General features: G+C 41.7%; 908 protein-coding genes, 2 tRNA genes, 2 other RNA genes, 5 pseudogenes, 12 riboswitches and 9 other annotated features (2 of these 938 only partly in view). Of the genes and pseudogenes, 165 read left to right on the plus strand and 752 right to left on the minus strand.

Annotated features, from left to right (window positions below; genetic code table 11):
- The 6 genes from QNH43_RS16675 to QNH43_RS16700 form a co-directional block, all read right to left on the minus strand.
- Positions 1-866, minus strand: the 5' portion of a protein-coding gene (locus tag QNH43_RS16675) for an amino acid permease (RefSeq protein WP_076365872.1). It extends 550 nt beyond the left edge of the window; only the first 866 of its 1,416 coding nucleotides appear in the window; its start codon is at positions 864-866; its stop codon lies beyond the left edge, outside the window.
- Positions 867-917: 51 nt separating this feature from the next.
- Positions 918-1,679 carry a dimethylarginine dimethylaminohydrolase family protein gene (locus tag QNH43_RS16680; RefSeq protein ID WP_283914987.1) on the minus strand — a complete coding sequence of 254 codons (762 nt, stop codon included), beginning with the start codon at positions 1,677-1,679 and terminating at the stop codon, positions 918-920.
- A 216-nt stretch (positions 1,680-1,895) separates the two neighbouring features.
- Positions 1,896-3,083, minus strand: a complete 1,188-nt coding sequence (locus QNH43_RS16685) for an amidohydrolase (protein ID WP_283914988.1) — start codon at positions 3,081-3,083, stop codon at positions 1,896-1,898.
- A 51-nt stretch (positions 3,084-3,134) separates the two neighbouring features.
- Entirely contained in the window at positions 3,135-4,478 is a 1,344-nt protein-coding gene (locus QNH43_RS16690; protein WP_397221704.1) for a YfcC family protein, read from the minus strand.
- A 165-nt stretch (positions 4,479-4,643) separates the two neighbouring features.
- Complete coding sequence (locus QNH43_RS16695; RefSeq protein ID WP_283914990.1) at positions 4,644-6,260, minus strand: M20/M25/M40 family metallo-hydrolase; 1,617 nt, start codon at positions 6,258-6,260, stop codon at positions 4,644-4,646.
- Positions 6,257-7,135, minus strand: a complete 879-nt coding sequence (locus QNH43_RS16700; protein ID WP_283918386.1) for a dimethylarginine dimethylaminohydrolase family protein — start codon at positions 7,133-7,135, stop codon at positions 6,257-6,259. The genes QNH43_RS16695 and QNH43_RS16700 overlap by 4 nt, the downstream gene beginning before the upstream one ends.
- A gap of 175 nt (positions 7,136-7,310) precedes the next feature.
- On the opposite strand from QNH43_RS16700, the gene QNH43_RS16705 reads away from it, so the two are divergent.
- Positions 7,311-8,051 carry an IclR family transcriptional regulator gene (locus tag QNH43_RS16705; RefSeq protein WP_283914991.1) on the plus strand — a complete coding sequence of 247 codons (741 nt, stop codon included), beginning with the start codon at positions 7,311-7,313 and terminating at the stop codon, positions 8,049-8,051.
- Between the two features lie 76 nt (positions 8,052-8,127).
- Here the strand turns inward: QNH43_RS16705 and QNH43_RS16710 are convergent, their stop codons facing one another.
- The 4 genes from QNH43_RS16710 to QNH43_RS16725 all read right to left on the minus strand — a co-directional run bounded on the left by QNH43_RS16710 (position 8,128) and on the right by QNH43_RS16725 (position 11,931).
- The gene (locus QNH43_RS16710; protein ID WP_283914992.1) at positions 8,128-8,376 is read right to left on the minus strand and encodes a biotin/lipoyl attachment domain-containing protein; all 249 of its coding nucleotides are present in this window, start codon (positions 8,374-8,376) and stop codon (positions 8,128-8,130) included.
- A gap of 17 nt (positions 8,377-8,393) precedes the next feature.
- Positions 8,394-8,684, minus strand: coding sequence for an SAV0927 family protein (locus QNH43_RS16715; RefSeq protein WP_076365856.1), 291 nt, complete (start codon positions 8,682-8,684; stop codon positions 8,394-8,396).
- A gap of 34 nt (positions 8,685-8,718) precedes the next feature.
- A complete protein-coding gene (locus tag QNH43_RS16720; RefSeq protein ID WP_283914993.1) occupies positions 8,719-9,996 on the minus strand; it encodes a Glu/Leu/Phe/Val family dehydrogenase in 1,278 nt (425 codons plus the stop codon).
- Between the two features lie 588 nt (positions 9,997-10,584).
- Positions 10,585-11,931, minus strand: a complete 1,347-nt coding sequence (locus QNH43_RS16725; RefSeq protein ID WP_283914994.1) for an APC family permease — start codon at positions 11,929-11,931, stop codon at positions 10,585-10,587.
- A 418-nt stretch (positions 11,932-12,349) separates the two neighbouring features.
- Between QNH43_RS16725 and speB the strand changes: the two genes are divergently transcribed.
- Positions 12,350-13,318: an agmatinase gene (gene speB, locus QNH43_RS16730; RefSeq protein ID WP_283914995.1), complete on the plus strand. Its 969-nt coding sequence runs from the start codon at positions 12,350-12,352 to the stop codon at positions 13,316-13,318.
- 202 nt (positions 13,319-13,520) lie between these two features.
- Here the strand turns inward: speB and QNH43_RS16735 are convergent, their stop codons facing one another.
- The 7 genes from QNH43_RS16735 to QNH43_RS16765 all read right to left on the minus strand — a co-directional run bounded on the left by QNH43_RS16735 (position 13,521) and on the right by QNH43_RS16765 (position 21,949).
- Entirely contained in the window at positions 13,521-14,585 is a 1,065-nt protein-coding gene (locus tag QNH43_RS16735) for a M14 family zinc carboxypeptidase (RefSeq protein WP_283914996.1), read from the minus strand.
- A gap of 255 nt (positions 14,586-14,840) precedes the next feature.
- Entirely contained in the window at positions 14,841-16,034 is a 1,194-nt protein-coding gene (locus QNH43_RS16740; protein WP_283914997.1) for a M14 family zinc carboxypeptidase, read from the minus strand.
- 543 nt (positions 16,035-16,577) lie between these two features.
- Positions 16,578-17,663, minus strand: coding sequence for a GerAB/ArcD/ProY family transporter (locus QNH43_RS16745; protein WP_283914998.1), 1,086 nt, complete (start codon positions 17,661-17,663; stop codon positions 16,578-16,580).
- Positions 17,664-17,676: 13 nt separating this feature from the next.
- Complete coding sequence (locus QNH43_RS16750) at positions 17,677-17,910, minus strand: hypothetical protein (protein ID WP_053535516.1); 234 nt, start codon at positions 17,908-17,910, stop codon at positions 17,677-17,679.
- 6 nt (positions 17,911-17,916) lie between these two features.
- Complete coding sequence (locus QNH43_RS16755; protein ID WP_283914999.1) at positions 17,917-19,104, minus strand: Ger(x)C family spore germination protein; 1,188 nt, start codon at positions 19,102-19,104, stop codon at positions 17,917-17,919.
- Positions 19,105-19,140: 36 nt separating this feature from the next.
- The gene (locus tag QNH43_RS16760; RefSeq protein WP_434060125.1) at positions 19,141-20,829 is read right to left on the minus strand and encodes a spore germination protein; all 1,689 of its coding nucleotides are present in this window, start codon (positions 20,827-20,829) and stop codon (positions 19,141-19,143) included.
- A gap of 766 nt (positions 20,830-21,595) precedes the next feature.
- Entirely contained in the window at positions 21,596-21,949 is a 354-nt protein-coding gene (locus QNH43_RS16765; protein ID WP_283915000.1) for a GNAT family N-acetyltransferase, read from the minus strand.
- 650 nt (positions 21,950-22,599) lie between these two features.
- On the opposite strand from QNH43_RS16765, the gene QNH43_RS27850 reads away from it, so the two are divergent.
- The 4 genes from QNH43_RS27850 to QNH43_RS16780 all read left to right on the plus strand — a co-directional run bounded on the left by QNH43_RS27850 (position 22,600) and on the right by QNH43_RS16780 (position 24,970).
- On the plus strand, positions 22,600-22,929 hold the full coding sequence (locus QNH43_RS27850) for a GerAB/ArcD/ProY family transporter (protein ID WP_434060204.1): 330 nt from the start codon (positions 22,600-22,602) through the stop codon (positions 22,927-22,929).
- Positions 22,875-23,678, plus strand: coding sequence for a GerAB/ArcD/ProY family transporter (locus QNH43_RS16770; protein ID WP_434060126.1), 804 nt, complete (start codon positions 22,875-22,877; stop codon positions 23,676-23,678). The genes QNH43_RS27850 and QNH43_RS16770 overlap by 55 nt, the downstream gene beginning before the upstream one ends.
- Before the next feature lie 120 nt (positions 23,679-23,798).
- Entirely contained in the window at positions 23,799-24,374 is a 576-nt protein-coding gene (locus QNH43_RS16775) for a DUF2238 domain-containing protein (RefSeq protein ID WP_283915001.1), read from the plus strand.
- A gap of 20 nt (positions 24,375-24,394) precedes the next feature.
- A complete protein-coding gene (locus QNH43_RS16780) occupies positions 24,395-24,970 on the plus strand; it encodes a DUF2238 domain-containing protein (protein WP_283915002.1) in 576 nt (191 codons plus the stop codon).
- 242 nt (positions 24,971-25,212) lie between these two features.
- Here QNH43_RS16780 and QNH43_RS16785 read toward each other — a convergent pair whose 3' ends face one another.
- On the minus strand, positions 25,213-25,683 hold the full coding sequence (locus tag QNH43_RS16785; RefSeq protein WP_283915003.1) for a hypothetical protein: 471 nt from the start codon (positions 25,681-25,683) through the stop codon (positions 25,213-25,215).
- A complete protein-coding gene (locus QNH43_RS16790) occupies positions 25,673-26,053 on the minus strand; it encodes a hypothetical protein (RefSeq protein ID WP_260320738.1) in 381 nt (126 codons plus the stop codon). Before QNH43_RS16790 ends, QNH43_RS16785 begins: the two co-directional genes overlap by 11 nt.
- Positions 26,054-26,560: 507 nt before the next feature.
- On the opposite strand from QNH43_RS16790, the gene QNH43_RS16795 reads away from it, so the two are divergent.
- Positions 26,561-27,007 (plus strand): DUF5392 family protein, encoded by a 447-nt coding sequence (locus tag QNH43_RS16795; protein ID WP_283915004.1) that lies wholly within the window; start codon positions 26,561-26,563, stop codon positions 27,005-27,007.
- Between the two features lie 181 nt (positions 27,008-27,188).
- Here the strand turns inward: QNH43_RS16795 and QNH43_RS16800 are convergent, their stop codons facing one another.
- From QNH43_RS16800 to hmpA, 13 genes are all read right to left on the minus strand, one after another.
- On the minus strand, positions 27,189-28,220 hold the full coding sequence (locus QNH43_RS16800; RefSeq protein ID WP_283915005.1) for an aromatic ring-hydroxylating oxygenase subunit alpha: 1,032 nt from the start codon (positions 28,218-28,220) through the stop codon (positions 27,189-27,191).
- Positions 28,221-28,513: 293 nt separating this feature from the next.
- Complete coding sequence (locus QNH43_RS16805) at positions 28,514-29,956, minus strand: aldehyde dehydrogenase family protein (protein WP_283915006.1); 1,443 nt, start codon at positions 29,954-29,956, stop codon at positions 28,514-28,516.
- Between the two features lie 132 nt (positions 29,957-30,088).
- On the minus strand, positions 30,089-31,519 hold the full coding sequence (locus tag QNH43_RS16810) for an amino acid permease (protein WP_076365810.1): 1,431 nt from the start codon (positions 31,517-31,519) through the stop codon (positions 30,089-30,091).
- A 58-nt stretch (positions 31,520-31,577) separates the two neighbouring features.
- On the minus strand, positions 31,578-32,759 hold the full coding sequence (locus QNH43_RS16815) for a Glu/Leu/Phe/Val family dehydrogenase (RefSeq protein ID WP_076365808.1): 1,182 nt from the start codon (positions 32,757-32,759) through the stop codon (positions 31,578-31,580).
- An 85-nt stretch (positions 32,760-32,844) separates the two neighbouring features.
- On the minus strand, positions 32,845-34,509 hold the full coding sequence (locus tag QNH43_RS16820; RefSeq protein ID WP_283915007.1) for a thiamine pyrophosphate-dependent enzyme: 1,665 nt from the start codon (positions 34,507-34,509) through the stop codon (positions 32,845-32,847).
- A gap of 83 nt (positions 34,510-34,592) precedes the next feature.
- Positions 34,593-36,086 (minus strand): sodium:solute symporter family protein, encoded by a 1,494-nt coding sequence (locus QNH43_RS16825; RefSeq protein WP_283915008.1) that lies wholly within the window; start codon positions 36,084-36,086, stop codon positions 34,593-34,595.
- Positions 36,083-36,268: a DUF3311 domain-containing protein gene (locus tag QNH43_RS16830; protein ID WP_434060205.1), complete on the minus strand. Its 186-nt coding sequence runs from the start codon at positions 36,266-36,268 to the stop codon at positions 36,083-36,085. Before QNH43_RS16830 ends, QNH43_RS16825 begins: the two co-directional genes overlap by 4 nt.
- 96 nt (positions 36,269-36,364) lie before the next feature.
- Complete coding sequence (locus QNH43_RS16835) at positions 36,365-37,339, minus strand: hydroxyacid dehydrogenase (protein ID WP_076365802.1); 975 nt, start codon at positions 37,337-37,339, stop codon at positions 36,365-36,367.
- A gap of 187 nt (positions 37,340-37,526) precedes the next feature.
- Positions 37,527-39,461, minus strand: coding sequence for a sigma 54-interacting transcriptional regulator (locus tag QNH43_RS16840; protein WP_283915010.1), 1,935 nt, complete (start codon positions 39,459-39,461; stop codon positions 37,527-37,529).
- A gap of 642 nt (positions 39,462-40,103) precedes the next feature.
- Positions 40,104-40,538, minus strand: coding sequence for a general stress protein (locus tag QNH43_RS16845; protein WP_283915011.1), 435 nt, complete (start codon positions 40,536-40,538; stop codon positions 40,104-40,106).
- An 80-nt stretch (positions 40,539-40,618) separates the two neighbouring features.
- Positions 40,619-41,866, minus strand: a complete 1,248-nt coding sequence (locus QNH43_RS16850) for a glutamate-5-semialdehyde dehydrogenase (protein WP_283915012.1) — start codon at positions 41,864-41,866, stop codon at positions 40,619-40,621.
- Between the two features lie 38 nt (positions 41,867-41,904).
- Complete coding sequence (gene proB, locus QNH43_RS16855) at positions 41,905-42,993, minus strand: glutamate 5-kinase (RefSeq protein ID WP_283915013.1); 1,089 nt, start codon at positions 42,991-42,993, stop codon at positions 41,905-41,907.
- Positions 42,994-43,327: 334 nt separating this feature from the next.
- Positions 43,328-44,536: an NO-inducible flavohemoprotein gene (hmpA, locus tag QNH43_RS16860; protein WP_283915014.1), complete on the minus strand. Its 1,209-nt coding sequence runs from the start codon at positions 44,534-44,536 to the stop codon at positions 43,328-43,330.
- Between the two features lie 170 nt (positions 44,537-44,706).
- Between hmpA and QNH43_RS16865 the strand changes: the two genes are divergently transcribed.
- A complete protein-coding gene (locus QNH43_RS16865) occupies positions 44,707-45,171 on the plus strand; it encodes an RrF2 family transcriptional regulator (protein ID WP_076365790.1) in 465 nt (154 codons plus the stop codon).
- Between the two features lie 15 nt (positions 45,172-45,186).
- Here the strand turns inward: QNH43_RS16865 and QNH43_RS16870 are convergent, their stop codons facing one another.
- Genes QNH43_RS16870 through QNH43_RS16880 form a run of 3 tightly spaced genes read right to left on the minus strand, consistent with a single transcriptional unit; the run spans position 45,187 to position 46,228 of the window.
- Positions 45,187-45,324: a hypothetical protein gene (locus QNH43_RS16870; RefSeq protein ID WP_283915015.1), complete on the minus strand. Its 138-nt coding sequence runs from the start codon at positions 45,322-45,324 to the stop codon at positions 45,187-45,189.
- 41 nt (positions 45,325-45,365) lie between these two features.
- Positions 45,366-45,551 (minus strand): zinc-finger domain-containing protein, encoded by a 186-nt coding sequence (locus QNH43_RS16875; RefSeq protein WP_076365788.1) that lies wholly within the window; start codon positions 45,549-45,551, stop codon positions 45,366-45,368.
- A gap of 5 nt (positions 45,552-45,556) precedes the next feature.
- Complete coding sequence (locus tag QNH43_RS16880; protein ID WP_283915016.1) at positions 45,557-46,228, minus strand: reverse transcriptase-like protein; 672 nt, start codon at positions 46,226-46,228, stop codon at positions 45,557-45,559.
- Positions 46,229-46,442: 214 nt separating this feature from the next.
- Between QNH43_RS16880 and QNH43_RS16885 the strand changes: the two genes are divergently transcribed.
- Both QNH43_RS16885 and QNH43_RS16890 read left to right on the plus strand, forming a co-directional pair.
- Complete coding sequence (locus tag QNH43_RS16885) at positions 46,443-46,856, plus strand: reverse transcriptase-like protein (protein ID WP_076365786.1); 414 nt, start codon at positions 46,443-46,445, stop codon at positions 46,854-46,856.
- A complete protein-coding gene (locus QNH43_RS16890) occupies positions 46,840-47,748 on the plus strand; it encodes a DMT family transporter (RefSeq protein ID WP_283915017.1) in 909 nt (302 codons plus the stop codon). Before QNH43_RS16885 ends, QNH43_RS16890 begins: the two co-directional genes overlap by 17 nt.
- Before the next feature lie 44 nt (positions 47,749-47,792).
- Here the strand turns inward: QNH43_RS16890 and QNH43_RS16895 are convergent, their stop codons facing one another.
- From QNH43_RS16895 to QNH43_RS16995, 21 genes are all read right to left on the minus strand, one after another.
- Positions 47,793-48,074, minus strand: coding sequence for a DUF6123 family protein (locus QNH43_RS16895; RefSeq protein ID WP_228467451.1), 282 nt, complete (start codon positions 48,072-48,074; stop codon positions 47,793-47,795).
- Positions 48,075-48,195: 121 nt separating this feature from the next.
- A complete protein-coding gene (locus QNH43_RS16900) occupies positions 48,196-49,071 on the minus strand; it encodes a 5'-3' exonuclease (protein WP_283918389.1) in 876 nt (291 codons plus the stop codon).
- Positions 49,072-49,156: 85 nt separating this feature from the next.
- The gene (locus QNH43_RS16905) at positions 49,157-49,984 is read right to left on the minus strand and encodes a sulfurtransferase (RefSeq protein WP_283915018.1); all 828 of its coding nucleotides are present in this window, start codon (positions 49,982-49,984) and stop codon (positions 49,157-49,159) included.
- A 12-nt stretch (positions 49,985-49,996) separates the two neighbouring features.
- Complete coding sequence (locus QNH43_RS16910) at positions 49,997-50,758, minus strand: nucleotidyltransferase domain-containing protein (RefSeq protein WP_283915019.1); 762 nt, start codon at positions 50,756-50,758, stop codon at positions 49,997-49,999.
- Between the two features lie 16 nt (positions 50,759-50,774).
- Positions 50,775-54,488: a dynamin family protein gene (locus tag QNH43_RS16915; RefSeq protein ID WP_283915020.1), complete on the minus strand. Its 3,714-nt coding sequence runs from the start codon at positions 54,486-54,488 to the stop codon at positions 50,775-50,777.
- A 181-nt stretch (positions 54,489-54,669) separates the two neighbouring features.
- Positions 54,670-54,834, minus strand: a complete 165-nt coding sequence (locus QNH43_RS16920; RefSeq protein WP_283915021.1) for a hypothetical protein — start codon at positions 54,832-54,834, stop codon at positions 54,670-54,672.
- Positions 54,835-54,971: 137 nt separating this feature from the next.
- The gene (locus QNH43_RS16925) at positions 54,972-55,502 is read right to left on the minus strand and encodes an isoprenylcysteine carboxyl methyltransferase family protein (RefSeq protein ID WP_283915022.1); all 531 of its coding nucleotides are present in this window, start codon (positions 55,500-55,502) and stop codon (positions 54,972-54,974) included.
- Positions 55,502-56,590, minus strand: a complete 1,089-nt coding sequence (locus QNH43_RS16930) for a type III polyketide synthase (protein WP_283915023.1) — start codon at positions 56,588-56,590, stop codon at positions 55,502-55,504. Before QNH43_RS16930 ends, QNH43_RS16925 begins: the two co-directional genes overlap by 1 nt.
- Before the next feature lie 811 nt (positions 56,591-57,401).
- Positions 57,402-58,715, minus strand: coding sequence for a nucleobase:cation symporter-2 family protein (locus tag QNH43_RS16935; protein ID WP_283915024.1), 1,314 nt, complete (start codon positions 58,713-58,715; stop codon positions 57,402-57,404).
- The gene (locus QNH43_RS16940; protein WP_283915025.1) at positions 58,708-59,307 is read right to left on the minus strand and encodes a xanthine phosphoribosyltransferase; all 600 of its coding nucleotides are present in this window, start codon (positions 59,305-59,307) and stop codon (positions 58,708-58,710) included. The genes QNH43_RS16935 and QNH43_RS16940 overlap by 8 nt, the downstream gene beginning before the upstream one ends.
- 160 nt (positions 59,308-59,467) lie before the next feature.
- Positions 59,468-59,569: riboswitch (purine riboswitch) on the minus strand.
- Positions 59,570-59,832: 263 nt separating this feature from the next.
- A complete protein-coding gene (locus tag QNH43_RS16945; RefSeq protein WP_283915026.1) occupies positions 59,833-61,350 on the minus strand; it encodes a carboxypeptidase M32 in 1,518 nt (505 codons plus the stop codon).
- Positions 61,351-61,483: 133 nt separating this feature from the next.
- Positions 61,484-63,400, minus strand: a complete 1,917-nt coding sequence (locus QNH43_RS16950) for an ATP-dependent DNA helicase (protein ID WP_076365763.1) — start codon at positions 63,398-63,400, stop codon at positions 61,484-61,486.
- Positions 63,401-63,625: 225 nt separating this feature from the next.
- Entirely contained in the window at positions 63,626-63,826 is a 201-nt protein-coding gene (locus QNH43_RS16955) for a cold-shock protein (RefSeq protein WP_034307871.1), read from the minus strand.
- A gap of 193 nt (positions 63,827-64,019) precedes the next feature.
- A complete protein-coding gene (locus QNH43_RS16960) occupies positions 64,020-65,168 on the minus strand; it encodes a THUMP domain-containing class I SAM-dependent RNA methyltransferase (protein WP_144549637.1) in 1,149 nt (382 codons plus the stop codon).
- A 610-nt stretch (positions 65,169-65,778) separates the two neighbouring features.
- Positions 65,779-66,168, minus strand: an RNA gene (rnpB, locus tag QNH43_RS16965) — RNase P RNA component class B.
- 80 nt (positions 66,169-66,248) lie between these two features.
- Positions 66,249-66,560: a cell division regulator GpsB gene (gene gpsB, locus QNH43_RS16970; RefSeq protein ID WP_076365757.1), complete on the minus strand. Its 312-nt coding sequence runs from the start codon at positions 66,558-66,560 to the stop codon at positions 66,249-66,251.
- Positions 66,561-66,762: 202 nt separating this feature from the next.
- Entirely contained in the window at positions 66,763-67,314 is a 552-nt protein-coding gene (locus tag QNH43_RS16975; protein WP_283915027.1) for an SLOG family protein, read from the minus strand.
- 64 nt (positions 67,315-67,378) lie between these two features.
- Positions 67,379-67,867: a CotD family spore coat protein gene (locus tag QNH43_RS16980; RefSeq protein ID WP_283915028.1), complete on the minus strand. Its 489-nt coding sequence runs from the start codon at positions 67,865-67,867 to the stop codon at positions 67,379-67,381.
- Positions 67,868-68,319: 452 nt separating this feature from the next.
- Positions 68,320-69,576 carry a ribonuclease H-like domain-containing protein gene (locus tag QNH43_RS16985; RefSeq protein WP_283915029.1) on the minus strand — a complete coding sequence of 419 codons (1,257 nt, stop codon included), beginning with the start codon at positions 69,574-69,576 and terminating at the stop codon, positions 68,320-68,322.
- Positions 69,577-69,605: 29 nt separating this feature from the next.
- Positions 69,606-71,882, minus strand: coding sequence for a DEAD/DEAH box helicase (locus QNH43_RS16990; RefSeq protein ID WP_283915030.1), 2,277 nt, complete (start codon positions 71,880-71,882; stop codon positions 69,606-69,608).
- Between the two features lie 120 nt (positions 71,883-72,002).
- The gene (locus tag QNH43_RS16995; RefSeq protein WP_283915031.1) at positions 72,003-72,764 is read right to left on the minus strand and encodes an alpha/beta fold hydrolase; all 762 of its coding nucleotides are present in this window, start codon (positions 72,762-72,764) and stop codon (positions 72,003-72,005) included.
- Between the two features lie 140 nt (positions 72,765-72,904).
- Between QNH43_RS16995 and QNH43_RS17000 the strand changes: the two genes are divergently transcribed.
- Positions 72,905-73,357: an Hsp20/alpha crystallin family protein gene (locus QNH43_RS17000; RefSeq protein WP_283915032.1), complete on the plus strand. Its 453-nt coding sequence runs from the start codon at positions 72,905-72,907 to the stop codon at positions 73,355-73,357.
- A 67-nt stretch (positions 73,358-73,424) separates the two neighbouring features.
- Here the strand turns inward: QNH43_RS17000 and QNH43_RS17005 are convergent, their stop codons facing one another.
- The 4 genes from QNH43_RS17005 to QNH43_RS17020 all read right to left on the minus strand — a co-directional run bounded on the left by QNH43_RS17005 (position 73,425) and on the right by QNH43_RS17020 (position 76,105).
- Entirely contained in the window at positions 73,425-74,009 is a 585-nt protein-coding gene (locus QNH43_RS17005) for a YppG family protein (protein ID WP_283915033.1), read from the minus strand.
- Positions 74,010-74,086: 77 nt separating this feature from the next.
- On the minus strand, positions 74,087-74,455 hold the full coding sequence (locus QNH43_RS17010; protein ID WP_283915034.1) for a YppE family protein: 369 nt from the start codon (positions 74,453-74,455) through the stop codon (positions 74,087-74,089).
- Between the two features lie 69 nt (positions 74,456-74,524).
- Positions 74,525-74,800, minus strand: a complete 276-nt coding sequence (locus QNH43_RS17015; RefSeq protein WP_076365741.1) for a hypothetical protein — start codon at positions 74,798-74,800, stop codon at positions 74,525-74,527.
- 357 nt (positions 74,801-75,157) lie between these two features.
- Positions 75,158-76,105 carry a DUF2515 family protein gene (locus tag QNH43_RS17020; protein WP_283915035.1) on the minus strand — a complete coding sequence of 316 codons (948 nt, stop codon included), beginning with the start codon at positions 76,103-76,105 and terminating at the stop codon, positions 75,158-75,160.
- A 144-nt stretch (positions 76,106-76,249) separates the two neighbouring features.
- On the opposite strand from QNH43_RS17020, the gene recU reads away from it, so the two are divergent.
- Together recU and QNH43_RS17030 are read left to right on the plus strand one after the other, a co-directional pair.
- On the plus strand, positions 76,250-76,861 hold the full coding sequence (gene recU, locus QNH43_RS17025; RefSeq protein WP_283915036.1) for a Holliday junction resolvase RecU: 612 nt from the start codon (positions 76,250-76,252) through the stop codon (positions 76,859-76,861).
- Between the two features lie 27 nt (positions 76,862-76,888).
- The gene (locus QNH43_RS17030) at positions 76,889-79,621 is read left to right on the plus strand and encodes a PBP1A family penicillin-binding protein (RefSeq protein ID WP_283915037.1); all 2,733 of its coding nucleotides are present in this window, start codon (positions 76,889-76,891) and stop codon (positions 79,619-79,621) included.
- A gap of 41 nt (positions 79,622-79,662) precedes the next feature.
- Here QNH43_RS17030 and QNH43_RS17035 read toward each other — a convergent pair whose 3' ends face one another.
- The 6 genes from QNH43_RS17035 to QNH43_RS17060 all read right to left on the minus strand — a co-directional run bounded on the left by QNH43_RS17035 (position 79,663) and on the right by QNH43_RS17060 (position 86,782).
- Entirely contained in the window at positions 79,663-80,202 is a 540-nt protein-coding gene (locus tag QNH43_RS17035; protein WP_283915038.1) for a YpoC family protein, read from the minus strand.
- Entirely contained in the window at positions 80,199-80,855 is a 657-nt protein-coding gene (gene nth, locus QNH43_RS17040) for an endonuclease III (RefSeq protein ID WP_076365732.1), read from the minus strand. The genes QNH43_RS17035 and nth overlap by 4 nt, the downstream gene beginning before the upstream one ends.
- Positions 80,856-80,877: 22 nt before the next feature.
- Positions 80,878-81,573: a DnaD domain-containing protein gene (locus QNH43_RS17045; RefSeq protein WP_076365730.1), complete on the minus strand. Its 696-nt coding sequence runs from the start codon at positions 81,571-81,573 to the stop codon at positions 80,878-80,880.
- Between the two features lie 116 nt (positions 81,574-81,689).
- Positions 81,690-82,982: an asparagine--tRNA ligase gene (gene asnS / locus QNH43_RS17050; RefSeq protein ID WP_283915039.1), complete on the minus strand. Its 1,293-nt coding sequence runs from the start codon at positions 82,980-82,982 to the stop codon at positions 81,690-81,692.
- 259 nt (positions 82,983-83,241) lie between these two features.
- Positions 83,242-85,098: a XylR N-terminal domain-containing protein gene (locus tag QNH43_RS17055; RefSeq protein WP_283915040.1), complete on the minus strand. Its 1,857-nt coding sequence runs from the start codon at positions 85,096-85,098 to the stop codon at positions 83,242-83,244.
- 169 nt (positions 85,099-85,267) lie between these two features.
- Positions 85,268-86,782 (minus strand): 4-hydroxyphenylacetate 3-hydroxylase family protein, encoded by a 1,515-nt coding sequence (locus QNH43_RS17060; RefSeq protein ID WP_283915041.1) that lies wholly within the window; start codon positions 86,780-86,782, stop codon positions 85,268-85,270.
- 205 nt (positions 86,783-86,987) lie between these two features.
- On the opposite strand from QNH43_RS17060, the gene QNH43_RS17065 reads away from it, so the two are divergent.
- Genes QNH43_RS17065 through QNH43_RS17075 form a run of 3 tightly spaced genes read left to right on the plus strand, consistent with a single transcriptional unit; the run spans position 86,988 to position 88,965 of the window.
- Positions 86,988-87,776 (plus strand): fumarylacetoacetate hydrolase family protein, encoded by a 789-nt coding sequence (locus QNH43_RS17065; RefSeq protein ID WP_283915042.1) that lies wholly within the window; start codon positions 86,988-86,990, stop codon positions 87,774-87,776.
- Complete coding sequence (locus tag QNH43_RS17070) at positions 87,773-88,561, plus strand: fumarylacetoacetate hydrolase family protein (protein WP_283915043.1); 789 nt, start codon at positions 87,773-87,775, stop codon at positions 88,559-88,561. The genes QNH43_RS17065 and QNH43_RS17070 overlap by 4 nt, the downstream gene beginning before the upstream one ends.
- A gap of 17 nt (positions 88,562-88,578) precedes the next feature.
- Positions 88,579-88,965 carry a 5-carboxymethyl-2-hydroxymuconate Delta-isomerase gene (locus QNH43_RS17075; protein WP_283915044.1) on the plus strand — a complete coding sequence of 129 codons (387 nt, stop codon included), beginning with the start codon at positions 88,579-88,581 and terminating at the stop codon, positions 88,963-88,965.
- 78 nt (positions 88,966-89,043) lie between these two features.
- On the opposite strand, the gene hpaB is transcribed toward QNH43_RS17075, so the two are convergent.
- Entirely contained in the window at positions 89,044-90,516 is a 1,473-nt protein-coding gene (hpaB, locus tag QNH43_RS17080) for a 4-hydroxyphenylacetate 3-monooxygenase, oxygenase component (protein WP_283915045.1), read from the minus strand.
- Between the two features lie 165 nt (positions 90,517-90,681).
- Here hpaB and QNH43_RS17085 point away from each other — a divergent pair, with 165 nt between their 5' ends.
- The gene (locus QNH43_RS17085) at positions 90,682-91,548 is read left to right on the plus strand and encodes a LysR family transcriptional regulator (RefSeq protein ID WP_283915046.1); all 867 of its coding nucleotides are present in this window, start codon (positions 90,682-90,684) and stop codon (positions 91,546-91,548) included.
- Positions 91,549-91,726: 178 nt separating this feature from the next.
- Here the strand turns inward: QNH43_RS17085 and QNH43_RS17090 are convergent, their stop codons facing one another.
- From QNH43_RS17090 to QNH43_RS17195, 22 genes and pseudogenes are all read right to left on the minus strand, one after another.
- The gene (locus QNH43_RS17090) at positions 91,727-93,292 is read right to left on the minus strand and encodes a solute symporter family protein (RefSeq protein WP_283915047.1); all 1,566 of its coding nucleotides are present in this window, start codon (positions 93,290-93,292) and stop codon (positions 91,727-91,729) included.
- Positions 93,293-93,295: 3 nt separating this feature from the next.
- Positions 93,296-93,634, minus strand: a complete 339-nt coding sequence (locus QNH43_RS17095) for a DUF485 domain-containing protein (RefSeq protein WP_283915048.1) — start codon at positions 93,632-93,634, stop codon at positions 93,296-93,298.
- Between the two features lie 246 nt (positions 93,635-93,880).
- Positions 93,881-94,240 (minus strand): hypothetical protein, encoded by a 360-nt coding sequence (locus tag QNH43_RS17100; RefSeq protein WP_283915049.1) that lies wholly within the window; start codon positions 94,238-94,240, stop codon positions 93,881-93,883.
- Between the two features lie 69 nt (positions 94,241-94,309).
- Positions 94,310-94,725, minus strand: a pseudogene (locus QNH43_RS17105) (FAD synthetase family protein).
- Positions 94,726-94,947: 222 nt separating this feature from the next.
- Positions 94,948-95,931: a 3,4-dihydroxyphenylacetate 2,3-dioxygenase gene (hpaD, locus tag QNH43_RS17110; RefSeq protein ID WP_076365708.1), complete on the minus strand. Its 984-nt coding sequence runs from the start codon at positions 95,929-95,931 to the stop codon at positions 94,948-94,950.
- A 31-nt stretch (positions 95,932-95,962) separates the two neighbouring features.
- Complete coding sequence (gene hpaE / locus QNH43_RS17115; RefSeq protein WP_283915050.1) at positions 95,963-97,477, minus strand: 5-carboxymethyl-2-hydroxymuconate semialdehyde dehydrogenase; 1,515 nt, start codon at positions 97,475-97,477, stop codon at positions 95,963-95,965.
- A gap of 78 nt (positions 97,478-97,555) precedes the next feature.
- On the minus strand, positions 97,556-98,473 hold the full coding sequence (gene hpaI, locus QNH43_RS17120; RefSeq protein ID WP_076365704.1) for a 2,4-dihydroxyhept-2-ene-1,7-dioic acid aldolase: 918 nt from the start codon (positions 98,471-98,473) through the stop codon (positions 97,556-97,558).
- Positions 98,474-98,581: 108 nt separating this feature from the next.
- Positions 98,582-99,259, minus strand: coding sequence for a GntR family transcriptional regulator (locus QNH43_RS17125; RefSeq protein WP_283915051.1), 678 nt, complete (start codon positions 99,257-99,259; stop codon positions 98,582-98,584).
- A gap of 235 nt (positions 99,260-99,494) precedes the next feature.
- Positions 99,495-100,679: a pyridoxal phosphate-dependent aminotransferase gene (locus tag QNH43_RS17130; RefSeq protein WP_283915052.1), complete on the minus strand. Its 1,185-nt coding sequence runs from the start codon at positions 100,677-100,679 to the stop codon at positions 99,495-99,497.
- A gap of 19 nt (positions 100,680-100,698) precedes the next feature.
- Positions 100,699-101,175, minus strand: coding sequence for a cell wall elongation regulator TseB-like domain-containing protein (locus QNH43_RS17135; protein ID WP_063233239.1), 477 nt, complete (start codon positions 101,173-101,175; stop codon positions 100,699-100,701).
- An 18-nt stretch (positions 101,176-101,193) separates the two neighbouring features.
- Positions 101,194-101,364, minus strand: coding sequence for a YpmA family protein (locus tag QNH43_RS17140; RefSeq protein ID WP_065310840.1), 171 nt, complete (start codon positions 101,362-101,364; stop codon positions 101,194-101,196).
- Positions 101,365-101,519: 155 nt separating this feature from the next.
- The gene (gene dinG, locus QNH43_RS17145) at positions 101,520-104,300 is read right to left on the minus strand and encodes an ATP-dependent DNA helicase DinG (protein ID WP_283915053.1); all 2,781 of its coding nucleotides are present in this window, start codon (positions 104,298-104,300) and stop codon (positions 101,520-101,522) included.
- Positions 104,301-104,460: 160 nt separating this feature from the next.
- A complete protein-coding gene (gene panD / locus QNH43_RS17150) occupies positions 104,461-104,844 on the minus strand; it encodes an aspartate 1-decarboxylase (protein ID WP_076365694.1) in 384 nt (127 codons plus the stop codon).
- Between the two features lie 25 nt (positions 104,845-104,869).
- A complete protein-coding gene (gene panC, locus QNH43_RS17155; protein WP_283915054.1) occupies positions 104,870-105,718 on the minus strand; it encodes a pantoate--beta-alanine ligase in 849 nt (282 codons plus the stop codon).
- Positions 105,715-106,551, minus strand: a complete 837-nt coding sequence (panB, locus tag QNH43_RS17160; protein WP_283915055.1) for a 3-methyl-2-oxobutanoate hydroxymethyltransferase — start codon at positions 106,549-106,551, stop codon at positions 105,715-105,717. The genes panC and panB overlap by 4 nt, the downstream gene beginning before the upstream one ends.
- 330 nt (positions 106,552-106,881) lie before the next feature.
- A complete protein-coding gene (locus tag QNH43_RS17165; RefSeq protein WP_283915056.1) occupies positions 106,882-107,862 on the minus strand; it encodes a biotin--[acetyl-CoA-carboxylase] ligase in 981 nt (326 codons plus the stop codon).
- Entirely contained in the window at positions 107,847-109,028 is a 1,182-nt protein-coding gene (locus tag QNH43_RS17170; RefSeq protein WP_283915057.1) for a CCA tRNA nucleotidyltransferase, read from the minus strand. Before QNH43_RS17170 ends, QNH43_RS17165 begins: the two co-directional genes overlap by 16 nt.
- Before the next feature lie 13 nt (positions 109,029-109,041).
- Positions 109,042-110,181: an N-acetyl-alpha-D-glucosaminyl L-malate synthase BshA gene (gene bshA, locus QNH43_RS17175; protein ID WP_076365684.1), complete on the minus strand. Its 1,140-nt coding sequence runs from the start codon at positions 110,179-110,181 to the stop codon at positions 109,042-109,044.
- A gap of 4 nt (positions 110,182-110,185) precedes the next feature.
- Positions 110,186-110,899, minus strand: a complete 714-nt coding sequence (gene bshB1, locus QNH43_RS17180) for a bacillithiol biosynthesis deacetylase BshB1 (protein WP_283915058.1) — start codon at positions 110,897-110,899, stop codon at positions 110,186-110,188.
- Positions 110,883-111,308, minus strand: coding sequence for a methylglyoxal synthase (locus QNH43_RS17185; RefSeq protein ID WP_230302962.1), 426 nt, complete (start codon positions 111,306-111,308; stop codon positions 110,883-110,885). Before QNH43_RS17185 ends, bshB1 begins: the two co-directional genes overlap by 17 nt.
- Positions 111,309-111,326: 18 nt before the next feature.
- Positions 111,327-112,127 carry a 4-hydroxy-tetrahydrodipicolinate reductase gene (dapB, locus tag QNH43_RS17190; protein WP_283915059.1) on the minus strand — a complete coding sequence of 267 codons (801 nt, stop codon included), beginning with the start codon at positions 112,125-112,127 and terminating at the stop codon, positions 111,327-111,329.
- Positions 112,120-112,479: a nucleotide pyrophosphohydrolase gene (locus QNH43_RS17195; RefSeq protein ID WP_076366321.1), complete on the minus strand. Its 360-nt coding sequence runs from the start codon at positions 112,477-112,479 to the stop codon at positions 112,120-112,122. The genes dapB and QNH43_RS17195 overlap by 8 nt, the downstream gene beginning before the upstream one ends.
- Positions 112,480-112,646: 167 nt before the next feature.
- On the opposite strand from QNH43_RS17195, the gene QNH43_RS17200 reads away from it, so the two are divergent.
- The gene (locus QNH43_RS17200) at positions 112,647-113,519 is read left to right on the plus strand and encodes a YitT family protein (RefSeq protein ID WP_283915060.1); all 873 of its coding nucleotides are present in this window, start codon (positions 112,647-112,649) and stop codon (positions 113,517-113,519) included.
- 135 nt (positions 113,520-113,654) lie between these two features.
- Here QNH43_RS17200 and QNH43_RS17205 read toward each other — a convergent pair whose 3' ends face one another.
- The 31 genes from QNH43_RS17205 to QNH43_RS17355 form a co-directional block, all read right to left on the minus strand.
- Positions 113,655-114,329, minus strand: a complete 675-nt coding sequence (locus tag QNH43_RS17205; RefSeq protein WP_283915061.1) for a zinc metallopeptidase — start codon at positions 114,327-114,329, stop codon at positions 113,655-113,657.
- An 85-nt stretch (positions 114,330-114,414) separates the two neighbouring features.
- Positions 114,415-115,200, minus strand: a complete 786-nt coding sequence (gene ypjB, locus QNH43_RS17210) for a sporulation protein YpjB (protein WP_283915062.1) — start codon at positions 115,198-115,200, stop codon at positions 114,415-114,417.
- 119 nt (positions 115,201-115,319) lie between these two features.
- Positions 115,320-115,916: a lipoprotein heptaprenylglyceryl N-acetyltransferase LhaT gene (locus QNH43_RS17215; protein WP_283915063.1), complete on the minus strand. Its 597-nt coding sequence runs from the start codon at positions 115,914-115,916 to the stop codon at positions 115,320-115,322.
- Between the two features lie 175 nt (positions 115,917-116,091).
- Positions 116,092-116,859 carry a menaquinol-cytochrome c reductase cytochrome b/c subunit gene (locus QNH43_RS17220; protein ID WP_034307972.1) on the minus strand — a complete coding sequence of 256 codons (768 nt, stop codon included), beginning with the start codon at positions 116,857-116,859 and terminating at the stop codon, positions 116,092-116,094.
- Between the two features lie 56 nt (positions 116,860-116,915).
- On the minus strand, positions 116,916-117,590 hold the full coding sequence (qcrB, locus tag QNH43_RS17225; RefSeq protein ID WP_034307974.1) for a menaquinol-cytochrome c reductase cytochrome b subunit: 675 nt from the start codon (positions 117,588-117,590) through the stop codon (positions 116,916-116,918).
- 3 nt (positions 117,591-117,593) lie between these two features.
- Entirely contained in the window at positions 117,594-118,100 is a 507-nt protein-coding gene (locus QNH43_RS17230; RefSeq protein WP_034307977.1) for a Rieske (2Fe-2S) protein, read from the minus strand.
- 160 nt (positions 118,101-118,260) lie between these two features.
- Positions 118,261-118,722: a YpiF family protein gene (locus QNH43_RS17235; RefSeq protein ID WP_283915064.1), complete on the minus strand. Its 462-nt coding sequence runs from the start codon at positions 118,720-118,722 to the stop codon at positions 118,261-118,263.
- A gap of 161 nt (positions 118,723-118,883) precedes the next feature.
- On the minus strand, positions 118,884-119,435 hold the full coding sequence (locus tag QNH43_RS17240) for a ReoY family proteolytic degradation factor (RefSeq protein ID WP_063233222.1): 552 nt from the start codon (positions 119,433-119,435) through the stop codon (positions 118,884-118,886).
- 41 nt (positions 119,436-119,476) lie between these two features.
- Positions 119,477-120,748: a tetratricopeptide repeat protein gene (locus tag QNH43_RS17245; protein WP_283915065.1), complete on the minus strand. Its 1,272-nt coding sequence runs from the start codon at positions 120,746-120,748 to the stop codon at positions 119,477-119,479.
- A 367-nt stretch (positions 120,749-121,115) separates the two neighbouring features.
- Positions 121,116-122,402 (minus strand): 3-phosphoshikimate 1-carboxyvinyltransferase, encoded by a 1,287-nt coding sequence (aroA, locus tag QNH43_RS17250; protein WP_283915066.1) that lies wholly within the window; start codon positions 122,400-122,402, stop codon positions 121,116-121,118.
- 22 nt (positions 122,403-122,424) lie between these two features.
- Positions 122,425-123,528 (minus strand): prephenate dehydrogenase, encoded by a 1,104-nt coding sequence (locus QNH43_RS17255; protein WP_283915067.1) that lies wholly within the window; start codon positions 123,526-123,528, stop codon positions 122,425-122,427.
- A 47-nt stretch (positions 123,529-123,575) separates the two neighbouring features.
- Positions 123,576-124,688 carry a histidinol-phosphate transaminase gene (gene hisC, locus QNH43_RS17260; protein WP_283915068.1) on the minus strand — a complete coding sequence of 371 codons (1,113 nt, stop codon included), beginning with the start codon at positions 124,686-124,688 and terminating at the stop codon, positions 123,576-123,578.
- 82 nt (positions 124,689-124,770) lie between these two features.
- Positions 124,771-125,139, minus strand: coding sequence for a chorismate mutase (aroH, locus tag QNH43_RS17265; RefSeq protein ID WP_230303348.1), 369 nt, complete (start codon positions 125,137-125,139; stop codon positions 124,771-124,773).
- Between the two features lie 24 nt (positions 125,140-125,163).
- On the minus strand, positions 125,164-126,243 hold the full coding sequence (gene aroB / locus QNH43_RS17270) for a 3-dehydroquinate synthase (RefSeq protein WP_283915069.1): 1,080 nt from the start codon (positions 126,241-126,243) through the stop codon (positions 125,164-125,166).
- Positions 126,244-126,246: 3 nt separating this feature from the next.
- The gene (gene aroC, locus QNH43_RS17275) at positions 126,247-127,419 is read right to left on the minus strand and encodes a chorismate synthase (RefSeq protein WP_076365655.1); all 1,173 of its coding nucleotides are present in this window, start codon (positions 127,417-127,419) and stop codon (positions 126,247-126,249) included.
- 448 nt (positions 127,420-127,867) lie between these two features.
- Complete coding sequence (gene ndk, locus QNH43_RS17280) at positions 127,868-128,314, minus strand: nucleoside-diphosphate kinase (protein WP_076365651.1); 447 nt, start codon at positions 128,312-128,314, stop codon at positions 127,868-127,870.
- A gap of 96 nt (positions 128,315-128,410) precedes the next feature.
- Positions 128,411-129,373 carry a heptaprenyl diphosphate synthase component II gene (hepT, locus tag QNH43_RS17285; protein ID WP_076365649.1) on the minus strand — a complete coding sequence of 321 codons (963 nt, stop codon included), beginning with the start codon at positions 129,371-129,373 and terminating at the stop codon, positions 128,411-128,413.
- 34 nt (positions 129,374-129,407) lie between these two features.
- The gene (locus QNH43_RS17290) at positions 129,408-130,118 is read right to left on the minus strand and encodes a demethylmenaquinone methyltransferase (protein ID WP_283915070.1); all 711 of its coding nucleotides are present in this window, start codon (positions 130,116-130,118) and stop codon (positions 129,408-129,410) included.
- A gap of 3 nt (positions 130,119-130,121) precedes the next feature.
- Positions 130,122-130,952 carry a heptaprenyl diphosphate synthase component 1 gene (locus QNH43_RS17295; RefSeq protein WP_076365645.1) on the minus strand — a complete coding sequence of 277 codons (831 nt, stop codon included), beginning with the start codon at positions 130,950-130,952 and terminating at the stop codon, positions 130,122-130,124.
- Between the two features lie 248 nt (positions 130,953-131,200).
- A complete protein-coding gene (gene mtrB / locus QNH43_RS17300) occupies positions 131,201-131,449 on the minus strand; it encodes a trp RNA-binding attenuation protein MtrB (protein ID WP_076365643.1) in 249 nt (82 codons plus the stop codon).
- 20 nt (positions 131,450-131,469) lie between these two features.
- Positions 131,470-132,036 (minus strand): GTP cyclohydrolase I FolE, encoded by a 567-nt coding sequence (folE, locus tag QNH43_RS17305; RefSeq protein ID WP_076365641.1) that lies wholly within the window; start codon positions 132,034-132,036, stop codon positions 131,470-131,472.
- Positions 132,037-132,340: 304 nt separating this feature from the next.
- Entirely contained in the window at positions 132,341-132,613 is a 273-nt protein-coding gene (locus tag QNH43_RS17310; protein ID WP_034308023.1) for an HU family DNA-binding protein, read from the minus strand.
- Between the two features lie 505 nt (positions 132,614-133,118).
- Positions 133,119-134,597 (minus strand): stage IV sporulation protein A, encoded by a 1,479-nt coding sequence (gene spoIVA / locus QNH43_RS17315; protein ID WP_076365639.1) that lies wholly within the window; start codon positions 134,595-134,597, stop codon positions 133,119-133,121.
- A gap of 232 nt (positions 134,598-134,829) precedes the next feature.
- A complete protein-coding gene (locus tag QNH43_RS17320; RefSeq protein WP_434060127.1) occupies positions 134,830-135,555 on the minus strand; it encodes a YphF family lipoprotein in 726 nt (241 codons plus the stop codon).
- A gap of 13 nt (positions 135,556-135,568) precedes the next feature.
- Positions 135,569-135,766, minus strand: coding sequence for a DUF2768 domain-containing protein (locus QNH43_RS17325; protein WP_048681698.1), 198 nt, complete (start codon positions 135,764-135,766; stop codon positions 135,569-135,571).
- 220 nt (positions 135,767-135,986) lie between these two features.
- On the minus strand, positions 135,987-137,360 hold the full coding sequence (locus QNH43_RS17330; RefSeq protein ID WP_283915071.1) for a putrescine aminotransferase: 1,374 nt from the start codon (positions 137,358-137,360) through the stop codon (positions 135,987-135,989).
- Between the two features lie 309 nt (positions 137,361-137,669).
- The gene (locus tag QNH43_RS17335) at positions 137,670-139,775 is read right to left on the minus strand and encodes a sigma 54-interacting transcriptional regulator (RefSeq protein ID WP_283915072.1); all 2,106 of its coding nucleotides are present in this window, start codon (positions 139,773-139,775) and stop codon (positions 137,670-137,672) included.
- 729 nt (positions 139,776-140,504) lie between these two features.
- Positions 140,505-141,842: an APC family permease gene (locus tag QNH43_RS17340; RefSeq protein ID WP_283915073.1), complete on the minus strand. Its 1,338-nt coding sequence runs from the start codon at positions 141,840-141,842 to the stop codon at positions 140,505-140,507.
- Positions 141,843-142,227: 385 nt separating this feature from the next.
- Positions 142,228-143,280 carry an NAD(P)H-dependent glycerol-3-phosphate dehydrogenase gene (locus tag QNH43_RS17345; protein WP_283915074.1) on the minus strand — a complete coding sequence of 351 codons (1,053 nt, stop codon included), beginning with the start codon at positions 143,278-143,280 and terminating at the stop codon, positions 142,228-142,230.
- Positions 143,281-143,296: 16 nt separating this feature from the next.
- Entirely contained in the window at positions 143,297-144,607 is a 1,311-nt protein-coding gene (der, locus tag QNH43_RS17350; protein ID WP_063233202.1) for a ribosome biogenesis GTPase Der, read from the minus strand.
- Positions 144,608-145,088: 481 nt separating this feature from the next.
- On the minus strand, positions 145,089-145,709 hold the full coding sequence (locus tag QNH43_RS17355; protein ID WP_283915075.1) for a YphA family membrane protein: 621 nt from the start codon (positions 145,707-145,709) through the stop codon (positions 145,089-145,091).
- Positions 145,710-145,820: 111 nt separating this feature from the next.
- Between QNH43_RS17355 and QNH43_RS17360 the strand changes: the two genes are divergently transcribed.
- A complete protein-coding gene (locus QNH43_RS17360; protein ID WP_076365623.1) occupies positions 145,821-145,952 on the plus strand; it encodes a YpzI family protein in 132 nt (43 codons plus the stop codon).
- 27 nt (positions 145,953-145,979) lie between these two features.
- Here the strand turns inward: QNH43_RS17360 and fni are convergent, their stop codons facing one another.
- The 21 genes from fni to QNH43_RS17465 all read right to left on the minus strand — a co-directional run bounded on the left by fni (position 145,980) and on the right by QNH43_RS17465 (position 164,861).
- Positions 145,980-147,065: a type 2 isopentenyl-diphosphate Delta-isomerase gene (fni, locus tag QNH43_RS17365; protein ID WP_283915076.1), complete on the minus strand. Its 1,086-nt coding sequence runs from the start codon at positions 147,063-147,065 to the stop codon at positions 145,980-145,982.
- 19 nt (positions 147,066-147,084) lie between these two features.
- The gene (gene rpsA, locus QNH43_RS17370) at positions 147,085-148,224 is read right to left on the minus strand and encodes a 30S ribosomal protein S1 (protein WP_076365621.1); all 1,140 of its coding nucleotides are present in this window, start codon (positions 148,222-148,224) and stop codon (positions 147,085-147,087) included.
- A gap of 214 nt (positions 148,225-148,438) precedes the next feature.
- Positions 148,439-149,020 carry a lysophospholipid acyltransferase family protein gene (locus tag QNH43_RS17375; RefSeq protein ID WP_076366317.1) on the minus strand — a complete coding sequence of 194 codons (582 nt, stop codon included), beginning with the start codon at positions 149,018-149,020 and terminating at the stop codon, positions 148,439-148,441.
- A gap of 2 nt (positions 149,021-149,022) precedes the next feature.
- Complete coding sequence (gene cmk, locus QNH43_RS17380; RefSeq protein ID WP_283915077.1) at positions 149,023-149,697, minus strand: (d)CMP kinase; 675 nt, start codon at positions 149,695-149,697, stop codon at positions 149,023-149,025.
- Between the two features lie 193 nt (positions 149,698-149,890).
- Positions 149,891-150,076 carry a YpfB family protein gene (locus tag QNH43_RS17385; RefSeq protein ID WP_048681726.1) on the minus strand — a complete coding sequence of 62 codons (186 nt, stop codon included), beginning with the start codon at positions 150,074-150,076 and terminating at the stop codon, positions 149,891-149,893.
- Between the two features lie 303 nt (positions 150,077-150,379).
- On the minus strand, positions 150,380-150,703 hold the full coding sequence (locus tag QNH43_RS17390; protein ID WP_283915078.1) for a PilZ domain-containing protein: 324 nt from the start codon (positions 150,701-150,703) through the stop codon (positions 150,380-150,382).
- 258 nt (positions 150,704-150,961) lie between these two features.
- Positions 150,962-152,317, minus strand: a complete 1,356-nt coding sequence (gene ypeB / locus QNH43_RS17395; protein WP_283915079.1) for a germination protein YpeB — start codon at positions 152,315-152,317, stop codon at positions 150,962-150,964.
- 14 nt (positions 152,318-152,331) lie between these two features.
- On the minus strand, positions 152,332-153,162 hold the full coding sequence (gene sleB, locus QNH43_RS17400) for a spore cortex-lytic enzyme (RefSeq protein WP_434060206.1): 831 nt from the start codon (positions 153,160-153,162) through the stop codon (positions 152,332-152,334).
- A gap of 134 nt (positions 153,163-153,296) precedes the next feature.
- On the minus strand, positions 153,297-153,983 hold the full coding sequence (gene prsW / locus QNH43_RS17405) for a glutamic-type intramembrane protease PrsW (RefSeq protein WP_283915081.1): 687 nt from the start codon (positions 153,981-153,983) through the stop codon (positions 153,297-153,299).
- Between the two features lie 97 nt (positions 153,984-154,080).
- A complete protein-coding gene (locus QNH43_RS17410; protein ID WP_283915082.1) occupies positions 154,081-155,046 on the minus strand; it encodes an asparaginase in 966 nt (321 codons plus the stop codon).
- A gap of 26 nt (positions 155,047-155,072) precedes the next feature.
- Complete coding sequence (locus QNH43_RS17415; protein WP_283915083.1) at positions 155,073-156,041, minus strand: YpdA family putative bacillithiol disulfide reductase; 969 nt, start codon at positions 156,039-156,041, stop codon at positions 155,073-155,075.
- A 151-nt stretch (positions 156,042-156,192) separates the two neighbouring features.
- On the minus strand, positions 156,193-157,470 hold the full coding sequence (locus tag QNH43_RS17420; RefSeq protein WP_048681753.1) for a Glu/Leu/Phe/Val family dehydrogenase: 1,278 nt from the start codon (positions 157,468-157,470) through the stop codon (positions 156,193-156,195).
- A 268-nt stretch (positions 157,471-157,738) separates the two neighbouring features.
- Positions 157,739-158,314, minus strand: a complete 576-nt coding sequence (locus QNH43_RS17425) for a genetic competence negative regulator (RefSeq protein ID WP_098370799.1) — start codon at positions 158,312-158,314, stop codon at positions 157,739-157,741.
- 91 nt (positions 158,315-158,405) lie between these two features.
- Positions 158,406-159,299, minus strand: coding sequence for a MerR family transcriptional regulator (locus QNH43_RS17430; protein ID WP_283915084.1), 894 nt, complete (start codon positions 159,297-159,299; stop codon positions 158,406-158,408).
- A 98-nt stretch (positions 159,300-159,397) separates the two neighbouring features.
- Entirely contained in the window at positions 159,398-160,213 is an 816-nt protein-coding gene (locus QNH43_RS17435) for a metallophosphoesterase (protein ID WP_283915085.1), read from the minus strand.
- 95 nt (positions 160,214-160,308) lie between these two features.
- Complete coding sequence (locus QNH43_RS17440) at positions 160,309-160,767, minus strand: YpbF family protein (RefSeq protein WP_283915086.1); 459 nt, start codon at positions 160,765-160,767, stop codon at positions 160,309-160,311.
- A gap of 143 nt (positions 160,768-160,910) precedes the next feature.
- On the minus strand, positions 160,911-161,690 hold the full coding sequence (locus QNH43_RS17445) for a LysM peptidoglycan-binding domain-containing protein (protein WP_283915087.1): 780 nt from the start codon (positions 161,688-161,690) through the stop codon (positions 160,911-160,913).
- Positions 161,668-162,294: a CPBP family intramembrane glutamic endopeptidase gene (locus QNH43_RS17450; protein WP_283915088.1), complete on the minus strand. Its 627-nt coding sequence runs from the start codon at positions 162,292-162,294 to the stop codon at positions 161,668-161,670. The genes QNH43_RS17445 and QNH43_RS17450 overlap by 23 nt, the downstream gene beginning before the upstream one ends.
- Positions 162,284-163,420, minus strand: coding sequence for a RecQ family ATP-dependent DNA helicase (locus tag QNH43_RS17455; RefSeq protein ID WP_283915089.1), 1,137 nt, complete (start codon positions 163,418-163,420; stop codon positions 162,284-162,286). Before QNH43_RS17455 ends, QNH43_RS17450 begins: the two co-directional genes overlap by 11 nt.
- A 23-nt stretch (positions 163,421-163,443) precedes the next feature.
- Positions 163,444-163,797 carry a DEAD/DEAH box helicase gene (locus QNH43_RS17460; protein WP_283915090.1) on the minus strand — a complete coding sequence of 118 codons (354 nt, stop codon included), beginning with the start codon at positions 163,795-163,797 and terminating at the stop codon, positions 163,444-163,446.
- 2 nt (positions 163,798-163,799) lie between these two features.
- Positions 163,800-164,861, minus strand: coding sequence for a YpbB family protein (locus QNH43_RS17465; RefSeq protein WP_283915091.1), 1,062 nt, complete (start codon positions 164,859-164,861; stop codon positions 163,800-163,802).
- Positions 164,862-165,151: 290 nt separating this feature from the next.
- On the opposite strand from QNH43_RS17465, the gene QNH43_RS17470 reads away from it, so the two are divergent.
- Positions 165,152-165,400 carry a ferredoxin gene (locus QNH43_RS17470; RefSeq protein ID WP_034308087.1) on the plus strand — a complete coding sequence of 83 codons (249 nt, stop codon included), beginning with the start codon at positions 165,152-165,154 and terminating at the stop codon, positions 165,398-165,400.
- A gap of 141 nt (positions 165,401-165,541) precedes the next feature.
- Here QNH43_RS17470 and QNH43_RS17475 read toward each other — a convergent pair whose 3' ends face one another.
- Entirely contained in the window at positions 165,542-166,123 is a 582-nt protein-coding gene (locus QNH43_RS17475) for an ECF transporter S component (RefSeq protein WP_283915092.1), read from the minus strand.
- 164 nt (positions 166,124-166,287) lie between these two features.
- A riboswitch (FMN riboswitch) is annotated at positions 166,288-166,424 on the minus strand.
- Between the two features lie 308 nt (positions 166,425-166,732).
- Between QNH43_RS17475 and serA the strand changes: the two genes are divergently transcribed.
- Positions 166,733-168,307, plus strand: coding sequence for a phosphoglycerate dehydrogenase (gene serA, locus QNH43_RS17480; RefSeq protein WP_283915093.1), 1,575 nt, complete (start codon positions 166,733-166,735; stop codon positions 168,305-168,307).
- An 86-nt stretch (positions 168,308-168,393) separates the two neighbouring features.
- Here the strand turns inward: serA and QNH43_RS17485 are convergent, their stop codons facing one another.
- From QNH43_RS17485 to QNH43_RS17570, 18 genes are all read right to left on the minus strand, one after another.
- Positions 168,394-169,617 carry a hypothetical protein gene (locus QNH43_RS17485; protein WP_283915094.1) on the minus strand — a complete coding sequence of 408 codons (1,224 nt, stop codon included), beginning with the start codon at positions 169,615-169,617 and terminating at the stop codon, positions 168,394-168,396.
- Positions 169,583-170,143, minus strand: coding sequence for an RNA polymerase sigma factor SigX (gene sigX / locus QNH43_RS17490; RefSeq protein WP_076366315.1), 561 nt, complete (start codon positions 170,141-170,143; stop codon positions 169,583-169,585). Before sigX ends, QNH43_RS17485 begins: the two co-directional genes overlap by 35 nt.
- Positions 170,144-170,355: 212 nt before the next feature.
- Positions 170,356-172,149: an ATP-binding protein gene (locus tag QNH43_RS17495; RefSeq protein WP_283918391.1), complete on the minus strand. Its 1,794-nt coding sequence runs from the start codon at positions 172,147-172,149 to the stop codon at positions 170,356-170,358.
- The gene (locus QNH43_RS17500; RefSeq protein WP_076365580.1) at positions 172,146-172,862 is read right to left on the minus strand and encodes a response regulator; all 717 of its coding nucleotides are present in this window, start codon (positions 172,860-172,862) and stop codon (positions 172,146-172,148) included. The genes QNH43_RS17495 and QNH43_RS17500 overlap by 4 nt, the downstream gene beginning before the upstream one ends.
- Before the next feature lie 296 nt (positions 172,863-173,158).
- Positions 173,159-174,337, minus strand: a complete 1,179-nt coding sequence (gene ccsB, locus QNH43_RS17505; protein ID WP_076365578.1) for a c-type cytochrome biogenesis protein CcsB — start codon at positions 174,335-174,337, stop codon at positions 173,159-173,161.
- The gene (gene resB, locus QNH43_RS17510; protein WP_283915095.1) at positions 174,330-175,979 is read right to left on the minus strand and encodes a cytochrome c biogenesis protein ResB; all 1,650 of its coding nucleotides are present in this window, start codon (positions 175,977-175,979) and stop codon (positions 174,330-174,332) included. The genes ccsB and resB overlap by 8 nt, the downstream gene beginning before the upstream one ends.
- A gap of 18 nt (positions 175,980-175,997) precedes the next feature.
- Positions 175,998-176,528, minus strand: coding sequence for a thiol-disulfide oxidoreductase ResA (gene resA / locus QNH43_RS17515; protein ID WP_283915096.1), 531 nt, complete (start codon positions 176,526-176,528; stop codon positions 175,998-176,000).
- Between the two features lie 208 nt (positions 176,529-176,736).
- Positions 176,737-177,477 (minus strand): 23S rRNA pseudouridine(2605) synthase RluB, encoded by a 741-nt coding sequence (gene rluB / locus QNH43_RS17520; protein ID WP_034308106.1) that lies wholly within the window; start codon positions 177,475-177,477, stop codon positions 176,737-176,739.
- 316 nt (positions 177,478-177,793) lie between these two features.
- The gene (locus tag QNH43_RS17525; protein WP_397221699.1) at positions 177,794-178,321 is read right to left on the minus strand and encodes a spore maturation protein; all 528 of its coding nucleotides are present in this window, start codon (positions 178,319-178,321) and stop codon (positions 177,794-177,796) included.
- 13 nt (positions 178,322-178,334) lie between these two features.
- A complete protein-coding gene (locus tag QNH43_RS17530) occupies positions 178,335-178,928 on the minus strand; it encodes a nucleoside recognition domain-containing protein (RefSeq protein WP_076365572.1) in 594 nt (197 codons plus the stop codon).
- On the minus strand, positions 178,921-180,081 hold the full coding sequence (locus tag QNH43_RS17535; RefSeq protein WP_283915097.1) for a D-alanyl-D-alanine carboxypeptidase family protein: 1,161 nt from the start codon (positions 180,079-180,081) through the stop codon (positions 178,921-178,923). Before QNH43_RS17535 ends, QNH43_RS17530 begins: the two co-directional genes overlap by 8 nt.
- 147 nt (positions 180,082-180,228) lie before the next feature.
- On the minus strand, positions 180,229-181,875 hold the full coding sequence (locus QNH43_RS17540; RefSeq protein ID WP_283915098.1) for an FAD-dependent oxidoreductase: 1,647 nt from the start codon (positions 181,873-181,875) through the stop codon (positions 180,229-180,231).
- A 177-nt stretch (positions 181,876-182,052) separates the two neighbouring features.
- Positions 182,053-182,616, minus strand: a complete 564-nt coding sequence (ahpC, locus tag QNH43_RS17545; protein ID WP_063233159.1) for an alkyl hydroperoxide reductase subunit C — start codon at positions 182,614-182,616, stop codon at positions 182,053-182,055.
- A 443-nt stretch (positions 182,617-183,059) separates the two neighbouring features.
- Positions 183,060-183,935, minus strand: coding sequence for a superoxide dismutase (locus tag QNH43_RS17550; RefSeq protein ID WP_283915099.1), 876 nt, complete (start codon positions 183,933-183,935; stop codon positions 183,060-183,062).
- Between the two features lie 112 nt (positions 183,936-184,047).
- On the minus strand, positions 184,048-184,536 hold the full coding sequence (locus QNH43_RS17555; RefSeq protein WP_076365564.1) for a YpuI family protein: 489 nt from the start codon (positions 184,534-184,536) through the stop codon (positions 184,048-184,050).
- Positions 184,537-184,558: 22 nt separating this feature from the next.
- Entirely contained in the window at positions 184,559-184,975 is a 417-nt protein-coding gene (locus QNH43_RS17560) for a hypothetical protein (protein ID WP_076365562.1), read from the minus strand.
- A gap of 55 nt (positions 184,976-185,030) precedes the next feature.
- A complete protein-coding gene (gene scpB, locus QNH43_RS17565) occupies positions 185,031-185,612 on the minus strand; it encodes an SMC-Scp complex subunit ScpB (protein WP_076365560.1) in 582 nt (193 codons plus the stop codon).
- A complete protein-coding gene (locus tag QNH43_RS17570) occupies positions 185,599-186,366 on the minus strand; it encodes a segregation/condensation protein A (protein WP_283915100.1) in 768 nt (255 codons plus the stop codon). Before QNH43_RS17570 ends, scpB begins: the two co-directional genes overlap by 14 nt.
- Positions 186,367-186,581: 215 nt before the next feature.
- On the opposite strand from QNH43_RS17570, the gene QNH43_RS17575 reads away from it, so the two are divergent.
- Positions 186,582-186,674, plus strand: coding sequence for a YjcZ family sporulation protein (locus tag QNH43_RS17575; RefSeq protein ID WP_283915101.1), 93 nt, complete (start codon positions 186,582-186,584; stop codon positions 186,672-186,674).
- A gap of 165 nt (positions 186,675-186,839) precedes the next feature.
- Positions 186,840-187,376 carry a DUF309 domain-containing protein gene (locus QNH43_RS17580; protein WP_283915102.1) on the plus strand — a complete coding sequence of 179 codons (537 nt, stop codon included), beginning with the start codon at positions 186,840-186,842 and terminating at the stop codon, positions 187,374-187,376.
- 28 nt (positions 187,377-187,404) lie between these two features.
- On the opposite strand, the gene QNH43_RS17585 is transcribed toward QNH43_RS17580, so the two are convergent.
- Complete coding sequence (locus QNH43_RS17585) at positions 187,405-187,749, minus strand: GNAT family N-acetyltransferase (RefSeq protein WP_076365552.1); 345 nt, start codon at positions 187,747-187,749, stop codon at positions 187,405-187,407.
- A gap of 581 nt (positions 187,750-188,330) precedes the next feature.
- On the opposite strand from QNH43_RS17585, the gene QNH43_RS17590 reads away from it, so the two are divergent.
- Positions 188,331-189,200 carry a DUF1002 domain-containing protein gene (locus QNH43_RS17590; protein WP_283915103.1) on the plus strand — a complete coding sequence of 290 codons (870 nt, stop codon included), beginning with the start codon at positions 188,331-188,333 and terminating at the stop codon, positions 189,198-189,200.
- A gap of 38 nt (positions 189,201-189,238) precedes the next feature.
- On the opposite strand, the gene lysA is transcribed toward QNH43_RS17590, so the two are convergent.
- The 17 genes from lysA to spoIIM all read right to left on the minus strand — a co-directional run bounded on the left by lysA (position 189,239) and on the right by spoIIM (position 204,972).
- A complete protein-coding gene (gene lysA / locus QNH43_RS17595) occupies positions 189,239-190,567 on the minus strand; it encodes a diaminopimelate decarboxylase (RefSeq protein ID WP_283915104.1) in 1,329 nt (442 codons plus the stop codon).
- A 274-nt stretch (positions 190,568-190,841) separates the two neighbouring features.
- A complete protein-coding gene (locus QNH43_RS17600) occupies positions 190,842-192,308 on the minus strand; it encodes a spore germination protein (protein WP_397221697.1) in 1,467 nt (488 codons plus the stop codon).
- A 4-nt stretch (positions 192,309-192,312) separates the two neighbouring features.
- Entirely contained in the window at positions 192,313-192,894 is a 582-nt protein-coding gene (locus QNH43_RS17605; protein ID WP_076365546.1) for a stage V sporulation protein SpoVABEA, read from the minus strand.
- A gap of 43 nt (positions 192,895-192,937) precedes the next feature.
- Positions 192,938-193,360: a stage V sporulation protein AB gene (locus QNH43_RS17610; RefSeq protein WP_076365544.1), complete on the minus strand. Its 423-nt coding sequence runs from the start codon at positions 193,358-193,360 to the stop codon at positions 192,938-192,940.
- Positions 193,350-193,970 (minus strand): stage V sporulation protein AA, encoded by a 621-nt coding sequence (locus QNH43_RS17615; protein ID WP_283918392.1) that lies wholly within the window; start codon positions 193,968-193,970, stop codon positions 193,350-193,352. The genes QNH43_RS17610 and QNH43_RS17615 overlap by 11 nt, the downstream gene beginning before the upstream one ends.
- 154 nt (positions 193,971-194,124) lie before the next feature.
- Positions 194,125-195,420 (minus strand): NCS2 family permease, encoded by a 1,296-nt coding sequence (locus QNH43_RS17620; RefSeq protein ID WP_283915105.1) that lies wholly within the window; start codon positions 195,418-195,420, stop codon positions 194,125-194,127.
- A 283-nt stretch (positions 195,421-195,703) separates the two neighbouring features.
- A complete protein-coding gene (gene sigF, locus QNH43_RS17625) occupies positions 195,704-196,471 on the minus strand; it encodes an RNA polymerase sporulation sigma factor SigF (protein ID WP_034308137.1) in 768 nt (255 codons plus the stop codon).
- Positions 196,472-196,484: 13 nt separating this feature from the next.
- The gene (gene spoIIAB, locus QNH43_RS17630) at positions 196,485-196,925 is read right to left on the minus strand and encodes an anti-sigma F factor (RefSeq protein WP_034308139.1); all 441 of its coding nucleotides are present in this window, start codon (positions 196,923-196,925) and stop codon (positions 196,485-196,487) included.
- Between the two features lies 1 nt (position 196,926).
- On the minus strand, positions 196,927-197,277 hold the full coding sequence (gene spoIIAA, locus QNH43_RS17635) for an anti-sigma F factor antagonist (protein ID WP_076365535.1): 351 nt from the start codon (positions 197,275-197,277) through the stop codon (positions 196,927-196,929).
- 131 nt (positions 197,278-197,408) lie between these two features.
- Complete coding sequence (locus tag QNH43_RS17640; RefSeq protein ID WP_076365533.1) at positions 197,409-198,575, minus strand: D-alanyl-D-alanine carboxypeptidase family protein; 1,167 nt, start codon at positions 198,573-198,575, stop codon at positions 197,409-197,411.
- A 197-nt stretch (positions 198,576-198,772) separates the two neighbouring features.
- The gene (locus tag QNH43_RS17645) at positions 198,773-200,077 is read right to left on the minus strand and encodes a pyrimidine-nucleoside phosphorylase (protein WP_283915106.1); all 1,305 of its coding nucleotides are present in this window, start codon (positions 200,075-200,077) and stop codon (positions 198,773-198,775) included.
- A gap of 66 nt (positions 200,078-200,143) precedes the next feature.
- Positions 200,144-200,956, minus strand: coding sequence for a purine-nucleoside phosphorylase (locus QNH43_RS17650; protein WP_283915107.1), 813 nt, complete (start codon positions 200,954-200,956; stop codon positions 200,144-200,146).
- Complete coding sequence (gene deoB / locus QNH43_RS17655) at positions 200,957-202,159, minus strand: phosphopentomutase (protein ID WP_283915108.1); 1,203 nt, start codon at positions 202,157-202,159, stop codon at positions 200,957-200,959.
- 301 nt (positions 202,160-202,460) lie between these two features.
- Positions 202,461-203,354 (minus strand): site-specific tyrosine recombinase XerD, encoded by an 894-nt coding sequence (gene xerD / locus QNH43_RS17660; protein WP_076365525.1) that lies wholly within the window; start codon positions 203,352-203,354, stop codon positions 202,461-202,463.
- Positions 203,355-203,359: 5 nt separating this feature from the next.
- Complete coding sequence (locus QNH43_RS17665; protein ID WP_370662551.1) at positions 203,360-203,590, minus strand: YqzK family protein; 231 nt, start codon at positions 203,588-203,590, stop codon at positions 203,360-203,362.
- A gap of 165 nt (positions 203,591-203,755) precedes the next feature.
- Complete coding sequence (locus QNH43_RS17670) at positions 203,756-204,205, minus strand: ferric iron uptake transcriptional regulator (protein ID WP_034311309.1); 450 nt, start codon at positions 204,203-204,205, stop codon at positions 203,756-203,758.
- A gap of 119 nt (positions 204,206-204,324) precedes the next feature.
- Positions 204,325-204,972, minus strand: coding sequence for a stage II sporulation protein M (spoIIM, locus tag QNH43_RS17675; protein WP_034308157.1), 648 nt, complete (start codon positions 204,970-204,972; stop codon positions 204,325-204,327).
- A 139-nt stretch (positions 204,973-205,111) separates the two neighbouring features.
- On the opposite strand from spoIIM, the gene QNH43_RS27650 reads away from it, so the two are divergent.
- Both QNH43_RS27650 and QNH43_RS27655 read left to right on the plus strand, forming a co-directional pair.
- A complete protein-coding gene (locus QNH43_RS27650; RefSeq protein WP_349654775.1) occupies positions 205,112-205,321 on the plus strand; it encodes a GNAT family N-acetyltransferase in 210 nt (69 codons plus the stop codon).
- Positions 205,322-205,342: 21 nt separating this feature from the next.
- Complete coding sequence (locus tag QNH43_RS27655; RefSeq protein ID WP_349654819.1) at positions 205,343-205,675, plus strand: GNAT family N-acetyltransferase; 333 nt, start codon at positions 205,343-205,345, stop codon at positions 205,673-205,675.
- A gap of 36 nt (positions 205,676-205,711) precedes the next feature.
- Here QNH43_RS27655 and QNH43_RS17685 read toward each other — a convergent pair whose 3' ends face one another.
- Positions 205,712-206,893 carry an endonuclease Q family protein gene (locus QNH43_RS17685; protein ID WP_283915109.1) on the minus strand — a complete coding sequence of 394 codons (1,182 nt, stop codon included), beginning with the start codon at positions 206,891-206,893 and terminating at the stop codon, positions 205,712-205,714.
- On the minus strand, positions 206,894-207,445 hold the full coding sequence (locus QNH43_RS17690) for an NUDIX hydrolase (protein ID WP_076365519.1): 552 nt from the start codon (positions 207,443-207,445) through the stop codon (positions 206,894-206,896).
- 75 nt (positions 207,446-207,520) lie between these two features.
- Here QNH43_RS17690 and mciZ point away from each other — a divergent pair, with 75 nt between their 5' ends.
- From mciZ to QNH43_RS17705, 3 genes are all read left to right on the plus strand, one after another.
- Positions 207,521-207,682, plus strand: coding sequence for a Z-ring formation inhibitor MciZ (mciZ, locus tag QNH43_RS17695; RefSeq protein ID WP_076365517.1), 162 nt, complete (start codon positions 207,521-207,523; stop codon positions 207,680-207,682).
- A 56-nt stretch (positions 207,683-207,738) separates the two neighbouring features.
- On the plus strand, positions 207,739-208,647 hold the full coding sequence (locus QNH43_RS17700) for an aldo/keto reductase (protein ID WP_283915110.1): 909 nt from the start codon (positions 207,739-207,741) through the stop codon (positions 208,645-208,647).
- Between the two features lie 272 nt (positions 208,648-208,919).
- Positions 208,920-209,345: an Ohr family peroxiredoxin gene (locus QNH43_RS17705; RefSeq protein WP_053535641.1), complete on the plus strand. Its 426-nt coding sequence runs from the start codon at positions 208,920-208,922 to the stop codon at positions 209,343-209,345.
- A gap of 44 nt (positions 209,346-209,389) precedes the next feature.
- Here QNH43_RS17705 and QNH43_RS17710 read toward each other — a convergent pair whose 3' ends face one another.
- Both QNH43_RS17710 and QNH43_RS17715 read right to left on the minus strand, forming a co-directional pair.
- On the minus strand, positions 209,390-209,827 hold the full coding sequence (locus tag QNH43_RS17710) for a MarR family winged helix-turn-helix transcriptional regulator (RefSeq protein ID WP_076365513.1): 438 nt from the start codon (positions 209,825-209,827) through the stop codon (positions 209,390-209,392).
- 160 nt (positions 209,828-209,987) lie between these two features.
- Positions 209,988-210,248 carry a YqkE family protein gene (locus tag QNH43_RS17715; RefSeq protein WP_098369883.1) on the minus strand — a complete coding sequence of 87 codons (261 nt, stop codon included), beginning with the start codon at positions 210,246-210,248 and terminating at the stop codon, positions 209,988-209,990.
- 130 nt (positions 210,249-210,378) lie between these two features.
- Between QNH43_RS17715 and QNH43_RS17720 the strand changes: the two genes are divergently transcribed.
- Positions 210,379-211,278: an alpha/beta hydrolase gene (locus QNH43_RS17720; RefSeq protein ID WP_283915111.1), complete on the plus strand. Its 900-nt coding sequence runs from the start codon at positions 210,379-210,381 to the stop codon at positions 211,276-211,278.
- Between the two features lie 36 nt (positions 211,279-211,314).
- On the opposite strand, the gene QNH43_RS17725 is transcribed toward QNH43_RS17720, so the two are convergent.
- The 3 genes from QNH43_RS17725 to QNH43_RS17735 form a co-directional block, all read right to left on the minus strand.
- Positions 211,315-211,641 carry an iron-sulfur cluster biosynthesis family protein gene (locus QNH43_RS17725; RefSeq protein ID WP_076365507.1) on the minus strand — a complete coding sequence of 109 codons (327 nt, stop codon included), beginning with the start codon at positions 211,639-211,641 and terminating at the stop codon, positions 211,315-211,317.
- Positions 211,642-211,848: 207 nt separating this feature from the next.
- A complete protein-coding gene (locus QNH43_RS17730) occupies positions 211,849-212,181 on the minus strand; it encodes a YolD-like family protein (protein ID WP_076365503.1) in 333 nt (110 codons plus the stop codon).
- 26 nt (positions 212,182-212,207) lie between these two features.
- Positions 212,208-213,467, minus strand: a complete 1,260-nt coding sequence (locus QNH43_RS17735; protein ID WP_076365501.1) for a Y-family DNA polymerase — start codon at positions 213,465-213,467, stop codon at positions 212,208-212,210.
- Between the two features lie 415 nt (positions 213,468-213,882).
- On the opposite strand from QNH43_RS17735, the gene QNH43_RS17740 reads away from it, so the two are divergent.
- Entirely contained in the window at positions 213,883-214,536 is a 654-nt protein-coding gene (locus tag QNH43_RS17740; RefSeq protein WP_214772136.1) for a C40 family peptidase, read from the plus strand.
- A gap of 82 nt (positions 214,537-214,618) precedes the next feature.
- Here the strand turns inward: QNH43_RS17740 and QNH43_RS17745 are convergent, their stop codons facing one another.
- The 3 genes from QNH43_RS17745 to QNH43_RS17755 all read right to left on the minus strand — a co-directional run bounded on the left by QNH43_RS17745 (position 214,619) and on the right by QNH43_RS17755 (position 217,077).
- Complete coding sequence (locus QNH43_RS17745) at positions 214,619-215,134, minus strand: hypothetical protein (RefSeq protein WP_283915112.1); 516 nt, start codon at positions 215,132-215,134, stop codon at positions 214,619-214,621.
- Between the two features lie 159 nt (positions 215,135-215,293).
- Entirely contained in the window at positions 215,294-216,085 is a 792-nt protein-coding gene (locus QNH43_RS17750) for an SDR family NAD(P)-dependent oxidoreductase (RefSeq protein WP_283915113.1), read from the minus strand.
- Positions 216,086-216,108: 23 nt separating this feature from the next.
- Complete coding sequence (locus tag QNH43_RS17755; RefSeq protein WP_283915114.1) at positions 216,109-217,077, minus strand: MBL fold metallo-hydrolase; 969 nt, start codon at positions 217,075-217,077, stop codon at positions 216,109-216,111.
- Between the two features lie 500 nt (positions 217,078-217,577).
- Here QNH43_RS17755 and proC point away from each other — a divergent pair.
- A pseudogene (gene proC, locus QNH43_RS17760) lies at positions 217,578-218,435 on the plus strand (pyrroline-5-carboxylate reductase); the annotation flags it as partial.
- 107 nt (positions 218,436-218,542) lie between these two features.
- Here the strand turns inward: proC and QNH43_RS17765 are convergent.
- The gene (locus tag QNH43_RS17765; RefSeq protein WP_283915115.1) at positions 218,543-218,974 is read right to left on the minus strand and encodes a VOC family protein; all 432 of its coding nucleotides are present in this window, start codon (positions 218,972-218,974) and stop codon (positions 218,543-218,545) included.
- Positions 218,975-219,253: 279 nt separating this feature from the next.
- Between QNH43_RS17765 and QNH43_RS17770 the strand changes: the two genes are divergently transcribed.
- On the plus strand, positions 219,254-219,805 hold the full coding sequence (locus QNH43_RS17770; protein ID WP_076365490.1) for a MerR family transcriptional regulator: 552 nt from the start codon (positions 219,254-219,256) through the stop codon (positions 219,803-219,805).
- Between the two features lie 156 nt (positions 219,806-219,961).
- Here QNH43_RS17770 and QNH43_RS17775 read toward each other — a convergent pair whose 3' ends face one another.
- The 5 genes from QNH43_RS17775 to rnz form a co-directional block, all read right to left on the minus strand.
- Positions 219,962-220,756, minus strand: a complete 795-nt coding sequence (locus QNH43_RS17775; protein ID WP_076365488.1) for an ABC transporter ATP-binding protein — start codon at positions 220,754-220,756, stop codon at positions 219,962-219,964.
- The gene (locus QNH43_RS17780) at positions 220,731-221,762 is read right to left on the minus strand and encodes an ABC transporter permease (RefSeq protein ID WP_283915116.1); all 1,032 of its coding nucleotides are present in this window, start codon (positions 221,760-221,762) and stop codon (positions 220,731-220,733) included. Before QNH43_RS17780 ends, QNH43_RS17775 begins: the two co-directional genes overlap by 26 nt.
- 32 nt (positions 221,763-221,794) lie before the next feature.
- Positions 221,795-222,790, minus strand: coding sequence for an ABC transporter substrate-binding protein (locus QNH43_RS17785; RefSeq protein ID WP_283915117.1), 996 nt, complete (start codon positions 222,788-222,790; stop codon positions 221,795-221,797).
- Positions 222,791-222,997: 207 nt separating this feature from the next.
- The gene (locus QNH43_RS17790; protein WP_076365484.1) at positions 222,998-223,816 is read right to left on the minus strand and encodes a squalene/phytoene synthase family protein; all 819 of its coding nucleotides are present in this window, start codon (positions 223,814-223,816) and stop codon (positions 222,998-223,000) included.
- Between the two features lie 63 nt (positions 223,817-223,879).
- Positions 223,880-224,821, minus strand: coding sequence for a ribonuclease Z (gene rnz / locus QNH43_RS17795; RefSeq protein ID WP_283915118.1), 942 nt, complete (start codon positions 224,819-224,821; stop codon positions 223,880-223,882).
- Between the two features lie 229 nt (positions 224,822-225,050).
- On the opposite strand from rnz, the gene zwf reads away from it, so the two are divergent.
- Together zwf and QNH43_RS17805 are read left to right on the plus strand one after the other, a co-directional pair.
- Positions 225,051-226,550: a glucose-6-phosphate dehydrogenase gene (zwf, locus tag QNH43_RS17800; RefSeq protein ID WP_283915119.1), complete on the plus strand. Its 1,500-nt coding sequence runs from the start codon at positions 225,051-225,053 to the stop codon at positions 226,548-226,550.
- Between the two features lie 499 nt (positions 226,551-227,049).
- A complete protein-coding gene (locus QNH43_RS17805) occupies positions 227,050-227,223 on the plus strand; it encodes an asparagine synthase (RefSeq protein WP_283915120.1) in 174 nt (57 codons plus the stop codon).
- Positions 227,224-227,348: 125 nt separating this feature from the next.
- Here the strand turns inward: QNH43_RS17805 and gndA are convergent, their stop codons facing one another.
- The 5 genes from gndA to mce all read right to left on the minus strand — a co-directional run bounded on the left by gndA (position 227,349) and on the right by mce (position 233,845).
- On the minus strand, positions 227,349-228,761 hold the full coding sequence (gene gndA, locus QNH43_RS17810) for an NADP-dependent phosphogluconate dehydrogenase (RefSeq protein WP_283915121.1): 1,413 nt from the start codon (positions 228,759-228,761) through the stop codon (positions 227,349-227,351).
- A 42-nt stretch (positions 228,762-228,803) separates the two neighbouring features.
- Positions 228,804-230,078, minus strand: a complete 1,275-nt coding sequence (locus tag QNH43_RS17815; protein ID WP_283915122.1) for a DNA polymerase IV — start codon at positions 230,076-230,078, stop codon at positions 228,804-228,806.
- 438 nt (positions 230,079-230,516) lie between these two features.
- Positions 230,517-231,638: a tripeptidase T gene (locus tag QNH43_RS17820; RefSeq protein ID WP_283915123.1), complete on the minus strand. Its 1,122-nt coding sequence runs from the start codon at positions 231,636-231,638 to the stop codon at positions 230,517-230,519.
- Positions 231,639-231,872: 234 nt separating this feature from the next.
- Positions 231,873-233,423 (minus strand): acyl-CoA carboxylase subunit beta, encoded by a 1,551-nt coding sequence (locus QNH43_RS17825; protein ID WP_283915124.1) that lies wholly within the window; start codon positions 233,421-233,423, stop codon positions 231,873-231,875.
- Complete coding sequence (gene mce, locus QNH43_RS17830; RefSeq protein WP_098369864.1) at positions 233,420-233,845, minus strand: methylmalonyl-CoA epimerase; 426 nt, start codon at positions 233,843-233,845, stop codon at positions 233,420-233,422. The genes QNH43_RS17825 and mce overlap by 4 nt, the downstream gene beginning before the upstream one ends.
- A gap of 167 nt (positions 233,846-234,012) precedes the next feature.
- On the opposite strand from mce, the gene prli42 reads away from it, so the two are divergent.
- Entirely contained in the window at positions 234,013-234,108 is a 96-nt protein-coding gene (gene prli42, locus QNH43_RS17835) for a stressosome-associated protein Prli42 (RefSeq protein ID WP_155726463.1), read from the plus strand.
- Positions 234,109-234,148: 40 nt separating this feature from the next.
- On the opposite strand, the gene QNH43_RS17840 is transcribed toward prli42, so the two are convergent.
- The 15 genes from QNH43_RS17840 to QNH43_RS17910 all read right to left on the minus strand — a co-directional run bounded on the left by QNH43_RS17840 (position 234,149) and on the right by QNH43_RS17910 (position 253,719).
- Positions 234,149-234,664, minus strand: a complete 516-nt coding sequence (locus tag QNH43_RS17840; protein WP_283915125.1) for a L,D-transpeptidase — start codon at positions 234,662-234,664, stop codon at positions 234,149-234,151.
- Positions 234,665-234,695: 31 nt separating this feature from the next.
- Positions 234,696-235,685, minus strand: coding sequence for an aromatic acid exporter family protein (locus QNH43_RS17845; protein WP_283915126.1), 990 nt, complete (start codon positions 235,683-235,685; stop codon positions 234,696-234,698).
- A 193-nt stretch (positions 235,686-235,878) separates the two neighbouring features.
- Positions 235,879-236,601: an amino acid ABC transporter ATP-binding protein gene (locus tag QNH43_RS17850; protein WP_076365463.1), complete on the minus strand. Its 723-nt coding sequence runs from the start codon at positions 236,599-236,601 to the stop codon at positions 235,879-235,881.
- Positions 236,594-237,253, minus strand: a complete 660-nt coding sequence (locus tag QNH43_RS17855) for an amino acid ABC transporter permease (RefSeq protein ID WP_283915127.1) — start codon at positions 237,251-237,253, stop codon at positions 236,594-236,596. Before QNH43_RS17855 ends, QNH43_RS17850 begins: the two co-directional genes overlap by 8 nt.
- A gap of 131 nt (positions 237,254-237,384) precedes the next feature.
- A complete protein-coding gene (locus QNH43_RS17860; protein WP_179086019.1) occupies positions 237,385-238,188 on the minus strand; it encodes a transporter substrate-binding domain-containing protein in 804 nt (267 codons plus the stop codon).
- A 643-nt stretch (positions 238,189-238,831) separates the two neighbouring features.
- Positions 238,832-239,269: a BrxA/BrxB family bacilliredoxin gene (locus QNH43_RS17865; protein ID WP_034308239.1), complete on the minus strand. Its 438-nt coding sequence runs from the start codon at positions 239,267-239,269 to the stop codon at positions 238,832-238,834.
- A gap of 209 nt (positions 239,270-239,478) precedes the next feature.
- Positions 239,479-240,606, minus strand: coding sequence for a methylmalonyl Co-A mutase-associated GTPase MeaB (meaB, locus tag QNH43_RS17870; protein ID WP_283915128.1), 1,128 nt, complete (start codon positions 240,604-240,606; stop codon positions 239,479-239,481).
- Complete coding sequence (gene scpA, locus QNH43_RS17875) at positions 240,606-242,798, minus strand: methylmalonyl-CoA mutase (protein ID WP_283915129.1); 2,193 nt, start codon at positions 242,796-242,798, stop codon at positions 240,606-240,608. Before scpA ends, meaB begins: the two co-directional genes overlap by 1 nt.
- A 1-nt stretch (position 242,799) precedes the next feature.
- On the minus strand, positions 242,800-244,677 hold the full coding sequence (locus QNH43_RS17880) for a methylmalonyl-CoA mutase family protein (RefSeq protein ID WP_283915130.1): 1,878 nt from the start codon (positions 244,675-244,677) through the stop codon (positions 242,800-242,802).
- A gap of 636 nt (positions 244,678-245,313) precedes the next feature.
- Positions 245,314-246,600: a dihydrolipoamide acetyltransferase family protein gene (locus tag QNH43_RS17885; RefSeq protein ID WP_283915131.1), complete on the minus strand. Its 1,287-nt coding sequence runs from the start codon at positions 246,598-246,600 to the stop codon at positions 245,314-245,316.
- 26 nt (positions 246,601-246,626) lie between these two features.
- Positions 246,627-247,610: an alpha-ketoacid dehydrogenase subunit beta gene (locus tag QNH43_RS17890; RefSeq protein ID WP_098369855.1), complete on the minus strand. Its 984-nt coding sequence runs from the start codon at positions 247,608-247,610 to the stop codon at positions 246,627-246,629.
- 12 nt (positions 247,611-247,622) lie between these two features.
- Positions 247,623-248,618, minus strand: a complete 996-nt coding sequence (locus tag QNH43_RS17895; protein WP_048679300.1) for a thiamine pyrophosphate-dependent dehydrogenase E1 component subunit alpha — start codon at positions 248,616-248,618, stop codon at positions 247,623-247,625.
- A gap of 24 nt (positions 248,619-248,642) precedes the next feature.
- Positions 248,643-250,064 carry a dihydrolipoyl dehydrogenase gene (gene lpdA / locus QNH43_RS17900; protein WP_283915132.1) on the minus strand — a complete coding sequence of 474 codons (1,422 nt, stop codon included), beginning with the start codon at positions 250,062-250,064 and terminating at the stop codon, positions 248,643-248,645.
- Positions 250,065-250,195: 131 nt separating this feature from the next.
- Positions 250,196-251,293 (minus strand): branched-chain amino acid dehydrogenase, encoded by a 1,098-nt coding sequence (gene bcd / locus QNH43_RS17905; RefSeq protein ID WP_076365445.1) that lies wholly within the window; start codon positions 251,291-251,293, stop codon positions 250,196-250,198.
- A gap of 368 nt (positions 251,294-251,661) precedes the next feature.
- The gene (locus QNH43_RS17910) at positions 251,662-253,719 is read right to left on the minus strand and encodes a sigma-54 interaction domain-containing protein (protein WP_283915133.1); all 2,058 of its coding nucleotides are present in this window, start codon (positions 253,717-253,719) and stop codon (positions 251,662-251,664) included.
- A 204-nt stretch (positions 253,720-253,923) separates the two neighbouring features.
- Between QNH43_RS17910 and QNH43_RS17915 the strand changes: the two genes are divergently transcribed.
- Positions 253,924-254,160, plus strand: a complete 237-nt coding sequence (locus tag QNH43_RS17915) for a DUF2627 domain-containing protein (RefSeq protein WP_076365441.1) — start codon at positions 253,924-253,926, stop codon at positions 254,158-254,160.
- Positions 254,161-254,203: 43 nt separating this feature from the next.
- Here the strand turns inward: QNH43_RS17915 and QNH43_RS17920 are convergent, their stop codons facing one another.
- The 27 genes from QNH43_RS17920 to QNH43_RS18050 form a co-directional block, all read right to left on the minus strand.
- On the minus strand, positions 254,204-254,938 hold the full coding sequence (locus QNH43_RS17920) for a glycerophosphodiester phosphodiesterase (protein WP_283915134.1): 735 nt from the start codon (positions 254,936-254,938) through the stop codon (positions 254,204-254,206).
- 432 nt (positions 254,939-255,370) lie between these two features.
- Positions 255,371-256,162, minus strand: a complete 792-nt coding sequence (spo0A, locus tag QNH43_RS17925) for a sporulation transcription factor Spo0A (RefSeq protein WP_283915135.1) — start codon at positions 256,160-256,162, stop codon at positions 255,371-255,373.
- Between the two features lie 329 nt (positions 256,163-256,491).
- Positions 256,492-257,784 (minus strand): SpoIVB peptidase, encoded by a 1,293-nt coding sequence (gene spoIVB / locus QNH43_RS17930; protein ID WP_283915136.1) that lies wholly within the window; start codon positions 257,782-257,784, stop codon positions 256,492-256,494.
- A 161-nt stretch (positions 257,785-257,945) separates the two neighbouring features.
- Complete coding sequence (gene recN, locus QNH43_RS17935; protein ID WP_283915137.1) at positions 257,946-259,661, minus strand: DNA repair protein RecN; 1,716 nt, start codon at positions 259,659-259,661, stop codon at positions 257,946-257,948.
- A gap of 22 nt (positions 259,662-259,683) precedes the next feature.
- The gene (gene ahrC / locus QNH43_RS17940) at positions 259,684-260,133 is read right to left on the minus strand and encodes a transcriptional regulator AhrC/ArgR (protein ID WP_034308279.1); all 450 of its coding nucleotides are present in this window, start codon (positions 260,131-260,133) and stop codon (positions 259,684-259,686) included.
- Between the two features lie 326 nt (positions 260,134-260,459).
- Positions 260,460-261,287, minus strand: coding sequence for a TlyA family RNA methyltransferase (locus QNH43_RS17945; RefSeq protein ID WP_283915138.1), 828 nt, complete (start codon positions 261,285-261,287; stop codon positions 260,460-260,462).
- Positions 261,288-261,291: 4 nt separating this feature from the next.
- Positions 261,292-263,184: a 1-deoxy-D-xylulose-5-phosphate synthase gene (gene dxs / locus QNH43_RS17950; RefSeq protein ID WP_076365431.1), complete on the minus strand. Its 1,893-nt coding sequence runs from the start codon at positions 263,182-263,184 to the stop codon at positions 261,292-261,294.
- A 249-nt stretch (positions 263,185-263,433) separates the two neighbouring features.
- Positions 263,434-264,327 carry a polyprenyl synthetase family protein gene (locus QNH43_RS17955; RefSeq protein ID WP_283915139.1) on the minus strand — a complete coding sequence of 298 codons (894 nt, stop codon included), beginning with the start codon at positions 264,325-264,327 and terminating at the stop codon, positions 263,434-263,436.
- 1 nt (position 264,328) lies between these two features.
- Positions 264,329-264,562: an exodeoxyribonuclease VII small subunit gene (locus QNH43_RS17960; protein WP_034308286.1), complete on the minus strand. Its 234-nt coding sequence runs from the start codon at positions 264,560-264,562 to the stop codon at positions 264,329-264,331.
- Positions 264,559-265,911 carry an exodeoxyribonuclease VII large subunit gene (gene xseA / locus QNH43_RS17965; RefSeq protein WP_283915140.1) on the minus strand — a complete coding sequence of 451 codons (1,353 nt, stop codon included), beginning with the start codon at positions 265,909-265,911 and terminating at the stop codon, positions 264,559-264,561. Before xseA ends, QNH43_RS17960 begins: the two co-directional genes overlap by 4 nt.
- Before the next feature lie 147 nt (positions 265,912-266,058).
- Positions 266,059-266,934 carry a bifunctional methylenetetrahydrofolate dehydrogenase/methenyltetrahydrofolate cyclohydrolase FolD gene (gene folD / locus QNH43_RS17970; protein WP_283915141.1) on the minus strand — a complete coding sequence of 292 codons (876 nt, stop codon included), beginning with the start codon at positions 266,932-266,934 and terminating at the stop codon, positions 266,059-266,061.
- A 69-nt stretch (positions 266,935-267,003) separates the two neighbouring features.
- Positions 267,004-267,396, minus strand: coding sequence for a transcription antitermination factor NusB (gene nusB, locus QNH43_RS17975; RefSeq protein WP_283915142.1), 393 nt, complete (start codon positions 267,394-267,396; stop codon positions 267,004-267,006).
- A 442-nt stretch (positions 267,397-267,838) separates the two neighbouring features.
- Positions 267,839-268,243 carry an Asp23/Gls24 family envelope stress response protein gene (locus QNH43_RS17980; RefSeq protein WP_222620245.1) on the minus strand — a complete coding sequence of 135 codons (405 nt, stop codon included), beginning with the start codon at positions 268,241-268,243 and terminating at the stop codon, positions 267,839-267,841.
- Between the two features lie 37 nt (positions 268,244-268,280).
- Positions 268,281-269,633 carry an acetyl-CoA carboxylase biotin carboxylase subunit gene (gene accC / locus QNH43_RS17985; RefSeq protein ID WP_283915143.1) on the minus strand — a complete coding sequence of 451 codons (1,353 nt, stop codon included), beginning with the start codon at positions 269,631-269,633 and terminating at the stop codon, positions 268,281-268,283.
- A gap of 14 nt (positions 269,634-269,647) precedes the next feature.
- Positions 269,648-270,142, minus strand: a complete 495-nt coding sequence (gene accB, locus QNH43_RS17990; protein WP_283915144.1) for an acetyl-CoA carboxylase biotin carboxyl carrier protein — start codon at positions 270,140-270,142, stop codon at positions 269,648-269,650.
- Between the two features lie 622 nt (positions 270,143-270,764).
- Positions 270,765-271,352, minus strand: a complete 588-nt coding sequence (locus QNH43_RS17995) for a SpoIIIAH-like family protein (protein WP_076365417.1) — start codon at positions 271,350-271,352, stop codon at positions 270,765-270,767.
- A 14-nt stretch (positions 271,353-271,366) separates the two neighbouring features.
- A complete protein-coding gene (gene spoIIIAG, locus QNH43_RS18000) occupies positions 271,367-272,038 on the minus strand; it encodes a stage III sporulation protein AG (protein ID WP_283915145.1) in 672 nt (223 codons plus the stop codon).
- A gap of 7 nt (positions 272,039-272,045) precedes the next feature.
- Positions 272,046-272,654, minus strand: a complete 609-nt coding sequence (spoIIIAF, locus tag QNH43_RS18005) for a stage III sporulation protein AF (RefSeq protein ID WP_283915146.1) — start codon at positions 272,652-272,654, stop codon at positions 272,046-272,048.
- Between the two features lie 17 nt (positions 272,655-272,671).
- Positions 272,672-273,880 carry a stage III sporulation protein AE gene (gene spoIIIAE / locus QNH43_RS18010; RefSeq protein ID WP_283915147.1) on the minus strand — a complete coding sequence of 403 codons (1,209 nt, stop codon included), beginning with the start codon at positions 273,878-273,880 and terminating at the stop codon, positions 272,672-272,674.
- 33 nt (positions 273,881-273,913) lie between these two features.
- Positions 273,914-274,294: a stage III sporulation protein AD gene (gene spoIIIAD / locus QNH43_RS18015; protein ID WP_142244526.1), complete on the minus strand. Its 381-nt coding sequence runs from the start codon at positions 274,292-274,294 to the stop codon at positions 273,914-273,916.
- Positions 274,295-274,317: 23 nt separating this feature from the next.
- Positions 274,318-274,521 (minus strand): stage III sporulation protein AC, encoded by a 204-nt coding sequence (gene spoIIIAC / locus QNH43_RS18020; protein ID WP_034308319.1) that lies wholly within the window; start codon positions 274,519-274,521, stop codon positions 274,318-274,320.
- A 21-nt stretch (positions 274,522-274,542) separates the two neighbouring features.
- On the minus strand, positions 274,543-275,058 hold the full coding sequence (gene spoIIIAB / locus QNH43_RS18025) for a stage III sporulation protein SpoIIIAB (protein WP_283915148.1): 516 nt from the start codon (positions 275,056-275,058) through the stop codon (positions 274,543-274,545).
- Complete coding sequence (gene spoIIIAA, locus QNH43_RS18030; RefSeq protein ID WP_283915149.1) at positions 275,051-275,983, minus strand: stage III sporulation protein AA; 933 nt, start codon at positions 275,981-275,983, stop codon at positions 275,051-275,053. Before spoIIIAA ends, spoIIIAB begins: the two co-directional genes overlap by 8 nt.
- A gap of 908 nt (positions 275,984-276,891) precedes the next feature.
- Positions 276,892-277,449, minus strand: a complete 558-nt coding sequence (efp, locus tag QNH43_RS18035) for an elongation factor P (protein WP_034308328.1) — start codon at positions 277,447-277,449, stop codon at positions 276,892-276,894.
- 26 nt (positions 277,450-277,475) lie between these two features.
- Complete coding sequence (locus tag QNH43_RS18040) at positions 277,476-278,537, minus strand: M24 family metallopeptidase (RefSeq protein WP_283915150.1); 1,062 nt, start codon at positions 278,535-278,537, stop codon at positions 277,476-277,478.
- Complete coding sequence (gene aroQ, locus QNH43_RS18045) at positions 278,538-278,984, minus strand: type II 3-dehydroquinate dehydratase (protein WP_283915151.1); 447 nt, start codon at positions 278,982-278,984, stop codon at positions 278,538-278,540. It lies immediately after the preceding gene.
- A gap of 94 nt (positions 278,985-279,078) precedes the next feature.
- A complete protein-coding gene (locus tag QNH43_RS18050) occupies positions 279,079-279,591 on the minus strand; it encodes a YqhR family membrane protein (protein WP_283915152.1) in 513 nt (170 codons plus the stop codon).
- 334 nt (positions 279,592-279,925) lie between these two features.
- Between QNH43_RS18050 and QNH43_RS18055 the strand changes: the two genes are divergently transcribed.
- Complete coding sequence (locus QNH43_RS18055; RefSeq protein ID WP_283915153.1) at positions 279,926-280,882, plus strand: DUF1385 domain-containing protein; 957 nt, start codon at positions 279,926-279,928, stop codon at positions 280,880-280,882.
- A gap of 137 nt (positions 280,883-281,019) precedes the next feature.
- The gene (locus QNH43_RS18060) at positions 281,020-281,394 is read left to right on the plus strand and encodes an SA1362 family protein (protein ID WP_081395494.1); all 375 of its coding nucleotides are present in this window, start codon (positions 281,020-281,022) and stop codon (positions 281,392-281,394) included.
- Between the two features lie 25 nt (positions 281,395-281,419).
- Here QNH43_RS18060 and QNH43_RS18065 read toward each other — a convergent pair whose 3' ends face one another.
- Both QNH43_RS18065 and splB read right to left on the minus strand, forming a co-directional pair.
- The gene (locus QNH43_RS18065) at positions 281,420-282,301 is read right to left on the minus strand and encodes a patatin-like phospholipase family protein (protein ID WP_076365393.1); all 882 of its coding nucleotides are present in this window, start codon (positions 282,299-282,301) and stop codon (positions 281,420-281,422) included.
- Between the two features lie 85 nt (positions 282,302-282,386).
- Complete coding sequence (splB, locus tag QNH43_RS18070; protein WP_076365391.1) at positions 282,387-283,412, minus strand: spore photoproduct lyase; 1,026 nt, start codon at positions 283,410-283,412, stop codon at positions 282,387-282,389.
- A gap of 137 nt (positions 283,413-283,549) precedes the next feature.
- On the opposite strand from splB, the gene QNH43_RS18075 reads away from it, so the two are divergent.
- Positions 283,550-283,735, plus strand: coding sequence for a hypothetical protein (locus tag QNH43_RS18075; protein WP_076365389.1), 186 nt, complete (start codon positions 283,550-283,552; stop codon positions 283,733-283,735).
- Positions 283,736-283,877: 142 nt separating this feature from the next.
- On the opposite strand, the gene QNH43_RS18080 is transcribed toward QNH43_RS18075, so the two are convergent.
- Positions 283,878-286,448: a vitamin B12-dependent ribonucleotide reductase gene (locus QNH43_RS18080; RefSeq protein ID WP_283915154.1), complete on the minus strand. Its 2,571-nt coding sequence runs from the start codon at positions 286,446-286,448 to the stop codon at positions 283,878-283,880.
- 391 nt (positions 286,449-286,839) lie between these two features.
- Complete coding sequence (locus tag QNH43_RS18085) at positions 286,840-287,676, minus strand: lipoate--protein ligase family protein (protein WP_283915155.1); 837 nt, start codon at positions 287,674-287,676, stop codon at positions 286,840-286,842.
- 204 nt (positions 287,677-287,880) lie between these two features.
- Here QNH43_RS18085 and QNH43_RS18090 point away from each other — a divergent pair, with 204 nt between their 5' ends.
- A complete protein-coding gene (locus QNH43_RS18090) occupies positions 287,881-288,264 on the plus strand; it encodes a rhodanese-like domain-containing protein (protein ID WP_076365383.1) in 384 nt (127 codons plus the stop codon).
- Positions 288,265-288,424: 160 nt separating this feature from the next.
- On the opposite strand, the gene gcvPB is transcribed toward QNH43_RS18090, so the two are convergent.
- The 3 genes from gcvPB to gcvT are packed head-to-tail and all read right to left on the minus strand — an operon-like array spanning position 288,425 to position 292,345.
- The gene (gene gcvPB, locus QNH43_RS18095) at positions 288,425-289,882 is read right to left on the minus strand and encodes an aminomethyl-transferring glycine dehydrogenase subunit GcvPB (RefSeq protein WP_283915156.1); all 1,458 of its coding nucleotides are present in this window, start codon (positions 289,880-289,882) and stop codon (positions 288,425-288,427) included.
- Complete coding sequence (gene gcvPA / locus QNH43_RS18100; protein ID WP_076365379.1) at positions 289,875-291,221, minus strand: aminomethyl-transferring glycine dehydrogenase subunit GcvPA; 1,347 nt, start codon at positions 291,219-291,221, stop codon at positions 289,875-289,877. Before gcvPA ends, gcvPB begins: the two co-directional genes overlap by 8 nt.
- A 17-nt stretch (positions 291,222-291,238) precedes the next feature.
- Entirely contained in the window at positions 291,239-292,345 is a 1,107-nt protein-coding gene (gene gcvT / locus QNH43_RS18105) for a glycine cleavage system aminomethyltransferase GcvT (protein ID WP_283915157.1), read from the minus strand.
- 139 nt (positions 292,346-292,484) lie between these two features.
- A riboswitch (glycine riboswitch) is annotated at positions 292,485-292,567 on the minus strand.
- Between the two features lie 3 nt (positions 292,568-292,570).
- A riboswitch (glycine riboswitch) is annotated at positions 292,571-292,658 on the minus strand.
- Between the two features lie 375 nt (positions 292,659-293,033).
- On the opposite strand from gcvT, the gene QNH43_RS18110 reads away from it, so the two are divergent.
- Positions 293,034-294,722, plus strand: a complete 1,689-nt coding sequence (locus tag QNH43_RS18110) for a DEAD/DEAH box helicase (protein WP_283915158.1) — start codon at positions 293,034-293,036, stop codon at positions 294,720-294,722.
- Positions 294,700-295,500, plus strand: a complete 801-nt coding sequence (locus QNH43_RS18115) for a YqhG family protein (RefSeq protein WP_283915159.1) — start codon at positions 294,700-294,702, stop codon at positions 295,498-295,500. The genes QNH43_RS18110 and QNH43_RS18115 overlap by 23 nt, the downstream gene beginning before the upstream one ends.
- 46 nt (positions 295,501-295,546) lie before the next feature.
- Here the strand turns inward: QNH43_RS18115 and QNH43_RS18120 are convergent, their stop codons facing one another.
- The 10 genes from QNH43_RS18120 to QNH43_RS18160 form a co-directional block, all read right to left on the minus strand.
- On the minus strand, positions 295,547-295,732 hold the full coding sequence (locus QNH43_RS18120) for a YqzE family protein (RefSeq protein WP_063233067.1): 186 nt from the start codon (positions 295,730-295,732) through the stop codon (positions 295,547-295,549).
- A gap of 117 nt (positions 295,733-295,849) precedes the next feature.
- Entirely contained in the window at positions 295,850-296,236 is a 387-nt protein-coding gene (gene comGG, locus QNH43_RS18125) for a competence type IV pilus minor pilin ComGG (RefSeq protein ID WP_283915160.1), read from the minus strand.
- Positions 296,229-296,561 carry a ComGF family competence protein gene (locus QNH43_RS18130; RefSeq protein WP_283915161.1) on the minus strand — a complete coding sequence of 111 codons (333 nt, stop codon included), beginning with the start codon at positions 296,559-296,561 and terminating at the stop codon, positions 296,229-296,231. The genes comGG and QNH43_RS18130 overlap by 8 nt, the downstream gene beginning before the upstream one ends.
- Before the next feature lie 24 nt (positions 296,562-296,585).
- Complete coding sequence (locus tag QNH43_RS27855) at positions 296,586-296,708, minus strand: prepilin-type N-terminal cleavage/methylation domain-containing protein (RefSeq protein ID WP_434060128.1); 123 nt, start codon at positions 296,706-296,708, stop codon at positions 296,586-296,588.
- Complete coding sequence (locus QNH43_RS18135; RefSeq protein ID WP_283915162.1) at positions 296,656-296,994, minus strand: hypothetical protein; 339 nt, start codon at positions 296,992-296,994, stop codon at positions 296,656-296,658. Before QNH43_RS18135 ends, QNH43_RS27855 begins: the two co-directional genes overlap by 53 nt.
- Complete coding sequence (comGD, locus tag QNH43_RS18140) at positions 296,981-297,424, minus strand: competence type IV pilus minor pilin ComGD (RefSeq protein ID WP_283915163.1); 444 nt, start codon at positions 297,422-297,424, stop codon at positions 296,981-296,983. Before comGD ends, QNH43_RS18135 begins: the two co-directional genes overlap by 14 nt.
- A 7-nt stretch (positions 297,425-297,431) precedes the next feature.
- Positions 297,432-297,731, minus strand: coding sequence for a competence type IV pilus major pilin ComGC (gene comGC / locus QNH43_RS18145; protein WP_283918393.1), 300 nt, complete (start codon positions 297,729-297,731; stop codon positions 297,432-297,434).
- Positions 297,732-297,820: 89 nt separating this feature from the next.
- A complete protein-coding gene (comGB, locus tag QNH43_RS18150) occupies positions 297,821-298,855 on the minus strand; it encodes a competence type IV pilus assembly protein ComGB (RefSeq protein ID WP_283915164.1) in 1,035 nt (344 codons plus the stop codon).
- Entirely contained in the window at positions 298,839-299,924 is a 1,086-nt protein-coding gene (gene comGA, locus QNH43_RS18155) for a competence type IV pilus ATPase ComGA (RefSeq protein ID WP_434060129.1), read from the minus strand. Before comGA ends, comGB begins: the two co-directional genes overlap by 17 nt.
- Before the next feature lie 92 nt (positions 299,925-300,016).
- Complete coding sequence (locus QNH43_RS18160; protein WP_283915165.1) at positions 300,017-300,397, minus strand: Spx/MgsR family RNA polymerase-binding regulatory protein; 381 nt, start codon at positions 300,395-300,397, stop codon at positions 300,017-300,019.
- 212 nt (positions 300,398-300,609) lie between these two features.
- Between QNH43_RS18160 and QNH43_RS18165 the strand changes: the two genes are divergently transcribed.
- Positions 300,610-301,311 (plus strand): helix-turn-helix transcriptional regulator, encoded by a 702-nt coding sequence (locus QNH43_RS18165; RefSeq protein ID WP_283915166.1) that lies wholly within the window; start codon positions 300,610-300,612, stop codon positions 301,309-301,311.
- Positions 301,312-301,396: 85 nt separating this feature from the next.
- Complete coding sequence (locus QNH43_RS18170; RefSeq protein WP_076365317.1) at positions 301,397-301,639, plus strand: DUF2626 domain-containing protein; 243 nt, start codon at positions 301,397-301,399, stop codon at positions 301,637-301,639.
- A 52-nt stretch (positions 301,640-301,691) separates the two neighbouring features.
- Here the strand turns inward: QNH43_RS18170 and QNH43_RS18175 are convergent, their stop codons facing one another.
- Together QNH43_RS18175 and QNH43_RS18180 are read right to left on the minus strand one after the other, a co-directional pair.
- Complete coding sequence (locus QNH43_RS18175; protein WP_283915167.1) at positions 301,692-302,792, minus strand: class I SAM-dependent methyltransferase; 1,101 nt, start codon at positions 302,790-302,792, stop codon at positions 301,692-301,694.
- A 365-nt stretch (positions 302,793-303,157) separates the two neighbouring features.
- The gene (locus QNH43_RS18180) at positions 303,158-303,784 is read right to left on the minus strand and encodes an MBL fold metallo-hydrolase (protein ID WP_076365315.1); all 627 of its coding nucleotides are present in this window, start codon (positions 303,782-303,784) and stop codon (positions 303,158-303,160) included.
- A gap of 234 nt (positions 303,785-304,018) precedes the next feature.
- Here QNH43_RS18180 and QNH43_RS18185 point away from each other — a divergent pair, with 234 nt between their 5' ends.
- Complete coding sequence (locus QNH43_RS18185) at positions 304,019-304,192, plus strand: DUF2759 domain-containing protein (protein WP_064505148.1); 174 nt, start codon at positions 304,019-304,021, stop codon at positions 304,190-304,192.
- A gap of 41 nt (positions 304,193-304,233) precedes the next feature.
- On the opposite strand, the gene QNH43_RS18190 is transcribed toward QNH43_RS18185, so the two are convergent.
- From QNH43_RS18190 to QNH43_RS18210, 5 genes are all read right to left on the minus strand, one after another.
- On the minus strand, positions 304,234-305,406 hold the full coding sequence (locus QNH43_RS18190) for a YqgU-like beta propeller domain-containing protein (RefSeq protein WP_283915168.1): 1,173 nt from the start codon (positions 305,404-305,406) through the stop codon (positions 304,234-304,236).
- 170 nt (positions 305,407-305,576) lie between these two features.
- Positions 305,577-306,743, minus strand: coding sequence for a M14 family metallopeptidase (locus tag QNH43_RS18195; protein WP_283915169.1), 1,167 nt, complete (start codon positions 306,741-306,743; stop codon positions 305,577-305,579).
- A 143-nt stretch (positions 306,744-306,886) separates the two neighbouring features.
- Positions 306,887-308,737 carry an LTA synthase family protein gene (locus tag QNH43_RS18200; protein WP_283918395.1) on the minus strand — a complete coding sequence of 617 codons (1,851 nt, stop codon included), beginning with the start codon at positions 308,735-308,737 and terminating at the stop codon, positions 306,887-306,889.
- 179 nt (positions 308,738-308,916) lie between these two features.
- Positions 308,917-309,888 carry an ROK family glucokinase gene (locus QNH43_RS18205; RefSeq protein ID WP_283915170.1) on the minus strand — a complete coding sequence of 324 codons (972 nt, stop codon included), beginning with the start codon at positions 309,886-309,888 and terminating at the stop codon, positions 308,917-308,919.
- 14 nt (positions 309,889-309,902) lie between these two features.
- Entirely contained in the window at positions 309,903-310,112 is a 210-nt protein-coding gene (locus QNH43_RS18210; RefSeq protein ID WP_076365307.1) for a YqgQ family protein, read from the minus strand.
- A gap of 213 nt (positions 310,113-310,325) precedes the next feature.
- On the opposite strand from QNH43_RS18210, the gene QNH43_RS18215 reads away from it, so the two are divergent.
- Positions 310,326-311,183 carry a hypothetical protein gene (locus QNH43_RS18215; RefSeq protein WP_283915171.1) on the plus strand — a complete coding sequence of 286 codons (858 nt, stop codon included), beginning with the start codon at positions 310,326-310,328 and terminating at the stop codon, positions 311,181-311,183.
- Here QNH43_RS18215 and QNH43_RS18220 read toward each other — a convergent pair.
- From QNH43_RS18220 to QNH43_RS18240, 5 genes are all read right to left on the minus strand, one after another.
- Positions 311,178-312,716, minus strand: a complete 1,539-nt coding sequence (locus QNH43_RS18220; protein WP_283915172.1) for a rhomboid family intramembrane serine protease — start codon at positions 312,714-312,716, stop codon at positions 311,178-311,180. The two genes, QNH43_RS18215 and QNH43_RS18220, sit on opposite strands and share 6 nt — an antisense overlap.
- A 402-nt stretch (positions 312,717-313,118) precedes the next feature.
- A complete protein-coding gene (locus tag QNH43_RS18225; RefSeq protein WP_076365303.1) occupies positions 313,119-313,307 on the minus strand; it encodes a hypothetical protein in 189 nt (62 codons plus the stop codon).
- A 76-nt stretch (positions 313,308-313,383) separates the two neighbouring features.
- The gene (locus QNH43_RS18230; protein ID WP_283915173.1) at positions 313,384-313,956 is read right to left on the minus strand and encodes a 5-formyltetrahydrofolate cyclo-ligase; all 573 of its coding nucleotides are present in this window, start codon (positions 313,954-313,956) and stop codon (positions 313,384-313,386) included.
- A gap of 168 nt (positions 313,957-314,124) precedes the next feature.
- Positions 314,125-314,274 (minus strand): 50S ribosomal protein L33, encoded by a 150-nt coding sequence (gene rpmG / locus QNH43_RS18235; protein ID WP_028391797.1) that lies wholly within the window; start codon positions 314,272-314,274, stop codon positions 314,125-314,127.
- Positions 314,275-314,391: 117 nt separating this feature from the next.
- Positions 314,392-315,000 (minus strand): hypothetical protein, encoded by a 609-nt coding sequence (locus tag QNH43_RS18240; RefSeq protein ID WP_283915174.1) that lies wholly within the window; start codon positions 314,998-315,000, stop codon positions 314,392-314,394.
- Positions 315,001-315,336: 336 nt separating this feature from the next.
- Here QNH43_RS18240 and QNH43_RS18245 point away from each other — a divergent pair, with 336 nt between their 5' ends.
- Both QNH43_RS18245 and QNH43_RS18250 read left to right on the plus strand, forming a co-directional pair.
- Entirely contained in the window at positions 315,337-315,741 is a 405-nt protein-coding gene (locus QNH43_RS18245; RefSeq protein ID WP_283915175.1) for a hypothetical protein, read from the plus strand.
- A 2-nt stretch (positions 315,742-315,743) separates the two neighbouring features.
- Positions 315,744-316,142 (plus strand): hypothetical protein, encoded by a 399-nt coding sequence (locus QNH43_RS18250; protein ID WP_283915176.1) that lies wholly within the window; start codon positions 315,744-315,746, stop codon positions 316,140-316,142.
- 69 nt (positions 316,143-316,211) lie between these two features.
- Here the strand turns inward: QNH43_RS18250 and phoU are convergent, their stop codons facing one another.
- The 9 genes from phoU to QNH43_RS18295 all read right to left on the minus strand — a co-directional run bounded on the left by phoU (position 316,212) and on the right by QNH43_RS18295 (position 326,856).
- On the minus strand, positions 316,212-316,865 hold the full coding sequence (gene phoU / locus QNH43_RS18255; protein WP_192205541.1) for a phosphate signaling complex protein PhoU: 654 nt from the start codon (positions 316,863-316,865) through the stop codon (positions 316,212-316,214).
- Between the two features lie 20 nt (positions 316,866-316,885).
- Positions 316,886-317,707, minus strand: coding sequence for a phosphate ABC transporter ATP-binding protein PstB (gene pstB / locus QNH43_RS18260; RefSeq protein WP_283918396.1), 822 nt, complete (start codon positions 317,705-317,707; stop codon positions 316,886-316,888).
- A gap of 21 nt (positions 317,708-317,728) precedes the next feature.
- The gene (gene pstA / locus QNH43_RS18265) at positions 317,729-318,607 is read right to left on the minus strand and encodes a phosphate ABC transporter permease PstA (RefSeq protein ID WP_076365291.1); all 879 of its coding nucleotides are present in this window, start codon (positions 318,605-318,607) and stop codon (positions 317,729-317,731) included.
- 3 nt (positions 318,608-318,610) lie between these two features.
- On the minus strand, positions 318,611-319,510 hold the full coding sequence (gene pstC / locus QNH43_RS18270) for a phosphate ABC transporter permease subunit PstC (protein WP_076366295.1): 900 nt from the start codon (positions 319,508-319,510) through the stop codon (positions 318,611-318,613).
- Between the two features lie 138 nt (positions 319,511-319,648).
- Positions 319,649-320,614 carry a PstS family phosphate ABC transporter substrate-binding protein gene (locus tag QNH43_RS18275; RefSeq protein ID WP_283915177.1) on the minus strand — a complete coding sequence of 322 codons (966 nt, stop codon included), beginning with the start codon at positions 320,612-320,614 and terminating at the stop codon, positions 319,649-319,651.
- Positions 320,615-320,820: 206 nt separating this feature from the next.
- Entirely contained in the window at positions 320,821-322,995 is a 2,175-nt protein-coding gene (locus QNH43_RS18280; RefSeq protein ID WP_283915178.1) for a peptidoglycan D,D-transpeptidase FtsI family protein, read from the minus strand.
- A 193-nt stretch (positions 322,996-323,188) separates the two neighbouring features.
- Positions 323,189-324,409, minus strand: coding sequence for an MFS transporter (locus tag QNH43_RS18285; RefSeq protein ID WP_076365285.1), 1,221 nt, complete (start codon positions 324,407-324,409; stop codon positions 323,189-323,191).
- A 1,217-nt stretch (positions 324,410-325,626) separates the two neighbouring features.
- Positions 325,627-326,235: a superoxide dismutase SodA gene (gene sodA / locus QNH43_RS18290; RefSeq protein WP_076365283.1), complete on the minus strand. Its 609-nt coding sequence runs from the start codon at positions 326,233-326,235 to the stop codon at positions 325,627-325,629.
- 135 nt (positions 326,236-326,370) lie between these two features.
- Positions 326,371-326,856: a DUF456 domain-containing protein gene (locus QNH43_RS18295; protein ID WP_076365281.1), complete on the minus strand. Its 486-nt coding sequence runs from the start codon at positions 326,854-326,856 to the stop codon at positions 326,371-326,373.
- 163 nt (positions 326,857-327,019) lie between these two features.
- On the opposite strand from QNH43_RS18295, the gene QNH43_RS18300 reads away from it, so the two are divergent.
- From QNH43_RS18300 to ispG, 5 genes are all read left to right on the plus strand, one after another.
- The gene (locus tag QNH43_RS18300) at positions 327,020-327,787 is read left to right on the plus strand and encodes a DUF1189 domain-containing protein (RefSeq protein WP_283915179.1); all 768 of its coding nucleotides are present in this window, start codon (positions 327,020-327,022) and stop codon (positions 327,785-327,787) included.
- A gap of 152 nt (positions 327,788-327,939) precedes the next feature.
- On the plus strand, positions 327,940-328,107 hold the full coding sequence (locus tag QNH43_RS18305; RefSeq protein ID WP_283915180.1) for a hypothetical protein: 168 nt from the start codon (positions 327,940-327,942) through the stop codon (positions 328,105-328,107).
- A 255-nt stretch (positions 328,108-328,362) separates the two neighbouring features.
- Entirely contained in the window at positions 328,363-328,497 is a 135-nt protein-coding gene (locus QNH43_RS18310; protein WP_142244522.1) for an anti-repressor SinI family protein, read from the plus strand.
- Positions 328,498-328,609: 112 nt separating this feature from the next.
- Positions 328,610-328,942: a LysM peptidoglycan-binding domain-containing protein gene (locus QNH43_RS18315; protein WP_283915181.1), complete on the plus strand. Its 333-nt coding sequence runs from the start codon at positions 328,610-328,612 to the stop codon at positions 328,940-328,942.
- 203 nt (positions 328,943-329,145) lie between these two features.
- Positions 329,146-330,258: a flavodoxin-dependent (E)-4-hydroxy-3-methylbut-2-enyl-diphosphate synthase gene (gene ispG / locus QNH43_RS18320; protein WP_185150796.1), complete on the plus strand. Its 1,113-nt coding sequence runs from the start codon at positions 329,146-329,148 to the stop codon at positions 330,256-330,258.
- Positions 330,259-330,319: 61 nt separating this feature from the next.
- Here the strand turns inward: ispG and QNH43_RS18325 are convergent, their stop codons facing one another.
- Complete coding sequence (locus QNH43_RS18325; protein ID WP_283915182.1) at positions 330,320-330,790, minus strand: DUF308 domain-containing protein; 471 nt, start codon at positions 330,788-330,790, stop codon at positions 330,320-330,322.
- A gap of 167 nt (positions 330,791-330,957) precedes the next feature.
- On the opposite strand from QNH43_RS18325, the gene QNH43_RS18330 reads away from it, so the two are divergent.
- The gene (locus tag QNH43_RS18330) at positions 330,958-331,542 is read left to right on the plus strand and encodes a 5' nucleotidase, NT5C type (protein ID WP_076365274.1); all 585 of its coding nucleotides are present in this window, start codon (positions 330,958-330,960) and stop codon (positions 331,540-331,542) included.
- Positions 331,543-331,578: 36 nt separating this feature from the next.
- On the opposite strand, the gene QNH43_RS18335 is transcribed toward QNH43_RS18330, so the two are convergent.
- Genes QNH43_RS18335 through QNH43_RS18345 form a run of 3 tightly spaced genes read right to left on the minus strand, consistent with a single transcriptional unit; the run spans position 331,579 to position 333,639 of the window.
- On the minus strand, positions 331,579-332,004 hold the full coding sequence (locus QNH43_RS18335) for a Fur family transcriptional regulator (RefSeq protein ID WP_034308449.1): 426 nt from the start codon (positions 332,002-332,004) through the stop codon (positions 331,579-331,581).
- 15 nt (positions 332,005-332,019) lie between these two features.
- Positions 332,020-332,853, minus strand: coding sequence for a metal ABC transporter permease (locus tag QNH43_RS18340; RefSeq protein ID WP_034308452.1), 834 nt, complete (start codon positions 332,851-332,853; stop codon positions 332,020-332,022).
- 21 nt (positions 332,854-332,874) lie between these two features.
- Entirely contained in the window at positions 332,875-333,639 is a 765-nt protein-coding gene (locus tag QNH43_RS18345) for a metal ABC transporter ATP-binding protein (RefSeq protein ID WP_283915183.1), read from the minus strand.
- A 215-nt stretch (positions 333,640-333,854) separates the two neighbouring features.
- On the opposite strand from QNH43_RS18345, the gene QNH43_RS18350 reads away from it, so the two are divergent.
- Entirely contained in the window at positions 333,855-334,115 is a 261-nt protein-coding gene (locus tag QNH43_RS18350) for a DUF2624 family protein (protein WP_076365270.1), read from the plus strand.
- A 104-nt stretch (positions 334,116-334,219) separates the two neighbouring features.
- Here QNH43_RS18350 and QNH43_RS18355 read toward each other — a convergent pair whose 3' ends face one another.
- Both QNH43_RS18355 and QNH43_RS18360 read right to left on the minus strand, forming a co-directional pair.
- Complete coding sequence (locus QNH43_RS18355) at positions 334,220-335,116, minus strand: deoxyribonuclease IV (protein ID WP_283915184.1); 897 nt, start codon at positions 335,114-335,116, stop codon at positions 334,220-334,222.
- A gap of 12 nt (positions 335,117-335,128) precedes the next feature.
- Positions 335,129-336,442 carry a DEAD/DEAH box helicase gene (locus tag QNH43_RS18360; RefSeq protein ID WP_283915185.1) on the minus strand — a complete coding sequence of 438 codons (1,314 nt, stop codon included), beginning with the start codon at positions 336,440-336,442 and terminating at the stop codon, positions 335,129-335,131.
- A 762-nt stretch (positions 336,443-337,204) separates the two neighbouring features.
- Between QNH43_RS18360 and vrrA the strand changes: the two genes are divergently transcribed.
- Both vrrA and QNH43_RS18370 read left to right on the plus strand, forming a co-directional pair.
- A complete protein-coding gene (gene vrrA / locus QNH43_RS18365; protein WP_283915186.1) occupies positions 337,205-337,891 on the plus strand; it encodes a VrrA/YqfQ family protein in 687 nt (228 codons plus the stop codon).
- A gap of 126 nt (positions 337,892-338,017) precedes the next feature.
- Entirely contained in the window at positions 338,018-338,962 is a 945-nt protein-coding gene (locus tag QNH43_RS18370; RefSeq protein ID WP_283915187.1) for a 4-hydroxy-3-methylbut-2-enyl diphosphate reductase, read from the plus strand.
- Positions 338,963-339,010: 48 nt separating this feature from the next.
- Here the strand turns inward: QNH43_RS18370 and QNH43_RS18375 are convergent, their stop codons facing one another.
- The 26 genes from QNH43_RS18375 to rpsU all read right to left on the minus strand — a co-directional run bounded on the left by QNH43_RS18375 (position 339,011) and on the right by rpsU (position 363,243).
- Positions 339,011-340,129 (minus strand): Nif3-like dinuclear metal center hexameric protein, encoded by a 1,119-nt coding sequence (locus QNH43_RS18375; protein ID WP_283915188.1) that lies wholly within the window; start codon positions 340,127-340,129, stop codon positions 339,011-339,013.
- Complete coding sequence (locus tag QNH43_RS18380) at positions 340,126-340,833, minus strand: tRNA (adenine(22)-N(1))-methyltransferase (protein ID WP_283915189.1); 708 nt, start codon at positions 340,831-340,833, stop codon at positions 340,126-340,128. Before QNH43_RS18380 ends, QNH43_RS18375 begins: the two co-directional genes overlap by 4 nt.
- Positions 340,834-341,048: 215 nt before the next feature.
- A complete protein-coding gene (gene cccA / locus QNH43_RS18385) occupies positions 341,049-341,417 on the minus strand; it encodes a cytochrome c550 (protein ID WP_260284719.1) in 369 nt (122 codons plus the stop codon).
- A 205-nt stretch (positions 341,418-341,622) separates the two neighbouring features.
- The gene (locus QNH43_RS18390) at positions 341,623-342,168 is read right to left on the minus strand and encodes a hypothetical protein (RefSeq protein WP_283915190.1); all 546 of its coding nucleotides are present in this window, start codon (positions 342,166-342,168) and stop codon (positions 341,623-341,625) included.
- A 192-nt stretch (positions 342,169-342,360) separates the two neighbouring features.
- Positions 342,361-343,494: an RNA polymerase sigma factor RpoD gene (gene rpoD / locus QNH43_RS18395; RefSeq protein WP_034308477.1), complete on the minus strand. Its 1,134-nt coding sequence runs from the start codon at positions 343,492-343,494 to the stop codon at positions 342,361-342,363.
- A gap of 35 nt (positions 343,495-343,529) precedes the next feature.
- A complete protein-coding gene (gene dnaG, locus QNH43_RS18400) occupies positions 343,530-345,335 on the minus strand; it encodes a DNA primase (protein ID WP_283918397.1) in 1,806 nt (601 codons plus the stop codon).
- A 51-nt stretch (positions 345,336-345,386) separates the two neighbouring features.
- On the minus strand, positions 345,387-345,842 hold the full coding sequence (locus QNH43_RS18405; RefSeq protein ID WP_076366289.1) for a YaiI/YqxD family protein: 456 nt from the start codon (positions 345,840-345,842) through the stop codon (positions 345,387-345,389).
- Between the two features lie 513 nt (positions 345,843-346,355).
- Positions 346,356-347,177: a pyruvate, water dikinase regulatory protein gene (locus QNH43_RS18410; protein ID WP_370662553.1), complete on the minus strand. Its 822-nt coding sequence runs from the start codon at positions 347,175-347,177 to the stop codon at positions 346,356-346,358.
- 16 nt (positions 347,178-347,193) lie between these two features.
- Positions 347,194-347,832, minus strand: coding sequence for a transcriptional regulator CcpN (locus QNH43_RS18415; RefSeq protein ID WP_034308483.1), 639 nt, complete (start codon positions 347,830-347,832; stop codon positions 347,194-347,196).
- 162 nt (positions 347,833-347,994) lie between these two features.
- Positions 347,995-350,064 (minus strand): glycine--tRNA ligase subunit beta, encoded by a 2,070-nt coding sequence (gene glyS, locus QNH43_RS18420; RefSeq protein WP_283915191.1) that lies wholly within the window; start codon positions 350,062-350,064, stop codon positions 347,995-347,997.
- Entirely contained in the window at positions 350,051-350,947 is an 897-nt protein-coding gene (gene glyQ / locus QNH43_RS18425; RefSeq protein ID WP_076365250.1) for a glycine--tRNA ligase subunit alpha, read from the minus strand. The genes glyS and glyQ overlap by 14 nt, the downstream gene beginning before the upstream one ends.
- 98 nt (positions 350,948-351,045) lie before the next feature.
- Positions 351,046-351,222 (minus strand) — a binding site (T-box leader).
- A 57-nt stretch (positions 351,223-351,279) separates the two neighbouring features.
- Entirely contained in the window at positions 351,280-352,032 is a 753-nt protein-coding gene (recO, locus tag QNH43_RS18430; protein WP_076365248.1) for a DNA repair protein RecO, read from the minus strand.
- Between the two features lie 33 nt (positions 352,033-352,065).
- Entirely contained in the window at positions 352,066-352,209 is a 144-nt protein-coding gene (locus QNH43_RS18435; protein ID WP_065310843.1) for a YqzL family protein, read from the minus strand.
- Positions 352,210-352,308: 99 nt separating this feature from the next.
- Positions 352,309-353,238, minus strand: coding sequence for a GTPase Era (gene era, locus QNH43_RS18440; protein ID WP_076365244.1), 930 nt, complete (start codon positions 353,236-353,238; stop codon positions 352,309-352,311).
- Positions 353,231-353,629, minus strand: coding sequence for a cytidine deaminase (locus QNH43_RS18445; protein ID WP_076365241.1), 399 nt, complete (start codon positions 353,627-353,629; stop codon positions 353,231-353,233). Before QNH43_RS18445 ends, era begins: the two co-directional genes overlap by 8 nt.
- A 39-nt stretch (positions 353,630-353,668) precedes the next feature.
- The gene (locus QNH43_RS18450) at positions 353,669-354,046 is read right to left on the minus strand and encodes a diacylglycerol kinase family protein (protein ID WP_063233011.1); all 378 of its coding nucleotides are present in this window, start codon (positions 354,044-354,046) and stop codon (positions 353,669-353,671) included.
- Positions 354,024-354,500 (minus strand): rRNA maturation RNase YbeY, encoded by a 477-nt coding sequence (gene ybeY, locus QNH43_RS18455; protein WP_283915192.1) that lies wholly within the window; start codon positions 354,498-354,500, stop codon positions 354,024-354,026. The genes QNH43_RS18450 and ybeY overlap by 23 nt, the downstream gene beginning before the upstream one ends.
- Positions 354,497-356,656: an HD family phosphohydrolase gene (locus tag QNH43_RS18460; protein WP_283915193.1), complete on the minus strand. Its 2,160-nt coding sequence runs from the start codon at positions 356,654-356,656 to the stop codon at positions 354,497-354,499. Before QNH43_RS18460 ends, ybeY begins: the two co-directional genes overlap by 4 nt.
- A gap of 178 nt (positions 356,657-356,834) precedes the next feature.
- Positions 356,835-357,797: a PhoH family protein gene (locus QNH43_RS18465; protein ID WP_283915194.1), complete on the minus strand. Its 963-nt coding sequence runs from the start codon at positions 357,795-357,797 to the stop codon at positions 356,835-356,837.
- 3 nt (positions 357,798-357,800) lie between these two features.
- A complete protein-coding gene (yqfD, locus tag QNH43_RS18470; RefSeq protein ID WP_076365231.1) occupies positions 357,801-358,988 on the minus strand; it encodes a sporulation protein YqfD in 1,188 nt (395 codons plus the stop codon).
- Between the two features lie 15 nt (positions 358,989-359,003).
- Entirely contained in the window at positions 359,004-359,288 is a 285-nt protein-coding gene (gene yqfC / locus QNH43_RS18475) for a sporulation protein YqfC (RefSeq protein WP_034308511.1), read from the minus strand.
- Positions 359,289-359,415: 127 nt separating this feature from the next.
- Complete coding sequence (locus tag QNH43_RS18480; protein ID WP_283915195.1) at positions 359,416-359,922, minus strand: YqfB family membrane protein; 507 nt, start codon at positions 359,920-359,922, stop codon at positions 359,416-359,418.
- Between the two features lie 22 nt (positions 359,923-359,944).
- Positions 359,945-360,937, minus strand: coding sequence for a flotillin-like protein FloA (gene floA / locus QNH43_RS18485; RefSeq protein WP_434060207.1), 993 nt, complete (start codon positions 360,935-360,937; stop codon positions 359,945-359,947).
- A 50-nt stretch (positions 360,938-360,987) separates the two neighbouring features.
- On the minus strand, positions 360,988-362,307 hold the full coding sequence (locus QNH43_RS18490) for an NfeD family protein (protein WP_434060208.1): 1,320 nt from the start codon (positions 362,305-362,307) through the stop codon (positions 360,988-360,990).
- A gap of 304 nt (positions 362,308-362,611) precedes the next feature.
- On the minus strand, positions 362,612-363,055 hold the full coding sequence (locus QNH43_RS18495; RefSeq protein ID WP_283915197.1) for a GatB/YqeY domain-containing protein: 444 nt from the start codon (positions 363,053-363,055) through the stop codon (positions 362,612-362,614).
- 14 nt (positions 363,056-363,069) lie between these two features.
- Positions 363,070-363,243: a 30S ribosomal protein S21 gene (gene rpsU / locus QNH43_RS18500; protein ID WP_028391853.1), complete on the minus strand. Its 174-nt coding sequence runs from the start codon at positions 363,241-363,243 to the stop codon at positions 363,070-363,072.
- 236 nt (positions 363,244-363,479) lie between these two features.
- On the opposite strand from rpsU, the gene QNH43_RS18505 reads away from it, so the two are divergent.
- On the plus strand, positions 363,480-364,412 hold the full coding sequence (locus QNH43_RS18505) for a Na/Pi symporter (RefSeq protein ID WP_283915198.1): 933 nt from the start codon (positions 363,480-363,482) through the stop codon (positions 364,410-364,412).
- A 738-nt stretch (positions 364,413-365,150) separates the two neighbouring features.
- Here the strand turns inward: QNH43_RS18505 and deoC are convergent.
- From deoC to gpr, 13 genes are all read right to left on the minus strand, one after another.
- The gene (gene deoC / locus QNH43_RS18510; protein ID WP_283915199.1) at positions 365,151-365,822 is read right to left on the minus strand and encodes a deoxyribose-phosphate aldolase; all 672 of its coding nucleotides are present in this window, start codon (positions 365,820-365,822) and stop codon (positions 365,151-365,153) included.
- 157 nt (positions 365,823-365,979) lie between these two features.
- A complete protein-coding gene (mtaB, locus tag QNH43_RS18515; RefSeq protein WP_283915200.1) occupies positions 365,980-367,317 on the minus strand; it encodes a tRNA (N(6)-L-threonylcarbamoyladenosine(37)-C(2))-methylthiotransferase MtaB in 1,338 nt (445 codons plus the stop codon).
- A 6-nt stretch (positions 367,318-367,323) separates the two neighbouring features.
- Positions 367,324-368,076, minus strand: coding sequence for a 16S rRNA (uracil(1498)-N(3))-methyltransferase (locus QNH43_RS18520; RefSeq protein WP_283915201.1), 753 nt, complete (start codon positions 368,074-368,076; stop codon positions 367,324-367,326).
- Between the two features lie 139 nt (positions 368,077-368,215).
- On the minus strand, positions 368,216-369,157 hold the full coding sequence (prmA, locus tag QNH43_RS18525) for a 50S ribosomal protein L11 methyltransferase (protein ID WP_283915202.1): 942 nt from the start codon (positions 369,155-369,157) through the stop codon (positions 368,216-368,218).
- Between the two features lie 36 nt (positions 369,158-369,193).
- The gene (gene dnaJ / locus QNH43_RS18530; protein ID WP_283915203.1) at positions 369,194-370,309 is read right to left on the minus strand and encodes a molecular chaperone DnaJ; all 1,116 of its coding nucleotides are present in this window, start codon (positions 370,307-370,309) and stop codon (positions 369,194-369,196) included.
- Positions 370,310-370,607: 298 nt separating this feature from the next.
- Positions 370,608-372,440, minus strand: coding sequence for a molecular chaperone DnaK (gene dnaK, locus QNH43_RS18535; protein WP_283897468.1), 1,833 nt, complete (start codon positions 372,438-372,440; stop codon positions 370,608-370,610).
- Positions 372,441-372,476: 36 nt separating this feature from the next.
- Positions 372,477-373,073 (minus strand): nucleotide exchange factor GrpE, encoded by a 597-nt coding sequence (grpE, locus tag QNH43_RS18540; protein WP_076365206.1) that lies wholly within the window; start codon positions 373,071-373,073, stop codon positions 372,477-372,479.
- Positions 373,074-373,172: 99 nt separating this feature from the next.
- On the minus strand, positions 373,173-374,201 hold the full coding sequence (hrcA, locus tag QNH43_RS18545) for a heat-inducible transcriptional repressor HrcA (protein WP_076365204.1): 1,029 nt from the start codon (positions 374,199-374,201) through the stop codon (positions 373,173-373,175).
- Positions 374,202-374,325: 124 nt separating this feature from the next.
- On the minus strand, positions 374,326-375,477 hold the full coding sequence (gene hemW / locus QNH43_RS18550) for a radical SAM family heme chaperone HemW (protein ID WP_283915204.1): 1,152 nt from the start codon (positions 375,475-375,477) through the stop codon (positions 374,326-374,328).
- 89 nt (positions 375,478-375,566) lie between these two features.
- Complete coding sequence (gene lepA, locus QNH43_RS18555) at positions 375,567-377,402, minus strand: translation elongation factor 4 (RefSeq protein WP_283915205.1); 1,836 nt, start codon at positions 377,400-377,402, stop codon at positions 375,567-375,569.
- A 176-nt stretch (positions 377,403-377,578) separates the two neighbouring features.
- Positions 377,579-377,902: a YqxA family protein gene (locus QNH43_RS18560; RefSeq protein WP_283915206.1), complete on the minus strand. Its 324-nt coding sequence runs from the start codon at positions 377,900-377,902 to the stop codon at positions 377,579-377,581.
- A gap of 22 nt (positions 377,903-377,924) precedes the next feature.
- Complete coding sequence (spoIIP, locus tag QNH43_RS18565) at positions 377,925-379,124, minus strand: stage II sporulation protein P (RefSeq protein ID WP_283915207.1); 1,200 nt, start codon at positions 379,122-379,124, stop codon at positions 377,925-377,927.
- A gap of 86 nt (positions 379,125-379,210) precedes the next feature.
- A complete protein-coding gene (gene gpr, locus QNH43_RS18570; protein ID WP_076365194.1) occupies positions 379,211-380,329 on the minus strand; it encodes a GPR endopeptidase in 1,119 nt (372 codons plus the stop codon).
- Positions 380,330-380,603: 274 nt separating this feature from the next.
- Here gpr and rpsT point away from each other — a divergent pair, with 274 nt between their 5' ends.
- Positions 380,604-380,870 (plus strand): 30S ribosomal protein S20, encoded by a 267-nt coding sequence (rpsT, locus tag QNH43_RS18575; RefSeq protein WP_034308554.1) that lies wholly within the window; start codon positions 380,604-380,606, stop codon positions 380,868-380,870.
- A gap of 88 nt (positions 380,871-380,958) precedes the next feature.
- Here the strand turns inward: rpsT and holA are convergent, their stop codons facing one another.
- Entirely contained in the window at positions 380,959-381,972 is a 1,014-nt protein-coding gene (holA, locus tag QNH43_RS18580) for a DNA polymerase III subunit delta (protein ID WP_283915208.1), read from the minus strand.
- 342 nt (positions 381,973-382,314) lie between these two features.
- On the opposite strand from holA, the gene QNH43_RS18585 reads away from it, so the two are divergent.
- Entirely contained in the window at positions 382,315-382,449 is a 135-nt protein-coding gene (locus QNH43_RS18585) for a YqzM family protein (RefSeq protein WP_034308559.1), read from the plus strand.
- Positions 382,450-382,525: 76 nt separating this feature from the next.
- Here the strand turns inward: QNH43_RS18585 and QNH43_RS18590 are convergent, their stop codons facing one another.
- From QNH43_RS18590 to QNH43_RS18600, 3 genes are all read right to left on the minus strand, one after another.
- On the minus strand, positions 382,526-384,832 hold the full coding sequence (locus QNH43_RS18590; RefSeq protein WP_283915209.1) for a DNA internalization-related competence protein ComEC/Rec2: 2,307 nt from the start codon (positions 384,830-384,832) through the stop codon (positions 382,526-382,528).
- Positions 384,833-384,850: 18 nt separating this feature from the next.
- Positions 384,851-385,411 (minus strand): ComE operon protein 2, encoded by a 561-nt coding sequence (locus QNH43_RS18595; RefSeq protein WP_283915210.1) that lies wholly within the window; start codon positions 385,409-385,411, stop codon positions 384,851-384,853.
- 78 nt (positions 385,412-385,489) lie between these two features.
- On the minus strand, positions 385,490-386,125 hold the full coding sequence (locus QNH43_RS18600; protein ID WP_283915211.1) for a helix-hairpin-helix domain-containing protein: 636 nt from the start codon (positions 386,123-386,125) through the stop codon (positions 385,490-385,492).
- A gap of 111 nt (positions 386,126-386,236) precedes the next feature.
- On the opposite strand from QNH43_RS18600, the gene comER reads away from it, so the two are divergent.
- On the plus strand, positions 386,237-387,067 hold the full coding sequence (gene comER, locus QNH43_RS18605; protein WP_283915212.1) for a late competence protein ComER: 831 nt from the start codon (positions 386,237-386,239) through the stop codon (positions 387,065-387,067).
- Between the two features lie 105 nt (positions 387,068-387,172).
- On the opposite strand, the gene QNH43_RS18610 is transcribed toward comER, so the two are convergent.
- From QNH43_RS18610 to QNH43_RS18645, 8 genes are read right to left on the minus strand one after another with little or no spacing between them, the layout of a single operon-like run.
- Complete coding sequence (locus QNH43_RS18610; protein WP_076365180.1) at positions 387,173-387,916, minus strand: class I SAM-dependent DNA methyltransferase; 744 nt, start codon at positions 387,914-387,916, stop codon at positions 387,173-387,175.
- A complete protein-coding gene (rsfS, locus tag QNH43_RS18615) occupies positions 387,913-388,269 on the minus strand; it encodes a ribosome silencing factor (protein ID WP_283915213.1) in 357 nt (118 codons plus the stop codon). The genes QNH43_RS18610 and rsfS overlap by 4 nt, the downstream gene beginning before the upstream one ends.
- Positions 388,269-388,841: a bis(5'-nucleosyl)-tetraphosphatase (symmetrical) YqeK gene (gene yqeK, locus QNH43_RS18620; RefSeq protein ID WP_283915214.1), complete on the minus strand. Its 573-nt coding sequence runs from the start codon at positions 388,839-388,841 to the stop codon at positions 388,269-388,271. The genes rsfS and yqeK overlap by 1 nt, the downstream gene beginning before the upstream one ends.
- Positions 388,831-389,400, minus strand: coding sequence for a nicotinate-nucleotide adenylyltransferase (locus tag QNH43_RS18625; RefSeq protein ID WP_283915215.1), 570 nt, complete (start codon positions 389,398-389,400; stop codon positions 388,831-388,833). Before QNH43_RS18625 ends, yqeK begins: the two co-directional genes overlap by 11 nt.
- An 11-nt stretch (positions 389,401-389,411) precedes the next feature.
- The gene (gene yhbY / locus QNH43_RS18630; protein ID WP_076365174.1) at positions 389,412-389,702 is read right to left on the minus strand and encodes a ribosome assembly RNA-binding protein YhbY; all 291 of its coding nucleotides are present in this window, start codon (positions 389,700-389,702) and stop codon (positions 389,412-389,414) included.
- On the minus strand, positions 389,696-390,538 hold the full coding sequence (gene aroE, locus QNH43_RS18635; protein ID WP_063590586.1) for a shikimate dehydrogenase: 843 nt from the start codon (positions 390,536-390,538) through the stop codon (positions 389,696-389,698). The genes yhbY and aroE overlap by 7 nt, the downstream gene beginning before the upstream one ends.
- A gap of 20 nt (positions 390,539-390,558) precedes the next feature.
- A complete protein-coding gene (gene yqeH, locus QNH43_RS18640; RefSeq protein ID WP_434060130.1) occupies positions 390,559-391,668 on the minus strand; it encodes a ribosome biogenesis GTPase YqeH in 1,110 nt (369 codons plus the stop codon).
- Complete coding sequence (locus QNH43_RS18645; RefSeq protein ID WP_076365171.1) at positions 391,665-392,186, minus strand: YqeG family HAD IIIA-type phosphatase; 522 nt, start codon at positions 392,184-392,186, stop codon at positions 391,665-391,667. The genes yqeH and QNH43_RS18645 overlap by 4 nt, the downstream gene beginning before the upstream one ends.
- A 465-nt stretch (positions 392,187-392,651) precedes the next feature.
- Between QNH43_RS18645 and QNH43_RS18650 the strand changes: the two genes are divergently transcribed.
- Positions 392,652-392,792, plus strand: coding sequence for a sporulation histidine kinase inhibitor Sda (locus tag QNH43_RS18650; RefSeq protein WP_034311351.1), 141 nt, complete (start codon positions 392,652-392,654; stop codon positions 392,790-392,792).
- Positions 392,793-392,844: 52 nt separating this feature from the next.
- Here the strand turns inward: QNH43_RS18650 and QNH43_RS18655 are convergent, their stop codons facing one another.
- A complete protein-coding gene (locus QNH43_RS18655; protein WP_283915217.1) occupies positions 392,845-393,630 on the minus strand; it encodes a phosphatidylserine decarboxylase in 786 nt (261 codons plus the stop codon).
- A gap of 136 nt (positions 393,631-393,766) precedes the next feature.
- Between QNH43_RS18655 and pssA the strand changes: the two genes are divergently transcribed.
- Positions 393,767-394,306: a CDP-diacylglycerol--serine O-phosphatidyltransferase gene (gene pssA, locus QNH43_RS18660; protein WP_076365167.1), complete on the plus strand. Its 540-nt coding sequence runs from the start codon at positions 393,767-393,769 to the stop codon at positions 394,304-394,306.
- A 67-nt stretch (positions 394,307-394,373) separates the two neighbouring features.
- On the opposite strand, the gene QNH43_RS18665 is transcribed toward pssA, so the two are convergent.
- The 8 genes from QNH43_RS18665 to QNH43_RS18705 all read right to left on the minus strand — a co-directional run bounded on the left by QNH43_RS18665 (position 394,374) and on the right by QNH43_RS18705 (position 402,747).
- On the minus strand, positions 394,374-396,164 hold the full coding sequence (locus QNH43_RS18665; protein ID WP_283915218.1) for a M3 family oligoendopeptidase: 1,791 nt from the start codon (positions 396,162-396,164) through the stop codon (positions 394,374-394,376).
- A gap of 656 nt (positions 396,165-396,820) precedes the next feature.
- Positions 396,821-397,543: an RNA polymerase sporulation sigma factor SigK gene (gene sigK / locus QNH43_RS18670; RefSeq protein ID WP_076365161.1), complete on the minus strand. Its 723-nt coding sequence runs from the start codon at positions 397,541-397,543 to the stop codon at positions 396,821-396,823.
- A 693-nt stretch (positions 397,544-398,236) separates the two neighbouring features.
- Positions 398,237-398,377, minus strand: a complete 141-nt coding sequence (locus QNH43_RS18680; protein WP_076365157.1) for a YrzI family small protein — start codon at positions 398,375-398,377, stop codon at positions 398,237-398,239.
- A gap of 486 nt (positions 398,378-398,863) precedes the next feature.
- Positions 398,864-399,127 (minus strand): YrhC family protein, encoded by a 264-nt coding sequence (locus QNH43_RS18685; protein ID WP_283915220.1) that lies wholly within the window; start codon positions 399,125-399,127, stop codon positions 398,864-398,866.
- A gap of 113 nt (positions 399,128-399,240) precedes the next feature.
- Positions 399,241-400,377, minus strand: a complete 1,137-nt coding sequence (locus QNH43_RS18690) for a bifunctional cystathionine gamma-lyase/homocysteine desulfhydrase (protein ID WP_214789868.1) — start codon at positions 400,375-400,377, stop codon at positions 399,241-399,243.
- 1 nt (position 400,378) lies between these two features.
- Positions 400,379-401,302 (minus strand): PLP-dependent cysteine synthase family protein, encoded by a 924-nt coding sequence (locus tag QNH43_RS18695; protein WP_283915221.1) that lies wholly within the window; start codon positions 401,300-401,302, stop codon positions 400,379-400,381.
- A 94-nt stretch (positions 401,303-401,396) separates the two neighbouring features.
- Positions 401,397-402,092 carry a 5'-methylthioadenosine/S-adenosylhomocysteine nucleosidase gene (mtnN, locus tag QNH43_RS18700; protein ID WP_076365149.1) on the minus strand — a complete coding sequence of 232 codons (696 nt, stop codon included), beginning with the start codon at positions 402,090-402,092 and terminating at the stop codon, positions 401,397-401,399.
- Positions 402,093-402,108: 16 nt separating this feature from the next.
- A complete protein-coding gene (locus tag QNH43_RS18705) occupies positions 402,109-402,747 on the minus strand; it encodes a class I SAM-dependent DNA methyltransferase (RefSeq protein WP_283915222.1) in 639 nt (212 codons plus the stop codon).
- Positions 402,748-402,904: 157 nt separating this feature from the next.
- Here QNH43_RS18705 and QNH43_RS18710 point away from each other — a divergent pair, with 157 nt between their 5' ends.
- A complete protein-coding gene (locus tag QNH43_RS18710) occupies positions 402,905-403,117 on the plus strand; it encodes a DUF2536 family protein (RefSeq protein ID WP_076365145.1) in 213 nt (70 codons plus the stop codon).
- Positions 403,118-403,185: 68 nt separating this feature from the next.
- Here the strand turns inward: QNH43_RS18710 and QNH43_RS18715 are convergent, their stop codons facing one another.
- The 22 genes from QNH43_RS18715 to cymR all read right to left on the minus strand — a co-directional run bounded on the left by QNH43_RS18715 (position 403,186) and on the right by cymR (position 426,254).
- On the minus strand, positions 403,186-403,893 hold the full coding sequence (locus QNH43_RS18715; RefSeq protein WP_283915223.1) for a YrrS family protein: 708 nt from the start codon (positions 403,891-403,893) through the stop codon (positions 403,186-403,188).
- A gap of 89 nt (positions 403,894-403,982) precedes the next feature.
- The gene (locus QNH43_RS18720; RefSeq protein ID WP_283915224.1) at positions 403,983-405,734 is read right to left on the minus strand and encodes a peptidoglycan D,D-transpeptidase FtsI family protein; all 1,752 of its coding nucleotides are present in this window, start codon (positions 405,732-405,734) and stop codon (positions 403,983-403,985) included.
- Between the two features lie 124 nt (positions 405,735-405,858).
- Complete coding sequence (gene greA, locus QNH43_RS18725) at positions 405,859-406,335, minus strand: transcription elongation factor GreA (protein WP_283915225.1); 477 nt, start codon at positions 406,333-406,335, stop codon at positions 405,859-405,861.
- Positions 406,336-406,637: 302 nt separating this feature from the next.
- Positions 406,638-407,276, minus strand: a complete 639-nt coding sequence (gene udk / locus QNH43_RS18730) for a uridine kinase (protein ID WP_034308619.1) — start codon at positions 407,274-407,276, stop codon at positions 406,638-406,640.
- Position 407,277: 1 nt separating this feature from the next.
- Positions 407,278-408,549 (minus strand): peptidase U32 family protein, encoded by a 1,272-nt coding sequence (locus tag QNH43_RS18735; protein ID WP_283915226.1) that lies wholly within the window; start codon positions 408,547-408,549, stop codon positions 407,278-407,280.
- Positions 408,550-408,581: 32 nt separating this feature from the next.
- On the minus strand, positions 408,582-409,511 hold the full coding sequence (locus QNH43_RS18740; RefSeq protein WP_283915227.1) for a peptidase U32 family protein: 930 nt from the start codon (positions 409,509-409,511) through the stop codon (positions 408,582-408,584).
- Positions 409,498-410,163 carry an O-methyltransferase gene (locus QNH43_RS18745; RefSeq protein WP_081395487.1) on the minus strand — a complete coding sequence of 222 codons (666 nt, stop codon included), beginning with the start codon at positions 410,161-410,163 and terminating at the stop codon, positions 409,498-409,500. The genes QNH43_RS18740 and QNH43_RS18745 overlap by 14 nt, the downstream gene beginning before the upstream one ends.
- Positions 410,164-410,644: 481 nt before the next feature.
- Positions 410,645-411,781: an endolytic transglycosylase MltG gene (gene mltG / locus QNH43_RS18750; RefSeq protein WP_283915228.1), complete on the minus strand. Its 1,137-nt coding sequence runs from the start codon at positions 411,779-411,781 to the stop codon at positions 410,645-410,647.
- Between the two features lie 707 nt (positions 411,782-412,488).
- Positions 412,489-412,779 (minus strand): DUF1292 domain-containing protein, encoded by a 291-nt coding sequence (locus QNH43_RS18755; RefSeq protein WP_063232962.1) that lies wholly within the window; start codon positions 412,777-412,779, stop codon positions 412,489-412,491.
- 11 nt (positions 412,780-412,790) lie between these two features.
- Positions 412,791-413,216 (minus strand): Holliday junction resolvase RuvX, encoded by a 426-nt coding sequence (ruvX, locus tag QNH43_RS18760; RefSeq protein ID WP_034308633.1) that lies wholly within the window; start codon positions 413,214-413,216, stop codon positions 412,791-412,793.
- Positions 413,216-413,485 (minus strand): IreB family regulatory phosphoprotein, encoded by a 270-nt coding sequence (locus tag QNH43_RS18765; protein ID WP_034311358.1) that lies wholly within the window; start codon positions 413,483-413,485, stop codon positions 413,216-413,218. Before QNH43_RS18765 ends, ruvX begins: the two co-directional genes overlap by 1 nt.
- Positions 413,486-413,551: 66 nt before the next feature.
- On the minus strand, positions 413,552-416,188 hold the full coding sequence (alaS, locus tag QNH43_RS18770) for an alanine--tRNA ligase (RefSeq protein WP_283915229.1): 2,637 nt from the start codon (positions 416,186-416,188) through the stop codon (positions 413,552-413,554).
- Between the two features lie 309 nt (positions 416,189-416,497).
- Positions 416,498-417,574 carry an AI-2E family transporter gene (locus tag QNH43_RS18775; RefSeq protein ID WP_283915230.1) on the minus strand — a complete coding sequence of 359 codons (1,077 nt, stop codon included), beginning with the start codon at positions 417,572-417,574 and terminating at the stop codon, positions 416,498-416,500.
- A gap of 228 nt (positions 417,575-417,802) precedes the next feature.
- Positions 417,803-418,018, minus strand: coding sequence for a hypothetical protein (locus QNH43_RS18780; RefSeq protein WP_063233024.1), 216 nt, complete (start codon positions 418,016-418,018; stop codon positions 417,803-417,805).
- Positions 418,008-418,550: a PRC-barrel domain-containing protein gene (locus QNH43_RS18785; protein WP_283915231.1), complete on the minus strand. Its 543-nt coding sequence runs from the start codon at positions 418,548-418,550 to the stop codon at positions 418,008-418,010. The genes QNH43_RS18780 and QNH43_RS18785 overlap by 11 nt, the downstream gene beginning before the upstream one ends.
- Positions 418,551-418,827: 277 nt before the next feature.
- Positions 418,828-419,598, minus strand: a complete 771-nt coding sequence (locus QNH43_RS18790; RefSeq protein ID WP_283915232.1) for a TPM domain-containing protein — start codon at positions 419,596-419,598, stop codon at positions 418,828-418,830.
- Positions 419,598-420,167, minus strand: coding sequence for a LemA family protein (locus QNH43_RS18795; RefSeq protein ID WP_372464783.1), 570 nt, complete (start codon positions 420,165-420,167; stop codon positions 419,598-419,600). Before QNH43_RS18795 ends, QNH43_RS18790 begins: the two co-directional genes overlap by 1 nt.
- A gap of 87 nt (positions 420,168-420,254) precedes the next feature.
- Positions 420,255-422,660 carry an SF1B family DNA helicase RecD2 gene (recD2, locus tag QNH43_RS18800; RefSeq protein WP_283915233.1) on the minus strand — a complete coding sequence of 802 codons (2,406 nt, stop codon included), beginning with the start codon at positions 422,658-422,660 and terminating at the stop codon, positions 420,255-420,257.
- A gap of 36 nt (positions 422,661-422,696) precedes the next feature.
- Positions 422,697-423,362, minus strand: coding sequence for a tetratricopeptide repeat protein (locus QNH43_RS18805; protein ID WP_283915234.1), 666 nt, complete (start codon positions 423,360-423,362; stop codon positions 422,697-422,699).
- A 121-nt stretch (positions 423,363-423,483) separates the two neighbouring features.
- A complete protein-coding gene (gene mnmA / locus QNH43_RS18810) occupies positions 423,484-424,599 on the minus strand; it encodes a tRNA 2-thiouridine(34) synthase MnmA (RefSeq protein ID WP_283915235.1) in 1,116 nt (371 codons plus the stop codon).
- 29 nt (positions 424,600-424,628) lie between these two features.
- Positions 424,629-425,774 (minus strand): cysteine desulfurase family protein, encoded by a 1,146-nt coding sequence (locus QNH43_RS18815; RefSeq protein WP_283915236.1) that lies wholly within the window; start codon positions 425,772-425,774, stop codon positions 424,629-424,631.
- A gap of 60 nt (positions 425,775-425,834) precedes the next feature.
- Positions 425,835-426,254, minus strand: coding sequence for a cysteine metabolism transcriptional regulator CymR (gene cymR / locus QNH43_RS18820; RefSeq protein WP_034308657.1), 420 nt, complete (start codon positions 426,252-426,254; stop codon positions 425,835-425,837).
- Between the two features lie 481 nt (positions 426,255-426,735).
- Here cymR and QNH43_RS18825 point away from each other — a divergent pair, with 481 nt between their 5' ends.
- Entirely contained in the window at positions 426,736-428,007 is a 1,272-nt protein-coding gene (locus tag QNH43_RS18825) for a replication-associated recombination protein A (RefSeq protein ID WP_283915237.1), read from the plus strand.
- A gap of 609 nt (positions 428,008-428,616) precedes the next feature.
- On the opposite strand, the gene QNH43_RS18830 is transcribed toward QNH43_RS18825, so the two are convergent.
- Positions 428,617-428,988 carry a hypothetical protein gene (locus QNH43_RS18830; RefSeq protein ID WP_283915238.1) on the minus strand — a complete coding sequence of 124 codons (372 nt, stop codon included), beginning with the start codon at positions 428,986-428,988 and terminating at the stop codon, positions 428,617-428,619.
- 120 nt (positions 428,989-429,108) lie between these two features.
- A complete protein-coding gene (locus QNH43_RS18835; RefSeq protein WP_283915239.1) occupies positions 429,109-429,327 on the minus strand; it encodes a hypothetical protein in 219 nt (72 codons plus the stop codon).
- Positions 429,328-430,108: 781 nt separating this feature from the next.
- Between QNH43_RS18835 and QNH43_RS18840 the strand changes: the two genes are divergently transcribed.
- Positions 430,109-431,038, plus strand: coding sequence for a polyisoprenyl-teichoic acid--peptidoglycan teichoic acid transferase TagU (locus QNH43_RS18840; protein ID WP_283915240.1), 930 nt, complete (start codon positions 430,109-430,111; stop codon positions 431,036-431,038).
- Positions 431,039-431,500: 462 nt separating this feature from the next.
- On the opposite strand, the gene QNH43_RS18845 is transcribed toward QNH43_RS18840, so the two are convergent.
- The 4 genes from QNH43_RS18845 to QNH43_RS18860 all read right to left on the minus strand — a co-directional run bounded on the left by QNH43_RS18845 (position 431,501) and on the right by QNH43_RS18860 (position 433,319).
- Positions 431,501-431,959, minus strand: coding sequence for a hypothetical protein (locus tag QNH43_RS18845; RefSeq protein WP_283915241.1), 459 nt, complete (start codon positions 431,957-431,959; stop codon positions 431,501-431,503).
- Between the two features lie 205 nt (positions 431,960-432,164).
- Positions 432,165-432,296, minus strand: coding sequence for a YwzD family small protein (locus QNH43_RS18850; protein WP_258249672.1), 132 nt, complete (start codon positions 432,294-432,296; stop codon positions 432,165-432,167).
- A gap of 272 nt (positions 432,297-432,568) precedes the next feature.
- Entirely contained in the window at positions 432,569-432,706 is a 138-nt protein-coding gene (locus QNH43_RS18855; protein WP_283915242.1) for a hypothetical protein, read from the minus strand.
- Between the two features lie 508 nt (positions 432,707-433,214).
- Entirely contained in the window at positions 433,215-433,319 is a 105-nt protein-coding gene (locus QNH43_RS18860) for an anti-repressor SinI family protein (RefSeq protein ID WP_283915243.1), read from the minus strand.
- 18 nt (positions 433,320-433,337) lie between these two features.
- Positions 433,338-433,419: riboswitch (cyclic di-GMP riboswitch) on the minus strand.
- Between the two features lie 1,224 nt (positions 433,420-434,643).
- Between QNH43_RS18860 and purF the strand changes: the two genes are divergently transcribed.
- The gene (gene purF, locus QNH43_RS18865; RefSeq protein WP_283915244.1) at positions 434,644-436,014 is read left to right on the plus strand and encodes an amidophosphoribosyltransferase; all 1,371 of its coding nucleotides are present in this window, start codon (positions 434,644-434,646) and stop codon (positions 436,012-436,014) included.
- A gap of 791 nt (positions 436,015-436,805) precedes the next feature.
- Here purF and QNH43_RS18870 read toward each other — a convergent pair.
- The 25 genes from QNH43_RS18870 to QNH43_RS18990 all read right to left on the minus strand — a co-directional run bounded on the left by QNH43_RS18870 (position 436,806) and on the right by QNH43_RS18990 (position 467,882).
- Entirely contained in the window at positions 436,806-438,605 is a 1,800-nt protein-coding gene (locus tag QNH43_RS18870) for an ABC transporter ATP-binding protein (protein WP_283915245.1), read from the minus strand.
- 269 nt (positions 438,606-438,874) lie between these two features.
- Positions 438,875-439,357: a lasso peptide biosynthesis B2 protein gene (locus QNH43_RS18875; RefSeq protein ID WP_283915246.1), complete on the minus strand. Its 483-nt coding sequence runs from the start codon at positions 439,355-439,357 to the stop codon at positions 438,875-438,877.
- Positions 439,358-439,388: 31 nt separating this feature from the next.
- Positions 439,389-439,694, minus strand: a complete 306-nt coding sequence (locus tag QNH43_RS18880; RefSeq protein WP_283918399.1) for a lasso peptide biosynthesis PqqD family chaperone — start codon at positions 439,692-439,694, stop codon at positions 439,389-439,391.
- Positions 439,688-440,626, minus strand: coding sequence for a phosphoenolpyruvate carboxykinase (ATP) (locus QNH43_RS18885; RefSeq protein ID WP_283915247.1), 939 nt, complete (start codon positions 440,624-440,626; stop codon positions 439,688-439,690). Before QNH43_RS18885 ends, QNH43_RS18880 begins: the two co-directional genes overlap by 7 nt.
- A gap of 99 nt (positions 440,627-440,725) precedes the next feature.
- A complete protein-coding gene (locus QNH43_RS18890; RefSeq protein ID WP_141521422.1) occupies positions 440,726-440,851 on the minus strand; it encodes a paeninodin family lasso peptide in 126 nt (41 codons plus the stop codon).
- 78 nt (positions 440,852-440,929) lie between these two features.
- On the minus strand, positions 440,930-442,867 hold the full coding sequence (locus tag QNH43_RS18895; protein WP_283915248.1) for an asparagine synthase-related protein: 1,938 nt from the start codon (positions 442,865-442,867) through the stop codon (positions 440,930-440,932).
- A gap of 900 nt (positions 442,868-443,767) precedes the next feature.
- Positions 443,768-445,582, minus strand: a complete 1,815-nt coding sequence (locus QNH43_RS18900) for a glycosyl hydrolase family 28-related protein (RefSeq protein ID WP_283915249.1) — start codon at positions 445,580-445,582, stop codon at positions 443,768-443,770.
- 872 nt (positions 445,583-446,454) lie between these two features.
- Positions 446,455-447,675: a nucleotidyltransferase domain-containing protein gene (locus QNH43_RS18905; RefSeq protein WP_283915250.1), complete on the minus strand. Its 1,221-nt coding sequence runs from the start codon at positions 447,673-447,675 to the stop codon at positions 446,455-446,457.
- A 188-nt stretch (positions 447,676-447,863) separates the two neighbouring features.
- Positions 447,864-449,795 (minus strand): glycosyl hydrolase family 28-related protein, encoded by a 1,932-nt coding sequence (locus QNH43_RS18910; protein WP_283915251.1) that lies wholly within the window; start codon positions 449,793-449,795, stop codon positions 447,864-447,866.
- Between the two features lie 364 nt (positions 449,796-450,159).
- Entirely contained in the window at positions 450,160-451,203 is a 1,044-nt protein-coding gene (gene galE, locus QNH43_RS18915; RefSeq protein WP_283915252.1) for a UDP-glucose 4-epimerase GalE, read from the minus strand.
- Between the two features lie 141 nt (positions 451,204-451,344).
- Positions 451,345-452,898, minus strand: a complete 1,554-nt coding sequence (murJ, locus tag QNH43_RS18920) for a murein biosynthesis integral membrane protein MurJ (protein ID WP_283915253.1) — start codon at positions 452,896-452,898, stop codon at positions 451,345-451,347.
- A gap of 180 nt (positions 452,899-453,078) precedes the next feature.
- A complete protein-coding gene (locus QNH43_RS18925; protein ID WP_283915254.1) occupies positions 453,079-454,014 on the minus strand; it encodes a glycosyltransferase in 936 nt (311 codons plus the stop codon).
- Between the two features lie 169 nt (positions 454,015-454,183).
- Positions 454,184-455,557, minus strand: a complete 1,374-nt coding sequence (locus QNH43_RS18930) for an O-antigen ligase family protein (RefSeq protein ID WP_283915255.1) — start codon at positions 455,555-455,557, stop codon at positions 454,184-454,186.
- Positions 455,547-456,584, minus strand: a complete 1,038-nt coding sequence (locus tag QNH43_RS18935; RefSeq protein WP_283915256.1) for a glycosyltransferase — start codon at positions 456,582-456,584, stop codon at positions 455,547-455,549. The genes QNH43_RS18930 and QNH43_RS18935 overlap by 11 nt, the downstream gene beginning before the upstream one ends.
- Positions 456,585-456,649: 65 nt before the next feature.
- Positions 456,650-457,825, minus strand: coding sequence for a glycosyltransferase family 4 protein (locus tag QNH43_RS18940; protein WP_283915257.1), 1,176 nt, complete (start codon positions 457,823-457,825; stop codon positions 456,650-456,652).
- Between the two features lie 27 nt (positions 457,826-457,852).
- On the minus strand, positions 457,853-458,452 hold the full coding sequence (locus QNH43_RS18945; RefSeq protein ID WP_283918400.1) for a sugar transferase: 600 nt from the start codon (positions 458,450-458,452) through the stop codon (positions 457,853-457,855).
- 1 nt (position 458,453) lies between these two features.
- A complete protein-coding gene (locus QNH43_RS18950) occupies positions 458,454-459,338 on the minus strand; it encodes an NAD-dependent epimerase/dehydratase family protein (RefSeq protein ID WP_283915258.1) in 885 nt (294 codons plus the stop codon).
- Positions 459,339-459,343: 5 nt separating this feature from the next.
- Positions 459,344-460,459 (minus strand): ATP-grasp domain-containing protein, encoded by a 1,116-nt coding sequence (locus QNH43_RS18955; RefSeq protein WP_283915259.1) that lies wholly within the window; start codon positions 460,457-460,459, stop codon positions 459,344-459,346.
- 16 nt (positions 460,460-460,475) lie between these two features.
- On the minus strand, positions 460,476-461,225 hold the full coding sequence (locus tag QNH43_RS18960; RefSeq protein WP_283915260.1) for a CatB-related O-acetyltransferase: 750 nt from the start codon (positions 461,223-461,225) through the stop codon (positions 460,476-460,478).
- 90 nt (positions 461,226-461,315) lie between these two features.
- On the minus strand, positions 461,316-462,527 hold the full coding sequence (locus QNH43_RS18965; protein WP_283915261.1) for a DegT/DnrJ/EryC1/StrS family aminotransferase: 1,212 nt from the start codon (positions 462,525-462,527) through the stop codon (positions 461,316-461,318).
- 26 nt (positions 462,528-462,553) lie between these two features.
- Entirely contained in the window at positions 462,554-463,435 is an 882-nt protein-coding gene (gene galU, locus QNH43_RS18970) for a UTP--glucose-1-phosphate uridylyltransferase GalU (RefSeq protein ID WP_283915262.1), read from the minus strand.
- 18 nt (positions 463,436-463,453) lie between these two features.
- Entirely contained in the window at positions 463,454-465,274 is a 1,821-nt protein-coding gene (locus tag QNH43_RS18975) for a polysaccharide biosynthesis protein (RefSeq protein WP_283915263.1), read from the minus strand.
- Positions 465,275-465,575: 301 nt separating this feature from the next.
- Positions 465,576-466,340: a tyrosine-protein phosphatase gene (locus QNH43_RS18980; protein ID WP_283915264.1), complete on the minus strand. Its 765-nt coding sequence runs from the start codon at positions 466,338-466,340 to the stop codon at positions 465,576-465,578.
- Between the two features lie 137 nt (positions 466,341-466,477).
- Positions 466,478-467,155, minus strand: a complete 678-nt coding sequence (locus QNH43_RS18985; RefSeq protein ID WP_283915265.1) for a CpsD/CapB family tyrosine-protein kinase — start codon at positions 467,153-467,155, stop codon at positions 466,478-466,480.
- Positions 467,156-467,198: 43 nt separating this feature from the next.
- Positions 467,199-467,882, minus strand: coding sequence for a YveK family protein (locus QNH43_RS18990; RefSeq protein WP_283915266.1), 684 nt, complete (start codon positions 467,880-467,882; stop codon positions 467,199-467,201).
- A gap of 475 nt (positions 467,883-468,357) precedes the next feature.
- On the opposite strand from QNH43_RS18990, the gene QNH43_RS18995 reads away from it, so the two are divergent.
- The 4 genes from QNH43_RS18995 to QNH43_RS19010 all read left to right on the plus strand — a co-directional run bounded on the left by QNH43_RS18995 (position 468,358) and on the right by QNH43_RS19010 (position 470,873).
- On the plus strand, positions 468,358-468,666 hold the full coding sequence (locus tag QNH43_RS18995) for a helix-turn-helix domain-containing protein (RefSeq protein WP_283915267.1): 309 nt from the start codon (positions 468,358-468,360) through the stop codon (positions 468,664-468,666).
- Between the two features lie 170 nt (positions 468,667-468,836).
- Positions 468,837-470,015 carry an MFS transporter gene (locus tag QNH43_RS19000; RefSeq protein WP_283915268.1) on the plus strand — a complete coding sequence of 393 codons (1,179 nt, stop codon included), beginning with the start codon at positions 468,837-468,839 and terminating at the stop codon, positions 470,013-470,015.
- Between the two features lie 417 nt (positions 470,016-470,432).
- Positions 470,433-470,624, plus strand: coding sequence for a hypothetical protein (locus QNH43_RS19005; RefSeq protein WP_048681418.1), 192 nt, complete (start codon positions 470,433-470,435; stop codon positions 470,622-470,624).
- Between the two features lie 123 nt (positions 470,625-470,747).
- Positions 470,748-470,873 (plus strand): VOC family protein, encoded by a 126-nt coding sequence (locus QNH43_RS19010; RefSeq protein WP_283915269.1) that lies wholly within the window; start codon positions 470,748-470,750, stop codon positions 470,871-470,873.
- A gap of 396 nt (positions 470,874-471,269) precedes the next feature.
- On the opposite strand, the pseudogene QNH43_RS27860 reads toward QNH43_RS19010, so the two are convergent.
- A pseudogene (locus QNH43_RS27860) lies at positions 471,270-471,422 on the minus strand (hypothetical protein); the annotation flags it as partial.
- A gap of 283 nt (positions 471,423-471,705) precedes the next feature.
- On the opposite strand from QNH43_RS27860, the gene QNH43_RS19015 reads away from it, so the two are divergent.
- Both QNH43_RS19015 and QNH43_RS19020 read left to right on the plus strand, forming a co-directional pair.
- On the plus strand, positions 471,706-472,086 hold the full coding sequence (locus tag QNH43_RS19015; RefSeq protein WP_230162966.1) for a helix-turn-helix domain-containing protein: 381 nt from the start codon (positions 471,706-471,708) through the stop codon (positions 472,084-472,086).
- Between the two features lie 315 nt (positions 472,087-472,401).
- Positions 472,402-472,875: a VOC family protein gene (locus QNH43_RS19020; RefSeq protein WP_283915270.1), complete on the plus strand. Its 474-nt coding sequence runs from the start codon at positions 472,402-472,404 to the stop codon at positions 472,873-472,875.
- 41 nt (positions 472,876-472,916) lie between these two features.
- Here the strand turns inward: QNH43_RS19020 and QNH43_RS19025 are convergent, their stop codons facing one another.
- Positions 472,917-474,800, minus strand: coding sequence for a S8 family serine peptidase (locus QNH43_RS19025; protein WP_283915271.1), 1,884 nt, complete (start codon positions 474,798-474,800; stop codon positions 472,917-472,919).
- A 316-nt stretch (positions 474,801-475,116) separates the two neighbouring features.
- On the opposite strand from QNH43_RS19025, the gene QNH43_RS19030 reads away from it, so the two are divergent.
- Positions 475,117-475,743: a hypothetical protein gene (locus QNH43_RS19030; RefSeq protein WP_283915272.1), complete on the plus strand. Its 627-nt coding sequence runs from the start codon at positions 475,117-475,119 to the stop codon at positions 475,741-475,743.
- Here QNH43_RS19030 and QNH43_RS19035 read toward each other — a convergent pair.
- From QNH43_RS19035 to QNH43_RS19115, 17 genes are all read right to left on the minus strand, one after another.
- The gene (locus QNH43_RS19035; RefSeq protein ID WP_076365046.1) at positions 475,740-476,447 is read right to left on the minus strand and encodes an ABC transporter ATP-binding protein; all 708 of its coding nucleotides are present in this window, start codon (positions 476,445-476,447) and stop codon (positions 475,740-475,742) included. The two genes, QNH43_RS19030 and QNH43_RS19035, sit on opposite strands and share 4 nt — an antisense overlap.
- Positions 476,447-477,229, minus strand: coding sequence for an ABC transporter ATP-binding protein (locus tag QNH43_RS19040; protein ID WP_214773414.1), 783 nt, complete (start codon positions 477,227-477,229; stop codon positions 476,447-476,449). Before QNH43_RS19040 ends, QNH43_RS19035 begins: the two co-directional genes overlap by 1 nt.
- Positions 477,201-478,166, minus strand: a complete 966-nt coding sequence (locus QNH43_RS19045) for a branched-chain amino acid ABC transporter permease (RefSeq protein WP_076365044.1) — start codon at positions 478,164-478,166, stop codon at positions 477,201-477,203. The genes QNH43_RS19040 and QNH43_RS19045 overlap by 29 nt, the downstream gene beginning before the upstream one ends.
- 13 nt (positions 478,167-478,179) lie before the next feature.
- On the minus strand, positions 478,180-479,058 hold the full coding sequence (locus tag QNH43_RS19050) for a branched-chain amino acid ABC transporter permease (RefSeq protein ID WP_283897609.1): 879 nt from the start codon (positions 479,056-479,058) through the stop codon (positions 478,180-478,182).
- Positions 479,059-479,220: 162 nt separating this feature from the next.
- Positions 479,221-480,399, minus strand: a complete 1,179-nt coding sequence (locus tag QNH43_RS19055; protein WP_076365040.1) for an ABC transporter substrate-binding protein — start codon at positions 480,397-480,399, stop codon at positions 479,221-479,223.
- A 550-nt stretch (positions 480,400-480,949) separates the two neighbouring features.
- The gene (locus QNH43_RS19060) at positions 480,950-481,657 is read right to left on the minus strand and encodes an ABC transporter ATP-binding protein (protein WP_283915273.1); all 708 of its coding nucleotides are present in this window, start codon (positions 481,655-481,657) and stop codon (positions 480,950-480,952) included.
- Complete coding sequence (locus tag QNH43_RS19065; protein ID WP_076365036.1) at positions 481,657-482,436, minus strand: ABC transporter ATP-binding protein; 780 nt, start codon at positions 482,434-482,436, stop codon at positions 481,657-481,659. The genes QNH43_RS19060 and QNH43_RS19065 overlap by 1 nt, the downstream gene beginning before the upstream one ends.
- The gene (locus QNH43_RS19070) at positions 482,411-483,382 is read right to left on the minus strand and encodes a branched-chain amino acid ABC transporter permease (RefSeq protein ID WP_283915274.1); all 972 of its coding nucleotides are present in this window, start codon (positions 483,380-483,382) and stop codon (positions 482,411-482,413) included. The genes QNH43_RS19065 and QNH43_RS19070 overlap by 26 nt, the downstream gene beginning before the upstream one ends.
- A 13-nt stretch (positions 483,383-483,395) precedes the next feature.
- Entirely contained in the window at positions 483,396-484,274 is an 879-nt protein-coding gene (locus QNH43_RS19075) for a branched-chain amino acid ABC transporter permease (RefSeq protein ID WP_076365032.1), read from the minus strand.
- A 76-nt stretch (positions 484,275-484,350) separates the two neighbouring features.
- Positions 484,351-485,538 carry an ABC transporter substrate-binding protein gene (locus tag QNH43_RS19080; RefSeq protein ID WP_283915275.1) on the minus strand — a complete coding sequence of 396 codons (1,188 nt, stop codon included), beginning with the start codon at positions 485,536-485,538 and terminating at the stop codon, positions 484,351-484,353.
- 187 nt (positions 485,539-485,725) lie between these two features.
- Positions 485,726-486,487: a tRNA threonylcarbamoyladenosine dehydratase gene (locus QNH43_RS19085; protein WP_230155021.1), complete on the minus strand. Its 762-nt coding sequence runs from the start codon at positions 486,485-486,487 to the stop codon at positions 485,726-485,728.
- Between the two features lie 111 nt (positions 486,488-486,598).
- Positions 486,599-487,705, minus strand: a complete 1,107-nt coding sequence (locus tag QNH43_RS19090) for a M20 family metallopeptidase (protein WP_283915276.1) — start codon at positions 487,703-487,705, stop codon at positions 486,599-486,601.
- Positions 487,706-487,965: 260 nt separating this feature from the next.
- Positions 487,966-488,937, minus strand: coding sequence for an NERD domain-containing protein (locus QNH43_RS19095; RefSeq protein WP_283915277.1), 972 nt, complete (start codon positions 488,935-488,937; stop codon positions 487,966-487,968).
- Between the two features lie 713 nt (positions 488,938-489,650).
- Positions 489,651-489,836: non-coding RNA, 6S RNA (ssrS, locus tag QNH43_RS19100), on the minus strand.
- A gap of 86 nt (positions 489,837-489,922) precedes the next feature.
- Entirely contained in the window at positions 489,923-491,692 is a 1,770-nt protein-coding gene (gene aspS, locus QNH43_RS19105) for an aspartate--tRNA ligase (RefSeq protein ID WP_283897626.1), read from the minus strand.
- 12 nt (positions 491,693-491,704) lie between these two features.
- A complete protein-coding gene (hisS, locus tag QNH43_RS19110) occupies positions 491,705-492,976 on the minus strand; it encodes a histidine--tRNA ligase (RefSeq protein ID WP_283915278.1) in 1,272 nt (423 codons plus the stop codon).
- Positions 492,977-493,073: 97 nt separating this feature from the next.
- Positions 493,074-493,310 (minus strand) — a binding site (T-box leader).
- 78 nt (positions 493,311-493,388) lie between these two features.
- Positions 493,389-493,562, minus strand: coding sequence for a hypothetical protein (locus QNH43_RS19115; protein WP_034308777.1), 174 nt, complete (start codon positions 493,560-493,562; stop codon positions 493,389-493,391).
- Between the two features lie 127 nt (positions 493,563-493,689).
- Here QNH43_RS19115 and QNH43_RS19120 point away from each other — a divergent pair, with 127 nt between their 5' ends.
- Positions 493,690-495,459 carry an N-acetylmuramoyl-L-alanine amidase family protein gene (locus QNH43_RS19120; protein ID WP_283915279.1) on the plus strand — a complete coding sequence of 590 codons (1,770 nt, stop codon included), beginning with the start codon at positions 493,690-493,692 and terminating at the stop codon, positions 495,457-495,459.
- A gap of 75 nt (positions 495,460-495,534) precedes the next feature.
- Here QNH43_RS19120 and dtd read toward each other — a convergent pair whose 3' ends face one another.
- From dtd to QNH43_RS19150, 6 genes are all read right to left on the minus strand, one after another.
- Positions 495,535-495,978: a D-aminoacyl-tRNA deacylase gene (dtd, locus tag QNH43_RS19125; RefSeq protein ID WP_076365018.1), complete on the minus strand. Its 444-nt coding sequence runs from the start codon at positions 495,976-495,978 to the stop codon at positions 495,535-495,537.
- A 15-nt stretch (positions 495,979-495,993) separates the two neighbouring features.
- Positions 495,994-498,192 (minus strand): RelA/SpoT family protein, encoded by a 2,199-nt coding sequence (locus QNH43_RS19130; RefSeq protein WP_283915280.1) that lies wholly within the window; start codon positions 498,190-498,192, stop codon positions 495,994-495,996.
- A gap of 319 nt (positions 498,193-498,511) precedes the next feature.
- Positions 498,512-499,024: an adenine phosphoribosyltransferase gene (locus QNH43_RS19135; RefSeq protein ID WP_061464220.1), complete on the minus strand. Its 513-nt coding sequence runs from the start codon at positions 499,022-499,024 to the stop codon at positions 498,512-498,514.
- On the minus strand, positions 499,015-501,390 hold the full coding sequence (recJ, locus tag QNH43_RS19140; RefSeq protein WP_283915281.1) for a single-stranded-DNA-specific exonuclease RecJ: 2,376 nt from the start codon (positions 501,388-501,390) through the stop codon (positions 499,015-499,017). Before recJ ends, QNH43_RS19135 begins: the two co-directional genes overlap by 10 nt.
- Positions 501,391-501,528: 138 nt before the next feature.
- The gene (gene secDF, locus QNH43_RS19145) at positions 501,529-503,790 is read right to left on the minus strand and encodes a protein translocase subunit SecDF (protein WP_283915282.1); all 2,262 of its coding nucleotides are present in this window, start codon (positions 503,788-503,790) and stop codon (positions 501,529-501,531) included.
- A gap of 196 nt (positions 503,791-503,986) precedes the next feature.
- Entirely contained in the window at positions 503,987-504,292 is a 306-nt protein-coding gene (locus QNH43_RS19150; protein ID WP_283915283.1) for a post-transcriptional regulator, read from the minus strand.
- Positions 504,293-504,462: 170 nt separating this feature from the next.
- Between QNH43_RS19150 and spoVB the strand changes: the two genes are divergently transcribed.
- The gene (gene spoVB / locus QNH43_RS19155; protein ID WP_283915284.1) at positions 504,463-506,025 is read left to right on the plus strand and encodes a stage V sporulation protein B; all 1,563 of its coding nucleotides are present in this window, start codon (positions 504,463-504,465) and stop codon (positions 506,023-506,025) included.
- Positions 506,026-506,053: 28 nt separating this feature from the next.
- Here the strand turns inward: spoVB and QNH43_RS19160 are convergent, their stop codons facing one another.
- Positions 506,054-506,734: a DUF421 domain-containing protein gene (locus QNH43_RS19160; protein ID WP_283915285.1), complete on the minus strand. Its 681-nt coding sequence runs from the start codon at positions 506,732-506,734 to the stop codon at positions 506,054-506,056.
- A gap of 169 nt (positions 506,735-506,903) precedes the next feature.
- Between QNH43_RS19160 and QNH43_RS19165 the strand changes: the two genes are divergently transcribed.
- Positions 506,904-507,275 carry a TIGR04086 family membrane protein gene (locus QNH43_RS19165; protein WP_283915286.1) on the plus strand — a complete coding sequence of 124 codons (372 nt, stop codon included), beginning with the start codon at positions 506,904-506,906 and terminating at the stop codon, positions 507,273-507,275.
- A gap of 45 nt (positions 507,276-507,320) precedes the next feature.
- Here the strand turns inward: QNH43_RS19165 and yajC are convergent, their stop codons facing one another.
- The 10 genes from yajC to safA all read right to left on the minus strand — a co-directional run bounded on the left by yajC (position 507,321) and on the right by safA (position 516,755).
- On the minus strand, positions 507,321-507,605 hold the full coding sequence (yajC, locus tag QNH43_RS19170) for a preprotein translocase subunit YajC (protein WP_076365002.1): 285 nt from the start codon (positions 507,603-507,605) through the stop codon (positions 507,321-507,323).
- Positions 507,606-507,647: 42 nt separating this feature from the next.
- The gene (gene tgt, locus QNH43_RS19175; RefSeq protein WP_076365000.1) at positions 507,648-508,787 is read right to left on the minus strand and encodes a tRNA guanosine(34) transglycosylase Tgt; all 1,140 of its coding nucleotides are present in this window, start codon (positions 508,785-508,787) and stop codon (positions 507,648-507,650) included.
- Between the two features lie 36 nt (positions 508,788-508,823).
- Positions 508,824-509,852 carry a tRNA preQ1(34) S-adenosylmethionine ribosyltransferase-isomerase QueA gene (gene queA, locus QNH43_RS19180; RefSeq protein WP_076364998.1) on the minus strand — a complete coding sequence of 343 codons (1,029 nt, stop codon included), beginning with the start codon at positions 509,850-509,852 and terminating at the stop codon, positions 508,824-508,826.
- 38 nt (positions 509,853-509,890) lie between these two features.
- The gene (locus QNH43_RS19185) at positions 509,891-510,097 is read right to left on the minus strand and encodes a DUF2905 domain-containing protein (RefSeq protein WP_076364996.1); all 207 of its coding nucleotides are present in this window, start codon (positions 510,095-510,097) and stop codon (positions 509,891-509,893) included.
- Positions 510,094-511,092 carry a Holliday junction branch migration DNA helicase RuvB gene (gene ruvB, locus QNH43_RS19190; protein WP_034308811.1) on the minus strand — a complete coding sequence of 333 codons (999 nt, stop codon included), beginning with the start codon at positions 511,090-511,092 and terminating at the stop codon, positions 510,094-510,096. The genes QNH43_RS19185 and ruvB overlap by 4 nt, the downstream gene beginning before the upstream one ends.
- Before the next feature lie 11 nt (positions 511,093-511,103).
- On the minus strand, positions 511,104-511,718 hold the full coding sequence (gene ruvA / locus QNH43_RS19195) for a Holliday junction branch migration protein RuvA (protein WP_283915287.1): 615 nt from the start codon (positions 511,716-511,718) through the stop codon (positions 511,104-511,106).
- Between the two features lie 330 nt (positions 511,719-512,048).
- Complete coding sequence (locus QNH43_RS19200) at positions 512,049-512,549, minus strand: intercompartmental signaling factor BofC (protein WP_076364992.1); 501 nt, start codon at positions 512,547-512,549, stop codon at positions 512,049-512,051.
- Positions 512,550-512,659: 110 nt separating this feature from the next.
- A complete protein-coding gene (locus QNH43_RS19205; RefSeq protein ID WP_283915288.1) occupies positions 512,660-513,259 on the minus strand; it encodes a YhcN/YlaJ family sporulation lipoprotein in 600 nt (199 codons plus the stop codon).
- A 102-nt stretch (positions 513,260-513,361) separates the two neighbouring features.
- Complete coding sequence (locus QNH43_RS19210; RefSeq protein ID WP_283915289.1) at positions 513,362-514,309, minus strand: phosphotransferase; 948 nt, start codon at positions 514,307-514,309, stop codon at positions 513,362-513,364.
- On the minus strand, positions 514,299-516,755 hold the full coding sequence (gene safA / locus QNH43_RS19215) for a SafA/ExsA family spore coat assembly protein (RefSeq protein ID WP_283915290.1): 2,457 nt from the start codon (positions 516,753-516,755) through the stop codon (positions 514,299-514,301). Before safA ends, QNH43_RS19210 begins: the two co-directional genes overlap by 11 nt.
- Before the next feature lie 319 nt (positions 516,756-517,074).
- Here safA and ypfJ point away from each other — a divergent pair, with 319 nt between their 5' ends.
- A complete protein-coding gene (ypfJ, locus tag QNH43_RS19220; protein WP_283915291.1) occupies positions 517,075-517,920 on the plus strand; it encodes a KPN_02809 family neutral zinc metallopeptidase in 846 nt (281 codons plus the stop codon).
- Between the two features lie 87 nt (positions 517,921-518,007).
- Here ypfJ and nadA read toward each other — a convergent pair whose 3' ends face one another.
- From nadA to nadB, 3 genes are read right to left on the minus strand one after another with little or no spacing between them, the layout of a single operon-like run.
- A complete protein-coding gene (nadA, locus tag QNH43_RS19225) occupies positions 518,008-519,114 on the minus strand; it encodes a quinolinate synthase NadA (RefSeq protein ID WP_076364982.1) in 1,107 nt (368 codons plus the stop codon).
- Positions 519,111-519,962: a carboxylating nicotinate-nucleotide diphosphorylase gene (gene nadC / locus QNH43_RS19230; RefSeq protein ID WP_076364980.1), complete on the minus strand. Its 852-nt coding sequence runs from the start codon at positions 519,960-519,962 to the stop codon at positions 519,111-519,113. The genes nadA and nadC overlap by 4 nt, the downstream gene beginning before the upstream one ends.
- The gene (gene nadB, locus QNH43_RS19235) at positions 519,943-521,526 is read right to left on the minus strand and encodes an L-aspartate oxidase (protein ID WP_283915292.1); all 1,584 of its coding nucleotides are present in this window, start codon (positions 521,524-521,526) and stop codon (positions 519,943-519,945) included. The genes nadC and nadB overlap by 20 nt, the downstream gene beginning before the upstream one ends.
- A gap of 103 nt (positions 521,527-521,629) precedes the next feature.
- Between nadB and QNH43_RS19240 the strand changes: the two genes are divergently transcribed.
- A complete protein-coding gene (locus QNH43_RS19240; RefSeq protein WP_283915293.1) occupies positions 521,630-522,757 on the plus strand; it encodes an IscS subfamily cysteine desulfurase in 1,128 nt (375 codons plus the stop codon).
- Positions 522,758-522,806: 49 nt separating this feature from the next.
- The gene (locus QNH43_RS19245) at positions 522,807-523,337 is read left to right on the plus strand and encodes a transcription repressor NadR (protein WP_434060131.1); all 531 of its coding nucleotides are present in this window, start codon (positions 522,807-522,809) and stop codon (positions 523,335-523,337) included.
- A 57-nt stretch (positions 523,338-523,394) separates the two neighbouring features.
- Here the strand turns inward: QNH43_RS19245 and QNH43_RS19250 are convergent, their stop codons facing one another.
- The 11 genes from QNH43_RS19250 to QNH43_RS19300 all read right to left on the minus strand — a co-directional run bounded on the left by QNH43_RS19250 (position 523,395) and on the right by QNH43_RS19300 (position 533,009).
- On the minus strand, positions 523,395-524,099 hold the full coding sequence (locus QNH43_RS19250) for a DUF6944 family repetitive protein (protein WP_283915295.1): 705 nt from the start codon (positions 524,097-524,099) through the stop codon (positions 523,395-523,397).
- 398 nt (positions 524,100-524,497) lie between these two features.
- Positions 524,498-525,373 carry a prephenate dehydratase gene (gene pheA, locus QNH43_RS19255; protein WP_063232842.1) on the minus strand — a complete coding sequence of 292 codons (876 nt, stop codon included), beginning with the start codon at positions 525,371-525,373 and terminating at the stop codon, positions 524,498-524,500.
- A gap of 477 nt (positions 525,374-525,850) precedes the next feature.
- A complete protein-coding gene (locus tag QNH43_RS19260) occupies positions 525,851-526,300 on the minus strand; it encodes an ACT domain-containing protein (RefSeq protein ID WP_076364968.1) in 450 nt (149 codons plus the stop codon).
- Between the two features lie 40 nt (positions 526,301-526,340).
- Positions 526,341-527,630: a GTPase ObgE gene (obgE, locus tag QNH43_RS19265; RefSeq protein ID WP_283915296.1), complete on the minus strand. Its 1,290-nt coding sequence runs from the start codon at positions 527,628-527,630 to the stop codon at positions 526,341-526,343.
- A 48-nt stretch (positions 527,631-527,678) separates the two neighbouring features.
- Entirely contained in the window at positions 527,679-528,218 is a 540-nt protein-coding gene (locus tag QNH43_RS19270; RefSeq protein WP_283915297.1) for a Spo0B domain-containing protein, read from the minus strand.
- A 538-nt stretch (positions 528,219-528,756) separates the two neighbouring features.
- Positions 528,757-529,047, minus strand: coding sequence for a 50S ribosomal protein L27 (rpmA, locus tag QNH43_RS19275; protein ID WP_034308845.1), 291 nt, complete (start codon positions 529,045-529,047; stop codon positions 528,757-528,759).
- 12 nt (positions 529,048-529,059) lie between these two features.
- The gene (locus tag QNH43_RS19280) at positions 529,060-529,392 is read right to left on the minus strand and encodes a ribosomal-processing cysteine protease Prp (RefSeq protein ID WP_192205951.1); all 333 of its coding nucleotides are present in this window, start codon (positions 529,390-529,392) and stop codon (positions 529,060-529,062) included.
- 13 nt (positions 529,393-529,405) lie between these two features.
- On the minus strand, positions 529,406-529,714 hold the full coding sequence (gene rplU, locus QNH43_RS19285) for a 50S ribosomal protein L21 (RefSeq protein ID WP_034308849.1): 309 nt from the start codon (positions 529,712-529,714) through the stop codon (positions 529,406-529,408).
- A 13-nt stretch (positions 529,715-529,727) separates the two neighbouring features.
- Positions 529,728-529,811 (minus strand) — a sequence feature (ribosomal protein L21 leader region).
- A gap of 75 nt (positions 529,812-529,886) precedes the next feature.
- A complete protein-coding gene (locus QNH43_RS19290; RefSeq protein ID WP_283918401.1) occupies positions 529,887-531,359 on the minus strand; it encodes an Rne/Rng family ribonuclease in 1,473 nt (490 codons plus the stop codon).
- A gap of 41 nt (positions 531,360-531,400) precedes the next feature.
- The gene (locus tag QNH43_RS19295) at positions 531,401-532,267 is read right to left on the minus strand and encodes a M50 family metallopeptidase (protein ID WP_283915298.1); all 867 of its coding nucleotides are present in this window, start codon (positions 532,265-532,267) and stop codon (positions 531,401-531,403) included.
- Entirely contained in the window at positions 532,260-533,009 is a 750-nt protein-coding gene (locus tag QNH43_RS19300) for a M23 family metallopeptidase (protein WP_283915299.1), read from the minus strand. The genes QNH43_RS19295 and QNH43_RS19300 overlap by 8 nt, the downstream gene beginning before the upstream one ends.
- A 259-nt stretch (positions 533,010-533,268) precedes the next feature.
- On the opposite strand from QNH43_RS19300, the gene QNH43_RS19305 reads away from it, so the two are divergent.
- Positions 533,269-533,712: a S1 domain-containing RNA-binding protein gene (locus QNH43_RS19305; protein WP_192205955.1), complete on the plus strand. Its 444-nt coding sequence runs from the start codon at positions 533,269-533,271 to the stop codon at positions 533,710-533,712.
- Positions 533,713-533,840: 128 nt separating this feature from the next.
- Here the strand turns inward: QNH43_RS19305 and minD are convergent, their stop codons facing one another.
- The 10 genes from minD to QNH43_RS19355 all read right to left on the minus strand — a co-directional run bounded on the left by minD (position 533,841) and on the right by QNH43_RS19355 (position 543,519).
- Positions 533,841-534,644: a septum site-determining protein MinD gene (gene minD, locus QNH43_RS19310; RefSeq protein ID WP_034308862.1), complete on the minus strand. Its 804-nt coding sequence runs from the start codon at positions 534,642-534,644 to the stop codon at positions 533,841-533,843.
- 2 nt (positions 534,645-534,646) lie between these two features.
- Positions 534,647-535,330 (minus strand): septum site-determining protein MinC, encoded by a 684-nt coding sequence (gene minC / locus QNH43_RS19315; RefSeq protein WP_283915300.1) that lies wholly within the window; start codon positions 535,328-535,330, stop codon positions 534,647-534,649.
- 116 nt (positions 535,331-535,446) lie between these two features.
- A complete protein-coding gene (mreD, locus tag QNH43_RS19320; protein WP_283915301.1) occupies positions 535,447-535,965 on the minus strand; it encodes a rod shape-determining protein MreD in 519 nt (172 codons plus the stop codon).
- Positions 535,962-536,834: a rod shape-determining protein MreC gene (gene mreC / locus QNH43_RS19325; protein WP_283915302.1), complete on the minus strand. Its 873-nt coding sequence runs from the start codon at positions 536,832-536,834 to the stop codon at positions 535,962-535,964. The genes mreD and mreC overlap by 4 nt, the downstream gene beginning before the upstream one ends.
- A 136-nt stretch (positions 536,835-536,970) precedes the next feature.
- Positions 536,971-537,990, minus strand: a complete 1,020-nt coding sequence (locus QNH43_RS19330) for a rod shape-determining protein (protein ID WP_034308871.1) — start codon at positions 537,988-537,990, stop codon at positions 536,971-536,973.
- Between the two features lie 149 nt (positions 537,991-538,139).
- Positions 538,140-538,814, minus strand: coding sequence for a RadC family protein (radC, locus tag QNH43_RS19335; protein WP_053537324.1), 675 nt, complete (start codon positions 538,812-538,814; stop codon positions 538,140-538,142).
- Positions 538,815-538,878: 64 nt separating this feature from the next.
- The gene (locus tag QNH43_RS19340; RefSeq protein ID WP_283915303.1) at positions 538,879-539,448 is read right to left on the minus strand and encodes a Maf family protein; all 570 of its coding nucleotides are present in this window, start codon (positions 539,446-539,448) and stop codon (positions 538,879-538,881) included.
- Positions 539,449-539,643: 195 nt separating this feature from the next.
- Positions 539,644-540,612, minus strand: a complete 969-nt coding sequence (locus QNH43_RS19345; protein WP_283915304.1) for a hypothetical protein — start codon at positions 540,610-540,612, stop codon at positions 539,644-539,646.
- A 309-nt stretch (positions 540,613-540,921) separates the two neighbouring features.
- Positions 540,922-541,674 carry a prepilin peptidase gene (locus QNH43_RS19350; protein ID WP_283915305.1) on the minus strand — a complete coding sequence of 251 codons (753 nt, stop codon included), beginning with the start codon at positions 541,672-541,674 and terminating at the stop codon, positions 540,922-540,924.
- 555 nt (positions 541,675-542,229) lie between these two features.
- Positions 542,230-543,519 carry a bifunctional folylpolyglutamate synthase/dihydrofolate synthase gene (locus tag QNH43_RS19355; protein WP_283915306.1) on the minus strand — a complete coding sequence of 430 codons (1,290 nt, stop codon included), beginning with the start codon at positions 543,517-543,519 and terminating at the stop codon, positions 542,230-542,232.
- A gap of 98 nt (positions 543,520-543,617) precedes the next feature.
- Between QNH43_RS19355 and QNH43_RS19360 the strand changes: the two genes are divergently transcribed.
- Both QNH43_RS19360 and QNH43_RS19365 read left to right on the plus strand, forming a co-directional pair.
- The gene (locus QNH43_RS19360; protein ID WP_283915307.1) at positions 543,618-544,559 is read left to right on the plus strand and encodes an ATP-grasp domain-containing protein; all 942 of its coding nucleotides are present in this window, start codon (positions 543,618-543,620) and stop codon (positions 544,557-544,559) included.
- A complete protein-coding gene (locus QNH43_RS19365) occupies positions 544,528-545,370 on the plus strand; it encodes an ATP-grasp domain-containing protein (RefSeq protein ID WP_283915308.1) in 843 nt (280 codons plus the stop codon). The genes QNH43_RS19360 and QNH43_RS19365 overlap by 32 nt, the downstream gene beginning before the upstream one ends.
- 73 nt (positions 545,371-545,443) lie before the next feature.
- Here QNH43_RS19365 and QNH43_RS19370 read toward each other — a convergent pair whose 3' ends face one another.
- Positions 545,444-548,095, minus strand: a complete 2,652-nt coding sequence (locus tag QNH43_RS19370; RefSeq protein ID WP_076364941.1) for a valine--tRNA ligase — start codon at positions 548,093-548,095, stop codon at positions 545,444-545,446.
- A 43-nt stretch (positions 548,096-548,138) separates the two neighbouring features.
- Positions 548,139-548,367: a binding site (T-box leader), on the minus strand.
- 226 nt (positions 548,368-548,593) lie between these two features.
- On the opposite strand from QNH43_RS19370, the gene QNH43_RS19375 reads away from it, so the two are divergent.
- On the plus strand, positions 548,594-548,785 hold the full coding sequence (locus QNH43_RS19375; RefSeq protein WP_283915309.1) for a hypothetical protein: 192 nt from the start codon (positions 548,594-548,596) through the stop codon (positions 548,783-548,785).
- A 56-nt stretch (positions 548,786-548,841) separates the two neighbouring features.
- On the opposite strand, the gene ysxE is transcribed toward QNH43_RS19375, so the two are convergent.
- The 8 genes from ysxE to hemA all read right to left on the minus strand — a co-directional run bounded on the left by ysxE (position 548,842) and on the right by hemA (position 558,053).
- Positions 548,842-549,912 carry a spore coat protein YsxE gene (ysxE, locus tag QNH43_RS19380; protein WP_283915310.1) on the minus strand — a complete coding sequence of 357 codons (1,071 nt, stop codon included), beginning with the start codon at positions 549,910-549,912 and terminating at the stop codon, positions 548,842-548,844.
- Positions 549,913-550,007: 95 nt separating this feature from the next.
- Positions 550,008-551,417, minus strand: a complete 1,410-nt coding sequence (gene spoVID, locus QNH43_RS19385; protein ID WP_283915311.1) for a stage VI sporulation protein D — start codon at positions 551,415-551,417, stop codon at positions 550,008-550,010.
- A 389-nt stretch (positions 551,418-551,806) separates the two neighbouring features.
- On the minus strand, positions 551,807-553,096 hold the full coding sequence (gene hemL / locus QNH43_RS19390; protein WP_283915312.1) for a glutamate-1-semialdehyde 2,1-aminomutase: 1,290 nt from the start codon (positions 553,094-553,096) through the stop codon (positions 551,807-551,809).
- Positions 553,097-553,137: 41 nt separating this feature from the next.
- Positions 553,138-554,130: a porphobilinogen synthase gene (gene hemB / locus QNH43_RS19395; RefSeq protein ID WP_076364930.1), complete on the minus strand. Its 993-nt coding sequence runs from the start codon at positions 554,128-554,130 to the stop codon at positions 553,138-553,140.
- Complete coding sequence (locus tag QNH43_RS19400; RefSeq protein ID WP_283915313.1) at positions 554,127-554,924, minus strand: uroporphyrinogen-III synthase; 798 nt, start codon at positions 554,922-554,924, stop codon at positions 554,127-554,129. Before QNH43_RS19400 ends, hemB begins: the two co-directional genes overlap by 4 nt.
- Positions 554,924-555,856 carry a hydroxymethylbilane synthase gene (hemC, locus tag QNH43_RS19405; protein ID WP_283915314.1) on the minus strand — a complete coding sequence of 311 codons (933 nt, stop codon included), beginning with the start codon at positions 555,854-555,856 and terminating at the stop codon, positions 554,924-554,926. Before hemC ends, QNH43_RS19400 begins: the two co-directional genes overlap by 1 nt.
- Positions 555,857-555,865: 9 nt before the next feature.
- A complete protein-coding gene (locus QNH43_RS19410; protein WP_076364924.1) occupies positions 555,866-556,696 on the minus strand; it encodes a cytochrome C assembly family protein in 831 nt (276 codons plus the stop codon).
- Positions 556,697-556,706: 10 nt separating this feature from the next.
- Entirely contained in the window at positions 556,707-558,053 is a 1,347-nt protein-coding gene (hemA, locus tag QNH43_RS19415) for a glutamyl-tRNA reductase (RefSeq protein ID WP_283915315.1), read from the minus strand.
- A 253-nt stretch (positions 558,054-558,306) separates the two neighbouring features.
- Between hemA and QNH43_RS19420 the strand changes: the two genes are divergently transcribed.
- The gene (locus QNH43_RS19420) at positions 558,307-558,789 is read left to right on the plus strand and encodes a LiaI-LiaF-like domain-containing protein (RefSeq protein ID WP_283915316.1); all 483 of its coding nucleotides are present in this window, start codon (positions 558,307-558,309) and stop codon (positions 558,787-558,789) included.
- Positions 558,790-558,861: 72 nt separating this feature from the next.
- Here QNH43_RS19420 and yihA read toward each other — a convergent pair whose 3' ends face one another.
- The 35 genes from yihA to QNH43_RS19595 form a co-directional block, all read right to left on the minus strand.
- Positions 558,862-559,443 (minus strand): ribosome biogenesis GTP-binding protein YihA/YsxC, encoded by a 582-nt coding sequence (yihA, locus tag QNH43_RS19425; RefSeq protein ID WP_034308918.1) that lies wholly within the window; start codon positions 559,441-559,443, stop codon positions 558,862-558,864.
- Positions 559,440-561,761: an endopeptidase La gene (lon, locus tag QNH43_RS19430; protein ID WP_283915317.1), complete on the minus strand. Its 2,322-nt coding sequence runs from the start codon at positions 561,759-561,761 to the stop codon at positions 559,440-559,442. Before lon ends, yihA begins: the two co-directional genes overlap by 4 nt.
- Before the next feature lie 256 nt (positions 561,762-562,017).
- Positions 562,018-563,688 carry an ATP-dependent protease LonB gene (gene lonB, locus QNH43_RS19435; RefSeq protein ID WP_283915318.1) on the minus strand — a complete coding sequence of 557 codons (1,671 nt, stop codon included), beginning with the start codon at positions 563,686-563,688 and terminating at the stop codon, positions 562,018-562,020.
- A 182-nt stretch (positions 563,689-563,870) separates the two neighbouring features.
- Complete coding sequence (gene clpX / locus QNH43_RS19440) at positions 563,871-565,139, minus strand: ATP-dependent protease ATP-binding subunit ClpX (protein WP_076364914.1); 1,269 nt, start codon at positions 565,137-565,139, stop codon at positions 563,871-563,873.
- Positions 565,140-565,570: 431 nt separating this feature from the next.
- The gene (gene tig / locus QNH43_RS19445) at positions 565,571-566,863 is read right to left on the minus strand and encodes a trigger factor (protein ID WP_283915319.1); all 1,293 of its coding nucleotides are present in this window, start codon (positions 566,861-566,863) and stop codon (positions 565,571-565,573) included.
- 184 nt (positions 566,864-567,047) lie between these two features.
- On the minus strand, positions 567,048-568,082 hold the full coding sequence (locus tag QNH43_RS19450) for a tetratricopeptide repeat protein (RefSeq protein ID WP_076364910.1): 1,035 nt from the start codon (positions 568,080-568,082) through the stop codon (positions 567,048-567,050).
- 165 nt (positions 568,083-568,247) lie between these two features.
- Positions 568,248-568,847: a 3-isopropylmalate dehydratase small subunit gene (leuD, locus tag QNH43_RS19455; RefSeq protein WP_283915320.1), complete on the minus strand. Its 600-nt coding sequence runs from the start codon at positions 568,845-568,847 to the stop codon at positions 568,248-568,250.
- A 28-nt stretch (positions 568,848-568,875) separates the two neighbouring features.
- On the minus strand, positions 568,876-570,285 hold the full coding sequence (leuC, locus tag QNH43_RS19460; protein WP_283915321.1) for a 3-isopropylmalate dehydratase large subunit: 1,410 nt from the start codon (positions 570,283-570,285) through the stop codon (positions 568,876-568,878).
- Positions 570,286-570,355: 70 nt separating this feature from the next.
- On the minus strand, positions 570,356-571,468 hold the full coding sequence (leuB, locus tag QNH43_RS19465; RefSeq protein WP_076364904.1) for a 3-isopropylmalate dehydrogenase: 1,113 nt from the start codon (positions 571,466-571,468) through the stop codon (positions 570,356-570,358).
- Between the two features lie 15 nt (positions 571,469-571,483).
- On the minus strand, positions 571,484-573,019 hold the full coding sequence (locus QNH43_RS19470; RefSeq protein ID WP_283915322.1) for a 2-isopropylmalate synthase: 1,536 nt from the start codon (positions 573,017-573,019) through the stop codon (positions 571,484-571,486).
- Positions 573,006-574,034, minus strand: a complete 1,029-nt coding sequence (gene ilvC, locus QNH43_RS19475) for a ketol-acid reductoisomerase (RefSeq protein ID WP_076364900.1) — start codon at positions 574,032-574,034, stop codon at positions 573,006-573,008. Before ilvC ends, QNH43_RS19470 begins: the two co-directional genes overlap by 14 nt.
- A 54-nt stretch (positions 574,035-574,088) precedes the next feature.
- Positions 574,089-574,601, minus strand: a complete 513-nt coding sequence (gene ilvN, locus QNH43_RS19480) for an acetolactate synthase small subunit (protein ID WP_076364898.1) — start codon at positions 574,599-574,601, stop codon at positions 574,089-574,091.
- 3 nt (positions 574,602-574,604) lie between these two features.
- On the minus strand, positions 574,605-576,320 hold the full coding sequence (ilvB, locus tag QNH43_RS19485; RefSeq protein WP_283915323.1) for an acetolactate synthase large subunit: 1,716 nt from the start codon (positions 576,318-576,320) through the stop codon (positions 574,605-574,607).
- A gap of 115 nt (positions 576,321-576,435) precedes the next feature.
- Positions 576,436-576,694: a binding site (T-box leader), on the minus strand.
- Positions 576,695-577,063: 369 nt separating this feature from the next.
- Positions 577,064-577,339, minus strand: coding sequence for a GNAT family N-acetyltransferase (locus QNH43_RS19490; RefSeq protein ID WP_081395481.1), 276 nt, complete (start codon positions 577,337-577,339; stop codon positions 577,064-577,066).
- Between the two features lie 450 nt (positions 577,340-577,789).
- On the minus strand, positions 577,790-578,149 hold the full coding sequence (locus tag QNH43_RS19495; RefSeq protein ID WP_076364888.1) for a YidH family protein: 360 nt from the start codon (positions 578,147-578,149) through the stop codon (positions 577,790-577,792).
- A gap of 41 nt (positions 578,150-578,190) precedes the next feature.
- The gene (locus tag QNH43_RS19500; RefSeq protein WP_283915324.1) at positions 578,191-578,364 is read right to left on the minus strand and encodes a hypothetical protein; all 174 of its coding nucleotides are present in this window, start codon (positions 578,362-578,364) and stop codon (positions 578,191-578,193) included.
- A gap of 362 nt (positions 578,365-578,726) precedes the next feature.
- Complete coding sequence (locus QNH43_RS19505) at positions 578,727-579,083, minus strand: GIY-YIG nuclease family protein (protein WP_076364886.1); 357 nt, start codon at positions 579,081-579,083, stop codon at positions 578,727-578,729.
- Between the two features lie 18 nt (positions 579,084-579,101).
- Positions 579,102-579,857 (minus strand): DUF2087 domain-containing protein, encoded by a 756-nt coding sequence (locus QNH43_RS19510; RefSeq protein WP_076364884.1) that lies wholly within the window; start codon positions 579,855-579,857, stop codon positions 579,102-579,104.
- Between the two features lie 205 nt (positions 579,858-580,062).
- The gene (locus QNH43_RS19515) at positions 580,063-580,263 is read right to left on the minus strand and encodes a hypothetical protein (protein WP_283915325.1); all 201 of its coding nucleotides are present in this window, start codon (positions 580,261-580,263) and stop codon (positions 580,063-580,065) included.
- Positions 580,264-580,409: 146 nt separating this feature from the next.
- Positions 580,410-580,483, minus strand: a tRNA-Arg gene (locus QNH43_RS19520).
- A 325-nt stretch (positions 580,484-580,808) separates the two neighbouring features.
- A tRNA-Arg gene (locus QNH43_RS19525) sits at positions 580,809-580,882 on the minus strand.
- Positions 580,883-581,053: 171 nt separating this feature from the next.
- Positions 581,054-581,566 (minus strand): metallophosphoesterase family protein, encoded by a 513-nt coding sequence (locus tag QNH43_RS19530; protein WP_283915326.1) that lies wholly within the window; start codon positions 581,564-581,566, stop codon positions 581,054-581,056.
- 2 nt (positions 581,567-581,568) lie between these two features.
- A complete protein-coding gene (locus QNH43_RS19535; RefSeq protein WP_144551192.1) occupies positions 581,569-582,180 on the minus strand; it encodes an XTP/dITP diphosphatase in 612 nt (203 codons plus the stop codon).
- Between the two features lie 41 nt (positions 582,181-582,221).
- On the minus strand, positions 582,222-582,356 hold the full coding sequence (locus tag QNH43_RS19540; RefSeq protein ID WP_283915327.1) for a hypothetical protein: 135 nt from the start codon (positions 582,354-582,356) through the stop codon (positions 582,222-582,224).
- A gap of 35 nt (positions 582,357-582,391) precedes the next feature.
- Positions 582,392-583,513: a Ger(x)C family spore germination protein gene (locus tag QNH43_RS19545; protein ID WP_283915328.1), complete on the minus strand. Its 1,122-nt coding sequence runs from the start codon at positions 583,511-583,513 to the stop codon at positions 582,392-582,394.
- Entirely contained in the window at positions 583,510-584,985 is a 1,476-nt protein-coding gene (locus QNH43_RS19550; RefSeq protein WP_283915329.1) for a spore germination protein, read from the minus strand. Before QNH43_RS19550 ends, QNH43_RS19545 begins: the two co-directional genes overlap by 4 nt.
- Positions 584,982-586,064, minus strand: coding sequence for a GerAB/ArcD/ProY family transporter (locus QNH43_RS19555; RefSeq protein WP_283915330.1), 1,083 nt, complete (start codon positions 586,062-586,064; stop codon positions 584,982-584,984). Before QNH43_RS19555 ends, QNH43_RS19550 begins: the two co-directional genes overlap by 4 nt.
- A gap of 219 nt (positions 586,065-586,283) precedes the next feature.
- Complete coding sequence (locus QNH43_RS19560) at positions 586,284-587,363, minus strand: GerMN domain-containing protein (protein WP_076364870.1); 1,080 nt, start codon at positions 587,361-587,363, stop codon at positions 586,284-586,286.
- A gap of 286 nt (positions 587,364-587,649) precedes the next feature.
- On the minus strand, positions 587,650-588,453 hold the full coding sequence (gene racE / locus QNH43_RS19565) for a glutamate racemase (RefSeq protein ID WP_283915331.1): 804 nt from the start codon (positions 588,451-588,453) through the stop codon (positions 587,650-587,652).
- Positions 588,454-588,463: 10 nt separating this feature from the next.
- On the minus strand, positions 588,464-588,907 hold the full coding sequence (locus tag QNH43_RS19570; RefSeq protein WP_283915332.1) for a MarR family winged helix-turn-helix transcriptional regulator: 444 nt from the start codon (positions 588,905-588,907) through the stop codon (positions 588,464-588,466).
- A 222-nt stretch (positions 588,908-589,129) separates the two neighbouring features.
- On the minus strand, positions 589,130-589,354 hold the full coding sequence (locus QNH43_RS19575; RefSeq protein ID WP_028392149.1) for a helix-turn-helix domain-containing protein: 225 nt from the start codon (positions 589,352-589,354) through the stop codon (positions 589,130-589,132).
- A 106-nt stretch (positions 589,355-589,460) separates the two neighbouring features.
- A complete protein-coding gene (locus QNH43_RS19580; RefSeq protein ID WP_283915333.1) occupies positions 589,461-589,940 on the minus strand; it encodes an acyl-CoA thioesterase in 480 nt (159 codons plus the stop codon).
- A 271-nt stretch (positions 589,941-590,211) separates the two neighbouring features.
- Positions 590,212-590,985, minus strand: a complete 774-nt coding sequence (gene sdhB / locus QNH43_RS19585) for a succinate dehydrogenase iron-sulfur subunit (RefSeq protein ID WP_034308984.1) — start codon at positions 590,983-590,985, stop codon at positions 590,212-590,214.
- Positions 590,986-591,002: 17 nt separating this feature from the next.
- Positions 591,003-592,754, minus strand: coding sequence for a succinate dehydrogenase flavoprotein subunit (gene sdhA / locus QNH43_RS19590; protein WP_076366267.1), 1,752 nt, complete (start codon positions 592,752-592,754; stop codon positions 591,003-591,005).
- 70 nt (positions 592,755-592,824) lie between these two features.
- Positions 592,825-593,433 (minus strand): succinate dehydrogenase cytochrome b558 subunit, encoded by a 609-nt coding sequence (locus QNH43_RS19595; protein ID WP_076364864.1) that lies wholly within the window; start codon positions 593,431-593,433, stop codon positions 592,825-592,827.
- Between the two features lie 383 nt (positions 593,434-593,816).
- Between QNH43_RS19595 and QNH43_RS19600 the strand changes: the two genes are divergently transcribed.
- Positions 593,817-594,287, plus strand: a complete 471-nt coding sequence (locus tag QNH43_RS19600) for a YslB family protein (protein ID WP_283915334.1) — start codon at positions 593,817-593,819, stop codon at positions 594,285-594,287.
- Between the two features lie 63 nt (positions 594,288-594,350).
- Here QNH43_RS19600 and QNH43_RS19605 read toward each other — a convergent pair whose 3' ends face one another.
- From QNH43_RS19605 to zapA, 13 genes are all read right to left on the minus strand, one after another.
- Positions 594,351-595,583, minus strand: a complete 1,233-nt coding sequence (locus tag QNH43_RS19605) for an aspartate kinase (protein WP_283915335.1) — start codon at positions 595,581-595,583, stop codon at positions 594,351-594,353.
- An 88-nt stretch (positions 595,584-595,671) separates the two neighbouring features.
- Positions 595,672-595,848: riboswitch (Lysine riboswitch) on the minus strand.
- Positions 595,849-595,910: 62 nt separating this feature from the next.
- Positions 595,911-597,683 (minus strand): excinuclease ABC subunit UvrC, encoded by a 1,773-nt coding sequence (uvrC, locus tag QNH43_RS19610; RefSeq protein WP_283915336.1) that lies wholly within the window; start codon positions 597,681-597,683, stop codon positions 595,911-595,913.
- A 103-nt stretch (positions 597,684-597,786) separates the two neighbouring features.
- Positions 597,787-598,101 (minus strand): thioredoxin, encoded by a 315-nt coding sequence (trxA, locus tag QNH43_RS19615; protein ID WP_283915337.1) that lies wholly within the window; start codon positions 598,099-598,101, stop codon positions 597,787-597,789.
- A gap of 208 nt (positions 598,102-598,309) precedes the next feature.
- Entirely contained in the window at positions 598,310-599,287 is a 978-nt protein-coding gene (locus QNH43_RS19620) for an electron transfer flavoprotein subunit alpha/FixB family protein (protein ID WP_283915338.1), read from the minus strand.
- A gap of 70 nt (positions 599,288-599,357) precedes the next feature.
- A complete protein-coding gene (locus tag QNH43_RS19625; RefSeq protein WP_076364852.1) occupies positions 599,358-600,131 on the minus strand; it encodes an electron transfer flavoprotein subunit beta/FixA family protein in 774 nt (257 codons plus the stop codon).
- A 114-nt stretch (positions 600,132-600,245) separates the two neighbouring features.
- Positions 600,246-601,019 (minus strand): enoyl-CoA hydratase, encoded by a 774-nt coding sequence (locus tag QNH43_RS19630; RefSeq protein ID WP_283915339.1) that lies wholly within the window; start codon positions 601,017-601,019, stop codon positions 600,246-600,248.
- A gap of 126 nt (positions 601,020-601,145) precedes the next feature.
- Positions 601,146-601,733: a fatty acid metabolism transcriptional regulator FadR gene (locus tag QNH43_RS19635; RefSeq protein WP_076364848.1), complete on the minus strand. Its 588-nt coding sequence runs from the start codon at positions 601,731-601,733 to the stop codon at positions 601,146-601,148.
- A 198-nt stretch (positions 601,734-601,931) separates the two neighbouring features.
- Positions 601,932-603,629 (minus strand): long-chain-fatty-acid--CoA ligase, encoded by a 1,698-nt coding sequence (locus QNH43_RS19640; protein ID WP_283915340.1) that lies wholly within the window; start codon positions 603,627-603,629, stop codon positions 601,932-601,934.
- 467 nt (positions 603,630-604,096) lie between these two features.
- The gene (locus tag QNH43_RS19645; RefSeq protein ID WP_076364844.1) at positions 604,097-604,504 is read right to left on the minus strand and encodes a DUF350 domain-containing protein; all 408 of its coding nucleotides are present in this window, start codon (positions 604,502-604,504) and stop codon (positions 604,097-604,099) included.
- Between the two features lie 65 nt (positions 604,505-604,569).
- The gene (locus QNH43_RS19650) at positions 604,570-606,924 is read right to left on the minus strand and encodes an endonuclease MutS2 (RefSeq protein ID WP_283915341.1); all 2,355 of its coding nucleotides are present in this window, start codon (positions 606,922-606,924) and stop codon (positions 604,570-604,572) included.
- A 35-nt stretch (positions 606,925-606,959) separates the two neighbouring features.
- Positions 606,960-608,678 (minus strand): DNA polymerase/3'-5' exonuclease PolX, encoded by a 1,719-nt coding sequence (polX, locus tag QNH43_RS19655; RefSeq protein WP_283915342.1) that lies wholly within the window; start codon positions 608,676-608,678, stop codon positions 606,960-606,962.
- 210 nt (positions 608,679-608,888) lie between these two features.
- A complete protein-coding gene (locus QNH43_RS19660) occupies positions 608,889-609,434 on the minus strand; it encodes a CvpA family protein (protein ID WP_283915343.1) in 546 nt (181 codons plus the stop codon).
- 4 nt (positions 609,435-609,438) lie between these two features.
- Positions 609,439-609,699, minus strand: coding sequence for a cell division protein ZapA (gene zapA / locus QNH43_RS19665; RefSeq protein WP_048678967.1), 261 nt, complete (start codon positions 609,697-609,699; stop codon positions 609,439-609,441).
- A gap of 170 nt (positions 609,700-609,869) precedes the next feature.
- Here zapA and rnhC point away from each other — a divergent pair, with 170 nt between their 5' ends.
- Complete coding sequence (rnhC, locus tag QNH43_RS19670) at positions 609,870-610,829, plus strand: ribonuclease HIII (protein ID WP_283915344.1); 960 nt, start codon at positions 609,870-609,872, stop codon at positions 610,827-610,829.
- Between the two features lie 582 nt (positions 610,830-611,411).
- On the opposite strand, the gene pheT is transcribed toward rnhC, so the two are convergent.
- From pheT to QNH43_RS19685, 3 genes are all read right to left on the minus strand, one after another.
- Positions 611,412-613,826 (minus strand): phenylalanine--tRNA ligase subunit beta, encoded by a 2,415-nt coding sequence (gene pheT / locus QNH43_RS19675; protein ID WP_283915345.1) that lies wholly within the window; start codon positions 613,824-613,826, stop codon positions 611,412-611,414.
- Positions 613,827-613,854: 28 nt separating this feature from the next.
- The gene (pheS, locus tag QNH43_RS19680; RefSeq protein WP_076364832.1) at positions 613,855-614,895 is read right to left on the minus strand and encodes a phenylalanine--tRNA ligase subunit alpha; all 1,041 of its coding nucleotides are present in this window, start codon (positions 614,893-614,895) and stop codon (positions 613,855-613,857) included.
- A gap of 58 nt (positions 614,896-614,953) precedes the next feature.
- Positions 614,954-615,193 (minus strand) — a binding site (T-box leader).
- Positions 615,194-615,237: 44 nt separating this feature from the next.
- Positions 615,238-615,996 (minus strand): TrmH family RNA methyltransferase, encoded by a 759-nt coding sequence (locus tag QNH43_RS19685; protein ID WP_283915346.1) that lies wholly within the window; start codon positions 615,994-615,996, stop codon positions 615,238-615,240.
- 122 nt (positions 615,997-616,118) lie between these two features.
- Here QNH43_RS19685 and sspI point away from each other — a divergent pair, with 122 nt between their 5' ends.
- Positions 616,119-616,328, plus strand: coding sequence for a small acid-soluble spore protein SspI (sspI, locus tag QNH43_RS19690; protein ID WP_076364828.1), 210 nt, complete (start codon positions 616,119-616,121; stop codon positions 616,326-616,328).
- 16 nt (positions 616,329-616,344) lie between these two features.
- Here the strand turns inward: sspI and QNH43_RS19695 are convergent, their stop codons facing one another.
- The 8 genes from QNH43_RS19695 to QNH43_RS19730 all read right to left on the minus strand — a co-directional run bounded on the left by QNH43_RS19695 (position 616,345) and on the right by QNH43_RS19730 (position 625,096).
- Positions 616,345-616,728 (minus strand): general stress protein, encoded by a 384-nt coding sequence (locus tag QNH43_RS19695; protein ID WP_076364826.1) that lies wholly within the window; start codon positions 616,726-616,728, stop codon positions 616,345-616,347.
- Positions 616,729-616,755: 27 nt separating this feature from the next.
- Positions 616,756-617,115 (minus strand): hypothetical protein, encoded by a 360-nt coding sequence (locus tag QNH43_RS19700; protein WP_283915347.1) that lies wholly within the window; start codon positions 617,113-617,115, stop codon positions 616,756-616,758.
- 122 nt (positions 617,116-617,237) lie between these two features.
- Entirely contained in the window at positions 617,238-618,050 is an 813-nt protein-coding gene (locus QNH43_RS19705; protein WP_283915348.1) for a YflT domain-containing protein, read from the minus strand.
- Between the two features lie 153 nt (positions 618,051-618,203).
- On the minus strand, positions 618,204-619,133 hold the full coding sequence (locus QNH43_RS19710) for a YsnF/AvaK domain-containing protein (protein ID WP_283915349.1): 930 nt from the start codon (positions 619,131-619,133) through the stop codon (positions 618,204-618,206).
- A gap of 235 nt (positions 619,134-619,368) precedes the next feature.
- Positions 619,369-620,694 carry a (Fe-S)-binding protein gene (locus QNH43_RS19715; RefSeq protein ID WP_283915350.1) on the minus strand — a complete coding sequence of 442 codons (1,326 nt, stop codon included), beginning with the start codon at positions 620,692-620,694 and terminating at the stop codon, positions 619,369-619,371.
- On the minus strand, positions 620,691-622,103 hold the full coding sequence (gene glcD, locus QNH43_RS19720) for a glycolate oxidase subunit GlcD (protein ID WP_283915351.1): 1,413 nt from the start codon (positions 622,101-622,103) through the stop codon (positions 620,691-620,693). Before glcD ends, QNH43_RS19715 begins: the two co-directional genes overlap by 4 nt.
- Before the next feature lie 117 nt (positions 622,104-622,220).
- A complete protein-coding gene (locus QNH43_RS19725) occupies positions 622,221-623,333 on the minus strand; it encodes a PucR family transcriptional regulator (RefSeq protein ID WP_283915352.1) in 1,113 nt (370 codons plus the stop codon).
- Positions 623,334-623,407: 74 nt separating this feature from the next.
- Positions 623,408-625,096 carry an L-lactate permease gene (locus tag QNH43_RS19730; RefSeq protein WP_283915353.1) on the minus strand — a complete coding sequence of 563 codons (1,689 nt, stop codon included), beginning with the start codon at positions 625,094-625,096 and terminating at the stop codon, positions 623,408-623,410.
- A gap of 255 nt (positions 625,097-625,351) precedes the next feature.
- Between QNH43_RS19730 and QNH43_RS19735 the strand changes: the two genes are divergently transcribed.
- The 4 genes from QNH43_RS19735 to QNH43_RS19750 all read left to right on the plus strand — a co-directional run bounded on the left by QNH43_RS19735 (position 625,352) and on the right by QNH43_RS19750 (position 629,130).
- Complete coding sequence (locus QNH43_RS19735) at positions 625,352-626,083, plus strand: FadR/GntR family transcriptional regulator (RefSeq protein WP_076364810.1); 732 nt, start codon at positions 625,352-625,354, stop codon at positions 626,081-626,083.
- Between the two features lie 178 nt (positions 626,084-626,261).
- Complete coding sequence (locus tag QNH43_RS19740) at positions 626,262-626,978, plus strand: (Fe-S)-binding protein (protein WP_214790891.1); 717 nt, start codon at positions 626,262-626,264, stop codon at positions 626,976-626,978.
- A 23-nt stretch (positions 626,979-627,001) separates the two neighbouring features.
- Complete coding sequence (locus QNH43_RS19745; RefSeq protein WP_283915354.1) at positions 627,002-628,432, plus strand: LutB/LldF family L-lactate oxidation iron-sulfur protein; 1,431 nt, start codon at positions 627,002-627,004, stop codon at positions 628,430-628,432.
- Positions 628,426-629,130, plus strand: coding sequence for a LutC/YkgG family protein (locus tag QNH43_RS19750; RefSeq protein ID WP_283918402.1), 705 nt, complete (start codon positions 628,426-628,428; stop codon positions 629,128-629,130). Before QNH43_RS19745 ends, QNH43_RS19750 begins: the two co-directional genes overlap by 7 nt.
- Before the next feature lie 61 nt (positions 629,131-629,191).
- Here QNH43_RS19750 and QNH43_RS19755 read toward each other — a convergent pair whose 3' ends face one another.
- Both QNH43_RS19755 and QNH43_RS19760 read right to left on the minus strand, forming a co-directional pair.
- A complete protein-coding gene (locus QNH43_RS19755) occupies positions 629,192-630,277 on the minus strand; it encodes a M42 family metallopeptidase (RefSeq protein WP_076364802.1) in 1,086 nt (361 codons plus the stop codon).
- Positions 630,278-630,341: 64 nt separating this feature from the next.
- Entirely contained in the window at positions 630,342-630,830 is a 489-nt protein-coding gene (locus QNH43_RS19760) for a dUTP diphosphatase (protein WP_283915355.1), read from the minus strand.
- 109 nt (positions 630,831-630,939) lie between these two features.
- Here QNH43_RS19760 and QNH43_RS19765 point away from each other — a divergent pair, with 109 nt between their 5' ends.
- Positions 630,940-631,320 carry a sigma-w pathway protein ysdB gene (locus QNH43_RS19765; protein ID WP_076364798.1) on the plus strand — a complete coding sequence of 127 codons (381 nt, stop codon included), beginning with the start codon at positions 630,940-630,942 and terminating at the stop codon, positions 631,318-631,320.
- Between the two features lie 53 nt (positions 631,321-631,373).
- Here the strand turns inward: QNH43_RS19765 and QNH43_RS19770 are convergent, their stop codons facing one another.
- The 26 genes from QNH43_RS19770 to QNH43_RS19895 all read right to left on the minus strand — a co-directional run bounded on the left by QNH43_RS19770 (position 631,374) and on the right by QNH43_RS19895 (position 657,508).
- Entirely contained in the window at positions 631,374-631,943 is a 570-nt protein-coding gene (locus tag QNH43_RS19770; protein WP_283915356.1) for a TVP38/TMEM64 family protein, read from the minus strand.
- A gap of 60 nt (positions 631,944-632,003) precedes the next feature.
- Positions 632,004-632,279 (minus strand): DUF1294 domain-containing protein, encoded by a 276-nt coding sequence (locus QNH43_RS19775; RefSeq protein ID WP_283915357.1) that lies wholly within the window; start codon positions 632,277-632,279, stop codon positions 632,004-632,006.
- Between the two features lie 68 nt (positions 632,280-632,347).
- Positions 632,348-632,707 carry a 50S ribosomal protein L20 gene (gene rplT, locus QNH43_RS19780; RefSeq protein WP_034309067.1) on the minus strand — a complete coding sequence of 120 codons (360 nt, stop codon included), beginning with the start codon at positions 632,705-632,707 and terminating at the stop codon, positions 632,348-632,350.
- Between the two features lie 35 nt (positions 632,708-632,742).
- On the minus strand, positions 632,743-632,943 hold the full coding sequence (gene rpmI / locus QNH43_RS19785) for a 50S ribosomal protein L35 (protein WP_034309070.1): 201 nt from the start codon (positions 632,941-632,943) through the stop codon (positions 632,743-632,745).
- A gap of 34 nt (positions 632,944-632,977) precedes the next feature.
- A complete protein-coding gene (gene infC, locus QNH43_RS19790; protein ID WP_034309072.1) occupies positions 632,978-633,478 on the minus strand; it encodes a translation initiation factor IF-3 in 501 nt (166 codons plus the stop codon).
- Between the two features lie 98 nt (positions 633,479-633,576).
- Positions 633,577-633,713 (minus strand) — a sequence feature (ribosomal protein L20 leader region).
- A gap of 125 nt (positions 633,714-633,838) precedes the next feature.
- Positions 633,839-634,333 (minus strand): GNAT family N-acetyltransferase, encoded by a 495-nt coding sequence (locus tag QNH43_RS19795; protein WP_283915358.1) that lies wholly within the window; start codon positions 634,331-634,333, stop codon positions 633,839-633,841.
- Between the two features lie 53 nt (positions 634,334-634,386).
- Complete coding sequence (locus tag QNH43_RS19800; protein WP_179085987.1) at positions 634,387-634,557, minus strand: hypothetical protein; 171 nt, start codon at positions 634,555-634,557, stop codon at positions 634,387-634,389.
- Positions 634,558-634,663: 106 nt separating this feature from the next.
- Positions 634,664-636,595, minus strand: a complete 1,932-nt coding sequence (thrS, locus tag QNH43_RS19805) for a threonine--tRNA ligase (protein WP_098369999.1) — start codon at positions 636,593-636,595, stop codon at positions 634,664-634,666.
- A gap of 389 nt (positions 636,596-636,984) precedes the next feature.
- Complete coding sequence (gene ytxC, locus QNH43_RS19810) at positions 636,985-637,845, minus strand: sporulation protein YtxC (RefSeq protein ID WP_283915359.1); 861 nt, start codon at positions 637,843-637,845, stop codon at positions 636,985-636,987.
- A gap of 120 nt (positions 637,846-637,965) precedes the next feature.
- Entirely contained in the window at positions 637,966-638,904 is a 939-nt protein-coding gene (gene dnaI, locus QNH43_RS19815; protein WP_230303450.1) for a primosomal protein DnaI, read from the minus strand.
- The gene (locus QNH43_RS19820) at positions 638,891-640,303 is read right to left on the minus strand and encodes a replication initiation and membrane attachment family protein (RefSeq protein ID WP_260320610.1); all 1,413 of its coding nucleotides are present in this window, start codon (positions 640,301-640,303) and stop codon (positions 638,891-638,893) included. Before QNH43_RS19820 ends, dnaI begins: the two co-directional genes overlap by 14 nt.
- 64 nt (positions 640,304-640,367) lie before the next feature.
- Positions 640,368-640,829, minus strand: a complete 462-nt coding sequence (nrdR, locus tag QNH43_RS19825) for a transcriptional regulator NrdR (protein ID WP_057911467.1) — start codon at positions 640,827-640,829, stop codon at positions 640,368-640,370.
- A 270-nt stretch (positions 640,830-641,099) separates the two neighbouring features.
- Complete coding sequence (speD, locus tag QNH43_RS19830) at positions 641,100-641,480, minus strand: adenosylmethionine decarboxylase (protein ID WP_034311443.1); 381 nt, start codon at positions 641,478-641,480, stop codon at positions 641,100-641,102.
- Positions 641,481-641,835: 355 nt separating this feature from the next.
- The gene (locus tag QNH43_RS19835; RefSeq protein ID WP_283915360.1) at positions 641,836-642,873 is read right to left on the minus strand and encodes a glyceraldehyde-3-phosphate dehydrogenase; all 1,038 of its coding nucleotides are present in this window, start codon (positions 642,871-642,873) and stop codon (positions 641,836-641,838) included.
- A gap of 159 nt (positions 642,874-643,032) precedes the next feature.
- Positions 643,033-643,632, minus strand: coding sequence for a dephospho-CoA kinase (coaE, locus tag QNH43_RS19840; RefSeq protein WP_283915361.1), 600 nt, complete (start codon positions 643,630-643,632; stop codon positions 643,033-643,035).
- Between the two features lie 24 nt (positions 643,633-643,656).
- Positions 643,657-644,289, minus strand: coding sequence for a sporulation membrane protein YtaF (gene ytaF / locus QNH43_RS19845; protein ID WP_076364778.1), 633 nt, complete (start codon positions 644,287-644,289; stop codon positions 643,657-643,659).
- Positions 644,290-644,368: 79 nt separating this feature from the next.
- Complete coding sequence (mutM, locus tag QNH43_RS19850; protein ID WP_076364776.1) at positions 644,369-645,199, minus strand: DNA-formamidopyrimidine glycosylase; 831 nt, start codon at positions 645,197-645,199, stop codon at positions 644,369-644,371.
- A gap of 19 nt (positions 645,200-645,218) precedes the next feature.
- Positions 645,219-647,843: a DNA polymerase I gene (polA, locus tag QNH43_RS19855; RefSeq protein WP_283915362.1), complete on the minus strand. Its 2,625-nt coding sequence runs from the start codon at positions 647,841-647,843 to the stop codon at positions 645,219-645,221.
- 127 nt (positions 647,844-647,970) lie between these two features.
- Positions 647,971-648,903, minus strand: a complete 933-nt coding sequence (gene hflC, locus QNH43_RS19860) for a protease modulator HflC (RefSeq protein WP_076364772.1) — start codon at positions 648,901-648,903, stop codon at positions 647,971-647,973.
- Positions 648,900-649,934: an FtsH protease activity modulator HflK gene (hflK, locus tag QNH43_RS19865; protein ID WP_283918403.1), complete on the minus strand. Its 1,035-nt coding sequence runs from the start codon at positions 649,932-649,934 to the stop codon at positions 648,900-648,902. Before hflK ends, hflC begins: the two co-directional genes overlap by 4 nt.
- 252 nt (positions 649,935-650,186) lie before the next feature.
- Positions 650,187-651,965 carry a two-component system histidine kinase PnpS gene (gene pnpS, locus QNH43_RS19870; protein ID WP_076364770.1) on the minus strand — a complete coding sequence of 593 codons (1,779 nt, stop codon included), beginning with the start codon at positions 651,963-651,965 and terminating at the stop codon, positions 650,187-650,189.
- Complete coding sequence (locus QNH43_RS19875) at positions 651,962-652,681, minus strand: response regulator transcription factor (protein ID WP_283915363.1); 720 nt, start codon at positions 652,679-652,681, stop codon at positions 651,962-651,964. Before QNH43_RS19875 ends, pnpS begins: the two co-directional genes overlap by 4 nt.
- A 239-nt stretch (positions 652,682-652,920) precedes the next feature.
- Positions 652,921-653,856, minus strand: coding sequence for a malate dehydrogenase (gene mdh / locus QNH43_RS19880; protein ID WP_076364766.1), 936 nt, complete (start codon positions 653,854-653,856; stop codon positions 652,921-652,923).
- Between the two features lie 121 nt (positions 653,857-653,977).
- A complete protein-coding gene (gene icd / locus QNH43_RS19885; RefSeq protein WP_260320605.1) occupies positions 653,978-655,294 on the minus strand; it encodes an NADP-dependent isocitrate dehydrogenase in 1,317 nt (438 codons plus the stop codon).
- A gap of 95 nt (positions 655,295-655,389) precedes the next feature.
- Positions 655,390-656,505: a citrate synthase gene (citZ, locus tag QNH43_RS19890; protein WP_076364762.1), complete on the minus strand. Its 1,116-nt coding sequence runs from the start codon at positions 656,503-656,505 to the stop codon at positions 655,390-655,392.
- A gap of 541 nt (positions 656,506-657,046) precedes the next feature.
- On the minus strand, positions 657,047-657,508 hold the full coding sequence (locus tag QNH43_RS19895) for a DUF441 domain-containing protein (protein ID WP_076364760.1): 462 nt from the start codon (positions 657,506-657,508) through the stop codon (positions 657,047-657,049).
- A gap of 192 nt (positions 657,509-657,700) precedes the next feature.
- Between QNH43_RS19895 and ytvI the strand changes: the two genes are divergently transcribed.
- A complete protein-coding gene (gene ytvI, locus QNH43_RS19900; protein ID WP_283915364.1) occupies positions 657,701-658,825 on the plus strand; it encodes a sporulation integral membrane protein YtvI in 1,125 nt (374 codons plus the stop codon).
- Positions 658,826-658,911: 86 nt separating this feature from the next.
- On the opposite strand, the gene aceA is transcribed toward ytvI, so the two are convergent.
- From aceA to dnaE, 10 genes are all read right to left on the minus strand, one after another.
- Positions 658,912-660,204, minus strand: a complete 1,293-nt coding sequence (aceA, locus tag QNH43_RS19905; RefSeq protein WP_283918404.1) for an isocitrate lyase — start codon at positions 660,202-660,204, stop codon at positions 658,912-658,914.
- A gap of 32 nt (positions 660,205-660,236) precedes the next feature.
- The gene (aceB, locus tag QNH43_RS19910; protein ID WP_283918405.1) at positions 660,237-661,829 is read right to left on the minus strand and encodes a malate synthase A; all 1,593 of its coding nucleotides are present in this window, start codon (positions 661,827-661,829) and stop codon (positions 660,237-660,239) included.
- A gap of 380 nt (positions 661,830-662,209) precedes the next feature.
- Positions 662,210-662,602 (minus strand): FxsA family protein, encoded by a 393-nt coding sequence (locus QNH43_RS19915; RefSeq protein ID WP_283915365.1) that lies wholly within the window; start codon positions 662,600-662,602, stop codon positions 662,210-662,212.
- An 81-nt stretch (positions 662,603-662,683) separates the two neighbouring features.
- The gene (gene pyk / locus QNH43_RS19920; RefSeq protein WP_283915366.1) at positions 662,684-664,444 is read right to left on the minus strand and encodes a pyruvate kinase; all 1,761 of its coding nucleotides are present in this window, start codon (positions 664,442-664,444) and stop codon (positions 662,684-662,686) included.
- A gap of 101 nt (positions 664,445-664,545) precedes the next feature.
- Entirely contained in the window at positions 664,546-665,505 is a 960-nt protein-coding gene (pfkA, locus tag QNH43_RS19925; protein WP_076364752.1) for a 6-phosphofructokinase, read from the minus strand.
- Positions 665,506-665,784: 279 nt separating this feature from the next.
- Complete coding sequence (gene accA / locus QNH43_RS19930) at positions 665,785-666,783, minus strand: acetyl-CoA carboxylase carboxyl transferase subunit alpha (RefSeq protein WP_283915367.1); 999 nt, start codon at positions 666,781-666,783, stop codon at positions 665,785-665,787.
- Complete coding sequence (gene accD, locus QNH43_RS19935) at positions 666,780-667,643, minus strand: acetyl-CoA carboxylase, carboxyltransferase subunit beta (protein WP_283915368.1); 864 nt, start codon at positions 667,641-667,643, stop codon at positions 666,780-666,782. Before accD ends, accA begins: the two co-directional genes overlap by 4 nt.
- Positions 667,644-667,733: 90 nt before the next feature.
- The gene (locus tag QNH43_RS19940; protein WP_098369976.1) at positions 667,734-668,363 is read right to left on the minus strand and encodes a FadR/GntR family transcriptional regulator; all 630 of its coding nucleotides are present in this window, start codon (positions 668,361-668,363) and stop codon (positions 667,734-667,736) included.
- Positions 668,364-668,368: 5 nt separating this feature from the next.
- Positions 668,369-669,610, minus strand: coding sequence for an NADP-dependent malic enzyme (locus QNH43_RS19945; protein ID WP_214790937.1), 1,242 nt, complete (start codon positions 669,608-669,610; stop codon positions 668,369-668,371).
- A gap of 112 nt (positions 669,611-669,722) precedes the next feature.
- Positions 669,723-673,082 carry a DNA polymerase III subunit alpha gene (gene dnaE / locus QNH43_RS19950; protein ID WP_283915369.1) on the minus strand — a complete coding sequence of 1,120 codons (3,360 nt, stop codon included), beginning with the start codon at positions 673,080-673,082 and terminating at the stop codon, positions 669,723-669,725.
- A gap of 183 nt (positions 673,083-673,265) precedes the next feature.
- Between dnaE and QNH43_RS19955 the strand changes: the two genes are divergently transcribed.
- On the plus strand, positions 673,266-673,601 hold the full coding sequence (locus tag QNH43_RS19955; RefSeq protein ID WP_076364742.1) for a sporulation membrane protein YtrH: 336 nt from the start codon (positions 673,266-673,268) through the stop codon (positions 673,599-673,601).
- A complete protein-coding gene (ytrI, locus tag QNH43_RS19960; RefSeq protein ID WP_283915370.1) occupies positions 673,598-674,101 on the plus strand; it encodes a sporulation membrane protein YtrI in 504 nt (167 codons plus the stop codon). Before QNH43_RS19955 ends, ytrI begins: the two co-directional genes overlap by 4 nt.
- Positions 674,102-674,156: 55 nt before the next feature.
- Here the strand turns inward: ytrI and QNH43_RS19965 are convergent, their stop codons facing one another.
- Positions 674,157-675,095, minus strand: a complete 939-nt coding sequence (locus QNH43_RS19965) for a DHH family phosphoesterase (RefSeq protein WP_283915371.1) — start codon at positions 675,093-675,095, stop codon at positions 674,157-674,159.
- Positions 675,096-675,263: 168 nt separating this feature from the next.
- On the opposite strand from QNH43_RS19965, the gene QNH43_RS19970 reads away from it, so the two are divergent.
- Positions 675,264-675,566 carry a YtpI family protein gene (locus QNH43_RS19970; RefSeq protein WP_034309143.1) on the plus strand — a complete coding sequence of 101 codons (303 nt, stop codon included), beginning with the start codon at positions 675,264-675,266 and terminating at the stop codon, positions 675,564-675,566.
- A gap of 27 nt (positions 675,567-675,593) precedes the next feature.
- Here QNH43_RS19970 and QNH43_RS19975 read toward each other — a convergent pair whose 3' ends face one another.
- From QNH43_RS19975 to QNH43_RS19985, 3 genes are all read right to left on the minus strand, one after another.
- The gene (locus tag QNH43_RS19975) at positions 675,594-676,913 is read right to left on the minus strand and encodes a DRTGG domain-containing protein (protein WP_076366255.1); all 1,320 of its coding nucleotides are present in this window, start codon (positions 676,911-676,913) and stop codon (positions 675,594-675,596) included.
- Positions 676,914-676,984: 71 nt separating this feature from the next.
- Positions 676,985-677,209 (minus strand): hypothetical protein, encoded by a 225-nt coding sequence (locus QNH43_RS19980; RefSeq protein ID WP_076364733.1) that lies wholly within the window; start codon positions 677,207-677,209, stop codon positions 676,985-676,987.
- Between the two features lie 903 nt (positions 677,210-678,112).
- Positions 678,113-678,793 carry a metal-dependent hydrolase gene (locus QNH43_RS19985; RefSeq protein ID WP_283915372.1) on the minus strand — a complete coding sequence of 227 codons (681 nt, stop codon included), beginning with the start codon at positions 678,791-678,793 and terminating at the stop codon, positions 678,113-678,115.
- A 120-nt stretch (positions 678,794-678,913) separates the two neighbouring features.
- Between QNH43_RS19985 and QNH43_RS19990 the strand changes: the two genes are divergently transcribed.
- Both QNH43_RS19990 and QNH43_RS19995 read left to right on the plus strand, forming a co-directional pair.
- Positions 678,914-680,011, plus strand: a complete 1,098-nt coding sequence (locus tag QNH43_RS19990; protein ID WP_283915373.1) for a M24 family metallopeptidase — start codon at positions 678,914-678,916, stop codon at positions 680,009-680,011.
- A gap of 439 nt (positions 680,012-680,450) precedes the next feature.
- Positions 680,451-680,885, plus strand: coding sequence for a universal stress protein (locus QNH43_RS19995; RefSeq protein WP_076366253.1), 435 nt, complete (start codon positions 680,451-680,453; stop codon positions 680,883-680,885).
- 56 nt (positions 680,886-680,941) lie between these two features.
- On the opposite strand, the gene argH is transcribed toward QNH43_RS19995, so the two are convergent.
- Both argH and QNH43_RS20005 read right to left on the minus strand, forming a co-directional pair.
- Positions 680,942-682,321 carry an argininosuccinate lyase gene (argH, locus tag QNH43_RS20000; protein ID WP_283915374.1) on the minus strand — a complete coding sequence of 460 codons (1,380 nt, stop codon included), beginning with the start codon at positions 682,319-682,321 and terminating at the stop codon, positions 680,942-680,944.
- A complete protein-coding gene (locus QNH43_RS20005) occupies positions 682,318-683,523 on the minus strand; it encodes an argininosuccinate synthase (RefSeq protein ID WP_283915375.1) in 1,206 nt (401 codons plus the stop codon). Before QNH43_RS20005 ends, argH begins: the two co-directional genes overlap by 4 nt.
- 213 nt (positions 683,524-683,736) lie before the next feature.
- On the opposite strand from QNH43_RS20005, the gene QNH43_RS20010 reads away from it, so the two are divergent.
- Complete coding sequence (locus tag QNH43_RS20010) at positions 683,737-684,051, plus strand: hypothetical protein (protein WP_283915376.1); 315 nt, start codon at positions 683,737-683,739, stop codon at positions 684,049-684,051.
- A gap of 59 nt (positions 684,052-684,110) precedes the next feature.
- Here QNH43_RS20010 and QNH43_RS20015 read toward each other — a convergent pair whose 3' ends face one another.
- From QNH43_RS20015 to QNH43_RS20030, 4 genes are all read right to left on the minus strand, one after another.
- Positions 684,111-684,623, minus strand: a complete 513-nt coding sequence (locus QNH43_RS20015; RefSeq protein WP_283915377.1) for a MogA/MoaB family molybdenum cofactor biosynthesis protein — start codon at positions 684,621-684,623, stop codon at positions 684,111-684,113.
- The gene (locus QNH43_RS20020) at positions 684,620-685,462 is read right to left on the minus strand and encodes an EcsC family protein (RefSeq protein ID WP_283915378.1); all 843 of its coding nucleotides are present in this window, start codon (positions 685,460-685,462) and stop codon (positions 684,620-684,622) included. The genes QNH43_RS20015 and QNH43_RS20020 overlap by 4 nt, the downstream gene beginning before the upstream one ends.
- Positions 685,463-685,670: 208 nt before the next feature.
- Complete coding sequence (locus QNH43_RS20025) at positions 685,671-686,876, minus strand: acetate kinase (RefSeq protein ID WP_283915379.1); 1,206 nt, start codon at positions 686,874-686,876, stop codon at positions 685,671-685,673.
- Positions 686,877-687,052: 176 nt separating this feature from the next.
- Entirely contained in the window at positions 687,053-688,039 is a 987-nt protein-coding gene (locus tag QNH43_RS20030) for a class I SAM-dependent methyltransferase (protein WP_076364715.1), read from the minus strand.
- A 266-nt stretch (positions 688,040-688,305) separates the two neighbouring features.
- Here QNH43_RS20030 and QNH43_RS20035 point away from each other — a divergent pair, with 266 nt between their 5' ends.
- Complete coding sequence (locus QNH43_RS20035) at positions 688,306-688,623, plus strand: hypothetical protein (protein ID WP_076364713.1); 318 nt, start codon at positions 688,306-688,308, stop codon at positions 688,621-688,623.
- A gap of 169 nt (positions 688,624-688,792) precedes the next feature.
- Here QNH43_RS20035 and tpx read toward each other — a convergent pair whose 3' ends face one another.
- From tpx to sppA, 5 genes are all read right to left on the minus strand, one after another.
- The gene (gene tpx / locus QNH43_RS20040; RefSeq protein WP_034309176.1) at positions 688,793-689,293 is read right to left on the minus strand and encodes a thiol peroxidase; all 501 of its coding nucleotides are present in this window, start codon (positions 689,291-689,293) and stop codon (positions 688,793-688,795) included.
- A gap of 179 nt (positions 689,294-689,472) precedes the next feature.
- The gene (ytfJ, locus tag QNH43_RS20045) at positions 689,473-689,949 is read right to left on the minus strand and encodes a GerW family sporulation protein (RefSeq protein WP_076364709.1); all 477 of its coding nucleotides are present in this window, start codon (positions 689,947-689,949) and stop codon (positions 689,473-689,475) included.
- Between the two features lie 15 nt (positions 689,950-689,964).
- A complete protein-coding gene (locus QNH43_RS20050) occupies positions 689,965-690,654 on the minus strand; it encodes a DUF2953 domain-containing protein (RefSeq protein WP_283915380.1) in 690 nt (229 codons plus the stop codon).
- 98 nt (positions 690,655-690,752) lie between these two features.
- Positions 690,753-691,292 (minus strand): RDD family protein, encoded by a 540-nt coding sequence (locus QNH43_RS20055; protein ID WP_076364705.1) that lies wholly within the window; start codon positions 691,290-691,292, stop codon positions 690,753-690,755.
- 12 nt (positions 691,293-691,304) lie between these two features.
- The gene (gene sppA, locus QNH43_RS20060; protein WP_283915381.1) at positions 691,305-692,306 is read right to left on the minus strand and encodes a signal peptide peptidase SppA; all 1,002 of its coding nucleotides are present in this window, start codon (positions 692,304-692,306) and stop codon (positions 691,305-691,307) included.
- 207 nt (positions 692,307-692,513) lie between these two features.
- On the opposite strand from sppA, the gene QNH43_RS20065 reads away from it, so the two are divergent.
- Complete coding sequence (locus QNH43_RS20065) at positions 692,514-693,314, plus strand: NAD kinase (RefSeq protein WP_076364701.1); 801 nt, start codon at positions 692,514-692,516, stop codon at positions 693,312-693,314.
- Between the two features lie 35 nt (positions 693,315-693,349).
- Here the strand turns inward: QNH43_RS20065 and QNH43_RS20070 are convergent, their stop codons facing one another.
- From QNH43_RS20070 to QNH43_RS20090, 5 genes are read right to left on the minus strand one after another with little or no spacing between them, the layout of a single operon-like run.
- Complete coding sequence (locus QNH43_RS20070) at positions 693,350-694,120, minus strand: TatD family hydrolase (protein ID WP_349654776.1); 771 nt, start codon at positions 694,118-694,120, stop codon at positions 693,350-693,352.
- A gap of 15 nt (positions 694,121-694,135) precedes the next feature.
- The gene (locus QNH43_RS20075; protein WP_283915383.1) at positions 694,136-694,879 is read right to left on the minus strand and encodes an ABC transporter ATP-binding protein; all 744 of its coding nucleotides are present in this window, start codon (positions 694,877-694,879) and stop codon (positions 694,136-694,138) included.
- The gene (locus tag QNH43_RS20080) at positions 694,863-695,645 is read right to left on the minus strand and encodes an ABC transporter permease (protein WP_283915384.1); all 783 of its coding nucleotides are present in this window, start codon (positions 695,643-695,645) and stop codon (positions 694,863-694,865) included. Before QNH43_RS20080 ends, QNH43_RS20075 begins: the two co-directional genes overlap by 17 nt.
- Positions 695,642-695,926 (minus strand): thiamine-binding protein, encoded by a 285-nt coding sequence (locus QNH43_RS20085; protein ID WP_283915385.1) that lies wholly within the window; start codon positions 695,924-695,926, stop codon positions 695,642-695,644. Before QNH43_RS20085 ends, QNH43_RS20080 begins: the two co-directional genes overlap by 4 nt.
- Before the next feature lie 11 nt (positions 695,927-695,937).
- Positions 695,938-696,942: an ABC transporter substrate-binding protein gene (locus QNH43_RS20090; protein WP_283915386.1), complete on the minus strand. Its 1,005-nt coding sequence runs from the start codon at positions 696,940-696,942 to the stop codon at positions 695,938-695,940.
- Between the two features lie 134 nt (positions 696,943-697,076).
- Positions 697,077-697,186: riboswitch (TPP riboswitch) on the minus strand.
- A gap of 304 nt (positions 697,187-697,490) precedes the next feature.
- On the opposite strand from QNH43_RS20090, the gene QNH43_RS20095 reads away from it, so the two are divergent.
- Positions 697,491-698,318 carry a protein-glutamine gamma-glutamyltransferase gene (locus QNH43_RS20095; protein ID WP_283915387.1) on the plus strand — a complete coding sequence of 276 codons (828 nt, stop codon included), beginning with the start codon at positions 697,491-697,493 and terminating at the stop codon, positions 698,316-698,318.
- 92 nt (positions 698,319-698,410) lie between these two features.
- Here QNH43_RS20095 and rarD read toward each other — a convergent pair whose 3' ends face one another.
- The 7 genes from rarD to ezrA form a co-directional block, all read right to left on the minus strand.
- Positions 698,411-699,340, minus strand: coding sequence for an EamA family transporter RarD (gene rarD / locus QNH43_RS20100; protein ID WP_283915388.1), 930 nt, complete (start codon positions 699,338-699,340; stop codon positions 698,411-698,413).
- A gap of 80 nt (positions 699,341-699,420) precedes the next feature.
- Entirely contained in the window at positions 699,421-701,022 is a 1,602-nt protein-coding gene (locus tag QNH43_RS20105) for an amidohydrolase (protein ID WP_283915389.1), read from the minus strand.
- 152 nt (positions 701,023-701,174) lie between these two features.
- Entirely contained in the window at positions 701,175-702,758 is a 1,584-nt protein-coding gene (mbcS, locus tag QNH43_RS20110; protein WP_283915390.1) for an acyl-CoA synthetase MbcS, read from the minus strand.
- A gap of 642 nt (positions 702,759-703,400) precedes the next feature.
- Positions 703,401-703,607: an alpha/beta-type small acid-soluble spore protein gene (locus QNH43_RS20115; protein WP_034309203.1), complete on the minus strand. Its 207-nt coding sequence runs from the start codon at positions 703,605-703,607 to the stop codon at positions 703,401-703,403.
- An 82-nt stretch (positions 703,608-703,689) separates the two neighbouring features.
- Positions 703,690-704,901 carry a tRNA uracil 4-sulfurtransferase ThiI gene (gene thiI / locus QNH43_RS20120; protein WP_076364682.1) on the minus strand — a complete coding sequence of 404 codons (1,212 nt, stop codon included), beginning with the start codon at positions 704,899-704,901 and terminating at the stop codon, positions 703,690-703,692.
- Positions 704,898-706,046, minus strand: a complete 1,149-nt coding sequence (locus QNH43_RS20125; protein ID WP_283915391.1) for a cysteine desulfurase family protein — start codon at positions 706,044-706,046, stop codon at positions 704,898-704,900. The genes thiI and QNH43_RS20125 overlap by 4 nt, the downstream gene beginning before the upstream one ends.
- A 218-nt stretch (positions 706,047-706,264) precedes the next feature.
- Positions 706,265-707,959, minus strand: a complete 1,695-nt coding sequence (ezrA, locus tag QNH43_RS20130) for a septation ring formation regulator EzrA (protein WP_283915392.1) — start codon at positions 707,957-707,959, stop codon at positions 706,265-706,267.
- Between the two features lie 168 nt (positions 707,960-708,127).
- Between ezrA and hisJ the strand changes: the two genes are divergently transcribed.
- Positions 708,128-708,931: a histidinol-phosphatase HisJ gene (gene hisJ, locus QNH43_RS20135; protein ID WP_283915393.1), complete on the plus strand. Its 804-nt coding sequence runs from the start codon at positions 708,128-708,130 to the stop codon at positions 708,929-708,931.
- Positions 708,932-708,944: 13 nt separating this feature from the next.
- Here hisJ and refZ read toward each other — a convergent pair whose 3' ends face one another.
- Complete coding sequence (gene refZ, locus QNH43_RS20140; RefSeq protein ID WP_076364674.1) at positions 708,945-709,589, minus strand: forespore capture DNA-binding protein RefZ; 645 nt, start codon at positions 709,587-709,589, stop codon at positions 708,945-708,947.
- Positions 709,590-709,743: 154 nt separating this feature from the next.
- On the opposite strand from refZ, the gene QNH43_RS20145 reads away from it, so the two are divergent.
- The gene (locus QNH43_RS20145) at positions 709,744-710,223 is read left to right on the plus strand and encodes a GAF domain-containing protein (RefSeq protein ID WP_076364671.1); all 480 of its coding nucleotides are present in this window, start codon (positions 709,744-709,746) and stop codon (positions 710,221-710,223) included.
- On the opposite strand, the gene QNH43_RS20150 is transcribed toward QNH43_RS20145, so the two are convergent.
- The gene (locus QNH43_RS20150) at positions 710,214-710,348 is read right to left on the minus strand and encodes a hypothetical protein (protein WP_283915394.1); all 135 of its coding nucleotides are present in this window, start codon (positions 710,346-710,348) and stop codon (positions 710,214-710,216) included. The genes QNH43_RS20145 and QNH43_RS20150 overlap by 10 nt on opposite strands.
- Before the next feature lie 543 nt (positions 710,349-710,891).
- Here QNH43_RS20150 and rpsD point away from each other — a divergent pair.
- Positions 710,892-711,494: a 30S ribosomal protein S4 gene (rpsD, locus tag QNH43_RS20155; RefSeq protein ID WP_034309220.1), complete on the plus strand. Its 603-nt coding sequence runs from the start codon at positions 710,892-710,894 to the stop codon at positions 711,492-711,494.
- Positions 711,495-711,593: 99 nt separating this feature from the next.
- On the opposite strand, the gene tyrS is transcribed toward rpsD, so the two are convergent.
- Positions 711,594-712,850: a tyrosine--tRNA ligase gene (tyrS, locus tag QNH43_RS20160; protein WP_076364669.1), complete on the minus strand. Its 1,257-nt coding sequence runs from the start codon at positions 712,848-712,850 to the stop codon at positions 711,594-711,596.
- Between the two features lie 65 nt (positions 712,851-712,915).
- Positions 712,916-713,132, minus strand: a binding site (T-box leader).
- Positions 713,133-713,281: 149 nt separating this feature from the next.
- On the opposite strand from tyrS, the gene QNH43_RS20165 reads away from it, so the two are divergent.
- Positions 713,282-716,266: a transglycosylase domain-containing protein gene (locus QNH43_RS20165; RefSeq protein WP_283915395.1), complete on the plus strand. Its 2,985-nt coding sequence runs from the start codon at positions 713,282-713,284 to the stop codon at positions 716,264-716,266.
- A 133-nt stretch (positions 716,267-716,399) separates the two neighbouring features.
- Here QNH43_RS20165 and acsA read toward each other — a convergent pair whose 3' ends face one another.
- Positions 716,400-718,118, minus strand: a complete 1,719-nt coding sequence (acsA, locus tag QNH43_RS20170) for an acetate--CoA ligase (protein ID WP_283915396.1) — start codon at positions 718,116-718,118, stop codon at positions 716,400-716,402.
- A gap of 344 nt (positions 718,119-718,462) precedes the next feature.
- On the opposite strand from acsA, the gene QNH43_RS20175 reads away from it, so the two are divergent.
- From QNH43_RS20175 to QNH43_RS20185, 3 genes are read left to right on the plus strand one after another with little or no spacing between them, the layout of a single operon-like run.
- Positions 718,463-719,095, plus strand: coding sequence for a GNAT family N-acetyltransferase (locus tag QNH43_RS20175; RefSeq protein ID WP_283915397.1), 633 nt, complete (start codon positions 718,463-718,465; stop codon positions 719,093-719,095).
- Positions 719,096-719,121: 26 nt separating this feature from the next.
- Positions 719,122-719,772, plus strand: coding sequence for an acetoin utilization AcuB family protein (locus tag QNH43_RS20180; RefSeq protein ID WP_076364661.1), 651 nt, complete (start codon positions 719,122-719,124; stop codon positions 719,770-719,772).
- Positions 719,765-720,946: an acetoin utilization protein AcuC gene (locus tag QNH43_RS20185; protein WP_283915398.1), complete on the plus strand. Its 1,182-nt coding sequence runs from the start codon at positions 719,765-719,767 to the stop codon at positions 720,944-720,946. The genes QNH43_RS20180 and QNH43_RS20185 overlap by 8 nt, the downstream gene beginning before the upstream one ends.
- Positions 720,947-720,985: 39 nt before the next feature.
- Here QNH43_RS20185 and ccpA read toward each other — a convergent pair whose 3' ends face one another.
- From ccpA to QNH43_RS20210, 5 genes are all read right to left on the minus strand, one after another.
- Complete coding sequence (gene ccpA, locus QNH43_RS20190) at positions 720,986-721,990, minus strand: catabolite control protein A (RefSeq protein ID WP_283915399.1); 1,005 nt, start codon at positions 721,988-721,990, stop codon at positions 720,986-720,988.
- 380 nt (positions 721,991-722,370) lie between these two features.
- Positions 722,371-723,447: a bifunctional 3-deoxy-7-phosphoheptulonate synthase/chorismate mutase gene (locus tag QNH43_RS20195; protein ID WP_076364654.1), complete on the minus strand. Its 1,077-nt coding sequence runs from the start codon at positions 723,445-723,447 to the stop codon at positions 722,371-722,373.
- A gap of 508 nt (positions 723,448-723,955) precedes the next feature.
- Entirely contained in the window at positions 723,956-724,282 is a 327-nt protein-coding gene (ytxJ, locus tag QNH43_RS20200; RefSeq protein WP_283915400.1) for a bacillithiol system redox-active protein YtxJ, read from the minus strand.
- 129 nt (positions 724,283-724,411) lie between these two features.
- Positions 724,412-724,984, minus strand: a complete 573-nt coding sequence (locus QNH43_RS20205; RefSeq protein ID WP_283915401.1) for a YtxH domain-containing protein — start codon at positions 724,982-724,984, stop codon at positions 724,412-724,414.
- A 48-nt stretch (positions 724,985-725,032) separates the two neighbouring features.
- On the minus strand, positions 725,033-725,542 hold the full coding sequence (locus tag QNH43_RS20210; protein WP_076364648.1) for a DUF948 domain-containing protein: 510 nt from the start codon (positions 725,540-725,542) through the stop codon (positions 725,033-725,035).
- A gap of 229 nt (positions 725,543-725,771) precedes the next feature.
- On the opposite strand from QNH43_RS20210, the gene QNH43_RS20215 reads away from it, so the two are divergent.
- Positions 725,772-726,884, plus strand: a complete 1,113-nt coding sequence (locus QNH43_RS20215) for an aminopeptidase (RefSeq protein ID WP_283915402.1) — start codon at positions 725,772-725,774, stop codon at positions 726,882-726,884.
- A gap of 54 nt (positions 726,885-726,938) precedes the next feature.
- Here QNH43_RS20215 and murC read toward each other — a convergent pair whose 3' ends face one another.
- The 6 genes from murC to QNH43_RS20245 all read right to left on the minus strand — a co-directional run bounded on the left by murC (position 726,939) and on the right by QNH43_RS20245 (position 735,367).
- On the minus strand, positions 726,939-728,243 hold the full coding sequence (gene murC, locus QNH43_RS20220; protein WP_076364644.1) for a UDP-N-acetylmuramate--L-alanine ligase: 1,305 nt from the start codon (positions 728,241-728,243) through the stop codon (positions 726,939-726,941).
- A gap of 286 nt (positions 728,244-728,529) precedes the next feature.
- Complete coding sequence (locus tag QNH43_RS20225) at positions 728,530-731,481, minus strand: DNA translocase FtsK (protein WP_283915403.1); 2,952 nt, start codon at positions 731,479-731,481, stop codon at positions 728,530-728,532.
- Positions 731,482-731,909: 428 nt separating this feature from the next.
- Positions 731,910-733,097 carry an amidohydrolase gene (locus QNH43_RS20230; RefSeq protein ID WP_283918406.1) on the minus strand — a complete coding sequence of 396 codons (1,188 nt, stop codon included), beginning with the start codon at positions 733,095-733,097 and terminating at the stop codon, positions 731,910-731,912.
- Between the two features lie 225 nt (positions 733,098-733,322).
- Positions 733,323-733,426, minus strand: a riboswitch (glycine riboswitch).
- 156 nt (positions 733,427-733,582) lie between these two features.
- Positions 733,583-734,389, minus strand: coding sequence for a DUF1444 domain-containing protein (locus QNH43_RS20235; protein ID WP_076364642.1), 807 nt, complete (start codon positions 734,387-734,389; stop codon positions 733,583-733,585).
- A 50-nt stretch (positions 734,390-734,439) separates the two neighbouring features.
- Positions 734,440-734,751, minus strand: coding sequence for a thioredoxin family protein (locus tag QNH43_RS20240; protein ID WP_283915404.1), 312 nt, complete (start codon positions 734,749-734,751; stop codon positions 734,440-734,442).
- Positions 734,752-734,860: 109 nt separating this feature from the next.
- Complete coding sequence (locus QNH43_RS20245) at positions 734,861-735,367, minus strand: hypothetical protein (RefSeq protein WP_283915405.1); 507 nt, start codon at positions 735,365-735,367, stop codon at positions 734,861-734,863.
- Positions 735,368-735,490: 123 nt separating this feature from the next.
- On the opposite strand from QNH43_RS20245, the gene QNH43_RS20250 reads away from it, so the two are divergent.
- Positions 735,491-735,940, plus strand: coding sequence for a YtoQ family protein (locus tag QNH43_RS20250; RefSeq protein ID WP_192206091.1), 450 nt, complete (start codon positions 735,491-735,493; stop codon positions 735,938-735,940).
- A gap of 94 nt (positions 735,941-736,034) precedes the next feature.
- Here QNH43_RS20250 and QNH43_RS20255 read toward each other — a convergent pair whose 3' ends face one another.
- The 3 genes from QNH43_RS20255 to QNH43_RS20265 form a co-directional block, all read right to left on the minus strand.
- A complete protein-coding gene (locus QNH43_RS20255; RefSeq protein ID WP_283915406.1) occupies positions 736,035-736,904 on the minus strand; it encodes an AraC family transcriptional regulator in 870 nt (289 codons plus the stop codon).
- 118 nt (positions 736,905-737,022) lie between these two features.
- Positions 737,023-737,544: a DUF84 family protein gene (locus tag QNH43_RS20260; RefSeq protein WP_076364632.1), complete on the minus strand. Its 522-nt coding sequence runs from the start codon at positions 737,542-737,544 to the stop codon at positions 737,023-737,025.
- Positions 737,545-737,619: 75 nt separating this feature from the next.
- Complete coding sequence (locus QNH43_RS20265; protein ID WP_283915407.1) at positions 737,620-738,699, minus strand: M42 family metallopeptidase; 1,080 nt, start codon at positions 738,697-738,699, stop codon at positions 737,620-737,622.
- A 177-nt stretch (positions 738,700-738,876) separates the two neighbouring features.
- Here QNH43_RS20265 and QNH43_RS20270 point away from each other — a divergent pair, with 177 nt between their 5' ends.
- Positions 738,877-739,194, plus strand: a complete 318-nt coding sequence (locus QNH43_RS20270) for a PepSY domain-containing protein (protein WP_283915408.1) — start codon at positions 738,877-738,879, stop codon at positions 739,192-739,194.
- 49 nt (positions 739,195-739,243) lie between these two features.
- Here the strand turns inward: QNH43_RS20270 and QNH43_RS20275 are convergent, their stop codons facing one another.
- Entirely contained in the window at positions 739,244-740,089 is an 846-nt protein-coding gene (locus tag QNH43_RS20275; RefSeq protein WP_283915409.1) for a YtnP family quorum-quenching lactonase, read from the minus strand.
- Between the two features lie 140 nt (positions 740,090-740,229).
- Positions 740,230-740,868 carry a tRNA (guanosine(46)-N7)-methyltransferase TrmB gene (trmB, locus tag QNH43_RS20280; RefSeq protein ID WP_283915410.1) on the minus strand — a complete coding sequence of 213 codons (639 nt, stop codon included), beginning with the start codon at positions 740,866-740,868 and terminating at the stop codon, positions 740,230-740,232.
- 241 nt (positions 740,869-741,109) lie between these two features.
- Here trmB and QNH43_RS20285 point away from each other — a divergent pair, with 241 nt between their 5' ends.
- Positions 741,110-741,385: a YtzH-like family protein gene (locus QNH43_RS20285; protein WP_283915411.1), complete on the plus strand. Its 276-nt coding sequence runs from the start codon at positions 741,110-741,112 to the stop codon at positions 741,383-741,385.
- On the opposite strand, the gene QNH43_RS20290 is transcribed toward QNH43_RS20285, so the two are convergent.
- The 9 genes from QNH43_RS20290 to QNH43_RS20325 all read right to left on the minus strand — a co-directional run bounded on the left by QNH43_RS20290 (position 741,386) and on the right by QNH43_RS20325 (position 750,569).
- Positions 741,386-742,168, minus strand: coding sequence for a phosphotransferase family protein (locus QNH43_RS20290; RefSeq protein WP_076366247.1), 783 nt, complete (start codon positions 742,166-742,168; stop codon positions 741,386-741,388). It abuts the gene before it with no gap.
- Positions 742,169-742,460: 292 nt separating this feature from the next.
- Positions 742,461-743,417, minus strand: coding sequence for a diacylglycerol/lipid kinase family protein (locus QNH43_RS20295; RefSeq protein WP_283918407.1), 957 nt, complete (start codon positions 743,415-743,417; stop codon positions 742,461-742,463).
- The gene (locus QNH43_RS27660; RefSeq protein WP_349654777.1) at positions 743,404-743,706 is read right to left on the minus strand and encodes a hypothetical protein; all 303 of its coding nucleotides are present in this window, start codon (positions 743,704-743,706) and stop codon (positions 743,404-743,406) included. The genes QNH43_RS20295 and QNH43_RS27660 overlap by 14 nt, the downstream gene beginning before the upstream one ends.
- Positions 743,703-744,410, minus strand: a complete 708-nt coding sequence (locus QNH43_RS20300; protein ID WP_349654778.1) for a hypothetical protein — start codon at positions 744,408-744,410, stop codon at positions 743,703-743,705. Before QNH43_RS20300 ends, QNH43_RS27660 begins: the two co-directional genes overlap by 4 nt.
- 21 nt (positions 744,411-744,431) lie before the next feature.
- The gene (gene thpR / locus QNH43_RS20305) at positions 744,432-744,995 is read right to left on the minus strand and encodes an RNA 2',3'-cyclic phosphodiesterase (protein WP_283915412.1); all 564 of its coding nucleotides are present in this window, start codon (positions 744,993-744,995) and stop codon (positions 744,432-744,434) included.
- A gap of 204 nt (positions 744,996-745,199) precedes the next feature.
- Positions 745,200-746,438: an Nramp family divalent metal transporter gene (locus QNH43_RS20310; RefSeq protein ID WP_283915413.1), complete on the minus strand. Its 1,239-nt coding sequence runs from the start codon at positions 746,436-746,438 to the stop codon at positions 745,200-745,202.
- Positions 746,439-746,650: 212 nt separating this feature from the next.
- Positions 746,651-747,505: a D-amino-acid transaminase gene (dat, locus tag QNH43_RS20315; protein WP_283915414.1), complete on the minus strand. Its 855-nt coding sequence runs from the start codon at positions 747,503-747,505 to the stop codon at positions 746,651-746,653.
- A gap of 21 nt (positions 747,506-747,526) precedes the next feature.
- Positions 747,527-748,939, minus strand: coding sequence for a dipeptidase PepV (gene pepV / locus QNH43_RS20320; protein WP_283915415.1), 1,413 nt, complete (start codon positions 748,937-748,939; stop codon positions 747,527-747,529).
- A gap of 292 nt (positions 748,940-749,231) precedes the next feature.
- On the minus strand, positions 749,232-750,569 hold the full coding sequence (locus QNH43_RS20325) for an MATE family efflux transporter (RefSeq protein WP_283915416.1): 1,338 nt from the start codon (positions 750,567-750,569) through the stop codon (positions 749,232-749,234).
- Between the two features lie 466 nt (positions 750,570-751,035).
- Between QNH43_RS20325 and QNH43_RS20330 the strand changes: the two genes are divergently transcribed.
- On the plus strand, positions 751,036-751,770 hold the full coding sequence (locus QNH43_RS20330) for an SDR family NAD(P)-dependent oxidoreductase (RefSeq protein WP_283915417.1): 735 nt from the start codon (positions 751,036-751,038) through the stop codon (positions 751,768-751,770).
- 92 nt (positions 751,771-751,862) lie between these two features.
- Here the strand turns inward: QNH43_RS20330 and QNH43_RS20335 are convergent, their stop codons facing one another.
- The 16 genes from QNH43_RS20335 to QNH43_RS20410 all read right to left on the minus strand — a co-directional run bounded on the left by QNH43_RS20335 (position 751,863) and on the right by QNH43_RS20410 (position 765,172).
- Entirely contained in the window at positions 751,863-752,348 is a 486-nt protein-coding gene (locus QNH43_RS20335) for a DedA family protein (RefSeq protein ID WP_076364606.1), read from the minus strand.
- Between the two features lie 260 nt (positions 752,349-752,608).
- Positions 752,609-753,157, minus strand: a complete 549-nt coding sequence (gene lepB / locus QNH43_RS20340) for a signal peptidase I (protein WP_076364604.1) — start codon at positions 753,155-753,157, stop codon at positions 752,609-752,611.
- A gap of 94 nt (positions 753,158-753,251) precedes the next feature.
- A complete protein-coding gene (locus tag QNH43_RS20345; RefSeq protein WP_283915418.1) occupies positions 753,252-753,635 on the minus strand; it encodes a DnaJ family domain-containing protein in 384 nt (127 codons plus the stop codon).
- 573 nt (positions 753,636-754,208) lie between these two features.
- Complete coding sequence (locus tag QNH43_RS20350) at positions 754,209-754,427, minus strand: helix-turn-helix domain-containing protein (RefSeq protein ID WP_283915419.1); 219 nt, start codon at positions 754,425-754,427, stop codon at positions 754,209-754,211.
- Between the two features lie 10 nt (positions 754,428-754,437).
- A complete protein-coding gene (locus QNH43_RS20355) occupies positions 754,438-754,920 on the minus strand; it encodes a DUF2975 domain-containing protein (RefSeq protein WP_283915420.1) in 483 nt (160 codons plus the stop codon).
- Positions 754,921-755,341: 421 nt separating this feature from the next.
- The gene (locus QNH43_RS20360; RefSeq protein ID WP_283915421.1) at positions 755,342-757,231 is read right to left on the minus strand and encodes an immunoglobulin-like domain-containing protein; all 1,890 of its coding nucleotides are present in this window, start codon (positions 757,229-757,231) and stop codon (positions 755,342-755,344) included.
- A gap of 176 nt (positions 757,232-757,407) precedes the next feature.
- A complete protein-coding gene (locus QNH43_RS20365; RefSeq protein ID WP_283915422.1) occupies positions 757,408-757,818 on the minus strand; it encodes a DUF4064 domain-containing protein in 411 nt (136 codons plus the stop codon).
- A gap of 127 nt (positions 757,819-757,945) precedes the next feature.
- Complete coding sequence (locus tag QNH43_RS20370; protein WP_283915423.1) at positions 757,946-758,068, minus strand: hypothetical protein; 123 nt, start codon at positions 758,066-758,068, stop codon at positions 757,946-757,948.
- Positions 758,069-758,246: 178 nt separating this feature from the next.
- Complete coding sequence (gene cobA / locus QNH43_RS20375; RefSeq protein ID WP_283915424.1) at positions 758,247-759,692, minus strand: uroporphyrinogen-III C-methyltransferase; 1,446 nt, start codon at positions 759,690-759,692, stop codon at positions 758,247-758,249.
- A gap of 13 nt (positions 759,693-759,705) precedes the next feature.
- The gene (locus tag QNH43_RS20380) at positions 759,706-760,521 is read right to left on the minus strand and encodes a uroporphyrinogen-III synthase (protein ID WP_283915425.1); all 816 of its coding nucleotides are present in this window, start codon (positions 760,519-760,521) and stop codon (positions 759,706-759,708) included.
- 310 nt (positions 760,522-760,831) lie between these two features.
- A complete protein-coding gene (locus QNH43_RS20385; protein WP_283915426.1) occupies positions 760,832-761,113 on the minus strand; it encodes a hypothetical protein in 282 nt (93 codons plus the stop codon).
- A 124-nt stretch (positions 761,114-761,237) separates the two neighbouring features.
- Entirely contained in the window at positions 761,238-761,948 is a 711-nt protein-coding gene (locus QNH43_RS20390) for a DsbA family oxidoreductase (protein WP_283915427.1), read from the minus strand.
- A 75-nt stretch (positions 761,949-762,023) separates the two neighbouring features.
- A complete protein-coding gene (locus tag QNH43_RS20395) occupies positions 762,024-762,479 on the minus strand; it encodes an RrF2 family transcriptional regulator (RefSeq protein WP_283915428.1) in 456 nt (151 codons plus the stop codon).
- 132 nt (positions 762,480-762,611) lie between these two features.
- The gene (locus QNH43_RS20400) at positions 762,612-763,376 is read right to left on the minus strand and encodes a TIGR03943 family putative permease subunit (protein WP_283915429.1); all 765 of its coding nucleotides are present in this window, start codon (positions 763,374-763,376) and stop codon (positions 762,612-762,614) included.
- A complete protein-coding gene (locus tag QNH43_RS20405; protein WP_283915430.1) occupies positions 763,376-764,386 on the minus strand; it encodes a permease in 1,011 nt (336 codons plus the stop codon). Before QNH43_RS20405 ends, QNH43_RS20400 begins: the two co-directional genes overlap by 1 nt.
- 117 nt (positions 764,387-764,503) lie before the next feature.
- A complete protein-coding gene (locus QNH43_RS20410) occupies positions 764,504-765,172 on the minus strand; it encodes a YdeI/OmpD-associated family protein (protein WP_283915431.1) in 669 nt (222 codons plus the stop codon).
- 729 nt (positions 765,173-765,901) lie between these two features.
- Here QNH43_RS20410 and QNH43_RS20415 point away from each other — a divergent pair.
- The gene (locus QNH43_RS20415) at positions 765,902-766,405 is read left to right on the plus strand and encodes a DinB family protein (RefSeq protein WP_283915432.1); all 504 of its coding nucleotides are present in this window, start codon (positions 765,902-765,904) and stop codon (positions 766,403-766,405) included.
- Between the two features lie 153 nt (positions 766,406-766,558).
- On the opposite strand, the gene QNH43_RS20420 is transcribed toward QNH43_RS20415, so the two are convergent.
- The 13 genes from QNH43_RS20420 to QNH43_RS20480 all read right to left on the minus strand — a co-directional run bounded on the left by QNH43_RS20420 (position 766,559) and on the right by QNH43_RS20480 (position 778,104).
- A complete protein-coding gene (locus QNH43_RS20420; protein WP_283918408.1) occupies positions 766,559-767,371 on the minus strand; it encodes a PhnE/PtxC family ABC transporter permease in 813 nt (270 codons plus the stop codon).
- A gap of 59 nt (positions 767,372-767,430) precedes the next feature.
- Positions 767,431-768,216 (minus strand): PhnE/PtxC family ABC transporter permease, encoded by a 786-nt coding sequence (locus QNH43_RS20425; protein WP_283915433.1) that lies wholly within the window; start codon positions 768,214-768,216, stop codon positions 767,431-767,433.
- The gene (phnC, locus tag QNH43_RS20430) at positions 768,206-768,994 is read right to left on the minus strand and encodes a phosphonate ABC transporter ATP-binding protein (protein WP_076364570.1); all 789 of its coding nucleotides are present in this window, start codon (positions 768,992-768,994) and stop codon (positions 768,206-768,208) included. Before phnC ends, QNH43_RS20425 begins: the two co-directional genes overlap by 11 nt.
- Positions 768,995-769,021: 27 nt before the next feature.
- Positions 769,022-770,056 carry a phosphate/phosphite/phosphonate ABC transporter substrate-binding protein gene (phnD, locus tag QNH43_RS20435; protein WP_283915434.1) on the minus strand — a complete coding sequence of 345 codons (1,035 nt, stop codon included), beginning with the start codon at positions 770,054-770,056 and terminating at the stop codon, positions 769,022-769,024.
- 128 nt (positions 770,057-770,184) lie between these two features.
- Positions 770,185-770,898: a phosphonate C-P lyase system protein PhnL gene (locus tag QNH43_RS20440; protein ID WP_283915435.1), complete on the minus strand. Its 714-nt coding sequence runs from the start codon at positions 770,896-770,898 to the stop codon at positions 770,185-770,187.
- A gap of 22 nt (positions 770,899-770,920) precedes the next feature.
- The gene (phnM, locus tag QNH43_RS20445) at positions 770,921-772,099 is read right to left on the minus strand and encodes a phosphonate metabolism protein PhnM (RefSeq protein ID WP_283915436.1); all 1,179 of its coding nucleotides are present in this window, start codon (positions 772,097-772,099) and stop codon (positions 770,921-770,923) included.
- A 31-nt stretch (positions 772,100-772,130) separates the two neighbouring features.
- Positions 772,131-772,976, minus strand: a complete 846-nt coding sequence (locus QNH43_RS20450) for an ATP-binding cassette domain-containing protein (RefSeq protein WP_283915437.1) — start codon at positions 772,974-772,976, stop codon at positions 772,131-772,133.
- A complete protein-coding gene (locus QNH43_RS20455) occupies positions 772,977-773,831 on the minus strand; it encodes an alpha-D-ribose 1-methylphosphonate 5-phosphate C-P-lyase PhnJ (RefSeq protein ID WP_283915438.1) in 855 nt (284 codons plus the stop codon).
- Positions 773,824-774,960 (minus strand): carbon-phosphorus lyase complex subunit PhnI, encoded by a 1,137-nt coding sequence (locus QNH43_RS20460; protein ID WP_283915439.1) that lies wholly within the window; start codon positions 774,958-774,960, stop codon positions 773,824-773,826. The genes QNH43_RS20455 and QNH43_RS20460 overlap by 8 nt, the downstream gene beginning before the upstream one ends.
- A complete protein-coding gene (gene phnH, locus QNH43_RS20465) occupies positions 774,942-775,559 on the minus strand; it encodes a phosphonate C-P lyase system protein PhnH (RefSeq protein ID WP_283915440.1) in 618 nt (205 codons plus the stop codon). The genes QNH43_RS20460 and phnH overlap by 19 nt, the downstream gene beginning before the upstream one ends.
- A 12-nt stretch (positions 775,560-775,571) precedes the next feature.
- On the minus strand, positions 775,572-775,997 hold the full coding sequence (gene phnG / locus QNH43_RS20470; RefSeq protein ID WP_283915441.1) for a phosphonate C-P lyase system protein PhnG: 426 nt from the start codon (positions 775,995-775,997) through the stop codon (positions 775,572-775,574).
- Positions 775,998-776,276: 279 nt separating this feature from the next.
- Positions 776,277-776,978, minus strand: coding sequence for a GntR family transcriptional regulator (locus QNH43_RS20475; RefSeq protein WP_283915442.1), 702 nt, complete (start codon positions 776,976-776,978; stop codon positions 776,277-776,279).
- Positions 776,979-777,219: 241 nt separating this feature from the next.
- Complete coding sequence (locus QNH43_RS20480; protein ID WP_283915443.1) at positions 777,220-778,104, minus strand: PHP domain-containing protein; 885 nt, start codon at positions 778,102-778,104, stop codon at positions 777,220-777,222.
- Between the two features lie 288 nt (positions 778,105-778,392).
- Between QNH43_RS20480 and QNH43_RS20485 the strand changes: the two genes are divergently transcribed.
- Positions 778,393-778,620 (plus strand): hypothetical protein, encoded by a 228-nt coding sequence (locus tag QNH43_RS20485; RefSeq protein WP_283915444.1) that lies wholly within the window; start codon positions 778,393-778,395, stop codon positions 778,618-778,620.
- A gap of 1,232 nt (positions 778,621-779,852) precedes the next feature.
- Positions 779,853-780,836, plus strand: coding sequence for a GMP reductase (gene guaC, locus QNH43_RS20490; protein ID WP_192206137.1), 984 nt, complete (start codon positions 779,853-779,855; stop codon positions 780,834-780,836).
- Between the two features lie 58 nt (positions 780,837-780,894).
- Here the strand turns inward: guaC and QNH43_RS20495 are convergent, their stop codons facing one another.
- Positions 780,895-781,236: a zinc ribbon domain-containing protein YjdM gene (locus QNH43_RS20495; protein WP_283915445.1), complete on the minus strand. Its 342-nt coding sequence runs from the start codon at positions 781,234-781,236 to the stop codon at positions 780,895-780,897.
- A 157-nt stretch (positions 781,237-781,393) separates the two neighbouring features.
- Here QNH43_RS20495 and QNH43_RS20500 point away from each other — a divergent pair, with 157 nt between their 5' ends.
- The 4 genes from QNH43_RS20500 to QNH43_RS20515 all read left to right on the plus strand — a co-directional run bounded on the left by QNH43_RS20500 (position 781,394) and on the right by QNH43_RS20515 (position 785,882).
- A complete protein-coding gene (locus tag QNH43_RS20500; protein WP_283915446.1) occupies positions 781,394-782,083 on the plus strand; it encodes a response regulator transcription factor in 690 nt (229 codons plus the stop codon).
- On the plus strand, positions 782,080-783,084 hold the full coding sequence (locus QNH43_RS20505; protein WP_283915447.1) for a sensor histidine kinase: 1,005 nt from the start codon (positions 782,080-782,082) through the stop codon (positions 783,082-783,084). Before QNH43_RS20500 ends, QNH43_RS20505 begins: the two co-directional genes overlap by 4 nt.
- Positions 783,085-783,184: 100 nt before the next feature.
- Entirely contained in the window at positions 783,185-783,946 is a 762-nt protein-coding gene (locus tag QNH43_RS20510) for an ABC transporter ATP-binding protein (protein WP_283915448.1), read from the plus strand.
- Complete coding sequence (locus tag QNH43_RS20515) at positions 783,936-785,882, plus strand: ABC transporter permease (RefSeq protein WP_283915449.1); 1,947 nt, start codon at positions 783,936-783,938, stop codon at positions 785,880-785,882. Before QNH43_RS20510 ends, QNH43_RS20515 begins: the two co-directional genes overlap by 11 nt.
- Positions 785,883-785,932: 50 nt before the next feature.
- On the opposite strand, the gene QNH43_RS20520 is transcribed toward QNH43_RS20515, so the two are convergent.
- Entirely contained in the window at positions 785,933-786,997 is a 1,065-nt protein-coding gene (locus QNH43_RS20520) for an NAD(P)/FAD-dependent oxidoreductase (protein ID WP_283915450.1), read from the minus strand.
- 856 nt (positions 786,998-787,853) lie between these two features.
- A complete protein-coding gene (locus QNH43_RS20525) occupies positions 787,854-788,204 on the minus strand; it encodes a hypothetical protein (RefSeq protein ID WP_098372038.1) in 351 nt (116 codons plus the stop codon).
- A gap of 539 nt (positions 788,205-788,743) precedes the next feature.
- Between QNH43_RS20525 and QNH43_RS20530 the strand changes: the two genes are divergently transcribed.
- On the plus strand, positions 788,744-788,965 hold the full coding sequence (locus QNH43_RS20530) for a DeoR family transcriptional regulator (RefSeq protein WP_034309346.1): 222 nt from the start codon (positions 788,744-788,746) through the stop codon (positions 788,963-788,965).
- Positions 788,966-789,050: 85 nt separating this feature from the next.
- Here QNH43_RS20530 and QNH43_RS20535 read toward each other — a convergent pair whose 3' ends face one another.
- A complete protein-coding gene (locus QNH43_RS20535; RefSeq protein ID WP_076364518.1) occupies positions 789,051-789,773 on the minus strand; it encodes a pseudouridine synthase in 723 nt (240 codons plus the stop codon).
- Between the two features lie 123 nt (positions 789,774-789,896).
- On the minus strand, positions 789,897-791,498 hold the full coding sequence (locus QNH43_RS20540) for a putative polysaccharide biosynthesis protein (protein ID WP_283915451.1): 1,602 nt from the start codon (positions 791,496-791,498) through the stop codon (positions 789,897-789,899).
- Positions 791,499-791,703: 205 nt separating this feature from the next.
- On the opposite strand from QNH43_RS20540, the gene QNH43_RS20545 reads away from it, so the two are divergent.
- On the plus strand, positions 791,704-792,969 hold the full coding sequence (locus QNH43_RS20545; RefSeq protein ID WP_283915452.1) for a BaiN/RdsA family NAD(P)/FAD-dependent oxidoreductase: 1,266 nt from the start codon (positions 791,704-791,706) through the stop codon (positions 792,967-792,969).
- 173 nt (positions 792,970-793,142) lie between these two features.
- Here the strand turns inward: QNH43_RS20545 and QNH43_RS20550 are convergent, their stop codons facing one another.
- From QNH43_RS20550 to QNH43_RS20560, 3 genes are all read right to left on the minus strand, one after another.
- The gene (locus QNH43_RS20550) at positions 793,143-793,397 is read right to left on the minus strand and encodes an MGMT family protein (RefSeq protein ID WP_434060209.1); all 255 of its coding nucleotides are present in this window, start codon (positions 793,395-793,397) and stop codon (positions 793,143-793,145) included.
- Between the two features lie 79 nt (positions 793,398-793,476).
- The gene (locus QNH43_RS20555; RefSeq protein WP_283915454.1) at positions 793,477-794,037 is read right to left on the minus strand and encodes an MEDS domain-containing protein; all 561 of its coding nucleotides are present in this window, start codon (positions 794,035-794,037) and stop codon (positions 793,477-793,479) included.
- Between the two features lie 240 nt (positions 794,038-794,277).
- The gene (locus QNH43_RS20560; protein ID WP_283915455.1) at positions 794,278-794,448 is read right to left on the minus strand and encodes a hypothetical protein; all 171 of its coding nucleotides are present in this window, start codon (positions 794,446-794,448) and stop codon (positions 794,278-794,280) included.
- 140 nt (positions 794,449-794,588) lie between these two features.
- On the opposite strand from QNH43_RS20560, the gene QNH43_RS20565 reads away from it, so the two are divergent.
- Positions 794,589-795,518, plus strand: a complete 930-nt coding sequence (locus QNH43_RS20565; protein WP_283915456.1) for an SDR family oxidoreductase — start codon at positions 794,589-794,591, stop codon at positions 795,516-795,518.
- A gap of 112 nt (positions 795,519-795,630) precedes the next feature.
- Here the strand turns inward: QNH43_RS20565 and QNH43_RS20570 are convergent, their stop codons facing one another.
- From QNH43_RS20570 to QNH43_RS20595, 6 genes are all read right to left on the minus strand, one after another.
- Complete coding sequence (locus QNH43_RS20570; protein WP_048682016.1) at positions 795,631-795,816, minus strand: sporulation protein Cse60; 186 nt, start codon at positions 795,814-795,816, stop codon at positions 795,631-795,633.
- A gap of 64 nt (positions 795,817-795,880) precedes the next feature.
- The gene (locus QNH43_RS20575) at positions 795,881-796,963 is read right to left on the minus strand and encodes a tartrate dehydrogenase (protein WP_283915457.1); all 1,083 of its coding nucleotides are present in this window, start codon (positions 796,961-796,963) and stop codon (positions 795,881-795,883) included.
- A gap of 205 nt (positions 796,964-797,168) precedes the next feature.
- Positions 797,169-797,480, minus strand: a complete 312-nt coding sequence (locus tag QNH43_RS20580) for a rhodanese-like domain-containing protein (RefSeq protein WP_034309364.1) — start codon at positions 797,478-797,480, stop codon at positions 797,169-797,171.
- Positions 797,481-797,732: 252 nt separating this feature from the next.
- A complete protein-coding gene (locus tag QNH43_RS20585) occupies positions 797,733-798,761 on the minus strand; it encodes an NADH:flavin oxidoreductase/NADH oxidase (RefSeq protein WP_283918409.1) in 1,029 nt (342 codons plus the stop codon).
- 426 nt (positions 798,762-799,187) lie between these two features.
- Complete coding sequence (locus QNH43_RS20590) at positions 799,188-800,030, minus strand: aldo/keto reductase (RefSeq protein WP_283915458.1); 843 nt, start codon at positions 800,028-800,030, stop codon at positions 799,188-799,190.
- A 180-nt stretch (positions 800,031-800,210) separates the two neighbouring features.
- Entirely contained in the window at positions 800,211-801,416 is a 1,206-nt protein-coding gene (locus QNH43_RS20595; RefSeq protein ID WP_283915459.1) for an MFS transporter, read from the minus strand.
- Between the two features lie 188 nt (positions 801,417-801,604).
- Here QNH43_RS20595 and QNH43_RS20600 point away from each other — a divergent pair, with 188 nt between their 5' ends.
- From QNH43_RS20600 to QNH43_RS20610, 3 genes are all read left to right on the plus strand, one after another.
- Positions 801,605-801,976, plus strand: coding sequence for a winged helix-turn-helix transcriptional regulator (locus tag QNH43_RS20600; RefSeq protein WP_076364502.1), 372 nt, complete (start codon positions 801,605-801,607; stop codon positions 801,974-801,976).
- A 421-nt stretch (positions 801,977-802,397) separates the two neighbouring features.
- Complete coding sequence (locus QNH43_RS20605) at positions 802,398-802,703, plus strand: hypothetical protein (RefSeq protein WP_283915460.1); 306 nt, start codon at positions 802,398-802,400, stop codon at positions 802,701-802,703.
- A 30-nt stretch (positions 802,704-802,733) separates the two neighbouring features.
- Positions 802,734-803,885 (plus strand): CAP domain-containing protein, encoded by a 1,152-nt coding sequence (locus QNH43_RS20610; protein WP_349654779.1) that lies wholly within the window; start codon positions 802,734-802,736, stop codon positions 803,883-803,885.
- A 92-nt stretch (positions 803,886-803,977) separates the two neighbouring features.
- On the opposite strand, the gene QNH43_RS20615 is transcribed toward QNH43_RS20610, so the two are convergent.
- Complete coding sequence (locus tag QNH43_RS20615) at positions 803,978-805,171, minus strand: NupC/NupG family nucleoside CNT transporter (protein WP_076364496.1); 1,194 nt, start codon at positions 805,169-805,171, stop codon at positions 803,978-803,980.
- Positions 805,172-805,343: 172 nt separating this feature from the next.
- Positions 805,344-805,444: riboswitch (purine riboswitch) on the minus strand.
- A 217-nt stretch (positions 805,445-805,661) separates the two neighbouring features.
- On the opposite strand from QNH43_RS20615, the gene QNH43_RS20620 reads away from it, so the two are divergent.
- Positions 805,662-806,366: a DUF421 domain-containing protein gene (locus tag QNH43_RS20620; RefSeq protein WP_283915462.1), complete on the plus strand. Its 705-nt coding sequence runs from the start codon at positions 805,662-805,664 to the stop codon at positions 806,364-806,366.
- Between the two features lie 107 nt (positions 806,367-806,473).
- Here QNH43_RS20620 and QNH43_RS20625 read toward each other — a convergent pair whose 3' ends face one another.
- Positions 806,474-807,220 carry an alpha/beta hydrolase gene (locus QNH43_RS20625; RefSeq protein ID WP_283915463.1) on the minus strand — a complete coding sequence of 249 codons (747 nt, stop codon included), beginning with the start codon at positions 807,218-807,220 and terminating at the stop codon, positions 806,474-806,476.
- 310 nt (positions 807,221-807,530) lie between these two features.
- On the opposite strand from QNH43_RS20625, the gene QNH43_RS20630 reads away from it, so the two are divergent.
- The gene (locus tag QNH43_RS20630) at positions 807,531-807,851 is read left to right on the plus strand and encodes a PadR family transcriptional regulator (RefSeq protein ID WP_076364490.1); all 321 of its coding nucleotides are present in this window, start codon (positions 807,531-807,533) and stop codon (positions 807,849-807,851) included.
- Between the two features lie 358 nt (positions 807,852-808,209).
- On the opposite strand, the gene QNH43_RS20635 is transcribed toward QNH43_RS20630, so the two are convergent.
- Together QNH43_RS20635 and QNH43_RS20640 are read right to left on the minus strand one after the other, a co-directional pair.
- Positions 808,210-808,359, minus strand: coding sequence for a hypothetical protein (locus QNH43_RS20635; protein ID WP_155726451.1), 150 nt, complete (start codon positions 808,357-808,359; stop codon positions 808,210-808,212).
- A 20-nt stretch (positions 808,360-808,379) separates the two neighbouring features.
- The gene (locus QNH43_RS20640) at positions 808,380-808,922 is read right to left on the minus strand and encodes a VUT family protein (protein ID WP_048687567.1); all 543 of its coding nucleotides are present in this window, start codon (positions 808,920-808,922) and stop codon (positions 808,380-808,382) included.
- A gap of 50 nt (positions 808,923-808,972) precedes the next feature.
- A riboswitch (PreQ1 riboswitch) is annotated at positions 808,973-809,015 on the minus strand.
- Between the two features lie 218 nt (positions 809,016-809,233).
- On the opposite strand from QNH43_RS20640, the gene QNH43_RS20645 reads away from it, so the two are divergent.
- The 4 genes from QNH43_RS20645 (at position 809,234) to QNH43_RS20660 (ending at position 811,375) form a co-directional block, all read left to right on the plus strand.
- Positions 809,234-809,707 (plus strand): SRPBCC family protein, encoded by a 474-nt coding sequence (locus tag QNH43_RS20645; RefSeq protein WP_283915464.1) that lies wholly within the window; start codon positions 809,234-809,236, stop codon positions 809,705-809,707.
- Positions 809,708-809,752: 45 nt separating this feature from the next.
- Positions 809,753-810,193, plus strand: coding sequence for an SRPBCC family protein (locus QNH43_RS20650; RefSeq protein WP_283915465.1), 441 nt, complete (start codon positions 809,753-809,755; stop codon positions 810,191-810,193).
- Between the two features lie 214 nt (positions 810,194-810,407).
- Positions 810,408-810,977 carry a TetR/AcrR family transcriptional regulator gene (locus QNH43_RS20655; protein WP_283915466.1) on the plus strand — a complete coding sequence of 190 codons (570 nt, stop codon included), beginning with the start codon at positions 810,408-810,410 and terminating at the stop codon, positions 810,975-810,977.
- A 50-nt stretch (positions 810,978-811,027) separates the two neighbouring features.
- A complete protein-coding gene (locus tag QNH43_RS20660; protein WP_283915467.1) occupies positions 811,028-811,375 on the plus strand; it encodes a DUF4260 domain-containing protein in 348 nt (115 codons plus the stop codon).
- A gap of 50 nt (positions 811,376-811,425) precedes the next feature.
- Here QNH43_RS20660 and queE read toward each other — a convergent pair whose 3' ends face one another.
- The 3 genes from queE to queC are packed head-to-tail and all read right to left on the minus strand — an operon-like array spanning position 811,426 to position 813,282.
- Positions 811,426-812,154, minus strand: a complete 729-nt coding sequence (queE, locus tag QNH43_RS20665) for a 7-carboxy-7-deazaguanine synthase QueE (RefSeq protein ID WP_283915468.1) — start codon at positions 812,152-812,154, stop codon at positions 811,426-811,428.
- Positions 812,147-812,617: a 6-carboxytetrahydropterin synthase QueD gene (queD, locus tag QNH43_RS20670; RefSeq protein ID WP_283915469.1), complete on the minus strand. Its 471-nt coding sequence runs from the start codon at positions 812,615-812,617 to the stop codon at positions 812,147-812,149. Before queD ends, queE begins: the two co-directional genes overlap by 8 nt.
- Positions 812,617-813,282, minus strand: a complete 666-nt coding sequence (gene queC, locus QNH43_RS20675; protein ID WP_283915470.1) for a 7-cyano-7-deazaguanine synthase QueC — start codon at positions 813,280-813,282, stop codon at positions 812,617-812,619. Before queC ends, queD begins: the two co-directional genes overlap by 1 nt.
- Before the next feature lie 55 nt (positions 813,283-813,337).
- Positions 813,338-813,380: riboswitch (PreQ1 riboswitch) on the minus strand.
- A 153-nt stretch (positions 813,381-813,533) separates the two neighbouring features.
- On the opposite strand from queC, the gene QNH43_RS20680 reads away from it, so the two are divergent.
- The 8 genes from QNH43_RS20680 to QNH43_RS20715 all read left to right on the plus strand — a co-directional run bounded on the left by QNH43_RS20680 (position 813,534) and on the right by QNH43_RS20715 (position 821,134).
- On the plus strand, positions 813,534-814,151 hold the full coding sequence (locus QNH43_RS20680) for a methyl-accepting chemotaxis protein (RefSeq protein WP_349654780.1): 618 nt from the start codon (positions 813,534-813,536) through the stop codon (positions 814,149-814,151).
- A 449-nt stretch (positions 814,152-814,600) separates the two neighbouring features.
- Entirely contained in the window at positions 814,601-814,816 is a 216-nt protein-coding gene (locus QNH43_RS20685) for a hypothetical protein (RefSeq protein ID WP_283915471.1), read from the plus strand.
- Positions 814,817-815,607: 791 nt separating this feature from the next.
- On the plus strand, positions 815,608-816,789 hold the full coding sequence (gene pgsB / locus QNH43_RS20690) for a poly-gamma-glutamate synthase PgsB (RefSeq protein WP_283915472.1): 1,182 nt from the start codon (positions 815,608-815,610) through the stop codon (positions 816,787-816,789).
- Between the two features lie 15 nt (positions 816,790-816,804).
- Entirely contained in the window at positions 816,805-817,254 is a 450-nt protein-coding gene (gene pgsC, locus QNH43_RS20695) for a poly-gamma-glutamate biosynthesis protein PgsC (protein WP_063232582.1), read from the plus strand.
- Positions 817,255-817,264: 10 nt separating this feature from the next.
- Complete coding sequence (locus QNH43_RS20700) at positions 817,265-818,548, plus strand: CapA family protein (protein ID WP_283915473.1); 1,284 nt, start codon at positions 817,265-817,267, stop codon at positions 818,546-818,548.
- A gap of 69 nt (positions 818,549-818,617) precedes the next feature.
- Positions 818,618-820,201, plus strand: a complete 1,584-nt coding sequence (locus QNH43_RS20705) for a gamma-glutamyltransferase family protein (protein ID WP_283915474.1) — start codon at positions 818,618-818,620, stop codon at positions 820,199-820,201.
- Between the two features lie 69 nt (positions 820,202-820,270).
- Complete coding sequence (locus tag QNH43_RS20710; RefSeq protein WP_179085976.1) at positions 820,271-820,420, plus strand: CapE family protein; 150 nt, start codon at positions 820,271-820,273, stop codon at positions 820,418-820,420.
- Positions 820,421-820,504: 84 nt separating this feature from the next.
- Positions 820,505-821,134: a poly-gamma-glutamate hydrolase family protein gene (locus QNH43_RS20715; protein WP_283915475.1), complete on the plus strand. Its 630-nt coding sequence runs from the start codon at positions 820,505-820,507 to the stop codon at positions 821,132-821,134.
- Between the two features lie 5 nt (positions 821,135-821,139).
- On the opposite strand, the gene QNH43_RS20720 is transcribed toward QNH43_RS20715, so the two are convergent.
- The gene (locus QNH43_RS20720; protein ID WP_283915476.1) at positions 821,140-822,342 is read right to left on the minus strand and encodes a C40 family peptidase; all 1,203 of its coding nucleotides are present in this window, start codon (positions 822,340-822,342) and stop codon (positions 821,140-821,142) included.
- A 391-nt stretch (positions 822,343-822,733) separates the two neighbouring features.
- On the opposite strand from QNH43_RS20720, the gene QNH43_RS20725 reads away from it, so the two are divergent.
- Entirely contained in the window at positions 822,734-823,015 is a 282-nt protein-coding gene (locus tag QNH43_RS20725) for a hypothetical protein (RefSeq protein WP_283918410.1), read from the plus strand.
- A gap of 53 nt (positions 823,016-823,068) precedes the next feature.
- Here QNH43_RS20725 and QNH43_RS20730 read toward each other — a convergent pair whose 3' ends face one another.
- From QNH43_RS20730 to QNH43_RS20760, 7 genes are all read right to left on the minus strand, one after another.
- Positions 823,069-823,734: a DUF2642 domain-containing protein gene (locus QNH43_RS20730; protein ID WP_283915477.1), complete on the minus strand. Its 666-nt coding sequence runs from the start codon at positions 823,732-823,734 to the stop codon at positions 823,069-823,071.
- A gap of 24 nt (positions 823,735-823,758) precedes the next feature.
- Positions 823,759-825,114, minus strand: a complete 1,356-nt coding sequence (locus QNH43_RS20735) for an arsenic transporter (RefSeq protein ID WP_283915478.1) — start codon at positions 825,112-825,114, stop codon at positions 823,759-823,761.
- A 249-nt stretch (positions 825,115-825,363) separates the two neighbouring features.
- Positions 825,364-825,540 carry a hypothetical protein gene (locus QNH43_RS20740; protein WP_283915479.1) on the minus strand — a complete coding sequence of 59 codons (177 nt, stop codon included), beginning with the start codon at positions 825,538-825,540 and terminating at the stop codon, positions 825,364-825,366.
- 186 nt (positions 825,541-825,726) lie between these two features.
- Positions 825,727-826,977 carry an MFS transporter gene (locus QNH43_RS20745; protein WP_283915480.1) on the minus strand — a complete coding sequence of 417 codons (1,251 nt, stop codon included), beginning with the start codon at positions 826,975-826,977 and terminating at the stop codon, positions 825,727-825,729.
- A 589-nt stretch (positions 826,978-827,566) separates the two neighbouring features.
- Entirely contained in the window at positions 827,567-828,052 is a 486-nt protein-coding gene (locus QNH43_RS20750; RefSeq protein WP_283915481.1) for an SRPBCC family protein, read from the minus strand.
- Positions 828,053-828,066: 14 nt separating this feature from the next.
- Positions 828,067-828,576, minus strand: coding sequence for a GNAT family N-acetyltransferase (locus tag QNH43_RS20755; protein ID WP_283915482.1), 510 nt, complete (start codon positions 828,574-828,576; stop codon positions 828,067-828,069).
- Positions 828,577-828,601: 25 nt separating this feature from the next.
- Positions 828,602-829,120 (minus strand): YfiT family bacillithiol transferase, encoded by a 519-nt coding sequence (locus QNH43_RS20760; RefSeq protein WP_081395471.1) that lies wholly within the window; start codon positions 829,118-829,120, stop codon positions 828,602-828,604.
- Positions 829,121-829,312: 192 nt separating this feature from the next.
- On the opposite strand from QNH43_RS20760, the gene QNH43_RS20765 reads away from it, so the two are divergent.
- The 3 genes from QNH43_RS20765 to QNH43_RS20775 are packed head-to-tail and all read left to right on the plus strand — an operon-like array spanning position 829,313 to position 833,076.
- Complete coding sequence (locus QNH43_RS20765; protein ID WP_283915483.1) at positions 829,313-830,467, plus strand: GerAB/ArcD/ProY family transporter; 1,155 nt, start codon at positions 829,313-829,315, stop codon at positions 830,465-830,467.
- Complete coding sequence (locus QNH43_RS20770) at positions 830,442-831,926, plus strand: spore germination protein (protein WP_283915484.1); 1,485 nt, start codon at positions 830,442-830,444, stop codon at positions 831,924-831,926. The genes QNH43_RS20765 and QNH43_RS20770 overlap by 26 nt, the downstream gene beginning before the upstream one ends.
- Before the next feature lie 4 nt (positions 831,927-831,930).
- Positions 831,931-833,076 carry a Ger(x)C family spore germination protein gene (locus QNH43_RS20775; protein ID WP_283915485.1) on the plus strand — a complete coding sequence of 382 codons (1,146 nt, stop codon included), beginning with the start codon at positions 831,931-831,933 and terminating at the stop codon, positions 833,074-833,076.
- 394 nt (positions 833,077-833,470) lie between these two features.
- Here the strand turns inward: QNH43_RS20775 and QNH43_RS20780 are convergent, their stop codons facing one another.
- The gene (locus QNH43_RS20780) at positions 833,471-833,641 is read right to left on the minus strand and encodes a hypothetical protein (protein WP_283915486.1); all 171 of its coding nucleotides are present in this window, start codon (positions 833,639-833,641) and stop codon (positions 833,471-833,473) included.
- Between the two features lie 210 nt (positions 833,642-833,851).
- Here QNH43_RS20780 and QNH43_RS20785 point away from each other — a divergent pair, with 210 nt between their 5' ends.
- The gene (locus tag QNH43_RS20785) at positions 833,852-834,289 is read left to right on the plus strand and encodes a GNAT family N-acetyltransferase (RefSeq protein ID WP_283915487.1); all 438 of its coding nucleotides are present in this window, start codon (positions 833,852-833,854) and stop codon (positions 834,287-834,289) included.
- A 56-nt stretch (positions 834,290-834,345) separates the two neighbouring features.
- Here the strand turns inward: QNH43_RS20785 and QNH43_RS20790 are convergent, their stop codons facing one another.
- Positions 834,346-834,630, minus strand: a complete 285-nt coding sequence (locus QNH43_RS20790) for a transition state genes transcriptional regulator AbrB (RefSeq protein ID WP_076364442.1) — start codon at positions 834,628-834,630, stop codon at positions 834,346-834,348.
- 501 nt (positions 834,631-835,131) lie between these two features.
- Between QNH43_RS20790 and QNH43_RS20795 the strand changes: the two genes are divergently transcribed.
- The 3 genes from QNH43_RS20795 to QNH43_RS20805 all read left to right on the plus strand — a co-directional run bounded on the left by QNH43_RS20795 (position 835,132) and on the right by QNH43_RS20805 (position 837,134).
- Entirely contained in the window at positions 835,132-836,103 is a 972-nt protein-coding gene (locus QNH43_RS20795) for a DMT family transporter (protein ID WP_076364440.1), read from the plus strand.
- Between the two features lie 204 nt (positions 836,104-836,307).
- Positions 836,308-836,407: riboswitch (guanidine-I (ykkC/yxkD leader) on the plus strand.
- A gap of 71 nt (positions 836,408-836,478) precedes the next feature.
- Positions 836,479-836,820, plus strand: coding sequence for a DMT family transporter (locus QNH43_RS20800; protein ID WP_283915488.1), 342 nt, complete (start codon positions 836,479-836,481; stop codon positions 836,818-836,820).
- Positions 836,820-837,134 carry a DMT family transporter gene (locus tag QNH43_RS20805; RefSeq protein ID WP_076364432.1) on the plus strand — a complete coding sequence of 105 codons (315 nt, stop codon included), beginning with the start codon at positions 836,820-836,822 and terminating at the stop codon, positions 837,132-837,134. The genes QNH43_RS20800 and QNH43_RS20805 overlap by 1 nt, the downstream gene beginning before the upstream one ends.
- Before the next feature lie 172 nt (positions 837,135-837,306).
- Here QNH43_RS20805 and QNH43_RS20810 read toward each other — a convergent pair whose 3' ends face one another.
- The 18 genes from QNH43_RS20810 to QNH43_RS20895 form a co-directional block, all read right to left on the minus strand.
- On the minus strand, positions 837,307-838,098 hold the full coding sequence (locus QNH43_RS20810; RefSeq protein ID WP_283918411.1) for a DUF817 domain-containing protein: 792 nt from the start codon (positions 838,096-838,098) through the stop codon (positions 837,307-837,309).
- Positions 838,099-838,177: 79 nt separating this feature from the next.
- Positions 838,178-838,399: a helix-turn-helix domain-containing protein gene (locus tag QNH43_RS20815; protein WP_063232556.1), complete on the minus strand. Its 222-nt coding sequence runs from the start codon at positions 838,397-838,399 to the stop codon at positions 838,178-838,180.
- Positions 838,400-838,409: 10 nt separating this feature from the next.
- Positions 838,410-838,892, minus strand: coding sequence for a DUF2975 domain-containing protein (locus QNH43_RS20820; protein ID WP_283915489.1), 483 nt, complete (start codon positions 838,890-838,892; stop codon positions 838,410-838,412).
- A 419-nt stretch (positions 838,893-839,311) separates the two neighbouring features.
- A complete protein-coding gene (locus tag QNH43_RS20825) occupies positions 839,312-842,515 on the minus strand; it encodes a DEAD/DEAH box helicase (protein WP_283915490.1) in 3,204 nt (1,067 codons plus the stop codon).
- 170 nt (positions 842,516-842,685) lie between these two features.
- A complete protein-coding gene (locus QNH43_RS20830; protein ID WP_283915491.1) occupies positions 842,686-842,916 on the minus strand; it encodes a YczF family membrane protein in 231 nt (76 codons plus the stop codon).
- A gap of 27 nt (positions 842,917-842,943) precedes the next feature.
- A complete protein-coding gene (locus QNH43_RS20835) occupies positions 842,944-844,053 on the minus strand; it encodes a GerAB/ArcD/ProY family transporter (RefSeq protein ID WP_283915492.1) in 1,110 nt (369 codons plus the stop codon).
- Between the two features lie 21 nt (positions 844,054-844,074).
- Positions 844,075-845,298 (minus strand): Ger(x)C family spore germination protein, encoded by a 1,224-nt coding sequence (locus QNH43_RS20840; protein ID WP_283915493.1) that lies wholly within the window; start codon positions 845,296-845,298, stop codon positions 844,075-844,077.
- Positions 845,288-846,928 (minus strand): spore germination protein, encoded by a 1,641-nt coding sequence (locus QNH43_RS20845; RefSeq protein ID WP_283915494.1) that lies wholly within the window; start codon positions 846,926-846,928, stop codon positions 845,288-845,290. Before QNH43_RS20845 ends, QNH43_RS20840 begins: the two co-directional genes overlap by 11 nt.
- 178 nt (positions 846,929-847,106) lie before the next feature.
- Positions 847,107-847,718: a DedA family protein gene (locus tag QNH43_RS20850; RefSeq protein ID WP_098373612.1), complete on the minus strand. Its 612-nt coding sequence runs from the start codon at positions 847,716-847,718 to the stop codon at positions 847,107-847,109.
- An 83-nt stretch (positions 847,719-847,801) separates the two neighbouring features.
- A complete protein-coding gene (locus QNH43_RS20855; protein ID WP_283915495.1) occupies positions 847,802-848,452 on the minus strand; it encodes a phosphatase PAP2 family protein in 651 nt (216 codons plus the stop codon).
- 484 nt (positions 848,453-848,936) lie between these two features.
- Positions 848,937-850,175 (minus strand): cytochrome P450, encoded by a 1,239-nt coding sequence (locus QNH43_RS20860; protein ID WP_283918412.1) that lies wholly within the window; start codon positions 850,173-850,175, stop codon positions 848,937-848,939.
- Positions 850,176-850,817: 642 nt separating this feature from the next.
- Positions 850,818-851,000, minus strand: coding sequence for a DUF4083 family protein (locus QNH43_RS20865; protein WP_076364410.1), 183 nt, complete (start codon positions 850,998-851,000; stop codon positions 850,818-850,820).
- Positions 851,001-851,288: 288 nt separating this feature from the next.
- A complete protein-coding gene (locus QNH43_RS20870; RefSeq protein WP_283915496.1) occupies positions 851,289-852,728 on the minus strand; it encodes an amino acid permease in 1,440 nt (479 codons plus the stop codon).
- Positions 852,729-852,789: 61 nt separating this feature from the next.
- On the minus strand, positions 852,790-854,064 hold the full coding sequence (locus tag QNH43_RS20875) for a peptidase (RefSeq protein ID WP_283915497.1): 1,275 nt from the start codon (positions 854,062-854,064) through the stop codon (positions 852,790-852,792).
- Between the two features lie 25 nt (positions 854,065-854,089).
- Complete coding sequence (locus QNH43_RS20880; RefSeq protein ID WP_283915498.1) at positions 854,090-855,271, minus strand: thiolase family protein; 1,182 nt, start codon at positions 855,269-855,271, stop codon at positions 854,090-854,092.
- A gap of 11 nt (positions 855,272-855,282) precedes the next feature.
- A complete protein-coding gene (locus tag QNH43_RS20885) occupies positions 855,283-855,942 on the minus strand; it encodes a 3-oxoacid CoA-transferase subunit B (protein WP_283915499.1) in 660 nt (219 codons plus the stop codon).
- Positions 855,927-856,625, minus strand: coding sequence for a CoA transferase subunit A (locus QNH43_RS20890; protein ID WP_283915500.1), 699 nt, complete (start codon positions 856,623-856,625; stop codon positions 855,927-855,929). The genes QNH43_RS20885 and QNH43_RS20890 overlap by 16 nt, the downstream gene beginning before the upstream one ends.
- Positions 856,606-857,973, minus strand: a complete 1,368-nt coding sequence (locus QNH43_RS20895) for an aspartate aminotransferase family protein (RefSeq protein ID WP_283915501.1) — start codon at positions 857,971-857,973, stop codon at positions 856,606-856,608. The genes QNH43_RS20890 and QNH43_RS20895 overlap by 20 nt, the downstream gene beginning before the upstream one ends.
- Positions 857,974-858,132: 159 nt before the next feature.
- Here QNH43_RS20895 and QNH43_RS20900 point away from each other — a divergent pair, with 159 nt between their 5' ends.
- Positions 858,133-859,692, plus strand: a complete 1,560-nt coding sequence (locus QNH43_RS20900) for a PucR family transcriptional regulator (protein WP_283915502.1) — start codon at positions 858,133-858,135, stop codon at positions 859,690-859,692.
- Positions 859,693-860,025: 333 nt separating this feature from the next.
- Here the strand turns inward: QNH43_RS20900 and QNH43_RS20905 are convergent, their stop codons facing one another.
- From QNH43_RS20905 to pruA, 6 genes and pseudogenes are all read right to left on the minus strand, one after another.
- Positions 860,026-860,706 (minus strand): DUF975 family protein, encoded by a 681-nt coding sequence (locus QNH43_RS20905; protein WP_283915503.1) that lies wholly within the window; start codon positions 860,704-860,706, stop codon positions 860,026-860,028.
- A gap of 422 nt (positions 860,707-861,128) precedes the next feature.
- Positions 861,129-861,308, minus strand: a pseudogene (locus QNH43_RS20910) (amidohydrolase); the annotation flags it as partial.
- 121 nt (positions 861,309-861,429) lie between these two features.
- Positions 861,430-861,684, minus strand: a complete 255-nt coding sequence (locus tag QNH43_RS20915; protein WP_076364404.1) for a biotin/lipoyl attachment domain-containing protein — start codon at positions 861,682-861,684, stop codon at positions 861,430-861,432.
- Between the two features lie 37 nt (positions 861,685-861,721).
- Positions 861,722-862,987: a Glu/Leu/Phe/Val family dehydrogenase gene (locus QNH43_RS20920; protein WP_283915504.1), complete on the minus strand. Its 1,266-nt coding sequence runs from the start codon at positions 862,985-862,987 to the stop codon at positions 861,722-861,724.
- Positions 862,988-863,009: 22 nt separating this feature from the next.
- Positions 863,010-864,203 carry an ornithine--oxo-acid transaminase gene (locus QNH43_RS20925; RefSeq protein WP_283915505.1) on the minus strand — a complete coding sequence of 398 codons (1,194 nt, stop codon included), beginning with the start codon at positions 864,201-864,203 and terminating at the stop codon, positions 863,010-863,012.
- A gap of 18 nt (positions 864,204-864,221) precedes the next feature.
- The gene (gene pruA / locus QNH43_RS20930; RefSeq protein WP_283915506.1) at positions 864,222-865,769 is read right to left on the minus strand and encodes an L-glutamate gamma-semialdehyde dehydrogenase; all 1,548 of its coding nucleotides are present in this window, start codon (positions 865,767-865,769) and stop codon (positions 864,222-864,224) included.
- Positions 865,770-866,151: 382 nt separating this feature from the next.
- Between pruA and QNH43_RS20935 the strand changes: the two genes are divergently transcribed.
- Positions 866,152-867,564: a sigma-54 interaction domain-containing protein gene (locus QNH43_RS20935; protein ID WP_283915507.1), complete on the plus strand. Its 1,413-nt coding sequence runs from the start codon at positions 866,152-866,154 to the stop codon at positions 867,562-867,564.
- 77 nt (positions 867,565-867,641) lie between these two features.
- Here the strand turns inward: QNH43_RS20935 and QNH43_RS20940 are convergent, their stop codons facing one another.
- From QNH43_RS20940 to QNH43_RS21045, 21 genes are all read right to left on the minus strand, one after another.
- Positions 867,642-868,328, minus strand: a complete 687-nt coding sequence (locus QNH43_RS20940) for an FMN-dependent NADH-azoreductase (RefSeq protein WP_283915508.1) — start codon at positions 868,326-868,328, stop codon at positions 867,642-867,644.
- Between the two features lie 29 nt (positions 868,329-868,357).
- A complete protein-coding gene (locus tag QNH43_RS20945) occupies positions 868,358-869,206 on the minus strand; it encodes a VOC family protein (RefSeq protein WP_283915509.1) in 849 nt (282 codons plus the stop codon).
- A gap of 4 nt (positions 869,207-869,210) precedes the next feature.
- Complete coding sequence (locus QNH43_RS20950) at positions 869,211-869,615, minus strand: DoxX family protein (protein ID WP_076364390.1); 405 nt, start codon at positions 869,613-869,615, stop codon at positions 869,211-869,213.
- 139 nt (positions 869,616-869,754) lie between these two features.
- Positions 869,755-870,435 carry a nicotianamine synthase family protein gene (locus QNH43_RS20955; RefSeq protein WP_283915510.1) on the minus strand — a complete coding sequence of 227 codons (681 nt, stop codon included), beginning with the start codon at positions 870,433-870,435 and terminating at the stop codon, positions 869,755-869,757.
- Positions 870,436-870,551: 116 nt separating this feature from the next.
- The gene (locus tag QNH43_RS20960; protein ID WP_434060218.1) at positions 870,552-870,782 is read right to left on the minus strand and encodes a hypothetical protein; all 231 of its coding nucleotides are present in this window, start codon (positions 870,780-870,782) and stop codon (positions 870,552-870,554) included.
- A 77-nt stretch (positions 870,783-870,859) separates the two neighbouring features.
- The gene (locus QNH43_RS20965; protein WP_283915511.1) at positions 870,860-871,624 is read right to left on the minus strand and encodes an ABC transporter ATP-binding protein; all 765 of its coding nucleotides are present in this window, start codon (positions 871,622-871,624) and stop codon (positions 870,860-870,862) included.
- On the minus strand, positions 871,621-872,418 hold the full coding sequence (locus QNH43_RS20970) for an ABC transporter ATP-binding protein (RefSeq protein WP_283915512.1): 798 nt from the start codon (positions 872,416-872,418) through the stop codon (positions 871,621-871,623). The genes QNH43_RS20965 and QNH43_RS20970 overlap by 4 nt, the downstream gene beginning before the upstream one ends.
- Positions 872,415-873,254, minus strand: a complete 840-nt coding sequence (gene nikC, locus QNH43_RS20975) for a nickel transporter permease (protein ID WP_434060132.1) — start codon at positions 873,252-873,254, stop codon at positions 872,415-872,417. Before nikC ends, QNH43_RS20970 begins: the two co-directional genes overlap by 4 nt.
- Positions 873,245-874,198: a nickel ABC transporter permease gene (nikB, locus tag QNH43_RS20980; protein ID WP_283915513.1), complete on the minus strand. Its 954-nt coding sequence runs from the start codon at positions 874,196-874,198 to the stop codon at positions 873,245-873,247. The genes nikC and nikB overlap by 10 nt, the downstream gene beginning before the upstream one ends.
- Positions 874,199-875,728 (minus strand): nickel ABC transporter substrate-binding protein, encoded by a 1,530-nt coding sequence (gene nikA / locus QNH43_RS20985; protein WP_283915514.1) that lies wholly within the window; start codon positions 875,726-875,728, stop codon positions 874,199-874,201.
- 408 nt (positions 875,729-876,136) lie between these two features.
- Positions 876,137-876,325: a hypothetical protein gene (locus tag QNH43_RS20990; protein WP_283915515.1), complete on the minus strand. Its 189-nt coding sequence runs from the start codon at positions 876,323-876,325 to the stop codon at positions 876,137-876,139.
- Between the two features lie 286 nt (positions 876,326-876,611).
- Positions 876,612-877,754, minus strand: a complete 1,143-nt coding sequence (locus tag QNH43_RS20995) for a mannitol-1-phosphate 5-dehydrogenase (RefSeq protein ID WP_283915516.1) — start codon at positions 877,752-877,754, stop codon at positions 876,612-876,614.
- Positions 877,755-877,759: 5 nt separating this feature from the next.
- Positions 877,760-879,850: a BglG family transcription antiterminator gene (locus tag QNH43_RS21000; protein ID WP_283915517.1), complete on the minus strand. Its 2,091-nt coding sequence runs from the start codon at positions 879,848-879,850 to the stop codon at positions 877,760-877,762.
- An 86-nt stretch (positions 879,851-879,936) separates the two neighbouring features.
- Entirely contained in the window at positions 879,937-881,880 is a 1,944-nt protein-coding gene (locus tag QNH43_RS21005) for a PTS mannitol transporter subunit IICBA (RefSeq protein ID WP_283915518.1), read from the minus strand.
- Positions 881,881-882,081: 201 nt separating this feature from the next.
- Positions 882,082-883,374: a CitMHS family transporter gene (locus QNH43_RS21010; protein ID WP_283915519.1), complete on the minus strand. Its 1,293-nt coding sequence runs from the start codon at positions 883,372-883,374 to the stop codon at positions 882,082-882,084.
- Between the two features lie 249 nt (positions 883,375-883,623).
- Positions 883,624-884,505, minus strand: coding sequence for a helix-turn-helix transcriptional regulator (locus tag QNH43_RS21015; protein WP_283915520.1), 882 nt, complete (start codon positions 884,503-884,505; stop codon positions 883,624-883,626).
- Between the two features lie 136 nt (positions 884,506-884,641).
- Positions 884,642-885,331: a response regulator gene (locus QNH43_RS21020; RefSeq protein WP_283915521.1), complete on the minus strand. Its 690-nt coding sequence runs from the start codon at positions 885,329-885,331 to the stop codon at positions 884,642-884,644.
- An 11-nt stretch (positions 885,332-885,342) separates the two neighbouring features.
- Positions 885,343-886,920 (minus strand): ATP-binding protein, encoded by a 1,578-nt coding sequence (locus QNH43_RS21025; protein ID WP_283915522.1) that lies wholly within the window; start codon positions 886,918-886,920, stop codon positions 885,343-885,345.
- A gap of 244 nt (positions 886,921-887,164) precedes the next feature.
- Entirely contained in the window at positions 887,165-887,368 is a 204-nt protein-coding gene (locus QNH43_RS21030) for a hypothetical protein (protein ID WP_283918465.1), read from the minus strand.
- Positions 887,304-887,723, minus strand: coding sequence for a collagen-like protein (locus tag QNH43_RS21035; protein ID WP_434060133.1), 420 nt, complete (start codon positions 887,721-887,723; stop codon positions 887,304-887,306). The genes QNH43_RS21030 and QNH43_RS21035 overlap by 65 nt, the downstream gene beginning before the upstream one ends.
- A 145-nt stretch (positions 887,724-887,868) precedes the next feature.
- On the minus strand, positions 887,869-888,777 hold the full coding sequence (locus QNH43_RS21045) for a DNA-3-methyladenine glycosylase family protein (protein ID WP_283915523.1): 909 nt from the start codon (positions 888,775-888,777) through the stop codon (positions 887,869-887,871).
- Positions 888,778-888,987: 210 nt separating this feature from the next.
- Here QNH43_RS21045 and QNH43_RS21050 point away from each other — a divergent pair, with 210 nt between their 5' ends.
- Together QNH43_RS21050 and QNH43_RS21055 are read left to right on the plus strand one after the other, a co-directional pair.
- Positions 888,988-889,584 carry a bifunctional transcriptional activator/DNA repair enzyme AdaA gene (locus QNH43_RS21050; protein ID WP_434060210.1) on the plus strand — a complete coding sequence of 199 codons (597 nt, stop codon included), beginning with the start codon at positions 888,988-888,990 and terminating at the stop codon, positions 889,582-889,584.
- Entirely contained in the window at positions 889,574-890,098 is a 525-nt protein-coding gene (locus QNH43_RS21055; RefSeq protein ID WP_283915525.1) for a methylated-DNA--[protein]-cysteine S-methyltransferase, read from the plus strand. Before QNH43_RS21050 ends, QNH43_RS21055 begins: the two co-directional genes overlap by 11 nt.
- Before the next feature lie 58 nt (positions 890,099-890,156).
- Here the strand turns inward: QNH43_RS21055 and QNH43_RS21060 are convergent, their stop codons facing one another.
- The 4 genes from QNH43_RS21060 to QNH43_RS21075 all read right to left on the minus strand — a co-directional run bounded on the left by QNH43_RS21060 (position 890,157) and on the right by QNH43_RS21075 (position 892,415).
- Positions 890,157-890,600, minus strand: coding sequence for a DUF2690 domain-containing protein (locus tag QNH43_RS21060; protein ID WP_283918415.1), 444 nt, complete (start codon positions 890,598-890,600; stop codon positions 890,157-890,159).
- Between the two features lie 83 nt (positions 890,601-890,683).
- Entirely contained in the window at positions 890,684-891,145 is a 462-nt protein-coding gene (locus QNH43_RS21065) for a DUF2690 domain-containing protein (RefSeq protein ID WP_434060134.1), read from the minus strand.
- 372 nt (positions 891,146-891,517) lie between these two features.
- The gene (locus tag QNH43_RS21070) at positions 891,518-892,141 is read right to left on the minus strand and encodes an NUDIX hydrolase (RefSeq protein ID WP_283915527.1); all 624 of its coding nucleotides are present in this window, start codon (positions 892,139-892,141) and stop codon (positions 891,518-891,520) included.
- 7 nt (positions 892,142-892,148) lie between these two features.
- On the minus strand, positions 892,149-892,415 hold the full coding sequence (locus QNH43_RS21075) for a transporter suffix domain-containing protein (RefSeq protein ID WP_349654781.1): 267 nt from the start codon (positions 892,413-892,415) through the stop codon (positions 892,149-892,151).
- Positions 892,416-892,592: 177 nt separating this feature from the next.
- On the opposite strand from QNH43_RS21075, the gene QNH43_RS21080 reads away from it, so the two are divergent.
- Positions 892,593-893,372 (plus strand): copper homeostasis protein CutC, encoded by a 780-nt coding sequence (locus tag QNH43_RS21080; protein WP_283915528.1) that lies wholly within the window; start codon positions 892,593-892,595, stop codon positions 893,370-893,372.
- A gap of 248 nt (positions 893,373-893,620) precedes the next feature.
- On the opposite strand, the gene QNH43_RS27865 is transcribed toward QNH43_RS21080, so the two are convergent.
- The 4 genes and pseudogenes from QNH43_RS27865 to QNH43_RS21095 all read right to left on the minus strand — a co-directional run.
- A complete protein-coding gene (locus QNH43_RS27865; protein WP_434060135.1) occupies positions 893,621-894,052 on the minus strand; it encodes a UPF0715 family protein in 432 nt (143 codons plus the stop codon).
- 124 nt (positions 894,053-894,176) lie between these two features.
- Complete coding sequence (locus QNH43_RS21085) at positions 894,177-895,031, minus strand: putative protein N(5)-glutamine methyltransferase (protein WP_283915529.1); 855 nt, start codon at positions 895,029-895,031, stop codon at positions 894,177-894,179.
- Between the two features lie 107 nt (positions 895,032-895,138).
- Positions 895,139-895,876, minus strand: coding sequence for a MerR family transcriptional regulator (locus QNH43_RS21090; protein WP_283915530.1), 738 nt, complete (start codon positions 895,874-895,876; stop codon positions 895,139-895,141).
- A gap of 335 nt (positions 895,877-896,211) precedes the next feature.
- Positions 896,212-896,354: pseudogene (locus tag QNH43_RS21095) on the minus strand (recombinase family protein); the annotation flags it as partial.
- Between the two features lie 141 nt (positions 896,355-896,495).
- Here QNH43_RS21095 and QNH43_RS21100 point away from each other — a divergent pair.
- Entirely contained in the window at positions 896,496-897,614 is a 1,119-nt protein-coding gene (locus QNH43_RS21100) for a GerAB/ArcD/ProY family transporter (protein ID WP_283915531.1), read from the plus strand.
- A gap of 311 nt (positions 897,615-897,925) precedes the next feature.
- Here the strand turns inward: QNH43_RS21100 and QNH43_RS21105 are convergent, their stop codons facing one another.
- Complete coding sequence (locus QNH43_RS21105) at positions 897,926-898,774, minus strand: pentapeptide repeat-containing protein (protein WP_283915532.1); 849 nt, start codon at positions 898,772-898,774, stop codon at positions 897,926-897,928.
- Between the two features lie 228 nt (positions 898,775-899,002).
- Here QNH43_RS21105 and yyaC point away from each other — a divergent pair, with 228 nt between their 5' ends.
- Positions 899,003-899,575 carry a spore protease YyaC gene (yyaC, locus tag QNH43_RS21110; RefSeq protein WP_283915533.1) on the plus strand — a complete coding sequence of 191 codons (573 nt, stop codon included), beginning with the start codon at positions 899,003-899,005 and terminating at the stop codon, positions 899,573-899,575.
- 181 nt (positions 899,576-899,756) lie between these two features.
- Here the strand turns inward: yyaC and QNH43_RS21115 are convergent, their stop codons facing one another.
- From QNH43_RS21115 to QNH43_RS21140, 6 genes are all read right to left on the minus strand, one after another.
- Complete coding sequence (locus QNH43_RS21115) at positions 899,757-899,903, minus strand: hypothetical protein (protein ID WP_179085983.1); 147 nt, start codon at positions 899,901-899,903, stop codon at positions 899,757-899,759.
- Positions 899,904-899,958: 55 nt separating this feature from the next.
- Positions 899,959-901,269, minus strand: coding sequence for a CitMHS family transporter (locus QNH43_RS21120; RefSeq protein WP_283915534.1), 1,311 nt, complete (start codon positions 901,267-901,269; stop codon positions 899,959-899,961).
- Positions 901,270-901,442: 173 nt separating this feature from the next.
- Positions 901,443-902,147, minus strand: coding sequence for a response regulator (locus QNH43_RS21125; protein ID WP_283915535.1), 705 nt, complete (start codon positions 902,145-902,147; stop codon positions 901,443-901,445).
- 2 nt (positions 902,148-902,149) lie between these two features.
- Entirely contained in the window at positions 902,150-903,739 is a 1,590-nt protein-coding gene (locus tag QNH43_RS21130; RefSeq protein ID WP_283915536.1) for an ATP-binding protein, read from the minus strand.
- A gap of 212 nt (positions 903,740-903,951) precedes the next feature.
- The gene (locus QNH43_RS21135; protein WP_283915537.1) at positions 903,952-904,410 is read right to left on the minus strand and encodes a VOC family protein; all 459 of its coding nucleotides are present in this window, start codon (positions 904,408-904,410) and stop codon (positions 903,952-903,954) included.
- Positions 904,411-904,532: 122 nt separating this feature from the next.
- Complete coding sequence (locus QNH43_RS21140; protein WP_283915538.1) at positions 904,533-905,042, minus strand: GNAT family N-acetyltransferase; 510 nt, start codon at positions 905,040-905,042, stop codon at positions 904,533-904,535.
- 364 nt (positions 905,043-905,406) lie between these two features.
- Here QNH43_RS21140 and QNH43_RS21145 point away from each other — a divergent pair, with 364 nt between their 5' ends.
- From QNH43_RS21145 to QNH43_RS21155, 3 genes are all read left to right on the plus strand, one after another.
- On the plus strand, positions 905,407-905,973 hold the full coding sequence (locus tag QNH43_RS21145; protein ID WP_283915539.1) for a sigma-70 family RNA polymerase sigma factor: 567 nt from the start codon (positions 905,407-905,409) through the stop codon (positions 905,971-905,973).
- Complete coding sequence (locus tag QNH43_RS21150) at positions 905,970-907,103, plus strand: DUF4179 domain-containing protein (RefSeq protein ID WP_283915540.1); 1,134 nt, start codon at positions 905,970-905,972, stop codon at positions 907,101-907,103. The genes QNH43_RS21145 and QNH43_RS21150 overlap by 4 nt, the downstream gene beginning before the upstream one ends.
- Positions 907,104-907,331: 228 nt before the next feature.
- Positions 907,332-908,720, plus strand: a complete 1,389-nt coding sequence (locus tag QNH43_RS21155) for an L-cystine transporter (protein WP_283915541.1) — start codon at positions 907,332-907,334, stop codon at positions 908,718-908,720.
- Between the two features lie 109 nt (positions 908,721-908,829).
- Here the strand turns inward: QNH43_RS21155 and QNH43_RS21160 are convergent, their stop codons facing one another.
- The 3 genes from QNH43_RS21160 to QNH43_RS21170 all read right to left on the minus strand — a co-directional run bounded on the left by QNH43_RS21160 (position 908,830) and on the right by QNH43_RS21170 (position 912,416).
- The gene (locus QNH43_RS21160; RefSeq protein WP_283915542.1) at positions 908,830-910,035 is read right to left on the minus strand and encodes a hypothetical protein; all 1,206 of its coding nucleotides are present in this window, start codon (positions 910,033-910,035) and stop codon (positions 908,830-908,832) included.
- 146 nt (positions 910,036-910,181) lie between these two features.
- The gene (locus QNH43_RS21165; protein ID WP_283915543.1) at positions 910,182-910,838 is read right to left on the minus strand and encodes a phosphatase PAP2 family protein; all 657 of its coding nucleotides are present in this window, start codon (positions 910,836-910,838) and stop codon (positions 910,182-910,184) included.
- Between the two features lie 228 nt (positions 910,839-911,066).
- Positions 911,067-912,416 carry an amino acid permease gene (locus QNH43_RS21170; protein WP_076364325.1) on the minus strand — a complete coding sequence of 450 codons (1,350 nt, stop codon included), beginning with the start codon at positions 912,414-912,416 and terminating at the stop codon, positions 911,067-911,069.
- Positions 912,417-912,475: 59 nt separating this feature from the next.
- Positions 912,476-912,713: a binding site (T-box leader), on the minus strand.
- A 257-nt stretch (positions 912,714-912,970) separates the two neighbouring features.
- Here QNH43_RS21170 and QNH43_RS21175 point away from each other — a divergent pair.
- Positions 912,971-913,381 carry an HTH domain-containing protein gene (locus tag QNH43_RS21175; RefSeq protein WP_283915544.1) on the plus strand — a complete coding sequence of 137 codons (411 nt, stop codon included), beginning with the start codon at positions 912,971-912,973 and terminating at the stop codon, positions 913,379-913,381.
- A 499-nt stretch (positions 913,382-913,880) separates the two neighbouring features.
- On the opposite strand, the gene QNH43_RS21180 is transcribed toward QNH43_RS21175, so the two are convergent.
- A complete protein-coding gene (locus tag QNH43_RS21180; protein ID WP_283915545.1) occupies positions 913,881-914,114 on the minus strand; it encodes a hypothetical protein in 234 nt (77 codons plus the stop codon).
- A gap of 203 nt (positions 914,115-914,317) precedes the next feature.
- Here QNH43_RS21180 and QNH43_RS21185 point away from each other — a divergent pair, with 203 nt between their 5' ends.
- Positions 914,318-915,481 carry an MFS transporter gene (locus QNH43_RS21185; protein ID WP_283915546.1) on the plus strand — a complete coding sequence of 388 codons (1,164 nt, stop codon included), beginning with the start codon at positions 914,318-914,320 and terminating at the stop codon, positions 915,479-915,481.
- A 61-nt stretch (positions 915,482-915,542) separates the two neighbouring features.
- Here the strand turns inward: QNH43_RS21185 and QNH43_RS21190 are convergent, their stop codons facing one another.
- From QNH43_RS21190 to QNH43_RS21225, 8 genes are all read right to left on the minus strand, one after another.
- Positions 915,543-915,812 carry a hypothetical protein gene (locus QNH43_RS21190; protein WP_283915547.1) on the minus strand — a complete coding sequence of 90 codons (270 nt, stop codon included), beginning with the start codon at positions 915,810-915,812 and terminating at the stop codon, positions 915,543-915,545.
- Between the two features lie 129 nt (positions 915,813-915,941).
- On the minus strand, positions 915,942-916,583 hold the full coding sequence (locus tag QNH43_RS21195; RefSeq protein ID WP_272492786.1) for a response regulator transcription factor: 642 nt from the start codon (positions 916,581-916,583) through the stop codon (positions 915,942-915,944).
- On the minus strand, positions 916,576-917,622 hold the full coding sequence (locus tag QNH43_RS21200) for a sensor histidine kinase (RefSeq protein ID WP_283915548.1): 1,047 nt from the start codon (positions 917,620-917,622) through the stop codon (positions 916,576-916,578). Before QNH43_RS21200 ends, QNH43_RS21195 begins: the two co-directional genes overlap by 8 nt.
- Positions 917,619-918,365, minus strand: coding sequence for a cell wall-active antibiotics response protein LiaF (gene liaF, locus QNH43_RS21205; protein ID WP_283915549.1), 747 nt, complete (start codon positions 918,363-918,365; stop codon positions 917,619-917,621). The genes QNH43_RS21200 and liaF overlap by 4 nt, the downstream gene beginning before the upstream one ends.
- A gap of 156 nt (positions 918,366-918,521) precedes the next feature.
- Positions 918,522-919,157: a PspA/IM30 family protein gene (locus QNH43_RS21210; protein ID WP_283915550.1), complete on the minus strand. Its 636-nt coding sequence runs from the start codon at positions 919,155-919,157 to the stop codon at positions 918,522-918,524.
- Between the two features lie 19 nt (positions 919,158-919,176).
- On the minus strand, positions 919,177-919,524 hold the full coding sequence (locus tag QNH43_RS21215) for a lmo0954 family membrane protein (protein ID WP_063232490.1): 348 nt from the start codon (positions 919,522-919,524) through the stop codon (positions 919,177-919,179).
- Between the two features lie 75 nt (positions 919,525-919,599).
- Positions 919,600-919,941, minus strand: a complete 342-nt coding sequence (locus tag QNH43_RS21220) for a hypothetical protein (RefSeq protein ID WP_283915551.1) — start codon at positions 919,939-919,941, stop codon at positions 919,600-919,602.
- A 67-nt stretch (positions 919,942-920,008) separates the two neighbouring features.
- Positions 920,009-920,623 (minus strand): TetR/AcrR family transcriptional regulator, encoded by a 615-nt coding sequence (locus tag QNH43_RS21225; RefSeq protein ID WP_230302015.1) that lies wholly within the window; start codon positions 920,621-920,623, stop codon positions 920,009-920,011.
- 173 nt (positions 920,624-920,796) lie between these two features.
- On the opposite strand from QNH43_RS21225, the gene kynU reads away from it, so the two are divergent.
- Positions 920,797-922,074: a kynureninase gene (kynU, locus tag QNH43_RS21230; RefSeq protein WP_283915552.1), complete on the plus strand. Its 1,278-nt coding sequence runs from the start codon at positions 920,797-920,799 to the stop codon at positions 922,072-922,074.
- Between the two features lie 87 nt (positions 922,075-922,161).
- Positions 922,162-922,746 carry the beginning of an amino acid permease gene (locus QNH43_RS21235; protein ID WP_283915553.1) on the plus strand. Its footprint extends 837 nt past the window's final position, so only the first 585 of its 1,422 coding nucleotides appear in the window; the start codon lies at positions 922,162-922,164; its stop codon lies beyond the right edge, outside the window.

The raw sequence follows: 922,746 nt of genomic DNA on the forward strand, positions 1-922,746 counted from the left end.
GCTGCATAAGGAATCCCGGCTATCTTCATCAAAGTGACAAAAGGACTTTCCAATAAGCCTAATTCCGAAGAAGGGAATATGGCGGAAAGGATGATAATGGACGAAATGTAGAAAACAATGATCCTAAATAGTACGTTTCGAATGGCTTTAGGGATATTCTCTTCAGGTTTTTCACTTTCCCCTGCCGCTATTCCTATTAGTTCTGAGCCTTGATAAGAAAATATTACATTCATCATTGTCACAAAGATAATTGTAATCCCCCCAGCTGGAAATAGACCAGAAGGAGCCAAATTCTCAAAGAATGGGGTTGGACGATCAGATAAAGAGACAAAACCAAAGATGCCAGCGATTCCAATCAAGATAAACAAAATCACTGCAACGATTTTTATTCCAGCGAACCAATATTCCGCTTCTGCAAAACCTCTTGTCGTTAATGCATTCAAAGTAAATAAAAGCACTATGAACACAGCACACCAAATCCAGGTAGGACTATGGGGGAACCATTGTTTCATCAATATTCCTGCAGCCGTGAACTCAACTCCTGCAGTTGCGGCTGAACCTACAAAATACATCCATCCTAGAGAGAAACCAGCGGATGGCCCTATATATTCTGATGCATATTTCTGGAATGAACCTGTAACCGGCATATGAACGGCTAGCTCGCCAAGGCAGACCATTACCATATACAAAATAAGACCGCCAGCTAGATAACCGACCAGGGCCCCTCCTGCCCCCGCTTGGTTAATTGTATAGCCTGCATTTAAAAAAAGTCCTGTACCGATTACTCCGCCAAGTGAAAGCATAAATAAATGGCGTCTTTTCATCGAGCGTTGCAGCTGATCATTATTCTCCAGTCCATACCCCATATAATCACTTCCTTATCTTATCTATTAACCTATGCCTTCTCCTAAACTATCTTAGAACCTCAATGAGAGACAACTAAGTCCGCCATCTTGTTTTTGAAATTCAGTCATCTCCACTTCAATCACTGTGTATCCCAAATCTTCTATTTTTTTCTTAGTGCCCTCAAACCCTTTAGGGACAATAACACAGTCGTTCATTCTGACGCAGTTACCCGAATATTCTTCTTCCTGTTTTACGATTATCTGATTGAAGCCAGAAAAAGCCTCGTGATTAATGAATTCCCCCGCCACTAATAAATTATTGTCTCCCAGGTAATTGACACCCGTTTTTAAATGAAAGAACTTCTTAAGGGGAATGATGGTCGTATCAAAACCATACTTAGCCATAATATCTTTGAACTGAAGAGCACCTGCTTCATTTGTTCTAGTTGAAAGTCCAACATAGAAATGATTTTCAACTTGCATTACATCTCCGCCATCTAACATACCTGGAGATTGAATATACTCGATTGTGTCATAAAAGTCCTTTAAAACTTCTTTCATTTCATTAATCTCACCATTCCGGCTTTCTGCACCAGGATTGGTTACAAGGGCACATTTTGGCGTCAACACGGCTGTATCTTCCACAAACGTAGAATCAGGGTATCTCTCATCCGATTCGAGAACGGTCACTTTCACACCGCAGCGTTTTAATGCTTCTACATAAGCCTCGTGTTGTACAAGTGCTTTTTCATAATCCGGGTTTCCTAAATCCGATGTTGTTAAGCCATTTACAAAACTTTTTCCAATCTTTCTTACAATCGCGTTTTTAAACATATATATTCCTCCTATATAGGTAGCTTATTTTTTTAAAATGTAGGATATTAACCTTATTGAACCAGCCGTTCTTTAAATGAAATATCTTTTGATCACTTTGCTGCGCTTGACCATTCCAGAGAGCATAATCCATGGAAAAACAGTCATGATAGGGAGAAGAGACAACCGAAGGTTTCTCTTAATCTATTACGTTGCCTCTTCGAGCCTAATGCTTTCTCAATTATTTTGATGTCCGCATAATTTATCCGCTATTCCTACAAAATATCTTACTCCATACCCTAAAGCCTTCTCATCGATTTTAAATTTAGGATGGTGCAAAGGGTAAGCTTTTCCAAATTCATCATTATGAACGCCTAGAAATTGCATGGAAGAGGGTACGATTTCGGAAAAAGCCGAAAAATCTTCTGTCCCGAACATAGGATCATCAACCAGGATGATATTATTTTCTTCAAAAATCCCTTCCATGACCATTTTTGAAATATCGACAGCTGCTTTATCATTTACCACGGCTGGATACCCTAAATACCAAGTAATTTCACATTTTGCCCCATGCGTTTCTGAAATCCCCTTAACGATTTGCTCTAGATACTCCCTTGCTTTCACTCGGCTATCGGAATCTAAAGAACGAATGGTACCGCCGATTTCCGCATATTCAGGTATGACATTGAGCGCACTACCGGAATGGAACTGAGTGACTGAAATGACGGGTGTCCTAAGAGCTGAAATTTTTCTGGAAACGATATGTTGTAGATTCGTCGTAATTTCTGCACCAATTAGTAGCGGATCTACCGTTAATTCCGGAGTCGACGCATGACCGCCCTGACCAATGATTTTAATTTCAAAATCATCGGCTGCTGCACAGAATACCCCTTCCCTTAAACATATCGTTCCTGTTCGTTCATAAGGAGTAACATGCAGTGCAAATGCATAATCCACTCCTTCCATGACCCCTTTTTTCACCAATTCCTGAGCTCCCCCTGGCAGTACCTCTTCGGCGTGTTGGAAAATAAACCTGATTTCTCCATCAATCGCATCTTTTTTCCCAGACAGGACTTTAGCAGCACCTAATAACATCGCAGCATGTGCATCATGTCCACATGCATGCATAACTCCAGGATTTCTAGATTGATAATCAATTTCTGCTTCTTCTTGAATCGGCAGTGCATCGATATCGGCACGAAAGGTGATGGTATTCGATTTTCGGGCCGATTTTTTAGATCCTTTGAGAACCGCTAAAACGCTCGTTTCGGTAGGTCTCGTCACTTCTAATCCTGTAAAGGTTCTTAATTTCCTGTAGATGAATTCAGAAGTCTGGTATTCCTGATAAGAGAGCTCCGGATTTTCGTGAAAATGACGTCGCCATGAAATCACTTCATCGACAACTGTCTCCTGTATTGTTTTCATCATAAATGCCTCCTCAATCACTTAGTGCCAATATTCAGACTTTTCAGGTCTTTAAAAAGGTCCATACTGTATGCTTTGGGCAATGATCAAAAAGATAATCGCTACCGCAACCTGAATCAAAAGATACGGAAACACCCATTTTACCCATTTCGTAAATGATATGCCTGCCACTGCCAGTCCAGCCAATAGCACTCCTGAAGTCGGAAATATCATATTCGAGATCCCATCCCCTAATTGGAAAGCTAACACCGCAGTTTGTCTTGTCACGCCCATTAAATCAGCCAATGGAGCCATAATCGGCATCGTCAATGCTGCTTGTCCACTTCCGGATGGAACAATGAAGTTAAGAAATAATTGGACAATGAACATTCCGATTGCATTTATGGCGGGAGGAAGCTGCTCAACCAATCCTGCAGCATAATATAAAATGGTATCCAGCAATCCGCCACTTGTAATGATGACCAAGATTGTCTGCGCAACGCCTATTATCAATGCCCCGGAAACCATATCGCCGGCTCCTGAAATGAAGCCATTGGCCATCTTGGATGGGGTCAAGCCACCAATCAGGCCCATTATGATCCCGCTTAATAAAAACAAGCCGCCAATTTCACTAATATACCATCCTAATTTAATAACTCCATATACTAATAGGATGAAATTCACCAATAAAATAATTAAAGCAGCGCTATGTCTTTTACTCATCTTAAAGTTTTTATCAAGATGTGCATGTTCTTCACGCCTGAATTTCCCATACTCCCCCTGTTCAGGGTCTCTTTTAACCTTCATTGCATGAAAATAGATGTACAATACTGTAACGACATAAAACACTGCAAGAAGAGCGATCCGCAATCCCATTCCCGAATACATGGGCAGTTCTGCAATGCTTTGGGCAACCCCTACATTAAAAGGGTTCGTAATGCCCGAAATGAATCCAGTCGCCAATGTTCCAAGGATGACGATCGCAAAACCTGTAAGTGCATCAAAGCCCAATGCAATCGTCATCGGAACAATAATTGCGATATAAACTAATGCATCTTCAGCAGAGCCGATCAGGGTCCCTAATGATGCGAAGATTAATACCATCAATGGAATAAGCAATTTCTCTTTTGTTCCGAATCGGACAGCCACAAACTTAATGAAAGAATCCAGTGCTCCTGTTGCCTGCATGATTCCCAGTGCTCCGCCAAACAAAAAGACGAACAAGATAATGGACGCTCCTTCAATCATCCCTGCGTGAATACTGCTGAACATTTCCAATAATCCCACTGGTGTTGATTCAACGAATTCAAAAGAAGTGGGATCGACTACACTTCGGCCATCCTTTTCAATTTTTTCATATTGGCCCGCGGGTAAGATATGGGTTAAAACCGTCACTATTACAATCACGATAAACATTAATACAAAAGGATTAATCCCTTTTTCCGGTAGCTCCGTTAGTTGGTTAAGTGGTTTATTATTCTGATTAAGCGGCTCGGAAGTGATTTGACCATTAGGAAGGTCATTCATAAAAATACCCCCAGTTAAAGTTTTATGCTTTTAATCAGTTCTCCTGTCGGACCATCACTTCTCAACCAAACACTTAAACATATTCTTAATTAACTTCTCCAACATGACGGGCGTATGGACGAAGGCGCTATCGATGTGAAGGCGCTCTGTACGCTGGTGTGCATCCTTGCCGAAAGGACCCACATTAAGTACGGGTGCCTGAAGTTTTTGCATATCCGCGAAAGGAATGCTGTAAGTATCGCCCCAGACTGGTGTATTTTTTTCAAAAGCGGTCCAGCCATCAGACTCATCATTATATTGAACATAGCTTAAATCGCAAAGGCCATTAAAATAATGAATTTGGCTGACTTCTTCACCAAGCATGCTGGCAGTTTCCTTCATTAATTTCACAGATTCCATGATAAGCGGATCATCGGACGTATTGACGGCTGGATAATATGGCGGTGCGAACAGCAAGACAATGGCGGGTGAAAGCTCCTGACATTGTATCATCAATTTTTCAGCTATCCGCACTGATTTTTCCCGCTCATCCAAATCCAAATCCGCATTTACTTCACTCTTTATTTGCTCGACAAAACTCCCGCCAAATTTGCCCTCGGCATATGAAAGTAACTTTTCGTAGCGCAATACTTGTACTGCACCTACACCTTCAATTTGTTCACGCAGACAAAGCTCTTTATAAGATTCATTGCATTTCATCGCTGCTTCGTTTGCAACCTGCTCGAATAGGTCCATTATTTCTGCAGCTGACCTTTTCATTATGAACACATTATAAAGCGCGGCTGCCCGATAAGGTGTCTGAGTTGAATATTGTAGTTTTAGATCTTTTTGCTGAAGCGATACCGGTAATGGTGTCTCCTCACCAAGATCACTTTCCAGAAAAAGAGTGTTCCACTCCATGAGCTGCGTGAGGAACGAGGCTATATAGTTAGCCGTCATACCCTTTAATGGCTCACCTACATGAGTTTCTTTCCCATAAAAAAGGGCAGCGGGCATGATTTTCCCCAAAGTTCCGGAATAAATATAATGTCTATTATCGCCCGGTTTCTGTGAAAAGGACGGTTCACTATTAAAAAACATTTTATAGGAAAGGCCATATTTATCACGTAAAGTCACAAGTTCTTTAACTGCAGCCCTCATTCCCGCAGAATTAACTTCTTCATCAGGAACCGTTAACAGCAGGAGATTGATCGGCCATTGTTCGATGCTTGCCTTTTCGATGATAGCCATATGAAGGGCAAGACCCATTTTCATATCCATCGTTCCTCTGCCAAACAAGTACTTTCCAGATTCAAGATCAATGCGCGCTTCTTCCGGTAGTTCATCTTTCCTGTCATGAAGTTTTTTCGTGAGCTCCTCTGGTTGAAATGCAAGTGTCTCAAGATCACCGTATTCTTCAGTATGAACCGTATCAAAATGGCTAATTAATACAACGGTCTCCTTGCTATCGGGATGTTTATAAAAGGCATTGACAAAGTTCCTCCCTAAATCAGCCTCGTGAAGCGATAAGTGCGCCGGATTCCTTTTAAAATAATCTAGCTCCCTCAATTTCTCTTGCACTTTATACGGAAACAATTGTTCTCCTTGTGTAAGAGTACGGCTATCCCAGCTAACAAGTTCACATAACAAAGCACGGAGCGTTTCTGGAGTACCCCATAGTAATTGACTCATTCCAATCCCCCTTCATTAATATTAGTACGCACCACCGGGCAGGTTAAACAAGTTGGACCGCCAGTGCCTTTGAAACTGATCTCAGTTCCTTTGTATTCATAAACCGTTGCTCCCGCATCAACAAGCTTTCGCTTTGTGTAAGCGTTCCCAGAAGATATCACGCAAACCCGCGGAGCAATGGCAAGAACATTACAGCCCAAGGTCAAGTACTCATCAACTGGCACTTCGATAAGCTGTATGCCTCGTTCAATTAGCAGTTTTCTGAAAAAGACAGGCATAAGTCGGGAGTGAACAACTGCTAAATCCCAGTCGACCATGCTGATGAATGACATAAGATGGAGACACTCTCCCTCTCCTTGATCATGCGGAAGCTGAACAACGATGAATTCATCCACAAGATGAGCGGTCATTTCTTTTAATTGCCGAATGGCTTCAGCGTTTGTACGATAACCATGTCCGACAACCAGTGTCTTATCATCAAGCCAAACGATATCACCGCCATCCGCGACCGCATCACCCGTTAAATACCCAATAATCGGGATGTTCTTTTCCTTACAAAATTCTTTGTATACATTAGCTTCAGGCTGTCTCAATTCTTTCCCGGACTTTAAAATAATGGCTCCTTGGCTAGTGAATTTGACCGGGTCATGAGCATATAAGGAGTCAATGCCGACTACCGAAGATGCTGGCAAATAATCGATGTTTGGAACATATTTCTCCAAAATGGAAATAAAGTCACCATACTCTTTTAGTGCTTCGTTGAAATCGGGCTCTTCCGCAAAGTTGAAGTTTCTCCATGCTTGACTTAAATGCTCTTGACTAATAAAAGCTTCTTTCGGATGTTTTACAATGACACGTTCCAATGGATTGTACATGGACGAACAATATGTCACTGCCTCCCCCTCCTTTTTCCGCATAACGGAAAACGTTTCCGCTAATAGGAATTTTTCTTTTATTATAAAATTAACTTTGGTATAATGTCAATATGTTTTAAATATTCAAATAAATCGAAGTTTAATCAACTTGTAATGAAAGATAGGTGGTTTGTTTATGCAATCGATCGACCGTGCCATGAACGTTATAAAGGTGCTGGTTTCCAATTCATCGGAAAACTGGCTGTCAATTACGGAACTTTCCCAAGAATGTGATCTTCCTGTCAGCTCCATGCATCGTTTGTTAAAAGCGATGTCCTTGCATGGACTAATCCAACAGGACGGGCAATCCAAACAATATGGTTTGGGGAATATTTGGCTCGAATATGGATTACGTATGTATGACAAAATGGATTACATCAGCCAAATAAGGCCTGAACTGGAAAGGCTGATGAACAAAGTGGAGGAAAGCGTATACCTTAGCCAGCCAATAGGAATGGAATCACTCGTTATCGAACGAATCGACAGTGAAAAAAGCCAAATCCGGGTTTATGACCAGCTTGGCTCACGAGTTCCAATGCATATTGGAGCTGCCAATAAAGCGATGCTCGCCTATATGCCATATAATCAAGCGAAAAAAATCGTTGACGCTCTTGTGCCAATTCAAGAAAGAGCAGCATTTTGGGATATATTGCAGGAGACTAAATCGAAGGGACATGGAATCAGCCACAGTGAAAGAACAGAGGGAACATGTTCTGTTGCCGCGCCGATACTGAACCATTTTGGGGAAGTTCACGGTGCGGTGAGCATAGGTTTTGTCAGCTTTAACCTGACAGATGAAAGACTTGATTTCCTCATTAAGAATGTTATGGAATCAGGCAATCGGGTTTCTGCAAAATTGGGGTATAGGGGAACATGAATAGGAGAGCAGTGGAGGATTATCGGATAAGCCGAAAAAGAAGATGAATCATTTCATCTTCTTTTTCGTATTTATATTAATCGCTGCCGGTCACAAATAAATCTTCTTTAAAATAGGCGAGTACCTCGCCGGCCACCACTGGTTCACCCTCCAATACCTCCAATGATTCTATTTTCCCGCTGACACCAATATCAATGATTTCCACACGTCCATCTGCCTTCCTAATCTGAAATAATTGTTCCCATTCGTAAAATCGCGAATTTTTGGATATTGAAATTTTTTCAATCCTGCCTTCACATGGGCTAAGAATCACATCAACGTACATTTACATCATTCCTTCCTTCAGTATTCTTCTAAATGAAATGGGGTTTGTAAGACCAACTTGAGAAAGTTTTGAAACTCATGTATATCTTCTTGTTCAATCCCAAGGGTCGGAGCCCAGTACTGATCTAAATTAATATCATTGGCACAAAGCAGGATCATTCTTCCACTTTGCATGGAAGTCACCATTGCTTTACCGAAAAACTGGGCCGAATATACAATGGTCACATCATATCTATAATCTTGGGACAATAAGCAATAATGATGAATAGCTTGGTTTTCTTTATTTTCGGAAAGAATATCAAAATTCAACGGATTGCCTCCTTTCTTGTAAGCCCTAATTCGCTCAGAACCTGACCCAACCTCGAAGCTGGGATGCTTCTGCTATTTTGCGAATCCCTTCAATATAAGCAGCCACTTTCATGTTCACGGAATATTTTTGTGAAGTATGGTATACATTCAAAAAACTGGCCGTTATCTTTTCCTTCAATCGTTCATCCACAAGCTCTTCCGTCCAGTAATAACCTTGGTTGTTCTGGCACCATTCAAAATACGAAACTATCACCCCTCCTGAATTCGCCAAAATATCCGGGACCAGCACTATACCTTTATCATCGAGAATCTTGATCGCTTCCTTTGTTGTCGGCCCATTTGCTGCTTCGATCAGGATTTCACATTTTAATCGTTTTGCATTATCTTTATTCACCACTCCGCTAATAGCTGCGGGAATCAGCACATCACACTCTTTTTCCAACAATTCTTGATTGGATAATGAATCTTTGTATAAGTTCGAAACGACCCCAAAAGAGTCCCTGTTCTCCAAAAGGTAAGGAATATCCAAGCCATCCGGATCATATAAGCCTCCAAGCTCATCCGCAATTCCGACAACCTTAGCCCCCATTTCATGTAAATACAACGCTAAATGACTGCCAACATTCCCGAATCCCTGAATGATTACCCGCATGCCTTCAATAGGAATCCCCTTTAAATCACATATCATTTGAAGTGTATATAATACTCCCTTGGAAGTGGCCTTTTCCCTGCCCTTCGATCCTCCTAATCTCAGAGGCTTTCCTGTAATGAATCCGGGTGAATCGAATTCCCTGATGTGATCGTATTCATCCAGCATCCAGGCCATGATTTGTGAATTCGTATACATATCAGGTGCCGGAATATCTTTTGTAGGGCCCACTATTTGACTTACTGCCCTGACATACCCTCTGCTTAATCGTTCTAGCTCAGATGAACTCATTTGTCTGGGATCACACACAATGCCACCTTTTGCCCCTCCATATGGAAGATCGGTTATTCCGCATTTCAAGCTCATCCATCCGGCCAATGCCTTAACTTCTTCAGGAGTGACATCCGGGTGAAATCGAATACCTCCTTTCGTTGGACCGGCTGCATCATTATGTTGAGCCCGATACCCTTGAAACATCCTTGTCTCCCCATTATCCATTTGAATAGGAATACTGACTTCCAGAAAACGCATTGGCGCTTTCAAAAAATCATAAACCTGATCTGGATAGCCCAAAACATGAATCGCTTCTTTTAAGATATCCTGGAACTCTTGCAGTGGATTATCCAACTGACGTTTTTCAATTACTTTAATTTCCCCTGTCATTTTAGCACCTCACTTTTATTCTTATAACTTACTTAAGCAACTTTCATGCCAGCTTTGAAGATATCGTGTTGATAGCCATAATCCGCCATTTGCAATCATCACTATCACACATACCATCATCGGGACATATGTATTAATTCATAAGCAATTCAGGTTTGCATATGTAAACACTGAGAATACAATAAATAAAAAAACACATCCTTATAAGGATGTGTCAGTCGATGACAAACTAGATGAAAATCGAGTTTGTCTACAGTCTTTTAAGGGGCTGTACAATTTGAACGATTTCCAGGCACGTGCTTTTCTAAGCAGGAGTCTCGTACACTCGCTCCAATCAACTTTGCTTTAAAATTTAGATAGAACTCCTTTTGTTTACACACTAGATAGCGAGGGGACTTATTATAGATTGCTGCGATGAATGTAAAGAAGAAGGCCAACTGGACCTGGCAAGGGGACTATGGTCAACTATTCTCTATACATGCTTCATTCAAATAAAAAACCAAAAAGGTTTTGGAATGCAACTATTCCAAATCCTTTTTGGCTACAAACTGACTCATCCTTATCGGATCAGTTTTCACTTTCAAAGTCTCATAGCTGAATTTCTTCAACTTGGTATTGGGGCGGAGCCTTCCGGAATGCCTTTGTGATGTATAATAGATAACAAAAACCAATAATGAACCAACTTGTTCCCATTATTAGGGAACTTTCCTCAAGGTTGATCCAAAGAATGCCAATTGCTATAGCTCCAATTAAAGGCATTATTAAGTATTGAATACACCCCTTTATCGTTCGGTGTTTCTTTTCCCGAATGATAAAATGGCTGATCACTGACAGATTTACAAAGGTAAATGCCATTAATGCACCAAAGTTGATCAGTGACGTTGCTGTCACTAAATCAAAGAATAAAGCCGACAATGAAATGACTCCAACTATGAGTACATTAATGGCTGGCGTCTTCCACTTAGGGTGAATAAACCCAATCCATTTTTCCGGAAACACTTTATCACGTCCCATAACATACAGAAGACGGGAAACGCTGGCATGCGATGCTAGTCCCGAGGCTAGCGTATTGACGAAAGTCGTACAAAGAAAAATGGATTGAAATAGCTTCCCACCTACATAAAGGGCGATTTCCGGTAATGCAGCATCCGGTTCCTTAAAACGGGATATATCCGGAAAAAAGAGCTGAATAAAGAAAGAAGCGGTAATGAAGATGATTCCACCCCAAAGCGCAGTTAAAAATATCGCTTTTGGAATCGTTTTTTTCGGATCCGGCGTTTCCTCAGATAGTGTCGTTACCGCATCGAATCCCAAAAAGGAAAAACAAAGGATCGTGGCCCCGGTTATTATTCCCGAAAAGTCCATTCCTTCATTAACGAAAGGCTTTATCGTAAACACTTCTCCTGTACCTTCTCCATCATTTAAACCTTTGACGACAAGAATGATGAACACTGCCATGATGGCAATCTGAATTAAAACAAAAAGCGCATTAAAGTTTGCAAGTACATTGACACTCCGGAGATTGAGAATGGTGACGATTGCTACGAACAATACTACCCAAATCCATGTAGGAACCCCTGGAAATAATGCTGTGAGATAAATTTTGGTCAACAATGCATTGACCATAGGTAAAAACAAATAGTCTAACAACGAAGACCATCCCACCAGGAATCCTAAATGCGGGTTTATGGCCTTTTGCGTATAAGTGTAGGCAGAACCTGCAGCAGGAAAAACCTTTACAAGTTTTCCATAGCTGGCAGCTGTAAAAAGCATCCCCACCAATGCAACGATATAGGCAGTCGGCACATGGCCGCCCGTAATTCCAGATACAATTCCAAATGTATCAAATACGACCATGGGGGTCATATATGCTAACCCCATCATAACGATTTGCCATAATTTCAGTGATCTTTTCAATGTAACCTCATTTTCCATCTATCATTCCTCCTTGAAACCGCTTTCAAACCGGTGGGTTCATTTTCTTATCTAGATAAATCCCCATGCCTCCCTCTTTTTTAAAAGTTTTACCTGCATACCTTATTGCAATTTCTGTGCCACATGATTTTGGTTTACTTCGATAAACGAAAACGCCAAAAACGCCACTTCATTCCTGTATTCTTAACGGCCCATGATTGATTCATAGAAATGAAGTCTTGCAGCATCTTTTCATTGGCGATTCAATTTCCCATAAATTATTCGCCTTTGCATACCCAAAGCAAATGATATCTGTTAAAACCCTCATTAAATCACTTCTGTGACCTGGCATGATAATTGCATGATTAATCATCCATAGGAATTCATTAATATGAGTTTCAAAAATATTATCGTTATAAGAAAATGGAGGAATAGAAAAATGAAATATCCTTTATCCCCTGATGTTAAACCAGAGTTTTGTACCACCGGATCATTTATGCGCTTACCTTCTTCAAGGGAAAATGCCAAATTGGCAGTGGTAGGTATGCCTTTTGATACAGCTGCTTCATTCAGGGTAGGAGCCCGGTTTGCTCCACAGGCTGTCCGCCAAGCATCCATGACGTTGTTTCCTTACCATCCCATTCACAAAGTATTTCCGTTTGACGAATGTAATGCAATTGATATTGGGGACGTTTCCGTGATTCCCCATAATATACATCGAAGCTATGAGTTAATTGAAAAGGCTATGGCTGACTTGATGAAAAACGGTATCATTCCAATAGGCATCGGAGGAGATCATTCAGTAACACTGGCTAATCTAAGAGCTGCCGCAAAAATACACGGTCCTGTTGCACTTCTTCATTTTGATTCACATACAGATACCTGGGACACTTATTATGATGAAAAATACTGGCATGGCTCCCCGTTTATCCGTGCATATGAGGAAGGTTTGCTCCAAACGGATAAAGTTTTCCAGATTGGCATCAGAGGTACGCTCAATCATCCAGGAGATATAGATTCAAGTACAGAGCTAGGATACAATGTGATAACTACGCCTGAGCTGAAGAAAAGAGGCATCGAAGATGTCGTGAAGGAAGTCAAGAAAACCATTGGGGATACACCATGTTTCTTGACCTTTGATATTGATTTTGTAGATCCATCATGTGCTCCTGGAACTGGCACCTTGGAGGTCGGCGGTCTAAATAGCTTTGAAACCCTAGAGATGATACGCTCTCTCCAAGGATTCAACTTTATTGGGTTTGACCTGGTGGAAGTCCTCCCGCCGTATGATCCAACACAAATTACATCACTATTGGCAGCCACCATCATTCATGACTTTGCCAGTTTAGTAGCCTTACAGCTAAAAGAAGAACAAAAAAAGGAGAATCCAGCCGAAAAAAGTTTATAGAAGCAAGCGGTAATTATTAAAGAAGGATATTACAGATCGATACGTTATCGTTCAAAAGGCATCTGCTTTTAATGAAAGCAGATGCCTTTTTTCTATATCATTATTCTTGTCCCGCTTCCCTATAAGCATTTCAAATAAACCGATGAAAAAGTTCGAGCTATAAAAAATACATCCCATCTGAAAGAATGGGATGTGTATCATTTTATTCGTCTGATTCTGCCCCAGGACGATTGTATTGTGTTGGCAAGGTGTTCCAAAAGCTAGCATCAACAGTTTCAATTGAATCATCGGCAATAGCTCTGACAGCTGCATCCAAAGTGGTTACTGTTTGCTTTATTAGATAGCCATTGCTTTTTTGCCCAAGCGCCACTGACTCGATATTGTGGTCCGACATACCTCGCATCTCAAAGAGCAATGTGGCAATATCATAACGAACGGCTGCACCATTACGGCCTATATTTTCTCCAGAACCGCCATCATACTTACCAATATGCCCCCAACCAGTTGGTTCAATGGAGTTATATACAACGGCACCCAGTTTCTTTGACGCTTCTAATACTTCAGGCTTTACGTTAGCGTTTGTAGGATAAAGAATTGAACCTGAAACAAGTTCACCATCCGTTTCGCTTAGCGTCCCTTGATGATGTAAATCTATCATGTAATCTATATCGTATTTCGCGAATACATTTTCGTGTAAAGCCTTTACCTCCACTTGCATGGAATCAGTTTTTTTATCATGCTCACGGTTTAAGTCGACCCCATTTGCATTTGCCCGTGTTAGATGTCGATCACCTTTAGCTAAATAGTCATCAAGAGGGAAATTAACATCTCCCATTGCCCCATCTGCATTTAACATGGGAATGATCAGTATATTAACATTTTCCAATAAACCTTTCGTCTTATTCGTGCCTAGATGTTTGATGAATTCAAGTGCACCTTCAGTAGTCAATTGTTCATTTCCGTGCTGTTGAGTTAAAAATAGTATAGTAGGATTCTTAGGATTTGAAATGTATTTCGCTAGATAAATATCCCTCCCTTTTACCGTTTCGCCGATTACTTCCAGTGCCAGGCTTCCTTGTTTAGCATCCTGCGTTTTAAGAAAGCTTACCAGGCTTTCATATGTATGAAGATTTGAAGTTGTCACTTGACCATTTCCAGCACTGGGACCATTTCCAACCGCTCCGACTGGCATCGCAACGGCTGTTACTGCGCTTAACGCCATTAAACTAGATAATGAAACTGATAGGACCTTCTTTTTAAAATTCAATAAAAACCCTCCTTATCAAATTTAATAATCATGAAAAATGATTATTACTAATATTCTGACATTTTTAGCACTTTGTGTTAATAGTGAAAAATAACTATGTTTCAAATAGTTTTCTTCCGCACCATATAACTTGAAAGGAATGACTTCTCCAAAGGCGATATTCAAAAAACTTTTTCTGTTTGCCGTAACCGACCATGAAGAAAAACCAGGCGGGTACCCGTCTGGTTACTAAGTTGATAAAACTAGCAATTTTTATTATTGCCTGCCCTCCGTCAAGGGAATTGACTCGTATTGTTCCGGATTGATTTTATATACTGAACCATCAGTAACTCCATCAATTATTCCATATAGCCCTCTTTCCACTGCCTTAATAAGCATGCCTTTTTTCTTTTGGCCAAAGGATTGTGTTTGTCCTCTAACTTCAAAGAGTACTGTCCCACTTCCGTTTAAAGCAAAGGCTCCTAAAGCCGTTCCAGGAAGGTTTTGGTTTTGCGGATATAAGGATATATTTCCATATGGAGAATTACCTTGTTCCTTCATCGCATTATATACCGCCACATTCAATTGTCTGGAAAAATCATAGTTATAGTTTTTTGCATATTTGGCATACTCTTGTCCTGAAGGCGAGTTTGGATCAGGTACAAATTGAGCGGAAAGCGAGTATGTGACTAAATCATCCGTTCCATCGATTTCATAATAGGGAGCTTGGTGGTGCAAGTCTACAAAAATCTCCACCTTCCCGTATTGCTTCTGCAGAGACTTGTAAACATCACGTGATGCTTGTGATTCAGGTGTAATGAACCAACCAGGGGTGGATGATTTTCCAGGGAAGTCTTTAGCTTGAGGAATATAGTTTAAATCAGGATTAAAATCACGATTGACATCGAAGCCAGGTTTGGACTCATAATCGAATGATTCATTTTTGTATGTATAATAGTTCCAGGATGGTTTCGCTCCTGCTAACTGCGGAAACTGTTCCACGACCTCCGCCCAGGTCATATCATTTCCCCGACGGTTCAATTCAGCAGCATCCGGATTAATTTTAGGCAAAGCCACTAGGGTAATTTCTTTACGGATTCTCTCCGCTTCAGGAGAATTGGTCCCCAAAAACTTCAAAATATTCAAGATGGCATCCGTACCAGTCTTCTCATTTCCATGAATCTCACTTTGAATTAAAACGACTTTGTCGCCTGTTCCCACGGTTGCTTTATAGATTTCTCTATTCCTATTGGAATATCCAGCTACATCCACTTTTACTTTACCTTGGCTATCACTCGCAATTTGTTCCAGCTTTTTCCCTAGTTCAGCATGGTCTGTAAAACCTGAAACCGAATAAGTTTGTTGAATGGGGGTTCCTGGGGATGTTTCATTAGCTGCAAATGTTGGTGCCGCAATACCTGCCGATAAGACGGCAACTCCTAGAGTTGAAACAAGTTTCCTGTTTTTCATATTACAACAATCACTCCCTTAATATATTATTCTATCTCATTATACAAAATGGCATAGTAGAAATATGTTGGAATATGATGTCGTATTATGGCTTTTTATGATTCGGGCATATATTTTAAACATTGTAGTAATGACCACTTTCGTACAAGAGTTTTTGGACGGACTTAAATCATACATTTTGTTCTGTTTTCCTATCAAGACGAACTGACTAAATCGTACCACTACTGCCTTTCTCTATATCCCTCCGCCTCTTCATCTGTACAGGTTATATCTATGAAGCAGCAAGACTTTCCGAATTGCCAAGTAACTATAAGATTTCCGCTACGTCATTATTCAGATCATGATTATCTGCTATTTGAAAAAAGTGCTGATTTTCCCATGCAAAAAGATACACGAAATGTGTATCACGGATAGTTCCCAGAAGTCCTTAATCACATAAAAAGTCGCCAAGTTGCAGCGAATACTGCCCATTTTTGATTAATTCTGTCAGTCTCATCCAGATTAACATCCACTTAAAAATATCTAATGTGATGCAAGCTGCCCTTACTTTTTTCTAATTTTCCCAACCATTAATAATAACAATGGCAGAATAAAACAAATCGTTAAGGATAATGGTGTCCAAGCTGTGGCCATAAAGTTTTGATAATGTACTAAATCGGGATGCGAAAAAATGGTCAATGTGAGAATTAGAAAAGCTAATGGGAATAGAAGAATTTTGTAATTTTTTAATCCTAGCAATTGAGCTAATCCTAAGGCGAGGCCATAAAAGCAAATGGTCAATTTAAAATACTCTGTAAAAACCCAAATGAAAGCCACAATGACCTCGACCCTTTCAAAAAAATCACCAATGCTTATCTTCATGCCCAGTTTATAAGAAGGATAGTTTAATCTTGCTGTATTAGCGGCACCCAATACAAGGATACTGTAAATGATCACTAACAATAAAACGCCGCCACCTAATAAAGTCCCTAAATAAAAGCTTTTCTTCATTTCAGCCTTTTCTTTTACATATGGCGTGAGCATTAAAAAGAAAACAAGCTGAACATAAGGCAGTGCTAAAGAGTGATATGCTCCATTCATTATTGGTTTCATGCCTTCTTCAAACATAGGTTGCATATTTTCGATCTTGATATCCGGGATAAGAAATACGAATAATATGAAAAGCAGCAGTACAAGCCAAGGAAAAAAGATTAATGCAGTTCGGCAAATGACTTCCAGTCCTAGCCTTGCACCAAATAAGCTTGTTAATATAAATAAGATCATTATCATTTCCATAGGTGTCTCACCCAGAACCTGTGTCGAAAAGAAGTTCCCAATTTCACTTAGTAACGCAGAAGAAAGATAATAAATATAAAGCAGGAATAGCAATGCCGAGATTTTCCCGATCAATTTGCCAAATATTTTTTCATTAACTTCTATATAGGTCATGGATGGGTAAAGCGAGGCGAGCCGGGTATATAAGAAAACGAAACATAAACCGATGAGAGTAGCTATGATATAGGCAATCCAGCCATCCTGTTTTGCTAATGAGACAAGTACGGAAGGTAAAGTAAGTATCGCTCCTCCTATGGTGAATATAATGACCAATATAAGAAATTCACCAGAGCTGATTTTTCCTTTTTCGAGCATGATCGATACCTCCCTAGGATAAAATACGATCCATGAAATGAGCGAGTGGACTATATATTTTCGTTATCCAGTCTATAGGAGTGGGAATGGTAATATCCTTGATTATCAAAATACTCAACGTCATGCCAACTAAAAGCAATAAAATGAAAATGACAATTTCCTTCCAGCATTTCTTTTTAATAAGAGGAGGTATTTCGAAAAATGAAATAATAGCTCCAGTACACACTGTTCCAATAATTGCCCACATTGTTCTTTACTCCTCGATTTCTTTTTGAAAGGATTCTGATATTGTTCCTAAATTACGAATCTTTGCTTTAACGGTTACATTCACGTCCAAATTTGCGAATTCCTGTTCCCAATTTCCTTCTAAACGTTTCCATGCTTTAGGATCAGTTCTATGGATTTCATCACCAAAACCGAAGATGTCACTTTGATACTTCTCTTGAAGCGTTTTTATCGACCCTTCTATCTTATCTTTAATATCTTTTGCGTATTTTTTATTCAATTCTTCGATTTTTTCTGGTTTAGTTAAATCGATTGTGCATTCTACTTCACCTATACTCCCTTCTGACGTGACATTTATATCAATTTTGGGATTTCCTTTTTCCATTTTCCCCTTGATTTTCGTTTTTGAACTAGTCGTGTTGACCGTAATTTGGTCACCTTCACATGGAATATTTACCGCAGTGGACTTAACATGATCTGTTATGTAACTAACACCTTTACTGTCGTTCCTGTTTAACCAGCCGACAAGTTTATCCTTCTTGAATACTCCAAGATAATCCAATCGCAATCCGGATTTCGGGGAGATATTTTGTGCATTCGTAACATTGCTTCCTGATTCGGGATCACCATAAACGTAAATCCCCGTTAGCATGGCCTGTCTGCCTTTACTGACGATACTGCTGACCAGCTCATCCAAAGTGACCGTCCTTGTCGGTGCCCACCTTCTCTCTGAATTTTCCAAGGAGTCAAAAACCTTATTTGCCGGTATTTTCTCAAGTGCCGTTTGCACATTAAGCGTATCATAAGCAGTTGAACCTTTAGCAACAGTCATATAGAAATCGGAACGCAACTCCTTTAGCCTGGAAAGGAAATCCAGAGGCTTCGCTATTCCTTCCCTAGCCATTTCCTCACCAAAGACAACTTCACGAAGATGTGCTACGTATAACCTCCTTGGTACATCAGTTGATAGGCTTCTAAGTGCTTCAAAAATGGTTTTTCCACTCTTCCTGAATGTTACAACTTCCGTGCGACCAGACCTGGCATCACCTGCCAGCTCACTCGGATTTAGAACTTGGACGGTTACCAGATACCCAGCTTCTGTCTTATCAATTCCCATGGCAGTAACGATGGCAAGTTCATTCAATTCAATGCTGCTCCAACAACCGGATAAACAAATTATAGGTAACATTAGAAATACGATTAACATTTTTTTCATCGTGAACCCTCATCATCTCATCATTTTATCTTGGTGTTATTCAGGTGGTTTCGGAGCACTGACATCTCCTCTGTCTGTATCATTTTTATTGATCAAGCGAGGCCGCTTTAATAACGACCAATGCGGCAATCGAATGATATTGTCTTTTTGATCTTGTAAAATGAATGGTGCATTTGGAGCTAGATATGGCAAACCAAAAGATCGTAAGCTATTTAAATGCAGGACCATCACGATCAGCCCCAAAATGATCCCGTATAATCCAAATGTAGCGGCAAGGATCATAAACAAGAACCGAAGCATCCGAAAAGCCATGGCCATGCTATTGGATGGGAACACAAAGCTGCAGATGGCTGTTAAGGACACGATGATGACCATTGTTGCTGAAACGAACCCTGCTTCGACAGCAGCCTGCCCAATAACTAATGCACCTACGATGGAAATGGATGAACCGATAGCCCTAGGCATCCTCACACCTGCCTCACGCAAGATTTCAAACACTATCTCCATCATCATCGCCTCTACAAAAGCTGGAAAAGGAACACCCTCACGTTGTGAGGCTAGACTTATGAGTAAAGGAGTAGGAAGCATTTCTTGATGAAAGGTTGAGACAGCTACATAAAGTGACGGTGTAAGCAAAGCAAGGAAAAAAGATAAATACCGTAATATTCGTATTAATGTGGCAATGTCTGCCCGTTGATAATAATCTTCACTGGACTGGAAAAAATGCACCATCAATGCTGGAACGATAAGGACAAACGGCGTACCGTCAACAAATATCGCAATCCTTCCTTCTAATAGGGCAGCGGCTACAGCATCAGGACGTTCCGTATTATAAACGGTTGGAAATGGAGTATATACTTCATCCTGTATAAGTTCTTCAATGTAACCACTCTCAAGAATCGCATCTATTTTGATTCGATTTAACCGGCTTTGCAATTCTGAAACCGTTTTATCATTGGCAACACCTTTTAGATACATAATTGAAACGTCTGTTTGCGTTTTTTCACCAATCTGTTTTGTTTCAAGCCAAAGGTTAGGATCTTTGATTCTCCGTCTTATTAAAGCAGTATTTGTTCTCAGCGTTTCAGTGAACCCATCCTTCGGTCCTCTTACTACTGTTTGTGAAGAAGGTTCCTGAACTCCGCGATCGACCCATTCTCTTGAGCCGAGTGCTATTCCTTTTGGGGAGCCGTCCATCAATAACAACGTGTCTCCCGATAAAACATGGTTAAAAAGTTTTGGGAAATCAGTTATTTCCCCTATTCCCCCTATTGGAAGAGTATGTGATTTTATCATTTCAAAACAGTCAGCGGGATTAAAGACCGCTACGTCCAAATCAGAGTTCCGAATTTCAATCATCAAAGTGTCGAGGATGAAATCTTGAACGGATACCGAATCCGTTAATCCATCAGTGTAAACGATGCCTAATTTAATTTCCCCATTTTTACCTGCTTGAAAATCCCTTATAACTATGTCTGAACTATTTCCTAACGTTTTCTTAATATGGTCTAAATTATATTGAAGATCAGAGGATATAAGCTTTGTTTCATGATTCTTTGACTCTTTACTTCGATTTTCGGCTTGAACTGGATTTTGGTTTTGATTTTTAGTTTTACTGGAGTTTGGATTTTTGCTTTGATTTAGGTCTTCTTGTTGTTTTTTATTTTTAACTGATTGTTTTTTTTCAATTAACTTCCTCAATGGGATAGGAACTCGAGATTTCAATGCTTACCCCCTCATAACCAATAGCCTGTTAAAATTATGTTTTCACCCTGGCTGCCATTATATCCATCTAAGTAAAATTAATTGAAATTAATAAAGAGTTAAACCATTGTAGACATGATAATCTTTATTAAAATTCTACTTTTTTGTTCAATAATAAACTCATGAAGATCGATCTTTTATAATTGAAGGTTGCTGAAAGTACCTCTGATTAACCTTTCTGAACCTAGTTTTGTTGAAGATGATTAATACAGGAATGGTCGCTGCCACAATGAGAAAAACAGAAAAATGAAAAAGTCATTTAGTGGAATTCTATGAGAAAATGCATAAACCGCCAATATTCGCATAATTATTTTGTTCCATTATCATTTTCGAGAGCAAAAAACTTCGATTTTTCTGTTGAACTAAGTGGCAGAAAGTTGAATGGTTTTGGGGCATAATAACATGAAGAAGAACTCTGTAGACCTCCACAGAGTTTCAATAAGCTTATAACTAACTAATTTTTTTGGTGACAGGGCAACTTGCTTTTGAATAGGTGCAAAGAATTTCCCCTTAAACTTATTCAGATGATTGTTTGATCCCAAGTCCAACATACCCTGTTTTTTCAACCTTGTTTCATAAGTTTTGTCCAAATCCTCCCCATCCTAGAAGTGTTTAAAATTTCATTGCTGGTCCCTATATACGAAAAAAGGCTACACCCAAAAGGTGCTAGCCCATCCTAAAAAAATTGTACTTGAAATGAACAATTTATGGTGTCAAGGCGCCGAATTCAAGATTCCAATGTAATATACTCAGCTCCATGTTCTTTTGCCCAATTATGTATATAACTGAGCAGACTATATCCAAGGCCACTAGGACGATGATTTTCATCAGTAACCAAATCTTGTACAAAAACATAGCGTTCATTATATGAATCTTCACGCCAGCTAATACCTGCTAAAGCTACGATGCTTGTATCATGGTATAAAGCAAATAACTGTTTACCCTCATTACGCATATCATTTAATAATTCTAGATATTCCTCTAAAGTCAAATCAGTTCGTAACTGACTCAATATAGGATACGCCTGTAAGAATTGATGTTCTACAGTTAACTCTACTATATTTTCCACTGGTATTTTCATGCGAATATTCTCCTAACCTTTTTAAATTTAATTGCTTCGCCTTCCCTTTAATTTTCTGACATATAACCAGGGGCAAATTAAACGTCAACTAAATATTTTTCGATAATTGTGTGTTTAACAGATTCCCATTCTTTTCCTTTCTCCATAAATATTAAATATACTCACAAGAGACATTCACAAAAATAATATGCAAGAATCGTACCAGTTCACAAATCGCGAAGGAGCGCTCCAGTGGAAAGTTTAAGAAAAAGCGTGTTCTACATTCATATTGTTTTGTCCCGCTAATGCCATCACTGATTATCACTCATTTATTGTGCAGGAGTGCTACACTTTTTAAAATACAGGTTGTTTATTTTCGTTTGAATCTAGCAGTTCTAAATAATTTGGCAATGCATTGTATTTCTTTTAAAGCGATTTCGCGATATTACCAATGGAATTGGTTCTAATGAAAAATCGGAATTTTGAGGTGAATCCCAGGAAAACCGGGCCCGGATAATGAAACGGGGATGGATTGTTGAAGAAAGGCAATTAATTTCTGTGTGAATAACTTTAAAATGAATAGCCAAAAATAAGAGAGTATTAAGAAGCAAGGAATAAACAAAAGATGAATAATAATGCCTGGTAGTTTCAAAATTTCATCACATCAATTGATGATTTTAATCCTTTTGTATTCGGTAGGAAAGGTTATTTTACATACTCCTTCTCCTTTAGCTGGTTTTGCCAAGCAGGATGCGTGGCTTGCTGCATTACTTGGGACAGGAATCGCATTAATTTTTGTATGGTTTTACATCAGGGTTGGAAATTTATATCCTGATCTCACTTTAGATCAAATAAATGAAAAGGTTTTCGGTAAGTTAGTCGGAAAGATGATCAATCTCACATTTTTTTCTGGTCTTTTTCCACTGCAGCCGAGACTACTTATTATGTGGGGAATTTCATTGAAACCTTTTGGATGCCGGATACCCCCCTTATCGCATTAAATATATTGTTAGCTGCAGTAGTGATCTTTACAGTACGCCTTGGTATCGAAACTTTTACACGCACGTTGGAAATATTCTTCATACCCGTATTAATATTACTGATTATTTTTTTGGTTTCCATCATTCCTCAAGCAAATATCCAACATATTCAGCCAGTATTTGAAAATGGCGCCAAACCTGTTATACGAGGGACACTTTTTTTCCTCAGTGTATTTACACTGTCTCCTGTTATGTTTTTGATGATTTTCCCTTCAAAAGTCAATGAAAGAAAAAAAGGGGGAAAAGCTTTTTATATCGGCACATTGATCGGAGGAATCATTTTAATTCTGGTTATCATGCTGGATATCTTGGTTCTTGGCCCCGATACCACAGCACGAAATATCGCTCCAAGTTACACGATGGCAAAAAAAATAAATGTAGGGAATTTCCTGATGCGGATTGAAGCCATTATTGCTACGATTTGGATCTTTACAACCTATACCAGGACGGTGATGTATTTTTATGTATCGGTTGTTGTATTTTCAAACATATTCAATATAAAGGATTATCGTCCATTTACTACAGCTTTAGGGATGATAATGGTTTTTTATTCACTGATTGTTTTTCCGACGGTCCCATCAGCCGGGGAATTCAATAAAAATATATGGTTATTCCATGCATCGATTTTTGGTCTGGTCATGCCTTTATTATTGTTTATCACGGTTACATTTGAAAACATCATTAAAAAGCACCATGGTTGCCAACAATGATAACACTGATGTGAGTTGGAGGATTTAAAAAAGGACATCATAAAAATACCCCCAAAATTCAATTTGCCGGGTTGCATCTGGCTGAATTGGATATGATCGTAATGAATATTTACGAATGAGGTGAGTATATTGAAACATAAAATAATCATTATTTTTAGTCTGGTTTTTATAGCATTCATGACTGGTTTATTCATCTTTTACCTCATAAAAGATGATTCATCGCGATGGATGGTAGCTCTAGGGGGAATATTGGTAAGTGCCTTGCCTCTATCATTACTATTTGTAAAAAATAACCCCTTTAACATTCCAATCATAATCGGTTATTATGTTTTTATTTTCTGTACGACATTTTTAGGATCTATCGCAAATTTTTATGTTGATTTTAAATGGTGGGACTCTGGCATTCACTTTTACAAAGGTATCTTCGTAGGTTTTGTTGGGATTGCTCTTTATAAACTATACATCCCTCAAAAAGCGAGAAAAGATGTTTCAAGGTGGGTCATCTTTCTTTTTGTTCTCTCACTTTCAGTCACTGCCACTGTTCTTTGGGAAATATATGAGTTCGCAGGTGATCTCACTTTTACTCATACCATGCAGCGAGGCGGTAATAAAGACACCATGTACGATATAATTTTCGGTCTTACCGGCGGATTGCTTATTTCCATTTATTCTAGTGTACAAAAATTAAAATTATGATGATTTGTTGAGGTAATCTTATGAATCGTAAACTAGTTATTTCATTAAGTTTAGTGTATGTACTTTTCATGGCAGCCTTATCCATTTTTTTCTATTCTGCCGATGAAACTTTCAAATCCCTGGTTGCGATAGGCGGTGTAGTATGCGGGGCCATTCCCCTTTTACTGGCCCTATTTACCAAACTTCAATTCAACCTGCCCATTATCATTTCCTATTTAATCTTCTTATTCGGTTCACAATTTTTAGGTTCTATTTTAGGTTGGTATGGACTCGGGTGGTGGGACACATTATTACATTTACTAAGCGGTTCCCTTCTTGCTTTTACGGGAATTGCTTTATATGAACGATTGGTATACAGAAATGCAGGCAAAGAGATATCCCCTTGGTTTGTCTTTTTGTTTACCCTCTCTTTCGCAGCACTTGGGGGTGTCATATGGGAGATCTACGAATTCAGTTCTGATCAATTATTCGGAATGACACTACAAGGAGGGGGAAATAAAGATACAATGATAGATTTAATCGCGGATACTATTGGAGGACTTATCATTGCAGTGTGGGCTGGAGTGCGGACAAAGAATAAGTTAAAGAAAACATGAAAAATCGTTCCAGTTGATTTCAGAAATCCGCTCCATTTCCGCTGACTGTCTGCCAAGACTCCTCGCCGTAAGCATCTAGCGGGATCACGGCTAGCCGGTTATTTGGCAGGAGTGCCGCAAATTTTTTCAATCTAATGAAGTTTCATCCCATATAAAACGAAAAGGGTTCGGGATAAGACCATTCCTAACACCCTTTTGTCGACAAACAGAAACGACCATCTTATCGATGGTCGTTTTCATGTTCATTTAAAAATGATGGAAATTATTTTTTCCGTCGTCATCGCACTATCTACCACATACGTTCCAGGTCGTAATCCGTTGGCCTTGCCTTTCTTCTCAACTGCGTCAGAGAAATCATTGGCATTTTTAATGACTTTTGCCTTTTGTAGGGTTTTACCCACATCGATGCTCGTCGAGCCTTTAGACACTCTAAGAACTGTACGGTATATGATTTTTTCTGTTGGTTCTTTTACCGTTTCTTTTTCCGCTTCCGCTTTTTCTTTAACCGACTGTGCTTCAGCAATCTGATCTTCCCATTCTTGTTCGGTATGTATGACATACCCGTCTGAAGCCAGAGACTCTTTCATTTCATCTTCTGAAAGTTTCTCCGATGTGCCGGTCGCTTCACCTGGACCAAAGAAGTACACTGCACCGCATAAGCCTGCTGCAACAACAATGCCCCCGGCAAAGCTGCGCATTGATTTAGATGTCATTGGCCACATTTCTCCTTTCATTCTTCGTTTGTATGTAAGGAGTAAGCATGCGTTCTATTTCATCTTCCGGCTGTTTTGTCTTCAGTGCAATGCTTTCAAATGAATAGCCTCGCTTATGTAGGTCAAGCACTTCACGCAACAAAATCCGTTTTTCGGAAGACATTGCTAGAATGCCTGCCTCTTGCACCGTAATTTCAGCATCTATCTCGATGTTCCTAATTTTTTCCTGTAACACATTCATTTCATCTCCAAAAGTGATAGCAACCTGTTCCAATTGACTGTCCACTTTTACAGAATCCTTTTTAATAAACGATAAAATGAACAGTAATACTGCTGCAGCAAACAAAATGATCAGAGCCCATTCCATCATTCTATGTCCCTCCTTAATCTTTGAATCTAATATCTCGCTTTCTAATTATATATTGATTTGTTCCAAAACTCGATTTAAAAGAACAAAATACCACAATAGTCACGTATTTATGACAAAAAAAGGCGCAGGGTGGCCATCCATAACTATCAATGATGAAAAAACGAAAAAAATCACTTCCATTTGAGGACCATTTTACCATAATCCATTCATCATTTATACCATTGTGTGTATATTAAGGCAAATGATCTTTATTCACCTCCCTCATACTGAAAGAACGCTGTCCATCTGGATTAGTTCAACACAAATAAATTGCCCATTCCATTCATCACCTACATCACTTCGTTTACTTTTCCTTAAAAAAGTCAATGGGATATATTAAATGACAAACACGATTCCAAACGATAAGATATATATTATCAGGTTCCTTTTCCTGTTTCATTGAATAGGTACAATTTTTTTTGGTGCCATATACTTATTGGGTTCATGCAAGATAATAAGGAGGAAACAATGAATATCAAAATAAATAATATACCTGGCTTCATTCAAGCCGAAATCGAACAACTTCAATCAAAACTGTCCCCCTTGTTGAAGAAAAATATGAAATACGGTTTTTTTTCGACGGTGTTGATAGGCTTTTCCATCATTAATCTATTTTTTCTTTTATTTAAGAACGAATCCATACCCATCTCGAAAATCGCACTTGGAATCTATGCATTGGTGGGAGCTGTAGGATTTGCCCTATTAAAAGAAAACAAACACAACAAAAGAGAAATAGTGATAATGAGTCAAAAATTCATGTTGGAAAGAATCAAAAATAGCAGCTATTTAACAGATGCCAGAAAAAGTAACTACTTTAGAAGAGTTAATGAGCATCCGCTTACTGCCATGAATGTTTTTTTTGAGTTTCTTGCTGAAGAACAACAATGGAAGAACAAATCCTCTCACCCGGAATAAATAAAAGGCAGTTCAATTTTATCGGTCGTTCAAATAGGCAAAAAAGTCATCACAAATAAAACAACATAACCAGTATGCTCCGGTAAACTACCGAATCATACTGGTTGTTTGCTTAAGTGCTATTAAATTTACATATTATCTATAACGTTTCTTTTTTAAGTGCATTCCAATTGGCAGCTAGTTAGTTCTGGAGGTTATTATCAATAAGTTCATGGAAATAAACTGCAGCATGTTCAGTTGGAGAGAAGATACCATTTGTAAATGCCTCGGAACTTAATCCTTTTTGCAATTTTTCCACCAGTTCAAAATCTTCCTGCCGTACTTGATCAACAAATTTAAAATATTCTTCTTTTTCTATGGTTGTTTTTTCATCGAGGGAGTAATCACGATAAATACCTAACGACGTCTCAGCATCAACAGGAATTACTTGAATGGTATTCACATTCCCGTCTCCTGGATAAACGTTAATCATCATATTTGGCCAAACCCAATAAAAACGTGCTTGGTCACCCTCACCATTCTTGCTTACGGTCATATATTGATAGGTGAATTTGTCGTGTGTCGTTGTGCAAAAGTTTGATAAATCAAAAGATTTTGCAAAGCCAGGATGAGCAATGGAACAATGATCACATTCAAGGTAATTGTCAACAACAGCTTTCCAGTTAGCTTTAACTACACGGCGGGTTTCCCTAACTAGTTTCAGTGAATCAAAGAAGGGATACTCTTTCATTTCCTCTAAAAATTCCTGATATGCTTTTGCCATGGAAGGTGCATTTTTGTCTAGATTGACAAAAATCATGGCATTCTGAACTTCTAAGCGTATGGATTTCATACAGCTGTGTATGCCCAATTCATTCGTTTTAAAATTAGGAGCTCTATTTACACTTCCATCTAATTTGAACGTCCATCCATGGTATCCGCATTGTAAAATTTTTCTATTTCCTTTATCGGAGTTTTCTACTTTCATTCCGCGATGAGGGCAAATATTGTAAAATGCTCGCAGTTCACCATCAGGACCGTGCGAAACGATAATGGGCTCTCCAGCGATATCCAATGTCATGAAATCCCCCACTTTTTCAACTTGGCTTGCATGCCCTGCCAATATCCAACTCTTTCTAAAGATTTTTTTTCTTTCTTCATTGAATACCTCTGGATCGACATACCGTGAATATGGGAGTGTAGGGCTGAACTGTACATTTTCTTTAGTGGACATATTGAAGATCCCTCCTGAATTATGATCTAATTTAAAGGCTGTTTTCGCATACTTTGTTGCTATTTACCAAGTAAAGCGGTGTGGTTGATTTCCCCTCCAGATGCTCGCTTTCCGCGGGGCGGGCGGTGAGCCTCCTCGGCGTAAACGCCTGTGGGGTCTCACCTGTCCCGCTGCTCCCGCAGGAGTCTCGCACTTGTGCTCCAATCAACCTGAAATCGTTTCGTTTTAAAAACAACAATCTTTACGCAAAGAGCCAATTTAAAAGTTTAAAAAACGCTTGGTACAATTTGTTCTTATACCCGATCCATATAGACTGTCTTGACTTCTGTATAAAATTCAACGGCACTCTTCCCTTGTTCACGGCTGCCTGCACTTGAATTTTTACATCCGCCAAATGGCATTTGCGGCTCAGTTCCTGCTGTTTCCGAATTGACATGGACAAGACCCACTTCGACATCTTCAATAAACCTTTGAGCCGCCGTTAAATTATTCGTGCAAATTGCTGCGCTCAATCCATATTCGGTATCATTCGCCATCTTAACTGCTTCCTCATAATTTCCTGCCTTAAACAGTGCGATGACTGGTCCAAAGATTTCTTCACGTGCAATGCGGGCATGCTGGGCAACATTTTCAAAGATAGCCGGTCGTACATAATAACCGTTCGCCAATTCCTCATCGGTCGGAACCTCTCCTCCACACAATAACGTTGCTTCTGCTTTCCCAGCATCAATCATTTCAAGCACGCCATCGCGTTGTGATCTAGATACAGCGGGACCGATAAATGTTTCTTCGTTGAGCGGGTTACCCACTTTTAATTCTTTCGTACGGGCGACAAGACGGTCCCGGAATGCTTCATATATTCCTTCTTCGACAATCACCCTGCTGGTGGCTGTGCATTTTTGCCCAGTGGACTTAAAGGCTCCGCCTACAGCAATTTCCACTGCTTTTTCTAGATCGGCATCAGCTAATACGACGAGCGGGTTTTTCCCTCCCATTTCCACTTGCACTTTCTTCCCATGTTCAATGGCTTGTTTTTGGATTTGCTGACCTACTTGATTCGAACCAGTAAAAGATATAGCCTTCACATCAGGATGCTCCACTAATGCAGCACCAATGACGGACCCCCTTCCGAATACACAATTAATGACTCCGGCCGGAATTCCCGCTTCATCAAAGGCTTTTATCACATGATAGACCGACTTAGGTGTAAGATCAGCCGGTTTAATCACGACCGTATTCCCGTAAATCAGGGCAGGCGCCAATTTCCACACAGGGATGGCAATTGGAAAGTTCCATGGTGTAATCAACCCCACCGGTCCGAGAGGGGTACGGGTAGTGTATAAAAATGTATTGGCATTCGCTGAAGGAATTACTTCCCCGAGTGGCTGCCGGGCTTCAGCAGCATAATATTCAAGAATGCTGGCAGCTCGATTGGCTTCCCCCATCCCTTCCAGAAATGTTTTTCCTTCTTCCTTTATCAAATCCCGACCCACTTCCTGCATATTCTTTTTCAAAATTTCAGCTGCTTTCTGCAAGTATGAAGCCCTTTGCTGAAACGATAGTTTTTTCCAAGCAGGAAATGAATTTTTTGCGGCAGCCACTGCATCATGTAAATCAGCCGCCGAGCTAGATGGAAATTCTCCTAAATTCTCTCCATTATGGGGACTAAGGTTTTCCTTGTACTCCCCTGTAGTTGGTTCTTGCCATTTTCCGTTAATATAATTTAAGTAACGCATAATATTTCCTCCGTATTCTATTTTTCTACTTTTCAATCATAGTTTTTCTTATAACCGGAACTTCTAAATGGATCCTTCAACGATCCCTGCATCTCGAACGATTTCTTTTGTCGGACATATTAAGAATAATCCCTATTGGACAAAGTCATTGGGCGGTTCATTCGATAATGCCGGCACCTCTATTTTCCTTCTCGTATATCTAAAATAGTAAAATATATAGCTAGCAACGACGAAACCTAAACCCCAATACAACGAAGTTCGCTGTGTCGGATCATATGCGGTGAACACAAAAATGCCTAGACACATAAGTATGCAGAGAATCGGGACAAATGGGAAAAATGGTACTCTAAACTTCAGATCTTCAACCTTTCCGCCTGCTCTGATATACTGTTTACGGAATCTATACTGTGCGAACGCAATCGCTATCCAAGTAAGCACCCCTCCTACCCCGCTTATGGAAAGTAGCACAACAAATAACGTTTCTTCCGCTACTACACTAGTAAGTAGCGACAGCAAGGCAAAGACCATGGTGACGAGTAAGGCATTAAAAGGTACACCGCGCCGATTGAGCTTTCCAAATGCAGAATGCGCCATACCATTTTGGGAAAGGGAGAAAAGGATTCTGGTACAGGCAAACAGTCCCGTGTTCCCAACAGAGAGTACCGCAGTCAATATTACAAAATTCATAATGTCAGCTGCATAAGGAATGCCTACCATTTCAAACACGGTAACAAATGGGCTTTCCAGTACTCCGACTTCTTGCCAAGGAACGATAGCCGATAGAACAAAGATTGCCAGTACATAGAAAAGCAGCACACGTATTACGATGTTTCTAATCGCTCTCGGAATGCTATGTTGCGGGTTTTCCGTCTCTCCTGCTGCAACACCCATGATTTCCGATCCCTGGAATGCATATACGACTGTCATCATCGAAATAAACACACCCGTGAAACCTGTAGGGAATAGTCCATCACCTATAAAATTGGAAAAGAACGGGGCAGGTTGTGCATCCTCCATTTGAATCCATCCAAACATCGCTGCCGCACCGATAATTATGAATAGAATAACGGCAAGTACTTTAATTCCGGAGAACCAATATTCTGTCTCTGCGAAACTTCTCGTTGTTAATGCATTTATAGAGAATAAAAGTACCGTAAATATCACACACCATATCCATACTGGTATATCGGGAAACCATCTAGTCATGAGCAAACCGGCCGCTACGAATTCCAAGCCTACATACAGAGCCCAGCTCAGCCAGTAAATCCAGCCAATGACAAAACCAGTGGCAGGTCCAATGAATTTCGTTGCATGGACCTGAAAGGAACCGGACACAGGCATCACTACCGATAATTCACCAAGACAAATCATCGCCAAGTACATTAACAAACCACCGACTAAATAGGCAACAATCGCTCCTAAGGGTCCAGCTTCACCGATTGCATATCCTGATCCCAGGAAAAGACCTGTTCCAATTATCCCACCTAAGGAGAGCATGAATAAATGTCTACTCTTCATTGAGCGCTGTAATTCTTTTGGTTGATTTTCATGTTCTGCTTGCATGAATTCCCCCCCGTTTCTAATCGATAAACTGCCTAAACACTTTTTTGATTAACAAAAGTTAACGAGAGTTCCCCGATAACGCTTCTGAAGGCTCTGCAAATTCCGGCAAGTCGCTGATTGTCGGTTTAAATATTTCATAAGCTACTTCTCTTTGATATTTATTTTGGTTTTTAGCTTGTGTAAACAAGTGATACGTATTTTTCCTGCATAGTTTTTCAATATCATCAACGACAGCTTGTGGATTTGGTTTAACTAGTCCGAAAATAACCGCATCATAAAATCTTATCGCCCCCAGGTTGGCAACGAAATCATTGACAACATCAATTCCTCTTTGTTTTATGATTTCGTCTCCCTCAGAAGAAAGGGGAATGTTTGCCGCCTCCACAATCAAGCTCGCTTTTACGCTTTTAGCATTAGATATGTGGATGACATCCTCCAGTGCGGACGGAATTAAAATGTCGCACTCTATGTCGAGCCATTCCGTGTTCGGTCTTACGTCATAATGCGGTTCAAAAAAGGCTTTATCCATTTCTCCGTACATATTCTTATGATCAATGAGCTTTTGGACATCTAATCCTGCTTCACACGTTACCAAAAGAGCTGCATCGGAAATTCCCACGACTTTATAACCTAACTGGGACATTTTCAATGCACAGCTTGCCCCTACACAGCCGAATCCTTGAATGACAACTCTCGCTCCACCTTTTCCGCTTTTAAATTTCCACGCCTCATCTGCGGAAAATGCCACACCATAGCCTGTTACGACATCGTTTATAAACAGCCCATCGATTTTTGTCGTCAACAATTCATCGAAGTCTTTTATCCCTTGCAGAACATTCGGATTCTGCTTCATTGATTTCGTTAGTGGGATATCAATACCAAATTCATTAAATATTTTGAGCACATCTTCATATTTGGTACCTAAATCACTGCCTAAAGATACCCCTATATCTATATATGGCATCATCGCAATCAGAAATCTTCTTAACACCGCATATGCGTCTGGCGCCTTATAATCATAGGCAATGCCCGCTTTACAACCGCCAGTCGTCTCAGACTCACAGGCAACATACTTATAAGCCATGGCCTCGGCCAGCCTTTCGACCTCTTCTCTTGTAACCGTTGGGTGCATTCTTGTACCGCCGCCTGTGTAGCCTTTTACAAAGTTATGGACGACCAGCCAGCCTTTAGCATCCGTTTCCGTATCATTCCATTCCACAACTAAATATGGTTTTAACAACTATGAAACCTCCCTTGAATATCCTACTTTTATTGGTTCCTGCTATCATCCAATGCAAACAATACCAAAGCAGTCATGCCGGGAATTAATTGTTTGACACTAGCTTTTCGTGTACTTCCTTCTTGTCTTGGCCTACAGATAAGATCTTTGGATTGACTGCAACCTCGATTACAGCCGGCAGCCCAGAAGCAATCGCCCTTTGCAGCGCTGGCGCAAAATCACTATTTTTTTCAACCTTTTCACCATGTGCTCCAAATAAGCGGGCCAATTCGGCAAAATCAGGATTAGACAAGTCAGTTCCAACGACCCGATTTGGAAAATGCCTTTCTTGATGTACACGAATTGTCCCGTAAATATTGTTGTTGACAACAATTGATATGGTCGGAATTTTATACCGTACAGCGGTTTCAATCTCTTGGAGAGTCATCATAAAGCCGCCATCTCCAGAAATTGATACAACATGTTTGTGAGGCTGCGCCAGCTTTGCCCCAATAGCAGCGGGCAGTCCGTATCCCATCGCACCCGACGTCGGCCCTACGTATGTGTTTTCTTGTTCGAAACGGTAATATCTAGATAGCCATCCGAAAAAGTTGCCAGCATCATTTGTAATGATGGTATCCTTCGGCAGACAGACGGCAAGATCATGCATCAATCCGTCCATATCCACGAAGTCTTCTGTGTAGTCGGCTTTTGTTTCAGAAAATTCCATATATTTTTCATGCAATTCTTTCAAATGATCTTCGCTTGAAATAATAGATCCTGGTTCTGGCGCTTGCAGTGCTTGTTCCAGGAAGCTCTTGGCATCCGCTTCAATGGCAAGAGAAGGTGCATATACTTTACCAAAAATATCGGGACAAATATCCACATGGATCAGCTTTGAATTTTTAGAAAGCAAGGTGTAATCTTGTGTTCCCACTTGAGAGAATCGTGTCCCCAATGCCAAAACTACATCTGCATCGCGGATTGCATCAAGTAAATATTGTGGTGTCCCAAACCCAAGCCATCCCGCATAGCAAGGATGTGAGTTCGGAAACGCGTCAAATCGCCGGAAAGCTGTAATGACAGGAAGTTTCATTGCCTCCACAAACTGTACAAGCAACCTGTTGGCCTTAGCATGAATCACACCTCCACCAGCAATCAATACGGGACGCTCCGCGTTTCGTATCATATCCATCGCCTGCTTCACAACTTCCATATGCGGGTGAGGAGGAAGCGAGCGATAAGAAGGATTTATGTTCAACTCTGCCTCATCTTCTAACATGTCATGCGGCAAAGCCACCAATACAGGGCCCGGACGCCCCGATCGCGCAATATGGAATGCCCGTTGCAATAATTCCGGGATCCTTTCCACACGATCGATCTCTACCGTCCATTTACATAAATGACTGAAAAAACCCGTCAAATTCACTTCCTGGAATGCTTCCTTTTCTTTAAAAGGGCGTTCGACTTGGCCAATAAGCGCAACCAAAGGGGTTGAGTCTTGGGCGGCAGTATGAATGCCGATAGCTAAGTTTGTAGCACCCACTCCACGCGTTGCCATACAAACCCCCACCTCTCCCGAAGCCTTGGCATACCCTTCCGCCATAAAAGAGGCTCCCCCTTCATGCCTGGCGGAAATAAGTTCTATTTCAGGATGTTGATATAGTGCATCCATTACACTTAGATAACTTTCACCTGGTACACAAAAAGTTTTTTTTACCCCTTCTTTAGCCATTACTTCTACGACTGCTCTTCCTCCACTGACTTTCATAATCAAGCCTCCCGCTTTCAAGTACGTGTTATTGTCCTAGTAATTTATGATTATATGAAAATTGGACTCATTCCCACTATCATTTAACTAGTTTTGTCCATTCCTGAAGCTTGTTTAATATCTTCTTCCATCCCAATTGATGTTTTTCTTGTAACGGCACTCACTCCCAAAGTTACTGCAATGTTGATGAGTAATACAGCTAACCCTACATCAAGATCTTGTATTACATGCGGTAGAGATGGAAATAAAGTAGCAAGTGTCGTACCTGAAGTAGTCGAGTATATGACAATTAGAATTGCAACGATCATTCCGGCAAAAGCTCCTTGAACGGTAACAGGATTCTTTTTCCACAAACTAAAAAATAATGCGGGGAACAACTGTGCCATGAAGCTATATGCCATAAGATACAACGTAAAAATCGACTCCCCGCCATTAAACGTAAAATATAGAGTCACTATGGAAATGACAGGCACTAACATCCTGCTCAATCTTTGAAGCTGTTCATCTGATGTATTCGGCCTCCACACCTTATAAACATTCTTGGAAAGTATCGTGGCAGTGGCCGTCAACACGAGTGAACTTGGTATAAGGGCGGCCATCGCCCCTGATGCTCCAATAACCCCAACAAACCAGGGATCAAATGACATCTTCGCCAGTTTAAATAAAGCTAAGTCTGCTTCTGCCCCCTCTAAATTCGGAACTTGGAGAATCGCAGAAAAACCAATAAATAACGAAAAGATGATGATTACTTGATAAATTGGCATAACCCCAGCATTCCAACGAAGTGATTTTTGACTTTTTGCAGAGAATACTCCCGCCAACATATGAGGAAACATATAGAATGCCAGTGCCGTCATGATCGTAGCTGAAATAAACCAAGAGATGCTCAAACCTTGTTCCGGGAAAATCAAAAAACCTTGTTTTGCCGTATCGATTGCTTCAAACATCGGCTGTAAACCACCGTAATAATGAAGTGGAAAATAAATCCCCATGAAGACGACAACAGTCAGAATCATGATATCTTTAATGACCGCGGTCCACGCTACCCCATGCATCCCTGAAGCAGTTACGTAAATTGTGATCGCAATGACACTTACGACTATAGCCACATTTGGCGAAATGGAACCATAGGAGGCTTCCGATACGATAATTCCTAACCCTTTCAACTGCATGATCAGATATGGAATAATTGAAATGACGCTAATTACCGCCACAAGAACTCCTAAAGCCGGACTATTGTACTTTTTATCATAAAAATCAGATTGAGAGATGACATTATTTTTTTTTGCATATCTCCAAATAGGCGGCAACAGCCAATAGGCGATTACAAAATAGAAGCAATTGAAAGCGTATAAGGCAGGAGGCATACCAGATCTATAAGCTCCGCCGCTTGCCCCCAAAAACGTATAGGTCGTAAACATTTCACCTGCTATCAAGAAGAAGAGCAAAAAGCTGCCGAAACCCCTTCCGCCTATAGCCCATTGTTCCAAACTCATATTTTTGCCTTTTCGAGCTTGGAGCCCTAACCAAATACACAGAACCAGAAAGAAAAGGATGACAAGCAGGGCTTCATTCATCCGTCTTCTTCCCCCTCGGTTGCAGGATCAAGTTTATTGGCAATTATTAAAAACACTGATGTTAGACAAACCCATAATATGGCCCAAAAAAGAACAAATGGCATCCCTAAAACATAAGGTTCAATCCGATTGATAACCACAAGCGAGCCAAGTGCCGGTATTGCACTTATCACATAGATCATTTTCTTCATTTGTTCACCATCCTTATCAACAAATGCCCAACTTGAACCATCCAATCCTTCATTTTCTGAAAAAACAGATAATTTTTTTCTGTATTATTACATTGACAGCCCTTTAGTTAAAGGCTCATTTACAGCCCAATTCGGTTGCAGGCCTGTAAGAACTTGTTCCACCTGCATCGCTGCATGTACAGCCATGCGTATCGAGCCTTCCTTCGTCAATGCCGCATTATGTGGACTGACAATCACATTATCCAATTTAAAAAGGGGATTCCATTTATCAGGAGGCTCAACTTCAAATACGTCTATTCCAGCGCCGGCAATCTGGCCCGCTTGCAAAGCATTTACTAAATCACTTTCCTTCACCACACCTCCCCTGGAAGCGTTTACAAAATAGGAAGAAGGTTTCATCCAGGAAAACTCACGGCTTCCTATTATCCCTTTTGTTGTTTTCGTTAACGGCAGATGCAGGCTAATAACATCTGAGTTTCTGAATACCCATTCTAAATCTGTTGCTATCTCCAACTCCGAACTCGTTCTGGCTGTAACATAGGGATCGTAGCCAATCACTTTCATATCGAAGCCTTGGAAAGCCTTTTTTGCCAGTATTCTACCGATTCTCCCCAGTCCGATAATCCCCAAGGTCTTGCCTTCCAAGTCCATGCCAAAAAGTTGATTGCGAATAGCAAAATTCCCGCTGCGCAGCTCTTTATCAGCCAAGCTTAAATTTTTGGACAATGATAAAATTAATGCCATTACATGTTCAGCCACAGAATTCGCATTTGCCTCTGGTGTATTTGTTACATAAATGCCACGCTCTGTAGCAGCTTCAATATCAATATTGTCTAAACCCACACCATACTTGGCAATCACTTTTAGGTTTTCAGCTGCTTGAATAACTTCTTTATTTATTACAGCCGTTGATCTCGTTAGTACTGCATCACACCCCTTGATTTCTTCCATAAGAATTTCTTGCGACAGATCAGACCCAACTTTAATCTTATAGCCCTTTTCTAGTAAATAACTTTTCCCCTCTTTCTCAATATCTTGAGGAATATACACTAAATGACTCAACTTCACACCAACCTTTCATATTAACCTTGAAGGAAAAATCTTTCCTACTGCATTGTTATATATACAATTATTGTGCCAATATTAAAAACATCCGTTTTTTCAAGAAAGAAGCCAATTAGCTCTTATATTAAGACAAAAATAAAGTTAACAAATTGTTTCAAAATGAATTAATTAGTATCATTACGTTTCAATTTGTTTCAATATTCAAGTGTTTCATCTTTCTCCATAAAGTCGTGCGACTCATCCCTAACTCAAAAGCAGCTTTTCCTTTATTAAAATTAACCTTAATTAACATTTGAACAATTCTTTCACGCTCGGATAAATGCATCCCAGGTGACATATCCATTTCTTCGTCTTGTGTCGACAACTGTATTTTCTTTTTACTTCTATTGGGAAAATACATTTCAATATCGTACACATCAATTAACTTATCTTTATAAAGGGCGCATAATCGCTCACAAAAATTTTGCAATTGGCGAATATTCCCTTCCCAATTTTCTTCGCTCAGCTTTTTCATGGCAGCATCCGTAATCTTAATTTGCTTTTGATCCGAATGACCTTTCTGAATAAATGCATTCACCAATAACGGAATATCTTCTCTGCGTTCCCGAAGTGGAGGCAATACAAGGTCCAGTACACTCAAGCGATAATACAGATCCTCCCGAAAGTCATTACATTTCACCATTTGCATGAGGTCTTTGTTCGTTGCGGATACAATTCTCACATCAACCGGAATTACTTTATCATCACCGATGCGCATGATTTCCCGCTCTTGGAGGACACGTAGCAGCCGGCTTTGCATTTTTGGGGAGATTTCCCCTATTTCATCTAAAAAAATCGTACCTCTATGAGCCAGTTCAAAAAATCCTTGCTTTCCGCCTTTCATTGCTCCCGTGAAAGCTCCTTCTGCATATCCGAAAAGCTCACTTTCCAATAAATTTTCGGGAAGTGCAGCGCAATTAATGGCTACAAACGGGTTATTTTTCCGATTGCTATGATTATGTATGCTTTGGGCGAATATTTCCTTGCCCGTTCCGGTTTCTCCAATTATAAGAATGTTTGAATCTACTTCACTATAACGTTGAGCTGTTTCAATCGTCCTCTTAATTTCGGAACTTCGATACAATATATCATCAAATGTGTACTTAGCCACATGTCCGCGTAAATGAAGCTTTCTAAAGAACTTCCCTTCCATCTCTTGAATGCGCGTAACATCTTGAAAGGCGACCATATCGCCCACTTTTTTACCCTTTAAAAATATCCCAACTTTTTTTACCGATAATTGAATCGATTGGTAAGCAACGGTATCTTTTTCGTATTCATCGTCGCTTAAAAGCATATTACGAAATTTCCCGGGCTTTATTATCTCGTATATGGAATTTCCAATTAAGCTCCCCCTGGAAATGGATAATATCTCCTGAGCCGCCGTATTAAATACAGATATTTGTCCTTTTAAATCTATAGCAATAACCCCTTCATAGGCATAATTAAGAATCGTTTGGTAACGCTTGGTCTTCTCCTGTTCCCTTCTGCTGACAAGAGCTACTCTTTTCGCCTCAATCAACGCCTGCCGAAATGATTCCTTTCCAGTGTCAACCAGAATGGCTCCCAACCCTATCTCTTCAGCATATTTACAAGTACTTAAACCACTTAACACAACCTCACAGCCATCGCTGGCAGCCAAATCCACTAAACTGACTGAGGACTCGATATCATTTAATATATAGGACTGAATCGGCAAATCAACAATATCCGAAAGGTTTTCCACGCCATAAATCATGTTTAACGCTCCTATAACGGCCACTTTTTTACTGCCAAAACGTGCCTTGCAATCATACAGGGAACGAATGAGGTCAATACCTTGTACAGGTATATCTACGATAGGAATCAATTCATTGCTTTCTTTTAATAGTTTCGTGATTAATCCCCTTGAAATGATTACATCAGCATCCAGCTTCAACTTCCCAATCTTATCGGCATCCTCAACCACCTCCTCTAAAACAAACTTCACTGCACCGTTATCATTGTTGTCCGATTCTTCCAACTTGTTGAATTCCTCAAACCTTTCAAAAGCATCCGTAATATACCCTTTTCGAGGAACAACGAGTTTTATTTTTATCAAAACACCCACCTCCAACGTCAAGTCATTTTGGTTTATTGGATATAAGCTCAAGCAATCTGTTATTCTAGCCCTTGTCATACAAGGACTTGATATAATCGGGTAAGTTAAGAATGCCGCAAAGGTGATCATTCAAAACCGCAATAAGAAAAGCAATGTGAGACTTCTAAAATAGTAATTCTGCATTTTATTTAGATATTAGATATTTCACATTAATGACTTTGAAAAATAAAAAACCCTGTTATCGTGGGTTTTTTCATCATCATTCAGGTCATCACATTAAAGCTTGCTTTTCTTCTCTAGATTACGCTTTTTAACATTATCATCAGTATAATGATTCTTAAGGTGAAAATCATCATGAAAAGTCCTCTTTAATTTCTTAAAGTGGAATCGTCATCTACTTTATTTTCCGAAATTACCCTTCCTTTCTCGGTAATAGGACTTTATTCCTTTTATTCTTCATACAAATGTGGAATTCCTTTTGATTTTATAGGTACGGACAATAAAATTAGTCTAAAACATATTAACCCCGTTCAAGAAATCCTGAACGGGGTTTTTTTAATGAATTTTTATTTTGAGTTTTTGTCGGAATTGAGCAGTAATCCTTCGTAAATCTGTTCATTCAAGGTGGTTTTACTTACGGACTTAAAAAGGATCGGCGATGACAAGGATTTTCCCTGCTTTAATATCCTCCACATATTGATCGACTTCGGCTTCCTCCAGTCCAATATCCAATAATGGCTTTCTCAATCCGCCTGCTCCCGATGCTGCCCCGGCTGCAGCTCCGCCAAAAGTGGCGAAAATAGGTCCTGCTGCCAATATCGGACCAATTCCTGGTACGGCCAATGCACTCATTCCAATAAGCAGGCCTGTTAATCCGACAGCTCCGCCGGCTGCTGCCCCAGCTACTAATCCATCAGTCTTTGCCGGGGCGACTTCCTCGGCTTCACTGGGTAATTGATCAATGTTTTTTGCCACTACTGATATTTGATCGGATGTATATCCTTGTGTCTTTAAGTTTTCGACTGCTGAAGTCGCTTCATTTGCAGTTTCATATATTGCTATAAACCTCTTGTCCATGGTATCTGCTCCTTTAAAAGTAATGTATTATACAATACCCTTAATTGAGTCTTAATAACCTTCCATGAAGGAAATGAACTTCATTCCCGGATTTGCCCCTGGCCGTAAATGAAGTACTTGCTTGATGTCAAGGCAGGTAAACCCATTGGTCCACGTGCATGCAGCTTTTGTGTCGAAATGCCGATTTCTGCGCCATAACCAAATTCAAAGCCATCGGTAAAACGGGTGGAAGCATTGTGATAAACTGCTGCGGCATCTACTTTATTCAAAAATGCGGAAGCGTTTTGTTCATCCCCCGTCAGGATTGCTTCAGAATGCTTGGTACCGTATCGGTTAATGTGTTCAATCGCATCGAATACACCTTTTACAGTTTTCACACTTATTTTTAAAGCCAGGTACTCCGTTGACCAATCTTCCTCCGTAGCCGTTTTCGCTCTTGGAAATGCGCTGCAGACCGATTCATCTCCATATACTTCAATACCCTTTTCGTCCAGGAGTTCCAAAATACGCACTCCGTTTTCTTCAAACCATTTTTCATGAATCAGAAGCCCCTCGATAGCATTGCAAACGGATGGACGCTGGGTTTTACCGTTTAAGACAATTCTCTCGGCCATCGTGATATCTGCGGTCTGATCGATGAAGATATGGCAATTGCCTGCTCCTGTTTCAAGAACGGGAACAGTGGACTCCTTAATGACCGTTTCAATTAAATTCTTTCCGCCGCGTGGAATCAAAACATCTAAATACTCGTTAAGATGAAAAAGTTCCTTAGCGGTTTCACGGCTCGTATCCTCGATCAACTGAACTGCTTCTACAGGAATTTCCGTATTCTCTAATGCCTTATGGATGGATGAGACTAGTGCCATATTGGAGCTTTTGGCTGACGAGCTGCCTCTTAATAGGACGGCATTTCCCGTTTTCAAGGACAAAGTAGCTGCATCGATGGTCACGTTAGGCCTGGCTTCATAAATCATCCCGATTACGCCGATCGGCACCCGTAACTTTTTAATCAATAAACCGTTCTCTTTTTCGATCGTCTCCAATTGTTCCCCAACAGGATCATTTAAATCGATTAAAAGCATAATGGCCGCAGCCATGTCGTCAATACGGTTATCATTTAACATAATTCGATCCAATGTGGACTCACTGAAGCCTTTTTTCCTGCCATCTTCCAGATCTTTTTGGTTTTCTTTTATCAAAAATTCTTTATCGATAATTAGTTGCTTAGCAATGTTTCCAAGTGCCTCGTTCTTTTGTTCCGTACTCAATCCTATTAACTGATAACTGGCCTTTTTGGCTGCCTTTCCTTTCGCCGTCACTTCACTCATTTCCAAATGCCCCCTTTTCCTTCACTAAAATTGATTTTTTATGCTTTCACCCATTTATCGCGATGGATCACTTCTATGGAAGTGACCACAAGCTCGGATGTCTTCTTTCCCATCGCCTGTTTTAATTCTTCGTCGGAGTAAAGGACCTCACCCCGCCCCAATAATCCATTTGCACCATAGACTTCAACAACATCCCCCTTATTGAAGACTCCTTTGATTTCATAAATTCCAGCTGGCAGCAGACTGCTGCCATTTGAAACTAAGGCTCTTTCGGCACCTTCATCAACGAAAATTTTTCCGGATACTTGTGAATGAAGGGAAATCCATTGTTTGTTTTTCGTTACCGTCGTCAAGACATCATTCCCTATATACGTGCCATCACCTTTGCCTTCAAGGATCGTTAAAAGTTTATCACTCCCATAACCAGAGCCAATGAATACTTTCACCCCAAGAGACAATGCAGTTTGCGCTGCAATCAGCTTAGATTTCATACCCCCGGTTCCGACATTGGATCCTGCACCTTCTGCCATTTGCAATAAATCCGGCGTTACTTCGGATAGCTTGTCAAATCGTTTCGCCCCTGGATTTGTCTGTGGATTGGAATCATATAGCCCATTAATGTCAGTTAATATGATCAAGTTGGTGGCGTGGACCAGTCCGCTTACTAAGGCGGATAGCATATCATTATCACCAAAAGTCAACTCCTCCACAGATACTGTATCATTTTCATTAATAATCGGAAGGATGCCGCGTTCAAGTAATTCCATCAATGTCGCATATGCATTTTTATATCTATCTTTTTTCGAGAAATCTTTCCTTGTTAACAAAATCTGCGCCGGAACGATTCCAAAATGCCCCAATTGTTCCATATATGATTGAATCAATAAGCTTTGCCCGACCGCTGCAGCAGCTTGTTTTCCTTTGAGAGTGACAGGTCTCGTAGGATAGCCGAGCTTGCGAAAACCTGTTGCTACAGCACCTGATGAAACAAGGACAACTTCATGTCCCGCTTTCCTTAAAGCTGCCACTGCCTGGATATGATCGGAAAATTTATTTTGGTCGATATCACCTTTTGTGTTGGTCAAAGAACTACTTCCTATCTTTACAACGATGCGTTTCTTTTCCATCGATTACTTCCTCCAATAAATATCTAAGACATGAAAAAAAGCCCTTTTCATCCTCGAAATAAGGACGAAAAGGGCTGCTCTCCGTGGTACCACCTTCATTGAATGCAAGTTCATGCATTCCACTTTGCCTGATAACGCCAGGATTTGCGCCTATGTTTTGCATAGGACTCAAGAAGCAGGTTCTGCGTTTTCCTGTCGCGGGTCTTCCAGCAATTGACGCCGCTCTCTGTCACAGTGATTCTCGCATACTAATCTTCTCTCAACGTTCATTGTTTTAATATAGTATGCAAAATTATCTTCTTGATGTCAATAACATTCCTACAATGTATGAACCTTATAACGCGATTGCCGGGCCGAAGAACTCATAGTGGATTTTGTCCGCATCTATTCCCAACTCTTTCAGGTAAGTAATGATCGCCTTCATGAAAGGAACAGGGCCACACACATAATAGTCAGCTTCAGGTTTCACAAAACCGCTCAATAATTCCTTATCGATATACCCTTCCTTTTCAAAATTCGGCAGGTTCTTATCATCCTCACCCGGATTTTTAAAGACAAAGGATAATTGATAGCTGGTAAGCTTGTGGGCTAGTTCTGTCAGTTCCATTCTGAACGGCTGTAACTGACCATTATCGGAAGCATGAATGAATTGTACATCACGCTCAGGTGTTTGTTCAGCTATCGCATGAATCATGCTCATGAAAGGTGTTATGCCAACGCCTCCGCTCAAGAATACTGCCGGTGTCCGTTTTTCCAAATCGATGGTGAAATCACCTGCAGGAGCCGTTACGTCAATACTGTCACCCATTTGAATGGATTCATGCAAGTAGTTAGAGACCCTTCCATCAGGAGTGGTTCCCGGCTTTTCTTTTTTAACGGAAATCCGGAAATAATCTTTTCCCGGAACATCAGACAAACTATACTGACGGTTGAATAAATAGCGTTCACCCGGTATCTCGATCCGAACGGTAATATATTGTCCAGGACGAAATGATGGAACCTTATCTCCATCTGATGGCTTTAAATAAAAGGATGTGATTACATCACTTTCCCGTACTTTTTCCACCACTGTGAATCGTTTGAAATCAGTCCATCCGCCGTCCTGATTGGAAGCTTCTTCGTACATTTCCTTTTCGATGCTAATGAAAACATCGGCAATGACTCCATAGGCCTCTCCCCAAGCTTGGAGGATCTCTTCTGTAGCTGAATCTTGTAACACTTCCTTGATTGCACCTAATAAAAACTCTCCAACAATGGGATAATGTTCGGCTTTAACGGCAAGACTTCTGTGTTTTTGTGCTATTTGCTTCACGGCAGGTAATATCGTTTCTAGTTGATCTATATATTTAGCTGCTGCCAAAACCGTATTGGCTAGTGCATTTTGCTGGCGCCCCTTTTTTTGATTGGCGTGATTAAAAACATTTAATAATTCAGGATGTGCTTCGAAAAGATTTTTATAGAATACAGTTGTGATTGTTGTACCATGCACTTCTAATACAGGTACGGTTGATTTGATGACGTCAATAGTTTTTTGGGATAGCATAGGTAAACCCCTCTTCATAAACAAGTATTTTGAATGCATGTTTATATTAGAACTTAAATGCATTAAAAGCAATATTTTTAATACATCTTTTTAAAAAATAAGTTTTCATGTTTATAAAATGTTCACATTTATGATATAGTCAAATGGGGATAGAATGTGAGGCGATAAACATGAGGTTGACGAGTTATTCCGATTACTCACTTAGAGTGTTGATTTACCTGGCTTCCCACGACCAAAGCAAATTATCAAATATTAAAGAGATTTCTGAAGTTTATCAACTGTCTAAAAATCATTTGATGAAGATTGTTCATAACCTTGGAAAATTAGGCTATATTGAGACGATTCGTGGAAGAAATGGCGGATTTCGGCTTGCAAAATCACCCGCTGAAATAAATGTAGGGGAACTTGTACGGCGAACCGAGGAGGATTTTTATTTAGTGGAATGTTTTAAAGATCACGATAACTGTGTGATTTCTCCCGTTTGTTCATTGAAATTTGTTCTTAATAATGCCTTGGATGCTTTTCTAAAGGTCCTTGATCAATATACGATTGCAGACTTCAGCGAAAATAAAGTGATGCTCAAAACTTATTTCGATTCGGTAAAGAAGAATGACGAAGAGCCCGATTTTTTATAATCGGGCTCTTTTTCATTAACCGATGATTCGTTCGATCTTCCATTCCTTTTCCATTCGCAAATCCATGATCCCTGTACTGGTTTTCAATAAAACTTTAAGGGGATCGTATGGATTGATCATTACGATTGTCCCGATTCGTTCATTGGTAAGCATGACTTCTTTTCCGACCAATAATGAAAGCGATTTTTGGGCACTTAAGATCGGTTACTAAGTTCATTGCCCAGCTGTTTTAATTTTTCACCAACCGTACATTCCGAAATACAGAACTGATGGGCATAAGTACGCCCCTTCTCTTTTCGAAAATGCTTTCTTAAAAAACAATCTTGACAAAATGAAGCGAGAACATCTTCCACTTCTTCATATATTTTTTTCCTGTTCATTGTTGTTATGGCTCCTTTGACTCAGCAATTTCCATTTTGCTGAAAATGGCTTTTCCCTGCAGTGCAAGTGTTGCCAGGCGATCGGCTTCCTGGTTTTCCTTTCGAGAAATTGGCTTGCAGACCGGAATGATCTTTAATTTATCCAGTTTGGCTTCAATGCGGTCAAGCCATTTATTTAAGTTTTCTTCCATACAGGGCCATTCACCGGAAAGTTGATTTAAGACAACGAGAGAATCCCCTTTAAAGACACAGCTTTGATGGTGGATTCCAAGTTCGTCCATCTGCCTGACCGCTTCATGAAAGGCCGCATATTCCGCTTCATTATTGGATTCGAATTGCTCCAATCTCAAATTGGTGCGTAACCGCCAGAACTTCTTACCTTGACGAAAATAAATGGCAACACCGATTCCTGCAACCTTTTCATCTTTTTGAAAACCGCCATCAAAAAAAACAGTCACATCCTGCGGTTCTTCCTCAACTTCCGTCAGGAGTTTCTTTAGCTCCTTCTTGGTCCAGGTTGTATCGAATTCATCCCTGAACTCCACTTCTTTCAGCCTTCCTGCCTTTTCAAGATCTTCCGTAATGACCAGCGCAGTCCCTGCATCAAGCCAATCCGAAACGAAGTCGGCAGATGGTTTTTTTGAAGCATGATATGTCCATTGCATGATTACCTTCAAAGATTTCCAGCTCCTTATCCATTCACCATTCTTGCAGAACAGCTTACAATTTTCATACCTTTTTTTCGTCTTACCCTTTATAATATATTGTAAGCATTTGTATCGCTTTTTTAATTATAGTTCCCATATCAGCCTGAAATTCTCATGTTTCAATCTTATTTTATATGAAACGTTTTTTTATCATAGCATAGTTAAACTCGAGGAGGAGCACATCTTGATCGAAGTGTATATTGATGGTGCCAGTGCAGGCAATCCAGGGCCGAGCGGCGCAGGTGTTTTCATAAATAATAATGGGGTAGTCGAACGGCATGCCTTTCCGCTTGGAAATATGGAAAACCATGAAGCGGAGTACCATGCTTTAATCAAAGCATTGGAAATTTGTGTAGCCAATAAGTATCAAACCGTTTCTTTTCGTACTGACTCACAAGCCATCAACCAGGCCATTGAAAAAAGATTTGCAAAGAATAAGTATGCCATTTTGTTGGAACGGGCGCTAAAGCTTTCCGATGAGCTTGAATTATTTTTCATGAAATGGATTCCAAATCTCGAAAACAAGTCCGCGGATGAGTTGGCGAGACGGGCCATTCGAATGAATAAGTCTGAGGAAATTCATGAACAAGACAGCTGATTTTTCATTACTATTCGTTGTATTCATTTGGGGCGTCACTTTTGTCATGGTCCAAAATGCGCTATCTTTTCTGGACCCCTTCACGTTTAATGCGGTCCGTTTCTTCATGGCGTTCGTTTTCTTGCTGATCCCTTATATATCGACTTTACACAAAAAGGGGAAAACTTGGAACAAGGGTCTTTTTATAGCTGGATTTCATATTGGGGTTTGGCTTTTTCTGGGGTATGGGCTTCAAACGATCGGATTGAATTATACAACCCCCGCGAAGACAGGCTTTATAACAGGATTAAGTGTCGTCATGGTACCCGTGTTTTCCCTGCTGCTTTTAAAACATAGGCTTTCCCGCAATACAATAATAGGTGTCGCAACCGCAACCATCGGGCTTTATTTAATGACTTTCGCTGACCGCTCCAATTTGAATATCGGTGATTTACTGGTATTTTTATGCGCAATCAGTTTTGCCATGCAGATCATTACAACCGCTAGATATGCCAAGACCTTACCCGCTTTACCGTTGACGCTGATTCAGGTTTCCACCGTTTCTTTATTATCATTTGTTTCAGCCTTCATTTTCAAAGAGAATCATTCCGTCATCTTCAGCTCAGAGGTCATGTTACAGAAGGACGTATGGACTGCTTTATTGGTTACGGCAGCCCTTGCCACTGCGTTCGCCTTTTTTGCACAAACCTTCTTCCAAGCCTATACGACACCTACAAGAGTGGCGCTGATCTTTTCAATGGAACCGGTTTTTGCCGCGTTATCCTCATACATATTGATAGGGGAAAAATTGACTACCGCCTCCATTATCGGCTGCGCATTCATATTCTTGGGGATGATTTTCGCTGAACTGCCTGTTAAGAAAAAGAAACCCGTGACACAGGGGTTTTCTTGAAAAGGCCAATAAAATAAATCGGACTTCCATTTACGAAGTCCGATTTATTTAAGCAGCCCCTGTTCTTTTGCAAAAGATACCGCTGCACTACGCGTTTCAATGCCATTTTGTTTCAAGTTTTCCAAAAAGGAGATATAAAAGCTGCCATCAAAGTTCTTTTGTACCTTCAATGTCAATTCTATTGCTGCATTGACTAAAATATCACTCGCATCCGTGTAGCGCTTACCAAAATAAATAAAACCAATAGCGTCATTACCAAAAGTGAATCCCTTACCCTCTAAAAAACTAACATACTCTTCAGTTGATTTCGCCACTTCTGCATCCACTCCATACTTCATGCCTTAATTTCATCTTACCGTATATCAAAGATTTTGACTATCCATTTTTCGACAAAAAAATCACCGTACAAATAAAAGAGCTCCCTCTTTGGAAGCTCCGCTTATTGTATTAGATCATTCGCAGTAAAGCCCTGAATTCATGATCCCTAGCCAGATTTTTGACCTTCTCGCGATCAAACTGATAGACCGCATCGTCCAATGAACATGAAATTGGTACATCACATTTTATTTCTGCTAGCTTTCTGGATAAATGAAGCATATCGACTGCGGATTCAATTTTTGCCCGCTGCCCGTTCGTCAATGATGCAACATTTTCAAGAATCCCTTCGATACTTTGATACTGGATCAATAATTTCAACGCTGTCTTCTCCCCAATTCCTTTAACTCCGGGATAGTTATCAGCTGTATCACCCATTAAAGCTTTTAAATCGATCATTTGCCTTGGTGTGATCCCTTTCCATTCAAAAAAGCTAACGGGATTATGAACTTCATAGTTACCATATCCTTTTTTTAACAATAGCACAGAAATGTTTTCATCTATTAGCTGAAGCATATCTTGATCGCCAGTCAATATACCCACCCGGCTATGTTGGGCTGATGCCTTGGCAATTGTCCCGATACAGTCATCCGCCTCATAGCCAGAGAGCCCTATGTTAGGGATATCAAATGCTTCAACCGCTTGTTTCGCTAGGTCGAATTGAGGAATCATTTCGACTGGAGCTTCTGATCGATTAGCCTTATATCCATCAAATAATTCATTTCTGAAAGTCTTGCTGCCCATATCCCAACACACCGCTACATGACTAGGTGAAAAGTGATTCACCGCCGTCAGCATATGCTTCAAAAAACCTTGAACGGCATTAGTCGGGATGCCTTTTGAGTTAATCATGAATTGACCTGTAACTGCCGTTGCATAAAAAGCTCTAAATAAAAGCGCCATCCCATCGACAAGCAAAAAGGAAGGATGCTGCTCGTTTTCTTTCATTAACACATTATCACCTCTATCATGATGTACTTCCATTTTAACATAACTGTCCCCTTTTTTAAGGATCGTTTAATTGGAAAAAATACTATTCAATTGGATTATCATCATACGAGATCCAGTCACTGAAACTGCCAATATAAATCTTCACATCTTTAAAGCCCGCTTCTTTCAGGGCGATATAATTGGGTGATGCGGTTACACCTGAACCGCAGTACACAATGATTTTCTTATCTTTACCGATGCCTGTAAAATTCGACTGAAGATCTTCCTTCTTTTTAAAATAGCCATTTTCCAGAACGTTCGTCCACACCTTATTTACTGCACCAGGTATATGTCCGGCTTTTTTATCAATCGGCTCCTCGATTCCCTCGTAGCGCTTAGATTCCCTTGAATCCATTAATACGATATCGTCAGGCCTATTCATAGTGTAATCCTTCACTGTTTTAAAAGATGCAAAAACTGTCTCATTTAAATCGATATGATATTCTGCTGGCACATATTTCGTTGGATTCGAGTCAATTGGATAGCCCTCATCCCTCCAGGCGCGAAAGCCCCCGTTAAGAACAAATACTTTCTGATGCCCAAGGTAGCTGAGCAGCCAGACAAACCTGGAAGCAAAGGAACCTTCCCCGCCATCATAAGCAATAAGTACCGTATCATTGGTGATACCATTTGATTCCAGTTTATCTTTAAAGGTTTCCAGGTCAGGAAGAGGATGTCTTCCGCCATGTTCTTGAACCTGCCCCGATAAGTCCTTTTCAAGATCGAAATAAACAGCGCCGGAAATATGGTCTTTTTTGTATTCATTATACCCCGCATCAGGAGACCCTAGCTGAAAGCGGCAGTCACAAATTCTGATATCTTGGGAATTCAACATCGGCAACAGCTCTTCTTTTTCAATTATAAAACTCATTCGAAAAACCCCCTACTTCAAAATGGTCCAAATTAATTCATTAAGCTCCGTTTCCATCTTCTTTCCTTGATGTAGCCTAGTTATCTCATTCTTTAAGGAAAGTGATTTCCCTTCCATTATCGAAAAATTCTTTTCACTTTCATTGTTGCTTATATATTCCTCCATTTGTTTTGCTTTAAATGTCCGGGTAATCGTGGTTTTCAATTCTTGATCAATAGAAACCAAATCAAGTAATTCCCATACCGATAAAGGGGGCAGCGAACTCCGTTGGATTATATATTCTAGGATTAAATACGAACGGTATACTTGTACCCATGTTTTTAATTCTTTTCTTTCAGACGCCCTTGTTTTTGTCAATTGTTGAAGATTGTCACGCATCATCCGATAGTAATGGTGGCCCAGTGCCTTTTTGGAATAGCATTCTGCTATCAAACCCTTCACCTTCCTATAATAATCCGGATGCGTAATCAACTTGATTCGCGACTGAAATAATTCAAATAGTGCAGGATTACTCTTTAAGATAAGACGTGAAGATTTAAATAAATCCCAGCCTTCCATGTCAAATAGATCTTCTTTCATTTGAATGACTTCAACTGGCTGACTCAAGCTAAGGTATGACCGCTTATCATTATGGACATATATAAACCGAACATCGTAATCTGATTGGCCTGATGATAAACCAAAAGAATGGCTGCCAGTAACAGCAGCCATCAAAATGGTCATATCCTCTTTCTTTTCCAGGTATCTCAATTGTGAAATAAGGTTTTCTTTCATGAACGAGACCTCGTTCCTATTTCGAATGCATTTTAGCCAATTCCGCTACGGCATTTTCATAATACGGTAAATCGACCGTTTCCTCTAATGCTGCACGTAAACCTGCAAAGATATCCGATATTTCCGTCTTAAACTCTTTTTGAATGGCAAGTAACTCTTGATCGAGGACTTCATTATACATTTCGAAAATCCTTCCACCCTGTTCTTTTACATATACAAGGGCAGGATCATCCAAACGCTTCTGAAGCCCTTCGCTCATTTTCGCTTTTTCATTTTTTTCAAAGAAAGATTTTGGATTCTTAAATAATGCCAATTCCTTTTTGAATTCCCCCGTATCTAATTGGGCAAAAGCTCCTGTAAATTCAAGAGACTCCCGCTCATTAGGTTCATAAGGCTGTAAAGAAAGGTTCCTTCTTATTTTTTGCATTTGCAAAAGCAAACTGCTTTGTTTCTCATTCAGTAATTTATTTACGAACATTTCCGTCCTTAAAGCCGTTGCCCGCATTTCCTGGGCAAGGTCAAAGCCTAGAGCATCCAATAAGTTCTTCATGGATTGCTTGAGGACAATCTTCAGATCGCCTCCATCATCTTTTAAAACAGCAGGATTGAACGATTCTTTGAAGAAATCATTAAACCGGAAGAAGACCCGTTGTTTACTATAAAAAGTCAATTCGTCTATCTCTTTTTTCAAACGCTGCTTTTCGGCATCCCCTTTAATGACTGAGAGGAGTTCCGAAATGGACTGTGCCTCATGAGAAAGGGTCTCAAGGGCATTTCGTTTCGCTTTCTCATCCTGCCTGGAAGCTGTAATTACATCTCGTAGCAGTTCTTCCGTTCTTTTTACAGCCGCTTGAGCCGATTCAATTGCAAGTCCCGTTAGATCGTTTTCTATGAACGAATCGAATTGACCTTGGAATTCCGAGATTCCGCTATTAGGAAGGAACGAATGCTTAAACGAACCAGGCGTTTGTTTTTCCATCAATGCTCCCTTACTCGTAAGCGGGAACAGTTTTGGAAAACGGATTCCGAATCCATTTAATTGATCTGTGACATAATCCATCACTTCGTCCAATTCGTCAGTGGTTTGTGCCAGATCGACGGCATTGACGATGAAAAACATCTTATCCATGGCGAAAGAATCTTTCACACGTCCAAGTTGTATCAAGAACTCCCTGTCTGCCCGTGAAAATGGGTGATTATAATAGGTCACGAATAGGATGGCGTCCGAATTCTTAATATATTCGAAAGCCGCTCCTGTATGTCGTGCATTTATTGAATCGGCCCCAGGTGTGTCAACAAGGACCATCCCCTGCCTTGTCATTTCACAGTCATAACGCAATTCAATCAGATCAACAAGACACGACTTGGACTCTTCTGCAGCAAACCGTTTAAATCCTTCAAGATCTACCGTAACTACATTTCCTAAATCATTTTGGTACTCGGGCAGCCCTTGATGGAAAGCCCTAAGGAAGGATAAATGTGTTTTCCCCTTATCAACTTCCCCCGCCTTCGCAATGATTTGTCCTGCCAGTTGAAGTGCCTCATCTAGAGTCTTTGCCGATTTATCAAAAGCCGCCAAGGCCAGGCTTACATCTTCCAACAGCATCGCTTCCGTCTTTAATTTGACGGTTGCCGTTCCATGTGGATGCTCAGCGTCTGAAGACATGATTTTGTTGATTGCGGCAGTTGTTGGATTTGGTGAAACAGGAAGGACGCTTTCTCCCATCAACGCATTGGCAAAGGAAGATTTCCCCGCACTGAATGCACCGAAAAGCGCAACCGTGAACGTCTGCTGTTCCAAGCGATTCGCCTTCTCTTTCAATTCTTTATAAAGTGATTGAAAGCCTCTCAAAGGTTGAATTAGCTTGGCAGCCTGTTGTAAACTCGATGCAGTCTCCATCAGCTTTTCTTTTCCGCGTAAATCAGTAGCACCAGATGAAGAAACAGTCACGGACGGTACAGCTTCCTTGTTTTCTTTATCATGATCCGTTTCAAGTTGTTCGTTGACGGACCTTGAATTACTTCCTTTATCGGTATTCATGATTTTGACTGTAATATTTTTTTCCTCTTCATTCCATTGAGTTAAAAGCATATCGATATCGCGCTCATCGACTAATGATTCTGTTTGATGGGCAATGGCCTCTAATCGTTCCGTTTGGTACTCGATTTCCGCGTTCATCGCAGCAGTAACTTTTAGGGCTTCCGCAAATTCGGAAAAACCTTCAAGTTCCTTATCGATGGATATGGACTGCTGTTCCACTATCCCTTCCATAACGGTAACCATTGTATTCAAAAACCCTTCTGATACATCACGTGCTTTCTTTTTGATGGCTGATGCCAAATCATTCGTATAGTTTAAAACGTATTCACCCGTAATATCGACTTGAGGCTTCAAAGAGTTTTTTATGTAAGATTCCGTTACCTCGATCTGAAGTGCCTGAGCCTTACTTTCAAGTGTTGAATCATGGATCTCCGCTTGATTAAGCGTTTTAACGGCCAGTTCTTTAAGATGCCATTCAAGCTGGGTCTTCACCTTTTCTTGTAAATCGGTCAAGAACGCATTGATACGTGCCTCACGTTCGGCATCCGTTTTTTTCTTGGCAAATAATAGACCCACTTTAAAGTCCGGCTGAGCCGATTCCAAGAAAGATTTACCTAGGTCCCGTGTTGCCGCGGGCATGATGTATGCACCTTTCAAAATGGTTTCCAATGCATCAGCATATTGGACCTTTATTTCCTCTATACGTCCAGTTAAAGATTTTTTTTCTTTCAATAGGCTGTCCACCTGATTCGTCAGGTGTATTCGCTCTTCATATGGAAGTTCTGATAATACTTCAAAATCATCGGCATGTTCCTCTTCATACTGCTCTTTCAGCCAATTAAGATGCCTCTCTACCAGGGCATTAGCCGATTGCATGATGGCATCTTTCCCATCATTTAGACCTCTGCCCGCAATTTCAGATATGAATTGCTTGACCACTTCTATTTCATTTTCGGGATTGTTCAAGTCTCTTACGGAAGTATAAAAAATTCCATCAGGATATACATTCCAGTTCGCAAATGCCTCAGAAACGGAAAGCTTGAAGTCTTGAAAGCTAAGCTCGTTCTCATCATGCTTATCGATCATATTGATAATTAAGTATGTCGGTTTTTCAGCCTCTAACAATTCTTTCGTGAATAGGAAGTTCACTTCCGATTGGACGTGATTGTAGTCCATGACATAGAAGACGACATCAGCTAGATGCAAGGCAGATTCCGTAGAAACCCTATGTGCATCGTCTGTCGAATCAATTCCCGGCGTATCCATGATCGCGCATGAATCCGGCAGTGAAAAATCATTGGAACTTATCGTTATTGCCGATACTGAATCTCCATCCTTGGCAAATTTCTTGACCTCTTTAAAATCATAAGGTGCAGGAAATAAGACTGGTGGCTGATGATGGTAAAAGACTTTGGCATAGTCTTCCCCTTTTTGGACTTTTACCGTATTTGCACTTGTTGGAATCGGGCTTGAAGGCAATACTTGATCACCAAGGAAAAAGTTGATCATACTAGATTTCCCTGCTGAAAAATGCCCGCAAAAAGCAATGATGAACTCTTCATTATTCACTTTCATGATTAACTGTTTTAGTTTATCGGCATTTCCTGTATCACCTGCCGATTGAAATTTCTCATACATGGCAGTCAAAATCCCCAATTTGGACTGTTGCTTTAATGTTTCTTGAATCATGAATCCATACCCCTTAATCTATCGTCTTTTTTGATATTCTTATTGTAAACGATTTCGATTGTTATTCATACCATCAGCTTTATTTTTACTATATGATTCATCGCTGGCCATGTTCAAAAAAAAAACCACCGATTGGTGGATTCATGCCGATTGATTTTGAATGCAAAAAAAACCAGGATATTTACCTGGTTGTAGGGGCGGGGTTAAAAGCAGTCCGGTTTTCCATTGGTGACTCGGTATAAGGCTTTACTGCCTTTGCCGGTTTTTGAATATTATTCAATACATGTTTCATCACAAAACCATATGTAACGATTGTCAATAAAATGAATAGCCAAACCATTACCAACACCATCCTCTTATATATTGATTAGCTTTTAGTTGTTAAAATATATTTATCGAAATCCGAATGAGAATAATTTTCATCTTCATTTAGAATCTTATCACGAACGATAATCGTTTTCAATAAGAAATTAACTTTTTTTATTATTTTCCCTTAAAAACCGTAGAATATTCCGTATGTTCCTTTAAGGCTTTCTCTTCCAATGGGATTCTTACCGTCATCATCCAAACATTCAATAAACTAAAGATGATAGCAGTATAATATGCATTGAATAATAAAGAAATAACCATGATCTCAGTTGCCACTATGATATAGTTCGGATGTTTGAAATATTTATAAGGACCTTTAATGACCACATCGGCATCAGGAACCACTATGATTTTTGTATTCCAATGTTTGCCCAATGAGCGGATTACCCAAATCCTGCCTGACTGTGCAATTAGAAAAAGGGTCAGCCAAATTGGCCATAGTCCAGCCACATCCCTTTCAAGCACGACCACTTCAATAATGAGAACAATAAAAAAACTAAGGTGCATTAGAACCATCCAACTGTAATGGGACTCACCATATTCCACTGCTCCGGCAGACTTAAGCTGTTTTTCATTTTGTTTGGCGATATATAATTCAAACATGCGCTGTATAGCGATCAAGATAATGAAAATGGCAAAGATCATCACTTCCACCTCATTAACACAAGTTCAGACGAAAACCCAGGCCCCAATGCAGCAGCCAAGCCCACCTCATCTTTATTCCCGCCACGCTGCATGAACCTCTCCAGGACGTACAAAATAGTTGCTGAGGACATATTGCCAAATTCCCTCAATACGCTCATTGACTCTGCCGTCATGCCTTCATCGAACCCGAGGGCTTCGTGATACGCATCAATTACTTTTTTGCCTCCAGGATGAGCAATGAAATCTTTTATATCCCTGAGATCCAATCCATTCTCCATTAAGAACTCTTGAACATTCGGTTTAAGCCAATCTTTGATGATTGTAGGGATATCTTTTGAAAAGATCACATATAACCCTTGATCTTTAACATCCCACCCCATTACGTCCAATGAATTCGGCATTAGCGTGGATTGCGAATTCAAAAATTGCAGATGTCTTACTTTTTTTGAAAACTGTTCATCAGGTACTTCATCACCGCAAACCAAAACACAGCTTACTCCATCAGAAAATAAAGAAGTTCCAATTAAATTGCTTTTGGAGATATCATTCCTTTGAAACGTCAGGCTGCATAACTCCACACATAAAACAATGACCTTCGCCGTCGGGTATGCCTGGCAATATTCAAATGCACGCGATAGGCCACTTGCTCCCCCTGCACAGCCAAGTCCCCAAATCGGAATCCTTTTAGCATGCGGGCTAAATGGAAGTTCATTCATTATCCTGGCATCAATGGTCGGGGTAGCAATACCCGTGCTTGAGATAAAGAAGAAAGCATCTAACTCGTTTGCCTGCAGTTCTTCTTTTAAAAATTCTTTGTTGGCTAAGCATTTTTCTATAGCTTCTTTCCCAAACTTGACTGCCTGTTGAATATATAAATCATTCCGATCGGCAAAAGAATGATCCTCTTTAAACCAATCAAGATCATTAGAAAAATATCGATTTTCCACTTGTCCATTCTTAAAGGCTTTAAGTAACCGTTCTATATTCTTAAATGAGGCTCCAAATATTTCTCTCGAAAATTCCATGATTTTCTCCTGAGAAAGTAAATGTGGCAGCTTTATATGTGATGCAGATAATAAATACGGCATGATTGCACCCCTTATCATTCATGATATGGTTAATATACCCAGCAGGATATCAATTATGCCTTATCGCCGTGGCCGTTAAGTACGTTATTCCTTTCTCTTTTGACATTTAAAAGCCGTGTACCTCTTAAAACAGCCTTTCGAACAGGAATCAAAAGCGTCCTTATTGGCATGACAGGGGATATCCGTGGGAGAATAAATGAGCAAATTAGGTGAAAGCACGTTTTGCATGCCGTTAGAAAGTGAGATGCTTGAACCTTTTGCAGCAGAACTCGGCAATATGCTTACCGGGAGCCACTTCTTTAGCAGTCGGGGATGCATTTAATGATATTACCCCACCCACCGTTTTTGTGGGCAATCATGAAGCAATCCATATACCCATGTCATTAAAAGGCGTTGGTACTCTTCATATCATCTTTATTATCGATATGTAATCATGAACTATTAAACCCCCTTACCAAAAATCGGTAAGGGGGCGCTGTCATTCTTCTTTCTTTACAGAAGATTGATTTTGCACTTGAATAATGATATTTTGAAACTCCTCTTTTCCACAAACGCTGCACCTATACTCCTGGCTTAAAATGGTTCGACAATGAATACAATATTTTTTCTCCATCCCTATCACTACTTTCCTGAACATATACTATCAATATATTCAAAAAGTGAAGAGAGTTTCCTTTTATCTGACAAAACTTCAATTTCATTATCAATGATATGCTTCGGCATAAATGAAAAAATGCCTAAAATCCTCATTACCTGAGGATTTTAGGCATTAAATGGTTGAATCTATCAAGTTTACCGAATCTATTATTAATCAGGCTACTTTTTGCCCTTCAATACGAGCTTCCTTCACTTTCCCTTTTGTAGGGACGATGTTAAAGACGATATTCAAGAAAATGGCTGTCAAACTTCCGGCTACAATACCGTTTTCCGTTAAGATTTGGAAGCTTTCCGGAATTTGCGCAAATAGTTCAGGAACGACCGTCACACCAAGTCCCATACCTACTGAACAAGCGATGATCAATAAATTTTCTTGAGAAGCAAAATCCACTTTACTCAACATCTTAATTCCAGCTGCAATCACCATCCCGAACATTGCAACCATTGCACCGCCAAGCACGGAAGAAGGGATAATTGTCGTGAATGCGCCAATTTTCGGAACAAATCCTATGAAAATTAGGATGCCCGCTGTTGTGTATATGACATTCCTTGTTTTAATGCCTGACAATTGAATCAATCCGACATTTTGTGAAAAAGCCGTATACGGAAACGAATTGAACAAACCGCCAATCATGATGGCCAGTCCTTCAGCACGATATCCCCGAGCCAGATCGTCTTCTGATATCTCTTTGTCCGTGATTTCACCAAGGGCATAATAAACACCAGTGGATTCCACCAAGCTGACGATCGCCACCAATGTCATCGTAATGATCGCCGTGACATTAAATGTCGGAGTTCCAAAGTAGAAAAAATGAGGCATATGCAGCCAAGTGGCACTGACCACTGAGCTAAAATCCACTTTTCCAAGGAAGAAAGCTGCAAATGTTCCGACTAACAGCCCCAATAAAATAGAGATGGAGCGCAGGAATCCCGATGAGAACTTATACATGAATATAATGAATAATAAAGTTCCAAACCCAAGAGCTACATTATTCAAGTCTCCGAAATCAGCAGCACCTTGACCTCCACCAAGATTGTTGATGGCAACAGGAATGAGCGTTATGCCAATAATCAAAACGACCGATCCAGTGACAATTGGCGGGAAAAACCTTGCCAGTTTTCCGAAAAATTTACTAATGATAACGACGATCAATCCCGACACCAATATAGATCCATAAATGGAGTTGATTCCATATTGCGTACCAATTGCAATCATCGGGCTAACTGCTGTGAATGTACAGCCTAGGACGACCGGAAGTCCAATTCCAAAGAACTTATTTTTCCACACTTGCAATAAAGTTGCTATCCCGCACATCAAAATGTCTATCGAAACTAAATAAGTCAACTGCGCTGCAGTCAATTCCAGCGCCCCACCGACAATCAATGGAATGACGACTGCACCGGCATACATGGCAAGGACATGTTGTAATCCTAAAGAAGCCACTTTTAAAGGTGATTGATTAGACATTGACGGTTGCTCCTTCCATTTCGTCGGCGAATGTAATCTCACCGAATTTCAACTCAGCAACCCTCGCAAGTGATTCAACTTGAAAACCTTGTTCCCTAAGATCCTTACCACCGCTTTGGAATGCTTTTTCAATCACGATGCCAATTCCGGCCACTTCTGCTCCAACCTGCTGACAGATTTCCACCAAGCCCCTGGCTGCCTGTCCGACCGCAAGGAAGTCATCGATGATCAAAACCTTATCCCCAGCTTCAATATATTTATTGGAAACCGTTATAGTATTGGTTTCTTTTTTTGTAAAGGAATGAACGGACGCGGTCACTAAATCATCTGTTAAAGTAAGTGATTTACGTTTACGGGCAAAAATTAGCGGAACTTCCAATTCCAACGCAGCCATCAAACCTGGTCCAATGCCTGAAGATTCAATCGTCAGCACTTTCGTTATTTCCTTTTGTTCGAATCGTTTTACGAATTCTTTACCAATTTCTTTCATTAGCACAGGATCCATTTGATGATTTAAGAATGAATCTACTTTTAAAATATCTTCTGATAAAGCTTGACCCTCGGACAAGATTTTTTCCTTTAAAAGTTGCATGAAGGTTCCTCCCAATCTTGGATGAATATTGACCCATAAACCATGCAATCATTTCCCGGCATATAAAAAGCCCAAGAAACATTGCGGCACTTTTTTGGAGTGAAGCAATACTTCTTGGGCATGAATGAAAAGTGAATGAGCAAAAGCATTCATTGTGCAACAAGATCTATTACTCACCCATAGTCGAATTATTTACGGTAATCCGGTAGAAACTTGCAGGCCATATCCCTGCTATTATACGAGTGATACTTTATATTTTTATTAATATATGAATTATAACAACGCTGGCTCTATTTGAAAAGGGATTTTCGATAAAAACCGAACTTTCATTTAAAAAATTAAATCATCATTCGTATTATTAGAAAATTGCGAAATCACAAGCCTAAATAAAAGGGATTTTCCCCGCAAAAGAAAAAATCACCCATCTTTACGTTCCATTTACTGGTATCATACACGTCACTTTTCCAACTACCCGTAAAAAAGAAGAAGGTCTTGACATTTACTCCAAGTCCTTCTTCTTTTGATTCATTTGATTTTATAAACTTCTTTATATTTATTTTCAAGATACTTTATTAAATACTGAACATTCAGTCCCTCTCCTGTCGTTTCTTTCAAAATCTCAAGAGGCTTTTTTGTTTTTCCGTATTTATGTATCTTTTCATTAAGCCATTTCCTGATTGGAGCAATATCACCCGCTTCCAACAGTCCATCAAAATCAGGCAAATCTTTAAGCATCGATTGCTTGAGTTGGGCTGCATACATATATCCCAATGCATAAGAAGGGAAATAACCAAAGCTGCCATCTGCCCAGTGTACATCTTGCAACACGCCCATGGCATCATTTTCAGGCACAATCCCTAAATAATCCCTATATTTTTCATTCCAGACTTCCGGTAAATCCTTCACTTCAAGTTCTCCATTAAAGAGAGCCTTTTCCAGTTCATACCGAATCATAATATGTAGAGGATACGTCAGTTCATCTGCTTCAATACGGATGAGCGATGGTTTTGATTCGTTAATGCCCCGGTAAAATTCATCCAGTGTCACATCATTGAATTGTTCGGGAGCATATTCCTTTAATAAGGAGAATTTATTTTTCCAGAAGTTATGGTCCCGTCCAATGAAGTTTTCGAAAAACAATGATTGTGATTCATGGATCCCCATTGATGTCCCGCCATCGAGAAGTGTTCCAGTTAATTCTTCGGCGATATTCTGCTCATAAATGGCATGTCCGCATTCATGGATGGTCCCAAAAATTGCTCCCCTAAAATCCTTTTCATCGTATCGGGTCGTCACCCGGACATCGCCCCTGTTTATTCTAATTTCAAAAGGGTGAACTGTTTCATCGAGCCTGCCAGCCTTGAAATCGTATCCTAGCTGTTTTAAAATTTCCAAGTTAAGTTGATGCTGTTTGTCTTTTGGAAATTCTTTATAAAGGAACGCTGTTTCAGGTTTATGTTCGCTTTCGGCAATCTGTTTTACCAATGGAACAATCCTCGCCCGTAGCTCACTGAATACGCTGTCAAGTATATCTACGGTCATCCCAGGTTCATACATATCTAAAAGGGTATTATATTTCGTCCCTTCATATCCCCAGTACTCTACGAACCTACGGGTATAAGCTACAATTTGTTCCAAATAAGGTTGAAATAAAGAAAAATCAGCTTTTTCCCTTGCCTCTTCCCATGCACTTTCAGAACGCGATTGTAAAATGACGAATTCCTTATATTCGTTGGCAGGAATTTTCTTATTCCTTTCAAACTCTTTTTTGCACTCTTGTACCATTTTATTCGTCGTTTCACTAAGAGTGGCTTTCTCCAGCGAAAGTTCGGCAATGAAGGATTCCATTTCTTTACTTGTGCTCATATTAAACACCTCGGAGGAAAGCACGCCGATAACTTCGGAACGCTGCTCAACACCCTGTTTCGGTGCACCTGTACGCAAATCCCAAAAAATTAACGCGAGAGCTTCATTATAGGCCGAGATTTTCTTTACATATTCTCTAAACTCTTTTTCTATCAGATCGATACCCTTTTTTTTCATATTCACTGCTCCTTCCAACTACACTTTACCATATTATACAAAAGTCTTTCATATAAGAACCACTTCGATTAATAAATTAAAATAAAATAAGAGCCAAGGGGCACCTTGGCTCTTATTTTGGACTGGACTTTAGTTAAAGCGTTACAGGAAGAATGGATACAATCTTCTCTTTCACCTGTTCCGAAAGATCCTTTTCGGTCAGAATCTGGACTGTTCCCGAATCATTGCTCGTCCTGATCAATCGCCCTATTCCCTGGCGCAATCGAAGGAGCATGTATGGAAGATCCACTTCTTCGAATGCGTCGGTAACCGAGTTACGTTTGGCCTCGAAGACCGGATCTCGCGGCGGGAATGGAAGGGAGTGTATCACTACATTTTGTAATGAAGGTCCTGGTACATCAAGCCCTTCCCATAAATGATAGGAGAAAAGGACAGATTGCTCATCCTCTTGGAACTTCTTAACAAGCTCGCTGATTTCCGCTTCGCCTTCAAAATAAAAGGGATAAGAAGATATTGGGCAGTTTTCCTTGAACCAATGCAATTCTTCTTTTGAATGAAATAACACTAGTGTTCGACCTTCATTTTCCTCGATCGTCTTCATCGTATATTGAAGTTTTGCCAATTGATCTCCATTTTCGAAGACCGGCATGTTCAATTTCATGACTTCATCGTAATCAAATGGTGATTCAACGGAGAAGCTGTCATACTTTTCTATTCCTAAACTATCTGCAATATATTGGAAGGATTTATTATCCGATAATGTTGCAGATGAAAAAATGTAAGGGATTTTTTTAGAGAAAACCTGTTCAGACAAAATATCCTGTACAAGCCTTGGCATGATGACCAATGTTTTGGTCATTTCATTTTCTTCAAACCAGGAAACGGCCTGCTCATCCTTCACAAATAGAGAAAGTGAGTAACCCAGCTGCTCTAAATATTCTTCCGTCACTTTTAAATCATAATCATTGATCGTGTACATTTCCGCTTCAAAAACAAGGTTCTCCTCTAACTCTTCAACCTTTTTGTGAAGCTTTTGGGCAAAGTTTGTTATTTCTTTGGACATCGGAATTTCATAACGATTAGATCCGCTGACATGTATCGCTTTTTCATCCAACAAATCAAAAAACTCTTCATTGATATCAATTAAATCCTCAATGATGTATAAGGTTTCTTCACGAACCTGATTGGCTGTAAGCAATTCTAAAACTGAAGCAAGGGTCTGTTCCCCAACTTTATAAGTTAAAGCCTTTTGAGCAGCAAATTCCAATAGGTGACCTTCATCAAAAACAACGCAGCTATGATCAGGCAGCAATGGTAACTGTCCTTCACGCTTACGCTTTTCCTTTGTCCATACATGCTCCATGAAGAAGTCATGTGAACAAATGATCAAATCACTTGATTTTCGGTAGTGGTCACGTGATAGGGTTTGCCCACACCGATGGCGTTTATCACAGGTAAAACAGTTTTGGAGTTGATCCCAGCCAACTTTAGACCAGTCTTCATCATTTAAATATGGATACTGTTTACGGTCCCCATATGCTGTATAGGCGTTCATGGATGAGTTATCATGGACAAACTTGGGAAGTTCATCATATAACTGATCTATTCCCTCGGAATCTTCATGATTCACTGCGTAATCCAATTTTTTAAGACATACATATTGATCATGATACTTGGCAAGCCGAACATCCACTTCAATACCTAAAGCATTCTTGATTTTTTGGATGTCGCCTTCCTCTTTGACAAGCTGTTCAATCAACGTTTCATCTGCACACGAAATAATTGCAGGTTTATTCGTATATCTCGCATAACAAATCGCATATAGTAAATAGACCAAAGTCTTACCGGTCCCTACCCCAGCTTCAGCAAAACTTACATTCTTTTCTTTAAAGGCTTTTTCTAACTGAAAAGCCATGAAGATTTGTTCGTCACGCAGCTCAAATCCTTTTTCGGGAAGAATATCGTAAAAAACATCACCGATCCATTCTGAAAGCTTATCGTAAAAAGAATCTTCCTTTGTTACCGAAAAAGGCAGTGTTTTAAGCATCATGGTCTCCCCTTTTATCTATCATCAGTATATAGTATCCGAATCATTACAATCTTAGGCAAAAGTATATTATCCTTTATTTCACATTAATAGTCAAGATATTTACCAACCATCAGAAATGAAGCGTATTATGTATGTTTTTTTTATGTATGCTGCCAGGTTACCCGATTCGTAAAATAAAAGACAGGCTCCAAAAGAGAGCCTGTCTGTAAATAATATAGGGTTGAATTAAGCTTTGTTTACGTTTGATGCTTGTGGTCCACGTTGACCTTGTTCTACATCAAATGTAACGTCTTGGCCTTCTTCAAGTGTTTTGAAACCTTCGCCTTGGATAGCTGAGAAATGTACGAATACATCGTCTCCACCTTCACGTTCGATGAATCCAAAACCTTTTTCTGCGTTAAACCATTTTACTTTACCTTGTTCCATTTTTGTTGCCTCCTAGTGTGTTCTCCACACATTATATTACTATCCTTGCTCAAGAGAATATTAAGGTATTCCTTAAATCTGAACAAAAATAATTCATTATTAGAATAACAGAAAAGGAAATGATAAGCAAGACTGGAACCTATTATGAATAAATCGTCCTGACCATCAAAATCCTCCATTATATTCTACCTACTTATTCACCTTGAGGCTGTCTTGGCGGCCTTTTCCCCCAATATTGATAAAGGTCAGCACGGATGAAACCATTGAACAATTTCCTTTTTTTCGTTGCAGGCTTACCGTAATGCTGTTCGAAGTCAGGATTGGAGGTAATCATGTATACTGACCATGTATCAAGCTTCTTGAAGGCTTGGCCCATTTCCCTATACATCTGCTCAACCGCTTTTTTCTCACCAAGACGTTCTCCATAAGGCGGGTTTCCGACAATTACACCATACTCTTTCCTTGTCGAGATATCCCTCACCTGCATTTGTTTGAATTCAATCAGATCACCAAGACCCGCTTCAAAACTATTCGCTTTAGCTATATCGACCATTCGATGGTCAATATCACAACCGGTTATGTCCAAGTACTGATCATAATCGGCTAAATCTTCAGCCTCGATCCGCGCTTCATCCCATACCTTGCTGTCCATCCATGCCCAGGTTTCAGATACGAATTCCCTGTTAAACCCAGGTGCTATGTTCTGCCCTATTAAGGCTGCCTCGATGGGAATCGTTCCAGAGCCACAAAATGGATCTATGAAAGGTTTATCCGGTTTCCAATTGGTCAGCATGATTAAGGCAGCCGCCAATGTTTCTTTAAGGGGTGCCTCCCCCTGTCCTGTCCGATATCCCCGTTTATGCAATCCTGCACCTGAAGTATCTATAGTAAGTGTCACTACATCTTTTAAAATAGATACTTCAATTTTAAATAAAGGACCAGTCTCTGCAAACCAGGACACTTGCTTATATTTACTTTTCAATCTATCAACAATCGCCTTTTTAACTATAGCCTGACAATCAGGGACACTGTAAAGCTTTGACTTAACGGATTTTCCACTCACGGGGAACTCTACATCGGCTGATAAGTAATCTTCCCAATTCAATGCCTTTGTTTTTTCAAACAACTCATCAAATGAATATGCTTTAAATTCTGCGACTTTAATTTTCACCCTATCGGCACTGCGCAGCCATAAATTAGAGCGCGCAATGGCGGATTGGTCCCCTTTATATGTGATTTTACCATTTTCAACTTGACAATCGTAACCAAGATCCCTTACCTCCTTGGCAACAATTGATTCCAATCCCATTGCTGATGTTGCGATAATATCGAATTGTTTCATTAATCTTGCACCTTCTTTCCATTAATCCAAATCAATGGCCCCTTTTCCTGATGTTCTTCATTTATGTATTTAAGAATCAGGCATTGACTTTTATCTTTCAGTTAGAATTCTTCATTGTTTGCCCCAGCTTATTTCATGATCATGTAGCGAGAAAATTCATTAATTGCCGTGAAATAAAACTTTACTCAATTATCCATGTACCTTAAGATACACGCTGCTATCATATGATTGAAATCATCAATACCCATTATGTATGCTGCCCATCCATTATCATGAAATTTGAAGTTTTCCGTCTTGATACCTTCATTTTGAGCTAACAGAAGGGTTCGGGAAAATTTATAAATAGGATACCCAGAATCAAGGAAATACTTTACATTCCGACACTATTTTTAATAACGTTTCCGACAGACTTCTTCAAACCCATTTTCTTTCCACTTGACACTTTTCGAAATGGAATGAAAAACTTGCCAAGTTCTAAGTTTAACACAGTGGTGTTTCAGAAAACGAAAAACAAATGGAAATGCCCAATCTTTTTATAATCTGGCAATCTCCATAAACAAAAACTCCCCTTTTAAAAGGAGAGTTGTGCTTTTGGTGTAATATGATAACGTTCTGTAAGCCATGTTTTGTTCCTCAGTACTGCAAGCGACTCGCGTCTCGTACTTCGGCGGTAATCATCTATCTACAGAAGCATATGCTTCTGTCCTTCTCCTCGTTCAATTCCAAGGAAGAAAGCGCCCCTACCATTAATTTGGGTTTCTCGCTCGTGGGGTTTACCTCGTTCCACCCTTTACATTTCTATAAAGGCTACGTCACTGTGGCACTTTTATAGGTATTCATGCCATATCCAAAAGGACTTAGGCATTTTCCCAGCCGTCAGCAATCCAAGATTGCTGCCCAAGCTTATTTTTTCGCCAGGCACGAACACTACGGACATCGCAGTCCGTGCGAGCATGGACTTTCCTCTACTGCATAAATGCAGCAGCAATTACCCAAACGTTAACATAACATAATTGATTATACTCCATTATTCATGAAAAAACAATACCAAAATAATTTTCACTTTTAAAATGCAAAACCTCAGTCAAAAAGCTTATTACCAAAAACATGCTTTTCCAAGTTGGATAACCGTTTAAGGATGTCAAAGTTAGTGGTTCCCGGAGTGGCACTTGGAGCAGGTTGATTTGGACGTTTTGTACTCTCTTCGGCTAGTTTTTTCAATTTAAGATTTTCTTGTTTAAGATCTTCGATTTCCTGATGGAACACTTCATAATCTTTAATGATCAGATCCAGGAATTGATCCACATCTTCAGGTTTATAACCGCGCATGGCTGTTTTAAAATCTTTTTCAAGAATATCTTTAGCCGTTAATTTTATCTTATCGGATAGCATAAGACTTCACCTCAATACTTTCGCCAATACAATCGACTTTTTATTATTTTTTCAAATCTGCTTGGGTTTGTCAACGAAACACCTTTTTGTATGCATACTGTTTAGTGAACGATATGTATTCCCATTAAATATGTATCTAAATTTCATAATAATATGATTATGCTTTAGAAACAACTTTTAATCCATAATTATTTTCACTCCATCATTCTTCGGACCAGTTCGCTTCTTCCGCAGCCAGTTGCAGATCATCAAAGTTTATCTGAAAGATGGGGTATGGCTGTGTTTCGGCTTTTTTCATCGCCTCGAAATAAGGATATCGGGATGACCCTTCTTTTTCAGCTTCAAAAATGATGAGCATGGCATCGCTCTTATGGACCATATACCTATTTTTGATTTTCAGTTGTTGTGGCCCTTCATATGGTTTATTGAAAATTGACTCAACAAAATCGGCACGGGCCAAAATGGATCGGTAATAATCTTGATTCGTCTCGTTCCATGACTCTTCCTGTTTCAGGAAAGGAGTAAGCACCCCTAATTTAAGCTGAGGATATTCATCCTGTAATTCGAACACCACTTCTGCACCCCATAGTTCCGTACCCAACTGACCTGAGATGATCACCCATTCCAGCCCATCTTCCGCCAATGGAAGGAGACGCTGCTTCATCGCTTTCTTTATATATTTTACGGCATCATGGTCATTTTTGAATATCCCGAATTCAAAAGCCTTATAGCCCGTCATATACAAAACCTTCATCGCTTGGCAAATCTCCTTTTAACATGATTATGTAAGAAAACAAGGGCTTAATAAGCCCTTATTTTTAATATCCGAAATTCCCAGGCGGACAGCATGGGTTTTGCGGCGGCCTTCCACAAATCAAGTGTTGATTATAGCACTCGTTCACCACGGATTGAGTATGCGGGAAATAATGTTTAAACGTGTTCACATGCTTATTGACATTTGTAGTATGTGATGGATGAACGACAGGAATCACTGTGTTCGATACATTCGTATTGACAAATTGCTGTGTTGGAGAGACTTGCGCTGGGGCAACTTGAGATGGAGATGTTTGTGTTGGACCATATTGCGCTGGAGACACAGCAGATGGACCATATTGCGCTGGAGATACAGCCGATGGACTATAGGCTCCCATTACGTTAGAGTTTTTACCGGTTGACGCTCCCATTACATTAGAGTTTTTACCGGTTGATGCGCCCATTACTCCAGGTGCGTTCCCGTATGCGCCCATTACATTGTTGGATGCGCCCATTACATTGGGTTTATTTCCTCCACAATTACGAAAATACATTTATAATTCGTCCCCTTTCATCATGATAAGTTTAGTCTTACCATTACAGACTATGAAAAAAAGGGGATACGTGTACTGATGAAATGACCTAATTATACAGAATAAGTATAAAACGATGTATGGCTGTCGATAAGTACACTATTAATTAATGCTTTCCCTTCAAATGTACTGAGGGTAATTTTCTACAAGAAGGAATAGAGACTATCTTTTAATGAAGTAAATAAAACAATCGTTAAACAAAGGACAACAAAAAATAGAAATAAAGTCGTTTTATACATTTCTTCGCTCCGCTTTCACCTTGAATTTATGATGTAAAGGAATGAAATGAACGCTTCGGAATTTCACCCTCAACTCTTTCCATTTTACACATAATAGTTGAAGGCTACAATAATTGAATACATATTTTTTATTTTCAGCCTTTTGCACTAAAAGACCAATTCAATTCCCATATTTCATATAGTAATTCCCTTAGATTGCTCTTTCTTTTCGAGCCGATGGATCCTCTTTTCCAATTCCAACTTTTTTTTCCCTGGCAGGGTCCCTTCGCTCACCATCTCCTGAAGTGCGATTATTGAACATTTTAGGGCAAGACCGACGTCCTTAAATTGATGTTCATATAATTTTGCACATTCTATCTGTGCCTGTATCCTTATTTGCACATTTCCTTTTAAGGCGGCTTCCTTCCATATTTCCAAGGCTTCATTGAATAGTTTTTGCTTCTTCTTCTGGAAGGCTAAGGCATGGCCAGCTATTATACGATCTTCCTCATTTCCTGCTTCCAATATTTTTTGATATGTCTCAACTGACTCCTCTTTTTTTCCCAAATAAGCGAGCCATCGTGCAATTTCCATGGACTCTTCCGTATATCCATCGATTTGGAGGATTTTTCGGGACAAATGAATATACAATGTGATCAGTGACAAGATATCCAATTCATTATGCTTCATGATCCCAAACAGAATTTCCGGATTCTTCCGCTCAACAAAATCAAAATAAATCATCGGCGCCAAATATCCAGGAATATCATCCTCCCTATATACACCTAGAATATCTGTTTCGACTGATGATAATTTCACTCGTTCCAATTTGTTTCTCCAAAGGCGTCTTGAAGCATGATATAAATCGAAATGTCCGAATTCCGGCAATTTTGGTACATGCTCTTTTATCAAGGTATGTCTGGTTTTTAGCTGGGGCCAATCAAAGGATTTACCATTATATGTGACAAGCGTTTCGTAATTGATGTTTTCCAGAAAGCTTTGATACAGCGGGATTTCACTTCCAGGCTGCGGAAGGATATGTTGCTTCACGACTACTTCTTCACCTTCTAAATAAGCATAGCCAAGTAAAAAAATGGTATTGCCGGCTCCGCCTCCTAGCCCAGTTGTTTCCGTATCGAAGAAAAACAGCTCTTCACTTTTAACGCCCTTAGCGGATAGTGGATGCTCCAATGAAGTTTGATTCCACTCTTTTACAACCTTTTTCAGCTCGGAAAATGCATATAATCCGTGTTTGTGATTTATAGGATAGCGGACTTCCCTAATGAAACAATAGTCACCATCGAAATGAAAGGAAACGGTATCGTTCTCCAGCCACTTTTCATAGTAAGGAATTTCTTCATTCACTGTCCGTTCCTCTTCTTCTACGGGAGAAGGATGTTTCCCTAGGTTCATATGCGTTTTCATACGGTTCAATTTATTTTTTAAAGACATGAAATTACACCTCTCTTCACTGCGCTCTATTAATGTTTTTGCTTACAAAATTGACCCAATAATTGTTTGGCATCACTCTTGGCTGTTTTCGTTGCGGATTCCGTCCCGATACAGGAAGGACAGCCGCCTTCACAAGCGCAATTTTCGATCATTGATATTGTTTCAAGCAGAATGACTTCAGAGTTTTCATATACTTTATCACTTAACCCTATGCCTCCCGGATAACTATCATAGATAAAAATGGTCGGTTTTTCATTATGTGCTGCCTTAACCTGCGGATAAACATGAATATCATGCGGATCGCACATAACATGTAGCGGAATCATGTAATTAAGAGCATGGGAGGCACCAATCATACCTTGTTCTATCCGATTTTCGTCCCACTTAAATAATCCGGGATCCATGGAAAGCATGGCTGAACTCGTGTGCAGTTCCATCTCCGGGAGACTGATTGGTCCTGAACCAATATTCTCATGAGTTTCGAATTTGATTTTTTTGAAGATTGTAGGCATCGCCCGGATTGCGACATCACCAAAAGCAGCTGCTGTGGAAGCGAAAGTTCGCTGTTTATCGACTTCCAATACAGACAACTGAACAGCAAGGTTAGCATCCGTATAATAATCCACATTGACTTCACGTACATAAGCTTTCTTTTCATCCCAATCAAGTTCTTCCACCTGAAATTGAATTCCCTGGTGCAAATAAATGGCTTCATCGTGGAGGAGGGTCATTGCACTGAACGTATCCATTTCCCCTATGACCCGATTAACCGGTGCATTCGTTTGGTCGATGATCACGACATTTTCCTGTGCCGCTGAACGCAGGCTGATATTGCTTGCAGGGAAAGCATCATTCATCCAATGCCATTTGTCCCCATTCAAGTGTAAGACCCTCTCTTCCGTAAGGAATTCAAGAACGTCCATAATCTCTGTTTCCCCGAAGGTATCGCCTTTTTTAAATGGCAGCTCATATGCTGCACATTTTACATGGTCAACCAAGATCAATAGATTATCCGGATTGATTCTTGCCGTTTCTGGATTTCTGGTAAAGAAATATTCGGGATGCTGTACGATATATTGATCAAGGGCACTAGAACTGCCAACCATGACGATCAATGCTTCACCATGCCTTCTACCTGCTCGTCCCGCCTGTTGCCAGGCACTCGAAATGGATCCCGGGTAACCAGTCATTATGCAAACCTGAAGCTGGCCGATATCGACACCCAACTCAAGTGCATTTGTGGAAACCACTCCATAAATGGAACCATCCCTGAGTCCTTGTTCAATTTCTCTGCGCTGTGTTGGCAGATATCCACCGCGATAGCCCCTGATCGATTTTGGCCCCAATTGCTTTGACACAAGTTCCTGTAAATATGTCAATAGAATCTCCACACGAACCCTGCTTCGCGCAAAAACGATCGTTTGAATTTTATTTTTCAAAAATGCATTTGCAAGTTTCCTGACTTCCAAAACCGCACTCCTTCGTATGTTCAGCGGTTTATTTACTATTGGCGGATTGTAAAACACAAAATGCTTTTTCCCACTTGGGGCTCCGTTATTATCGATTAGGACCATTTGTTTTTCCGTGAGCTCTTCAGCCAACTCTTTTGGGTTATTGATCGTAGCGGAAGTACAGATGAATACAGGGTCGCTTCCATAAAACTTGCAGATCCTTTTTAACCTTCTTATGACGTTGGCCGTATGACTTCCGAAAACGCCGCGGTAAATATGAAGTTCATCGATTACCACATACTTCAAGTTTTCAAACAAAGAGACCCATTTCGTATGATGGGGCAGGATTCCCGAATGGAGCATATCAGGATTGGTGATCACGATATGCCCTGCCTGGCGGATTTTTTGCCTGATATTTGAAGGTGTGTCCCCATCGTATGTATAACTATTTATCTCAGCATCCATTTCTTGAATCATTTCATTCAATTCGCTCTTTTGGTCATAACTCAGTGCTTTTGTCGGAAAAATATAAAGCGCCCTAGTTTTTTCATCTTCCAATATTTTTTGAAGGACCGGCAAATTATAGCATAATGTTTTTCCAGAAGCTGTAGGTGTGACTGCTACAAGGCTATTGCCACTGACAGCAGTATCAAATGCTGTTGCCTGATGGGTATACAATCCATTGATCCCCCGTAATTCAAGAGCATGCTTGATTTTATCCTTCATTGCATCGGGAAAAGGTACATGTTTTGCCTCTTTTGCTTCAATTACTTGCCAATGTACTATATTATCTTTAAAATCCTCATTTGTTTTTAAATCATTGATGACTTCTTGTAAATTTTTTCGCAGTTTCATATGACCACCTCGTACTCCTATTCTACCGAATGAACGTTCTATGCAAAAGGGAAACTATTTCCTTTTCAAAAAAAAAGCTGGAAACGTCACCATCTCGTTTCCAGCCCGGACTTTTTTAATTTAATTCTTCTCGACAAAGCGAATGATTTCTTCGATTAGTTTGCTTGGGGCTTCCAACATTCCCATATGTCCGCTGCCCTTAAGTATAACTTCATTGATATGGCCCCCTTTCACAGAAAAGGTTTTATCAACGGGAATCACCTTATCCTGTTCACCAGCAACCAATAGGACAGGCAACTTCGTATCTTTTAGTACATGATTTCTGTCTATTCTGTTCCTCATGGCATGTAAAGACCCTATTGCACCAATTTCACTTGTTTTATATCCGATTTCCTTTATATGGTCAATATTGGGATCATCGGAATTAGCGAAAAGCTTTGGTATAAGTCCGTCAATGAAAGCGTGGATTCCCTCACTTTCAATTTTCTCGACAGATTTTAAGCGCCCCGCCTTTCCAGTCTCATCGTCCGGGAAGGCGGTCGAATGTACCAATGAAAAACCAGACAATTTCCCAGGAAACCTTTCTGCGAACGCCAAGGTGATATATCCCCCAAGCGAATGACCAAACATATAGACCTGTCCGATTTCCAGTTCTTCCAGAAGCGACACAATATCAGCAGCCATATCTTCGATCGAGAAAGATCCCCCTTTTTCCTCACTTGCACCATGCCCCCGTAAATCAACGGCAATAATCCGGTATTCACCCTTTATTTGAGCAATGATGTCACTCCAATATTCATGGCTTCCGCAAAATCCATGGATAAACAACAATGTTTCATTACCTTTCCCGGTATCTATGTAGGAAAGCTTGCCATCTGTCATATTAATCCCTCATTTCCTTTACTAATCATTCAGTACCGTTATTCCCTATAGACCTGTATCTGAAACCCACAGTGCATTCACATTTCTTCATTCCCCACATAGCCTATAGGCAAAGGAATTTTTTAGAAAGGAGCACCGTGATGACCTCTTCTGAAAAAAATAATAATCGGAATCGAATAGAACCCTTTACCCATTTCATAAACAAAATGGATCGGCTGTTTTCCGAGAGGCCCCCTAAAGGCATGCTGCAATCTCTTGACGATTTCTTCGGTTCGGCGAAAGAACGCAGCTTTCCGGTTGATGTTCACGAAACGCATTCAGAATATACCCTTACTGCCACTTTGCCCGGAATTGCACGAAGCCAAATATCAATTGATGTACTGTCCCATTCCGTAACCATATCTGCAAAGCATGTAGATAGAAAGCATAAAAATCAAGGATTGTTCCAAAAGGAAGTTTCAGCCGGTACTTTATCAAGAACCATTTCCTTTCCAAAGCCGATTGATGAAGCAAAAGTTACCGCGCGACATCGCGATGGCATCCTCACGCTTCAACTACCCAAAATCAGAGGGAATCGGATTGAAATCCATTAGGCATGAAAAAAAGCAGACTTAAAAAGTGGCTGGTCACTTATAAGTCTGCTTTTCCTTTATTTACCATCTAAGCCTTGAAGAAGCCCCCTACTCCTTTGACCATTGAGGATACTTGAGAAACAGTATTCATCATTTGTCCGGCTGTATTCATCATCTTCGTTATATCCATGGAGCCATCTTGTGTTTTGAATTGATTCATGACCGATTTGAAACCCGATGGCTGGGGTTTTTGCATGAACTGCTGCTTAGGATATGGATTATGGGCCTGCTGCTGACTTAGCGGAGGTCTTTTAGCTGGCTGTAACGGATTGGCGAACGGACTAAAGGCTTGCGGCTGCTGATTGGGCTGGATTGGGTGCATTTGTGCCATTGGCTGCATGACACTGTTGCCCGGATAAGCACCCACAGGCATCGCCTGCTGCTGGACTTGTTGGAATGGATGATAGGCCGCCTGCTGATAAGGATCATGATACGGCGTCATATAGCCCCCTGTATCCTGGAGATGATATGGATACATAAATGATTGTTCAAGATTATGATTATTTGGCGGAGGATACGGCATTGGCTGTTGGTACCCTCCCCAATATTCCGGCATAGGTTGAGGAAACTGTCCTTGATTTGGGGAGATTTGGTTAAAACCGGATCTCATCATGTCAATGAGCCCTCCTCTTTTTTCATTACATGGTTCTGATAATATATGAAAAAAGAGGTAATAAAGTGTAGGTGTTTTTATGATAAAATCCGATCGATTTCCGTTTTTACATTATTAAGGATGAATTCGACCGATTGGACATGGCTTTTAAATCGCTTATAACTTGTTTTAGGAAAAAATGCCTGAACGGCGACATCAGAAAGGTTATGGGCGGTTTGTTCGATTTGCTCGGGGAAAAGATGCCTGAAGTCGGTTTCTCTCATCCACTCCTTCATTCCGGTTTCCCATTCGATGCATGCGGTCCTGACCAGGTCTGCGAACGGCTTGACCTCAGAAAAGAAATCCTTTTCCTTCCCTTCTTTGCGTACACCCTCATAAATTTCATCCGCTTTGTCCGTATATTGAATTAATTGTTCTGTTAATAGCCGCATTTTTTCTTTATGCACATTAAATTCCTCCGTACAATTGTTTCCCTTAGTATAATCCAGTTCTTAATAAAATGATATTCCTCCGGCTTATACGGGCAATTCCGTAAAAACCTTTTGCTTTATCATTCTTTTTTCCGGGACGATGGAAAAGGAGTGGTTTGGAACTTCAGCATTTACCCAATAATCTTCGGCTTTCTCAATGGCTTCCTGGGCTTCATTAACTAATGTATATTGCTCCGCCCATAGTTTGCACCGCACTGTATTTACAGTTTCCCCATATGAAATTTCCAAACGATCCAGGCTGGTACTGATCTCAGCTATCATCCTTAATATCTCTTCTGTTGCGACACTTTTATTGACCATGCTGATCCCTCCCATTCTTTACCTGTACTATTCTTTTTTTTATCTGAAAGCCCTTCATGCCTGACAAAACTAGAAGGGAATCGGCAAAGAAAGTGCAATTCACTTAATTTATTATGCCCTTCGACAACAATGGAAAGAATGAAGAATGAAGTTTTAAACAAGAATACAGACAGGAGGTGATTTCATGCAGTCGAATGAAAGCAGACAGCAAAAAAACGAAAAACGACAAAAGCCGCCCACTAAAAAGGCAGGAACGGGAAACCCGAAACTAAGTGGAGAAAACCGTCCCTCTACGTAAGACATGAATACTGAACGATAAACAGGGAAGGCTTAATCGACGCCTTCCCTGTTTCCTTTTTATAAAATCAAATTTTTGACTATTGCAGCCGTGTGCAGCTGCTTTTGTTTATCGTCATACCAATCGGTCAAATGCGGGTCTTCTTCCCATTTAGGTTCAATGAACCATTTTTTTTTAACCCTTTTTTTCATATCCCATTGCTCTGTCTCCCCTGCTCGATGATGAATCACTGGATATACTCTCCTCAGCATCGGGGTTTCATGGTACCTAGGCTTTTTTCGATATTGTTCATAATCATATCTGGCACCCGTTGGTTCAGTCCTGCAGGAAAATTCAAAAAAGCGCGGAAACAAATCTTCGGAAAATAAAAGGCCAGCCAACCTTTTCCCCAATTCAATCCTTTTATCTATATTTCTAAAATGCGAAACCGACGAGCCATACAGTTCTCCATTGCAAGTAGGAAATAAAACGGTGCTAAAATGCATCCAGTCCTGCAGGAAAAATAATAGAGAGTGAAAAACGAAAGATTGCTTTTTAATAACCGGTTCTTCAATGATGTTTTGTTCATTTATGATAAGCGCAGTGACTAATTTTTCACGATCTCCATGTTTCCAAAAGGAATACCATTCGTTCTTCATGAATTTGGTAATAAAAAAATAATGACATAAGTGAAACAAAGGACGTCCATACTTCGTCGAATAATGATAGAGAAGTAATTGCGGATACGCATCTTGGAATATTCTCCAGTTGGCTTCTTCATACGTTAGGAATAAGTGATGCCTATATTTAAGGCCCAGCAATTGGGAAAACCAAATTCCTTCAAGATCACACATATTCCAGCCTGCATTCCTAGAAACCATCCCAGCTAAAAAAGACCATTGTATTTCTGGATGCATTCTGAAAAATTGTTCATATGCTTGTGTTCTTGATATATTATCCCTATTCCCTTTAGCGGTTTGGGCTTTTATGGATTGGAGCAATTGCTTTTCCGTCGTGAACATTCGCATCTATGAGTCCAGCCTTTCCATAGCGATGAATTGTGACATATAGTTGTACATAAATCCTATCGTTCTAAGAAACAATTCTTTTTATTCACATTTTGGATTCTTTTTTTGCTAATATAGAAAAGTGAAAAAAAAGGAGGGGTAAAAGTGGCATTTCATTATCCCAATGGACGAAAGTTTGTACCGCAGGCTATGGAAGAAAAGAAAAGCCCACTAAAAAAAATCAGTTACAGCAACCGGGGAAAAACATTGGAAGACGATTTGAACGAAACCAATCAGTATTATTTAGCACACGGCATTGCCGTCATCCATAAAAAACCGACACCCATTCAAATTGTCGATGTCCACTATCCGAAAAGAAGTGCTGCAGTCATTAAAGAAGCTTATTTCAAACAAGCATCGACCACAGATTACAATGGTGTTTATAAAGGAAAGTACATTGATTTTGAGGCAAAGGAAACGAAAAACAGCAGTTCGTTCCCTCTGAAGAATTTTCATGACCATCAAATTGATCATATGAAACATATCGTTCAGCATGACGGAATTGCGTTTGTCATCATCCGGTTTTCCGCTATGGAAGATATATATCTAATGAGTTCCGAACAACTGAGTTTTTATTGGAAGAGAATGAAAGAAGGCGGACGCAAATCTATAACTCTTCAAGAGGTTGAAAGCAGTTCACGAAAGATTACTCTTGGCTTTCAACCGAGAATTGACTATATTAAAGTAGTAGATTCGCTCATCGCAGAAAATTTTTAGTTTTTTTAGAAAGGCAGGTTAGCTGTAATGGCTGAAAAATATAATACTAGAGAAGAACGCCGAAAGCAGGGGCAGACTCAAAAAAAGGGACAGAATAAAGGTCCTAAAAAGCCAACCAATATGCTTAAGCGAATTTTCCTTATACTTGTTACAATCGGAATAATAGGCCTTGTTGCCGGAGGAGCTGCAATGGCTTACTTTATAAGCGACGCTCCAAAACTTGACGAAAAGCTTTTGAAAGATCCGGTCACATCCAAGATTCTCGATGAAAATGGTAAATTGCTAGCTGAAATCGGAAAGGAAAACCGGGATTATGTAAATTATGAAGATATTCCCGATCTTGTCGAAGAAGCTTTCCTGGCAACGGAAGATTCCCGCTTTTATGAACACCACGGGGTCGATTTCTTACGTCTGGGCAGTGCCGTCATAGCAAACTTCAAAAACGGATTCGGCTCAGAGGGTGCAAGTACATTGACCCAGCAGGTTATCAAGCGTTCTTATTTAACACCTGATAAGACCATTAAAAGGAAAGTCCAGGAAATGTGGCTATCCATTCAGCTTGAAAGAAAATATACAAAAGAAGAAATTTTCGAAATGTATGTGAATAAGATTTTCTTTGCAAACCGCGCCAACGGGATCTTAACTGCATCGCAAACTTATTATGGAAAAGATCTTAGCGAATTGAAATTGAACGAAGCGGCCATGCTTGTAGGATTACCGCAAAGCCCAAGCAGGTATGACCCGTATAAATACCCTGAACGTGCGAAAGAACGCCGTGATATTGTTCTGCACTTAATGAATAAACATGGATATATCACCGAAACGGAAATGAAAGATGCACAAAGCATCGATATAACAGAAGGACTTCAAGAAATCGATAAGAGCCAAATCGATACGACCGCATACGATGCATTCATCGATTTGGTAATTGAGGAAGTCGGGGATATGGGTGACTATAACGTCTTTACAGATGGTTTGGAAATCCAAACGACCATTGATAAAGATGCCCAAGAATATGTTTATAACATGTTGAACAGTGATGAAATCATCAATTATCCAAGTAAAGACCTCCAAGCAGGAGTCACATTACTCGATACGGAAACTGGAGAAATTAAAGCAGTGGGCGGCGGCAGGAACACGACGGTTAAACGCGGCTGGAATTATGCAACGGATGCCAAGCGGTCACCTGGTTCGACCATTAAGCCGATTCTGGATTATGGTCCTGCCGTAGAATATTTAAATTGGTCCACCTACCATCAAATCAAGGATGAGGAATATACTTACAGTAATGGAACACCGCTTAAAAATGCTTCCGGACGACATTATGGTACTGTAACCACTCGTGAAGCACTGGCACGGTCATTAAATATTCCTGCTTTAAAAACGCTTCAAGCAGTAGGATTGGACCGGGCACGTGATTTTGCCACTGATCTTGGCATTCCTTTCGACAAGGAAATTACCGAATCGGCAGCATTGGGCGGCGGTAAGGATGTTTCTACACTTGAACTTGCCGGTGCATACAGTTCATTCGGAAACAACGGTATCTATAATGAACCGCATAGTGTAAAAAAGATTGTTTTACGTGATAAAACAACCATCAAAAACAAGACGGAATCAAAGCCGGTCATGAAAGATTCCACTGCTTTCATCGTGACGGACATGTTGAAAAGCGTCATGAAAGAACCTTATGGAACAGGAAGGTTAGCCAATATACCTAGTCTTCCGGTAGCCGGTAAAACAGGTTCAACCAATTTCACGCCTGAACAGCGTGCAGCGAACAACATCCCATCTTCCGGTGTAAAAGATAGCTGGATGGCGGGTTATACAACCAATTATACAGTTGCAGTTTGGGCTGGTTATGATAATGCATCAGGTGAGCAAATGGAATATCTGGGCGAATCATCTCAAAGGATCCCTAAATTCATCTTTAAGAATTTAATGGAACATATGGCTCAATCAAAGGAAACGAAAGACTTTGAACAACCTGACAGTGTTGTGAAGGTTGGAGTCATCAAAGGTTCGAATCCAGCCGTTAAAGCCAATGAATATACACCAAGCAGTAAAATCACTTATGAATATTATGTTAAAGGTCACGAGCCAACACAAGTGACGACAGAATATGCAAAAATCGACTCACCTGGCATTAACGCTTCTTACAACCAGGAAAGCAATGAAATCAATCTATCATGGTCATATCCTAAAGGTAATGGGAATACCCAATTCGAGGTTAAGATGTCCGTGGACGGCGGTGGACAGAGCGTATTAAAAAAATCGAAGGATACTAGCTTAACGATCCCTAATCCAACCCCTGGAAGTAAATATACTTTCTCAGTGGTAGCTCTAGTTGATAACCAACAAAGTGATCCTGCGAGTACATCTGTCACAATACCTGCTGAAGTGAAAGTCCCTGAGGGTACTGAGGACGAGGAGATTGAAGATCCGGCCGAAGGTGAAAATCCGGAACAGGAAACTCCTGCAGAAGGCGAAGAGGATAAACAAGGCGAAGAAAAAGACAAAGACAAAGATAAAGACAAAAATAACAATGGCGAAAACGGCAATAACGGCAATATTGGTAATGGCAACAATGATAATAATGGTAATGGCAACAACACTGATGACGGAAATGGCAATAAGGGTGATGAGGACGTCGAAGGCGGGGATGATGTCACTGACCCCGGAACGGTAGAAGAGGAAAAACCAGTCGAAACCCCTGAACCTGACCCTAACCCGGACCCAGATCCAGAGAATGATACGGAATAAATATATAAAGATTGACTAAAAAAAACGTCTAAGCTAAAAGCTTAGACGTTTTTTTGGCTGTTCTTATTTTTAATCATGAACTTCACAAATTGTTTTTCAAATTCTCGAAACAACTCACTAAGCTGTCTATAAGAATGAAAAAAAGCGGGTCTAGCAAGGATGAATGAAAGCCTTTCATCCATATTTACCGGAATATTGTTAAAGGATTCTATTTGGACCCGGAAATCATTCAATACCACTGGCTTCCCATGCATCCAGTAGACTGCGGTTAAAAACAAACCGATCCCCTTCTTCATGAGCCCCAAAGTCTGTCCCGCTTTTCGCTCAGAAAACAGCAAACTGCATTCCGAATCAATTCCCTTCCATATTTCCAGCAGTTCCTTTACATGCATTGCCCCGTTATTCCAAGGAGCATACGCCTCTACATTATTATAATAAAGTAACTCATACGGGAAAGCCTCGAACGGGATCGTTTCACTCCAACCTGCATATCGCTCTTTTTCCAAGATGGTTACCTTTTCAGGAAAAAACAAAGAATGGTCCAATTCTATTGGGACTTTAAATGATATGGAATGAGTCAATTGGCTTCTTTCCTTTTCATTCTTTTTTTTCCTTCACGGCATAATTCGAGAAGCGGGCAGGTTTCACATCTTGGTGACTGGGCCTTACAATGATAGCGTCCAAAAAATATCAGGCGGTGATGCGTAACCGACCATTCATCCTTTGGTATCTTAGCCATCAACGTTTTCTCAACATCGAGGACACTATCCTTCCAACGGCATAATCCAAGACGCTTGGAAACACGCTCTACATGGGTATCCACAGCGATCGCTGGCACATCAAAAGCAACGGAAACGACTACATTCGCCGTCTTTCTGCCCACGCCAGGCAATTTAACTAGCTCATCACGATCTCTGGGGACTTCCTTACCGTATTCTTCGATCAGCATGTGCGACAACTTTTGTATGTTCTTCGCCTTGTTACGAAACAAACCGATTGAGCGAATGTCATTTTCCAACTCTTCTATCGGAACGCTTATGTAATCCTCAGGCGTTTTATATTTCTGAAATAAATCCTTCGTGACTTTATTGACTAATACATCCGTACACTGAGCTGACAGGGCAACAGCAACCACCAATTCAAATGGATTGGAGTGATTCAGCTCACAATGGGCATCCGGAAACATTTCACCCATCGTATCCAGACAATATCGAATTTGAGCTTTATTCAACATATTGGTTCTCCTTCAATTTACATTACTGCTCGAGCCAGTTATAGAAAGGCACATCTTTCAACGGTTGTGCAGTTTCGGTCTTTCGGTCCCTCTTTTGGTGAACTCTAAATTTTTGTCCTTGCTCCCTTGCCTGTTCCAAGGTTTTAATTCCTTTCTTTTTCCACTCGAATAAAATTCGATCAATGTATCGGAAATTCAATTTTCCGGAAATGACAGACTCCCTCAGAGCTGACTTAATGATCTCAGGTTGATGGTCGTCTTCCATCCACATTGCCAATGTCTCACATTCAAATGGAGATAAAGGGCGGCCGAACTCCTGTTCAAATATCGTATAAAGGCTCTCCCCCGCTTTTTGGATTTCAGCTGACTCTGACTGTTTCAAAGTTTTCAAGAAACAGTCCATCATTTTTTCATAAAGTGGGGACAACGAATATTTTTCCTGTCCGATTTCTTGACTCTCCTCAACCACCATTTCAACAAATCCCCTTTGGACCAAACGCTGGATCAAGAATAGACATTCCGTTTCCTGCAATGTCATTCGGTCAGAAAGTTGGGATGGCGCTGGGAAATGATTACCTTTATCGATGAAGCTTTGCAATTGTAATAATAGGACCATTTCTTGTTCATTCAGTCCCATTGTACTATAGTTAGTCAACAAAAAGGATGGAATCGTTATCGTTCCTTCCTTAAACCACGCATATAAATGTTCTTTATTCATGTATTTGGACACCTCTGGTTAAGTATAACATGAATAAGGCCCTCCGAATAAGTTTATAATTTTAACAAAAAACGGTTATCTGCCAAATATGGCAAGATAACCGCTTCATCACGGAATCAAGGATATAATCGATTTAATAGACGTGGGAACGGGATGGTTTCACGGACATGCTCGACTCCACTGATCCATGCAACGGTGCGTTCTAATCCCAAACCGAAGCCTGAATGCGGTACAGAGCCGTATTTTCTTAATTCCATATACCATTTGTAAGCATCTTCGCTCAAGCCATGCTCATTGATTCTCTGTCCAAGCAATTCCTGATCATGAATCCGCTCTGAACCGCCAATTATTTCTCCATAACCTTCCGGAGCGATCAAATCGGCACAAAGAACCACTTCTTCCCTGTCAGGATCTGGCTGCATATAAAAAGGCTTGATTTTGGTTGGGTAATGAGTTATGAAAACAGGCTTATCATAACTTTCCGCTATCGCAGTTTCATGCGGAGCTCCAAAATCATCACCCCATTGGATATCATCAAATCCTTGTTCATGAAGGAACTTAATAGCTTCATCATATGTAATCCGCGGGAAAGGAGCTTGAATTTGTTCAAGCTTCGCTGTATCACGGCCCAGTGTATTTAACTCAAGCTGACAATTTTTCAATACGGATTGGATGATGGAAGAAACGAATCGCTCCTGGACCTCCAGGTTTTCTTTAAATTCGATAAAAGCCATTTCCGGTTCAATCATCCAGAACTCGATTAAATGTCGTCTTGTTTTGGATTTTTCTGCCCTGAAGGTTGGACCAAAGGAAAATACCTTCCCAAGTGCCATGGCAGCCGCTTCCATATAGAGCTGACCACTCTGTGAAAGGTATGCATCCTCATCAAAGTATTTAGTCGCGAACAACTCACTCGTTCCTTCTGGTGCGCTTCCAGTTAAAATTGGGGGATCCACTTTAACGAAACCTTCTTCATTAAAGAATTCATATGTAGCACGGATTATTTCATTCCGGATTTTCATGACTGCATGCTGCCGTTTTGAACGCAGCCACAAATGGCGGTTATCCATTAAGAATTCGGGACCATGCGCTTTAGGTGTAATGGGATAATCCAATGATTCATGAATGATTTCAATATCTTTCACCTGTAACTCAAAACCGAACGGCGATCGTTCATCCTTTTGAATGACACCTGTTACATACAAGGATGACTCTTGCGAAATCGATTTCGCACGAGCGAAAACTTCTTCAGCCACTTCAGCTTTCACGACCACACCTTGAATGAAACCAGAGCCATCACGGATTTGAAGAAAAGCAATTTTCCCACTGGAACGTTTGCTGGCAAGCCAACCTCCAATGGTAACTTCTTGATCGACGAATTTGCTTGCATCTTTTATTGTAATTTTCACGGAATTTACCTCCAAAAATAGCTTAACTTACTAATGAATTTACTCTACTTATTATACCCATAGCCCTGCTTACAAGCAAATAAATCAATTGAAGCGAAAGTTCCATGCCTTTTATATCACTCTTATTATGTTTTTGCAGCGTATTCGCCAATTTGCATGGTAGATTACTTTTCACTAACGACCGTACCCTTATTACAGTAAATTCTCTCGGTATATGTATCGATCGACATTTCTTTTTTAAACAAAGGCTTGAATCCATTCAACCAATGGTAATCATTTTCGCCTTTAACAAGGTTTCAAATGATGCATATAATTGAAAAGCAATTTTAGGGTTTCTTATTTGGCAGGAAAGCAGCTCTTCAAGTCTTTTGATCCGATAGCGTAAACCACTCATCGAAATGTTCAATTTTTTCATGCTGCATTCAAGATTTCCACCGCATTGCAAAAATACATAAAGCGTTTTCAATAATTCATTCATTTTTGGATCTTCTTTCAACAATAAAGGACCCAGCATTTTCTCTGCCTTTTGCAGGACCGCTGGAGTACTCCCAGTATGCATTAAAATGGATAACAGATCGACTTCTTCAAATTTGGTAATATCCCGAGTTCCTTCATTCATATTCAAAGCGGTTAAAGCTTCTTGAAAAACATCGTGAGCCCGTTCCAATTCATCACATATTGTGCTAAGTCCCATTTTAAAATTATATCCGCTGAAAACAGTATGTAAGTGATTGATGCATTCCTTGGTTAGAAATTGAAATTCATTTCCAGGACTCAGTGGTGTAAGCAATACGATATTACCATCCCTTAATGCTGTTAAGACGACTTGATTCCGCTTCTTAAAGAAACCATATATCTCCTCGATGATTTTCTGCTGAATGAAATAGTCATTCTCTGTCCCCCGATCGGAGGAAAAACGATAGCCCAGCACCGCAATGGTGTATGGATGATCCAATGAAGCGTCTAAATACATGCTTTTTTTGATTATTTCTTCTCTAGTAGCAAACTCTCCATTTAATATTTGTTCAAGAAATAGCCCTTTTACCCTTTCAAGGGCTTCAAAACTGCTTTTCTCATTTAAGAAGAATAAGGAAACAGTCATGGACACCCTCTCAAGAATCATTCGCTCGATTTCCAGGTTCGTTTTTCCTTCGACTCGATCAGATTGCACAAAGGCACAATACCCATAAGTTTTATTTTGTAACGTTATGGGAGTATAAAGCAGCTCCATCCCATCTTTTACGATTCTTCCGGTCTCCAAAGAAGGACCATTTTCCCTCTCTAATTTAAGCTGATTCCTGACTTCCCTCACCTTCCCTTTGTGAAAGCCAGCATGATAAACCTGATTGCCATTGAAATTCTCCATCAACAAAGGTATTTTCGTTTTCTGATAAACCATCCTCACTATGGATTGAAGGCTTCTTCCGTTAATTAACTCTTCTGTCAGCAAATTATGAATATCCATCACTTTTGACAAACTATTGCGTTCCTCCAGCAGCTTTTCATATGTTACGGCTAGCTCCTGAACAATCGGATCGGTTTTATAATATTTCAACTCATCCTGAATCTCCATGCCCCATAAATGTTTCGATTTACCTTCGTATCTACACTCTGATTGCCCTGCTCCCTTACAGGCACTTTCCTTGAAAATCACTTCATGACCGCAGACCGTCGAATAATATCCACTTGCATAACCCGTCAATGTATAACAGACTGGCTTTTCCGCGATGCCTGTCTGGGTTATATGTTCCTCTGCTTCATAGGAATTCACCCAAACCCCTTCCACTTTTACAGAGTGTACTTCCGCTTTACTATCCATCGATAATTTCAGATTCATAGTATTAACTTTTGTATAACCTTGCAGCATATGTAAAATGGGGCCTTGCCTCAGTATCTCCTTAACCGTTGACATATTCCCTTTTAGTGCCTTTTTAGCATCATTGACTCCGATATTCCAGCCGTAACGTATTAAGAAAGACTTCATTCTTTCAAATCCAATATTCTCGATCAAGTCCTTTCTTAAGGTACCGAAAATTGAAGAGGAAGTCAGGATCATCCTCTCATCATTTAAATGAATTTCACCATCATCATTCTTAAGATTCAAAAGGTTCGTCATTATTCCCCCCAGCTTTCCTTTTACATAATATTATACTTTTTCCACACCTTACCTATCAAGATAAATGTAAACGCATTCATATCATGCAGTGGAGGAAAAACTGGCGGGAGTCCGATACAAACCATTCATTTTCACGTTTTCTTAATCAGATTGATTCATTGGAGCTGGATCAAACTTCAGCATTAATGCCTTCATATGCATTTATCCACTTATCATTTGTCCAGCCATGGAGGTCATAATCGTCCATGGCCAAGTCCACGAAAGCTTTGAATTTATCCGATTGTCCATTTGCATCTGCCATTTTCATGGTTTCAAGCCTAATATTTTCATGGTTACCCGCATAATTGATTTCATATAATTCATTCCTGCCACCAAATTCCGTTCCGATGGAATCCCATATAAGTTTCATCAGTTTTACCCTTTCCACTGCCGAAACCCCACCTGAACCCTTATAATATTTATCGAGATACGGACGGACCTCAGGGTTTAAAAAATCCTTGGAGCTTGATGGGAGTTGAATGAGATTACCTGCTACAACCTGTTCAAATATCTGTTTCACCTTTGGCCAAACCATTGGTGCGAACACCCTATATGCAGTTGCATATGTGCTATTTGGTAGAACAGTTCCATTCGGCCCTTCCATCGGATCCGTAGCCATCGCTGTCGAGATTGCCCAAAACATATTCCTGTAAGCAAGCACTTCCCCTATATTGGCTTGAACTCCCCTAAATTGATTCGTTCCTGCCATTTCCGTAGCTTTCATCAGAAGCCCAGCCATAAAGTCCAATTTCACCGCATAGCGTGTGCAGCCATGAAATGTATATCGATTCATCCACCCAGTCTTGGATCTAAACCCATTTGCAATTTCCACATCATTATAGGCGAATACATTCTCCCATGGGACGAATACATGATCAAGGACGATGACTGCGTCATTTTCGTCGAACCGACTGGAAAGCGGGTAATCGAAAGGAGTGCCTGACTTGGCAGCCGTTTCTTCAAAAGACTGTCTGCTGATCATTTTTAATCCCGGCGCATTCATCGGCACAAAGAAAATCAATGCATGGCTTCTATCTCCTTCCCCAAGATCGACAGGAGAATAATTCGCGACAAAATTATAATTCGTAAGTGCTGCAGAAGTTCCAACCATTTTTGCTCCGCTTACGATTATCCCATCATCCCGCTCTTCCACCGTACGTACAAATACCTCTTTATTTTCATGTAGCGGTTTATTCCTGTCCATTGCCGGATTTATGATTGTATGGTTACAGAAGGGAACTTCCCTGGTGGTTTTTTCATACCATCTTTTCGCATTATCTTCAAATCCCTTATAAAAATCGCTATACGGTCCCAATGATCCTGTAAAAGCAGCTTTGTAATCAGGGGTACGACCCATGAAACCATAGCTCAATTTTGACCATTGTGCTATCGCATCCCTTGCTTCAAGCAGCTCTGTTGCGTTCTTTGAGGCCTTGAAAAACTTATGGGTAGTATGACCTTCATCTGTCTTAGCCGTTAAAATCCGTGCAGTAACCGGATCATGGAGAGCATCATATAGTTGGGCAATTGACCTGGCAGAATTGCGATATGCTGGGTGCGTCGTCACATCATCTACTTTATCTCCGTTCAAGAATACCGTTCTTCCATCTTGTAAACTTTCTAAATACTCTTTACCATTCATCATCGGAACATCCCCCATTCACAATCTTTCAATTTGAATTCCTAGCTTCATACTAACTAAATGTTCAAGGCATTTATCTGTTGAAACCCATCTTTTTTCTAACATTTTTTGTCTAATTATACTGAATAATCTAAATATGTTGAACTTAAACAAAAAATCATATACGATATCATATATGATTAATAATAAAAACAAGGGGTGAATGTCCATGGCAAAAGCAAGAGTGAAACTTCAAAAGTCAGATTATTCAGAAGAAATAGAGATACAGTCGAGCCGCTATATTTTAATGAACGGTGATAAGTTGGAGGCATCACAAATCAACTTGGATAACCCTATTTCAGGAACGGTATATGGGACATTATTAAACTATAAAGGGTCATTGGCAGCATTGAAGGAAAAGGTCGACCATCCTCCTTATAATGAACCTCCTAAAGGGCCGATCCTTTATATTAAACCTAGAAACACATTTTCTTCTTTTTCAAATCCAGTTCCCCTTCCAAGCGGCATACCTGAATTGGAAATCGGGGCCGCACTTGGAATAGTAATCAGTAAAACGGCCACAAGAGTCAAGAAAGAACATGCATTGGATTATATAGAAGGTTTTACGATCGCCAATGATATTAGCATTCCGCATGAGAGCTTTTTCCGGCCTGCTATCCGCCATAAAGCCCGTGATGGATTTTGCCCGATCGGTCCATGGGTCGTATCCAAGGAATCCATCTCCAACCCTGATTCTTTAGGAATTCGTGTATATATAAATGGAGAGTTAAGACAGGAAAATTCAACTTCAAATCTAATTCGCTCCATATCCCGCCTTATTGAGGATGTAACTGACTTCATGACTTTGAGTACGGGTGACGCCCTCCTAGTTGGCGTTCCAGAGAATGCACCGCTGGCAAAAGCCAATGATCATATCAGAATAGAAATAGACGAAATCGGATATTTGGAAAATACTATCATTCCCGAGGAAAAACTATCACTGGAGGGGATTTTATGAAGAGAGCACGTGTAGCCTATGCAGGTGCCGTACATCCAGCAAGCGAATATTATGGCCGGCTCAAATTGGCGGATGGCAGGATTGTCAATGAGCAGGATGTTGTCTGGCTTCCCCCGGTGGAACCACGAACTGTCTTCGCACTTGGCTTGAATTATGCAGACCATGCGAAGGAGCTTGCTTTTAATGCCCCGGAAGAACCCCTTGCGTTCTTAAAAGGTCCCAATACCTTTATCGGCCACCGAGGACAGACAAGACGGCCTGCTGATGCAGCCTATATGCATTATGAATGTGAACTTGCAGTGGTCATAGGTAAAAAGGCGAAGAACATAAAAAAGGAAGAAGCCTTTAAGTATGTAAGTGGATATACGATTGCAAATGATTATGCAATACGGGATTATCTGGAGAATTACTACCGACCAAACTTAAAGGTCAAAAATCGCGATACCTGCACCCCCATTGGGCCTTGGCTTGTCGATGCCGAGGATATTCCAGATCCTTCGAATCTTGCCATCAAAACTTACGTCAACGGAAAATTGACTCAGCAAGGCAACACGAAAGACATGATTTTCGGCATTGCTGATTTAATAGAATATTTTAGCGGCTTCATGACATTGAGCCCAGGCGATATCATATTGACAGGCACACCTGAAGGATTGGCGGATACTGCTGTAGGCGATGAAATCATCACTGAAATTGAAGGTATCGGGAAACTCGTTAACACAATAGTCGGTGACGATATATTTACTGAAGGCGGGGATCGGCCGCACCTAAAAATCCATAATTAACGGAAGGGACTGATCACATGCCTCATTTCATTATTGAATATACGGATAATATCAAAGATGAAATCCAGATTGACGGCTTATTAAGGAAGGTGAATGATGTATTGATTTCCTATCCTTCCATCTTTCCAATTGGCGGCATTCGATCCCGGGCCATTGAATTGAAGCATTATCGTGTTGCCGATGGTACAGAGGATGATGCCTTTGTTCATGCCATACTAAAAATTGGAGCTGGACGTAAAGACAGTGATAAAACCAAAGTATGTGACCAACTTTTCGAAACGATGGAATCCCATTTGGCTTCCCTCTTTTCAAAAAGATATCTTGCCCTCTCCATGGAACTTACGGAATTCAGTGATTTTGGAACATATAAGAAGAATAATATCCATGATCGATATAATAAATGAACAAGATTTCATATTTAAAGGCCTTCCTCATCATCGGGAAGGCCTTTAAAATAAAATGTTTTGCCAATGCTACCGGGATCAGTTGATTTCTGCAAGGTTTTCAGTACGGTTCAAGAACTCCTTGACACGGTCCACATATTCCTGTTTATCATAGCCGTTATATAAAGCGCTCGCCATACGGACCGGATCTCCAAAAAAGAATCTTTCGTACAGCGTTTGCCTGGATCCGAATGAACTCATGCATACATCCCATGCGAGACGATACAATTTAACCCTGTCATAGGCTCCACCATTCGCGGCCTGAAGATATTTATCCAAATCCGGTCGAAGCTCCGAATTGAAATCGGCTTCATTTGGTATCGCCATTAAGCCACTAGCTCCAAGAAGCTGCATTATTTCACTGAATCTAGGGTAAATCTTCGGATAATAATTTCGGGCTATGTTTAACGGTGTGAAATCGGGTGTCATCATTCCCCACTTATCCACTTTCGCATTTGCCTCCGAAGCTGTAATGAAAGCCTTTACCGTTTCAAGCGCTATGATGACTTCCGAAATTTTCTCCTGAACATGCTGGTATTGCCCGATATTGATGGTTTCCACCATTAGTTGCAAAATCCCCAGAATGAACTCGGTTTTGGCGATATTCTTCGCTACCACCTGATGGGTCATATGAACAACTGCATTGCTTTCATTATAAGCCTGGTTGCAAATGCCGACATCCCCATATGCAAATACCCGATTCCAAGGGACGACTACATCATCAAAAACGATAATCGTATCCATTTCCTCAAATCGTGAACCAAGTGGATGGTCAAAATGTGATTTGCCATAGTCGAATGATTCACGACAAATGAATTTCAACCCTGGTGTATTATTTGGTATGGAGAATGCGAATGCATAAGGATTTTCTTCTTCCGATTGTTTAAGCAATGTTGAAGGGAAAACCATGATTTCATCCGTTATTCCTCCTTGTGTAGCTAATAATCTGGCTCCCTTTATAATCAGCCCTTCTGAATTCTTGCCAGCAATCCGTGCAGCGATGTATGGGTCCGGAAGCTTTGCGGCACTAACTCCCCTATTAACCTGGGGTTGAATCAGGGTATGTGTCAACGACAAATCCTTTTCCCTGCAGAGCTCATAATAATCTTTCATATTTTTAGCAAATGCCGAATCCTGAGTGCCGAACATATCAGCTGCAGTGCCGTACGCCATCATCCCACTGTTGATATAATCAGGGGAACGTCCCATCATACCATTATTATGTCTTGCCCATTCTTGAATCATATTCCTCCTTTTTTCAAGGTCTTCCTTAGTCCGCGGCTGCATGAATGAGGTCCCTACTCTTTCGTTTGAAGTTGGTGAAATATAAGTCATGATGTCAGCTTTCGCGGAATCATGCTGCAAATCATATAATTCGGCCTGTGATTTCATGACCCCTTTAAAAGCTGGGTGTTGACTGATCTTATCTTTTACTTGCTCTCCATTGATCCATACATTCGCCTTTGCTTTGTCAACCCTATCGATATATTCTTTACCTGTTTTAGCTGGCATTCTTACATCCCCCTTTAGTTTCAGTGTATATGAAGCGCTTACAAATAAATGAATTTCGAAAATTTAATTAATTCTTATAACAAAATATACCATGTGTTATGATATATATATAATACTTAAAAAATTCAATATGTATATGTAAATCATATGTATGAGGTGTATATAATGGACATCCGGCAGTTAAAGTATTTTGTTACTATCGTTCAGGAAGAACAAGTAACCAAAGCCGCAAAAAAATTACATATGGCTCAACCGCCCCTTAGCCAGCAACTTAAATTAATGGAAATGGAAATCGGTGAAAAACTTTTCGATCGGAATGGTAAGAAACTTGAACTCACTGAAACTGGCAAGGTCCTATATAATAAAGCCGAAGCTCTATTAAACCAGTTTGAAGAATCACTACTGGAAGTGAAGGAAGTCAGTAAAGGGGTAAAGGGCACTCTTTCCATAGGGTCAGTAAAAACTTGCTTTTCTTACATTCCGCAAAGGATGAGGGCCTTTAGAGTAAAATACCCTGACATACGCTTCAAGTTAATGGAAGGTGATACTTTCCGTTTGACAGAAGGCTTGATAAACAGGGAAATCGAGTTGGCCATTGTACGGCTTCCTATTAACGGTAAGCAATTCTCATCGATTAACCTTCCGCCGGAAGATTTTGTGCTTGTCACCCCAAAAGATTGGGATATCCCAGACTCCATCGAATTTAAACAGATTAAGGAATACCCCCTCTTATTGCTGCATAGGGTAAGCGGACAGGGTACTTATGAACTTATAGTGGATGAATGCTTCAGACATGGATTTGAACCTACGATTGTATGTGAATGTCCTGATGCTGCAATGATTTTATCTTTGGTGAAGGAAGGAATAGGCGCTACCATCATGCCACGAACCACATCCAAATCGTTTTCGACCCAGGGTATTAAAATAGTCGAATTGATAGATTGTGAAGTACGATCGGAAGCCGCCCTTATTTGGCTCGAAGAACGCTATCTTTCCAAAGGCGCCGTCAAATTTCTCGAAACATTTTCTTAATGAATGGCCAGTTATCCTTGATATTAGTGCATCTGTACCTCATTAATCTTTAGTGTTTGTTTGAATTTCTTTATCCATTGAAAAGAAAAAAGCAACCTATCATTAGATGGCTGCTTTATCAGATCCATTCATAAGTGCGATGACCTGCGTTTTGTTTATAGGTATGCTTTTACATCATTCAATGTCGCAAAACACCCTTAACATCATGACCGGTGTTGGACTTAACGAGGATTTCATTATAATCGTCTTTTGTAACCGCCTTCAATCCTGTCCTGCGGTTACCGAACAGGGCACCTAAGTAGCATGCGAGGAATCCAAGCGGAATGGAAACGATTCCTGGTGAATTCAAAGGGAAAATCGGGTCACCTGTCATAATGGTGGCTCCGGGGACCGGGTTCCAGACATTTGGACTTAAAGCCACGAGCAAAAGCGTACCAATAAGACCTGTCATCATACCGACTATCGCTCCGGTTTTATTGAATTTTTTCCAATAGATCGTAAGAAGGATTACCGGCAAATTCGAACTAGCCGCCAATGTAAAGGCAATCGATGCCAGAAACGCTACATTGAATTCCTGAAGACCTAATGATAAAACGATCGCAAGTGCAGTCACACCGACGGAAGCCCATCTAGCCATCGTCATTTGCTGTTTTTCCGTTGCCTTTCCATCTTTTAATATTTCATTATAAAAATCATGTGAAAATGCCGTAGCACCTGTTAAAACGATTCCCGCAACAACTGCGAGTATCGTTGCAAAGGAAACAGCCGCAATAAATGCGAATAAGATGTCCCCGCCCACAAGTTGGGCCAATAAAGGTGCAGCCATGTTACCCGCTGGATTAGCGGCCATGATATTCGATGTTCCAACCAACTTTGCAGCACCGAATCCGAGAAAAATGACCATGATATGAAAGGCACCCATAATCCACATCACCCAAACAACCGACTTTCTAGCCACTCGTGCATTCGGGACAGTCAAAAAACGGATTAAAATGTGAGGTAGACCTGCCGTTCCCAGAATAAGGCCCAGTGATAAGGATGCTGCATCCCATCCACTGGCATATTTAATACCTGCTTTCAGGTAATCTGCACCCATGGGTGTCGCCGTTTTCATTTCAGTGAAAATTCCTATGAAGCTAAAATTCAATTTCCACATGACGATCATGAATAATATAAACACTCCGCCTATCAGCAGGATGGCTTTAATGATCTGAACCCAGCTCGTCGCCGTCATCCCCCCAAATAGAACAAATACCAACATGACAATACCTACGATGATGACAGAAATATTATACGGGATGTCTAAAAGCAATTTAAATAAAGCACCTGCCGCAACAAGTTGCCCGAGCATGTACATGACTGATATCACCAGGGTATTAAATGCGGTCACTCCCCGGACCTGTTTATATTTAAACCTTGTAGTCACCATATCAGCCAATGTGTATTTCCCCAAGTTCCTTAAAGGTTCAGCCACTAAGAATAACACGACAAGAAATGAAACAAGTGCCCCATACATCAGGAAAAATCCATCATACCCCGTTAAGGAAAATGCTCCAATCAACCCTAAAAACGTGGAAGCCGACATAAAATCCCCGGCCAATGCAAGTCCATTTTGCCTAGCGGTCAACCCTCCCCCGGCCGTATAAAAAGAGCCTGCCGTTTTAGTTTTTTTTGAAGCGAAATACGTGATGAAAAGGGTACCTATCGACATTAGCGAAAAGAGAATAATAACTGTCCAATTCATGATTCAAAGCCCTTCTTTCTCGATGATTTCTTTTATTTGTTCATCGATTCTTTCGGATTTCCTTACATATATGCTGCAAACCCATACAGACATAACCGTAATGGAGACACCGTACACCCACGCCCAGGTTATGTCTCCAATGAAAGGGTAATCCAGGATATCTGTGTAAAAAACTAAGAAGGGTAAAAGCAGGGAATATCCCATAAAGAAAATCGTAAAAGGGATGACGAATTTCTTTTTATCGGAAAGCATATTCTGAAACTCTTTGGAGGCAACAATTTTTTCATAATCCACTAGATTAGTTTGTTCCGATTCTTCAAGGTTTTTTTCCAGTCGAACCATCTCTTAACACCTCTTCTGGTATTTATTTTTGCAAGGACGGTATTAGTAGTATTGAGCCTCTCCAACGTCGGCCGCTTTCTTCAATGGCACATATCCCCCGTCCATCCGAAATCCAAACAAACTCATCTGCACAAAGAGGGTCTAAAGCCATTCCCTAAGTTTCCGTACTCCTCTTTTCTAACCGTGACGCTTACAGGTAGGGCAGCAGTAAGTTCCCACTGCTGCCCTATCCCAGACCATATCTTTTTAAAAGGCTTGCACTATCGTAATAGACTTGGCTCGCATATCCGTCATCTGTTTCGACTTCATTATACTTTCACTTTTCCATTTGTTATGAATCTTCTTTCCTTCCAAGTGAAGAGAATCATTGAAATGTAAGTGCCAACTCTCATGAAATGATCCGTCCATTGTTTGATAGGCAATTCCCTCATAAACATTTCCTTCGTTCTGTATCTCGATTAAATAAACGCCTGGCGGGGGTTTAAGGAATGCTTCCGATAATGTGACAGTGACGTGTTGATTTTCCTTGGAATTGATTGTCCCTTGACTTTCAAAGTATGTGCCAAGGAATGACGGGATATCTGCGAACCGACCTTCTGCAATCAAGCCCCTAAGCTTAGTGGAACTTACTTTTTCATGCTAAATTTCTTCATTTCCGTCACTTCAAAAAATCGCTTACCTTCGATTTTCAGCGATTTCCATATTCCCTTCCCCTTTATGCCCATAACGGAAATCGAATCCAGCCACGGCATGTTTGCATTTAAATCCACATAGATAATCCTCGATAAAAGCAGTAGGTGAAAGATGGGCAAATGCGGAATCGAAGTTCACGACTATCAAGGTTTCTACACCTAAATCCTGCATGATTTTTGCTTTTGAGCGTTTCCTATGATTTGCTTTGGATGCGGAAAAAATGTCATGACTGCCAACTTTAAATCTTGCTTTATGGCAATCCTCTTGGCTAGATTTACCAATTCTTGATGGCCAAGATGAACTCCGTCGAAAAATCCAAGAGCCAGCACACCCGGTTCTGCTACTGCTGTATATATACTGGAAAGTGGGTGCTGAACATGAATGATATCCAAATCCATCTTCCTTCCTATGCTTCTTGAAAGGTTACATTATAAACTCAGTAAACGGACCTTCCTTAATCCTGCAGTTTCCATCAACCATTCACCTGTTCCGTTCCCTTAAATGGTGAAAATTGGTATTGGAACGGGTTTATATGCACTAGCGACCTACCCAAATGACCATGCGAGTCAATGTATGTTTTGCCGAAACTTTCGATCCTTCACCCTAAATCCCGCTTCTTTTTAGATGATGAATTCAGGCTTGCTTTTTGCCAGAATCGGTTCTTTTAGAAGAACTTCTTCACCTGATATTATATCAAGTACAGCAGATGCCTCATCAAACCATGAATCCGGAGCTTTGGCTCCCCAGAATGTCTGGCGTCTTGGATCATTCAAATCCCAATGAATCGGGTCGGTATCCGGGTCAGCTGTCAAGTAATCCCCATTGTATAATTCAATCCTGTGACCGTCCGGGTCTCTTAAATATAAGAAGAATGCATTGGATAGGCCGTGCCTTCCTGGTCCGCGTTCGATGGACTCGGCATATCCCAATGATGCCAGTACATCACAGGCATGGATAAGTGCAAGAGGGTCAGGCAGAAAGAAGCCTACATGATGGAGTCTTGGACCGATTCCGTTCATGAATGCCTGGTCATGGACCGTTTGCTTTCTATGTAGCCACGTTGCCCATAATTTGCCGGATTCATCCACTGTGTCTTCCGAGCAGGCAAAACCTAATTCTTTCACATAAAAATCATGGGCTTTTTGCACATTTGGTACACAACAATTCACATGATCGATTCTTTGGACCCTTGACCCCCTATGCATATCGAATCGTTGAAGCAATCTCTCGGCTTTATCCATTTTGCTGAAAAACTCCAGTGGCAATCCCGAAATATCCTGAACTCGTAGCGACTTGCCCAGTGCATGCTGTGTTCCTTCCTGCATCCACTTCATTTTCATTCCCTTGGACAGGAAGAAAGTTTCCAATTCTTCAAGGTCTTCCTCTTTTTCAACCTTGTATCCTATTGCTTCAACGCTTGGCTTTTCTGCCTTTTGCAAGATAAGCGAGTGATGGTGCGCTTCCTCTAAACCACGTAAATATATGTGATCATTCGTTCTTTCCGTTTCAATGAAACCTAAAGCATCCACATAAAAGGCTCTTGATTTATCTAAATCTGTTACATTAAGTATCGTTCTCGCAACACGGATAATAGAAAAATTCATAGTATTCTCCCCTTCTTTAATGAAACACGGATTATTTTTCAGCAGAAGAAACGGCATTTCGTTTTACGTCACCAAATTTTGGAATGTGATGTTCACCAATTGCAACGTGGATAACTTGTGTTTCCGTATAGAATTCAAAGCTATAATGGCCACCTTCACGTCCTACCCCACTATATTTCGATCCTCCAAATGGTATCCGCAAATCCCTGACGTTTTGGGAATTCACCCAGACCATCCCGCTATCGACAGCTTGTGCAAACCTATGTCCACGTTTCATATCATTGGTCCATACATAAGCAGCGAGCCCATACTTTACATCGTTAGCCATTCTCAGTACTTCCTCTTCAGTCTTGAAAGGAATGACTGCCATGACTGGTCCAAAAATCTCTTCCTGTGCTACCGTCATCTCATTTGTACAGTTCAAGAGAAGCGTCGGTGCAATATAATTCCCTTCCTTGAACGCACTCGGTATGGCGCCGCTTACAATTTCCGCACCCTCATCTTTTGCTATATCCAGATAACGGGAAACATTATTATAATGGTTACGATGGATCAGCGGTCCGATTTCCGTTTCTGGGTCCATTGGGTTTCCAATTTTGATATTATGAACACGTTCCTTCAATTCTGCAACGAACTGGTCTATTATCGATTCATGGACAAATAATCTGGAATTGGCTGTGCAGCGCTCCCCATTGAATGAGTAGATTCCCCATACCACTGAATCCAGGGCTTTTTCTAGATCCGCATCTTCAAAAATGACCGCTGGCGATTTACCTCCGAGTTCCATCGAAAAACGTTTCATTGTATCCGCACCATTTTTTATGATTTCAGCGCCAGTCGTCGTTTCTCCGGTAAAGGATATCAATTGGACTTCAGGATGGGCAACCAAGGACGCCCCTGCTGTTTCCCCAAAACCGTGAACGATATTGAATACGCCTTTCGGCAAGCCTGATTGGTCAATGATTTGTGCCAACTTATTGGCAGTCAGCGGGGACCACTCCGCCGGTTTAAGGACACATGTATTACCTGTAGCCAGAGCCGGGGCGATCTTCCAGGTTTCTAACATGAATGGTGCATTCCAAGGAGTGATTAATCCTGCCACTCCTATCGGTTTATGAATCGTATAATTGATGAAAGTGTCATCCACTTGATACGACTCTCCTATTAGCCTGCTTTTCACCATCTCAGAATAAAAACGGAAGTTCTCCGCTCCCCTTGCCGCCTGTTTTTTTGTCTGGCTAATCGGCAAACCTGTATCAAGGGATTCCAAAAAGGAAATTTCTTCTGCATTTTCTTCAATTAAATCAGCAATTCTATTAATGTACTTCAATCTTTCTTCCACTTTCATCGTTCTCCATGGGCCATTATCGAATGCAGCTCTTGCGGCAGCTACCGCTTGATCAATATCCTCTTTAAACCCTTCTGCCACATTATTGATTGCTTGATTATTAAAAGGGCTTAGATTTTCAAATGTTTTTCCTGAGATACCATCGACAAATTGACCATTGATGTAATGCTTGACATCTTGTACGGGAAAAGTTTGCATGATAGATCCTCCTTTATAAATTAATTCGGGAAGATGGCAATAATCGATTGGATTTGTGCAATCTTCCCAATCTGGCAATTATGACTGGATTATTTGGTCAATCAACCCATATGATTGAAGGGTTTCACGCAGTTCTTTTTCCAATGGTTCCGAAGGCGGTCCCATAGGCGGCCTTAATGCAGGATTGATTTTCCCCATCATCCCCATCGCAGCTTTTAATGGTCCTGGATTGGTTTCTTTAAACAAAACATCATTCAATGGCATTAATTTGTAATGGAGGTCAAGTGCCTTATCCACATCACCCTCCACCCAAAGGTTATAAATTTCCGCGACTTCTTTTGGAGTGATATTTGCAGTAGCACTTATATGTCCTGCCCCTCCAATAGCCAACATTGGATAGCATAATAATTCGATGCCCGAATATAAGAGAAAATCCCTTCCGCAATTCAATAAGACACGGTTTACATGTTCGAAATCTTTATTAGATTCCTTTACACCAATAATATTTTCACAATCTTCAGCTAGACGTGCCAATGTCTTCACTTCTAAATTCGTCGCCGTTCTTCCAGGAATGTTATAAACGATAAGCGGGATATCAACAGAATCGGCTACCGTTTTAAAATGATTGTAAAGTGCCTGTTGATTCGGTCTATTGTAATAAGGAACGATGACTAAAGCAGCATCCGCGCCCATTTCCTGTGCCCTTTTTGTCAAATGCAACGTTTCTTTCTGATTGGCAGATCCAGTACCTGGTGCAACTGGAACTCGGGCTTTTGCTGCTTTAATTGCCGTTTCCATCACTAATTCCCGTTCCTCAATCGTTAGTGAACTCGGCTCTCCGGTAGTCCCGCATACCGAGATTCCATGGGAACCGCTTTCAATGTGCCAGTTTACTAGATTTTCAATTGCCTTTACATCAACTTCCATCTTGTCATCAAACGGAGTGATGACGGGAGCGATGGATCCTCTTAAACGACTTTTGATTTCCTCGTACATTTTTTTACCACCTTTTCATTATTTGAATATTCGGAATAATTAAAGTGAAAAAATCGGCTTTGCTTTTATGAATAATCGATCGACTATTATAAAACAAAGCCTGGGTCATCAAAGTGCCTGTTCGTGATTAGTTTCCGCCCTCTGCTTGAATGTGCTGATTGCATTCAGTTTATGCTTTCTCACCAATGATTCAATTTCTTCAAAAGATGCTTTTTCCTTTAGAAGCTTTATGATGCTTTCGTGTTCGCGTATCGATTGGACTGCGCGTTGCGGCACCATGGTGAACATGGACTTTCTGACTCTATTCATTCTTTGTTGCGCCTGTTTAATTTCCTCTTTTAAAAAGGAGTTTCCGCACTTTTCATAAATTTCTGCATGGAAACATTCGTTTAACTTACCAAACAGCTCTAATTCAAAGTTATGGAGGGCCTTTTCCATTTCTTTGTTTAAATTAATTAGATTTTCAAAATCATGATCAGTCATCGTTAAAGAACTGAGGGCAGCTGCATATCCTTCAAGCAAAGATAAAACAGAAAGAGTTTCAATGTATTCGCTCTCATTAATGCTTGTAACCACCGCTCCACTATAAGGCTTATATTGAATAAGACCGTCGGATTCCAGTTGTCTGATCGCTTCCCTGACAGGAATCGGACTTAAATTAAGTTCTTTTGCCGTTTGATCGATAATGATCCGCTGTCCAGAACCATATGTTCCATCCAAAATTAATTCACGAAGGTGCTCATAAGCTATTTGCTTTTTGCTGGGGTTTTTGTTTTTCTCTTCCATATTTTCATCATATATGAAATCATATATGATTGCAATCGATTTTTATTAAAAATCATATATGATTTTCACTTTCTTTCCAAGCTTGTATTACCATAAATGATGACCTTTTCCTTTGCCATAGTGAAGTGTGCTAAAACGCTTTTCATGTCTTCTTCCCGAAAGTAGCATATCAAAATACAATCGAAAAAACCTGCAGACCCTGATGTAGCAAGGTAGTCTGCAGGTTATTAAAAAATTATGCCATTTTTGATTTTACGAATGAATGTATTCTTTCAACTGCTGCTTCCAGCAGTTCCAATGAAGTTGCATAAGAGAGCCTGATGTTATCAGGTGCACCAAACCCTGAACCTGGAATAACAGCCACTTGAGCTTCTTCCAGCAACGCAGTCGTAAATTCCTCGACATTGCTGTACCCTGTTAATTCAGCTGCACGTTTAACGTTCGGGAATAAATAAAATGCCCCTTGTGGTTTAATGCAGCTGATTCCTGGAATTTCAACCAATTTATCATATATCTTATTCAAACGGCCTTCAAATGACTGACGCATTTCTTCAACAGGCTCCTGTGTACCTTCATAAGCGGCAATCGCACCATATTGAGCAGTTGTGGTAGGATTGGAAGTGCTATGGCTTGCAAGGTTCGTCATTGCTTTAATGATGGACTCATCACCGACTGCATAACCAATTCTCCAGCCAGTCATCGAATGCGATTTAGAAACACCATTGATAATGATCGTTTGCTTTTTCAATTCAGGTGAAATCTCTGCAATGGATGTATGTTTAGCATTTCCATAAACCAATTTTTCGTAAATTTCGTCGGAAACGATCAAGATGTCATGAGCCAGGCAAACTTCCCCGATAGCCGCCAATTCTTCCCTGGAATAAAGCATTCCCGTTGGATTGCTTGGAGAGTTGATGATAACCGCTTTCGTTTTTTCGGTAATTGCTTGTTCTAATTGTTCTTTAGTGATTTTATATTGATTTTCTTCCGTACCGACTACATAAACCGGCTTACCGTCAGCAAGCTTGATTTGCTCAGGATAGCTCACCCAATATGGTATCGGAACGATGACTTCATCTTCTTCATCCAGGATAGCTTGAAACAATGTGTAAAGCGCGTGCTTTGCACCAGAGCCAACTACAATTTCAGACGGTTTGTATTCCAAGCCTTGATCACGCTTCAATTTAGCCGCAATTGCTTCTTTTAGCTTCGGCAGTCCAGCGGATGGCGTGTATTTAGTTTGACCTTCATTCATGGAAAGAAGTGCTGCATCTATGATATGTTTGGGCGTATTATAGTCTGGTTCACCAGCACCCAAACCAATTATATCTAGACCTTGTGCCTTAAGTTCCTTTGCTTTTGCCGTGATGGCCAATGTTGTTGATGGCGTCAATGACTGAACGCGGTTCGCTAATTTCATTTTAAATTAATCCTCCATTCTAAATGCTTCGATAATACTTCAGCCATTCCCCAGTTTTAAAATCATAATAGTCATAGTTAAAACGCTCGGATTCATCAAGATACGTTACTTCCCAAAGCGGAACGTTCTTTTCCATGCCTAGCTTAACCGAAATGATTTTTTGGGGATTAAGCTTTTCTTTGACAATGTTTAAGATCTCTTTTTTTGACTTACCATCTTTATAGTTTTCCACTACGATTTCTTTCTTCTTGTCCTCAGGAAGCCAGACTATTTTTTTAGTCCCTTTTTCTCCCTTACCAATGATTACGGAGTATGAATCCTGCCCATTATAAAGGTAAAATTCTTCCATTGTCACAAGGCCGCCCTCTTCCTTTGCCTTTTTAAAAGCCTCATTACCAGCCTCTTTTTTAGGCTGCAACGCTTTAATATATGCCCCGCTGACAAATCCGATAAAACATAGGACCAGGATAGAAGCAATAATCAACCATTTTTTCAAAACTGCTTTTCCTTCTTTCTATGTACGATAAATTGTAAATATCGCTTTTTCTTGATCTTGGGAATCCAGTGCCAGGCCGAACATTAAGTCATCTTTTTTCAATGTTCGGTTCAAAGAATCCACAATTTTATACAGATCAGGAGAATGTTGCAACCTGACTGTTGAAATTACTTCGATTTTACTTTCCATGAAAACGCCCCTCCATTTTAATAATTTGTCAACAACCACTGGTATGAATAGGATTTGAAGGCTTTACCACCTATCACATTATAACAGCTCAAAGATTATTTTTCTTTATAATTTCTTAAAAATTCATTTTAGATTAAGAATGATTTAAAGATTCTTTAAATCCACTCTTCTATCATTTCAGCCATTTCTGTTATTGAGGCTTGGTGCCAGTCCACTTCCGGAATGGCTTTTTGAAATTCAGGTCCATATTTGGCAGTGATGATGCGGCGATCAAGAATCACCAAAATCCCCTTATCTTCTGGAGTGCGTATAAGCCTGCCGAAACCTTGCCGGAACCTTAGCAGGGCTTCAGGTAAAGAATACGCAGAGAAAGGATTGCGCCCTTGCTTCTCGAGAAGTTGGCATTTTGCAGCTGTCACTGGTTCATCCGGTGGCGAAAAGGGCAGCCTGACAATGATTAAACAAGATAAATCCTCGCCGGGGATATCGACGCCTTCCCATAGGCTGGTTGTCCCAAACAGGACGGCTTTATCGAAGTTTTGGAAATTCCTGAGCAGCCTCATCCTGCTTCCCCCAGAAATCCCTTGGGCAAACAGCGTGAACTCATCCAGTACGCCACTGTCTTTGATGGAATGATAGGTTGCCCTCAGCATTTCATGCGAGGTGAATAATACCATCATTCTCCCTTTCGCTGCCTGAGCGGCAGCAATAATATGATTTGCCGCCGTTTCGGAGAATTCCTCCACCGATAAGCAATTGATATCTGGCAGATCATTTGGAACCAGTACCTTTACGAGTTCCTTATAAGGAAAGGGTGAAGGTAAACTTGCTGTCTGCATTGGCTCATTCTCTAAACCGAGTTGTTCTTTAAAATACTTAAAAGAATCCTTCACCACGAGGGTTGCCGATGTCATGACCACACTCTTTTGGCGCCCGAAATAGGAATCCCAAAGCCGTTTACTTCCTGCAATCGGCTGAACCGTCAAAGTCACCCCATGCTGGGGTGCTGCATTCGTATAATCGAGCCAATAAATATTTTCTTCATGCGGCTTGATGAAAAATTCATGCAAGGAGTCCCTGGTATCCTGTAAATGTCCAAGCAGCACCTCGATATCATTCAAGTGAAATAATGATTTTTTTCCTAAGGGGGACTCATTATTCAATAAAAGAGACAATCTTTTCTCTAGCTCCGTGATGATGAACCCTAATAAATCCACCAATCGCTCAGCGACCAGAATCGCTTTACCCCATCTTCCATCATCTATTTTGAATGAAAGCCGTTTCGGACTCATGGAACGTGAAAGTTTTTCCGCCTGATTGGAGATATAATAAAAAAGCTGTTCGAATTCATACGAAAAATCACTAAGCTTTTGATCTAATTCATGCATGGACTTCCCATCAGTCAGTCCATTATTTAAGAGCATCCTGTCCAATTTATATAATAATTGCTTTTGATCTGATGTCCCTAGTCTGTTCAAAACCGTCTTCACCGAAATGTAATTAAGCCTGCTCCCAAGCTGTTTAGATGCAGCCTGTTCCAAGTGGTGTGCTTCATCGAGAACCAAATACCCTTTTTTTGGAATCAAGGCATCTTCTGTAAGCAGATCCGTCATTAAAAACGAATGGTTAGTAATGATGATATCCGCCTTGGCAGCTGTTCTTTTTGCCCGTTCAAAAAAATCCAATTCAAGCCAGGGCTGTTTTAAACCGGCGTATGTAAGACCATCACTTTGAAGCCTATTCCAGAATAGCTGTCCGCCGCTTGTGAGATTCAATTCATCTTTATCGCCTGTTACGGTTTCAGTGAGCCAAACCAATATCTGCATTTTCGTTAATGCCGTTTCATAATTATCTTCCTTTTCACGCAATGCCCTTTCGAACTTTGCCAAGCTCAAATAATTACTTCTCCCCTTTAGTAAAACAGCTTGAAAGGTAAACGGAAGGATTTTCTTAAGCTTAGGAACCTCGTTTTGAAGAAGTTGATCCTGTAGCTGAAGCGTATACGTCGAAACGACGACAGGTTTATGATGTTTTTTTGCAAAATAAACAGCCGGAAGCAGATAGCCTATGGATTTTCCAATACCTGTCCCAGCTTCAATGATTGCATCCTGGCTGGATTCGAAGGAATGGTGAATCATGTTCATCATCTCAAGTTGTCCGCTTCTTGCTTCAAAGGCAGGGAATGCACTTTGTAGCAGGGCTATTTTTTCCCCATCATCGAGCGGGAATTTCGACTCCGTGTCTTTATGATCACCTTCGTCTTCGGCCTTTTTAAATGCAAGGCCCCTATACGTAATAAGATCAGGCGAATGGACTTCTGCTTTAGCAAGTTTGCTTGCAATGCAAGCATCTATTAATTCGGAAACCTCACTTTGTAAGGAATATGATAATCGATATAACTGTTTAAGTGTCATGACTGGAAGGTTCAACAGCTTTTTTTTCAATTCCAACAATAATAAAGCGGTGGCATATGCATCACTATCCGCTTGATGGGGCCTGGAATGATCCAGGTTTTCTTCTTTAGCCAGCTGGTGCAGCTTATATCCATCGGATGTTGGTTTTAATATTTTCGCTAACTCTACTGTATCAAGGGTGGAACCATAAAACGGCTCAAACCCGCATCGTACTAGTTCTTCCTGTAAAAAAGATAAATCAAATAAAACATTATGGGCAACAAAACAAGCCCCTTCTATAAGCCGGGCAATATTTTCTGCAACATCTTCAAAGTCAGGTGCATTTTTTACCGTCTCGTTGCTTATTCCGGTCAATTCTTCAATAAACAAGGAAATTTCCTGTCCGGGGTGGATGAATGTCGAGTATTCATCCACAATTTGATCATTTTCGATGACCACGCCAGCAAATTGTATAATCCTATCTCCTTTTTTCGGAGAATTCCCTGTTGTTTCCAAATCAACCACTACATATCGTTGCATCATGAATTGTACACCTCAAACTTCGCTTTCTCCACTTCCTGATGGAATTCTCTTATCTTTTTTATACCATAATAATCGTAATAAAGGAAACAAGCCGTTCATCGAAATACTAAAAGGGCCGGCACCTGTATGCATGATTCATGCACATGTGCCGGCCCCCCGCTTACATGATTGTAGCTGCAGGTTCGTTTGAAATCAAATCAATGATTTTGTTGTTTTCATCCATGATCGCAACTTTTGGTTTGTGCTCTCCCAGTTTATCCTCTGAAACCATTACATAAGAAATGATTATCACGATATCATCCGGCTGCACCAGTCTAGCTGCCGCTCCATTCAAACACACTACACCGCTACCCCGTTCACCCGCAATCACATACGTTTCAAGTCGTGCACCATTATTATTATTCACGATGGCGACTTTTTCGTTAGGCAGAATACCCACCGCATCGATTATATCTTCATCAATCGTTATGCTGCCTACATAATTCAAATTAGCTTCAGTTACCCGTGCACGGTGAATTTTCCCATTCATCATCGTTCGAAACATCTAAATTCCCCCTGATTTTCATGAATTATTCCACATATAAGGTGATATTATCAATTAGTCTTGCATGCTTGAACTTTACAGCCATTGCAATGATGACGTTTCCTGCCAGCGATTCGAGTGGTTTAAGTTCCGGATATTGATAGACTTCAATATAGTCGATCACTCCACTTGTGTGGCCAGCAATATGTTCCCTTACTAAGTCCGTGACGGTTCCTGTATTTCTTTCACCTGATTCAACCGCCTCTTTGGCCTTTAATAAACTTTGGTACAGCTCTTTGGCCTCCATGCGTTCTTGATCTGATAAGTTAACATTTCGCGAGCTCTTCGCTAACCCATCTTCTTCGCGAACGGTATCTACAGCAACAAGCTGGATAGGGAAATTAAAGTCTTTGATCAAACCATCTATCACGGCGACTTGCTGGGCATCCTTCTTACCAAAGTAAGCTCTATCAGGAAGGATGATATTAAAGAATTTCGTTAAGACCGTCGCTACACCATCAAAGTGTCCAGGTCTTTGTCTCCCGCATAAAACATCCGTCCTGCTTTGGACAACAACCTTCACAGATGGTTCTTCACCGTACATTTCGTGGACTGTAGGATAGAAGAGATAATCCACTCCGCCATTTGCTGCGACATTTTCATCCCGTTCCAAATCCCGCGGATATGTTTCAAAATCCTCATTAGGTCCAAATTGCATCGGATTCACAAAAATACTCAATACCACAATATCATTTTCTTTGCGGGCCTTTTCCAAAAGCGTTGCATGCCCCTCATGTAAAAACCCCATTGTCGCTACATAGCCAATGCTTTTATGATTGTTTTTTTCCTCTCTAAGTGCCAGTTGCAAATCAGCAGCCGATGTAAAAGTTTTCATCTTTTCCCTCCATAAAGTTCAGAAAGCTGCTCTTCTTTCATCGTAAAAGTATGTTCTTCCGAAGGAAAATCTTTAGATTTCACTTCATTCACAAAGCTTGAAATCGATTGACCAATCAGTTCATTTGCATCTCCATAAACTTTTACGAATTTCGCTAGCCGGTCTACCCCATACTTGATGACATCATGGTAAACGAGGACTTGACCATCCGTTTCTGCGCCTGCCCCAATTCCGATGGTTGGAATTTCGAGGTTCCGTGTGACGAGTTCCCCCACTTGATGTGGAACACATTCAAATACTACTGCCATCGCCCCTGCCGCTTCACACTTTCTCGCATCTTCCAAGAGCTGTGCGGCACTTTCGGCATCTTTACCTTGCACTTTATATCCGCCCAGAACGCCGACTGATTGGGGTGTCAGGCCAAGATGGGCTACGACCGGGATGCCCGCCTTGGTTAAAGCTGATATTTTTTCAACAACATCATCCGCTCCCTCAAGCTTCACGGCATCCGCTTGACCTTCCTGCATGATTCGGGCTGCATTCTTGAGCGTTTCATCCATAGATAGGTGATAGCTCATAAAGGGCATGTCCGTCACGACAAATGTATCTGGCGCACCGCGTTTTACCGCCTTTGTATGATGGATCATGTCATTCACCGTAACTGGAATCGTTGATTCATATCCCAATACGACCATTCCTAAAGAATCGCCGACTAAGATCATGTCTACACCTGATTGTTCGGCTAACTTTGCAGACGGGTAATCATAAGCCGTCAGCATGACAATTTTCTCTTGATTTTGTTTCATTTTCAAAAAATCTCCGGACAATTTCATTACGTTTCCTCCTTTTGATGGAGGAGATGAAAACATCAGCGAAAACTGGTGTCTATACATTCATGCGCAAAAAAAAGACTGACTAAAAAGGATCTGTTTCGCTACGAAAAAAGGCTTAAAAAGCCAAATATCGACACAGACTTATCTTTTAGTCAATCTTTGTTTCATCAGAAGTTTCATCCCTCCGTCCCCGTCCAGTTCTCTGGATCAAGGCAGATTTTCAAATAATTTGGTATTCATGGGGGTGCAGTTCACATTAGATACTGCCCACTTGCATTATATCAAGCCTAATTAAAAATTTCTATTTAATTTTCACGAATTTGACAAAATCTACTGAATTTCAATATCTGCAGAATATATCGAGTGTACGGTTCCTTTTCCGTCTTCAAGAAGTAAAACGCCTGAATCCGTTATGCCCAATGCTTTTCCGACAATCGTGTCATTAACGGTACTGGCTTTGATAACCTGGCCAAGACTGATCGCATAACTCTCCCATAAATCCTTTATTGGCATGAAGCCTTCATCTAAATAGAGTTCGTACAAGTTTTCGAGACGGAACAATGCTCGTTGAATGACCTTGGACCTTGAAACCGCCCCTCCACTTTCTATGAGGAGGGAAGACGCCTTTTCCTGCAGTTCTTCAGGAAAATCCTCCAATTGCTGATTGATATTCATTCCAATTCCGACAATGACAGAATGGATTCTATCTGACTCCGCCTGCATCTCCGTCAGGATGCCCACCACTTTCTTGCGATTCACCAAAATATCATTCGGCCACTTTATTTGTGGCTTCAAATCAGTGGTATCCTCTATAGCCTGGGCAACGGCGACCGCGGCCAATAATGTAAGTTGCGGAGCCTCATGAATCGGGATTTTCGGCCTTAGGATCAGACTCATCCATATGCCGCTGAATTTCGGGGAATGCCAAGATCTCATTAGCCTTCCTTTTCCGGATAACTGCTCCTCGGCAACGACGAGGGTTCCCTCCTGTACGCCTTCATTCGCTAGTTGATGAGCAATTTTTTGAGTGGATTCTACAGTTTCCTGATAGTGTATCATCTTGCCTATAGTTTTTGTTTCCAAGCCAAGTTGTATTTCGCTCTCTGACACTTTTTCCGGCGCTGATATGATCCGGTAGCCTTTTTTCCTGACGGCTTCTACATTATACCCTTCACTGCGCAGGTCTTCTATATGCTTCCAGACGGCTGTGCGCGAACAGCCAATGTATTCAGCAATTTCCTGACCGGATATGAACGCACCATCCGCTTTTGAGAGGGCTTCCATCAGTTTTGTTCTTAACTCAGATTGCATTTCACCAGCCACCTCTTAATTTCTTCTTTATCATTTCGTAATTCTTCATCCAAGACAGCTTTCAATATTTTTTCCAAGTATTCTTTGACCCATGGACCTGGCCTTTCTTGATGCCAATTCAATAAATCCTTACCCGTAACGGCAAGGTCCGACATTTGTTTTATAATAAGTTCATTGTAACGCTGATGTGCATTCTCCTCCGCATCCGATACATTACCGCCACTCAGTGCCGCCTTGACTTTAGCAGCTTGTACAGTTACACCATGACCTGCCTGAAATACATCGATGGCTGACGGTTCTTTCTTCACTAGCTGTATCGTACGTTGAACGCTTCTTATCGTTTTCAATGGCAGCTTCCATTCCCTCAAAGCCTTTTCCAGGTCCTGATCCTTTGTGTTAACCATGATTATAGACCATATTTCTGCCGCTTTTAGCTGCTGAAGCGGCAGGTTCAGTAAGTCCATCAAATGATCTTTTTTACTGGAGAATTGAGGCAGGTATTGATATAATCCGCTTTCCAGCAAGAGTGAGAAAGCCCTTATCTTATTGGAGCCGGCCACTAGCTTCTCAAATTCAACCAGGATTCTTTCGACAGCGATTTCACTGATGATCTGGGCGTTCTCTTTAAGTGAATCAAAGGTTTCTTGATCCAGATCAAAATCAAGTTGGCTGACGAACCTTAAAGCACGCATCATTCTCAATGCATCCTCATGAAACCTTTCATTTGGGTTGCCAACCGTGATAATCCTTTTTTCTGCCAAATCACACTTACCATTAAATGGATCGAAGATCTTTCCGGTCTTATCCATTGCCATTGCATTCATCGTAAAATCTCTTCTTTGCAAATCCTCTGTCAAAGAACGGACAAATTGTACAGAATCGGGTCTGCGAAAGTCTGAATACCCGCTTTCCGTTCTAAACGTCGTAATTTCGTATGTACCCGTATCCGTAATGACAAGCACTGTTCCGTGGTCGATTCCGATATCAGCCGTATTAGGAAAAATCCTTTTGATTTCCTGGGGTGTCGCGGAAGTGGCGATGTCCACATCGTTTATGGGCCGGCCAAGGATAAAATCCCTTACAGAGCCGCCAACGAAATAAGCCTCGTATCCTGCTTCTTCAATCACTTCCAGAATGGGTACTGATTTTAAGAATAACCGATCCATCAGCATACCCTCCCTATTCCATGGATTTACCTTCAAGTGCTTGAATGTAGATGGCTTCATACTCTGACATAATCGTATCGGAATGAAAATCTGTATTGGCCCTTTTCAGCGCAGCTTCAGAAAAGCGTTTATGTAAAAGCGGGTCGCTTAAAAGTCCAACCGCTTTTTCAGCAACCATATTGACATCTCCCAATTCACAAATATAACCAGTCTTCCCATCAACGATGACTTCAGGAATTCCCCCGATATTCGTCCCGATACAAGGAACTCCACATGCCATCGCCTCGAGCAGCACAAGTCCGAAACTCTCTTTTTCCGATAACAGGAATATCAAATCACTGATTGAATATAATTCGGCAAGGTTATCCTGCTTACCAAGAAACAAGACCGAATCATCGATTCCAAGATCTTTAGCCAATTTCAATACGGTTGTCACTTCCGGCCCGTCTCCTACAAGTAAAAGCTTTGCAGGCATTTTCTTTTGAGTTAAATAAAACGCCTGGATGACGTCTTTCACTCGCTTGACCGAACGGAAATTGGAAACATGTATGATCACTTTTTCATCTTCACTGATTCCGTATTCATCCTTAAGGTAATCGGAATTGGATTTATGGTAATCCCTTTCATCAATAAAATTATAGACGGTTTTGATTTCTTTTTCCGGCGCAATTAATTCGTGCGTTTGCTGGACAAGGGAATTAGATACTCCTGTAACGACATCTGATTGCTCTATCCCGAATTTTATCAAATTGGTCAATGAGGGATCATGGCCTAACACGGTTATGTCCGTACCATGCAGTGTGGTTACGATCTTTACTTCATTACCTGACATTTGCTTTGCAAGGATCGCACAAACAGCATGTGGAATTGCATAATGAACGTGAAGGATATCTAATTTCTCCCGTTTTACGACATCCGCTATCTTGCTAGCAAGAGCCAGGTCATATGGTGGATATTGAAAGACTGAATACGAGTTCACTTCAACCTGGTGATAAAAAATATTACAGTACATCTTATTCAAGCGAAAAGGGAGGCTTGAAGAAATGAAATGTATTTCATGTCCTTTTTCTGCAAGCATCTTACCTAATTCAGTTGCTACGACACCAGAACCCCCAACTGTGGGGTAACAGGTAATTCCAATTTTTAATTTCATAAGCTTATTTTTCTCCTAACAAGTCGGCATCGATCAGTAACGGTTTTTTTGTCATGAATCCCTCCGCATAGGCGACACCCACTTCTTTACCGAACATCCGCTCCCGTGCCTCTACAGTCTCGATATAACCATTAACAAGCGGTGTTTCCACAGATATTTGACTCTTTTCGAATTGGCTGCCATATGCCCTAAGGCTATCCAGCTTTTTCGACATTGTAGAAGTGATGTCCACGACGAAGTCCGGTTTGTGAAACCCATTGATCATATAATAGTACATATTTTGGACGCGATGAGAATCCAGGCCTTCCTCTTCCATATACTTTCTTACTCCTGCCGAAAAAACTGCTTCCTCCACTAATTTGGCACAGTTACCATGATCGGGATGGCGATCTTCCAAAAATGGTGCAAATACAAGGGCAGGTTTATAATGGCGAATGACCGCAATGATTTGATTTATGTATTCCGCTTTCATGTATAGTCCCCGGTCGGGTAGATCAAGGGAAATCCTCGTCACCCCAAGGATTTCAGCAGCCTTATGCGCTTCCTCCAGCCGCAATGGAACGGTACCATTGGATGACATTTCAGCCTTTGTCAAATCACAAATGACAACTTTCCTGCCTTTTTGCACATATTTAGCGATTGTGCCGCCCATACCGATTTCAACATCATCCGCATGTGCGCCAAAAGCCAGGATATCTATATTACTTTTGTTTTTCATTTATCTCACCTTGTTTTTGCCTTAGTTTTAGCCAGTCCATATAGCCATGTTTCAATCCTTGTATCAGCACTTCTGCCGTGCCCATATTTGTCGCCAAGGGAATTTCATATACATCTGATAGTCGTATAAGCGCCGATACATCAGGTTCATGTGGCTGTGATGTCAAAGGATCGCGGAAAAATAGGACCATGTCCATTTCTCCGCGTGCAATCATTGCACCTATTTCCTGATCCCCGCCAAGAGGTCCTGAATGAAAACGATGGACAGGCAGCGATACTTCTTCCATGATTCGTTTCCCGGTCGTACCTGTTGCAAATAATTCATGCTGCTCAAATACAGCTTTATAGGCTGTTACAAATCGAATGATATCTTCTTTTTTCTTATCATGGGCAATTAAGGCAATTTTCATCGTAAATCCTCCTGATCCCTATTCGATAATATTTTCCAGGCCGTATACAAGAACATCCAATTTCATGACGGTATCGACAGCAAGTTTGACTCCTGACATGAAGGACGCTCGATTAAAGGAATCATGCCGAACCGTCAATAGCTCTCCATCACTTCCGAAAAGCACCTGTTGATGGGCAACAAGTCCCGGTAGCCGTACACTGTGGATATGCATGCCATCTATATTTGCACCTCTTGCACCCTGGATGGTTTCTTTTTCATTAGGGTGCCCCTGTTGTTTTGTTTCACGTACCGCTGCAATCATGTCTGCCGTTTTGGAGGCCGTGCCAGAAGGTGCATCCAGTTTTTGATCATGGTGCATCTCTATGATTTCTACATCAGGGAAATATTTTGCAGCCATTTGGGAAAACTTCATCATCAAAATGGCTCCAATCGCAAAGTTTGGCGCGATGATGCAACCAATGCCCTTTTCTTTTGTTAATGAATCCAACTTCGCTAAATCTTCCTTAGTAAAACCGGTCGTTCCCACTACAGGGCGGATGCCATGATTAAGTGCCGTTTCGGTATGGAACATCCCCACTTCCGGTGTGGTCAAATCGATCAATACGTCCGCCTTTATAGAAGAAAAGCATTCATTTATATCCGAAAAAACCGGTGCTTCAATACCGTGAAAACCTTCTATCGCGGAGATGCTTTCCCCGTTATGCTTGCGATCTATGACAGCTGCCAATTCAAACCCTTCTGTCCTATGTACAAGCTTCACCGCTTCATTTCCCATTCTGCCACGTGGACCAGCTACAATCACTTTCACTTTACTCATCTTTACCTTCCTCCTCCATTTTCTCTTCTTTTCTTGTCCATCTATCTTTATCGCGGGTGGTAAACTTTTCCATAACCAAATCATGCGAGTTTTGAAGGTCAATCCCTAAAGAATTGGCAAAACAAATCAACACAAAAAGCATGTCCCCTAATTCCGCTTCAATCGTATTCTCTTCCTCTGTTGCCTTCTTTGGTTTTTCACCATGGTAATGATTGACTTCCCTGGCCAATTCCCCAAGTTCTTCAGACATGCGGGCGAGCATGGCGAGAGGGCTGAAATATCCTTCTTTAAATTGTCCTATGTATTGGTCGACTTCCGCTTGCATTTGTTGGATCGTCTTATGCTTTTCCATATTGTCACCCATTCTTGATTTTCGTTTTCAAATATCATACCTTCTCCATGTTAGCTAAAAGTGAAACAGAAGACAACAGATACGTTCGCAAATCAAAATTGCCCATAGTTGGTTAATTAGTTATAATAAGTAAATTAATGATATGCAAACCTTTGGAGGTATGGGACATGCTTTTGGGCTTAAAATTGAAAAATATTATATTCATACTTTTTGGGGCTGGAATATTCGCCTTTGGCCTCGTGCATTTTAATATGCAGAACAACTTGGCCGAAGGCGGGTTCACCGGTCTCACCTTGATTATATATCAACTTATCGGGATAAATCCTTCTTATTCTAATTTGATTTTGAATATTCCTTTATTTTTAATAGGGTGGAAATATTTAGGACGCACTTCTTTCTTTTATACGATTATCGGAACGGTCGGCCTCTCCGTTTGGCTATGGGTTTTCGAAAGATACCAAATCGAAATCAATCTCGGAAACGACTTGATGCTGGTGGCATTGTTTGCCGGGGTCTCTGTTGGTGTCGGGCTGGGCATTATCTTTCGTTACGGCGGGACAACAGGTGGAGTGGATATCATCGCCCGTTTTGCCCACCGTTACTTGGGGATGGGCATGGGACGGACCATGTTCATCTTTGATGCCGTCGTCATTGGCCTTTCCATCCTTACCTACCTTGATTACCGGCAAGCGATGTATACCCTCGTTGCCGTATTTATAGGTGCCAGAGTAATCGACTTTATGCAAGAAGGAGCCTATGCTGCTAGAGGTGCAATGATCATTAGTGATAAAAATAAGCAAATTGCTGAAAAAATCATGAATGATATGGAGCGGGGCGTAACCGTATTAAGGGGATATGGGTCCTTTACACGCAATGACCGGGAAGTACTTTACTGTGTTGTTGGCAAAAATGAACTAGTACGCTTAAAGAATGCCATAACATCGGTGGACCCTCATGCATTTGTATCTGTAAGTGAAGTGCATGATGTATTGGGTGAGGGCTTTACCCTTGATGAAAACAAGAATCCCATTGAAAGGTAATCCTTTTATTCGCGGCATACAGGTGGAATGCAATCCTTATGAATGTTCCCTGTCTAACTGAATTTTATTAGCAATGTGCAGCAAATATTTTAAAAATAAAAAGGACCCCATCCCAAGATGGAGTCCTTTTTCAAATTAATCCTCTTCCCTCATTCCTGTATACATAAGCAGAAGACGAACTAATTCCAGTACGGCTACAAGAGCGGCAGCAACATAAGTCATCGCAGCGGCACTTAATACTTTTTTCGTTTCCCGTTCTTCATCATTCCGGATGACCCCAGCGGAAACGAGTTGATCCATCGCCCGAGAGGAAGCATTGAATTCAACAGGCAGGGTTATCACTTGGAACAATACAGCGGCTGCCATAAATGCGATACCCGCCAATAGCAACCCAGGAATTGAAGCTAACATCCCTATTAAAATCAAAATCCAAGATATGTTAGAGCCAAAATTAGCGACCGGTACTAATGCATGGCGGAAACGCAAGAATGCATATGCTTCTTTATCTTGAATCGCATGTCCAACTTCATGGGCTGCAACCGCTACACCGGCAACTGAATGGCCGTGATAGTTAGCCGATGATAATCGCACCGTTTTATCCCTTGGATCGTAATGATCCGAAAGCATTCCAGGTGTCTCTTCGACCCTGACATTGAACAGTCCATTTTGGTCCAAGATGGCCCGCGCGGTTTCAGCGCCATTCATACCAGAAGAGGCCGATACCTTTGAATATTTTTTATACGTGCTTTTCACTTTCATTTGTGCATAAATCGGGATTAAAATGATAATCGCCAAATATATGAAATACATGGTATCCTCCTATAACTATTATTACTCTTAATTCTATGGATTGAAGGCAACCGTGTCAAATATAGTGTTCTCTTCCCGTGTCTTTTTAATCATTATGTTCTTTCCTTGGTTTTTCCCTATCACCTTTATATTTTCTCCAGCCTACATAGGAAAGCGTCATGATAATGATTGAGCCTGTCGATATGATGACCCACCAAAGGGAAGGATCTGTGTCATCTTCCCCCATTTCATCAAAAATGGTGCTTAGTTCGTTTTGCAGCGCATCCAGTTCCTTTTGACTTTCTCCATCACTGATTACCTCCGGCCGGTATTCGTTGATGTATTGGATCCTCGTGTCCAGTTGCTGCATCGTTTCTTTAGAAAGGTCGACTTTCAAGCTTGGATATATCATTTCATATTGTGATAGGAATAAGTTCAATTGGCTATTGAATGTAATTGTGTCTTGATTGATCGCGGCGTTCTTTGTTTGCTGGAAAGAATTCATCATTTGATCCTCCATCTCTGTCCAAAGAGGCTGATGGGTAGACTTGACCGCATCAACAACAAGCCGGAACTTTGTAACAGAATTAACCTTTTCGGAATCTCCCTTGTTCATGTCCTTTATTGTCATCAACGCCTCATTATGAGCTACAGTGATAATTCGAAGTTCGTCCATGTCAAGGATCTGCTCTTTCGCTGTCTCTTTTAAAAACCGGTCAGAAAAAAACGTCAGCATCTTTTCCGAATCTCCATATCGCTTCAACTTGGTCATCTCCAAGGCTCTATCGGAAATGTCATCTAATTGCTCCAAACTTGAAGAGGATTCTGCATAGACAGGGAAATGTAAGACGACAAATAAAACAGCAATGGTTAATATGAATTTTTTCAACATGCTACTCGTCCCTCCTCATATCTCTACTAAAACGATATGAAAGAAAAAACATGAGTAGACCTCGTTCAACATAAAAAAGTTAACCCTGCTTTTACAAAGTTGTATTTAGAGTTAACTTTTTAAGGGATGAAGGATAGGGTGATCCGCTTTTTTCTATATCCAAAGTACCAGCCGACGAAAATGGAAAGTATGCTGAGCCAAAAAGTGAAATAACCTATCGAATTCATATATACCAATAAATCACGGTATATGGGCATCATTTCAAAAACATAATCGATTATGTCATTATGTATGGTCCAAATCCCTGCCACTATCATATGCCAAGGTTTTATTCGATAAAATGGTGCATATAATACACCTTGAATCGCCATCCCCAAATGGGAAGCCATTAACATATAACCTTCCCATGGCAATGAACCTGTTGTCACGAAGGTCATCAAATTCATTGCAACTGCCCATATGCCATATTTGAATAGTGTTATTATCGCCAATGCTTCCATAAGTCCGAAATTCCTTCTTAATAGGAACCCCACTAAAACAAATACAAAAAACAAGCTGGCAGTCGGGCTATCCGGTACAAATGCCAAAAAAATTGCCGGAGTGTTTTCCAATTGACTACCGTACCAATAATATCCATAGGCAGTTCCGAATATATTTATCAATAATAGCAAAGCGAGCATTTGCCGATTTGCAAGCCAACTGTAGATAACATTCATTCTTTTACCCTCACTTACATTCTCATGTATACCCATTTTACAGGCCATCAGCCAGAAAACCAAGCATTCATTTCAATATCCTCTCATTAACGCTTCAATTTACCAATAAAAAAGCCGACAACCGTGGTCGTCAGCTTCTTTGGCAGCATAAGAAGAAAATCTGTTGATGGCTATATTATTTTGTCGATAAACCTGATACAAATTCAGCTAATGTTTTCAATTCTTCATCTGTACCTTTGAACATGCCAGCCGGCATGGCGCCCTGGCCTTTGACTGCGATCTTAGAGATTTCTTCTGGCTTTAAACCAGTGTCAATTAAGCTTGGCGCTCCTGCTCCACCAGTTAACTCTGCTCCATGACAGCTGATACAGCCATTGGAATCCATCAATTTATACCCATCGCTCTCTTTATCAATGTCTGCACCTTCCACGATCGCTCCTTGCTTCTTGGAAGCTTCCCAATCGTGATGGGCTGCGGACTCCCATGTTAAATAGAAAACGCCGGCCATTGCCAATAACATGAAGCCTACAGCAAAAGGACGTTTCGCCGGGCTCCGCTCTGGACCACGGTCTAGAAAAGGTGCCAAGAGCAATGCCCCGAATGCCAAACCAGGTATTACCATGGACCCGATTGCATTATAAGGACCTGAAGCATAAGTATACTTAAGTAATTGGTAAAGGAATAGGAAATACCAGTCCGGCAGCGGAATATACCCTGTATCTGTAGGATCTGCTATCCTCTCCAATGGTGACGGATGTGCGATTGTCAAGCAAAGATAACCTACAAGAAATACAGCTCCTACCATCCATTCTTTTAAAAGGAAATTAGGCCAAAATGCTTCAGTTTTCCCAGGATATTCTGAATAATCTTTCGGAATATTCGGTTTACGGTCCGCGGAGATACGCGAGTCACCTACGAATTTCATACCTTTCCCACGATGCATTGAACAATTCCCCTCCTTCATGAAAAGGTTTTTTTGGTTTTTGGTTCACCATTCTTTTATAGCGGGCCTGAAATACCTTGTTTTCGGATCATCAGGAAATGAGCCGCTAGTAAAGCAAATAATGCCGCTGGCAGGAAGAATACATGAATTGCAAAGAATCGTGTCAATGTCTGTGCCCCAACGATGGTTGGATCTCCTGCTATCAATGTCTTGAGTGCCGGTCCCATCAATGGTACCGATTCGACAATAGTCAAAGTAACTTTCGTTGCGAATAGCGCTTTCATATCCCATGGCAATAAATAACCAGTCAAGCCTAATGCCAGCATGATGAAGAAAATCAATACGCCGACCATCCAGTTCAATTCACGCGGTTTTTTGTAAGCTCCCTGGAAGAAGACACGAAGAGTATGTAAAAACATCATAACGATAACTAGACTTGCTCCCCAGTGATGCATACCACGGACGATTTGACCGAAGGCAACTTCATTTTGCAAATAATAAACAGATTCCCAAGCGTTTTTAATGTCCGGGACATAGTACATCGTCAAGAACATGCCTGACAATATTTGGATGACCGTAATAAAGAAAGTTAACCCACCAAAACAATATACGAATGCAGAAAAATGATGTGCGGGGTTAACATGTTCAGGAACCTCATGGTCAGCAATATCCCGCCATAATGGCGTAATATCTAAACGCTCGTCCACCCAGTCATATAACTTTGTTAGCAATGTTTACGCCTCCCCATGCGGTTTTAGTTGACCCAAATAAAGTATTCCATCTTTTTCTTTCGTGTCAAAGACATCCAATGGTGAAACCGGCGGTGTCCCTTTCACATTCATCCCATCTTTCGTATACCTGCCATAATGGCAAGGACAGAAAAATTGATTCGGATTAGTCTTATCCGTATTCCAACCTACCGTACAGCCTAAATGTTTACAGATTGGAGATAAGGCAACGATCTTACCATCATCCGTTTTGTAAACCCATGCTGTATTTGTTTCTTCAGACTCATACCACCCATCGACCTGTTTAAAACTAAAGTCGACACGGGTTGGTTCGGTAGTCAGTTCACCCACCTTCTGTTTAGTTGCAACGTAATCCCCGCCTTTATCAGCTGATAATACAGGATCAATTGCAAACCTAACCATAGGCATCAACATACCGGCCGCCATAAATCCACCAACGCCAGTAAGTGTGTAATTAAGGAATTGACGTCGTGAAACATTATGCTTGCTCATGCGTTTTCCCCCCCTCTATTACTATACTGAGAGCCCAAAGGACCAATAAATAGCGACACTATAAAACTAGGACATTTCCATGATATCTCAATAATTTACCAAGGTCAATATTTGTAAAACCCAAAAGGTGGCAACAATGTGTCAAATAATGCGAAAAATCCTACTTTTTTTCATTTTTCCAATTATAAGAGAAAATATCAAGGATTTGGATAACTTGCTGGTTAATCATTTCCCTTGCTTGTTCAATTTCAAGCCCCTCCAGGGGGATGGCAGGAATCCATACTAAATTATTTTCTAATTCCCGCTCTTCCTTTTTCCACTCAAAATCAGATGTAAGAAAAAAAACATGCTCGAAATCATTTTTTTTCACTTCATTGGCCCAACGCTTTAACCGCTCAACCTTATCCATTTCATCACTTAAATAATGAAATGTTGGCAATAAAAGAATTCTTCCTTTCATCTGCTTTTCAATTTCCAAGCTTAAGATGGTAAGAAATTCATTCATTGAACCCGATTGCTTCATTTGCCCTTTAAAAGATAAGGGAACCAAAGGAATCAAAACGGTATCCACATACTCTTTTGACTGCATATACATGTCAAGATCTTTTGCTGTCCACTTCATGTTTTTCTTCACTCCCGATTTTTTGAATCAACTCCTTTTCATTTTACCATTATTTTTATAACATCTTTACCATATACCCATAGTCTTTACAAAAATGTGGATTTTATCAAGGTTTTATAAAAAATAAAAACCTTTCCTGATTACGGAAAGGTTAATTTATTTTATCCAAGTACTTTTAATTGGTTCAATTGTTCTGTTAAGTTCTTAAATGCTTGTTCATCATGCTTATCAAGTGCTTCATCGATTTCCTTAAGCAGACGGTCCCTTTGAAAATACAACATGCTTCTTTCTAAAAATTGTTCAGCCAGCAGCTGATCTTTTTCATTCGATGCAGTTGATTTCGGCATGAAGGGATTGTGCTCGAGTACCGCTGCATATTGATAGGAAGAGTAAGACGATTTAAAATTGAGCTGAATATAAATGTCTTCATCCCGATTTAAACGGATATCATGAAAAGATTTCTCTGCATCGGTAGTCATGATATTGGACTTATAGAACCTGAAAGGGACCTCATCCACACAATGTGTCGACATGATCAGTCCACGTGGGCAATATTGTGCATTTTCCACAAAATGAACCTTTTTCATTAGTTGATCATGACTCATTAAGTAATTCAATATCCATACGCATTCTCTTCGTTTCAATTGGTAATGATTTAAAAACCACCGAATAAAATCCTTCTTCTCATTCACAGAAACAGGGGCAGCCACCATGAATTCCCTCCTCTGTCTTGATTTAGTTTTGTTTCACTTATCTACATTTCATCCGAGCTTTCACCTAGCCGCTCCAAAACCATTGCATACTCATCATTCGCCGGGTTCATCTCAAGCAGCTTATTAAATACTTCTCTAGATGTGGCTCTGTCTCCTTCTTCAATTAAAAAGAAACCATAATCTTCAAGGAAATCTTGATTGTTCTTGAATGAATTATATGCTTTATGATAGCTGGTTAATGACTCTTTAAATTGTTCGGTTTGCTGATAAGATACAGCAGCTATCCATTCAAACTGCGGATCATCCTCTCCATATCGCCTTACTTCACCAATACACTCCAATACATCTTCATACCTTTCGTGGTGCATATACAATTTCAATAGGGTGAGTGCAGCTTCCAGGTATCCCGGATCAATGGCAAGTGCTTCTTTAAATAGATTTTCCGCCTCTTCATCAAGGCCGCTTTTCAAGGCTATTTTTCCACCGAAGAAGTAAAGTTCCTTATTGAATTCATCAGCCTTGATTCCTTCTTTGACCGTTTTCAAGGCATTTTCCAGATCTTCAAGATGTTCATAACTTTTTGCCAGGTACAAATATAGAGAATGGTATTCATGATCTAATTCTTTCAGTTCAATAAACTTTCGTACGGCTGTCTCATAAAGACCTGCCTGAAAAGCTGTAAATGCATATTCAAATAGGGTATTGATTTCAAGTCCATCCTGTAAGGCCTTTTCAAAGTGCGGTAGGGCCTCCTCGAACTTCCCTGAACTGCTTAATGCTTCGGCAAGCCTCTGATTGACATTAACACCAGCGATTTCTTGTTCCTGTTCCAAAACCTTTATGTAATTTGCAATGGCTTCCTGATCCCTTCCTTGATGAAAGAACAGTTCAGCTAGTGCAAAATCAATGATGATCTCATCTGGAAGCATTTCCTTGGCTTGCTGTAATTTCCGTTCGCTGACCTCATCCATCCCTTGTAATTGATAAAGGTCCGCTTCCAAAAGCAAAGCACTTGGATATACTTCATCATCTGCACTTACTTTTTCAAGCATCAGCATCGCTTCATCTTCCTGGTCCATGTCAATAAGGATTTCCGCCAACGAAACAATCAATTCTCCTTCATTGGGATAGAGTTGCAGAAGATGTTCAAAAAGATCCTTTGCCTCCTCCGCAAAACCAAGCTGGAGCATTTCTTCGGCCAGCAACAATATGTCCTCTGCTGACTCTGATGTTTTAATTCGATTTATATGTTTAAGAGCTTCTGTTAATTCCCCTTTTTTTAAATGCTGTATAACTTGTTCCACTGTGTTCATTGTTGAATCCTTCCTTTTGCATGATAGACTTGGTCCCTAGTCATACACACTCACGCCATAATGTAACATATTCTTCCATTAAGAACAAAATACCATGTAATCGCGAGATGCATAGTAAACAGTATTCATTAGTTTACCATACTGTAGCCCTGTATTCCATTGATGAAGTCCCCTCCCATTCTCATTAAAAAAAGGTTACTAGTTAATTCTCCACGCTACGGTAAATCTCCTTTTTGATCATGGACCCCTTTTTCATTATTTTCTTGACCATACAGTTACAAAAAGCCCGAATGTTAGCGCTTTCAACACTTTTGAGCATTTAAAAAAAGTTTACAGACCAAATAAGGTATGTAAACTTTTTTTATATTTACTTTATCAATTGACTCAAATGACCAAAAAATTGTGGATATGATACATCTATGGCATCAGGGTCAGCAAGTTCCACTTCCCCATCCGTTATCAAAGCAGCTACAGCAAGCATCATCCCGATACGATGATCTCCATGGCTTGTAACCATGCCGCCATTAAGGGCTTTACGTCCTTTGATGATCAATCCGTCTGCTGTCGGGGTTATATCTGCCCCAAGGATGGAGAGCTCATTTGCAACAGTATCAATTCGATTCGTCTCTTTCACTTTAAGTTCCGCTGCATCCTTGATTGTCGTTATCCCTTCAGCCTGTGTTGCCAGAAGTGCAATTACCGGTATTTCATCGATGAGCCGGGGAATTAGATCACCGCTGATGGTCGTCCCTTTTAGTCTGGAGCTTCTGACAGTGATGTCTCCTGCAGGTTCACCCTCGCTCGTCTTCTTCTCTATCGTAATATCAGCCCCCATCGATTTCATGACTTCGATGATTCCAGTCCTTGTCGGATTAAGGCCCACATTCTTTAACACCACTTCACTATTTTCCGTAATCGCTGCAGCCACCATGAAGAAAGCCGCCGAAGAAATATCACCTGGCACATGGATGGCGGTCCCTTTGAAGACTTGGTTTCCGCTTACTTTAATCATTTGACCGTCCTTTTCGATTTTCCCGCCAAACTCTTGGATCATTCGTTCTGTATGATCACGGGTCTCTTCCGGTTCGATAATGATCGTTTCACCCTCTGCCTGCAAACCGGCCAAGATTATCGCTGATTTTACCTGCGCGCTTGCTACAGGCAATTCATAGCGAAACCCTTTTAATTTGCCACCTCTTATGAAGAGCGGAGTGTATTCGGCTCCTTTTCGGCCATCAATGACTGCGCCCATCAGACGAAGAGGGTTGACTACCCGGGTCATTGGACGTTTGGCTATCGATTCATCACCTGCCAAAACGGCCGAAAATTGCTGCCCTGCCAAAATGCCCATCATTAACCTGATCGTCGTACCAGAATTTCCGACATCCAGCACAGCCTCAGGTTCCTTTAATCCATTAAAACCTTTGCCTTCAATTTTGACGTGCTGGCCATCTTGTTCAATATGGACTCCAAGCTGCTTAAAACAGGAAATCGTACTTAAACAGTCGGCTCCTGGAAGAAAATTAGTGACTGTCGTTTCCCCTTCGGCAAGTGCTCCGAACATTATCGAACGGTGTGAGATCGACTTATCTCCAGGTATGGCAATCGAACCACGTAATGTTTGGATGTTCGTTTGTAATTTTTTTGTATTCATAAAACCATCCTTCCTATCAATATTATGCCAGGATCGTTTCATAATCTGTATGTCTAGAAATACACTCCGCAGCTTTTATGCGATCAACATCCGTTTGGAAGCTGATGACCAGCACACCGTATATCTCTTCCCTGGTTTCAATGATCCTAATGTTTGTAATGCTGATACCTTCTTGAGCCAAATATCCGGTAATCTCAGAAATTATTCCGGCATAATCCGGTATATCGATATATAAATCATAAAACGCTGGTATGGCGCCTTTTGCATGCGTTGGCAAATCATCCCTGAAAATCTTGGCATCGGTAAAGAACCGAAGAATTTCTTCACTATCTTCATTCGCAACCAGACCTTTTATATGCTCCATTTCATTCAGCCAATCATTCATTAATTCAAGTAGCACATCCCGATTATGTAACAAAATGTCACGCCACATTTCCGGACTGCTTGAAGCAATTCTTGTAATATCTCGGAATCCGCCTGCTGCAAGCCTTGAAATCAACTTGTTTTCCTTACTGTAATTTTCTGCCTGCTTAACGAGCCCCGATGCGACAATATGCGGAAAATGACTAATGACCCCAGTCAGCTTATCATGCATGGCCGGACTCACAACCAGAAAGTTAGCTCTTGTCCCTTGCAGCCACCCTTTCAGCTGCTCAACTTTTTCTTCCTGGATCGAATCTCCGGGAGTAAGCAAATAAAATGCATGTTCGAATAAATGCAATTTGGCTGCCGCAGCACCGCTTTTATGGGAACCGGCCATAGGGTGCCCCCCGATGAAGGCCACCCCTTTATCTATCAATGGTTTTGCTGCCTTAACGACTGTATCCTTCGTACTTCCTGCATCCGAAATGAGGACATCACTTTTTAAATCCATATCGGCCAATTGAGCTAAAATCTTCACGGTTTCATTGACAGGCACAGCAAGCAGAATCAAATCAGCATCACGTGCTCCCGCTTCCAAAGATGATACAGAATCATCAATGATCCCCAATAGCATCGATAGTTGAATATTCTTTTCACTTAGGTCCGTACCAACAATCACGGCTTCAGGATGTGCATGGCGTACAGCCATGGCCAGTGATCCGCCAATTAGACCTAGACCTATTACAAAAACCTTACCCTTCACTCTTCTCTCCCCCGCATCTTTTATGCTCCTCTAGGTTTGATGAAACGTTAAAGCAGCGAATCAGAAGGTGCCTCAACTTCATTCAAAAAAGTTTTAATAGCATTAATCATTCCTTCATTTTCTTCAGTGGAACCAATCGTTACCCTCAGGCTGTTAGGAAAACCGAAAGATTTCCCCGACCTTGCGATGTACCCGCGCTCAAGCAAATATTGGAACACCACATCGGCATCCTGTTTAAAATGGATAAAGATGAAATTACCTTGTGACGGGTAATACGCTAAATTTTCCTTATTGCAAAATTCATAGTACCGCTTGAGCCCTTTTTGATTTTCTTCCTTGCATTTTTCAATGAAGGCTTGATCTTCCAAGGCGACGATAGCTATATTCTGTGCGAATGTGTTCACATTGAATGGTTCCCGGGATGGATCTAGTTTCTGAATAATATCTTCATCCGCCAAACCGTACCCTACCCTAAAACTGGCAAGTCCATAAATTTTTGAGAATGTCCGGAGTATGATCAAATTTTTATATTTATTAATCCATTGATTCGTTCTCGGGTAATCCTCAGCTGTTGCATATTCACAATAAGCTTCATCCAAAACGATAAGAACATCTTCAGGCACTTTTTCGATGAACGATACTAAGTCCTGTTCCGAAATGTATTTACCAGTCGGATTATTTGGTGTACAAAGCCAGACGACCGCTGTTTTTTCATCTATTGCTTTAATCATTCCTTCTAGATCATGAGCACCGTCAACATGAGGAACTTCCCTGATTTCCGCACCTTCTAACGTGGCATTATGGCGATACTGCGAAAAAGTGCCTGTTGCCATGACCGTATTCTTTCCAGCCCCCAATAGACTCCTCGAGATGATTTGAATGTTCTCATCAGATCCATTTCCAAAAATAAGCTGAGTTTCTTTCACACCTGTATGTTTTGCAACAGCTTCCCTAAGCATCGTTGCATATCCATCCGGATAAATGGCAAACGAATGGGTTGAATTCCTAACGGATTCCTTGACCTTTTCCGAACAGCCAAAAGGATTTTCATTTGAAGCTAATTTCGTGATTTTTTCCAGCCCGTATAATTTTTTCACTTCATCAGTGGATTTTCCCGGTTGATAAGACTTCAAGGAAAGGACCGCTTCATTCCATTTCATGTCAATCACCTCTATATTTTTTATCACTTTAAAGTAAGAAAGTGTGAGAATAGTATATCATATTCATAGATTTAAAATCATCTTATATCTGCTTTGTCAAATCTGGCCGTAATACCGTAGCACCTGCCTGGTATACATGATGTATCTCTTTTTGAGATTTCGTCGTATTTACGTGGATCATGACCCGGATGCAAAATGGCAAGGAATTGCTCACCGGTATTTCTTTCATGCATGTAACCGGTACATAAGTCCAGCCTTCGAATTTCCTCAAGGCTTTGGCAGGGAAGACAGAACGAATCTCTTCCGTAGCAGAAAAAAATACAGAAGCTACCATATCGGGATCAATCTCGTTGACCTGAATGATCTCTGCCATCAACTTTTCGACAGCTGAAATCACTTCCATTTCTGTGTCTCTCTCTACTGTAGTGGCACCCCTTATTCCTCTTATCACACATAGTCCCCCTTCTTCAGAACTCTATATCATATCCGCCATTTCCTCTATCAGCTCAGAGTCGGCTATATCCATTAATAGCGGTGACCCCACTTCGTTTAGGAGAACAAAGGTAGCTGCATCATTGACCGATTTTTTGTCTGTTTTCATTAAATCAAGTAGCAACGCATGTTCAAGTCGGGTTGGAATGGTTATTTGATAACCTAAAGAAGAAATCCAGTCAATAAACTCATCTAGTTTAAAATCGAGATCCACTTTCTTTCTGCTTAATTTAAGCGCATAGACCATCCCGATTAAAATTGATTCCCCATGCGTAAAGTTTCCGTATCCCATTGAACTTTCCACTGCATGTCCAAGCGTATGACCAAAATTCAAGAAGGCACGGATGCCATTTTCCTTCTCATCCTCTTCGACAATTTTAGCTTTAATGCCAATTCCTTTTGTAATCATTGTCAGGAATTGCTCATCCGTTATATCATTCAAATCAACAATATTCGACTTTAACCATAGATAAAACTCATTATCTGCTATCAAGGAATGTTTAATGACTTCCGCAAAACCTGACCTTAATTCTCTAAGAGGCAGAGTTTTAAGAAATTCAAGATCATAAATGACAGCTTCAGGCTGATGAAAGGCCCCAATCATATTTTTCCCCAGCGGGTGATTGATGGCAACCTTGCCGCCCACTGCACTATCGTGGGCGAGCAAAGTCGTCGGAACCTGTATAAATGGAATCCCTCTCATAAAAGTGGCCGCAACGAATCCAGCCAAGTCACCGACTGCACCACCGCCAAGGGCGATGATCAATGACTTTCGATTAATCTGATGGGATAAGCAGAAGCTTTGGCATTCATAAAACACATCGAAAGTTTTAGCATGCTCCCCTTCCGGCACTACATGATGCAGGACCGGTTTTCCGGTCTGGATGAGGGCGTTTTTCACAGTCTCCAAATGAAGTGCCGCCACTTTCTCATCAGTTATGATCAGAATCTTGTTTAGATGATTTAACTCATGTGTTATTAATTCTGGCAATTCATTTATTGCCTTCTTGCCAATTAAAACCGGATATTGCTTGGAAGCCGTTTTTATTTGGATGGATTCCATGATTTAAAACCCCTTTACTTCTTCCCGATATGATCTCATGTATTCCGCTAATTGCTCATACCGATCTGAAGGGAATTGATCAACGATGGCAGCCGCCAGCTCCCATGCCACTACCGCTTCAGCAACTACTGCTGCTGCAGGAACCGCACAGCTATCGGAACGTTCAACACTTGCTTCAAACACTTCCTTAGTATCAATATCAACACTTTTCAATGGTTTATATAAAGTCGGGATCGGCTTCATCACACCGCGTACAACTATCGGCATTCCAGTTGTCATACCGCCTTCAAAACCGCCAAGGCGATTGGTTTTCCGGTAATAACCCTGATCTTCGTCCCAGGCGATTTCGTCATGGACATCACTGCCGAATAGATGGGCCGCTTCAAAGCCAAGACCTATTTCGACACCTTTAAATGCATTGATGCTCATTATCGCTGCGGCTAGTTTTGCATCAAGCTTACGGTCATAATGCACATAACTTCCCACACCCACCGGCATTCCTTCTACAATGACTTCAACGATTCCGCCGATGGAATCTCCTTTTTGTTTCGCTTCATCAATTGCATCCTTCATCTGCTGTTCCACATTTTTGTCAAAACATCTAACAGAAGATTCTTCCGTTACTTGTTGCAATTGCTGAATCGTTTCGTATTTTGGCGGTTCTGCCTTCACTCCGCCAATTTCCAAAACATGCGATGCCACTTCTATCCCCAATAATGACAATAGCTTTTTAGCGACAGAACCTGCTGCCACCCTTACTGTCGTTTCACGGGCTGAAGAGCGTTCCAGAACATTTCTCAAATCGCGGTGCCCATATTTAATCCCGCCGTTCAAGTCGGCATGACCAGGACGAGGCCGGGTGATTTTACGTTTAATTTCTTCAGCTTCCTCTTCTGAAAGCCCTTCACTTCCCATAATCTTTGTCCAATGCTTCCAGTCATCGTTCTCAACCACCAAAGCAACCGGTGAACCGAGTGTGTAGCCATGTCGGATTCCCGAAGAAATAAATGCCTGATCTTTCTCGATCTGCATCCTTCTTCCACGTCCATGCCCTTTTTGCCGGCGCCCTAATTCTTGATTAATATCCTCATTCGAAATCGGCATTCCTGCCGGTAATCCTTCAATGATAGTAGTCAGTTGCGGACCATGTGATTCTCCCGCTGTTAAATATCTCATCTTCCAGCCCCCTTTTAGCACTTTAAAGTGTATATGTATCAATATACCACAATTTTATGAAATGTGGGTATATGTAAAACGTAAAAACCATATTGTTTGAATTTAATCACTTTTCATTCTATTTTACAAGTACTTAAACATTTTCGATATAGTTTAATCTTTCAAATTTGAGTTTTACTTGATTGCCTTTACACGACAAACGAAAAGGGACTGAATTCTCATGTACAGAATCAGTCCCTTTTTATCCAAAGTATTTACTTTTTCTTATAAAAAAATGTGTCGACCGTTTCAAATTGATATTTTCCTGGGGTGAATCGGAGAGTGCCATATTTTCTTTAAAGTAAAATAATCCCTTACCTTGCCGAAAAACTAAAAAAGCAATACAAAAAAAGCGGGTTCCATCGCATTATGACGATGGAACCCGCTTTTTATAGAGTGATCGTATTAATTAATAAACCCACTCGCTTACAAGTTTAGAATACTCAACAATTTCTTCCTCTTTGAAGAATAAACCGATTTCACGTACAGCGCTTTCAGCTGAATCAGATCCGTGAATGATGTTTTTGCCGACAGTTACGGCAAAATCGCCACGAATTGTTGCTGCTGCTGCATCTTTAGGGTTAGTCGCACCCATCATTTGACGTGCAGTAGCGATTACGTTTTCACCTTCCCAAACCATTGCGAAGACAGGACCTGAAGTAATGAAGTCCACTAATTCGCCAAAGAATGGACGTTCTTTGTGCTCGCCATAATGTTGCTCGGCCAATTCTTGAGAAATTACCATCAATTTTGCTCCTGCAAGAAGGAAGCCTTTCTTTTCAAAACGGGAAACGATTTCACCGATTAGATTGCGTTGAACGCCGTCAGGCTTAACCATTAAAAATGTTCTTTCCATGAATGTCACTCCTAATATGTATCATTGTTATTTGCCTATATAAGGCAATACTTTTAGAATATTACCATTGTTTGATGAGTTTCGCAACTCCCATTATCAAAACTTTCTTTTTCCGATATTTTTCGCGATATCCGATAAAGTTTTTCTAGCTTTAATGGCAGGAAGGCCTTTCAATTCAGTAAAAGCCTTTTCTAAATACATATCACTGATTCTCGCTGCCTGTTCAATGGCACCGGAAGTTTTTATCGCATTGATTATATGGGACATTTCGTCTTTTGGCGTATCTTCCCGAACCGTTTCGATAAGCTTTTTTAACTTCGGATCTTCCATAGCAATCAAAACGGGCAAAGTGATATTACCCTGAATCAAATCACTGCCGGCTGGTTTCCCTAGCTCTTCTTCCGAAGCCGTAAAATCCAATATATCATCGGTGATTTGATAGGACATACCGACATAATATCCGAATTTAAATAGCTTTTGATGAACCTTTTCTTCAACACCTGCTGAAATGGCTCCCAACTGGCAGCTGGATGCAATGAGCAATGCCGTTTTCCGCTTGATCCTTCTAAAGTATATCCGCCAATTCTGTTCGAAATTGTACTTATCTTTTATTTGTTCAATTTCCCCAAGACATAGTTCAACCATAGTATCTGCGAGAATTTGATGCGCAAGCGGAGACTCGATAACCGCCATCATTTCCAGTGCACGAGCAAAAATGAAGTCGCCTGTATACATGGCGACACGATTATCCCATTTTGACTTAATGGTAGCCGATCCCCTGCGTAAATCCGCATCATCCACAACATCATCATGTACAAGGGAGGCCGTATGGATGAGTTCCAAAGTCGCTGCGACATGCTTTACGACATGAATATCATAGTTGCCAAACTTCGCACCCAATAGGACGAATACCGGACGGATCCGTTTTCCACCGGATTGCAGTAAATGCAGGGAAGCTTCCCTTAAAACCGTGGAATCCGCTTCAATTGCGGCTTCCAGTTCTTTTTCTATTAATTGCAAATCTGCATTCAAAAATGAATACATCATTTTAAATTTCATACATTCCACCCAGCTTTGTCCATTGCTATTCTGCTTATTTTGAAGGCTTGTACCCGAAATGTGTTGCTGCTACCCCACCGAAATGGGCCTTATAACTGACATTTACCATTCCTGCCTGCTTAAACATGTTTTCAAGCTTTTTCATGCCTGGGAAATCCCGGGCTGATTCCTGCAGCCATGAGTATTCACTATAGCTTTTTGCGAATAATTTGCCGAACATGGGCATAATGAAACGGAAATAAAAATAATAGCCCTGTTTAAAGCCTAGCATCGTTGGCTGTGATGTATCCAGGCAAACGACCATTCCACCCGGCTTGGCTACACGGTTTAACTCTTTAAGCACTTTCATGTAATCAGGTACATTCCGCAACCCGAAACCGATCGTGACATAGTCAAAGCTATTATCCTCAAAAGGAAGTTCCATTGCATTCCCATGCATTAAGGACACTTGATCTAGATTGAGTTCATTCACCTTTTGTTCGCCGATTTTCAGCATGTTCTTACTAAAATCCAGACCAACAACCTTTCCTTCCGGTCCTACTTCATTAGCAAGGGCAATGGTCCAGTCCGCTGTTCCACAGCATACATCCAGTGCATGGGCGCCTTTTGGGACATTCATGATGGCCATTGTAGCCTTCCGCCATTTAAGATGCTGTTTAAAGCTGATGAGGGAATTCATCTTGTCATAATTTCCGTAGATCTTTTCAAAGACATGATGAACTTTTTGCTCTTTAGACTGCTCCATGATTCACCCTTCTTTCACATATGAATTTGCTATACTTTCTGTTTGTTCCAAGATGGCCTTCACTCTTTCCAGTAGCTCATCATCCAACTTTGCAAGCTTCCGCATCGAGCGCTCTACGGATTGCCTGGCATCCCACAGGCACTTGTCGAATTGGGTTCGTACCTGTTCTTCTTTTTCCGAAATGGGAACTTCCCCACCAATCGAATCATCAAAAGACATTTCCCTCAGGACATCAAAAACTATCGATTGTCCCGACTTCATATAACTGCACTTCTCGGCATGCAACCGTTTTAGAAGCAGCAGATCTTCCGATATTTCCATCCAGGCAGGCTCACTGTAGTAATCCCCCAGTTTATGAATCAGCGAAGCCTCGATCGCTTTAATCGTCATTAAAAGCGTTGGTACATCATCAATGGACCCTTGTTGGTAAAGGATGATTTTATTATCATTTATTTTTTTTATCGCGCTTGAAAGTATACGGATCATATCAACGTTACCTACACTGGCAAGCCCTTGATAATATAAGCCGCTATAGTAATCACCGGCAAGCACTTGCAATTGACGATTTTTCAATACTTCGGGCGACTCGATCCCTTCACCCGAATTCGAGACGATTTCATGGGTATCCAGAGCAATTTGCACTAACATGGTTGAAATGATATATTGATTCCGTTTTTCGCTTGTAACGTCCAAATCGTTAAACAATCCCCAAAGCAATAACAGTTTATCTTCGTCCAAGCTTGGCTTTTGTATATACTTCAATAAATATGGATGTTGAGCTTTCGTTTCTATTAATCGTTTTAATTGCCTTATGTCGTCCGTTATGTTTAACAATTGAGATCACCCTTGCATCCCCGAAAGATAATTTTTTTCATACATATTGGTTTCTGTCTGTGTAAAATACACATTATTATACCATAAAAACAATCAGATGAAATGGTCAACGTTTATAAAATGAAACTTCCAAAAGTAAGGAAACCATCGTCTTTTGCTCTTCAAAAAAATGGATGCGGGAAATTTACAGCTTGTTAAACCCGATATCAGATGATTGATTTACCAATTAACCAAGCATTGAGAAGCTATCATTTGTCAGGAGAATTCTTTTTGGAATCACTTTCTATCTCTCCGAATGGAGTATAGACCTTTGCATGGCCCCTGATTTTAATTGCCGAGGTATGTTCCGTGAATTGTGCGATCATCACTTCTCCTGAGTCAAGTTTTTCGGAGTGATGAAACTTGGTGTCCGTTCCCCTTGTCAACCCGATGACATTCACACTATCCTCAATGGCTTTGATTACGACAAAATCATTCAGAATCTTTTTTTCATTCATTTTTTCCTGCCCCCATGTCCTTAGTCTTTAATGAATGCCAGCACTTCAGCTCTAGTACGGTGATCTTTCGCAAACGTTCCCCTTACAGCTGAAGTCACCGTTTTAGATCCTGGTTTTTTTACACCACGCATGGTCATGCACATATGTTCAGCCTCTACTACAACCATTACACCATGAGGCTCAAGCTTTTCCATTATCGAGTCAGCAACTGTAGAAGTGATGCGCTCTTGAAGTTGCGGACGCTTCGATACAGCCTCAACCGCCCGTGCCAATTTACTTAAGCCAGTCACTTTTCCGTTTTTCGGAATATATGCTACATGGGCTTTCCCGTAAAAAGGGACTAAATGATGTTCACATACTGAGTAAAACGGAATATCCTTTACAAGTACGAGTTCTTCATGGTCCTCTCCAAAAACAGTATCGAAATATTCCTTTGGATCTTGATTAAGTCCAGAAAAAATTTCCTCATACATTCTGGCTACACGGCTAGGAGTATCCAGCAGTCCTTCCCTCGTTGGGTCTTCCCCTACAGCCTCAAGAAGCATTTTAACCGCTTCCTCTAATTTTGCATGATCAACATTAGCCATTTTTGTACCTCCTAAAAAATCAATAATATTATGTATTCAGATAAAAAATCCAAGGCTTTGCACCCGGATATCCATAATTGCAATTTTAAAGCGACCCATTCCCCCATACATTGACGTCCTTTAAAGGCAATTTCGTCGGAAGTGGTATTAGGTTGGTCATTTCCTTGTGACGCATTTACCATCTGCAGCGTTTCGAAAATATTCACTGTCTTTTATATTATCACAGATAGAAATTAAGAAGCAAAAAAAGGACCGCGTTTTCACGCGGCCCATTTCGGTTAAGCACCCGTATGTAATGGTAGGATTACTTCACTGCATCTTTCAGCGCTTTACCGGGTTTGAAAGCTGGCACTTTGCTAGCTGCAATTTCGATTTCGTCACCAGTTTGTGGGTTACGGCCTTTACGAGCCGCACGTTCACGAACTTCAAAGTTACCAAAACCAATCAATTGGACTTTATCACCGTTTTTTAGAGCTTCTAAGATTGTATCAAAAACAGCATCAACAGCTTTTGTAGCGTCTTTCTTAGAAATTTCAGTTGCTGTAACAACTTCATTAATTAATTCTGTTTTGTTCATGCCATTCACCTCCTCCCAAAAGGGATCTTTATAAAAAATCATTATTACAACACTATAATAGTGATTTGATATTAGTTTCGGTCAAAAAATTTTCATTCCCTGGCAATCACGGATTACCAAGCCCGATTAATTTCCAAATAATTCATCCGAAAATTTATAAATAGGTTGAAATCGCTGTTATAACGCGTTTTCTGTATGTAGATTATCACAAATCCTATTAGCTTAGCAAGGGAATTCAAAAAATAATGGGAATCTTTTCATTAATAATTGTATATATTATAAATTTTGTCTTTCGCTATTCATCATTTCCCTTTTTTATAGAAATTAAACTTATAATATTGCTGAAAATCGCTTAACCACAAGGTTTTTTCAAGATTATACTAAAAAACGGCGGATCATTTCAAATATTAGTGTTCATAAATGATATTTTTCCTGAAATCCCGCCGTTCTTCCCATGCAAAAAGACCAATCCATAAATGGAGTTGGTCCAGCTTTTAAACGTTTTCTATAAGATGATGGCAATTAATCCCCCACTGCCCTCATTAATGATCCTCTCCAGTGTTTCTTTCAATTTATAGCGCGCATTGTCTGGCATCATCGCTAATTTCACTTGTATGCCTTCCCTGACGTAGGAACTTAGGCTTCTGCCAAAAATATCGGAGTTCCAAATGGAAAGTGGATTGTCCTCGAAATCCTGCATCAGATACCGGACTAACTCCTCACTTTGCTTTTCCGTACCGATGATTGGCGAGAATTCGGATTCGACATCGACCTTGATCATATGGATGGAAGGAGCTACGGCCTTTAGCCTGACACCGAACCTGGCTCCCTGACGGATGATTTCCGGTTCATCAAGACTCATATCGTTAAGGGATGGGGCTGCAACACCATATCCAGTTTGTTTGACCATTCTTAATGCATCGGCCACCTGATCATATTCTGCTTTAGCATACGCAAAGTCCTGCATCAATGATAATAGATGATCCTTGCCCCGGATCTCTACACCGACAATTTCCTTCAGGATTTCATCATAGAGTTCATCAGGGGCGTATAGGTCTATTTCTGCAACCCCCTGCCCCATCTCAATGCCTGCAAGCGCGGCACGGTCAATGAACTCGAATTCATTGAAATGACCGACTACACGATCTACATCCCTCAGGCGTTTAATGTCCTTGACGGTCTCTTTAACCGCGTCCTGGTAACTTTCCCTCAACCAATGATCCTCGCGCAGAACCATTACCCAGCTCGGGAGATTAACATTGACCTCAAGAACAGGAAATTCGTACAAGGCCTCGCGCAGTACGCTATAAACATCAGATTCCCGCATTCCTTCGACACTCATGGCCAATACAGGGATATCATACTTTTCCTGCAGGGATTCCCTCAGTGCTACCGTATTCGGGTGGTGGGGCTGAACGGAATTGACAATCATGATAAATGGCTTGCCAACCTCCTTCAATTCTTCGACAACCCTTTCCTCGGCCTCTAAATAATCACTTCGCGGAATTTCTCCAATCGATCCATCCGTCGTAACGACTACACCTAATGTGGAATGATCCTGAATTACTTTGCGAGTACCGATCTCAGCCGCTTCATTGAACGGAATCGGTTCTTCATACCAAGGTGTGTGAATCATGCGGGGACCATTTTCATCTTCATACCCTTTAGCCCCGGGTATTGTATAACCGACACAATCGACTAAACGGATATTCACGTCGAGACCTTCAGCTACTTGAATCGATGCTGCCTGGTTCGGTACGAATTTAGGTTCCGTCGTCATGATCGTCTTTCCGGCTGCACTTTGAGGCAATTCATCCTGTGCCCTGGCACGGTCCGCCTCTGACGGAATATTCGGAATGACGACTAGCTCCATGAATTTTTTAATAAATGTGGATTTCCCAGTCCTGACGGCACCGACCACCCCCAAGTATATATCGCCACCGGTCCGTTCAGCTATATCTTTAAAAATATCTACCTTTTCCAAGGTATCCCCTCCCGAATTAGAGTTTTGGGATTTCGTTTATCCATTTGCGTTTATTTAGGACAATATATATCTATGATGTTGTCCTAAAAATTTATTCCAATTATTTCCCTGGTTCAATCCCTTCCTCCACCAGAAATTTTATATAAGGGTTGTTATTTTAAAAGTAAGATGAAATAAAGATAAAAGAAATAACCCTTCCCCTACAATATATTTTGCAGAAGAAGGGTTATGCCTATTTTGTAAGAAATATTGGAGCGTTTGTTTTTCCATCAATTGTATATGGCAATGAATAGGCAGGGACGAACTCCGAACTCTGAACCAACAGTTCCCGGATATCTTCACCTGGCTTTGCTTCCCCCTCATGCTTCTTTAATGCCTCAAGTAAATCCGGGGTATAATCAACAAAAATACTTCCTTGACCATCGACTACAAGATATAAGTCTTTTTGTGAAAATGGGCTCGTGACCGTCGGAGCTTCCTTCAGGCCCATTTTCTCATAATCAAGAGTGAAGACATTATCGGATAACCTTTCCTTAAATGGCGGGTATCCGTTGCTTTGCTGATAAGCAGTCAATCTCAAGGAAACATCCTGAATCTTCTGCGCCATCCTGACATCCAACAGCTTTACAGTCGGATTCTTTTCAACATTTACGAGGATGTATTGAAAGACGCCCCCCGATTCAAAGGCATTGTCCGGCGGTTCAGCCATATACCTCGGTGAAATCTTAGAAAATTTTATGACATATTTTTGATAAATCGGTGTTTCAGCATCTTTTGTAACGATGGGCAGTATGCCGCCTTCATCTTTCTGAAATTGATCCACTGCACTTTGGACTGATTGTATTTGCTCTTTATAAGGCAGTTGGTTTTGCATTTTTTGCTTCTCCGGATATAAGCAGCCAGATAATGATACAGAGATGCATAATAAACATAATATTTTGAAAAAATTTCTCATCATTTCTCCTCACCTATCAAGTGGTTGGCCCGCTAAGAACAACGATAAGGATGATCAAGCCGGCTAGAATCATAAGTATGTATGCGATAATTGCTGTCAGGACTCTCCAAAAACCTTTTAATTTATAGCGGCTTAAGTAAATTAGAAATATAGAGATAACCATAAAGCCCATAGCTATAAAGGATATCCACATTTTTTGCAGAGCAGGTGTCATATCTTCATCACTCCTTTTTCCAGAAATTATTATAACATACCAAATTACGTTAAAGGAATTAAATCCTTGTCCAATCTGTGTAATTCCCGCTTTTATTCCCCATTTTTCGAAAAAATATTTCTAGGAGCAATTATAAAACAAAAATATGTAAGTAATCCCCACATTCACTCCCTCCAATCAAAAAAAACAGCCCAAAGGCTGTTTTTTCTGCTTACTTAAATTAAGATTGAAGCGTCGGCAAGACCTCTTTAAACGCTTTAATGACTGTATCGACTTCATCCAACTGAATAGTCAATGACGGCTCAATCCTTATTGTTTTGGAATTTATAAGCGTACCTGCTACCAAGATTCCTTTATCAAATAGGGCTTTTGAGAATTCATAACCCACTTCATCTTTATGGAACTCAATACCAATCATCAAACCTTGGCCGCGGATTTCCAATACCTTATCTTTGTGCTCATCAGCCGCTTCCCTTAACCCATTTAAGAAGTATTCACCAACTTCTGCAGCACGCTGCGGTAAGTTTTCTTCCAAAAGTACGTCGATCGTAGCAATGGCCGCAGCACAAGCTAGTGGATTTCCTCCAAACGTCGTAGTGTGCATGAATGGATTGTCGAACCAGCTTTTAAACACTTTCTCATTGGCTACAACAGCCCCTGCAGGCATAACTCCGCCGCCAAATGCTTTCGCTAAACAAATTATGTCCGGAACGACATCATATAGCTCGGAAGCGAACATTTTACCTGTACGGCCCATTCCAGTTTGCACTTCATCCAATATTAATAACGCATCATATTCGTCACATAATGCCCGAACCTGCTTTAAATAACCTTGCGGAGGAAGGATGACCCCACCTTCACCCTGGATTGGCTCCAATAGTACGGCAGCAACATCTTCACCGACCAATGCACAACTTTCAAAGGTTTTTCTCATCATATCCACATCACCAAAAGGTACATGACGCACACCTGGGATCAATGGAATGAACGGTTTTCTGAACATGCCCTTTGCCGTTGCCGATAGTGAACCAAGGCTTTTCCCATGAAATGATTTTGTCGTGGAAATGATCGTGTGTCGGTCACTGTACATTTTGGCCAGCTTAAGTGCAGCCTCCACGCTCTCGGTACCGCTATTCGTAAAGAAAGAGTATTTTAGATCTCCCGGCGTGATTTCGGCAAGGATCTTGGCAAGCATTGCACGTAATGGATCAAGTAAATCCTGGCTATGAAGGGCTTGTCTTTGCAATTGATCGGTTACAGCCTTTACTACTTTAGGGTTACGGTGGCCTACATTATAAATACCAAATCCACCTAAACAATCAATATATTTTTTTCCATTTACATCAGTAAAACAGGAACCTTGATCAGACCACTCCACAGAAGCGAATTGTGCGTCTTTAGTGACCGTCTTACGGTATTCCAAAAACCCTGGGTTTACATGGTTACGGAAATTCTCGACCGTTTCTTTTGTTACCCACTGTGCATCTTCTTTTGAAATTTCTTTTTGTTCGATTAATTGAAGCACTTTTTTAATATAATCTTGGGTTGCTGATTGGTTAGCTTGAGTGTTTTTACTTTCTACGTTAATTGACATTTTTTTAATCTCCCTTTTTTTTATAACTTTAGTGGATGGTAAATTATTAATTAAGATTGCTTCTTTATGAAACTTTGATGCTTACCTCCCTTTTTTCTTATACCTATTAATCAAGCAAGAACCATGCCAAGTTAATTAACCAATAAAATCGCTTTTTTTTTTGATAAATCACGCCGATACTATGCAAATATGCATATTGTTATTTCTCTTTGCATAATCATCTCGGAAAATCATTAAAAGCTTCCCTAATGCCGATAATAAATAAAAGCCGCTGACAAGTGAATTTCATCACTCGGCAACGGCTTTTATTCAAAATGCATTGTTTTCGATCTTCTTACTCTGTTCAGCTAACACTTTTTGATATTTCCTGCTCACTGACGATTGACTTATCCCGAGCGCTTTAGCCGCTTTGGTCGTGGTTTTATACTGTTTCATGGCAAGCATGATCAATTGTTCTTCGACATGATCCTGTGCTTCCTGAAGTGGAAGAATTCTCGTAATGATGGGTTTCGTTTGTTTAAAGTCACTGCCCACAGGTATGAACCTTTGAATGAAGTCAGCATCGATCATCTCTTCATCTGCCGAAACAACCAACCTTTCAATCATGTTCTGCAACTCACGAATGTTCCCCGGCCAGGTATAGACTTCCAGAATATTTAATGCATCGGGGGAAAAGTGGTAATTCCGCTGATACCTTTCATTCAGTTTTTGCAGGAAATGAAAGGCTAGCGGTGGTATATCCTCCGGCCTTTCCCTTAAAGGGGGCACATGTATGGGTATGACATTCAATCGATAAAATAAATCTTCTCTGAATGTGCCCATCTCGACCATTTTTTCCAGACTCTTATTCGTGGCTGCAACAATTTGAACATCAATGGAAATGGGCGTAGTGCTGCCAATCGGAATCACTTCCTGTTCCTGGAGGACCCGCAGCAGTTTGACTTGCAGATGTATTGGCATGTCACCCACTTCATCAAGGAATAAAACACCTTTATTGGCCTGTTGAAAGTATCCTACCTTCCCATTTTTATCCGCTCCTGTAAAGGAACCCTTCGTATAACCAAACAATTCACTTTCGAGGAGGTTTTCCGGAATCGCCCCGCAATTTATCTTCAGGAAAGGTTGTTTAGATCGCCTGCCCATTTTATGAATGGCTTCGGCTATCACTTCTTTACCTACTCCCGACTCCCCATTGATTAATACAGTAGATGAAAAATGAGCGATTTTCTTGACTTGGCTGATTATCTGCTCCATTTTAGGACTTGCAAAAACCAACTCTTTATAAAATTGATCTTGTTTTTTGAAAGAGTCCAGTTCTTTCCTCATTTCATTTAATTCCGATTTCAATTGTGTCGTTTCCGTTATATCCCTTGATGCAATGACTATTCGATCTATATCCCCTTTTTCATTGAACACAGGGGTGCCCACGGATAGGACTTTCTTATTCATTCTCGTATCCTGGACAATCGATACTTTCTTTTTTTGTTCAAGGACTAACCGGGTGACCGAAGGATTAAAAATCCCTTCATCTTCTAATTGCAAGAGATTCTTCCCTATATAATCTTTTAGGTCCTTCCCCCAGAATCCTGAGATGATGCTGTCACTATAGCGCAGCAGCTCTCCTTTTTGATTGACAACAAGTATTTCATCATAGATATTCGCCAAAATGGCATTCAAGTCTTTATTCGAGCTTTTTATCAATTCTATTTCCATGGCCATTTCCTCAACCATCGGTAAATCCTGAACGATGATGATCAGGCCTTCGACTTCTTTTTCGTGGTTCAGAATCGGGCTATAGTCGACAAGCACACTCATGACATCAGTAATCTCCAGCTGATTCAGAATACTGCTCCCGCTGGTAAACACGCTATGTATATGTTGCTTATTGAAGATATTCGCAGCAGGTTCATTAAGGACTTGTTCAGAAGGCTTTTTTATCATCTTCAAGCCTGATTCATTAAAGTTCACGATATTTTTTTCTTTATCAGCCACAAAAATCCCCATAGGAATGGAGGTTAAAATCACATTTAGCAGGTCTAAATTTTGTTTGCTGTCCTGCTTGAATAATTCAGCTAATACGTCTTCCCTTTTTACATAACCGGTTAGCCGGCCATCATCCGTTTTTATCAGTACGATAGGCTCACCTATAATTTGAAACAGAAGCGGCAAGGAAATGTTAGGGTGCAATTTACAGACATTATCAATCGAAAAAGCATATTGTAAAAGCTGATCGACTGTCGTTATTTTTTCATTTAACGGGAGGTCATCCATGCGGATATACGCAAACACTTGATTTTCCTTCATAAGAAAGAAGAAAGGTTCCTGTATCTCATGAATTTTTTGGTCTGAAAATGTAGGCTGATCAACTGTTATAGTTATGAATGGTCTAATTTTATCATCCGGAATAGATAACACATTTTCACTCTCCTTTTGTAACCTAACCTATATTTTATCACAATTCCGAATTGCAAGATAAAAAATAAGATGCACCATTACTCAATATCCATCATTTACCTTTATTCGTTCCACAACAAAAGGGTCCTTCAACGGACCCTTTTGACCTAAAAACCTGGTATGCACCTTAGACTTATTGTATAAAGGACCGCTCACCTTTGCCTTTTGCATACCCCTGTTTGTTATGATTCGAGGATGGCCATCCTCGCCTTAGGCTTTTTATAAAGACAATACCGTCATTACGGTTCCGTACCTGTTTGCAAAGTTTTAAAAACACTAAAAGAGCTCAATGGTATTTGCTTTCAAAGCGTCTGCCACCGTCACTCTTCCTTGTTCATTCCCCTTAGGTAATATCACAGATGGATTAAACGCTGAATATGACCATGAAAAGGAAGGCGACTAACGTTAGTATAGCAATTGCTTTCGTAGCCATATTCATCCACATGACATCGGTAAACGTCACAATAATCAGTAAATTTAACCCGTGCATAAGCCGATACAGAAGTAATGCTGTAAAAGCGGTCCATCAGGCTCCGGAACCATACCAGTGACATATTTTTGCTCATAAATGCCGAACACAAGTCGCTGACTCCATGAACGAAAATAGAACAACAGGCATGGGCATGAACGTCCTCTTCATTTTCTCATCAGCCTTTTAACAACCTCCCTTGTTTCATGAATACAATAGATTCACTGTGCTTTTTCAAAACGGAATAGCGGAGGGGATTCCGTAAACCATTTTGTCCGATACAGTAGATAGCCAATCCCAATTACAGCCCAGACAACTCCTAAAATCAATGAACTCATCTCGAGATTAAGCCAAAGGATGAAGACAGATGCCGCGCCTAAAACCGGGGAAAGAATAGTTGAAAGAAATCCTTTAATCGTTCTGAAGCTTTTGTTTCTTATTGCGTGGACGATTACGCAAATATTCACGAAGGTAAAAGCGATTAAAGCCCCAAAGTTTATGAGGGAAGCGGCCGTAACCAAATCAAGGAATAAGGCAACCAATGATATGGACCCGACAAATATGACATTAAAAAATGGCGTGTTGTATTTGGGGTGGATAAACCCAAATAGTTTTTTCGGGATCATTTGGTCACGCCCCATGACATATAACAGCCTAGAAACACTAGCATGGGATGCAAGACCGGAGGCAAGGGTACCGCATAAGGTTCCTGCAAGAAAGAAAGCCTGAAATAACTTCCCGCCAACGAAAAGGGCAATTTCCGGTGAAGCTCCTTCAGGGTCGCTAAAACGGGAAACATCCGGGAAAAATAACTGTGTAAAGAATGATGCCGTCACAAATAACCCCCCTCCGATAAGGGCAGTCAAAAAGATGGCCCGGGGAACCGTTATGGATGGATTCGATGTTTCTTCCGATAAAGTAGTGACTGCGTCAAACCCCAAGAATGAAAAACAAAGGATTGTAGCACCAGATATGAGCGTCGACATTTCCAAATGTGGCCCGATGAATGGCTGAACCGACAAGACCTCTCCAGTACCTTCTCCATCCATGACTCCTTTAACCACAAGTGCCACAAAAATAATGATGACCAACATTTGAAAAAAAACAAGGAAGCTATTAAAGTTGGCTGCAAAATTAACATTGAATAAGTTAATGACTGTCATTAAAAGGACAAATGCCACCACCCATATCCACGGGTATACTTCCGGAAAAAGAGCAGTTAAGTATATTTTTGTTAAAATGCCGTTCACCATCGGTAAAAATAAATAATCAAGTAACGAAGACCACCCGACAAGGAAGCCTAAATGTGGATTAATCGTTTTTTGTGTGTAAGTATAGGATGAACCTGCCTGTGGATAGATTTTCACCATTTTTCCATAACTGGCTGCAGTAAACAACATCGCTGAAAGAGCAATGACATATGCCGTTGGCACATGCCCCCCTGTTTTTTCGGAAACTATCCCGAATGTATCAAATACAACCATCGGCGTCATATATCCAACACCAAGCAATACGATATGCCATAAGTTTAAGGACCTTTTCAGTTTACCTGTTTGCATGTATCATTCCCCTTCCTTTTTTAGCGAGAAAAGTTAACCAACCTTTCTGGCCTCCCTTATAATTTTTTGGTCATATTACACTACGCAATTTTCATACCAAAAAAAATAGTCGATTTTTAACAAAAAACAAGGAAATATGTAGAATGCTTTATGCAATATTGAATAAACTATTCAGTTATTCATAAATCAAAAGAAAACAGATGATTTTTTGACCATAAAAAAAGCAGAAGATATTTAAATATCTTCTGCTCATTTGACTAAATCCCCCGTGCCGAGGTCAAATTACTAGTTTACTTTCGTTGCATTGTATGCTGATACACGGCAAGGCGCATCATCAAATGCCTAATTTAATGAAATTCTTTTATGAAAATCAACAAATTGAAGGTTAATCCTGCTGCCTGCTATCCAATATGTTATAAAGTTCTTCCATCTCATTCGTTTTAGAACGATTCATCAAAAGGTCAACAGCCTTTTTCACTTCTTCCCCATTGAATAAAACATCGTACAAGGCCTCTGTGATCGGCATATTCACTTCGTACTTTTGGGCTAGTTGATAGGCAGCTTTAGTGGTTCTGACACCTTCAACGACCATACCCATGTTTTCCAACACTTCTTCAAGCTTTTGCCCTTTACCAAGCATATTCCCAGCTCTCCAATTACGGGAATGAACGCTTGTACAAGTGACGATCAAGTCGCCAATCCCAGCTAAACCTGAAAACGTTAGTGGGTTTGCCCCCATGGCCACCCCTAGACGGGATATTTCAGCCAATCCTCGTGTCATTAATGCAGCCTTGGCATTATCCCCATAGCCTAAACCATCCGTTATGCCGGCAGCCAAAGCAATGATGTTCTTCAATGCCCCTCCGATTTCAACACCAACCATGTCCGGATTTGTATATACACGGAAATTATTATTGATAAAGATGTCCTGAACCCTTTCGGCAGCCTTCATATTCTTTGAAGAAACGGCAACTGTTGTCGGGTGACGCAGACTTACTTCTTCTGCATGGCTCGGTCCTGAAAGAACAACTATATCTTTAAGCCAATCAGCCGATGAGACTTCTTCAATCATTTCCGATATACGAAGCAGTGAATCAGGTTCAATTCCCTTACTCACATGAACGATCGTCAAAGGTTTATCATGAGCCTCTTCAATCTGACCAAGCACTTCCCTGTAGGCTTTGGTAGGCACAGCCAAAATGATTACTTCAATCCCGGCCAACGCTTCATTAAGGGAAGAATAACCTTTAATCCCCAAAGGCAATTCAATCCCAGGCAAGTATTTTTCATTCGTATGATTTTGATTTATTTCATTGATTTGTTTCTGATTATGTCCCCATAATCTCACTTCATGCTGGTTATCGGCGATTACGAGCGCTAAAGCAGTTCCCCAGCTCCCAGCTCCAATCACTGCGATACTTTCTTTATCTTTCACCATGATATAACCACCTTTACTATTTTCTCTGGCGTCCAAAAATTCGTATTGGTGTTCCTTCAAAACCAAAGGCATCCCTAATTCGATTTTCTAAAAATCTCTCATATGAGAAATGCAATAACTCCGGATCGTTAACGAATACAACGAAAGTTGGCGGCTTGATCGCTACCTGAGTCGTATAATAAATTTTCAAACGGTTACCATTATGAGTCGGTGTCGGATTCATTGCAACGGCATCCATGACCACTTCATTCAAGACATTTGTCTGAACCCGGATAGCATGATTCTCACTAGCCTGATCAATGACCGGTATTAAGGTATGTGTCCGTTTTTTCGTTAAGGCTGATAGATAAATGATTGGCGCATAATCCAAGAATAGGAAATGGGCACGGATCTTTTCTTCAAAATCCTTCATCGTTTTTTCATCTTTCTCGATGGCATCCCACTTATTGACGACGATAATGACCGCCCTACCCGCTTCATGGGCATATCCGGCAATTTTTTTATCCTGCTCACGAATACCTTCTTCAGCGTTCAGGACGACAAGAACAACGTCGGAACGCTCAATTGCCCTTAATGCACGAAGTACGCTATATTTTTCCGTGCTTTCATACACTTTACCTTTTTTCCGCATCCCTGCTGTATCAATAATGACATATTCTTTGCCATTATATTTATAAGGAGAGTCAATCGCGTCGCGAGTCGTACCTTCAATGTCACTTACAATGACACGTTCTTCACCTAATAATGCATTGACCAGAGATGATTTACCTACATTCGGTCTTCCAATCAAACTGAATTTAATGACATCATCAGCATAATCCTGGCCGCTGAATTTAGGGAAATGTTTGGCCGCTTCATCCAGAAGGTCACCAAGTCCAAGTCCATGAGACCCGGAAATCGGGAATGGATCCCCAAAACCTAACGCATAGAAATCATAAATTTGATCTTTCATTTCTGGGTTATCGACTTTATTTACTGCAAGGACAACTGGCTTTCTCGATTTATAGAGTATCTTGGCTACTTCTTCATCAGCAGCCGTTACCCCTTCACGACCATTTGTCATAAAAATTATCACATCAGCTTCGTCGATGGCAATTTCAGCCTGCTGGCGAATTTGTTCCAGGAACGGCTCGTCACCGATATCAATTCCACCTGTATCAATTATGTTGAAATCATGTGTCAACCATTCACCAGAACTATAAATCCTGTCCCGAGTTACTCCAGGAACGTCTTCGACAATCGAAACCCGTTCTCCAACTATTCTATTAAAGATTGTCGATTTTCCCACGTTCGGACGACCGACTATCGCAATTACCGGTTTTGGCATTGCTATTCACCCTTTCTGCTACTATATCTCTGTCAAAGTCACGAAATTCATGAATGCATTTATTGCGGTTGCTTTGCATTATTGATTTTCATCATTTCCTTTTAAAGGAAAAGGCTGTATCCATCATCATTTAAAGGAATCTTTCATCAGTAAGAAACAACTGATGTTCAGTTAAACTCATCAAGTATTCACGGTCAGTTTGTCCACTTTCCGCCCCAGTTCCTAAAGTAACGTGAAGCCGAACCCCCTGCATGCTCAAACTTAATTATAAACAGCCCAAAAAAATGAAGAAAGCTTCGACATACGGCTTCCTTTTTAATTATTTAGAGCATTTTACGATTTATCTACAGACCTCTAACTATCCTATAGTAACAAATTTCTCGCCAATCAACAATGATTGTATGAATAAAAGCCTTCCAATTCCATTTGGTTCCATTTATATAATCTGCCTTTTGATAAAGCGGCTAATGCCCCATACTCTTCATTGATTAAAATTCTCTTTTCCTTGTTTTGATAAAAATTTCGATTGGGATATTAAATAAATAGAATGGCCAACCATTTCCAACATTCTCCACAGTATGTTTGCGCCCAATACCAGAACTGCATTATCATGCCATGCGTAAGCAAGGGCCACATAAGGTAAAGTGTGGTAAGCAAGTAATCCGGAATATATGATATCTCCCATCATCATCCCAATTAAAAGGACGAACAATCGATGTTTCCAGTTTTTAAAAAGTAATAGGATAAGATAATTCAGGAAAATACACAAAAGATAAGCGGGCTTCATGATGAGCCATATCGGATCAAGCAAAGAAAAAAGTTGAAAACTCGCATAAGCGAGAGTGATAATAAGACTTCCGCTGATCAGTTCCATCATCTTGATGATTGTTTTCTTCCTAAAATATACACACAGTATAAAGAAAAGATACGGACCGCTCAAATGAACGGAAACCAATGGGGCTTCCAGTTTATAGCCCGCCAATACCATAACGGCTAATAGATGAAAAAGAAAATCAAAACGAAAGGGAACCGTTTTCGGAATAAAAAACATGACAATGACCCAAACTATCCATGAAATCCAATAAAATATAATTCCATCCATGCAGCGTCCCCCTTTTAGGAACATTATGGCTTGTTTATTCAAAGTATAAACATAGAGCACGGCATTTAATGAGGAAAACCTTCCCCCTATCAATTAAAAGGAGGTGTGAACATGGGAAAAGATCGGCAAGAAAAAAAATTGAAAGAAAGTAAACGGGTGGAGTCCGACAGGGACCAATCACTGGATCATAAAGGGGCAACAAGAATGGAAGGTCCTGAAGAGGCACGAAAAAGGAATAGTTAAGTCTATCCCTTAACAAAAAGAAGCATCTCAATTCGTTTCAATTGAGATGCTTCCTTTTGTGGTCATTCTTTTAGCGTACACCGAACAATCAATGCCTCTTTGAGATAACCAATGATAGGTATTTCCATTGATGACTAATTTCGATTTCCTCAGCTCTGAGATATTACCACACCCGAGTGCAGTCATGATGACCTTCAAATCTTCATGTATGTAATGTATTTCTTTAATTAACTGTTTCAAGCCCAACTCTTTATAGATTTTGAGGAAATGTCCGGCCAATCCGACTCCTTTAGCTCCTAATGCCAGGCTTTTTGTAATTTCCAAAGGGCTTTGAATGCCACCCGACCCAATGACTGAAAGTTGTGGTGAAACATTAACAGCTTCGACAATCGAAGCGGCTGTCGGTATGCCCCATTCATTAAAATATCCGAGTATCTTTGCTCGTCTTTCATTCTCGATTTTAGCAAAATTCGTTCCGCCAAACCCACCTACATCAATGATCGAAACACCCACGGAATGTAATTGCTGCACCGTTTCCATACTCATCCCAAATCCAACCTCTTTTACGATGACAGGAATTCCGATCGTACTGTTGATTTTTTCTATTCTCGAAAGGGTACCCGCAAAATCCCTGTCCCCTTCAGGCATCGTCAATTCCTGGATGACGTTAATATGAATCTGAAGGGCATTGGCCCCGATCATTTCGCTTGCCCGCTTAGCCTGTTCGACTGTTGCTTCACCACCGAGATTACCAATCAGCACACCATCAGGATTTTCCTTCCTTACAACTTTAAAAGAAGCTTGCTGGCTAGAATCCTTGATGGCTGCCATTTGCGATCCTACCGCCATGGCGATTCCTGTTTCCCGTGCAGCAATGGCTAGGTCACCATTCAATTTTTCGGTTTCAGGGCCTCCGCCTCCGGTCATGGCATTTATAAAAATTGGCGAACTTAATTCAAGTTCGCCAACTTCTGCTGTGAGGTTCACATTATTCAAGGAAATACCTGGTAAGCTTTGGTGAATAAACGAAATATCTTCTAGCCCGGTTTTATGCTGCTGACCTGTCTTTAGCGCAAATTCTATATGATCTAATTTTCGTTGTTTTCTCTCCAAGGCCATCACCATTATTATCTTATTTTAGTTTTTTCAATTGATCACCGATCATTTCACCTAGCTGAAACCCCTTCGATTCTTCTGGGAGCTCATAATCCGATGTGTTGTAATTGGATTGAGGTTCTTCAAGTTCCTTAATGCTCAATGATAGACGTTGATCCGTTTCATTGACTTCCAGAACTTTCACTTTGACAGACTGCCCTTCTTTAAGTACTTCTTGCGGTGTGGCAATATGCTTGTGCGAAATCTGTGAAATATGGACAAGTCCTTCTACCCCTGGAAAAATCTCCACGAATGCACCGAAAGAAACAAGTCGTTTGACGATACCTTCCAATGTAGAGCCTTTGGCCGCTTTTTCTGCAATGCCTGCCCAAGGTCCCGGAAGGGTATCCTTAATGGAAAGTGAAATCCTTTCATTATCACGATCGATGGATAGTACTTTCACCTGCACCTTATCCCCTTCGGAAACGACATCGGATGCCTTGTCGACATGCTGATGGGAAAGCTGGGAAATGTGGACAAGGCCGTCTACGCCTCCAATATCCACGAATGCACCAAAATCGGTAATCCTTTGGACCACGCCCTCAAGCACTTGCCCGCCTTCAATCTTATCCAAAACGTTTGCTTTTTGCTTTTCCTTTTGGTCTTGGACCACTGCCCGATGTGAGAGGATTAATCGATTCTTGTCTTTCTCAAGCTCAACGATCTTGAATGTTAAGGTTTTGTTTTTGTAATCAGAAAAGTCTTCAACGAAATAGTCTTCTACTAGAGAAGCTGGAACAAAACCACGTACGCCTAGATCTACAACAAGCCCGCCTTTGACGACATCTTTAACTTCTGCCTCAAATACGTCTCCATTTTCAAATTTCAATTCCAGGTCATCCCATGCTTTAAGAGCGTCAATCTTTCGTTTTGATAGAATGAGAGCTTCTTCTTCGACTTTAATGACTTCCAGCTCCAATGCATCACCTTCCGAAACGGCATCTGACGCCTTTTCGACATGCAGGCTTGAAAGCTCACTGATGGGTATGATACCATCAGTCTTGCTGTTTTCCACATCGACAATAACCTGTTTTTCTTCTACCTTTGAAACGGTTGCTTTAACTTGATCCCCAACTTTGTAATTGTTCACTTCTACCTGGTTCATATCTTCTGTCATTACTAACTCCTCCTTAACCCATGACTGATCAGCAAATTTCCTCTTCATCGGCCACATATTTTATTTAAAGTGGTTCAATAAAAACACTTTCCTAATAAAGATAAAAACAGTTTTTTTAGAGTAAGAAAGTTATATTCCTTTTTATCTGCAATAAGGAACGATACCCTTATTTTATAAATTCTAACAAAATCAGAAAATTGTCAAGTATGAAGGACTATTTATGCTCGGAAATCAATTTCCGAATATGGTCCATGATGATTTTTGTAGCTTCATCGGCTGATATTTTCTGTTCGCGATATTCGGTAAAATTTATTGGAGGACCGTAAACGACCTTCAACGGACGCAAAAATTTATACGGGCCGATGATTGCACACGGTATGATAACAGCATCAGACCGCAATGCGAAAAATCCTGCCCCCGCCAAACCTTCCCCCAATTCACCAGTTTTGCTTCTGGTTCCCTCGGGAAACAGACCAATCGCCTTGCCCTCCTTCAAAAGCTTTAAACCTTTTCTAAGGGATTCCCGATCGCTATTGCCCCGCTTCACGGGAAATGCATTTACTCTGGGTAATATACCCTTTAAAACAGGTGCTTGAAACAACTCTTCTTTCGCCATGAAATGAATATCTCTTGGAGATGTCATGCCAACTATGGGCGGATCCAAATTATCGATGTGATTGGCACAGATCAATACTCCGCCTTCTTTAGGGAAATGTTCTCTTCCAATCGCTTTAACCCTAAATGAAGGCGTTAAAATGCCTTTTACGACGTTTTTGGCAAATGTGTAAAAGTCCAATGTCATCTTTTCCTCTCTTCTATTAAAGACATGATACTTTCTGCAACTTCCTGAATCGATAATGAAGTCGTATCGATTTCGATAGCATCAGCAGCCTTTTTCAGTGGCGATACCTCGCGTTCGGAGTCCAGCTTGTCCCTTGTTGCGATTTCTTCCCTTAATTTTTCGATATCTGATGGAAAACCTTTCAATATGTTTTCCTGATGCCTCCGCTGTGCCCTTTCATCCACAGAGGCGATTAGAAATACCTTTACTTCGGCGTTTGGCAATACATGCGTACCGATGTCCCTGCCATCCATGACGACACCGCCATTTTCACCAAAGATTTGCTGCCTGCGAACCAATTCTTCCCGGATGCTCCGGTGCTTTGCCACTTCCGAAACGGAACCAGTCACTTCATTGTTCCTGATTTGGGCTGTCACGTCCTCATTATCCAAGAACACCAACTGACCGTTTTCACTTGGTCTTAATTCGATTTCCGTATTGATGAGAACTTTTGATAATGCTTGTTCATCATCAAGAAGAATCTTTTGATTAAGGGCCTTATAGGTAAGGGCCCTGTACATTGCACCTGTATCCACATATATGTAATTGAACTTTTCTGCAACAATTTTAGCAACCGTGCTTTTTCCAGCAGCAGCTGGTCCATCGATTGCGACTGATAATTTTTTTTCCATAAATCCTCCCAAGAATCCTACAATCATGCTGATTATTTAATACCCTTTCATTTTATCACAACTAGCGGGAAAATCATTAATAAAAGGGATGTGTACTTTCAAAATTACCTTTGTTCTTTTTTTGATCGCTACAGCCAGCAAAAGTAATCCTTCACCTGAAAACCTTCATACAAAAAAAAGCGGATCACCGCTTTTACTTATGGGTCCCATTGAATGTTTCAATGATTTTCGTATAATTATTGCTGGTGACACCTTCATACCTCGAGAGCTTGGTCAAATCAAAGATTTGATCCTCCCTGCTCAAAAGGAACTGGAAAAAAAATAAGCAGGCCAATTGGATGATGATCACTTTAATTAATAGTCTTTCGAATGTTTTCATAAGCCGCACCCTCCATCCGTTTATATTAGCAGTATGGATGGAATCGCCGTTTTTCATTCAATCACGTTAAACATACAAGCTTTTTTCTTTAAATCCACCTGCTTTTCAAATATAAATCTCATTAATGTCTGTACATCATTTTTGCAGGATCAAGAAATTGGACGTGCAGCAGCATATTTCCATGCTTTTTCTCCGTTACGCGAATGACTTTGCTTTTTAACCTTAAATAATGAATCTCACCTGATTTTAACGTAAGCGCCAGCCACAGGTATACTTGCGAAGCCGATTGAATGTTAGTGCCTTTTAAAGCCTTATCGAAGCTCCGCCTGCACTGATATCCTCCGTTAATGCGCGAAAAGGGATAAACTCGGAATGTTCTGGATGAATGGCTGTATCCAAGGTTATATCCTGGCGCACGTATTGCCTCCGTTGGATTTTCACAAACGTTTCTGCTTCGGGCAGCAATAGTTGCATCATGGGTATTCTACCCTTCACTTTTCCAAGCACTTCTGCATCGAATACATAAACAGCCTGCTCATCATTGGAAAATGTGACGTTGAACTGTGTCCATCCATGAGAAATGCAATTTTTCCAGTCCCAAATTGATGGGTAAGTCGGTATAGACACAACCCGTTCCCATTTTCGACAACCATACAGTTGAACTTCTCCTTCTGTTGCGGGTATTTCGGTTCGAGCATTAATATATCACCAATTTTAATCATCGTCGTCCACGTCCTTTTTAACCGAAAGGAAACTGCGCAATATTACCTACAAATTTCCCATATAATCCAATAATCATTTAAGTTATTATGTCATGAAATAAGAAAAAGGGAAAGTGACTAAGCACATTTCCCTACAACTAGTGGATCATGATTATAGTTTTAATTAAATTATATTTTCGTATACCGGTTCGGAATTCTTTAATTTTTCCACCTTTTCTTCTTGACCGGAATCTGCATTAATGAAAATACGGTAGGTATCATCTTTAATCGTACCGAGAAATTCATAACAAAGAACTTCTTCACCGATATCATTGATGATTAACGCCTTTCCTTCTTCCATTATTTTTACATTAGTGTTAATTTTATCCTTAGCTTCTTTCTCGGAAATATTCGGATTCCCTATTTCCCTGGTTTTATGTGATTTTAAATACTCGTCGGCTGAAAACCCTATAACGGAACCATCATCCAATGCGATTTTGACCTTGACTGAATCTGGATAAATCTTGACGCCATTTTCTGATGTTACGAAATTCAATAATGCGATATTATCGTATTGAGCACTTTCAAATAATTCAAGTGAACTGAAATTATGTTCCTTTAAAAAATCTTCGGCTTTTGTATAGGCTTGATTCAAATCAATATTCGTTTTGTTCACGTCCCTATTATTGATATACCAAATAGGGTAACCGCCTTTTTTTGTCAAATCCATATTCAATTCGGTATCGGAATCTTTGTCGAGGATGCTCACACTATAAAATCCAAAATCGGAACCTTTTCCGTTTTCCTCCACATTCACCTTTAAATTCTTGCTTTTTGAATGTGCATATTTTTTTGCCGTCGCAATTGCTTCTTCTTTTGTAATGGTTTCACCCTGCAAATTTTTGAAATTTTCATCCCTCTGTTGTGCAGAAGTAAAAGTCGGATTCATCTCATTCGTTTCGCCGTAACCAGATACTTTTTTCTCTACAGTCTTTAATCCGTCGATGATCGTGTTATCCGAATTTTCTTTCCCTGATGCAAGAGCCATTTCGACATCCATCCATCTTAAATTGTTTTTAAGGACTAGATACTGCACTTTTCTTAACTCGCCCTGGATGTCCCCTGCCTGTGTGTACAAGGATTGGAGAGTCGCATATTCCTTATCATTCAATGGTTCTTTTTCAAGGTCACGTACCGCTGTTTTATAACTGAAATCCGCAATTTTAGATAAGAATTCCTCTGTCTTGTTAAAAGGAAGCAAGGTCAATGGCAACTGCCCGACATCACTTTGGGCTTCGGAAGTAATACGCCAAACATCTGTTAAAGCCGGACTTAATGAATAACGTGAATTCATTGCCAAAGTACTGCCGACCTTATCGTGCAATATATCCACTTGATAGCTTAAATCATGAAAGGCTCGCTGATACGTATTTTCCGCGTTGATCAATACAGCATTCTTTTCCTTATGTTCTTGATAGCCCCAGAATGCAGTTCCCGCAACAACTACAACTAGCAGGGCAATCACTATATTCCTGATCATTTTCCTTCACCTCTTTACTTACAAAAGATATGTTTTCCGATTCTTTTAATTTGTTCCCTTGACCAGATCCATTTGCTTGTTGCTGTAGCAGGATTAAAGTAATATTCCGCGTTACCGCTTGGATCCCACCCATTGATAGCATCCACCACGGCTTCTTTCGCCCTTTCGTTCGGTGTCAGCCAAATCTGTCCATCCGCAACAGCCGTAAAGGCCCCAGGTTCAAATATCACTCCAGAAATGGTATTAGGAAAGGCAGCACTTTCCACCCTATTCAGAATTACTGCTGCAACTGCAACCTGACCAGTATATGGCTCCCCTCGGGCCTCTCCATAAACGGCATTGGCCATCAGCTGAATATCGTTTTGAGAATATCCTCCTGGAAGATTGGCTGATGTCGTTGTTTTGGAAGGGGCATTTCCGGAAGCGGCCCCTCCGGAAGTAGATCCATTTCCTTTCGCTTTTACCTGTTTTTCAATGGGGACTCCCCCATAATAGGTGAACTCGTTCCCTTTATTGATCTGTTCGTGAACAAATTGTTTATTGAAATTAGACGCATTGGTCAACTTCTGTTTTGTTGTTGTCCCTGCCAAACCATCGATTGGAAGCCCGAAATCTTGTTGAAAGTTTCGAAGTGCCCAATAAGTGCCCCATCCATAGGCTCCATCAATCTTTCCTTTATAGTAACCGATGTTTTGCAGACGTGCCTGCAGTTCAATTACATCATCTCCAACCGCACCTTTTTGAATGACTTGGCCCGAAAAGGCATTTGTTCTTGTTTCCGGGTAAATTACGAAACAAATAGCTATACACGAAAACAGCAAAAGCCATTTCCATTTTGACGAAATTCCTTTCATCAAAAACACTCCTCTTTTTCTTGAATTAATGTAATTCTATTTTCTTCTTTACGGGTTTTTTTATTCCAAACATAAAAAAAACGGAGCGGGCAAAATATGCCAGCACTCCGTTTTGATAGTATTCGTCATTTGCTAAGGAAATGATTTTGTGAAAGTTTTTTTGCGTGAAAGTCAGACAACAAACGTGCTTTCTTTACTTTTTTCATACCTAACCACCATAGATAAATCATGAATGGCATAATAAAGTACACCCAAAATTTTTGGGAGACTAAAATATAATCGTAAACCCCATGTAACGAAATCGGTATGATCAATGCCAATAATAAGTAGACCCTATTATTCGAAGCCGAAAATTTAGCCTTGCCCAAATAATATCCCATGATCACACCGAACAAAGCATGACTGGATACAGGGAGAACCGCCCTGAGAAAAGCGTGTTCCACCCCGTTGGCCAGCAGGTACAAAATATTCTCCATCGTGGCAAACCCAAGGGAGACTGCCGCTCCGTAAACAATTCCATCATATGGTTCATCGAATGCCACATGCTGATAAATAACATAAATGAGTATGAACCACTTGAAGAATTCCTCAAGCAATGCAGCCCATAAAAAAGCATTTGCTAAATCAGTATTCAGGATATGTTCGGTTTCGAGCACATACTGTATGAACATAATCGGCAATACAAGAAATACACCGAATAAAAATGTTTTGACCACAACCGATATCGGTTCGGTTTCATATTGATCTTTCAAATAGAAATAGCTCAGTAGCGCCAACCCTGGCGCAATAGCCGCTGACAACATGACCAGCATTAGCTGACCCTCTTTTCATCTTCTTTTCCTTAATCGTACCATGGAATGAAGAAAAACTGAATCCAAGAATCAAGACTTCCAAATTTTATTTTATCCCTCAGTACTTAAAGAAGCTCTCATCTATCTGGTTTCCGCTTGCCAGCATGACAGCTAACTTAATTCGAGCCTTCTTGCTATCATAATCAGCGCCTAATATCACACCTCGTTGTTTTAAATCAAATGCGCTGCCTTCATAATCATAAGCGGGGTAAACTTTTCCTTCTTCTGCACTTGTAGTCATGATGATCGTAATCCCTTTATCGATTGCAGCTTGTATGGAAGTTACCATTAAAGGGGTAACTTGTCCCCGTCCTACACCCTCAAGCACAATTCCTTTCGCACCGTCTGCAACCGCAGCATCAATAAAGAGGCCATCAGCGCCTGTATGGCATTTGATGATATCCACCCTGGGGATGCGATTCTCAATATCATAACACTCCCTATGTATAGGTTTTTGATAGATGCTGACTACATCATTATCAATTATCCCCAAATATCCATAGCCAAATGATTCGAACCCCTGCAAATTGGAAGCATGAACTTTTTTGACATACTTTGCAGAATAGATCCGCTCATTAAAAACGACCACTACCCCAACATCCCTAATAAGATCACTCGCGGCGCATAATATCGAATTCCTTAGATTGGAATATACATCGGTGCCCACCTCTTGAGGAGAACGTTGGGAGCCGGTTAATACGATAGGACGTTGATCCTTACTCGTGACATCAAGGAAATAAGCCGTTTCCTCAAGTGTATCCGTACCGTGGGTCACGACGATTCCCGTAACTTCGGGATCCTCCAATTCCTTTTGAACGGCTGACTTAAGCTGTTGCATTTTCTCAAAGGACATGGACATGCTTGAAATCCGGAAAAGATCAATCACTTTAACCTCGATATCGTTGGGCAATTCGCAAAGTGATGCCAACTCATGGCCAGTCAATGCACCAGAGGCCAACATACCATTCACAGTTTCTTTACTGGCAATAGTCCCACCAGTCGTTATTAATGATATTTTTTCCATACAGTCACTGCTCCTCATTTAAATAATCACTTTTCTTTAACAGCCAAATGATAGGCAATCAATCCCCCATGAAACCTGCCGTTCTCGATGAAGATTTCGTTCGCATTATTTCCGGCTGCCAGAACTCCTGCAATATAAAGACCTTTAACGTTCGTCTCCATCGTTTCCTCGTTATATGCGGGCCTACCAGTCTCCTTATCAATAGTAATGCCCATTGAAGCTAAAAAGGAATGGTCAGGATGGTAACCAGTCATTGCAAATACAAAATCATTTTTAATGACTTTTTCCTCAGTACCCACATGATAGATGACGCTGTCTTCCGTTATCCTGTCAACATTTGCATTAAATTCCATCTTAATGGTTCCATTGCGGACTAATGATTCAAATTCAGGAAGAATCCAAGGTTTGATACTTGGGGAGTAATCCGATCCTCTATAAAGTACTGAAACCCTTGCTCCTGATTTGACCAATTCCAGAGCGGCATCCACACTTGAGTTTTTGCCACCGATGACTGCAACATCACAATTGAAGTAGGGATGTCCCTCCTTGAAGTAATGAAACACTTTAGGGAGTTGTTCACCCGGTATGCACATATAGTTAGGATGATCATAGTAACCGGTCGATATGATCACATGCAAAGCTGTATACTCACCTTTCGATGTCTTGACTAAAAACTTCCCATCTTCTCGTTTTTCCACCTTTTCCACTTTTTCGAATTTATTGACCCGCAATTCTTTCCTTCTGGCTACCTCCCTATAATAGGCTAGCGCCTGATTGCGGACCGGTTTACGGTTTTCGATTATAAAAGCGATATCACCAATCTCGAGTTTTTCACTCGAACTGAAAAACGTTTGATGTGTCGGATAACGGTAAATGGAATCAACCACATTGCCTTTTTCAATGATCAAGGACTGTATGCCCACTTCTTTAAGAGCGATTGCAGCAGCCAATCCACAAGGGCCCCCACCTATGATAATGACTTCTTCAACATTCATCTTTATTCCACTGCCTTTCCATGCACTATGTAATACGTTCGTCTAAAAATAAAAACTCCTATCAATACATGATAGGAGTTTTTACAAATCATTTCAATGATAATGCAATGAACATGATTTTAACTATAAATCAATACAGGATTTGAATCTTTTAGATCCAACCACGGAAGCGAGAAGCTTCAGCCATTTTTCTTACGCCAATCATATAAGCCGCTAGGCGCATATCAACACGTCTTGATTGTGCAAGTTCATAAATGTTATTAAAGGATTTCACAAGGATTTTTTCCAGCTTTTCGTCAACTTCTTCTTCAGACCAGTAATACCCTTGATTATTTTGTACCCATTCGAAGTAAGAAACCGTTACACCGCCAGCAGAAGCAAGGACATCAGGAACAAGAAGGATTCCGCGATCCGTAAGGATTTGTGTCGCTTCAATCGTTGTAGGTCCGTTAGCTGCCTCGACAACGATCGATGCTTTGATATCAGCAGCATTTTCTTCAGTGATTTGGTTTTCAATTGCAGCCGGAACTAAAATATCACATTCCAATTCAAGCAGTTCTTTATTTGAAATTGTGCTTTTAAACAATTTCGTTACGGTTCCGAAACTATCTCTCCGATCGAGAAGATAATCGATATCCAATCCTTCAGGATCATGAAGAGCACCATATGCATCCGAAATCCCAATAACTTTGGCACCTGCGTCATGCATGAATTTAGCCAAGAAACTACCTGCGTTACCAAAACCTTGAATGACTACCCGTGCACCTTTAATATCAATGCCGCGTTTCTTGGCAGCTTCATTGATACAGATTGTCACACCCTTGGCAGTGGCTGATTCACGGCCATGAGAACCGCCAAGCACTAGCGGTTTACCCGTAATGAATCCTGGCGAGTTGAATTCATCCATACGGCTGTATTCATCCATCATCCAAGCCATGATTTGGGAGTTTGTAAATACATCAGGTGCCGGGATATCTTTAGTCGGCCCCACGATTTGGCTAATTGCGCGAACATAGCCCCGGCTCAGCCTTTCAAGTTCACGGAAAGACATATTACGAGGATCACAAACGATACCGCCTTTACCGCCGCCGTATGGCAAATCAACGATACCGCATTTCAAGCTCATCCAAATGGATAATGCCTTCACTTCACGTTCCGTTACATTAGGGTGAAAACGGATACCACCTTTTGTAGGCCCAACAGCATCGTTATGCTGTGCACGGTAACCAGTGAAAATTTTAACCGAGCCATCATCCATGCGGACCGGTATCTTCACCGTTAATAAACGCAATGGTTCCTTTAACAGCTCAAAAACTTCTTCCGGGTAACCCAGCTTATCCAAAGCTTTATGTATTACAGTTTGGGTAGACCTCAGTACGTCGTGTTTTTCTTCTTCATTTACATGGCTATTGCCTTTTGCCGATTCCATTGAAAGTACCTCCTAGAAAATCTCCATATATAAAATTATAATGTACAAAATAGTCCTCTTCATGTGCTAGTATACACCTTCGTTACATTAATGCAAGAGTAAAAATGGGAATTTAAAAGTTGGAAATATTCTAAAAATGAAAACGTTATCATATCAACTGTTTTCTTACTCTATTAACGTATATCCACTTCGGCAGAAAGTTGAGACAAAAAAGGCAAACCGCATTGTTTTTACCATAATGTGGCTGCCTTGTCTCATTTGTTTTACATCAGCTAAAATGTGTGAGCAAAACATGTATCGCTTCATTTTCGATTATACATGTTCCATATTCATTGATGCGGCTGAGTGTCAATGTAGATGCATGGCCATACTCAGCCGCTAAAGATATGACCGTGTCATAGGTCGTGTCTTTAACATTTTCGATAAGTAAATAGTATCTTCCCTCAAAATGATAAAGAGTACTATTAAGCAAACCTTGAAAAGATAATCTACGACATAATTGGACGATATCTTCAAAGTCATTGAAAACATACAGAATATGGGGGAAATCATCTATTTTCACTTGTAAATCCAAGAATTCCTCTTCGTCAGTCAATAATTCCTCTTCGTCCTTTGTCACAATGATTATCAATCCTTGTGCAGGCAAAGAGAAAATTTCAATTGCAATGGAACCACTCATTTTAAAGCTGAGTTCTTCGCACGCTTCTTCGACCATATCCTGAAATAGCTTGTGGACCTTTAAGGAATTCCCTAAAATATCTTCTTTTGTTATGCCTCTATCAATTAAATCATCAAGGGTCAAAAAAATCTTGATTTTATTATTAGTTAATCGCTCCAGCTTCATAAAAAAATGCCCCCTGGTTACCATCTTCATACATCATATGAAGCCTTGGTCGCAGGGTGCATATCCATTATTTCTCTTAAGCCGGCCGCCGCTAACCTTTCAGCCATTCCTCCCATTTCGATTGCGTGTCCCCCATTAAAACTCCGCTGAAGGCCGTACGGTTTTCCTCGGAAATAAGGCTTAGCGCCGCACCGCCAAGACCCACCTTCAAATCCGGGAAATCCTTTATTAATGCTTCAACCAGCCTAAATGTTCCATCAAGATTCTCTTTCAGTGAACATGACATGAATAGGTACGAGGGCTTTATGATGTTTAAGACGGTGTAAAGGTCATTATCAGCAATGGATTCACCTAAATAAATGGTTTCATACCCTTTCCTCTTTAAAAAAACGGTAAAGACCAAAAGTCCAAATTCATGTTTTTCACCGGGAGCACAAACGGTAAGGGCTTTCGGAAGAAAACCATTAGTCGGAATGGTATGCATAACTGAACTGATCCTGGATTTCAGGATGTTCGACGCAAAGTGTTCATGAGCGGAAGTAATTTCTCCACTTTCCCACTTATCCCCAATCTGAACCAATATGGAGCCAAGTACATCAACTATGGTTTGTTCGATCGTATACATACTGAATGCTTGGCTTATCAGCATATGAGCTTTATTTTCATTGAAATTCAATAGAGCATCGATTAATTCATCCGCTAACTTAATCGCTTGTTCATCCTTACGGTTCGTTTCAGGAACTCCAGGAACTAGAGTGCCAGTACTTTCGAGGAGTGAAACGGCTTGGCTTATTGTAAAACCTTGCTTTGTTTTATTGATTAGCCACTTAAGGATTTGCAGATGTTTTTCAGTATACAGCCGGTGACCCGATTCATTCCTGACAGGCTCGATAAATTTATAGCGCCTTTCCCATGCCCTAAGGGTTCCCGACTGAATGTCCAGCAGTTTTGAAACTGCCTTTATATTATATTTACCTTCTTGCATGGTTTTACAAGGCCTCCAATAACTGTACGATCATTTGTTGAAATTATAGTGGATTTTTCACGGTCTGTAAAATTCCGATATGCTCGTTTATTAGCAGCCTAATAGGTTTTTTCCACAGCTTCGCCTATTTCAGTGTCTGTCCCCCTTTTCAGGGTGAAGAGGTGCGTTTCCGGCTTAGCCTCAAGCCTTAAAGGCACTGCGCTTGTCCCATAGCCATTACTCGTCATATATAAACAGTCCCCTTCTTTGTCAATGCTGCCGATCTGATAGGGCCCGAATCCGAATATACGAATCTGCCCGCCGTGGGTGTGACCTGACAGGACAAGACTAATATGGTGTTCCGGAGTCAACTGTTTCTTGACCAATGGATTATGGCTCACCAAAATCCGGAAATCTTCATTCCCGCAATCAGACAGGGCAAGGTCAAGCCTATCACGTTCTTCCGATATATCATCAATGCCCAGAAGAGCGATTTTGCTGCCATTTTGAGATTCAAAAGAAACAGCTGTATTATCAAGGATTTTCACACCATGTTTCAAAAGAGTCGCATCCAGTTCATGGAAGTCTCCTTCATAATCATTATTACCCCAAACAAAATAAAGGGGACCAAGTTCTTTTAGTTTCAATATATTTTTTTCCACACGTTCTAAGGGAACCCCGCTTTCCCTAATGTCACCGCCAATTATCACCAAATCTGCCTTGTCACGAGCTTCCTCAATTAATTTATCCGCAACGATCCGCCGATGAAGATCGGATATAAAAAAAATCCGAACATCTCCAAAGCCTTCAGGAAAGTCTTTGAAATATAAATCTTGAAAAATCACCCTATCTTGCATAGCCGTACGCCACATGTAAATGAGCATGGCAAATGACAGCAGAATGATGACTAAAAATAATCCAGATAACCATAACATCTTAGTTAAACCTTCTTTCCATCCTTATCCCAAACGTACTTTCATATAACCATAAAACCATATTACCCGCAATTAAATATGATTTAACGCGATCATTATTTATTTTCATGATATAAGTTAATATCATAATTCTTCTTCATCATTTCAAAAACCTTATGGCGGTTTTTCCATTCTTCCTCTTTTTCCCACAATTGCTTACTTTTATTAATGATTTCACAGCGTAGCAGTTGAAACTCCTTCTCAGCTTTATCAAGCTTTTTTTTAATTAATACCATATAGCCATATAGCCCAATTGCTGCCGCCAAAAAAAGGAAATGGCTAAAATGGTCGACGAAAACACTAAACATACTGAAAAAGGAATAGGAATAAGGTACAACGATATAAAAATATAGATAAATCATAAAAAGGCAAGCAACAATCATGGTTGCCCATAAGCTTTGTAGGTGCTTCTTTTTAAGTGCCTCGAATTTTTTCTTTCGATCCACGACATTCTGCAGCATTTGCTTTGTTGCTTGATCCGTTTTTTCATCCAATAAAATGATTGTCGATTCCATCGCATTTCCTCCTCTGCTCTTTCAAATCATGATATGAAAGAATAGAGGAAAAAATGATAAAGTACCTGTCACGTTTACCTTCATACTGAACTAAGACAAAACAATTTTAAAAACACCCTGCCTATAAAGACAGAGTGCCATCGTTATTTCTTGATAGGAATTTTCAATACCTGACCTTTGGAAATTTCATTGCCATTCAGCCCGTTCCACTCCCTGATCAGAGCAATCCCTTCCTGTGATTTGTAGTAATTCATGGAAATGCGAAATAATGTTTCTTCACCTTGAACAGTATGTAAGACTACTTTATATCCCTCTTTATCCGGTTTCGCAGCTTGATCGGCAGCCTTTTTCTTTTCTGATTCTGCCTTCTTTGCTTTTTCGTCAGCTATTTGCTGTGCTTTGGCTTTTTCCGCAGCTTCTTGCTGCGCTTTCGCCTTTTCTTCAGCTTCTTGCTGCGCTTTCGCCTTTTCCTCAGCTTCTCGCTGTGCTTTGGCCTTTTCTTCAGCTTCTTGCTGCGCTTTGGCTTTTTCCTCAGCTTCTTGCTGCGCTTTAACTTTAGCTTCTTCTTTTTCTTTCTCCGCTTCAGCCTTTGACGATTCTTTTTCCTTTAAATCATCTGCAGTAGCTGTAGTTGGAATCGATTCAGCAGGTTCCTCACTAAAGACGACTTGGTCACTTTTCGTAACAGGTACAGGCCTATCCTGCAAATATGTATAAAGGGTATAAAATCCAATTGGAAGTAAAATAAAAAATAATGCTAACAATTGAATCATTGGGAATTTCTTCACTTTACTTTTTTTCTTTTTATTCTGGTGGACTTTGCTCCGCTTGGGCAATGAGGACTTAGCCTTCTGACGTTCAATTCGCGAACGGAGTTCACCAGCCTGATCGTTTTCTTTTTCACTCTTTTGCACTCGGCTCATTCAAGTCACCCCCTTTCTTGCTAAACCCTCTTTGCTTTTTGTTCCTGATTAAAATACCAAGGATAAAGTCAATCAAAAAGTGAGCGGTTATCGTCACGATGAGATTATTAGTCATGTCAAATAGAAAACCGATAAAGAAGCTCAAAACCAAAACATTTAAAAATAAAAACCAATTAAAAAGATAACGATAATGAACGGCGGCAAATATGAGGCTCGTAATCAGCAAACCAAAATGTGTTTGCAGCACTCCACGGAATAATACTTCCTCACTTATCGCAACAACTAAAGTTACGACAAAAATCATCGGGTATGACAAATTACTGAAAATGCGTTCGTTAATACCACCATCATCCTGATAGGAAGATGGTGTCACTTTCATAAACAATATGTCAATTAACACGACAATGACTCCAGCAGGAACTCCAATAAGCAAAATGTTCAGGTCATCAAAGCTAAATAAGTCGAAAAAAGCTGAACGGTCTTTAAATAAAATAATACCTAAAAAGATGGCTAACGTTAAGAGAATAATTTGTGTAAGAAACAAATTAAATAACAACTGTTTATCTGTAAGTTGTTTTATCATTTCAGCTTGCTTATTTTTCATTGCCATTTTCCTTCTTTAATAAGATATAAGCCAATTCTTTTTTCCAAGTTGAAAAGGAATTGACCGGTTCCACCTTGACTTCCGGCCATACATCAGCCATTTTTTCGACATCCATCCCACAGATATCACAGCAGATGGGGTTCACTTCCCGATGCTTTTCTCCAAAGTGGTCCAGTATCCCTAAACGGCGACATTCCTGTGCATATATCCAGTGAAGGAATTTATGCAGCTTTTCCTGATTCCTTGATTTTCTCTTTTGACAATACTCTTTCATCTCTGCCATTTGATCCAGGTTATTGCCCGTGATAAACTGCATAAAAAAACGGAGCTGGACTTCGTTCAACGAAAAGGATTGAGACAGCTGATCTTTTTCCGAGAGGGTCAAATTCGCCATATTTTTGTGTGTTGCATTAAGGAAAGTACACACACCATCGATTTGCGAATCCGTAGGCAACTGTTGCTCCATCAAATGCAGGGGAAGCCCTTCATCCCCTTCGCTATATAATAAGACAGCCACACTTTGTTTCCGATCTCGGCCAGCCCTGCCTATCTCCTGAAGATATGCCTCCATCGTGGACGGGATATGAAAATGAATAACATATCTGACATCCGATTTATTCACACCCATTCCAAAAGCACTTGTTGCACATATAATTTTCAACTGGCCGGAAATGAATTGCTGCTGAATGAGCATCCTTTGTTCCTGCTCCATTCCACCGTGATAATAATTGACACTATCAATCCCATTATCCTGTAAAAACCCAGTGACTGATTCCGCCACTTTTTTAGAGGAAAAATAAATAATCCCGCTTCCGGTAAATTTCCTGACAAGTTCCAGCACACGGGCTAGCTTCTCATCGTAGCTGAACATTCGCTCGACAATAATTGCAATATTTTCCCGATCAACAGATGAGACCATTTCCTCGGCCTGCCCAATGTTGAGTTTACCGACGATGTCCCTCCGGACCTCATCGGTTGCAGTTGCCGTCAGGGCAAGAGTCAACGGATTATCCAATTCACGCCTCACTTCTCCTAAATTCAAATAATCCGGACGGAAATCATACCCCCATTGTGAGATGCAGTGTGCTTCGTCTATGACGAATAAACCTATGTCTATGGATTTCAAGGATTTTATCACACCATCCAGGCTTAGCATTTCAGGGGATAAAAAGATAAAAAGATAAAACGATAACTATGTAACCGGTCGAAAGCTTTCCTTTTTTGATTTAGCGTCAAAAAAGAGTTGAGGGTCAATACACTTTTTTCGCCACTCAGCTTCAGCTGATCTGCTTGATCCTGCATTAAAGATAATAACGGGGAGACAATTAGGACAGTCTTATTTAAAAGATAAGCAGGCAGCTGGTAACATAATGATTTACCTGATCCGGTTGGGAGCATCGCTAAGGTATGACGTCCGGACATCAATGATTCAACCACTTCCTTTTGTCCAGGGCGGAATTCATCAAATCCGAATTTTTCTTTGAGGACTCGTTCTATGTTCATCATCACTCACCTATTTTCGCAAGTACAAGTCTTATTTGGAAAAAGCTTATTTGTTTATTATCGACCATCTGCTTGATTGCTTTAAGCTTTTTCGTACCAAGTTCCTTAATAGCTTCAGCAATTTTCCTCTCATCCTCGATAGTTACATAATCGGAAATCGGAAAATCTTTTTCCGATAAGACAATTTCCACGAGGTGATCTTCGATGGTGTTGACCTTCAATCTGCGGATTTCAGCTATTTCACCCAGATTTTTCCCTTCCTGGATGTATCGTAAAGTTGTCTTTGTAGATTGTGTCAATTGAGGATTCCCACTTCTTTTCCAATCATTGGTTAATGAGGACAAGAGAGGGTAATCCTTTCCCGTTTCCATTTCTGCAAGCATTTGATGCAATGAGTCAAGGAATGTAAAGCGAACATACTCTTCTTCTACATCTTTCCTTTTTGCAATCTGTTCAAACGTAAGTCCAATCCTGTTTATTCCGGTTAATTTTAAAATGAAAATGTCTCGTTTCATATCACTTTGACTTTCTAAAAGGGATATCAATTCATCATAAAGATGTTGGGCAATCACCGCTCGGTCCTGACGATTGACATGTAAAAATTCCTTTACGAAGAATTGGATTTTGGGATTTCGTTGTATCGGATAAAAACGTCTTTCATTGTGGACAATATGGGATATGGTTTGAATGAGTAAGTTTAATCTTCCCCAGAAAACCGGGGTGATATTGTGATACTTCCAACCATTTATATGCGTCGGAAAAGGATTATTTTTAAAGTAATCGCCTAACATTCCCTCACCTTGCCAACTAATTTCATACGCATCTGATTTATCCGTTAAATGAATCATGTCATGCTTAAGTAAATGTTCAATGTTTTGATTTAATTGCTGACGGGTAAATCGAGGTATTGTCCCAAAAATATCCGTTAACCCGAATAAATGGGCATCCTGGATTGTTTGTGACGATTTCTTACCTTGCAGCATATGGTATATAGCATAAATGGAACGTTCGCCTTGAAATTTTTTTATCGCATATAGAATGATGGCCTGTAGATAATTATTCATGGGACTCACATCCTTGTTTCATTTAACCAATAACCCCATTGTAACAAAAAACTGCAAAAACCGCCGTTATTATTGATGAATACAAGGGAAATTATGTGACTAAATGACGAACCCTGGAAAGAACCAAATTAATTATTTCAATGTTTTTCGTTGACATTAAGCTACATGATAGTTATTATCAATACAATTTCTATTGAAAAGTTTGGCATTCGGTCTTACAATAAGAAAGAGATAATAATCTGAAATAAAAAGATTATCAGTTGTTAATCAACTTAGGAGGGGTTATATTCATGGCTAAATTTACTATTGTGGATAAAGAAACATGCATAGCTTGTGGAGCTTGCGGAGCAGCGGCACCAGATATATATGATTATGATGACGAAGGGATTGCATTTGTTACCCTTGACGATAACGAAGGAATCGTTGAAATTCCAGATGTACTTATAGACGACATGATGGATGCATTCGAAGGATGTCCAACGGATTCCATTAAGGTTGCTGACGAGGCATTTGACGGAGACGCATTAAAATTCGAATAACCGTACAAGCCATTTTCAATCGAGAATGGCTTTTTTTTTTGGCCAATGTCGGATTACATCTTGCCATACAAAAGAAGCAAACATAAAAAAACAACCGAATATGGATATCCGGTTGTTTTTTCATTTCTATCGTCAATGCCGTTAAGCATTTTTATATAATGTTTGCTTATTGATCCATGTCTGTAATTTAATGAACAGCAACATGAATACTGATGTAATGAGCACGCCTTTAATCACGTTGAAAGGCAAGATTGCCGTCGTAACGAACTTTCTTGACTCGGGCGCCGACATTGCATCCCATCCCATAAAGAAGGTATATGCCGGTAAAAAGACAAAATAGTTTAAAACACTCATGAATACTGCCATGGAAACTGTCCCCGCAAGTAAGGCGAACGTCATCCCTTTTTTTGAATTGATTTTCTTAAATACATAATAAGTTGGCAAGACAAACAGTATTCCGGCTATAAAATTAGCGATATGCCCCACAGGTACAGCAGTCAAGGTCCCTGTCATGACTAAATCCAATAGGTTTTTAATGAACTCGACTAGAATTCCAGCCATAGGACCGAAAATCAATGCCGCCATCAGTGCTGGTATGTCGCTAAAATCGACATTGAGAAAAGTCGGGAATCCTGGAAACGGGAAATTTAAAAGCATCAACAAATAAGAAATGCTTCCCATCATCGCAAGTGTAACCGTTTTTTTCACTTTGTTCTTATTCATAGTTCTCTCTCCTTCTTTTCCGATCTACCTGAAAAAGAGGTTTGGGTCCCAAAATATGTTGATGCTCAATAAAAAACCTTTAATTCCAATAGAATTAAAGGGATAAATTAAAGGTTACATCAAACAAACGTTCAGCAAATAACTGTTGAAACGCACTCAGGAACCTCCATCTTCTCCCATCCAGACTATACTGTCGGCTTTGGAATCACACCAAATCCTGCCTTGTAAGGCTCGCGGGCTTAGAAGAAGGAATTTCTTCATTACCGCCGGTGGGGAATTGCGCCCCGCCCCGAAGATAGACCTATAAAATTTTTATACTTCCCATTATATCTGAACTTCCTTTTTTTTGATAGCATTTTTTCTCAGTTGATGCATTTAGGATGAATATCGATCGTCGCAGTGAATGGTTTAAAACAAATAGCGAAAATTTTTTTATATTATGCAAACGAAGACAAAGCCATTTATATCACGATATCAATCAAATGATCAGAGGAAAATCATATTATTAAGCGCTTACATCCAGATAAGCCAAATTGACATATTCAACGTTTCAATTGTAAAATTAACTGAAATTTAAGATAATTTTTTTCCCTAGGAAGGTGTTTAGACGTGTATCGGATTTTAGTAGCAGACGCCATTAAACCAGAAGGACTCGGACCGCTATCAGAGGCAACCAATATTCATCTCATTCAGAAAACCGTAGAGGAAGCCGCAAACGAACTTGATCGTATCGATGCAATTCTTGTGAGAAGTGCAACGAAGGTTTCGGAAGATTTAATGAACCGTATGCCGCAGTTAAAAATTATAGCACGCGCTGGTGTCGGTGTTGATAACATAGACATCCCCGCGGCGACAAAACGCGGGATTGTCGTGGTTAATGCACCTGACGGCAATACCATTTCAACAGCTGAACATACATTTGCCATGATGGCTTCATTAGTGCGCCACATTCCGCAAGCTTATGCTTCACTGAAGAATGGGGAGTGGAAACGTTCTTCATATACGGGAACTGAACTCCGTGGTAAAACATTAGGTATAGTTGGCTTTGGACGTATCGGAGGGGAAATTGCAAAACGTGCTAAAGTGTTTGGCATGGATGTCATCGTCTATGATCCGTTCCTGACTGTCGATCGTGCAAAGAAAATGTCCGTAACGGCCCTGCCGTTAGATGAATTGCTTCCTAAAGCAGACATCATTACTGTTCATACACCACTAACGAATGATACTAGAGGATTAATCAATAAAGAAAGGCTGCTTACCTGTAAAAAGGGGGTATATGTACTAAACTGCGCCCGTGGTGGAATTCTGGACGAAGATGATTTATATGAAATGTTGGTCGAAGGACATGTTGCAGGGGCGGCACTGGACGTTTTCGTCGAAGAACCCCCGCTTGGCCATAAACTGCTTGAACTGGATAGCGTCATTGCTACACCGCATCTTGGTGCTTCCACGAAAGAAGCCCAATTAAATGTTGCGGTACAGGTTGCCCAAGAAGTATTGACCTATTTTGAAGGAAATCCAGTCTCAAGTTCAATCAACCTTCCAGCCATATCTAAAGAAGTGTTTGAAAAGGTACAGCCTTTCTATCAACTTGTTCAGCAAATGGGATCCATTGCTTCCCAGTGCATGAATGAAGGAATTCAGGAAATCTCCGTTACGTATGCAGGAGAATCATTGGATTTCGATACAGCGATTCTTACAAAAAGTCTAATCTCTGGCTTTTTCAGATCAAGAGTTGATGCATCTGTCAATGAAGTGAATGCCTTGTTGATCGCAAAAGAGCGTGGCATAACCGTTGGTGAAAAAATCTCTACTGACTCTTTAGGTTACTCGAATTTGATCAGCCTTAAAGTAAAAGGTGACAACCGTGAATTAACAATCAGTGGAACCTATATCGAAAATTACGGTTCTCGAATTGTAAGTTTGAATGGTTTCAAAATCGACTTTCATCCAGAAGCGAATTTACTTTATATCCAGCATACCGATAAACCTGGTGTAATCGGTAACGTAGGTAAGGTCCTAGGTGATCACGGAGTGAATATCGCCACCATGCAGGTTGGCCGAAAAGAAGCTGGCGGGGAAGCCATCATGGTTTTGAGCTTTGATTTACCATTAGAAGACAACATGAAACAATTTCTAATGGAAACAGACGAAATTACATTCATGGCCCATATTTCATTATAAGAAGAAAAAAGTGCCCGTCCAGCGCGGGCACTTTTTCCGTGAATGCAAGGGGCTTTTGCCAACCATAGGGTGTTTTTATCGCACCATCAGTTCACTTGGTTCGGTGCTTTGGGCACCGATATATCTTCAGTCAAATTCAGCTGGCCTACCTCTTCGATAGGGGCATTTTCAAACTTCACTTTTTCAAAACCAAAATCCTTGGCAATGAAGAGTATGGCTTCTAAAGCTTGAAGGGATTCCTTACTATTTTCAATGGCAGCTTGATCTGATAATTGAATGATCACAAGATTTCCATTAGAGCTTACCCTTTCCCATTTCAGGTCATGCGGGATTGCAGGTGAAATACCCTCGATGTCCGCCTCCCCTTTTCCAGCTTGCAGCGCCTCCTCAAAGTCCTGATAACCCATATTGCTTGGAACAAGGAACCTTGGGGAGGACTCATCCCTTTGGTAAAGAAAGTATGTGCGATTTTTTTGATGAGGTATATCCACCTCCTTTAAATATCCCGCGTGCGCAAACATGGCACCTTGCTTACCATCTGTAGAAAATGTCATTTTCTCTATATTGTTATAGGAAAGCGTTTCCTCCATCGAATGGAGAAAAAGTGTATCTTCATCCAATAGTCGGCTTTTTCCTTGAAAATCAATATGAGCAGCGGTCATATCGTTTCCTTGGCTGATCTTTATATCTAGTGGAAAATAGTCAGATAGCCCATACTGCTCCTCATCCATATCGGACATTTGATTAACTAACTGATTCAGTTTATCACTTTCGTCATAATGTTTGAGTTTAATTGAAATGGGAACGATGAAATTCATTTGATCATCTGGGACACCCATCGTTATGATCGATGCATTTTTAAGGTCATCTTGATAGATCGCTCGTGCAAATGTTTTTTCCTTTGCCCCTTTTCGGGGTTCCATTTCCGAAACCTTGTTTTTAGATTCGATTTCCGCTTGCTTACTGGAAAACTTTTGATTATCCTGTTTATCTGCTGAATGATTTTCTTTGTTACTTGCATCCTGCCGTTCAAGATCCGCCATTTCCTTATTTTCAGATATGGATAATTTCCCACTACTGCCGCTATCCTCTTGACTTGTCGTTCCTTTTTTATCAATAATTAAAGATGATGCCAAAACAGCCATTAAGAATAAGGAGGCAACACCCACAAATAGAGGTATCCAGTGTTTCTTTTTCTTCTTATCATGTATTCTCGCAAACACCTCTGCCTTGGTTCGGTCATCTTTTAATTTCGGAAGCTCGCGCAGCATGTCTTCAATTTCGCTTTCTTTCCAACGGGATCTTCTCAATGCGGTGGCCCTCCTTTCCTGATAAGTCTTCCATCAACTTTTTAATAGCCTTCAAAGCACGGTGCTGGGTCGTTTTTACCTTACTTTCACTCCAATTCAATACTTCAGCGGTTTCCGTAATGGACAATCCCTGAATATATCGTAAAATGATGACGGATCTTTGATTCGTTGTACACCGGTTTAAGCATTGATAAATATCTTGGATTTCATCGTTCATGATAGCCACTTCTTCCGGAAGGGGCTCTTTATCTTTTATCGATTGCCTATCCCACTCAAAGTTAGGAAAGATTTTATCTTTCCACCCTTTTTGTTTCCGAAAGTAATCAATCGTCACATTTCTTGCAATCGAGTACATCCACGTTTTTTCACTGCTTTTTCCTTCGAAGCGTTCATAGGCCTTCATCACCCGGATATAGACTTCCTGAACAAGGTCCTCAGCCGTTTCTCGATTTTTAGTCATATAAAAAATGAATTGATATATTTCCTGATGATATTTTTCATAAAGATCGTGGAAAACGGAATCCATCATTTCCCCACATCCGTTCATAAATATAGTCGTCAATCCTATACAAAAGTTACATACTTCGGAATTAATCTTATTATAAAATTCCGTTAATTTCCACATATCAGAGACTTCTATTTTGTTTCCTAAAAAAAACAAAGACAAGTTGGAAGGAAATCCAATTGCCTTTGTCTTCTCAGTTCCTGATGAAACAAGATTTTTTGGCAAGCCACCCGTCATTCAGCATTTTCCATAATTCGAGGCAGGATAAAACTGAACGTCGTCCCTTTATTAGGTAAACTGTTTACCGAAATGAAGCCATCATGGGCATTGATTATATTTTTTACGATTGCCAAACCCAACCCGGTGCCCGAACGGCCGCGGGTCCTTGCTTTATCCGCTTTATAAAACCTCTCGAATACAAAAGGCAAATCTTCTTCGGGGATTCCAGATCCAGAGTCCCTCACATCAATGATCAGCCCCCTTCGATCACTTGTCCTCTGAATGACATCAATGTTACCGCCCGGAGGAGTATGACGAATCGCATTATCAATTAAATTGGTCAAAACCTGTTCAATGCGGTCCGGGTCGAAATGCCATTGAATTTGATCGTCTTGCATGCTGGCTGATATTGTGATCCCTTTTTCTTTAGCCAGTCCGGAAAACTTACTAGTAATCCTCTTTAAATAAGGAGAAATAGGTACACATTCATAGCTAAGGTTCATTTTACCCGATTCCAATTTAGCTAGATCGAGGAGATCATTCACTAAACGGCCCATTCTCAATGACTCATCATAGATGATGCGGGCCATTTCCACCTTTTCCTCTTCACTGCTCGCAATGTCATCTACAATCGCTTCACTATATCCTTGCAACATTGAAATCGGCGTTCTTAACTCATGGGAGACATTCGCTATGAAATCAGTCCTAAGTTTGTCCATGCGTCTTTCATCACTCATATCCCGTATGATGGCCACCGCTCCACGAATATTGTCGGCATTTGTATAAAGCGGACTGACAATGAATCCCCAATCACGGCCCTGCAAAGTAATTTCTCCGACTTGCTCCTTATCGAAGGACTCTGATTCATCAAAAAGATTCATCAAAACCAATGGGACATTTCCATTATCCTCCCGGTTATAGCCCTTTTCAAAGTACCAGGATTGCAGAAACCTTTCTGCTGGCGGATTCGTTTCGAGAATTGTGCCATCTTTATTGAAGGTAATGACCCCATCTGCCATACTGCTAAGAATGCTTGAAAGATGTTCCTTTTCCTGACTAAGTGCATTCATATTGAATTTCAGCTGTTTTCTCATCTGGTTAAACGCTATGGCAAGCTCACCGATCTCATCTTGGGTCAAGATTGGAACCTTTGTATCAAATTTCCCCCGGGCAATCGCTAGTGCGGCTTCCCTCATCTTCACCAACGGGGCATTGATTCTGGTAGATAAAAAGAAAGCAAAAATCGTTGTCAAAATAATGGCGATGCCTGCTGCCAATAAAATGAACTGTGTAGTTGATTTTGTGGTTTCTTCCATGGACTCCAACGATTGAAATAGGAATACTTCATCCTGTTCCCCATTCAATTCAAGTGGGATCCCTACTACGATTGCGGACAATTCCTCATTGCCTGCATCATCTGATAGCGCCATTTCCTTTTTTACAGTCTTTCTTTCCGTAAAAACCTTGATCAATTCGGAATCGTTTTTAATGAGTTCCGGCGTGATTTCGAACTCATTATCTCCTCCGATTGATGAGAATATCATTTTGTCATCATTAAGAATGATCATTTTCGATTCATTGCCTATTAATTCCGAAGCTATTTGTAAAACCTCATTGCTGGACCCCTGATGTTCATTGGTTACCTTAATGATTTGTTCAGCAGTTTTGGTTAAATCATTTTCAATATTTTCAATCTGGAAATTCTCAAAGAATTCGACCAGCAGAACGGTTAAAACAATTAATACAAACGACACGAGCAATAGGATCGTTGCCCATAGCTTCCCTACAACACTGCCCCATAGCATCAGTCATTAATGACTTCGAACTTGTAACCTACACCCCAAACAGTGACAATCATCTTGGCTGCGTTTTCGGATATGCGGTTTAATTTTTCACGTAGGCGTTTAACATGCGTGTCAACAGTTCGAAGATCCCCAAAGAATTCATAGTGCCACACTTCTTTTAACAATTGCTCCCGGTCGAAAACCTTATCTGGGGATTTCGCCAAGAAATATAATAATTCATATTCTTTTGGTGTTAATGAAACCTCTTTGTTATCAGCAAGTACACGGTGGGCATCATTATCAATGGTTAGATGTGAGAAGACGATCACATCTTTTGCCGTCGTTTCCGTCTGCATAAAACTAGTGCTTGAAGATCGACGTAATAAAGCTTTAACCCTTAATACGACTTCACGGGGACTGAACGGTTTTACGATATAATCATCGGTCCCCACTTCGAATCCTTGAACGCGGTTCACTTCTTCCCCTTTAGCAGTCAGCATGATAATCGGTGTCGTCTTCTTTTCCCTTAATTCACGGCAAACTTCGATTCCATCTTTACCAGGCATCATAATATCCAATAAAATTAAATCATAATCATTTTCAAGGGCTTTTGTTAAAGCCATATCTCCATTTTCTGCTTCATCGATTATGTATTCTTCTCTTTCCAAATACATCTTTAGCAGCCGGCGGATTCTTTCCTCATCATCCACCACGAGAATTTTTATAGCATTATACATTATGTAATCAGCCTCCTATCATATATTCTACAAAATGAAAACTTCCATGACTAATACTTTTTCCTTACAAAGTACGATAAAGAGCCAATTTTCCATGGCTTTCATGAACCTTTCACCATTTTGTCACAAAAAAAAGACTTCGACCGCTCACTAAAAGTTCATAAATGCTATTTCGCAGAAAAATCCTTACTAATGGAATTGACTGAAAAAGGGATCATTCTCTAGAAAAATCGATAAGCCAACTCCTCGACGTTTCTATCAAAAGACCCCCTTCATCTAAATATTACAATACAGAATCAAGCATATGAATGCAAACCAGCGATAACAAGATTGACGAATATCAAGTTAAACATAATGATGGCAAAACCGATGACGGCAAGCCAAGCTGATTTTTCCCCTTGCCATCCCTTTGACATTCGCAGATGCAAGAAAGCTGCATAAAACAACCAAGTAACCAGTGCCCAGACCTCTTTCGGATCCCAGCCCCAGAATCGTGTCCAGGCCACTTGAGCCCAGATCATTGCAAAAATGAGGGCACCGAGTGTAAAAATCGGAAAACCGATAAGGACCGAACGATAACTAATCTCGTCCAATAAATTCAAATTCACATTTTTAACGATCGGTTTAATCAATGCTGCCACTCTTTTGCGAGCAATCAACCTTATTAAACCATACAAGACGAGCCCCATACCGAATGACCAAAGTACAGTATTCAGTTTCTTGGCATTGATCAATGGAGGCATGTCCACCAGTGGTTCAAATCGATCAGTCTCGATCAGTCTCCCTTCATTGGGACCAACCAATGCCGGTAGGTTGAATTCCTGTTTGACCTCGGCTCCGTTTTTGTCGACCCAATCAAAATTCGCCTTATAATCCATCGCAGCAAAAGAAGAAGTGATGATGACGAATCCAATGGTGCAGACTAATGTGAACATGATGCCTTCAAGCCAGAACGTTCTTTTGCTTGATTGTGTCTGATCGACGAATTTGATTAAATAAATGATGGCAGTAACGAAACTTATGGCTAGGATCGACTGTCCTGCCGCTGCAGTCGTTACATGAATATGAAGCCAATCGCTCTGCAAAGCAGGAATGAGTGGCGAAATTTCTGTAGGGAACATACTTGCATAAGCGATTATCAATAACGCAATCGGTAAAGCGAATAGCCCAAGGGCAGGTGTTTTATAAAGAAAATAAATTAATATGAAAGCACCGACCAGCATCATTCCGAAAAAGGTCGTAAATTCAAACAGGTTACTTACCGGGGCATGGCCGGCAGCAATCCATCTTGTGATGAAATACCCAATTTGCGCCGCGAAACCGAGAATGGTGATGAAAATGCCCAGTTTAGCCCATTTGTTTTGTTTCTTTTCCTCCGCTCCGCGTTTATCCTTGATCGATCCCCCAAATAAAAAGGTAGCGACAAGATATAATAAGAAAGCTGCATATAAAAAGTTACTGCTTAATTCAGCCATTTAAAACTTCCCCCTTACTAGAAGATTTCTCATCTTCAAGTTGATCCATCGGTTCGGAAAGTGATGTTGATTCTATCGCTTGTTTTATATCTCTTTTAATCCCGTGCCAGTTTTTGTTTGTATGGCCGGCCATTAATATCTCATCATCTTTCCTCTTAATCCATATACGCCGGTGATTCCAATAAGACCCTTGGACAACTCCGATCATGAAAATGATTCCACCCGTGAATAGGATCCAAAGCGTTAAATCCTTCCTGACGGTCAAAGCCGTGACATCTTGGGTTTCCACACCATTAAAAGCCATTTTATAGGTGTTTTCCCCTAAAGGCTCCACAGTCTCCTTGATTGCTACAAAACTGACCTCACCCTCTGGCTTATCCGGAGTATGCATTTTAAAGATAAATGCCGGATTATTCGGAATCTTCGACATCGTTCTAGGTTCACCTTTTTCATCGAACTCGAAATCGGGGAAGTAACTGATCAAGTCAACGGAATATCCTTCTTTCAACTCGTATTTCTTTTGTGGATTGTTCAAATCAACCTTTAAGCTTCCATATTTCTCTTCGGTTTTTTTATTTATCAAATTAAAAGCCATCGTACTGAGCTCATCCAGTTTATAGTCTACTTGGTAGAGGGCATAATTATCATGTTTCAGAGGTTCATTGACTTTGATTTTATAATCTTTAATCTTATCAAGGTCCACTTTTTCCCCTGGTAAGGTATCTCCCTTGCGCTCATACAATGTAACATCGGATTGATAGGTTTTTGCGATCGTACCGGTTTTATCAATTGCAGCACTGTACTGCTCATCTTCTTCATTCTCTTTGTCATACACCTCTAAGGTAAATTCATTATTCTGGAGGTAATATTCACCATTTGTACCCGGGATTTCTTTTCTCTCGCCTTCACGCAGCCAAAGCACTTTGTCGATATACATCCCAGGGACGGAACGCAATAATGCTCCAATTAAGAAAATGATAAGTCCGATATGATTTACATATGGTCCCCAACGTGAAAAACGACCCTTTTCAGCAAGTATATGACCGTTTTCCTCCCGTATATGATAACGCTGCCTTTTTAGTCTATCCTTTACTTCTTCAAGGTTTATATCTTGGTCTTCAAGCTTTGTCACCCCATAAATCCGCTGACGTTTCATGAAACCGTCATGACGTGTGACCCCTTGTTTTTTTAACGATCGATATAATGGAAAGAACCGATCGATACTGGCAATCAATAGTGATATGCCCAGCATGCCTATGATAATCAAATACCACCATGAACTATACAAGTTATGAAATCCAAGTTCATAATACACTCTTCCGAACCAGCCGTATTCCAGTTCATAATGCTCTGCAGGCGTAGCTGTCGAAGGGATGTACATTTCCTGAGGTAAAATCGTCCCGATAGCTGAAGCGATCAAGGCAATGACAATGAGCGTCACCCCTACCTTAACGGAAGAAAAGAAGTTCCATATTTTATCGATGATCGTTTTTTTATATGTTTGTGAACGCCTGGCACTTCCTTCATATCTCATATCAATAAGCTTGTTTTCTCTTTCGTTACCGAGCACCATCCCGCATTTCCCACAAATCTTTGTGCCAAACGGATTTATATGACCACAATCGCATTTTACTTCTTTCATGTCAAAAACTCCCCAATATTATGGTTTAATTCTCTCCATATGCTTTTGGATGCTCTCTTCTGTCAAAGCTCCGGTGATGATATCTATCACTTTCCCCTCTTTATCGACCAAAAAGGTGACAGGCAATATATCCACGCGATAAGCATTTTCCACTTCCCTACCTTTATCGATCATGACAGGAAAGGTCAGATCATGCTTTGTAATGAAATTATTGACAGCATAGTCAGATTCCCCGACATTAACCGCCAATATTTCAACGCCCTGCTCTTTAAAGTTTTTATATTGATTGTCCATATAAGGCATTTCGTATTCACACGGCTTGCAATATGTACCCCAAAAGTTCAGGAAGACGCCTTTTCCCTTGTAATCGGAAAGTTTATGCTCTTTGCCTTCCATATCAGTCAAGACGAAATTGGGTGCATCGGATCCTTTTCTCAGGCTTTCATTCTTATCTTTAGTGAAGTTCGTATAAAGGGCAAACACTAAAGCTGCACCTAAAAGCAGGAGAATGATGGTTCTGCTAATTAGGCGTCGCTTCTTTTTATCCATAGAGATCCTCCTAAGGCCACACTAAATTTAACCATACCATTATACCATTTAACGCCATGTCCTTTTTATTTACATTTCTGAAGGTTTTGTGACATTATTTCCTGATTCATGAAGGAAAAGGTATTTATAGGTTGTTTTCCACCACCCATTCTTCCAGGGCAAGAATGGGGCAGTGGTTTCAACCTATTAATACAGGAAAAATTCTTTCTTACATTCTCCGCTGTTTAGGTTCGGTCGTTGCTAAAGTCCGCATTAATTTAACTTCATGTGGAGTCAGCTCCCGGGAATCTCCTGCTGTTAAACCGTCCAAGGTCAAGAAACCATATTGTTCCCTCTTCAATTTAATGACGGGATGGCCAATCGCTTCGAACATCCGGCGGACTTGCCTGTTCCTGCCTTCATGTATTGTGATTTCAACTATCGCCGTTTCCTTCTTCTTGTCGGTAGACAATACCCTTGTCTTGGCTGGTGCAGTCTTGCCATCCTCCAACTTGATACCTTTATCCAACTTTTTCAAGCTTTCACGCAAAGGCATCCCTTTCACTTTTGCCACATACACTTTATCCACTTCATGCTTCGGATGCATTAACGTGTTTGCAAATTCCCCGTCATTGGTTAAAATCAATAAGCCCGAAGTATCGTAATCCAAGCGGCCAACTGGATAAATCCGTTCATTGATGTAAGGGAAAAAGTCAGTTACTACTTTTCTATTCTTATCATCAGAAACTGCCGAAATTACACCGCGCGGTTTATAGAATAGGAAATAAACCGGGGCTTCTTTTTCTAGCGGGACTTCATTAACCTCAACTTTGTCATTAGGCCCAACTTTCACACCTAATTCCTTCACTACTTTGCCGTTCACTTTTACCTTACCTTCTAAAATCAACTCTTCTGCTTTACGGCGGGAAGCCAGTCCAGCATGTGCTATCACCTTTTGTAATCGTTCCATCTATCTTCACCCCATAGTATAATCATTCGTTTGTTATTGTCTATACATACACAATCATACAATTATTACATATTGAGAGGCAAAAACAAAAGGTTTTTCGCGAATAAGAGCTTTTCTTTTATTATTACACCAATAATGGGACGGTTAAATGGGTTGGTTTCCATAATGAGTGTAACATAGCTTATTTTTCCATACAAAAAAATGTTTCTTTTGGATGAAAGTTCGATTCCGTATAAAAATGGAGAGCTTAGCATAGCCGAGTGTTTAAGAAAAAAGACAAAAAAAAAGAAATGGAAGCGCCCATTTCCCCTAGCCTTTAATTCATACCGAAAACCAATGTGACGACGATGACGGCAGCTATGATACCGATCAAGTCTGCCAAAAGACCGACCTTTAGGGCATCACCCATTTTTTTGATTCCGACAGCTCCAAAATAAACGGTCAATACATAGAATGTGGTATCTGTACTTCCCTGAATCGTGGCAGCCAAGCGCCCAATAAAGGAATCCGGTCCATAAACAGATATCAGGTCGCTGGTTATTCCTAAAGCGGCTGTTCCGGATATTGGTCTAATAATCGCAAGTGGTAAAACCTCAGACGGAAAATGAAGAAGGGAAAGCAAGGGGTGCAGTGATTGTACAATGAAATCTAAGGCCCCTGATGCCCTAAATACTGAAATCGCCACTAGCATCCCTACCAGGAAAGGGATGAGGGAAAAAGACATGCTGATTCCTTCTTTCCCCCCCTCAACGAAGGTCTCATAAGTGGGAACTCTTTTCAATGTGCCGTACAGTAATATACAGAGGATCAAAATTGGTATCATCCAAATTGAAATGGTGGTCATCCAGTGCAACATCCTATTCCCTCCCGCTCCTCTTTCTCTTGTAATAAAAATACCGATCTATCGCGATTCCTCCAACTGCAGAAATGGCCGTTGCTATTATGGTCGGAAAAACGATGTCCGTAGGGGAGTGGGCATCGTAATTCATGCGGATAGCAATGACAGTAGTTGGAATCAACGTTACGCTTGAGGTATTGATGGCTAAAAAGGTGACCATCGAGCGGCTGACCGTTGCTTTTCCCCCATTTAGTTTCTTTAGCTGTTCCATGGCTTTTATACCAAGAGGCGTAGCTGCATTCCCCAATCCGAATGTGTTTGCCATCATATTGGAAAGTATATATCCCATAGCGGGATGATTAGGAGGCACTTCAGGGAATAGCCACCTCATGAACGGCTTGAACAAATTGGATAGTTTATCTAACAGTCCCGATTCCTCCGCTATTTTCATCAAACCCAGCCAAAAGACAAGTATGCTCATCAATCCCAGGCAAAGGGTGACCGCTTCCTTTGCGCTGACAAATAGAGCTTCATTCACCTGATCCATCGTCCCATTAATCATGCCAAAGACAATACCGATCACAAACATCCCGACCCAAATGTAATTAACCATTGCGTCCGATTCCCAATACCGCTTCAAATACCTCAGCCCATGAAGATTGGAATGATTGTTGCTTGAAGCTTTCTTTTGATTCCCCATAAAAAATCGAACGACTTCCTATTTTCTTTCCATCGAGATAGATGGATGCCCTGCCGACCACTGCCGGGATTTTCCTTTTATCCTTCCAAGCCCTTTGTGGCTTCAACAACTTCATTTTCACATTGACCAACTTTCTCTCTTCTTTTGTCAGCGGGTACGAAAAATCATTTTTAATGTAGACATGCCCTTTATATGTTTTATTTTCCATATTCTTTACCATGCCTTCAGGTAAAATTTCTGTTGGCGTATAATCCTTAAATGCGGATTCGTACATTTGAATATGATCATTCCAATCATCCGGACCATTCAATGTCACAGCGATCAGGTCATGCCCGTTTTTTGTTGCGGTCGTGACCAAGGTACGTTTTGCTAGTTTGGTATACCCAGTTTTCCCCCCTGTGCAATATTCGTACAATTGTGTAAGTAGGCGGTTTTTGTTCTTCCATACATAATCCCATTGTTCTGTGGAATTAGGTGCCCTGTGTTCCTTTGTGCCGGCAATCTTAACATATGTTTCATTTTGCATGGCATAACGAGTGAGTATGGCCATATCGTATGCGGTTGAATAATGGTTCTTCGTATTATCCAAACCATGTGGATTCGAAAAATGGGTATTTTTCATCCCGATTTCTTCAGCCTTTTGATTCATCATCCACACGAACCCATCCAGGCTTCCACCAACCTTTTCGCTGATTGCGACTGCTGCATCATTACCTGAACGAAGCATCAAGCCGTAAACCAAATCTTCGAGCTTAATTCTTTCTCCTTCTTTTAAATATAGTGACGAGCCCTCCGTCCCGAAGGCATTGCTGCTCACCTTCACCGTTTCATCCATTAGTCCCGATTCAATAGCCAAGATAGCCGTCATTATTTTCGTAATGCTTGCTATGCGGTTCTTTTCATGAGCATTCACTTCATATATGACCCTACCGCTATCCTCATCCATCAAAATCGCACTATGGGCACTTACGGATACATTTGCATTGGCGCTTTGTACGGGTGCCATAAAAGACAACAGGAGAATGACGATACACAAACTTGATAACCCTTTATATGGAAAACGCATGAGTGCCCCCTCGTCTCTTTAGTTGTTTTTGTACAAGTTTATGCAAATGGACAAGGGTTATGAATAAAAGAATGTAAACCTTCATGATATCTATTGATTTTCAACATAAAAAAATCGATAGGGGCCCCCTATCGATTTAGTGTTCTATCATACTAATAATGCAGCGATTTCATCAATTTTCTTAGCTCCGAATACCACTTCTTCGTCATTGATGATCATGGCCGGAACGCTCATGACTTTATATTTCTTCTTGATTTCCTGGAAATTGCTTATATCGACCATTTCAGCTTCAACGTTAGGGTTTTCAATCGCAATGCGCTGTGCACCCACTACAACGTCTGGACAGTAGTGACATGCCAATGAAACCATAACCTTAATGTTCGCTTTTTTACTGATTCCCTTAATTGAATTCAATACGGCCGAATCCAATGCTTGACCAGGTCCGGCCAGGTTATAGATAGCCAAAATGAAGGAATTCAACTCATGGCCGCCTGGTACACCGTGGTACTTGACGCCACTGTATTCACCATTCGAATTTAAGAGGGAAACGACAGGGAATTTATCTGCATTGATTTTTTCTTCAATTTCCGGACTTTCCCCCTTGTTGTATAATTCAAGATGCAGCTTGTCTCCTAATTCCGCAACATCCAACAAGAAGTCTCGCAATTCGACTGATTTTGGCAAACTTTCATCGACGATGGACACCAATGTTACTTCGCTCTCCATCTTGCCGAAGATTCCCTTTAATTGACCGCGTAACGCATCACTTAATAAAGCGCTCTTGCCTGCCGGGACAGCGGCCTGTTCTTTTTTCGCCGGTTTTTCAACTTCAGGTTCATCCTTGATTCCTAGGCGATCTTTTTCTTCTTCAATATATTTACCGGCATCCGTTGCTGCAATCGCTCCATCAGATACAGCTGTGATGATCTGACGCAAGGATTTTGGCCTTAGGTCGCCCGCTGCGTAGATACCTTTGACATTTGTCTTCATATCATCATCGGTTAAAATGTAACCAGCATGATCCATTTCGATATGGCCCTTGAAAATTTCCGTTTTCGGCTCATATCCTATGAAAACGAAAACTCCAAACGTACTGTCTTCTTCCTTCGCCTTATATTCAAATTCTTCTTTAGTCGCATTATTGATGAAACGGGCACTTTGAATCATCCCGTCTCCATATACCCCAAGGATCTCCGTATTGAATTTCACTTCAATCTTATCATTTGCCATCACTTTATCCACAATGGACGGAGCACACGAGAAGCTTGATTCCCGTGCGATGATTGTAACTTTTGTAGCAAAGCGTGTCAGGAATATAGCTTCTTCAGCGGCTGCATATCCTGCCCCGATAACGAAAACTTCCAACCCTTCAAAGAATTCACCATCACATGTTGAACAATATGCTACACCGCGGCCAGTAAATTCCTCTTCACCTGGAAATCCTAGTGTTCTTGGAGAAGCACCCGTTGCAATGATGACGGCGCGGGCATGGTAGTCCCCGCCAAGGGTTTTAACGACTTTCACCTCACCGGAGAAATCCACGCCAGTTACATCAGCTTTGGCGAATTCAACGCCAAAATCTTCGTTTTGTAGCTTCATTTCTTCAACTAACCTAGGGCCCGATATATGACGGATACCAGGATAATTGGCTATTTCCGATGTAGTTGCAGCTTGTCCGCCGCCAGTTCCTTTTTCAAGAATTATTGTTTTTAACTTAGCTCTTCCTGCATAAACGCCCGCTGAGAGGCCTGCCGGTCCGCCACCAATAATTAATAAATCATATATTTTTTTCATCTTTTGTGCTCCTTGCTGAATGATAATACGTGCTAAACTGATTATTTTGAAAAACAAAAGGCACTTATTTTAGGTAAGTGCCTTTTGTCGTAAGATCTTGTAGGACGAGTTGTCCCAGTAATCGTAATCAATGCTGGGTATGTCCATTACTTGCAGTAATGGACCATCCCATTAAAATTAAAGTTTACCTACAAGGTCTAGGCTTGGTTCAAGAGTGGCTTCACCTGGAGTCCATTTTGCAGGGCAAACTTTATCTCCATGTTCCGCTACGAATTGTGCAGCTTGAACTTTTCTTACAAGTTCTTCAGCATTACGGCCAATTCCTAGATCATTAATTTCGTATGCTTTAATTTGTCCTTCCGGATTTACGATGAAAGTTCCACGTAGAGCCAATCCATCTTCTTCAATCAATACACCGAATTGACGGGATAAAACGTTTGCTGGGTCAGCTAACATTGGATATTGGATTTTACCGATTGTATCAGTTGCATCAGCCCATCCTTTGTGGCTGAAATGAGTATCTGTTGAAACTGAGTAAACTTCACAACCAATTTCCTTGAATGTTTCATAGTTATCTTGAAGATCAGCTAATTCAGTTGGACATACGAAAGAGAAGTCAGCTGGGTAGAAAAAGAATACTGCCCATTTTCCTTTAACATCTTCAAGTGTAACTTCTTTGAATTCTCCTGCATGGTAAGCTTGTACTTTAAAATCTTCAACTTGTTTATTGATCAATGACATAATAAATTCCTCCAATAGCTATTTTTTTATCTGCTCCTGTTTATAATAATTATTAAATAGAAACTAGTCAATAAATATACCTTAATAATTTTTAAGTTCACAAATTGGTCACAGATTTTATATTGATATAAATTAATTTTTTTAAAAAACCCATAGTTCTTCAAAGTAGCATATTTAACACATTTCCAATGTTATTTCAAGGATTTAAATAAGACATATGCTCATTATTCCGTGAGATGATATCCTCTCCTTTTCAATCTAATTATAATATCCAAATGAGAATCATAAGTCGCTTCCAAATAAAATTTGCAGCTCCCCCCTCATATACTTCCCATATTTTCCATAAAAAATTCTTGGTACAAAATTTCAGGCAAAAAAAAACGAACCTTCACGGCCCGTATATTTGTAATTGGTTCTCTAAAGACTATCCTATATTTTATCAGTTATTGCTTTTTCCAAATAAGCTTTTTCGCTTCGGTGAACCTTACGGCTGTTTTCGGCCAGTTTACAACGTCCCACCATTTGTCCACATAGGCTGCCCGATTATTTTTATATTGCAGGTAATAAGCATGCTCCCATACATCCAGAACAAGGATTGGGATCGTATCCCACTGGGTCAAAACCATATGCAATTCCGATTGAAGTATTTCTAGGCGCCGTGCACGCGGAACCCAGACTAAAATCGCCCAGCCAACACCTTCTACTTGTTTGGCAGCTTCACTAAAATGGCTTTTAAAAGCTGCAAAGCTTCCAAAATCCGTCTCAATCTGTTTGAGTAAATCCCCCCTTGGCTGTCCGCCCCCTCCCGGAATCATCTCTTCCCAGAACAGCGTATGGAGATAATGGCCTGACCCATGAAAGGCAGCTTCCTTTTCCCAATGTTTCAACAGGGAAAAATCTTTCGTTTCCCTCGCTTTTTTCATCATTAATTCCGCTTTATTCAGACCATCGACATATGCTTGATGATGCTTATCATGATGCAGATACATGATTTCCCTTGAAATCGTCGGTTCCAACGCATCATAGGCATAAGGTAACGGCGGTAGCGTATGATTCCCAATTGGCACTGATTGCCTATCCTGTATACTGAATTCTCTAGCGAGTTCTTCAATTTCCTCGTAGACCCGAGCCATCTCTTCTTCAATCAGGACCATATCCTCATAATCCATTTCTTCCTCGGCCATATCTTTTGTCAACTGGGAAAGCCGTTCAATATTTGACAGCAATGGCGAATCGGTGATATCGATCTTCTCAAGATATTCCATCACCCCATCAACCCAATCACTTACCTCTTTAGCATAATCTCTTTCATCAGACATCTTGCAACCTCCTCTTATGCACATAAATCATCAAAGTATTTTATGTTTTGATTAAGCGGAGATTCCATTTATAGCAAAAAAACAGCTAGGCCTCTTAAGCCTAGCTGTTTCATTATCTTGACTGTAACATTTTCGTCCGGTAATCCGTTTCATAAAACTCCAATTCTTCACGCATGGTCTGGAATCCACTTTCCACGGCCTTCAGAATGGATATTATGCTGTCAGGTACACTTTGGTGAAATTTAATCGAGTTTTTTCCTGTATAGGCAGATCTGCTGTCCTCAAACCACCGATCAGATTTTGGGGAAAAGTATTCTTCGATACATTGATGATAAACTCTATAAAGCGTCTTTTCAGCTGCAGCTTTATTGAAAACATCATTTTTCAGAACGATTTGGCAAGCCTCCAAGCCCTCTTCACAACTTACAAGCATTCTTCTTAAACTAGAAAGGATTCCTTTATAATAGGTTTCATCCCCGCTTTTTTCCTCTTGCAGCTTAGAATAGGTCGTCTCATTTAGAAATTCCTCTAGTTGAGCCACTGTCGTTTCTAAAAACCCTTTTACATCCTCAAGCTGAGATTTTACCAATGTATTCCCCAACCGTGAACCCTCCTCAAAATGATTAAGATTGAATATAATAGTCAACATGTGACTCTATATCATATGGTTTAGCTTGGTCAATAGATATAAACACTTTCTCCAATTTTTCAAAATCTATATTTTCGAAATAACCAGCCATCTCTTTTTCTGCATTTATATAAATACGTTTTCGGTTAACCAGGCCCGGGTCTTTGAGTAGACAGACCATCGCAATGATATCGGCCATATAAATATCTCTGTTAGGGCTTTTGAATATAGGATTGGCAGGATATGGGGTCCAACGGGTGACCATCTCATCAAAATAACGAAGATACAGTACATTCAGCGTCTTTTCTTCTCCATCCTTTATGTATTGTATAACGGATCGATTAAAGAAGTCCTCAGGTGAATTTGACTTTTCCTTTTCAAGCCCAAATCCATTGCATGCTACAATTCGCACCTGCCATCCCCCCGTATTCATTTTTTTCTATATTATCACAATTTATTGAAAAATGTTATTCGATTGTTTGCTGAAATTTTTCAAAAAACAGATCGGCTTCACCATTTTCAAAGCTATCATCCGAATTATCTGCGAGAGGCGGTAATTCATCAATTGAATTCAGGCCGAAGTAATCCAAAAACTCTTTTGTTGTCCCATATAAATAAGCCCGGCCCGAGCCTTCAGCACGTCCGACCTCTTTTATTAAGACTTTTGTGACAAGTGTATGAATGGGGCGTTCCGTTTTCACTCCGCGTATTTCATCAATTTCAGCTCTAGTAATCGGCTGCTTATAGGCAATGATTGCGAGTGTTTCCAAAGCCGCCTGGGACAATCCTTGAGTGCTTGATGTTTCCACCAGCCTTTTCAAGTAATCCGAGTGCTCTTTCTTAGTCGTCATTTGATAAACACCCGCTATTTCGATCACCTGAATCCCGCGTACATCCGATATATATTCTTCCTTTAAACTTTCAACGATGTCGGTTGCTTGATATTCCGTAATTTCCAGGACAGAGGCAATTTGTTTGACGGATAGCCCTTCATCTCCGGCAGCAAACAATAATGCCTCAAGAATCCCTTTCCAATTAATAACTTCCAACTGGTTCTACACCTTCCTTAGCAGCAATCATGATATCCGAAAAATTATCTTCCTGTTCAACGATGATTTCATTTAATTTCATCAGTTCCAGCACCGCCATAAACGTGATGACGATATGCTCTTTAACCGGGATCGAGAACAGTTCAAAAAAACTTTTCTTTCCTTTAATCGATTGTAGCTCAATCATGATTTCATCCATTCTTTTCTCTATCGATATCTCTTGTTTCGTTACCTTCGTGTAAAGCGGCTTTTGAATTTTTTGCCTTCGCAGCAGTTTTTGAAGAGCCCCCAACATATCGTATAGACTTATATTCAACTCTTGCTTATCATTTTCCGCTTCTTTTACATAAACTGATAAATCACTTGGGGGTTTGGTGAAAATCAAGCTTCTTTCTTCTTCCATCCCTTTAAATTCTTGGGCTGCATTTTTATACTTTTTATATTCTAATAGTTTTTCCACAAGCTCATCCCGTGGATCTTCCTCAAATATTTCGCCATCTTCATCCATCATTAGTTCATCTTCATGCTTTGGAAGCAACGTTTTACTCTTGATGGCAAGCAGCGTTGCAGCCATCACCAGATATTCGCTGGCGACATCCAATTCAAGATGCTGCATCGTATGGATGTAACTTAGGTATTGATCTGTAATATCAGCCATCGGAATATCGTAGATGTCTATTTCCAGGCGATTAATCAAGTGCAGAAGTAAATCCATCGGTCCTTCGAAAGCGTCAATTTTTATATTATAACCCATTAAATTACCTCATTTAAATCTAATTGGCCGATATAGACCTATTTCTTTTACTAATCAAGTATAGTGGATTGCCGCCCTTTATCCAAATAATAATTTACTGACCTCAGAAAACTTTTTATTTGGGATTACCGTCAAATGGGTTGTTGCCCAATCACATTCCGAAATCCAACATAACCTAGAAATGTAAGAATAGCAGAACAAAGGAGGTACTCATTATGGGTTCAGGTGGTTTTGGAAACGGCGGCGGATTCGCGTTTATTGTAGTATTGTTCATTTTATTAGTTATCGTCGGTGCTTCTTGGTGTTAAATGAAGACCGTTGAATCAAGCTGATTGCCTTGCAATCGGCTTTCTTTATTTTCCAAGAAAAAATTCTATGCTAAACTTAGTGAGTATGCATAGCGGTGTTAAGCTATAAGAAATGGCTTTTTGCCTTACTTTAGATGATTCCATCAAACAAAAGGGGTGCTCCTATTGAATTACGCGGAAGACTACCTTTCTTTCCTTGTCCATTTCCATGGTCCAAGGGATTACTTCGAATGTCATGAAATACTTGAAGAATATTGGAAGGAAACCGCACCAAAAGACCGTGACTCTCATTGGGTCGGGCTCATTCAAATTGCGGTTGCCCTGTATCATGATCGCAGGGGAAATAAAAAGGGGGCTGCAAGGACCCTGTCTAAAGCCCTGGCAAATCTCCGCCTTAAAGAGGCCGAGCTCCTAAAGTTGGGACTCGATACAGAACGACTGTTCAAATTGCTCGGGGACACCCATGTGCGAATGTTATCACAAAAGCCATATAAAAGCATTAATCTGCCGATAGCCGATCAAAGCTTGATCGAAAAATGCCAGTCCATCTGTTTGCAAGAAGGGTACATATGGGGTACAGCTAGCGACTTGGCTAATTCATCAATAGTTGATAAGCATCTAATGCGTGACCGTTCGGATGTCATTTCAGAAAGGGCTCGGCAGCTATCTCTACGAAAAACAAGAATGGAGGACCGCCCTTAAAGGCGGTCCTCCATTCAAGCTTTCATATTCAAAAATCTTCACACCTGTCAAGAAAGCTTTCCGTAAACTCATTTGCTTTTAATTCTTTGTCAGGATATTGCTCCTTGATGGCCCTGACCATCGTTTTGCCGATACCTTGCTTCCGGAAGGATGGATTTACGGATATATGCTGTATCTCAATGTGGTTTGGAGAGACTTCTATCCCGATCAGGCCCGTAATCTCTTCATCTTTCCATAAGAACAGCTGTAGATTTTCATCCGTTTCATAATTCTTCATCGTATTCCGAAGCGTTTTTATCTCTTTTTCATTTGGCATGAAAGATAATAATCCCATGGCAAACTTCTCATAACTTTTCTTATACTTAATCAACATAATATCCCTCGTTACTAAATAACGTTTTTATTATCTTCCCGTTTCCAATTAATTTGCTTTGAATAATAATCCTCACATATAACATTTACATCATACATAAAAACTTCGTTCGTTTCAACATCACTTTCAGCACTTTATTTATCGATGTGCTATGTGCTAAGCGATAAACAGCCAATATATGATTCCCCACATCAAAGCGATAATAAGCATCATAAGTAAAAGAGTCTTATTACTTTTCCTCATCCCATACTCCCTTTATGAATGGTCCAAATATTTAAATAACGAATTCATTCTACTATAACTTAACACAATCTGACAAATATCCTTGCAATCTTGCTTCGATTTTACTACATTGGTAAAGTGATCTAGGTTCATAGAGTGCCCTCTTAGGTATAAAAGACAGAGATACACCCAATTTCTACGTTAAAAGAACGTAGCTGCCTTGGGCAATATAAATTTTTTTCAGGAAAATATGTATCTTTTTTATCCTTTGTTTCGTCAAATACTATGAATCTGATTTAAAGTGCCGCCCTTTTATTGAAAGATTCCCAAATCAGCAGGAAAAGTTAAGGAGGATTATCATGAAAAAAATGAATAAATGGGTCATTGTGACCATTTTATTATGTCTATTATTGCCATATAAAGCTTTTGCAGATGCAGCTGTTGGTGAAATGATCGTCACACTTGGTGAGAATTTGACAAATGAACAAAAAAATATGATTTTATCTGAAATGAAAGCACCAAACGATGTTGAGGTTCTAACGGTTACAAATGCGGAGGAACATGAATACTTAGGAGACTATATCGCTAGCCGTCTGATCGGTACAAAAGCGATTTCATCTTCTGCCATCACTTTGGAGGAAAAAGGTACAGGACTTAAACTGGAGTCAAAAAACATCAACTGGGTTACCGATGAAATGTATATCAATGCACTGGCAACTGCTGGAGTAAAAGATGCTACCGTTTATGTCACAGCACCTATACCCGTTTCCGGTACAGCGGCTTTGACAGGAGTCATTAAGGCCTATGAAATCTCTGCCGACAAGAAGATTCCTGAGGATGTGAAACAGGCAGCGAATGAAGAAATGGTGAAAACAGCAAAATTGGGTGATGAAATCGGTACAGAAGAAGCTTCAGCACTGGTTACGAAAATCAAAGAGGAAATGGCTGCAAATCCACCAGCCAATACTGAAGAGGTCCGCGAGGTTGTCGAATCTTCAGCAAAAGACCTTGGCATCACCTTAAATGATGCCCAAGTTCAAAGTTTAATTGATTTATTCAATAAGCTAAAAGAATTGGATATTGATTGGAACGCTGTCGGTGATCAGCTTACAGCAGCTAAAGATAAACTTTCCCATTTTCTTGAATCCGAAGAGGGTCAATCATTTTTGGATAAATTGAAAGAAGTCTTCAGTAGTTTAATAGACGCAATCAAGTCACTTTTCAGCTGAATCAAATAAAAAAAGGATGGCCAATGCCATCCTTTTTTCTATTCTTTAGTGACGACTGCCGCTTGATGAAGGGCCAAATCCAAATGGATAAGATCTTCGTACGTCTCACGTTTGATGACCAAACGGGCTTCTCCATTTTCGGCAAAGACGACAGCCGGTCTTGGAATCCGATTGTAATTATTCGACATGGAATATCCATATGCCCCAGTACAAAATACCGCCAAGACATCACCGCGGCCGGCTTTTGGCAATGGTAAATCCCAAATCAACATATCTCCGCTTTCACAGCATTTCCCGGCAATGGACACTGTCTCTTCTACAGGGTCAAGCGGCCGGTTTGCTAGAATGGCATCATATTTCGCTTCGTAAAGTGCGGGACGTATATTATCACTCATGCCCCCATCAACGGCAATATATTTACGGACATTAGGAACTTCCTTTTCAGAACCGACCTTGTACAGTGTCACACCGGCGTCTCCGACTAATGAACGGCCAGGTTCGATCCAGATTTCAGGCATCACTAAATCAGAATCAGCAATCAGGTTCTGCACTTCCCTAACGATTTCCTCAACATATTGAGACGCCGGTAGCGGATCGTCCTCTTGTGTATACCGAATCCCGAACCCACCTCCGAGATTCAATACCTTTGGTTGAAACCCTACCGATCCGTGCCAATCATTCAGCTTGCCGATAATTTTTTGGGCTGCAAGAAGGAAACCGGTCGTTTGAAAGATCTGGGAACCGATATGACAGTGAAGCCCCAGCACTTCGAGGAATTCACTTTGCAGCGCTTGCCGAAGGGCAGCTTCGGCCTGGCCGTTGATAAGGTCAAAACCAAATTTCGAATCTTCTTGCCCTGTCAAAATATAATCATGCGTATGGGCTTCGATACCAGGTGTTACACGAAGAAGGATTTTCACCTTTTGTTCACGGTTTGTACAAATTTCTTCCAACAGTGTCAACTCTGAAAAATTATCGACTACTATACAGCCAATGTCATGATCCAAAGCCATATGTAGCTCTTCTTCACTTTTGTTATTTCCATGGAAGTGAATCCGTTCCGTTGGGAAATTTGCCTTAATTGCCGTATATAATTCCCCTGCTGAGACAACATCGAGAGAAAGTCCTTCTTGCTCTGCCAACTGGATCATGGCAATCGAAGAAAAGGCCTTACTTGCGTAAGCAACTTGAGCTGAAATCCCCAATTCCTCAAAAGTTCTCTTGAACCCTCTTGCCCGTTCGCGAATTAGCTCTACATCATAAACATATAATGGCGTTCCAAATTGCTCGATCAATTCGATCGTGTCCACTCCGCCAATCTCCAGATGTCCACGTTCATTTACACCACCGGTTCCGTACAAATGCATGATAGCCTCACCTTCCTGACTTAAAACTAAAGATTAATAAGAAATGAGGCAGCCACAAATAAAGAAACCCTGCTGTAAAAGGCCCTCTATATGAACAAGCCTCATCCGAATCGATATCCCATGTAAATATTGTTCTCTATGACTGCTTGGTAGTTCGAAGGGAAAGACAGATTGGTTTAAACTCCAAAGAGTCATAGTAGCTCTATCTCTTTGTGAAGCCTAACAATACCTCTTTATCCGAATAAAATTAAATTACCACAACTTTTCGACAACATCAACCTTTAGATTTTCTCGGCTGCCTATATAGATCCTGGGGATGTACAATACTCGGACGTTCTATAGTGCCAGGATAAGGTCTTCTTAATATTATATGTGACAGGGCCTTTGGCTGAAACGGGAGAAGCGGCCATAAATAAGGCGTATTTAACGTTTTTATACTAGTAAGCATAATAATGTAGAGTGTGATGCCTATGACTAGGCCAGGCACTTTAAATAAAGCGACCAATACTAGCAGGACTAAACGGGAAATTTTATTTGCAACTCCTAATTCTAAACTTGGAGTGACAAATGTACCGATTGTCGCTACGGAAGCGTAGAGAACCACCTCAGGAACAAATAGACCAACATCTATCGCTATCTGTCCTATCAAAACTGCCGCAACCAAGCCCATTGCCGTAGAAAGCGGGGTCGGGGTATGAACGGCTGCCATCCTTAGAAATTCTATCCCAATATCGGAAATGAAGATTTGGATCACAATGGGTATATGCGTTTTATCATTCGGCCCGATATACTCGAACTTCTCCGGCAGGAGGGAAGGCTCTAAACAAAACAATAACCAAATCGGCAGCAAGAATAACGAAACGAAAATCCCGAGAAACCGGACCCAGCGCACCAAGGTCCCAACGGCAGGTGCCTGCCGATACTCCTCAGCGTGCTGCATGTGATGAAAAAGGGTGGACGGGGTAATGATGACACTCGGTGACGTATCCACATAAATAAGGACATGCCCCTCAAGTAAATGCGTTGCCGCCACATCAGCCCGTTCCGTATATCTGACAAGCGGGTATGGGTTATATTTTTGCTTGACGATGAACTCTTCGATCGTTTTATCGGACATCGTTATGCCATCAACTTCAATACTATTCAATTCCTTACGAACGATTTCTATTAAATCCGGATCGGCAATATCTTTAATGTAGCCGATGGATATATCCGATTTCGATCGTTCCCCTACATGCAACATTTCGAAACGTAATCTTTCATCCCGGATTCTTCGTCTGGTTATCGCTGTATTAATGATGATATTCTCGACAAAACCGTCCCTTGATCCACGGACGACTTTTTCCGTATCGGGTTCTACTGGCTGTCTCCCGGGATAACTCCTGACATCCACAACCAATCCTATTGGTTTACCATCAACAACAACGACTATTAAACCGGATAATACCTGATCAACAAGCTCATCCATCGTCTTTATTTCCTCAACGGATTGGTGTACAAGCAGCTCTTTGACTGCATCAAAAACTTTAGTAGTCAAGATTTCCGCATTTTTGTTATGGATAAGAGAATCAAGGATATCAATGATGTACTCTGTATCCGTCAGCCCGTTTATATAGTATAGATGCACATCTTTTCTTAGGACCTTTATCCTTCTTACACCTAAGTCGAAGCTGACGCCCAGACCTACATTCTTTTCCATGTATGCGTCAACTTCCGCTACCCTATCCGGAATCGGTTTCATGTTTTCAGGTTTTTCTGAAGTCATCATGACCACTCCTTTCCAATATGATTTCCACCGCTAGCTTCGTTATCGGTGCTCCTCTTTTAAAATCGTCCTGATGGGACATTTTTCCGATATCCCCTATCCCCACTACTATGGGAACATGTAATTGATCGATGCAATACACCGTATCTCCAGTTATCTTGCCGAGTTCAAATTCTTCGGCGCCGTATTTATCAACCCCGTTCGGTGTCAGGTTACCATCACGGTCAATACAGATATCCACCTTGGTCCATTCTTCCCTTCTAGTCTTTGAAGCGACCGCTATCACACCAAGGACATGAATATCAGGGTGACTGGCAACTACCTTCATTGCCTGTTCGCCTGATCCTTCACCGATAAAGCCGCTATCATCAAACATGACCAATACAGGATCATACTTCGCCTTTTTTATTAATTCAACTAGCTCCAAGCCCGTATATCGTGATGGATTACCTTGGGACATCGAGATACACCTTCCCCCTATTTCCTTGGCTACATGCTCGACAGCCCGTTTCGCATACTCATCTCCATCCGTAATCAATATCACTTTTCGTTTGGTCACCATCTTGGGCCTACCTTTCATCATCAGGAATAGTTACCTCATAAACCTATAAATCCACTAAATACATCCATTGGAATAATGATCCGGCTATTTTTCCCAATACAAGTGCCATTAACAGATAAATGATTTTCTCTTGAATTCCGATTCGCTTTGACAGAACCGGAAACACATTCAGGACTTCAGTTAGGGCAGCAGCAAGCATTCCATTAAATATCCCGTCAGCCAAACCGATCGGAATTAATAAAAAATATGGGAGGGAAAGTTCCGTTTCCTGTAATCCTAACCATGTTCCTGCGACAACGCCGGCAATGATGGCTCCTTCGTAGTAATGAATCATCTTCATTGTTTTTGTTAGCTGAGTCAGTCTCGGAATCACCCCAAGTACAGTTAAAAACGCTACAAAACCGGCACCTGTCGCAAAACCCCCGGCTAAACCGACAAAGATTCCAAAGATAATTTTACCGGTCATCAAGGTGTCGCACATTCTCCTTATTTTCATTCATGATTACATAACTGTCCAAATCCTGCTGATAGTTGAACATTTCAACCTCGAGCGGACTAGGTTCCTCATTGAAGCGTTTTTTAAAAAAGTGATTAAAAAATAGAATCATGCCCATACCAAGGCCGAAGCTATATGGGATTTGGATCAATAACGGCTTTTCATCCACTTTTCCCGTGATTATAGTGAAGATTTTTTGATGCACTTCCCCCATGCTGACATCCACATGAAAATTCATGATCGTCATCCCGCCGCCGACAAATAACAAAAACCAAACTAAGGCGAATGTCAGGTATGACATTTTCTTTTTCGAGAGGATGATTTCGATGATCGTTTGGGAGGGCCCGAATGTCTCCAGTTCAATAGTCGGATCCATCTTGCGGATGGCCACGATAACTTGAGCCAAATCAACGACAATAATATTCTTATCTTCCTTCTTGACCGTTAATAATATAATTTCTTCAATAATGTTAATCACTTCTTCAGGTCCGATTATCCTTGCAATATCTTTTATCCTCACCGTTTGATTTCCCTTTACTTGTACACGGTTCCTCATCCTGATATATACAACTGCCACTATCATCACATCCCGACCTTTTATTTCCTTATGCTAGTAGTATGGTTTGGAAGCAGTTTGAAAATGCAGGAAGTGAACCATGTCCAAATATTACTAATTTGAAAATAAAAAAAGACACGCTGCAATGACAGCATGTCTTTTTGATTACAGATATACATTAATGAGTGGGGAAGAAAATCAGCTGAATCAAAAATATTAATCCAAAAATATAAATGAGGGGATGTACCGATTTTCCCTTTCCACTGAATACCTTCATAAGGGGAAATGTAATGAACCCGATTGCAATCCCTGTAGATATACTTGAAGTAAGCGGCATCGTTAAAATGATCGCAAATGCCGGAAATGCCTCATCGAAAATTTTCCAATTTACTTTAGCCAGCCCTTCCATCATGAAACATCCTACAATGATCAAAACGGGAGCTGTGATTGCTTGAACGGAAGAAATTGCCGATATCAATGGAGAAAAGAAAATCGATGCAGCAAACAAGATTGCCACGACAGTAGCGGTTAATCCCGTACGTCCGCCTGCGGCCACTCCCGTGCTCGATTCAACATAGGCCGTCGAAGGACTTGTACCAAACATCGAGCCGACTGTCGTCGCGATCGCATCACCTAAAAAGGCTTTCTTGGCACGAGGGATTTTCCCATCCTTCGTCAATCCAGCCTGTTCCGTCACGCCAATCAAGGTTCCTGTCGTATCAAAGATCGTCACAAGTAAAAAGGCGAAAACAATTGAATATAATGAATTCGTGAAGACCCCAGCAATATCGATATCGAAAAATACCGGTGTTGGAGGCACAGATAAGACCCCATCAAAGTTGAGCAAATCGATAAAGTAGCCAATGATTGCCGTAATGATCATACCAATGAAAATTGCCCCTTTAATATTACGGGCCATAAAAATCAAGGTAATGAATAACCCTGCTAACGCTAAAACGGTTCCAGGCTGGTGCAAATCACCAAGCGTAACCATCGTTGATTCATTAGGCACTACGATTCCGGCATTTTTCAATCCGATAAACGCAATGAATAAACCAATTCCGGATGTGATGCCATATTTTAATGAGTTAGGAATCGCATCAATTATCATTTTACGCAAGCTTGTCACGCTAATTAATAGAAATAGCAAACCGGCAATGAAAACCGTACCGAATACGGTCTGGTATGAAAGGCCCTGTGCCCCCACTACGCTGGCAAAATAAGCATTCAAGCCCATTCCTGGTGCTATCGCAATCGGGTATTTTGCAACAAGCCCCATGATAAGGGTACCAATCACCGCTGATATGACCGTTGCCATGAAAACTTGTTCAAATGGAATTCCGATTGAAGACAATAAAGCCGGATTCACAATAAGGATATAAACCATAGTTAAAAATGTCGTAACACCCGCCATGACTTCTGTACGGACATCCGTCCCATTTTCTTTCAGGGAGAAAAACTTTTTCAAAAACATATTTTAGACCTCCAGATCTAAAGGAAACACCGACAACCGTTTGCACGAAAAGACAAGGTGTCCTAAAATTGTACTGCATCGACGTTTTTCCTGATCGTTAATCATTGAAAGAAAGATAAAAAACGAATGAGAAACGCGACCTTTACTATAATATTCGTTTTTATTCTTAAATTCAACTAAAAATTCGACCCCATTCATATTTTCGCCCTACCTGATAAGGAATCACTTTTACTTTTTCCTAAAATCAAGATTTATTTTCAGCTCAATAAAAAAACCACATGAATCACTGATTCATGTGGTTTTTCATTTGCTGAAGAATCTTCTTTTCCAGCCTTGACACCTGGACTTGGGAAATACCAAGCCTTGCCGCCACTTCCGATTGCGTCTGATCTTTATAATACCTCAGGAAAACAATCAGCCTTTCACGTTCATTCAATTCATGTATGGCTTCTTTCAAAGCGATTTGATCGAACCAGGATGTTTCATTATGGTCGGCAATCTGGTCAAGAAGAGTAATCGGATCTCCATCATTTTCGTAAACCGTTTCATGGATGGATGAAGGGCTCCTGCTAGCTTCTTGGGCCATGATGATTTCCTCTGGCGACAGCTCTAGATGTTCCGCCAATTCATTGACAGTCGGAACACGGCCATACGTTTTTGAAAGTTCCTCTTTGGCCCTGCGAATTTTATTCGCCATTTCCTTTAATGACCGGCTTACTTTAACCGTCCCGTCATCACGGATAAAACGTTGGATTTCACCAATGATCATAGGCACCGCATACGTTGAGAATTTCACTTCAAACGATAAATCAAATTTATCCACGGACTTCAACAGGCCAATACAGCCTATTTGATAAAGGTCATCCGGTTCGTAACCTCGATTGAGGAATCTTTGCACCACTGACCATACAAGCCTCAGATTGCTGTTGACAATCAGGTTCCTCGCATCTTGGTCACCGCTCTGGCTGCGTTGGATTAAATTCCGCAATTCCTCATCTTTTAAATGGGGCTGGCCTTTCTTGCTCTTCTCGTTTTTAACCTCCACATCCATATGCAAGTCTCCCTTAATTGCACAAAGCTCTGCTTGTAGTTAAGTGCTTTTTTAATCGAATGATCGTGCCTTCGCCCTTGTGGGAAATTATATTGATTTCATCCATGAAGTTTTCCATGATGGTGAATCCCATACCGGAACGTTCAAGTTCGGGTTTTGTCGTAAATAACGGCTGTTTAGCCTCCTCGACGTCTTCAATGCCCAGTCCTTCATCCCGGATGGTCAATTCCACAGTATCGCCTTCGATGACCACTGAAATGTAGACCCAACCTTCCGGGTCACTTTCATAACCATGGATAATCGAATTCGTAACGGCTTCTGACACGACAGTCTTGATCTCTGTCAATTCATCCATCGTCGGGTCCAATTGGGCAATGAAAGCCGCAACAGTTACCCTGGCAAAAGATTCATTTTGGCTAAGTGCAGAAAATTTCGTTTCCATTTTATTTTTCATCTTAGGCAACCCCCAGTCTTTGCAAAGCGTTTTTTTCGGATAGTTCCATTTTAACAATTTTAAACAACCCTGACATCTCAAATAACCGCTTTACTGCTGGAGAAATTGCACAGACCACCATTTCACCTTGTTTTTTGTTTACCTGCTTATAGCGCCCTAAAATAACTCCGAGCCCCGAACTGTCCATAAAATCCAATTCTTCCATGTTAAGGATGATATGTTTGATATTATGCTTTTGAATGGCTGCCTCTGCCTGGTTTTTCAGCTTTTCTGCTGTATGATGATCCAAATCACCTTTGAGACGAATGCACAATACGCTGTTTTTCGCCTCCATATTAATCGTAAGACTCATTATATACAGCCTCCTTCACTGTCTTATAAAGAGTCAAATTCTCTTTTTCACCTGCCGATTCCTCCTTACTAGCAAAACTAGTGGAGTTTCGCCTAAATTAGTACGATTAACAGGCAATGCGACAATTTATTCTATTTTGCCTGGGTAAACATGCCGAAAGCCCTTTTATACAATTGCCACCAGCTGGCATTTTCAACAGTTTCCTTCGCAACGATCGGAGATTCGACATACACCTTACCGTTTTTCTTCAATTCAAGCGTACCAATTTCATCGCCTTTTTTAATCGGGGCATCCAAATCTTTATCAAGCGTAATTTTTTTTGTAAAGTCCTTTGCCGTTCCGTTTTTGGCTGTCAAAACTGAAATAGGTTCACTTGTGACCCCCACCACGGATTTTTTGTGTCCTTTACTTACCTTGGCTTCACCTAACACCTCGCCGCGCTTATAAATCGGGTATGTGATGTATTGTGAAAATGCATAATCTAACATCTTGGTGACCTGAGCGTTTCGTTCTTTTGGAGAAACGGCTCCGAAAACCACAGCAATGACACGCATATTCCCTTTTTTAGCAGTAGCTGTCAAACAATACTTCGCTTCATTTGTGAATCCTGTCTTCAATCCATCGACCCCAGGGTAAAATTTCACTAATCTGTTCGTGTTGACAAGCCAGAATTTCTTTTCGGTATTTTCACGGAGATAATCTTCATATGTACCCGTGAACCTTGTAATCGTATCGTATTTCAATAATTCCTTTGCCATGATCGACATATCATGTGCCGAACTGTAATGATCTTTAACAGGAAGGCCTGTTGCGTTTTGGAACTTTGTATTTTTCAACCCGAGATCTTTCGCCTTTTTGTTCATTTTCCTAACAAACTCTTCTTCCGATCCAGCTAGACGTTCAGCCATCGCCACCGATGCATCATTCGCCGAACCAATCGAGATGCCCTTGAGCATTTGTTCTGTGGTCATTTCTTCACCTGGCTCGAGAAAGATCTGGGAACCGCCCATCGATGCTGCATACTCACTAGTCCTGATTTTCTCCTTCATGCTAAGTTCGCCTTTATCGATCGCTTCCATGATCAGCAGCATCGTCATGATTTTCGTCATGCTTGCCGGTGAAAGACGAACATCTGCATTTTTATCATAGAGAACAGTACCTGTATCCCGTTCAATCAAAATAGCGGATTTAGCATTTGCCGCCAATTCGACCCCTTTTTCTTCAGCTGCTTTTGTATGCGGGATGCTAAAACCCAATGCTACCAAAACGGTTAAAAATAGAGAAAGAATCCGCTTCATCTCCATACCCTCCAATCTTTATAGATTTTATTTTTTCCATTAAACCCATTTTTATACAAATAAAGATGAATTTTGAAACATATACTGGATATAGGGTAACAAAGTGAACCAAATTAAAAGAGGATGCGCATGGGCATCCTCTTTTAACATTCAATGAGATAAACGTAAAAAGCCGCTCAATAGCGGCCTTTTTACGTTCATTCCATAATCTCTTTATAGATCAATGTAGGTTTTTCTATTTTCTCTTTTGAAATCGCAATGCTTTCATACAATTTTTCTTTTACCTTTGAAACATCTTCAAAATTGCTGTAAATCGTCACTAGGGATTCACCTTTTGCCACGGTTTCCCCGATTTTTTTACGAAGTACCAGTCCGACTGCCAAATCAATCTCTGATTCTTTTGTTGCACGCCCGGCGCCTAAAAGCATGGCTGCCGTTCCTACTTCATCAGCGATGATTTCCGATACATATCCGTCCTCTTTCGCTTCCAGCTCGAAAGTATGAGCAGCCTGCGGTAGTTTTTCCGGCTGATCCACAACCGAACCATCGCCTCCCTGCGCTTCTAGGAAAACCTTGAATGAGTTAAGTGCAGAACCATCCTTAATCGCATTTTCCAGCAAGGTTCTTGCTTCTTCCAGCGAGCTTGCCTTTTTGGCAAGGTATACCATATGGCTTCCTAGTGTTAAAGAAAGTTCCGTTAAATCTTCCGGTCCCTCTCCTTTAAGCGTATCGATGGCTTCCTTCACTTCTAAAGCATTTCCGATTGCGTAACCCAACGGTTGGCTCATATCGGAAATGACTGCCATCGTGTTTCGTCCCACATTGTTTCCAATGCTAACCATTGCATGGGCCAACTCTTCGGAATCTTCGAGAGTTTTCATGAAAGCGCCCGCTCCCGTTTTAACATCAAGTACGATTGCATCAGCACCAGCGGCGATTTTCTTACTCATGATCGAGCCAGCAATCAAACCGATACTGTTTACGGTAGCCGTAACATCGCGCAATGCATATAACTTTTTGTCGGCTGGAGTCAGGTTACCACTTTGTCCAATGACAGCTATCTTATTTTTATTAACAAGTCGAATGAACTCGTCATTTTCTATTTCGACATGAAATCCTTTTACAGACTCCAACTTATCGATCGTTCCGCCTGTATGACCAAGACCGCGTCCTGACATCTTTGCCACTGGAACACCTACAGCAGCAACCAATGGTCCAAGCACTAGAGTCGTGGTATCACCAACACCGCCTGTTGAATGTTTATCGACCTTAATTCCTTCAATCATCGATAAATCAATTTGATCTCCTGATTCGACCATTGCCATGGTCAGATCAGCACGTTCCTTCTCATTCATGCCTTTGAAATAAACTGCCATTGACCAAGCGCTCATTTGGTAATCCGGAATCGATCCATCGGTAAACCCTTTGATGATGAACTGTATTTCTTCCGTAGTAAGCGCCTTTCCATCACGCTTTTTCTCAATTAAATCTACCATTCTCATATTGGAATCCCCACTTTTTCAAAGACACCGCATCTCTTTAGGTGTACTTGTATTTTTTTGTTCGTTTTATATGTCTTTAACGATATGCTTAACAAATTCAAGAAAACTGCTTTTCACTTTTTCAGTCGTTTCAATAACCTCTTCATGAGACAATGGCTGATCAAGAATACCTGCGGCCATATTTGTAAGGCATGAAATTCCGAGCACCTTCATACCACTATGCCTAGCTACGATAACTTCCGGAACTGTCGACATACCAACTGCATCCCCGCCAAGGATCCTTGCCATTTTCACTTCTGCCGGTGTCTCATAGGTCGGTCCTGTATTTCCGATATAGACACCTTCTTTAATATCCAATCCTAGTGAAGCTGCTATTTTTTTTGCCTGCGTCCGAAGGTCTTTATTATAAGCCTCCGACATATCAGGGAATCTAGGGCCGAAACGCTCTTCATTAGGACCAATCAATGGATTTGCCCCCATCAAATTAATATGATCCGTAATGAGCATCAAATCACCTGGTTCATAGCTTTCATTAACGCTTCCCGCAGCATTCGTTACAATTAATTGCTCAACGCCAAGTAGTTTCATTACACGTACAGGAAAAGTGACCTTCTCCATGGAATACCCCTCATAAAAGTGGAAACGTCCTTGCATGGCTACAACTTTTTTGCCACTTAATTGTCCAATGACAAGCTGTCCAGCGTGTCCCTCAACAGTCGATACCGGGAATTCCGGGATTTCGTGGTATGGAATAGTCATCGGATTTTCAATTTCATCCGCCAATACACCAAGCCCGGAACCAAGAATCAGTCCTATCTCCGGAGTGCCTTCAATTTTACTTTTTATAAATGACGCAGCAGTCTCTATTTTATTAAACATCTATTTAATCTCCCCTAAATTTAAATCGCCCAATATATTTTTTCCAAAGGCAGGCATTTTCACATCAAAATTAGCAGCGACCGTCGCCCCAATATCAGCAAATGTATCTCTTATCGGGAGTTCGGCACCTTCCGTAAATCGTTTTGAATAAACTAATAATGGAACATATTCACGTGTGTGATCGGTTCCTTCATGGACCGGATCATTCCCGTGATCGGCAGTGATGATCAATAAATCATCCTCATTCAGTTTATCAAGGACTTCCGGCATCCGAGCATCGAATTCTTCCAATGCCTTTCCGTATCCCTCTGGATCGCGGCGGTGACCGTATAAAGCATCGAAGTCGACTAGGTTAAGGAAACTTAACCCTTTGAAATCCTGTTCTACCGTTTGGATTAATTTATCCATTCCATCCATATTGGATACTGTCCTCAATGATTCAGTGACGCCCTCCCCATCAAAGATATCAGAGATTTTCCCGATTGCGAGCACATCATATCCAGAATCTTTCAATTCATCCATTACCGTCCGGTTAAAAGGCTTCAACGCATAATCATGACGATTAGACGTTCTTTTAAAGTTGCCTGGTTCACCTGTGAACGGTCTGGCAATCACGCGTCCAACCTTGAACTCATCAGCCATTGTCACTTCACGGGCAATTTCACAAATCTTGTATAATTCGTCTATCGGGACGATATCTTCATGTGCAGCAATCTGCAATACGGAATCAGCTGATGTATAAACGATCAGCGCACCCGTTTTCATATGTTCCTCGCCAAGCCTTTCGATGATTTCCGTGCCGCTTGCCGGGACGTTCCCAATAATTCCCCGACCCATCTTCGCCTCGAGCTCATTGACTAATAATTCCGGGAAACCATCCGGAAATACACGGAATGGAGTCGATATATTCAATCCCATGATTTCCCAATGTCCAGTCATCGTATCTTTACCTGTAGAGGCTTCCTTCATTTTCGTATAGTATGCGAGAGGTTGCTGAGCTTTATCAATCCCCTTGATTTCACGGATATTGCCTAAACCCAATTTAGCGAGTGTCGGCATGTTCAATCCATTCATTCTTTCTGCTATATGGCCAAGTGTATCCGCCCCTTTATCGCCGAATAAATCTGCATCAGGTGCTTCGCCAATCCCAACTGAATCCATAACTATTACAAATATTCGTTTAAATGCTGAATTCCCTTTCATGAGTCATTCCTCCTAAAATAGTAAATCACTTTTTATACTCTCTATAATACCCTTATTCTGCTCAGTTACTCTTCATTTAAATGAAATCGCGAGAACGTCAGAAGTCTGACCTCTCTACATTGTAAACGATTACCATGATGGAGACAAATAATATATTTCGGAATGAAACAAAGTGCCCCAAGATGCACGTTGGAATCATTTGCAGCCCTTATAGCAGTCAAGTGAAAACGAAGAAAAAAGGCTGCTCCTCCAACTGCCTCGCAGTTAAACTCACAACCTTTTCTATCATTCTACTATTCTTTTAAGCTCGCGGATGGAATTTTGAATATACATCCTTGATCCGTACGTTCGTTATATGTGTATAAATTTGAGTTGTCGAAATATCAGCATGACCAAGCATTTCTTGGACGGCACGTAAATCAGCCCCATTCATCAATAGATGTGTTGCGAAAGAATGTCTTAGTGTATGCGGTGTAATTTCTTTTTCAATTTGTGCCGATTTTACAAGTTTTTTTAGAATCTTCCAAAATCCCTGCCTTGTCAGCCTGTTTCCATGATGATTCAAAAAAAGTGAATCTGTCCTGTGCTTGGGACTGGCCATTTTCCCCCGGGAACTTTCCATATAATGTTCAATCGCACCCAATGCAGTTTGTCCAATCGGAATGATTCTCTCTTTATTTCCTTTCCCTACGCATCGGACAAAACCCATCGATGCATGGACATCACTCACATCCATGGATATCAACTCACTGACACGCATACCCGTCGCATACATCAGTTCTAGCATCGCCTTATCGCGTAAACCGAATTCATCCATTTTCTTCGGGGCTTCCAATAGTGCTTCAACCTCTTCCATGCTTAATACCTTTGGAAGGTTTCGTTCCGGTTTTGGCGTTTCTATATGTATGGACGGATCCTGCTCGGTTACTTTTTCCCTTAGAAGAAATTGATGAAAAGACCGAATGGAAGCTATATGACGTGCCACCGTCTTCGATGATTTCCCTTGATCCTTCAAATGCACGAGAAAATGCAGGATGTTCACCCGCCTTGAATCATTCCAAGTTTCAATGGCTTCAACATCTTTCAGATAGCTCCAATATGATCTTAAGTCACGCTCATACGAGACGAGCGTATTCTTGGCAAGTCCTTTTTCAATGGTTAAAAAATGAATGAAATCCCTAATTTGATTCTCCATATTCATTACTCCCCGTTTAAATAAAACAACATTAAGCGTTCAAGCCATGCATCATCACCCGTATCAACAGCCTTTGATACTTTTACGGCCATGCCTTTCGGTTCATCATAACGATGATAACTTTGATATTCCTGATTTAACCATACCATTCCTATATAAAAAAGAACAGTGAAGCTAACAAAGAGAACCATCACTTTAGCCGTGTGCAAAACAAGCGATAATGATGTTTTCATCATCTTTCCCCTCCCATTCGATCCTTTGTATCAATCTATGCCCAACAGGACAAGTTTTATACGTGTTTCGGAAAGGAGAAAACAAAAACAGCTCTTCCTTGAGAAAATGGGTTTTTAAAATGCAGAAAACCTTCTCCATTAAATGGAAAAGGTCCGACTTCATTCACCTTAATTTTCTTCTTTGTCATGACACCGATGACAAATGCCATGAAAGGTTAATCTATGGTCTTTAATCTTGAAGTTCCAGTCGCGTTCCACAATGTCTTCTACGTCTTCAAGTAGGTCTTCCTGGATCTCATCTACCGCACCACATTCCACACAAACAAGATGATGATGGAAATGCGCAGCTCCCTCTTGTCTTAAATCATAACGGGAAACCCCGTCTCCAAAGTTAATTTTATCTACTATCTTCAATTCAGTCAGCAACTCTAGCGTACGGTAAACTGTTGCCAATCCAATTTCCGGCGACTTTTCTTTGACAAGGAGGTAAACGTCTTCTGCGCTTAAATGATCCTCTTCATGCTCAAGTAAAACGCGGACGGTCGCTTCTCGCTGAGGCGTTAATTTGTAGCTGGACGAGTGTAACTGCTTTTTTATCCTATCAATTCTGTTTTCTATTTCCATACCTAATATTCCCTCCCGCGCCGCTATCCTATCCATTATATCAAAAGAGGGAAAACTGTCAAAATAGATTTCTTGTTAATGATAAAAAAATTTGCGGGAACGGTATATTTCCATCAATGACCCAATAAACTTACGACATTTTTCATTAAAGAAGGGGATAGATACGCTTCAAACGCAGCAGCCGTAATCAAAAATAACCCCGACAAAACCAATGAGAAAATATATCGTGAAATTATCGGCTTCAGCGGTTCGCGAACCTGCTTTAGGAAAATCCGGCTGATCATTTTCATTGATAGTGAGACCGCAAGGACGGTTATGACGATGAATATCGGGACGATGAATATATTTTGGGGCAGAATGGCGACAAACGATAATAAGAACCCGCTCCATCCCATTTGATTGACTAAAAAGCCGACTGTAAATCCAACAACCATTCCTTTTATAAATAACAAAACCAGGATGACAGGCAAACCGATGACCGATATTCCGAGAATCCAGATGACCCCGATATATTTTATATTATGCATAATACTTTGGCTGAACATATCATGCGAAGATGCAAATTCACCCTTGGATACTTGTCCGAAAAATTGCGATAAATAATAGAACAAGTCTTCCTTTTGGGTAAAGCTCAAACTATTCACCAATATTGCCCCAAAAATGACACCCATCAAAAAAAGCACAGTGATAAAGACATATAATGAGGAATGTTCGTTAATATGTTTCATTACGGCATTTTGTACGACAGATTTTTTTTTCATCTTTCATCCTCCCAACTCCGCTTACTAGAATCTATGTTTTCACTCTCTCATTTATGCTAAGAAAACTTTCCCCATCAGCCGAACGGCTTTAACCTAATTTGTGTTATAATTTTCCATATCGATGATATGGAGGCAGGATATGAAAGCTATATTAATGGATTTTCCCGAAAAAATTGAAACCCCACGATTATATCTAAGACCTTGTCAGCCTGGCGACGGCCTGGACCTTTACGAAGCCATTGTCCATTCTAAACCTGAATTGAAACAGTGGCTGCCGTTTGCACATCAAGATATTTCGTTGGAAACTTCTGAACAGAACGTCCTTAAGTCCTTTGCGGACTTTATTTAAAAAGAGGATATCAGACTCCATATTTATAGGAAAGAAGACGATCAATTCATCGGCTCCACGGGTCTGCACCGAATTAACTGGGATATCCCTAAATTCGAAATTGGCTATTGGATTGATACGAGATACAGTAAACTAGGCTACATAACCGAGGCGGTGGAAAAGTTAACTAAATTTGCCTTTTACCATTATGGCGCAAAACGAGTCGAAATCCGCTGTGACCCTAATAATATTGCCAGCAAACAGATTCCCGAGAGGCTGGGATATACTCTTGAAGGTATTTTGCGTAATGACTGCCTTAGTGCAGACGGCAAGGAAGTGCGGGACACTTCCATTTATGCAAAAACAACAAACTAAAAAAGTCCTGACAGATCTCATCTGTCAGGACTTTTTTCAGGTTAATTCCTTTTTGACCTTTCCGTACTTTCCTCCGCCCCCCACTTCAAAAGAAAGCGTCCCTTTTCTGGCAGAATCGATGTAGCACGCCAATTTTTCAGGAACGATTTCCTTAAGCTGTTCAAGCGTAACTTCATGAAGGATATTCATCTCAGTTCCAAATGCCGCCAGCAGTTTTTCCATGGATTTAGGTCCGAGTCCTGGGATGAAATCGAGTGGCACTTGATGGATATACGGCGGCCTTTCCCTTCCGTTTCTCCCGTCCAACTCGGAAATGGAGAGTTCTTCGATCCTGGACGATACCCCTTTAATAATGGATTTATTACCACACTCGGGACATTGTTCATCATCCCTCAATACCTGGTGTAAACACCCTGAACATACGGTTTGATGATACTTTCCCAATAAGGGGTTCAATCCATAATTAACGGTCACCCTACGATTCCCTTTTTCTTTAAGGGCTTTTGCCAGCTCATAGAAACTTGGTTCTTCAAGCAGAACTTTTTGATATTCACGGGCGATTTTCCCAAGCGAATGGGCATCGGAATTTGTCACGAATACATAGGAGTCCAACTCCTCGATATCCTTGACCATTTCTGTATCTGAACTTAAACCAAGTTCGATCGCATCAATTAGCTTCGGATCGAATACTTCTGTCAGACTGGATCGCACCCCTTTCCCATATAAGCTTTTAAATGGGGTAAAAACATGTGCCGGGATAAACAGGCCGCCCAGTGACTTCACGATCTTTTGCAGCGTTCTTCCATCACAATAAATCCTTTGGGAGCTCAAGGTGATATTTTTAACATGTCCGCTCATCCATGAGGAGAATTCCTTCATCGCTTTTAAAGTGGGAAAATAGGCGAGGACATGGATCGGTCCATTACAATTCTGATCATATATTTCAATCTCCGTGCCTGGAATGATGGTTGTATTCTTGTATTGAAGTCCGCCTTCAATCTTTTCCGTGATTTCGCCATCAAGAATCCCCGCTTCGATCTCTTCGATTATTTCAGGAGAATGGCAATCGATTATCCCGATTAGATCAAGGCCCTTCCTTTCACTTGCCACTTGCAGCACTTTGCTGAAGGTTAACGTTTTAGCACCTGTTATTTTCACTGCCCTTCCGCTTCTCGTTCTGCCTATATGGATATGCAGGTCAGCATAAAATTCCTTCATTTATGATGTCATCGCCTTTTTCAACTGCAAATACTGAACTGCATATGCCGTTTTGGCATCCTGGATTTTCCCTTCATCCATATAAGTTTGAGCTTCCTCCAATGTGAGTTCAAGCATCTCGACAAATTCATCTTCATCCAGTGGGGCCGCATTTTCTTTCTTTTTCAAATTGTGGGCCACATACAGGTGGACCAATTCATCGGCGAAACCTGGGGATGTATAGAAGGATATGATGTGCTCCATTTTTTCACATTCATAACCTGTCTCCTCTTCCAGCTCCCGTTTAGCCGACAGAACCGGCTCCTCGCCTACTTCCAGCTTTCCTGCAGGAATTTCCACCAAGCTCCTCTCCAGCGCTTTACGGTACTGCTCAACCATGATGATTTTATTGTCTGCCGTGAGAGCTATGATGGCAACCGCCCCCGGATGTTTGATTATTTCACGTTTTCCCGTTTTCCCATCTGGAAGCTCTACATCATCCACTTGCAGGCTGATTACCTTTCCCGTGAAGATTTTTTTCGAATACAGCGTTTTTTCTTCAAATTTTTTCATCCTGACCACTCCTCTGTTCTAATTGCAGCATGATTCCTCATACATTTTACCATAATAGAGATGGAGGGCGATTTAATGAAAGTTTACGTATTGGAAAAAAGCGTTACTTTATCCGGAAAGAGTTGGGAAATCCTTCAAAAACTAAAACAATTACAAAATCAATATGTCTATATCAATGATTGGATTGCCGACATACACGATCAAGTGCCGCCCACTCCTTTAAAACGGATCAAGTGAATTCTTTGAGTGAAATGGATTTCTCCTTTACAATGAATGTAAAGGGAGTGGATAACATGAAAAAACGTAGACTAGGAAATTCTGACTTGCTAGTTTCTGAAATCGGGCTCGGCTGCATGTCATTGGGGACTGTTGAAAATCAAGCATCCGAAATCATACAGGCCGCTTTAGATGAAGGAATCAACTATTTTGATACTGCTGACTTATATGATTTCGGAATGAATGAAGAAATCGTCGGAAAGAATTTAAAATCGGTCCGAGATAAGGTATACATAGCCACCAAGGTCGGAAACCGCTGGAATGAAAATAAAGATTCCTGGAGCTGGGATCCGTCTGGCGCTTATATTAAAACGGCAGTAAAAGATAGCTTAAAGCGATTGGGTACTGATTATATTGATCTTTATCAATTACATGGCGGCACCATTTCAGACAATATCGGGGAAACGGTAGAAGCATTTGAAGATTTGAAAAAAGAAGGCTATATCCGACATTATGGAATTTCCTCGATTCGTCCGAATGTAATCAAGGAATTCACTGAAAAGTCTGAGCTTGATTCCGTGATGATGCAGTTTAATCTACTCGACCGCCGCCCAGAAGAGTGGCTGTCCCTTTTGGCCAATAAACAGATCAGCATTATCGCCCGTGGCCCCCTTGCCAAAGGGCTGCTCAGCGAAAAAATGCTTGAAAAGGCAAATGAGGATGGATACCTTGACTATAGCTATCACGAACTTAAAGATTTGCTTCCGCAAATAAAGGACAAACTTTCTGATAGGAAGTTGAATGAAACGGCACTTCAATATGTATTGTCACATCAAAGCGTCGCTACCGTTGTACCAGGAGCAAGCTCAGTACAGCAACTCCGCGAGAACTGCCAGGCCGCTAACAGCCCTTCACTGTCCAAAACCGAGCTGGATATCTTGAAGCGGTTGACTAAAGCGAACAAATATGAAAGTCACCGGGAGTAAAAAAATAGAACTAAACTAAATGTTTCAAAGGACTGTCAGGACAACCTTTAGGCTGCACTATCTCCGTTTAACCAACGTGATAGGCAGCCTTTTTCCGTTCCTTCATTTTTTTTACTGCTTCTATACCACTTTCAAGTTTCCCTCAGTCTAATCCCTTTCCAACCAATTTAATTACCAAAGTTTTTACTTTCCCATTGGACATTTCAAATTTAATATTGTACAATTTAATTGTGCACAATTTAAAATAAAAAGAAGTTAAGGGAGAAAAAATGATGACAAAAACATTATTTACAACGTCTGTAACAGTTGATGGCGGAAGGGAAGGAACGGCAATTTCTGCTGACGGCAACTTCACGGTTGATATTGCGATGCCTGGGACACCTAGGGCAAAACAGATGCCTGAAGCATCCAATCCGGAACAGCTTTTTGCAGCTGGATATGCTGCATGTTTTGATAGTGCTTTGCAATCAGTTGGTAAAATTGAACGCGTTTCTTTCGATTCCAAAGTCACCGCAAGCGTCAGTCTTTTGATGGGTGAGATGCATCAGTACAGCTTGGCAGTAACTTTGGCCGTGAAGGGGTCCGGGGTCGACAAGGAGACATTCGAAACCCTTGTTCATAAAGCGCATCAAATGTGTCCTTATTCAAAAGCAATCAATGGCAATGTGGACGTCGCCTTTGAAATAGATGTAGATTAAATCCGACAAAAAGACGCTTGGGATCACCAAGCGTCTTTTCTTTGCTAAAATTCCTGTAATGTTTTCAATAGTTGGAGCAGCGAAGCTTTTAAATCCTCAACCACCTTCTTATCATCACCCGACATTGCCGAAATGCGATCTGGAATGAAACAGGCCTCTTCCTGTAAACCAAGTCCTTTTTCCGTCAACTTAATCATGACAGACCGTTCATCCTCAGACGAACGTTCACGGACAATCAAGCCATTCTGCTCCATTCGTTTCAACATGGGGGTAAGCGTTCCTGAGTCGAGGGCAAGGAGCTCCCCTAGTTTTTTTACCGTAAGTGTATCCTGTTCCCATAATAGGAGAAGAACAAGATATTGAGGATATGTCACTTCGAGTTTATCAAGCAGCGGTTTATATTTCTTCGTCATTTCCCTTGAACTTGCATAAAGCAGGAAACATAATTGGTCTTCCAGTACTTTTTCTATTTTTCTTTGCATCCTATCACCAGCTAATTTAGTCCATCCGATATGAAAGCATATCGAACTTATCTTTAATATAATCGTTATACTTTATAAAATAAAGGAATATCAGCAAGGAATGGTCTCCTGAACGGGAAAAGGGAGCCAGCCCTCTTAAACTAAAACTGCTCCCTGTTCTTCATTTATAGTTCTTCCAGTTCAGGTTGCTTTCGCCCAATAGTTCTTCGAATGATTTATTCTTCTCCCGCCGCTTTCTTTCTTCGCGTTTTTTTTCTTCTTCCGCTGCCCTTTTTTCTTGTTCAGCCTCATTAAGTTCCTTTTGCTTTTGACGAAGCTGTGACATGATATCTTGATTGATCATATCACCAAGTTTCAATGAAGATGAATCTTTATCTTGGTTTTTGCTTTGATTTTGATTTCGCTGCTGTTTCTTTTTCACCCTTAAAACCTCCTGGCCATTTATGTAATTATTATATCACGACTGCCGTTTTCCTCGTCATGGTTTTCAAACAGTGTTTTCCCATTCCCCTCATGGTAAAATAAAGAAAATCAACCTAGGAGGACCTCTCATGAAGAAATGGTGGTTTACACTGGCTGGAATCCTATCGTATATCATCGGAGTCGGCATTTATTTTTCCAATCGGATCATGTATATGAAAAAGAAGGAAGATGATTTTATCCAGAATCGTGAAATCATGGCTAAACGCCTGATCACGGAGGATTTTGATAATCTGCCTAAAACGGAAATTTGGGTATCGTCACCATCCGGATATTCCTTGAAATGCTTGTTTATCGAACCGCATGATACCAATAAGTGGGTGGTCATTTCTCATGGTGTCACGGAGAACAAAGTCAATTCGATTAAGTACATGAATATTTTTCTTAAGCGGGGCTTCAATGCTATCATTTATGACCACCGCCGGCATGGGGATTCCGGTGGCAAGACGAGCAGTTATGGACATTATGAAAAATTCGACCTGAAGGCCGTAATCGATGAATTGAAAAGACGTAAAGGTCCCGGCCTTCATATTGGCATTCATGGAGAATCCATGGGGGCTGTAACCCTGCTTTTATATGCCGGAATGCTTGAAGATGGTGCTGATTTTTACATTGCCGACTGCCCATTTTCAAATTTCGAGGATCAGATCAAACACCAGCTTAAACATGTAGTCCCACTTCCCTCTTGGACCGTGTTTCCGCTTGGGCGTACGTTCATCAAACTCCGTGATGGGTATTGGACCAATGAAGTGTCACCCATCGATTATATGAAAAATATCCGAAACCCCGTGCTCTTCATCCATAGTGAAAATGATAGTTTCATTCCCGCTTCCATGACAGCGGAATTATATGCAGCAAAAGAGGGCCCAAAGCAGCTGTACATTGCTAAAAAGGGGGCCCACGCTCAATCTTATAATGAAAATCCAAGAGAATATGAAGATCAAATCGATCAGTTTCTAAAACTTGTCTGATAAGAAAGAGAGGGAATCCAAGATTCCCTCTTTGCTTCATTGGATTTTATTAAAAAAGCTCATCCTCGGATTTAAGATTTGATTCGGACTTTTTAATTGAAAGCTGTTCGCTTCCGGAATAAAGTCTATTTTCATGACCTCATCAAGAAAAATCATTTTTGATTTCTCCACATATAGAGGAATCCCGTTTGTTTCCACTTTTTCGGTACCTTCTTCAGGTTCGTTGACCCACCATAGCGCGGTCACACCACTTACCACGCAGCCACAGCCATCAGTATCATATTTCAACTGTAAATATCCTTCTTGTCCCTCTACCTTATCGACCATTTTCCCAGCCGCTGTTTCCGTCCATTCAATATACATGATTGCACGCCTCCCGATGTCTTTCCTTTCCCCCATTATAAACGATAAAAACGCTCCTGTTAAAAAAACTGCCTGCTTCCTTTTGCAAGATCAGCCACACGAACCGTGCTAACAATTGCCGACTCTCTTTTACGCCCCTGTGATCCTTTTCATCACGATGCCGTTTCGAAAATGAAAGGCTGTCCCTTGGCACAGCCTTTCCGCTCATCATTCCATTATCCTTACATCCGCTATATCGGAAAGCCTGATATAGTGAACCTGCTGAAACCGATCAACGATATGAAGCCTTTGAGTGGGCTCATTATAATAATGGATCCTGCCGATTAACAGCTGATACCGGTTTCCTTCATAATGAGCAATCGTAACATCCTTTCTTTCCTCCATCGCTTCCCCCATTACGGCATTCATTTCTTCCAGTTGCTGCTCATCCAGGATGCGCTTTGTTTCATAGCCATCCTCCACTACCCAATCCCGGAGCATCTTCACATGCTCCGGTAACATCATCGATGTCCATTTGATACGGCCGCGATCACGAATCATTCTTTTCCCTCCCTTCAAAGTCATCCTTACGCCTTATGCCCACCAAGCAGCCTGCTTCGGTAGACGGCTGTACCCGCTTCCGTATACGAAACGGCACGCAATAACGATTTGGCTCCATATTTATGGCGGATTCGATCAACCGTGTAACTCAATTCCCGCTTCTTCCAGCGCGAAGCATCGAATAAAGTCAGCTGCATTTCGTTATCATCCACAATATTCGAGAGTCTGACCTCTATGCTCCGAACCGTTTTTTGCTTATAGTTCTCATGAAAAAGCTCCAGGCAAACTTTATATAACTCCATCGTAATGTTGGTCGGTTCGCTAATCGAACGCGAACGATGGAAACCTCCGCCAAACTCATCCTTGCTGTAACCAATGCTTAGGCTCACCGTTCTTCCTGCCTTGCGATGGGTGCGTGCCCTTCTTCCAACTTCTTCGCAAATTTCCAGCATGACCTGCTTTACCTCATGCGCCTCCTTATAATCCCGCAGCAGGATTTGACTTTTGCCGAAGCTTACCTGCCCTTCGATGATCGCTGCCCCCATATCGGATAAATCTATTCCCCACGCATGGTGGTAAAGCTGATTGCCCATAATCCCAAACTTCGCTTCAAGTAATTCAAGATCATAATTGGCAAGCTGCCCAACCGTAAATATCCCCATTCCATGAAGGGTTTTTTCAACGCGCCTGCCGATCCCCCACATTTCACGAAGCGGGGAAATCGGCCAAAGTTTGCTTGGCACATCCTCATACTTCCATTCTGCAATCCCTTTGTGTTTGGCATCCAAATCAAGGCAAAGTTTTGCCATAAGCATGTTCGGTCCAATTCCAATTGCACAAGGAAGCTGTAATTCGCGTTCGATTTCATCCTTTATTTTTTCAGCTATCATCCGGGCATCTCCCCATAAAGAAGCGGCACCATCGACTTTCACAAAACTTTCGTCCACACTATATACGTGAATCGCTTCTTTGGGCACATAACGGTTGAACAAGCGGGTGATTTCCGTCGAAACCCTTAAATAGGTCGCCATTTTAGGTTCAACGACGACAATCCTCGGATCATTCGGGATCTCAAACATCCGCGAACCTGTCTTGATGCCAAATTCCTTCTTCATTTTTGGAGAAGCCGCGAGCACAATGCTCCCTGTCCTCTTCAAATCACCAACCACCGCCAGGTAACAATCAAGCGGGTCCAGACCAAGCATGACTGCTGAACAGCTTGCATAAAAACTTTTCATATCGATACACATAATTGATTGTTTCGGCATCGTCCCATAATCCATCATTTCTTCACCCTAACAAGAATATACGTTCGCTTTTATTATATTCATAACTTTAACCGAATATACGTTCTTATTCAATGGAAGTTTTCATACAAATTTCTACTTTTTATTGTAATTTCCTTGAAAAATATAATCGATACTGAAAATGGATAAAATACCAAATTTAAACTGCATATCCAAATTGTTTTTTAGAAAAAGAATCAGTTAGTAGCTTGAATAATTTTTAATGGATCCATATGCTCAGTATTTTAAAATCCGCTCACCCTTTTCAATAGGCTTTCGTCTATTTATAGTTCAGTCTTACTGCTCATTTTTTGTAATGAAACTGTAACCAAAATTATGTCTAATTGTCATAATGGTATTGTAGGATAATATTGTTAAGAATTATAGAGAGATAGATAGAGAGGAAATGAAAATTATGAAGAAATGGATCGCTTCAGCTGCTGTTGCATCTGCCATGATGCTAACCCCACTGCAAGCCTTTGCAAATATCGGAGATCAAACCCTCAGACCCGGAATGACACATAGCGACGTCAAACAACTACAACAACTTTTAAAAACCAAAGGTTATTTCACATATACTGGTTCACTGACTACATATTACGGCACCTATTCTGTATCCGCAGTAAAAAAATTCCAGAAAGCCAAAGGGTTAACTGTCGATGGAATTGCCGGCCGGGGCACATTTAATGCGCTTGGTGTTTATAATGTCAATAATACCAGCCTGATAAGCTATGCAAAAACCTTAATCGGCAAACCTTACAAATGGGGCGGGACGACACCGACTGGATTCGACTGCTCAGGCTTCGTCTATTATGTATTCCAGAAATCGCAAGGAATCACCTTACCGCGTACAACATCATTGCTCTATTCCAATACAGGTTTAAAAGTATCTTCACCAGCTAAGGGTGATCTTGTATTCTTTAATACTTCTGGAACAGGGGTATCCCATGTTGGGATTTATATTGGAAATGGTCAATTCATCAGTGCTACGTCTTCTAAAGGAATAACCATCACGGATATGGATAATTCATATTGGAAACCAAAATATTTAGGTGCAAAAACTTTATAAAATCAGGACAAGAGCCTATTCTTGTGAGCGAATACCCATAAAACAACCGGACAGAATTCCACAGTGATTCAGTCCGGTTATTTTATTTTATATATAATATTTCATCCGTTAAATCCTCTACCGTCACCATGAAAGAAGAGTCTAAGTTGGAACGATTCATCATTTCGATATTATAAACATGCTCTGAGGGTAAATGGACGACTTCGAGAACCATGAACCGCTGGCTTTCCGCTGTGCTGACATGATCGAGGGCAGCAGTGACCGCCCTTTGTTCAGCTAAGCTTTTTTCATCCGTCAAAACAAGAATCAGTTCCGCTTCCGCTTTCCCAGGAAATGATTTCCTCACCCCGCCCCGGTGCCATGGCTTCACTTTCATTCCGATTTCCAGGTCGGAATATTCGAGGTCATTACCATGTTGATCTTGAATATATGTATCATTGGTCACCTTATAATACGTCCCTTTAATCAAAATCCTTTTATCGTCAAGATCCGTAATGAAACCTTCTTCCCCCTTATCAATGGATTCATCAGGGGATTGACAGCTACCCAGAATAAAGGCAACGAATACAGATATATAAAGGTTCACTATCATCTTCATACAAATCCCTCCTACTAGAAATAGACGGATTCCCCATGAAATAGTTACCAATTTATTTAAAAAAGAAAACTTTGGTCATTTCAAAAAGGGGAATGTCATCGACATTCCCCTTTGCCTATTATTAGACCGACTTTCGCCTTTTCGTATCGAAAGTCTAGCCTACTTTTTAAAAAATGCTTTTTTTCCTAATGTTTCGGTGATCTTTGGAAACATGTTATACCATTTCCCAGCAAAATTCATCCAGCCAGGTAGATTGATTTCCCTCTTATTGGTCAGCATCGCCGCTACGATTTTGGCAGCGACATCTCCAGGCTTAAGCATGAATTTTTCAACATTCTTTAAGTATGTACCCGATTCATCCGCAATGTTAAAGAAATTCGTTTCAATGGGGCCAGGATTGACGGTTGTCACAAAAACATGATCGTCCATCAGCTCGAGCCGAAGTGCGTTTGAATAGCCAAGAACCGCGAACTTGGTCGAAGAGTACAATGTTGATTTAGGAGTGGCGATTTTACCGGCCTGTGAAGCTATGTTGATGATATGCCCCGCTTTTCTCTGCTTCATATACGGAAGAACCAGCTTTGTGCAGGCCATTAATCCAATGACGTTGACAGCAAACATTGCTTTCGTTTCATTCAATTCCGTATCCTGTGCTTCTTTAAACGTGCCGAAACCAGCATTGTTGACCAACACATCCACTTCTCCTATTTGCGCATGGATGTCATTAAATACATTTGTCACCTGATCAGTATCTGCAACATCAAGCTTATAGGCATATGCATCAATCCCATATTGGGTGATCAGTTCATCCTTTAGCTGCAGTAATTTATCCAGGCTTCTGGCCAAGAGGACGAGACGGGCTCCCTGCTTTGCACTTTGAATGGCAACTTCCTTGCCAATCCCTCCGGAAGCACCGGTAATAACAATGACTTTGTCTTGCAACTTATTCAAAAAAGTGAGCCTCCTTGCGTACATTAAGCGATTGAATACAGAATGACCCCTGATTGGATTTCTGTTTCGACTTCACCCAAGTCTTCTAAATAGTCCAGCTGACCGACCGTTTCCGAAAGTGTCAGGCCCACTTCCTGAAGGTATACTTTCGGAAAAAGCTGCTGACACACTTCAAAGGCCGATAAAGGCCTATCTTGAAGCATGCTTTTCACCTGCATGGCACGGTTATGCTGCCGCTCGAATCGATATTGAATCAAGTCGGCAACCTCATCTCCTTCCACTTCAGATCCATGTCCGGAGTAAACAGTGGAAATGGAAAGATCCAATAATTTCTGAAGTGATGCATTATATTGCAGTAACGGACGAGGCCTTATACCGCCGGGAAGTAAAGGTGGTTCCATTAATGGATTAGGTGAGATCTTGGCAAGCAAGTGATCGCCTGCAATCATGACACCGTCACTTTCCCGGTAAAAGGATAAATGGCTTTGCGCATGCCCTGGAGTCTCGATCACTTTCCAGCCTGGAAGACCAGGGAGCTCATCTCCCTCAGCCAAATATCCATGAAGCTTCCTTTCACTAAGGAAACTGATTTCGTCGCGGCTATGGATCAGTTTATTTTTCAGCTCTTCTGCGACTCCGAACTTTGTGGCATAATCAAGAAAAAAACGATTATGGATTTCAAGGAATTCATCACTGATAGTCAGCCAGCGCTGATTGTTTTTGTGTCCATAAACCGGGATTTCCTTTTCAAAGAAATCGAGTGCACCAGCATGATCGGGATGATGATGGGTTAAAATGATTTGTTCGATATCAGTCAGTTTCAGACCCAAATCCCCAAGCCCGTTAGTCAAGGCTTCCTTTGACCGTTTTGTTTTCACTCCAGTATCGATTAGCGTTAAAGCATCCCCTTTAACTACATAAACATTCACATCACCCACTGCAAACGGCGTGGGCAAAGCAAGTTTTGCAATATCTCCATTCCAATTCGCCATAATCTTTTCCACCTTAGAAAATTATATTTATATAAATCTTTTTATACGCTAAACAGGATTCCTAGTACACTTAACATGTATAATTACCATTTTACATGTATTTTAAATCACTGTCATTATTTTCACATAATTCATGTCTACTTTTTGTCGCCCTTGCATATATTATCATTGACAGAGTACTTATATATCCTTCATAATCACAAGTAATTAAAGACGGCGTGGCATTGATTAAGGCCAAGTAAATTTATGATGGCGTAAAGAGAGTGAAGCTCGGAATGTGCTGAAAGGCTTCATCGCCCCCTCATTATTGAACCTACCTTATGAGCCTTCAGGAAAACCTGACGTAATTCCCGCGTTAGAGGATTCAAGTGCAGCTTTTCTGTTTATTTGTTATGGAAAAGTTGAACAAAGGTGGTACCACGGAAGCTAGACCTTTCGTCCTTTATTGGATGAGGGGTCTTTTTGTTTTTTAAAAAAAGGCCGAAAATTCAAAAGAAAAAGGAGCGGTAAATATGAAAAAAATCGCGTTTATCGGAGCAGGATCGATGGCAGAAGCAATCATTTCGGGGCTGGTGACCCAAAAGGTAATTGAACCGGCAAATATTTTTGTAACAAATAAATCAAATGATGATCGGTTCGATTATTTAAAGAACCAATATGGTGTTACTGCCACAAGATCACTGCAGCAATTAGTACAGGATGCAAGCCTAGTCGTACTGGCGGTGAAACCGAAAGATATTTTAGAAACGATGCAATCAATAAAAGAATACATTCGTGAGGAAATGCTATTCATTTCCGTTGTTGCCGGGGTTCATACAACAAGCTTGGAAGGAATCGCCAACAAGCGGTTCTCGATCGTCCGTGCCATGCCTAATACATCGGCAGCTGTAGGAAAATCAGCAACAGCCCTTGCGGCTAACTGTCATACAAAAGACTCGCAATTACAAACGGCGATTACCCTTTTTGAAACGGTAGGTACGGTGGCAGTCGTCGACGAAACCCAGCTAGATGCGGTAACAGGCTTATCAGGCAGCGGTCCGGCTTATATTTATTACTTGGTCGAGGCATTGGAAAAATCAGCAGAAAAAATAGGTCTCGATTCCGAAACCGCCAAGCAATTGATTCTGCAGACACTGATGGGTGCTGCCGATATGTTACAGAAATCACCTAAAACGCCTGCCGTACTAAGAAAGGAAGTAACTTCACCAGGCGGAACGACTGAAGCAGGTCTGAAAGCACTTCAAGCACATCAAGTGGAAGAAGCATTCATTGCCTGTGTACAAGAAGCGACAGAGCAATCAAAGCGAATGGGCAATCAAATAAGTAAAGAACTAGCCAAATATGTAGTTTCGCAGTAAGCCGCATGAAGATGTTCGGCTATTGCCTGGCCACTCCTACGGCATTGGCCAGGCAACAGCCCTTTTTATGATCCGGACATCCTATAAAGGGTAATCCTTCCGGAGCGTTACTTTATGATCAGCATATCATTTTCATCGAAACTCCAATCCTTCGAATACGCAACCTCCCAATAGTAACCATCAGGGTCTGAAAAATATCCGCTGTATCCTCCCCAAACAACATCCTGAGGTGATTTCTCGATTGTTCCCCCAGCCTTTTCAGCCTTGTTGATCACATCATCCACTTCTTCAATTGATTTAGCATTATAAGCGAGCGTAAGGCCCGGGAAACCCTTTTTCTTAGGCTGTTCTTTCTCATTGATGTCTTTTGCCAGCTCCTCTAAAGGATACAAAGCAAGTTTCGTTCCGGCATTATTAAAAAAAACGATTGGGGGTTCGTCCTCTTTAATCGATGTATGGAATCCCAACCCGTCCCGGTAAAACCTTAATGATTCAGTCATATCCCTGACACCTAAAGTTATAATGTTGATCCTGTTCATACTAGTCCTCCTTTTTCCCTGTTTTAAGGGTAAATTCGACATCTGGGTCACTTTTCCCTTTATAGCTTGATTGACCATCAGCCACACCATCACAAACGCTTCTTAAAATTCCTGAAAACGCTCAACATTTGCATAAGGAGCAATCAAAGGGGCTTGGATTGCTCCTTATGCAAATTACGTAGGAATTCCACTTTCTTTGCCGAATGAATACATGTTTTGTCATCTCTAAAGGAATTCCCCCATACTTATCGAATTCAACAACCAAAAGGGGGAATCTCGATGAATACAAGTGCAGTTGCCCGGTTACTGAATGTTTCCCATAGTACGATTCAACGCTGGGTCACCCAATTGAACATGGAAGTAGAACGGAATCAGCTTGGCCACTACCAGTTTTCGGATGAAGACATTGCATTATTGAGAAAAATCCAAGATCAGCTGAACGAGGGCATCATTCTCCAAAAGGTCAGCATCTCAGAGAAAAAAATTAGGAAAGCAACCATCCAGAAACACTCCGAACCGGATAAAGAACATGATCAACTGCTTGAACGGGTCACCCGGCTTGAAAATGGTCTGAAAACAAAAGCGGACGATGTTGTGTCCTATCAGCTTTTACAGCACAGAAGTGAAATGGAAGAAATGCACAAGCTCGTTAGGAAACTCGAGGCCCGTATCGAAGCGTTAGAAACACCAATGAGTCAGCCGTTTGATTATTTCCTCGCTGCTGAAGAAGCTGCTGCCACTAAAAAGACGAAGAAAAAGCCATTCATAAAAATGATTTTTGGAAACAGAAAGAACGATAGTTCATCATGGAGCACAGCCGACAGCGATTAACATCAATTATCATTCAAGATGGATGAGCACCCCACGATAGCCATTTTTCTTATGCCGAGCATTTCTTCAGTAATAGGACCTGAGCTAATTAATCACCCCTAAAATAAAAAGGCCCGGCCCAAGGTTAATCTCACCTGGGTCGGGCCTTTTCTCTTCTTAAATCAACACTGCACGGTCATTGAGCATTTTTTCGCCTTTGATGCGCTGGAATTCGTTAAGCAGTTTTTCAACGGTAAGCTTCTGCTTTTCAGCACCTCTTGCTTCAAAAATGATTTGTCCTTTATCCATCATGATCAAAGAATTTCCAAGATCGATTGCCTGCTGCATATTGTGAGTCACCATCAACGTCGTTAACTTGTTCTTTTCGACGATTTCCTTCGTCAGATTTGTAACAAGCTCTGCCCTGGAAGGATCAAGTGCTGCTGTATGTTCATCAAGAAGCAAGATTTTAGGATCGGTGAAGGTCGCCATCAACAATGATAATGCCTGGCGCTCCCCTCCTGATAATAATCCCACTTTTGCAGTCATCCGATTTTCCAAGCCTAAGTGAAGGGTACCCAAACATTCTTTAAAAAGCTCTTTCCGTTTTTTTGTCACCCCGAAGCCTAACCCTCTTCTATTGGTTCTGCCATAGGCGATTGCCATATTTTCTTCAATCGTCATATGCGGCGCCGTACCCAGCATGGGGTCCTGAAAAACGCGGCCAATCATTTTAGCACGGGCATGTTCCTCAATGGCCGACACGTTTTCCCCATCAATGATGACTTCACCGGCATCAGGGAGAATTTTGCCGGATATCATGTTCATCAGCGTCGATTTACCTGCTCCATTACTCCCGATGACTGTTACAAATTCGCCTTTTGTCATCTGCAGTTCCAGATTCCCAAGGGCTAGCTTTTCATCCGGTGTCCCTTCATTGAAGACCTTATAAATCTGATTTAACTGAAGCATATCCTTCTCCCCCTTTCGATAAAGAACCACCATGGCGCATCTGTATTTCTTTGAGACGCCTTTTCTTTCGGCTTTTCTCTTTTTGTTTATCGGTAATTTTCGGAATGACAAGTGCCCCTACCACAATAAGTGCCGTAATTAATTTAACATCACCTGTTTCAAGAAATTCTACGCGAAGTGCCAAAGTTACGACGATTCGGTAAATGATCGCTCCTCCAATGACCGCAAGGGTCGCACGTGCAATCGTTTTTGAGCCAAATAATGCTTCGCCTATTATAACGGATGCCAATCCGATGACGATGATTCCAATCCCCATTCCAATATCGCTAAACCCGTTATATTGGGCAACCAAGGATCCCGAGAAAGCCACAAGGGCATTTCCGATCGCAAGTCCCAGGATCTTCATGTTTCCTGTATGGGCGGAAAAGCTCTTGACCATAGCTTCATTATCACCCGTCGCACGTAGAGCAAGACCGATTTCCGTTTTTAAAAAAGCTGACATTCCAGCTTGAATGATTAAAGCCACAACCAACATAACAATTAGTATGGCCCACGTTTTTGGTAAGCTATCACCAAGTCCCACAATCGATAAAAGACCATTCAACATATTGTCCATGCCAGTTTTAGCCCAAACATCCTGGATATTCGTGATGATGGTCGTTTGAGAAAGCAACGGAATGTTAGATGCACCCATGATCCTTAAATTGATGGAATAGAGTGCAATCATCATTAAGATACCTGCGAGAAGTGGATTGATTTTTCCTTTCGTATGCAGGAATCCCGTTATTGTCCCAGCGATGAAACCTGCCACCATGGCACAAAACGTGGCCATGACTGGCGAGAAACCGTTAACGATCATAATGGCGGCCACAGAGGCCCCCGTCACAAAACTGCCTTCCACTGTCATATCAGGGAAGTCGAGGATCCTGAATGTTAAATAGACACCTAGTGCCATGATTGCATAAATCATTCCCGACTCAAAAGAGTTGAATAAAGCTGAGAACATTTTTTTCTTCCTTCCCCGAACAAAAGCAGAGTTTATTTTACAAACTCAGCATCTGCTTTCCATTCTTCTTTTATTTCAACACCCATATCTTTTGCTGCCTTTTCATTGATGACCAATTTCAGTTTTTGTGGATATTGAACTGCGATATCTCCAGGCTTTTTGCCATCCTTCAAGATTTCAACCGCTTTTTGCCCCGCTTCATAACCAATATCATAGTAACTGAAGCCATATGCTGCAAAACCACCAGCATTCACGGAATCCAGCTCACCAACAAACAATGGAATATCTTTATCATTTGCCACCGAAATGACCGATTCCAGTGCAGAGACAACGGTATTATCAGTAATGATATAGAAAGCATCGGCTTTTCCTATTAATGATTCCGTTGCCTGTTTAACCTCGGCTGAAGTGGAGACGGATGCTTCCACGACTTTCAATCCCGCTTTTTTCGCTTCCGCTTTCACGTTTTTTATTTGGACGACGGAATTTTGCTCCCCTGTATTATAAACGGTCCCAATTGTCTTGGCGCCAAGTTCTTCTGCCAGGAATTTCATTGATTTGGCAATGGCCTCAGGGTGGGAATCCGTCGTACCCGTCACATTTCCGCCTGGCTTATCCAAAGATGTAACAAGCTCCGCCGCTACAGGATCGGTAACCGAGGTAAAAACGATTGGTATATCCTTTGTCGCATTCAAAGCGCTAAGAGCACTAGGAGTAGAATTGGCAAAGATTAAGTCCACTTTATCCCCAACAAAGTTATTGGCAATCGTTTGACTGTTATTTTGGTCACCCTGTGCAATTTGCAGATCATATTTGGCCTTGACGTCACTATCCTTCAATGCCGCCTGGAATCCTTCATAAGCCTGATCCAGCGAATCATGCTGAACGATTTGTGTTACCCCAATGTTGAAGGTATCCTTTTTGCTTTCATCCTTTGCCGTATCTTTTTCCTTTTCATTTCCACAGCCAGCCAATAATAACCCTGCGACCAATGTCATAGCTGCAGTTGAATATAATTTCTTTTTCATATTTTCCCCCCGCTTTTTTCTTATTTAAGATTAGGTTTTTTCTAGCGACGTCAACTTTTTCGCTTTTATTTCCTAAATTATAATCGTTTAGTCCCAATTATTCCAATATATTTTTTAACTTTTTAGAATTTTTTGAGTTCTGAATGTAAAACATAAAAAAAGCTGCTGTGAATGGTATGGTAACTTTCACAGCAGCTTTATGAAAAATCAGTGTTCGACAACCTGGCTGACAATTTCGGTAACTGTAGTACGATCGATTTTTTCTTTGCCTTCTTTTAAGGCTTTCAATGTGGCTTTTGCCAATTCCAAGGGTATTTTGCAGAATTGGATGATTTCTTTCGTTTCAATCTCTCCAATGTATGCATCGGCTAATGCAAGATTATGCTCCGTATGGGCAAGCATCTCGTCGAAACCCCAGCCATCCGGATAAAAATTCACACCGCGTTCTGCATCTTCCTCACGGTTACGCAGGATATTGACCGTTTGGAGTCCACGGCCAAATGCGATGGCAAGCTCGCGATCCGTTTCGGTTCCATCGTACCAGTTCCACATATCAGACAGCATGACCCCCACTAAACCTGCAACATAATATGTGTAATCATCGAGTTCCTCTTCATTATGGATTTGCCAGTCCAAAGTAACCCATTTTGCCATGCCTTCGGCCATTTCCTTTGTAGATTCCAAGACTTTGCCTTTTGCACCGGGAGGACAAAATTCAATCCAGTCCGAAAGAAACAGGGTCACCTCGGGAAGATCATCCTTATATGGTTCAAATAACGATTGAAGATCTTCTTCCCTGAAATCCGCATCAAGCATCTCACTAAGAGCCTTTAAAAGGGAAACCTTATTAGCTGCAGGAAGACCCGGGTGATCCTCGATCTCATCGATGGCGCGCATGCAAAGGTACGCAGCTCCAATAGCTTCTTGCAAACCCTTTGGAAGATAGCTGATTGGAATGAAAAAAGTCCGGCTTGTTTTTAGGAGAAAATCCATTGCTTTAGTATGTAGGTCACTTTTATCAGTCATATTTACACTCCTTTAAATATCCAATGAACAATTGATTAATTATATCAAACATTGGCTTTGATTTCAGCTGCCCGATTCCTCTGTATACAAAGGAACTTTAATTGCCATCAGATCTTCACCCATAATCGTGTTTGCAAAGATCGCTTTGCTTTCCTCTTTTAGCCTCTCAGCATCCTCCGGAGTATACCGTGAGCTGATATGCGTAAGGATTAGATTCTTAGCTCCCGCTTTCAAAGCCGTTTCTGCAGCCTGAACGGTGGTCGAATGATAATAGGCTGATGCCATTTCGGATTCTTCCGCTGAAAATGTAGCTTCATGAACAAGGTAATCCGCCGATTCAGCAAGAATGAGCGCATTGCTGCACATTCTTGTATCACCGAGAATCGTGATGATCCGTCCTTTTTGCGGAGCACTGAGATAGTCCTTCCCATTTAAGACACGGCCATCATCGAGACAGACCGTTTGTCCATTTTTCAATGCTTTAAAAAGAGGCCCCGGCTTCACACCTTCAGACCGCAGCCGGTCGACAAGTAGGCTTCCCGGACGATCTTTTTCAACAATCCTGTAACCGATGCTGTAAATGCCATGATCAAGCGACATGGCCGTCACTGTGAATTGTTCGTCCTCAAACACTGCGCCTTCTTCTATTTCGATGATTTCCAAGGGATATTTTAAATGAGTTCCACTCACCTGTAAGCTCGTCTTAATAAATGCATCTATTCCTTGTGGACCATATACGGTCAATTTATCCACACCGCCCTGAAAAGATCTGCTGCTTAAAAATCCAGGCAGTCCGAAGATGTGGTCACCATGTAAATGGGTGATGAAGATCTTTTCAACCTTTCGCGGCTTGACCGCCGTTTTTAATATTTGATGCTGTGTTGCTTCCCCACAATCGAATAACCAAACCGTCCCTCGTTCTTCCAATAATTGTAGGGCGATTGATGTCACATTACGCGCTTTAGCCGGAACGCCAGCGCCTGTACCCAATAAAACGAAATCCACTCATACTACCTCCGTTGCAAATACTTTATTACTTAACTATAGCATAACCAAGGTGCTCTTTCATTTATAGCCCATTAAAACCGAAACCAAATTAAACTTTTAATGAAATATGAGAAAATATGCGCAAATTGATTGCTTTGAGGGAAAGCTAAACGTAAAATTAGAAATTGGTACACATACGGGAATTCCAACTTTATAGACAGATTTAACGGAAAGTTGAGGTTTTAACATGACAGAAAACAATAAACCCACAGCATTGATCATGATTTTTGGTGCGACCGGAGATTTAGCGAAAAGGAAATTGTTTCCTTCCATATATCGACTATTTCAAAAAGAGAAAATCAATAAGTTCGCCGTCGTTGGAGTAGCAAGGAGGCCCTTGACGAACGAGGAGTTCCAGACAAGTGTAAAGGATTCCATACTTACGTTCGGACATGCGGAAGAAAAGGTCGACGAATTCATTTCCCATTTCCATTATCACTCCCATGATGTCTCCAGTTCGGAATCATACCTGCAGTTAAAAGACATTGCCGAAAAATTGGACGGACAATATCAATTAGAAGGAAACCGGATCTTCTACTTGGCGATGGCACCCGAGTTTTTCGGAACGATTGCCGAACAGATTAAAGCTCAAGGCCTGACCGACACCAATGGATATAAGCGCCTTGTCATAGAAAAGCCATTTGGACACAGTTTCGAAACAGCACAAAAATTGAATGAGCAGATTCGAACTGCATTCGCCGAAGATGAAATCTATCGTATCGATCATTATTTAGGTAAAGAAATGGTACAAAATATTGAGGTCATACGTTTTTCAAATGCCCTATTCGAGCCGCTTTGGAATAACAGATATATATCCAATATCCAGGTTACTTCAAGCGAAACACTTGGCGTTGAAGAACGTGGGCGTTATTATGAAACCAGCGGTGCCCTAAGGGATATGGTCCAAAACCATCTGCTGCAAATGGTGGCCTTGCTTGCCATGGAACCCCCGATCGCTTTGACGACAGAAGAGATCCGAAGCGAAAAAGTGCGGGCATTGCGCTCACTTCGACCAATGAAAGTGGAAGAAGTCAATCAATACTTCGTCCGTGGCCAATATGGTGAAGGAACGATAGCCGATCAAACACTTCCAGCCTACCGCAATGAACATAACGTAGATCCAGAATCCAACACAGAGACCTATGTGGCGGGTAAATTGATGATTGATAACTTCCGTTGGGCCGGTGTTCCTTTTTATATCCGTACCGGAAAGAGGATGGATGTCAAATCAACGAATATCGTCGTTCAATTCAAGGATATCCCGATGAACCTGTATTATAAAACGGAAGAAACGCTGAACCCGAATCTTCTCGTTATCCATATCCAGCCTGACGAAGGTATCACACTGTACTTAAATGTTAAGAAATCCGGGACGACATCCAATACAAAGCCAGTGAAGCTTACCGTCTCCAACAAAGGGATCGAACACATCAATTCTCCCGAGGCATATGAAAAGCTATTGTTTGACAGCATGCGCGGGGATGCTACAAACTTTACGCACTGGGACGAGGTTGCCCTATCATGGAAGTTCGTCGATACCATTTCCAATGCATGGGAAAATACAAAGGACGAGTCTTTCCCTAACTATGAAGCGGGATCCACAGGTCCTCTGGCATCCGATGAACTCCTGGCAGAGGATGGGCATATTTGGTGGGAAATCAAGAATAACGAAAATGATGTTGATTGAAATGAAGAAGGGATGCAGATTTGAATCTGCATCCCTTCTTCATTCATGAAACACTCTTCCTCAGCAATTTATTCCGGATAATATGAAACATTTCCTTGGGCTTAGACATTCCTTCCTCTATTTCTGAATTAAGCCAAAAGGAAACACCAGATTCCAAGGCGATGAAAAATAAAAAAATGGCTACAGCCCACCAGGTGATGAACATAAGTCTCCGCTCCTTCTCTCTTCTTTCTGCCTACTGTATCCTACGGTCCGTCCAACTCTTTCAATGTCCATATTCCTTTTTCCGCAGGTGTTTAAACCTAAAAAGCAAGGATGAATGACATACATCATACTACGTTTTTCCTAAAAAAGGTAAATTAATTGGAACTATTTACAACTAGTTCATTTTCACCATTTTTACCCTCATGGAAAAAGAATGCTAAGTCCTCGCTAAGGTTACACTAGAAAAGGTGCCAGAGGACGGCACCACTAACTTCGGTGTGGAGGGATTAAACTTATGGACATTCGTGAAGGATTAATTCCAACAGCGTTGGGCACAGCCGTGACAGCTGCGGGTTATGTTATGAAGCAGACCCGGGGCTCAAACAAAATGGTAGCTAATACGGTTTTTGGTTTCGGTTTGGCACATGTTGTATTAGGGGTCATTGACCTTGTAGAGCATCGAAGATAGTAAAAAAAGAGGGCGCATAGAAGCGCCCTCTTTTTTCTGTGCATTCGAGGTTCTTAACATGATGAATATTACAACCAAAAAAGCCGGTATAAAAGGGAATCCCCTTTTAAGCCGGCTTGAACTTTTTATTTTTCCATCCATTCGGTATGGAACGTTCCTTCTTTATCAATGCGTTGATAAGTATGAGCTCCAAAATAGTCACGTTGAGCTTGAATCAGGTTTGCTGGCAGCGTTTCTGTGCGATAGCTGTCGAAATAGGCAAGTGCTGATGACAAGCAAGGAACCGGGATTCCGTTCATCACAGCCGTTGACACTACCTCACGTAAAGCTCCTTGATAGCTTTCGACGATCCCTTGGAAATATGGATCTAGAAGAAGGTTGTTCAAGTTCGCTTCACGATCGTACGCTTCCTTGATTTTTTGGAGGAATTGTGCACGAATGATACAGCCGCCACGGAAAATCATCGCGATTTCCCCATATTGCAAGTTCCAGTCATTTTCTTCTGAAGCTGCTTTCATTTGTGCAAAGCCTTGTGCATATGAACAGATTTTGCTCATATAAAGTGCTTTACGGATATTTTCAATCAAAGCCTTTTTGTCGCCTGTAAATGATTCCGCTTTTGGACCACGAAGGATTTTACTCGCTTCAACACGCTCGTCCTTGATTGCTGAAATAAACCGGGCAAACACGGACTCCGTAATGATTGGAAGCGGAACACCAAGATCAAGCGCACTTTGACTAGTCCATTTCCCTGTACCTTTTTGGCCAGCTTTATCTAAAATGACATCGACCATCGGCTTGCCGGTTTCTTCATCATATTTTTTGAAAATATCAGCAGTGATTTCAATTAAATAGCTATCAAGCTCCCCTTCATTCCATTCAGTAAAGACTTCATGGAATTCTTCAGCAGATAGTCCAAGGAGATTTTTCAGAAGGAAATAAGATTCCGAAATCAATTGCATGTCCCCGTATTCAATACCATTATGTACCATTTTAACATAATGACCTGCACCATCCGGTCCGATATATGTACAGCAAGCATCACCATCGACCTTAGCTGATATATCCTTCAAGATCGGTGCAACAAGTTCATATGCTTCTTTTTGACCTCCAGGCATGATGGATGGACCTGTCAGAGCTCCTTCTTCCCCTCCTGACACGCCTGTACCGATGAAATGGATGCCAAGCTTGCTTAATTCCTCATTGCGGCGCTGAGTGTCCTTGAAGAAGGTATTCCCCCCATCAATAACGATATCACCTTTTTCAAGTAACGGTTTTAATTGCTCGATCGTTGCATCTGTTGCCGCTCCGGCTTTAACCATCAATAAAATTTTGCGCGGCTTTTCCAAAGAATTGACGAATTCTTCAAGCGTATAAGCAGGTGTTACGTTTTTGCCTTCCGCTTCCTTCATCATTTCGTCCGTTTTTGATCCTGAGCGATTATACACGGAAATTGAATATCCCCTGCTTTCAATATTAAATGCAAGGTTCTTGCCCATTACGGCTAGTCCGATAACGCCAATTTGTTGTTTTGTCATGCTTCATCTTTCCCTTCTCTATATCTTTACACAGCTTGTAAGCTATCCTTTGTCAAATGGAGGATCCTTCCTCCTGGATTGCCCAAAGAAATCTTTGCTGAAGCTAGTGTCTGTTCCAATTGAACGGTTTTTCAAGGGTAATCCCTTTTTAATAATATTTTCTCCGTACTTATTTTGCAAGTGTTCCATCGCTTCATACAGAGGTTCTTTTTCTGCATCCTCTTGAAAGGAGAAAATATCCAGTTGCTTGAAGGCCGACTCTTTTTCGATGACATCATAGGCAGTGACACCAAGAAGCCTGATACCTTCCCCATTCCAATTTTTCATAAAGAGATCGATAGCTTCATCCAAAATATCCTTTTTTTCAAAAACCGGATTAGGAACCGTTCTGCTTCTCGTTATTGTGCGGCGGTCTTTGTAACGGATCGTCACACCTATTTTTTGACCAAGCAGGCGTTTATTTCTCAAGCGGACGGCTACCTTCCCGGAAAGCTTATCCAATACACCGATCAGTTCTTTTTGATTGGTGGTGTCATGCGGAAGAGTTGTCGAGTTCCCAATGCTCTTATGCTCAAAAATCGCTTCGGGATCCACTACCCTTGGATCGATTCCATTTGCCCTATCTTTCAAACGGATGCCATTGATCCCTAGGAGCTGTTTAAGTTGACTATCATTGGCGTGTGCAAGGTCCCTGATCGTCATTATCCCGATAGTTTGAAGCTTTTCCGAGGTCTTATCCCCGATGCCATGCATTTGGCCCACTTGTAAAGGCCAGAGCTTTTCCGAAATGTCCCGTTTCCTTAACACGGTGATTCCCATTGGCTTCTTCATATCAGAAGCAGTTTTGGCCAAAAATTTATTAGGGGCAATCCCGATGCTGCAAGGGAGATCCATCGTATTAAAAATTCTTTCCTGAATGCTATTGGCTATATCTAAAGGCGAACCCAATTCGGCGCATTCACTAATATCCAGGTACCCCTCATCTATCGAAACCGGTTCAACCATCTCTGTATATTGCCTCAAAACATCGAAAATAGCCAGTGATGCCTTTCGATAGCGCTCGAAATTCGGTTTCTGAATGACTAATTGGGGACATAGTTTTTTCGCCTGCCAAATCGGCATGGTCGTTTTAACCCCGAACTTCCTCGCCTCATAGCTGCAGGTGACGATTATGCCCCTTCTCTCTTCAACATTGCCTGCAATGGCAAGCGGTTTGCCTTTTAATGAAGCATCATATGACATTTCCACCGAAGCATAGAAACTATTCATGTCTACATGGAGAATGACCCTGCCATTTTTGGGATACATGTCCTTCATGTTTGACCGTCACATCCTTGTAAAAATAAAAAATACCGGATAAGGCCCACTAAAAAACCACTTCTATTAAGGTACCCCCATTTATCCTTGGTAACCACGTTGCTCCCACTCCAAGAAAAACAGCCATCATGTCATTGATGACTGTACATATATTCCTTCAATACTTTTAACATCTTGGCAAATATATACGAGTTTTTGCTGATCAATGATCGTAATCAAACGGCAACACCCTGAATATATTCGGTAAAAATCAAGATTTCACGGGTTCCTGGACAAATAGTTTGAAGGAGAGGATATCCATCTTTATTGCAATCCGCCTTTGACCATCATAGCCTATTTACCTGGTTGCTGAATCCCGGAAAGCAAGGCATCAGGTCTTTTTCGATTTACTTTAGAAAACTTCCCTCCATCTCCATCTCCCTATCTTATTTAGGGTGTTTATTCCCCTGATACTTCTTTGACGATACTGACAACCATTTCAGCTAGCTTCGTTAATTCCTCAACTGGGATTCTTTCATTCGTAGTATGGATATCTTCATAGCCCACTGCGAGATTGACAGTAGGGATGCCAAAGCCTGCAATGACATTCGCATCGCTTCCTCCGCCGCTTTTAACCAGCTCGCAAGGACGGCCGATTTTCTCTGCTGCCTTTCTTGCGATTTCGACTACATGATCACCAGCACCATATTTAAAACCAGGATACATGACGGTAACTTCAACTTCGGCCCGTCCGCCCATTTCAATGGCTGCAGTCTCGAATGCCTCTTTCATTTTCGCTACCTGTATTTCCATTTTTTCAGGAATCAAGGATCTTGCTTCTGCAAGGATTTCAACATGGTCACAAACAATATTGGTTTGCTGTCCCCCCTGGAACCGTCCGATATTGGCTGTCGTTTCCTCGTCGATTCTGCCTAATGGCATTCTAGAGATTGCTTTGGCAGCGATCGTAATGGCCGAAACGCCTTTCTCAGGAGCGACACCAGCGTGAGCAGTCTTGCCTAAAATGGTTGCAGATACTTTCGCCTGAGTAGGTGCAGCAACAACCACATTGCCCACTTTACCATCACTATCAAGTGCAAAACCGAATTTAGCCGTTACTAGGGAGCGGTCCAATGCCTTTGCCCCTACCAAGCCAGATTCTTCACCGACTGTAATGATGAATTCGATTGTACCATGCTCGATATTCTGTTCTTTCAACACTTTAAGCGTTTCTAACATGACCGCTAATCCAGCTTTGTCATCCGCCCCTAAAATGGTCGTTCCGTCTGAAACTATGTATCCATCTTTGATGGAAGGCTTGATCCCATTACCTGGTACAACCGTATCCATATGGGAGGTGAAATAGATGGTATCCACGCCTTCTTTATTTCCTTTTAAAGTACAGACTAAATTCCCTGCACCATGACCGGTAACTGCTGTTGTATCATCTTCGAAAACCTCTACACCCAGTGCCCCGAATTTTTCTTTCAGCACTTTGGCGATGGCTGCTTCATTTTTCGTTTCGGAATCGATCTGCACCAATTCCATAAATTCATTAACTAAACGTTCTTCATTAATCATAAAATAAAACCTCCAAAAAAGTTTTCCTCTTTAATTATACTGCTAAAAGCGGCGCCCCGGCAAATAATGTGAAAAGGAAGGCCCGGCTAAAAAAGCATCCTGGTCATTTCCCTGCCAATTGGCCGCTTTAAAAAGGTGAATGATGACTTATAAATGATTTTCTTTAAAAATGATATCTTCCCCAGTATGGAAAAGAGCCCAAAACAGATAGTTTGGGCTCCATGCAATGTTGGATCACAACGGGATATTCCCGTGTTTTTTCCATGGTCGGGTTTCTTTTTTGTTGCGTAGCATATCAAGAGATTGAATGATCTTAATCCTGGTTTCACGGGGATCGATAACATCATCCACCATTCCAAGACTTGCGGCAACATATGGATTGGCGAACTTCTCACGGTATTCTTCAATTTTAGCTGCACGTGTCGCTTCCGGATCTTGGCTATTTTGAATTTCACGGGCAAAAATGATATTTGCCGCTCCAGCAGAACCCATAACCGCGATTTCAGCATTCGGCCATGCAAACGTAAGATCCGCACCGATTGATTTACTATTAAGAGCTACGTAAGCTCCACCGTATGCTTTACGCAGAATGATCGTCAATTTTGGTACTGTCGCTTCTGAATATGCATATAGCAGCTTTGCACCGTGGCGAATGATCCCGCCATGTTCTTGTTTAACGCCCGGGAAAAACCCTGAAACGTCTTCAAACGTAATTAGCGGAATGTTGAACGAGTCACAGAAACGAATAAAACGGGCAGCCTTATCTGATGAATCAATATCAAGTCCCCCGGCCAACACCTTTGGCTGGTTACAGACAAGCCCCACTGATTTCCCCTTGATACGCGCCAAGCCGACCACTATGTTTTTCGCAAAGCCTTCTTGAACTTCCATAAAGGAATCCTCATCGACAACCTGCTCCAATACTTTCCGGACATCATATGGACGGATCCCTTCATAAGGGACTACATCCGTTAAGTCCGGACGGTAGTCATCTCCATCGTCTGCTTCCAAAACCGGCGGCTTCTCTTCATTATTTTGTGGAAGATAACTAAGGAGACGTCTAACGTCCGCCAATACTTGCTCCTCAGATGCTCCCTTGAAATGGGCATTACCGCTTATGGTATTATGTACTGTCGCTCCACCCAATCCTTCAGATGAAATCTTTTCACCTGTAACCGTTTCAATGACTTTAGGACCTGTTATGAACATTTGGCTCGTTTTTTCAACCATGAAGACAAAGTCGGTTATGGCTGGCGAATATACGGCTCCACCTGCACAAGGTCCCATGATAACCGAAATCTGTGGAATGACCCCTGAATAAATGGAATTCCGGTAAAAAATTTGGCCATATCCGTCAAGCGAAACTACGCCTTCTTGAATGCGCGCCCCACCAGAATCGTTCAAACCTATGAAAGGGGCTCCATTTTCCGCTGCCAAATCCATAACATTGGCAATTTTCAGAGCATGCATTTCACCGAGTGCGCCGCCAAAAACAGTAAAATCCTGTGAAAACAGATAAATGTCGCGGCCGTTGACCTTTCCGTAACCGGTGACAACCCCTTCTCCTGGCCCTTCTTCCTTTTCCATGCCAAAATTGGTATTACGATGTTTGATAAAAGGATTAAGCTCTATGAAAGTACCCGGATCAACTAAAAGATCAATTCTTTCCCTTGCAGTAAGTTTGCCCTTTTCATGCTGCTTATCGATTCTTTCTTCACCGCCGCCCATTTCCACTTTGCGGCGTCTGTCATATAGGTCATTGATTGTATCGTATATGTCTGTCATTTCTGCTCCTCCTTTGATAATGCTTGTTCACAAAGCTCATATAATACACCCGCGGTAGACTTGGGATGAACGAAAGCAACATCCGCATTGTGCGCTCCCTTTCTTGATGAATCATCAATCATGCGCAATCCAGATTCCTTGATTTCTTTTATTCTCTCTTCGATGTCATCGACGCCAAGTGCCACATGATGAATCCCTTCACCGCGTTTTTCGATGAATTTGGCGATTGGGCTTGCCGGTGACAACGCTTCCAACAACTCCAAACGGGTATTGCCTGCCAGGATGAAGGCCACTTTCACTCCTTGGCTCCCCACTGTCTCGATTCCTTCAAGTTTCAATTTCAACGTTTCCGTGTAAAGTGGCAAGGCTTCCTCCAGTGACTTGACGGCAATACCTATATGATCGATATTTTTAATCATCATAAAAACCCCCATGCTATGTATGATTGGATGACTCCATTAAAATACTACTAATCTTGCATTAAAGCCTTTCAAGATTCGGAATAATATGAACATAATACTTTTACTTGTTTCTACTAAATGTTCAAGTTAAAATAAAATCAATTAAACTGTTTTAAGGGAGAGAGCATATGGGAAACAAGAAAATCAGAAAAATCGTCGTGTATTTAATGCTTATCTCAATGTTATTAACGAGCTTATTATCAGGTATCGCATTTCTTTTGTAATAGACACCGTAATTGGGAGGGGAGCAAAGCTTCCCTCTCTTTATTTTATCGCCCCATTTTTCTTTGCCAACGTTTTGAAATCCTCGTTCGATATGGTGATCAACACGTTAGTGCCGATGGGGACTTTTTCGTACAACCGCTCTACATCGGATTTATGCATCCGTACACAGCCATTTGAAATGTATTTACCAATTGAAGATGGCTGATTCGTACCATGAATGCCGTAAATCCTTCCATCGGTATTTCGTGCATCGAATCCAATCCACCGCGACCCCAAAGGGTTCCTGGGATCGCCGCCAGGAATATTTTTTTTCCGGTAATATGGATTGACTGCTTTTACTTTGACCGTGAAAATCCCTTCAGGTGTAAGTTCTTGACTCTTTCCCGTACCGACCGGCAGGATCTCCTTGACCTCGTTATCATCAATGAACGCCAATTTATTGTTGGCTTTATTGATGATGATAAACGGATCGCCAGGCTTAACCGATTGAGGTTGTGCTTGTGCCTGCACCGGCCACAAAGGTAGCATGAGCAACAAAGAAAGGATCCATTTCATTTGTATCAATTCCTTCACTTTTTTGCTTAGTTTAAGCCAAGTGCCTCTTTTTCATTCGGCTGCTGTTCAGCTTGGGCAGTCCCTTGAAGGAATGCTTCAACAATAAATAACGCTCCATTTCCTTCATGAGCTGCAGTAATGCGGCCCTGGATTCGAACTCTTCCCGTGTCTGCGGCAGTGCCATTCCCCTAAAATGAATCTCCATTTCTTCAAGCTTCTTCAGATAAAGGATGGCCGTATTTTGTGGGTGTACGTTTTCTGCCAAATCTTCTATATAATCAGCCACTATCCCGCTTTGCTTGACGACCAGTGGAATATTCGTGACTAGGGGCAGAATTCGTTCAATTATTTCAAATTGCTTTTCACGCATTTTGAAATAATGGTAATACAGGTCTTCTTCCCTTAAAAAATGATTTTCCACGTCCCTGAAGGCAAGGCTTTTGGCTTGATTAAGAAGATTGGCTGTGTCGGTGATTTCCTTACCATCCCATGTGTGATCATTATCCCTTAAATAGCGGACAATTCCCATCAAGATCGCACTAAAGTTCGTTTCGATGCTTTCCTGGTAGGCCAGCAGTTTATCATCGACACTGGGCATGTACAGATTCATGACAAGCGCCACTCCAACTCCAACTGCAATTAATATCGTTTCATTGATCAGCAGGGAAAAAGTGATGTCACCCGCCCCGTATAAATGCATGATGATGACGCTGCTCGTCACAATCCCCTCATTAATCTTCAACGCAACTGTCGTTGGAATGAAAATCAAGAGGATCAAACCTATCATCAGCGGATGGAATGCGATGAAATGAAAGAATAAGGATGCATAGGCCATTGCGATCAAACAAGCTAAAAACCGGTGCCAGGAGGCATACACCGACTTCTTTTTTGTAACTTGAATGCATAAGATCGCAATGATTCCCGCAGCAGAGAAATATTCGAGATTAAGCATTTGTGCAATAATAATTGCCAGGGTGGCCCCCAAAGCAGTTTTAATCGTCCTGTATCCGATTTTAAACATTGTTATGTATCACCTGGCTCTTTCTCTATCTATTATAATACTATCAGGAAATCAGATATTTTCACAGTCCTTTGCGAGTTAAATTCCCAATTTTTCTAAATACATTTCAAGCAAAAATACATTATAGGAAAAAAATAAAAAAGGTAACCTAAACGTTACCTTTTTTTCACAATTATATACTATTTTCTTTAGCTTATAAAACTTTTTCCAAGAAGTCTTTTGCACGCTGGCTTTTCGGATTGGAAAAGAATTCTTCCGGAGCACTTTCCTCAACGAGCAGACCCCCGTCCAGGAATAGTACACGATCGGCCACTTCTCTCGCAAATCCCATTTCATGCGTTACGATCAGCATGGTCATCCCCGTATGTGCCAGTGACTTCATAACCTCGAGCACTTCTTTTACCATCTCGGGATCAAGCGCTGAAGTCGGCTCATCGAAAAGGATTACTTCCGGGTTCATTGCCAATGCCCGTGCAATCGCGACCCTTTGTTTTTGCCCGCCAGACAGACGATTCGGATAAGACGATTCTTTATCGGCCAAACCGACTTTAGTCAAGAGCTCACGAGCTTGTTTTACAGCCTCGGCCTTTGATAGTTTTTTCACCTTCATAGGGGCATATGTCAGATTTTCCAGTACGGTTTTATGTGGAAATAAATGAAAATGCTGAAATACCATCCCGACGTTTTCACGCACTTTCATGATATTGGTCTTTTTATCAGTGATGATTTGATCTTTAAACCTGATTTGACCATCAGTAGGAGTTTCGAGCATATTGATGCAGCGCAAGAAAGTTGATTTTCCCGAACCGGATGGACCGATGATGGCTAATACTTCACCCTGCCCTATCTCGGTGCTGATTCCTTTTAATACCTCGAGCTTTCCATAATTTTTTTTGAGTCCATCAATTTTAATCACTGCGTCTCATTCTCCTTTCAATCACTTTGCCTAAGATGGTGAGAACCATGACCATCACATAATAAATGAAGCCGGCAAATAATATCGGCTCGAAGAATTTATATGTCTCACCGCCGACAATATAAGCACGGCGCATGATATCCCCTAATCCAATAATTGTGACAACGGCTGATTCCTTCGTTAAGGAAATCAATTCGTTCACAAGGGATGGCAGGATATTCTTGATGGCCTGCGGAAGGATAATATTAAGCATCATCCCTGAATAGGGAACCCCCAGTGCAAGCGATGCCTCTCGTTGGCCCTTATCGACAGCTAAAATGCCTCCCCTGATAATTTCAGAGATGTATGCCGCTGAATTCAGACCGAATGCTAAAAAAGCTGCTTGGAACGCTTCGATTTGAATCCCTAATATTTGTGGTGAACCAAAATAAATCAGCATTAATTGCAGCACCAAAGGCGTACCGCGAAAAATGGATGTATAAAAATCAGCAATCCAATTCAAGGGCTTGATTCTGCTGATTTTAAGTATAGATAGTAATATTCCCAAAACAAATCCGATTACTGCCGCTACCGCTACAACCTTTAATGTAGTCGGTATCCCCTCCAGGATATATGGAAGGGAAGGCATAATCCTATCAAATTCCAGATTCACTCCATTCATCCTCTCTTATGAAGGCCGTTATCTTAGGTCCTTCCTCCTGCTTCATTTTATTAACAATAAAGCGCGGAAAAACGTTCAGAAGGCATGCTAAATCTCTTCTGAACGCTTTTCATCTCTCTGCATTATTCAGTTTCACTGCCACCGAACCATTTTAATATTAATTTTTCCATTTCACCATTTTCCATCATTTTTTTCAACTCGGCATTGAATTCTTCAGTTAACTTGCTTCCTTTTTGGAAAGCGATTGCCGAACCGGCATCTTGTTCACCGGACGTGATCACATGGCCCACCAATTCTTTATTATCTTTCAAGTAGCCTTTTGCCACAGTATCTTCCATGATCACGGCATCAAAACGTCCTGTTGACATTTCTTGAACAACCTCAGGAATACGATTCCGTTTTTCAACTTTCATCCCGATATCTTGGGATTTATTCAAGTCATTTGCCAATGTCTCCTGAATGGATGCAAGCTGTACGCCTACGGTTTTCCCTTTTAAATCTTCAACAGTTTTGATTTTACTGTCCTTTGTCGTGATGATCATGTTTTTAGCTGTATAGTAAATATCACTGAAATCGACTGATTGCTCACGTTTTGCTGTTGGCGTCATTCCAGAGATAACGAAATCGACCGATTTATTTTCCAGAGCAGGCACAAGACTATTAAAGTCAATGTCCTTCACTTGAACTTCATAACCTAATTTTTTTCCGATTGCTTTAGCGATATCGATGTCAAATCCTTTGATTTCATCACTCTTAGATGTTTCAACATATTCAAATGGCGGATAATCCGCAGATGTTCCCATTACCAGAACCTTTTTGTCCTCTGTACCAGCTGTGTCCTTATCTTCTTTCCCGGATGTTCCGCATGCTGCTAAAATACCTACTAATAAAACAGAAGTAAGCAACAATGCTAACTGCTTTTTCAACTTCATTATTATTCCTCCAAAATGATATTTTCAATTCTCTTGTTATTGAATTAGGTTTAGTTAAAATTTGAATAACTAATATTCATACACTAATGTGTATTTTAACACACTCTTATAATTATTCAATAACGTAAATAATAGATTTATTTTTCAGAATATTGCTATAATTTTATTTCTAAGTTTCGCGCTTTAAACTCCAATGGGAAGATATCGGCATCCTTATCTATCTTCTTTCCTAAATGCCCCTGACTTATGCAAAATCATGAATAAAAAAAACCGCCGGATGGGCGGTTTTCAGTCCGTAGTCAAACTTCAAGAAAAGCGAGTTTGACTACGTTTTGTTTCTAAAAAAACATTCCAGTTGATTTCAGAAATCCGCTCCCTTTCCGCCGACTGTCCGCCAAGCCTCCTCGCGCAAGCGCCTGCGGGGTCTCGGCTAGACAGTAATTCGGCAGGAGTGTCGCATATTTCTTCAATCCAATAAGGATTTCATTCCCTATAAAAAAGGTAAAATTCATGAGGGATAACCATGTCTTCTTTTTATCATCATGGTTCGGGATGAGACGGATTCCGAACCCCTTTTGTCTACAAACTGACACCCGCCGATTGGGCGGGTTTTTTAGCTATAGCTATGGCTATGGACTTACACTTCTTCACAATATTGATCGAAGTAGTCTTGTAATTTTTCTACTACAGACATCGGGTGGTGCCCTTCAATTTCATGACGCTCTATCATGGTGATGATTTTTCCATCCTTCAGCAGTGCAAATGATGGGGATGACGGCGGATACCCTTCGAAATAATCACGGGCTTTTTCCGTCGCCTCTTTATCTTGCCCAGCAAAAACGGTTACAAGCTGATCTGGGCGTTTATCATTATGGATTGCATGAGCAGCTGCAGGTCTAGCAATTCCCCCAGCGCAGCCACAAACGGAGTTTACCATGACAAGTGTCGTTCCTTTTTGTGCAAATACTTCCTCTACTTCCTCGGGAGTGGTCAATTCTGTATATCCAGCAGTCTTTATCTCATCGCGAGCCTGTTTGACTACGTCGTTCATTAAAAAATTAAAATCCATATTCATGGCATTTGCTCCTTCCAAGTTTTCTCTTCAATCCTATCATAACAATTGCCACTTCGTGATTCAATAAATTTACCTGTTAAACCGCAGAAACCGTTCAGAACATGTTTAAAACGAAATAGAAGCGGGAATCATGTGTGAGACAACAAGACTTGCAAAAGGATGGGGCATGCTTAGAAGACATTCCACGCATGCCCCATGCTATTTCTTTTTTAATTTGATTTAAATGTTTCTGTAAAAGATTGAAAGGCCTGCTTAACAGCAGCAGTGACCGTTTTATTCCCTGACATCACTTGATTCTCGAGTATAGGTAGAAGACCTTTGACAGTTTCATTTTTATAAAACATCGTTTTAAGCTGGTGATCAATCAATGAATAAAGCCACTCCTTAGATTGCATTCTTCTCCGTTCCTGAAAAACACCCGATTCCTTGGTCATATCGGAAAATTCATTCAATACATCCCAAAGCTCAGGGATTCCTTTACCGGTTATGGCAGAACAAGCATATGCCTTTCCTGCCCATCCCTTTGTTGCTGGCTGAAGGAAGTGCAAGATTCTGCTATATTCGGACTTCGTCCTAATAGCCAGCGGAATGTTCTCTCCGTCGGCTTTATTGACCACAATTCCGTCGACAAGTTCCAGAATCCCTTTTTTCATCCCTTGTAATTCATCTCCGGCACCCGTTAGGACGAGGAGCATGAAGAAGTCGACCATACTTCGAACTATAGCTTCACTCTGACCGACACCGACAGTTTCTATCAGTATCACATCGAATCCTGCCGCTTCACAAAGCAACATCGTTTCCCTCGTTTTGCGGTGAACTCCGCCCAGAGTGCCTTCGGATGGTGAGGGTCTTATGAAGGCATGGGGGTTTCTTGCCAGTTCCTCCATCCTTGTCTTATCACCTAGTATACTACCGCCATTGATTGAAGAGCTTGGATCGACGGCTAGAACGGCAACCTTATGGCCCCTGTCACATAAGTAGGTTCCGAACGTCTCGATAAAGGTACTTTTTCCGGCACCGGGCACTCCGGAAATCCCGATGCGAATCGAGTTCCCTGTATGAGGTAGGATGGCATGCAATAATTCCTGTGCATGATCCAAGTGGTGGGATGCATTGCTTTCAACCAATGTAATCCCTTTAGCTAGCTTAGCCCTGTCCCCTTTTATGATTCCCTCTTTAAGTTCATGGACCGGTATGTTTACATTATGTTTTTTGACGAATTTGCTTTTTGAAGGTTTGTTTTGGCTGGCAGTTAATTCCACACCTGGCTTCAATGAAGATGCAAAACCTTCCTGATTGTTAAGATCGACCCATTCCGGCTTCTTGTCTTCACTCATTATTGGGCCACTTCCTCATATCCGAGGCGATTGTATATTTCCTGAAGCACTTTCTTCGCTGCCTGTGGAATGACCGTACCAGGTCCAAAAATGGCTGTAGCCCCATTTTCCAATAGGTAATCATAATCCTGTACAGGGATGACGCCACCTACGATCACTATAATGTCCTCACGGCCCAAGTTCTTCAGTTCAGTCATGAGCTGCGGCAACAAAGTTTTATGGCCGGCAGCAAGCGAACTCATTCCGACTACATGCACATCATTTTCCACGGCCTGGATGGCGGTTTCTTTCGGTGTTTGGAATAATGGACCGATATCGACATCATAGCCTAAATCCGCAAACCCCGTTCCTACTACTTTAGCTCCGCGATCATGACCATCCTGGCCCATTTTAGCCATTAACAAACGCGGTCTTCTTCCTTCATTTTCAAGGAACTCTTCCGTCATGCGGACGACTTCCTCAATTTCCGCTTCTTTTGAGTATGCCGAGCTATATACGCCGCTGATGGAACGGATTGTTGCTTTGTGACGTCCAGCCACCTCTTCGATCGCATCGGATATTTCACCTAATGAAGCCCGGACTCTTGCAGCTTGGACAGCCAGTTCAAGAAGGTTACCTTCGCCAGTTCTGGCTGCCATGGATAGCGCTTGAAGAGCTTCATCCACCTTTGCCTGATCACGTTTCGCTTTTAATTCGCTCAAACGCTTAAGCTGACTTTCGCGAACCACCGTATTATCAATCTCCAGTATTTCAATAGGATCTTCTTTTTTCAAACGATACTTATTGACGCCTACGATCGTTTCAACTTGAGAATCGATTTTAGCCTGACGCTTTGCAGCTGCTTCCTCGATCCTCATTTTTGGAAGGCCCGTTTCAATTGCCTTCGCCATTCCGCCGAGACCTTCGATTTCTTCTATGTGAGCCCAAGCCCGTTCGATTAATTCATTTGTGAGCGATTCTACATAGTATGAACCCGCCCATGGATCGATCACTTTTGTGATCCCGGTTTCCTCCTGCAGATATAGCTGTGTGTTACGTGCAATGCGTGCCGAGAAATCAGTTGGCAGGGCAATGGCCTCATCCAATGCGTTTGTATGCAGGGACTGTGTATGCCCAAGTGCAGCCGCATGCGCTTCAATAAGGGTCCTTGCGACATTGTTAAACGGATCCTGCTCGGAGAGGCTCCAGCCGGAGGTTTGTGAATGCGTCCTCAATGCCATCGCTTTATTATTCTTCGGTTCGAATTGTTTCATCAGTTTGGACCAAATGAAGCGAGCTGCCCTCATTTTCGCCACTTCCATGAAATAGTTCATTCCTACAGCCCAGAAGAATGACAGGCGTGGTGCAAATTTATCGATATCAATACCTGCTTTCATTCCGGTACGTGCATACTCAAGCCCATCCGCCAAAGTATAGGCAAGTTCGATATCAGCCGGCGCCCCCGCTTCTTGCAGATGATAGCCGGAGATGGAAATGGAATTGAACTTGGGCATATATTTGGATGTATACTCAAATATATCAGCTATGATTTTCATGGACATTTCAGGTGGGTAGATATACGTATTCCGAACCATGTATTCCTTTAAGATGTCATTTTGGATCGTGCCTGAAAGCTTATCCTGTGTTACGCCTTGTTCTTCAGCTGTGACGATATAAAATGCAAGGATGGGTAATACAGCACCATTCATCGTCATTGACACGGACATCTGATCAAGCGGAATGCCGTCAAACAGGATTTTCATGTCAAGAATGGAATCAATGGCAACTCCCGCCTTCCCCACATCACCGACAACACGTGGATGATCGGAGTCATAACCGCGGTGTGTAGCTAAATCAAAAGCAACTGAGAGCCCTTTTTGCCCCATAGCCAGATTACGCCTGTAAAACGCATTGGATTCCTCGGCAGTCGAAAACCCTGCATACTGGCGTACCGTCCAAGGACGATTGACATACATGGAAGGATAGGGCCCTCTTGTAAAAGGAGCGATGCCTGGCACACTTTCCATATGCTCCAAATCGCGATTATCTTCCTCAACATAAAGCGGTTTGATTTTTATTTGTTCGTTGGTTTCAAACAGAAGATCCTCCATGTTTTTCCCAACTGCTTTTTCGGCTTCCTTTTTCCATGCTTCCACCGTACCTTTAATCTCTGACTTAGCAGGATTTATAGCAGAAAAATTCGGTCTTTTCATTTCAGTTCACCCCTAGCTTCTGCAACAATTCCGATAAAATGGATATTGCATTCGTTTTAACATGGATAAAATCCTTGACTCCTGCTTCACTTAGTGTAATCTCCAATTCTTCTTTTTGCTTGCCGGCACAATAAATGGTGATTTCAGGGAATTGCTTTTTAATTTCTTTAATGGTGACTGGCGCTAATTCCGAATAGTCAGCATCACTGCCGCAAACACAATAGATAGGGAGCTTGGTCGCAGCTACATAATCGACTGCTTCCTCAATGGTTTGACACCCCTTGCTGCCGATTGTTTCAATACCACCTGCTGCGGCAAGACTTTTAAAGAAATCTGCACGAGGTTTATAGGATTTGAGATCTTTCAAATTAATCAAACCGATAGTTGGAGTGGTTCCACTTATTTCTTTATACTTTTCACTGCGTATTCTTATCTGTTCGAACTGAATGGATACCCGATCCAAGTCAAGTGGGGTAATGCCGACCGGCTTCTCGACTTTCATATATGACACATGGTTATTCCGTGTCGGGGTTTTAATCTTATCAGCGGGATTCGGATATACATTCGTTCCGATGATACTTTCTTTTCTGCAAGCCGCATTTTGAACTCTTCCTTGATAAACTTCAGCTATTTCTGTCTGAAGGGTGCCTTGTTTAATTAGCTCAAGAATCCCTCCAGCTGCATCGATTTCAAGGAATTTCGCCCAAGCCTTTTCAGCCAATTCATCCGTTAGTTGCTCAACATACCATGAACCGCCAGCAGGATCGACCACTGTTGTGATATTTGTTTCTTCTTTTAAAATCAAGTGTGTGTTACGGGCAATCCTTTCTGAAAAATCATCGGTTTCACCAGTTGCGTGTGTGAATGGATGAATTTGAAGATATTGAATGCCTCCAATAGCTGCAGCGAAAGCTTGGTTTGTGGTCCGAAGAATATTGACATGCTGATCATAAAGCGTTTCAGTCAACTCGGAAGTAACGGCATGTATCGCCATTTTAAAATGGTCCGCCGCTGTATCGAAAGCTTCTGCAAGACCTGCCCAAAGCCTTCTGGCAGCCCGCAGTTTAGCGATGGACATGAAGTAATTTGAATCCAAAGCAAAAGAGAATACCATTTTTTCGGAAACCGAGGCAATGGAGAGCCCTTGTTTTTCACCCTCCAATAGATATTGGACGGCAGCCGATAATCCGTAAGCTATTTCTTGTACGGCATTAGCTCCCCCATTATGGTAGACTGCCGTATTAATCAAAATTGTTTTTAAATCCCTGCCTACATTCTGATAATCTTGGATTGTCTTCAGCCAGTCTGCAAAATAGTTATCCGTATCTTCTGGCAGCTGACCGCAAATGAGCCATTCTGCAATGGGATCTTCAGCAATAACGCCTGTCAATTGGGCATTTTGAGCTTCGGCAACAGCTTTGAATTGAGGGAATAATCCTTTTTGTTTCCCCTTAAGGTCAATGAAAACCGGGATTTCTTTTAATGGGATATCCTTAAACAATTTTTCTGCCCTTGCTCCCTCGGCAAGCAATCGTGCAGGGTATGCCACGACATTTTGACCACGTTTGAATGAAGCCTTCATCTTTTCATTTGCTTCTTCGGCTGTGATACCGCTTACAGGTTGAACGACAAGCCAAGGTTTTTCATGATATCCCGTTGGGGACGTTCCTCGGGTGAAAGGGAAAAATCCTGGTAATTCAGCTGCTTTTTCCGGTGAATCCGCCTTTTCTGTATAGAGCGGATATAAAGTGATGCCCTCATATGTATTCGTTTTTAATTTTTCTACACTTTTCCCTTTTAAACTTGCTTCCGCAGCTTCTTTCCACTCTTCAAAAGAAGGCTTCGGAAAGGTTATGTTTTTTACATCTTTCAGTTCCATCTGTAATCGCTTTCTTATCTCCTGCCGCCTCATACGCCCTGTCCTTTCTTTGGGAGAACGAACGCTCAGTCAGTTTTGGATAAGAAAACCACCCTCCCGTCAATTTAATCTGGATTATACTAACATTCTACCATAATTTTCTTGAAATTTAAGACAATAGAAATTAGTAAATCTGTTATTTGGGAAACCACTAGCCTATTTCACTTTTTTTAAATCAAGTACAGCCCCTGATCTGTATTAGAACAGCTCTTAATAAAATAATAGCAAAAATAAAATATTTGTCGATGTTTTTCTACGAAAAGAGAAAGGACAGGGTCTAAACTTTGGCAATCGACTTCGGCATAGCAGTGATGATTCAAGAACCACCTACTTCACCATAGTTATGGTTTCTATCAATTTTTTTTAAAAAAGGTGATTGGAATGGGAGTGCGAGACTTTAGCGGGTATAGTGCGTCCAAGGAAATACCACACAGGCGCCAAAGAGCGCCGAGGGCGGACCCACCCGGAAAATCGAGTGCCTGGAGTTCCAACCATCGTACAAATTGTACCAATCTAAAAAAATGTAGGCAAACTCGATTTTCATCGAGTTTGCCTACATTCTGAAGGGATGACCTTCCGGCCTTCCTTTTCTTCATTTTAGTATATGGAAGTGTTATCTTTGGAAATCTTTTCGATGATTTCTTTAACCCTTGCAAGGAATCGTCCACATACCAGTCCGTCCAAAACACGATGATCAAGTGATAAACAGAGATTCACCATATCTCGTACGGCAATCATGTCATTTATGACCACTGGACGTTTTACAATCGTTTCAACTTGTAAAATGGCCGCCTGTGGATGATTGATGATTCCCATGGACTGGACAGAACCGAATGAGCCAGTGTTATTAACAGTGAACGTACCACCTTGCATATCCTCTGCTTTTAACTTACCCGCCTTCACTTTGGATGCGAGTTCCTGTATCTCCCTTGCTATACCTTTGATTGATTTTTCATCTGCATTTTTAATGACCGGTACAAATAAGGCATCTTCGGTTGCAACGGCTATTGATATATTGATTTCTTTTTTTTGTATGATTTTTTCGCCTGCCCACATCGAATTGAGCTCTGGAAATTCCGTAAGGGCTTGAGCAACCGCTTTTACGAAAAAGGCAAAGTACGTTAAATTATAGCCTTCTTTTTGTTTAAAGTCGGATTTAAGATTATCACGCAACTTCACCATATTGCTTGCGTCAACTTCCACCATCGTCCAAGCATGCGGAATGTCGTGCTTACTTTTCAACATATTGGACGCAATTGCCTTACGGATGCCGGTAACAGGTATTTCCTTGTCACCAGCAGCAGTCGGCACATTAGGTACTGGATTGGTTCGACGAATAACTTGAGTGGCGGTCTCTTCAGGAGCCGATTCGGATATTGCGGCAGGCTCATCCGCCTTAGGAAGATTCCCTGATTCAACAAGTTTCAGTAAATCTTTACGGGTGATCCGTCCCTCATTCCCCGTTCCTTTAACTTTTGTAAGATCGATTCCATGCTCCTGGGAAAGTTTTAACACAGCTGGCGAATAGCGAGCTTTCCTTGATGGTTCGGCCGACGCTTGCTGCACATCTCTTGTAACAGGTGCATTAACATTTTCCTCACTATGAGAAACTTGCCCCGCATTTTCGTTATCCGTCTTTGCCGCTTCAACTTCAATCGAGCAAATGACTTCCCCGACTGCCAATGTTTGATTCTCATCCGCCTTCAATTCCTTGATGATGCCGGTGAAGGAAGAAGGAACCTCAGCATTTACTTTATCCGTCATCACTTCAGCTAGCGGGTCGTATTTCGTGACATGATCCCCAGGCTTCACAAGCCATTTACTGATGGTTCCCTCTGTGACACTTTCGCCTAGTTGAGGCATCTTCATTAATTCCATAGCCATAATTCTTTCCTCCTTCTTAACAGTCATTAATACTCGGCCAATTCCCTCATTGCTTTTTCCACTTTATCAGGGTTCACCATAAATTGCTTTTCCATCGTAGGCGCATATGGCATGGCAGGTACATCAGGTCCGGCCAAACGTTTTACAGGGGCATCCAAATCAAAAAGGCAATGCTCGGCAATGATGGCTGCGACCTCACTCATGATGCTTCCTTCTTTATTATCTTCCGTGACCAGCAATACTTTCCCCGTTTTAGAAGCTGCTTCTATGATAGCATCCTTATCTAAAGGGTAGACCGTACGCAAGTCAAGAACATGTGCAGAAATTCCATCTGCAGCTAATTTTTCTGCTGCCTGAAGGGCAAAATGCACACAAAGGCCATAGGAGATGACAGTAATGTCTTCCCCTTCCCTTTTCACTTCCGCCTTACCGATGGGAAGTACATAATCTTCAGTGGGCACCTCACCCTTGATCAAGCGGTATGCGCGTTTATGTTCAAAGAAAAGCACTGGGTCTTCATCGCGAATGGCAGCTTTAAGCAAACCCTTTACATCATAAGGAGTGGAAGGCATCACAATTTTCAAGCCCGGCTGATTGGCAAAGATTGCTTCAACCGATTGTGAATGATAAAGAGCTCCATGGATCCCTCCTCCATACGGGGCACGGATAACCATAGGACAGCTCCAGTCATTATTAGAACGGTATCTAATTTTGGCTGCCTCTGAAACGATTTGGTTAATGGCAGGCATGATGAAATCAGCAAATTGCATCTCAGCTATCGGCCGAAGTCCATACATGGCGGCTCCAATTCCCACTCCTGCAATTGCAGATTCAGCGAGCGGGGTATCGATGACCCTGGCTTCACCGAATTGGTCGTATAAACCATTAGTGGCTTTAAAGACCCCACCTTTTTTTCCTACATCCTCTCCCAATACGAATACACGGGAATCACGTTCCATCTCTTCCCTCATTGCCATTGTCACGGCATCTATATAAGAAATCACTGGCATTCTATTACCCCCTTACTTTTGTGCATACACATGATTCATAGCACTTTCAGCCTTCGGATATGGAGCATTCTCAGCATAATCGGTTGCTTCGTTTACTATCTTCATGACTTCATCATTCATTTGTTTTTCAAGGTCATCATCCATGATTCCCACTTCTTTTAAATACGCTCCAAATGTCATTATGGAATCCTTCGTTTTGGCTTCGGCCACTTCGTCCGCAGTCCGGTAGCTTCGGTCATCATCATCACTTGAATGAGGTGTGAGCCTGTATGAAACGGTTTCTACAAGAGTTGGGCCTTCACCCCTACGTGCACGGTCAGCCGCTTCTTTCACCGCTGCATACACTTCCAATGGATCATTGCCATCCACCGTTATACCAGGCATCCCATAGCCAATTGCCCTGTCGGAAACATTTTCACAAGATAGCTGTTTCTCAATAGGAACTGAAATCGCATATTTATTATTTTCACACATGAAAATGACCGGTAGCTTGTGCACACCTGCAAAGTTGGCCCCTTCATGAAAATCGCCCTGATTGGATGAACCTTCCCCAAACGTTACGAATGTTACCAAATCCTTACCTTCCATCTTCCCTGCAAGGGCAATCCCGACAGCATGCGGGACCTGTGTCGTTACAGGCGATGAACCAGTGACGATCCTATTTTTCTTTTGACCAAAATGACCAGGCATTTGGCGCCCGCCGGAATTGGGATCTTCCTCTTTCGCGAAACCTGAAAGCATCAAGTCTTTTGCGGTCATTCCAAAGGTAAGCACCACACCGACATCCCGATAATAAGGCAGTACATAATCCTTTTGCCGATCAAGCGCAAACGCAGCCCCAACCTGTGCAGCTTCTTGCCCCTGGCAGGAAATCACGAAGGGAATTTTCCCGGATCGGTTTAAAAGCCACATGCGCTCATCAATTCTGCGGGACAAAAGCATTGTCCGGTACATATCTAAAACCGTTTCCTCATTTAAGCCTAATTGTTCATGACGTTTTTCTACCATCATAAAACCTCCTGACCTTATTCTTTATGAATGAATGGCACGTCCATCGACAGCAAGGGCCGCCTCTCCGATTGCTTCAGATAGACTTGGGTGCGGATGAATTGTCTTGCCTATTTCCCAAGGTGTCGCATCAAGCACTTTTGCAAGTCCCGCTTCTGAAATCATATCCGTAACATGTGGTCCGATCATATGAACGCCCAGTATATCATCCGTTCTCTTATCTGCGATGATTTTGACAAAGCCATCCGCTTCCCCGAAAACAAGGGCCTTACCAACTGCACGGAATGGGAATTTCCCAATTTTAAGGTCATAACCTTCCTTGTTTGCCTGTTCTTCCGTCAACCCGACACTTGCAGCTTCAGGGCTTGAATACACACATTTTGAAATGAGCGAATAATCCAGCCGTTCCGGTTTTTGGCCTGCGATATGTTCAACTGCCGTAATACCTTCATGGGAGGCAACGTGAGCCAATTGCAGACCGCCAATACAATCACCGATTGCATAGATATGTGATTCCTTCGTTTGGAAGAAGTCATTGGTTTCAATAAAACCTTTATCTTTCACAATTTCCGTATTTTCAAGGCCGATCCCTTCAACATTTGCTGATCTGCCTACGGAAACCAGCATTTTTTCAGCTGTGAATTCCTCTACCGAACCTTTGACTTCTGCAGAAATGGAAACTGAAACATCCGTTTTCAGGGTTTCAGGCAATACCTTGGCACCTGTAACGAATTTGACGCCTTTTTTCGTTAGGAGACGAAGCATTTCACTGGAAATATCATGGTCCTCAGTCGGGATGATTCTATCTGCATATTCAAGTACTGTCACTTCCACACCAAAATCATTGAGCATCGAAGCCCATTCAATGCCGATAACTCCACCGCCTACAATAATCATTGATTTTGGCAGGCTCTCAAGCTTTAGAGCTTCATCCGATGTAAGCACAAATTCTCCATCAATCGTTAAACCGGGCAGTGTCTTCGGACGCGAACCGGTGGCAATGATGATGTTCTGAGGAATGAGCATTTCATTTTCACTGCCATTATTCATTTCCACGGAAATTGTCCCAGGCATCGGTGAAAATATGGAAGGACCAAGTATACGCCCTAACCCTTCATAAACCGTTATCTTTCCTTGTTTCATCAAATGCTGAACACCTTTATAGAGTTGATCGACCACTTTATTCTTTCTTTCCTGCACCTTAAGGAAGTCTACCTTCACATCCCCGGTAACAATACCGAATTCCTCACTTTTCACTGCAGTCTGATAAACTTCCGCACTCCTTAAAAGTGCTTTCGAAGGGATACAGCCTTTATGTAGACACGTTCCGCCGAGCTTGCCTTTCTCCACGACAGCCGTTTTCAATCCTAATTGAGCAGCCCTTATTGCCGCCACATACCCGCCTGTTCCTCCTCCGAGGATAACGAGGTCAAATTCTTCAGCCAAAACCACTCCTCCTCACGAATACATACTATTTGTCACCATTTTTACTTGCCATATGTTTATTACGTTATCCATGTTGAAAATTCCTGTGTTTATTTAAAAAAACACAGGAATCTATATCTTGTAAATTACATTCATTTTCTTCCATTCAAGATATGTTTTTCATTTTGCAAGAATTGGCTCCTTGAATTCCTCATGCGAGCAATTCGCTCCTCTGCCATCCTATCCGCTGCTTTATAAGTTGGGATTTGATCACGTTTTGCAATCTCGATGACTCTTTCAATTGTATCATAAACCGTTTCCACTTTCTTAAGGGCTCTTTCCCGATTATATCCTAAAAGCTCATCGGCCACGTTTATGACTCCACCTGCATTAATTACATAGTCTGGAGCATATATAATGCCTTTTTCATGAATTTGATCGCCATGAACAGGTTCCTTTAATTGATTATTGGCCGCACCTGCAATGACCTTCGCCTTGATTTGATTGATTGTATGATCATTTATGACAGCCCCTAATGCACAAGGTGCATAGATATCACAGTCGACTCCATAAATTTCATCAGGATCAACTGCAGTCGCCCCAAAGGATTCAACCGCACGGGCCACGCTTTCTTTATTGATATCCGTAACGATAAGCTTGGCGCCCTCCTCATGAAGGTGACGGCATAAGTTATAAGAAACGTTCCCGACGCCTTGGACCGCAACCACCTTGCCTTCTAAGGAATCAGTTCCGAATGCCTCTTTTGCAGCAGCTTTCATACCGCGATATACACCATATGCAGTTACAGGGGAAGGATTGCCCGAAGAACCGAATGCAGGGGAAATCCCAGTGACAAAATCCGTCTCCTCATGAATGAGGTCCATATCCTCAACCGTTGTACCTACATCCTCCGCTGTTATATAACGCCCATTCAGCCCTTGGATATACCTTCCGAATGCACGGAACATTTCTTCATTTTTATCCTTACGGGGATCGCCGATGATGACGGTTTTTCCCCCGCCTAAATTCAAGCCGGCAGCTGCGTTCTTATATGTCATTCCTCTTGAAAGCCTTAAGGCATCTTCAATGGCATCTTCTTCAGATGCATACGTCCACATCCTAGTGCCTCCAAGCGCAGGCCCTAATGTCGTATCATGAATGGCAATAATCGCTTTCAAACCCGATTGTTTATCCTGACAGAATAACAATTGCTCGTAATCATACTTCTCAAGATATTTAAAAATTTCCATAAAGGAATCCTCCCTAGATGTTTTAATACATGTCAGATATGAGACACTGAATTACTACTCATTCTTACTTGTTACTACGTTCATTTTAAATAAAATTCGCTACTAGCATGATATTTTCCCCATGGGGAATGGTTCCCTTGAAAAGATCCATGCATTTTTAAATATGCAAATAACATGCCACTAAAATACATAATGCGAGCCTTTATATCCAAATAAAGGAGATGCTGGTTAATATGATGGGCAACTATAGCCTATAACAAATTCAAAAAAATTTCATGTTAGAAGTGGAGTCTCGCTTAAATTAAAATAAATCAGAAAATTCCGCGCAGTTTTTTTCATAGTACGCAATTATTTGCGTGCAAGAATTTTCACAGTTTTAGTTTTTCCATTTTGTAATATAGATTTCTAACTGAAATCCCCAGCGCTTTTGCCGTAAGTGTTTTATTTCCCTTGTGGGTAAGGAACGCTTGCTGAATGATTTCGGCTTCATACTGGTCTATTATCTCCGAGAGCGGTTTCCCCGATACGTAGCCAGAAGGCTTCATTATTAATTTCTCCTGTTTTAATGGAATCTCTTCGATAAAATCCGGTATATGATGAATATCAATGACCGTCTCGTTCAATTTCATGAAAATGATTGCCCGTCCTAAGATATTTTCCAGTTCCCTCACATTACCCGGCCAGTTGTAAATTTGCATTTTATGTATAGCTGCTGCTGTAATTCCCTCTATGCTCCGTCCATACTCCTGATTGATTTTATTAATCAAATGCTCCGCCAATTCTCTCAAATCTTCTTTTCTCTTTCTTAATGGTGCAATGAAAATAGGCATGCGGTTCAACCTGAAATACAAGTCTTCCCTGAATGATCCGTTTGCGATGGCCTGTTCAAGATTGATATTCGTAGCGGCTATGACCCGTACATTGATGGGGATCGGCTTCGTCCCCCCCACTCTGATGATTTCCTTTTCTTGTAATACCCGAAGTAATTTTGCTTGGATGTTGGCTGGCAATTCACCAATTTCGTCCAAAAAGATACTCCCTTGATTTGCCTCTTCAAAAAAACCGACCTTTCCGCCCCTGCTTGCCCCAGTAAAGGCCCCCTCATCATAACCGAACAGTTCACTTTCAAGTAATGAATCCGAGATGGCCGCACAATTTACCCGTACGAATTTATTGAATTTCCTATCGCTCGCATTATGTATGGCATGAGCAAATAACTCTTTGCCAGTCCCTGATTCCCCTCTTAATAAGACAGTAGCAGGTGTTCTTGCAGATAATTTCGCCTGTTCAATGGGAAGCTTCATCTCTTCGGAAGCCCCAATTATATCATCAAAAGAATATTTAGCCTGCAATGTCCGGATAATCTGTCTTGCCCGATTCAGTTCGTGGGTCAAGGCTTGAATTTCCGATACATCATGAATGACGCCAACGCTCCCTTTCAGGCATCCATCCACAATGATTGGAGCAACATTCACGATCACTTCCTTATGTTTTGGGCCGACACGCATATTGACACCCCGAACAGGCTTTTTTGTCTGAAGCACTTTCATATGCATACTTTCACCTTCGTAAATATCGATGGAAGCCGGCTTACCGATCACTTGGGTCTTTGTTAAGCCGGTGATTCTTGTATATGCCGGATTAATCAAAAGCCCCCTGCCTTGATCATCCACAACGGATATGGCTTCATCACTGGATTGAATGATCGCCTGGAGCATCGTCTGTATCTCTTTTAAATCAGTGATCTGCTCTGCCAATTGTACAGCTTCCGTTTTATTCCTGAACACGGAAAAGGCCCCTATGATTTCTTTATCGGCATTCACAAGAGGTATCCTTGTCGTTATAAGTTCCATCCCATTGCTAAGGGTGATTTCCTGATTTACTTCTTTTTGGTTCGTTTGCATCACTCGCAGCAATCCAGTTGAAGGGATGAAATCTTTAATATGCCTGCCTATCACATCTTCGCGCTTTGTGTCAGATGCACGTTCCGCACTATCATTGAACATGATGATGAATCCTTCATGATCAATCACCACCATCCCTTCACTGGTCGTATTAAGGATCAAGTCCATTTTTGCCGAGGTATTCTCCAATTTACTTATTAAACGATTTTTCTCTTCAAACAACTTAGTCATAATGAGGGCGACACTTCCAGGAATGAGAATCGTTTGTTCGCCCATGTCCCTTTTTATCTTTTTATAGACAGATGGGTCTCCGGTCGTATCAAAAATGATGTCCAAATCCCGCTCCAATCCCATGCTCCAATCAGTCACCGTAGGAATCCTTCGCTCCTTTGCAGCAAGCATCCCTTCAGCGGATTCATTCGTATCAGCCATACAAACAATGGAGAATACTTCACTTTCCGATAGGAGTTTCAACACGGTTGTCCCTCCCACTCCTCCACCTACTATCATGACCTTTTGCATGAGCCATCCCCCTTAAAATATAATGATCCCTTTTAATAGATCATTCCCTGCAATTTTTTTCATACTCGAACCATTTTACCATATCTGTTCCCTTTAAAAACAGCCACCAACTCCCAGTCATTATCTAGATTCCCGAAACTTGACAAATAATTTATATCCTTTATCATTTTTTAAAGACGGAATTTTCGGAAGGGATTTGACCGCATGAAACGTTTAATCGCTTTTTTGATTCTTTTTATACCCGGTGCCTTTGCTGCCTATGGCATAAAAATAATGAGGGACATGGTGTTCGGTATTTTACAGCCTCCCTATCCATTCCTTTGGCTGCAATTTTTAATCGGACTGCTCATTACGATTGGCGGAATAGCCTTTATCGCCGGCTTCATCCTTCATCGAGACCGAAAACAAAATAAGGTCCAAAGCAGGTTCAATAAATTTTAAACATAATTAAAAGGTGCCATATATCATATGGCACCTTCTTTCTTTATCTTGATTTCAATCCTTCTCTGATCCGTACGGCTGCCTCGGGAAAATCGGTTATGATGCCGCTGCATCCCAGTTTGAATAACCGCTTCATATCGGCTTCTTCATTAATGGTATATGGCCGTACAGGAACACCCATACTCACCGATGCTTGAATTAGCGCATCAGGGGCAGCCCGGATATTTGGGTGAATTGCACTTCCGCCTATTGCCTTGGCATATATCCACGGCATGTATAGACCATCCCTATAAAGCGGTGCTGTTTCCAATTCAGGTGCCAATTGGTGGCAATTGACCAAACTATAATGATTGAAGGAAGAAAGGATCACCCTTTCCTCCATTTCGTAAGTACGGATGAGCCGGATGACTTTCTCTTCTAAGCCTGGATACAGAAAAAGCGTATTTTTCAATTCAATATTGCAAAAAAGCTGATTATCGTAAAGCCAAATAAATAGTTCTTCAAGCGTCGGAATCTTTTCTTTTCCCCATTTACCCTTATGGTTTGCGGAAGCATTAAGTGTTTTCAACTCCATCAAGGTCCGGTCTTTTACATACCCCGAGGCATTCGTTGTCCGATCGAGCTTTTCATCGTGAATGATGACCACTTCTCCATCTTTCGAGAGCTGGACATCCGTTTCAATTCCGTCCGCTCCGACACGGGCAGCTTCTTTGAACGCCGACATCGTATTTTCCGGATGTGTTCCTGCAGAGCCTCGATGCGCAAAGATTAAGGTCATGATGAAACGCCGCCTCTCTCTATTATTGTTATATCCCAATTTTATGAACAGAAACAGCAAATTATTTTCATCTAGATCAATCCTTCAATCAAAATGCAGGTGATTATTTTCTGCATAGAATGTTCCTTTCGTCAAAACACTCAATTTCTTTTCCAGGCTTTTTATTTGCAAGCGGGTATCCGGGAAGGCCATTGGGCTTTTCAGCCAAACAAAAACGCCTTTTATTTATGGGATTTCCTTCAAAATCCAATAAATAAAAGGCGTTTAATTTTTTTTAACCGGCATAAAAAATTTGAAGTTGCCGATTAGAAAAAATCAAGAAGCAACTTCTTCCTGTCCTTTACCTCCAGACGGAGAGTTCCTATTTATATTTAGCGGCTCTAGCCTTTATATGGTCAATTGTTCCTTACAACCGGTTTGCCCCTATCCCTGTCAAGAAGCTTTATGTTCGAGGCGCAGCTTATCGGCAACCATGGCAATGAATTCGGAATTTGTAGGTTTTGCCTTAGTCATGCTTACGGTATATCCGAAAAGAGATGATATGGATTCTATATTTCCACGGCTCCAGGCCACTTCAATCGCATGCCGGATAGCACGTTCAACACGGCTGGCCGTAGTATTGTATTTTTTTGCGATATCCGGATATAAAACTTTGGTGATAGAACCCAATAGTTCAATATCATTATATACCATTGATATCGCTTCCCTTAAATACAAATAGCCCTTAATATGTGCAGGCACTCCAATCTCGTGAATGATGCTCGTGATGCTGGCATCGAGGTTCTTCGGCTTGGATTCATTTTGGGGACGATAGCTAAATTGACTATGATTTTTTAAAACCGCCTGCCCTTTACCGCTTACCTGACGTATATGATTGGCCAGATTTTCCATATCGAATGGTTTCAGGATAAAGTAAGACGCACCCAAATCAACAGCTTTTTTCGTTACATCTTCTTGACCAAAGGCAGGAAGCATAATCACATTAGGCATAGCACCCCGTTTTACTTCACGAAGTTTTTCTAGTACACCTAATCCATCTAAATGAGGCATGATAATATCGAGGATCAATATATCCGGATCAACGCTTTCAAGCATCCCCAGGCAATCTTGACCGTTATGTGCCACCCCAATTACTTCCATGTCTTCCTGTGCAGAAATGTATTCTTCCAGAAGGCCAACAAGTTCTCTATTATCATCTACAACGCACACCTTAATTTTTTTCACGCTTGATTTCCTCCTCAACTACAATTGGTCTTTTTTTCTATATGACTAAATTCTATTGTAATTGAACTTTTCGACAATGGAAACTAAATTCCTTTTATTTTTGAAAAAATATAAGGAATTCAATATTATTCTCCGGATATCTCTTGTTTTCGACTTCGTTTGCTATTCGAATAAAGCGATTGTCGAAAAATCTTCATATCGTTATCATTTTATCATACCATTTTAAAAAAACCTCTATTTTTTGAAGAAATCAAATTTAATTCCTACCTAAAACCTATGTTAACCTAACTTTCCATTAAAAAGGGGCATCCCAAAGGATACCCGGATTCTTAGCTTGCCTTTTCATAATTATTTTTGTCGTATATATTTATACCGGCTTCGTTTAACATCCATTCGATATGGACTCCATACCCACTTGTAGGATCATTAACGAATACATGGGTGACTGCACCGATTAATTTCCCATTTTGTATGATAGGACTGCCGCTCATACCTTGAACGATCCCACCTGTTTTTTGCAGTAATTCTTTATCCGTCACTTTTAAGACCATTCCTTTAATTGCAGGAAACTTCTGTGGTATGGAACTGACGATTTCGACATCGAATTCCTCCACTTCAGAACCATCCACCACTGTAAGGATTTTTGCCGGTCCTTCCTTTACCTCATGGGAAAGGGTGATGGGGAGTGGCTTATCGTTAATTCCATTTTTAAAATCTTGATTTAATTTCCCAAAAATTCCAAAGGGACTATTGCGATTGATATTTCCTATTTTTTCTTTATTAGAAGAAAAGCGTGCCAATTTTTCTCCGGGATCACCATTGCTTCCCTTTTCGATGGATGTGACCGTCGATTGAACAATCTGTCCGTCCTTAACAACAATCGGCTTTTTTGTATCCATATCGGATATGACATGTCCCAACGCCCCATATTTTTTTGAATCCGGGTGATAAAACGTCATCGTTCCGATGCCAGCTGCCGAATCACGGATATACAAACCCAATTTGTAAGTTCCTTCATTCTTATCTTTTAGAGGTAATAGGGTACTGTGGAGCACTTCGTTATCACGGTTAATGACAAGATTCAACGCCTCACCCTTTTCGCCTGCCTGCTGAACAAAAGGGGTTACATCCCCCATCTTCTTTATCGTCTGACCATTGATTTCTGTAATAATATCACCGATTTCAATTTTCGCTTTTTCTCCCGGTGATTTTTTCCCCTGCGCAGTATCAATAAGATGATGACCTACTACGAGCACCCCAAGAGTATTAAGCTTCACTCCAATTGATTGGCCACCAGGCATGACTTTAAAGTCTTTTAACACCCTGATGTCGACCTTTTTGGCAGGCAAGCCTGCTACATCGAGTAACACTTCATTCGTACCTGGTTTCTCAGCACCAAGCGTAATCGAGGCTTGTTCATCATGAAGGGAAAATCCATCACTGGATCCCGAAGTTTTTGCAGAAACAGGCAATGATTTGGAAATACTATATTGACTTCCTTCAAATAGTACAAGATGATTTGGAATTAAAAAATATTCACGAGTTGGCTGGTATAACCCTAATGTTAATAGCGAAACAAGGAGAATTCCACCGATGATCCTGTTTATCCATATAAATTTCAATCCATTCACTCTCCTCGCTCTCTGAAACTTAATGGCTACACCTTTAATTTAGCCCTCATGACAGTCATTTATAACAGGTGCAAAAAATAAAAGCTATCCGTTTTTGGATAGCTTTACAATGAATGCTTATGATTAGTTTAATTAATCTTCTTATCGGCCCTTCAAGATGTAATTTTCAGCCTTTTGGCAAGCTGGATTAATTCATTGGCATGTTGTTTCGTCAAATCCGTTATCTCCACTCCTGAAATCATCCTGCCAATTTCTTTTATTTTTTCAGTTTCAATTAACGGCTTTACCGAAGTATTCGTGCGTCCGGCCCTTACATTTTTCGCTATGAAAAGGTGAGTATCCGCCATAGCTGCCACCTGTGGCAAATGGGATATGCAAAGTACTTGTGATCCAGTTGCCACTTTATAGATCTTTTCGGCAATGGATTGCGCAACCCTTCCGCTCACACCTGTGTCCACTTCATCAAATATAATGGAAGTTATGCCTTGGTGCTTGGAGAATATGCTTTTCAATGCCAGCATGATCCTCGACAGTTCACCACCAGATGCAATTTTAGAAAGAGGTTTTAATGGTTCACCTGGATTGGTGGAAATATAAAATTCCATTGAATCCAGTCCTGACTGATTGATGCCCCTATCTGACAATTCATCGAAAGTATAGGCCGTTTGAAGGAAATGTGGTTCGAAAATTGTCTTTTCCATGTATAAATCTTTTAATTCCTGATGAATCTTTTTGGTTAGCTGCTGAGCGAATTTCTGGCGAAGTTCAGACAGATTCTTTGCTTCGACAATTAAATCTGCCTTGATGGATTTCATTTCCTTTTCAAGCTTCGCTATATGGGTTTCCCTATTTTGCAGTTTTTCGACTTCTTCTTCGATAGCGGCCCCATATTCCAGGATTTCCTCGATGGTCCGCCCGTATTTACGTTTTAATTGATTTATTTCATTAAGGCGACTTTCAATGAATTCCACTCGCTCTGTATCATAATCCAAAGAGTCTAATTGGTCACGGATGTTAGACACGGCCTCTTCAAGCAGGAAGTAGCTATTTGAAACGGTTTCAGAGCTGCTCTTTAAACCTTCATCAAGCCCTGCCGCTTCCTCCAAATTATTCATGGCTACGGAAAGCCAATCAATTGCATGCTGCTCACCATTTAAAGCATTATAACTGGTTTGGAGCGCTTCATGGATTTTTTCGAAATTATTAATTTTCTTCCGCTCTTCCATCAATTCTTCATCTTCGCGTAATTTCAAATCAGCTTTTTGGATTTCATCGAATTGAAATTGAATCAAATCAAGGCGGTGGACCATTTGCTGTTCATTTTGGCTCAAACCATTCAATTGTTTAGAAGCGGTTTCATAACGTTTATATAGCTTTTGGTATTCAGTGAGTGCAGATGCGATTTTTTCACCGCCGAATTGATCGAGCAGTGGAAGATGGAGTCGTTCGTCCATTAATTCCTGATGTTCATGCTGACCATGGATATCTATCAACGTCCGTCCTATCTCACGTAAGGTGGAAATCGTTACAAGCTTTCCATTTACCCTGCAAACGCTTTTGCCGCTCAGTGAGATATCCCTTCGAAGTATCGCCATCCCATCATTCATATCGATGCCAAACTCTTCCGCTTTGGCAAAGACCGGGTGTTTTTCATCTTCAATTTGGAATAATCCTTCTATTTCAGCCTTCGACTCACCATGCCGAATGAACTCTGCAGAACCACGTCCCCCAACCAAAAGATGAACGGCATCTATTATGATTGACTTCCCTGCCCCTGTTTCTCCTGTCAAGACCGTCAAGCCTTTCTCAAATGAAACGGACAGGCTGTCTATGATCGCAAAATTCCTAATCGATAGTTCTGTTAACAAACTAGGTCACCTCACAACATTATTAGAGCATGTCCAAGAATTTGCCGGAAATGATCTTTGCATCTTCCTCAGAACGGCAGATGATTAAACAAGTATCGTCGCCGCCGATCGTCCCGAGTATTTCTTGCCAATTTAAATTATCAATCAATGCACAGATTGCCTGGGCATTACCTGGGAGCATCTTCATAACCAGTAAATTGTTGGCGGAGTCAATGCGTACAAATGCATCGACAAGGATTCTCTTTAATTTTTGAAGTGGATTGAAACGTTGGTCGGCCGGCAGACTGTATTTATACCTTCCATCCGTTAAAGGAACTTTTACAAGGTGAAGCTCTTTAATATCCCTGGAAACAGTGGCTTGAGTCACATTGTATCCAGCTAATTTCAATTCTTCAACTAACTCATCCTGGGTTTCGATATCATTATTCGTTATAATGTCCCTTATTTTTATATGTCGTTGTCCTTTATTCATAAGTAGAAGCACCTCTTCTCAACTGTTGCTCATTTAATGGTAATGGCATCACTTTCATTTCTTACTTAAGCAGGCTGTCCCAATACGGGATTGCTTCGGTCATCAGTACGTGCAAATAGGCCGCTTGTGAAAGTGGCTAATATTAATGTTATCGGATTTTTATGCAATTGTACAACTTTTTCTCTAAAAATGAATACAAGTCTATTATTCGTACTTACCTATTTTATATATCCAGCGATAAATGATTCAAGTCATGACGCACAATGTATAGTTAAAAAGCTCCTTTAGCCAACCATTCAGCCAAAGGAGCACATACAAAGTTCTAGCTATTCTTTTTTAAATTGGGCATGGGCCTCTCCAACGATGTCATCAACCGTTTTCGAAAGCAATATCGCTCCATCTTCCTTCGTACCTTGCCAGTGTAAATGAAGTAAGAATTCAATATTTCCATCACCGCCGGTAATCGGTGAGAAGGAGGCATCCTTAATATCATAGCCCTCCTTTAAAGAAAAAGAAATGATCTTATCCAACACTTGTTTATGGATTTTGGGATCACGAACAATCCCCTTTTTACCCACTTGATCCTTCCCAGCTTCGAATTGCGGTTTAACTAAGGCAACGACATCACTATTCGGGACGAGCAAGGTCTTTAACACCGGTAAAATTAACGTAAGCGAGATGAAAGAAACATCAATGCTTGCAAAGTTTGGCATCTCCCCATCGAGATCGGCGGGTGTAACATAACGGAAATTGGTCCGTTCCATTACTTTTACCCGCTCATCCTGCCTAAGCTTCCAGGCAAGTTGATTATAGCCGACATCAAGCGCATAAGACATTTTGGCGCCATTTTGCAAAGCACAATCCGTGAACCCACCAGTTGATGATCCTATATCAAGCAGTATTTTTCCATTCACCTGTAAATCAAATTCCCTTAATGCCTTTTCAAGTTTAAGACCGCCTCTTGAAACGTAAGGCATGACTTTTCCTTTGATCGTAAATTCGAGATCGACCGGCACTTTTTCCCCCGGTTTCTCATACCTTTCTTCATTCGCGTAGACAAGGCCTGCCATAACCATACGTTTCGCTTTTTCACGTGTATCGGCCAAGCCTTGTTCTACAAGTAATACATCCACTCTTTCTTTCATTACTTTCATATTGTCAGGCCCTTTTTTCTTTTTTGGGTGTTATCATTTTAATCTTTTTGATTGCTGTCTCAGTCGTTAAACCGATTTCTTCAAGAAGTTCATCGACACTTCCATGTTCAATGAAATAATCAGGTATTCCCATTCGATCTATAATTGCCCCATAAAATCCTTGATCATGAGCATATTCAAGTACTGAGCTACCAAAACCACCTTGAAGAACCGCTTCTTCTATTGTCAAGATTGGCATTTTTTCACCAAGGAGACTGCTTAGCATGTTCTCATCCAAAGGCTTAATGAACCGGGCATTGATCACCTTGACTGAATAATCCTCTTTCTCCAGCAGTTCTGCCGCTTCAAGAGCCATGGGAATAGTTGTTCCGAACGTTAAGATGGCAGCATCCGTTCCTTCTTTAAGAACTTCCCACGAACCGATTGGAATCTGCTTTAAATCGGTATCCATCACAACTCCCCAACCATTTCCACGAGGGAAACGCATAGCAATCGGACCATCATTATATTTTAAGGCTGTATTGACCATATGCTGACCTTCGTTTTCATCTTTAGGCATCATTAACACCATATTCGGAACATGGCGTAAGAAAGCAATATCGAAAACGCCTTGATGCGTTTCACCATCGGAACCAACCAATCCAGCACGATCGATCCCTATGAATACGTTCAAATTTTGACGGCAGATATCATGAACGACCTGGTCATAAGCTCTTTGCAGGAAGGTTGAATATATGGCCAGGAAAGGTTTCATTTTTTGCGTTGCCAATCCTGCAGCAAAAGTTGCAGCATGCTGCTCGGCAATCCCTACATCATAGAAACGCTCTGGGAACTCTTGAGAAAAGCCCACCAACTTCGATCCTACGGGCATTGCAGGTGTAATCGCGACAATCCGCTCATCTTCACGAGCTAGCCTGCTGACAGTATCGCTTACAAGAGCGCTCCACGCAGGACCTTTACTAGGGGATTTCACGAAATCGCCAGTCTCGATCTTATATGGGCCTGTCCCATGCCAGTTCCCTGTTGTATCCAATTCGGCAGGTGAGTATCCTTTGCCTTTTTTCGTGATGACATGCAGCAGTACAGGTCCCTTCGTTTTCTTGGCATATCTTAAATTCTCCAGTAATTCTTCATAATTATGACCATCCACTGGTCCAAGGTATGTGAAACCAAGCTCTTCGAAGAAGATTCCTGAGACTAATAAGTACTTCATGCTATCCTTCAAGCGTTCAGCTGTAGCTGCAAGTTTACCACCGACTGCAGGAATTTTTTTCAAAAGCAGCTCCAATTCATCTTTTGCCCAGTTATATTTACCTGCTGTCCGCAATCTTCCCAATATCGTGTGTAATGCACCTACGTTAGGGGCTATGGACATTTCATTATCATTCAGGATAACGATCATGTCCTTTTTTTCATCACCGATATGATTCAACGCTTCAAGCGCCATTCCGCCTGTTAGTGCACCGTCCCCGATTACAGGCAAAATAAAACTGCTTTCACCCTTGATATCACGGGCAGCCGCCATTCCCATTGCAGCTGAAAGGGAAGTCGAACTGTGACCTGTTTCCCAAACATCATGGGGGCTTTCAATCATTTTTGGAAAACCGCAAAGACCTTTATATTTCTTTAAGGTGTCGAACTCTCCTGCCCTGCCAGTCAGGATTTTATGGACATAGGATTGATGTCCGACATCCCATAAGATTTTATCATTCGGACTGTCGAATTCTTTATGCAAGGCTATAGTCAACTCGACGACACCCAAATTGGGCCCAATATGCCCACCGGTCACCGATAATTTTTCCACAAGGAATTTACGTACTTCCACACTTAACTCGACAAGTTCTTCATTATTCATCTTCTTCAAAAAAGAAGGGTCTTTTATAGATAGAAGATCCAAACAGGACCACTCACTTTCTGTAATTTTCGGTTGTAAGCATAAACAAAGCCTCATTAATGAGGACTATGGCTGACTAGACCGAAAAATTGGTTTTAAGTTAAAAAATAGCCGCCAACACCCAGGTGATTTCGGCGGCTTATTATACCTATTTTATCACGTATTTCAATAAAAAAATTCATTTTGATTTTCACATATTTTTGCACAATGAGTATACCATAAAACCTCAATTGATAACAAATTTAGCCACAATCAATGATTACGGTTCGCTATTAAATCAGTCAGTTCATTCAACAAACCCGTTTGTAAGGTTGTTTTTCCTAAAGCTGCATGAGCAAGTTCTATATGATGTTCCAACTTTTCCTTTGCCCCTTGAAGCGTAAGTAAAGAGGGATATGTGCTTTTATGATTCCCCACATCACTGCCAACCGGCTTTCCGATCAACTCGACTGACCCTTCAATATCCAGGATATCATCGCGAATTTGAAAAGCAAGCCCCAGGTGGTATGCAAAATCACGTAAATGAAGTTGCTGTTCTTCATTCGCCCCGGCTAATGTAGCACCGGAAAGGATGCTTGCAGTCAATAACTTCCCTGTTTTATGTTCATGTATATACTCCAATTCCTGAAGGGTCAACTGTTTATTTTCACCTTCCATATCCGCAACTTGACCTCCAACCATCCCTTCGGCTCCGGCAGAACTCGCAATTTCACTTACTAGGTTCAGCTTCATTTCAGCCGTCACCTCGGGATCGATCATATCCGTCACCAATTGAAAGCTATATGTAAGAAGCGCATCACCTGCCAGTATTGCTACCGCTTCACCGAACACTTTATGGTTCGTCGGTTTTCCGCGCCGGAGATCATCATCATCCATCGCCGGAAGGTCATCATGAATCAAAGAATATGTATGAATCATTTCAATTGCAGCCGCTGCAGGAATCCCCATCCTCAAGTTTTTTCCAAAGGCCTCCAGAACGGCAAAGACCAATAACGGGCGAATCCGTTTACCTCCTGCCTCCAGAGAGTAGATCATGGCTTCTTTGACCACTGCAGGGGCCTTAAGTTTATTGACATATTCCACGATTTCCCGTTCTATAACCGCCTTATATTCTTTAGAAAACATTTCAAAGGACGCCGTACCCATGTCATTCTTCCTCCTGTACAGCGAAGTTTTCAAGTTCTCCATCTTCGCGTAAAATTTGAGTCAACTGATCTTCAACAGCCTTAAGCTTTGAATGGCAAAGCCTTGATAAATCCATTCCTTGTTTATATATGGAGATGGCTTCTTCCAAGGGTACATCGCCTTCTTCCAACTGCTCTACAATTTTTTCGAGATTCTCCATCGCTTCTTCAAATGTAGCTTCCTGTTTTTTTGTCATGGTTCAATCCGCTCCTTTATTTCTTTAATTTCACATTCAAGTGTTCCATCTTTTATCGAAACCGCTATCTTATCCCCTTTGGATACTTGCTGTGTACTTTTCACTAATGTCTCATCCTCAGCAAAAACCAAACCATAGCCCCGTTCCATGATTTTTAGTGGACTTAGGGCAGATAAAGTGGCTGTTAAATGGACGAACTGCTGTGATTTTTGCCGATAGATGGCTTCCATGGCCCTTCGTAAAACCTTTGCATGCTGCTGTAATTCGTCTTTCGCATTTTTCACCGCTTGTTCAGGATGCTGCTTTTTCAGAATATCGTTCAGCTGATTCAGCTCATCTCTCTTTTTCATGAAATATCGCGTGCTGGTCCTGCCTAGCCTGTCCATCGTCTTGTCTAGCTGTTCCAGCTTCTGTTCATACATTTTATGTGGATAACGGAAGGCATAAGACCTCTCCATCCTGGTCAATCGGGTCCGTTCAAAATTCACCGCTTCTTGAATGGAGCGGGTCAATCGGTTCTTGCGGTTCATCAGGCGTTCGAGTATTTCATTCAAGTGAGGAACCGCTAACTCTGCTGCACCGGTCGGTGTAGGAGCACGCATATCGGCGACAAAATCAGCAATTGTAAAATCGGTTTCGTGACCGACAGCAGAAATTACCGGTATATCGGAATCATAAATCGATTCAGCCACTATCTCCTCATTAAACGCCCATAGTTCCTCGATCGAACCTCCGCCCCTTCCGACAATGAGAACATCGCTTTCCGCCCTTGCGTTAGCCATGGAAATTGCCTTGGCAATCGATTTAGCTGCATTATTCCCTTGTACAAGTGCTGGATAAACGATGATCCTGGCGATTGGATATCTCCGCTTGATGGTTATCAGGATATCTCTTAATGCAGCTCCGGTCGGCGATGTTATGACACCTACAGATTTTGGGTACTGTGGGATCGGCTTCTTGTGTTCTGCCAAAAACAAACCTGCCGCCTCCAGCTTTTTCTTCAGCTGTTCATAAGCAAGATACAAATCCCCTACACCATCAGGGGCCATGCTTTTCACATAAAGCTGATACTGTCCCCCTGCTTCATATAATGATATATCGCCCTTAACAAGTACCTTCATACCATTTTCGGGCATGAATTTCATCCCTTTATTATTGGCGGCAAACATAACGGAGAGGAGTCGGGCCTTCTCATCCTTTAAAGTAAAATACATATGTCCGCTTGTATGTTGTTTAAAATTTGAAATTTCGCCTTTTATGTATACATTTTGCAAATGGGGGTCGGCATCGAACTTCCTTTTGATGTACTTCGTTAAAGCCGACACACTCAAATATTGTTGGTTGCTCATATTATGTCTCCTTCCGATGGAAGTCGGATATAAAGAAAACCGCCTTAGATTACACTTGAAACTTGTTCAATCCATGAATGGAAAAAAGCGGTCTCCCGTTATTATAAAACAAGAGGTCCGCTTCTTTAAAATAATTTAACGTTTTTTTCAGTTTTTTACTGCTTGCTCGTTCTGTTCAAGTGCTTTTTGAGCAGATTTGACCGTATTCTTCATAAGCATCGTAATCGTCATTGGACCAACGCCTTTAGGAACAGGTGTAATGTATGAAGCCTTTTCTTTCACTTCATCAAACGCTACATCACCGCAAAGCTTCCCTTCATCATTCCTGTTCATACCGACGTCAATGACGACTGCGCCTTCTTTAATATGGTCACTCGTGATCGTGTCCCTCTTTCCGACAGCTGCCACAACGACATCGGCTTGCTTAGTATAATAGGCAAGATCCTTTGTCCGTGAATGACAGTAAGTAACGGTTGCATCTGCATTTAAAAATAATTGTCCGGCAGGTTTTCCGACGATATTACTTCTCCCTACGATGACAACATGCTTACCTTCAAGGTCATAGTCGATATACTCAAGCATCACCATGACGCCGTAAGGAGTACAAGGTAAAAATGCATCTTGTCCCGTCATCATCCGCCCAATATTAATCGGGTGGAATCCATCTACATCCTTTTCAGGCGAAATCGCTTCAATGATCGCCTTTTCCTGAATATGCCCAGGCAATGGCAGCTGCACCAATATACCATGAATGCTGTCATCCTGGTTTAATTCAGCAATGCTCTGAATCAATTCCTCCTGAGAAAGTTCCGCAGGCTTTTTAATTAATACGGAATGCATGCCCAAGTCCTCACAGGCCTTTTGCTTATTGCGTACATAAGTTTGTGATGCTTGATTGTCACCCACCAGGATTACAGCCAAACCCGGAACGATATTTTTTTCACGTAACTGTTGAACTTCCTTACTGATTTCCTGCCTAACTGACTCCGCAATTTCTTTACCATTAATGATTTGAGCTGACATGTGTTTATTCCTCCCAAGTTAATTTTGCTAAAGAAATTGCTGAGAAAATCCTTGTTCAAGGCTGCAGCTTTAGCTGCCGCTTTTCACCTTCACTTTGGATAAAACGGCATTTACAAAGCTGCTCGATTGATCATCACCGAATTTCTTAGCAATTTCAATAGCTTCATTCATTGCAACACTTACAGGAACATCTTCACTGTGAACCATTTCATAAACCGCGATCCGCAGTAAATTCCGATCAATGTTCGCCAGTCTTTCCAACGTCCAATTCTCTAAATTGTCCCTGATCATTCCATCAATTCGTTCTCGATTTTCCGTAATCCCCATTACTAATTTCTTGAAATATTCATCAGTAGGAGCACCATCCAGTACGCTTTCCATTGCCTCTTCTGCATTAGAGTTGGCAATATCCATCTGATATAGTGCTTGAAGGGATTTTTCACGGGCTTCTCTTCTTTTCATAATCTTACTCCTTTAACATCTACTATTATATATGAAAATGCTAGAACAAACGAACATTAAATAACATTTTTTCAAAAATATTAAGATTTTTACTGTATTATTTAAATAATAAGCTAAATCCCACTAAAATTAAGGCCAAAATACTCAATATCTTGATAACTTTTCAAGATTACTTTCCAATTAAACGGCCAACACAGTCCCATACTTTTTGAAAGTGTCAAAAAGCTCATGCCTAGCTTTCATGCTCATATTTCACCTTTTACACTCTAACAGAAATCACCCTTGAATTAAAGGGAAACTTCCAGACACCGCCTTATTATGTTCATTTAAATTTAATATTATAAGCAGGCACAAAATTAGGGGTATCATGGAGTATGCATTCAAAAAAACAAAAACCCGGCTTTTTGCCGGGTTTTTGCAGGTGTGAATCGAACGAAGCCACTTACACTTCTTGTTCGTAATCCGCTTCTTGTTTAGCGTTTTCAAACGCAATGCCCACTACATGAATGTTCACTTCGCCAGCGTCGATAGCCGTCATATTCAACAAAGCTTCACGAATGTTATCTTGCACTTCCTGAGCAACTTTCGGAATTGAAACACCAAACTTCATGACACAATAAAGTTCGACTTTGATGGATTCTCCCGTTAAGTCCACTTTAACGCCTTTACCGTGGTTCTTTTTACCAAGCTTCTCAACGACACCCGTAGCGAAATTCCCGCGCATATGTGCAACACCTTCAACTTCCGATGCAGCGATACCCGCAATCACCTCTATCACCTCAGGCGCAATCTCCACTTTGCCCAGACCACTATTATAATCATTCATTTCCAGTAATTGGCCTTCCATCTCACTCATTCAAAAGCACCTCCTGTCTTCCTTTACATTATGAGTTCATTACATCATATATTTCAAGGAATTTGGTATTAAATTCCCCGGAAACAAATTGTTCATGTTGAAGTAACTTAATATGGAAAGGAATTGTGGTACTGATCCCTTCAATGACAAACTCACCCAAGGCGCGTTTCATCTTCTCGATCGCCTCTTCTCTAGTCGGTGCATGTACGATCAATTTAGCGATCATGGAATCGTAATACGGCGGTATCGAGTACCCAGGGTATGCCGCGGAATCCACACGAACTCCGTAGCCGCCTGGCGGTAAATACATTTGAATCTTACCTGCGGAAGGCATGAAATTCTTCTCTGGATTTTCCGCATTTATGCGGCATTCGATAGACCATCCGTTAAAAGTGACATCCTCTTGTGAAAGGGATAGTTTGTTGCCTGAAGCAACTTTGATTTGTTCTTTAATCAAATCCACGCCCGTTACCATTTCCGTAACTGGGTGTTCAACCTGGATACGTGTATTCATTTCCATAAAATAGTATTTTCTATTCACATAGTCATAAATAAATTCTACTGTTCCGGCACCTGAATAGTTAACGGCAAGTGCAGCCGTCACTGCAGCCTGCCCCATCTCTGCACGTGTTTCACCATCCAACGCTGGTGACGGGGTTTCTTCAACAAGTTTTTGCAAACGTCGTTGGACTGTACAATCACGCTCACCTAAATGGATGGCGTTGCCATGATTATCTGCCATGACCTGTATTTCAACGTGACGGAAGTCCTCGATGAACTTTTCAATATACACGCCAGGATTCCCAAATGCCGTCGCGGCTTCCTGTTGCGTGATGTTAATGCCTTTAATGAGATCTTCTTCCGTCCTTGCGACGCGGATACCTTTACCGCCTCCGCCGGCAGTAGCTTTGATGATGACTGGATAGCCCATTTCATTAGCTAGGGCTACACCTTCATCCGTATCTTTGATTATGCCTTTGGAACCTGGAACGATCGGTACACCAGCTTTGCGCATGGTTTCCCTTGCCACGTCCTTTGTTCCCATTTTATTGATCGCTTCGGGGCTAGGGCCGATGAAAATGATATTGCATTCACGGCATAGCTCAGCAAAGTCGGCATTTTCAGCTAGGAACCCATATCCTGGATGAATTGCATCAGATCCCGTTTTCTTGGCTGTGCTGATAATGTTCGTTGTATTTAAATAACTGTCTTTTGATAATTTAGGCCCGATGCAATATGCTTCATCCGCAATTTGAACATGTAATGCTTCTTTATCAGCTTCTGAATAGACCGCAACAGTCTCGATTCCTAATTCCTTGCATGCCCGGATGATACGGACAGCAATTTCCCCACGATTGGCAATTAATACCTTTTTAATCATTTAGAAACAGCTCCTCATTCCGGCTTTACTAAAAATAATGGTTGACCATATTCTACTAGCTGCCCTTCTTTTACAAGGACTTCAACGATCTCACCGCTTACTTCAGCTTCGATTTCATTGAAAAGTTTCATGGCTTCAACGATGCAGACGATGGAATCCCCCGTTACTTTATCGCCTGCTTTTACGTATGCAGGTGAATCCGGTGCAGGAGATTGGTAGAATGTCCCAACCATCGGTGAAGTGATTTTATGTAAATTTTCCTGTTCGGTGACAGCAGCAGGCTTTGCAGGTTCAACAGCTTTCGGCACTGCAGGGGCAGGGGCCGCTGCGGGTTTTGCCTCTACAGCTGCATTGGCTTGAACAACATCTGGAGCAGCTGCTGGTTGTAATACTGTACCCGTTTCAGTTTTTTTCAATTTAATTTTCGTTCCTTCATTTTCAAAAACGAATTCACTGATATTTGATTGATCGACTAGCTTAATAATTTCACGAATTTCTTGCACTTTCATTTTGTGGCACCCCTTGTCTAATTTAATATGAGTTTGTGAGGCAATAATATTTTATGTAACCTTACCCTTAGCTTATCCTACTTTGTCCAATACTGCACAAAGTAGCCGCTTTCTTTATGCGAATGCGAATAAACTGAATACAAACCTCATCTGTATTATAACAGATTTTTCACTTTCTCAAAATATTGTTTCCCAAAGAGAATTGAAAAGTTTATGACCAGCTTCTAACATCATACAATATTAGCTTATACAAATTCAATGATAGATTAATTGTAACTTATTAACCATACTTCTATCTTACACCTTTATTATAATATTGTGAATATTTTTCAACCGCGGCACCTTAACGCCTTCTCTTGAATTTTACATTTAATTCCTGAAAAATCAGCAATACTATCCATTGCAATTACTTTTCTAGAATATTACGGATGACCATTATCACCATTTTTATTTGAGTTTTCTGATGCCAATTGACATAAATAAACTTTTCCTCTAAAGTTTCCAAGTCGTAAGTTGGTTAAAAAAATCATAATAAAAAGCCTCCCTTTTTTAATTAAGGGGGGCTTTCGAATCTTTATGATGTTGAACTGTTCTGTATCAGCACTTTTTTCTGTATGTGTGTTTACTTTTCCGGTTGGAAATCGACCACTACATTTTGTGCATCGCTCACTTCTTTCCTTACGAGGCGGATAATGTTATTGGCCTCTGTTTTCGTTTGTTTATCGGCCTTGACACTCACCTTTACATCCGTACCGTCCACCCGGACCAGTGCGGCATTGTAATCCATGGCAACTATTAAGTTTTCGATGATATTTTCCTTTACTTTCGTTTCACTTAATTGTTCGATTTTTGCATAAGCCTCGTCTCTTTCTTCAGCTGATAGTTCTGTGTTGCCCATCTTTGCAGTCAATTCTTCATTCAGCTTCGCCCGTTCATCTTCAATCTGCATCCTTAACGATTCGAACTCATCTCCGGATGCAATGGTTACAGAGGAACCTTCTGCATTTTTGGATGTTGCTTTTTCACTTTTATTTTCCCCTTTTGTATCCGCTTTGTTCTCTGTTTTAGTTTCTGTTTTATTTTCATCTTGTTGCTCTGTTGCCGTCATATCGGCGGCATTTTCTTCCGGGGCGGTTAAATAATAGACTGAAAGCACAACGACCAGACTTAGCATAGTCAATAACCAAACGGTTTGTTTTTTTAATAACATGTAGATTTTCCCCCTTATTTTTTAGGCATGACAGAAACCCTGTGACTCGGTACATCAAGTGAGCGTGTGACAGCCTCGATGATCCACTTCTTTATTTGAATGTTTTCGGCCCCTTTAGCGACAACCAGGACTCCTCGCACACTAGGTTTTTTCGTTTCCGAGATGATCGGTCCTTCCTTTTCGCCGCTCTTGACCAAAACTAGCTGTTCATCAACAGATGTATCTTCGACCGTCCTTTTGCCGCCTTCCTGGTCGGTTTCTTCAGTGACTTGTTTTTGGGTGACTTTGTTTCTTTCATATACTTTTTTCTCGGATGCATCGACGTAGATCACGACTTTAACATCCTGGACGCCTGCGATGGATTCAAGCGCTTCCTTCATTTCATTTTGAAGATATATTTCATAGTCTTTTGTTGTCTTGAATTCTGATTTCTTCTGGCCGAATGTTTCAACATCCCCCTCATCATCCTGCTGTTCATCATTATTGAATACAGTCTTCACTTTAGGTGTTTGTCCAGCCTGGTTGGTGGTTAACAAATTCCCGGCCATCATGATTCCCGCTCCCAAAAGGACAACTATTAGAGCATAGACATACAGGGAAGGTTTTTTTTCCTTAGGCTCTTTTTGGTCAGGGTCTTTATTTAATAGTTTTTGCAGCCAGGATAATGGACCTTTGTCTTTGTTCAATACTCAGTCACTTCCTTTCCCCGGCGATTTCAATGATCTCTTCATCAACAGACCAACTTGTTGCCAGAAACCTTTTGACAGCATCCAGATTGGCATCATTCGAAATGGATGGGCTATCTGTATTGATATCAACCTTCGCTACTGCCTCTATCTCCGAGTTTTCTTTCCCTTCTGCCTTTTCCAATGAGATGGTTATGTTCTGCAGATCATCAACATCCGGTTCTTCCTCATTCTTGACACCTACATCAATTGAACTAATCTTCATGTTATAATCCACCATCAGCTCCTCTTCCACTTCTGCCTGTAACTCACCAGCCATTTGTTTTAAAATATATGCACCCTGGGTAGCTTGTATTTCTTTTTTCTTCATTTCTGTCAAATTTCCTAAATCTTTTTTTTCCTGATCCTTAAATTCACTAGTAGCCGCAGTGAGAATATCGTCGAAATCCATATTGAATAATCCCAATATAGGAGTGATGATGATCGCAATCAGCAAAAGCCCGATGACCATTTTGGCATACTTCTGTAAAGCTGAATTCGGAAGAAGCATATCAATCACAGTAGCCAGCAATACAAATATGATGATGTTGGATACCCAGCCAGCTAAAAAACTCACCAAGCGCCCCCTCCTTTCTAACGAACCATCAGGGTAATGTTTCCAGAGGCGATAATTACCGTGACACTTAAAAAAAACATGAGTGAGACAATGGCCAATGCAGCGAAAATATAAATCATGCTTTTACTTATAATGTCAAGGCATTTTATTACAGGCCCTCCGCCCAGCGGCTGCAAAAGACTCGCTGCCAATTTATATACAAAAGAAATCATCAAGATTTTTATGGCGGGAAATGTGGTAATGAGCAAGAGAATGATGACGCCTGACAAGCCCACTGTATTTTTCAAAAGGACGGAGGCACTGATGACCGTATCCGTTGCATCGGTAAACATGCGCCCTATTACCGGTATAAAGTTACCTGTCACGAATTTGGCTGTCCTGATGGTCACTCCGTCAGCTACAGCTGAGGATGCTCCCTGAACGGAAATCACACCAAGGAATATGGTCATGAATGCTCCAAGGATACCGATGGCAAAATTCCGGAGAAGTTGTGCCATCTGAGTCACTTTGTAATGTTCGGTCAGCGTGCTGACTATGCTTAAAATCGCTGCAAAGAATAATAACGGAAGGACGACAAACTGGATCAAGATGCCGCTTGTATTCATCAAAAACATCAATACCGGATGAAAGAATGCTGCCGATACAAGTCCTCCTGAAGCAGCAATCAATGCCAAGAGTAAAGGGATGAGCGCCATTAAAAAGGAAATCATCAAATCTATCGTATCTTTTGTATATTCCATCGCCACATGAAAACTGTTAAGTGCCAAAATGATCAGCACCATATAAACGATTGCATATGCGACCTTACTTACCGAGCTTTGCTCGAACGCATTCTGCAAAGACTGGAGGAACATGCTGAAAACGGTTAATAAAATGAGGGATCCCAGCAGCTTTCCATTCACGAGCAATTCATGAAAGATGAATTTTGTCATTCCCTTTATCCATTGCTCAAAGGAAAATTTCTTATCGCCGCTTACAAAATCCATGAAGCTCCCTTTCTGGCTTTCCGGTAAGAATCCTCCATATTCCGTAACGATGTCATCCCAATATTGTTTGAGCTCATCGACACCCAGCCTTTCTATTTGGGCTTGTACCAGTTCGGACTGCATGATCGGCTCTTGATCGATTTCACCATGTTCTGGATTTTCGGCAGCTTGTCCAATAGATGCATGCAAAAAAAAGAGTAAAACGAATAGAATGGATAAGTAAGGCATCCGCTGCTTCATACATTCACCTCATTGACTAGTAGGAGTAATCCGTTAACTTGGGAGCATCTGTAAAATCGTTTCGATAATGACCGTCAAAATCGGAATCGCCATGGCAAGAATCAAGATTTTTCCGCTCAATTCTATTTTGGAAGCGAGCGAACCTTGCCCCGCATCTTTTGTAATTTGAGAAGCGAATTCTGCTATATAGGCAATTCCGATTATTTTTAAGATGGTCTCTAGATACACGGTATTCACATTCGCATTAACCGCAATTTTTTCTAACATTAAAATGATTTCGTATATTTTGTCAGCTAAAAAAAGAAAAATGGAGCATCCTACAAAAACGACTAGCAGGAATGCGAAATTTGGTTTTTGCTCTTTGATGATCAGTGCCAAAAAGGTGGCAACTAGGGCAATGGCCACGATTTTTATGATTTCAATCGCGAATCCCTCCCTTACTGAAATAGAAATACAGATTTAATTTTTTGAAATAAATCCTCTACAACAGAAGCAACCATGAATAAAATATAGATAAATCCGAAAAGTGTCACCCACTGGGCATATTCCTTTTTCCCAACCTGATCGAGTATCGTGTGAAGAAATGCCACAACTAGCCCAACACCCGCTATTTTAAATATGATGTCCACATCAATGCCCATTTTCATTCCCCCCACATATTCCTACATCAGCAAGATGATCAATAATAGCCCGGATAAAAAACCAAGACTTTTCATCATTTTTTCATATTTTCCCTGGCGGTCGAGTGCATCGCTCTCTTCCCTTTCCAAGTGTGCCATCGTTAGCATGATTTGCTTTTGCTGATGATATTTATCGCTTTTTCCAAGCGTCTCCCCAAACTGTGAAAGAATCTCGAATTCTCCCTGTTGTAAAGCAAGGGATTGCCATATTCTCTTCAAACTATCATCCCATGCTTCTTTGACGGTGGTCTCACCTGACTCGAGTCGATTTGCAAATGTATCGAAAAAGATGGATAAAGGTTTGGCCATCTGCTTAGAAAGTTTCCTTGCCGCTTCTTTCAAAGGTGTATGACCATACATGATTTCAGCTTCAAGCGATTGCATGGCGACTTTCAGCTGTCTCAGTTGACGAGGCCTCATACTTAACTTTTTCGCGGCTTCGAAACCAGCCCATGTCGTTGCAATCATAATTATCGCTGCCCCTATTATCTTAAACATGCGGGTTCACACTTTCTCCCAAGAAAATGGGAACCCCCGCTGCATCTAGGACTTTGTAGCTCCTCTTACCGGATTTACTTCTCTGTAATTCTATAAAACGTTCAAAGATGTTTTGCTTTAATATTTCGGCGATAAAAGGTCGCTTCTTAATCTCATCCAGTGTATGGCCATGTGTGGTTATCATGAGTTTAATACCTGCATTCACCGCTTCCAGCACAGCCTGTGCATCCGCTGCGCGACCTATTTCATCCACGATCAATACATCCGGGGACATCGAACGGATCATCATCATCATCCCTTCCGCTTTAGGACATCCATCGAGCACATCAACCCTCGTTCCAAATTCGAGCTGCGGCACTCCATGAACACATCCGGCAATTTCCGAGCGCTCGTCCACTATCCCCACCTTTTGAGGAGCAATGCCGCGTTTTTCATTACCACTGGATATCATTCTTGCAATATCACGTAATATGGTCGTTTTTCCCGTTTGCGGAGCACCGATCAACATAGTATGCTGCCATTCCCCGTCATATAAATATGAAGTGAGTGGTTCAGCTGCACCTATTTTTTCACGTGCAACCCGAATATTGAATGAGGATATATCCCTGATCGCTTTGACCGACCCATTTTCAAGGATCACCTTCCCAGCAAGCCCCACCCGATGTCCGCCCGCTATGGTTATATAACCTCGCTTTAATTCTTCCTCAAGTGTATATAACGAAAATTGACCTATTTGATTCAATAATTGATCGGCATCCAGATGGGTCACTTCATAGGAAAAGAAGTATGGTTTCCCTCCTACAATGACCTCAAGCGGCCTTCCAACCCGAATTCGCAGCTCTTCCATCTTATCGATCATCATCGGTGTCATACCCCGGAGTTGCTCGTTTAATTTTTTCGGTAAAAAAGAAAGAATCGTTTCCATTTTGACAATCCTCCTGTATACACCACTTTCAATAAAATATATGCCGACAAGCCCATAATGATGACAGGCTATTAAAGAAACAGGCCTATTATTGATTTTTTATATTTTCCGGGATCAAAAAAAACAAAAAAAGACCGAGAAATTAATCTCGGCCTACAGGCTGTAGACAAATTCGAAGAAAACGAGTTTGCCTACAGTTTTTATGGCTTGTACAATTTGGACGTTGATTATAACGTAGGGCACTCGCTTTCCGTTCCAATCAACTGGAATGTTTTTTAAAAAAAACCTGCTGGTAAACTAATTGGATTGAAGAAATGAACTGAATGTTTTTTTGAAGGGTTTGTTAATATAGAATGTTGATTTCCTCTCCAGGCACTCGCTTTCCGCGGGCGGTCCGGGAGCCTCCTCGGCGCTTTGCGCCTGTGGGGTCTCCCTTGGCCACGCATTTCCCGCAGGAGTCTCGTACCTTCCGTTCCCAATCAACTTTGGTTTAACATTAAGATAGACCCCTTCCTTCAATCTTTTTAAAATAGGCAGATGAAAAAACTTGAGGTGATAAGGATTCTTTTTAAAACATGATTCTATTCAGCGAGATCAGCTTGAAATGATTACTTTAGACCAAAATGGTGCCAGCTTGTAAAATGGAGATTAAAGAGGGCTATCATGTGTACAAATCATCCTAATCCATTTGTGCGACTCGTTCATTTTTATCACAGTGTACAGAAAGTAAGGAACATCAGAAAGTGGTGACACTCCATATTTGGCAAGAATAAATGGAAGAAGCAGACCATCTGCGTCATCATGAAGTCCAATCCAATAAAAAATCAAAAAGGTTTCGGAATGAGACCATTCCGAAACCTTTTTGTTTACAAACTGAGGCCGAGAAATTAATCTCGGCCTCCTTTCATTTATGCACGTGATACGTAAGAACCTTCATTAGTGTTGATCAATAATTTGTCACCTTGGTTGATGAAGAATGGAACTTGAACCGAAAGGCCCGTCTCAAGTACGGCTGATTTCGTGCCGCCTGAAGATGTATCTCCTTTAATTCCCGGCTCAGTCTCCGCCACTTCAAGTTCCACTGTGTTTGGAAGCTCGACCCCAAGTGTTTCCGCTTGGAAAGTCATGATATGTACTTCCATATTTTCCTTAAGGAATTTAAGTTCACGTTCAATGCTTGAAGCAGGCAGTTCGATTTGGTCATACGTTTCGTTATCCATGAATACATGGCTATCTCCACTTGCATAAAGGTACTGCATCTTGCGGTTTTCGATATGTGCTTTAGCAACTTTTTCACCAGCACGGAATGTTTTCTCTTGGATTGAACCCGTACGAAGGTTACGAAGTTTAGAGCGTACAAAAGCTGCACCTTTACCAGGTTTAACATGTTGGAACTCGATAACCTGCCAAATTCCATTATCTACTTCAATTGTAACACCCGTGCGAAAATCGTTTACAGAAATCATAAATTTGTCCTCCTACATGTACATGTTTACAGAATGATTAACTCTTTGGTTGAATGAGTAAGTGCTTCGTTACCTTCAATTGTAACGATTGTATCATCTTCAATCCGCACTCCGCCTACACCCGGTAAGTAAATGCCCGGTTCAACGGTTACAGCCATACCTGGTTCTAAAATGATATCAGACCTTAAGGATAATGCTGGACCTTCATGAACTTCAAGACCGATCCCATGTCCGGTCGAATGACCAAAATACTGTCCATATCCCTTTTCTTCAATTAGATTACGAGTTAGTGCATCCGCTTCCCTGCCAGTCATACCAGGTTTGATCCCAGCCATTCCTCGCAGTTGAGCTTCTAAAACAATGTCATAAATATTAATAAGTTCTTCACTTGGCTTGCCAACTGCTAATGTCCGAGTGATGTCAGACACATACCCGTTAAAGTATGCCCCGTAATCCAATGTGACAAAATCGCCTTTTTCGATGATTTTATCCGTAGCCACTCCATGCGGAAGTGCGGACCTAATGCCCGATGCTACAATGATATCGAAGGAAGAAGAAGTTGCCCCTTGTTTCCTCATAAAGAATTCAAGTTCATTGGATACATCCAGTTCCGAGATCCCTGGACGCAGGAAATCAAGAATATGTGTAAACGCAGCATCAGCAATAGCAGCCGCTTCCTTTAATATCTTAATCTCTGATGAAGTCTTTATCAAGCGTAAATTCTCAATAACACCCGACACAGGCAAAAGTTGACCATCAATGGCCGCTTCGTATGCCTTATATGTAGCATAAGTCAGGTGCTCTTGCTCAAAGCCCAGCTTGCCGATATTCATCGCTTTAGCCTGCTTGCCTACTTCTTCGATGATGGTTCCTTTGTGTTGAACGATCTCATAATCCGGTGCCTGCTTGCCCGCTTGTTCCACGTATCGGAAATCAGTGATGAATTTAGCTTCTTTTTGGGAAATAAGGACAACGCCTGCACTTCCAGTAAAGTTGGTCATGTATCGGCGGTTATATGTACTGGTGATCAAAAAACCATCAATGCCCACCTTTTCCATTGAGGCCCTTAAGCTCATTAGTTTATTCATTTAATTTCTCCCCTTTGCAATCATTGTGATCGCCTGCAACGCCAATTCATATCCGTGTATCCCCAAGCCGACAATCTGTCCCGCCGATACCGCCGCGGTCACTGATTCATGCCGAAAGCTTTCACGGGCATGTATGTTCGAGATATGCACTTCCACCACTGGAACATCAATTCCGGCTATTGCATCACGAATCGAATAGCTATAATGAGTAAAAGCTCCAGGATTAATGATAATCCCGTCGATCCCATGATCCTCTGACCAATGGAGCTTGTCGATAATCGCTCCTTCATGGTTCGTTTGAAAAGAGGTCAATTCCACATTTAACCCTTGAGCCTGCTGCATTAATTGCGCTTCCACATCCGCAAGCGTCGAGGATCCATAATGCGCAGGTTCCCGCTTCCCCAAGCGATTTAAATTAGGACCATTGATTAGTAAAATTTTTGTCATCATCAAACACCTGCTCATGTTAAAAGATTGCTTTCCATGAACATTCTATCATAATTACAAATTGTCTTACTACTTTTTTACAACCAAGAAGCAATCAGCTTTCCGATTGCTTCTCGGCTTTGTTTTTTTGACGTATATATTCCTGATGATCATATGATATAGAAAACCCTATAAAAAGACCGTATATAATAAAAATGCAGACACTCGTTATAACCGTATTTGCTGACATTTTAGAAAAGGTTGGCAAATCGACGAACATCGGTTTTAGGATAAATACCAGCAAAGCCCAGCAAACCAATCCGTAAAATACACCCGAAAATATACTCTTCATCCTTTTAAAAAGACTATAGTATATAAAAGCGATTCCCACGGATAGTATTCCGAATAAAATGATGGTCATTACCGTACCAAGCCAATGATCGATCCAGGTCATGTTGGACCATGAAGTTAGTATGAATTTTGGGCTAAAATCCATAAAATTAACATAATGGGCAAAGATTCCGATCAAACTGGCTAAAGCCCCGCCAACAAAACCGACAGCAAGTACATTGTAGATTAACATGCTTTGATATTCCTGTTGAATTTGTCCATTTTCATTAGAAGACATATCAAACACCTCCGCTACGTAGTATGCCCTTTGTTAATTAGAACTATTTTTTTTTATTCTTAGGAAGGAGAATCACTAGAGGTTTTGTGATTTATTCTGTATGATTAAATCATAAATAATCTACTTTTTTCAGAGGAAAATACCCATCCTCTGTTGAAGTTTATAATGTACACAGGATACTACCTTCCTGTGATTCAACATTCATAAAGTTATCGCAGGGTTAAAGCTTCCATTCAATTTTATAGGAACGCCCATAAACCGTTGCGATGCTTGATAATAAACATGTTAGCACCCTTGAGAGAGCTACGTGAATAACTATTAGGTTGGTGTAGAAATGTCTGAGGTTCAAAAACCCGTTTATGGAGGGCAGGCTGTAGTGGAAGGCGTCATGTTCGGCGGCAAACATCACACAGTCACTGCGGTACGCCGCAAAGATTCGACGATTGTATATTATCATCTTCCGCGTGAATCGAAACCTGTTGTCAACCGCTTAAAAAAAGTACCGTTTATACGCGGCATCGTATCACTGATTCAGTCAAGTGCCACCGGCTCGAAACATCTAAACTTTTCAACTGAACAGTATGAAGAAGAAGACGACGGGGAAAAGCAGGAAGAAAAGAAAAAAGAAACGAAAGAATCTTCTAAAATAAGTGTATGGCTGGGAGTTGCCGTAATCGGTGTTCTTTCCTTCCTATTCGGGAAGTTGCTTTTCACTTTGATTCCAGTCTTTCTTGCAAAATTGACAGAACCCATTTTCAGTGGCCATACAGCTCAGGTATTAGTGGAAAGCTTGTTCAAGCTGATCTTACTGCTCGTATATATTTATGTAGTTTCCTTGACGCCATTAATCAAGCGAGTCTTTCAATATCACGGAGCTGAGCATAAGGTGATCAATTGCTTCGAAAACGGGAAAGAATTGACCGTAGCAAATGTGCAGGCAAGTTCCCGCCTTCATTATCGCTGCGGCAGCAGCTTCATTTTATTTACTGTCATTGTAGGGATGTTTGTCTATCTTCTCGTACCAACGGATCCGTTATGGGTTCGTGTCGTCAATCGCATTTTGCTTATCCCCGTCGTGCTAGGCATTGCCTTCGAGGTATTGCAGGCAACGAACAAATTAAAGGATATTCCTGTTCTGCGCTACCTTGGTTACCCTGGGCTTTGGCTTCAGTTATTGACGACCAAGGCTCCCACCGATGATCAAGTCGAAGTGGCATTAGCATCCTTCCAAGAACTGTTAAGGATGGAAAAAGAGACAGAAAAAAGTTTAGAATCCGATGTAATTGTGTAAAACATCTATACACATTTTGATTATGGAAAATCATATACTAACTAAAGGAATGATCTTCACTTCTTTCAAATATTTTACATTAATAATGTTTAAAATAAGCTGAAAATGCTTATGATGCTCTTAAGGAGGTGTCTTTGTTGAAACGTTTCATATCTTTCATGATATACGGAATCATCGCCCTCGGAGTCCTCGGACTAATGAGCCGACTATTTAATGACCCGATTGGCTTTTTTAGAAACATTCTCATAATAGCCATTGTCGCAGGGATTATTTATATGATTTATACCGGATTAACAAAGGGAAAACCAGTTAAGAAAGAGCAGCAAGCATTCCGAAAGGCTGCCCGCCAATCGAAAAAAAGGCTGAAAAACCGAACTTCGAAAAAAGATAATGTGGCTAGCTTCTCTGCAGCAAAATCATCAAAGAAAATAAAATGGAGAAAGAAAACGGATAGTCACTTAACCGTCATCGAAGGGAAAAAGAATAAAAAGAAAAATCGGGCTTCTTTTTAAGAGCCCGATTTTTTATTATTTATAATCAATAAGTCCATTTTTTAAGGAATTCTTTCGTGCACTGCCTGCCCCGATTCATCAATTCACCTTTTTTTTCATCATTCAAATTGAAATCCATTGCAGAAATTCCCTTCATCGGGATAAATACAATATTATGGACGTGTTTCTTGGAAATATACCGTGCATCATGGGCATCTTTCATCGTTTTGAATAATGCGGAGAACAATTCAACCGCATTATCCACTTCATGCGGTTTCCATATCTCATCGACGCTTAGCCGCAAGCCGATGACCGGCCTTTCCTTTCTTACATGATCTGAATTGAATAGCCACATTGGAAAATTGCTTAACACACCTCCATCAACAAAAAGGATCTTGCTTTTTCCGACATCAATTTTGACTGGCTCAAAAAAATAAGGAATGCTACAACTCATTCTTACTGCCTTTGCCACTGGAAAAGTGTTTGGATCAATGCCATAGTTCGGTAAATCATCAGGCAGGACCACCAATTTCCCATTTGTAATGTCAGAGCTTATGATTCGGAGGGATTTCGGTCGAATATCCTTAAAGGTGACTACATTCCTTTCGGCAAGTTTACCGGCGACCCATGTCTCCAGTGCATTGCCTTTATAAAGGCCAAGTTTCCAGTATACAAGGAGCCATTTGGCAAGCGGGATAGGCAAAAGACCACGCCTTTTATCCAGCAGGCCGCTTAAATCTATATCAAGAAAAAGCTTTTCCATTTCTTTACCTGTGTACCCAGCTGCTACGAAAGCCGCAATTATGGATCCTGCACTCGTACCGGCTGTTCGATGGAATACAAATCCCCGTTCTTCTAATTCCTGCAGGGCTCCCACTAAACCGTAGCCTTTAATCCCTCCTCCGGAAAAAACGCCGTCAATAATCATAGCTGCCCTCCCCTAATCCGGTCTTTACATTTCTAAGCAGGATTAGAGTGATTTATGACAGTTTTAAATAGAAAATTGCCTTGATTCAAGTAAAATACTGAATTTCCGCTTTCGGGAAGAATTCCGCTATATACCCACGAATGGTCGTTTCCAGTTCTGCGGCTTCTTCTTTTTGATAAACATATTTACCAATTCCATATCGGCCCCATTTATATTTACGCTTCGTTTCGTCCAGTTCCAATTTTGTTTTCGGGTAGTTTTTTTGAATCACTTTTTTTGCTGGGCCAGTAAAGCGATGCTGTATTAATTCGAAAGTCAAGTCAGGGATATCCACCCCATTCAAAGCCTCACTCAACCGTTCGAATAATTCATGGTAGCCCTCCTTCCATGCTTCATGACGATATATTGGAGCTACGATAAAACCGAGGGGATATCCGGCACCTGCCACTTTACGTGCCGCTTCCATCCTTTCTTCGAAGCTCGAAGTTCCGGGCTCGAAATTCTTTATCACGAAACGTGAATTTATACTGAAGCGAAATCTCGTTTTCCCATTATGTTCAGCATCCAACAGATGGTCGACATGATGAAATTTAGTTACGAACCTAAGAACCCCGTATTCACTTTTTCCAAAATATTCTATGGCTCTTTTTAACGAATGTGTCAAATGGTCAATTCCGACGATATCCGATGTACAGGCTGCCTCAAAACGGGTAATTTCAGGCTTTCTCTCATTTATATATTTTTCGGCTGCTTCGAAAATTTCGTCAAGATTCACATATGTCCTAATATATGGTTTTGATCCGAGTGTCGTCTGTAAATAACAATAATGACAATGCCCCATACACCCTGTAGCAAGGGGTATGGCATATTCAGCAGATGGCTTTGAAGAATCGAATTTCAATGTTTTTCTGATTCCTACCACAAGCGTCGATTTAGCGACACGATATTTTTGCAGATCATTTTCTCCAGGAAGATCCCTAATTTGGTTATGCGATGTGGTCTCACGGATTTCAATGTTCAAATCTTCGAATTTCTTTTTTAACTCCCGGCCAAGCGGGTATTCCAGTGCCCTTGGCTCGATATATACTAACTGTGGCATAAATGGTTTCATTTCGATCTCCATTCTTTTATCGATTTTTTCATATTTTCAATCGAACTACACAATCTAATTCATAAGGATAGTTTTTCTTTATTCTGTTAGCCTCATGATTGTTTTTACTTGGAAATTCAAAATGAAGGAGATGCAATATGGCAAATAAACGAGACTTCTTGACAAATGGAACGGGGAAACAAGCGATCACCGTCCAAACAGATAATAAATATCCAAATCCAAGAAATATACCCGGAGACTCGGTCGATGAATTTTCGGTATTGAAAGATGGCAACCAATATCTAGCTGAAAAGGAAATAGGCCAGCAAAATGAAAATGGTTGATTGAACGCAAAAAGAAGACCGAATTTAAGCTGATTCGGTCTTCTTTTGCTATGTAACTGAACAGACTGTTGCTACCCCACATATAAGAAAAAAGCCGTTAAGATAGCTTTGCAGCATACTTAACGACTTCCTTTCCATCAGCTTATAGCCCGCATTTTAATTGCGCTCCGCAATTCGTGCAAGTATTGCATCCGCCCATTTCCTGGACTTCACCTTTACGGCAGACCGGGCAAGTGTTACCCACTTCCGATCCAATTGTAACATTCGTCGAACGCAGTTCATTTATCGTATCGACCAATACAACTTTTTTCTTAACTTCAACATCTGTCAATTCATCCATTTCAAGCTGCTCGTCCATTTGGTTCTCTTCCGCTTTGAGCGTAAGGACCTGACTGTCACGGCTGCCATCCACATATACAGTACCGCCTTTTGCTCCGCCTTTGTATAGACGTTCATATACTTTTTCAACTTGTTCGACCGTATATCCTTTTGGAGCATTTACTGTCTTACTGATCGAGCTGTCAATCCAGCGCTGAATGATGCATTGAACATCAGCATGTGCTTCCGGAGCTAATTCCATAGCGGAAATGAACCATTTTGGAAGCTCTTCCGTATCGGCTTCCGGATGACGGTCCAAGTATTCCTGTACAATGTCAGCCTTCACTTCAATGAATTTACCCAGACGGCCGCTGCGGAAATACGTGAAGGAGAAATATGGTTCAAGACCAGTTGATACCCCAACCATCGTTCCTGTGCTTCCTGTAGGAGCCACTGTCAATAAATGAGAGTTGCGGATACCATGTGCAGCAACACTTTCCCTGATATCTTCCGGCATTTTTTCCATAAATCCGGTATGGGTGAAACGTGTTCTAAGCTCATTGGTTTCTTTGTCCGTTGACCCGATCAGGAACGGGAAACTGCCTTTTTCTTTAGCGAGTTCCACGGAAGCCCTGTAAGCTGTAGTCGCAATCGTTTCAAACACCTTGTCAACCAGGATATTTCCTTCTTCAGAACCATATTCCGTTTCACAGTAGATCAACAGGTCATGCAGACCCATTACACCAAGTCCAACCCGTCGCTCGCCAAGTGCCTGTTTTTTGTTTTCATCCAAGAAATAAGGAGTTGCGTCAATGACATTGTCCTGCATACGCACACCGACTTCGACGGTTTGCTTAAGTTTCTCGAAATTAACCGTTTTGCTATCTTTATCAGCCATTTCAGCCAGATTGACTGCCGCAAGGTTACATACTGAATATGGGGCCAATGGCTGTTCGCCACAAGGGTTCGTGGCAACGACCTGCTGACCGTATGCTTTGGCATTCGTCATTTCATTAGCATTATCGATAAAGAAAATTCCTGGTTCAGCAGAATATGTCGCACAAATGTTTATTAAGTTCCAAAGCTCTTTAGCTCGGATTTTACGGTAAACACGGACTTTGTGACCCATTTTCTCCCACTCACGAACATCACCGACATTATGCCACTCTTCATTGTAAATGGCCATTTCTTCGGCATTATAGCTTTCTACATCAGGAAAACGCAATTCGTATTCCGCATCTTGTTCCGCCGCTTCCATAAATTCCTTAGTCAGGCAAATAGAGATATTGGCTCCTGTCAGAAAATCCGAATTATGGACACTGTACGTTCCACCTGTACGGATCTTTTCTTCTGCATCCCTAATGATTTTCTCACTGAATCCACCTAGGCCAGGAATCTGCTTATAATTGATGATCCCTTGATACATAGCCGTTTCCTGTTCCGTGTGCGGCGTGAATTTCAATTTATCCGTCGCATATTTCTTAATGGCTTCATCTTTAGTGTTTTCCACTAGGTAACGCAGAATCCTTGGATTTTGCATTTTGGAAATGATGAACTCCGCAATATCAGGGTGCCAATCAGCAAGCATGATCATTTGCGCGCCGCGTCTGCTACCGCCCTGTTCAACAAGATGCGTCAGTTTCGCAATATCGTCAAGCCATGATACCGACCCCGAGGATTTTCCATTCACCCCTTTTGCCAGAGTGTTCCTTGGTCGCAGTGTCGATCCGTTCGTACCCACTCCGCCGCCGCGGCTCATGATCTCCATCACTTGTTTCCTATGTTCTGAGATCCCTTCACGTGAATCCGGTACGAATGGCATCACATAGCAGTTGAAATAAGTAACGTCCGTATTGGAACCTGCACCGTATAATACTCGTCCAGCCGGGACAAAATTAAGGTTCTTTAATTCTTCATAGAATTTATTGAACCATTCCGTTCTTTTTTCTTCCGTGGTTTCCACCGATGCCAAGCCCGTTGCATTACGTTTCGCAATTTGTTCATAGTATATTTCAAGCGGCTTTTCGATAATATCCAACGGACGGTTTACAATCCCCGTCTCCACTTCTTCCGGATTATCCAATACGCCACGGAATTCTTCATCCACCAATACCTTGGCTTTTTTCGTTTCCCAATCAATTTCAACGATGTACCCGAGACCCCTTGCCGGGAATTTCGGATCTTCCTTAATCGTCAACACGACGAAATCGCCTGCCGAGAGTGTGATTTTTTCAGTATCCTTAAAAGAATAGCGGTCAAGCATGACTAGACGGGACACTCCCTTATGCGCCATTTTCATATCAGCAGTTACAGGGTGAACCTGGGGAAATAAAGAAATATCCTTATTCAACCTTTCTAGATCAACCTTTAAAGCTTCTTTTATTACAACCGACATAATTCCCTCTCCTTTATATGTTTCAAGATCCGTTCTTGCTGCCGCAAAAATCCTTATGTATCCTTACATGTCCGTTTCGCTTAACAAGTACCCTAAATTTATCATAGCGAAACTCAAAAATCAATATATAGTGTCGTATTAAATATTTCAACTACTATATATTGTGTTTGTTTTGAATAACTTTTTATTTTGTCAAACGATAAATCAATTAATATAGTTAGCAAAAGGGAGGAAAATGTCGATTTACAATAATTTTTCATCAGATTTCAATTAATTTGGACCTTGCTTTTTCCCCATCCCTTTTAGGGCTTATCCCTGCAAGGGATGGGTTATTTGGTCAAACAAATCTGAAAAAACTTTTTTATTAATCACTCTAATTATCCCGCTTCGTCTATCTCATGAAATTCCATTCATCGCTTTCATATTTGCTTTCTGCAATGGCCTTCACTTCCAGCAATTGCTTTTCAGTTAGGACGTATGGCTCTAACTCGATCGAAAGTCCTTCGGCAAAACCTTTTTCAAAAGCTTCTTTCGCTTCAGGGATGGTAATCTTTCTCCCAGCAATGTCATTTATGGCCACAGCTTTATTTTTCAGGTTTTTTTGCATTCTCTCTTTAACCCTGTCATTTGAGAATTTAAATACGCTAAAGAGCTTATCATCATCAAGTTCAAGCAAAATGGACCCGTGCTGAAGGATGACGCCTTTTTGCCTGGTTTGAGCGCTGCCAGCGACCTTCCTGCCCTCGACGACCAGTTCATACCAGCTTGGAGCATCAAAACAGACGGAAGACCTGGGCGATTTTAAAGCCTCTTTTTCCTGATCGGTTCGAGGCACGGCAAAATAAGCATCCAATCCCAGATTCCTGAATCCCATTAATATTCCTTCAGAAATAACACGATATGCTTCAGTAACGGTAGTTGGCATTCCCGGATAGGATTCTGGAACGATTACGCTATAAGTCAATTCATGCTCGTGCAGTACCGCTCGTCCTCCTGTTGGCCTGCGAACAAATCCAAGGCCCTGCCTTTTGACCTCTTCCAAATCAATTTCCGCTTCAGCCTTTTGAAAATAACCAATCGACAATGTCGCTGGATCCCAGCCGTAAAAGCGTATGATTGGCGGAATTCCCCCTTTGCTTTGCCAGTTTAACAGTGCTTCGTCCAACGCCATATTAAAAGCCGGTGAACAATACCCCGAATCTATAAAACCCCATTTATCTTTAGTCATCCTTACCCCTCGTTTCAATAGACTGTTTTTCAATCCCCCACAAAAAACTCACATGTAGTAGTTTAACAGACTTTAACACTCTAAAAAAGAAAGTGCCATCAAGTCGATGAAGAATTTTGATGAAAATTCTTTTTGATTATTGGGTAAAGCAATTATATAATAAAGATTGTCTGTATTCGTTAAGGTAGAAGGGAGTTTTTATGTTTGGAAATATTATATACACTGCTCATCATCTTAGGAGTGGTTATTGCGTATTCACTTTTTAATTGGTACCGCCAGCGTAAAATCGTTAAAACATTAACACAGGACGAATTTATCGCTAACTACAGAAAAGTGCAGCTAATCGATGTGCGGGAACCGAATGATTTCGATAATGGTCATATCTTAGGCGCAAGAAACATCCCTATGACTCAAATGAAAACGCGCTTGGTCGAAATTAGGCCGGACAAGCCTGTATATTTGTACGCTCAAAGCGAAATCATCAGCGGAAGAGCTGCAGCCATGCTATACAAAAAGGGCTACAGGGAACTTTTTCACCTAAAGGGCGGTTTCAAGATGTGGACCGGGAAAATCAAAGCAAAGAAATAAGACCCCATCTCCGCATGGGCTCTTTTAAATTAAAAAGCCTTCTTGTGCATCATGCGGGCTCTAGGAAAATGAAAGTTAACTGTTGGACTTTAATGAATTCTTACATAAACATGAAAAATCCCCGCCGGCAGGCAGGGATTTTTTCGTGTAAGCTATCAGTCTAGGCTTGATAGCGCAGAACAGGTTTTCTTGCAGCAAGAGTTTCATCAAGCCGCTTTATAACGGTTGTATGCGGAGCTTCCTGAACGATTTCAGGGGTTTCTTCCGCTTCCTTGGCAATCTGGATCATCGCATCGATGAACGCATCCAGCGTTTCTTTTGACTCGGTTTCAGTCGGTTCTATCATCATTCCTTCTTCCACGTTTAACGGGAAGTAAATGGTTGGAGGATGATACCCGAAATCCAGCAATCTTTTGGCTATATCGAGAGTCCTTACCCCTAATTTCTTTTGACGGCGTCCGCTTAATACGAATTCATGCTTACAATGACGATTATATGGTAAGTCAAAAAATGGTTCCAACCTACGCATCATATAATTGGCATTGATGACCGCATTCTCGGTGACGGCTTTAAGGCCATCAGGACCCATTGACCGAATGTACGTATATGCCCTCACGTTTATCCCGAAATTACCATAATAAGGTTTTACCCTGCCAATGGATTGCGGGCGATCATAATCAAGAACGAATTGCTCACCTTGTTTGACCACAAGCGGTTTAGGCAAGTAGGGAATCAAGTCCGACTTCACCCCTACAGGACCAGAACCCGGGCCGCCCCCGCCATGCGGGCCTGTGAATGTTTTATGGAGATTTAAGTGAACCACATCAAAGCCCATATCACCCGGTCGTGCTTTTGATAGGACTGCATTCAGATTGGCTCCATCATAATAAAGTTTCCCACCTGCGTCATGGACAAGTTGTGCCATTTCCAAAATGTTTTCTTCAAACAATCCCAATGTATTGGGGTTCGTCAGCATCAAGGCCGCCGTATCCGGTCCGACAACACGCTTTAAATCTTCCAGGTCGACCAACCCATTTTCATCCGACTTCACTGTAATCGTTTCAAGTCCGGCAACAGTTGCAGAGGCAGGATTCGTACCGTGTGCAGAATCAGGTACAATCACTTTAGTCCGTTCTGTATCGCCATTCGCTTCGTGAAAAGCGCGAATCATCATCAATCCAGTCCACTCACCGTGAGCACCTGCTGCAGGCTGTAATGTCACTTGGTCCATCCCGGTGATTTCCGTTAAGTGTTCCTGCAAATCAAATAATAATCCCAATGCTCCCTGAACAGTAGCCGGATCCTGATATGGATGGATATGGGCAAAACCGTTGAAGCGTGCCACATTTTCATTTATCTTCGGATTATATTTCATCGTGCATGAACCCAGCGGATAAAAACCCGAATCCACCCCATGATTCCGTTTGGAAAGTGCTGTATAATGACGCATGATATCCAGTTCGGACACCTCAGGAAGCGCTGCCTCTTCTTCACGGATGTAATCGGCAGGAAGAATTTCTTCGAGCGGAATAGTTGCAACATCCATTTCTGGCAGACTGTATCCGATTCGACCGGAAGTACTGATTTCAAAAATGAGTGATTGATCTTGATTATTCATGTTGATCCCCCAATTCCTGCGCAAGTGCATCGATTTCTTCTTTTGTTCTAAGTTCAGTTACCGCCACCAGCATATGGTCTTTCAGCTCAGGATAAACCGTCCCTAAATCGAAGCCGCCGATCATCCCTTTTTCAAAAAGGTTTTTATTGATTTCTGAAAACGAAGCAGGCAGTTTAATGACAAATTCATTAAACGAAGGACCGTCGAATATCACTTCCACCCCTTTTGCCATAATTGCTTTTTTCGCATAATGCGCTTTTTGAATATTTTGCACGGCCATTTCTTTGACACCTTTTTTGCCAAGCGCGGTCATTGCAACAGAGGCTGCCAAGGCATTCAAAGCTTGATTGGAACAAATGTTGGATGTGGCTTTGTCACGGCGAATGTGCTGTTCACGAGCTTGGAGCGTCAGTACAAACCCTCTTTTTCCATTTTCATCCACCGTTTGACCGACGAGTCGGCCCGGAACTTTCCGAACAAGTTTATTAGTAACGGCAAAATAGCCACAATGAGGTCCCCCAAATGCCGCTGGAATGCCGAATGGCTGGGCATCCCCCGTTACGATATCTGCACCGAGTGCACCAGGGGATGTCAAAGCTCCCAATGCAAGCGGGTTACTGGAAACGATAAACATGGACTTGACTCCATGAATGATTTCCTCCATTTCTTTCAATGGCTCGATGCGGCCAAAAAAGTTCGGATATTGCACGATCACTCCTGCAATGTCATCATTCGCCAATTCCCTTAAAGCAGCTAAGTCCGTCACACCGTCTTTATAAGGAATTTCGACCACTTCCACGCGTTGCCCTTTCGCATATGTCTTCACAACTTCTCTTGATTCAGGATGAACGGTCCCTGAAATGAGAATCTTCTTGCGTCGTGTCTGGCCTGAAGCAAGCATGGCTGCTTCAGCTAACGCCGTCCCGCCGTCATACATGGAGGAGTTAGCTACATCCATGCCCGTCAATTCACATATCATCGTTTGATATTCAAAGATCGCCTGAAGCTCGCCCTGTGAAATTTCAGGCTGATAGGGTGTATAAGCCGTATAAAACTCAGAACGGGATAAAACATGATCGACGATGACCGGTGCGTAATGGTCATAGACACCCGCACCAAGGAAGGAAGCATAGTTTTTAAGGTCCGCATTCTTGGCAGCAAGCCTTGATAATTCTTTCATCAATGCAGGTTCCGATTTAGCAGGCTTAATATCGTATTCTCCTTGAAAACGAACGCTTTCAGGGATATCATTGAAAAGTTCTTGAACAGTAGATACCCCTATCACTTCCAGCATTTCTTGTTTATCTTGCTCTGTCATGGGTAAATAACGATGTTTCATCTAATGACCATTCCCCTCTATTTACGTGGTTTTTTATAAAAAGGTGTTTGTATTATAACGGCTTTCAAACGTTTGGAACGGATTTCCACTTCGACTTCCGCATCCAGCACCGAAAATTCCTTATCGATAAGTACCAATCCCACGTTTTTCTTCAACGTTGGTGATTGTGTACCGGTCGTGACCTCGCCAATGACCTTATCACCGCTGTAGACCTTATACCCATGACGTGGAATGCCACGGTCAATCATTTCAATTCCCACAAGCTTGCGGGGAGCTCCTTTCTCCTTTTGCTCAGCAAGAACGGCTTTCCCGAAAAAATCCATTTCCTTATCCACTTTCACTGCAAAACCAATACCGGCTTCCAGCGGGGTGATGTCCGCTGAAAGCTCCTGCCCATACAGCGGCAGTTTCGCTTCAAAACGCAGGGTATCACGAGCACCTAAACCAATCGGCTGAACCCCCTCTTCCTTTCCGGCTTCCATAATCGCCTTCCATAGGGCAGGGCCATTTTCACTGTCGCTATATATCTCAAAACCATCTTCACCAGTGTATCCAGTACGGGAGACCAACGTGGAGATACCGTTAATCAGGACATTTTCCTTGAACTTGAAAAATCCAATTTCACTTAAGTCAGTATTTCCCGATAGTTTTTGTAATATCTTTTCTGCAGATGGCCCTTGAAGTGCCAGCTGTGTATAGTCACTCGATACATTCGAAATTTGGACATCTTCCGTTAAATTAGCTTGCAGCCAATTGAAATCCTTTTCTGTATTCGCTGCATTGACCACGAGCAGATAGTCGTCCTCAGCCCTTTTATACACGATAAGATCATCAACCGTGCCTCCGTTTTCATAACACATGGCGGTATATTGGGCACCGCCCTGTTGCAGCTTTGATATATCATTAGTCAGCATCTTCTGTAAAAAGGCACGGCTCCCAGGACCCTTAACATCGACTTCCCCCATATGGGAAACATCGAATAACCCCGCTTTTGTACGTACGGCTTCATGTTCGTCCTTTATACCCGAAAATTGGACAGGAAGTTCCCAGCCGCCAAAATCAATCGTTTTACCTCCGTATTCACGATAAACCTCAAATAGTGGTGTTCTTTTTAAATTGGTCAAAAAATGACCCCCTTCAGATTTTTTTAAAAATAATTGGCTTCATTATCAAAAGCTTCTTGTCATTACGCTTCAGGTATATCCTGATTCATGATGTGAAAAAAGCACAAAAAAGGACAGAGAAAGCCCGTTTGAGCTTTTTCTCTGTCCTGAAACCTGAAAGTTTACCTATGTAATAGGTTTTCCCCTTTGGTGGCCGTCCCAAACGGGCGGCGCTCTCCAGAGTTGCGTCCAATAAGAGTTCTTTTGCCTGAGAGATTCACTGCTAAGTTTGCTCCTTCGGCGCTACATCCGTAGTCTCTCCCCTTATCTTCACCCGCATATGAATGGTCTGCCAATGAAAGGAAGCGAAATAGCCCCAAGCATCGGTAAAACCTTTGAGCATCATGGAATGCATTCTCTGCCAATTCTCCTAAAACTTCAGAAACCGTTTGAGTGATCTCCTTCAGTAATCTTGGATAAATTAGGAGCCTATAGCCCATACTAAGAAAACGCGAACTGCAAAATCGATGTACAAAGATTCTTTGTAGCGTTTGGAAATTGGAATTTTCTAAATATACTTATATCCTACCCTAAGAAACTTATCTCTGCAATATCTTTTGAAGAGAAATATTTTTCTTATTTCACATACGAAATGTTCGGGTTTTGACCTTTTATTAAGGAAATTATGATTTAAGAGGGAGTTATTTCTATGAAAATCAATATATCCTTCAATTCTGAATGGAATGACGAGTTTCTGCAAAAAATGGAAAACGACGGTCCATGGGGAAATTGGGAGCTTTATAAGTTGGCGGTTCAAATGGAGGAAAACCTTATCATCCCTGATTTCGAAGGTTTACAGGCGCCCAAGCACCTTCCGCAGTTAACCCCGCTTCCCCATCAATTGGAAGCAGCCAAGCAAGTGGTGGAAAAGATGAATGGAAAGGCCATTTTAGCCGATGAGGTGGGGCTCGGAAAAACAATTGAAGCAGGCTTGATCCTAAAAGAGTATATGATTAGGGGGCTTGTAAAAAAAGTATTGATCCTTGTTCCAGCCTCCCTTGTCACACAATGGGCTTTTGAATTGAATACCAAGTTTCATATACCGGCAGTCGTTCAGAGGAAAAGTTATGTTTGGGACTCCTGTGATGTGGTCATTTCATCCATTGATACAGCGAAACGCGTTCCACATCGAGATATCATTTTCACTCAGGAATATGACTTCATCATTATTGATGAAGCTCATAAACTTAAAAACAATAAGACGAAGAACTATGAATTCGTCCAAAATCTGAAAAAGAAATTTTGTTTACTCCTGACAGCCACTCCGATTCAAAATAAAGTCGAGGAGATTTTTCACCTCGTTTCGTTATTGAAACCGGGCCACTTGGGAAATGCCTCACTCTTTTCGGAAAAGTATAAAGGGAAAGGCCGGAACATCATTGAAGATGAACACCTAAAGGAACTGGTCAATACTGTCATGATTCGAAACCGGCGGGCCGATACTGGCATTGAATGGACAAAACGGCATGTGGAAACCATCACCATTGAATTTTCTCCAACGGAACAGGCATTGTACGATGCTGTTTCCAAATTCAAGCCTATTTCGGATGGATCAAAAGGAAGCGCCTTTTCGGCTCTCACTCTCCAAAGGGAAGCATGCAGCAGCAGAGAGGCGGTCTTTTATACTTTAAAGAATATGAAAGAAAAATATGATCAGCCTTCCCCTGACTTTTTGGCAAAGCTTGATGATTTATTTTCTAAAGTGAATGAAACAGTTCAGAACTCCAAAGCTGAAAAAGCCTTGGAACTGATCAAGAAAATTGATGACAAAGTGATCATCTTTACCGAATACCGGGCGACTCAGCTATATCTCCAATGGTACCTACAGCAGAATGGGATTTCTTCGGTTCCTTTCCGAGGCGGTTTTAAGCGCGGAAAGAAAGACTGGATGCGAGAATTATTCCAAAAGAATATACAGGTATTAATTGCAACAGAAGCTGGCGGGGAAGGGATAAACCTTCAGTTTTGCCATCACTTGATTAATTTTGACCTGCCATGGAACCCCATGAGGCTCGAACAGAGAATTGGACGGATTCACCGCCTTGGTCAGGAAGAAGATGTGATGATTTATAACTTTGCCACGAAAAATACAGTAGAAGAACATATTCTGAAGTTACTATACGAAAAAATAAATTTATTTGAAAAAGTAATTGGAGAATTAGATGATATTCTAACCAAACTGGATATCAATAACATTGAAGAATATTTAATCGATGTGGTCGGCGAGTCCAAAACAGAGGGCGAAATGAAAATCAAAATGGATAATTTTTCATCATTAATCCAATTCGCTCAATCAATGAAGGAAGGTGAGGTTCATGCAGCAACGGGAAATTCATGATTTTTTAATAACTTACTTTAAAGCCAACGATTGCGAAATACTGGATAATGCACCAACCCACCTTACAGTCCAATTGACGATTGATATGGATAAAGAATTAATGAATAGACCCTTTTATTGGCATTATCTAGAAAAAACAGGTGGCGTTCCGAACCCGGCACGGATGACTTTCATTACCGATCCAGAACAAGCTCCATCCGATTTAAAGGGAGAAATGATTCATTTTGGATCCCCACGCCTTCATCAGATCATTCAATCAACCAAAAAGCTGGCAGGGTATACTAGACTCTTTGAGGATACTCCTCCATCAAAAGGCGGCGGGAATAATCCTTTGTTTCCTTGGCTGACCCTGAATGTGAAAATATCCTATCAATGCGACCGTAAAAAAGATACTTTCATGTCGATTGGATTGAATTTAATCTCGGGTGAAATCAAGGAAGGGTTTCACCATCGGGTTTTACCGGTAAAGGTCACCCCCAAAATACCGGATTACTCCTTTACGCTTTCACCTTTGATCATGCCCAAGAGTGGATTGGCAAGACTGGATACATACATCAGGACCAGTTTCGAGGATGATGACCATTCCTGGGCGGAGGAAGCAATGCTGCGCTGGCAGAATGATTTGAATTTATTGGAGCATTTTTACAAGGATATGGACGAAAAAAGTGAGAGTTATTATACCGAGAAAGAAGCACTAAAAGCTCAATATGAACCCAATATCAGAATATCCATAATCAACGGAGGATTATTTTACCTTTCAGATAGGGCGTTAGGATAAGGCAAGAACGAAAAGAAACAGATGTCCTAAGTATAGGACATCTGTTTCACTTTTTGATATTTTTCCTTACGAACATCGACAAAGCAAAAGGGACAATGCCAAACCAATGGGACATACCATGATTTTTATCCTCTTTTCTGTGACGGCGCTTTTCTTTTCGTTCCTTTTTCGTCAGATTAAAATACTCGACAAGCTGCTGCGTCAGATATTTAATATAAGCGTTTGTAGACATATAAAATCATCACCCTATGCAAAGTATGCCCGGTTTACGCTCCTTTTATTCCTCCGCTTGTTCCCTGAACACGTGAACCTGCCGTGTTCCGTTTTAAAAGAGTGTTGATTTTGTGTATTACACAGCCTGCTTTTCCAACCATTCTTTCACTTTCCCCGCTTCTATATCGTATTGAATGATGACCCTGCCCTCGCGATCATTCTTTGTCGTGGAGGAAAACTCGATATATACGTAAGGACCTTCTTGTTTCATCAAGGAATACCGCACCACACCATTGGGATATGTAATTTCCCCCTGGATGATTTTTGGGATCTCTTCGCCCCACTCTTCCGTCACATCCTTGATGGCTAGATGGACAAGATGGTCGGCCACAAGCGATTCTTCCACTTCTTTATAGAACTTTTTATCAATGATAAACTGGTCTATCATCAGTATCGTGAACATGATGAAAACACTTGCTACAATCATGACCATCGGGAAAACGACTCCTTTTTGATTATTCATCGACTTTCGTAACATTCCTAATGAATGGGTGAAATCTTCGACTGAAGGTAGTCCCTGCTTTATCCGTTATATTTATAACAATGACACCGCCATCCTTCTCAACCCGGAATTCCGAAATATTCTGCAAGATGACCTCATGCCCCATTCCATTCACTCGTCTTCGGATCTTATCTTCATATTGTTCAAACGATGACAATTGATCACCTGAAAGCAAATATAATTTATTTCCCATTACATCCTGATCTTTGGAACTCCGGACCTCCTGCTTCATTTGCATGGTAAAGACCTCCCATTCTTTAGGATGCAATTTATCAACGGACCCCATCTGGGTGTGAATGATAGAAAAAAGCTATAGAACAAAAAGGGACGTCGTCATTAAAATCATTAATGAAAAAAGCATTTCGATCATCGTAAAGCCATCATTTTTTCGCAGCATCACAAATGGATTCCAGATTACCCGATTCATCTTCATAACGTACACACCCTTCAATCATTCCAGGGAAATCCCCATGGTCCTTCCAAACCAACTCATAGGATCTTTTTTTGTAAATGATTTCCTGACTAACTGCTTGTATCTCCCCATCCATGAACGCCGTCAATCTTTCATATAATAAATGGTGGGCTTCTGTCCTTACGGCAATATCTTTCCGATGCATCAATAATTCTTCAAGAATTGGTAAAATGGCAAGGACCAGGAATATACAAACGGCAAATGCGGCTATCAGCTCAAGGTAGACGTAACCTTTACAATTTCTCAATCCTGAACCTCCCTTTACCGATATTGAGGGTCAGCTTGTACTTTCCCTTTGAGGTGTCAATCATAAGCGTTCCGGCTTTTGAAGCATTTCCATACTGATTAAAATGAAAGCTGAACCCCAAAGTGCCACTTAAAAACTGTATATCCTCTGGTATGCTTCTCTCTAGAACGATTCCCTCCTTATAAGACGAAACGGTATAAACCTTTTTGGTATTATCGATATGGAGGTAAATCAAGCTCTCATGACTGATGGCATACTGTTGTGCATAGAAAAGATCTTCATGGAATTGAGATAGGAATAGCCTATTTTCCATTCCTTTAGTGAAGCTAGGATATAGATTAGGTCCGATGGAAATCAGGAGTACAAAAATAACGAGGACAATGAGGGTTTCAGATAGTGTATACCCCCCATTGGAATGCCGTATTTGCACGTCTCTCCTACTCAACGACCGTTATCTTTCCTTTACTATCCAAACTAATAGCATCCCCATTAGGACAGGATGTCTGTTTGAGATAGCCTTGAGTTTCCAATTCACCGATACTTCCGGGCAGTTTAGCATTGTCGATCTCATAAGCCTGTACCTGTGCTTGGGCCATCTTCACGAATGCTTCACATCCTTTAGACTGGATTGTAGATTGGTTCTTCGTGATATTGGGGATCGTTATAATCAAAAGGATGGATATTACCAGTAAAACAATAAGCATTTCAATTAGTGTAAAACCTCGTTCATTCATCATTTTCTTCAACATATCATCATGCTCCTGAAACCATCTGAATACCAGATGACCTTCGAGCATTTTCACCTCCGGAATACAAAAATGAAATCCTATATACCTTCGAGCAGTGAGAACATCGGCAGCAAAACTGCCAAATAAATGGATACGATCAAAAGACCTATAAGCGAAAACATAAGAGGCTGAATGATTTTCAAGATTGCATTCATTCTCTCTTCAATCCTCTCCAGTAAAAAACGACTGTAATGAAGCAGCTCCGCATCAAGTCTGCCGTATTTTTGACCATTTGCAGCGACCACCGGTAAATTCCGATCAAAATATGGGAGCTCCCGAAAAATCGTTTCAAGTGATCTGCCCTCGATTAAATCATCCTTAATGATATTGCATAGTTTTTGGTAAAAAGGCTGCTGTTGATTTATCGAGAATAATTTGATGCTATCGTTTATCGATAGCCCTCCGGAAAGCAAGCCACTGAATTGGCTGGCAAAAAAATAAGTTTCGTATAATTTGAGGAAGGTCCCGAATATAGGAATTCCCATCAAAATCCTTCGCTGCCTTAATGGGCACAATCCGTTAAACCAAAATCGTTTGAGTACATACAAGAATAGGAGCAATCCGAGAAATAAGAAGGGGAGTGCTGGAAGAATGAATGTGGAGGCTGACATTAATTTTAAGAGTGTGTGCTGATCGACATCCATCGTGAAATAGATTGTCTGGAATTTGGGAAGGAGAACACTCTGAAGAATATAAAAAACGATGCTTACAAAAAAGACTAAGAATACGGGATACACCATTAACTTTTTTACTTTATCCATATCCTCGGTTCTTTTCTTCCAATATCGCCCTCCTTCTTTCAACGCCCGTTCCAGGTCGCCATATTGTTCTCCATAAAATATATAACTTACAAGCTGCGGATGAAAATCAAGATGGCTCAGCACCATGTGCAACGGGTAACCGTTCCTTAAATCGGCTTTAGCCTGAGTGAAGTCTTCCGCTTTCTTCTTTGATTCCTGAAACTCAAGAAAATGTAAAGCGTCCGCTAATGGATAACCATGATTCAATAATTCACCTAACTTCGAAATAAAGACCGCCTGCTCTTTTACTTTCCATTTACTTTTTGGTTTCAACGTATACCAGCCGTTCGTATTCCTTGGAATCCACATAACCCATCGCAACCGCCTTTCCGATTTCATCCTTCAATTGGCGGTAGCTTACCGTTGCCTCTCCTCTTTCATCTCCCATTATCCGGAGAACCTCGGCCAGGCTTCTTCCATATAGCAATTCATATACACTTGCCCTTTTATTCCTGGCAGTCATTTTGCAAGGTAAAGCACAGTCCCCTTTACATGCAAGGCAACGCAATTCAACCAGCCGCTGTGCTGTCACGCCAATCAAACTCTGTTCAACCTCAAGCAAGCTCACACCAAATTCCAGTAACCTGGAGATGGCGCCCTGGGCGTCCCTTGTATGCATGGTTGTAAGTATCAAATGACCGGTCAATGCGGCACGCACTGCGATTTTGGCGGTTTCTGCATCTCTGACTTCCCCAACCATGATCACGTCAGGGTCATGCCTCAGAACAGCTTTTAGTCCGACAGAATACGTAATGCCCGCCTTTTCATTGATTTGGACTTGCAATACCTTTTCGGATACATTTTCAATTGGATCTTCAAGTGTAATAATATTTCGATTGATCATCTCTTGGGCATGGTGAAGCAGGGAATATAGTGTAGTGGTTTTTCCACTGCCAGTCGGACCGGTAAATATCAGCATGCCATGGGAATGCTTAAGGAGTGCAATCAATTTTTGAACGGTGCTTGGAAATAAGGATAACTGTTCTAGAGGAAGGATATTCTGTTGGGGTATTAAGCGGATGACCAAGCTTTCGAGATGGGCAGTGGGTAAAGTGGAAAGGCGGAGTCCGACCACCTGGTTAGCCAAATTGATGGTGATGGCACCACTCTGGGGCCTCCTTTTCTCCCCTATATCCATCGAGGCCAGGAACTTTAAATGAGCGATCAGCCTCTCAGCTTCAAAGAATGATAATGTTTCCTTTGGAACAAGCTTATTATCTATCCTGAATTGGATGAGAGGTCCCTCCCTGCGAAAAAAAATGTGAATATCCGATGCCGATTCCTGTACAGCACGGGTCAGTATTTTTTCTGCGGTCTTTTCAATCGATATCAATTCATTCATCACCTCCTATGTTCTTGTTGTATGGATTCGACAATCCACGACAAATTCCTGCTTCAAGAAAAAAAATTCTCGAAAAAACTTCGAGAATCATCTCACATGCTCATTTTCAAATTAAGCCTTTGGGAAACCAAATTTCTTAATGCGTCTACATTATGACCAATCACCAGTTTTTGCCCGTCTATGAGAATGGGCCTTCTTAATAACTTCGGTTCTTTTGTTAATAATTGGATTGCATCAGAAAGCATCATTTCGTCAATATTAACTTGTAAGTCTTTGTATGCTTCACTTCTTGTCGCTAAGACTTCATCAAGCCCTTCCGATGTCAATTCAAGAATTCTTTTTAACTCTGCTACAGTTGGAGTCTCTCTGAATAAATGTCGCTCATCGAAGGAAACTTGATTTGCCCTTAACCATTTTTTTGTTTTGCGGCAAGATGTACAACTTGGATACGAAAAGAAAGTTAACTGTGCCATACTAATCACTCCCCGTTCACAATTTGTATACATTAATAATCTATGTAATGATTGTATAATATTTGTACAATTATTGTATAGACATTCGCTTATCAATCCGCTTTATTTGTGAACATTTTTTAAACTAAAGGGAGTTTGCCCTTTCTCTTATTCCATTTTTTTCGGTCTGCATTATAATGGACATAGTTAAACTATGGAAACAGGGGGATGTAATGGAACAAACGTTAAAAATAACAAATGTGTTAGCTGATCCCACCAGATATTATATATATCAGCATATTGTGAACACGCATGGTGATGTATCGGTACAGCAAATCGCCGATTCTTTTAATATCCATCCAAATGTTGCCCGTCTGCATTTGTCAAAACTGGAGGATATCGATATGTTGACCTCGGATTCCCGAAAGACCGGGAAAGGCGGTCGTCCCAGCAGACTTTATCGATTATCTGATAAAGTCATTCAGCTTCATTTTCCATATAGGAACTATCAGCTGCTTTCAAGGATTGCCATACAGACGATGATGACATTAGGGGAACAAGGAAAACAGGCACTTTATGAAACGGGAAAAGTATTCGGGGAGGAATTGATCGATCAGCAACTAGCCCTGAATTCGACATCGATCGATCGACTTGGTTTTTGGGAAAAGGTCGACTTGCTTAAAAATGCGGCTACCATCGCAGGGTTATCCCCTGAAATACAAGCAAGCGAAGAAGAAAATAAAATATACTTCCGTATTTTCAATTGCCCGTTTAAGGAAGTTGCTGAAGTGGAGCCAAGAACAATTTGCTCCATGCACAATTCATTTTTAGAAGGTATGTTCGAAGCCTTGTTTGAGAATGTCGATATTGTGGAATTAGAAAATATGATGTCCAATTGTGCAACATGCTCATACCAGGCTTCGGTTCTCACATAGAAACAAAAGGCATCCTTTACATTACCTTACAATTTCATTTATAATTATTTAGAATGTACACGACTAGACATAAGGAGGGATTCGGGTGGAACGCATGTTCAGAGTATGTGGATTTTGGACAGGAATTATGGCAATTTTCTTTTATCTTGGCCATATGCATCAAACGTCTTTGCTTTTCTTTGCACAAACGATCTTTTTTGTACTTTTAAGTTATTTGAAATTATCTGAGCGCATGTATATCTATGTTTTCGGCGCCTATCTTACCGTTTTCTTTGCAGGATTTTCCTACTGGAGCGTATTCATGATGACTCCGGGTACTGCGCATTAAGAACAAGCAATATTACATAACCCATGAATTTTGATTCATGGGTTTTTACTTGTCACCATTCAGGAAAGATCCTCACACCTTCTGCTAAATTCTTTGATTGGAGCAACACTTTGAAATGTTCACTAAATCCCCCTGGAACGATTAGCCCCCGAATTGCCCGATTACGCTTTGCCGTTTTCGAGAATGGATCAGTTCCTTGATGGTCCTTCAATTCCTCCAGTATCCCTGCTTTAAGCAAGAATTCATTTTGAAGAAATAGCCCCTGATTGGAAAGTTCCTTTCTTTTTCCCATCTCGATTAATGTGTCAAAATGGATATGTGTCGTCAAATCCATATCACCAGGATACATAAGCGCATCTTTAATCATTTGATGCTGATAATAGCCCCTCAAGCTTCCTTGAAGATGAGCTGGCTCCTTCCATTCCCTATCGGTATAGCCATAATCAATCGTAAGGAGAATACCCGATTCGATACAGGAAACGATCTTCTCATATTCACGGACCATTTTTAGAGGAACTTCATATCGTTGTTTTTCATTTAAGGTGATAGTTCGTTCTGTAAGGTAAGATAGAATGTCAGGGTTGTCCAAAGGTTCCCTCACTTCTGCCAAATCGCCTTCCTTTTCAGTGACGAATACCTCTACAAGGGCTCCCTTATCCTTTTCAATGACATGTACAGGCAAGGCGTCGAAAAGTTCATTTGAAAAGACGATTCCATTTACATTCGTCCATTTTTCTAAACTGGCGGCAGAAACTGCCTGTTTGAACATCCCTATACGTTCTTGCTGAACCTTTCTATGAAATGGACTGCCATCCACAAGGATATAAGTCAGAGAGTCCCATATCTGCGGTTCCATTTCTTTTATGAAAACAAGGATGTCATAAGCCAGCTTACCGTCCCCTGCGCCGACCTCGATGATTCTTGGTGATACTCCGCACCTTTTTATCAAATAAACGAACCACCTGGCCAGTGATCTCCCGAATGCATCCCCAACATTGCCAGACGTATAAAAATCCCCTCTTGGGCCAATTTTCTCTTTTGCGCGTGCATAGTAGCCTATATTTGGCGTATATAAAACAGCATCCATATAGTCATGAAAGGAAATCCTTTTTTGGGGGCTTCCTGCAATCAATTCCTTCAAGTGATTTTTCAACACAACAGCCTCCGTCTCCATCATCTTTCATCATATTGAAAATTAAACTTTCCTTTTTCTTAATAAAACACATAAATAAGTTTTTTTATCGACAATCATACTCGAAAACAAATTTAAGGTTCACAAAATGTTCAATTTTCCATCTCCCGAGTGACACCATAAAAAAATGAATGCTTCCAGCAAATATGCACTCTTAATTCAGGGCAGAATCAGAAGAGTCATCCACACTAGGAAGACCACAGAAATTTCTTTAAGCCTTTTAACGTTTTTATCTTCAGTATAGTTGCGGAAATGACCCCTTTCAATATTTTCCCATTATAAAAATGCTAAAAATAAAACAGGTGCCATATGGCACCTGCAAGTCATCATCTCAAAAAGGGATTAGTATTCTTTTCATCCAAAATGGTCGTGACAGGCCCATGACCAGGAAAAACGATAGCATCATCAGAAAGTGTCAGCAGCTTCGTTTCAATGCTATTTAACAGCACTGCCTCGCTTCCCCCTATTAAATCGGTCCTGCCAACGCTTCCTTGGAACAAGACGTCCCCTGAAAAGAGGAAACGTTCTTCCTTCACATAATACGAAACGCTCCCTGGTGAGTGTCCGGGAGTTTCGAATACTTCGAAAGTGAATCCTCCAATAGTGAGTTCCTGCTCATTTGCCAGTATGTGATCGGCAGGCTTCATTCGCATCGGATTTTCAGGGAACCAGTTTTGGGATCCATTCAACGCGGGGTCAAGCAGCCATTTGGCCTCTTTTTCATGAATATATGCAGGTATCCCATAATGATCCCGAATAGCATCAAGAGCACCGATATGGTCAAAATGTGCATGTGTCAATAAAATCGCCAAAGGCTTTAAATTTTTTGTTTGTATGTACTGTATGATTTTCTGTGGCTCTTCACCCGGATCGAAAATGATGCAATCCTGTCCATCGGAAACTACATAACAATTCGTTTGCAGCGGGCCTAAAGGAATTTGTTTCCATTTCATTTCCATCAACTCCAATTATGATTTTCTATCTTCATCTTACACTAATTATGCTGCTAATGTTAATCCGGTTTACTCAAGTCATAGAAGTGTCACCTATTAAACCTCGACAAATAATTGAAAAAATATTAAGATATTAACAAATGCAATCTTTTCTACATATTTTTGGTAGTTGCTTTATTCTCTGGGTATATTATTAGGGATTAGGTACTCATTACGTAAAAAGGGGGTTTTGACATGATATTAATGGTTGTTTTCGGACTTGTGGCTATATTAGGAGTGGCAGCTGTGTTTACCTCATTAAAAAAGAGAAACTTCTTAGGATTCATTTTTGCAGCCGGCAGTGCAGTCGTGTTTGGCTGGTTCACTGTCATGACTATCATCAACAGCGGTTTTCCTGTTGCCCATTGAAGAAAAAAGCTCGCCATCCGGCGAGCTTTTGTTTTAGGTCATCATGTTTGTTTGAACAATCTTTGTATTTGATGGGTTTTCATATCAATGATTTTCTCAAATTGATATCCATATAAGCAGAAGTTGCCATCAAGCGAACAGCTTAATGGTTCATTTTCCATGTCCTTCATCAATTCTTCTTGTGTGCCTTTTTCCCAATTTAATTTAGTTAAGGTAAACCTTCCCTCATATTGGTCCGCATCTTTTGATTCATTAGGAATGAATGTTATGAATTCCTTGTTTTTTTCAATGAAATCATAGGATGGAATCACCCAATCTGAAAAGCTTTTCAATAGCGGCACGGAAAAAGAGTGGATCGGCTTGTTTGCTGAATCATAAAATGCATATGTACCCCGATCTCGTTTTTCTGTCTCCACTTGAATCGTCATCAGCGCTTGTTTCATTTTTTTAAAGTGAATGACATCGAGCATAAGACTGTCCGCTCCATCCCCATTCAGCGCTTTTCTTTCCAGGGGAGCCGTCAAAGCAGGTTCTTCCTTGTCCCAATCCAGAAACATCAATTCATTTTCACTTGCCCATTGAGCAAAGGGCTGCGGAAAGTCCAGAGTTTCCATAGTTTGTTCATCTGGGTTTAACACATAACTGCTGTAAGTCCAATCTTCATAAAAGCTCGATACAAACAACTGGCCATCTTTAAATGAATTCCACTCATAAGCTAATTCATAGGCAGGGATCGCCACGGAATACAATGGATTTCCCGTTTTATCGAGTATTGTGATGGATGCTTTATCCGAAGAAGTGAAGGACGATAACAAAATATGCGTACCAGACGGACTGATCGATACTTCAGAAAACGCAAAAGCCGGCTGATAGAAAACGGAAGTTTCATTCGTTTCCAAATTCCATGCCATCAACTGGGATAATTCATTACCATCCCGCTTCACAGAATATAAAATGGTTTTAGAATCCAGCCATCCAAAAATGGCTTCGATTTTTTCCGTTTCTGCAGTCGAGATCTTTAAATTGCTTACTGAAGTTTCCAGGTTTGATTGGGAATGTTCTTTTTCCGTATCATTTACGGGTTTACTAAGGTCCTTGGAAGGCTCACAAGCCGAGATAAGAAGGATAGTGGAGATAAATAATGGGACGAAACACAACATCTTACAAATGGAAAGCCGCATACAAAGTGCTGCTTTGGATACTTTAATCTCCACACACCTCCCACTTCAAAACTAAAACGCCTGGCATATGTGAGCGAGACATTAGAAAGAGAGTAAGGACTAACCAATCGAATCCTTACTCTCTTTCATTATAAAGTAAAAAAGAGAAAATGTGGCGGATAATGACCTTATATTTTTTTAGAAGTATATTCCTTATGGGAGCATCACATATATAGGCCTGCCATCAGAATCTTGACAGAATCTTCGTATATACCAGGCAAATGGGATAGCGGAAGCGGATTGATGCCCTTTCCCAGCTCGATTGTGAATCCGCCGCGTTTAAATTCCTGAATGAACCAATCTTTATACCCGGCATGACTGTCAACATATTGTACGGCCCGATATCCGCTGCGCTCCTCAAACTCCCTAGCAACATTCGCTGCCTGTTCAGGTTCATGGCCCTCATATCCCCAATAGAATTCTTTTCCCTGGGTGTGAAGTGCAAGCACTCTTTCAAAATTCCGCCTTATTGCCAGCTCCTTCATGGCCAATGCTTCTGGTTCTGATAACGGGGTATCTCCTGGAAAATCCCTCGGTGCAGGGGCTTTTGGAATCTTTCTGCGCTTTTCAATCTCCCAATTGGCAGGATATTGATTATTCAGGTCCACACCGCGGATATTTGCTTTCCAAGCATAAAAAGCAGGATTTCCATTATTTATTTTTAAAACATCAACCTGCCCCTCTGCCGCCTCCTCCCCCTTTAGGACAAGCTCGACTCCATCCGGATTCACCATTGGAACCATCGAAATGGTCATATCCCGATAGAAGGGCATACAATCCATTCCACATAGTGTACGATCATTCGTTACTGCCAGCAGAAGATCATTCAGCCATTTCATCAAAACCGCCGTAGTGATCCATTCATTAGCATGGAATGAACCGTTATAATGTATGACCCTTTCACCTTGACCGATTTTTACCTCAAGCAGTTCTTTTCCCAACACACTCCTCCCGATGGATTCAACCTTAATAAAGGGGTAATGAAAAGATAGAATATCAAGATCGTCAAGAAGTGATTGATATTCATAAGGCTTGTCGGTGACAATCATGGGATTCATCACCCGGACGGGTACGGAAAAAGGTTTTTTTCCATCTTGATTCAATAATGATATCCCATCGATGGGCAGGTGATATTGTAAAGCGATTTCGGCAAAATCGATATCTAACCGGGACTCTTCCTGAACAATGTACCCAGGTATTTGTACTTCCATGCCATTTGGCAAAACCTCGCCGGTAATGGCGGGATTGGCATCCTCAATCAAAACCCGGGGAATTTGGAACAATTGACTGTAATATGCCAAATCATCCCCGCTTCTGCTCACAACTTTCATTCAGCCTCCGCCCCTTTCATTGTTTTATCTTTATGAAGCGAAAAACAGAAAGATGTTCAGGAAGTCTCATGTGTTTCATAAATTGTAATGCTACTGATTTCCTGAAAAAACAAAAAAACCTGGATTGCGCCAGGTTTCCTTTTTCAATGTTGCTCATAAAATCGGAGCAAGTCCCCATAAATGATTTTGTCAGAGTACTCAAGCTCCTGCTTTGCCTTATCCAAATACTTTTCACATGAATCCTTTGCAGTCGCCGCTCCGGTCTTTTTATCATAACAGGTATCCATCGTATAGAGATAATCCTTTGTGATGAAACTGCTATCGCGAAGAACGGTGAATTCTAATTTCTCTTCAGAAAAAAGATCTTTGCCGAATTCGATATAATCATCATTTTCAATCCCCAATAAATGAAGGAGAGTCGGCCTTACATCAATTTGGCCGGAAACCGTGGAAATCGTTTTCCCCTCCTGCCCAGGGATATGTATGATGAGCGGGACACGCTGAAGTTGAATGGATTCAAAAGGCGTGATTTCCTTCCCAAGGAACTGGCTCATGGCAGAGTTGTGATTTTCCGAAATTCCATAATGGTCACCATAAAGTACAATAATGGAGTCCTCATATAATCCATCACGTTTCAAATCACCGATAAATTGTTCCAAGGCTTCGTCTGTATAACGTACGGTCGGAAAATACTGATTCAATGTTTTGGAATTCGAATCGTACGGTTCCAATGTCCGGTCCTCTTCATCCAAAGTGAATGGAAAATGATTGGTTAACGTTATGAACTTGGCATAAAAAGGCTCAGGCAACCGCTTCAAGTGAGAGATTGATTGCTTGAAGAACGATTTATCATTCAAACCCCAATTGATGGAATTCCCTTCAGAGACTTTGTATTCATCACTATCATAAAACCGTTGATACCCGAGAGAAGCGTACATTATGTCACGATTCCAAAAGCTTTTATTATTGGCATGGAAGGAAGACGTATTGTAACCTTTTTCGGTTAAGATTTCGGGGGTGGCTTTGTATTCATTTTGGGCATGAGTGAAAAATACTGCCCCCCTACCTAAAGGATAGAGGGAATTCTCAATAATGAATTCTGAATCGGATGTTTTCCCCTGGCCAGTTTGGTGATAAAAGTTATTGAAATAAAAGCTCTCTTTAATGAATTGGTTCAGAAAAGGAGTGATTTCTTCACCGTTGACCGTTTTATTGATGACAAAGCTTTGAGTGGATTCCAATGATACAAGGATCACATTTTTACCTTTTGCCAGACCATAAAGATCATCATTAACCTTTTTTTGATTGGCACGGACATAATTTTCAATTTCCGACAATTCACTGCCATCCGCAAGGGCCCGTTGAGCTGATGATTTCGTCTGTAATATTGCATCATAAAGGTGATAATGGTACGTACCTATATTCTTAACGAGGATTTCGCGGTCAAACGTTCTTGTCAGTAGTTCAGGACGCGCCGCTTCAGCTAAAGCCAAGTTGAAAAATGTCACTCCCAAAGCCATTAGCAAAAAGAATTTACGGTCCTGGGGATTGTATCGACATTCTTGGAATGTTTTTGGTATGTATTTCAGCAGAAGCATCAAGACCAGAATATCGGAAAAATACAAAAGGTCACTCGGATTGATCAATTCATGTACACTGCTTCCAAGATCGCTCATATTGCTCGTTTGAAAAAGAACGGGAATGGTTAAAAAGTCATTGAAAAAGCGAAAAAAAACAAGGTTGGCAAAAAGGACGCAGGTGATGAAAAAACTCATGATCAATAAGTATGCTGTCCTTCTATTTTCTTTTAAAAATATATTCACGCCAAGAGTAAGCAAAAGGAAACTGACAGGATTGATGAATAGTATGAACTCCTGGATCCAATTATCAATATCTATCTCAAAACTTGTTTTATAAGCAATATATGTTTTAAGCCAAAGTGAAATCAATACGACCCAAAACAATGAATATCCCTGTCTTTTGAAGACCCTAATCAATCCTGGTCCCTCCTCATCGAAAAAGCGCTGGAGCCATGATGCAGAGCGCCTCAATCATGGGTCATGGTTCCTCCCCCTATGCAAAAGCAGAACGATTGGCCCCCCAAAAACGGGGGATCTTTTTGAATATTCCATCTTTTTTCTTATAACCCTGTTTGCCACAGGGCAGCAAGGGATCACGTATTCAGTTGGCTTTTAATGAGCCAGGCTGCACCTATTACCCCTGCATCATTGCCTAGTGTGGCCAGGCTGATTTTCGTTGATTTACTAACCCGTTTGAATGCATACTTCCCGAAGGCAGAACGGACAGGTTCAAGCAAAATGTCTCCCGCTTGCGAAACGCCCCCACCAATGACGATTTTATCTGGATTCATGACATTTCCAACATGTGATAATGCAAGCCCCAAATAATTGCCTACCTTATTTACCACAGCTTTGGACAAAGGATCACCTGCTGCAGCGCATTGAAATAACAGTTTGGAAGTAACAGCATTTCCCTCTTCGACTTTCTGCTGAAGCATTGACTGTTCATCGGCGGTATTCAAGGCCTCTATAGCCATACGGACGATTCCCGTTGCCGAAGCAACCGTTTCCAAACAACCAGTCTTACCGCAATTGCATGGTGCCCCTCCGTCCGTTACGACCGTTATATGCCCTATTTCTCCAGCAGCCCCACTGGTACCATGGACAATTTGCCCATTATGGATGATCCCGCCGCCTACACCCGTTCCTAGAGTTACACAAACGAGGTCTTTGGCACCATTACCGGCACCTTTCCACATTTCTCCCAAAGCTGCCATATTGGCATCATTATCGATTACAGCCGGAAGAGATGTCTCCACCTCCAATAAATTTTTTAAAGGATAGTCCTTCCAGCCTAGATTGACGGCTTCATATATGGAACCGTTAACAAATTTCACAGGCCCGGGAGCACCCATTCCTATCCCTACTATCTTACTCTTCGGTTCATTAAGTTCCACGAGCTTCGCATCAATTGCTTTGGCTATGTTAATCGTAATGAATTTTCCCTTTTCGGAGATGTCCGTGCTGATTTCCCATTTATGAATGATCTCTCCGTATAAATTGATCAGAGCCAGTTTGGTAGTTGTACCGCCTAAATCCACACCCATCAGCCACTTTTCCATCATTCTCACCTTTTTTATCAATTTTTTTTCTGTTTTTCCCTTTCAAGAGACAATTGCTGCCTAATTAAAAGGATCGCCATTTGATAATCTTTCGTATCCATCATCTGCATACGGTGGATTTCCCTTATTTCGGCTTCCATCAGTTCAAGCTCGGCTAAGCGATCACCAATATAGATAAATGTACCAAATCTTTTCAAGTATTGTTGTAGATCATAATATGTTTTCATCGTAAACCTCTTTACTCTTTTCTATAGGAAAGTATATCGAATCAGCCTCTTTGTAACAAGCGCCCATTTCCCCTTTGATAATTTCCCCCATCCCCCCTCATACATGTCCAATTGTATTCATATGATGAAATATCAAGAATGTGGACTCTTTCGATTTGATGTAACAACTTAATGTTTTAATGCATTCATCACGCGTGAAAACGGAGGGGAAAAATGAAAGTACAATTGAAGTATACCGTCTTTTTGGTTTTAACCACCATATTTGTCATCCTTTATTTATCAAATCATAAACAGACAGAGGAAACCATCATTTTTTTTCCCATCGATTCCTCGCTCCATTTTGATCATGCCTCCACCCACCTGACACCGAAGGGTACCGGGGATTCCACCTATACCATCACTTGGAGGGTGGAGTCTTCTTTGGACCAGCCTGCTTACTTACGTCAGGACGTATCGCTTTTATACAAAAATGGAAAATTGGCAGGAGCTTTAAAAAATTGGCGCCAAAATAAACAAGAACTCTCTCAAAAAGCGAAATCTAAAGAATCCGAGAGCGGGCGTTATGAAGCGGTAACGTTTCATTATGCCGAGGTTCATCCGAGTGACACAATTTTCACCAGTGCCCAGCAGCTCAGTAAAGATAAACTTTATACAGTAACGACACCGGTTTTTCAATTTTTCCACCGTCCGCTTTCAGAAGAACAGGTTCAGTGGAAAAAAACGCTGGACGGCTTGACGGACCAAACGGTTCGAAATGGTTTGGAGAAAGCTGGTCAAGCTTTTCAGGTTAATCTGGAACAGTACAATATCATCTCTTTAACAGATCTGCCCTCAAAGAAAAATCAATGGCTTGCTGCATTCCCCCAATTCAAACGGGAGGAAATTGTGGGAAAACTATGGGAAGGACTTTACAAAAATTATGTGTTGGGAATAAAAAAGGAGGATGGATCCACTGTGAATCCACAAGGTAGCACCACCCCCCTATTGCTTATGGCGAAGAATCAAAGTGAAATACTTGTCTTGTTTACCCTGAAAGACGGTACCCCAATCATGCTGCGTCAAAAGTTATAGTTGCTTTTCAATTTCTGCCAGCAGTTTAGTGTATGACTTATTATCCGGGGCAAGCTCAATGGCCTTATCAGCTTGCTCCTTAGCTTGATCGAATGATTCGAGATTCAAGTAGACTAAGGCAAGATTGTAATGGGCTTCATGCAAATCCGGATTACTATCAATCGCTTTTTCATAATAATCCCTAGCTTTGAGTATGTCCTTTTTATCAAAAGATAAATTTCCCAGCATAAAAAGCGATAGCGGTGCTTCAGGATTTGCATCGACATACTTGAATAGCATTTCTTCCGCTTTGTCCTCTTCATCATCATCTATATACTTTTGGGCCAGCATGGCCATGGTATTATCATCTATAGCTGCACTTTCCTGATGATTGTAACCAAATTGCAGCAGGGCATAGGTCAGTATTACCGTCCCAATCAGAAAAGCCAGCTGTCGAAAGATATTCTTGGATTTTGGCAGATGGACCACTCCAGCAGCCAAGAACCCTCCAATCAAACCTCCGATATGCCCTGCATTATCGATTCCCGAAACGGTGAAACCATATATCAAGTTAATGATGATCAACACGATCACCGATGAGCCCATCGAGCGCATGAATAATTTTGGATAGACGATGCCAAAGTACAAAAGTGCCCCAAAACAGCCAAAAATGGCTCCGCTCGCTCCTGCGGAAAGATTAGGGGTCATGATGAAGCTGCCTAGAGTTCCAGCGAAACCAGCGAATATATAGATGATAAGGAACCTGGCATTACCGTATATCCTTTCAACTTCAGCACCGATCAAATACAATGAAAATGTATTCATCAGTAAATGAATGAACCCAATATGGACGATCATCGGTGTAAAGAACCGCCACCATTCCCCTTGTATGATATAAGGGGAAAATTTAGCGCCAAACTCGATCAAAGTTTTGGAATTGGTGCTGCCCCCATTAAACTCCATCAAGATGAACACAGCTAATTGTATCGCCATGAATATATATGTAAAGAATGGCTTATTGGCATTTTGAAATACTTTCTGCTCTGCCTTAGCCTTTTTGACTGACTCCGAGATGGCGGCCTTCTTTACTGCGAGAACCTTTTCCTCATCTATTTCATTTTCTTCAAGAACTTGAATTGAAAGTGGCTTTTTCAAAACATGTTCAAGGTTTTGCAACGAATCATGAAAGTTTTCGCACGTTAGAAGAAATGTGTTAACATTCGTTTTTTTAAAGGAAGCCATCCGTGAACTAAAGTCATGATCATCCACCGGGGCAAATTTACTAACATAGATACTTAATATGTTTATGGGTTTTTTGTATAATCTCCTTCTGATCCTTTCCCCATTCTGCAATGTCCGTTCAATGTCGCGTTTCAGCCAATTAGCCCAATCCAAATCATGTCGAATGAGTCTTATGACCGGAAACGCCTTATCCTTATCGCTCTCAAGCCAAATCTCCTGATGGTTTTCCGTGACAGTGATCATTCGATAATCATAATGGGCAGTCAATTCCCTTATGGTTTCCCAAAACAAATAATCCTCTTTAAATCCCAATGCCTTCCCCACTTTCCAATGAAACTTAAGCTTCTAAAATTCCTGTTTCTTTAATTAAAACTATAGACGAAATCATGTAAAAAGTAAAAAAGGAGACTGTTTAAAATTCACCCTCCCCTATCCTTATAAATAAAGGCTGTTTTCGCATACTTTGTTGCTATTTACCAAGTAAAGCGGTGTGGTTGATTTCCCCTCCAGATGCTCGCTTTCCGCGGGGCGGGCGGTGAGCCTCCTCGGCGTAAACGCCTGTGGGGTCTCACCTGTCCCGCTGCTCCCGCAGGAGTCTCGCACATCCGCTCCAATCAACCTTAAATCGTTTCGTTTTAAAACAACATTCTTTACAAAAAGAGCCTAAAGAAAAAAGGAACCCCTGATCAGGTTCCTTTTTAAGATGCCCGCATCTCATTTGGTCTGAGTGAACATGCTTTGCATCATTTTATCCCTGAACATTGGCATATCCAAGGATTTAGTCACTAGAAATCTTCTCAGCATGCCGTTGGACAGCGCAACATTTACCAGGCGGTACCGGTTTTGGTAACCTGCATAAACAACTAAACCAACCAAGAAGATTTGAATAATTAATCGAAGCATAACAATCCCTCCTATCAATAGTTTGATACAGGACAGGATTTTTATGAGCTAAAAGTGATATTTAAAAAACTTCTTCTTAATGGGCGTACGTGCGTATAACCCTGGATGGGGTAATGAGTTTGCCGACCGCTATATCATGTACCTCTATCGGGAGTTCATCCATTAATTGAAGCTCGTATGTAAGTGCCAATGTATCTCCCCGGTAATAGGATAGGAAACGGTCATAATAGCCCCCGCCAAAGCCTAGGCGATACCCTTCTTTGGTAAAAGCAAGACCTGGTACGATCATTGCATCCAATTCCTCTTTGCGAACCTTGGCTGTTTCAGCCACTGGTTCTAGCAATCCGTAATAAACAGACTCCAGCTGATTGAAGGACGAAATTTTTTTGAATTCCATTGTCTTTTTTTCAGGATCACATTTTGGTACAGCCACTTCTTTTCCTTCACTCCATGCTTGTTCGATGATCCGTACCGTTGGAACTTCAGGGGGAATGGAGATGGTAATGCCAATTGTTTCAGCTTTTTTCCATTCCTCCAGTGAAAATAAGTTTTCAGCGATTCTGTTCGATAGTTCTTCATGTTCCTCTTTAGTCAGCTCCATTAAACGGGACCTAACTTCTTGACGGAGCTTATTCTTGTTTTCTCTCATCTCTTCCGACTCCTTTAGTCTGCTTCTATCATTATCTCATAATATTTGTTCTTTTTCGAAAATACGGTGTCGGAAATCGCCGAATCATTAGTGCTTTCTGAAAAAATATTCACTAAAGGAAAGTGAGAAAGAAGGAAATAAAAAAAACAACAGGAAAAATCCTGTTGCTTACTTTGTTTCACGGTGAGTCGTGCTGCGTTTTTCCCTTGAGCAGTATTTTTTAAGCTCAAGACGGTCTGGATTGTTACGTTTATTTTTTTTAGAAATGTAGTTACGGTCTCCACATTCAGTGCAAGCTAATGTAATATTCACGCGCATTGTGTATTTCCCTCCAAACATATTGACATTTTCACATAGGACTTTTCTATAATATCATTATTCAATGTGAATTGCTAGTATGTTTTTTGGGAAATCCAACATTAACTTTTTGGATTTTTAATTGTTTACGTTTTGCATCGTCAGGAGGAGCTGATTATTTATAACTTTCGCTTCTTCTTTCGTTTCTGCATGAATGACCCAAGCCACAGCTTCCACACATTCTTTCGGTAAGATATCCGTCTCTAACGTAAACACGCTGGTAACTTCCCCTTTGGCAAGCGGTGAATAAGCCAGGATTCCTTCTTTCAATGATTTGAAGCACCCTTCTTGATAAAGGCTTCCCTTACCTTGGATGCAATATTGGGAGATGCTTTTTCCTTTCACCAATCCACCCAATAAGGCAATCGATTGAGGGGCTACATGTAAAATCGCCCGTTCATTCGGGCTGTAAAAGGCCACTGCCTGCCTCTCGAAAGCGTTTTCATAGTGAAAAAACACTTTAGGCCGCTTAGTCTCGAATGAGGTATTCCTAATCGTGAACTTCGAAAAGGTCACCTGCCCTTGGGTATATGTTTGTGAAAGTGTCCGGATCTCTCCATTAGGATGACTCATCATATCTTCCTCAGGATACCAATCAAAACTCTCATCCATCCATAGCCCAGCCTTTAATCCCTTACGAAATATATCCTGGTTATCCTGCGGCATATACGCGAATAGCGAATTCATAATAATCATCCCTTCCCCTTTATTTATCCTTATATATAACTTATCGTTAGGCGCTGACAGTGAAACAATCCACTTTAGAATCTGCACACCATTTTCTTATAGGCCAACTGATTTTTAACTATTCAAAATATTTTGTTTTTTCGATTTATTCTATCTTTATGTTAGCACTGAATTGGCTGATGGACAATAAACACTTTTTGTCGAATTTTATGTATGTTATCTCTCAAAGGGTTTTTTCCCATTTTAATACCTATTTTTTTTTCTTTAACGTCGGTCATAAGGCTTTTCGACAATGTTTTTAAAAATACAGACAATAAATGAAGTATACGGCCCACTTTGAATATGAAAATCTCCAATTTTTTAAAAATATGTGTTAAATTTCTTTTTTCATTAGCGATCGTTCTTCTCATCATTTCCTTTTTCGGTAAAGATAAAGTTGCCAAGTTAGAAGAAGATATAGAACTGATGACACTAACGTATATGCAGGATATCCACCAATTAAAGAAGAAGGTGAAGATTCTTGAAAAGGAATTCGTTATCCAGGACGACATTGTTCCCCCTATAAAGGATAAATCAACTGCCAATTCCAATGATATCGAACCCATTCATGAAATTCTAAAAAGCCAGGTTCTGTCTTTATATAGTCAAGGTCTTTCTTTGAAGCAGATCGCCAGACAATCCTCGTTAACGAAGGAACAGACCATTTCAGTGATCGAGCAACAAAGAGTGCGGGGTGAATGAAAATGAACAAAGCAAGACTGCAAGGTCTTTCCGCCGGTATCATTTTTACAACAACAATCTTTGCCGGCTTTTATTATGGCACCGGATTATCCGAAGGCACCACTCCTACTCCGGAGGAAGCTAAAGTGAACGCCCAACCAAAGGATCCGGATAAGGATTCAATGGAGAAAGAGGCTTCGAAAAAAGAGCCTTCCATCGTCACCTATTCAATTAAAGTGAAAACGAATATGACTACAACAGAAATTGCCGATAGCCTTTACAAGGAAAAAATCATCGATGATGCTGCTGAATTCGAAGCTTACATGGATGACCGGGATTTCTCAAAAAAAATACAAATCGGCGAGTTTGTTGTTACGAATAATATGACATATAGACAATTGGCCATTACTTTGACCCATTAATGAATAAGAGAGACTTTTAAATGGACGATGTCCGAGAAAAAGCCTCTCTTTTTTTAAATTGGGATGGTATCATTCATTCCTGCTGATATATCTCCCTCTTACCAGGAAGTAAATATTCTCTGCGATATTCGTTGTATGGTCCGCTGTCCTTTCCAAATATCGAGCAATTAAGGAAAGCTGTGTAACCTGCTGCAGGTTTTTTTCATCTGAAAGGCGAAGGAGACTTCGAATCATATCTCCATAAAAGCGATCAACCTCATCATCCATTTCAATGATTTCTCTTGAAAGAACAACATCTTCCTTCTCAAATGCTTCTATTGAAAGTTGAATCATTTTTAATGTAATATCATGCATCTGCTTTAAAGGTGTTAAAGGCAGAATGAATGGCTGGTCACCGATCCGGATGGATGCTTTAGCGATATTCACACCAAAGTCCGCCATCCTTTCAATATCCGAGGCGATTTTTATGGCAGCAATGATACGCCTTAAATCAATCGCAACCGGCTGTTGCTTAGCAATCAGTAAAATCGCAAAGTCATTGATTTCCTCTTCCAGTAAATCAGCTATTGTATCATCATCGATAACTTCAAGAGCATCATCTACATTATTGTTTTCTAATGCGGCATATGATTTTGATATGGCACCTGAAGCTAAATTAGCCAATTTCACGATTTTCTCCTGTAGCTCTTTCAATTGAAGCTCGAAATTTTCACGAACGATCATTTTCGCATCTCCCTTTCTCTTTAACCGAAGCGCCCGGTAATGTAATCTTCTGTTCTTTTATCATTCGGATTAGAGAAGATGGTGTTTGTATCAGAATATTCGATGACTTCCCCATTTAAGAAGAAGGCTGTTCTATCAGAGATACGTGCTGCCTGCTGCATGTTATGGGTAACGATGATGATGCTGAAATCCTTTTTCAGTTCTTGGACCAATTCTTCTATTTTCAAAGTGGATATCGGATCAAGGGCAGAAGTCGGCTCATCCATTAATATGACATCCGGTTCGATTGCCAAACATCTGGCAATACAAAGGCGCTGTTGCTGTCCACCCGAAAGTCCATATGCATTTTCATGAAGACGGTCTTTCACCTCATCCCAAATGGCTGCCCCTTTTAAACTCTTTTCAACGATCTCATCAAGAATTTTTTTATTTTTAATTCCATGGATTTTTGGTCCGTATACAACATTTTCATAAATTGATTTCGGGAAGGGATTAGGCTTTTGGAATACCATCCCCACCTGTGTCCGTAAATCTTCCACCTTATAGGACTGATCGAGGATATTCCTGTTCCTATATTTAATCTGTCCTGTCGTTTTCACATCTGGGACTAGTTCTATCATACGGTTCAATGTTTTGATGTATGTGGATTTCCCACATCCTGAAGGCCCGATGATGGCGGTCACTTCATTTTGATGCATATCCAGATTAATATTTTTCAAAGCATGGTTTTCTCCATACCATAAATTGAGATTGGATGTTTCATACACCTTTTCCTTCAAGGCAGCTGATCCGGCATTTTCGATCCCGATTGCCGGTGACTCTTTTTCTCTCGTTAAGGTCATATTCACGCTTCCTTCCTCCTATCAGTATCTTTTCTGGAATTTATTTCGAATTATAACCGCTATTGAATTCATGATTATTAACAGGATGAGTAATACGATGATTCCCGCGGCAGCAACCTGCTGGAATTCCTCCTGCGGACGAGATGTCCAATTATAGATTTGCATTGGCAGCACCGTAAATGTATCCATGAACGATTGTGGTAAAAAGGCGATGAACATTGGTATGCCAACCACCACCAATGGCGCCGTTTCACCGATTGCCCGTGACAAAGCAAGTATTCCTCCAGTTAAAATGCCAGGTACCGCAGCCGGCAGGACCACTTTCAATATGGTTTGCCACTTTGTTGCACCCATTCCAAATGAAGCTTCTCTTAAATCACGGGGTACGGCACGTATGGCCTCTTGGGCAGCTACTATGATGACCGGGAGAACGAGCAGGCTCATGGTCAAGCCTGCTGCCAATATGGACCGGTCCAAGGCTAGAGCACGAACGAAAACCGTTAAGCCCAGCAGTCCAAATACAATTGAGGGGACACCTGCCAGATTGGAAATATTCACTTTGATAAAAGTGGTGATCCAATTCTTCCTGGCATATTCCTCTAAATAAATGGCCGTTCCAACACCAAGCAGCAGGGAAACTGGAGCCACCACTACCATCAACCATATTGAACCGATCAGTGCCGCTTTTATACCAGCCTCTTCAGGTTTCCTTGAAGCGAAATTCTGAAGGAAATCCCCATTCAGACTGCCAATTCCTTGAGTGAATATCCGATAAAATAAGATGGCCAATACGAGGAGGCCAACCAATGTTGCCAAGAAGAATAATCCTTTAAAAATCGTGTTAACAGCCAGCCTAGCAGGCATTTTTTTTGCAACATGACTTTTGTTTATCAGTTTCATGTCTTAATATTCCTCCCTGAACTTGCGAGAGATGAACTGCGCCAGTAAATTCATGACAAGCGTAAAGACGAACAGTGTCATTCCAACCGCATATATGCTGTAGTAAATCGTTGTCCCGTATCCTGCATCCCCCGAACTGACCTGAACGATATAAGCGGTCATCGTTTGAATCGATGAAGTGACATCCATGCTCATATTTGGTGTCGAGCCACCGGCAACGCTCACAATCATGGTTTCCCCGATCGCTCTTGATAAAGCAAGGACGATGGATGCCACAATTCCTGAAATGGCTGCTGGCAATACCACTTTAATTGTCGTTTCGAGTTTCGTTGCTCCTAAAGCATACGCACCTTCGCGAATCGACTTAGGTACCGATACAAGGGCATCTTCCGACAATGAGGCTATCATCGGCATGATCATGATACCTACAACGATTCCTGGACTCAGGGCATTGAACATGTCAAGGGAAGGAAATAAATCACGCAAAACCGGTGTTACAAAAGTTAAGGCAAAAAAGCCGTAAACGATAGTAGGAATCCCAGCTAAAACTTCTAAAATCGGCTTGATGATTCTCCGTGTTTTCTCTGATGCATATTCACTCAAGAAAATGGCTGTTGCAAGTCCTACCGGAACTGCAACCACCGCTGCTATGACTGTTATCTTCAACGTTCCAACGATAAGAGGCATAATCCCAAAGGAAGGTGTAGATGCAAATGGCAGCCATTTAGCTTCCGTAAAAAATTCGACGATGGAAACTCTGTCAAAAAAGATGAATGTTTCAAATATAAGGGTCAGTATGATCCCGATTGTAGTAAAAACGGAAATTGCCGCCGTAAGGAACAAAAGCTTAGGTATGACTTTTTCCATATTGATTTTTTTCTTACTTTTCTTTTCCAGAATCATTTGCTGTACAGAATAGGTTTCTGTTTTTCTAAGTTCCAACTTGCATCCTCCATTTCAGACACGCAATATTTGGATTTACAAGCTGTTACCCCCGCCTTAATCGAGTCAAGGCGGGATTTCAATAGCCTGTAATATCGTTTATTTTTCCAGTTCTTTTAATTTATCAAGATCTTTCTGGTACTCTTCTTCAGGCAGGCTGATATAACCCACTTCTTCTGCAAGCTCTCCTGCATTCTCAATGACGAATTGAGTATAATCTGCAACTTGTTCTTTTTCAGCTACCGACTTATTAGCTACATATGTGTAAAGTGGACGTGATAATGGTGCATACTCCCCACTTTTAATCGTTTCATGCGTTGGCTCAACAGCACCTTTGCCGTTGTCGATGGAAATGATCTTTAACTTATCCTTATTTTCAGCATAGTAGGCATAACCGAAAAATCCGATCGCATTTTTATCACCTTCTACACCTTGTACAAGAACGTTATCATCTTCTGAAAGCGTAGCATTTTCCACCATCGGTTTTTCTTCAAGGATCACTTCATTGAAATAATCATATGTTCCTGAATCTGTTCCCGGAGAGTAGAATTTAATTTCTTCGTTCGGCCATTCAGGACGTATATCAGACCATTTCTTCACCTTTCCATTATCAACCCACAGTTTTTGAAGTTCTTCGACTGTTAGTGAATCGATGAATTCATTATCTTTATTGGCGACGATTGATATCCCGTCAAATGCCAGTTTCAATTCTGTATATTTAACTCCCTTTTCATCAAGTAAGGCACTTTCTTCTTCTTTCACCGGGCGGGATGCATTGGCTAGGTCCGTATCACCAGCGATGAATTTCTTGAATCCCCCACCTGTTCCTGACGATCCCACTGAAACCTTCACATCAGGCTGTGTACCCATATATTCTTCTGCAACTGCCTCCATGATTGGAAAGACCGTTGAAGAACCATCCGTAATAACTTCCCCCTTGAGTTGATCTGAAGCCGCTTCATTTCCTTTACCGCTGTTTGAAGTATCATTTGATCCACATCCAGCTGCCACTGCGATTACTCCACCCATTACTGCGGTCATAGCCATAAATTTGAAACGTCTCATTTGTAAATCCCCCTAAGAATTTTATATGAATATTTTGTCCTACTCTCACATCATACTTTCAGACTGTAAATTCCGTTTAAAGCATTTGTAAATGTTCAGTAAATAATTGTGTGTTATTTGTAAAGACGAAAGAACTGTCCTGATCTCGTTCTTAAAACACAAAAAAAACACGTTTTCGGTTTTACTCGAAAACGTGTTTTAACCTTTTATTCATTTTCCTGGCTTTCCCTAACTTCAGCCTGGTCCTTTTGAACGTCTTTACCATTCTCCACTTTCAAATCAGTCGAGGTTTCGGTATTTTCCTTTTCCTTCTCAGCCCGTTCTTTTTTCAGTTCGAAATAAGTATCCATAATTTCTTCACCTATCTCTTTACTCATGCTGTGGCCTGAATGTCCTTGGTATGCCCACGGAACAACGACCGCAAAAGCGACCTCCGGATTTTTAGCTGGGGCATAACCAACAAGCGTGATGTTCATCGTTTCTTGGGGCTCACTATAATCCATCCGGTTCGGACCGTCATAGAATGCTTCCGCCGTCCCGGTTTTAGCTGCCACTGTATACGATTTATTCCCAAAATAGGTATAAGCCGTTCCGCCTTGTTCCATCGCAACTTTATCGAAACCGCTCTGAACACGTTCAATCCACTCTTCCTTCATATCAAGACGATTAAGGACAGTCGGTGAAACGTCTTCGGCAACAGGTCCCAATTCCTCATTATTATCAACCGGATCGCGGATTTCCTTAACCATATGCGGCTTCATGCGGTTACCGCCATTCGCAATGGTTGATACATATTGCACGAGCTGCATTGGTGTGTACGTATCATACTGTCCGATAGCAAGGTCAAGCAGCTTACCTGGAGATGTTTCGGAACCTTTGAATCCGCTCATTTCATTCGGGAGATCAATTCCCGTGCGGACACCCAAGCCAAACTGGGCAAATGAATTCCGCATGGTCGAAAAGGCGCTTGAACTAATGTTCAACGGTTCATTCGGCACATAATGCGCACCTGCAATATTAATTGCCGTTCTGAACATATAAACGTTCGAAGATACTTTCAATGCGGTCAAATCATTTATGTTCCCGAAGTCACTATATGAACCTTTGGCCGGTGTACCTTTGATTTTCAACTTCGTATCATAAAAGTACGTACCCGGCTGGATCGCACCCTGCTGATAACCGGTTAAAACGGTAGCCCCTTTAACGGCAGAACCCATCGTATAGGAAGTCGTGATATTTCCCAATGCAAAGTCCTCAATCGAGGATTTTCCTGTTTTTGGGTCCTTCTCATATTTCTTGCCAGCCATCGTTAATACTTCCCCTGTATCGGGATCCATCATGACGACAAAGGCTCTGTCCAAGAATTTAGTGTTACCCATTTTTTTCTTGGCAATCAATTGCTTTTCAATGATTTCTTCTGTTGCAAGCTGTAAATCCATATCAACTGTCAATATAAGATCTTTTCCTCGCGAACCTTCAGTAATCACTTCGGAATCGACGACATTTCCTGATTTATCGGTCACATTCCTTACTTTCGCTTTCTGCCCTTGGAGGATATCTTCATATTGCGCCTCAATATAACTCTTACCTACACGGTCATTCCGGCTGTAATCACGTGCAAGGTAGTAGTTCAAGCTTTCACTGGGCAAACCTTCTTCAGATGAGGAAACTTTACCCAATACAGATTTAAGTGTTTTATTATATGTATAAAAACGATCCCAATCTGTAGATACATCGACCCCTGGAAGAGAATCAAGGTTTTCACTCACCTTGGCGAATTCTTCTTTTGTTACTTTCTTGTTTTTCACAATTTGCGGGGTAAGGGCATATCCGCTTGCAAATTCCCTGTAGATGGCAAGGACTTCCAGATCTTTTTTCGAAAGCTTCATTTCATCTAAAGTTATCCGATCAAGCTGAAGCTTATACAAATCACTTTCTTCCATCTCGCCCTCTGCCACTTTTTTCCGTTCTTTATCCGTAATCTTTTTCTCGGCCAGCTTTGGATTTTTCAAAATCCAAAAATCCTTTTTATCGCGCTCAGTCACTTTGTTTGTTTCCTTATCGATCAACTTCGCGAGTTTCTCAGCCGTTTCCACCATTTCCGTTTGTTTCGTACCTTGCTTTCGTGTATATGTAATTGCATCCAGTGGTTGGTTGTCGACCATCAATTTTAAATTCCGGTCATACATTTTCCCACGGGGCACCGAATTATTCACGGTCACTTCCTCTGTTCTTTCAATCTCACGCCGGTAATCATCACCATAAACAATCTGTACAACACCCAAGCGTAAAATTAAAGCGGAAAACAAAACAAACACTAAAAAGAAAAGAATATTCAATCTGAAAGGCACATGCGTCTTTTTCTTTTTCTTTTTATTCACACTAAGCCACACATCCTTTTTACATAGTCATAATAGGTCCTATACTATTCTATAGAACATTTATATTTTTTTCTACCTTAGTGTTCTAGAAATATTAAACATCTGACGAACTTTACATAAAAAGTGACTTACGGCTCATAAATTTTAAAACCGTAAGTCATGTATATTGAAAAGAGGCCTCTAAGGCCTCTTTTCAATCTTGGTCAATGATATCGATTTTCCGTACAAACCAATATATCACGGTATGCCCTGCACCGACGATTAACAGATAAATCGGCAGTAATTGCTTTAGGTCGAATAACATGACAGAAAGTATGAATCCTGATATGGATACAATCCTTCCAATATGAACGAACAGTTCCCTGACAACGATATATTCAATCCTCATTTCCGCTGCTTTCCAAGCGCGGCCTATAATGTCATAAGTCAATGATATATAAGGGACCAAAAGAATAGGATAAGCGGTAGCGACAATTGCCCCATAAATGAGAAGCTTCCCGAAAGTGATATCAAATGCAATCAATAAGACACCTGCATACAACAGGATTCCTCCAATAAGAATTGCTTTTTTTCGCATCGGCTGCTTTATATACCGTGAAGCAAAAAAATACGCAACGAATGATATGGCCGAATTTAACAGACCATAGCTCCCTAATGCAAGTTCACTATCCGTCTGAATGAAAACGGTAATCGAAATGATGAACATGAATGTGCCCTCTCGTATCCCTTGAAAAAAGTGAGCACGAGTAATTAAGAGCCAATTCCGATTATTTTTCCGTTCCTGCAATATCCGAAGGAAACAGTATCTGCCATGCGCTGGACGTCTTTTTAACGAAAAACTAAGAAACACCGCAACGGAAAACAATAGCAAAGACAATCCGAATACAATGGAATAACCCGTGAATTTTTCTAGCCTCGAAATGATGAACCCTGAAAGAATCGGACCGACCATGCCCCCAAGTGATGATAAAATCCCTAAAAAACCATTGAAGAAATCCCTTGTTTCCGGTTCAGTTATCTCAAAAGTCAATACATTATAGGCAAGCCAATAAAACCCATAACCGATTCCTAACAGTCCTCCAAGCAACCAAAGGAAATCCGTAGCCCGTGTGCCGACCAATAGGACCGATAAATAAAATAGGGCCAAAAAGATAACACCCAGACGCAAAACAATGATTCGATCAACCTTTTTCGCCAGCCTGCCAGCAAAGACAAAAGTAAGCGGTTGAAAAAGCACCACGGTTAGATTATATACGGCAATATCAACTATTTGACCGGATTGTTTCCACAAGTACACATTAACGAATGTATTGGATAAAGCAATACTTAGGCTGTACAGCCCGCCAATAAACAAAAGGAGGTGCAAATCCTTCTTCCCCCCCGCTTCACCCAACCATCTCTCTAAAATACCCATTGTTTTAACTCTCCTTTAAATTCCACTCTAGTGTTTGAAAAAACAAAAGAATTTATGTAAAAAAAGGTAAAGAAAACTCTTCGATTGGCGAAGACAGAGAAGTAGTTGCCCTTACACTGTTTTCCTTACAGGCCTTTTCTCTTAAATCAAGAACAGTGTAAAGAAAACTCTTCGATTGGCGAAGACAGAGAAGTAGTTGCCCTTACACTGTTTTCCTAAAAGGCTTTTTCTCTTAAATCAAGAACAGTGTAAAGAAAACTCTTCGATTGGCGAAGACAGAGAAGTAGTTGCCCTTACACTGTTTTCCTTACAGGCCTTTTCTCTTAAATCAAGAACAGTGTAAAGAAAACTCTTCGATTGGCGAAGACAGAGAAGTAGTTGCCCTTACACTGTTTTCCTTACAGGCCTTTTCTCTTAAATCAAGAACAGTGTAAAGAAAACTCTTCGATTGGCGAAGACAGAGAAGTAGTTGCCCTTACACTGTTTTCCTTACAGGCCTTTTCTCTTAAATCAAGAACAGTGTAAAGAAAACTCTTCGATTGGCGAAGACAGAGAAGTAGTTGCCCTTACACTGTTTTCCTAAAAGGCTTTTTCTCTTAAATCAAGAACAGTGTAAAGAAAACTCTTCGATTGGCGAAGACAGAGAAGTAGTTGCCCTTACACTGTTTTCCCTAAAGGTTTTTTCTCTTAAATCAAGAACAGTGTAAAGAAAACTCTTCGATTGGCGGAGACAGAGAAGTAGTTGCCCTTACACTGTTTTCCTAAAAGGCTTTTTCTCTTAAATCAAGAACAGTGTAAAGAAAACTCTTCGATTGGCGAAGACAGAGAAGTAGTTGCCCTTACACTGTTTTCCCTAAAGGCTTTTTCTCTTAAATCAAGAACAGTGTAAAGAAAACTCTTCGATTGGCGGAGACGAAGGGGATGTTCATGAATTTTGAGTGTTTACTCGTGAATTCGATGCTTTTACTCGTGAAATTCGGGCTTTTACTCGTGAAATTCGGGCTTTTACTCGTGAGTTTTGAGCTTTTACTCGTGAATTTGTGCGTTTCTCGTAATTTGCAGCTTTTACTCGTTAATTTCTTTCACTTCTTTTGGCGAAACAGCAATACGAGTTGCCTTAATATTGTTTTTCTTTAATGTTCCCATTCGGATAAAAGAAACAAAAAAAAGACAGGATTCCTTTTCACAAAAGGAATCCTGTCTTTTTTAATTACAAATTATTTTGCAGCACTGTAACGTTTTGCAACTTCATCCCAGTTTACAACATTCCAAAAAGAATTGATGTATTCAGGACGGCGGTTTTGGTAGTTTAAGTAGTAAGCATGTTCCCAAACGTCCAATCCAAGAATCGGTGTTTTACCTTCTGATAGTGGATTGTCTTGGTTCGGTGTGCTTGTTACTTCCAACTCGCCGTTGTTGACTGCAAGCCAAGCCCAGCCAGATCCAAAACGAGTAGTAGCCGCTTTAGCGAACTCTTCTTTAAAGCTGTCAAAGCTTCCGAATTTTGAAGTGATAGCATCCGCTAATTCACCAGTTGGTTGTCCGCCGCCGTTAGGTGAAAGGATTTCCCAGAATAAAGTGTGGTTAGCATGTCCGCCACCATTGTTGCGTACAGCTGTACGAGCAGCTTCAGGTACTGCGTCAAGGTTAGCGACGATTTCTTCAACGCTTTTGCTTAGAAGTTCTTGGTTGCCTTCTAGCGCATTGTTCAGGTTTGTCACATATGTGTTGTGATGTTTAGTGTGGTGAATGTTCATTGTTTCTTTGTCGATGTGCGGTTCTAATGCATCATATGCATACGGTAATTGTGGAAGTTCAAAAGCCATAATAAAATTCCTCCCTATGTAAGCTGTTTTTTTGAGGGCTTCAGTTCTCGAAAGATACCTAAAGCTCGCTAGCAATAGAGTATCAAATTTTTGTAACCGTTTCAAACCTTATGCCTCAATTTTTCATTTTATTTCCTATGAGAATACCACGAATATAAAATATCCAATCATCAGAAGTTGAATGATGCCTTTTGTGATTACGCTGCTTATAAAGCCTACTACGGAACCAAGGCCGATTTTTGAAGCAGTAACCGGGTCTTTTTTATGTACTATTATCTCAGCCAGGAATGCCCCGATGAATGGCCCTATTAGTATTCCGACGAACGGAATCACGAATGGCCCGACCAGAAGCCCGATCGTACTGCCCCAAATTCCCGCTTTCGTGCCGCCATACTTTTTGACCCCGACCATGTTCGCAATATAATCGGCTGCGAATAAAAGGATGACGAATAATATTTGGACCGTCCAGAAAAACCAGCCAAATGGTTCAAAAGAATAAAATAGTCCATATAACAGTATTCCGCCGAAAATGAACAAAACACTTGGGATGATTGGAAAAATCAGACCGACAAATCCCATTATGAACATGAGGGTAATTATTACCCAAAATAGTGTATCCATAACTAAAACGCCCCTTTCTCATTTCATTTATAATTTGACTTTATCTCTCCATAATTACCTCATTGCTTATGGTTGAAACCAATGAAGCGGAATACAGGTTGTTTTATTTTTCCCATATAGTTAAAATTGGTTAGGAATCTTATATAGTTAGGTGCTGAAAACATTGAACATATTCAAACAACTGTGGGTAAGCTTATATTCTCCTAAAGATATCGCTTCCTTTCAAAACCAAGGTATCGGGAAAACGATTTTATTCGTCTTCTTTATAAGTCTCATCGCCTTTCTCCCTTCAGCTTTTTATTTCGGTACAATGGTAGCTGACGGGATAGATGCCATGCACGAAACCGTATCCGAAGATTTACCGCCATTTGAAATCAAAAATGGCACGTTGACGACTGAAAACGATGAGCCATTTAGCCTTAATAAAAACGGATATCAAATTTTTGTAGATGGCACGGGAGCCTTGACCCCGGAAGAAGTAGCTGCGAAAGCTGATGAGGCTGTCGCGCTTTTAAAGTCTGATCTAGTTTTCGTATCCGGAGGCAACGTGCAATCTTCTCCATATTCAGTTCTGGAGGGAGATAATCAGGAAATATCCACATGGCTTGATTCAGTTGAATCTGTGCTGCCGATCATCCTTCCATTGCTTCTACTTATATTATACCTGTTTACTGCTAGCGGAATCTTCATTAAAGTGACAATCCTTGCCGCTTTCGGTCTTTTTTTCAAAAATGCTCTTGGCCGTCCTCTTTCCTATAGGCATCTTTGGAGAATCGGTGCATACAGCATAACGCTTGCCACCATATTCTTCACCATCATGGATGCTTTTCAGGCAATTGTACCATTCGCTTCCATCATTAGCTGGTTTGTGACATTGATGATGTTATATTTATCCATTAAAGAAACATCAACCAATAAGATCGGAAATTGACATTAAAAAGATTCGAACCCAGACTGTAGGCAAACTCGATGAGAATCAAGTTTGCCTACAGTCTTTTATGGATTTGTATAATCCTAACGTTGATCCAATCGACTTTGTTTTAAAATTTAGATGGAACTGAAATTTTAGGACAGGGTTCCTTTATGGTTTTTCACTGTTTTATTTATAACCTCTATGGATTGAAAAAATTTGTGACACTCCTGCCGAATAACTGGCTAGCCGAGACACCGCAGGCGCTTGCTTTGATGCGGCTTGGCGGACAGTCGGCGGAAAGGGAGCGGATTTCTGAAATCAGCTGGAACGTTTTTTAACTGATTTTGTAAAATTCGAACGTTCTATTCGAACGTAGGGCACTCACTCAATCGACTTTGTTTTAAAATTTAGATGTAACCTCATTTGTCTGCAAACTGAGATTCGCCACTTTGCTAAAAAATAAAATCGGGTATTCAAGCCTTTCCCTTATATGACTACAGTAATCATTTTTTATATCTACTTAATTCGACAAAATACTCACCAAGTTATTCCTATACTTATGGTTGAAATAGTATATTTAAGAGGTGATAGACATGAAGGAGAGTCATATTGATGTACAGTGGTTGTTACTCATAATTGAGGCAAAAAAGATTGGTCTGACCCCAAAGGAAATTCGCTCCTTTCTTAGCACACATTCAAATAATAAGGATATTACTCAGCCGGAATAGAAAATTTGATTGGTCCCTCTCACATTCCATTTGAAAAATCGCCCATTTTTAGGCATATTTTTTGCCCCCTCCAAGTATGATGAATTAAAGACAAGCTTGGGAGGATGGAAAATTGAAACGGCTACTGCTTTTTATCTCATTCTGTTTCACTTTATTTATTATTTATTTTGATTTGACAACGGGTACCCTGCCGGCTTCCCATCCACCGGCCTCTACAGGCGAAACGGCCGTGCCGGCCAGCAAGCCTGCATCCGCACCATCCGCCGCTTATAAAGAAATCACCATGAAACCCGGGGATACCTTACTCTCCATCGTTGAAACGGAAAAAGGCGGGTCCAACCAGCCAATCGAAACGATCATCGCTGATTTTCAAAGTTTGAATGAAGGTTTGAAGCCCGAAAATATGCAGATTGGCAAAACATATAAGATTCCCGTTTATAAATAACGGTCAAAAGGGATCCGCGCTCCCAATTAAAGGGATTTCCAAGCACCAGGTATATCCTGAAATAGGAAATGTCTCATATTGAAAAAAGTTTATGCGTCCTATTTCCTTGTCAAGCGGTATGTACATTGATACAATATTTCAGAGAAACAAATTAAAAATCAAAACTGATTTTTTCCTAAAGGAGAGAATTCCACTTGAGTGAAATCATACATCGCACCAAGACGCGGCCAATTAAAGTCGGAAACTTAACGATTGGCGGCAATAATGAAGTTATCGTACAAAGCATGACAACGACAAAAACACATGATGTTGAAGCAACTGTTGCAGAAATCCTTCGTCTTGAAGAAGCGGGATGTCAAATCGTACGTGTCGCCTGTCCGGATGAAAGGGCAGCTGATGCAATCTCTGAGATAAAAAAACGGATAAACATCCCTCTTGTAGTCGATATCCATTTCGATTACAAACTTGCTCTAAAGGCCATTGAAGGCGGAGCGGATAAAATCAGGATAAATCCTGGTAATATCGGACGCCGTGAAAAGGTTGAAGCAGTCGTGAAAGCTGCAAAGGCTAAAGGAATCCCAATCCGCATCGGGGTAAATGCCGGTTCCCTCGAGAAGAAAATCATCGAGAAATATGGCTTCCCGACAGCTGATGGAATGGTGGAAAGTGCTTTACACCATATCAAGATCCTGGAAGACCTCGATTTTCATGACATTATCGTTTCCATGAAGGCTTCCGATGTCAATTTAGCCATCGAAGCATATGAAAAAGCTTCAAAAGCATTCGATTATCCTTTACATCTTGGGATCACGGAATCAGGGACACTGTTCTCCGGGACCGTAAAAAGCGCTGCCGGCTTAGGTGCCATCCTAAGCCAAGGGATCGGGAGCACGATGCGTGTTTCCTTAAGTGCCGACCCAGTCGAAGAGGTGAAGGTGGCAAGGGAGCTTCTAAAAGTATTTGGCCTTGCTTCTAACATGGCCACTTTAATTTCCTGCCCTACTTGCGGTCGGATCGAGATTGATTTGATTTCCATCGCCAATGAAGTTGAAGAGTACATCCAGACGGTTAAAGCACCAATCAAGGTATCAGTGCTTGGTTGTGCGGTAAACGGTCCTGGAGAAGCCCGTGAGGCTGATATCGGCATTGCCGGGGCCCGAGGTGAAGGTTTACTGTTTAGAAAAGGTCAAATCGTACGTAAAGTGCCTGAAGAGACGATGGTCGAGGAACTGAAAAAGGAAATTGACAAAATCGCTGAAGAGTACTATGAAAAACAAAGAGCCGAAGCTGCTGCTGCAGCTACACTAAATAAATAAGACAAAAAATCCCGAATTATCATTCGGGATTTTTTTGTTTTATTTGAAAAACCCTTTGATGCTAAAAGAACGGCAGGATGAATATGGCAACGATGATGGAGACTGCACCTATGCCGATGGCCCAAGTACCCAGGTTCGATCCTCGGCTTCTGGCCACTATTCCTACAATGATCCCTGCAATCCCTAAAATGAAAGGCATCATGAATAACGATAAAATGGAGATGATCAATGATATGACACCAATCGCTTTTCCTCTTGATGCCACATCCCCCGAACCATTATCCTCTGCAGGCTCATCATTTCTATATGACCTGATTTTCTGAGGTGGTGTAGAAATCTCGGCAGACGTTTCTTCCTGATACCGGTTATCCATATTGGTTATGGCCCCACGATTCTCATATCGTCTGTCATCTTCAGGTGCATCTTCATTATAATACCGCTCATGATGCTGATCATCCACAACGGATGGTTCATTGCTCTCTTTGGCCAATTGCATTTCATCGTCAATACTGGAGTATTGATCTTTTTCCATTCGCGCATCCCTCACTTTCGTTTGTGAAGCATTTATAGTGTATGTAAAAATTGCAGGAATCATCGTGAAAATGGTTTCATGTCTTGGAAATAAATACGGGTTTTTACCAAAGCTATGAAGGGATATGTTACACTATTACAAGTATTGAAAATGAGGAGAGATTCATCATGAAAAAACGTTTTGGCATCGATATAGACGGGACTGTCACAAGACCTGATTCCATGGTCCCCTTCTTAAATAAAGCTTTTCAGCTGAATTTAGCTTATGAAGACATTACCGAATATGACTTATTCCCTTTCGTGAATGTTCCAAAAGAGGATTTCACTAAATGGTTCATTGAGACCGAGCCACTCATCTATTCCGAATCATTATTGGCTGATGGTGCGAAAGATGTATTGGAAAAATGGACAGAACAAGCCAACCTTTATTTCATCAGTGCCAGGAGCACCCGTCTATTGGATGTAACGAAAAATTGGTTCACGACTAATCAAGTCCTTTATGATCATATAGAACTTGTAGGTTCACACGATAAGATTGCTGCAGCCAAAAAATTCGAAGTCGATCTCTTTTTAGAGGACAAGCACGATAACGCAGTGGCGATTTCTGAAGAGTGTAAAATACCCGTGATTTTATTTAATACCCCCTACAACCAAGATCCCGTGCCTGAAAGGGTGATTCGGGTCAACAATTGGCAAGAAGCCTCAGCCTGGGTGAATAATTGGATGTCAGGGAAGGTGGCAAGTATAAAATAAGAAAAGAAAAAACCATTGACTGGAGGTCAATGGTTTTTATGCTTCCAAAGATACGCTGCATGCGGGACAGCGACCGTAAATTTCAAATTTATGCCCCGAAACATCGTAGTCCTTCAAGCTTTCCTGAAGTTCCTGCATCGGGCACAATTCGATTTCTTTCGTTTTTCCACAATTCAAACAGATGAAGTGGTGATGGTGGGAAGAATGACCGCATGTAAAACGAAAACGCTTTTCCCCTTCCAACTCAGTCGCTTCAAAGATGCCCAGTTCGACAAATAAGGAAAGGTTCCTATAAATCGTATCGAAGCTTAACCCTGGATAATCCTGTTTCATATTCTCCAATACATCTTTGGCCGTTAAATATTTATCACTGGAAGAGAAAAGCTGAAGCATTTCTTCCCTCTTTCCTGTATGCTTAAAACCTTTATCTTTTAAAAGTTGCATGGCAGTAGTTACGTTCAAAATACATCACCCCATCTATCGATTTTTCCACTTATCAAACAAAATTGACAAGATGAGAATTAGTACAGCTATTATTACAATGGTCCCACCAGGAGCGAGGTCAAGGTTGTATGATAAGAATAATCCGCCAATGACAGAAACTTCACCGAATAATACCGAATAACCAATCATCTGCTTAAAGCCCTTCGCAAAGCGGAGACTAGCTGCTACCGGGAGCGTCATGAGCGAAGAAACAAGTAATATGCCAATGATTTTCATGGAAGCCGCAATGACCAATGCGACCATGACAATAAAAATGAAATGAATCGCTTTATAAGGTATTCCAGACGCTTTGGCATGCTCTTCATCAAAAGATAACAGAAATAATTCTTTATACAATAAGGTAAGCATCAAGGCAACGACTAACCCCACTGCCAAAATGACATACAGGTCCGCCCGGCTGACGGCACTGACACTGCCGAATAAATAACCATATAAATCGGTATTGAAACCATCTGCAATGGATATGAAAATGACACTAAGACCCATGCCGCCGGACATTATGATCGGGATTGCAAGCTCTTGGTAATGCTTGTACACCCCTCTTAATTTTTCAATGAATAATGAACCACCTACAGAAAACGCCATTCCAATATAAAGTGGATTCAATCCTGCTAAAGATAGAAAGCTCTTCTGCAGCAATAAACTAAACGCTATACCAGCAAGCGCTACATGACTGAGCGCATCGGAAATCATCGACATCCGCCTTACCACGACAAAAACGCCCACTAATGGCGCAATCGCTCCTATGATGATTCCGGTCAAGAATGCGTTCTGCAAAAATTCAAATTGCAATATCCCCGATATCATTGGGCTATCCTCCAAAACATATTAATGATCATGATTTAAAAATTGGACCCCATGTCCATAAATGGACGAGAGTTCACCTTCATCCAATTCATTATATTCACGGGCATCCCCATGAAAATGAAGTTGTTTATTCAAGCAGGCAACATGTGTGACTTTATCGGTCACAGTACCAACATCATGGGTTACTAAAATCAGGGTTATTCCTAATTTTTTATTCAACATCTCAAGCATTTCATAAAATTGATGGACGTTTTTTGAATCAACGCCAACCGTGGGTTCATCCAATATCATCAATTCCGGTTCGCTGACCAGTGAACGGGCAATGAATACCCTTTGCTGTTGGCCTCCGGACAATTCCCCGATATTACGGTTCTGATATTCAAGCATATCCACGGATTCCAGAGCCTTCTTCACCTTTTGCTTATCCTCTTTGCCTGCAAACTTAAACAAGCCAATTTTTTTGGTCAAACCGCTCTGAACCACTTCAAAAACAGTGGCGGGGAATCCTGAGTTGAAGGAATTCGCCTTTTGGGAAACGAACCCGACCTTTTGCCAATCTCTAAATCGTCGTATGTCTTCCCCGAATATTTCAATTTTGCCCTTTTGAAGCTTGAACAGACCAAGCAGCAACTTCAAAAGCGTTGACTTACCGGACCCATTTGGCCCGACGATAGCTAAGAAGGCCCCTCTGGGAATTTCAAGTGAAACATGTTCCAGCACTAGATCTTTTGTATATTTGTAAGATATATCTTCAAATTTAACTATGGGGTTTACTACATTATCCAAAGAGATCACCTATTTTTTTAAGAATCATTACGATTAACAATCGTTAGTATAAATCAAAGAACTCCAGATGTAAAGAATCCGGTCTTCTTGACAAGTGCCGATACGCCCTGAATCACAAAAAAATGTTATCTGAACCAATTTACCGTAACCAAAACGAAGTTTCATGTTCAAATACGGCTTCCTCCTTCATATGTTTTAACAAAGGAGGAGATCGTTTGAAATTATTTGAAATGATGGTCAATCATAAAATCAACAATATACGCCCCGATGAACTGCTTTCCCTTGCTAAACAGCATAAGGTTGCACTCACTCAAAAACAAGCACAGGATATCACTGCACTGCTAGCCGGTAAAAATATTAACATTTTTGATATACGTCAAAGACAGAACGTACTTGGTCAAATTACAAAAGTTGCCGGAGCAAGCACAGCCAGGGAGATAGAATCCCTCTTCAACAACCTTACTTCCACTTTTTAAAGATCTTAAGCCTGTTGCTGACGGTCTTGTGCATACTTAATCCAAATGAAAAATGAAAGGACGATTCATCTTCATTTCAATGAATCGTCCTTTTCTATTTATGATTATTGTTGGAATCTGATTTTTTCCAATAAATCTTCTTCAAATTGATTATTCTTGAACATATCAATTTCGAATTTATAAGGTGCCCTTTTGTCTTTTTTGTCTTCCCCTACATAAGGTGTTTCCAGGATTTTCGGAACATTGCTTAATTGAGGATGGTGTACAATATCATTCAGCGCCTTAAAACCAATATGACCAAACCCAATGTTTTCATGGCGGTCCTTACGGGTGCCGCGTTCGTTTTTGCTATCGTTTATATGAAGGACCTTGATACGGTCAACACCGACCAATTTATCAAATTCATTCAGTACGCCATCAAAATCCTCGATGATATTATATCCGGCATCATGAGTATGGCAAGTATCGAAGCAAACTGATAATTTTTCATTATGGGTTACACCATCAATGATCATCGCCAGTTCCTCGAAAGACCTGCCACATTCAGAACCTTTACCCGCCATCGTTTCAAGGGCAATCTGAACTTTATCGTCGGCAGTCAGCACTTCATTCAACCCTTCGATGATCCTCTTGATTCCCAGTTCACTGCCTGCGCCAACATGCGCACCTGGATGAAGTACGATTTGCCTTGCGCCAATCGCATCGGTCCGATCGATTTCGCTGCGTAAGAAGTTGACTCCAAGCTCATATGTGGCTGGATTCGTGGTATTTCCTATATTAATGATATACGGAGCATGGACTACGATATCGCTGATTCCATTCTCCTCCATATGCAGTCTTCCGGCTTCGATATTTAAATCCTCGATTTTTTTACGTCTTGTATTTTGAGGGGCCCCTGTATAGATCATGAATGTGTTGGAGCCATACGAAGCCGCTTCTTGACTCGCAGCAAGAAGCATCCCTTTCCCGCTCATCGAAACATGCGATCCAATCTTCAGCATCTGATTTCTCCCCTATTTCTTTCTCTGTATACGACGTTCGCGTTTTTTAAAGTTTTCCACATCACGCTGAATTTTCTTCTTGTACCCTGGCTTTACTTTAGTTGGCTTCTTGACGTGCCTGCTCGCTTTAACATCAATATCAGATTTTTGTTTTTTACGGTTTTTCCGTTTATTACGTTCGTCGATATCAGCCCAATCACCGTTTTGGATATCGGCATCACGGAACTGAATGCCCATTTTTTCAAGGCGGTTCAATGAATCTTCATCGGAAGTATCGTAAATGGTAGTGGCAATGCCTGAATATCCAGCACGTGCCGTCCTACCCGTCCTATGGATATAAAAATCCAAATCTGAAGGCAATTCATAGTTAATGATATGACTTACACCTTCAATATCGATTCCACGGGAAGCCAGATCTGTCGCAACGATGAATTGATACTCCAAATCATTGATTTGCTTCATCATTTTTTTACGCTCACGAGGCGTTAAATCCCCATGAATACGGCCGACATTCAATCCCTTTTCGCTCAAGGAATTAGCCACATGATCCGCCATTTTCTTTGTGTTGGTGAAAACAATCGCCAAATATGGATTATAACGGACGATGATATCATGAAGCAACTGCTCTTTGTTACGGTGGCGAAGCGGTATAAGAACATGTTCAATTTTCGAAGCTGTCGCCTGCTTCGGATTCACTTGAACATACTTTGGATTCTCCATATATTTATTTAAAAACGGCTTCAATTTTTCTGGGATGGTTGCCGAAAAGACAAGCATTTGAATTTTTTCAGCCATACGTGATGCAAATAAATCGACATCCTCAATGAATCCCATGTCCAGCATAAGGTCCGCTTCATCGACTACAAGCATTTTAGCTGTATACACCTGTAATGCCTGAGCTTCAACCAAGTCCTTGATCCGGCCCGGCGTACCAATTACCAATTGTGGCTGTGTCTTCAATTTATCTATCATTCGCTGTTTATCAGTGCCACCGATGAAACAACGGACTTGAATCTGCTCATCCTCAGGGAAATGGTCAGCAATTTTCAAAGCTTCTTTGTAGATTTGGTTCGCTAACTCACGGGTTGGTGCGGAAATAATCGCTTGAACTTCATTTTTACCAGCATCAAGCCTGTTCATGATCGGCAACAAATAGGAATGTGTCTTTCCTGTACCTGTCTGCGACTGGCCAATTAAGCTACTTCCCTTTAAAAGCGACGGAAGCACACGCTCTTGAATTTCCGTCGGCTTATCGAACCCTAAAGTACGAACCGCATCTAGAATGTAGCTTTTCAAATTAAATCGTTCAAATTGATTTTGTTTCATCAAAAAACTCCTTTATCCTGTCAGTCATTAGACATGTCCTGTTATTATAATAAATTTTACACAAAAAGCGCAAGCGCCTGGGCAGCTCGTGAAGAAAATAGGGATTGTCCCATAAGGCGCTTTTTGCCTTGTGAGGGCAATCTTCTTTTTCACAACGAGCTAGGCGCTGAAGCTGGATTACACAAAAAGCGCAAGCGCCTGGGCAGCTCGTGAAGAAAATAGGGATTGTCCCATAAGGCGCTTTTTGCCTTGTGAGGGCAATCTTCTTTTTCACAACGAGCTAGGCGCTGAAGCTGGATTACACAAAAAGCGCAAGCGCCTGGGCAGCTCGTGAAGAAAATAGGGATTGTCCCATAAGGCGCTTTTTGCCTTGTGAGGGCAATCTTCTTTTTCACAACGAGCTAGGCGCTGAAGCTGGATTACACAAAAAGCGCAAGCGCCTGGGCAGCTCGTGAAGAAAATAGGGATTGTCCCATAATGGTCAGGCCCTCTATTTTTTTCCCTGTGACCCATTACTTAAATCACAAAAGCGCATGCGCTGAGGTTAGTTCTCTTAAAATGGACTCTTGCAAACGAAAAGCCCCTGTCCTGGTCATAGCGTATCCCCCGCAGACATGGAGCTAAAAGACTACCGTTACCATCTTACCTTCTTTCCGGTTACTTCACAACTGCCCAGTCACTCTTTCCTCAAACCTTTTTTGCCGAGTTGCATAATTTATATAGAAGATTACATCTCATATAAAAACTGAGGAGGTGAAACCTATGTTCCCAAATAGAAATCGTCAGCCCGGACCCGGTTTTCAGCCACCCAATGGCCGAAGGATGCAGCAGCACCCTGCTCCATTCAGACAGTCACGGCAAATTCCCCATCCTTATCAGCAGATGCAGCGGCCGATGGTCCAAAACAGACCGCAGATGCCACAGGGACCCCAAGGTTTCCGAGGCCCTTTCGCCCAACCGCAGCGGCAGGAAATGCTGCCAGCAAAGAAAGAAGGGTTATTGTCAAAAATACTCGGTAAGTCGAAACAAAAAGGAGCTTCTCCCAATTTGTTTGCGCCAGCCGCTTCCACTAACAAAAGTTCTTCACGAAGCAGCGGAGGCGGTATCTTAGAAACATTAAAAAACCCCGATTCGCTTAATAATATGCTTTCCAACACGCAAAAAGTGTTGCAGGCGGCGGAACAATTCACGCCTATGGTGGAACAATACGGGCCAGTGATTAAAAATCTGCCTTCCATGTGGAAAGTTTTCAGGAGCATATCCTCAGCCGGTGAGACCGAGGACGAGGGAGCTCCCGTCGAAAACGGGCCAAAGGTTGAGGAACAAAAAAACAGTGAGGTAAAAACGGATTCGAAGAAAGAAGATAAAGCTAAAGAAGCTAGCCCCATCGCCCAAGTTCGTACCGAAAGGAAAAGGGAAAGAACATCCGGTCCCAAGCTTTATATATAGAGTCTACAAAAAATTTTCCAATAACTGATTTTATGTAAATATGATGTTTTGTAATATCATCTATGGTCTTATATAATAGAAAGGTATAAAAAGTGGGAGTTTCTTGCCTTGAAGGAGGACACATAGATGAAAGTGATTAAAATTTCCCCGCGCGGCTATTGTTATGGCGTTGTCGATGCCATGGTCATTGCCCGAAATGCGGCTTTAGATAAAACCTTGCCACGTCCCATTTACATTTTAGGAATGATCGTGCATAACAAACATGTGACGGATGCGTTCGAAGAAGAAGGCATCATCACGTTGGACGGAAGCAACCGCAACGATATCATTGAACAGGTGGACAGCGGAACCGTCATCTTTACTGCTCACGGCGTTTCACCTGAGATTAGGAAGATCGCTGAGAAAAAAGGTCTTGTGACGCTCGATGCAACATGTCCCGATGTTACCGCAACACATGACTTAATTCGGGAAAAACAAGCGGAAGGCTATCAAATCATTTATATAGGCAAAAAAGGCCATCCGGAACCAGAGGGTGCTGTCGGAGTTGCTCCTGATGTCGTTCACCTGGTTCAAAAGGATGAAGATGTGGAAGCCTTGACTTTGAATAGTGATAAGATCATTGTCACCAATCAAACAACGATGAGCCAATGGGATGTTTTGGATATCATGGATAAGGTCAAGGAAAAGTTCCCGCATGCCCAAGTCCATAAGGAAATTTGTTTAGCGACACAGGTTCGCCAAGAAGCGGTTGCCGAGCAAGCCGGCGAAGCTGATGTTTTAATCGTTGTCGGAGATCCCAAGAGTAATAATTCAAACCGGCTTGCACAAGTATCCCAAGAGATTGCCGGCACGAGAGCTTATCGAATCGCCGACATTTCCGAGTTGAACCTTGAATGGTTGAAGGATGCAGAGACGGTTGCCGTCACTTCAGGGGCTTCAACACCAACTCCGATCACGAAGGAAGTTATCGCATTTCTAGAGCAATACGAAGCAAATGATGAATCGACTTGGAATACCGAAAAGAAAACGCCATTGCATAAGATTTTACCTAAGATTAAAGTGAAGAAATGATTGCACAAAAACAAAGGCAGCCACTAAGGGCTGCCTTTTTCGTGTTATTTAAATGAAGCGGAAAGGGTCTGTATTCAGCCGGGATGGAATGAATTCAACATCGTAGTTCTTTTCGCGGCACATTTTTTCAAGGATTCGTGCAACACCTTTTTTCATCACCTTTTCAACATTGTGGCCCGGATCCACGATATTCAATCCAATCATCATCGCGTCATGGGCTGTATGGTAATACATATCACCAGTAACGTAAACATCGGCTCCCTTGAATTTCGCTGTAGTAAAGTATTTATTGCCGTCTCCGCCCAAAACGGCCACTTTTTTTATCGGACTTTGCAAATCCCCAACGACACGCACCTTTTCAACATCGAGGGTCCGCTTCACATGTTCGGAAAATTGTTCGAGTGTCATTTCTTCAGCAAGTACACCAATCTTTCCTAAGCCAAGGGACTCACCTTTGTTCTCCAGTTTATATATATCGTGAGCAACTTCTTCATATGGATGGGCTTTAATCATCGCAGCTAGCACTTTCTTCTCGATATTTTCCGGGAATATCGTTTCAACCCTCATTTCAGCTACCTCTTCAAGCTTTCCTTTAGAGCCAATTACCGGTTCACTGCCTTCACCTGGCAAGTAACGTCCGGTACCTTCCCCCGAAAACGAACAATTGCTGTAGTTCCCGATCGCTCCGGCCCCTGCCTTACCTAGGGCTTCCCTCACCTTTTGTTCGTCGGTCTTTGGAACATATACGACCAATTTCTTTAGAGCTGTTTCGTAAGTTGGAATCAATACCTCTGTATCCTGCAATTGTAGCGCCTCGGCAAGTAAATCATTCACTCCGCCCTTAGCAACATCCAAATTGGTATGTGCAGCATAAACAGCGATATCATGTTTGATCAGCTTTTCGATGATTCGGCCTCCAGCTGCGTTTGTATCGATCCTTTTCAATGGTCGGTAAATAAGCGGATGGTGGGCGATGATCAATTCCACGCCATGTTCTATCGCTTCGTCTACAACCTCTTCCAGCACATCAAGGGCAATCAGCACTTTAGTAACCGGCTTATTGAGCTGCCCGACATGCAGCCCGATTGGATCTCCCTCCATTGCATATTGCTTTGGGGAGAACCGTTCAAACGTTTCAATGATTTCGTGGCCATTCACTGTCTTCACCCTTTAAGCACCTCCTCAATTACCGAAATTTGAGATTTTAATTCATTGCGCTTCGTTTCCAGTCCGCTTCTTCCGCTTTCATCCAATTGTTCGATGATTCTTTCCAAATGTTTTTTCTCAAGCTGCCATTTTTTTATGAAAATGTCACTGAATTGCTCTCTTAAGTATGGACCGAAAGTGAGGCCGGCTTGCTTGTTCACCCCATAAGGGCGGAGCGGGTCTCCTTTTTTGGCAATTAAGATCTCGTAGATTTTCCCATCTTCTTCAAGGATTTCCTCTCCACTAAGTTCCCAGCCGTTTTCGATTAGCCAGCTGCGAACATTCGCTGCACCTACATTAGGCTGAAGGATAAGCCTTTCTGCCCTGCCGAGTTTCCCTTTTCCGCTTTCCAATATACTTGATATTAACGTCCCACCCATGCCTGCAATCGTAATGCATGTCGCTTCATCAGGATTCAATACTTCAAGCCCGTTTCCTTTGCGGACCTCTATCTTGTCCCCAAGCCCCGTCATTGCCACTTGCTTGCGTGCTGACTGATAGGGACCTTCTACAACCTCACCTGCTATAGCGCTGTCACACAAGCCGTTAGTCACCGCATAGCATGGCAAGTAAGCATGGTCTGAACCTATATCTGCAAGGATGCTTCCTTTTGGTATATGTATGGCAACACGTTCTAATCTCATCGATAGTTTTTCATGATTCATATTTATCAACTCTCTTAATTCAAATAATGTCTTACTATAATTACTTTCCCATTCGATTATACCAAGTTCAATCGAAAAATTACAGAAAGGAGAAACAGGGCCCTTTCTATCAGTGGGCAAAAGAAACCTTCCATCTGGAATCTTCTTGTTCCGAAAAATGAAAAACTGACTCAAAAAGCTCGCTTTCCAACGATTTCTTGAGTCAGTTTCATGACTTATTTCAGTCCATGAATATATTCGGCCATGGCATCAATGTTCTGTTCCTCTACTAAACCTGGTGGCATGGCACCTCGTCCATTAGTGATTACTTCTTTAACCTCGTCCACCGACAGACGATCGCCAACTCCTTTTAGAGCAGGCCCGACACCGCCTTGATAGGCATCACCATGACAAGAAATACAGTTTTGCTTATAAATGTCCTCAGGTGATGCCGAGGCATTTTCTGTTTCTTCTGTCTTTTCGCCGCCCTCTTTTTCCTTAGCAAGATCTTTGGCATCACCCAAACCTTTAAACGAAAGTAAAAACATAAGTCCAATACCAAAAACCATGATAATAATAAAAGGCATTACTGGATTGCGATTCATAGTATTTCCTCCCCTATGTAGAACCTAAACTTACCATAATTAATATTATATACAAACAGCTATATATTATTTTACTTGAAAAGAGTTTCAAGTAAAAGCCCAAAAATAGAAGATATTATATAATTTCTTAAAATTGTCAAAAACTTATGTATTTTTCCAAACGATTTTACTTTTTCTTACATATGTTCATGATACCCTAAAATCATTATTTAAAACCGCTGGTTATATTAGTAAAAAGTAAAGAGTGACAAGTGCTCCCAGGCCTCCCGCTATGGAAATGGAGCAGCTTCAGTTTATTGCCCATTAAAATCCAGAGTCCGCAATTAATGAACAAGAAAATATAAAGGATCCCCACTTTGCCGGGTGCCATGAATTCCGCAAAACTGCCAGTTAATAAAAGCAATGATAGCGCCATTCCCATCAAGGACATTTGAAAAATGATTTTCCTGCCGTTAAAGCGCAGGACCGCCAGCCAAAAGACAAGTATTGAAATTGTTGTCATAAGCATTTGCATTCTTATGGGTATTTCAGTAAAATAATTCAAAAATACAATAAATGCAAAAAGGGCCACAATCAACACCCCTGAGAAGATGTCGCTGTTTTTGCTCTCGGTTTTAATCGATTTAGATGGCGGCAGTTCGCCTTGACAGTATAATGCAAGCAGGTAATTACAATATTGCTCCGGAAGCATACGACTTTCCTTCCAGGAGTTTATTTCTTGAATGATGATTTTCTTTCTCATCTCATCCATGAATCTCACATCCTCATGATGACTATTTCTTTTTAAATGCTAAGCTTTTTAGTTATGTAAGATTATTTCTGTTGTAAAATCGATTTCCATTATACGAAAAATACAAGGATATTTTTACATCAAAATTGAAAAAAAGAGCCGCTCCCGAACGCTGGGCATTCAGGAGGGGGCTCTGTAAAGGGCATATATATTCTATTCCAGGAAATCTTTCAAGCGTTTGCTGCGGCTTGGATGTCTCAGTTTACGTAGCGCCTTCGCTTCGATTTGACGGATACGCTCGCGGGTGACCCCAAACACCTTACCTACCTCTTCAAGAGTGCGGGTGCGGCCATCATCAAGGCCAAAGCGGAGTCTCAAGACGTTCTCTTCACGGTCAGTAAGAGTATCCAATACGTCTTCAAGCTGTTCTTTCAAAAGTTCATATGCTGCATGTTCCGATGGGGAAGTCGCATCCTGATCTTCAATGAAATCACCTAAATGTGAATCGTCTTCTTCACCTATTGGCGTTTCCAATGAAACAGGCTCCTGTGCTATTTTCAAGATTTCACGAACTTTTTCAGGAGTTAAGTCCATATCCTCCGCAATTTCTTCCGGAGAAGGTTCACGTCCTAAATCCTGAAGAAGCTGTCTTTGAACACGGATCAATTTATTGATGGTTTCCACCATATGCACCGGTATCCGGATCGTTCTTGCTTGGTCGGCAATGGCACGGGTTATCGCTTGGCGAATCCACCATGTTGCATACGTACTGAATTTGAATCCCTTACGGTAATCAAATTTTTCCACTGCTTTGATAAGTCCCATATTACCTTCCTGAATCAAATCAAGGAAAAGCATTCCGCGTCCTACATAGCGCTTGGCGATACTGACAACAAGACGAAGGTTAGCTTCTGCCAAACGGCGTTTCGCTTCTTCATCTCCATCTTCAATTCTCGTCGCCAGAGATATTTCCTCTTCTGCCGATAAAAGGTCGACCCGACCAATTTCCTTTAAATACATGCGTACTGGGTCATTAATTTTAACGCCAGGAGGAACACTTAAATCATTTAAGTCAAACTCTTCTTCTTTTGCAAGTTTCTTCTCATCTGGATCGTCTTCATCTTCGTCTTCCTCACCATCAGTGAGTATTTCGACGCCGTTTTCGGCTAACACCTCATAGAACTCATCCATTTGATCGGAATCCAACTCAAAACCGCCAATCATTTCAGCAATTTTTTCTAAAGTCAAAGAGCCCCGTTTTTTACCTAGCTCTAGTAATTTTTCTTTCACCTGTTCAAGGCTAAATTCATTATCAACTTGTTTGGAACGTGCTGGTTTTTCAGCCATTAGTTCCCCTCCTTCCAGGACTTACACCTAAACGACTACAACATTTTACGCAATTTAATGATTTCCATGGCAATTTGTGCAGCAGTGACATAATCACTTCGTCTAACTGCATCTTTTTCTTCAACTTGTTTTTCTTTTATCTTTAACAACTTTTCATATTTCAACACTTGATTTATACAATCGGTCAGTTCTTTATCTGTAACTTCCTCATTCACTGACATCATTTCTATTTCCGAAACGATCCTTCTCAAGTTTGGATCCGGTAAATAAGTAAGGAAAAAGCTTGTATCCGGTTCGTGTCCATCTTCATAGAACGCATATAAATAGGTGATGATTGCCTGATGTTCATCTACATGAAAGACCGTTTGCCCAAGCAACTGCTGAATTTTGAAAGTCATCTCCCTGCTTTTTAGCATATGGGCAATCAACTTCGTTTCAGCATTATGGTGAGCAGGCTTTAACTTATGCTCATATTGCAGGGCCATTTTCTTTGGAGCCGCTGGCTGCGGCAGTGTCCCTTTCTTGCGTTCCGTAAAGAACACCTGACGCTGCTGCTGTTCCAGCGCATCCAATGAAAGGGAAAATTCAGAGGATAGCTGCCGGAGATAATGATCCCTCTCCACTGCATTGAGCAATCGCGAAATTTCTTTAAGGACTTCTTCGATATATTGAATTCGATCTCCTTCATTATTTACATTTTTCCCTCGACGCAAATAATGCATTTTGAATGCCATGTAGGTTAAACTGGCCCCTATTACTTCAGAAACAAAGCTTTTTTCACCGAATTCCTTTATGTAGTCATCGGGGTCCAAGTTATCAGGCATGAGAGCGACTTTCACGGAAAACTCATGGTTCTGTAACATATCAACTGCACGATTGGCAGCGTTCAATCCCGCAGAGTCCGAATCGTAGCAAATAAGTATCTGGTCAGTATTTCTTTTTAAAAGCTGGATATGCTGGTCCGTCAGGGCAGTACCCATTGTAGCGACCGCATTCTCCACACCTGCGCCAACTGCTGAAATGCAATCGGCAAAGCCTTCAAAAATGACTGCTTGTTCTTTCTTTCGTATGTGTGGTCTTGCATGATGGAAATTATATAGAGTTTTACTTTTATTAAAGATTGGCGTTTCAGGACTATTCAAATATTTGGGCTCATCGTCCCCCATCGCTCTTCCTGAAAACGCAATCGTATTTCCTTGATGATCCATAATTGGAAACATGACTCTATTTCTGAAACGGTCAAAATATGACTCGTCTTTTTCCCTGTAAATAATAAGCCCTGCCTGCTCCATGTATTCCGCTGGAAACCCGCGTTTTAAAAGGAATTTGGACACGAAGTCCCATGAATCCAAAGAGTAGCCAATTTGGAACTTTTCTATTGTCTCTTCAGTAAACCCGCGTTTAAGTAGATATTCGAGAGCATCCTGCCCCTCTTTCGTATTGACGAGGAGATGATGATAAAACTTCCTCAGCAGGTCATGGGCTTCAATCATTTGCTGAGAGCCTGCCGGCATGTTAGATCGATTGGAATCCTTATTGATTTCAACATCCAAAGGAACATTTCCTTTTTCAGCTAAAACTTTTGCAGATTCCACAAAGCTGTAGCCTTCTATATCCATCAAAAAGGTAAAAATATTTCCGCCTGCCCCGCAACCAAAACAGTGAAAGATTTGCTTTTCCGTTGAAACGGAAAACGAGGGCGAGTTTTCACCATGAAAAGGACATAAGCCAAAGTAATTGCGCCCCTGCTTCTTCAGCTGGACATACTCCCCAATTAAATCAACAATGTCAACAGCTTCACGAATTTGATTAATTTTCTCATCTTCTATACGGCCATTTATCATTTTTCCACCTTGCAATATTGGTGATAGTTTTTAATTCGATACTGTTTCCTAATTCCCTGCAAAGTTCGACAATGTTTTCATAAGTTTATTTGTAAAACATGCACGATCTTCCTTTGTGAATGCTTTCGGCCCTTTCGTATGCTTACCCTGCCTGCGGAGCTTCGCCGACTGATAACGCATATCCAAGAGCATGAAAATATTCTCGTCCGTGTATTCTTTTCCCCTTGGCGAAAGGACATAAACGTTTTTAGGAAGCAGGGTCCCAGCCAAACCAATATCTGCAGTAACGACAATATCACCCTTTTTTACTGAGTTCACTATATAAAGATCTGCCGCTTCTTTGTCTGCATCGACATAAACCCATTTACCTTCAGGGTTATTCATCATATTTTTATATGATGCAACAAAACAGACTTCAACATCGTGCAAGCTTGCACAATGAAGGATTTCGTCTTTCACCGGGCATGCATCGGCATCGACGTGTATCGTAGGTTTATTATTCATACCTTCTAATTCTACATCTTTCTGCATAATCCTTTTTCTCCCCTAAACTTTATGAAGATATGGTGAATTTTCAGCATTGATTCAGAGGATTCCCTCTAAAAGAGCACACATTATTCTTCAAAGAATACCTGCTTATTTAAGTGAAAGCACCTCTTTTGCCTTGAAAAAGACCAGCCCTTCCTGAATTATACGGAACATGTCGAATTATTTTTATGATAAAAACCTTGACATCTCATTAACCTTTAGTTTATTCCTTATTAATTAAGTCTAAACCTTAAGATTACTTTTTTCTCACAATTTTTTATTATAGTCTATTTGATTAGAAGATGCCAACATTTAAATTCCGAATGTATTTCCATGCAAATCAACGGATTTACGCTTGAAAACCAAGAGGAATTTTATGTAATTATTTTGAACTTATTCTTGTTATTCCCTAATTTGACCTTGGCATTAAAATGTGAGCTGACACATAGAGTGTCTAGCTCACATTTTGTTTTGCCTTAATTATAAGGATCAACGGTTTTTATTTTGAAGGATATTGATTATCAAATTGGCTGTTTCTTCAACAGCTTTATTGGTTACATCAATGATAGGACAGTTCAACCTTGATATGATTGTATCAAAGTATGTCAATTCTTCTTTTATGCGCTCCACATTTGCGTAAATGGCATGATCATTGAGCCCAAGTGACTTTAAACGTTCTTTACGAATATGGTTCAGCTTTTCCGGGCTGATCTTTAAACCAATGCATTTTTCAGGAGGCACCAGGAACAGCTCTTCTGGAGGCTCCACTTCAGGCACTAAAGGTACGTTCGCCACTTTATAGCGTTTGTGGGCTAAATACTGTGATAATGGCGTTTTGGAAGTGCGCGAAACACCCACAAGGACGATATCTGCACGTAAAATGCCCCGAGGGTCACGTCCATCATCATACTTTACAGCAAATTCAATGGCTTCCACACGCTTGAAATAGTCATCATCCAGCTTTCTCACCAAACCAGGTTCATTAAGCGGCCCTTTTGGCGCCCTTTCCTGTAGGATGTCCATGAGCGGCCCTAAAATGTCATAAGCAGACAGGTTTTCTTTCTCGACCTGTGCTTTCATATACGCTCTAATGGCTGGCTTGACAAGAGTATAAGCAATGATCGCCCCGTCCAGCTTGGCCAATGATATCACTTCATCCACGTTTTGTTCATCTTCAATATACGGAATTCGCTTTATGGAAAAAGCAGATCCCGAAAACTGGCTTGCAGCGGCTTTTGTAACCAATTCCGCTGTTTCCCCTACTGAATCCGATACAACATATATAATAGAACCGTTCATATTCTCCGTCATTCCTTTTGCAAGCCCCCTAATAGCCTTCATCAGCCAAAGCTACGAATGCTTTCGTAATATTGGTTTTTGTAATCCTTCCAATTACTTCATAGCCTTTTTCTGTGTCTTTGACGACCGGTAATGAGTCGATTTGTTTATCAATCAATTTTTTGGCAACATCAATCAAAAGGTCTTCTTTTGAACACATTGTAATATTTGGCATCCTAGTCATGATGATGTTGACTGGAATGGAGTTAAGCTCTTGTTTCCCAATACTTGCACGCAACAAGTCTTTCCTTGATAAGACACCGACAAGCAATGCATGCTTATCGACGACGAACATTGTTCCGACATCTTCCAAAAACATCATGACTATTGCATCATATACGGAAATGCCCTCGTCAACAACGACAGGTATCGATTGGTAGTCACGTACATAAAGATGGTTGAGGCTATCTGTCAAAAGCTGTGTCCCTGACCTGCCTGTATAGAAATACCCCACTCGGGGCCTGGCATCAAGAAAACCTGCCATCGTTAAAATCGCTAGATCTGGACGAAGTGTCGCCCTGGTAAGGTTCAATCTATCCGCAATATGTTCTCCAGTAATCGGTCCGTTTTCTTTTACGATTTGTAAAATTTGTTCCTGACGCTTATTCAATTGGATTATAATCACCACCCCACTGCTTTCGCAGAGTAAAGTAACAAAAGTTATTCATTTAATAATTATATACTAAATTATTTAATTAGGGCATTTTTGTACTATTTATTGACCATTTATCTTTTTAAGAAATCGGAAACCCTTATTCAAAGTGTTTCCGATTTCCATACATCCTTTCGATCATGTAAGGATGATCTTATTCATGGCAGCAAAACCTGCAATCAAATCACTGATTTCCTTCATTAAGGATAAACGGTTATTGCGGATTGCTTCATCCTCTGCCATGACCATCGTATTCTCGAAATATGACTCTATTTCCGTTTGAAGCGAAACAAGCTGTTCAAACCGCTCATTCTCATCATTGGATTCCATATAACGCATTGCCACTTTTTGATATTTTACGTATAACGCATTTTCTTGATCATTTTCAAAGGTGCTAGGGTCGACTGTCACCTTATTGTCACATTTCACGGCAATGTTCATGACCCGACTTAAAGCTTCAAGGCTTTCTTTAAAGCCAGCTTCGTCTTTTTTCGCATTCAAGACATGTGCACGTTCCACGATTGAGTGGATATAGCCGATCTCATTGAACAGAACTGCATCGATCAAATCGTAACGGATTTGCTGTTCTTGAAGCAGGTGTTTGACACGGGCTTTAAAGAATGTGAACATATCCGCTTTAACTTCTTCAAGATCACGTTTTAAGATGCCCTTTGATTCCAGTCCTTTAAGGCCTAAAACAATAAGCTCCTCTAAAGAAATGTTCCATTTCTTCTCAGCTAGAATTTGGACGACCCCGCTCGCCTGCCTTCTCAATGCGTAAGGATCCTGGGAACCTGTCGGAATGACACCAATAGCGAAGAATGAAGACAAAGTATCAATTTTTTCAGCTAAACTCACAACCGCTCCAATGACTGAAGGCGGTATATTGTCATCGGCATGTCTTGGCATATAATGTTCATTGATAGCCGCGGCCACTTCTTTGGCTTCCCCTTTTAAGAGAGCATATTTTTCACCCATATACCCTTGCAATTCCGGGAATTCATAAACCATATGACTCACCAAATCGAACTTGGCAATTGCCGCCGTACGAAGCGCCATTTCTTTTTCCGCACTTAAATTCAAAGCATCCGCAAGGGCACCGGTCACTGCAGTTACCCTGGCAGTTTTCTCGGCTAATGTGCCAATTTCTTCATGATAAACGATGCTGTCAAGCTTTTTCAAAGCATCCGAAATCTCTTTTTTCTGATCTTCTTTATAGAAGAATGCTGCATCCGATAAGCGGGCACGCAGTACTTTTTCATTACCTTTAGAAACCTTATCCAAATGGCGGTCATCGCCATTACGCACGGTTACAAAGTAAGCAAGCAGTTTCCCGTCCTTATCTTTAACAGGGAAATAACGTTGGTGTTCCTTCATTGATGTGATAAGTACCTCAGCAGGAAGCTCTAGGAATTCTTCTTCAAAATGTCCAAATAACACCGTTGGATACTCTACCAAATTATTGACTTCTTCAAGCAGATCTTCATCGACTGGGATGATCCAGCCTTTCTCCTGCTCAAGCTCTTTAATCTGATCCAATATAACTTGTCGGCGTTTATCTGGATCAGCCATTACAAATTGTTCTTTTAGCGTATGTTCGTACAGTTCCGGCAGCTCGATGCTTGCGCTATCGCCCAAGAAGCGGTGTCCTTTTGTTTCACGGCCCGTTTCCACATCAGCAATGCTGAATGGCACTATGTCATTGCCGAATAAAGCAATCAGCCATTTAATCGGACGGACGAAGCGAAGCTCCTGATTGGCCCAACGCATATTTTTTGGGAACGTCATGCCGCTGATGATATCCTGCAGCTCGGATAAAAGCTTAACGGTCTGCTGTCCTTTTATGAATTTATTCACATGGACATATTCTACACCCTTGATTTCTTTAAAGTAAATATCCTCTGAAGTCATCCCTTGACCCCTGACGAATCCCAATGCGGCTTTAGACCAATTGCCTTCTCCGTCCAAAGCGATTTTCTTGGCAGGGCCTTTAGCTTCTTCTTCGATATCCTTTTGCGATTCTTCCACATCTTTCACCAATACGGCTAAACGTCTTGGTGTGGAAAAAGCTTCAACCGTTCCGAATTCAATCGCTTTTCCCGTTAGCCATTGCTGTACTTTATCTGACAACTGTTTCATTGATGCTGTCACAAAACGGGCAGGCAGCTCTTCCAATCCAATTTCCAATAACAAATCACGCTTGCTCATTTGTATTCTCCCCTTTCACTTTCAGGATCGGGAAGCCTAATTTTTCCCGCTCTTCATAGAAGGTTTTGGCAACCTTACGCGCTAAGTTACGGCACCGGGCAATATAACCCGTTCTTTCTGTCACCGAGATGGCACCTTTGGCATCCAAAAGGTTAAATGTATGTGAACATTTCAAAACATAGTCATATGCAGGATGTACAAGTCCTTCTTCCATTTGGCGATGCGCTTCCTTTTCATACATCGAGAAAAGCTGAAACAGCATATCAAGGTCGGAGGTTTCGAACGTATATTTCGAATGTTCGTATTCCGGCTGACCAAATATATCCCGAACCGTGAATCCATCTGTCCATTCTAGGTCAAATACGTTTTCCTTATCTTGAATGTAAGATGCGAGACGTTCGATCCCGTATGTAATTTCCACGGAAACCGGCTTACACTCAAGGCCGCCCACTTGTTGGAAATAGGTAAATTGAGTGATTTCCATTCCATCAAGCCATACTTCCCAACCTAGACCAGCACACCCTAGTGATGGATTTTCCCAGTTGTCCTCCACAAAGCGAATATCATGCTCAAGCGGATTTATCCCTAAAGCGCGTAATGAATCCAAATATAACTCTTGGATATTGTCAGGCGACGGCTTCATGATCACTTGGAACTGATGATGCTGATACAGTCGATTAGGGTTCTCGCCATAACGGCCGTCAGCAGGACGGCGGGAAGGCTCGACGTAAGCAACGCTCCAAGGCTCAGGTCCAATGGCTCTAAGGAACGTGTATGGGCTCATCGTTCCTGCCCCTTTCTCTACATCATAAGCATTCATCAATATGCAGCCTTGTTCAGACCAATGCTTTTGTAACGTTAAAATCATATTTTGAATATTCATCGTACACCTCCAGATTATTTAAACGGCTCTTTTTAAAATTAAGGATTGGAACCCATTACATTTTGGCAAACAAAAAACTCCCGTCCCTATGCGAAATGCATAGGGACGAGAGTATACCCGCGGTTCCACCCTAATTGCCGTTTATAAAACGGCCTCTTTTCAAAGCTACATGCTCCGGAAACGCCCTTCCCTGTAAATCCATATCCCGGCTTCCACCGTCCCGGGCTCGCTTTTTATGGAGAATGACAGATACTCTTTTCCATCAACGCAATCTTCTTATTTTGATGATTAGAATTTTATACAAACTAGCATGGAATGTCAATAGTCAGATCCTAAAACATATCTTTCATCGTATCAATCTGTTTCAGGAACTTTTTTGATTTCAAATGCAGACCGGAATATTCCTCATAATATGCATCGATGATCTTCCGAAGTTCTTTTTTCGTTTCAGGCTTTACGGAAATGTTTCCGAGCCTTGATAAATCGAAATAATAAAAGATTCGAAGCAATTTGACGGCTGCAGGTGAAATTTTATAATGATAAGGGTCTTTCCCCAGACAGCGGTGACAGATAAAGCCCGCTTCCCGAAGCGAGAAGGAGAATTCCCCTTCCGTTTCACCACATACAGCACACTGATTCAGTACAGGGTTAATCCCATTGACGGGCAGCATCTTCATTTCAAAAATGAATGTCAAAACCTCTGCGTCATATTCCTCGTTTATGTAATGCAAGGTTTGCGAAAGCAATTCATACAAATATGGATTCGGTTTCTTATCCTCGACGCTTTTATCAAGCAATTCAACAATATATGAAGCATAAGCAGTGGCAAAAAGATCCTCCCTTATGAAACGAAGTGAATCGACCATTTCGCCTTGCTGAAGACTACCGAGTCCCGTTGATGTGGTTACAAGAAAATACCCGGAGCAAAAAAGCTGTGTGACGGCTGAAAGCCTGCTGTTAGGTTTACTGGCTCCTCTAGCCATAACGCCTATTTTTCCTAGCTCGCGGGTATATATAGTAATGATTTTGTTATTTTCTCCATATGCAGTTCGCCTTATGACAATGCCCTCACATTTTTGGAGCATACCAAGACACCACCCATGCTCGCCAAGGCTAACCTATGAAACAGGAAAATCAATTTCTGCTAGCTCATCATTCAATCCCAAGTGTCTTTCCTGTCTCTCGACTTCTATCTCCTTAAACAGCAAATAGGTGTCCACATTACCCGTTTCAGTAAATAACTCCCAGGTAAAATCCAACATATAAAGCCCACCTTTCATTTTTAACTAGCAATATGAATATCCGACCATATGGTTAGCTTGACCGTTTTCCGAACTTTCATGACGCGTAAATTTTGTTAATTAATACTCGCTCTCATTGAAGCCATAATCGCGAAGCTGGCTTGCTTTGTTCCGCCAATCCTTCTGCACCTTCACCCATAGTTCCAAGAAAACTTTCGAGCCCAATAAGTTTTCGATATCCACCCTGGCACGGCTACCGACTTCTTTAAGCATTTTCCCTTGCTTTCCGATGACGATGCCTTTTTGTGAATCACGTTCCACAACGATTGTCGCCATGACATTAATGGTGTCACTGTTGTCCATTTTTTTAATTGAATCGATGACAACAGCCACTGAATGCGGAATTTCTTCACGTGTCAGGTGCAGTACCTTCTCGCGGACCAATTCGGAAATGATAAAACGTTCCGGGTGGTCCGTCACTTGGTCAGCTGGATAAAACTGGGGACCTTCTGGCAGATGTTCCTTGATTTGTTCAAGCAGTGTATCAACATTATTTCCTTCAAGCGCAGAAATCGGAACGACCGCCGCAAAAGGGTAAAGCTGTTGGTATTTTTCAATGATCGGAAGTAAATCATCTGGATGCATCGCATCGATTTTGTTTACAACAAGGAAAACTGGCGTTTTTACGGATTGAAGTTTTTCGATGATAAACTCGTCACCCCGTCCGTATCCTTCAGTCGCATTGATCATGAAGAGAATCAAATCGACTTCCTTCAATGTATTCGTTGCCACTTTCATCATGAAGTCACCAAGCTTATGCTTTGGTTTATGAATGCCGGGTGTATCGATGAAAATCATTTGTGAATCGTTTTGCGTAAGTACACCCTGGACCTTATTTCTTGTAGTTTGCGGTTTATCGCTCATAATGGCGATCTTTTGACCGATGACCCGATTCAGAAATGTACTCTTTCCAACATTAGGTCGTCCAATAATCGAAATGAAACCTGATTTGTAATCTTTTACTTGTTTATCATCAAATAGTTTATCCATTTAAATCCTCCGGTGAAAAAGCTCCTGGAAGCAATTCCTGTACTGTTAGTTCTTTTATATCCCCATGTAAGTTGGTCAAAACGACCGGCATATCCTTTTCACACAGTTCCGAAATAACCTGCCTGCATGCCCCGCATGGGGAAACGGGACCATCGGTATCCGCCACGACTGCAAGTTTAGTGAATTTTTTATCATTATGGGCATAAGCGCTGAATAAAGCTGTCCTTTCGGCACAGTTACACATGCTGTATGCAGCATTTTCTATATTACAACCATGATAGACTTTTCCATCTGCGGTTAAAAGGGCTGCCCCCACCTTAAATTTGGAGTAAGGCACATAAGCTTTATCCCTTGCTTTTTTAGCTTCCTCAATCAATTCTTTTGTATTCAATTCACATCTTCCTTTCAAATTGAGTACCATTTCGGCAACCTACAGGCCAAACTTGGGCAAAAAGATAATCAATCCAACTATTATAGAAAATATAGCATATATGAATACAGCTCCGGCTGCAATATCTTTTGCCTGCTTGGCAAGCGGATGGATTTGATCCGTTACCAGGTCCACTACCCTTTCAATCGCTGAATTAACGAGCTCCAACGTAATCGTACCGGCTATTGCCGCCAAGATGAAAAGCCACTCCATCCCATTCAATGAGAAATACCAGCCAAAGAATACGACGATTGCCGTTAACGCGAAATGAATCTTGATATTGCGTTCAGTCCGAACAGCCTCCAAAATACCCTGACAGGCAAAAGAGAAACTTTTTAATAAAGGATACCTTTTTTTATCCTTCTCTTGAAAGTCCATATTCTTCCAAGATCTCCTTTTGTTTAGTGAACATCACTTTTTCATCTTCTTCATTCATGTGGTCGAATCCTAATAAATGCAGAAAACCATGCAGTGCTAAAAATCCTAGTTCCCGGTCAAAAGAATGTCCATATTCTTCAGCCTGCTCATTCGTGCGTTCAATGGAAATGATGATATCCCCTAACATGCGTGGCATTTCCGCTCCGACAATTTCCACTTCATCTTCTCCCATTTCTTCAAGTGCAAAAGAAATGACATCTGTAGCTGAATCTTTATGTCGATATTCTTTATTGATTTCCCGAATCCTATCATTGTCTACAAATGTAACTGACAGCTCGGTGTCTTTTTCAATATTTTCTTTTCTTGCCGCAAATTGCAGAATGCTTTCAACAAGCCGCTGGGCTTCCTCCGTTACTTCATTCGTTTCATCCATTAAATCGATAGCTAAAATCATTCTTTCACCTTCTGTCCTAATTTATCCGGCTCCGGATATTCAATCCTGGAGTGGAAGATACCATTCAGCGATTCACATAAGGAATGCTTCACGATACTCAATTCTCTCATAGTAATGTCACATTCATCAAATTGACCATCAGAAATCCTGTCCTGAATGATGAAACTTACCAGCTCTTCAATCTTCTCCGGAGTTGGGTGCTTCATCGATCTCACTGCAGCTTCAACACTATCGGCTATGCCGATGACGGCTACTTCCTTCATTATCGCCCTCGGTCCGGGATATCGGTAGGCCGCTTCAAGTGTGGACTCATCCTGTTTTTTTGCCTTATGGTAGAAAAACTTCAATAAAGTGGTACCGTGATGCTGCTCTGCAATATCCACAATCTCTTTCGGGAATTTGTGACTGCGCAGCATCTCCCCGCCATCTACGGCATGGGCAATGATGATATCCCTGCTCGTTTCCGGCTGCAGGCGATCATGCGGGTTCTCTTCATTCATCTGATTTTCGATGAAGAAGTGCGGCCGCTTCGTTTTACCGATATCATGGTAATAGCTGCCCACCCTTGCCAGCAATCCATTCGACCCGATGGCTTCACAAGCGGATTCCGCCAAATTGGCGACCATTACACTGTGATGATATGTCCCCGGTGCCTCAATCAAGATCCTCCGCAATAACGGATGATTGGGATTCGCGAGCTCGATAAGCTTAATCGATGATAAGATCCCGAAACCCGCCTCGAAAAACGGCAGCAGGCCCATTGTCAAAACGGCTGAACCCACCCCAGAACCTATGGCAGCAGCAGCATAATACAAGTACTCCATTCTAGTATAATGGCTGTCCATAATAAAGATGAGCGAAAAAACGAATGCCATATTGATTAAAGCCAATAGCAGCCCCGCTACCAGCACCTTTGATTTGAAATTTGGCCTGGATAGAATGATGATTGCCGTCAATCCGCCGAAAATGATATAAAGCCCCATCGAGAAATCCAGATTTCCAGGTGTATCACCATTAAATATAATCGTACCATACGAACCTAACAATATGATCATTGCCACCGCTAACTTATCATTCAATAATATCTTGATGAGCATCGCCGCCATGGCACCCGGGAAAATGTATTCCAAGTTCGAGTTCTTCAGGTCTGCCAGAATGCTGACCGTTTTCATGGTAGCCATTGAAAGGATAAAGACAAGACTGAAAATCAATAACTGATTGTACTTGTTATCCTTTTTGGAAATGGAATAGTAGAAATAATAATAAAAAGCGGCAAAAGTCAGGAATATGAATAACAGCAGGCCGATATACGGGTAAATGGTAGACTCCGTATTTAAGAAGCCTGCCAGTTCAAGCTGCCTATATACATCCCTGTCCACCAATTGATTTTCTTCCACGATGATTTGACCTTGAAGGATCCTGATTGGCTCCACGCTTTCAACCGCTTTCCTTCGCTGTTCCTCGGTTTTGTCCTTATCGAAAAATACATTCTGAATGATTGCCGTACGTGCAAGGGAAGTGGAAGCTTTTTTCATATCGCCACTAATGCTCATGTAACCCAATTCCTCTACAACCTTCTTCTTGGCATTTTCGACGTCACTTGCAGCGATCCGGGAGCTCATCACATTATTCACGGCTGTAATGGTCGAATCCTTCGCTATTTTCAACTCATCTTCATCCGCCTGCACTAATGCCAGGAAAACGGATTCCTCGATATTTTTATTCACTTCATCGGTCAACTTTTCTTTTAATATGGAAACTTTTTGAGCATCCGTCTTTACGGGCTCTTTTTTATCCTCTTTATGATCTTCATCGGGGTCCGTTTCTTTATTCACTTCTATTGCTGAATCGAAAATGGATGAGATCAGATCGACTTTATTTTTGGCATATTCCTTTTTTAAAGAATAAACATCCGCCACCTGTTTTGAAATCTCTTCTTTTTCCTGTTCCGTCTTATAGGTATCTTCCACAGTCTTGGTTGAACGGATTGTTTGTTCCGCAGGCTTAAAAAGCTCTACCTGGACCCTTTCCGGCTTAACATTGGAGAACATTAACCCATACGCAAACAAACCAAGTATGATGAACAAAAGCACTTGAAAAAAGCGATGGACCAACAGCCCTTTTATTTGAGTGAAAAATTTCTGGATACGATTCAAGGAAGGTCCTCCTAAAAAAATGATGTTTATTATTCTAGATATGTAAAATCATAACAGTTTTCATGTGAATTTTCACCTTCGTATTGATAAATGAAGCTTCTTATCCACTTTTTCCCCATAAAGTTTGTCATTTAGACACATCACGAAAAATCCGCCGATTGAAATGGCGGATTTTTTCTTATGACTTCGCCTGCTCGTAAGCAGTAATGATTTTGGCGACAAGCGGATGTCTTACTACATCACTATGTTCAAAATAAACAAAGGAAAGGCCTTTAACATTCTTCAAGATCTCTTCTACCCGGACCAGACCTGACTTCATCCCTTTCGGAAGGTCAATCTGGGTCCTATCTCCCGTAATGACCATTTTCGATCCGAAACCAAGCCGGGTCAAGAACATCTTCATTTGGGCTTCCGTCGTATTCTGGGCTTCATCCAATATGACAAAGGCATCTTCAAGCGTACGGCCCCTCATATAAGCCAGAGGAGCTATTTCGATCGTTCCGCGTTCTATCATCCTTTGCGTCTGTTCCATCCCTAGAAGGTCATGGAGAGCGTCATACAGCGGCCGTAGATAAGGATCTACCTTTTCCTTCAGATCACCAGGCAGAAAACCAAGGCTTTCCCCCGCTTCGACGGCAGGCCGTGTCAGGATGATCCGTTTAACATGTCCATTTTTCAATGCATTGATGGCCATCACTACAGCAAGGTAGGTCTTCCCGGTTCCGGCAGGCCCAATCCCAAATACAAGATCCTGTTTCTTTATGGCCTGGATATAGTATCTTTGCCCGATTGTTTTGACCTTAATGGATTTCCCCTTAGCCGTTTTAGCGATTTCCTCATCATATAATTCACCGAAATACTCCAATGTGCCTTTTCTTGCCAATTCAATTGCATAAAGCACATCCCTGGAGCTGATTGCAATTCCTTTTCTGACCACTTTCAATAATGCATTGAGGATTTCCTCCCCCATCGTTACCCGCTCGATATCCCCGGCAACACTCACCGCTTCACCTCGGGTTATGACGGAAATGCCAAGCTCCTCTTCGAGCACCTTTACATTTGAATCTCCATTGCCCAATAATACGATCGCTTCATTGGGTGATTCTATTTCTAGCTTAATTACTTTCACATCATCTGCCATTCGTTAGTCTCCTTGAATGATTGGCTGTCCAATCGCTATATCTTCAATAACTTGGTAATGTATAGATAATTTAACTTTACCATTCTCCATGCTTTCGTGCAAAATTTTTTCCTCGACGATTTCATCTTCCTCTTCCAAATGCTTTTTCAATTCTGCTTTAGCCATTTTCTTGCCTTCCTTCACCGCTTCTTTCTCCGTATAACTTCGTACAATATCTTCCTTGCTCCTCAAGGTCACTTGTTTATAGGAAATGGGAAGTTCCCATTGAAGAAAGTGAAAAGGCCTCACTGTCGTTTCTTTTTCCTGTTTTTCGTATCCCGGATCCTTGAAACCCCATACCGGAAGGGAAAAGCCCCCCATTTTCAAAAAGTGCCTGGTCGTTTCATCTCCGTTAAAAACGGAAAACTTGGTTTTTAACGGAACTTCCACTTTCGCTTTATACCACGTTTTCCCTTTTATTACTCCCTGTGCGGATACAATTTCCTGTTTATCCTCCTTTCCAATCAATCCTGAAACAAGAAGCTGTCCTTTTCCTACATAATCATTCACATTAACAATAGATTGTCCCTTTTCAACGAACATATCAGTGATGATCGCTTTTTTGGAAGCTACCAAATTTTGCGGAGATGTTTTCTCGACCTCCTTAGGCTGCCGTTTTTCTACAACCCGAAAATGGTATGTCGTTCCCTTAAGCTCAACCCCTACCCATGTCAATGCACCAATCCGGTCCGACAGCTTACGCTGAATCGTATCCACATCATCAACAAAGAATTGCACTTTCCCGATCTTCACGCCCATCTTGTCCAATTCTTTCCGGATGGCATGCTCGGTTGCCGGTTTGGCATCTTGAACCTCGATGCCCCATACCATATTGGAAAGAACAAATATGCAGAGGAGGAAAGCGATCATCCCCGCTAAAAACCCACTGTTTTTCATGACTCTCTTCATTAGGAAAGGGAAACCCTTTCCCTGCATGAACTTTACTTTACAATCGCTCTTACGCATGACCTGACGTAGTTTGGGGATATCCCTGATATCCATATGGAAAATCAGGGCTTCACTTCCGACACGCTTCACATCCCAGATATGAAGCCCCCTTCTCGTCAGCATATTGATCAGCCGTTCTGCACCTTTGCCATAAGCCTTCACCTTTACATAGCCTGTATAATAGTTTGTCCATTGGTTTTTCATGGAGACCTCCCGGGATCATTCATTGATAAAATAGACCTTATCGATTTTGCCTTCGAGCATGATTTCTTCCGGCAAAATCGTCTTTATGACAAAGGCATTTCCCTTTATCAGCAACTGCCCATTTTTCAGCATCAATCGTACTTCGCTGTCTGTAAAAGCCAATAAGCCACGATGGTTTTCAATATAAATATGTAATTGTCCGATCATTGTAATTCGCGGCAGGTCCATCATGACATCTTGCGGAAGGTCCATTGTTTTGGTCATAAGCTGTTTCACTTTTTTTCCCCAATTGCGTGCCATAAAAAAGAACCCCCTTTCATCTCAATGTATGAAATGAAAGAGGGTTCTAGCACAAAATTATAAGTGAATGAAAGTCTATTTTTTCATGCACATGTAATGACGGGCAAAAAAAGCACGGGGCTTTGAATCACCTTCTGGACCTCTGAAGACTTCTCTTCGCCCTTGGCGGTCCCAGCACTTCTGACATGATGATGCCATCAATCAGCTGCTTTTTACCAAAAGACGGCCCTTCGCGATAGACCCGACTGTTATTATCAGAAATCGTCGATGTAAGCTGATCCGCCTTCGCTTTTTGATATAAACGCTCCTGATCGTACTTCTGCTGAAGCCTTCTAAGCTCCGCGATCCTTTTGTTCGCTTCGTTCGTCGTCTCATCGATCACTTCAACAGCCTGAGCTGGCTGCTGCTGTTCGACTTTCCTTACGGGAGCAGGGGCAGGCCTTTGCTGCGGATTCCCTTGCTGCATTTCACCTTGAAGCTCCCGCATGACCTCCTGCCATTTCTTTTTCGGAGGCACGTTAGGATCATCATGTTGCTGATGCTGCTTTTTCTTTCCCAACATGGACGTTAAAATACCGATCAAGACAATGATAAGGAATGGGTTCTGGAGAAAGAAATCAATAAAATCTCCCATTTAAAGACCTTCCTTCCCTGACCTAATTATTATTATTATGGTTATTGTTGTTATCTTTTGGATTGTCTGAAATTTTACTGATGGAATCGCGCATATCCGTATCGGCCGTGATATTTTGGATATTCATATAATCCATTACTCCAAGGTTTCCGCTTTTCAGTGCATCGGCCATGGCCAATGGAACCTCCGCTTCGGATTGAACAACCTTCGCTCTCATTTCCTGAACACGGGCAACCATTTCCTGTTCCAGTGCAACAGCCATCGCACGGCGTTCTTCGGCCTTTGCCTGGGCTATTTTCTTATCGGCTTCGGCTTGGTCCGTCTGTAATATGGCCCCGATATTTTTTCCGATATCCACTTCAGCGATATCAATGGAAAGAATTTCGAATGCCGTTCCTGAATCCAATCCTTTCGATAAAACCGTTCTTGAAATCAAATCGGGGTTCTCAAGTACATCCGTATGCATTTTCGAAGCACCGATCGTCGATACGATCCCTTCACCTACACGGGCAATGATCGTTTCTTCACCGGCACCACCGACCAGGCGTTCAATATTGGCCCGGACCGTTATCCTTGCCTTCGCTTTCACTTCAATACCATTCATCGCCACACCAGAGATGAACGGAGTTTCGATCACTTTCGGGTTAACGCTCATTTGAACGGCTTCCAGTACATCACGGCCTGCAAGATCAATGGCTGCACCCCGTTCGAAAGGCAGCACGATATTGGCACGTTCTGCAGCAATTAATGCATTCACCACTCGATCGACATTACCGCCTGCAAGGTAATGGCTCTCCAATTGATTCGTTGAAACATTGATTCCAGCCTTATGGGCCTTGATAAGCGGGTTGACGACCCTGCTTGGTATAACACGGCGAAGCCTCATCCCAACTAATGTAAATATACTGATTTTGACTCCTGCCGCTAAAGCGGAAATCCATAACATTACTGGTACGAATGTGAAAAACACTGCCAATACGATGATGGCAGCAATCACTGCCAGTACAATAAATATCGTTCCTGAAGTTATCACTTAATGATTCATCCTTCCTGTATCTTTTAATTTTAATTTGAATCCGGAATTTCCCGGACGACTACCCTTGATCCTTCAACTTTAACGATGATGATTGACGAACCTTTGGAAATAAAGCTTCCCTCCGTCACGACATCCACTCTTTCTTCTTTGACCAAAGCTGTTCCTGAAGGCCTCAAATCTGTAAGGGCCTTCCCTTCTACACCCAATAAATCCAAACGATTCGGATTGCTGACATATCCTTGTTCCGTTTTTGTTGCATCGGTTAATATCATTTTCCTGAAAAATTTCATCTGTTTTCCAAACACCTTTACAAGTAGGATGAATACCAAAATGGATACGGTGACCGCAATTAGCAAGGATATCGTCATATGGACCGGATCACCTGTTGCGAGGAATAAACTCCCCACTATCGCTGTAAATCCGAGCAGCCCGATGATCCCCCCTGGGATAAAAAATTCAATTAGTACGAGAATGACCCCGATGATGAACATCGCTAACGATTCGTATCCGGTGATACCGGCGACAAGATGACCATAGAAGAATAAAATAAGGCTGGTGATTCCAATGACCCCCGGAATTCCAAAACCGGGTGAAAACAATTCCATCACAATCCCGATACCCGCTATCGTTAACAAAATGGGAACGACGATCGGGTTGGTCAAAAAGCGGGCAAGTTTCTCAGGAAAGCTTTCTTCGATTGAGCGAATATCAGCATCCTCAACTCCAAGTATACTATACAGCTCCGCTTTCCCAGAGACGGTGCCTTCACTATATCCAGCCTTTTTTGCCTGTTCAGCTGTAAATGTCAGCAACTTCCCTTTTTCCGCTCCATATTCGGGTAGATCGATGTCAACATCCGCCATCGCCTGGGCGTATATGGGGTCACGTCCATTTTGTTCTGCAGCAGTCTTCATGGCAGCTAACCAATAAGATTGCGCTTTCTTACCTGCGGCATTTCCCGCTGAATCTATCACTGCCGCAGATCCCATGGTGGCACTCGGAACCATATAGATTTCATCTGCACTTAGAGAAATGTATGCACCTGCAGATAAAGCCCTGTTATTGACGTAGGCAACTGTCTTGATTGGTGAATCCGACAGTAACTTTGCAATTTCCCCTGCTGCATCCACAGCACCTCCAGGGGTATTCACCTCGAAAACGACAAGATCTGCATCAGCTGCCTCAGCAGTGGTCAGCGCGCGTTCCAAAAAGGCCGAGAGTCCCTTTTCCACCGTTTCTTCAATTGGAACATGGTAAACAATCTTTTCGTTTGCAGATGCCGTCGCCCCCCCAAAAGAAGACATGGTGAACAGCAATCCAAATAAGAGTACAGATAAATAACGCCAAATTTTCAACGGAACGCCCCCTTTCCCGTATTAAACGCGGTAAGCGCCTCCAATGTTCAGAGGAAAACCTACCAGTAAATTCAGCACGCAACTAAAATTCGAATAAGGAGCAAATGAAGCAACCCTTTACTCTGTTCTTTAGTTATTACGTATGTATATGAAAAAGGTTTCAAAAAAAAGCAAATAAAATGAAAAGTGCCCCCATTATCTGGGCTACGTTTCAATAATATACGCATAAAATTCATGAAATACACAAAAACCACAGGCAATTTGCCTGCGGTTAGGTTTCGAGTTTTAAGTTTAGAGTTTAAGATAGATGTTGTTGTACTAATTTGTTTACTAGAGAACCATCCGCTTTACCTTTAACTTTAGGCATTAAAGCTCCCATAACTCGCCCCATATCTGCTTTGGATGTTGCATTGACTTCTTCAATCGTTTGTTTAACGATTTTAGAAAGGTCTTCTTCTGAAAGTTGCTCAGGCATATATGCCTCTACGTATACTAGTTCGGTGCGGACTTTATCCACGAGATCTGAACGACCTGCGTTTTCAAACTCCTGGAGGGAGTCTTTGCGTTGTTTTAATTCGCGAGAGAGCACTGTCAATTCTTCATCATCTGTTAAATCTTGTCTCTGCTTCATGGCTTCATTTTGAATAGAAGCTTTCAGCATCCGAATAACAGATAGTTTGTCCTTTTCCTTGTTCTTCATCGCTTGTTTCATATCATTATTTAAACGCTCGAGAAGACTCATCTTTCCACCCTCTCTTAGAATTTACGTTTTCTTGCAGCTTCAGACTTTTTCTTACGTTTTACGCTTGGCTTTTCATAAAATTCACGCTTCCTAGCTTCCTGAAGCGATCCTGCTTTAGATACAGTACGTTTGAAACGACGAAGAGCATCTTCAAGCGATTCGTTTTTACGAACGACGGTTTTAGACATCTCTTTCCCTCCCTCCGAAAACAACACACTAACTCAAGTTGTCAACATGTTATACATGTACTAAACAATTATAATATATCATCTTTAGCAGGTCAACCAATAAAATCAAACTTATTTTGAATATCATCATGTTATTATCATAATTATTCACGAAACGATGATTCAACCTGCTTGAAATTCCAATTTATAGCATGTCTCACATCATTGGGCCATAAGCTTACTATGAGGTGACAGTCATGCACGAGCTATTTTTATTCCTTTTATTCATCGCGATATTTTTGGCGGGTATGTCGGTTTTACGAATCGGACTGTTCAATATGTCCGGTGCAGCATTAAAAACTTTTCTCTCAAAGGTTACGGATAAGCCATGGAAGGGCTTCATGGCCGGAACCATCTTTACCGGGATCCTGCAGAGCAGCTCGGCGGTCATGGTCATGACGGTCGGCCTCGTTTCCGCAGGAAGCTTAACATTCCCGCAAACAATCGGGATTATTCTTGGAACGAATATCGGATCGACCTTTACAGCAGAGTTCATGACCTTCTCTTTGGATCGTTGGATCATTCCCGGTGTCGTAAGCGGCGCTTTCCTTTGCTTCATGCCAAAAGCATTACCGAGAAGCATAGGGATGTCCCTGATCGGAATCTCGGCCATCTTCGCGGCGATGAGCGGTTTTAAAACGCTTTCGACGCCGATTGCTGGCTATCCATCCATACAAACGCTCATCCATTACATAGAGGGCCACATGAGCTATGCCTTATTAGCCGGGATATTATTGACAGCACTCATTCACTCCAGTTCGGCAACCATCGGGATAGCCATGAGCTTTTTGATGAATGGGGAGTTATCCGTCTCCTCCGCAATCGTCATCATGCTCGGATCGAATATTGGCACTTGCATCACCGGATACATGGCCAGCATCGGTTCCGGCAGACAAGCTGCCTTCACAGCTTATGCACATATTTGGCTTAACGTCATCGGGGTTGCCGCATTCCTGCCTTTTGTGGACAACCTGGAAAGCACTGCTGCCTTTTTCACCGAAAACAGGGGGACACAGCTGGCCCATGCCAGTGTCATTTTCAATATCTTGACTTCTTTGGCCGTCTTGCCATTCGCAAGGCAATTCTCCAACCTCATTCTTTTGGTGCACCGGCCACACTTAAAAAAATAAGGAGCTGTCCAAAAGTCATTGGAGACTTTCTTTTAGGACAGCTTCGCGGGAAGATTGGATATCATATGTAGCTGCAAGGATGAATGATTACTGGGAGGTTCTTCAATAAGCTCAAACAACTCGATCTAACAGCAGCTGATTTCAAAATCATCAAACCTTTATTGGAGAACGATGTTAAATCAAAATCGGTTATTGAAGTGTCATATACCCAAATTTCACCACTCATCTAAAGTAGTGTTAATGATAATTTCCCTCCCCCTGTTCATGCATTTATATAAGCAAGTTTACTCCCTGTTTGATTACCCCCTAATATTTATTAAATCCACAAATTCATGGGTTCCAAAAATGATACGGGTCCTCTTTTTTCATGGAATAAAAAGGCATGGGATATCACCAGTTCAATTACCTTCCGATTTTTTTTATGGAAGTAATAAAAAGGCTGTTTTCGCATACTTTGTTGCTATTTACCAAGTAAAGCGGTGTGGTTGATTTCCCCTCCAGATGCTCGCTTTCCGCGGGGCGGGCGGTGAGTCTCCTCGGCGAAAACACCTGTGGGGTCTCACCTCTCCCGCTGCTCCCGCAGGAGTCTCGCAATCCGTTCCAATCAACCTTAAATCGATTCGTTTTAAAAACAACAATCTTTACGAAAAGAGCCAATAAAAAAAGGCGGAGAAAAATAAAATATTTTTCTCCGCCTTTTTTATTTTCAGGGACTTATTATACGGTCCCTTTTTAAAATCAATAATCGGAATCAGCCGTTAAGCCCTTTACGATGGAGACACCTGCACTCGCTCCAATTCTTGTAGCACCAGCTTCAATCACTTTCTGGGCATCACTCGTGTTGCGGACTCCGCCTGAAGCTTTGACACCGATATCCGGGCCAACCGTTTTTCTCATAAGCGTGATATCTTCAACAGTCGCTCCGCCGGTAGAAAAACCAGTTGATGTTTTCACATAATCCGTTCCTGCCTTTACGGCCAATTCACATGCACGGACTTTTTCTTCATCAGTCAATAGAGAAGTTTCAATGATCACCTTTGAAAGAGCCTTACCAGTGGATGCGGTTACAACAGCACGAATATCCCGCTCCACCAACTCATCATCCTTGTCCTTCAATGCGCCGATATTGATTACCATATCGACTTCATGAGCGCCATTGGAGATGGCGTCTTTCGTTTCGAAAGCTTTGGTTTCCGGTGTGGTTGCACCTAGAGGGAAGCCGATGACCGTACAAACTTTCACTTCTGAACCTTCCAAAAGTTCGCTTGCATATTTCACCCAAGTTGGGTTTACGCATACGGAAGCAAAGCTATACTCTCTCGCTTCTTCGCATAATACCTTTATTTGCTCTTTGGTTGCATCTGCTTTTAATAACGTGTGGTCAATTAAACCTGCTACATTTTGTGACATTTATAAATCCTCCTCAAAAACAATCTATACCTAGTTGTACGTACCTCTCATGATACCATAGTTTATCCACTTTGACGATATATATAGTCTTTACCCGAAAGCGCCAAGAAAACACATCAAAAAGAGGATAAAAAAAAGACAGCGATTAACCGCTGTCTTAGATATTGGATGCTTGTTGTAACGGAAAATCCTTCACGACCGTCACGAACTGACCTTCACTAAATGGATAGCCAGACTTTGTGATCTTCACTTTGACGATTTCACCGACCATTTCATCCGAAGCAGAAAAGACGATTTTCATGTAATTATCGGAGTAGCCCTCATAAAGGCCATTTTCCAACTTCGTTTCAGGAATGACTTCCAGAACTTCCCCCTCGAATCGGGAGGCATACTCTTTTGCCAGCTGATCCGACAACGTGATAAGGCGGTGGACACGTTCATTTTTGATATCTTCATCCACTTGATCTTCCATACGGGCAGCCGGAGTCCCTGTCCGTTTTGAATAAGGGAAAACATGAAGTTCGGAGAATTTATATTTTTCTATAAAGTTATATGTCTCCATGAATTCTTCTTCGGTTTCACCTGGGAAACCTACGATGACATCAGAGGTAACAGCAAGACCCGGAAGTGCAATTTTCAACTTTTCGATTCGATCACCGAAGAAATCCATCGTATATTTACGTCTCATCCGTTTTAGAACTGTATCGGAACCCGATTGGATTGGTATATGCAAATGACGTACCACTTTTTTTGAATTCGTCAGCACTTCAATGATTTCATCTGTAATTTGGCTGGCTTCAATGGATGAAATGCGGATACGCTTCAGCCCATCGACTTTTTCCAAGTCCCGCAGCAGCATCGCCAAATTATAGTCTTTTAAATCGTCTCCGTAGCCGCCAGTATGAATTCCGGTGAGGACTAGCTCTTTATAGCCTGCCTCGACAAGCTGTTCAGCTTGGTGAATGACTTCTTTTGGATCGCGGGAACGCATCAAGCCACGAGCCCAAGGGATGATGCAAAAAGTGCAGAAATTATTGCAACCTTCCTGAATCTTAAGTGAAGCGCGTGTACGGTCTGTAAAAGCAGGTACATCCAACTCTTCGTAGACACGGTTTTTCATGATATTTCCTACTGCATTGATTGGTTCACGTTCCACCTTGAATTGCTCAATGTAATCAAGGAGTTTAACCCTGTCTTGTGTTCCTACAACAATATCCACACCTGGTATGGCCATGATTTCTGCCGGCGATGTCTGTGCGTAACATCCCGTTACCGCTATGACGGCATTCGGGTTCTTACGAATGGCACGACGGATGACCTGACGGCTTTTCTTGTCGCCAGTGTTTGTCACCGTGCATGTGTTGATGACATATACATCTGATGCATTTTCAAACTCAACACGATCATATCCCCCAGTTTTGAATAATTGCCATATAGCCTCTGTTTCATAATGATTCACTTTACAGCCTAATGTATGGAAAGCGACCGTTGCCATTTTTCATCACCTCAAAAGTTCTACATGATAAGAAACAGCGGAAAGTGCATATAAAGGTGCTGTTTCAGTTCTTAATATTCTTGGTCCAAGACCGCAAGCCATAAAACCGGCATCAGTCAGTTTTTCAATTTCCTTATCTGCTAAACCACCTTCAGGCCCAAATACGAATAGGATGGATTGCCCAGCGGTAATATCTTTCAAGACAGAAGCGAGTACAGAAGTTTCCCCCCGTTTCGCCTCTTCTTCAAAAGCGATTAATTTATGATCGAAACCAGTTGCATACCCAGCTAGCTGTTCTGCCGTCATCGGTTCCTTGATGGCAGGGATAACCGTGCGGTGGGATTGCTCAGCCGCCTCTTTTGAAATCTTCTGGAGTCTCTCCAATTTCTTGCCTACCTTTTTGTGGTCCCATTTTACCACCGAACGAGCAGCAATAAAAGGGATAAATTCAACGGCACCCAGTTCAGTACCCTTTTGAACGATATATTCCAACTTATCCCCTTTAGGCAGACCGCTCGCTATCACAACCCTTACAGGAAGTTCCTTTTCTTCATTCTTCCATTCGGTAACGGTCCCTATAACAGCATCATCAGTTATTTCCGAAATTTCCGCGATAGCTGTCATGCCATTATCTTTCACCGTGATGATCCGTTCCCCTGGTCCCATTCTCATCACCCTGGCGATATGGTGAAAATCATCGCCTGATATCTTCACCGTGTTTCCATTGATGTCTGCTTCGTTAAGAAAATACCGTTGCACACTGCCACCTACTTCGTCTAGTCTAAAAAAACTCACAGGCTAACAGTCAGGATTCCAGAATGCAAGCCGTGCAAAGATTCAAGCTAAAAAAAGGTACTCTGACTATCAAAAAACCCGATAATCAGAGTAACTTTTTCAATTAATCATTTCTTTTCGCGATTATTGCCACCCAATCTTCCATCAAGATCGTTTCCTCAACGGTGAATCCAGATGCCATAATCGCTTCCTTCACATCTTGTTTCTTAGTTTGAATGATTCCGGAAGCGATGAAATATCCGCCAGGTTTAACCACTTTCGCTACATCATCCGTAAAACGCATGATCACTTCGGCAAGAATATTAGCCACGACGATATCCGCTTGTTCATTTACACCATCCAGTAAATTGCCTTGTGAGACGGACACTTTATCCTGAACGTTATTTAGTTCCACATTTTGTTTGGCTGACTGTACTGCCACTTCATCCAAATCCAGGGACTGGATTCGTTTAGCGTCCAATAATGCAGCTGCAATACTCAGAACACCAGAACCAGTTCCTACATCAACGACTAAATCGCCAGGCTGTACCGTACGCTCCAGCGCTTGGATGCACATGACCGTCGTCGGGTGTGTACCCGTTCCGAAAGCCATGCCTGGATCAAGTTCAATGATCAATTCGTCACTGCTTACTGGAGTGTAGTCTTCCCATGTTGGCACGATGGTAAAACGTTCGGATATCTTGACGGGGTTATAATATTTTTTCCAAGCCGTCGCCCATTCTTCCTCATTCACTTCACTGATTGAAACAACATTTTTCCCAAGGTCTATATCAAAAAGAAGGAGATTATTGATTGATTCCTTAATAGCATCAATGGTATCGCCAAGGAAGCTGTTAACAGGCAGATAAGCCTTAATGACTACACCTTCATTCGGATAATCATCTGGGTTTAAGTGGTAGATTTCGCCAAAAACATTTTCTCGTTCCTTGACTAATTCTAGAGGATCCTCAATGACAACACCACTCGCACCTGCCTCATGAAGAATATTCGAAACAGGTTCAACCGCTTCATTCGTTGTTTGGATTGCAAATTCAGACCACTTCATAATCTACCAACTCCCAATTTGTTCTTTTACTTTTATTCACCTATCTTTAAAAGCACGCTTTACTTTTGAGAAAAAGCCATCATCTTGTTCATCTACACCTTGCCCGCTGATATCGCTGAACTCACGAAGCAGGTCCTTTTGTTTTTCCGTTAATTTCTTAGGCGTGACCACTAATACGACCACATGCTGATCTCCTTGGCCATATCCTCTGACATTCGGAACCCCTTTGCCTTTTAAACGGAAACGTGTGCTTGTTTGTGTACCGGCAGGAATCTTCAGCTTCACTTTTCCATGAAGCGTCGGAACTTCAATTTCATCGCCTAATGCTGCCTGGGCAAAAGTAACCGGCATTTCACAATAAATATCATCGCCATCCCGCTCAAAGAATTCATGGCTGCGCACATGGAAGACTACATATAGGTCTCCTGCCGGACCGCCATTGATTCCTGGCTCTCCTTGGCCGGTTACACGCAATTGCTGGCCATCATCAATTCCTGCTGGCACCTTGACTTGGATCTTTTTACGTTTTTGGACTTTTCCGTCACCGCCGCATGTTGAACATTTATTCGGAATGATTTTTCCTGTTCCTTGACAATGGTGACATGCTCTCCGGTTCACAATCCTTCCGAACGCTGTGTTTTGTTCAACATTCAATTGACCGGTTCCTTGGCAATGTGAACAATTTTCCACTTTTGTACCTGGTTTGGCACCGGATCCTTTACAAGTATCACAATTCTCTTCACGCGGAATTTCGATTTCAGTATCTTTTCCGAATGCAGCCTCTTCAAAAGAAAGTGTCATCGTATACTGTAAATCCGCCCCTTGACGCGGTGCATTAGGATCTCTCCTGCGTCCGCCGCCACCAAAAAAGCTACTGAAAATATCTTCAAAACCGCCGAAACCGCCAAAGTCCTGACCGCCAAAGCCTTGATTTGGATCTGTGTGTCCGAACTGGTCATAATGGGCCTTTTTCTGTTCGTCACTCAATACTTCGTAAGCTTCCTTGATTTCCTTGAATTTATCCGCAGCATCGTCCGCTTTATTAATATCAGGGTGATATTGTTTGGAGAGCTTTCGATACGCTTTTTTGATTTCATCCTTCGAAGCACTCTTCGAAAGGCCTAACACCTCATAATAATCGCGTTTACTCATATCTAAAATCCACTCCCGATTCGATTCACATAAAGGTAATATTATCACTGAACGAAGATAATAATCAACTAGAAAAGTACAATCGGCTTTAACACATTTTTGCAAATGATAGTGCCAGTGCCAATTTGCATACGTTTCCCACTAAAATCCAACGATTCCCCACCAGTGATTGCAACACTTCCAGACAATGATTCCATACACTGTAAAAAAGCCAAAGTCAAGATAACCTGACTTTGACTTTTTACAATGGCAGGCAGAAAAACTGCCCAATATATCAGTGTCCCGATTGGGTCACTTTTTATTTTTTCTCTTCTTCGTTAACTTCCGTGTATTCAGCATCAACCACATTATCGTCTTTAGCAGACTCGCCAGCACCGGCTTCGCCAGCTTGCTGAGCTTTTGCCGCTTCTTCATAAAGCTTCATTGTCAAAGCTTGAACGATTTCGTTAAGCGCATCTTTTTTCACGCGGATTTCTTCAAGCTCATTTTTCTCGATTGCAGCTTTCAGTTCGTCCTTCGCTTCATTCGCTTTTGTTACTTCCGCTTCGTCCACTTTACCTTCTAGATCTTTAAGCGTTTTTTCCGTTTGGAAAACTAATTGATCAGCTTCGTTACGAAGTTCGACTTCTTCTTTGCGTTGTTTATCGCTATCGGCATTTTCTTCCGCTTCACGGACCATGCGTTCAATCTCTTCATCAGAAAGTCCTGAAGATGATTTGATGGTGATCGCTTGTTCTTTGTTCGTACCAAGATCTTTCGCACGAACGTTCACGATACCGTTTTTATCGATATCGAATGTCACTTCAACTTGCGGAACTCCACGCGGTGCCGGTGGAATGTCACTCAATTGGAAACGACCAAGAGTTTTGTTATCCGCTGACATTGGACGCTCACCTTGAAGGACATGGATATCAACTGCCGTTTGATTATCAGCCGCAGTCGAGAATACTTGTGATTTACTTGTCGGAATCGTAGTATTACGGTCAATCAGTTTCGTGAATACTCCGCCCATCGTTTCAATTCCAAGTGAAAGTGGTGTTACATCAAGAAGGACAACGTCTTTAACATCCCCTGTCAATACGCCACCTTGAATGGCAGCACCCATAGCCACTACTTCATCAGGGTTCACGCCTTTGCTTGGTTCTTGACCGATTTCCTTTTTGATCGCTTCAACAACCGCAGGAATACGTGTAGATCCACCAACAAGGATTACTTTGTCGATTTCAGATGCTGAAAGACCAGCATCTTTCAATGCTTGACGAGTTGGTCCCATAGTACGTTCCACAAGACCAGTAGAAAGCTCATCGAATTTAGCTCTAGTCATCGTTACATCCAAGTGAAGCGGGCCAGCTTCTCCAGCAGTGATGAACGGTAAAGAAATTTGGGTTGAAGTTACGCCGGAAAGATCTTTTTTCGCTTTTTCAGCTGCATCTTTCAAACGTTGAACCGCCATTTTATCTTTTGAAAGGTCGATTCCGTTTTCTTTCTTGAATGCTTCAACTAAGTAATCGATGATGACTTGGTCGAAATCATCCCCACCTAGACGGTTGTCACCAGCTGTGGACTTAACTTCGAAAACGCCGTCCCCAAGTTCCATGATCGAAACGTCAAATGTACCGCCGCCAAGGTCGAATACAAGGATCGTTTGATCTTCTTCCGTTTTATCCAAACCGTATGCAAGTGCTGCAGCTGTCGGTTCGTTGATGATACGTTCCACTTCAAGGCCGGCAATTTGACCAGCATCCTTAGTTGCTTGACGTTCTGCATCATTGAAGTAAGCAGGTACAGTGATAACCGCTTTAGTAACTTTTTCGCCAAGATACTCTTCAGCATATGATTTCAAGTATTGAAGGATGATTGCAGAAACTTCTTGAGGTGAGTATTCTTTTCCTTCAATGACTTCTTTATGGTCGGTACCCATATGGCGTTTAATGGAAATGATCGTGTTAGGGTTTGTAATCGCTTGGCGTTTTGCCACTTCCCCTACTTGCCTTTCACCATTTTTGAATGCCACTACGGATGGAGTTGTACGGTTTCCTTCTGGATTCGGGATTACTTTTGGTTCCCCGCCTTCAAGTACAGATACACAAGAGTTTGTTGTACCTAAGTCAATACCAATAATCTTGCTCATAGTTTCACTACCTCCCAATTATTTATATGTAAAATCCTATTCGTTCACTTTTACCATTGCAGGTCGGATCACACGGTCTTTAAGAATGTATCCTTTTTGGAATTCCTCGACGACGATGTTCGAACCGAAGTTTTCATCTTGAACTTGCATGACCGCTTGATGCAAACGCGGATCGAACTCTTCGCCAACCGAACTGATCGGTTCGATGCCTTCTTTAGTCAATGCATCAGTAATCGCTTTATAGACCATTTCCATGCCAGATAGCAGGGATTTTGTCTGTTCATTATCCGCTTCGATTTTTGTAGCTCTTTCAAAATTATCAAGAGCCTCCACCAAATCACCAGCAATACTTTGAACTCTATATTTTTGAGCCGCCTCCATATCTAGCTTGGCACGGCGTCTTGAATTATCAAAATCGGCCTGCAGACGAAGATAACGGTTATCCATTTCTTCGATTTTCGCCTCAAGTTCGGCAATCTTTTCATGAGCCAATTGAAGTTCATCTTTTTCAACCGGAGTTCCCTCATGGTTTTCTTCCGCTGGAATTTCTTCTTCAGCGAAAACTGCTTCTGCAGCGCTTTCCTCGATTGTTTCATTTTCCAATGTTTGTTCTTCATTTTTATTTTCTGTCACAATCTCACCTCCCTAAAAGGGTTATACAATTTATGCTAAAGTAATATGCCAGGCCGCGGAATATACTCCTCCGCCACCTTAACAATATTACCTTTGCTACTATTTTTGATACAGTTTTGTCATCAGGGCCGTTAAATCTTTCGAGAAAAACGAAAGCAAACTGATCACTCTCGAATATTCCATCCTCGTCGGACCCAATATGGCCAATGTGCCAACTTGCTCCTGCCCGATTGAGTAGGTTGCCGTAATCAAACTGCAGTCATCGAGCACCGTGTTTTGATTTTCACGGCCGATCTTGACGTGGATGCCCGATGGATTTTGAGTAATAAGTTCATAAAATCCCTGTTCCTGCTCAATCATCGATAAAAGCGTGCTTACTTTAGCAATATCATGGAATTCCGGCTGCCTCAGCATATTCGTTTTCCCGCCGAAAAATATTTTTTCTGGCTTTGTGTCCGTCAGGGTCTCCGCAAGGATCGAGACCATCGATCCATAGTTATGAATGTGGCGGCTCAATAGAACTGCAACTTCCTTATAGATCTTATCCTTCAGATCAACTAGCGGAACATCGACCAAGCGGGAATTCAATATATTCACCATCTTTTCAATTTCGTTTATATCAAAAGAAGGCGGTAAGGAAATCATTCGATTTTCCACATGACCTGTATCCGTAATAATGATGGCTATTGCCGTTTCAGGACTTAAAGGAATGATCTGGATTTTTTTCAGCTTATGCTCATTCACTTTTGGCCCGAGTACAATCGCCGTATAATTCGTCAGTTCCGAAAGTATTTTCGCTGACTTCTGAACGATCTTTTCCAATTCATAAATTCGTTCTACAAAAACGGATTTTAATATCTTCATTTCATTCTTTTTCGGAGCTTGAGGAGAAAGTAAATGATCCACATAATATCTATACCCTTTTTCAGAAGGGATCCTACCGGAAGAAGTATGGGTTTTTTCTAAAAATCCCATTTCTTCAAGATCAGACATTTCGTTGCGAATTGTGGCAGAGCTGAACGTAATTTCATCTTTCTTCGACAAGCTTCGTGACCCGACTGGCTGGGCAGAATGGATGAAATCCTCGATTATCACTTGTAGAATCAATAATTGACGATCAGTTAGCATGTATGATCACCTCTGTTAGCACTCTGTCTCATCGAGTGCTAATATACTAATAAATTATCAAATGAAGCTTATGATGTCAACAATGAAAACCGCTAATTCATCGTTAAAATAACATGGATTTCCTTCAGTCGGAATCAATAACGCCTAAAAATGATTGGAACACTTCATTTCCCAGCAGTTTGCCCCGCTCAGTCAGACGTACAAACCCGTCTTCCACCTTCAGCAGACCCTTTACCGACCCTTCTTCGAGCGGTTTCCTGAAAATCTCCGTCATTTCAACAAAAAATTTACCCTTAAAGATTTCCAATGAAACTCCTTCCGTTTTCCGGAGCCCCAAAAACATCTCCTCTTCCATCCGTTCATGAAGCGGTACCGGGTGTTCTTCCAACACAGGCAGCTCGTTCGCCAGCAATGGCGTAATATATTTCTTGACAGGCCCATGATTGGCCACCCTTTTACCTCCAGTATAGCCATGTGCACCTGCACCAATCCCATAATACTCCGCATTATTCCAATATGTCAGGTTGTGCCTGCTTTCAAACCCAGCTCGGGCAAAATTACTGATTTCATATTGGTGCAGACCATGCTTCTCCATCTCTTCCATCAGCCTCTCATACATCGAAGCCTCGAGCTCCTGCGGCGGCAGGTTCAATTTACCCCTTCGCATCTGATTATAAAAAACCGTCTTCGGCTCAACGATCAATGAGTAGCTGGAATAGTGCGGCAATTGAAGGGCAATCGCTTTATCCAGCGTATCCTTGAAATCTTCCATCGTTTGGCCCGGCAATCCATAAATCAAGTCGATGCTTATATTCGTAAAGCCAACCTCTTGGGCCAATTGAATCGTTTCATATACTTCAGAGGCCCGGTGAGTCCGGCCAATTCGTTTTAATAATTCATCATTGAAGCTTTGCACGCCAAAGCTAAGTCTATTGACACCTGAATCAAAAAGTATCTCGAGTTTTTCCCTCGAAAGATCCCCTGGATTGGCTTCGAATGTATATTCAGCCTTTTTAGGATCAAAGGGCAGGGTTTCATTGATTGCTTCACATAAGAATGCAAGCTGCTTTTCATCTAGAGAGGTCGGTGTCCCTCCACCGACGAAAACCGTATCCAAACCTGCAGTCGGGTATTCGGAAAGCTGCATCACCATTTCCCTTTTCATCATCTGTAAATATTCGTCGACCGGCTGCCCCTGCAAAAATACTTTATTGAAATCACAATAATGACAAATATGTTCACAAAATGGTATATGGAGGTAGGCGCTTTTGATCATTGTGTTCACAACCTTTTAATCGAATGAGTCGATAGAAAAAGAGGCTAGATCTCCTCTACCCTCTTTTTTCTAACTATCGTTTATTTTATTTATTTTTTGGGTGTCGTATCATCCATTTTCAAAACAGCCATGAAAGCTTCTTGCGGCACTTCAACAGAACCTACTTGTTTCATCCGCTTTTTACCTTCTTTCTGTTTTTCGAGCAACTTACGTTTACGGGAAATATCGCCGCCGTAACATTTAGCCAATACGTTTTTGCGCATTGCACTAATCGAAGAACGGGCTATGATTTTCTGCCCGATTGCCGCTTGGATCGGCACTTCAAATTGTTGTCTTGGAATCAGCTTCTTCAATTTTTCAACAATGACTTTACCGCGTTCATAAGCAAAGTCCTTATGAACGATGAAACTTAAAGCATCGACAGTTTCAGAATTCAATAAGATATCCATCTTCACAAGCTTGGACGGCTTGTAGCCGATCAACTCATAATCGAATGAAGCATAGCCTCTTGTATTGGATTTCAATTGATCGAAGAAATCATACACGATTTCCGATAATGGAATTTCGTAATGAATGCTCACACGAGTCTCATCGATATATGCCATATCAATGAAGTTACCGCGTTTATTTTGACAGATCTCCATGATCGCCCCAACAAACTCCGTCGGTGCCATCATCGTTGCTTTGACATATGGCTCCTCGACCCGTTCGATCTTTTGAGCATCAGGCATATTGGACGGGTTATCCACTTGCAGGACCGTTCCGTCTGTTTGGACCACATCATAAATAACACTAGGTGCAGTGGTGATCAAATCGATTTTGAATTCTCGTTCAATCCGTTCCTGGATAATTTCCATATGAAGGAGTCCAAGGAATCCGCAACGGAAACCGAAGCCCAATGCTTGCGATGATTCCGCTTCGAACTGAAGCGCTGAATCGTTCAATTCCAATTTCTCCAATGCATCCCGTAAATCATTGAATTTCGATGCGTCAATCGGGTATAAACCGCAATATACCATCGGATTCATCTTCCTGTAACCCGGCAATGGTTCTGTCGCACTATTCACGGCACTTGTAATCGTATCACCAACAGTCGTATCACCAACGTTTTTAATGGATGCAGTAAGGAAACCTACATCACCGACGTTCAGTTCATCCAACAGCTGGGTCTTAGGGTTGAAGACACCCAGTTCGGTAACATCGAATTCCTTGCCAGTGGACATCATTTTGATTTTGTCGCCCACTTTAACGGAACCCTCGACAACACGGATATAGGCAACTACACCGCGGTACGCATCAAACAGTGAATCGAAAATAAGCGCCTTGAAAGGAGCCTCTGGATCACCTTGTGGAGCTGGAACCAATTCAACGACCTGTTCCAAAATCTCCTCGATTCCGATTCCGGCTTTAGCCGAAGCCAGGACTGCATCGGAAGCATCCAAACCGATCACTTCCTCGATTTCTCCACGCACCCGTTCCGGATCTGCACTCGGCAAATCAATTTTATTGATGACCGGAATGATTTCAAGGTTATTGTCCAAAGCTAGATACACGTTTGCAAGAGTTTGGGCCTCGATACCCTGTGCCGCATCGACAACAAGGACAGCGCCTTCACACGCTGCAAGGCTTCGTGACACTTCATACGTAAAATCGACATGTCCCGGTGTATCAATAAGATGGAAGATATATTCTTCTCCATCTTTCGCGTTATATTTCAATTGAATCGCATTCAATTTAATCGTAATTCCGCGCTCACGCTCTAAATCCATGGAATCCAACAGCTGACTCTTCATTTCACGCTGAGTCATGGCGTTCGTTTTTTCAATGATACGATCCGCCAATGTAGATTTACCATGATCAATATGAGCGATGATGGAAAAGTTACGAATTTTTGATTGTCTTTTTAATTTTTCTTCTCTATTCATGACGTTCACTCCCACTAGTCGACACAATACACTATTTTTTATTATATCAATAGAAAATGCAAGATTCAACAGAATAGTTACAAAAGAAGCATCATTGCAGGGCAAAGGATAAAAAAAGGCTGCATTCCGGATTCGGATGCAGCCTTTTGGCAGGGCCCACTCAACTTATTTCATACCTAAATCATATCAATCAGAGCTTGAAAGGCACCTGATATGGACTCTCCAAGCGTTTTACCGATCGATGAAAAAAAGTTGAAGGCCTTCATTTCTTCAAGTTTTTCTTTTTTCGTCTCTAAATCATGACTTGTTACTTTTTCGCCAAGGATATCCGCTTCCATCTCCCCCTGGTCCGATTGGTTAATAATGAATGCACTATTCAAAGAGGGATCTTCATACCCCTTCATTTTTTTCATCCCGTCGTTCGCTTGCTGCATCCCAATCAGAACACCTAAAAATAATACGAGCACGATCCCTGTACATTTCAACCAAAATCGAACCATGATTAAGAGAACCCCTTTCAAATTACTTCGCTTCCGAATCCCCGGTCGGGTTATCCACTGCTTTGGCATCCCAGTAAAACTCACTGAAAACATCGCTAAAGGCATCAACGGTCAAGTACATTTCCTCGAAAGTATTATCAACACCGCCAATTTCAATGAGCATGGAATTGCCTGATAAATCCTGATTGTACACTCCATTCTGCCCCGCTCCGCCTTGTTTCATAACCCCGCGTGAAATCCCAGGGTATTTTTTCTCCAAAGCTTTATGAAGCTTATTGGCAAGCGCGGCATTTTTTTCGAAGTTCGGGTTATTGCCCCCGATCACGAAGGCAATCTTGGCATAATCTTTACCGTTAATGTTAATGGTCGTATGTTTTTTTCGTTTCGAATCACGATGAATATCAATCATATATTCTAGATCTTTGTTAGTGGCCAATGCCGTCTGAACAGACTTTCGGGATTCTTGATAGGATTTGGCATAATTCAATCCTTTATTATTGAGATTTCCCATGATATCCGTTTTATCGAGCGAGGAACCAATCCCCTTATCAGCCAGATCTTCAACCATCCGTTCCCCGAGTTTCGTAATATTGATTTTAGAATGGTAGGCCAGATCCGGATTGGTCACGCCTTTTAAATAAGGAAGGTACGATTCCCGGTTATGGCTATGGTATATCTCGACCACCTTCCGTCCATTGGTCGTTTGTTTCGGCTGATTGGCCACTCCTTTTTCCGGTTCTTCAATCCCATCCAGATTTTGCAGGGATGCATCCCTTTCTTCATTCAGGACGTCTACGGGCGGCGAGGATTCGTACGGCATATTCGTATAATTCGTTCCTTCCCCAGCAACGAGGATCTCATTATCAAAAATCGAAAAGCCAGGTAGTTCCCTGCCAAGTAAACTTCGCGGGTCCTCGAGTGAAATGTTTGTCGCGACTTTTATCAATTGATTCGTGATCACTGATTCCTGCTTACCTTCCGGCAGGGCATTAAAAAGATAATGGTTTTCATTGGCCAGCATCGAGAACAGCATTTTTCCCGAGAATTGGTTGGCTACAGTATGTACGGAATTAGAAGATATCCGATACTCCGGTCTTAGGGAAGTCATGACCCCGCTGACTGAAAAAACAAAAAGAAGCAAGGCGAGAATACCTAGAAAAGTTTTTATTATTGTTGATCCGTGAACGGCTGTTATGATTCCTGGGGAATTTCTTCTTTTCATCCTTCCACCCTCTCTATAGCTTGTCTATTAATACCTATGACTTTGCTAGAAAGGGTAGAACACCATTTTTGGGCACTGAAAGTGATTTAACGGGTGTAGTAGCCGGTATTATCCTGATTTATTGAATGATGCAAGGCTGCATTTAAACCATTGGCTATCAAATTGGCCATATCCTCAATGAAAACATCGACTTCTTTCGGTGTAACCATTAAATTTTGACCAAGCGGTGACAGCACCTCATAAATCAATTTCCGTTTCTCTTCATCAGGGAGGACACCTATCATTCCCAAGAAGGTTTGGCGTTCCTTTTCACCTGGCATATCCTCTTCTGTCAATTTCGTGCGTTTCCCAAAACTGAATCCAGCGGGTGCCAACGATCGTGATGGCCTGTCCCCTTCATTCAGTTCCTTGCCAAAGTGCTTCAAAATATAATCTATCGTATCGCTGGCAATGGATACGGCATCCACGACAGTAGGTATTCCAATGGCTATAACAGGAACTCCCAGTGTATCCTGGCTCAATTCTTTTCGTTTATTTCCAACACCAGACCCTGGATGGATACCTGTATCCGTAATTTGAATCGTGGAATTCACCCGTTCGATCGAACGTGCAGCCAATGCGTCAACGACGATCAGGAAATCAGGATTACTTTTTTCGATGACTCCTTTAATGATGTCACTCGTCTCGATTCCCGTAATCCCCATCACCCCGGGGGAAATCGCACTGACCGGCCGATAGCCTTCCTTGACGGACTCCGGCTGCAATTCGAACAAATGCCTTGTGACTACAAGGTTTTCAACGACTGCTGGTCCAAGAGCATCGGGAGTAACATTCCAATTACCAAGACCCACAACCAAACAACTGCTTTCTTTGGTGATTTTATTCCGTTTCAAGAAGTAAGCCAGTTCGTTGGCGAACACCTTTTCCACCCGTTGCTGCGTTTCCGTATCTTGCTGGCGGATGCCCTGCACTTCGATGGTCAAGTAACTGCCCTGTTTCTTTCCGATTTCTTTTTCACCCTCAGCCGTGACCTCCACCAAGGATACCTTCAGATCATCCACTTCTTTTTCCTTAATAATGACCCCTTCGATACGGGATACATCAACTTCCTCTACAACACCTTTATGTTCAAGCGCAATTTCCTTTGCTTCTATCGCCAAATCTGTACGAATTCCGTATTCACTAAGGTCCAAATTATTCTCCATAACGGCCTCCTGATGTTTGAATTGTATCTAATCTAGTATTTTCAATAGTCTCTCTTAAACATTCTGTCATTTTTGCTTTTTTATTATTCATTTTTTTGGTACAATGAGTGATGACGAGATGAATTTATTCCCGAAATTATAATTCCTTTTCGATTCTCAATCTGAAGTATTGCATATTTATGAGCAGTCTGATAGAATATCACTTGTGCTATTTGATATGGATTTGAAAAGTCGAGTTCATATAATCTCGATTTCTTTGTAGGAGGTGAACGGAATGCCAAACATTAAATCTGCTATTAAACGTGTAAAAATTAACGACAAAAAACGCGTTCATAACATTACTGTTAGATCAACTATGCGTACTACAGTGAAAAACGCTGAGGTTGCATTAGCTGGTGAAAACGTTGAAGCTGCTAAAGAAGCTCTTTTAACAGCTGCTGTGAAATTAGACAAAGCTGCATCTAAAGGATTAATCCATAAAAATGCGGCAGCCCGTAAAAAATCTCGTTTAGCGAAAAGACTTAACGCTCTTAACGCATAATGACAAAAAATAAACGATCCAACCGGATCGTTTTTTTTGTGCCGTTTTATGCATAAAAAAGGTGACAGGATATCTGCCACCTTTTTTATCATCTAATTTTTAGAAGCAGCAGCTCAAGCGTGATTGCCTTATCTGCTTGGCCGGTCTTCATTTTATAATCCGCTTCCGCCAAGTCGTCCATGATGCTCAACAGTTCGCGTTCCTGGAATTTCCCCGTCTTTTCAAGTGCCAGCTTTACCCGGTAAGGGTGCACCTTCAGTTGACCCGCAATCTTTTGCTGGCTATAGCCCTGACGGGAAAGCTCCTTCACTTGATACATGAGCCTGACCTGACCTGCAATGACACTCAAGATCTTGATGGGCTCTTCATTCTGCCTGAGAAGATCGTGCAGTATCGTCATGGCACTCTCCATCTTTCGCTGTAACACATGATCAACAAGCGTGAAGATATTCTGTTCAAGGGATTTAGCGACCAGCTTTTCCACTATCTCGACCGTAATGTGTTTATCAGCTTCAGCATAAAGCACCATTTTATCCAGTTCATTCGTCAGCATCATCAGATTCGTTCCTGCAAGTTCAAGTAAAAGCTCTGTTGCCTGCTCATCTATTTGGACTGAAGAAGCTTCGACCCTCTCCTTCACCCACCCCTTTAATTCATGATCACCAAGCTTCTTCGCTTCAACGAGAACTGCCTTACGCTTCAGTTCCTTGGTGATTTTTTTTCGTTCATCCAGTTTCTCATAAGGTGCGGTCAATACGACAATAGAATAAGGGACCGGGTCGGCCAGATACGCTTCCAGTCTTTTCACATTATGTTCAACTCTTGACTTTGTTTTTTCAGCTGTCAAAAAAAATGGGTTTTGCATGAAAACAAGGCGCCTTTCCCCGATGAACGGGAGGGTTTCGACATCCTCAAGCGCAGTTTCAACAGGCGTCTCTTCTAAATCGAATTGAGCAAAGTTAAAATCCATCTCATCTTCGTGAAGGACATTCTCGATCAATAGCTGCTTCGTTTCATTAATTAAATAGGCTTCTGTCCCATATAACAAGTATACTGGCGCGAATTGCCCTTTTTTTATACTTTTCCAAACGTCTAATACCAATAGAATCCGCCTCTTTACTATGTATTCTTCTCTAATGGTATAGGTGGATGGACCATTTGACAAGCTATAAAGGGAACTAGCCCTAAAAAGGGCTAGTTCCGGATCTATATGAACACTTTCAAGAAAGGCCCGGGTAAACTCCCTTGAAAGCGGGTAGAGTATTCATGTAGAACAAAAAATGAGCTTTTCTCTTTCGCTTACTTTGTTTGTACTTTTATTTTGACCTCAAAATCCCAAACTATTTGTGTCAACTCTTGTCAGTAAAGGAAATGAAGGAATGAAGCCTGTAGATTTTTTTTTGGTAATGTTTTATACTATTAGCAGAAATAGGAGGGGTAAATAATGAACGAATTCGAAAAGAATGTTCAGTCAAAAACAGATGACGTCGCTGATTCCGCTATAGGATTCATCGGTTCTTTTGTATTTTTCGCTGCCATGTTCACCATAGCGGTCGTCATTAAAGCTGTCGGATCCTGATTTCTTTAACTACATGCACTTATTTTTCCTGATGGAGGCTGCCGCTGCAGTCTCTTTCTTTTTGATTTTCTACATACTATGGGAGTGTCTTCCGAAAGGTTCCACTGCTTTTGTAATACTTGTAAATAATAGAACCATCCTCATCCGTCCTGAACACCTTTATGCCATTTTTCTCAAGATTCCCAATTACGTCTCCATGAGGGTGGCCGTAGCGATTATCTTTTCCAACTGAAATAAGCGCCGCTTTCGGCTGTATCTGTTCAAGGAAGGCCGCGGAAGAAGTAGTTTTACTGCCATGGTGTCCAACCTTCAAGATATCCGCCTGCAACTGCGGAAAGGTGCTCAATAGTTCCTTTTCCCCTTCTTCTCCCATATCACCGGTTAATAACCATGACAATCCCCCAAGCTCCGTGAATAGGACTATGGATGAATCATTCTTATTTTCTTTTTCCTCATATGGACTTAGCACAGCAAACGGCGCTCCGCCCGCCACCCAATGGTCCCCCCTTCTCAGGACATTCATTTTCATTTTTTTATCTCTTGCCATGGACACAAAATCCATATCCCTATATTGTTCTTCACTCCAGCCTCCAATGATGATCTCCCCAACTTTGAAATTTTCAATCAATTCTTTTGCACTCCCCATATGATCTGCATCCGGATGGGTTAAAATGAGTTTGTCCAATTGGTGGATCCCTTTACTTTTCAATAATGGAATAATGATATCATCCGCGGTGTTGAACTTCTTTCGCTTTTGTGCCCACGTTTCGATTGGAAATGTAATTTGCCCACCCGTATCGATCAAATAATTGCCGCGATTGAACGGCAGGATAATTAAAATGGAGTCACCTTGTCCAACGTCGATGATCTGTACTTCACCAAAAGGAGAGAACTTTTGTAAATTATATTGAAAAAGCAAAAGGACAATCATTATTCCGCACCAGATTTTACTTTTTTCAAAAGATACATCCCAAGTCAGGTATAGCCCTAAAAGGGAAATAACGAGTAATGCCATCATGATGAAGGGTGGTTTTCCGAAAGGGATGGAAGCCAGCGGCAAATCCGATGCTGCATCCGCGGCTTTATTGCAGAGTACGAATGTGAAATTCAATAACGATATGAGGGGTTGCCCCAAGGGAGGCAGCAATAAATGAATAAGGAGGGAAATCAGTGAAAGTGGCAGCAATATGATGGAATAAAGCGGAACATACAATACGTTTAGAAACACACCAAGAAAGGATACTTCAAAAAAGTGAAAAAGCAAAATCGGAAGGGCTGCCAATTGGCAGATGGAACTGATGATGAATAGCTGCGTTGTTTTCTTAGGATATTGCAGGAAAATGCTTGAAGACATGATAATGGAGAAAGTGACGGCGAATGAAAGCTGAAAACCTATATCATAGATCATATTAGGCCGAAAAAACAATAATGCCATATAGGTCGATCCGATTGCGGCACCCGCCGAGATCCGCTTCTTGAATAGCAGGATTAGAAAGAAAAGCATAGCCATTAAACAGGATCTCACCACAGATGGACTGGCACCTGAAAGTAACATGTAAACCGGAAGGAAGATCAAGATGGCCACCATCATTCTTTCCCGTGTAATCCCAACCCTGATGCCGAAGTAAAATAACATCCCCGTTAAAAAACTGACATGGAGACCGGAAATCGCCAGTAAATGAACTAGACCCAACCGCTGATAATTAGTAAGGTGACCTTCATCTATATATGACTGGTCGCCGAATATGAGAGCTGTGACAAAACCACTCGATTCTTCCGGAAAGTGTTCCCTAATATACGTAATTCCCTTCAGGCGCAAATTACGAATCGAAACTGGAATCGAGTTTCCAGCCTTTTTGCATTCTTCAAATGAAATGGAATTCGCTTTGAATATCCATTGGATGCCTTGGCGGAAAAGATAACGCTGGTAATCGAAACTGTTTTCATTCCTGTTTTCGTCGGGAATATGCAATGTCCCTTCTGCCGGACATGATAAACCGATTCGCAGAAACCGACTCAGCATTTCCTGTTCCAATTCGGTCGTGATTTTATAACGAAGCACGAGCCGTTCACCTTTCTCACCGCGCACGAATCCTTTTAATGAATTTCCATCTATGTTCGGTTGGTCGGTAAATGTGATGATAAAGCGACTTTCCGTTCCATGATAGGCAGTTTTGTTTCGGTGATCGGAGAAGGAGGCGGCCCCTAAAAATATCCCCATGATCACCAAATGAAAACTAAGGGCCTTCACGCTTAACCCCACAGAAAAATAAAGGAAACAGAGAAAAATAAGGATTATGATCAGCAGCCTCACATTAAAAAAAGAATGGGCCGTAACACCAAATGTAGCCGAAACCGCTAGTAAAATAAGATGTCTAGCCATGCCTGCCCCCCGTCCTATTTAATTTTCAAATATCTGATTGGCCTGCTTTTCCAACTCCAATAAATCTTCTTTTTTCAGGTCTGTTCGTTCAAGTTGAGCCAGCAATGAGAATACAAAGTCCTTTTTTTGTTTTCCATTAACATCGATGGCCCCTTTTGCTTCAACCTTCTCGGTCTTAACACCAGCCTGTTTGAATAATTCCAGGGCATATGGATGATTTTTGTAATCCTCTGCATAATAAACAGCCTTTATGCCAGCTTGAATGAGTGATTTACAACACTGAAGACACGGAAAATGCGTCACATATATTTCTGCCCTATCAGTAGGTACCCCAAATTTCGCACATTGTAAAAGAGCATTCATTTCTGCATGTATCGTTCTGACACAATGATTATCAATTACATAACAGCCGTCATCAATACAATGCGTCCCTCCCGCAATGGACCCATTATATCCCCCAGCAATGATTCGGTTATCCCTGACGATGGTCGCCCCTACAGTGAGGCGTGTACATGTGCTTCTTAAAGCTAATAAATGGCTTTGCGCCATGAAATATTGATCCCAACTAATCCTGTTCATGTTTTATCCCCTTACCACTAGATTGATTTTCTTCAATTTTACCCTCTTCCTGGCCATTTGTGTAGCATATTCAATCATTCATTTCACCGAAATGGAATCCCGTAACCTTTCAAACGTTTTTTCTCCGATTCCCGTTACTTTCTTCAAGTCATCAACCTCCTTGAATTTCCCTACCGTTTCCCTGTATTCGAGGATTGCATTCGCTTTGGATGGTCCAATTCCCGTCAAGGTTTCCAAATCTTCCTGTGTAGCTGCATTCAAGTTCACCAGTCCTCCTGATGTCCTCCCAGAGACGGCATCACCAGACGACCCGACTTGTATATTCTCCAATTTCCCTTCGTCTTCTTCACCTATTTCCGGTACATAAATGACCATTTGGTCTTCGACGATTTGGGCAAAATTCACTTTATCCTTATCAGCGTTGTCCGTAAAACTGCCCGCAGCCGAAATCAAATCGATCACCCGGTCACCTGCCTGTGCAGTGAATATGCCAGGGGACTTGACCGCTCCTTTAACGTCCACTTTAATGATCTCAGGTTCGGCAGGCGTTTCATCTTCATTTTCTTTAACTCCAGCTTCTTTTGCAGGAATGGAAAATATATCTTCCGTATCAGCCGGCTCCCCCCCTTGTTGCAAAAAAAAGTAAATGCCCGCTGCCACCAATGCCACGGCAACGGTTATCATCATCCATTTCTTTTTAAAAATCCCTTCCATTTCTTTACCTCCTTGTTGGATTTCGCACGATACATTGTCATAGGACAGATTAAAAATACATAGTGTTTTTAGGAGAATCGAATCGCTTTAAGTGAGAGGAGTTGATCGGAATTGAAGAAAATCGGTGTTATCGGAACCGGAAATATGGGTACCATTTTAATCGAGGCATGGCTGGAGGCAAAAATATTGAATCCGGCAGATTTAATCATTACAAATCGCACGCTTTCCAAAGCATTGGCGCTGAAAGAAAAACACCCTGGCATCAAGGTTGCGGAAAGTGCAGCCGAAATCGTCCAACAAGCGGACTTTATCTTTCTCTGTGTAAAACCATTGCAAATTAACAGCCTATTACAGGGCATCAAACATCATATAAAAAGGGATCAGCTGGTTATTTCCATCACAAGCCCGCTTTCAGTCTCCCAGCTTGAATCCGCCGTGAATGCCCCTTGTGCGCGTTTTATCCCGAGCATAACGAACCGTGTGGGTTCAGGGGTATCGTTACTAAGTTTCAGCAAGAGCTGCAGTAAGGAGAAAGTGTCAGCTTTATTTGATTTGGCCTCCGCCATATCGGCACCGGTCATCATAGAAAACGATATCACCCGGGTAGCTTCCGATATCGTCAGCTGCGGTCCTGCTTTCTTCAGCTATTTAGCACAAGCGTTTATTGACGCGGCTTGCCAAACGACGAAGATAGATAAAGAAACGGCTACGACTTTGACTGAGAATATGCTGGTTGGCTTAGGGGAACTGCTCGGTAAAGGGGTTTATACATTGCCGACTTTACAGGAAAAGGTTTGTGTAAAGGGTGGAATAACAGGTGAGGGGATCAAGGTTTTAGAAGCTGAAACCGGGGAAATGTTCCATCATCTTTTTCAAGCGACACATGAAAAGTTTGCAGAGGATCTTCATGAAGTTGAAAAGCAGTTCGGCCATCCTTATTAATATTCGTAATCAAGATCTTTAACTCCTTCTAAAAGTATAAAAAAGAAGAGGTCAGACCTCCGCTCGTACAGAATGATGTACGGACAGGGGTTCTTGACCTCTTTATCATTTACTGGCTGCAAATAAGATTCTTTCGGTTTCCGCTACAAGCGGTGCGTCTTCAAGATCCGCCAGAATTTCAGAAACCGTAAAACCTGCTTGCTCCAGCCACTTTTTATATTGTTCAACCGGATAGGTCCGTTGGTAATGCAACTCATCAAATCGGTCATAAAGGCCGCTTTCATCGTCCCTTACGAAAAAACTTAAATCATGTTCCACACTGTAAGGCTCTTCACCCGGGAAGCAGTCCCATATATAGGACACTTCTTCACCATTGACAGCAAACGTATTATCACGGAAGATCTCTTCCATTTTATAAATGGAATGGACATCAAACAAAAATAATCCGCCATCCTTCAAATGCTCATGAACCCGGCTGAACGTCTTGACTATATCTTCCTCATCGCGAAGGTAGTTCAGCGAATCACAAAAAATCGTGACACAATCAAATTGGCCAAGTCCTTCGAGTTCTGCCATATTCTGCTGGAAAAGCGGAATCGATAATCCAAGCTTAACCGCTTTTTCATTGGCAACAAGAAGCATTTCATCAGATAAATCCACACCGGTGACTTCGAATCCGTGTTGCGCCAATTCAACGGTCATCTCCCCGGTTCCACACGCTAAATCCAAGACTTTCCTTCCGCCAATTCCATACTGTTCCAGCTTCGCCGTAAGGATCATCAGCCATTTTTCATAAGGCGCGTCCTTCATCAATTCATCGTATACATAGGCAAAGCGTTCGTACGTCATGAAGTCAGTTCACTCTCTAGATCTTCAAAAGGTGCATCTCCCCATAAACGTTCGAGGTTATAGTAGTTTCTTTCATCTTTATGGAAAATGTGGGCCACTACATCGCCAAGATCGACAAGCACCCATTTCGCCTCGTCAAAACCTTCAAGACGTTTTACAGTGATTCCGGATTCATCAGCTTTGCTCTTCATTTCACGGGCTATTGCTTGTACTTGTTTTTCAGAATTACCATGGCAGATCAAAAAGTAATCCGCTACAAGGGAAATACCTTGCATATTCAATGCCACGATATCCTCCGCTCTTTTATCATCCGCCGCTTTTGCTGCAATTACTAGAAGTTCACGTTCAGTCATTACATCTTCTCCTTCAAATTCATGATCAAATCATTATATGTCTTAAATGTGTCAGGGTAAATTGCCTGATTTCTTTTCATTAAAAAAACAACTGTATTCCTTAAGGCCTGAATGACAGCATGATCCAAATTTTGCTTTGCCGTCTGCCTGACTTCGTCGACACCGGGAAAAGAACGTCCCGGCTCAATATAGTCAGCAAGGTATACGACTTTATCCATAAGGCTCATGCCAACCCTGCCAGACGTGTGATAGGCAATCGCATCCAAGATTTCAGCGTCCTGGATGCCAGCTTCCTTTTTCACCAGATAAGCCCCGACAGGAGCGTGCCACAGCTCCATATTGTATTCAAGTAACGCCGGGTCCATTTTTTCAGCGATTATTATTTGCTCCATTTCCTCTTTTGGACGAAATTTTGCATAATCATGGAAAATGGCTGCCAGTTCGGCTTTTTTGACGTCGGCACCATACCGTTCAGCAAGTTCAATCGCAGACTCGGCCACACCCAAGGTATGAATGTACCTGCGCTCGGTGATTTGTTCTTTGACCAGCGCCAATGCTTTCTCACGATTCATATAAACCATTCCCTTTAATATACTTCACCACTGGATCTGCTATTAAATATTTCACGGTTTTCCCCGTTCTTAACTTCCTTCGTATCATGGAAGACGAAATGAACATCTGGGGGACTTTCACCATCGTGATTGGGTATAAGGTCTTTTCGTTATATCCAGGGCGCTTCACCCCGACGAAATTGACCATATGCACCAGCTCGTCGATACGGTGCCAATTTGGTAAGTACTCAATCATATCTGCGCCAATTATGAAATAGAACTCATTGGTTGGCTCAAGTTCTTTCAGCAATTTTATTGTGTCATACGTATAAGATGTGCCTTTTCTTTCTATTTCAATACCCTCAATATAAAAAGATGGGTTTCCGGCTATCGCGTTTTCCAACATGGCCAGCCTGTCCATATCGGTTACTTCCTCCGATTTTTCCTTATGTGGAGGAACGTGATTTGGCATGAACCTGATTTCATCTAGATTAAGGGCATCCAGCACTTCATTCGCTATAATTAAATGCCCGATATGCGGAGGATTGAATGTACCGCCAAGAATTCCAATTTTTTTCATAGATAGGTTCCTTAAGGTAGTTTAAGTTGTTTGTTTTCTTTTGATTCTTTATACAGCACAATGGTGTTGCCGATAATCTGAACCAATTCCGCCCGTGCACCTTTTGATAAAGAAAGTCCCACATCATCGCGGTCCTCTTCACAGTTTTGCAGGATGCTGACCTTGATTAATTCACGTACTTCAAGCGCCTCACCAATTTGCTTGATGAGATTATCATTGACGCCGCCTTTACCAACTTGAAATATTGGATTGAGGTGATGGGCCTTTGATCGTAAAAATCTTTTCTGTTTTCCAGTTAACATGTGTTACCTCCTAGTTTGTTCAAGACAATATCTGTCATTCTTGCTGTATCCGGCATAATGCCTGTCCATATCTCAAATGCGAGCGCGGCCTGGTTGATGAACATCCCCAAACCATTTTGCGTTTCCGCCCCTTTTTCCCCCGCTTCACGCAGCAGTTTGGTTTGCAGAGGGTTATAGATGATATCACTGACAATTGCACCGGTTTTAAGCTGGTCGACCTTCAACGGTGAATGATCCAATTCCGGGCTCATTCCTGAAGAAGTCGTTTGGATGATTAAATCATATTGTGATAAGCTTTCTTCCGCTTCGATAATCGAGAGTGCCTTCGATACTTTATCATATGGGCAATCAGAAACAAGCTGGGCCGCCCTTTCCTTTGTCCGGTTTGCAATATCAACTTGCTTTACCCCTTCTTTTACGAGGGTAAAATAAATCGCACGCGCAGCACCGCCCGCTCCGATCACTAACGTTTTTTTAGCCTTGATGTCACCTGATATTTCATCGCATAAGGATTTGAAAAATCCTTTTCCGTCTGTATTATACCCTATAAACCGACCATTTTTGTTAACAACCGTATTTACAGCCCCGATTGCAAGGGCCAGTTCATCCACTTCATCAAGGAAAGGGATGATTGAAGTCTTATGAGGAATCGTGATGTTAAACCCTTCTATACCAAGGGCTTTCATGCCTTTCACGGCATCGTTCAAACCTTCTTTCGTCACATGGAAATGATGATAAACCGCTTCTATATTTTCTTTTTCAAATGCATCATTATGGATGTCCGGTGACATCGAATGTGCAATTGGATCTCCCATTACCCCATAAATCTTTTTCATAGACTAGACGACCCCTATATTTAGATTAATGATTTGCGAACGATCACATTGACGCCCTTTGGAACATGTGCAACGATTTTAGCTCCCGGCTCATTGACCGTCACCCAGCCAAGACCAGAAAACACAATATCCATTTTACCATCTTTCAAGGAGAATTCATGTGGAATCAGCTTCGGAAACTCCTCGATTTGTTCAGGCCGCGGGGGCGTCAGTAATTCCCCGGCATGGTTTTTATACAATTCATCGGCATTTTCAAGTTTCGTACGGTGAATATTCAATTCATTCGAAAGGTAGCAAGTCAATGAACGCCTTCCGCCTGAGACATAGTCCAACCGGGCCAACCCTCCGAAAAATAGCGTCTGCGCTTCATTCAGTTGGTACACTCTCGGCTTGATTTCCTTTTTCGGCATGATCACCTTGAAGTCCCGCTTGTCCACATAATGAGCCATTTGATGATGATTAATGATTCCAGGTGTATCGATCAATGCCTTTTCATCATCCAAAGGAATTTCGATCATATCCAAGGTAGTCCCAGGGAAATGGGAAGTCGTGATGATATCACTTTCTCCGCTCACTTCTTTTATAAGCCGGTTGATGAAAGTCGATTTCCCTACATTCGTACAGCCCACCACATAGACATCTTTACCTTTGCGATACCGCTCGATCGCATCAGCCGCTTCAAGTATGTGCTTTCCCTTTTCCGCACTGACAAGCAGGACATCAACCGGGTTAAGACCCAATTCCTTGGACGATTGCTTCATCCAATTGATCAACTTGTTCGTTTTTACGGATTTAGGCAATAAATCAACCTTATTTCCAATCAGAAGAACATCATTTCTTCCTACAAATCGATGCAGGCCAGGCAGCCAGCTTCCATTGAAATCAAATATATCGACGATCTTGACGATTAAAGAGTCGGTTTCGCCCACTTTATTCAAGATTTTCAAGAAGTCATCGTCTGTTAAGGAAACATCCTGAACTTCGTTATAATGTTTCAATTTAAAGCAGCGCTGACAAACGATGGTCTCCTTTTCCAGAGCTGATTTAGGGGCAAAGCCCAATTCCTTCGGATCTTCAGTCTGGACCTTCACACCGCAGCCGATGCACACTAATTCTTGATGATTATTCAATTGTGATCCTCCCATTCTATCATTCCTTTTCGTTTAAAAAACGCCATGATCTTTCTTTCAAAATAACGATTGATCCTCGTTCTGAATTCGTCGGTTTGCGCTACTGGGAGCACTAAGATCGTATGAAACCCGCCTCTGTTCCCTCCCAATACATCCGTCAATAACTGATCGCCGATTACCACCGTTTCTTCCAGTTTCAATCCCATTGCCTTTCGGGCTTTATGGAAAGCTCTTGCCATCGGTTTTCTGGCCTGGAAGATAAACGGAATGTGAAGCGGATCGGAAAAAGCCCGAACCCGATTTTCATTATTATTGGACACAATCGTCACTAAAATCCCATGATCCCGCATATTGTCGAACCATTTGATTAAATCGGGGGTGGCAGTTGGCCTGTCCCATTCAACGAGGGTATTATCCAAATCGGTAATGACTCCCTTTATCCCTCTTTTTTTCAATTCTTGAGGATCTATATTAAAAATGCTTTTAACATGTTCACTCGGCAAAAATAATTTAAGCATATTGACACCTCTATATTTTCGTTAAAATTTACCGTCTCCATCATATCGAATTTTCAGCACACTTTCAAAAAAAATTAGGAAAGAAGGGCTGACGGTAAAGAAACATCATAATGTATGTTCTCTGATATGGAAAGGCATTTTTTATTAAATAATGGGAAATTTGCAGGCAGACCATAACCAAAGAACTAATTATTCATAAAAGATTTCGACAAAAATTTCATTTATTCAATCTGTGGATAACTTTACTAACATTTTCCATACTGACATGCACCATTTCGCTCACCTTGTAAACAACTTAACCACAAGTTATCCACTTTTAGCTGTGGATAACAGAACGATTGTTCTCCACGTTTATTTCTGATACAGTAGGGGTACATCAAGGAAGACTTATCAATATATGCAAGTAAGCACCAAATTATTCCTCGTAATCCCTACTGGAGGTGAGCAGCCGCAAATGGCGTTCTGATGCAAAAACTATCTGATGACCTGTTGCTTGAATCCTATTTTAAAGCACAGAATTTAAAGTTGAGTACCGATTTCATCCGCCTCATAGAAACGGAAATTCATCGAAGATCCCTGACACATAAAATCCGATCAATATTCTAATATGAAATACATAGGCTGACATCAAATGTCAGCCTCTTATTTTCATTTGAAGTTAGACGGCTCTCATGAATCCGATTGTTTCACCAACACGGACATCAGCGGGAATCGATATGTTTCCTTCAAGTTCAAAACTTCCTTTTTCAAAAAGAAGCACCACTGTGGAACCGAAGCTGAAATAAGAAAATTCCTGTCCTTTTTCCAATTCATCCGATTCATCAGTAATGACGATCGAATTTATGAACATGGCACCGACTTTCACCATTGCCAGACTTCCCGCTTCATTTTGAAGTTCGGTTATTGTCCGGTAATTTTTTGATAAAGGCTCTTTTCCATATTTCATCCCCCATTTATTGACGGGGTACGATTTCCTTCCAAGGGTCCAACGTTTGACCACTGAACCCTTGATTGGTGCATGGATCCTATGGTAATGACTCGGGCTTAAGTACAGCACGAGATATTTGCCCCCTAAGTACTTTTCCAAAAAAAGCTCATCCCCCAGCATTTCCTCCATTGAATATACCTTTCCCTTAACGACGATATTTTTATCAGCACGTATCTCCCCTGAATCCTCAAGAACACCGTCCACGGGACAAGCTACCGCAGAAGGAACTGCCGTAATCGGCCTGGCATCCGCCTTTAACTGCCTGGTAAATAGCTCGTGCAGGTTAGTATAAGCTTTTACCTCCTTACCAAATTCCTGTTGATTAAGATTGAATGTTTTTACATAAAGTAAAATTAAAGGCCTGCTCCAGCGAGATTGGCTAAAATGCTTTAATAAACCTGATGAATACTGACCATTCGTCAGTTCAATAAGAATGCGATACAAAGACTGAAACAAATAAAACCACTCCAAATTGTAAAATTATTCTAAAATTCTCTTGCATAAATTGTGTTAAGTAAAATATTATTATATAATAAATACTTATGTTTCCTATATATTGTTTTAATTTGTTTCATTTGAAAGGAGGGAAAAGATGTTTTTATTACACGCCCTAGATCAAACCATTAAAAAAGTGAAAACACAAACAGCAAATATACTTACTTTAATCAATTTATCCCTTGGTGGATTTGCGATAATTGCCGTAATGCACGGCCAATTGAATTTAAGCCTGCTATTAATTTTCCTGGCTGCCCTTGCAGATCGCTTTGACGGTATGGTTGCACGGAAATTCAACATTGAATCGGAATTGGGTAAGCAACTTGATTCGATGTGTGACATCATATCCTTTGGTGTCGCACCAGCTCTATTATTATACCAAGGAATATTAATAGAATTCGGAGCACCTGGCACACTCTTCACGGTTTTCTATATTGGCTGTGGCGCATTTCGTCTCGCCCGCTTCAATATAAGTGAAAGCAATGGATACTTTACAGGAGTGCCAATTACGGTTGCGGGCTGCATCGCTACTTTAAGTTATCTAGCCATCCCGTATTTCCATCCGGTCTTTTTCTTATCCCTCATGATTATATTATCATTACTTATGGTCAGTCCATTTAAACTGAAGAAAGTTTAAATAAGAAAGGCGGATGTCCTAAACCGGACATCCGCTTTTTTCGTTCATATTCCATCCGAAACCCTTCTTAAGCTTTTCGGACTAGGGGGTCGGTCAAACGCAAGAATTCTTCTACATCCTCCATACAGGCATTGACCGCTTCTTCCCAAAAATCCCGGGTCTTCAAATCGACGCCCAAATGCTTCTCCGCCAAATCCTCGACCATCATGGAACCGGTATCCTTTAATAGAGCGATATATTTTTCTTCGAATCCTGCTGGTTCTTTCAGGGCATTCGCGTATATGCCTAATGAGAATAAATATCCGAATGTGTACGGAAAATTATAAAATGGTACACCAGTAATATAAAAATGGAGCTTTGAAGCCCAAAACGTTGGATTATAATCACTTAAAGCATCGCCATACGCTTCTTTTTGTGCATCGACCATCAGTTCATTCAACCGTTCGGCACTGACATAACCTTGTTTCCTCTCATCATAAAACCTTGTTTCGAATAAGTAGCGGGCATGGATATTCATCAATAATGCCACGGAACGCTGAATTTTATCTTCTAAAAGCACCAGTTTTTCTTCCTCACTGGCCGCTTCCTTCACAGCTGCATCCGCAACGACCATCTCAGCAAAAGTAGAAGCGGTTTCAGCCACATTCATGGCATATGACCGATTCAACGGATGGATATCCCTCATCGCATATGAATGGAATGCATGTCCCAATTCATGGGCCAATGTCGATACATTGGATGGTGTGCCCGAATACGTCATGAAAATTCTTGACTGCTTATTTAATGGAAAGCCGGTACAAAAACCGCCTGGTCTCTTACCTGGTCTGTCCTCCGCTTCAATCCAGCTGTCTTCAAACGCTTTTTGGGTGAAGTTTGCTAATTGAGACCCGAACTTAGAGAATTGCTGTATGATGAAGTCTGCACCTTCTTGATAATCCATTACTTTGGACTCTGCTGTAACCGCGAGCGGTGCGTCCAAATCCGCCCAACTTAATTTATCCAAATCCAGTAACTCTGCTTTCCTTTCTAAAAACCTCACAAGCGGCTCCTTATGATCGGCAATTACATTCCACATGCTTTCGAGGGTTTCTTTTTTCATCCTCCCTATTTCAAGAGGCTCTTTCAAAATATCATCCCAGCCCCGTTTTTCATTCACACTGAGGCGAAATCCGGCCAAGTGGTTCAAAGTCCGGGCAAAAAGGTCACTTTTTTCCTCCCAAGCCTGTTCCCACGCAGTAAATAATTCTTTCCGGGTCCTTTCATCGGGATCGGAAAATTTATTCGCTGCTTGGCCAACAGAAAGCTTTTCACCCTTATAAGGGATGGTCATCGAACCGACGATCGTATCATACATTTGGCTCCAACCTTCGAAACCATCCATGGCCAATTGGGTGATTAATGATTCTTCCTTCACGGAAAGCTTTTCCTTTGCCTTTTCCCGACGTTCATTCAATACGAATCCCAATTCATTCAATGGTTCTTTTTCGAGGATTTTATTAAAGAAAGCATCATCAAGCTGTATCAACTTTTCATCCAGCTTGCTTAACACCATTTTTAGTGAAGCGACTATTTTCATTTGTTTGATCCGCAGCTGACCAGCCTTTTTATCCTGTGCATTTTGAGCTTCCAGGCAGCCAATGAATGCACTTGCCTGTGTGGATTTCATATTTGTATTTTTAAAAAGATCAAATGCCTGGATTAAACGGTTTTCATCATTTCCTTCTGGATTGATATTGCTTACAATTCGGTCTAATTCTTTTACCTCGCCGTTAATTTCATCTAAAAAAATCAGGAACTCCTTAGAAGAGCTTCCTCCTTTAAAAAAGATATCCAAATCCCACGTCAAAGAATATCCCATACTAAATTGCCCCCTTTTTATCACTAATCCCATTATAGAGGTAAATTCAATATTTTTCTAATTAAAAGGAATTTTCAGTATTTTGTCGGAACTTTTTTCTATATCCCAGATTAAAAGCATGTTATGATGTATATATTCTTGGGAAAGGGGCGGTTGATTCATATGAAATTCTTCATTCACATGTCTGCCATCATCTTGCTCCTTTGGACACTGCCCATACAGTTCCATCATCATGCACAGCAGCTAACCATTGAGGAACATACCGATGTTCACCATTGGGATAAGGCCGACAAGAAACAGCCTTTCGTGCCTTCCTTTAGTACCTGGCAAACACTTATCATCATTCTCTTTTTCGAATTTTCCATTTTGAGTTTTCTTTATTTTCACTCAAATCTTCGCCGACGATATCTTAGCCCTGTTTTTTTCCAGGCGAATTACGTAGCCTTACGCTCTGACATTTTATAAAAAAAAAATGGAGGAGTGATTCATATGTGGTTTCGCTTTATTATGATAGGGATCTTATCTTTAACCGCTTCACGCATGTTCCTTTTTCAGGGAATCGAGATTTATCACGCTTTTGCAGATATGATCAGAAATAAATATTAAAAAAAGAGTGCGGGGAAATTTTCCCGCACTCTCTTTGCCTTTTCACATTCCTATCCTTTGGCTTTCTTTTCCTTCTCTTTTTCTGCTCTGTAAAATTCGTGGAACATCTTCATTAAGGCACGTTTTTCGATCCTTGATACATAACTGCGGGAAATCCCTAGCTCTTTAGCGATTTCCCTCTGGGTTTTTTCCTTTTTCAAATCCAGTCCGAACCTGCCTACAATGACTTCCTTTTCGCGTTCATCCAAAATATCAATATACTTCTTCACTTTTTCAATTTCCATATTGAGCTGAATCGTATCGATGACATCTTCCGATTCCGATTTCAGTACATCGATTAAACTGATTTCATTCCCTTCTTTATCTTGACCGATCGGATCATGCAGGGAAATATCTTTCTTCGTTTTCTTTGTCGCCCGTAAATGCATCAAGATCTCATTCTCAATGCATCGCGCCGCATATGTGGCCAGCTTCGTACCCTTCCCATCCGAATAACTCTCAATGGCCTTTATCAAACCAATTGTCCCAATCGAAATCAGATCCTCTGTATCTTCGCCCGTATTCTCGAATTTCTTGACGATATGGGCAACAAGTCTGAGATTATGTTCGATCAGGATGTTACGCGCATCACCGTCTCCCTCGCTCATTAGCTTCAGATATCTCTTTTCATCCTGAGATGACAAGGGCTGGGGAAAAGCGTTGTTTTTCACATAGGAAACGAAGAAGTAAAATTCTTTGATAATATAACCGACAACTGTAAGTATTCCGGGCATTGGTTCCATCCCCCGTTTCTTTGGCTTCCCTATTTCATACCTATGCAACAGTGGGCTTGTTCGTGTCTGTCCCACTAAAAAGAAATAATGAATGGTGTAAAATGATCAAACCTCCTGGTTGTATTCCCAAACGAACGAAGGAAAATGTTCATATAATGATAGGGAATTTTTTAGGGAAAGGGGGTTTTTTTACGATGGTATATAACTATGGACCATACGGATGCAGCTATGGTTATCCGGCTCCTGCGCCTTGTTATGCAGGGTCCGGCTACGGCTTTGGTTATGGCCTGTTTATTGTCCTCCTGATTTTATTGCTCATTTTCGGGTTTTGGTGGTTGCCGGGATGTGGATTGGGTTTTGGAGGTTCAGGTCCGTGCTGCTGATACAGGCAAAGAAAAAAACTCGGCCCGAGTGCCGAGTTTTCCCATTTACATATTCACTTCCAACGTTGCAGTTCCGAGTTAAGCAGCGTCATAACCATTAATCGCCATACCCTCACTTCATCATGTTTCCAATAGCCTTTTTCCGCTGTATACCATGACGATGCTTTTAGATGCACCGGCAGATCCGTTAGCCGGTATCCTTCTCCTGCCAATAACAACGCTTCTCTCCTTTTACATATAACAAGTTCAACATATTAACCTCCACCTTTCTTAATTTTTTTTTGAACGGAATACCAACCTCGTATATTTTTTAGAAAAAAGGACGATGTTTCAGCGCTTTATCTAGATGTTCTTCTCGAATCTTGTGGATTCTCTCCTGTTGCAAACATTCCTCGGCAGTCATTTTTTTCATTTTAATCGTGATTGTGAAAAAAAGCATATTCAGTGTCATAATATCACCTCCTTTAAGGGAGCGGCCCAACAAAAAGGCATAAAAAGGCCGCAGAAAGTTACTTCCTCCTGCGGGATTTTTCAGAAAATATAAAAAGGCCGCAGGATAAAACACTTCTCCCTGCGGCCGTTATGTCTGAATGATTAATAAAGCCAAATTGCTTTAGAAATATTCCGCTTGGCACAGGTCGAATTTTATGTGATTGTCATTTGAAACGGACGGGCTGATTGCGACGGCTCCATGTAGATACAATGTCATTTTCTTCGACCTCCTTTGGAATATTTTTTATTACTTGGTAAGTATATCCACAAATTCGATATTTGTAAACGGCTTTTGCCTATTTATTTGAAAATTTCGATCTTTTTACCCATTTTCAAGGGCCATTATTACCTAAAGAGGCAAGCAGAATGATAAATCTGCCCCTATTGGGCAACAACGTTAGAAACAAAAAAACCTGATTCCATTAAAGAATCAGGTTTGCTTCTATTATTGTAAAGAGTCCTGGTCATCCATTTCGGCCAGGATCTTTTTGTATTTTTTGGATAATGAGAAAAAGACTATGGACATGCCCAGGAACGTTATTGTCGCTCCCATATAGACATACGTGCCAATCATCGCTTTGTCGCCAGAGGGAAGGATGGTTCCTAAATAGAAGAACGAACCCACACATAACAAAGTGATTGCAAATTGTTTAAAATCGACCATTTTCGAACGCAGCAATGCAACCGTTTGTTTTTTGCGGTTTTTCATGCCATTCCACCTTCTTTCAAGCTAATAAGATATCGATATCTCATTCTACCATATTTATTCCAAATGACAGGGTGTAAATAATGGCAGTCAGCTATGAAGAGGTCCCTCTCCGGTTATCCTTGCAGCGCTTGTTCCAAGTCTTCCAATAAGTCTTCAACATCTTCCAGACCTACCGAAATACGAATCAACCCATCCGTTATTCCAAGCTCTGCACGGCGCTCAGCCGGAATGGAAGCATGTGTCATCAAGGCCGGAATGGAAATTAAGCTCTCCACTGCCCCTAGACTTTCCGCAAGTGTAAAGAATTTCACTTTATTCAAAACGGATTCGGCTTTTTCGGCACTGCCGACATCAAATGAAACCATACCTCCGAATCCACGCGATTGTTTTTTGGCAATATCATGATTTGGGTGGTTTTCAAGACCTGGGTAATAGATTTTCGATACTTCTTTATGCCCGGATAGGAAACGGACGATTTCAGATGTATTTTTTTCATGTTCTTCCATCCTGATTCCCAGCGTTTTAATGCCTCGCATAAGCAACCATGAATCCTGGGGCCCTAGCACGCCTCCTGTAGAGTTTTGGATGAAATGAAGGTCATTGCCAAGATTCTCGTCATTCACCACGACAAGACCCGCTACAACATCGCTGTGTCCCCCCAGGTACTTCGTAGCGCTATGAAGCACGATATCAGCTCCAAGTGAAAGCGGATTTTGCCAGTATGGTGTACTGAAGGTATTATCCACAATGGTGAGGATGCCGTTTTCTTTAGCTATTTTCGATACTTCTTCCAGATCGGTGATTTTCAATAATGGGTTCGTCGGTGTTTCAATGAACAATGCCTTCGTATTGTCCTTTATCTCTTTTTCGATCGAGTGTATGTCACTCGTATTGATGAACGTTGCTTCCACCCCGAAGCGGTTAAGCACTTTAGTGATGACCCGGAAAGACCCTCCATAAACGTCATCGGTCATCAATACATGATCACCTTGACTGAACAGCATCATAACTGCGGTCATCGCTGCCATTCCTGATCCGAAGGCGAAGCCTCTTTTTCCTTCTTCGAGATCCTTGATCAATTCTTCGAGGGCATGGCGGGTTGGGTTGCCCGTGCGGGAATATTCATATCCCCGATGATTTCCGGGACCATCCTGTTTATAGGTGCTCACCTGATAAATCGGCACCGAAACCGCTCCCGTTTTTTCATCACCAAAAATGCCGCCATGGATCAATTGTGTTTTTTTTCTCATTTCATATACCTCCCTGATAAATTTTTTTGCTTAAGTATCGTTCACTGGAATCCGGAAATATGACGACGATATTCGACCCCCGGGGAGCCTTTGCTGCTTCTTTCATGGCCGCTGCAAAGGCCGCACCTGAAGAACTGCCGACAAGTAGGCCTTCTTTAATCGCCAATTCCTTTACCATATGGAAAGCGTCACGATCGCTTACCGTATGGATTTGGTCAAAATACGTTTCATCCATATAGGCAGGTAAAAATTCCATCCCGATCCCCTCTGTTTTATGGGGTCCTGGCTTGCCGCCGTTTAAAATCGACCCTTCTGGTTCGACTATGACCGTTTTGACAGCAGCGTCCTTTTCTTTTAAATATCGCGATGTTCCCATGAATGTCCCGCCCGTCCCGGCACCGGCTACAAACACATCCACATCGCCTTCCATCTGTTCCCATATTTCAGGTCCCAGCGTTTTATAATATGCATCAGGATTGGATGGGTTGGCGAACTGCTGGGGACAATATGACCCTGGAATTTCAGCCAGCAGTTCCTTAGCCTTTGCGATTGCTCCTGTCATTCCTTCCTCTGTCGGGGTCTGGATCACATTTGCTCCAAGGGCACGCATCAATTCCTGTTTCTCGGCACTGAATTTCTCCGGAACGCAAAATATCACGTCCACTCCACTGTTTATCGCAGCCAACGCCAAGCCAATCCCAGTATTTCCGGCAGTCGGTTCGATGATCGTCCCGCCCTTTTTCACCTTCCCAGTCTGTAACGCTTGGGCTAACAATTCTTGACCAAGCCGATCCTTCACACTGCCTCCCGGATTAAAGTATTCGAGTTTGGCAAAGATACGGACCTCATCCGGAAGCGGGAAATGGGTGATTTCCATCATCGGCGTTTTCCCTATCAACTCATGAATATTTTGAAAGACTTTCATATTCGGACATCCTTTCATAGTTATCCTACCAACTTAATAAGAATTATGCAATAAAGAATGATCAGCAGAAAGGCTTCCGCTGATCACTTACCATTCATTTCATTTTTTCAACCATTTTCAAAATCAGTGCCGCTGAATGAAGAGCCGCAGTTTCCAGGAATTTATCAAAGGAAATATTGGACTCCTTACCTGCGATATCCGAAAGGGAACGAATGATGACAAACGGTGTCTTGAATTGGAAGGCTACCTGTGCAATGGCTGCCGCTTCCATTTCCACCGCGTATAAATCGGAGAATTTCCCTCTGACGAATTCAACCCTGTCAGGATCATTCATGAAAGAATCGCCCGTCACGATCAACCCTTTTGCCACTTGTATATCCTCGATTTCTTTTGCTGCTTCTTCCGCTATTGCGAAAAGCTTCTCATCCGGGATGAAAGCTGCAGGCAGCTGAGGGACTTGACCGTATTCATATCCGAAAATCGTCACATCGACATCATGGTGCCGTACTTCCGAGGATATGACCACATCCCCTACATTAAGTGCTGGATGATAACCGCCGGCAGAGCCAGTATTGATGACTGCATCCGGTTTGAATTTTTCTAACAGGATCGCAGTGGACATTGCCGCATTCACTTTACCGATTCCCGATTTAAGCAAAATGACCTCGACACCATTCAGTTTGCCTGTATTGAACTCGGAACCGGCAATGGTCACCTGCTCCAAACCTTCCAATTTATCACGTAAAATCGTAACTTCTTCTTCCATTGCTCCGATTATGGCTACCTTCATTAGTAAAAACCTCTTCCTATAATTTTTCCGCCTCCATAATCCAGACAAATTGATTGCAGCGCTCGAAGCTCACTTTATATCCATTTGCTTCAAGCACACTTTCCAAAAAAGGAATCGTAGTATAATATTCCGTTTGCAAATCGTTTGCCAAATTATGAAAGCCTGCCTGACTTGCATCTTGAATCGCTCGTTCATGCGCTTCCCTTGATTGATACATCGTATCCGCAAACACTATTTTACCACCAGTATTCAGTAACTTTCCATAGTTGGCTATAGCTTTTTCTTTTTCTTCATCGGTTAAATGATGAAAAGCGTACGTACTCACGATCGAATCAACCTGTTCCGGCTTCGGAAAATCGATAAAATCGCCATCGACAATTTCTGTTTTTCCGCCGAGCTTGCTTACCGCTATTTCCCTCATCGCAGGTGAAGGTTCTATTCCCGATACCTTCAGGCCTTTCTTCAAAAGCCTTTCCGTCAAATTCCCGGTACCTACTCCGAACTCGAGCACATGGCCATGAGCCCGATCCGTGACGATTTCCAATATGTTATCATAATGTTTAAAAACCTCTTGATACTCAATATCGTGTCCACCAACCGTATCATCATACGATTTTGACCATTCTTCAAATAAATCTATAAATTCTCTGCCCATTTTTAATCACCTTTTATGATAAGATAATAAAACCTATAAGCATAATATGAAATAAACACAGAAACAGTTCTTGTTTTTAGGCAAATCATTCATTCGGTTCAGATTCGGCCAAAATGGTGTTAAACTAACAGTATCTAAATGTTGGAGGGGAACAGTCATGAGTTTTCAACTCGACTTAAACTTATTCGAAGATAAAATAGAATTTTTCGAGGCAGAAAGCATTAAGAATCTTGAAGAAAAAATCCAAGCACAAATTGAAATCAATAAAGCGATCATGCTCCAGGTGGAATCCGTGTCACACCAAATGTATGTAAGTGAAGAAGGCAGACGTTTTTATAGTGCAGTCGTCCACTTTAAAGCAAAAAAATGATCACCATGAAAAAAAACCCCGAAAAGTGGAATTCCTTTCGGGGGTTTTCGTTTATGAATTTTTGACCATTACCTTTTATCGTTTGTCTTCAGCTCTTCGACTTTTACAGGTTTCCAACCTGATCCGTCCACCCATTCAATATAAACGCGGAAGGTTTTAGGATCATCGCCTTCAGAAACGGTACCGATTGCCGTGCTGGGTGAACCGCCGTTTTGCAGCCACCATAGCTTCATGCTGCCTTCATCGATTCCAGCCCCGCTTGCTATGGCTTTACTCATTTCATTCCAATCGACCGAGCCCTTTTCGAAGCTTGTAGTGTGCTCCCCGGATTGCTCAGTTCCTACTGGTTTCCAGCCCTCACTCGTATATGTTGACGCAACATTGCCATCTCCGCTGCCTTCCACTTCCACAAGTTCGGCATCCCCAGCTTTTTCTGAATCTGCACCATCTTCAGCCTTCTCTTCTGCATCTTCCTCTGTTGCTTTACTATCTTTTTCTGCTGCATCTTCTTCTGTTGCTTCACTATCTCCTACTGCGTCTTCCTTCTCAGAATCCGTTTCTTCTTCTTTGCCAGCAGGCTTGTCCGCTACTTTCCCCGAATCTGTATCGGCGATTTGCTTTGGTTCAGTCGTGGCTTTTTTTGTTTCGGTGCCATCATCACTCAAGAAAATCGAGACTGCGACAATGACGATTAAAATGGAAACGATGGTGATTGCAATATTATATATTTTATTTACTTTTCTTTTTTGATCTCTCTGATTGAAACGTGAGCCCAAGGTCCATTCCTCCCTTACCAATTCTTACTGCCTCTCATTTTAACATGATTTAGCCAGAGATAGAAGGGAAGGGTTTCCTACACTTTTCGTCAATTCTCGTTTTTGTCCTGGTCCTTGGAGTACAGGACTTTTACAATATCTGAAAAAAGAGGCGTCATGCTGGAACTGTTTTCCTTCGTTTCAAAACTTACGGTAACAAGAGCATATTTGGGCTCTTTATATGGAAAGTAGCCCGCAAACCATTTATTCAGCTGCCCTTTTTCAATATTGGTCTGAGCCGTTCCAGACTTGCCGGCGACCTCCACAGGCAAATCTCTCAAGGAAGCGCCTGTCCCTTTCTCTTCCGTCACGACCTTCCTAAGAAGATGCTGCAACTTCATCGTTGTATATGGAGACAGTGTCTCGCCACCAATACTTTGATTGGGAAAATCGACTACGGTCGTACTATTGTTAAATTCGACCTTGGAAACGGCTTTGACCTGTTCCTTCTTGCCGCCGCGGGCAATCGTTGCCATCATATTCGCTATCGCAAGCGGTGTCGTTTGGACATCCTGCTGGCCAATTGCTGTTTTGGCAATCATTTTAGGGTCTTTTTTTAAATCGTCATCATGCCAGACCTTCCCGGTTTGTTCATGATGCAACTGAGTGACTTCAGTGTGATAGACGTCCCCTTGCCAGCCCGTTTCACCAACAAGCCCTAACATTTTTGCATATTTGTCCAAAAATTCCGGATCCTTCTCTGCTATTTCCTGTGACAATTCGGCAAACGTCCTGTTGCAGCTTTGGGCAAAGCTATTTTCAAAATTAAGCATGCCCAGTTCCCTCTGTTTATCCGTTTTGCCGTCTATCGTCAAATTACAATTGAATGTCCGGGTGGGACTAGCCGCTTCATAATCGATGGCCGCTGCTGCCGTGACCGTTTTGAAGACGGAACCCGGCGTTTTTTGAGTCAGCATCATATTGACGGCCCCTTCGCCATTCGGATCTTTTACATTAAGCGCCGGACGTGATACCATTGCGACGATTTCACTTTTTTCGATATCGATCAGAACGAGACCGCCTTTTTTTATCCCGCGTTCATCGACGAGCTTCTCCGCTTTCTCCTGAATTTCTTTATCGATCGTCGTCACGACCTTCACCGGGTAAAGCGGATTTGCAGGTTCCACATATTTAACATCGACACCGAACATTGGCCCTCCACTGGCGTCCACATGAAAAACGAGCTTCGATTCCCCAGAGGAAAGCAAGAACTCATCGAAGGTCCTTTGCAGTCCCGTATTGCCTATTTTCGTTTCAGGAGATAAATTCATGTCCGGATAACGTTTTTTCTTTTCCGCATCCGATATATTCGTCGTTCCGATCAATTGCGCTGCAGGGGTTTGATCATGATATAATTTCTCTTTCACGGCAAATACCCCGGGAATCTTCAATTCATTGATTGCCTTGGATTGGCTGGACGTCAACTCTATCGGTTCATCTCCGCCAAATACGAATGGTTCATCCGCCTGTTCTATCGCCCGTTTTAACTCCGCTTCCGATTTACCTATTATCGAGGCCACTTCATCTATGGGCCAGGTCATTTTTTTTAAAAATGGAAATAGGACGAGAGTCGGGATTTCTTCATGTGCAAGCGGTTCTCCATTTCTGTCATAAAACTTTCCGCGTCCATCATCAATCTTTAATATCTGTGAACGCTGATTCACGCTCGCTTCTAATAGGTTCACATCATGCTTTGAAAAAGATTCTGTCGATACAAGTTGGATGTAGGCAAGCCTGCCTATGAGCATCAGCATGAAAGCGGTCAAAAAAACAGCCAGCAACCTCATTCGTTTCTTTTTCATAAAATACACCTCGTAACCATTGTTGACGAGGTGCGAATTTTTAAACAATTATGAACAAATTTAACACGGCACTTTTCCGATAAAAAAAGAGGATGCCCCCATGGACACCCTCTTTTGCTTTCATTTAGTCGATGGATACAATCTTCACGCTCATTTCGCCGCCAGGTGTCATGATCGATACCTTGTCGCCGACCCTTTTCCCGATCAGGCTTTTCGCGATCGGGGAATCATTGGAGATTTTCCCTTCGAATGGGTCCGCTTCAACGCTTCCTACGATGGAATATGTTTCTTCGTCACCATCTGGAAGTTCCACGAATGTTACCGACTTCCCTAGTGAAACTGTATCTGTATTCGAATCATCGCCTTCAATGATTTTTGCATTACGGATCATGTTTTCGATTGTTGTGATGCGTCCTTCAACGAAAGCCTGCTCTTCTTTTGCGGAATCGTACTCCGAGTTCTCGGAAAGGTCCCCAAAACTGCGGGCGATCTTGATTCTTTCCACCACTTCTTTACGTTTAACCGTTTTTAACTGTTCCAGTTCCTGTTCAAGCTTTAACTTACCTTCTTTAGTCATTGGATATTCTTTTTCAATTGCCAAAACCCTTCACTCCTTCAAATTCTTTACAGCAAGCTTTCACTGTGACAAGTTTATGTACTATATAGTGCTTAACCCTGAAATTGAGTCAAAATATATAATTGCGCGACTTAAAAAGTACGCGCTTCGATACTAAGAAACAATCCGTTCCTTAGTATATAAACCGACTGCGGTGAGCAGCCGGTTCGTTCTGTATCAATAGAGTATTGCGTTTTCCAACATTTGTCCAGTCTTTCCCAATAAATAAATGGGATTATTTAAATAAACGAAGGAAAATGGCACCTATCATTATTTATGCTATGTTATTACAAAAAAGACTTTTGTTCAAGGATTGTTTGAATTTTTGTCACCATAAGGTCAATCGCCACATGGTTCTGACCGCCTTCTGGTATGATGATGTCGGCATAACGCTTCGTCGGTTCTATGAACTGATTATGCATCGGACGGACGACACTGATGTATTGTTCGATGACGGAATCTATGGAACGGCCGCGTTCTTTAATATCACGGGTCATCCGGCGAAGGATCCGCAAGTCTGCGTCCGTATCAACATATAGCTTCATATCCATCAGGTCCCGGAGGCGCTCATCCTCCAGCACAAGAATCCCTTCAAGGATGATGACATCCTGGGGTTCAACTGTGATGACTTCTTCTGAACGCGTATGGATCGAATAATCATAAACGGGTTTTTCTATCGTTTCATAGCGCAGCAATGCGTTAATGTGATCGATTAGCAAATCATTATCAAATGCAAGCGGATGATCATAGTTCGTTTTCAAACGCTCTTCAAAAGGCAGATGACTTTGATCTTTATAATAATAATCTTGTTCGATCATCAAGATGGAATGTCCTTGAAAGAATTCAAAAATGGAACGGGTAACACTTGTTTTACCTGATCCCGACCCTCCGGTAACTCCGATGACCACTGGTTTCTTTCTTGTCATATCAATTCTCCTTCCGCATCATATTGTTCACATAAACTCTTTTATCTACTTGAATGCGGACAATTTGAAGCGGATGGCGGGCTGCCTCCAGCTCCTTACCTGACTCATCCCAGATCGTACCGATTTTTTGAGTGAAGTTTTCGATTTCCGGTCCAAAAAACTCGACTTCATCCCCAGGCTTGAAGAAATTACGTTGCTGCATGGTAACGATTTTAGTTTCCTCATTGTAATCAAGCACCAATCCTGCGAAGTCGAAGCGAGTCTTTACGGTATGATTCCCGAACATTTGTTGTTTATACCCAGGAATTTCCCCTTCCATGAACGATGATGCCGTCTCACGGTTCGCACACTTATCAAGCTCTTCCAGCCATTCTTGTTTAATCTTGAAATTGTCGGGATCGGCACAATACGCATCAATCACTTTACGATAGACGCTGACAACTGTTGCAATATAATGGATCGATTTCATTCTTCCTTCGACTTTTAAGCTGTCTATGCCAATTTCAATCATGCCTGGCAGTGATTCAATCAGCTTCAAGTCTTTTGGACTCATTGCGAATGGAGCATCTTCTTTATCGAATAAAGCCTTTTCCCCGTCTTGATCCAACTCATATAAATCATAATCCCAACGGCAAGACTGACAGCAGCCGCCGCGGTTCGAATCACGTGCCGTCATATGGTTCGAAAGCGTGCAGCGTCCAGAATAGGCAATGCACATGGCCCCATGAACGAAAGCCTCGATTTCGATATCGACCTTCTCCTTCATTTCACGGATTTCATCAGCACTCGTCTCACGTGCCAAAACTACCCGTTCCAAGCCTTCCTCTTTCCAATACTGAACAGCCTTCCAGTTCGAAAGCGATTGCTGCGTGCTTAAATGGATCTCGACGTTCGGAGCGACCCTTTTGCATGTTTCGATGATTAATGGATCGGCGACGATGATACCATGTACCCCAGCCTCCTGAAGACCTTCCAGGTATTCATCCAGACCATCGATATTTTCATTATGTGCGAAGATATTTGTAGTTACATATACTTTAGCACCATACTTATTAGCGAATTCGACGCCTTCCTTCATTTCCTCAAACGTGAAGTTGCCTGCATTGGAACGAAGACCATATTCCTGACCGCCAATGAACACGGCATCCGCGCCGTAATGGACGGCAATTTTTAATTTTTCAAGGTTGCCGGCCGGAGCCAGCAATTCCGGTTTTTTTACAATGACTCTCTTTCCATCAACGATCTTGGAAATTTTATCAGCAATAGCATTCAAGGCTATTCCTCCTCTTTCTCTTACCCTTTTCTTTAATAAACCGATTCTTTAAAGAAGAATCCGGTATCCAACTCACGGTTATCCGGCTGAATCGCTTTGACTTTTTCAAAAAGTTCCGATTTCATATCATCATAGCGGTCAGGGTCTTCAGCACATACGTCAATCGCTTCCCGATATAACTTTGTCATTTCAATGATATATTCCGGTGTTTGTAATAATCCTTCGATTTTCAGTGAATCGATTTCCGCTTCAATCAATTCCTGAAGTTCATCAATCATGCACATATCGTTCGGACTCATGATATGTGTACCATTTTCATCTTCATAAATCGGATATTTATTTTCACGTTCCTTATCATGCAAGAACATATTTCTATGTTCCTTCCGATTTTCCACTTCCAATGCCTTGCCTTGGTATTCAAAGTAATTGCCAAGGAGCGTACGCTTCGATTGGAACATGCATGTCATGCCATGCACTTGGACTTCAATCTCCACTTCGGCATTTTCCTTCATTTCGACTATCTCGTCCAGACTTATCTCACGGGCAGCAACGGCACGGACAGCACCGCGTTTCCCCCAATAATTACATGTGTACCAGTTCGTTACCGTCATCTCTGTATTCCAGTGCAGGGGCATATCAGGTGCCACGGCACGGACAGCCATCAAGACTGCGGGATCACCGAAAATGATCCGGTCGGCACCAGCCTCTTTAAGGAATGTGACATACCCTTCAAGCTCGTCCACTTTTTCATTATGGAAAATGGCGTTCATGGATACGTACACTTTCTTGCCCGCGGCATGTGCTAGCTCAATCGCCTTCTCTACATCTTCACGTTTGAACTCCCCTGCCAGCCTTAGCGCATAACGTTGTTCGCCAATGACGAAGGCGTCGGCGCCAGCATCGATGAGTTTCGTTATATGATCGACACTTGTCGGAGTCACAAGTAATTCAGGCTTTTTCATTTTTGTCACCTCTATGTTTACTAATGGCCACACCATCACCAATCGGCAAAATTACAGTATCGAAGTTGGGATGGTCATGTAACCAGATGTTAAAGTCTCTGATTTTTTTAATAAGAGCTCGCTTTCTTCTCGTCATTTCCATTTCTTCAATGTTTTCAGCAACCAAGCCTTTAAATAAAACATTATCAGTAATGATAATGCCAGCACCGGCAAGGAATGGTTCAAACAGTTCAAAAAATCGCTTGTACTGCCCTTTAGCCGCATCAACGAAGATGATATCAAACGGACCGTGTTCCATCACTTTCGGGCCCGCTTCAAGAGCATCCCCTTCAATGAGGGTGATCCTTTCCGACAGTCCCGCCTTCTTGAAGTTAGCCCTTGCCTGCTCAATACGGGCTTCATTCCGTTCAAGTGTGACGATTCGAGCTTCCGGAAGGGTCTCAGCCATCCTAATGGCCGAATAGCCAATTGCCGAACCCACTTCCAATATCGCCTTTGGCTGATGAAGCCTTAAAATCTGAAGCAGTACCTCAATGCCTTCGGGCTCCATGATCGGCACATTATTTTCCATCGCAAAATCTTCCAACTCCTTAAGCAAACCCGTACGCTCCGGAATTAAGGAATGAAGATATTGTTCTATTTTTCCGTTCAAAACGTTTCCTCCATTTATAAGGAAAACAAAAGCGCTTGGTCAGTAACATGAAAAAATTGATTGGGCAATTTCTTCACAAGGAGCTGAAACAAGTATGCTTGACGATCTACATTTCCTTATCTTTCAAAATAAAACCCGGCATTCGCCGAGTTACGTCACCGATTTAGAATCGGATCAAAAATTCACTTGTACTATTCTATCATAAAAACAAGGGGAAAGTAATATCTCTCCCCCCACAGTCTCATTGCTATTTTTTCATTTAGGCTGTTTTCGCATACTTTGTTGCTAACCAAGTATTGCGGTGTGGTTGATCTCCTCTCCATTGCTCGCTTTCCGCGGGGCGGGCGGTGAGCCTCCTCGGCTTAAACGCCTGTGGGGTCTCACCTGTCCCGCTGCTCCCGCAGGAGTCTCGCAATCCGTTCCAATCAACCTTAAATCGTTTCGTTATAAAAACAACAATCTTTACGAAAAGAGCTTTCATTTATTTATTGGAAATATGCTCTGCCTTTTTGTTATTGTGGTCATCCAAGGTCTTGGAGTAAAGGACTTCCCCTTCAGGTGTTGCCAAAAAGTACAGATAATCCGTTTTCTCAGGCTTCAGTACCGCATCGATCGATGTCGTTCCGGCATTGGCAATCGGTCCTGGCGGCAGCCCCTTGTTCTTATACGTATTATAAGGGGATTTCACCTCAAGGTCTTTATAATACACCCTGCTCTTATGTGAACCCTTTGCATACAAAACGGTCGGATCCGTTTGAAGCGGCATACCTTCCTCAATACGATTGTAAAAGACGGAAGCTATTTTTCCGCGATCGACTTGCGCCGTCGCCTCTTCTTCAACAAGCGAAGCGAAGGTCAGCATCTGGTGTACGGAATAATCGTTCTTGTCCATTTGGCTCTCGTAAGCCTGCAATGTTTCTTCCGTTTTCTTCAGCATCTCGATGACGATCGATTCCAGGGTCGGCTTTTCCTCATAAAAGTCATAAGTAGCCGGGAAAAGGTACCCTTCAAGCGGATATAGAACCTTTTCATTTTCAATTTCCGAGGTCAGGAGCTGCGGAAATTTCTCTTGCATGGAATTTACGAACTTCTTATCATTCAATTTCTTAAAGACCTTTTTCGGATCTTCACCCGTCTTCACTGCGATGATATCGGCAATTTGGATAAGCTGCTTTCCTTCAGGAATCGTTATCTTCATTGCAGCTTCCTTCATGAGTTTTCCGGTTTTGATGCTTGTGACGATATCTTCAATTGGCATGGAAGGTGATAATTTATACTCCCCTGCCTGAAAACCGGATTCATTGCGGAATTTAATATAATATTTGAATACGCGTGCGTCCTTGATTATTCCCTGCTCTTCAAGCAGTGTTGAAATTCCGTTAACGGAAGAACCGATTGGGATTTTCACTTTCTTGATGGTGTCATCATCCGGATCGACTGGTTTCATGGCTGAGTTGATATATAAAAAGCCCACAAGACCAACGATCCCAATTAGTAAAATAAGCGAAGCTATCGTAATCATGATGATTTTACGAACCAGCTTGGCTTCTCCTTGCTGTTCTAACAATTTCATTCGGATGTGATCCTTTTTAGATAAATTTTTATCTTTTTCATCCATTTTCATTCCCCCTGCAAACTCACACCAACTACAGATTGGTTTCTAGATGATGCTTTCTCTAATTAATCTTTGCTTCGAACATTATACTAAAATCAACAAATAATTACATGTTTTTTGCAAAACTACATTCATCAATACTCTATTTATGGCAAAAATGCACTACTTTTGTCAATATTCAGATGTTATTTAACAGGAAAATAGTGATATCTAATTTCTACAGCTTAAAAGATGCACTCTACTTTGTTCCCTTCCCGGATTAGGGATTTCAGGAAATGACAGGAATATTCATGTAGGAATGATACTATTCATTTAAGATGAAGAAAGGTGTGAAGGAGTTGGATAATTCTTATTTTGTAGGTTGGGGGACATTGGCGCTCATAAACGCCGGACTTGCTCAAGGTAAAAATAGGACGGCGTTGAATTGGTTCTTACTATCATTATTTTTGGGTCCGCTCGCTACATTTATACTTTTATTCGCAGAGAAAAGATAAGGCGTTACTGGTACTTAAATGAAAAAACCGGCCTTTTAAGGGCTTTCCAGGCACTCGTTTTCCGCTGGCGGTCCGGGAGCCTCCTCGGCGCCTTTGCGCCTTCGGGGTCTCCCCTTGACACGCTTTTCTAAGCATGAGTCTCGCACACCTATTCCAATCAACTTGCCCCTTTTGTCAAAAAAAGAACCGACCTTTAGGGGCCGGTTTTTTCCAATCTTATTCTTCTTCCGCTTCTTCTTGGTCAAGGAATGTATTTAACATTTCTTCGACAAGATCCCATTCTTCTTCTGTTTCGATCGGTGTAAGTTCACCATCTTTATTATCTTCGCTTGGTACGAATGATGAAGCGTGGATTTCAATTTCTTCCTCGTCATCTTCTGCAGACATCGGATAGTAAAGTACATAAGATTTGTTGAATTTATCTGAATCGAATGTGAAAAGGATTTCGCAAAGCTGCTCGTTTCCGTTTTCATCTACTACTGTAATGTTGTTTTCGCCGTGTTCCATTAGTATTCACCTCATATTGAATTTGTTTGTCTGTCCAAGAATCCTTGCAGGATCATGACAGCTGCCATTTTATCAATGACTTTCTTGCGTTTGCTTCGGCTCACGTCCGCCTCAAGAAGGACACGTTCAGCCGCCATAGTTGTCAACCGTTCATCCCAGAGAAACACCGGCAGCTTGAATTTGTTTTCTAATCGCTTAGCGAAATCTTGGCTGATCTCGCCTCGCGGTCCAACAGTCCCATTCATGTTTTTAGGTAAACCGAGGACAATTTTAGAAACATCATGCTCTTTTATAATTTCATTGAGGCGTTTAAAGCCGAAGTCATTTCCAGCTTCGTTAATTTTGATCGTTTCCAATCCTTGTGCAGTCCAGCCCATCGCGTCACTCAGGGCGACGCCGATGGTTTTTGAACCTAAATCAAGTCCCATTGTGCGCATTAGTATTCCTCTCGATGGTTCTTAAGATACGACTTAACCAATTCTTCGATGATTTCATCGCGTTCAAGCTTACGAATAATGTTCCGAGCATCCATATGGCGCGGGATGTAGGCCGGGTCACCAGATAATAGATAACCGACAATCTGGTTTATCGGGTTATAACCTTTTTCCTGAAGTGCAACATATACTTGAGACAATACTTCTTGTACATCTCTTTCGAATGGTTCTTCGGGAAAATTAAATTTCATCGTTTTATCAAAGGAACTCATTAACATGCACCTCTCCTCAGCGTCCAGAATCCACTATTACCTACATTGTACAACACTTTCCATTGATTATGAAATCGATAAGACCCATTCTTCAACAAAATTAAGTGCTGCATCCAATTTTTCAGGGTCTTTTCCGCCGGCTTGGGCCATATCTGGACGTCCGCCACCGCCACCGCCGCAACGGGAAGCAACTTCTTTGACCAATTTACCAGCATGGAAACCGCGATCGATGTAATCCTTGGTCACCCCGGCAATCAAATTGACTTTATCACCTTGGGCCGAACCTAATACGATGATGACAGAATCGAGCTTTTGTTTCAAATCATCCGCCATGGCACGCAGATTATTCATGTCGGTAGCTTGAACCTTCGCCACCAATACTTGAACACCATTTATGTCTTTTACGTTAGAAACAAGGCTGCTTGCTTCGATATTACTTAATTTTGCAGTAAGGCTTTCATTCTCACGATGAAGATCCTTCACTTCAGCCAGTACCGTTTCAATTCTTGAAGGTACGTCTTTCAAGTTCGTTTTCAATTTGGCAGCCGCGTCTTTCAAGACACCGATTTGTTCAGTCATCAATTTGTATGCCCCGGCACCCGTTACCGCTTCTATACGGCGAGTCCCTGCACCGATGCCGCTTTCGGAAACGATTTTGAACAAGCCGATTACCGCTGTATTCGGGACATGGACACCGCCGCAAAGTTCTAGACTGTAATCGCCTATTTGAACGACACGGACAATCTTGCCGTATTTTTCGCCGAACAAGGCCATTGCGCCCATAGCCTTGGCTTCATCGATGTTTTTATAGTCCGTATTCACTTGTAAGCTTTGCCAAATCTTTTCATTTACAATCGTTTCGATTCTTTCAATCTCTTCCGCCGTGATCTGGCCAAAATGAGAGAAGTCGAAGCGAAGGCGCTCAGCCTGTACGAGTGAACCAGCTTGGTTGACATGTGTACCAAGCACATCTTTCAACGCCTGATGCAGAAGGTGCGTCGCTGTATGGTTTTTCGTGATATGGATGCGGTTTTCTTGATTTACCGCAGCCACGATATTGGAATCTGCTGTTAAAGTGCCGGCAGTAACTGTTACACGGTGCAGATTTTGGCCATTAGGAGCTTTTTGGACATCATGGACATCAACCTTCACGGATTCACTGGCCATCGTTCCTGTATCGGCTATTTGTCCGCCGCTTTCCGCGTAGAAAGGAGTCTTGTTCAGTATCACTTGAACTTCTTCCCCTTCTTCTGCCTCCGTTACAAGCTCGCCATTTTTTATGATGGCTGCAACTTTCGCTTCGACAGCAACTTGATCATAGCCGACAAATTCACTTTCCACTTTTATATCGCCCAATACCCCGCCTTGGATTTGCATGGAATCCACATCTTGACGCGCTGAACGGGCACGTTCACGCTGTGCATCCATCTCTTTTTCAAATCCGGCTTGATCGACCGTCATGCCTTCTTCTTCTGCATATTCTTCCGTTAACTCAATCGGGAAACCATATGTGTCATATAAACGGAATGCATCACTGCCCGGAATGGTCGTACCGCCTTTTTCCTTTTCCTTTTTAATGACTTCAGAAAGGATGGACAGTCCATCATTTAGAGTTTCATGGAAGCGTTCCTCTTCATTTTTGATTACTTTTGCAATGAACTCTTTATTGTTGAGGACTTCAGGGTAGAAGTCTTTCATGATTTCGCCTACGACCGTCACAAGCTCGAACATGAATGGCCGGTTGATGTTGATTTGCTTGGCATATCGAACCGCCCTGCGGAGTAAACGGCGCAATACATAACCGCGGCCTTCGTTGGATGGTAGAGCCCCGTCACCTACTGCAAAGGCTACCGTACGGATATGGTCGGCAATGACCTTGAATGCCACATCTTTTTCTGTATCAACACCATACTTCACATCGGAAATCTCTTCGACTGCACGGATGATTGGCATGAATAAATCCGTATCATAGTTCGTCGCCACATCTTGAACGACGGAAGCCATACGTTCAAGTCCCATGCCTGTATCGATATTCTTCTTTGGAAGCGGTGTGTATGAACCATCAGGATTATGGTTGAACTGAGAAAACACAAGGTTCCAGACTTCCAGATGACGTTCATTTTCCCCGCCTGGATATAGTTCCGGATCATTCGGATCATCGCCATATGCCGGTCCGCGGTCATAGAAAATCTCTGTATTCGGGCCGCTTGGACCCTCACCGATATCCCAGAAGTTTTCTTCCAGTCGAATGATCCTTTCAGCAGGAACACCGATTTTCTTATTCCAGAGTTCGAATGCTTCATCATCTTCAGGATGGATCGTCACAGCCAATTTCTCTTTGTCGAAGCCAATCCATTTTTCATCCGTCAAAAACTCCCAAGCCCATGTGATGGCTTCTTCTTTGAAGTATTCACCAATGGAGAAGTTTCCGAGCATTTCGAAAAACGTATGATGACGTGCCGTTTTCCCCACGTTTTCAATATCGTTCGTACGGATGGCCTTTTGGGCATTTGTAATCCTTGGATTTTCAGGAATCACCCGTCCATCAAAATATTTCTTTAACGTCGCCACCCCGGAATTGATCCAAAGCAATGATGGATCTTCATGAGGAACCAATGACGCACTTGGTTCGATGTTATGGCCTTTTTCACTAAAAAAATCTAAATACATTTGGCGGATTTGAGCACCAGTTAAATACTTCATATATATATCCTCCTTTTAAAATTATGTAATTTTGAGCACACAAAAAACCCCCATCCCAAAAACAGGGACGAGAGTTGACTCGCGGTACCACCCTGATTATGGACGCAGGAATTCACCCAGGCCCATCACCTTCATAAAAGCCTTAACGCGGCATGACGGCAGGTATTAGCTGCTCTCAGGACTAGCTTTCTGCTGCTCTTCACCTGGCAATCCCTTTCAGCCAAGGGGACCCCTCTCTTTTAGATGGACTTCAGCATACTTCATCCTTCAACGAATTATCTTATGTAATGGATTATATTCACAAGACTTTTATTTGTCAATAAGCGGCGGCTTCTTTCTAAAGTGAACGCGGGCATGGAGCACAAAAACTTTCAACACAGCCAAGATGGGAATCGAAAGGACCATGCCCACGATACCGCCTATTTCGCCCCCGGCCAATAATGCAAGCATGATGAACAGCGGATGCATATGGAGGCTTTTACCGACTATTAACGGCGACAGGATATTTCCCTCAAGAAATTGAAGTACGAGCACGATGACCGCGATGATCAACACCATTTTAACTGACATTGTCGCGGCGATGACCACTGCAGGAATGGCCCCGATAATCGGCCCGAAATACGGGATGACATTCGTTATTCCGATTATCGCCCCCAATAGAAGCGGATATTTCATTCCGACTATCCAGAAGAGCAGCGAGGAAATCAAACCGATCACGACACAAACGATGATTTGTCCGCGGATATAGCCGCCAAGCGACGCATCCACATCACGAACGAATGCCCGCCCCTGCTTGCGCCATTTTTTCGGGGTCATATACCATGCCATTTTTTTTAACACAGTGAAATCTTTCAGGATATAAAAAGCAATGAATGGAATCAACGCAATCAGGACGATGAAATCTATCATCTTCATTGCATACTCCATCGCCTTTTCAGGAATGCGCTTCAGCCAACCTTCGAAAAGGGTGACACCTTCCTCGAATCTTTCATGAATCCCGAACGGCCATGCAGCCGTTTGATGATTGAGCTTATCGATCCTGCCCCGGTACTGTTCAACCAGTTCCGGCACGCTTTCCGACAGCTCGCGAACCTGGCTTACGATCACGGGAATACCTTTATAGACAGCAAAGCCGATCCCTCCAAAAAACAACAAATAGATGATCGTAATCGAAAGCCAGCGACGCATTCCTTTTTCATTTAAATATTCCACTACAGGGTGCAGCAAGTAACTGATGAACGCACCAATCAAAAAAGGCAGCAATACCGTCACGCATACAGTAACGGCAGGTCCCCACATGGGCTTAAGTTTCATAAAAATATAGATAACGAAAAATAAGAGCAATAAAAAACCCAGGCGATAAAACCACTTTAAACGAATACTCACAATAAACACCTCCCGCTCATTTATTCTTCGAAAGGCGGAAGGTTTTCATACATAAAAAAGAGTGCCCTCATTAATTCAGGACACCCATTCCTGCTATAATAATGACTTTAATCTTTTGCGTATTTTCTTCATGTTCCGTTTGACCATCTTCGAGTTCATCAAGTCCGAACCCATATTCATTAGAGTATTGCGTGAACGTCTAGCCATTGCAAACACCTCTTCCGTTAATTACATACTGAAGCGGCGGTCATTTTCCTCAAACAAATCGTCCAATGAGCTTAAGCTTCCATCTTCCTCGACCTGATGCGTATTAATGAGCCCTTCGGATAGAGTCATTTCAATAAAGCAATTCCAGCAATAATATTGATTTACGCCAATCTTCCCGACATCTTTACTGCGGCAATTCGGACATTTAATTTCCAAAATGGACACCTCACTGTTCATAAACTGAAACAATGATGGTATCCTTCCCTAATGCAGGCGGCTGTTTTGATTTTATCACTGTCGACTCAGAGAAAAATCCATCCGTTGTTTCATACGCTATAATCGTGCCCATTTTCTCCTTGAAATATACATCCTGCAGTAATCCAAGCTCTTCGCCCATTTCTGAAAAAAGCATGCGTCCCAATAACTCGTCCTTCGATAAGCAAATGGAATCCGCAGGCATTTTACTTAAGGTTGAATCTTGTTGCCCGATCACGATTCCATCTGGACCGAATGTTGAAATATCGTCAAGTTTCAGATGAAAAGCCCTTTTGAACAATGCTTGCTGATGAACGACCAGCCCTGTTACCTGTCCCATTTCCGAAATTGATAAATCGTGGACCGTGCCGATTCTTTCTCCTTTGTTTGTAAAAATCGGCATTCCTTTCAATAAAGAAAACGTCCGCAAGGTCATCCCGCCTTTCCGAACATTTTTATTATCTCTTTCCTGCTGAAAATAGATGTGCTGAAAGGTTTTCCATTGTTGGTCCAACTTCCTTAAAATACAGGGACCATGAAAAAAAAGGCTGTTTCGCTTGCTATTCACCAAGTAATGCGGTGTGGTTGATTTCCTCTCCAATGCCCGCTTTCCGCGGGGCGGGCGGTTAGCCTCCTCGGCGTGAACGCCTGCAGGGTCTCACCTGTCCCGCTGCTCCCGCAGGAGTCTCACACTTCCGCTCCAATCAACCTTAAATCGTTTCGTTTTAAAAACAACAATCTTTACGAAAAGAGCAAAAAAAAAGACCGGTTTCCCGGTCAGACCCACTGCTTTACCATCCCCTGCTGGCACCTCCGCCACCGGAACTTCCTCCGCCGCCGCCCCGTGGACCGCCGCTGCCGCCTCCACGGCCGCCGCCTCCGCGACTGATGAATATCAAAAGGAGATTGATTAGCGTTTGAAGGAAAAATCCTTTAAAGAACTTGGCATCGAGGATGAATACGATGATGACAACGATGATGATCAGGAAAATCTGTAAACCTGATGGCTGAAAGGTTTCTGACTCGGGCTGAACGGAGAGATCTTGATAAAACTCGTCACCTAGGTTGTATTCTTTCGTGACATCGTTATATACGGCCTTATAGGTTTCCGTCAGGGCAACATCATATTTACCCTCTTTCAGCGCAGGGATGGCCACATTATCCAAAATCTGTCCAGATTTGATATCGGTAATGGCCCCTTCCAAACCGTAACCCACTTCAATACGGATTTTCTGTTCTTCCATGGCCAGCACAATGAGGACTCCATTGTTCAGCTCGGCATCCCCAAGCTTGAATGATCGCAAAGCCTCGACCGAGTACTCCTCGATCTCGGATCCTTCCATCGAATCCACCGTCAAAACGGAAATTTGTGCTTTTGTGGCATCATCCAATCGTTTCCCAAGTTCGATGAGTTCGGATTTTTCCTGAGCATCCAGGACTCCTGCAAAGTCCTGAACATATATATCCCCAACTGGTTCAGGAATGTTAGGTTGTGCTGCGGCCACGTTTGCTAAACTGAACGTGAGAATGAAGAATAGCGCAAACACAGCGAGTTTTTTCATTATTTATCGCTCCCGAAATCCACCTTTGGTGTTTCTTTTTCTTGATCGGTCACTTCAAAATATGGTTTGGCATCGAACCCGAATGCTCCTGCCATCATATTCTTCGGAAAGCGTTTAATCATTTTATTATAGTTGGTAACTTCATCATTATAGTCTTTTCGTGCTACCGTCAGCCGATTTTCCGTTCCTTCCAAACTATCCATGAGACCCTTGAAGTTCTCATTGGCCTTTAAATCCGGATAGTTCTCGACAACCACCAAAAGCCGGCTCAAGGCCCCACTCAATTCTTGATCGGCTTCAATCGCATCTTCAGTCGAATTGGCACCAGCCAGCTTCGAGCGTGCATCACTCACCGCTTTAATGGCTTCCGTTTCATGCGAAGCATAACCCTTAACCGTTTCGACAAGATTCGGAATCAAATCCGCTCTTCGTTTTAATTGGTTATCCACCTGTGACCATTTATTGTCGACGTCTTCACTGGCACTTACAAGGCCATTGTACGAAGATGCCCCATAAATGACCAGCAAAACGACAACGACTATCCCGATTATCCAACCCTTCTTCATCAAATCCCCCCTACTCTTCCACATATAAGTTATATTCTATAATTCCACCAAAACTATGAATTTTAAACAAAATTCATCAAATGGAACCAGCTACATGAAATCATATGGCGTGACATTCTCCATTCCGATCATCGGGTCAGCATGCATGAGAATATCAAGATAGCTCGTTTGTTGCTGTTCCTCTCCCTTTTCCACCCGCATTTCTTCTTCACTCAAAATCTCCCGCAGCTTTTCACGCAAAGTCGTTTTCCGGCGCATCTCATCATTACGCTCGATCCCTAAACGGAATGCATCTTCTTCACCGCAAAGGATCAAGAAATTTTTACTGCGCGTAATCGCCGTATACAATAAATTACGGCGGAGCATCCGATAATAACTTTTCACTACAGGTAAAATGACAATGGGGAATTCGCTCCCCTGCGACTTATGGATGGAGCAGCAATAGGCATGTGTAATCTGGTTCAAGTCCTGTTTCGTGTAAGTCACTTCGATGCCTTCGAACGATATGATTACTTTATCGACATGATCTGTATTTTCTTTTGCGAACAATATGGACACGATTTCACCCATATCGCCATTAAAGACACCCTCCTCTGGCTGGTTCACCAGTTGAAGCACCTTATCTCCCGTTCTGTATATCACATCTCCGAATTTTATTTCCCGCCGCTTTTCATTCGCATTGCCATTGAACACTTCCTGAAGCATTTTATTCAGGGCATCAATCCCGGCAGGCCCTCTATACATCGGAGCCAGCACCTGTATATCCTTGGCCGTGAAGCCTTTCGTCCTGGCATTGGCAACCACTTTCTCGATCACTTGGGGGATTTGACCTGTTTGGCAGCGAATGAACGATCGATCTTCCTGCTGTTTCGTGACATCAGCCGGAAGCCTGCCTTTTTTGATTTCATGGGCCAATTCAATAATCGATGAGCCATCAGCTTGACGATAAATATGTTCCAGACTGACAGTCGGTACACAATTCGATGCAAGCAAATCCTTTAAAACCTGCCCAGGGCCAACAGATGGCAGCTGATCTTCATCACCAACCAATATCACTTGGACATTTTCCGGCAGCGCTTTAAACAATTGATGGGCCAGCCACGTATCCACCATGGAAACCTCATCGATGATCACGATGCGGCCATCCAGCTGATTATCCTCATCATGGGAAAAGCCTTCACTCCCGTTCCACCCCAGCAAACGATGGATCGTGACGGCGGGGAGCCCAGTCGATTCGGCCATTCGTTTCGCTGCACGGCCAGTAGGGGCCGCAAGTACGAATGGAAATGGATCGCTTCCTTCTTTTTTATAATCGTTAATGTCCATGGATACACCATGCAGCTCTGCATATAGCTCAACGATGCCTTTGATGACTGTCGTCTTACCGGTACCCGGTCCGCCCGTCAAGATTAACATGGGTGATTGCAGGGCTGTCTGGATCGCTTCCTTTTGGGCCGGTGCATAGGAAACACCCAGCCGCTCCTCCAGCTCCCCAAGTGCCAGCAGGAACTCCGATTCCGGGAACTGGTCCTCATACTCGGTTTGGGCAAGCAGCCTCTTGATGTTCATCACGATTCCCTTTTCCGAATAGAAAAGCGAAGGCGGATAAATTCGTTGATCCTCGACAACTATTTTCCCCTCTTGCGTCAATTCGATTATTTCCGAGGAAATGTTCGTGAACTCAATGCGATCCCGTTTATTTTCCTCCAGCAGACGTTTGACGGCCTCCAATAGCTGCTCGGCCTCTATGTAGATATTTCCGTCCTGGAGGCATTGTGATTCAAGCGTAAACAAGCATGCAGCCTTGATTCGGTCGGGATGGCTGCCGGAAATGCCCAGCTGATGCCCAAGCTCATCCGCCCGTCCAAAACCAATCCCTTCAATATCCTCAACGAGCTTATACGGATTTCCCTGAACCATCGTGATCGTATCCTGCTTATACATTTGATAGATTTTCATCGACAGCTGCGGACCGAAGCCATATTGATTCAGGGCAATCATCACCTGCTCCAGACCTTGATGCTCGACCAATGTATCATAGAGACCCTTTGCCTTTTCCCCGGATAGCTTCGGGATGTCATCAAGTAGCGAGGGCTGAGCCAGAATTTTTGAAATGGCCTTTTCACCCAGTGTCTCAACAATGCTTTCAGCTGTTTTTTTCCCAATCCCCTTGAAAAGGTCACCGGATAAATAACTGACGATTCCTTCCTTGGATTGAGGCAGATCCTTGCGAAAATGCTCTACATGGTATTGAAGGCCAAAACGCGGATGTTCCTTCATGGCCCCATAAAAAATATAGATCTCATCCTCATGCATCCTTGGAAAATAACCTGTTACGACCGCTTCCTTCTCTTCATAATTCAGATTCGTTTCATGCACGCGAATTCTTACAACCGAGTACATGTTTTCTTCATTATGAAAGATCGTCACTAAATGACTACCTTTCATGAACATTTTCTCTTCTGAAAACAAATCCAACGAATCTTGCTGGCTCAACGCTTCTCCCCACCTTTCCATGCATATGCCGTTTATTTACTCAGCATTCATTTCTTCCATCAGTTTCTTTCCGTGCGCAGCAAGCATATGGTCCGGCTGTGCTTCCAAAGCCTTTTCGAAATAAACCATCGCAGCTTGCGCATCCTCACGGTACCCTGCAAACGCAACGCCTAAATTATAATAAGCATCCGCATGGCCCGGATCCTGTTCCACAACCAAATTCAATTGATTGATCAATTCATCATACAATTCCGCATTAGCAAGACAAAGTGCATATTGGAATCTCGCATCAACGTCCTCAGGGCTCAGCTCCACCGTTCTCTGTAAATAAGGCATCGCCAATTTCGGTTGATCTAACGCCATCAATGTCAAACCAAGCATGAAGAAAGCATCGCTGTTATCCAATCCCAAACGGATTGCCTTTTCAAACATATCCTTCGCTTCGACCAGTTTAGAATCGGATTCATAATATAAGTTTCCTAATGAATAGTAAGCCGCTGCTGCATTTTCATCCAGCTCAATCGCCTTTTTATAAAACTTGACCGCTTTATCCGTTTCACCCACGGCAGTCAATACATTCCCAAAGTTTATGTAGGCAACAGGCTCATTCGGATTTTCCTCGATCGCCTCATTAAAAACCTTCGCCGCCTCTTCGTATTTCCCTTGCTGCATAAATTCAATTCCTTGTTGATTCTTATCCATATCCATTCACACTCCATTTTTATATTAAAAAGTATAGCATAAGCCAATAGTCGAATTCAGCGGTACACCCGCAATCCAAAAGAAGTCCCCAACCGCAAACACAGCTGGGGACATGCTTATTTTACCCTACGTAAGTCAGTTTTTCACCTTTTTTAAATACTTCATCAATCGTACCGCCGCCAAGGCACACTTCACCATCATAGAATACGACTGCTTGTCCAGGCGTGATCGCGCGGACTGGCTCGTCAAAGATGACTTCGACATCACCATTTTCCAATACCTTCACCTTAACACCGCTATCCTCTTGACGGTACCTGAACTTTGCCGTACAAGTAAATTCACCGGCCGGTATATGTTCCGCTACCCAACTGACATTCACTGCACGAAGGGAATTCGAATACAGCACATCATTATCAAAGCCTTGACACACATATAAAACATTGCGCTTCAAGTCTTTTCCCGCAACAAACCAAGGTTCGCCGCTGCCGCCAATCCCCAGACCGTGGCGCTGACCGATGGTGTAATACATCAAACCGTCATGCTTGCCCATGACCTTGCCATCCATCGTGACCATATCACCGGGCTGTGCTGGGAGGTAATTGCTTAAAAACTCTTTGAAATTGCGTTCACCGATAAAACAGATCCCGGTGGAATCTTTTTTCGTTGCCGTGGCAAGGCCCGCTTCTTTCGCAATTTCACGGACTTCCTTCTTATCGATGTGTCCAAGCGGAAACATGACTTTTTCCAACTGTTCTTGAGTAAGCTGGTTCAAGAAGTACGTTTGATCTTTATTATTATCGATACCGCGAAGCATTTTGTATTCGCCATCACGGTATTCAACCTGTGCGTAATGACCTGTAGCCACATAATCGGCACCAAGGCTTACGGCATGTTCAAGAAAGGCCTTGAACTTGATTTCCTTATTGCACATTACATCCGGATTCGGGGTACGGCCCGCTTTATACTCATCCAGGAAATAAGTGAAAACTTTATCCCAATACTGCTTTTCGAAATTGACCGCATAATAAGGGATGCCGATTTGATTACAAACGGCAATTACATCATTGTAATCTTCCGTTGCCGTACAAACTCCGTTTTCATCTGTATCATCCCAGTTCTTCATGAAAATCCCGACCACATCATAGCCTTGATTCTTCAATAGCAGGGCTGACACAGAAGAATCCACGCCTCCTGACATACCCACGACGACGCGGGTGTCCTGTGGTGCTTTTTTCATTCTGTCACCTCATTTATTTAAAGAGGGAATTATCTTCCCACTAATCTATTAACGATTTTCACGGTGGTTTCAGCCGCCTGCCTTACTTCCTCTTCCGTATTGTTCAGACCGAAGCTGAAACGAATCGAATTCTTCGTCCGCTCCGAATCTTTCCCGAACATCGCCACAAGCACATGCGACGGATCGATTGACCCAGCAGTACAAGCGGATCCGCTCGATACAGCTACACCTGCCAAGTCCATATTGACGAGCATCGATTCCACATTCGTACCCGGAAAACTGACATTCAGCAAATGCGGCAACGACTGTTCCATAGATCCGTTAATTTCATATTGTACATCCGCCTCATCAAAGACGGCAAGCAATACGTCTTTAAATCGCTTGTATTGCTCCTTTTTCTTTTCCATCGTGCTTTGTGCAATGGAAACGGCTTCTGAAAAACCGGCAATGGCCGGCACACTCTCCGTACCAGCACGGCGCTTGCGTTCTTGTTCCCCGCCATATAATTGCGGATTCAGCTTCAAGCCTTCACGCATATAAAGAAAGCCGATTCCTTTGGGACCGTTGATTTTATGCGCGGATACACTCAGCAAATCCACACCCAACTCACGAACATCGATAGAGATCAAACCATATGCCTGAACCGCATCCGTATGGAAAATGGCCTGATGCCCCTTAAGCAGCTGTCCAATTTCAGCAATCGGCTGGATCGTTCCAACCTCATTATTGCCGAACATGACCGAAACCAAAATCGTGTCGTCCCGCAATGCCGCCTTTAAATCGGCAATTGAAATAAGCCCCGCTTCATTCACAGGTAAATATGTGACCTCAAAGCCAGACTTCTCAAGGTATTGGCATGTATGCAAAACCGCATGATGCTCAATCTCCGTCGTAATGATGTGCTTTCCTTTTTCTTTATAAGCATTCGCAACACCAATGATCGCCGTATTATCAGCCTCGGTTCCACCGCTCGTGAAAATGATCTCATTCCGCCCCGCACCGATGCTCGTCGCAATGCTCGAACGCGCCTCATCCAAAACATGGCGTGCCTCCCGCCCGAAAGCATGAATGCTCGACGGATTTCCGAAGTCATGGCTCATGACTGTCATCATCCTATCGATCACCTTCGGATGCATCGGTGAAGTCGCAGCATGATCTAAATATATTCTGTCCACTTTTTTGTCGCCTCCATTAAAAAACGCAAGCGCCTACATAATAGGCGCATTGCTAATCACTTAAATATAGTACATATAAGAATCGATTTCACCCGTATCCTTGTAGCTCGCCAAATCCATAAGCGTCGTATTATCCAATACATCCTTCACGGCATCGCGAATCCGGATCCAAAGCTGGCGCTTCACCGGCTCCTCATCCTCAATTCCTTCAACTGGGGTAATCGGGCCTTCCAATACACGAATGACATCACCCGAAGTAATCTCCTGAGGATCTTTAGACAGGACATACCCGCCATACGCACCGCGGACACTCTTCACCAATCCCGCATTACGAAGCGGCGCGATCAACTGCTCCAAATAATGCTCCGACAGATTATGCGTCTGGGCAATCGATTTCAAACTCTTCGGGCCTTCTCCATAATGTTTAGCAAGCTCGATCATGATCGTCAAACCATAACGGCCTTTAGTAGATATCTTCATACATATACACCTCAAATTATTTATCCGTTTCTAAATTCTTTTGAAATTATAGCATATTCCCGCCGGAAATGCATTCACCCGCCCTCCATTTGTCAAATTATCCTAATTGGAGAGGTAGGAAAACAAATATAACGAAAACAATTATCGAATTAATTCCCGATAGTCCCATTCCTTTTATTCCCAAACCGCTAGATAATGATAGAATTCCAGTTACCGCCCTCCAAACCGGAGTATTCTGCCACAAGTTTCATGCATAATAAACCTACGGCCCATTTCGGCCACTAATAGCAGAGTTCATCTATTAAATTCTCCCATAGAAAGAGAGGTCGGATCATTCCGCCGGCAGGCCGATTTATCAACCATACAGCACAAATTAAATCCCCCAAGGAACTACGATGATCGAATTCGACTTCTTTTACAGCATAATCAGCGCATTTCCCCCATCAGTTGTGATACCTTATATAAAAAGGAGAGGTGCGCAATGAATATAAAACCGCTTGCTTTCCGGATGCGGCCTCGATCGATTGATGAGATCATCGGGCAGGAGCATCTGGTCGGTGAAGGAAAAATTATCGCAAGGATGGTGAAAGCCAAACAGCTTTCTTCCATGATCCTGTATGGTCCGCCGGGAATTGGCAAGACATCGATTGCAAGTGCGATTGCCGGAAGCACGAAGTTTGCTTTCCGGACGCTGAACGCGGTGACCAATAATAAAAAGGATATGGAAATCGTGGCAGCCGAGGCCAAGATGTCCGGGAAAGTGATCCTGCTGCTTGATGAGGTTCATCGGCTCGATAAGGCGAAGCAGGACTTCCTATTGCCTTATCTTGAAAACGGGATGATCACCTTGATCGGTGCAACGACCAGCAATCCCTATCATGCAATCAATCCGGCCATCAGAAGCCGGTGCCAGATTTTCGAGCTCAAATCATTGGAAACCAATGATATAACCAAAGCCCTGGAACGGGCACTTCATGATGAAGAGCGGGGGCTTGGTGCGTATAAAACCGATGTCGGCTTTGATGCCCTTACCCATTTCGCGACCGCTTCGAACGGAGATGTCCGCAGTGCCCTTAACGCTCTTGAGCTCGCCGTCATTTCCACCGAACCCGATGAATCCGGAACCATTCATATAGATGTGCAAATTGCCGAAGAATGCATGCAGAAAAAAAGCTTCTCACATGACAAGGATGGAGATGCCCATTATGATGTTCTCTCGGCTTTCCAAAAATCCATTCGCGGAAGTGATGTGAATGCAGCCCTTCATTATCTGGGGCGCTTGGTCGAAGCAGGTGATCTTGTCAGCATTGCCCGCCGCTTGGTGGTCATCGCTTACGAAGACATAGCTCTGGCCAATCCGCAGGCTGGTCCCAGGGCCCTCGCTGCAGTCGAAGCCGCTGAACGACTCGGCTTTCCTGAAGCCCGGATTCCACTTGCCAACTCAGTGATCGAGTTATGCCTATCTCCCAAATCAAACACGGCCATTGCCGCTATTGATGCAGCACTTTCCGACATTCGCAGCGGCCATAGCGGAGATGTACCGGACCATCTTAAGGATGCCCATTACAAAGGAGCCACAGATCTCGGACGAGGCATCGGCTACCTTTATCCGCATGACTACGAGAATGGCTGGGTGAAGCAACAATACTTACCGGACAAACTGCGCAGCAAAAAATATTACAAACCGAAAAAGAGCGGGAAATTTGAACAAGCCCTTGCCTCGGTCTATGAAAATATCGAGAAGAAAAAATAACTCCGGATCACTTCAGATTCGGAGGTTTTTTGTGGAAAATGAAATCTTTTAACATGCCTCATGTTGCCAAAAATCCGCCTCCCCTTGAGCATTCACCTTCTCCATGATGCCAACTTTCACCGAAAAGTGTACAGCTGCATTCCACTTCAGCACATTTCTCCTTTTCGAACATCATTTCGAAACTTACTTCTATTAAAATCCCAACTAGATGAATAATTCCAGAGAGTTCTATTTATATTGACCAATAAATTTAGATATCAATTGGTGACCGTAAAAACAACTTATATCGCCAAAATCATCCACAATCAGTATGTACAAATGTCACTCAAACGCTCCGGCTAGTCCTTTCTAAGAAACCGGAACACTTAAGCTAAAATCCCTTTGAATCGCCTTGCTTGGCCAATTTTTCCCGGAAATTATCTGTAAGGTTTAATCAAGGGCAGAAACAACATTTCAATATATGGTTGTAGCCCGATCATTTTTACAGCATTTAAATTCTGATTATTGCATGCACGTACTTGGTAAGAGAATATGTCAATTACCACTGATACCGGCATGTCCCTTTTCATAAGAAGGCACAACAACTTTTTAGTTGCTGTACCTGTGTGGTCAATCTTCGTCTTTATAGATACCCTTCGAAGCTTTAATCATATTTTCCAGCCACATTTTCTTAAATACATTCACACGACGGGGAGTGCCATTCTCTTCAGCCTCAGTTGAATTTTCAGTTTCTTCTGCGGCTTCGGTAAGGATTTCAGTTGAACCCCCTTCATCTGCCGAACTTTCCGTTGAGCTACTTTCATCTGATGAACTTTCCACTGAGCTGCTTTCATCCGATGAGCTTTCTGTTAAACTGCTTTCATCTGATGAGCTCTCCGTTGAGCTGCTTTCGTACGATGAGCTCTCCGTTAATTCAGACTCGTATGTTGAGCTTTCCGTCGTATCACTTTCGTACGCTGAACTTTCCGTTGAATGTTCCATTTGTTCTTTAACCTCCAATATTTATTATCCTTAGGGATATCCGCATTGCATATCTAATAGGGACTTTACTTATCACCCATTTTAAAGTAATCTTCTAATTTAAATATTTATTAAATCCGATTAGCCTTCCGCTGATTCACTCTCGTCCGCTGAGCTTTCCGCTGATTCATCCTCGTCCGCTGAGCTTTCCGTTGATTCATCATCGTCCGCTGAGCTTTCCGCTGATTCACTTTCGGTTGATTCACTTTCGTACGATGAGCTTTCCGCTGATTCACTCTCGTTTGTTGGGCTTTCCGTTAAATCGCTTTCGTATGCTGAACTTTCCGTTGAATATTCCATTTATTCCTTAGCCTCCAATATTCATTTATTCTTTAGGGATATCCGTACTGCATATATATGCGCCTTCTTTCTAATAGGGACTTTCCTTATCACCCATTTTAAAGTAACACTCCATCCTTTTTGAAAAATTTGGCAAATCCATTTTGACGGTCAAATTCATTAGATTCAAAAACTTTTCTCCTTGCAAAAAAATAACCTCGGAATCTTAATGACGAACCGCTAAAAGCCGGTACAGCCTACATATATTCCAGTTTCTGATATACCATTGTATGGCCCACCCAATTTTTCAACAAAGCCATTCCTATAAACTGAAATGACATAAACAGTCGTTGAATCCTTTCGAGTTCATGAAACACTCCTCATAAAAACATCATAAACATGCTTTCAAGCAACATCGCAGCAGACTGGGGATTGTACATCCACAATTGCATCACCCTTCATAATTCAAACATTTGAAAATCAAAGAGAATATAATAAATGGCTGTAAGATCATGATTATAAAAAGACTTGCAATCTCTAAATATCTGGAAGTAAACAAAAAAATAAACACTAGGCCAAATTACACACCCAACAACGAAAAAAGTGTAGATTTCCCAATCAGTCACTATATTAAACTTTTAATGAATCTAACTTCCTACACCCTCAGATTTGTTCTAGTTACTAGCAAATAGCACACCAAAATATGTAAAAGGTATTATAAAATAGTAAAATATACTATTCTTTTACTACGAAATTAAATATAATAGATGAAGTGGTCAGAAAAAGAGGAAGGAAGTAAAATATGAGACATGAAAAAAAGAAGAAAAAGAAACGGACATGGCTGAAGATAGTCGGGATAATTGTCCTACTTTTCATATTAGCCGGGGGAGCTTTTGCCTACTCCGTATGGAATTCACTGACAAAAACCGTTGACACGATGCATACACCAATAGACCGTAACACGGATAAACGAACGAAAGACCTTGCACTATCAGATCAGGAGCCATTCTCGATGCTCATGCTTGGCGTCGATGAACGTGATGGCGACAAAGGCCGTTCAGATACAATGATCGTCTTGACAGTCAATCCACAAAAGAAATCGGTCAAAATGCTAAGCATTCCCCGTGATACACGGACCGAGATCATCGGTCATGGGACACAGGATAAAATCAACCATGCATTTGCCTTCGGCGGCGCGAAAATGTCCATGGATACCGTTGAAAACTTCCTTGATATCCCAATCGACTATTATATGAAGATCAATATGGAAGGCTTCAAGGATATCGTTGACGCAGTCGGCGGTGTGACCGTGCAAAACGATTTGGACTTCACCTCCGATGGCATTCATTTTGCAAAAGGAACGCAAACTCTTACCGGGAAAGAAGCCCTTGCCTATTCAAGAATGAGACATGATGATCCAAGTGGTGATTTTGGGCGTCAATCCAGACAACGTGCCATCATCGAAGCGGTCATCAAAGAAGGCGCAAGCCTTTCCTCCCTGACGAAATACGATGAAGTCTTCGATGCACTCGGTAATAATATCCAGACTAATTTGACGTTTGATGACATGATGGACATCCAAAAGAACTACAGGGATGCCAGCAAAAGCATTACCCAATCATCCATAAACGGCAACGGAACGAAAATCGACGGAATCTACTACTATATTGTGTCGGATGAAGAAAAAGAAAAGGTTCAATCCGAATTAAAAGAACAATTATCCATCAAATAAGAAAAAATGTAAGAGCTGTCCGGACCCGCATCCTGACAGCTTTTTCATTTTCCCCGTCCAATATTCTGACAAAAAACGAACTCCAATTGTAGAGATTTGTTGGAATTTTTGTTGTTTATTAGGCCTAAAAAGACGGTATAATCAAACATGAGCTGAAAATTCCATCTTCCCCTTGCCCCTATAATCACTTGACACTATTATTCTTTGGACCCGGAATTCCACAACCAACATATATCAACTATCATAAATAAACCAAAACAAAAGGAGTGTATTTAAATGAAAATCAAAGCAGGCAGCTGGGCTATGCTAAGCAAACAGGACAAAATGTTTATTTTGAAAGCCATCAGTGACCGTTCAAGAATGAAATATGTTTCATGAGAAGTAGATCTTTTCGGCATTACACGAGAGCATCGCCTCTCCCTTTTCAATAAAACGAACTTGAACCTGAAAAAGGAGAGGAATCTATTCAAACCGATAATCCCATAATATACGCCATTCGCCTTTTTCTTTGACGACATAGCAATTTTGTTCCAGAGTAAACATTCCAAAGCGAGAATTGAAGACCTGTGTAACTGGAATTTCATAGGCCGTTTTATGCAGCCTTCCACTCTTATCCAACTTCCAGTTCTTCACTTTCTTAGAACGGCCTACATCATACTGAAAGGACTCCACATCCATATGCTGTAAAAATACATGTGACCGATTTTGCACATAATCTGCCCGATCCGGAAACCGCTGCTTCATTTCAGAACTTAACAAATCCCAGGATTTCCCGAACTCCGCTTCACTTTCATACTCATAAAAATCTTCAACCACGCTTTTTGACCCGCTCGGAAAAAGAAAAATGATACACGCTCCTGTAACTAAAACCATGAGAATAGCCGTCAATACACCTATTGGAATCTTACTTTGTCCCCTCACCCTCATCACCCTCACAGGTTATCATTCATTATATATATAATGGAAAACCATAAAAAAGAAGCATGTTGTTAGACACGCTCCTTAAGTCTTAAGTATATGTAACTGAAATGATTTCTTAGATTCATTGACGCCTTCTCCATCGATAAAACAAAAGAAAATGACATCGCCCATGAAACGAGCAAAATGGGGACTAAGTATCTACGGATCATATACTATCAGGTTGTTCTATGATCCCGCTTAATTTCTCCTTAATCTCTTCCACAAGTTCATTTACAGTAACATCTTGTCCAAACTCACCCTTGGCAAAAGTGTCTTTTAAAATATCAAAAAAATCCATTCGAAATTTCCACTCCAATATATAATTGAGCCACTATTTCATACTGTTGTCCTAATCTTTTTTCAAAAATAAGGAATATAGCTCATATCTTTGATAATCACATATATAGTACGGATTGGCAAGCAGAAACTAGTTTAAAAACCAAAAATTTACCCAATTTTAACATTTTTGAAATATCCCTTAGGAATGAATACTAGTAAGTTTTAGGTAAATACGTGTGGATATAAGAAAACAAAAAAGGACTGATTCCTCAGCCCCTTCGATAATTCATATTATGCTTGTCCCATAAAATAGGTCATTAATGAAATCAATACTAAAGTAATAGTAATATAAGTCCCAATAAAAATTTTCTTGTTTCTTTGTTTCTTTTCATTAACTTCCTCGAACGTAATGAATTTATTTTTTGTCATCAAATAATCTCCTTCTATTTTGATGGCAGCTATCTGACATCGCCTTTTGCGTGGTCCCTTTGCTTGATCTTTATATTGTAGTATCGGCACTACACTAAAAACATTTAAGTATTATTAACTATTTTTGATAGGTCATATTTCTTATATATGTAGAGGGATACGACTAACGAATTATGTACATTAACTAAATTCTATGATGATCATGTCAAACCCTGCCTAGGTACTCTAAAATTATTAAGCGCTTACTTTATAAAATTCATGATTATTTTTATCCAACCGCAAAATGCCAACCATAACGGTACACTAAATAAAGTTCCCCACATTAATCCCTTCAAAAAGGCAATAGGTACATCCATAATAAAAATCCCCCTCAATAAGGTTGCATTTTTATTATTATCGCCATGTTCTTTATTCTGGATACTTTTTACGTTAATGAAAACAAAAAAAAGAAGACTGTATAACAGCCTCCTCTAACATAATTTTTATCCCCTGATTTGCGTTTTCCATTTCATTTTCCTTTTATGAACTTCCGCACATCTTCAATAGATAATCCTAGATTTTTAGCCTCTAAAATTAGATAAACCCATTCTTCCCGTTCATTGTTAGCTTCCATGATAAATCCCACCCAACTTGTGGTAAAACAGCCGTCTTCATGTAGCCTTAGACCTGTAATTTTGCGTCCCTACTTTTCAATAGGTTTGCCCTTCTCAATAATATTTCACATTATTATTAACCAAGATTAATAAATCTCTTGAATTTCCTGTTTAAACCATGATGCCCTAAAAAATTTCCCCTTAGTTAAAACTATATTAATGTTAATTATACTTAAAAACGTAATAATAGCTCTTAATACTATTCGTTTTTTTCTGTCATTTTTCAACATCATTCATCAAAAAGTGACATTATAATAGGAAAACACTGGTATAACGTACTTTCTTTAAAACTCTTTTATTAAAAGTAGTTTTATAATAGCATAAACAAGTTCAAAATTGCTATTCCACAAAAATAATATTTTCAATCAAGTGGACTAAGAGATTCAGTTTTAATTTATTTACCCTAAGCAAAAAGCCAGTATTACAAACCATAATATGGCTGTAACCTGACTGGTTCGTGAACTTCAAGTATTTATACTCTTGATTCCATTTGGATACCTAATAAATTGCTAAACTTCCCTCTTTTTTCACTCGCTAGTTGATTATATTCACCGACTTGAATAATTGACCTTTCGATTATTATTACTAAATAGAACTTCTGAAAATAAAGATCATCTCTTGTAGTTTTAGACTCTTAGCTCCTTAGACTGCCCATTTCGCCAAAAGGAGAGCTCCCTGTATACTTCCTCATTCACCTTCTTAACATAAAAAGGCCTGATTTCTCAGCCCTATTTAACAAACGTTATGATTTTCCAAGAAAAAAAGTCAATAATGAAATCAAGATTAAAATAATAGTAATATAAGACCCAATAAAAATTTTCTTACTTCTTTCTTTCTTTTCATAAGCTTCCTCGAACGTAATAAATTTGTTTTTTGTCATCAAATATTCTCCTTATTTTTGATGGCAGCTATCTGACAGCGCTTTCTGCGAAGTCCCTTTGCTTGATCTTCATATTAAAGTATCGTCAAATCGGCAAAAATATTAACTGTATTATTCACTATTTTTATAATGGGCTAGTTTTTATAAATTAATATCTGTTCTTTACTATATATAGTTTACTATAAATCATACAAAATACATTTATTCAAAATATTCCATTATACCCAAAAGTCTTTCATACCAAGATAATAATGCTAAGCAATTATCCCTACTTATTCCATAGAGCTGTTTTATGGCTGCAATTAGTTTAATCCATATCCATTTACCGATTAGTAAATAAAAAGGATAGAAATTCACCATTTGCCAAAAATAAGAATAATGGTATTAACGGGAGGAAGAGAAAAATGGATTCAGAAATGCAGGAGAAATGCGGGGTATTTGGAGTGTTTAATCACACCAAAGCAGCCGAATTAACTTATTACGGACTTCATGCACTTCAACACCGTGGTCAGGAGAGTGCAGGAATTGTGGCTAGTGATGGGAAATCATTCAGGAATCACAGGGGAATGGGATTAGTTACCCAAGTATTTTCACGGAACATCCTTGATGGACTAAGCGGAAATATGGCCATTGGTCATGTACGATATTCAACTTCTGGCGAAAGTTTACTGCAGAACGCACAACCCCTCGTTTTTAAATATAGCGAGGGGGACCTGGCTGTTGCTCATAATGGCAACCTCGTAAATGCAAGGATAGAACGGGATGTGTTACAACAGCAGGGAAGCATATTTCAAACGACGACCGATACGGAAATTATTGCTCACTTAATAGCTCGTTCAAGTAAACAGCATTTCGCAGAAAGCGCACCTGATATGCTTAAACGTCTCGACGGGTCATTTGCCTTGATTATAATGACTGAAAAACAAATGCTAATTGCCCTGGATCGTCATGGGTTACGTCCGCTTAGCCTTGGGAAAATTGGTGAATCCATCATCGCCTCCTCAGAAACATGCGCTTTAAATGCGGTTGATGCTAAGTTCTGGCGGGAAGTTGAACCGGGTGAATGGCTTCTTATAGATGAAAATGGAATTCAAACTGGAAGATTTGCAAAAAAAGGTAAGGTTTCCCTTTGTTCCTTTGAATTTGTCTATTTTGCCCGTCCAGATAGCGTTATTCAAGGAAGAAGTGTCTTAACAATCCGGAAGGAATTAGGTGAAATTCTGTCAAAAGAACATCCGACACAAGCTGATGTTGTCGTTGCAGTTCCCGAATCAAGCGTACCTGCCGCCATTGGTTTTTCCCAACAATCAGGAATTCCATATGAAATGGGGATTATTAAAAATCCTTATGCTGGTCGTTCATTTATTGAGCCCACGCAAGAATTGCGTGACTTAGCTGTTCGACTGAAATTAAGCGCTGTGCAAGAAATTTTGGAAGGAAAAAGGGTCGTATTAGTCGATGATTCAATTGTTAGGGGAACGACAAGCAAGCGCATTGTCGAATTGATTCGGCAAGCAGGTGCCAAGGAAGTCCATGTAAGAATTAGTTCACCTATGGTTAGAAACCCTTGTTATTATGGAGTGGATATGCCAACTAAGGAAGAACTATTTGCCAACAAACACGAACACGAACGAGCGATGGGACAGGTTATCGGGGCAGATTCATTAGCCTTTTTAAGTACCGAAGGGTTATTAGAGGCAGTAGATATGGATCTTGGAGACACTAGCAGCCGCTGTATAGCCTGTTTTAATGGTGCTTACCCAACTAATATTTGAAGTGATACAGCTTAAGTAGGATAAAGATGGCAGGCACCACACAAAAACAACTGTGTGATGCCTGCCATTTTCCTACTATTAAACCTTGGATTTTGTCACTGTTTTCTAATTGCTCGGGCAAGTACAAGAGGCTGCCCATCTCCTCCTGACGTCGAACTCCTCGATCACCAATGAGCATAACTTTTTATCCGTGTCTTTAATTTCTTAACTTATAAAATTCATTATCAATGAGTGATATTTTATTATAAATGAACCTAGCAATTTTGTGAGGGGCCTGTTGTGGGGAACATTATTCAGTTTATTATTGTGGTTGTCATTTTTCGGTTGGATCAAATTATAAAGAAAACAGTTCATAAAAAAAGAAGGCTGATTAACAGCCTTCCCCATGTACATACATTCCTTATTTTCCATTTATATAATTACTTTCTAGTTCTGTTCTCTCATAATATCAAAACATTTTACTTTAACCTTCTTCGATGTTGGTTAAAAACCTTGATAAAAATACTATTATCATCGGATTTAAAAAACTTAACTCCAACTAATTTTAAGGGTGTCCATATTTCTCTCATTTGGTATAAAGGCATTTTTAAAAAAATTCATCCTTTCTTAATTAACCTTGCCAATAGGGCAACCGCTCTTTAGAAATGAGTCATTGCTTTAAATAGTTACTCTTTATTTAATTCATATAATAATACCCATTATTTGATTGATTAAACCACATAAGAAATTCATTTTTTTGTGTCTACCCAATGTTATAAAGAAAGGTCAGCAAATCGGATTTAATTAGCGAATCACATACTGGATTCCATTTGGATACCTAGTAAATTGCTAAACATCCCTCTTTTTTCACTCGCTAGTTGGTTATATTCACCGACTTGAATAATTTCTCCCTGATCCATTACTAATACTTGATCCGCATTACGAATCGTCGATAACCGATGAGCAATGACAATAATGGTCATGGTTCCTTTTAATCTTTCGATAGCGGCTTGGATCTTCGCTTCATTTTCCGTATCTAATGCACTTGTTGCCTCATCTAAGACAAGGATAGACGGTTTACGTAAAATGGCCCGGGCTAATACAAGACGCTGTCTTTCTCCTCCAGACAGTCGAACTCCTCTATCACCAATGAGTGTATCAAGACCTTGTGGAAGCCTACTGACAAAATCATCAGCTGCCGCAAATTCCAAAGACTCCCAAATGGATTCATCGCTTGCATTTTGGTCAATAATCATCAAATTTTCCCGTATAGTTGCATTAAATAGGAATGGATCCTGCGGTATATAACTTATGGATTTCCTTAGTGATAATAAGTGATCATTAGTAAGTGGAATATCATCTATACTGACCTCGCCCCGATCGGGTTGATTTAATCCCATTAATAGGTCAATTAAAGTACTTTTCCCCGCCCCTGATCGTCCTACTATAGCCGTCATACGGTTTGAAGTTATGTGTACATTTATATTTTTAAGTGCATAGGTACTTTCATTTGGATTATACCTAAAATAAACATGGCGACAATCTAGCCCATGTTTAATTTCAATAGGCTTAATATTTTTATAGTCTGAATCATTTAACTCTCTAGCTTCCTTACATTCATTTTGTAAATCTAACAATGCTTTAAAAGATGGAAGAGTAGATCCTAATTGTTCTAAATTAGATTGGATACTTGTAAACCTTGGCCATAACCTTGAAAAAATAACCATTATCAGCATTAATTGTGCTGGTTGGGCCATGAACATTTTTATTGAAAAAAACACAAAAATCGCAATTAATAATGAAGAAACAACTTTGAAGATCATTTGAGAAGTTGTATTTAATGTAGTTAACTTAATTCTGTTTTTTTCCATTTTTTCAGTTAAGGAAAGAAACCAACTCAAATGAGAATCTTCTAATGAATTACTTTTGATATCCTTCATTCCATTAAGGTGATCCGTAATACCCGCTAAATATGTTTGTGTTAGTTGAAAATTTTCTTTTCCTAAAGACTGAGACTTTTTGATGAATTTCCTGGAGAAGAAGATTAGAATCAATCCAAAAACTATGATAAAACTAGTCATTGTAACTGATAAATAAAGAGCTATACAGATTTGAATGAACGTAAAAATAAGAGAAGATAAAAACTGTAAGAATAAATTAATACCAGCACTCACATTAAAGGTTTCAGTTGTCATGATGTTGGTGATATCAGTTTTCCTCTTTTTTAGGTAAAATCCCCAATTTACTTGAAGCAAACTTCCATAGGCCTCATCTCTTAAATGTTTAATAAAACCTTGTTGGATTTTCACACCTAGTATGGTTTGATTCCGCTTAAAAACGCTTTGTCCCACCATTAAAATTACGTAAACTCCCAGTATCAATATAAGACTAATCGTTTCAGGAATTCCTATGAATAATTCATTAACCCAACTTAAAAAAGGAACTTCCTCTGTACTAATATCTAAAATACCGGTCAATCCAATCAACGGGATTAATAAGAAAATTCCTATACCCTCTAAAAAACCTATTAAAATCATACAAATAAGATTGATATATAGAATTTTCCCCGAATAATCATGTAACCGCTTGGTAAAATGCAAGAGATGCTTCAAAACCATATCCTCCTATCACAGAGCTTGTTTCTTTGTTATCCCGAATGTCTATATAGCATTTTGTAATATGCTGAGTTACGACATTTGAAGGAAAGGTATTGGGGCACATTGTAGGTTTATAAGAACTTCTACCTAATTGATATAATAGAAAACGAATGGGGTTGGTGATTCGAAGAACTAGGGATTTGTTTCGATATATACTTATAAACAATCGTTTCTGGAGGAAATCGTGTTAAACGTTCCCCCTGTTATAATATGGATCGAGAACGTTAACTAGATTCTTGTTCTTCTAGATTTTCATTACTGTTCTCTTTAGCGAATTTAGAAACGACCGTGAACCTATCCATCACTTCAGCACCGGTTATATAAAAAGGACCGCTACGTAGCCAAGCATGTGCAATGAGTTCTCCATTCTCATCTTTAGCTGTACCTAAATAAAGAGTACTATCAATATTTCTTTTCTCCAGCATTTTCATTCCAGCCATTGCTTTTACAAGGCATTGGCTTTCCCAAAAAGTATAGCGACTCATAATATGAATAGCTCGCGATATACTGGCTAAAACCTCTTTATCCGATGAATTGGAGATATATGAGGTCTCTTTCATTTGTTCACCAAGTGAAGGAGCAACTTTTGAAAATGAAATGCTCTTAAGAAAACGGGCTCTACCTAAATGTAAAAATGCCTCAATAAGCAGCAGCTTAGTTTTATAATTCAATTGAAGAAAATTACGAGCTTTCTTTGTGATATTCATTATTTCCTCCTAGAGCTAGACATTCATGATACTAGGAATTGATTCTATCTTCTATTTTAACTAGGCCTTGCTCTAACAATTGATTTATAAAGTCCGTGACTTGTTCCTTACACTCAGTTTGTTCTACATCATATTGAGACTGTAATGTTGTAACTAACTCATGAATCGTAATGGGCTCCTTCAGTAGATCCCATATCTCTCCACCCAATTCACCTAAATTATAATACTTTCCTTTTTGAACACTTAACATCACTTTTTCTCCACCCATATCACTAACAATGTTACCCTCTCTTTGTACAATCGTTTTTTCTAACGTAATTTGTTGTTTTTTCAAAATAAAGAATCCTCCTCGTTTATATTTTCTAATATTTGAGATACAAGATTATTGACTGTAAATCCTGTGTTAGGCCGATGCAATTGATACATATGGATTTTATTTAAAATATTTACCGACTCCATAAAATGCCATTCCATTAAGCCTAATCGTGGGACTAAAAAATTACGGTATGTATGAGAGAATAAAGTTCGGAAACGTTCTAGTTGATTTATTTTTTGTAGTGTAACTTCTCCATGATCTGTTTTTACTAATTCAAATACAGAGCTTAATGGTAAAGGTTCATTTGAAAAACTAGACGTAACTGGTACAGAAAATTTTGTTTCCCTTTCAAATAAAGGCTGGTAATCTTTCTTTTCTATTCCAAAAGCTTGTAAACTTTCTTGCCATAGTTTTTGTTGTGGATATGAGGGAGTTATAATGGGTTTATTGTCTTTTGATAGAGAAACAGGGATAACATCATCACTTAAAAGTTGAAATCCTTCTTTTAAAAAGGCAGCAGCAAGTGTTGATTTCCCCGCCCCTGAATCACCAATAAAAGCATATGCCTTCCCATTTATATCTATTGCACTTCCATGCAAAGGTAATACTTTTTTCTGAAGTAAGATAATCCCCATACATGTTCCAAGAATATATAGTCGAATATGATCCTCATCAGAATTTGATATAGGTGAAACGGTAATTTTCTTTCCTTCTTGAATCTTGAATATGGCAATGCCGGGAACTTGAAACATAACCATATGATCCTCAACAACATATTTTTGTTTTGGCAAAAGAACTTGCTTCTCCCAAAGCTCTGATAAATCCCCGTATTCAATTTCCACATCGGTCATGTCCTTGGAAATTCCGAGTCTGGGTACCTCTGGAAGGGGTATTTCACTAAAAAGGTTCAATCCGAATGCTCTATAACCTAAATTTTGTACAATCTCTACCATCTCTTTCACTCCAAATACTAGAAAAATTAATCAAAGCCCTTATACCTTAAAAATTGTATAAGAGCAGTTATTGCTGGGGGAAAACAATCAAATCTTTAATTAACTATGGTGAACCATTTCATCTGGATCATTCTGCACACCATCAGGGATGGTTATACCAGGACCTCCCATAGTCATGTTAATGTTAAGTACTTCTAATTTTGGAGTTTGCCATTCTTTTTTCATTTTTGTCACCTCCCTTCAATGAGGTTATTTAATAGGCTCTGTTAAACTATATGGTAGATTCTCTTTTTTCAACCATCATCATAAACTTAGCCTTTTAAGAAAACGATAAACAATTAAACCTCTCATTAAAATTCTGAATTCAGAATCAAAGGCAACATTAGGCTGGGGTTCTGTGCGAAACTTGTTAAGTGCCTTCTTAATTGCTCCCATATTCAAAAAATTAGCTATAATCGGATCCTGACTAAGCTGTTCCACTTCACCAATAAATGCATTCCAGTTTGGGAGCATTCTAGCAATGGTATCTGCACCCTGAACGCCTCGAGTTTTCTGGTTTAATCTAATGTCATCAGGCAAATACCCTTTTGTGGATCGTCTAATGAGTGATCGATCTAAACCATTCTGTACAAATTGTTCCAAAGGAAGGGATAAACAAAATTGAATAACTCGTAAATCATTCGTAGGGTCATGTCCCTGTAATGAATACAGCAAGGATAATTTAGTTCCACTTGTTCCCGTTGTATTCCACATATTCAGATAACCAAAGTGATTTTTCCTAATCTCATTAATATTTGTAGGATTAACGCCCATTATATTGATTCCTTGTTCCTCTAGTTTAGAAAAAACTTTAGTTCTCCGAGCAAAATCATCATTAATTAATAATGGCGAATCATCTTGATTATTTGCTTTGATATTAGGATGAAAAGGATAAGCCTTTTTTCCAATCACTTTCATTACTCTCGATCTTTTTACTCCCATATTTTTGCTATAAGAATTTACTTCATGATAAAGGCGGATCCATCTCATTTTTCTTAATAATAAGGCATAGTAATCAAAAGTCGGTCCCCAAGAAATTGAAAAATTTCCCCTTGCACCGTTTAACAATACTCCTATTCCAAGCTTGTTAGCCTCTTCATATATCCCCTTCACCCAGACGGAATTTTCAAAAAACTTATAGGGCATTTCCATTATTTCTAGCCAATCATCTAGTACTGATAATGAGCTTTGGCCTTCAAACTTTAAATACTTAGCATTGATATTTCCAACATGATTAACTGTAGATTTAATAAGTGGACTCTCATCTGCTAATCGTTGTTTTGGGGTCCAATCATCAAATTCATCAATAGGGATAGAGCTAAAGGTATATAATTTTTTGTTTTGGTTTCGGAGGGTATTTGCAGTAAAGCTGACAACCGATCCTGAATCCAATCCACCGCTTAAATTGGCTCCCACTTTACGGTGTGTACGTAATCTCGAAGTAGCTGCTCTTTGAAAAACATCTCTAAAAGCCTCTTCGTATTCGTTATTTGATTTCAAGTGCAATTTCTCACTATCTACCACGGAACAATATTTCGAAAGCATTACTTTATTTTCTATTATTGATATTGTATGGGAGGGAGGTATTTGATCTATATTTTTATAGACTGTCGAAAAAGCATCTACAGTATCATTCATCCCTGGAATTGCTAAAAACTCCGCTAACCACTGCTCATTCAGTTTTTTTTCGATATATGGTAATTTAAGAAGGGGTTCAATAGTTGTACAAAAAGCAAATTTCTCATGATTTTTGTGATAATAAAGCGTCCTACTCCCTGCGAAATCTCTTGCCCCAAATAACTTTCTTTTCTTCTGATCCCAAATCATAAATGCAAAGTCACCGATTAAATGCTTAGGAGCTTCTTCACCCCATTTTTGATAACTTAATAGAATAAGTTGACTATCAGTTAGAATACTTTTATCTATTTTACTAATATGTAGTTTGTCGAATAATTCTTCACGATTATCAATAATAGCGTCAGCTGTGATTGTACACTGCCTTTCAGAATCATGGAACGGAAGCTGTTCACCTACAGATTCAGGAGTAATCCATTGAGCGTGGCAACCAAGAAAAACCTTTTCTGAATGCCAGGTTTGAATAGAGTCGGAAGGATATTTCTCTAAAGCAGTCATTAATACATGACCATGCTGAAGATTTACCTGCTCTTCATTTATATGATAAATACCAATGATAGCACTCATGATTTCCTCCTGCTTGTTTTTTTATGCAAATAAATTACATTATCTTCCTTCGGTGTTGGTTAAAAACTTTAATGAAAATACTTCTATCATCTGATTTAAAAAATTTCACCCCAACTAACTTTAAAGGTGTCCATATTTCTTTCATTAGAAATAGAGGCATTATATTCATCCTTTCTAAATAAACGATATAATATTTGTTTCTTCCTAATAGACTCCAATTTTCAAATCCACGATTATAAAACTAAAGAAACAAATATTAACACTAGTTACTTTTATACTTATTAATTGTTTTTGTATTCATATTTCCCCTGAAAAGCGTCCTTTTTAATACATATGTCATTTTAACTGTTTTTACGAACAATTCGTTCTCTATAACGAATTATATAAGCTAAAATTACCATCTATTTAAGCCTATGTCAATAATTTAAGACACAATTAGTTATATAAATTCAAGATATAAGTCTTTCATATTTTAATATTTACTTTATCATGTATCTTCGCTGAATACTCTGTTACATTAGTTATAATAGTCTTGTGTACATTTAGAAAATTACATATTATCTTTAAAGAAAATTTACCACTCTCAAAGAAATGAATGGATTACATTATTTTAACTGGTACGAAAGTGTAGAAAAACTTAAATGATTTATAGGGTAACTGGAAAATTTGTTTTGACATAACCAAAACCAAGCTATTTCGGCTATGTCGTACAAAAAAATATTATACTGAACTTAATATCAGGGGATTCAGGGAGTAATTAATAGTTGGAGCGTTTATACAGGGATTTTATTTGTTTTCTTAGGGGGCATTCGGAATCAATCATAGACAATTTTCTAAATAATCTAGTTATTTCTTTGTCGTATGCAATGGCAAAGAAAATTTAATATGCAAAAAAAATAGTTACGTTGCCAAAACAGAAATTGCAGAATTGCTTAACATCCTTCCTGAAATAAGTATTCGAGTATTTATAGGTAAATCAACTAAACTATTTTTCTCGTTTTTCACTTCAAACAATAGCTTTTCACCATCACTCATTACACCTTTTAAATTCAAAAAATAGGTTTCACTATCAGCACTTTCTAATAAAAGTTGTACTGCGAAAGTGTAGTTGTACAATTCTCCCTTAGTAAAGGAGTCCCACTCATACTTTCCAGTTCTAATTTTAGAAATTGTATTTACTCTTCCAATAATATTTGTGGTGTATGCGCTATCATCCTCCCCATTTCCACTTGAGTTAATTTTGAAGACTGCATTTATATTAATCGGGAATGGTCTAATACCTTCAGTTAAACTTCCAGATAATCTACAATTTTCATGGTAAACTTTAATTGCCGTGCCTGATTTGTCCCATGTTAATAGTGAGGAAGAAGGGGTAATCAAACAATCTCTTAAATAAATCATCTGATTAGATTTTGGGTTCTTAACTTCCATTCCATTCGACTGAGCCCAAGTTAAACCTTCTAAATAATATTTTAAAGCACTTCCACCGGATTGCGCTGCAGAAAATAACCAGTTACCAACTTTGACATCTAAATAATTTTCGTTAATTATTTTTACAATATTGTGGTAGTTAGAAAATTTAGTTCCTGAGTCTTTATAAAAACGATACACATAAGAACATCTATTTGTAATATAGATGTTTTCCTTAAAGATAATTTTTCCTTTATTATCATGTGTCCAGTTATAAATTGAAATAATAGTACCTTTTCCTGTTGTCTTAATTGTATTTCTTTCAATAATAGCTGAATTACATTTTAAAAATATAGCTCCTATACCTAAATCATCATCAGGAGTAATTCTAGTAATTTCAATTTCATTATCTGTTATCTTCAGGTTTCCACCTGTAGAGATAATAGCATACTGGTCATCTTCTATGACTACTTTGTTATTATGGAAACTCATCCATGTATCTTTATCCCCTATCCAACCTGTCTGCCATCCCCAATTACTGAGGTTAACGGTACCATAAATTAAATTATTACTAATACTTAGACTATCTATTGCATATCGTTTACTGGGATCTGACTCAATATGAAGTACATCACCTACTATTGGGGCTAATAATAGTTTAGTTCCTCCAAAATGATTGCAAGTAATATTTCCAGATACACAACCAACAACAGTTAGCCCACCACGGCCATTATTATTAAAGTAGCAGTTCTGGATAAGCATACTTTGCGTAGATTTATTTCTATCATTTACTTGCTCAGATGAAATGAATAGTCCATCACCAACAAAATTTGTAAAAGAACAATTTCCAACATATAATCGTTTTGATGAGTATACACCAATGCCTATTGCATTTTGATTCGGAGAAACGCCTACTGCTCCTGGCCCCTCAAAATTTATACCAACTATATTTATATATTCCATTTTAAAAAATGAAAAGTAAGCGATATCTAATCTTTTAAATAATACTGTTGCACTTCTTCCAACCCAGTCAATGAACCTTCCATCAAAGGCTCCATCCATAAAAAGGGTTGTCGCTCGGTCATATACATAAGTCCCGCTTTCGAAGTCTAATGCTTTTTTATTATTAAAGGCAAAGCTAATGGCACTGTTAATAGCGATTGTATCATCTGTTACTCCGTCACCAACTGCACCAAAATCTTTTAATCTTATGCTTTCTGACCTTATTGATAATTCTCCCATTTCTTCTCTAAGACTATTATTTTCTATGGAATTAGAAGATAAATCCCCATCCTTAAAAAACACTATAATTCACTTCCTTTTTAAACTTTTCAAAATAAAATATCATTGGAATATAACTCACCAGCTTAAAATCATTCAGACCTAACAATGGATCAGAATAAGGTAAAGAAGAACATTATTCCATCCCTTAATAATCAATCAAGGATTAATAATTCTATTAGAGCATTTTTGAATAATAACATTTAATATACCTAGTTTAAAAATACTCTTTGGATTGATGAAAGAAATCTAAAAAGGTCTCTTTAAGTAATTTGATTTAATATAGTATATGCATTTTTATAATTTTTGGTACCACCTCAAAATCTAAAATTAATGCTATCGCAAATTCAGTATTTTTTTCCATTAAATTAATACACATAGATGGCTAGATTTTTAAACACTTCACGTATGAACTAGTATATTATTCTTTTTCTCTTTAGCGTCTATTCTATTGTTTTTTTTGACGGTTCTCATTCATGACCCAGCTTCCCGTAGCTACATTTTTGGGGAAACAATTGCTTATCTTCAATTAAGCGTCTAAATTATTTGTCAACAATAGCCCTTAATGCATTAATGCTTTTATGTAATCTTCATGTAATGATTTGTAAGTTCTTATTTTGAAAATTGATAACTTTTCTCCTAAAAATAGTTTCTTATTTATAATTTATTTAATTAATATGTCAATACATTTAACTATTTCCATTATCATTCCGTCACTTATAATATCGTAAAAAAGATACTTTGACAGGAAATTCCCCTTCCAAAGTATCTTTATAGTATTCTGAAGCAAATAATAAAAAGTGAATTTATAAAAGAAAAAAGTGGACTATTTATCAAATTTAATTCTAATAAAGGTTTGTAATACTTTTATTAAGTCTACAATCTTTACCTTTTTACTATATTGGTTTCCTTGACTTTCTCCATACCCATAAAAAAGGACGTAACGGAAAATATAATAGATGTAATGGTTTAGGTAACCTTAATGTCATAGCATCAATAGGTTTTGGATATAAAAATCTAATAATAAAGAAGCATTTTTGAAGGGTTCCCATCATTGAAAACAGAACTCGATCAAAGAATATTGAATTTTTAAAATAAATAAGTGTTGAAATTGGACTATACCTATACTTTTCACCAGGAACTTCTGTAGATTTGTTGATATGTAACTTTCCCATTTCTATAATATATCGTATCGTCAACTTTGCTAGATTTCTAGAACGTTTTCCTACTGTTAATGAATACATTTCACCATTGATTGGAGATTTTAAGAGTTGAGAAGTTAATATTAACGCTTGTCCTATTATATGAGAAGGTTGATACATATTATTTTTTTCAGAAATAAATCCTTTTCTTATGATTAGGTCAATGTCTACCAACCATCGAAGACGAAACCAACCATGTCTAGCCCCATGTACAACAAGGAATAAAAATAAATCTTGTTTTCCTAAAAAATAGATAGGAGTGCTTGTCAGAATACTAGTCCTTTTCCGTTCCCATAATTCATTAAAGCTTGGTTCTTTTGATGGATAAGGATGTAGTCTCCAATGAATTTCAATTTCTATTCCCATTAGGGGATGAAAGTATGTTTTGTGATGATTAAGCCATTGCCACTCGTTAAATATCGCTGGAAATTCTTCTTTTTTTATATATCCAAAATTCAATAAAAGTTCTTCTGCTCTTTTTAAATCGGTCAATGGAATTAATATATCTAAATCCTTGGAGGTTCGTAGAGAAATATCTCCGTAAATATCAGCAGCAATTGCCGGACCTTTCAAAAATAGTAGACGTATTTGCTTTTCTGAAAAAAACTTACCTAATCGTTCCATTTCTCCGGATAATTTAAGCATCTGAAACGTATTTTTTTTATACTCTTGGAATAAGATTTCAAAAATATTATCTGGAATAATTTTTTCTTCTAATTTACTTAACCTTGAATAAATTAAAGGATAAACACGATGATGCCTTGCTAATTCAAGAAATAATTCCCAATCTATACCTACAAGTAATTCTTTTAGTGATGTTGAAATCCCATCATCATTTTCCGCCTTCACAATTTCAAGTAATAATCTTAATTCTTTTGGTAGAGATGACAAATTGAGATTGTAGTTATAATCCATATTCCTCTCCTTTAATGTTTTATACTAGTTTTACGTGCATAAACATAAAACTTTTATAGCATTATAACTTATTTATAGTGACTAAAAATTGTGACGTTGCATGGACAATCATTTGTCCATTAGTTGTATAACTAGATTATTTAGAATGAAAAAATTTTCAATGAGATTCTAATATTAATGATAATACTTTAAGAAGCAACAACTGATATTGCATTTTTACTTAGATTTTTTCCAATAATTTGAATTCCACTATTATCGGGTAGATCAACTAATAAATTTGATTCATTTTTTATTTCAATTGTTAGTAACCCTTTATCATTGGTAGGTTTCTGAAAAGATAAGTTGTAAAATCCTGTTTCTTTAGAATTGAGCAGAATTTGAGCAGAGAATGAGTAATTGTATAAATCTTCAAGTGAAAATGCATCCCATTTATATTTACCCTTGGAGATCTTTGTTAGTGTATTCTTTCTTCCAATAATGCTTGTTGGATAATTAATATCCATATCATTTATTTTTCCTGAAATTTTATATACAACTGCTAAATCAATTGGGTACGTCGGAATATTTGTAGCAACTGTTCCCGATAAATTACAATTTTCATAATAAACCTTGATTGCTGTTCCAACATTATTCCAAGATATAAGAGAGTCTTCACCAACAATTATACAATCTCTTAAATACAAAATATGATTTTTAGTTGTATTTTTAAATTCCATTCCATTTTGATGTGTCCAGATTATTCCTTCCAAAAAATATTTCTGTGCATTCCCACCAGATTGTGGCGCTGATAGCAACCAATTAGCATTTGTTACCCCTATGAAATCCTCATTTTGAATTTTAACGATTTTATGGTTCTCTGAAAATGAACCACCAATATCTTTAAAGAAACGATAAATATACGAACAATGGCTTGCGGTGTAATTATTTTCGCGAAAAATAACTTTGCCTTTAGTGCCGTGAGTCCAATTGTAAACCGAAATAAGGGTTCCTTTTCCTTTTGTTTTAATTGTATTTCTCTCAATGATTGCAGAATTACATTTGAGAAACAGGGCACCTATTCCCAAATCATCAGCTGTTGTATTTCGAGTGACATCTATTTCATTATCAATAATTTTGATGTTTCCTCCAGCTGAAATAATCCCATACAGGTTGTCATCAACAATTACTTTATTATGATGAAAGTTAATCCAGGTATCTTTTTCTCCAATATACCCTTCTGTCCAAGTTGAATTAGTTAAATTAACTGCGTTATAAATCAAGTTATAACAAATAGCTAATCCCTCTACACCATATCTTGTTTTAGGATCTGATTCTATATGAAGAACTTCCCCAACAACAGGTGCAAGCATGAGCCGCTCCGCTCCGAAGTGATTATTTTCAATCACCCCCGACACACACCCAACCACCGTTAAACCACCTCGACCATTATTACTAAAGTAACAATTTTGAACCTTTATATTTTGAGACGATTGTTTACGATTGTCGATTTGCTCCGAAGATATTAATAATCCATCACCGATAAAATTTATAAAAGAACAGCGGTTAACTATTAAACGTTTGGTTGAATAAACAGCTATCCCCACAGCGTTTTGATTCGGTGAACCCCCAACTGCGGCAGGTCCCTCAAAATCTATTCCCACTAGATGAACATATTCCATTTTATAAAAGGCTATATATGCAATATCTAGCCTCTTAAAAATGATTCGAGCTCCCATTCCGATCCAATCAATAAAATGCCCATTAAATTCTCCATTGATATACCAAGTTGTTTTCTTATCGTACAAGTAAGACCCGCTACCGAAATTTAACGTTTTTTTGTTCTTAAAACAATATTCAATGGCATTATTAATAGCGGTTGTATCATCTGTTTCTCCATCACCCTTTGCCCCAAACTCCTTTACATGAATTATACCTTCTGCTTTTTTAGATATATTATCTATTTTTTTACCATGATCACTTGAAGTATCTATTAAAGTTTTTACTTTGTCTGAAAGTTTCTTTCCATGTTCATCTCCATCCTGTTGGTTAAATAATTTACCACCTTCCTCATTAACTGTGTAACCAAAAAAGAAAGCTAATATCCAAAGTAATATGTCTCTCAAAAAATTTCTACGGCCCACTTTATCACCTCTTCCTAAACTCTAGTTTAACTGTTAAAGACTACATGATTATGTACTTTGAAATATGTATTTACTTTTATAATTCAGTTCACCTTTTACTCCTTTCCGTATTTATTAACATTAAAGGTTAGATATGAAATTATATCTCGGGTTAGAAGTAACACTTTGTTAATTGTCAGTTCCGAAATTAAACAAGAAATAAGCTACCTCTTAGACTTTTTAATGGAGGACTCTTTCTATTTATATTAATAATGAAACCTTGCCATTAGTTATAGTTACTTGTGCAAGAGGACACAACTAATATATTAAAAATGCTGATTACCTTTACTATAGGGAACCAGCATTTTCCAAATTTTATACTCTTCTAATTCATTTTGATTTTGCTAATATGCTTAAAATCTTCATATCCATTAGGATTTTTTATTTGCCACTGCCAAGAATCAAGACACATATCTCCTATTCCTCTTGTAGCAGCCCAACCTAATTCCTTTTTTGCCTTGTTTACATCTGCATAACATATAGGAATATCACCTGGTCTTCTCTCAACCACTGTGTATGGCACCTTTCTGCCAGATGCCTTTTCAAAGGCTTCAACGACTTCTAAAACACTATATCCTCTACCTGTACCCAAATTGTAAGCATCGATTCCCGAAGTTGACATAACTTTTTCAAGTGCCTTTAAATGACCTAATGCAAGATCAACTACATGTATATAATCTCTAACACCAGTACCATCAGATGTTGGATAATCATTACCAAACACCCTTAACTCTTCTAATTTCCCTATACCTACCTGTGTTATATATGGCATTAGATTGTTAGGTAATCCATTTGGATCTTCACCTAATCGCCCACTAGGATGAGCACCTATTGGGTTAAAATAACGTAAAATTACAATATTCCAATCCCTATTCTGAATATAAAGGTCCCTCAAGATTTCTTCAATCATTAATTTTGTTCTACCATAAGGATTAGTTGCGCTAAGTAAAAAATCCTCAGTGATTGGAACATTTATAGGAACTCCATAAACAGTGGCAGAAGAACTAAACACTAATTTCTTAATATCATATTTTTCCATTAGTTCACAAAGAAAAAGTGTTCCTGTAATATTATTATGATAATAATGAAGAGGGATTTTAACAGACTCTCCAACAGCCTTTAATCCAGCAAAATGAATAACAGCTTCAATGCTATTTTCTATAAAAACATCTTCTAAACTTGATTTATCAATAAGGTCTACTTCATAAAATTTGAAATCTTTTTTAGTTAGCTCCCTTATTCGATTTAATACATTAATATTACTGTTCGAAAGGTTATCAACCACTACTATTTCAAACCCTGCTATTAAAAGCTCTACACAGGTATGGCTGCCTATATAACCAGCTCCTCCAGTTACTAAAATCGCCAATGTTCAATTCCTCCTTCTATTTTATTTCTATAAAATACGAAAAATACACTCATCTCAATTTGTTTATTTTTATTACTTTATTGCAAGAAATGTCACAAATTATGCATCTGAAAGCAAAGTTATACCAATAGAACAAATATTTTAGTTTTTAAACTTCTTAAACACTCTTCCTACTCTTACTACAATAATCTGCTTTAATAGTGCAAATTCTTCTATTTTTAACAGGATTATCATTCCTACATAAAATACCATACCTACCAGAATACTTAGTAATAAGGGAATTATATTGTTAGAAGTTGCAGTATAAAATATCACATAACAATAATCAACAATTATTCCCATCACTATACTTACAATCAGTATCTTAGTAAATATTAATAATATATTTCGATAACCATAATCGCCTACCTTTTTATGCAAACTGATCATAAGTAAAATAGTTCCAACAATTGCTGATATTGATGTTCCTAACACCAATCCACCCAAGCCCAGATGAGGTACCAATAGAAGCGAGGCAACAATATTTATTATCACCGCTATAGAACCATTTATCATTGCAGTTTTTGTATCTTTTATTGCATAAAAAGCTCGACTTATCACCTCGCGAAGAGAAAAGCCAATCATCCCTAGTGTAGCAAAATAAAGAGCATAGGCAGTCATTTCTGCAGCTTCAATATCAAACGAACCTCGAAGAAAGATTAGCTTAACAATTGGTAATCGTAGCACAAAAAAGCCTATTGATGCTGGAATAATTAAGATAATCAGAATATTAATTGTTTTTCTAAGCATTTCTTTAAACTCTTTATCTTTGCCTTGCGAATAATAATTTGACATTGACGTATAAAAAATAGTAGTAACTACTGCAGAGAGCAGGCCAATTATAAAAGCATTCAATCTATTAGAATAATTTAAAGCTGCAATACTACCCTCAGGTAATCCAGAAGCTAACATACGATCCACTATCCAATTAATTTGTTGAACACCTGAGCCAATAATAATTGGAACAATCAAAACTCCAATACGACGTAAGCCATCTTCTTTTAAATCAAAATCAAATTTAAAATGGTACTTAAGTTTTCGGGTAAATGGTAATTGAATTATTACTTGAAAAAGAGTTCCTACGAATACTGCAACAGCAAGCCCATAAATTCCATAGGAGTCTGTAAAAAATATCATTGCTGTAATTAAAATGATATTTTGGGGAAAACCAATTGCTGTGGGTATTAAAAAGTTACCATGATTTTGCAACTTGGCATTATTTAATGTAACAAAAACCATGAGTATTATAGATGGTAAAATTATTCTAGTTAGTTGAATAGTTAATTCTTGGACTTCTGTAGAAAAATTCGGAGCAAATATACTAACCAACTCTTTAGTAAACACCATTCCCAACACACAGATGATTAAGGAAACACATGTAGACACATTATAAACTACATTTAAAAACTTATTGGTTTCTTCTTTCGATTTACTATTAAGATAATCCGACATCACTGGGATAAAGGTAGTACCAAGAGCCACTATAACTACACTAGTCACTACCTCGACAATTGATTGTGCCATAATAAAGGCATCTGCCTTATATGTCGTACCAAAGGTAGCAGCCAAAATAACATCTCGGAAAAAGCCAAAAACTTTGCTTAACAAAGTAATACATGTGATTATTATAGCCGTAATTGCTATTTTATTAGACATTTTATTTTCTAAACTCCCAATTCCTCTTTAATTCAGCACTGAACTTAAAGCATGTACTACAATGAAAAGAAATCTTCCCCATTTTAGTTACCCTTTATTACCTGAATAATCTATGATATTCATATGATTCCAAGCAATTAAGTTTCATAACTTTATGTTCTTACAAATTTCTTTTATATTCTATATTTTTCTAGTTTTATATCTGTATAAATCATAGAATTTTAATATATAATATTTGCTTAATAACGCACTTTTAATAAGGTTCATTACTCCTCTTATTTTGAAACCTTTTTTATTCATTTCCAGTCCTTGATTAAATCGATATGAAGCCATATTAAATTTAGTGTTTTCACTATTTGTAGCTATTTTTTTTGATTCTAATTTCATTTTTTCTACGTCATTATTATTTTCTATTTTCCCTTGCCTATATAATTTTGATAATCCTCGCATATTCAAATATTGATTTAAAGCATTAGATCTGGATATGCTATTTTTTCTTATTCTATACAATAATGTACTTTTATTTATTTTGCCGATTTTAAAACCAAAATTTAAAGCTCTAAGAGAAAAATCATAATCCTCACAATAATTAATATCCCTATATCCAGATAAAGTGCTATATATTTCTTTCTTTAATAACCAAGTAGGATGGTTTGATATATTTAGTATTTCTAATGCATTTTTAACTTGTATATAATCTAACTCATTTTTCCTAGATTCATATAATTGATGACCATCTTCATCTATGTAAACTACATTAGAAAAGACAAAATCTAGACTATTCTCCTCTAAATACTTTTTTTGAGTTTCAAATCTTTCTTTTAATGATATATCGTCAGCATCCATTCTTGCTATATATTTTCCTTTGCAATGACTTAATGCATAGTTTAGACTTCCTACCAACCCTATATTTTCTTCATTTAATAATATTTGGATTCTACTGTCTTTAAGTTTATATGAAATAAGCAAATCTCTTAAACTAATATTTTCAGGATTATCAAGTACAATTATAAATTCGAAATTTGTATACGTTTGATTTAAAATAGAATCGATACTTTGAGTAACAATTTCAACATCCTCATTGTATGTGCTCATGATTACAGAAACCAGATCCACCAAATTCGCCTCCTTAAGCATCGGTAGTCGTATCAAATATATTTGTATTTAGTGCTGCTATAATTAAGATTTGAACATTTTTAAAAATGAATAAAAAAACACTTTTTAGTTGCCCATAAATAAGGGCTTTTTTGATCTTATTTAAATGTAGGCATAATAAAGACACTAATTATTCAATCTTTGCATAAACATTTTTTATCACATATATAAGTAGAATATAAAAGCTTTCAACCTCAATGCCATTAATCGACATATAACCAATAGCCATACAAAGAAATGGAAGCCATACAACTAGGCTTGGTTTTTTTTTGAAATTATTAACTTTTTCCATATTAAACAGTACACATACGTAAAAAGCAAACAAGATAGACCCAATAATCCCCCACGACACCAATAATTCCATAACAATATTATGTGCATAGATGTTAGTATCATGGCCAGTTCGAAGATAGTACTTTTGAATCCCAACACCAAATAGCATCTGAACAGGGTGAGATAGTAGAAAGTTAATATAGTGTTCTAAAATTACATCTCTATTACTAGTAAGTGACGATAAATCACTCGAAGTAGTAAACCTAGAAAATATTAGAGTTATATTATTTATAATTGTATTAAGATAAAATACACTAGAAGATGCTGCTATGGCTATCAAACCAAACAAAAATCTTCTATGCCTAGAATATTTCTCAAGTGATAAAACAGCACTCAATAGGTAAATAATCATCACAAAACAAAATACTATCATGAACATTCTCGATAAACTAGTAAAGCCGAAAAAAGTGAGAAAAATAAAAACTATCATCATTAAGGTTTTTAGGAGAATTTTTGTCTGCTTATTAACTAACGAGACCATACTAAATAATCCTACTAAAATATAGATAGAATAGTAATTAGCATCACCAGCACCACCACTGAATCGGTCAGACATACTTAATCGACTAAAGCTAGAAAAAGAACTACTTTTCAAGAACCCCACATAAATGCCATAAAGAGTTGATATGCATATTCCACTCACAAAATATTTAATAGCTGTAGGATGATAATAATCTAATTTCTGTCCTATAAATAAAAAAATGTATAGTATCGAAAAAGTCCAACTTATTAATGACATGGAGGTAGATAAGTCGTATGTAAAAGCATGTACCCATTCATAAAAAATAAATATAAAAGAAAGTAAAACAAAACTCATATGCTTACTTTTATATTGAAGCCCCATCTTAATTACAGCTATTGGTATTATTATATTCACTAAGGGTGTAGCAATCCCAGGTATAAAAGCAATTCCCAAATTAGGTATTAACATAAGAATTATATTGAATGAATACTGAGATGTATTAACTATTATCTTGAAAACTATATACAATAAAAGAATATAGAATAATAATGAAGTATTCAGGGCTTTACTTCCTAAAAGTAAACTTCCAACAATAACTAAATCAATTAAAAAACTTTTATTAGAGAATATTGAACCCTTAATGCTTTCTGATCTATTTTCCATGTTATTTTGCATGCTTTTACTTTTGTAGAGAATGTTATTTGACATTATTATAGACCTCAATAAATTCACGGCAATATTTTGTCATATCAAACATACTCTCTGCTTTTAGTTTAGACTTTTTAGACATAGCTAAGTAAATTTCATTATCCTCTAATATCTTTAATAAACCTTCCAAGTATTCCTCATCGTCTCTACAAATCAGACCACAGGTTGAATCTACCACTTTGTCCATACCATCTAATAAAGGCACAATTACAGGTTTCCCCAATACCATTGCTTCAATTACTGTCATAGGTAAACCTTCTGATTTAGATGTCATAACAAAAACCCTGGAGTTAGAAAGGATAGGATAAGGATTAGACAAATACCCCTTTAAAGTTATATTCTTTTCTAGTTTTTTTTCTTTAATAGCCAACTCACACTTCTCTTTAAGCACACCGTCACCAATGATTACAGTTTTTATCTCCGGTTTTTTTCTAACTAATTTTTCCACTATATTTATAAACCTTAATGGATCTTTGACGTCTACAAGGCGACCAATAAATGCAATATCATAATATTCATCACAAGGGATGCTAGATTTTTCAATTACCTGTTTAGTGTCTACAGTATTCTGTATTACACTCACTTTATTTTTAAAGAAAGATGTAAATATTGTAGAGTCTACTATCGCAGATGTTACAGCAACAATATGGGAAATCCTAAAACATGTCATAAAAAAAAGTACTGAACGAAAATTTAATCTCTTTAACCAACTTGGATTTTGGTGAATATGAGACACAATCGGTATATTGGTACCAGTAAGAACACACTTTACTGAAGCGCCAAAGTCATGTGCATGAATTATATCTGGCTTCCATTGATTTATTACCCCTTTTATGTTAGAGACTGAAGCATTTTCCGTTGGAAGATATGTTACTCCACGTTCTTCCAAAGCAATCTGGATAGGACCATTAGGAGAGGTATATGCACTTTCAAATTGATTACTTAGGTTTGTAATTATACTTGTAGCAATATTCTCGGCCCCTGAGTACTTATTGGAACTTAAAATGTGCAAAATCTTTTTTTTCATAATTCCATCAAATCCGATCTATATATTAGAGTAATGAATATCTTTCAATAAATTGATGGAATTCATCACTCCGTTATACGGCAAATCTTTTCATCAATATTGGCTTTGTTTTTATAAAAATTGTAGTAACTATTTACCATGATATCTTTCCCGAAGTCAGAAATAAATTTTTCATAAGCTGTTTCTGCTAATAGGTTTCTTAAATTCTCATCTTCTATTAATAATTTAATGCCTTCTTTTAGTCCAACGGAATCCTTTGTTTTGATTATTATAGCTTCTTTTTGATTTTCTACAACCGTCTTATTACTCCCAATGTCAGTACATATTATAGTTTTTTTCGCAGCCATTGCCTCTAGTAACGCAATTGATAAGCCTTCCCATAAAGATGGAAGAACCATGATGTCAGCCGCTGACAATAAATTATTTACATCATCTCTATATCCTAAGAAAGTAACCTTATCTTTTATGTTTAATTCATTTGACTTATTTATTAACTCTTTTTCTAATTCACCGGATCCAGCAATATAAAAATGATATTTATTATTAATTTTCTCCTGATCTAATAATGCTATGGCGTCTAATAGATATTCAATTCCCTTTTGCTTTGCTAACCTTCCAATAGTGAATACTGCAATTTCATCTTTACTAATTTTTAATTCTTCACGAATTTGTTTTCTATCCACAGTTGGCTTTACCCTAGTAGGATCTAATCCATTAGGAATTGATATTACTTTGTCTTTCGATGCAATTTTAAGGTTAATCGCCCAGTTTTTATGAAAATCACTGACTGTTATAATATAATCACTACATATAGAACCAATCTTCTCAAGTAATGCAAAAATTATAATTTTCAACTTTGATGATTGTTCATGAAATGCAAATCCGTGGACAGTATGGAATATAAAAGGGATTTTTGCAATTTTAGATGCAATTCTACCTACAATGCCACCTTTCGAAGAATTTGTATGAACTACATCAAATTTTTCTTTTTTCATTAATTTATAAAGGTTTTTAACACTTTTATAATCAGATATAGGATTTATTTCACGTACCATTGGGACATGATGAAATGTAACATAATCAAAGTGCTTCATATAATTACTCTTAACTTCTTCTTTCCCATAAGTCATATGGAGATCGACATTAAAATTTTTATGTAACATTTTAACTAAAGTAATTAAATACTCTGTCCCACCTCCTATTTCATTTCCTCTGCCAACAATAAGCAATTTTTTTTTCACTTCATTCAACCTCTCATAAATTCAAAGTTAGTTTAACTTCTTATTTGTATAAATGCCTTCCTGTTTAATTACCGTAAGTAATGTCTTAAAAAAGACTTTTATATCAAGGACAAATGATAAATTATCAACGTAATATATATCACTTTTTTGCTTTTGTTCTATTGATACTCCATTCCTATAATATGCCTGAGTGTAGCCAGTAATTCCGGGTCTAACAGCAAACTTCCTCTTATAATCTTTACTATATAGATGAGTATTTCCACTAGGACTCGGTCTAGGTCCAATTAAAGCCATATCTCCTTTTAATACATTTAATATTTGCGGTAATTCATCAATACTTAATTTCCTTAATACTCTTCCAACTTTTGTTACTCTTTTATCAAAGCTAGAATTATACGTGCTACCGTCTTCATTTCTTATATCAGAAGCGTCGATAACCATCGACCTAAACTTATACATTTTATATTTTTTAAAATTCTTTCCTAATCTTTCACCACTGTAAAAAATTGGACCACCATCATCCAATTTTATAGCAATTGCTACAAATGTATAACATATTAGAAAAAAAGGAAGTGCTAAAAAACATAGTATAAAATCTATGATTCTCTTAATAAATATCTTATACACCTTAAACATCTTCTCCCTTTTTAAAATTTTTGATTTCATTTAGTGCCTTTCTTAAGGAAAATTGAGCAATATACCCAAGTTCATTTCTAGATTTTGAGCAATCCATTAGAGATGACTCTATTCCTTCTTTTAACTTATCGTTATATAATAAGTTTCCTTCATTATTAAAACATTCATTAATTATTTTTGCTATCTCCAAGTTTGAATATGCTTCACCACTACCTATATTGAAAGCCCCGCTAATTTTAGGATTTAAAATTGCAAGCAAGAAAGCTTTTGCAACATCCTTTATGTAAACAAATTCCCTTTTAGCAAGACTTTCTCCAATAACATTTAGTCTTTTTTTATGAAATGCATTATCTATAAAAGTATTCATCATAAATCCTTTGCGCTCACCTTCACCTAATATTTGAGCAATACGTAAAGATTTTATATTTAGTTCATATTCTTTATGATAAAGATCGGCCATATACTCACATGAAATTTTACTGATTCCATATAGTGTTTTAGGAGAGGGGAGCTGTTCTTCTGTCCAAGGAATACTTTCTACTTTCGAGTACACAGCTATTGATGAAGCAATAACTATATTAGTTATACCTATGTTTATACAGCTTTTCAAAAGATTTTCTGTAATTATCTCATTTTGATGAAAATCAGAAATACATCCCTTAGACCCTCTGACGGCGGCCAAATGAACCACTGCTTGATTTCCATCCAATACTTTATTTAGACTTTCTATAGAATAATCAGTTGAGCGGTATTCGTACTTTGTTTTTCCATTAAAAGGGCTTCTACCGATTATGACAGGAATATGCCCTTCTTTTTCCAATAGAGTACTGACTTCTTTACCAAGAAATCCAGTACCCCCAGTTATTCCAACCTTCATATTAATCACCTATCATTTTCAGTAATGAAATATCCTATTTTTTCAAACTGACCGTTAATTGGTCGTATTAAATCGCCATTATTGTAATACTTCATAGAAGAAAGTGCATTCGAGGGGATATCATATTTTGAATTGTCTACTATCGTATTTGGTTCTTCACAAACAAATTCAAGAATATATTCCGAACTAGAATGTTTGAAATTTTGTAATTCCTCAGTCTTTCCAAAAAGCAAATGTTCAAAGGTCAACTTTATAAGATTCACTCCTGTATAATGCTTTAAAAGATTCCACATATGACACCCGTCAAGGCGAGGAGTAACTTCAATAATATATGGTAGATTGTCGCTTAATTTAATTTGGAAATACAATGGGCCGTTAGTAACTCCTAACTTTTTTGCAGTTCTCGAAACCAAATCTATTAAATTGTTGTTAATCTGACTATTTGTAACCCTTGATGGTACCACATGTTTATGAATTAACCCCCCTTGGTATTCTGACCACACTTCCCGATCAGAAGTTACCATAAAAGCAACATCACCATCTACTATATACGCATTAACTGATAACTCCGGCCCAGTGATGAATTCTTCAATAATTACCAATCCAGATCTTGAATAAGTTTTAGATTCTTCAAAATAAACTAAGAACTCATCGAAATTATTAATTAAACGGACACCTCTTTGACCTTGTGAATCAGATGGTTTCATTATAAAGGGATAATCAAGAATTACTTTTTCGTTTATACTCTCTAAGGTTTGATATTTAATATTACCTAAAAAATCTTTACCAAAATAGTCCCTCATTTTATTTTTGTTGTTACAAATCCTTGCTATTTCAGATTTAACAAAATAAGGAAGACTCATTTTTTCACTAATAGCCGTTGATACAGGCATAGCTATATCAGACCCTACAGAATAAACGCAATCGATTTCCTGTTCATTAAGTAATTCGATAACCTTATCTTCATCGACGAAATTTATTAATTCAAATTGGTCTGCAAATTTACTACCTGGACCATCATCTGCCTGAGCACAAGCGTACGTTTTAATCCCCATTTCTTTGAGCTGTAATATTGCATCCATTTGAACAGAAGCTACACCTAGTATTAAAACCTTTTTCATAACTAAAAATTCCTCCCTAGGAATTAATTATTTTTTCAATATTATTCAACACTTCATTATCGGGAGACTTCGCAAACAAATCACAATTTTGTTTTATAATTTCATCATCTAATGTCCACCATTTAAGCTTTAATAATCTTGTTATAATTTCCTGACCGAACCGATATTTAATAATTCTAGCAGGGTTGCCTGCAACAATTGCATAAGGGGGAACAGATTTGGTAACTATAGAATTTGCACCAATTACGGCACCATCTCCGATAGTGACTCCTCTTAAGACAGTAGAATTCGCACCAATCCACACATCATTACCAATTCTGCACTCTTTCTCAAACCTATCATAATAAACCTGATCATTGTTGAGCTGATCGTATGAGTTATAAAGAAACGTATGTGATGTAACCTTGCTGAAATCATGCTCAGCTGCTCCAATCGTTACTCCCCATGAAATTGATGTAAATGCACCTATTTTCGTGTACATAATAACCGTATCTTGGCCCGTATAGGAATGCTTTCCCATGTTTACAAAATAAATATGATTGTACTTTCCGACTCGTGCAAAATTTTCAATATGACTGTTATCTACTTTAGCACCATCACCAGCAAAAGTGTTCTTCTCCATAATACTGTTTACAACCCGTGTATCTTTGTAAATAGTAGAATTAGCTAAAATAGTTGAGTCTATTATGTTTGAATAATGACCCAATGACGCCAGATTATTTACTTTTGAATTAATTATTTTTGGACTCGAATCAAAATTCTTCATACTTCAACCTCATTTATTCTTTTTCATTCACAGAAACTTGCATTTTATTAAGAGAAGCTCAATCTTTATTGGTTAAAACCTATTTAAAGGTTATATCAAAACTGGTTTTTGATTAACTATTAATTTCAGGTTTTTACAGATATATTCAACCTGTTCGACCGTCAGCAAGGGATGTAAAGGAAGCGTTATTTCATTTTTATACATATTGTAGGCATTAGGATAATCCTTTATATCGAAACCTAAGTTCTTATAAGCAGTATGCATAGGTAAAGGCTTATAGTGTACATTGGATGGAATATTTTTTTCTGCCAATTTTTCTATAACCCTATTCCTGTAAGATTCATCCTTACCTAAAAGTCTTACAACATATAAATGACCACTTGATGAATTTTCATTACTAAAATGCTCTAAAGGAGCAAAAGGATATATGTCTAAAGCATCATCATACAACTCAATAACCCTTTTTCTTCTATCTAACACTTGCGGGTATCTTTGAAACTGACCTAAACCAATTGATGCCATAATATCAGTCATATTACACTTATATGCAGGATAGACAATGTCATATTCCCAAGAGCCAAGCTTCGTTTTTTCCAATGCATCCCTTGACTGACCGTGAAGGGATAGTAACATATACTTTTTATAAAGATCAGCATTATCTACACCAGGTATATCACGCCATGTTACTGCACCACCCTCACCAGTGGTAAGGTTTTTTACTGCATGAAAAGAATAACTTGTAAAGTCAGCTACATTACCACTTCTTTTTCCTTTATATTTTGCACCGAAAGAATGAGCAGCATCAGCAAGTACTATGATTCTTCCAAATGCTTTTTGTAGATCATTTGATGGAAAAAAAAGATTAGACTTTCTATTAACTATTTCAAATACTTTATCATAGTCACACATCACACCAGCAAAATCGACAGGGATAATAGCTTTAGTTTTAGTCGTTATAGCTTTTTCTAACTGCTCATAATCCATTTGGAATGAGTCTTCTTTAGTATCGACTAGTACAATCTTTGCTCCAACATGCTCTATTACGCTTGCAGAGGCTGTATAAGTATAGGCAGAGGTAATAACCTCATCACCTTTTCCTACACCTAGCAACCTTAGAGTTAGTTCCATGGAAGCAGTTGCTGAATTTAAGCATACAGCCATCGATGTATTCGAAAATTCAGCTATCTTTTTTTCAAATAATTTAGTTTTTGGTCCAGTTGTTAGCCACCCGGATTTTAAAGTATCTATTACCTCGTTTATTTCAATATCTGAAATATCTGGAGGTGAAAATGTAATGTTCATAATTTCACTCTTTTCTTTAACTTTTTTTAACGAATTAGTTCTTTTTCCAGTATCTTCGAAAGAAAATCTACCAAGTCACTTTTTAACTCTTTTTTTTGTAACGCTAATTCAATAGTTGTTGTTATAAATCCAAGTTTCTCTCCGACATCATACCTCTTGCCTTCAAAATTATATGCAAAAACTCGCTGCATTTGATTCAATTTCTGAATAGCATCAGTTAACTGTATCTCCCCACCTGCTCCTGCCTCCTGTTTATCAAGAAACCCAAAAATTTCAGGAGTAAGTATATAGCGTCCCATTATTGCTAAATTAGAAGGGGCTGTTCCTAATACTGGTTTTTCTACAAAGTTTTCAACTTGGTAAAGTCGGCCATCTTGAAAAGAAGGGTCTATTATTCCGTAGCGATTTGTTTCTTCATTAGCCACAGTTTGAACTCCAATTATAGAATTCTTTGTTTCTTCATACTGATTAATCAGCTGTTTTAAGCATGGAGTATCACTCTGTACAATATCATCACCTAAAAGTACGGCAAATGGTTCATCCCCAATAAATTTACGTGCGCACCATACTGCGTGACCTAACCCTTTGGCCTCTTTTTGTCTAATATAATGAATATTAGCAAGGCTATTAGAGTACTGTACCTTATCGAGTAATTCAAACTTTCCTTTTTCCTTTAGAATTTGTTCAAGTTCAGGTGCGAAATCAAAATGATCCTCAAGCGCACGTTTGCCTTTTCCTGTTACTATTATAATATCTTCTATTCCTGATGCAACGGCTTCCTCCACTATGTACTGAATAGTAGGTTTATCAACAATTGGCAGCATCTCTTTTGGCATAGCTTTTGTAGCAGGCAAAAACCGAGTGCCCAAACCGGCTGCAGGAATTATTGCTTTTCTGACTTTCTTCAATGATATTCCCCCATATACTTATTTAACTGCTGAGAAAGTATTGTTCTTTCTTCGATTAGCTAGATTTATAACGAATTCTTTAAGTTCTATCAAAGATAAAGAATCATGTGAGCTTAGAAGGTATTGTATTTCCTCTTCCTGTTCCAGTACCGCTTTTCCTATAAAGATTTTAGGGAACACAGCTTCACTATGAACCTCTTTCTCCCCTAATAGTTCTTCATACATTTTCTCACCAGGACGAATTCCTGAAAATTCAATTCCAATTTCCTCAATGGAATAACCTGATAACTGGATAAGATTTGTCGCTAATTCAACAATCTTAACAGGTTCACCCATATCAAGAACGAAGATCTCTCCACCTCGAGCTAAAGAACTTGCCTGAATGACTAATCTCGATGCTTCGGGTATAGTCATAAAATACCTTGTCATATCTGGATGTGTGACTGTTACTGGTCCACCTGCTTGAATTTGTTTTTTAAATAAAGGAATGACACTCCCTCTGCTGCCTAAAACATTTCCGAAACGAACTGCAACAAATTTTGTTGAGCTATTTTTGGCTAACTGCTGGATGATCATCTCAGCAATACGCTTGGTCGAACCCATGACGTTTGTTGGATTAACGGCTTTATCAGAAGAAATCATTACAAACGCACCCACACCAAAAGTATCAGCAGCCTCTGCAACATTCTTTGTCCCAAAAACATTATTCTTAATAGCTTCACGAGGATTGTATTCCATAAGTGGAACATGTTTGTGTGCAGCCGCATGGTAAACAACATCAGGCCTGAAGGTTTCCATCACTTCAAAAATTCTATCTCGATCTTGAATATCTGCAATTAAAGGTATGATGTCAATTTGATTTGCATATAGCTTTTTCAGTTCCATGTCAATTTGATAAATGCTATTTTCTCCATGTCCTAGAAGAATAAGTTTGTCCGGTGAGAATCTGCATATTTGACGGCAAATCTCTGAACCAATTGAGCCCCCGGCCCCAGTAACCAAGATCGTCTTGCCCGTTACATATTCAGAAATACTGGTTATATCCAATTCTACGGGCTCTCTTCCTAAAAGATCTTCCACTTCCACTTCTTTAAACTGATTTACGGCTACTTTCCCTAACATAATATCTTCAAGCATCGGCATGATTTGTGTTTTTGCATTCGTTTTCACACATTCATCAAAAATGACCTTCAATTCTTTTTTACTTAATGAAGGAATAGCAATGACAATATTATCTATATGATATTTTTCTACCATTTCAGGGATATGTGTAGAATTCCCCACAACTGGTATACCTAAAATGTCTAGCTTATCTTTTTTCGGATCATCATCTATGAATGCTACTGGTTTTAGTTCTGTATCATGATTATTAAGAAGTTGACGTACAACCATGGTTCCAGCAGAACCCGCTCCTAATACCAATGTGTTCCTGGTTTCCTTTCGATTATTTATCAAACGGTCACGCAGCATTCTCCACGAAAAACGGGAACTGCCAATAAGAATGACATGCATCATCCAGGTCAATGCCATGGCCCTTACATAAACATCTTGAAAAACCATTAGCTGGATGGCGATAACAGTGATAACCGATAAGCTTACGGCTTTAACAATGGACAGTAACTCTCCAATACTTGCATACTCCCAGGCCTTCTTATACAGTTTATAAATAGACGCAAAAAAATGATGGCTGATTAATAGAGAGACAGATGTGACTAACAGTGTTGGTAATTTAAATATTTCCAAATAGGGATACAAGAATAAATAACTTACATAAATGGCCGATAATACTATTAATGAATCTAATAGGGCCAGAAGTGTTAATCGTTTTCGGTAGGCCAACCACATTTCCCCCTTTAATAATGTTGTTAAGATAAACTCTCTATTAAATAAAGTATTAATGCATTGTATTCTATTTCACATGATTTTCATTTTTATATAAAAATGAAATATATTTGTGTAAGTACCTTTTGCTTTTTTCATATCCTTATGACCTAAGGGCTATTTGTCGTTGAACAGGCAACTAATCTTAATGAAGGTAATTTATCAATAATTTTCATCCCAGTAACCATATAACGTAGAACTTTACATGAAGACAAAATTTTTTTATAATAATGAAAGCGTTTCCTGACGACTTATCATTCTAAAAGATTCCTAAAATTTTCTTTTTGAATGGCACTGGTTTTTCAACAGCAGGACTTTGGTTCTTTAATAGCTGTTCAGCATTTTCTTTAAAATAAAATGTACGTTGTATTCCATATGCCTTTGTGATTGTTTCATAGGCATGTTGTAACGTGAACCCTCTAGGGCCAATATTATGGGCATCTGTTGCAATAAAATGAGCCAAATTATGTTCAATTATTTTTTTTGAAAATGATTGAATACTTTTACCGAAGTTCCCGATTATACTGCCTGAGGTAAGTTGAGTTAACGCACCCTCCTGAACCAATTCAAATAATAGTTTATGATTCGCTATCAATTCCTTATTTCTCTCTGGATGGACGATAATCGGTGTTATACCTTTAAGTAGGAGTTCATAAATCACTTCTTGAGTGTATGTAGGAACCTTTCCCGATGGGAGCTCTAACAGTAAATACGTACCGTTATCGTCTAGTGTTAGGATTTCTGCCTTTTCAAGTGAAGTAAATATGTCTCGGTGAATTCTTACTTCTTGCCCGAGATGAATGGTAAGAGGAATATTGTTTTGTTTTAAACTCTCATTTAGCCTCACTGCACGGTCAATGATGTCACTTTTTACATTTACATATTTCTCATTTAAGTGATGTGGCGTGGCAAATAAATGGGTGATTCCTGCTTCTACCGCTTTTCTTCCCATATTCAAGCTTTCCTTCATGTCCGCGGATCCATCATCAACCCCTGGAAGAATGTGACTATGTATGTCAATCAATTTCATTCACTTCCTTTGTAAAACAAATAGGGGAAAAGGCCCAATTTATAAAAATAGGAATTATTACCCCGATTAATAGTAGCATATAAAACTACCATTAAACAGGGTGTTAATTTGTCGAAAATTGTTTTATTTTGTTAAGATTGATAGTAATAATAATTGCTGTTATCCGTTTCAATGCCATTCAAAACGACTCCAAGCAAGGATGTATTAGCTTTCACTAAAAGCTCCTTTGCTTTTACGGCACTTTGTTTGTTTGTCTTGCCGCTCGATACTACCATGATCACGCCATCACATTTATTGGCTACAATCTGGGAATCTGGCACTATCAGAACGGGCGGTGTATCAAAAATGATATAATCATACATTTCTTTTAATTCATCAATCGCTGTTTCTATCGCTTTGGAATTTAATAATTCCGAAGGGTTAGGAGGTATTGGTCCACTCGTCAGAATTTCCAGATTAGGCACATTGGTTTTCATAAGTGCTTTTTCTATGCTCATTTTCTTGGTTAGCACACTCGTAAGTCCCTCTATATTACTAAGGCTAAAAGCATAATGAACGGATGGTTTCCTTAAATCTGCATCCACAAGGACAACTTTTTTATCCTCTTGTGCCAGCACAATCGCAAGGTTTGCTGCTGTTGTCGATTTCCCATCATTAGGCTCCGCAGAGGTTACCACAATGGTTTGTATGTCTTTATCCACTGAGGAAAATTGAATATTCGTTCTAATTAATCGATATTGTTCAGTAATAGGTGACTTTGGATTAGTCTGTGCTATCAAGTTCACCTGTTTTTTATCTTTACTTCTCAAAAATCCCGCTTCCTTTCATACTGCATCTTATCCGGATTATCCTTTATTTATGTACCTGTGTAATCTTTTGAATCGATCCAAGTATAGGTAATTCTAGGAGTCTCTCAATATCATCCTCTTCCTTGATCGTATTGTCCATATACTCAAGTAGGAATGCCAAGCCTATTCCAGCCATCAATCCAACTACGACCGCAATTGCGATATTCAAAAGTGGATTAGGTTTTACAGGACTAGGATTCTCCTTAATTTCTGCCTTGGCAAGTACGCTAACATTATCGACGTTCATGATATTCTTGATTTCCTTTTGGAAAGTTTCAGAAATCGTGTTTGCTATTTCTACAGCCTGTGACGGATTACTGTCTTGAACCGTTAATGAAAAGACTTGTGAATTTTCTTGGCTATTGATCGTGATTTTTTGACTAAGTTGATCTACGCTTTGGTTCAGTTCAAGTTCATCAATGACCTTATCCAAAATGGCAGGGCTTTTTATGATCACACTATATGTATTGATCATGTCAATATTAGATCGTATTTGAGTCGAGTCCAATTGGTTCTCCGATTGCTTCTGGTTAACCAGGATCTGTGTTGAAGATTGATAAACGGGTGTTAATAAGAAATAAGAAATCGTTCCACTAATCAAAGCGGCAATTAATGTCAGCAGCATGATTAGCTTCCAACGTTTCTTTAATGTTTTAAAAATATCTGTAATACTAATAGTTTCTTCCATTTCATCCTCCTGATATGTTAAAAATGACCTATTGCATTATACCATAATATTACCTAGTTATATGTATTTTCAAGGAAATTTACATGAAAGTTACAATGAAAGAATACTTTTCAAATGCAAAAGTAATTTTACAAAAAAGAAAATGGCAATACAAAGGAAATAATTTCTAAATTTCAAATATTGTATTAATGACAATTAAATAACTCATTTTCCAGAATATTTGCGCCTGAAATTTTATTAAACCTAAGTATACACCTACTACCATATTTTGTTAGGTGTTTGTGTATTTTAACAATATTTACCATAAATAAACCTAACTAAATGCCTACCAAAACAGAAAAATCCATTTATACATATAATAATGTCAGTATTTTAGTGCCTAGTTATCATTAAAAATGAAAGGAAAATGTGTAAACTGAAAGTGATAAGTTAAATCAGTATATAATTTTCATATTAATGGTTAGGTGTGGTCAAAATGATAGGTTACCGAGTTAAGGCGCATAGGGAAGAAAGGAAAATGTCAATTAGTGAACTCTCCGCAAAATCCGGCGTTGCCAAATCCTATATAAGCTCTCTGGAAAGAAACCTTCAAACAAACCCTACTATTTTAGTTTTGGAAAAGATCGCTAGAATCCTTTGTATTAAAGTGGATGTTCTGTTGAATGAACAAGCAGACAAGAGCATTGATGAAGAGTGGATGGAAATCATGCATGATGTTATGGAGTCAGGAATATCTAAAGAGGAAATGCGCGAATTTATTCAAGATAAGTCTTTAAAAATATAGAAATTGTGATACCGCTTAAATAGTTTATTTTAGAGCCCTAGGGCTCTTTTTATTTTGTTGTAGTCAATATTACTTAGATTTAAGATGATCACTTAATTTTTATAGATTGTTCTCCATAACTTTAGTAAAATGAGAATGATAATTACTATCAATTAAGGAGAATGGCTGTTATGGGTGTACCTTTGTTAAAAGAAGAACTTCCGGTTGTTAATAAAATCTGGTCGCGTGATTTTATTATGATTTTCTTGGCTAACTTTTTTGTTTTTTTATCCTTTCAGATGACTTCCCCTACCCTTCCGCTTTTTGTAAAGGAGCTTGGCGGAAATGAACGGTATATTGGGTTAGTTGCTGGCATGTTTTTATTTTCTGCCCTGATTGTCCGCCCCTTTGCTGGACAGGCCTTGGAAACAAAAGGCAGGCGTTTTGTTTTCTTGTTCGGTCTAGCCCTTTTGGCTGTAGCGATTGGTTCGTTTGGATTTATGATGAGTATTTTCCTTCTTTGCGCTATGAGGATTGTACAGGGGATTGGCTGGGGATATGCGACCACGGCCTCAGGTACGATTGCCTCCGATCTTATCCCAGCAAAGCGTCGGGGTGAGGGAATGGGATACTTCACTTTATCGGGTAATTTGGCGATGGCTTTTGGTCCTTCATTTGGGCTTTTCTTAGCGGATGTTTTAACCTTTCAACATTTGTTTTTATTTTGCGGAGTATTGAGCCTGGCAGCTTGGATCATGGCTTCAACAATAACGTATAAAAAAGTGGATCATGCTCCTGCCCTAGCTAAAACTAATAGGTTTGACATGTATGAAAAAAGCGCTGTTGCTCCGTCCGTTCTGGTTTTTTTCATTACAGTGACTTTTGGCGGGACTGCTACCTTCTTACCGCTTTATACAATCGAAAAAGGTCTGACAGGTATTCAAGGGTACTTTTTTCTTTACGCTTTAGCGCTTATTTTCACACGTATGTTTGCTGGAAAGATCTATGATCAAAAAGGACATCAAGCTGTCTTCATTCCATCCACTGTTTTTATCGCAGTGGCGATGCTATTGCTAGCCTGGATGCCAAGTAACATGATTCTGTATTTGGCAGCTATACTTTATGGCATTGGATTCGGTGCTGTCCAACCGGCTCTTCAAGCGTGGTCTCTTGAACACGCTGCCCGAAATCGAAAAGGCATGGCCAATGCCACTTTCTATTCCTTCTTTGATCTTGGAATCGGTTTTGGTGCCATCCTCTTCGGACAAATCGGCTATCTTTTCGGGTATATAAGCATTTACATAATGGCAGCAGTCTCTGTGGGGATTTCAATCTTGGCTTACCTATGGATTTTGCGAAAAATGAAGTAATTACACATTAAGGGACATCTTTGTGGATGTTCTTTTTTTGAAAGGCTCTTTTAGTAAAGATTGTTGTTATTAAAACGAAACGATTTAAGGTTGATTGGAGCGGAAGTGCGAGACTCCTTCGGTAGCAGCGGGACAGGTGAGACCCCACAGGCGTTTACGCCGTGGAGGCTCACCGCCCGCCCCGCGGAAAGCGAGCATCTGGAGGGGAAATCAACCACACCGCATTACTTGGTAAATGGCAACAGCCTATTGAAAACAGAAGTGATTTTGTAGAACCGTTTATCGCATTTGCATCAGCACATTTTTTAACCCCATGTAAAGTATGTAATGGTTTTATTTGTTTTAAGTAATGTTATTGTATTCCCTGTTTCCTTTTCTCTTTTTCGTTGTATGATAGAAAAAAAAGGAGTTTTGGGAATGATTATTCTGCAGTATATTGGAAAAGTCTTTTCATTCATGCATAAGGATATACCGGAAACTCATGTTAAATGCCATGTTTGTGCAGGTACAGGTGCTTACGATATTTATACAGATTGTCTTACCTGTAATGCAAAGGGATTAATTAGTAAAGTTGAGTATAATAGGAGGCTTGAAGAGGGTGAGATTTAAAGAATTTCATGAGGTCGATATATGTAAACCAGAAGCAATATTGGCTATTGCTTCTTTTTTTGTCCAAAAAGGTGCCGTTTGTCCCTAACATGTATAGGGTATTTTATTATCAGGGGGGATCATATGACAGCAAATACTCATATTGGTTTGGCTGTACCTGATTTGGATGCGACGATTAAGTGGTATGAGCAGGTGTCGGGATTCAAATTTGTGCCCCATTTTTCGAACAGTATAAAAAAGTGCCTATGAAGCTAATAAGTGGTCCCCGTATTGTACCGTGGCTATTTTCTTTAGCCCCTATTGATAACGACACTCATTATATTCTTCAATAACTCGATCAACTTCTTCCTTCACATCTGTTAATGATTCTGCTATATCTTTAAAGTGGCCAAAAAACTTTCCATCGTCGCATCATTAACCCAACAGTTTCCCTTGCGGAACATGGATTGGGTTAGCCCAAGTTCCTTCACTTTGTTTTTAAATTGTGGAATAAGTGTATTGGAAGCCTTAGTCAGAATGCAGGATTGCACTCCGCTGGAACTCGTGATTCACAGCCTGCCTTAGCTTATTTATAGTCACATAAACGATATTCATATCTAATGATGTGGAATGATACATAACTATTTCTTTTTTTGGCCACATCTTTTACGCATGACAAATACGCCTTTTGATCCTTCCATAATAAAGGTAGGTAATGTCTGTATCGTACAATTTTAACTCTTTAAGTGCCTCTATCATAAGTCGTAGCATTTCATCGTCTGTTAAAACTACAGTAATCTTAATATCATCACCTATGTATCCGGATTGGCCATGAACTCATCCTCCTTGCTGTTAAATAGGGAATATGAACCATTCAGAATAATTGTTTAATCTATTAAAATAATTACTGATTTAAATAAATATATTAGAGATATAAGCCCCTCTCAATTTAGAGAAGGGCTTTAACTATGGAGGAGTAACCTTAGGGGTGCACAATAATAGAAGAATGATTTGTGAAAAGCCCTTAAACCTATACATATTAGCTAATTATATATTATCTTAATGTAACAAATGATAAGTCAAAGGAGTGATATATTTGAAAGTGGAAGGTGTATATACTTATTTATGTGAAAATTGTCAAACACTGTTTGGCGTAGTATCTCGTCTTTCTGTTATGGAAGATAGAATTGATACTCTGACGTGTCCTAAGTGTTCTAAGAAAGTAGCAGTATGTATTGGAGAAGGGCATATAAATTACGTAACTCATGAAAGAAGGGAAAAAATAATAACGAACGAAACGGATGAGATATCACAACTACCAGAATTATTAACTGTAGAGCATTTGGCAGATTATTTAAATGTTAGTGAAAGAACGGCCGATGAATACATGGGAAGTCCCGATTTTCCTTTAATTCGTTTAAAAAGGTCCAAGAGGGTTTTCAGGGATGACTTTTTAGACTGGTTACAATCAAAGAAAAAATAAAACAAGAAGAAGTCATTTGGAAATTGTATGGCTAATAGAAATTTTAAAAAAAGCTGAGGTGCTACGTAATGGCAGCACCTTATTTGTATTTTTTTATTTAATCTGTTGGTCTGCAAAGCTATCAAGCTAAGCCAAGACTTCCTGATTTATGACCATTACCTTCCGCTTGTTCCTGCACCGTCTGCTTCATTAAATTCATTTTCCCTCGACTACTTATCTTATTTATCCCATAGGCTATTGCTTCTGTTTTTTGTCCAAAAAGGTGCCGTTTGCCCCTAACAGTACGAGGGTATTTTATGATCAGGGGGGATACATATGACAGCAATTACTCATATTGGATTGGCTGTACCTGATTTGGATGCTGCGATTAAGTGGTATGAGCAGGTGTTGGGTTTCAGGTTATTGGCGGGTCCATATTCGTTTGATGCAAGTGCGGAGAATGAACATAATATGACGAATGATCTTCTTGGTGATGATGTTAAAAAGATGCGCAATGCACATTTGATGGCGGATCATGGAGTGGGGATTGAGCTTTTTGAGTTTGAGGAGCCGAGGATGCCTAAAGGTGAGAGTCGCGGTTATGAAGGCTTTTTTCATATTTGCTTGATAGCGGATGATATCGAAAAGCTGGCTGATGATATTGCTGCTTCTGGCGGAAGAAAGCGAAGCGATATATGGAATACCTGGGAGAACAAGCCCTATTATTTAATATATTGTGAAGATCCTTTCGGCAATATCATTGAACTTTACAGCCGAAGCACGGAATTGATGTATGGAAATAGAGATTGACAAGAACAGCCCCCAATTTAAGTATTGGGGGCTGTTTTATATCACTTTTTAACCGTTGTTTTTCTTGATTCGCTTACATTTTTCGCTTTGTCTTTGGCATAGGTATATAGGTTCTGCCCGGCTTTTTGCTTAGGGATTTTAACCGAGAATGTGCCTTTGGACGTTGCTGTGGCAGAGCCGATCACTTTTTTTGATGCTTTGATGGATACCGTGGAGTTGGCTTCCGCTTTGCCTGTTACTTTTGTCGTTTTTGTTGTTACTGTGTTGACCGTCGGTTTACTTGGAGCTGTTTTGTCTGCGACGGTCACGGTTTTGATCGAGCTAACATTTCCTGCTTTATCTGTTGCTGTAACGGATAGGACTTTTCCGGCTTTTTGTTTTTTTGACATCGTTACGGTGAAATTCCCTGCGCTGTTGGAATTTGCTTTGCCTAGAACCGTACTGCCAGTTTTGACAGTGACGGAAGAACTTGCTTCCGCTTTGCCGGTTACTTTGACGGTATTGTCACCCACCGTATTTACGGACGGTCTTGCAGGGGCCGTTTTATCTGCCACTTTAAATGAAACGGGTATACTTTTATTTCCCGATTGATCGATTAGCCTCGTAGAGATGGTCGTACCGGCTGTTTGTTTTGCAATAGTCGTCGTAAACGTTTTTTCGCCGTTGATTTTCACTGTGGCGAGTTGTTTGTTAGCGGTATAAATGGAGACCGTCCCCGTTTTAAAATCGGTCGGGATTTTCCCATTGATCTTCGTGTCCTTATCGGATATCGCGGTCACGGCCGGTTTGGTCAGCGTCTTCATCTCGAGTGCTTTTTTGGCATTGACCCGCCCGTTTCCATAGTATATGTCTTTCCCTTTCGCACCTAGGTCCACGGCTGAATCATAGAGGCGGTATTCGACCTCCGTTTTGTTGAGTTTGGGCTCATTGGACCAAATCAGTGCCGCTACACCCGCCACCATCGGCGTGGCCATCGATGTTCCGCTCATCCAGCCGTATCTACCATATGGCAAGGTTGAGAGGATATCATCTCCAGGGGCCGCGATATCGACTGTTGAATGGTAGTTGGAATAACTGGGACGCCTGTCCCTTGAGTCAGTGGCCGCAACGGAAATGACGTGGCTGAATGCGGCTGGGTACACACGCTGTACATTTTTCCCCATATCCCCTTCATTCCCGGCAGCCGCGACGATCAATACCCCTTTTTTATAGGCTTCCTGGACGGCCTTGTTCAAGGCCTCCGAATAACTGGTGTCTCCTAAACTCATATTGATGATGTTTGCCTTTTGCTGAACGGCATAATGTATCGCCTCAATGATATCAGCCGTATTGGCATACTCTCCATCAAAAACGTTGATCGGCATTAGTTTAACGTTCGGGGCAACACCCGTTCCGCCTATGCCGTTGTTCGCAGAACCGGCAATGATGCCTGCGATATGTGTTCCATGCGCGCCTTTTGGTACGATATGCTTCCGATTTTTTACCGTATCATAGGCATTGACGATCTTCCCTTTTAAATCTTCGTGGTTGCGATCGATGCCGTCGTCAATGATGGCCACGATCAATTCCTTCGACCCCATAGTTTTTGTCCACGCTGCACTCGTACCAAGCCTTTTATGATGCCATTGGTCTATGTAAGCTGGATCGTTCGGGCTTTCCATCTTCTTGAAAAGATAGTTTGGTTCTGCATATTCCACATTCTTCTGTTCTTCAAGCTCCTCGATCACGTTGTCGGTCGTTTCCCCTTTAGGAACCTCCACCTTCTCTATCAACTCGTTGATCGGCTCATCTTCCGTCTCTTTATATTTGACGATGACACCATCAGATTGCGGTGTCTCTTCTGCAGAAGCAGCATCCGGCTGGTAGATTGGCAGAATCATGAACAGTAATAATACCGGCAGTAAAACCTGAATAATTTTGTGCATACAATCACTCCAAAAATATGATTAAGAATAGCTATCGATGAGGTTATATCATGATCCAATTCTACTATTATTCCTAACTAGATTGTATACCGTCTGATTTGGATTTACTAACCTTTTTATCTAGTTAAAATAGCTTATTTAAAAAACAAACAAACGCTATAAAGCGGACTCAGTTTGTCTACAAAATGGGGTTCTGCCTAAATTCTAAATGAACGGAAGGTACGAGACTCCTGCGGGAAAAGCGAGTCCAAGGGAGACCCCGCAGACCGAAACGGCGAGAAGGCTCACGGACCGCTCGCGGAAAGGAGTGCCTGGAGTGGAATTGAATTCAACAAACCCTCAAAAAAACTGCAGGCAAAAGGAGTTCTATCTTACTGTTAAAACAAAGTTGATTGGAGCGGGTGTTCGAGACTCCTGCTTAGAAAAGCGCGTCCAGGGGAGACCCCGCAGACGCGAAGCGTCGAGGAGGCTCCCGGACCGCCCGCGGAAAGCGAGTGCCTGGAGCGGAAATCAACAAACAAAAAACTATAGGCAAAAGGAGTTCTATCTTACTGTTAAAACAAAGTTGATTGGAGCGGAAGGTACGAGACTCCTGCGGGAAAAGCGAGTCCAGGGGAGACCCCGCAGACGCGAAGCGTTGAGGAGGCTCCCGGACCGCCCGCGGAAAGCGAGTGCCTGGAGCGGAAATCAACAAACAAAAAACTGCAGGCAAAAGGAGTTCTATCTTACTGTTAAAACAAAGTTGATTGGAGCGGAAGGTACGAGACTCCTGCGGGAAAAGCGAGTCCAGGGGAGACCCCGCAGGCGCGAAGCGTCGAGGAGGCTCCCGGACCACCCACGGAAAGCGAGTGCCTGGAGCGGAAATCAACAATCCCTCAAAAAAACTGCAGGCAAACCCGATTTCCTCGAGTTTGCCTGCAGTCATCGCTATAAAGCGGTTTAATGTCCACCTAAATAGGCATTCTTGATTTCTTCGCTTGCGGTCAGTTCCTCTGATTTGCCCGATAGGACAATTCGGCCGGTTTCGACAACATAGGCTCTGTCCGCGATGGATAGTGCTAAGTTGGCATTTTGTTCGACCAGCAGGATCGTGGTACCTGTTTTGTTGATTTCTTCGATGATGTTAAAGATTTGCTTCACCAATAATGGCGCGAGTCCCATCGATGGCTCGTCCAATAACAGGAGCCGTGGCTTGGCCATGAGGGCCCTGCCCATTGCGAGCATTTGCTGTTCCCCTCCGGAAAGGGTTCCGGATTGCTGTTTCAGGCGCTCTAGCAAACGCGGGAATAATTCATAGACTTTCTCCATATCCTGCTTGATGCCTGCCTTATCTTTGCGTAAATAAGCACCAAGCTGAAGGTTTTCTTCAACCGTCATGTTAGCAAAGACACGCCGGCCTTCAGGGACATGGGAGATGCCCATTTTCACGATGGATTGTGCTGCCTTTCCGCCGATGGATTGCCCTTCGTAGATGATCTTCCCTTGTTTTGGTTTTAATAGGCCGGAAATGCTTTTCAGCATCGTGCTTTTCCCGGCACCGTTCGCCCCGATAAGGGTCACGATTTCGCCTTCGTTAATAGAAAGCGAGACACCTTTCAAGGCTTGAATGTTTCCATAATAGACGTTGATGTCCTCGATTTTTAACATTATGAAACCTCCTCGCCCAGATAGGCCTCGATGACTTTTGGATTGTTACGGATTTCCTCTGGCTTTCCTTGAGCGATCAGTTGTCCGTGATCGAGTACGTATATGCGTTCGCAAACACCCATGACGAGGGGCATATCATGCTCTATCAATAATACGGTCAAATCGAATTTCTCACGGATGAGGGCAATCAGGTTCATGAGTTCGTGCGTTTCCTGGGGATTCATCCCCGCAGCCGGTTCATCCAGCAAAAGCAGTTTCGGGTTGGCTGCAAGTGCGCGGGCGATTTCCAAACGTCTTTGTTTACCATATGGCAGGTTCTTTGCCTTTTCATCCTTATATTGATCAAGGTTGAAGATCTTCAGGAACTCGATCGCCTTTTCATCCATTTCCTTTTCGCCTTTAAAATGGATCGGCATGCGTAAGATCGAACTTAAGATGCCATGTTTCGAAAGCGAATGATAGGCCACTTTAACATTATCGATCACGGATAGTTCACTGAATAAGCGAATGTTCTGGAATGTCCGGCTGATCCCTTTTTGCGTGATTTTATATGGAGGCAGTTTTCTTAAGTTCTCACCTTCCAAAGAAATGGTGCCCTCCGTCGGGACGTAAACTCCTGTCAGCAAATTAAAGAAAGTTGTTTTTCCAGCGCCGTTCGGCCCGATCAAGCCAATCAGTTCTCCTGGATATAACTCGACGTTAACATCAGAAACGGCTTTAAGCCCTCCGAACTGGATGCCGACTGAATCAACTTTAAGCAGCGGTGTTTTTATTTTTTTCATGGCTGCTTCCTCCTTTACGTTTGAACATGGATGTTAATTCTTTTGTCCCCATTAAACCTTGTGGACGATAGAGCATCATCACGATAAGGACAAGGCTGTAGATGATCATGCGCGTTTCCGGATAATCCTGAAGGAAAGTCGTGACTACCGTCAGTAATATCGCGGCCAATACGGCACCGGAAAGACTTCCAAGACCGCCAAGTACCACTAGGATCAAAATATCGAATGATTTCAGGAATCCGAAATTCGATGGCTGGATGATATAGAAGTTATGAGCGTAAAGCCCTCCGGCAATACCGGCAAAAAAAGCACCGATCGCAAACGCGACAACTTTGTAATACGTCGTGTTGATCCCCATCGAATCGGCAGCCGTCTCGTCCTCGCGGATCGATATGCAGGCCCTGCCATGGGTCGAGCTAGTAAAGTTCCGGATGACGATGATCGTAACGATGACGGAAGCGAATACCCACGGCCAAGTGGTCAAATGGGAAACCTGCATGCCGCTCGCCCCGCCGACATAATCGATATTCAAAAGCATGATCCGGACTATTTCCCCAAAACCGAGGGTCGCAATCGCCAGGTAGTCACCTTTTAAGCGTAAGCTTGGAATTCCGATGATCAAGCCAGCCAACGCTGACGCCAAACCGCCGACTATCAATGCCGCATAAAATGGCATTTCCAGCTTCATCGTCATTACGGCCGAAGCATAGGCACCGACGGCCAGGAATCCGGCATGTCCGATGGAGAACTGGCCGGTTATCCCGATGATCAAGTGCAGGCTCGCTGCCAGAATGATATTGATCCCGATGAACATGAGCGTATTTTGATAAAAAGGATTTAGCGATCCGCCGCCGATTAACACTTGAACTACGGCGAAAAAGATCAATGATAGTGAAATCGAGAGCCAAAAACCTTTTGCTCGCTTAATTGTAGTCATTGCTTTGTCTCCCCTATACTTTTTCTTTTTTGTTTTTACCGAATAAGCCTTGTGGCATGAAAATCAAGATAAGAATCAGTACGACGAAGGCTACAGCATCACGCCATAATGAGTAACCGGCGGCGCTGACCAAAGCTTCGATGACACCTAGCAATAGGCCACCGACCATAGCGCCCGGTATAATCCCGATCCCTCCAAGTACGGCGGCAACGAATGCCTTCAATCCCGGTAGCACACCCATGAGCGGCTCGATCTTAATATAGTAAATACCGAAAATGACGCCCGCTGCCCCAGCCAATGCGGAACCGATTGCAAAGGTGGCAGAAATCGTATTATCGACATTTATTCCCATCAGCTTGGCTGCATCCGCGTCGAAGGAAACGGCACGCATCGCTTTTCCTATTTTTGATTTATGAACGATGATTTGAAGGATGATCATTAGAACTACGGCCACTCCAAAAATCAAAACCGATTGACTATTGATGGAAACTCCAAAAATATCGAACTTGTCTGTCGGCAATACATCATTCGGATAAGCTTCCGGCTGTGCACCGCGGACGTAGATGAATCCGTATTCGATCAAAAGGGAAACACCGATGGCAGTGATAAGGGCAGCAATCCGTGTTGCGTTACGCAATGGCTTGTACGCGATACGCTCGATCAAAACCCCGAACAGCGCACAGACCGTCATCGAGATTAATAGGGCGGGAATGAATGACAGATCCAGAACCGTTATCGAGTAAAACCCAACGAATGAGCCGACCATGAATACATCGCCATGTGCGAAGTTTATCAATTTGACAATCCCGTAAACCATCGTATATCCGAGAGCGATAAGGGCATAAATACTTCCTAGTGAAACCCCGTTTATTAACTGTTGTATCAATTCCATGTTCGACTCTCCTTGAAAATCCAATTTTATGAGTGATTAGTCCAGACTCTTTTCATTCCGCATTGGGGAAGTTCAGCGACCTGGTATGCTTTGAAAATGAGAATTCGCCAGCACCTTCTTATTGACGAAGGGCCGGCGAAAACGTTGGAGTTTTTCTCCGAATTAAGGATTGATTTTTGTGTTGAATACTTGTTTTCCTTCTTTAAATTCAAGAATCGTAGCAGATTTGATTGGATTATGTTTTTCATCCAATGTGAATGTACCCGTTACAAGCTCAAGGTCCGCCGTTTTTTCCAGCGCTTCCTTGATTTTTTCTGAATCCGCTGAACCAGCACGTTTAATAGCGTCTGCAAGGAAGTATCCTGTGTCATATCCTAGCGCGTTGAATGCATCCGGGGATTTATCTTTGTACTTCGCTTTGAATGCTGACACAAAATTCTGAATTTTCTCATCAGGGTCACCTGAAGAATAATGGTTCGTGATGAACGTGTTATTTAGAGCTTTTGCACCGGCAATTTCAACAAGCTTAGGAGAATCCCAGCCGTCGCCGCCCATGAATGGTACGTCAAGTCCAGTTTCGCGTGCCTGCTTCACGATCAGACCAGCTTCCTCATAGTAACCGGGAAGGAAAATGAAATCAGGTTTTGCCGATTTCAAACGAGTCAATGTGGAACGGAAATCAGTATCCTTCGCAATGTAAGCTTCCTCAGCAACGATCTTTCCGCCATTTTTTTCGAATTGTTCTTTAAAGGCTGCGGCTAACCCTTTTGAATAATCACTTGCGCTGTCAATATAGATGGCTGCACTTTTCGCTTTGATTTCTTTAGTGGCGAAATTCGCAGCTACCGTCCCTTGGAACGGATCGATGAAGCTTGTCCGGAAAATGTAATCGTTCAATTTATCCTTGCTGAAAGTGATTTCAGGGCTTGTACCGGATGGTGAGATGACCGGCACTTTATTATCTTGGGCAATCTGTACTTGTGCAATCGAGTTCGTGCTTGTCGCTGCACCGACAATCGCTGCAACCTGATCTTGTGATGTCAGCTTGATCGCTCCGCTTGTCGCCTCAGACGCTTCAGATTTATTATCGACTTTTATAAGTTTGATTTTTTTACCGTCAATGCCTTCTTTATTGATTTCTGCAGTTGCAAGCTCCAGGCCTTCTGCAATCGATTGTCCATATGAGGCTACGCCGCCAGATAATTCAAGGTTGACACCAATCTTGATCGTATCTCCATCCCCGCTTGATTTTTCTGATGAACCAGAGCCGGAACAACCAGCCAGCACTCCTGCTGCAAGTGTCAGAGAAAGGAATGCACCTGCTAACTTTTTCTTTTTCATAAATAATCCCCCTTTTGTAATCAAGCTCTGATGCATGAATATTTATTCATGATGCCTCAGAAAAAATTGATTAGATGAAATGTTGCAAATTAAATTAATATTTCGAAAAATAGTTTACCGCATAATTTTCATTCCGTCTATACAATAATTGTGAGAAGATTTCGCCAAATAGGATATTTTTCTCAGCGAGTACTATATCATTTTTATCTTTATATATTTTAAATATTGCGAAAATAGGCGGTATAATCAGAAAAAACTGATAATTTAATTATATTGATATTGTAAATTCTTTATTTATTGCTCAAAAAATTTTATTCATTCCCTTATTCTTTTCATCCTATTACTTACATTTTTACCAAAAAACAAGTATATCGATAGGGAATTAAACCCGGTTTTTTCGTTGTTTTTTAGTCTTAATTCCTATATCAAAATTGAATAATACTATACTGGATGTATAAAATCATGCATGAATATCCTCCGCTTTTATCTTCCTGTATATTATGCATCTCTCGATCAACAATAAAAAAACCGCCAAACGGCGGTTCCCGGTTCAATGGCCTCCTAAATAGGCCAGTTTTATTTCTTCACTTGATGTGAGTTCATCGGCATTGCCCGAGAGGACGATTCGGCCCGTTTCAACGACATAAGCCCGATCTGCAATGGATAGAGCAAGGTTGGCGTTTTGCTCGACCAAAAGGATCGTTGTACCGGACTCACTGATTTCCTGGATGATATTGAATATTTGCTTCACCAGGAGCGGTGCAAGGCCCATCGAAGGTTCATCGAGCAATAATAATCGTGGTTTCGCCATTAAAGCCCTGCCCATTGCAAGCATCTGCTGTTCTCCGCCTGAAAGCGTGCCAGCCTGCTGTTTGATTCTCTCCAGCAGTCTTGGAAATAACTCATAGACCTTTTTCATGTCTTTATTAATGTTCTCTTTGTCTTTTCGCAAATAGGCCCCAAGCTCCAGGTTTTCGGCAACCGTCATGTTAGCAAAAACACGGCGCCCTTCAGGTACATGGGATATGCCCATTTTCACGATGGACTGGGCAGCTTTTCCTCCGATCGGATCGCCTTCGAACAGAACTTTTCCTTGCTTTGGTTTTAACAGACCGGAAATCGTTTTGAGCAACGTGCTTTTTCCCGCTCCGTTCGCCCCGATCAAAGTCACGATCTCCCCCTCGTTTATCTCCATGGAAACCCCTTTTAAAGCTTGGATATTGCCATAATAAACATTGATGTCCTCAATTTTCAGCATCAGGAAACCTCCTCCCCTAAATATGCCTCGATAACCTTTGGATCGTTGCGGATTTCTTCCGGCTTTCCGTGGGCGATAAGCTGTCCATGATCAAGGACATATATCCGTTCGCAAACCCCCATGACCAGTGACATATCATGTTCGATGAGCAAAACGGTAAGGTTGAATTCCCTCCGGATAAAAGCAATGAGGTTCATCAATTCTTTCGTTTCATGCGGGTTCATCCCGGCTGCGGGTTCATCCAGTAAAAGAAGTTTCGGATTGGCGGCAAGAGCACGGGCAATTTCCAGCCGCCTTTGCTGTCCGTATGGAAGATTCTTCGCTTTTTCATCCTTAAAGTGGTCAAGGTTGAATATCCTTAAGAATTCCAGCGCCTTTTCATTCATTTCCTTTTCCCCGGAAAAATGTCCAGGCACCCGGAATATGGAGCTTGCAATTCCATGCTTGGCAAGCGAGTGGTAAGCAACCTTCACGTTATCGATCACGGATAACTCACTGAAGAGGCGAATATTTTGAAAGGTCCTCGAAATCCCTTTTCGGGTAATTTTATATGGCGGCTGCTTATTCAGGTTTTCCCCGTTCAAGGCAATCGTTCCTTCTGTAGGGACATACACACCCGTCAATAAATTGAAGAAGGTCGTTTTCCCAGCTCCATTCGGTCCGATCAAGCCTACTAGTTCCCCTGGAAATAATTCGACGTTCACATCGGACACCGCTTTCAATCCGCCAAAACGGATACCCACCGAATCTACTTTAAGCAACGGTATTGTGGCTTCCATCCTTTGGGCCCCCTTTCGTTTTCTTATGTTGGAACAATGATGTGATTTCTCTTGTTCCCATTAAACCCTGCGGGCGGAAAATCATCATCAGGATCAGGACAAGACTGTAGATGATCATCCTCGTTTCCGGATAATCCTGAAGGAATGTCGTCACGATCGTCAGTAGAATTGCCGCTAAAACCGAGCCTGAAAGACTTCCAAGACCGCCAAGTACGACGAAAATCAGTATATCGAAGGATTTCAGGAAACCGAAATTCGATGGCTGGATAATATAAAAATTATGGGCATAAAGCGATCCAGCAATTCCGGCAAAAAAAGCTCCAATGACGAAAGCCGCCACTTTATAATAGGTCGTATTGATTCCCATCGCATCAGCCGCCGTTTCATCTTCCCTTACGGATATGCATGCACGCCCGTGAGTCGAATTCGTGAAATTCCTGATGACCAAGACGGTGATCATGACACAGGCGAAGACCCATGGCCAAGTGGTCAGGTGGGATACCTGCATCCCGCTTGCCCCGCCTACATAGTCAATATTCAAAAGGACGATCCGGACAATTTCCCCAAATCCAAGGGTAGCTATCGCCAGGTAATCCCCCTTCAGACGCAAGCTGGGTATCCCGATCACCATACCCGCAACGGCGGCGATGACGCCCCCAGCCAATACAGCTATGATGAAAGGAAGTTCCAGCTTCATTGTCATGACTGCGGAAGCATAGGCCCCAACCGCTAAAAAACCTGCATGTCCGATCGAGAACTGCCCGGTTATTCCAATGATTAAATGAAGGCTCGTCGCCAGCATGATATTGATGCCGATGAACATGAGCGTGTTGATATAAAATGGATTAAGGATACCGTTTGAAATGGTGTACTGCATGATTCCGAAAAAAATAAGTGCGAGCACGATCGAGAGCCAAAAACCCTTTGAATTCTTTAAAGTAGTCATCGCCATGTCTCCCCTATACTTTTTCTCTTTTATTTTTACCGAACAGTCCCTGCGGCAAGAAAATCAAAATCAAGATAAGTACGACGAAAGCCACGCCATCGCGCCATAATGAGTAACCGGCTGCACTGACCAAAGCTTCGATCACTCCAAGCAGCAGACCGCCGACCATCGCTCCCGGAATGATGCCGATGCCGCCCAAGACGGCTGCAACAAATGCTTTAAGTCCAGGAAGGACACCCATCAACGGTTCGATTTTAATATAGTAGATTCCAAAAATGACACCAGCCGCCCCTGCCAGGGCCGAACCTATGGCGAACGTAGCTGAAATCGTATTATTCACATTGATTCCCATCAGCTTTGCCGCTTCGGAATCGAATGAAACGGCGCGCATCGCTTTGCCGATTTTGGTTTTATGGACAACGAATTGTAGGATGATCATTAATATGATGGAAACAGATAAGATCAATATCGATTGACTGCTGATGGAAACTCCAAATATATCGAGTTTATCCATCGGAAGGACATTATTTGGATAGGCTTCCGGCTGGGCGCCCCGGATGTAAATCAGCCCATTTTCTATCAGAAGGGAAACACCGATGGCCGTTATCAAGGCCGCAATCCGTGTTGCATTACGAAGGGGTTTATAAGCAATGCGTTCGATTAAAACGCCAAAGATGGCACATGTGACCATCGAAAGCAATAAAGCCGGGATGAAGGATAAGTCCATTACGGTAATGGCGTAAAACCCTACAAATGAACCGACCATGAATACGTCGCCATGGGCGAAGTTTATGAGCTTGACGATTCCATATACCATCGTATAACCAAGAGCGATCAAAGCATAAATGCTTCCGAGTGAAATGCCATTTACCAATTGCTGAATCAGTTCCATATTGCACTCTCCCCGTTAAGGTGTTTTTTAAGTGAATATAGAATAGGGGGAACTTGCCCCCTATCCACGTAAGGTATTATGGATTGATTTTTGTCTTGAACGTTTGTTTGCCATCTACATATTCCAGGATGGTCGCCGATTTGATCGGATCATGATTTTCATCAAGGTTCAGTGTTCCGGAAACTAATTGTAGATCTTTGACATCTTCCAATGCTTGTCTGATTTTTTCGGGAGAAGCATCTCCAGATCTCTTGATGGCATCGGCCAGGTAGTACCCAGTGTCATAGCCAAGTGCGGCAAAGGCATCCGGTGTTTTATCGTATTCCTTTTCGAAGGCTGCAACGAAGTCCTGTATTTTGGCATCTTCATCTTCCGGGGAATAGTGATTCGTGATATACGTATTTTTTAAAGCATCCGCTCCGGCAATTTCAACGACCTTCGGGGAATCCCAGCCGTCCCCGCCCATGAATGGAAGGTCTATGCCGTCTTCACGTGCCTGTTTTAAGATCAATCCGACTTCTTCATAATAACCAGGAAGGAAAACGAACTCCGGTTTTGCGGATTTGATACGTGTCAATGTAGAGCGGAAATCAGTATCTTTCGTTACATATGCTTCTTCCGCCACGATTTTACCGCCTTTTGCAGTGAACGCTTCTTTAAAAGCTGCGGCCAGTCCTTTAGAATAATCACTTGCGCTATCCACATAGATCGCAGCCGTCTTTGCCCCTATTTCGTCAGATGCGAAATTGGCTGCCACCGTACCTTGGAATGGATCGATAAAGCAAGTTCTGAACACATAATCATTTAATTTTCCAGCTTTGTTGGTAATGTCGGGATTTGTTGCAGTTGGTGTGAGTAGAGGAACTTGATTATCCTGTGCGACTTGAACCTGTGCCAATGTATTCGTGCTTGTCGCAGATCCGACTACAGCCACAACCTTGTCCTGGCTGACTAACTTGATCGAACCGCTTGTAGCTTCTGCTGCATCTGATTTATTATCAACCTTAACGATTTCCAGTTTTTTACCGTTGATGCCCTCTTTATTAATCTCATCGATGGCAAGTTTCAAACCATCTGCAGCCGATTGGCCGAATGATGCCGTACCTCCGGACAATTCAAGGTTGGCCCCAATTTTGATCGTGTCACCCGATTTTGATGAACCCCCGCCTGAACTGCTAGTTTTCGAGTCGCCGCTACATCCTGCCAGCGCCCCTGCAACCAATGAAAGTGATAGAAACACTCCTGCTAGCTTTTTCTTCTTCATTTGAAACCCCCTTGTTTTGTGTGTTCTTTTAAATGAATAGAATATCTGAATAAAAATAATATTCTGAAAATAGTTTATCTCATTCTTTCGACCCCGTCTATATGATATGGATAAAAAAGTTATTAAAAGGGAATATCTACTATTCGGCACAAAAAAACTGACCCTTTATAGAGTCAGTTGTTTTTTATCAATCGTTTACACGGCGAACTTCGATGTCTTTCAATATATCATTGATCACCCAGCTTGCTGCAATTAAACCCGCAACGGATGGTACGAAAGCATTCGAGGACGGAGGCATTTGGGCTTTACGGATTTTTGCCTCATCATTGCCGACTTCTTTTCGGACATCCTCACGAATGACAATAGGGCTCTCGTCGGAGAAAACAACGGGAATTCCCTTTGTTATGCCCTCTTTACGCAATCTAGTACGAATGACCTTGGCAAGCGGATCGGTATGCGTTTTGGAGATATCGGCAATTTGAAAACGTGTCGGGTCCATCTTATTAGCGGCCCCCATGCTTGAAATCACCTTGATATTCCGTTTCAGGCATTCCTTCATCACATGCATCTTATAAATGACCGTATCCGATGCATCAATGACATAGTCCAGGCCATAACTGAAGAATTCTTCAAACGTCTCTTCTGTATAGAACATTTTAAGAGAAATCACTTCGCAGTCGGGATTGATGTCTTGAATGCGATTTTTCATCAATTCCGCTTTCGGTTGACCGACTGTTGATAATAGAGCATGGATCTGCCTGTTTACATTCGTGATGTCGACATCGTCTTTATCCACAAGAATAATACGGCCTACCCCGGTACGTGCCAATGCTTCGGCTGAAAATGAACCAACGCCTCCAACACCCAGGACAGCAACGGTCGTATTTTTCAGAATATCGATTCCTTCCTTGCCAATTGCCAATTCATTTCGTGAAAACTGATGCAGCATATATATTCAACTCCAATAAATTCTGTTCTTATTTAGTTTCCCAATTAACAATATATCATAAACATCATTAATGACAAGCTAAATATGAGCAGTCTAATCGGAATTGGTGCACTAGGTCATTTTTGATAATTTTTGAATGACGGTTGCCAATAGGAGGGTCCTTTCCGTCAGGCTTGGAATTTCCAAATACTCCTCTTCACTATGTGCATTTCCCCCAATGGGCCCGAGTCCATCCACTGTCGCGATTCCCAAATCAGACGTGATGGAAGCATCCGAACCTCCGCCTGTGGCCGTATCCGTGATTTCGATGCCGATTTCCTTCCCAGCCTGACGGATCGTCTCTAAAAGCAAGTTCGTTTTCTCATTCTTTTCCATCGGAGACCGGTCCATTTTCCCGCTTAACGTCGTTTTCGTTCCTGAAATATAGGTTTCAGCACAGATTTTTTTCAGTTGCTTGAGGATGATGCCTTCCTGCCTTTTTTCCGAAATCCGCACATCCACAAAAGCAGCAGCATGGGAAGCGATCGTATTCACAGCGGAACCTCCTTCGATCATGCCGACATTGACGCTGATTCCTTTCTGTTGATCATTCAAGCGGTGTAAGGCGATGATCTTATGGGCCAATTCTTCAATGGCACTTCGTCCCTTTTCGGGCTCGATCCCTGAATGGGCGGCCACCCCGACGATATCCACTTTAAACTGACCGCAGCCCCTTCTTGCCGTGACAAGCGAACCATCCGTCCTAGCCGGTTCAAGAATTAATGCGAACTTCTTATTGGCCGCTTTTTCCGATATGAGTGAAGCGGAGGACGGAGACCCGATCTCCTCATCACTATTAAGAATGATCTGGATATGCTTATAGCCTGTCTGCCCCGTCTGCTTCAAGCAAAGGATCGCATAAAAAAGCTCAACCAAACTGGATTTCATATCCGCTACACCAGGACCGTATGCCCGACTTCCTTTCACTTTAAAAGGACGTTTTTGCGCTGTGCCTTCCGGAAAAACCGTATCCATATGGGCGACGACCAGAATATGCGGTTGATGCGCATCACGATGCTGGATGACCAGCTGATTGCCATAATTCTGCTGCTCAACGGTATTCACAATAAAATCAAGACTTTCAAATTTCGTTTTTAAAATCGAACCAATTTCATCAATACCCTTTTTCGTATGAGAACCACTATCTATATTCACTAGCCGCTCCACTAACTGAAGCATTTCCATCCTCTTTGCATACAATAAATCCTTCAAAGCCCTCACTACTTTCTATCCTTGGCTGACTATCGCTCAACCTTACTATAATTTACGAATCTAGATTGCGGAATGTTACTTAAATGAGAATATTTGAAGTTTATTCGATGGTTTTATTGAGTATTTTCGTTAGCTTGGGGTATTTACTCGTGAGTTTGGCGTGTTTACTCGTGAGTTTGGGCTATTTACTCGTGAATTTGGCGTGTTTACTCGTGAGTTCACACGATTTACTCGTGAATTAATCCATCAAGTCTATAAACTCTATTTTTAAATTGCCCCGAATAAGGCAATTCCAGTGCAGAGAGCATCCTTTGCATGATATCAATTGAATCGATTTGTAAAAAGAGCCGTGCTTGTTTATTTGTTATATTGGGTTTTATGAGGAGAGCAAAATCACGAAGAGTTTGAATGTGGGCATCTTTCGCGGCGTAAGAACATTGACTGCATGACCATTTGCCCCAGTGATATTGCATATGGGGAGCAGAGCATTCAGGACATTGAACGCTTTTGAGCAGATCTTGCTCATCGATTTGATACAATTCGAGTATATCAGGATTATGCGGAGTGTTTCTATGCAGAATCGTGTTCGAAAGTCTATTTCTCTGCCTTTGGGTTAATTGCTCAGAAGGATACTTTTCTTCAAGGGTGTGAATTTTGGTTAACAGGGTTTCTTTTCCCGTGATTTTTTTGAAAATGGGGGCAAAACCTGGGGTAGTCCTGATGATGGTATTCGAGTTTGCATTGGCAATGAGCGTTTCAATCGGCAGCGAGGGGAATTTGTGAAAAGTAAGCCAATCATTTAATCGGGATTTTTGCACGTCAACCTGGATTAGCGGATCCAGATAGGCCTGTTCCTGTCCATCTTTTGTCCGAATCAATTGGGGATAGGTGCGGTCAAAATAGAGCGTTCCCGCAAAATTTTTCACTTCAATGATGATACAGTAATTCCGGGTGAATATGAGGAAATCCATTTGAAAATAACGGCTCCCATCGGGGCTTAATCTTAAATCATGAAATACACAATATTCTTTCGGAAGATTCTTCAGCTCTTTTCCGATACTCCGCTCCCCATTATATCCTGTACGGATTTTCTGGAAGTCGTTTCTGATTCTTTCCTGTTTTGGATGATTTGCTGGGAGCCTCCTGCTCAATGCCTCCAGTTTGCGCATTTTCATAGGCATTTCACACGGTTTTAGCATCCATACATCAACTCCTTCTCCTTTAGCTTCTATGTAAATGCCCTTTTTTCCTGCCAGGATCTGAAATCAGACGTTTCACCGTGAATTTGCTCTGTTTAATTCATGCGATTTATAGCTTACTCGTGAATTCGCATCATTTACTCGTGATTTTGCTTTTTACTCGTGAATTTACGCAGTTTACTCGTGAGTTTCCACCATTTACTCGTGAGTTTCCGCCATTTACTCGTGAATTCGCACCATTTACTCGTGAGTTTCCACCATTTACTCGTAAATTTACGCCATTTACTCGTAAATTTACGCAGTTTACTCGTGAATTTGCACTATTTACTCGTGAGTTTCCACCATTTACTCGTCAATTCGCGCCATTTACTCGTGAGTTTCCACCATTTACTCGTGAATTTACGTTTTACTCGTGAATTCGCGACATTATCTCATGAGATTGTACTATTTACTCGTAGATTCGCGAGATTTACTCGTGAATTTGCACCATTTACTCGTGAGTTTCTACCATTTACTCGTGAATTCGCGCCGTTTACTCGTGAGTTTCCGCCATTTACTCGTAAATTTCCACCATTTACTCGTAAATTTCCACCATTTACTCGTGAGTTTCCACCATTTACTCGTGAATTCGCGCCGTTGCCTCGTGAATTCGAGCACTATTTTAACGCACAAAAAAACCCATGCTGTTTAACATGAGTTGCTTTGTAAGGTGTAAGAGTCCCAATTGTGCCGTTTACGCCTTTGTTTTGAACCCGCTCTCCGCAGGTGGGTGCTCGGTTCCTCGCGTTTGTAAGTCCTCTTCGAGGGAGGCTTTTACGCGGCCAGGAAACTAGTGCTCCCGGTAACTATAAGTGTTCGGTCAAAACTTATAGGTTAAAGAACGAACACATCAGGACTCTTACTTATTGAAGACATCATATCATAATGCTTAACTCTGTTTCAAGAAAAAACACCTAGGTATTTTTTCATATTTTTTCCAAAAAAATTATTTTTTAAGTGCTGCAAGTCTTAGGTTCAGTTCGGCCAATTGCTTGTCACTTACAGTACTCGGTGCGTCAACGAGCAGGTCGCTTGCGCTTGCTGTTTTCGGGAACGCGATGGTGTCGCGAAGGTTCGTGCGGCCTGCGAGCAGCATGACCATGCGGTCCAAGCCAAGAGCGATCCCCCCGTGTGGCGGTGTTCCGTATTCGAATGCATCCATTAGGAAGCCGAATTGTGCGTTTGCTTCTTCTTCGGAGAATCCAAGTACTTTGAACATTTTTTCCTGAACGTCGCGTTCGAATATCCGCAGTGATCCGCCGCCAAGTTCGTAGCCGTTCAAGACAAGGTCATATGCTTGTGCACGTACGCTTGCTGGGTCTGATTCCAGTTTGTCCATGTCTTCACGGAATGGCATTGTGAATGGATGGTGTGCTGCATAGTAACGTCCTTCTTCTTCGTCATATTCAAATAGTGGCCAGTCCGTCACCCATAGGAAGTTGAATTTGCTTTGATCGATCAAGCCTCTTTCTTTACCAAGCTTGTTGCGAAGTGCTCCAAGTGCATCGGCTACGATGCCTTTCTTATCCGCTACGAATAAGATTAAATCCCCAACTTCAGCTTCCAATGCAGATACTAATTGCTCTTGATCTTCTGCGAAGAATTTGGCGATCGGCCCTTTTACGCCGTCTTCTTCAACTTTCAGCCATGCAAGGCCTTTTGCACCGTAAATCGCTGCAAATTCAGCCAATGCATCGATATCTTTACGGGAATAGTCCGCATTTCCGTCCTTAACGACGATCGCCTTAACTTGTCCGCCGTTTGCAACAGCGCCGGTGAACACTTTGAAATCACTGTCTTTAACGATTTCGGAAACATCTTTAAGTTCCATTCCGAAACGTGTATCCGGTTTGTCGGAACCGTAACGGCTCATCGCTTCATTGTAGGTCATTCTAGGGAATGGCAGTGTTACGTCCAATCCTTTTACGTCTTTCATCACTTTAGCCATCATGTTTTCAGCGGTGTTAATGATATCTTCTTGGCTCATGAAGCTTGTTTCAATATCGATTTGCGTGAATTCAGGCTGTCTGTCAGCACGTAAGTCTTCATCACGGAAACAGCGGGCAATTTGATAATAACGTTCGAATCCGGATACCATCAATAGCTGCTTGAAGATTTGCGGTGACTGCGGAAGTGCATAGAACTCACCTTCGTGTACACGGCTAGGCACTAAATAATCACGTGCTCCTTCAGGTGTACTTTTCGTTAAGATAGGTGTTTCGATATCAAGGAAGCCTTCACCGTCCAAGTAGTCACGGATCGCTTTTGTTGTTTGGTTACGCATTTTCAGCGTTTCGAACATCGCTGGACGACGAAGGTCCAAATAACGATATTTCAAGCGGATGTCTTCTGATACATCCGTTCTTTCATCAATGATGAATGGAGGGGTCTTTGCTTCGTTTAAAATTGTAACGTTTTCAGCTTGGACTTCGACCGTTCCTGTTGTTACGTTCGGATTGAAGTTGGCTTCATCACGTTTGATGACTGTCCCTTGGATATCAAGGACGTATTCATTACGGATCTTTTCGGCTGTGGCCAGCGCGTCTGCCGAGATGTCCGGATTGAAAACGACTTGGACGACTCCGCTTCTGTCACGAAGGTCGATAAAGATGACCCCGCCCAAATCCCGGCGTTTTTGTACCCATCCCTTTAATGTTACTTTTTCACCAATAGCTGCTTCTGTCACTTCACCATTGAAGTATGTTCTGCCAAACATGGTATTTCCCCCTTAAGCCTGTAGCTTTTTGAATTGTTCAACGAATGTAGCAAGTTCCACTTGGACTTGTTCACCGGTTTCCATGAACTTCACATTGATTTTATTATTTGCCAATTCATCATCCCCGAGTGTCGCCACATATCTTGCTTCGAGGCGGTCGGCTGATTTGAATTGTGCTTTCACTTTACGGTCTTGATAGTCTTTTTCGACGGTGAAACCGGCATTCCGCAATTGATGGGCAAGTTTGACGGTATAATCCTTGGCTGTTTCACCTAATGAGACAAGATAGCAGTCAATTCCCTTTTTGATCGGAAGCTCGATGTTTTCTGCTTGGAGGGCAGCAATCAGGCGTTCAATGCTTAGTGCAAAGCCGATTCCCGGTGTTTCCGGTCCGCCAAGTTCTTCAGACAGCCCGTTATAACGGCCGCCTCCGCAAAGGGTAGTGATGGCGCCAAAGCCTTCTGCATCACTCATGATTTCAAATGCGGTATGATTATAGTAATCCAAGCCCCGCACCAGGGTCGGATCTTCGACGAAATCGATTTCCAAATCGGTTAAGTGCTGTTTCACCTTTTCGAAATAGATACGGGATTCATCATTTAAATATTCAATGATGGAAGGAGCAGTGTTCATCAATTCGTGATCGTGATCCTTTTTGCAATCCAGGATACGCAAAGGATTTTTTTCGAGACGGTTTTGGCAATCGCCGCAAAACTCGCCGATGCGCGGTTCGAAATGCTTGATTAACGCATTTCGATGCGCTGTCCGGCTTTCCTTATCACCAAGGCTGTTGATCACAAGTTTCAGCTTTTTCAAACCAAGTTCCTTGTAAAGGTTCATCGCAAGTGACAGAACCTCTGCATCGATTCCTGGATCCTTACTTCCTAAAGCTTCGATGCCGAATTGAACGAACTGGCGGAACCGGCCTGCTTGCGGACGTTCGTAGCGGAACATCGGCCCGATATAATAAAGCTTGACCGGTTGATTGGCCCACCCGAACATTTTGTTCTCGATATATGACCGTACAACCGATGCAGTGCCTTCCGGACGAAGGGTTAAGTTCCTTTCACCGCGATCTTGAAATGAATACATTTCTTTTTGTACGATATCGGTTGTATCCCCTACACCGCGTAAAAATAATTCCGTATGCTCAAAAATCGGTGTGCGGATTTCTTTATATTGGTAACGGTGACAAATCTCACGCGCCGTGTTCTCGATATACTGCCAAACTTCCGTTTGACCAGGCAATAAATCCTGGGTACCTCTAGGAATCTGAATAGACATGTGTGTTTCCTCCTTTAAAGCAAGACGCCCTTTCTGATACGGCGCTATACTGATTTTTTCCAAACAAAAAACTCCCGCCCCTTGTAACTTATCCGTTACAAGGGACGAGAGTTTGGATATCCCGTGGTGCCACCCTAGTTGAAGCACAAAAAAAGTGCCCCCGCTCAAGAACAGTTAACGCCTGTTTTACGTCCATCTCCTATTAAGTAAATCCGTTCGGAGTGAAGCCTACGGAGGGTTCTTTCATTAAGTCATCATGTGGAATGCTTTCAGCCTCGGCATTTCCTCTCTTTTCATGTGTTTCTTAATTACTCTTCTCCATCATTGGTTATTGCAGTAATAAGTCTGATATTTTATAATCATACGGACGTTAACATCAAATGTCAAGGCAGTCTGAGGATTTTGTCGCATTTTATTGGTTCAAACGTTTTTTCAAATTTTTGATCGTCCGGACATTGACCCCGAATTCGGATGCCAATTCAACAAGGTTCGCGCTTTGTTCCTTTTGAATGAAATCGTGAAAATCGACACCCAGTACTTGATTGCCTCCGCTTAAGCTCGTTTGATCTTTTTCGCTGAATTTCATGTGGTTCCCTCCTAGAGTTATATAAGCTCTATTCTTTCCTAAAAAAAATGTTTTTTGCACAGGGAAGAGGGAAATTTTCATTGAACGAGAATACATACATATAGACATTAAAAGGGAGAGACAACTTATGAAGAAGAAATCGGGTTTATTCGGCCTGACACTGATGCTGATATTCTCAGCGATTTTCCCCATCAATCACGCTTTTGGAAAAGATGAAGGGGAAAATATCGTGACGACCCAAGTGGTCAATGTCCGTGAGGGTGCAGGCCTCAGTTTCCCTATCGTAAAAAAACTGGAAAAAGGGGAATCGTATCCCATTCTGAATGAAGATGGCGACTGGATCGAAATCCGGATCGGCGCCGGCAAAACGGGATGGGTTGCCAATTGGTTAGTGGAGAAACAAACGGGATCTGATACCAATCAGGTCAAAAAAGAAGCGGGACAAGGCGTGATAACTGGCAGCTCCGTCCGTGTCCGTACAGGTCCCGGCACTACATTTCAAACGGTTGGATCCTTAAGTAAAGGAACGGCTGTTGACATCATTGAGAAGAACGAAAATTGGATTAAGGTCAACACGGCTGATATCGAAGGCTGGGTCTCTTCTGACTACTTGAAGCTTCCCGAAGCATCAGGAAATGCAGCGAAGAAAGATTCAACCAAGGAAAAAGAAACGAATCAATCCGTAAAAACCGGTGTAACTTTGGTGGATCGGCTCAATGTCCGTTCGGAACCATCGACAAGCAGTGCCTCGCTCGGAAAGCTGAATGCAAATACGTCAGTGACCGTTTACAGGGTTGAAAATGAATGGGCTGAAATTGATTTCCAAGGAGTCCGCGGTTGGGTTGCTGAACCTTACATACAAGTAAGCGAAAATAAAGATGATATGAAAAATGCTACGGCAGGCGCCACTGCAAGGGTGACCGCTACGGGTTTAAATGTCAGGAAAGAAGCCTCTCTCTCAAGCAAGGTCATCGGTTCGGTGAACAAGGATGAGACTTACGCCGTGCTGCAAACAAAGGGAAATATGACACAGATAAAGCTCTCCGGTTCAAAAAAGGGCTGGGTCGTGAGTTGGTACCTTGAAAAAGAGAATGTTGAACAAGCGGCGAAGGAAAAAAAGGTTGATGTAAAAGGAAACAAGATTACCATCATTCATGATGGTACGATCCTTAGAAGCGAGCCTGATGGCAACTCAGAGATTGTCGAGCAGGCCAATGCAGGTGAATCGTTCTCCGCATCAGGTATGGAAGGCGACTGGTATTCCATTAAACTTAAGGGCGGAAAAACAGCTTATGTGGCCGGATGGATCGTGACCGTCGAAGGGAATCCCAAGCAGATCCAACGGCCTGGCGTCGAGAAATACTTAAAGGATAAAACCATTGTGATCGATCCCGGCCATGGCGGCAGGGATAGCGGTACAATCGGCGCCGGTGGAACACTTGAGAAAAACCTGACGACTAGAACGGCAGAATTGCTGCGGGACAAACTTCAGGCGGCAGGAGCTAAAGTGATCCTGACCAGAAGCGGAAATACCTATGTTCCACTCCCTTCCCGGGTCAGCACTTCACATATACATAACGCGGATGCTTTCATCAGCCTCCATTATGATAGCACCAAGGACCAGATCACCAGCGGGATAACAACATACTACTATCATGACTATCAGCGTGCATTGGCGGCTACACTGGCCAATTCACTCGGTTCTACCATGCAGGTGCCCAACCGTGGATCACGTTACGGGAATTTTCATGTCATCCGTGAAAATAAACGGGTAGCTACACTCATTGAACTAGGTTATTTGAGTAATCCAGTGGAAGAATTGACGTTAACATCGAATGAATATCAAGAAAAAATCACATCGGCCATCTATAATGGGTTGGCGCGGTACTTTAAATAAAGAGCAGAAAAGCCAGCTTCGCATCGAAGCTGGCTTTTCTGCCCTTACCCCAACAAAAAAACCTGCCGCAGCAGGTCATTTCTTGCTTTCAAGTATTAGTGTAACGGGACCGTCATTAGTAAGCTGAACATCCATCATGGCACCGAATTGACCTGTTTCCGTATGGATGCCCCTTTTGCGGAGTTCCTCGTTGAATGCTTCATATAATTCATTCGCCTCTTCAGGACGGGCGGCGTCCATGAAGTTGGGTCGACGGCCTTTACGGCAATCGCCGTATAAGGTGAATTGTGAAACTGATAAAATCGAACCTCCCACATCCAATAGTGAATGGTTCATCTTTTCATTTTCATCTTCAAATATTCTTAGATTGACAATCTTATCGGCCAAATAGGCGGCGTCATCGATGGTATCCCCATGTGTTATACCAACCAACAGGACGAGCCCGCTGTCGATTTGCCCGATTATTTGGTCTGCGACAACGACTTTTGCCGCTTTGGAACGTTGTAAAACAACACGCATGGCACTAAAAACCCCTTAGTTCATTATCCTTCTGACGGAATAAACATCCGAAATTTGTTTAATACGGTCGACGACCTTTTGTAAATGGGCAATGTTATGAATATAGATCGACATGTGAATGGTCGCCACCTTATTCCTGTCGGATTTACCCGAGACCGCTGAAATGTTGGTCTTGGTTTCATTGACGGCTTGCAGCACTTCGTTTAATAAGCCGCGACGGTCATAGCCGCTGATTTCAATTTCAACGATGTATTCCTTGCGTTCGTTGATCGTACTTTCCCATTCAACCGGTACGAGGCGATGATCGGCATCCCCGCTATCCAGGTTCGGGCAATCTTGTCTATGAACTGAAACTCCACGGCCTTTGGTTATATAACCAACGATTTCGTCCCCTGGTACTGGGTTGCAACAGCGTGATAAACGGATAAGCAGGTTATCAATCCCTGGTACCTGTACGCCTGAGTCACGTTTTTTAGATGTATTGGAGAAGGTTTTCAGATCGGCTACCGCTTCAGAAATATCCGCTTCTTGCTCGACCATTTTCTGCTTACGCCATTTTTCGGTAAGGCGGTTCGCTACTTGAAGGGCTGTTATTCCGTTATATCCGACTGCTGCATACATATCCTCTTCATTCAGGAAGTTGAATTTATCCGCAACACGCCTGATATTCTCGGCAGCCAGGATTTCCTTCAGGTCGAACTCCATATCCTTGATTTCCTTTTCAACAAGCTCTTTGCCTTTTTCGATATTTTCTTCCCGGCGCTGCTTCTTGAAAAATTGGCGGATTTTATTTTTCGCTTGAGATGTTTGCGTTAGCTTAAGCCAATCCTGACTTGGGCCATATGAATGCTTCGATGTTAAGATTTCTATGATGTCGCCAGTTTTCAGTTTATAATCCAGCGGTACCATTTTCCCGTTCACTTTGGCACCAATCGTTTTATTTCCGATTTCCGAGTGAATCCGGTAAGCGAAATCAATCGGGTTGGATCCTGATGGCAGTTCGATGACATCGCCTTTTGGAGTGAAAATGAATACCATATCAGAAAAAAGATCTATTTTAAGGGATTCCATGAATTCCTCGGCATTAGTCGCATCATCCTGGAATTCAAGAATTTCCCGGAACCATGTCAATTTTTCTTCCAGTGAAGGCTGTTCCCCGACATCTTTTCCCTCTTTATAAGCCCAGTGCGCAGCAACCCCGAACTCGGCAATGCGATGCATATCGGAAGTACGGATCTGCACTTCCAGCGGATCGCCTTTCGGTCCGATCACCGTCGTATGAAGTGATTGATACATATTCGGCTTCGGCATCGCGATATAGTCTTTGAATCGGCCAGGCATCGGCTTCCAGCATGTATGGATGATCCCTAAAACGGCATAGCAATCTTTTATGCTGTTGACGACGATCCGAACTGCAAGCAAATCATAAATTTCGCTGAACTGTTTATTCTGCAAAGCCATTTTGCGATAAATGCTGTATATATGTTTCGGCCTGCCGGATAGGTCAGCCTTAATGTTGACATCCTCAACGTTTTTACGCACTTCATCAATGACTTCTTCCAGATAGTTTTCACGTTCTGCACGCTTTTTCTTCATCAGGTTGACGATTCGGTAATACTGCTGAGGATTCAAATACCTTAGTGCAGTATCCTCCAGTTCCCATTTAATCGTGCTGATACCAAGACGATGGGCAAGCGGTGCGAAGATTTCCAACGTCTCGTTCGATATCCTTCTCTGCTTTTCCTGCGGAAGATGCTTCAATGTCCGCATATTATGCAGTCTGTCCGCAAGCTTGATCAAGATGACCCGTATATCCTGGGCCATCGCCACGAACATTTTCCGATGGTTTTCCGCCTGTTGCTCCTGCTGTGATTTGTATTTGATTTTCCCTAACTTGGTCACGCCATCCACAAGCATGGCGACTTCAGGACTGAAATTTTCTTCAATATCCTTTAAAGTGATCTCCGTGTCTTCAACAACATCATGTAAAAAACCTGCCGCAATGGTTGCAGGGTCCATTTCAAGATCAGCCAGAATGCCCGCCACTTGAATCGGATGAATAATATACGGCTCTCCCGATTTACGGAATTGTTCTCGGTGAGCATACTCTGCATACTTAAACGCTCTATGGATAAATTCAGCTTCTTCCGGCTGAAGATATAAGCTGGCCCGTTCCACAACCTGCTCGGCAGTCAATATTTGATCATTAGCCATTTAATCACCTTAACCCCACTTTAACTGCCACCGGATATGATCCGGATTGAGTATGATTGGTAGCACTTCCCTTTATTCTGCAAAACGTGACAATTTTTGCGAAAAAAAATAAATCCGCTTAAACGGATAAAAGTGCAAATAAACTTATTAGCAGAAAAACTCTTTATTATTACTATTATCGAAAAAAAAGGCAAGGATGTAAAGAGTTAAACGTGTATTTTATGAATAATAGTGAATTTTTTCACTGGAAATTCGACAAAATCCAGCTAAAATGAGTAAAAACGGAAAAAGAGCACCCTGGTCAGGGTGCTCTCGTTTATTAAAAGCTCATTAATGTCAAGACATCATAGCCGTCCAATTTATCTTTACCATCCAAGTCGGTCAATTCAATAAGGAATGCAATCCCGGCTACGATTCCGCCAAGCTGTTCAACCAATTTGATCGTCGCTTCGATTGTTCCCCCGGTAGCAAGCAAATCATCCGTGATCAGGATACGCTGTCCCGGTTTAATGGCATCTTTATGGATTGTCAGTACATCCTTGCCATATTCCAATCCATATTCGACTTTTATCGTTTCACGTGGAAGTTTTCCTTCTTTTCTCACTGGCGCAAAGCCCACTTCCAATGAGTATGCGACTGGACATCCGATAATGAATCCGCGTGCTTCAGGCCCTACCACCAAGTCGATATTTTTATCGCGTGCGTACTCGACGATTTGGTCTGTTGCGTATTTATAAGCTGCACCGTTATCCATTAATGTTGTAATATCTTTGAAGACAATACCCGGTTTTGGCCAGTCTTGCACAATTGTTACATATTGCTTTAAATCCATTGCTTTGTTTCCTCCTCAAGGTCTGTTGCCTCATGAACTAAATAATGATTGAACCAATCGAATAATTGCTGATAGGAAGAATAAACAAGCTCTTGTTCAAGCTCAAATTGCTCTTTCTTTCTTGTATACGATTCAGATTCACTGAGATCGCGTTTTTTCGCATTGGTTGTTAGCATAATTAACCCATTCTCTATTGTAACAAAATCAAGCTCAAAAAACACCTTAGAAATGAAATCCACGGTATCTCTCGACCAGCCGCGATATTTGGCCAGGTCATCACCGTATCTCTTCACGTCGAGCGGACCCTTTTTGGCAAGGAAGGCATAGAACCATTTAAAATGATCCCTTGTTGGCATCGTACTCAAGAAATGGTCCTGTTCATGGGAAAAGTGAGCGTAGATACGCGAAGGGTTCTTATTGGCAATCACCCGTTTCAAATATTCCCTGGAAGGAGGCATGTCCATTAATGCCAAATGACCTTCAAAGCAGTCGAGCTGCTCTGCATCCAGTTCATTCTTGATATGGACAAGATCTGGATGGTTTTCCAAAAATGGGTATCTGGGATAAATATCTTCCGAGAAAATGACGATCTTCCGGTTTTGTACAGGAATGTCGGCAAGCCACTTCTCTGCCTGTCCCTTGCCGCGGTAATCGAATAACTGCCAATGGTTTACCGAGACATCCTGGACAAAGATCTGGGGCTTTTTCATATTATTCCACTCATTGATGGAAAGCTCACCAATGACCGAGACTTCAGCGTGCGGAGCTATTTCATCGACAAAATGACCGAGACCGAAGCCCACTCCGTCAAGTTTGTGTTTTTCACCATCTTCCAGCTGGACCTTCAAGTGATTTTGGTTGGCACCAATTTTGCGGACACTTGAAAGCTGGACGGAATCTATCAAAATCTTCGGCTTCGGATTCGTAACCCCAAATGGCGCCAGCAAGCTCATTTCCTGAATCGTTTGAATGGAAACTTCAGCTAACGTCGTTGCCCCGTCCAAGTTTGTAATGGGTATGAAGTCCTCTTCGTTCAGTTGTTCCTTCGCAATCAAGTTCATGCGGTCCCTGAGTTCCTGAACATCTTCAATTTTCAATGTCATTCCAGCGGCCATCGGATGTCCACCGAAATGAGGCAGCATTTCACGGCAGGCGGAAAGACTTTGAAATAGATCGAAACCGGCGATGCTCCGAGCAGAACCTTTAGCTAATCCCTTTTCCCGGTCATAGCTCAATACAATCGCGGGCCGGTAAAAGCGTTCAACTAGTTTAGAGGCCACAATCCCCACAACTCCGGCGTTCCAGCCTTCCCTGCCGATGATGAGCACACCATTGGACTCAGGCGGGAAGTTTTCCTCGACTTCAGCAATCGCTTCTTTGGCCATTTCAGCAACCATTTCCTGTCGCTCTTTATTGATATCATTGATTTCATGGGCGAGTTCCGTCGCTTCTTCCAGACTTTGTGACATCAATAAATCGACAGCGGGATCGGCATCTCCAAGGCGCCCGACAGCATTGATCCGCGGTGCCATCGCAAAGCCGATCGATTCTTCATTCAATGCTTCCTGCTGAACATTCGCCACTTTCATTAAGGCAACAAGTCCCGGGCGGCGCGTCAAACGTAACTGCTCGATGCCTTTCGCAGCAATGACGCGGTTTTCCCCTTGTAAAGGCACTAAATCCGCTATCGTGCCGATTGCCGCTATCTCAAGCAAATCCTCAGGCAATTCCCCAAGCAAGGCGTGTGCCAGCTTAAATGCGACCCCTACTCCGGCTAGCTCTTTAAATGGATAGGAACTGTCCTCAAGTTTAGGATGGATGATTGCCAAGGCCTCAGGCAGTTCCGGTCCCGGTTCATGGTGGTCGGTCAAAATATAATCCATGCCGAGCTCGCCGGCAAGTTTCGCTTCATCGACTGCAGAAATTCCGGTATCGACGGTTATTAATACCTTCACCCCTTGGTCGGCTGCAAGGCGGAATGCCATCGGATTCGGACCATATCCTTCTGTAAACCGATTCGGGATATAAAAGTCAACATCGGCCCCCAATCTCGTCAGCGCCGTCATCATCACTGTGGTCGATGTCACGCCATCCGCATCATAATCACCGAATATACGTATTTTTTCTCCATTTTGAATCGCTTCTCGTATTCTATATACTGCTTTATCCATATCCTTCAATAAAAATGGATCATGAAAAGTTTGATTTTTTACAAATAAAAAGGATCGGGCACTTTCAATCGTATCCAGGCCTCGATTCACAAGCAGGGCTGCAACCAAAGGTGTGATATGAAGCTCTTCAGCTAGTACAGCAACTTTGTTTTCATCGGCAGTCCGTAAGTTCCACCGGGTTTTTGGCTTTAACATTTATTCACCCCTCAACTTACTCATTATACAAAACGAATATACCAGTTTCAATTTTATTTTAAACTCATAATTGGCTGTAATTCCCTGTTCGACCCTAACAAAAAGAAGGCTGGCATCATGCCAGCCCCCTCTCACTTATTAAACTTGTCCTTCAAGACTTTGTTTCTTTTCTTTCGCTGTATTCAGCGGACCTTTCTTCTTCAATTCCCTGATTTTCAAATCAAGCCAGAATTGGGAAGCGATCAATAGCGATGAATACACGCCGCATATTAAACCGATAAACAGGGCAATGGAGAAGTTACGGATAGCTTCACTGCCGAAGATCATCAACGCGATGACCGTGATGAGAACGGTCAGAACCGTGTTAATGGACCTCGTCAAAGTTTGCCTGATACTGATGTTCACTATGTTCTCAAGTTCTTCGGCGGTTTTGATTTTACGGCTGAAGCGCAGGTTTTCACGAATACGGTCAAAGGTTACGATCGTATCATTGATCGAATAACCGACGATCGTCAGAACCGCAGCAATGAAGGTGATATCCACTTCGAGCCGGAGCAAGCTAAAAATCGTGATGATGAAGAAGGCATCATGTATGAGCGCGACCACGGCAGGTACGGCCATTCGCCATTCAAATCGTATCGATACATACAATATGATTCCGATTGATGCGATCGCTAACGCATACATGGCATTTTTCGCAAGCTCTTTTCCTACAGTCGGTGATACGGTGCTGACATTCGGTTCCGCTCCGTAATCCTTCTTGAAATGGTCCTTCAATTCAGCGATTTCCTGTTTATCGAGGACACCGACTGTCCGAACGACAGCATTTTTATTGTCTTTACCAGCGAGCCTGACATCCTTGATATCATCCGCATCGATACCGACCTTTTCCATTTCGGTTTTGACTTGCTGAGTCGTCAGGACGTCTTTGGACGCAACCTCGATCCGGGTACCGCTCGTGAAATCAATCCCAAGATTCAATCTGAAGACGAGCAGGAAGATGATCCCGATAATGGTGACACCGATTGAAAGGCCATAAAAAACTTTCCGATGTTTGACGAAATCGATTTTATCAAAGCGTGTTGGCAATGACATCAAATCCATTTTCTCGGATAAATCGTGAATGTATTTCTTCTTCACGCCAAACCACGATGCACGCTTGTCCAGGAACCCGCTATTCACCCACAGGCTCATGAAGAGACGTGTACCATAGACGGCTGTAATGAAACTCATTAAAATCGAAATGATCAAAGTGGTGGCAAACCCTTTAACCGAGCTTGTTCCATAATAGAATAGAACAGCCGCAGCCAGCAGGGTCGTTAAGTTGGCATCCGTGATGGTGGCAAGTGAATTCTTGGTACCTTCTTTATAAGCCGCTTTAACAGATCTGCCAAGTTTCAATTCATCCCTGATTCGCTCATAGGTTATGATATTGGCATCGACAGCCATCCCGACCCCGAGTACCAATGCGGCAATACCAGGCAGCGTAAGGACCGCATTCATCCAATCAAACACTAATAGCGTCAAGAAAAGGTATATGCTTAATGTGACGACCGCAATGAATCCCGGGAAGCGGTAATACACAAGCATGAAGATAAAAACAAGTGCAATTCCGATGATTCCTGCAAAAATAGTATCATTCAGTGCACCTGCACCGAATTGGGCACCTACAGAAGTGGAATACTTTTCTTTTAAATCTACAGGCAAAGCACCGGCATTAAGAAGGGCTGCAAGCTCTTTCGCTTCTTCCACCGTGAATTGACCGGTAATATACACCTTCTTCGTATTGAAAACTTCACTGACAGCCGGAGCGGATATCATATTGTCCTGTGAAGCTGTATTCTTAATGGAATCTTTTCCTTCCTCGAAATCCAACCAGATTGCAAGTACATTAGTCGGACTTTGCATCGAGGATATTTTTTGAGTGATGTCCTTAAATTTATTCACATCTTTCAATGTGACTTCGACAACCGGTTTATTGTCTTGGAACGTTTGTTTCGCGCCGCCTTCTTTAAGGTCGGCACCGGTCATCATTTCCTTATCGTTGTAGTCACGGAAAGATAATTTAGCTTGTGTCGAGAGGATTTCGCGAGCGTTGTTTTGGTCTTTGACCCCAGCCAATTGAACGCGGATCCGGTCTTTCCCTTCGATTTGAATGTTAGGTTCGCTAACGCCCAAAACATTGACACGCCGCTCAAGTGAGCTTACTGTAGCCCGTAAAACATCCGGGGTGATCTTTTCCCCAGACAGCGGTTTTACTTCATATAACACTTCAAAACCGCCTTGAAGATCAAGACCCAGCTTGATATCCTTTAGGATTCCTTTTGAAGTCGTCCCCATCGCTGCGAAAATCAATAGTGCGATTAGAAAAAACGCAACGATCCTGCTTCTTTTTACCATTATGTAGTAGGCCCCTTTCTATAATACGCCTGTTCCTGAAGTTAAAAACACTGTCATTTTTAGTTTATATGGTAACTGCATACCCTTTGCTTCTTGAGAAAAACGACACAGCTTCCCTGCTTTTTCCAAAAAAAAGCATAACCATATCTATTATGAGTCATATACAAACAGCTGTCAATTTAAGTATATCTTTGCGTCATTCTTTAAAAAGTTCCTTCAGTTCCTCTTCAGAAAGCGGCTCCAATAGGTTTGGTGATTTATATGCTTCAACCATTTGGAAGGTCATGAACTGGTTGCTCGAAAATGTTACGATATCTGCGACAAGTTCATGAATGTGAATGTTTTCCTGCGGACGCTTCCATTTATTTTTGGTTAAGGTTCCCCAAATGTCTTCCTCCGTCACGGCATTCAATCCGACCATTTGGAATTCCTCACGCTTGCTCTTCAAAAATGGGCGTACCTTTAGATAATACCTTTGATAGGGATGATTCTTTTTTGCCATCACTTTGCCTCCAGTAAAAATGATTCTCATATAAATGCGCATTTTCTTAGAAGGGTTTCGATCATTTGTTAGAACGCAAACAAACACTTTTGTCATGCTTTGTCCAAGTACAAGCATATAGATAATTGTATAGCATAACCGCTTTTTTGAGAAGGCAGGGAGGGAGTTCAATGTCCAAATTTTTAAAAGGGACGCTGATTTTATTAATCGCAAGCCTGATTACAAGGGTTCTTGGTTTCATTAACCGCATTGTCATCGCCCGCTTCATCGGCGAAGAAGGCGTTGGTTTATATATGATGGCATTACCGACCCTCTTTCTCGTCGTGAACATAACCCAGTTAGGCCTGCCAATCGCCATTTCGAAATACGTGGCTGAGGCCAATGCCAGAGGTGATGAGCGGAAAATCAAGAAAATCCTTGTCGTCTCTTTGGCCTGCACCATTACTCTATCGATGATTTTCACTCCTGCGATGCTGCTTTTCGCGCCGGTTCTCTCAGATTACCTATTCACTGATAAACGGACGCTATGGCCGCTCATGGCGATTGCCCCTATCGTACCGATCATCGCCGTCTCATCCGTACTGCGCGGTTATTTCCAAGGCAAGCAAAATATGAAGCCCTTCGCTTTCTCGCAAGTTATCGAACAGGTGGCCAGAATCACTTTCATAGCCGTCCTGACGAAGGCCTTTTTGCCATATGGAATTGAATATGCAGCAGCCGGTGCCATGTTCGCATCGATTATCGGGGAACTTGTATCTCTCTTCTACTTATTGACAAGCTTTAAAATAAAGAAACATTTTAAGTTCAGAAAGGGTTTCTTCAAGAATGTCAAATCGGGAAAAGGAACGTTCACGGAATTGATGGGGATCGCCCTTCCTTCTACCGGAAGCAGGATGATCGGATCGGTTTCGTGGTTTTTCGAACCGATAGTGGTCGCCCAAAGTTTGGCAATCGCCGGAGTCACCGCAACCGCAGCCACCAGTCAATACGGGGAGCTGACAGGGTACGCACTGCCTTTACTCATGCTTCCATCTTTCGTTACATCATCATTGGCGACGGCACTTGTCCCGGCAGTGAGTGAAGCCCGGACGACCGGAAACTTTTTACTCGTTGAACACAGGCTTCAGCAGGCCCTGAAAATCACCTTTATCACAGGCTGTTTAGCTATCGTCATTCTGTTCATCTTTGCCGAACCGATTTTACAAGTCATGTATGGCTCTTCGCATGCTGCTGTTTTCATTAAATTCCTGGCACCTTTTTTCATCCTTTATTACTTTCAATATCCGCTGCAATCCATGCTGCAAGCACTGGATCTTGCAAAGGCCGCAATGTTCAACAGCCTGGCCGGAAACATCCTTAAAATCGGTGTGATCTGGCTGCTGGCGTCAAAGGAGAGTTTCGGGATCATGGGTGCCGCAATCGGGATCGCCGTCGGTACGATGCTCGTTACCTTCCTGCATTTTTCAACCGTGCTGAAGGTCGTTCCTTTCACGCTCCATTTCCGCAGCTATATATCAGCTTTGGTCCTTGCTTTAATTTCAGGATGGGGCGGTTATTATCTTTATCAATTCCCGCTTTCCTCACTGCCACTTGGCACAAGGCTCATGTTTTCCGTGACGGTCGTCATCCTGCTGTTCACATTTTTCCTGCTCATGACCGGCAGCATAAAAAAGGCGGATCTGATCAGGATTCCTGTAGTGGGCGGCTTTTTATCAAAATTCGCTTGGAAATGAAATGAACCGAAGCATTAAAAGGCTTCGGTCATTTCTTCGTTTCATTTTTATCGATGTAAAATTGGCCATCTATGTACCCACAAATCGAAATCTCCTTTATCTTCGTTTCTCCCAGTTTTTTCAACTGGTGCCGGAGCCAAAAATGATTTTTGCCAATTCTATCGAGATTCCTCTCCTGTATCTCCCCGTCAATTATAAGGGGATAAGGTGTTTCCTTGGTTTCTGACCTTTTGCCTTTGGTATTCTTGATGATCGAAAGCTTCCCGGTAGATTCGAGGATTGCGAATTGCACCTCATTTAAATCATTAATTCCCTGTTCTCGCAGCTGGGTCAATAAATCATCGAAAGTATATCGTTGCTTGCGCATCGCTTTTTCATCTATTTTCCCTTGATTGATGATGATTTGCGGCGTACCATCCACGATGTTTCGAAATCTAATGCTTTTCAATGAAATGAAAGCCAATATTATTTGGATGAAAGCAAGAACGAACATTGGAATGATTTGCCTGAAAAATGGTCTATCCAAATCTTCAAAGGATAGGACGGCAATGTCCCCGATCATGATGGATACCACTAAATCAAGAATGCTCAATTCCCCAACTTCCCGCTTACCCATCATTCGAAAAAGGATTAAGATGACCAGATAGATCACTGTTGTCCTAAAAATAATAGCCAGGATATCCACTTCAATACCACATCCTTCATCCATAGCATGGCTTGGGAACTAAAAAATTACTCCATAATCTTTTCTTATTTTGCGGGAAGCTTCTTAAACCTGGTCTAAAGGTTCGATACGGGGAATATGCTTGTACAAACACATAAACAGGCTATACGTATCAGCCTTGTAAAAAGGAGGAATACCCATCGAAACTAAAAAAATGAGTGTCGCCGTAATTTATGGCGTAGGCTCCATCTTTGCAATAGCGATGATTGCAAGTTTAATCGTTTCCATCCTTCTTCGTTTTACTTCACTGACGGAATCATCCCTGACATACGTGGTCATGATCGTGTCCTTTTTATCGCTTTTCATTGGTGGATTCATTTCAGGAGGCAAAGGGAAAAAGCAAGGACTACTCTTGGGCGGAAGCACTGGGCTGCTTTATCTGTTGGTCGTGTTCCTTTTTCAATATTTAGGCCACGATGCACTTTTCACCATCAAGCAATGGATATACTATGGCTGTTTTGTGATTACGGCCATGATGGGCGGCGTGCTTGGGGTCAACATGAGTTCCGACTCCCGCACCGATTAAAAAACACAGCAAAAAACCGGGCACATGGCCCGGTTTTCGTTTGTATTATACGGATACTTCTTTATTCGGTGCGCTTTCCGTAATTTCACGGATTGCTGCACGGTCAAAAGTCAGTTTTGTGCCGTCTGGTGATTTAATGACGATTTTCAGGTCATCGATTGCATCGATTGTTCCGTGCATGCCGCCGATAGTAGCAACTTTATCACCTTTTTTCAAACTGCTTTGCATGCTTTGCGTAGCCTTTTGGCGTTTTTGCTGCGGGCGGATCAATAAGAAATAGAACAATACGAACATTAAAATCAACGGAAGTATTTGTGTTAAAGAACCCATTTTATATATTCACTCCTTTCATTCATTAAAATATTTATGGAATTAGAAGTTTCTCGCATTTGGTTCATTGAAACCATACTGCTCAAAAAACTCTTCCCTAAAGTCTCCAAGACGATCTTCTCGAATAGCTTGTCTGACCTGTTCCATCAAGTTTAACAGAAAATGAAGATTATGGTAAGTCGTAAGACGAATCCCAAAGGTTTCTTCACATTTAATCAAATGGCGGATATATGCCCGGCTATAATTCTTGCATACATGGCAATCGCAATTTTCATCGATTGGACCGAAATCGCGTGCATACTTCGCATTTTTCACAACCAGCCGCCCATTGCTCGTCATGAGCGTACCATTACGCGCAATTCGCGTCGGCAGTACACAGTCAAACATATCGATACCGCGGAGTGCACCATCGATCAATGAGTCCGGTGAACCGACCCCCATAAGGTAACGCGGTTTGTCAGTTGGCAAAAGCGGACTTGTAAACTCAAGTACGCGGTTCATGATATCCTTCGGTTCCCCTACGGATAGTCCTCCAATAGCATAACCCGGGAAGTCAAGGGAGACAAGGTCTTTTGCACTTTGTTTGCGAAGGTTTTCAAACTCCCCGCCTTGAACGATTCCGAACAGCCCTTGGTCATTTGGGCGCTCATGTGCATTTAAACAGCGTTCCGCCCAGCGCGATGTCCGTTCTACAGACTTCTTCATATACTCTTCAGTCGCCGGAAATGGCGGACATTCATCAAATGCCATCATAATATCGGAGCCAAGCGCATTTTGTATTTCCATCGCTTTTTCCGGAGATAAGAATAATTTATCGCCATTCAGATGGTTCCTGAAATGCACGCCCTCTTCTTCAATTTTGCGGAACTCGCTCAAACTGAAGACTTGAAAGCCGCCTGAGTCGGTCAAAATCGCCCGATCCCAGTTCATGAACTTATGCAATCCGCCAGCTTCCTTGATGATTTCATGCCCCGGACGCAACCATAGGTGGTACGTATTGCTCAGGATGATGCCTGCCCCCATTTGTTTCAAATCTTCCGGGGACATCGTTTTGACAGTTGCCATCGTTCCAACCGGCATAAATGCCGGCGTTTCAAAAGAACCATGCGGCGTATGGACCCGGCCTAGCCTTGCCCCTGTCTGTTTACATGTTTTGATTAACTCATATCGTATTGCAGTCAACGCAATAACTCCCTTCAAGAGCTTCACACTCTTATATTACTTAATTAACATTGCATCTCCAAAACTAAAGAACCTGTATTTTTCTTCCACAGCCGTTTCATAGGCATGAAGAACATGCTCCCTGCCTGCAAGTGCAGAAATAAGCATGATTAAAGTCGATTTGGGCAAATGGAAGTTCGTTATCATCGCATCGATCCCTTTGAACTCATAACCAGGATAAATGAAGATGCTCGTCCAGCCGTTCTCTTCCTTGAAAACCCCATCATTGCGGGACGCAATCGTTTCCAATGTCCTTGTGGACGTTGTGCCGACCGTAATGATTTTCCCGCCTTTACCTTTCACATCATTCAGCAATCTGGCTGTGCCTTCCGTCATTTGATAAAATTCCGAATGCATTTCGTGGCTGTCAATATCGTCGACACTTACTGGACGGAATGTACCAAGTCCAACATGCAGCGTAATGAAGGCGATGTGGACACCCATCCCTTTAAGTTTCTCAAGTAAGTCCTCCGTAAAATGCAGGCCAGCGGTAGGTGCCGCTGCAGATCCACGTTCACGCGCATATACCGTTTGATAGCGATCCTGGTCGTCGAGCTGTTCCTTGATGTATGGAGGTAACGGCATTTCGCCAAGCTTCTCCAGTATTTCATAAAATATGCCGTCATATTTAAATTCAAGGATCCTTCCGCCATGCTCGAGCACGCCTGTACAGACGGCACTCAGCTTACCATCGCCAAAAACGATTGTCGAGCCTTCTTTAATCCGTTTAGCCGGCTTCACAAGCGTTTCCCATACATCATCATGCTCTTGCTTAAGCAGCAATACTTCGATTTTTGCACCGGTTCCTTCTTTACTGCCGTATAGTCGGGCCGGAAGCACCTTCGTATCATTCAACACCAGGCAATCTCCCGGTTTGATATATTCCGTGATATGGCTGAATACATCATGCTGAAGCTTACCGGTTTCCTTGTCCAGCACCATCAATCTACTAGCTTCCCTATCCTCCAAAGGAACTTGGGCAATCAGTTCCTCCGGTAAATGAAAATCAAACATATCCAATTTCATCTGTTCCACTTCCTTACGTGTCTATCAAGCTGTAATCATTATTTAAAACGGCCGATCAAATAAAAAATGGCGGACAACACAACACTGACGATGATTGATGTAACGATAGGAAAGTAAAACGTCGTATTCCCCTTTTTCAGAAAAATATCTCCCGGCAGCCTGCCGAGATGAATATATTTCATCGCAAAACCAATCACGAATATGATCGCACCAAGAATCATAACCATCTTTGGTATATTCATCATTCAGGCATCTCCATGCCGAAATGCTCATAAACCAGCTGTGTTGCCATCCGGCCTCTTGGGGTACGCTGAAGAAAACCGACTTGTAACAGATATGGTTCATACACATCTTCGATCGTATGTGCCTCTTCGCCAATCGTTGCCGCAATCGTTTCCAGACCCACTGGTCCGCCACGGAATTTTTCAATGATCCCTTTAAGTAATTTATGGTCAATATGATCGAGTCCTAAACGGTCGACCTGCATTAATTCAAGCGCATAATCGGCAAGCTCGGCCGTTATCGTACCATCACCGCGCACCTGGGCGAAATCCCGGACCCTCCGTAAAAGCCGATTGGCAATTCTCGGGGTGCCCCTTGACCTTCTTGCAAGCTCGGCTGCTGCTTGATCATCCATTTCCGTATCCATGATTCTTGCTGTACGGATGATGATATCAGTCAAATGGTTTTCCGTATAGTATTCAAGACGGCTCAAAACGCCAAAACGGTCCCTGAGCGGTGCAGACAATGAGCCTGCACGTGTCGTGGCCCCTACTAGGGTGAACGGCGGCAAGTCAATCCTGATCGAACGGGCTTCCGGTCCCTTACCAACTACAATATCCAGACAGAAATCCTCCATAGCCGGATATAGCACTTCTTCAACGACACGCGGAAGACGGTGAATCTCATCGATGAACAATACATCACCTGGTTCAAGTGCACTCAAAATGGCCGCCAGATCTCCCGGCCGCTCAATGGCGGGACCGGAAGTCGTGCGGATATTTACACCCATTTCATTGGCGATGATGACGGCAAGCGTCGTCTTTCCAAGACCAGGCGGTCCATATAAAAGTACATGATCGAGCGTTTCTTCACGCATCCTAGCCGCTTCGATGTATACACTTAAATTCGCTTTCACTTTATCCTGTCCGATATATTGCTTTAAGTTTTGCGGCCGCAGGCTTTGTTCAAAGGACAGTTCGTTCAAATCGGCTTCCTGATTGAATATTCTCTCCTCCATTGCGCCACTCCTTATCTTAACATCATTTGCAATGCTTTCTTAATATATTGCTCGGTCGTCATATCTTCAGGCTGCAATTTCTTGGCAACCTTTTGGATTTCCTTTTCAGAATAACCAAGAGCCTTCAATGCAAGAATGGCTTCATCCAATTCCTCCGTATATCCATTTGGACTGAGTTCAGCCGTTACGCCTTCGTTAAACAAGCTTGGAAACGCATCCGGAATGATGTTCTCAAGTTTCCCTTTTAAATCGAGAATCATCTGCCGTGCCGTTTTCTTTCCGACTCCCGGGAATTTCACCAAAAACGATTCATCTTCATTTTCGATCGCCTGTACCACCTGATCAACCTGGCCTGAAGCCAATATGGCTAGCGCACCCTTCGGCCCGATTCCCGTTACATTCAATAATTTTGTGAATAACGCCTTTTCTTGACGAGTCTGAAACCCGTATAATGCGGCCATATCCTCACGAACATAATGATACAAGAAAACTTGTATTTCTTTCTGGTATTGAGCGGAAAAAATAAAAGGATTCGGTGTCATCACTTGATATCCGATCCCCCCATTTTCCACGACTATGTATTCAGGCCCAATATAATCGACCTTGCCTTTTATATAATCATACAAATTAATTCTCTCCCTGATTTTGCTGTACCTCTCATTTTATCATAAAAAGGGGGTGTTGTTCATTAAAAGTTATTTAGTAGCCGCAAAGACTTTTACAATGGAGGATATCCCGTTTCATTACATTTTGGGTATTATCCCTTCCTACAGTTTGTAGACAAATGGGGTTCTATCTAAATTTTATACAAGGTGATTGGAACGGGTGTACTGGACTCGTGCGGGAAAGCGAGTGCCTGGAGGCAACGTCCAAATGGTACAAACACTAAAAAACTGTAGACAAACCCTATTTTCATCGAGTTTATCTACAGTCTGAAGGATGGGTGCCATCCCATCCTAGTTCACCGAATATGGTTCATACTCTTTAATGAGCTGTTTATATTGGTCTTTATTCATGATCGGAATCCCTTTTTGCAGTTCCTCCTGCTTGTATGCTTCAAGTTTACCAACGTCTATTTGGTAGAAAGTATGAATGATCTTCGCGTGCTCGGGCCTTCCGATAAAAATGGATAGCGTACCATCTTCCCTCATCCCAAGGTAACCATTCGCTTTTAAAAGCGGGGATATGTCATTTTCAATTTTCTTCATGACAATCTGCTCTTCATTTTGATCGACCACTTTCCATCCTTCATATTTTGACCAAAAATCCTCCATCGACCAAATTGTTTCTGTCAATTTCTCTTCACTTAACTCGCCATCCAGATACATACGCTGAAGAATGACCTTCCTTTCAATAGGATCATTTTCCTTTTGAACGGTATCTTCGGCAAAAACGGTTAAGCAAAATGGCAATATGAAAAGCGTCATGAAAAATTGGATTCTAAGTTGATTAATCAATATATTCACCTCTTAAGGCGTTTACTTTTTATGTAGTTTGACCCCAAATAAGGATTATTAACCAGAAAAAAATCAAAAAGAGCTGACTCCATATCGGGTCAGCCCACTAATTATTTCAAGTGATTTTCGTGAATGTTAAGATTATCGAACAAGTCATTGGCATCCAAAATGATCATTTCCCGCGTATCGCCATCCCGAAGATTGTTATCAAGTGTCATCGTCCTGAAATAGACACCTTCATCGGTGGTTACATATAGGGTACGGCCATTGGTAAGGGGGCCGATTTCCTTTTTGATTCTTTCTTTAACATCTTTTGCTTGGCTGTAGTCATCAAGCCGTAGTGCTACCAACATTTCATCTTTCATGATGATTGTCCTGGCATCGATGACCGGCTCCACTTTCTTGGCGATTCCATTTACTTTATCGGCAAAAGCGCCTTCATAAGAATTATAATAAGATGATTTTGCCTTAAGCGGTTTACTTTCATGTCCATGGTAGTTACGGTCACTCTTACTGTACGCATCATCTTTATCGTATAAACCTTGCACCATATTCTCATAATTGATGTTTCGTACCAATGCATCTTTTTCACGGTACCCTGTATCATTCGTGATATTTTCATTTTCCGCTGTATCATTATTAGCACATCCAACCAAACTGACGGCGGCCAATACCGTACAAAGCGGAAGTGCCCATTTTATTTTCTGCACCAATAACCCTCCCATTGCAAAAGAATGAGCTATATTTCGCTCATAATTAGCATGGGTGTCGAACAGGAAATGTACTCTGTAAGATACGGCCAAAAATCCGTTTTAATTCCTATTAAGGGAAGAAATCCTTTCGGCCAATTTTTCATTCATCTCCATCCGCTCTGAAAAACCTTCCACGGTCATTTTCCAGACCGAATGAAGCTGGGAAGAACTTTTATTAAGACGATTCCATTCACGGAAAATATCGGTAGGATAAGTTAAAGCATATAAAAAGGCCAGGTCTGACTGGTACCTTTGCAATTGCGGAACTTCCCACAGTTCGGTGGCCGCATCTTCCAAATGAGGCAAAATACGATTTGCATACTGTAAATAATCAATGCACCTCGGTGCATTCGCCATTAGGTCAAAATCGATTAACGTCAAAGTGCCGTCCGCTCTCCGCAGGAAATTATGGTGGGCACAATCACCATGAATGATGACTTTCTTTTCCTTATTCCATAAAGACTGATTTTTATCAAACCCCTCCAGCGACCATTCACCCCATCTAATCCATTCCTTGATAATATCTTCGGAAACATATTGGCGAACATATGAAAAGTTCTTTTTAAATAGTGATAAGCGTTCTTTCCACTTTTTTGATTGATTGAACACAGGGGCGTTAATGGAGATATGTTCCGACACATCATGGAAGCTTTCCAGTAACTGAATGCCCTCTAAGCGGTCCTTATGTTTGGAGTATCTGAATTTTTTCTTACTCGGCGGAAAATAGTCCATACTGCCATACCATTTCCCTTTAAATTGAAAGGGCATTAAATTCTGATGAATATAATAAGTTTGATGAAATCCCTTTTGTTTTAATAACGAAGTCAATTCCCTTTGCCGATCCCATTTTTCAAAACTGTCGAAGCCTTTAAGGATCATAGGATGACCCTTTTCAAAAGTTAATAAATAGACACTGCTTTGAATATGGTGGACATTCTTTGGCTTACGATTTAAATAAGATAGGAGACGAGTGTTAAAAACACTGTCTCCTTGATAATTAGTAGTCATCGCTTTCATCTACATATGTCGGTATCCCAAATGTTTCAGGCGCACGAACTCCCCCGAATTGGCCTGGCTGGCCTCCCATTTGTCCCGGTAACATAGCTTCCGGCTGACCACCAAGCTGACCGCGCATCATGTCTGGCTGACCACCAAATTGTCCCGGCATCATTCCTGGCTGACCTCCATTTTGGCCGCCCATCATCATGTCCGGCTGACCACCAAATTGTCTTGGCATCATACCTGGCTGCCCTCCATTTTGGCCGCCCATCATCATGTCCGGCTGACCACCAAATTGTCCCGGCATCATTCCTGGCTGACCTCCATTTTGACCGCCCATCATCATGTCCGGCTGACCACCAAATTGTCCCGGCATCATTCCTGGCTGACCTCCATTTTGACCGCCCATCATCATGTCCGGCTGACCACCAAATTGTCCCGGCATCATCCCTGGGTGATCTCCATTTTGACCGCCCATCATCCCTGGCTGGCCTCCGTTTTGGCCGCCCATCATCCCTGGCTGACCTCCGTTTTGACCGCCCATCATCATGTCCGGCTGACCACCAAATTGTCCCGGCATCATTCCTGGCTGCCCTCCATTTTGACCGCCCATCATCATGTCCGGCTGACCACCAAATTGTCCCGGCATCATTCCTGGCTGGCTTCCGTTTTGACCACCCATCATCCCTGGTTGGCCTCCGTTTTGGCCGAACATCATCCCTGGCTGGCCTCCGTTTTGGCCGAACATCATTCCTGGCTGACCTCCGTTTTGACCGCCCATCATCATTCCCGGCTGGCCTGGGTTTTTACCACCCATCATCCCTGGCTGACCTCCGTTTTGGCCGAACATCATCCCTGGCTGGCCTGGGTTTTGACCGCCCATCATTCCTGGCTGGCCTCCGTTTTGGCCGAACATCATTCCTGGCTGACCTCCGTTTTGGCCGAACATCATTCCTGGCTGGCCTGGGTTCTGACCACCCATCATTCCTGGCTGGCCTGGGTTCTGACCGTCCATCATCATTCCTGGCTGGCCTCCGTTTTGGCCGCCCACCATTCCTGGCTGGCCTGGGTTTTGACCGCCCATCATCATTCCTGGCTGGCCTCCGTTTTGACTGCCCATCATCATTCCTGGCTGGCCTGGGTTTTGACCGCCCATCATCATGAATCCGTATGATTCTTCTGACTCATCATCATATTGGAATGGCATCTCCATTCCCATTTGAGACTCTTTCGGTGACATCCCTGGATATTGGGCCTGTTGCTGTGATTGAACGGATTGATATTGGTGATAATCAGGATGGTGTTGTGCATTGGCATCCATTTGTTGATTTCCTTGATATTGCCCCTTCACTCCCGGCCCATAAGTTCCAAGTAACCCCTTATTACAGCCGCAATCCTCCTCATCCTCACCGGCAGTCTGGGAATAATGCTGAGGGAAGTTTTGATTGTATGAAGAAGGCGATTCGCCTGGTGACTCATAATCTTGTTGCATATATGAACCTGCTGCTTGAGGTTGTTGATTCATCCCTCCATAATAATGGTGCGGAACCGGTGCGGAGGCTTGATATGGATAATGTTGCTGGTTTGTTGCATTCATGCTCGCCCCTTGGACGAATTCTTGATCCATCATTTGCATGTCAGGAGATTCTCCCCAAGCATCAGAGCTCTCTTCCATCATTTGATAACCTTGTATTTCCGGAGCCGCCTGATACCCTTGTGCGCCTTGATATGGTGCTTGCATGCCTTGCATTTGCGCCCATGGTGGCGGCTGAATACAATAACCGCTTCCAGGTAAGATTGGCGTTACTGGAATACAATCATCCACCGGCTCACTATATTCAGCTGGCTGTACAGCTGGCTTTTTCTTCTTCTTTTTGGTTACTGCAGGCTCTTCTTTTTTCTTTGGTAAAGGTGGTGGTGCTGGAGGCTTTTGCACACTCATATTGGTCATGTTGACCATATAATAATTATTGATGTCGATCTCCGGAATCACCGGCATGGGTACCGGCACTTCTTTTGGAACGATTACTTGCTTTTCTTTAATGATTGGCTTTGGCTGAACGATCTGCTGCTCTTTCTTAACTGGCTGTGGAACGACCTGCTGCTCTTTTATTGGTTTTTGAATGATTGGTTGCTCTTTTACTGGCTGTTGAAATTTCGGCTGTTCTTTAACGGCCGGTTTTTGCATATTTTGCTGCTCTTTCATAGGTGCTGACTGAGGCTGGAACTGTGGAATTTGGGATTCTTTCATTCCCGGCTGAATATTCACGTTTGGTTTACCCGTATCTTTTATTACAGCTCCGGATGTCCCAGGTATTTTAATTTTCATTCCGGGCATCATCATGTCCGGGTTGCTCAATTGCGCGTTAACTTTTTTAAGTTCTTCAAAACTGACGCCGTATTTTTTGGCGAGTTTCCAAAGTGTATCGCCTTTTTGGACTATATGAATTTTCACGCTGCTAACCCCTCCTGTGCATATGTCCATATATTCTATGAAGCAGTGGGTGAATTGCTATTATTTTTATCATGAAAACTTATGCGTGAAAAATGACTTTTATGATTCGATCAATGATTTAGGTACATGGAAGGTACTATTTTGGAGAGGAAATATGATGGGCCATCTCGAAAAAGGAAATTCCCCCCTTTGAATTCCATTCCTGAATCGCTTCTTTCAGGCTTCTGTCTAAACTCAGGGAAATCCGGGTATAAGAAAAAGTAAATGACCTAAGGCTTTGTCTTAAGGTACTAATTTTACATCCCTGGGGGTAATATTAATGAAATGGAAAGGCAGACAGGGCAGCTCGAACGTCGAGGACAAAAGAGGCATGAGCGGAAAAGGCATGGCCGGAATCGGCGGAGGGCTCGGATTGGTAATCGTCTTGATCGTGACGCTCCTTGGCGGTAATCCAAGCGAATTGCTAGGCAGCTTGAATTCCACTGAATCGAACAATGGCGGCTCATATGTCGAAACGGATGAAGAGAAGGAACTTGCGCAGTTCGTATCTGTCGTCCTTGCAGAAACGGAGCAGGTCTGGGCAGAGGAATTCCGTAAAAATGGACTGGAATATAAGGAACCGAACCTTGTCCTGTATTCGGGTAGTGTCGAATCGGCATGCGGGATGGCAGCTTCTTCGGTAGGGCCATTTTATTGTCCGGGTGACATGAAACTATATATTGATCTCAGCTTTTATCAAGAGTTAAAGCAAGAATTCCAGGCACCCGGGGATTTCGCCATGGCCTATGTCATTGCCCACGAAGTCGGACATCACGTTCAGACACTTTTAGGAACAACGGAAAAGGAAATGCCCGACCGTTCAAAAGTAAGCGAGACCGAATATAATAGGCTTTCTGTCCGTCTTGAATTACAGGCAGATTATTTGGCTGGAGTTTGGGCACATCATGTCCAAGGAGAGAATCTGCTTGAAGAAGGCGATCTTGAAGAAGCCTTGAATGCAGCAAGTGGTGTGGGGGATGACCGTATCCAAGAAAGGGCACAAGGGTACGTGGTGCCAGACAGCTTCACGCATGGTACTTCCCAACAGAGGAAACGGTGGTTCAATAAAGGATTTAAATCTGGTGATATGAATGAAGGCAATACTTTTAAAGCGAATAACCTTTAAACGTTCTTAGCTGTTTCGATTACATAAGGAAAAGGGGGTCAATCCCCCTTTTTCTTATGATCCAAAGTCTTTTTAGAAAGCACTGACTCAAACGCGCTCCAGCATTCTGTTTAATGCCAGGATGGCATTATCCGCAATGTTTTTCTCCACTTTTATCGGATTGATGATGATACCTTCTTCAATGGATTCAAGCGCCCATAGCAGGTGAGGCAGATCAATCCGGTTCATTGTTAGACATGGACACATATTCGGATTTAACGAGATGATGTTCTTGTCAGGATTATTGGCGATAAGTCGCTTGACAAGGTTCATTTCCGTACCGATTGCCCAAGAACTGCCTGGTTCGGCTTTTTCGATCATATTTATGATGTACGATGTCGACCCCGCATAATCTGACAGGGCGACTACCTCACGGCGACATTCGGGATGAACGATGATATTCATTTCAGGCTGCTCCGCTCTAAGCGTTTCAATATTCGCCGTAGTGAAATTTTCATGGACTGAACAATGTCCTTTCCAAAGAAGTACCTTTAGATCTTCCAGGTCCCCTTCATAGATCAATTCATCTTTATGCGGATCCCAGACAGCCATTTCATTCAATGGGATTCCAAGGTCAAAGGCGGTATTCCTCCCAAGATGCTGATCGGGAAGAAAAAGGATCCTTTCTTTTTGCGAGAGGGCCCACGAGACCATCCCTTGTGCATTGGAAGACGTCACCGTCGCCCCGCCATTTTTCCCTACAAAAGCTTTGATTGCCGCTGTGGAATTTACATAAGTTAGCGGAAGGATCGTATCGCCAAATAAATCCTGAAGCTTTGTCCACGCCCGTTCCGTTTGTTCAATATCCGCCATATCCGCCATGGAGCAGCCTGCACGCATGTCAGGAAGGATAACCGTCTGCCCTTCTTCCGTCAAAATATCTGCTGTTTCAGCCATGAAATGCACGCCACAGAACACGATATAATCCGCTTCGCGATTTTGCGCGGAAAGCTGGGCCAATTGAAGTGAATCCCCCGTTGAATCCGAAAATTGAATGACTTCCTCCCGTTGATAATGATGACCTGGAATATAAAGACGGTTCCCCAGTCGTTTCTTAATGTCAAGGACCCGATTCTCCATCTCTTCCTTTGTCATCGTTTTATACTTTTCAGGTAATGCATTTCCTGCTGTTTTAGCCATCTCCAATATGTTCATTTCAATATTCCCTCCCGCTCTTTGACCTTTGCGCTAATATCAAGTGCCCTGACACTGTGCGTCAAGCTGCCCAACGAAATATAATCTACCCCTGTTTCCCGATATGAGGCTAGATTGTCTAAATGGATCCCTCCAGAAGCTTCAGTTATGATGTGGGCGGGAACCAATTTAATCAGTTGCTTGATTTCTTCGGGGCTCCGGTTATCGAACATGATGATATCTGCACCGGCTTCCACTGCTTCAAGCACCTGTTGTGGTGATTCCGTTTCCACTTCCACTTTAGTGGTATGTCCCAGTTTGGATTTTACCGTTTGAACCGCTTTCGTTATGGACCCAGCGAAAGAAATATGATTGTCCTTTATCATGACTGCATCATACAAACCATACCGGTGATTGAATGCCCCGCCGGAACGAACCGCATATTTTTCAAGCATCCGCAGGCCTGGTGTAGTTTTCCTCGTATCACAAGCTCTCGTCTTCGTCCCCGCTAAAATCATGGCAGCTTTATGTGCCTGTGTCGCAATGCCGGACATGCGCTGCACTAAATTCAAAACGACCCGTTCCCCTTTTAACAGGGAGGCCATATCGCCGGTCATTTTAGCAAGCTGCTGTCCTTTTTCGAAAACTTCGCCATCTTGAAAAAACAGGGAAACCTCGATTTGCTCATCCAACAATGCAAATCCCGTCTTGATGACGTCTCCTCCACTAAAGACCCCGCCTTCTTTTGCGATGAATGTCAAAGTTCCTTGTTCACCTTGATCAAAAATCGTATCACTCGTTACATCGCATTCCCCTATATCTTCCATTAAAAATTGTTGCAGCATCTGCTTAAGCTTCAATATATTCATATAGTCGTCTCCCTTTCACTCGGTTTTTTACATCCGTGCATGCAAGGATAACCGAATTTTCAAGCCATTGGGCGTCATCTTCGTTAGGATAGTCACTGCGGAAATGACCGCCCCTGCTTTCCGTTCTGGTCAATGCTGATTCGGCAATCAGCCACGCCACGATGATGGCATTGATTTTCGTTATTTCTTGTATCGATAATGCCGTTACTTCCATATGCAGCAATTTTTCGATAGTAAATGTCTCAAGATAATCCTTCAGTCGAGTTAAACCAGCTTCATTCCGAACGATTCCCGCTTCGTTCATTAATTTTTCCTGCAATGTCGAGAGATCAGGTAGAAAGGAAATTTGACTGGAAATCTTGGACCGCCCTTTTTCTTCAGGTATCGACCTTGCCGGGACTTTAGCAAGGAAACGGCCAAGCGCATTTCCAAAAACCAATCCTTCGAGAAGGGAATTGCTTGCCAATCGGTTTGCACCATGTACACCAGTGCATGCCACTTCACCAACTGCATACAAAGAGGGTACAGAGGTTTGCCCCGATTCATCCACTTCAATTCCTCCCATTAGAAAATGGTTTCCTGGTGCAACCGGGATTTTCCCCATTTGAAGGTCCAGCCCGCTTTTTTCACATAATGTGCTCACTGTCGGAAAACGATTTTTAAAATCCTTTATCATCGAAATATCCAAAAATACCTTTTCACCGCGCTGCAAATAAGAAAAAATCGTCTGTGCAACAATATGCCTTGGTGCTAGATCCTTCAAGCTATGGACATCCTCCATGATCGGCGTTCCCATTTCCGTCACTAATCTCGCACCATCCCCGCGAACCGCTTCTGAAACCAGCCCTTTCGCTTTGCCATTTACAAAAAGCAGGGTCGGATGGAATTGTATGAATTCCATGTCACGAACTTTTGCACCGGCCTTGAATGCAAGTGCGATTCCATCACCTGAAACGGTTTGTGAATTTGATGTGAAATGGTATAGGGAACCACAGCCGCCTGTTGCCAAAACCGTCTGTTCCGCATGATAGGCAACAAGTTGCCCTGCCTTATCAAGTGTTTTGACACCTATGCACGAATCATCTTGCCCGATGATCAATTCCACTGCAGCAACATTCTCCATCACAGTAATCGATGATTGTTTCAAACGCCCTATAAGATGTTCCATCATGTACTTTCCTGTTGCATCACCGTGACTATGAAGGATTCTTCGTTCACTGTGGGCGCCCTCCATGCCAAGCAATAGAGTTCCGTCCTGGTCCTGGTCAAATCGCATACCCGAATCAATAAGTTCAGCTATAACCGAAGGTGCCTCTTCGACGAGTTTTTCCACTGCCTTCACCTTGTTATATCGCTGACCAGCTGCCAGCGTATCTTTTTTATGAAAGGATACTCGGTCACGATCAGATATTGCAGCAGCAATCCCGCCCTGGGCTAAATAAGAATTACCATGACGGATATTTGATTTTGTGATGAGTATCACATGCTTATGTTCACTTGCTTCCAATGCCGTTTTCAAGGCAGCAATCCCGCTGCCTATCACGATGATTTCCGCTTTTACCATTATTTCATTCCTCCTGTTTATGACAGGTGTCTTGACAACTATATTTACATATTATTAAACTATTATCAAGAGTTTTTTAAGATTAAAGGATGGAAGTGATTTCTTGATTTATTTGGATTACGCTGCTACAACTCCGATTGATGAGGAGGCTCTCGACGTATTCAGCCAAGCATCCCGGACGTTTTTCGGGAATGCGAGCAGTTTGCATGATATTGGCTCTGAAGCGGCACGTTTATTGGATATGTCACGGCAGCAACTCGCAGAAATGCTGAACATAAAAAAGGAAGGAATCATCTTTACGAGCGGCGGATCAGAAAGCAACATGCTTGCCATCGATACATTCATCGCTTCGAAACCAACCTGGCAGAACCACTTGATTGTAAGCCGAACCGAACATGCATCTCTTGCCAATTTCGTGGCAAAACTTGAACAAGAAGGATTCGAGGTTACTTATTTACAGCATTTGGAAGATGGCCGGGTTGATATTGAACATCTGCAGGAATGTATGTCGGAGAAAACATGCTTGGTCATTGTCCAGCATGTGAATTCGGAAATCGGGGTCATTCAACCCATTGAGCAAATAAGTGAAATCGTTCGAAAACACCAGGCTTTTTTTCATGTGGATTGTGTCCAATCATTTGCTAAATTACCGCTTGGGAAGATAGCTGCCTCATGTGATGGACTATCCATTTCCAGTCATAAAGTTTATGGTCCAAAAGGGATTGGTGCCGTCATTTTCCCGGCCATCCATCAGTTGAAGCCTTCGGTACCGAATATCACTCATGAATATGGTTTCAGACCAGGAACAGTGGACGTCCCCGGAATTGCTTCCTTCGTAACCGCTGCCAGGAAATTGGGGGATATCATGGAAGCTGAACGAAAGCGGATTTCCACACTTAGAATGCAATTGATCCAACGGCTAACGGAAAGGAAAATCGATTTTCAAATCATCGAAGCAAAAAACGCGCAATTGCCTCACATTCTGGCGCTGACCTTCGCTGGTTTGCAAGGACAGTACATCATGTTGGAATTAAACCAGAAAGGATTCGCCGTTTCGACGGGAAGCGCCTGTCAAATCGGTAAACAGGATCCTTCAAAAACGATGATGGCCATTGGGAAAAGCGAAGATGAAGCCCATCAATTCGTCCGCCTTTCCTTTGGCAAAAACACGACGGACGACGACATTCACAAGTTGGCGGACTGCATCGAAGGAATAGCTGCCATTCGATAAAACCCTCCAATCTGTGTTAGAATGTTTGTAATTAAAGAGGTGAATGTTAATGGAAAGAAAGAAATTACTCGGGGAAGAAAGACGGACGAAACTCTTACATTTATTGCAAACAAGCGCGGAGCCTGTAACGGGCAGCGAGCTTTCGCAGATAACGAATGTAAGCCGGCAGGTTATCGTTGGTGACATAACCCTACTGAAAGCGCGGAATGAACCTATCATTGCCACAAGCCAAGGCTATCTGTACTTACAAACGGGGAGCACGCAAAAGCCGGAAAGGATCATTGCTTGCCAACACGATCCTTCCCGGACCCAAGAAGAGCTATATTTACTTGTGGATATCGGCATCACGGTGAAAGATGTCAAAATCGAGCACCCCGTTTACGGCGACCTAACCGCTTCCATCATGGTCAGCAGCCGGAAGGAAGTCCAGCAATTCCTTTCAAGGGTGACGGCAACGAACGCATCTTTTTTATCGGAACTGACGAGCGGCATCCATCTCCATACACTGAGCGCAGCATCTGAAGATCTGCTCGACGAAGCGGAGTGTGCTTTAAGGGATGCCGGCATTTTAGTTGATTGATAACGCAAAATCCTCAAAAGCCATATCTTTTGAGGGTTTTTTCATTGGTCATCATGCTCATCCATCATCGGAATTGCTTTCATTTGAGCTGCCTTCCCCGGAGTTTTCTTCCTGGTTACTTCTCAACTGCCCGATAAGACTAATGACGGAACCGACCGCCTGAACCCAGCCTCCCGTCGCTTGGATTAATTCAGCATGAGATGGCTTCTCTTCCAAATCAGGATATTGATATTTTTGTAGTTCCTGCTCTTTTCCCTGCTCCTTATCTTGCTCTTCTTCCTTTTGATCCTTTTCTTGGTCTTTTTCTAGAACACTATTTTTAAGTTCCTCAATTCCGCCTATCGCTTGCATCGAATTCCCAATCGCCTGCAGCAAATTTCCCGTAGCATTGAAAGCCTGCTCCGGTTCATCCGGATTTTCGAATGCCCCGGCCAAAGCGGTACCTCCGCCCAACGCTTGGATCAAATTACCTTTGATGATCAATTCCTGTTTGGTTACTTCATCGAAATCAATGACTAATCCTAAGATAACCGTCGAATTTCCGATTGCTTGTAATTGGTTTCCAAATTTATCCAGTGACCAAGTTTCTTCTGCGTCCGCCAACAAGGCATTTCCTGTTGCTTGAAGTTCATTTCCAATCAAATCCAGGTTATTACGAAATTCTTCGTCCAAGACATCGGATGGTGTACCCGCTATAGCAGAAAGGACAGTTCCTATCGCTTGAATCCAAGAACCGAAAGTTTCTTTGAATTGATTATCCATCTCTGCTGACCACCACCCTCTCTCTGCATTTTTGATAAAAAAGGTGCTTCCATGATTCAGTCATCAACGTATGTATTACTGTTCCGATTTCAACAGACTGCCTAACGGGATTTACTTATTGTATTTGCGTTCATCACAATCGGTGTTTGTTCCCATCCAGAATCATAGGCTCTTTTTATCATGAAAAACTTCGTCCATCTTCCCCTAAATCGAAATATGAATGGCCTTCCTTCCTGCCTATTGCTATATATTTCATCTAATGACAGCCAACCATTTTAGGAACTTGTCACAAGGGTAATAAAAATCTTAACGAACACAAAAAATGCCCCGGAAATACTCCCGGGGCACCCTTCTTATTCATCATGTACAACTTCAGCTGAAATTGTACCATTTATCATTCATCGTTGCGGTACACCTGTTTGCACTTTAAAGCATGAATAGCTTCCCATGATCGAAACCGTACATCCTAAGGCCTCAAGCTCAGAGATCGCTCCTGGGATGAGAACATCATCAAGGGGCATTTCGATGTCGATGATGAAAAAGTAATTGCCCAATCCTGTTTTCATTGGTCTTGATTCAATCTTGGAAAGGTTAAGTTTCCTCCAGGAAAAAGCGGAAAGGACTTGGTGCAGCTGTCCTGAGTGGTCGGCAGGCAGCTGGATCATCAAGGTCGTTTTCTTGTCCCCTTCAACGGTCAAATGCCCTTCATAGTCGACTTCACTGTTGGATACGACGATAAACTTGGTGTGATTATGTTCATAATCGTGAATATTTTGTTTTACAATCGTCAAACCGTACTCTTCCGCAGCCATATCATTTGCAATCGCAGCAATATTGATATCGGGATTCTCCATCACCATCTTCGCAGCGGCTGCAGTGGATGTGACATACTCATATGGAATGCCCCTTAGCTCATTATGTAGAAATTTGCGGCATTGAGCTATGGCATGGGAATGCGAATAAACCATGTCAGGTTTGAAACCAGGATATGCATGATCCGGATGCACCATATAATGCTGTTGGATTGGAATCGTCACTTCGCCTTTCATCGGTAATGTGACTTCATGGACTAAATAATCCATCGTTATATTTACCGAACCCTCCAAAGCATTCTCGATCGGCACGAGCGCGTGATTCACTTCCCCGTCCCGAACAGCATCAAGGCAGTCCGGAATCGTGTTCATCGGTATTTTTATATCATTAGGAAATAGTCGCGATACAGCTAAATCCGTGAATGTTGCTTTTGGTCCAAGAAATGCAATTTTTGATGTCATATTATAAACTCCTTCTCACGGAAAATCTACTGTTTATGTTATGCCATTTTCTGATTTTTTACAATACTTAATCGTTAATTTCCTCTTACAAATGAAAACAGCCTGTAGACAAACTCAATAATAATTGAGGATGTCTACAGGCTGTTTTAGATTTTTAAAATTTGACCGTTGATTTCCACTCCAGGCACTCGCTTTCCACGGGCGGTCCTGGAGTCTCCTCGGCGCCATTGCGCCTGCGGGGTCTCCCTTGGACACGCTTTTCTAAGCAGGAGTCTCGTACCTTCCGTTCCAATCAACTTGGTTTTAACATTAAGATAGAACTCGCATGAAACGAATAGGCAAACTGTTCGTTCATCTCTTTATAACATAGTAGCAGCCACTCACAGAATCAGTTGGAAAGGTTTCGGAATGAGACGATTCCGAAACCTTTTTGTCTACAAACAAACAGCCTGTACATTTGAAATGTACAGGCTGTTTTCAAGCGCCGTTACCAATGATTTCGACTTTTTCGACGAACTCCATTTTACGCAGTTTAGTAAGCAGATCATCAATATCCATCGTCATCCCGCCCGTATTCAGGGATAGGGTGACATTTGCACGTCCCTGCAAAGGGATCGTTTGGTGGATGGTCATGATGTTGCAACCGGATGAGGCGACGAGCCGTAAGAGCTCCGATAGAGTACCAGAACGATCTTCGAGATAGAAGAACAGTGTAATCAGCTTTTCCTTAACAACTGTATGAAACGGAAAAACCGTGTCACGGTACTTGTAAAATGCACTCCTGCTTAGGTCCACTCGCTGTACCGCTTCCCAAACTGATTCTGCTTTTCCCCGTTCAATCATTTCTTTTGCATCCAGCGTTTTTTTCATCGCTTCGGGAAGGACATCCTCTCGAACGAGGAAAAATTTCTGATCGGCCTTATTCAAACTCCGCACGCCTCCTTTTGCCTGCCATCATGGTTTACAATCAATCAACAAATTCAAATTCATATTCAAGGATACGGACAATATCGCCATTTGTCGCACCTTTTTGGCGAAGGCCTTCGTCGACTCCGAATGAACGAAGCTGTCTGGCGAAACGACGTACGGACTCTTCACGGGTGAAGTCAGTCATTTTGAATAGACGCTCGACCTTGAATCCTGATACGGCAAAGCTGCCATCGGATTCGCGTTCAATGTTAAATTCATCAGACTGTGATGTATGTTTATATAGAACCCGATGGATTCCAGTATTCTCTTCTTCATGGTCAAGAGGGAACTCAGGCGTTTCTTCGATTTTATCAGCAATTGCATAAAGAAGCTCACGGATCCCTTCACGGGTCACGGCAGAAATCGGGAAGACAGGATAGTCCTCTTCCAGCTTTTCCTTGAATGCCGCTAAATTATCTGCTGAGTCCGGCATATCCATTTTACTTGCAACAATGATTTGCGGACGTTCAGTCAAGCGCAGGTTATACTCTTCCAACTCTTTATTGATTGTTTGGTAGTCTTCAAATGGATCACGGCCTTCAAGACCCGACATATCGATTACATGAATGATTACCCTCGTTCTTTCAATATGGCGCAGGAATTGATGTCCAAGGCCCACTCCTTCTGAAGCACCTTCAATCAGACCAGGTAAATCGGCCATGACAAAGCTACGGTGATCTTCCGTTTCCACCATTCCAAGGTTCGGTACGATCGTCGTAAAATGGTATTCGGCAATTTTAGGCCTTGCTGCGGACACGACGGAAAGCAAAGTGGATTTCCCTACACTCGGGAAACCAACCAAACCGACATCAGCCAACAGTTTCAATTCCATGATGATATCGCGTTCCTGGCCCGGTTCGCCGTTCTCAGCGATTTCAGGTGCAGGATTGGCAGGTGTGGCAAAACGGGAATTTCCCCGGCCCCCGCGGCCACCCTTGGCGATGATGGCGCGCTGCCCGTGCTCAACCAAATCAGCAATGACTTCCTTCGTTTTATCATCAATGACAACCGTGCCTGGTGGAACCTTGATGACCATATCCTTTGCAGCCGCACCGTGCATGTTTTTGGACATGCCATGTTCTCCGCGAGGTGCCTTAAAGTGACGTTGATAACGGAAATCCATTAATGTACGCAAGCCCTCTTCCACTTCAAAAACGACATTGGCCCCATTACCGCCATCTCCGCCAGCAGGACCGCCTTTAGGTATGAATTTCTCACGACGATAAGCAACTATCCCGTTACCACCGTCTCCGCCTTTTACATAGACTTTCGTTTGATCGACAAACATGCTATCACTTCCTTGTTTTCTGCAAGTCATTTCTTGCTGTATACTTCTCTAAAAGTTAATATCCATCTTAAAAAATATTTCATCCTCATTACATTCAAGAATTTCAATCGATTGCTCGGCCGTCAATGAACTTTCCAAAAACTCGATCACTGGGGATTGATCAATGAACCTGCCTTGCATATGAAATGAACAGTGCATATCGCTCACTTCTTTTTTACACATGGAAACAGCCAGTATATTTTCAAAAAACGGATCCAGATTCTTATCCAGAATTTTAAAGAAATCGTTTGTCCAGCGATACATCAGCCCGTCCATCTCAGTTGAGCCTTCAAAAACATCAATGATTTCATATTCGCAATAAAAGGATCCATTATTCCAATTCGCCGTCAACAGCATCTCGGTGAATTTAGGTAAATTCAAACTGGAAAGGCGTGCTTCATTCTGGGTTTCAACAATGATTTCATCAATGATGCCCTTGACACGGTCGATTCTGTTCAACTCCAGATTCCCTTTGATTATTTGAATTTTATTCAGCCAGTCATGCCTGGTTTGACGCAGAGTTTCAATAGTCGTCCAATTTTTATCCATTATTAACACCTTCAATTATGATAAAGAAACTTTTTTCGGCTCTATCATGTTGAATACTTCCATTTGTACAGTATATCAAAAAAACAACAAACAGGAAATGAAGCTTGATTCACATGCCTTCACATGAAAGCCCCCGTCCAAAAAATACAGCCGCACACCCTGAGTTCTTTGGACGATGGTAGAGCCATTTGAACTAAAAAAGAGAATGGGCCTTATTTATGCACCAATTGGAGATATTATAGTTGAATTGGAGTGTCTATTCGGTTTAACCAAATCGGATGGATGAGTATTCTTGGATTTCCCCCCTGAAAGTTTAAGAAAGCCCGCCGATTGGCGAGCCATTTGTAAGTCAGAGGTTGTTTTCCTTATACTAATGACTAAAGTCTCCTGCCAAATGCTGGTTCGTTCCTATAGTATAAATAAAGGGCCGGACCCCTTCATCACTATATAACATACCATTATTAAAAATGACGCGGTATATAGTGTCTTGTAGAAGGAATCAGACCCTTTTGAGTCAGCCTCTGTTCAAAGATGCCAATTATGCTTCTTGTGCAACTGGATATACGCTTACTTTTTTACGGTCACGTCCGAAACGTTCGAATTTAACAACACCGTCTACTTTAGCGTATAGAGTATCGTCTCCACCACGGCCTACGTTCTCACCTGGATAGATTTTCGTTCCGCGTTGACGGTAAAGGATAGAACCACCAGAAACGAATTGACCATCTGCACGTTTAGCGCCAAGACGCTTAGATTGAGAGTCACGTCCGTTCTTTGTAGAACCTACTCCTTTTTTCGAAGCGAAGAACTGAAGATTTAATCTTAACATTTGTTCCACCTCCTATTGGTTGAGGATAATTTTCATGTATTTACCATAATCACGTTCGATGGTTTGCAGCGATACGAGCATGCCGTTCAAAAGAAGCTGAACCTTCCCTTCCGATTCCGGCGAAAGATTCCCCGGAATGACGCAGCGAAGATAGCCGCCCTCTCTCCCTTGCTCAATCTCAGGCTCTACGTCCGTTAAGGACATGATTGCATTGACTGCCCCGAAGGAAACAGCCGATACACCTGCACAAACGATATCAGAACCTTTTTTAGCAAAATTAGCATGTCCGCTTAAGGTGAACGAAGCAATCCGTTCCTGCGGAGCATCAAATACAACTTTAATCATCTAGAATCAGCCCTTACGCGTTGATTGCTTCGATAACAACTTTTGTGTATGGTTGACGATGACCTTGTTTTTTACGATTGTTCTTCTTCGCTTTGTATTTGAAAACAGTGATTTTCTTTTGCTTACCTTGTTTTTCGACAGTACCTGTTACAGTAGCGCCTTCAACTAGTGGAGCACCGACTTTCACGTCTTCGCCACCTACGAATAAAACTTTGTCAAATGTAACAGTTTCGCCTGCTTCTGCGTTTAATTTTTCAATGTAAACCGCTTCGCCAGCTGCTACTTTAATTTGTTTACCGCCAGTTTCGATAATTGCGTACATACTTGCACCTCCTTAAATGTCTCAGACTCGCCAATCACAGGCGTTTTACCAGAAAGGCAAAAGCTTAAAACCTGTTGTTGAGCGGTTGTAGCACGGGTGCTACAAACATAACATTAAAATCCTAACATGAAACAGGAAAGGCTGTCAATATATTTATTAGAATTCCCGTTCTTCACCCGAAAGCCCGCCCGATTTCCTGAATGCTTCCGAAACGCTTGATGGAATAGGCATTACCCGAACCTTGGATAAAAGATAGGAATATCTTTTTAGCGATCAATTCCTCCAGTGTCGGCCGATATGATTCTTTTTCGCCAAGCAGCACGTCCGCCACCGCTTTACTGACCTCCACCCAGACCGCTTCATCATCCGTCTTCCTGTGTTCCAGCAGTTCCCGTTCCAACCGGAAGGCCACCGTTTCCGGGCTCTCGATTTTTCCGCTTCCACTGCACACGGGGCATGGTACCGACATCATTTCACTTAAAGACGGGGAGGTTCGCTTTCTCGTCATTTGTAAAATGCCCAATTCCGTAAAGCCGATGACCTGGATTCGCTTCTCATCCCTCACCGCTTCCTTTTTGACGATATCGATGATTTCCTGCTCATGCCGTAAATTGTCCATATTGATAAAATCCACCAAGATGATTCCGCTGATATTCCTCAACCTCAGCTGACGGGCGACTTCTTTCGCCGCAGCCTGATTAACCGCAAACAATGTTGCTTCCTTCGCCACCTTGCCGGTGAACTTACCTGAATTGACATCGATTACGGTGAAAGCCTCCGTTTCTTCAAAAATTAAATAACCGCCATTCTCAAGCCAAACGATTTTCTTGGCCATTTTCTCAACTTGCGCTTCGACATTCCATTCGGAAAAAATATTCTTTGGACCAGATACATGGGATATTTCCCATTCCTTATGGTTTTCCAGTATCCACTTTCTCAGCTCCCGATAAGCCTCGAAATCATCGATGGCGAGTTCCCCTGTCGCCGTTCCCGACATTTCAGAAATGATCATGTCAAGGTATGCGTCCCTCTCATAGAGTATGGACGGGGCCTTAAGGGACGCAGCCTTAACTTCAAGCCCTTTATAGTGCTCCCGCAATCCAGCTAACCTGTCAAGGAATACCGATTCACTTTCGTTCTCCATCGAGGTGCGGACAATCAATCCCTCATCTGGATTTTTATACTGCAAGGCCGTTTCCCGCCACTGCTTTTGAAGATCCCCGTTTTTGAATTTCTTTGAAACACCAACATAATCTATTCCATGTATGTATACGAGGGACTCTGTTGAAAACTCGATCAGCCCAGTCAATTTAGCTCCTTTGGTGCCCGATTCATCCCGAGTCACCTGAACTAGCAGCTTTTCTCCCTGATGGACAAATTGACCGACGGATGCTTTCCCATCACTTTTTTTTGTCAGCTGGAAAGAGGGAATCTCGTCACGGTGTAAAAAACCATTCTTCTCTGCACCATAATCAACGAAGACGGCGTCCATTCCCGGTAAAACCTTCGTCACTTTCCCAAGATAAATATTGCCGACCGTACTGCGCTTTTGAGGCGGCATGATTTCAAGTTTACGTAGAACACCATTCTCTAGTACGGCCACTCTTTTTTCGCGTGAAGCTAGGTTCGCGATCATTTTTTTCATCAAAAAAATCCTCTCCTCAATTTGAAGAAAGGATAACATATTTAATAAGAATATAATAGGTCGCCGATCTTCCCGTTTGTCATTTTCTCGGAAAAATAGGCGTGAAGGATTTCCGTTTCATCCAACGAGCCGCTCTCTTTCCCGTTTTTCATGATGATGACGGGGTGTTTACAACCGCGTTGAAACAGTTCCAGCACTTTATAAATCGGTTCTTGTGAATCCACAGAGATCGGCTTCAGTTTCGCCAAATCATTCGTATGCCCGTAATGGCGCTGCAAAAGGAAGCGGATGAAAGCATAATACCTCTGCCGCCATTCCATGACGAGGGAGAGACTTATGAAAAAGATGATGAGCCAGATGTTCAAATTGAGCGGATCCAGAATGATCCAGGTCAAAAAAGCCAGGACAGCGAATACTGCAGAAAAGTGAAGTGTATGTTTCTGCGCTTCCAGAAAGGTGCAGTATAGGGATACACCGATGAATAGCAGACGTCCCCCGTCCAAGGGCCAAATTGGCAGCAGATTAAAAATCAGCAGCATAAGATTCATATACAAAAAGGGCTGATACAGCTCATATGGGATGATAGAAAAGAAATAGAGCAAAAAAGCTGCACCAATGAGCCAAACATGTTGAAGCGGACCGGCAAGCACCACCGCCAAATCCTCCTTCAAACTCTTATTTCCGTACTCCTCAGTCTCGACAGCCCCGCCAAAAGGAAGCAGCTGGATTGACTTTATCCGCCATTTGAAATGCTGGGCACAGATAGCATGCCCCATTTCATGGATGAAGACGATGAGCAACAGCATCATCATCTCTACGAAATGGGCAGTGAGAATGGCGATGCCAATGACAAACCACAATGTCGGATGCACCCTGATTTTAAACAGTAATTTCCCATATTCACTCAAAGGAAATCACCTTTTTTGGATCGACGAAAGAATCATTTTCTTTTATCGCCAAATAAAATCTGCCCTTGGATCCATCTTCACTTAGTGTTACCTGTCCGACTTCATTGCCCTTTTTTACGAACTCATACAATTTCACATCAATTCCTTCCAGCTGCCCATACCAGGATTCACTTTTATTGGCATGCTGAATGACGACTGTCTTTCCAATCCCCTCCTTTTCACCGGCAAAAATGACTACCCCTTCATTGACGGCCTCGACCTTTGAGCCTTTGCTCGTTTCCAATATGATTCCCTCACCGTTCGTCTCGAAGTTTTGGGTAATCTTTGCAGAGGCTGGCATTGCATATTCCTCATTCGAATCAACAGTTTCCTTATCGGCTTCATTCGGTAAAAATGCGATCGGTTTACCAAACGCACTTTCATACCAGTTGGAGATTGAAGCGAACTGAAATTCCTTGTTCATGTTCTCCGTGACAAAACTTCTGGCAGGGTCCAGCCGCACAGAAGGGTGTTTGAACATCACAGCGATAATCAGGAACAGGCATACACTGGCAAGGATTTTAAAGAAAAAATGTTCTTTCTTGAAGAGCGGATGATCTTTCTCGGAATACCCGTTATATGAATCAATCCCATATGGTTCCTCATTGTTGATCTCCGTCCAACTGCTGCCACCTGCCGGTTTATCATTGAACTTGCGTCTCTTGGCGATACGATTTCGGATATCTTTCCTGCGATCATCCATTCCAGATTCCCCCCCTGCTCATGTCAAAGCGCTATATTACAGCGTATGAGCAACTTGTCCAGACTATGACGGAGAAAAGATTTTCTTTCTGCACATCCCTGAAAAAATTTTTTTCAATGAAAAATCATCCGGAAACTTATGAATTTCCAAGGGGATTCGGGTTATCGATTCAGAAAATCGAATAATTGAGATTGATATTGTTCCCCGAAATTTGTTATAATAAAGTGGTTTTAACATTATTGAGGGGGAACATTTTTTTATGTCAATCGAAATAGGCAGCAAAGTACAAGGTAAAGTAACAGGTATCACTAATTTTGGAGCATTCGTAGAATTACCAGGAGGCTCAACAGGTCTTGTGCATATCAGTGAGGTAGCAGATAGCTATGTAAAAGACGTAAATGACCATCTTAAAGTAGGCGACCAAATTGAAGTAAAAGTGATTAGTGAGAAAGACGGAAAAACTGCCTTGTCCATCAAAAAGGCTATAGATAGACCCGAAGGGCAAACCTCTTCTTATACCAAACGCCCACCACGCCAAGGGGATAGCCGTTCCAAAGATTTTCGTTCAAAAAGCAATTTTCAACCAAAGGAAAATTTCGAAGATAAAATGGTTCGCTTTTTAAAGACTAGTGAAGAAAATTTATCGACTCTTAAACGCAGCACCGAATCAAAACGCGGCGGCAGAGGCGGAAGACGCGGATAACCCGCGCAGCATTTTTAGCATATAGATCAGGCAAGCCAGCATATGGCTTGCCTTTTTTATTTTGCAAGAAGCATAAAAAAAAAGCGAGGGCATCGAATGCTCCCGCTTCCTGACATAAGAATATGGATTTACCGCACGCTAAAGAATTTTTTCAATTTGGACATGAAGCCCTTTGGTTCGCTGCCAATTGGAGTCAAGGGCACAGATTCACCAAGGATCCTTCTGGCAATGTTCCGATAAGCAAGCGAAACTCTATTGTCCGGATTATAGGCAATGGGTTCCTTTTTATTCGCTGCGACAATGACTTGGTCATCATCAGGAATGACGCCGATCAGATCAATCTTCAGAAAATCGGCAACTCCATCGATATCCATCTCCTCATCCTCATGTAGCAAATGGCCGCGTATCCGGTTGATGATCAATTGAGGCGGTTCAATATGCTCTTCTTTTTCAAGCAAGCCAATAATACGGTCTGCATCCCTGACAGCCGGCCTCTCTGCAGTCGTAACGATGATTGCCTTATCCGCCCCAGCTATGGCATTCCTGAAGCCCTGTTCAATGCCTGCAGGGCAATCGATGATGACATAATCATAGTCAGGCTTCATATCGCTTATGAGTTTCCTCATCTGCTCTTCATTCACCACTGTTTTATCACTATTTTGCGGAGCCGGAAGCAAATAAAGCAAATCCTCGAAATGTTTATCCTTAATGAGCGCCTGGTGAATCTTACAGCGCCCTTCGACTACATCGACCAAATCATAGATGATGCGATTTTCCAATCCCATGATCACATCCAAATTCCGAAGACCAATATCCGTATCAATCAAGCAAACCTTCTTGCCTAGAAGAGCTAAAGATGTTCCTAAATTGGCGGAGGTGGTCGTTTTCCCGACACCACCCTTACCGGATGTTATAACTATTGCCTCTCCCACGATTAGAGACCCCCTTCTAATCTATTTAAATTAGGTCTATATTTCTTTAAGACTTGCAGTTTTTCTATAATGATATTTTCTTCTTCGTCCATGAAGGCACATTCCAAGTCATGTCCCCATTTCGTATATTGATCAGGAGATAAATTCACTTGTCCGGCAATGCGCAGCTGGGCAGGCTTCATGACAGAGGCAGCTATTATGGCCTCATTATTCCCTTTATAACCGGCATGGGCTATTCCCTTCAGCTGTCCCATGATATATATGTTGCCGCCCGCACGAACCGTTCCGTCGGGATTGACATCCCCAATTAAAAGTAAGTCTCCGGGAACTTCAAAAACCTGTCCCGACCTTATCACCTTGGTCACGGTCGTCACTTGGTTTTCATCTTTCCATCGTTTCGCTTCATCCTTCGTCAGGACATTCGAAATCATCTCATCCACGAAAAGCTTCTTCTTTTTATGGATGACCTCTTTAATCTGTTCTTCTTGTTGTTCATCAAGATAGCGGTTCCCTGTATGTACTTTCACGGAAATGGACGGGTCATTTTCTTGAAACTGATAGTTCGCCGAAAGCTTCACTTCTAACTCTTTCAATAATTCGGAAAATGAGCAAGAATCATCGAGATGAAGCATAAACCCGTCTTTTGTTCCCTTAATCATGACATTTTGCTGAATTCTTTTATTCATGACGTTTGTTTCACCTCAATGAAATATAATTCGACATAGGAAAACAAATTTCCTTTTTCTACGTACACGGAAAAGAGAAAATACATTTCCCACCTGCTTCTTAAGACACAGGAACGTTATTCCGTTTCTCCTTGCAAATCAAGCTTTTCAATCATTCTCTTTAAAGGATAGCAGCTGATGATAATGAATGCTAGATTCAATAATAATGTCGGAATCAATCTCCGTTCCGCAAATTCACCAAATCCCATATCTGCAAAAGATAGGATGATATTCATCTGAAAGATGACAACCTCTAAAACTGCCGTGAATAAAAGCGCAGTAAGGCAGGCAACCAATAGGTTATTTTGCAGGATTTTCATGCTTTTCGATATCAGATAGGCAAGAAAAGGCAGCAGGAACATGTAAATCCCCAGGATTTCCGTATATACAACATCATAAGTCAACCCTAGAATCGCCCCATAAAGCATACCCATTTTCCTGGATCCGTACATGGTCAGGAAAAAAACGAAAATCATCATGAAATGGGGCACGAGTATTTTATCGGAGCCGAATGCATCACCAGCGAACATTTGGGCGAAGATGCTTTCAAAAACAAAAAAAACCAAGGCTATAAAAGAAAGGATGAAATATCTCACTCAGCTTCATCCTCCCCTTCACTTTCTTGCGGTACACCGTCCACTTCACGCTGAACGACCATAACATTATTAATATCATAAAAATCCGTCGATGGTTCAATATATGCGGTCTGGTTCAAACCATATTGATCCACTTTGACATCGACAACTTTCCCGATCAGCAGACCTTTCGGAAAGATCCCTCCATAACCGGATGTGATGACCAATGAATTTTTCTTGATCTTCTTATCATATGGAATCCGTTTCATCAGCAAAAGGTTCTTCTTATCATCGAATCCTTCAATCAAGCCGTAAGCTTTATCATCACCTTGAACGATGGCTGAGACACGGTTGGCTTTATCGATCGAACTTAAAAGTTGAACCGAGGCCGTGAAATCCGTCGCTGATTTCACCTTACCGACTAACCCATTGGACGTGATGACTGCCATGTTTTTTTCTACCCCATTACGTTTCCCTTTATTGATCGTCAGCATTTCATGCCAGCGGTCGGGATTACGTCCAATGACCGTCGCCTGAGTGGGCGAATACTTCCGCAGGTCATCTTCTTTTTTGAGGTTATCGCGAAGTTCTTCATTTTCTTCCTTTAAATCTTGGACTTGGGTTTTCAATAATACATATTCATCCAAGCGGGCTTTCAATTTTTTGTTTTCATCGTATGTATGTTGAAGGTCTTTTAAGCCCCCTACAAAACCTGTTATACCCGATACTGGCTTATTAAACACATTTCCTACCCAGCCTGTCGTATCTTTCAGGAATTGCTCCGGCCAAGTTAACTCTTCTCTCTCCCTTAATGAAAAACCGATCAATGCCACGAGAACGATAATACTAACGAGCAAGAGAAGGAGCTTTTTATTAAAAAACTGTGGCATGGTATTACACCTCTATCTAAAAATTTACTCTATGGTTTTAAAATTACACTATTGATTTAATTAAACTGCAAAACATAAGAAAAACCGGCTCAAAATTGCACCTTTTGTTGAGCCGGCCCTATTTGAGAAGTAATGCTTATCGCGAATCTCTTGATTTAGTCTTGAATAAATGAATGTGATCCAGCGCTTTTCCCGTTCCGATCGCAACACAATCAAGCGGATTTTCAGCGATGATCACCGGCATTTGCGTTTCTTCACTGATGACTTTATCCAAATTGCGCAGCAAAGCACCCCCGCCTGTCAATACAATGCCTCTGTCCATAATGTCAGCGGCTAATTCAGGTGGTGTTTTCTCTAAAGTGTTTTTCACGGAATCCACAATTGCGGAAACTGTGTCGCTTAATGCTTTGGATATTTCCTCAGCTGTGATTTCGATCGTTTTCGGTAATCCAGTCAATAGGTCACGGCCGCGAATTTCCATGTTTTCTACGCCTTCCGTGTCTCCAGCAGAACCAATTTCCATTTTGATCGCTTCAGCAGTACGTTCACCGATCATCAAATTGTAGTTCTTACGGATGTAAACGATAATGGCATCATCCATTTCGTCACCGGCAATACGGATCGATTGGCTTGTAACGATTCCGCCAAGGGAAATGATTGCCACTTCCGTCGTTCCTCCGCCGATATCAACGACCATGCTTCCTGTAGGCTCCCAAACCGGAAGGTCCGCACCGATCGCTGCTGCAAACGGTTCTTCGATAGGATATGCGTCACGGGCTCCAGCTTGTCTAGCTGCATCGATGACTGCACGCTGCTCAACTGCCGTAATTCCAGAAGGCACACAAATCATGACATATGGCTTGTTGCCGAATACGCCCTTCTTTTGAGCTTCCTTCATATAGTACTTCATCATGGTAGCCGTCGTTTCATAATCGGCAATTACTCCATCCTTCATCGGGCGAAGGGCAACCACGTTACCAGGTGTACGGCCGATCATGTTTTTCGCATCGTTTCCGACTGCAACGATTTGCTTTGTATCTGTTTGCACAGCTACAACCGATGGTTCACGTACCGCGATACCTTTTCCTTTCACATAAACAAGCGTATTCGCCGTTCCTAAATCAATCCCTATATCTCTAGCGCCAATTCCAAACATTATGGTATCTCCCTTTCGTAAACAAAAATGCCTTTTTATAAGTTCAAATAATAATTTGTCGTTTTTTGACAATAAGACTCTTTGAAAAAGTTTCCTCTTTTAAAAATCATAAACAATATTATATCGTATCGTCAAAAATTTTGATAGTGTCATAAATAACCTTTTTCCTTCAAACTAACATATTTATGTTCCCCGATAATGATGTGGTCCAATACTTCAATCCCGATTATTTTACCACATTCGACTAACCTTTTCGTTACTTCAATATCTTCTCTGCTGGGAGAGGGGTCTCCGGAGGGGTGGTTATGAAGACAGATGATAGAGGCAGCGGACCTTTTGAAAGCCTCTTTAAAGACCTCGCGCGGATGCACGATCGAGGCATTGAGGCTGCCGATGAATACCGTAGTTTTTTGAAGCACTTGATTTTTCGTATTTAAATAGAGACAGACGAAATGTTCCTGTGATAAAAACCGCATTTCTTCCATGCAATAATTGGCTCCATCCTCAGGAGATCGAATCACATAACGGTCTTGATCATTCAAATTGTTAATTCTCCTGCCAAGTTCGACAGAGGCCAGGATTTGAATCGCTTTTGCTTCACCAATCCCTTTGATCACGGTCAGTTCTTCCACAGATGCTTCTTTTAGCAAGCGCAGGCCCTTAAAGGAATTGATGAGCCTGCCGGATAGTTGCAGGACTGATTCCTCCCTTGACCCCGTCCTGAGTAGCAAAGCAAGCAATTCCTGATTGGAGAGACTTTGCGGCCCGTCCTGCAGAAACCTTTCGCGCGGCCGCTCTTCTTTCGGGTAATCCCGTATTAGCATTTTTTCGCTCAAAAAATCAACCCTTCCTTAGAAAAGGGAAGATGCCAGACGAAATCAAATTATCTTATCCCAACTCTTCCTGCATCGCTTTAAGTTCCCGGGCCAGCCTTGAGACCGGAAGCCCGACGACTGAGAAATAGTCCCCTTTGATTTGTTCGACAAGAAGAGATCCATATCCTTGAATCCCATAGCCGCCAGCTTTGTCAAAGGGTTCCCCGCTATCCAGATAACGTTCGATTTCAGCATCTGGCAGCTCCCAAAATGTCACTTCCGTTTTTTCTGCGAATACTCTGCGATGCTTGCCGAATAGGATGGCGACACCTGTGTATACTTCATGTGTCCGTCCCGATAACATTTCCAGCATTCTTTTTCCATCCGCCCGGCTTGTCGGCTTGCCCAAAATCTCACCATCAAGGACAACAACGGTATCCGAGCCGATCACCCAGCTTTCCTGAAATTTTGCTGCGATGGCTTCTGCTTTACGGGAGGCCAGTTCTTTCACCGCTGCATCAGGACACATGTTTTCATCAATACTTTCATCGACATTGGAATTCATGCTTTCAAAGGGGATTTGAAGAAATTGTAGAAGTTCTTTACGACGTGGTGATGAAGAAGCTAAAATCAATGGCTGCATAATATAAAAGTCACCTTTCTTTACATAGGGAGATACAATATCTATCCTATCAAATTATGGTGCAATCCACAATTATTGTTTACTAAGAATCGACAAATGCCTGTAAGTATTTCCCGGAAAATAAAAAAGGTGTCACAGATGATTTCATATTGGGGAGCTTGTCCCATTAGGCAGCCCCCCCTTTTTTTTCATAACTTAACTAGATATGTTTTGGAAATTCAATAAAAAATCAAGCAGACTTTCTTGAGCCTGGAATAGCTTTTCTTCATTTTTGGAAGTCCCATATTCATCAATCGACTTTGCGGCAGCAGTCAGGTCATCGTTCATTTTCGAAAACTCCGGCGATAATTTCACCGCCTTCAGTTCATCCATGTTTTTTTTCAGGGTTTCTTCGTTTACCGTCCCTTCCTTTCCACGAAGCTTTGTTGCGGATGTTTCTGCCAACGAAGCATATACCGCCTTCATCTTATCGAGGGTTTTCTCATCTTCCTGGCTTGTCCCAGCCGCTTCGAAATTGATTTCCTTCCAATATACGTCCACATCATAGGACTTCAAGAACAAGGCCAGCTCCTTACTTGCAGCTAGGCTCTCTGCCGATCCCAAGAATAGATAATAGCTGTCTTCCATTTTGAAAATTTCAGCAGGAACCTGCTTTTCAATGATATTCTTTTGTATTTGCCTTGCTGCATCCTCGCTGCTGAACACCCCTCCCTGTACAAGGTATGTCTTCAGCTGGTTTCCTGGTTCAGTCACTGCCGCTTTTTTATCCTCAACAGTAGCTTCCGTTGGAATCGGGGCCTCGACCGAAGATACTTCTGCTTTTTCCTTTGTAATCGTTTTAACGGCGATCAAGCCGAGAATCGACCCAAAAAAAACGGCACAAATGACAGCGATCATGAATGTCTTGATCGGTCTATTATCCGAGCTTTTCAGCGAACTGGTGCCAAAACCGATGAACTTCGGCATTTTCTTCTTTGGCGGTGAGGGGACCAATACGATTTTGTTTTCGTTTGAATCCTCAGGGAGTATCCATTCGAAACTCTCATCTGTGTGTTCCTGTTCCTTACTCGCAGCCTCTTGACTTTCAATCTTTTTATCTGGAAATACTTTTTCTTCCCCATTTATTTTAATCGTTACACCCTTGCTTTGTTCCGGCTTGCCCAATTTTTTTCCTCCCCTCCAGATCATTTTTTTCATCCTAACATAGAGGTAAAAAAAAATAACAAGACTTTTGTCGTCTTGTCATTAATAGGTTTCGTCAAATTTCCCTATTCATATATGGGTAACCAAACGGGTTTTCCAGGTACTGGTACTTCTGGTTCATGAACCATTCAATATCGCCTCTCACCAATTACATACATTCCTCTTTCAAGTCATCTTCACTTGCAGCGATTTTTAGGATAGTTCCCTACTTTGCTATTGTTCAGGTGATTTTTGACAAATTCCTCTTGCATTAAAGATGGCCCTTTAAGCTCATCTTAAAAAAGTTACATACCAATGTAAAAGGGCATCGCCCCAAAAATAAGCAGTCAATGTCCCAAAAACGATATACGGCCCGAAAGGAATAAGCGTTTTCTTTTTTAGGATTCCGGTCAGCAATCCGATGATGCCAAGGAATGCCCCATAAAAGCACGCAAAAAGAAACGATAATAGCACCATCTTCATTCCCAATACAAAGCCAATCACTGCAAATAGCTTGATATCACCGCCACCCATGCCGCCCTTACTCACGACAGCGATCAATAACAGCAGGCTAAAGCCAACCGCTGCCCCGACAATTGAATCCCACCAGGGCGACAGCGGAAATGATACTCTTAGAACGATAAAAATCACCGTAAAGAAAAGCAGTATTTTATCAGGTATGAGCATATAGGCAACGTCAGTCACGAAGATGATCATAAATAATGAAATCAATGTCCAGCCAATCAAGAGTTCGTTCGACCAGCCAAGGAATATGGGAGCAGAGGTAAACAAAACCCCGGTCAGCATTTCCACTGCCGGATAAAGGGGTGAAATCCTTGTTTTACAGCCACGGCATTTCCCTTCTTGCAACATATAAGAAATTACCGGTATCAACTCGATGAATGTCAATGTACGCCCGCAAGAAGGGCAGGCGGAGCGACGATTCGCAAATGATTGACTGGCTGGAACACTTAAACCGACAACGTTGAAGAATGAGCCTAAAATCAAGCCCAAAACGAAGAGATAGATATGGATAACCATCATTTATACAAAGTGCATGAGGATTCGATTGCCTCTCTATGAAACCCTACTATAAAAGTCCCTTCCGCTATGTAATAATCACTTCGGTTCTTCATGATTATCATTCCTCCCGTTATTTTATGAAGTAGATCCTACTATTCATCAGTCATATAGAAACAATATATAAACATATTTTAACAAATATACTTGGTGATTTGTTATCAATCACTCTCTTAGAGTTTTTTCTTTTCAAGAGACTCTGTTAACAAGAGAAAAGGACCTTTGAAGAATATCCTTTTCTCAGACTGCAGACAAACTCGATGAAAATATGGATAGTACCCTTTTGCCTAAAGTCTTTATTGTTTTTAAATAGAATCAATAAAGCTTGAGGTGATGATGATGCTTTCTAAATATGATTCTATTCAGTGTGATCAACTATAAATGATTACTTTAGTTCAACTGGTGCCCGCGAACCATTTGGTTCGTAAAATTGAGGCTGCCATTGACTTCACTTTCAAGTGTGCCTCATTTCTCAACATTCGGGAAAGATAATTAGTCCGCCGGTAAAGGCACATCCCTTTAGGTATCTTCTCTGTTTAGGAACTCCCTTACAAGCGAAAGGAAATGAAGGGACCCTGTGATGACAAGGATCTCTTTTTCCCCTGTTTTCCTTCTGCCTTCCGTTATTGCCTCCTGCCAATCCCTGTTTATACTTTTATTGGGATGACTGCACTTTTCATAAAGCGTTTTCGCATCCGCCGCCCGTTCATGGTCGAATTCGGTAATGATGATTTCCATCGCTTCCGTTTCCAGTCCATGAAGCATCTCGGAATAATTTTTATCTTTAAATGAACTGAATACAAATCGGTACTTATAGTCGGGGTAATGCACTTTTAGCGTTTCCTTCAGTACGTCGATGCCGGCAGGATTATGTGCACCATCAATGATCACCAACGGCTCATCCGATATTTTTTCAAAGCGGCCATCCCATTTCGCTTCCCCTATTCCTTTAAGTATGCTTTTTTCATCGATATTTTCCATTCCTAATGTGACAGCAGCAATGGCCAGTGCCGCATTCTCCATTTGATGACGCCCTAACATCCGCATTTCCACATTTTCGATGGACCTGTCTGCAAGCGAAAATGAGAAACTTTGCCCTCGTTCACTTTGCTTTATTTTGCCTACATGAAAGTCTTTGCCTAATTGGTAATAAGGTACGCCTAATGACGACGCTTTTTCTTCAATTACTTTTGCCGGTTCCCTGGCTGTGACTCCGCTGATGATCGGCGCCCCGCTTTTAATGATGCCCGCCTTCTCAAAAGCAATTTCCCCAAGTGTGTTTCCCAGGATGTTCGTATGTTCCAAAGAAATCGAGGTAATGATCGAAAGGAACGGCTGGATGACATTCGTTGTATCGAGCCTGCCTCCCAAACCGGTTTCCATCAAAACCAAATCCACTTCCTGTTTGCTAAAATAAGAGAATGCCATTGCAGTCAAAATTTCGAACTGAGTGGGACCATTCCCCTTACTGTCCATCTCTTGGATGATCGGCCAAAGCTCCCGGAAGACAGCGATAAAATCCTTATCACTGATTTCATCCTCATTTATCTTCAGCTGCTCATTCATCCGTATTAAATAAGGCGAAGTGAAGGAAGCGACCCGAGTGCCTTGGGCAAGCAGGATTTCTTTAATATATTGCAGTGTTGATCCTTTCCCGTTGGATCCTGCAATGTGAATATACTTTAGCGCCTTGTGCGGGTCACCTAATTCAGTTAGCAATGTTTCCATCCGTGATAGGCCGAAATTCATGCCCAATTGAACTTGGCGCCGTTCAAAAAAATGATTGATTTCTTTCATGGTTGTAACCATTATCGTTGAGCCTCCTCTTTCTTTATACCGCTCTTATGCGTTAAGATTATTTTATCAATATATGAACGATTAACCTAGATGAAAGGTAGTGTTTTACCATGAAACCTTCAGATTTCCACTGTTGGATTGTCGTTAATGGCTATTTACAGCATGATAAGTTTTCCAGTTTGGCTTTGTTCATTAAAGAGGCGGCTGAAAGGAAAGGTATCATGACAGCCCTTATCCGCAATTCAGATCTCATTCCCATTATCGAAAAAGGAGAGCCACTGCTTAAAGGAGCCTTTGATAGGCTGCCTGATTTTGTCCTGTTCATGGATAAGGACATTCATTTGGCGCGCCATTTGGAATTGCTCGGCATCCCCGTATATAACAGCAGTACAGCAATCGATATTTGCGACAGCAAAGCAAAAACACATCAAGCATTGACGAGGCATGGCATACCGATGCCAAAAACCATATTTCCTCCTTTTACGTATGAAGGGATTGAGAGGGTCAATATGGATGCTTTCATACAAATCGGCAATGAACTTGGATATCCCCTTGTCGTTAAGGAAGCATACGGTTCTTTTGGGGAGCAAGTATATTTAATCCAAACAGAGGATGAGTTACTAAAAACGATCCGTAATATTGGCCACAAACCATTTATACTCCAGGAATTCATCGAGCATAGTAAAGGTCGGGATATTCGTGTGAATGTCGTGGGCAATCAAGTCATAGCAGCGATGCAACGCCATTCCGAGCAAGACTTCAGAGCTAATATGACTGCCGGGGGGAAGGCTGCACCCTATATACCCACCAGTGAAGAAGCACAACTTGCCATCCGATGTGCACAAATTCTGGGTGCCGACTTCGCTGGCGTCGATTTGTTGTTCGGTGAAGAAGGTCCGCTTTTGTGCGAAGTGAATTCGAATTCGCATTTACTGAATATTTATGAATGTACAGGCATCAACATCGCTGATAGCATGTTCGATTATATCTTGAAAGAATTAGGAAAAGGAAGTGCATCTGATGAAAAAACAAGCAGGCTGGTTGATTTATAACCGTGAGGATGCCTTGAAAAATAAGGGATACATAGATTGGATGCTTGAAGAAGCAAGTAAGCTTGATCTTGACTTACACTTTCACTTTCGGGAAGACATTAGGATCGGTCATCGTTTCAACGAGTTGTACGTGGAACATGGGACACAGCCAATTTCATTGCCGGACTTTGCTATCGTCCGGACCATCGACCCTTTTTTCACTAAGCAACTTGAGCAACTGGGGATCGCTTGCTTTAACTCCTCCTTCGTATCGGAAATCGCGAACGACAAAGCAAAGACGCATCAATATTTGTCCTCGCTCGGGATTCCAATGGCCGATACCGTATATTGTAACGGAAGGCCGAGTGCCGATGACATGGAGTTCCCTTTCATTGCTAAAGAAACACGTGGCCGCGGCGGGAAACAAGTATATTTAATCGAGCATGCCGATGATCTTGCCGAACTGAATGATGGAAACTGGATAGTCCAAAAACCTGGCTTATTCGGAAGGGATATCCGCGTCTTTGTGGTTGGGAAAAAAGTGAAGGCTGCTGTACTTAGGGAATCCGCTTCCAGTTTCAAGGCAAATTATACGCTGGGCGGATCGGCTTCTCTATATGAGCTGACTGCTTCTGAATTAGCCCTTGTCGAAAGAGTTATGAGGTCGTTTGATTTTGGCCTGGTCGGTATCGATTTCATATTTGCGGAAGATGGCAGCCTCATGCTCAACGAAATCGAGGATGTCGTCGGCAGCCGGACATTAAGTGCACTAAGTGATATGAATATCGTGCAAGAGTACCTTACATTCATAAAAGAAAGAATATCGTCCTAACGGAATATTTTTCTTAAATAGCGTTTAAACACAAAAAGGATGAACCGGCTTCAAGCTGGTTCATCCTTTTGTTTTACAGTTGTTTCAATTCGCTGATCCTGTGGATTACAGAGTCGCGTTTTTCGCTATAGTCTTTTTCCTTGGCACGTTCTTCTTCGATGACGCTTGCCGGCGCCTTTTTAACGAAGCCCTCGTTGCCCAATTTTTTTTGTACGCGCTCAACTTCTTTATTAAGTTTGTCGAGTTCTTTTTCAAGACGTTTCACTTCTTCGTCAATATTGATCAGTCCTGTGAGCGGAAGGATTAGCTCTACGCCAGTTACGACAGCTGTCATGGCTTGAGCAGGTTCTTCGACTTCAATTCCGATTGTCAATTGTTCAGGATTACAGAAACGCTCGATATAGCTGCTGTTTTTCTGTAATGTCCCTAAGATGGACTCATCTTTCGCTTTTAAGATCAAATTGATTTTTTTGCTTAGCGGTGTGTTCACCTCAGCACGGATATTACGGACGGAGCGGATGATTTCAACCAGCAGCTTCATTTCCTCGGCAGCAGCTGTATCCGTCAACCCTTCATTCACTTCCGGCCAAGCGGCAACAGTGATGGACTCACCTTGATGCGGTAGGTTCTGCCAGATTTCTTCGGTGATGAATGGCATGAACGGGTGCAGCAATCTCATCGTGTTATCCAGTACATAAGCCAAGATCGAGCGCGTCGTTTTCTTAGCTGCTTCGTCTTCGCCATATAGCGGAAGCTTCGCCATTTCAATATACCAGTCACAGAAATCATCCCAAATGAAGTTGTAAAGCACACGGCCCACTTCACCAAACTCATAACGGTCCGCAAGTCTGGTTACGTTTGAGATCGTTTCATTCAAACGCGTCAAGATCCATTTATCGGCTACGGACTTCTCACCGCTTAAATCGATTTCGTCATATGTCATGCCATTCATGTTCATCAGGGCAAAACGGGATGCGTTCCAAATCTTATTGGAGAAGTTCCAAACCGCTTCCACTTTTTCCGTGCTATAACGAAGGTCCTGGCCTGGCGAGCTGCCCGTGGATAAGAAGTAACGCAGGGAATCGGCACCGTATTGATCGATTACATCCATCGGATCGACACCATTGCCAAGCGATTTACTCATCTTGCGCCCCTGTTCGTCACGAACAAGTCCGTGGATCAGCACATCTTCAAATGGACGTTCGCCCGTGAACTCAAGCGCTTGGAAAATCATCCGCGATACCCAGAAGAAAATGATATCATAGCCTGTCACAAGTGCCCCGGTTGGATAGTAGCGTTGGAAATCGACACTGTCCTTGTCAGGCCAGCCCATAGTCGAGAACGGCCATAATGCCGAGCTGAACCATGTATCCAGAACATCTGTATCTTGTTCCCAGTTTTCAGCGTCCGCAGGCTCTTCGTGACCTACATACACTTCACCTGTTTCTTTATGGTACCAGGCTGGAATGCGGTGACCCCACCAAAGCTGACGGGAAATGCACCAGTCGCGGATATTTTCCATCCAATGCAGGTACGTTTTTTCGAAACGGTCCGGTACGAAATGTACTTTTTCCTCATCGGTGCCTTTTTGAAGCTCAACGGATGCATCTGCCAACGGCTGCATTTTAACGAACCATTGAGTCGAAAGATATGGTTCAACAACAGCCCCGCTTCTCTCTGAATGGCCTACTGAGTGAAGGTGATCTTCGATTTTGAAAAGTACTCCTTCTTCCTGAAGGTCCTTGACGATTTGTTTCCGGCATTCAAAACGGTCCATGCCTTCATATTTACCAGCCTTTTCATTCATCGAGCCATCTTCATGCATGACAAGGATGCGCTCCAAATCGTGACGGTTCCCGATTTCGAAGTCATTCGGATCATGAGCCGGAGTAATTTTGACCGCGCCTGAACCGAATTCCATATCGACATAATCATCACCGACAATCGGGATTTCCCGGCCTGTAATTGGCAAGCGGACCATTTTGCCGATCAAATGTTTATAACGGTCATCTTCAGGGTGTACAGCAACAGCAGTATCGCCAAGCATCGTTTCTGGACGGGTGGTGGCAATTTCAATTTCACCTGATCCGTCAACCAAAGGATATTTCATATGGTAAAATGCACCCTGCACATCTTTGTAAATAACCTCGATATCGGATAACGCCGTTTTCGTTGATGGATCCCAGTTGATGATATATTCGCCGCGATAAATCAAGCCCTTGTTATAAAGCGAAACGAACACTTCGCGTACAGCTTTTGAAAGCCCTTCATCAAGAGTGAAGCGTTCACGTGTATAATCAAGTCCAAGACCGAGCTTTGACCATTGTTCACGGATATGGCTCGCATACTCCTCTTTCCATTTCCATGTCTCTTCGACGAATTTTTCACGTCCAAGGTCATAACGGCTCACACCTTCAGCACGAAGTTTCTGTTCCACTTTCGCTTGTGTGGCGATACCGGCATGGTCCATGCCCGGTAACCATAAAACATCATAGCCTTGCATCCTCTTCATGCGAGTCAATATATCTTGAAGCGTCGTATCCCAAGCGTGGCCAAGATGAAGCTTACCTGTCACGTTAGGCGGCGGGATGACAATCGTATATGGTTCTTTTTTATCGTCACCCGTCGTTTCGAAAAACTTTCCATCAAGCCACCATTTATAGCGGCCTTTCTCTATCGTCTGCGGATCATATTTAGTCGGCATAGAAATTTGGTTCTCTTCCATATCATTTCCTCCTTTTTGGGCATAAAAAAAACTTCCATCATCACAAAAGGACGAAGGAAGTTGTTCGCGGTGCCACCTTTTTTCCGAAAAAGAAAAAAATCTCTTTCGGCTCTCAAATCGGATAACGGCTCTTCACCGGCCTTCGCTACTAAGTGGTTCACGAAGACTGCTCGCGGACGACTTCGGATGCTGCTGCCTGGAAACCTCGCACCAATTTGGTTCCCTCTCTGAAAAGTGCATTTCATCTTACTATTTCCGGTCTTTGCATTGATTTATATTCATATGTAAAATCATTGAATGCATATAGTATATAGTACAAAAAACATGGGGCTCCAGTCAATCATCTTTTCGCTTTCTTTCTCAGGAACCATCCCATTTGATACTTTCAAGTTCTTTTTCTTTATTTTATCCTCCTGGAACAGTGAATGTGACGGCTGTTTCACCTTTTCCACTGCCCACCCATAGAATATAAGAAGTCCTAAAAAGGAAGGTAATAATATGAAGCGTAGATATACTCCCTATACTTTACCGCCTTGGGTGAAGAAAATCCGCGGTGTCTGCCAGCAGTTCATCGTCCCCTTTATCGTGTTCCAAGGATTACGTACGCTGATTTTCCCGACTTTCTTCGATATGCTCCTGCTAATCGCCTTTATTTTCCTGGCCATGTCTTTGTATTTCGACTGGCTTTAAGTATTCCCTTACAGCAAAAAAATATACATGACTGGAGATGATCCAATCATGTATATTTAGCTTGGGGGTAATTGTTCTTCTTTGGCAGCCTCGGCAGCAGCCTTTTTCTGCTGTTCGATTTCTTCGATTTTCATCACCATATATTCAATATTTTTCAAAAGCCAAAATTGCCGCTGCAGTTGTGTAACATTATCAAGCTCTGAGCGATGGCCCCTTCCATCGGAGTAACCCTTCACTAATTCCAAAGCTGACCCAGGGAATGCCAGATAACTTTGCATGAGCAGCAATTCTTCTTCTTTCAACGGAAAATAACGAAAATAGTTATATAGCCAGTCTACGCAGTCATCGCATTGGACAGGATAGGTCCTGGCCGATTTAACGAGAAATGGCAGTAAATCGAAATGCGGCGGAGCCGTATTCGAATTCTCAAAATTGATGAAGTAGCCATATCCCCGCTCATCATAAACGAAATGCTTCATGGAAACCTTTCCGTGCGTGACCACGGTCCGAACCTTTTCACTATCCTTCGTTTTTTCATACCAGGTTTCAAACTTCTTGATCGAGTACTTCAGCGCCTGCGAAATATCAGTGTAGTAAGAACAAACCGTCAGTTCGAATGGAGACATATACCACTTCTTTTCACAGCTGACAATATACTCATCCATAAAGTCCTTCTCGTTATTCCAGGCATCAAGCGTCCGCTCATAATGGGCATCCCGTTCCTCGGTATCCACTTGTATTTCCTTAACGGAAAGTGTATGCATCCGAGCCAGCTCCCTGAACATTTGCTTATGTTTCTCATCTCGCTCCCCGTCCCTTTCATTATTGAGCCAGGGCATCAGGTAATATAAACGTCCATTATGAAGTACGGCATATCGCTGATCCATCGTTTGATAAATGGGAACGATCCGGTTATAGCCGCGATGGTACAGTTTTTGAACATTTTTGATAAAATCGATGCCGTTGTGCGGTAACATGGATTTCAAGGCAAATGTACCGCGATCACTGTATACTTTTTTTACACGCCCGAAGTCCTCAATATATTGTACATACATGGCATATTCCTTCAATACGGTCTCCGTGTCACGATCCCGATTGGCAGGCAGCTGATTCTCGTTTTCCCTCACGAGACCCACTCACTTTCTCTAAAAAAACTGAACGATCCGATCCCTCTGGCACCTAAAAAACAGGAGCAGACCATATGCTCTGCTCTCTGTCCTGGTCAATTCTTATATGCAACCGCCTTCGGTATATAGATGACTTGCCCTTCATGGACATTCTGATTCGACTCCAATTCATTGCTGAAAAGTATCGATTGAACCGTAACATCATATCGTTGAGCCAAGTCATCAAGCGTTTCCCCTTGCTGAACAATGCAAACCTTCATCCTTACCAGTTCTTCTTCTTGTTTCCGTCCGAATAGATCCATGATGGATAGCTGCTTTTCATCATGATCGGCCGTTTCTTTATCATCACGTTCCGCGGCAGGTTTCCTGCCTTTAAAATTCTTACCCTCCTTAGCCGGAGGCGCTGGTCTTTCCCTCTTTTTGAATAGATCGCTTATGGACGAATTGGATTCCTCTTGCTCCACCTTCACATTCTCATTAAGGATAGGACCCGCTGCAACGTCATCTTCCCCCTGCCTGATGACATCCTCGGTTTCTAAATTTGAAACTGGGCTATCTTGATGCTTGGTTGCATGACTTGGCTCTTCTACTACCTCCTCGCTCAATGTCACCCCAGGACTCTCCATCTTCTCCATGGAATCCTGCCTGCTTGTTACTTCCTCCAGTTGCGTCTCTCCCATTGAAGGTACCATTTCCGTGGAGTCAGGCGGATCGCCAATTACTTCTTCTTCTACAGCTTCTTCTTCCTCTCTATGCACTTGCACTTCCGTTTCCCACTCCTCCTCTTCAGGATATGGTGAAACGGGCATTTCAAAAACTGGGGCATTATGCTGATCGCTTAAATAAATCGGTTCCTCTTCTTCTTCTTCGTTTGCTTCAGAAACTCGTTTTGCCTCTGCAGAAAAAGGAGCGTATAACTCTTCTTCCTCCTCATCACGAAAAACAGGCTGAAAATCCGGAATTGGCGGCACTGCAGCTGCATAAGGAATATATGACTCATTTTCCCCATCCGTTTCTTCCTGTTCCTCTGTTTCCCCAACTTCCTGCTCGGTATCGAAACGTTCTTCCACATATGAATCATTATAGATTCCGGTTATCAAAAGGTCCGCCTGCAATTTCAAACAGTTATGCTCTGGCATGGCATAATCAAAGCTTTGAATCGTGACATCGACCTCATCCAATGAGGCAATCCGATTATTCGGAATCGTTATATCAACCGGAAAACGGTGTGTGAACTCATTAAGTCCATCGAGATGCCTCTCGACCTTTTGAACCGCTTTTGGCAAAAAGGTCTGCGAAAACTCCTCTTCTTCACCATTTTGCGAGCCTTTGTATTCACCGCTTAAATCTAACGAGCCTCGTATAAAAACATATTGGTCACTTTCTTGAATCGCCACATTCGGATCAAGGGAAATGGAATATAGCTCAGCCACTTCCTGTCCCTTCTGGAACCAAACGGATTCCTCTAAAGAAAATCGTAAATACGATTCATTTTCTTGCGACAAGACAACTCCTCCTTTCAGCTTCAGGAAACGGTACCTATACCAATATCAATCTATGAAGGAGGGAAGCTGTTTATTCCTTAAATTCCTGAGCCTTTTAAAAAGAAGGAGATTGAATTTTCAGGCTAAAATTAAGCTGGAGTATATCAATCGGCCTGTAAAATCCGGCATGGATCGGCCTATCTTCGGGGCTTCTACCAATTATTTCTTCCTTACGCCGATATAATCTGTTCTACTAACAATTAGTTCGGCCTCCTACTTTTGATTCGTTTCTTCCATTTACTGATTGAATTCAAAAAAACTGGCTACCTTTCTCCAAAAGCCTTTGGAAAAATGGCAGCCAGTTCAAATTTATTATTATCGAATATTGCAGTAGTTCATGAAGCCTTGCATCATTTTTTTAATTTTGCAAAAGCCTGTTCTGCCGCTGCAATGGTCTTTTCGATATCTTCATCACTATGTGCAGTGGAAAGGAATAAACCTTCAAACTGTGACGGCGGCAAGTAGATGCCTTGATTCGCCATTTCCCTATAGTAAGAAGCAAAGAACTCTAAGTCTGATGTTTTAGCTGTATCATAGTTTACGACTTCTTCATTAGTAAAGAAAAGTCCAATCATGGAACCGGCGCGGTTGAATGTATGGGGAACTCCGTACTTTTGCGCTGCTTCTCCAATTCCTTTTTCGAGCATATCCCCTTTTCGGGTGAACTCATCATAGGATTCTGGACTCAATTGGCTCAGCGTTTCAAGGCCGGCCGTCATCGCAAGAGGGTTACCAGACAATGTCCCCGCTTGATAGATTGTCCCGCTCGGGGCAATTTGTTCCATGAATTCGCGCTTGCCTCCGAATGCTCCGACAGGCAAGCCACCGCCGATTACTTTCCCAAGGCAAGTCAGGTCAGGTACGATGCCAAAATAGCCTTGTGCACAATTATAGCCGACACGGAACCCTGTCATAACTTCGTCAAAGATCAATAGAGCCCCGTATTGGGTCGTCACTTCACGTAAGCCTTCGAGGAAACCAGGTTGTGGCGGAACCACGCCCATGTTCCCTGCAACAGGTTCCACGATGATGCAAGCGATGTCTTCGCCAAATTGTTCAAACGCATATTTGGTTGCAGCAAGATCATTATATGCCACGGTAATCGTATTTTTTGCAATGCCTTCCGGTACTCCAGGGCTATCCGGTAAACCTAATGTTGCAACGCCGGAACCCGCTTTGATTAGCAATGAATCGCCATGGCCATGATAGGAACCTTCGAATTTCAGGATTTTATCACGGCCTGTAATGCCTCGTGCCAGCCTTAGTGCACTCATCGTCGCTTCGGTCCCTGAAGATACCATCCGGATCATTTCAATCGAAGGCACCCGTTCAATGACCAACTTGGCCAGTTCATTCTCTATAAGCGTAGAAGTTCCAAAGCTTGTACCTGATTCCGCTACTTTTTTCAATGATTCCACGACACGGTCATTCGTGTGACCCAGGATAAGCGGTCCCCATGAAAGAACATAGTCGATATATTCATTTCCATCGATATCATACATTTTTGAGCCTTTTCCACGCTCCATGAAAATGGGATCCATGTCCACAGATTTGAAGGCACGTACCGGGCTGTTCACGCCGCCTGGCATCAAATTTTTTGCTTCGGCAAACGCTTTTTTCGATTTTTCATATGACCGCATGATTCAATCCCCTTTTTCCGTTTCAGGTTATATTTTTTATATCATTGATTATCTTCGTTTATCCAGCGTGCTACCTCTTTTGAAAAATACGTAATGATCAAGTCGGAACCTGCGCGTTTCAAGCCTGTCAGCATTTCCATCACAATCGCTTTTTCATCAATCCAGCCATTTTGGGCAGCAGCCTTGACCATTGAATATTCACCGCTGACATTATAGGAGACAACCGGAAGATTAAAGTTATTCTTAACGTCCCTGATGATGTCCATGTAGGAAAGGGCCGGTTTCACGATTAGGAAGTCCGCACCTTCAGCAACATCGGATTCAGCCTCACGGAACGCTTCAAGGCGATTGGCTGGATCCATTTGGTAAGTTTTCCTGTCGCCAAATTGTGGCGCACCATTCGCAGCATCACGGAATGGGCCGTAAAAAGCCGAAGCATATTTCACCGCATAGGACATGATCGGAATATCTTCATAACCCGCTTCATCCAGACCTGTACGGATGGCCGCAACGAAACCGTCCATCATATTGGAAGGCGCAATGATATCGGCGCCGGCCTCTGCCTGGCTGATTGCCGTTTTGGCAAGAAGGTCAAGAGAAGCGTCATTGAGGATTTTCTCCCCTTCAACGACCCCGCAATGGCCATGGCTTGTATACTCACAAAGGCAGGTATCCGCAATGACAATAACTTCAGGATATTGTTTTTTAATAAAGCGGGTTGCCTCTTGCACAAGTCCGTTGTGATGAAATGCGCCTGTGCCCTGTTCGTCTTTATCATGATCAAAAGGGACGCCGAATAATATGACTGATTTAATTCCCAGACTCACGACTTCATCCATTTCGGCCCCAAGATTATCCATGGATAGCTGATAGATGCCTGGCATGGAGTTGATTTCATTTTTCACATTTTCCCCGTCGATGACGAAGATCGGATAGATCAAATCCTCTTTATGCAATTGTGTTTCACGGACTAATGCCCTCATGCCAGCACTTGCACGCAAGCGGCGGTGGCGATTGAATGGAATATTTTTCATGTTAAGGTTCCTCCCTTTTCCCTTCTTTTCAAGATGAAGCGTATTAACTCCGCAACCATGGCATCCGTCGTATAAACATCTGGACAGACATCGACGGATAGCCCATGTTTTTCAGCCGTTTTAGCGGCAATCGGCCCGATGCAGGCGATGATGATCCGGTCTATGTATGTATCCAATTCATGGCGTTTCATGATCTGTAAAAAATGATTGACCGTCGATGAACTCGTAAAGGTTATGATGTCGATTTCATGGTTCTTTATAAGATGCACCAGTATTTTTTCACTGCTTCGGGGAAGCACTGTATGATAAATAATCACTTCATCACATGATGCACCAGCTTCATTGATCGCCTCCGCAATGACCGCCCTTGCGAGATTTCCTTTTGCCAGCAGCACGCGTGACCCCGGATCAAGCCGGGTATTGAACTCCGCCACGAACCCTTCGGCAACAAACTGAGCTGGAACGAAATCCGCCTTATATCCATGTCGTTTCAGGGCGGCTTCTGTTTTGGAGCCGATTACGGCTATTTTCGGAAGCTTTAAAGGCTGGTTTCCAAGTAACTTAAAGAAGAAATCCACCCCATTTTGACTGGTCAGGATGATCCAGTCATATGAAAGCAATTCTTCTAACCGCTCTTGTACATCATCCATATGATCAGGAAGAGTGAACTCAAGCAATGGCACGAGAAGCGGCGTTCCGCCATTTTTCTCGATCGACTCTTTTAAACCATCTGCCTGTCCTTTCCCTCTGGTGATTAATACCTGATAATCCTTAAGGGGTTGAACGGGATTCATTACTGATCAAGCTCTTCTTTTACGCGATCGATCAATTCTTTACCGCCCATTTCGCTAATCTGTTTGGCAGCAGCATGCCCAACCGCCTCGGGATCAGCACCCTCAACCATTTCTTTATAAATCACCTTGCCATCCGGGGCAGCGACCAAAGCCGTCAACGAAACGGATCCATCATCTTTTGCCACCGCAAATCCGGCAATCGGCACCTGGCATCCGCCTTCCATTTTATCCAAAAAGGCACGTTCCGCTTCTACCGTTCTTTTCGTTTTTTCACAGGTCAATTTCGCAAGTTCCGCCAACAGATCTTTGTCGTCTTCGCGGCATTCAATGGAAAGTGCTCCTTGCCCAACTGCCGGAATGCAAATATCTTCATCTAAAAATTCCGTAACGATGTCCTGCTCCCATCCCATTCTTGATAGTCCGGCCGCTGCTAAAATGATGGCATCATAATCTTCCGTTTTCAGCTTATTCAGACGGGTATCGATATTACCGCGAATCCATTTAATTTCAAGGTCCGGCCTTCTAGCCAAAATTTGCGCGCCACGGCGCAAGCTGCTTGTACCAATGATGGAACCGGGCTTCAGTTCGGAAAGAGTTTCACCGTTTTTGGAAATCAAGGCATCCCGATGGTCCTCCCTCGGTGGTATGCAGCCAATCGTCAAGCCTGGAGGCAGTACAGCAGGCATATCTTTCATACTATGTACGGCCATATCAATTTCTTTATCGAGCATCGCTTGTTCGATTTCTTTAACGAATAAGCCCTTTCCGCCTACCTTGGAAAGTGTTACATCAAGGATTTGGTCACCCTTTGTGACAATTTCCTTCACCTCGAACTCGTATGGAACCCCAAGCTCTTTAAGTTGATCGATAACCCAGTTCGTTTGGGTGATCGCTAATTTACTACGTCTAGAACCGACAATTATTTTTCTCATAGTTTCCTCCTATGTATTCCAAAAGTGGAATGTTGAAAGGCTTCCAAAAAGGAAAAAGTTAATTAACACAATCATGAAAGATCCAATATTCAGAAAGGCTAGCGTCCTTCCATACATTTGTTTCCGAATTTTCAAGTATAAAAACACACTGTAAGCGATAAGCAAAATGAATGAGCCGATAATCTTCATGTCCAGCCACGATACCCCAGGCACTTTTATATAAGCCCATTGAATCCCCAGGATAAGGGAGACCACCAATAATGGAACACCTATTACCGCGAGGACATAAGACATATGCTCGAGCTTGGTTAAATCGCCGAGTCGAAGCAGGCGTTTCCCCCATTTCTTCCTTTTCAGTAAATCATATTGAATTAAGTATAAAAGTGAAAAAACGAAAGAAAGCGTGAATGCCCCATATGATAGGATGGCAAAAGTGATATGTATGAGCAATAGCTCAGAAACCAGGCGCTGTGCAAGCACTTGAGATTCTATCTGAACAGGTGCGAAGGTATGGATGGCCATGACCATGAAACCTAGTACATTCGTAAAAAAGACCGTAAAATCGACTCTTAGCAATCGGTTAATGATTAAAGATAGCGATATGAGGACCCATGCATAAAAATATAAGCCTTCAAAAATCGTCAATACCGGGAACCTTCCCGTTTTCAACACATATAGAAACAAAAAAATTGTTTGCAGTACCCAAACAATAGAAAGCAACCAGAAGGCGACCCTATTCGCCTTCTGGTTATTATTAAGGAAATCGATAAAATATAAAAGCATACTGACGGCATACAACAAAACAGTGGCTTCATGCAATCTTGTCATTAGTAATTCCATATCTACCTCATTACTGGACAGGAACTGGATTCAATAGGGATGGCTTGGAGCTGTTCCGTTCTTTTTCATCCGCAACCAGCTGGTCCTCAATCAATTCCTCTAAATGGAAGATTTTCACGAAATTATTCAATTGCTCTTTTGCATTCGGCTCATCTGCCAGCTCTTTTGCATAAAGAATCGGATCTTTCAGCATTTGGTTGATGATGCTTTTCGTATGCTTGTTCAGAACTTTTTTGTCACGTTCGCTCAAATGCGGAAGCTTTCTTTCGATGCTTTCCATCGTTTCCTTCTGTATCGTTAAGGATTTTTCCCGTAAAGAAGAAATGACGGGAACCACACCAAGCAAATTAATCCATTGGTTGAAGTCCACGATTTCCGCTTCGATCATCAATTCTATTTTCTCGGCAGCTTTTTTACGTTCTTCGATATTGGCTTGCACGATCCCTTCAAGATCGTCAATGTCATACAAGAAGACATTTTCCAGCTCACCCAATGTTGGATCGAGGTCACGCGGCACTGCGATATCGACCATGAAAATAGGACGTCCTTTACGAAGCTTATTGACGAATGACATCATTTCTTTTGTTACAAGAAGATCTTTCGATCCAGTGGAAGTAATCAGGATATCGGTATCCACTAAAGCGCATTGCAGCTCTTGAAGCTGTTTCGCCGTACCATTGAATCTCCCGGCCAGGTCGACCGCTTTCTGGAAGGTGCGGTTAATGACTGTAATGCTGTCTGCGCCATTGCTATGAAGATTTTGAATGGCCAGCTCACCCATCTTACCGGCCCCAAGAATCAATACATTCTTGCCGTTCAGGCCTCCAAAGATTTTTTTTGCAAGCTCGACTGCCGCATAGCTGACGGAAACGGCATTGGTATTGATTTCGGTTTCCGAATGAGCTTTTTTAGCTAATGTAAGGGCTTGCTTGAAGAGATGGTTAAAAACGGTACCGATCGTATCTTCCTTCTGACCTAACAGATAGCTTGAACGTACTTGTCCCAAAATCTGAGTTTCTCCCAGTATCATGGAGTTCAAGCCGCAGGTAACTGAAAATAAATGCTCGACTGCCCCATCGCCTTCATAAATGAACAGATATTTAGAAAATTCTTCTTTATCGATATTAAACCATTCCGAAAGAAATTCCTTTATATAATACCTGCTTGTATGAAGCTGGTCACCGACCGCATATATTTCCGTCCTGTTACATGTTGAAATAATAATGTTTTCCAAGATGCTTTTTTTATTTTTAAGAGCTTTCATTGCCTCGGCAAGTTCGGCTTCGTTAAACGATAGTTTTTCCCGAATTTCTACAGGGGCAGTTTTGTAATTTATACCAACCGCTAGAATATGCATCCTTTTGTTTTGCACCCCCAAAATTTTTCATGTAAATTTATTATACCATGTACTAAAATGGTTTCACGCAAATAATATGAACAGTTTATGAAAACGTATGCTACCATGGAAAAGACAGCCAAAACGCCTGAATTGTTACAAAAGGTGTCTAAGCGGTTTTGTATGTTACATACATATTTCGACATTGTGTACAAAAGTACCATATCAAAAATGGCAAAAAACTTCAAGTAATCGAATTGCATAGGAGGATAAAATGAAAACGCAGCGTATTTTCCCAGGAATCGTTTTAATCGGTTTCGGGCTCTATTTTTTTCTTGAACATTCCCAAATCGAAATCTTTCCAGGTTTTTTCACCTGGCCCACTTTATTATGTATAGTCGGTGCCGCCTTCCTGATTCAGGCATATAGCGGTAATGAATATGAGTCCATCCTGCCAGGCGTAATCTTACTGGGGTTCGGGGCTCATTTCCACATCGTCGAGAACCTGGATATTTGGCCGGATAATATAGGTATCTTTATTTTAATCATCTCGCTGGGATTTATTCTCCGGGCACGTAAAACAAAATCTGGAATGTTTCACGGCATGGTAATATTCATCATCTCGATCACTTTATTATTCTATGATAAAATCACAACGTCTTTCGGGTTTGTTGATACAACTACTGCGAATATCGAAAGGTTTTGGCCATTTGCCTTGATGGCAATCGGGATTTATTTTTTGGTTCGAAAAAAGTGAAAATCATGGATTGGCAATTTTCACGAATTCCATAAGGAAAAGGGTATTCCAGTTGCGGAATACCCTTTTCGTTTACATATATTTCTTAAGGACGCCCCATGCTTGTTCCTTACCTTCGCCTGTTTCACCAGAGAATAGAAGCAATTCATCTTCTTTTTCCATATTTAACGTCTGGCGCGTGATTTTCAAGTGTTTCTGCCATTTGCCTTTTGGAATTTTATCCGCTTTGGTGGCAATAACGATCCGGGGCAGATCATAATGCTTCAGGAATTCATACATTGCGATATCATCCTTTGTCGGCGGATGACGCAAATCGACGATCAGAAGCGCAGCGCGAAGCTGGTCACGGGAAGTGAAGTACGTTTCGATCATCTTTCCCCAAGCATCACGCTCCGTCTTGGATACTTTTGCATAACCATAACCCGGTACATCCACAAAATGGAGTGCTTCATTTATGATATAAAAATTCAAGGTCTGCGTCTTACCCGGTTTAGAGGAAGTGCGCGCCAAGTTTTTTCGATTGATCATTTTGTTGATGAAACTGGATTTCCCAACGTTGGAACGGCCTGCCAAGGCAAATTCCGGTATTGGGGTATTTGGATATTGTTCAGGCTTCACAGCACTGATGACAATATCTGAACTCGTCACTTTCATTCGTTCACACCTACCAATGCATGCTCAAGGACTTCATCGACGTGTGAAACTGGAACAAATGTTAATGCTTTACGGACACTTTCCGGGATATCATCAATATCCTTTTCGTTATTTTGCGGGATGATGATTTTCGTAAGTCCTGCGCGATGGGCCGCTAAAGATTTTTCTTTAAGCCCGCCGATCGGAAGAACCCGTCCGCGTAATGTAATTTCGCCTGTCATGCCTACCTCTTTTCTGATCGGCCTATTTGTAAGGGCCGATATTAACGCTGTTGCAATCGTGATGCCTGCAGAAGGGCCATCTTTTGGGACCGCACCTTCGGGGACATGAATATGAATATCATATTTTTCATGGAAGTTCGCATCAATCTGAAGTTTCTCGGTTTTTGAACGGACATAACTGAAAGCAGCCTGGGCTGACTCTTTCATTACATCGCCAAGCTTTCCTGTCAGGATCAGCTTGCCTTTACCTGGTGATAAGGAAACCTCGATCTGCAGCGTATCGCCACCTACCGACGTGTACGCTAACCCATTGGCTACACCGACTTGGTTCTCGACTTCCGCCTGTCCATAATGGAACACGGTTTTCCCTAAAAACTCCTCGACATTCTTTTCAGAAATGACGACCCGCTTTTTATCTCCGGACACGATGATTTTTGCAGTCTTCCGACAGATGCTTGCTAGCTGTCGCTCCAGACTCCGAACGCCGGCTTCCCGAGTATAGTAACGGATGATTTTTGTTAGAGCTTCCTCACGGATTTGCAGTTGTGTCTTCAATAAACCATGGTTTTCAAGCTGTCTAGGCAGCAAGTGATCCTTGGCTATATGAAGTTTCTCTATCTCAGTATAACCTGCAATCGAAATGATTTCCATACGATCACGAAGCGGACCGGGAATCGATCCCAAATTATTCGCCGTCGCGATGAACATGACTTTGGAAAGATCGTAGGTTTCTTCAATATAATGATCACTGAAATTATGATTTTGCTCCGGATCGAGCACTTCCAGCATCGCTGCTGATGGATCTCCCCTAAAGTCATTGGACATCTTATCGACTTCGTCCAGTAAAAAGACAGGATTGATCGTTCCGGCTTTTTTCATGCCTTGAATGATCCGTCCCGGCATCGCCCCTACATATGTGCGGCGATGTCCGCGGATTTCTGATTCATCGCGCACTCCACCTAAAGATATACGGACGAAATTCCTATTCAGGGAAGAAGCGATCGATTTAGCCAGGCTGGTTTTCCCGACCCCTGGCGGTCCCGCCAAGCAAAGGATCGGTCCCTTCAATGAATTGGTCAATTGCTGGACGGCCAAATACTCAAGCACCCGCTCCTTCACCTTTTCCAAACCATGGTGGTCCCGGTTCAGGATTTTTTCGGCTTTATGAATATTCAAGTCATCTTTGGTCGCTTTGGTCCAAGGAAGCGAAATCAGCCATTCGATATAATTGCGGATGACAGAACTCTCGGCTGAGCTCGAAGGAACCTTTTCATAACGGTCCAATTCCTTTAACGCCGTTGCTTTGATGTGCTCAGGCATATCCGCTTCTTCTATCTTTTCGTTGAGGACCTCAATTTCCCCTGTTTTTCCTTCTTTATCGCCCAATTCCTTTTGGATCGCTTTCATTTGTTCCCGTAAATAATATTCCTTTTGAGTCCGTTCCATCGAACGCTTAACCCGCTGGCCGATCTTTTTCTCGAGAAAAAGAACTTCTTTCTCGTTATTGATGATTTCGATTACACGGCTTAAACGCTCTTTCATATCAATGGTCTCAAGCACTTCTTGCTTCTCCTTCAATTTCAAAGGCAAATGTGAAGCGATTATATCCGCCAATCGCCCAGGCTCTTCAATATCCGAAGTGGACGAAAACGTTTCACCGGTTATTTTTTTGGACATTTTTATGTATTGTTCAAAATAATCCAGTAGTGTGCGCATTAATGCTTGATGTTCAGCATCCTTTTCATCACTGTCTTCATATATTTTAATCTTGGCACCATAATGTGTCTCATAATCGTAAAATTCAATGACTTCTGCGCGGTTCAACCCTTCCACCAACACCCGGATTGTACCATTCGGAAGCTTCAACATCTGTTTTACCTTTGTTAAAGTCCCCATTGTAAATAAATCCTCTTCACCTGGTTCGTCCAACGAAACATCTTGTTGTGTCGTCAAAAATATAAGATGGTCTTCCACCATTGCTTTCTCAAGGGCTTGCACTGATTTATCTCGGCCTACATCTAAATGAAGTACCATCGTTGGATATACAAGCAGTCCTCTTAGCGGCAGGAGGGGGACGATGATTTCTTTATCAGTCATTTCCTGACACCTCCATCTAATTAGTATCGTCGTTGTAAACTATTTACCAATGTTCTCAACCTTTTAACAATTCTATCCTATTTATATAGCAGTGTCTATTCGTTTACCCTTAACACGTTTCGACTGCTTTTATTATCTCCAATATTGGATAAAAAAGCACGTCTGAATGCGTGTTTATTTTTACGTCAGGTTTGTCGGGAACGCCAATATGGTCCTTAAAATGCCCCGGTTCCATTTTTTAGCCGGGGCATTTCCTTTATACACTTTCTTTTTTCGATAGGTCCAAGGTTGTAAGGATTTGTTCCGACATCAATTCTTTTTTCAGTGCCTGATCCAGCACTTCTTTTACATTCGAAACGGGAATGATTTCTATATCCTTGATTTCAGATAGAAGCGGCTGCATGTTTTCGGCTGGGATGATTACTTTCTTTGCCCCTGCCAGTTTAGCCGCCTTGATTTTCGGAATGACACCGCCGATCGGTTTAACGCCGCCATGAATGCTTATTTCCCCAGTCATCGCCACGGTGTGATCAACAGGGATTTTATATATGGCCGAGTATATGCCTGTGGCCATTGCAATTCCTGCGGAAGGGCCATCAACTGGACTTCCGCCCGGAAAGTTCACATGGATATCGAATTGATCGGCAGGCACTCCCATCGACCGTAAAACCGTAATGACATTTTCTATCGAACCTTTTGCCATGCTCTTGCGGCGAACCGATTTGCCACTCCCGCCGCCGATACTTTCTTCTTCAACGATGCCGGTAATGTTTATCGAACCTTTTTCATCAGAGGCAGCCATGACCGTAACCTCGATTTCCAGCAACGCCCCGCTGTTGGGACCATAGACTGCAAGACCGTTGACAAGACCTATTTTAGAATTCGATTCTATTTTCCTGTCCATTCTTTGGGTCAGCTGGCTGCTATGGGCCATCCAATCTATATCTTCTTCTCTGATAAAAGTCCTGTTTTCATTAATTGATATTCCTGCAAGAGTCTGAATCATGTTGACGGCTTCCCTGCCATTTCGGGCATAATCCGAAATCGACTGCAAGCCTTTTTCACTGATGGTAATACCCACTTTGTCAGAGGCATTCTTAGCCACGGTGATTATTTCTTCCCGGTCAAGTTCACGGAAAAACACTTCTATGCATCTTGAACGTATCGCAGGCGCGATTTCGTTTGGCGTTCTTGTTGTAGCTCCAATCAGCCGAAAGTCAGCAGGGAGTCCATTTTTAAAAATATCATGGATGTGAGTGGGAATATTTTGATTTTCCTCTTGATAATAAGCACTTTCCAGAAAGACCTTGCGATCCTCCAATACCTTTAACAGTTTATTCATCTGTATTGGATGAAGCTCCCCTATTTCATCTATGAACAGTACGCCGCCATGAGCATTGCTGACTGCACCCTGCTTTGGCTGCGGAATGCCTGCCTGTCCCATTGCCCCGGCTCCTTGGTAGATTGGATCGTGCACAGAACCAATGAGCGGATCGGCAATCCCTCGTTCATCGAACCTGGCTGTGGTGGCGTCCAATTCAACGAAAACGGCCGAATTCTTAAAGGGGGATTTTCCATTTTTCTTCGCCTCTTCCAAAACAAGTCTGGCAGCTGCCGTTTTCCCTACCCCTGGAGGACCGTAAATTATCACATGCTGGGGGTTCGGCCCACATAAAGCAGCTTTTAAAGATTTAATCCCATCTTCTTGACCGACGATTTCATTAAATGTGCTTGGTCTAACCTTTTCTGCCAATGGCTCTGTTAACGAAATCGATCTCATCTTCCGTAATTGGTCCATCTCTTTACGTGAATCACGGTCAATGGAAACTTTTTGTGTCCGCTGGCCTTTCAATAAGTTCAAAAAATACAATCCAATAATGATCCCAAAAAACAGCTGGATAAACAACGCCAATCCTGTCCAATTCATCGTATTCCCTCCTGCACTCTCCTAGTTTGTCATTTCTGTTAGTATCTCCTTTGGGAGGGCGAAATTATCCAAGAAATTCGTGTTGAAAATTTTGGCGTTTTTATCCTAAATAACAACAATTTTAAAAAAAGACAAAGAAAAAGACTGCCAGGATGAACTGGCAGTCTTGCTTTTCCATATTATCAAGCAGATGTTTTCTTTTCTTGTCCTTTGATGGTTGTACCGTCTTTTAGGACGAGCTTTGGAGATTCATTTTTCGAAATCGTGCTGCCTGTGATTATGCATTTTGCTACATCATCACGTGAAGGCAGATCGAACATCACTTCAAGAATGATGCCTTCGATGATGGAGCGCAGACCACGTGCACCAGTTTTACGTTCAATTGCCTTTTTAGCAATTTCACTTAGCGCTTCCTGTTCGAATTCCAACTCAACATCGTCAAGCTCAAGCAATTTTTGATATTGTTTAACAAGGGCATTTTTCGGCTGTGTAAGGATTTCAATCAAAGCAGCTTCATCCAATTGCTCAAGAGTCGCAATTACCGGAAGACGTCCGATGAATTCCGGAATTAATCCGAAACGAAGCAAGTCTTCAGGAAGGACTTTGGAAAGCAATTCTTTTTCTGCAATATCATCCTTTTTCACGTCAGAGCCAAAGCCGATGACTTTTTGACCAAGACGGCGTTTGATGATCGGCTCGATGCCATCAAAGGCACCGCCGCAGATGAACAAAATATTGGTCGTATCGATTTGGATGAATTCCTGATGTGGATGTTTACGACCACCTTGAGGCGGAACGCTTGCAACCGTTCCTTCAAGTATTTTCAATAAAGCCTGTTGCACACCTTCACCAGACACGTCACGTGTAATGGAAGGATTTTCGGATTTACGGGCAACTTTATCGATTTCATCAATATAAATGATGCCTTTTTCCGCTTTTTCCACATCATAATCTGCTGCTTGGATCAATTTTAGCAGGATGTTTTCGACATCTTCCCCAACATATCCAGCTTCCGTCAATGAAGTGGCATCAGCAATGGCAAAAGGAACATTCAGTAATCGCGCCAATGTTTGCGCAAGAAGGGTTTTCCCGCTTCCCGTCGGTCCGATTAGGGCGATGTTACTTTTGGAAAGCTCCACATCGTCGACTTTGCTATTGGAATTGATACGTTTATAATGGTTGTAAACAGCGACAGCCAAAGATTTCTTTGCCTGTTCTTGTCCAATCACATATTCGTCAAGAATTTCGCGGATTTCCATAGGTTTAGGAACATCTCTGAATTCTACTTCTTCATCAGTGCCAAGCTCTTCCTCGACGATCTCCGTACAAAGTTCTATACACTCGTCACAAATATAGACACCTGGACCAGCAACCAGTTTACGGACTTGTTCTTGTGTTTTACCGCAAAAAGAACATTTTAACTGTCCTTTTTCATCATTAAATTTAAACATGTACGTTCACCCCTTTAAATACTCTTCCAACTCTATTACATAGCGGTACCCAATCGTAATGAAAAAAACTAGGCAACCATCTACTTAAACATTCCAAAATCCTAAGTATGTTTTGCATTTTATCATGTTCTTGGAAGTTTAGTAACAAAAATGCTCACGGTCCGAGTTGTTAAATAAGTACAATAATCAATCAATATGTATTTGCCCTTTACCAGTATGCCCAAAACCTTGGATCTTTAAAAGCAGGATTTGCTGTATAAATATGTATATGCGGTATTAGAACTAATCTACACCGAAATCCAAAAAAAATCAATCAGGAAATAACCGATAATTAAAATTCACACTAATTCTCAATATGTATAAAACAAGGCACGATTACTCGCGCCTTGTTTTTTTAAAGAAAATATTTTAATCTACTTATTTAATAAAAATTATTTTGCGTCAACTGTTTTGCTGTTTTCTACCAAGAAGTCAATCGCTTTCTTAATTTTAAGATCGCCTTTGATTCCTTCTAAGTTTCCAAGAGCTTGTTTGATCGCGTCAACTTCCATATTGTACATAGTAGCCATTTGTGCAAGTTCAGCTTCTACATCTTCGTCAGTAGCTTCAAGTTTTTCAACTTCAGCAATCGCTTCAAGAGTTAGGCTCGTACGAACTTGTCCTTCAGCTTCTTCTTTCATTTGCGCTTTTAAAGCTTCTTCGTCTTGACCTGAGAATTGGTAGTAAAGCTCCAAATTAAGACCTTGAGATTGAATGCGTTGAGAGAACTCATTCATCATGCGGTCAACTTCATTTGAAATCATTGCTTCAGGAACGTCTATTTCTGCACCTTCAACAGCTTTACCAATTACAGTGTTTTGAATGAAGTTTTCTTCTTCATGTTTTTTGTCATGCTCTAATTTATGTTTTGTTTTTTCTTTAAGTTCAGCCAAAGTTTCCACTTCGTCGTCGACATCTTTCGCGAACTCATCATCCAACTCAGGAAGTTGTTTTGTTTTGATTTCGTGAATTTTCACTTTGAATACTGCTGGTTTACCTGCAAGTTCAGCAGCATGGTATTCTTCAGGGAATGTAACTTCGATATCTTTTTCAGCGCCAGTTTCAAGACCTACAACTTGCTCTTCAAATCCTGGGATGAAAGAGTTTGAACCGATTTCCAATGAATGGTTTTCTGAAGCTCCGCCTTCGAATGCTTCACCATCAACGAATCCTTCAAAGTCAAGAACAACTGTATCGCCTTCAGCAACTTGTCCTTCTTCTTTAACGACAAGCTCAGCTTGACGCTCTTGCAAAGTTTTCAATTCGTTTTCAACATCTTCGTCAGTTACTTCAGTATTGAATTTTTCAACTTCAACACCTTTGTAATCTCCCAATTTAACTTCAGGCTTAACTGTTACAGTTGCAGTGAAGATCAGGTTTTCGCCTTTTTCCATTTTCTCGATGTCGATTTCTGGACGATCTACAGGCTGAATTCCAGCTTCTTCGACAGCATTTGCATAAGCATCCGGAAGAATGATATCAAGCGCATCTTGGTAAAGTGATTCTACGCCGAATTTTTTTTCGAACATTTGACGTGGCATTTTACCTTTACGGAAGCCAGGTACATTTACTTGTTTCACTACTTTTTTGAAAGCTGCGTCTAAACCTTCGTTTACTTTTGCAGCGTCAACTTCGATTGTTAGTACGCCTTGATTACCCTCTTGTTTTTCCCATTTTACAGACATGTGTTTCCCTCCAAAAAATCTATATACTTCAATAATAAGCATTGGATGAATATGCTTTGCAAGTGTTAACAAGTCATCCTTCAAATATACCCAAAAAATATTGGGGAAATCGTCAAAATTAGACGATTATACATTACAACCACTACATTATACCACAGGATTAATCTGTTACAACAGCAATAGCTTAAATAATGGGATAAGAAATTTCTTCAATTTCTTTTATATAGGAAAGAATATCCGCAACACTTTCCTCATCAGCATGGTAAATGTCCGCTAATTCCCTCATGAAAACTTCCCCGGTCATGTATTCTTCCGCCAAGGCATGGTAGGCAGCTGCCCACGCAGGCAAGCTTTCTGGTCCTGGTTCAAAAGGAAACAATAAAAAAGAATGACGTTCAATCAAACTATGGACCATTTCAAATAAGCTCGGATTGTCCTGACTGATTTCCTCTTCGGTCAGTCCGGTTACCTTCTTATAGAATGCCGTCTCCTTCAAACTTTTCAATTCCCTTGGTATGACCGACTTTGATTGATTGAATTTCTTCAACATCACTTCCTCGTTATATTCCTGGTCGATAAGGATGTTTAGGAGCATCGTTTTAAAGAAAGGGTGTCCCTCATCTTTTTGTAGAAATTCTTCGATTTGAGGGATAAATGGTCGAATATTGATATTCGTGAGTTTTGAAATGACCATAAACATTTCATTATCCGTTTTCCCTTCAAAAAGTTCATCCTCCTGCAATTCCTCTGAAAGCTGCTGCTTTTGCCTTTCCTTTTCCTCTTTTTTATCCTCGAGGGCCCTTTTACTGAACTGAAGCATCTTTTCAAAATGTTCCTCTTTATCAAAAGGGATTTGGTTTTCTTCAAATAGCAGTTCGATCGTCGTAACCATTTCCTGATGCTCGCCTAATTGCAGCAGTACCATCAAATAAATATTGATCAGTTGAAAGTAGTCGCCGATGCCTTTATTCAACATCTCTATACACAACTCTTTTGACTCCTGGTAATACTCAAGTTCGACTAATGAGACCACTAGTCCCATGCAAACTTCATCATTTTCGGGCTCATGCTCCCTGGCTTGGCTGAAAAGCTGTGCAGCCGCTTTAAAATTTCTGTTTCCAAGCTCATCCAGCCCTTTTACAATCAGCCTTTCACCGAGATTTGGAAAGGCGATAATTTTGGTTTCTCCGACCTTCTTTTCGTTGTTCTCATCATCCATCCTATTTTCCGCCTCACCGTTCGCTTTTTGAGAAACAGTTTAGCATGTAATAGCTGGAAACACAAAAAATTATTTGCCTGATGAACGCCTTTTCGTCATTCCCCGATAAAAAAAATCCCGCATCCTATCAATCATGAAAGGAGAACGGGAAATGACATTCTTCAATTAAATACTCGATATAGCCTTTTTTTGAGATTCATAGGCAGAAATCTCTTTATCATATTGAAGCGTTATAGAAATTTCATCCCAGCCTTTGATGAGCATTTCCTTCCAATATGGATGAATTTCAAAGCTTGTTTCAAACCCTTGACCATCCTTCAATGTCTGATTGGGAAGGTCGATCGTCAATTCATAATCTGGTGCCGACACTCTCTCCATTAAATAGTTTACTTCAGTCTGGGTTAAAGCGATGGGAACCATGCCATTTTTCATGCAATTACTTTTAAAGATATCAGCATAAGAAGGAGCGATGATGATATCGAATCCGTAGTCTTTCAATGACCAAGGGGCATGCTCACGCGAAGAACCGCAACCAAAATTCTCACCTGCTATTAAAATGGACGTGTTTTGATTATGGGGCTGATTCAATTCAAAATCAGGACGTTCCTTTCCCTTTTCATCAAAACGCCAGTTATAGAATAAAAACTCGCCAAATCCGCTTCGCTCAATCCGTTTTAAAAATTGCTTTGGAATGATTTGGTCCGTATCCACGTTTTTACGGTCAAGTGCCGCCGCTCTTCCTTTATATATAGTAATGGGTTCCATTCTCTGCACCTCCGGTTAATTCGTATTCTTAATGGACTTGTTCAGTTCTTTTCAAATTCCTGATATCGACAAACTTCCCATGAATGGCGGCCGCGGCAGCCATGGCCGGACTAACCAGGTGTGTTCTTGCTCCAGCTCCTTGCCTGCCTTCAAAGTTCCGATTACTTGTGGAGGCACAATGCTCACCGGCCGGAACAACGTCAGGATTCATGCTCAGGCACATGCTGCAGCCCGATTCACGCCATTCGAAGCCCGCTGATTTGAAGATCTCATCCAACCCTTCATCTTCCGCTTGCCTTTTGACACTTTGTGAACCGGGAACGACCATCGCCCGAACCCCTTTATGAACAGTTTGGCCATCGATCATTTCTGCGGCTTGCCGTAAGTCCTCAATGCGTGAATTGGTGCACGATCCTATGAATACATGTTGGACGGGAATTTCCGTGATCGGCATGCCTTCCTTAAGACCCATATACTCAATGGCCCGATTCAGTTCTTTAGGATCCATGATATCTTCTGCGAAGGTAGGTACTTTTCCGTCCACTCCACTAGCCATTCCAGGATTTGTCCCCCAGCTGACCATTGGTGAAATCAGACTGCCATCAAGAATGATTTCTTGGTCATATACAGCATCCTCATCACTGGAAAGTGACTTCCAGTCCTGAACACACCGCTCGAACTCTTCTCCCTTCGGCAAATATTTACGACCTTTCAAATAAGAGAAAGTTGTTTCATCCGGAGCTACCAGCCCGGCTCTTGCCCCGCCTTCGATCGACATATTGCAAACCGTCATTCTCTCTTCCATTGACATATCCCGGAAAACTTCCCCACAATACTCAATGATATGTCCCGTACCGAAATCGACACCGAATTTAGAAATTACATATAAAATGACATCTTTCGCCATCACGCCATGACCAAGCTTGCCATTAACCTCAAGCTTTAATGTTTTGGGCTTTGTTTGCCATAGGGTTTGTGTGGCCAAAACATGCTCGACCTCACTCGTACCGATTCCAAACGCAATCGAGCCAAACGCACCATGTGTGGAAGTATGACTGTCACCGCATACAATCGTCATCCCTGGCTGTGTAAGACCTAATTCCGGCCCGATAACGTGAACGATACCTTGATCCGGGCTGTCTAAATCAGCAAGACGGATACCGAACTCCTTACAGTTTTGCTCAAGCGCCTCTAATTGTTTCCTTGCAGTATCATCCTCGATGAAATAGCGATTAACGGTTGGCACATTATGATCCATTGTCGCGAAAGTGCGGTCGGGTCTCCTGACTGTGCGTCCTTTTAATCTCAAACCTTCAAATGCTTGCGGAGAGGTCACTTCATGAATATATTGAAGGTCTATATAAATTAGATCCGGTTTATTCTCCTCTTCATTTACAATATGGCGATCCCATATTTTCTCTATAATCGACTTTCCCATCACTATCCCACCTCGATCAATCTTGTATTTTTTTAAAAAACACGGCCTAATGTTAGGCCGTGAAAGAAGTTTATGCGTAAGCTCCCATGATGTTGGAAATGGCTTCCTGGTCTAAAAGATTTGCTTTAATTTCTGCAATCATTTCTGATGTAGAAGTAATATTCGGTTGGCCATTTGCGATATCGCCTGTTCTCAAGCCATATTCAAGGACCGTTTCCACCGCCTGCTCAACGGCTTTCGCTTCATCTTCCAAACCAAAGGATAGACGCAGCATGGAAGCCGCCGATAAAATCGTCCCAATCGGATTGGCCAGATTTTTACCCGCGATATCCGGTGCAGAGCCATGAATCGGTTCATATAGATTTGGCCCTTTTGTTGATATGGAGGCGGAAGGGAGCATTCCAAGCGAGCCGGTCAATACCGACGCTTCGTCGCTTAAAATATCACCGAACATATTCTCCGTCACGATAATATCAAATTGTTTCGGGTTTTTGATCAATTGCATGGCTGCATTATCAACAAGCATATGTTCAAGGGTTACATCCGGATAGTCCTTGGCAATTTCTTCAGCCGTCTCACGCCACATCCTGCTGGATTCAAGAACATTCGCTTTATCCACCGATGTTACTTTTTTCTTGCGATCCGACGCTAATGCAAAAGCAAGTTCAATGATGCGTTTCATTTCGCTTTTCTGATAGAAAAGTGTATCGACGACCGCCTCTTTCCCCTCTTTTTCAACGCGCTCACTTGGCTTTCCGAAATAAAGGCCGCCAGTTAGTTCCCTGACAATCACGAAATCCACATCTTCAATGAATTCCTTTTTAAGAGGAGAAGATTCCGACAAGCTGGAATAATAGCTGATTGGACGGATGTTAGCATAAAGATTCAAATCTTTCCGGATTTTCAGCAACCCTCGTTCCGGTCTTAGGTGCGCAGGCTGGTCATCCCACTTAGGTCCTCCAACGGCCCCTAATAATACCGCATCGCTGTTTTTACAAATCTCCACTGTTTCATCCGGCAGGGGCGTACCTGTGTTATCGATGGCCCCGCCGCCAATCTCACCATATTGAAATTCAAAATCGTGTCCATATCTTTGGGCAACGGCTTCGAGGATTTCTACAGCGCCTCTTGTTACTTCTTTCCCGATGCCATCTCCTTGAAGCACCGCAATATTCCTTTTCATCGAAATCTCCCCTTCCTATAGTAATACTGCTTTTTCTTCTAGTTCCTTCATGATGATCACACGGTTCACAGCATTCAAATATGCTTTGGCGGATGCTTCCAAGACGTCCTGATCGAGACCGCGGCCGCTTGTTTCCACTCCGTTATAATTAATTTTCACAAAAACCTGGGCAAGGGCATCCATTCCGCCGCCCACCGATTGAATTCGATAATCCAGCAAGCTGATCTCGCCGCCCAAACATCTTTCAAGCGTGTTGTATAAGGCTTCTACACTTCCTGCACCTGTAGCCGCTTCCTGAATCTCTTCATTGTCGCCTTTTTTCAGCGTGACCGTCGCAGTCGCCGTCTGATGGGTACCATGGGAAATCTGTAAGGAAACCATGTCATAAAAACTGATATCCGTCGCTTTCTCTTCAAGCACCAGCGCAACGATATCTTCATCTGTCATCGTCTTTTTATTATCGGCCAATTCCTTGAATTGGACGAATAACGAGTTCATTTCCTCATCCGTCACCGTAAATTTCAACTCTTTTAATCTTTCTTTGAAAGCATGGCGTCCTGAATGCTTTCCTAAAACGAGTGAATTGGACGAAACCCCTACCAGTTCAGGTGATATGATTTCGTATGTCGTTTTTTCTTTTAACACGCCATCCTGGTGAATGCCAGATTCATGTGCGTATGCATTGGCACCAATAATGGCTTTATTAGCAGGAACTTGCATTCCCGTAAGGCGGCTGACCAAATCACTGGTCCTTTTAATTTCATTCAATACAAGATCCGTTCCCGCTTGATAGAAATCTTTACGGATGTAGAGTGCCATTGCCACTTCTTCGAGCGCCACATTTCCGGCACGTTCTCCAATTCCGTTGATTGTGCCTTCGACTTGCGTAGCCCCGCCTTCGATGGCCGCCAATGAATTGGCTGTCGCCATTCCAAGATCGTCATGGCAGTGTGCGGATAAACTAACTTTATCAATAGAAGGAACATGTTCACGAAGGTACCTGAAAATGTTTCCGTATTCGATTGGAGCTGCATACCCTACAGTATCCGGGATGTTAATGACCTTGGCACCAGCTTGAATGACCGCTTCAACGATTTCAGCCAAATAGTCAAGTTCTGTACGGCTTGCATCTTCTGCAGACCATTGCACGATCGGAAAACGCGCCGCTCCGTACTTAACCATTTCAACCGCCTTTTCAATCACTTGCTGCTTCGACATTTTCAACTTATATTCACGATGAATGGGCGAAGTGGCGATGAACGTATGCAATCTTGGTTCTGCGCCGCCCCTTAATGAATCCCAAGCAGCATCAATATCGCCTTTTACAGCACGCGCCAGCCCTGTGACAGAGCTGTTTTTTATTTTGCGCGCGATTTCCTGTACGGAGTTGAAATCCCCTTTGGATGCTGCCGGAAAACCGGCTTCGATAATATCAACACCCAATCTTTCAAGCTGATAAGCAATTTCAAGTTTTTCGGTAAAATTCAAATTTACACCGGCTGATTGCTCCCCATCTCGAAGTGTAGTTTCAAAAATATTAATTTTTCGCAACGGCTACCACTTCTTTCTCTTTTTGTTGAGGTTTCACGAATGGCATCATTTTTCTTAATTCACGGCCAACCACTTCGATTTGATGTTGGTTTTCACGATTATTGATCGCATTGAAGACTGGACGATTCGCTTGGTTCTCCAAGATCCATCCTTTAGCGAACTCACCGTCTTGGATGTCTTTCAAGATCGCTTTCATTGACTCTTTCGTAGTTTCCGTCACAACGCGTGGTCCAGAAACGAAATCTCCCCATTGAGCTGTGTCAGAAATGGAATAGCGCATGTTTTCCATACCGCCTTCATACATAAGGTCGATGATTAATTTAAGTTCATGTAAACACTCGAAATATGCTACTTCCGGTTGGTATCCAGCTTCTGTCAAGGTTTCGAATCCAGCTTTCACAAGGGCAGTCAATCCGCCGCAAAGTACTGCCTGCTCTCCAAATAGATCCGTTTCCGTTTCTTCCTGGAAAGTGGTTTCCAAACCGCCAGCTCTTAAAGAACCGATTCCCCGAGCGTACGCAAGTGCCAATTCCCTTGCTTCACCCGTTACATTTTGATAGATGGCGAATAATGCCGGCACCCCTGCACCTTGTTCATATGTACGGCGAACAAGATGTCCCGGACCTTTTGGAGCGACTAATAATACATCCACGTCTGCCGGAGGAACGATTTGATTGAAATGGACGTTGAATCCGTGTGCGAACATTAACGCTTGACCTGCACGCAATACCGGTTTGATTTCTTCTTGGTATACTTTCGGCTGAGTTTCATCCGGTAATAGGTTCATGATTACGTCCGCCTGTTCAGCTGCTTCTTTCACTGTGTAAACATTAAAGCCGTCTTCCACCGCTTTATCGAATGATTTACCTTTCCTGATTCCGATGATTACATCTACACCGCTGTCACGTAGGTTTTGTGCGTGTGCGTGTCCTTGTGAACCATATCCGATTACCGCTACCTTTTTATTGTTGAAAAAATTCTCGTTTGCTTCTGCGTTATAATATACTTTTGCCATAATAATTACATCTCCCTTTTCATCATTGTTTTTGTTTTGTTTTTTTGTTTTGGTTTATACGATTGTCGCACTCTTAGCGTGTGCAATTTGCATTCCACGCGGGATAGCGGCTGTCCCTGTCCTTGCCAATTCCTTGATGCCATATGGCTTGATCAGTTCAATGAAGGCTTCGATCTTATCCGATTCCCCAGTGATTTGAACTGTCAGGCTATCTTTACTGACATCTATAACTGACGCTCGGAAGGGTTCGATGACTGAATAAATCTCAGCTCGGGTTTGCGTGGTCACCAATATTTTGATGAGTGCAAGTTCCCTCGCCACAATCGATTGATTCGTAATATCAAATACTTTCAAAACATCGATCTGCTTATTCAATTGCTTGGTGATCTGTTCAATGACAGCTTCGTCATCAACATCGACCACGAAGGTCATCCTTGAAATGCCATTCTGTTCGGAGGGTCCGACAGTCATGCTTTCAATGTTATAATTTCTTTTCGTGAACAGGTTCGTAATCCGATTCAGGACGCCTGGCCGGTTGTTCACGGTGAGGCTAAGAATTCCCTTCATTGATTAAACTCCTTCCATTTCATCAAGCCCTTTTCCTTGTGCTACCATCGGGAAGACATTTTCGTTTTGTTTTACACGGAAATCAATTAACACCGGACCATCAGTCTTTAACGCAACATCCAGGCAGTTGCTTGCCTCTTCCTCCGTCGTCACTTTGTATCCTGGAATTCCATAAGCATCGGCCAATTTCACGAAATCCGGATGCGATTGAAAAATACTGTGTGAGAAACGGTTATCATGAAAGAGTTCCTGCCACTGTCTTACCATCCCGAGTGCCCCGTTGTTGACGATGATGATCTTGATTGGCAGATTCATTTCGGCAATGACCGAAAGTTCCTGCAGGCACATCTGGAATCCGCCATCCCCCGATATGGAAAGCACCGTCGCTTTCGGATTCGCCAGTTGCGCTCCGAGAGCCGAAGGTAGGCCAAAGCCCATCGTCCCCAATCCACCGGAAGTGACCCATGAATTCGGTTTGTTAAACGGATAGTATTGTGCTGCCCACATTTGATGCTGTCCAACATCCGTCGTAACAATGGCCTCCCCATTCGTTTTTTCATGAAGCATCTGGATGACACGCTGAGGTTTCAGTACGCCTTCTTCATGTGTATAACGCAATGGGAACTCTTCATTCCATGCCGTCAGCTGCGTTGTCCATACATCAATTTCCGGTTTCTTGCCATTTTGCGCAATCAATTCCGCCAGTGCTTCCTTGGCACTTCCGACGACCGGAATTTTTGTCTGAACATTTTTACCGATTTCCGCTGGATCAATATCGATATGGGCCACTGTTGCATGCTGTGCGAATTTCGCTAGATTCCCAGTCAATCGATCATCGAACCTGGCACCGATATTGATTAATAGATCACATTTTGATAACGCCATGTTTGCTGCATAGCAGCCATGCATACCACCCATTCCGATAAAGAGAGGATGTTCGGCCGGAAAGCCTCCAAGGCCCAATAAAGTGTGGACGACAGGAATGCCTTGCTGCTCGACATATTCCTTTAATAGATGGGAGGCCTTTGCATGCAGGACTCCTGCCCCTGCAAGAATGACCGGTCTTTTCGCTCCGCTTACGGCTTCAACAAGCTTTCTGATTTGTAAGTAATTAGGCTTGGTCGTCGGCTGATAGCCAGGGAGATCCATTTCTGGCTCCTTATCCGTCGATTCACCTTCTATAATGGCCATATCCTTAGGTATATCGATTAATACTGGACCGGGGCGGCCGCTTGAAGCGATATAAAAAGCTTCTTTTATAATGCGCGGAAGGTCTTCCGGCTTCCTCACCTGATAGTTATGTTTTGTAATCGGGGTAGTGATCCCCAGTACATCAGCTTCCTGGAATGCATCCGAACCAATTACACTGGTAGCAACCTGACCCGAAATTACCACAAGCGGTAAAGAGTCAATCATTGCATCGGCCAAACCGGTGACAATGTTCGTTGCCCCTGGACCGGATGTGACTATGACCACCCCCGGCTTGCCGGTAATCCTGGCGTATCCCTCGGCTGCATGAATCGCACCTTGTTCGTGCCTTGTCAAAATATGAAAAAGTTCTGAACTGTAAAGCTTGTCATAAATCGGCAATACAGATCCACCCGGATAACCAAAGATGACTTCAACATTTTCCTTTTTCAATGCATCCAGCAGAAATTCGGCTCCACTATAATGTGTCTTTCCACTCTTCCGATCAGCAACAACTGACTTTTGTGTCATTTCGTAAAAACCTCCTTCACTTTTCCACTAAATGTTTTCCTAAGATTCAGAATTTTCAGCTTTTTAAGCATACAAAAAAGCCTTTTCACCCCAAATGTACTTGCACTCGGCAAGTTAAAGGGGTGAAAAGGCTTGATGAGCCACTCCACGGTACCACCCTTTTTCGCATGAAACTCCATGCGCACTTTGAATAGCCTACACTATTCTCTGTTTTGGTAACGGGTACTGGTACGCACCCGTTCAGCCCTACTAGTCTGACGTTCAAGCTGAAACTCCAAGGTGAGTTCATCTTTTGGGACAATACCGGCTCTCAGCTACCCGGCTCTCTGTGACTGCCTTTTTAAAAGACTACTTATCCTCTTCAATGCTTTTCGCATTATTCACATTTTTTGAAACGCTTATGTTTGATGTCTTGTATTTGTGATTATCTTACGTGTATTTAAGGTAGTAGTCAACAGGTTTTTTGAAATTTTTTGATAATTCCAAATTGAAAGATTTGTTGTATACGCTTACATACCTATCATGACCACATTCTACAAAAGAAAAGTTTTTTCAATTTTTAATCAAAAAAACTTCAACTGCCCCATTACATTAAATTTCTCCACTGAAATATCCTCGCACTACCCACATGATGCCAGCCACCAGTAATGATTTTCTCAAATTGCGGAGGTGAAGATTATCCAAAAAAAGACAGAGGGCTGAACACAGGTGATATTACTCATCCCCTGGTCCAGCCCTTTGGTTCATTTAGCCAATACATCCTCGTATTCTGCATTTTTTTCAAATTGTTTTTGAACGAACGAACATACCGGAACAATTTTCAGTTTTTCCTCCCTTGCGAACCCTATTACCTTTTCAACAAGGGCATTTCCTACCTTTTGCCCGCGAAGCTTGTCAGAAACAACGGTATGATCGACCGTGATTTCATCATCACCTGATTTAAAGAATGTGATTTCCGCTAGTTTCTCACCAGATTCTTCGACAAAAAAAGAACTTTCACCTTTTTTGATATCCACCATCTTGATGACCTCCTTATAGTTCCTCTTTATCATATCTCACAAAATGGAAATTAAACAAATATTTAAAACGCAATCGAAATTGAATGACGTAAAGTACTTCCAAGAGTTTCAAGCTAGCATTGACCATGTGAAGTTTATTTACAAAATGAAGGTGGCTGTTAAATATTTTTTCAAGGAAGGCAAAAGACAAAACTTGATCGTTCTTTTCCTCGCTGCTGATATGCACTTCCGGTAAAAACTAAGTTTTTCCATAGCTGACGTGTAAAATACTGAATGAAATTATTTTTAAAAGGTTTTAATTACTCTTTCAAACCCAAATGAAATACAGTGCTTTTCAAGCTTTCGTTTTTTGATAGCTTTCACTTAATGGAAGAAATCTTTCCATGATGATGTAAGAATAAGTGTATAATAGTAGAAACTAAAAAAACTGTCCTATAGGTTAGGACAGTTTTAAACTTTTATGAAAACAAAATATAAAATGATCATCGATAACAATACGACCATAAAAACAGCGATCAGAATGACGTGCGCACTTGAAGGCCGGAACGTCCCTTCATTGATTTGCCGCTTCTTCTGAAGATAACCGAATGTCGCCAGAACTGTAATCACAAGGCCCAAGGCACACGTAAACATCCCCAGCACGATACTGATCAAGTCAATCCGGTCATCCCGATGCACACCAATCGTAAAATGCAGGCTTGTCGCCAGAAAACCAACCCCCACTATCGCAATCACCGTTCTTATCCACGCTAAGAAGGTGCGTTCATTAGCAAGATGCTGCTGGGCATATTTCAATTGGTCTTTCTCCATGTCATCACCTTAATCGCACGATTTTGATCAATCTTAAAAAATCATCTTTTCAGTAGCCGAAAGGCCCTGAACATAGACCCCACAAACATTAGCCCTGCACCGCCGAGCAATAAATATATACATAGTGTTTTATCAATGACATTCAAAGGATAAAGCAATGCCCCCAGCGCAACGACTGCTCCTATCCCCGTTATGGCCCATCCTATTTTTTTCATTCGCAACTCCTAAAATTAATTATTTAGTGAAGGTCCCTGGTTTCCCCTTATTTTAAAAAGTCCCCTCATTACTAGCTTAAACCATTTAAAAACTAACAACAAGTGAGATCCCCTAATTATCTTCACGCAAAAAAGAGCCATAAATGACTCCCTGTTTTGAACACGCCCAAACCCAGCCTTTTTTTATCCTTTTCCATATATTCGTTTATTTTTCTTCTTCCCACCCATACCCGAAGTTCCCTTTTGCAAAGGGTGGCAATTCCGTGTATCAGGAGACCAATCCCCACCCTCCAAAGGGATGAAGGAACCACCAATAACCAGGAGGCGGGAATCGCGGAGAATCTCTAAAGGCTGCAAACAAGTCAGTTGGATTTCATTCTATTGTATCCCCGTTCTTCGTACGGCTGTATTTTTTCCAGCCACTCTTCTTCAAGTTTTTTCAATTCCCGTTTAGCATCAAAAAAACCTGTTTCTTTCGGTTTCAATACCTGCAGTACCTCAAAAGAAAAAGCATCTTTCCCATATTCGTTCCACTCACCTTGCAGCACTTTATTCGTGTTTGTTCCGATTTCCAATTCAAATTGTTTCCCCTTCAACGTCTTTAAATTCCTGGTGCTTCCGATAAAGACTTTATTATTTACCGTATTTCTTATTTGATATACACCTGCTTCAACTTTCGTTTCTTTATATAATTGCTTCAATTCTTTTTTTCGATCCATATTTCTTGCCTCCAGTCATCATTTCTTCAGCCAATATTGGCTCCCATCAGCCTTTCTATCCAAGAATCCATATTCTATTAAATATCTTCTCAATAGAACATGATCAGGATAAACGGCACCCAATATTTGATTGATTTCTTTCTCTTCGTATTTCCGCTCTTTTTCAAATCGGTTGATAATTTCTTGGAGAATGATCAGTCTTTGTTTTTCCTTTGGCGGGAAAGACTTTAATGTATCCTGACTGCCTTTAGGGAAGTATTTTTTCAGTACAGCCACCTTTTCATCCTCGGTAACGTTATAACGATCATCGACCATCCTCGCTTTTTGATGAAGCGGGATGAATGCCGGCGCATGTTCATCTTTATCTTTCAAAAGTTCCATCAAGGCTAAAAACAACTTAGCCTGACGCTCTTTCTCTTTCAACACAAAGCGATGGTTCCTAATGGTGGAAGGACTCCCAATCCCCATTTCCTCCTGAACCTCAGCATCATTCTTCCCTTGGTAAAAAAGGCGAAGCAGGCGATTTTGATGGTCCGTGAGACCCGTAAGTTTTTTATCGAGATCAATCAAGTAATCGAAAACGGAGCGGTGTGCATGTTCAATATGAATTCCCATATACCTCTTCGCTTCATAAAGAACCCCATCTTTCGGGTATACGATCCCCTTTTCAATTGCATTTCCACACAGCAAACAAACATATTGATTCTCACCTTCGATATACCCTTGTTTAAGCTCATCCTGAGATGCACTCCAAAACATTTCAGCGTCCTTCATTAAACAAACACTTCCCTAAAAAGTTTATAATATAATAAACATAATATTAATTTGTTTGCTTTATGTCAATGTTTTTCCTGTTTTTTATAACTCCAGCAACCTGAGATCATAAAAAAGATTAATTAGAATTAGATATAAAAAAAAGCATCCGATCACGGATGCCTTTTTTTCTGTCATATGAAATTTCGTTAGAGCTCATTAAGTATTAGCTTGGCACAAACTTAAGTATTCCTTCCAGATAAACACCTTGTTCTTTTCGTGTGCATTCCCTCAACTTGATTCTTCCTTCTTTTTCTAACTCCTTGGCTAATTGGACCACTTCAGTTCCACCTTCGGTTATTTCGACTGAGAAGAAATTGCCCCGAGTGGAAGTTTGAATGAACTTAAATAATTTATCTTTATTCATCGAAACATCTCCTTATTTATAACAAGTTCGACATAAAAGGTCATCCACCTGCGATAAATATGAAATAAAAAACATCTTGCTGCATATCATCCATAAAACAAAAAGAAAAAAGCCAAAACCTTTTAAAGGTTTTGGCTTTAAGTTAGCGTCCCAGGAGAGATTCGAACTCCCGACCGACGCCTTAGAAGGGCGTTGCTCTATCCAGCTGAGCTACTGAGACATATCGCTATTTTTCTTCAGTTCAGTATAACGGCCACTTTTCGAACTTAGACCGTAACAGTAATTCTTATTATAACTTAGTATAATACTCATTGCAATACTAGTAATATTTAATTTTGAAGAGTTTTAGAACATCCCTGCCATTAATTCAATAATTATCATGGTATTTGAATGAAGTTTGCAGTAAAAAAATGGAGAATACACTTTATCGAACAATTAGAAGTTAACTTATTTCTACTTCAACATCTGATAAGCTTTTTTTGGTCATACGAAAAAACCTTCTATATAGAAGGTTTTCGTAGCGGGATTTAAATCCACTAAGTTAGTGTCCCAGGAGAGATTCGAACTCCCGACCGACGCCTTAGAAGGGCGTTGCTCTATCCAGCTGAGCTACTGAGACGTTTATGATATAAGTTGCGGTAAAACTTATGTATTACCTTAACTGTTCCCTTAGGACACTTCTTATTATAGTAGGATATCAAAAGAAAGTCAACGGCTTTTCATAAAAAGTTTTTTCTTTTTTACGAACCAGGAAGCGGGTAAAAACGCTTCCTGTTCATAATACATGAAGTCATTCCATTTGATAAGCATTTCTTAGTTCCTCAACGATTTTTCCTTCAAGGTCATAAAAGATGATTTCAAGTTGGTCATTTCCGATATCCAAAATGGCATAGGTTTTCTCTTTTCGTCCACGCGGCTGCCGTATGCTTCCCGGGTTGATGAAGAGCTTGCCGTCAATCAATTCTGAACCCGCAGCGTGGGAATGGCCAAAGCAAATAATATCCGCCCCTGTCTCTTCACTTTTATATGATAGGTTCATCAAGGTCATATTTATGTTATAGAGGTGTCCATGCGTAAGGAAGAAACGCTTGCCTGCAATACTCTCGACAATATCATTCGGATATGCCGAATCATGGTCACAATTCCCACGAACGGCTAAGAACTCCGACATGTGGGGGTCATTTCTTTCCAACTCTGAATCACCGCAATGGATCATGGCAGCAACCTCTTGTTTATGACGGTCGGCAATCATGCTGATTTCATGAGTTAAGCCATGACTGTCACTCATTATTAGCACTTTCATCGTCACATTCCTTCTTCCCTTTTTAGAAATGGATCAAGTTTTTCATCCAGAGCCCTCAATGCGTTGGCACGGTGGCTGATTTTGTTTTTTTCCTCTTTTGTCAATTCGGCGTTTGTTTTGCCCTGTTCCTCAACAAAAAAGATGGGATCATAACCGAATCCATTCGTTCCTGAAGGCTGTTCTGTAATCAAGCCTTCCATCGTTCCCGATACCGTAATCGTTTCCTGGTTGGGTGACGCTAGCGCCAAGGCGCAATAAAACCTCGCCGTCCTATCCTCTTTCGGCACGCCTTCCAGCTCCCGGAGGACTTTTTCCGTGTTTGCTTCATCACTCTTGGACTCTCCAGCATAGCGCGCAGAATATACGCCAGGACGGCCCTCCAATGCATCTACAATCAATCCGGAATCATCAGCAATGACAAAGTGGCCTAGCTGATGGGCAATGGCCTCTGCCTTCAGGATCGCGTTTTCTTCAAAAGTCGTGCCTGTTTCCTCGACATCAGGAGCATCCGGTACATCGAGAAGTGTTTTGACTTCATACCCTTTTGCAGAGAATAAGCTTTCGAACTCCTTGGCTTTCCCTTTATTTTTCGTTGCAATGATTACTGTCTTCATTTTTCATTTCACCCTTTTTTATTTTATCGGCATGAAGCTCATTATGGGCTAAGAAAGAATTCGCTGTAACTCGTTATATGTAAAAGCCCCATCTTCTCCAATGCCAAACGGACGAATCCAGCGCTGCCCTTCACAACAACGGCCGCTGGATTATCCAGATAAGTTAAGTCTAACACAACTCCCACATCTGCAATAACCCGAAACTTGTAATCTAACGTTTGTAATTTTCACTATGTTCAATATGGATATTAACTTTTATGTTATTTATTGAAGTCTTATCAAAGGAATTAATAATTTTATTATCCCACTTATTGACATGGTATCTGTATGCCTTTTCACTGATGTTAAAAAGGTCTGTTTTGATTTTTCCCCCTGTCTCCAACGTCTTCAAAATATCTTCCTTAATTTTTATTTCCACCTTTTTTTCGATTTTTTCCATATCAAAGTTATCTATATTTTGTTTCAATATCCCATTTGCTCTCACTTCTAGATCATATAAGGGTTTCTTTTGCCGCTCCAACACCATGATGTTTGTTTTGGGGTCCATGATTTCAACACTTACCTTTTGTTCGTTCAGCGAAAAGAACATCACTGTCGCCTTATTTTCAACCCATTTTAAGCCTATCAAATCTTGTTTACTTACGAACCCTTTATATTGCTGCTTTGATACAACATAGCCGCCATTCAACGTTGGTATCTTCTTTCCTTTCCCTCCCTCTGAGAAATGATGCTCATTTATGACCAAAGAGGGAATTAAAATGGAACCAACCGGTTGATAAAACTTCGAAACCAGTTCACTGAATTTTAACGGTGATATGAAATAGTTCTCATTAATAACGGTCTCTGGCCTTTGAATGATCGTGAATAAGTTAGGAAGATTAAAGAAACTATCACTGTCAAACACCTTTTTAATATCCTCGTTCGTAACGAACAGCCATGAATTGTATCGCAATAAAGGCTCTTTCCCTACATATTCAATGAAATCCATCATTTTATTCTTGATTATACGCTCACTTAAAATGAAGGAGTTAATATGCCCGATATACAGCGGTAATGCGGCATGTTGTTCTAATTCGGTAAATGCTTCCTCAATACTTTCCCCTTTACCTTCCCCAATGACAACAGAAGATTTTTCTTGTAATATAGCGGCCCCCTCCTGTTTTGCAATATCCGCAAAATTCAACGCTTGAAAGTATAAGATGAATTCACCCTCCTTATAATCGATCCCTAGGGCTGTTCCATATGTTTGGGCATGAATTTCCTTCATTCCCCAACATCCTGTCGTCAGTAAAAGTTGACAGCCAATAATCATGACTGCAATTAGCCTTCTCATTTGTTTGACTCCTTTTGAGGTTCATTATCAGTTGACTGAATAGCTTGATTCCGCTGTCTTAACATCCCATCCGGAAGCCTGAATAAGACTTTTAACATATCCGATTTATTTGGTTTGGAAAGTGGATTCACAAAAGGCTGGCCGAAACTTTCCAAGGAAACCACAACAATCAAGACAAGGAATATTCCCATGAAGAATCCAAACAAGCCTAAAAACGCTGAACACGCAAATATGAATAACCTTATAAGAACGATATTCCCAGCAATATTCTGATTGATTAAGGTATAGCTTGCGAGAACTGTAACAGCTATTATTACAAGCATGGAGGGTGAAGTCAGCCCTGCCCGAATCGCTGCATCACCTATGATCAACCCACCCAATACAGAAACTGTCGGACCTACAGCTTTTGGCAGGCGAAGACCAGCTTCTTTAAATAGCTCAAACAATATGATCATCATGAAAGCCTCCAACGAAGCAGGTATCGGCAATCCCTGTCTCGTGATTGAAATCGTCGCAAGAAGCGAAAAGGGAATTTGGTCGAATTGATAGGAAACTAACGCTATAAAAAAACCAGGTAACGTAACCGCTACAAATAAGGCGACTACACGAAGAACGCGCATGAAACTGATGTAAAAAAAGCTTGCATGTGCGTCATCAGCAGCGTACAGTAACTGATTAATGCTTGTAGGTCCGATCAAGCATGTGGGATTCCCATCCACCAGGATGGCAAAGCGCCCTTGATTCAAAGATTCAACAACATAGTCCGGTCGACCGATATAATCCATTAAAGGGAAGATGGAAAATTGAGTATCATACAGGTGCTCTTCAACTTGGTAACTGCTGACTATGATATCAACCTTTAATGAATCCAATCGTTTTTTAATATCCATAAGAATAGAGGGATTAATAATGTCATCTATATAAAGTAACAATATTTTAGTTTTACTTCTTTTCCCGACTGTATATTCAATGCATTTAAGTGTTGACGTTTTTAACCTTTGGCGAATTAAAGACATGTTATCCGATATATTCTCAACAAATCCATCTCTAGGTCCGCGAATGGAAGATTCTATATTGGACTCTTCCGGACTGCGCTTAGGGGAATTAGCTAATGGGGTATAGTAAATTTCATTAGAAGATTCATTAATGATGATTAGGTCTCCTGAAAAAAGGATGCTTTCTACTTCCTCTTTTAAATCGGAGTTTTTTTTTAGCATACTGATTTCCATAATATTGCTTAATCGGTCAATTGTTAATTCTCCATTTTCTTGAACCGCTTTTGATATTGTAGGCAGTATCACTTCATTGATGAATTGCATATCGACTAAGTTTGGCGCATATAAAAACCCCAACAAATAACGACCTTCAGGATCAAATGTTTTTTTTCTTAAAACAACATCAGAGGAATGTTCGAACCATTTTTGGATTTCGTCAATGCAAGAAGGAGTTCCATTCAATTTTCCCTTCCTCATAATGTTTCACCTTTTCCTTTTCCCTTTTTTATAATAAGAAATAACAGTATAATTGCAGCACTCAAAAGAAACAGACTACTGATTGGAAAGAAATATTTGTATATAAAATAAAAAAATGAAGTGGCATCCCAATGGATTAGCGTCCCAAAAACAATCATCAAATATAGGGAAAGCAGTATCCACTTCTGATGTTTTGAATTTGAGATTAATTTATATCCTATAAATAAACATAAACTTATTCGAATCATGGCACCTGAAAGCCATTGGAAAATCGACAGGAAATCGAGTCGAGTAATATAATAGCCAAACCTTAACAACTTCCATTGTTCATAAGCTGGATTCCTCATTTTCACTGCTTCCACAGAACCAAATTCTGCAATCGCTCCCATGAGGGGCCCTAACGTAAGCATGATTAAAATTACACCAACTAATAAAAGCCACTTGGCTTTTAGCTTACCTTTCAGGTAAGGAGTCAAAAATAGAAAAACGATAATTTCTAAATATCCTGCACTCGTATACAAAATTCCATTTAGAGTATTGCGATACCCGCTTTCAAATATCGGGAACAATAATTCGTAATTCTTATTACTCGTATTCCCCAACCCCACAAATATCCCGAAAAAGGTGACGAACGGAAGAAACAGGAAAGCCAAAGTACTTATGGTGCGTATTCCTTTATAAGTTGCAAACATACAAGTAAATGTGAATAGGCTAACGACTACGATGTTTGGTATGTCATGAGTATAATTAGCCTTTGCCCAAATCACTGTAAATTTGACGGTAATGAAGGCGTTAAATATAAAGTACAACCCAAATGCTATAGAGAAAACATATGTAACTAAAGGTGTAGACCATTTTTTTAGAAAAGCGATTATATCTTCTTTATCTAGTTTTTTATAAATATAAAAAATAAATAGGGTCCAAACGATACAGGGAACAACACTGATTATGACACTTATCCATGCGTCGCGTTGAGATGCGGTTAAGATATTGGGAAGAAGCAGGACATGTACCATGAATCCTGTATTCATAATGATTAAAACATAGATGTGTACAGCCTGAATGACCTTTTGATCCATAATATCCCCCCATTGAAAGTAATTTCCCCTTTTAAAAATTTATTTATGTAAAAACTTTCTCATGATACGAGAAATTGCCTGGCAGGGGTAGTATTTTCATCTCATGCAATAATTAAGATGTATAGGCCCTAAAAGAGTCGTAATTCAATTCCGGAGGCAAAAAAATAAGAGACAGCTTCAGGCTGCCTCATTGTGCTATTTCGAATATAATATCGTTCTTTAAAAACTGCCTGTGTTGACTTTCTCTGGACGGACCACCGGTTCGGATAATTTCTTTCCTTCTTCATTGAGAACATCGGCGCTGCCCTGCACTTGTACTTCAACGCTTTCTATTCCTTTCTGTTCCGTTAAAGAAAGGACCAAGGCATCAAGGACTTCTTGTGATACCTTTTTCTCTTTAAAGCTTCCAAGGATATTTTCGTTAAAATTGAGGCTGACCTTACCTTCTGCCACTTTAGGCTCGTCAAGTAAAGCTACATCACTCATGAACCCTGTTTGCAGGTTAGAACCCGAAGGACTCTTCGTTAATTCCTGAATGACTGCTGTTACATTATCAGACACCGTTTCACTGATCCTGCGCGTCACCGGAACATAATAAGTATACTCCTCGTCACCGCCTACATAATAAACGGTCAGTGCTTTTGTATTGGAAATGTCGACTACGTCACTCGTATCGATATTGATTCCTGACGACCTTGAGATATTTTCATCTATCGGTGTGCCATTGACCGGCATTTCGGAAATATCTTCCCCATTGATTCTCATTTGGATTTTTTCGACCGAGTCGAATTGTGTCAGGGTCCATGTAATGGCTTGAAGGATTTTAAGTTCATCCTCTTTCTGATAGTTTTTGAACTCTGGCGAAAAGTCCGCTACAGCCACTCCGTCTTTAATGTTCACGCTTATTTGGGTATCGGCAGGAATGACGGCCCTGAACCCATTCGGAAGTTTATCCGTGACTGGTCCGTTACTGACAAGGTAATCAAGGGCCTGTTTAGCGACAGCTTCCGATTTAGGAAGTTCCAATGTCTGTGGAACCACATACCCGCTTTTATCAATTAAATATAACTCCGTCTTCACCGTTTTCGATTCAACAGCGCCTTCTTCTCCATCAGCCGCCGGCTTTTCCTCACCATTCGTTTCTGTTTCTTTCAATGAAGATTCATCCTCGACTAAAGAAACATCCTTTGGCGGATCAATTTCCTTTTTCTCTTCACCGCCAAATAATCCGCAGCCCGAAAGCCAAAAAGAAGATGCCAGAATGGTCACAGCCATTGTTACTTTTGATTTATTGGACATAAAATCACTCCTAGGACAGTTTGTACTCCTATTTATACGAGCCCTAGGGGAAAATAGACCAATTATTTTTCTCTCTGATAATGGAGCCGGGCAACTTGCACGTACTGCTGCATCTTTGTCAGCTTCATTGGGATTTCAGGAACTCCTGATCGGAACAATCGAATCCCTTTCCCTTCTGTCCCTTAAAGCCTATCCATGCTTCCATCTTCTCTAGCGATATATCCATCCTGGCTTGCAGCTATATACATTTTTCCCCTCCGAAAAAAAAGACTTCCAAATGGAAGCCTTATAAGTGATCAATTTTAATTGTTTCGATGTCATTGACATGAATACCGAGCCAGCTCGACGCGATGGAGCCGAACATATCTTTTGAACCGGTTGTGTAAAAGTGATGAACTGGACGGAGCTTGCTTTTATTGATTAATTTATAGTAATCCAATATGACACTTGCCTCACGGGCCGTCTCTTCCCCAGAGGAAATGACTTGTACTTCATCCCCCATATAGGAAGAGATTACAGGCCCCAGCAGCGGATAATGGGTACAGCCAAGGATCAATGTGTCGATCTTCGTTTTCTTCAACGGGTTCAAGGTTTGTGCCACGACCCTATTGACGATACCCCCTTGAAACTCCCCGCTTTCCACGATTGGGACAAATTTCGGACATGCCAAACTATCTACTTTCACATCGGAATTGATGGAAGCAAGCGCGTCATCATAAGCTTTGCTTTTTACCGTGCCTTCCGTACCAATAACGCCAATATGCAAGGAATCAGAAACTTTCAATGCCGCCCTTGCCCCTGGATGTATGACACCCAGCACAGGAATCGGAAGTATTGCCCTGATCTCATCCAATACGGCTGCAGTCGCCGTATTGCAAGCGATGATCAGCATTTTTATATCCTTCTTCATCAAGAACCTCGTCATCTGCCATGTGAAGGTTTGGACATCTTTTTTTGTCCTCGGCCCATAAGGGCATCTTGCTGTATCACCTAAGTAAATTATATTTTCATTTGGTAGCTGACGCATGACTTCTTTAGCAACTGTCAAGCCGCCTACCCCTGAATCAATGATGCCTATCGGTTGTTTCAAAAAACTCGCCTCATTTTTCTTTCATTTCTTGATGTAGTTTTGCTAGAATCCCTTTGAGGGACCTTATGTCAGATTCGTTAAAATTGACTAACACGCCACTCAAGTACTGTTGTCGTTTATTAATTACTTCTTCGATAATCCGTTCACCCTCTTCAAGAAGGTGAATTCGAACCACACGCCGGTCCTTTTCATCCCTGACACGCTGAACAAGCTGATGTTTCTCCATGCGGTCAATCAGATCCGTCGTTGTGCTGAAGGCGAGAAACATCTTCGTGGACAATTCGCCAATCGTCATGTCGCCTGATTCAAAAAGCCATTGCAAAGCCACGAATTGAGGAATGGTAATTTTATAATCATGGAGAATTTCTCTTCCCCTTTGCTTAAGCCATGTCGATACATAGCGCAATTCCTTCTCGATATCGGCTACATATGCCGCCTGCTTCTCTTCATCCATACACACAGCTCCCCACTTCATGAAACTTATCATACTACCATTTTGGATGAAAGTGAAATGATTTTCAAGATTGATTGCCTGGAAGCATAATGAAACCCCATACATAAAAATAAGCAGCATCCAAAGAAGTCAAAACAACCAAGTTGCTTTGCCCTTCCTTATATGCTGCCAATAAACGGGAGAGAAATTATTTATAAGGCTTACGTATTAAGAGTTAACACATTAAAGCTTAAGTTCTCCCATACGAAGGAGTTCTATGACTGCCTGCGAACGTCCTTTAACTCCAAGCTTCTGCATCGCATTCGAAATATGGTTTCGAACTGTTTTTTCGCTAATAAACAATTCACCTGCGATTTCTTTTGTTGTTTTGTCTTGTACTAGTAACTCAAATACTTCTTTTTCTCTTTTGGTGAGTAGTGGCTTATGAGTGAATTCGTTCTCCTTCAAGTAATGTTACCCTCCTTGCCTTCACCAGCATAAAACCCGGAGTGGGTGTCTATTTAGTCAAGATATAGTATGTCGGCTAGGGCAATGGAGTGACTCTTTTGCTTGTCTAAATGGAAATATTTTTAGGAATGTTCAGCTCTGTATGCCACATCGATCGCTTCATCTCTTCCGTCCAAGCTACGGGCCTTCCGGTGGCCTTGGAGACTTGTACAATCGTCCCCCTGCCCGTTAAACAAATTGAACCATCTTGTTTGGTACCCATATAATGTATGTCCACTGAAGAATTTCCGATAAGGTCAGCTTTCACATGGATTGTCAACCGATCATTGAAAAACACCTGCTTCAGGTAATCACACTGTAAATTTGCAACAACCGGCATCTCACCGCATTCAGCCGAGGTCCAATCCTTCATGAACCCCATTCTGTTGAAATACTCAATCCGAGCCTCCTCAAAATAAGTAAAAGGAATCGTGTTATTCAAGTGCCCAAACATATCAGTTTCCGAAAAGCGAACCTTAATTTCATGTTTAAAAGAAAAATCATTGATCCACTCCGTTATATTATCGATATATGATATTTTGCCCAACTTGTGCACACCCTTTCTGAATTGAATGACTATTCACTCATTTTATAAGAAAACAACGATAATGAAAAGGATTTTCTATTGAAGCAGGTCAATTTTATCAAGCTCACTTCATTAATCAAACCCTTCACCGTTGGCTTGATGCCGCATTTACACTTCGATCCCAGTTATCAATCATTTATTATTGCTGTCGGTTCCCAACCAAGTCTACGTATGTAAAACATTGTAAAAAAAGAACCCATATCATAAGATACAGGTTCTTTCTTGTTCATCATTAAACTTCATCGCTGCCGAAGAAGTTACGGAATTGTTGGATCGTAGTATCACGGTTCAACGCGGCAATCGAAGTCGTTAATGGAATGCCTTTAGGGCAAGACTGCACGCAGTTTTGTGAATTACCGCAGTTTGCAAGTCCTCCATCACCCATGATCGTATTTAAACGTTCAGCTTTGTTCATTGCACCTGTTGGATGTGCATTGAATAAACGAACTTGCGATAATGGTTGTGGCCCAATGAAGTCTGAATTGCTGTTTACGTTCGGACAAGCTTCCAGACAAACACCGCAAGTCATACATTTAGATAACTCGTAAGCCCATTGGCGTTTCTTTTCTGGCATACGAGGTCCTGGTCCAAGATTGTACGTTCCATCGATTGGAATCCATGCCTTTACCTTTTTCAATGAGTCGAACATACGGCTGCGATCGACTTGCAGGTCACGAACAACAGGGAATGTACGCATTGGAGCTAGACGAACCGGCTGCTCCAATTGATCGATAAGAGCTGTACATGATTGTCTTGGTTTACCATTGATAACCATTGAACAAGCACCACATACCTCTTCAAGACAGTTCATGTCCCATGCGATTGCTGTAGTGTGCTTGCCTTGTACAGTTACTGGATTACGACGGATTTCCATTAGAGCGGAAATTACGTTCATATTCGGGCGGTACGCTAATTCGAATTCCTCATCATAAGGAGCTGAATCCGGTGTATCTTGACGAGTGATTATAAAACGGACTGTTTTAGTCTCAGATTTAGTTTCAACCATTTTTTTGCTCCCCCTCTTTAGTGTTTCGTAGTGTAGTCACGTTTACGCGGTGCGATCAGTGATACATCAATATCTTCATAATGGAATTCAGGTGCTTGATCCAAGCCTTTGAATGTTGCCATAGTAGTTTTCATGAATTCCTCATCATTACGTTCCGGGAAATCAGGTTTGTAATGCGCTCCGCGGCTTTCGTCACGGTTTAACGCACCAATTGTGATTACACGAGCCAATTGCATCATGTTTTGCAGCTGTCTAGTGAATGCTGCTCCTTGGTTACTCCATTTTGCCGTGTCATTGATGTTAATTTTCTTGTAACGTTCCATCAGCTCAAGAATCTTGTTATCCGTTTCTTTCAGCTTGTCATTGTAACGAACTACAGTAACATGCTGTGTCATCCACTCACCAAGTTCTTTGTGAAGGATGTACGCATTTTCGTTACCATCAAGAGACATGACTTCATTCCATTTCTCCTGTTCTTGTTTTTCGTACCCTTCATACAATGAAGAAGGAATGGATTCTGAAGTTTTATCAAGGCCTTCAATATATTTAACGGCATTCGGTCCAGCGACTGAACCACCATAGATTGCAGAAAGAAGTGAGTTCGCACCAAGACGGTTACCGCCATGTTGTGAGTAGTCACACTCACCTGCAGCGAATAAACCTTTGATGTTAGTCATTTGGTCATAATCCACCCAAAGTCCGCCCATAGAATAGTGAACGGCAGGGAAAATTTTCATTGGAACTTTACGAGGATCTTCACCCATGAATTTCTCGTAGATTTCAATGATTCCGCCAAGTTTTATATCAAGTAATTTAGGATCTTTATGTGATAGATCCAGGTAAACCATGTTTTCTCCATTTATGCCAAGCTTCATGTTCATACATACGTCGAAGATTTCACGAGTCGCGATATCACGAGGTACCAGATTTCCATAAGCAGGGTATTTTTCTTCAAGGAAATACCAAGGTTTTCCGTCTTTATATGTCCAGATACGTCCACCTTCACCACGAGCGGATTCACTCATCAGACGAAGTTTGTCATCTCCAGGGATTGCTGTCGGGTGAATTTGAATGAATTCACCATTTGCATAATTTACACCTTGTTGATAAACGATGGAAGCTGCTGATCCTGTATTGATCATTGAGTTAGTTGATTTACCGAAAATGATTCCAGGGCCGCCGCTCGCCATGATGACTGCGTCGCCAGGGAATGATTTGATTTCCATTGAAGTCAGGTTTTGAGCTACGATACCGCGTGCTGTTTGCTCATCATCGATAACAGCTCCAAGGAATTCCCAGCCTTCATATTTCGTTACAAGGCCTTCAACTTCATAACGGCGAACCTGCTCGTCCAATGCGTAAAGTAATTGCTGACCAGTTGTTGCACCAGCGAATGCTGTACGGCTATGTTGAGTACCACCGAAACGACGGAAATCAAGAAGACCTTCCGGAGTACGGTTGAACATTACACCCATACGGTCAAACATGTGGATGATCGATGGTGCTGCTTCGCACATCGCTTTAACCGGCGGTTGGTTAGCCAAGAAATCTCCGCCATAAACTGTATCGTCGAAGTGGATGTATGGAGAATCCCCTTCACCTTTTGTATTAACTGCCCCGTTGATTCCGCCTTGGGCACAAACTGAGTGAGAGCGTTTAACAGGCACTAAAGAAAATAAATCAACCTGTTGTCCCAGCTCTGCTGCTTTGATCGTAGCCATTAATCCAGCTAGACCTCCACCAACGATAACTATTTTACCTTTACCCAATTCTGTCACTCCCTTATTTCCATTAGCCAAGCTATGTTTTTCCTAATACTTATAAATGAACTCTATCTTCTTATACGAAAGCGAAAATTGCGCTGACTCCGATATAAGAAAGAAGAACGAAAACGATCAATGTAAAGTAAGTCATGATTCTTTGCGATCTTGGTGAAACTGTCAGACCCCAGCTCACAGCAAATGACCATAATCCATTAGCAAAGTGGAAGATTGCCGAGATTACACCAACAATATAGAACACAAGCATGAATGGACTGGAGAAAATATCTGCCATCATGTCAAAGTTAACTTCAGCACCCATAGCTGCTTGAATCCTTGTTGCCCATATATGCCAAACAAGGAAGATCAATGTTATGATTCCAGTTAGGCGTTGCAGCATGAACATCCAGTTACGGAAGAAACTAAATCTGCCTAAATTGTTTTTTGCTGTAAAGGCAATATAAATTCCGTACACAGCATGGAAAATGAGCGGTAGATAGATGACGACCCATTCTACCAAAATCTTCACGGGCGTAAACTCAATTAAATGAACTGCCCCATTAAAAGTTTCTTCTCCTTTTGTTGCCATAAAGTTTACCGATAAATGAAAAATTAGGAATAGACCAATTGGAATTACTCCTAGAAGTGAATGAAGCCTGCGATTCCCAAACTCACGATTCTTTGCCACTAAGTGCCCCCCCTTAATTTGTGAAAAATCATGCAAAGATAATCTGGTGGCTACCTTTTATCTCCGCGTGAAAATACAGTATAGAGTCAAAAAACTCCTCTATACTTCCTTTACAATTATGTGACATGTCCATTTTACTCCTGACTTCTATGTGCGTCAAGAAAACGGATACAAGAAATCTCTTTTTCAGAATAGATTTTATTGGATTAATTTGTCTATTTTTTATCTATCATGCATATATTTTGGAGAAATTACTCATTAATCTATTAATATCTCGCAATAATTTCTCATTTTTTTCCAATTGTTATTTAAATAAATAAAAAACAGTATAAATTGCAAAAGAAATGCGTTTATAATAGATTTACAGAAAGAGGCGATAAATTATGAAAAAAAATATTGCTGCTGCGATAGAAGAAGAGATTCATACTGAAGAAATTCAAACTGAAGAATTCAAAGTTCCAGCTTTCGGGTACGAATTAATCAGAGAAGTTCTATTGAACGATATTCTCGGAAAAGACTCAAATCAAATCCTCTATTGGGCAGGTAAACAATTAGCAAGAAAATTCCCATTGAAGGGCGATCAGGAAGTGATTGAATTTTTCCAAAGCGCCGGATGGGGCAATCTGGAAATCTTGAAGTATACGAAACACGAGATGGAATTATCCCTGACGGGTGAAATAATCAGCCGCCGCCTGGATTTACACCCTGATTGTCACTTCCAGCTTGAAGCCGGTTTCCTTGCCGAACAGTTCTCACTGCAAAAAAAATTCCTCAGCGAATCAACGGAAGAAATCAAACGCCGCGCAAAAAAAGTGATATTCACCATCCAATGGGATCCCAGAGATCCAATCTAATGAGCCCTTAAAACAGACTTACCCTTTTTACCGGAAGTCTGTTTTTTATTGGACTCCTGACACTTAAGCTAGCACATTTGCATGCTGACCAAGTTTAAATGCTTCATGAAGGGATTCAACCGCCTTCACCATTTCCTTTTCATTGACGACAGTCGAAACTTTAATTTCCGATGTGCTGACCATTTTCACCTGGATGCCTGTATTGGCCATCACCTCGAACATCTCGGCAGCCACTCCGGGATTGGATACCATACCAGATCCGACGATGGACACTTTGGCCAACCCGCTCTCCGTTTCGACCCGGTCGAATCCCAATTGTTCTTTATTATTTTCCAGCACGATCAAGGCCGCTTCCGTATCTTCACTTTTTGTGGAAAAAGATAGATTGGTTGTATCCTCGGCAGTCATGCTTTGAATGATGATGTCCACATTAATTTGGTTTTTCGCAAGTGTCGTGAAGATTGTGGATAATGCACCAAGTGATTGGGGCAAACCATAAATTGTGACCCTCGTAATACTGTCTTCAAAAGCAATGCCGCGTACAATTAAGTTTTCTTCCATAGTTGCTTCCTCCTCAATGATCGTTCCTGATTCTCTCTCCATGCTTGAACGGACTTCAAGCGGAATTTGATAATTTTTTGCATATTCGACAGCCCTTGGATGAAGGACGCCCGCCCCCAGGTTGGCAAGTTCCAGCATTTCATCGTAAGAAATGGATTGGAGTTTTCGCGCGCCTTTTATGTAGCGTGGATCCGTTGTGAAAACACCCGTTACATCCGTATAAATATCGCATCTATCCGCATTCAGCGCTGCGGCGATGGCAACCGCCGTCGTATCGGAACCGCCTCGCCCCAAGGTAGTGATTTCCCCATTTACATCGTTACCCTGGAAACCGGCCACGACCACTATTTTCTTCTCTTGAAGCTGAGCTTGGATCCTTGAAGCATCGATGTTTAAAATCCGGGCATTCCCATGAACGGATTCCGTTTGCATGCCAGCCTGCCAGCCAGTATACGAAATGGCTTCATGCCCTTCTTCAATCAATGCCATCGTTAACAGGGAAATCGTTACCTGTTCCCCAGTAGTCAATAGCATATCCATTTCCCTTTTGCTCGGGTTTCCGGAAATATCACGGGCCATGGAAACCAATTGGTCCGTTGTTTTCCCCATAGCTGAAACAACGACGACTACCTCATTTCCATTCTCAGCTTCCTCGATTACCCGATTGGCAACATTTTTGATTTTTTCTACGCTACCGACGGATGTTCCGCCAAATTTTTGAACGATTAATGCCATCCTCATGCACCCTCTCTACTTTTTAGGCAATAAAAAAAGCAATGAGAAATATCTCATTGCTGTGATCACATATCTAATACTGTAAACACAGTGAGATAGCTCTCCAGGGTATAAACCCTGACAATCCGCCATTTATTAAATGTCGGACCAGGAAAACAAGGTATGAGTCTTATCTTCCTTCGGCGTCATCCCCTTTCAAAACCTTTCATGGAAGCTCATACTTCTCCAGGTTTTTACTCTTGAATTCCGCACCTCTATCAGCACTTTTTAAGTTGTCTAGTTAAAAATTCCTTTTAATCATAGCATAGTGATTTATCGGTAGCAAGATTATTCTTGTAACTTTCTAACGATTCCCTCGGCTACCCCTTTTGGCATACCAGCTTCCATGATTTCCTCGACTGTTGCCTCTTTGATTTTTTTCAATGATCCAAAATGCCTTAATAATTGCTTCCTTCTTTTTTCCCCGACTCCTGGGATATCATCAAGCTGGGAGTGAACCGCATTTTTCCCGCGTAGCTGGCGATGAAAAGTAATCGCGAACCGATGCACTTCATCCTGAATTCTTTGCAATAGGTAAAATTCCTGGCTCCGTGAATCAAGAGGCACGATTTCAAGAGGATTTCCGATCATCAATTGCGATGTCCTATGCTTTTCATCCTTAATGAGGCCTGAAAGTGGAATCTCAAGGCCCAATTCATTTTCCAAAATATCCCGAACGGCTTCGACATGTCCCTTTCCGCCATCAATGATGATCAAGTCCGGAAGCGGCAGCCCTTCTTTCAATACTCGTGAATACCTTCTTCTGACCACTTCACGCATCGATTCATAATCATCGGGTCCCTGGACCGTCTTGATCTTATATTTTCGATACTCTCTTTTTTCCGGCTTCCCATCAATGAACACGACTAAAGCGGAAACAGGGTCACTTCCCTGGATATTGGAGTTATCGAAAGCTTCAATTCGATGCGGGGTGTAGATACCCAGTTGGTTCCCGAGGTTTTCCACCGCATTGATCGTTCTTTCTTCATCCCTTTCAATCAAAGAGAATTTTTCCTGAAGTGCGATGGAGGCATTTTTATTCGCCAATTTAAGCATGTCTTTTTTCGCCCCCCTTTTGGGGTGAATCGTTTTGACACCAAGCAGCCTTTCGGCCATTTCGGCATCCACTGATTCAGGCAGCAAGATTTCCTTTGGTTTAAAATGGTTCGTAATCTCGTAAAATTGACCGAGGAATGTAAGAAGTTCCTGTTCGGGTTCATCATAGACCGGAAAAAGTGAAACATCCCTTTCTATCAATTTACCCTGCCGGACAAAAAATACCTGAACGCACATCCAGCCCTTATCATAGGCAAACCCAAATACATCCCTGTCGATGAAATCGGTCGTCATCATTTTTTGCTTCTCCATCGTAATATCAATGTGGGCAATCTTGTCACGGAACTCCTTGGCCCTCTCGAAATCGAGCTCTTCTGATGCCACTAGCATTTTTTCAGTCAGTTCTTTTTTTATTTCAGTATGCCCGCCGTTCAAGAACCGGTTGATATCATCCACCATTTTTTTATATTCCTGTTCCTCTACTTCATATACACATGGGGCCAGGCACTGTCCAAGATGATAGTAGAGACAAACGCGATCGGGTAATGTATTGCATTTTCTAAGGGGATAGATGCGGTCGAGCAATTTTTTCGTTTCGTTAGCTGCAAATGCATTCGGATAAGGACCGAAATATTTCCCTTTGTCTTTTTTTACTTTTCGCGTAATGATCAGACGTGGGTGGCGTTCCGCAGTCAGCTTGATGAAAGGATACGTCTTATCATCCTTTAGCATGACATTATATTTTGGGTCATGTTTTTTGATTAAGTTCAACTCTAAAATAAGAGCCTCTATATTGGATGAGGTGACGATGTATTCGAAATCCTCAATCTCATTCACGAGCCGAAATGTTTTTCCATCATGAGATCCCGTAAAATAAGAACGGACCCGATTTTTCAACACCTTCGCTTTGCCTACATATATGATCGTTCCCTGACGATCTTTCATTAAATAACAACCAGGTTGATCGGGAAGAAGGGCAAGTTTATTCTTTATTTGTTGATTCATGCATTCAGCCTCCTGTTCTCCCATTATTACAATCATTATATATCAAGATAGCGAAAAAAGCTTCAAGTCCGCAGACTTGAAGCTTTTTTTAGCTAACTTACTATTACGCGTGTTTTTCAATAAGTTCAGCAAGTGCTTCTTTAGGTTGGAAACCAACAACCTTATCAACCACTTCACCGTCTTTAAGGACGATTAATGTCGGGATGCTCATCACACCGAATTTTCCTGCTGTTTCTTGGTTTTCATCTACATCCACTTTTACGATTTTTGCTTTATCGCCAATTTCAGTATCAAGCTCTTGAAGAACAGGAGCGATCATTTTACAAGGTCCGCACCATGGAGCCCAAAAATCTACAAGAACAACACCTTCGCTAGTATCTGTTGTGAAAGTTTGGTCAGTTGCATTTACAATAGCCATATATATTTCCTCCTCAAATTTACTCAAATAACTAAAGACAGTATACCATTGTTGCTCGAATCGATGCTAATATTTTGCTTCAGTGGTAGGATGTCCAAAAAAAGAATAAATATGCAGGCCGAAAGTCCTTGCCTCTTAATCCAAATAAAAGGCAAGACATGTATCGGCTTACGCCAAATGTCTTGCCCCCTTATCTGTATTATCTCTATTATGCGTTAACTTTTAGTTTTTTGAATTCTTCCGTAAGTAATGGAACGACTTCGAAAAGGTCTCCGACAATTCCATAATCAGCCACATTGAATATGTTAGCTTCCGGGTCTTTATTGATGGCAACGATAACCTTGGAGTTGGACATCCCGGCTAAATGCTGGATCGCACCGGAAATTCCGCAGGCGATATAAAGGTCAGGTGTTACGACTTTGCCCGTTTGCCCGATTTGCAAAGAGTAATCGCAATAGTCCGCATCACATGCTCCGCGGGAAGCTCCTACCGCTCCGCCAAGAACTTGTGCAAGCTCCTTTAATGGTTCAAAGCCATCTTCACTTTTCACGCCCCGTCCACCTGCGATGATTACTTTCGCTTCGGAAAGGTCTACCCCTTCGCTAGCTTTTCTAACAACATCTTTAATGATAGTGCGTAAATCCTTAATATCCACACTTAATGTAGAAACATCACCAGAGCGGGACTCATCTTTCGCTAATGGTTCGATATTGTTCGGACGGATTGTCGCGAATATCACGCCATCTGTAACAATTTTCTTTTCAAATGCCTTACCAGAATAAATCGGGCGGGTGAAAACGATATTTCCGCCTTCTTCTTCAATGGCTGTAACGTCCGAAATCAAACCTGACTCAAGCTTTCCAGCCAATTTAGGTGCAAGGTCTTTTCCTAGGGCCGTATGTCCAAAGAAAATCCCTTCTGGCTTTTCCTGCTCGATGACGGCAAGCAAGCTTTGCGCATATCCATCTGAAGTATATTGTTTCAATTGATCATTCTCTACTGCAACAACCCGGTCCGCGCCATATTGGATCAATTCATTTCCTAAACTTTGAACACTGTCACCAACCAAAACACCTACGATTTCCCCGCCATCTGCAGCAAGTTTAGCCGCACCGATAGCTTCAAATGATACATTTCTTAGTGAACCGTCACGAACTTCGCCCAATACAAGAAACTTTCTAGCCATTTATAAAGACCTCCTGTGCTCTATTTTTCTTTTTTGCCGTGTTAGTTGTTTTGAAAAGTACCGTTTAAGATTAAATCACTTTTGCTTCACTGCGTAATAATTGAACAAGTTCGCTAACTTGATCACTGATTTCTCCGTCCAATACTTTTCCAGCTTCTTTTTTAGCAGGAAGGTAAATTTCAATCGTTTTTGTTTTTGCTTCAACATCTTCTTCTTCCAAATCCAGGTCATCCAATTCCAATTCTTCAAGCGGTTTTTTCTTCGCTTTCATGATTCCTGGCAATGAAGGATAACGCGGCTCATTTAGCCCTTGTTGAGCTGTCACCAACAATGGAAGGGATGCTTCGATCGTTTCAGAGTCCCCTTCGACATCACGGATAACGCTTACATTTCCATTTGCGATGTCCAGTTTAGTAATGGTTGTAATATAAGGAATTTCTAAAATTTCGGCAACGCGTGGTCCCACTTGACCAGAACCGCCATCGATTGCAACGTTTCCTGCAATGATTAAATCGGCATTTTTACCTTTTAAGTATTCACCTATAATTTTGGCAGTCGTGAATTGGTCGCCATTTTCTATGTCGTCTTCTATATTTATCAATACGGCTTTGTCAGCACCCATTGCCAGCGCTGTACGTAATTGCTTTTCAGCCTCTTCGGTTCCGACAGAAATAACCGTTACTTCTCCGCCTTGTGCATCACGCACCTGGATTGCTTCTTCAACTGCATACTCATCGTATGGATTAATGATGAATTCTGCACCATCCTCATTAATTTTTCCGTTGGATAGTGTAATTTTTTCTTCTGTATCAAATGTTCTTTTCAGCAGTACATAAATGTTCACGATAATACCTCCCGAATGATTTGAGTTTTGAAGATTATGAATTTTATTGATATATAGTATTGTTCTACAGAATTCATCAATATCCTGCATGATATATAAAAATAGTTATTTATATCATTTCCCTTTGAATACAGCTTCCCTTTTTTCAATGAAAGCGCTGATTCCTTCTTGTGCATCAGCGGTATCGAAAGCTCGGCCAAAGAGGGCGGCTTCCCTTTCCACACCTTTATGGTAGGAATCATGCTTGGAATAATTCAATAACTCAATGGCCGACTTTAAAGCCAATGGGCTTTTCTTGGCAATTTTATTGGCTAGTTCCTTAGCTTTTGGAATCAGTTCTTCATCCGTGAAGGCATGATTCGCCAATCCGCATTGCACAGCTTGGGTACCAGATATCGGTTCACTTGTAAACAGCATTTCAGCAGCCTTTGCCATGCCTACATAACGAGGAAGTCGTTGGGTCCCGGCAAATCCAGGGATTAAGCCCAACTGCAGCTCAGGCAAACCAAGTTTAGCCCTTTCGGTGACCAATCGGATATGACAGGCCATAGCCAGCTCCAATCCTCCGCCAAGCGCTGCCCCATGGATGGCTGCAATGACCGGTTTTGGAAAAGATTCGATTTTCTCAAATACCGATTGGCCATTCTTGGTCAGCTTCTCGAAGGCTTTCCCGTTCTCCACTTCAGTAAACTCTTTAATGTCTGCTCCAGCAGAGAAGAACCTTCCTTCACCATGAACAAGGACAACCCGTACGGCATCGTCTTTCTCAATTTGATCGAAGGCCTGTGAAAGCTCTCCGATGATAGCCGAAGAAAGCGCATTTGCAGGTGCATGATCAATCGTTATAAAAGCCACATGATTTTCGACAGAAAGCTTAAGATATTCCATATCAATCCCTCCAGGCATCCTAGTCAAACTCTTTTGAAAATTCAATATGTATCACTTCCCTAATGAAACCGGAAGCAGGATTAATCGATTCTTTCGAGGATGGCTGGCCATCCTCTATTTAAATCGTTAACTTTTCTGGCCACAGCCACCAATTAGCAGGCGGTGAACGTCTGGTGCAAGGTCAGGAAGAGAGTACTTTTGCTCATTCATGACCCAAGTCGTCACTGTTTCGTCAATCGTTCCAAAAATCATCTGCCTGGCAAGTAAATTATTTAGATCAGGCAGGAATTCGCCGTTCTCTTTTCCTTCAATAATGATCTGATCGATTAAATTTAAATACCCTCTTAACACATCATTAATTCTAAGGCGCAATTCTTTATTCGACTGTCTTAATTCCAACTGAGTGACAATTGCTAAATTCACGTCTTCTGAAAGGTTTTTAAAATGTTTTTGGATGAGCACATGCAGTTTATCCGAAGCAGTGGTCTTTCCTTTTATTTCTTCTTCGATCTGTTCCACAAAAGAGCCCATCTTTTCATGGAATAATGATATTAAGATATCTTCTTTATTTTTAAAATATAGATATATGGTGCCATCCGCTACGCCTGCCTGCTTGGCGATTTTGGATACTTGGGCTTGATAGTACCCGTTTTGGGCAATGACGATAACGGCCGCTTCAATAATTTGATTATACTTTGGTCTGTTGCTTTTCACTGGATGTCCCCTTTCAGAAAATGAATGAATCATCATTCATATTTCTATCATAAAATGACGACCTTTTACTGTCAAGCAAAAACTTCAAGAGTCCTGACATTCCACTTATGTTCATTGTACAGCCCCCATCCATAGCTTGTCCAGCCGTTCTGCAAAACACGGAGCTCTCTTCCGCTGCTCCGTTAAAAGGGGGCTTGTTTACGCTTCTTTTCTTTCCTCGGATATTTTTTTCTTTTCCTCCTCGATAAGGACTCTTCTCAGGATCTTTCCAATCGTCGTTTTAGGAAGTTCATCCCTGAATTCATAGCTGCGCGGCACCTTATAGGAAGCCAGGTTCTTTCTGGCAAATTCATTCAATTCTTCTTCAGTGGCCCTGGCATTTTTTTTCAGTACGACATAGGCCTTGACTGTCTCACCGCGATAGGGGTCAGGGATACCTGCCACAACCACTTCCTGTATGGCCTCATGCTCGTATAGCACTTCCTCCACCTCTCGTGGATATATATTGAACCCGCCTGCAATGATTGTATCCTTTTTCCTCTCGACCACATAAAAGAACCCCTGCTCATCCATGTAACCCAGATCTCCTGTAAGCAGCCAGCCATTTTTAAAGGTGTTTTCCGTTTCATCCGGACGGTTCCAATATCCTTGCATTACCTGTGGTCCCTTTATCGCAATTTCGCCTATTTCATTCGGGGGAAGCTCTTCAAAGGTTTCCAGGGACAGAATCACCGAGTCAGTATCTGGCCACGGCAGCCCGATGCTTCCTTTTACACGCGGCTGATCCCAGATGAAATTAGCATGGGTCACCGGTGATGTTTCAGAAAGTCCATAGCCTTCAACAAGCTTCCCGCCAGTAATTTTCTCAAACTGCTCTTGAACCTCTACGGGCAATGATGCAGAACCGCTAATACAGGCATTGATGGAAGAAAGGTCATATTTAGCGATATCCGGATGGTTCAAGAGGCCGATATACATCGTTGGCGCTCCTGGAAACATGGTCGGTTTCTGTTTTTGGATGGTTTTAAGCGTCGCTTCGACATCGAACTTTGGCATGATGATCATGGTGTTCCCTTCCATGACGGAAAGAACCAAGACTGTAGTCATACCGTACACATGGAAGAAAGGCAGAATCGCAAGGATCCTTTCCTCACCGCGCTTATTTTTATAAAGCCAAGCATTACACATTTTCGTATTCGCAAGCAAGTTCTTATGGGTAAGCATGACCCCTTTTGGAAAGCCTGTAGTCCCACCAGTATATTGCAAAAGGGCAAGGTCATTATCCACATCGATCTGCACAGTGACTTCTTCAGTCATCTTTCGTTTCATGATTTCGGAAAATAAATGATGATTCCCTTCATGCTCCACATTGATGACAATACCATATTGCTTTTTTTGAATAAAAGGATAGATAAAATTTTTCGGAAAAGGTAAATATTCCTTGATAGCGGTTACAATTATATGTTCTATATCCGTTCTTGATGCCACTGCAGCAACACGGGGAAATAAAATATCCATCGCCAAAATTATTTTCGCTCCGGAATCCTTCATTTGATATTCCAATTCACGTTCAGTATAGGTTGGATTCGTTTGAACCACGACTCCGCCGGCCATCAATATCCCAAAAAAGCTTATGACACCCTGAGGGCAGTTAGGAAGCATGACGGCAACGCGTTCACCTTTTTGAAGACCGATACTTTTTAAATAGGCAGCAAATTTTAAAGCAGATTCATGCACTTCCCGGAAAGTTAATTCTTTTCCCTGGAAATGAATCGATACTTTATCGGGGAATTCTTCGGCTGATTCCTTTAAAAAAGAATAAAGAGGTTTATCTTCGTAAGACAAAACAGCGGGTATCTGTTCCGGATAAATAGCTTGCCATGGCTTATTGCTCATTTGCCCCCTCCTTCTGAATATTCTCAATACTCTTTTCATTATAATACAATCGGGATTTTCTTACAATTGCCGGATTTCAAAGTATAAAGACCCTATGATGAGATATATGTCCTATACCGACCCCAGGGAATATTGGATGCAACACTTAAACAGGGGAACAAAAAAAGGTTGTCCATTTCGAATATCCATCCGTCATGGATTTGCATGGCCAGTAAAGCATGCAACGATAATTCTTCAATCTTTTGTATCAATTTGGACTGATCCATACTCCTCCTCTTTTGAAAAGTCTATTTGATATATATGCCACACCAACTCTTTTTAATGGAACTCAAATAAAAGAAGCGGCACAATGGCCGCTTCAGTTGAAGAATGTCATATAAATGATTCCAAACAGAAAAAAGATTCCGCAACAAACAATTAAGACTTTTGCAAGTTTCTCCACAGCTTACTCCCTCTCATGAAGGGCATTAGGAAATCCCTGCGCCGATGACAAAAGATAATGCGATTGATATGATCATCGATAGGAATCCAACTGCCCGATTATCGTTTTGTATCTCTTCATCTATTTTAAATCCAGGAGTCATAAATTCAAAAATGAAATAACCGATCAATAGCAGGACAAATCCGTATACGCCCCAGCCAATCATGGTAAGAAGCGAATTCTGATGGAGAATGGACTGTTGGAATACATAGGCGATCCCAAATATTTTACCACCTGTTGCCAACGCGACAGAAAGGTTTCCTTGTTTGATTTCCTCCCAGTTCTTGTACTTTGTGACAAGTTCAAAAATGGCTAAAAAAACAATCATGCACAGAATGACGACACTGTAACGAGCAGCTATATATACATATTCATTTTCCCACATGTTCACCATGGTCCAACTCCCGAATGGTAACTAGCCACCCGGCTTGGCTGAATGACCGGAGTGACCGCTTTCCTTTATTTAAATTCCACCACCGTAACACCTGTTCCGCCTTCACCGGCTTCGCCGAAGCGTATCCTTTTGACAGAGCGGTGATTTTTCAAGTATTCCTGGACCCCGGCCCGGAGAGCACCCGTTCCTTTACCATGAATGATGGAGACACTCGAATAACCGGCCAAAAGAGCATCATCAATGTACTTTTCCACTCTTGATATTGCATTTTCAAAGCGTTCCCCACGGAGGTCAAGTTCGACGCTAACGTGATAATCGCGGCCTTTGATCGTGGTGAGGGGCTTTGTTTCTTTTACTTTTGTGGCCTTGATGAATTCCAGGTCAGACTCCTTCACCTTCATTTTCATGATGCCGATCTGAACCTGCCATTCATTATTTGAGACCTTCTCGATCAAGTGACCTTTTTGACCGAAGCTTACGACCTTTACTTCATCTCCAGGTTTCAAGCTTTTATCCAGCGGGCTTGCAGCTTTATTTGATGTTTTTTTCACTTTTGGCGCTGCTTCTTCAAGCCGCTTTTTGGCATCGATCAGCTCATGCTCTTTAACATCGGCATGCTTTTCAAGTCGCAGTTTACGTAAGTCGGCAATAATCGCTGCCGCTTCCTTTTGTGCATTTTCAACGATTGCCGCTGCCTCTTTTGCTGCCTTTTCAACCATCGCATCCCGTTCTTCATGGTATTCATCAATTTGCCTTTGAAGGTCTTTATGAAGAATTTCCGCCTGTTCCAGGTGATTCTTGGCTTCCTGTTCTTCTTCTTCGGCCTTTTTGCGGCTGTCTTCAAGGGACGCTATCATATTCTCAACTTTGTTCGTATCCTCACCAATATGGCTGCGGGCGCTGCTTATCACGCTTTCTTCCAAACCAAGGCGTTTGGAAATTTCAAACGCATTACTCCTACCTGGTACACCGATTAAAAGTTTATAGGTGGGACTCAAGGTTTCCACATTAAATTCGACGCTTGCATTAATGACACCTTCCCGATCATATCCATACGCTTTTAATTCCGGATAATGTGTCGTTGCGATCACACGTGCTCCGCGCTTATACACTTCATCCAAAATGGAAATGGCCAAAGCAGCACCTTCCTGTGGGTCAGTTCCCGCTCCAAGCTCATCGAATAAAACCAGGCTGTCATAATCGACATGCTTAAGGATATCGACAATATTGACCATATGTGAAGAGAATGTACTTAAGCTTTGTTCAATCGACTGTTCATCGCCAATATCGGCATAAACGGAGGAAAACACAGCCGTTTCGGATCCATCCAGCGCCGGGATTTGCAGACCGGACTGGGCCATTAACGTACAGAGGCCAATCGTTTTCAGGGTAACCGTCTTACCACCTGTATTCGGACCGGTGATGACGATTGTCGTAAATTCATCACCAAGAAAAATATCATTGGCCACGACAACATCACTCGGAATGAGCGGGTGTTTCGCTTTGAATAATTTCACGCGTCCCTCATCATTCAGAATCGGCTTGGATCCTTTTATCGCTTTTGCATACTTTGCCTTGGCGACAAGGAAATCGATTTGTGCAAGCACTTTGACATTATGAAGCAATTCAGGAGTGTACGCACCGACTTTTTCCGATAGTTCGACCAATATCCGTTCTATTTCCTGCGTTTCCTTCACTCGGGTTTCCTGCAGGACATTATTCAGCTGAACGATTGCTTGCGGTTCAATGAACAACGTCTGCCCTGATGAGGATTGATCATGGATGATCCCGCCATACACACTCCGGTATTCCTGTTTTACCGGGATGACGAATCGGTCATTCCGGATGGTGATGATGGCATCGGATAACATTGTTGATGCATTGGAAGAACGGATCATGCTTTCTAGTTTTTCCCTGACACGGCTTTCGTTCGTCCGAATTTGGTTTCTTAGGGCACGAAGCTTGTCGCTGGCAGAATCCATCACTTCGCCATGTTCGCTTACAGCAAACGTAATTTCCTGCTGCAAATCTATCAATGGATGAAGGGAATCGATATATTCGGCCAAAAGCGGAACATCAATCTCCTGCTCTGCAAGTTCTTCAAAGAAACGGCTGAGGATCCTGCCGGCACGAATCGTACTCGCAAGTTCCATCAATTCCATCGGTGAGAGCATTCCGCCAATCTGTGCCCTTTTTGCATGCGGACGGATATCAAAAATCCCGCCCAATGGCAAGTTACCTTTCAACCGGACGATTTTGGCTGACTCATCCGTTTCTTCCTGCCATCTCGACACCTCTTCAAAATCCGTGGAAGGCATCAATTGCTCTGCCTTCTCTTTTCCTATGGATGAGGATGCGTGTGAAATTAATTGTTCTTTTATTTTATGAAATTCCAATGTCTTTAAAGCTTTATTATGCATGGAGTTAAAGCTCCTCCTTATTTATGGGCAAATAGTTAATCATTTCTCTTTAAAAACGCCAATAATCCATCCGTATCCCTTGCATTAAGAACCGTTGATTCCCTGATCCAGCCTTTTTTGGCTGATGAGACCCCAACAGGCATATGTTCAAGCATGTCGATGCTGTGGGCATCCGTATTGATTACGATCGGAACGCCTGCTTCCTGTGCCTTGCGCAGATGGGGAGGTGCCAAATCCAATCGGTTCGGGTTCGCATTCAATTCCAAGGCAGTATTCGTTTCACGGGCCAGTTCGATCAGCATCTCTATATCAACATCATATCCGTCCCGTCTGCCGATGATCCTTCCCGTTGGATGGGCAATGATATCGACATGCGGATTATTCAGGGCCGTTTTTAAGCGCTCCATTATCGTTTCCCTAGGCTGTGAAAAGCTTGAGTGAATCGATGCGATCACCAAATCCATCTCTGCAAGCAGCTCATCTTCATAATCAAGGGTCCCATCAGGAAGTATATCCATTTCAATCCCTGAAAGAACGGTAAAGTCAGCGTATTTTTCATTTAGTTCATGGATGATACGTTTTTGTTCACGTAAACGTTCCACGGTCAAGCCGTTCGCCACTTTCAGATATTGCGAATGATCGGTGATGGCCATATACCGATACCCTTTTGCACGGCATGCTTCAATCATTTCTTCAATCGTATGGGCCCCATCACTCCATGTGGTATGCATATGCAGGTCACCTTTGATGGCCTCTAAAGATATGAGAGGTTCATTAGCATCATAATGCTCCACTTCCGTTCCGTCTTCACGCAGTTCTGGCGGAATGAAAGGAAGACCAAAATGATTATAAAATTGTTCTTCCGTTTCAAACGTCAATACCTCACCGGTTTCAGCCACTTCCACCCCATATTCGCTGATTTTCTCGCCGCGGTCTTTAGCAAGCTGGCGCATCCGCACATTGTGATCCTTCGAACCTGTAAAATGATGGAGTGTCGTGATGAATTCCTGATCCTTCACGATCCGGAAATCGACAGAAATATCATATTCGTAATCAAGCACGACCGATACTTTAGTATCACCGGCCGCAATAACCTGCTTAATCCCCGCTAATGCAAGCAGTTGATCCTTAACTTCTTCGGGATGATCTGTCGAGATGATGAAGTCGAGGTCCTTGATGGTTTCCCTCATACGCCGGATGCTGCCGGCCCTGGAAGAACGGATGATGTATTCCATGTTAGCAAGTGCCGTTTCTATATCAGCCGCAATCGGCCTCATGAAGGCAAGGGGCAGCCGATCGGGCCTTGAACCCGCCTCGGCAATTGCAGACAGGATCTTCTCTTCCGTCTTTTTGCCGAAACCGGCAAGCGCCGCGACCCTGCCTTCTTCACAGGCGATTTTAAGATCATTCACATCATTGACATGCAGCTCTTTATGAAGCTTGGCAATTTTCTTCCCGCCCAGGCCTTGAAGCTGCAGAAGCGGAATCAATCCTTTTGGCACCTGCTCCTGCAGCTCTTCAAGTACGGTCGATTTCCCCTCATTTATATACTCTTCGATGACGGATGCCGTTCCTTTCCCAATTCCATTTAAAGCGGTAAAGTCCTCGATGGCCGAAAGGCTCCGTTCATCCGTTTCCAAGGCACCCGCTGCCTTTCGGAAAGCTGAAACCTTGAACGGGTTCTCTCCTTTTAGTTCCATATATATTGCAATCTTTTCTAATAGTTTAATGATATCTTTTTTATTAATTGTCATTTAATTCACCGCCAAAAAAATTAGTAGGGTGTCCATTGTTCACTTTCTTAAAGATACCTTTCTTGGAGGTAAAGTACAAGCAGTCAGGTTCTTAACTTTCGAATCAAATAGGGGGGAGTTACATCCTGCCACATAAAAAGGGGCCTCCCCCGTTCAAAGTATAGGAATCCAGGACTTTGAGAAAGGGAGGCAGGCCCTCTTATACTGACATTAAGATTGTTTTACACCATGAAACCACAGTTCCTTCACTTGCTCGGAAAGGAACGGTGTATGCTTCACGATCGATTCTGCCATAAATGAGCCAGTTAATGGTTTCTGGATGGAATCCATTGGCAGCATGGCAGCTATATATAATATAATAAACATGATAAGATAGACTTCTAGAAAACCCAATATCCCTCCACCCCAGCGATTCAGCTGCTTTAATATCGGTAGATGGGTAATGAAATTGAGCATGGATCCTATCATTTGCCAAAGGATCTTGGCAGCAAAGAAAATGATTGCAAAGGCAATTGCATTGTAATACGCGGTATCAAGCCCGACTGTATCGAAAAACATATTAAGGGTCGAGGAATCACCCATCGTTGGGAACGGAATCCACAATTTCAAATTGGGAGCAAGATCTCCGTAAAATACATAAGCGACGATGAAGGCTACAATGAACCCTGTCATATGAACCGCTTGTAAAATGAAGCCACGCTTTAAACCGATTAATAAACCGATTAAAAGAATGGCCAGAATTGCTAAATCAAGCATGTACTCAGTCCTTCTCTCTCTTTAATTCCAGTTGAAGCTGGTCTAGTTCATCTTTTAATTTAATATATTCGTGGATGGTATTCACGGCCGTTAACACCGCTAGCTTGCTTGTATCCAAGTATGGATTTTTCATCCTGATCTCTCTCATTTTTTCGTCAACCATCGAAGCGACCAGGCGCATATGACTAGCGCTTTCTGTGCCGACGATTGTATATGGTTGTCCGTATATATCAACTGTTGTTTTATTTCGTTTATCGTCTGACAAAATGATGCCCCCAATCTAACAATCCTAATTCTATCATATCATGAAGTTTTTCGTCACGAAAGAGAGTACATCGTCATTTCTCGCATAAAAATTTCAATAATTTGTCAAACGAAAGCGGATTTAGGAAGATGATTACCTATAAACAAAATGAAGTTAGGAGCTAACCCATTATGTCCCATGTTGTTTTACTTATCAGTCCTGAACAAATAAAGGAGATGAAGTCCCATTACTCTTCATCCTTGGCCTCCAAGCTGCCGCCGGGGAGCATCTTTTCCGCAAAACCGCCGCTATGTACGGTGACGGCCTATAAATCCGGGAAGGTCCTTTTTCAAGGTAAGAATGCCGAACTAGAAGCGGTAAAATGGCAAAAAGGTTCCACTGCTGCCGCTCCAAAGAAAAAAACGGCATCCTCTGCATCAGTCAAGGCCCATCGATATTCGCCGCCTGCAAATATCGGAACGATGTCAGTGATCGGCTCCGATGAGGTCGGAACAGGAGACTATTTCGGCCCGATCACCGTCGTAGCCGTATATGCAAAAAAGGAGCAACTCTCACTATTGAAGGAGCTTGGTGTCCAAGATTCCAAAAATCTGAAAGATCCACAGATCATCGAAATTGCCAAACAGATTAAGGATGTCGTGCCATTCAGCCTGCTTACATGCGACAACCCGAAATATAATGCACTGCAGGCAAAGGGAATGTCACAAGGAAAAATGAAGGCACTCCTCCATAACCAAGCAATCAAGCATCTGATGCAAAAAATCCAGCCGGAACAAGCGGAAGCGGTTCTTATTGATCAATTCGCTCAACCAGAGGTATTTTTCAATTACCTCAAAGGCCAAGAACTATTCCAGGCTAATGCCACCTATCTATGCACAAAAGCGGAAGGCATTCATCTTGGCGTAGCAGCCGCATCCATCCTGGCCCGATATGCATTCGTCAAACGCTTTGACTTGCTGAGTGAAAAAGCCGGATTCAAAATCCCTAAAGGTGCAGGATTTGCAGTCGATGAAGCAGCCGCAAGATTAATTCATGAAAAAGGAATCGATTCATTACACGAATTCACGAAAACCCACTTCGCCAACACAGAAAAAGCGAAGCGACTATATCAACAGAAATATCATAAATAGAAGAAAGCGGCTGACCTTCCGGAACAGCCGCCTTTTTCTCGTGAGTTTGTGCGATTTACTCGTCAGTTTACGCCTTTTACTCGTAAATTTACGTTTTATCATGAGTTTACCGTTTACTCGTCAGTTTACGCCTTTTACTCGTCAGTTTACGCCTTTTACTCGTCAGTTTACGCCGTTTACTCGTAAGTTCACGTCATTTACTCGTAAATTTACGTTTTACTCGTGAGTTTACGTTATTTACTCGTAAATTTACGTTTTACTCGTAAGTTCACGTCATTTACTCGTAAATTTACGTTTTACTCGTGAGTTTACGCCGTTTACTCGTGAGTTTGCTCCATTTACTCGTGAGTTTACACCGTTTACTCGTGAGATTAAGCCATTTACTCGTAAATTTACGTTTTTCTCGTGAGTTCACGCCGTTTACTCGTGAGTTTACACCGTTTACTCGTGAGATTAAGCCATTTACTCGTGAGTTTACGCCATTTACTCGTAAATTTACGTTTTACTTGTGAGTTTACGCCGTTTACTCGTAAAATCCAAAAAAGACAGCTCCTCATGATTCAGGGAGCTGTCTTTTTGGTTTTATCCTCTTAGTTCTGCGCCAGCTTTTTCTTTAACGGCTTCAAGAACTTTATCATGTGCTTTTGTAATGTCCTCGTCCGTTAGAGTTCGTTCCGGGTCGAAGTATTTCAGTGAGTAGGCGATGGATTTCTTGCCTTCCTCCATTCTTTCACCTTCGTATAAGTCGAAGATGCTTACTTCTTTCAGCAGTTTGCCACCGGCTTCTTCAATAATATCCTGAATGTCCCCGGCTTTCGTAGCTTGATCCACAACTAGCGCGATATCGCGTGTGGTTGATGGATAGCGCGGAATGGTTTGGTAAGCAATCGGCGCGACTTCGGCTTCGGCCAATGCTTTTAAGGAGAGTTCGAAAATGTATGTTTCTTTAATATCCAAGTCTTTCTGGACAGTTGGGTGCACTTGGCCGATAAAGCCAATTACTTTACCATTCAATAGTACTTCCGCTGTCCGTCCTGGATGCATGTCGTTGATTTCCGCTTGGCGATAACTGATTTGATCAGCTAATCCAAGTGTGTCGAACAATGCTTCGATCACGCCCTTGGCTACAAAGAAATCGACTGGTTTCTTTTCACCTTGCCATAGATGTGACTCCCATAGGCCGGTGATTGCTCCAGCAATATGTTCTTTTTCTTCAGGAAGTTCTTGTTCGTCACGCTTAAAGAATACCGAACCGATTTCATACAGTGCCAGTGAATCAATTTGGCGGGCGTTGTTATATTTCACGACTTCCAGCAATTGAGGCACGATGCTTAAACGCAGCTGGCTTCTTTCTTCACTCATTGGCATAGCTAATCGAATGGATTCTCTTGCTTCCAATGCGAATTGGGACGCTTTTTCCTGGCTTGTCAGTGAATAGGTCACCGCTTGATAAAGGCCTGCGCCTTCAAGTGTACGGCGTGCTTTCCGCCGTTTAATTTGATAGTCAGTCAATTGGCCTGGGGTAGCAGAACCAATTGGCAGTGTAGCGGGAATGTTATCGTATCCATATAAACGTGCAGCCTCTTCGACTAAATCAGCTTCAATCGTAATATCACCACGGCGCGTCGGGACTGTGATTGTGAATGTTTCATTGTCAAGTTCAACGCTAAATTGCAGACGTTTGAAGATCGATTCCACAACTGATACAGTCATGCTTGTTCCAAGAAGTGTGTTGATTTTTTCAAGAGTGATGCTAATGACCGCAGGTTCCATTGTCAATTCGTCAACTTCTGCTGCTCCTTGTAGGACTGTTCCGCCTGCATATTGTGCAATCAATTGTGCAGCACGTTCTCCAGCTTCACGTACACGGGCCGGGTCGACACCTTTTTCAAAGCGGGCACTAGCTTCACTGCGTAATCCATGGTCCTTTGAAGCTTTACGAACTACTGTACCTGCAAAATATGCACTTTCAATAATGATGTTCGTCGTATCATTTTTCACTTCGGAATCCGCTCCGCCCATCACACCAGCTATCGCTACAGGCTCGCTGCCATTTGTGATCACTAAATGGTCAGGTGTCAAAGTGCGTTCCGCTTCATCCAATGTTACGATTTTTTCAGCATCCTTCGCTCTGCGGATGACGATTTCCTTTGAACCAAAGCGGTCATAATCAAAGGCATGGAGCGGTTGGCCGTATTCAAGTAAAATGTAGTTCGTGATATCCACCACATTATTATGAGGTCGGATACCTGCAGACATCAACCTAGTCTGCATCCAAAGCGGTGAAGGTCCAATCTTAACATCCTTGATGATTTTAGCAATGTATATCGGGTTATCCTCTTTCGCTTCAACTTTGACACTGATATAATCAGTTGCTTTTTCAGCTGCCTCTTCTTTCTCGACAACCGGCCATTTCACTTCCCGGCCTAGAATGGCTCCCACTTCGTATGCAACACCAAGCATGCTCAATGCGTCGGAACGGTTTGGGGTCAGCCCAAGTTCAAGCACTTCATCACTTAAACCAAGTTCCTCCAATGCATCTTTCCCTACTTCCACATCATTAGGGAAGACGAAGATACCTGTAGCATAATCCTTTGAAACGAGCTTGGATTCGAAGCCCAATTCCTGAAGCGAGCAAATCATTCCGTGCGATTCCTCTCCGCGAAGTTTCGCCTTCTTGATTTTGAAATTACCTGGAAGGACTGCGCCAACAGTAGCGACTGCGACTTTTTGGCCTTTATCGACATTCGGTGCTCCACAGATGATCTGAACGGGATTTTCGGCCCCGATATCGACTTGGCATTTATTCAATTTATCCGCATTTGGATGCTGTTCACGTTCAATGACATGCCCGATGACGACCCCTTTTAGCCCTTCACTTTTCTTTTCCACCCCTTCAACCTCAATGCCGCTTTTCGTGATTTTGTCAGCTAGCTCCGTCGCATTGATGCCTGAAAGGTCAACATAATCTTGTAACCATTTATATGACACAAACATGGTAGGTCCTCCTTTTTAAAATAAAAATTTATGCTTCGTGATGGTTGAATTGTTTTAAGAATCGAACATCATTCGTATAGAAATGACGGATATCATCCACACCGTACTTCAACATGGCAATCCGTTCCACGCCGATTCCAAATGCGAATCCAGAGTATTTCTTGGAATCGAAGCCAGCCATTTCAAGGACGTTCGGATGAACGATCCCGCCGCCAAGCACTTCGATCCAGCCTGTTTGTTTACATACGCTGCAGCCATTACCACCACAGATTTTACAAGAAATGTCCACTTCGACGGAAGGCTCCGTAAATGGGAAGAAACTTGGACGAAGACGGATTTCACGGTCTTGCCCGAAAACTTTTTTCGCAAATACGTCCAGCGTTCCTTTCAAGTCGCTCATGCTGATGTTCTCATCGATGACCAAGCCCTCAATTTGCTGGAATTGATGGGAGTGTGTCGCATCATCGTTATCACGGCGATATACTTTTCCTGGGCAAATGATTTTAACAGGACCTTGACCTTTATGTTTTTCCATCGTTCTGGCTTGAACAGGTGAGGTGTGCGTACGCATCAGGATTTCATCCGTTATATAAAAGGAATCCTGCATATCACGTGCCGGATGGCTTTTTGGCAAGTTAAGCGCCTCGAAGTTGTAGTAGTCGCTTTCAACTTCAGGACCTTCCGCAACGGTATAACCCATACCGATGAATAAGTCTTCGATTTCTTCCACGACACGTGTTAATGGGTGTAGATTCCCCTTGTTAACCGGACGTCCAGGAAGTGTGACGTCAATCGTTTCAGTTGCTAGCTTTGCATTGACTGCCGCAGTTTCAAGTGCTTTTTGTTTTTCCTCGATCTTTGTTGCTATCGCTTCCCGTACATCATTGGCCAGTGCCCCGATTTTCGGGCGTTCTTCGGCAGATAATTTGCCCATGCCGCGCAATACCTCAGTGATTGGCCCTTTTTTTCCTAAATAAGCAACTCGGACTTCATTCAGTTCTTTTAATTCGGAAGCGGCGGCAACTTTTTGCAACGCTTCTTCCTGCAGTTCTAGTAAACGTTCCTGCATCATGTCTTCCTCCTTTATTTTCCTTTTGTAAAAATGAACACAAAAAAACCCCAATCCCTAAAGGGACGAGGTTTATGTATCGCGGTACCACCCTTATTAGTGCACGAAAAAAAACTTCAGCACTCACTTCATTAAAAATAACGGCTCTTCACCGGAACATTTTTCGGACATCCTGTCTTCCCAATGCCAACTCGAAAGGTGAATTCCCTTAAGCAGTGCCATAAAAATGCTTTCAGTCAAGGCATCTTTTCCCTGGATATGGTTAACTTAAGCTACTACTCTTTGTCATCGTTGTTTTCATTATAAAATTCTGTTTTATTATATTATAATTCTTCCGCCGTTTCAAATCGATTTTCGTAAATAGTACATTAATATCCCGGCAGCGATCCCTACATTCAATGATTCGCTTTTTCCGTAGATGGGAATATAAAGGTTTTTAGTCGTTTTATCCAGTAATTCCTTCGATACTCCTTGGCCTTCATTACCGACCAGCAGGGCAAACCGGGAAGACTTTTCCACTTCTTCAAATGGCGATGCGCCTTCTAATGCCGTGCCATATACCGGTGTGCCGCTTTCCTTCAGCTCATCGATGATTTCGAAAAGGTTCCCTTTAATGACTGGCATATGAAAGAGGCTCCCTTGCGTCGAACGGACCACTTTGGGATTATACAAGTCAGCACACCCTTCACCGAGTATGACCGCATCGATTCCAGCTGCATCCGCTGTCCTGATCATCGTTCCAATATTCCCCGGATCTTGTACGGCATCGATCAACAATAGTTTATCCGGATTGATGGACGCCATGCTCGTTGATTTCTGTTCGCAAACCGCAGCAATTCCCTGCGGGGCTTCGGTATCACAAATCGCCTTCATAATATCATGTTTCACATAAATGAGCTCTGTGCCTTCCACCTTAAAATGGGCAGGCATTTCAGTTTCTTCATTGATGATCACTTCCAAGACGATTTCTTCTTTTAAGGCTTCTTCAACTAGGTGAAAACCCTCGACTAAATATTTACCGGTTTTATCTCGTTCTTTTTTCGTCAAAAGTTTTTTCCATTGCTTAACTTGCGGGTTTTTTACGGATTCGATATATTTCAAGGGTAAACGCTCCTTTAACTTCACACTGATTTTCCTATTATAACGCAATTCACATACATATTGCATGCGAGTTTGTGAAATGCTATTAATGTGAGTCATTATGTGTTAGAGGAGGAATAATTATGAATTTAAACTTACGTAATGCGATCATCCAGAATGTATCTGGAAATTCGCAAGAGCAGCTGGAAGACACGATTGTCGATGCCATACAAAATGGCGAGGAAAAAATGCTTCCTGGATTGGGAGTATTATTCGAGGTCATCTGGCAAAATTCATCTGAGCAGGAAAAACAGGAAATGATCACTGCCCTAGAATCAGGATTAAAAAAATAACAGCCTTCAGAGGCTGTTATTTTTTTGATTTCGCTTCGCAAGCCTTCAGTTCTTCGATGGAGACTTCTTCCTCAAGCAGCAAGATGAATTTTTTTGCACTCACTTCTTCAAGCATCGCTTTTGTCTCATCATAAGAGTAGCCGTATTTCGTGAAAAAGCTGCGTAAATCTCCAGATCCTTCATCTGTGAAGTAGTGGAAGATTCTTAGAAAAAGAGTGTCCTCCTTATCCTGATTGGCGATGATCAGGATATCCGTATGTTCATTTCCAAGCTGCACATCATTTTTTATATTAGCTGCTACTGTCATTTGGGTGCCAGATACGCCTTTAGCTTTTAAGTCTTGAATTGCAGCAAGTAGTTCCGGAATAGAGTCAAAAACACCATATACGTTTTTTTCCATGTTTCTCCCCCCTCCTTGTTACTCTACTTAAAATAAAATACCTTTGTCATTATACCTTGCAGCTTTAACAATAAACAAGCAAATAGTCCATTGAGAATTCCTGGCTAACCCTTTGCCTAAAGGTTTTTTTAATAGGCTGTTTTCGCATACTTTGTTGCTATTTACCAAGTAAAGCGGTGTGGTTGATTTCCCCTCCAGATGCTCGCTTTCCGCGGGGCGGGCGGTGAGCCTCCCGCAGGAGTCTCGCACTTGCGCTCCAATCAAGCTTAAATAGTTTAGTTTTAAAAAACAACACTCTTTACGAAAAGAGCCTTTTAAAATAACAGCCAGGTTCGGTTTGCAGATAAAAAGGGTTGGAAAATATATCCTTCTTATGATTTCCATCAAAAGGAGACCCCGCGGAAAGCAACGTCCAAATTTCACAAGCATAAAGAAACTGCAGACAAACTCGATTTTCATCTAGTTTGTCTGCAGTCTGAACAGCCTTGTGCAGGCTATGATTTTGCGTATTACAGATTGTCGGTATTGATTCGATTTTTGATGTATTCATCCTGCAAGCCTTCCTCTTGCTGTCCGCTGGCATTCGGGCTCACACTCCGATCCAGTGAGCCTTGAGTATCCCGGGCTTTGTCAGTATCGGCAGAAAACGGGTCTGCATGAGGGTCGCTTGCAAGTGTTCCTTCATGGTCCCCTGGTTTTTTCTTCTTGAATTTTTCTGTGGAGTTCCCCCAGATTTCCCTTTCTTCAGTTCGCTTTGTATCCAGCTCTTCATTTTCAAAGATGTTCACAGAATTCCCATGAAGTTCTTCGCTTCTTCCTGGCTGTGCTTCCACTTCCCCTGTTTGATAGGCATTTGCTGTTGTTTCAGGAAAAAGGTTCGGATCCGGATTGTTCACCACCCCTGTTTTAAGCGGATTCTCTACTGGATCGTCCGGATCCTCGCTGCGATTGGCAGGTAAGCTCTCCCGTGTTGATACGGTTTCCGATTCATCTAAAAGAATCAGGAATTTTCCAGCCTCCACTTCATTTATATAAGCGGTGGCTTCACTATCGGCAAGCCCTAACTCACCTAGTTGGTTCCTTATATCTTCAGAACCCTCATTCAGGAAAAAGTGTTTCATCTTATCAATGAAGGAATCCTCGTTAGAGTTAGTAACGACGTCGACATCCGGATCACGCTTTTGATTGACGAAATCCAAATCTTCTTTCTTATCAGCCATTACCGTTATTTCCCCTTCATGGACCCCCTTTTCTTTGAGGGATTGAATAGCCTGGATTATTTCTCTTTCCGTATTAAAAACACCATATAATGTTTTGCCCATCCATCTTCCTCCTCCTCTTATTCCGATATTTCTTCTTATGTGTATTTATACCCTGATGGGCGCCAATTAAACAAAATGGTTTGCCTTTCCTAGAGTCTTTAAAACCCAAAAGAAGCCTGCAGTTTTAATAACTGCAGGCTATTTCCTTCACCCTTAGAAGCGGTCAGTTCTACGTTCAGCTGCCTTTTTCTCATTTACGATCGATTCATCTGTACTATCAAGGTGGATATCTTCCTTTTTAAGAGTATCCTGAACTTGTTCCGTTTCTTGTACAGCATGCTTCTTGATGACAATTTCGTCTGTGACGACCGGTTTTTTTGAAACTTCCAATTTTTCTTCAACTACGGGGATCCGTAATGTTTCCCCATCTTCAATGCTTCCAGCCTCCAGATCCGATTCACGTCCGGAAACTGATCTATGCTCGACTGTCACTTCTTCGTGTTCAACAGGGACATTAATCGTTTTATGCTGTTCATTGACTTCTTTGTTAATGACGACTTCTCCTGTCTGAACTCTTTCTTTGTCAATGTTCAACTGTTCTTCACGAAGTTTAAGCGTCCTTTCATCTTCTGGCAATTCACGGCCTTGTCCGTTGACTCCATAAACATCTTCCTTATTTAATGCATCGGTTTTTTCAGTGCCATTATATAGATGGTTAGTGGAATTTGTATCAAGCCGTGTAGCGGCAGCATCCATATTCCCGGTCGTGAATTTATCTCTTGCCGTACCAAGATGGCCTTCACCTTCTTCTACCAGAACCAGGACTTTTCCATTTTCTACATCAAAGACATGTTCAGCCGCTTCACTGTTCGAAAGGCCTGCATTCGCCAATCTTGTTGAAAGGTCTGCCGTATCATCCGGCATGAAGAAACGTGCCACCTTGTCCATAAAAGATTCGTCATTAGGAACATTCGTCATTGTATGAACATCCGTTTCACGTTGGGTATTCGTGAAATCCAATGTTTCTTCCTTGTCTGCGACGACCGTGATATCGTCCCCTTCAAACCCCTTTGCCTTAAGTGCATTTATTGCCTGGATCACTTCTGCATTTGATTCATATACTCCATATACTGTTTTATTCATTTTACATTCCTCCTTAGGTTTTGTTGTTTCGTTTAGTGGATGCTATGTATAAACTCTACCCGCTATGAACCTAATTAAACGAGGAATCAATATTTCATTTTTGTTATATCATTTACAAATTGTTCTCAGCACAGAACGCCTTTTCAATTCAAATCCAGACTTTTCAAGGGTTTCCCCATTTATAAAAATGTAATGTTTAACCAAATAATGCTATTTCATTTTTTCTTTTCTTCTATTATAATGCCACAGCCTTTATTAGCAGGTCCGCTATATGCACCGCTTTCGTACATTCCCCCAAGTTTTCCCTCTCGATCCCCAATTGCATTTGCAACAGACAGCCAGGGTTTGCCGTGACAACAATATCGGCCTGTGTCGATTTCGTGTGTTCCATTTTGGAGTCGAGAATATTCATGGACATCCCTGATTCAACAATATTATATATCCCAGCGGATCCGCAGCATCGATCGGCATCCTTCATTTCCCTGAAATCGATCCCTTCTATCGATTGAAGGAGAATTCGCGGAGCAAAGGAGGTGTTCATCACATTCCGTAAGTGACAGGAATCCTGAAAAGTTACGGATTGAGCCGGCAGTTTCAAACGAACTTTTTCCTGAAAACGCAAATCAACAAGAATCTGACTTATATCTTTCAACTTATTTTTAAATGCGATTGCACGGTCATGCCATTCCGGTTCGCCTTGGAGCAAATGGTCATAATCTATGAGAAAAGCTCCACAACCGCCGGCATTCGTAATGATATAATCAACTTCCTCCGCTTCAAAAGCTTCTATATTACGCTTGGCCAGTTGCTTTGCACCTGCTTTTTCGCCACTGTGCCCATGAAGCGCCCCGCAACATGCCTGGGATTTCGGAATCACGATTTCACATCCTGCCAGTTGAAGAAGCTTTAGTGTGGCCTTGTTCGTTTCCAAAAACATCGTATCCATCAAGCAGCCGGAAAAGAAAGCCACCTTTTTAAGCGGCGTTCCGATTGCAGGCAGCCCGGTTGGCCTATTTTTCATTTCCGATTTTTTCGGGACTTTCGGCAGTACCTTTTCCATGGTTGCCAAATTATTTGGAAGCATGTTGAGGACTCCCGTTTTTCGGGCCATGTATTGCAGACCTGATCTCTGATAGAAGCCAAGTAAACTCGTCATGGCCTGCATTCGCTCCTGGTGCGGGAATAATCCACTAAAAACGGCCTTGCGGATCGTTTTTACAGGGTAACTGTGGTTTTTATTCTGATGGATGATATCTCTTGCTTCTTCAAGAAGATGTCCATATTTCACACCTGAAGGACACACCGGTTCACATGCCCTGCAGCCGAGGCAAAGACTCAATGAACGTTCTACATCCTCATCGGGCTCAATCACACCATCCGCCACCGCTTTCATAAGTGCAATCCGGCCCCTTGGTGAATGGGATTCCTTCAGCCCCGATTCCATGTATGTCGGGCAGTGGGGTAAGCAAAAGCCGCAGCGCATACAATTCAACAATTCATCTTCATTCATCCTGTCAGCGAATTGCATGGCAATGGCTTCCCTTTCCTGAACTGTCGTCATGATGAAACCACCACCCTTTTCCTGGTTTCCTTGGCAAATACCTTGCCGGGATTCATGATGTTATTGGGATCGAAAGCTTGTTTAATCGCTCTCATGGCATCAATCCCTTCTTTTTTCAGCTTCCATTCAAGATAAGGGGCCTTCATCGCCCCTACACCATGTTCACCGGTAATCGTCCCGCCAAGGTCGATAGCCGCGGCAAAAATGTCGGCAAAAGCGAGCTCCACTCTCTCCATTTCCTCATGATCACGAGCGTCGGTAATGCACGTTGGATGCAGGTTCCCATCCCCAGCATGGCCGAAAGTGCAAATGTCCACGTTATGCTTGACAGCGATCTCATTAATCGCTTTAACCATTTTGGCAATTTCCGAGCGTGGAACGGTGGCATCTTCCAAAATGGTCGTCGGCTTGAGGCGTGCCAGTGCAGAGAGGGCTGTCCGTCTTGCGGTTTTCAAGGCAGCAGCGTCAGATTCCGTTTCGGCAATTTCCACGGAAACCGCCTTTTCCTCTAGACAGATATCGGCCATCCTTTTCATATCACGTTCCACCACTTCAGGCGGACCATCCTGTTCAATCAGCAGGACGGCTTCCACATTGGTGGGCAAACCGATTTTCGCGAAGTCCTCAACCACGATCAACGTCGGCCGATCCAGAAACTCCAATGTAACTGGAATGATTTTATTAGAAATGATCTTGGCCACTGACTGGGCTGCCGCATCCAGATCTTGATATAAGGCAAGCATCGTCTTTGTCGTTTCCGGCATTGGGATCAACTTTAAGATCGCTTCGGTAACGATGCCCAAGGTCCCTTCTGAACCGACAAAAAGTTTTGTTAAATCATATCCGGCTACATCTTTGGCAAGCTTGCCCCCTGTTCGAATGATGTCCCCATTCGGAAGGACCACTTCAAGGCCAATTACATAATCACGGGTTACTCCATACTTTAAACCTCGCAGTCCACCAGAGTTCTCATTGATGTTTCCGCCAATAGTGGAGATTTTCATCGAACTGGGATCCGGCGGATAAAACAATCCCTTTTCTTCTACTGCTGAAATCAGGTCCAATGTGATAAGCCCAGGCTGTACGGTCGCCGTTAAGTTCTCCTCATCTATTTCAAGTAATGAATTCATTCGATTGAATAAAAGGACAAGCCCCCCCTCAGTCGGGCAAGTGCCTCCGCTTAAATTCGTCCCAGACCCGCGTGGAACGATCGGAACATTGTATTCGTTGCATACTTTGACGATGGCTGCGACTTCAGCTGTGCAGCCCGGTTTAATGACAGCATCCGGCATCGCTTGAAACCCTGGCGTTGCATCATATGAGTAGACTAGACATTCCACTTTCGAGTCATCGTAATTCTCCTGACCGACGATGGTAAGAAGTAGCTGCTTAACCTGCTTTGTTAACATGTACATCCTCCTCATATAAACATAGGAAATTCGAGATTTTTTATATGATGTAAGTATAAGAAAAAAAAACTCAACCATCTATGTATGAACATATAGAATTCAGAGCTTTCCATAGAATTAATTTGTATGTTTATCCAATACATTTAATGCTAGATACATAGTGACTAAATCGGCTAGCTTCCTAGGATTCAGCCGGGTCAAATCTTCTATTCGCTTCAGCCTGTAATGGAGGGTATTGATATGGATATGCAGGGCTCTAGCGGTCTCCTTTAAAGATAGATCACATGCAAAATACATGGAAAGGGTTTTAAGCAGCTCCTCATTAGGAAGCAGCTCCTGAATCGTCCGGGATAAATATTCCTGCCTTGTTTCAGCGGTAACTTCATCAAGCAGGACCTCAAGCTTCAAGTCCTCGTCAAATATGATCCCCGATGAAGGAAACGCGATTTTCAAAGAACGTTCCGCTTTAAAAAACGCTGACCTGAACGCAGATCCCGATGCACGCGAACTAACTCCTGCACACACTTTATAACCTGAACTCTCTTCCAGCTTTTTTTGCAGATTACTTAATTTCTTTAATTGCTGGATTTTTGACCCGATGAAATCGGCTATAGAAAGAATGACGAATTGGTTCCTCCCCCATCGGACTGCGATGTCATCGGGATGCTGCTGTCTTATGTATATCTGAAGCGCTCTCCACACATGAGGCTCAATGATTTCCTCAGTCTTAAATTCACCAAGGGTGATGATCCGGTCTGCATGAACATCGACCCCAAGCAACTTGGCCTTCTGAAGGAAAAGCTCATTGAACGTCTGCAGCTGGTGCCATTCAAATACAAAGAATTCCATCAGACGTGATTGGGATTCTGCTTGTTCGATATGATAGCTTTCCTGAATGAACATCTCCGTCATCTTTTTTAAAAGTTCCGCATAGGGGGAAACATGTTTGGGGTCGCCCGTAATTCCAATGACACAAACTGCTTCCCGGTTGAAGAAAATAGGTAGATTTATACCTGCCTTCACTCCTTTCCAACTTCGTTCATCCTGTTTATTGATGATCAATTTCTCACGATTGTTGAAAGCGTGGATAGCTCCTTCATGATAAGATCCAATACGGCTGTTATCGGTGCTGGCGATAATCGTGCCAGCATGATCAATAATGATGATTTCCTCATCAATCAGTTTCCGAACCTCATGAACCAATTTTCCTGCAACAGCTGTCAATTGCATGATATGTCCTCCTTTTTTGAATGGACTTGAAAATATTTCGAGGCTCCCCTTTGAAAAGGGAGCCTCATTTCTACTTATGGAATCATCCAGGAAAGGACGCCATTTTGCAAGAAGGTAATTACACAAACAAGCAGCAATAAAAATAAACTATGTTTGAGTGTGAATCTCAATAATTCCGATTCCCTGCCCGCCAATCCAACGGCAGCACATGCAATCGCTATCGATTGGGGGGAAATCATCTTTCCGGTAACCCCTCCGGAAGAGTTCGCCCCAAGTGCCAAGACCGGCTCCATCCCCACTTTAAGGGCGGTCACTTTTTGCAGACTGCCAAATAAGAGGTTGGCTGATGTATCCGATCCGGTAATGAACACACCCAGCCAGCCGAGAACCGGTGCGAAGAACGGAAATAAATCACCAGATTTTGCAAGGGTCATCCCTAATGTTGTCGACATGCCTGAAGCATTCGTTACATAGGCAAAAGCCACCACGGCAGAAATCATCAAGATTGGTTTTGCCAACTCCTTCATCGCTTCAACAAAGGTGCCCAAAACGTCTTTTGCAGTCATGTGTGCGATGAACTTCGTTACGATGGCAGCCAGTAAGATCGCAGTCCCGGCCGCTCCGAGCAGTTCTATTTTATAGAAGGCCGCAATCGGCAATCCATCGCTTCCGATTATCGCATTATGCAGACCTGGGACTTCGATTTGGAAGGTTAATAGTTTCCCGAGTTCATTGATTCCGCCAAGCAACACATTGTTGCCTTCATAATGTCCGGAGAGCGCCGGCTTTATCGGGTTCATCCCCCATATTGTGATGAAAAGCGTTAACAGAAGGAATGGTGACCAAGCATGGAATATCTGCCATTTCGTGTATTTTGTTTCCGCTTCTTCCGGATATAAAGGTTCGACAGCTGCTGCCGTTTCCTCGGATGCAAAGCGAAAGATCGTTTTAGGTTTCCAGAATTTAAGGAAAATCGCCAATGCAAATAGTGACACTAACGCGGAAAGGATGTCCGGTAATTCCGGCCCAAGAAAATTTGAACTTAAATACTGTGTGATGGCAAAGGAAAATCCGGAAACCAATATTGCCGGCAAAACTTCAAGCGACCTTTTCCACCCAGTCATTATTAAAATGAGATATAGCGGAATGAAAGCCGAAAGGAATGGCAATTGGCGGCCGACCATTTTTGAAATCTCCATGGCGGCTATGCCAGTGGGACCTTCCATGGCGATGATCGGTATTCCAACCGCCCCGAATGCTACCGGAGCGGTATTCGCGATCAAACAAATCCCGGCTGCATATAGCGGGTTAAATCCAAGACCGACCAAAAGCGCGGCTGAAATGGCAACCGGTGCCCCAAATCCCGCGGCCCCTTCCAAAAAGGCCCCGAAAGAAAATGCCACCAATAATGCCTGGAGGCGGCGGTCTTCCGTAAGCGAAAGCACCGAAGAACGAATGATATTGAATTGTCCGCTTTTAACAGTCATTTTGTACAAAAATACGGAAGTGATGATTATCCATCCGATTGGGAGCAGCCCATATACGGCTCCTTGTGAAGCGGACATCACTGCTTTTCCTGCAGGCATTCCATATATCAATACAGCCACTGCAAGAGCTACAAGCAACGTGGTTATACCTGCAATGTAACCTTTCAAACGTTTGATGGTAAGTGCCCAGAAAAAGTAAAGAATTGGAATGAGTGCGGCAAGAGATGATAAAACTAAATTATCGGTGATCGGCGTAAAGTTTTGTGTCCATGTCATTCATTTCGACTCCATTTTCTATAAATTTTTTAAAAAATTCAGAAATCAACCGCTAATTGAAACCCCTTACATATTCGAAAATTCTAAGTCATCAGATGACTTGATGAGTACTCATTAAAATTAAAGGATTAAAAATATAAAATCAAGATTTTTTTTATTTTTTGTTGATTTTTTTATCCTTCCGGAAGTGTCAAAGATCATTTGTGTTATATAATATTAACCAGAGAAACTCATAGAAAATAGAGGTGCTACTACTTGGTATATAAAAAAATAAAGCCGAAAAAAATTTATGAAGAAGTCAGCGATGAACTTTATGAAATGATTCGGTCAGGCAGCCTGAAACCAGGTGAACAATTGGATTCCATTCAGCAGCTTGCGGAAAATTTCCAAGTCGGGCGCCCGGCCATCCGCGAAGCATTAAGTGCATTGAGTTCAATGGGTCTTATTGAAATAAAACAAGGTGAAGGAACATTCGTCAAAACCTTCGACCCCACCATCATGAACCACCCTTTATCTGCCGCCCTTTTGATGGATCAAGACAATATCAAGCATTTACTGGAAGTCCGGAAAATACTTGAGTCCGGTACGGCAGAAGTGGCAGCGAAGAAGAGAACAGAAGAAAACCTTATCGAACTCAAGGAAAGGCTTTTTGATATGGAAAAGGTGTCAGATGATGAAGAACTAAGTGATAAAGCCGATATCGCCTTCCATGTTGCAGTGGCAAACGCATCACAAAATGAGCTGCTGATCACATTGATGAACCACGTTTCAGAATTAATGACGGAAAAGATGCGGGATATCCGTCGGATTGCGCTTTATTCCGAAGAGATGTCACTTAAGAAGCTATACCAGCAGCATGTCAGGATTCATGATGCAATCGTGGCACAGGATGAAGACGGAGCCCGCAGTGCCATGCTGTTTCACCTTCAAAGCGTCGAGGAAGCACTGGATCGGGTCATCCAAAAAAATCAGCAAAAACACAGTTGACCTTCCTTTAAATTTCAAAAATACCTATACAAAAAAGGATTAAATTGATATATTATTTTGAAAACGATTACTTCATTTAAAAAATCTTGGAAATTGGTATATTCTATTAACCATTTCCTTTTTCCATTTTCCGGTCATCAGATGACCTGTTAACCTACTTCAAAAAGGAGGAGTTCAAATGAAAGTCACTCTCTTTGCAACATGTTTAGTGGATTTGTTTCAATCCAACGTCGGCAAAGCGACAGTGGAGCTACTCGAGCGATTAGGCTGTGAGATCGATTTCCCGGAGTCCCAGATATGCTGCGGACAGCCCGCATATAATAGCGGGTATACGAAGGAATCTAAGGAAGCCATGAAAAAGATGATCAAAACGTTCGCCGATGCTGAATACATCGTAACCCCTTCCGGTTCCTGTGCAGCGATGTTCAAAGAATATCCGGTCCTTTTCAAAGGCGATGCCGAATGGGAAAAGAGGGCGGAATCATTAGCGGCCAAAACATATGAATTGACCCAATTCATCGTGGATGTCTTAAAAGTGACCGATGTCGGGGCGACCCTTAAGGGAAAGGCCACTTATCATACTTCATGCCATATGACACGGCTGCTTAAGGTGAAGGAAGCACCTGCCATTTTGTTAAGCCATGTCAGGGGACTGGAAATGACACCACTCCCGGATGCCCAAAACTGCTGCGGGTTCGGGGGGACCTTTTCGGTTAAGATGGGGGACATTTCCGGGCAAATGGTCGAGGAGAAAGTCTGCAATATTGAAGCTACCGGTGCCGATTTTTTAATTGGCGGGGATGCCGGATGTTTGATGAATATCGGCGGACGGATCCAAAGGAAGGGGCAACCGGTGAAAGTGCTTCACATTGCGGAAGTCCTGAATAGTATTTAAAGAAAGCGAGGAGGGGAAAACTAATGGCTATGAAAACCAGCTCTGCCAAGTTTAAAGACCGGGTGGATGAAGGAATACATAATGATTTTATGCGATTGGCCGTATCGAGTGCCCAAGAACGATTACACGGACGGCGACTGACTGCCGTTGATGAATTGGGAAGCTGGGAGGATTGGCGTTCCCTTGGGGAAGAAATTCGGCAGCATGTGCTTAGTAATCTTGATTTCTATTTGCACCAGCTTGCAGAAAACGTTTCGAAAAGGGGCGGTCATGTCTTCTTCGCTGAAACCGCTGAAGAAGCAAGCGGATACATCAAGGATGTCATTGTAAAAAAGAACGCCAAAAAAGTCGTGAAATCCAAATCGATGGTCACGGAAGAGATCAATTTGAATGCAACTCTTGAAGCAGTTGGCCTTGATGTCGTTGAAACGGACCTTGGGGAATACATTTTACAAGTGGATGATCATGATCCCCCTTCCCATATCGTCGCACCTGCTCTCCATAAAAATAAGGAGCAGATTAGGGATGTTTTTAAAGAAAAGCTTGCATATACGCAAACCGAAAAACCGGAAGAGCTTACCGCCCATGTGCGGGGCATTCTGCGGAAAGATTTCTTAAGCGCCGATGTGGGCATTACCGGCTGTAATTTTGCCATTGCGGAAACGGGCTCGATCGGTTTGGTGACGAATGAAGGAAATGCCGATTTGGTCACGGCCCTCCCAAAAACGCAAATCACCGTGATGGGAATGGAACGGCTTGTGCCTACATTCGATGAATTCGAAGTCCTTGTCAGCTTATTGACAAGAAGCGCTGTAGGCCAAAGGCTGACCAGTTACATCACCGCACTTACCGGGCCTCGAGATGATGGCGATGTAGACGGACCCGAGGAATTTCACCTTGTGATCGTAGATAATGGACGCTCCTCCATTTTAGGAACTGAGTTTCAATCCGTTCTTCAATGCATTCGATGTGCTGCCTGTATAAATGTCTGCCCGGTTTATCGCCAGGTTGGCGGTCATTCATATGGTTCCATATATCCGGGTCCAATCGGTGCCGTGCTGTCTCCCTTACTCGGGGGGTATGATGATTTCAAGGAGCTGCCATATGCCTCCACTCTTTGTGCAGCCTGTACTGATGCCTGTCCGGTCAAGATTCCTCTCCATGATTTACTGAGGAAGCATCGTGAGGTCATCGTTGAAAAGGAAAAAATGGCGCCATTTTCAGAAAAGATGGCCATGAAAGCCTTTGGAATCGGTGCGGCCTCGCCTATGCTTTATAAGTTCGGCTCCAAAATGGCCCCATCCGCGATGTCTCCTTTTAAAACGGGGGATATCATCTCGAAAGGACCGGGACCACTCAAAACTTGGACAGAAAGCCGCGAGTTCCCTGCTCCAGGGAAAGAGAGCTTTCGGGACTGGTTCAAAAATCGGGAAAAAGGAGGGAAACCATCATGAATGGAACCATCCATAATGAAGGGACTTTTTTAAACAATATAGCCAAAAACCTGGGAAGGGCTCCTATTACGGAAGGCATCTCCGTTCCGGAATGGAAGCACGCCCCCCAAAAAGAAGTTTTGAAACATGCGACACCAAATGATCTTGTCGCGGAATTGGAGGAACAATGTAAACGGGTGCATACTCAGTTTCACGTCACCGACTCCAAGCAAGTGATGCATTGTTTAAAACAGGTGATCGAGGAGCTTGGAAACGGCCCCTTGATCATCCCTAAGGACGATCGATTTTCCAACTATGGATTGGATGGTATCTTAAAGGAAAAAGATGTCCATATATGGGATCACCAAGCCGGGAAAGAAAATATCGAAAAAGCAGAAAATGCTAACATCGGAATCACATTCAGTGAGATGACACTAGCAGAATCTGCGACCGTCGTCTTGTTCAGCGACAAGGACCATGGCAGGTCCATCAGCTTCCTTCCTTCCTGCCATGTTTCCATCATTCCAAAAAGCACCATCGTTCCGCGGATGACACAGGCTGCTGCGGCCATCCGTTCAAAAGTTACCCGGGGCGAAGTCGTTCCTTCCTGCATCAACTTCATAACAGGGCCGAGCAATTCGGCTGATATCGAAATGGACCTTGTCGTCGGCGTCCATGGTCCCATCAAAGCGGTCTATATAATCGTCGAAGATAAGTAGAAATAAGGAAAAGAAAAAGGAGAGGAACCTGATTAGGCCTCTCCTTTTTTAACTTTCCATATTACTCGTAAATGATCCGATCAACCGCTTCACGATCGAGGCGTTTGATCACCTCGACAATGAGCTTAACCGCATTCTCATAATCATCCCGGTGGAGCATTGCTGCGTGTGAATGAATGTAGCGTGTGGCAATCGTGATTGCCAGTGCCGGAACACCATTTGCCGTTAAATGGATGGAGCCGGCATCCGTCCCGCCGCCTGGAATCGATTCATATTGATAAGGAATATTCATTTCATCTGCCGTGTCGGTGACAAAATCGCGTAATCCCTTATGTGCCACCATCGATGAGTCATAGATGACGATTTGCGGGCCTTCCCCCATCTTACTCATCGCTTCTTTTTCGGAAATCCCCGGTGTATCACCAGCAATGCCGACATCGACGGCAAAACCGATATCCGGCTGAATTTTGAATGTGGATGTTTTGGAGCCACGCAAGCCGACCTCTTCTTGCACAGCGCCAATTCCATAAACTACATTTGGGTGGTCGCTGTCTTTCAGCTGTTTAAGCACATCAATGGCGATTGCACAGCCAATTCGATTGTCCCAGGCTTTGGCCAGCAGCATCTTTTCATTATTCATGACCGTGAATTCAAAATATGGCACAACCATATCCCCTGGCTTGACGCCCCATTCCTTAACCTCTTCTTTGCTGGATGCACCGATATCAATAAACATATCCTTAATATCAATCGGTTTCTTCCGCGCCTCCGCTGACAGGATATGCGGCGGCTTGGAACCGATAATCCCAGTTAGATCACCTTTACTTGTAACGATCGTCACGCGCTGGGCCAGCATTACCTGTGACCACCAACCACCTACCGGCTGAAAACGCAAAAATCCTTTATCATCAATTTGGGTGATCATGAAACCGACTTCGTCCATATGCCCTGTAACGACGATTTTCGGTCCGTTTTCATCACCCGTTTTCTTGGCAATCAAACTTCCCAGGCCATCTGTCGATATTTCATCCGCAAATGGTGTTATGTATTCGGTCATCACTTTTCTTACTTCACTTTCATTTCCTGCAATTCCTTTAGCATCCGTTAAGTCAGCAAGCATCCTTAACGTTTCATCCAATTGAGCCATCCTTATACCTCCCTATAACTTACATTACAAGAATAATTATACAGATAATCGATTGCATAAACAATCAGTAGCCTTGCTTTTGCCTTTCATAGTTCACTTCATTTTTGCTTACATATGCTTTTTCCACATCCACTGCTGAAAATCCAAGCAACTCCCCTAAATGTAAATACGCAGCAAAAACCTTTTGGAAAGATGCCTCTGTCAGCTGTGTGCGAAATTCACTTATATATCCGTAAATAGCCGTAAATTGAAGCGTCAAATCCTCCTGATCCACCTTGAGGGCGGATGGAACTTCCGGTACAAATCCCCGTTCGATCCCGAGTGATAAAATGAAATGAATGCCATCCACGTATTCAGCCAAAATCGTTTCTTTATCAGATGGGCCTTTAAGACTCCAGAATTTAAAACATCTAGTTTCATTGGCAAGCTCTCCAAGCTCCACTAAAAGAGCAAGTATCTTTCGTTCCACTAAATCTTCAGCACCCAAATCATGCTTGGATTGTATATGCTCGTCCAAGGCTGCCTGCATATCCATTAATTTACCTATGTTCATTTTCATCACTTCTTTCTATCGTCTTCCCCTAAATTATATCAAATAAATGAAACTTATTAAAAACCCATACGTAAATGAAGGGAATCACTCTGTTTAAGGAGGTAGCGCCATGGTATTGATCATGCGGTTCATTCTTTTGGCTCTCATCATTTTCTTAATATATACAGTCATCAAATACCTATTTAATCCGAAAAGAAAATTAGAACTGGCACATGAACAGAAAAAGTTCTTTCTGCTCGACGATACAGCCAATATACGAAAGAATTTTTTATTGACGTACAATGGGGTGATGTTTGAAGGGGAAAAGTATCTAGGGACGACGGATCGCTCCTTCGAGGTCATCTCCATCTTCATATGGCCTAAAAAAATGGCCGGCCTGAAAGGCTTGAAGCGAAATGACTTCTTAAAAATCGAGGCAGCCATTAAAAAACAATATCCGGATGCCGTCATTGATTGGAAGAGCCCGGTTAAGGAGTTTTTACAAAAATGAAAAAAATCAAACGTAATGAAGAGCCTTGAGAAAAATGGACTCAAGGCTCTATTTTAATCATCTGCACGAAAAAATTCCTTCCAAGGGACGACCGTCTGCTTCTCTCTCAATAAATAGATCAATAAGGTTAAGGATAATAAAATGATGACGATCAGCGTTGGACTGAAATCTGCAATATAGTGGCCAAAAACCGTGTATACGAATGCTACAGGGAGATTGGTCATGAAGGATAGATAAAAATAATTTTTCAGTCCTTTATTGGACTCTAATAAGCAAAGCGACAGTAAGTAAAAGTGTATGAATGGTATTAGCCTCAGTACAGCAATTTGCCGGCTATTTAGCTTTCGATTTCCAAACAGCTTATTCTTAAGCCGCAGCAGCCTATCCTTTGTTTTCGGAAATTTGCCTATCACGAAATAAAAGGCCATACTGGACAACGTCAAACCGATTACCGAATAGATGGTTCCAAAAGCTGCCCCGAATAATACTCCGCCAGACATGCAAACCACAATGACGGGAATGAATAAAAATTGCCTTAATAAATGAAAAGTGATAAAAATCAACGGTGCAAACACGCTTCCAGATTGAACGTAGCTTATCACAAGTGTCAGTTTATCATTCATGCTCTCCCTCCAGCTACTCTTTGCTGCTTCTACAAGCATATACACTATACGGGCTACATATTACAATTGAATGAATATCTTGATCAATACGGCTATCTGAAGAATCATCAATATGGGCAGGCCCCACTTAAAAGCGGCATGCTTCGTCTTATGGCGGAATTTCTTCATCCCCAAAAAGGACCCAGTCCCTCCGCCTATGACCGCCCAAAACCAAAGTGTCCTCTCGCTGATCCGGTACTCCCCATTACGCGCTTTCCTCTTGTCGATTCCCATTAGAGCAAATCCGATGATGTTCGTGATGATCATATAAGCAGCAATGAACCATACTCCTTGCATTTTCATTCCCTCCTTTAAATATGTAAAAAGCCACCCTCTTGAAAAGAGAGTGGCTGTATCAGTCAGACTTATTTGTCTAATTGTTGTTTAGCAGCAGTTGCTAATTGAGCAAAAGCTTGTTCGTCAGCAACAGCAAGATCAGCAAGCATTTTGCGGTTCACTTCGATACCAGCAAGCTTTAGACCATGCATTAAACGGCTGTAAGAAAGACCGTTGATGCGTGCTGCAGCGTTGATACGAGTGATCCAAAGTTTGCGGAAATCACGTTTCTTTTGACGACGGTCACGGAAAGCATAGTTTCCTGACTTCATTACTTGTTGGTTAGCTACTTTGAAAAGAATATGTTTCGCGCCATAGTAACCTTTAGCTAATTTTATTACCTTTTTACGACGTTTGCGAGTAACAGTACCGCCTTTTACACGTGGCATGTTATTTCCCTCCTATTTAACTCGATAAATCGAACTTATTTAATGTTGTCTAGCATATGACGAATACGTTTGAAGTCACCTTTGCTTACAAGGCTAGCTTTGCGAAGCTTACGCTTTTGCTTAGTAGATTTGTTAGCAAATAAATGGCTTGTGTAAGCGTTAGAACGCTTAAGTTTGCCGGATCCAGTCTTTTTGAAACGTTTAGCAGATCCGCGGTGAGTTTTCATTTTAGGCATAAGGTATTCCTCCTCATTACAAATTACTTTACAATTACTTTTCGTTTTTCGGTGCTAAGATAATGAACATGCTGCGCCCGTCCATTTTTGGGTGTTGCTCGATTGTAGCCACTTCTTTACATGCTTCAGAAAAACGAACGAGTACACGCTGACCAATTTCCTTATGCGTAATGGCACGTCCTTTGAATCGGATAGAAGCTTTTACTTTATCGCCTTTTTCAAGGAATTTAATACCGTTGCGAAGCTTCGTATTGAAATCATGCTCTTCAATCGTCGGGCTCAAACGAACCTCTTTCAGACTGATGACTTTTTGATTTTTACGTGCTTCCTTGTCTTTCTTTTGCTGCTCGAAGCGGTGTTTTCCGTAGTCCATGATCCGGGCTACCGGAGGCTTTGCATTTGCAGCAACTAAAACTAGATCAAGATTTACACGAGCGGCAATTTCCAATGCTTCGAATTTCGTTTTAATTCCAAGTTGTTCTCCGTTTTGGTCAATAAGACGAACTTCACGGGCTCGGATGCCCTCGTTTACCATCGCGTCTTTACTAATAGTTAGCCACCTCCAAAGATATTGGCGAATACGAATATTTGAATAAATTCGGTCACGCTCACAACTCGCTTACAGGATATAATCATAATAAAAAAGTGTGGATGCATGCTGCACCCACACTGATAGACTCATTCAGAAAGATCCAAATAATCAAATCATGACCTGTTAACTGCATTGTTTGCGTCAACCAGGTGAGAAGCGGGTGCTTCTTCTTTTCATCAAACACGTATTCAATTCACTTTAGAAATATATCATAAACACTGATGACTTGTCAAATGCTAATTTATTCGTTTTTCACAACAAAATTAATATTATCAGACATTCAGTTATTTGACAATACGTTTTTTAAAGTAATTTGGACAAAAAATATTCGTCATGATACTTTCCATCAAAAAACAGTGATTCCCGCTTTATTCCTTCCTTTTCAAAACCCATCTTCCGATATAAGGAAAGCGCAGGGGCGTTGTTTGCGATCACGGACAATTCCAGGCGCCGTATTTCGTTTGTCCGTGCATGCTCCTCCATTTTCTGAAATAGCTTCGTACCGATGCCTTTTCCTCTGTCCTGTTCATTGATGCCGATGACGATTTTGGCGGAATGCCGCGTTCGGCCCATTTGATTGCCCAATAAAATTAGGTAACCATTCAACTCATGGCCGCTAGCAGCAACGAAGAAAACGGAAAGGGGATTTTTTTCGATTTGCTCCATTTGCTTTTCCATTTGTTTCCCCGTCGCTTTTCTTTCCCCAGGGTTGAACAGCATATACCCGGAATCTTCGACATGATTGAACAGAGCAGCCAGGTTATCCGCGTCTTTCCTTAAAGCCTTTCTAATCTCCATTTATCCCCACTCCCCCTTTGGTTACAGTCCATACTGAGCGAAGCGATCAAATGCTAAGAGTTTTCCTTCGCCTTTTTCTTTTTCTCGATGGTGTCCCAGGAAAATAGGACTATCCAAAAAAGCAGGACCGGGACAATGGCATATTGTCGATAATCATCCAATAACAATAAGATGATGATGACAAGGAATGTCGGTCCGAATAGATAAGAAAATTTCTTTTTCATGCTGACCCTCCTTTTCATTGCTGTACATATTTTCACATGATGGTTTCATTTTATCATGTCTTAATTAAAAAGAGGGACACAACTATATGTGCCCCTCTTTTTGCTTTTAACGGCTTACTTCCGCCTTAATAGCTGAAACGAAATCTTCAAAAGCGATCGTTTCGGATTTTTGTTCACCGTATTTACGTACATTCACGCTGCCTTCTTTGACCTCATTGTCTCCAACAACGAGCATGTACGGGATTTTTTGCATTTGCGCTTCACGGATTTTGTAACCGATTTTTTCGTCGCGTGTATCCAGGTCGACACGAATGCCTTGCGCTTTAAGTTTTTCCTGTACTTCTTTCGCATAATCCAAGTGCACTTCAGGTGAGACCGGGATCACTTGTGCTTGGATAGGTGCAAGCCAAGTCGGGAATGCCCCCTTGTATTCTTCGATCAAGTAAGCGACAAAACGCTCCATTGTGGAAACGACGCCGCGATGGATAACAACCGGACGGTGCTGCTTGCCGTCCTCACCGACGTAATTAAGATCAAAACGTTCAGGAAGCAAGAAATCAAGCTGGACAGTGGAAAGCGTTTCATCTTTCCCTAAGGCAGTACGCACCTGAACATCAAGCTTAGGACCGTAGAATGCCGCTTCACCTTCCGCTTCAAAGTAATCCAGGCCAAGTTCGTCCATGGCGCCTTTTAACATACTTTGTGCTTTTTCCCACATGTCATCATCATCGAAGTATTTCTCTGTATCCTGAGGATCGCGATAAGACAGTCGGAATGAATAATCCTTGATATCGAAATCTTTATATACTTCCAGAACCAGGTTCACAACGCGCTTGAACTCTTCCTTGATTTGGTCGGGACGGACGAAAATGTGCGCATCATTCAATGTCATTCCACGTACACGCTGAAGGCCTGAAAGGGCACCTGACATTTCATAGCGGTGCATCAAGCCTAGCTCGGCAATCCGAATTGGCAGTTCGCGGTAGCTGTGGATACTGTTTTTATAGACCATCATGTGATGCGGACAGTTCATCGGACGCAGGACAAGCTGTTCGTTTTCCATCTCCATGACAGGGAACATGCCGTCCTGGTAATGATCCCAGTGTCCAGATGTTTTATAAAGGTCCACGCTTCCCATTACAGGTGTGTAGACATGGTCATAACCCAGACGTTCTTCCTTGTCCACGATATATCTTTCGATTGTCCGACGGATGGTCGCGCCTTTTGGCAACCACATCGGCAGCCCTTGTCCCACTTTCTGTGAGCTCATGAACAAGTTCAATTCTTTGCCGATTTTACGATGGTCACGTTCCTTGGCTTCTTCAAGGAAACGCAGGTGTTCGGCCAAATCTTCTTTTTTATAGAAAGCCGTACCGTAAATCCGTTGAAGCATTTTGTTTTTGCTATCGCCTCTCCAGTAAGCTCCAGCGATGCTCAATAGCTTGAACTCTTTGATTTTCCCGGTTGATGGAACATGAATTCCTCGGCAAAGGTCAAAGAATTCACCTTGCTCATAAAGCGTTACCTGCTGATCGGCAGGAATCGCATCGATCAATTCCAATTTATACTCATCGCCGATTTCCTTAAAACGGGAAATCGCTTCATCACGACTCACTTCGATGCGGGAAATTTCCAAGTTTTCGTTGACGATTTTCTTCATTTCTTTTTCAATCAATGGAAGGTCTTCGGGAGTCAATGATTCCTCCAGATCCATATCATAGTAAAAGCCGCCCTCGATGACCGGACCTACGCCGAATTTGGCGTTTTTGTACAAACGTTTGATCGCTTGTGCCATCAAGTGTGCTGTACTGTGACGCAATACTTCAAGAGCATCCGCTGCGTCCTGTGTGACGATTTCGATTGTACCATCTTGTTCAATCGGACGTTTCAAATCATATAATTCACCATTGAATTTTCCGGCAATGGATTTTTTCCTTAAACCAGGACTGATGGATGCAGCGATGTCTTCAGTTGTTGTGCCTTTAGCAAATTCCTTAACCGCTCCGTCAGGAAAAGATATTTTCAGTAATTCTGACATTCAGTTTCACTCCTTCTTATTGTTCGAACAAATTACAGGTTTTTGATTCCATTACAACACAAAAAAGCCCGCCCCTGTATAAAACAGGGACGAGCTTAGTAATAAATATCATTAACCCGCGGTTCCACCCTCGTTCCAGCTTGCTTTTCACGGCAAAATGGCACTTGTGACTTGGTAACGGCAGCTTCCCGTCAGCTCATATTCGCAGAATGCCTGCTTTCCGAGCCGAAGTTTAAAGGTGGTAAGTGTTCCATGCGAATAGGAAGCTTACAGCCTGTTGGCTCCCCTCTCTGATAATCGGCGACTAGAATACCCTTGTCCTCATCATAACTTTTAGTTTTTTAATAGTATGTAGGAAATTATAATTTGTTATACGGTGAAAATCAAGGTTAATTTTCATTTTTCCACGAAAGGTCATTCAAATGCATTGAAAATGACGAAAGTGGCAAGATGGTCGCCCGTTCTTCGAAAATCCTTGAAATGGTCTGGATCAACCCCTCTTCCTTGTCATCGGTATAGATGCACAAGTTTTCGGGAGCAATCGATAAAAGCGGGGCAAGTATCACCGTATCGAGAAAAAGTGAACTTTTGGCAAGAAGCCTCCTGTCGATCATACTATTGATTTTTGGACGGTCGAGTTTGCTGAATTTTTGATCATAGAAATGAAAACCATCCCGGTTGACCAGGTGAAGCTTTCTTAATTTCGACTCCTGCCCATGAAGGCAATCACGGAGAGTGGCAATGAAATTTTGATAGTCCTGCTCCAGCTTGTATTCATCAATCGCCTTAAGGACATACTTTTCCAAAGTGTGCTGAAATGATTTTAAACGGAAGGTCGTAAAAGAATCGAATGAAAAAGATACCTTTCCAGCCAAGATGCTTTGAAGCCCTTCCTCAATCAATCGTTTCTCCGTACTGAATGCTCCTTCTTGATTCCTGGCTCTTTCCACCTCGATGATCGATGATGCAATTTCAATGATGGCTTCAATTTCTTCCCGTTCCCTATAAAAAAATTTACCGACTATTATTTGCTCCAGAACAGGAAGCGTCTTTTCTTCCAATAAAAAAGAATGAAATGCATCACGAAGCAGAATTAGCCATTTATCACCTGAAGACTTCGTCATATCCACATGCATGCCATGTTGCGGAAGAAATCGAATGTATGCTTGAAGTTCTGCCCCGAGTGGATGGGCAGAAACGAAATTCAGTAACTTCAATGCCTCTGAATCGTTTTGAAACGAAATTTGCACTACGACATCCCCCCTTCCCCCTTGCCTCTTTGTTCATGTATATGGGGATGGGGACATGTTTAGAAGTAGGATGGGCCTTGTAAAAGAAAAAAGTGACCTCCATTAAGAGACCACTTTCCTTCATCTTCTCCGATTCACGCCATCCAGCTTGACCGGCTCCGCTAAATATTGAATTCTTTCCATTATCCTGGCCGCCTTCACTTCTTCCTTCTCTCCACGCTGTGAAAAGGTTAGGTGGTTCTCCAGGCCATTCAGGTCAAAATTCGAAGTGAAAAACGTCGGCAAGTTTTCCAGCATCCTAAATTGCAAAATCGGTCCAAAAACCTCATCGCGTCCCCAGCTCGTCATGGACTCCGCTCCAATATCATCCAGCATGAGGACAGGTGCCGTTTTCACCATCTCAATTTTTTCATTGACCGTATTATCACCTATCGATCCCTTAAGTTCCCGCAAGTAGTCAGGGACATAGACAATAAGGGAAGAAATTTGCCTTTCTGCGAGTTCATTGGCAATCGCACCTAATAAGTACGTTTTCCCAACACCGAATTTCCCATATATAAATAAGCCTTTTTGCATTTTACCTGGCTCATATTCCATGATGAACGACATCGCCTTACTTAAAACACCCAAGCGTTTGTTTTCATTATCCGTTTGCGTAAAGTCCTCAATGGTCGCCTTTAAAATATCCTTCGGTACATACAGGCTGCGGATCAATTTTTCCCGTTTCCGCTTTTCATCCTCTGCCAATTTCCGCGGACAGATTTCATAATTCAGGTTCAGGGCCTTCCCTTGAACCACCAATTTGGGATAATACCCTTGCATCATATTGATGCAGCCATTCAAGCTTGGACATTTATCACATTTATTGCTTTGTGAAGTGAACTCATAAAGCTTCCCCAAGTTTTTATCAATCATTTCCTTCGTGACCGTCGAACTGTTGGCATTCAAAAATAACCGCACTTGTTCGTCTTCAAAAATCTCCTGTTTCAGCTTTTCATAACGCTGTTGAAATTGGTTTGTATTGGCCAATTTATTAAGGGATCTATTAATCTTTTCCATCGTTCATTTCACCTCCTGCTTTCCACAGCTTCCATTTCTCTTGAAGCTCGCGTTTCTGGGCATTCAATTCCGGCTGATCTGCATTCTGCTCCTGCTGTGCTTCTTCTTTTTTCTCAAGCCACTCCGGAACCACTTCTTCCCGTATCGCCTTTTTCCGGCTGCCCTTCGCAGCATTCCTGCTTCCTTGAGCCCAGTCCTGATATTTCCTATGTTCATTTTTAGCCAGTTCCATCGCCTCGACGACCGTAGAGACCTTCAGCCGTGCCCAATGGCCTGCCAGCTTTTCCACATAGCCCTTGGTGAACTTCATATCCGTTTTGAGCATGACGTATTCAATCAAGACATTGACGACACCCGGATTCAGCTTTTGATTGATCATCACGCCCTCAACCACTTTCAAATCACCGCTTGATGGCTCTGCACCGCCTGACAATTGCATTAGCCGCTCCCTTGGGGAGATCGTCTCCAAATGACGGATTAACTCTTGTTCCTGTGTTTTCGGTTCTTCTTTTTGTGTCCGTTCACGAATCGGCTGCACCCGATTGACCAGGGAAGGCATATCTGCCTGCCGTTCGATCTGATACCAGTCCCTTGCCGCCTTTCTGAGCACTTCCTCATCGATCTCATCATCCAATGAAACGGCATCCATTACTAGTTTTTGCATTTCCAGCGGATCAATGCCATATAAAAAAGCAAGTTTGGCGATCGTACTTTTTATTTTCGGAGTAAAGGCCTTTTTCGGTACGATCGATGATTTCATCCCGGATAATAAAAGGTCAAAATCAAATAAGTCGTCAAACCCCGATGGCTCGACGCCTTCCGTCCGATCGATGAATTGCTGTTCAGGCATCGGTTTCCATTCGTTTTTCGCTTCATCCGTTACATATAAAGAGTCCAAATGATCTGATGAGAATACTTCCGCAAAAGATTTAGTCACACCTTCATATTGATCGGTTAAGATATGATCATCACAAAAGAATCTCTTTAACCGGTTGAACTGTGCTTTGCCGACTTTTTTGTATAAGTAAATATTCAGCATTCCATCCGTGAAAAACTGCTGGGGGGAAAGCGGCGGGTTTAACTCATAGATGAATTCCTTCGTTTCATTTTTCGATTTCTTATATACATTCAACAGACCAATTCCTTCAAGTAAAAGGCGTGCTTCGTAAATATCACCTAACTTAAGGCCGATGGTATTCATTAATTGATAATGTGAGGAGGTTTCCGACCATAGCCTGTTTTCCTCCAGCTCACTCCATAACGTCATATATAGGCTAATGCAGATAGGTCCAATAAGAGGTTGATATAGTCGGGTAAGTATTTTCCGATCATAATCATGAAGCAGCCCCGCAGATGAGACCAAATATGAATCCGCTGGGAGCAATTCTTGCCAATGCATTGACATCTCCATTCAAACCTTTCAAAAGATGTAGTGAAAAAAGAGCCAAAGTGAATCTTCAGCTCTACTTTCTTTCTTTATTTATTAAATCTTTCAATTCATCGATAAAGACATTGATATCTTTAAATTGTCGATAGACGGATGCGAACCTTACATAGGCAACCTCATCGACTTCCGCCAGCTTGTCCATCACCATTTCTCCGACATTGTCGCTTTTCACTTCCGATATGCCCTGGTTGCGCAGTTCTTTTTCTACATAACTGGTAATTTGCTCTAGTTCCTTCAAGGGAACCGGGCGTTTTTCGCAAGCCCTGATTAAGCCACGCAGGATTTTATCACGACTGAACTCTTCCCGTGTCCCGCCCTTTTTCACTACAATGAGCGGTGTTTCCTCCACCTTTTCAAATGTCGTGAATCGAAAACCACATGCCTCACATTCACGGCGTCGTCGAATCGATTTACTTTCATCGACTGGCCTGGAATCGAGCACTCTTGTTCCGTTATATTGACATGATGGGCATTTCATCATTATCAGCTCCGTATTTTATGTAGGACTCCCCTATCTAAATGTTCCCCAAGGATTTACTTCTCTATCTTAATCTTATATTAAAAGGAACGGCCAGTACAAGTAAAAAGTGTAACTTCCAGCAGCAGGCACTTTTTGTTCTGCCCTTGGAGCACCGTTGTCAAGGTCTTTGGGCTGCAAGGAAATCCTTAGCTATAAAGTGAAGCAGGCTGCCGATTCATTGCATTAAAAAAGAGATGCACCCATGGCATCTCTGTGTATACGTGTTTTTTATAGGGCACTTATATTGGCTTTTTTCATTTGTACAGGACCTAATCCACGCGGTAATTCTATGTTTTCACGTGTTTGCGCATTCAAAGCTTCTGCAATATAATCTGCCGCAATATTCGGATCCAAGTTACCGCATGTATAGACATCGATGCTCGCATAGCCGTGTTCTGGAAAACTGTGAATCGTCAAGTGCGATTCAGAAATGATGACAACCCCGCTGACCCCTTGTGGAGCAAATTTGTGAAAGGCAACTTCCCGTACCTCTGCACCTGATTTCAAAGCAGCATCAACAAAAATCTTTTCAATTAAATCGATATTGTTCAGTTTTTCAAAGTCACAACCCCAAAGTTCAGAAATGACATGTCTACCCATTGTTTCCATAGTGTAAGCTGTTTCCATATTAAGCTTCCCCCTTACCATGATTTAAAAATAAGTTCTGATAACTACCACGGGGGAAAGTTAGTCCAAAGAGGTCCTAACCCTTTAAGTAGCCATCATGCAAACCGCTTTTGAAGAAGTTCACGATTCATAGTATATATGGTTTGAATTTTTTTTGCAACTCCAAATTGAAATTTTGGAAAGATAAACTTTATATGTAATAGGGATATAGGGAAGGTTCCAATGTGGGGAAATTTCTGTTTTCGGGTTTATCAGCGCCTTAAAGCAGCGAGGAATTGCTGGATCACTGCATTAAAAATAGCCCGCTAAAAAATTTTAGCAGGCTCGATTTTTTTCATTATTTTATTGATAGTTCGACTTCGGAAGTTTTTTTCAACTCGGATCCCACCAATTTCACAAGGTCCACTACCCGGTTGGAGTAACCCCACTCGTTATCATACCATGCAAGGACTTTCACTTTCCTGTCCCCAATCATCATCGTCGTCAAACCATCGATGATTGCAGAGTGAGGATTCGTTTTGAAATCACTGGAAACTAAAGGTTCCATCGTGAATTCCATAATTCCTTTGAGTTCATTTTCTGAAGCATCGATGAAGGCTTGGTTCACTTCATCAATCGTGACATCACGGTTTAAATCCACAACAAGATCGACTAGAGATACGTTAGGTGTCGGTACGCGGATCGCCATTCCATGAAGCTTGCCTTTTAATTGCGGCAACACTAGTGAGATGGCTTTTGCAGCTCCTGTAGTCGTAGGAATCATGCTTTCCGCAGCGGCACGGGCACGTCTTAAGTCTTTGTGCGGGTTATCGATATTATTTTGATCATTTGTATAAGAATGTATCGTTGTCATTAAACCGTTGTTTATGCCGAATTTTTCATCAAGCACTTTTGCAACCGGTCCAAGACAGTTGGTTGTACAAGATGCATTGGATATGACGAAATGCTTGTCGATTTCCAGAACTTCCTCATTTACACCCATTACAATGGTAACGTCTTCATTTTTACCCGGCGCTGATAAAATAACTCTTTTTGCTCCTGCATCTAAATGAAGAGCAGCTTTAGAACGATCATTGAATTTGCCCGTGGCTTCAATTACAATATCTATGTTCAACTCTTTCCAAGGCAATAGCTTTGGATCGCGGTTATTTATTAGTTTTACTCGGCGGCCATTCACTATTAGTGAATCATCTTCCGCAATAATGATACCGTCGAATTTACCATGTATCGTATCATATTTTAGTAAGTGTGCTAAAGTTTCAGCTGGATAGCTTGCATTAATGGCAACAATGTCCAAACTCTCATCTAATATGGCCTTTCGGAAAACCATTCTTCCAATTCTCCCAAACCCGTTAATCGCTATTCTTGAATTCATTGTTCGGACCCTCCAGAAAATATTAATGTTATACTTATTACCCTTCACATGTAATTAGTATAACATAATTCAAAGGAATTGTGCTAATAAAAATGCGGATTGTACTTATTTTTTCAACATAAAAAGAAGAAACCGGCTGGTTTCTTCTTTTTATCATAATTATATGACATGCCATTCGCTAAGTATGGTCTTCACTTGCCTCTTCGTTTCATTAATGTTCCCATTATTGTCGATGACGGCATCCGCTAAAGCCCTTTTATCGGCCAGGGGCATTTGCGAATGGATCCTGGCAAGTGCCTCCGTCTCCGAAAGACCATTCCTGTTCATTAATCGCTGCAATTGGACTTGCTCATCTACATAGATCAAAAGCGTCTTTTCCACCATGAATGTCAGCTTACTTTCGAATAGGAGCGGAATATCCATGAACACCGTTTCTTCCCCTGATGATAGTGCCTCTTCCGTTTTGAAGCGCATCCAATTCCTGACGGCAGGATGCACGATGCCATTCAATAGCAATCTCTTTTCCTGATCATTGAATATGATCGACCCGAGCTTTGCGCGATCTATATTCCCATCCGGCAATAAGATCTCATCACCAAATGCCTCCACAACTTGATGATAGGCTTCTTCACCTGGCTCAACGACAGCACGGGAAGCCAGATCTGCATCGACAATCGTGAATCCGAGTTCCTGTAAATAAAGGCTGACGGTGCTTTTCCCACTGGCGATGCCTCCTGTGATTCCAATGATTTGTCCCATAAGGCTCCCCCTTTTAACCATGTATCATAACTTGAATATACCGATGATAATCAATAGTACACCTGGAAGAAAGGTCAAATGCTGGACAACTTTATTATTTGAAAGCAATTTCCCGCTTTGAATTCCGCTCCAAATGAAAATTGAACTCATAACAGCGATGCACCCTGCCAGGATAATCGGTGAAATGCCGATCATAGCCGCTCCAACTCCGGCCCCGAACGCATCCAGCGAAAGTGCAAACCCCAGAACAAGCGCTTCAACGCCCGTAATCGTACCTGATTTATCAAAATCGGCATTCAATGGTTTTTGTAAAATATTAATGACTACCCCAAGTGATTTAATTTCAAAATTAAAGATGATCTTTTCATGATATCTATCATCTTTCAAATCTTTTTCAGGCTTAAAATACTGGTATACCATCCAGGCACCTAGGAAAATGAGGATGATGCCACCCGTTTTTTCAGCCGCCCCGATCGATATGAGCTGACTGATGAATTGTCCGATGACCATCGCAATACCTAAACTCAATGCAGAACAAATTGAGATGACCGCTATTGACCTTAAGGGGATTTTCATCTTCCGCATACCGAATGTCAAACCTACGCCAAATCCGTCAATACTAACTGCAAATGCGAGAAAAATAATTTGTAGCCACATCGGAATAATACTCCTTCCCTACTCGTTGCTACCCTAGTATATGGATGGAGCCCATCCGATGTGTTTGAAAAAACATTACCTATTTTAGCGGCTGGCACGACGGGCAAATATGTGTGCCGCGTCCTGCCACAACCATTTTTTCAAGTGGCGTGCCGCATGTTTTGCAGTTCTCCCCTTTTCGTCCGTAAACATTAAGTTCCAACTGAAACATGCCGATTTGACCTTGGGAATTAATGTACGAACGAATCGTACTCCCGCCTTTTTCCACAGCTTCACCTAACGTCGCAATGATTTCTGCATGCAACGTTTTGATTTCCTGCAACGAGAGTGAAGAAGCGATTCTCTCCGGATGAATACCGGAACGGAATAGCGACTCGTCTACATATATATTCCCAATCCCGACGACAACCGTTTGATCAAGGAGAACGGGCTTGATTTTCCTGTTGGTCCTTGCCAACTTCCTACTTAGCCCCTCGACAGTAAAATCTTCAGACAACGGTTCAGGCCCTAAATGCAACAGTGGCAGCCGCTCAAGTTCTTCCCCTTTTGCAAATAGATGCATCGTTCCGAATTTCCGGACATCCCTGTACCTAAGTTCACTGCCATCGGTGAAAGTGAAGATCACATGAGTATGCTTATCATACGGCTCTTCCTTTGGATGCACACCGTATTTCCCCTCCATTCTTAAATGCGAAACCAACGAATAATCATCCAAGGTGAAAATGAGGAACTTGCCCCGACGGCCTATTCCAGAAATTGTCTGTCCCCTTAAAGCATCCTGAAACTGTTCGACAGGTTCAGGCGCTTTTATGATCTTTGGCCAGAAGACTGACACTTCCTTGATCTCTTTTCCGAGTACGAGCTGCTCTAACGTTCTTCTGACTGTTTCCACTTCTGGAAGTTCTGGCATTGCAATCACCTATCTTTTATTATTTGGCATCAAACCATGTTGGCCCGAAAGCATAGTCCACTTTAAGGGGGACGTTCAATTCAATGGCATTTTCCATTTCCTCCGGAACGATCACTTTAAGGATTTCGAGTTCCTCAGGAGGAGTTTCAAAAATTAATTCATCATGCACTTGGAGTAGCATTCTCGTTTTAAGCCCTTCCCGTTTCAGGCGCTTATTCATGTTTATCATGGCTAGCTTGATGATATCCGCGGCACTGCCTTGAATCGGCGTGTTCATCGCTGTCCGTTCGGCAAAGCTCCTGATATTGAAATTCCTGCTTGTAATCTCAGGTATATAGCGCCTCCTTTGCATCAGAGTCGTGCTATATCCTTTTTGACGGGCCTCATGTATGCTTTCTTCCATATATTCCTGAACACCAGGAAAGCTTCTTAAATACTTCTCGATGAACTCTCCCGCTTCTTTTCTCGTGATGCCAAGACTTTGCGATAACCCGTAGTCACTTATACCATAAACGATTCCGAAGTTGACCGCTTTGGCATGGCGCCTCATGTTCGAAGTGACTTGCTCTGCCGGTACATGGAATACATCCATGGCTGTCCTTGTATGGATATCCATCCCGGCCTGGAATGCCTCCACCAATCCGCTGTCATTGGCGATATGCGCCAGGACGCGTAACTCGATCTGGGAGTAGTCGGCAGCAAAGATGATCCAATCCTTTTCGGAAGGGATGAAGGCCTGCCTGATTTTCCTGCCTTCTTCCAGCCTGATCGGGATATTCTGCAGATTGGGATCTGTAGAACTTAACCGGCCGGTCTGGGTCAATGCTTGGTTGAACCGGGTGTGCACCTTGTCCGTTTTGCCATTGACCACTTTAAGCAACCCTTCAATATAAGTTGATTGCAACTTACCAAGCTGGCGATACAGCAATATCTCCTTAACGATATCATGCTTGCTCTCCAGTTTTTCCAGCACATCGGCTGAAGTCGAATAACCTGTTTTGGTTTTCTTCATGACTGGAAGCTCCAACTTTTCAAACAGGATGGCACCGAGCTGTTTAGGTGAATTGATATTGAACGCCTCTCCAGCCAAATCAAAAATTCGGGTTTCGATGTTTCTTAAGCGAATGGCTAATTCCTGTCCCATGTTTTTCAATCGGCCTATATCCACCTTTATTCCCTGCCATTCCATATTGGCAAGGATGATCGACAGTGGCAGCTCCAGTTCCGTAAATAGGTCAAATTGCTCGAACTCTTGCAGCTTATCGATCATCGGCTCTTTCAGAGAAAGGATCGCCTTCGATTTTCTTGCGATATGCTCCCTCAATTCCGCTTCCTCAGGTATCTTCCGTTTTGCACCTTTTCCATAAAAAACATCATCTGTTTCAAGACGGATCGTACCTTGAGTTTTCGTGATTTCTGCCACTTCGTCCACTGACTCTGCGGGATTCAGGATATAGGATGCCAAAAATACATCAAAATCGATGCCTTTTATTTCGACTCCTCGATGACGCAGTGCCACAACCGTACGCTTCGCATCGAAAACCGTTTTCTTTTTTGTTTCATCCTCTGCCCAGGATTTAAACTCCCCGGAACTTAGAGCATCATCCCCATTGAAGTAAAAATTACCTTGTTCATTACTGATGGCGATCCCCATTATATCGGCACGATGATAATTATCTTCTAAAATCTCAACATATAAGGCACTTTCATCTCCAAACATGGCTTCTGTCATTTCGGCCGTGTGCACCTCTATCTTCTCCTGTTCAAGCGGTCCACTTTCCGTTACATCCAATTTATCGAGCAAAGTCGAAAAGCCAAGCTCCTTATAGAATGAGATGACTCGATCCTGATCCATGCCAGTGTACTCGGTCTCGTTCACGGAAACTTCAAGCGGGGCTTCCCTCGTTATCGTAGCCAGCTCTTTGCTCAATAGGGCCAGGTCTTTATGTTCTTCTATTTTCTCTTTCAATTTTTGTCCGCTTACCTCATCAATCGACTGCAGAAGGTTTTCAACCGTTTCAAATTGATGCAGTAATTTAAGGGCAGTCTTTTCACCAACACCCGGAATACCGGGAATATTGTCGGAAGCATCTCCCATCAACCCTTTTAAATCAATGATCTGCAAAGGGGATAGACCGTATTTTTCATGTATATGCTTTGGAGTGTATTCCTCAATTTCAGTAATCCCCTTTTTCGTGATGGAAACTGTCGTATTAGGGGAGGATAATTGTGTTAAATCCTTATCACCGGAAATGACCTTCACTTCAAAACCATCTTTTTCCGCCTGTAAAGACAGCGTACCGATAATATCATCGGCTTCGTAGTTCTCCAGTTCATACCTTTTTATTTGAAAACAATCAAGCAGTTCGCGAATGAAAGGGAATTGCTCCGATAATTCTGGAGGCGTTTTTTGGCGCCCACCCTTATATTCTTTAAATGATGCATGCCTGAATGTCGTTTTACCCGCATCGAATGCCACAAGTATGTGCGTTGGCTTTTCTTCTTCAAGAATGCGGTTGAGCATCATCGTGAATCCGTACACGGAATTCGTATGGACCCCCTTATCATTATTCAAGAGCGGAAGCGCAAAAAACGCACGATATGCAATGCTGTTTCCATCTATGAGTACTAACTTTTTATCCAAATCCGTCTTCCTCCAGTCTTACATGTTTATGTAGTTATAGCTTCTATATAAAAACGCAAAAAGCCGTCATTTTTCTTTCTCTATTCTACCATGAGTAGAAGCGGAAAGAAAAATGACGGCATCAAGGTTATTTAGTATTTCCCATTAACAAGCTGGCATAAGGGGAATCCGAAGGCAGAACGATGACCGTTTGATCTCCAATCGTTTTTTTGTAGGATTCAAGCGTCCGGTATAGTTTATAGAATTCGGGGTCTTTGGAAAACGACTTATTATAGATTTTCGCTGCTTCCCCTTCTCCTTCAGCCCTGATCACTTCTGCATCAGCCTCTGCAGTGGAGAGCAATTCTTTCACTTTCCGATCAGTATCCGCAATGATACGGTTTTTCTTCGCATCACCTTTGGATAGGTATTCTTGCGCTTTCGATTCCCGCTCGGAAATCATCCTCTTGAAGACGGATGCTTCGTTTTCGGAGGGCAAGTCAGTCCGCTTTATCCGGACATCCGTCAAGCTGATCCCATAACTGTCCTTTTGCAGCAGATCGTTGACTTTTTCGGTTATGCGGTCGTTTAAACTTCCCCTGGATGACTTCTCATCATTGATGATTTCATCATAATTCAGCTGGCCCAGCTCTGAACGAACTGCCGAATAGATGAACTCTTCCATTTTCGTTTCGGCATTCTCAAGTGTCCTTGCATTTGTAATCAATTTCTTCGGATCTTCTATTCTCCAAACTGCATAGTTATCGATCAGCATCCGCTTTTTATCTTTCGTATTGATTTCCGCTTCGGAAACATCAGAAGTCATCTGATACTTCGGCAAGGTCATGATACTTTGTATGAATGGCACCTTCGCCTTCAATCCCGGGGTCTTATCGATCCTTACCACCTCACCGAATTGGCGGACGACTTTGTATTCACCCTCTTTGACGATATAGACATTGGTGAGGATGATCAGCAGCAACGCGATGAAAATAATCAGGAAAATGCCGATTCTCACATAGCCCCTCCAATGAAAATCCCCTTTTTTCAACTCAGAGAAATCTATTATTTTTCCGCTCATTGTTTAGTGCCCCCTTCCCCTGCCGCTTTTTCTTCCGATGCATTCCCTTTATTCATTTCTTCTTCAGGTATAGCGGCTTCATCAGGGGCAGGAGTTTTTTTCGTTTCCTCCTTTTCAAGCGAGCGGAGCGGCAAGTACTTCATTGTGTTTCCATCATCATTCATAATATAAATCTCTGCATTCGGCAATACTTCCTCAAGGGTTTCAATAATAAGGCGGTCCTTCGTAATCCCCTTATTGCCCTTATACTCACTGAGTAATTTTTCAAAGACCGCTACATCCCCGCGGGCAGCTTCCGTACGGGCAGCTTTATCCCCATTAGCCTGTGAAATGAGGGCATCTTTTTCCCCTTCCGCTTCATTCATACGCTTATTTTCATATTTATCCGCTTCGTTGATTTTCGTATTCGCCGTTTCCCGGGCATCCGTTACATTGGTGAATGCTTTCCGCACTTCTTCATTCGGTAACTCCACGTCCTGGAGTTTAACCGCAGATATGGAAATCCCGACATCATATTTCTCCATTAGCTGTGACAATAAATCGCGTACATCCGCTTCGATTTGCGCTTTACCGGATGTAAGGGCATCATCGATTTTCGTGCTGCCGATGATGCTCCGTAATGCAGCTGAAGTCGTATCATACAATATTTTTTCTGGATCATCTGCATTGTATAGATATTTAGGAGGGTCGGTGATTTTCCACTGGACCACCAGGTCGGCCAGCACAATATTTTCATCACCCGTAATCATTTTGGTCTCACTCGGGTAATCCTTCACCTCTCCATCCTCTTCCTTATATCCAAATTTAAGACTGAATGTTTCTTTGGATAATTTCTCGACCGATTGAACGGGCCAAGGAAGTTTAAAGTGAAGTCCTGGTTCCGTTATCGTCTGCTCCACTTTACCAAACGTCATTATGACAGCTTGATCGGATTCATCAACCGTGTACCAGGTCGATATCGCAACTATACCTAAAATTAAAATAAGAAAGACAAGTCCTGTGATCGTATATATCCTTTTTAAGCTAACGATATGTATCACCCCTTCTTTGCAGTTATATCTTATTTACGCAAGGAAGGGCCTAAAGTTTCATAAAAATCTAATATTTTTCCAGGAAAATAGGATAGAGGGATGGTTCGCGGGGAATATAGCCAAAATTAAAAGACAGAGACCATGTCTCTGTCAATGTTTAACTCCTTGGATGAGGGGTTGTACAACCATTGTACCCCTGCATTATGAAGTCCGTTTTAAGGAATTGTAAAGGAAATGTAAATAAGAAACCCGCTACATTTTTCCTTTTAAGCTTTTATTTAAGGTGACTGTAAAAGTCGTCCCGGTTCCAGGTGTGCTTTCCACATTGATTTTACCTTTATGGACTTCTATTATATGCTTGACGATTGCCAGTCCAATGCCCGTTCCTCCTGAATCGCGGCTCCTCGCCTTATCGATCCGGTAAAACCGTTCAAAGATCCTCGGCAGTTCTTTTTCTTCGATGCCGATCCCGCTGTCTTGCACTGCAATATCGACCGTCTGTTCATTTTCAATGATATCAACGGTGACCCTGCCGCCATTTGGTGTGTAGGTCAATGCGTTCGTAATCAAATTGATGAAAACCTGTTTGATCCTGTCAGATTCCCCTTCAATGAATACCGGCTCCGGTGATGTTTTAATTTCAAGGGATACTTCTTTTTCTTTCAGCTTGCCTATAAGCATCTCTTGTATTTCGCCAAGCACTTTCGTAATATCCACGACCCCTGCGTTTAAAACGAATTCCTGTTGCTCCATTTTGGATAAATTCAGAAGCTCCTGAATGAGTTCTTGCAGCCGATCACTTTCTTTCAGGATAATCGATAAAAAGTGCTTTAAGGTCTTTTCGTCTTTTAAGGCGCCATCCAACAATGTTTCAGAAAAGCCTTTAATAGAAGTGATCGGGGTCCTCAATTCATGGGATACATTAGCCACGAAATCCTTCCGCATCTGCTCGAGCCTTTTCAATTCGGTGATATCATGGAAAATGAGGAGGATCCCCTTCCATTCATCATGGTTCCCGATAATGGGGGCCCCGTAAATCTCAAAATGCTTACGTTCTATGGCAAGCGGTATCTTCACCTGTCGTTTAATCGTTTTTTCCGTTCGAAAGATTTCTTCGATGATGGCTATGACTTCCTGATCTTTAATGACCGAATAATATTCCTGAAACAAAAACGTAGCGGAGTTCACTCGGAAGCTTTTCTTGAATTCCCGGTTGATTAATGTGGTATACCCTTTACTGTCTATCAGCAGGACACCACTACCGATGTTTTCAACAAGTGTTTCCAAACGATCCTGATTCATTTCCCTCGCTATCTCTGTTTCCTGAAGATTTCTCGCCAATATGTTCAAGGAAGTTGTCAGCATTCCCGTTTCATCGGAATGCCGCCCGAATGTCCGGGTTCCATAATTCCCTTTGGCCAGTTCAATGGCCGCCATCGTCGCCTCCTCGATCGGACGCGTATAATATGAAGTGATTTTGCTGGCAAGCATGAGAATGATGATCAAGGCCACCCCTAAACAAATGATCAATATTTGCCACATTTGTTTATTCACTTGATTGATGGCCTCTATTTCATTGCTATGAACGACAAAGCCTTCAATCTCTCCGTCCTTTTCAACCGTCTTCCAATAATAATGGAGGTCCGATTCGCCTTCGACCACTTCAAACCCTTCCCCATGCTTAAGCCCTTTTTCCAAAGTTATTTTACGAAGGACATTGGCATGGCCTTTAAATATTTCATTGGATGATGTCGAATCGTATAATATTTCCCCATTCGTGGAGAGAATGGTTAAATTCGAATCTAAAAGGGGTGTCAGTTTTGCCGTCTTCCCTTTTTCCAAAAAGGACTCGATACCGCCATGCTCCTGAATATATGTAGAAATGAAAAATGTTTCGTTCTGTATACGGTCATTGAACGTTTTAATATAATAACTTTTGAACAAGTGTCCTAATAAAAAGCCCACGGCCATCAGGACGACCATCACCAATGTGATGAGGGTATATAAGAGCTTTTTACGATAGGTCGTCATTCTTTTTTAGGCTCCTCAAGCTTATACCCCAAGCCCCTTATCGTTTTAATATATAGAGGTTTTTTTGTATCTTTTTCTATTTTTTCACGAAGATGGCTAATATGGACATCGACGATTCGTGAGTCTCCCGCGAAATCATAATTCCATACCGCACTGAGCAGTTGATCCCTGGTCAGCACTCTTCCTTTATTCTTCGCCAAGTATAAAAGTAATTCAAATTCCTTTGGAGTCAATTCTAATTGCTGTTCATCAAAGAATGCTTCGTATCGTTCCGGGAACACTTTCAATTCCCCTAATTTCAAGAGGCCATCTTCTTGATCCTGACTTGATTCACTGCCGTTCGATTGTAACTGGGATCTTCTTAAAATGGCTTTAATCCGGGCCACTACCTCCCTAGGACTGAATGGCTTGGTCAAGTAATCATCCGCCCCCAGTTCAAGTCCCAGCACCTTGTCAAATTCATCGTCCTTAGCTGTCAGCATCAAGATCGGTATATTGATTTTTTGCTGGCGAAGCTGCTTACATACTTCAAGCCCGTCCATTTTAGGCAGCATCAAATCCAATACCACTAAATCGGGGCGTATATCCACGGCAGCCTCCAGCCCTTGTTCACCATCCAAAGCTGTGATTACCGAATAGCCTGCTTGTTCTAAATTGTACTGAAGTAAGGTAACTATTGATTGTTCATCATCCACTACGAGAATTTTCTTTGACATTAGATCCTCCTGAATTATGTATTACCCAAAAGACCAATTTCTTGGTCTACTCATCCACTTCCATTATAAAGAATATTATATGAAATTTACACCTAAAAAAACGGAAAGATGTTATTCCTTATCTTCAGCAGGGTAATTATAAGTTCCAAGGACTTTTGAAGCAGATAAAAAAACTGCCCGGAGTCAGAAAAAGGCCATGGCCTTTTCTTCCTATATCCGAACAGTCTGATCATGATCACTTATTGAAGGACTTGCATTACTGCTTTAACTGATTCAACTGATTTTGAAAGTGCCGCTTTTTCGTCTGCGGTCAATTCAAGTTCGATGATTTGTTCAATACCGTTCGCACCCAGTACAGTCGGCACTCCAAGGTAAATACCTTCAAATCCGTATTCACCTTCAAGATAAGCGATGGACGGAAGAACGCGGCGTTGGTCTTTAAGGATCGCTTCAGCCATTTCCACTAGAGATGCAGCTGGTGCATAATAGGCACTTCCGTTTCCAAGAAGGTTAACGATTTCTCCGCCGCCAGTGCGGGTACGGGCCACGATTGCTTCTAGACGATCTTGAGGGATCAATGTTTCCAAAGGAATTCCGCCTGCATAAGAGTAACGTACCAATGGAACCATATCATCTCCGTGTCCGCCAAGAACGAAACCAGTTACATCTTTAACCGATAAGTTTAATTCTTGAGCTACGAAAGTACGGAAACGAGCTGTATCAAGGACACCTGATTGTCCGATAACGCGTTCTTTAGGGAAACCTGATTCTTTGTAAACAGTGTAAGTCATTGCATCTACAGGGTTAGTCAAAACGATGATGGTTGTGTTAGGGGAATATTTAACGACTTCTTTAGTTACTGATTTCATAACTTTTTGGTTAGTTTGAACTAAGTCGTCACGGCTCATGCCGGGTTTGCGGGCAATTCCGGCAGTTATGATCACTACGTCGGAATCAGCTGTTTCTGCATAGTCGGATGTACCGATGATGTTAGCATCGAAACCTAGGACAGGTCCTGCTTCCGCCATATCAAGGGCTTTACCTTTTGTAGGGTTTTCAGCTTGCGGGATATCAACTAAAACGATATCGCCAAGTTCTTTTTGAGCGGCTAGGAATGCTGCTGTAGCACCAGTGAATCCAGCACCTACAACTGTGATTTTTTTACGTTTAGACATGTTATTTCCTCCTTAAAATATATGAATACTTTTGGAATACTTTTAACATCCTCATGAAAATATATTAAGCCTCCTGGAAAAGCAGCCCGTTCAGGCACTTTTCCAGAAAGCATATAATGAATTATTTAAGGTTTTTGATAAGCTCGTCTGCGAACTCAGAACATTTAACTTCCGTTGCACCTTCCATTAGGCGGGCAAAGTCGTATGTAACAACTTTAGAAGCGATTGTTTGTTCCACTGATTTAGTGATGCTGTTTGCAGCTTCGTTCCAGCCAAGGTGCTCAAGTAAAAGAACGCCTGAAAGAAGAACTGAAGATGGGTTAACTTTATCAAGACCAGCATATTTAGGAGCCGTTCCGTGAGTTGCTTCGAAGATGGCATGTCCAGTTTCGTAGTTGATGTTCGCTCCTGGAGCGATACCGATTCCGCCAACTTGTGCAGCTAATGCATCAGAAATGTAATCTCCGTTCAAGTTCATTGTTGCAACAACATCAAACTCTTTAGGACGAGTCAGGATTTGTTGTAAGAAGATATCAGCAATCGAATCTTTAACGATGATTTTGCCTTCAGCTTCAGCAGCGGATTGTGCTTTGTTAGCAGCTTCAGTGCCTTCAGCTTCTTTAATTTTGTCATATTGGTTCCATGTGAACACTTTATCGGCGAATTCTTGTTCTGCAACTTCATAACCCCAAGTTTTGAATGCACCTTCAGTGAATTTCATGATGTTACCTTTATGAACAAGCGTTAATGATTTACGGCCTTCTTTGATCGCATAGTTAAGCGCAGAACGAACAAGACGTTTCGTTCCTTCTTCGGAAATCGGTTTAATTCCGATACCTGAAGTTTCAGGGAAACGAATGTTTTGAACACCGAATTCGTTTTGCAGGAATTCGATTAATTTCTTAGCTTCGTCAGAACCTTTTGCATATTCGATACCAGCATAGATGTCTTCAGTGTTTTCACGGAAGATGACCATGTCAGTGTCTTCTGGACGTTTAACTGGTGAAGGTACACCTTCAAAGTAACGTACTGGACGAAGACATACGAATAAGTCCAATACTTGGCGCAATGCAACGTTCAATGAGCGGATACCGCCACCGATTGGAGTTGTAAGAGGTCCTTTAATAGCGATTAGATATTCGTTAATGACATCAAGAGTTTCTTGTGGAAGCCATTCGCCCGTTTGGTCAAATGCTTTTTGTCCAGCTAAAACTTCTTTCCATTCGATTTTCTTTTCGCCATTGTAAGCTTTTTCAACTGCTGCGTCTAAAACGCGGGATGCTGCAGCCCAGATATCAGGACCGATTCCGTCTCCCTCAATATAAGGAACGATTGGATTGTTTGGTACGTTAAGAGCACCGTTAGTAACTGTGATTTTTTGGCTTTGTGTCATGTCTCTTACCTCCGATTCAAATTCAAAGGTTAGATGGCCTGCCATTTAATGAGGCAGAACCACTAACCTTTTTTACTCACATCTATTAATTTACTACAAATTCGATGAAATAAAAAATGATTTTTCGAAAAAACTTTTAATTAGCGTTTTTCAATCGGTACATATTTTTGCATACCTGGTCCAACATACTCTGCACGCGGACGGATAAGGCGGTTGTTTGAATATTGCTCAAGGATATGAGCGATCCAGCCTGAAGCACGGCTCACGGCAAAGATTGGTGTAAATAGGTCATGCTCGATACCTAAACTGTGGTATACGGAAGCAGAGTAGAAATCCACATTCGGCGGAAGATTTTTTTGACCGGTCACGATTTCATGAATTTTGATGGACATATCATAATATTGAGGTTGTCCAGTAAGTTCAGTCAGTTTTTGTGACATTTCTTTAAGGTGTTTAGCACGAGGATCACCTTTACGGTATACACGGTGGCCAAAGCCCATGATTTTTTCTTTATTGGCTAATTTTTCGTTGATATATGGCTCAACGTTTTCAACTGAACCGATATCTGTAAGCATTTTCATGACTTGTTCGTTAGCTCCGCCGTGAAGAGGGCCTTTTAAAGCGCCGATAGCAGAAGTTACGCCAGAATAGATATCAGATAATGTAGCCACACAAACGCGTGCAGTGAATGTAGAAGCGTTTAATTCATGGTCAGCATGAAGAACCAATGCTTTGTTGAATGCTTCTTCTTCGATTGCCGTTGGTTCGTTACCGCTTAACATATATAAGAAGTTAGCAGCAAAGCTTAAATCTGTACGTGGAGCAACAGCTTCTTTCCCTTGACGGATGCGAGCGAAAGTTGTTACCAATGTAGGGATTTTTGCTTGGATGCGGATAGCTTTACGATAGTTAGCATCTTCACTCATTACATCTGCTTCTTCATCATAAAGACCCAGAAGAGATACTGCAGTGCGAAGAGCTCCCATTGGATGTACTTTATCGATTGGGTATGTTTTGAAGTGATTAACCACTTCAGCTGGAATTTCAGCATTTTCAGCAAGCTGTTTAGTTAATTCTTCTAATTGGCTTTTGTTCGGAAGAGCTCCGTGCCATAAAAGATAGATTACTTCCTCGAATGTTGCGTTAGAAGCTAAATCATCGATGTCATAACCTACATACGTTAATGTGTCATCGATAATGGAGCTTACTGATGAAGTTGTTGCTACCACACCTTCAAGACCTTTTGTTGCTGTCATACTAAATCTCTCCTTTTCCTAAATATTCCCCTATGCCCTTGCTATTTAGCGTATAAATATAGCGCTTCCAAGAAATTAGCTATTGTAAACAACCATCTATTTTTTAGCAGAAGACATACATCTTGTATTGAAAGCGTTCACAGAATATGACCCCAACAATAGTAAAATGTACGATAATCTTTTAAACGAAATTCTAAAAATAATGCTTGTAGCTATTCCTAGTGAGCGCTTGCTCAATAACTACATCTTTTTTTTAAGATTCCTCAAAAATATCAATGATATTCTGAATCCCAATTTTAATAAATCAGAGCAGTTACAACATTATTATAAACAATAAACACTTTTTTGGGAATGAAAAGCACTTAAAATGTGAAAAAATTATTATTTTATTAGAAAAATTAGCTACATATTCTCTTGCTTTTTTTTATGCGATTCAAAACGTTTTTTTTGAAAATTCGCCCCAAAGCAGAATAAACGAAACATTAAATAGAAAATTTACATTCCCAGTACTGACGGGATTTTCTCCCCTTTGCCATTCGCTTCATTTAAAAAAATTGAAGATCTGCATGCATAAATAAGCAATTCCGGCCCCGATTAACGGACCGACAGCAACCCCTTTGAATAATGCGACTGCCAGAATCGTCCCAAAAACAAGAGCCGTGGTAATGTGCGGATCATGTGATAGGAGTGTAATCCCATTTTTCGCTATGAGCGCAACAGCTATTCCAGATGCAAGCGCAATCCAGGCATAAGGTGATTTAATTGCGTCTCCCAGTTCCTTGAAACCTATCGCCCCGTTTGCTATGGGTATGAGTACCGAAATCGTAATGATTGTAACGCCCAGATTGATTCCTTTCGCTTCCAGGTACGGAAACACTTTAGTGTCAAGGCCAATCAGTTTCATGCTTAAAAGAAAACCCGCAGCCATGATCAGTGAGGTGTTTTTCCCAAACCAACCGATTGCAGCAAGCAGAATTAAAAATACGACAGGACCGTTGATCATTCTCCCTTCACCTTCTTCCTTCTTTTTTGTTATTTTAACATAACAAACTCCCATGTTTCCTGGGAGAAAAATGATTTATGGAACGATGCATCGGCGGAAAAAAGTTAAGCCGAAAGATGAAAGAATCTTTCCTTTCTTTTCCATCATCGTTACAATTATAATACTAACTTTATGATTGAAGGAGGATATGACTTGAATCCGGTATATATGTATCGTTTCATTCGCTCTTTACTGGTCATCGGAGGGATAATTTCAGGCGGAATTGCCTTGTTTTATTTATCTAAATATACATATCCATTCATCATTGCCATGATAATCGCTTTCTTGATGAATCCCCTGGTCACTTTTTTTGAAAGGAAAGGAAGGCTGCCACGGGGGTTGGCCGTATTCGTTTCCCTTTTACTCATTTTCCTTTTATTTGCAGGTCTTATCACCTTACTGGTCACCGAGATCATTTCAGGGACCAATTACCTTGCCGGAGTCATCCCGAAACATATTGAAACCATCGTGGATTATATAGAAACATACATCGCGTCCACCGTCATCCCTTTATATAATCAAATAGCGGCCATGTTCAATAATTTGGATACCGAACAGCAGGACACAGTCCTCAAGAATATCCAAAATATCGGTGAATCCATCACGACCGGAGTAAGCGGCTTCATTCAAGCTTTCTTGAAGAATATCCCCACGATCATCGGATGGTTCCCAACTACAGCAACAGCACTCCTTTTTACCCTGCTGGGCACTTTCTTCATCAGCAAAGATTGGGATACCTTTAGCCGCATGACCGGAAAAGTTTTGCCTGATAAGATTTTTGCGGGTGCCAAGCGTTTATTCAGGGACTTAAAACGGGCATTGTTCGGATTTATCCGTGCTCAATTCACTCTAGTTTCATTGACGACCGTCACGATTTTAATCGGATTTCTCATTTTGGGGGTGAATTATTCAATTACCATTGCCCTGATATGCGGACTGGTCGATATCATCCCCTATTTAGGGACAGGTACGATTTTCATTCCTTGGATCATCTTTGAATTCATCGCCGGGAATACAAGTCTTGGAATCGGTTTGTCCGTTCTTTACATAATCGTCGTCGTCCAGCGCCAGTTAATAGAGCCAAAAGTACTTTCTTCCAGTATTGGTTTGGATCCGCTTGCCACTCTCATCGCCTTGTTCATCGGCTTCAAATTGATCGGTTTCCTAGGTCTGATTGCAGGACCAGTCGTACTTGTCATATTCAATACACTTCAGCGTGCCAATGTCTTCAAGGCCATATGGACATTCATCATCGGGGATACGAAGAAAACGACTTAAGGTACTCAGACATCTATTAGCATTCACCCATTTCCATTTAAAAATCCGCCTCGGGTACAAGGCGGATTTTTGGTTTTACCCCAAAATTATTTTGACGTCTCGAATTGTTCTGTTTCAGTAGAACCTGCAAGCGCTGTTGTGGATGATGTTCCGCCAGAAACGACTTGTGCCACTTCATCAAAGTAACCGGTTCCCACTTCACGCTGATGACGTGTTGCTGTATAGCCGTCAGGCTCACTAGCGAACTCCGCTTGTTGAAGTTCTGAGTATGCAGCCATGCCGCGTTCTTTATAACCAAGAGCAAGGTTGAACATGCTATGATTCAATGAGTGGAATCCTGCAAGTGTAACGAATTGGAATTTATAACCCAATTTACCCAATTCCACCTGATAATTTGCAATCTCTTCATCACTTAATTTCGCCTTCCAGTTAAATGATGGGGAACAATTGTAGGCTAGCAGTTTGCCCGGGAACTCTGCATGGATCGCTTCGGCAAAGCGGCGAGCATCCGCTAGATTAGGTTCAGAAGTCTCACACCAGATAAGGTCGGCATACGGCGCATAAGCAAGGCCTCTTGCAATAGCTTGGTCAAGACCTGCATTCGTGCGGTAGAATCCTTCTGGAGTCCTTTCACCAGTGATGAATGGTGCATCGACCGGATCGATATTATCGGTGATTAAATCTGCAGCATCTGCATCCGTACGGGCAATCAAGATAGTCGGTGTACCCATTACGTCGGCTGCCAACCGGGCGGAAACTAAATTACGGACTGCCGTTTGGGTTGGAAGAAGGACTTTACCGCCAAGGTGACCACATTTTTTCTCGGAAGAAAGCTGGTCTTCAAAATGAACGCCTGCCGCTCCAGCTTCGATCATGCCTTTCATCAATTCGAAGACGTTAAGGGAACCGCCAAAGCCTGCTTCAGCATCCGCCACGATTGGGGCGAACCAATCGATATCATCTTTTCCTTCAGCAAAGCTGATTTGGTCTGCACGCTGAAGTGTCTGATTAATGCGTTTTACTACTTGCGGCACGGAGTTGGCCGGATATAAACTTTGGTCAGGGTACATTTGCCCGGCGATGTTAGCATCTGCCGCCACTTGCCAGCCGCTTAAGTAGATTGCTTTTAAACCAGCTTTCACCTGCTGCATGGCTTGGTTACCAGTCAATGCCCCTAATGCATTGATGAAATCCTCCGTATTCAATAGATTCCATAGTTTTTCAGAACCACGGCGTGCCAATGTTTGTTCGATATCGATGGAACCTCTCAATTTAATAACTTCTTCGGCCGTATAAGGACGTTCAATACCAGTCCACCGTGAGTCATTTTCCCAGCTTTGTTGTAATTTTTGCGCTCTCTCATTCATCATCATCATTATTTCCTCCTGATTCATCTTTTATATTTTGAATATTAAGATAATTTTTCGTATGCCGCGTTCGTCAAGAAATCAGCAAAGTCATCCGCTTCAATCAATTGTTCAAATAGTTTAGTAGACTCTTCAAACTTTCCTGATTTGAAAGTTTCTTCCCCTACTTCCGATTTAATGACCGCCAATTCTTCTTCTTTGATTTGATGGAATAATTCCTCGGTTATTTTCCTGCCATCTTCGAGAATGCCTTTTGGATGACGGATCCATTGCCAGACTTGAGCCCTTGAAATTTCAGCGGTTGCAGCATCTTCCATTAAGTTATTGATGGGTGCCGCACCTCTGCCGCTTAACCAGGAGGCGATATATTGGATGCCTACGTTAATATTCGTCCTTAAACCTGCCTCTGTAATCGTTCCCTCCGGTACAGCCAGCAACTCTTGAGCTGTTACATGGACATCTTCCCGTTTTCGGAAAATTTGATTCGGTTTTGGGACGAGCAGGTCAAAAACCTCTTTTGCCGTGCTTACCATACCTGGATGGGCAACCCATGTTCCATCATGACCGTCTCTTGCTTCGCGTTCTTTATCTGCCTTTACTTTCGCAAAAGCCTCATCGTTCTTAACCGGGTCGTTTTTAACAGGAATTTGCGCCGCCATCCCGCCGATTGCAGGAGCATTACGAGTGTGACATGTTTTGATTGCCAGTAAGGAATACGCCCTCATGTTCGGGACGGTCATCGTGACCTGCTGACGGTCTGGGAAAATGACATCATCCGAGTGACGGAATTTTTTCAGGAAACTAAAGATATAATCCCAGCGGCCACAGTTCAGGCCTGCTGAATGTTCTTTCAGCTCGTACAGAATTTCGTCCATTTCGAATGCAGCAAGAATCGTTTCTATCAAGACCGTTGCCTTGATGGTTCCTTGCGAAATCCTCAAATCGTTCTGTGCATATACGAATATGTCATTCCATAATCTTGCTTCTAGATGGCTTTCCATTTTTGGTAAGTAAAAGTATGGACCGCTTTGCTTTTCGACCAATGCTTTTGCGTTGTGGTAAAAGTACAGTCCAAAATCAAAAATGCTGGCCGATATAGGCTGTCCATCCAAAAGGACATGTTTCTCCTCCAAATGCCAGCCGCGTGGCCTTACCTTTAGGACAGCTGTCTTTTCATTTAATTCATACACTTTGCCATTTGGATTTTTAAATGAAATGGTTCCGCGGATTGCATCCCGCAGATTCAATTGGCCATCAATGCAATTCTCCCAAGTGGGTGAATTGGCATCTTCAAAGTCCGCCATGAAAACATTGGCACCAGAGTTCATGGCATTAATGATCATTTTGCGATCAACAGGTCCAGTGATTTCAACCCTGCGGTCCTGCAAATCATTCGGGAGGGGCGCAATCGTCCAATCACTTTCGCGAATATGCTTCGTTTCTTCAAGGAAATCAGGAAGCTTACCTTGATTCAGTTCTTCCTGAACGCTTTTCCGCCGTTCTAGAAGATCTGCCCTTCTTCCACTGAAATGCCGTTCAATTCTTTCGATGAATTGAAGAGCTTCCGTTGTAAGTATTTGTTCAAATCCTGGCTTAATGTCGCCTGTAATTTGTAAGCCTTTTGCTTCCGTAATCATGTTGCCTCTCCACATCCTTTCTAACTCTCCTATGTTATAATACAGTTGTTTTATTTCCTGTTTGTATTATATAACACGTTGTATAAATTTGTCACCAGTTTTTTCTAAAAAATCTAAAAAAAGATTTTTAAGCATGGAAAAGCCTGATTTACCAATGTTTCCACAGGGTTAATCTTTATAAATCCTGTTATTATACACTTTTTCATTCTCGTGGAATTCATCATTTAATAATGAAACAGGCAAAATTTGATTAACATTGAAACTCCCATTTCCATGTTAGTCAAAAAAGCACCCTATAAAAAACTTGTATGCTTTTTGTTGACCTTTTTTCCAGACAAAAAAAGGCTGCCTAAAAGCTTGAGCCTTTAGACAGCCTTATATTATTTATGCTGAATGATGGTAACTTTCCCTTTATTCATCCTGTTCATGATAAACCGGATAACAATCGGTTTGAGGAGATTCCGGGTTGGCGGAAACACAAGGATCAATCCCATGATATCCGAGATGAGCCCAGGGGACAGCAACAGTGCAGCTCCGATAAAGATACAGATTCCATCAATGATTTCATTTCCTGGCATCACTCCGTATCGAATCTGTTCCTGTGCCTTTTTCCACGTTTCCATCCCTTGCCGTTTAGCCAAATAGGCTCCGATCAAACCTGTGGCTACAATCAGGAACAGGGTTGGCCAAAAACCAATCAGGTTGCCCGACAGCAAAAGGACAATAATTTCAACGACCGGCATCGCAATGATAAACATTAAAAAATATTTCATCTACATTCCTCCTGCACAGCCCATTTCTGGTGCGGTACATCCATCTTACCTCATCGGCAGGGAATCAGCCAAAATTTCGTTTTACAAAACGTTGGCATGTCCATCGTAAATGACTCCGCGACCTGCATCGACTGTTATTCTTTGGCCATCCTTGAAAACCTTTGTCGCGTCTTCCGCCCCAACGATGACCGGTATGCCCAATGTAACTCCTACAACAGCTGCATGGCTTGTCAAACCGCCTTCTTCCGTAATCAATGCCGCACACTTTTCAATCGCCGGCATCATTTCACGGTCCGAACCGATCGTAACCAATACAGAGCCTTCCGTCACTTTTTCCAAAGCTTCCTTGGCATTCCTAGCTATAACCACTTCACCTTTAGCTGATTTCCTGCCGATTCCTTGAGCCTTCAAAAGAACCTCTCCTAACACATGAATTTTCATCAAGTTAGTCGTACCTGTTTCACCAACAGGCACACCGGCTGTAATGACGACTAAATCCCCATGGGAAACCAAGCCGGAATGCAAGCTTTCGTCTATTGCGGTTTGAAGCATTTCATCTGTAGTCGTCGCTTTTGGACCAATCTGCGGATAGACTCCCCAAGCCAATGCAAGCCGTCTTGAAACATGATCATTGGATGTAACCGCAATGATCGGTGCTTTAGGGCGGTATTTGGAAATCATCCGTGCCGTATGGCCGCTTTCTGTAGGGGTAATGATTGCCCCTGCATTAAGATTGAGCGCGGTGTGGGCAACGGATTGACCAATAGCATCAGTGACATTATGGCGGTTCACTTTGCTTCTGACTGATAATATATCCCGATAATCAAGGGCAGTTTCAGCACGTGAAGCAATGTTATGCATCGTTTGCACCGCTTCGACAGGATAGGTCCCGGCAGCTGTTTCACCAGAAAGCATGATTGCATCCGTTCCATCAAATATGGCATTGGCCACGTCACTTGCTTCTGCACGGGTCGGCCTTGGATTACGCTGCATTGAATCGAGCATTTGTGTAGCCGTTATGACTGGTTTCCCAGCATTATTACATTTTTTGATCATTTGTTTTTGGACTAGCGGCACTTCTTCTGCGGGAATTTCCACTCCCAAGTCTCCACGCGCTACCATCAAGCCATCTGATACTTCCAAGATTTCATCAAGACGGTCCACGCCCTCTTGATTCTCGATTTTAGGGATGATTTGAATATGTTCCGCTCCATTTTGCTGCAATAATTCACTTACTTCAAGTACATCGGAAGCCCTGCGTACAAATGAGGCAGCAATGAAGTCGATACCCTGTTCGATTCCAAAAAGGATATCCTGTTCATCTTTCTCCGTTATGCCTGGAAGGTTAACCGAAACTCCAGGAACATTCACGCCTTTTTTGTTCTTAAGTGTACCGCTATTCAAGATCTTGGTATGGATTTCTCTTCTTACTTGATCTATCTTCAACACTTCAAGCCCGATCAGTCCATCATCCAAAAGGATTTTAGATCCTGGGTGTACATCATGCAGAAGCCCTTCATAGGTAATGGAGAATTTTTCAGGTGTTCCCAGGACTTCATTCATGGAAATAATGATTTCATTGCCGGCAACAAGCTCTATGGAATCATTATCCATATTATTTGTCCGTATTTCAGGTCCTTTTGTATCCAACAGGATGGCAACCTGTTTACCCGCTTTTTCGCTCGCTTCTCTGATATTGCGTATTCTGGCGGCATGTTCTTCATGATTTCCATGAGAAAAGTTAAGCCGTGCTACATTCATCCCCGCCTCTATCAATTGAACCAGCTTTTCTATACTTTCACTTGCGGGGCCAATCGTACAAACAATCTTGGTTTTACGCATGTGGTCATCCTCCTTTAAGGAAAACTGCCGCCTGTCCACCTTTTGAAGACAAGGGCGCAGTGTTTTATGTCTTCTTTAAACAATCTATCGATCAATAATGATTAAATGGATAGCTCAGCAGATAATTCATACATCTTCTTATCAATTGTATGCGGTTTAGCAAGAGCTTCGATGATATCATAATCAACGAGTTGATTTTGTTCTATCCCGACAGCCCTGCCTCCTTTTCCTTCAAGAAGCAATTCAACGGCTTTTGCTCCAAGACGGCTTGCCAATACACGGTCATTTGCCGAAGGAGATCCTCCGCGCTGAACATGGCCCAGGACCGTTACACGGGTTTCAAACCCTGCCTTTTCCTCAATTTTCCTGGAGATATCAACGGCACTTCCGACACCTTCAGCTACAATGATGATACTGTGCTTTTTCCCACGGTCATGTCCGCGGTTCAGCTTCCCAATCAGATCTTCTATATCATATTCATATTCAGGACAAAGAATCGTTTCAGCTCCGCCAGCCAATCCAGCCCAAAGTGCAATATCGCCGGCATCTCTTCCCATCACTTCAACCACATAAGTCCTTTCATGAGAAGTGGCCGTATCCCGAATTTTATCGATAGCATCGATGACTGTATTAAGGGCCGTATCGAAACCAATCGTGAAGTCCGTACCCGGTATGTCATTATCGATCGTTCCAGGAACCCCGATGCAAGGGAAGCCCCTTTCCGTTAAAGCTTTCGCTCCGCGGTATGATCCATCGCCACCAATGATGACAATGCCCTCGATACCAAGTTTATTCAATTGTTCGATCGCTTTCAGCTGGCCTTCCTCCGTCTTAAATTCCGGACAACGAGCCGTATGTAACATCGTGCCGCCTCGATGGATGATATCCCCGACTGACCCAAGTTCAAGCTTCTTTATATTTCCATTTATCAGTCCCTGATAGCCATGATAAATTCCGAAGACCTCAATTTCATGAAAAATTGCTTTCCGGACAACCGCTCGGACTGCCGCATTCATGCCAGGAGAATCTCCTCCACTTGTCAATACACCTATTCTTTTCATAAATGTCACCTCTCTACAGCACTAATCAATTTTTAGCCTCGTTATATCATTGTACCCTTTTTCAAGCTTCAATAAGCAGGAAACTGCTTCACTTATGCTTACTTGATGTTATAAGACTAACCGATTCTCATCAGAAATTGAAGTAAAATGGCGCAAAAGTTTACATTCTACACACAAACCATATTCTTTACACGTTTCTGTAATGAATGCATATGCGCCCATGAAAGGATGAAAAAACGTGTTGCCCCAGGCAGCACGTTTTCCCTTTTGTAAATGTGATTATGAATGCTGTTCAACTTCCTTAGGTTCGCCCTCAGGCTGTTTTGCAAATTCATATTCACCGATTTTCTTGAATTTCATATAACGCTGGTTGATAAGATCATCACTATTCAATGGCAGAAGTTCATTGAATGAACGTTTTAGAATATCCTTGATGGCCTCTGCCTGTAAATTTGAATCCCGATGGGCGCCGCCCCTCACTTCAGGAATGATCTCATCGATGACTCCTAAGCGGTTTAAATCGGGAGCCGTGATTTTCATCGATTCCGCAGCTCTCTTAGCCTGAGAGGCATCCTTCCACAGCAAGGCTGCAGCACCTTCAGGGGAAATTACCGAATATGTTGAGTTCTCAAGCATGAAAATCCGGTCCCCGACGCCAAGTGCCAATGCACCGCCGCTTCCGCCTTCACCGATGACAATACTGATGACAGGCACCTTCAGCCCTGCCATTTCGAAAAGGTTCTTCGCAATGGCTTCACTTTGCCCGCGCTCTTCAGCAGCTTTACCTGGGAAAGCTCCCTTCGTATCAATGAAACAAATAATCGGACGGTTGAATTTTTCCGCCTGTTTCATCAGACGTAAAGCTTTTCGATAGCCTTCAGGATGGGGCATGCCAAAGTTACGACGGATGTTTTCCTTCGTATCCTTACCTCTCTGATGACCGATGACAGTCACGGCAAGTCCATCAAATTCTGCGATTCCAGCGACAATCGCTTCATCATCCCCATAATAACGATCACCATGAAACTCGATGAAGTCATTGAATAATAGCGGAATGTAATCCAGCGTCGTCGGACGGGCTGGATGCCGGGCAATCTGAACACGATCCCACGGTTTAAGATGGTTATAAATATCCACTTCCAGCTTCTCTAAACGCTTTTCCAATGTTTCGATTTCAGCTGTAAGGTCTACATCAGCTTCCTTCGAAATGGACTTTAGCTCTTTAATTTTATTTCTAAGGTCCGTAATGGGACGCTCGAACTCTAATTCGTAAATCATGACCATTCACCGCCCGGAGCATGGATTTTAAGGATCGTCGTCAAGGTTTCCTTCATTTCAGTACGTTTGACGACCGCATCCAATTGGCCGTGCTTCATCAAGAATTCAGCCGTTTGGAAATCTTCAGGAAGCTCTTCATGGATCGTCTGTTCAATGATTCTTCGTCCTGCAAAACCAATAAGGGCTCCAGGTTCGGCTAGATTAATATCGCCAAGTGACGCGAAACTTGCCGAAACCCCGCCTGTAGTAGGATGGGTCATCATTGATATGATCAGTCCGCCTTCATTGCTGAATATCTTGAGTGCCGCACTTGTCTTCGCCATCTGCATCAAGCTTAAAACACCCTCCTGCATACGAGCGCCGCCTGATGCCGTAAATATGATGAACGGAATCTTCAATTCACCTGCACGTTCGATGGCACGGGTGATTTTTTCCCCAACAACGGATCCCATGCTTCCCATCCGGAAATTAGAATCCATGATGGCTGCTGAGACTTGGTACCCATTGATGCTTCCCACTCCTGTGACAACCGCCTCATTAATCTTGGCTTTCTTTCTATCTTTTTCCAATTTATCTAAGTAATCCGGAAATTCAAGCGGGTTAACTGAAATCATTTCTTTATCAAATTCATTGAAAGTGCCTTCGTCGAATAGAAATTCAATGCGCTCATGGGAAGACATCGGATGATGGTACCCGCAATGCAGACAGACTTTCTTGTTTTTCACCAATTCTTTTGTATACATGATTTTTTTACAGCCGGTGCACTTTGTCATGATTCCTTCCGGTACATCTTGTTTCTCCCGGTCTAAAGGAACCGTTGCATATTTCTTCTTAGATTTCGCAAATAGCTCTTTAAGCAAGCTTAATCCTCCCTTTACCACCAATTATCTATTATATGATACTTGGTACAAACTATATCAGAAATAAAATTAGTATCGTGTAAAAAGGTGTCACTCGTCCTTCGACATATTTCTAATTCTAATAAGATACGTTTCGATGGCTTTTTCTTCATCACGTTCGAGCAAATATGTAAGAAGTGCCAGATAATCTTCTTTTTTCACATTACCCTGTACCATCTCTGATGTTCTAGCATAGCTGTTGACAATGCGCCAGATTCTTTCCAGCAATCGATTGCGATTCAAAATGGCAATTCTTAAGAAGAAATCATCATCATGAAACTCATCCGCTTTGACCCAGACCATTAATCTTTTGATATCCTCAGCCGTAGCGAAAAAGGCGACGATCCGCAAACAGTCAATTTCAATCAGCCTTTTCGTCTCTGACAAATCTTCTTGCACTTTTTTATCTTGCAAAAAAAAGGTTCCCAGAAGCTCGACTAGCTTATGCTCCTGGAAATCCCTGATAAACGTCCCTTCACCACGCCTTGTTTCTATTAACCCTAATAGTTCTAAGGCACGCAATGCTTCACGGACAGAGGAACGGCCAACATTAAAACGATCCGATAACTCCCGTTCTGACGGGATTTTATCTCCCGGCAGGAGGCTGTCCGCTTCAATCATGGTACGTAGGCTCTCAACGACATCGAGATAAATTTTGGATGAAGAAGTACGACCTGCCAAATTAATTATTCCTCACTTTTTCCAATGATCGCTAATTTCCTTGTTTTTTCTTTAATTTCCTCTGGATCTACATTAATCCTGGCTACTCCCGTTTCCATCGCTGCCTTGGCAACAGCAGCCGCAACGGCAGGTGCTACCCTCTCATCAAATGGAGCAGGGATGACGTAGTCTTCGTTTAACTCATGTTCCTGTATTAAACCGGCAATGGCTTGCACTGCAGCAACCTTCATTTTTTCATTGATATGAGTCGCACGCACATCCAGGGCACCACGGAATATCCCTGGGAAAGCAAGGACGTTATTGACCTGATTCGGGAAATCCGAACGGCCTGTTCCAACAACCTTGGCACCTGCCGCTTTTGCATCTTCCGGCATGATTTCCGGATCTGGATTGGCCATCGCGAAAATGATCGCATCCCGGTTCATCGAAGAAACCATTTCTTTCGTCAATGCACCTGCAGCAGAAACACCAATAAATACATCAGCGTTTTGAATGACAGTTTCCAAAGGTCCTGAAACCCTATTTCGATTGGTCACTTTCGCCACTTGTTCTTTTGTATCATTCATACCTGTCGAACGGCCCTCATAAATGGCACCCTTCGTATCACACATGATGATGTCACGAACTCCATAGCTATAAAGCAATTTAATGATGGCAATGCCCGCAGCGCCTGCTCCATTCGCAACCACTTTAATTTCGGACATTGATTTATTCACTAGTCGTAATGCGTTCACAAGACCGGCAACAGTAACAATGGCTGTACCATGCTGATCATCATGAAAAACAGGAATATTCATTTCTTTCTTGAGTCTTTCTTCAATTTCGAAACAATTCGGTGCGGCTATGTCCTCTAAGTTCACTCCACCGAAAGTCGGTTCGAGTAATTTAACGGTCTCTACAATTTTGTCCACATCCGTCGTTTTTAAACAGATTGGGAAAGCGTCCACTCCAGCGAAACTTTTAAATAGAACGGCTTTACCTTCCATAACCGGCATGGCAGCTTCCGGACCGATGTTTCCAAGTCCCAATACAGCCGTTCCATCAGAAATAACAGCAACAGTATTCCCCTTCATTGTATAGTCATAAACGGTATCCGGCTTATCGTAAATATCTTTACACGGTTCTGCGACACCAGGAGAATAAGCCAGGCTTAAATCTACTGCATTCCTTACCGGTACTTTCGAAACTGTTTCTAATTTTCCTTGATTCAAGCGGTGCATATGTAATGCTTCTTCTCTTAATGTCATAGTTTCACTCCTAAACCAAATTGGGTAACCCATATCTTATATGCTGAAATCTAGTGGTCAGACCACAGCGGCCTGTTTTCAATATAACATAACTATTAAAGTTGTAAAACAGTTATTCTTTCTTGTAAACCACATTCCCTTTTCCGACCAAGTCAAATAATGCCTGCATCAATCTATCTGTAGGATTGACCCAATCCCAATAAGATAGCTGTACATAGCGGTTTTCCCTCTCGTAAAAAAGCATGACCTTCGTTTCACCGCTATGCTGCATTAAAATTTTTTTTATTTTTTGCAGTGTATCCTTCGTTTGCTTGCCGGCCTCGATTTTCAGGAATATCGTTCCGTTCTTTTCCTCTTTCATCTGTTTCACTTTTTCAAGCGGGTATACGTTCCTGATCAGGAGCTGTGTCTTTCCATCCCGCTCTTCCAATGTTCCTTGCAGCATAACGAGTTGTCCGTGATTCAAGTCGGCAGAGTGATTTTTATAAACATTTGGAAAAACGACCGCTTCAATATCCCCCTCTTCATCACTAACGCTCAAGAAAGCCATCACATCGCCCTTTTTTGTCCTTATGGTTTTAACCGACGTAATGTATGCGCCAAGCAAGACTTTTGATTCCTTTTTATTCGTAGCTTCATCTATGGTCAAACAGCCGAAGTGCTGAAAAAGTTCCCTGTAGCTTGTCACCGGATGATTCGATAGATAAAGCCCCAATGCGCTTTTTTCCAATGAGAGTTTGTGCTCGATGGGTATAGGCTCGACCCGGTTGTATTTCGGTTTGAGTGAAAACTCGCCATCCGAAAACATATCGAAAAGGTCATCATCCGGATTGACCAATTCCGTATGATTGATCGCTACGTCCAAGCTCGCCAACAATGTTGCCCGGTCTTCACCGAATTCATCAAATGCCCCTGAATGCACAAGCGCCTCCAACACTTTTCTATTTACGATTTTTCCCGAAACGCGCAAACAGAAATCGAATAAATCAGCGAACTTCTTCTGCCTCCTTGCAGCAAAGATTTCTTTCAGGACCGTACCGCCTATCCCTTTAATGGCTCCAAGGCTATAACGGATCCCTTCCTTTTCCGGTAAAAACGGGTAACCGCTCCGGTTAATCGAGGGAGGCAGAACCATTATCCCTTTCTTTTTGGCTTCACGGATATATTGCGAAATCTTTTCATCATTCCCGACGACCGATGTCAGGAGTGCTGCCATGAAATATTCCGGATGGTGGGTTTTCAAGTAACCCAGCTGATAAGCGATGAAACTATACGCCACCGCATGGCTTCGGTTGAATCCATAGTTAGCGAAGCGGACAATCAAGGAATAAATCTCATCTGCCGTTTTTTCGGAGTATCCTTGTTTCAATGAGCCGTTCACGAAATGCTGCCGCTCTTGATCCAGAACATCCTTCTTCTTCTTCGAAACGGCACGACGGAGCAGGTCTGCCTCCCCTAATGAAAACCCGGCTAAGCGGGAGGCGATTTGCATGATTTGTTCTTGATAAACGATGACCCCGTATGTAGGCTCGAGGATATCCTTCAAATCCTCGTGCAGGTAATCAATCGGAGCCAGTCCATGTTTTCGTTCGATGAACAGCGGTATATTTTCCATCGGACCTGGACGATATAGGGCATTGACCGCGACGATATCCTCGAATCGATTCGGTTTCAGCTTGATCAAAACCTTTCGGATGCCATCCGATTCAAATTGAAACACTCCGGTTGTTTCGCCTCTCCCTAAAAGGGCCAGCGTCTCGGGGTCATCCATTGGGATATGGGACAAGTCGATCTTTTCCCCCGTTCCCTTTTTGATATTATTTAAAATATTATCGATGAGCGTTAAATTGCGGAGTCCCAGAAAATCCATTTTAAGAAGTCCCAGTTCTTCGAGAAGGTCCATTGGATATTGAGTCAGATGGATGCCTTCATGCCCCCCCTGAATCGGAATATGCTCGGTCAATGCCTGATCGCTGATGACGACGCCTGCGGCATGTGTCGAAGCATGGCGAGGCAGTCCTTCAAGCAATAAAGCGGTTTGAAAAAGTTTTTGATTCAGGTCACTCTCATTAACGAATTCCCTGAGCCTTTTCGATTCCTTGAAAGCCTCGGGAAGCGTGATGCCCAGGCGGCCTGGAATCATTTTCGATACCGCTTCCTGTTCCTTTGAATTCAAGCCGAAAACACGTCCTGTGTCCCTTAACGCAGCCTTGGCAGCCAATGTTCCGAAAGTAATGATTTGTGCCACATGAAGTTCCCCGTACTTCTTCGCGACATAGGCAATCACTTCTTCACGGCGGTTATCCGGAAAGTCAATGTCGATATCCGGCATCGAGACACGTTCCGGATTCAGGAAACGCTCGAACAGCAAGGAATGTTCGATTGGATCGACATCGGTTATCGACAGCACATAAGCGACCATCGACCCGGCGGCCGACCCCCTTCCAGGACCAGTCAGGATTTGATGTTCCTTAGCGAATTTCATGAAATCCCAAACGATCAAAAAGTAATCGCTGAATTTCATCTTGGTGATGATATCCAATTCATATCGCAGGCGCTCTTCATATTGAATGGATGGCTCCGGCAATCTTTTCTTCAGCCCTTGGAAACAGATGGCTTCGAGCATTTCCTCGGCTGTGACTCCATCTTCAGTGGGGTACTTGGGAAGCAGTGAACGGTGAAATGGAATTTCCAGATTGCATTGCGCGGCAATATGCAGTGTATTTTCGAGTGCATCCGGTCTGTCATGGAATAGTTCTGCCATCCGGGCCCGGCTTTTCAAATAAAATTGATCGGATTCAAGAACCGTATGCGTCTCATCCGCCAGCTTGTCGCCATTTCCAATTGCCAATAATACTTCTTGAGCGAGTGCATCGCTTTCATTCAAATAATAGACTGGATTCGTCGCGACAATCTTTATCTCTAAATCTCTCGCCAACTGACTTATGGCTTCGTTACTTTTTTCCTCATTCGCGATCGAAAGTCTCTGTATGGATACATAAAAGTCATCATGACCAAAAATTTGCAGGAATCGCCCCGCTGCCTGTCTGGCTTCCTCAGGATTTTCTTCTCTCAATAGCGTTTCTATTTGCCCCTCCGCACCCGGAGTGATTGCTATCAAGCCCCGGGAATAGGCTTTAAGCCAATTCATTGGAATGCCTGACGGGGATTTCGTTTTTATGGCACTGCTTATTTTAAGCAGGTTTTGATATCCTTGTAGACTTTTTGCCAATAAAAGAAGTCCATGTTGCGAATCCCGTTCATCAAGGACATCGGCAAGTATGCCGATGATCGGCTTTATACCCTGTCTCTTGCATTCTTTATAAAAATAGACCGAACCGTACATAACATTTCGATCGGTTAAAGCAAGACTTGTACAGCCATCCGCTTTCGCTTTGGCCACAAGTTCAGTGATCTTCACCGTACTTGTCAGCAGGCTGTATCCGCTCTGAATATGGAGATGAGTATACACGTTTTTTCCCCCACCTTTGTAAGGCATGTTTCTTTTCATTATAGTGTTTTTTATCAAAAAAAGAAAATATGTTCTCATTTCCAATGCAATTTAACTTCCTGATTTCCGGCGACTATCATATTACCTCTGAACTTCCCATATAAATGAAATAGAAGAATATCAAGAAAAAAAGGATGATGATATATGAATGAAGCCTTTGTTCCAGCCTTCCTCAACAGCTTTTTCATATCGCTTGGCGTATTGCTTGGCGGCTCGATAATCGGGGGCCTCGCCGCTTTTTTTACTGGACAGGCCCCGATGACGACTGTATTCCGGCTATCGGACAGCCTTCGTATTTGGGCGATCGTCGCTGCGATCGGGGGTACTTTTGATATGGTCTATAATTTCGAACGCGGTATTTTCCACGGGGAAACGAAGGATATAGTCAAGCAGGTCCTATTGATTCTATCTGCACTTGGCGGAGCACAGACCGGAGCACTGATCATAAACTGGTTCACGCAAGAGCATATTTCATCATGAGGATCCCTCCCTATCACCGGTCTCCCACCTGGCAGCGCTTCTTTGCCGGAGCCGCACTTGGCGGATTGATCAGTTGGATGATTTTCTTTTATATGCATGGTGTCCAGCAGGAGAAGCAGATCCGGACCCTTCACGAACAAAGAGAAGTGATCAAGGATTTAAACGGGAAAATCGCAATTTGGGAGCAGGATTATAAAAAATTGAACCAGAAAAACGAGGAGATATTGACGATTCAGGAAGTGGAAGTAACCATTACGAATGAAAAATACAGTCTGGATCGGCTGAGTATTGCAGAAGCCGAGGATGTGATCGAGGACGACCTTTCCTCTCTTCTCGCCAAAGATGTCGCCAGTGTCTATAACGGAAAGGTGCTTTTGAAAAAATCCATCGAAAATAAGATCGTGACCATCAATAAAAAGCGCTATCGACTTGAAGTCGTCGAGATCATGTTTTATACGAAAATGAATATTGAAATCGAACTAAAAAGGACTACTTCTTAATACTATCCACTAAACGTAAAGACCAAATCATAGGCGATTTGGTCTTTACGTTTTTTCATTCCGCTTTATTCAACTCTTCCATGTCGGCAAGGATATTATCCACTTCATCCCAAGAATGAATCGAAGCCCCAGCTGCAAGGGGGTGGCCTCCTCCGTTATATTTACGGGCAATCGTATTGATGATCGGTCCTTTAGAACGGAAACGGACTCTGATTTCTTTATCCTCTTCAATGAAAAAGACCCATGACTTAACATTTTTAATCGAACCGAGCGAGGAAACGAGCTGAGATGCCTCAGATGTAGAAGCCTGGAACTGTTCAAGTATATCTTTTGTGATGATCATTTTCCCTGTGCCATATGGAAGGATTTCGAAATGCTGCAGCACATAGCCATTCAACCGGACTATGCTTTCCTCGACGTCATACATTTCCTGATATAACTGCGGGCGGGAGAACGAATAGTTGATCAATTCACTGGCATGGGCAAATGTCTTTTCAGTCGTATTCTGGAATAGGAAACGACCTGTATCGCCAACAATTCCTGCATATAGAAGGCGTGCCGCTTCATCACTCATCTTCAAGCCCTGTTCTTTACCGAACTGGTAAAACTCATAAATCATTTCACTTGTTGAACTTGCCGATGTATCGACCCAACGCATATCCCCATATGGATCTTCATTAGGATGATGATCGATCTTAATCAGTTTATCACCCGTCGTGTACCTTGCATCACAAATCCGGTCCGTATTTGCGGTATCACAAACGATGACCAAGGCACCTTGATATGTTTCATCCGAAATCACATCGAGCCTTCTTAAATAATTCAATGACGGTTCTTCTTTCCCGACCGTAAAAATTCGCTTTTCGGGGAAAGATGCTTTCAGGATTTCCGCCAATCCCCCCTGTGAACCATAAGCGTCCGGATCTGGACGGACATGACGATGGAGAATGATAGTATCATAACGCTTTATATCTGCTAATATTTCAGCTTTCATATAGATCTCCCCTTAACATATGTATTATCGAGCCTTATAAAGATGATATATTTCATTTAATCAAAAAATTGGGGAAATAGGAAGACTCATCTTGTTTACTGTGGCATTCTCTTTCATTTCCCGCTACAATAAAAAGGTACATATGTTAAATTGGGGGAATTACAAACGATGCCTATTCTTGTCACCTTGATCGTTCTTTCGCTAGGGGTCTATCTGTTTTATAAAATCAAATCGGTCCGAACCAGGATGCCGATGGAGAAAAAGTGGATTTCAGGTAAGTCTTCCATTGCCCTTGGTGCGTTTGTCGCACTATTCGGAATCAATCAGCTTTTTCTGTTCCACACGACCATCACTTATATCATTGCTGCCGTTTTCATCTTCGTTGGGCTATTCAGTATTTGGGGCGGCTATAAAATGTATAAATTTTATTTGCCGCATGCAATTGAAGAAGCTGCAAATCAAAAAGGATAATCGAATTTCGATTATCCTTTTTATTTTTCATGATCGGTCCAGCAATTGGCAAGTCAACATCGCCTTGCCGACAAGTTTGCCTTGGTTAAACACCTCGACATCCACTTTTCCGAATTTACGTCCTACATCAAGGACACGCGGATGGATTTCAAGCGTACTGTCGATCTGGACTGGCTTGATGAAGTAGATCGTCATGTTTTCCACGACCAGGTCACCGCGCTTATAGCTTCGAAGTGCACGGTTTGCCGAGTCGGTGACCAATGTCGTGAACACACCGCTTGAAATGGTTCCAAGGTAATTGGTCATCTGCGGAGTGACGCCATAGTTATACACTTCCTCGCCCTTGCCGCGATTCGAAGTCATCACAAGCTGGCTTGTGATCGTATCGTCGATCGTTTCGCCGACCTGCGGCTGCCTTTGACTCATTTGCAGTGCCTTCAGCACATCCTGCCTGCTCACGATTCCCTTTAGGATATTACTGTCATTCACGACCGGGATTAACTCAATCCCTTCCCAAACCATCATATGTGCAGAAGATGCCACACTCATTTTATCGCCTACGGTCATCGGGTTTTTCGTCATAACCTTATCAATGAGCGTCAGCTCTTCCTGTCCGATGATATCTTTTGATGTGACCATTCCTTGAACCTTCATATTATCATCGACAACAGGGAAACGGCTATGCCCGGATTCCTGATTCAGTTCATGCCAAGTCTGAACCCGGTCACCCACAGTCAAAAAGGTCGTTTCCTGTACGGGTGTCAAAATATCTTCCACCAGCAAGATTTCCTTTTTGATCAATTGGTCATAAATCGCCCGATTGATCATCGTTGCGACGGTAAACGTATCGTAACTCGTTGAGATGACTGGCATCTCCAATTCATCGGCTAACCTTTTAACGGGCTCTTCCGTATCGAATCCCCCGGTGATCAGCACCGCTGCACCCGCTTTTAACGCGTGCTCGTGGGCCTGTGTACGGTTCCCGACGATCAGCAGGTTTCCTGCCCCTGTATATCTCATCATGGCATCCAGCTTCATCGCCCCGATGACGAATTTATTTAAAGTCTTATGAAGTCCCGTTTTCCCACCAAGAACTTGTCCGTCAACAATATTGACTACTTCTGCGAAAGTGAGCTTTTCAATATTCTCTTTTTTCTTTTTCTCAATACGGATCGTGCCTACCCGCTCAATCGAGCTCACGTAGCCCTGGTTCTCCGCCTCTTTAATTGCCCGGTATGCCGTACCTTCACTAACATTCAATGCTTTCGCAATTTGACGGACGGAAATCTTTTCGCCAACAGGGAGCCCATCGATATGTTTTAATATTTGTTCATGCTTTGTAGCCAAGCGCTTCACCCTTTTCACGGTATTCCTATTCTCCATTATAAGGTCAAAGAGCCTAGTTTATCAAACAACTACTAGTATTGGCGCAACCTTTTGTATTCCTGCTTGCGTTTTACCTTTTGTTTCTTAGGAGAATATAGTATGCCCGTCAAGTTTCCAGCCACCGCCAACAATGCAAACAACAGCCAAGATCCAGCAAACAGGCTCTCCAGACCGCCACTTTCCAACGACAAACGCGGCACGGCATAATACAGCATCACACCGCATAAAAGCAAACACAGCAATAATCTCTGTTTCATCCAATCCCCCCTTTTTTTTCATCTATTCATTTTATGCCTGCGAAAGGAAAAAAGACTTAGCTGTTGAGCGAGAGTTTACTTTCAGATAGATTCACTTTGTATGGATACTTTTTTCATAAAAGAGGGGTGCATTTACTCGATATACATAAGGAGGGATTAGTTTTGTTAAGCATACCAATTCAATAATAGTTGCTTTGAGCGCCCTAACTATAGCTGGATGTTCCGAAGCAGGTACTAAAGTGGCAGTCAATGGAGAGGAAAATGATTCTAAACAGACAGATAATAAAGAAGTGTCAGAAATAAAAGATGAAGATTAGAAAAGAAACTCACTGTACGAGGTAGTTTACAAGGAAAACAGGAAGCAGTAGTATTGGTAAAACACCAATCATCACTTGGTCCACAGCGGTGCAGACAAACGCACCAACAACCACGACTTTCCCATGCAGTAGATTTTGGAAACTGGACGCTATCTCGATAATGAGATATACGGAAGTGTATATGTAAAATAATGAACTTGACTTATTTTCCTAAAGTTCTCCTTTTCTAATAAAAAACTAAAAAGACTTTAGTAAAGGCGGATATAACTAATTGTTAAGTCTTAATGGTGAAAGATACAGTCAACTTACAAACCTTCCAAAACTGAGGGCAATTGGGTTTCTCTCTTAGTTTTAATGCAGAGTTGATTGGAACGGAAGGTGCGAGACTCCTGCGGGAATGCGAGTCCAAGGGAGACCCCGCAGGCGCATAAGCGCCAAGGAGGCTCCCGGACCGCCCGCGGAAAGCGAGTGCCTGCAGTGGAAAGAAACGGTCAAATTTTACAACCTAAAAAAAACTGTCGACACACTCCATTATCATCGAGCTTATCTATAGTCTGACGGAAGCCCCCGCAGGCTCCCGCTCCTATTAAAAATCTATTTCATCCCCGGCTTCCATGATCAGTCCATTTCCCTCTTCAAGCAAGTCGATGAATTTGTCAGGATCCTGTTTGATGACAGGGAAAGTATTGTAATGAATCGGCACGACTTGTTTGGCTTGAAGGAATTTCGCAGCAAGTGCCGCATCTTCAGGGCCCATGGTATAATTGTCGCCGATTGGCAAGAACGCCAAGTCAATCGGATGTCGCTCCCCGATCAGTTTCATATCGGAAAATACCGCTGTATCCCCTGCATGGTAGATCGTTTTCCCATCTATCATAAGCAATATGCCAGCAGGCATTCCTAAATAAATGATTTGCCCCTCTCCGTTATTGAATCCCGTTCCATGGAAAGCTGGCGTCAGTTTCACTTTTCCAAAATCGAACTCGAAAGCCCCGCCGATGCTCATCCCGTGGGTCCTAACCCCTTGAGCACCCAGGTAGTCGGCAATCTCAGCAATGCCGATGACAAGTGCATCATGCCTTTTGGCCAATTCAACCGTATCACCGACGTGGTCATTATGGCCATGTGTTAAGATGATCACATCCGGTTTCACATCTTCTACCTTCAAATCGGTCAATTCGTTTCCAGTAATGAATGGATCGATTAAAATCGTTTTACCATTCGTTTCGACTTTTACAACTGCATGTCCATGAAAAGATACTTTCATTTTTGATGCTCCCTTCCCAATACCCACTAATTTTTTTAAGTAGCTTTCTTAGGCCTTTCCCATTTACTATACTTTTAAATATTGCTATGGTAATTATATCTTATTAATGGAGGTATCGTCATGAATGAACGTTTGACAGAACTACAAAATTGGCTGCAGGCCAATGAGGCTGAAGTCGCTTTACTTACATCTACAGAGAGCATCTTCTATTTGAGCGGTTTTTATAGTGATCCTCATGAAAGACTGCTAGCACTTGCCATTTTTGCAAATGCCGACCCATTCCTTGTCTGCCCGCAGATGGAAGTCCCGGATGCTAAACAGGCTGGATGGGCTGGAGATATCATCGGCTACACCGATATTGAAAATCCTTGGGAAAAAGTTAAGCAAGCAGTGAAGAATCGCGGGTTGACCATTAATACAATGGCCATTGAAAAAGAGCATATGAATGTAGAACGTTATGAAAAAGTCCAACAATACTTCGGAGCACCAAATCTCGTTTCCGCAGAAGAAAAACTTCAAAGGATGCGAATGATCAAATCGGAAGATGAAATGGTCAAAATCCGTGAAGCATGCCGACTTGCCGACTTTGCGATCGAAGTGGGTGTCAGCCAAATTCATGAGGGTAAAACGGAAATGGAAATCCTTGCAGCGATAGAATACGAGTTGAAAAAGGCAGGCGTCAGCCAAATGTCTTTTTCAACCATGGTCCTGACTGGTAAAAATGGCGCTTCCCCACATGGCACACCCGGTAATACGAAGGTTCAGCGCGGCGACCTTGTCCTATTTGACCTGGGCGTCGTTCATGAAGGGTACTGCTCTGACATCACTAGAACGGTTGCTTACGGGGATATCAATGATAAACAGGCAGAAATATATGATACTGTACTTAGAGCCCAAGAAGCTGCCGTTGCAGCCAGTAAACCTGGTGTATCCTGTTCCGAGATAGACTTGACTGCCAGAAACATCATCAGGAATAAAGGATACGGTGATTTCTTCCCGCACAGGCTCGGCCACGGACTTGGGATCAGCGTCCATGAGTATCCATCCTTGACTGAAACGAACTCCCTCGAACTTCAATCCGGAATGGTTTATACCATCGAACCTGGCATATATGTTCCGAATGTTGCCGGCGTAAGGATTGAAGATGATCTACTGATCACCGATACCGGCTGTGAAGTTTTGACCAAATTCCCTAAGAGCCTGCAAATCATAAAGTGATAATGTCTTAACCATTTAATAGATCGAACCCCGGATACCCCCGCCTTCTTTTAAGACGGGGGTATCTATTATTCAAAATTCATTTCAACTAATCGGTCCGAACCAGATATCTTCTTGTGGTGAACCTTGATTCGCCTTCATTTACCCCTGACATAACCACACTATAATGGAAGAGAAAAGCCAAGGCTTGAAATGATTATAAATCTAATCCTTTTATTATGCTGATCTCAAGAATATTAAACTATGCATTATATTTATACGTGCTTTTGCATGCTTTGATATAATCATTTATTTTTTTCACATCACTTAAAATGGTTAGAATCTTTTTCCAGATCATTGGCTAAAACATTCGCTAATTTGTTACAATTGAAATCGGATCCATCAGGTAAACCATAGTATAATAGGAATATAATAGAAGGAGGAGATTCACTTGAATAGTATAGATTATAAAAATATTCTTGTAGCAGTGGACGGTTCGGAAGAAGCAGAGTGGGCCCTAAAAAAGGCAATCTATTTAGCAAAACTCAGTGACGCTACCCTTGTGCTCACACATATCGTGGATACAAGGAATTTCCCTACTGTCGAAGCTTATGATATGACTATCCGTGATCACTCTGAAACCTTTGCCAATGAGCTTTTGGACAAGTATAAAACGGAAGCCATTGCATCCGGGATTGTAAAGGTCCAAACAGAAGTTGCATATGGTTCCCCTAAAGTTCAAATTCCAAGGGATTTAGCGAAAAAGCATTCGATCGATTTAATTGTATGCGGTGCAACGGGCCTTAACGCAGTCGAACGTTTTCTTATCGGCAGCGTGTCGGAAGGCATCGTTCGCCATTCCAACTGTGATGTAATGGTCGTGCGTACGAATTGATAAAAGAAAATGATATAAAAAGCTCGTTCGCCAAATTGGTGAACGAGCTTTTCCCGTTATTCACTTACCAGTTTTTCCGCCTTTTCAATCGCAAGCAAGACTTGGGCAAAACCCGTACCGCCCGCACTGTTACGGCGTTTAACTGCTTCATAAGGATTTAATGCATCATAAATATCCTGTTCAAACAACTCGGAAGCTTCCTGGAATTGTTCCATGCTTAGGTCCACTAAATAGCAGCCATTCTGGACACAGAACAATACAAGCTTCCCGACCACTTCGTGCGCCTTACGGAAAGGCATACCCTTAGAAGCTAGGTAATCAGCTAATTCCGTCGCATTCGAGAAGTCATTTTTTGTTGCTTTTTCCATTACGTCCGTTTTCACTTTCATCGTAGAGATCATGCCGGCAAATATCTTCAGTGAACCAACAATGGTCTTAACCGTATCAAAAACGCCTTCTTTATCTTCTTGCATATCTTTGTTATAAGCAAGCGGCAGTCCTTTCAAAACAGTCAATAACCCCGTTAGGTTCCCATAAACCCGTCCTGTTTTACCACGGATCAATTCCGCCATATCAGGGTTTTTCTTTTGCGGCATGATGCTGCTTCCCGTGGAAAACGCATCATCCAATTCAATGAATTGGAATTCCTGGCTTGACCAGAGAATGATTTCTTCGCTGAAACGGGATAAATGCATCATCATTGTCGCACTGTTGCTCATGAATTCAATGGCAAAATCACGATCACTCACCGCATCAAGGCTGTTTTCGTAAATCCCATCAAACCCCAAGAGTTCCGCACTGAGAACACGGTCAATCGGGAAAGTCGTCCCAGCTAATGCCCCGGCACCCAATGGAGAGATATTGATCCTTTTGAAACTCTCGGTGAAGCGCTGCTTATCACGCTCAAGCATCCAAAAATAAGCCATTAAATGGTGGGCAAATGAAATGGGCTGCGCACGCTGCAAATGTGTATAACCAGGAATTAGTGTTTCCACATTTTTCTTGGATTGTCCCAAAATCGCCATTTGCAAATCATTGATGAGTTCCAGAATCACTTTCGTTTGGTTCCGCATATACAGATGAAGGTCGGTTGCAACTTGGTCATTACGGCTTCTTCCTGTATGAAGCTTTCCGCCAACTGGACCGATTTCGCTTATTAGCATACTTTCCAGGTTAAGATGGATATCTTCCATCTCAACCTTAAAAGTCAATTCACCCTTCTCAGCTTTTTCCTGTAAACTTTTCAGACCCGTAATGATCTGATCCGCATCTTCTTCAGGTAAAATGCTGCATTTCTTTAACATGGTTACATGAGCTAAACTCCCTTGAATATCTTCAAGGACAAGTTCCTGGTCAAAGGATATGGAAGCTCCAAACTCATCTACCCATTCTTCGGCAGATTTCGTGAATCTTCCTCCCCAAAGCTTGCTGCTCACACTGTCACCTTCTTGTTATTGACCATGCTGTTCACTTTCGTTGGAAGTCCCCATAATTTAATGAATCCAACTGCTGCATCATGATCGAATTCGTCAGCTTTTGTATAAGTGGCCAATTTTTCATCATATAGGGAGTACTCGGATTTTCTTCCTTCAACAATCGCATGACCTTTGAATAGTTTCACACGGACCGTACCGGTTACATTCACTTGTGTTTCTTTCAGGAATGCAGCCAAAGCTTTTTGAAGCGGAGAGAACCAAAGTCCTTCATAAATCAATTCAGTCATTTTCTTCTCGATCACCGGTTTGAAGTGAGCCAATTCTTTTACAAGCGTGATATCTTCAAGTTCTTTGTGTGCAGCTATCAATGTCATCGCACCAGGAGCTTCATAGACTTCACGGGATTTGATTCCTACTAATCTATTTTCAACGTGATCGATACGTCCAACTCCGTGCTTGCCGGCAATTTGATTCAACTCGACGATCAGATCAGCCAATTTATAGTTTTTATCATTCAATGTAACCGGCACACCTTGTTCAAAGCCAATTTCAATGATATCAGCAGTATCTGGCGTACTTTCAAGGCTTGCAGTCAAATCATATGCCTCTTCCGGCGGAGCTGCCCATGGATCTTCCAGGATTCCACATTCGTTACTTCTTCCCCAAAGGTTTTGGTCAATCGAGAATGGACTCGCCATGCCAATCGGAACGGGAATGCCATTTTTCGCTGCATATTCAATCTCCTCTTCACGAGACCATTTCCAGTCACGAACAGGTGCAAGAACTTGCAAATTAGGGTTCAATGCAGAGATGGAAACTTCGAAACGCACTTGGTCATTTCCTTTTCCCGTACAACCGTGCGCAACGGCTACCGCGTTTTCCGCTTCAGCCACTTCCACTAATTTCTTCGCGATCAGCGGACGTGATAAAGCTGATACCAATGGATATTTCCCTTCATACAAAGTATGTGCCTGAAGAGCCGTCAATGCGAATTCATCCGCGAATTCGTCCTTCGCATCAATGACATAGGAACTTACCGCACCAACAGTGATCGCTTTTTCTTTAATGAAGTCCAAATCTTTCCCTTCACCGACATCCAAGCAGCATGCCACAACTTCGTACCCTTGATCTTGTAACCATTTAATTGCAACGGAAGTATCCAAACCTCCGGAATATGCTAAAACAACTTTTTGATTATTCATTTCCATCGTCCTTTCGTGTGAATAAAAATTCATCGTTTGTTATTTTTATTCAATCTATGATTAGTACTTTATCATCTTTATTAAAGGAATACAAGGGGTATTTTAAAGATTTTGCTAAATAATCCGCTAATATTTTCAAGGAATTTACACATTGGATGCTTCCCCGAGAATATAGTAAACTAGGAGTATGATAAATCGAAAAGCGGAGGGCATATGAAAGAACTATTTATCTATGATGAACGGCTTGGCATCTCCATTCCCGATTTGAATCTGGAGTGGGATGAATATACAAAAGGCGAGCAACAGCAAATACTCGTAAATTGGGAGAATATCCGGGGAAGCATCCCGGACCGCATCAAGGAACTGGAATCCACCATTAACCGAAAGCAGTTTCGGCTCTCCGACGAGAGTGATTTCGCCAAATCATGCCAGCTCAATTCCGAAATTGCGGAACTTGCTTCCATCATCAATGATTTATGGCTATGGTATCGTGCCAATCAAGGCGTAACTGAAAAGATGCATAATTAAGGTCATTTCCATGCAAAAAAAAGCCACAGTTTAAAACTGTGGCTTTTTTTGCATCCCTCTTATAAATCCTTGCGAAGTTCACCGACGACATGTCCCAATTCCGGGAGAATCAATTTATTCATCGCAAGCCTAACCGCCCCTGAAGAGCCTGGGGTGGAAAAAACCGCTTTGTTGTTCACGACTCCCGCAATCGCCCTGGATAGAATGGCGGCAGACCCGATATCCTCTTGATAGCTGAGCATTCGAAAAATCTCGCCAAAACCGGGAATTTCCTTGGTCATCAACTCTTTGACCGCCTCTATCGTCACATCCCTATTGGCGATGCCAGTGCCTCCATTTGTTAATATGACATCGACCATACTGCTTTGGCTACCGGATGTGACCGCATCCTGAATCGCTTTCCGCTCATCTTTAACGATTACATAATCCGTCACTTCATGCCCATTCGACTTCAGCAATTCCATCATCAGTGCTCCGCTTTTATCCGTTTCTTCATTTCGCGTATCGCTGACGGTTATCACCATGCAGCGAACTGCCTCCGTGATGGCTTTTTTATGCTTCTTGACACTCATTCTTCATCAGCCTTCTTCTCCAGTAAATAACGGAATTGATAGAACTTCTGGGCAAATTCACTGACACTCCGGGTCATTTGATAATTGGACCCGGCCCCTATGGCCATGCTGATGAATGGTATGCCCCGAACCAGTTTTTTTCGGAAAACAGTAATGGATAATGCTTTCAACAGCTGCTTCAGCGGCTGTTCCATCCAGGTAGGGTTTGTCAGTTCCTCGATTCCTAAATAAAAATAATCATCTTCTGCGGTCTGGACCTCGCGGATCAATTCTTCCCAAGCTATTCCTTGGAGCCTCTTTGGCATCGCTCCTGCATTGAATACCTTAAGGGCCAGCATCATTTCAAACGGTGTATTCACCTCAACACCATAAGACATCGCAATCAGCTGTACGATCCTGACATTGATGACCGTCATGGCCGGAATATCGCTCCCTAGCAGAAGCAGGCCTCCTGATCCGCTCAGCCCGCCTTGTGCAAATGAATATAAGCGATGCTTTGCGATATGCTGATTGGCTATGTAATTCAACTGATCGATCGATAAGTGATTCAAATCACTCAACGTTTCGATTTCTTCATTAAACACGCGCGCAGATGCTAATATCCGCTCTCTTGCATCTATTTGAACTTGTGAGCTCTGAACCATGGCATGCAAATGAAAAAGCCAAGTATCAAGCTTGTCAAAAAACTGTTGCTGGACGTTTTCCGGTAGCAGGGCAAACCCCTGCTCCAACCATTTATCATACAGTGCAGCCAGGTCCGTTGGCTCATATTGATAAAGTTTTTCCTGCCATTCACTAATTTCATTCCAAAGTTTCATTTCCCGGTTCGTGAATTCCATGCATCAAGCCTCCTATGTACAGAATTGGTGGATTCTACCTCAAGTATAACATAGAGGGAAGTTTTTTTAGAGAATAGATGATGGCGATCCAGCGTTCAAGGGTTTGGATTGCATGGACATAAAACCATGAGAAGGCGGATTTTGAGGATGAAATTTCATGGGAAAGACCCCTTACCAGAGAGATAAGGGGATCATTATTAACAGGAAGTCATGTTTTCCAAGTTTCGCTCAAAGCTATTTTCATGGTGTCCCTGACAATCATGATTTCTTCATTAGTTGGGATGACCATGACTTTCACAGGGGAATAGGGTGCATTGATGAACGCTTCCTTACCCGAGGTGCGATTGAGATCCTTGTCCCAATATACCCCCATGAATTCAAGTCCCTCCAAGATTCGCCCCCTAATGGTTTGACTGTTTTCACCGATGCCCGCGGTAAAAATGATGCCGTCCACACCTCCCATTTTAGCCGAATAGGAGCCTATGTACTTGTGAATCCGGTCTGCGAATACTTTAAGTGCGAGTTCAGCCCGCACATTGCCTTTATCCGCTTCAATTTGAATATCACGCAGGTCGCTGGAAAATCCGGAAAGGGCCAGAATGCCGCTCTTCTTATTCAGGACATCCAGCACTTCATCTGCTGTTTTTCCCGTCTTCTCCATGATATAAGGAATCAATGCCGGGTCGATGTTCCCTGAACGCGTTCCCATAGTAACACCGGCCAATGGTGTAAATCCCATTGATGTATCAATTGATTTGCCGCCCTTTATGGCCGTAATGCTTGCACCGTTCCCTAAATGGCACGATATCAACCGAAGCTGTTCAATTGGGCGGCCAATCATTTCGGCAGCCCGCTGCGATACATATTTATGTGAAGTACCATGAAACCCATACTTCCTTATTCCGTAATTTTCATAATATTCAAGGGGTAAGCTGTACAAATAGGAACCTGCTGCCATCGTTTGGTGGAAGGCAGTGTCGAATACCGCAACCGCTGGTACATCATCCAGTATTCGCCTGAAGGCTTTGATCCCGGTGATATTGGCAGGATTATGAAGGGGCGCCAACTCGGAAAGCTTTTCGATTTCCTCTATTACGTCCTCCGTAATCAAGACCGAGTCCGTGAATATCTCACCGCCATGCACCACCCGATGCCCTACGCCATCTATCTCTTCAAAGGAGCCAATGATGCGATGGTCAATCAGCTTTTTCAATAAAAGCCCTACAGCTATTTCATGATTGGGTATATCAATCGTTTCAGAAACATTTTCGCCTTCGACGCTTAAGGTAAATGCGGAATTTTTCAAGCCGATTCTGTCTACAAGACCTTTTGTAATTACTTTTTCACAAGGCATCTCAAAAAGCTGAAACTTCAATGAAGAGCTGCCCGCATTAATAGCCATGATTTTTGACATCCATCCTGCTCCTTTACTCTAAGCTAGTTCTTCCTATGTTCAGCCCAACGAAACGTGCAGTGTATTGTACAATCTTATCATGGCAAGCGGATTCAACCAAATAATAATGAAAAATTGCAAATAATCACTCTTTCAAAAAAAAGAAAGCCAATGCCTGCGGCATCAGCTTTCATTGACTATTTTTCCTCTTTAAACCAATCGTCCATCTGTTGCATGACAGACCTGGTCGCTTCAAAATCCGACAACTTCGGAAGTTGTACGAGCAATGCCTTCTTCGGTGCTTCGATACCCTCTTTTTTCTTTTGGAGGATCAGGATGCTTTTCGCAGCCGCTTCACTCTTAAACATGGAAAGCGGCAGTTGCACCATCCCTTGGATATGTGTATGCTTCTTCAGGAAATCATTGAGTTTCGGAGCTTCCTCCGAAACGAACAGGTTATTCGGGACAATGAAGAATAGGTGTCCGCCATCCTTCGCGTGTTTAACACCTTGTTCTATAAACAAATGATGTGCATACGAATGTCCCTTATCGGCCTTCAATTCATACTCAGCTGCACGCACATCATTCGGGTAATAGCCTATCGGCAAATCGCTGACCACAACATCTGAAGGATCGATGAAAAGCGGCTCCAAGCTGTCCTGGTTGAAAAATTCCAGCGGGTGTTCTTGCAGGTTGGCACCTGCATATGCAAGCCTGATCAAGGTTTCATCAATCTCGACACCATATGAAGCGATGTTTTTATCAGTAAGCTGATTCAAGATCGCAAATAGTAAATTCCCCGTTCCAATGGCTGGATCGAGCATGACTATCTCTTTTTGATCCTTGGTGAATTTACCGACTAAATAGCTGACGAACATGCCGACTGCATCAGGGGTCATATGATGATTCGGCTGAACGCTCTGCTGCATGCCTTTTAAAATGGCAAGCTGATACGCTTTACGGATTGCTTCCTTCTCATATTTCTCTGGTGAAAAATCTGCATAATGCTTCACTAACCTTTTCTTCGATACTTCACTGATTTCCTCCTGCAGGACTTTCCCTTGGAAGAAATTCTCGCCCGTTTCACCCAAGGCATCCAGATACGTACATGATAGTTCACTTTGCAATATTTGAGCTGTTTCATCAAATTCATAAAATAATTGTTCAACTGGGGTAGACTTCACTTATTAATTCCTCCTGTTTGCTTCTGTCCCTATTTTAAAGGTAAGAAGAAAGAGATACAAGCCGTACGTCCTGGTTATCATTCTTCGGTTGTTTAACCTACTGTTTTCCGATTTGAAAGTTACATATATGGACTCTCGCGGGCAACTCTTTTTTTTAAGTCAGGCGTAAATAAAAGGTACATAGGGTTGTTGCCCTGTATTTTTTATTACTTGGAAAGGCTCAATGAATGCCCAAACGGAATACCATACATGAGGTGGTGATTATTATGGATAATCAATATCAATACTATCATGGGCAGGTTAATCCAATAAATCAGCAACATGATACACAGTCAGCAGATGAATTTAACAGGCAACAACAAGGGTTTCAACAAGGGTTTAGGCAAGGATATCGACAGGGGTATCGACAAGGGTATAGGGATGGATATCGAGCAGGGCAACAAGCGGGTTTTTTTCCTGGACCTCATCAAAGACAAATGCCGTCGTGGCCTAATGAAATTGACATAAAAGTGGGTACACCTAATGGTCAAGAGTGGTCTGGCAAAATTGTTTTACCACTGAATGGTCCGAGTTTGGAGCCATAACTAATTCAAGCGCATAGATGATAAAAACAGTGTATTAGAAAAGAGCTAATGGTCTGCACTCAAAATTTAAGATACACAGCACCATGGAAAATCAGGCAAGAATAACATCCGTTAAATAAAGCTAAAACAAAAACCGGGCACATAGCGCCCGGTTTCTTAGGATTGCATCTTATTTTGCCGCTTTAGCCGCTTCGATTGCACCTTCGTAATTTGGATGGTTGGTACCTTCACTCACATATTCTACATATGTGATTTCATCAGAGCTGTTCACTACGAATACAGAGCGTGCCAATAAACGAAGTTCCTGCATGACGACACCATATGCTTCACCGAATGATAGGTCACGGTGATCGGAAAGAACTTGAACATTGTCCAAGCCGCTTGCAGCACACCAGCGTTTTTGTGCGAAAGGAAGATCGTTACTGATCGTCAGTACTTTCACATTATCCAATTTTGCAGCTTCTTCATTGAATTTACGTGTCTGTGCATCACATACACCTGTATCCACGGATGGAACCACGCTGATAATGCGGACAGAACCTTTGGAGTCGCTTAATGTAACCGGTGATAAGTCATTAGCCAATACTGTAAAATCAGGTGCTTTGTCCCCAACTTTTAGTTCTTGCCCCACTAAAGTGATCGGGTTGTTTTTAAATGTAACTGAAGCCATTAATAATTCCTCCTTTTTCTGCTATATGTACAAGCATAATCATATTTGTTTTACCGGAATTTTGCAATAAATTGAATTGGGAAATGTGAAGGGTGCTTGCACATTTCCCACATCCAGGCCTTTTATGGTCTATTGGCAGACTGCAGCAAAAAGAAAACTCGGCGGGTGCCGAGTCACAGTTAGAAATCTATATCCTGTTTAGGTTCTTGGTACCTCTTTACAGCTGGTTGACTGCCGCCTTGATTACTGCCTTGCTTTTGATTACTGCCTTTCTTGGATAGCATGGACTGAATTTTATCGACGACTTGAGGAGCTAGGTCCATCATTTTTTCGAGAAGATGCGTCCCTTCATCCAGATGAATCATTTTCACCCCATGGGAACCGACAATCAAAAAGGCAATCGGTGTTATGGAAACCCCGCCGCCGCTACCGCCGCCAAAAGGCTGCTTGGAACCGCCTTGCTGTCCTTGATGGTTCCCATCCATCATAAATTCGCTGCCACCGGCTGCAAAACCAAATCCCACTTTGGATACGGTTAAAATGACACTTCCATCCGGAGTTTCCACCGGATCCCCGATGATCGTATTCACATCGACCATTTCTTTCAGATTTTCCATCGCTTCTTTCATTAAACCTTGGATCGGATGATCTGACATTTAAATTCCTCCACTCTAGAACGATTGTTTATTGGAATCACCTGATAGCTTCGCTAATCTTCTGGACTTGAAATGCGGCTTTCCGCCTTTCCAATAACGAAGCAGTTTTATTCCAGTCACCATAGCTTGCCCGATTCTAAATTGTAATATGCAGGAAATCGACGTGTTTGCCTGCCATCTCTGAAAGTCGGGTGTAATGGAATAGGAGGGCATGATCCGGAAGTTGAAATAGGTTGTCAGCAACCCGATGATTGAACCTTTAAGTGCCCAGCACGCTCCAGTTAAAACACCGGTGTGTGCAGCGTTTTTAGTACCGACCCTGCTATGCCAGATGAATTTTTTGACTTGGACTTTCCCTGTGAATTGACGGACGATCCTATGAAATCCGATTATATGCTGAAGCATCTCCAGACTGTCTGCGAATTCGTTACGCAATTCTTCGGCTGTGATTTTTTTCTTTTCTTCCTTTTCGGTTTTTCCGTTTTCTTTATCTTCCTTTACTACTATAGCGGCAGAGTCAGCTTCCATTTTGATGACCGGAACCTTGAGTGTATAGTGAAAAAGCCCATACCAAGCTGATAATTTAATATGTATTAGGTCATCCGTTTGGATACGTTTGTAGTCGATGGACACTCTTACTTTAGTGAAAACAACAATCAGCAGCACCAAAATGAGGATACCTATAATCAACAAAAGCCACTTCATGCACCCACACCCCTTCAGCCTATCATTATCGGCATATGCAAAAAAAATAAACCTGCAAAAGCGAAAATCCCGCTCTTACAGATTTATGTATGGAAGAATCATCTTCTGATCAGCACAACGCCCGTGTCTGCAAAGACATCATGCAAAGCCTGTTTCTTCGGTAAAAGGCCTGCCAAGAGATAGCCAATCCAAGTAACTTTTGAAATATAGCGGCCAATCAGCTCCCTGAACAATATCGTCCCCCATGAAATGGTTTTTTTCTCTTCCTTCAATGCAACGACCTTCAGTCCAAAAATCATCTTGCCAAGGGTTTGGTTCAAGAATTTGGTCATCAAAACAAAGTATAAGAAGAATACGATCCCCGTTAAGAAGCCTTCTGCTGAAAACCAGAGATCATCTGTCCCTTCATAAAACTTGAAGATAGGATGAATCAAAATCCGGTTCAAACTTCCAATAACCAATAGATCGGCTAAATAGGCCCAAAACCTCATCCAAAAACCAGCAAAATGCACTTTCTTGACTCCGTCATCATCCACGGTCTTACTGGCTGGTGTAAATTCCTGCTGAACGGGAACCCCTGGATCTGCCATTAGATTGGATGAAGCGATTTGTTCATTGTTTTCATTTCTTTCCGTCATCCTTCAGCCCCCCTATTCCGCATACAAATACATTAAGCGTGGAGAATTTGAAGAGGAAAGGATTTTTGTCAAGACTGCCGTTTCCACATCATTTCCCAACATTTTTTGCGCACCCATACTGAATAATGAACCGAAACCAGCCTCATCTGTATAACGGATAACTTGAGCATCCTTTTTACCGATATCCGTTTTCATTGCGGCAATTACATCATCCAAATGGCCGAAATCATCGATTAGATGGTTTTCTTTAGCCTGACGCCCATCATAAATGCGGCCATCGGCAATTTCCCGTACTTCCTTCTCTGTCATACCGCGTCCGTCTGCAATGACTTTTACAAATTGATCATAAGAATTATTAATCATATTTTGCAGTATTTCACGTTCTTCACCAGTCATTTCCCGAGTTGGGCTCATAATATCCTTGTGTGGTCCGCTTTTGATGGTTTCGAACTCGACACCATACTTCTTGGCCAGCTTCTCGTAATTATACCCATGCATGATGACACCAAGTGAACCCGTCATCGTTTCTGGGCTAGCGTATATCTTATCGGCTGGTGCAGAAATATAATAACCGCCGGAAGCTGCCATTGATCCCATGGAAACATAGACAGGTTTTTTCACTTTCTTGATATCAAGGATCTTGTCATAAATCTCTGCACTTTCGACGACACCGCCGCCTGGAGAATTCACCCGAAGGATGATGCCTTTGATATCATCATTCTCCTCTGCCATCTTCAGCTTATCCATGAATGCGCGGTGATTATATGTTGCTGAACTAAGTAATGAGGCTTCCCCTGTATCTTGGATCGTGCCCTCTACATCAAATACGGCAATAACATTTGAGTAATCATCACCTTCTATGACTTCCTCGTAAAATGCACTTTCGGAAGCAAATAATTCATCAATGATATTTTCCGTATCCGCTGTAACTAGAGTCGTAGCCGCCCCAACAGCAATAGAGACAAAAAATAAAACGGCCGCGATTCCAAGTGCCGCCCAACGCTTTCCATTCATCTGTTTTCCCCCTTAAATATATGTATCCTTCTTACCATACGAACTAATAACAAAAATGTTTCATTCCATGATAAACTAAGTCATATAAAATTGTAGCAAAGAATCCTCAAATTGGAAATGCATTGGTCCATTTTGCACAAATTGCATTTATCGTAAACAGGATAAAGAAAGCCCTTTCATCACCATACATACTAGGGGGGGAACATGATGAACACTCGAAGGAATATTTATTTTTTCCATGCACCGAATGCAGAGATGATTAGCAAGGTAGAATACTTGTCAGACTTGGCGAAGCAACATTCGTATGAAGTCATCCAGGATTTCACGAAAGCAAACATCATCGTAAGCATCGGTGATGACGGCACATTCCTGCAGGCAGCCCGAAAAACCGGATTCAGGGATGACTGTTTATATGCGGGCATTTCCACCACAGGTAATTTGAATATGTATTGCGATTTCCACTTGGAAGACAGTGATAAAATGATCGATGCCATGACAAAAGAGCAAATCGAGGTCCGTAAATACCCAACCATCGCTATCCAGTTGGACGATCAGCCCTCCTTTTATGCCCTTAATGAACTCAGTATCCGGTCTTCCATCACCAAAACGTTCATCATGGATATCTTCATTGATCAACTCCATTTTGAAACTTTTCGCGGGGACGGAATCATCATTGCGACTCCGACTGGAAGCACCGCCTATAATAAATCGGTCAATGGGTCCGTTGTCGATCCCCTCCTCCCTTGCTTTCAAGTGAGCGAGCTTGCTTCCGTCAATAATAATACCTATCGGACCCTAGGTTCCTCATTTATTTTAAGCGGTGATAAGACGCTGACCGTCCGCCTTGAAGAAAACGGGCCAAGCTATCCGATCATCGGAATGGACAATGAAGCACTAAGCATCAATCATGTCGAAAAGGTAAAGGTCCGGTTAAGCGGTAAAGTCATCAAGACCGTTAAATTAAAAGACAATTCCTTTTGGGAAAAGGTTAAAAGGACCTTTCTATGAACTAAAAAAGGTACCGGGTATGGTAACCGGTACCTTTAAATACGATAAAAACCTTTCGTATTTTGATAAAGGATTGCATAGACATCCTCAATCGGCAATCCTTTAATCGAAGCAATCTGGCGCACACTGTGATGCATCATGCCGGGATGGGTCCATTTCCCATTGAAATCCCCTTCAAACGGCCATGGTCCATCCGTTTCAATCATCATCAGCTTAAGTGGGTATACCGAAACTAATTCCTGTATTTCCCTCTCATAACAAACATCAGGTGTAATTGAAATGCGGTAGCCCTTTTCGGCCATTCTTTCGACTGTCCGGATATCGCCTTTAAACCAATGAAAGTGTGCCTGTGTGATTTGATGCTTATCCAAAAGGTCGCAAACTATTGGTGCATCGTCATGGACGGCATGGAGGATAACCGGCTTTTCAACCTCTTTAGCTAAGGTCAGGAACCTCTCCAGTATCACTATATACGCTGAGTTATCAATATCGGGATTTTCCTGCCTTAAGTAATAGGGCAGCCCAACCTCACCTATCGCAACCATATCTTGACGATGTTCCCGCATCCAGTTCAAAAGTTCGTTCACTTCTTCATCACTTGGGAGGGGCTGCTCTGGATGAAAACCAAAGGCAGGCTTTATTCGAGAATCCTTGAGTGAGAGCTGATAATTGTTAATCGATGAAGCCAAATTCATGGAAACAGTCAGCAAGGATTCCATATGAACCTTTTCCATGTCGGTCAGAATCTGCTTCCGCTTAACAACATCATACCGGTCCAAATGGATATGACTGTCGATGATCCTCAAGTTCAATCGCCTCCCTTAAGTAGAAATAGTTGGCTTCAGTGCTGCATATAAGTCTCTCTTCAAATGAAAAAACTCATCACTAAGAAGCTGTTCTTCACTTCTTGGCCTTGGAAATGGAATTTCCACTTCTTTGATGACAGCAGCCGGTTTTGCTGATAACACATAAATTCTATCTGAAAGGAAAACCGCCTCATCTATGCTATGCGTAACAAATAGCACCGACCTCCGATTTTCTTCCCAAACCGACAATAGCCATTTTTGCATTTGCAATCTTGTCAGTTCATCCAAGGCAGAAAAGGGTTCGTCCAGGCACATCAAGTCCTGTGGACTTAAAATACTCCGAATGAATGCGGCCCTTTGCTTCATGCCTCCAGATAATTCATGCGGATATGCTTTCTCGTACTCTCCTAATCCGGCTTTCATCAAAAGGGCTTTTGCCTTTTCTTTATCTCTGATCCCAGCAAGTTCACTTCCAAGCAAAACATTTTCCAATACCGTCCTCCAAGGTAAAAGGGACGGCTGCTGAGGCATATAACTGATATGGCCCTTTAAGCCATTTATCTTTTTACCATCCAGTGAAATGATGCCCTGATCCGGCTTCAAAATGCCGCCGATCAAGTGGAACAATGTACTTTTACCGCTGCCTGATGGCCCAAGGATCGTGACAAATTCCCCATCATCCACATGGAAATTCATATTCTCCAATATATTCTGTTTACCATCGAAAGAATAGGAGACGTCTTTAATTTCCACCTTCATCCTTTTCGCCCTCCTTTCTCTTCCAAGAAACTAAGTATTTCTCCAGGAAGGTGATGATTCCAAAAAAGATCAGGCTCATTCCCATGATGATGAAAATGGCAACAAACACCCGATCTGTCCTGAACGCAGAGGAAGCGAGAGTCATATAAACACCAATCCCCGATTTTGCCCCAAGCCATTCCGAAATAACCGCACCCATTACACTATAGGTGGCCGAAATTTTCAGGCCGGAGAAAATGAACGGGATCGAGTGAGGAAGTTCCAGCTTCCAAAATAACTGGTTTTTTCCCGCTCCCATCATCTTGAAATAATGCTTAAGTTCGTATGGTGTCTGGCGAAAACCGTCCAATGATGCAACCGCAACCGGAAAAAAACATACAAGCGAAATGACTATTAACTTAGGCAGCATGCCAAAGCCAAACCAGATCACCAAGAGCGGCGCCAAAACAATGATGGGTATATTTTGTGATAGTATGAGCAGAGGATAAACCGCGTCCTTCACACCTGGAAATAGGTGTAAGATTGCTGCGATCAATAAGCCGATGCAGCTTCCGATAAAAAAACCCGACAACGCAAGCTCGGTTGTGGATATAAGGTGTCCGTAAAGATTGCGGGACGACTCAATTCCTTCAATGAAAATGGCCGATGGAGCGGGAAGCAGCCATTCTTCGACTTTCAATAAGACTGTCACTGACTCCCATACTATCAGCAACAATAATAAAAGAAAGAAGGGAGCCCCCTTCTTCCAAATTCCCCTTCCGATCATGCCCGATATTTCTCCGTTAACGTATCCATCGTAATCCCGCTTGGCTGATATAATATTTTCACTTGGGAAATGACATTCGGCGATCCTATTTCAATCATTCTTACATTCATTTTTTCTATCACGGCAAAAAGTTCGGTAAGCTCACCCTCCATTGTCGTTTCAAGCGGGTGAACCTCATACTTGACACCTGATTCTTCAATGATCTTGATTGCTTCATCGACCATAGGGATGACATTTTCCCCTTTAGGAATAATTTGTATACTAATTAATGAGTTGGCCATTGCATTTCCTCCTATTTTGGTAAAAATTCATTGGTAAATGCTTTTTCAGGATCGAAATCACCTTCAAGAAGCTTATTTTCAGTCATCCAATCACTGTAATTCTTCCAAATTTCAAGTTTTTGTTCACCCCATCGCGGAGCATCATCCTGATACTTGTCTGCAAGCCACTCCTGGCTTTTCTTCACTAGTTTTGCATCAAGATCCGGTGCAGACTCGGTTAATATGTCTGCTGCATCAGCAGGATTCTTGATCGCAAACTGGTACCCTTTCGATGCTGCATGAACGAATGCTTTAACAGTCTCGGGATCTTCTTTTATCATCTTTTCATTTGTAGTCAAAACAGGTGTATAGTAATCAAGCTTATCAGAGTATTCGGTTAAGTAAACCATATTAAGCTTCTCATTTCGCAATTCAGCCTCAATGCCTGTCCATCCATAATAAATCCAGGCAAAATCTATATCCCTTTTAACCGAAGTGAAAAAATCCGTGTCTCCTGTATTGACTATATCCACTTTATTTACATCCGCATTTTCTTTTTTCATGAGTGAATCAATAATGGCCTTTTCAACCGGAGACCCCCAGCCACCATACGTTTTCCCTTCAAAATCCTTAGGGGTTTTAATGTTCTTTGCCTCAGGGGAAGCGAATCCCGAGGTATTATGCTGAATGACGGCAGCTACCGAAACAATCGGCACGCCCTGCACGCGGGCCTGCGTTATGCCCTCCTGGTAACTCACGCCAAATTCAGATTTCCCTGAAGCGACAAGCTTATCAGCCCCGGCTTCACCTGGCATGATAATTTCCACATCAAGACCTTGTTCTTTAAAATAACCTTTTTCCTTGGCTACATACAATCCTGTATGGTTTGTATTCGGTGTCCAATCGAGCACGACCGATACTTTTTTTAATTCTTCATTTCCTTCATTTTTAGATGCTTCTTCTTTTTCATTAGTTCCGCCTGCACCGCATCCAGCCAAAAGGAACAACGAAGTTAACAGTGGCAAGAATTTATTCAAGTTTTTATCCTCCTACACATCATATAAGATCCATATGCCGGAACCATAATGGGGCTCAAGGGTTTATTCAAATACTGGATAAAAAAGCAAAAAACGCCCGAAGATGAATTCGGACGTTAACATACAAAACAGAAAGTCAGTAATAATATGTTCCCTCCGCTGGCATCATCCAGATCAGGTTCAAAGAGTCAGCATCTAAAGGATGCAATCTCAGCCAGCAGTACTGGCCCCCCTACATTTCTCGCACATATGATCTTTTCTCTCTCATTATATCAATTCATGGGGAAAAAGGAATACTAATTTGCTTCTTCTCGCTAATTGGAAAGGCTTTCCTTGCACTCCAGGATATCTAGCAAAACATCTTTTGGGATGAAAGCAAAAAAATTCTGCCTCTTTTTCATTCAAATCATTCTCGGCTGCACCGGTGGCTGACACGTTCCAAATAGTCAATTCCTTGCCGGCATTCATATAATGAGCATTACATGTAGACATTTTTGTTTACCGGTTTTATAAACCGTTCATTTCATAAGTAAAAGGTGGATATGATCATGATAAAGATTAATCACAAATGGTTAGATGTCAGTCAAATCCAACCAGGAATAGCATCTGCTAAATCGCTTGAAATTGTCCAATTGCTGGCGGAAGATTCTAACGTTTTTGAATACCGGAACTTTGGAGATTTTAATTTCGAGATACAACTGAGGAACCGAGTCATTGCGGCATCTATTGCGTTGGATAAAAGTAATGCAGAATTTTCCACACTCGAGGAATCGGAATCCAATAAACAATATTGGCGCCTTTCAAGGGATGGCACCTTTACCCTTCAGCCAGGGGTTCTCCCCCATGCTGCAATCGTTGACATTTTTATAAATGGAAGGCTTTATGCTTTCGAATGCGGGACAGCAATGGTCGTCACTTTTTTAAAGGCCATTTTGGATTTAATCGGCCCTAGGAATTTCGACGACCTTTTTTCAAACCTATTTTTATATGACTGGCACCCTCCACAAAATATGGCTCTCAATATTCATCAAGGAAGGGATTATTTACCGGGTGATTGCGTTTACTTCAAAAACCCTGATCACGACGAGGCAACTCCTGAATGGCAAGGTGAAAATGCCATATTATTAGGGCAAAACCTCTTTTATGGCCACGGTATCGGGATTACCAGTGCACAGGGAATCATCACTGAATTAAATAGCCATAGAAAGCCGTTCGCCACCATATCAGCATTCCTGACAGATCATATCATTTTCCTGGATAGTTCCTTCTATAGTCAATTCCAACTAAATATCCCCCGTGCAATGCCAGATCACAGCCCTGTCAGCTTTTCCAATTGTATTGTTTCTGAAATAGGTTCGAATATTTACCTTTCATGACCCTGGCATTTCCCCTATGCCGTAAAACCGTTTCATTAAATACCGCCATAAAAAAATGCTTGGAGAGAATTCTCCGAAGCATTTTTTGTTATTCACGCACCAATATTCCCTTTGCCTTTGAACCTGCGGGCACTTGCCTGACCCCATTTCGTTATGGATAATGTATAAACAGCCAAGGCTGACCATATGAACAAAAAGGCTAAAAGATGTGCTTTGGTAAAACTTTCATGATAGACGAATACCCCGATCAATAAAGATAAGGTCGGAGCGATATACTGAAAAATGCCAAGCATCGATAACGGGATCTTTTCCGCCCCTTTCGCAAAATATAAAAGTGGCAATGCCGTGACAATCCCGCCGCCCACCAACAGCAGGCTTGTGCTCCCCTCTGTAAAGAATTGCATTTCTGATTGGTTCATCAAGTAAATCAGGTAGCCCAGGGCAAGCGGCGTTACCATCATCGTTTCGAGCGTCAGCCCGATCGCCGATTCGGCCTTGATCATTTTTTTTGCCAGACCGTATAACCCGAACGTCATGGCCAAAACAAGCGAAATCCACGGGATCGTGCCGAAATGAATGCCAAGGATCAAGACTCCGATTCCTGCAAGCAGGAAAGAAATGATTTGGGCCCGGCTCAATTTTTCTTTTAAGACTATCACTCCCAATAGTACACTGACTAGCGGATTGATATAATATCCAAGGCTCGTGTCGAGGATCCGTCCTGAGTTAACGGCCCAGATGAACACTCCCCAATTAGCTGTAACAAGCAGTGACGCCGTTAGTAATGCCGTAAAGAGTTTGGGATTTCCCATTATGTTTTTGACATAAACAAGAAACGCTTGCCATTTTTTCATGAACATCAATAAAACCAGCATGAACACGAAAGACCATAATACCCTCTGAGCTAAAATTTCCGTTGCACCGACTCCCTGAAGGAACTTCCAGTAAATCGGCACGATTCCCCACATCATGTAAGAAAGGGCTGCATAGATCGCCCCTTCTTTTTGTTCATCCACTTTCATAACAAGCCTTCTTTCCATTTACATTCCTTTATCTAATTCCATCTAACAATTTTGTATTTCCATTTCTTTTTTTGCAATTGTTATTTTTTATCATACATGATTTTGTCATCGATGACCGTCATGACCGCCTCAGCTTTTAGAAGATCATCCGGCGCGACAGCAAAAACATCCAGATTAAATACGGTAAAATCGGCATCGTACCCATCCATGATCACACCGCGGCGTTTTTCCTGGCCGATTGCTGCAGCACTGCCTTTTGTATACAGTGAGAAAGCCTCGTATACGGAAAGCCTTTCATCCAAGCCATATACGGTCCGGTCCTCACTGTTGATTTTCATCCTTGTGACAGCTGCATGAATGCCCAAAATTGGATTTAATGGTTCAATGGGTGCATCCGACCCTCCCGCACAAATGATGCCCAAATTCAAATAGGTTTTCCAGGCATAGGAGGATTCCAATAAATCGGCAGGGACCTTTTCTTCCACCCACGGAAAATCTGACGGGACGAAACCCGGTTGGATATCAAAGATTACCGGCAGCTTTGCCGCCCGCTCCAACAGCTCCGGCCGGACAATCTGCGCATGGATGAGCCGGTCCCTCTGCCCCTTTTTCGGGGGAAGGGCTTCTATTGCATTCAAGACGTATTCAAAAGCGAGATCGCCAATCGCATGGACAGCAATCGGCATTCCGGCATCCCTTGCTTTTTTCACCCATTCCTGAAGCTCGTTTTCAGTGAATATCGCGACTCCATTCGTATCCTTTTGATCTACATAAGGCTCGCTCAACAGGGCTGTGCGTCCGCCCAAGGAGCCGTCGGTAAATATCTTCATACTGTCGAATTTGATATATCGCGTACCTTTCTGATAGCCGCCGCCTGCTGCCAGCATTTCTTCAAACGCTTCGTGATGGACGAGCAAATTGGCGCGAAAGGCCATTTCCCGGTCCTCGATTACCGATTTAAACGCCTGATATGTCGGCATGAAGCCATTGTAATAAAAAAGGTCCTCAGTATGTCCGCCAGTCAAACCTAGCTTATATGCGTCTTCTATTGCCGCTGTGAGCGCTTTTTCGATATACTCTTGATCAATGCCGGGAAGGCTGTCTAAAATAAGGTTCTGCGCCTGGCTTTCTTTAAATAAACCATTTAAACGCCCGCCGGGATAGCGGCAGATCACCCCGCCTGAAGGTTCTTTTATATCTTCTTTAATATCCGCTTCCAAAAGGGCGCGGGAATTGACCACCAAGGCATGACGGCAAATCCTTTTCAATACGATGGGATGTTCTGTCGATATCGCGTCAAGCTCATCCCGTAATATCAATTCAGGACTCGGCCATTCATTTTCATTCCACCCTTCTGCAACAATCCACTTTCCTGCCGGGGTTTTAGAACACTTTTCCTTCAAGGATTTCAAGATGGACTCCCTGCTATCCATCAAAGAAAGGTCTAAACGAAGCAGCCTTTCACCATGCCCGACCAAATGAAGGTGACTATCCACTAACCCCGGCAGCATCGTTTGTCCCTTTAAGTCGATTTCCCTGGAAATATTGCCGGCATATTCATTTTTCAAATAGTCCAGGCTGCCGGTATCAACAATTACCCCCTTTTCAGTGAAGACTGCCTCCACTTGATCGTTTTCTTTAATCATCGTATAAATCGACCCATTGAACCATAACGTTCCCATACCGGCTTTACACTCCTTATTAAATGATTGTTACTGTGCAGATATGCAGTAAGTGTACCATCTCATATCATGAATTCCCATATTTATGCTTTTATCCAAGCACCTGTTAATAAAAAAACGCCAGCCTTGGAGGCTGACGGTAATGCTTTCATTCAATTGTTAAGGAGTGCTTCTTCCCTTTTGCGTAAATCCACCCGTTTGATTTTACCTGATGTCGTTTTGGGCAGCTCTTCTAAAAATTCGATTTTCCTTGGATATTTATATGGGGCAGTCAATTCCTTCACGTGCGATTGGAGCGTCTGGATCAAGCCTTGGCTGTTCGGATCGATATCCTCCATCAAGACTACATATGCCTTGACCACATTTCCCCTTATTTCATCAGGGCTTGCTATAACGGCACACTCTTTAACAAATGGATGCTTAACGAGTGCATCTTCCACCTCAAACGGTCCAATCGTATATCCCGAGCTGATGATGATATCATCAGAACGACCCTCAAACCAGAAATAACCATCTTCATCCTTTTTCGCTTGGTCGCCGGTGATATAATAGTCCCCCCGGAACTGCTGCGATGTCCGCTCGGGATCTTTAAAATATTCTTTGAAAAGAGCAGGTGTATCTACATGTACGGCAATATCCCCCACTATGCCAGGAGAACAAGGTTTACCGGAATCATCAATGATTTCCACATGGTTGCCAGGAGTCGGTTTGCCCATGGAGCCCAATTTAATTTCCATGCCTTTCGTTACACCTACCAACAGGGTATTTTCGGTCTGTCCATATCCATCACGCACTTCAATATGGAAATGGTTTTTAAAGACCTCGAACACCTTTTGATTTAAAGGCTCTCCCGCTGATACAGCACTATGAAGATGGGATAAATCATAGTCATCAAGGTTATCCACCTTTGCCATCAATCGATACTCCGTCGGTGTGCAGCATAATGCATTCACTTTGTAGTCCTGAAGCAGCTGAAGATATTTTTTCGCCTCGAACTTCCCATGATAGGCAAGACCGGCCGCTCCCGTTCCCAGAACCGCCAGGAAAGGACTCCAGATCCACTTTTGCCACCCTGGGCCAGCAGTTGCCCAAACCACATCCGTTTCGCTGATGCCAAGCCAGTTTGCTGCAGACGTTTTCAAATGGGCATAAGCCCATCCATGAGTATGGACGACCCCTTTTGGGTTTCCTGTCGTTCCGGAAGTATACGATAAGAACGCCATATCCTCACTCTTCGTATCGGCCATAGTCAGCTGATCTGATTCCTCATCGGCAAGCTCATTCAAATCCAGCCAATTTTCGATTCGTTTTCCGATTGAAAATTTCAGGAGGCTTTCCGCCCCTTCTATTTCATTCAATTCATGAGTATATTCATGATAACTGATGATTCCTTTGACATTACCATGGTTGACTCGATACTGTAAGTCCTTCGCACGAAGCATTTCGGAACAAGGTATGACAATCATGCCAATTTTCAATGCGGCTAAATACACTTGATAAGCTTCAACCAAACGAGGGATTATGATAAGGACCGTATCACCTTTACCCAGTCCTTTTTTCTTGAAGGCATTTCCAATTTTATTTGCACTCTTTAATAAATTCTCATATGTAAGTTGTTTTTTGTCACCGGTTTCGTTCTCCCAGAGGACGGCAACTTTTTTTGGATCTTTTGCAAAACGTTCCATTTCACTCACTAAGTTGTAATGTTCCGGAGCCAATAAGTCTTCACGCTTCATATTCTTCCCCTCCAATTATGAACTCTTAGTACCTACTCATTATACAAGATAATTCTCTAATATTTCTATTTATTTTTACAAATAAATAAAGGGAGCGGGTGTTAGAACCCGCTCTCTTTAGACTGTAGAATTCGATGAAAATCCAGTTTTCACTAAAATAACCGTTCCAGTTGATTTCAGAAACCCGCTCCCTTTCCGCCGACTGTCTGCCAAGCCTCATCAAAGCAAGCGTCTGTGGGGTCTCGGCTAGCCAGTTTTTCGGCAGGAGTGTCGCACATTTCTTCAATCCTGTGAGTTTTCATTTAACATTGAAAAACCCAAAGTGTAATCATTTCTTAATCAAAGTCAGGGATGAGACCAAACTATAGTTTTTTCTAAAAAAACAATCCAGTTGATTGGAGCGGGTGTTCGAGGCTCCTGCTTAGAAAAGCGTGTCCAAGGGAGACCCCACAGGCGCAAAGAGCGCCGAGGAGGCTCCCGGACCGCCCGCGGAAAGCGAGTGCCTGGAGAGGAAATCAACGTCCTAGCTGATTTCATATTATATAAAACAGTAAAAAATCATGTAGTATAGCCACGAATTTTGTCAACAAAAATAAAGAGAGCGGGTGTAAGAACCCGCTCTCTGTAGCCATATTTATTAAATTATCTGTTGAATCCTCCGCCTAATTGTTGTTCAGCCATTTGAACAAGGCGTTTTGTGATTTCTCCACCAACTGAACCGTTAGCGCGAGATGTTGTATCGGCACCAAGTTGTACGCCGAATTCTGTAGCGATTTCATATTTCATTTGTTGTAGAGCTTGTTCCACTCCAGGTACCAATAATTCGTTTGAGCTGTTGTTGTTTGCCATGTGTTTTTCACCTCCTTGTGATTATAGAGTGTGTTAAAACACATGGCTTCATTCGTACAATTTTATTGGTAATTACAGGATATTAAAATAAGTCTTCCATCGCTTCTTCCTTATCGAAAGTCTGACCAGGTTTAACCGTTAATATTTCTGTTTCGGAGACCGCTTTTTCAATCAAGGATTCAAAGTCGACGAAGCTTTCATAGTAATTGACTTTTTCACGTTTCGGTTTCGTTTTTGGACTTGCCGGCGTAAAGACCGTGCAGCAATCCTCGTACGGCAGATTGGATATTTCAAAAGTATCAAGCTCTCTGGCAATCTTGATGATTTCTGTCTTATCCATTGTAATCAGCGGACGCAGGATCGGTGTATTCGTCACCTCATTTATGGCAAACATGCTGCTCATCGTCTGGCTCGCAACCTGCCCAAGGCTTTCACCGGTAATCAGTGCCATGGCTTCTTCCTTTTCACGGATTCGATCGGCGACCCGCATCATTAAACGCCGGGTTGTAGTCATTGAGTAGTTTTCCGGGATTTGTTTTTGAATCAATAATTGGATTTCCGTAAATGGAACGATATGCACTTTCATGCTTCCATTTATTTCTGCAAGCTTGCCTGCCAAATCAATGACCTTTTGACGTGAACGTTCGCTTGTGAACGGCGGGCTGTAAAAATGGATCGCTTCCACGTCCAATCCCCGTTTCATCGAAAGGAATCCCGCAACAGGGCTATCAATCCCTCCTGAAAGCATCAGCATCGCCTTCCCGCTTGAACCGAATGGAAGACCGCCTGCCCCCTGGATGATTTCACCTGTCAAATACACGGCTTCGCGTCTCACTTCCACTAGCAGGTTCAAATCAGGGTTCTTTACATCCACTTTTAAATCTTCTGTATTTCGGAGTAAATGCCCGCCGATTGCCCTGTTGATTTCATCGGTATTATATGGAAAATCTTTATCCGCGCGTTTTGTCGTGATTTTGAACGTGTTCACCTCTTCAAGAGTATGATTAAGATAATACAATGCTGCCGTTTTCATCACTTCCAGATCACGCTCTATTTTTATTGCAGGGCTTAATGACTGAATTCCAAAAATGCCTTTCAACCGGTCAATGACAGGCTTATGGTCCGCACCGTTCAAGAGAACGTACATCCGCTCCCGGTTGGCTGTAAGCACTACGCCTTCTATATCTTTTAAACTCCAGCGGATATGTGCCTTCATTTTGTCCACAAAGCCTTTACGGTTTCTTTTTTTCGTGGAGATTTCCCCATAACGGATAATTATATGATCAAATTTCATTTTGCAACCCTCATTATTTTTTCTAAATTAGCGACTATTTTCTGTATCGCCGCCAGAACTTGCTTTGCTTCTTCCATTTCATTTCCATAAGTAGTGCTGATTCGGATGACGCTTTCGGAACGGGCTGAATTATGGAACATCGCATCCACCGTTTTGCTTATCGTCCTTTTTTTCGAAGAACAGGCACTGGTCGTCGAAACATATATTCCTTCCGATTCAAGTGCATGCAGCAATACCTCGGATTTAAGCCCCGGAACGGAAAAATTCACAATATGGGGTGCACCCTCCTCAGGACTGTTAACCAATACCCCGTCCATTTCCTTCAAGCCTTTATATAAATAAGTTTTGATTTGCTGCAACTTATCATGATACAGCAATTGATTGTCCATACTAATACGCAAAGCCTTCGATAGGGCGACGATTCCCGCAACATTTTCGGTGCCGCTCCTGATTTTCGTTTCTTGATTGCCACCATGGAAAAGCGGATCGACCCGAACGCCTTCACGAACATAGAGGATGCCTGTCCCTTTCAAGCCGTGAACCTTGTGGCCGGAAATTGTGCATAAATCCACATTGGCTTCACGCAATGACAACGAAACTTTGCCTGTTCCCTGTACATGATCGACATGAAAGAGCACGTTGGGACATTGTTTTAACAACTTGCCAATTTCAGCAATCGGCTGAATCGAGCCAACTTCATTATTAACATGCATGACGGAAACCAAAATGGTATCTTCCCTCAATGCTTCCTTAACATCCGTTACATCAATTTGCCCAAATTCGTTAACGGGAAGATATGTGATCTCATAGCCCATTTTCGTCAATGATTGGCATGCATCTTCTACAGAAGGATGTTCAATCGCTGTCGTGATTATGTGTTTGCCGCGATTTCCCTGGGAGTGGGCGGCCCCTTTGATGGCAAGATTATTTCCTTCCGTCCCCCCGGAAGTGAAATATATTTCCGAACTCTTCACCTTTAGTAAATCAGCGATCTGCTTTCTTGCTGCGGAAAGCAGTTTTTCGGATTGCACCCCAAGTCCATGAAGCGAAGAGGGGTTTCCGAAATAATTCGAAGTAACCTTCATGAATGATTCGATTACTTCGGGATACGGTTTTGTTGTTGCACTATTATCAAAATAAATCATGGGTTCACCTTCCATGTTTTTGTATCTATGATGGTCACTCGACTAAATATATGTTTCAATGTTGCTGTTGCAACTTCTAATATTAACATAATTGAATTTGAAAGAGAATGTAAAACACTGGTCTAGGGGACCTGCTTCTTTATAGTCCCGCAGATTTAACTTCCCGCCTAGTCTATTACAGGGTCAGGTAAAAGAAAAAACCCGCCTTGGCGGGTTTTTCAGGAAAGGACTTCTTCTATGTTCGCCCCGATTTTTCGTAAACTGCCTGGGTCGACCTTTTCTATGGCCGTGGCTGCCGCTTCCAATGCGGCTTGATATTCATAGCTTCGGAATTTGGCCTCGGCATCCCTAAGGCTCTCGGCAACCATATCATGACTGCTTCGATAGCGATTTCCGAATTGGATCACCTTTTCGGCCAAATACATATGTTCGATCAATTCATTGGTTTTTTCGTGGACCTTATCCACCTGTTGAACCGCCTTTTCCAAATAAATATAAACAACGGCCATGTCAAGCGGCTTTTCTTCAAGTTTCCCCTGAACGTCGTCCATGCTTTCTTTGGCGTCCTGAAGCACCACTTTATACTCTTCTGGAAGACCTGGAATATTGCTTTTGGCAATTAAACGTCCAGTATCGACCATTTTGCGTTTCAAGTCGGCCAATGCATCCCTGGCATCCATTTCATCTTTTCGTAAAGCCTGTAATTTAAGGGTAAAGTCTTTCTGATTTTCCTGTAATTCCTTCAACTGTATAGCCAGTCCCTGCATCTCTTCGCTGATAAGGGAGCTTGCCATCACATTATCCTCCATCTTCAAGACGAGCAATTGATGGCGTTTCGAAATCTGGGCAATCTGCTTTTCCATTTTCCGTTGTGCATCGAGCTCATTTTCCGTCAAATGATATGTGTGTTGAACATGTATGGTTTCAACTTTAAGTTTATCGTTTTCATATTCGAGGTCACTTAACGTTTTTCTAAGAACTTCATCATTTTTCAAGATATACTGTTTTGAAAGTACTTCTTTTTCCAAAAGGTCATAAAGCACCTCAATGCTGTCGCGCATTTCCTTTATGCCCTTTTCCACGGCTTCCGTTTCGGCATTTTCCAATTGTGTTTTATATAGTTCCAGTTCTTCCTCAAGCCGTGATATTTCCTGCTCGAATTGGATATGGCTCAACAGATACCCTTGTCCTGACATCTCCTCATAACCATCCTTCAATTCATGAAGCTGGGAATGCAGCTCTGTTTGGCTATCTACCAATAATTTTGGGAGCATTTCCATTTTAACTGACAGAACCGCCAATTTTTCTTTAATGGATAGAACAAGCTCCCTCGCATTCAAATAATTGCCGTTCACGGTCTCTTCTTCATACTTCTGGAGGATTTGCACTACTTCATCCAAGGAATTTTCCAGCTTATCTGCCGCTTTCCCATAATTATGCCTGTGCGCAAGCAGGGATTTTTTCAATTGACGGTAGGATTCCTTGATATCCTCAATTTCCAATCGATTCTTTTCCTCACTGCCTACGAGTTCATTCAGTTCGTATAAGATCTTTTTGATCATTTCCTCGATTTCATTCAGCTTGACTGTAATTTTGCGCTGTACCTCTTTTGATCGGCTGAAACGGTATTTATCGACGAATTCCTCGGCATCGAATAAAAGCTCTTCGACTTCGGGCATATGATCCGTAATGATGGCGTCCCATTCAATGCGCCAGTTTTCGAACATTTCCTCTGTTTCACCTGTCATGTTCAATTGTTTGACTTTAGAAAGCTCTTCCAGCACGGGGCGGTGCATGATGCTTATTTTCCAGGATTCCAATCGATCGATTTCTTTAAAATATCTTTTTTTGAAAAAATAACCCCAAATGATGAAAATCAAAATTAATACAATTACCCCAATTATGTAATCCATGGTAAGCCCCCTGTTCTAGTCCTTACAGTCTTGCTCGTTTATATATCAATTTTAAAAATGTTAAATTTAATGCTTTTATGATACCATGTTAGCAATAATTTTTGACGAGAAAAATGATTTTTTTGTAGAAAATTGCTACAAATACCTGTTTTTTGGGAGGGAAGAACCATGAAAGCTGACGGCCATGTGCACACTCCGTTTTGCCCACACGGCTCTACGGATAAATTCGATGAATATATTACGCGGGGAATCGAGCTAGGATTAAAGGAAATCACATTTACGGAACATGCTCCATTGCCACGAAATTTTCAAGATCCTACTCCTGAAAAAGACAGCGGCATGGACGCTGCCCTGCTCCTGGATTACTTTCAAGAGCTCCGCGTACTGAAAGAACGCTATAAAGACAAAATCCTGATCAAAACAGGCCTGGAGGTTGACTTTATAGAGGGGTATGAAATTGAAACGAAAGAATTCCTCGACGAAATCGGAGAATTCCTTGATGATAGTATACTTTCCGTCCACTTCATCAGGCATCAAAACAGTTGGCATTGCATCGATTTCAGCGATGATGGGTTTGGCAAGATTGCCAATGAACTAGGTTCAGTGGATTCGGTTTATACCAAATATTACGATACACTGGAAAAATCAATAGAAGCTGATTTAGGCATATATAAACCAAAACGGATCGGGCACATTACGCTTGTCCATAAATTCCAGCGTCGATATCCGCCGGCATCAAGTTTTGACGAGCGGGTTTACAAGGTTCTCGACATGATCAAGGATCAAAGGTATGAACTAGATTATAATGGAGCAGGACTTGTAAAGCCGCTATGCGGTGAACCTTATCCTCCTGAACGATTTGCAAAACGTGCTTTAAATCTCGGCATTCCGCTTATTTACGGTTCCGATGCCCATCAGGCTAAAGATTTGGGTCAGGGCCATCAGGCACTGATTGCAGGGTTTAAAGGGTAACTCATGTATACACTTAAGGCCGGCCGGCTAACAGTGGCTGTAGGTCTTCGGCAATGAAAAGGGTATCTTGCAGAAAACGTCCGACTTCATTGGCATAAATATTCGTGTAATAGGCTTCCTGCGGGAAGACATGAAGCACATCCATCGCATAATGGGTATGCAGGACAGGTGCCGTCAATAATCCCTTCAACTGCAGCATATACATGGGAACGGAGACCTGCTGGAAACTCCTGCTCTTGATTCCTTGTTCCAAAATATATTGAAAGTAAGACTTTTCCTTAGTAAAATAAGTCGAATGAATTTCGCGGTTTAAATTGGAATCAAGTGAAGATTCCCCATATATGAACCGTGCAGCAAGGAAGTTTTCCCTCTGGAAAGCGAGAATATCCTTTACAAGATTCATCAAGCAATGCTGTGGGCCTTTAAGTTCGAGCAATGTCATGTTCTTCTCAAGGACCAGGATATACTCTTCTAAATAGGAAATGAAACAGAATTCCAGCAATCCCTGCTTATTCTTGAAATAGTAAGCAATATTTGCAGCGTTCACTCTCGCTTTATTCGCAATATCCCGTATGGATGTAGCATGATAGCCTTTTAAATGAAATAAATGCAATGCAGCTTCCACAATGGCTTGTTTCGTTGGCGTCTGGCGATTCATTCAGGCAATCCCTCGCTTTCTTTGAGACAAGTCTTGTGGACTACTTCTTCACGGAAGAGCCTGAATCCTTTAGTAAGTTCTCGACAATTTCCCAACAATAAAGCATCATGATCAGATAGTGCTGTAAAAATATGCGGAAGACAGGTGAACGCTTTTGTTTAATGTCGAAATGTATCAAGGAAAAAAAGAAAAAAACTATGAACTGGTCCAAAAACAACTACTTGCCTTAATCGAAGATGAAACGAACCGGATAGCCAATTTAAGCAATGCGGCAGCTTTACTTAATCTGTTTCTCGATGAGATTAACTGGGTAGGCTTTTATTTATATGAAGATGGCCAATTAATTCTAGGACCCTTTCAAGGTCTTCCAGCCTGTGTCCGCATTCCAATGGGCAAGGGCGTATGCGGGACTTCAGCGGCAACTGAAAAAACCCTGCGCGTAGAGGATGTCCACCAATTCCCTGGACATATCGCCTGCGATGCGGCATCAAGATCTGAAATTGTCATACCGCTCATGAAGGATGGCAAATTGCTCGGTGTCCTCGATATCGACAGCCCGATAACGGACCGTTTTGACGAAATGGATCAGCAAGGACTGGAGAAGTTCGCTGAAATCCTTTCCAATCATCTATAAAGTAAATGGGAGCGGCAAACCTTGCCTGCTCCCTTTTCCATTACTTGTACATGTACCCGTTCCTTCCCGAATTCATCGACCCTTTTGACATTTTCAGCAAAGAAACAGGATTGAACCACACCCATGGCTCAGGCACCCAAGAAATGTCTCAAACCCTTCATGATTTTTGGATCCATTACCTCATTACACTTACAATGGAAAAAACCTCTCTATTTGTATTTTTCAAATAGGCTCTTATCGTAAAGATTGTTGTTTTTAAAACGAAACGATTTAAGGTTGATTGGAGCGGAAGTGCGAGACTCCTGCGGGAGCACCGCCCGCCCCGCGGAAAGCGAACATCTGGAGGGGAAATCAACCACACAGCAATAAAGTATGCGGAAACAGCCTTTAAATATATTATATTTTCCTGCTGTGATTCTCTTATCCATTCCTTAATAAATCACAACTGTCCTTGACTCATTGAGCAGAATATTATACAATACTCCTTGTGTAAAATATTGCAGCCTATGTGACAGCCTTTATGTTCTCATTTTGTTCCTCAATACAGAGGTGTATCTCGTAACTCTCTGCTGCTAGGGCGAAGGTACATGAAAACAAAATGGTCATGATCGACATTCACACGGTTTTTATTTTACCAAAATAAAAACATTTAAAGGAGGAGTCATCCTATGGCTCGTTATACTGGCCCAAGCTGGAAACTATCCCGTCGTTTAGGAATTTCCCTAACAGGTACTGGTAAAGAATTAGAAAAACGCCCTTATGCTCCAGGACAACATGGTCCTAACCAACGCAGAAAAATTTCTGAATACGGAATGCAACTGCAAGAGAAACAAAAACTTCGTCACATGTATGGAATCACTGAACGTCAATTCCGTACAATGTTCGACCGCGCTGGCAAACTTAAAGGTGTTCATGGTGAAAACTTCATGATTCTTCTTGAATCACGTCTTGACAACCTTGTTTACCGTCTTGGTTTAGCTCGTACACGTCGTCAAGCACGTCAACTTGTTAACCACGGTCACATCACTGTAGACGGAAGCCGCGTAGACATTCCATCTTACAAAGTGTCTCTTGGACAAACAATCTCAGTTCGTGAAAAATCACGCAACTTCTCAATCATCAAAGAATCAGTTGAAGCAACTAACTTCGTTCCTGATTTCCTTACTTTCGATGCTGAGAAATTAGAAGGTACTTTCACTCGTTTACCAGAACGTTCTGAATTGCCTGCTGAAATTAACGAAGCTCTTATCGTTGAGTTCTACTCTCGTTAATAACTTCAAAAAACCCCATCCTTGGATGGGGTTTTTTTTGCACCTAAACATATCCTTGCATGACAAAGCCCGGCTGGGATTCAGCCGGGCTTTGAACAATCATTTCACTAATGTGTATTTCTTCTTGCCGCGACGAACGAGGATGAACTCCCCTTCAATCTTGGAAGCTTCCGTCACTACATATTGCAGATCAGTCACTTTCTCCCCATTTATGGAGATTGCCCCATTCTGAATATCTTCACGGGCTTGACGCTTGGATGGCGAAATTTTCGCTTCAACGATTAAATCGACCAAACCGATATCTTCTTTGCTCTCACGTTCGAAGCTTGGGACATCCTTAAAGCCCAATTTGATTTCCGCTGCACTTAAATTCTTCACCTCACCGCTGAATAGGGCGGCAGAGATTTTGATTGCTTGGTCAAGAGCTTCCTGACCATGAATCAAACGGGTCATTTCTTCCCCTAAAGCTTTTTGCGCTTTACGCAAATGCGGTTCGGACTGTACGGATTGCTCTAACTCTTCAATCGTCTCACGAGATAGGAATGTGAAGAATTTCAGGTATTTCACAACATCAGCATCGGCTGTATTGATCCAGAATTGGTAAAATTCATACGGAGTCGTCTTTTCCGGGTCAAGCCAAATCGCTCCGCCTTCCGTTTTACCGAATTTCGTTCCATCCGCTTTCGTTACGAGCGGGATCGTCATACCGAATGCTTTAGCATTCTCATCATTGGATTTCCTGATCATTTCAAGACCGGTCGTAATGTTGCCCCATTGATCACTGCCGCCAATTTGCAATTTACAGTCGTAATTGCTGTATAAATGACCGAAATCAATCCCTTGTAAGATCGTGTACGCAAATTCAGTAAAGGAAATTCCCGTATCCAGGCGGGAAGCAACCGTATCTTTTGCCAGCATGTAGTTAATGCCGATGTATTTCCCGTAATCACGCAAGAATGTAACCATATCGATTTTACCTATCCAGTCATAGTTATTGACCATGACCGCACCATTTTCACCGTCGAATTCAAAGATATGGGATAGCTGCCCTTTTATGCAGTCTGCATTATAAAGCACTTTTTCCAGTGTTTGCAGCTGGCGTTCCTCTTTTTTACCGCTTGGATCACCAATAAGTCCAGTCGCACCGCCTACTAGCACAAGCGGACGATGACCGTGCTGCTGGAAACGGCGCAATGTCAAGAATGGCAATAAATGCCCGATGTGCATACTATCCGCAGTTGGATCGACACCACAGTATAAAGAAATTTTCTCTTTTTCTAAAAGGTCCTTAAAACCCTCTTCATCCGTTTGTTGATAAATAATCCCTCTCCACTCGAGGTCTTTAAGCAATTCCATTAAATATTCCTCCTCCATCATAGAAAAAACCGCAAAAAGCACACAAAAACGCCCCTTCATAAATATGAAGGGACGAATGAATTCGCGGTACCACCCAACTTGAGGACATAATATGCCCTCCGCTCAAGACGAATAACGGTCGTCACCCGTTCCCTGCTACTAATCATTTCACAGCAAATGCTCCAGGAAGTAATTCATCATACCATTTGTACCGATTTCCACTAACCACCGGCTCTCTGAAACAGGGATAGTCTGACTACTGGGTCCTATCATCGCGATCATTTAATCATTTTATTGTTGTTAATAAACTTTTATCATACATAAGAATCCTTGTCAACATCACCCTTACAGATTATAGAAAAATAAGAAAGATGCCCTTTCCCCTACCTGTTATATGCTATAATATATGTGATTTCAGGGGGTATGATACGATGAATAGTAATCAAAAAGATAGATTTCAAGCATTATGGAGGCAGTTGACCCATTTTTTTCAAAATGAAAAAACACATAAGAACGCGCGGGTTACATACCAAGTCATTTGGAATTTAACGCTGATCCTCATTATTGTCGGGGTTCTAGGATTCTCATTCGCCGGCGGCGTCGGAGCCGGCTATTTTGCTGCCCTCGTCAAAGATGAGCCGGTACGCACAAAAGAAGATTTGAAAAAAGACATATACAATTATGAAGAGACCTCTGAAGTATACTTTGCTGATGACGTATACTTGGGCAAGCTTAAGAGTGACCTTGAGCGTGAGGAAGTGTCAATCGATAAAGTTTCCGAGTATCTTAAAAATGCAGTCATCGCTACAGAGGATGAATATTTTTATGAACATGACGGGGTTGTCCCGAAAGCTATCCTGCGTGCCATTTACCAGGAATTTTCAAATGCATCCGTCCAATCGGGAGGAAGCACCTTAACACAGCAGCTCATTAAAAACCAGGTCCTCACCAACGAAGTATCATTTGACCGGAAAGCAAAAGAAATCCTTCTTGCGCTACGGGTCGAAAAGTTCTTTGAAAAGGAAGAGATTTTGGAAACCTACCTAAACGTCTCCACGTTGGGACGAAATTCTTCCGGTCGGAACATCGCTGGAGTCGAGTCGGCTGCTGAAGGTATTTTTGGCGTGGAGGCCAAAGATCTGACTCTGCCCCAATCCGCTTTTATTGCTGGATTGCCGCAAAGCCCTTTCGGTTATACACCATATACCCAGCAAGGAAAACTGAAAGAAAATCAAGAACCCGGCATCAACCGGATGAAAACCGTTTTAAAACGGATGTATAGTAACGGATACATAACAAAAGAAGAATATGATAAAGCAAGAACATACGACATAACAAAAGACTTTATCGGTAAAACGGAGATGCCATCCGAGAAATATCCATGGCTCACCTATGAAATTGAAAAACGCTCCATTGAAATCCTATCTGTCAGTCTCGCAAAAGACGATGGATATGAAGAGAAAGATTTAGAGAATGATGATTTAAAAGAACAATATGTAGCACTTGCTGATCGTAAGCTGCGTCAAAACGGCTATCAGATTCATACGACAGTCAATAAAAAGATTTATGACAAAATGCAGGAAGTGACGAAAAACTATCCGAATTACGGATACGATAAAGCGGGTGAGCCCGTTGAAGCCGGGGCCATTCTTATCGAAAATAAAACAGGAAAAATCATCAGTTTCGTAGGCGGCCGTGATTTCAAGCGGGAACAGACGAACCATGCAACCGCATCACTGCGATCAAATGGTTCAACGATGAAGCCTTTGCTCGTATATGGTCCAGGGATTGAGTTAGGAAAGATCTCACCTGGAAGCGTATCGGCCAACGTACCCATTTCCATTCCAGCAGGCAGCAAAGCGTGGCGTCCAGGAAACTATGGCGGCGGAAGCTATACGGGGGTAACGACAGCCCGTGAGGCACTGAAGAATTCCTATAATATCCCGGCAGCGCTCTTTTACATGAAAATAATCAACCAAAGGCCTGCTGCCTATTTGGAAAAAATGGGCTTTACAACTGTAACGAATGGGGATTACTCAAATCTTGCCATGTCATTGGGTGCCATGGACAGAGGTGTAACCGTTGAAGAGAACGTCAATGCATTTGGCACATTTGCCAATTCGGGGGAATTCGTCGATGCTTATATGATCGATAAAATCGTATCGAAAGATGGCGAGGTCATCTATGAACATAAAGCGAAACCAGTGGAAGTATTTTCTCCGCAAGCCGCTTACTTGACGCTTGATATGATGCGTGATGTCGTAAACAGCGGGACGGCCGCTTCGGTCAGGAACCGACTTGCTTTCTCAAGTGATTGGGCAGGTAAGACCGGAACTTCCCAAAACTATTGGGACGCTTGGTTCGTCGCAAGCAATCCAAATGTATCATTCGGTACATGGCTCGGATATGACACACCTAAATCCTTGCAAGGGACCTACAATGGTCTGGAATATAATAAACGTAATATGTATTATTGGGCAGATCTGATCAATGCCGCATACAAAGTCGATCCTAAACTCATCGACCCCGATAAGCGATTTGAAATGCCGGGCGGAATTGTCAACCGTTCCTTCTGTGGCGTTTCAGGACTGCTGCCTTCAAGTGCATGCCAAAAGGCAGGTCTTGTAAAATCAGATTTATTCATCGCCAAATATGCTCCATCCAGGGCGGATGATAGTTTCATAGATGGACAATATGTATCAGTCGGCAGCAAACGCTATGCAGCCCTTCCGCAAACGCCTGGCGAATTCACAAGCGGCGGGTTCATGTTGAATCCCGATTCCTTTGCAGATATCGGATTGAAATATGTCGATGACCCGGGATCCGTGATTCCTGGAGGCGAAAAATCAGGAAATGTCGTCGGGGCGAAAGCGAAATTGAATGATAATGGCAAAGCACCAGATCCCCTATCCATAACGATCAGTAACGGTAAGATTACATGGGGCCTGCATCATGAAGGAGATGTCGTCGGTTATCGTGTCTATAAAGACGGCAAAAAAGTCGCGAGCATCAATGCCGGCGGGAGTCTTGTTTACAAAGTCGGCTCAGGCGGTTCCTATTACGTAACGGCCGTAGACATAGTCGGTAAAGAATCAGCCGCTTCTCAACGTATTGAAAGCGGCGCTAAGAAGACAGGTTCAAAAGAAGATTCCGCAAAAAATAAAGATGATCGCGGAAAAGATAAAGTAGCTAACGAAGATAAAAAACCAGACTCAAAAGAAGATACCGTTTCAGATAAAGATGATAAAGAAAAAGAACCAGAAAAAGAAACGGATAAAGATAAAGAGCCAGCTCAAGACATAGATCAAAACAAGGAAAATACAGATAAAGAAAATCAAGAGACCGACAAAGGTCAAGACACAGTCAATGATAAAGAGCAAGATACGGATAAAGCTGAAGAAGAGGAAGAAGAATGACCCTCTTTCTTGAACTAAAACAGGCTGTCGGGTTAGCCCGACAGCCTGTTTCCATATAATCTCCCAAAAAGGCATCCATGAAAGTGACCATGGATGCCTTTTTCCTTCTCAATAATCAGCATGAACCAGTTTCTCAATCCTCCATCGATGATAAATCACCAGTTGGCAAATCAAGTTCCCAAGCCTTCAGGACACGGCGCATGATTTTACCGCTTCTTGTTTTAGGAAGTTTATCCCTGAATTCAATTTCACGAGGTGCCGCATGTGCTGCTAGACCATGCTTTACAAATGTACGAATTTCCTCAATCAACTCATCGTTTGCATCGTATCCGTCACGAAGGGCGATAAACGCTTTGATAATTTCCCCCCGAACCGGATCCGGCTTACCGATGACCCCCGCTTCAGCTACGGCTGGATGCTCGACCAACTTGCTTTCCACTTCGAAAGGACCGACTCTCTCCCCTGCCGTCATGATGACATCATCCACACGGCCTTGGAACCAGAAATAACCATCTTCATCCATATATGCGGAATCTCCGGAAACATACCAATCACCTGGCATAAAGTAGGATTCATATTTCGCTTCATTCTTCCAGACGGTCTTCATCATCGAAGGCCAGCCTTTCTTGATGGCAAGGTTCCCCATTCTATGCGGGGGAAGCTCATTGCCTTGATCATCCACTATTGCCGCCTTCACCCCAGGAATCGGTTTGCCCATCGAACCCGGTTTGATTTCCAGGCAAGGATAATTGCAGATGACCTGAGCCCCGGTCTCCGTCATCCACCATGTATCATGGATACGGTGATTGAACACCTTCATTCCCCAGCGAACCACTTCCGGGTTCAACGGTTCACCGACACTTAAAATATGGCGGAGAGTGCTTAAATCGAACCGCTTAACGATTTCGTCACCTGCGCCCATCAGCATCCTGAAGGCCGTCGGGGCACTATACCATACCGTGACACCAAAGTCTTCCAAGGTCTTGTACCAGGATTCAGGCTTGAACCGCCCTCCTACAATGACATTCGAGGTCCCTGTCAGCCAAGGGCCAAAAATCCCGTAAGACGTCCCTGTCACCCATCCAGGGTCCGCTGTGCACCAATACACGTCCTCATCCTGCAAATCAAGGACCCATCTTGCCGTTTGATAATGCTGGATCATCGCATTATGAACGTGAAGCACTCCTTTTGGTTTTCCTGTGGAACCGGAGGTATAGTGAAGAATCAGGCCGTCATTCCGATCCACCCATTCAATTTCGAATCTTTTGTCGGCTTCTTTTAATTTTTTATTGAAGTGATGGTACTTCCCTTCTTCTTTTATATTTTCCCCCACCAAGAAAATATGCTTTAAATGAGGTAGCTCATCCACTGGGACGCGCGGCAAAAGTTCAGGTGTCGTCACAATCACACTTGCCTCACTATCTTCAAGACGATCCCTTATTGCGCCTTCCATGAAGGCTTCGAACAACGGCCCTACGACCGCTCCCGTTTTAATCGCACCCAACAATGCAAAATAAAGCTCCGGGGAGCGAGGCATGAAGATGAAAACACGATCACCTTTTTCCACATTGGCAATGTTCCTGAACACATTGGCCGCTTGATTCGTATAATCTTTCATTTCTTTGAATGTATACTTTTCATTTCTTGTATCGTCTTTGTAATAAAGGGCCACTTTATTCTTTTTGTATGTTTCGGCATGGCGGTCAATTGCTTCATATGCAAGATTCACTTTACCGGTTTCAGACCAGGAGAATTCCTTTTCCGTCTCAGACCAGTCAAACTTCTTGTATATTTCATCATAATTCTTTAAATTAAAATTACCTTCCACTACTGGTAACGCTTTCACATTCATACGACAAACTCCCCCTTCATTCGGCTCTATATTTTTATTATAGTATAAGAAGACAATTTTCTCAATTTTTAAAATATTGCACACTTCCATATTAGGGAAAATCCAGCTTGCTGAATTTTGAAAATTACAAGTATGCTATAGTTAAGGTGAATTCATGTTGATGGCTGGAAAAGAAGAAGCACTGTAACAAAAGATTCATATATGTGTTGAACTTTCTAAATTATGCCCCTTGTTTTTATGTATAATTTATTTAAGCTTTCCATTCGGTCAGTTTTTAAAGCAACGCTTCTTATACTCCGGAATGCTAGAGTGTGAGATTACTACATAACAAGGGTGGTGAAAGAATGGAATATAATAAGACCTTTTATACTAAGGAGCTGCAGACATTAAGCGGGACGCTCATCATCGAGGGGCCGTTAAGCGGCGAAAAAATGTCCGCTTATGAGTTTCACGAAGACTTGGTCGCCTTTCGCCCGCCTGCTTTGCAGCATAAAGCGTTAATAGAGATTGCAGACTTACCTGAGGGAAGGATCTTCATCGCCCGTGAAAATGAAACGATCGTGGGTTATGTAACATACTTATATCCCGATCCCTTGGAGCGCTGGTCGGAAATTAAGATGGAGGACCTGATTGAGCTTGGTGCAATCGAGGTCATCCCTAAATACCGGGGTGCCTCCGTCGGGAAGAACCTGATCCGCCTTTCCATGGAAGACGATTCGGTTGAAGACTTCATCATCATCACCACTGAATACTATTGGCATTGGGATTTGAAAGGGACAGGTCTGAATATTTGGGACTATCGCAAGGTCATGGAAAAAATGATGAGTGCGGGTGGCTTGGTCTACTTTGCAACAGATGATCCAGAAATCAGTTCCCACCCGGCCAATTGCCTGATGGCCCGCATCGGCAAAAGAGTCCCGCCGGAATCCATCCAGAAGTTCGACCAATTGCGTTTTATGAATCGGTTTATGTATTAAAGAGGCGAGTAAGAGGAGGAAGGAAAATGATTGTAGAAACAATAATGAATGAGGATATTATCACCCTCACTCCAACGGATACAATCCATAGCGCTGTCATGATCATCAAGGAGAAGCGAATTCGCCATATACCCATTGTCGATGACAGCTATCAACTTGTGGGATTAGTCAGCGACCGTGATATTCGGGATGCTGCCCCTTCTATATTCCGTACCGCAGAATACAAAAATGATTTACAAAAACCATTATCAAGCATCATGAAAACGGAAATAATCACGGGGCACCCGCTGGATTTCGTGGAAGAAATCGGGGCTGTATTTTGTGATAACAATATCAGCTGCCTTCCAATCGTAAAGGGAAGGAAGTTAGTGGGCATCATAACCGGTTCCGATTTACTTCATTCATACGTTGAGTTGACCGGAGTCAATCAGCCCGGTTCCCAAATCGAAATCAGAATCCCGGATAAGGCAGGTTCCCTTCATGATATTGCCCATATTTTCAAAAGGCGCAATTCGAATATTCTGAGCACCCTTGTTTATCCTGAAAAAAATGGAACCGATTATAAAATTCTTGTAATTCGTGTACAGACGATGAATCCATTTATGGTGGTGGAGGATTTGAAGAAAGAAGGCTATACCGTTTTATGGCCTAGCCTACCGGGGATTTCACATGAATGATACATCCCTTTTCGTCTATTCGGATGAACTCCTTACCTACAAATTCAACGATGAACATCCATTCAATCAAAAACGGCTTAAACTCACGCTTGATTTATTGAAAAAACACCATGCCATCAATGATGATCAAATTATCAAGCCCAGAATAGCTACCGATGCAGAATTGGAACTGATCCATGATCACCATTATGTAAACGCTGTCAAATTGGCGGGCCAGGGAAAGCTCCCTCCTGAAAAGGCAGTAAATTATGGGCTGGGAACAGAGGATACCCCCATCTTCCCCAATATGCACGAAGCGAGTGCCATGCTTGTGGGCGGTACCTTGACGGCTGTGGATGCCGTCATGACCGGTCAGTCCCTGCACGCACTTAATCTTGGCGGGGGGCTGCATCACGGTTTCCGCGGGAAAGCCTCAGGCTTTTGCATTTATAATGATAGTTCGGTCGCGATCAAATACTTGCAAAAAAAATATGGGGCACGTGTCTTGTATGTCGATACCGATGCACATCATGGTGACGGAGTCCAATGGTCATTTTATGATGATCCCGATGTATGCACCCTATCCATTCATGAAACGGGGCGCTACTTATTTCCCGGCACAGGCAATATTAACGAGCGGGGCCAGGGAAAAGGCTACGGCTATTCATTCAACATCCCGGTCGATGCGTTCACTGAAGATGAATCCTGGCTCGAATGCTATAGGGCTTCCTTTAAGGAGGTCATTGAATTCTTCAAACCGGATGTCATATTAACGCAAAACGGGGCCGATTCCCATTATTACGATCCGCTCACGCATTTATCTGCCACCATGAAGATTTATAGGGAAATACCAAAGTTGGCCCACGAAATGGCCCATAAGTTCTGTGAAGGACGGTGGATTGCAGTAGGCGGCGGCGGATATGATATATGGCGCGTCGTCCCGAGGGCTTGGGCGAGGGTCTGGCTTGAAATGACGAACAATGATATATCGGGTCCCCTATCAAAGGAATGGCTCGATTGCTGGCAGCCTGAATCCCCTGTTACCCTGCCGGATGAATGGGATGACATGGAGGATATATACGAACCCATTCCGAGGAAGCCTGAAATTACCGAGAAGAATGCCCTGACGCTTGAAAAGGTCCTTTATCCCATCAGGTCCTCCAAGCAAACGTCGAAAAGCAATGAACAAAGTTAACAAAAAGAGAGTGCCCTCCGGGACACTCTCCAAACAAGTTTATTTCGTTGATTGACGGTTTTCAATCCGATGCGGCAGGATCACTTTTTCAAGACCTTCCTCCACTTGTTCTTTATTCATCAACTTTGTAAGTAGCCTCATCGCAACCGCACCAATGTCATATAAAGGTTGAACGATCGTCGTGATTTGCGGACGCACCATCAATGTCAATCTCGTGTTATCGAAGCTGATCACCTCAAAGTCTTCCGGTACATTATACCCTTTGTCCTGTGCGGCATGGACAATTCCAAGCGCCATTTCATCAGCACCGGCGATGAATGCCGTCGGCCTGTCTTCAACTTCCAGGTACTTTTCAAAAGATTCAATTCCTGAATCATATGTATAATCACCTTCAACAATATATCTTTCATCAAATGAAAGACCGGTTTCTTTCAATCCTCGTTTATAACCAGTCAATTTCATTTCATTAATCAGCGCGGAAGGATTTCCGCTTACAAAAGCGATATGCTTGTGTCCTTTTTCAGCAAAGAATGTCACTGCGTCGAATGCCGCCGCCTCATAATCAATATTAACCGATGGAACTTGCCCGCTTTCATCCACCGAACCTGCCAGAACGATTGGAACCGGTGAATTCTTAAACTCTTTGACATGCTCATCAGAAATGTTGCCGCCCATGAACACGATACCATCCACTTGTTTTCCAAGCATCGTATTCAGCAAATGGAATTCCTTATCTATATTCTCATCAGAACTGCTTAGAATGATATTATATTTATACATCGTGGCTATATCTTCGATGCCCCGTGCCAATTCGGCAAAAAAGATGCTCGAGATATCCGGGATGATGACCCCGACTGTAGTCGTTTTCTTTGAGGCAAGTCCCCTTGCCACTGCATTGGGACGGTACCCTAACTTCTCAATCACATCGGAAACTTTCTTCCTTGTTGCAGGCTTTACATTTGGATTCCCGTTAACTACGCGGGAAACGGTGGCCATGGAAACATTCGCCTCACGCGCCACATCATAAATGGTTATATTATTCATTCATCCATTCCTCCATTTCTTTCATTTTCCCCATAAAAGCCCGAATTATTTCGGAAAAAAATCTTTTATGCGTTTTTCTCTATAAGGAAGATTATTTTAGGAACGATCTGCCTAACAAAAATGCAGTCCTACTCTCTTCTCAGTCAAATATTCAATACCCTATTCAAGTATAAAATTCACATAGATATCACTTTATGTATGACTCAATCTTCCGAACAGTTCTCATTCTTGTTATTTATCATACGATAGTAGAATCTTTCCTGCAATCCAATAGTGCTTATTTCGAAGGTTTTTCTGCAAAAACTAGTATTTTACCATTAAAAAAAGCCCTTGCCAAGTTGGTAAGGGCCGTAAGTAGATCATTTAAAGACTTTCTTGGCTTATACAGTTACCCAGTTCAAACGTTTAATTTCATCGTAGAATTCATCAAATTGTTTGAAGTCCATTTGCTGTGCAGAATCCGATAAAGCAACGGAAGGATCTGGATGCACTTCAGCCATAACTCCGTCAGCACCGATTGCAAGAGCCGCTTTAGCCGTAGGAAGCAGGAGGTCGCGACGTCCAGTTGAATGCGTTACATCAACCAAGACCGGTAAATGAGTTTCTTGTTTTAAAATCGGTACAGCAGAGATATCAAGCGTATTCCTTGTTGCTTTTTCGTAAGTGCGGATACCGCGTTCACAAAGGATGATGTTGCCATTGCCCTGCGACATGATGTATTCCGCTGCATGAATGAACTCTTCAATCGTTGCCGCCAGTCCACGCTTTAAAAGAACTGGTTTATTTACAGCACCTGCCGCTTTTAGCAAGTCGAAGTTTTGCATGTTGCGCGCCCCGATTTGGATGACATCGATATGATCGATCGCCGCTTCAATATCGTTGGCACTCACGATTTCACTGATGACAGCCAAGCCGTATTCATCAGCAACACGTTTAAGTATTTGTAAACCTTCCAAACCAAGCCCTTGGAAGTCATATGGAGATGTACGTGGCTTAAATGCACCGCCGCGCATCAATTTCAGGCCTTTAGCTTTAATGACTTCCGCCACCGCAGCTGTCTGTTCATAAGATTCAACGGCACATGGTCCGAAAACGAAGCTAGGGATCCCGTTACCTACCAATTCACCCTTAATGTCGATGATCGTGTCTTCAGCCTTTTGTTTTCTTGATACAAGAAGCGTTTTCTTCTGATCATCTTTTTGCAGCTCCAAGCCCAATTTAAAGATTTCTTTGAAAATATGTTTAATCGAACCAAGATCAAGCGGTCCTTGATTATTGGCTTCGATAAGATCCAGCATAGTTCTTTCACGGACCGGATCGTAACGGTTTACACCTTGTTTTTCTTTAACGCGACCAATTTCCTGTACAAGTTCAGCACGTTGATTAATAAGATGTAATAACTGAAGGTTCACATCATCCAGTTGATTACGAAGTCCATCAAGCTCTTTGTTGCTCATTACATATCCATCCCTTCGTTTTTTAAAATAGAAATCGGTTCAGCGGACTTAACCTAAAAAAATCCCATCCGGATCCTCGAACATCCGCCCCGATTGTATTATCAATGAAAAATTTAGAATATTTCATGTATGATTAAATCAATTATAAATGAAGTGCCCATAAATGTCACTATATTTTTCTTTAATAATTAAACGCTTTTAAGCATTAAAGTTATGAATGCATAAAATCAGGTGTCACACATGCAGGAAAAAGGATTTAGACTGAATATTTGAACAATCCGTTGTAGGAATTATATTGGAAATAGAACAAGAAAGCTATAATTTAATTGATATTTATCTCAAAGAGCATTGGATCATGATCAAATCGTCTGCCACTTGCCTGGAGCTACATGAAAAAAAGGACCTTTAAAGAAAAGGTTTCCCCTGGAGACCCTTTAAAATTCCCATGGCCACCAGATGGAATAATAAAAGGCCGGACCCCTTACAAAAGGGATCCGGCCTTCATCATTCATTCAGTAATGGCCTTGCTCAATGAATCATATGTAATCCGCCAATGAGATTCATTCCAGGCAGGTTTCCCACTTTTAAAAAGGATGGCCTGAGGTGATTGATGTTTGACATCAAACGTTTCTGCCACAAAATTAGATAGTGGACGAGCTTCCTGAACGGCTAAATAGGCCGTTTTAAGTTGATCGTTTTCCAAGATGTACCTCTCATATTGTTCAAATGCTTCAGCACTGACCGGGCATGTTACACTATGCTTGAAAAGCAGGAATGTATCCTCTTTTAGAAGCTCATTGAATTGTTCTTCTGTTTCGATTTTGCTCATGACCATAAAACATTCTCCTTTCCTTGTCCATATAAATTTTACCATCAAAAAGGCGATGAAGCCATCGAAGCACTTCACCGCCTTATTCTTCGTCCCTTTATGCCTCTTCATCCCCATTAAAGGAATCCAAGGAGTTTATTTCATTAGTTTATTCTCTGTTTCATCAAATGCCTTTTTCGCTTCATCAAGTTTTAATTTTGCCGCATTCTTGTTTCCGCTTGCAGGATCTGCAGGATTATTTTCCGAGCCATTGCCGTTAGCAAAGTTCGTTTCGACGGATACGATAGGAGAATCGGAAGTTCCGGTTACATCTATATCCTTATTGCTGGAATTCGTCGTATCATCAGCCGCGTCCCCGTTTTCTTTACCCGTTTTTAGGCTTTTCACTTTATTGACGATATTTGAAGATTTATTGGAAACGATTTCCGTGACGGAACTTGTTTTTTCTTTTGCAGTATCAGCAAGGACTGTCCCTTTTTCCATCGCCGTTTGTCTTAATCTTTCTGTTTTCTCTGAAATGTTTCTAGCTTGTTCATTGAAGTCATTCCTTAATTCCTTGCCTGTTTTCGGAGCCATGAACAAAGCTGTTGCCGCTCCGATCATGCCGCCGATCAAGGCGCCAATCATAAAGTCCTTAGAATTGATCGAGTCGCGTTCGTCCTCATAAGATTTCTGATAATCCTTTGCCGCAAATTCTTTTTGAGTCATAATACATTCCCCTTTCAATTTTCAGTTCATTTTTTATTTAACTAGATTTTAAGATCTAGAACGTAAAAACCTTTTTTTAGGCAGGTTATCCGTTTCAAGCGCTTCCCTTTCTAACTCCGCCCTTTCAGTCGGGGTCGGGGCAGCCTGTTTGCTTCTGGCCTTCCACTTGTCCCTGATCTCCATGGCTACATTGCTCCATTGTACAATTTGTGAGATTCGTTCTTGATTATTATCTATCTCAGCCTGCACTTTATGGGAAACCTTTTGGATGGAAGAATTAAAGCTAGAGATGGATGTGCCTACATCCTTCACGGCATCCACCACCGTATTCAGGTTTTCCGACTTTTGCTGCAAATCTTCAGCCAACGTATTCGTTTTATGTAATAACTGAGTAGTTTCGAGCGTTATGCCCTGCATTTGGCTCTCTAGTCCTGTCAGCGTCCGGGCCACACTGTCCAGGGTAGTTTGAAGTGATGTCAGTACTTTTGTTAGAAAAATAACAAGTACCAAAAAAGCTATCGCTGCAACAGCAGCACTTACGTATAAAATAATCTCCATTGGAACACCTCCGAAAAAAATCGACTTATTTAATAGCTGTTAGATATTAATTACCCCTTCCCTATTATTATAAACTTATTTATTTTTTCAATATACCCTATCAAACCCTAATCTGGAAATATTGTTGTCTGCATCCAGTTCCTCCGTGAAATTCATGGGTGACACTTATGGCAGGAAATCGGGTATGATAGAAAAGATAAGTCGAATTTAAACAATGGAGGTATTTTTTATGAAAGATCCCAGAATTGGTACATTGGCCAAAAACTTAATCAATTATTCCGTGAAGCTTCAAAAAGGTGAAAGAATCTTGATCGAAAACTTCGGATTGCAGCGTGAACTTGTTAACGCACTTGTGAATGAAGCCTATGCAGCAGGTGGTTACCCATTCGTCCTTTTAAAGGATCACCAAGTGGATCGTGCCTTGCTGATGGGTGCCAAAGAAGAACAGTACAAGTTGATGGGCGAGTTTGAAGCAAACGTAATGAAACAGATGGATGCTTATATCGGGCTTCGTGCCGGGGATAATATCAATGAACAATCCGATGTCCCTTCAGAGAAGATGGCGATCCATGGACAGACAGTCGGTAAAGTACATAGAAATATCCGCGTGCCAAAAACAAAATGGGTCGTACTTCGCTACCCGACAAATTCAATGGCCCAATTAGCTAAAATGAGCACAGAAGCATTCGAAGACTTTTATTTCGAAGTCTGCAACCTCGACTATGGCAAAATGAGCGCCGCAATGGACAATCTTGTTGAATTGATGGATAAAACGGATAAGGTCCGCTTAACTGGGCCCGGTACGGACCTAACCTTCTCCATCAAAGGCATTAAAGCCATCAAATGTGCGGGTGAGCTGAACATTCCTGACGGTGAAGTATATACGGCTCCGGTTAAAGATTCCATCAATGGAGTGATTTCGTATAATACTCCGTCCCCTTATCAGGGTTTTACTTTTGAAAACGTGAAGTTGACATTCAAGGATGGAAAAATCGTTGAAGCGGTTGCGAATGATACGGAACGCATCAACAAAATTTTTGATACTGATGAAGGCGCACGATATGTCGGTGAATTTGCAATTGGTGTAAATCCTTATATTCTACATCCGATGCAAGATATCCTCTTTGATGAAAAAATTGATGGAAGTTTTCATTTCACTCCCGGACAATGCTATGATGATGCCTTTAACGGAAACCATTCAGACATTCACTGGGACCTGGTCAATATCCAGCGGCCTGAATATGGCGGCGGGGAAATCCATTTTGATGACGTCTTGATACGTAAGGACGGACGCTTCGTGTTACCGGAACTGGAAAATTTAAATCCAGAAAATTTAAAATAACATAAAAACCAATAAAAAAACGACCGACCCGCTACTAACGGATGGTCGTTTTTTTTATTTTACCTGCAGTGAATGCTCATAGGCTGCCTGGAACTTTTGAATGTCCCCTGCACCCATGAATAACACGACACTGTTTTCATGATGTTGCAATTTTGATGTTGTATTCTCCGTAATCAGCTCTGCACCAGGAATCTTATCTTGAAGGTCTTCGATCGATAACTTCCCTTGATGTTCACGGGCAGATCCAAAAATTTCACATAAGTATACTTTGTCGGCCAAATTCAAGCTGTCGGCGAATTCATCCAGGAATGCCTGCGTTCTCGAGAAAGTATGTGGCTGGAATACCGCAACAACTTCACGCTCTGGATATTTCTGACGCGCCGAGTCGACAGTCGCAGAGATCTCGGTCGGATGGTGTGCATAATCATCAATGATGATCTGACTTCCGATTTCCTTTTCGGAGAACCGGCGTTTAACTCCGCCAAAAGTCCGCAATTGGGCTTTCACAGCTTCCGTATCCAAGTTTTCATATTTACAAAGTGCAATGACACCAAGTGCATTCAACACATTATGCTTTCCAAAAGTAGGAATAGTGAATGTATCATAGTAATTGTTCCTTACATGCACATCAAAAGTCGTGCCATCCGGAGTGACGGAAACATTTTTCGCTTGAAAATCATTTCCTTCTGCAAATCCGTAAAAAATAACCGGTACTTTCGCCTGAATATGTGGTAAATGCTCATCATCCCCGCACGCAATGATGCCTTTGTTGACTTGAAGGGCCATCGTTTGGAAAGCCTCGAACACGTCTTCGACATTGGCGTAATAATCAGGATGATCAAAATCGATATTCGTCATGATTGCATAATCCGGATAATAGGAAAGGAAATGACGGCGATATTCACATGCTTCGAATACGAAGTAATCAGAATTCGCGATCCCTTTACCCGTTCCATCCCCAATCAAGAAGGATGTCGGCTTAGCGCCCCCCATTACATGGGCAAGCAAGCCGGTCGTCGATGTTTTACCATGCGCTCCCGTAACGGCCACGCTGATGAAGTTTTTCATGAAATCACCCAGGAAGCGGTGATAACGGATGATCGGCAAATCAAGTTCTTTTGCCTTCACGATTTCCGGATGACTATCCGGAAACGCATTTCCTGCAATGATGGTCATTCCAGGTTGAATATTTTCCTCGTTGAAAGGAAGGATTTTAATCCCGGCTTTTTCTAATGCCAATTGTGTAAAAAATTCTTTTTCGTAATCGGAACCCTGCACTTCAATATTCATATCATGCAGTATTTGTGCAAGAGCACTCATACCCGATCCTTTAATTCCCACAAAATGGTAAGCAGTCATAAAGCGAACCTCCACCAATCGTCTACCTGTATGACAGTATATGACGTCATCTTTTATTTGTTTTTTCCATTACGAGACTTGTTAGTAACGCAATTTCTTAATAGGTTTTTCAAGCTCTTATTTTCAATCATTCATCAACAAAAAACTATTATATCACTTTTTTATTCATTCATCCATGTCAGGCAGATGCCAATTTATCAAATCATTGGTTTTTCCCGCAATTAAGGCGATAAAAAAGGGGTTTCACCCTTTCACATTATATTCAATTCCCTTTTATTAGGTTCTCTTAATTATCATGTAAAAATTCCAGTTCTTCTTCCGTAATCAATACATCCCTTGGCTTTGAGCCCCTGGATTCGGAAACGACTCCCCGTTGCTCCATCATTTCTATTAGACGCGCCGCACGGTTATAACCGACACGGAAACGCCTTTGGACACTCGATGCAGATGCAGCCTTCTGGCTCACGACAAATTCACAGGCCTCGAAAAACAGTTCATCCGCTTCTTCCGTGACCTCGGCCCTGTTCAGCAAGTCTTCCTGTTCAAACAGGTATTTCGGCTGCTGCTCCAGTTTAACATGGTTGACGACTTGATCGATTTCTTCATCACTCACAAAAGTCCCTTGCAGGCGCACCGTTTTCGATGAGCCGTTTTCAGCGAATAACATATCTCCTCTTCCCAGTAACTTTTCTGCACCGCCGCTATCGATGATTGTACGGGAGTCGACTTGTGAAGAAACCGAAAAAGCGATCCTTGTCGGGATATTTGCCTTGATCAATCCCGTTATGACATCGACTGATGGCCTTTGAGTGGCTACAATCAAATGGATGCCGCAGGCACGGGCCTTTTGCGCAATCCGGCAAATCGCTTCCTCTACATCAGCCGGGGACATCATCATCAGATCCGCAAGCTCATCGATGATCACCAGGATATAAGGCAGCTTGCTTGAATATTGACCGGCTTTTTCCGCCTGGTCATTAAAGCGGGTGATATCACGCACACCGGCATGTACAAACAATTCATAACGCCGTTCCATCTCCTCTACAGCCCATTTCAACGCAGCCGTAGCGGCTTTTACATCGGTTATGACCGGACTGACCAAATGCGGGATCCGGTTATATGGGGCGAGCTCGACCATTTTCGGATCGATCAACAGCAATTTCAACTCCTGCGGCGTCGCTTTATACAGCAAGCTGACCAGCATCGTGTTGATGCAGACACTTTTCCCCGATCCCGTTTGCCCGGCTATCAATCCATGCGGCATCTTTCTCAAATCCGTGATGATCGGCTGACCGGATATATCGAGTCCCAAAGCGACAGCAAGCGGTGATTCATGCTCTTGAAACTCAGTGCTTTCCAAAACCTCACGCAAAAATACCGGTTTGCTTTTCCTGTTTGGAATCTCGATGCCAATTGTATGTTTACCCGGAATGGGCGCTTCCATCCGCATATCCTGAGCGGCAAGGCTTAATTTGATGTCATCCATCAGGTTCGTCACTTTATTCACCTTCACTCCGGGCTCCGGATGCACCTCGAAACGAGTTACTGCCGGCCCTTGCGTGACATTGACGACCTTTGCACGGACATTGAAATTTTTCAAAGTCTCATCAAGTAATACAGTCTGTTCCTCGAGCCACTCATCGTCATGCACGGCATAAGTGGGAGGCGTCAGCAATTCGATATTCGGAAACACATAATATGGATTATCCTCCGCTTCGACTGAGCCAAAAACGGCCGGGGTATCGCCCTGGCCACTTTCTGCTGCCGCCTCTGTATAAACAACCGCTTCTTGATACCCATTTCCGGAGATGGGGGATTCCTGTTCCATGAGCGGCTTAATGACCGGGCTGGAACCAATATTGGATTCAACTGTATTTTCAGGCACGGCGGCGGTTTGCGAACCAGCCTTCGTGTCCAAAAAGGTTGATGTAATGACCGGAGTCCCCTCTTTCGGCATAACTCTGCCTTCCTCCTGTTCCCGTTCAGGAATGGCGGATGGTTTCGCTTGTCCTGCCTCCGTTTCAGCAGCAGCATCATTCATTGTTCGCTTATCAGGGGAAACTACTGCCCTTTCCGAATTAAGGGTTTTTTTTTCCGGCATCATTTTATTCATGAATACGTTTTTTTCCCGATCTTGCTTAAGCATCATCACATTGAATGGGATATGTTTTTTCGGACGTTTAGGCTGCACTTCAGGTATTGCCTCAGATGGATCACTTTCAGGCAGTGTCCCTTGACTAACGGATGGTTGATTTGATTGTGCAGGAACCGATATGGCTTCAGGCGGTGTGTCGACCGCCTGTTCCATGATGGATACAGCGACTTCGCGTCCAAAATCGACCTGGTCCTGTTCAATGGCCTCTTTTTCTGCCGCAGGCTCAATGGTGCCAGGCCGGCTTACCGCTTCTTCTGGCAGTGACTCAATGGAATTCCTGCGAAAGAAAGCGGGTATCTCCGAATCTTCCCTTTTTTCTTCCGCTTGTTCCGGTATAAGAACGGATGGTTCTACCGTCATTTCCTCATGTGACACTTCTTTTGAGACTTCAGGGATCGATACCGGAATCTCGATATCGGGTCCTTCTTTTTTAAAGCTGGGCATTTTGCTTTCTAATTCATATTCGACAATTTCTTCAGAAGGGACTATTTTTTTTTCCGGACGACGGAACCCATAAATGGGTGAAGGGGTTTCCGTTGGGCGGAATGGAGTATTTTTACTTTCTAATTCATATTCGACAATTTCTTCAGAAGGGACTATTTTTTTTCCCGGACGACGGAACCCATAAATGGGTGAAGGGATTTCCGTTGGGCGGAATGGAGTATTTGACGGGACTATTTTTGAGGTTTCCTCCCGGTCGAAGTTTCTCCGTTTTGATTCCGTATCCCTTACAGGCCTTCTCGTTGTTTCTTCGGTCACATTCTTCCCCTGTTTGGGTTCGTTGTCTTCCCTGTTTCTTTCCCTAGGCTTTCTTTTATTCTGCTCCCGGTCTGGAATGAGCGGAAACTTGAACTGTCCTTTTGGATATTGAAACAGGATTTTCGTGTCCGGGTCCGGGGTCTGGGACATTTTTTCCACTTTTTGATTGTAAATCTTTATTTCTTCTTCCTTTGACTTCGAAAGCTTCGAAAAATCCATTTTCCTTAATGTCTCTTCATCAAGCGGCTCATCTATAATAATTTCTTCGATTTCAATAATTTCCTCTGCTTGGAACCATTTTTTCATCTTATTTAGCCATTTCAAAACTATCACTCTTTCTACATCTGTAGTTATGTAACTAATTCTACCAGTTATTTTAAAAATATCGAGAAAATTTAAGCTGAATTAGGATTAGTATCTATTTTTTTATCGCTTTCTTACTAACTTAACGTATTTCGCGGAACTCCTACCCTATTAAACCCCTTCTGGAATGAGTCTAAACCTATCCATAACGAAATAACATTAGCCCCTAGTCTACTATTTAAATAAAACACCGCTGTTAAATCGCGTTTACAAAGAGATTAAGTTTTCATGCAGCCTTGGAAGCAGAATGGCCAATTCATTGCAACATCCTTCAGTGAAACCTCCGGCGGCATCCAATCACCTGCCGCAACCCATAAAACACCGTTCGTTAATACCGAACGGTGTTTTGTGGGTTTCTGCGTTTTTTTTGCAAACAAGGACCAAAGGTACTAGTTCCATTCATAAAAACTGCATACGACCTGCGCCACTGATTTGGAAGCGATCAAAAGGGCATCTTCATCAATGTCGAATTTAGGATGGTGATTGAAATATGCCTTCTCCACCCCTTTCGGTTTACAGCCAATGTAAAAGAAGCAGCCAGGAATCTTTTCTGCATAATACGAAAAATCCTCCGAACCAGAGAAAACCGGAAATTCCACGACCTTCTTAATCTCATTGTCATCCATGCTTTCCAGGCTATTTTTCACGAATCCAGTCAGTTCAGGGTCATTATATAACGGAGGATAATCAGGGACATATGTAAGTTCGCACTGAACATCAAATTCCGTTTCTATCCCTTTAACGATCCGGTGGATTTCCTTATCGATCAGCTGTTGGGTCTCTGCCGTCATATAACGGACATCCCCTTCAATTACTATACGGTCTTTAATGACATTAAAGCTCCCTTTTCCATCGAAGGAACCGATTGTGACTACACCCATATCAAAAGGGTTCAAGCGACGGCTGATTACGGTTTGCACGGCTGTCACGAAATGGGCGCCTGACACGATGGTATCATTAGCCATATGCGGGGAGGAACCATGGCCGCCTACACCCTTTATGGCCAATTTGAAATAGGTCCGGCCTGCCATCGAAAAGCCGCCGCGATACCCGACAACCCCTGCTGGATGAGACGGAAATAAATGGATTCCAAAAACAGCATCCAGTTCATCCAAAAACCCTGATTCCATGATGCTTTTGGCTCCACCTGGGGGTGTTTCTTCTGCATGTTGATGAATTATTTTGATCGTACCTGAGAGGGAATCTTTCAGCTCAATGATGCAGTCCGCCAGTACCAATAAATAAGCGGTATGCCCATCGTGTCCGCAGGCATGCATGACACCTTCATTTTTTGAACGGAACGGAACCTCCGCCTCTTCCGTAATCGGCAGTGCATCGAAATCGGCACGGAGACCTATCGTTTTCCCTGGTTTTCCGCCTTCGATCGTCACGATGATCCCCAATCCATTTCCTACATTCGTTTGGATCGATACATCTTTCCCCTTATAAAAATCAATGATATATTTTGCCGTTTTCTCTTCTTTGAAGGATAGCTCCGGATTCTCGTGTAAATGACGGCGGATTTGAACCATTTCCCCTTTACGGGCTTCCAGCATGTTCATTAATTTGCTTTTCACATTCACGATTAATCTCCCCCATTATTTCAAGTTGATTAGCATATTAGTAAGTTCCATGTTCGCTGCAAACCTTCTGTATGCAAAAAGCCGAATAAAAAAGGACAGGGAAGGGTTGCGTAAACTCACCGCCCCCTTCTCTGTCCTTTTACCTGAGAGTTTAACTCCATTTTGGCCATGGAGATTCCCCCCGTTGGCGGCACACTTCCTGCGCGCTCTCCAGAGTTGCGTCCAGCTGCGGTTCCATTTACCTGAGAGATTTGCTCCAAGGGATATTTTTGGAACTTGCTCCTTCGGTGGCTCAATGCTTTGCACTCTCCCACAACGTTCATCCGCTCGTTCTATTGTTTTATTCCATATTTTCAAAATATTACAATTATATTATCGCCGATTAAAAAATAAATATCAACTCCAAGAGTCATGAACTCTATTAAACTTTAAAAGGACCGCTGCCAGATGCTGACACGGTCCTTTTGTGATTCAATATATCATTGTTCACGCTTTTTGTTTTTACCCATAATGAAGATGGGCTCCAACTCATTTTCTTCATAAAGAAATGATAGAGCCGTTATCGGAACATGACCGCTGGCAAAGAAGCTCATCGCCATTTGCGCAAGAATATCATAGCCCGTATCATTCTTCACATCAGCAATGATGATGACGTCCTGATGGGGAATGGCCACAGCCATGGTTCCCTCGATCTTGTCCTTCATTTCCCGAAGCCATGATTCATTCAGGATCCTGCTGGCATCATATCCATCATTCGTGTTCAAAAAATAAAATGCATTACCTGCAACGATATCCGACTTCATTTCAGTGGAGAGGGAACGGGCATTAAAAAGGGCAATTTCACGGATCCTGTCACCCTGCCAATTTTCCCTTTGAATCATCTTTTCATCTATAAGACGGTAGGTTTTCCCTAGATCAAGGGCATAAAAAATCCGGGTTTCAGCCGTATGCTCATCGAACAAAAATGGATTTCCTTCTTCCGATTCCATTGGAAAGGAGGTCGAGCGGATGACTGGGAAAATGAATTTCTCCTTGCCTTCCATGCTGTGTTCTCCCCCCATCACATTCAGGGCCTCTTCCACGTAATAGATAATTTCATCGATGGCCTTTTCCTGTACGTTTTCATAGTTAGCAAGTACAGGAGGCAATTCGATGGTGATCCCCTTCCCGGTCTTCACATTTTCCACCCGTAACGTATCTTGCTTGCTATCGAATTTGAATGCGCGATTTTCATCTTTTAAACGTTCCTTCAGGATATTTTTCAGCTTCGTGCTGTCCATTTTCATGACTGACCCTCCTCTTCATTGAAAAATCCCCAGCGAGAAGGGGAAATTGATTATAGTGATTGTATGAATTCCTCAATTTGTTCTTGCGTTTTGCGATCCTTGCTCACGAATCTGCCTAGCTCTTTACCATTATCATACGCGATGAAACTTGGTATACCGAATACATCATTAGCCGCACACACATCGATGAATTCATCACGGTCCACATGAATGAATGTAAAGTCAGGAAATTTCGTTTCAATCTCCGGCATTATCGGTTCGATTACACGGCAATCCCCACACCATGCCGCTGAAAAAAGAAAAATATGTTTGCCTTCATTTTTTAATGCATCATATTGCTCGACGGTTTGTAAATTTTCCATTTGAATATTCCTCCTGCTCTAAATGACACCTTAGTTTTTATAATCCCATCATACCAGACTCTCCAGAAATCAACCATTAATACGGATTGGTTGAAAGGCAGGGGTCAGCTTATTTCTGGGGCACGGATGAAACGATTTCCATCATTTGTTTCGCATCGGCTTTTAATTGGTCTTTATCCGTTTCGGTTGTCAGCTTCACCCCGCCGATCCCCACTGCGAGCTCATACTTTTCTTTCGGTATCTCTTTGATCGAAATAAAGCCGAATTTATCATCAGTTTGAAAAGAATGCAGCATTATATTTTGATCATCTTGTTCCTTTATCGCCAAATATAGCACGGAGCTGTCTTCTTTTTCATTTGGATTGACAAATAATATATAAATCTTATCACCTTTTTGTAAAATCAAATTATTATCATGTTCTTCCACTACTTTATAATCCTTTGGCAGATAGACCTGAATTAGCCCTGCCTCTTGATTTGGCTGTTTTTCATCGTCACGAAAAGCCACTTCAGCAGCCTTCATTGCCTTTTCGGTTTGTCTCTCTATACCTGAGCAGCCCACGATCAAACTGCTTATCAACAGGAAAGTAAGGATATTCTTATTCGATAAAGCCATCGTCATTCCTCCAGCCGTCTCTTTTACTACCTTATGGATAATATTATCCTTATTTATGGAATTCATCCATTTTCTAAAAAACATGGTACAATGAAAGCAATTTTAATACCAAGGAGGAAAACAATGAAGTTAACCGTGTATCTTGCTGGGGAGATCCATTCCAATTGGAGAAGTGAACTGAGAGATAAGGCCGCTGCACTGAAGCTTCCTTTAGAATTTGTCGGCCCGATGGAAAATCATGAACGCTCCGATAATATCGGTGAAGATATCCTCGGGGAACAGCCGAATCCCATCCTGAAGGATGCGGCCGCTTCCCAAATCAATAATTTGCGGACAGGTCTTTTGATGAAAAAAGCTGACCTTGTCGTCGCCCTGTTTGGTGAGAAATATAAACAGTGGAATACTGCCATGGACGCAAGCACCGCCATTTCCCTGGGTAAACCGCTTATTTTGATCCGTCCTGAATCCCATCATCATGCCTTAAAGGAATTATCGGAAAAGGCGAGTGTCACGGTAGAATCCGTTAACCAAGCCATGAAGGTGCTTTCTTATATTTTTGAAGAAGGGCTGTAAATCTCCCTGTCCTTAACTGTCCGGCTCAGATTTATAAAGAAACGAAAAAAAGCTTGCAGGGCATCCCCTGCAAGCGAAAAACGAATCGTTTATCTTATCCCTTTTTAATGGGAATCCAAATTTCGGAGTAATAGTCAGGGTTTGAAGGGTCGTCATTCGCGTATACTTCCAATTCTGGAGTTCCGGCATGTTCATAACCGCTGGTAGGGAACCATTCGGAAAAAATTCGTTTCCAAGCTTGTTGGATGGCCTCAGGCATAGGTCCGTGAACTTCGAATGCAACCCACTTGGAAGCCGGTATCGTAAGCGTTGAAAACTCTTCAGGCACTTTCCCGGCATACTCTGCACCTATCCAATAATCCATCGTTTCATTTTTTTCCACAGCCCGCTTATCGACACATACACCAATCAAGCCATCTATTTGGCCATTGTTCAACTTCGCTAACCTATCTCCTGTTCCATCCGAATTCACTTTCTCCCACAACTTTGGAATCCCAATCAAATTCTCTCCATTAACCAAGGAAAACTCTTGCTTGATTCCAATCAATTGAAAGGAATCCCTTTCAAGGATATTGTATTTCATCGGTTTTGCCCCTTTCAGAATCACCTGTATCACCAGACGTTCATAGAATTTCAGCTTCCCCATATACTTTCGGGCTTCGCTTGGAGATATCCCATGCTGCCTTCGAAAAGCTTTCGAGAATGCCTCGGGGGTGTCATAGCCATACTTGTAGGCTAAATCAATGACCTTTCCATTTGTTGATGAAATTTCCTGGGCCGCTAAGGTCAGTCTTCGTCGACGGATATAGTCACCAATGGTTATATCCGTTAAAATCGTGAATGTCCGTTGAAAATGAAAAGCTGAGGCATTCGCCTGCCTGGAAATATTCTCGATCGTCAGGTCCTCCAATAAGTGTTCCTCGATATATTCGATGGCCTTTTGGATTGATTCAACCCACCCCATTTCGCTCCCCCCTTATCACTATACTAACAATGCCGCTCAATAAAATCCTGTCCGTTCCTGCTCTGTTTTGGCAGTGTTCGTTTCCATCATTCGAAATTCGCTTTTCCATGACAGTGATTCAAGAATCCTGCTTTCCCATTTTCAGCCTATACTCGTGTTGACCGGCTAACATCCTCATGATATGAAGGAACATTTCCCCCCTGGTGATTCGCTCATTTGTAAATACGCCGATCGCACCTTCCTTTTTGCTAATATTCTCTTGCCTTGTGAAGGCGTCCATCACCGGGCCCAACTCTTCACCGTCCAGCAGCTTCCCAGCAACAATTCCCGGAACCGGGATTCTCGCTCCGGCAGCTACAAAGACCTCACCGTCCCTTGTTGCCATTGCACCCCAATTACATAGAAACAGCGCTTGTCCCATTTTCACGACACCGCCTTCAAGCCCGATACCCATTTCGGCATCACTGTGAATCAAGCAGTTCCGGGCACGTGTCATTGCCCCCTCCATCGTTTCCTCGTCTGAAAAAGGCTGTTCCGGGACCCCGCTCTCCACTTGAAGCGAAATGATTTCTGCATCTTCATATACACCAAGCACGGCACTTACTTTTGCCGGATTTTTACTGCCTACTGCTATTTTCAATATAATTACCTTCCTTCCATGTAAAAAAAGCTGATGGAAAAGGATTCATGACATCATCCCTTTCCCATTCAGCTTCTAGCATAAACCGTTATTAATCAAGGTCTCGTATGTCGTTTTATCACAGGAACGAACCAATTTCCCAATCAGTTCACGTGCAGCGGCATAATCATCAATATGAATCATGGATGCATGTGTATGAATATAGCGGGAACAAATGCCAATCACCCCGCTTGGAATGCCTTCGTTTGCAATATGGACTTGCCCTGCATCCGTGCCGCCTTGGGAAACGAAATATTGATACGGAATCTCATTCGACTCGGCCGTATCAAGGATGAATTCCCTCATGCCGCGATGAGTGACCATCGAACGATCGAAGATGCGGAGCAGTGCCCCTTTTCCTAGCTGGCCAAATTCACTTTTGCTGCCGGACATATCGTTCGCCGGACTTGCATCCAAAGCGAAGAAAAGATCCGGTTTGATCATATGAGCTGCAGTTTGCGCACCCCGTAATCCGACTTCCTCCTGGACGGTTGCCCCGGAATATAAGATATTCGGTAACGTTTCACCTTTTAAATCTTTTAACAATTCTATCGCAAGTCCGCAGCCGTAACGATTATCCCACGCTTTTGCGAGGATTTTCTTCTCATTGGCCATAGGAGTGAATGGACAAATCGGTACAATCTGCTGACCTGGCTTAATACCGATTCTCTTCACATCTTCCTTATCATCCGCCCCGATATCAATCAGCATATTTTTGATATCCATTGGTTTTGACCGTTGCGATTCATCAAGCAAATGGGGCGGAATCGAACCGATGACACCAATGACCGGACCGTTATCGGTTATAATCTCGACTCTTTGGGCCAATAGCACTTGGCTCCACCAGCCTCCCAGGGTCTGAAAGCGGATCATTCCATTTTCCGTTACGGAGGTGACCATGAATCCCACTTCATCCATGTGTCCGGCAACCAGTACAGTCGGCCCATCCTCATCGCCTCTTTTAACGCCAAATATTCCGCCAAGGCGATCCTGGACGATTTCATCCGAATACTTTTCCAGCTCCCTCTTCATGAAACTCCGAACTGCATGTTCATTTCCCGAGGCTCCCGGCAATTCCGTCAATGTTTTAAAAAGTTCCAAAGTCTCATGATTCATTTTTCTACCCCTAACCTATGTATTGTTTCTTACTATTTTACAGAACTTAGCATCGTGATACACTAGAAAGTTCTAATTTATCAGTTAATGGGTAAAATTTCAAATTATTAGTCAAATAAAGCGTTCTTCTGTATACTGGAAGAAGCGATTTTAATAAATGCAATGGAGGAGAAATCAATGAATTGGAAAACGTTTTTACTAGGTACTGCAGCCGGGTTTGCTGCTGGCTATGCGACAAAACAACTATTGGATCAATCAAGTAAACCTTCTCCCGATAAAGTCTTGTCCCAAGTGAAGGAAACAGTCAAAAAGGATGGAAATATATATGGCTCATGGATCTTGATGAAGCCGGAGAATTATACAAAAAATGACTTGGACTATGAAGTTTACAAAGGCGGGATCACCAGAAACACAGAGGGTAAACGCGAGCAATTCGAATTTGTTGCAGATGCCTCAACAGGAACGATATTGGAGCTTAATGCGCAAAATGATTGAAACAACAACAGGAGGGCCGTCAAATGACGTCCTCCTGTTACTTTCCCTCTTATCGCTCCCGTTTCAATTCGGCTATGATTTCCTTACCCGTTACATCCCATTTGATGGCACAATATTGGGCATCATGGTAGAAGCTGTACCAGGACCCATTTTCCAGTCCGGATTTCATCCACTTTTCCTTCGCCTCAATGGAAGTCATGGGATAATCATCATAAGCGAGGACCCAGAGAACATTCGCATGTGCGTGCGTCGGCATGATATCTGCCATGTGAATCAATCTATCCCCGCCATCCTCAATGACGATGATCGCATGTCCATCACTATGCCCCCCGGTATGGATCATTTTAATGCCGTCCGTAATTTCCTGCTCACCTTCAAAAGGACGTACAAGAGAAGCGACAGCCTCCCAGTTTTCTGCCCAATATGTACTTTTTGAACGAATATTCGGTTTTTTCATTTCCGTCCATTCTGTTTGTGTCGTGATGATTTCTGCACGCTCAAAAACAGGCACCCAAGTTTCACCTTCACGTTTCGTCAAACCGCAGGCATGGTCGAAATGTAGATGGGTCATTAAAATGTAATCGATATCATTTGGCTGAATCCCAAGTCTGCCAAGATCTTCGACAAGGTTGGATTCCTCCGTCACCCCAAAATTCCGTTTCTGCTTGTCATTCAGCTTTCCATTGCCAATACCGGAATCTATAAGCATGTTCAATCCATTGGCCTGCACCAAAATCGGATCCGTACGTAACTCGATTTGGTTATTTTCGTTAACAGGATACTTCTTGGCCCAAAGCGGTTTCGGTACAACACCGAACATCGCACCGCCATCCAAGTGAGTCACACCGCCATTCAACCATGTTAATTTAATTTCCCCTATTTGCATCGTTTCCATTTTACCCCTCCTCTCCCTTTAGTTTAACATCCACTTCCATATATTGAAATCGATAACAATCAAGTCATCCTCGTGAATGAAATACACCGCCTTAACAAGGAAAAAAACCAGATGCCGTGCACCTGGTTTTTGATCGATGATTATTGGAACATTGCTTCCAAACGGTATATCCGGTTGCCTTTACTCGAGAACTTTTCTTCATATTCAGTCATGATGTTACCTTCAAAATTGCTATTGTGTAGATCAAGGCTTACATATTTCAAGAGCATGCCGTACTCGGAAACACTTTTCAAGGAAGATTCGAATAACCCTTGGTTATCCGTCTTGAAGTGAATCTCGCCTTTGTCTGGCAGGATGCCTTCATATACTTCGAGGAAGGTCTTATACGTTAACCGACGTTTTGCATGACGTGATTTCGGCCATGGATCGGAGAAATTCAAGTAGACGCGGTCCACGTCACCTTTTGCAAAATAGTCCCCTAAGTTCGCTGCGTCAACATTCAACAGCTTTAAATTTGGAACATCCGCTTCAATCAGCAAATCCAAAGCAGCTACAATGACGCTTCCATATACTTCAATTCCAATGAAATTCACATCAGGATGGGCTTTTGCCATTTCTGTGATGAAACGGCCTTTTCCCGTACCCACTTCAATATATAACGGATTATCGTTACCGAAAACTTCATGCCATTTACCTTTATGGCTCACTGGCTGCTGAATTACATATTGTGGAAAATCATTCAAACGGTCTTCAGCCCAAGGTTTATTTCTTAAACGCATGATGACACCCCTATTTAAAATATAATCGTTCAAACCATAACACGAGTGCATGGATTCCTGCAAGTTGATTTTTTCAGGAAACACACACTGACCAAATAAAAAAACTGCCGGCCATCCAGGCGACAGTCTCTGTAGTTTTCATGTATAAAACTTTCAGCAAAACACACCATAAATAAGTGAAGGGCAGGCGAGAACCGCCTGGGAATCCCTTGAATCATATTCAAGAAAGGAGAGGAATTATATGCCGCTTTCCCATGAACATCAAATGTCACTATTGAAAGATATATTGACCAACCATCAAACAGACTGCTGCGGATCCGTTTCTGAATGTGAACAGGTTGAAAGGCTCGTCAAATCATTAATGGTCAATATGGAAATTGACAGCAATGTGAAAACGATACTGTCGGAGATTTACGAATACAGTCAGACAGGCATCGGTACCGCCGATTTAGATGCACATATTTCAACCCACCAGAACGACCTGTCCCAGTGGGTGGATGATATAGATCAATTCTGATCAGCCAACCATCAATAATGCTTCCAGCTTTTGCAGTAATTCATTTCTTTCCTCGTACCGCTTTCTGCGATGATGCCATTGGATGGAAAGCACAAGTTGTGAAACCGTGTGCCATTTCATCCTCATCTCCAGGCCTGCGTCAAGCTTCTTGCCGTAACGGGCAAGCCATTGATTCCATTCTTCCCTTGGGACATAAGAATACAGGAGTATGCCGAGGTCAATGGCCGGATCGCCAATGACCGCTCCGTCCCAATCAATCAGGAACAATCCGTCGGTTTCGGTCATGAGCCAATTATTATGGTTCACATCACAATGACAGACGACTTTTTCGTCGCATTCAATCAACAGGAGATTATTCTGTAAAAAATGGATGGCCTGCTTGATCATCGGAATATCCGTAACATCCGAAGATAACCCGGTTTCTATGTCTGTAAGTATACTTTCAGGTCGTAAAGGGGATTTCCCAAGCCTTTTGAGCATGCTTAACAAAGGATCGGATTGATGAATTTTTTGAAGCAGCTTTGCGACTCTTATATTGTTCATTTCCTGCTGAGATAGCTCCCTGCCTTCCATCCAATGCTGGGCCGTAATTACATCCCCATTTTCCAGGCGTTTTGTCCACATTAACTTTGGAACAATGCCCTCAGCCGAAAGAACAGCTAAAAATGGCGATGAATTTCGTTTAAGGAAGAGCTTCTGCCCCTCTTTCTCGGCAATAAAGGCTTCTCCCGTAGCTCCTCCGGCAGGGGATATATCCCACTCCTGACCTAATAAATGTTCCAACTGGTTCACCTTCGATTTCCTCGCTTAATCATACAAATGTGGGTACGTTCACCTAGTGTATGTATTACCACTACTTTGAGTCCATGTTTTATAAAAAATCCGCCTGCTGGCGAAGCTGCATATATACTTGCATCGGGATGATACCCGCAATTAAAAACATCCTCATTTTAGAGAAATAAAAAAATAGCTATTGAGCAATTAAACAATAGCCATAAATTAAATTTTAGTTGAAAAACGGTTTCTTCGTCAAGTACTATAAAACGATTATACGCATAAAACAAAAACAAATAAATCATTTCATATTTTTGCATGGGTCATCATCCTTGAACATGACGCGCATTTTCTCTTTCAGAACCACTGCAGCTACTTCATGCGTACCAACAATTTCCCCATCGGACTGGATTTTTACTGACCCTTGATTCTTCATTTTTATCATTTTACCGGAAAAAGAATCAACATTTTTCATGTTTAGGTGACCGCCCCAAAAAACGGTGATGAAGACGGTCAATAATTTCAACAAAGTAATATCATGGACCGCAATCACGTTCAACCTGCCATCATCCAGTTTTGACATCGGTGAAATTTTCATCCCACCGCCAAAGTAGGGCTGGTTCGCAATAACAATGAACCAAACCTTTTTCAAAAGATGCCGATCACCATCAATGATCAATTCCATGCAGCTGGGCTTGTAAGTAAATATCTTTTTTATAAAAATGAACAGATAAATTAATTTACCCGCCCTGACAAAATTAAACCATTTTTTCAGAGGGGAACGTTCTGCTTCATCGGATATTTCAGCATCAATGCCCATTCCCAGGCAGTTCACGAAATAACCCGCCTTGCCATTCGTCTCGTACCGTCCAATATCAATGGCACGGCAGGCATTATCCTGAAATAAAGAAAGAGCTTCTTCCACACTCTCCGTTTTTTGAATGCCCCTTACATAATCATTGCCGGATCCAGCCGCAATGGAGCCGATGATAGCGTGAGGGAACCCGATGGCGCCATTTATCATTTCATTAATCGTGCCATCTCCCCCGACAGCGATCACCCGGGTATCCTGATTCGTCCCTGATAGAATTTCCTTCGTCAATCTTAGCGCATGCCCCTTTTCACGTGTAAAGAACACCTTATGGGGAATGGCTTTTGATTTCAGTATTTCCTCGGTTTTTTTCCAAATCTTCAAACTTTCTTCATTTCCAGCCATTGGATTGACAATGAAATATACCGTTTCATTAAGGTGCGGCATGCTCATTTCCTTCTGTTTGTTTATAATCGGCTTCCCATTCAGGTCGCAGGCTGGATGTAGTTTGGCAATATTCAAGCAATGCCTGCGCCCCTTTTAACTGCTGTGCCTTAAGAGGGGACGATATAGCCCGCAGCCTTTCAAACCATTCGGGGAAGGCCCGTTTATCCAATATCGTAATATCATAAGGGGCTTCGGGATAATCGACATATCCATTCCGGGATAAAACCACCTTTTTAATCGGCATGTTCACTTCATATTGCTCAAATAACTGGGAGGCGATGTTCGTCATCCGATTTGCACCCAACAAAGGGTTGAGCACTTTTTATCAGGATGCTTATGATGCCTTCGGACCCAGAACCGTTCACTCGAACCGATGAAAGCAGCGTCTTCTTCCGCTTCCAGAAAAGTGATGCACCAAGCATCAACAGGGGTCAATAAAATGACTTCGACTTCAACAGGCGCATTTTTCAATAGAAAGATAGGTTTATATAATACGAGAAACGTATCCGGAAAACGCTGCAGAAAAAAGCGGAGCCTCTCATCCAAAAAGAATGATTGGTCCACAAATGACTTTTCACGAAGCGTCGAACTCCCCCATTTCAATTGAAAACGGAGCAATTGATTTAAAAAATTTTGCTTTAATTCATCCAGACTGTCCGGCTGGAACGGAAATCTTAACGAAAAAACATTAGTATCTTCGATTTGGTTCGGTATTAGCAGTTCTTCTGCTTCTGCCTCCTGTTTACCTGTCCGGTGGAATATACCTTTCACCTTTTTAAACAGGCCCTTTGACGCTTCCTGAGGAGGATCAAATTTGACCTGCGTTTCACTTTCAGTATGTTCGCTATACAGCCGATCTAGCTCGCCCGCATTATAAGCAGCCTTCAATTTATCCCATTGCTGTTTTTTCAACCGTGCAAATTGTGTTGGATAACGATAAATATCCTGCTCATACCGTGAAATATAATCCTGCATCTTTATGAGCTGTGCCATTCGACCACCACCCATTTCTCTCTATTTTTGAAGGTTTATCGTGAAAATCTTTTCATATGAAGGGGAAGCCCCAAGATGTGTTTGATATAACGCAACCTGAACTGCCTCAAAATGCTTATCCTCCAAATTCGCTATCTGGCGAACGCTCTCCAACGAAAAGGGACTATCCCCCTCGAATTTTCTTGCAAGCGTAATATGAGGCTTAAACGGCTTCTTATCAAGTTCAAAACCTGCTTCGATACAAGAATTATAGACTTTCCTTTGAATGGAAAAAAGCCTTTCTTGCTGCTTGACGCCTGCCCATAGGATCCTTGGACTCTCACTCTTGCCAAAACCGCCGATATCGCCGAGTTCCAAGCCGAATGAGGCCTCATTGGCAAGCTCGTTTTCCACCCGCCTCACAGCACCCTCTTTCAATGTATCGGGAGCATTGCCCAAAAATGCCATCGTAATATGATAATCGGCTGGATGCAGCCATTTCTTAAATGGAAAGTCTTGCTTTATTTGTTCCGTAACAGCATATAAATAAGCCTTAATATCATCAGGCAATACTAAAGCAAAGAAAAAATGAGTATTCATGGTCATTTACATTCCTTCCTGTTTTCCCTTTAATTTTACCATAATTTCCATTGCCTATACCTTTTCCTGGGCTTCCTAATAAATATTCCCTCCTTCAGGAACATTCCCAATCTACCATACTATGAACGAAGGGTCGCATAAAACGAAAAATACAGCAAGAATAAAACAAAAAAGGACCAAAAAATTGGTCCTTCCCTGACATTTCTTCTTTTAGCTGAACAGTGTTTCGTACAGCAGGAACAAGTTCAGTCCAATGATAAGTACAGCTATAAGCCAAGCGATGCCCGAGGTGATTTTATGGTTGACCAAGCTGCCCATGATTTTTTCATTGCTTGTAAACATGATCAATGGCACTAAGGCAAACGCGATGCCGAACGAGAGTACAATTTGGCTCATCACAAGTGCTTTGGATGGGTTCACTCCCCATAATATTATGAGCAGGGGCGGAACGGTGGTAATGACCCTTCTTAAATAAATCGGTATATGCCTTTTAATGAATCCTTGCATGACTACATCACCTGTCATTACACCAACGGATGAGCTGGATAAACCGGCAAATAATAATCCTATTCCAAAGAACATCGCGACTGATGGTCCAAGCATCGCACCGAATTGTTGATAGGCAACATCCAAGTCCTCTACAAGTATTCCATTCTTATGAAATAGGGCAGCTGAAACTATGACCATGGCGGCATTGATCGCGCCTGCAATCAACATGGCGATGACAATGTCAATTAGCTCAAAACGAAAAATCCTTTTTCTTTCCAAATCGTTTTTTCCGACTATTCTTCTTTGAGTCAAAGAAGAATGAAGGTAGATCGCATGTGGCATAACGGTGGCTCCAAGCATACCGGCCGATAGCAAAATACTGTCCACTCCCTCGAACTTTGGAGTGAAGAGTCCTAATACAACGGCTGAAGTGTCAGGTTTTGCATAAAAAACTTGAGCACCAAATGCTATCACAACGACAAATATCATGACCGTGATCAGAGCTTCGAATGTCCGATAACCCCTGCGCTGGAATTCGAGAATGGCAAAGGAACCAATCGCCGCAATTATTGCCGAAGTGATAAGCGGTAAGTCAAATAGCAAATAAATCCCTAGTGCAGCTCCTATGAATTCAGCTAGGTCGGTTGCCATTATAACGGCTTCGGCCTGAATCCATAATAAGAAAGATGTTTTTTTCGAAAATCTTTCCCTGCATAGCTCTGGAAGGTTCTTTCCAGTGGCTATCCCCAATTTAGCTGATAGTGATTGGATTAGCACAGCCATTAAATTGGATGCGAAGATAACCCATAATAACGTATAGCCATATTTTGACCCGGCTGTAATATTGGTCGCATAATTCCCTGGATCAATATAGGCCACAGCCGCTATAAAGGCAGGCCCTAGATAGGGAAGCAGTTTTTTTATTCCTCTTGAAGAAGATTGATGCAACACATCGGACATATCTATTTCAACTCCTTTTTACACGCAACTCAAATTGTTGCGACAGGTAAACTTTTTAGGTTATTAGCAAGTATATTCCTGGTTCTTGAAAATGTCAAAAAGAGATGATTGCATAAAGATGTAATTAACGTAAACGGGGATTCGATGATGGCATCCGCTTCCGGCTACAAAGATAAAAACCCCTTTGCCAATAGTGGCAAAGGGGCTTTTATCTATTTAACGGAACCGCATTGCTTCTCGATTTCCTCGGAAAACAGTTTTTGCAGTCTTTTGGTTAACGGACCGGGTTCCCCGGCTGCAATCGATTGGCCATCGATATTAATAATTGGTGTCACTTCGACGCTTGTGCTTGTATAAAGGACTTCATCGGCTGCCATCATTTCCTCGACGGTGAAGGCCTCCTCGACATATGGAATCCCATGATCAGCGCAAAGTTTCAGCATCACCTGACGGGTAATTCCATTCAGGATCAAGTTTGTGGCCGGATGCGTTTTAAGTAGGCCATCCACCACGATTGAGACATTGGACGAACTTCCCTCCGTCACCGTACCATCACGATGCTGGATCGCTTCATCACAGCCGGCCTCTACCGCTTGCTGTTTAGCCATTATATTACCCAGTAGATTCAAGCTCTTGATATTACAGCGCAGCCAGCGTATATCGTCGGTGGTCACTGCCTTGACCCCTGGCTTGTTTTTTCCTGTATAAGGAATTTCCTTGGTATAGGCAACAAAGACCGGTTCCACCTCAGCCGTTGGAAATGAGTGTGTACGCGGAGATACGCCCCTTGTCAGCTGCATATAGACGATACCGTCCTTCAGTTGATCTTCAGCGATCAGCTCTTCCATGCGGGTTTTGATTTCCGCTGCAGTAAAGGAAACTTTCATCTGTATCAACTTGGCACTGTCCATCAGCCGGTTCAGGTGCATGTCCCCCGCAAATAATTCGCCATTATAAACCCGGATGACTTCATAGACGCCATCTCCAAATTGATATCCCCGGTCTTCAATATCTACCTTTACTTCGGACCTGCTTTTTAGGTCGCCGTTAAAAATGATTTTCCCCATGTCTTTCTCCCTCTTTGCCTCTTATTTAGCCAATTCATGAATGGCACGTGCATAAATGGACGTAGCCTTAAGCATATCTTCAATATCAATATATTCATCTTTCTGATGTGCAATGTCTTCGCTTCCAGGGAAAAGCGGGCCAAATGCAACGCCTTCTTTCAATGAACGGGCGTATGTGCCGCCGCCAATCGAAAGGAGTTCAGCTTTATCACCTGTCTCCGCTTCATAAACTTCCTGCAACGTCTTGATCAAGAAGCTTTCACTGTCCACAAAATGTGGAGTTGAATGCGAATTGGTCTTCACTTTCAAATTATATGCCGCAAGTCTTTCCTCCAATGCCGCCTTTTGCTGTTCCCACTCAAACGTCACCGGATAACGCATGCTGAAACCAATCGAGCTGTCGCCTTGTTTAGAATAATGGAAAACGCCGGCATTGACCGTCAATTCTCCTGTTTGCTCATCCGAATAAGCCACACCCAAATTATTTCCGCGGGAATCTTCAAACAAACGATCCTTTATGAAAGTGAAGTAGGCTTTCGCATGCGGATCAAGAGTAAGATCAGCTAAAAATACGGCTAAATGCAGACCTGCATTCTTTCCATTTTTCGGTTCCATCGCGTGTGCCGAGACTCCGATCATTTCAAGCAGCACTTGATTTTTTTGCGGAACTGCTTGGCCCCTCAATGAGTATTTTTGCAAATAATCCTGATAGTTTGCCGCCACTTCAGCAGGGTTGGCCGCTTCCACAATGGCCGTAGCAAAATCCGGTACCATATTCGTCCTTCGACCTGAAGAAAATTCCATAACATTCACTTCAGAGTTCGTGCCATTTCCTGCATCGGCAGGGTGTATAACCGAGAAATCCCAAATTCCTTTTTCCGCACTGATGATCGGGAAGTCAGCATCTGGTGCGAAGCCGATCGAGGGCATTTCCTCCACTTCAAAGTACCGGTCAACGCAGCGCCAGTTCGATTCTTCATCGGTTCCAATGATCATCCTCACACGTTTGTTCAAAGGTTCTCCTAGCTCCCGGACCAGCTTCATCGCATGATAGGCAGCCATCGTCGGCCCTTTATCATCGATTGCCCCGCGAGCATATATGCGGCCATTGCGGATTTCAGCACCGAACGGATCCGAACTCCAGCCATCTCCCTCAGGTACCACGTCGACATGGCATAATATCCCGATTAACTCCTCGCCTTCACCCATTTCGATATGACCAGCGACATTATCGACATTCTTAACAGTAAAACCATCTTTTTCGCCTAATTGAAGCATGAAATCAAGCGCTTCCTTCACACCTTTACCGAATGGGGCCTCCTCTGTCGGATCTTCTTCATCCAATACACTTTTTATTTTCAATAAGTTTTGTGTGTCCAGTAATAGGTCCATTTTCCGTTTTTCAACTTCTTCTCGCCAATTCAATTCACTCAAAATACGACAACTCCTCTTTTATATATATTTTTCATTTTATCACTTTTACTACCTGATTCGCCAAGCGTTGCTACCTATTCTTCGTATTCCCGTATTATCGCCAACATCAAACTACCGATAAAATTCCCTGCATTTTAAAAAAACACCCTCTTTTATTAAGGCTGTTTTCGCATACTTTGTTGCTATTCACCAAGTAATGCGGTGTGGTTGATTTCCCCTCCAGATGCTCCCGCAGGAGTCTCGCACTTCCGCTTCGTTTTAAAAACAACAATCTTTACGAAAAGAGATTTTATTAAAAAGAAGATGATTTCATTAGTCTATCGGCATCCATAAGCTTTGCCACTTTTCGGTTCAGCCTTGGGATGTATAGAGCTAAGAATACGGAACGTCCTAAACTGAAAGCCAGGAATGCAAGCCATAATCCATGATTGCCATGATTGCTGACCGCTGTGAATTGGACAAGTAGAAAAGCGAATAGTGCAAGGAGCATTGAGTTCCTTACTGGAACGGCTTCTGTGGCACCGGTAAACACTCCATAAAAAATGAGTCCGATAAAGGCACTGAATGGGAATAGGACTATCCAAAGTCCATATTCATGGGCAAGTTCGATGACGCCGGGAATGTCCGTGAAAAGGAGAATGACCCTATCGCTGAATAGATAGTAAGATGCGGCAAGTATGAACGAAGCATACAAGCCCCACCGCGCCGATAGTGAGAGTGTTTTTTTATAAAGGTTTATATCTCTCGAACCAATCGCCTTCCCGACCAGAAGACTCGACGCGTTCGCGAAGCCATCAAAGCAATAGGCCATCAGGTAATGGATTTGAATGAGTACGGCATTGGCCGCCAGTGTCTCTGTCCCGAAAGTGGCTCCCTTGGCCGTAAAAAGATTGAAAACCGTGATCAGGCAAATGGTCCTGATGAATAAATCCCTGTTGACCACCATCATTTTTTTCAAGGAAGCCCGATCGAACCCCTCCCGGAATGAAAATGAATCCGGTACGTTAACCGCTTTCCGGATGACCCATAGGCCCAGTAAAAAAGCGGAAATTTCTGATATCAATGAAGCGGCAGCAACCCCTGATACAGACCACGAAAAGCCATTTACAAAAACGAGGCATAAGACAATATTGATCACGTTCATGAAAACTTGAATGAACAAAGATGTTTTTATCCTGGATTTCCCGATTAACCAGCCTAAGATGACATAGTTCAATAATGCAAAAGGTGCCCCCCATATCCTGATGCCGAAATAATCCGCGGCAAAGGCGGAAACGTCCGATTCCGGACCGATTGCACCTAACGAGATATTCAAAATGGGTTTTTGGATCACGATAAAAAGCAGGCCGATGATCGCTGCAATGAAAAAAGGCCGAATCAAGGCCATCAGGCTTTGCTTTTCATCCCGTGCCCCCTCCGCTTGTGCAGCAAAGGCAGATGTACTGACCCGCAGAAAACCAAAAAGCCAATACATCGTATTAAAAATTATCGTTCCGACAGCCACCCCGCCAATATAAGCGGGATCACTCAACTTTCCAACCACAGCCGTATCGACCGCACCGAGCAAGGGCGTACTCATCGTCGAAATCGTAAGCGGGATGGCCAGGGAAAGATACATTCTGTTATTCATAAAATGATGACCTCCTATGTACATAAAAGTTCTGAAAAGCCAGAATTGGAATGGAGTTATAAAAATTTGTATTCAAAGTACAAAAAGATTGCAGTGTTCAATTTTAATCACTAGAATTGAACATATGGTGCTCCCGACATGCATGAGATGCCTCTACAAGATTACTTGTGAATTGTTTCAAATAGAACGGGTAAAACTATTTTGGATATGGATCATTTACGGTTTCAATATTAGAAGATTGAAAGATTGATACCGCTTTCAATCAGCATCAGTTATGGGAAGTCCATTTTTTCCACAGGCATACATGCACTTTTTATCCAGCAAGAAAAAGGAAATTCGGAAGCCGGAAAATAAAATGCTTGACGGATTTCCGAAGGAGTTATAGTATTGCTCGTTGATAATATCACTTTTGAACCATGCTTGAACATTTATTCATCGTTATAACAACTAATTAGGAGTGATCATGATGGGAAGATTAACTGATAAAGTGGCCATTATCACTGGCGGAGCATCTGGTATGGGCAAGGAAATGGTGGACCTATTCACAAAAGAAGGAGCACAAGTCATTGCTGCTGATATCAATGAAAAAGCTGTAGCTGCTGTGAATGAACTGGATAATGTCCATGGAACTGTACTTGATGTATCTTCAGACGAAAGCTGGAAAAAGGTGACGAATGAAGTTATCGCTAAATTTGGCAAAATCGACATTTTGGTAAACAATGCCGGTATCTCAACAGAAAAAGGCATCAACGATACAACATTGGCCGATTGGCAGCTAATGTTAAGCATCAATGGATTTGGACCATTCCTTGGAATGAAACACGTTGTTCCTCACATGGCTAAAGAAGGTAAAGGCGCAGTTGTAAACATTTCTTCCTTCACCGCTCAAATCGGAATGGGCTTAAACTCTTACTCAGCTTCAAAAGGTGCCGTTCGTGCTATTTCCAGGGCTGCCGCAACGCAATATGGCCGCATGGGCGTCCGTGTCAATGCCGTATTCCCTGGTATCATCGAAACACCAATGACTCAAAAATTAGAAGAGTCAAAAGAGTTAGTCAACCAAATGATCAAAGCAACTCCATTACAACGTTTGGGTCAGCCGGCGGATATTGCAAATGCCGTGCTTTATCTAGCATCCGATGAAGCTTCATATGTAACTGGTGCAGAGCTTGTCATCGACGGCGGATACTCAGCTCAATAATTATAAGCAGAAGAAATGGAAAATCCCGTTTCTAAAGATCCAGAAACGGGATTTTCTGATTCCAATAAAGAAATTTGGTAAGTTGAAATGAGTTACGTTAAAACACCAATGAAATAACCAAAAGTCGTAAATACCAAACACCAGCTGAAAGCCCCTGCTCCTGCAAAGATAAAGTACTTTCGTTTCCCCATTCCATTCATCCCGGAAATGTAACTGGCGAAGTGACGGACTCCTGGGATGAAATAGGCTATGATAATGGTCCAAGGACCGTATTTATTGAACCATTGCTCCAATCTCTCCAACCTCGCGGGGGTCATTTTGATCCACTTGCCATGCTTCCTCAAAAAAGGCTTCCCCACCTTTTTTCCGATGAAATAACTGACAAGCATCCCGGATATCGACCCAAGGAAACTGACAAGGAATGCTCCCTGGACATTCAAAACGGAAATGGAGGACAAATAGCCGACAAAAGTCATCATGAACTCATCAGGTACCGGCAAGCCAATAATCCCAATGGCCAACAGTCCATATATCGCAAAATAACCATAGTTTGATATTAAATCTTTTACTATATCCATCTAAAGTACTCCATCTCAGCACCCTATTTTAAAGTAATCCATTTTCTTATGCGGGCCTGGGTAACGTGATTACTCCTTTTTAATAGGATAACCTAATTTAACCCAAATGAGTGGGTTTTCATAAAAAAAATAGAAAAAAAAGAAGAATGGACACGTTTTTTGTTGAAATGCCTGTATGATCATGCTAATCGAAGTTCCTCTTTACGGAAATGAAAAAACGGCAACAATAAAGCGGACTCTATACCTGAGTCCGCTTCTTCTTAATTAACTAGCTTTATTTCATTAATTGGCCAATACACAAGATTCGCCTTGCCTACAATTTCATCGACGGAAATCGTGCCTATTTCACGACTATCCAAACTATTTTGGCGATTGTCCCCCATAAGGAACAACTGGCCTTCCGGCACTGTCATGCTGCCTGTTAAATCTTCTAGCTTGAAGGATTCAGTAAGCGGCACCCCTGCCATCTGATTCTTATATTTGTCCAAGTAAGGTTCTTCATAAGCTTTCCCATTAATATAAAGCGTATCATCTTTATATTCAATATGGTCACCTGGCAGACCGATAACCCTTTTTATATAATCTTTATCTACCGTTGCATGAAAAACGACAATATCAAACCGGTCTATATTATCAATATTCGTTCCAAACTTGGTAAGAACAATTCTCTCGTGGTCTTGCAGAGTCGGCATCATTGACTCACCGTCCACGACAATCGGTGCAAAAATATACGTTCGAATTAAAAAAGCTAGAATGACTGCAATCAATATCGCCTTTATCCATGAAAAAACTTCTTTTCTTTTTTCCAATCGAAGTCCCTCTCTCTATTTTTTATTCATGTCATTATATCATAATCCTTTAATGATCACGTCATACAAATACCTGCATTTTACACATTAACAATTACTTCCATTTTTCATACTGGATTTCGATGCTTTCCAACTCTATTTCCCTGCGCTGCATTGTGGCTGGACAAATCGCATTATATGTACGGACTTTCTCATTTATCTCATCCATTTGTTTCATTAATTCAGATTCCGTTCCATTCATTTTTTTCAATTGAACCAATCCGGATAGCTCTTCCCGAATTTCCTTTTGCCATTTTATCCAAAGCGGAAGGTATCCGGCATTCTTGGCCTTCGTCAAGAAGTTGTCATATATATTTCCCGATAGCGCCGACTCCGGAAGCGGTTTTCCAAAGCCAGGATTATTCTTCAGCCCTCCGTCCCTTTCATATTCCTTAAAAATCTGATCCATCCAGTTCACATGCCCGTGTTCTTTGCCCATAAACATTCCCCCTTCAGATCACCTTTAATTACATGTATTTACAATTATAACATTTTTATCAATATCCACTCCACCCTGGAGAAACAGTCGCTGAACACTTTCTACTATTATATATGCACATCTTTCAGCCAAACACATTCAGGCAGCAAAAAAAAAGGATCCCCCCATTGCGTAACGGGTTCCCTTTTGAGGTGCAAACATTGCAAATCGCATCAAATTTTTTGTCACTAATATCAAGGGAATTCCCTGATTAAATAACATCAAACGCAAAGAAGGGATAGCTTAATGGCTATCCCTTAAATTCTCTATCGACTACCTTTAATTAAATAAATTTGTTGTCTATTTTTATAGCTCTTTTTCGTAAAGATTGTTGTTTTTAAAATGAAACGATTTAAGGTTGATTGGAGCGGAAGTGCGAGACTCCTGCGGGAGCAGCGGGACAGGTGAGACCCCACAGGCGTTTACGCCGAGGAGACTCACCGCCCGCCCCGCGGAAAGCGAGCATTGGAGGGGAAATCAACCACACCGCATTACTTGGTGAATAGCAACAAAGTATGCGAAAACAGCCATTTTTTATTGAGTGTCTTCGTCGCTTTTGTACTCCAAAATCTCACCTGGCTGACAATCCAAAGTCTTACATATCGCTTCTAATGTTGAAAAACGAACCGCTTTTGCTTTTCCATTTTTCAGAATGGAAAGATTGGCCATAGTAATTCCAACCCTCTCCGAAAGCTCCGTTACGCTCATTTTTCGTTTTGCTAACATCACATCAATATTAATAATAATTGCCATATCCTCCACCTCAGACCGTCAAATCATTTTCTGATTTTATGTTAATCGCTTCTTTTAAAAGCCGTTGGAGGACAGCGGCAAAAATGGCGATAACCATAGAGGCGAAAATAATGATCAATCCGATTGGTATGAAACTTGGAGGGTCAACTCTCTTCCCCATGAGATAGTAGAGCGGCATACCTAGCAGATACAAGGTACTGATTGTGATGGCACAGTATTTTATATTCTGTAATGCTTTTACCGATAATGCCGAGAACGCTTGGTTCTTATCAATATAGCTTAAAAGTTTAAAAGCCTGATACAGAGCAAAGTAAAAAGGAATCGCTGCTGCGTACATATCGATTAAAACGAGAAATTTCATATAAGCCATTTTTGGATATAATTCTCCAGCAAAATCCCCAATCTTAGGCACTAAAAATATGCACAAAGCGAGAATTGGGATTCCAATAAGAATAACAGCCATCTTCAAAAAGAGTGTTGTTCCTCGTTTCATAAAGTCACCTCACTTATTTAATGTCAGTTTTGACTTTACCACACGATTTATTGTTTTACAATAAATTAGTATTGTTTTTTATTATATTATTATTGTTATTAAAATATCCTTTTAATTTCGACAAAAATAAAAAGCATTTCTCATTACAAAGAAATGCTTCTCCTTTAAAATGTTAAATTTACAACTTGTTCAACAAAACTTCCAAATAGTTTAATAAAGTAAATCAACAATGAAAGATAACAGAGCCTACTTAAAATAAATAAAATCCTTCGTAATTCACAGTTAAATTCGCACTGTACAATACTTATTTCCATATTCGAGAAAAAACATCAAAGAGTGTAGTAATATCAAGGAAATAAAAAACGTGAATTCATGTTTGAATTCACGGTAAAAATGTATTGTGAAATTGACTTTATTCCTTCTATTTAACAGTGATTTTCCGTTTTACTTCTGCCTTGTTCTTCGATTTATCCGTAACTGTGTAAGTCAATGTATAGGTGCCTTTTTTCTTCGTATTCACAGTCCCTGTTATTTTGATCTTACTTGTTAAACTTCCATCAAGATTATCTTTCGCGGATACACCTGATTTAGGATTGAATGACGAGTTATAGGCAATGGTTTTGCTTTTTGCACCGGAAATGACCGGCTTGGTGCTGTCTACGGTAATCTTTCTTGTGACTGTCGCAGTATTTTTCGATGAATCAGTGACTGTATACTTTAATGTATACGTTCCTTTTTTCTTTGTATTCACCGTACCTGTCACCTTTATTTTACTAGTCATGTTGCCATCCAGGTTATCTTTCGCGGATACGCCTGATTTAGGGTTGAATGTCGAATAATAGCCGACGGTTTTACTATTGGCTCCCGAGATGACTGGCTTGGTGCCATCTATCGTGATCTTTCTTGTGACTGTCGCTGCATTTTTCGATGAATCGGTGACCGTATACTTCAATGTATAGGTCCCCTTTTTCTTCGTATTCACTGTACCCGTCACTTTGATTTTACTAGTCAAGCTGCCATCGGCATTATCCTTGGCACTCACGTTTGTTTTTGGATTGAATGATGAATTAAGTTTGATGGTTTTATTCCCGGCACCGGAAATCACCGGCTTGACTTTGTCATAAACGGTTATTCTCCTTATGACCTTGGCAACATTCCCAGCTTTGTCAGCTACCGTATAAGTCAAATTATAGGTGCCCACTTTCTTGGTATCCACCTTACCTTCCACACGTATGGCACTTGTTAAGTCACCATCTTTATCATCCTTCGCCTTTACGCTGGTTTTAGGATTGAAAGATGAGTTGAATGGAATCGATTTACCATCAGCACCTGAAATCACAGGCTTATTCGTATCCTTGATGGGCAGGTCAGCCGATGGCCTATTGGAGATGTAAGCCGATGAGACATACCCCTTAATACTCTTGTCTTCCGTTTGTACAGGGTAAAAGACAAATTTATTTCCCTTGGATTCGTGATAGTCAAAATCCCCTGTGATGATCAAGCTTGTATTTGGCGGCACAAGCACTGCTCCTGCCGTAGTGCTTATTTCTTTCCTGATATTTGCACTGGATGTCGTCACAACTTTGTCTCCTGCCTTGAACCAATAAACAGAGTCATGCGTTTGGTCTGTCAGTGTGTATTCAAGATTTTTAAAGATGATATTTTCGGTGCTTTCCCGGTCATATTGAAAATCCGTTGTTTTGAATGGATATTTGGCCAGTTTTGTGCCATCCAAATAACTTTGCTTTTCTATCTCGGCAAAAACTTCCTCTTGGTAGGCATTAGGATTTATTTTACCGTTTTCCTGGTAAAGAGGACTGTTAACCGGTTTTGTCCCATTGTATGCCATGACAGGGAAATACCAATTTTCGATGACCCTGCGGCCTGCACCTTTGATCTTGGGCAAATCCCTTCTTGAATACATGCCACTCAGTACCTCGACGCCTGCCTCGATATTGTAGGCTATATCATTTTCCAGCTTTTTCTGGTCATACCCACTTTTATTGGTAAGCTGCATAAGACCGGTACCGCCATCGCCTGATATAATCGGTTTACCGACCTCATTAAATTGCCTCCAATCCCCGTTTTCCTGCGTAGCCACCGCTTTTACAACTTCAGGGGGGATTTCGGCCTCTATTGCGGCATTCGTCAGTAAGCAGTTAATCTGCTTATGGGAAGGATTCACATTGGATTGAATCTCACCGAATGATGAACACGCATTGGTTATTCCAGACTCCGCAAAAGCCTGTCCGTTGAACAAACCGAGCGTTAAACAGGTCAGTGCCCCAACCTTCATTAAAGGTATCTTCATCGATCGAACTCCAGTCTATTTATATTTAAATCTATAATAATAGTAACATGATAGACTGGTGATTTCAGGTATAAAAAGGTATATTCCCCTAAAATATCCCCATAGTACAAAAGGAGCTTACCCGCATTTTCGGGACAGCTCCTTTGTTTTCAACTCACACTATGTACAGTGTCGGATCAAACGATCACTTCCACCGTTTCCCTCGGCTTCCTTACAAGGCACATAATGCCCGGTATGATGAAGAAAATAAGCGGCCACACATGAAAGATCGTCAGAATGCCCGTAATGATCAATAAGATCCCGGCTCCCTTCGCTTTGCCGCCTTTTAATAGAAAGATAGCGATCAAACCGCCCGCCAATGCAATGAACAGCGATATGATTCCCGCCCATAGTATGCCCATGAACAACTTGATCGACATATCTACCTCAGACGAGGAAAACTCAGAATCTGTCATTAAAGAGTAGTCCATCATTTCTTTCATATCGATACTGTTGACATAAACGGCCGCTATGATCATCATGATTAAAAAAATCGCAGCGATACCTACGCCTATGATACTTAATACGAATTCCCATGTCCGTTTCATTTACTTCGCCTCCCTGGAAAAGTCACTTATATATACTACCCAATCTGTGAAGGAATAAAAGACTTTTATTCCTTACTCCTCAAATCGTATGAGGGTCCATTGTCTGACCAAATCCATTAACGCCCCCCTACCCTAACGACCAGAAGAAAGGGCAGTCAGTCATCCTTTTTTTCAATTGATCATGTAATTCATCTCTTTTAATTTCCAAATTATTCATCTTTGTCATATGTATATCGCCAATATTAAACATGAAGTCACCCCCCATTCCTGAAATCCCCAATAAAGGCAGTAAGTGCGGGCTGTTATTACGGATTTCCAGATTATCCCGTAATTAAATGATAACACGATAGTCCATAATACTGAACGCAAACAACATTTCAACAGGTATGAATAACCAATCCCCACCAAAGGAAATAGACTCTGTTTTATCAGAGCCTAGAGACATTCCTATTCAAGATTAACTCCACCAATTGTTCGACAGACGGTTCTTTCGGCATCATGTCCAATGTAAATCCATAGTCTTTAAGTCTATTGCCGGTACTTTCCCCAATTACCCCGATGGAGGCTTGGTTTAGCAGCCCTTCAACATCCACGTCTGCCTTTTTCCCATATTGCATCAGCATATCAACTGAATGCCGATTCGAAAATAGTACCGTTCCGACAGCTATCCCTTCCAGCATTCTCGGAAGGATTTCAAGAAATCTTTCATCGACGGATTTATCGACTGATTGAAAATAGTCTCCGTCCCCATGAGCCGGATCTCTGTTTCGATCTCCAACAACCAACAGGGTTCCGGCTTCCGACATCTCGGATTTGAGCTCGGCCATCAGTCCCCGTTGCTGTAAAGCCTTTTTCGATTTCCTTGATAACACATAAAGTTTAGAAGAAATCCGGCGGAAATCAATAGCATGTTCAGTAAGTGAATCCAAGAATCCATGGACACTTTCGGGAGAAGTGAAGAGAATCCGATCATACAAAAGAAATGAGAGCAGCTGACTTTCATCTATTTTCACTTTGGCCGCATTCCATTTAGGAAACTCGATGACTTCGCCGCCAAGCTCATGCAGGGTTTCTGCCAAGGAGCTTTTTGCCGTCCCGGTCCGGGCCACTAAAAATCGTTGCCCAAAAAGTGGCTTCTTTTCGAACCATTGCAGTTTTCCCCTTAGTGAAATGATATCCCCGACCAAGGTTATCGCAGGATTGCCAAGCGACCTTTCACTTACCCTTTCGACGATATCATCCAAGGTCCCCTCGACACTTTCCTGTCTTCCATAAGTGCCCCATTGTATGACGAGTGCCGGCGTATCCCTCGGCTTTCCATGATTGATCAAATTTTCGCGGATATACGGAAGGTTGGCCACACCCATATAAAAGGCAACCGTATCGATACTTTTCACAAGCCCGTTCCAATCCATATCCTTCTTCGTTTGGTCATGGCCCGTCACCATCGCAAAGGAACGTCCATAATCCCGATGCGTGACGGGGACTCCCGCGTACATGGATGCAGCAATGCTGGAAGTAACCCCAGGAATGACTTCAAATGGAATTCCCACATCTATCAACGATTCAGCTTCCTCCCCAACTCTTCCAAAAACGGATGGGTCCCCGCCTTTCAAGCGAACGACCCGATGCCCTGCCAATGCTTTGGAAACAAGCAGCTCATTGATTTCCCCTTGACTGATGCCATTCGTATAAGGTGTCTTGCCACAATATATCAATTCACAATCGATGGAGGCAGCCTCCAACAGTTTGGGATTAAGCAATCTGTCATATAAAATGATGTCCGCTTTTTCAATCGCTTTTTGACCCTTTACGCTAATAAGGCCCACATCACCCGGACCAGCACCCACAAAAAAGACCTTGCCCTTGGTCATGCCGAACTCACCCCTATCTGCTTGCTATTCCATGATAATATTTCACCAGCTCCACCATTGCACTGCCCATCCGCTGATCTTCAGGATATATGACCCGCTCGATCCCTTCATCGATTACAACCTGCGCCGTTACCTTTCCGACCGCAAGAGCGATTACATCTGATGCAAACAGGTCGGTTATCTTATCCTCCACACCTTGTTCACGGACAAATCTCATTAAATTTCGCGGCTGCGGTGCACTCGTGAACACAACCGAATCGATTTTGCCTTCAAGGATTTCTTGGATCAGCTGCTGCATCGTTTCTTTTTCGGGCGGTATATGTTCATATGGAAGGATTTCTTTATGTTCCACTTTTTGTTCATCCAACCAGTTCATCAAAAGAGGCGCCGGATCGCCGTGAAGCTGCAAAGCGACCTTTACACCTTTAGGCAGATGGCCTTCCAGATTGCGAACAAGCCCTGCCGTACTGCCATCATCATCCCGGATGAATGGCTGCAGGCCAAGCTTTTTCAGCATATTCACCGTTTTATAGCCCCTGGCTGCAATTTTCATGGACTTTAAAGCTTCAATGAAACGATCTCCCGCTTCCATCTTCACTGCCGTTTTATATAATAATTCCGTCCCCACTCCCGTCGTAAGGATGATCCAATCGAACTCCCCTGCCATCAACCGGGTGACATCCTCTTCCAAATGGGAATCATCAAGGAATACCGTCCCCTGTGCCGGGCGAACGAGCGGGACTCCTCCAAGGTTTTGAACGATTTTACTAAGTTCTTCCGTCTTCCGCGCTCCCAATAAAGCAACGGTCCTGCCATTAAGCTTACTCATCCATGCCCCTCCTATATGTACATTCAATTGAATCCATCTCACCCATTATACAAATTTTCAGTCTTTGAAACTATAAAAAACGAATTCCATATCAAAAATCAACGCTTTTTCTTTCTTTTATCCTATATAAATTCATTTTTCTTCTTATAAGTCCCATACTCGTGAGTTTCGGGCTTTTACTCGTAAGTTTGGAGCATATACTCGTGAGTTTCGGGCTTTTACTCGTAAGTTTGGATCAAATACTCGTGAGTTTGGAGCACAGTAAAAAAGCTGCCAGCAGTACACCAATTTTTCAACGATCTGACTTTTGTTAATTCTTGTTTAGTGCCCTTTGGGCAATATGCTCCTGTTCCTTTTTTACAAAAACATCATATTGAGTATTTTCATGGCGATTTTGAAAGTTTTCAGAGCCTAAATTCATAGGCGTTTTCGTTTTGAATCGTATGCCTTCCCTTTCCAATTTCGCAACCACTTTAAAATAATTTTCATTCCCGAATGCCGTATAAATACATGTCCAATATTTATAGGAAATTAGTTTGGCAGTTACTGCACATGCAATCACGAAGACTAGTATTCCAATCATTATATACATATTTTAGCTCCCTTTCATTTCGGACTTTTTCGAAAAGCCATCCCGTACACTATATTCTTTTCCATACATAACATTTCCTTTAAGTAAAAAAGGAGACCCAGTTTTGGGTCTCCTTCTTCATACATTATTTTTCCGGCACGTTACAAGATCCGTCCGTACAGGTGTCGCCTGTTGCTGGATCATTCACGATTGTAAGCGGATTTTCCTCCGCCCATACTTTTTTTAGCGTATCCAGGAATGCTTCCGTTGGCTGGGCGCCGGAGATTCCATACTTGCGGTTAATGACGAAGAATGGCACACCTGTAATACCAAGCAGGCTTCCTTCTTGCTCATTTCCCCTAACCTCTGCAGTGAATGCCGTGCCTGCCAGCATGGCCTCCGTCTCGGACTTTTCAAGGCCAACCTCTTCAGCCAAACTAGCCAATGTAGCGTGATCGCCAATATGTTTGCCTTCCGTAAAGTAAGCTTTAAATAGGCGTTCATTCATTTCTTTCTCTTTACCTTCTGATTCAGCAAAGTGCATCAAGCGGTGGGCATCGAACGAATTCGTTAAGACCACTTTGTCCAAATGATAATCGAGTCCCAATTCTTTAGCCTGTTGAGTCAGGTTTTGGCTGCTCGCTTCCACCTGCGCTGGAGACATGCCGTATTTCTTGGCCAGCATTTCATTTTGAGTCATATTGATATCCCGCTCAGCCTCTGGATTCAACTCAAAACTGCGAAATGAAACCTCTACCTCATCTTTATTTTCAAACTGATTTAACGCCTCTTCGAATCGACGCTTTCCTATATAACAGAACGGACATTGATAATCCGACCAAATTTCCACCTTCATGTAAAATACCTCCTCATTTTAAATGCAATCGCATTAAGCACATTATATAATCCTGGGTATCCTCTTGCAAGGATATTACCCCAGACACTCATTTTCAAAGTTGGTGAAATCGACTTTTTTCATGAATTCTTCCAATGTATAGCCCTTTAGCAGGCGCAATGTTTCCTTTTCGGCTTCGTTCATGATCTCCTCCAAGGCCGTATCGAGCTGCTTCCCGACTTCTCCGCATTCGCTCGTTTCCAAACAAACAAGGCATTCCGGCCGTACCGCTTGATACACATCGGCCAAAGTAAGCTGAGACGCAGGCACCTTCAAGCTATATCCGCCTTCCCGTCCTTCCTTCGTTTCGACGATCCCCGCAGCTGCAAGCTGGGCCATCACCTTTCTTAAAAAAGTGGCGTGTGACTTCACCTTTAAGGCGATTGCCGAACTTGTCAGGAGCTTTTCACTTTGTGCGAGCCAAACCAGAGAGTGAATGGCAATAGCAAACCGCGGCGGCCCGATTTGATTGTTTCGATTACCTGAAGACATGATTATCCCCCCTTACACCCTATCCATAGTAAGGCCATTATACTATGTTACGTGCTCCCGAACAAATGTCGCCGTTTCCGTTTTTTTCGATCGCAGCGCAAGATTTCCATCCTTTTGCCGGGGTTTCCAATTCTACTGAATGATTTGTACATTTTCATATAAATAAGCTTCTTCGGGTGCCTTTATTTTCTTCGACGCTTTTAAATCGATCACAGGTACGGGTTCCCCTTTATAGTTTCCTTTTTTTAATGTCCCTGTAATCGTATACCAATCATTCGTCTTCATTCCTTCCACATTCCCGTTGACCATATATCCGTATAACGTCGCATCGACCACACAGCAGGACATGGAGAGGCGGGAGATGGCCATTTGTTTTTTCGTAAATGCATCCTCACGGTATATGAAACCCGAAATCTCTATTTCCTTCCCCTCGATCGTATCGAGGTTGTTCAGTAAATCATCCAGCACTTCAAAATAATTATCATCGGTTACAGAGATCTTCTCCCCATTCGCATGTTTCCCTGAATCATATGAACTTACCATCTGTGCCTGCTGCTTCGCCAGCCCCCTTTTCGCCAGCACTTCACCGCTTAATGTAAAATCGGTCAAGATGAAGCCCAGAAGAATCGGAATGAAGAACAAACTATATTTCAGGATCAGTGCGGACGCGGAAGACTCTCCATTCGATCCGCAATCACAATGATGTCCACCTTGTTTTTGTTTTTTCATTCGGATAAGGCTGATCACTAAAAAGGCAAAAAGCGCCGCCAATGCATATGGAATCATTTTGGGTGCAATCAATTTCGTTAAATATCCTGAAACATACAATTTAAAGATCATGAGACCCAGTCCAAGCAGCAGCAATCCTTCAAGTCTTTGGATAAATAAACGTTTCATCAGAAGCCCCCCTTACTGATCAATCCGCCTGCAATCAGACATAGGCTGAAGACGACTGCGAAAACAAGCAGGACATACGTGACGACGAAGCTCCGCTTAAAACAGGACATCATGATCAGGACATTTTTCAAATCCAGCATGGGACCGAATACAAGGAAACCGAGTATGGAGCCTGGCAGAAAGCTATGGGAAAAGGAGGCGGCAACGAATGCATCAGCTGATGAACAGAGTGAAAGCACAAATGCGATTCCCATCATCAATGCCGTGCCTTTCATTGGCGCCTGGCCAATATCGGCCATCACGGACCGATCCATAAACACTTGAAATACACTGGCAAACAAGGCCCCGATGATAAAGTATCTGCCGACCATAAAAAACTCCTGTGAAGTATGTTCAATGAAGCTTGTCCATTTACTGGACCGGATATCATGTTCATGCCCGTGAACCAGTTCGATTTTATCCTCTTTCACCACATCTCTCGTACTGAATATATGAATGAATAAACCTACGATTATGGCCGTCAGGACACAAAGAATGATTCTTCCATATAGAATTGCCGGATTATTTTGGAACGCATAATAAGTGGAGCCGAACACGATGACATTCAATATTGGGGCAGTTACGAGCAAGACCACACCTGCATGGACCGGGACACCCTTTTGGATCAATCTCCGGACGACCGGGATGATTGCACATTCGCAAACCGGAATGACCAGCGCCGCCCCTATCGCAGCAAAAATGGCCGTCAGGGGTCTTTTTGGGATCATCCGCTGAATGATTTCTTCACTGATGAACAATTGGATGAACGATGAGGCAATGGCCCCCAGGAACAGGAAAGGAATCGATTCTAAAAACAATCCCAAAAACACGACGAACACAGAGTGAAGCATCGGGAAAGCTGAGAAATCAATCGCTTCGGGAATGAATACATCGCCTAGAAAAAAGAATGCCAGCATCAAGAACAGCAGAACCACTAACAGTAAATTTCCCGTGTATCGTTTCAAAAGCATATTCTACCACCTCGCAAATCATAATTATTACGATTTAAGTTTGGATTCGGTCTAGTATATGCTTTTGATAGGATGAACAGAACAAGATAAAAAGAGAATGGAAGACATTCCCCACCCTCATTTATTTCTTCGATATAGATCCCTGCTCTTGTAACCTTCCCCTAAAATCGTTTTCATTTCCTGGCGCCGTTTCACTTGGGTCGCCTCCTGTTTTGCACTATACACGTAACGGGCCCAATCCTTGCGATACCCCGGGGTAAGTGATTGATAGAACGCAAGCAAATCAGGAGAATCCTGCAAATCTTTCTCAATTTCAGAAATCATTTCGATATAATCATCTACTGATTGGCTTGCTTTAGTAGATGGACGGTTCCTATTTTTCGAATCTTCTTTCAGTCCGACTACCGTAAAGACATCATCCAACCCGACCATACGTGCAAACTTCAGGTCACTCGAGCCAACATAACCGTCATCATCCGCACCAAGGCCTTGCATCAGATCATCACGATGAATATATGTAGCATATTCTTTATTACCTTTCTTGGGGTAAGCCAAAAAAATATAGCCGTTTTTACTCAAATGATTTTTCTCGATCACCTTATCCACGATTCCTTTTAAAGAATCCATATCCAATACAAAAGCAAATATAAGATCATAGGCATTTTCAGTAAGCTCTGTATCGTAATCCGGCAGTTCTGCTAAATAATCCGCCCCGGCTGGCAGATTCAAGACTGCCACCCTTTCATATTTATGTAAATTCAGTTTTTCTACTATTGTTTTAGCCATTGGCATTCACCATCCTCGTTCATTTTGTCCATCTTCAGTTTATTAGCTCCCCATAGCGTTAGCAACTATAGTCTATCCCATATAATAAGGAAAAAGACGATGTGTAAACACTCCGACTTTTTTATATAATCATTTCTAGGAAAATATTAACTGTGCTATAATTCAGATATAATCAATTCCAATGTTCAGCTTCTTTTAGTTTCTTTTCCCTTTGAATGCCAACTTACATTTTCCTGTTCATCATAGGAAGCCCGAGACGTCGCATTCTTGTAAATGAAGCGAAACATTCTAAGTAGGCATAAACTTAACTTTTTTGCATAGGCATGATAGGGTATCAAAGCTCGGAAAAATGCAGTCCCTGGAAGTACAGACCTGACTTCAGATCTGCATCTCTTCCACAAGATAGCATAAAAGCCAATCTTTGAACCAATGTCTTACACTTGAAACATGCTTTTTTTGTACAATCGAAAATATATTTTACGATTTTTCCCAAATAGAAACCTTCCTTAAATGCATAGTATAGTATCACACCCCTGCCATCACATTCATATTCCACCATTGAATTAAAATCATGATCCTTTTAAAATCATTGTGTTTTTTAATAAGTTCCACATCGTATCACCTTAGTTTTTTTGCATTCTTTATGCAGTCAGATATCCCTTTATTTTTTTCCTATATCAAAAATTCAGTGACGCTTTCATTTGGGAGTATCACAAAAGGGGAGTTCTCATGAATTTTATCGAGTATGATTTGCTATTCGAATCAAGAAAACAGTTAATAGAGGAAATTACGGAGTTGGATGAAAAAATGCTCCACCATAAGCCAGCACCTGAAGTATGGGGCATCGCCCAAATTTGCCATCATTTATACCTTACGGAACAGGTTTTTACAGAAGCCATAGCAAATGGCATTCGGGAAAGGGATTTTAATAATATCATTCAAAAAAACATTTACCTGGTTACTAATAGAACAAAGAAATTCGTAGCCCCTGACATCGTTTCACCCTCTTCAACCCCATTTCAATTATCGAGCCTTATGGATTTGCTGGGAGAATCAAGGGATCGATTATTACAGGTTCTTTATGATATGGATTCAGATATCTTGTTAAATAGAAAGAAAGCCAAGCATCCCCTGTTCGGGGACCTTTCATTGGATCAATGGATTGAATTATTATCCTTACATGAACAAAGGCATATCAAACAGATACAAGAAATAAAGTCCTCCCTTATATAAGCCTTTCATGACAATGGCAACTTTTAAATCGATTTCCAAACAAAGAGACCACTTCATTTTGTGGTCTTTTTCATGCATCCTATGAAACGAACTCAACTTTCGGGGCTGCACCAATATGATAGATGGACAGAACCCATATTTCCTATTCTGGCATCAAGATGATACTTTTAGTTTCCTTTTGATTTGTGTTGCGAAGATTTCAAGACAGATTGCAATCATCAGGATAAAATAAGTGATTGCTCCAATTTCACTCAAGTCGAAGTAAAACCCACTTGCCATGAACATATCGAAGCCGATTCCTCCTGCGCCTGCCGCTGCGCCCATTGCGACCGCCACTGCAAAATTGATTTCAAAGCGCATGAAAGTCCATGAAATGATATAAGTGATCGAAGATGGAATGATGACTTGGAACACGATTTGCCACCAATTCGCTCCGCTTGCTTGCAGGGCTTCTATAGCACCTTTATCGATTTCCTCGAAGGATTCCGAGTAGGCCTTTACAAGGTAACTTATGGAGTGAAACGTCATCCCTATAACTGCCGCTACACTGCCCAACCCTGCAGCGACTGCAAAAATGAGGACCCATAACACGGTAGGCACGGCTCTAATCAGGGCGACGGATCCCTTTATGACAACCGATAATGACTTGGAAGAGATATTTCCAGCCGCTAATAGTCCCAACATCAGGGCAAAGATTGCACCAAATATTGTCGTTAAGAATGCTAAACCTAATGTAACCGACACCTGATAAAGCGCTTGGGTGAAGGTAAAGTGCTTCAAATGCGGCTCAAAAAACATGGTCTTCAAATTATCGACGGTCAATAATAGCGCGTCCCACAGTTTAACATCCTTATAATCAAAACTGGCAAAAGCGTATATGGTCAAGACTGCTAGTACCAGCACACTCAACCTAATGGCGATCGAGGATTTCGAGAAGGGCTTTTTGGATAGTCGTTCAAGCAGCATTTTATCTATATCCTGGCCAGTAGGAGAAGGAAATGGTTTGATCGGACCCTCAGCCTGCATCATAAAATCACCCTCCTCACATAATTTGAGATCAATTCAATACATACTATCGAAATGATGATCGTTATGACGACAAGACTGGCAATGTCATAACTCAAGTTTTTATAATAAAGATTAAACGTAAAACCAATACCCGATCCTGTAAGCAGTCCGACCAATGTTGCATTCCTGATATTCGTTTCTATCATAAATAGTACCCAGCTGATCATTTGCGGAATTGCTGAAGGGATGACAGACTGCGAAATGACGGTTAGATAACTTGCACCGGTAGTCTGCAAAGCTTCTACGGAACTGCAGCTCACTTCATCGATCGTTTCAATGAAAGCTCTTGTTAAAAAACCGAAAGATCCAAAAAACAAGGCAAAATAACCGGTCAAGGAACTTTGTCCGAATGAAAATAACAGAACTAACGCCCATATTGAGACATCAATATTTCTAAATAAAACGGCTACCCCGCGGCTAAACCCACCAAAGAAAGCATTCACCCTTGTCGTATTGGAACCCAATATCGCAAATACAAAGGCCAATATTCCCGCGAGTGTGGTTGCAGCAACGGATATTAAAAGCGTTTCTTTCAGCTTTATCAAAATGTCCGGGAGTTTGGCAAGGGAATCCTTTGTTGGATAAAAATTAGATAACGACCATTGTATGGCCTTAGGAACAGAAGTAACCCCTTTTGCGATGCTGAATTCTGTAATGATAATGGAAACAGCCGTCGCAGCCCCTATAAGCAAAAACAATGCAAGTGAATTTCTTCTCTTTTTTGCAAAAACATCAGCCGACATGGGAACCTCCCAAATCAAAAATCAATTTCCCTTCATCTGATCCATAAATCTGGTGGATATCATTTGAGGTAATATTTTGAGTCGTGCCATTGAAAACAATCTTCCCGCCATTCACACCGATGATTCGATCCGAATATTTCAGGGCAACATCGACTTGATGCAGGTTGACCACGACTGTGATTCCCATGGAAGTGCAGATATTCCTTAAATGATCCATGATCACTTTGGAAGAATTCGGGTCAAGGGAGGCAATCGGTTCATCGCATAATAGCAATTTAGGATTTTGGATAAGCGCCCGCGCAATACCAACCCGTTGTTTCTGGCCTCCGCTCAACTGATCGGATCTTTTATAGATCAGATCTTCCAGACCGAGAATTTGGAGAACTTTAGCAGCCTGAAGTTTCTCCTCTTCACTATAAAGGCCAAGGATTCCAGCCAATGTAGATTTATAGCCTAATCGTCCATGCAGGGTATTTTCAATCACACTTAGTCTATTTACAAGATTGTAATGTTGAAAAACCATCCCTATTTTCCTGCGTACTTTCTTTAACTCTCTTTTATTCACCTTGTATACATGATCATTATCAAAAATGATTTCTCCGCTAGAAGCATCGATCATCCTATTGATGCATCGCAGAAGAGTTGATTTCCCTGCTCCAGATGGCCCTATGATGGAAACGAACTCTCCTTCCTTCACAGTGAAGTCAATATTGGATAACGCCTTTGTACCATTTCCAAAATGCTTTGAGACATTTTTCACTTCCAATAATGTTTTCATGTATGATCCTCCTGCATTTTACTGCCTTTATTTAGATAATTCCCGAATTGGATTGAACCAATCATCCTCAACTTCCACCATTTTCTCTTTTCCGCTCACCCGTTTAAATAGACCTGATGATTTAGAATCTTCCGGTACAAAAACTTTCTCGTTATTAGCCATTTCATCGGACATCAACGTTTCAAGAATTTTTTCACGTGTTTCCTCACTGACTAATTCGGTGTTGACAACGAAAGGTGCATTCAGAACCGGAGTCACTGAAATGAGTGAGAATGTTTTATCTACAACTGTGTTGAAGGGTTCAGCTGCATCCTTCTTTACCTTATACACGGCACCTGCTTTATTCTCTTCCCCATCAGCCAGCACTACATAATTATTGACACATGTGTCACAAAAAGCCGCCACTTCCGCTTTCCCGGTCAAAAGATTAACAGCCGATCCTTGGTGTGAACCGCCATATAGCACTTCACTGAAGAATTTATCTTTCCCGCCTTCCAATAGGTCCTCGGCCTTTAATTCCTTAAACTTATCTTGCTGCGAAAAATAATCAACGATTCCTGTGGAAGGAACTTTGAAGCCGGATGTAGAGCTATTTGATACGAAAGAGAACTTTTTCCCTTGGATACCATCAATCATGTATTCGCCGTTGATTTTATAGTCATCTGCATTTTGAACGGCCAGCCAGCTATTATAGACTGCATCATCCAACGTACCTGATTCACCGCTTGGAACAACTAGAGGTTGAACACTATCGTTTTTGTTGTTTGCTTCAATATATCCTTGCGCTCCCAGGAATGCTAAATCTGCGTTTCCATTAGCAATTGCCTCGATTGCAATGTTATAATCCGTAGTGGTCTTATGTTCGACTTTCATTCCTGTGGCATCCTCCAGGATTTTCCCGATTTCATCGCGGGCTTCCCCTAAATCTTCCCCGGATTCATTTGGCAGCCATGCCACGGTTAATGTATCATCTTCATTTGCACCTGTTGAACTAGTGGAAGAACAGCCTGTGAACACCAGCAAAATAACTAACATCAATATGGACATCATCGATTTTTTCACGTTAAATCTTCCCTCCCATTTAAAAGATCTTTTCTTATTTCAGTCACTTCCCATATAACAATACCGGTACAATGCTAACCTGCCGTTAAGGCGGCTGAATATTCAGTAAAATTTGTGTGAATTCGCCGTTAAATTTTTTGAATAGCTTGAGTGAAACATCCATTCTGCATGCTATATTCTTTATTTACTAACCGATTCATGAACTCCAAGTCATGAAAAATGCCCAGCATTGTCGTCCCTTCGTTCATTAGCTGTTCCAGCAGGGTTTTCACCTTCACTTTAGAATCGTGATCCAAACTTGCAGTCGGTTCATCCAGCAGGAGGAGACGCGGCCTTTTCACCATTGCCCTTGCTATATTTAACCTCAGCTTCTCCCCTCCTGAAAAAGTAGCAGGGTAGCTGTCCCATAGCTCTTTTCCTATTTCAAAGTGGTCGAGGATTTTTTCCGTTTCGATATTGGCCATTTCCCTGGTCCTTCCCATTTCAAGGATGGCACCGGTAACGAGCTGCCTTGCTGTAGTTCTTGGCATGACATTTAAAAATTGGGATACATAGCCTATCTCATGCTTACGCAGGTAAATCATTTCCCTTTCAGCAGCTTTTGCCAGATTAATCGCACCATAGTGGGAAGATTCATACCAGATGTCTCCTTCTTGAACCCGATAGGTACCATAAATCGATTTCAGGATTGTTGATTTTCCGCTGCCGCTCTTGCCTGTAATGCCAATGAATTCGCCTTTTTTCACTGTGATCGTAATGTTGCTGACCGCATGGATTTTCTTGCGTTGATTATGTAAAATAAAGGACTTGGATAAATCTTTGATCTCCAATATGTTCTCCACTTTGCCACCCGCTTTCTAAAATTCAGATCCTGTAATTCGTTTTTTGAATCAATTTTCCGTCTACAATCACAGTTGTTATGACAGGGAAATCACCTGAAATTTTTTCAATGATAAGAATGTCAGCCTTTTTCCCTTCGTGAATCGATCCAATTTCGTCCTCCATCTTGACTGCCTTTGCGGGATTAATCGTAACTAGCTTAAACATATCGACAAGATCCATCCCATGGTTTTCGACCAATTCAAACATTGAATGCAGCAGTGCCGCAGGGTAATAATCACTGCATAATATGTCTATGCTTCCATCCTGAATGGTTTCAGAGGCACTTAAGTTCCCGCTGTGAGAACCTCCCAAAAGCACATTTGGTGCACCGGCTATGGTATACATCCCCATATCATGGGCCTTACGGGCAATTTCAAGTGTGATTGGAAATTCACTTATACTCGTTCCAAAGCTGTGAACCAATTCAAGCTTCTCTATTGAATCATCATCATGTGAGGCAACGGCAATATTATTTTCCCTTGCTAGAAGTGCAATTTCCTTCATTCTTTCAATCGTCAGCTTTTCTTTCACTTGATGAGTCCGGATCATCACATCAATGGCTTCATCACTATAATTGTTATACCCCCTTAAAGTGTTTCGATATATCTCTAGATGCCGATACTGCCCTTGTCCTGGAGTGTGGTCCATGAATGAGACCAGATGCACTTTCTTTTCGGAAACATATTCTTTTAAACTATCAATATCCTCCAAATTATCGATTTCATACCGGGCATGAAACCGATGACGGACCAGGTGCTTCATCGTATGTGTTTGATCAATTAAGTCGATGAGCTTCCTTACATTCTCAGGCTCCCGAATTGGCTTATATGCGTATTCAGTCGATTTATAGAGCGACAGGGAATGAAACATGGTCGTGATCCCGTGCGTGATCAGTTCCTTTTCCGTTTCTCTTAAGCTCAAATGAAAATTCATTAAAGAAGTCGGGCGCGGCGCAGTCATATGTTCAATATAATCCGAATGGAGATCGATGAAACCAGGTGAAACATATCCACCCAAAGCATCCAGCACTTCCATCTCAGGACTCTTTTCTATTTCCCCCACAGGTGCAATCCGGCAAATTCTATCATCCTTAATTAAGAGATCATGGTCCATCAGGATCGAGTCTTCCGTTATTATTTTTCCATTTTTAATCAGCAACAATGTCTCTTCCCCCATTTTCCTTTAGTTTCTTTTACAGCAGTGAGTGTACTAATTGTTGGGTATAAGGATGCTGTGGATCTTCGAGTATTTGATCTGTTAAACCTTGCTCGATTACTTTACCCTCCAGCATGACGAGCGTACGGTCTGCAAGCATTCGGATTACGCCCAAATCATGGGATACCAATACAATGCTGATATTCAAATCTCTTTGGAGACCTTTAATTAGATCCAATACACTTGCTTGAACGGATAAATCCAAACCCGTGGTGACCTCATCCAAAAGCAGTATGGGGGGATTGTTGGACAATGCTTTGGCTATCTGGACCCGTTGCTGCATTCCGCCTGAGAAATTCCTTGGTTCTTCTTTCATTCGATGAATGGGAATATTGACTGCTTCAAGGAGCTCGGCGCCTCTTGTTTCCATGCTGCCAACATGTCTGTTCCCAGCTGAAATCAACTTTTCGGCTATATTGCCTATAGAGGAGAAATCCATTTTCAACCCTAGAATCGGGTTTTGATAAACCTTCCCCATCAGATGGTTTCGAACGAATCTTTTTTTCTGGGCAGACTCCATGAATAAATTCTTTTTTCCATCCTCAAAGCCAGCTACATACATTTCTCCATCTGTTACTTCATCGTCAAAATATAAACTTTTCATTAAAGTGGATTTTCCGCTGCCGCTTTCCCCTACAATTCCGAGAACTTCACCGTGATACAAATCAAACGTCACATCTCTACAGGCATATACCGTCCCGCATCCATGACAATAGTTTTTCGCCACTTTTCCCGATTTCATATGTTTACAAATTGAACATCCGCTACCGTACTGTTTGTTCATTTGTTTAACCGATAATACGGGTACCTCAAGCACAGACATTTAATTCACTCCCAATGATTGTTTTTGATTGACCATTTCAAGGCAATTGCTAGTATCATTGCATTGGAAATACGTTTCCCCTGATTCCTCATCAACAAGTTCATCCAAAAACACATCATTGGACCCGCAGAGAATGCAAGCATGATTTGTAAAGGACTCGATTTCAAATTCATAATCATCAAATGCCAAAGATGATACATTTGTATAAGGAGGTACTGCATAAACCTTTTTCTCCCTGCCTGCACCTAACAAAATGAGCGCTTCACTTTCGTCCAGCTTGGCATTATCGAATCTTGGTATGGGACTTGGTGCCATGACATACCGGTCGTGGACCATAACCGGATGGTCTGCATCCGTCGCCATTATTCCGTACTTCATGATTTGTTCAAATAACATAAGCCATGCTCCGCTATACTCTCTCTCAGCATGAAGCTTTTTCGTTTCATGTTCGCTCGGCTCAAAGTTCCTTAAAGGTTCCGGTAATGGAACTTGAAGAATTAAAATTTGGTCTCGTTGCAACGGCACTTCCGGCACCCTGTGCCTGGACTGGATTAAAGAGGCATCCTTTGTGTTATCCGTTGTCCTTACCCCAGTGGTGTCAGATACGAGTTTTTTTATGTTAACGGCATTAACGGATTCATCCGAGCCTTGGTCGATCACCTTAAGGACGTCATCCTTTCCGATCAATGACAATGTCAACTGCAGGCCGCCCGTGCCCCAACCACGCCCAATCGGCATTTCCCTTGAAGCGAATGGGACTTGATAACCGGGAATGGCAATCGCCTTCAGTGTCGCCCTTCTAATTTCCCGTTTCGACCCTTCATCAAAGAATGCAAAATTATAGGTTTTATTCATGCAATCCAACCTCCTGCTCTGCGGTCTTATCTTTTGACTTCCGAATGCTATCAAGCTTGGATTGGAACGTAACATAATGAGGCATCTTCAAATGGGAGATGAAACCCGTTGATTCCACTGAATCTATATGATAAAGGACGAATTCCTCGTTGTGACTTGGAAACTCCTTGTTGGGTTTTTCCAGGCAATTATCCAGGATGCCCATTGCGATTGCTTTGGTTTCATTTTGTCCCATGCACATGCCATAGCCAACTTCAAACTCCATTTCTTTTTTGCCTTGTTCTTTCTCTACCGTAAGCGGAATGAGCATCTCTACCTCCGTTGCTGTAAAGTCCCCAATAAAATAGCTATCTTCCTCTTGCCCTTCGTCCAGCAGCGGGTGATCGACATGGACGGGCAGCTTGCCTACGCGTAGCTCTCCTACTGTCGGGTGCAGTGCACCATATCCACGAATGACTGCATAAGCAAGTGATGTCACTGCACCGGTTTGGCCTCTTGTTAAAACTTGCAGGCGCTCACTCCGCATTGAAGGAAACTCCAGACTTTTCCTAGTAACATCCCCAGGCTGCAAATCATTGTTTTCACAGCTTGCTAATAAGCCTTCACTTCTTAAGTAGTCCAAAACTTTAGTCAGGGAGTTTAAATCAGCCGTATCGTTCTGATATTCTGTTGAATGATTTTCTTCTTGAAAAGCCCGTAACCAATCTTGAATGCTTAGATCCGATTCATTTTCCAGCTCCGAATCTAGTAATCGATGCGTATAATCGGTCGTGGCACCTAAAATCTGTCCGCCAGGTATATCCTTAAAACTAGCTGAAATCCGCCGTTCCACTTTCATATTTTCAGAACTGATCACTCGTGAAACATGTTTTCGCGGCAAAGTTGATCGATAGGCCCTCAAGAGGAAAACAGCTTCTTCCGGATTGCCTTCAGCCTGTTTAATGGCTAGTGCAGCCAGTGATCGATCATACAAACTGCTTTCTGACATAACCTGATCAATCAGCCCTCTCATCCCAGCTTCTATCTTATGCAGCTCTATAGCCGTCCCTTTTTTGACCCGTTCATACTTTAAGCGTTTGATGGATTCCTCAATCGCCTTTGTTCCGCCCTTTACTGCAACATATCCCATATAATCTCACCTCCATTTTCCTTGATTTCAGTCGTTCTCGGTAAAGCTATTAAACGATCTTGTCGATCCACAAAATACATATCGATTCCTAAAGGGAATTCTATGTTTTTTTCGTTCCTTACGCCAAGCCAGGCGGAGACGTTCGGAAGGCTTATGAATGATTCCTCTTGAATTCCCGGTCCTGAAAGGATCATTGAGTCCCCCTTCGTTACATCCGGCACTTCCAGAATGATCATCGCCGATTCATGGGGGTTCAACAGATTTCCTACCTTTGCTTTATTTATCGCTTCCTTCATTTGCTCCTCGGAGGCATCATGTAAAATAAAGATGAAATCCGCTTCCGGCAAATCGACAGGCTTTGAATAAGTAAGCTGATTGATCATTCTTGACACCGCCTCCCCCTCCTTTGCAATGACCTTAAACGTCACTTCAGGGTCAAGTACAGTAAGTGCAAGCAGGATGGTCGAAGATAAGCATTCCATTTGAACATCCAATGTCCTGGCTTCCCTTTCCAAAACCACTAAAGTTCCAGGTCTTGAAGTCGCCGTTACAAGCTTTCTATAAACAGTTTGTATATCATGAACTACATCCAAATTCATTGCTTTCCCCCCTTATTGAACATCCATTGTTTCAAAGTTGACCTTGGTTCTTAAGATTGATCGATTCAGCTCTTGAAGATTTTTCTGTATATTCTCCTTCTCATTTTCCAAAACATGTGACCATGATCTCGTTTCGCCAAGATCAGCCTGATAAGCAGCATCAATGATAGCTAAACGATGTGCCAGCTCTTCCCGATGTCCCATAACGATGCCAATCCCGATTGACTCCTGAATTTGGACCGTGCATTCAGTCACCAGCATTTCCCCAAGATAAAACAAGCTCTTTTTTGCCGTTTCCCTTGTCTTTAGCAACACAAGGGCACTCTCTGGCTTTTGAATGACGGTAACTTTATATTTCATTGCTATTTCCTTGGCAAATTCCTTCGCAATGTCCTCAGAGCCTTGAATCAAAATCTCGGTTCTTTCCCTTCTTCTCATTCCAATGGCCTCCAATGTTTTAGTTTCCCGCTACATCTTCAATGTATCTTGTTGCCAAGTGAACGTACGTTAAGAAAGAGTAAATCTTTGTATGAAATTTGTTAAAGCCGGACCTGCACTATTCAAAATTTCGTGCCATTACTCGTGAATTCGAGCTTTACTCGTGAGCTTCGTACTTTTACTCGTGAATTCGAAGCATTTACTCGTGAGTTCCGTACTTTTACTCGTGAATTCAGAGCATTTACTTGTGAATTCGAGCGATATCTCGAATGGAAGTTTTTATATAACATATGTGAAACAATCGCTTCGATAGATTATGACCGTGTGCTCAAGGACTTGATTGCTCCGCTTATCCCGGCATAACGATTCCACTTGCAAAAGTGGAATTAAACTTGAACACTGCAAAATATCCCGTTCGACAAGAGTAGGAAAAATCACGTTCAGTGTGCTGCTGCTGGATCCGAATTCCACAAAACCACGCTGCCTATAATACTGAAACATAGAGGTAATGTCAGGACCGTCATTTTGAATTTCAGGAAATGTTGATTTTGCTACAAAAGATGTATGAAGAGCAATCGGGAAATCGTCCATTAACCTAAGCCTGCCAATTTTAAAGACCTTGTCATCCCTGTCCACCTCGAGGCTTTGAAAAATCTTCTGATCGTAAGAAATTTCTTCGCAAAAAATTGTACTCGTTTGAAAGGAAAACTGGAATTCTTTCATTTTCTCGGTGAAACTGACATCTCCGGATAGAATTAACGGAATTTGCTTCTTGCTTTCCTGGACATAACTTCCCTTACCTTGCTTTGAATAGATAAAGCCTAAATCTTGAAGCTGCTCGTATGCCTTCCTGACAACCATTCTTGGAACATTAAATTGATCAGCGAGTATATGCTCCGAAGGTAACTTTTTATCCAATTGAAAGGTCCCACTCTTAATTTCCGATATTAAATGATCCACTAAAAAGTTTTTTTCCGCCAACAGAAATCCCCCTTTAAATATTAGATCAGCCCAATACCCATTTTTCCTTGTTAATGTCAGTGTAATGAGAAAATATGAAGCTACCATGATTTTCTTGTAAAAAAAAAGTCCTGGTCAATTACCAGAACGAAAGGGAATACTTTTTTTATGGACCTTTTCAATACAACTCCTGCATCGTTCAGTCTTTCAAAATGCTCATCCAGCATATGATCAGGTCGCTTTCACAGCAAAATTCCTGGTTTCATAGATCGATATTTTTCAATACGACATCAGTAATGGACATGCTTTTTTTCCTTAATTTCAAAGCATCCACACATTCCTTTCCTGGGCTCATACTGCCAAGCAGAATCGGGTTCTCCCCATAATCCCCATGAAAATCCGAACCTCCTGTCTTAATGAGATTATATTGATCTGCATATGAAATCGCTCTTTCCTCTTCTTCATGACCATGATGCGGATGAAGAACTTCAATCCCTTCAAGCCCTGCTTCTACAAGATCAGGAATCATTTCGAAGCTCCCGTATTGTCCAGGATGAGCAAGGACCGGAACGCCCCCGGCAGCACGAATCGCCTTCACAGCAAGGATGGCATCCACATACTCCATAGGAATAAAGGCAATGCCTGGCTCTTCTCCATTTTGGCCGCGACTGAAGATCTTCTTATACAAATCTCCATAGATAGAATCCGTATACCCCGATTCCCTTAGCGCCAGCATAATATGCTGTTTATAAACACCGGTTCCTCCCTTGAATTTAGAAACCTGATCCCAAGTTATTCGATATCCTGCATGAATCAGCCGTTCCACCATTTTTTCAGAAGCTGCATTCCTCTTATGAATCAGCGGATTACATAGCTCCTCAAGCGCCTTATGACCAGGCTCAACAAAATAGCCCAAAATATGTACACGCCTTCCTCTTGCAAAGTCATAACCAGAAACTTCTATACCAGGAATGATTTCGATTCCTACTTCCTTCCCATGTTCCACCATCTCTTGCACTCTCATCGTTGTATCGTGATTCGTAATCGCTAAATGGCCAATGCTCTCCCTTTTTGCAACCTCCAATAGTTCTTCAAAAGAACTGGAACCATCTGAAATGTTCGTATGACAATGTAATTCAACCTTCATGCCAATCCCCCCATTCTTTTTCGTTACACATCATCATTTTAACTTAGTGCCATGTCGGTCCCGTTAAGAAGATGTAAAAAAACGTAAAGGTGTAAAAGCCACACAGTTTGGTGAAAATACTTAAGAATTTAAGGCAGTGGACAAATAAACATCCGAGTTGATTTCAGAAAACCTTTCCCTTTCCCAGGAGTGTCGCAATTTCCTTCAATCCAATTAGGATTACAGGAAAAAACCTTTAAGGACAGTCCTAGATCCTTTTTTAAAGTCATGCTTTAGGATGAGAACAGCTTGTTGTTTTTTCTAATAAAAACGTTCGAGTTGATTGGGCAGACTAAAGCAGCTCTATCTTTTAAAACAAAGTTGATTGGAGCGGAGGGTGCGAGACTCCTGCTTAGAAAAGCGAGTCCAAGGGAGACCCCGCAGGCGCAAAAGCGCCGAGGAGGCTCCCGGACCGCCCGCGGAAAGCGAGTGACTGGAGAGGAAATCAACGTTCTCATTTTACAAACACCCTCATAAAAACTGATTGGCAAACAATGATTATCTAGTTTGTAGACAAAAGCAGCCCTATCTTTTAAAACAAAGTTGATTGGAACGGAGAGCGCGAGACTCCTGCTTAGAAAAGCGAGTGACTGGAGGGGAAATCAACGTTCCCATTTTACAAACTCACAAAAAAACTGTTGGCAAACAATGATTATCTAGTTTGTAGACAAAAGCAGCTCTATCTTTTAAAACAAAGTTGATTGGAGCGGAAGGCGCGAGACTCCTGCGGGAAAAGCGTGTCCAAGGGAGACCCCGCAGGCGCAAAAGCGCCGAGGAGGCTTCCGGACCGCCCGCGGAAAGCGAGTGCCTGGAGAGGAAATCAACGTTCTCATTTTACAAACTCACAAAAAAACTGATTGGCAAACATTGATTATCTAGTTTGTAGACTAAAGCAGCTCTATCTTTTAAAACAAAGTTGATTGGAGCGGAGGGTGCGAGACTCCTGCTTAGAAAAGCGAGTCCAAGTGAGAGCCCGCAGGCGCAAAAGCGCCGAGGAGGCTCCCGGACCACCCGCGGAAAGCGAGTGCCTGGAGGGGAAATCAACGTTCCCATTTTACAAACTCACATAAAAACTGTTGGCAAACAATGATTATCTAGTTTGTAGACAAAAGCAGCTCTATCTTTTAAAACAAAGTTGATTGGAGCGGAAGGAGCGAGACTCCTGCTTAGAAAAGCGTGTCCAAGGGAGACCCCACAGGCGCAAAAGCGCCGAGGAGGCTCCCGGACCGCCCGCGGAAAGCGAGTGCCTGGAGAGGAAATCAACGTTCTCATTTTACAAACACCCTCATAAAAACTGATTGGCAAACAATGATTATCTAGTTTGTAGACAAAAGCAGCCCTATCTTTTAAAACAAAGTTGATTGGAGCGGAAGGCGCGAGACTCCTGCTTAGAAAAGCGTGTCCAAGGGAGACCCCACAGGCGCAAAAGCGCCGAGGAGGCTCCCGGACCGCCCGCGGAAAGCGAGTGACTGGAGGGGAAATCAACGTTCCCATCCACAAACCCACATAAAAACTGTTGGCAAAAGAAGTCATGTTCGTTCGTTTTTTTTAGCTTCCTGCCCTGTAGCGGATTTTCCATCTAGCTGAAATAAAATCAAAATAAAACCATTAAAAATTTTGACTTACTGTCAAAAATGATGTACATTACCTATTGGGCGAACAATTTTAATATTAAATGATAAAAATATTCGTATATAGAGGTGCATAACATGGAAAACGTGTTTGATTATGAAGATATTCAATTAATTCCTGCAAAATGTGTAGTAAATAGTCGTTCTGAGTGTGATACATCCGTTACTTTGGGTAAACATACATTCAAGTTACCTGTAGTACCTGCCAATATGCAAACGATCATTGATGAAAAGATTGCCATTTACTTAGCTGAAAACGGTTACTTTTATGTAATGCATCGTTTTGAGCCAGAAAAACGACTGACTTTCATTAAAGATATGCATTCACGAGAATTGATCGCTTCCATCAGTGTAGGCGTAAAAGAAGAAGAATACGGATTCATTGAACAATTATCGGCTGACAACATTGTACCTGAATACATTACTATAGATATTGCACACGGCCATTCCAATGCCGTGATAAAGATGATACAGCATATTAAAAAACATTTACCTGAAAGTTTTGTCATTGCAGGAAATGTGGGAACTCCTGAAGCGGTACGGGAATTGGAACATGCCGGTGCGGATGCTACAAAGGTTGGCATCGGGCCAGGGAAAGTTTGCATCACCAAAATCAAGACTGGATTTGGAACGGGAGGCTGGCAACTAGCTGCACTTCGCTGGTGTGCAAAAGCGGCAAGCAAGCCAATCATAGCTGACGGCGGCATTCGCACGAACGGTGATATTGCTAAATCAGTTAGATTTGGAGCTTCCATGGTCATGATCGGTTCACTATTTGCTGGACATGAAGAATCTCCAGGTCAAACGATCGAGAAAGATGGAAAGGCATTTAAAGAATACTTTGGTTCAGCTTCTGAATTCCAAAAAGGTGAAAAGAAAAACGTTGAAGGCAAAAAGATGTATGTCGAGCACAAAGGATCTTTGGAAGATACGTTGAAGGAAATGGAACAAGATCTTCAGTCGTCCATTTCATATGCCGGCGGAACCAAGTTGGAAGCCATCCGGAATGTGGACTATGTGGTCGTTAAGAACTCAATCTTTAACGGTGACAAAGTTTATTAAGAAGGAATCATTAATAAAAAAGAACGGTCTAATCAATCGATTAGACCGTTCTTTTTTATTATACCTTTTTAACAAATTGGGATTTTAATTTCATTGCACCAAAACCATCAATCTTGCAATCAATATCATGATCTCCCTCAACTAGACGGATGCCTTTGACTTTAGTGCCCATTTTTAAGACGGATGAGCTCCCTTTCACTTTAAGGTCCTTGATTACCGTAACGGTATCACCATCGTTCAAGGCATTTCCATTAGCATCCTTGATCATCTTCTTTTGATCACCATTTTCCGTTTCCGCTTCCACCGTCCACTCATGGGCGCATTCCGGGCAAACAAAAAGACTTCCGTCTTCGTATGTATATTCTGAATCACATGCAGGGCAATTAGGAAAATCAGACATAAATTCACTTCCTCCATTCGTTATTGTCAATTCTAATATAATAATGGTTTACACACAACCGGCAGGCTATTACGGCTCCTGTTCCTCCCTTTCTCTAGAACCTATTGAGTTTTTACTATATACTTTTAAGAAAAAGCTGGAAAGTGCGGTGAACCCCTTGTTTAAACTACTATTGATAGAGGACGATACGACGTTATTCAATGAAATTAAAGATAGATTGGCGCAATGGTCTTATGATATTTACGGAATCGGCGATTTTAGTAAAGTGGTTCAGGAATTCACGGAAATAAAACCTGATTTGGTCATCATTGACATACAGTTACCGAAGTTTGATGGGTTTCATTGGTGCAGAATGATCCGGTCCCATTCCAATGTTCCCATCATCTTTTTATCTTCCCGTGATCATCCTACCGACATGGTGATGTCCATGCAGCTTGGAGCTGATGATTTCATTCAGAAGCCTTTTCATTTCGATGTACTCATCGCAAAGATACAGGCCACCCTACGCCGTGTCTATAATTACAATACCGAAAAGGTCGAATTGAAAACCTGGTGCGGGGCAACTGTGGATTACGAGAAGAACACGGTAACGGCCGAGACTGGCACAATCGAATTGACGAAAAATGAAATTTTCATCTTGAAAAAGCTCATTGAACAGAAAAACAAGATCGTAAGCCGCGAAGAATTGATCAACAGCTTATGGGATGACAAACGTTTCATAAGCGATAACACCCTTACAGTGAATGTGAACCGTTTACGAAAGAGATTGGATGAACTGGATTTAGGGCATTTCATCGAAACGAAGGTTGGACAGGGCTATATCGCCGTGGAAGAGGCAAATGCATGATCAGAAAATTTCTCGTGGAAAGGTTCAGCTGGATCATATTCTATATACTTCTTCATCTATTCATTATCTTTGTCGCTTATCTTGATTCGGCGATACCGTTAAAGCCCATACTGTATATTGTTTTTTTATCACTGCTCATATTCATTATATTTTTGATATTCCGCTATAAAAAAGAAACATATTTTTATAAAAGTCTAGAAGCGCGGGAAGACAACCTGGATATTACGAATATAGCCGAACCGGAAAGCCCTTTCGAAAAAATCATAGAAAACAGCATCACTAACCAAACCGAAATATTGAAGCAGTCCGCATCAATTGGTCAAATGACTTTAGAGCAGGAGAAGGATGAATTATTAGCTTGGATTCATGAAGTGAAGACACCATTGACGGCGATGCATTTAATGATTGACCGCTTGGATGATGAATTGCTGAAATCGCATTTGACTTATGAGTGGCTGCGCATTCACCTACTTCTTGATCAGCAGCTCCATCAAGGGCGCATGCCTTTCATCGAAAATGATTTGTATATAGAGAAAACCGATTTGGAAACAATAATCTTTGATGAGATTAAAACGCTGCAATCATGGTGCATTCAAAAAGGAATCGGCTTCGACATACAATTGGATGTAACCGAAGTGCTTACCGATGCCAAATGGCTGGCCTTCATCATGAGGCAGCTCCTGACGAACTCCATTAAATACAGTGAAAACTCGGATATCGTGATATATAGCCATGAACAAGCTGGACAAACGGTTCTCGAAGTGAAGGATTCTGGACGGGGCATCGACCCAAAGGATTTATCCCGCATATTTGATAAAGGATTCACTTCCACGACAAATCATCGTGACACTGCGGCAACCGGCATGGGATTATATTTAACAAAGAATGCAGCCAAGTCCCTTTTCATCTCCATAGACGTGAAATCAGAGCTTGGAACCGGAACGGCCTTTGCGTTGACCTTCCCAAAAAGAAATGATTTCGTGAATATCACAAGCATGTGACAAAAGTGTCACATGCTTTTATTCTTTGTTCGTCCAAACGAAGGAAAAGAAATTCATGGCCTTTTATAATGAGGATATAGAAAAAAAGGAGTGTATCCAAATGAATATATTAGAAGCGAAAAAAATCCATAAAAGCTATGGTAATAAATTTAATAAACAAGAAGTTTTAAAGGGTCTTGATATAGGCATACAAGAAGGTGAATTCGTAAGTATCATGGGTGCATCCGGTTCAGGAAAAACGACTTTGCTTAATGTCCTTTCCTCGATCGATAAAATCAGCAACGGCACCATTACGATCGATGGAAAAGTGATTTCAAGGATGAAAGAAAAGCAGTTGGCCGAATTTCGGAAGAACCACCTTGGCTTCATCTTCCAGGAATATAACTTATTGGACACACTGACTGTCAAAGAAAATATCCTTCTGCCCTTATCCATTACAAAAACACCCCATTATGAAGCGGCACAAAAGTTTGATAGCGTAGCGAAGGAACTGGGCATATCTGAAGTGAAGGATAAATACCCAAATGAAATTTCCGGCGGTCAAAAACAGCGCACATCTGCAGCACGGGCTTTCATCCATGATCCAAGCATCATTTTTGCGGATGAACCGACTGGGGCGCTTGACTCCAAATCAGCTTCCGATTTACTGAACAAACTGAGCGAAATGAATCAAAAGCGCAAAGCGACCATCATCATGGTTACCCATGACCCAGTGGCGGCCAGTTATTGCAGCCGAGTGATATTCATTAAAGATGGACAAATCTATACACAATTGAATAAAGGTGAAGAATCCAGACAAACCTTCTTCAAGGACATCATGAAAACACAAGGTGTATTGGGAGGGGTTCAAAATGAGCATTAATCAACTCATCTTGCGAAATCTGAAGAAGAATCTGAAGAACTATTATCTGTATGTGTTTGCCCTGGTCTTCAGCGCTTCCCTTTACTTTGCTTTCGTCACCTTGCAATATGACCCATCGCTGGATGAAGCGGAGGGTACGGTGAAAGGGGCCGCCTCCATCAAGGCAGCATCGATCCTGCTTGTTGCGATTGTTTCCATCTTCCTTTTATATGCCAATAGCATTTTCATAAAAAGACGCAGTAAAGAAATTGGCTTATTCCAATTGATAGGCATGACCAAGAACAGGATATTCCGTATCCTGAGTGTGGAAAACCTGATCCTGTATTTCTGTTCCGTATTCCTGGGAATCTTTGTAGGGTTTGCCGCATCAAAATTGATCATCATGATACTATTTAAAATAATGGGTGTCCAGGCGATCGCGACCCTAAAATTTTCTTATCAGCCGCTTGTTCAGACCATTCTCGTTTTTAGCGCCATCTATCTTTTCATCATGTTGATGAATTATGCCTTCATTAAAAGGCAGACCATTCTTTCATTATTTAGAGTGACTTCAATGACGGAAGGAAAAGTGAAAAAGGTTTCGATGTTCGAAATGATCATCGGGATATTCGGAATCATCATGATCATTGCCGGCTATGTCGTCTCATCCAAATTATTCGATGGAGCTTTTTCAGAGATGACCGAGCTATTTATGGCCATGGTCTTCATTTTGGGAACCGTCATCATCGGTACCTACCTATTCTATAAAGGATCCGTAAGCTTCATCTTTAATATCGTCCGTAAAAAGAAAAATGGCTATTTGAACATCAATGAAGTATTGTCCCTTTCATCCATCATGTTCCGGATGAAATCGAATGCGGTATTATTGACGATCATCACAACCGTTTCCGCTCTGGCGATTGGATTATTATCATTAAGCTATATCTCCTACTACTCCGCGGAGAAGAGTGCACAAAGCAGTATCCCTACCGATTTTTCGATGACGGATATGAAAGATGCAGATGCATTCAAAGAAGCTTTATCAGACAGTAAAATTGATTATGACGCAAAGGTGATCGATGTCATTCAAGTGGATGTCAATGTAAAGGAAATAATGGAGACCAGCCTGGAAGGAGTGAACTTCGATCCGGACATCATGACCGTTCCCGTCATCAGTGATGAATCCGTTAAAGGAATCAACCTCGCCGAAGATGAGACCCTTTTCAGCGGATACAGTAATATGATGGAGAAGGTCATGTCCTTGAAGGATTCCGGAAAGATCGAACTGAAGGGTAAACACGAAGTGATTCCGCAAACATATATGGGATTGAAAGATGATACCTTCTTGTCCTACTATTTTACGAGTGGCGGAATGCCCGTTGCCATTGTAGACCAAACGATATTCGACCGTTTGAAAAAGGATATCGACCCGAAAATCCAAAAGGTTTCATCTGTAAATATCGGCATTGATGTGAAGGATGAAGCTGAACTTGAAAAAGCGAATGATCTATTCAATAAAATGAGTTTCAAAGAAGAACATGTGAATGATTCCCAATTAGAAATGTTCAACACCCAGAAGAAGAATATGGGTCTTATCATGTTCATCGTCGGCTTCTTGGGATTAACCTTCCTCATCACATCCGGTTGCATCCTCTATTTCAAGCAAATGGATGAAAGTGAAGGTGAAAAATCCAATTACACCATCTTAAGGAAACTGGGATTCACGCGAGGTGACTTACTCAGGGGAATCCAAGCAAAACAAGTTTTCAATTTCGGCATTCCTTTAGTCGTCGGGCTGCTTCACAGTTATTTCGCAGTCCAATCAGGATGGTTCTTATTCGGGACCGAAGTTTGGACACCGATGATCATCGTTATGGCATTATACACGGCATTATATTCGATCTTCGGAATCCTATCCGTATTCCATTACAAGAAGGTCATCAAGGAATCTTTATAAGTGCTAAAAAGCTCCAGGGCCCTTGAGGCCCCGGAGCTTTTATTTTCCCTTTAAAGTACCCCAGCCGGTTTCATCATTTCCTTGATCAATTCCCTGTTGCGCTTTTTAAAGATTTCATTATGGGAAGAAACCATTCCCACTCCGTGAGCGTCAGGCTGGATATATTGCTTTGCTTTGTTTACGGCATTTGCTGCATCTTGAAAAGTACCTGCTATCAGGTTCAATTTACCTTCATGCTTAAGGATATCACCGGCAGCGTATATTCCATCCATCGAGGATTCACTTGAAGAAGTACCTTCAATATAATAATTGTCGGCAATGGCTATATCCACTTTACTATTTCGAAGAAGCGATGTATCACGCTCATAACCATGATTGATGATGACTTCGTCAATCGGCAAGTAAGAAACCTCTCCCGTTGCCTGATTCGTCAGTTCAACATGCTCAATTGATTCATGATCAGCGCAGGCGATCAGTTTTGTAATCGTCGTATTCAAGAAACAAACTGCAGAGCTTTCCATCAATTGCCTTGCCTGTGATTCATGCCCTGCTAAACTATCTTTCCTATATGTCAGATACACCTTTTTGGCGATGGGCTCCAATTCATTTGCCCAGTCTATAGCAGAATTCCCGCCGCCTGAAATGATCACCGTCTTATCCTTGAATCGATTGAAAGACTTAACAGTATAGTTTAAATTGGAGACTTCAAACCTTTCTGCCCCGTCTATTTCCAACTTTTGCGGATTCAGGATTCCGCCGCCAACCGCGACAATGATCGTCTTGGAAAAGTGCATGTGACCTGAAGCCGTATGTAAAACGAAGATACCTTCTTCATTGCGTGTGATGGATTCCACTTTCTCATTCAAGACGACTGTTGGATTGAATGTTAAACCTTGCTCCACCAGCTGCTCAATTAATTTTTCCCCAGTTGTGGGTGTCAGCCCTCCAACATCCCAAATCATTTTCTCCGGATAGACATGAATTTTCCCGCCTAGCCTTGGCTGGTATTCAATCAGTTTAACTTTCATTTCTCTAAGTCCGCTATAAAAAGTGGAGTAAAGGCCTGCTGGCCCTCCCCCAATGACCGTTACATCAAATAAATCCTGCTGTTCCATTAACGTCCACTCCCCTGTAATCAAATGTGATTGATTATCATTCTCATTTAATCGTACACCCTTTTCTCACTTTTTACAATTAAAGATACCGACACACATTTGATTCTTTCTTGGGGTTTTTAAAATTCGATCGTTGATTTCCCTCCAGGCACTCGCTTTCCGCGGGCGGTCCGGAAGCCTCCTCGGCGCTTTTGCGCCTGTGGGGTCTCACTGGACTCGCTTTTCCCGCAGGAGTTTCGCGCCTTCCGCTCCAATCAACTTTGTTTTCAAAGATAGAGCTGCTTTTGTCTACAAACTAGATAATCATTGTTTGCCTACAGTTTTTTTTGAGTTTGTAAAATGGGGACGCTGATTTCCCCTCCAGGCACTCGCTTTCCGCGGGCGGTCCGGAAGCCTCCTCGGCGCTTTTGCGCCTGTGGGGTCTCACTGGACTCGCTTTTCCCGCAGGAGTTTCGCGCCTTCCGCTCCAATCAACTTTGTTTTCAAAGATAGAGCTGCTTTTGTCTACAAACTAGATAATCATTGTTTGCCTACAGTTTCTTTGTGAGTTTGTAAAATGGGATCGCTGATTTCCTCTCCAGGCACTCGCTTTCCGCGGGCGGTCCGGGAGCCTCCTCGGCGCCTTTGCGCCTGCGGGGTCTCCCTTAGACACGCTTTTCTAAGCAGGAGTCTCGAGCCTTCCGTTCCAATCAACTTTGTTTTCAAAGATAGAGCTGCTTTTGTCTACAAACTAGATAATCATTGTTTGCCTACAGTTTCTTTGTGAGTTTGTAAAATGGGATCGCTGATTTCCGATTAACGGTTCCGGACAAATAAAAAAATGCCCTTTCATACCGGGGCATTTTCATTGATCCAATTAATTTACGAATAGATATAGCTTTCGATGATATTCCACAAATGCCTGCTGGTCCTTTTCCGTGTAGTCCATCCATTTTACTTTCTTGCATCTTTCTTCTAATCTTTCATTCAGTTCATCTTCTATTTCATTCATGAAACGAATGATTTCCCCATAAGGCATATTGAAATGACGGGCTGCGAGCCTTGGCGGGGAATGCTTTACCAGCAATCTCATGAATTGATCGACCGTGTCCGCCTTCGATGCAAGATAATCTTCTTCGTTCACGATGAATTCATACACTTGTTTTTTGACACCAGAAAGTCTGGTTACTTCGTCGCGCAATAAAAACTCCATTAATCTTTCGTTCATATGGCTCTACCTCGAATTGGTTTATATTTAAATCCTTTTAGATATGTATGAAAAATCTATACTGCCCGATACCTCATTATGACATCGTAACGGCAAGCCATCAAGCACCTATTCATACACAAAGCGTAATAATTACGATTTGTGATCATTTTAAGGAAAGTAACATGTATATTCCTTAAAAGTCAACGTTCGTGTTGTGTGACATCTCGAATGTTGAAATGCATATAAAGCGTCCTGTATTGGCAAAATATGATCAAGAACAAATGGAACAACTCTTTATTAATTTTGTATATGTATAAAGAATACTTTTGTTAAAATTTGATATAATAAATGTAATATTTAGTCAATTAGTATCTTTTCCTAGAATTTGCTTTTGCAAAGGGGTAGAATGAAGCTAATGACATCTTATTTTTTCTAAATGTTTCCGAGGAGTTTTAGGGTGGGTATAGCAAGTACATAGTGACAGCTGAAATGCTGTCCGACATATCGGTTGTTTTCATTTGTTCAAAATAACAATGAAAAGAATAAGGAGTGATTTTTTGAAACCTTCAACAAATCGCATGTTAACCCGTATTAAATCCGTTTATATGTTCATTAGTAATAACGGTACGGTTTCTACTCAAGAGCTTGTAGAAGAATTTGGCATCACTCCTCGAACTGTGCAGCGCGATTTAAATGTCTTAGCATACAATGACCTTGTTCAAAGCCCAAGCCGAGGCCTTTGGACGACAACAAGTAAAAAGGTGAAGATGTCATCGTAAAATGAACGACCACCCGAACAAGATCGATATGTAAAATACTTTGAGGCGGACAATTTTTGTCCGCCTCATTTTTTGTGTCCATATATCATTCAGCCGGTTGGCCCGCCTTTAACTGTTCAAGCTCCTCCGCCGTCAACTCACGGTATTCACCAAGCTCAAGTTCCTCATCAAGCTGTAAACTCCCCATGGAGAGACGCTTTAGGTAGACGACACGTTTGCCAACGGCCTCAAACATCCGCTTCACCTGATGGAACTTCCCTTCCATGATCGTCAGCTCGATATCCGATGTCAGACCTGATTTTAAAATGTTCAATTCACCTGGTTTTGTTTCATATCCATCATCCAAGGTCACGCCGTTGCGGAATGCCTCGATATCCCGTTCCGTCACTTCACCATCAATGACCGCAAAATATGTTTTAGGGACATGTTTTTTCGGGGAAAGCAGTTGGTGGGCAAGCTTTCCGTCATTCGTGATCAGCAATAAACCTTCTGTGTCCTTATCAAGACGGCCTACAGGAAATGGCTCGAAAACCGAATCTTCCGGCTCCAAGATATCAATGACCGTTTCTTGGTAGTTGTCTTCCGTTGCCGACAATACGCCTGGCGGTTTATTCATCATTAAATAAATGAATTCCCTGTATTCAACCCGTTCACCATGAACCGTCACGATTTCCGTGTCAGGGTCCACTTGTTCCTTCGGATCCTTGAGCAGCCTGTCATTGACCTTGACGGCGCCGGATTTCAGGAGCTTTTTCACTTCTTTCCTGCTGCCATAACCAATATTGGATAAAATCTTATCAATTCTCATCGTTTCCTCCTAAAGCCTTTTCCATAAAAAGCCTTGCCCACTTTAATGACAGGCAAGGCCACGATATTTTAATTTGGGGATTCACCATTCAATACCCTTTTTTTTACACATCAAACTTCCAGCTTATAATCCTAATTTAGCTTTTAACCGATCGATCCGGGCACCGAACAAACGATGGGCAAGTTTGCTTTTCAAGGAAAGCGCCGCATAAATGAGTGCTCCAAAAATTGCACAAACGGCCACGATCAAAATCGCCTGGAATCGCCCTTCCGTTGTCAGCCACAGCGATAATAAACTGTTCATGCCCCATGCAGCCAGTCCCATTATCACTGAAAAAACAGTGATCAACACAGATCTTCTGATGGTAAGGCTGTAACGATATCCAGTAAAGTAGGTAATGACATACAAATTCAGCAGCACAGCAGCCAAGTAGCCGAATGCCGTAGCATAAACGGAGCCTTCCGTTTCAAACAACTTGATTAACGGGATATTCAAGCTCAATTTGATTAAAAAGCCCACAAGCAGGCTGAGCACCGTATATTTTTGCTGATTGATCCCTTGTAAAATCGCCGCCGAAACGGAAAAAAGCGCAAACAAGATGGAAACGGGCGCATATGCCTTCAGTACACTGATTCCAAGTGGATCATGGCTGTAAAAGGCACTATAGATCGGATCTGCCAGCACCGACATGCCAACGACCGCCGGAATCGTAATGAACAACAAAATTTGGAAAGCTTGGTTCAGCTGGCGGTTTAACTCTTCCGAATCCTCGCTTACATATGCCTTCGTCACCGAAGGGAGAAGCGCCATTGAAAACCCGGTTGCAAGCGTCATCGGAATCAAGACAAGCTTCTGGGCATATACATTCAACACCCCAAGGGCATCTTCTGCGACATGCTGCAACCCGATGGACGACATCGCCTTATTGAAGGACAATAAGTCCGCAAGCTGAAACATTGGCATCGCGATTCCGACGAATATGAAAGGAATCGATGATAGAAATATTTCTTTATAGATCTCCTTAAGGGAAATTTCCATCGTCCCCCGGTCTTTCTTCATCAAGCTGTCCAAATGGGGTTTTTGTTTTTTCCAATACCAAAATAACACCACTAAACCGCCGACAGCCCCGACCGTCGCCGCGAAGGTAGCTATTTGGATGGCTCTCACTAACTCTCCATCCAGGACATTCAAAACAACATATACACCGGCCAAAAGGAACACGATGCGGACAATTTGTTCGATTACCTGAGATATGGCCGTTGGTTCCATCGCCTCATGACCTTGAAAGAAGCCGCGGATGATGCTCATGAACGGTACAAAAATCAAGGCGAAGCTGACTGCCCGTATGATCTCCGTGACATCTCTGACATCTTCCTGCCTGACCCCAAAGACTCCAGTGAACAATGGTGCCATCGTATAGAGAATCAAAAAAGCGAGAAAACCGGTGACTAGCATTAATTTCAGGCTCGATTTAAATAACTTCTCACCGACGGCGTACTCCTCAAGCGCATTATACTTCGAAATGAATTTTGAAACAGCAAGCGGCATGCCTGCCGTTGCAAAGCTAATGAAAATGGTATATGGAACATACCCATATTGATAAAGGGTAGCCCCTTTATTCCCAACCATATGTTCAAATGGGATGACGTAAAATAAACCAAGTACCTTGGAAATGATCGCTCCCAGCGTTAATATAAAAGCCCCTTTTAAAAACTTAGATGACATCTAATCCCTTCCTGCCTCTGTCAGTTACGTTTCACACGCTCTTTATCTTATCATATTAAAGTATTTTTTCTATAGAAAACTACACTCAAGTTTATCGTTTTCGAAGATAATACACAAACAAATAATTCCTTTTTTTCTACATTCGCAATCTGACGGGCTCTTGCTATATAATGAAGGGACTGAAAATGATAAAGTGGTGATCAATTTGAAATATGATGTAGTGGTAATTGGCGGCGGTCCTTCCGGATTGATGGCAGCAATAGCTGCCGGGGAAAAAGGGGCCCATGTATTGTTAGTGGATAAGGGCGAGAAGCTTGGCAGGAAGCTAGCCATCTCTGGCGGCGGACGCTGCAACGTGACGAACAGGCTCTCAATCGATGAAATCATTCAGCATATCCCTGGAAACGGGCGATTTCTATACAGTGCTTTCTCAGAGTTCAATAATGAAGACATTATTCAATTCTTTGAAAAATTGGGCGTGGCCCTTAAAGAAGAGGACCATGGCCGGATGTTCCCTGTCAACGATAAAGCGCAAAGTGTCGTGGATGCCCTTCTGACGCGCTTGTCTAGTTTAAAAGTAACGATCTATAAGAACTCACCAGTAGCGGAAGTTCTCTATGAACATGGAAAAACAAGCGGTGTCCGGTTGAAAGATGGACAAACCATCGATACAGATGCAGTCGTGATTGCAGTCGGCGGGAAATCGGTTCCCCACACCGGTTCGACCGGCGATGGCTACGCATGGGCTAAAAAGGCGGGGCATACGATTACCGAACTGTTTCCAACTGAGGTTCCCGTACTTAGCCATGAAACATTCATTAAAGATCGAACACTCCAAGGTCTCGCACTTCGCGATGTTTCATTGAGTGTCCTTAACCCAAAGGGCAAGGCCCTGATCACACACCGAATGGATATGCTCTTCACCCATTTTGGCGTCTCCGGTCCAGCTGTTCTAAGATGCAGCCAATTCGTCGTGAAAGCGATAAAAAAATGGAACCTGTCGGAAGTGACAATGAAACTCGATGCCCTTCCGGACCGAAACAAGGAAGAGGTCTTTCAAGACATCATGAAGGAAATTAAAGCCGAACCGAAAAAAGCCATTAAAAATACCTTAAAAGGTTTAGTTCCTGAACGATACCTTCACTTTCTGCTTGAGCGAAGCGGCATCGACCTTCAAGAACAAGGAGCGACGATATCAAATGAAAAAATCCGCCGCTTTGCAGAACTATGCAAGGACTTCCAATTCGGAGTACACGGCACCCAGCCGCTAGAAAAAGCCTTCGTCACGGGCGGCGGCGTATCCGTCAAAGAAATACACCCAAAAGAAATGGCATCCAAACTGATGGACGGACTGTATTTCTGCGGTGAAATTCTGGATATACACGGATACACAGGCGGCTATAATATCACATCGGCATTAGTAACCGGAAGACTGGCCGGTATGAATGCTGCCATACATGCCCGTTCATGATTCCTAAAAAGAGGCTGATCCGCTTGGATCAGCCTCTTTTAATGCGATTTCGTAAGTCTATACATCATTTCGGTGTTTGTTAGGCTTCAATCCCTGGCATAGGCGCCGTTATTTGGGCCGCCCGCAGTTTTTTCGTCCGCACCCGCGCCGCCTCTTTTATCCGGCTTTCCCGTTTAAAATAATTCTGGATGATAGCGGAAAGCTTCGAGGTCAATGGTATTCCGTTCCGTGAATGTGATGCCTTCACTCTCGAGCATCGCCTTTTGGTGTTCTGCGGCGCCCTCTGCTTTTATGCCGATTTCTCCCTTGGCATTGATTACCCGGTGCCAAGGAAGGTCATGTTTTTTGCTGCTTGAATGAAGGATCCTTACGACCTGCCTTGCACCGCGCGGACTACCGGCGAGCTGTCCGATTTGACCATATGTCATCACTTTACCGGAAGGGATATGCTGTATGATAGTAATTACCCGTTCAGTAAAACTTTCCAAATAACTCGCCCCTTTTATTCTATCCGTTTGCCAACATCGTGATTTTTTCATCGGTTATCAGGACCCCATGATGCTTGATCAAGTTTGTTTTAAGCTCGGCAGGCAATCTGCAGTCATCGTATGCACAAACGGAAATCAATCCTTGTTCCTTGATCAGTTTGTCGATTCCTTTTTCATATTCGCCTATCGCTAAGCTGACTTGATCGTCATGGCCCCATTCAACATGGCCCCAAGTCCGCACGTGCTGATTGCGTTTAGTGTATGTATCGATATTTTCCAAAAAATAATTAACCATCGTCGAAGGATGGAAGTCTCCATGAAAACAATAAAAATCAAAATTATTCATAAGATGCACTAGCTCCAATTGCTCCTCATTTAAATGAAGCTGCAATTTCTTATACACGAAAGGATAGATACGGTCATTTTCGACGACCAGGATATGGTCTCCCTGTTCAACACCGGCAATGATGAAAGTTGCCTCATTTTCAATGTAGGCTTCCAATTCATTAAAACAGTATAAAATATGACCACCATCCGATTGCTGTATTTTTTCTAGTAGTTGTATCATTTTATTATCCAAAATGAATCTCTCCTTTAAATACACCAATCCGCACTATGTATATGTTTAACTTTAACCATTATCTCCGTATTTGTAAAATTCATAGAAGAATATAGTCATTATTTCCTAATGTCATCTGTTTTGATCGGGAATTTCGTTAAGTCGAATTGAGGCCGCTTTTAGTCCACTCATTGAAAGACCAAGGCAGCCCAATTCAGCAGACTCCGTTCTTCATACATTTTCCTTTTTTTATGTTCACCCTTAAATCACTGGATAATACGGCACAAAACGAGGGTTATAATAATAGGGCGGTCTTGGTCCGATAAGCGGCAATTCAAAGGTATTTGGGTTGGAATCATATAACAACTCCACTTTTTCATCCGTTTGTTCGACCAATAATAACTTCACATCTTCGCTATAATAATAGGGCATATTGAGGCCTCCAAAAACTTTTTCTACCCTTCAGCGCGCGGCACGGCAACGAGCCCGTCCCCATACATGTTCTTCATGCACGGCATATATCTGATCATCATAAAGTAATCCGACTAAATTCTTTTTTAGGAGGACCCCTCATGGCAGAAGATAAGAAAAAGAAATCATCCGGTAAAAGCTATCCCATGCATCCGAATTATGGAAAGATCACCCGTTATCAAGACGTTCCCATCACGGTTCCTGAGCAACGCCAATTCCGCCAACCTGGTGTAGAAAAATTAATGGTGCCCCGGCCCATCATCGAAAATCCCAATTACAGGGGCAGCGGGAAACTAACCGGAAAGGTCGCATTGATAACTGGCGGAGACAGTGGGATTGGCGCTGCGGCTGCCATCGCTTTTGCTAAAGAAGGTGCAGATGTTTCCATCGCTTATCTGGATGAACATGAGGATGCGAATCGGACTAAAACGAGAATAGAAGAGCTTGGACACCGTTGCTTACTGCTGCCTGGTGACTTAAGGGATAAGCAGCAATGCATCAATATCGTGGAAGACACCATCGAAACATTTGGAAAGCTCGATATTCTCTGTAACCACGTGGGTATTCAATTTCAGCAATTAAGCTTGCTTGATATTACGGATGAGCAATTCGATGATACCTTTAAAGTCAATATCTATTCCCACTTCTACACGACCCGTGCTGCCCTTCCCCATTTAAAAGCTGGGTCCTCCATCATTAATACATCATCTGTCGTGACGTTTAATGGGAATAAGCAATTAATTGATTACACGGCGACTAAAGGGGCCAATATTGGTTTTACCCGTGCCTTGGCAAACAGTCTTGTCGATCAAGGCATCCGGGTGAACGCCATTGCGCCCGGAAGGTTCTGGACACCGCTCATCCCGGCAAGTTTCTCGGCGGACGAAGTGACACAAGTCGATAACCCGATGGGGCGTCAAGGCCAGCCATTTGAACTGGCTCCCACCTTTGTCTATCTCGCTTCTGACGATTCCCGTTTTGTGACAGGACAAACACTTCATGTCAACGGCGGGGAAGCTACATCGTCGTAATTTCCACATCTAATATGCCCCTCCCCGGGAATTCACGAAGAAAAGACTACCTTGAATTGCCCGCCTTGCAGCAATAGGTAGTCTGATATGAATGTTATGGCCTTGCCGGCCTTTATTTTTTCTTATAAATGATCATCGCACTGAAACAGTAGATCTGTTCCTCTTCCTCTTCACCTGTAGTGGCGACATTATATTTGATATCGACGATTTGATTATCGCGAATGTCTTCAAGGAAAAAATTCATTTCGTCCTCTAGATCCTTTTCATGCTCATAATCAAATAATTTGACTTGTATCATCGGCTCTCCCCGCCCTTTTACTATAATGATAGTTATTGTGCAGGATGCCCATTTTTCATGATGTTTATACTTGATTTGTTTGGAACGCGGATAAGATTGCAACAACTTCATCCCCGACTTCTTCTGTAGTAGCTGCCCCGCCCATATCAGGAGTCAGCGCCTTTTTATCGACCATCACCTGTTCGATCACGTCCAAAATTTTTGCACCCCAAATCTCATGCCCAAAGAAATCGAGAATCTGACTGGCGGACCATATGGCCGCAAGTGGATTGGCGATGCCTTGATGTGCTATATCCGGGGCTGAACCATGAATCGGTTCGAACATCGAGGGATAAATCCGTTCCGGGTTTAAATTGGCACCTGCTGCCAGTCCCATCCCGCCTGCAATGGCAGCACCTAAATCCGTGATGATGTCACCGAATAAATTGGAGGTGACGACAATTTGAAAGCGTTCGGGCTGTTTGACAAAATACATGCTTGCCGCATCGACCAGATAGGAATTCGTTTCTACTTCCGGATACTCCTGTCCAATTTCTTCAAAAACCTGATCCCAAAAAACCATTGAATAATTCAATGCGTTCGCCTTGCTTATGCTCGTTAGCGTCCTGCCCGTCTTGCGCGCAAGTTCATACGCATAACGGATGATCCTCTCCGTCCCTTTTCGAGAAAAGACCCCCGTCTGCAGCACCACTTCTTCCGGCTTGCCTTTAAATAGCCAATCACCGGCACCGGAATATTCCCCTTCACTGTTTTCACGGATGACAACCATATCGATTTGGTCAAGAGTGACTTCTTTTAATGGACAGGGTGCACCTTGAAGTAATTTAACGGGTCGAACATTCACATATTGGTCAAATCCCTTTCTGATTTTAAGCAGAAGTTCACGTAAGGAAATATGGTCCGGGACACCAGGGTAACCGACAGCCCCAAGATACACGGCGTCAAACTTCATCAGTTGTTCCAGTCCGTCGTCGGGCAGCATTTTGCCGTGCTCAAGGTAATATTCACAGCCCCATGGAAAATAGGTGAACTCGAAAGAAAAATCCCCGGCAATTGCAGCCACTTCCTTAAGTACCTTTACACCCTCATTAATCACCTCAGGGCCAATCCCGTCACCCGCAATGACCGCTATTTTATGAACATTCATTCTTCCACTCTCCTTTTTCTATATTTTCTGATTTCGACACCCTAATTTTAACATATAATTTTTGCATTCCCGTCAGGTGAGGTTCACACAGAAAAAAGGGCCCTTTCATGATGAAAGGGCCCTTTTTTTCACGCCTTTAAATATGCGCGTCTTCCCGCATATTCACGGCACTGTGAACAAACCATGATCTTTTTTCTTTCGAACTTCACTTAACGATGACTTCGCCGTCCCATTCAAGCATTCCGCCAACCATGTTTGCCACTTTATATCCTTGTTCCTGAAGATAATGGCATACATTTTCACTGCGGCGTCCTGAACGGCAGATAAAAATATATTCTTTTTCTTTATCAAAATAGTCAAGATTCGCCGGGATGTCATTCATGCGAATATGTTTCGCTCCTTCGATCATTCCCTCTTGCACTTCTTCGTCTTCACGAACATCGACAAGTTCCATCGCTTCGCCTGCCTCAAGCTTAGCTTCCACTTCTTCAGTTGTAATGATTTTGATTTCCTCCATAATTAGCACCTCGAATTATCGTTTGATTTATCTTTTTCATTATAGCAAAATTTCCAGTTAAACATCACGTAATGGATTCGCTGATGAAAATTCCCTCATGCCATGCATTTATTTTCAGAAATTATCTTCAAAGCCGCTATCAGAATACCAAAAGAGATCGAATAAATGGCTACGATCCCTATCCCTACTCTAGGCCAGAATTAAAAAACGCCGGCGAATATATAATAACCGCCGGCGTTTTAAAAATCCGTATCAATGCTTGAATCCCAGTTGATATTGTTTAGGGATCTCCGCTTTTATATTCAAAGCTTTAGATGCTTCAAGTGCCCAATAAGGGTTTCGCAGCATTCCTCTGCCGACGGCAACCAAATCCGCTTCTTCATTGCCAATGATTGAATTTGCAAGAATCGGATCATCTAATCGACCTACAGCAATCACGGGAATATCCAATGCATTTTTGATTTCCCTGGCCAACGGAGTTTGATAGCTAGCATGTGTACCAGGTCTTCCGTCCGCTCCAATCGGGCCTTCTCCTCCAGAGCTTACATGGAACATATCGACGCCCGCTTCTTTAAAGACTTGTGAAAAGGCAATGCTTTCCTCAATGCCATATCCGCCTTCAACGTATTCTTTTGCAGAAATGCGCATGATTAAAGGCATGTCGGCAGGCATTTCGCTTTTCACTGCTTTAATGACTTCCACTCCAAATTTGGTCAGGTCTTTTCCATATTCATCATCACGTTTATTCGTAAGCGGTGATGTGAATTGATGGATTAAATACCCGTGTGCACCATGTAATTCGATTACGTCAAATCCTGCTGTAACAGCCCTTCTGGCCGATGCCCGGAATTTATCGACCATTTCCTTCACTTCTTCCGTTTCTAAAGCTCTTGGTGTTTTGTATGTTTCATCAAACGCAATGGCTGATGGTGCCACCGGAGTTTCGGCATCCTCCGCTTTACGGCCTGCATGGGCAATTTGTATCCCGATTTTTGCACCGTATTGATGAACTTCCTTAACGATGTTGGAGAAAGCTCCAATTTGGTCGTCAGACCATAATCCAAGATCACGATTCGAAATGCGCCCATCAGGCTCCACATCGGTCATTTCCACTATAATTAATCCCGTGCCGCCAACTGCCCTGCTTACATAATGTTGCTGGTGCCAGTTTGTTGGTATACCATCTTCCGCTTCGACGGAGTACTGGCACATCGGCGGCATGACGACCCTATTTTTAAGTTCAAGTTCTTTTATGCGATAAGGTGAAAATAAATCATTCATCATTTTTTATCTCCTTTTTTATATAATGCATGCACATGCATTTATATCATCTGGTGAATTCTGTGTCAACTAATCAGATTCCCGAATCTTTCATTGTAAACGACATCGTCTGTTGGTACAGCTTTCCCATCTCCACCAATGCGGAGATCCAATAAAAAAAGGCTGTTTTCGCATACTTTGTTGCTATTTACCAAGTAAAGCGGTGTGGTTGATTTCCCCTCCAGATGCTCGCTTTCCGCGGGGCGGCCGGTGAGCCTCCTCGGCGTAAACGCCTGTGGGGTCTCACCTGTCCCGCTGCTCCCGCAGGAATCTCGCACTTGTGCTCCAATCAACCTTAAATCGTTTTGTTTTAAAAACAACAATCTTTACGAAAAGAGCCTAAAAAAAGAGAAAGACGGATATCCCGTCCCTCTCTTTCATACTTGATTAAAAGTCGAAATTATCAGGATCTGGACCAACACGGTGATTCTGATTCAATCCATCAATTTGGTTCATTTCCTCTTCCGTCAATTCGAAATCGAATATAGATGAGTTTTCTACAATACGATGTTCTTTAGTGGATTTTGGAATCGTTACAATCCCATTTTGTATATCCCAGCGCAAAATGACTTGTGCAACTGATTTGCCATGTTTGGTCGCAATTGCTTGTAAAACGTCATTATCCAGAAGTTCACCTTGCATCAATGGTGACCACGCTTCAAGTTGTATCCCTTGTTCCTTACAGAATGCCTGAACTTCTTTTTGAGTTAAACGCGGATGGCATTCCACTTGATTGACCATCGGCTTCACTTCTGCATCTTCCAGTAAATCTTTAAGATGGTGAATCTGGAAATTGCTCACACCGATCGCTTTTACTTTCCCTTCTTTATAAAGAGTTTCCAACGCTCTCCAGGCTTCTTTATATTTTCCTTCCACTGGCCAATGGATAAGATATAAATCCAAGTACTCCAAGCCAAGTTTCTTCAAGCTTTTTTCGTAAGCCGCAATTGCTGACTCATATCCTAAATCGGCATTCCAGACTTTTGAAGTTACGAATAAGTCATCCCTGGAGATACCGGCTTCTTTTATGCCCTCACGGATCCCTTGTCCGACCCCTTCTTCATTTTCATAAATGGCAGCCGTATCGATACTGCGATAACCATGTTTAATGGCCGCTTTAACTGCATTTACCAGCTCCGGTCCTTCTTCCACTTTAAATACGCCCAATCCGAACCAAGGCATTTTAACTCCATTATGCAACGTCGTTGTATCTTGTAAATTTTTCACCATTATACTCTACCTCCAAATTTTTTCTTCATTGTTTTTAAGATTGTAATGCGTTTAAGTATCAGTATCATTACATCCCTTCAAGGAACCTTCCATCATTCGCTGAAGGGATGCAATGATACTAGGTTATTGATACTCTAAACGAATAGCATGCTTTTTCTAACATGCATCACTTTTTCAATCCTATGCTATTTTGTGATTTCCCTTGGAACGGTCTTTCCTTTCCAAAGCACGGCTCCAAGCTGTTAAAATCACTGCTGCAAACACCATGACTCCACCTATCCACGCTGTATGGATCAGTCCGATCGAATCCGTAATCACCCCTCCTAAGTATGCACCAAGGGCGATTCCCGCATTGAAGGCGGCAATATTGATGGCTGACGCCACGTCCACTGCACTCGGCACGAAACGCTCCGCTAACATGACGACATACACTTGAAGCCCCGGAACATTCATGAATGCAAACAATCCCATTAAAATGATCGTTATTAACCCGGCTATCTTAAACGGTGCCGTGAAAGTCAAGACCACAAGTACAATGGCTTGAATAAGAAACATATAGAATAGGGCATTAATAGGATTGCGATTGGCGAATTTCCCGCCTAGGGTATTTCCTATTGCTATTGCTACTCCATATATTAGCAAAATCAAGGCGACAGTTCCTTCTTTAAACCCTGTCACTTCCTGAAGTAATGGCGACAGGTAGGTGAAGACAACGAATGTACCTCCATACCCTAATGCTGTAATGATGAATACCAGCAGCAATCGGCCATTCGTCACCAATTTGATTTGATCACGGAACGTGGTCCGTGCAGCCTTTCTTAAATCGGATGGGACCAGGATGCCGTTTCCGATGAAAGCAATCAAGCCGATTGCCACAATGATGATGAAAGCGAATCTCCAGCCGAATTGCTGACCAATGAAGGTTCCAAAAGGAACTCCGGTCACCGTTGCCACCGTCAAACCTGTAAACATGATGGCGATGGCACTCGCCCTGCGGTTTTCAGGGACCAAATCAGCCGCAATCGTAGCGCCGATTGACATGAAGATACCATGTGCAAGCGCTGAAATAACACGTGCAATCAATAATACACCGACCGTGGTCGCAGAAGCCGCTAATGCATTTCCGGCAATGAACACGACCATTATCCAAAGCAATAAAGTCTTTCGCGACATATTCGATGTCAGGGATGTCAGGATAGGTGCCCCGAACATGACCCCCAAAGCGTATAAGGATACCGTCAATCCCGCCGTCGTCACTGTAATGTGTAAATCTTTAGAAATGAGTGGCAATAATCCCACGCTGATGAACTCTGTTGTTCCAATTGCAAAGGCACTGATCGCTAAAGCCAGCAATGCCCATGTACTTCTATTTTTATTTGAAATCATATCCTCTTCTCCTTCTTGTCATTTTGTACTATCATTGAAATTGCCTTAGCAACTTTTTTTATAAATGGTACAGTGGAATTCGGTGTGCAAATGTTATTATGAGATATAACGCAAATAAATAACAGTACGTACTTTAAAGTGATATAGGCACCTTTTAGTACCTATAAAATAAGGAGAGTATGCCAATCATGCAAAAAAAGAAATACAATATATCAGTTGAAGCGACACTGGAAGTAATGGGCGGAAAGTGGAAATGCGTAATCCTCTGCCATCTGACCCACGGAAAAAAGCGGACCAGTGAATTGAAGCGCCTTATGCCGAACATCACCCAAAAAATGCTGACCCAACAATTGAGGGAGTTGGAAAAGGACGAGGTCATCAATCGTATCGTTTACAACCAAGTCCCCCCTAAAGTGGAATATGAACTTAGTGAGTATGGGCAAAGCCTGGAAAGTATCCTGTCCGCACTGTGTACGTGGGGGGAAAATCACATAACCAGAGTGTATGGGGATAAGTTTTCGGTTCTCGAGGAAAGTGTATTGAATGATCCATTGAAGTAATTCCAAATAAAAAGATTAGCTCGAAGCGGCTAATCTTTTTTTGTATAGGCTCTTTTCGTAAAGATTGTTGTTTTTAAAACGAAACGATTTAAGGTTGATTGGAACGGATTGCGAGACTCCTGCGGGAGCGGCGGGACAGGTGAGACCCCACAGGCGTTCACGCCGAGGAGGCTCACCGCCCGCCCCGCGGAAAGCGAGCATCTGGAGGGGAAATCGACCAGACCGCTTTACTTGGTAGATAGCAACAAAGTATGCGAAAACAGCCTTTGTATATAATGAATGATCCTGATTTAACTTCCGCAGTAATAAATTTCACCACCGTTTTATCCCTTCTTATTTTTGGTATAATATGTAATGACACAACTTAAAATTTTTGATTTTGTAAACGAGGAAGTATAATGGTGAAACCAAGGAGTGACATATGAGGGTCATATTAGAATTGATACGCATCATATTAATATTCGGGATAGCCGGAACAATCATTTCGACCATTGTAAACGGCATATATATCAACATAGGAGTGAATCAGTACGGCTGGCTAGGCTCGATTGCGATACTGCTTTTATTATTCGTCTGGTACAGAAATAAACTTCAGTTCAGTGGCTGGTATTCGGGAAAAGGGAAGGAAAATCTTCCAAAAATGGCCTCACAAACACTCATTCTGTGTTCAGTATTTTTGTTATGTGCCCCGCCTGTTTTAAGTGTGCTGCAGATGATCTTTCATTAATCGGGATTCTATATCCTGGATAGAGCAGGAGTGAACGATTTGCGGAAATTGTTTAATATTGTGGTCCTCATACTCCTACTCTCTGGATTATGGTATGGATATGGCAAGGATATCCAGGAGTCTGGATTCAAAGCGGGGTTTAGCGCCTTTGCAACGGATGTTCGTTCCTTTATAACCGGGCCCGAGGTTACGACTGCCTTGGAAAAAATGAGTGCTGGAGTCAGCAGTCTCATTGGCTCGTTGACGGAAACATTGGATACCGCTTCTGAAAAAGAATCGCAGGAAACGGAAAAAGTGAAAAAACCAGCACTGGAGGCACCTGTTGATGCATCCTTCTCGGTACGTAATATCGAAATTGGCGACACGAAGGATGATGTAGAAAAATTGGCTGGTGAAGCTAAACGGAATACGCGGAATGAATATGGCGTTGACTGGTTTGCCTATCACGAAAATTATCAAAATTTCTTCATGGTTGCCTACGATAACAACAATAAAGTTGTTGGTTTATATACGAATCAAGATTTGATTTCCTCGAAGGAAGGCATTAAACGCGGCACTCCCAAAGAAACCGTGACCGGGAAAATGGGGGAGCCTGTAACAAAACTGCTTAAAGGAAACGTCTATTACCAGATTCGAAGTGACAGCGGCGAATACGATATGTTTGAAATGGATAATAGCTATGTGACCATTTTTTATGACAAACATGAGAAAAATACAGTAACGGCAATCCAAATCATCGACGCAGAACTCGAAAAGCAAAAGAGCGGCTATTTTGCAGAAGCCGGCCCCGGATTAAAGAAGGGCTTTGAATATCAATTATTCGATTTGACCAATGCATCACGGGTCAATCATGGCCTCTCAGTGCTTTCATGGGATAAACGAGTGAAGGTCACGGCACAGGATCATAGTGCAGATATGGCCGTGAATCAATACTTCAACCATACAAACCTTGAAGGAGAATCCCCGTTCGACCGGATGGAAGATGACAAAATCACTTTTCGAATGGCGGGGGAAAACCTGGCTGCCGGCCAGAATAGCAGTATTTTTGCCCATGAGGGCCTAATGAATTCCATTGGACACAGGGAAAACAAATTACAGAAGGATTTTGAATCGCTCGGTGTCGGGGTTGCCTTCGATGAGGAAAATAAACCATATTATACGGAGAACTATTTGACGAAATGAACGAAAAAGCTGTGCATGGGAAAAATCCTGCACAGCTTTTTTCATACAAGAGAGGGCATCCATTTATAAAAATGGATGCCCATGTTTTTAAATCACCAAACGAATAATCCAACGACCATGGCACTCAGCAAGGAAACAGCCATCCCGCTAACCAGCAGTTTCCAAACATTCCTTCCGATAATGTTCGATTTCTCATCGTTGAGGATGGAATTGAATGTTCCATAAATCATGCCCACTGTACTGAAGTTGGCAAATGACGTCAGATAAGTGACAGCCACAGCAACTGTATGCGGGGACAGTGTACTAACTTTATCTTTTAAATCGAGCAAGGCAACGAACTCATTCGTGGCAAGCTTGATTCCCATCAATTGAGCGACGTACATGGCATCTTGTCCAGATAGTCCAAGCAGGAATGCAAATGGACTAAAAATGACAGAGAAAATCTTTTGAATGGTCAAGCCATCCACAAAGAAACCGAAAATGCCGTTTACGCTAGCCGTTAACGCCACATAGCCGATAACCATTGCCATGATGACGAAGACCATTTTGGCCCCGACCAGCATACTGTTGGAAATGGTGGAAAAGAAATCTTTGCGTTCCTCTTTAGAAGGCACATAAACGACGTCTTCCTCTTTACTGACGTCGACGGGATTCAGCATGTTAGCTATCAGCAAGGCATTTAAGCAGTTCAAAGGTATCGCTACAAAAACATAGGTTGCCGGTACCATGGACAGGTAGGCTCCAATGATGGAACCACTGATGCTGCTCATGCTCATGATACCAAATGTCAATAGCCGCTGATCCTTAATCGCACTGAGCTGCATGCGGAGAACGGCAAGTGCCTCGGTATTCCCAAGGAACATCATCTGAATCGAAAAGAAACTCTCAAGTTTTGGCAAACCGGATACTTTTGAGATGAGCCATCCCACTTTATCAATGATCCAGGTAAGAATACCGAAATACGATAATACATCAAAAAACGTAATAATGAAGATAATTGGCATCAATGCGCTGAAAAAGAAATCCACTTGTTCATTTGCCATAAGTGAAGGAAAGACAAAAGAAATCCCTTCATTTGCACATTCAATCAACCAAGTGAAGAATGAAGCGATCAGATTGATTACCCATGCCCCAATTTTAGTGGATAACATGAACCATGTGATAAGTAATTCAAGAACCAGCAAGGTAAGAATGGCTTTCCACTTAACGTTCCTTTTATTAGGTGAACAAAGGTAAACGATGCCCATTACAACCAAAACACCTAGTATATTCAATAAGAAATACATGCTTTCATCCCCTTTGGATATATTATTTCCCATTCATATTTTTTATATAAAAAGCCCTCACCTTTTTACACTTTCAGCCGCAGGAAGAAAGTGTGAAAAAGTAAGAGCCTTCATTGAAACGTTATGTGGATCAAGCCTCTTCATGCGAACCAACATAAACCTGTTCATCTCTTCTATTTTCATACTTCCTTGTAGTCCGGCATTACGGCTGCCAGGTAGAAACTATCAGACCATCATCACTGATATTATACAAGGATATTTTTTAAATAAATTTCTCAGGAAAGATATCATTTTAAATCAGTTTATTTTTAATTACAATACGTTTCAAAGTTGTTATATTAATATAAATTTTTCGAAAACAGTCAAGAAAGTCTCCAAGGGCCAATGTTGGGTAATACTTATGAAGAGCTGGCTTAAACCCTCCCAGTTGTCTCAATTCACCATACTAACCACTACATCTCCTTTACAGGAAATAAGGACGTGAATTTTTGTGGATTTTTTTTATAGCCAGGAAACTCTTACTGCAATTCAGTGGACTTTAAGAGCCATCATATCCTTCTTCTTCTTACTTTTTTCGGTTAAATTGATGGGGCAACGGTCCATTTCCCAATTAAGATTACTTGATTTCATAATGGCATTGATTATTGGGAACATTCTTGCACACCCTTTGTCTGATGAACGGTTAGGTTTGAAGGGCTCAATGATCACGACCTTTGCATTAGTCATCTTATATATAATTAGTGTGTTTACGAGCCTTAAGTGGGGCAAACTCCGAAAGTTTTTTGACTCCGACCCCTTTCCGCTTATAGAAAATGGACAAATCATTTACAAAAGCCTAGCAAGGGCCCGAATCTCAATCGATGATTTATTATCGGAATTAAGAAAGGAAAAGGTCGAAGATATTCAAAAGGTATCCCTTGCATTATGGGAACCGGGTGGTACCATTTCATTGTTTTTATACCCTCAATATGAAGCAGTAACTCCAGCAGATATGCACCTAGAAACAAATGCCTTCCATTTTCCTAAAACGATCATTAAAGAGGGGAAGATTGATTCTAAAGAATTAAATCGGGGCGGTAAAGACGAAGAATGGCTGAAAAAAAAAATCAAAACAACATATAATGCCGACGTGAACGATATTTTATTAGCAACTCTTGATAATAACGAAAACTTAAAGGTCTTTTTCTACAAATAAGAACACTTTTGCAGCCAAAATAAAATCCCCTTAAGCATGGTGTAAAGCCTACGTATGAGTGTAGGCTTATGACACGTTCAACTTAAAGGGGATTTATTAACTCTTTTTTACTCCGACCAATTCAGTGTATTCAAGAACTTATAAACATCTTCATACACTTGATTACGTTCCTTACCCAATGTGATGATATGACCTGATTTTTCGTACCATATCAAGTGTTTATGCTGCGTATCGACTTCATTGAAAATCGCTGTAGCACTCTCCGTATAGTCGGGATCATCCAAACGTCCTTGTAAAACAAGAGTTGGTGATGTGATTAAATCTAAATCTTCACCTGTCTCATTGATAATATCCAACACATCTTGTAGTTGAGGCATAGGCTCTTCTTCCAGTAGCTTCACTTCTGCAGCAATTTGGTCTGCATCTTTGCCCTCAAACTTCTTATAAGCCTGTGCATAATTGAGCAAGCGGTTCTTTTGTCGATCGATACTTTTTCCTTGCGTCGGAGCGCACATTGAAACCACCCCTGTTACAGGCAATTCAATTCCCACTTTTAATGAGAAAACTCCTCCTAAAGAAATTCCCACAACGGCAATTTCCTCATAGCCTTCGTCTTTAAGGAATTGATAACCATCAACTACGTCTTTCCACCATTCCTTTGGACCTGTTTTAACAAGTTCCTCGGCTGATACTCCATGCCCACTATAAAGAGGTCCGTGGCAAGTATAGTCGAGATCATTCAAGTATTTCCCCAATTTCTTCATATCTCCTGTACTTCCGGTAAACCCGTGAAGTAAAAGAACAGCTCTTTTTCCACCTATATATGTGAATGACTCAGGTGCTTTCACTTTCATCTATCTAGGACCTTCTTTCTTTGCTCTTGTTGATAAATAGAATCTAAATGATTTTCGAAAAAAAATCAATTAATACCCCTTGAGTAGTGATTCTTCTATCCTATTCCGAATTTTCATTAAAACAATTAAATCATGTATATAATATCCTTACCACACTCTTCACAACTCATCCGTTCCGAAGCACATTTTACTATGATTAAAATTATTTAGCAATCGTCATTTAACCATTTTTTTTTAGAAAAGTAAAATGCACCTTGTGATACGATGTACAACGTATTACACTTTAAAAATGAAAAGGAGGAGAATTTACTTGGATAAAGAATTAATGAAGGGAAGCATTGACCTCCTTTTGCTTTCACTTCTCTCACAAAAAAAGCTATACGGCTATGAAATCACGAAGATCTTGAAGAAAATGAGCATGGGCACATATCAAATAAGTGAGGGCACCCTCTACTCCGCCCTTAAACGGTTAGAAAAAAAAGAATTCATAAAAGGCCATTGGAAAGAGTCAGAATCAGGCCGCAGGAAATATTATCAAGTCACAGAAAAAGGACAAACCGAACTTGAACGGAAACGAGAATGCTTTTATTTCCTGGAAAAACTAGTCCGGAAAAGCGCAGAGCAATTCTAAACAAAATAAAAAGCTCCCTGCACCCATTATTGGATAGGCGCAGGAAGCTTTTTTTCGCTGAGTTTGGGCTGTTTACTCGTAAGTTTTGCGCTTTTACTCGTGAGTTTCGCATTTTTACTCGTGAGTTTTGCTGTTTTCTCGTGAGTTTTGCTGTTTTACTCGTGAATTCATACTGCACTCATGATTTCGCACCATTTACTCGTGAATTCAGCACTTTTACTCGTGAGTTTGGGCTATTTACTCGTGAGTTTAACGCTTTTACTCGTGAGTTTCGCACTTTTACTCGTGAGTTTTGCGCTTTTACTCGTGAATTCAGCACTTTTACTCGTGAGTTACTCCGTTCACGCAAAAAAAGGACCTAATTAGGTCCTTTTTTGTCTATTCCTTTATGCTTGCGATAATTGGCGCAGGAGAGCTTCATGCACTCCCCTTGGACATGCGGGCCATATTTTTCACGAAAGGCCTCGAGGCAATAGCATTTATCTTCTTCTTTTTTGGTTCCATCCATCGAGTGCACCCCTCCTAGCTTTAACTGGAGACTACACGTTTCTCCAGTTCTACGTTGATTCGTCCCAACAGTACGGCACCGATTGACTGAATGATCGTTTTAACGATGATTTGGCCGATGACCGCAGCGGGTACTGCTTCCCATGGCAATATATTGGCACCCAATGGACTTAGGCCAATCACGACAAATATCACCGAATCGAAAAATCCTCCAACGATTCCGCTGTAAAAGACCCTCCAACTCATCGGGAGTTTTAAACGGGTATAAATTTCCGTATCCGCCGTTTCTGCGACCACGAACGATAATGCGGAAGCAAATACGATCAATAACGTATCCCCTAATAAAAATGATACACACGCAGATAAAATAAGTGCAGTGACGATACATATATAGGTCTTTGCGCGGCCGAATTTATTCTGGACGAGATCTCGAAAGATGAAGGTTCCCCCGATGAGCAATGTACCCATCGGAATGATGAACATGCCAAAATGCAAGGGCGCAAAGGCTGCTGTAACCACATTCGCCGTGATGATGGATACTAAATACAATAAAATTCTTAACATTTCTTAATTCTCCTTATACAGAAAAAACAGCACCCTAAGAAAGAGCACTGTTCCCCTTAGTTTTTTTGAGAGGGTAGCTAGAACCTCTTCCGCCCGAGCGGATTATCATTTTCCTTATTTATCGTATCTTGAAAGCGATTGGAAATCAAGAAGTTTCCATATGGCTTGCACAAACAAATGTAAACGCAATGACCCTGCCGATTTTTGTCGCAGAAAACTGTTTGACCGGCTGTATATGAAAAGCCGACAATGATTGATAGAATAATGTTACGATCTTGATATGAAGTATAAACGCGAGGAGGAAAAAGATGATGAAAAAGCCATCGTTTGTTCATGTTATTTATATCGCGACCACACCAGAGAAGCTTTGGGAAGCCCTGACGAGCGGTGAGGTCACGAAGAAGTACCATTTTGGATGCCAGGTCCAGTCTGACTGGCAAGAAGGCTCAAGCGTTAAATATTTGCTGGAAGATGGGCATATTACTGATCATGGTAAAGTACTTAAGTGTGAGCCGCTGCACCTGCTCTCGTTCACTTGGAACATGGTAGGAGACGAAACACCTCGCGAGCAGCCTACTCGTGTCAATTTTATACTGCAGCCTATGGATGATTCGACTGTGAAGTTAACGCTTAGGCATGAGGAGCTTTTGGAGACGGATTTCGTAAATGATGATAATACCTTTGAAGGCTTGAATAATGGATGGCCAGCGATTCTAAGTAACCTGAAGAGCTTGCTAGAAACTGGACGGACCCTGCCGCCAATAACAGTAGATCGGGATAATTAAGTGGTAGTGGAAAACTATAAAAAAATCGAAGGAGAGTTGATAGTGATGGATACGCAAATAATCACGAAATTTAAAATAGTCAAACCAACCAATGAAGTGTTTGAAGCTATAGTGGACCCAGAAAGAATCGGGAATTTCTGGTTCTCATCGAGTTCTGAAAGATGGGAACAAGGCAGGATGCTTACATTGAGATATAACGAATACGATGCTGAAGTGGTTATTGATGTATTGGAAGTCAAGGAAAATAGGAGAATCGTGTTCTCATGGGGAGGAAATGATCAAGAAACGATTGTTACAATTACACTAAAAGAGTTGGATGAAATGAGTACAATTATTGAAGTGAACGAATCAGGTTTGAAAGAGGACGACCCCGAATTGATAAACAAAATGATCGGACAAAAAGAAGGTTGGGTTTATACATTAACATGTTTAAAGGGTTATTTGGAAAATGGCGTTAATACTTTGAGGGCATCCATAATTTTTTAATTCAGTCCGCCTCTAAATTGCACATACCCTCAGAATTCTTAGAGTATCTGGGGGTTTTTTCGATCCTGCATCCTCTCCTTTGCTCTCTCTTGATCAAATGGAAAAATTAAACTTAAAAAACAGTACTTTATAATATGATCTAATAATTGACATTTGGAAATCAGTGAGTTATCATCCTAATTAACCAGCGGTCAATAAAAAAGGAGGTGTCCAAATGTCGCCAAGGAAATCGGCAGGTAAAGAATTGTCCAGGGACATGGTTTTGAATGAAGCCAGAAACCTTTTTGCAACGATGGGGTATTCGAATGTCTCGATGAGGCAATTGGCTAAATCATTGGATTGCAGCCATGGGGCCCTATACTATCATTTTAAAAATAAGGCAGAAATATTTTATAGTTTGGTGAAAACGGATTTCTCCGTTTTAAATACTTTAATCGATGATATCATCATGTCGGAAAATGCCCCTTCTGTAAAAATGGAAAAGATTTTATTGTGCTTCTTGGAGTTCGGTTTAACCCAACAGAATCATTATTCCGTCATGTTTTTATCGAAGGAAAAAGAAATTCAGCAGTTACTTCAATTCGATTCTAATAAAACATATGAAAAGCTAATCCAGTCCCTGACGGACTTAACGGACAACAAATTGAATCCTGCATCCATATGGTCGATTTTTCTTTCTCTTCACGGATTCATCACTTTTTATATTAATTCTGAACTATCTTATCAAGATGTAAAAGGCCTAGCTTACTTTCATGTAAAAAATATCATCAGGAACATCATATAATTTTCAAGTATTATTGACCATTGGTCAAATAACAATTGGGAGGGTTTAAAATGGTAAAGAAATTCCTTCATATGGAAGGAATCATGGTGCTTTTAGCGATGATTTACATCTATTCGTTATATGAATTCAGCTGGTGGATTTTCCTGTTTTTGATTTTGTTTCCTGATGTTTCCATGCTTACCTATCTGATCAATGATCGAATTGGAGCAAAGGTTTATAACCTATTTCACACTTATACCCTGTCCATCTTCATGATTTTGCTTGCCATTTTTCTAAAGTCTGATGCTCTTTTGATGATTGGCTTAATTTGGACCGCACATATTGGAATGGATCGCTTTTTTGGGTATGGCCTCAAATACACATCTTCCTTCAAAGCTACACACATTCAAAGGCTTTAAAAAGCTAAAAGGCAGTGTGATAATGCCATCACACTGCCTTTTGCTCACTTTTATACGCCCCGCTTATTTCCCCATATATAGGTATGCAGCTGGGGCAGCACTTTCACATCATTCAATTCATCATCTGCTATCACTTTATCTATTAACTCTTCGTACTTCTTCAAAAGACCGCTGATCAATTGACGATCATCCGCCGTCCTGCTATCGTCATTGCCGACCTGCAAATAAAAAGGAATATCCGGGTAACGCCCATGTACATGTTTGGCATATTGATAATCTTCCTCGTTAAAGACGACAATCTTCAATGAGACATGGTTTTCAGGATTTCGATTGGCAAGATTCGAGAGGATTTGGTCGAGCACCGAAAAGTCCGTGTTCATTTTAGAGCTCGGCGGCTTGGGTGAAATCGTCAGTTCATCAATATCGAGAAACCAATCCTGCCATCGGCTCCCTTGTGTTTCGACACCTATCTTCATTTTATTTTCATGTAAGATCTCTATCAAGCCGTTTAGGTTTTTCAGCAGAGCCGGGTTTCCGCCTGATATCGTCACGAAGGAAAAACCGGAACCCCCAATTCGCTTCAGCTCATCCCATATTTCTCCAGCAGTCATTTGGACGGTATCTTCCTTACCGGTGCCATCCCAAGTAAATGCGGAATCACACCAGGCACATGAATAATCGCAGCCGGCCGTCCGAACGAACATGGTTTTTTGACCAATGACCATTCCTTCACCTTGGATGGTCGGTCCGAAGATTTCCATAACCGGGAGTTTACTCATTTTCCATCCACTCCCGTCTGGCTTCGGCATAGCTTGTCGGCGTTTCGTATAGTCGAACAAATTCGACTCTAGCACCCTCATATTCTTTTAATGAAAGGGCTTCGGCCATTTTTTCATAAATCCAGACAACCATATTTTCAGCTGTTGTATTCATGAGCGGCAGGGTTTCATTCAAATAACGATGATCCAGGTGGATTTCAATTTCATTTTTCCATATATCCTTGATGTCCCCGAAATCTATCATCAAACCGCGTGAATCCGTATACCCGCTCAATCCGAAAATGACCTTATATGTGTGGCCATGCAGGTTCTTGCATTTGCCTTCATAGTCATGCAGATGGTGCGCCGCGTCAAAGGTGAATTCCTTACTCACGAGAACCCTCTTGTTTGTATACTTCAATTGGCTGCGCTGAATATCTTCATCTATTTTTTGGAGTTTATCCACTATAGTAAAACCGTACATCATGAAAGCCCCTTCCGTCTGCTTACATAGTCATCCAGCCCTTTTTTCCGCAGATTACATGCCGGACAATCTCCACAGCCGTCGGAGATGATTCCGTTATAGCAAGTCAGGGTCTTTTCGCGGACAAAGTCGAATGCGCCAAGCTGATCAGCAAGCTCCCATGTTTCCTCTTTATTAAGCCACATTAGCGGCGTATCAATCACGAATGACTGGTCCATCGACAAGTTCAAGGTCACATTCAACGATTTAATGAATACATCGCGGCAGTCAGGATATCCGCTGAAATCCGTTTCACAGACACCGGTGACAATATGTTTAGCGCCAATCTGACTCGCCAGCACTCCGGCAAACGAAAGGAACAGCAAATTCCTCCCAGGTACGAACGTCGACGGCAATTCCCCTTCTTCTCCGTCCGCAACTGCAATATCACTTCTCGTCAATGCATTCGGTGCCAGTTGGTTCAGCAGCGACATGTCAAGGATATGATGGTTCACACCCAATTCCTTGGCAATGTTTTGAGCACATTCGATTTCCAAGCTATGCCGCTGATTATAATCGAACGTCACCGCTTCCACTTCCTCAAATCTCTCCAATGCCCAGAACAGGCACGTCGTACTGTCCTGACCTCCGCTAAACACAACCACTGCCTTTTCTTTCTTCTTCATTTCTATAAAACTCCTTTTTACGGAAAAAAACAGCACCCTAAGAATAGAGCACTGTTTCTCCTTAGTTTTTTTGAGAGGGTAGCTAGAACCTCTTCCGCCTTAACGCGGAATATTATATTTTTCCAAGTCAATAGTAACTTGAAAACGATAATAAATCAAGATGATTATATTTAGTGAATATTAGAACTGATGGAAAATTTGGTTATCTTTTCATTGCTTAAATATCCCATATATCCGTCCGATAAAATAGTGTGAATATTGTAAAAAATGCCGTAGAGCAAGTGAAAGGGCTCGATTCCCAATCGCAGCAAATTTCGCAGCTTGTACAGGTCATCAAGGATATATCCAATCAAACCAATCTATTGGCGCTGAATGCAGCCATAGAAGCCGCTCGTGCTGGTGAACATGGCAAGGGCTTTGCCGTCGTCGCCGATGAAGTGCGGAAACTCGCTGAAGAGGTCACACACTCCGTTGGGGATATCACCAATATTGTCTCAGCCATTCAAACGGATTCAAAAACAGTCGTCCACTCCCTGGAAGATGGTTATGCACAAGTGGATGAAGGCACGAAACAGATCACGCTCACAGGCCAAACCTTTGAAACAATCAATCACTCTGTCGGGAATATGGAAATGAAAATACAGCATATTACAGAAGAATTGAACTATATCTCCACAAATAGCCAAGTAATCAATCAGGCTATCGAAGATATCGCAGCGGTTTCTGAAGAGTCCGCGGCTGGAATCGAACAAGTCTCCGCCTCTGCTCAGCAATCCAGCTCTTCAATGGATGAAATCACGAATCATGCAAGTGAACTTGCATCTTCGGCAGATCTGCTGACTGAACAAGTTAGGAAGTTCCAATTATGACACTAGCAATTTCCCGTCACATGTATACGGGAAATTGCTTTTCCTTCCCATTATATTTGGTTGTTTCATTTTCGTATATTCGGGGAATAAATAACTATACACAATAATAAACCATTAAAAGGAAAATCTATCAAAAGCGGCTGGAAGTGAACATTTTCCTTTATTTTCAGAATATTTAGTGTATAATTAATTAAAGGAATATTTTAACTTAAATAACCATCAATTCCAATAACCGCTACTGCAATTCCCATCATTTCCTTTCAACACCATGCACGGGCACTTATACTCAGTAAGTATCCATTGCATGCTTTCTCTCGAATCAAACCGTTCATAACTTTATTCACACAAAAACACGATTTCCACTCCAAATCTGTAAAAAAAGGTTAAATTACACGATTGATATGTTACTATTAAACTAAGACCTTTTAACCCCATAAGGAGGAATTCATATGAAACGTTTTTTCAAATTCATAACAGATTTTAACGAAAGAAAAGCACTCAAACGGGAAACCGAAGAATTCTTTCGCAAAGAATACGAAAATTATATGAAGATGAATCCTGACAATCAAGGAAAAAGAAGGAGATTAGTTCCTAGACTTTATGTGATTGATGGCGGTAAAAAGGACTCCAACCTTGAGATTTCTGACAGAAAGAAATCAAGTTAACCTGATTCCTTCCATAATCTGCTACCATAGCTGTAGCTCTAGACCCACAAACGTTAAATCTCAATGATGATCGGAAATTCGTGACCATTCCATTCATTTACAATATATAAGCCGAAAGCTCAGATATGCTTCTGAGCTTTTTTTGTTTTTCATTCTGCTATAAACACTATATCTATAGAAGAAACTAGGTATTTTTTAAAAAAAATGGGTTAACTTTAGTTTATTTCATGTTTCAGGTAAAAGATCAATTTTAGTCCCGTGAATATTCTCTGAGGAAGTAACCGGAAAATACCAAAAAAAAGAGATGTGTTCTTTTACTCATCTTTGTCCAAATTCAAAAGAGTTCAACTAATTGAGTCGTTAGATGCAAAATCTTACATTGAATGACAAATGCATAAATATTGTAACGTTTATGTCAAACAATAGGTATAAACAATTAATAAATTGTAATAAACCTCACTTTTAAAAATTAATTATTATTCAAATATAGCCATTAAGAATCAGGTTCAAATGCTCATAAAACCGCTTTGATTCTGACCAAAATGGGTTCTTTATTAAACTTTCCATAATTTAGTGTAAAAAAATCGAGTATCCCCTCGATTTCCAGCCATACCTTTGTACTCATAAAACAATTTATCCCATTAGATACTATTACACTCCAATATACATTTATTTCAAAAAGCTGATGATAACTATATTACGATAGAATAATTGGCTCTTGCCTATTAAGTTTAAAATCATGTAGTGTGTATTCAGTAATTCAAATATTTGAAAAAAAGAGAGGTTAAAAAATGGCACCAATATTTATTTGTGCGATCTTTTTGCTTGGCTATGGCATTTTTGAACAAAAACGCCATCAGAAGCGTCTCGACTCCATCCCGGTACGTGTGAATGTGAATGGGATTCGAGGGAAATCGACTGTAACGCGTCTAATTACAGGTGTGATCCAGGAAGCAAAATACAAAACAGTAGGTAAAACAACCGGAACGTCAGCAAGAATGATCTATTGGTTTACCGACAAGGAAAAACCGATTGTACGCCGCCCGGAAGGACCAAACATAGGAGAACAACGGCGTGTAGTTAAAGAAGTTGCCGACTTAGGCACGGAAGCACTCGTTTGTGAATGCATGGCCGTTCAGCCTGACTATCAACTAATCTTCCAAAACAAAATGATCCAAGCAAACATTGGGGTCATCGTGAATGTATTGGAAGACCATATGGATGTCATGGGACCGACTATGGATGAGGTTGCTGAAGCCTTCACTGCTACCATTCCCCATAATGGTCACTTAATAACCATCGAAAGTGAATATTTGGACTTTTTCAAACAAATCGCCAAAGAACGCAACACAAAAGTGATCGTTGCAGATAATTCGAGAATTTCGGAAGATTTTCTACGCGAGTTCGACTATATGGTATTTCCTGATAATGCATCACTGGCCTTGGCCGTTGCGGAAGCTTTGGGAATTGATGAAAAAACAGCTTTCCGCGGAATGTTGAATGCACATCCCGATCCAGGGGCCATGCGGATCACCAAATTCGGGGATCCCATCCAGCCAACTTTCTTTGTCAATGGCTTTGCTGCAAACGACGCGGCATCGACGCTGAACATATGGGAACGTGTCAATACGTTCGGATACAGCACAGAACCTCCTATCGTCATCATGAACTGCCGTGCAGACCGTGTGGACCGTACCGAGCAGTTTGCTAGAGATGTATTACCGTACATAAAATCCGAAATCGTCATTGCCATTGGTGAAACTACATCACCAATCACGAAGGTATTCGAGCAAGGTAAATTGGATACTAAAGAATATTGGGATTTAGAAAACTGGTCAACTGAAGAAATCGTGGCCCGCCTCCGCCCATTGATGAAAAATCGCATCGTCTACGGTGTCGGGAATATTCACGGTGCAGCGGAACCTTTAATTGAAGCATTCATGAAATCTAAAACAAAGCAAAAAGCAAGTTAAGTAGGAGGAACCTTAATGTTTGGATCGGATTTATATGTAGCCCTAGTACTGGGAGTAACACTTAGCCTTATATTTTCAGAAAAGACGGGTGTCGTACCCGCAGGTCTTATCGTGCCAGGTTACTTGGCATTAGTATTTGACCAATGGGAAATCATGCTGACCATTTTGATCATTAGTGTCGTAACTTATTTGATCGTCACTCACGGCCTTTCAAGATGGGTGATTTTATATGGAAGAAGAAAATTCGCAGCCATGATGGTGACCGGGATTTGCTTGAAACTACTATTGGACTTCGTCTACCCCGTCATGCCATTTGAAATATTCGAGTTTCGGGGAATCGGTATAATTGTACCCGGATTGATTGCGAATACCATACAAAGACAAGGAATGCCATTGACACTTGGCAGCACGCTTTTATTATCCGGCTTGACTTTCGGTTTAATGAACGTGTACTACCTATTCTGAGGTGCAAAAAATGAAACGGACTTTAAATGCAAAAGAAAAAACACTTATCTTTATTAAACGCACGAAGAAAAAGAATCTTAAATACACTGGAATCATACTACCTATATTACTAATCGCTTTAGTCATTACCACTTGGATGGGACGGGCTGAGGAAGTGAAAATAACCGCAACAAAATCCGATCAACCATTGACGATGACAATGGTCGGTGATGTGATGATGGGACGTTATGTTGAAGAAGTGACGGAAAAGCACGGGCAGGAATACCTCTTCCGTTATATGAAGCCTTATTTTGCCCATTCAGACTATGTCAGTGGGAATTATGAGCATACCGCTTTAAAAGAAGAAGTATCCAACTATAAGGGAGCAGATACGCCCATCCGGTTAAACTCCAATACTAGCGGTGTGGAAGCGGTTAAAGATGCTGGCTTCTCTGTAATGACTTTGGCCAATAACCATATGATGGACTATGAAGAACAAGGGCTTCTAGATACGATTGATGAATTCAAAAGTGCGGATATGCATTATGTCGGTGTTGGATCGAACACTGTGGAAGCAAAAAACAGCATCGACTATGCGGATGTTAATGGCGTTCGTGTCGCAACACTTGGCTTCACAGATGTTTACGGTAAGGATGCCGTGTCAAAAAGTGATAAAGCCGGACTATTGAACTCCAATCCTGATTTATTATTTGAAATGATCGGCAAAGCAAGGGATGCCAAGCAAGGCAACGCAGACTTGGTTGTGGTGAATATGCACTGGGGACAAGAGTATTCAACATCTACAACCGACCGTCAAACGGACTTGGCTAAAGCTATCATCGATGCTGGGGCTGACATCATCATCGGCCATCACCCACACGTGCTTCAATCGTTTGATGTGTATAAAGATGGAATCATTTTCTATAGCTTAGGAAATTTCATTTTCGATCAAGGATGGACACGCACAAAGGATTCAGCCATGGTTCAATACCATTTAGCGGAAGACGGAAAAGCTACAATCGATGTCGTTCCACTGCAAATTGAAGAAGCAACACCAAGGCCAGCTACCTCTTCAATCGACAAATCACGTGTTTACCGCCAGTTGACGAAGGAAACGAGTGAAAACGCCCAATGGTCGAAAAAAGAGGATCACATCGAGATTAACTTGGATCACAAGAAGGTAATCGACCATAAGGCACAGCGTGAGCAAGAAGAAAAAGCAGCACAAGCAGCGAAAGAAGCAAAGGAAAAGAAAGCTGCACAAGAGAAAAAGGCAGCACAAGCTATACAACAGGACATACAGCCCATTCAGTAAGGATCGATTGGATACTACTATGTGAAAAGAGAAACAACTTGGAAGCTCAACGAGAAGGGGGAATAATCGATGATTAACCGTAGGACTGGAAAAATATTCATTTCACTTTGCGTGCTCATATATTTAGCTGGATGTTCGAAGACACCCCCTATTTCTGACACGAATGATCCGATAGAGAGTAAAACGGAACAATCATATGGGGTCAGTTCTTCAAATCCAATCGCAATAGATGTCGGGATGGATATATTGAAAAATGGTGGAACGGCGGCGGATGCCGCCATTGCGGTATCCTATGTATTAGGTGTAGTTGAACCTTATGGATCTGGCGTGGGCGGCGGCGGCGGTATGCTGATTGCACCGGAATCCGGCGATCCCAAATTTATCGATTATCGTGAATCCTCTCCGGAAGACCCAAGTTCAAGGCACAATGCAGGGATTCCTGGCTTAGTGGCCGGCATGCAGGTTATAAGTGATAAGTATGGGAGCGTACCAATGGCAGACCTTCTCCAGCCGGCGATAGATTTGGCTGAAGGCGGATTTGAAGTCGACAAAATGTTATCATCACGCTTAGAAGCGGCTCAGCCAAGGATATCTTCCGATGCGACTTCACTTTTTTATCCTGATGGCGATGCCCTTGAACCAGGCAAAACACTCGTCCAGGAAAAACTTGCTGAAACATTGAAGCAGATTCAAAAGGAAGGTCCTGATGGTTTTTATAAAGGGGAAATCGCACGGGATATTAAAAGAGAAACAGATATCGACTTGATGGATTTAAAGCGCTATGAGGTGAAAGAACGTAAGCCGGTCCAAGGAACATTTGCCGGTTATGATGCTTTTACCGCCCCTCCGCCCTTCTCCGGGATTACCGTTCTTGAAATGTTAAAGCTCGCCGAGGAAATGAACCTCAGTGATTCTTCAAGCAAATCAGCTTATATGAAGGTATTGGGTGGCATCACAGATACTGCTTATCAAGATCGGTCCGCCAATATTGGGGATGGAATAAGTCACTCCAAGGCGGAAAAATTGCTCTCCCCCATTCACTTGGACAATCTTAAAAATAAGATCAAAAGTGAAAAATGGGAAGATAAAGAATCGAATGGTTCCGAAGAACATGAAAGTACGACACATTTTGTGATCATGGACAAGTATGGCACTGTCGTTTCCGCAACAAATACGCTCAGCAACTTTTTCGGATCTGGTGATTATACGAATGGATTTTTCCTTAACGATCAATTGAAAAATTTCCGGTCCGGCTTGAACGCCCAAGAGGCATATAAACGGTCTAGAACTTTCACCGCTCCTACCATTCTCAAGAAACCAGGGCAGGAATCGATCGGGATAGGCTCACCAGGCGGCGATAGGATTCCTCAAGTATTGATGCAGGTCCTTTATTCATATACAGAGAATGAAGGCTCATTTCAGGATATCATCGACCGTAATCGGTTCGTCTATGATGGAAAGAAGATTTATACGGAATCCAGGCTTTCGAATGAAATAATATCAGACCTGGAAGATTCAGGATATGAAGTCATCCAGAAGATCTCCCCCATGTATTACGGCGGGGTTCAAGTACTCGTTAAAAACGAGAAAAACGGACAAGTATCCGGAGCTGGGGATAAAAGAAGAAATGGAAGCTGGAAAGCCCAGCAATAAAAGGGGGATCCATCCCCTCCTTTTCTAAATATCATATGAATTTTAGCGATGTATAAGGGGACTTAGAATATGAATATCGTAAAAAAAATTACAAGCTGGGTCATACCCGTTTTTCTAATAGCAGCCCTGCTTGTGACCATGAATACATTTAAACGGACAGAAACGTTAACACCCGAAGAGCAAAAGAAAATAGAACAATATACGACTATCGAAAAATAAAAAAAGCTGGGGCATCCCCGCTTTTTTTATTTTTCCGTCAACGGATATGGAAGATTAAATACGCTTCAGATACGGAGGATAACCATGAATGAAAATAGCTATACCGATTTTATTGAACTGCAGCAAAATGAACAAGAAGAACTCGATTACCGCATCATCGCTCAGCACAGGAATCCTGATATCGCAATTCTAGCCATACACGGCGGGAACATCGAACCGGGAACTAGCGAGATTGCAGCCGCACTTGGTGAGAGACTTTGTGCAAGCACCTATCTATTCGAAGGTCTTAAACCAAGGGGTAACCAGGTCCTCCATATAACATCCTGCTTGTTCAATGAACCGGCCGGCGTTTCAATGGCAGCGAACGCCCAGACCACCCTTTCGATCCATGGCCACTACGACGTGCATAATGCGCTGGTTTACATTGGCGGTAGGAACGAACCCTATAAGAACCTTATTCAGCAATGCCTAAACAAAGCTGGATTTCAAACTGATCATGCACCGCAGCACCTTTCAGGCATGAAAGGAAACAACATCACCAACTCATCCAAGACGGGTACAGGCGTACAATTGGAACTTTCCACAAAGCTCAGAAAAAGCTTTTTCGAAGGTGATGACTTTACCAGTAAGAACAGGGTCAATCACTGTAATCTTCTTAAACGGTTCGTTACTGCCATTGAAAAAGCGACTCTTGAATATAAACAGGTTGAATGACCTTCTTAGTCGATGAGGCTTTCGGCTTGACCGAAGCTTTCGAATTTCTCGGCAAAATAACCTGACGAAAGGTTGGAGATATGAACGCCGGTGTTTTCCGTTGAATTGAGAAAACGGCCATCACCCAGATAAATTCCTACATGGGTCACACCCAGCCTTGTTCCCGTGTCCCTAAAAAATACCAAATCCCCGGCCTTCGGATTATCGATTTTGGGCACCAATGAGAAGTAATCCTCTGCGGAATCTCGTTTTACAGAAAGGCCCTGCTCCTTCATGACCCAATAAATGAAGCCGCTGCAATCCATTCCGGTCATTGGATCTTCTCCCCCGAAAACATAGGGAAATCCGCGTAAAGTGTATGCATACTTGATGACATCATATGCTTTATCATATGCAGCCTCCTGGTTTACATAAAACGGATATAGCGGGTTGCTGTATAGTTGAAGGTACTGCCCCTGCATCAACTCATCGGTATTTAAAGCGTTACGGCTTTTGATCGTATTCATTGAAATGCTGTAATTCTCCGATATACTTTTAAGCGTTTCTCCCGCTTGGACGATATGCTCTCCTTTTGGCGTGTATGTTTTGTATGCCACTTGGTATTTTGCAAAGTAATCTTCTGAAGTGGATCTCACCTGAACCGTTTCTGCACCATATCCAGAATTGACAAATTGGTTTTTGCCGATATAAATACCCGCAGTCACGACCTTTAAGCTGTCTTTATCCAGAAAGAATATAATATCCCCGGTCTTCGGAGTGGCTGTATCCATCCCTTGCTTATAGAAACCATCTACTGTCAAACGGTCAACCGGCACATTTTGCCGGGAAAGCACCCAATGAATTAATCCGCTCGAATCAAACCCTTTTTCTGGCGTCTCCTCTCCAGCTGACTTTTTAAACCCTATAAAAGATTTCGCATATCTCGCAATTTTTTTTCCTCTCTCCGACCATTGATAGACGGAAGGAGTATACGCCGTTTGAATGATTGCCAACTTTTGGCCCGCAAATAACCTATCATCCGGTAAACCATTCGTTTTCATTAATTGCTCAGCCGATATATCATATGTCCTGGCAATCGATTCTACCGTTTCGCCAGGGATTACAGTATGCACAGGATCTGCAGCATCGGCCTTTAAGCCAGGTAAAAAAGTGAAACTAACCATGAATACCACTGTAAGTATCATACGGCTTATTTTTCCATTAAACATTTTAATCCTTCCTTTATACATTGAAATATTTTTTAATTTACGATGTTCAAGTAAATTCCATCATATGAATCTTCTGTCCTATCATCCACTCGAGCGGATGTGTCTTAATGCTCATCAATACAGTATTATCAGCGAACCAAATGAAACCTTTAGCCTATTTTTTACAAAAAAATCATCAGCCGGATTCAATAAAACACCTTAAAAATAAATCAGCGCTGTAAAATTTCACCCCACCCGAGATAAGTGAAAATCGAAGAATTCCTAGAGGATTTTATTTTTTTGTGCAGAATGGGTAAAGTTGGATTAAAGGGATCCCGCTCATGAAGTGCATATACGGCTTGCCCTATTTATGAAGTGGATAACGATATAGGAGTGAAGATTTTTGATAAAGATGACAGAGAAAGCCCGGCAGGCAATTAAAGATATGCAGCATAGTTTGGGAGGGGAAACGTATTTAAGGTTTGGCATAAACAGACCTTGCTGTAACCAGATGAACTATACATTAAGCTTGGCAATCTCCAAAAAGGAGCATGAGGAAATACTCGTTTTACATGATATAAAAATGTTGCTCGATCCATCGGATTCCCATTTTACAGATCAAGCGGAAATTGATTGCGAAGGCGATGGTTTTTTGATCAGGAACCCGAATCCGCTGGTATCACCCATCATCTAGCAGAAGAAAATAAGGGGAAAGCTTAAATGGCCTTCCCCTTATTTTCTATGAAACTATGGCATGTACACGGTTTTAATATGTGATAGCTTCAAAAACACATGATCTCCATTGGCTGTCTTTAATTCAACCAAGTTGTTTTCCGCCTTTTTAAGCATACCGATTTTCATCGGGTCCTCTCCCCCATCAAATACTACTAGCTTTCCTGCATTTTTCTTTAATTGGTCTTCCAAAGAACGCAGCATCGGTATGTCTGAAGGGTTGACAGGAAAACTCTCTTTACTGAGTGTATAGGGTGTGGCATTTTGATTGTACGGAGTAAGCCATTTAAGGTGATGCAGCGAGACATACATCATTTTATATACAGGCGAGTAGAATGCAAAGTAATCATTGAAAACATTGGTGATATAGCCGTGTAAAGGAATGTGTCCAGCAACATGGATTGCTGAAAAAACTCCTTTTGCGTTCATTAGTGTTTTACGATAGGAAATCGACGCCATGTCTTCCATCATGGGGGACTCCATAGGATTTTTAATCTCGTTATCTATCTCTGTACTCAGATTGAATCTATGGACGTGCAGCATAGGAAAATACAAAAACTGCTGTCCATTGAACAACACCAGAATATCCGTGCTCAAATCAGTTAGAATTCCTTTGAAAGTTTTTTTTCCTGAGATTTGGACATCAATCTGTTTACCCAGTAATGCAAACGCATCACTCATTACTATCTCCTCCTAGGGGGTTATTCAGCTAAAAATCATTTGCACCCAATAAAATAATAAGAGCAGTGTCAGCACTGTCGTAATTGGTATGACTATCAGGGATACACTTAAATAATCCTTCCACTTTATATTCACTTTGTATTGTTTCAGGATATGCATCCAGATAAGTGAGGCAAGAGTACCGATGGGCAATAACAATGATCCCATGTCACTACCGATTATATTAGCTAGATAAATAGTTTTTAATGTGATCGGATCCAGTCCCATTTCGGTTAAGGTAATGGTTCCTATCATTAATGCCGGATGATTATTGAAAATGTTTGATAGAATCGAAACCAATCCTCCCATGACAAAGCTAGCACTCAGTAACCCTTGATTTACAATCGGTTCGCATATCTGTACGAGCATGGCTGTAAGGCCTACATTATGGAGACCATAAATGATGACATACATGGAGAATGCGAATATCAGGATGTGCCATGGGGTCTTTTTGAGTATATCGACAGGGTTTGTCCGTAAATGATACCATCTCCAGATCAGTAAAGATAAAGAGCCAAGTACAGCAACCCACTCGATTGGAATGGAAAAATAAGAAGCTACAAAGAGTAAACAGCGCACCACGAACACATAGAGCAATACTTTCAACATGAATCTTGTGCGTTGCCTTTTTGTTTCAACCGTCATTTTTCCCTTTAAAGGATGGAAATTCTTAGTGAAGAAACTTTCCTCAATGTCATAAGAAAAATTCGGCAGTTTCTTGGGCAGTTTTTTCTTGACCACTGCGAACATCAAACATGACATGAAGATCAGCCCCAAAGTTGCAGGTACAAACATCATGGCAGTATGCATATAAAGCGACATATGAACAATTTTCAAAGCGATTAAATTGACTATATTACTCACGCCTATAGGCGCACTTGAAGCTGTTGCAATCAATGCTCCACTCAAAAGATACGGGATGGCTTCATGTGGTTTTAATCTGAGATTTTTCAAAAGCAAGATCAATATGGGGGTCGTAATCATGATGCTGCCGTCGTTATTGAATAACAAGGTCATTACAAAGCACAATAATTGAATGTACCAATACAGGCGATACCCCGATCCTCTGGCAAGGTTGGCAAGTCTCGCAGCCGCCCAGTGAAAAAAGCCGAAACTTTCCAAGATGACTGCCATGACAATCGTTGCCATGATGGTGATTGATGCGCCCCCGATTTTATTGATGATATCCAAAATATCGCCTTGGGATACTGTGCCAGTCAGCAAAATTATCACGGCACCGATTGAAGCTGGCCATGCTTCATTGATACCTCCTGGCCTCCACAATATAACTATCATTGTCATGACAAACACAAAAATAGTCATTCCTATTTCGAAATGCATGTTGTTCTCCCCTTTTTGGGCCTTGAGCCATTGGGCCCTACTTGTCCGATTCCTATATATTATTCCCCTTTGTAAAAAAAGCATGGATACTTGACCAGCTCCTCTAAATTGTACTTTTGTACTTCTAGTGATTTTGTCCATTAAAGAGAGATGCCCTGTTCACAGAAATCAGGGTCAATGGCAATACAACCAAAAAGGGGAAACCACTTAGTGGCATCCCCTTTTGCAACGCTTATGTTTTCCATTCAGCTAATTCTTTATCTGGAATTCCCCAAGCATGTGCTCCAAATCAGTTATTAACTGTGTAAACTGCTGTGTATATTGAGCAGATTCATTGGATGCAGCGGCTTGTTCCTCCATCGATGATGCAATTTCTTCTGATGAAGCCGTCGTTTGCTGAGATACGGCTGTGATTTCTTCTATCACTTTAATTACCTAGCAGCAGAATCATTCCGATAACTACCATCCAATTAAATACTTTCCTCAAAACTCCATCTTTTCCTCCTTAGCCAAATCTATGAGGCTGACAAATATCCAATCCCCTATGATATTCAATAATATCCTTATCTGCCGGAACTGGCTCCAGTCCTTCATCTTGCCAGTGATGTACCATTACTCGGGGGCATCTTTCGAGGTCGGTTTTCCGGCTTCGATCAACACTTTGCTTCCCAGTAGGAAAAAGCCTTGAATAAACAGCAATAAACCAGTTCCTATAAGCAGCCATTCTATTTTAATGATATCGGATATCGGTCCGAAGACAAGCATCCCCAGCGGCATCATCGAAGTCGAGATCATCCCTAAAACACCAAATACCCTCCCAAGAAGATCACCCTCGACCTTCTCCTGTAACAAGACCGTGGACGGCGTATTAAAGATGGGCATCGCCAATCCGACTATCCCCATGATGACCAAGTAAATCCAGAAAACGGGGATGATTCCAAGAGCGAAAGTACAGGCACCAATGATAAGGCTCGCAAGTGTCATCGTATGGATCTTGTTTTTAAAGCCTCCCCAGGATGCCATGAAAATCCCGCCTAGCATCATACCGATGGCAAAGGTGATTTCTATCGCAGTCAACCGCCAAACATCATTCCCGAAAGAGCGTGTGACCTGAAGCGGTGTAAGAAATGCAACAGGTGCGGCAAGCACGAAGAAAAATGCGAAAAACATAAAGAATTTTTTAAGAAAGTCGTGATTCCTGATATAGATGAATCCTTCTTGCAAATCGGTGAAATAGCTGGTTGTTTGTTTTTGTAATGCCTTCGCATGGGCTGGAATTTTCAAAAATGCCAACAATGTGAAGATGGCAATTACAGCTGTAATCACATCAATGAAGAAAATGGTTTCGATTGAAGCCATCGTCAGCAGTGCGCCGCTCACCATGGGGGAAACGAGCATCACTAGCGCTTGTATGCTTCCATTCGTTCCGTTCACCTTCGTAAGCTTATCCTCTGGCACAAGCTGAGGAAGAATGGCACCGACGGCAGGAGTCTGGATTCCCGTTCCGATTGCCCGGACAGCGGACATGACGAAAAGCAGCCAAAGCTCATCGTAGCCGATTAAAAACAGGATGGCCAATATCAGCGTTGAAATGGCAATCAATGAATCCGAAAGAATGATCAGCATCTTCCGATTATAGCGGTCTGCCCATACCCCAGCGATTGGGGAGAGTATAAAGGTAGGCACGAAACCACAAACGATGGATATCGTCATCAAGACACCCGACTGTGTATTCAACGTGATATACCACATGATGGCATACTGAACCAAGGACGAACCAAAGAGGGATATGGTCTGACTGCCTAGAAAAAGAGTGATATTCTTTTTCCAATTGTCCTTTACTTGTTCATTTAATGATTTCATCTCTCAAACCCCTCATTCTATTTTCAATATTTTTTTCTTAATGCCCTAAAAAAACACAGGCTATCTGCCTGTGTTTAGAGTAAATGGATCAGAACCTATCTAAAGAAACCTGAGATGATGATTATTTTCACGATAAAAAATTATCTCACACCGGCCTTCGGTTTGGTCAATATAATGGAGAATCAACCCTCACGTATCCATATGACCTCCTTGGATAGGTAAAGTACTCTCCCTTTAATCATTCTTCTATTTTAAAGTCAACTGGAATAGCGAAACCCTTTGCTGCGGCTTCAGCTGGCCAGCAAAAAAATGAGGTTGACTCGTCTCTTTTTCGCAAAAGCGTAAAATGAAGGTTTCCTTAAAAAATAGACAGACCATTCCCATTTACCCTGCGGACATGCAGAGTCCTTGAAACGTATTCAATTAACGGTTCAAAGATTGGAAACGCAGTCTGATAAAAGTCACTAGGAAAAACTCCATTTCTTAAAAGTTACAGTCATCTCAACATGGCACAAACTGGAATATCAACAATAAACTTCCTTCATATCATTAGCATCAGTTCGGTTTTATTTATTCACCTGCATTCCCTTCATCCATCAAGTCGTTCGACGGCTACCGTATATTCCTTATGCCATTTTTCCCATTCATCCATTGGGAAGTCCTGATGATGACCATCAATTAAATCACTCAACATATCGAGGCAAACATGCCAGCCAGCCAAATCTTTTGATGTATGATCATTAACTGGCTTGATGTATTCTGTCAATACTAATGAGCATCCATCCTTTTCAGGGGATACCTCGAAACGAACCCAGCCTTCACCCCAATCAAAATCCAAAACGGCAGATTCTTGGAATTCTCTGATCTTCATATCAAAGGATTTCCCTGACCCATCATTGAAATTGAACTTTATGGTCCCGTCTTTTCGAAGGTCCTTCATTTCCAGGTTGGACATCCACTTTTCCACCTTATCATTCTCCGTTAAAGCACTCCATACCTCTTCCACCGAATGATTAAGCGGGCGATTGAATCTTGCGATAATCCCATTACCCTCTTTTTCGATTACAGCTTGCATATACATTCCCCCATTCAATTCGTTTTTTTATAATAAAAAATGGTTGGATGGAAATCACCATTTGCAGATTTCGCATAATCGGGAATCCTGCCTGCCTGAATATATCCCAATGAATTATACAGGGAGTTAGAAGGATCTCCTTCCCTTGTATCAAGGACCAATAATGTCCGTCCCTCCTGCTTGGCCCTCTTCTCAGCCTCTAGCATTAGTGAACGCCCTATTCCATTTCTTCTATACCCAGTATGCGTCATTAATTTTGCGATTTCCGCACGATGGCCGCCGTTTTGCTTTGAACATAAATGTAACTGTACGCTCCCGACGATCTCACCCTGTAATTTAGCGACAAACAGAATCACATCAGGATTTAGGGCACCACCCCAGTAATCTATGGCCTCAGACTGTTTCATGGGAGGTAAAAAACCAATGGACGCGCCATCTTCCACCACCTGCACCAAAAGTTCCGAAAGTTCATTAAGATGGTATTCGATTGATGTTAATTGTTCGATTTTCACATTGGCATTCACATAATCACACCTTTCAGAGTCATATTCACCATCCCTGGCGCTTTGATAAAGAAGTAATGTGAGCCAGATGATGGCGTCCGTGCCATGCATAAATGCCTATATTTTTACCGACTGTCACCTCTCCTGAATCAGGATGGATGAATGTTCGGCTCAGGTCATCCGCATGAAGACCAGTTAAAAGTTTGCACATTCGGATATGTATACTTTCGATTAGTGTTAGAGAAACTTCAATCGGCAAGTCATAGTCAGGCAGCTCTGCCCATTGCCCTTCCTCGTATGTTTTAATGACCGGGCTTTCTTCCGTAAGGGCCAATTTGAAGCGGATAACCGCATTCATATGACTATCAGCAACATGATGCACCACCTGGCGGACCGTCCATCCTCCAGGCCGATAAGCCGTATCAAGCTTTTCATCATCCATGTTACATACCGCTTCCCGCAGCATCCGAGGCAAAGCTTCAATCTCGTTGATCCATCCCTCGGCTACATCACTAGTAATTTCCCCGTCAAACTGAAACTTTCCAACCGGATATCTTAAATCCATCTTCATTCCCCCTTGATGCTCAAAAAAAAGCATCTATATATATTCTTTATTCTTATTCTTTATTGAATGAGACAAATCCTTTTTACCGGCAATTCTTTGTTTTGCAAGCCTGCACATGCTTTCATTAACAGGAATTTTAATCCAATCATTATCACGTATACTTTTTCCACATTTAGCAACCATAACAAAAGAATGGCATGTGCATCAATCCACTCTTTAAACAATGGAAATGGGGATAGGATCATCTTGAAGAAAATCAGTTCGATACAAACCCTTAGTATCTTCTTTTTATCAATCGGCCTTCTTAATCATGTTATTTTGATCCCTTTCCTCCTATCCACCGGCGGAAGGGATTCTTGGTTTTTTTCTATCCTTATTATTGGATTGATACCGATTTGGGTCTACATATTATCGAGGATAATCAAGAATATGAATAATCAATCCCTGACAAATTGGCTTGATAATAGATTTGGGAAACCAATTAAAAATATCGTTTTATTCTTTATCGTGATCTATCTGATCAGCCTTGTATTGGCAACAACCAAGGAAACGATTGATTGGATCACGACAACCTTTCTTTTTGAAACTCCAAGTTTAGCGATTATCATTCCGTTTATGCTGCTATGCATCTTTCTTGCTCATTCAGGTATGCACTCCATCGCCATTTGCTCTTCTGTATTATTGCCAATAGTCATCATACTTGGCATTTTCGTTGCGACCGGAAATATGCCGACTAAAGACTATAGCCACCTCCTTCCCCTTTTCGAGAATGGCTATTTTCATGGTGTTAAGTCCTTGCAGTATTCTGGTTATGGTCTTGCCGAACTGATTTTAATCGCTTTTTTCCAGGAAAATCTTACTGATAAGATCAGTCGGAAAGTATTGGTTTTCCTATGTCTCGGTTTATTGTTTCTACTTATGGGCCCATTAACAGCAGCACTCGCCGAATTCAGCCCGACCTTAGCCGAAGCCATGAGGTACCCTGCCTATGAACAGTGGCGGCTGCTGACTATTGGAAAATATATTGAACATACAGATTTCTTTTCCATTTATCAATGGCTTGCTGGTGCCTATATCCGTGTTTCACTGGCATTATTCATAATAACGGAAATCTTTAATAGGAAAACGGAAAAAATGAAGGTAGGAATTCTTTTCGCTGTCGGCTTTCTCATGGTCGTCATCTCCATCGTACCATTCAGTAATTTCAAGTTTTTGCATGTGACCCAGACCTATTATTATCCTGGCGTTTTTTATTTCCTGTTACTTTTGTCCGCCTTTTTGTTTATCGGCACGTTCATTAGATCTAAGGAGGGGAAACGACATGAGAATGAAACGATCCAAAAATGAACCAACCCTGATTGAATTAAAGGAGGAAACATTTCGGGAGTTATTCAGTTCAAGCTCGGATATCATGTTTGACACGATTTATATCGGAGAAACCGAAAGACCCATTCCTGTCCTTATATTTTATTGCTCGGGTATGGCCGATATCAGTTTACTGAACGAGGGGATTTTGGAAAAGTTAAACAAAATGATGGAATTGGATGAGAGAATCGATGAAGAAGAGGCAATCAACAAGCTAAAACCATTGGTAGATTTGAATAAAGTGACGATTGATAGTGAATTCAATAGCGTCCAGCAGCTGATTTTCTCAGGGAATGCCTTATTATTCATTCCATCGACCCAAAAGTTATTTTCAATAAATTTGTCCAATGTTCCGAACAGGCAGCCTGAGGAGTCTTCCTTCGAGGTCTCTGTAAGAGGACCAAGAGATGGATTTGTCGAGGATTTATCCATGAATACCGCTTTAATCAGAAAGCGGCTAAAAACAAAATCGCTTGCCTATGAAGACTTTATTGTCGGCAGGCGCAGTCAAACAAAAGTCGCACTAATGTACATGGATGACATCATTGATAAAGAACTCGTCAAAAATGTGAGGTCCAAGATTAACTCCCTAGATATTGATATATTGGTAAGCAGCCAACAATTGGAGGAATTGATCACAAACAGTAAATTTAGTATCTTTCCACTCACTCATTATACAAGTCGCCCCGACTTTGCAGTGGAAGCACTCAATCAAGGAAGATTCATTTTAATCGTGGACGGTATGCCTACAATAATAGTGGCACCTTCTACCCTATTATTGCAAATAAAAACAGCAGAAGATTCGAATCTTCCTTATCTATTTGTAAGTCTTGAGCGACTTCTTCGCATTATGGGGCTTGGCATTACCGTTTTATTGCCGGGGTTCTGGATATCCATTTCCGCTTTCAACATTGAACAGGTACCGTTCCCATTATTGGCCACCATCACCCTTTCAAGGCTTGGACTTCCCTTATCCGCTACCATGGAATTCATTCTCATGCTCCTTTTATTTGAATTATTTCGAGAATCCGGAGTCAGGTTACCTAAAGCGGTCGGGCAGACAGTTGCTGTTGTAGGCGGCCTCATTGTCGGTGATGCCGCGATAAGGGCCGGACTGACCTCACAAACCATGCTTGTGGTTACTGCCGTAACCTCTGTCGCATCCTATACTCTTGTAAACCAGTCTTTAACAGGGGCCGTAACGATTCTGCGTATGTTTGTGCTGTTACTAAGCTGTATTTATGGAATCTACGGCACGATAATCGGTTTCCTTACCATTGTCACTTTACTATCCAGGCTTGATTCATTCGGAATTTCATATATTGGCGGAATGACCCCGCCAATATTCCCTAAACTACTGGATTCATTCATAATGAGGCCATGGAATTCCCTGAGCAAACGATCCTTGGCCGCTAATGATAAGACCAGAAAGGGGCAGTAGAGCCATGTTCCGCATCTGCAAAATATTATTAACCATCCCTCTTTTCCTTTTACTTTCTGGCTGCTGGGATGAAAAAACGATCCAGGACTTCCATTATATAACGGCCATCGGGATAGATTTCAAAGATGGGGAATACATTGTATATACGCAACTTGTGGACTTCGCTGCGGTAGCTAAAACGGAGGCAAAACCCGCTCAAGCTCCGCCCGTATATGTAGGGAAAGAAAAAGGGCGTTCCATCTCAATCGCTGTAAATAAACTAACGCAGAATACTCAACAGGCCCTCTACATCGGGCATGTTTCCACATTTGTCATCAGTGAAAATGTATTGAAGCAGCAAAGTACAGAAGTAGTGGATTTTATATACAGAAATCAATTACTTAGGTACTCAGCCAATATCTTTGCCACAAAAAGTTCCATCGATGAGCTTTTCTCCATTAACGGTTATTTTAATTTGTCGCCTTTATACACGACATTATATCTACCAGAAGATGTCTATCGTAATCGATCATACATCGAGCCCATTACGGTCCAAAAGTATTATTCCAATCAGCGGGAAAAATCATCAACGACCATCCTGCCCTCCATTTCCTGGAAAGATACAGTTTGGAAAGAAAAAGATAAAAAAAGAAAAAGCATCTATATGGATGGTGCATTTGCCCTTTATTATAAAGTATCCCAGCCCTGGTTCTCTGAAAAGGAATTGAGCGGCATACGCTGGCTCACTAAAAGGACCAACAAAACTCCCGTAAACATTAACATGAATAAGCAAGACATCTATGCATCTTTCTCCCATCCGCATTATCAAGTAAAGCCTATTCTCAAGGATGGAAAGTACAAATTCGATATTGACGTTGACGTATCTGGTAAAATTCTGGGGCTTGATACACAAATGGATATCGATAAAATAAAGCGGAAATTCGAAACCCAAATAAAAAATGAAATCCAATCAACATTCATGAAAGGGATTCAAAAGAACGCAGACCCTTTAAGCTTAGGCAAAATCCTTTATATCAAAGAGACAAAATACTGGCAAAAAAATCATATAAAAGAGCCGAAGGATTACTTAGATAAGGATTCACTACATGATATAAACGTAAAGGTACACATCCTTAACACAGGCGGATTAGAAGCTAAACCACTCGAGTAATGAATAAAAGAGGATTTGGTTTGTATTTTCAGTGCACAATTATATTTGATAATGTTACATTTACGAGTAAATCGACTTAACTTACGAGTATTTGCTCCAAACTTACGAGTAAACGCTTATATCTCGTGAGTTTGCTGCTTAATTCTATGAGTTATGCCCCTTTCACGAGTAAATCGGCTTAATTCACGAGTATTTGCTCCCTTTTCACGAGTAAATTGACTTAATTCACGAGTATTTGATCCAAACTCACGAGTAAACGCTTATATTTCGTGAGTTTGCTGCTTAATTCTATGAGTAATGCTCCTTTCACGAGTAAATCGGCTTAATTCACGAGTATTTGCCCCCATTTGGGGCTTAATTCACGAGTATTTGATCCAAACTCACGAGTAAACGCTTATATTTCGTGAGTTTGCTGCTTAATTCTATGAGTTATGCCCCTTTCACGAGTAAATCGGCTTAATTCACGAGTATTTGCCCCCATTTCACGAGTAAATCGGCTTAATTCACGAGTATTTGCTCCAAACTCACGAGTAAACGCTTTTATTTTGTAAGTTTGCTGCTGCATTCTATGAGTAATGCTCCTTTCACGAGTAAATTGACCAATCTCAATCCATGAGTTTGTTGCCCAACTTGGGTTTAATAGCCCTTTTCATGAAGGGTGGCGCCTTTTTGGGCTCCATCCTGATTTTTGGCGCAGGAAAATGTGGTCCTGAATTTGGCGGGAAGCATGATAAAATGGTAAATTTAGAGTATTCTAACAATTGGGGGTCCATTTATGAGCATACAGAAGGCTACATTACATGAGCTGGAATCACTGACGGAACTTTTTGATTTATACAGAGTGTTTTATGAGCAATCATCCGATCTTTGTCGTGCAAGGGAGTTTTTAAGGGAAAGGCTGACAAATGGGGAGTCTGTGGTTTTTATGGCCTATGATGAAGGAAATCCTATTGGTTTTGTACAATTATATCCTTCTTTTTCATCTGTGAGTATGATGCGGTCGTGGGTATTGAATGATTTATTCGTGAAGGAGTCCGCTCGCAAAAAGGGATTTGGCGAGGAGTTATTGAACGCGGCCATCACTTTTGCACGTGAAACAGGTGCCAAAGGGGTTTCACTGGAGACAGGCAAGGATAATGTAAACGCACAGAAACTTTATGAAAAGTTTGGTTTCGTCCGTGAATCGAACCATTTTTATTATTTCACCATTTAATATAAAAAAGTGTAGGGAGAACCTTCCCTACACTTGGATGCTATTTATCTAGTATATTATTTAGCTGTTTCCATGCTGGCTTGAATTTCTTTAATTAGAAGTTCGGCACCTTCAGGGCTAAGTATTAATTTACCGTCAGCAAGTTTCATATTGTCATCGGAAACTTCACCTGTAACTTGGCAAGTCATGTTAGGTTTATATTTTTGAAGGATGATGCGGTCTTGTTCTACATAAATCTCAAGAGCGTCTTTCTCATTAATTCCTAATGTTCGGCGCAGTTCAATTGGAATGACTACCCGCCCTAATTCGTCAACTTTACGTACAATACCTGTAGATTTCATTTAATTTACCTCACTAACTTTCTTGCGAATGTTGCATTTATTTATTTCGTCACCATTCGACATTATTTGCACTTCTATAAAGATACCACTACCTACCATATTCGTCAATTCTCGTATCTTCATATATTATCTGCCTCTATATGATTTTTATATAAAATATTAGCACTCCCCTCATAATCCGCGTCATAATAACGTTTCTTGTTTGTTTTATTGGTACATATTGTTAAATGAAACATTAGAATGGTAACGTCTTCACTTAATTCCAACAGCCATTCTTTTCATTCGATGTCGAATGATGGAGAATGAATTTCACTAGCCTAAAAGAATCCTGTTGATTTTCTATTGCTTTTGAAGGACAATTTAAATTGATCGCTTATAATATTCCGAAAATTCATTCCATTTTTATATAGTGGATTTTTATGGGGAATCTTTCAGAAAGCCGAAACGATTGCCATGCTTCCAGAGTCTTACTGACTCCTAAAACAGATTGAGGTGAGTCAATTGCGTCCGATTATATTAGGTATTTGTTCCGCTTTCTTTTTTGCATTTACATTTGTTTTAAATCAGGCCATGGAGTTATCTGGCGGAAGTTGGATATGGAGTGCTTCGCTGCGTTATATCTTTATGGTGCCTTTTCTGTTGTGTATCGTGTTGAGCAGAAAAAATCTACGTCCCCTTTTACGGGTGATGAGAGAAAAGCCGGGTCCTTGGCTGCTTTGGAGTTTTGTCGGTTTTGGGTTATTTTATGCTCCTTTATGCTTTGCATCCGCCTACTCACCTGGCTGGCTAATTGCCGGCACTTGGCAAATCACTATCATTTCGGGTGCATTACTTGCGCCGCTGTTTTTTGAGAATGTCCAAACGAAAGATGGACTCGAAAGGCAAAGAGGAAAGGTTTCTGTGAAAGGCCTCCTCATGTCCATGATCATCCTGCTTGGAATCATCCTGATGCAGCTGGAACACACCAAGCACATTTCAATGGCCAATCTTTGGCTGGGAGTCATCCCAATCGTCATCGCCTCTTTTGCATACCCATTGGGAAATCGCAAAATGATGGAAGTATCCGAAGGACGTTTGGATGCTTATCAGCGGGTATTGGGAATGACTTTGGCGAGTCTGCCATTCTGGTTCCTGCTTTCATTGTACGGTTTCTTTACAGTAGGGGCGCCGACGAAGATGCAAAGTTTCCAATCCCTTTTGGTAGCACTATTTTCCGGAGTCATCGCCACGGTCCTTTTTTTCAAGGCGACCGATTTGGTAAGCGGAAATATGCAGAAATTAGCTTCCGTTGAAGCTACACAATCGATGGAGGTCCTTTTTGCACTGGCTGGGGAATTACTATTCCTATCTTTACCGATGCCTTCTCCGTTATCGTGGTTCGGCATCTTTATCGTCATCATAGGAATGATCCTGCATAGCTATGTATCACATAAAAAAGAAGGTCCATCCCGGAAACGGATCGTGAGTGCCTAAATAGCAAGTTCAAAAAGCCCCGAAATCTTATCGGGGCTATTTCGACTTGAAAACAGAACCTGACTATGTACTTTTTTCCATTGACAGGTCATGATAAATTGATGATTTTTTAGTGAAGCAAAGAGCTCACCATCCATTTTGTTCATTAAACTTTTTCCTTGAGTAAGTTCAAAAAGTATGTATAATGAAGGGTAATTGCATATGTCAAAGGTTTTCTAGGGTTCCGCAGTGCGTCCATTGCTGGTCTGGTCCGAGAGAAAACTCACAGCATGCTGTGCCACGGAAGGATAAAAGCCTGGGAGAAACTGTTTAACGGTTATCTCTTGGGCTTTTTTTGTTTTTTTGGTAAAGAATAAAATTGGAGGTGCGGTATTCATGAGCACAAACTGGATTAAAGTATTCATTGCAGCTTTTTTTGAAGTATTTTGGGTGATTGGCTTAAAACATGCAGATGACATTTGGACTTGGTCTGGAACGGTCATTTCGATCATCATCAGTTTTTATTTGATGATAATGGCTGGCAGGAAGCTTCCTGTCGGAACGGTATATGCCGTTTTTGTCGGTATGGGGACGGCCGGGACCGTTTTTTCCGAAATCATTTTCTTTGGGGAATCCTTCAAGCTGAGCAAAACGCTATTGATCCTCCTCTTATTATCAGGAGTGATCGGCTTGAAATTAGTGACTGATGATAAAGCTGAGAAAGGGGATGAATCTTAATGGCATGGGTCTCTTTAATCTTAGCGGGGCTATTTGAAATGTTTGGGGTTGCGATGATAAATAAATTGCACAAAGACCGAAATTGGCAATCTCTGCTTCTGTTGTTCATCGGATTCGGAGCAAGTTTCCTATTTCTTGCTTTTGCCATGCAAACCTTGCCGATGGGGACGGCTTATGCAATCTGGACAGGGATTGGCGCATCAGGAGGAGCGATAATCGGGATGCTCTTATACGGAGAATCCAAAGATTGGCGAAGGGTCATTTTTATAGCCATGGTCCTTGGCGCAGCAGTTGGATTAAAACTTGTTTCATAGGAATGAGTGATGGTGATTTTCGTAGAAATTCAGAAAGTAAAAAGGCATATGACACCATAATTCTTTATAAAAGATTTTGAAAATCAAAGACGACACATATATGTCCTTATGTGCCGTCTTTTCGCCTAACTTGAATTGAGTAGTATTTTTCACGCGAATGCCGGATTTCTTTTTATAAATATTGACTTGCATCCATCTTAGTGGACTCTTTCCCCTTAACCTGTTTTAGCGTCGCTACTATAAGAAAGCTAACAATCACTAATAAGAGCCATGAACTTACCTTTCCTAGATGAACGAGACTCCATGCATCGGTTTGGTTTGGATATTCCCAAGCGCCAAAGAACGTTGCGATATTTTCGGCTATCCATATAAAAAATCCGATGAGAACGAATGAAAGTGCGATTGGCATACGATAACGAGTTCCGCCAACCTCGTAAGTGACCCCTGACCGCCAAAAGACGATGATGACAAGTCCAGATAACCACCAACGGACATCAATCCAATAATGGTGGGTGAAAAAATTCAAATAAATCGCAGCGGCAAGAGATACAACGGCCAAAAACGGTGGCCACTTGACCAGTTCAACCTTTAACCTCCTCCACGCCTGGCAAAGATAACTCGCTACACTTGCGTACATGAATCCGCTATACAGAGGCACTCCAAAAACTTTGAAATATCCTTCCTCTGGATAAGTCCAGGAGCCCATATGTACCTTGAAAAGTTCAAGAGCAAGTCCAATAAGGTGGAACAATGTGATAACCTTTAGTTCATCCTTTGTTTCAAGCCCGGAACGCACCATCCACCACTGCATCAGAAGGCAGATGATGAGCAGCCAGTCATAACGCGGCAGGAAGGGAAGCGGTATGAATTTTGTAATAGCCAAAGAGGCAAAAATAACGGCAGGAAACAAGCATGATAAAGCCTGCTTCCAACCAAAACGAACGAGTTGTTTCAGTGCTCTCATGATTGGTGCCTCCATTTTTTTAATGGTTAAATTCATGAGTAACTCCCCTTTGATGAAATCTTTCTTTTTCTTCCACTTTTTAATCTTGAGTGTCTTCATCATTTCGGTATTCTAAAATATCTCCGGGTTGACATTCTAAAGCCTTACAAATCGCCTCTAAAGTTGTTAATCGAATCGCTTTTGCCTTACCGTTTTTCAATATGGAGAGATTGGCCATCGTTATTCCAACCCTCTCGGAAAGTTCTGTAACACTCATTTTCCTTTTAGCCAGCATCACATCAATATTGATTATAATCGCCAAATTATTCACCTCAGACTATTAAGTCATTTTCTGATTTTATATCGATGGCCTCTTGTAAAAGCCTTTGAAGAACAGCAGCAAAGACTGCAATCACCAATGAAGCAAAAATAACGACCATTCCGATCACTATGATACCTGGGGCATCGTCCTTTTCCGCTATGAGATAAAAGAGCGGCATGCCTACCGCATACAAGCCACTGATCGTGATTGCACAATTTTTTATAGTCTTTAAAGCTTTTACAGATAATTCCGAGAAAGCATTGTTCTTGTCAATATAGCTTAAAAGTTTAAAGGCTTGATATAGGGCAAAGTAAAAAGGTATCGCAGATGCATACAAATCGATAAAAACGAGATATTTCAAATAAGTCATATCCGGATATAATTCTGCTGCAAAGTTCGCTATCTCAGGCACCAAAAAGATGCACAAAGCAAGAACCGGCATTCCAATAAAGATAACGGCTATCTTTAAAAAGAGTGTTGTTCCTAGTTTCATTAAAAGCACCCCACTTATTTATTGTCCATTTAATTTAACATACGATTTATCGTTTTACAATAAAACATTGTTGTTTTTTATTATATTATTATTGTTACCGAAATATCCTTTTCTTTTAAAAAAGGCTGTTTTCGCTTACTTTGTTGCTATTTACCAAGTAGTCGCGGTTGATTTCCCCTCCAGATGCTCGCTTTCCGCGGGGCGGGCGGTGAGCCTCCTCGGCGTAAACGCCTGTGGGGTCTCACCTGTCCCGCTGCTCCCGCAGGAGTCTCGCACTTGCGCTCCAATCAACCTTAAATCGTTTCGTTTTAAAAACAACAATCTTTACGAAAAGAGCCTTAAAAAAAGAAAAAAAGCATTCCTCATTACAAAGAAATGCTTGTTCCTGTCCACTATTTTGCGTAACCGTATTTCCCTCCTTATATCATCAGGATTTCCCTGATATCCTCTTCTGTAAGGGCAGAATGAGACTTATCGCCAGGGTCGATGATTTCTTCAATAAGGTGTCTCTTTTTCTCTTGAAGTTCATTCATTTTTTCTTCGATTGTGCCGCGGGCAATAAGTTTGATGACTTGAACCTCATTCTTCTGCCCCATTCGATGGGCACGGTCCGCAGCTTGTTCTTCAACTGCCGGATTCCACCAAAGGTCATATAGAATGACTGTATCGGCACCCGTCAGATTGAGACCCGTACCGCCCGCTTTCAATGAAATGAGGAATATATCCCGTTCTCCCGCATTAAACCGATTGCAGATTTCCACACGGTCCTTTGATGTAGTTTGTCCATCCAGGTAGAAAAAGGGTTGTCCTTTCATGGCCAAATCCCTGCCGATAATTTGAAGCATTTTTGTAAATTGCGAGAAAATCAGCACCCGTCTTCCAGAATGCTTCGATTCCTCGACAATTTGCATCAGTTGCTCATATTTTGCTGAACTGCCTTTATATCCGTCCACAAACAAAGCGGGGTGACAGCATATTTGCCGAAGCCGGGTCAAACCCGCGAGGATCCTGATCCGATTTTTCCGGAGGGTGTCCTTGTCCAGGTGTTTCAGCGTATCATGCCGCAGCTTCGCCAGATAGGCGCCGTACAGTTTCTTCTGATCAGGGAGCAGTTCCATCGATTCCAGCGACTCGATTTTTTCCGGCAGTTCCGCCAGTACGTCCTCTTTCATTCTCCGCAGCAAAAATGGACGGATCCTGCGGGAAATCTGCTTCCTTGAGAGGTTGCTGTACTCCTTTAGCCCCATGAATAGTTCAGGGAATACGACGTGGAAAAGGGACCAGAGCTCTTCCAGTGAGTTCTCGATGGGCGTACCAGTCAATGCGAAGCGATGTGCCGCTTTTATCTTCTTGGCGGCTCGTGCCGTTTGTGTCACTGGGTTCTTAAAGGCCTGTGCTTCATCGAAAAATACCGTATGGAAGTCCTCTTTTCCAAACGACGTGATGTCTTTCCGGAGCAATGGATAAGAGGTGATCACTACATCCACGTCCCCGACTTCCTTAAACAGCTTCGTCCTTTCCGTCTTGTCGCCATCCACGACGACTGCTTGGATATCAGGAGCGAATTTAGTGAATTCACTCAGCCAATTGTAGGTCAATGATGATGGGCAGACAATAAGCGCCGGAACCTTTTTCTTACGGATGTCAGGAAGCTCGGATAAAATGAACGTGATGCTTTGCAATGTTTTACCCAGCCCCATATCATCAGCAAGAATCCCGCCAAAACCGTATTGGGCAAGCATTTTCATCCATTTGTAGCCGTTTTTTTGATATTCGCGCAAGATCGGGTCCAGACTATTTGGAACCACGAACTCCAAGGCTCCCGGATTCCTGATGTTATCCAAAAACTGCCGGAAGGATTCTTCCATTGTGAATGTCTGGCTGTCATTAACGGAATCCAGGAGCTGCAGCCCTTTTACGATTGGCATGTTCAGCCTGCTTTCCCAGTCTACATCCTGTACGGGCAGTGCATTCAGAAAACGATTGATTTCCTCGTATTCCCTTGTTTCAAGGGAAAGCAACGATCCATTCCTTAAACGATAGTATTTCCTTTTTTCTTCAAGCGCTGCTAAGACCTCACGTATTTGCTTATCTGGGATATCATCCATTTCAAATTTGAATTCGAGCCAATTAGTACGTTCCTTTTTAATTTTCACCCTAATGCGCGGTGCAGCATTCCCACGGGAAATTCGGTTTCTTACAGCAGTCGTGGCATAGATTTGTACAAGCTTCTGGAGTTTCGGAACGATGTGGTACAAAAACTCATACTCCAACTCTTCGTTATGCAAGAAATAGCCGCCGTCCGTCTTGGCAAACTGGCTATCCTCCATCAGCTTTAATATCTCCGCCTCCTTCTCTACATCCCTTATAACTTTGGATTCCTGTTTTTCCAAAGGGTTGATCACGATATTTCCATATTGGAATTCCAGTCCGGCAAGCAGTCTGTTTTTCACGCGATCCAAGTATAATTTCGCAACCAGCGGTGTCTTCAAGAACAATTCGGTGATGGATCTTGCTATATGGACTTCACCGAGTCTTTTCAAACCTGGTACCACTTTGTCCATGAATAATTCCATCTGGTCATGATGGATTGGAATTTGATTCATCCCCGAATCCTCCATCATTTGCTTTAACTCTGAAAGGCGTTGGAAATCCTCATTTTCGAGCCGAACCAATTTCCCCTCAAATAAAACCAATGTGTATGCATTCATGACGATCATCTCATGCAGCCTTTTAATATTAAGTTGATAACCTTTGATGTCGCTTTCGGTAAAGTCAAACTGTAAAGGAAGCGGTCCTTTTGATAAACGAAAGCCATTGAATGCAAGGCCACCATAGGCAAGCTTCACCAATGGCGCCACTTCAAGGATTGGGACAAGCCTTCGAAAAGAAGATGGAGGCAAAAGTAATAAGTGATTATCCAATATATATTCAGATTTATCCGTCAGGGCGTCAACATAGACTTTTTCATCCGATATCACTGTAATGAGCTCCTGAATCACGTTATCATTTTCATTCTGAAAACAATGCAGCACCGGGTCATATATAAATGAAAGGGACACTTGGGCAGGCTTTCCTTCTTTAACCCGCTTCAGGAAATCCCGGACATTCGCCACATTGAAAGAACCGATTTTCATTTCCAGTCCCAACATATATTGATCCGTTCCCATCCATACTGGTTTACATGTAAATTCTGCTTCAAGCATCATTCTTTTTTCAAAGTGGCGCTGATGGCCGCTTTTGCGTACAGGCTGATTATTGAAAAGGGTCAGCAAGCCTTCTGACAACTTCTTATTGGCTGAAGCATCAGAACTGTCTGCATTTACAGGGATCGTTCCATCTCGCTGATGGTCGTAAACCGACAGCAGGACTGCTGCAATATGCTGGCAATCCCTTTGAAAGGAAGCTAGCGTAGGACAGCTGCATTTCGTCCGGAACCCCCCGACAGCATCCACTTCTATCGTGACATGGAAGTCTTCCTTTCCTTTAACCGTTGCTTCACATCCAACAGGCAGGTAACTTTCAAATATCACTTTATTGGCACGATGAAAAGCTTCCCCTCTTTTGAAGGAGACGGCCCCACACATGTCTTTTATGATTTTTTGATTCAATTTGATATCCAAATTGCCGTCCTCCTTCCGAGGTTTTTTGTTGAGTGATTTTACATTCCGCTGAAAAATAAGCTCATTTTATCATCATACTATGAAATGGGTTTATGGGGTTGTAAAAAAGCAAAAAGACAAACTCCCATATTCGGAGTTCATCTCTATTTCAGCACCGGGAATTTGCAGCATCATTGTTGTCCTTTCGTGTTGCCTTTCTTTTTTTTTCGATAAAAGAAGCTGAACAAAAGGAATACAAGAAGAATGAGAAACAGGGTAAATTCAGCGGGGTCCTTCACCAAAAATGGGTTAAAGGCATGCTTGATTGAATTATCCAAATCAAATCCCATTAATATATCCATACCTAAAGATATGACCAATAAAGGGGCTAGGATCAAAACTGTAATACCAAAGATTTTCATTTCTCATCAATTCCACCTTTTAGGAACTTATTTTGGTGCTTGTTTTCCTTTTTTTCGATTCTTAAAAAAGGCAATGATCAAGAGAAGCAATGGGATGATCACCTGAAATGGCAGATGGATGTAATTTGGTACGGCACCTAGCCCTTCATAGATATGTTCCGTATAGCTGCTTGCTATAATGATCGAGATCAATAAAATGATCATGCCAACAGGGTAAGCAAGTCTGGAAGGCTGTTTAACATTGAAAACATTCGCCGTACCCGATACCGCTACATAAGTAAATACACATATCTTGATGAACCCGCCAATCATCAATAAAAACAAGAAGTACACATCGAGACGTTCAAGAAAGCCAGCGACCTCTATGGACTGAATGAGGGAAAGAAGAGGGTATTGCGAACGTGTTGTAAGGTCCACACCTAGTACAGCAATATTCACGGCCATTATTACCGCGAGAAAAATGCCGCTTGTCGCCAAGCCCCCCATTCCAATTTTTTTCAATCGCTGAGGTTCTTTCAAATAAGGAAAAATCATTAAAAACACTATGAGCTCGCCAAATGGAAAGAATACCGTTTTGGTGAAACCCATTTTCAACATCTCTGTCCCGCTGATTTCAAAAATGGGTTTTAAGTTGTTTAAATGGATCATGCCTGAAGCAATAATCAGAAGCATGAAGGTCATTAAAAGTAAATTCTCCAGGACAAAGAATAGTTCCCCCGTCCTCGCCAATACTTCTATCCCTTTACGGACCGTATACACCACGACTAAAATGAATGCAGCGTTCGCAACAAATAACGGAATATGAGGATAGGCAAAAGTAAGCAGTGTATCTCCGAAATCCCTTAGCACCCTTGCAGAAAGATAGATGAAATAAAGGATGTATAGAAAAGCTACGATCCTGCCTAGAAAATTCCCCAATATTTGTTTTACAAACTCTGTTAACAGCTGATCAGGGTAGTATTGAAAAAGGCCATAATAAATGAAAAATAATAAAAATCCGCCTATCATCGCAATAAGGATGACTAGCCAGGCAGCCTGCTTGGCTTCACCTGCAAGCGGAACCAAAAGTGCGCTGCCCATTTCAAACAGGAAAATAAGGACGAACAGCTGGTAAGCGCTGATTTTTGCCTTTTCCATGAGGATGCCACTTCCTTTCCATTATTGATCATTCTTTTTTAAATTCGAAAGATATGGCTTATTACGTAATCCGGTACGGCGAATGAAAGTTTCTGCCTGCACATCTACTTCCAGTTTAGGAAAAGAAACATCGTCCCAGTTCTTTTCGATTTTCTTCCATTCTTTAGGGTGGTTTTCGTGCATGATTTCACCAAAGCCAAAAATATCTGATTTATTTTTTTGTGCCCGAACGATCGCATCTTCCATCGTCTTCTTCAGGTCTTTCGCTAACTTCTTTTCAAGATCTATCAGAACATGCGTATCGGTTAGATTTAAAGGAACATTCGCTTCGCGGATATCTCCTTCTGCACGGGCCTTTATAAATACCTTGGGTTTTCCATTTTCCATTTTCACCGAAATGCTGGTTTTTTGACGAATGACCTGATAGGTGATTGCGTCTTTTTTACCCTCCCAATCAAGGTTTGAATTGGTATTTTCGATCCTATCCAATACCCACATAGATCCTATTGCCTTATCACCATCCAGCCAGTCAATCAATTTCCCATCTTTTAAAACACCTATTCCTGCTGCATTAGGGTTTGCTACAATATCCGAGGACATGGTATTTTCCATTTTATCCTCTTTACCTGTGTTTCCTCTCACGGTAAAACCACTTATTATCGGTTCTTTCCCGGTACTAAGCAGATTCTTGATCACTTCTTGGAGATTGATGCTAATATTTTTCCCCTGGGTTTTTTCAGTGGTTTCAATCGTCTTAATGACTTTCTCAGCAGATACCTTATCGATTGCGGTTAACGCTTCGACAATATCCCTGGCTTTTACACCCCTGGCGATCACGATCCTCGTAGTTGCCCGGAATTCCGGTGAGCGCTCAAATGCATCGAAAATATTGTTGAGGCCCTCTTCTTTTGCTAGTTCCTCACCGATGACAACCAAGTTGGCATGGGCGAAATACATATCCCGCGAGATTTTAGTTGAAGCGATACTATCCAGTTCAAGCACATTATCTCCGGTCGCCCTATAAATGGATATCGGTGGATTTGTTCCGCCGCCGCCCTGAAGAGCTCCCGCTACATTGCTTGGATTAATGATTTGGAACGTTCCCACTAACTTTCCTTCTTTATTTCTGTCGAGTCCAACCGCCGAGACGATGGCCATTTCGTTTAACTCTGTTTTATCCCAACAGCCTGAGGTGAATGTAGTACAGATCACCATCAAAGACAGAATTAGCTTTTTACGATTCATTGCCTTCACCTTTTTTCCCGTCAGAAGTTTTCATTCCACGCGATTCAGGAGGCAGGGGTCTTTGATTATCGCCTTCCCTTATCAGGTTATTTTCGTTGGATAATAATTTTGGCCTTTCCTTGAAAGCCCACATAGGTCTTCTGAAAAATGTGTCGCCCAGCCCTTCCGGATTCAGAGGGGCGAGCGGTGTCATATAAGGAACTCCAAGTGAACGCAGGCTGCATAAATGAACAATAAGGATGAAAAAGGCTAAAATCATCCCATAAAAGCCTAAAGTGCCGGCACAAATGATGAATCCGAACCGCACAATGCGGGCAGAAATCGCTATGGAATAAGAAGGGGTTGCAAAACTGGCAATCGCCGTGATCGAGACGATGATGACCATTGCCGGCGATACGATACCAGCCTGGACAGCCGCTTGCCCGATGACCAATGCTCCGACAATGGACATGGTCGAACCAACAGCCTTTGGCATCCGAAGACTTGCTTCCCGTAATATTTCGAAGGTCATTTCCATGAGAAGCGCTTCAATGACGGCAGGCAAAGGAACCGTTTCCCTTTGGGCCGCTACGATGACCAGCAACTTCGTTGGGATCATTTCCTGATGAAAAGTCGTGGCTGCAACATAGACAGCCGGTCCGACAATAGAAATAATGAAAACGATGATCCGTAAAAAACGTGTGGCTGAAGCAATGTCGAAGCGATTATAGTAGTCTTCGACAGATTGGAAAAACTGTACGAATAATGCCGGGGCTATCAAGACGAAAGGCGATCCATTAACGAATATCGCCACTCTTCCTTCCAGAAGATTTCCTGCGACCATATCCGGTCTTTCTGTATGGTTAAGGGTTGGGAAGGGGGTCATGACCTGGTCTTCTATCAATTGTTCAATATATCCTGATTCAAGAATGCTATCGATGTTAATTCGATTTAAGCGCTTCTTGGCCTCCTCGACAATCCCTTCTTTGACAATTCCATTTATATACATGATGGAAACGTCCGTTTTTGTCACCGTGCCAATTTTCATAGACTCTATCCATAAATCCGGGGTATTGATGATCCGGCGTAACATGGCGATGTTCGTTCCATTCGATTCCGTAAACCCTTCTCTTGATCCCCGGACAGTCAAATGCGTGCTTGGCTCCTGAATCGAGCGCTTTTCTCCTCCTCTTGTACTGGCAACCAGGGCGATGTTTATTCCATCAACAAAAATGATGCTATCCCCTGATAATAATGACAAAAACAACTTTTCCCAATCCTTGACGGTTTCTACACCCCCGAGGGAAACCACGTCTTCTGAGATTATATCCAATGCTTCATGTGGAAGCATTTTTTCTGCTAGATGAGGATTTTTCATGATTGACTCAATTAAAAAGTCCGTAACGCTTGGATTATCAACCAGGCCTTGCACATACAAGATAGTTGTTTTCATCTCCGGATTTTGACCGATTTTCAACGTTCGGATAATGATGTCCGGACTGTTTCCCGTCTTTTTCTTCACGATTTCCAGATTGGCAGAAATGGAACTTTCAATATAATCAGGCGTTTTGCTTTTGGATTGATTTTCATCTTCCTTTTTCTTTTCACGTTGTTGCTTCACTTGTCTCTTTTGTTTGAAAAAAGAAGCCATAGCACCGAACCTCATTCCTTTTTCGTTTCACTCATTTTGTCCAAAGCACTCCCCCTTTATTCTGAGTTCAGCCACCTTCCTTCCATAAGAAAAGGCTGTCACAATGACAGCCTTTGGTGTTATTTTAGTTATGTAATGAAAGTACCGGCTCGAACGGGCCCCATCAACTAAACTGAAATTATACTTTGCCTTTATTCCTTCTAAAAATCAAAACAACGAAAATAATGAATAGCAAGGCCAATATCGCATAAACGATATTTGAATAAATGTCCATATACCCTACAATATCTTCCCATGAAGATCCAACAGCTGCCCCGATATTCACTAAGATGATGTTCCAAATCAATGTTCCGGATGTTGTGTAAAGCAGAAAGAGCCAAAAGCTCATATGGGACATGCCTGCCGGAATCGAAATCAGGCTTCTGATCAGCGGAACCAATCTGCAGAAAAACACGGTCCATGAACCGTACTTGTCAAACCATGAATTCGCCTTATGGACGTCCGATACCGTTAACCTAAGAATATGGCCCCATCTTTCCACGAACTTTTCAATGACCTTCACATCAAGAAGTAAACCAATTCCATAAAGGACGACTGCCCCTGCCACTGACCCTATTGTCGATGCGATCACGACGCCCATTATCGTCATGTTCGCTGTTGTCGTCATGAAACCGCCAAAAGTAAGAATGACCTCAGACGGGATCGGCGGGAAAATATTTTCCAATGCTATCAAAAGAAAGATTCCCATATATCCAAAATCATTCATGAATTCCGTAATCCAGTTTTCCATTTAATACGCTCCTAACTTTCTTGAATCAACAGCTGACTTATTACCTGCCGGCTGCTTGTCTTGCAATATCCTTGCTCCCTTTATTAACGACCTTTGTTCTTCCGCCGGTCTTGATACCTTTGGAAAAACCAAATGGAAATCGCAATCCAACACCCCCCCGCCAAATATCCGGCAATGATATCACTAGGATAATGGACCCCTAAATATATCCGGCTTATACCGATCGAGAGGATCATCATCATGCTGAACAGAATCAATAGTATTCTTGCCCACCTAGCCGTTATGTGACGCCATAACAGAAACGTGAGAATACCGTATAAAGAGAATGCATTCATGGCATGTCCACTAGGGAAACTGTACCCCCCTATTTCGATGAGCCGATGTAAATCGGGCCGGGCGCGTTGAAAGATTAGCTTAACCATCAAATTGAGAAGAGGTGAACCAACCATGACTGCAGTGAATAGGATTAGTTCCAGACGATGCTTCAAAACCGTATATAAGAAAAATAAAATGACCAAGGAAAGGATGATGATGGAACCGGTTGAACCTATGTAGGTAAAGAACTTCATGATGTCCGTCAGATGGGGAGATTCAATTCCCTGCACCAAGGAAATCACATCTTCATCAAATTTCAGGTATTCATTTGCACTTATGGTAAATGCCATGAAACTGAACCCGATTAAAGAAAGTGCACTAATTATAAAGGCAATGGTTAATTGCTGCTTTAATTTCATAATAACATCCTTTCACTTTTTAAAACCGTTTCATTTGGAAATTTCCATTTTATCATATCTTCTTCATTGCATGGTTAACGTAAATGCTTCATCGCCCGCCAACCTAATTCGGGGAACATGCCTGGGCACAAAATTTGCTACTTTATCATACTACTCTATTCGTCATTGTCACCTCAACTTCAGGTTACTATAAGATTTCCTGTCGAACGTTTCAGGAAGTGGCAGGAACATATATGCCATGCGTCCCTGCTAAAAAAGAAAAGGCTGTTTTCGCATACTTTGTTGCTATTTACCAAGTAAAGCGGTTGGTTGATTTCCCCTCCAGATGCTCGCTTTCCGCGGGGCGGGCGGTGAGCCTGCAGGAGTCTCGCACTTGCGCTCCAATCAACCTTAAATAGTATAGTTATTAAAAACAACAATATTTTTCGAAAAGAGCCAAAGAAAAAAACCTTATGCAGGTTAGTGCACAAGGTTTTTTCGTTTTTTAAACTATAGGGAACGCCCTAAGCGGCAGGGATGTCAAAGTTTGCCCGGTCGCTGAATCGGTAAGATTCTCTTCTAACTGGAATGATGGCACCGCTTCAATATGTTTGAATTTCTTCAGGAATGCAGTAAGCGCAATCTTTGCTTCGAGTCTGGCCAACGGCGCTCCCAGGCAGAAATGAGGGCCATTTCCGAAGGTAAGGTGTTTCTTATTATTAGGGCGATGGATATTAAGGGTGAAAGGATCTTCAAACATCTCTTCGTCCAAATTAGCTGCGCTCATCCAAACAACCACGTTATCGCCTTCTTTCAATTCCACTCCCAATAGATCGTTATCTTCCTTTACGGTGCGATCCAATTTAATAAGATTGAATCGGAAACGGAGCATTTCTTCGACGGCCTCCGGAACCAGATCCAGGTTTTCATGCAACTCTTGATAAACTTCTTTGTCATCATATAGCAAGGAATAAAAGCTATTGGCCAGTAAATGACTTGTTGTCTCGACCCCCGCTCCTAAAATCAGCATGGTCGTCCGGACAACCTCATCATCCGTAAACATTTCCCCATCCACTTCTGACTTCAATAGATCTGAGATGATATCATCTGCCGGGTTTAATCGTTTTTGCACAACAATCGGATACAAATACTGATAGTATTCTTTTGCTGCCACTTGCTTCAATTCATTTACTTCTTCTTGTTTTTCTTTATCAAACGGAAGGAATAAGATATCCACCCATTTCTTAAACAATAAACGATCTTTCGAGGGAACGCCCATCAAATCCGACATGACAATGATCGGAAGCGGACTCGCCAATGATTGCACAATATCGATTTCCGTGTCCTCATCCATTTCCCCGATCAATTCATCTGCAATTTCCTGAATGCGAGGTTCCCAGTTTTGAAGACTTCTAGGTGTGAAGGCTGCGGCCAGCAGCGAACGGCGTTTTCTATGCTCAGGTGGATCAGCTTCAGTTATTTGGATCTTTTCAGGCACAGAACCTTCATCACTATCCGTTCCAACCGATATGGTAGTCCGTTTCCGAACACTTGAAAAATGTTTATAATCACTAAGAACCCGCTTCACATCTTCATATTTAAAAACATTCCACGTATCCGTTCCTTCGTGATAGCTCACGGGGTCATTTTCTAGCATCCGTTTGCACCAAGCATACGGACTAAATTCCTCCGTTCGTGTTTTAAACCTAGTAATTTCTTTTACTGCAATAACTTCTTTCATGATACCGACTCCTCCCACTTCTCAAAAGTTACCTAACAAAAGGATCGAATGTTCAGCATTCTCCATCTCCGTCGATTTGTTATAGGGTCGAGCATTCCTGATAGACTTTTTCACGAATCCTTAAATACACATCTATTCCATTATAGGGTAAAACGCTGCAACAAACCATGCATCTTCCATACCAGCAGCCTTACATGAATTTTGCACCACAATCCCAACAACCCTATGTAAAACTGCTTATTTTTTACAATTTACTTTCTTTTTCTATTTTTTTATGTCTCTCAATCGATGCTCAAAATCCAGCCCTCCTTTTCAAATTTGGAGACAGTGCTTTTCACTAAGTTATTTCAATATAGATTATTTTTATAATTGCCGGAGTCTGAATCGGAATGCCTCCACTGCATAAAAAAACAGCTGCACAAGCAGCTGTCCAGTTACTGGATTGAAGAAATTTACGACACTCCTGCCGAATAACTGGCTAGCCGAGACCTGCTAGATGCTTGCTTTGATGAGGCTTGGCAGACATTCGGCGGAACGGGAGCGGATTTCTGAAATCAACTGGAATGTTTTTCAAATAAAAAAACTGCAGGCAAACTCGTTATTCTTCGAGTTGCCTGCAGTCTGAACCGCTGCACGATGCTGCCGTCAATTTTTACCCCTTTTAATCATTTCATGTAAATCATCCATTTTTTTTTCCATGATATCCAGTCTGGTTTTACGTTGCTTCATGGAACGGAAAAGAGATACGGTCCCAACAATGATCAGGATTAGAAATACAAGGCAAATCAATTGGTATATCATATCGGCAATATTAAAACCACTACTCACTATGTAATCCCCCTAAATGGCATTCTCAATATTCTATTATACACCAGGAAAAATGAACAATTTAACCTTTTTAAGGGGAATGGAGAATTAACTGTCACTTTTTTATATTTCTAAATATTGAATGTAGCTCTTTACAATATCATTTCATGACCAGCTTTTATGCGAAACAAACCCAACAGTTCTTGAGCAGTACGGTTCAATGATCATTAATTTTGCCGTTTATTATATAGAAGAAACTTGTTTGCACTTGAGCCATATCATCTGTTATTTATTGTTCACTTTTTATGTTTAACTTTTATTAATTAAACGCACCTTTTCATAATCCTCTTGAACCGATGGCCCCATATCATTCTTTCCGCGTTTTTGCAAAAATAAAATATATATCAAATGAAAAGCAATGGCTACTGGAACACCAATATAAATAGTCAATTTAGTTCCTTCGTCAAATACTAAACTTATTAATACAACTAGATTAAAGACAAATGCCAGGATGGGAACTAAAGGGTAAAGTGGGGTCCGAAATTTTAGATCACTAACTTTTCCTCCTTCAGCTACATATCGTCTGCGGAAAAAATACTGAGATGCCGCAATACTCATCCAAGCCAACATGGATGCCATTCCTGCTACAGAAAGAATCCAGGTATAAATAGTTTCAGCCGCTACTTTTGAAACAAGAATGGACACACAGGAGATTCCCATACTAGCCGTTAAAGAAAGTAAAGGCACACCTTTTTTGGTTAACTTTTGAAAGGATCTTGGTGCCATCTTAGAACTAGAAAGAGAGTATAACATCCTAGTTGTAGTATAAAGACCAGAGTTAGCAACAGATAGTAATGAGGTAATAATTACAAAATTCATGATATCGGCTGCATATGGTATACCGATGTTATCCAGTGCAGTAACAAACGGGCTAGCAGTTGGCTGGATTTGTTGCCAAGGAACTATAGAAACAACGACGATTATTGACAAAACAAAGAATAATATTATTCGGTAAGCAGTTTGGTTTATAGCCTTAGGGATCGTCTTCTCAGGGTTTTCACTTTCACCAGAAGCAATTCCTATAAGTTCCGTACCGCCTAACGAATAATTAACAGCCATCATAGCAATAACTACTGCAAACATTCCATTAGGAAAGAAGCCAAATTCTGTTAAGTGTGTAAAATAAGGAGCTGCTGGTTCACCCTCAATTGGTACAATACCAAAAATAACGGCTAACCCAATAAAGATAAAAGAGATTATAGCGATTACCTTGATACTCGCAAACCAGAATTCTGTTTCTGCAAAGCTGCGTGCAGAAAGGGCATTTACAGAAAATAGTACAATTCCTGCAATTAACGACCAGATCCATGGAGAAATATCAGGGAACCATCTTTGCATCAGCGAACCTATAATGATAATTTCATAGGCTACGGTAGAAGACCACCCAATCCAATAAATCCACCCAACTGTAAAGCCTGTTGATGGATGAATGTATTTAGTCGCATAGGTTTGGAAAGATCCAGATACTGGCATTTCCACTGTCAATTCCCCTAAGCACAGCATAACTAAATACATAATAAGTCCGCCCATCATATAGGCTAAAACTGCGCCTATAGGGCCTGCCTGACTAATCGTAAAACCTGAAGCGTTGAAAAATCCTGCACCGATTACACCGCCTAAAGCAATCATAAATAAATGGCGGCTTTTCATTACCCTTTTGAGACCTTGATCATTATCTAATTCAGCCATAATACCCTCCTATTAACTCAGCCGTTTTATGCATGAACTAATTATCGAATTTTCCTTTAATTCAGATATTGTCCTTGATACTACACCACTGAATTATAGTTAATGCAATAATTTCTGCAGATTTAAAAACTTTATCCAATTCAATATACTCATCAGGGAAGTGTGCCATTTCCGTTTTCCCTGGTCCAAAAACGACCGTTGGAATTTTCCCTACTTCTGTAAGTAATCCCCCATCAGTTCCCCAAGGAGAAGCCTCTATCACGGGTTCTTCACCAGTAGTTTCTCTATATTGATGAACTAACGTATTCATCAAATCATGTTCAAGATCGATTTCCCCTGGTAGCCATCGAGCACCAAACCATTCTAGGACAGGTGGATTTTCCTTAAACCAGGGGTCAAGGACTGATAGTTGTTGTAGACATTCCTCCATTTCATGTTGTGCATCTTCTATCTTCTCGTTAGGTGCTACACCCATTCTTCCCTCTATTTTCAGCAAATCAGGTACTGAAGATGGCCAGTTTCCTCCCGAAACAACTCCGATATTAATAGGAATAGGGATAGGGGTCTGCTCATATAAAGGATCATTAATACGTTGATTCCGGTTATACTCCAAAGCCCTGATTCGCTCCACTAATACCATTGCTTTATCAAAAGCGCTTACTCCCTCATATCGTGTTCCCCCGTGGGCTGATCGACCTTTGACAAAGATCCTAAACCACATGGATCCTTGCTGTTTAGGGAAAACTCTCATATTAGTAGGTTCAGTGATTAGTGCAGCATCAGCTTTATAGCCTTTTAGAATAGTAGATAAAGTCCCTGTCCCACCACTCTCTTCTTCTATAACACTTTGAAAAATAACGTCGCCTCTAAGCTTAATATCGAGTTGTAGAATGGCTTGTAAGGCTAAAAGAAATGAAACTAGCCCACCTTTCATATCCGTAACACCACGACCATACATTTTTCCTTCCTTAATAGCTCCACTATAGGGATCATCTGTCCATTGTTCATGATCACCTTCAGGGACAACATCAATATGTCCGTTTAAGATTATGGAGCGGCCACCACCTGTTCCGGGTAGAACACCAACAACATTAGGACTTCCTGTAAAATCATCCCTCGACGAGCAAAAGTAGGGACTTTCGGTTAATTCTTTTCCACATGGCTCCCAGACATCCACCTTTAACCCCATATTCGACAATACTTCAATGATTATTGATTGCGCTTTTGCCTCATTTTTAGAAATACTAGGAGATTGAACTAGTCGCTGTAATAATACTGTACCTTCTTCATAATGCTCTTTTAACCATGTTTGAATTTGTTCTTTGATTAATTGCATTACAGTTCACCTCGCTTTAATGTGTTTATAATGATAGGTTTTCATATATGACGGTAAGCCCCATTCCTCCGGCCATACATAGCGTCACCATTCCATACTTTGTTTTGGTACGTAACATTTCATTCATTAGACTAACAGTTAGCTTAGCACCAGTTGCTCCAACTGGATGCCCCAACGCAATAGCTCCACCATTAACATTTACTTTTGAATAGTCCAACTCCAGTTCTTTAATAACAGCTAATGCCTGTGCAGCAAAGGCCTCATTAAGCTCAATCAAACCAATATCATCTAAAGTTAATCCGGCTAATTCCAATGCCTTTTTTGTTGCTGGAACAGGCCCAATCCCCATTATGCCTGGTTCTACACCAGCACTGGAAAACGCTTTCACTTTTAACAAAGGTTTTATACCTTTTTGTATAGCTTTCTTTTTTGACATCATTAAAACTGCTGCTGCACCATCGTTCATAGGGCACGCATTCCCAGCAGTGATTGACCCATCCGATTTAAAAACAGGTGGAAGATTGATTAATTTATCTAGCTGAATATCCGAGCGTACAGACTCATCTGTCCTGAATAGATAAGCTCCCTTCGTACCGGTGACCTGAACAGGTAAAATTTCATCTTCAAAATAATGATTTTCAATAGCCTGAACTACCTTTTTATGGCTATCAAAGGCAAATTTATCTTGTTCCTCTCGGGAGATACTGTAAATTTGCGTTAAGCGTTCTGCTGTCATTCCCATGTGTTCATTTTCCAACGAACAAATTAAACCATCAGTTAATAGGGCATCTTCCATTTCTACGTTCCCAAACTTTGTCCCCCATCTATTTTTAACTAAATATGGGACCTGACTCATATTCTCTACCCCACCTGCAATTACCACCTCTTCTTGACCGGCCTTAATCGTTAAGGCCGCGTTAGTAATTGCTTTTAAACTAGAACCACATGCCTTGATTACTATATGTCCTGGAACACTCGTTGGGAATCCAGCTAATTGCGATGATATTCTGGCTGAATTCAATCCTCCCCCATGTACATATCCATGTCCAAATATTACTTCATTTACATCCGCTTTGGTAAGAATGGTCTTATCCATTAAACCCTCCAATATTTGTCTTCCCATTTCAGTGGCGGAAACACTTTTAAGGGACTTTCCAAATGCACCCACTCCAGTTCGAACTCCTGATACGATGACGGCCTCTTCCATTTCGCTCACTCCTAAACTTTTCCTGTAGTTTTAAGTATTTTCAATTGTGCATCTGTATGTTTAATTACATCTTCCATTGTGTAAGGTTCCATAACTTCTTTTAACTCTAATCCTTGTGGCGTTACCTCGATCACAGCCATTTCAGTGATGATCAAACTAACACAACCTTTGGCGGTAAGTGGTAGTGTACATTCCTTCAGTATTTTCGATTTACCTTGTTTGTTTGTATGGTTCATCAGTACAATTACCTTTTTAGACTTTTGAGCCAACTCCATCGCCCCACCCATACCAGGGACAAGTTTTCCAGGAATAATCCAATTTGCCAGGTCGCCTTCTTCGCTTACTTCAAGGGCTCCTAAAATGGTAACATCTAAACGGCCTCGCCGAATCATGCCAAATGCAGTAGCACTATCAAAAAAGGAGGCACCTTGGGCCACAGAACAGGGATAACCACCGGCATTACATAAATTAGGATTAATATCACTCCTTTTTGGTGTCGGGCCAGTGCCCAACACTCCATTTTCGGCATGAAATTGGACAGAAATATCTGATGGGATATAATCAGCAATTAATGTAGGGATGCCTATTCCTAGATTAACAATCATTCCATTTTCTATTTCTTGGGCAGCGCGCTTAGCGATGCGATGGCGATCTTCTACTCCCAAACCCATTTCCAATTCACTCCTTCACTTGGAATTACCATATCCACAAAGATTCCAGGGGTTATAATCGATTCTGGATTAAGTTCACCAACTTGAACAATCTCATCTGCTTCAACTATCGTAAAATCCCCCGCCATGGCAACTAAAGGGTTAAAATTGCGTGCGCTTTTATCAAATACGAGATTTCCAAGATAATCAGCCTTTGAAGCATGGATTATAGATACTTCAGCAGTTAATGCCGTTTCAATCAAATATTCTTGTCCATTTACAGTAATATGTGTCTTGCCTTCCCCTACAACCGTGGCTAATCCCACATCGGATAAAATACCACCTAATCCCATACCACCGGCTCGTATACGTTCAATCAACGTTCCTTGCGGAGAAAATGTTACGTCCATTTCCCCCTTGTTCATTAATTGACCTGCTATTGGGTTGGAGCCAATATGAGAAGTAATTAGTTTTTTCACCCTTCCTGAACTAATCAATCTCCCAACCCCAACGTCCGGAAAGCCTGCGTCATTACCAATTAAACTTAACTCCTTACACCCTTTATTTAATATCCCTTCTACAATGGTAGGGGGAGTACCAATGCCACCAAATCCTCCGTACATTAAGGAGCATCCGTCAGAAATTCTTTGAAGGGCAGCCTCTAAAGTACTTACCTTTCCTTGTTTAGACTTGGACAGTAGCATTGACCTTGCCCTCCATGTTGAGTTCACATTGCACTTCAGAAATTGCTTCTTCTAAAATATCTACTAAACTATCAATTTCATCTTTTGTAATAACCAAAGGTGGCGAAATGATAATAGCATCCCCCATTCCATTAATAGCTCCTGACGCTGGGTAAACAAGTAACCCTTTTTCAAAGGCTTGTTTAATTACCCTATTTGTTACATTTAATTCAGGTGGATAAGGGTTTTTCTTTTCACGGTCGGCTACAAACTCCATTCCAATTAAAAGGCCCTTTCCTCTTACGTCCCCAATCATTTCGCAAGAATTTAAAAGCGTTTTCAATTTACTCATAAGATATGTACCTTGTTCTTCTGCCTTTTCTACCAATTGATGTTTCTCAACGTATTTAATAACCTTTAGTGCAACTGCTGCAGATTGAGGATTAGCACTATAAGTATGGCCTCCTATAATAGACTTAGATCCATTTAATATAGGTTCCATAACTTTATCACTGACTAGAGTAGCTGCCATTGGGGTATACCCTGAACTCATTCCTTTGCCTAGAGTAATAAAGTCCGGAGTAACGTTCCAATGTTCTATTGCAAACATCTTCCCGGTACGGCCAATTCCGGTCATTACCTCATCTGCAATAAATAGGACGTTACAACGCTCACAAATCTCCTTGATTTTTTGATAGTAATTAGCTGGTGGAGTGATAGCCCCCCCAGAAGCACCTATAATTGGCTCGGCAATAAATGCAGCAACACGTTCTTCCCCAATACGCCTAATCTCCATTTCAAGTTCATGAGCACAGAGAAGACCCCATTCTTCTTCAGTTAAATGATCAGGTCGACGATAAGTGTATGGGGCAGATACTGAAGGATAATCAGCTAACATCGAAGCAAACCTCTGTCTTCTTAATACATGTCCTGACATGGATAATGCTCCCATTGTAATGCCATGATAACTAGTCCACCTAGATATAATGCGATCTTTTTGTGGTTGTCCTTTTTCTTGCCAATATTGTATAGCAATCTTCATCGCTGTCTCGGTCGCTTCTGAACCACTATTTACAAAGAATGACCAATTAAGATCTCCTGGAGCCAATTGACTCAATTTTTCTGCTAGTTTTTCAGCGGGTTCATTGGTAAATTGTGATCTATAAGAAAATGAAATTTTTTCTGCCTGTGCAAGGGCTTCTTTAATAACCTCCTGTACACCGTGTCCAATACTTACCGTTACAGCTCCAGACGACCCATCAATATATTCCTTACCATCTTGATCATATATATATATGCCTTTTGCAGATGCAGCTACTGGATATTGCTGTCCTAATACCGGTTTAATTAAATAATCTCGTTCCTTCATCCATTACATCTCCCTCGGAATTATAAGAGTATATTAAAACTTTATTAAAATTTCTGACAGATAACAATTTGACAAACGTATGAAAAAATAGATGTTCCATTATACACCGCGTATAATGGATGATAGGATAAACTAAGTTTAATCACCAGGGGGCTATCTATGGCTATTCGGATTAATGAAGCTTTGCAACTACCTATTATGAAACAAACAAAATTAAAGGCTGGAAAAAAGGGGTTACAAAATTGGATCAAATGGGTAACTATTGTGGAGGTAATTGAAGATATCTATCGTTTACAAGATGGCGAGTTTTTGATCACAACTGGATTCGGATTAGGAGAAAATACGAAGAAACGTAAGGAATTCGAAAAGCTTTTATCCATCGGAAAACTATCTGGAATAGCTATATATACAGGATTTTATTTAAAGGAAATTCCAAAATCATTTATTACCATCGCAGACGAATTTGCCTTACCTTTAATTGAAATTCCTGCGAACATAAACTTCTCTATGATAACAAAAGAACTACTGGTACAAATTGTTAACAAACAAAGCCAAACATTTGAATATTCACTACGAATCCATCAGGATTTTACACGGCTTGTATTAGAACAACACGGATTTGATCCTATTACAAAAACCCTTCATGAAATAATTGATGCAAGTGTAATCCTTATAGCAAAAGATGAAATAATAAGTTCATACATTAAACATGACTTTATTGATATTAACAATTTAAAAAGTCTATATAAAAAACAAATGGATAACGACAAAATTATTAGTCAACCTATTATAGCTAATAAAAATACCTACGGAACTCTACTCATTATAAAGGAAAAAGGGTTATCGGAAGAATTGGATTCAATTGCAATCGAGCATGCCACTACTGTATATGCGATTGAATTTTTGCGGAGGAAAGCAGTAGAGGAGACACAATTGAGGCTCACTAGTGACTTCCTAGAAGAAGTATTAAATCCTATAATCCCCAATAATAAAGATATGATCGAGAGAGGACGTAAACTAGGAGTAGACCTAACGAATCCACAAAGTATCATATACATTTATTTTCCATTATTGAAAGAGGAGAAAATCAAGGAAAAATACAATGAGTTAACCGAAATTATTCAATACACCATGGGAAAGTCAAAAATCCCCTACCTCATGAGGACAAAATCCGATAGTGTCATTATTTTGGTGGAAGCAAAGCCTGAACTAAATATTTTGGAACTAGCTGAGAACCTCTTAAATAGTTGGAATTCTACATTATCAAATGAACAAATAGCTATAGGTATTGGTAAAACAACTGCCGACATTTATCAATTACACAAAAGCGCTGTTGAATCTGAGCAAGCAGCACGATTTTCCCAAATACTATTTAAACCAAAATCCATAGTCCATTATAACGATTTTGGCTTATATCAATTACTCATTGAAATGAAAGAATCAGGGGTAGATTTAGAAGAGTTTTATCAAAAATATCTTGGAAATCTATTTGATTCAAAAGGTATAGACCTCATTACTACACTTGAAGCTTATCTTTTTTTCAATCAAAGTATTAAAGAAACAGCAAGCGAGCTATATATTCATCGCCATACACTGAAATACAGGTTAGAACAGATACAGAAAAAAACTGGATTGGACCTGAACAATTATGATAATGGGATTAAGTTATACTTAGCCATTTTGGCATATAAATTATTAAAATACATTCAAATTCAGTAAGGTGAAACGGATTTAACAACCTTTCACCTTTCGTTTTTCCATGTCCCCCGACTCATCATTTGGTGGGAACATATTGATTTCCCTGGAGAATATACATTTGATCAAATAGATTACCCATTCACTCATTAAAACCCTAAAAAAATTCTGATGTAAATTCAAATCAAATAGTAAAGGATGGTAGGCCCATAAAGAGTGTGATGTTCCAAGCTGTCGGCGATTTCCACATGTCAAAAGAAAAAATCGATGTTAGTTATCTTGAAGAAGCATTACAAGACTGCCCTAGAAAAACGGCATAAATAAAAAACCGATAGCCATTTGCTATCGGTTGATCTTTTATCCCTCTATTTGTTGATCGTCGTCAATATCTTCTTGTGGCACGATTAATTCGTTATAGAATGCAGCCGTTGTTGTTCCAGCATAAGGAATCAACCATAGTAAACCAATTCCCAGCGTGAACATGCAAAGGATGCCCCACCCGATGAAGCTTAGGTGCATAAGGAAATACTTCCATTTTAAGCCCTTCATTCTTTTTCTGCTCTCTGTAATGGCTTCAAGCACCGTGTATTCAGGATGATCCTTCAATAAGAAAAACTGCTGCGAATAAGCGATAGCCTTGATGATACCCGGAATGATTAATAATAATGACCATAAAAAAATGAAAATTGCTTGTAAGATGGATGCCCCAATAAGCTTGAAAGAGGTTTTTCCATCTTTATAGATTGCGAATACTTCTGGAATATCAGGGTTTCCTTCCCTAACCAAATTCAGGTAGAACCATGTGGTTGAAATGGTAAGCGGGATTAGGGCAATGGAAAAGACCATGCTGAAGATATCAGTCCATAATGGTGTTTCTTCCTGCATGAGCCATTGTGAAAACCCACCGCTTCCGATTACTTCGACAATTAAAGGTAAAACGAGGTTGATCAAGAACAAAAGCAACATAAGCGAAACAGTTACTCCCCATTTACCTCCCAATGACTGAAGGGCTTTCCTCTTTAATTCTGAGATTCTCATACTCTGATTTAACTCCCCTTTTTTAAATGGCGGAATTCTGAATGTTCCTTTTTCATTGATTCAGAAAAACCACTATTTATTTGATGTCTAAATCTCACGTTGTATTTTAACATAATATCTCTAGTCGTGGGCTTAAATTCCTAGAAAGCACACACGGATAGAGTCAAGCGGTTAAACCGGTTTCGAGCAACCATGATCAGCTCCTTTCTTGCCTTTGGTCTACTGGCTTGTTTGTTCCATAACAGTTTATGAAGGGGAATATGTCATTATGCCCTTCCAAATTAAAATACCTTCGCGAAACCATGCCCTGATAGGAGGGTATACGGTCAGCGAAGGCGCTTGTATTTATATTGGTAAAAAGTCCTTTCGTTAATCTAGTTCTTTTTTCCTTATCCCGGATGGACCGGGCCGCTCATTTAATTCTATCCTAAAATCTTTTGAACAGCATGGATAAAAATGTTAACACCGTACTCCATGGCATCTTCGTCAAAAGTAAAACGCGGATGATGGTGGGGATAGGTGATTCCCTTTTTCTTATTCCCTGCTCCTATCAAAAAATAATTGCTAGGTGCTTTCTGTCGGAAAGCCGAAAAGTCCTCAGCCATCCTTTTTCTTTTCAAACTTTTTCCTGGCTTTATCATCACCTTTTAAATGATCACAACAAAAAAAGAGCATCCCAAAGCGGAAATCGCTTCCGCCTTTGGAACACCCTCTTTCCTATAATCAATCAGAGCCAGTTATAACAAAATCGTCTTGGAGCAAAGCTAAAGGAAGCTTTCTATTAATAGGATCCCCTGCCGAAACATTAATTTCAGTTATGTGACCACTGGCACCTATTGAAACATCAATCAATTTCCCATCCTCCGTTTTCACTAAAAAGAGCCTCTCCCATTCATAAACATAGGAATTCTTTTGAACGTAAACTTGTTCGACGGTCCCATCCTGAGCACACTCGATGGTATGAATCGGTTTTAACACGGAATCACTCCTCCACTCTCCATTATTTGACTAAAACTTATACCCAGCCACGGAATATCGAGGCTTCTGCCATTTTTCTGACACCGACCATATACGCCGCCAGCCTCATATCCACTTTTCTTGTCTCGGACATTTCATAAACTTGATTAAATGAATTGACCAATAACTCTTTTAATTTGGTTTGGACTTCTGCATCTTCCCAATAATAACCTTGATTATTTTGAACCCATTCAAAGTAAGAAACTGTCACACCGCCTGAACTTGCCAATACATCAGGTACGAGTAGCACATTGCGTTCCGTCAGGATCTTGGTTGCCTCCAAAGTGGTAGGTCCATTCGCTGCCTCCACGACAATTTGGGCTTTGATAAGATGTGCATTTTCTTTGGTGATTTGATTGGAAATGGCAGCAGGCACTAAAATATCACAATCTTGTTCCAGAAGTTCCTGATTGGTGATTGTATTATCGAATAGTGTCGTTACCGTTCCAAAGCTATCCCTTTTATCAAGTAAGTAATCGATATCCAGACCATCTTGGTTATAAATGGCACCATATGCGTCCGATATGCCAATCACTTTCGCACCTGCATCATGCATGAATTTGGCCAAAAAGCTTCCTGCGTTCCCAAATCCTTGGACGATGATGCGTGCACCTTTCAATTCTATGCCCTTACGCTTTGCCGCTTCCTCGATACAGATGGTGACACCTTGTGCAGTCGCCTTTTCCCTGCCGTGTGAACCGCCCAGTACCAGTGGCTTACCTGTAATGAAACCAGGAGAATCGTGTTCTCTTATTCTACTGTACTCGTCCATCATCCATGCCATGATTTGTGAATTTGTATAAACATCCGGGGCCGGAATATCTTTTGTCGGCCCCACTATTTGGCTGATTGCCCGAACGTATCCACGGCTAAGCCTTTCCAATTCACCAATGGACATTTGGCGCGGATCACAGATGATGCCGCCTTTTCCCCCGCCATATGGCAGATTCACGATTCCGCATTTCAAACTCATCCACATTGAAAGTGCCTTGACTTCTTCCTCATCCACTTCGGGATGAAAACGGATTCCGCCTTTCGTCGGACCGACAGCATCGTTGTGCTGGGCACGGTATCCAGTGAAAATCTTCGTCGTATTGTCATCCATCTTAATCGGAATCCGGACGGTCAGCATCCGGAGAGGCTCCTTCAAAAGCTCGAACACTTCTTCAGAATAGCCAAGCTTATCAAGCGCCTCCCTGATTACGACCTGTGTTGAATCAAGCAAGCTGGCAGTTTCTTTTTCTTCTTTGATCGTTGTACTCAATGGAATTCACCTCATAGGTATATTAGGATAAAACTCTTTTAATGCGTTCGATTGCCCAATCCAAGTCTTCTTTTGTAATCACTAATGGCGGAGCAAAACGGATAACTGTATCATGTGTTTCTTTACATAGCAGTTTTTCTTCTTTAAGCTGCTCACAATAAGGTCTTGCTGCTTCTGTTAATTCGACTCCGATGAATAAGCCTCTGCCGCGGATATCTTTAATCATTGGATTCTTGATTTCTTTTAAACTATCCATAAAGTATTGTCCAAGCTCCAATGAACGTTCCGCAAGCTTCTCTTCTTCAAGGACTTCCAATGAAGCGATGGAAACCGCACATGCCAATGGATTGCCGCCGAATGTAGAACCATGGGAACCAGGATTGAACACGCCAAGGATTTCACGGTTCGCAGCTACGCAAGAGATTGGGAAAACCCCGCCGCCAAGCGCTTTACCTAAAATGTACATATCCGGAACTACCCCATCCCAGTCAGAGGCGAACATTTTTCCTGAACGTCCAAGTCCTGACTGAATTTCATCAGAAACGAATAGGACATTATTTTCTTTACATAAGTCGTAAGCTTCTTTTAAGAATCCTTGTGGCGGTATGATGATTCCCGCTTCACCTTGAATCGGTTCGATTAAAAATCCAGCCGTTTGCGGTGTAATCGCTTCTTTCAATGCATCAAGGTCACCGTAAGGGATAAGCTTGATCCCTGGCAGCATCGGTCCGAAGCCCCTTCTATATTCCTCATCGGATGACAAGGACACCGCTGCCATCGTACGGCCATGGAAGTTCCCGACACATGCAATGATTTCAGCTTGGTTTTCTGCGATTCCCTTAACATCATAACCCCAGCGTCTAACAGCTTTGATTGCTGTTTCAACGGCTTCAGCACCCGTATTCATAGGCAATGCCATGTCTTTTTGCGTAATGCGTGAAACCATTTCATACCATGGTCCCAATTTATCACTATGGAATGCACGGGACGTTAATGTTACGCGATCAGCTTGCTTTTTTAATTCGTCGATGATTTTCGGATGCCTGTGGCCTTGGTTCACTGCTGAATAGGCACTAAGCATATCCATATATTTGTTGCCTTCAGGATCTTCCACCCAAACTCCTTCTGCCTTCGCAATGACGATTGGAAGTGGATTATAATTGTTTGCACCATATTGTTCTGTTTGCTCGATTAATTTTTCCGTTAAAGTTGTCATGTTGATTCCCCCTAAAATTTATAGCGTTTCAGATGTTGTTTTTCCTTGAAGGTGAAGAACTAAATAATCAGGACCGCCCGCTTTTGAATCCGTACCTGACATATTGAATCCGCCAAATGGCTGGTATCCTACAATCGCACCAGTACAGCCGCGATTGAAGTACAAGTTACCTACGTGGAAATCCTCACGCGCTTGTTCGATATGTTCAATGTTGTTCGAGATGACCGCACCCGTTAATCCATAATCCGTGTTATTGGCAATCTCGATTGCATGATTGAAATCTTTTGCCTTACAGAATGCAACCACCGGTCCGAAAATCTCTTCTTTCATGACGCGTGCGTTCTCATCCACATCGGCAATGATAGTTGGCTGGATGAAGAAACCTTTTGAATTGTCTCCTTCTCCCCCTGCAACAAGTTTCCCTTCTTCTTTACCGATTTCAACGTAGCTCATGACTTTGTCGTAAGCTGCTTGATCGATGACCGGACCCATGAAGTTGTTTACATCCGTTGGTTCCCCGATTGTTTTTTCTTTCGTTAATTCAATGGCACGATTCAAGACTTGGTCATATACATCTTCCACTATGACGGCACGTGAACAAGCAGAACATTTTTGACCGGAGAATCCGAATGCAGAAGCGACGATTGATTGTGCCGCCAATTCCAGATCAGCCTCTTTATCAACAACGATCGTATCTTTACCGCCCATTTCAGCGATGACACGTTTTAACCAGATTTGGCCTTCCTGAACTTTTGCAGCACGCTCATAAATGCGGATACCGACATCACGAGATCCAGTGAAGCTGATGAAACGTGTACGAGGATGATCTACCAAATAATCGCCCACTTCGGCACCGCTTCCTGGAATGAAGTTCACGACTCCTGCAGGCAAGCCCGCTTCTTCCAACACTTCGATGAATTTAGCTGCAATGACCGGTGTTGTACTGGCCGGTTTCAATAAGACTGTATTTCCTGAAACAAGAGCAGCCGTCGTCATGCCTGCCATGATCGCAAACGGGAAGTTCCAAGGTGAGATGATGACACCGACACCAAGTGGAATATAACTGAAAGCATTATGCTCAATCGGGCGGCTTTCCACTGGCATGCCATCTTTAAGCTTCAGCATTTGACGTGCATAGTATTCCATGAAGTCGATCGCTTCCGCTGTATCTGCATCCGCCTCATTCCATGGCTTTCCTGCTTCTTTAACCAATAGTGCCGAGAAATAATGTTTTCTTCTCCGAATGGTGGCTGCAGCCCTGAATAAAATATTTGCACGCACTTCCGCGTTCGTTTTTCTCCAAGTTTGGAATGTTTTATCTGCCGCTTGCATCGCTTGCTCAGCAAGATCCTTATTCGCTTTGGATACGGTTCCGATAACTTCTTCTTTATTTGCCGGGTTTACAGAGGTAATGACTTCATCAGTAAACACTTTTTCACCATTAATGATCAGCGGATATTTCTTCCCTAACTCATTAGCTACATCATTCAATGCCGCTTGAAAAGCTTTTTTATTTTCTTCGATTTTAAAATTAGTAAATGGTTCGTGTTTATATGGTTGGACCATTATGGCTCATCTCCCTAAAGTTTATGTTTTTACTTCTCGCTTATTAATCAAGCAAGTTCCGTGCCAACTTTTCATTTTTTTGAAAAAATAATGTTTTTTCTTTAAAAATGCAATGAAATTCAGCACTTTTGGGGCAAAATTGACATAGTATGCCATTATTTTTTGCTCTAAACCCTATTTTTGTCGCTTAAACCTTACACTTTTTATTAATGCAAAATTCATGCCAACTCGAAAAACCATAAAAAACAGCTTTTTTTCCCTTTTTCCGCAAAATATTTTTGCACTTCAATGCAAAATAATCTTGCTGTGCAAATTTTATTTGCGCCTTTGCTTCAATTCCTCTACAATAGCTCTAAGAAAAGAAGAAAAACGGGAGGCATTCATGCATTTAGATCAAATCGTTAAAATAGAAGGTTTCCAAACCATCCTCCATTCACTTGTGGACGTAATCGATATCGGGTTACATATAATCGATATAAAAGGCCGGACCATTATATATAACAAGAAAATGGCAGAAATCGAAGGCATGGATTCAGAAGAGGTATTAGGGAAAAAGATTCACGAGATCTTTATATTCAAGGAAGAAGCGGAGAGCACATTAATACGGGCGCTTCATTCTGGAAGGAAAACCGAAAACTCGAAGCAGACCTACTTCAATAATCTCGGACAGGAAATTACAACAATCAATAATACGTTCCCGATTTTGGATCAGAACCAAAATATCATTGGAGCCATTGAAGTGGCAAAGGATATAACGAATCTTGAAAGAATCATTAAAGATAATATCCTGAATAAAGGCGATACGAAATATACGTTTGACAGCATCATCGGAACGAGTGAGAATTTCTTGGAAGTCATTGAAAAAAGCAAGCGTTCGACCAGGACGGCATCCTCCATCCTCATTGTTGGGGAGACGGGAACGGGAAAAGAACTCTTTGCCCAAAGCATCCATAATGGCAGCAGCCGTTCGACACATCCTTTCATCAGCCAAAACTGTGCTGCCCTGCCAGATAGTCTTATTGAAGGAATTCTTTTTGGCACGAAGAAAGGGGCCTTCACCGGATCGATTGAAAGGCCAGGTTTATTCGAACAGGCACAGGGTGGGACCATCCTGCTAGATGAAATCAATTCCTTAAATCCGAATATGCAGGCGAAATTATTAAGGGCCCTTCAAGAAAGGACGATTCGCCGTGTTGGGGATACGAAGGATAAAAAAATTGACGTACGGGTCATAGCAACGATAAATGAAGATCCAATAGATGCCATTTCAAATGATCATTTACGAAAGGATTTATATTATCGATTAAGCGTCGTTTCGTTATTCATCCCGCCTCTTCGTGAACGGAAAGAGGATATTCCCTTGCTGGCGCAATCCTTCATCGAGAAATTCAATGCGCTGTTCGAATTGAATATTGAAGGGATCAGTGAAGAGGTCTACTCGCTTTTTTATGATTACGACTGGCCCGGGAACGTAAGGGAACTTGAACATATCATTGAGGGGGCCATGAATTTAATGGAACCTGGCGATACAAAGATTGCCATCACCCACCTTCCGACTTTATTTAGGAAGAAAGCCCATTTGGAAGACATTCACCCCGAAAGAAAAGAGAATCATGCAAATGGAGATTTACAGGAGTCGACCTTATCTCTTGATGATTATATCGCCAATACTGAAAAGCAATATTTGGAGAAGATCTTGAAGGAACATGGCATGAATATCTCCAAGGCTGCCAAGGCCTTGAATATCAGCCGCCAAAGCCTTCAATACCGCTTGAAAAAGTATCAGGTCAAATAACGTCATTTCCGCACAAAGAAGGCCCCCATTAATATGGAGGGCCTTATCTTATTACCTGCTATTCATTCAACTCGCAATCAGAATGTTTCAGCCGCTTTTGCAACCTTTTCCAAACCATCCGCGATGATTTCTTGTGTCCGGTCCGGATACTGATTATGGCCTTCAATGACCACGACCTCCGGATTGTTGATCCCCCATAGGCCAATGATATTTTTCACTAAATTCACTGCCATTTCAGCAGAAGCCATACCTTCCAATGCATAATCGGAACCGCGGGCATTCAATAGCATGACTTTTTTATCACCAGCATACCCGACAGGACCTTCCGCCGTATAATTGAACATTTTACCGGCTTGTGCCAAATAGGAAAGATATGTGATTAGCGGTGCAGGAACCGTTGAGTTCCATAGGGGGAAAGCGAATACCACTTTATCCATGGCCAGGAATTGATTTAAATATTGGTCAACCAGTTCTGCCGCCTTTTCCTCTTCGGCTGTCAGTTCAAGACCTTGGTTGCGTTTATACAACCCGGTTATCGCCGTATTTCCATAGTAAGGAAGTTCTTCTTTAAATAAATCCAGCTCGGTCACTTCATCTGTACGGTGTGTCTCTTTATATGCTTTTAAGAATGTGTCATACATTTTCGAGCTGATTGCCTGATCTGCTGGACGATCATTCACTTTAACGAATAATACTTTTGTCATTTTTCCATTCTCCCCTGCCGCGGTTTCTTTATTTCCAAATAATCTACTTAAGAATCCCATTATCCTCACCCTTGCTTTCTGCTATTAAATTAGACGACTAAATGAATCTCATTGCCAGATGGATCTGTTACAGCGAAAAACCCTTCTTTTTCCGTGACGGCAGCCCCGATTCCTTTCAGTTGCTCCGTTACTTTGTTTCTCGCATCTTCATCTGCAAAAACGAGAGTATACCAGTTCAGCCCCACACTATTTTCCTTTGGAGCAGGGGCGCCCACGCCATTCCATGTGTTCAACCCAATGTGATGATGATATCCGCCGGTTGAAGTAAATAGCGCTCCTCCATATCGATTCACAACGGTAAAACCAAGACCTTGCATGTAAAACTCCTCCGTTTTACGTAAATCCGCTACATGCAGATGAATATGCCCCATTAAAGTACCTGCAGGGAGTTTGCTCCACTCACCATCGCTTTCTTCCAGAAGGTCATTCCCATCCAACGGATCCGTGCCCATAGCGACTTCCCCACCGGCCCATTTCCAATCAGTGGATGGCCGGTCAGCGTATACTTCAATGCCATTGCCATCCGGATCTGTAATGTACAGCGCTTCACTCACTTCATGATCCGCCGCTCCAAATGGATATTTCGTTTGAAGTAAATGGCGTAAAAAAATCGATAAGTCGGCACGGCTTGGCAGCAAAAGTGCAAAGTGATATAAGCCCGTCGTCCGCCCTTCTTTCGGAATCACATCCGCAGGCTGCTCAAGTGTCAGCAACGGGGTTTTTCCGTCTGTCGTTAAAACAGCCTGCCGGTCGGTTTTCTTCAATACTTGAAGACCGATGATTTCTTGATAAAACAGAATGGCCTTATTCAAATCCAAGACATTTATACTGACTTCGCCAACAAAAGTAATTGGTTTTTTATGAAAATTTTTATCCATATTATCACTTCCCTTTTTTATTGAAAATCACATGATCCAAAGAAAGAACCGTGCGGTTTGCACACGCTAGATAGACAGACATGGCCAGCAGTGCCAAGTCCAGTTCGTAGCCCGCCGCTTGCCCGTTTCCAAGAAAGCCGGCAGGTAATTTTGCCGTGAAAATCGCCATCGCCATTATGACCGCAAATAGGACGGAAACGATTCGTGTTCCCAAACCCAGTATAACCGCAAGTCCTCCGATCAATTCGATTATTGCAACGATGTACGCCATGAAGCCTGGAATGCCAAGACTATCGAAAAATCCAGCCGTATTCCCTATGCCCCCTTGAAACTTTGAAACTCCGTGAATGAAAAAAGTAAGACCTAAAATCACCCTTAAAAAAACTTGACCTGCATCATTTTTATTCATATATGAATTCTCCTTTTCGTTAGTTACTTTATGTAAGTGATTATATTTTAATAAGCTTGTAATGTCAAGTAAGTTTATAGGAATATCTTTTTCCTCCCCAAAAAAACGAATTGCCGAAGCAACCCGTTCCATGTTGTCACTATTTGAATGTGTAATAAATGGTTGAATTGATGATGAAAGAATCCGCAATCGTTCTTCCGACTTCCTCACATGCCACTTTACTGAACTTTGTCGCATCCACGGGCTCATATAATAATTGATGAATGCCGTCAACCGACCGTATTGCGACGGTTGCGCCGGGGTTCGTCTGAAATATCCGTTCCAGTATTTCTTCTTTATTAGGAACCAGGCTGGCAATCCATACAAGATCGAACTCCGTGTAGTCATGAAGGGCGCCATCATTCAGGATATAGTCTGAATTCCCTTCGTCATCCAGTTCTTGGACGATGCGCCTGCCAAGTGAATGGGCTTGTTCATCTATATCGAGACATGTCATTTTCGCACCCAACTCCCGTTGAAGCAGCAATGGACTTAATGGCAAAGGACCCGTCCCTACAAATGCGAATGATTGAATATCATTTTTCACCTTTTTCAATTCACTGATTTCCGTTTGAATCAGTTCATTGTAGTTATCCCAATATATGAAAGAACGGAAATCATCCAGGGTGTTCACACTGCCAGCAAATAATTTGGCATAATGATCCTCCATCAATGTTTCAGCAATCGTCAGCTTTTCAAGCATGGTACCCCGAATCGACCGGATTTCATCATGGTTGAGAATTTCTTCTGCCACATGCTGATCCAACGGTTTCGAAATCATCGAAACCAGCTAGGTTAAAACGCGATTGATGATTTCGTTATTTGGTGATAAATCATCTTCTTTTAGTAAAAATTTTATAAGTATCCATATATGTATGAATGATTTTTTCCTGGTTTCTAGACCATTTGATCGTTTTCAAGGCGCACACTCCCATTAGGAAATAATTTTTTGCTTAACCATGGTATATACAAAGCCAAAAATACCGAGCGTCCAAGGCTGAATACAGTAAAGGCCAGCCAGTTTGGTAACTGACCCACAACAGCGGTGTCCACCGCACCTATCAATGGAGTCGTTATCGTCGATATGGTCAGAGGAATGGCCAAGGCCAAATATGATCGATGGTTCACCTTACTTCCTCCTTAAGAGTCAAACTCCCCTTTAATCGAAACCATTACGATTTAAACCCCAAATAAACTCAACCTCATTATTCAAACATCGAAATAAGTTCTTTTGTGTATGAATGGCGATCGCTGCAAAAAAGCTGTTCGTTTCCGAAAGAATCCACAATAACACCCCCTTTCATCACCATGATCCGTTGGCTCATCTCCTGTACAGCCGACAGATCATGAGAAATGAAAAGATAGGAAATGTCCAAAGTCTCCTGCAGCCCCTTTAACAATTTCAGCACCGCCGCTTGTGACAGAACGTCCAGGCTTGAAGTCGGTTCATCCAATATAATGAGGGCCGGTTCAATGCTGATCGCTCGTGCAATGGTCACCCGCTGCTTTTGTCCGCCGCTTAGCTCATGCGGGTAGCGTTCAGCAAGACTCTTTGGAAGCTCCACGGTTTCCAGCAGCTGCCCGATATAGTTCGCTTCACTTGTATACGTAAAATGTTTCATATTGACCTGGCTGCCAAATTGAAGATATGGATCCATCAGTGAATCTTTTATCCTTAGTTTTGGATTCAAGGCCGATGCAGGATTTTGCAAAACGGCTTGGATGTTCTTGCGATACGGTTTTAAACTGCGTTCGTTTTTGTTTTGCAGTGCGGTTCCTTCAAATAGGATGCTGCCCTGGTCAAAAGATTCAATCTGAAGGATGAGCCTTGCCAGTGTGCTTTTTCCGCAGCCGCTCTCGCCCACTAACCCGAGGCATTCCTTCCTTTCGATGCTGAAATTCACGTTCCTTAGTATTTCCACTCCGTTATCATAGCTTTTATGGACATTTCGCACTTCTAATAACGTCATCCTGACACTCCTTCAAGCTTAAATGGAATTCTGCTCAATGATGGCGATGATTGAATCATTTTATTCGTATAAGCATGCTTCGGATGATTCAATACCTGATTTTTATCACCGGTCTCAATGATGGCCCCGTCTTTCATGACCGCAATGCGATCCGCATACTTCTTGACATGACGTAAATCGTGGGTAATGAACAAGACCGCACATCCGGTTTCTTTTTGGAGCCTTGATAACAGCTGTAAGACCTTAAAGGAAGATACACTGTCCAAGGCTGTGGTGGGTTCATCCGCTATCAAAATATCCGGTTCAAGCAGCAGGGCTATCGAAATGGAAACACGCTGAAGCTGCCCACCGCTTAATTGAAAAGGGTATCTGCTGTAGATATCTTCATTCAAGCCCACCGATATGAGCGCCTTGACCGCTTGCTGCCTCCTTGCCTTTTTGGAAAGGTTCAAATGTGTTCGCTGATATTCGTCGAAATGTTGGCCGATAGTAAGGAACGGTGTGAATGATCCCTGGTAATCTTGAAAAATATAAGCCAGGCGCTTTCCGCGAATCTTCCTGATTTCAGAGGAAGATAGCGTTAAAAGATTCTTGTCCCCGTACCATATTTCCCCCTTCGCTTGGAGATTGGGTGCAAGCAGCTGACATATGGCCATGGCCGTCATGCTTTTGCCGCTCCCGCTTTGTCCGACAAGTGCGAACCACTCACCTTCCTGCACATCTAACGAAAGATCCTTGACGATATGTTGTTGCTTTCCCATGATATTTAGCTGCCTCACGGATAAAATGCTCATGATTCCACCTCCTTTTTCACATCGAATGCATCGCGCAAATAATCACCGAGTATGTTGGATAGAAGGACGACAAATACGATGGCGAGCCCCGGGTAAATCATCAGCAGCATATTGGATTGAAAGTATGGACGGGCATCATTAAGCATGGCTCCCCACTCTGGTGCCGGCGGCTGTGCCCCGAGCCCGATATATGATAAGGAAGATATGAGCAAAATGATTTTTCCTAAATCAAGGCTAGCCAATACAAGCACGTTCCCGATAATGTGCGGAAATAAATGCTTCCGCATAATCCCAAATGGACTTAATCCATTGATTGTAGCAGCTGTGACATAATCCTTCCGACGTTCGGTGATCACCGTACTTCGCACAAGCCTGGAATAATTCACCCATTTCACCAGAACGATCGCCAACAGGAGATTTTCAATCCCTGGTCCTAATAAGCCACTAAGCACAATGGCAACGATCGTATCAGGGAAGGCGAGAAATGCGTCCGCAATGCGCATGAAGATCCGATCGATCAGACCTCCTTTAAAACCGGCAATCAACCCGAACGGGATGCCGATGATAACAGCGGCAAACAGGGATATGAGACCGTAGCCAACCGTCAGCTGTGCGCCGAGCAGAAGACGTGTCAATACATCACGACCTAGATGATCCGTACCTAGCGGATGTTCCAAGCTTGCCGGCCATAGCCTTTCTCCCAGATTGACCAGTGATGGATCATGTTTCAGGATAAGAAAGGTGTAAGCCGCAACGGTAAGGACTGTAGCCATCACCGTAAAAAGGATGGTCATTCTCCAGCGCCTTTTGGTTCTTTTTTTGATAACTAACTCCATTTTCCATGCTTCCTTTCCTTCAGCCTTAGTTCCGGATTTAAATAGCGATAAGATAAATCCACGGCACTATTAACCATGAATACAACGATGGCCATGACCAACAGGTACCCTTGAATGACTGGATAATCCCGTGACCGAATCGAGTCCACGACCATTTTACCTATGCCTGGATAGGCAAAAATCACTTCGATCACCACTACACCGCCGATCAAGCTGCCAAGGCTGACACCGAATACGGTAATGACCGGGGGCAGGCTATAACGAAATGCATGGGCAAAGAATATCCGCATCTCTGAAATCCCCCTTGACCGGGCAGCCCTGATGAAATCATGGCTGAGGGAATCTATCAAACTCGAACGCAGCAAACGGACGTACACACTTGTGATGGCAAGCCCCAACGTGACTGACGGCAGAATCAAAGAACGAAATCCGTCCCTGCCCATTGTTGGAAGGGCCCCCCACCGTACCGCAAATAAATCCATCAAGAGCAGCCCCAGCCAAAAGCTAGGAATGGCTGCGCCCAACAAAGAAACGGCACGGCTTATCTGATCAATCCAGCTTCCCCTGTACAAGGCAGCAAGCGAACCTAATGGAATGGCTATACCAAGCATCACAAGCAATGCGCCGACCGCCAGCTCAAGTGTTGCAGGCAGCCCGCTCATGATCATCTCCATCACAGGCTGATTCGTCAGATAGGAATTACCGAAATCCAATTGGATAAAGTCCGCAAACCAATCGCCATACTGCACGAACAGCGGATCATTGAACCCCAATTCTTCACGAAGCTCATTGACTTGCTCGTTTGTGATCGACACATCATCCACTTGTAGTATCGAGAGAACCGGGTCCCCCGGTGCAAGCCGAACAAAAAGGAAAGAGATGAATGTAATCACAAGGACAAAAATCACGACCTCAATGAATCGCCTGACTAAGATGCGCAACATTCACTTCACATCCAGTTCATTCGTCAGCATGTAGTATTCGCTTCTCGAAGTGATCCAGTTTTTAACTTTTTCGGCATCATAAGCAACAAGTGTATTCGGATGTAAAATGAAAGAATTATACACCTGTTCATCCACATACATCGCAATATCCTCAGCTAAATCCGAGCGCTTATCCTGCTCGACCGTTACGTTCAGCTTATCAATCAGGGATGTCAGGTGATCATCATCGGCCCCACTGAAGTTCAAGGCTCCCTTTGGATGATAAGTAGCATTTAAATAATAGCCGGCATCCCCGCGCGGAGCCGTTAAATTGCTGTAGGTCGTTAAATCCCAATCGCGATTGGCAGCCATGTACTCTTCAGGGATTTCTATTTGCTTGATTTTCACATCAATCCCCAATTGGCCGGCATCCGATTGAAAAACTTGGGCAATTAACGGCAGGTCGGCACGTGAACTGTATGTAAGAAGTGTAAACGTTAACGGTTTGCCGTCTTTTTGCATGACGCCATCCACTTTTTTATATCCCGCCTGATCAAGGAACCCCCTAGCCGCTTCCATTCCATTCTCTTTTTTCGGATAGTCCGGAGCAAAAGAGAAAGTGGATGGAAATGGCCCTGCTGCCACTTCTGCATGACCATGTAAAATCGTATCCGCAATGGATGAACGGTCGATCAAGGCATCTATCGCCTTTCGGACGTGTATGTCCTGCAATGCTTTTCGTTCCAAATTCATCGTCATTTGATGTACGCGGAAAGTGGATGTCGATTCAACCTTCACACCATCTATCGCCTCTAAATTTTCCAGGCTTTCCACTTCCGGACGGAAAACGATATCGGCGTCTCCCGATTCAAGGGCGAGAGACCTCGCATTCGCATCCTCATTAAACGAAAACCTGGCCCTCTCAAGCTTTGCGGCTCCATCCCAGTAAGACTCATACCGTATTAAATCAACAGCCGTACCAGGCATGAATTTTGAAACGGCAAATGGCCCTGTTCCTATCGGCTTGTTTATATAGTCACTTTCCTTCACGTCAATAATCGATGTATTTGGATGGACCAATTCAGAAGGAAACTCAGGAAAGGGAACCTCCGTCTTAATGGTCAGCGCATTCCCGTCCGCTTCAATCGATTCAATGCGCAAAGCATTCTTGATCGCCGGACTATCCTTCATCGCCCTCTCCAAGGAAGCCTTCACCGCTTTGCCATCCATCGGCCTTCCATTCTGAAAAGTCACACCCTCCCTTAACTTGAAATTCCATAACTGACCATCCTTGCTATCCCAGCTTTTCGCCAGCCAGGGTTCGATGGTCAAATCCTCATCATTGAGATGCACCAACGTCTCAGTCATCCCCGCCCTTAGTGACACATAACTTGTATCAACATTCGGATCAAGCGAGCTAGTCGCAAAATTAAAAAGCAAATTCACTTCCTTCTCCCTTCCCACTTGTTCTTTCGCAGACTCGGTGGAACAAGCAGCCAAAAGAAAGAATGATAAACATACAATAAAAATCGATTTACTTTTTCTGAACACGATAGATTTCCTCCATTACAACTATTTATATTGGCTGATGCAAAATCGTACTGATTACGATTTACACCACAGCTTTGCCTTACTATCATGACAAATCAGGCAGCGCATTGCCGAATGCTTATCCGAAATCAAACTATGTAATGCCTCGAGAGTAAACCTTAATTCACGAGTATTTGCTTCAAACTCACGAGTAATGCTCTAAACCCACGAGTAATGCTCTAAACTCACGAGTAAAAGCGCCAAGTTACGAGTGAACGCTCTAAATCTCGTGCATTACCCGCAAAATCTTGTGTAAAATCAGCCTACTCATGTTTGAACACCCATTCACGAGTATTTGTGCCAAATTCACGAGTAAATGCGCCAATTTCACGAGTAAACGCTCCAAATTCACGAGTAAGTGAACCAAACTCACGAGTATTTACTCCGAACTCGAGTATTTGCACCGATCTCACGAGTTAATCCGCCAATTTCACGAGTAAACGCTCCAAATTCACGAGTAAATGAACCAAACTCACGAGTATTTACTCCGAACTCGAGTATTTGCACCAATCTCACGAGTAAATCCGCCAATTTCACGAGTATTTGCTCTAAACTCACGAGTAATGCTCTAAATCTCGTGCAATAGCACCCAAAATCTTAAGTAATTGCGCCTAACTCTTGATTTACTGCACCAATCCGGATTTTGTAAAACCTAATTTCATAAAAAAGCTCCTTTCAAATAAATCAAAATGATTACGATTTACACTTTAAACTGTCTTTCATTATAAAACGTAATGATTACTGTTTACAAGGTTTTTTTGAGTTTTAAAGTTTAGCGGATATTTAATTGGCTTTTTGATTAAGAGAAAACTCCTGAAAAATGATTTCAGGAGTTCTTCGGCTTTTATTTCAAGTTGTTGTAGTGGTTGATAACTTCTTTCGTTATTTCGCTATTTTCGTCCAATCCGCTAACTTGCTTAAGTGCGGTAGCTATACCGTGTTCTTTGATCATCGTTTGCATTTTTTGGGCTTCTTCATCTTCGTTAAAATCAAAGAGTAAAGCGGCGGCTATCGCTTTCGCCAGATTAGTATAGCAAAGTCCGGCTTTTTTAGCTTCTACGGCAGGGCGGACGAGGCGGTCGTTTGGCCCGAGCTTGCGCAGCGGTGAACGGCCGACTCTATTCACCGAGTCATTCAGGTAGGAGTTTTTAAATCGATTAATGATTTTTTCGATATACTGCTGATGCTCATCTGCATCCAAACCGTATTGCTTTATTAAATAGGCGCCCGTTTCCCCTAGGGTATTCTTGACTTGCTCTACAATGCCTGCGTCCTCCAATGATTGGTCAATCGTCGATTTTTTATTTTTGAGATAACCGAGGTAAGCAATGACGGCATGTCCTGTATTAACGGTGAACAGTTTTCTCTCAATGAATGGAGCGAGTTCTTTTACAATGGTCATCCCTTCAACGGCAGGAATGCTTTCATCCGTTTCAACGACCCATTCATAATAAGGTTCCACCAAAACGTCGAGTGATCCTTCGTTATTTTGGATAGGAACGATGCGATCGACTGCTGAGTTAAAGAAGTATACTTTACCGGCTAGTTTTTCTTTTGTATCTTGATCCAAGTTTTCTAGAATGTAGCCTTCTAAAAGGTCTGTTGCCGATATTTGGTTTTCACAAGCGATCATATATAGTTTTTCATCGGTTTCCTTCACCCTTGCGGCTAGTCCTTTTGCAATTAAAGGAGCGATATGAGGCAAAATATTGGGACCGATAGCAGTGGTGAGGTAAGTTGCTTCGGAAATTGCTTTAATGATTTCCTCTTCCTGCTTTAAGCTGTTTAAACCCGAAACATTTTTTACTGTTACGGATTCTTGTTGATCAGTAGCCAGTTTGACTTGATATTGCTTTTTATCATTTAACTGATCGATGATTTGATCGGCTATGTCCACAAAAGTCACATGATATCCAGATTGTGAAAAGAGTGCTCCGATAAATCCTCTTCCAATGTTTCCTGCACCGAAATGTACTGCTTGTTTCATTACAATCATCCCTTTATCAAGTTAGTATATAAATAGTCCAAAAATATGGCTTCCAGCTTTCTGCTAATCATTTCCTCGTCCGAAGATGAAAAAATCATGATGGATTCATTGCTTTCAATTAAGCTCGAGCTTATTAAGCTGACGATTTCCTGCTGCTTCACACTCAATTCTTCAGGTGCCAGCATCAGCAGTAAATTTTTCATATGGACGTCATTTCCATCCATACCTTTGACAAGACGATATTCCTCCAGGTGCGCCACCTGGAATATCAGTTCTTTCACATTTTTGTGTCTCGTATGGAAAAGGCCCATTCCAGTGCCTGGAATGCCTAAACCACCTTTTTTTTCCCGTTCGTTCAAGGATTCGACCACATCATCCGCACCCATTAGCAGTGATTCATTTTCAGCCATCCTGACCATTTCTTCGATGATTTCTGGATGTCCTTTCAGATGCGGAAGCCGATAAAACCGGAAATTATCCATGATCGACTCGATGCTCTGCTGGGCATCTTTCAATTCCTGCAGCACTTCTTTCAATTCGCCATCCTCTTTTTTGGCCAGGGTATCCTTATGGGCTGAATGACTGCCATAACGCTTATTCTTCGTGAAGTTTTCGATATTCTTCCTTAAATAATTCCTGATGTTCAATATATTCTCTTCACTCAAAAGAGGGGATACAAGAATATAATCACCATCGATATACGGAAGCCGGACGGTAGAAATGATCACATCATAGTTTTTCAGGCTGCCCTGCTGCTGGATGTCTTTGATCGTCTTGATTTCGACAGTCTCGATTTCGATGATTTCTTTTTTGATCCGGCTTGCAAGCATCTTCGACGTGCCGATACCTGTCGGGCAAACGATGAGTGCCCTTATTGATATTTCTTCCTCCCGCAGCACTAATGCTGACCCGAAATGCAGGACGATGAAGGCTATTTCATCTTCAGGAAATTCTTTTATTTCTTTGAATCCCTTTTCCAGACTGGTCTTTACTGCCAAAAAGAGAACCGGATACTTTCGTTTAATATCTTCGGTTAAGGGGTTGTACAATCCCATTTCCTGTTTGATCCGGAAAAGCGATGGTTCCATATGGGCAAGGAGCCCTTGATACAATGGGAAATCCTTGGTCAAATCGATTTGCAGTTGTGCCGAAACATCCTTTATCAGGTTTCTTATCAGTTGGCCAAGCAACACACTGTCATATGGAACGGCATCCGCCGCATGAAGCTTGGAACCTTTAAGGATGGCTGCCAGGTAGCTTATATCATCGATGGTAAAAGAGACTTCCAGCATGGTGCTTAGTTCCTTGCCTATTTTATTCATGAGATTATTCTCATCGGAAAGTTCGCTTATTTTCTTGAAGTCCTTCTCCAAAAAAAATTGGCTTTCATTCCTTTGCAGGGTCACATAAATATGTACAATTAACCCTATATACCCGCTATCCGCCAAACGGGAATGGACACTGTTAAAAGTGGAAAACAACACCCCATCGATAGCCAGAAGATATTCGGGATCGAAATAGTCGAGGATTTTCGACTCTGGGAATTTCCCTTCTTGCAACAAAAATAAACTTTCAATCAACTCTTCATTAAAAAAGTGCAAAAAATAGGCGGCCTGGGCTTTCCGTTTATTTTCTTCAGTGCCGGCGAGCTCTATTCCGACTCCCCTTTTTCTGGTAATCACGATATTGAAATTCTTTAACCATTCAGTCAGTTCGTCCAAATAGGTTGTAAGAGTCGTTATGCTTATACCGAGATCCCCCGCAAGAACTTGAGTTTTATATGATTCTTCCTGCAGTAAAGCTAAAAGGAGATGCAACTTTCTTTCTTGTGGCGTTTGATCGATTGGATGATTGCCCATCAGGTGCTGTACAAGCCGAAAGACTTGTTCATTCTTCCCGTCGATGGTCAGTCCCTCATGTGTATTGCGTGTTAAATGCAACTCAAATGATTGCAGGATTTTTTCTATGGACTTCAGATCACGTTGAACAGTCCGGACACTGACATTCAATTGTGTCGCAATGGATAAGGCTGTATGTTTTCCAGAAGTTTTAATGATCAATTCTATGATTGATTTTTCCCTTGAAGTAATATACATGCTACCAACTCATTTCAGGTGGAGTAACACGAGAAAATACTGAATAGAAAAGCGTAAAACGCTTTTCTATTCTTGGTTAAGTTTATTTAATTATTTCCGGCATTTATAATATCCATCAATTCCCTGGCTGATGTGGCTTTAACCATTTTTTCGATATTCTCCATCTCAGAGCAGGTAACTGCAATGCCAGATAGAATTTCAAGATGTGTCCCGTCCTTGCCGGCAATGCCGAATATCAATCTTGCCTTTTGGCCGTCAAAGTCGACACCATCAGGAATTTGTAAAACGGTAAATCCTGATTTAAGGACATCTTTCTTAGCTTCCTCGGTCCCGTGCGGAATGGCTACATCATTTCCCATATAGGTCGAAGTCAATTCATCACGGGCAATCATTGCTTCAATATAGCTTTCCTTAACGTAACCTGCATTGACCAAAGCTCTTCCGGCAAAGCGGATCGCTTCTTCCTTATTGGCGAATTGTTGATTAAGGAAGACGTTTTCTTCGCTAAGCAATTCATTATCATCCTGCTCATCATCGGTGATGCCAGGCTCGATAGAATGTTCACGAACACCTGGGACCTTCTCTTCAGCATCTTCGACGATTTCATGCAGCTCATCGGTGCCATCGTCCTGAAGCCGTGCAAGCAATGAATCGTATTCAGGGCTCGATAGGAAATTATCGACGGATACATGATAAGCATTCGGTACTTTATTTTGTGCCCTTGGAGTTAACTCTTCCTGTGTTATGACGATTTGTGCATCAGCAGGAATGTTCGAGATCGCCGTATTGGTCACGGTGATATTCAATCCGGCTTCCTTCACCTTCTTGCGAAGCAGCGAAGCTCCCATCGCACTTGATCCCATCCCAGCATCGCAGGCAAATATTATTTTGCTGACGTTTGTTGGCATCGTTCCCGGATCTGAAGCGAATACATCGGCAACAGAGCTTTTCTTGCCTTTCATTTCTTGCATTTTTTTCGCGGCATCTTCAATATTCTCTTCAGATTGCTTTCCTGTTTTCAGGATGAATGCACCGACGATGAATGAAACAAGGGCGGCTACGATCACGCCTGCAAAGTTAGCAATATAAGCGCCCGCATTATGCGGAGTTACGGCTGTAATGGCAAGTATGCTGCCTGGAGAAGCAGGAGCGAACAAGCCTCCGCCTAGCAGGACCAATGTGAATACTCCACTCATGCCTCCAAGAATGACGGCTAAGAATAACATCGGCTTCATTAGGATATAAGGGAAATAAATTTCATGGATCCCGCCGAAGAAATGAATGATGGCAGCTCCTGGAGCCGATTTCTTCGCCGTTCCCTTTCCGAAAAAGCAATAGGCAAGCAATACGCCGATACCCGGTCCAGGATTCGATTCCAGAAGGAACAGGATGGAAGACCCTGTTTGTTTAACTTGCTCTACACCGATTGGTGATAGTACACCATGATTGATCGCATTGTTCAAGAACAATACCTTGGCAGGCTCGATCAGGATACTTGTCAACGGCAGTAAACCTGTACCGACGAGCCAATCGACTCCTGCTACAAGCCAGCCTGTAAATACGTCTACAGCAGGCCCGATGGCCAAAAAGGATAGGATTGACAATAAGCCGCCAATTATCCCCGCTGAGAAATTATTAACAAGCATTTCAAAACCGGCTTTTATTTTCCCTTCAATCAATTGATCGAATTTCTTGATGACATAACCGCCGAACGGTCCCATTATCATGGCGCCGAGGAACATCGGGATATCAGATCCGACGATGACACCCATTGTCGCAATGGCACCGACTACGCCGCCACGGTGGTCATGGATTAGCTTACCACCTGTATACCCAATTAAAAGCGGCAGTAAAAACGTAACCATTGGTGTAACCATTTTGGCAAGGCTTTCATTTGGCAGGAAACCAGATGGGATGAATAGGGCAGTGATCAGCCCCCATGCTATGAAAGCTGATATATTCGGCATGACCATTGAACTTAGAAAGTTACCGAACTTTTGAACTCCAACTTTTATATTAAAGTGAGCCATTTTGCTCTCTTCCCTTCATATTGATATAGTTTCCTTTAATCTTAAGGTACGTACCTTCCGCATTCAATAAAAGTAAAAGCTAACTTTGTCGCGAAAGAGAAGACAAACATAATGTATCTCACTCTTCCAGATTTATTCAGCACTTGATGCAGACAGAAAAGAGTCCCGTTCGCATCTTGACGAACGGGACTCTTTAGGACTTTATAGTGGGATGATTCCCAATAGGACACATACCAGTATCATGACAAGCGTCGATCCGCATGCCCATTTCAGGAAGGTGCGCTGCAATGCACCGAAATCTTCCCCTACCATTCCAACCAATAGATAGGTAGATGGAACAAGCGGGCTTAATAGATGGACGGGCAACCCTAATAGTGAAGCTCTGCCGATCATGGCAGGGTCAATTCCATAAGCAGCTCCCGCTTTAGCAAGCAATGGGAGTACACCATAATAAAATGCATCATTAGACATGAAGAACGTAAATGGTGCTGAGATGATGGCCGTGATGACAGCAAAATGTGCGCCCATTTGATCTGGAATATGCTGAATCAAAGAGTTTGCCATTGCATCGACCATTTCCGTACCGGCAAGGATTCCAGTGAAGACACCTGCTGCAAAAATCATCGAAATTACAGATAAAGCATTGTCCGCATAGTTTGCCACACGCTCTTTTTGATCACTGAGTTTCGGATAATTAACCGTGATGGCAATGGCAAAACCTATCATGAACAGTACCGCTGAAGGCATAAGCTCCATGATCAGCGCCACCAGCAATGTAAGAGTCAATGCGTAATTGAATATTATCAATTTAGGACGCTTAAGATAAGCATCTTCCGTTGCAGCCGCTTGCTGTGCCATAACATGATAGTCGACTTCTATGATCCCGATTCTTTTTCTTTCTTTTTTACCCATGCAATATGCCATGAAAAGGACGAACAGGACTCCGCCGATCATCGCTGGAATGACAGGGGTGAAAACATCGGACATATCAAGTTTTAATGCGGTCATCACCCGCGCTGTAGGGCCTCCCCAAGGAAGAAGGTTCATGACTCCAGATGACGAAACGGCAATACCGGCCAATACAAGCGGCCTCATGCCAATCCGTTTATATAGCGGAAGCATGGCTGAAATCGTTATCATATATGTGGTTGTACCATCTCCATCCAAGGAAATCAGCAAAGCCAGGACGGCCGTGCCGATGGCGATTTTCACTGGATCTCCTTTTACAACCTTAAGTATCGTATTGATGATCGGATCAAAAACGCCAGCATCGATCAAAATGCCAAAGAAAAGGATCGCAAATAAAATCATGATTCCCGTTGGCGCAACGTCTTTGATCCCTTCCAGCGCCATCTCACCCATTTTACCGCCAAACCCGCCAATAAGTGCAAAGGCACTTGGCACTGCAATCAAAGCTATCATGGCTGAAAGTCGCCTTGTCATAATTAATATCATAAACGTTACTATCATCAAGTATCCTAATAAAGCGAGCATATCAATCACTCCTTATCTTCTAATAAGGTAAATTGTATATGAAACCGCTTCATTTGTAAGCGTTATCAATTTATTGTGTTTTAAAACTATTTTGTTAATTTTGTTCATTGTGTTCACGGAAACGATTTTTCGAGACTGAACCGGCGCCACTCCCCGGGTTGAATGGCGGGTTCTTTAGGGAAACGATTGCAATTATTAAGAAAACTTAGACTATATCTTCATTGCTGGCAAAGGCATGCTACTGCGCATTTATTCTTCAAAAGATAGATTTGCCGGTCCATCCAGGAGGTCACAGCCGTAATCTATATTGGTCGTTGGTGTACCTTTACTGACTTCCTCGAATTCCAGTTCATCGATCCATACTTTGCCACGCCCTGAAAGAAGGACCCCGAATGAAATGATGGCACTGTTTTCGGGTACATCCAGGACAATATAATAATGGTTCCATTCCGTATCGTTAACGATGGGCCGGTTCCCCATATTGTCGAATTGCAAAACATCATGAAGGGCATTATCCACCCTCATCCATAAGCCACAAAATCCATCAACATCTTTTGATTTTAAAAAACCCGACAGTTTCATTCTTTTACCAAGGTAATTTTCCGCCTTGAATTGTTGCATCATCGTTGCAAATTCCTCCTTGGATTCCGCAGTGACGGATTTCAGGAAACCTGATGCCTGGCCTTTATGGTATGTCTCCCGGTCAATTCCCATTTTATAATTGAATGGATGACTCCCGCTTAAATTCCATCCTTTTAATAATTGTTCGTTTTTCATCGTCATTTCCTCCTTTTGCAAGGTTAATTTACTTACAAGTTTCCGATATTGCCCTGGCGGCAGTTCATAATATTTCTTAAATGAACGAGTAAAGGATTCTTGTGTTTCAAAGCGGTAATAAAAAGCGATGTCGATTATTTTTTCATCTGTATAAAGCAGCATGTTAGCTGCATTGGCGATCCTTCGATATCGAATATATTCTGATACGGTCACGCCAACCTCCTTGTGAAAAATACGATGGTAATGATATTTCGAAAAACCTGCGAATCGTGCGATGTTTTCCAAGGATAATTCCTCTTGTAAGCTATTCTCTATATATTCAATCGTTTTTTGGATGATGGGACTGTATCTCATTTCCGAACCTCCTTAAGAATAAGATAACAGATTAAAACATCGTTTTTTTGACATATATTGCTTTTTTCGAAACCTTTCAATCCTTGCATGCATAAAAAAAAACACCTCCAATCTTGAAGGTGCTTCACACTTAATTCTATTGAATTTTATAATATCTTCGCTCAGGTCTTCCCACTACCCCGTATACGACTTCCGCTTTACATTTCTTTACGGATATCAAATATTCCAGATAGCGTCTCGCGGTTGTCCTGGAAGCGCCGATCTGGCCGCTCACTTGCTCAGCCGACAAACCGATATCGCTTGCTTTGAGTACCTCGATTACTTTCGCCAAAGTGATTTCGTCGACCCCTTTCGGTAAGGCCGGCCCATCGTTCGTTTCCGAAACCGCAGATCCCTTTTTCAAAATGAGATCAACAAAATCCTGATCTATCTCTTGTTTGGATTTCATCAGATGGACTTTCTTCAGATACTCTTCGATAACTTGATTGAAACGCTTCATTTCCACTGGTTTAATTAAATAATTCTCTACACCATAGTGTAGCGCCTTTTCAAGTTGGTCTTTATCCGTTGCCGCGGTAATCATGATGATATCCACATTCGGGAACTTTTTCCGTATGTCCGGAAGGAGGTCTGTACCAAGTTGATCTGGCATATATACATCAAGCAAAAGCAGATCCGGGCTTTTTTGCTCCAAGATCCGAAGCGTTTTTTTGGCATTGACGGCTTTTCCGACCACTTCTATTTCTTCAAAGTTTTTTAAGAATTTTTCATGGATATCCGCTACACGAAAATCATCTTCTGCGATGACTGCTCTTATCTTCAGCATTCTTTCCCTCCTCACTGTTCTTTAGGAAGATACACGGTGAATATGGTGTTCCCATCCTCGCTGTGAACTTCGATGATGCCGCCCAGCTCTTTGACGACATGATCAGCATTCGCAAGTCCATAACCACTCGGACTTCCGCTGTTTTTCGAAGTGAAACCCCGATCGAAAATATGGGCGACGGCATCCTCAGGTATTCCTTTTCCGTTATCGCTCACTTCAAATACCATATCATTTCCGATATCCGTGGCGAAAAATTTCACGAGCGGCTCTTCCACGCTTGAAACCGCTTCAAGTGCATTATCGATAATGTTGCCTAGAATCAATGTTAGTTGTGACAATTTTATATGATCCGGCAGTTTCTCTAGGTAACTTTGGGCGTCTATTTCGAAGATGATCTTCTTCTCCGATGCCTTCCCTATCTTTCCAAGTAAAAGGGCTTGTACCTTTGTATCTTTTATCTGTTCGAACACGACGCGGTTCAGGGAATGCAATTCGGATGTTTCGCTTTGAATCATATCTATTGCTTCATCATATTCGCCTAATTGTATCAAACCTGAAAGGACGTATAGTTTATTGGTGAACTCATGGGTTTGTGCCCTTAAATCCTCTGAATGCATCTTCACTTCCGATAATGTGTTGACCATTTCCTCAATTTCCGTTCGATCACGGAACGAAGCCACAACACCGCTTACCCCTTCACTATCGAAGATTGGCGTACAATTGACGATAACGGATTTGTCTTTCCATGAAATCTCCTTATCCACCTGCGGTTCACCAGACTTCAGCACTTCGAATAAATATTTCGAAGGAAATAGGCCATCCACATTCAAATGGCGAACGGACTCTTTAATATCCAGCAATTTTTTTGCCGGCTGATTCATCGAGGTAATCAACCCATTTTGGTCAATGGCCAGAATCCCCTCTTTCACCGATTGAAGCACTGCATTTTTTTCTTTATATAAATTGGCGATTTCAAATGGTTCCAGCCCCAATGTATCTTTACGTATGCTCCTTGCCAGCATATAACTGCCAATGATCGATATCATGATGGCCACTAAAGATACAATCATCTCTTTCGACAAGTCCTTGAAAATTTGGGCGCGGACATCATCGACTAAAAAACCGACGGAGACGATTCCAATTATTTTTCCATCCGCATTAAATACCGGTGACTTCCCCCGAATGGAAAGACCGAGTGATCCTGCCGCTTCGGAGACATAATATTCGCCTTCCTGAATGGCCCTGGCATTATCCCCGCCTTCCATCCGCTTCCCAATTTCGGAAGCCAGCGGATGGGAGTAGCGAATTCCCTCTTTATTCCCGACTACGATGAACTCAGCCCCTGTTTCCCTGCGGATCTTTTCGGCAATCGGCTGGATTGTGCGAGCGGGATCATCCGTTTCAAAGGCATCTGTAACGGTAGGCATGAAGCTAATCGTCTTTGAAAGTTCCAACGCCAATTGACCTTTATCCTTTGCTATTTGCCTTCCTTCCATATAGGAAAAAGAAGTCGTCAATAATATAATCAAAAACAGGCTCAACGATAAGACTAACCCGAGAATCTTGGTTTCCAGCGATACTTTCCTCATATTCAACAGCATCCTCTATTTTCATTTTCATTCACTAAATTTTATAGGAGCATAATGATTTTACCATTTCTATTAAATATTGAACATTGTTGGCCGTTTATTTCGCCACATTCAAAAATGAAAGGAATATATGACTTTTTAAGAAAGAGTGTCACTCCGATCATGATATTAGGATCAAGTCGCCATTGTTTTACACCACGTATCTCTTTCCCTAGTCTGAGTGATGACCGCTTTAGGGGGACAATCAACGATAGGCTTTTCCTTTAATGATGTTTTTCTTTGGATAGTGCTGCTTCTGTCTTGCTGCCATATCTTTTCGTATTGGAAGCAAAACAATCAGAAACATAAAATGCTCAAAGGGAACATCTCCTTTGAGCATTTTTTCAAAAACAGCTAAATGAATTGATTTGTCTTGTATCGATACCAAAAAACGTCCAGAACCTGCCATTCCACCTGAAGCCGGCAACAGAACGCGGACCGACGAAAATGGGGTAATACCAGAAACGTGCACCATTATTAAGCCATATAAAAGTATTCCTGAACAGGCAAAACGAAATGGCACCTGGATCTACGGCAAATGTTGAAGCCGATTGCTGTTGGGGGATAAACGCTGGCGGGGGCGCTGTTGGTGCTTGCGAACCCGGCGGTGGTCCTGGCTGCCCTGGAAATTGAGGCGCACCGGGAAAACCGGGCTGGCCTGGAAAGCCCGGTGATCCCGGGATGCCTGGAAAGCCGGATAGACCAGGAAACTGCCGTTCAAGATAAACCTGATCTTCATAATGATACGTTGGGTACATATACATGGTCATTCACCTCTATTAGATTGAATGTAATAAGTTATGATATATGGACTCAAGGTGTTTGGGCTGGAAAAGCAATTTATCTCCGAATTTAGGGATATATCGACGATTTCTTCTGTTTTATCTCCGAATAGGGATATACACGAAGTCAATATAGCAATCTCCATAAATAGAAGGTCGCATAGGATTCCCAATCGGCCCACGCTTCCGATAGTTTCAGGATTGCCGCTTTCGTTGGTTTTGCTTCCGTTTCCATGACCAGTTTCATGGAATTATGCAGCCCGACATCATCGATGGGAAAGGCTGCGGGAAAACGCAAACAGCGCATCAAGACATAGTTCGCTGTCCACGGACCGATTCCCCGTATTTTGGTCAGCATTTTTTCGGCCTCTTTTACATCCTTTGCACTCAACAGCTTTTCTATAGTAAGTTCCCCTTCTGCAATCAGTTGAGCGACGCCTATTAAATATTCACACTTCTTCACCGTCATCCTCAAATCGGCAAAATCTTCGACCGTCAATTTCGCGATCACATCAGGCTTTGGAAATAGCCAATATTGCTTTCCTTCGAATTCAACAAAATCACCAAATCCTTCCACAAGCCTCCGTTTCAAGGTATAGGCATAAGTCAAGTTAATCTGCTGTCCAAGTATTCCCCAGGCAATCGCTTCAAATAAATCCGGGATGCCCATATTTCTCAAACCGAAGAATTGGCTTACCGGCTTTTGCAATAAAGGGTCATTTTGGGCCAGCTCATAAAAAGGAAGCAGGTTTGTCTCAAGATCGAACCAGTGACGAACGTATTGGGAAACAGCATCCTTTACCTGATTATCCATCGGTGTTGTTCGTCCTGGAAACCGCACGGTCAGCTCCGTTTCATTCATCGCACTGATTTCCACTAGGAGTGTCTCGTTTTCGACAACAAGTGCTCGATAAATTTTTTGATCAACAATATCGAACAGACATTCATTGGAGGATCTTGATAAGTATGTAAGATTTTCCGAAAAACTAAACTCCTTTGGTGCATGAATCCTCAATTCAATCATGCCTTCATCCATTGATAATGTCCTCCTTTGTCCCATTCTCTTTATTCTATTGAAAAATGGATACGTTATCTTGCGCTTTCATTTAACTACCTTATTTTAACAAAACAACCCTATCCATAGGAAAATTCCCCCTTATTTAATCATTACGTTATCTTGCTTTTATATTATCAAAATGTTTGTATATCACCCCTTTCTTGTATACTAAAAGCAGAGGTGAATATGTTGAATCCGAAAAAAGCAGATTTCCCGAATGAATATTGGAAAGCTATTATAGATTGTGATGCAGCATATGATGATCATTTTTTATATGGAGTAATAACGACGGGCATCTTTTGCAGGCCCTCCTGTAAATCCAGGGTGCCGAATAAGGAAAACGTGAAGATTTTCAAAAATGCCATGATGGCTTTGGAAGAAGATTTCCGGCCTTGTAAACGATGTAAACCGGAAGGATTGAATTTGCCGACAGAAGAATGGGTTGAACAAATAGCCGAATGGATCGACACCCATTACAGCGAACCCCTCACATTGAACAAATTGGCGGATATTTCCCACGGCAGCCCCTATCATTTACAACGATCATTCAAGCGTGTGAAGGGGATATCCCCAACTGAATACATTCAACGGCTACGGCTTGAAAAAGCAACGTGGCTGCTGGAAAAGTCCGAACAGCCGATAACTGAAATAGGCTTGGCTGTCGGGTTCTCCAGTACACCCTATTTCATAACGCTATTCAAAAGGAAAATGGGAAATACCCCTTCAGGATATCGGAAAGCTTATCTCAAAACTCAAGCTTTGGAGCGTGATCAAAATGAAGAATGATGAAGAACAAACCATTGATTGGTCCATATTGCGTTATGATAGGTGGCAGTTATATGTGGCCAAAACGGAAAAAGGGCTTTGCTATGTAGGCTCACCCGGTCAAACGTATGAAGAACTGGAGTCTTGGTTACAAAAACGCTTTCCAAATGCGAGACTTATTGAAAATGAAAAAGCATTAACACCCTATCTAAAAGAACTCCAAGAATATTTCGAAGGGATCAGGCAGGCCTTCTCTCTTCCGACAGATGTAAAGGGCACGCCCTTTCAAGAAGAAATTTGGGCAGCATTGAATCAAATACCTTACGGAAAAACCTGTTCCTATTCCGATATTGCCCAAATCATCCAAAGACCTGCGGCTGTTCGGGCGGTCGGTACGGCCATTGGTGCCAACCCTGTTCTGATCACGGTGCCATGTCACAGGGTCATCGGAAAAAACGGGAATATTACCGGTTACCGGGGAGGTACGGAGATGAAACAATATCTACTTCATTTGGAAGCTGAAATGAAAGTGTGACTACAATCTGACCGCAAAAAAAAGCATCCGGCCAACGGATGCTTTTTGCCTTTGTTTTTTAGTACCAAATGGTCACCGCTTTATTATATGCATCACTATTTGGGATTGCATGTATCCCTTGGGCCTGTGCCTTGCGCGGGTCATAATCATATACCATTGGTGTATAGCACGAGGTCTGCCCGATATTCACGACACCATTACCCCCGGAACTGGCACATGTATAGGCCTTACCATCAGTACTTCGGACGATTCTGGCGTCCGCTTCATGGTTGTATACGGCGGGGCGTGTCACGGTCACTTTTGCCCAGGCGGTTTTACAGACAGTGCTGAATTTCAATTCTACGTACGAATTTGAATCAATCCATTTTTTATCCTTCGTTACCGCCGAACTTGCACAACTATTATAGAATGGACTTTTTCCATCATAAGTATGTGTTTCGGCCAGAGCCTGATTTTTTCCAAACCCAAAGTCGACAAGAAACATCGACAGTGTCATCACCATGGATAAACCTATCATTTTAAGCTTTTTATTCAAGTCATTCATCCTTTCTTTCCATAAAAATTGATGAAGGCTATCCTTTTTCATTAATACCAGTCGGTTTCACCTGCTGTATATGGCCAAAAAGCCACCGCTTTTGCTTTTCGCGGATCTAAATCATAGACCATTGGTGTATAGCATGACGTTTGACCTTTATTTATTTCGCCATTTCCTCCAGGAGATGCACAGCTAAATTGTTTATTATCAGTATTTCGGACAACCAAAGCCGTTGCCTCCCCATCTGCTTTAGCCGGTCTGCTTAGAGTGAGCTTTGCCCAAGCCGTTTTACAAGTCGTGCTGAATTTCAACTCCAAGTTGGCGGAAGCACCGTTGGCATAAATTTTCACGGCCTTCTTCGTTACTGCGCTATTCGCACAATTATTATAGTAAGGACTTTTTCCATCATAGGTGTGTGTTTCTGCTGATGCTTTGCTTGCAAAAAAATCAAGGGAGCCAAAAAGGACTAAAGAAGCTACAAAAAATGAAATACATAAAACCATTTTCTTCATTATCTCACTCATCCCCTTAACAAAATTTGTACACTGTTCATCTTACAATTTTGTCATATTCTTACAAGTGATAAATTCCCTAGTTGATGAAAAACTACATCTCCACCTTTAACTTGCAGTCTGCCATCACTATTACAGTCTAGTATGTCTCGCTTTATCAACTGAATCACCACAGGACAAAGTCATTATCCCTATGAGCGATTCAGGACAAATAAGGTAACAACTAAGGATTTTTGCGTATCGAGCTAAGACAAAACGAGCCAATAGACTGCAGTTGATCAGGAAAGATACAGGTCGATGTACTTAATGTTCTTTTCAAGAAAAAAGAAAAAGCCCCGCCAAAACTCAAATCGTTTTGGCGGGGCTTCATTTTCATTTAGCGAGGTTTTCCCTGACCAATCTAATGATGCTTTCATAATAGGAAAGATCATGCGGAACGAACTCATCCCGTCCAACATACCGATCGATCATCATCCTACGGCCTTCGTGATTCACTTCAAATCCCTTAATATTCACTTTGTCCTCCGCTCCGGTCCAAAGCTCTTCGAAGTCATTCAGCGCAACCTTCACCATTCCGGAAACCTCTTCTGGCTGCAGGGTGAAATCATCGAAGCTATGTGCACTTTCATATAGAAAGACGTTTGCCAGTTCTTTGTCGATGAAATCTTCTTTCGTTTGATGGTATTCAATGATCCCTAATGGAACCAACTCTTCAAAGGAAACGTCAATGCCTATTTCTTCTTTAATCTCCCTGACTCCGTCGTATACCGTTTCATGAGCCAGCAAATGGCCTGCTGCCGTAATATCCAATAGGTTCGGATAATCTTTTTTCATCGCACAACGATGCTGAAGATATAGGTGATCCACGCCCGCTTCCGAACTTGCGAACCAGCAGTGGAAAACCTCATGCAAATGTCCCAATCTATGTACTTCCTCACGCGAAGCCACGCCTGTTTGTATGCGATTGGAATCGAAAACTTTCAACTCAGTTTCCATGGAAGCTTCACCCTTTTTCTTTTCTCCAATTTTTCGGGTTTAAATAACCTTTATATTTAGCAGCCACTTCTTTCCCGACCAAAAGCGCGCCTGCCCAAAACATGACCTCCGCAAAGACGATCGCACCTGTTATGACCCCTGCTTTAGCCGCAGTCGAAAATGGCGTAAAAGGAGCTACGACAGGAATGATCCAAGTGAGAAGGGAAATGATCAGGAATCCCATTCCTACTTTGTAAAACCTCGACTTCTTTACTTTCTTAACTTCTTTATCCAATTAAATAACCTCCGTCATGATGATTTTCATTTAATTACCCTGCCAAACATTCCACTTTCAAATATACCATTGAATATATTCTTTTTTATACGTTTGATTGTTCATTTCGTTTCATAAATATGAGAAATAAAGAAATTCCATTTGAGGAAAACTAGTGCAGGTATTTGATAAGAGGTCATGGTATCCATTAATGAATTGACTTTACTATTCTTAATGGATTTAATAATCTTATACAAACTGTTCTTAAAACACTTGCATGCAGGAAAGGAAAATCCAATGTACATTGAATTCATTGCCACAACGATAGAAGATGCCATTATTATCGAAGAGTCGGGCGCAGACCGAATCGAGCTTGTCAGTTCTTTGGCCGAGGGGGGATTAACTCCCAGCCACGCCCTAATAGAAGCTGTCGTCCATTCAGTAAAGATTCCAGTCAACGTGATGGTAAGGCCTCATAGCCAGTCGTTTTGTTATACGCAAAATGATTTGGAAATCATGAAAAAAGATATTCAAATCATTCGATCACTGGGGGCGAACGGGGTCGTATTGGGTGCATTAAATGAAGAAAATGAAATCAATCTACCATACCTCGAAGAACTATTGACAGTATGTGAAGGGTTGGAGATTACATTTCACCGGGCCATCGATGATACAAACGACCCAGTCATTTCAGCTGAAATGCTGGCACGATATCCAGAAATCACAACGATATTGACGTCAGGTGGGCATGGGGATTTCCCCAGCCGCATGAACACGATTCAACAAATGAAAAGAGTCTGCGGCGACATGGCGATACTGGTTGGAAGCGGCTTAAATAAGGATAATATCCTTGCTATCCATTCTGAACTGCATACCGGCCACTATCATTTTGGTACGGCTGTTCGAAAAAACAACAGTATCATTGAAGGAGTTACATTAGAAAAAGCTAAGGAAATCGTAAACATGCTAAAGAAATAATGTTGGAAAGGGACCGCTTCTTTGGTCCCTTTTATGATGCAGATCTCTTTTTTGTAAAAGACTGTTTTCCCATACTTTATTGCTATTTACCAAGTAAAGCGGTGTGGGTGATTTCCCCTCCAGATGCTCGCTTTCCGCGGGGCGGGCGGTGAGCCTCCTCGGCGTGAACGCCTGTTGGGTCTCACCTGCCCCGCTGCTCCCGCAGGAGTCTCGCACTTGCGCTCCAATCAACCTTAAATCGTTTTGTTTCAAAAACAACAATCTTTACGAAAAGAGCCTTGTAAAAAGACCGAGTCCCAAAACCAAAAAAATAATGCCGCCGAAAGACTTATTGCATAGTAATTCATTGTAGTTAAAACTTCCATACTGAAGTCAAAATTGAGCACCGAACTATAAATGAATACAGCCAGCAAAGAGAAAAAAATATAAAGGCATAAATAAAGTAAACTGAATTTTTTAGGATGTTTATTGAAAAGGACCTGTAGCGGAACGGCAAATAATAAATAAGGGATAATGACATAAAAAGAAAACACGATAATGCCAAGCACCCCCCAGGAGCGCCAGCTAAACATAACCATCCCTGTGGAAAGCGACAGACAGGATGAGACTAGACTAAAAAAATAATAAGGAATTACATCGCTTAGATCCGATGCCTTTTGACTCATTTTCCAAAGTTCCATTTTAACCCATACCTCGAGATGACTTGAATTTTTTTATTTCTGGATTGCCCATCATGTTTTTTCCTTAGACATAACTTCTTTGTTCCATTCGTTTTAAGAAAAAAGCGCCTCTAAAAACAGTTCTTTAGAGTGCGGGCCTGGTTCCAATTACGACAGTGGCGTCCAGTTCATCACACTTTACCACCCGTGGCATCATTCCGTATCTACCAAAGATTTCTACGGTCTGCATCGCTTGCCGCTCACTGGTCTCGACTAACAAATGGGAACCCGGTGCCAACCAAAGTGTTGCCGAAGCCGCCACCCTTCTCTGGACATCAAGCCCATCCGCCCCGCCATCTAATGCCACCCTCGCCTCATGCATGCGCGCTTCATGGGGTAAAAGAGCGATTCCCTCAGTAGGGACGTATGGTGCGTTTGCGACCAGTACGTCAACACGTCCCCGTAAATTGGCCGGAAGCGGTTCATAGAGGTCCCCTTCGTATACCTGACCATTGACTGAAATGACGTTACGACGCGCGCACCGCACCGCTGCGGGGTCAATGTCGACGGCGTACAGCTCGATATCTTCGAGAACATCGCCCACAGCGGAGCCAACCGCGCCAGTGCCGCAGCACAAGTCCACCACGACTGCTCCTGGCGTAGCAAGCGCTGCCGCTTGGCGGACTAAAAACTCGGTCCTTTTGCGGGGTACGAAGACTCCGAGATCAACCTCTATCCGGATACCGCAGAATTCCACCCAGCCGATGACGTGTTCAAGGGGCAAACCCGCAATCCGTCTATCCACCATCCCGGCCAGTTCGGCCGTTGTCCCCGCCGCGATGATGAGCAACCTGGCCTCTTCCTCGGCGAAAACACAACCTGCGGCCCGAAGTTTAGTGACGATGCTTGTATAAATGGCATCTCCATTAAAAACAGCCACTTTACTTCCATCAACATCATTGATTTCCCCAAGGTTAAAGGCGGCATTCCTAAATTCCATAAGTTTCCCCCTATTCTCTAAATCCGAATATTATAAATATTACCATAACTCCCTTTAGCTATAAAATAAGAAGGCTGCTGGAGCAACCTTCCATCTAATCTTGGGATTCAATTTTTGTTAGCGTCAGCAAAATGCCCCATCGCATCGCACATGAATTTTGCTAAACCATCACCGTATTTGTCGATATTTTTGGTGAAGCGTTGATCATCGACGTACATTTGACCTAATCCTTTAAAAGCATCCAGTGAGTATGTGCCGAAGTTATTGTTCAAACAATCATACCATTCTTTAATTGCCTCTTGTGCCTCCTCCGACTTGGGCGAGTCATTTCGGATTGACGCAAGTTTTATATAGATATCCGATACAATTTTCTGTGCATCTTTGGACATGCCCGCCACTTTTGCTTTCGACTCATCGACAGCTTTATCCCCCCAAAGCTTGCGGGCTTCTTCTTCATATGGATTCTGACTGAAGTCAAATCCTTCAAACTTTTCTTTATTCGTCATTTCTATTTCCCCTTTCATATGCTTAATCGATTTTTCGACCGTCTTAATTAATTTATCGAGCTGCCTGCGTTTCTCCAGTAACATTTTTTGATGTTGCTTTAACGCATCCTGTTTATCGAACGAAGAGCTGGTTATCATTTGTTTTATTTCCTTTAACGGCATGCCAAGTTCCCTGAAAAACAGGATTTGCTGCAACATCTCAAGATTATCATTCGAATAGAGGCGATAACCTGAATCGGTTATTTCCTCTGGCGATAATAACCCGATTTCATCATAATAATGCAGTGTCCGCACACTAATTCCGACTAAATCGGCCAGCTCTTTCACTTTCATTGCCACGGCTTCTACCTCCTTTCGATATCCTTTACTTTAAGGTATTACGCAACGTCAGAGTCAAATGGAAAAATGAAAATTTTCCGCCCAATTATAAAAGACGATCCTTCCTAATGAAGAATCGCATGTTAGTATAGTTCACACTTTGTAAAAGTTTAGGATTAAAGCCAAATTTTTGAGTTTGCGCCTTTTACTCGGGTCACTTTAGGTGTTATTTTGCACTTATTTTAATACTTATTAGACAATAATCATGCAGCATCTATACTTTGCCCCGTTCATTATTTATTGTCTATGTTACCATCCTGTATCTTCCGGTATAGAGTCATACAAGAGATACCGGCCTATTCAGCAGCATCCGTACGACTCATCCCTTGATCCATTAGATATAAGGCTTAATTCACCTTTTCCTCATCGGTTTTCGTCTTCCGGAATGTTTCCCTCGTTTCCTTGCACCCTGAATCCCTTCCTTTGTCCTTTCAGAAGTTTCTTTCAAATTGAGCAAATAAGTTCGACTTTAAAATACGTTTAAAATCCCCAAGGAAAGCCCAAAATGCTTATATATCACAAGAAGAAGAGAGTTTAAATGAACTATGGATTTTTGTTAAATAAAAAAGGTGGAAAATAGATGCTGGATACCGAAAAAATATCAGCGCACCAATACAGAACACTAGTGATTTTTTTTACGATCGGTACAACAATTATCACTGTTCCGACAACAATGGCCGCCGAGGCGAAACAGGATGGTTGGATTGGAGCTGTTTTAGGTGTAGCTATTGGGTTAATTATCATCTGGTTCTACAGCAAGCTTGGGCTGTTGTTTCCTGAAAAAACGTTTGTAGAAATGCATGAAAATTTGTTTGGAAAATGGATCGGTAAAATGATTTCTCTTTTTTTTCTTTCCTTTTCATTTTTATATGGATCTGAACTTTTGTTCTATGTAGGAAAATTTATAAGTATACAATTTTTCCCGGAAATACCTATAGCCGCAATTAATATTTCAATGGCCACTATTGTAATCATGAGTGTTCGTCTTGGATTAGAGACGTTTACCCGTAGCGCTGAAATTTTCATTGTGTTTTTCTTCATTCTTTTTATTATTTTAACAGTTTTTATTGCTCCTCAAATCAATCTTGAAAACCTTCAGCCTGTATTTGAGGTAGAAACTAAACCATTGTTGAGGGCAGTCTTTTTCTTTGTAGAATTCTCTACTGTTACTTCCGTAGCATTGTTAATGATTTTTCCGGCTTTTGTAAATCAACCAAAAGCCGCAAGTAAATCTTTCATGATGGGATACCTAATCGGCGGTCTTGTAATGATTGTCGTCATCTTCTTAACTATATCTGTACTTGGAGCTGAGAGTACTGCCCGGCATAACTATCCCACTTATACACTAGCGAGAAAAATTAATATAGGAAATTTTGTACAACGAATTGAAGCAGTATTAGCTATCATGTGGATTCTTTCCATCTATATGAAAATGACAATTTATTTATATGCTGTTGTTATCGGTATCGCACAAATATTAAATTTAAAAAATCATCGACCTTTAATATTACCTTTGGGGGGAATTAGTGTGATGCTTTCACTCGTAATGTTTTCGAATGTCATTGAGCAACAAACTTGGGATCAGGAAATTGCAGTATTTTTTTCATATACCGTTGGGTTTCTTTTACCTTTAATCATGCTTTGCATCGCCGTGTTTCGGAAAATGGTCAAGGGACAAAACGGTTCGAGGAAAAAGTAGAATATCAAGTAACATGCTTTGGTTTGAGTTTAAAGCCCCAGTTGGAAGAGACACCGACGAATAATGAGTCGTGATCAGTCCAAGAAAAGGGCGCGATTGAACAATAAGCAGTTGCTTTTTTTACTAACAGATCAAAATGGTCCTATAAATGATTTGATGTAAATTATTAAGAAACCCAGCCTATCTTCTCATGTGAAGGTAGCTGGAGTTTTAAAGTTGGATGTGCAAAGTAACACTCGTGAATTTAAAAACTTTCTTATTCATGAAGCGTTTGCTCTGCATGAAAATTAGCGCCGATCTTAGCTTTACTTCTACCTCCAATGATCGGGAATGCTTAATGAAAGCGGTAATTTTGTCTTCATATCGCCTTTAGCCGAGTTAATCTGTGCTTGTGTGATGAAGAAACTTCCGGTAAGATCGGCACCGCTTAAATCAGCGTCCCTAAAGTCTGCTCCGATAAGATCCGTCACTCTCATGTCAGCTTCTCTGAGGTCGGATGCAATAAGCAAAGCTCCTCTTAAGTTCGCTCCCCTAAGGTCAGCACCTCTCAACTTTGCACCGATAAGGTCACTTCCCCTACCTATTTTGTTCTGTTTTTTTTGTTTTTTCTTAGTTGAAACGTTAGCACGTACGAGTTCACTTGTGTGCAGAAGTAAATCATTAACGATCGCTCTATGAGCTGGTACATTCAGGTCCATGATAGACTTTGGACCTTGCTTAGTGAAATACTCCGTATCTTCAAAAGCCGCTTGCAATTCCCGGTGAAGAGGTTGCGCATCTTCTAAATTCAGTGCTTCATTTAAGTAGCAAAGCATTTCATGAAGTTGTTGCATAATAGGAAAAACCTCGAACATTTCCTTTGCTGACGATGGGTTGTCTCTCCAATCGTTTCCATTATATGTGAGTTGAGATACCTTTTGACCGGCACCAAAGCATTCATAAACCGTGCAGCCCTTAAATCCTTTTGCTCTGAGATTTTCATGGATGCCGCAACGATAATCCGATTGCAGGTTTGAACATGGTGTTCCTCCATCTTTATCAAATGCAAAATCAGCAGATTTTGCATAAGGCAAAGCTACACAGCACAAACCAAAACAATTTTCACAGTCTGCACGTAAATGATTAAGAACACTATCGTTATTGGTTAATTGATTAAACAATACTTACACTTCCTTCTATTAAATAAAACCAATCGTTTCATACTAGTAGATTTTTTGTTTTCTTCTATTTTATCAAAAATTCCAGTAAATCTATATATTAACAAAATACAAGTAAACACGAAATGAGGTAATGAGAGGGAACACAAGTGATTTCCAAATTATTAATCATGTTATAATTTCTACAAGATGTCACGGGACTCTAGTTGAATAAGATAAGGGAGTGTAGGCATGTATCCTTTTAATGGCCGGAAAAAAGGGGAGACAAAAAAAGAAATGCAGTATTGCAACTACACGTTGGAAACAGAGGCAGAAGGAGATATAGACGAAATGTCTTTTCAAATTGCAAGAATTCTTCGGGCAACTTCCAAAGAGATCATCTTTTTATGTATTGGTTCAGAACGTTCTACAGGAGATTCATTCGGACCTTTAGTGGGGACGATGCTAAGAGAAAAACAAGTACCTTATCATGTCTTTGGAACACTCGCAGAGCCTGTTCACGCTCTTAATTTGAAAAGTGTTTTGAAAGAAATAAAAAAGCAATTTAATAATCCCTTTATTTTTGGCATCGATGCTTGTTTGGGTGGTTATCATCAAATTGGTTCCATTTTTCTGACAGAAGGTCCTTTTAGCCCTGGTGAAGCCATGAATAAATCCTTACCTGAATTGGGTGATTATCACCTAAAAGCCGTCGTGAATTATTTAGATCCCCCTTTCCCCCAACACTCCTTAAATGCTACGAGTCTGGATACTGTCATGAACCTGGCGAAGATTACCACAAGAATCATTGTTAAAACCGTCTAAAATAAATAGTAAAACCCCAATAAAGCTTTAGCTTTTTCGGGGTACACTTAAATGCATAGTCTTGAAGGAAACTCGGATGTTTTGTGTTTTAATCATCATATTTTGTAAAGTTCCGCTTCCAATTTCATATTAACCTTTTATTGTTAACTAGCCATAAACACCTCTACGATTCATACTATCATTATGCTAAACCTGGGTCATTATAGTAAATGATTTCTGAAAGAACCTTATTGCCTTGAATATTCCAGAAAACTTCCCTTGCTGCTTGTTCTGTTTCAAATTCATACATTACAATATCTCTGTTTTGGTAGAGTGTGATGACCCACATTGAAAATCCTCCAATTTTAAAAATATCGATTTGCTCAATCGGCAAGATAGGCTAACTATATGACTCCCAAGATTATCGCTGCTATTGTCATGACAGTGACAGTCCCTAATGCCCATTTCACGGCAAACCGCTGTAAATCCCCAAAGTCAGTGCCCACTAAACCTATTAGCAAATGTGCTGCAGCTACCAAAGGACTCAATACGTGTATCGGCTGCCCTATTAACGAGGCGCGCCCTATTTCTGCCGCGCTGATTCCATAAGCATCAGCGGCCTGAGCGATAATTGGAAGTACGCCAAAATAGAATGCATTATTAGACATAAAGAAAGTAAATGGGGCACTTGCATACGCTACAATTACCGGTAAAAATGGTCCTAAAGATTCTGGAATAAGCGAAACCAACGTAATGGCCATTGCATCAATCATTTTCGTTCCAGACATGATGCCGGTAAAAATCCCGGCTGCAATGACAATTGAAACAACGGCCAATGCATTTTTCGAATGAACGGCTATTCGATCCTGCTGATCTTTCAGATTAGGATAATTGACCAATAAGGCAACGGCGAAAGCAATCATGAATAAAATGGTCAATGACATAAAATCAATGATTAAAGATGCCATGAGCACAATCGTTAAAATGAAGTTGAACCAGACCAATTTCGGTCGACGATAATCATGGGAGACCGTTGTTGCCGCTAACTCGGAATTGGCTTCTGAATTCATTTCTTTAGTGTGATTATGCTGGATCTCCACTACGCCCAATCTCTTTCGTTCCCCTTTTCCCAATATAAAAGCCACGACAAGAACCCAAATGAGCCCATAACCCATGACAGGAATCATTGGCAAGAACAATTCCGATGCGTCAAGATTTAACGAAGCCATTGCCATAGCGGAAGCTCCCCCCCACGGTGTCATATTCATTACACCCATGGATAACATGGCAACAGTGGCTAATATTATTTTGTTCATACCTAAACGCTTATATAGGGGTAAAAGAGCTGAGACCGTAATGATGTAAGTAGTTGTACCGTCCCCATCTAATGCGACGGTCATTGAGAGAATAGCGGTTCCCAAAACTATTTTTAAAGGATCTCCTTTTACTATCTTCAATATTTTAGAAATGAGAGGATCAAATAAACCCGAATCTATCATTATTCCAAAATATAAAATCGCAAATAAAATCATTATGGCTGTAGAAGCTATTCCTTCAACACCATCCTGCATCATGGGTCCCAGTTCTGTAAAAAACCCTCCGATCACACCAAATATGATTGGAACGAGCATAATGGCCACTAATGCCGATAGTCGCTTCGACATAATTAAATACATGAATACAGCAATCATGGAAAATCCTAAAATGGATAACATCTTCAAGCTCCCTTCTGTTTAACGCCACCTGTTTTGATAGCGCTTTCTTTAGAGACTATCATCCATCAAGCCTTTTTCACATATAATGAAAGTAATAAGAGTTTTAATCATTTTTTTCACGCCTGAAAAAGAAAAAACCCCCATTGATGAAAACGAACTTCATCAATGGGGGTTTAAAGGTGTTTTATTTTATATTTTCTTTCAGGCCTTCCAATATTTCCATACAAAACCTCAACTTCCATTTCATCACAGGATACTAAATACTCCAAATACCTGCGCATGGTTGAATAACTAATTCCAACTAGTTGACCTAGTTCATCGGCATTTAAACTGCCATTGACGTTTTGAATCTTACTTCTGACCATTTTCAAAGTATGTTTGTCAATCCCCTTGGGAAGAGGATTTATTTGGATATCATTTGCTTTATTTGGGTTACTTATGGTCCGAAAAAGAGTATCGACTTTATCTTGATTTACTAAGTTGTTATTATGCAGCTGCTGTCTCGTCAGGTCGTATTGATTGAGCGTCGCTAGAAGCTTATCGATAATGATGGGTTTTATTAGGTAACCAAAAGCCCCTCCCCTAATCGCTTCACTGACTGTTTCGGTATCATTCGCTGCGGTGATCAGAATTACATCAATGCCCCGGTATTCTTTCCTTATTTCCCGAAGAAGGTCAATTCCATTCATATCCGGTAAAAAGATATCCAATAAAATTAAGTCCGGCTGTGCGGCATGTAATATATTTAACGCTTGCTTGCCTGTACTAGCCGTAGCAATGACAGTAAATTGATCTAGTTGATTGGTAAATTGTTTATATATATTCACTGCATTATCGTCATCTTCAACAATGACAACTGTAATCGGTCCTTTGGGCATTCTCACGCCTCCTTTTCTTCTTTTATATCCTTCGGGAAGGCGATTGTAAATCTTGCTCCGCCCAAATAACTTTGACCAATATAAATTTCACCACTTAAAAGACCAATGGAGTTTTTTACAATGGCCAAGCCGATCCCATGATTTTCCCCATTTTTAGTCGTATATCCATCTGTAAAAATAATATCTTCCATTGCATGAGGGATACCTGGACCGTTATCCTCGATATCAAATATAATTTCGTTTCCTAAATCAGTAAACGAAACTTTGACCTTTCCCTCATTTTTGTTTTTTTGCCGTGCTGCCTCCATCGCATTATCGATGACATTACCAATAACGGAAACCAAGTGATGGGAATCCTCAGGTTTTAATGAACTGTTTAAATTGCTTTCCTGTTCTATTTCTAATATAACCTGCAATTCTTTTGAACGGTTTATCTTTCCAAGTAAACAGGCGGCGATTAACGGATCTTTAACCGATGACATAAGAAACGAAATGATATCTTGCCTCTCCCTCACTTCAGAAGAGATGATATTCAATGCCCTATCATATTGTTTTAAACTTAGTAATCCATAAATGGTATTTAATTTATTTAAAAACTCATGGTTTTGTGCCCGCATATTTTCTGAAAAGGCCTTGATTTCTGAAAATTCATTTGTTAATTGTTCAATTTCGGATACTGTTCTTATTGTTAAAACGATGCCCCTGACGTCATTATGATTTAGGATTGGGGATAAATCCAAAATGTATAGCTGTTGGCCTAAAAGTAACTTACGATTGAACTGTCCCTCTTTTGTGCTGATTACTATTTTGATGAGTTTTTCTAAATGCCCATTTACAACCCGCTTTCCCACCATAAGCTGATGATCATGAAACAATTCACGTGCTCTTTTATTCATGGAAGTAACCTGTTTTTCACTATTAATCGTAATGGTAGCATATCGAATGGCATCAAGTGTCGCTTCCCTTTCTTGAAATAGAAAAGAAATTTCCTCCGGCTCAAGACCTAAAATAAGCTTTTTTAAGCGTCGCGCTATAAATATTGCCCATAAGATTCCTACACCAATTGGGATAAGTGACAAATGAATAATCTTCATTTTATAATCGAATAGTTGATCTTGCACATTCTCTACCAAAAAACCTACAGATGAAACACCGATAACTTCCCCTTTATCATTCCAGATAGGCGCCTTAGCTTTAATCGCTGGACCCGAAATCCCATTTCCTTGATAAATAATTGATTTGTGTTCTATAAGTACTGCATCATTACTAGTAGCAGTAGGCTTCCCAATATATTCTGGATTAGGATGGGAGTATCGAAGTCCTTTATGGTTCGCAATAGTTACATAATCGGCACCTGTTGTTTGACGAATCATTTCTGATGCGGGTTGAATCACCTCTGAGGGCCTATTATCGTTAAATCCCTTGATGATCGTTGGATTTTGGGCTGCTAATTTAGCCACCGTCATTGCTTGATTACCCATTTGGTTTTCGACGATTTCTTCCAGCAGTGTAGAGAATAGAAGGCTCACAAGCAAGGTACTGATAAAAACAACGAATATGATAAGTAATGTCATTTGAGTTAATAAGTTCACTCTAATTTTAAACTCCACATTTATGCCCTTAACCTTTCTGTAATAATTGCTCATACTCGTAGAGTATAAAAATAAAATGATGTTTCGTATCACATATGGAATCGAAATAAAAATTCCATATTTTTCTAATTATAATAGTAAATTTCTATGTAAGAAAACAGTTTATTTATACCATGATTGAGACTAGACGGGAAACGTTTCCTTTACAGTGTTCACTTAGTTAATAGTTCTTCCCATTCTTCAAGTGAAAGTTTTTCAGTCATATGCTTATATGCATCAGGGACTTTTATCGAACACATAAGTTCCAGACTATTGCCATCAGGATCATTGAAGTAGACGGAAGCGTTTCCTTGGTTCGGACGCACAAAAGGTTCAATCGATGTCCTTTTTCCAAAAGGGACGACTTCAATTTTTAGGGATTGGAGCCAGGTTAATGCATTTTTCATATTTTCATAAGATATCCGAAATGCGATATGCCTTAGTGAAGGGTGGTATGGAGTTTGATATTCTTTCCCTTCCCATAATCCGACCCAGCTTTTGTTTTCCTCTATCCAAAAGAAGGCAGTATCTTCATCCCTCCATGCTAGCTTCAAGCCTATTTTCTTATAAAAATCCATAGAGATGGCCAAGTTCTTTACGGGTAGATGGGCTTCATATAAACCTTCTATCATATTATATTATCCTTTCTCCTTTTAAGTAATGAAATCTTTTGCCGCGAAAATATCTCGGGATTATTTCTTCTTCTCTTAAATCGTTTACAATTTATGCGATTTATTAATAGAAGAAAATGGATTTAAAGGTTCCTTATATAATGGTAGAATATTAGCTTTTGACCCGTATCCGCACTAATTTCCTCATTAATCGAAATCCGTTCAAAACCGTTTTTCACTAAAACCTTTTGGGAGGCAATATTGTCGCTTGTCGTTTTGGCTTGTATTTGAGTCACATTCAATCCCGGCGCCAGATTAACCAAAAGCTTTAAAGCTTCGTTCGCTATCCCCTTTTGCGTAAATGCTTCACCGATTCTGTAACCGACATGAGCCGTACCATTATTAGGATCGATATCCACAAGGTTAATCCTGCCGACGATTTTGCCTGAACGATCCTTAATTAAATAAAAAGAGGAGATGGCATCTTCTTGTTCTTTTAATAATTCCTTATGCCTGATCTCAAACGTTCCAAAGCTATAATAATCATCTCCCCGGCCTGGCACCGTTTGCTCGAAAAAACTTCTATTATTGCATTCAAATGCAAATAACGCGTGTGCATCCTGTTCATTTAGCCTGTGAATGTATATATCCATCATTCCTTCATCCTTTCAAAAAACGCTAAGATATACGACCTGATATATCATTCAAGAAAACCAAGGGCTTATCCTTCCTGCTGAATATATATCGAATATTTTTTCATTCAACAGTCTTTAGCAGCAATCAAGCATTTTTGTTAAAGAATCTATGGTTCGATTTTGCCAACAAGCCGTTTATATGGATAACACTGTCACATACTGACAAAATTTGATACCCTCAATACCATATCATTCCAAGTGCGAATGGAACCATCACACCCACTAATTTCTATAAAAATCCAAAAATAGTTGAGAATAAATCTTTTTACACACGTTGTATTAAGTGTAAAAGCTTTTACAAAAAAACAAGGGGAATCACGTCATGAAGTCTACTGATATAAATTTTATCGAGCGGTTGCAACGCCAAGAAGAAGACGCATTGGAATTTATAGTGAATACCTATTTGCCACTAATCAAGGGGGTCACATATAAGGTTCTCTCCCCTCTTAGGAACGACGGTGTCATGGAAGAATGCATCAATGATATTTTTCTTTCAATCTGGAACAATTCAAAAAAGTTCCATGGGGATACAACAGATTTCAGAAAATGGATCTGTGCTATCGCTAAGTTTAAAGCGATTGATTATTACCGAAAAGCCATGAAGAAAATGGAGCTTACATCAGGTTACACAGAAGTAGATCCAGAAAAATCTGCAGAAGACGAACTAATTATACTGGAAGACAGAAAAGAATTACTTCAGTTAATTGACCTTTTAGAACCTGTGGACCGGGATATTTTTATCATGAAGTACTTTCTTGGTTTAAAAAATGAGGATATATCGATAAAACTCGGGTTGACCAAAGCATCAATAGACAATCGAATTTATAGGGGAAAAAAGAAGCTAAATCAAAAAGCTACGAATCTTAAATTAGGAGGCAGTGTCGTATGAAGGATATTTATGAATTATTAAATGATATAGATTTAGACGAAACTGAATTTAAGGAAATGGATGTCACCGAACTAGAAAAAGCTAAAGTCAAAAGAACCCTAAAAAAATCAATAAGAAAGAAGAAAAAAATGAAACGTTGGCAAAAGAATGTTCTGGCTGCTTCCATTATATTCGGGTTATCCACCGCAACGATTGGATTCTCGTTTACCGCTTCTGCTAAAAGCATTCCTTTGATAGGAGATATTTTCAGCTATTTTAGTAATGAAAACTTAGGTCTCCCCGATGATATCAAGAATAATGGACTTTATAGTGATTATAAGGCCTACTCTAACAAAATTGGCTTTACCGAAGAAAGCAATGGCCTCACTTTCACGATAAATGACGCCATTTATGACGGAAAAACAGTAACCATCACTTATACTATTGAAAGCGAAGAAGATTTGGGTGACGGATCATTTCTCATTCCCAGCCCGAATATAAAAGAAATGAAAGCCCAAGGAGGATCGGATGAAATTTCAAAAGTAGCTGATAAAAAATATGTAGGCTTATTGACGATTAGTGACTTAGAAGATCTAAAAGAAGATAAAGTAAATATAGACTGGGATATAAACAGCATCAGTATTAACGACATGGATAAAGAGATAAAAGGAAATTGGAACTTTGCTTTCTCACTAAAGGCAACTGAAAGCAACGAGAAGGTCATCAATAAAAGTGTGAATCAACATGGAGTAAAAGTATCCGTCGAAAAACTATCAATCTCGCCAATGTCCTTTGTGGTTGATTATCATCAAGAAGTGTCCGACTCAGTCAAAAGCAAGTGGGATGAAGCCTATGTGGAGTTGACCATTAAAGATGACTTAGGGAATGTATACGATGGTCAAGAAAACGGAGGAAGCGGTATCGATTCTTATAATTTGAACTTCAGCAAAACATTCCAAAAAATCGATCCGGATGCTACGCAACTGATTGCGACACCACATGTAACATTACGCAATTTCACTTCAGAGAACCACGGAGAGGTAACCATAACGGAGGATGGTGAAGAAAAGGTGTCATCCTTCCCAACAAAACCAGGAATTGCTCCCAAAGAGTTGGTATTGGATGATATCGTGATTGATTTGAGGAAATAACAATTTCACCTACAAGAGGTATACTGAACCCTTCCCAGAGTGGGAAGGCTCAGGTATACCTCTTTTTTGTGACTTCTTATTCTGTCCATGAATAGAGATATATACATGAATTACTTGAAAAGTCAAAAATAAATTATTTTCTTCTGGTAAAAAATCAACGGATGATGTATCATAGTCTTCAGATATTTATTATTCTTATTTGGTTAATCGGAATTAGGAGGAATATATATGATTGGTTATGTGTTTTTAAATCTTGCCATAATGCTCGTTCTTTTAGGCGTTTTATTTTACATGAGTAAGAAGCATGTTTCCTTTACAAAAAGGGTCTTTACTGGACTTGGTTTAGGGATTGTATTCGGGCTTCTATTGCAGTATTTCTTTGAACCCCAGTCTGAAGCGATCATTAAATCTGTCGATTGGTTTAACATTGTAGGTTCCGGCTATGTCAAGTTCCTGCAAATGATCGTCATGCCGCTTGTCTTCATTTCGATCTTATCCGCATTCACAAGATTGAAGCTGACTAGCAATATTGGAAAGATCAGTGTCCTGATCATCGGAATCCTGCTTGGAACGACTGCGATTGCAGCAGCTGTTGGGATCACCTCGGCAACTGTATTCAATTTGGAAGCCGTTCAAATTGAGCAAGGGGAAGCGGAGTTAAGCCGCGGGGATCAAATATCGGAGACATACGGTACGATTCAGGATAAAACGATGCCGCAGCAAATCCTTGAATTGATTCCGTCCAATCCGTTCCTTGATTTAACGGGAGCACGTCCGACATCAACCATTTCCGTTGTAATTTTTGCTGCATTCCTTGGGATTGCCTATTTAGGAGTCAAGCGCAAGCAGCCTGAACATGCTGAATTTTTTGCTAAAATAGTAGATACATTGCACAGCATCATCATGCGTGTCGTAACATTGATCCTGCGTTTAACGCCATACGGGATCTTGGCGATCATGACGAAGACGGTAGCTACGAGTGATTTGGATGCCATCCTGAAATTGGGGAAATTCGTGGGAGCCTCTTATGTCGCACTGATCGTCATGTTCCTCATCCATTTGCTATTGCTGATGCTTGCAGGATTGAACCCAATCGTATATTTAAGAAAAGCTTTCCCGGTATTATCGTTTGCCTTCACCTCAAGAACAAGTGCAGGAGCTCTTCCATTGAACATCCAAACACAGAAACAACTAGGGGTGTCGGAAGGTATTGCCAACTTTGCCGGATCCTTCGGCTTGTCGATCGGTCAAAACGGCTGTGCCGGAATCTATCCGGCCATGTTAGCGGTCATGATCGCTCCAACGGTTGGAATCAACCCACTGGACCCTTCATTCATCGCCATGTTGATTGCCATCGTGGCCATTAGCTCTTTCGGGGTTGCAGGTGTAGGCGGAGGAGCAACATTCGCTGCCATCCTGGTATTATCTGCAATGAACTTGCCAATCGCCTTGGCCGGACTGTTGATTTCCGTCGAGCCATTGATCGATATGGGAAGAACGGCTGTGAATGTCAGCGGAAGCATGACTTCCGGCATCCTGACCAGTAAAGTGACGGGTGACCTGGATAAGGGACAGTTCAGCGAAGAATCATCTTTGAAAATTGAAGCTGAAATGTAAAAGAAAAAAGCATCGGACTTCCTGTCATGGGAGGTTCGATGCTTTTTTTCATGGTCTGCCGGTATCAAATATATGTTAGCAGACACACTCCATGCTTTACTTGTACATTTTAAGGAATAAATACATGCCAGATATTTTCTTGTTTCTTATATTTCCCCTTTATTTCTCCAACTCCATCAATTGTAAGCGAATCGCTGTTTTCAATGGGTCTTTTCCCTAATATCAGATGTAATTTATTTATATATTTAATTCCATTACCAACATGGGCAATTACAGGTTGTTGAAAAAGAAAGTCTTGGTTGTTCATTCTTACTATTAAAAAACTCTTATGTAAAAGTCTATCTTCTACTGGGATGATATTCATCGGGTCAAAGGATTCAGCAGTTATTTCCCCTTCAATATATAAATGAATTCCTGCTTGTTCATTAAACTCTTCAAATGCTTTCATTCTCTTTTCCATGGCAAAATTAACGACTTCTTCTGTTTCAGGACTTACCTTCACATCAGCTATTGAATCTTCCATATAGTCACCGGTATGCTGTTTCAATAGGTCATATAATGTATCTTCGCTATCAAAAAAACTTTCCATCCAGTCTGGTGAAAGCTCCTCCAGTAACAAACACATAAACAAACCGGAACTATAACAACTTCTTCTAATACTAGAAGTAGATTCATATTTGTTTATTAATTGTTGTGCATACTTTTTTAAAACTGAATGGTAATCAAGCGGGCTTTTTTCCGAGTAAGCCCTTAATTCGACATACCACGCAGGCCCCTCAATGGTTTCAATCAACTTTTCATATGTTAGGTACTCTCCAATACTGGCTGCTCTTTTTTCCCTTAGGGCAATGAAAGCATCAAGGTATTGTTTCTTCTTCATTATGTTATTTTCCAACAACGCATGATAAAGATTTGTTCTTTCCTGATTTCGCAATTCCACATTTTCTTTTGACAACGGATATGTGATTCCCATCATTTCATCAGGAAACCGTTTTTCATCTTTAATATATTGATAGCCGTGAAATAATTCGTGAACCACTATTGAATACAAATCTTCATAATCCTCATACGAATCCATATTAACAATTGCGGTTGGATATTCTTCATACGAAATAATTGTGTCTCCAGTAAACCGTACATCCCACTTTAAAATATGATATGTACATTGTGGATCGTTACTGAATTTGGGATGATTGAATAGATAAACATTTCTCTTATCATATAAAGCATAAGCAACAAGTTCAAAACCCGGCCAATAATTTTCCAACTTCGCTTTAACCAAGTCTTCAGCCATTCGATTAAGATAATGAGGCATTCTTTTCCCTCCATTGTTTTAATTCGATTAAAAACATAATATCATATATGTTTTAACATAAATATCCAAATTATTAATAGACAAAAAACCACTGTAACATATCAGCTCATGGGAGCTAATATTCTTACAGTGGCTATTTCCTGTGGTCACTTTTTAATTTGCCTTGCTGTGTAATGATTGGCCTGATAAGCCGATAGGGCTTGGAACATATACTGGACAGCTGCATATACCCCGCATGCAAGAAGAATCCCTGCGAGTACATCCAATACAGCATGCTGTTTCGTAAATAGCGTGGAGAGGATAATCAGTGTTCCGAATGCAGTGACACTGGCATACTCCCATTTATGCTTTTCTTTCCGCTTATGGGCGACGATCATCATGATGAATGTAGTCAGTACATGAATGCTGGGAAGACAGTTGACAGGTTGATCATGACTATAAACGATTCTCATTAAATGGGCAAAGATATCGTTCCCCACCACTTCTGGACGGGGGACTGTCGTTTGCCAAAGGCAATATACAAGAAAACAGAGAAGTTTCCCCGATATCAAACTGCCTAATCCTACGAAATAGTGCTTTCGGTCAACAAAACAGTAGTAAATCAGCAATCCATAAATATACGGATACCAAAGTAAATAAGGCACGACAAATTCTTTAATAAAGGGAATCTCCCCATCTATTATAGTCGTAACATCGACAGCATGACCTGAAGATTGGTTGATGATTGAATAGATGGAACTAGTAATCACCAAAAGTAATAAATAATATAACGGGTGAAAGGATAAGATGGAATTGTTTTTCATAGCTCGCTCCGGCTTTCAATATATTGGTTTTTTCCAAAGATTATTATACAACATTTTTCACTAGATTCACTCTTTAATTGCTAAAGTTAATGATTCCCATGAACTAGTAAAATGGATATCTCTTACTTTTAATGCGACCAAGAATACATAACGAAAGCCATGGCATGCTACCATGGCTTGAAACTGAAACTTATATGCGAGAAGGCAAAAGCGATATTCCCGCTTTCTCTAGATTTTGTTGTGGCGTTTTTTCCATACAAACGTCAAGGAAATGAAGATGTAGATGCAAAGTGTAATGATCGTAACGATGATGGATGTCGTGAAAATGATTCCGATCAGGATCGTTATTAAAGCGATGATCGCAGCCCAAGTCGTATACGGGAACCATTTTACCGAATAGGCACTTGTTTTTCCGGACTGTTGTTTACGTGATTTCAAATGGGCGAAAGCAATGATCAACCAGATGAATAATACGGTATATCCCAGCGAACCCATAAGGAAATCGAATGTCTTGCTTCCAGCAAATAAGGAAATCAGTACACCGCCATATAAAGCGGAAGTACACATCAAGATTGCGGGAACAGGTACTTTCTTCTTGGATAAACGGGAAAAGATTTTCGGAATGCGACCATCCACTGCTTGTGTATATAGAACGCGGGATGAACCATACAACCCGGAGTTCATCGATGAAATGATCGCTAATAGAACAACGGCGTTCATAATATGGTCGGCACCTGGAATCCCAATCATTTGAAAGACCATTACAAACGGACTTACCTGCACCCCGTTTACTTCGTTCCAAGGAATTAAGCTAACGATGATGAAAAAGGGAATGATATAGAAGGAAATGATCCTGACCAATGTACTGCGAACGGCTTTTGGAACCACTTTTTCAGGATTTTTCGTTTCTGCTAATGTGACCCCGATGATTTCCGTACCGCCATATGAATAGATTACCACCAGCATCGCCGTGATCAAACCTGTCGACCCATTCGGAAAGAACCCGCCATGCTCAGTCAAGTTAGAAAAACCGACGGCTGTATGATCACCAAAAGTAACGAGCAGCAACAATAATCCAGCCATGATGAACACAATGATGACGGTAATTTTAACTAAAGCAAGCCAGTACTCCGTTTCAGCAAAAACCTTTACCGACAGCAAGTTAACCGCAGTAACTAAAACCGAAACAGCTAATGCCAGTATCCAGATTGGATATCCAGGCAGCCAATATTGAAGGAAAATCGCCGCAACCACTGATTCAGCTGCGATATTCAAAACCCACATTTTCCAATAGATCCAGTCCAGGAAATAGGCAGGATACTTTCCTAAAATTGATTGGACCAAATCCCTGAATGTTCGTGCACCGCTATTGCGGACCGCCATTTCAGCTAAACCTTGCATGATGAATAATAGGATGATGCCTCCTATCAAGTACGCAATGATTACGGAAGGTCCTGCCATATCAATGGCTGAACTGCTTCCTTTAAATAAACCTGCCCCGATGGCACCGCCTAATGCCATCATCGTAATATGCCTTGAAGTCATTGTCCTCTGTAAATTCCGTTTGTCCGTTTCCATATCCTTACCTCCCCAAAATCAAAAAAAGCATATCGTCTCTTCCTTCATAATCAAATGAAGAAAGAGACGATATGCCTTAAGCTTACCGCGGTACCACTCTTATTGGCTCTTTTCTAGAACCCTGCTTTAAAAACCTTGTAACGAAGGTCAATCGTTAAAACAAAAGAATGGAATCATTCCTATCTTTCGCTTTACCACTCCCAGGCAAGTTCAAAGTATCATTGGACTGCGTTGCACCAACCCGCAGCTCTCTTTACCGAATAATGTGCTTTTACTACTCCTGATCATTGCGTTTCAAAAATTAAATTATATCTGAATATTTTTAATAATATCCAATACTATACGGACTCGAAGTAAATTTGTCAATAACTTTCTCAGGATAATATTTTCAAAGAAACAAATCATGGGAAATCGCGTTAAGCCAGCACTATGAAATCAGTAGAATACTATTGGGAATAAAGTTGATTCTCTACTGGAGAATTGCTGTTTCACGGTTTAATGATTCTGTTTCTTAAAACTATAATAGAGTAAAAAGTGAAAGAGGGTTATTTAAGATGATTGGTCATGAACCTAAAGAGTTATTAAGAACTCTTCTAAATGATTATAAAATGCCTGCAGCATCATTAAGTAAAATTACAGGAATATCTGAGCAAGTCATTCTAGATTTTGCAAATGGTGAAAATATTCAATCCACGGTAACTCAAACAGAATTGATGGACCTAATAGATTTAGTGGGCCTATTAGTCATAGGCGTGCCTTCATCCGATGCAAATGAAAGGGTTTCTGCTATAACTCAAGCACTGAACAATGAATTTGGTATACCAGTAGAGACGATTTCCTTATTCTCTAATCTTGAGTGTGAAGATATCGAAGAATTCATGAAAGAAAATGAATCTCTGTCAATTGAGAAAAGATACAACCTTGCAGTAACAGTCCTTTTTTTGCATTATATCTTCAAAAGATGATTATTTTATTTATGAAACACCTACCCGGGTCTGACTTTAATTTATGCAACGGAGCATTTCCAGGACAAACAAAATGTTTCAGCAACCATGCTTCAACTTCCCTTTTCGGTGTCTGAATATTCTGGTAACGACCCTAAGATAAACTAATAAGACCCAATGCTCGATACATGAGGGTGAAAACAGCAAGAGTAAGCAATCATTTTTCTAAACGATTTAATCTTGGTCAGAAGAAGAACCACTACTGTCTTGTGGGGATGAGTGGTTCTTTTTCCGTTTCTTGGCGAACGCAGACAGGATGAGACTGGTTGCTACGGCAACATATCTGTAAGAAATGTATCATGAGGTCACTTCCTTCCCCGTCTATAATTAGATGGAAAAGCAAAACCGTGACCTTCTTCCAATCCTTCATCAATAATTCCCACTGGAATAACCGAACACTAACTTCCTGTTTACCTTATCAAATCAATCTATTCATAAAAGCCCAGGCTCTCCTAAACGTTTAAAACTCCATCCCTAACCATGATGCAGCGACCATCAGGACCCCAACGACAATTACAATAACCGGTCCTACAACAATTAATCCAAATAGCAATGAGACTACTGCGTCCAGGAAGATTCGAAATGGCCCTGCTTTTTCCTTTTTATTGGCTTGCTGCGTTAATAAGTCTTCAAGATGACCGACTTTTTGCTTCAATTCCTGCAACTCCTGAATCACCTTTGTGTCTTGATCCATTAAATATCACCCTCTCTAATTAACAATAAGTGTTAATTCTATCATTTACATCCATTTTTAAAAAGTGAAATTTAACCTCGAATCCAACTCTATTTTTCTATTTTCATCCTTAAAATTAAAACTATTTTTTCAAATTCTGTCATAAATGATACAATAACAAGGTTAAAATCAATCTATAGAACACGTGAGGTATCCTATTTTTTATGAAAGCAATACGATTATTAAAGGGTTTTAACTTTTTATATTTTGGACTGCTTGCCATTTTCATTCCGTTTCTCCCAGTCTATCTGTCTGATCAAGGTTTGCGTCCTGCCCAAATCGGCTTCATCGTCGGTACAGGAGGTTTTGTCACCCTCATCACCCAGCCTTTATGGGGAATGATCAGCGACAAAACAAGGACGATACAAAAAGTCCTGTTGTTACTCGTCTTTTTCTCGACCGTAATCGGTTATTTCCTCTATGATTCAAGCAGTTATCTTCAGCTCATCCTCTTTGCCATGCTGCTATATTTCTTTCTGATGCCGATTGATCCCCTGACGGAAAGCCTTAACTTTACGATGGCAGAGAAATCCGGGATCAGCTACGGCTCGATCCGGACATATGGTGCATTGGGCTATGCGGTCATATCGCTGATCACCGGCTATGTTATGTCATATTTTGGAGCGAACAGCCTGGCCTTCCTTTTTGCGGGCATAGGATTGATCAGTTTCATTATCAGCTGGATGATGCCTGATGCACCCGTATCAGGGAAACCTGTCACCTTTAGCAGCCTTAAGCACTTTTTCAGCAATAAAGAGACGCTTCTCTTTCTGTTATTGGTCTTTATTTGTGCTGTTCCAGCAAGGATGAACGATACTTTCCTTGGAGTGTATATCCGCGAACTTGGAGGAAGTGCCAAGCTTGTAGGCTTGACCTGGTTCTTAGCGGCGGGAAGTGAAATCGTTGTGTTCGCCCTAAGCTTCTGGTGGCTTCGCAAGGGTAAGGAAATTATCATCATTTCGTTCGCAGCAGCGTTTTTCTTTATCCGTTATTTCATCTCTGCGTGGATTACCGATCCACAGCTATTAGCTTATTTGCAAGTCATGCAGCTATTGACTTTCCCGATTTTCTACTCGGCGGCCATCCAATATCTGTACCGGATCGTTCCGGTGGAATGGCGTGCCACAGGCCAGACCGTACTGGCGCTGCTATTCTTCGGGGTTTCGGGAATCATTGCTTCTTATGTAGGCGGAGCCATATATGGGGCCTACGGTGGCAAGACCCTTTACTTGTTCATCTCCTCCATCTCCTTTATAGGAATGGTATTCGCTTTGGTTCTTTATCGGATATACGGCAAGAGGCTCGATACTTCAGAGGAAGCCGTATAATCTAAAAAACTGTATAAAAAAAGAGCATGTTTTGATCAAAACATGCTCTTTTTGCATTCCGTTAGCGAAATAATGGGGCGAACGTCAACATTAGCACAGAGAAGCAAAGCAAGATTGTCGTTGTCCTATTTGAGAGTTTTACTTGTCTGCGATTTTTATAGAGTAAATAGAGTAATGGAAGAATTGCCATAGCAACAATCCATCCGCCTGCGGTATTCTCTACAGTTATTCCAAAAATCGCATAAATTGAATGAATGATGAACCCCATTATCATTCCAATAACGAAAATGATGGTGATGATACGAAATAATTCTAAGATAACTCTTAACATCAATCACCTGCTTTTTTCCCTTTATCCGTAAAAAAAAGGCTGCAATCATCAGCAACCTTGAAAGAACTTTACGGGATGGATATTTCCCTAAATATAACAATCTTTCCTCTATTGGTAAATAGGCGCTCTTTACTCTTCTTCTTGAACGAGCGAATGTTTAAATGCGTAAATCACTGCTTGCGTGCGGTCCTGTACGGCAAGCTTACTTAATATATTGCTGACATGCACTTTGGCTGTTTTCAGGGCTATGTATAGTTCATCGGCAATTTCCTGATTCGTTTTCCCTTGTGTCATCAGCAGCAAAATTTCCATTTCACGGTTTGTCAATTGATCATGAAGCTGGGTGACCTTTGGGCGACGCAACTTCTCCATCATTTTTCCCGTCACTTCAGGTTCAAGTACACTTTGTCCCTGGAAAGTGGAACGGACGGCTCTCGCAATCTCGCTGGCCTTTGATGTTTTCAACATATAGCTAGTCGCTCCGGCTTCCAATGCCGGGTACACCTTTTCATCATCCAGGAAGCTTGTCACAATGATGATCTTTGCTTCAGGCCATTTTTCGATAATTCGTTTCGTCGCTTCTATGCCGTCCATTTCCGGCATCACCAAATCCATCAAAATGATATCCGGACGCAATTCCATTGCCAGTTCGACAGCTTTCAAGCCATTGTCCGCTTCCCCGATCACTTCGATATCCGATTGTGCGGATAAATAAGCCGATACCCCTATCCTTACCATTTCATGGTCATCGACAAATAATACTTTAATCATCATGATCACCTCCAGCATTTAATAATGGGATTTTCACTTCAAGTTTCGTTCCTTTATTCGGAACGCTTACAAGTTGCATCGTTCCGCCTAATTCAACAGCCCGTTCATGCATGTTTTGCAGACCATATGATCCCGTTTTCGACTCCTCGACGTTAAAGCCGATGCCGTCATCCGTTATCCGTAAAATGATCATCCCATCACGAACGATCAATAACACTTCAAGCGAATTCGCTTTTGCATGTCTCAGTGTATTGGAAATCGATTCTTGTAAAATCCGAAACAGATGGTCCTCAATCCCCTTATCCAGAGTGACAGGCTCCATCTTCCAATTTATATCCATCGTCACTTTTTGGGCCAATTCCAAAAGAAGCTCCTTCATTCCTTCATGCAAAGATTTTCCCTTTAATGCAACAGGTCTCAAGTGAAGCAATAACGCCCTCATCTCAAGCTGGGATTGATGGATCATTTCTTCCACTACCTTGAATTGTTTCATTTCCGTTTTTTCCATATCGGATTGTGATTCGGTGATGGCCGACATGAACATCGAAGCTGCAAACAATTGCTGGCTGACCGAATCATGCAGCTCCCGCGCCAAACGGTTTCGTTCCTGGGAAACGATTTCCTGGATCTGTTTCTCCTGATCAATGGCCTTTTCATTCGCCATTTTTTGCGATAATTTTGTCTGCTCATTGATTTGCTTATGGATCAGTTGCATCCGTTCCGCCATTTTAGCCATCTCTTGGACCGGATACGTTTCCTGTTGCGAAGGTAAGCGGCCCTGTTCAAGTAAATGCAGCCCTTCATCCACCCTTTCGAGCTGCCTCTTCCAAAACATTCCCGAAACGACTCCATAAATCAGCCCTACCGTCATGACCAGGCTTGGCAGGAATATGACGAAGGGTAATCCCATGACCATTTTCTCCCACAATAAGCTCCAGTCGGATAAAGGGAAGATGAAGAAAACCGCCGCCGGCAAGGCAAGGGAAAGAACGAAAGCAACACCAAGGGCAGTCAATATCTGCCGTGTCAGTATGCTCATATCCGCTTCACCTCTAAATCGCCAACTAAGATTGATGTGATGATATGGACCTTGTGATCCGTTTCATTGAACCCTTCCGTTTGGTAGGAATAAATTTGATTAAAGACCCTGGATTCAGGCTTATTTTCAAAAATCCGCGCCCTGCCGGCAATGACAGAATGATGGACCCTGATTTCGATGCCATACGGTACAAGCACAGTGATATTGCCAATGATATTCCTGATGGAAATGACAGCGTCGCCTTTCGGTAAAATCGTTTTGCTTAAATCGATAACCGTATCACCGACCCCGCCCTGAACATTCACGGAATTCCATTCATATACATGCTCGGCCGTCTGTTGATGACCAAACAACTTATTTTTAAATAGATAATCGGTTTTCAGCAATCGTTCCTTATTGATCTTTTCTTCGTCCGAATCATCATTGGTTAAAATGGGACTGACCCAATCAGGATTCTTTTTGGACTGATAATATAAAAACAAAAGATAAATGAGGATCGCCATAAGGAAAAATTTAAAGACGAACATATTCAAGACATTGATGATAAGGGAAATCAACCCTATGAAAAATAGGATTTTCCCGATTGTCCGTTTTGTGAATTTCCTGCCTAAATAGATGCATCCTATTGAAAAAGCGAGGGAAAAAAGGAGACCTCCACCCGTAAATGAAATCTCAAAAAAAATCAGGACGACTCCGATGAGAAGTATCCATCCCATATAGTCCGTCTTCATCTTGTTCAACATCGGTTCGCCTCCCCTGCATATGATCATGATATTCTTAAAAGGCACAGGAACCCGTGCCTTTTAAGAATACCATGAAATTATCATGTTCTGACAGCCTGTTTTCCCCTGCCCCCATTCCAAAAGATCAGGGGATAACAGCGATGCCTTAAAAAAGCGTTACGCTTCTTTCTGTTCCAATTCTTTTTCAAGCTGGACAATCCTTGCATCGATCGTATGCCGATTATAATCAGTATGGACCTGGTGCTCGATTCGATCGATATAATGCTCCATTTCTTCAAACATCGCTACCGGTTTGGATTCGGATCTGCCCCCATCCAAAACCCGATTGATCCGGTTGTTTGCCCGGGCAATATTTTCCCTGCCCATCAGCTCCAGACGCTTTAGATGCATATCCTTCAGCTTATGCTTCATTTCTTCATATTTCCGCTCCAGTTCAGCCAACTGAACCTCTGCACTTTTATGCGCCTCCTTCAAACTTAGCGCTCGCTCTTCATAGTGCAGGCTTTCCTTTACAGCAAACTCCATTAAATCCGTTTCTCCCGACTGCTTGGCAATCTCAGCCTGATGCTTACGTTTTTCAGCCAGATTTTGCGCTTGATTATATTCCCGCGTAAACTCTTCTTTCAGAAGATATTGACGTTCAAGCAGCTTACCGACCTTTTCTGTCTCCTGCTCACATTGACGCAAATATTGATTTAACATTCCGATTGGATTTTTTTGCTCCTTTTTATCCAACAAGTCGTGAAAATCCGCTGAAATCGTTTGTTTCATTCTTGAAAATAAATTACCCATTCCAATTACATCCCTTCTATTAGTTCTTATTCAACTCTTTCCACTCTCTTTCAAAATTTGAGAATGGGTCATTTTCTTTAGATGATGCACTTTCATCATTTTCATTCCATTTTTTATAAACCAGGTAAAGAACATAAGCTGCCACCAGTCCCAATATTGCCGGGATATGGGAAATAGAAACGATCAGCACGATAATGGAGACTGATCCCCACGCAATCTTCGCCCCTGTCGATTCGGACTTCATGAACTGCTTGAACCCAAAGTATAGGATCGCCAAGCAAATCGCCAGGCTGATCAGTGGACCAACGTTCGCCAATAACAGGAAAAGTGCGATCAGTCCTACAATAAATAAACCAAATTTCTTCATTGTTTTCGTCCTCCTTTCTATGTTTATATCTTATCTACTTTTACAAGTTCGTATAATGAGCCTTAGCTATATTTTCTAGTAAGACTTAAGGCGTAGACGCTGTAAGTCCGATGCTAATGAGGGTGTTTTGATCGTGTGTTTTGGCGGTTTACTCGTGAGTTTGGGCAGTTTACTCGTGAATTCTGCCGTTTTACTCGTGAGTTTGGGCAGTTTACTCGTGAATTCTGCCGTTTTACTCGTGAGTATGGGCAATTTACTCGTGAATTTTGCCGTTTTACTCGTGAGTTCTGGCAGTTTACTCGTGAGTTCCGCTGCTTTACTCGTGAGTTTTGGCTGTTTACTCGTGAGTTTGGGCAGTTTACTCGTGAGTTCCGCTGCTTTACTCGTGAGTTTGGCGTTTTCGTTATAAATGCCCAATGCTGTAAGACCTTGAATAAAAAAAATCTTCCGATATAACCGGAAGATTGGTGAGCTGCCATTATCATTACAAATACAAGCCTTCGACGTAAACTGAGGTGATGGTTTGGGCAATTTCTTCGACAGAACTTTGATGTTCGTTTCGGACAATTTCCCATAGATACATTTCATTTGTGAAAAACCACCCTCTTGCCACAAGTTCATGGTTTAGTTCAGCTCTTGCCAGCCCATTTTGCTGTGCATAGGCGACGTCCTTTGAAATGCGCTGAATGAACTTCATGCGGATCGCTTTCCATTTATCTGAAATAATGGTTGAGATCCCAATGGCCTGTTCGAAAACTTGCATCATATTGCGTTCAGCTTCTGCCATTTTCAAAAAAGCATTAGCTTGTCTGTTTATGATATGTTTTGCTTCGTCTTTTGATTTTGGAAAGAAAGAGGTCTCGGCAATTTCATAAAATTGCTCCATTACATTTTCCATTAATACAATTAACAGATCCTCTTTCCCTTTAAAATGAACATATGCCGTTCCGTATCCGATGTTTGCCCTTTTGATCATTTGGGAAATAAGCGCAGCTTGATAACCTTCTTCAAGAAATGTTTCTTTTGCAGCTTCTAATAACTTTTGCCGTGTCATGATCGAGCGTAAATGCCGTTTATCCCCTACTTTGCCATTCTCCATGCTTATTCCTCCCCTTATCTTCTAGCATAAAGGATTTCCATAAAATAAAAAACATTTGTTGGAAAGATTGATTCAATGTTTATAATTTTCTGAATTAACTTATTGACACCATGTCATATTCTTTGGTACGATTCTCCTAGAATTATTTAGAATACTAATATAGGAGGATGATTATGGTTTCTGAATACACATTGGATCACGCTAAACAAATGGATGAGAAAGATACTCTGAAAGGTTTTCGAGAAGAGTTTTATTTAAAGCCGGATTCCATCTATATGGATGGAAATTCATTGGGACTTCTTTCTAAAAGGGCTGAACGCACTCTTTTGGAATCTTTGGAAGATTGGAAGGAACATGGGATTGATGGATGGACTCAAGGGAATCACCCATGGTTTTTCATGGCTGAGAAATTGGGCGCGAAAATGGCCCCATTGGTCGGAGCTTCTCCCGAGGAAGTTATCGTAACCGGCTCCACAACTGTAAATTTGCATCAGCTTGTTGCCACTTTTTATAAGCCTGAAGGTACGCGCACAAAAATTTTAGCAGATGAATTAACATTTCCGACTGATATATATGCTCTTCAAAGTCAGCTGCGTACACATGGATACGATCCGGAAACCGATCTCATCCGCGTCAAAAGCTCGGATGGCAGATTCCTTGAAGAGGATGACATCATCGAAGCAATGACCGATGACATCGCTTTGATCATCTTGCCAACAGTCCTGTATCGCAGCGGTCAAATATTGGATATGAAACGTCTAACTGCTGAAGCTCATAAAAGAGGAATAGTAATCGGATTTGACGGATGTCATTCTATCGGTGCGATTCCGCATTCATTCAGCGAATGGGATGTGGATTTTGCGTATTGGTGCAATTATAAACATTTGAATGGCGGCCCTGGCGGTGTTGGCGGTTTATATGTAAATCGAAAACATTTTGGAACGATGCCTGGATTGGCTGGATGGTTCGGCTCCAAAAAAGATAAACAATTCGATATGGAACATACGTTGACACCAGCTGAATCAGCAGGCGCGTATCAAATCGGCACGCCGCATGTGTTAAGTTGTGCACCTTTGATTGGGTCTTTGGACATTTTTATTGAAGCGGGAATCGAGAATATTCGCGAAAAATCCCTGAAAATCAATCAATATTTAATGGATTTAGTAGAATCCGAATTGGCAGACATGGGATTTTACATTGGAACTCCTAGAGAGGACATACGCCGCGGAGGTCATGTAAGCCTCGAGCATAAAGAAGCTGCACGGATATGCAAGGCATTGAAAGAGAACGGTGTCATTCCCGATTTCCGGGCACCTAACATCATTCGTCTCGCTCCGGTTGCACTATATACTTCCTACGCAGAAGTTTGGGAAGTTGTACAAATACTCAAGAAAATCATGTCAGAAAAACAATATGAAAAATTCAAGAATGAGCGTGAAGTGGTCGCATAATGGATTTCCGCCAGATGGGGCTCATCCCTCAAATGGGCAGTTAATTAGGGCAGGATAAAATCTTTTTTGATAAAAAGGGGATGAACTATGGAGAACAAAAATACTCAATTGAACTTTAAAGATGAGCCAGAAAAAGGATTAAAACGTGAGCTGGAAACAAATCAGCTTTCAATGATTGCAATGGGCTGTGCCATCGGGACAGGGCTATTCCTTGGCAGCGGGCTTGCCATTCAAGCGGCAGGACCAAGTGTATTGCTCAGCTATGCACTCGGGGCGTTCATTGTTTTACTGTTGATGGGCTGTTTAGCCGAAATGACGGTTGCCCATCCCACTTCCGGATCTTTTGGGGCCATTGCTGAAAAGTACATGACTCCGATGGCAGGCTATCTTGTCCGCTATTCATATTGGATTGCCAATGTTTTGGCTGTTGGGGTTGAGGTAAGTGCAGTCAGCGTGTATATGAAGTATTGGTTTCCGACCGTGCCGGGAATCGTATGGATTTTGCTGTTTGCAGGTGCCCTGATTTATGTAAATGCTACTAGCGTGAATACATTCGCTACATTTGAGTATTGGTTCTCCTTCATTAAAATAAGTGCCATTGTTGGTTTCATCCTTCTTGGATCCTATGTACTATTCGGTTCATCCGATCAGCCACATATAGGACCTGAGAAT

The organism is Peribacillus simplex (assembly GCF_030123325.1).
In the GTDB taxonomy this organism is placed as follows: Bacteria; Bacillota; Bacilli; order Bacillales; family DSM-1321; genus Peribacillus; species Peribacillus simplex_D.

What these genes read in the sequence shown, in the direction of transcription:
- QNH43_RS16680 (WP_283914987.1), bottom strand. Translation starts at nt 1,679, where the DNA reads ATGTTTAAAAACGCGATTGTAAGAAAGATTGGAAAAAGTTTTGTAAAT.
- QNH43_RS16685 (WP_283914988.1), bottom strand. Translation starts at nt 3,083, where the DNA reads ATGAAAACAATACAGGAGACAGTTGTCGATGAAGTGATTTCATGGCGA.
- QNH43_RS16690 (WP_397221704.1), bottom strand. Translation starts at nt 4,478, where the DNA reads ATGTTTATCGTGATTGTAATAGTGACGGTTTTAACCCATATCTTACCC.
- QNH43_RS16695 (WP_283914990.1), bottom strand. Translation starts at nt 6,260, where the DNA reads ATGAGTCAATTACTATGGGGTACTCCAGAAACGCTCCGTGCTTTGTTA.
- QNH43_RS16700 (WP_283918386.1), bottom strand. Translation starts at nt 7,135, where the DNA reads ATGTACAATCCATTGGAACGTGTCATTGTAAAACATCCGAAAGAAGCT.
- QNH43_RS16705 (WP_283914991.1), top strand. Translation starts at nt 7,311, where the DNA reads ATGCAATCGATCGACCGTGCCATGAACGTTATAAAGGTGCTGGTTTCC.
- QNH43_RS16710 (WP_283914992.1), bottom strand. Translation starts at nt 8,376, where the DNA reads ATGTACGTTGATGTGATTCTTAGCCCATGTGAAGGCAGGATTGAAAAA.
- QNH43_RS16720 (WP_283914993.1), bottom strand. Translation starts at nt 9,996, where the DNA reads ATGACAGGGGAAATTAAAGTAATTGAAAAACGTCAGTTGGATAATCCA.
- QNH43_RS16725 (WP_283914994.1), bottom strand. Translation starts at nt 11,931, where the DNA reads ATGGAAAATGAGGTTACATTGAAAAGATCACTGAAATTATGGCAAATC.
- speB (WP_283914995.1), top strand. Translation starts at nt 12,350, where the DNA reads ATGAAATATCCTTTATCCCCTGATGTTAAACCAGAGTTTTGTACCACC.
- QNH43_RS16740 (WP_283914997.1), bottom strand. Translation starts at nt 16,034, where the DNA reads ATGAAAAACAGGAAACTTGTTTCAACTCTAGGAGTTGCCGTCTTATCG.
- QNH43_RS16745 (WP_283914998.1), bottom strand. Translation starts at nt 17,663, where the DNA reads ATGCTCGAAAAAGGAAAAATCAGCTCTGGTGAATTTCTTATATTGGTC.
- QNH43_RS16750 (WP_053535516.1), bottom strand. Translation starts at nt 17,910, where the DNA reads ATGTGGGCAATTATTGGAACAGTGTGTACTGGAGCTATTATTTCATTT.
- QNH43_RS16755 (WP_283914999.1), bottom strand. Translation starts at nt 19,104, where the DNA reads ATGAAAAAAATGTTAATCGTATTTCTAATGTTACCTATAATTTGTTTA.
- QNH43_RS16765 (WP_283915000.1), bottom strand. Translation starts at nt 21,949, where the DNA reads ATGAAAATACCAGTGGAAAATATAGTAGAGTTAACTGTAGAACATCAA.
- QNH43_RS27850 (WP_434060204.1), top strand. Translation starts at nt 22,600, where the DNA reads ATGATTTTAATCCTTTTGTATTCGGTAGGAAAGGTTATTTTACATACT.
- QNH43_RS16780 (WP_283915002.1), top strand. Translation starts at nt 24,395, where the DNA reads ATGAATCGTAAACTAGTTATTTCATTAAGTTTAGTGTATGTACTTTTC.
- QNH43_RS16785 (WP_283915003.1), bottom strand. Translation starts at nt 25,683, where the DNA reads ATGACATCTAAATCAATGCGCAGCTTTGCCGGGGGCATTGTTGTTGCA.
- QNH43_RS16790 (WP_260320738.1), bottom strand. Translation starts at nt 26,053, where the DNA reads ATGATGGAATGGGCTCTGATCATTTTGTTTGCTGCAGCAGTATTACTG.
- QNH43_RS16795 (WP_283915004.1), top strand. Translation starts at nt 26,561, where the DNA reads ATGAATATCAAAATAAATAATATACCTGGCTTCATTCAAGCCGAAATC.
- QNH43_RS16800 (WP_283915005.1), bottom strand. Translation starts at nt 28,220, where the DNA reads ATGTCCACTAAAGAAAATGTACAGTTCAGCCCTACACTCCCATATTCA.
- QNH43_RS16805 (WP_283915006.1), bottom strand. Translation starts at nt 29,956, where the DNA reads ATGCGTTACTTAAATTATATTAACGGAAAATGGCAAGAACCAACTACA.
- QNH43_RS16810 (WP_076365810.1), bottom strand. Translation starts at nt 31,519, where the DNA reads ATGCAAGCAGAACATGAAAATCAACCAAAAGAATTACAGCGCTCAATG.
- QNH43_RS16820 (WP_283915007.1), bottom strand. Translation starts at nt 34,509, where the DNA reads ATGAAAGTCAGTGGAGGAAGAGCAGTCGTAGAAGTAATGGCTAAAGAA.
- QNH43_RS16825 (WP_283915008.1), bottom strand. Translation starts at nt 36,086, where the DNA reads ATGAATGAAGCCCTGCTTGTCATCCTTTTCTTTCTGGTTCTGTGTATT.
- QNH43_RS16830 (WP_434060205.1), bottom strand. Translation starts at nt 36,268, where the DNA reads ATGATCTATGTGATAAGTGCAATACCGGCACTTGGCTCGCTTGTGGTT.
- QNH43_RS16845 (WP_283915011.1), bottom strand. Translation starts at nt 40,538, where the DNA reads ATGGACAAGAGGTTTATAGCAATATATGAAACTGCAAATGAAGCGACT.
- QNH43_RS16850 (WP_283915012.1), bottom strand. Translation starts at nt 41,866, where the DNA reads ATGAGTGAAGTGACGGCGAAAGGAAAGGCAGCCAAAAAGGCCAGTTAT.
- proB (WP_283915013.1), bottom strand. Translation starts at nt 42,993, where the DNA reads ATGGAAAAGAAACGCATCGTTGTAAAGATAGGAAGTAGTTCTTTGACC.
- hmpA (WP_283915014.1), bottom strand. Translation starts at nt 44,536, where the DNA reads ATGCTATCCCAAAAAACTATTGACGTCATCAAATCAACCGTACCTGTA.
- QNH43_RS16865 (WP_076365790.1), top strand. Translation starts at nt 44,707, where the DNA reads ATGAGGTTGACGAGTTATTCCGATTACTCACTTAGAGTGTTGATTTAC.
- QNH43_RS16870 (WP_283915015.1), bottom strand. Translation starts at nt 45,324, where the DNA reads ATGCTTACCAATGAACGAATCGGGACAATCGTAATGATCAATCCATAC.
- QNH43_RS16875 (WP_076365788.1), bottom strand. Translation starts at nt 45,551, where the DNA reads ATGAACAGGAAAAAAATATATGAAGAAGTGGAAGATGTTCTCGCTTCA.
- QNH43_RS16890 (WP_283915017.1), top strand. Translation starts at nt 46,840, where the DNA reads ATGAACAAGACAGCTGATTTTTCATTACTATTCGTTGTATTCATTTGG.
- QNH43_RS16900 (WP_283918389.1), bottom strand. Translation starts at nt 49,071, where the DNA reads ATGAAAGAAAACGAGCAGCATCCTTCCTTTTTGCTTGTCGATGGGATG.
- QNH43_RS16905 (WP_283915018.1), bottom strand. Translation starts at nt 49,984, where the DNA reads ATGAGTTTTATAATTGAAAAAGAAGAGCTGTTGCCGATGTTGAATTCC.
- QNH43_RS16910 (WP_283915019.1), bottom strand. Translation starts at nt 50,758, where the DNA reads ATGAAAGAAAACCTTATTTCACAATTGAGATACCTGGAAAAGAAAGAG.
- QNH43_RS16915 (WP_283915020.1), bottom strand. Translation starts at nt 54,488, where the DNA reads ATGATTCAAGAAACATTAAAGCAACAGTCCAAATTGGGGATTTTGACT.
- QNH43_RS16925 (WP_283915022.1), bottom strand. Translation starts at nt 55,502, where the DNA reads ATGATCTTTGCCATTTTCATTATCTTGATCGCTATACAGCGCATGTTT.
- QNH43_RS16930 (WP_283915023.1), bottom strand. Translation starts at nt 56,590, where the DNA reads ATGCCGTATTTATTATCTGCATCACATATAAAGCTGCCACATTTACTT.
- QNH43_RS16935 (WP_283915024.1), bottom strand. Translation starts at nt 58,715, where the DNA reads ATGTCTAATCAATCACCTTTAAAAGTGGCTTCTTTAGGATTACAACAT.
- QNH43_RS16940 (WP_283915025.1), bottom strand. Translation starts at nt 59,307, where the DNA reads ATGCAACTTTTAAAGGAAAAAATCTTGTCCGAGGGTCAAGCTTTATCA.
- QNH43_RS16945 (WP_283915026.1), bottom strand. Translation starts at nt 61,350, where the DNA reads ATGAAAAAAAAGGGTATCGATCTGATAGAAAAAGAGTTTAGAGAATAT.
- QNH43_RS16950 (WP_076365763.1), bottom strand. Translation starts at nt 63,400, where the DNA reads ATGATGCTTAAAACACTGCCTTTTTCGGTAACAAAGGAAGATTCTTTT.
- QNH43_RS16955 (WP_034307871.1), bottom strand. Translation starts at nt 63,826, where the DNA reads ATGGAACAAGGTAAAGTAAAATGGTTTAACGCAGAAAAAGGTTTTGGA.
- QNH43_RS16960 (WP_144549637.1), bottom strand. Translation starts at nt 65,168, where the DNA reads ATGAAACAATTCGATATTATCGCAACATCAGCAATGGGATTGGAATCA.
- gpsB (WP_076365757.1), bottom strand. Translation starts at nt 66,560, where the DNA reads ATGCTATCCGATAAGATAAAATTAACGGCTAAAGATATTCTTGAAAAA.
- QNH43_RS16975 (WP_283915027.1), bottom strand. Translation starts at nt 67,314, where the DNA reads ATGAAGGTTTTGTATATGACGGGCTATAAGGCTTTTGAATTCGGGATA.
- QNH43_RS16980 (WP_283915028.1), bottom strand. Translation starts at nt 67,867, where the DNA reads ATGTATTTTCGTAATTGTGGAGGAAATAAACCCAATGTAATGGGCGCA.
- QNH43_RS16985 (WP_283915029.1), bottom strand. Translation starts at nt 69,576, where the DNA reads ATGTCTTTAAAAAATAAATTGAACCGTATGAAAACGCATATGAACCTA.
- QNH43_RS16990 (WP_283915030.1), bottom strand. Translation starts at nt 71,882, where the DNA reads ATGAAACTGCGAAAAAATTTACAAGAAGTCATCAATGATTTAAAAACA.
- QNH43_RS16995 (WP_283915031.1), bottom strand. Translation starts at nt 72,764, where the DNA reads ATGACAGATGGCAAGCTTTCCTACATAGATACCGGGAAAGGTAATGAA.
- QNH43_RS17000 (WP_283915032.1), top strand. Translation starts at nt 72,905, where the DNA reads ATGACCTCTTCTGAAAAAAATAATAATCGGAATCGAATAGAACCCTTT.
- QNH43_RS17005 (WP_283915033.1), bottom strand. Translation starts at nt 74,009, where the DNA reads ATGATGAGATCCGGTTTTAACCAAATCTCCCCAAATCAAGGACAGTTT.
- QNH43_RS17015 (WP_076365741.1), bottom strand. Translation starts at nt 74,800, where the DNA reads ATGGTCAATAAAAGTGTCGCAACAGAAGAGATATTAAGGATGATAGCT.
- QNH43_RS17020 (WP_283915035.1), bottom strand. Translation starts at nt 76,105, where the DNA reads ATGCGAATGTTCACGACGGAAAAGCAATTGCTCCAATCCATAAAAGCC.
- QNH43_RS17030 (WP_283915037.1), top strand. Translation starts at nt 76,889, where the DNA reads ATGGCTGAAAAATATAATACTAGAGAAGAACGCCGAAAGCAGGGGCAG.
- nth (WP_076365732.1), bottom strand. Translation starts at nt 80,855, where the DNA reads ATGTTGAATAAAGCTCAAATTCGATATTGTCTGGATACGATGGGTGAA.
- QNH43_RS17045 (WP_076365730.1), bottom strand. Translation starts at nt 81,573, where the DNA reads ATGAATAAAGAACATTTATATGCGTGGTTTAAGGAAGGAACGATAACG.
- QNH43_RS17055 (WP_283915040.1), bottom strand. Translation starts at nt 85,098, where the DNA reads ATGACGAACCTTTTGAATCTTAAGAATGATGATGGTGAAATTCATTTA.
- QNH43_RS17060 (WP_283915041.1), bottom strand. Translation starts at nt 86,782, where the DNA reads ATGATGAATGGTAAAGAGTATTTAGAAAGTTTACAAGATGGAAGAACG.
- QNH43_RS17065 (WP_283915042.1), top strand. Translation starts at nt 86,988, where the DNA reads ATGGCAAAAGCAAGAGTGAAACTTCAAAAGTCAGATTATTCAGAAGAA.
- QNH43_RS17070 (WP_283915043.1), top strand. Translation starts at nt 87,773, where the DNA reads ATGAAGAGAGCACGTGTAGCCTATGCAGGTGCCGTACATCCAGCAAGC.
- QNH43_RS17075 (WP_283915044.1), top strand. Translation starts at nt 88,579, where the DNA reads ATGCCTCATTTCATTATTGAATATACGGATAATATCAAAGATGAAATC.
- hpaB (WP_283915045.1), bottom strand. Translation starts at nt 90,516, where the DNA reads ATGCCAGCTAAAACAGGTAAAGAATATATCGATAGGGTTGACAAAGCA.
- QNH43_RS17085 (WP_283915046.1), top strand. Translation starts at nt 90,682, where the DNA reads ATGGACATCCGGCAGTTAAAGTATTTTGTTACTATCGTTCAGGAAGAA.
- QNH43_RS17090 (WP_283915047.1), bottom strand. Translation starts at nt 93,292, where the DNA reads ATGAATTGGACAGTTATTATTCTCTTTTCGCTAATGTCGATAGGTACC.
- QNH43_RS17095 (WP_283915048.1), bottom strand. Translation starts at nt 93,634, where the DNA reads ATGGTTCGACTGGAAAAAAACCTTGAAGAATCGGAACAAACTAATCTA.
- hpaD (WP_076365708.1), bottom strand. Translation starts at nt 95,931, where the DNA reads ATGAATTTTTCTATTATCCGTGTTGCGAGAACGATACTTAATGTAACA.
- hpaE (WP_283915050.1), bottom strand. Translation starts at nt 97,477, where the DNA reads ATGCAAACTTTTCCCGTACAAGATGTCAAGCATTACATCAATGGTCAA.
- hpaI (WP_076365704.1), bottom strand. Translation starts at nt 98,473, where the DNA reads ATGTACGAGGAAATCAAAAGTCGTTTAAGAGGATCCATCGCTCCCGTC.
- QNH43_RS17125 (WP_283915051.1), bottom strand. Translation starts at nt 99,259, where the DNA reads ATGGAAGAGAAAAACAAAAACCCCAGCAAAAAGCAAATAGCTTATGAG.
- QNH43_RS17130 (WP_283915052.1), bottom strand. Translation starts at nt 100,679, where the DNA reads ATGAAATTAGCGAACCGCGTTCAGTCATTGACGCCATCAACAACATTG.
- QNH43_RS17140 (WP_065310840.1), bottom strand. Translation starts at nt 101,364, where the DNA reads ATGGAAAGTAAAATCGAAGTAATTTCAACAGTCAGGTTGCAACATTCT.
- dinG (WP_283915053.1), bottom strand. Translation starts at nt 104,300, where the DNA reads ATGATGCAACGATATGTAGTGGTTGATTTGGAAACAACAGGGAATTCT.
- panD (WP_076365694.1), bottom strand. Translation starts at nt 104,844, where the DNA reads ATGTTTCGAACGATGATGAATGGGAAAATTCACCGTGCACGGGTAACT.
- panC (WP_283915054.1), bottom strand. Translation starts at nt 105,718, where the DNA reads ATGAAAACTTTTACATCGGCTGCTGATTTGCAACTGGCACTTAGAGAG.
- panB (WP_283915055.1), bottom strand. Translation starts at nt 106,551, where the DNA reads ATGAAATTGTCCGGAGATTTTTTGAAAATGAAACAAAATCAAGAGAAA.
- QNH43_RS17165 (WP_283915056.1), bottom strand. Translation starts at nt 107,862, where the DNA reads ATGCAATCTGAGTTAAGAACAAAACTGATGGAAGCCCTCTCAAAAGCG.
- QNH43_RS17170 (WP_283915057.1), bottom strand. Translation starts at nt 109,028, where the DNA reads ATGGATCGGTTATTCTTAAAATCAGTACCCATTCTGGAAGTGATTGAA.
- bshA (WP_076365684.1), bottom strand. Translation starts at nt 110,181, where the DNA reads ATGAAATTAAAAATTGGAATTACCTGTTACCCCACAGTTGGGGGTTCT.
- bshB1 (WP_283915058.1), bottom strand. Translation starts at nt 110,899, where the DNA reads ATGAAAAACAAAAGTAATATAGATATCCTGGCTTTTGGCGCACATGCG.
- QNH43_RS17185 (WP_230302962.1), bottom strand. Translation starts at nt 111,308, where the DNA reads ATGAAAATTGCCTTAATTGCCCATGATAAGAAAAAAGAAGATATCATT.
- dapB (WP_283915059.1), bottom strand. Translation starts at nt 112,127, where the DNA reads ATGAGTAAAGTGAAAGTGATTGTAGCTGGTCCACGTGGCAGAATGGGA.
- QNH43_RS17195 (WP_076366321.1), bottom strand. Translation starts at nt 112,479, where the DNA reads ATGGAAAAGCATAAGACGATCCAACAAATGCAAGCGGAAGTCGACCAA.
- QNH43_RS17200 (WP_283915060.1), top strand. Translation starts at nt 112,647, where the DNA reads ATGCTTTTGGGCTTAAAATTGAAAAATATTATATTCATACTTTTTGGG.
- QNH43_RS17205 (WP_283915061.1), bottom strand. Translation starts at nt 114,329, where the DNA reads ATGTATTTCATATATTTGGCGATTATCATTTTAATCCCGATTTATGCA.
- ypjB (WP_283915062.1), bottom strand. Translation starts at nt 115,200, where the DNA reads ATGTTGAAAAAATTCATATTAACCATTGCTGTTTTATTTGTCGTCTTA.
- QNH43_RS17215 (WP_283915063.1), bottom strand. Translation starts at nt 115,916, where the DNA reads ATGAATGTTATCTACAGTTGGCTTGCAAATCGGCAAATGCTCGCTTTG.
- QNH43_RS17220 (WP_034307972.1), bottom strand. Translation starts at nt 116,859, where the DNA reads ATGCATCGTGGGAAAGGTATGAAATTCGTAGGTGACTCGCGTATCTCC.
- QNH43_RS17230 (WP_034307977.1), bottom strand. Translation starts at nt 118,100, where the DNA reads ATGAGCAAGCATAATGTTTCACGACGTCAATTCCTTAATTACACACTT.
- QNH43_RS17235 (WP_283915064.1), bottom strand. Translation starts at nt 118,722, where the DNA reads ATGAAGTGGACAGCAAAAGATCTTGACATGTATATGCAGTCAAAAGAG.
- QNH43_RS17240 (WP_063233222.1), bottom strand. Translation starts at nt 119,435, where the DNA reads ATGGTGGCTGCCCCTGTTTCTGTGAATGAGAAGAAGGATTTTATTCGG.
- QNH43_RS17245 (WP_283915065.1), bottom strand. Translation starts at nt 120,748, where the DNA reads ATGAACACAGTGGAACAAGTTATACAGCATTTAAAAAAAGGGGAATTA.
- aroA (WP_283915066.1), bottom strand. Translation starts at nt 122,402, where the DNA reads ATGAATACAAAAAAATTACAAACGAACATCCAAACATTACGTGGTTCG.
- hisC (WP_283915068.1), bottom strand. Translation starts at nt 124,688, where the DNA reads ATGAAATGGAATGAAGCGGTCCTTTCCTTGAAGTCTTATCAACCGGGA.
- aroB (WP_283915069.1), bottom strand. Translation starts at nt 126,243, where the DNA reads ATGGAATCCATCCAAATAAAAACGGCTTCCAAGCAATATCCGGTTTTA.
- aroC (WP_076365655.1), bottom strand. Translation starts at nt 127,419, where the DNA reads ATGAGATATTTAACAGCGGGAGAATCACATGGTCCGCAACTGACTACT.
- ndk (WP_076365651.1), bottom strand. Translation starts at nt 128,314, where the DNA reads ATGGAAAGAACATTTTTAATGGTTAAGCCTGACGGCGTTCAACGCAAT.
- hepT (WP_076365649.1), bottom strand. Translation starts at nt 129,373, where the DNA reads ATGAAATTTAAAATGATGTATTCATTTTTGAATGCAGATTTGCAATTA.
- QNH43_RS17290 (WP_283915070.1), bottom strand. Translation starts at nt 130,118, where the DNA reads ATGGAGCAGTCTAAAGAGCAAAAAGTTCATCATGTCTTTGAAAAGATC.
- mtrB (WP_076365643.1), bottom strand. Translation starts at nt 131,449, where the DNA reads ATGAATGAAAAAAAGATTCTGAATGATTTTGTCGTAATCAAAGCCATT.
- folE (WP_076365641.1), bottom strand. Translation starts at nt 132,036, where the DNA reads ATGGCTAATGTTGATCATGCAAAATTAGAGGAAGCGGTTAAAATGCTT.
- QNH43_RS17310 (WP_034308023.1), bottom strand. Translation starts at nt 132,613, where the DNA reads ATGAACAAAACAGAATTAATTAATGAAGTTGTTACAGCAACTGAAATT.
- QNH43_RS17320 (WP_434060127.1), bottom strand. Translation starts at nt 135,555, where the DNA reads ATGATGAGAAATTTTTTCAAAATATTATGTTTATTATGCATCTCTGTA.
- QNH43_RS17325 (WP_048681698.1), bottom strand. Translation starts at nt 135,766, where the DNA reads ATGACACCTGCTCTGCAAAAAATGTGGATATCCTTTATAGCTATGGGC.
- QNH43_RS17330 (WP_283915071.1), bottom strand. Translation starts at nt 137,360, where the DNA reads ATGTCAATTAACGTAGAAAGTAAAAACACTCAAGCTAACCAATCAGCA.
- QNH43_RS17340 (WP_283915073.1), bottom strand. Translation starts at nt 141,842, where the DNA reads ATGCAAACAGGTAAACTGAAAAGGTCCTTAAACTTATGGCATATCGTA.
- QNH43_RS17345 (WP_283915074.1), bottom strand. Translation starts at nt 143,280, where the DNA reads ATGGTGAAAGATAAAGAAAGTATCGCAGTGATTGGAGCTGGGAGCTGG.
- der (WP_063233202.1), bottom strand. Translation starts at nt 144,607, where the DNA reads ATGCCAAAACCGGTAATTGCGATAGTCGGTCGTCCGAACGTGGGAAAA.
- QNH43_RS17355 (WP_283915075.1), bottom strand. Translation starts at nt 145,709, where the DNA reads ATGGATGGAATTATATTTTATTGGATTTCATGGATAGTTTGGGTCATT.
- QNH43_RS17360 (WP_076365623.1), top strand. Translation starts at nt 145,821, where the DNA reads ATGGGAAAAGATCGGCAAGAAAAAAAATTGAAAGAAAGTAAACGGGTG.
- rpsA (WP_076365621.1), bottom strand. Translation starts at nt 148,224, where the DNA reads ATGACAGAAGATATGAACCAGGTAGAAGTGAACAATTACAAAGTTGGG.
- cmk (WP_283915077.1), bottom strand. Translation starts at nt 149,697, where the DNA reads ATGGAAAAAAAATTATCAGTCGCAATCGATGGACCAGCTGCTGCTGGA.
- QNH43_RS17385 (WP_048681726.1), bottom strand. Translation starts at nt 150,076, where the DNA reads ATGAAAACATTCGAAAGACTATTAATTAAAGTGATCATCATCCAATTG.
- ypeB (WP_283915079.1), bottom strand. Translation starts at nt 152,317, where the DNA reads ATGATCAGGAATATAGTGATTGCCCTGCTAGTTGTAGTTGTTGCGGGA.
- prsW (WP_283915081.1), bottom strand. Translation starts at nt 153,983, where the DNA reads ATGCTGGTCATGTTGTCAGCGGCTATTGCGCCAGGGTTGGCGCTACTG.
- QNH43_RS17410 (WP_283915082.1), bottom strand. Translation starts at nt 155,046, where the DNA reads ATGGAAAAAATATCATTAATAACGACTGGTGGGACTATTGCCAGTAAA.
- QNH43_RS17415 (WP_283915083.1), bottom strand. Translation starts at nt 156,041, where the DNA reads ATGAATGTTGAAGAAGTCATTATCATAGGTGGGGGCCCTTGTGGATTG.
- QNH43_RS17420 (WP_048681753.1), bottom strand. Translation starts at nt 157,470, where the DNA reads ATGGAATCGGCAAAAGGCAATAGCCATGTAAATGAAGAAGAAAAACAC.
- QNH43_RS17425 (WP_098370799.1), bottom strand. Translation starts at nt 158,314, where the DNA reads ATGAAGCTGGAGCGATTAACTAATAATAAAATCAAGATTTTTTTGACC.
- QNH43_RS17430 (WP_283915084.1), bottom strand. Translation starts at nt 159,299, where the DNA reads ATGCAAGAAGGTAAATATAATATAAAGGCAGTTTCAAAACTGCTGGAC.
- QNH43_RS17435 (WP_283915085.1), bottom strand. Translation starts at nt 160,213, where the DNA reads ATGTTATGGTTATCTGGATTATTTTTAGTCATCATTCTGCTGTCATTT.
- QNH43_RS17440 (WP_283915086.1), bottom strand. Translation starts at nt 160,767, where the DNA reads ATGGAATCGACAATCATTTTATTGGATGAAAAAACGGATCAAGCAACA.
- QNH43_RS17445 (WP_283915087.1), bottom strand. Translation starts at nt 161,690, where the DNA reads ATGAGCCGAGTGCAAAAGAGTGAAAAAGAAAACGATCAGGCTGGTGAA.
- QNH43_RS17450 (WP_283915088.1), bottom strand. Translation starts at nt 162,294, where the DNA reads ATGAAAAATAAGCAAGCTGAAATGATAAAACAACTTACAGATAAACAG.
- QNH43_RS17460 (WP_283915090.1), bottom strand. Translation starts at nt 163,797, where the DNA reads ATGAACATAGAACGAGTCCTCAAAGAAAAATTCGGATTTGATGAATTC.
- QNH43_RS17465 (WP_283915091.1), bottom strand. Translation starts at nt 164,861, where the DNA reads ATGAATAATTATCTACAGGCCATCATTCTATATGCGATAAAAAAATTT.
- QNH43_RS17470 (WP_034308087.1), top strand. Translation starts at nt 165,152, where the DNA reads ATGGCTAAATTTACTATTGTGGATAAAGAAACATGCATAGCTTGTGGA.
- QNH43_RS17475 (WP_283915092.1), bottom strand. Translation starts at nt 166,123, where the DNA reads ATGAATAAGAACAAAGTGAAAAAAACGGTTACACTTGCGATGATGGGA.
- sigX (WP_076366315.1), bottom strand. Translation starts at nt 170,143, where the DNA reads ATGGATTCCGTTTTCCACGATCTTTATGAAAAATATCATCAGGAAATA.
- QNH43_RS17500 (WP_076365580.1), bottom strand. Translation starts at nt 172,862, where the DNA reads ATGTATAATGCTATAAAAATTCTCGTGGTGGATGATGAGGAAAGAATC.
- ccsB (WP_076365578.1), bottom strand. Translation starts at nt 174,337, where the DNA reads ATGGCTGAATTAAGCAGTAACTTTTTATATGCAGCTTTCTTATTATAT.
- resB (WP_283915095.1), bottom strand. Translation starts at nt 175,979, where the DNA reads ATGAAAGAAGTAAAATGCGATTGTGGTCATATAAATCCGTTTGGCACA.
- resA (WP_283915096.1), bottom strand. Translation starts at nt 176,528, where the DNA reads ATGGATAAAAAGAAGCGACGCCTAATTAGCAGAACCATCATTCTCCTG.
- rluB (WP_034308106.1), bottom strand. Translation starts at nt 177,477, where the DNA reads ATGGAACGATTACAAAAGGTGATAGCACATGCTGGACTGGCTTCCCGC.
- QNH43_RS17525 (WP_397221699.1), bottom strand. Translation starts at nt 178,321, where the DNA reads ATGACCACCATTTCAATTTGGATGATACCAATTTTGATCCTCTGTATA.
- QNH43_RS17530 (WP_076365572.1), bottom strand. Translation starts at nt 178,928, where the DNA reads ATGGTTAATTACATTTGGGTCGGGATGTTTGTGATCGGTATTGTCTTT.
- QNH43_RS17535 (WP_283915097.1), bottom strand. Translation starts at nt 180,081, where the DNA reads ATGCGTTTTCCATATAAAGGGTTATCAAGTTTGTGTATCGTCATTCTC.
- QNH43_RS17540 (WP_283915098.1), bottom strand. Translation starts at nt 181,875, where the DNA reads ATGAAAAAAATATATGATTTATTAATTATTGGTGGCGGACCGGCAGGC.
- ahpC (WP_063233159.1), bottom strand. Translation starts at nt 182,616, where the DNA reads ATGTCATTGATCAATAAACAAGTTGAAGATTTTAAAGTACAAGCTTAC.
- QNH43_RS17550 (WP_283915099.1), bottom strand. Translation starts at nt 183,935, where the DNA reads ATGTCTGATGAAAGAGATTATGCTAAAGAGGTAAGTGATTGGGTTGAT.
- QNH43_RS17570 (WP_283915100.1), bottom strand. Translation starts at nt 186,366, where the DNA reads ATGGGTTATAATATAAAAATTGACGCTTTCGAAGGACCGATGGATTTA.
- QNH43_RS17575 (WP_283915101.1), top strand. Translation starts at nt 186,582, where the DNA reads ATGGGTTCAGGTGGTTTTGGAAACGGCGGCGGATTCGCGTTTATTGTA.
- QNH43_RS17585 (WP_076365552.1), bottom strand. Translation starts at nt 187,749, where the DNA reads ATGTTGATTAAGTATAAGAAAAGTTATGAGAAGTTTGCCATGGGATTA.
- QNH43_RS17590 (WP_283915103.1), top strand. Translation starts at nt 188,331, where the DNA reads ATGAAAAAAATGAATAAATGGGTCATTGTGACCATTTTATTATGTCTA.
- lysA (WP_283915104.1), bottom strand. Translation starts at nt 190,567, where the DNA reads ATGCATTTGTACGGAACCGGTGGTGTAAATGAACGTGGACATCTGGAG.
- QNH43_RS17600 (WP_397221697.1), bottom strand. Translation starts at nt 192,308, where the DNA reads ATGAAACCGATTCCGGATAGGGTAGCGGAAGTTGACGCATACATGGAA.
- QNH43_RS17605 (WP_076365546.1), bottom strand. Translation starts at nt 192,894, where the DNA reads ATGGTGACCAAACGAAAAGTGATATTGATTACGGATGGAGATGAGTAT.
- QNH43_RS17610 (WP_076365544.1), bottom strand. Translation starts at nt 193,360, where the DNA reads ATGACCGGTAAAATTATCTTTGGAATCTTTGTCGGTTTAGCCGGGGGT.
- QNH43_RS17620 (WP_283915105.1), bottom strand. Translation starts at nt 195,420, where the DNA reads ATGTTTTTGAAAAAGTTTTTCTCCCTGAAAGAAAATGGGACGGATGTC.
- sigF (WP_034308137.1), bottom strand. Translation starts at nt 196,471, where the DNA reads ATGGATGTGGAGGTTAAAAACGAGAAGAGCAAGAAAGGCCAGCCCCAT.
- spoIIAB (WP_034308139.1), bottom strand. Translation starts at nt 196,925, where the DNA reads ATGAAAAATAAAATGGAAACGAAATTTTCTGCACTTAGCCAAAATGAA.
- spoIIAA (WP_076365535.1), bottom strand. Translation starts at nt 197,277, where the DNA reads ATGAGTCTTACGATTAATATGGAGGCGAAAAACAGCGTATTGTGCATT.
- QNH43_RS17640 (WP_076365533.1), bottom strand. Translation starts at nt 198,575, where the DNA reads ATGAAGCGGATTCTTTCTCTATTTTTAACCGTTTTGGTAGCATTGGGT.
- QNH43_RS17645 (WP_283915106.1), bottom strand. Translation starts at nt 200,077, where the DNA reads ATGAGAATGGTAGATTTAATTGAGAAAAAGCGTGATGGAAAGGCGCTT.
- QNH43_RS17650 (WP_283915107.1), bottom strand. Translation starts at nt 200,956, where the DNA reads ATGTTTAATAAAATAGAGACTGCTGCGTCATTTATAAAAAGTAAAATT.
- deoB (WP_283915108.1), bottom strand. Translation starts at nt 202,159, where the DNA reads ATGAAAGGGAATTCAGCATTTAAACGAATATTTGTAATAGTTATGGAT.
- xerD (WP_076365525.1), bottom strand. Translation starts at nt 203,354, where the DNA reads ATGGAGAATCAAATTAGGGATTTCATTCATTTTTTAACCATTGAAAAA.
- QNH43_RS17665 (WP_370662551.1), bottom strand. Translation starts at nt 203,590, where the DNA reads ATGATGAAAACATCATTATCGCTTGTTTTGCACACGGCTAAAGTGATG.
- spoIIM (WP_034308157.1), bottom strand. Translation starts at nt 204,972, where the DNA reads ATGAAAAAAAAATCTGTCGTACAAAATGCCGTAATGAAACATATTAAC.
- QNH43_RS27650 (WP_349654775.1), top strand. Translation starts at nt 205,112, where the DNA reads ATGAAAGCTATATTAATGGATTTTCCCGAAAAAATTGAAACCCCACGA.
- QNH43_RS17685 (WP_283915109.1), bottom strand. Translation starts at nt 206,893, where the DNA reads ATGAAGGAATTTTATGCTGACCTGCATATCCATATAGGCAGAACGAGA.
- QNH43_RS17690 (WP_076365519.1), bottom strand. Translation starts at nt 207,445, where the DNA reads ATGAAAAAATTTGAAGAAAAAACGCTGTATTCGAAAAAAATCTTCACG.
- mciZ (WP_076365517.1), top strand. Translation starts at nt 207,521, where the DNA reads ATGAAAGTTTACGTATTGGAAAAAAGCGTTACTTTATCCGGAAAGAGT.
- QNH43_RS17700 (WP_283915110.1), top strand. Translation starts at nt 207,739, where the DNA reads ATGAAAAAACGTAGACTAGGAAATTCTGACTTGCTAGTTTCTGAAATC.
- QNH43_RS17705 (WP_053535641.1), top strand. Translation starts at nt 208,920, where the DNA reads ATGACAAAAACATTATTTACAACGTCTGTAACAGTTGATGGCGGAAGG.
- QNH43_RS17710 (WP_076365513.1), bottom strand. Translation starts at nt 209,827, where the DNA reads ATGCAAAGAAAAATAGAAAAAGTACTGGAAGACCAATTATGTTTCCTG.
- QNH43_RS17720 (WP_283915111.1), top strand. Translation starts at nt 210,379, where the DNA reads ATGAAGAAATGGTGGTTTACACTGGCTGGAATCCTATCGTATATCATC.
- QNH43_RS17725 (WP_076365507.1), bottom strand. Translation starts at nt 211,641, where the DNA reads ATGTATATTGAATGGACGGAAACAGCGGCTGGGAAAATGGTCGATAAG.
- QNH43_RS17730 (WP_076365503.1), bottom strand. Translation starts at nt 212,181, where the DNA reads ATGATTCGTGATCGCGGCCGTATCAAATGGACATCGATGATGTTACCG.
- QNH43_RS17735 (WP_076365501.1), bottom strand. Translation starts at nt 213,467, where the DNA reads ATGATGGATTATGGGACGATGCCGAAACAATCAATTATGTGTATCGAT.
- QNH43_RS17740 (WP_214772136.1), top strand. Translation starts at nt 213,883, where the DNA reads ATGAAGAAATGGATCGCTTCAGCTGCTGTTGCATCTGCCATGATGCTA.
- QNH43_RS17745 (WP_283915112.1), bottom strand. Translation starts at nt 215,134, where the DNA reads ATGAAGATGATAGTGAACCTTTATATATCTGTATTCGTTGCCTTTATT.
- QNH43_RS17755 (WP_283915114.1), bottom strand. Translation starts at nt 217,077, where the DNA reads ATGGCGAATTGGAATGGAGATATTGCAAAACTTGCTTTGCCCACGCCG.
- QNH43_RS17765 (WP_283915115.1), bottom strand. Translation starts at nt 218,974, where the DNA reads ATGAACAGGATCAACATTATAACTTTAGGTGTCAGGGATATGACTGAA.
- QNH43_RS17770 (WP_076365490.1), top strand. Translation starts at nt 219,254, where the DNA reads ATGAATACAAGTGCAGTTGCCCGGTTACTGAATGTTTCCCATAGTACG.
- QNH43_RS17775 (WP_076365488.1), bottom strand. Translation starts at nt 220,756, where the DNA reads ATGCTTCAGTTAAATCAGATTTATAAGGTCTTCAATGAAGGGACACCG.
- QNH43_RS17780 (WP_283915116.1), bottom strand. Translation starts at nt 221,762, where the DNA reads ATGTTCTCAGCTTTATTCAACTCTTTTGAGTCGGGAATGATTTATGCA.
- QNH43_RS17785 (WP_283915117.1), bottom strand. Translation starts at nt 222,790, where the DNA reads ATGAAAAAGAAATTATATTCAACTGCAGCTATGACATTGGTCGCAGGG.
- QNH43_RS17790 (WP_076365484.1), bottom strand. Translation starts at nt 223,816, where the DNA reads ATGACTGATAAAAGTGACCTACATACTAAAGCAATGGATTTTCTCCTA.
- zwf (WP_283915119.1), top strand. Translation starts at nt 225,051, where the DNA reads ATGACAGAAAACAATAAACCCACAGCATTGATCATGATTTTTGGTGCG.
- QNH43_RS17805 (WP_283915120.1), top strand. Translation starts at nt 227,050, where the DNA reads ATGGACATTCGTGAAGGATTAATTCCAACAGCGTTGGGCACAGCCGTG.
- gndA (WP_283915121.1), bottom strand. Translation starts at nt 228,761, where the DNA reads ATGACAAAACAACAAATTGGCGTTATCGGACTAGCCGTAATGGGCAAG.
- QNH43_RS17815 (WP_283915122.1), bottom strand. Translation starts at nt 230,078, where the DNA reads ATGAAGGACATGTATCCCAAAAATGGCAGGGTCATTCTCCATGTAGAC.
- QNH43_RS17820 (WP_283915123.1), bottom strand. Translation starts at nt 231,638, where the DNA reads ATGATTAATGAAGAACGTTTAGTTAATGAATTTATGGAATTGGTGCAG.
- QNH43_RS17825 (WP_283915124.1), bottom strand. Translation starts at nt 233,423, where the DNA reads ATGACAGACATATACGATACAATCAATGACCTATATGACAGACGCCGC.
- mce (WP_098369864.1), bottom strand. Translation starts at nt 233,845, where the DNA reads ATGATGATTAAAAATATCGATCATATAGGTATTGCCGTCAAGTCACTG.
- prli42 (WP_155726463.1), top strand. Translation starts at nt 234,013, where the DNA reads ATGGGAAACAAGAAAATCAGAAAAATCGTCGTGTATTTAATGCTTATC.
- QNH43_RS17840 (WP_283915125.1), bottom strand. Translation starts at nt 234,664, where the DNA reads ATGAAATGGATCCTTTCTTTGTTGCTCATGCTACCTTTGTGGCCGGTG.
- QNH43_RS17845 (WP_283915126.1), bottom strand. Translation starts at nt 235,685, where the DNA reads ATGTTTAAAATCGGATACAGGACGATTAAAACTGCTTTGGGGGCCACC.
- QNH43_RS17865 (WP_034308239.1), bottom strand. Translation starts at nt 239,269, where the DNA reads ATGAATATGGATTTTAATTTTTTAATGAACGACGTAGTCAAACAGGCT.
- meaB (WP_283915128.1), bottom strand. Translation starts at nt 240,606, where the DNA reads ATGAGTGAAGACAAGAAGCCGGAATGGGTCGATCTTAACAATCAGGAA.
- scpA (WP_283915129.1), bottom strand. Translation starts at nt 242,798, where the DNA reads ATGAAAAGACCGAATTTTTCTGCTATAAATCCTGCTAAGTCAGAGATT.
- QNH43_RS17880 (WP_283915130.1), bottom strand. Translation starts at nt 244,677, where the DNA reads ATGGAACTGAAAGATGTAAAAAACATAACCTTTCCGAAGCCTTCTTTT.
- QNH43_RS17885 (WP_283915131.1), bottom strand. Translation starts at nt 246,600, where the DNA reads ATGGCTATGGAATTAATGAAGATGCCTCAACTAGGCGAAAGTGTCACA.
- QNH43_RS17890 (WP_098369855.1), bottom strand. Translation starts at nt 247,610, where the DNA reads ATGCCAGTGATTTCTTATATAGATGCCGTGACAATGGCAATGAGGGAA.
- QNH43_RS17895 (WP_048679300.1), bottom strand. Translation starts at nt 248,618, where the DNA reads ATGGTAGAAAAACGTCATGAACAATTAGGCTTAAATGAGGAAACGGTT.
- bcd (WP_076365445.1), bottom strand. Translation starts at nt 251,293, where the DNA reads ATGGAAATTTTTAAATATCTTGAGAAGTATGATTACGAGCAATTGTTA.
- QNH43_RS17910 (WP_283915133.1), bottom strand. Translation starts at nt 253,719, where the DNA reads ATGCAAAAGGTCATGATAGTAGGTGGAGGAGTGGGAGGGACAACCGTG.
- QNH43_RS17915 (WP_076365441.1), top strand. Translation starts at nt 253,924, where the DNA reads ATGAAACGTTTAATCGCTTTTTTGATTCTTTTTATACCCGGTGCCTTT.
- QNH43_RS17920 (WP_283915134.1), bottom strand. Translation starts at nt 254,938, where the DNA reads ATGACCTTAATCTTTGCGCATCGAGGCTCTGCAGGAACACATCCGGAA.
- ahrC (WP_034308279.1), bottom strand. Translation starts at nt 260,133, where the DNA reads ATGAATAAAGGACAACGACATATAAAAATAAGGGACATTATAACGAAT.
- QNH43_RS17945 (WP_283915138.1), bottom strand. Translation starts at nt 261,287, where the DNA reads ATGAAAGTAATGAAAGAAAGAGTGGATGTATTACTTGTAGAACAAGGC.
- QNH43_RS17955 (WP_283915139.1), bottom strand. Translation starts at nt 264,327, where the DNA reads ATGGGTACGGCGTCCTTTGAAATGTTTTCTAAAGAATATAAGGCGGTT.
- QNH43_RS17960 (WP_034308286.1), bottom strand. Translation starts at nt 264,562, where the DNA reads ATGACAAAAAAACAGGAAGCTACATTTGAAGAAGCGATGGAGAATCTC.
- xseA (WP_283915140.1), bottom strand. Translation starts at nt 265,911, where the DNA reads ATGAGCAACCAACAATATTTGAGTGTGTCGGCTTTAACGAAGTACATC.
- folD (WP_283915141.1), bottom strand. Translation starts at nt 266,934, where the DNA reads ATGTCAGCTCAAATCATTAATGGTAAAGAAATTGCGGAGTCAGTTAGG.
- nusB (WP_283915142.1), bottom strand. Translation starts at nt 267,396, where the DNA reads ATGAAAAGAAGAGAAGCCCGTGAAAAATCCCTTCAAGCACTATATCAG.
- QNH43_RS17980 (WP_222620245.1), bottom strand. Translation starts at nt 268,243, where the DNA reads ATGGAAGGCCAATTACTGGAAATGAATGATTATAATAGTGGTCTGGGC.
- accC (WP_283915143.1), bottom strand. Translation starts at nt 269,633, where the DNA reads ATGATTAAAAAGGTATTAATTGCCAATCGTGGGGAAATTGCTGTCCGT.
- accB (WP_283915144.1), bottom strand. Translation starts at nt 270,142, where the DNA reads ATGAAAGTGCAAGAAATTCGTGAAATTATTAAGCTAGTCGATCAATCA.
- QNH43_RS17995 (WP_076365417.1), bottom strand. Translation starts at nt 271,352, where the DNA reads ATGTTATTAAAAAAACAAACCGTTTGGTTATTGACTATGCTAAGTCTG.
- spoIIIAE (WP_283915147.1), bottom strand. Translation starts at nt 273,880, where the DNA reads ATGAAGCAGCGGATGCCTTACTTATCCATTCTATTCGTTTTACTCTTT.
- spoIIIAC (WP_034308319.1), bottom strand. Translation starts at nt 274,521, where the DNA reads ATGGGCATTGATGTGGACATCATATTTAAAATAGCGGGTGTTGGGCTA.
- spoIIIAB (WP_283915148.1), bottom strand. Translation starts at nt 275,058, where the DNA reads ATGTTTAAGATAATAGGGGCAGCGATAATTATGATTGCAACGACATGG.
- spoIIIAA (WP_283915149.1), bottom strand. Translation starts at nt 275,983, where the DNA reads ATGGAAACGATTCTTTCTTTTTTACCGAAAAAATTAAACGAGCAACTC.
- efp (WP_034308328.1), bottom strand. Translation starts at nt 277,449, where the DNA reads ATGATTTCTGTAAACGATTTTCGCACGGGTGTTACAATTGAAGTAGAT.
- QNH43_RS18040 (WP_283915150.1), bottom strand. Translation starts at nt 278,537, where the DNA reads ATGAATAAACTAATGAGCTTAAGGGCCTCAATGGAAAAGGTGGGCATT.
- aroQ (WP_283915151.1), bottom strand. Translation starts at nt 278,984, where the DNA reads ATGACAAAAATTTTACTAATCAATGGTCCTAATTTAAATCGCTTGGGG.
- QNH43_RS18050 (WP_283915152.1), bottom strand. Translation starts at nt 279,591, where the DNA reads ATGTCTTCTAATGAAAATGGACAAATTCAACAGGAATATCAAAGCATG.
- QNH43_RS18055 (WP_283915153.1), top strand. Translation starts at nt 279,926, where the DNA reads ATGTCTGAGGTTCAAAAACCCGTTTATGGAGGGCAGGCTGTAGTGGAA.
- QNH43_RS18065 (WP_076365393.1), bottom strand. Translation starts at nt 282,301, where the DNA reads ATGATTATTGACGGCGTTTTTTCCGGAGGAGGGATTAAAGGCTACGGT.
- splB (WP_076365391.1), bottom strand. Translation starts at nt 283,412, where the DNA reads ATGAAACCATTTATGCCACAGTTAGTATATATCGAGCCAAGGGCACTG.
- QNH43_RS18075 (WP_076365389.1), top strand. Translation starts at nt 283,550, where the DNA reads ATGGCAAATAAACGAGACTTCTTGACAAATGGAACGGGGAAACAAGCG.
- QNH43_RS18080 (WP_283915154.1), bottom strand. Translation starts at nt 286,448, where the DNA reads ATGTCGGTTGTAATAAAAGAAGCTTTAAAGGTTGATCTAGAAAGGTTG.
- QNH43_RS18085 (WP_283915155.1), bottom strand. Translation starts at nt 287,676, where the DNA reads ATGACTAAAGATAAATGGGGTTTTATAGATTCGGGGTATTGTTCACCG.
- gcvPB (WP_283915156.1), bottom strand. Translation starts at nt 289,882, where the DNA reads ATGAATAATCAAGATCAATCACTCATTTTTGAAATCAGTACTTCCGGT.
- gcvPA (WP_076365379.1), bottom strand. Translation starts at nt 291,221, where the DNA reads ATGAAACATCGTTATTTACCCATGACAGAGCAAGATAAACAAGAAATG.
- QNH43_RS18110 (WP_283915158.1), top strand. Translation starts at nt 293,034, where the DNA reads ATGAAAATCAATATATCCTTCAATTCTGAATGGAATGACGAGTTTCTG.
- QNH43_RS18115 (WP_283915159.1), top strand. Translation starts at nt 294,700, where the DNA reads ATGCAGCAACGGGAAATTCATGATTTTTTAATAACTTACTTTAAAGCC.
- QNH43_RS18120 (WP_063233067.1), bottom strand. Translation starts at nt 295,732, where the DNA reads ATGTCTACAAACGCTTATATTAAATATCTGACGCAGCAGCTTGTCGAG.
- comGG (WP_283915160.1), bottom strand. Translation starts at nt 296,236, where the DNA reads ATGAATAATCAAAAAGGAGTCGTTTTCCCGATGGTCATGATTGTAGCA.
- QNH43_RS18130 (WP_283915161.1), bottom strand. Translation starts at nt 296,561, where the DNA reads ATGGGGTCCGTTGATAAATTGCATCCTAAAGAATGGGAGGTCTTTACC.
- QNH43_RS27855 (WP_434060128.1), bottom strand. Translation starts at nt 296,708, where the DNA reads ATGAAGATGAATCGGGTAATCTGGAATCCATTTGTGATGCTGCGAAAA.
- comGC (WP_283918393.1), bottom strand. Translation starts at nt 297,731, where the DNA reads ATGATGAATGAACGAGGTTTTACACTAATTGAAATGCTTATTGTTTTA.
- comGA (WP_434060129.1), bottom strand. Translation starts at nt 299,924, where the DNA reads ATGAATGAATTGATATCGATTGAAAAGACCGCAGAAAAAATACTGACC.
- QNH43_RS18160 (WP_283915165.1), bottom strand. Translation starts at nt 300,397, where the DNA reads ATGGCACAGTTAACTTTCTTTTCGTATCCAAGTTGTACATCTTGCCGC.
- QNH43_RS18165 (WP_283915166.1), top strand. Translation starts at nt 300,610, where the DNA reads ATGGAACAAACGTTAAAAATAACAAATGTGTTAGCTGATCCCACCAGA.
- QNH43_RS18180 (WP_076365315.1), bottom strand. Translation starts at nt 303,784, where the DNA reads ATGAAATGGAAACAAATTCCTTTAGGCCCGCTGCAAACGAATTGTTAT.
- QNH43_RS18185 (WP_064505148.1), top strand. Translation starts at nt 304,019, where the DNA reads ATGATATTAATGGTTGTTTTCGGACTTGTGGCTATATTAGGAGTGGCA.
- QNH43_RS18195 (WP_283915169.1), bottom strand. Translation starts at nt 306,743, where the DNA reads ATGAAAGTTGTGAGCAGAAGCGGGGATGATTTGGCATATTACAGTCAA.
- QNH43_RS18205 (WP_283915170.1), bottom strand. Translation starts at nt 309,888, where the DNA reads ATGATGGAAAAGTGGCTGATGGGTGTGGATTTAGGCGGTACAACTACC.
- QNH43_RS18210 (WP_076365307.1), bottom strand. Translation starts at nt 310,112, where the DNA reads ATGAAAACATATTATGATCTACAACAATACTTGAAAAGATTTGGTACA.
- QNH43_RS18215 (WP_283915171.1), top strand. Translation starts at nt 310,326, where the DNA reads ATGAAAGTACAATTGAAGTATACCGTCTTTTTGGTTTTAACCACCATA.
- QNH43_RS18225 (WP_076365303.1), bottom strand. Translation starts at nt 313,307, where the DNA reads ATGCTTCGATTAATTATTCAAATCTTCTTGGTTGGTTTAGTTGTTTAT.
- QNH43_RS18230 (WP_283915173.1), bottom strand. Translation starts at nt 313,956, where the DNA reads ATGAGAGAAAACAAGAATAAGCTCCGTCAAGAAGTTAGGTCCCGTTTA.
- rpmG (WP_028391797.1), bottom strand. Translation starts at nt 314,274, where the DNA reads ATGCGCGTGAATATTACATTAGCTTGCACTGAATGTGGAGACCGTAAC.
- QNH43_RS18240 (WP_283915174.1), bottom strand. Translation starts at nt 315,000, where the DNA reads ATGAATTCGCTATTCGCGTATATGCCGCAGGATAACCAGGATATATTT.
- QNH43_RS18250 (WP_283915176.1), top strand. Translation starts at nt 315,744, where the DNA reads ATGAACAAAGCAAGACTGCAAGGTCTTTCCGCCGGTATCATTTTTACA.
- phoU (WP_192205541.1), bottom strand. Translation starts at nt 316,865, where the DNA reads ATGATCGTTCGTGAAAATTTCGAGCTTCAATTGAAAGAGCTACAGGAG.
- pstB (WP_283918396.1), bottom strand. Translation starts at nt 317,707, where the DNA reads ATGACCTTAACGAGAGAAAAAGAGTCACCGGCAATCGGGATCGAAAAT.
- pstA (WP_076365291.1), bottom strand. Translation starts at nt 318,607, where the DNA reads ATGAAACTGATAAACAAAAGTCATGTTGCAAAAAAAATGCCTGCTAGG.
- pstC (WP_076366295.1), bottom strand. Translation starts at nt 319,510, where the DNA reads ATGATTCTGGAAAAGAAAAGTAAGAAAAAAATCAATATGGAAAAAGTC.
- QNH43_RS18275 (WP_283915177.1), bottom strand. Translation starts at nt 320,614, where the DNA reads ATGAGACGTTTCAAATTTATGGCTATGACCGCAGTAATGGGTGGAGTA.
- QNH43_RS18285 (WP_076365285.1), bottom strand. Translation starts at nt 324,409, where the DNA reads ATGGGTATTTTAGAGAGATGGTTGGGTGAAGCGGGGGGGAAGAAGGAT.
- sodA (WP_076365283.1), bottom strand. Translation starts at nt 326,235, where the DNA reads ATGGCTTTTGAACTTCCACAATTACCGTATGCATATGATGCATTAGAA.
- QNH43_RS18295 (WP_076365281.1), bottom strand. Translation starts at nt 326,856, where the DNA reads ATGGATACACTATTTTGGGTAATAATTACCCTCATGTTCATAATGGGA.
- QNH43_RS18305 (WP_283915180.1), top strand. Translation starts at nt 327,940, where the DNA reads ATGGTTTTTCACTGTTTTATTTATAACCTCTATGGATTGAAAAAATTT.
- QNH43_RS18310 (WP_142244522.1), top strand. Translation starts at nt 328,363, where the DNA reads ATGAAGGAGAGTCATATTGATGTACAGTGGTTGTTACTCATAATTGAG.
- QNH43_RS18325 (WP_283915182.1), bottom strand. Translation starts at nt 330,790, where the DNA reads ATGGAAAAAGATCAATACTCCAGTATTGACGATGAAATGCAATTGGCC.
- QNH43_RS18330 (WP_076365274.1), top strand. Translation starts at nt 330,958, where the DNA reads ATGAAAAAACGTTTTGGCATCGATATAGACGGGACTGTCACAAGACCT.
- QNH43_RS18340 (WP_034308452.1), bottom strand. Translation starts at nt 332,853, where the DNA reads ATGATATCGGGGATATTGCAATTTGAATTTTTGCAGAACGCATTCTTG.
- QNH43_RS18355 (WP_283915184.1), bottom strand. Translation starts at nt 335,116, where the DNA reads ATGCTGAAGATTGGATCGCATGTTTCGATGAGCGGGAAAGGGATGCTT.
- QNH43_RS18360 (WP_283915185.1), bottom strand. Translation starts at nt 336,442, where the DNA reads ATGAAACAAAATCAATTTGAACGATTTAATTTGAAAAGCTACATTCTA.
- vrrA (WP_283915186.1), top strand. Translation starts at nt 337,205, where the DNA reads ATGTTCCCAAATAGAAATCGTCAGCCCGGACCCGGTTTTCAGCCACCC.
- QNH43_RS18370 (WP_283915187.1), top strand. Translation starts at nt 338,018, where the DNA reads ATGAAAGTGATTAAAATTTCCCCGCGCGGCTATTGTTATGGCGTTGTC.
- QNH43_RS18380 (WP_283915189.1), bottom strand. Translation starts at nt 340,833, where the DNA reads ATGAATCATGAAAAACTATCGATGAGATTAGAACGTGTTGCCATACAT.
- cccA (WP_260284719.1), bottom strand. Translation starts at nt 341,417, where the DNA reads ATGAATCGCAATCCAGTAATGCCTTTTATTATTATCATGGTTTTTGGT.
- QNH43_RS18390 (WP_283915190.1), bottom strand. Translation starts at nt 342,168, where the DNA reads ATGGATGAGATGAGAAAGAAAATCATCATTCAAGAAATAAACTCCTGG.
- rpoD (WP_034308477.1), bottom strand. Translation starts at nt 343,494, where the DNA reads ATGGCTGAAAAACCAGCACGTTCCAAACAAGTTGATAATGAATTTAGC.
- QNH43_RS18405 (WP_076366289.1), bottom strand. Translation starts at nt 345,842, where the DNA reads ATGAATAATAAACCTACGATACACGTCGATGCCGATGCATGCCCGGTG.
- QNH43_RS18410 (WP_370662553.1), bottom strand. Translation starts at nt 347,177, where the DNA reads ATGACGGAGAATATGAACGGTTCTATTATATATGTTGTATCGGATTCA.
- glyS (WP_283915191.1), bottom strand. Translation starts at nt 350,064, where the DNA reads ATGAGCAAGCGTGATTTGTTATTGGAAATTGGATTGGAAGAGCTGCCT.
- glyQ (WP_076365250.1), bottom strand. Translation starts at nt 350,947, where the DNA reads ATGAATATTCAAAATATGATTTTAACGTTACAAAAGCATTGGTCTGAA.
- recO (WP_076365248.1), bottom strand. Translation starts at nt 352,032, where the DNA reads ATGCTCCAAAAATGTGAGGGCATTGTCATAAGGCGAACTGCATATGGA.
- QNH43_RS18435 (WP_065310843.1), bottom strand. Translation starts at nt 352,209, where the DNA reads ATGTTGGATTTTACCTGGGAGTTATTTACTGAAACGGGTAATGTGGAC.
- era (WP_076365244.1), bottom strand. Translation starts at nt 353,238, where the DNA reads ATGGATAAACTATTTGATGATAAACAAGTAAAAGATTACAAATCAGGT.
- QNH43_RS18450 (WP_063233011.1), bottom strand. Translation starts at nt 354,046, where the DNA reads ATGGACTTTCAAGAGAAGGATAAAAAAAGGTATCCTTTATTAAAAAGT.
- ybeY (WP_283915192.1), bottom strand. Translation starts at nt 354,500, where the DNA reads ATGATTTTAGCTATCGATTTAATGGATGAAACGAATGAAGTAACGGAG.
- QNH43_RS18465 (WP_283915194.1), bottom strand. Translation starts at nt 357,797, where the DNA reads ATGGCAGATGATGTGAAAGTAATTAAGCTAGAAATAGAATCACCCAAT.
- yqfD (WP_076365231.1), bottom strand. Translation starts at nt 358,988, where the DNA reads ATGAAAAACCAATGGACAAACTATTATACAGGCTATGTAAAGGTGAAG.
- yqfC (WP_034308511.1), bottom strand. Translation starts at nt 359,288, where the DNA reads ATGGCACGCAATTGGGGAAAAAAAGTGAAACAGCTTATGACCAAAACA.
- QNH43_RS18480 (WP_283915195.1), bottom strand. Translation starts at nt 359,922, where the DNA reads ATGGGAGATTTTATTGATTTCTTTCTCCAGAACCCATTCCTTATCATT.
- QNH43_RS18495 (WP_283915197.1), bottom strand. Translation starts at nt 363,055, where the DNA reads ATGAGTCTTCTCGAGCGTTTAAATAATGATATGAAACAAGCGATGAAG.
- rpsU (WP_028391853.1), bottom strand. Translation starts at nt 363,243, where the DNA reads ATGTCTAAAACCGTCGTTCGTAAAAACGAATCGCTTGAAGATGCTCTT.
- QNH43_RS18505 (WP_283915198.1), top strand. Translation starts at nt 363,480, where the DNA reads ATGCACGAGCTATTTTTATTCCTTTTATTCATCGCGATATTTTTGGCG.
- deoC (WP_283915199.1), bottom strand. Translation starts at nt 365,822, where the DNA reads ATGTCACAAAATGTAGCAGGTTTAATTGACCACACGTTATTAAAAGCA.
- mtaB (WP_283915200.1), bottom strand. Translation starts at nt 367,317, where the DNA reads ATGGCAACGGTCGCTTTCCATACATTAGGCTGTAAAGTGAATCATTAT.
- prmA (WP_283915202.1), bottom strand. Translation starts at nt 369,157, where the DNA reads ATGAAGTGGTCTGAATTTGCAATCCAAACAACGAATGAAGCGGTTGAA.
- dnaJ (WP_283915203.1), bottom strand. Translation starts at nt 370,309, where the DNA reads ATGAGTAAACGCGATTATTATGAGGTGTTAGGCCTTTCGAAGAGTGCT.
- dnaK (WP_283897468.1), bottom strand. Translation starts at nt 372,440, where the DNA reads ATGAGCAAGATTATTGGTATTGACTTAGGTACAACAAACTCTTGTGTA.
- hrcA (WP_076365204.1), bottom strand. Translation starts at nt 374,201, where the DNA reads ATGCTAACTGATCGTCAATTATTGATTCTACAAGTGATAATCGAGGAT.
- hemW (WP_283915204.1), bottom strand. Translation starts at nt 375,477, where the DNA reads ATGATCAAAAGCGCCTACCTCCATATACCATTTTGTGAACATATTTGT.
- lepA (WP_283915205.1), bottom strand. Translation starts at nt 377,402, where the DNA reads ATGAATAGAGAAGAAAAATTAAAAAGACAATCAAAAATTCGTAACTTT.
- QNH43_RS18560 (WP_283915206.1), bottom strand. Translation starts at nt 377,902, where the DNA reads ATGGTTCGATTTTGGTTGAAATGTACAGGGATCGTGCTCGTATTATTT.
- spoIIP (WP_283915207.1), bottom strand. Translation starts at nt 379,124, where the DNA reads ATGAAAAGAAGAAATTCCCCAGGAATCATAACAGCCGTTCACGGATCA.
- gpr (WP_076365194.1), bottom strand. Translation starts at nt 380,329, where the DNA reads ATGGAGAATAATTTGGACCTTAGTGAATACGGAATTCGTACAGATTTG.
- rpsT (WP_034308554.1), top strand. Translation starts at nt 380,604, where the DNA reads ATGCCAAACATTAAATCTGCTATTAAACGTGTAAAAATTAACGACAAA.
- QNH43_RS18585 (WP_034308559.1), top strand. Translation starts at nt 382,315, where the DNA reads ATGAACGAATTCGAAAAGAATGTTCAGTCAAAAACAGATGACGTCGCT.
- QNH43_RS18590 (WP_283915209.1), bottom strand. Translation starts at nt 384,832, where the DNA reads ATGGCTAGACATCTTATTTTACTAGCGGTTTCGGCTACATTTGGTGTT.
- QNH43_RS18595 (WP_283915210.1), bottom strand. Translation starts at nt 385,411, where the DNA reads ATGAACAGGATTAGTTGGGATCAATATTTCATGGCGCAAAGCCATTTA.
- QNH43_RS18600 (WP_283915211.1), bottom strand. Translation starts at nt 386,125, where the DNA reads ATGGAAGGGATTTTTAAAAAGAAATGGATGATGATAACCGTTGCCGTG.
- QNH43_RS18610 (WP_076365180.1), bottom strand. Translation starts at nt 387,916, where the DNA reads ATGACGTACGAACGCTTTGCCTATGTATACGATGAATTGATGAAGGAC.
- rsfS (WP_283915213.1), bottom strand. Translation starts at nt 388,269, where the DNA reads ATGACTGAACGTGAACTTCTAGTAATTGCAGCAAAAGCGGCGGATGAT.
- yqeK (WP_283915214.1), bottom strand. Translation starts at nt 388,841, where the DNA reads ATGAATCGTGAGAAAGCATTGGCGCTGGTCAAAGAACAAATCACCGAG.
- QNH43_RS18625 (WP_283915215.1), bottom strand. Translation starts at nt 389,400, where the DNA reads ATGAAAAAAATTGGAATTCTTGGCGGTACATTCAATCCTCCGCATATC.
- yhbY (WP_076365174.1), bottom strand. Translation starts at nt 389,702, where the DNA reads ATGTTAACTGGAAAACAGAAAAGATTTTTACGATCAAAGGCCCATCAC.
- aroE (WP_063590586.1), bottom strand. Translation starts at nt 390,538, where the DNA reads ATGAAAAAGATTTATGGGGTAATGGGAGATCCAATTGCACATTCGATG.
- QNH43_RS18645 (WP_076365171.1), bottom strand. Translation starts at nt 392,186, where the DNA reads ATGCTTAAATTATTTTTGCCGAGTGAACATGTTAAAAGCATTTTTAAT.
- QNH43_RS18650 (WP_034311351.1), top strand. Translation starts at nt 392,652, where the DNA reads ATGCAAAAACTATCTGATGACCTGTTGCTTGAATCCTATTTTAAAGCA.
- pssA (WP_076365167.1), top strand. Translation starts at nt 393,767, where the DNA reads ATGTTTTTATTACACGCCCTAGATCAAACCATTAAAAAAGTGAAAACA.
- QNH43_RS18665 (WP_283915218.1), bottom strand. Translation starts at nt 396,164, where the DNA reads ATGGGATATTCTTTGACGTGGGATTTGGATATCTTTTTTAAAGGAGGA.
- sigK (WP_076365161.1), bottom strand. Translation starts at nt 397,543, where the DNA reads ATGCCCGGAATACTTACAGTTGTCGGTTATATTATCAAAGAATTTTAC.
- QNH43_RS18680 (WP_076365157.1), bottom strand. Translation starts at nt 398,377, where the DNA reads ATGACACTGAATATGCTTTTTTTCACAATCACGATTAAAATGAAAAAA.
- QNH43_RS18685 (WP_283915220.1), bottom strand. Translation starts at nt 399,127, where the DNA reads ATGAAAAACCGCAAAAAACAAACGGTTGCATTGCTGCGTTCGAAAATG.
- QNH43_RS18690 (WP_214789868.1), bottom strand. Translation starts at nt 400,377, where the DNA reads ATGAGAAAAAAAACACAATTGATCCATGGCGGCATTTTTGGTGATGAA.
- QNH43_RS18695 (WP_283915221.1), bottom strand. Translation starts at nt 401,302, where the DNA reads ATGAAAGTCTTTCAAAATATTCATGAGTTGATAGGGAAAACGCCGATG.
- mtnN (WP_076365149.1), bottom strand. Translation starts at nt 402,092, where the DNA reads ATGAAGGTAGCCATAATCGGAGCAATGGAAGAAGAAGTTACGATTTTA.
- QNH43_RS18705 (WP_283915222.1), bottom strand. Translation starts at nt 402,747, where the DNA reads ATGGGCAGAGAATTTATAGATTTATTTGAAGAATGGTCAAAATCGTAT.
- QNH43_RS18710 (WP_076365145.1), top strand. Translation starts at nt 402,905, where the DNA reads ATGAGTTTTCAACTCGACTTAAACTTATTCGAAGATAAAATAGAATTT.
- QNH43_RS18720 (WP_283915224.1), bottom strand. Translation starts at nt 405,734, where the DNA reads ATGAAAAAGAAACGAATGAGGTTGCTGGCTGTTTTTTTGACCGCTTTC.
- udk (WP_034308619.1), bottom strand. Translation starts at nt 407,276, where the DNA reads ATGACAAGAAAGAAACCAGTGGTCATCGGAGTTACCGGAGGGTCGGGA.
- QNH43_RS18740 (WP_283915227.1), bottom strand. Translation starts at nt 409,511, where the DNA reads ATGAAAAAGCCTGAATTACTTGTGACTCCGACAAGTGTCGATCATATA.
- mltG (WP_283915228.1), bottom strand. Translation starts at nt 411,781, where the DNA reads ATGGATGAAAAAGATAAAAATTTATCTAAAAAGGATCACATCCGAATG.
- QNH43_RS18755 (WP_063232962.1), bottom strand. Translation starts at nt 412,779, where the DNA reads ATGGAACACGGCGAAAACAACATTACAGTAGTAGATGAAAACGGAAAC.
- ruvX (WP_034308633.1), bottom strand. Translation starts at nt 413,216, where the DNA reads ATGCGCACAATGGGACTTGATTTAGGTTCAAAAACCATCGGCGTCGCC.
- QNH43_RS18765 (WP_034311358.1), bottom strand. Translation starts at nt 413,485, where the DNA reads ATGAGTTCCTTTGATAAAACGATGAAATTTAATTTTCCCGAAGAACCA.
- alaS (WP_283915229.1), bottom strand. Translation starts at nt 416,188, where the DNA reads ATGAAGTATTTAACTGGTGCTCAAATCCGCCAAATGTATTTAGATTTT.
- QNH43_RS18780 (WP_063233024.1), bottom strand. Translation starts at nt 418,018, where the DNA reads ATGAACAGTGAGGTGTCCATTTTGGAAATTAAATGTCCGAATTGCCGC.
- QNH43_RS18790 (WP_283915232.1), bottom strand. Translation starts at nt 419,598, where the DNA reads ATGAAAAAACTCGCTGTGTTTGCGCTATTCTTCATTCTCACGTTCAGT.
- QNH43_RS18805 (WP_283915234.1), bottom strand. Translation starts at nt 423,362, where the DNA reads ATGGATAAGAATCAACAAGGAATTGAATTTATGCAGCAAGGGAAATAC.
- mnmA (WP_283915235.1), bottom strand. Translation starts at nt 424,599, where the DNA reads ATGAAAAAAGCACCACAGGACACCCGCGTCGTCGTGGGTATGTCAGGA.
- cymR (WP_034308657.1), bottom strand. Translation starts at nt 426,254, where the DNA reads ATGAAGATATCTACTAAAGGCCGTTATGGTTTGACGATCATGATCGAG.
- QNH43_RS18825 (WP_283915237.1), top strand. Translation starts at nt 426,736, where the DNA reads ATGAATATAAAACCGCTTGCTTTCCGGATGCGGCCTCGATCGATTGAT.
- QNH43_RS18830 (WP_283915238.1), bottom strand. Translation starts at nt 428,988, where the DNA reads ATGGAACATTCAACGGAAAGTTCAGCGTACGAAAGTGATACGACGGAA.
- QNH43_RS18835 (WP_283915239.1), bottom strand. Translation starts at nt 429,327, where the DNA reads ATGGAATATTCAACGGAAAGTTCAGCATACGAAAGCGATTTAACGGAA.
- QNH43_RS18840 (WP_283915240.1), top strand. Translation starts at nt 430,109, where the DNA reads ATGAGACATGAAAAAAAGAAGAAAAAGAAACGGACATGGCTGAAGATA.
- QNH43_RS18850 (WP_258249672.1), bottom strand. Translation starts at nt 432,296, where the DNA reads ATGGATTTTTTTGATATTTTAAAAGACACTTTTGCCAAGGGTGAGTTT.
- QNH43_RS18855 (WP_283915242.1), bottom strand. Translation starts at nt 432,706, where the DNA reads ATGACAAAAAATAAATTCATTACGTTCGAGGAAGTTAATGAAAAGAAA.
- QNH43_RS18860 (WP_283915243.1), bottom strand. Translation starts at nt 433,319, where the DNA reads ATGGAAGCTAACAATGAACGGGAAGAATGGGTTTATCTAATTTTAGAG.
- purF (WP_283915244.1), top strand. Translation starts at nt 434,644, where the DNA reads ATGGATTCAGAAATGCAGGAGAAATGCGGGGTATTTGGAGTGTTTAAT.
- QNH43_RS18875 (WP_283915246.1), bottom strand. Translation starts at nt 439,357, where the DNA reads ATGAATATCACAAAGAAAGCTCGTAATTTTCTTCAATTGAATTATAAA.
- QNH43_RS18885 (WP_283915247.1), bottom strand. Translation starts at nt 440,626, where the DNA reads ATGGTAGAGATTGTACAAAATTTAGGTTATAGAGCATTCGGATTGAAC.
- QNH43_RS18890 (WP_141521422.1), bottom strand. Translation starts at nt 440,851, where the DNA reads ATGAAAAAAGAATGGCAAACTCCAAAATTAGAAGTACTTAACATTAAC.
- QNH43_RS18895 (WP_283915248.1), bottom strand. Translation starts at nt 442,867, where the DNA reads ATGAGTGCTATCATTGGTATTTATCATATAAATGAAGAGCAGGTAAAT.
- QNH43_RS18905 (WP_283915250.1), bottom strand. Translation starts at nt 447,675, where the DNA reads ATGGATTATAACTACAATCTCAATTTGTCATCTCTACCAAAAGAATTA.
- murJ (WP_283915253.1), bottom strand. Translation starts at nt 452,898, where the DNA reads ATGTCTAATAAAATAGCAATTACGGCTATAATAATCACATGTATTACT.
- QNH43_RS18930 (WP_283915255.1), bottom strand. Translation starts at nt 455,557, where the DNA reads ATGTCAAATAACATTCTCTACAAAAGTAAAAGCATGCAAAATAACATG.
- QNH43_RS18935 (WP_283915256.1), bottom strand. Translation starts at nt 456,584, where the DNA reads ATGAAAAAAAAGATTTTGCACATTTTAAGTTCCAATAAGTACTCAGGG.
- QNH43_RS18950 (WP_283915258.1), bottom strand. Translation starts at nt 459,338, where the DNA reads ATGAAGGTTGGAATAACTGGGGGTACTGGATTTCTTGGTAAAGAAGTC.
- QNH43_RS18955 (WP_283915259.1), bottom strand. Translation starts at nt 460,459, where the DNA reads ATGAAAAAGGTTTTAATACTAGGTGTAGCTTCTGTTCAAATGGATGCA.
- QNH43_RS18960 (WP_283915260.1), bottom strand. Translation starts at nt 461,225, where the DNA reads ATGAAGAATTTTGATTCGAGTCCAAAAATAATTAATTCAAAAGTAAAT.
- QNH43_RS18965 (WP_283915261.1), bottom strand. Translation starts at nt 462,527, where the DNA reads ATGAACATTACATTTTCACCTCCAGATATTTCAGATATTGAAATAAAC.
- QNH43_RS18990 (WP_283915266.1), bottom strand. Translation starts at nt 467,882, where the DNA reads ATGGAAGAAACTATTAGTATTACAGATATTTTTAAAACATTAAAGAAA.
- QNH43_RS18995 (WP_283915267.1), top strand. Translation starts at nt 468,358, where the DNA reads ATGATAGGTTACCGAGTTAAGGCGCATAGGGAAGAAAGGAAAATGTCA.
- QNH43_RS19000 (WP_283915268.1), top strand. Translation starts at nt 468,837, where the DNA reads ATGGGTGTACCTTTGTTAAAAGAAGAACTTCCGGTTGTTAATAAAATC.
- QNH43_RS19005 (WP_048681418.1), top strand. Translation starts at nt 470,433, where the DNA reads ATGATTATTCTGCAGTATATTGGAAAAGTCTTTTCATTCATGCATAAG.
- QNH43_RS19010 (WP_283915269.1), top strand. Translation starts at nt 470,748, where the DNA reads ATGACAGCAAATACTCATATTGGTTTGGCTGTACCTGATTTGGATGCG.
- QNH43_RS19020 (WP_283915270.1), top strand. Translation starts at nt 472,402, where the DNA reads ATGACAGCAATTACTCATATTGGATTGGCTGTACCTGATTTGGATGCT.
- QNH43_RS19025 (WP_283915271.1), bottom strand. Translation starts at nt 474,800, where the DNA reads ATGCACAAAATTATTCAGGTTTTACTGCCGGTATTATTACTGTTCATG.
- QNH43_RS19035 (WP_076365046.1), bottom strand. Translation starts at nt 476,447, where the DNA reads ATGTTAAAAATCGAGGACATCAACGTCTATTATGGAAACATTCAAGCC.
- QNH43_RS19040 (WP_214773414.1), bottom strand. Translation starts at nt 477,229, where the DNA reads ATGAAAAAAATAAAAACACCGCTGCTTAAAGTTGATTCAGTCGGCATC.
- QNH43_RS19045 (WP_076365044.1), bottom strand. Translation starts at nt 478,166, where the DNA reads ATGACTACAATTAAGCGAGCAAAAGGTTTTTGGCTCTCGATTTCACTA.
- QNH43_RS19050 (WP_283897609.1), bottom strand. Translation starts at nt 479,058, where the DNA reads ATGGAATTGATACAACAGTTAATAAACGGGGTTTCACTAGGAAGTATT.
- QNH43_RS19055 (WP_076365040.1), bottom strand. Translation starts at nt 480,399, where the DNA reads ATGAAAAAGAAAAAGTTAGCAGGTGCATTCCTTTCTCTGACACTTGCA.
- QNH43_RS19060 (WP_283915273.1), bottom strand. Translation starts at nt 481,657, where the DNA reads ATGCTGAAAATTGAGGACATCAATGTTTATTATGGCAATATCCAAGCT.
- QNH43_RS19065 (WP_076365036.1), bottom strand. Translation starts at nt 482,436, where the DNA reads ATGGAAGCCACAATACCGTTGCTTAAAGTAGATTCGGTGGGTATCCGT.
- QNH43_RS19070 (WP_283915274.1), bottom strand. Translation starts at nt 483,382, where the DNA reads ATGACTACTTTAAAGAATTCAAAGGGTTTTTGGCTCTCGATCGTGCTC.
- QNH43_RS19075 (WP_076365032.1), bottom strand. Translation starts at nt 484,274, where the DNA reads ATGGAACTGATTCAGCAATTGGTAAATGGCATTTCACTCGGAAGCATT.
- QNH43_RS19080 (WP_283915275.1), bottom strand. Translation starts at nt 485,538, where the DNA reads ATGAAGAAGAAAAAGCTAGCAGGAGTGTTTCTATCACTTTCATTGGTT.
- QNH43_RS19085 (WP_230155021.1), bottom strand. Translation starts at nt 486,487, where the DNA reads ATGCTGCATCAGTTTTCACGAAATGAATTGGCAATTGGCAAGGAAGGA.
- QNH43_RS19090 (WP_283915276.1), bottom strand. Translation starts at nt 487,705, where the DNA reads ATGCTTCAGTTAGTGGAGCGGCTAGTGAATATAGATAGTGGTTCTCAT.
- QNH43_RS19095 (WP_283915277.1), bottom strand. Translation starts at nt 488,937, where the DNA reads ATGCTAAAACCGTGTGAAATGCCTATGAAAATGCGCAAACTGGAGGCA.
- aspS (WP_283897626.1), bottom strand. Translation starts at nt 491,692, where the DNA reads ATGTTTGGCAGAACATACTTCAATGGTGAAGTGACAGAAGCAGCTATT.
- hisS (WP_283915278.1), bottom strand. Translation starts at nt 492,976, where the DNA reads ATGTCTATTCAGATTCCTAGAGGTACCCAGGATTTATTGCCTGGTCAA.
- QNH43_RS19115 (WP_034308777.1), bottom strand. Translation starts at nt 493,562, where the DNA reads ATGAAATTCAGCGAAAAAGATCAAACGAGCTTAAGCGGAGGCAATCAA.
- QNH43_RS19120 (WP_283915279.1), top strand. Translation starts at nt 493,690, where the DNA reads ATGAAGAAGAAATCGGGTTTATTCGGCCTGACACTGATGCTGATATTC.
- dtd (WP_076365018.1), bottom strand. Translation starts at nt 495,978, where the DNA reads ATGCGTGTTGTTTTACAACGTTCCAAAGCGGCAAAAGTCGTTGTCGCA.
- QNH43_RS19130 (WP_283915280.1), bottom strand. Translation starts at nt 498,192, where the DNA reads ATGGCTAATGATCAAATATTGACTGCCGAGCAGGTTGTGGAACGGGCC.
- QNH43_RS19135 (WP_061464220.1), bottom strand. Translation starts at nt 499,024, where the DNA reads ATGGATTTAAAGCAATATGTAACAATTGTGCAAGACTGGCCAAAACCG.
- recJ (WP_283915281.1), bottom strand. Translation starts at nt 501,390, where the DNA reads ATGTTAAAGCCAAAAACCCGGTGGAACTTACGGACTGCCGATGAAAAC.
- secDF (WP_283915282.1), bottom strand. Translation starts at nt 503,790, where the DNA reads ATGGTAAAAAGAAGCAGGATCGTTGCGTTTTTTCTAATCGCACTATTG.
- QNH43_RS19150 (WP_283915283.1), bottom strand. Translation starts at nt 504,292, where the DNA reads ATGGCAAAAAAGAATCATCCCTATCAAAGGTATTATCTAAAGGTACGC.
- spoVB (WP_283915284.1), top strand. Translation starts at nt 504,463, where the DNA reads ATGTCCAAATTTTTAAAAGGGACGCTGATTTTATTAATCGCAAGCCTG.
- QNH43_RS19160 (WP_283915285.1), bottom strand. Translation starts at nt 506,734, where the DNA reads ATGGATGAAGGATGTGGTATTGAAGTGGATATCCTGGCTATTATTTTT.
- QNH43_RS19165 (WP_283915286.1), top strand. Translation starts at nt 506,904, where the DNA reads ATGAGTGTCGCCGTAATTTATGGCGTAGGCTCCATCTTTGCAATAGCG.
- yajC (WP_076365002.1), bottom strand. Translation starts at nt 507,605, where the DNA reads ATGGGTTCTTTAACACAAATACTTCCGTTGATTTTAATGTTCGTATTG.
- queA (WP_076364998.1), bottom strand. Translation starts at nt 509,852, where the DNA reads ATGAAATTGGATATGTTTGATTTTCATTTACCGGAGGAACTGATTGCC.
- QNH43_RS19185 (WP_076364996.1), bottom strand. Translation starts at nt 510,097, where the DNA reads ATGATGAATATACCAAAGATGGTTATGATTCTTGGTGCGATCATATTC.
- ruvB (WP_034308811.1), bottom strand. Translation starts at nt 511,092, where the DNA reads ATGGAGGAGAGAATATTCAATCAGGAAGCCGATTTGAACGAACTGTCC.
- QNH43_RS19210 (WP_283915289.1), bottom strand. Translation starts at nt 514,309, where the DNA reads ATGACTACTAATTATCAAGGAGACAGTGTTTTTAACACTCGTCTCCTA.
- ypfJ (WP_283915291.1), top strand. Translation starts at nt 517,075, where the DNA reads ATGAAATGGAAAGGCAGACAGGGCAGCTCGAACGTCGAGGACAAAAGA.
- nadA (WP_076364982.1), bottom strand. Translation starts at nt 519,114, where the DNA reads ATGAACATATTGGAGATGGCTAAAACAGCAGGAAATGCATTACCTGAA.
- nadC (WP_076364980.1), bottom strand. Translation starts at nt 519,962, where the DNA reads ATGAATATATTGAAGCTTAAGCAGATGCTGCAACAATTTTTAATGGAA.
- nadB (WP_283915292.1), bottom strand. Translation starts at nt 521,526, where the DNA reads ATGGTAAAAGCGGAAATCATCGTGATAGGCAGCGGGATTGCTGCCTTG.
- QNH43_RS19245 (WP_434060131.1), top strand. Translation starts at nt 522,807, where the DNA reads ATGGAAAGAAAGAAATTACTCGGGGAAGAAAGACGGACGAAACTCTTA.
- QNH43_RS19250 (WP_283915295.1), bottom strand. Translation starts at nt 524,099, where the DNA reads ATGGATAATCAATTCAAAGAAACTTTCGGTTCTTGGATTCAAGCGATA.
- pheA (WP_063232842.1), bottom strand. Translation starts at nt 525,373, where the DNA reads ATGACATCAAAAATTGCATTTCTTGGACCAAAAGCAACATTCACGGAT.
- obgE (WP_283915296.1), bottom strand. Translation starts at nt 527,630, where the DNA reads ATGTTTGTCGATCAAACGAAAGTCTATGTAAAAGGCGGAGACGGTGGT.
- QNH43_RS19270 (WP_283915297.1), bottom strand. Translation starts at nt 528,218, where the DNA reads ATGGATAAAAATTGGACGACTATTGAAACTCTGCGTCAAACCAGGCAT.
- rpmA (WP_034308845.1), bottom strand. Translation starts at nt 529,047, where the DNA reads ATGTTAAGATTAAATCTTCAGTTCTTCGCTTCGAAAAAAGGAGTAGGT.
- QNH43_RS19280 (WP_192205951.1), bottom strand. Translation starts at nt 529,392, where the DNA reads ATGATTAAAGTTGTATTTGATGCTCCGCAGGAACGGATTGCTTCGTTC.
- rplU (WP_034308849.1), bottom strand. Translation starts at nt 529,714, where the DNA reads ATGTACGCAATTATCGAAACTGGCGGTAAACAAATTAAAGTAGCAGCT.
- QNH43_RS19290 (WP_283918401.1), bottom strand. Translation starts at nt 531,359, where the DNA reads ATGAAAAAAATGATCGCGAACCTAGCTTCACGCGAAAAAAGAGTGGCC.
- QNH43_RS19300 (WP_283915299.1), bottom strand. Translation starts at nt 533,009, where the DNA reads ATGGATGATCGCAGGAAAGATATCCGAAATCGTATCGCCAAGAGACGC.
- QNH43_RS19305 (WP_192205955.1), top strand. Translation starts at nt 533,269, where the DNA reads ATGTCAATCGAAATAGGCAGCAAAGTACAAGGTAAAGTAACAGGTATC.
- minC (WP_283915300.1), bottom strand. Translation starts at nt 535,330, where the DNA reads ATGAATAAAAGAATTCAGCAAAATGTCATGATTAAGGGAACAAAAGAC.
- mreC (WP_283915302.1), bottom strand. Translation starts at nt 536,834, where the DNA reads ATGCCACAGTTTTTTAATAAAAAGCTCCTTCTCTTGCTCGTTAGTATT.
- QNH43_RS19330 (WP_034308871.1), bottom strand. Translation starts at nt 537,990, where the DNA reads ATGTTTGGAATTGGCGCTAGAGATATAGGGATTGATTTAGGAACGGCG.
- radC (WP_053537324.1), bottom strand. Translation starts at nt 538,814, where the DNA reads ATGCTAATACGGGATTACCCGAAAGAAGAGCGGCCGCGCGAAAGGTTT.
- QNH43_RS19340 (WP_283915303.1), bottom strand. Translation starts at nt 539,448, where the DNA reads ATGCAGCCATTGATTTTAGCTTCTTCATCACCACGTCGTAAAGAACTT.
- QNH43_RS19350 (WP_283915305.1), bottom strand. Translation starts at nt 541,674, where the DNA reads ATGATGGTTATCCATATCTATCTCTTCGTTTTGGGCTTGATTTTAGGC.
- QNH43_RS19355 (WP_283915306.1), bottom strand. Translation starts at nt 543,519, where the DNA reads ATGGTTACAACCATGAAAGAAATCAATCATTTTTTTGAACGGCGCCAA.
- QNH43_RS19360 (WP_283915307.1), top strand. Translation starts at nt 543,618, where the DNA reads ATGAAACCTTCAGATTTCCACTGTTGGATTGTCGTTAATGGCTATTTA.
- QNH43_RS19365 (WP_283915308.1), top strand. Translation starts at nt 544,528, where the DNA reads ATGAAAAAACAAGCAGGCTGGTTGATTTATAACCGTGAGGATGCCTTG.
- QNH43_RS19370 (WP_076364941.1), bottom strand. Translation starts at nt 548,095, where the DNA reads ATGGAAGAGAACCAAATTTCTATGCCGACTAAATATGATCCGCAGACG.
- QNH43_RS19375 (WP_283915309.1), top strand. Translation starts at nt 548,594, where the DNA reads ATGAAGCGTAGATATACTCCCTATACTTTACCGCCTTGGGTGAAGAAA.
- hemL (WP_283915312.1), bottom strand. Translation starts at nt 553,096, where the DNA reads ATGCGGTCATATGAAAAATCGAAAAAAGCGTTTGCCGAAGCAAAAAAT.
- hemB (WP_076364930.1), bottom strand. Translation starts at nt 554,130, where the DNA reads ATGAAAAATATTCCATTCAATCGCCACCGCCGCTTGCGTGCAAGTGCT.
- QNH43_RS19400 (WP_283915313.1), bottom strand. Translation starts at nt 554,924, where the DNA reads ATGAATCCCGTTCAACCCCTTAAGGATTATCAGGTATTAATCACCAGA.
- hemC (WP_283915314.1), bottom strand. Translation starts at nt 555,856, where the DNA reads ATGAGAAAAATAATTGTCGGTTCTAGACGTAGTAAATTAGCGATCACC.
- QNH43_RS19410 (WP_076364924.1), bottom strand. Translation starts at nt 556,696, where the DNA reads ATGGAATTACTAATGACAAGATTGCATGAAGCCACTGTTTTGTTGTAT.
- hemA (WP_283915315.1), bottom strand. Translation starts at nt 558,053, where the DNA reads ATGCATATTCTAGCGGTTGGTATAAATTACAAAACTGCCCCTGTAGAA.
- QNH43_RS19420 (WP_283915316.1), top strand. Translation starts at nt 558,307, where the DNA reads ATGAAAACGCAGCGTATTTTCCCAGGAATCGTTTTAATCGGTTTCGGG.
- yihA (WP_034308918.1), bottom strand. Translation starts at nt 559,443, where the DNA reads ATGAAAGTGACGAGTTCAGATATTGTCATCAGTGCTGTGAAGCCTGAA.
- lon (WP_283915317.1), bottom strand. Translation starts at nt 561,761, where the DNA reads ATGACTGATAAAGAAATCATCGTCCCCCTCCTGCCGCTAAGAGGACTG.
- lonB (WP_283915318.1), bottom strand. Translation starts at nt 563,688, where the DNA reads ATGAATTGGACAGGATTGGCGTTGTTTATCCAGCTGTTTTTTGGGATC.
- clpX (WP_076364914.1), bottom strand. Translation starts at nt 565,139, where the DNA reads ATGTTTAAATTTAATGATGAAAAAGGACAGTTAAAATGTTCTTTTTGC.
- tig (WP_283915319.1), bottom strand. Translation starts at nt 566,863, where the DNA reads ATGTCTGTAAAATGGGAAAAACAAGAGGGTAATCAAGGCGTACTAACA.
- QNH43_RS19450 (WP_076364910.1), bottom strand. Translation starts at nt 568,082, where the DNA reads ATGGATGATGAGAACAACGAAAAGAAGGTCGGAGAAACCAAAATTATC.
- leuD (WP_283915320.1), bottom strand. Translation starts at nt 568,847, where the DNA reads ATGGAACCCATTACTATATATAAAGGAAGAGCGGCGGCACTTGACCGT.
- leuC (WP_283915321.1), bottom strand. Translation starts at nt 570,285, where the DNA reads ATGGGAAAGTCGATTATAGAGAAAATATGGGATCGCCATATTGTAAAT.
- leuB (WP_076364904.1), bottom strand. Translation starts at nt 571,468, where the DNA reads ATGAAAAGGAATATTGCGGTGCTTCAAGGAGATGGCATCGGGAAAGAA.
- ilvC (WP_076364900.1), bottom strand. Translation starts at nt 574,034, where the DNA reads ATGGCAAAAGTATATTATAACGCAGAAGCAAACGAGAATTTTTTCAAC.
- ilvN (WP_076364898.1), bottom strand. Translation starts at nt 574,601, where the DNA reads ATGAAGGGAATTCTTAGCCTCACCGTGAACAACCGGCCAGGCGTCCTG.
- ilvB (WP_283915323.1), bottom strand. Translation starts at nt 576,320, where the DNA reads ATGACACAAAAGTCAGTTGTTGCTGATCGGAAGAGTGGAAAGACACAT.
- QNH43_RS19490 (WP_081395481.1), bottom strand. Translation starts at nt 577,339, where the DNA reads ATGGTGGATATCAAAAAAGGTGAAAGTTCTTTTTTTGTCGAAGAATCT.
- QNH43_RS19495 (WP_076364888.1), bottom strand. Translation starts at nt 578,149, where the DNA reads ATGGAGAAAGACCAATTGAAATATGCCCAGCAGCATCTTGCTAATGAA.
- QNH43_RS19500 (WP_283915324.1), bottom strand. Translation starts at nt 578,364, where the DNA reads ATGAAAAAAATAGGATGGGCCATAACGGGGATAGGAGCAGTCGTTGCG.
- QNH43_RS19505 (WP_076364886.1), bottom strand. Translation starts at nt 579,083, where the DNA reads ATGGATCGAAAAAAAGAATTGAAGCAATTATATAAAGAAACGAAAGTT.
- QNH43_RS19510 (WP_076364884.1), bottom strand. Translation starts at nt 579,857, where the DNA reads ATGAAGGACGCTGAAATGTTTTGGAGTGCATCTCAGGATGAGCTTAAA.
- QNH43_RS19515 (WP_283915325.1), bottom strand. Translation starts at nt 580,263, where the DNA reads ATGAATAAAGATAAATTATTTAAGTTCATTCAAACTTCCACTCGGGGC.
- QNH43_RS19530 (WP_283915326.1), bottom strand. Translation starts at nt 581,566, where the DNA reads ATGAAAGTGCTAATAATGAGTGACAGTCATGGCTTAACTCATGAAATC.
- QNH43_RS19535 (WP_144551192.1), bottom strand. Translation starts at nt 582,180, where the DNA reads ATGAAGACAGTAATCATTGCAACGAAAAATAAAGGGAAAGCCAAGGAG.
- QNH43_RS19545 (WP_283915328.1), bottom strand. Translation starts at nt 583,513, where the DNA reads ATGAGAAGGCTAATTGCAGTCATGATTATTGGCTGTCAACTTTTACTG.
- QNH43_RS19550 (WP_283915329.1), bottom strand. Translation starts at nt 584,985, where the DNA reads ATGAGGAAGGGAAAATTGAATGGAACTCCTTCTTGCATTGACGAAATC.
- QNH43_RS19555 (WP_283915330.1), bottom strand. Translation starts at nt 586,064, where the DNA reads ATGGATCAAAAGGTCATTCAGGCTGTACACATCTATGTTTTAATCATT.
- QNH43_RS19560 (WP_076364870.1), bottom strand. Translation starts at nt 587,363, where the DNA reads ATGTCCAATAAATCAAAAGTAACAATGGCTGTGACCATTCTGGCATCT.
- QNH43_RS19570 (WP_283915332.1), bottom strand. Translation starts at nt 588,907, where the DNA reads ATGGATGAAGAGAAGCAGGCGGCATATGTAGCCGATATCGAGAAGGAA.
- sdhB (WP_034308984.1), bottom strand. Translation starts at nt 590,985, where the DNA reads ATGGTTGAAACTAAATCTGAGACTAAAACAGTCCGTTTTATAATCACT.
- QNH43_RS19600 (WP_283915334.1), top strand. Translation starts at nt 593,817, where the DNA reads ATGAAAAAAAATATTGCTGCTGCGATAGAAGAAGAGATTCATACTGAA.
- QNH43_RS19605 (WP_283915335.1), bottom strand. Translation starts at nt 595,583, where the DNA reads ATGGCATTAATCGTTCAAAAATTTGGCGGAACATCCGTCGGTAGCGTA.
- uvrC (WP_283915336.1), bottom strand. Translation starts at nt 597,683, where the DNA reads ATGAATCAACAAATAAAGAATAAACTTGCCCTTCTTCCCGATCAACCT.
- trxA (WP_283915337.1), bottom strand. Translation starts at nt 598,101, where the DNA reads ATGGCTATTGTAAATGCAACTGACCAAACTTTCACAACAGATACTAGC.
- QNH43_RS19620 (WP_283915338.1), bottom strand. Translation starts at nt 599,287, where the DNA reads ATGGCTAGAAAGTTTCTTGTATTGGGCGAAGTTCGTGACGGTTCACTA.
- QNH43_RS19630 (WP_283915339.1), bottom strand. Translation starts at nt 601,019, where the DNA reads ATGGAATATCTTAAGCTTTCTGTCGAAAATCATGTGGCTTTTATAACG.
- QNH43_RS19640 (WP_283915340.1), bottom strand. Translation starts at nt 603,629, where the DNA reads ATGAGCAATAAGCCATGGCAAGCTATTTATCCGGAACAGATACCCGCT.
- QNH43_RS19645 (WP_076364844.1), bottom strand. Translation starts at nt 604,504, where the DNA reads ATGGTGAACATGTGGGAAAATGAATATGTATATATAGCTGCTCGTTAC.
- QNH43_RS19650 (WP_283915341.1), bottom strand. Translation starts at nt 606,924, where the DNA reads ATGCATAATAAAGCTTTAAAGACATTGGAATTTCATAAAATAAAAGAA.
- polX (WP_283915342.1), bottom strand. Translation starts at nt 608,678, where the DNA reads ATGACAATTAATAAAAAAGATATCATTAAACTATTAGAAAAGATTGCA.
- QNH43_RS19660 (WP_283915343.1), bottom strand. Translation starts at nt 609,434, where the DNA reads ATGCTTGATTTAGCAATTCTGGCCATTCTTTTAATCGGTTTATTAATC.
- rnhC (WP_283915344.1), top strand. Translation starts at nt 609,870, where the DNA reads ATGTCCCATGTTGTTTTACTTATCAGTCCTGAACAAATAAAGGAGATG.
- pheT (WP_283915345.1), bottom strand. Translation starts at nt 613,826, where the DNA reads ATGTTTGTGTCATATAAATGGTTACAAGATTATGTTGACCTTTCAGGC.
- pheS (WP_076364832.1), bottom strand. Translation starts at nt 614,895, where the DNA reads ATGCAGGAACGTTTACTAGAACTGCAGGAAGAAGCGTTGCAAAAAGTT.
- sspI (WP_076364828.1), top strand. Translation starts at nt 616,119, where the DNA reads ATGAATTTAAACTTACGTAATGCGATCATCCAGAATGTATCTGGAAAT.
- QNH43_RS19695 (WP_076364826.1), bottom strand. Translation starts at nt 616,728, where the DNA reads ATGGAAAAAAACGTATATGGTGTTTTTGACTCTATTCCGGAACTACTT.
- QNH43_RS19705 (WP_283915348.1), bottom strand. Translation starts at nt 618,050, where the DNA reads ATGGGCAAAACATTATATGGTGTTTTTAATACGGAAAGAGAAATAATC.
- QNH43_RS19710 (WP_283915349.1), bottom strand. Translation starts at nt 619,133, where the DNA reads ATGAATAAAACAGTATATGGAGTATATGAATCAAATGCAGAAGTGATC.
- QNH43_RS19715 (WP_283915350.1), bottom strand. Translation starts at nt 620,694, where the DNA reads ATGACGACAGTTCAGGAAAGGGAAGCCATTGCCATGCAATTCGCTGAC.
- glcD (WP_283915351.1), bottom strand. Translation starts at nt 622,103, where the DNA reads ATGTTAACAAAGCAGGTTAAGCAGCTACTTCTTACCATCGTCGGTCAG.
- QNH43_RS19725 (WP_283915352.1), bottom strand. Translation starts at nt 623,333, where the DNA reads ATGCAATTGACAGCTGTTGCAGGAAAATTGGTTCATGAGGTTCGGAAA.
- QNH43_RS19730 (WP_283915353.1), bottom strand. Translation starts at nt 625,096, where the DNA reads ATGACATGGACACAAAACTTTACGCCGATCACCGATAATTTAGTTTTA.
- QNH43_RS19740 (WP_214790891.1), top strand. Translation starts at nt 626,262, where the DNA reads ATGAAAGTCACTCTCTTTGCAACATGTTTAGTGGATTTGTTTCAATCC.
- QNH43_RS19745 (WP_283915354.1), top strand. Translation starts at nt 627,002, where the DNA reads ATGGCTATGAAAACCAGCTCTGCCAAGTTTAAAGACCGGGTGGATGAA.
- QNH43_RS19755 (WP_076364802.1), bottom strand. Translation starts at nt 630,277, where the DNA reads ATGGCTCAATTGGATGAAACGTTAAGGATGCTTGCTGACTTAACGGAT.
- QNH43_RS19760 (WP_283915355.1), bottom strand. Translation starts at nt 630,830, where the DNA reads ATGAACATAGGTAAATTAATGGATATGCAGGCAGCCTTGGACGAGCAT.
- QNH43_RS19765 (WP_076364798.1), top strand. Translation starts at nt 630,940, where the DNA reads ATGGTATTGATCATGCGGTTCATTCTTTTGGCTCTCATCATTTTCTTA.
- QNH43_RS19770 (WP_283915356.1), bottom strand. Translation starts at nt 631,943, where the DNA reads ATGAATGATAAACTGACACTTGTGATAAGCTACGTTCAATCTGGAAGC.
- QNH43_RS19775 (WP_283915357.1), bottom strand. Translation starts at nt 632,279, where the DNA reads ATGCAAGGAGTATGGTTCATTGCTGCTTATATGATCATCACGAACATC.
- rplT (WP_034309067.1), bottom strand. Translation starts at nt 632,707, where the DNA reads ATGCCACGTGTAAAAGGCGGTACTGTTACTCGCAAACGTCGTAAAAAG.
- rpmI (WP_034309070.1), bottom strand. Translation starts at nt 632,943, where the DNA reads ATGCCTAAAATGAAAACTCACCGCGGATCTGCTAAACGTTTCAAAAAG.
- infC (WP_034309072.1), bottom strand. Translation starts at nt 633,478, where the DNA reads ATGGTAAACGAGGGCATCCGAGCCCGTGAAGTTCGTCTTATTGACCAA.
- QNH43_RS19795 (WP_283915358.1), bottom strand. Translation starts at nt 634,333, where the DNA reads ATGGAGATTAGAAAGGCTTTAAGGAAAGACGCGGATAACCTGGCTGCT.
- QNH43_RS19800 (WP_179085987.1), bottom strand. Translation starts at nt 634,557, where the DNA reads ATGAAAAAGAAATTTTCTTATCTATTCGGACCGACATTCCTTGTCATC.
- thrS (WP_098369999.1), bottom strand. Translation starts at nt 636,595, where the DNA reads ATGTCAGAATTACTGAAAATATCTTTTCCTGACGGAGCGGTTAAGGAA.
- dnaI (WP_230303450.1), bottom strand. Translation starts at nt 638,904, where the DNA reads ATGGAAAAGATTAATAGATCCCTTAATAAATTGGCCAATACAAACCAA.
- QNH43_RS19820 (WP_260320610.1), bottom strand. Translation starts at nt 640,303, where the DNA reads ATGCATTGGCAAGAATTGCTCCCAGCGGATTCATATTTGGTCTCATCT.
- nrdR (WP_057911467.1), bottom strand. Translation starts at nt 640,829, where the DNA reads ATGAAATGCCCATCATGTCAATATAACGGAACAAGAGTGCTCGATTCC.
- speD (WP_034311443.1), bottom strand. Translation starts at nt 641,480, where the DNA reads ATGGAAACAATGGGTAGACATGTCATTTCTGAACTTTGGGGTTGTGAC.
- QNH43_RS19835 (WP_283915360.1), bottom strand. Translation starts at nt 642,873, where the DNA reads ATGAATTCAAGAATAGCGATTAACGGGTTTGGGAGAATTGGAAGAATG.
- coaE (WP_283915361.1), bottom strand. Translation starts at nt 643,632, where the DNA reads ATGGGACAAATCATTGGAATCACAGGAGGCATCGCCAGTGGGAAAAGC.
- ytaF (WP_076364778.1), bottom strand. Translation starts at nt 644,289, where the DNA reads ATGTGGCTACAAATTATTTTTCTCGCATTTGCAGTTAGTATTGACGGA.
- mutM (WP_076364776.1), bottom strand. Translation starts at nt 645,199, where the DNA reads ATGCCAGAACTTCCAGAAGTGGAAACAGTCAGAAGAACGTTAGAGCAG.
- hflC (WP_076364772.1), bottom strand. Translation starts at nt 648,903, where the DNA reads ATGAGCGGAAAAATAATAGATTTCTCTGAGTTGAAAAAAGGGGATTTT.
- pnpS (WP_076364770.1), bottom strand. Translation starts at nt 651,965, where the DNA reads ATGACGACCTATCGTAAAAAGCTCTTATATACCCTCATCACATTGGTG.
- QNH43_RS19875 (WP_283915363.1), bottom strand. Translation starts at nt 652,681, where the DNA reads ATGTCAAAGAAAATTCTCGTAGTGGATGATGAACAATCAATAGTTACC.
- mdh (WP_076364766.1), bottom strand. Translation starts at nt 653,856, where the DNA reads ATGTCTAAACGTAAAAAAATCACAGTTGTAGGTGCTGGATTCACTGGT.
- icd (WP_260320605.1), bottom strand. Translation starts at nt 655,294, where the DNA reads ATGGCAGGCCATCTAACCTTTGAATTTGAATCGGAGGTAAGAGACATG.
- citZ (WP_076364762.1), bottom strand. Translation starts at nt 656,505, where the DNA reads ATGACAGCAACAAAAGGTCTTGAAGGTGTGGTAGCAACAACTTCATCA.
- QNH43_RS19895 (WP_076364760.1), bottom strand. Translation starts at nt 657,508, where the DNA reads ATGATCAACGGTCCTGTCGTATTTTTAATTCTGCTTGCTGCAATCGGT.
- aceB (WP_283918405.1), bottom strand. Translation starts at nt 661,829, where the DNA reads ATGATTACGGAAGCAAAAGGCTTACAAATTACAGGCGACATTAAGCCA.
- QNH43_RS19915 (WP_283915365.1), bottom strand. Translation starts at nt 662,602, where the DNA reads ATGAAATATTTTTTAATGTTTATCATTGCGATGCCGGTCGTTGAAATT.
- pyk (WP_283915366.1), bottom strand. Translation starts at nt 664,444, where the DNA reads ATGCGTAAAACCAAGATTGTTTGTACGATTGGCCCCGCAAGTGAAAGT.
- pfkA (WP_076364752.1), bottom strand. Translation starts at nt 665,505, where the DNA reads ATGAAAAGAATAGGTGTATTGACAAGTGGAGGAGATTCTCCTGGCATG.
- accA (WP_283915367.1), bottom strand. Translation starts at nt 666,783, where the DNA reads ATGATTTACGAATTAGAGTTCGAGCGTCCCATTACGGACCTTAGAAAT.
- QNH43_RS19945 (WP_214790937.1), bottom strand. Translation starts at nt 669,610, where the DNA reads ATGACATTAAGAGAAGAAGCATTACATATGCACCGCTTGAATCAAGGA.
- QNH43_RS19955 (WP_076364742.1), top strand. Translation starts at nt 673,266, where the DNA reads ATGAATGAAGCCTTTGTTCCAGCCTTCCTCAACAGCTTTTTCATATCG.
- ytrI (WP_283915370.1), top strand. Translation starts at nt 673,598, where the DNA reads ATGAGGATCCCTCCCTATCACCGGTCTCCCACCTGGCAGCGCTTCTTT.
- QNH43_RS19965 (WP_283915371.1), bottom strand. Translation starts at nt 675,095, where the DNA reads ATGAAAGCTGAAATATTAGCAGATATAAAGCGTTATGATACTATCATT.
- QNH43_RS19970 (WP_034309143.1), top strand. Translation starts at nt 675,264, where the DNA reads ATGCCTATTCTTGTCACCTTGATCGTTCTTTCGCTAGGGGTCTATCTG.
- QNH43_RS19980 (WP_076364733.1), bottom strand. Translation starts at nt 677,209, where the DNA reads ATGAAACAGAGATTATTGCTGTGTTTGCTTTTATGCGGTGTGATGCTG.
- QNH43_RS19985 (WP_283915372.1), bottom strand. Translation starts at nt 678,793, where the DNA reads ATGAAAGTATCTTTTCATGGACATGCAGTTGTAAAAGTCGAAACGAAT.
- QNH43_RS19990 (WP_283915373.1), top strand. Translation starts at nt 678,914, where the DNA reads ATGAATGAACGTTTGACAGAACTACAAAATTGGCTGCAGGCCAATGAG.
- QNH43_RS20005 (WP_283915375.1), bottom strand. Translation starts at nt 683,523, where the DNA reads ATGAATAATCAAAAAGTTGTTTTAGCATATTCCGGAGGTTTGGATACT.
- QNH43_RS20010 (WP_283915376.1), top strand. Translation starts at nt 683,737, where the DNA reads ATGAAAGAACTATTTATCTATGATGAACGGCTTGGCATCTCCATTCCC.
- QNH43_RS20015 (WP_283915377.1), bottom strand. Translation starts at nt 684,623, where the DNA reads ATGAGTGTCAAGAAGCATAAAAAAGCCATCACGGAGGCAGTTCGCTGC.
- QNH43_RS20020 (WP_283915378.1), bottom strand. Translation starts at nt 685,462, where the DNA reads ATGGAATTCACGAACCGGGAAATGAAACTTTGGAATGAAATTAGTGAA.
- QNH43_RS20025 (WP_283915379.1), bottom strand. Translation starts at nt 686,876, where the DNA reads ATGTCAAAAATCATGGCTATTAATGCGGGCAGCTCTTCATTGAAGTTT.
- QNH43_RS20035 (WP_076364713.1), top strand. Translation starts at nt 688,306, where the DNA reads ATGGATAATCAATATCAATACTATCATGGGCAGGTTAATCCAATAAAT.
- tpx (WP_034309176.1), bottom strand. Translation starts at nt 689,293, where the DNA reads ATGGCTTCAGTTACATTTAAAAACAACCCGATCACTTTAGTGGGGCAA.
- ytfJ (WP_076364709.1), bottom strand. Translation starts at nt 689,949, where the DNA reads ATGTCAGATCATCCGATCCAAGGTTTAATGAAAGAAGCGATGGAAAAT.
- QNH43_RS20050 (WP_283915380.1), bottom strand. Translation starts at nt 690,654, where the DNA reads ATGAAGTGGCTTTTGTTGATTATAGGTATCCTCATTTTGGTGCTGCTG.
- QNH43_RS20055 (WP_076364705.1), bottom strand. Translation starts at nt 691,292, where the DNA reads ATGACGGAAAGAAATGAAAACAATGAACAAATCGCTTCATCCAATCTA.
- sppA (WP_283915381.1), bottom strand. Translation starts at nt 692,306, where the DNA reads ATGAATGGAAAGCGTTGGGCGGCACTTGGAATCGCGGCCGTTTTATTT.
- QNH43_RS20065 (WP_076364701.1), top strand. Translation starts at nt 692,514, where the DNA reads ATGAACACTCGAAGGAATATTTATTTTTTCCATGCACCGAATGCAGAG.
- QNH43_RS20075 (WP_283915383.1), bottom strand. Translation starts at nt 694,879, where the DNA reads ATGAAGGTGGAAATTAAAGACGTCTCCTATTCTTTCGATGGTAAACAG.
- QNH43_RS20080 (WP_283915384.1), bottom strand. Translation starts at nt 695,645, where the DNA reads ATGATCGGAAGGGGAATTTGGAAGAAGGGGGCTCCCTTCTTTCTTTTA.
- QNH43_RS20085 (WP_283915385.1), bottom strand. Translation starts at nt 695,926, where the DNA reads ATGGCCAACTCATTAATTAGTATACAAATTATTCCTAAAGGGGAAAAT.
- QNH43_RS20095 (WP_283915387.1), top strand. Translation starts at nt 697,491, where the DNA reads ATGATAAAGATTAATCACAAATGGTTAGATGTCAGTCAAATCCAACCA.
- rarD (WP_283915388.1), bottom strand. Translation starts at nt 699,340, where the DNA reads ATGAAAGTGGATGAACAAAAAGAAGGGGCGATCTATGCAGCCCTTTCT.
- QNH43_RS20105 (WP_283915389.1), bottom strand. Translation starts at nt 701,022, where the DNA reads ATGGGAACGTTATGGTTCAATGGGTCGATTTATACGATGATTAAAGAA.
- mbcS (WP_283915390.1), bottom strand. Translation starts at nt 702,758, where the DNA reads ATGAAGCGTGAAGACTTATTGGCTCCGGAACATTACAACTTAGTGAGT.
- QNH43_RS20115 (WP_034309203.1), bottom strand. Translation starts at nt 703,607, where the DNA reads ATGGCAAACAACAACAGCTCAAACGAATTATTGGTACCTGGAGTGGAA.
- thiI (WP_076364682.1), bottom strand. Translation starts at nt 704,901, where the DNA reads ATGAAATTTGATCATATAATTATCCGTTATGGGGAAATCTCCACGAAA.
- QNH43_RS20125 (WP_283915391.1), bottom strand. Translation starts at nt 706,046, where the DNA reads ATGATTTATTTTGATAATAGTGCAACAACAAAACCGTATCCCGAAGTA.
- ezrA (WP_283915392.1), bottom strand. Translation starts at nt 707,959, where the DNA reads ATGGATTACATAATTGGGGTAATTGTATTAATTTTGATTTTCATCATT.
- hisJ (WP_283915393.1), top strand. Translation starts at nt 708,128, where the DNA reads ATGAAAGCTGACGGCCATGTGCACACTCCGTTTTGCCCACACGGCTCT.
- refZ (WP_076364674.1), bottom strand. Translation starts at nt 709,589, where the DNA reads ATGAATCGCCAGACGCCAACGAAACAAGCCATTGTGGAAGCTGCATTG.
- QNH43_RS20150 (WP_283915394.1), bottom strand. Translation starts at nt 710,348, where the DNA reads ATGGGTGTGGTTCAATCCTGTTTCTTTGCTGAAAATGTCAAAAGGGTC.
- rpsD (WP_034309220.1), top strand. Translation starts at nt 710,892, where the DNA reads ATGGCTCGTTATACTGGCCCAAGCTGGAAACTATCCCGTCGTTTAGGA.
- tyrS (WP_076364669.1), bottom strand. Translation starts at nt 712,850, where the DNA reads ATGGAATTGCTTAAAGACCTCGAGTGGAGAGGGATTATTTATCAACAA.
- QNH43_RS20165 (WP_283915395.1), top strand. Translation starts at nt 713,282, where the DNA reads ATGAATAGTAATCAAAAAGATAGATTTCAAGCATTATGGAGGCAGTTG.
- acsA (WP_283915396.1), bottom strand. Translation starts at nt 718,118, where the DNA reads ATGAATGTGAAAGCGTTACCAGTAGTGGAAGGTAATTTTAATTTAAAG.
- QNH43_RS20175 (WP_283915397.1), top strand. Translation starts at nt 718,463, where the DNA reads ATGGAATATAATAAGACCTTTTATACTAAGGAGCTGCAGACATTAAGC.
- QNH43_RS20180 (WP_076364661.1), top strand. Translation starts at nt 719,122, where the DNA reads ATGATTGTAGAAACAATAATGAATGAGGATATTATCACCCTCACTCCA.
- QNH43_RS20185 (WP_283915398.1), top strand. Translation starts at nt 719,765, where the DNA reads ATGAATGATACATCCCTTTTCGTCTATTCGGATGAACTCCTTACCTAC.
- ccpA (WP_283915399.1), bottom strand. Translation starts at nt 721,990, where the DNA reads ATGAATAATATAACCATTTATGATGTGGCGCGTGAGGCGAATGTTTCC.
- QNH43_RS20195 (WP_076364654.1), bottom strand. Translation starts at nt 723,447, where the DNA reads ATGAGCAACAAAGAGCTTGATGGACTTCGTAATCAACTGGATGATGTG.
- ytxJ (WP_283915400.1), bottom strand. Translation starts at nt 724,282, where the DNA reads ATGGTCATGAGCAAAATCGAAACAGAAGAACAATTCAATGAGCTTCTA.
- QNH43_RS20205 (WP_283915401.1), bottom strand. Translation starts at nt 724,984, where the DNA reads ATGACTCAAAAAGAATTTGCGGCAAAGGATTATCAGAAATCTTATGAG.
- QNH43_RS20210 (WP_076364648.1), bottom strand. Translation starts at nt 725,542, where the DNA reads ATGGAGATTATTTTATACGTAAGTGCTGCTGTTGCAGCGATAGCTTTT.
- QNH43_RS20215 (WP_283915402.1), top strand. Translation starts at nt 725,772, where the DNA reads ATGAAAGATCCCAGAATTGGTACATTGGCCAAAAACTTAATCAATTAT.
- murC (WP_076364644.1), bottom strand. Translation starts at nt 728,243, where the DNA reads ATGACTGCTTACCATTTTGTGGGAATTAAAGGATCGGGTATGAGTGCT.
- QNH43_RS20235 (WP_076364642.1), bottom strand. Translation starts at nt 734,389, where the DNA reads ATGAAAATGGACAGCACGAAGCTGAAAAATATCCTGAAGGAACGTTTA.
- QNH43_RS20240 (WP_283915404.1), bottom strand. Translation starts at nt 734,751, where the DNA reads ATGGAAAATTTACAAACCGTCGAGCAATATGATGCATTAAAAAATGAA.
- QNH43_RS20245 (WP_283915405.1), bottom strand. Translation starts at nt 735,367, where the DNA reads ATGGCTTTATCGAATAAGAATATCCTTACTTTCCTGTTGATAAGCAGT.
- QNH43_RS20250 (WP_192206091.1), top strand. Translation starts at nt 735,491, where the DNA reads ATGAAGTTAACCGTGTATCTTGCTGGGGAGATCCATTCCAATTGGAGA.
- QNH43_RS20255 (WP_283915406.1), bottom strand. Translation starts at nt 736,904, where the DNA reads ATGGGGTGGGTTGAATCAATCCAAAAGGCCATCGAATATATCGAGGAA.
- QNH43_RS20265 (WP_283915407.1), bottom strand. Translation starts at nt 738,699, where the DNA reads ATGAATCATGAGACTTTGGAACTTTTTAAAACATTGACGGAATTGCCG.
- QNH43_RS20270 (WP_283915408.1), top strand. Translation starts at nt 738,877, where the DNA reads ATGAATTGGAAAACGTTTTTACTAGGTACTGCAGCCGGGTTTGCTGCT.
- QNH43_RS20275 (WP_283915409.1), bottom strand. Translation starts at nt 740,089, where the DNA reads ATGGAAACGATGCAAATAGGGGAAATTAAATTAACATGGTTGAATGGC.
- trmB (WP_283915410.1), bottom strand. Translation starts at nt 740,868, where the DNA reads ATGCGTTTAAGAAATAAACCTTGGGCTGAAGACCGTTTGAATGATTTT.
- QNH43_RS20285 (WP_283915411.1), top strand. Translation starts at nt 741,110, where the DNA reads ATGCCGCTTTCCCATGAACATCAAATGTCACTATTGAAAGATATATTG.
- QNH43_RS20295 (WP_283918407.1), bottom strand. Translation starts at nt 743,417, where the DNA reads ATGCCGCACCTTAATGAAACGGTATATTTCATTGTCAATCCAATGGCT.
- QNH43_RS27660 (WP_349654777.1), bottom strand. Translation starts at nt 743,706, where the DNA reads ATGACGAACATCGCCTCCCAGTTATTTGAGCAATATGAAGTGAACATG.
- QNH43_RS20300 (WP_349654778.1), bottom strand. Translation starts at nt 744,410, where the DNA reads ATGGCACAGCTCATAAAGATGCAGGATTATATTTCACGGTATGAGCAG.
- thpR (WP_283915412.1), bottom strand. Translation starts at nt 744,995, where the DNA reads ATGACCATGAATACTCATTTTTTCTTTGCTTTAGTATTGCCTGATGAT.
- QNH43_RS20310 (WP_283915413.1), bottom strand. Translation starts at nt 746,438, where the DNA reads ATGTCCGATGTGTTGCATCAATCTTCTTCAAGAGGAATAAAAAAACTG.
- dat (WP_283915414.1), bottom strand. Translation starts at nt 747,505, where the DNA reads ATGGGGAAAATCATTTTTAACGGCGACCTAAAAAGCAGGTCCGAAGTA.
- QNH43_RS20325 (WP_283915416.1), bottom strand. Translation starts at nt 750,569, where the DNA reads ATGAATAACAGAATGTATCTTTCCCTGGCCATCCCGCTTACGATTTCG.
- QNH43_RS20330 (WP_283915417.1), top strand. Translation starts at nt 751,036, where the DNA reads ATGGGAAGATTAACTGATAAAGTGGCCATTATCACTGGCGGAGCATCT.
- QNH43_RS20335 (WP_076364606.1), bottom strand. Translation starts at nt 752,348, where the DNA reads ATGGATATAGTAAAAGATTTAATATCAAACTATGGTTATTTTGCGATA.
- QNH43_RS20345 (WP_283915418.1), bottom strand. Translation starts at nt 753,635, where the DNA reads ATGGGCAAAGAACACGGGCATGTGAACTGGATGGATCAGATTTTTAAG.
- QNH43_RS20350 (WP_283915419.1), bottom strand. Translation starts at nt 754,427, where the DNA reads ATGGCAATTATTATTAATATTGATGTGATGTTAGCAAAACGAAAAATG.
- QNH43_RS20355 (WP_283915420.1), bottom strand. Translation starts at nt 754,920, where the DNA reads ATGAAACGAGGAACAACACTCTTTTTGAAGATGGCTGTTATTCTTATT.
- QNH43_RS20360 (WP_283915421.1), bottom strand. Translation starts at nt 757,231, where the DNA reads ATGAAGATACCTTTAATGAAGGTTGGGGCACTGACCTGTTTAACGCTC.
- QNH43_RS20365 (WP_283915422.1), bottom strand. Translation starts at nt 757,818, where the DNA reads ATGAAACGGACATGGGAATTCGTATTAAGTATCATAGGCGTAGGTATC.
- QNH43_RS20370 (WP_283915423.1), bottom strand. Translation starts at nt 758,068, where the DNA reads ATGTTTAATATTGGCGATATACATATGACAAAGATGAATAATTTGGAA.
- cobA (WP_283915424.1), bottom strand. Translation starts at nt 759,692, where the DNA reads ATGACCAAGGGCAAGGTCTTTTTTGTGGGTGCTGGTCCGGGTGATGTG.
- QNH43_RS20380 (WP_283915425.1), bottom strand. Translation starts at nt 760,521, where the DNA reads ATGAGTAAGCTTAATGGCAGGACCGTTGCTTTATTGGGAGCGCGGAAG.
- QNH43_RS20385 (WP_283915426.1), bottom strand. Translation starts at nt 761,113, where the DNA reads ATGTATATAATGATTGGAATACTAGTCTTCGTGATTGCATGTGCAGTA.
- QNH43_RS20390 (WP_283915427.1), bottom strand. Translation starts at nt 761,948, where the DNA reads ATGAAGGTGGAAATTTGGTCGGATTATCAATGTCCGTTCTGTTATATA.
- QNH43_RS20395 (WP_283915428.1), bottom strand. Translation starts at nt 762,479, where the DNA reads ATGTCTTCAGGTAATCGAAACAATCAAATCGGGCCGCCGCGGTTTGCT.
- QNH43_RS20400 (WP_283915429.1), bottom strand. Translation starts at nt 763,376, where the DNA reads ATGAAACGTTTATTTATCCAAAGACTTGAAGGATTGCTGCTGCTTGGA.
- QNH43_RS20405 (WP_283915430.1), bottom strand. Translation starts at nt 764,386, where the DNA reads ATGCTTTTGAAACGATACACGGGAAATTTACTGTTAGTGGTTCTGCTG.
- QNH43_RS20410 (WP_283915431.1), bottom strand. Translation starts at nt 765,172, where the DNA reads ATGGCTAAAACAATAGTAGAAAAACTGAATTTACATAAATATGAAAGG.
- QNH43_RS20415 (WP_283915432.1), top strand. Translation starts at nt 765,902, where the DNA reads ATGAATTTTATCGAGTATGATTTGCTATTCGAATCAAGAAAACAGTTA.
- QNH43_RS20420 (WP_283918408.1), bottom strand. Translation starts at nt 767,371, where the DNA reads ATGCTGCTTGAACGACTATCCAAAAAGCCCTTCTCGAAATCCTCGATC.
- QNH43_RS20425 (WP_283915433.1), bottom strand. Translation starts at nt 768,216, where the DNA reads ATGTCGGCTGATGTTTTTGCAAAAAAGAGAAGAAATTCACTTGCATTG.
- phnC (WP_076364570.1), bottom strand. Translation starts at nt 768,994, where the DNA reads ATGAAAACATTATTGGAAGTGAAAAATGTCTCAAAGCATTTTGGAAAT.
- QNH43_RS20450 (WP_283915437.1), bottom strand. Translation starts at nt 772,976, where the DNA reads ATGTCTGTGCTTGAGGTACCCGTATTATCGGTTAAACAAATGAACAAA.
- QNH43_RS20455 (WP_283915438.1), bottom strand. Translation starts at nt 773,831, where the DNA reads ATGAATAAAACCTATAATTTTGCATTCTTTGATGAAGGGTCGAAACGG.
- QNH43_RS20460 (WP_283915439.1), bottom strand. Translation starts at nt 774,960, where the DNA reads ATGGGATATGTTGCAGTAAAGGGCGGAACAAAGGCGATTGAGGAATCC.
- phnH (WP_283915440.1), bottom strand. Translation starts at nt 775,559, where the DNA reads ATGAATTTGGATGTAGTTCATGATATACAAACTGTTTATAGAAAGCTT.
- phnG (WP_283915441.1), bottom strand. Translation starts at nt 775,997, where the DNA reads ATGAGAAGAAGGGAAAGAACCGAGATTTTGATTCAAGGCTCTGAGGAC.
- QNH43_RS20480 (WP_283915443.1), bottom strand. Translation starts at nt 778,104, where the DNA reads ATGAAGGTTGAATTACATTGTCATACGAACATTTCAGATGGTTCCAGT.
- guaC (WP_192206137.1), top strand. Translation starts at nt 779,853, where the DNA reads ATGGAAAACGTGTTTGATTATGAAGATATTCAATTAATTCCTGCAAAA.
- QNH43_RS20495 (WP_283915445.1), bottom strand. Translation starts at nt 781,236, where the DNA reads ATGTCTGATTTTCCTAATTGCCCTGCATGTGATTCAGAATATACATAC.
- QNH43_RS20505 (WP_283915447.1), top strand. Translation starts at nt 782,080, where the DNA reads ATGATCAGAAAATTTCTCGTGGAAAGGTTCAGCTGGATCATATTCTAT.
- QNH43_RS20510 (WP_283915448.1), top strand. Translation starts at nt 783,185, where the DNA reads ATGAATATATTAGAAGCGAAAAAAATCCATAAAAGCTATGGTAATAAA.
- QNH43_RS20515 (WP_283915449.1), top strand. Translation starts at nt 783,936, where the DNA reads ATGAGCATTAATCAACTCATCTTGCGAAATCTGAAGAAGAATCTGAAG.
- QNH43_RS20520 (WP_283915450.1), bottom strand. Translation starts at nt 786,997, where the DNA reads ATGGAACAGCAGGATTTATTTGATGTAACGGTCATTGGGGGAGGGCCA.
- QNH43_RS20525 (WP_098372038.1), bottom strand. Translation starts at nt 788,204, where the DNA reads ATGAACGAAAGATTAATGGAGTTTTTATTGCGCGACGAAGTAACCAGA.
- QNH43_RS20535 (WP_076364518.1), bottom strand. Translation starts at nt 789,773, where the DNA reads ATGAGAATTGATAAGATTTTATCCAATATTGGTTATGGCAGCAGGAAA.
- QNH43_RS20540 (WP_283915451.1), bottom strand. Translation starts at nt 791,498, where the DNA reads ATGTCATCTAAGTTTTTAAAAGGGGCTTTTATATTAACGCTGGGAGCG.
- QNH43_RS20550 (WP_434060209.1), bottom strand. Translation starts at nt 793,397, where the DNA reads ATGACATATGGTCAAATCGGACAGCTCGCCGGTAGTCCGCGCGGTGCA.
- QNH43_RS20560 (WP_283915455.1), bottom strand. Translation starts at nt 794,448, where the DNA reads ATGCCCTATTATTATAGCGAAGATGTGAAGTTATTATTGGTCGAACAA.
- QNH43_RS20565 (WP_283915456.1), top strand. Translation starts at nt 794,589, where the DNA reads ATGGCAGAAGATAAGAAAAAGAAATCATCCGGTAAAAGCTATCCCATG.
- QNH43_RS20570 (WP_048682016.1), bottom strand. Translation starts at nt 795,816, where the DNA reads ATGATACAAGTCAAATTATTTGATTATGAGCATGAAAAGGATCTAGAG.
- QNH43_RS20575 (WP_283915457.1), bottom strand. Translation starts at nt 796,963, where the DNA reads ATGAATGTTCATAAAATAGCGGTCATTGCGGGTGACGGGATTGGCCCT.
- QNH43_RS20580 (WP_034309364.1), bottom strand. Translation starts at nt 797,480, where the DNA reads ATGGAGGAAATCAAAATCATTACAACTGAAGAAGTGGAAGCTAAGCTT.
- QNH43_RS20585 (WP_283918409.1), bottom strand. Translation starts at nt 798,761, where the DNA reads ATGAATGATTTATTTTCACCTTATCGCATAAAAGAACTTGAACTTAAA.
- QNH43_RS20590 (WP_283915458.1), bottom strand. Translation starts at nt 800,030, where the DNA reads ATGGTGAAAAATTTACAAGATACAACGACGTTGCATAATGGAGTTAAA.
- QNH43_RS20595 (WP_283915459.1), bottom strand. Translation starts at nt 801,416, where the DNA reads ATGATTTCAAATAAAAATAGAAGTACATGGGCATTGCTGGCTTTAGCG.
- QNH43_RS20600 (WP_076364502.1), top strand. Translation starts at nt 801,605, where the DNA reads ATGCAAAAAAAGAAATACAATATATCAGTTGAAGCGACACTGGAAGTA.
- QNH43_RS20605 (WP_283915460.1), top strand. Translation starts at nt 802,398, where the DNA reads ATGAGGGTCATATTAGAATTGATACGCATCATATTAATATTCGGGATA.
- QNH43_RS20615 (WP_076364496.1), bottom strand. Translation starts at nt 805,171, where the DNA reads ATGTATTTCTTATTGAATATACTAGGTGTTTTGGTTGTAATGGGCATC.
- QNH43_RS20625 (WP_283915463.1), bottom strand. Translation starts at nt 807,220, where the DNA reads ATGAAAGTGAAAGCACCTGAGTCATTCACATATATAGGTGGAAAAAGA.
- QNH43_RS20635 (WP_155726451.1), bottom strand. Translation starts at nt 808,359, where the DNA reads ATGGATGGAACCAAAAAAGAAGAAGATAAATGCTATTGCCTCGAGGCC.
- QNH43_RS20640 (WP_048687567.1), bottom strand. Translation starts at nt 808,922, where the DNA reads ATGTTAAGAATTTTATTGTATTTAGTATCCATCATCACGGCGAATGTG.
- QNH43_RS20645 (WP_283915464.1), top strand. Translation starts at nt 809,234, where the DNA reads ATGAAAAAGCCATCGTTTGTTCATGTTATTTATATCGCGACCACACCA.
- QNH43_RS20650 (WP_283915465.1), top strand. Translation starts at nt 809,753, where the DNA reads ATGGATACGCAAATAATCACGAAATTTAAAATAGTCAAACCAACCAAT.
- QNH43_RS20655 (WP_283915466.1), top strand. Translation starts at nt 810,408, where the DNA reads ATGTCGCCAAGGAAATCGGCAGGTAAAGAATTGTCCAGGGACATGGTT.
- QNH43_RS20660 (WP_283915467.1), top strand. Translation starts at nt 811,028, where the DNA reads ATGGTAAAGAAATTCCTTCATATGGAAGGAATCATGGTGCTTTTAGCG.
- queE (WP_283915468.1), bottom strand. Translation starts at nt 812,154, where the DNA reads ATGAGTAAACTCCCGGTTATGGAAATCTTCGGACCGACCATCCAAGGT.
- queD (WP_283915469.1), bottom strand. Translation starts at nt 812,617, where the DNA reads ATGTACGGTTTTACTATAGTGGATAAACTCCAAAAAATAGATGAAGAT.
- queC (WP_283915470.1), bottom strand. Translation starts at nt 813,282, where the DNA reads ATGAAGAAGAAAGAAAAGGCAGTGGTTGTGTTTAGCGGAGGTCAGGAC.
- QNH43_RS20685 (WP_283915471.1), top strand. Translation starts at nt 814,601, where the DNA reads ATGAAACGTTTTTTCAAATTCATAACAGATTTTAACGAAAGAAAAGCA.
- pgsB (WP_283915472.1), top strand. Translation starts at nt 815,608, where the DNA reads ATGGCACCAATATTTATTTGTGCGATCTTTTTGCTTGGCTATGGCATT.
- pgsC (WP_063232582.1), top strand. Translation starts at nt 816,805, where the DNA reads ATGTTTGGATCGGATTTATATGTAGCCCTAGTACTGGGAGTAACACTT.
- QNH43_RS20700 (WP_283915473.1), top strand. Translation starts at nt 817,265, where the DNA reads ATGAAACGGACTTTAAATGCAAAAGAAAAAACACTTATCTTTATTAAA.
- QNH43_RS20705 (WP_283915474.1), top strand. Translation starts at nt 818,618, where the DNA reads ATGATTAACCGTAGGACTGGAAAAATATTCATTTCACTTTGCGTGCTC.
- QNH43_RS20710 (WP_179085976.1), top strand. Translation starts at nt 820,271, where the DNA reads ATGAATATCGTAAAAAAAATTACAAGCTGGGTCATACCCGTTTTTCTA.
- QNH43_RS20715 (WP_283915475.1), top strand. Translation starts at nt 820,505, where the DNA reads ATGAATGAAAATAGCTATACCGATTTTATTGAACTGCAGCAAAATGAA.
- QNH43_RS20720 (WP_283915476.1), bottom strand. Translation starts at nt 822,342, where the DNA reads ATGTTTAATGGAAAAATAAGCCGTATGATACTTACAGTGGTATTCATG.
- QNH43_RS20725 (WP_283918410.1), top strand. Translation starts at nt 822,734, where the DNA reads ATGACAGAGAAAGCCCGGCAGGCAATTAAAGATATGCAGCATAGTTTG.
- QNH43_RS20730 (WP_283915477.1), bottom strand. Translation starts at nt 823,734, where the DNA reads ATGAGTGATGCGTTTGCATTACTGGGTAAACAGATTGATGTCCAAATC.
- QNH43_RS20735 (WP_283915478.1), bottom strand. Translation starts at nt 825,114, where the DNA reads ATGCATTTCGAAATAGGAATGACTATTTTTGTGTTTGTCATGACAATG.
- QNH43_RS20745 (WP_283915480.1), bottom strand. Translation starts at nt 826,977, where the DNA reads ATGAAATCATTAAATGAACAAGTAAAGGACAATTGGAAAAAGAATATC.
- QNH43_RS20750 (WP_283915481.1), bottom strand. Translation starts at nt 828,052, where the DNA reads ATGCAAGCTGTAATCGAAAAAGAGGGTAATGGGATTATCGCAAGATTC.
- QNH43_RS20760 (WP_081395471.1), bottom strand. Translation starts at nt 829,120, where the DNA reads ATGGATTTAAGATATCCGGTTGGAAAGTTTCAGTTTGACGGGGAAATT.
- QNH43_RS20765 (WP_283915483.1), top strand. Translation starts at nt 829,313, where the DNA reads ATGGCATGTGCATCAATCCACTCTTTAAACAATGGAAATGGGGATAGG.
- QNH43_RS20770 (WP_283915484.1), top strand. Translation starts at nt 830,442, where the DNA reads ATGAGAATGAAACGATCCAAAAATGAACCAACCCTGATTGAATTAAAG.
- QNH43_RS20775 (WP_283915485.1), top strand. Translation starts at nt 831,931, where the DNA reads ATGTTCCGCATCTGCAAAATATTATTAACCATCCCTCTTTTCCTTTTA.
- QNH43_RS20780 (WP_283915486.1), bottom strand. Translation starts at nt 833,641, where the DNA reads ATGCAGCAGCAAACTTACAAAATAAAAGCGTTTACTCGTGAGTTTGGA.
- QNH43_RS20785 (WP_283915487.1), top strand. Translation starts at nt 833,852, where the DNA reads ATGAGCATACAGAAGGCTACATTACATGAGCTGGAATCACTGACGGAA.
- QNH43_RS20790 (WP_076364442.1), bottom strand. Translation starts at nt 834,630, where the DNA reads ATGAAATCTACAGGTATTGTACGTAAAGTTGACGAATTAGGGCGGGTA.
- QNH43_RS20800 (WP_283915488.1), top strand. Translation starts at nt 836,479, where the DNA reads ATGAGCACAAACTGGATTAAAGTATTCATTGCAGCTTTTTTTGAAGTA.
- QNH43_RS20805 (WP_076364432.1), top strand. Translation starts at nt 836,820, where the DNA reads ATGGCATGGGTCTCTTTAATCTTAGCGGGGCTATTTGAAATGTTTGGG.
- QNH43_RS20810 (WP_283918411.1), bottom strand. Translation starts at nt 838,098, where the DNA reads ATGAGAGCACTGAAACAACTCGTTCGTTTTGGTTGGAAGCAGGCTTTA.
- QNH43_RS20820 (WP_283915489.1), bottom strand. Translation starts at nt 838,892, where the DNA reads ATGAAACTAGGAACAACACTCTTTTTAAAGATAGCCGTTATCTTTATT.
- QNH43_RS20830 (WP_283915491.1), bottom strand. Translation starts at nt 842,916, where the DNA reads ATGAAAATCTTTGGTATTACAGTTTTGATCCTAGCCCCTTTATTGGTC.
- QNH43_RS20835 (WP_283915492.1), bottom strand. Translation starts at nt 844,053, where the DNA reads ATGGAAAAGGCAAAAATCAGCGCTTACCAGCTGTTCGTCCTTATTTTC.
- QNH43_RS20840 (WP_283915493.1), bottom strand. Translation starts at nt 845,298, where the DNA reads ATGAATCGTAAAAAGCTAATTCTGTCTTTGATGGTGATCTGTACTACA.
- QNH43_RS20845 (WP_283915494.1), bottom strand. Translation starts at nt 846,928, where the DNA reads ATGGCTTCTTTTTTCAAACAAAAGAGACAAGTGAAGCAACAACGTGAA.
- QNH43_RS20850 (WP_098373612.1), bottom strand. Translation starts at nt 847,718, where the DNA reads ATGGAAAACTGGATTACGGAATTCATGAATGATTTTGGATATATGGGA.
- QNH43_RS20855 (WP_283915495.1), bottom strand. Translation starts at nt 848,452, where the DNA reads ATGAAATTAAAGCAGCAATTAACCATTGCCTTTATAATTAGTGCACTT.
- QNH43_RS20870 (WP_283915496.1), bottom strand. Translation starts at nt 852,728, where the DNA reads ATGGCTGAATTAGATAATGATCAAGGTCTCAAAAGGGTAATGAAAAGC.
- QNH43_RS20875 (WP_283915497.1), bottom strand. Translation starts at nt 854,064, where the DNA reads ATGCAATTAATCAAAGAACAAATTCAAACATGGTTAAAAGAGCATTAT.
- QNH43_RS20880 (WP_283915498.1), bottom strand. Translation starts at nt 855,271, where the DNA reads ATGGAAGAGGCCGTCATCGTATCAGGAGTTCGAACTGGAGTGGGTGCA.
- QNH43_RS20885 (WP_283915499.1), bottom strand. Translation starts at nt 855,942, where the DNA reads ATGGGTTTGGGAGTAGAAGATCGCCATCGCATCGCTAAGCGCGCTGCC.
- QNH43_RS20890 (WP_283915500.1), bottom strand. Translation starts at nt 856,625, where the DNA reads ATGCTACTGTCCAAGTCTAAACAAGGAAAGGTAAGTACTTTAGAGGCT.
- QNH43_RS20895 (WP_283915501.1), bottom strand. Translation starts at nt 857,973, where the DNA reads ATGAAGGAACGAGATTATTTAATTAAACCGGTATTAGGACAGCAATAT.
- QNH43_RS20900 (WP_283915502.1), top strand. Translation starts at nt 858,133, where the DNA reads ATGGCTATTCGGATTAATGAAGCTTTGCAACTACCTATTATGAAACAA.
- QNH43_RS20905 (WP_283915503.1), bottom strand. Translation starts at nt 860,706, where the DNA reads ATGAGAATCTCAGAATTAAAGAGGAAAGCCCTTCAGTCATTGGGAGGT.
- QNH43_RS20925 (WP_283915505.1), bottom strand. Translation starts at nt 864,203, where the DNA reads ATGACAACTTTAACGGAAAAATTAATCGAGCAAACAGAACAATATGGT.
- pruA (WP_283915506.1), bottom strand. Translation starts at nt 865,769, where the DNA reads ATGGTCCAACCATATAAACACGAACCATTTACTAATTTTAAAATCGAA.
- QNH43_RS20935 (WP_283915507.1), top strand. Translation starts at nt 866,152, where the DNA reads ATGCATTTAGATCAAATCGTTAAAATAGAAGGTTTCCAAACCATCCTC.
- QNH43_RS20940 (WP_283915508.1), bottom strand. Translation starts at nt 868,328, where the DNA reads ATGGGATTCTTAAGTAGATTATTTGGAAATAAAGAAACCGCGGCAGGG.
- QNH43_RS20945 (WP_283915509.1), bottom strand. Translation starts at nt 869,206, where the DNA reads ATGGATAAAAATTTTCATAAAAAACCAATTACTTTTGTTGGCGAAGTC.
- QNH43_RS20950 (WP_076364390.1), bottom strand. Translation starts at nt 869,615, where the DNA reads ATGAATAAAAATGATGCAGGTCAAGTTTTTTTAAGGGTGATTTTAGGT.
- QNH43_RS20955 (WP_283915510.1), bottom strand. Translation starts at nt 870,435, where the DNA reads ATGATTTCGAAACCGTTGGATCAGCATGTGGCAGAAGAAATTCTCAAC.
- QNH43_RS20965 (WP_283915511.1), bottom strand. Translation starts at nt 871,624, where the DNA reads ATGACGTTATTAGAAGTGCGAAATGTCCATAAAAGCTATGATAACGGA.
- QNH43_RS20970 (WP_283915512.1), bottom strand. Translation starts at nt 872,418, where the DNA reads ATGAGCATTTTATCCGTGAGGCAGCTAAATATCATGGGAAAGCAACAA.
- nikC (WP_434060132.1), bottom strand. Translation starts at nt 873,254, where the DNA reads ATGGAGTTAGTTATCAAAAAAAGAACCAAAAGGCGCTGGAGAATGACC.
- nikB (WP_283915513.1), bottom strand. Translation starts at nt 874,198, where the DNA reads ATGTTGCGCATCTTAGTCAGGCGATTCATTGAGGTCGTGATTTTTGTC.
- QNH43_RS20995 (WP_283915516.1), bottom strand. Translation starts at nt 877,754, where the DNA reads ATGAAACAAGCAGTACATTTCGGTGCAGGAAACATTGGAAGAGGATTT.
- QNH43_RS21000 (WP_283915517.1), bottom strand. Translation starts at nt 879,850, where the DNA reads ATGTATATTACTTCAAGGGAAAAATCAATCATAGAATTGATCATTAAA.
- QNH43_RS21005 (WP_283915518.1), bottom strand. Translation starts at nt 881,880, where the DNA reads ATGGCTCACTTTAATATAAAAGTTGGAGTTCAAAAGTTCGGTAACTTT.
- QNH43_RS21010 (WP_283915519.1), bottom strand. Translation starts at nt 883,374, where the DNA reads ATGCTCGCTTTATTAGGATACTTGATGATAGTAACGTTTATGATATTA.
- QNH43_RS21015 (WP_283915520.1), bottom strand. Translation starts at nt 884,505, where the DNA reads ATGAGATACAGTCCCATCATCCAAAAAACGATTGAATATATAGAGAAT.
- QNH43_RS21020 (WP_283915521.1), bottom strand. Translation starts at nt 885,331, where the DNA reads ATGCTGAAGATAAGAGCAGTCATCGCAGAAGATGATTTTCGTGTAGCG.
- QNH43_RS21025 (WP_283915522.1), bottom strand. Translation starts at nt 886,920, where the DNA reads ATGAGGAAAGTATCGCTGGAAACCAAGATTCTCGGGTTAGTCTTATCG.
- QNH43_RS21030 (WP_283918465.1), bottom strand. Translation starts at nt 887,368, where the DNA reads ATGGCAGGTTCTGGACGTTTTTTGGTATCGATACAAGACAAATCAATT.
- QNH43_RS21035 (WP_434060133.1), bottom strand. Translation starts at nt 887,723, where the DNA reads ATGTATATGTACCCAACGTATCATTATGAAGATCAGGTTTATCTTGAA.
- QNH43_RS21045 (WP_283915523.1), bottom strand. Translation starts at nt 888,777, where the DNA reads ATGGATGAAGGCATGATTGAATTGAGGATTCATGCACCAAAGGAGTTT.
- QNH43_RS21055 (WP_283915525.1), top strand. Translation starts at nt 889,574, where the DNA reads ATGAAGAATGATGAAGAACAAACCATTGATTGGTCCATATTGCGTTAT.
- QNH43_RS21060 (WP_283918415.1), bottom strand. Translation starts at nt 890,600, where the DNA reads ATGGTGATGACACTGTCGATGTTTCTTGTCGACTTTGGGTTTGGAAAA.
- QNH43_RS21065 (WP_434060134.1), bottom strand. Translation starts at nt 891,145, where the DNA reads ATGAAGAAAATGGTTTTATGTATTTCATTTTTTGTAGCTTCTTTAGTC.
- QNH43_RS21070 (WP_283915527.1), bottom strand. Translation starts at nt 892,141, where the DNA reads ATGGAAACTGAGTTGAAAGTTTTCGATTCCAATCGCATACAAACAGGC.
- QNH43_RS21080 (WP_283915528.1), top strand. Translation starts at nt 892,593, where the DNA reads ATGGTATCCATTAATGAATTGACTTTACTATTCTTAATGGATTTAATA.
- QNH43_RS27865 (WP_434060135.1), bottom strand. Translation starts at nt 894,052, where the DNA reads ATGGAACTTTGGAAAATGAGTCAAAAGGCATCGGATCTAAGCGATGTA.
- QNH43_RS21085 (WP_283915529.1), bottom strand. Translation starts at nt 895,031, where the DNA reads ATGGAATTTAGGAATGCCGCCTTTAACCTTGGGGAAATCAATGATGTT.
- QNH43_RS21100 (WP_283915531.1), top strand. Translation starts at nt 896,496, where the DNA reads ATGCTGGATACCGAAAAAATATCAGCGCACCAATACAGAACACTAGTG.
- yyaC (WP_283915533.1), top strand. Translation starts at nt 899,003, where the DNA reads ATGTATCCTTTTAATGGCCGGAAAAAAGGGGAGACAAAAAAAGAAATG.
- QNH43_RS21115 (WP_179085983.1), bottom strand. Translation starts at nt 899,903, where the DNA reads ATGTGGGTCATCACACTCTACCAAAACAGAGATATTGTAATGTATGAA.
- QNH43_RS21120 (WP_283915534.1), bottom strand. Translation starts at nt 901,269, where the DNA reads ATGTTATCCATTTTAGGATTTTCCATGATTGCTGTATTCATGTATTTA.
- QNH43_RS21125 (WP_283915535.1), bottom strand. Translation starts at nt 902,147, where the DNA reads ATGCCCAAAGGACCGATTACAGTTGTCATTGTTGAAGATGACGATAAT.
- QNH43_RS21135 (WP_283915537.1), bottom strand. Translation starts at nt 904,410, where the DNA reads ATGATAGAAGGTTTATATGAAGCCCATCTACCCGTAAAGAACTTGGCC.
- QNH43_RS21140 (WP_283915538.1), bottom strand. Translation starts at nt 905,042, where the DNA reads ATGGATATATACATTCACAGGCTAAATGAACAGGATGCACACGCGTTA.
- QNH43_RS21145 (WP_283915539.1), top strand. Translation starts at nt 905,407, where the DNA reads ATGAAGTCTACTGATATAAATTTTATCGAGCGGTTGCAACGCCAAGAA.
- QNH43_RS21150 (WP_283915540.1), top strand. Translation starts at nt 905,970, where the DNA reads ATGAAGGATATTTATGAATTATTAAATGATATAGATTTAGACGAAACT.
- QNH43_RS21155 (WP_283915541.1), top strand. Translation starts at nt 907,332, where the DNA reads ATGATTGGTTATGTGTTTTTAAATCTTGCCATAATGCTCGTTCTTTTA.
- QNH43_RS21160 (WP_283915542.1), bottom strand. Translation starts at nt 910,035, where the DNA reads ATGCCTCATTATCTTAATCGAATGGCTGAAGACTTGGTTAAAGCGAAG.
- QNH43_RS21165 (WP_283915543.1), bottom strand. Translation starts at nt 910,838, where the DNA reads ATGAAAAACAATTCCATCTTATCCTTTCACCCGTTATATTATTTATTA.
- QNH43_RS21170 (WP_076364325.1), bottom strand. Translation starts at nt 912,416, where the DNA reads ATGGAAACGGACAAACGGAATTTACAGAGGACAATGACTTCAAGGCAT.
- QNH43_RS21175 (WP_283915544.1), top strand. Translation starts at nt 912,971, where the DNA reads ATGATTGGTCATGAACCTAAAGAGTTATTAAGAACTCTTCTAAATGAT.
- QNH43_RS21180 (WP_283915545.1), bottom strand. Translation starts at nt 914,114, where the DNA reads ATGGATCAAGACACAAAGGTGATTCAGGAGTTGCAGGAATTGAAGCAA.
- QNH43_RS21185 (WP_283915546.1), top strand. Translation starts at nt 914,318, where the DNA reads ATGAAAGCAATACGATTATTAAAGGGTTTTAACTTTTTATATTTTGGA.
- QNH43_RS21190 (WP_283915547.1), bottom strand. Translation starts at nt 915,812, where the DNA reads ATGTTAAGAGTTATCTTAGAATTATTTCGTATCATCACCATCATTTTC.
- QNH43_RS21195 (WP_272492786.1), bottom strand. Translation starts at nt 916,583, where the DNA reads ATGATTAAAGTATTATTTGTCGATGACCATGAAATGGTAAGGATAGGG.
- QNH43_RS21200 (WP_283915548.1), bottom strand. Translation starts at nt 917,622, where the DNA reads ATGAGCATACTGACACGGCAGATATTGACTGCCCTTGGTGTTGCTTTC.
- liaF (WP_283915549.1), bottom strand. Translation starts at nt 918,365, where the DNA reads ATGTTGAACAAGATGAAGACGGACTATATGGGATGGATACTTCTCATC.
- QNH43_RS21210 (WP_283915550.1), bottom strand. Translation starts at nt 919,157, where the DNA reads ATGGGTAATTTATTTTCAAGAATGAAACAAACGATTTCAGCGGATTTT.
- QNH43_RS21215 (WP_063232490.1), bottom strand. Translation starts at nt 919,524, where the DNA reads ATGAAGAAATTTGGTTTATTTATTGTAGGACTGATCGCACTTTTCCTG.
- QNH43_RS21225 (WP_230302015.1), bottom strand. Translation starts at nt 920,623, where the DNA reads ATGGAGAATGGCAAAGTAGGGGATAAACGGCATTTACGCTCGATCATG.
- kynU (WP_283915552.1), top strand. Translation starts at nt 920,797, where the DNA reads ATGGTTTCTGAATACACATTGGATCACGCTAAACAAATGGATGAGAAA.